The 922,746-nt window shown below is 35.7% G+C and carries 846 protein-coding genes, 10 tRNA genes, 1 pseudogene and 1 riboswitch (2 of these 858 running past the window's edge); of the genes and pseudogenes, 390 read left to right on the top strand and 467 right to left on the bottom strand.

Going from position 1 to position 922,746, the window contains the following annotated elements:
- The 22 genes from ABVM53_RS09920 to recQ all read right to left on the bottom strand — a co-directional run.
- Positions 1–283: the start of a hypothetical protein gene (locus tag ABVM53_RS09920; protein WP_405325667.1), read on the bottom strand. The gene continues 644 nt to the left of window position 1, outside the view; the window shows 283 of its 927 coding nt (coding positions 1–283); it begins with the start codon at positions 281–283; its stop codon lies off the left edge, out of view.
- Positions 280–1,320, bottom strand: a complete 1,041-nt coding sequence (gene neuB, locus ABVM53_RS09915; protein ID WP_405325665.1) for an N-acetylneuraminate synthase — start codon at positions 1,318–1,320, stop codon at positions 280–282. The genes ABVM53_RS09920 and neuB overlap by 4 nt, the downstream gene beginning before the upstream one ends.
- A gap of 38 nt (positions 1,321–1,358) precedes the next feature.
- Positions 1,359–2,156, bottom strand: a complete 798-nt coding sequence (locus ABVM53_RS09910; protein WP_405325663.1) for a glycosyltransferase — start codon at positions 2,154–2,156, stop codon at positions 1,359–1,361.
- Entirely contained in the window at positions 2,149–2,802 is a 654-nt protein-coding gene (locus ABVM53_RS09905) for a cytidylyltransferase domain-containing protein (protein ID WP_405330858.1), read from the bottom strand. The genes ABVM53_RS09910 and ABVM53_RS09905 overlap by 8 nt, the downstream gene beginning before the upstream one ends.
- 33 nt (positions 2,803–2,835) lie before the next feature.
- Complete coding sequence (locus tag ABVM53_RS09900) at positions 2,836–3,612, bottom strand: class I SAM-dependent methyltransferase (RefSeq protein ID WP_405325661.1); 777 nt, start codon at positions 3,610–3,612, stop codon at positions 2,836–2,838.
- 4 nt (positions 3,613–3,616) lie between these two features.
- Positions 3,617–4,498 (bottom strand): glycosyltransferase family 2 protein, encoded by an 882-nt coding sequence (locus ABVM53_RS09895; protein ID WP_405325659.1) that lies wholly within the window; start codon positions 4,496–4,498, stop codon positions 3,617–3,619.
- 2 nt (positions 4,499–4,500) lie between these two features.
- On the bottom strand, positions 4,501–5,754 hold the full coding sequence (locus tag ABVM53_RS09890) for a hypothetical protein (protein WP_405325657.1): 1,254 nt from the start codon (positions 5,752–5,754) through the stop codon (positions 4,501–4,503).
- A 1-nt stretch (position 5,755) separates the two neighbouring features.
- Positions 5,756–6,727 carry a glycosyltransferase family A protein gene (locus tag ABVM53_RS09885; protein ID WP_405325655.1) on the bottom strand — a complete coding sequence of 324 codons (972 nt, stop codon included), beginning with the start codon at positions 6,725–6,727 and terminating at the stop codon, positions 5,756–5,758.
- Positions 6,724–7,683, bottom strand: a complete 960-nt coding sequence (locus tag ABVM53_RS09880; protein ID WP_405325653.1) for a glycosyltransferase family 2 protein — start codon at positions 7,681–7,683, stop codon at positions 6,724–6,726. Before ABVM53_RS09880 ends, ABVM53_RS09885 begins: the two co-directional genes overlap by 4 nt.
- 73 nt (positions 7,684–7,756) lie before the next feature.
- Positions 7,757–8,755: a glycosyltransferase family 2 protein gene (locus ABVM53_RS09875; protein ID WP_405325651.1), complete on the bottom strand. Its 999-nt coding sequence runs from the start codon at positions 8,753–8,755 to the stop codon at positions 7,757–7,759.
- 86 nt (positions 8,756–8,841) lie between these two features.
- The gene (locus ABVM53_RS09870) at positions 8,842–9,843 is read right to left on the bottom strand and encodes a glycosyltransferase family 2 protein (protein ID WP_405325649.1); all 1,002 of its coding nucleotides are present in this window, start codon (positions 9,841–9,843) and stop codon (positions 8,842–8,844) included.
- Positions 9,844–9,846: 3 nt separating this feature from the next.
- A complete protein-coding gene (locus ABVM53_RS09865; RefSeq protein WP_405325647.1) occupies positions 9,847–10,731 on the bottom strand; it encodes a beta-1,6-N-acetylglucosaminyltransferase in 885 nt (294 codons plus the stop codon).
- Positions 10,728–11,561, bottom strand: coding sequence for a glycosyltransferase family 2 protein (locus ABVM53_RS09860; protein WP_405325645.1), 834 nt, complete (start codon positions 11,559–11,561; stop codon positions 10,728–10,730). Before ABVM53_RS09860 ends, ABVM53_RS09865 begins: the two co-directional genes overlap by 4 nt.
- Positions 11,558–12,496, bottom strand: coding sequence for a glycosyltransferase family 2 protein (locus ABVM53_RS09855; protein WP_405325643.1), 939 nt, complete (start codon positions 12,494–12,496; stop codon positions 11,558–11,560). The genes ABVM53_RS09860 and ABVM53_RS09855 overlap by 4 nt, the downstream gene beginning before the upstream one ends.
- The gene (locus ABVM53_RS09850) at positions 12,497–13,408 is read right to left on the bottom strand and encodes a glycosyltransferase family 2 protein (protein ID WP_405325641.1); all 912 of its coding nucleotides are present in this window, start codon (positions 13,406–13,408) and stop codon (positions 12,497–12,499) included.
- A gap of 20 nt (positions 13,409–13,428) precedes the next feature.
- Entirely contained in the window at positions 13,429–14,289 is an 861-nt protein-coding gene (locus ABVM53_RS09845; protein ID WP_405325639.1) for a glycosyltransferase family 2 protein, read from the bottom strand.
- On the bottom strand, positions 14,277–15,050 hold the full coding sequence (locus ABVM53_RS09840; RefSeq protein WP_405325637.1) for a glycosyltransferase family 32 protein: 774 nt from the start codon (positions 15,048–15,050) through the stop codon (positions 14,277–14,279). Before ABVM53_RS09840 ends, ABVM53_RS09845 begins: the two co-directional genes overlap by 13 nt.
- Positions 15,047–16,306, bottom strand: a complete 1,260-nt coding sequence (locus ABVM53_RS09835; RefSeq protein ID WP_405325635.1) for an ABC transporter ATP-binding protein — start codon at positions 16,304–16,306, stop codon at positions 15,047–15,049. Before ABVM53_RS09835 ends, ABVM53_RS09840 begins: the two co-directional genes overlap by 4 nt.
- Positions 16,307–17,170 (bottom strand): ABC transporter permease, encoded by an 864-nt coding sequence (locus ABVM53_RS09830; RefSeq protein WP_405325633.1) that lies wholly within the window; start codon positions 17,168–17,170, stop codon positions 16,307–16,309.
- A gap of 3 nt (positions 17,171–17,173) precedes the next feature.
- The gene (locus ABVM53_RS09825; protein WP_405325631.1) at positions 17,174–19,645 is read right to left on the bottom strand and encodes a polysaccharide biosynthesis tyrosine autokinase; all 2,472 of its coding nucleotides are present in this window, start codon (positions 19,643–19,645) and stop codon (positions 17,174–17,176) included.
- The gene (locus tag ABVM53_RS09820) at positions 19,646–20,410 is read right to left on the bottom strand and encodes a polysaccharide biosynthesis/export family protein (protein ID WP_371455852.1); all 765 of its coding nucleotides are present in this window, start codon (positions 20,408–20,410) and stop codon (positions 19,646–19,648) included. It lies immediately after the preceding gene.
- Positions 20,411–20,661: 251 nt separating this feature from the next.
- On the bottom strand, positions 20,662–22,860 hold the full coding sequence (recQ, locus tag ABVM53_RS09815; protein ID WP_405325629.1) for a DNA helicase RecQ: 2,199 nt from the start codon (positions 22,858–22,860) through the stop codon (positions 20,662–20,664).
- An 82-nt stretch (positions 22,861–22,942) separates the two neighbouring features.
- Between recQ and ABVM53_RS09810 the strand changes: the two genes are divergently transcribed.
- From ABVM53_RS09810 to lptB, 4 genes are read left to right on the top strand one after another with little or no spacing between them, the layout of a single operon-like run.
- Entirely contained in the window at positions 22,943–23,911 is a 969-nt protein-coding gene (locus ABVM53_RS09810) for an SIS domain-containing protein (protein ID WP_405325627.1), read from the top strand.
- Positions 23,911–24,759 (top strand): twin-arginine translocase subunit TatC, encoded by an 849-nt coding sequence (tatC, locus tag ABVM53_RS09805; RefSeq protein ID WP_371454952.1) that lies wholly within the window; start codon positions 23,911–23,913, stop codon positions 24,757–24,759. The genes ABVM53_RS09810 and tatC overlap by 1 nt, the downstream gene beginning before the upstream one ends.
- A gap of 16 nt (positions 24,760–24,775) precedes the next feature.
- A complete protein-coding gene (locus tag ABVM53_RS09800; RefSeq protein ID WP_371454953.1) occupies positions 24,776–25,141 on the top strand; it encodes a carboxymuconolactone decarboxylase family protein in 366 nt (121 codons plus the stop codon).
- 56 nt (positions 25,142–25,197) lie between these two features.
- Positions 25,198–25,935 carry an LPS export ABC transporter ATP-binding protein gene (lptB, locus tag ABVM53_RS09795; RefSeq protein WP_128756593.1) on the top strand — a complete coding sequence of 246 codons (738 nt, stop codon included), beginning with the start codon at positions 25,198–25,200 and terminating at the stop codon, positions 25,933–25,935.
- 72 nt (positions 25,936–26,007) lie between these two features.
- Here the strand turns inward: lptB and ABVM53_RS09790 are convergent, their stop codons facing one another.
- Both ABVM53_RS09790 and ABVM53_RS09785 read right to left on the bottom strand, forming a co-directional pair.
- The gene (locus ABVM53_RS09790) at positions 26,008–26,634 is read right to left on the bottom strand and encodes an NUDIX hydrolase N-terminal domain-containing protein (RefSeq protein ID WP_405325624.1); all 627 of its coding nucleotides are present in this window, start codon (positions 26,632–26,634) and stop codon (positions 26,008–26,010) included.
- Between the two features lie 145 nt (positions 26,635–26,779).
- Positions 26,780–27,526: a CDP-alcohol phosphatidyltransferase family protein gene (locus ABVM53_RS09785; protein WP_405325622.1), complete on the bottom strand. Its 747-nt coding sequence runs from the start codon at positions 27,524–27,526 to the stop codon at positions 26,780–26,782.
- Between the two features lie 112 nt (positions 27,527–27,638).
- Between ABVM53_RS09785 and ABVM53_RS09780 the strand changes: the two genes are divergently transcribed.
- The gene (locus ABVM53_RS09780; RefSeq protein WP_405325620.1) at positions 27,639–28,706 is read left to right on the top strand and encodes a PorV/PorQ family protein; all 1,068 of its coding nucleotides are present in this window, start codon (positions 27,639–27,641) and stop codon (positions 28,704–28,706) included.
- A gap of 21 nt (positions 28,707–28,727) precedes the next feature.
- Here the strand turns inward: ABVM53_RS09780 and mnmD are convergent, their stop codons facing one another.
- Both mnmD and ABVM53_RS09770 read right to left on the bottom strand, forming a co-directional pair.
- Positions 28,728–29,408 carry a tRNA (5-methylaminomethyl-2-thiouridine)(34)-methyltransferase MnmD gene (gene mnmD, locus ABVM53_RS09775; protein ID WP_405325618.1) on the bottom strand — a complete coding sequence of 227 codons (681 nt, stop codon included), beginning with the start codon at positions 29,406–29,408 and terminating at the stop codon, positions 28,728–28,730.
- A gap of 1 nt (position 29,409) precedes the next feature.
- Positions 29,410–29,922 (bottom strand): DUF4920 domain-containing protein, encoded by a 513-nt coding sequence (locus ABVM53_RS09770; RefSeq protein ID WP_405325616.1) that lies wholly within the window; start codon positions 29,920–29,922, stop codon positions 29,410–29,412.
- A gap of 104 nt (positions 29,923–30,026) precedes the next feature.
- Here ABVM53_RS09770 and ABVM53_RS09765 point away from each other — a divergent pair, with 104 nt between their 5' ends.
- From ABVM53_RS09765 to ABVM53_RS09755, 3 genes are all read left to right on the top strand, one after another.
- Positions 30,027–31,097 carry a branched-chain amino acid aminotransferase gene (locus ABVM53_RS09765; protein ID WP_405325614.1) on the top strand — a complete coding sequence of 357 codons (1,071 nt, stop codon included), beginning with the start codon at positions 30,027–30,029 and terminating at the stop codon, positions 31,095–31,097.
- Between the two features lie 107 nt (positions 31,098–31,204).
- The gene (locus ABVM53_RS09760) at positions 31,205–32,137 is read left to right on the top strand and encodes a peptidylprolyl isomerase (protein ID WP_371454960.1); all 933 of its coding nucleotides are present in this window, start codon (positions 31,205–31,207) and stop codon (positions 32,135–32,137) included.
- A gap of 105 nt (positions 32,138–32,242) precedes the next feature.
- Positions 32,243–32,392 carry a 30S ribosomal protein THX gene (locus tag ABVM53_RS09755; RefSeq protein WP_405325612.1) on the top strand — a complete coding sequence of 50 codons (150 nt, stop codon included), beginning with the start codon at positions 32,243–32,245 and terminating at the stop codon, positions 32,390–32,392.
- A 45-nt stretch (positions 32,393–32,437) separates the two neighbouring features.
- Here the strand turns inward: ABVM53_RS09755 and yaaA are convergent, their stop codons facing one another.
- The gene (gene yaaA, locus ABVM53_RS09750) at positions 32,438–33,202 is read right to left on the bottom strand and encodes a peroxide stress protein YaaA (protein WP_405325610.1); all 765 of its coding nucleotides are present in this window, start codon (positions 33,200–33,202) and stop codon (positions 32,438–32,440) included.
- Positions 33,203–33,317: 115 nt separating this feature from the next.
- On the bottom strand, positions 33,318–34,013 hold the full coding sequence (locus ABVM53_RS09745) for an ABC transporter ATP-binding protein (protein WP_128756584.1): 696 nt from the start codon (positions 34,011–34,013) through the stop codon (positions 33,318–33,320).
- A gap of 127 nt (positions 34,014–34,140) precedes the next feature.
- Here ABVM53_RS09745 and ABVM53_RS09740 point away from each other — a divergent pair, with 127 nt between their 5' ends.
- Entirely contained in the window at positions 34,141–34,857 is a 717-nt protein-coding gene (locus ABVM53_RS09740) for a glycosyltransferase family 2 protein (protein ID WP_405325607.1), read from the top strand.
- 72 nt (positions 34,858–34,929) lie between these two features.
- Entirely contained in the window at positions 34,930–36,375 is a 1,446-nt protein-coding gene (locus tag ABVM53_RS09735) for a hypothetical protein (protein WP_405325605.1), read from the top strand.
- Here the strand turns inward: ABVM53_RS09735 and ABVM53_RS09730 are convergent.
- The 3 genes from ABVM53_RS09730 to ABVM53_RS09720 are packed head-to-tail and all read right to left on the bottom strand — an operon-like array spanning position 36,365 to position 39,507.
- Positions 36,365–37,132 (bottom strand): O-methyltransferase, encoded by a 768-nt coding sequence (locus tag ABVM53_RS09730; protein ID WP_405325603.1) that lies wholly within the window; start codon positions 37,130–37,132, stop codon positions 36,365–36,367. The two genes, ABVM53_RS09735 and ABVM53_RS09730, sit on opposite strands and share 11 nt — an antisense overlap.
- Positions 37,133–37,186: 54 nt before the next feature.
- A complete protein-coding gene (locus ABVM53_RS09725) occupies positions 37,187–39,061 on the bottom strand; it encodes an ABC-F family ATP-binding cassette domain-containing protein (RefSeq protein WP_405330857.1) in 1,875 nt (624 codons plus the stop codon).
- 59 nt (positions 39,062–39,120) lie between these two features.
- Positions 39,121–39,507, bottom strand: a complete 387-nt coding sequence (locus tag ABVM53_RS09720; RefSeq protein WP_405325601.1) for a hypothetical protein — start codon at positions 39,505–39,507, stop codon at positions 39,121–39,123.
- A 112-nt stretch (positions 39,508–39,619) separates the two neighbouring features.
- On the opposite strand from ABVM53_RS09720, the gene ABVM53_RS09715 reads away from it, so the two are divergent.
- The 4 genes from ABVM53_RS09715 (at position 39,620) to ABVM53_RS09700 (ending at position 42,781) form a co-directional block, all read left to right on the top strand.
- Positions 39,620–39,808 carry a hypothetical protein gene (locus tag ABVM53_RS09715; protein WP_371454966.1) on the top strand — a complete coding sequence of 63 codons (189 nt, stop codon included), beginning with the start codon at positions 39,620–39,622 and terminating at the stop codon, positions 39,806–39,808.
- 80 nt (positions 39,809–39,888) lie between these two features.
- On the top strand, positions 39,889–40,944 hold the full coding sequence (locus ABVM53_RS09710; RefSeq protein WP_405325599.1) for a GyrI-like domain-containing protein: 1,056 nt from the start codon (positions 39,889–39,891) through the stop codon (positions 40,942–40,944).
- Positions 40,941–41,312, top strand: coding sequence for a fluoride efflux transporter CrcB (crcB, locus tag ABVM53_RS09705; protein ID WP_405325597.1), 372 nt, complete (start codon positions 40,941–40,943; stop codon positions 41,310–41,312). Before ABVM53_RS09710 ends, crcB begins: the two co-directional genes overlap by 4 nt.
- A 236-nt stretch (positions 41,313–41,548) precedes the next feature.
- Positions 41,549–42,781, top strand: a complete 1,233-nt coding sequence (locus ABVM53_RS09700; RefSeq protein WP_405325595.1) for an MFS transporter — start codon at positions 41,549–41,551, stop codon at positions 42,779–42,781.
- Here the strand turns inward: ABVM53_RS09700 and ABVM53_RS09695 are convergent.
- Together ABVM53_RS09695 and ABVM53_RS09690 are read right to left on the bottom strand one after the other, a co-directional pair.
- A complete protein-coding gene (locus ABVM53_RS09695) occupies positions 42,771–44,174 on the bottom strand; it encodes a hypothetical protein (RefSeq protein ID WP_405325593.1) in 1,404 nt (467 codons plus the stop codon). The two genes, ABVM53_RS09700 and ABVM53_RS09695, sit on opposite strands and share 11 nt — an antisense overlap.
- A gap of 101 nt (positions 44,175–44,275) precedes the next feature.
- On the bottom strand, positions 44,276–44,473 hold the full coding sequence (locus ABVM53_RS09690; protein WP_128756576.1) for a DUF1328 domain-containing protein: 198 nt from the start codon (positions 44,471–44,473) through the stop codon (positions 44,276–44,278).
- A gap of 211 nt (positions 44,474–44,684) precedes the next feature.
- On the opposite strand from ABVM53_RS09690, the gene lipA reads away from it, so the two are divergent.
- Genes lipA through ABVM53_RS09675 form a run of 3 tightly spaced genes read left to right on the top strand, consistent with a single transcriptional unit; the run spans position 44,685 to position 48,836 of the window.
- Complete coding sequence (gene lipA, locus ABVM53_RS09685; protein WP_128756575.1) at positions 44,685–45,557, top strand: lipoyl synthase; 873 nt, start codon at positions 44,685–44,687, stop codon at positions 45,555–45,557.
- Between the two features lie 10 nt (positions 45,558–45,567).
- Positions 45,568–46,572, top strand: coding sequence for a type I glyceraldehyde-3-phosphate dehydrogenase (gene gap, locus ABVM53_RS09680; RefSeq protein ID WP_405325590.1), 1,005 nt, complete (start codon positions 45,568–45,570; stop codon positions 46,570–46,572).
- A 56-nt stretch (positions 46,573–46,628) separates the two neighbouring features.
- Positions 46,629–48,836, top strand: a complete 2,208-nt coding sequence (locus tag ABVM53_RS09675) for a response regulator (RefSeq protein ID WP_405325588.1) — start codon at positions 46,629–46,631, stop codon at positions 48,834–48,836.
- Here the strand turns inward: ABVM53_RS09675 and lpxK are convergent.
- Positions 48,829–49,842 carry a tetraacyldisaccharide 4'-kinase gene (gene lpxK, locus ABVM53_RS09670; protein ID WP_405325586.1) on the bottom strand — a complete coding sequence of 338 codons (1,014 nt, stop codon included), beginning with the start codon at positions 49,840–49,842 and terminating at the stop codon, positions 48,829–48,831. The genes ABVM53_RS09675 and lpxK overlap by 8 nt on opposite strands.
- A gap of 77 nt (positions 49,843–49,919) precedes the next feature.
- Here lpxK and ABVM53_RS09665 point away from each other — a divergent pair, with 77 nt between their 5' ends.
- The 13 genes from ABVM53_RS09665 (at position 49,920) to ABVM53_RS09605 (ending at position 60,436) form a co-directional block, all read left to right on the top strand.
- The gene (locus ABVM53_RS09665) at positions 49,920–51,014 is read left to right on the top strand and encodes a Nif3-like dinuclear metal center hexameric protein (protein ID WP_405325584.1); all 1,095 of its coding nucleotides are present in this window, start codon (positions 49,920–49,922) and stop codon (positions 51,012–51,014) included.
- A gap of 1 nt (position 51,015) precedes the next feature.
- Positions 51,016–51,795 carry a zinc ribbon domain-containing protein gene (locus ABVM53_RS09660; RefSeq protein WP_128756571.1) on the top strand — a complete coding sequence of 260 codons (780 nt, stop codon included), beginning with the start codon at positions 51,016–51,018 and terminating at the stop codon, positions 51,793–51,795.
- Between the two features lie 114 nt (positions 51,796–51,909).
- Complete coding sequence (gene msrA, locus ABVM53_RS09655) at positions 51,910–52,590, top strand: peptide-methionine (S)-S-oxide reductase MsrA (RefSeq protein ID WP_405325581.1); 681 nt, start codon at positions 51,910–51,912, stop codon at positions 52,588–52,590.
- Positions 52,590–53,024, top strand: coding sequence for a DUF4174 domain-containing protein (locus tag ABVM53_RS09650; RefSeq protein WP_128756569.1), 435 nt, complete (start codon positions 52,590–52,592; stop codon positions 53,022–53,024). The genes msrA and ABVM53_RS09650 overlap by 1 nt, the downstream gene beginning before the upstream one ends.
- A 247-nt stretch (positions 53,025–53,271) precedes the next feature.
- Positions 53,272–54,384: an alkene reductase gene (locus ABVM53_RS09645; protein ID WP_405325578.1), complete on the top strand. Its 1,113-nt coding sequence runs from the start codon at positions 53,272–53,274 to the stop codon at positions 54,382–54,384.
- Positions 54,385–54,480: 96 nt separating this feature from the next.
- Positions 54,481–55,113 carry a flavin reductase family protein gene (locus tag ABVM53_RS09640; protein WP_405325576.1) on the top strand — a complete coding sequence of 211 codons (633 nt, stop codon included), beginning with the start codon at positions 54,481–54,483 and terminating at the stop codon, positions 55,111–55,113.
- A gap of 5 nt (positions 55,114–55,118) precedes the next feature.
- Positions 55,119–55,262: a DUF2256 domain-containing protein gene (locus tag ABVM53_RS09635; protein ID WP_405325574.1), complete on the top strand. Its 144-nt coding sequence runs from the start codon at positions 55,119–55,121 to the stop codon at positions 55,260–55,262.
- Positions 55,259–56,557 carry a DASH family cryptochrome gene (locus ABVM53_RS09630; RefSeq protein ID WP_405325572.1) on the top strand — a complete coding sequence of 433 codons (1,299 nt, stop codon included), beginning with the start codon at positions 55,259–55,261 and terminating at the stop codon, positions 56,555–56,557. The genes ABVM53_RS09635 and ABVM53_RS09630 overlap by 4 nt, the downstream gene beginning before the upstream one ends.
- A gap of 12 nt (positions 56,558–56,569) precedes the next feature.
- Positions 56,570–58,105: a cryptochrome/photolyase family protein gene (locus ABVM53_RS09625; RefSeq protein WP_405325570.1), complete on the top strand. Its 1,536-nt coding sequence runs from the start codon at positions 56,570–56,572 to the stop codon at positions 58,103–58,105.
- Positions 58,106–58,188: 83 nt separating this feature from the next.
- A complete protein-coding gene (locus tag ABVM53_RS09620) occupies positions 58,189–58,347 on the top strand; it encodes a lmo0937 family membrane protein (protein WP_371454984.1) in 159 nt (52 codons plus the stop codon).
- Positions 58,348–58,371: 24 nt separating this feature from the next.
- Positions 58,372–58,503 (top strand): hypothetical protein, encoded by a 132-nt coding sequence (locus ABVM53_RS09615; RefSeq protein ID WP_371454985.1) that lies wholly within the window; start codon positions 58,372–58,374, stop codon positions 58,501–58,503.
- Positions 58,504–58,662: 159 nt separating this feature from the next.
- Positions 58,663–59,517: an aldo/keto reductase gene (locus tag ABVM53_RS09610; RefSeq protein ID WP_405325567.1), complete on the top strand. Its 855-nt coding sequence runs from the start codon at positions 58,663–58,665 to the stop codon at positions 59,515–59,517.
- 160 nt (positions 59,518–59,677) lie between these two features.
- Positions 59,678–60,436 carry an SDR family oxidoreductase gene (locus ABVM53_RS09605; RefSeq protein WP_371454987.1) on the top strand — a complete coding sequence of 253 codons (759 nt, stop codon included), beginning with the start codon at positions 59,678–59,680 and terminating at the stop codon, positions 60,434–60,436.
- A gap of 1 nt (position 60,437) precedes the next feature.
- On the opposite strand, the gene ABVM53_RS09600 is transcribed toward ABVM53_RS09605, so the two are convergent.
- The 3 genes from ABVM53_RS09600 to ABVM53_RS09590 form a co-directional block, all read right to left on the bottom strand.
- The gene (locus ABVM53_RS09600) at positions 60,438–62,270 is read right to left on the bottom strand and encodes an ABC transporter ATP-binding protein (RefSeq protein ID WP_405325565.1); all 1,833 of its coding nucleotides are present in this window, start codon (positions 62,268–62,270) and stop codon (positions 60,438–60,440) included.
- A 133-nt stretch (positions 62,271–62,403) separates the two neighbouring features.
- Positions 62,404–63,618 (bottom strand): multidrug effflux MFS transporter, encoded by a 1,215-nt coding sequence (locus tag ABVM53_RS09595; protein WP_405325562.1) that lies wholly within the window; start codon positions 63,616–63,618, stop codon positions 62,404–62,406.
- A gap of 189 nt (positions 63,619–63,807) precedes the next feature.
- Entirely contained in the window at positions 63,808–64,524 is a 717-nt protein-coding gene (locus ABVM53_RS09590; RefSeq protein WP_405325560.1) for a pirin family protein, read from the bottom strand.
- Between the two features lie 172 nt (positions 64,525–64,696).
- On the opposite strand from ABVM53_RS09590, the gene ABVM53_RS09585 reads away from it, so the two are divergent.
- Positions 64,697–65,410: a hypothetical protein gene (locus ABVM53_RS09585; protein ID WP_405325558.1), complete on the top strand. Its 714-nt coding sequence runs from the start codon at positions 64,697–64,699 to the stop codon at positions 65,408–65,410.
- Positions 65,411–65,458: 48 nt separating this feature from the next.
- Here the strand turns inward: ABVM53_RS09585 and ABVM53_RS09580 are convergent, their stop codons facing one another.
- Complete coding sequence (locus tag ABVM53_RS09580) at positions 65,459–66,607, bottom strand: MFS transporter (protein WP_405325556.1); 1,149 nt, start codon at positions 66,605–66,607, stop codon at positions 65,459–65,461.
- 82 nt (positions 66,608–66,689) lie between these two features.
- Between ABVM53_RS09580 and kynU the strand changes: the two genes are divergently transcribed.
- From kynU to ABVM53_RS09565, 3 genes are read left to right on the top strand one after another with little or no spacing between them, the layout of a single operon-like run.
- Positions 66,690–67,979, top strand: a complete 1,290-nt coding sequence (gene kynU / locus ABVM53_RS09575) for a kynureninase (protein ID WP_405325554.1) — start codon at positions 66,690–66,692, stop codon at positions 67,977–67,979.
- 38 nt (positions 67,980–68,017) lie between these two features.
- Complete coding sequence (locus ABVM53_RS09570) at positions 68,018–69,424, top strand: FAD-dependent oxidoreductase (RefSeq protein ID WP_371454994.1); 1,407 nt, start codon at positions 68,018–68,020, stop codon at positions 69,422–69,424.
- Between the two features lie 4 nt (positions 69,425–69,428).
- Positions 69,429–70,079 carry an O-methyltransferase gene (locus ABVM53_RS09565; protein ID WP_405325551.1) on the top strand — a complete coding sequence of 217 codons (651 nt, stop codon included), beginning with the start codon at positions 69,429–69,431 and terminating at the stop codon, positions 70,077–70,079.
- A 238-nt stretch (positions 70,080–70,317) separates the two neighbouring features.
- Here ABVM53_RS09565 and ABVM53_RS09560 read toward each other — a convergent pair whose 3' ends face one another.
- The 5 genes from ABVM53_RS09560 to ABVM53_RS09540 form a co-directional block, all read right to left on the bottom strand.
- A complete protein-coding gene (locus ABVM53_RS09560; RefSeq protein ID WP_128756553.1) occupies positions 70,318–70,596 on the bottom strand; it encodes a twin-arginine translocase TatA/TatE family subunit in 279 nt (92 codons plus the stop codon).
- Positions 70,597–70,675: 79 nt separating this feature from the next.
- The gene (locus tag ABVM53_RS09555) at positions 70,676–72,976 is read right to left on the bottom strand and encodes a M1 family metallopeptidase (RefSeq protein WP_405325549.1); all 2,301 of its coding nucleotides are present in this window, start codon (positions 72,974–72,976) and stop codon (positions 70,676–70,678) included.
- 65 nt (positions 72,977–73,041) lie between these two features.
- Positions 73,042–73,542 (bottom strand): DUF6702 family protein, encoded by a 501-nt coding sequence (locus ABVM53_RS09550; RefSeq protein WP_405325547.1) that lies wholly within the window; start codon positions 73,540–73,542, stop codon positions 73,042–73,044.
- 83 nt (positions 73,543–73,625) lie between these two features.
- The gene (locus ABVM53_RS09545) at positions 73,626–74,399 is read right to left on the bottom strand and encodes a hypothetical protein (RefSeq protein WP_405325544.1); all 774 of its coding nucleotides are present in this window, start codon (positions 74,397–74,399) and stop codon (positions 73,626–73,628) included.
- Positions 74,400–74,514: 115 nt separating this feature from the next.
- Positions 74,515–75,291 carry a hypothetical protein gene (locus tag ABVM53_RS09540; protein WP_405325541.1) on the bottom strand — a complete coding sequence of 259 codons (777 nt, stop codon included), beginning with the start codon at positions 75,289–75,291 and terminating at the stop codon, positions 74,515–74,517.
- Between the two features lie 119 nt (positions 75,292–75,410).
- Here ABVM53_RS09540 and pepE point away from each other — a divergent pair, with 119 nt between their 5' ends.
- Positions 75,411–76,115 carry a dipeptidase PepE gene (gene pepE, locus ABVM53_RS09535; protein ID WP_405325538.1) on the top strand — a complete coding sequence of 235 codons (705 nt, stop codon included), beginning with the start codon at positions 75,411–75,413 and terminating at the stop codon, positions 76,113–76,115.
- A gap of 3 nt (positions 76,116–76,118) precedes the next feature.
- Here the strand turns inward: pepE and ABVM53_RS09530 are convergent, their stop codons facing one another.
- Positions 76,119–76,550, bottom strand: a complete 432-nt coding sequence (locus tag ABVM53_RS09530) for a GNAT family N-acetyltransferase (RefSeq protein ID WP_371455002.1) — start codon at positions 76,548–76,550, stop codon at positions 76,119–76,121.
- A gap of 32 nt (positions 76,551–76,582) precedes the next feature.
- Here ABVM53_RS09530 and ABVM53_RS09525 point away from each other — a divergent pair, with 32 nt between their 5' ends.
- The 7 genes from ABVM53_RS09525 (at position 76,583) to ABVM53_RS09495 (ending at position 82,317) form a co-directional block, all read left to right on the top strand.
- Complete coding sequence (locus tag ABVM53_RS09525) at positions 76,583–76,876, top strand: GNAT family N-acetyltransferase (RefSeq protein ID WP_371455003.1); 294 nt, start codon at positions 76,583–76,585, stop codon at positions 76,874–76,876.
- A 12-nt stretch (positions 76,877–76,888) separates the two neighbouring features.
- Complete coding sequence (locus tag ABVM53_RS09520) at positions 76,889–77,329, top strand: GNAT family N-acetyltransferase (RefSeq protein ID WP_405325534.1); 441 nt, start codon at positions 76,889–76,891, stop codon at positions 77,327–77,329.
- Positions 77,326–78,057, top strand: a complete 732-nt coding sequence (locus tag ABVM53_RS09515; RefSeq protein WP_405325531.1) for a M15 family metallopeptidase — start codon at positions 77,326–77,328, stop codon at positions 78,055–78,057. Before ABVM53_RS09520 ends, ABVM53_RS09515 begins: the two co-directional genes overlap by 4 nt.
- Positions 78,058–78,089: 32 nt before the next feature.
- On the top strand, positions 78,090–78,857 hold the full coding sequence (locus ABVM53_RS09510) for a M48 family metalloprotease (RefSeq protein WP_405325528.1): 768 nt from the start codon (positions 78,090–78,092) through the stop codon (positions 78,855–78,857).
- Between the two features lie 136 nt (positions 78,858–78,993).
- Positions 78,994–80,511 (top strand): 2,3-bisphosphoglycerate-independent phosphoglycerate mutase, encoded by a 1,518-nt coding sequence (gene gpmI, locus ABVM53_RS09505; RefSeq protein WP_405325525.1) that lies wholly within the window; start codon positions 78,994–78,996, stop codon positions 80,509–80,511.
- Positions 80,512–80,521: 10 nt separating this feature from the next.
- A complete protein-coding gene (locus ABVM53_RS09500; RefSeq protein ID WP_405325522.1) occupies positions 80,522–81,082 on the top strand; it encodes a thioredoxin family protein in 561 nt (186 codons plus the stop codon).
- A gap of 197 nt (positions 81,083–81,279) precedes the next feature.
- The gene (locus tag ABVM53_RS09495; protein ID WP_405325519.1) at positions 81,280–82,317 is read left to right on the top strand and encodes a serine hydrolase domain-containing protein; all 1,038 of its coding nucleotides are present in this window, start codon (positions 81,280–81,282) and stop codon (positions 82,315–82,317) included.
- Positions 82,318–82,346: 29 nt separating this feature from the next.
- Here the strand turns inward: ABVM53_RS09495 and ABVM53_RS09490 are convergent, their stop codons facing one another.
- Positions 82,347–82,658: a winged helix-turn-helix transcriptional regulator gene (locus tag ABVM53_RS09490; RefSeq protein ID WP_405325516.1), complete on the bottom strand. Its 312-nt coding sequence runs from the start codon at positions 82,656–82,658 to the stop codon at positions 82,347–82,349.
- Positions 82,659–82,776: 118 nt separating this feature from the next.
- Between ABVM53_RS09490 and ABVM53_RS09485 the strand changes: the two genes are divergently transcribed.
- The 5 genes from ABVM53_RS09485 (at position 82,777) to rlmF (ending at position 88,170) form a co-directional block, all read left to right on the top strand.
- Positions 82,777–83,289 carry a VOC family protein gene (locus tag ABVM53_RS09485; RefSeq protein WP_371455011.1) on the top strand — a complete coding sequence of 171 codons (513 nt, stop codon included), beginning with the start codon at positions 82,777–82,779 and terminating at the stop codon, positions 83,287–83,289.
- Between the two features lie 163 nt (positions 83,290–83,452).
- On the top strand, positions 83,453–83,830 hold the full coding sequence (locus ABVM53_RS09480; RefSeq protein ID WP_128756538.1) for a PH domain-containing protein: 378 nt from the start codon (positions 83,453–83,455) through the stop codon (positions 83,828–83,830).
- 31 nt (positions 83,831–83,861) lie between these two features.
- A complete protein-coding gene (locus ABVM53_RS09475; RefSeq protein WP_405325513.1) occupies positions 83,862–84,623 on the top strand; it encodes an FkbM family methyltransferase in 762 nt (253 codons plus the stop codon).
- A gap of 82 nt (positions 84,624–84,705) precedes the next feature.
- A complete protein-coding gene (locus tag ABVM53_RS09470) occupies positions 84,706–87,105 on the top strand; it encodes an erythromycin esterase family protein (RefSeq protein WP_405325510.1) in 2,400 nt (799 codons plus the stop codon).
- Positions 87,106–87,252: 147 nt separating this feature from the next.
- Positions 87,253–88,170 carry a 23S rRNA (adenine(1618)-N(6))-methyltransferase RlmF gene (gene rlmF, locus ABVM53_RS09465; RefSeq protein ID WP_405325507.1) on the top strand — a complete coding sequence of 306 codons (918 nt, stop codon included), beginning with the start codon at positions 87,253–87,255 and terminating at the stop codon, positions 88,168–88,170.
- Positions 88,171–88,249: 79 nt separating this feature from the next.
- Here rlmF and katG read toward each other — a convergent pair whose 3' ends face one another.
- Positions 88,250–90,490: a catalase/peroxidase HPI gene (gene katG, locus ABVM53_RS09460; protein ID WP_405325504.1), complete on the bottom strand. Its 2,241-nt coding sequence runs from the start codon at positions 90,488–90,490 to the stop codon at positions 88,250–88,252.
- Positions 90,491–90,918: 428 nt separating this feature from the next.
- Here katG and ABVM53_RS09455 point away from each other — a divergent pair, with 428 nt between their 5' ends.
- Positions 90,919–91,413, top strand: coding sequence for a nuclear transport factor 2 family protein (locus ABVM53_RS09455; protein WP_405325501.1), 495 nt, complete (start codon positions 90,919–90,921; stop codon positions 91,411–91,413).
- Between the two features lie 101 nt (positions 91,414–91,514).
- Here the strand turns inward: ABVM53_RS09455 and ABVM53_RS09450 are convergent, their stop codons facing one another.
- Both ABVM53_RS09450 and ABVM53_RS09445 read right to left on the bottom strand, forming a co-directional pair.
- On the bottom strand, positions 91,515–91,850 hold the full coding sequence (locus tag ABVM53_RS09450; protein ID WP_405325498.1) for a tRNA-binding protein: 336 nt from the start codon (positions 91,848–91,850) through the stop codon (positions 91,515–91,517).
- Positions 91,850–92,155 (bottom strand): phosphoribosylpyrophosphate synthetase, encoded by a 306-nt coding sequence (locus ABVM53_RS09445; RefSeq protein ID WP_371455018.1) that lies wholly within the window; start codon positions 92,153–92,155, stop codon positions 91,850–91,852. The genes ABVM53_RS09450 and ABVM53_RS09445 overlap by 1 nt, the downstream gene beginning before the upstream one ends.
- Positions 92,156–92,284: 129 nt before the next feature.
- Between ABVM53_RS09445 and ABVM53_RS09440 the strand changes: the two genes are divergently transcribed.
- From ABVM53_RS09440 to ABVM53_RS09430, 3 genes are read left to right on the top strand one after another with little or no spacing between them, the layout of a single operon-like run.
- A complete protein-coding gene (locus ABVM53_RS09440; protein WP_405325494.1) occupies positions 92,285–92,845 on the top strand; it encodes a thioredoxin family protein in 561 nt (186 codons plus the stop codon).
- A 3-nt stretch (positions 92,846–92,848) separates the two neighbouring features.
- On the top strand, positions 92,849–93,514 hold the full coding sequence (locus tag ABVM53_RS09435; protein ID WP_405325491.1) for a uracil-DNA glycosylase family protein: 666 nt from the start codon (positions 92,849–92,851) through the stop codon (positions 93,512–93,514).
- A 53-nt stretch (positions 93,515–93,567) separates the two neighbouring features.
- Positions 93,568–95,322: a M14 family metallopeptidase gene (locus ABVM53_RS09430; protein ID WP_405325488.1), complete on the top strand. Its 1,755-nt coding sequence runs from the start codon at positions 93,568–93,570 to the stop codon at positions 95,320–95,322.
- Here the strand turns inward: ABVM53_RS09430 and ABVM53_RS09425 are convergent.
- Complete coding sequence (locus ABVM53_RS09425; protein WP_405325484.1) at positions 95,293–95,916, bottom strand: NUDIX hydrolase; 624 nt, start codon at positions 95,914–95,916, stop codon at positions 95,293–95,295. The genes ABVM53_RS09430 and ABVM53_RS09425 overlap by 30 nt on opposite strands.
- 7 nt (positions 95,917–95,923) lie before the next feature.
- On the opposite strand from ABVM53_RS09425, the gene pyrE reads away from it, so the two are divergent.
- Both pyrE and ABVM53_RS09415 read left to right on the top strand, forming a co-directional pair.
- On the top strand, positions 95,924–96,571 hold the full coding sequence (gene pyrE / locus ABVM53_RS09420; RefSeq protein ID WP_405325482.1) for an orotate phosphoribosyltransferase: 648 nt from the start codon (positions 95,924–95,926) through the stop codon (positions 96,569–96,571).
- A 37-nt stretch (positions 96,572–96,608) separates the two neighbouring features.
- The gene (locus tag ABVM53_RS09415; RefSeq protein ID WP_128756527.1) at positions 96,609–97,001 is read left to right on the top strand and encodes an SRPBCC family protein; all 393 of its coding nucleotides are present in this window, start codon (positions 96,609–96,611) and stop codon (positions 96,999–97,001) included.
- Here ABVM53_RS09415 and ABVM53_RS09410 read toward each other — a convergent pair.
- The gene (locus ABVM53_RS09410; RefSeq protein WP_371455024.1) at positions 96,998–97,726 is read right to left on the bottom strand and encodes a biotin--[acetyl-CoA-carboxylase] ligase; all 729 of its coding nucleotides are present in this window, start codon (positions 97,724–97,726) and stop codon (positions 96,998–97,000) included. The two genes, ABVM53_RS09415 and ABVM53_RS09410, sit on opposite strands and share 4 nt — an antisense overlap.
- A gap of 85 nt (positions 97,727–97,811) precedes the next feature.
- Here ABVM53_RS09410 and rsfS point away from each other — a divergent pair, with 85 nt between their 5' ends.
- The 6 genes from rsfS to ABVM53_RS09380 all read left to right on the top strand — a co-directional run bounded on the left by rsfS (position 97,812) and on the right by ABVM53_RS09380 (position 102,624).
- Positions 97,812–98,183, top strand: a complete 372-nt coding sequence (gene rsfS, locus ABVM53_RS09405; RefSeq protein ID WP_128756525.1) for a ribosome silencing factor — start codon at positions 97,812–97,814, stop codon at positions 98,181–98,183.
- A 9-nt stretch (positions 98,184–98,192) separates the two neighbouring features.
- On the top strand, positions 98,193–100,178 hold the full coding sequence (gene ftsH, locus ABVM53_RS09400; protein WP_371455025.1) for an ATP-dependent zinc metalloprotease FtsH: 1,986 nt from the start codon (positions 98,193–98,195) through the stop codon (positions 100,176–100,178).
- Positions 100,179–100,282: 104 nt separating this feature from the next.
- Positions 100,283–100,897, top strand: coding sequence for an LUD domain-containing protein (locus tag ABVM53_RS09395; RefSeq protein WP_405325476.1), 615 nt, complete (start codon positions 100,283–100,285; stop codon positions 100,895–100,897).
- Position 100,898: 1 nt separating this feature from the next.
- Entirely contained in the window at positions 100,899–101,702 is an 804-nt protein-coding gene (locus tag ABVM53_RS09390) for a phosphatidate cytidylyltransferase (protein WP_128756522.1), read from the top strand.
- Positions 101,692–102,345, top strand: a complete 654-nt coding sequence (locus ABVM53_RS09385) for a phosphatidylserine decarboxylase family protein (RefSeq protein WP_405325473.1) — start codon at positions 101,692–101,694, stop codon at positions 102,343–102,345. Before ABVM53_RS09390 ends, ABVM53_RS09385 begins: the two co-directional genes overlap by 11 nt.
- A gap of 6 nt (positions 102,346–102,351) precedes the next feature.
- Complete coding sequence (locus ABVM53_RS09380; protein ID WP_241652342.1) at positions 102,352–102,624, top strand: acyl-CoA-binding protein; 273 nt, start codon at positions 102,352–102,354, stop codon at positions 102,622–102,624.
- 26 nt (positions 102,625–102,650) lie between these two features.
- Here the strand turns inward: ABVM53_RS09380 and ABVM53_RS09375 are convergent, their stop codons facing one another.
- Entirely contained in the window at positions 102,651–105,284 is a 2,634-nt protein-coding gene (locus ABVM53_RS09375) for a valine--tRNA ligase (protein ID WP_405325470.1), read from the bottom strand.
- A gap of 208 nt (positions 105,285–105,492) precedes the next feature.
- Here ABVM53_RS09375 and ABVM53_RS09370 point away from each other — a divergent pair, with 208 nt between their 5' ends.
- A complete protein-coding gene (locus tag ABVM53_RS09370; RefSeq protein WP_405325466.1) occupies positions 105,493–105,891 on the top strand; it encodes a DUF1573 domain-containing protein in 399 nt (132 codons plus the stop codon).
- A gap of 52 nt (positions 105,892–105,943) precedes the next feature.
- On the opposite strand, the gene ABVM53_RS09365 is transcribed toward ABVM53_RS09370, so the two are convergent.
- Entirely contained in the window at positions 105,944–107,287 is a 1,344-nt protein-coding gene (locus ABVM53_RS09365) for a PDZ domain-containing protein (protein ID WP_405325463.1), read from the bottom strand.
- A 119-nt stretch (positions 107,288–107,406) separates the two neighbouring features.
- Here ABVM53_RS09365 and ABVM53_RS09360 point away from each other — a divergent pair, with 119 nt between their 5' ends.
- On the top strand, positions 107,407–108,597 hold the full coding sequence (locus ABVM53_RS09360) for a pyridoxal phosphate-dependent aminotransferase (protein WP_128756516.1): 1,191 nt from the start codon (positions 107,407–107,409) through the stop codon (positions 108,595–108,597).
- Positions 108,597–109,610 carry a UDP-N-acetylmuramate dehydrogenase gene (gene murB, locus ABVM53_RS09355; protein ID WP_405325460.1) on the top strand — a complete coding sequence of 338 codons (1,014 nt, stop codon included), beginning with the start codon at positions 108,597–108,599 and terminating at the stop codon, positions 109,608–109,610. Before ABVM53_RS09360 ends, murB begins: the two co-directional genes overlap by 1 nt.
- Before the next feature lie 50 nt (positions 109,611–109,660).
- Here the strand turns inward: murB and ABVM53_RS09350 are convergent, their stop codons facing one another.
- On the bottom strand, positions 109,661–110,305 hold the full coding sequence (locus tag ABVM53_RS09350) for a fasciclin domain-containing protein (protein ID WP_405325457.1): 645 nt from the start codon (positions 110,303–110,305) through the stop codon (positions 109,661–109,663).
- Between the two features lie 185 nt (positions 110,306–110,490).
- On the opposite strand from ABVM53_RS09350, the gene ABVM53_RS09345 reads away from it, so the two are divergent.
- The 4 genes from ABVM53_RS09345 to ABVM53_RS09330 are packed head-to-tail and all read left to right on the top strand — an operon-like array spanning position 110,491 to position 113,579.
- Positions 110,491–110,691, top strand: a complete 201-nt coding sequence (locus ABVM53_RS09345; RefSeq protein ID WP_128756514.1) for a membrane or secreted protein — start codon at positions 110,491–110,493, stop codon at positions 110,689–110,691.
- 9 nt (positions 110,692–110,700) lie between these two features.
- Positions 110,701–111,813 (top strand): glycosyltransferase, encoded by a 1,113-nt coding sequence (locus ABVM53_RS09340; RefSeq protein WP_405325454.1) that lies wholly within the window; start codon positions 110,701–110,703, stop codon positions 111,811–111,813.
- The gene (locus ABVM53_RS09335) at positions 111,804–112,361 is read left to right on the top strand and encodes an RNA polymerase sigma factor (protein WP_405325451.1); all 558 of its coding nucleotides are present in this window, start codon (positions 111,804–111,806) and stop codon (positions 112,359–112,361) included. Before ABVM53_RS09340 ends, ABVM53_RS09335 begins: the two co-directional genes overlap by 10 nt.
- A gap of 6 nt (positions 112,362–112,367) precedes the next feature.
- Positions 112,368–113,579, top strand: a complete 1,212-nt coding sequence (locus tag ABVM53_RS09330; RefSeq protein ID WP_405325448.1) for an NRAMP family divalent metal transporter — start codon at positions 112,368–112,370, stop codon at positions 113,577–113,579.
- Here the strand turns inward: ABVM53_RS09330 and ABVM53_RS09325 are convergent.
- Positions 113,569–114,042 carry an Lrp/AsnC family transcriptional regulator gene (locus ABVM53_RS09325; RefSeq protein WP_405325445.1) on the bottom strand — a complete coding sequence of 158 codons (474 nt, stop codon included), beginning with the start codon at positions 114,040–114,042 and terminating at the stop codon, positions 113,569–113,571. The two genes, ABVM53_RS09330 and ABVM53_RS09325, sit on opposite strands and share 11 nt — an antisense overlap.
- A 114-nt stretch (positions 114,043–114,156) precedes the next feature.
- Between ABVM53_RS09325 and ABVM53_RS09320 the strand changes: the two genes are divergently transcribed.
- Both ABVM53_RS09320 and ABVM53_RS09315 read left to right on the top strand, forming a co-directional pair.
- Positions 114,157–114,540: a hypothetical protein gene (locus ABVM53_RS09320; protein WP_405325443.1), complete on the top strand. Its 384-nt coding sequence runs from the start codon at positions 114,157–114,159 to the stop codon at positions 114,538–114,540.
- A 121-nt stretch (positions 114,541–114,661) separates the two neighbouring features.
- On the top strand, positions 114,662–115,183 hold the full coding sequence (locus ABVM53_RS09315; protein ID WP_405325440.1) for a hypothetical protein: 522 nt from the start codon (positions 114,662–114,664) through the stop codon (positions 115,181–115,183).
- 125 nt (positions 115,184–115,308) lie between these two features.
- On the opposite strand, the gene ABVM53_RS09310 is transcribed toward ABVM53_RS09315, so the two are convergent.
- Positions 115,309–118,725 carry a methylmalonyl-CoA mutase family protein gene (locus ABVM53_RS09310; RefSeq protein ID WP_405325437.1) on the bottom strand — a complete coding sequence of 1,139 codons (3,417 nt, stop codon included), beginning with the start codon at positions 118,723–118,725 and terminating at the stop codon, positions 115,309–115,311.
- A 130-nt stretch (positions 118,726–118,855) separates the two neighbouring features.
- Here ABVM53_RS09310 and purU point away from each other — a divergent pair, with 130 nt between their 5' ends.
- The 5 genes from purU to ABVM53_RS09285 all read left to right on the top strand — a co-directional run bounded on the left by purU (position 118,856) and on the right by ABVM53_RS09285 (position 126,279).
- Positions 118,856–119,710, top strand: coding sequence for a formyltetrahydrofolate deformylase (purU, locus tag ABVM53_RS09305; protein WP_405325434.1), 855 nt, complete (start codon positions 118,856–118,858; stop codon positions 119,708–119,710).
- Positions 119,711–119,818: 108 nt separating this feature from the next.
- Positions 119,819–120,520 (top strand): DUF4197 domain-containing protein, encoded by a 702-nt coding sequence (locus ABVM53_RS09300; protein ID WP_371455043.1) that lies wholly within the window; start codon positions 119,819–119,821, stop codon positions 120,518–120,520.
- Between the two features lie 9 nt (positions 120,521–120,529).
- A complete protein-coding gene (locus tag ABVM53_RS09295) occupies positions 120,530–121,510 on the top strand; it encodes a carbohydrate kinase family protein (RefSeq protein ID WP_405325430.1) in 981 nt (326 codons plus the stop codon).
- Between the two features lie 371 nt (positions 121,511–121,881).
- Positions 121,882–124,908, top strand: coding sequence for a SusC/RagA family TonB-linked outer membrane protein (locus tag ABVM53_RS09290; RefSeq protein ID WP_405325426.1), 3,027 nt, complete (start codon positions 121,882–121,884; stop codon positions 124,906–124,908).
- Positions 124,909–124,917: 9 nt separating this feature from the next.
- Entirely contained in the window at positions 124,918–126,279 is a 1,362-nt protein-coding gene (locus ABVM53_RS09285; protein WP_405325422.1) for a RagB/SusD family nutrient uptake outer membrane protein, read from the top strand.
- A 47-nt stretch (positions 126,280–126,326) separates the two neighbouring features.
- Here ABVM53_RS09285 and ABVM53_RS09280 read toward each other — a convergent pair whose 3' ends face one another.
- From ABVM53_RS09280 to ABVM53_RS09190, 19 genes are all read right to left on the bottom strand, one after another.
- Complete coding sequence (locus tag ABVM53_RS09280; RefSeq protein WP_405325419.1) at positions 126,327–127,106, bottom strand: ABC transporter substrate-binding protein; 780 nt, start codon at positions 127,104–127,106, stop codon at positions 126,327–126,329.
- Between the two features lie 19 nt (positions 127,107–127,125).
- Positions 127,126–127,944 (bottom strand): orotidine-5'-phosphate decarboxylase, encoded by an 819-nt coding sequence (gene pyrF, locus ABVM53_RS09275; RefSeq protein ID WP_405325417.1) that lies wholly within the window; start codon positions 127,942–127,944, stop codon positions 127,126–127,128.
- A gap of 33 nt (positions 127,945–127,977) precedes the next feature.
- On the bottom strand, positions 127,978–129,054 hold the full coding sequence (gene prfA, locus ABVM53_RS09270) for a peptide chain release factor 1 (RefSeq protein WP_128756499.1): 1,077 nt from the start codon (positions 129,052–129,054) through the stop codon (positions 127,978–127,980).
- A 114-nt stretch (positions 129,055–129,168) separates the two neighbouring features.
- A complete protein-coding gene (locus tag ABVM53_RS09265) occupies positions 129,169–129,918 on the bottom strand; it encodes a hypothetical protein (RefSeq protein WP_405325414.1) in 750 nt (249 codons plus the stop codon).
- 330 nt (positions 129,919–130,248) lie between these two features.
- Positions 130,249–130,322: transfer RNA gene (locus ABVM53_RS09260), tRNA-Arg, on the bottom strand.
- 8 nt (positions 130,323–130,330) lie between these two features.
- Positions 130,331–130,780 (bottom strand): GatB/YqeY domain-containing protein, encoded by a 450-nt coding sequence (locus tag ABVM53_RS09255; RefSeq protein ID WP_405325411.1) that lies wholly within the window; start codon positions 130,778–130,780, stop codon positions 130,331–130,333.
- 157 nt (positions 130,781–130,937) lie between these two features.
- Positions 130,938–132,959 (bottom strand): cell division protein FtsZ, encoded by a 2,022-nt coding sequence (gene ftsZ / locus ABVM53_RS09250; RefSeq protein WP_405325408.1) that lies wholly within the window; start codon positions 132,957–132,959, stop codon positions 130,938–130,940.
- A 51-nt stretch (positions 132,960–133,010) separates the two neighbouring features.
- Positions 133,011–134,360 carry a cell division protein FtsA gene (gene ftsA, locus ABVM53_RS09245; RefSeq protein WP_128756495.1) on the bottom strand — a complete coding sequence of 450 codons (1,350 nt, stop codon included), beginning with the start codon at positions 134,358–134,360 and terminating at the stop codon, positions 133,011–133,013.
- A gap of 3 nt (positions 134,361–134,363) precedes the next feature.
- Positions 134,364–135,053, bottom strand: a complete 690-nt coding sequence (locus ABVM53_RS09240; RefSeq protein WP_405325404.1) for a cell division protein FtsQ/DivIB — start codon at positions 135,051–135,053, stop codon at positions 134,364–134,366.
- Positions 135,054–135,076: 23 nt separating this feature from the next.
- A complete protein-coding gene (gene murC, locus ABVM53_RS09235; RefSeq protein ID WP_405325401.1) occupies positions 135,077–136,426 on the bottom strand; it encodes a UDP-N-acetylmuramate--L-alanine ligase in 1,350 nt (449 codons plus the stop codon).
- A 12-nt stretch (positions 136,427–136,438) separates the two neighbouring features.
- The gene (gene murG / locus ABVM53_RS09230) at positions 136,439–137,536 is read right to left on the bottom strand and encodes an undecaprenyldiphospho-muramoylpentapeptide beta-N-acetylglucosaminyltransferase (RefSeq protein ID WP_405325398.1); all 1,098 of its coding nucleotides are present in this window, start codon (positions 137,534–137,536) and stop codon (positions 136,439–136,441) included.
- A gap of 15 nt (positions 137,537–137,551) precedes the next feature.
- Positions 137,552–138,757 carry an FtsW/RodA/SpoVE family cell cycle protein gene (locus tag ABVM53_RS09225; RefSeq protein WP_128756491.1) on the bottom strand — a complete coding sequence of 402 codons (1,206 nt, stop codon included), beginning with the start codon at positions 138,755–138,757 and terminating at the stop codon, positions 137,552–137,554.
- A gap of 32 nt (positions 138,758–138,789) precedes the next feature.
- Positions 138,790–140,124, bottom strand: a complete 1,335-nt coding sequence (gene murD / locus ABVM53_RS09220; protein ID WP_405325394.1) for a UDP-N-acetylmuramoyl-L-alanine--D-glutamate ligase — start codon at positions 140,122–140,124, stop codon at positions 138,790–138,792.
- Positions 140,125–141,357, bottom strand: a complete 1,233-nt coding sequence (gene mraY, locus ABVM53_RS09215; RefSeq protein ID WP_405325391.1) for a phospho-N-acetylmuramoyl-pentapeptide-transferase — start codon at positions 141,355–141,357, stop codon at positions 140,125–140,127.
- A 36-nt stretch (positions 141,358–141,393) separates the two neighbouring features.
- The gene (locus tag ABVM53_RS09210) at positions 141,394–142,857 is read right to left on the bottom strand and encodes a UDP-N-acetylmuramoyl-L-alanyl-D-glutamate--2,6-diaminopimelate ligase (protein WP_405325388.1); all 1,464 of its coding nucleotides are present in this window, start codon (positions 142,855–142,857) and stop codon (positions 141,394–141,396) included.
- On the bottom strand, positions 142,854–144,845 hold the full coding sequence (locus tag ABVM53_RS09205; protein WP_405325385.1) for a penicillin-binding protein: 1,992 nt from the start codon (positions 144,843–144,845) through the stop codon (positions 142,854–142,856). Before ABVM53_RS09205 ends, ABVM53_RS09210 begins: the two co-directional genes overlap by 4 nt.
- 6 nt (positions 144,846–144,851) lie before the next feature.
- A complete protein-coding gene (locus tag ABVM53_RS09200) occupies positions 144,852–145,169 on the bottom strand; it encodes an FtsL-like putative cell division protein (RefSeq protein WP_405325382.1) in 318 nt (105 codons plus the stop codon).
- Positions 145,170–145,175: 6 nt separating this feature from the next.
- On the bottom strand, positions 145,176–146,072 hold the full coding sequence (gene rsmH, locus ABVM53_RS09195) for a 16S rRNA (cytosine(1402)-N(4))-methyltransferase RsmH (protein ID WP_405325379.1): 897 nt from the start codon (positions 146,070–146,072) through the stop codon (positions 145,176–145,178).
- Positions 146,059–146,532: a division/cell wall cluster transcriptional repressor MraZ gene (locus ABVM53_RS09190; protein WP_128756484.1), complete on the bottom strand. Its 474-nt coding sequence runs from the start codon at positions 146,530–146,532 to the stop codon at positions 146,059–146,061. The genes rsmH and ABVM53_RS09190 overlap by 14 nt, the downstream gene beginning before the upstream one ends.
- A 252-nt stretch (positions 146,533–146,784) precedes the next feature.
- Here ABVM53_RS09190 and ABVM53_RS09185 point away from each other — a divergent pair, with 252 nt between their 5' ends.
- Both ABVM53_RS09185 and yihA read left to right on the top strand, forming a co-directional pair.
- Positions 146,785–147,549, top strand: coding sequence for an alpha/beta fold hydrolase (locus ABVM53_RS09185; protein ID WP_128756483.1), 765 nt, complete (start codon positions 146,785–146,787; stop codon positions 147,547–147,549).
- A gap of 9 nt (positions 147,550–147,558) precedes the next feature.
- A complete protein-coding gene (gene yihA / locus ABVM53_RS09180; protein WP_405325374.1) occupies positions 147,559–148,167 on the top strand; it encodes a ribosome biogenesis GTP-binding protein YihA/YsxC in 609 nt (202 codons plus the stop codon).
- On the opposite strand, the gene ABVM53_RS09175 is transcribed toward yihA, so the two are convergent.
- Genes ABVM53_RS09175 through gldB form a run of 3 tightly spaced genes read right to left on the bottom strand, consistent with a single transcriptional unit; the run spans position 148,154 to position 149,868 of the window.
- The gene (locus ABVM53_RS09175) at positions 148,154–148,519 is read right to left on the bottom strand and encodes a GTPase (RefSeq protein ID WP_405325371.1); all 366 of its coding nucleotides are present in this window, start codon (positions 148,517–148,519) and stop codon (positions 148,154–148,156) included. The genes yihA and ABVM53_RS09175 overlap by 14 nt on opposite strands.
- 2 nt (positions 148,520–148,521) lie before the next feature.
- The gene (gene gldC / locus ABVM53_RS09170; RefSeq protein WP_128756480.1) at positions 148,522–148,845 is read right to left on the bottom strand and encodes a gliding motility protein GldC; all 324 of its coding nucleotides are present in this window, start codon (positions 148,843–148,845) and stop codon (positions 148,522–148,524) included.
- 9 nt (positions 148,846–148,854) lie between these two features.
- The gene (gene gldB, locus ABVM53_RS09165) at positions 148,855–149,868 is read right to left on the bottom strand and encodes a gliding motility lipoprotein GldB (RefSeq protein ID WP_405325368.1); all 1,014 of its coding nucleotides are present in this window, start codon (positions 149,866–149,868) and stop codon (positions 148,855–148,857) included.
- A gap of 53 nt (positions 149,869–149,921) precedes the next feature.
- On the opposite strand from gldB, the gene nadE reads away from it, so the two are divergent.
- Both nadE and ABVM53_RS09155 read left to right on the top strand, forming a co-directional pair.
- Positions 149,922–150,713 carry an NAD(+) synthase gene (gene nadE, locus ABVM53_RS09160; RefSeq protein ID WP_405325366.1) on the top strand — a complete coding sequence of 264 codons (792 nt, stop codon included), beginning with the start codon at positions 149,922–149,924 and terminating at the stop codon, positions 150,711–150,713.
- A 97-nt stretch (positions 150,714–150,810) separates the two neighbouring features.
- Positions 150,811–151,449 (top strand): response regulator, encoded by a 639-nt coding sequence (locus ABVM53_RS09155; RefSeq protein WP_405325363.1) that lies wholly within the window; start codon positions 150,811–150,813, stop codon positions 151,447–151,449.
- Between the two features lie 2 nt (positions 151,450–151,451).
- On the opposite strand, the gene dnaG is transcribed toward ABVM53_RS09155, so the two are convergent.
- From dnaG to rsgA, 11 genes are all read right to left on the bottom strand, one after another.
- Positions 151,452–153,407, bottom strand: coding sequence for a DNA primase (gene dnaG, locus ABVM53_RS09150; RefSeq protein WP_405325360.1), 1,956 nt, complete (start codon positions 153,405–153,407; stop codon positions 151,452–151,454).
- Between the two features lie 155 nt (positions 153,408–153,562).
- A complete protein-coding gene (locus tag ABVM53_RS09145) occupies positions 153,563–154,597 on the bottom strand; it encodes a hypothetical protein (protein ID WP_405325357.1) in 1,035 nt (344 codons plus the stop codon).
- 77 nt (positions 154,598–154,674) lie between these two features.
- Positions 154,675–155,412, bottom strand: coding sequence for a hypothetical protein (locus ABVM53_RS09140; protein ID WP_405325354.1), 738 nt, complete (start codon positions 155,410–155,412; stop codon positions 154,675–154,677).
- Positions 155,393–155,962 (bottom strand): RNA polymerase sigma factor, encoded by a 570-nt coding sequence (locus tag ABVM53_RS09135; RefSeq protein WP_405325351.1) that lies wholly within the window; start codon positions 155,960–155,962, stop codon positions 155,393–155,395. Before ABVM53_RS09135 ends, ABVM53_RS09140 begins: the two co-directional genes overlap by 20 nt.
- Before the next feature lie 256 nt (positions 155,963–156,218).
- Positions 156,219–157,196 carry a polyprenyl synthetase family protein gene (locus ABVM53_RS09130; protein ID WP_405325348.1) on the bottom strand — a complete coding sequence of 326 codons (978 nt, stop codon included), beginning with the start codon at positions 157,194–157,196 and terminating at the stop codon, positions 156,219–156,221.
- Between the two features lie 38 nt (positions 157,197–157,234).
- Positions 157,235–158,278, bottom strand: a complete 1,044-nt coding sequence (rlmN, locus tag ABVM53_RS09125) for a 23S rRNA (adenine(2503)-C(2))-methyltransferase RlmN (protein WP_405325345.1) — start codon at positions 158,276–158,278, stop codon at positions 157,235–157,237.
- A 112-nt stretch (positions 158,279–158,390) separates the two neighbouring features.
- Positions 158,391–159,440: a tRNA preQ1(34) S-adenosylmethionine ribosyltransferase-isomerase QueA gene (gene queA / locus ABVM53_RS09120; protein ID WP_128756729.1), complete on the bottom strand. Its 1,050-nt coding sequence runs from the start codon at positions 159,438–159,440 to the stop codon at positions 158,391–158,393.
- A gap of 99 nt (positions 159,441–159,539) precedes the next feature.
- On the bottom strand, positions 159,540–160,763 hold the full coding sequence (locus tag ABVM53_RS09115; protein WP_405325342.1) for a 3-phosphoshikimate 1-carboxyvinyltransferase: 1,224 nt from the start codon (positions 160,761–160,763) through the stop codon (positions 159,540–159,542).
- 25 nt (positions 160,764–160,788) lie between these two features.
- Positions 160,789–161,115 (bottom strand): nucleotide pyrophosphohydrolase, encoded by a 327-nt coding sequence (locus ABVM53_RS09110; RefSeq protein WP_371455072.1) that lies wholly within the window; start codon positions 161,113–161,115, stop codon positions 160,789–160,791.
- A gap of 59 nt (positions 161,116–161,174) precedes the next feature.
- Positions 161,175–161,627 carry a D-aminoacyl-tRNA deacylase gene (dtd, locus tag ABVM53_RS09105; RefSeq protein ID WP_371455073.1) on the bottom strand — a complete coding sequence of 151 codons (453 nt, stop codon included), beginning with the start codon at positions 161,625–161,627 and terminating at the stop codon, positions 161,175–161,177.
- Positions 161,628–161,646: 19 nt separating this feature from the next.
- Positions 161,647–162,600 (bottom strand): ribosome small subunit-dependent GTPase A, encoded by a 954-nt coding sequence (rsgA, locus tag ABVM53_RS09100; protein ID WP_405325338.1) that lies wholly within the window; start codon positions 162,598–162,600, stop codon positions 161,647–161,649.
- 218 nt (positions 162,601–162,818) lie between these two features.
- Between rsgA and ABVM53_RS09095 the strand changes: the two genes are divergently transcribed.
- Positions 162,819–163,466, top strand: a complete 648-nt coding sequence (locus tag ABVM53_RS09095) for a hypothetical protein (protein ID WP_405325335.1) — start codon at positions 162,819–162,821, stop codon at positions 163,464–163,466.
- 69 nt (positions 163,467–163,535) lie between these two features.
- On the opposite strand, the gene ABVM53_RS09090 is transcribed toward ABVM53_RS09095, so the two are convergent.
- From ABVM53_RS09090 to ABVM53_RS09075, 4 genes are read right to left on the bottom strand one after another with little or no spacing between them, the layout of a single operon-like run.
- Positions 163,536–164,627 carry a bifunctional 3-deoxy-7-phosphoheptulonate synthase/chorismate mutase type II gene (locus ABVM53_RS09090; RefSeq protein WP_128756466.1) on the bottom strand — a complete coding sequence of 364 codons (1,092 nt, stop codon included), beginning with the start codon at positions 164,625–164,627 and terminating at the stop codon, positions 163,536–163,538.
- Positions 164,628–164,655: 28 nt separating this feature from the next.
- A complete protein-coding gene (locus ABVM53_RS09085; protein ID WP_405325331.1) occupies positions 164,656–165,516 on the bottom strand; it encodes a prephenate dehydrogenase in 861 nt (286 codons plus the stop codon).
- Positions 165,517–165,549: 33 nt separating this feature from the next.
- Positions 165,550–166,701 (bottom strand): pyridoxal phosphate-dependent aminotransferase, encoded by a 1,152-nt coding sequence (locus ABVM53_RS09080; protein ID WP_405325328.1) that lies wholly within the window; start codon positions 166,699–166,701, stop codon positions 165,550–165,552.
- Positions 166,701–167,522, bottom strand: coding sequence for a prephenate dehydratase (locus ABVM53_RS09075; protein ID WP_128756463.1), 822 nt, complete (start codon positions 167,520–167,522; stop codon positions 166,701–166,703). The genes ABVM53_RS09080 and ABVM53_RS09075 overlap by 1 nt, the downstream gene beginning before the upstream one ends.
- A gap of 444 nt (positions 167,523–167,966) precedes the next feature.
- Between ABVM53_RS09075 and gldA the strand changes: the two genes are divergently transcribed.
- Together gldA and ABVM53_RS09065 are read left to right on the top strand one after the other, a co-directional pair.
- Complete coding sequence (gldA, locus tag ABVM53_RS09070; RefSeq protein ID WP_405325325.1) at positions 167,967–168,863, top strand: gliding motility-associated ABC transporter ATP-binding subunit GldA; 897 nt, start codon at positions 167,967–167,969, stop codon at positions 168,861–168,863.
- A gap of 2 nt (positions 168,864–168,865) precedes the next feature.
- Positions 168,866–169,915 carry an endonuclease/exonuclease/phosphatase family protein gene (locus ABVM53_RS09065; RefSeq protein ID WP_405325322.1) on the top strand — a complete coding sequence of 350 codons (1,050 nt, stop codon included), beginning with the start codon at positions 168,866–168,868 and terminating at the stop codon, positions 169,913–169,915.
- A 391-nt stretch (positions 169,916–170,306) separates the two neighbouring features.
- Here ABVM53_RS09065 and ABVM53_RS09060 read toward each other — a convergent pair whose 3' ends face one another.
- The 13 genes from ABVM53_RS09060 to ABVM53_RS09000 form a co-directional block, all read right to left on the bottom strand.
- Positions 170,307–170,753 (bottom strand): VOC family protein, encoded by a 447-nt coding sequence (locus ABVM53_RS09060; protein ID WP_405325319.1) that lies wholly within the window; start codon positions 170,751–170,753, stop codon positions 170,307–170,309.
- Between the two features lie 9 nt (positions 170,754–170,762).
- Positions 170,763–173,399 (bottom strand): MGH1-like glycoside hydrolase domain-containing protein, encoded by a 2,637-nt coding sequence (locus ABVM53_RS09055; protein WP_405325316.1) that lies wholly within the window; start codon positions 173,397–173,399, stop codon positions 170,763–170,765.
- Positions 173,392–174,210 (bottom strand): SDR family oxidoreductase, encoded by an 819-nt coding sequence (locus ABVM53_RS09050; protein WP_405325313.1) that lies wholly within the window; start codon positions 174,208–174,210, stop codon positions 173,392–173,394. The genes ABVM53_RS09055 and ABVM53_RS09050 overlap by 8 nt, the downstream gene beginning before the upstream one ends.
- 256 nt (positions 174,211–174,466) lie before the next feature.
- A complete protein-coding gene (locus ABVM53_RS09045; protein ID WP_405325310.1) occupies positions 174,467–175,750 on the bottom strand; it encodes a serine hydrolase domain-containing protein in 1,284 nt (427 codons plus the stop codon).
- A 173-nt stretch (positions 175,751–175,923) separates the two neighbouring features.
- Positions 175,924–175,998 (bottom strand) — tRNA-Val (locus ABVM53_RS09040).
- 92 nt (positions 175,999–176,090) lie between these two features.
- Positions 176,091–176,165: transfer RNA gene (locus tag ABVM53_RS09035), tRNA-Val, on the bottom strand.
- 56 nt (positions 176,166–176,221) lie between these two features.
- On the bottom strand, positions 176,222–177,448 hold the full coding sequence (locus tag ABVM53_RS09030) for a bifunctional folylpolyglutamate synthase/dihydrofolate synthase (RefSeq protein WP_405325307.1): 1,227 nt from the start codon (positions 177,446–177,448) through the stop codon (positions 176,222–176,224).
- A complete protein-coding gene (locus tag ABVM53_RS09025; protein ID WP_405325304.1) occupies positions 177,448–178,278 on the bottom strand; it encodes an energy transducer TonB in 831 nt (276 codons plus the stop codon). Before ABVM53_RS09025 ends, ABVM53_RS09030 begins: the two co-directional genes overlap by 1 nt.
- Positions 178,279–178,424: 146 nt before the next feature.
- Positions 178,425–178,817 (bottom strand): biopolymer transporter ExbD, encoded by a 393-nt coding sequence (locus tag ABVM53_RS09020; RefSeq protein WP_128756454.1) that lies wholly within the window; start codon positions 178,815–178,817, stop codon positions 178,425–178,427.
- A gap of 1 nt (position 178,818) precedes the next feature.
- Positions 178,819–179,523: a MotA/TolQ/ExbB proton channel family protein gene (locus ABVM53_RS09015; RefSeq protein ID WP_128756453.1), complete on the bottom strand. Its 705-nt coding sequence runs from the start codon at positions 179,521–179,523 to the stop codon at positions 178,819–178,821.
- A gap of 56 nt (positions 179,524–179,579) precedes the next feature.
- Positions 179,580–181,052: a sodium/proton antiporter NhaB gene (gene nhaB / locus ABVM53_RS09010; RefSeq protein ID WP_371455088.1), complete on the bottom strand. Its 1,473-nt coding sequence runs from the start codon at positions 181,050–181,052 to the stop codon at positions 179,580–179,582.
- Between the two features lie 28 nt (positions 181,053–181,080).
- Complete coding sequence (locus ABVM53_RS09005) at positions 181,081–182,307, bottom strand: Glu/Leu/Phe/Val dehydrogenase dimerization domain-containing protein (protein ID WP_405325300.1); 1,227 nt, start codon at positions 182,305–182,307, stop codon at positions 181,081–181,083.
- A gap of 66 nt (positions 182,308–182,373) precedes the next feature.
- Positions 182,374–183,450 carry an anhydro-N-acetylmuramic acid kinase gene (locus ABVM53_RS09000; protein WP_405325297.1) on the bottom strand — a complete coding sequence of 359 codons (1,077 nt, stop codon included), beginning with the start codon at positions 183,448–183,450 and terminating at the stop codon, positions 182,374–182,376.
- 196 nt (positions 183,451–183,646) lie between these two features.
- Between ABVM53_RS09000 and ABVM53_RS08995 the strand changes: the two genes are divergently transcribed.
- On the top strand, positions 183,647–184,789 hold the full coding sequence (locus ABVM53_RS08995; RefSeq protein ID WP_405325294.1) for an acyl-CoA dehydrogenase: 1,143 nt from the start codon (positions 183,647–183,649) through the stop codon (positions 184,787–184,789).
- A gap of 79 nt (positions 184,790–184,868) precedes the next feature.
- On the opposite strand, the gene ABVM53_RS08990 is transcribed toward ABVM53_RS08995, so the two are convergent.
- Positions 184,869–186,518 (bottom strand): solute:sodium symporter family transporter, encoded by a 1,650-nt coding sequence (locus tag ABVM53_RS08990; RefSeq protein WP_128756448.1) that lies wholly within the window; start codon positions 186,516–186,518, stop codon positions 184,869–184,871.
- A gap of 306 nt (positions 186,519–186,824) precedes the next feature.
- Here ABVM53_RS08990 and galK point away from each other — a divergent pair, with 306 nt between their 5' ends.
- The 3 genes from galK to ABVM53_RS08975 are packed head-to-tail and all read left to right on the top strand — an operon-like array spanning position 186,825 to position 190,057.
- Positions 186,825–187,994 carry a galactokinase gene (gene galK / locus ABVM53_RS08985; RefSeq protein ID WP_405325290.1) on the top strand — a complete coding sequence of 390 codons (1,170 nt, stop codon included), beginning with the start codon at positions 186,825–186,827 and terminating at the stop codon, positions 187,992–187,994.
- 6 nt (positions 187,995–188,000) lie between these two features.
- Positions 188,001–189,038, top strand: coding sequence for a UDP-glucose--hexose-1-phosphate uridylyltransferase (locus ABVM53_RS08980; RefSeq protein ID WP_405325287.1), 1,038 nt, complete (start codon positions 188,001–188,003; stop codon positions 189,036–189,038).
- Positions 189,039–189,040: 2 nt separating this feature from the next.
- Positions 189,041–190,057: a LacI family DNA-binding transcriptional regulator gene (locus ABVM53_RS08975; RefSeq protein ID WP_405325284.1), complete on the top strand. Its 1,017-nt coding sequence runs from the start codon at positions 189,041–189,043 to the stop codon at positions 190,055–190,057.
- 69 nt (positions 190,058–190,126) lie between these two features.
- Here ABVM53_RS08975 and galE read toward each other — a convergent pair whose 3' ends face one another.
- Genes galE through ABVM53_RS08955 form a run of 4 tightly spaced genes read right to left on the bottom strand, consistent with a single transcriptional unit; the run spans position 190,127 to position 196,177 of the window.
- Entirely contained in the window at positions 190,127–191,146 is a 1,020-nt protein-coding gene (galE, locus tag ABVM53_RS08970) for a UDP-glucose 4-epimerase GalE (RefSeq protein WP_405325281.1), read from the bottom strand.
- On the bottom strand, positions 191,143–191,949 hold the full coding sequence (locus tag ABVM53_RS08965) for an HAD-IIA family hydrolase (protein WP_128756444.1): 807 nt from the start codon (positions 191,947–191,949) through the stop codon (positions 191,143–191,145). Before ABVM53_RS08965 ends, galE begins: the two co-directional genes overlap by 4 nt.
- Positions 191,950–191,991: 42 nt before the next feature.
- Positions 191,992–195,168: a glycerol kinase GlpK gene (glpK, locus tag ABVM53_RS08960; RefSeq protein ID WP_405325277.1), complete on the bottom strand. Its 3,177-nt coding sequence runs from the start codon at positions 195,166–195,168 to the stop codon at positions 191,992–191,994.
- On the bottom strand, positions 195,161–196,177 hold the full coding sequence (locus tag ABVM53_RS08955; RefSeq protein ID WP_405325274.1) for an aldose epimerase family protein: 1,017 nt from the start codon (positions 196,175–196,177) through the stop codon (positions 195,161–195,163). Before ABVM53_RS08955 ends, glpK begins: the two co-directional genes overlap by 8 nt.
- A gap of 296 nt (positions 196,178–196,473) precedes the next feature.
- Between ABVM53_RS08955 and ABVM53_RS08950 the strand changes: the two genes are divergently transcribed.
- From ABVM53_RS08950 to ABVM53_RS08895, 12 genes are all read left to right on the top strand, one after another.
- On the top strand, positions 196,474–196,965 hold the full coding sequence (locus tag ABVM53_RS08950) for a rhodanese-like domain-containing protein (protein WP_405325272.1): 492 nt from the start codon (positions 196,474–196,476) through the stop codon (positions 196,963–196,965).
- A gap of 30 nt (positions 196,966–196,995) precedes the next feature.
- On the top strand, positions 196,996–197,676 hold the full coding sequence (locus tag ABVM53_RS08945) for a TIGR04282 family arsenosugar biosynthesis glycosyltransferase (protein ID WP_405325269.1): 681 nt from the start codon (positions 196,996–196,998) through the stop codon (positions 197,674–197,676).
- 8 nt (positions 197,677–197,684) lie between these two features.
- Complete coding sequence (locus ABVM53_RS08940; protein ID WP_405325267.1) at positions 197,685–198,497, top strand: purine-nucleoside phosphorylase; 813 nt, start codon at positions 197,685–197,687, stop codon at positions 198,495–198,497.
- A gap of 138 nt (positions 198,498–198,635) precedes the next feature.
- Entirely contained in the window at positions 198,636–199,322 is a 687-nt protein-coding gene (locus ABVM53_RS08935) for a DUF2064 domain-containing protein (RefSeq protein WP_405330856.1), read from the top strand.
- A gap of 133 nt (positions 199,323–199,455) precedes the next feature.
- Complete coding sequence (locus ABVM53_RS08930) at positions 199,456–202,707, top strand: SusC/RagA family TonB-linked outer membrane protein (RefSeq protein ID WP_405325265.1); 3,252 nt, start codon at positions 199,456–199,458, stop codon at positions 202,705–202,707.
- Positions 202,708–202,717: 10 nt separating this feature from the next.
- Complete coding sequence (locus tag ABVM53_RS08925) at positions 202,718–204,166, top strand: SusD/RagB family nutrient-binding outer membrane lipoprotein (RefSeq protein ID WP_405325263.1); 1,449 nt, start codon at positions 202,718–202,720, stop codon at positions 204,164–204,166.
- Positions 204,167–204,182: 16 nt separating this feature from the next.
- Positions 204,183–205,406, top strand: coding sequence for an ABC transporter substrate-binding protein (locus tag ABVM53_RS08920; protein ID WP_405325260.1), 1,224 nt, complete (start codon positions 204,183–204,185; stop codon positions 205,404–205,406).
- Positions 205,396–206,247, top strand: a complete 852-nt coding sequence (locus ABVM53_RS08915) for an ABC transporter permease (RefSeq protein ID WP_405325257.1) — start codon at positions 205,396–205,398, stop codon at positions 206,245–206,247. The genes ABVM53_RS08920 and ABVM53_RS08915 overlap by 11 nt, the downstream gene beginning before the upstream one ends.
- On the top strand, positions 206,240–207,013 hold the full coding sequence (locus ABVM53_RS08910) for an ABC transporter permease (protein WP_405325254.1): 774 nt from the start codon (positions 206,240–206,242) through the stop codon (positions 207,011–207,013). The genes ABVM53_RS08915 and ABVM53_RS08910 overlap by 8 nt, the downstream gene beginning before the upstream one ends.
- Positions 207,013–207,771 (top strand): ABC transporter ATP-binding protein, encoded by a 759-nt coding sequence (locus ABVM53_RS08905; protein ID WP_405325251.1) that lies wholly within the window; start codon positions 207,013–207,015, stop codon positions 207,769–207,771. The genes ABVM53_RS08910 and ABVM53_RS08905 overlap by 1 nt, the downstream gene beginning before the upstream one ends.
- Positions 207,764–208,690 (top strand): nucleoside hydrolase, encoded by a 927-nt coding sequence (locus ABVM53_RS08900; RefSeq protein ID WP_405325248.1) that lies wholly within the window; start codon positions 207,764–207,766, stop codon positions 208,688–208,690. The genes ABVM53_RS08905 and ABVM53_RS08900 overlap by 8 nt, the downstream gene beginning before the upstream one ends.
- 18 nt (positions 208,691–208,708) lie before the next feature.
- On the top strand, positions 208,709–209,710 hold the full coding sequence (locus ABVM53_RS08895; RefSeq protein WP_405325245.1) for a phosphotransferase: 1,002 nt from the start codon (positions 208,709–208,711) through the stop codon (positions 209,708–209,710).
- 117 nt (positions 209,711–209,827) lie between these two features.
- Here ABVM53_RS08895 and era read toward each other — a convergent pair whose 3' ends face one another.
- The 6 genes from era to ABVM53_RS08865 all read right to left on the bottom strand — a co-directional run bounded on the left by era (position 209,828) and on the right by ABVM53_RS08865 (position 215,699).
- A complete protein-coding gene (gene era / locus ABVM53_RS08890; protein WP_405325242.1) occupies positions 209,828–210,760 on the bottom strand; it encodes a GTPase Era in 933 nt (310 codons plus the stop codon).
- A gap of 90 nt (positions 210,761–210,850) precedes the next feature.
- Entirely contained in the window at positions 210,851–211,606 is a 756-nt protein-coding gene (locus ABVM53_RS08885) for a head GIN domain-containing protein (protein WP_405325239.1), read from the bottom strand.
- A 103-nt stretch (positions 211,607–211,709) separates the two neighbouring features.
- Positions 211,710–212,909 carry a hypothetical protein gene (locus tag ABVM53_RS08880; protein ID WP_405325236.1) on the bottom strand — a complete coding sequence of 400 codons (1,200 nt, stop codon included), beginning with the start codon at positions 212,907–212,909 and terminating at the stop codon, positions 211,710–211,712.
- Between the two features lie 23 nt (positions 212,910–212,932).
- Positions 212,933–214,387, bottom strand: coding sequence for a M56 family metallopeptidase (locus ABVM53_RS08875; RefSeq protein WP_405325233.1), 1,455 nt, complete (start codon positions 214,385–214,387; stop codon positions 212,933–212,935).
- A 2-nt stretch (positions 214,388–214,389) separates the two neighbouring features.
- Positions 214,390–214,749: a BlaI/MecI/CopY family transcriptional regulator gene (locus ABVM53_RS08870; protein WP_128756726.1), complete on the bottom strand. Its 360-nt coding sequence runs from the start codon at positions 214,747–214,749 to the stop codon at positions 214,390–214,392.
- Between the two features lie 152 nt (positions 214,750–214,901).
- Positions 214,902–215,699, bottom strand: a complete 798-nt coding sequence (locus ABVM53_RS08865; RefSeq protein WP_405325230.1) for a DUF2797 domain-containing protein — start codon at positions 215,697–215,699, stop codon at positions 214,902–214,904.
- Between the two features lie 98 nt (positions 215,700–215,797).
- Here ABVM53_RS08865 and ABVM53_RS08860 point away from each other — a divergent pair, with 98 nt between their 5' ends.
- Both ABVM53_RS08860 and ABVM53_RS08855 read left to right on the top strand, forming a co-directional pair.
- Complete coding sequence (locus tag ABVM53_RS08860) at positions 215,798–217,318, top strand: GH3 auxin-responsive promoter family protein (protein ID WP_405325227.1); 1,521 nt, start codon at positions 215,798–215,800, stop codon at positions 217,316–217,318.
- Positions 217,319–217,460: 142 nt separating this feature from the next.
- On the top strand, positions 217,461–218,408 hold the full coding sequence (locus ABVM53_RS08855) for a TolB family protein (RefSeq protein ID WP_405325224.1): 948 nt from the start codon (positions 217,461–217,463) through the stop codon (positions 218,406–218,408).
- Between the two features lie 63 nt (positions 218,409–218,471).
- On the opposite strand, the gene clpX is transcribed toward ABVM53_RS08855, so the two are convergent.
- From clpX to ABVM53_RS08815, 8 genes are all read right to left on the bottom strand, one after another.
- Entirely contained in the window at positions 218,472–219,704 is a 1,233-nt protein-coding gene (gene clpX, locus ABVM53_RS08850; protein WP_128756424.1) for an ATP-dependent Clp protease ATP-binding subunit ClpX, read from the bottom strand.
- A gap of 72 nt (positions 219,705–219,776) precedes the next feature.
- Positions 219,777–220,451, bottom strand: coding sequence for an ATP-dependent Clp endopeptidase proteolytic subunit ClpP (gene clpP / locus ABVM53_RS08845; RefSeq protein WP_128756423.1), 675 nt, complete (start codon positions 220,449–220,451; stop codon positions 219,777–219,779).
- A gap of 150 nt (positions 220,452–220,601) precedes the next feature.
- Positions 220,602–221,924: a trigger factor gene (gene tig, locus ABVM53_RS08840; RefSeq protein ID WP_405325220.1), complete on the bottom strand. Its 1,323-nt coding sequence runs from the start codon at positions 221,922–221,924 to the stop codon at positions 220,602–220,604.
- A 94-nt stretch (positions 221,925–222,018) separates the two neighbouring features.
- Complete coding sequence (locus ABVM53_RS08835) at positions 222,019–222,360, bottom strand: phage holin family protein (RefSeq protein WP_405325217.1); 342 nt, start codon at positions 222,358–222,360, stop codon at positions 222,019–222,021.
- An 80-nt stretch (positions 222,361–222,440) separates the two neighbouring features.
- Entirely contained in the window at positions 222,441–223,943 is a 1,503-nt protein-coding gene (locus ABVM53_RS08830; RefSeq protein ID WP_405325214.1) for a G-D-S-L family lipolytic protein, read from the bottom strand.
- 12 nt (positions 223,944–223,955) lie between these two features.
- Positions 223,956–225,191 carry an OmpP1/FadL family transporter gene (locus ABVM53_RS08825; RefSeq protein WP_371455118.1) on the bottom strand — a complete coding sequence of 412 codons (1,236 nt, stop codon included), beginning with the start codon at positions 225,189–225,191 and terminating at the stop codon, positions 223,956–223,958.
- Between the two features lie 274 nt (positions 225,192–225,465).
- Entirely contained in the window at positions 225,466–226,236 is a 771-nt protein-coding gene (locus ABVM53_RS08820) for an alpha/beta fold hydrolase (RefSeq protein WP_405325211.1), read from the bottom strand.
- Entirely contained in the window at positions 226,233–226,949 is a 717-nt protein-coding gene (locus ABVM53_RS08815) for a pyridoxine 5'-phosphate synthase (RefSeq protein ID WP_405325209.1), read from the bottom strand. Before ABVM53_RS08815 ends, ABVM53_RS08820 begins: the two co-directional genes overlap by 4 nt.
- A 90-nt stretch (positions 226,950–227,039) precedes the next feature.
- Here ABVM53_RS08815 and ABVM53_RS08810 point away from each other — a divergent pair, with 90 nt between their 5' ends.
- The 8 genes from ABVM53_RS08810 (at position 227,040) to murI (ending at position 235,157) form a co-directional block, all read left to right on the top strand.
- The gene (locus ABVM53_RS08810) at positions 227,040–227,702 is read left to right on the top strand and encodes an acetoin utilization protein acuB (protein ID WP_405325206.1); all 663 of its coding nucleotides are present in this window, start codon (positions 227,040–227,042) and stop codon (positions 227,700–227,702) included.
- Positions 227,703–227,710: 8 nt separating this feature from the next.
- Positions 227,711–228,595 (top strand): NAD kinase, encoded by an 885-nt coding sequence (locus tag ABVM53_RS08805; RefSeq protein WP_128756415.1) that lies wholly within the window; start codon positions 227,711–227,713, stop codon positions 228,593–228,595.
- 96 nt (positions 228,596–228,691) lie between these two features.
- Entirely contained in the window at positions 228,692–229,378 is a 687-nt protein-coding gene (locus ABVM53_RS08800; RefSeq protein ID WP_405325202.1) for a DUF6089 family protein, read from the top strand.
- Between the two features lie 9 nt (positions 229,379–229,387).
- Positions 229,388–230,128, top strand: coding sequence for an isoprenyl transferase (locus tag ABVM53_RS08795; RefSeq protein ID WP_405325199.1), 741 nt, complete (start codon positions 229,388–229,390; stop codon positions 230,126–230,128).
- Between the two features lie 4 nt (positions 230,129–230,132).
- The gene (locus ABVM53_RS08790; protein WP_371455124.1) at positions 230,133–232,718 is read left to right on the top strand and encodes an outer membrane protein assembly factor; all 2,586 of its coding nucleotides are present in this window, start codon (positions 230,133–230,135) and stop codon (positions 232,716–232,718) included.
- Between the two features lie 33 nt (positions 232,719–232,751).
- Positions 232,752–233,702, top strand: a complete 951-nt coding sequence (locus ABVM53_RS08785) for an OmpH family outer membrane protein (RefSeq protein ID WP_405325196.1) — start codon at positions 232,752–232,754, stop codon at positions 233,700–233,702.
- A 74-nt stretch (positions 233,703–233,776) separates the two neighbouring features.
- Positions 233,777–234,289: an OmpH family outer membrane protein gene (locus ABVM53_RS08780; RefSeq protein ID WP_128756410.1), complete on the top strand. Its 513-nt coding sequence runs from the start codon at positions 233,777–233,779 to the stop codon at positions 234,287–234,289.
- 73 nt (positions 234,290–234,362) lie between these two features.
- On the top strand, positions 234,363–235,157 hold the full coding sequence (murI, locus tag ABVM53_RS08775) for a glutamate racemase (protein ID WP_405325193.1): 795 nt from the start codon (positions 234,363–234,365) through the stop codon (positions 235,155–235,157).
- Here the strand turns inward: murI and ABVM53_RS08770 are convergent.
- Positions 235,154–236,152, bottom strand: a complete 999-nt coding sequence (locus tag ABVM53_RS08770) for a type IX secretion system membrane protein PorP/SprF (RefSeq protein ID WP_405330855.1) — start codon at positions 236,150–236,152, stop codon at positions 235,154–235,156. The genes murI and ABVM53_RS08770 overlap by 4 nt on opposite strands.
- 134 nt (positions 236,153–236,286) lie before the next feature.
- Here ABVM53_RS08770 and ABVM53_RS08765 point away from each other — a divergent pair, with 134 nt between their 5' ends.
- From ABVM53_RS08765 to ABVM53_RS08755, 3 genes are all read left to right on the top strand, one after another.
- Positions 236,287–237,192, top strand: coding sequence for a NifU family protein (locus tag ABVM53_RS08765; RefSeq protein ID WP_371455127.1), 906 nt, complete (start codon positions 236,287–236,289; stop codon positions 237,190–237,192).
- An 83-nt stretch (positions 237,193–237,275) separates the two neighbouring features.
- Positions 237,276–237,476 carry a dodecin family protein gene (locus ABVM53_RS08760; protein WP_028377472.1) on the top strand — a complete coding sequence of 67 codons (201 nt, stop codon included), beginning with the start codon at positions 237,276–237,278 and terminating at the stop codon, positions 237,474–237,476.
- Positions 237,477–237,632: 156 nt separating this feature from the next.
- Positions 237,633–238,493, top strand: coding sequence for a mechanosensitive ion channel family protein (locus ABVM53_RS08755; protein WP_371455128.1), 861 nt, complete (start codon positions 237,633–237,635; stop codon positions 238,491–238,493).
- A gap of 2 nt (positions 238,494–238,495) precedes the next feature.
- On the opposite strand, the gene tsaB is transcribed toward ABVM53_RS08755, so the two are convergent.
- The 31 genes from tsaB to ABVM53_RS08600 form a co-directional block, all read right to left on the bottom strand.
- Positions 238,496–239,170 (bottom strand): tRNA (adenosine(37)-N6)-threonylcarbamoyltransferase complex dimerization subunit type 1 TsaB, encoded by a 675-nt coding sequence (gene tsaB, locus ABVM53_RS08750; protein WP_405325188.1) that lies wholly within the window; start codon positions 239,168–239,170, stop codon positions 238,496–238,498.
- A 3-nt stretch (positions 239,171–239,173) separates the two neighbouring features.
- A complete protein-coding gene (locus ABVM53_RS08745; RefSeq protein ID WP_128756404.1) occupies positions 239,174–240,433 on the bottom strand; it encodes an efflux RND transporter periplasmic adaptor subunit in 1,260 nt (419 codons plus the stop codon).
- Positions 240,434–240,478: 45 nt separating this feature from the next.
- A complete protein-coding gene (locus tag ABVM53_RS08740; RefSeq protein WP_405325185.1) occupies positions 240,479–241,924 on the bottom strand; it encodes a TolC family protein in 1,446 nt (481 codons plus the stop codon).
- Positions 241,925–242,160: 236 nt separating this feature from the next.
- A complete protein-coding gene (locus ABVM53_RS08735) occupies positions 242,161–242,376 on the bottom strand; it encodes a hypothetical protein (protein WP_371455132.1) in 216 nt (71 codons plus the stop codon).
- A 10-nt stretch (positions 242,377–242,386) separates the two neighbouring features.
- Entirely contained in the window at positions 242,387–242,962 is a 576-nt protein-coding gene (locus tag ABVM53_RS08730) for a DUF420 domain-containing protein (protein WP_128756401.1), read from the bottom strand.
- The gene (locus ABVM53_RS08725; protein ID WP_405325181.1) at positions 242,963–243,715 is read right to left on the bottom strand and encodes an SCO family protein; all 753 of its coding nucleotides are present in this window, start codon (positions 243,713–243,715) and stop codon (positions 242,963–242,965) included.
- Positions 243,716–243,717: 2 nt separating this feature from the next.
- Entirely contained in the window at positions 243,718–244,350 is a 633-nt protein-coding gene (locus ABVM53_RS08720) for a hypothetical protein (RefSeq protein ID WP_405325178.1), read from the bottom strand.
- A gap of 124 nt (positions 244,351–244,474) precedes the next feature.
- A complete protein-coding gene (locus tag ABVM53_RS08715) occupies positions 244,475–244,834 on the bottom strand; it encodes a cytochrome C oxidase subunit IV family protein (protein WP_128756398.1) in 360 nt (119 codons plus the stop codon).
- A 45-nt stretch (positions 244,835–244,879) separates the two neighbouring features.
- Positions 244,880–245,860, bottom strand: coding sequence for a cytochrome c oxidase subunit 3 (locus ABVM53_RS08710; RefSeq protein WP_405325175.1), 981 nt, complete (start codon positions 245,858–245,860; stop codon positions 244,880–244,882).
- A gap of 129 nt (positions 245,861–245,989) precedes the next feature.
- Complete coding sequence (locus ABVM53_RS08705; RefSeq protein WP_405325173.1) at positions 245,990–246,583, bottom strand: heme-copper oxidase subunit III; 594 nt, start codon at positions 246,581–246,583, stop codon at positions 245,990–245,992.
- Positions 246,583–247,476: a heme o synthase gene (gene cyoE / locus ABVM53_RS08700; RefSeq protein WP_405325170.1), complete on the bottom strand. Its 894-nt coding sequence runs from the start codon at positions 247,474–247,476 to the stop codon at positions 246,583–246,585. The genes ABVM53_RS08705 and cyoE overlap by 1 nt, the downstream gene beginning before the upstream one ends.
- 252 nt (positions 247,477–247,728) lie before the next feature.
- A complete protein-coding gene (locus tag ABVM53_RS08695; protein ID WP_405325167.1) occupies positions 247,729–248,127 on the bottom strand; it encodes a Dabb family protein in 399 nt (132 codons plus the stop codon).
- Between the two features lie 3 nt (positions 248,128–248,130).
- Positions 248,131–250,242, bottom strand: coding sequence for a gliding motility protein RemB (locus tag ABVM53_RS08690; protein ID WP_405325164.1), 2,112 nt, complete (start codon positions 250,240–250,242; stop codon positions 248,131–248,133).
- A gap of 145 nt (positions 250,243–250,387) precedes the next feature.
- Positions 250,388–251,116 carry an energy transducer TonB gene (locus tag ABVM53_RS08685; protein ID WP_128756392.1) on the bottom strand — a complete coding sequence of 243 codons (729 nt, stop codon included), beginning with the start codon at positions 251,114–251,116 and terminating at the stop codon, positions 250,388–250,390.
- A 54-nt stretch (positions 251,117–251,170) separates the two neighbouring features.
- A complete protein-coding gene (locus tag ABVM53_RS08680; RefSeq protein ID WP_405325161.1) occupies positions 251,171–251,554 on the bottom strand; it encodes a VanZ family protein in 384 nt (127 codons plus the stop codon).
- Positions 251,547–251,927, bottom strand: coding sequence for a glycine cleavage system protein GcvH (gcvH, locus tag ABVM53_RS08675; RefSeq protein ID WP_128756390.1), 381 nt, complete (start codon positions 251,925–251,927; stop codon positions 251,547–251,549). The genes ABVM53_RS08680 and gcvH overlap by 8 nt, the downstream gene beginning before the upstream one ends.
- 13 nt (positions 251,928–251,940) lie before the next feature.
- On the bottom strand, positions 251,941–259,227 hold the full coding sequence (sprA, locus tag ABVM53_RS08670) for a cell surface protein SprA (RefSeq protein ID WP_405325158.1): 7,287 nt from the start codon (positions 259,225–259,227) through the stop codon (positions 251,941–251,943).
- A gap of 39 nt (positions 259,228–259,266) precedes the next feature.
- Complete coding sequence (ruvA, locus tag ABVM53_RS08665; RefSeq protein ID WP_128756388.1) at positions 259,267–259,848, bottom strand: Holliday junction branch migration protein RuvA; 582 nt, start codon at positions 259,846–259,848, stop codon at positions 259,267–259,269.
- A gap of 72 nt (positions 259,849–259,920) precedes the next feature.
- On the bottom strand, positions 259,921–262,227 hold the full coding sequence (locus tag ABVM53_RS08660) for an NADP-dependent malic enzyme (RefSeq protein WP_405325155.1): 2,307 nt from the start codon (positions 262,225–262,227) through the stop codon (positions 259,921–259,923).
- A 217-nt stretch (positions 262,228–262,444) separates the two neighbouring features.
- Positions 262,445–263,785, bottom strand: coding sequence for an MFS transporter (locus ABVM53_RS08655; RefSeq protein ID WP_405325152.1), 1,341 nt, complete (start codon positions 263,783–263,785; stop codon positions 262,445–262,447).
- A 162-nt stretch (positions 263,786–263,947) separates the two neighbouring features.
- A complete protein-coding gene (queG, locus tag ABVM53_RS08650; RefSeq protein ID WP_405325149.1) occupies positions 263,948–264,880 on the bottom strand; it encodes a tRNA epoxyqueuosine(34) reductase QueG in 933 nt (310 codons plus the stop codon).
- Positions 264,877–266,202: a cytochrome P450 gene (locus tag ABVM53_RS08645; protein ID WP_405325147.1), complete on the bottom strand. Its 1,326-nt coding sequence runs from the start codon at positions 266,200–266,202 to the stop codon at positions 264,877–264,879. The genes queG and ABVM53_RS08645 overlap by 4 nt, the downstream gene beginning before the upstream one ends.
- A 12-nt stretch (positions 266,203–266,214) precedes the next feature.
- A complete protein-coding gene (gene ruvB / locus ABVM53_RS08640; protein WP_405325144.1) occupies positions 266,215–267,237 on the bottom strand; it encodes a Holliday junction branch migration DNA helicase RuvB in 1,023 nt (340 codons plus the stop codon).
- Positions 267,238–267,356: 119 nt separating this feature from the next.
- A complete protein-coding gene (locus ABVM53_RS08635; RefSeq protein ID WP_206633778.1) occupies positions 267,357–269,186 on the bottom strand; it encodes a cbb3-type cytochrome c oxidase subunit I in 1,830 nt (609 codons plus the stop codon).
- A gap of 25 nt (positions 269,187–269,211) precedes the next feature.
- Positions 269,212–270,285, bottom strand: a complete 1,074-nt coding sequence (locus ABVM53_RS08630) for a cytochrome c oxidase subunit II (RefSeq protein WP_405325140.1) — start codon at positions 270,283–270,285, stop codon at positions 269,212–269,214.
- Positions 270,286–270,311: 26 nt separating this feature from the next.
- Positions 270,312–271,676: a quinol:cytochrome C oxidoreductase gene (locus tag ABVM53_RS08625; RefSeq protein ID WP_371455150.1), complete on the bottom strand. Its 1,365-nt coding sequence runs from the start codon at positions 271,674–271,676 to the stop codon at positions 270,312–270,314.
- A 24-nt stretch (positions 271,677–271,700) separates the two neighbouring features.
- Positions 271,701–272,381 carry a cytochrome c gene (locus ABVM53_RS08620; protein ID WP_371455151.1) on the bottom strand — a complete coding sequence of 227 codons (681 nt, stop codon included), beginning with the start codon at positions 272,379–272,381 and terminating at the stop codon, positions 271,701–271,703.
- A gap of 3 nt (positions 272,382–272,384) precedes the next feature.
- Entirely contained in the window at positions 272,385–272,924 is a 540-nt protein-coding gene (locus tag ABVM53_RS08615; protein WP_128756381.1) for a DUF3341 domain-containing protein, read from the bottom strand.
- Between the two features lie 3 nt (positions 272,925–272,927).
- The gene (nrfD, locus tag ABVM53_RS08610) at positions 272,928–274,709 is read right to left on the bottom strand and encodes an NrfD/PsrC family molybdoenzyme membrane anchor subunit (RefSeq protein WP_371455152.1); all 1,782 of its coding nucleotides are present in this window, start codon (positions 274,707–274,709) and stop codon (positions 272,928–272,930) included.
- Positions 274,710–274,740: 31 nt separating this feature from the next.
- On the bottom strand, positions 274,741–277,833 hold the full coding sequence (locus ABVM53_RS08605; protein ID WP_405325134.1) for a TAT-variant-translocated molybdopterin oxidoreductase: 3,093 nt from the start codon (positions 277,831–277,833) through the stop codon (positions 274,741–274,743).
- Between the two features lie 58 nt (positions 277,834–277,891).
- Positions 277,892–279,235, bottom strand: a complete 1,344-nt coding sequence (locus ABVM53_RS08600; protein ID WP_405325132.1) for a c-type cytochrome — start codon at positions 279,233–279,235, stop codon at positions 277,892–277,894.
- Positions 279,236–279,455: 220 nt separating this feature from the next.
- On the opposite strand from ABVM53_RS08600, the gene ABVM53_RS08595 reads away from it, so the two are divergent.
- Positions 279,456–279,842, top strand: a complete 387-nt coding sequence (locus ABVM53_RS08595; protein ID WP_405325129.1) for an SPOR domain-containing protein — start codon at positions 279,456–279,458, stop codon at positions 279,840–279,842.
- Between the two features lie 78 nt (positions 279,843–279,920).
- On the opposite strand, the gene infB is transcribed toward ABVM53_RS08595, so the two are convergent.
- The 3 genes from infB to rimP are packed head-to-tail and all read right to left on the bottom strand — an operon-like array spanning position 279,921 to position 284,520.
- Entirely contained in the window at positions 279,921–282,761 is a 2,841-nt protein-coding gene (gene infB, locus ABVM53_RS08590; RefSeq protein ID WP_405325126.1) for a translation initiation factor IF-2, read from the bottom strand.
- A 52-nt stretch (positions 282,762–282,813) separates the two neighbouring features.
- Positions 282,814–284,046 (bottom strand): transcription termination factor NusA, encoded by a 1,233-nt coding sequence (gene nusA, locus ABVM53_RS08585; RefSeq protein WP_128756375.1) that lies wholly within the window; start codon positions 284,044–284,046, stop codon positions 282,814–282,816.
- Between the two features lie 9 nt (positions 284,047–284,055).
- A complete protein-coding gene (rimP, locus tag ABVM53_RS08580; RefSeq protein ID WP_405325122.1) occupies positions 284,056–284,520 on the bottom strand; it encodes a ribosome assembly cofactor RimP in 465 nt (154 codons plus the stop codon).
- Positions 284,521–284,805: 285 nt separating this feature from the next.
- Here rimP and ABVM53_RS08575 point away from each other — a divergent pair, with 285 nt between their 5' ends.
- The gene (locus tag ABVM53_RS08575; RefSeq protein ID WP_371455158.1) at positions 284,806–285,141 is read left to right on the top strand and encodes a hypothetical protein; all 336 of its coding nucleotides are present in this window, start codon (positions 284,806–284,808) and stop codon (positions 285,139–285,141) included.
- A 57-nt stretch (positions 285,142–285,198) separates the two neighbouring features.
- Here the strand turns inward: ABVM53_RS08575 and ABVM53_RS08570 are convergent.
- Positions 285,199–285,271: transfer RNA gene (locus ABVM53_RS08570), tRNA-Gln, on the bottom strand.
- A gap of 200 nt (positions 285,272–285,471) precedes the next feature.
- Here ABVM53_RS08570 and ABVM53_RS08565 point away from each other — a divergent pair.
- Together ABVM53_RS08565 and ABVM53_RS08560 are read left to right on the top strand one after the other, a co-directional pair.
- Positions 285,472–288,753, top strand: coding sequence for a DUF2723 domain-containing protein (locus tag ABVM53_RS08565; RefSeq protein WP_405325119.1), 3,282 nt, complete (start codon positions 285,472–285,474; stop codon positions 288,751–288,753).
- Between the two features lie 4 nt (positions 288,754–288,757).
- Positions 288,758–289,411, top strand: coding sequence for a polysaccharide deacetylase family protein (locus tag ABVM53_RS08560; protein ID WP_405325116.1), 654 nt, complete (start codon positions 288,758–288,760; stop codon positions 289,409–289,411).
- Here ABVM53_RS08560 and ABVM53_RS08555 read toward each other — a convergent pair.
- From ABVM53_RS08555 to ABVM53_RS08545, 3 genes are all read right to left on the bottom strand, one after another.
- A complete protein-coding gene (locus ABVM53_RS08555) occupies positions 289,408–289,704 on the bottom strand; it encodes a thioredoxin family protein (RefSeq protein WP_371455161.1) in 297 nt (98 codons plus the stop codon). The genes ABVM53_RS08560 and ABVM53_RS08555 overlap by 4 nt on opposite strands.
- Positions 289,705–289,776: 72 nt before the next feature.
- Positions 289,777–291,198, bottom strand: a complete 1,422-nt coding sequence (locus ABVM53_RS08550) for a hypothetical protein (protein ID WP_405325113.1) — start codon at positions 291,196–291,198, stop codon at positions 289,777–289,779.
- 116 nt (positions 291,199–291,314) lie between these two features.
- Positions 291,315–292,529, bottom strand: coding sequence for a metallophosphoesterase (locus tag ABVM53_RS08545; RefSeq protein ID WP_405325110.1), 1,215 nt, complete (start codon positions 292,527–292,529; stop codon positions 291,315–291,317).
- 110 nt (positions 292,530–292,639) lie between these two features.
- On the opposite strand from ABVM53_RS08545, the gene ABVM53_RS08540 reads away from it, so the two are divergent.
- A complete protein-coding gene (locus ABVM53_RS08540; RefSeq protein WP_405325107.1) occupies positions 292,640–293,638 on the top strand; it encodes an isoaspartyl peptidase/L-asparaginase family protein in 999 nt (332 codons plus the stop codon).
- 592 nt (positions 293,639–294,230) lie between these two features.
- Here the strand turns inward: ABVM53_RS08540 and ABVM53_RS08535 are convergent.
- Positions 294,231–294,668, bottom strand: coding sequence for a retropepsin-like aspartic protease (locus tag ABVM53_RS08535; protein ID WP_128756366.1), 438 nt, complete (start codon positions 294,666–294,668; stop codon positions 294,231–294,233).
- Positions 294,669–294,771: 103 nt separating this feature from the next.
- Here ABVM53_RS08535 and ABVM53_RS08530 point away from each other — a divergent pair, with 103 nt between their 5' ends.
- From ABVM53_RS08530 to ABVM53_RS08490, 9 genes are all read left to right on the top strand, one after another.
- Positions 294,772–295,542 (top strand): TatD family hydrolase, encoded by a 771-nt coding sequence (locus ABVM53_RS08530; RefSeq protein ID WP_405325103.1) that lies wholly within the window; start codon positions 294,772–294,774, stop codon positions 295,540–295,542.
- Between the two features lie 46 nt (positions 295,543–295,588).
- Positions 295,589–296,719: a 1-acyl-sn-glycerol-3-phosphate acyltransferase gene (locus tag ABVM53_RS08525; RefSeq protein WP_405325100.1), complete on the top strand. Its 1,131-nt coding sequence runs from the start codon at positions 295,589–295,591 to the stop codon at positions 296,717–296,719.
- Entirely contained in the window at positions 296,712–297,737 is a 1,026-nt protein-coding gene (locus ABVM53_RS08520) for an asparaginase (RefSeq protein ID WP_405325097.1), read from the top strand. The genes ABVM53_RS08525 and ABVM53_RS08520 overlap by 8 nt, the downstream gene beginning before the upstream one ends.
- A 96-nt stretch (positions 297,738–297,833) precedes the next feature.
- Positions 297,834–297,921: transfer RNA gene (locus tag ABVM53_RS08515), tRNA-Ser, on the top strand.
- A gap of 73 nt (positions 297,922–297,994) precedes the next feature.
- Positions 297,995–298,792, top strand: a complete 798-nt coding sequence (locus ABVM53_RS08510) for a MotA/TolQ/ExbB proton channel family protein (RefSeq protein ID WP_405325094.1) — start codon at positions 297,995–297,997, stop codon at positions 298,790–298,792.
- Positions 298,793–298,819: 27 nt separating this feature from the next.
- Entirely contained in the window at positions 298,820–299,260 is a 441-nt protein-coding gene (locus ABVM53_RS08505; protein ID WP_405325091.1) for a hypothetical protein, read from the top strand.
- 9 nt (positions 299,261–299,269) lie between these two features.
- A complete protein-coding gene (locus ABVM53_RS08500; RefSeq protein ID WP_405325089.1) occupies positions 299,270–299,869 on the top strand; it encodes an ExbD/TolR family protein in 600 nt (199 codons plus the stop codon).
- Positions 299,870–299,893: 24 nt separating this feature from the next.
- On the top strand, positions 299,894–300,376 hold the full coding sequence (locus ABVM53_RS08495; protein WP_405325086.1) for an ExbD/TolR family protein: 483 nt from the start codon (positions 299,894–299,896) through the stop codon (positions 300,374–300,376).
- Positions 300,377–300,501: 125 nt separating this feature from the next.
- On the top strand, positions 300,502–301,230 hold the full coding sequence (locus ABVM53_RS08490; RefSeq protein ID WP_405325084.1) for a porin family protein: 729 nt from the start codon (positions 300,502–300,504) through the stop codon (positions 301,228–301,230).
- On the opposite strand, the gene ABVM53_RS08485 is transcribed toward ABVM53_RS08490, so the two are convergent.
- The 15 genes from ABVM53_RS08485 to rplM all read right to left on the bottom strand — a co-directional run bounded on the left by ABVM53_RS08485 (position 301,218) and on the right by rplM (position 317,447).
- Entirely contained in the window at positions 301,218–301,826 is a 609-nt protein-coding gene (locus tag ABVM53_RS08485) for a hypothetical protein (protein ID WP_405325081.1), read from the bottom strand. The two genes, ABVM53_RS08490 and ABVM53_RS08485, sit on opposite strands and share 13 nt — an antisense overlap.
- Complete coding sequence (rpoN, locus tag ABVM53_RS08480; RefSeq protein WP_405325078.1) at positions 301,827–303,281, bottom strand: RNA polymerase factor sigma-54; 1,455 nt, start codon at positions 303,279–303,281, stop codon at positions 301,827–301,829.
- A 108-nt stretch (positions 303,282–303,389) separates the two neighbouring features.
- Positions 303,390–304,025: a response regulator gene (locus ABVM53_RS08475; protein WP_405325075.1), complete on the bottom strand. Its 636-nt coding sequence runs from the start codon at positions 304,023–304,025 to the stop codon at positions 303,390–303,392.
- Between the two features lie 2 nt (positions 304,026–304,027).
- A complete protein-coding gene (locus ABVM53_RS08470; RefSeq protein ID WP_405325072.1) occupies positions 304,028–304,786 on the bottom strand; it encodes a sensor histidine kinase in 759 nt (252 codons plus the stop codon).
- A gap of 477 nt (positions 304,787–305,263) precedes the next feature.
- Positions 305,264–305,986: a hypothetical protein gene (locus ABVM53_RS08465; RefSeq protein WP_405325069.1), complete on the bottom strand. Its 723-nt coding sequence runs from the start codon at positions 305,984–305,986 to the stop codon at positions 305,264–305,266.
- 18 nt (positions 305,987–306,004) lie between these two features.
- Positions 306,005–306,652: a hypothetical protein gene (locus ABVM53_RS08460; protein WP_405325067.1), complete on the bottom strand. Its 648-nt coding sequence runs from the start codon at positions 306,650–306,652 to the stop codon at positions 306,005–306,007.
- Positions 306,653–306,815: 163 nt separating this feature from the next.
- Complete coding sequence (gene asnS / locus ABVM53_RS08455) at positions 306,816–308,255, bottom strand: asparagine--tRNA ligase (RefSeq protein WP_371455177.1); 1,440 nt, start codon at positions 308,253–308,255, stop codon at positions 306,816–306,818.
- A 105-nt stretch (positions 308,256–308,360) separates the two neighbouring features.
- Positions 308,361–310,772: an RND family transporter gene (locus ABVM53_RS08450; RefSeq protein ID WP_405325064.1), complete on the bottom strand. Its 2,412-nt coding sequence runs from the start codon at positions 310,770–310,772 to the stop codon at positions 308,361–308,363.
- Between the two features lie 65 nt (positions 310,773–310,837).
- Positions 310,838–312,946, bottom strand: coding sequence for a DUF5686 family protein (locus ABVM53_RS08445; RefSeq protein WP_405325061.1), 2,109 nt, complete (start codon positions 312,944–312,946; stop codon positions 310,838–310,840).
- A gap of 156 nt (positions 312,947–313,102) precedes the next feature.
- Positions 313,103–313,666, bottom strand: coding sequence for a ribosome recycling factor (frr, locus tag ABVM53_RS08440; RefSeq protein ID WP_128756349.1), 564 nt, complete (start codon positions 313,664–313,666; stop codon positions 313,103–313,105).
- Between the two features lie 47 nt (positions 313,667–313,713).
- Positions 313,714–314,421, bottom strand: coding sequence for a UMP kinase (gene pyrH / locus ABVM53_RS08435; RefSeq protein WP_371455179.1), 708 nt, complete (start codon positions 314,419–314,421; stop codon positions 313,714–313,716).
- Positions 314,422–314,541: 120 nt separating this feature from the next.
- The gene (tsf, locus tag ABVM53_RS08430; RefSeq protein WP_128756343.1) at positions 314,542–315,507 is read right to left on the bottom strand and encodes a translation elongation factor Ts; all 966 of its coding nucleotides are present in this window, start codon (positions 315,505–315,507) and stop codon (positions 314,542–314,544) included.
- A 97-nt stretch (positions 315,508–315,604) separates the two neighbouring features.
- On the bottom strand, positions 315,605–316,402 hold the full coding sequence (rpsB, locus tag ABVM53_RS08425) for a 30S ribosomal protein S2 (RefSeq protein WP_128756342.1): 798 nt from the start codon (positions 316,400–316,402) through the stop codon (positions 315,605–315,607).
- 202 nt (positions 316,403–316,604) lie between these two features.
- On the bottom strand, positions 316,605–316,991 hold the full coding sequence (gene rpsI / locus ABVM53_RS08420; RefSeq protein WP_128756341.1) for a 30S ribosomal protein S9: 387 nt from the start codon (positions 316,989–316,991) through the stop codon (positions 316,605–316,607).
- Positions 316,992–317,447 carry a 50S ribosomal protein L13 gene (gene rplM / locus ABVM53_RS08415; protein WP_128756340.1) on the bottom strand — a complete coding sequence of 152 codons (456 nt, stop codon included), beginning with the start codon at positions 317,445–317,447 and terminating at the stop codon, positions 316,992–316,994.
- Positions 317,448–318,064: 617 nt separating this feature from the next.
- Between rplM and ABVM53_RS08410 the strand changes: the two genes are divergently transcribed.
- The 4 genes from ABVM53_RS08410 (at position 318,065) to ABVM53_RS08395 (ending at position 326,664) form a co-directional block, all read left to right on the top strand.
- Positions 318,065–321,226 (top strand): SusC/RagA family TonB-linked outer membrane protein, encoded by a 3,162-nt coding sequence (locus ABVM53_RS08410; RefSeq protein ID WP_405325053.1) that lies wholly within the window; start codon positions 318,065–318,067, stop codon positions 321,224–321,226.
- Positions 321,227–321,235: 9 nt separating this feature from the next.
- Complete coding sequence (locus tag ABVM53_RS08405) at positions 321,236–322,720, top strand: RagB/SusD family nutrient uptake outer membrane protein (protein WP_405325050.1); 1,485 nt, start codon at positions 321,236–321,238, stop codon at positions 322,718–322,720.
- A 334-nt stretch (positions 322,721–323,054) separates the two neighbouring features.
- Positions 323,055–325,685: a DUF5916 domain-containing protein gene (locus ABVM53_RS08400; protein WP_405325047.1), complete on the top strand. Its 2,631-nt coding sequence runs from the start codon at positions 323,055–323,057 to the stop codon at positions 325,683–325,685.
- Between the two features lie 178 nt (positions 325,686–325,863).
- Complete coding sequence (locus ABVM53_RS08395) at positions 325,864–326,664, top strand: hypothetical protein (protein ID WP_405325044.1); 801 nt, start codon at positions 325,864–325,866, stop codon at positions 326,662–326,664.
- A 69-nt stretch (positions 326,665–326,733) separates the two neighbouring features.
- On the opposite strand, the gene polA is transcribed toward ABVM53_RS08395, so the two are convergent.
- A complete protein-coding gene (gene polA / locus ABVM53_RS08390; RefSeq protein WP_405325041.1) occupies positions 326,734–329,586 on the bottom strand; it encodes a DNA polymerase I in 2,853 nt (950 codons plus the stop codon).
- Positions 329,587–329,737: 151 nt separating this feature from the next.
- On the opposite strand from polA, the gene ABVM53_RS08385 reads away from it, so the two are divergent.
- Positions 329,738–330,037 carry a hypothetical protein gene (locus tag ABVM53_RS08385; protein WP_405325039.1) on the top strand — a complete coding sequence of 100 codons (300 nt, stop codon included), beginning with the start codon at positions 329,738–329,740 and terminating at the stop codon, positions 330,035–330,037.
- A 69-nt stretch (positions 330,038–330,106) separates the two neighbouring features.
- Here ABVM53_RS08385 and odhB read toward each other — a convergent pair whose 3' ends face one another.
- On the bottom strand, positions 330,107–331,399 hold the full coding sequence (gene odhB, locus ABVM53_RS08380; protein ID WP_405325036.1) for a 2-oxoglutarate dehydrogenase complex dihydrolipoyllysine-residue succinyltransferase: 1,293 nt from the start codon (positions 331,397–331,399) through the stop codon (positions 330,107–330,109).
- Positions 331,400–331,471: 72 nt separating this feature from the next.
- A complete protein-coding gene (locus ABVM53_RS08375; protein WP_405325033.1) occupies positions 331,472–334,246 on the bottom strand; it encodes a 2-oxoglutarate dehydrogenase E1 component in 2,775 nt (924 codons plus the stop codon).
- 162 nt (positions 334,247–334,408) lie between these two features.
- Here ABVM53_RS08375 and ABVM53_RS08370 point away from each other — a divergent pair, with 162 nt between their 5' ends.
- Positions 334,409–334,924 (top strand): hypothetical protein, encoded by a 516-nt coding sequence (locus ABVM53_RS08370; protein WP_405325030.1) that lies wholly within the window; start codon positions 334,409–334,411, stop codon positions 334,922–334,924.
- Here the strand turns inward: ABVM53_RS08370 and ABVM53_RS08365 are convergent.
- Both ABVM53_RS08365 and ABVM53_RS08360 read right to left on the bottom strand, forming a co-directional pair.
- On the bottom strand, positions 334,905–335,246 hold the full coding sequence (locus ABVM53_RS08365; protein ID WP_405325027.1) for a hypothetical protein: 342 nt from the start codon (positions 335,244–335,246) through the stop codon (positions 334,905–334,907). The two genes, ABVM53_RS08370 and ABVM53_RS08365, sit on opposite strands and share 20 nt — an antisense overlap.
- A gap of 5 nt (positions 335,247–335,251) precedes the next feature.
- Positions 335,252–336,226 (bottom strand): polyprenyl synthetase family protein, encoded by a 975-nt coding sequence (locus ABVM53_RS08360; RefSeq protein ID WP_405325024.1) that lies wholly within the window; start codon positions 336,224–336,226, stop codon positions 335,252–335,254.
- 161 nt (positions 336,227–336,387) lie between these two features.
- Between ABVM53_RS08360 and ABVM53_RS08355 the strand changes: the two genes are divergently transcribed.
- The 5 genes from ABVM53_RS08355 (at position 336,388) to aspS (ending at position 345,230) form a co-directional block, all read left to right on the top strand.
- Positions 336,388–336,993: a TetR/AcrR family transcriptional regulator gene (locus ABVM53_RS08355; protein WP_405325021.1), complete on the top strand. Its 606-nt coding sequence runs from the start codon at positions 336,388–336,390 to the stop codon at positions 336,991–336,993.
- A complete protein-coding gene (locus ABVM53_RS08350; protein ID WP_371455199.1) occupies positions 336,993–338,372 on the top strand; it encodes a TolC family protein in 1,380 nt (459 codons plus the stop codon). The genes ABVM53_RS08355 and ABVM53_RS08350 overlap by 1 nt, the downstream gene beginning before the upstream one ends.
- A gap of 11 nt (positions 338,373–338,383) precedes the next feature.
- Positions 338,384–339,544, top strand: coding sequence for an efflux RND transporter periplasmic adaptor subunit (locus tag ABVM53_RS08345; RefSeq protein WP_405325018.1), 1,161 nt, complete (start codon positions 338,384–338,386; stop codon positions 339,542–339,544).
- Between the two features lie 4 nt (positions 339,545–339,548).
- Positions 339,549–343,070: an efflux RND transporter permease subunit gene (locus ABVM53_RS08340; protein WP_405325015.1), complete on the top strand. Its 3,522-nt coding sequence runs from the start codon at positions 339,549–339,551 to the stop codon at positions 343,068–343,070.
- Positions 343,071–343,481: 411 nt separating this feature from the next.
- A complete protein-coding gene (aspS, locus tag ABVM53_RS08335; RefSeq protein ID WP_405325012.1) occupies positions 343,482–345,230 on the top strand; it encodes an aspartate--tRNA ligase in 1,749 nt (582 codons plus the stop codon).
- 121 nt (positions 345,231–345,351) lie between these two features.
- On the opposite strand, the gene ABVM53_RS08330 is transcribed toward aspS, so the two are convergent.
- Entirely contained in the window at positions 345,352–346,500 is a 1,149-nt protein-coding gene (locus ABVM53_RS08330) for a multidrug transporter (protein ID WP_371455203.1), read from the bottom strand.
- 30 nt (positions 346,501–346,530) lie between these two features.
- Entirely contained in the window at positions 346,531–349,335 is a 2,805-nt protein-coding gene (locus tag ABVM53_RS08325) for a TonB-dependent receptor domain-containing protein (protein ID WP_371455204.1), read from the bottom strand.
- A gap of 184 nt (positions 349,336–349,519) precedes the next feature.
- Between ABVM53_RS08325 and dgt the strand changes: the two genes are divergently transcribed.
- Positions 349,520–350,854: a dGTP triphosphohydrolase gene (gene dgt / locus ABVM53_RS08320; RefSeq protein WP_405325008.1), complete on the top strand. Its 1,335-nt coding sequence runs from the start codon at positions 349,520–349,522 to the stop codon at positions 350,852–350,854.
- 5 nt (positions 350,855–350,859) lie between these two features.
- On the opposite strand, the gene dxs is transcribed toward dgt, so the two are convergent.
- The gene (gene dxs / locus ABVM53_RS08315; protein WP_405325005.1) at positions 350,860–352,626 is read right to left on the bottom strand and encodes a 1-deoxy-D-xylulose-5-phosphate synthase; all 1,767 of its coding nucleotides are present in this window, start codon (positions 352,624–352,626) and stop codon (positions 350,860–350,862) included.
- Positions 352,627–352,800: 174 nt separating this feature from the next.
- Between dxs and ABVM53_RS08310 the strand changes: the two genes are divergently transcribed.
- Genes ABVM53_RS08310 through ABVM53_RS08300 form a run of 3 tightly spaced genes read left to right on the top strand, consistent with a single transcriptional unit; the run spans position 352,801 to position 355,838 of the window.
- Positions 352,801–353,256, top strand: a complete 456-nt coding sequence (locus ABVM53_RS08310) for a nucleoside deaminase (RefSeq protein WP_405325002.1) — start codon at positions 352,801–352,803, stop codon at positions 353,254–353,256.
- Between the two features lie 5 nt (positions 353,257–353,261).
- Positions 353,262–355,172 (top strand): DUF294 nucleotidyltransferase-like domain-containing protein, encoded by a 1,911-nt coding sequence (locus tag ABVM53_RS08305; RefSeq protein WP_405324999.1) that lies wholly within the window; start codon positions 353,262–353,264, stop codon positions 355,170–355,172.
- Positions 355,173–355,175: 3 nt separating this feature from the next.
- Complete coding sequence (locus tag ABVM53_RS08300) at positions 355,176–355,838, top strand: exonuclease domain-containing protein (protein ID WP_405324996.1); 663 nt, start codon at positions 355,176–355,178, stop codon at positions 355,836–355,838.
- Here the strand turns inward: ABVM53_RS08300 and ABVM53_RS08295 are convergent.
- On the bottom strand, positions 355,835–356,410 hold the full coding sequence (locus ABVM53_RS08295) for a hypothetical protein (RefSeq protein WP_405324993.1): 576 nt from the start codon (positions 356,408–356,410) through the stop codon (positions 355,835–355,837). The genes ABVM53_RS08300 and ABVM53_RS08295 overlap by 4 nt on opposite strands.
- Position 356,411: 1 nt before the next feature.
- Positions 356,412–356,876 carry an ankyrin repeat domain-containing protein gene (locus ABVM53_RS08290; RefSeq protein ID WP_371455210.1) on the bottom strand — a complete coding sequence of 155 codons (465 nt, stop codon included), beginning with the start codon at positions 356,874–356,876 and terminating at the stop codon, positions 356,412–356,414.
- 386 nt (positions 356,877–357,262) lie between these two features.
- On the opposite strand from ABVM53_RS08290, the gene ABVM53_RS08285 reads away from it, so the two are divergent.
- Together ABVM53_RS08285 and ABVM53_RS08280 are read left to right on the top strand one after the other, a co-directional pair.
- Positions 357,263–357,772, top strand: coding sequence for a DUF1440 domain-containing protein (locus tag ABVM53_RS08285; RefSeq protein ID WP_128756316.1), 510 nt, complete (start codon positions 357,263–357,265; stop codon positions 357,770–357,772).
- 45 nt (positions 357,773–357,817) lie between these two features.
- Positions 357,818–359,989 carry an FUSC family protein gene (locus tag ABVM53_RS08280; RefSeq protein WP_405324988.1) on the top strand — a complete coding sequence of 724 codons (2,172 nt, stop codon included), beginning with the start codon at positions 357,818–357,820 and terminating at the stop codon, positions 359,987–359,989.
- Here ABVM53_RS08280 and ABVM53_RS08275 read toward each other — a convergent pair.
- Positions 359,986–361,122 (bottom strand): methionine aminotransferase, encoded by a 1,137-nt coding sequence (locus tag ABVM53_RS08275; RefSeq protein ID WP_405324985.1) that lies wholly within the window; start codon positions 361,120–361,122, stop codon positions 359,986–359,988. The two genes, ABVM53_RS08280 and ABVM53_RS08275, sit on opposite strands and share 4 nt — an antisense overlap.
- Positions 361,122–361,694: a DUF3109 family protein gene (locus ABVM53_RS08270; protein ID WP_128756313.1), complete on the bottom strand. Its 573-nt coding sequence runs from the start codon at positions 361,692–361,694 to the stop codon at positions 361,122–361,124. The genes ABVM53_RS08275 and ABVM53_RS08270 overlap by 1 nt, the downstream gene beginning before the upstream one ends.
- A gap of 115 nt (positions 361,695–361,809) precedes the next feature.
- On the opposite strand from ABVM53_RS08270, the gene ABVM53_RS08265 reads away from it, so the two are divergent.
- Together ABVM53_RS08265 and ABVM53_RS08260 are read left to right on the top strand one after the other, a co-directional pair.
- The gene (locus tag ABVM53_RS08265; RefSeq protein ID WP_128756312.1) at positions 361,810–362,382 is read left to right on the top strand and encodes a MarC family protein; all 573 of its coding nucleotides are present in this window, start codon (positions 361,810–361,812) and stop codon (positions 362,380–362,382) included.
- Positions 362,383–362,392: 10 nt separating this feature from the next.
- On the top strand, positions 362,393–362,596 hold the full coding sequence (locus tag ABVM53_RS08260) for a hypothetical protein (RefSeq protein WP_371455215.1): 204 nt from the start codon (positions 362,393–362,395) through the stop codon (positions 362,594–362,596).
- Here the strand turns inward: ABVM53_RS08260 and ABVM53_RS08255 are convergent.
- The 4 genes from ABVM53_RS08255 to ABVM53_RS08240 all read right to left on the bottom strand — a co-directional run bounded on the left by ABVM53_RS08255 (position 362,591) and on the right by ABVM53_RS08240 (position 365,582).
- Complete coding sequence (locus ABVM53_RS08255) at positions 362,591–362,884, bottom strand: hypothetical protein (protein WP_405324980.1); 294 nt, start codon at positions 362,882–362,884, stop codon at positions 362,591–362,593. The two genes, ABVM53_RS08260 and ABVM53_RS08255, sit on opposite strands and share 6 nt — an antisense overlap.
- Positions 362,884–364,473, bottom strand: a complete 1,590-nt coding sequence (locus ABVM53_RS08250) for a S41 family peptidase (protein WP_128756309.1) — start codon at positions 364,471–364,473, stop codon at positions 362,884–362,886. The genes ABVM53_RS08255 and ABVM53_RS08250 overlap by 1 nt, the downstream gene beginning before the upstream one ends.
- Positions 364,473–364,913 (bottom strand): cytidine/deoxycytidylate deaminase family protein, encoded by a 441-nt coding sequence (locus tag ABVM53_RS08245; RefSeq protein ID WP_371455217.1) that lies wholly within the window; start codon positions 364,911–364,913, stop codon positions 364,473–364,475. Before ABVM53_RS08245 ends, ABVM53_RS08250 begins: the two co-directional genes overlap by 1 nt.
- A gap of 84 nt (positions 364,914–364,997) precedes the next feature.
- Positions 364,998–365,582, bottom strand: a complete 585-nt coding sequence (locus ABVM53_RS08240) for a HupE/UreJ family protein (RefSeq protein WP_128756307.1) — start codon at positions 365,580–365,582, stop codon at positions 364,998–365,000.
- Between the two features lie 139 nt (positions 365,583–365,721).
- Between ABVM53_RS08240 and ABVM53_RS08235 the strand changes: the two genes are divergently transcribed.
- Together ABVM53_RS08235 and ABVM53_RS08230 are read left to right on the top strand one after the other, a co-directional pair.
- A complete protein-coding gene (locus ABVM53_RS08235; protein ID WP_405324975.1) occupies positions 365,722–366,168 on the top strand; it encodes a hypothetical protein in 447 nt (148 codons plus the stop codon).
- Positions 366,161–367,177 carry a YihY/virulence factor BrkB family protein gene (locus ABVM53_RS08230; RefSeq protein WP_405324972.1) on the top strand — a complete coding sequence of 339 codons (1,017 nt, stop codon included), beginning with the start codon at positions 366,161–366,163 and terminating at the stop codon, positions 367,175–367,177. The genes ABVM53_RS08235 and ABVM53_RS08230 overlap by 8 nt, the downstream gene beginning before the upstream one ends.
- On the opposite strand, the gene ABVM53_RS08225 is transcribed toward ABVM53_RS08230, so the two are convergent.
- Complete coding sequence (locus ABVM53_RS08225) at positions 367,174–368,235, bottom strand: endonuclease/exonuclease/phosphatase family protein (protein WP_405324969.1); 1,062 nt, start codon at positions 368,233–368,235, stop codon at positions 367,174–367,176. The two genes, ABVM53_RS08230 and ABVM53_RS08225, sit on opposite strands and share 4 nt — an antisense overlap.
- Before the next feature lie 43 nt (positions 368,236–368,278).
- Between ABVM53_RS08225 and ABVM53_RS08220 the strand changes: the two genes are divergently transcribed.
- The 4 genes from ABVM53_RS08220 (at position 368,279) to ABVM53_RS08205 (ending at position 373,661) form a co-directional block, all read left to right on the top strand.
- The gene (locus ABVM53_RS08220; RefSeq protein ID WP_405324966.1) at positions 368,279–371,161 is read left to right on the top strand and encodes a carboxypeptidase-like regulatory domain-containing protein; all 2,883 of its coding nucleotides are present in this window, start codon (positions 368,279–368,281) and stop codon (positions 371,159–371,161) included.
- Positions 371,162–371,197: 36 nt separating this feature from the next.
- Entirely contained in the window at positions 371,198–372,604 is a 1,407-nt protein-coding gene (locus ABVM53_RS08215; RefSeq protein ID WP_405324963.1) for a DUF5689 domain-containing protein, read from the top strand.
- A 76-nt stretch (positions 372,605–372,680) separates the two neighbouring features.
- Positions 372,681–373,349, top strand: a complete 669-nt coding sequence (locus tag ABVM53_RS08210; protein WP_405324960.1) for a peptide deformylase — start codon at positions 372,681–372,683, stop codon at positions 373,347–373,349.
- A gap of 15 nt (positions 373,350–373,364) precedes the next feature.
- Positions 373,365–373,661, top strand: a complete 297-nt coding sequence (locus tag ABVM53_RS08205) for a DUF1456 family protein (RefSeq protein ID WP_128756300.1) — start codon at positions 373,365–373,367, stop codon at positions 373,659–373,661.
- Here the strand turns inward: ABVM53_RS08205 and ABVM53_RS08200 are convergent.
- Positions 373,658–374,611, bottom strand: coding sequence for an endonuclease/exonuclease/phosphatase family protein (locus tag ABVM53_RS08200; RefSeq protein ID WP_405324957.1), 954 nt, complete (start codon positions 374,609–374,611; stop codon positions 373,658–373,660). The two genes, ABVM53_RS08205 and ABVM53_RS08200, sit on opposite strands and share 4 nt — an antisense overlap.
- 77 nt (positions 374,612–374,688) lie before the next feature.
- Between ABVM53_RS08200 and hflX the strand changes: the two genes are divergently transcribed.
- Positions 374,689–375,921, top strand: a complete 1,233-nt coding sequence (gene hflX / locus ABVM53_RS08195) for a GTPase HflX (protein ID WP_405324955.1) — start codon at positions 374,689–374,691, stop codon at positions 375,919–375,921.
- Between the two features lie 79 nt (positions 375,922–376,000).
- Here the strand turns inward: hflX and ABVM53_RS08190 are convergent, their stop codons facing one another.
- From ABVM53_RS08190 to ABVM53_RS08145, 10 genes are all read right to left on the bottom strand, one after another.
- Positions 376,001–376,948, bottom strand: coding sequence for a DUF3078 domain-containing protein (locus ABVM53_RS08190; RefSeq protein ID WP_405324952.1), 948 nt, complete (start codon positions 376,946–376,948; stop codon positions 376,001–376,003).
- Positions 376,949–377,034: 86 nt separating this feature from the next.
- A complete protein-coding gene (locus ABVM53_RS08185; RefSeq protein WP_128756297.1) occupies positions 377,035–377,538 on the bottom strand; it encodes a DUF2480 family protein in 504 nt (167 codons plus the stop codon).
- A 15-nt stretch (positions 377,539–377,553) separates the two neighbouring features.
- Positions 377,554–377,883 (bottom strand): DUF59 domain-containing protein, encoded by a 330-nt coding sequence (locus tag ABVM53_RS08180; protein ID WP_028377354.1) that lies wholly within the window; start codon positions 377,881–377,883, stop codon positions 377,554–377,556.
- A 6-nt stretch (positions 377,884–377,889) separates the two neighbouring features.
- Positions 377,890–378,321 (bottom strand): SufE family protein, encoded by a 432-nt coding sequence (locus ABVM53_RS08175; protein ID WP_128756296.1) that lies wholly within the window; start codon positions 378,319–378,321, stop codon positions 377,890–377,892.
- Positions 378,322–378,326: 5 nt separating this feature from the next.
- A complete protein-coding gene (locus tag ABVM53_RS08170) occupies positions 378,327–378,728 on the bottom strand; it encodes an META domain-containing protein (protein WP_164916278.1) in 402 nt (133 codons plus the stop codon).
- Positions 378,729–378,790: 62 nt separating this feature from the next.
- Positions 378,791–380,029, bottom strand: coding sequence for an aminotransferase class V-fold PLP-dependent enzyme (locus ABVM53_RS08165; protein ID WP_405324947.1), 1,239 nt, complete (start codon positions 380,027–380,029; stop codon positions 378,791–378,793).
- Positions 380,030–380,144: 115 nt separating this feature from the next.
- Positions 380,145–381,458, bottom strand: a complete 1,314-nt coding sequence (gene sufD, locus ABVM53_RS08160; protein WP_371455230.1) for a Fe-S cluster assembly protein SufD — start codon at positions 381,456–381,458, stop codon at positions 380,145–380,147.
- 48 nt (positions 381,459–381,506) lie between these two features.
- On the bottom strand, positions 381,507–382,262 hold the full coding sequence (gene sufC, locus ABVM53_RS08155) for a Fe-S cluster assembly ATPase SufC (protein ID WP_371455231.1): 756 nt from the start codon (positions 382,260–382,262) through the stop codon (positions 381,507–381,509).
- Between the two features lie 187 nt (positions 382,263–382,449).
- Complete coding sequence (gene sufB / locus ABVM53_RS08150) at positions 382,450–383,895, bottom strand: Fe-S cluster assembly protein SufB (protein ID WP_128756291.1); 1,446 nt, start codon at positions 383,893–383,895, stop codon at positions 382,450–382,452.
- 45 nt (positions 383,896–383,940) lie between these two features.
- The gene (locus ABVM53_RS08145; RefSeq protein ID WP_128756290.1) at positions 383,941–384,270 is read right to left on the bottom strand and encodes an iron-sulfur cluster assembly accessory protein; all 330 of its coding nucleotides are present in this window, start codon (positions 384,268–384,270) and stop codon (positions 383,941–383,943) included.
- Between the two features lie 307 nt (positions 384,271–384,577).
- On the opposite strand from ABVM53_RS08145, the gene thiL reads away from it, so the two are divergent.
- The gene (gene thiL / locus ABVM53_RS08140) at positions 384,578–385,636 is read left to right on the top strand and encodes a thiamine-phosphate kinase (RefSeq protein ID WP_128756289.1); all 1,059 of its coding nucleotides are present in this window, start codon (positions 384,578–384,580) and stop codon (positions 385,634–385,636) included.
- On the opposite strand, the gene ABVM53_RS08135 is transcribed toward thiL, so the two are convergent.
- Positions 385,633–385,875, bottom strand: a complete 243-nt coding sequence (locus tag ABVM53_RS08135) for a DUF1660 family phage protein (protein WP_405324942.1) — start codon at positions 385,873–385,875, stop codon at positions 385,633–385,635. The two genes, thiL and ABVM53_RS08135, sit on opposite strands and share 4 nt — an antisense overlap.
- 153 nt (positions 385,876–386,028) lie before the next feature.
- Positions 386,029–386,796 carry an alpha/beta fold hydrolase gene (locus ABVM53_RS08130; RefSeq protein ID WP_405324939.1) on the bottom strand — a complete coding sequence of 256 codons (768 nt, stop codon included), beginning with the start codon at positions 386,794–386,796 and terminating at the stop codon, positions 386,029–386,031.
- Positions 386,797–386,833: 37 nt separating this feature from the next.
- Here ABVM53_RS08130 and brnQ point away from each other — a divergent pair, with 37 nt between their 5' ends.
- The 3 genes from brnQ (at position 386,834) to ABVM53_RS08115 (ending at position 388,958) form a co-directional block, all read left to right on the top strand.
- The gene (gene brnQ / locus ABVM53_RS08125; RefSeq protein ID WP_405324937.1) at positions 386,834–388,126 is read left to right on the top strand and encodes a branched-chain amino acid transport system II carrier protein; all 1,293 of its coding nucleotides are present in this window, start codon (positions 386,834–386,836) and stop codon (positions 388,124–388,126) included.
- A complete protein-coding gene (locus ABVM53_RS08120) occupies positions 388,126–388,275 on the top strand; it encodes a hypothetical protein (protein ID WP_405324934.1) in 150 nt (49 codons plus the stop codon). The genes brnQ and ABVM53_RS08120 overlap by 1 nt, the downstream gene beginning before the upstream one ends.
- Positions 388,276–388,337: 62 nt before the next feature.
- Positions 388,338–388,958, top strand: a complete 621-nt coding sequence (locus ABVM53_RS08115; protein WP_371455236.1) for a DUF2652 domain-containing protein — start codon at positions 388,338–388,340, stop codon at positions 388,956–388,958.
- Here ABVM53_RS08115 and ABVM53_RS08110 read toward each other — a convergent pair.
- The 11 genes from ABVM53_RS08110 to ABVM53_RS08060 all read right to left on the bottom strand — a co-directional run bounded on the left by ABVM53_RS08110 (position 388,939) and on the right by ABVM53_RS08060 (position 398,779).
- Positions 388,939–389,433 carry a GreA/GreB family elongation factor gene (locus tag ABVM53_RS08110; protein WP_405324930.1) on the bottom strand — a complete coding sequence of 165 codons (495 nt, stop codon included), beginning with the start codon at positions 389,431–389,433 and terminating at the stop codon, positions 388,939–388,941. The two genes, ABVM53_RS08115 and ABVM53_RS08110, sit on opposite strands and share 20 nt — an antisense overlap.
- A 314-nt stretch (positions 389,434–389,747) precedes the next feature.
- On the bottom strand, positions 389,748–390,128 hold the full coding sequence (locus tag ABVM53_RS08105; RefSeq protein ID WP_371455238.1) for a hypothetical protein: 381 nt from the start codon (positions 390,126–390,128) through the stop codon (positions 389,748–389,750).
- Between the two features lie 18 nt (positions 390,129–390,146).
- A complete protein-coding gene (locus tag ABVM53_RS08100; RefSeq protein WP_371455239.1) occupies positions 390,147–390,572 on the bottom strand; it encodes a hypothetical protein in 426 nt (141 codons plus the stop codon).
- Between the two features lie 20 nt (positions 390,573–390,592).
- Positions 390,593–391,009, bottom strand: coding sequence for a GreA/GreB family elongation factor (locus ABVM53_RS08095; protein WP_128756281.1), 417 nt, complete (start codon positions 391,007–391,009; stop codon positions 390,593–390,595).
- Between the two features lie 14 nt (positions 391,010–391,023).
- The gene (locus ABVM53_RS08090) at positions 391,024–392,337 is read right to left on the bottom strand and encodes a Glu/Leu/Phe/Val dehydrogenase (RefSeq protein WP_371455241.1); all 1,314 of its coding nucleotides are present in this window, start codon (positions 392,335–392,337) and stop codon (positions 391,024–391,026) included.
- A gap of 10 nt (positions 392,338–392,347) precedes the next feature.
- The gene (locus ABVM53_RS08085; protein ID WP_371455242.1) at positions 392,348–392,710 is read right to left on the bottom strand and encodes a hypothetical protein; all 363 of its coding nucleotides are present in this window, start codon (positions 392,708–392,710) and stop codon (positions 392,348–392,350) included.
- A 403-nt stretch (positions 392,711–393,113) separates the two neighbouring features.
- Positions 393,114–394,439: a sigma-54-dependent transcriptional regulator gene (locus ABVM53_RS08080; protein WP_405324925.1), complete on the bottom strand. Its 1,326-nt coding sequence runs from the start codon at positions 394,437–394,439 to the stop codon at positions 393,114–393,116.
- A 6-nt stretch (positions 394,440–394,445) separates the two neighbouring features.
- The gene (locus ABVM53_RS08075; RefSeq protein WP_405324922.1) at positions 394,446–395,525 is read right to left on the bottom strand and encodes a sensor histidine kinase; all 1,080 of its coding nucleotides are present in this window, start codon (positions 395,523–395,525) and stop codon (positions 394,446–394,448) included.
- An 89-nt stretch (positions 395,526–395,614) separates the two neighbouring features.
- Complete coding sequence (gene nhaA / locus ABVM53_RS08070; protein ID WP_371455245.1) at positions 395,615–396,916, bottom strand: Na+/H+ antiporter NhaA; 1,302 nt, start codon at positions 396,914–396,916, stop codon at positions 395,615–395,617.
- Positions 396,917–396,976: 60 nt separating this feature from the next.
- Positions 396,977–397,582 carry a hypothetical protein gene (locus ABVM53_RS08065; RefSeq protein ID WP_371455246.1) on the bottom strand — a complete coding sequence of 202 codons (606 nt, stop codon included), beginning with the start codon at positions 397,580–397,582 and terminating at the stop codon, positions 396,977–396,979.
- A 195-nt stretch (positions 397,583–397,777) separates the two neighbouring features.
- Positions 397,778–398,779, bottom strand: a complete 1,002-nt coding sequence (locus tag ABVM53_RS08060) for a formylglycine-generating enzyme family protein (RefSeq protein ID WP_405324918.1) — start codon at positions 398,777–398,779, stop codon at positions 397,778–397,780.
- Positions 398,780–399,034: 255 nt separating this feature from the next.
- Between ABVM53_RS08060 and ABVM53_RS08055 the strand changes: the two genes are divergently transcribed.
- From ABVM53_RS08055 to ABVM53_RS08040, 4 genes are all read left to right on the top strand, one after another.
- Positions 399,035–399,346, top strand: a complete 312-nt coding sequence (locus ABVM53_RS08055; RefSeq protein WP_405324915.1) for a hypothetical protein — start codon at positions 399,035–399,037, stop codon at positions 399,344–399,346.
- Between the two features lie 63 nt (positions 399,347–399,409).
- Entirely contained in the window at positions 399,410–401,578 is a 2,169-nt protein-coding gene (locus ABVM53_RS08050) for a TonB-dependent receptor (RefSeq protein ID WP_405324913.1), read from the top strand.
- A 667-nt stretch (positions 401,579–402,245) separates the two neighbouring features.
- On the top strand, positions 402,246–403,184 hold the full coding sequence (locus tag ABVM53_RS08045) for a glycoside hydrolase family 43 protein (RefSeq protein WP_405324910.1): 939 nt from the start codon (positions 402,246–402,248) through the stop codon (positions 403,182–403,184).
- A gap of 9 nt (positions 403,185–403,193) precedes the next feature.
- On the top strand, positions 403,194–405,617 hold the full coding sequence (locus ABVM53_RS08040) for a family 43 glycosylhydrolase (RefSeq protein ID WP_405324908.1): 2,424 nt from the start codon (positions 403,194–403,196) through the stop codon (positions 405,615–405,617).
- 246 nt (positions 405,618–405,863) lie between these two features.
- Here the strand turns inward: ABVM53_RS08040 and ABVM53_RS08035 are convergent, their stop codons facing one another.
- The 5 genes from ABVM53_RS08035 to ABVM53_RS08015 all read right to left on the bottom strand — a co-directional run bounded on the left by ABVM53_RS08035 (position 405,864) and on the right by ABVM53_RS08015 (position 416,200).
- Positions 405,864–408,269 carry a TIM-barrel domain-containing protein gene (locus tag ABVM53_RS08035; RefSeq protein ID WP_405324905.1) on the bottom strand — a complete coding sequence of 802 codons (2,406 nt, stop codon included), beginning with the start codon at positions 408,267–408,269 and terminating at the stop codon, positions 405,864–405,866.
- A 135-nt stretch (positions 408,270–408,404) separates the two neighbouring features.
- Positions 408,405–410,027 (bottom strand): RagB/SusD family nutrient uptake outer membrane protein, encoded by a 1,623-nt coding sequence (locus ABVM53_RS08030; RefSeq protein WP_405324902.1) that lies wholly within the window; start codon positions 410,025–410,027, stop codon positions 408,405–408,407.
- A 13-nt stretch (positions 410,028–410,040) separates the two neighbouring features.
- Entirely contained in the window at positions 410,041–413,019 is a 2,979-nt protein-coding gene (locus ABVM53_RS08025) for a SusC/RagA family TonB-linked outer membrane protein (RefSeq protein ID WP_405324899.1), read from the bottom strand.
- 276 nt (positions 413,020–413,295) lie between these two features.
- Complete coding sequence (locus ABVM53_RS08020) at positions 413,296–415,818, bottom strand: helix-turn-helix domain-containing protein (protein WP_405324896.1); 2,523 nt, start codon at positions 415,816–415,818, stop codon at positions 413,296–413,298.
- A 299-nt stretch (positions 415,819–416,117) separates the two neighbouring features.
- Positions 416,118–416,200, bottom strand: a tRNA-Leu gene (locus ABVM53_RS08015).
- 134 nt (positions 416,201–416,334) lie between these two features.
- On the opposite strand from ABVM53_RS08015, the gene ABVM53_RS08010 reads away from it, so the two are divergent.
- From ABVM53_RS08010 to ABVM53_RS07945, 14 genes are all read left to right on the top strand, one after another.
- Positions 416,335–417,276, top strand: coding sequence for a ribose-phosphate pyrophosphokinase (locus tag ABVM53_RS08010; RefSeq protein WP_128756272.1), 942 nt, complete (start codon positions 416,335–416,337; stop codon positions 417,274–417,276).
- Positions 417,277–417,302: 26 nt separating this feature from the next.
- Positions 417,303–417,926, top strand: a complete 624-nt coding sequence (locus tag ABVM53_RS08005) for a 50S ribosomal protein L25/general stress protein Ctc (RefSeq protein ID WP_128756271.1) — start codon at positions 417,303–417,305, stop codon at positions 417,924–417,926.
- Between the two features lie 228 nt (positions 417,927–418,154).
- Complete coding sequence (gene pth / locus ABVM53_RS08000) at positions 418,155–418,778, top strand: aminoacyl-tRNA hydrolase (RefSeq protein ID WP_128756270.1); 624 nt, start codon at positions 418,155–418,157, stop codon at positions 418,776–418,778.
- A gap of 1 nt (position 418,779) precedes the next feature.
- A complete protein-coding gene (locus tag ABVM53_RS07995; protein ID WP_405330835.1) occupies positions 418,780–419,715 on the top strand; it encodes a bifunctional riboflavin kinase/FAD synthetase in 936 nt (311 codons plus the stop codon).
- On the top strand, positions 419,708–421,063 hold the full coding sequence (locus ABVM53_RS07990) for an HTTM domain-containing protein (protein ID WP_405330834.1): 1,356 nt from the start codon (positions 419,708–419,710) through the stop codon (positions 421,061–421,063). Before ABVM53_RS07995 ends, ABVM53_RS07990 begins: the two co-directional genes overlap by 8 nt.
- A 91-nt stretch (positions 421,064–421,154) precedes the next feature.
- The gene (serS, locus tag ABVM53_RS07985; protein WP_405330833.1) at positions 421,155–422,423 is read left to right on the top strand and encodes a serine--tRNA ligase; all 1,269 of its coding nucleotides are present in this window, start codon (positions 421,155–421,157) and stop codon (positions 422,421–422,423) included.
- A 64-nt stretch (positions 422,424–422,487) separates the two neighbouring features.
- Entirely contained in the window at positions 422,488–424,272 is a 1,785-nt protein-coding gene (locus ABVM53_RS07980) for a tetratricopeptide repeat protein (RefSeq protein WP_405330832.1), read from the top strand.
- Between the two features lie 35 nt (positions 424,273–424,307).
- The gene (locus tag ABVM53_RS07975; RefSeq protein ID WP_371455257.1) at positions 424,308–424,634 is read left to right on the top strand and encodes a DUF4286 family protein; all 327 of its coding nucleotides are present in this window, start codon (positions 424,308–424,310) and stop codon (positions 424,632–424,634) included.
- Between the two features lie 29 nt (positions 424,635–424,663).
- Positions 424,664–425,521: a 16S rRNA (adenine(1518)-N(6)/adenine(1519)-N(6))-dimethyltransferase RsmA gene (rsmA, locus tag ABVM53_RS07970; protein ID WP_405330831.1), complete on the top strand. Its 858-nt coding sequence runs from the start codon at positions 424,664–424,666 to the stop codon at positions 425,519–425,521.
- 200 nt (positions 425,522–425,721) lie between these two features.
- Positions 425,722–427,071 (top strand): magnesium transporter, encoded by a 1,350-nt coding sequence (mgtE, locus tag ABVM53_RS07965; RefSeq protein WP_405330830.1) that lies wholly within the window; start codon positions 425,722–425,724, stop codon positions 427,069–427,071.
- 89 nt (positions 427,072–427,160) lie between these two features.
- Positions 427,161–427,568 carry a thioesterase family protein gene (locus tag ABVM53_RS07960; protein ID WP_405330829.1) on the top strand — a complete coding sequence of 136 codons (408 nt, stop codon included), beginning with the start codon at positions 427,161–427,163 and terminating at the stop codon, positions 427,566–427,568.
- A gap of 21 nt (positions 427,569–427,589) precedes the next feature.
- Positions 427,590–428,522 (top strand): 2-hydroxyacid dehydrogenase, encoded by a 933-nt coding sequence (locus ABVM53_RS07955; protein ID WP_405330828.1) that lies wholly within the window; start codon positions 427,590–427,592, stop codon positions 428,520–428,522.
- A gap of 81 nt (positions 428,523–428,603) precedes the next feature.
- Entirely contained in the window at positions 428,604–428,999 is a 396-nt protein-coding gene (locus ABVM53_RS07950; protein WP_405330827.1) for a VOC family protein, read from the top strand.
- Between the two features lie 31 nt (positions 429,000–429,030).
- On the top strand, positions 429,031–429,378 hold the full coding sequence (locus ABVM53_RS07945) for a TM2 domain-containing protein (RefSeq protein WP_371455263.1): 348 nt from the start codon (positions 429,031–429,033) through the stop codon (positions 429,376–429,378).
- Between the two features lie 82 nt (positions 429,379–429,460).
- Here ABVM53_RS07945 and ABVM53_RS07940 read toward each other — a convergent pair whose 3' ends face one another.
- From ABVM53_RS07940 to ABVM53_RS07925, 4 genes are all read right to left on the bottom strand, one after another.
- Complete coding sequence (locus tag ABVM53_RS07940; RefSeq protein ID WP_405330826.1) at positions 429,461–431,272, bottom strand: GNAT family N-acyltransferase; 1,812 nt, start codon at positions 431,270–431,272, stop codon at positions 429,461–429,463.
- A gap of 138 nt (positions 431,273–431,410) precedes the next feature.
- Complete coding sequence (locus ABVM53_RS07935; protein WP_405330825.1) at positions 431,411–432,667, bottom strand: aspartate kinase; 1,257 nt, start codon at positions 432,665–432,667, stop codon at positions 431,411–431,413.
- A 6-nt stretch (positions 432,668–432,673) separates the two neighbouring features.
- Positions 432,674–433,165, bottom strand: a complete 492-nt coding sequence (locus ABVM53_RS07930) for a GNAT family N-acetyltransferase (protein WP_405330824.1) — start codon at positions 433,163–433,165, stop codon at positions 432,674–432,676.
- 146 nt (positions 433,166–433,311) lie between these two features.
- Positions 433,312–433,737 carry a TerB family tellurite resistance protein gene (locus ABVM53_RS07925; RefSeq protein WP_371455267.1) on the bottom strand — a complete coding sequence of 142 codons (426 nt, stop codon included), beginning with the start codon at positions 433,735–433,737 and terminating at the stop codon, positions 433,312–433,314.
- Positions 433,738–433,974: 237 nt separating this feature from the next.
- On the opposite strand from ABVM53_RS07925, the gene ABVM53_RS07920 reads away from it, so the two are divergent.
- The 3 genes from ABVM53_RS07920 (at position 433,975) to ABVM53_RS07910 (ending at position 439,214) form a co-directional block, all read left to right on the top strand.
- A complete protein-coding gene (locus ABVM53_RS07920; protein ID WP_371455860.1) occupies positions 433,975–434,997 on the top strand; it encodes a ligase-associated DNA damage response exonuclease in 1,023 nt (340 codons plus the stop codon).
- Between the two features lie 49 nt (positions 434,998–435,046).
- Positions 435,047–436,657, top strand: coding sequence for an ATP-dependent DNA ligase (locus ABVM53_RS07915; RefSeq protein ID WP_405330823.1), 1,611 nt, complete (start codon positions 435,047–435,049; stop codon positions 436,655–436,657).
- Positions 436,658–436,745: 88 nt separating this feature from the next.
- Positions 436,746–439,214, top strand: a complete 2,469-nt coding sequence (locus ABVM53_RS07910) for a ligase-associated DNA damage response DEXH box helicase (protein WP_405330822.1) — start codon at positions 436,746–436,748, stop codon at positions 439,212–439,214.
- A gap of 42 nt (positions 439,215–439,256) precedes the next feature.
- On the opposite strand, the gene ABVM53_RS07905 is transcribed toward ABVM53_RS07910, so the two are convergent.
- From ABVM53_RS07905 to thiS, 8 genes are all read right to left on the bottom strand, one after another.
- A complete protein-coding gene (locus ABVM53_RS07905; protein WP_405330821.1) occupies positions 439,257–441,122 on the bottom strand; it encodes an acyltransferase family protein in 1,866 nt (621 codons plus the stop codon).
- Between the two features lie 256 nt (positions 441,123–441,378).
- Positions 441,379–442,446, bottom strand: coding sequence for a molybdopterin-synthase adenylyltransferase MoeB (moeB, locus tag ABVM53_RS07900; protein ID WP_405330820.1), 1,068 nt, complete (start codon positions 442,444–442,446; stop codon positions 441,379–441,381).
- A gap of 2 nt (positions 442,447–442,448) precedes the next feature.
- Entirely contained in the window at positions 442,449–443,558 is a 1,110-nt protein-coding gene (thiH, locus tag ABVM53_RS07895) for a 2-iminoacetate synthase ThiH (RefSeq protein WP_405330819.1), read from the bottom strand.
- A complete protein-coding gene (locus ABVM53_RS07890; protein ID WP_405330818.1) occupies positions 443,551–444,321 on the bottom strand; it encodes a thiazole synthase in 771 nt (256 codons plus the stop codon). The genes thiH and ABVM53_RS07890 overlap by 8 nt, the downstream gene beginning before the upstream one ends.
- A gap of 11 nt (positions 444,322–444,332) precedes the next feature.
- Entirely contained in the window at positions 444,333–444,995 is a 663-nt protein-coding gene (locus ABVM53_RS07885; RefSeq protein ID WP_405330817.1) for a thiamine phosphate synthase, read from the bottom strand.
- Positions 444,976–445,575 carry a thiamine phosphate synthase gene (locus ABVM53_RS07880; protein WP_405330816.1) on the bottom strand — a complete coding sequence of 200 codons (600 nt, stop codon included), beginning with the start codon at positions 445,573–445,575 and terminating at the stop codon, positions 444,976–444,978. Before ABVM53_RS07880 ends, ABVM53_RS07885 begins: the two co-directional genes overlap by 20 nt.
- Positions 445,576–445,585: 10 nt before the next feature.
- The gene (gene thiC / locus ABVM53_RS07875) at positions 445,586–447,442 is read right to left on the bottom strand and encodes a phosphomethylpyrimidine synthase ThiC (RefSeq protein WP_405330815.1); all 1,857 of its coding nucleotides are present in this window, start codon (positions 447,440–447,442) and stop codon (positions 445,586–445,588) included.
- 40 nt (positions 447,443–447,482) lie between these two features.
- Positions 447,483–447,686, bottom strand: coding sequence for a sulfur carrier protein ThiS (gene thiS, locus ABVM53_RS07870; RefSeq protein WP_405330814.1), 204 nt, complete (start codon positions 447,684–447,686; stop codon positions 447,483–447,485).
- Between the two features lie 88 nt (positions 447,687–447,774).
- A riboswitch (TPP riboswitch) is annotated at positions 447,775–447,872 on the bottom strand.
- Positions 447,873–448,044: 172 nt separating this feature from the next.
- Between thiS and ABVM53_RS07865 the strand changes: the two genes are divergently transcribed.
- From ABVM53_RS07865 to ABVM53_RS07855, 3 genes are all read left to right on the top strand, one after another.
- On the top strand, positions 448,045–448,449 hold the full coding sequence (locus ABVM53_RS07865) for a VOC family protein (RefSeq protein ID WP_405330813.1): 405 nt from the start codon (positions 448,045–448,047) through the stop codon (positions 448,447–448,449).
- Between the two features lie 100 nt (positions 448,450–448,549).
- A complete protein-coding gene (gene pdeM, locus ABVM53_RS07860; RefSeq protein ID WP_405330812.1) occupies positions 448,550–449,185 on the top strand; it encodes a ligase-associated DNA damage response endonuclease PdeM in 636 nt (211 codons plus the stop codon).
- Between the two features lie 34 nt (positions 449,186–449,219).
- Positions 449,220–450,017, top strand: coding sequence for a tryptophan-rich sensory protein (locus ABVM53_RS07855; protein WP_405330811.1), 798 nt, complete (start codon positions 449,220–449,222; stop codon positions 450,015–450,017).
- On the opposite strand, the gene ABVM53_RS07850 is transcribed toward ABVM53_RS07855, so the two are convergent.
- On the bottom strand, positions 450,007–451,362 hold the full coding sequence (locus tag ABVM53_RS07850; protein WP_405330810.1) for a dihydrolipoyl dehydrogenase family protein: 1,356 nt from the start codon (positions 451,360–451,362) through the stop codon (positions 450,007–450,009). The genes ABVM53_RS07855 and ABVM53_RS07850 overlap by 11 nt on opposite strands.
- Positions 451,363–451,384: 22 nt before the next feature.
- The gene (locus ABVM53_RS07845; protein ID WP_405330809.1) at positions 451,385–451,795 is read right to left on the bottom strand and encodes a MauE/DoxX family redox-associated membrane protein; all 411 of its coding nucleotides are present in this window, start codon (positions 451,793–451,795) and stop codon (positions 451,385–451,387) included.
- A 105-nt stretch (positions 451,796–451,900) separates the two neighbouring features.
- On the opposite strand from ABVM53_RS07845, the gene mfd reads away from it, so the two are divergent.
- Entirely contained in the window at positions 451,901–455,293 is a 3,393-nt protein-coding gene (gene mfd / locus ABVM53_RS07840) for a transcription-repair coupling factor (RefSeq protein WP_405330808.1), read from the top strand.
- A gap of 171 nt (positions 455,294–455,464) precedes the next feature.
- Positions 455,465–456,286 carry a helix-turn-helix domain-containing protein gene (locus tag ABVM53_RS07835; RefSeq protein WP_405330807.1) on the top strand — a complete coding sequence of 274 codons (822 nt, stop codon included), beginning with the start codon at positions 455,465–455,467 and terminating at the stop codon, positions 456,284–456,286.
- Between the two features lie 52 nt (positions 456,287–456,338).
- On the opposite strand, the gene ABVM53_RS07830 is transcribed toward ABVM53_RS07835, so the two are convergent.
- From ABVM53_RS07830 to ABVM53_RS07820, 3 genes are read right to left on the bottom strand one after another with little or no spacing between them, the layout of a single operon-like run.
- Positions 456,339–456,695, bottom strand: a complete 357-nt coding sequence (locus tag ABVM53_RS07830; protein ID WP_405330806.1) for a YraN family protein — start codon at positions 456,693–456,695, stop codon at positions 456,339–456,341.
- A gap of 15 nt (positions 456,696–456,710) precedes the next feature.
- Positions 456,711–457,616 (bottom strand): LD-carboxypeptidase, encoded by a 906-nt coding sequence (locus ABVM53_RS07825; protein ID WP_405330805.1) that lies wholly within the window; start codon positions 457,614–457,616, stop codon positions 456,711–456,713.
- Positions 457,617–457,622: 6 nt separating this feature from the next.
- Complete coding sequence (locus tag ABVM53_RS07820) at positions 457,623–458,252, bottom strand: hypothetical protein (RefSeq protein ID WP_405330804.1); 630 nt, start codon at positions 458,250–458,252, stop codon at positions 457,623–457,625.
- A gap of 106 nt (positions 458,253–458,358) precedes the next feature.
- Between ABVM53_RS07820 and metG the strand changes: the two genes are divergently transcribed.
- The 9 genes from metG to ABVM53_RS07775 all read left to right on the top strand — a co-directional run bounded on the left by metG (position 458,359) and on the right by ABVM53_RS07775 (position 468,006).
- Entirely contained in the window at positions 458,359–460,440 is a 2,082-nt protein-coding gene (gene metG / locus ABVM53_RS07815) for a methionine--tRNA ligase (protein WP_371455287.1), read from the top strand.
- Between the two features lie 75 nt (positions 460,441–460,515).
- The gene (locus ABVM53_RS07810) at positions 460,516–460,773 is read left to right on the top strand and encodes a GIY-YIG nuclease family protein (protein WP_405330803.1); all 258 of its coding nucleotides are present in this window, start codon (positions 460,516–460,518) and stop codon (positions 460,771–460,773) included.
- Between the two features lie 174 nt (positions 460,774–460,947).
- On the top strand, positions 460,948–463,080 hold the full coding sequence (locus ABVM53_RS07805; RefSeq protein ID WP_405330802.1) for a Tex family protein: 2,133 nt from the start codon (positions 460,948–460,950) through the stop codon (positions 463,078–463,080).
- Positions 463,073–463,975, top strand: coding sequence for a histone deacetylase (locus tag ABVM53_RS07800; protein WP_405330801.1), 903 nt, complete (start codon positions 463,073–463,075; stop codon positions 463,973–463,975). The genes ABVM53_RS07805 and ABVM53_RS07800 overlap by 8 nt, the downstream gene beginning before the upstream one ends.
- A gap of 102 nt (positions 463,976–464,077) precedes the next feature.
- Positions 464,078–464,614: a hypothetical protein gene (locus ABVM53_RS07795; RefSeq protein ID WP_405330800.1), complete on the top strand. Its 537-nt coding sequence runs from the start codon at positions 464,078–464,080 to the stop codon at positions 464,612–464,614.
- Positions 464,615–464,750: 136 nt separating this feature from the next.
- Complete coding sequence (locus ABVM53_RS07790) at positions 464,751–465,152, top strand: VOC family protein (RefSeq protein ID WP_405330799.1); 402 nt, start codon at positions 464,751–464,753, stop codon at positions 465,150–465,152.
- 183 nt (positions 465,153–465,335) lie between these two features.
- The gene (gene acs, locus ABVM53_RS07785; RefSeq protein ID WP_405330798.1) at positions 465,336–467,249 is read left to right on the top strand and encodes an acetate--CoA ligase; all 1,914 of its coding nucleotides are present in this window, start codon (positions 465,336–465,338) and stop codon (positions 467,247–467,249) included.
- Between the two features lie 114 nt (positions 467,250–467,363).
- Positions 467,364–467,633, top strand: a complete 270-nt coding sequence (locus ABVM53_RS07780) for a CD225/dispanin family protein (protein ID WP_405330797.1) — start codon at positions 467,364–467,366, stop codon at positions 467,631–467,633.
- Positions 467,614–468,006, top strand: coding sequence for a DUF2752 domain-containing protein (locus ABVM53_RS07775; RefSeq protein WP_405330796.1), 393 nt, complete (start codon positions 467,614–467,616; stop codon positions 468,004–468,006). Before ABVM53_RS07780 ends, ABVM53_RS07775 begins: the two co-directional genes overlap by 20 nt.
- Positions 468,007–468,012: 6 nt before the next feature.
- Here ABVM53_RS07775 and ABVM53_RS07770 read toward each other — a convergent pair whose 3' ends face one another.
- Positions 468,013–468,345, bottom strand: coding sequence for a single-stranded DNA-binding protein (locus tag ABVM53_RS07770; protein ID WP_371455296.1), 333 nt, complete (start codon positions 468,343–468,345; stop codon positions 468,013–468,015).
- Positions 468,346–468,637: 292 nt separating this feature from the next.
- Here ABVM53_RS07770 and ABVM53_RS07765 point away from each other — a divergent pair, with 292 nt between their 5' ends.
- Both ABVM53_RS07765 and ABVM53_RS07760 read left to right on the top strand, forming a co-directional pair.
- Positions 468,638–469,159, top strand: coding sequence for a hypothetical protein (locus tag ABVM53_RS07765; protein WP_405330795.1), 522 nt, complete (start codon positions 468,638–468,640; stop codon positions 469,157–469,159).
- A gap of 113 nt (positions 469,160–469,272) precedes the next feature.
- Positions 469,273–469,620 (top strand): hypothetical protein, encoded by a 348-nt coding sequence (locus ABVM53_RS07760; RefSeq protein ID WP_128756227.1) that lies wholly within the window; start codon positions 469,273–469,275, stop codon positions 469,618–469,620.
- Positions 469,621–469,625: 5 nt separating this feature from the next.
- On the opposite strand, the gene ABVM53_RS07755 is transcribed toward ABVM53_RS07760, so the two are convergent.
- Positions 469,626–470,087: a CBS domain-containing protein gene (locus ABVM53_RS07755; RefSeq protein ID WP_405330794.1), complete on the bottom strand. Its 462-nt coding sequence runs from the start codon at positions 470,085–470,087 to the stop codon at positions 469,626–469,628.
- A 135-nt stretch (positions 470,088–470,222) separates the two neighbouring features.
- Between ABVM53_RS07755 and ABVM53_RS07750 the strand changes: the two genes are divergently transcribed.
- Positions 470,223–472,529 carry a M20/M25/M40 family metallo-hydrolase gene (locus tag ABVM53_RS07750; protein WP_405330793.1) on the top strand — a complete coding sequence of 769 codons (2,307 nt, stop codon included), beginning with the start codon at positions 470,223–470,225 and terminating at the stop codon, positions 472,527–472,529.
- A 22-nt stretch (positions 472,530–472,551) separates the two neighbouring features.
- A complete protein-coding gene (locus ABVM53_RS07745) occupies positions 472,552–473,352 on the top strand; it encodes an SDR family oxidoreductase (protein WP_405330792.1) in 801 nt (266 codons plus the stop codon).
- Positions 473,353–473,435: 83 nt separating this feature from the next.
- Here the strand turns inward: ABVM53_RS07745 and ABVM53_RS07740 are convergent, their stop codons facing one another.
- Positions 473,436–474,761 carry an aspartate kinase gene (locus ABVM53_RS07740; protein ID WP_371455302.1) on the bottom strand — a complete coding sequence of 442 codons (1,326 nt, stop codon included), beginning with the start codon at positions 474,759–474,761 and terminating at the stop codon, positions 473,436–473,438.
- Positions 474,762–474,861: 100 nt separating this feature from the next.
- Between ABVM53_RS07740 and ABVM53_RS07735 the strand changes: the two genes are divergently transcribed.
- Entirely contained in the window at positions 474,862–475,503 is a 642-nt protein-coding gene (locus tag ABVM53_RS07735) for a hypothetical protein (protein ID WP_128756222.1), read from the top strand.
- A 50-nt stretch (positions 475,504–475,553) separates the two neighbouring features.
- Here ABVM53_RS07735 and ABVM53_RS07730 read toward each other — a convergent pair whose 3' ends face one another.
- The 5 genes from ABVM53_RS07730 to ABVM53_RS07710 form a co-directional block, all read right to left on the bottom strand.
- A complete protein-coding gene (locus ABVM53_RS07730; protein WP_405330791.1) occupies positions 475,554–477,617 on the bottom strand; it encodes a M13 family metallopeptidase in 2,064 nt (687 codons plus the stop codon).
- A 32-nt stretch (positions 477,618–477,649) separates the two neighbouring features.
- Positions 477,650–478,147: a nuclear transport factor 2 family protein gene (locus tag ABVM53_RS07725; protein ID WP_405330790.1), complete on the bottom strand. Its 498-nt coding sequence runs from the start codon at positions 478,145–478,147 to the stop codon at positions 477,650–477,652.
- A gap of 12 nt (positions 478,148–478,159) precedes the next feature.
- A complete protein-coding gene (locus tag ABVM53_RS07720) occupies positions 478,160–478,744 on the bottom strand; it encodes a hypothetical protein (protein ID WP_405330789.1) in 585 nt (194 codons plus the stop codon).
- Positions 478,745–478,820: 76 nt separating this feature from the next.
- Positions 478,821–479,264, bottom strand: coding sequence for a hypothetical protein (locus ABVM53_RS07715; protein ID WP_128756218.1), 444 nt, complete (start codon positions 479,262–479,264; stop codon positions 478,821–478,823).
- A 184-nt stretch (positions 479,265–479,448) separates the two neighbouring features.
- Positions 479,449–480,054, bottom strand: a complete 606-nt coding sequence (locus ABVM53_RS07710; RefSeq protein ID WP_371455307.1) for a hypothetical protein — start codon at positions 480,052–480,054, stop codon at positions 479,449–479,451.
- Positions 480,055–480,273: 219 nt separating this feature from the next.
- Between ABVM53_RS07710 and ABVM53_RS07705 the strand changes: the two genes are divergently transcribed.
- Complete coding sequence (locus ABVM53_RS07705) at positions 480,274–480,567, top strand: TIGR03643 family protein (protein WP_405330788.1); 294 nt, start codon at positions 480,274–480,276, stop codon at positions 480,565–480,567.
- A gap of 86 nt (positions 480,568–480,653) precedes the next feature.
- Here the strand turns inward: ABVM53_RS07705 and ABVM53_RS07700 are convergent, their stop codons facing one another.
- On the bottom strand, positions 480,654–481,016 hold the full coding sequence (locus ABVM53_RS07700; protein WP_371455309.1) for a toxin-antitoxin system YwqK family antitoxin: 363 nt from the start codon (positions 481,014–481,016) through the stop codon (positions 480,654–480,656).
- Positions 481,017–481,291: 275 nt separating this feature from the next.
- Here ABVM53_RS07700 and ABVM53_RS07695 point away from each other — a divergent pair, with 275 nt between their 5' ends.
- The gene (locus tag ABVM53_RS07695) at positions 481,292–483,535 is read left to right on the top strand and encodes an anion permease (protein WP_371455310.1); all 2,244 of its coding nucleotides are present in this window, start codon (positions 481,292–481,294) and stop codon (positions 483,533–483,535) included.
- Positions 483,536–483,906: 371 nt separating this feature from the next.
- On the opposite strand, the gene ABVM53_RS07690 is transcribed toward ABVM53_RS07695, so the two are convergent.
- From ABVM53_RS07690 to ABVM53_RS07675, 4 genes are all read right to left on the bottom strand, one after another.
- Positions 483,907–486,441 carry a ribonucleoside-diphosphate reductase subunit alpha gene (locus tag ABVM53_RS07690; RefSeq protein WP_405330787.1) on the bottom strand — a complete coding sequence of 845 codons (2,535 nt, stop codon included), beginning with the start codon at positions 486,439–486,441 and terminating at the stop codon, positions 483,907–483,909.
- Positions 486,442–486,588: 147 nt separating this feature from the next.
- On the bottom strand, positions 486,589–487,575 hold the full coding sequence (locus ABVM53_RS07685) for a ribonucleotide-diphosphate reductase subunit beta (protein ID WP_128756212.1): 987 nt from the start codon (positions 487,573–487,575) through the stop codon (positions 486,589–486,591).
- Positions 487,576–488,020: 445 nt separating this feature from the next.
- Complete coding sequence (locus tag ABVM53_RS07680; protein WP_405330786.1) at positions 488,021–488,698, bottom strand: HD domain-containing protein; 678 nt, start codon at positions 488,696–488,698, stop codon at positions 488,021–488,023.
- A gap of 17 nt (positions 488,699–488,715) precedes the next feature.
- The gene (locus ABVM53_RS07675) at positions 488,716–489,468 is read right to left on the bottom strand and encodes a lysophospholipid acyltransferase family protein (protein WP_405330785.1); all 753 of its coding nucleotides are present in this window, start codon (positions 489,466–489,468) and stop codon (positions 488,716–488,718) included.
- A gap of 173 nt (positions 489,469–489,641) precedes the next feature.
- Between ABVM53_RS07675 and ABVM53_RS07670 the strand changes: the two genes are divergently transcribed.
- Positions 489,642–490,004: a hypothetical protein gene (locus ABVM53_RS07670; RefSeq protein ID WP_371455314.1), complete on the top strand. Its 363-nt coding sequence runs from the start codon at positions 489,642–489,644 to the stop codon at positions 490,002–490,004.
- A gap of 25 nt (positions 490,005–490,029) precedes the next feature.
- Here ABVM53_RS07670 and ABVM53_RS07665 read toward each other — a convergent pair whose 3' ends face one another.
- The 4 genes from ABVM53_RS07665 to ABVM53_RS07650 form a co-directional block, all read right to left on the bottom strand.
- Positions 490,030–490,224 (bottom strand): helix-turn-helix transcriptional regulator, encoded by a 195-nt coding sequence (locus tag ABVM53_RS07665; RefSeq protein WP_371455315.1) that lies wholly within the window; start codon positions 490,222–490,224, stop codon positions 490,030–490,032.
- On the bottom strand, positions 490,221–490,610 hold the full coding sequence (locus ABVM53_RS07660) for a hypothetical protein (protein WP_405330784.1): 390 nt from the start codon (positions 490,608–490,610) through the stop codon (positions 490,221–490,223). The genes ABVM53_RS07665 and ABVM53_RS07660 overlap by 4 nt, the downstream gene beginning before the upstream one ends.
- 289 nt (positions 490,611–490,899) lie before the next feature.
- The gene (locus ABVM53_RS07655) at positions 490,900–491,451 is read right to left on the bottom strand and encodes an ImmA/IrrE family metallo-endopeptidase (RefSeq protein WP_405330783.1); all 552 of its coding nucleotides are present in this window, start codon (positions 491,449–491,451) and stop codon (positions 490,900–490,902) included.
- 72 nt (positions 491,452–491,523) lie between these two features.
- A complete protein-coding gene (locus ABVM53_RS07650) occupies positions 491,524–491,907 on the bottom strand; it encodes a helix-turn-helix domain-containing protein (RefSeq protein WP_405330782.1) in 384 nt (127 codons plus the stop codon).
- 527 nt (positions 491,908–492,434) lie between these two features.
- Here ABVM53_RS07650 and ABVM53_RS07645 point away from each other — a divergent pair.
- Genes ABVM53_RS07645 through ABVM53_RS07635 form a run of 3 tightly spaced genes read left to right on the top strand, consistent with a single transcriptional unit; the run spans position 492,435 to position 494,918 of the window.
- Positions 492,435–493,217, top strand: a complete 783-nt coding sequence (locus ABVM53_RS07645) for a multiubiquitin domain-containing protein (protein ID WP_405330781.1) — start codon at positions 492,435–492,437, stop codon at positions 493,215–493,217.
- Positions 493,218–493,227: 10 nt separating this feature from the next.
- Positions 493,228–494,601, top strand: a complete 1,374-nt coding sequence (locus tag ABVM53_RS07640) for a ThiF family adenylyltransferase (RefSeq protein WP_405330780.1) — start codon at positions 493,228–493,230, stop codon at positions 494,599–494,601.
- Entirely contained in the window at positions 494,484–494,918 is a 435-nt protein-coding gene (locus tag ABVM53_RS07635; RefSeq protein WP_405330779.1) for a DUF6527 family protein, read from the top strand. Before ABVM53_RS07640 ends, ABVM53_RS07635 begins: the two co-directional genes overlap by 118 nt.
- A 29-nt stretch (positions 494,919–494,947) precedes the next feature.
- Here the strand turns inward: ABVM53_RS07635 and ABVM53_RS07630 are convergent, their stop codons facing one another.
- The 11 genes from ABVM53_RS07630 to rseP form a co-directional block, all read right to left on the bottom strand.
- Positions 494,948–495,607, bottom strand: coding sequence for an NUMOD1 domain-containing DNA-binding protein (locus ABVM53_RS07630; protein WP_405330778.1), 660 nt, complete (start codon positions 495,605–495,607; stop codon positions 494,948–494,950).
- A gap of 101 nt (positions 495,608–495,708) precedes the next feature.
- The gene (locus ABVM53_RS07625) at positions 495,709–496,827 is read right to left on the bottom strand and encodes a VapE domain-containing protein (RefSeq protein WP_405330777.1); all 1,119 of its coding nucleotides are present in this window, start codon (positions 496,825–496,827) and stop codon (positions 495,709–495,711) included.
- Between the two features lie 99 nt (positions 496,828–496,926).
- Positions 496,927–497,727: a hypothetical protein gene (locus ABVM53_RS07620; protein ID WP_405330776.1), complete on the bottom strand. Its 801-nt coding sequence runs from the start codon at positions 497,725–497,727 to the stop codon at positions 496,927–496,929.
- Positions 497,728–497,840: 113 nt separating this feature from the next.
- Entirely contained in the window at positions 497,841–498,098 is a 258-nt protein-coding gene (locus ABVM53_RS07615) for a hypothetical protein (protein WP_405330775.1), read from the bottom strand.
- A gap of 56 nt (positions 498,099–498,154) precedes the next feature.
- Positions 498,155–499,132 carry a DUF3871 family protein gene (locus ABVM53_RS07610; protein WP_405330774.1) on the bottom strand — a complete coding sequence of 326 codons (978 nt, stop codon included), beginning with the start codon at positions 499,130–499,132 and terminating at the stop codon, positions 498,155–498,157.
- A complete protein-coding gene (locus ABVM53_RS07605; protein ID WP_405330773.1) occupies positions 499,116–500,003 on the bottom strand; it encodes an AAA family ATPase in 888 nt (295 codons plus the stop codon). Before ABVM53_RS07605 ends, ABVM53_RS07610 begins: the two co-directional genes overlap by 17 nt.
- Before the next feature lie 93 nt (positions 500,004–500,096).
- Positions 500,097–500,441, bottom strand: coding sequence for a hypothetical protein (locus tag ABVM53_RS07600; protein WP_405330772.1), 345 nt, complete (start codon positions 500,439–500,441; stop codon positions 500,097–500,099).
- Between the two features lie 188 nt (positions 500,442–500,629).
- Positions 500,630–501,439: a hypothetical protein gene (locus ABVM53_RS07595; RefSeq protein ID WP_405330771.1), complete on the bottom strand. Its 810-nt coding sequence runs from the start codon at positions 501,437–501,439 to the stop codon at positions 500,630–500,632.
- Between the two features lie 104 nt (positions 501,440–501,543).
- Complete coding sequence (locus tag ABVM53_RS07590) at positions 501,544–502,746, bottom strand: site-specific integrase (protein WP_405330770.1); 1,203 nt, start codon at positions 502,744–502,746, stop codon at positions 501,544–501,546.
- Between the two features lie 226 nt (positions 502,747–502,972).
- Positions 502,973–503,046 (bottom strand) — tRNA-Asn (locus ABVM53_RS07585).
- A gap of 176 nt (positions 503,047–503,222) precedes the next feature.
- A complete protein-coding gene (rseP, locus tag ABVM53_RS07580; protein ID WP_405330769.1) occupies positions 503,223–504,557 on the bottom strand; it encodes an RIP metalloprotease RseP in 1,335 nt (444 codons plus the stop codon).
- A 243-nt stretch (positions 504,558–504,800) separates the two neighbouring features.
- Between rseP and ABVM53_RS07575 the strand changes: the two genes are divergently transcribed.
- From ABVM53_RS07575 to ABVM53_RS07550, 6 genes are all read left to right on the top strand, one after another.
- Positions 504,801–505,481, top strand: a complete 681-nt coding sequence (locus tag ABVM53_RS07575) for an SCO family protein (RefSeq protein ID WP_405330768.1) — start codon at positions 504,801–504,803, stop codon at positions 505,479–505,481.
- Between the two features lie 162 nt (positions 505,482–505,643).
- The gene (locus ABVM53_RS07570; RefSeq protein ID WP_371455861.1) at positions 505,644–505,811 is read left to right on the top strand and encodes a ferrous iron transport protein A; all 168 of its coding nucleotides are present in this window, start codon (positions 505,644–505,646) and stop codon (positions 505,809–505,811) included.
- On the top strand, positions 505,808–507,910 hold the full coding sequence (gene feoB, locus ABVM53_RS07565) for a ferrous iron transport protein B (RefSeq protein WP_371455342.1): 2,103 nt from the start codon (positions 505,808–505,810) through the stop codon (positions 507,908–507,910). Before ABVM53_RS07570 ends, feoB begins: the two co-directional genes overlap by 4 nt.
- A gap of 38 nt (positions 507,911–507,948) precedes the next feature.
- Entirely contained in the window at positions 507,949–508,089 is a 141-nt protein-coding gene (locus tag ABVM53_RS07560) for a FeoB-associated Cys-rich membrane protein (protein ID WP_128756202.1), read from the top strand.
- Between the two features lie 68 nt (positions 508,090–508,157).
- Positions 508,158–508,886, top strand: coding sequence for a hypothetical protein (locus ABVM53_RS07555; protein ID WP_405330767.1), 729 nt, complete (start codon positions 508,158–508,160; stop codon positions 508,884–508,886).
- 6 nt (positions 508,887–508,892) lie between these two features.
- Positions 508,893–509,615 (top strand): hypothetical protein, encoded by a 723-nt coding sequence (locus ABVM53_RS07550; RefSeq protein WP_405330766.1) that lies wholly within the window; start codon positions 508,893–508,895, stop codon positions 509,613–509,615.
- A 20-nt stretch (positions 509,616–509,635) separates the two neighbouring features.
- On the opposite strand, the gene ABVM53_RS07545 is transcribed toward ABVM53_RS07550, so the two are convergent.
- Both ABVM53_RS07545 and ABVM53_RS07540 read right to left on the bottom strand, forming a co-directional pair.
- Complete coding sequence (locus tag ABVM53_RS07545) at positions 509,636–510,457, bottom strand: ZIP family metal transporter (protein ID WP_405330765.1); 822 nt, start codon at positions 510,455–510,457, stop codon at positions 509,636–509,638.
- 29 nt (positions 510,458–510,486) lie between these two features.
- Positions 510,487–511,137, bottom strand: coding sequence for a metal-dependent transcriptional regulator (locus ABVM53_RS07540; protein WP_405330764.1), 651 nt, complete (start codon positions 511,135–511,137; stop codon positions 510,487–510,489).
- Between the two features lie 89 nt (positions 511,138–511,226).
- Between ABVM53_RS07540 and ABVM53_RS07535 the strand changes: the two genes are divergently transcribed.
- Genes ABVM53_RS07535 through ABVM53_RS07525 form a run of 3 tightly spaced genes read left to right on the top strand, consistent with a single transcriptional unit; the run spans position 511,227 to position 515,280 of the window.
- Entirely contained in the window at positions 511,227–513,587 is a 2,361-nt protein-coding gene (locus ABVM53_RS07535) for a TonB-dependent receptor (protein WP_405330763.1), read from the top strand.
- Between the two features lie 18 nt (positions 513,588–513,605).
- Positions 513,606–514,085 (top strand): thioredoxin family protein, encoded by a 480-nt coding sequence (locus tag ABVM53_RS07530; RefSeq protein ID WP_405330762.1) that lies wholly within the window; start codon positions 513,606–513,608, stop codon positions 514,083–514,085.
- A 46-nt stretch (positions 514,086–514,131) separates the two neighbouring features.
- Positions 514,132–515,280: a lycopene cyclase family protein gene (locus tag ABVM53_RS07525; protein ID WP_405330761.1), complete on the top strand. Its 1,149-nt coding sequence runs from the start codon at positions 514,132–514,134 to the stop codon at positions 515,278–515,280.
- Positions 515,281–515,288: 8 nt separating this feature from the next.
- On the opposite strand, the gene ABVM53_RS07520 is transcribed toward ABVM53_RS07525, so the two are convergent.
- The 3 genes from ABVM53_RS07520 to ABVM53_RS07510 all read right to left on the bottom strand — a co-directional run bounded on the left by ABVM53_RS07520 (position 515,289) and on the right by ABVM53_RS07510 (position 520,978).
- A complete protein-coding gene (locus ABVM53_RS07520) occupies positions 515,289–515,876 on the bottom strand; it encodes a hypothetical protein (RefSeq protein ID WP_405330760.1) in 588 nt (195 codons plus the stop codon).
- A 141-nt stretch (positions 515,877–516,017) separates the two neighbouring features.
- Entirely contained in the window at positions 516,018–520,076 is a 4,059-nt protein-coding gene (locus ABVM53_RS07515) for a choice-of-anchor L domain-containing protein (RefSeq protein WP_405330759.1), read from the bottom strand.
- Between the two features lie 155 nt (positions 520,077–520,231).
- Entirely contained in the window at positions 520,232–520,978 is a 747-nt protein-coding gene (locus ABVM53_RS07510; protein WP_405330758.1) for a TerB family tellurite resistance protein, read from the bottom strand.
- Between the two features lie 305 nt (positions 520,979–521,283).
- Here ABVM53_RS07510 and ABVM53_RS07505 point away from each other — a divergent pair, with 305 nt between their 5' ends.
- The 6 genes from ABVM53_RS07505 to ABVM53_RS07480 all read left to right on the top strand — a co-directional run bounded on the left by ABVM53_RS07505 (position 521,284) and on the right by ABVM53_RS07480 (position 525,862).
- Complete coding sequence (locus ABVM53_RS07505; protein ID WP_128756191.1) at positions 521,284–521,694, top strand: BrxA/BrxB family bacilliredoxin; 411 nt, start codon at positions 521,284–521,286, stop codon at positions 521,692–521,694.
- A gap of 133 nt (positions 521,695–521,827) precedes the next feature.
- The gene (locus tag ABVM53_RS07500) at positions 521,828–523,618 is read left to right on the top strand and encodes a chloride channel protein (RefSeq protein ID WP_371455353.1); all 1,791 of its coding nucleotides are present in this window, start codon (positions 521,828–521,830) and stop codon (positions 523,616–523,618) included.
- Between the two features lies 1 nt (position 523,619).
- Positions 523,620–524,282: a hypothetical protein gene (locus tag ABVM53_RS07495; RefSeq protein WP_405330757.1), complete on the top strand. Its 663-nt coding sequence runs from the start codon at positions 523,620–523,622 to the stop codon at positions 524,280–524,282.
- A gap of 81 nt (positions 524,283–524,363) precedes the next feature.
- Complete coding sequence (locus tag ABVM53_RS07490; protein WP_405330756.1) at positions 524,364–524,636, top strand: hypothetical protein; 273 nt, start codon at positions 524,364–524,366, stop codon at positions 524,634–524,636.
- Positions 524,637–524,723: 87 nt separating this feature from the next.
- Positions 524,724–524,921, top strand: coding sequence for a cold-shock protein (locus tag ABVM53_RS07485; protein ID WP_028377208.1), 198 nt, complete (start codon positions 524,724–524,726; stop codon positions 524,919–524,921).
- Positions 524,922–525,091: 170 nt separating this feature from the next.
- Positions 525,092–525,862, top strand: a complete 771-nt coding sequence (locus ABVM53_RS07480; RefSeq protein ID WP_405330755.1) for an amidohydrolase — start codon at positions 525,092–525,094, stop codon at positions 525,860–525,862.
- 13 nt (positions 525,863–525,875) lie between these two features.
- Here the strand turns inward: ABVM53_RS07480 and ABVM53_RS07475 are convergent, their stop codons facing one another.
- Together ABVM53_RS07475 and ABVM53_RS07470 are read right to left on the bottom strand one after the other, a co-directional pair.
- On the bottom strand, positions 525,876–527,492 hold the full coding sequence (locus ABVM53_RS07475) for an Ig-like domain-containing protein (RefSeq protein WP_405330754.1): 1,617 nt from the start codon (positions 527,490–527,492) through the stop codon (positions 525,876–525,878).
- A 102-nt stretch (positions 527,493–527,594) separates the two neighbouring features.
- On the bottom strand, positions 527,595–528,269 hold the full coding sequence (locus ABVM53_RS07470) for a ComF family protein (RefSeq protein ID WP_405330753.1): 675 nt from the start codon (positions 528,267–528,269) through the stop codon (positions 527,595–527,597).
- Positions 528,270–528,323: 54 nt separating this feature from the next.
- On the opposite strand from ABVM53_RS07470, the gene ABVM53_RS07465 reads away from it, so the two are divergent.
- From ABVM53_RS07465 to ABVM53_RS07450, 4 genes are all read left to right on the top strand, one after another.
- Positions 528,324–529,205, top strand: coding sequence for a hypothetical protein (locus ABVM53_RS07465; RefSeq protein ID WP_128756184.1), 882 nt, complete (start codon positions 528,324–528,326; stop codon positions 529,203–529,205).
- Positions 529,206–529,284: 79 nt separating this feature from the next.
- Positions 529,285–531,321, top strand: coding sequence for a glycoside hydrolase family 65 protein (locus ABVM53_RS07460; protein WP_405330752.1), 2,037 nt, complete (start codon positions 529,285–529,287; stop codon positions 531,319–531,321).
- Positions 531,322–531,370: 49 nt separating this feature from the next.
- Positions 531,371–532,909, top strand: coding sequence for a glycine--tRNA ligase (locus ABVM53_RS07455; protein ID WP_405330751.1), 1,539 nt, complete (start codon positions 531,371–531,373; stop codon positions 532,907–532,909).
- Positions 532,910–533,005: 96 nt separating this feature from the next.
- Complete coding sequence (locus ABVM53_RS07450) at positions 533,006–536,014, top strand: GEVED domain-containing protein (RefSeq protein WP_405330750.1); 3,009 nt, start codon at positions 533,006–533,008, stop codon at positions 536,012–536,014.
- On the opposite strand, the gene ABVM53_RS07445 is transcribed toward ABVM53_RS07450, so the two are convergent.
- Positions 536,011–539,427, bottom strand: coding sequence for a hypothetical protein (locus ABVM53_RS07445; protein WP_405330749.1), 3,417 nt, complete (start codon positions 539,425–539,427; stop codon positions 536,011–536,013). The two genes, ABVM53_RS07450 and ABVM53_RS07445, sit on opposite strands and share 4 nt — an antisense overlap.
- A gap of 141 nt (positions 539,428–539,568) precedes the next feature.
- On the opposite strand from ABVM53_RS07445, the gene ABVM53_RS07440 reads away from it, so the two are divergent.
- The 3 genes from ABVM53_RS07440 to ABVM53_RS07430 all read left to right on the top strand — a co-directional run bounded on the left by ABVM53_RS07440 (position 539,569) and on the right by ABVM53_RS07430 (position 542,571).
- A complete protein-coding gene (locus tag ABVM53_RS07440; protein WP_405330748.1) occupies positions 539,569–540,339 on the top strand; it encodes an exodeoxyribonuclease III in 771 nt (256 codons plus the stop codon).
- A gap of 73 nt (positions 540,340–540,412) precedes the next feature.
- Complete coding sequence (locus ABVM53_RS07435; protein WP_371455363.1) at positions 540,413–541,372, top strand: OmpA family protein; 960 nt, start codon at positions 540,413–540,415, stop codon at positions 541,370–541,372.
- A 164-nt stretch (positions 541,373–541,536) separates the two neighbouring features.
- Positions 541,537–542,571: an aldo/keto reductase gene (locus tag ABVM53_RS07430; RefSeq protein WP_405330747.1), complete on the top strand. Its 1,035-nt coding sequence runs from the start codon at positions 541,537–541,539 to the stop codon at positions 542,569–542,571.
- Between the two features lie 33 nt (positions 542,572–542,604).
- Here ABVM53_RS07430 and ABVM53_RS07425 read toward each other — a convergent pair whose 3' ends face one another.
- The 18 genes from ABVM53_RS07425 to ABVM53_RS07340 all read right to left on the bottom strand — a co-directional run bounded on the left by ABVM53_RS07425 (position 542,605) and on the right by ABVM53_RS07340 (position 562,247).
- Positions 542,605–542,895: a chaperone modulator CbpM gene (locus ABVM53_RS07425; RefSeq protein ID WP_405330746.1), complete on the bottom strand. Its 291-nt coding sequence runs from the start codon at positions 542,893–542,895 to the stop codon at positions 542,605–542,607.
- On the bottom strand, positions 542,892–543,785 hold the full coding sequence (locus ABVM53_RS07420; protein WP_405330745.1) for a DnaJ C-terminal domain-containing protein: 894 nt from the start codon (positions 543,783–543,785) through the stop codon (positions 542,892–542,894). Before ABVM53_RS07420 ends, ABVM53_RS07425 begins: the two co-directional genes overlap by 4 nt.
- Positions 543,786–544,074: 289 nt before the next feature.
- Positions 544,075–544,803: an FKBP-type peptidyl-prolyl cis-trans isomerase gene (locus tag ABVM53_RS07415; RefSeq protein ID WP_405330744.1), complete on the bottom strand. Its 729-nt coding sequence runs from the start codon at positions 544,801–544,803 to the stop codon at positions 544,075–544,077.
- Between the two features lie 76 nt (positions 544,804–544,879).
- Positions 544,880–545,602 carry an FKBP-type peptidyl-prolyl cis-trans isomerase gene (locus ABVM53_RS07410; protein WP_128756173.1) on the bottom strand — a complete coding sequence of 241 codons (723 nt, stop codon included), beginning with the start codon at positions 545,600–545,602 and terminating at the stop codon, positions 544,880–544,882.
- Positions 545,603–545,692: 90 nt separating this feature from the next.
- A complete protein-coding gene (locus ABVM53_RS07405; RefSeq protein WP_371455368.1) occupies positions 545,693–547,057 on the bottom strand; it encodes an acyl-CoA dehydrogenase family protein in 1,365 nt (454 codons plus the stop codon).
- Positions 547,058–547,155: 98 nt separating this feature from the next.
- Positions 547,156–548,286 (bottom strand): peptidoglycan DD-metalloendopeptidase family protein, encoded by a 1,131-nt coding sequence (locus ABVM53_RS07400; protein ID WP_405330743.1) that lies wholly within the window; start codon positions 548,284–548,286, stop codon positions 547,156–547,158.
- Positions 548,287–548,336: 50 nt separating this feature from the next.
- Complete coding sequence (locus ABVM53_RS07395; RefSeq protein WP_405330742.1) at positions 548,337–549,413, bottom strand: PA0069 family radical SAM protein; 1,077 nt, start codon at positions 549,411–549,413, stop codon at positions 548,337–548,339.
- A 96-nt stretch (positions 549,414–549,509) separates the two neighbouring features.
- Complete coding sequence (locus tag ABVM53_RS07390; RefSeq protein ID WP_405330741.1) at positions 549,510–549,974, bottom strand: MAE_28990/MAE_18760 family HEPN-like nuclease; 465 nt, start codon at positions 549,972–549,974, stop codon at positions 549,510–549,512.
- Positions 549,974–551,050: a DUF262 domain-containing protein gene (locus tag ABVM53_RS07385; RefSeq protein ID WP_405330740.1), complete on the bottom strand. Its 1,077-nt coding sequence runs from the start codon at positions 551,048–551,050 to the stop codon at positions 549,974–549,976. Before ABVM53_RS07385 ends, ABVM53_RS07390 begins: the two co-directional genes overlap by 1 nt.
- 189 nt (positions 551,051–551,239) lie before the next feature.
- Positions 551,240–551,764 carry a hypothetical protein gene (locus ABVM53_RS07380; protein WP_405330739.1) on the bottom strand — a complete coding sequence of 175 codons (525 nt, stop codon included), beginning with the start codon at positions 551,762–551,764 and terminating at the stop codon, positions 551,240–551,242.
- Between the two features lie 198 nt (positions 551,765–551,962).
- Positions 551,963–552,745: an enoyl-CoA hydratase/isomerase family protein gene (locus tag ABVM53_RS07375; RefSeq protein WP_371455418.1), complete on the bottom strand. Its 783-nt coding sequence runs from the start codon at positions 552,743–552,745 to the stop codon at positions 551,963–551,965.
- 19 nt (positions 552,746–552,764) lie between these two features.
- A complete protein-coding gene (locus ABVM53_RS07370) occupies positions 552,765–554,228 on the bottom strand; it encodes an ATP-binding protein (RefSeq protein WP_405330738.1) in 1,464 nt (487 codons plus the stop codon).
- A 28-nt stretch (positions 554,229–554,256) separates the two neighbouring features.
- Positions 554,257–554,805 carry a CopD family protein gene (locus ABVM53_RS07365; protein ID WP_405330737.1) on the bottom strand — a complete coding sequence of 183 codons (549 nt, stop codon included), beginning with the start codon at positions 554,803–554,805 and terminating at the stop codon, positions 554,257–554,259.
- A gap of 132 nt (positions 554,806–554,937) precedes the next feature.
- On the bottom strand, positions 554,938–558,036 hold the full coding sequence (locus tag ABVM53_RS07360) for a VPS10 domain-containing protein (protein WP_405330736.1): 3,099 nt from the start codon (positions 558,034–558,036) through the stop codon (positions 554,938–554,940).
- A gap of 64 nt (positions 558,037–558,100) precedes the next feature.
- Positions 558,101–559,438 (bottom strand): MATE family efflux transporter, encoded by a 1,338-nt coding sequence (locus ABVM53_RS07355; protein ID WP_405330735.1) that lies wholly within the window; start codon positions 559,436–559,438, stop codon positions 558,101–558,103.
- Between the two features lie 48 nt (positions 559,439–559,486).
- Complete coding sequence (gene hemH, locus ABVM53_RS07350) at positions 559,487–560,527, bottom strand: ferrochelatase (protein WP_405330734.1); 1,041 nt, start codon at positions 560,525–560,527, stop codon at positions 559,487–559,489.
- 89 nt (positions 560,528–560,616) lie between these two features.
- The gene (locus ABVM53_RS07345; protein ID WP_405330733.1) at positions 560,617–561,354 is read right to left on the bottom strand and encodes a ThuA domain-containing protein; all 738 of its coding nucleotides are present in this window, start codon (positions 561,352–561,354) and stop codon (positions 560,617–560,619) included.
- Positions 561,351–562,247, bottom strand: a complete 897-nt coding sequence (locus tag ABVM53_RS07340; RefSeq protein ID WP_371455426.1) for a helix-turn-helix domain-containing protein — start codon at positions 562,245–562,247, stop codon at positions 561,351–561,353. The genes ABVM53_RS07345 and ABVM53_RS07340 overlap by 4 nt, the downstream gene beginning before the upstream one ends.
- Positions 562,248–562,438: 191 nt before the next feature.
- On the opposite strand from ABVM53_RS07340, the gene hemA reads away from it, so the two are divergent.
- From hemA to ABVM53_RS07275, 13 genes are all read left to right on the top strand, one after another.
- On the top strand, positions 562,439–563,704 hold the full coding sequence (gene hemA / locus ABVM53_RS07335; RefSeq protein ID WP_128756159.1) for a glutamyl-tRNA reductase: 1,266 nt from the start codon (positions 562,439–562,441) through the stop codon (positions 563,702–563,704).
- A gap of 3 nt (positions 563,705–563,707) precedes the next feature.
- Positions 563,708–564,625, top strand: a complete 918-nt coding sequence (gene hemC, locus ABVM53_RS07330; RefSeq protein ID WP_405330732.1) for a hydroxymethylbilane synthase — start codon at positions 563,708–563,710, stop codon at positions 564,623–564,625.
- Positions 564,626–564,638: 13 nt separating this feature from the next.
- A complete protein-coding gene (locus tag ABVM53_RS07325; protein WP_405330731.1) occupies positions 564,639–565,370 on the top strand; it encodes a uroporphyrinogen-III synthase in 732 nt (243 codons plus the stop codon).
- Positions 565,371–565,391: 21 nt separating this feature from the next.
- Complete coding sequence (gene hemE, locus ABVM53_RS07320) at positions 565,392–566,423, top strand: uroporphyrinogen decarboxylase (protein ID WP_405330730.1); 1,032 nt, start codon at positions 565,392–565,394, stop codon at positions 566,421–566,423.
- On the top strand, positions 566,420–566,911 hold the full coding sequence (locus ABVM53_RS07315) for a DUF6973 domain-containing protein (RefSeq protein WP_371455430.1): 492 nt from the start codon (positions 566,420–566,422) through the stop codon (positions 566,909–566,911). The genes hemE and ABVM53_RS07315 overlap by 4 nt, the downstream gene beginning before the upstream one ends.
- The gene (locus tag ABVM53_RS07310) at positions 566,908–567,666 is read left to right on the top strand and encodes an EI24 domain-containing protein (RefSeq protein ID WP_405330729.1); all 759 of its coding nucleotides are present in this window, start codon (positions 566,908–566,910) and stop codon (positions 567,664–567,666) included. The genes ABVM53_RS07315 and ABVM53_RS07310 overlap by 4 nt, the downstream gene beginning before the upstream one ends.
- 90 nt (positions 567,667–567,756) lie before the next feature.
- Complete coding sequence (locus ABVM53_RS07305) at positions 567,757–568,287, top strand: GNAT family N-acetyltransferase (protein ID WP_405330728.1); 531 nt, start codon at positions 567,757–567,759, stop codon at positions 568,285–568,287.
- Positions 568,288–568,302: 15 nt separating this feature from the next.
- On the top strand, positions 568,303–569,205 hold the full coding sequence (gene hemF, locus ABVM53_RS07300) for an oxygen-dependent coproporphyrinogen oxidase (protein ID WP_405330727.1): 903 nt from the start codon (positions 568,303–568,305) through the stop codon (positions 569,203–569,205).
- A 29-nt stretch (positions 569,206–569,234) separates the two neighbouring features.
- The gene (gene hemB, locus ABVM53_RS07295) at positions 569,235–570,224 is read left to right on the top strand and encodes a porphobilinogen synthase (RefSeq protein WP_371455434.1); all 990 of its coding nucleotides are present in this window, start codon (positions 569,235–569,237) and stop codon (positions 570,222–570,224) included.
- 141 nt (positions 570,225–570,365) lie between these two features.
- On the top strand, positions 570,366–571,532 hold the full coding sequence (locus tag ABVM53_RS07290) for a CNNM domain-containing protein (RefSeq protein ID WP_405330726.1): 1,167 nt from the start codon (positions 570,366–570,368) through the stop codon (positions 571,530–571,532).
- Complete coding sequence (locus tag ABVM53_RS07285; protein ID WP_405330725.1) at positions 571,532–572,011, top strand: methylated-DNA--[protein]-cysteine S-methyltransferase; 480 nt, start codon at positions 571,532–571,534, stop codon at positions 572,009–572,011. Before ABVM53_RS07290 ends, ABVM53_RS07285 begins: the two co-directional genes overlap by 1 nt.
- A 90-nt stretch (positions 572,012–572,101) precedes the next feature.
- Complete coding sequence (locus tag ABVM53_RS07280; protein ID WP_405330724.1) at positions 572,102–572,815, top strand: 3'-5' exonuclease; 714 nt, start codon at positions 572,102–572,104, stop codon at positions 572,813–572,815.
- A gap of 36 nt (positions 572,816–572,851) precedes the next feature.
- Entirely contained in the window at positions 572,852–574,543 is a 1,692-nt protein-coding gene (locus ABVM53_RS07275) for an ABC transporter ATP-binding protein (protein WP_405330723.1), read from the top strand.
- A 512-nt stretch (positions 574,544–575,055) separates the two neighbouring features.
- Here ABVM53_RS07275 and ABVM53_RS07270 read toward each other — a convergent pair.
- The 7 genes from ABVM53_RS07270 to ABVM53_RS07240 form a co-directional block, all read right to left on the bottom strand.
- Positions 575,056–575,712 (bottom strand): 3-oxoacid CoA-transferase subunit B, encoded by a 657-nt coding sequence (locus ABVM53_RS07270; RefSeq protein ID WP_371455439.1) that lies wholly within the window; start codon positions 575,710–575,712, stop codon positions 575,056–575,058.
- Positions 575,712–576,350, bottom strand: coding sequence for a peroxiredoxin (locus tag ABVM53_RS07265; RefSeq protein WP_128756145.1), 639 nt, complete (start codon positions 576,348–576,350; stop codon positions 575,712–575,714). The genes ABVM53_RS07270 and ABVM53_RS07265 overlap by 1 nt, the downstream gene beginning before the upstream one ends.
- 35 nt (positions 576,351–576,385) lie before the next feature.
- A complete protein-coding gene (locus ABVM53_RS07260; protein ID WP_405330722.1) occupies positions 576,386–577,084 on the bottom strand; it encodes a CoA transferase subunit A in 699 nt (232 codons plus the stop codon).
- 110 nt (positions 577,085–577,194) lie between these two features.
- Positions 577,195–579,525, bottom strand: coding sequence for a penicillin-binding protein 1A (locus ABVM53_RS07255; protein ID WP_405330721.1), 2,331 nt, complete (start codon positions 579,523–579,525; stop codon positions 577,195–577,197).
- Positions 579,509–580,009: a gliding motility lipoprotein GldH gene (locus ABVM53_RS07250; protein WP_405330720.1), complete on the bottom strand. Its 501-nt coding sequence runs from the start codon at positions 580,007–580,009 to the stop codon at positions 579,509–579,511. Before ABVM53_RS07250 ends, ABVM53_RS07255 begins: the two co-directional genes overlap by 17 nt.
- Positions 580,002–581,171, bottom strand: coding sequence for a stage 0 sporulation family protein (locus ABVM53_RS07245; protein WP_405330719.1), 1,170 nt, complete (start codon positions 581,169–581,171; stop codon positions 580,002–580,004). The genes ABVM53_RS07250 and ABVM53_RS07245 overlap by 8 nt, the downstream gene beginning before the upstream one ends.
- Before the next feature lie 301 nt (positions 581,172–581,472).
- Entirely contained in the window at positions 581,473–582,510 is a 1,038-nt protein-coding gene (locus ABVM53_RS07240; RefSeq protein ID WP_405330718.1) for a rhodanese-related sulfurtransferase, read from the bottom strand.
- A 575-nt stretch (positions 582,511–583,085) separates the two neighbouring features.
- Here ABVM53_RS07240 and recA point away from each other — a divergent pair.
- The 4 genes from recA (at position 583,086) to ABVM53_RS07220 (ending at position 586,652) form a co-directional block, all read left to right on the top strand.
- On the top strand, positions 583,086–584,096 hold the full coding sequence (gene recA / locus ABVM53_RS07235; RefSeq protein ID WP_371455863.1) for a recombinase RecA: 1,011 nt from the start codon (positions 583,086–583,088) through the stop codon (positions 584,094–584,096).
- A gap of 74 nt (positions 584,097–584,170) precedes the next feature.
- A complete protein-coding gene (locus ABVM53_RS07230; RefSeq protein ID WP_371455445.1) occupies positions 584,171–584,584 on the top strand; it encodes a hypothetical protein in 414 nt (137 codons plus the stop codon).
- 20 nt (positions 584,585–584,604) lie between these two features.
- Positions 584,605–585,153 (top strand): RNA polymerase sigma factor, encoded by a 549-nt coding sequence (locus tag ABVM53_RS07225; RefSeq protein WP_371455446.1) that lies wholly within the window; start codon positions 584,605–584,607, stop codon positions 585,151–585,153.
- Positions 585,150–586,652, top strand: a complete 1,503-nt coding sequence (locus tag ABVM53_RS07220) for an outer membrane beta-barrel protein (protein ID WP_405330717.1) — start codon at positions 585,150–585,152, stop codon at positions 586,650–586,652. Before ABVM53_RS07225 ends, ABVM53_RS07220 begins: the two co-directional genes overlap by 4 nt.
- A gap of 107 nt (positions 586,653–586,759) precedes the next feature.
- Here ABVM53_RS07220 and ABVM53_RS07215 read toward each other — a convergent pair whose 3' ends face one another.
- Positions 586,760–587,512, bottom strand: a complete 753-nt coding sequence (locus ABVM53_RS07215; protein WP_405330716.1) for a lysophospholipid acyltransferase family protein — start codon at positions 587,510–587,512, stop codon at positions 586,760–586,762.
- 121 nt (positions 587,513–587,633) lie between these two features.
- Here ABVM53_RS07215 and trpS point away from each other — a divergent pair, with 121 nt between their 5' ends.
- Positions 587,634–588,602, top strand: a complete 969-nt coding sequence (trpS, locus tag ABVM53_RS07210) for a tryptophan--tRNA ligase (RefSeq protein ID WP_405330715.1) — start codon at positions 587,634–587,636, stop codon at positions 588,600–588,602.
- Here trpS and dprA read toward each other — a convergent pair.
- Positions 588,599–589,699: a DNA-processing protein DprA gene (gene dprA / locus ABVM53_RS07205; RefSeq protein WP_405330714.1), complete on the bottom strand. Its 1,101-nt coding sequence runs from the start codon at positions 589,697–589,699 to the stop codon at positions 588,599–588,601. The genes trpS and dprA overlap by 4 nt on opposite strands.
- Before the next feature lie 95 nt (positions 589,700–589,794).
- Between dprA and ABVM53_RS07200 the strand changes: the two genes are divergently transcribed.
- Together ABVM53_RS07200 and ABVM53_RS07195 are read left to right on the top strand one after the other, a co-directional pair.
- A complete protein-coding gene (locus ABVM53_RS07200; RefSeq protein ID WP_405330713.1) occupies positions 589,795–590,727 on the top strand; it encodes an SPOR domain-containing protein in 933 nt (310 codons plus the stop codon).
- Positions 590,728–590,821: 94 nt separating this feature from the next.
- Positions 590,822–591,331, top strand: coding sequence for an acyl-CoA thioesterase (locus tag ABVM53_RS07195; RefSeq protein WP_128756132.1), 510 nt, complete (start codon positions 590,822–590,824; stop codon positions 591,329–591,331).
- A gap of 2 nt (positions 591,332–591,333) precedes the next feature.
- On the opposite strand, the gene ABVM53_RS07190 is transcribed toward ABVM53_RS07195, so the two are convergent.
- From ABVM53_RS07190 to ABVM53_RS07090, 21 genes are all read right to left on the bottom strand, one after another.
- Positions 591,334–591,951: a hypothetical protein gene (locus ABVM53_RS07190; protein ID WP_405330712.1), complete on the bottom strand. Its 618-nt coding sequence runs from the start codon at positions 591,949–591,951 to the stop codon at positions 591,334–591,336.
- Positions 591,935–592,612: a hypothetical protein gene (locus ABVM53_RS07185; protein WP_405330711.1), complete on the bottom strand. Its 678-nt coding sequence runs from the start codon at positions 592,610–592,612 to the stop codon at positions 591,935–591,937. Before ABVM53_RS07185 ends, ABVM53_RS07190 begins: the two co-directional genes overlap by 17 nt.
- Positions 592,613–592,676: 64 nt before the next feature.
- Positions 592,677–593,936 (bottom strand): murein hydrolase activator EnvC family protein, encoded by a 1,260-nt coding sequence (locus ABVM53_RS07180; RefSeq protein WP_405330710.1) that lies wholly within the window; start codon positions 593,934–593,936, stop codon positions 592,677–592,679.
- A complete protein-coding gene (locus tag ABVM53_RS07175) occupies positions 593,936–594,706 on the bottom strand; it encodes a DUF4292 domain-containing protein (RefSeq protein WP_405330709.1) in 771 nt (256 codons plus the stop codon). Before ABVM53_RS07175 ends, ABVM53_RS07180 begins: the two co-directional genes overlap by 1 nt.
- A gap of 4 nt (positions 594,707–594,710) precedes the next feature.
- Complete coding sequence (locus ABVM53_RS07170) at positions 594,711–596,054, bottom strand: tetratricopeptide repeat protein (protein WP_405330708.1); 1,344 nt, start codon at positions 596,052–596,054, stop codon at positions 594,711–594,713.
- A gap of 10 nt (positions 596,055–596,064) precedes the next feature.
- Positions 596,065–597,075, bottom strand: coding sequence for a sugar phosphate nucleotidyltransferase (locus ABVM53_RS07165; protein WP_405330707.1), 1,011 nt, complete (start codon positions 597,073–597,075; stop codon positions 596,065–596,067).
- A 95-nt stretch (positions 597,076–597,170) separates the two neighbouring features.
- Positions 597,171–597,605, bottom strand: coding sequence for a dUTP diphosphatase (dut, locus tag ABVM53_RS07160; RefSeq protein ID WP_405330706.1), 435 nt, complete (start codon positions 597,603–597,605; stop codon positions 597,171–597,173).
- Positions 597,606–597,622: 17 nt separating this feature from the next.
- The gene (locus ABVM53_RS07155; RefSeq protein ID WP_405330705.1) at positions 597,623–599,056 is read right to left on the bottom strand and encodes an oligosaccharide flippase family protein; all 1,434 of its coding nucleotides are present in this window, start codon (positions 599,054–599,056) and stop codon (positions 597,623–597,625) included.
- A gap of 80 nt (positions 599,057–599,136) precedes the next feature.
- Positions 599,137–599,571, bottom strand: coding sequence for a hypothetical protein (locus ABVM53_RS07150; RefSeq protein WP_405330704.1), 435 nt, complete (start codon positions 599,569–599,571; stop codon positions 599,137–599,139).
- Between the two features lie 110 nt (positions 599,572–599,681).
- Positions 599,682–600,554 (bottom strand): ATP synthase F1 subunit gamma, encoded by an 873-nt coding sequence (atpG, locus tag ABVM53_RS07145; protein ID WP_128756122.1) that lies wholly within the window; start codon positions 600,552–600,554, stop codon positions 599,682–599,684.
- A 32-nt stretch (positions 600,555–600,586) separates the two neighbouring features.
- A complete protein-coding gene (atpA, locus tag ABVM53_RS07140; RefSeq protein WP_128756121.1) occupies positions 600,587–602,167 on the bottom strand; it encodes a F0F1 ATP synthase subunit alpha in 1,581 nt (526 codons plus the stop codon).
- Between the two features lie 49 nt (positions 602,168–602,216).
- Positions 602,217–602,756, bottom strand: coding sequence for an ATP synthase F1 subunit delta (atpH, locus tag ABVM53_RS07135; RefSeq protein WP_405330703.1), 540 nt, complete (start codon positions 602,754–602,756; stop codon positions 602,217–602,219).
- Between the two features lie 15 nt (positions 602,757–602,771).
- Positions 602,772–603,272 carry a F0F1 ATP synthase subunit B gene (locus ABVM53_RS07130; protein WP_128756119.1) on the bottom strand — a complete coding sequence of 167 codons (501 nt, stop codon included), beginning with the start codon at positions 603,270–603,272 and terminating at the stop codon, positions 602,772–602,774.
- Positions 603,273–603,361: 89 nt separating this feature from the next.
- Positions 603,362–603,562 (bottom strand): ATP synthase F0 subunit C, encoded by a 201-nt coding sequence (atpE, locus tag ABVM53_RS07125; protein WP_164916274.1) that lies wholly within the window; start codon positions 603,560–603,562, stop codon positions 603,362–603,364.
- 38 nt (positions 603,563–603,600) lie between these two features.
- Positions 603,601–604,797: a F0F1 ATP synthase subunit A gene (gene atpB, locus ABVM53_RS07120; protein WP_371455464.1), complete on the bottom strand. Its 1,197-nt coding sequence runs from the start codon at positions 604,795–604,797 to the stop codon at positions 603,601–603,603.
- Positions 604,798–604,888: 91 nt separating this feature from the next.
- Positions 604,889–605,284, bottom strand: a complete 396-nt coding sequence (locus ABVM53_RS07115; RefSeq protein ID WP_405330702.1) for a DUF6168 family protein — start codon at positions 605,282–605,284, stop codon at positions 604,889–604,891.
- Positions 605,284–605,499, bottom strand: a complete 216-nt coding sequence (locus ABVM53_RS07110) for an AtpZ/AtpI family protein (protein WP_128756116.1) — start codon at positions 605,497–605,499, stop codon at positions 605,284–605,286. The genes ABVM53_RS07115 and ABVM53_RS07110 overlap by 1 nt, the downstream gene beginning before the upstream one ends.
- Positions 605,468–605,872, bottom strand: coding sequence for a polymer-forming cytoskeletal protein (locus ABVM53_RS07105; protein WP_128756115.1), 405 nt, complete (start codon positions 605,870–605,872; stop codon positions 605,468–605,470). The genes ABVM53_RS07110 and ABVM53_RS07105 overlap by 32 nt, the downstream gene beginning before the upstream one ends.
- Before the next feature lie 4 nt (positions 605,873–605,876).
- Positions 605,877–608,444 (bottom strand): tetratricopeptide repeat protein, encoded by a 2,568-nt coding sequence (locus ABVM53_RS07100; RefSeq protein ID WP_405330701.1) that lies wholly within the window; start codon positions 608,442–608,444, stop codon positions 605,877–605,879.
- A 96-nt stretch (positions 608,445–608,540) separates the two neighbouring features.
- Complete coding sequence (locus ABVM53_RS07095) at positions 608,541–609,260, bottom strand: ABC transporter ATP-binding protein (protein WP_405330700.1); 720 nt, start codon at positions 609,258–609,260, stop codon at positions 608,541–608,543.
- Positions 609,261–609,323: 63 nt separating this feature from the next.
- The gene (locus ABVM53_RS07090) at positions 609,324–610,793 is read right to left on the bottom strand and encodes a DUF5687 family protein (RefSeq protein ID WP_405330699.1); all 1,470 of its coding nucleotides are present in this window, start codon (positions 610,791–610,793) and stop codon (positions 609,324–609,326) included.
- Positions 610,794–610,897: 104 nt separating this feature from the next.
- Between ABVM53_RS07090 and ABVM53_RS07085 the strand changes: the two genes are divergently transcribed.
- Positions 610,898–611,950 (top strand): 2Fe-2S iron-sulfur cluster-binding protein, encoded by a 1,053-nt coding sequence (locus ABVM53_RS07085; RefSeq protein ID WP_405330698.1) that lies wholly within the window; start codon positions 610,898–610,900, stop codon positions 611,948–611,950.
- Between the two features lie 79 nt (positions 611,951–612,029).
- Here ABVM53_RS07085 and ABVM53_RS07080 read toward each other — a convergent pair whose 3' ends face one another.
- Genes ABVM53_RS07080 through ABVM53_RS07055 form a run of 6 tightly spaced genes read right to left on the bottom strand, consistent with a single transcriptional unit; the run spans position 612,030 to position 617,199 of the window.
- Positions 612,030–612,974, bottom strand: a complete 945-nt coding sequence (locus ABVM53_RS07080) for an NAD(P)H-dependent flavin oxidoreductase (RefSeq protein WP_405330697.1) — start codon at positions 612,972–612,974, stop codon at positions 612,030–612,032.
- A 6-nt stretch (positions 612,975–612,980) separates the two neighbouring features.
- Positions 612,981–614,018 (bottom strand): glycosyltransferase family 9 protein, encoded by a 1,038-nt coding sequence (locus ABVM53_RS07075; protein ID WP_405330696.1) that lies wholly within the window; start codon positions 614,016–614,018, stop codon positions 612,981–612,983.
- Entirely contained in the window at positions 614,019–614,636 is a 618-nt protein-coding gene (locus ABVM53_RS07070) for a DUF4254 domain-containing protein (protein ID WP_405330695.1), read from the bottom strand.
- A gap of 6 nt (positions 614,637–614,642) precedes the next feature.
- The gene (locus ABVM53_RS07065; RefSeq protein WP_405330694.1) at positions 614,643–615,638 is read right to left on the bottom strand and encodes a DNA adenine methylase; all 996 of its coding nucleotides are present in this window, start codon (positions 615,636–615,638) and stop codon (positions 614,643–614,645) included.
- Positions 615,635–616,279: a hypothetical protein gene (locus ABVM53_RS07060; RefSeq protein ID WP_405330693.1), complete on the bottom strand. Its 645-nt coding sequence runs from the start codon at positions 616,277–616,279 to the stop codon at positions 615,635–615,637. The genes ABVM53_RS07065 and ABVM53_RS07060 overlap by 4 nt, the downstream gene beginning before the upstream one ends.
- Positions 616,267–617,199, bottom strand: coding sequence for a DUF6427 family protein (locus ABVM53_RS07055; RefSeq protein WP_371455476.1), 933 nt, complete (start codon positions 617,197–617,199; stop codon positions 616,267–616,269). Before ABVM53_RS07055 ends, ABVM53_RS07060 begins: the two co-directional genes overlap by 13 nt.
- A gap of 81 nt (positions 617,200–617,280) precedes the next feature.
- On the opposite strand from ABVM53_RS07055, the gene ABVM53_RS07050 reads away from it, so the two are divergent.
- On the top strand, positions 617,281–617,496 hold the full coding sequence (locus tag ABVM53_RS07050; protein WP_371455477.1) for a DUF6341 family protein: 216 nt from the start codon (positions 617,281–617,283) through the stop codon (positions 617,494–617,496).
- Between the two features lie 67 nt (positions 617,497–617,563).
- On the opposite strand, the gene purD is transcribed toward ABVM53_RS07050, so the two are convergent.
- A complete protein-coding gene (gene purD / locus ABVM53_RS07045) occupies positions 617,564–618,835 on the bottom strand; it encodes a phosphoribosylamine--glycine ligase (protein ID WP_405330692.1) in 1,272 nt (423 codons plus the stop codon).
- Between the two features lie 70 nt (positions 618,836–618,905).
- Between purD and ABVM53_RS07040 the strand changes: the two genes are divergently transcribed.
- Positions 618,906–620,207 (top strand): phenylacetate--CoA ligase family protein, encoded by a 1,302-nt coding sequence (locus tag ABVM53_RS07040; RefSeq protein ID WP_405330691.1) that lies wholly within the window; start codon positions 618,906–618,908, stop codon positions 620,205–620,207.
- Here the strand turns inward: ABVM53_RS07040 and ABVM53_RS07035 are convergent, their stop codons facing one another.
- Both ABVM53_RS07035 and ABVM53_RS07030 read right to left on the bottom strand, forming a co-directional pair.
- On the bottom strand, positions 620,208–620,975 hold the full coding sequence (locus tag ABVM53_RS07035) for a glycosyltransferase family 2 protein (protein WP_405330690.1): 768 nt from the start codon (positions 620,973–620,975) through the stop codon (positions 620,208–620,210).
- The gene (locus tag ABVM53_RS07030; protein WP_405330689.1) at positions 620,953–622,305 is read right to left on the bottom strand and encodes an exopolysaccharide biosynthesis polyprenyl glycosylphosphotransferase; all 1,353 of its coding nucleotides are present in this window, start codon (positions 622,303–622,305) and stop codon (positions 620,953–620,955) included. Before ABVM53_RS07030 ends, ABVM53_RS07035 begins: the two co-directional genes overlap by 23 nt.
- 192 nt (positions 622,306–622,497) lie before the next feature.
- Between ABVM53_RS07030 and ABVM53_RS07025 the strand changes: the two genes are divergently transcribed.
- Positions 622,498–623,586, top strand: a complete 1,089-nt coding sequence (locus tag ABVM53_RS07025) for a glycosyltransferase (protein WP_405330688.1) — start codon at positions 622,498–622,500, stop codon at positions 623,584–623,586.
- On the opposite strand, the gene ABVM53_RS07020 is transcribed toward ABVM53_RS07025, so the two are convergent.
- The 7 genes from ABVM53_RS07020 to ABVM53_RS06990 form a co-directional block, all read right to left on the bottom strand.
- Entirely contained in the window at positions 623,555–624,838 is a 1,284-nt protein-coding gene (locus ABVM53_RS07020; RefSeq protein ID WP_405330687.1) for an O-antigen ligase family protein, read from the bottom strand. The two genes, ABVM53_RS07025 and ABVM53_RS07020, sit on opposite strands and share 32 nt — an antisense overlap.
- A complete protein-coding gene (locus ABVM53_RS07015; RefSeq protein ID WP_405330686.1) occupies positions 624,807–625,877 on the bottom strand; it encodes a hypothetical protein in 1,071 nt (356 codons plus the stop codon). The genes ABVM53_RS07020 and ABVM53_RS07015 overlap by 32 nt, the downstream gene beginning before the upstream one ends.
- Before the next feature lie 2 nt (positions 625,878–625,879).
- Complete coding sequence (locus ABVM53_RS07010) at positions 625,880–627,193, bottom strand: polysaccharide biosynthesis C-terminal domain-containing protein (protein ID WP_405330685.1); 1,314 nt, start codon at positions 627,191–627,193, stop codon at positions 625,880–625,882.
- Positions 627,194–627,259: 66 nt separating this feature from the next.
- Complete coding sequence (locus ABVM53_RS07005) at positions 627,260–628,213, bottom strand: hypothetical protein (RefSeq protein ID WP_405330684.1); 954 nt, start codon at positions 628,211–628,213, stop codon at positions 627,260–627,262.
- Positions 628,213–629,904 (bottom strand): DUF6909 family protein, encoded by a 1,692-nt coding sequence (locus ABVM53_RS07000; RefSeq protein ID WP_371455487.1) that lies wholly within the window; start codon positions 629,902–629,904, stop codon positions 628,213–628,215. The genes ABVM53_RS07005 and ABVM53_RS07000 overlap by 1 nt, the downstream gene beginning before the upstream one ends.
- Positions 629,905–629,922: 18 nt before the next feature.
- A complete protein-coding gene (locus tag ABVM53_RS06995; protein WP_405330683.1) occupies positions 629,923–631,416 on the bottom strand; it encodes a GH3 auxin-responsive promoter family protein in 1,494 nt (497 codons plus the stop codon).
- The gene (locus ABVM53_RS06990) at positions 631,416–632,282 is read right to left on the bottom strand and encodes a M23 family metallopeptidase (protein ID WP_128756094.1); all 867 of its coding nucleotides are present in this window, start codon (positions 632,280–632,282) and stop codon (positions 631,416–631,418) included. Before ABVM53_RS06990 ends, ABVM53_RS06995 begins: the two co-directional genes overlap by 1 nt.
- 119 nt (positions 632,283–632,401) lie before the next feature.
- On the opposite strand from ABVM53_RS06990, the gene tatA reads away from it, so the two are divergent.
- Positions 632,402–632,608 (top strand): twin-arginine translocase TatA/TatE family subunit, encoded by a 207-nt coding sequence (gene tatA / locus ABVM53_RS06985; protein WP_128756093.1) that lies wholly within the window; start codon positions 632,402–632,404, stop codon positions 632,606–632,608.
- A 74-nt stretch (positions 632,609–632,682) separates the two neighbouring features.
- On the opposite strand, the gene ABVM53_RS06980 is transcribed toward tatA, so the two are convergent.
- The 3 genes from ABVM53_RS06980 to ABVM53_RS06970 form a co-directional block, all read right to left on the bottom strand.
- Positions 632,683–633,651, bottom strand: coding sequence for a DUF4837 family protein (locus ABVM53_RS06980; protein ID WP_405330682.1), 969 nt, complete (start codon positions 633,649–633,651; stop codon positions 632,683–632,685).
- An 18-nt stretch (positions 633,652–633,669) separates the two neighbouring features.
- A complete protein-coding gene (locus ABVM53_RS06975) occupies positions 633,670–635,238 on the bottom strand; it encodes a LysM peptidoglycan-binding domain-containing protein (protein WP_371455490.1) in 1,569 nt (522 codons plus the stop codon).
- Between the two features lie 85 nt (positions 635,239–635,323).
- Complete coding sequence (locus ABVM53_RS06970) at positions 635,324–636,511, bottom strand: phosphoglycerate kinase (RefSeq protein ID WP_371455491.1); 1,188 nt, start codon at positions 636,509–636,511, stop codon at positions 635,324–635,326.
- 139 nt (positions 636,512–636,650) lie between these two features.
- Here ABVM53_RS06970 and ABVM53_RS06965 point away from each other — a divergent pair, with 139 nt between their 5' ends.
- The gene (locus ABVM53_RS06965) at positions 636,651–637,799 is read left to right on the top strand and encodes an ATP-binding protein (protein WP_405330681.1); all 1,149 of its coding nucleotides are present in this window, start codon (positions 636,651–636,653) and stop codon (positions 637,797–637,799) included.
- 47 nt (positions 637,800–637,846) lie between these two features.
- Here ABVM53_RS06965 and ABVM53_RS06960 read toward each other — a convergent pair whose 3' ends face one another.
- The 5 genes from ABVM53_RS06960 to ABVM53_RS06940 form a co-directional block, all read right to left on the bottom strand.
- On the bottom strand, positions 637,847–638,419 hold the full coding sequence (locus ABVM53_RS06960; RefSeq protein ID WP_405330680.1) for an OmpH family outer membrane protein: 573 nt from the start codon (positions 638,417–638,419) through the stop codon (positions 637,847–637,849).
- 218 nt (positions 638,420–638,637) lie between these two features.
- Entirely contained in the window at positions 638,638–639,453 is an 816-nt protein-coding gene (locus ABVM53_RS06955) for a class I SAM-dependent methyltransferase (protein ID WP_405330854.1), read from the bottom strand.
- A gap of 68 nt (positions 639,454–639,521) precedes the next feature.
- Positions 639,522–641,399, bottom strand: a complete 1,878-nt coding sequence (gene mnmG / locus ABVM53_RS06950; RefSeq protein ID WP_405330679.1) for a tRNA uridine-5-carboxymethylaminomethyl(34) synthesis enzyme MnmG — start codon at positions 641,397–641,399, stop codon at positions 639,522–639,524.
- Positions 641,400–641,466: 67 nt separating this feature from the next.
- Positions 641,467–641,892, bottom strand: coding sequence for an rRNA maturation RNase YbeY (ybeY, locus tag ABVM53_RS06945; protein WP_405330678.1), 426 nt, complete (start codon positions 641,890–641,892; stop codon positions 641,467–641,469).
- Positions 641,885–645,259: a hypothetical protein gene (locus ABVM53_RS06940; RefSeq protein ID WP_405330677.1), complete on the bottom strand. Its 3,375-nt coding sequence runs from the start codon at positions 645,257–645,259 to the stop codon at positions 641,885–641,887. The genes ybeY and ABVM53_RS06940 overlap by 8 nt, the downstream gene beginning before the upstream one ends.
- A 213-nt stretch (positions 645,260–645,472) precedes the next feature.
- On the opposite strand from ABVM53_RS06940, the gene gltX reads away from it, so the two are divergent.
- A complete protein-coding gene (gene gltX / locus ABVM53_RS06935; protein WP_405330676.1) occupies positions 645,473–646,987 on the top strand; it encodes a glutamate--tRNA ligase in 1,515 nt (504 codons plus the stop codon).
- Here gltX and ABVM53_RS06930 read toward each other — a convergent pair.
- The gene (locus ABVM53_RS06930) at positions 646,982–647,644 is read right to left on the bottom strand and encodes a hypothetical protein (RefSeq protein WP_405330675.1); all 663 of its coding nucleotides are present in this window, start codon (positions 647,642–647,644) and stop codon (positions 646,982–646,984) included. The two genes, gltX and ABVM53_RS06930, sit on opposite strands and share 6 nt — an antisense overlap.
- Positions 647,645–647,730: 86 nt before the next feature.
- On the opposite strand from ABVM53_RS06930, the gene ABVM53_RS06925 reads away from it, so the two are divergent.
- Positions 647,731–648,723, top strand: coding sequence for an SPFH domain-containing protein (locus ABVM53_RS06925; RefSeq protein ID WP_371455500.1), 993 nt, complete (start codon positions 647,731–647,733; stop codon positions 648,721–648,723).
- Positions 648,724–648,798: 75 nt separating this feature from the next.
- On the opposite strand, the gene ABVM53_RS06920 is transcribed toward ABVM53_RS06925, so the two are convergent.
- From ABVM53_RS06920 to ABVM53_RS06905, 4 genes are all read right to left on the bottom strand, one after another.
- Entirely contained in the window at positions 648,799–649,044 is a 246-nt protein-coding gene (locus ABVM53_RS06920) for a DUF6327 family protein (RefSeq protein WP_371455501.1), read from the bottom strand.
- Positions 649,031–649,486 carry a hypothetical protein gene (locus ABVM53_RS06915; RefSeq protein ID WP_371455502.1) on the bottom strand — a complete coding sequence of 152 codons (456 nt, stop codon included), beginning with the start codon at positions 649,484–649,486 and terminating at the stop codon, positions 649,031–649,033. The genes ABVM53_RS06920 and ABVM53_RS06915 overlap by 14 nt, the downstream gene beginning before the upstream one ends.
- Positions 649,487–649,492: 6 nt before the next feature.
- Positions 649,493–649,876 (bottom strand): YtxH domain-containing protein, encoded by a 384-nt coding sequence (locus ABVM53_RS06910; RefSeq protein ID WP_128756079.1) that lies wholly within the window; start codon positions 649,874–649,876, stop codon positions 649,493–649,495.
- 123 nt (positions 649,877–649,999) lie between these two features.
- Positions 650,000–652,030 (bottom strand): glutamine--tRNA ligase/YqeY domain fusion protein, encoded by a 2,031-nt coding sequence (locus ABVM53_RS06905; protein WP_405330674.1) that lies wholly within the window; start codon positions 652,028–652,030, stop codon positions 650,000–650,002.
- A gap of 235 nt (positions 652,031–652,265) precedes the next feature.
- Between ABVM53_RS06905 and folB the strand changes: the two genes are divergently transcribed.
- The gene (gene folB, locus ABVM53_RS06900) at positions 652,266–652,622 is read left to right on the top strand and encodes a dihydroneopterin aldolase (RefSeq protein ID WP_405330673.1); all 357 of its coding nucleotides are present in this window, start codon (positions 652,266–652,268) and stop codon (positions 652,620–652,622) included.
- Positions 652,623–652,672: 50 nt separating this feature from the next.
- Positions 652,673–652,743: transfer RNA gene (locus ABVM53_RS06895), tRNA-Cys, on the top strand.
- A gap of 106 nt (positions 652,744–652,849) precedes the next feature.
- Here the strand turns inward: ABVM53_RS06895 and ABVM53_RS06890 are convergent.
- The 3 genes from ABVM53_RS06890 to rnr all read right to left on the bottom strand — a co-directional run bounded on the left by ABVM53_RS06890 (position 652,850) and on the right by rnr (position 656,558).
- A complete protein-coding gene (locus ABVM53_RS06890; RefSeq protein ID WP_128756076.1) occupies positions 652,850–653,566 on the bottom strand; it encodes a LysE family translocator in 717 nt (238 codons plus the stop codon).
- A gap of 48 nt (positions 653,567–653,614) precedes the next feature.
- The gene (locus ABVM53_RS06885) at positions 653,615–654,286 is read right to left on the bottom strand and encodes a head GIN domain-containing protein (protein WP_405330672.1); all 672 of its coding nucleotides are present in this window, start codon (positions 654,284–654,286) and stop codon (positions 653,615–653,617) included.
- 61 nt (positions 654,287–654,347) lie between these two features.
- On the bottom strand, positions 654,348–656,558 hold the full coding sequence (gene rnr, locus ABVM53_RS06880) for a ribonuclease R (RefSeq protein WP_405330671.1): 2,211 nt from the start codon (positions 656,556–656,558) through the stop codon (positions 654,348–654,350).
- A gap of 1,036 nt (positions 656,559–657,594) precedes the next feature.
- Between rnr and ABVM53_RS06875 the strand changes: the two genes are divergently transcribed.
- The gene (locus ABVM53_RS06875) at positions 657,595–658,038 is read left to right on the top strand and encodes a GNAT family N-acetyltransferase (RefSeq protein ID WP_405330670.1); all 444 of its coding nucleotides are present in this window, start codon (positions 657,595–657,597) and stop codon (positions 658,036–658,038) included.
- Between the two features lie 43 nt (positions 658,039–658,081).
- Here ABVM53_RS06875 and ABVM53_RS06870 read toward each other — a convergent pair whose 3' ends face one another.
- From ABVM53_RS06870 to ABVM53_RS06840, 7 genes are all read right to left on the bottom strand, one after another.
- Positions 658,082–658,459, bottom strand: coding sequence for a hypothetical protein (locus ABVM53_RS06870; protein WP_128756072.1), 378 nt, complete (start codon positions 658,457–658,459; stop codon positions 658,082–658,084).
- A gap of 110 nt (positions 658,460–658,569) precedes the next feature.
- The gene (locus tag ABVM53_RS06865; RefSeq protein WP_405330669.1) at positions 658,570–660,195 is read right to left on the bottom strand and encodes a S41 family peptidase; all 1,626 of its coding nucleotides are present in this window, start codon (positions 660,193–660,195) and stop codon (positions 658,570–658,572) included.
- A 92-nt stretch (positions 660,196–660,287) separates the two neighbouring features.
- Positions 660,288–660,677: a ribonuclease P protein component gene (gene rnpA / locus ABVM53_RS06860; RefSeq protein ID WP_405330668.1), complete on the bottom strand. Its 390-nt coding sequence runs from the start codon at positions 660,675–660,677 to the stop codon at positions 660,288–660,290.
- Between the two features lie 89 nt (positions 660,678–660,766).
- Positions 660,767–663,340: a M1 family metallopeptidase gene (locus tag ABVM53_RS06855; protein ID WP_405330667.1), complete on the bottom strand. Its 2,574-nt coding sequence runs from the start codon at positions 663,338–663,340 to the stop codon at positions 660,767–660,769.
- Positions 663,341–663,462: 122 nt separating this feature from the next.
- The gene (locus ABVM53_RS06850; RefSeq protein ID WP_405330666.1) at positions 663,463–665,301 is read right to left on the bottom strand and encodes a M1 family metallopeptidase; all 1,839 of its coding nucleotides are present in this window, start codon (positions 665,299–665,301) and stop codon (positions 663,463–663,465) included.
- 98 nt (positions 665,302–665,399) lie between these two features.
- Positions 665,400–667,049, bottom strand: coding sequence for a S8 family peptidase (locus ABVM53_RS06845; RefSeq protein ID WP_405330665.1), 1,650 nt, complete (start codon positions 667,047–667,049; stop codon positions 665,400–665,402).
- A 64-nt stretch (positions 667,050–667,113) separates the two neighbouring features.
- A complete protein-coding gene (locus tag ABVM53_RS06840) occupies positions 667,114–667,971 on the bottom strand; it encodes an MBL fold metallo-hydrolase (protein ID WP_371455515.1) in 858 nt (285 codons plus the stop codon).
- 240 nt (positions 667,972–668,211) lie between these two features.
- On the opposite strand from ABVM53_RS06840, the gene ABVM53_RS06835 reads away from it, so the two are divergent.
- Both ABVM53_RS06835 and ABVM53_RS06830 read left to right on the top strand, forming a co-directional pair.
- Positions 668,212–670,086: a sodium:proton antiporter gene (locus ABVM53_RS06835; RefSeq protein WP_405330664.1), complete on the top strand. Its 1,875-nt coding sequence runs from the start codon at positions 668,212–668,214 to the stop codon at positions 670,084–670,086.
- A gap of 121 nt (positions 670,087–670,207) precedes the next feature.
- A complete protein-coding gene (locus ABVM53_RS06830; RefSeq protein ID WP_405330663.1) occupies positions 670,208–671,302 on the top strand; it encodes a Gfo/Idh/MocA family protein in 1,095 nt (364 codons plus the stop codon).
- Between the two features lie 20 nt (positions 671,303–671,322).
- Here the strand turns inward: ABVM53_RS06830 and ABVM53_RS06825 are convergent, their stop codons facing one another.
- A complete protein-coding gene (locus tag ABVM53_RS06825) occupies positions 671,323–671,493 on the bottom strand; it encodes a hypothetical protein (protein ID WP_405330662.1) in 171 nt (56 codons plus the stop codon).
- Entirely contained in the window at positions 671,493–673,289 is a 1,797-nt protein-coding gene (gene lepA, locus ABVM53_RS06820) for a translation elongation factor 4 (protein WP_128756063.1), read from the bottom strand. The genes ABVM53_RS06825 and lepA overlap by 1 nt, the downstream gene beginning before the upstream one ends.
- Before the next feature lie 169 nt (positions 673,290–673,458).
- Between lepA and ABVM53_RS06815 the strand changes: the two genes are divergently transcribed.
- Positions 673,459–675,870, top strand: a complete 2,412-nt coding sequence (locus ABVM53_RS06815) for an outer membrane beta-barrel protein (protein ID WP_405330661.1) — start codon at positions 673,459–673,461, stop codon at positions 675,868–675,870.
- 85 nt (positions 675,871–675,955) lie between these two features.
- Positions 675,956–676,951 carry a tRNA dihydrouridine synthase DusB gene (gene dusB, locus ABVM53_RS06810; RefSeq protein WP_405330660.1) on the top strand — a complete coding sequence of 332 codons (996 nt, stop codon included), beginning with the start codon at positions 675,956–675,958 and terminating at the stop codon, positions 676,949–676,951.
- A gap of 26 nt (positions 676,952–676,977) precedes the next feature.
- Here dusB and ABVM53_RS06805 read toward each other — a convergent pair whose 3' ends face one another.
- The gene (locus tag ABVM53_RS06805; protein ID WP_405330659.1) at positions 676,978–678,180 is read right to left on the bottom strand and encodes an ABC transporter permease; all 1,203 of its coding nucleotides are present in this window, start codon (positions 678,178–678,180) and stop codon (positions 676,978–676,980) included.
- A 12-nt stretch (positions 678,181–678,192) separates the two neighbouring features.
- Positions 678,193–678,585, bottom strand: a complete 393-nt coding sequence (rbfA, locus tag ABVM53_RS06800) for a 30S ribosome-binding factor RbfA (protein WP_128756059.1) — start codon at positions 678,583–678,585, stop codon at positions 678,193–678,195.
- A 146-nt stretch (positions 678,586–678,731) separates the two neighbouring features.
- Here rbfA and mce point away from each other — a divergent pair, with 146 nt between their 5' ends.
- The 4 genes from mce (at position 678,732) to ABVM53_RS06780 (ending at position 680,396) form a co-directional block, all read left to right on the top strand.
- Positions 678,732–679,154 carry a methylmalonyl-CoA epimerase gene (gene mce / locus ABVM53_RS06795; RefSeq protein ID WP_405330658.1) on the top strand — a complete coding sequence of 141 codons (423 nt, stop codon included), beginning with the start codon at positions 678,732–678,734 and terminating at the stop codon, positions 679,152–679,154.
- A 68-nt stretch (positions 679,155–679,222) separates the two neighbouring features.
- Positions 679,223–679,296, top strand: a tRNA-Ile gene (locus ABVM53_RS06790).
- Positions 679,297–679,652: 356 nt separating this feature from the next.
- Positions 679,653–679,904: a hypothetical protein gene (locus tag ABVM53_RS06785; protein ID WP_405330657.1), complete on the top strand. Its 252-nt coding sequence runs from the start codon at positions 679,653–679,655 to the stop codon at positions 679,902–679,904.
- A 258-nt stretch (positions 679,905–680,162) separates the two neighbouring features.
- Positions 680,163–680,396 carry a hypothetical protein gene (locus tag ABVM53_RS06780; RefSeq protein WP_405330655.1) on the top strand — a complete coding sequence of 78 codons (234 nt, stop codon included), beginning with the start codon at positions 680,163–680,165 and terminating at the stop codon, positions 680,394–680,396.
- On the opposite strand, the gene ABVM53_RS06775 is transcribed toward ABVM53_RS06780, so the two are convergent.
- Positions 680,383–680,967, bottom strand: a complete 585-nt coding sequence (locus ABVM53_RS06775; RefSeq protein ID WP_405330653.1) for a riboflavin synthase — start codon at positions 680,965–680,967, stop codon at positions 680,383–680,385. The two genes, ABVM53_RS06780 and ABVM53_RS06775, sit on opposite strands and share 14 nt — an antisense overlap.
- 63 nt (positions 680,968–681,030) lie before the next feature.
- Between ABVM53_RS06775 and pdxA the strand changes: the two genes are divergently transcribed.
- From pdxA to accC, 6 genes are all read left to right on the top strand, one after another.
- Positions 681,031–682,101 (top strand): 4-hydroxythreonine-4-phosphate dehydrogenase PdxA, encoded by a 1,071-nt coding sequence (pdxA, locus tag ABVM53_RS06770; RefSeq protein WP_405330651.1) that lies wholly within the window; start codon positions 681,031–681,033, stop codon positions 682,099–682,101.
- 102 nt (positions 682,102–682,203) lie between these two features.
- Positions 682,204–682,758 carry a DUF177 domain-containing protein gene (locus ABVM53_RS06765; RefSeq protein ID WP_128756035.1) on the top strand — a complete coding sequence of 185 codons (555 nt, stop codon included), beginning with the start codon at positions 682,204–682,206 and terminating at the stop codon, positions 682,756–682,758.
- A 9-nt stretch (positions 682,759–682,767) separates the two neighbouring features.
- A complete protein-coding gene (gene rpmF / locus ABVM53_RS06760; protein WP_128756034.1) occupies positions 682,768–682,968 on the top strand; it encodes a 50S ribosomal protein L32 in 201 nt (66 codons plus the stop codon).
- Between the two features lie 161 nt (positions 682,969–683,129).
- A complete protein-coding gene (locus ABVM53_RS06755) occupies positions 683,130–684,125 on the top strand; it encodes a beta-ketoacyl-ACP synthase III (RefSeq protein ID WP_371455526.1) in 996 nt (331 codons plus the stop codon).
- A 27-nt stretch (positions 684,126–684,152) separates the two neighbouring features.
- Positions 684,153–684,638 (top strand): acetyl-CoA carboxylase biotin carboxyl carrier protein, encoded by a 486-nt coding sequence (gene accB, locus ABVM53_RS06750; protein WP_128756032.1) that lies wholly within the window; start codon positions 684,153–684,155, stop codon positions 684,636–684,638.
- A gap of 72 nt (positions 684,639–684,710) precedes the next feature.
- Positions 684,711–686,063 carry an acetyl-CoA carboxylase biotin carboxylase subunit gene (gene accC, locus ABVM53_RS06745; RefSeq protein ID WP_405330647.1) on the top strand — a complete coding sequence of 451 codons (1,353 nt, stop codon included), beginning with the start codon at positions 684,711–684,713 and terminating at the stop codon, positions 686,061–686,063.
- A 418-nt stretch (positions 686,064–686,481) separates the two neighbouring features.
- Here accC and ABVM53_RS06740 read toward each other — a convergent pair whose 3' ends face one another.
- The 6 genes from ABVM53_RS06740 to ABVM53_RS06715 form a co-directional block, all read right to left on the bottom strand.
- Entirely contained in the window at positions 686,482–687,408 is a 927-nt protein-coding gene (locus tag ABVM53_RS06740; protein WP_405330645.1) for an ABC transporter ATP-binding protein, read from the bottom strand.
- A 69-nt stretch (positions 687,409–687,477) separates the two neighbouring features.
- The gene (locus tag ABVM53_RS06735) at positions 687,478–689,643 is read right to left on the bottom strand and encodes a prolyl oligopeptidase family protein (RefSeq protein ID WP_405330643.1); all 2,166 of its coding nucleotides are present in this window, start codon (positions 689,641–689,643) and stop codon (positions 687,478–687,480) included.
- Between the two features lie 92 nt (positions 689,644–689,735).
- Positions 689,736–690,725, bottom strand: a complete 990-nt coding sequence (locus tag ABVM53_RS06730; RefSeq protein WP_128756028.1) for an aspartate-semialdehyde dehydrogenase — start codon at positions 690,723–690,725, stop codon at positions 689,736–689,738.
- A gap of 293 nt (positions 690,726–691,018) precedes the next feature.
- Positions 691,019–691,441 carry a large conductance mechanosensitive channel protein MscL gene (gene mscL, locus ABVM53_RS06725; RefSeq protein WP_371455530.1) on the bottom strand — a complete coding sequence of 141 codons (423 nt, stop codon included), beginning with the start codon at positions 691,439–691,441 and terminating at the stop codon, positions 691,019–691,021.
- Positions 691,442–691,513: 72 nt separating this feature from the next.
- Positions 691,514–692,617, bottom strand: a complete 1,104-nt coding sequence (gene alr, locus ABVM53_RS06720; RefSeq protein WP_405330640.1) for an alanine racemase — start codon at positions 692,615–692,617, stop codon at positions 691,514–691,516.
- Positions 692,618–693,259 carry a thymidine kinase gene (locus ABVM53_RS06715; protein WP_371455532.1) on the bottom strand — a complete coding sequence of 214 codons (642 nt, stop codon included), beginning with the start codon at positions 693,257–693,259 and terminating at the stop codon, positions 692,618–692,620.
- A gap of 100 nt (positions 693,260–693,359) precedes the next feature.
- On the opposite strand from ABVM53_RS06715, the gene ABVM53_RS06710 reads away from it, so the two are divergent.
- From ABVM53_RS06710 to ABVM53_RS06690, 5 genes are all read left to right on the top strand, one after another.
- Positions 693,360–694,238: a hypothetical protein gene (locus ABVM53_RS06710; RefSeq protein WP_405330638.1), complete on the top strand. Its 879-nt coding sequence runs from the start codon at positions 693,360–693,362 to the stop codon at positions 694,236–694,238.
- Positions 694,239–694,252: 14 nt separating this feature from the next.
- Positions 694,253–694,930 (top strand): 16S rRNA (cytidine(1402)-2'-O)-methyltransferase, encoded by a 678-nt coding sequence (gene rsmI, locus ABVM53_RS06705; RefSeq protein ID WP_405330636.1) that lies wholly within the window; start codon positions 694,253–694,255, stop codon positions 694,928–694,930.
- A 173-nt stretch (positions 694,931–695,103) separates the two neighbouring features.
- The gene (locus ABVM53_RS06700) at positions 695,104–696,612 is read left to right on the top strand and encodes a hypothetical protein (RefSeq protein WP_405330634.1); all 1,509 of its coding nucleotides are present in this window, start codon (positions 695,104–695,106) and stop codon (positions 696,610–696,612) included.
- Complete coding sequence (gene recJ, locus ABVM53_RS06695; protein ID WP_405330632.1) at positions 696,612–698,306, top strand: single-stranded-DNA-specific exonuclease RecJ; 1,695 nt, start codon at positions 696,612–696,614, stop codon at positions 698,304–698,306. Before ABVM53_RS06700 ends, recJ begins: the two co-directional genes overlap by 1 nt.
- A gap of 57 nt (positions 698,307–698,363) precedes the next feature.
- Positions 698,364–698,711, top strand: a complete 348-nt coding sequence (locus ABVM53_RS06690) for a hypothetical protein (RefSeq protein ID WP_405330630.1) — start codon at positions 698,364–698,366, stop codon at positions 698,709–698,711.
- On the opposite strand, the gene ABVM53_RS06685 is transcribed toward ABVM53_RS06690, so the two are convergent.
- Positions 698,704–699,483 carry a UDP-2,3-diacylglucosamine diphosphatase gene (locus ABVM53_RS06685; protein ID WP_405330628.1) on the bottom strand — a complete coding sequence of 260 codons (780 nt, stop codon included), beginning with the start codon at positions 699,481–699,483 and terminating at the stop codon, positions 698,704–698,706. The genes ABVM53_RS06690 and ABVM53_RS06685 overlap by 8 nt on opposite strands.
- A gap of 36 nt (positions 699,484–699,519) precedes the next feature.
- On the bottom strand, positions 699,520–699,975 hold the full coding sequence (locus ABVM53_RS06680; RefSeq protein WP_128756018.1) for a 6-carboxytetrahydropterin synthase: 456 nt from the start codon (positions 699,973–699,975) through the stop codon (positions 699,520–699,522).
- 210 nt (positions 699,976–700,185) lie between these two features.
- Here ABVM53_RS06680 and ABVM53_RS06675 point away from each other — a divergent pair, with 210 nt between their 5' ends.
- Positions 700,186–700,833: a 2OG-Fe(II) oxygenase gene (locus tag ABVM53_RS06675; RefSeq protein WP_405330625.1), complete on the top strand. Its 648-nt coding sequence runs from the start codon at positions 700,186–700,188 to the stop codon at positions 700,831–700,833.
- Positions 700,834–700,861: 28 nt separating this feature from the next.
- Here ABVM53_RS06675 and ABVM53_RS06670 read toward each other — a convergent pair whose 3' ends face one another.
- Positions 700,862–702,205 (bottom strand): MATE family efflux transporter, encoded by a 1,344-nt coding sequence (locus ABVM53_RS06670; protein ID WP_405330623.1) that lies wholly within the window; start codon positions 702,203–702,205, stop codon positions 700,862–700,864.
- A 42-nt stretch (positions 702,206–702,247) separates the two neighbouring features.
- The gene (locus ABVM53_RS06665; protein WP_405330621.1) at positions 702,248–702,751 is read right to left on the bottom strand and encodes a GNAT family N-acetyltransferase; all 504 of its coding nucleotides are present in this window, start codon (positions 702,749–702,751) and stop codon (positions 702,248–702,250) included.
- A gap of 190 nt (positions 702,752–702,941) precedes the next feature.
- On the opposite strand from ABVM53_RS06665, the gene ABVM53_RS06660 reads away from it, so the two are divergent.
- Positions 702,942–703,015 (top strand) — tRNA-Ala (locus ABVM53_RS06660).
- 106 nt (positions 703,016–703,121) lie between these two features.
- Here the strand turns inward: ABVM53_RS06660 and ABVM53_RS06655 are convergent.
- Positions 703,122–703,895: a hypothetical protein gene (locus ABVM53_RS06655; protein WP_405330619.1), complete on the bottom strand. Its 774-nt coding sequence runs from the start codon at positions 703,893–703,895 to the stop codon at positions 703,122–703,124.
- Positions 703,896–704,276: 381 nt separating this feature from the next.
- Here ABVM53_RS06655 and ABVM53_RS06650 point away from each other — a divergent pair, with 381 nt between their 5' ends.
- The gene (locus ABVM53_RS06650; protein WP_371455543.1) at positions 704,277–704,444 is read left to right on the top strand and encodes a hypothetical protein; all 168 of its coding nucleotides are present in this window, start codon (positions 704,277–704,279) and stop codon (positions 704,442–704,444) included.
- Between the two features lie 143 nt (positions 704,445–704,587).
- Positions 704,588–706,462: a tetratricopeptide repeat protein gene (locus ABVM53_RS06645; RefSeq protein ID WP_405330617.1), complete on the top strand. Its 1,875-nt coding sequence runs from the start codon at positions 704,588–704,590 to the stop codon at positions 706,460–706,462.
- Between the two features lie 527 nt (positions 706,463–706,989).
- Here ABVM53_RS06645 and ABVM53_RS06640 read toward each other — a convergent pair.
- The 7 genes from ABVM53_RS06640 to ABVM53_RS06610 all read right to left on the bottom strand — a co-directional run bounded on the left by ABVM53_RS06640 (position 706,990) and on the right by ABVM53_RS06610 (position 720,054).
- On the bottom strand, positions 706,990–708,294 hold the full coding sequence (locus ABVM53_RS06640) for a voltage-gated chloride channel family protein (RefSeq protein WP_405330615.1): 1,305 nt from the start codon (positions 708,292–708,294) through the stop codon (positions 706,990–706,992).
- Positions 708,295–708,451: 157 nt separating this feature from the next.
- The gene (locus ABVM53_RS06635) at positions 708,452–708,841 is read right to left on the bottom strand and encodes a hypothetical protein (RefSeq protein WP_405330613.1); all 390 of its coding nucleotides are present in this window, start codon (positions 708,839–708,841) and stop codon (positions 708,452–708,454) included.
- Between the two features lie 118 nt (positions 708,842–708,959).
- Positions 708,960–710,900 (bottom strand): M1 family metallopeptidase, encoded by a 1,941-nt coding sequence (locus ABVM53_RS06630; RefSeq protein WP_405330611.1) that lies wholly within the window; start codon positions 710,898–710,900, stop codon positions 708,960–708,962.
- A 93-nt stretch (positions 710,901–710,993) separates the two neighbouring features.
- On the bottom strand, positions 710,994–713,696 hold the full coding sequence (locus ABVM53_RS06625) for a PD-(D/E)XK nuclease family protein (protein ID WP_405330609.1): 2,703 nt from the start codon (positions 713,694–713,696) through the stop codon (positions 710,994–710,996).
- Positions 713,697–713,776: 80 nt separating this feature from the next.
- The gene (locus ABVM53_RS06620; protein WP_405330608.1) at positions 713,777–715,150 is read right to left on the bottom strand and encodes an OmpA family protein; all 1,374 of its coding nucleotides are present in this window, start codon (positions 715,148–715,150) and stop codon (positions 713,777–713,779) included.
- Positions 715,151–715,299: 149 nt separating this feature from the next.
- A complete protein-coding gene (locus ABVM53_RS06615) occupies positions 715,300–716,673 on the bottom strand; it encodes an OmpA family protein (RefSeq protein WP_405330853.1) in 1,374 nt (457 codons plus the stop codon).
- Positions 716,674–716,910: 237 nt separating this feature from the next.
- Complete coding sequence (locus ABVM53_RS06610) at positions 716,911–720,054, bottom strand: UvrD-helicase domain-containing protein (protein WP_405330606.1); 3,144 nt, start codon at positions 720,052–720,054, stop codon at positions 716,911–716,913.
- Between the two features lie 161 nt (positions 720,055–720,215).
- On the opposite strand from ABVM53_RS06610, the gene ABVM53_RS06605 reads away from it, so the two are divergent.
- Positions 720,216–720,824, top strand: coding sequence for a superoxide dismutase (locus ABVM53_RS06605; protein ID WP_128755987.1), 609 nt, complete (start codon positions 720,216–720,218; stop codon positions 720,822–720,824).
- Positions 720,825–721,967: 1,143 nt separating this feature from the next.
- Here the strand turns inward: ABVM53_RS06605 and ABVM53_RS06600 are convergent.
- The 4 genes from ABVM53_RS06600 to purN form a co-directional block, all read right to left on the bottom strand.
- Entirely contained in the window at positions 721,968–723,866 is a 1,899-nt protein-coding gene (locus tag ABVM53_RS06600) for an amidophosphoribosyltransferase (protein WP_405330604.1), read from the bottom strand.
- A gap of 51 nt (positions 723,867–723,917) precedes the next feature.
- Positions 723,918–724,841, bottom strand: coding sequence for a PfkB family carbohydrate kinase (locus ABVM53_RS06595; RefSeq protein ID WP_371455551.1), 924 nt, complete (start codon positions 724,839–724,841; stop codon positions 723,918–723,920).
- 73 nt (positions 724,842–724,914) lie between these two features.
- Positions 724,915–725,550: a viroplasmin family protein gene (locus ABVM53_RS06590; protein ID WP_405330602.1), complete on the bottom strand. Its 636-nt coding sequence runs from the start codon at positions 725,548–725,550 to the stop codon at positions 724,915–724,917.
- Between the two features lie 89 nt (positions 725,551–725,639).
- Positions 725,640–726,212, bottom strand: coding sequence for a phosphoribosylglycinamide formyltransferase (gene purN / locus ABVM53_RS06585; protein ID WP_405330600.1), 573 nt, complete (start codon positions 726,210–726,212; stop codon positions 725,640–725,642).
- 176 nt (positions 726,213–726,388) lie between these two features.
- On the opposite strand from purN, the gene ABVM53_RS06580 reads away from it, so the two are divergent.
- From ABVM53_RS06580 to pyk, 5 genes are all read left to right on the top strand, one after another.
- On the top strand, positions 726,389–726,622 hold the full coding sequence (locus ABVM53_RS06580) for an acyl carrier protein (RefSeq protein ID WP_009778413.1): 234 nt from the start codon (positions 726,389–726,391) through the stop codon (positions 726,620–726,622).
- Positions 726,623–726,641: 19 nt separating this feature from the next.
- The gene (gene fabF, locus ABVM53_RS06575; RefSeq protein ID WP_128755982.1) at positions 726,642–727,895 is read left to right on the top strand and encodes a beta-ketoacyl-ACP synthase II; all 1,254 of its coding nucleotides are present in this window, start codon (positions 726,642–726,644) and stop codon (positions 727,893–727,895) included.
- Positions 727,896–727,901: 6 nt separating this feature from the next.
- On the top strand, positions 727,902–728,648 hold the full coding sequence (gene rnc, locus ABVM53_RS06570) for a ribonuclease III (protein ID WP_371455554.1): 747 nt from the start codon (positions 727,902–727,904) through the stop codon (positions 728,646–728,648).
- Positions 728,649–728,744: 96 nt separating this feature from the next.
- Positions 728,745–729,233: an IPExxxVDY family protein gene (locus tag ABVM53_RS06565; RefSeq protein WP_371455555.1), complete on the top strand. Its 489-nt coding sequence runs from the start codon at positions 728,745–728,747 to the stop codon at positions 729,231–729,233.
- Positions 729,233–730,669 carry a pyruvate kinase gene (gene pyk, locus ABVM53_RS06560; protein ID WP_371455556.1) on the top strand — a complete coding sequence of 479 codons (1,437 nt, stop codon included), beginning with the start codon at positions 729,233–729,235 and terminating at the stop codon, positions 730,667–730,669. Before ABVM53_RS06565 ends, pyk begins: the two co-directional genes overlap by 1 nt.
- Before the next feature lie 54 nt (positions 730,670–730,723).
- On the opposite strand, the gene dinB is transcribed toward pyk, so the two are convergent.
- On the bottom strand, positions 730,724–731,827 hold the full coding sequence (gene dinB, locus ABVM53_RS06555; protein WP_128755978.1) for a DNA polymerase IV: 1,104 nt from the start codon (positions 731,825–731,827) through the stop codon (positions 730,724–730,726).
- Positions 731,828–731,961: 134 nt separating this feature from the next.
- Between dinB and ABVM53_RS06550 the strand changes: the two genes are divergently transcribed.
- Together ABVM53_RS06550 and ABVM53_RS06545 are read left to right on the top strand one after the other, a co-directional pair.
- Entirely contained in the window at positions 731,962–732,618 is a 657-nt protein-coding gene (locus ABVM53_RS06550) for an NAD-dependent epimerase/dehydratase family protein (RefSeq protein WP_405330596.1), read from the top strand.
- 1 nt (position 732,619) lies between these two features.
- Positions 732,620–733,099: a CYTH domain-containing protein gene (locus tag ABVM53_RS06545; RefSeq protein ID WP_405330594.1), complete on the top strand. Its 480-nt coding sequence runs from the start codon at positions 732,620–732,622 to the stop codon at positions 733,097–733,099.
- Positions 733,100–733,211: 112 nt separating this feature from the next.
- Here the strand turns inward: ABVM53_RS06545 and ABVM53_RS06540 are convergent, their stop codons facing one another.
- Genes ABVM53_RS06540 through ABVM53_RS06525 form a run of 4 tightly spaced genes read right to left on the bottom strand, consistent with a single transcriptional unit; the run spans position 733,212 to position 739,433 of the window.
- Positions 733,212–734,612: an efflux transporter outer membrane subunit gene (locus ABVM53_RS06540; protein WP_405330592.1), complete on the bottom strand. Its 1,401-nt coding sequence runs from the start codon at positions 734,610–734,612 to the stop codon at positions 733,212–733,214.
- A 2-nt stretch (positions 734,613–734,614) separates the two neighbouring features.
- Positions 734,615–737,758, bottom strand: a complete 3,144-nt coding sequence (locus ABVM53_RS06535; protein WP_405330590.1) for an efflux RND transporter permease subunit — start codon at positions 737,756–737,758, stop codon at positions 734,615–734,617.
- 21 nt (positions 737,759–737,779) lie between these two features.
- The gene (locus ABVM53_RS06530) at positions 737,780–738,916 is read right to left on the bottom strand and encodes an efflux RND transporter periplasmic adaptor subunit (protein WP_405330588.1); all 1,137 of its coding nucleotides are present in this window, start codon (positions 738,914–738,916) and stop codon (positions 737,780–737,782) included.
- A 10-nt stretch (positions 738,917–738,926) separates the two neighbouring features.
- The gene (locus ABVM53_RS06525) at positions 738,927–739,433 is read right to left on the bottom strand and encodes a GbsR/MarR family transcriptional regulator (protein ID WP_371455562.1); all 507 of its coding nucleotides are present in this window, start codon (positions 739,431–739,433) and stop codon (positions 738,927–738,929) included.
- A gap of 478 nt (positions 739,434–739,911) precedes the next feature.
- On the opposite strand from ABVM53_RS06525, the gene ABVM53_RS06520 reads away from it, so the two are divergent.
- A complete protein-coding gene (locus ABVM53_RS06520) occupies positions 739,912–740,409 on the top strand; it encodes a CAP domain-containing protein (RefSeq protein WP_128755970.1) in 498 nt (165 codons plus the stop codon).
- 401 nt (positions 740,410–740,810) lie between these two features.
- Here ABVM53_RS06520 and ABVM53_RS06515 read toward each other — a convergent pair whose 3' ends face one another.
- Positions 740,811–741,863 carry an isoaspartyl peptidase/L-asparaginase family protein gene (locus ABVM53_RS06515; protein WP_405330587.1) on the bottom strand — a complete coding sequence of 351 codons (1,053 nt, stop codon included), beginning with the start codon at positions 741,861–741,863 and terminating at the stop codon, positions 740,811–740,813.
- A gap of 363 nt (positions 741,864–742,226) precedes the next feature.
- Here ABVM53_RS06515 and ABVM53_RS06510 point away from each other — a divergent pair, with 363 nt between their 5' ends.
- From ABVM53_RS06510 to ABVM53_RS06500, 3 genes are all read left to right on the top strand, one after another.
- Positions 742,227–742,724: a CAP domain-containing protein gene (locus ABVM53_RS06510; protein WP_128755970.1), complete on the top strand. Its 498-nt coding sequence runs from the start codon at positions 742,227–742,229 to the stop codon at positions 742,722–742,724.
- A gap of 268 nt (positions 742,725–742,992) precedes the next feature.
- Positions 742,993–743,526, top strand: a complete 534-nt coding sequence (locus ABVM53_RS06505) for a 3-hydroxyanthranilate 3,4-dioxygenase (RefSeq protein WP_405330585.1) — start codon at positions 742,993–742,995, stop codon at positions 743,524–743,526.
- Positions 743,527–743,667: 141 nt separating this feature from the next.
- Positions 743,668–745,221: an aldehyde dehydrogenase family protein gene (locus ABVM53_RS06500; protein ID WP_405330583.1), complete on the top strand. Its 1,554-nt coding sequence runs from the start codon at positions 743,668–743,670 to the stop codon at positions 745,219–745,221.
- Between the two features lie 86 nt (positions 745,222–745,307).
- On the opposite strand, the gene ABVM53_RS06495 is transcribed toward ABVM53_RS06500, so the two are convergent.
- The 3 genes from ABVM53_RS06495 to ABVM53_RS06485 all read right to left on the bottom strand — a co-directional run bounded on the left by ABVM53_RS06495 (position 745,308) and on the right by ABVM53_RS06485 (position 748,042).
- Positions 745,308–746,036 carry a metallophosphoesterase gene (locus ABVM53_RS06495; protein WP_405330581.1) on the bottom strand — a complete coding sequence of 243 codons (729 nt, stop codon included), beginning with the start codon at positions 746,034–746,036 and terminating at the stop codon, positions 745,308–745,310.
- Positions 746,036–747,172, bottom strand: coding sequence for an ATP-binding protein (locus ABVM53_RS06490; protein ID WP_371455568.1), 1,137 nt, complete (start codon positions 747,170–747,172; stop codon positions 746,036–746,038). The genes ABVM53_RS06495 and ABVM53_RS06490 overlap by 1 nt, the downstream gene beginning before the upstream one ends.
- Before the next feature lie 114 nt (positions 747,173–747,286).
- Positions 747,287–748,042 (bottom strand): SDR family NAD(P)-dependent oxidoreductase, encoded by a 756-nt coding sequence (locus ABVM53_RS06485; RefSeq protein WP_405330579.1) that lies wholly within the window; start codon positions 748,040–748,042, stop codon positions 747,287–747,289.
- A gap of 322 nt (positions 748,043–748,364) precedes the next feature.
- Between ABVM53_RS06485 and ABVM53_RS06480 the strand changes: the two genes are divergently transcribed.
- From ABVM53_RS06480 to ABVM53_RS06430, 11 genes are all read left to right on the top strand, one after another.
- Positions 748,365–749,369 carry an AAA family ATPase gene (locus ABVM53_RS06480; RefSeq protein ID WP_371455571.1) on the top strand — a complete coding sequence of 335 codons (1,005 nt, stop codon included), beginning with the start codon at positions 748,365–748,367 and terminating at the stop codon, positions 749,367–749,369.
- A gap of 133 nt (positions 749,370–749,502) precedes the next feature.
- Positions 749,503–750,369 (top strand): DUF58 domain-containing protein, encoded by an 867-nt coding sequence (locus tag ABVM53_RS06475; protein WP_128758075.1) that lies wholly within the window; start codon positions 749,503–749,505, stop codon positions 750,367–750,369.
- Positions 750,370–750,445: 76 nt separating this feature from the next.
- On the top strand, positions 750,446–752,059 hold the full coding sequence (locus ABVM53_RS06470) for a hypothetical protein (protein WP_405330577.1): 1,614 nt from the start codon (positions 750,446–750,448) through the stop codon (positions 752,057–752,059).
- Complete coding sequence (locus tag ABVM53_RS06465; RefSeq protein WP_405330576.1) at positions 752,049–753,053, top strand: vWA domain-containing protein; 1,005 nt, start codon at positions 752,049–752,051, stop codon at positions 753,051–753,053. Before ABVM53_RS06470 ends, ABVM53_RS06465 begins: the two co-directional genes overlap by 11 nt.
- A gap of 36 nt (positions 753,054–753,089) precedes the next feature.
- Positions 753,090–754,139, top strand: coding sequence for a vWA domain-containing protein (locus tag ABVM53_RS06460; RefSeq protein ID WP_405330574.1), 1,050 nt, complete (start codon positions 753,090–753,092; stop codon positions 754,137–754,139).
- Entirely contained in the window at positions 754,117–755,013 is an 897-nt protein-coding gene (locus ABVM53_RS06455; RefSeq protein ID WP_405330572.1) for a tetratricopeptide repeat protein, read from the top strand. Before ABVM53_RS06460 ends, ABVM53_RS06455 begins: the two co-directional genes overlap by 23 nt.
- Before the next feature lie 56 nt (positions 755,014–755,069).
- Positions 755,070–756,818, top strand: a complete 1,749-nt coding sequence (locus tag ABVM53_RS06450) for a BatD family protein (protein WP_405330570.1) — start codon at positions 755,070–755,072, stop codon at positions 756,816–756,818.
- A gap of 2 nt (positions 756,819–756,820) precedes the next feature.
- On the top strand, positions 756,821–757,600 hold the full coding sequence (locus tag ABVM53_RS06445) for a tetratricopeptide repeat protein (protein WP_405330568.1): 780 nt from the start codon (positions 756,821–756,823) through the stop codon (positions 757,598–757,600).
- A gap of 76 nt (positions 757,601–757,676) precedes the next feature.
- Positions 757,677–757,967 (top strand): hypothetical protein, encoded by a 291-nt coding sequence (locus ABVM53_RS06440; RefSeq protein WP_371455579.1) that lies wholly within the window; start codon positions 757,677–757,679, stop codon positions 757,965–757,967.
- A gap of 89 nt (positions 757,968–758,056) precedes the next feature.
- The gene (locus ABVM53_RS06435) at positions 758,057–758,680 is read left to right on the top strand and encodes a carbonic anhydrase family protein (RefSeq protein WP_371455580.1); all 624 of its coding nucleotides are present in this window, start codon (positions 758,057–758,059) and stop codon (positions 758,678–758,680) included.
- A 12-nt stretch (positions 758,681–758,692) separates the two neighbouring features.
- Complete coding sequence (locus ABVM53_RS06430; protein ID WP_405330566.1) at positions 758,693–760,291, top strand: SulP family inorganic anion transporter; 1,599 nt, start codon at positions 758,693–758,695, stop codon at positions 760,289–760,291.
- 69 nt (positions 760,292–760,360) lie between these two features.
- Here the strand turns inward: ABVM53_RS06430 and ABVM53_RS06425 are convergent, their stop codons facing one another.
- A complete protein-coding gene (locus ABVM53_RS06425; RefSeq protein WP_405330564.1) occupies positions 760,361–760,903 on the bottom strand; it encodes a CvpA family protein in 543 nt (180 codons plus the stop codon).
- A 48-nt stretch (positions 760,904–760,951) separates the two neighbouring features.
- Between ABVM53_RS06425 and ABVM53_RS06420 the strand changes: the two genes are divergently transcribed.
- From ABVM53_RS06420 to ABVM53_RS06400, 5 genes are read left to right on the top strand one after another with little or no spacing between them, the layout of a single operon-like run.
- On the top strand, positions 760,952–761,308 hold the full coding sequence (locus ABVM53_RS06420; protein ID WP_371455584.1) for a hypothetical protein: 357 nt from the start codon (positions 760,952–760,954) through the stop codon (positions 761,306–761,308).
- Between the two features lie 15 nt (positions 761,309–761,323).
- The gene (locus tag ABVM53_RS06415; RefSeq protein ID WP_371455585.1) at positions 761,324–762,019 is read left to right on the top strand and encodes a hypothetical protein; all 696 of its coding nucleotides are present in this window, start codon (positions 761,324–761,326) and stop codon (positions 762,017–762,019) included.
- A gap of 28 nt (positions 762,020–762,047) precedes the next feature.
- On the top strand, positions 762,048–763,064 hold the full coding sequence (gene pheS / locus ABVM53_RS06410; protein WP_371455586.1) for a phenylalanine--tRNA ligase subunit alpha: 1,017 nt from the start codon (positions 762,048–762,050) through the stop codon (positions 763,062–763,064).
- Between the two features lie 38 nt (positions 763,065–763,102).
- The gene (locus ABVM53_RS06405; RefSeq protein WP_371455587.1) at positions 763,103–763,267 is read left to right on the top strand and encodes a hypothetical protein; all 165 of its coding nucleotides are present in this window, start codon (positions 763,103–763,105) and stop codon (positions 763,265–763,267) included.
- Position 763,268: 1 nt separating this feature from the next.
- The gene (locus ABVM53_RS06400) at positions 763,269–763,664 is read left to right on the top strand and encodes a hypothetical protein (protein WP_405330561.1); all 396 of its coding nucleotides are present in this window, start codon (positions 763,269–763,271) and stop codon (positions 763,662–763,664) included.
- Position 763,665: 1 nt separating this feature from the next.
- Here the strand turns inward: ABVM53_RS06400 and ABVM53_RS06395 are convergent, their stop codons facing one another.
- A complete protein-coding gene (locus tag ABVM53_RS06395; protein ID WP_405330559.1) occupies positions 763,666–764,655 on the bottom strand; it encodes an NAD(P)H-dependent glycerol-3-phosphate dehydrogenase in 990 nt (329 codons plus the stop codon).
- Positions 764,656–764,847: 192 nt separating this feature from the next.
- On the opposite strand from ABVM53_RS06395, the gene ABVM53_RS06390 reads away from it, so the two are divergent.
- Complete coding sequence (locus ABVM53_RS06390) at positions 764,848–765,762, top strand: nicotinic acid mononucleotide adenyltransferase (protein WP_405330557.1); 915 nt, start codon at positions 764,848–764,850, stop codon at positions 765,760–765,762.
- Positions 765,763–765,968: 206 nt separating this feature from the next.
- Positions 765,969–766,463, top strand: coding sequence for a peptidoglycan-binding protein LysM (gene lysM / locus ABVM53_RS06385; protein WP_371455591.1), 495 nt, complete (start codon positions 765,969–765,971; stop codon positions 766,461–766,463).
- A 52-nt stretch (positions 766,464–766,515) separates the two neighbouring features.
- Here lysM and nadD read toward each other — a convergent pair whose 3' ends face one another.
- From nadD to ABVM53_RS06370, 3 genes are read right to left on the bottom strand one after another with little or no spacing between them, the layout of a single operon-like run.
- The gene (nadD, locus tag ABVM53_RS06380) at positions 766,516–767,094 is read right to left on the bottom strand and encodes a nicotinate (nicotinamide) nucleotide adenylyltransferase (RefSeq protein ID WP_405330555.1); all 579 of its coding nucleotides are present in this window, start codon (positions 767,092–767,094) and stop codon (positions 766,516–766,518) included.
- A gap of 5 nt (positions 767,095–767,099) precedes the next feature.
- Positions 767,100–767,678, bottom strand: a complete 579-nt coding sequence (gene gmk, locus ABVM53_RS06375; protein WP_128758057.1) for a guanylate kinase — start codon at positions 767,676–767,678, stop codon at positions 767,100–767,102.
- Positions 767,679–768,539, bottom strand: coding sequence for a YicC/YloC family endoribonuclease (locus tag ABVM53_RS06370; protein ID WP_405330552.1), 861 nt, complete (start codon positions 768,537–768,539; stop codon positions 767,679–767,681).
- Positions 768,540–768,787: 248 nt separating this feature from the next.
- On the opposite strand from ABVM53_RS06370, the gene ABVM53_RS06365 reads away from it, so the two are divergent.
- Positions 768,788–769,204 (top strand): hypothetical protein, encoded by a 417-nt coding sequence (locus ABVM53_RS06365; RefSeq protein WP_405330550.1) that lies wholly within the window; start codon positions 768,788–768,790, stop codon positions 769,202–769,204.
- 63 nt (positions 769,205–769,267) lie between these two features.
- Here ABVM53_RS06365 and ABVM53_RS06360 read toward each other — a convergent pair whose 3' ends face one another.
- The 6 genes from ABVM53_RS06360 to ABVM53_RS06335 are packed head-to-tail and all read right to left on the bottom strand — an operon-like array spanning position 769,268 to position 775,314.
- A complete protein-coding gene (locus ABVM53_RS06360) occupies positions 769,268–770,077 on the bottom strand; it encodes a DUF1080 domain-containing protein (protein WP_405330548.1) in 810 nt (269 codons plus the stop codon).
- A gap of 4 nt (positions 770,078–770,081) precedes the next feature.
- Positions 770,082–770,825, bottom strand: a complete 744-nt coding sequence (locus ABVM53_RS06355) for a DUF1080 domain-containing protein (RefSeq protein WP_405330546.1) — start codon at positions 770,823–770,825, stop codon at positions 770,082–770,084.
- Positions 770,826–770,836: 11 nt separating this feature from the next.
- Positions 770,837–771,889, bottom strand: a complete 1,053-nt coding sequence (locus tag ABVM53_RS06350) for a sugar phosphate isomerase/epimerase family protein (RefSeq protein WP_405330544.1) — start codon at positions 771,887–771,889, stop codon at positions 770,837–770,839.
- 54 nt (positions 771,890–771,943) lie between these two features.
- Entirely contained in the window at positions 771,944–773,095 is a 1,152-nt protein-coding gene (locus ABVM53_RS06345) for a Gfo/Idh/MocA family protein (protein ID WP_405330542.1), read from the bottom strand.
- Position 773,096: 1 nt separating this feature from the next.
- A complete protein-coding gene (locus tag ABVM53_RS06340) occupies positions 773,097–774,329 on the bottom strand; it encodes a nucleoside permease (protein WP_128758051.1) in 1,233 nt (410 codons plus the stop codon).
- Between the two features lie 7 nt (positions 774,330–774,336).
- Positions 774,337–775,314 (bottom strand): sugar phosphate isomerase/epimerase family protein, encoded by a 978-nt coding sequence (locus ABVM53_RS06335; RefSeq protein ID WP_405330540.1) that lies wholly within the window; start codon positions 775,312–775,314, stop codon positions 774,337–774,339.
- Positions 775,315–775,507: 193 nt separating this feature from the next.
- On the opposite strand from ABVM53_RS06335, the gene ABVM53_RS06330 reads away from it, so the two are divergent.
- The 3 genes from ABVM53_RS06330 to ABVM53_RS06320 are packed head-to-tail and all read left to right on the top strand — an operon-like array spanning position 775,508 to position 778,760.
- On the top strand, positions 775,508–777,193 hold the full coding sequence (locus tag ABVM53_RS06330) for a GMC oxidoreductase (protein ID WP_371455866.1): 1,686 nt from the start codon (positions 775,508–775,510) through the stop codon (positions 777,191–777,193).
- Between the two features lie 2 nt (positions 777,194–777,195).
- Positions 777,196–777,834 carry a gluconate 2-dehydrogenase subunit 3 family protein gene (locus tag ABVM53_RS06325; RefSeq protein WP_405330538.1) on the top strand — a complete coding sequence of 213 codons (639 nt, stop codon included), beginning with the start codon at positions 777,196–777,198 and terminating at the stop codon, positions 777,832–777,834.
- Positions 777,834–778,760: a hydroxypyruvate isomerase family protein gene (locus ABVM53_RS06320; protein WP_405330536.1), complete on the top strand. Its 927-nt coding sequence runs from the start codon at positions 777,834–777,836 to the stop codon at positions 778,758–778,760. The genes ABVM53_RS06325 and ABVM53_RS06320 overlap by 1 nt, the downstream gene beginning before the upstream one ends.
- 84 nt (positions 778,761–778,844) lie before the next feature.
- Here the strand turns inward: ABVM53_RS06320 and treF are convergent, their stop codons facing one another.
- The 4 genes from treF to ABVM53_RS06300 form a co-directional block, all read right to left on the bottom strand.
- Positions 778,845–780,455, bottom strand: a complete 1,611-nt coding sequence (gene treF, locus ABVM53_RS06315; RefSeq protein ID WP_405330534.1) for an alpha,alpha-trehalase TreF — start codon at positions 780,453–780,455, stop codon at positions 778,845–778,847.
- Positions 780,456–780,535: 80 nt separating this feature from the next.
- Positions 780,536–781,048 (bottom strand): azurin, encoded by a 513-nt coding sequence (azu, locus tag ABVM53_RS06310; protein ID WP_128758046.1) that lies wholly within the window; start codon positions 781,046–781,048, stop codon positions 780,536–780,538.
- A gap of 81 nt (positions 781,049–781,129) precedes the next feature.
- Positions 781,130–782,110 carry a YheT family hydrolase gene (locus tag ABVM53_RS06305; protein ID WP_405330532.1) on the bottom strand — a complete coding sequence of 327 codons (981 nt, stop codon included), beginning with the start codon at positions 782,108–782,110 and terminating at the stop codon, positions 781,130–781,132.
- Positions 782,110–783,132, bottom strand: a complete 1,023-nt coding sequence (locus ABVM53_RS06300; protein ID WP_371455606.1) for a bestrophin family protein — start codon at positions 783,130–783,132, stop codon at positions 782,110–782,112. The genes ABVM53_RS06305 and ABVM53_RS06300 overlap by 1 nt, the downstream gene beginning before the upstream one ends.
- 122 nt (positions 783,133–783,254) lie before the next feature.
- Here ABVM53_RS06300 and ABVM53_RS06295 point away from each other — a divergent pair, with 122 nt between their 5' ends.
- On the top strand, positions 783,255–783,734 hold the full coding sequence (locus tag ABVM53_RS06295; protein WP_371455607.1) for an acyl-CoA thioesterase: 480 nt from the start codon (positions 783,255–783,257) through the stop codon (positions 783,732–783,734).
- Here the strand turns inward: ABVM53_RS06295 and ABVM53_RS06290 are convergent.
- The gene (locus ABVM53_RS06290; protein ID WP_405330529.1) at positions 783,731–784,627 is read right to left on the bottom strand and encodes a DMT family transporter; all 897 of its coding nucleotides are present in this window, start codon (positions 784,625–784,627) and stop codon (positions 783,731–783,733) included. The two genes, ABVM53_RS06295 and ABVM53_RS06290, sit on opposite strands and share 4 nt — an antisense overlap.
- 3 nt (positions 784,628–784,630) lie before the next feature.
- Positions 784,631–784,984, bottom strand: a complete 354-nt coding sequence (locus tag ABVM53_RS06285) for an arsenate reductase family protein (protein WP_371455609.1) — start codon at positions 784,982–784,984, stop codon at positions 784,631–784,633.
- Positions 784,985–785,064: 80 nt separating this feature from the next.
- On the opposite strand from ABVM53_RS06285, the gene ABVM53_RS06280 reads away from it, so the two are divergent.
- On the top strand, positions 785,065–785,553 hold the full coding sequence (locus ABVM53_RS06280; RefSeq protein WP_405330527.1) for a DinB family protein: 489 nt from the start codon (positions 785,065–785,067) through the stop codon (positions 785,551–785,553).
- On the opposite strand, the gene ABVM53_RS06275 is transcribed toward ABVM53_RS06280, so the two are convergent.
- On the bottom strand, positions 785,525–786,286 hold the full coding sequence (locus ABVM53_RS06275; protein ID WP_405330525.1) for a PdaC/SigV domain-containing protein: 762 nt from the start codon (positions 786,284–786,286) through the stop codon (positions 785,525–785,527). The genes ABVM53_RS06280 and ABVM53_RS06275 overlap by 29 nt on opposite strands.
- Positions 786,287–786,379: 93 nt before the next feature.
- Between ABVM53_RS06275 and ABVM53_RS06270 the strand changes: the two are divergent.
- A pseudogene (locus ABVM53_RS06270) lies at positions 786,380–787,525 on the top strand (cystathionine gamma-synthase); the annotation flags it as partial.
- 6 nt (positions 787,526–787,531) lie between these two features.
- Here ABVM53_RS06270 and ABVM53_RS06265 read toward each other — a convergent pair.
- Positions 787,532–788,338, bottom strand: a complete 807-nt coding sequence (locus tag ABVM53_RS06265) for a THC0290_0291 family protein (RefSeq protein WP_405330523.1) — start codon at positions 788,336–788,338, stop codon at positions 787,532–787,534.
- 207 nt (positions 788,339–788,545) lie between these two features.
- Between ABVM53_RS06265 and gdhA the strand changes: the two genes are divergently transcribed.
- The 8 genes from gdhA (at position 788,546) to ABVM53_RS06225 (ending at position 800,646) form a co-directional block, all read left to right on the top strand.
- Complete coding sequence (gdhA, locus tag ABVM53_RS06260; RefSeq protein ID WP_371455613.1) at positions 788,546–789,889, top strand: NADP-specific glutamate dehydrogenase; 1,344 nt, start codon at positions 788,546–788,548, stop codon at positions 789,887–789,889.
- A 97-nt stretch (positions 789,890–789,986) separates the two neighbouring features.
- Positions 789,987–792,257, top strand: a complete 2,271-nt coding sequence (locus ABVM53_RS06255; protein WP_405330521.1) for a T9SS type A sorting domain-containing protein — start codon at positions 789,987–789,989, stop codon at positions 792,255–792,257.
- Positions 792,257–792,973 carry a DNA repair protein RecO gene (recO, locus tag ABVM53_RS06250; protein ID WP_405330519.1) on the top strand — a complete coding sequence of 239 codons (717 nt, stop codon included), beginning with the start codon at positions 792,257–792,259 and terminating at the stop codon, positions 792,971–792,973. The genes ABVM53_RS06255 and recO overlap by 1 nt, the downstream gene beginning before the upstream one ends.
- Positions 792,974–792,982: 9 nt before the next feature.
- Entirely contained in the window at positions 792,983–795,388 is a 2,406-nt protein-coding gene (locus ABVM53_RS06245; protein ID WP_405330517.1) for a TonB-dependent receptor plug domain-containing protein, read from the top strand.
- A 116-nt stretch (positions 795,389–795,504) separates the two neighbouring features.
- Positions 795,505–798,915: an isoleucine--tRNA ligase gene (ileS, locus tag ABVM53_RS06240; protein ID WP_405330515.1), complete on the top strand. Its 3,411-nt coding sequence runs from the start codon at positions 795,505–795,507 to the stop codon at positions 798,913–798,915.
- A gap of 7 nt (positions 798,916–798,922) precedes the next feature.
- Positions 798,923–799,303, top strand: coding sequence for a TraR/DksA C4-type zinc finger protein (locus ABVM53_RS06235; protein ID WP_128758029.1), 381 nt, complete (start codon positions 798,923–798,925; stop codon positions 799,301–799,303).
- 63 nt (positions 799,304–799,366) lie between these two features.
- Positions 799,367–799,996: a hypothetical protein gene (locus ABVM53_RS06230; RefSeq protein WP_405330513.1), complete on the top strand. Its 630-nt coding sequence runs from the start codon at positions 799,367–799,369 to the stop codon at positions 799,994–799,996.
- Positions 799,997–800,034: 38 nt separating this feature from the next.
- Positions 800,035–800,646 carry a lipoprotein signal peptidase gene (locus tag ABVM53_RS06225; RefSeq protein ID WP_128758027.1) on the top strand — a complete coding sequence of 204 codons (612 nt, stop codon included), beginning with the start codon at positions 800,035–800,037 and terminating at the stop codon, positions 800,644–800,646.
- Positions 800,647–800,654: 8 nt separating this feature from the next.
- Here ABVM53_RS06225 and ABVM53_RS06220 read toward each other — a convergent pair whose 3' ends face one another.
- From ABVM53_RS06220 to ABVM53_RS06200, 5 genes are read right to left on the bottom strand one after another with little or no spacing between them, the layout of a single operon-like run.
- Positions 800,655–801,797: a sensor histidine kinase gene (locus ABVM53_RS06220; protein ID WP_405330511.1), complete on the bottom strand. Its 1,143-nt coding sequence runs from the start codon at positions 801,795–801,797 to the stop codon at positions 800,655–800,657.
- Between the two features lie 54 nt (positions 801,798–801,851).
- Positions 801,852–802,412 (bottom strand): 5-formyltetrahydrofolate cyclo-ligase, encoded by a 561-nt coding sequence (locus tag ABVM53_RS06215; RefSeq protein ID WP_405330509.1) that lies wholly within the window; start codon positions 802,410–802,412, stop codon positions 801,852–801,854.
- Complete coding sequence (locus tag ABVM53_RS06210) at positions 802,405–803,388, bottom strand: succinylglutamate desuccinylase/aspartoacylase family protein (protein WP_371455628.1); 984 nt, start codon at positions 803,386–803,388, stop codon at positions 802,405–802,407. Before ABVM53_RS06210 ends, ABVM53_RS06215 begins: the two co-directional genes overlap by 8 nt.
- Positions 803,389–803,392: 4 nt before the next feature.
- Complete coding sequence (gene rimK, locus ABVM53_RS06205) at positions 803,393–804,265, bottom strand: 30S ribosomal protein S6--L-glutamate ligase (RefSeq protein ID WP_128758023.1); 873 nt, start codon at positions 804,263–804,265, stop codon at positions 803,393–803,395.
- On the bottom strand, positions 804,262–804,687 hold the full coding sequence (locus ABVM53_RS06200; RefSeq protein WP_371455629.1) for an ATP-dependent zinc protease: 426 nt from the start codon (positions 804,685–804,687) through the stop codon (positions 804,262–804,264). The genes rimK and ABVM53_RS06200 overlap by 4 nt, the downstream gene beginning before the upstream one ends.
- 192 nt (positions 804,688–804,879) lie before the next feature.
- Between ABVM53_RS06200 and uvrC the strand changes: the two genes are divergently transcribed.
- The 10 genes from uvrC to ABVM53_RS06150 all read left to right on the top strand — a co-directional run bounded on the left by uvrC (position 804,880) and on the right by ABVM53_RS06150 (position 819,790).
- Entirely contained in the window at positions 804,880–806,676 is a 1,797-nt protein-coding gene (gene uvrC, locus ABVM53_RS06195) for an excinuclease ABC subunit UvrC (protein ID WP_371455630.1), read from the top strand.
- Positions 806,673–808,937: a patatin-like phospholipase family protein gene (locus ABVM53_RS06190; RefSeq protein ID WP_405330505.1), complete on the top strand. Its 2,265-nt coding sequence runs from the start codon at positions 806,673–806,675 to the stop codon at positions 808,935–808,937. Before uvrC ends, ABVM53_RS06190 begins: the two co-directional genes overlap by 4 nt.
- Before the next feature lie 113 nt (positions 808,938–809,050).
- The gene (locus tag ABVM53_RS06185) at positions 809,051–810,211 is read left to right on the top strand and encodes a homogentisate 1,2-dioxygenase (protein WP_371455632.1); all 1,161 of its coding nucleotides are present in this window, start codon (positions 809,051–809,053) and stop codon (positions 810,209–810,211) included.
- Positions 810,212–810,320: 109 nt separating this feature from the next.
- Positions 810,321–811,481 (top strand): 4-hydroxyphenylpyruvate dioxygenase, encoded by a 1,161-nt coding sequence (hppD, locus tag ABVM53_RS06180; protein ID WP_405330503.1) that lies wholly within the window; start codon positions 810,321–810,323, stop codon positions 811,479–811,481.
- A gap of 155 nt (positions 811,482–811,636) precedes the next feature.
- Positions 811,637–812,413, top strand: coding sequence for a DUF3108 domain-containing protein (locus ABVM53_RS06175; protein ID WP_405330501.1), 777 nt, complete (start codon positions 811,637–811,639; stop codon positions 812,411–812,413).
- The gene (locus ABVM53_RS06170; protein WP_405330499.1) at positions 812,413–813,369 is read left to right on the top strand and encodes a tryptophan 2,3-dioxygenase family protein; all 957 of its coding nucleotides are present in this window, start codon (positions 812,413–812,415) and stop codon (positions 813,367–813,369) included. The genes ABVM53_RS06175 and ABVM53_RS06170 overlap by 1 nt, the downstream gene beginning before the upstream one ends.
- Positions 813,370–813,394: 25 nt before the next feature.
- Positions 813,395–814,627, top strand: a complete 1,233-nt coding sequence (locus ABVM53_RS06165) for a peptidoglycan DD-metalloendopeptidase family protein (protein WP_241652403.1) — start codon at positions 813,395–813,397, stop codon at positions 814,625–814,627.
- 5 nt (positions 814,628–814,632) lie between these two features.
- Positions 814,633–816,276, top strand: a complete 1,644-nt coding sequence (gene pgi, locus ABVM53_RS06160; protein ID WP_405330497.1) for a glucose-6-phosphate isomerase — start codon at positions 814,633–814,635, stop codon at positions 816,274–816,276.
- Between the two features lie 169 nt (positions 816,277–816,445).
- On the top strand, positions 816,446–819,226 hold the full coding sequence (locus ABVM53_RS06155; protein ID WP_405330495.1) for a TonB-dependent receptor: 2,781 nt from the start codon (positions 816,446–816,448) through the stop codon (positions 819,224–819,226).
- A 123-nt stretch (positions 819,227–819,349) separates the two neighbouring features.
- Complete coding sequence (locus ABVM53_RS06150) at positions 819,350–819,790, top strand: hypothetical protein (RefSeq protein ID WP_405330493.1); 441 nt, start codon at positions 819,350–819,352, stop codon at positions 819,788–819,790.
- A gap of 78 nt (positions 819,791–819,868) precedes the next feature.
- Here ABVM53_RS06150 and ABVM53_RS06145 read toward each other — a convergent pair whose 3' ends face one another.
- Positions 819,869–821,161, bottom strand: coding sequence for an aminopeptidase P family protein (locus ABVM53_RS06145; protein ID WP_405330491.1), 1,293 nt, complete (start codon positions 821,159–821,161; stop codon positions 819,869–819,871).
- A gap of 120 nt (positions 821,162–821,281) precedes the next feature.
- On the opposite strand from ABVM53_RS06145, the gene ABVM53_RS06140 reads away from it, so the two are divergent.
- The 5 genes from ABVM53_RS06140 to ABVM53_RS06120 all read left to right on the top strand — a co-directional run bounded on the left by ABVM53_RS06140 (position 821,282) and on the right by ABVM53_RS06120 (position 828,280).
- Positions 821,282–824,194: a WD40/YVTN/BNR-like repeat-containing protein gene (locus ABVM53_RS06140; protein WP_405330489.1), complete on the top strand. Its 2,913-nt coding sequence runs from the start codon at positions 821,282–821,284 to the stop codon at positions 824,192–824,194.
- A 10-nt stretch (positions 824,195–824,204) separates the two neighbouring features.
- Entirely contained in the window at positions 824,205–824,594 is a 390-nt protein-coding gene (locus ABVM53_RS06135; protein ID WP_371455645.1) for a DUF2721 domain-containing protein, read from the top strand.
- Between the two features lie 253 nt (positions 824,595–824,847).
- The gene (locus tag ABVM53_RS06130; protein ID WP_128758007.1) at positions 824,848–825,504 is read left to right on the top strand and encodes a succinate dehydrogenase cytochrome b subunit; all 657 of its coding nucleotides are present in this window, start codon (positions 824,848–824,850) and stop codon (positions 825,502–825,504) included.
- A gap of 3 nt (positions 825,505–825,507) precedes the next feature.
- A complete protein-coding gene (locus tag ABVM53_RS06125) occupies positions 825,508–827,511 on the top strand; it encodes a fumarate reductase/succinate dehydrogenase flavoprotein subunit (RefSeq protein WP_405330486.1) in 2,004 nt (667 codons plus the stop codon).
- A gap of 22 nt (positions 827,512–827,533) precedes the next feature.
- Positions 827,534–828,280, top strand: coding sequence for a succinate dehydrogenase/fumarate reductase iron-sulfur subunit (locus ABVM53_RS06120; protein WP_371455647.1), 747 nt, complete (start codon positions 827,534–827,536; stop codon positions 828,278–828,280).
- Positions 828,281–828,398: 118 nt separating this feature from the next.
- Here the strand turns inward: ABVM53_RS06120 and radA are convergent, their stop codons facing one another.
- The 5 genes from radA to panC form a co-directional block, all read right to left on the bottom strand.
- Entirely contained in the window at positions 828,399–829,760 is a 1,362-nt protein-coding gene (radA, locus tag ABVM53_RS06115) for a DNA repair protein RadA (protein WP_128758004.1), read from the bottom strand.
- Complete coding sequence (locus ABVM53_RS06110; protein ID WP_405330484.1) at positions 829,760–830,896, bottom strand: alpha/beta hydrolase; 1,137 nt, start codon at positions 830,894–830,896, stop codon at positions 829,760–829,762. Before ABVM53_RS06110 ends, radA begins: the two co-directional genes overlap by 1 nt.
- Positions 830,897–830,966: 70 nt before the next feature.
- On the bottom strand, positions 830,967–831,935 hold the full coding sequence (locus tag ABVM53_RS06105) for a YbhN family protein (protein WP_405330482.1): 969 nt from the start codon (positions 831,933–831,935) through the stop codon (positions 830,967–830,969).
- A 2-nt stretch (positions 831,936–831,937) separates the two neighbouring features.
- Positions 831,938–832,288, bottom strand: a complete 351-nt coding sequence (gene panD, locus ABVM53_RS06100; protein ID WP_405330480.1) for an aspartate 1-decarboxylase — start codon at positions 832,286–832,288, stop codon at positions 831,938–831,940.
- A gap of 19 nt (positions 832,289–832,307) precedes the next feature.
- Positions 832,308–833,156 (bottom strand): pantoate--beta-alanine ligase, encoded by an 849-nt coding sequence (gene panC, locus ABVM53_RS06095; RefSeq protein WP_405330478.1) that lies wholly within the window; start codon positions 833,154–833,156, stop codon positions 832,308–832,310.
- A gap of 107 nt (positions 833,157–833,263) precedes the next feature.
- On the opposite strand from panC, the gene ABVM53_RS06090 reads away from it, so the two are divergent.
- The 6 genes from ABVM53_RS06090 (at position 833,264) to ABVM53_RS06065 (ending at position 840,278) form a co-directional block, all read left to right on the top strand.
- Positions 833,264–834,073: a glycogen/starch synthase gene (locus tag ABVM53_RS06090; RefSeq protein ID WP_405330476.1), complete on the top strand. Its 810-nt coding sequence runs from the start codon at positions 833,264–833,266 to the stop codon at positions 834,071–834,073.
- 10 nt (positions 834,074–834,083) lie between these two features.
- The gene (locus tag ABVM53_RS06085; RefSeq protein WP_405330474.1) at positions 834,084–835,697 is read left to right on the top strand and encodes a DUF4270 domain-containing protein; all 1,614 of its coding nucleotides are present in this window, start codon (positions 834,084–834,086) and stop codon (positions 835,695–835,697) included.
- 9 nt (positions 835,698–835,706) lie between these two features.
- A complete protein-coding gene (gene glmS / locus ABVM53_RS06080) occupies positions 835,707–837,557 on the top strand; it encodes a glutamine--fructose-6-phosphate transaminase (isomerizing) (RefSeq protein ID WP_405330472.1) in 1,851 nt (616 codons plus the stop codon).
- A 239-nt stretch (positions 837,558–837,796) separates the two neighbouring features.
- Positions 837,797–839,305 (top strand): F0F1 ATP synthase subunit beta, encoded by a 1,509-nt coding sequence (gene atpD, locus ABVM53_RS06075; RefSeq protein ID WP_128757996.1) that lies wholly within the window; start codon positions 837,797–837,799, stop codon positions 839,303–839,305.
- 91 nt (positions 839,306–839,396) lie between these two features.
- On the top strand, positions 839,397–839,675 hold the full coding sequence (locus ABVM53_RS06070; RefSeq protein ID WP_128757995.1) for a F0F1 ATP synthase subunit epsilon: 279 nt from the start codon (positions 839,397–839,399) through the stop codon (positions 839,673–839,675).
- A gap of 72 nt (positions 839,676–839,747) precedes the next feature.
- Positions 839,748–840,278 (top strand): hypothetical protein, encoded by a 531-nt coding sequence (locus ABVM53_RS06065; RefSeq protein WP_405330470.1) that lies wholly within the window; start codon positions 839,748–839,750, stop codon positions 840,276–840,278.
- A gap of 4 nt (positions 840,279–840,282) precedes the next feature.
- Here ABVM53_RS06065 and ABVM53_RS06060 read toward each other — a convergent pair whose 3' ends face one another.
- From ABVM53_RS06060 to ABVM53_RS06050, 3 genes are all read right to left on the bottom strand, one after another.
- A complete protein-coding gene (locus ABVM53_RS06060; RefSeq protein WP_405330468.1) occupies positions 840,283–842,055 on the bottom strand; it encodes a M61 family metallopeptidase in 1,773 nt (590 codons plus the stop codon).
- A 64-nt stretch (positions 842,056–842,119) separates the two neighbouring features.
- Positions 842,120–842,347 carry a helix-turn-helix domain-containing protein gene (locus ABVM53_RS06055; protein WP_405330466.1) on the bottom strand — a complete coding sequence of 76 codons (228 nt, stop codon included), beginning with the start codon at positions 842,345–842,347 and terminating at the stop codon, positions 842,120–842,122.
- A 2-nt stretch (positions 842,348–842,349) separates the two neighbouring features.
- The gene (locus ABVM53_RS06050) at positions 842,350–842,865 is read right to left on the bottom strand and encodes a DUF2975 domain-containing protein (RefSeq protein WP_405330465.1); all 516 of its coding nucleotides are present in this window, start codon (positions 842,863–842,865) and stop codon (positions 842,350–842,352) included.
- A gap of 248 nt (positions 842,866–843,113) precedes the next feature.
- Here ABVM53_RS06050 and ABVM53_RS06045 point away from each other — a divergent pair, with 248 nt between their 5' ends.
- Genes ABVM53_RS06045 through bioA form a run of 3 tightly spaced genes read left to right on the top strand, consistent with a single transcriptional unit; the run spans position 843,114 to position 846,264 of the window.
- Positions 843,114–844,307 carry an aminotransferase class I/II-fold pyridoxal phosphate-dependent enzyme gene (locus ABVM53_RS06045; protein ID WP_405330463.1) on the top strand — a complete coding sequence of 398 codons (1,194 nt, stop codon included), beginning with the start codon at positions 843,114–843,116 and terminating at the stop codon, positions 844,305–844,307.
- A gap of 26 nt (positions 844,308–844,333) precedes the next feature.
- Entirely contained in the window at positions 844,334–844,954 is a 621-nt protein-coding gene (bioD, locus tag ABVM53_RS06040) for a dethiobiotin synthase (protein WP_405330461.1), read from the top strand.
- Between the two features lie 44 nt (positions 844,955–844,998).
- Positions 844,999–846,264: an adenosylmethionine--8-amino-7-oxononanoate transaminase gene (bioA, locus tag ABVM53_RS06035; protein ID WP_405330459.1), complete on the top strand. Its 1,266-nt coding sequence runs from the start codon at positions 844,999–845,001 to the stop codon at positions 846,262–846,264.
- Here bioA and ABVM53_RS06030 read toward each other — a convergent pair.
- Positions 846,261–846,704, bottom strand: a complete 444-nt coding sequence (locus tag ABVM53_RS06030; RefSeq protein ID WP_405330457.1) for a cytochrome c oxidase assembly factor Coa1 family protein — start codon at positions 846,702–846,704, stop codon at positions 846,261–846,263. The genes bioA and ABVM53_RS06030 overlap by 4 nt on opposite strands.
- Before the next feature lie 139 nt (positions 846,705–846,843).
- Between ABVM53_RS06030 and ABVM53_RS06025 the strand changes: the two genes are divergently transcribed.
- The 3 genes from ABVM53_RS06025 to ABVM53_RS06015 all read left to right on the top strand — a co-directional run bounded on the left by ABVM53_RS06025 (position 846,844) and on the right by ABVM53_RS06015 (position 850,105).
- Positions 846,844–848,025, top strand: coding sequence for a beta-ketoacyl synthase N-terminal-like domain-containing protein (locus ABVM53_RS06025; RefSeq protein WP_405330455.1), 1,182 nt, complete (start codon positions 846,844–846,846; stop codon positions 848,023–848,025).
- A 115-nt stretch (positions 848,026–848,140) separates the two neighbouring features.
- Positions 848,141–849,220, top strand: coding sequence for a biotin synthase BioB (gene bioB, locus ABVM53_RS06020; protein ID WP_394365800.1), 1,080 nt, complete (start codon positions 848,141–848,143; stop codon positions 849,218–849,220).
- Positions 849,221–849,238: 18 nt separating this feature from the next.
- A complete protein-coding gene (locus ABVM53_RS06015) occupies positions 849,239–850,105 on the top strand; it encodes a cupin-like domain-containing protein (protein ID WP_405330453.1) in 867 nt (288 codons plus the stop codon).
- Here ABVM53_RS06015 and ABVM53_RS06010 read toward each other — a convergent pair.
- From ABVM53_RS06010 to ABVM53_RS05985, 6 genes are all read right to left on the bottom strand, one after another.
- Positions 850,102–852,720 (bottom strand): carboxypeptidase-like regulatory domain-containing protein, encoded by a 2,619-nt coding sequence (locus ABVM53_RS06010; RefSeq protein WP_405330451.1) that lies wholly within the window; start codon positions 852,718–852,720, stop codon positions 850,102–850,104. The two genes, ABVM53_RS06015 and ABVM53_RS06010, sit on opposite strands and share 4 nt — an antisense overlap.
- The gene (locus ABVM53_RS06005; protein ID WP_405330449.1) at positions 852,710–853,492 is read right to left on the bottom strand and encodes a GLPGLI family protein; all 783 of its coding nucleotides are present in this window, start codon (positions 853,490–853,492) and stop codon (positions 852,710–852,712) included. The genes ABVM53_RS06010 and ABVM53_RS06005 overlap by 11 nt, the downstream gene beginning before the upstream one ends.
- 64 nt (positions 853,493–853,556) lie before the next feature.
- The gene (locus tag ABVM53_RS06000; protein WP_405330447.1) at positions 853,557–853,760 is read right to left on the bottom strand and encodes a hypothetical protein; all 204 of its coding nucleotides are present in this window, start codon (positions 853,758–853,760) and stop codon (positions 853,557–853,559) included.
- A gap of 127 nt (positions 853,761–853,887) precedes the next feature.
- Positions 853,888–854,367 (bottom strand): regulatory protein RecX, encoded by a 480-nt coding sequence (locus tag ABVM53_RS05995; protein WP_405330445.1) that lies wholly within the window; start codon positions 854,365–854,367, stop codon positions 853,888–853,890.
- Positions 854,368–854,437: 70 nt separating this feature from the next.
- Positions 854,438–855,976, bottom strand: a complete 1,539-nt coding sequence (locus ABVM53_RS05990; RefSeq protein ID WP_128757982.1) for a ribonuclease E/G — start codon at positions 855,974–855,976, stop codon at positions 854,438–854,440.
- A 307-nt stretch (positions 855,977–856,283) separates the two neighbouring features.
- A complete protein-coding gene (locus ABVM53_RS05985; RefSeq protein WP_028376886.1) occupies positions 856,284–856,580 on the bottom strand; it encodes an HU family DNA-binding protein in 297 nt (98 codons plus the stop codon).
- Positions 856,581–856,708: 128 nt separating this feature from the next.
- On the opposite strand from ABVM53_RS05985, the gene mutY reads away from it, so the two are divergent.
- The 5 genes from mutY (at position 856,709) to ABVM53_RS05960 (ending at position 861,256) form a co-directional block, all read left to right on the top strand.
- Positions 856,709–857,791 carry an A/G-specific adenine glycosylase gene (gene mutY, locus ABVM53_RS05980; RefSeq protein WP_405330443.1) on the top strand — a complete coding sequence of 361 codons (1,083 nt, stop codon included), beginning with the start codon at positions 856,709–856,711 and terminating at the stop codon, positions 857,789–857,791.
- Between the two features lie 106 nt (positions 857,792–857,897).
- Positions 857,898–858,365, top strand: a complete 468-nt coding sequence (locus tag ABVM53_RS05975; RefSeq protein WP_405330441.1) for a single-stranded DNA-binding protein — start codon at positions 857,898–857,900, stop codon at positions 858,363–858,365.
- A gap of 29 nt (positions 858,366–858,394) precedes the next feature.
- Positions 858,395–859,723, top strand: coding sequence for a gliding motility-associated protein GldE (locus tag ABVM53_RS05970; RefSeq protein ID WP_405330440.1), 1,329 nt, complete (start codon positions 858,395–858,397; stop codon positions 859,721–859,723).
- 52 nt (positions 859,724–859,775) lie between these two features.
- Positions 859,776–860,309, top strand: coding sequence for a gliding motility lipoprotein GldD (gldD, locus tag ABVM53_RS05965; protein ID WP_405330852.1), 534 nt, complete (start codon positions 859,776–859,778; stop codon positions 860,307–860,309).
- Positions 860,310–860,368: 59 nt separating this feature from the next.
- Positions 860,369–861,256 carry a DMT family transporter gene (locus ABVM53_RS05960; RefSeq protein ID WP_405330438.1) on the top strand — a complete coding sequence of 296 codons (888 nt, stop codon included), beginning with the start codon at positions 860,369–860,371 and terminating at the stop codon, positions 861,254–861,256.
- Positions 861,257–861,302: 46 nt separating this feature from the next.
- Here the strand turns inward: ABVM53_RS05960 and ABVM53_RS05955 are convergent, their stop codons facing one another.
- Positions 861,303–863,375 (bottom strand): M16 family metallopeptidase, encoded by a 2,073-nt coding sequence (locus tag ABVM53_RS05955; protein ID WP_405330437.1) that lies wholly within the window; start codon positions 863,373–863,375, stop codon positions 861,303–861,305.
- 49 nt (positions 863,376–863,424) lie between these two features.
- Positions 863,425–864,744, bottom strand: coding sequence for a pitrilysin family protein (locus tag ABVM53_RS05950; RefSeq protein ID WP_128757975.1), 1,320 nt, complete (start codon positions 864,742–864,744; stop codon positions 863,425–863,427).
- A 209-nt stretch (positions 864,745–864,953) separates the two neighbouring features.
- On the opposite strand from ABVM53_RS05950, the gene ABVM53_RS05945 reads away from it, so the two are divergent.
- The 6 genes from ABVM53_RS05945 (at position 864,954) to ABVM53_RS05920 (ending at position 872,009) form a co-directional block, all read left to right on the top strand.
- Positions 864,954–865,409, top strand: a complete 456-nt coding sequence (locus tag ABVM53_RS05945) for a DUF4199 domain-containing protein (protein WP_128758094.1) — start codon at positions 864,954–864,956, stop codon at positions 865,407–865,409.
- Positions 865,410–865,520: 111 nt separating this feature from the next.
- Complete coding sequence (gene rplU / locus ABVM53_RS05940; protein ID WP_128757974.1) at positions 865,521–865,994, top strand: 50S ribosomal protein L21; 474 nt, start codon at positions 865,521–865,523, stop codon at positions 865,992–865,994.
- A 28-nt stretch (positions 865,995–866,022) separates the two neighbouring features.
- Positions 866,023–866,286 (top strand): 50S ribosomal protein L27, encoded by a 264-nt coding sequence (gene rpmA / locus ABVM53_RS05935; RefSeq protein WP_371455674.1) that lies wholly within the window; start codon positions 866,023–866,025, stop codon positions 866,284–866,286.
- 128 nt (positions 866,287–866,414) lie between these two features.
- Positions 866,415–867,995, top strand: coding sequence for a tetratricopeptide repeat protein (locus tag ABVM53_RS05930; protein ID WP_405330434.1), 1,581 nt, complete (start codon positions 866,415–866,417; stop codon positions 867,993–867,995).
- A gap of 164 nt (positions 867,996–868,159) precedes the next feature.
- Positions 868,160–870,985 (top strand): TonB-dependent receptor, encoded by a 2,826-nt coding sequence (locus tag ABVM53_RS05925; RefSeq protein ID WP_405330432.1) that lies wholly within the window; start codon positions 868,160–868,162, stop codon positions 870,983–870,985.
- Positions 870,972–872,009, top strand: a complete 1,038-nt coding sequence (locus tag ABVM53_RS05920) for a phytase (RefSeq protein WP_405330430.1) — start codon at positions 870,972–870,974, stop codon at positions 872,007–872,009. Before ABVM53_RS05925 ends, ABVM53_RS05920 begins: the two co-directional genes overlap by 14 nt.
- 69 nt (positions 872,010–872,078) lie before the next feature.
- On the opposite strand, the gene ABVM53_RS05915 is transcribed toward ABVM53_RS05920, so the two are convergent.
- A complete protein-coding gene (locus tag ABVM53_RS05915; protein WP_405330428.1) occupies positions 872,079–872,417 on the bottom strand; it encodes a TM2 domain-containing protein in 339 nt (112 codons plus the stop codon).
- Between the two features lie 42 nt (positions 872,418–872,459).
- On the opposite strand from ABVM53_RS05915, the gene ABVM53_RS05910 reads away from it, so the two are divergent.
- A complete protein-coding gene (locus ABVM53_RS05910) occupies positions 872,460–873,341 on the top strand; it encodes a hypothetical protein (protein WP_405330426.1) in 882 nt (293 codons plus the stop codon).
- A 76-nt stretch (positions 873,342–873,417) separates the two neighbouring features.
- Positions 873,418–873,867, top strand: coding sequence for a PEGA domain-containing protein (locus tag ABVM53_RS05905; protein ID WP_405330424.1), 450 nt, complete (start codon positions 873,418–873,420; stop codon positions 873,865–873,867).
- A 61-nt stretch (positions 873,868–873,928) separates the two neighbouring features.
- Here ABVM53_RS05905 and ahcY read toward each other — a convergent pair whose 3' ends face one another.
- Positions 873,929–875,245 (bottom strand): adenosylhomocysteinase, encoded by a 1,317-nt coding sequence (gene ahcY, locus ABVM53_RS05900; RefSeq protein ID WP_371455682.1) that lies wholly within the window; start codon positions 875,243–875,245, stop codon positions 873,929–873,931.
- A 57-nt stretch (positions 875,246–875,302) separates the two neighbouring features.
- On the opposite strand from ahcY, the gene ABVM53_RS05895 reads away from it, so the two are divergent.
- The 13 genes from ABVM53_RS05895 to ABVM53_RS05835 all read left to right on the top strand — a co-directional run bounded on the left by ABVM53_RS05895 (position 875,303) and on the right by ABVM53_RS05835 (position 883,726).
- Positions 875,303–875,935 (top strand): 4'-phosphopantetheinyl transferase superfamily protein, encoded by a 633-nt coding sequence (locus ABVM53_RS05895; protein ID WP_371455683.1) that lies wholly within the window; start codon positions 875,303–875,305, stop codon positions 875,933–875,935.
- A gap of 32 nt (positions 875,936–875,967) precedes the next feature.
- Entirely contained in the window at positions 875,968–876,657 is a 690-nt protein-coding gene (locus ABVM53_RS05890; RefSeq protein ID WP_405330422.1) for a geranylgeranylglyceryl/heptaprenylglyceryl phosphate synthase, read from the top strand.
- A 49-nt stretch (positions 876,658–876,706) separates the two neighbouring features.
- Positions 876,707–876,967 carry a thiamine-binding protein gene (locus ABVM53_RS05885; RefSeq protein ID WP_128757965.1) on the top strand — a complete coding sequence of 87 codons (261 nt, stop codon included), beginning with the start codon at positions 876,707–876,709 and terminating at the stop codon, positions 876,965–876,967.
- Positions 876,951–877,583: a nicotinamide riboside transporter PnuC gene (gene pnuC, locus ABVM53_RS05880; RefSeq protein ID WP_371455685.1), complete on the top strand. Its 633-nt coding sequence runs from the start codon at positions 876,951–876,953 to the stop codon at positions 877,581–877,583. The genes ABVM53_RS05885 and pnuC overlap by 17 nt, the downstream gene beginning before the upstream one ends.
- A gap of 41 nt (positions 877,584–877,624) precedes the next feature.
- Positions 877,625–878,104, top strand: coding sequence for an AAA family ATPase (locus tag ABVM53_RS05875; RefSeq protein WP_371455686.1), 480 nt, complete (start codon positions 877,625–877,627; stop codon positions 878,102–878,104).
- The gene (locus ABVM53_RS05870) at positions 878,101–879,639 is read left to right on the top strand and encodes a DUF4301 family protein (protein WP_405330419.1); all 1,539 of its coding nucleotides are present in this window, start codon (positions 878,101–878,103) and stop codon (positions 879,637–879,639) included. Before ABVM53_RS05875 ends, ABVM53_RS05870 begins: the two co-directional genes overlap by 4 nt.
- Positions 879,639–880,040: an alternative ribosome rescue aminoacyl-tRNA hydrolase ArfB gene (gene arfB, locus ABVM53_RS05865; RefSeq protein WP_405330417.1), complete on the top strand. Its 402-nt coding sequence runs from the start codon at positions 879,639–879,641 to the stop codon at positions 880,038–880,040. Before ABVM53_RS05870 ends, arfB begins: the two co-directional genes overlap by 1 nt.
- 241 nt (positions 880,041–880,281) lie before the next feature.
- Complete coding sequence (locus tag ABVM53_RS05860; RefSeq protein WP_405330415.1) at positions 880,282–880,611, top strand: hypothetical protein; 330 nt, start codon at positions 880,282–880,284, stop codon at positions 880,609–880,611.
- A 61-nt stretch (positions 880,612–880,672) separates the two neighbouring features.
- A complete protein-coding gene (locus ABVM53_RS05855) occupies positions 880,673–880,999 on the top strand; it encodes a hypothetical protein (protein ID WP_405330413.1) in 327 nt (108 codons plus the stop codon).
- A 62-nt stretch (positions 881,000–881,061) separates the two neighbouring features.
- A complete protein-coding gene (locus ABVM53_RS05850; RefSeq protein ID WP_405330411.1) occupies positions 881,062–881,388 on the top strand; it encodes a hypothetical protein in 327 nt (108 codons plus the stop codon).
- Between the two features lie 62 nt (positions 881,389–881,450).
- Complete coding sequence (locus ABVM53_RS05845) at positions 881,451–881,777, top strand: hypothetical protein (RefSeq protein WP_405330411.1); 327 nt, start codon at positions 881,451–881,453, stop codon at positions 881,775–881,777.
- Positions 881,778–881,839: 62 nt separating this feature from the next.
- Positions 881,840–882,166: a hypothetical protein gene (locus tag ABVM53_RS05840; RefSeq protein ID WP_128757956.1), complete on the top strand. Its 327-nt coding sequence runs from the start codon at positions 881,840–881,842 to the stop codon at positions 882,164–882,166.
- A 195-nt stretch (positions 882,167–882,361) separates the two neighbouring features.
- Entirely contained in the window at positions 882,362–883,726 is a 1,365-nt protein-coding gene (locus ABVM53_RS05835) for a sigma-54-dependent transcriptional regulator (RefSeq protein WP_405330409.1), read from the top strand.
- Here ABVM53_RS05835 and ABVM53_RS05830 read toward each other — a convergent pair.
- Positions 883,716–886,112 carry an ATP-binding protein gene (locus tag ABVM53_RS05830; RefSeq protein WP_405330407.1) on the bottom strand — a complete coding sequence of 799 codons (2,397 nt, stop codon included), beginning with the start codon at positions 886,110–886,112 and terminating at the stop codon, positions 883,716–883,718. The genes ABVM53_RS05835 and ABVM53_RS05830 overlap by 11 nt on opposite strands.
- Positions 886,113–886,399: 287 nt before the next feature.
- Here ABVM53_RS05830 and ABVM53_RS05825 point away from each other — a divergent pair, with 287 nt between their 5' ends.
- Positions 886,400–888,619 carry a TonB-dependent receptor gene (locus tag ABVM53_RS05825; RefSeq protein ID WP_405330405.1) on the top strand — a complete coding sequence of 740 codons (2,220 nt, stop codon included), beginning with the start codon at positions 886,400–886,402 and terminating at the stop codon, positions 888,617–888,619.
- 1 nt (position 888,620) lies between these two features.
- Here ABVM53_RS05825 and ABVM53_RS05820 read toward each other — a convergent pair whose 3' ends face one another.
- From ABVM53_RS05820 to ABVM53_RS05810, 3 genes are all read right to left on the bottom strand, one after another.
- Positions 888,621–891,254, bottom strand: coding sequence for a hypothetical protein (locus ABVM53_RS05820; protein WP_405330403.1), 2,634 nt, complete (start codon positions 891,252–891,254; stop codon positions 888,621–888,623).
- Complete coding sequence (locus ABVM53_RS05815; protein ID WP_371455696.1) at positions 891,235–892,017, bottom strand: GLPGLI family protein; 783 nt, start codon at positions 892,015–892,017, stop codon at positions 891,235–891,237. Before ABVM53_RS05815 ends, ABVM53_RS05820 begins: the two co-directional genes overlap by 20 nt.
- A gap of 489 nt (positions 892,018–892,506) precedes the next feature.
- Positions 892,507–892,956, bottom strand: coding sequence for a hypothetical protein (locus tag ABVM53_RS05810; RefSeq protein WP_405330401.1), 450 nt, complete (start codon positions 892,954–892,956; stop codon positions 892,507–892,509).
- A gap of 168 nt (positions 892,957–893,124) precedes the next feature.
- On the opposite strand from ABVM53_RS05810, the gene greA reads away from it, so the two are divergent.
- Both greA and ABVM53_RS05800 read left to right on the top strand, forming a co-directional pair.
- Positions 893,125–893,601 (top strand): transcription elongation factor GreA, encoded by a 477-nt coding sequence (gene greA, locus ABVM53_RS05805; RefSeq protein ID WP_371455698.1) that lies wholly within the window; start codon positions 893,125–893,127, stop codon positions 893,599–893,601.
- A 51-nt stretch (positions 893,602–893,652) separates the two neighbouring features.
- On the top strand, positions 893,653–894,042 hold the full coding sequence (locus ABVM53_RS05800) for an HIT family protein (RefSeq protein WP_405330399.1): 390 nt from the start codon (positions 893,653–893,655) through the stop codon (positions 894,040–894,042).
- Between the two features lie 54 nt (positions 894,043–894,096).
- Here the strand turns inward: ABVM53_RS05800 and ABVM53_RS05795 are convergent, their stop codons facing one another.
- Genes ABVM53_RS05795 through ABVM53_RS05785 form a run of 3 tightly spaced genes read right to left on the bottom strand, consistent with a single transcriptional unit; the run spans position 894,097 to position 896,222 of the window.
- Positions 894,097–894,450, bottom strand: coding sequence for a hypothetical protein (locus tag ABVM53_RS05795; RefSeq protein WP_128757949.1), 354 nt, complete (start codon positions 894,448–894,450; stop codon positions 894,097–894,099).
- 33 nt (positions 894,451–894,483) lie between these two features.
- Entirely contained in the window at positions 894,484–895,071 is a 588-nt protein-coding gene (locus ABVM53_RS05790) for an NUDIX domain-containing protein (RefSeq protein ID WP_371455700.1), read from the bottom strand.
- Positions 895,071–896,222 carry a PAS domain-containing sensor histidine kinase gene (locus tag ABVM53_RS05785; RefSeq protein WP_128757947.1) on the bottom strand — a complete coding sequence of 384 codons (1,152 nt, stop codon included), beginning with the start codon at positions 896,220–896,222 and terminating at the stop codon, positions 895,071–895,073. Before ABVM53_RS05785 ends, ABVM53_RS05790 begins: the two co-directional genes overlap by 1 nt.
- Before the next feature lie 181 nt (positions 896,223–896,403).
- Between ABVM53_RS05785 and ABVM53_RS05780 the strand changes: the two genes are divergently transcribed.
- The 3 genes from ABVM53_RS05780 to aat all read left to right on the top strand — a co-directional run bounded on the left by ABVM53_RS05780 (position 896,404) and on the right by aat (position 898,434).
- Positions 896,404–897,285 (top strand): flavin reductase family protein, encoded by an 882-nt coding sequence (locus ABVM53_RS05780; protein ID WP_371455701.1) that lies wholly within the window; start codon positions 896,404–896,406, stop codon positions 897,283–897,285.
- Positions 897,286–897,319: 34 nt separating this feature from the next.
- Entirely contained in the window at positions 897,320–897,700 is a 381-nt protein-coding gene (locus ABVM53_RS05775) for a DUF3127 domain-containing protein (RefSeq protein ID WP_128757945.1), read from the top strand.
- Positions 897,701–897,795: 95 nt separating this feature from the next.
- Positions 897,796–898,434 (top strand): leucyl/phenylalanyl-tRNA--protein transferase, encoded by a 639-nt coding sequence (gene aat, locus ABVM53_RS05770; protein WP_371455868.1) that lies wholly within the window; start codon positions 897,796–897,798, stop codon positions 898,432–898,434.
- Position 898,435: 1 nt separating this feature from the next.
- Here the strand turns inward: aat and ABVM53_RS05765 are convergent, their stop codons facing one another.
- The 3 genes from ABVM53_RS05765 to ABVM53_RS05755 are packed head-to-tail and all read right to left on the bottom strand — an operon-like array spanning position 898,436 to position 900,220.
- Complete coding sequence (locus ABVM53_RS05765) at positions 898,436–899,110, bottom strand: DUF2490 domain-containing protein (RefSeq protein ID WP_371455702.1); 675 nt, start codon at positions 899,108–899,110, stop codon at positions 898,436–898,438.
- The gene (locus ABVM53_RS05760; protein ID WP_405330396.1) at positions 899,091–899,645 is read right to left on the bottom strand and encodes a hypothetical protein; all 555 of its coding nucleotides are present in this window, start codon (positions 899,643–899,645) and stop codon (positions 899,091–899,093) included. The genes ABVM53_RS05765 and ABVM53_RS05760 overlap by 20 nt, the downstream gene beginning before the upstream one ends.
- Positions 899,642–900,220 carry a DNA-3-methyladenine glycosylase I gene (locus ABVM53_RS05755; protein ID WP_405330394.1) on the bottom strand — a complete coding sequence of 193 codons (579 nt, stop codon included), beginning with the start codon at positions 900,218–900,220 and terminating at the stop codon, positions 899,642–899,644. Before ABVM53_RS05755 ends, ABVM53_RS05760 begins: the two co-directional genes overlap by 4 nt.
- A 93-nt stretch (positions 900,221–900,313) precedes the next feature.
- On the opposite strand from ABVM53_RS05755, the gene ABVM53_RS05750 reads away from it, so the two are divergent.
- Entirely contained in the window at positions 900,314–900,952 is a 639-nt protein-coding gene (locus tag ABVM53_RS05750) for a thioredoxin family protein (RefSeq protein WP_405330392.1), read from the top strand.
- On the opposite strand, the gene ABVM53_RS05745 is transcribed toward ABVM53_RS05750, so the two are convergent.
- From ABVM53_RS05745 to ABVM53_RS05725, 5 genes are all read right to left on the bottom strand, one after another.
- The gene (locus tag ABVM53_RS05745; protein WP_405330390.1) at positions 900,930–901,664 is read right to left on the bottom strand and encodes a hypothetical protein; all 735 of its coding nucleotides are present in this window, start codon (positions 901,662–901,664) and stop codon (positions 900,930–900,932) included. The two genes, ABVM53_RS05750 and ABVM53_RS05745, sit on opposite strands and share 23 nt — an antisense overlap.
- Positions 901,665–901,735: 71 nt before the next feature.
- Positions 901,736–902,434 (bottom strand): tRNA pseudouridine(55) synthase TruB, encoded by a 699-nt coding sequence (truB, locus tag ABVM53_RS05740; RefSeq protein ID WP_405330388.1) that lies wholly within the window; start codon positions 902,432–902,434, stop codon positions 901,736–901,738.
- Between the two features lie 29 nt (positions 902,435–902,463).
- Positions 902,464–903,261 (bottom strand): undecaprenyl-diphosphatase UppP, encoded by a 798-nt coding sequence (gene uppP / locus ABVM53_RS05735; RefSeq protein ID WP_405330386.1) that lies wholly within the window; start codon positions 903,259–903,261, stop codon positions 902,464–902,466.
- Positions 903,262–903,582: a DUF3098 domain-containing protein gene (locus tag ABVM53_RS05730; protein ID WP_128757936.1), complete on the bottom strand. Its 321-nt coding sequence runs from the start codon at positions 903,580–903,582 to the stop codon at positions 903,262–903,264. It abuts the gene before it with no gap.
- A 59-nt stretch (positions 903,583–903,641) separates the two neighbouring features.
- The gene (locus ABVM53_RS05725) at positions 903,642–904,520 is read right to left on the bottom strand and encodes an ABC transporter permease (protein WP_128757935.1); all 879 of its coding nucleotides are present in this window, start codon (positions 904,518–904,520) and stop codon (positions 903,642–903,644) included.
- Between the two features lie 143 nt (positions 904,521–904,663).
- On the opposite strand from ABVM53_RS05725, the gene ABVM53_RS05720 reads away from it, so the two are divergent.
- The 3 genes from ABVM53_RS05720 (at position 904,664) to ABVM53_RS05710 (ending at position 909,442) form a co-directional block, all read left to right on the top strand.
- Positions 904,664–905,590: a ketopantoate reductase family protein gene (locus tag ABVM53_RS05720; protein WP_405330384.1), complete on the top strand. Its 927-nt coding sequence runs from the start codon at positions 904,664–904,666 to the stop codon at positions 905,588–905,590.
- Positions 905,591–905,687: 97 nt separating this feature from the next.
- Positions 905,688–908,522: a leucine--tRNA ligase gene (leuS, locus tag ABVM53_RS05715; protein WP_405330382.1), complete on the top strand. Its 2,835-nt coding sequence runs from the start codon at positions 905,688–905,690 to the stop codon at positions 908,520–908,522.
- A 224-nt stretch (positions 908,523–908,746) separates the two neighbouring features.
- On the top strand, positions 908,747–909,442 hold the full coding sequence (locus tag ABVM53_RS05710; protein WP_405330380.1) for a zinc metallopeptidase: 696 nt from the start codon (positions 908,747–908,749) through the stop codon (positions 909,440–909,442).
- A gap of 88 nt (positions 909,443–909,530) precedes the next feature.
- Here ABVM53_RS05710 and tyrS read toward each other — a convergent pair whose 3' ends face one another.
- Entirely contained in the window at positions 909,531–910,829 is a 1,299-nt protein-coding gene (tyrS, locus tag ABVM53_RS05705; RefSeq protein WP_405330378.1) for a tyrosine--tRNA ligase, read from the bottom strand.
- Positions 910,830–910,925: 96 nt separating this feature from the next.
- On the opposite strand from tyrS, the gene ABVM53_RS05700 reads away from it, so the two are divergent.
- A complete protein-coding gene (locus ABVM53_RS05700; protein WP_405330376.1) occupies positions 910,926–911,936 on the top strand; it encodes an NAD-dependent epimerase/dehydratase family protein in 1,011 nt (336 codons plus the stop codon).
- Here ABVM53_RS05700 and ABVM53_RS05695 read toward each other — a convergent pair.
- Genes ABVM53_RS05695 through ABVM53_RS05685 form a run of 3 tightly spaced genes read right to left on the bottom strand, consistent with a single transcriptional unit; the run spans position 911,923 to position 914,472 of the window.
- Complete coding sequence (locus ABVM53_RS05695; RefSeq protein ID WP_405330374.1) at positions 911,923–912,402, bottom strand: DUF4296 domain-containing protein; 480 nt, start codon at positions 912,400–912,402, stop codon at positions 911,923–911,925. The two genes, ABVM53_RS05700 and ABVM53_RS05695, sit on opposite strands and share 14 nt — an antisense overlap.
- Positions 912,399–913,739 carry a dihydroorotase gene (locus tag ABVM53_RS05690; protein WP_405330373.1) on the bottom strand — a complete coding sequence of 447 codons (1,341 nt, stop codon included), beginning with the start codon at positions 913,737–913,739 and terminating at the stop codon, positions 912,399–912,401. The genes ABVM53_RS05695 and ABVM53_RS05690 overlap by 4 nt, the downstream gene beginning before the upstream one ends.
- 1 nt (position 913,740) lies before the next feature.
- Positions 913,741–914,472 carry a polyprenol monophosphomannose synthase gene (locus ABVM53_RS05685; RefSeq protein WP_371455717.1) on the bottom strand — a complete coding sequence of 244 codons (732 nt, stop codon included), beginning with the start codon at positions 914,470–914,472 and terminating at the stop codon, positions 913,741–913,743.
- Positions 914,473–914,540: 68 nt separating this feature from the next.
- On the opposite strand from ABVM53_RS05685, the gene ABVM53_RS05680 reads away from it, so the two are divergent.
- Together ABVM53_RS05680 and ABVM53_RS05675 are read left to right on the top strand one after the other, a co-directional pair.
- Complete coding sequence (locus tag ABVM53_RS05680) at positions 914,541–915,245, top strand: DUF4271 domain-containing protein (RefSeq protein ID WP_128757926.1); 705 nt, start codon at positions 914,541–914,543, stop codon at positions 915,243–915,245.
- 16 nt (positions 915,246–915,261) lie between these two features.
- A complete protein-coding gene (locus tag ABVM53_RS05675) occupies positions 915,262–916,011 on the top strand; it encodes a uroporphyrinogen-III synthase (protein WP_405330370.1) in 750 nt (249 codons plus the stop codon).
- Between the two features lie 75 nt (positions 916,012–916,086).
- Here the strand turns inward: ABVM53_RS05675 and pckA are convergent, their stop codons facing one another.
- Positions 916,087–917,697 carry a phosphoenolpyruvate carboxykinase (ATP) gene (gene pckA / locus ABVM53_RS05670; protein ID WP_405330369.1) on the bottom strand — a complete coding sequence of 537 codons (1,611 nt, stop codon included), beginning with the start codon at positions 917,695–917,697 and terminating at the stop codon, positions 916,087–916,089.
- A gap of 72 nt (positions 917,698–917,769) precedes the next feature.
- Complete coding sequence (locus tag ABVM53_RS05665; RefSeq protein ID WP_405330367.1) at positions 917,770–918,156, bottom strand: DUF423 domain-containing protein; 387 nt, start codon at positions 918,154–918,156, stop codon at positions 917,770–917,772.
- A 73-nt stretch (positions 918,157–918,229) separates the two neighbouring features.
- Here ABVM53_RS05665 and ABVM53_RS05660 point away from each other — a divergent pair, with 73 nt between their 5' ends.
- A complete protein-coding gene (locus tag ABVM53_RS05660) occupies positions 918,230–919,594 on the top strand; it encodes a saccharopine dehydrogenase family protein (protein WP_405330365.1) in 1,365 nt (454 codons plus the stop codon).
- 105 nt (positions 919,595–919,699) lie between these two features.
- Positions 919,700–920,170, top strand: coding sequence for an Lrp/AsnC ligand binding domain-containing protein (locus tag ABVM53_RS05655; RefSeq protein ID WP_128757921.1), 471 nt, complete (start codon positions 919,700–919,702; stop codon positions 920,168–920,170).
- A 125-nt stretch (positions 920,171–920,295) separates the two neighbouring features.
- Here ABVM53_RS05655 and ABVM53_RS05650 read toward each other — a convergent pair whose 3' ends face one another.
- On the bottom strand, positions 920,296–921,273 hold the full coding sequence (locus tag ABVM53_RS05650; protein WP_405330363.1) for an acyl transferase: 978 nt from the start codon (positions 921,271–921,273) through the stop codon (positions 920,296–920,298).
- Between the two features lie 158 nt (positions 921,274–921,431).
- Between ABVM53_RS05650 and ABVM53_RS05645 the strand changes: the two genes are divergently transcribed.
- Together ABVM53_RS05645 and ABVM53_RS05640 are read left to right on the top strand one after the other, a co-directional pair.
- Positions 921,432–922,115: a response regulator transcription factor gene (locus ABVM53_RS05645; RefSeq protein WP_128757919.1), complete on the top strand. Its 684-nt coding sequence runs from the start codon at positions 921,432–921,434 to the stop codon at positions 922,113–922,115.
- Positions 922,115–922,746, top strand: the 5' portion of a protein-coding gene (locus tag ABVM53_RS05640; protein ID WP_371455725.1) for a cell wall metabolism sensor histidine kinase WalK. Its footprint extends 451 nt past the window's final position; only the first 632 of its 1,083 coding nucleotides appear in the window; it begins with the start codon at positions 922,115–922,117; the stop codon falls past the right edge of the window. Before ABVM53_RS05645 ends, ABVM53_RS05640 begins: the two co-directional genes overlap by 1 nt.

Genomic DNA, 922,746 nt, shown 5'->3' with positions numbered 1-922,746 from the left:
GTTGAACCTTTACAAGTTCTGAAAAACTAGTAGCACCAATCCGCTTGGAAGGATTTCTAAATTTTATATAAGGGGTTAAGTTTTTTTCCTCACAAAATGCTAATATCTCTAAAACCCATATCAAATTGGCTCCAAATCCCATTTTAGAAAATACTTCAATCGCAAATTTTCCATTTTCAAAATTCTTCGCGAGTATTTCTTTATTCTTCTTAAATCTTAATTTAAAGTATCTGTAAATTAAAAAATTAAAAACTCTTGAATATGCAATTTTCAATTTTCTCACAGTATATCATCTAGTCTTAATTGCTCATCTTCTGCAATATCTCTAGCGGCTAGTTTACCTAACATAGAATCAAAGTCCTCTGCTAGAATCCCACCAGTTCCCGGTCTTTTCACCCAAATATTTTCTTTCGTAAATTTTTCTCCTTTCTTAACCGAAGCAATAGTACATACTGTGGCAAAAGCAAAGTCTATGGTAACCTGCTCTTCTGCGGCAGGAGCTTTTACACCACCACGCATCTGCCAGATTTCTGTGCTTGACTTAATTAATGCTGCACATTCAACCTCATCCATACTACATACAATATCCGGTCCCGTACGTTGTTTATGATCTGTAAAATGACGCTCGAGAATAGAGGCTCCAAGCGCTACTGCGCCCAGACACGCATTATTATTTAAGGTATGATCTGACAATCCAAACGGAACTTCTGGAAATGTCTCATGTAGTTGAGTCATCGCTCCAAAACGAACCAAATGAATGGGGGTAGGATATAAGTTGGTGGTGTGCAACAGTGCGAGTGGCGTCTGTGCATCTTTAAAAATTTGTACTGCTTTGGAAACACTTTCGATAGTATTCATTCCCGTACTTAAGATTACCGGTTTTCCAAAACTCGCAATATGCTTAAGCAAAGGGTAATTATTACATTCTCCCGAACCTATTTTATAGGCAGGAACTTCCATTTTCTGGAGTCGATTTGCCGCAGCTCGTGAGAATGGAGTTGAAATGAAAAGCATTCCTTTTTCTTCGACATAGTTTTTTAATGCAAATTCATCTGCTTCATTAAGTGCGCAGCGGCGCATGATTTCATAAATGGAAACGTCTGCATTACCGGGAATCACCTTTTTAGCCGCACCACTCATCTCATCTTCTACAATGTGCGTTTGGTGTTTTACCACTTCAGCCCCTGCTCGAGCAGCAGCATCCACCAGTTTTTTAGCCACGGCAAGAGAACCTTTATGATTAATCCCAATTTCTGCAATCACCAGCGGCGGGTAATCCCGTCCTATTTTGCGATGTCCTATTTGGATGTATGGATTCAAGGTAAGTTATATTAAGGGGTTGAATAAAATCTCAATATTTACTGAAATTTTTCTGGTTTATCTGCCAAAAATCTCAGCATAAAAATTAGTTTTTTAAAGCCATAAAATAAGTCTTGAACATAATTCCTAGAGCTTTTAATAAAAGTCATTACAAACCTATTCAAAGCATTTTTAAATTTGATATCATGATGCCATAATTGGTAAGCTCCAAAAATCTCATTTTTAAATCTAATATACTCTTGATCCTTAGATCGGGCTATATCATAACAAAAAATAGCAGGTACGGTGATTATAGAATACCCCTTTTTTAAGACTCTCAATGACCATTCTTTATCTTCAAATGTTTTTATATCATCCTTAAATCTATGCTTTTTCCATACCGAAATTTTAAATGCTGAACCACAAAATATTAAGCCAACCCCTTTAGGATCGTTTTGAGCATTAACATTATTGATATATCTCTTATAATCCCCGGAATTATGAATACAGCGAACTCCTGCGAGATTCTCGTTTGCTTTAAAAGCGGCTTTTATCAATTTAAAAAAGTCATGACTTACAGGATAAGCATGGGCACTAAAAATTACCGCAATTTCGTGAGAAACTAAGGAAGCTGCTAAGTTTGCACTACCTCCATAACTAAAATGCTCAATAGTCTGAAATCTAACCCCGTATTTTAAGGAAACCGCTCTACTCGTATCATCTGATAAATTATCTAAAACGAGTATCTCACTTATATCTTCTGAATACCTAGTAGTAAGATTATATAGTGCAAACTCCAAAGCTTCTGCCTGATTTTTATTCCGAATAATTACAGATAAACCAGGATCTTTAGTCATTATCATAATTTTTATAATAATTAAAAAACATCTCAGCCTTTTTAAAATCAGCTTCGGTATCGATGTCGATTTCGGCAAATGGGTGGTCGACAATAAGAGGATAGTTACTATCTCCTAAAAGCTTACTTTCTTTTACTAATTCGGTTTTAAAAATATAGAGCAGCCCATTTTCGTAATACAAGGGTTCCATATCCTGACTGCGTTGCCCCATTTTATAATTGTAAGGTTTAAATTGTCCCTTAGAAATAGTTCCCAGTTTATGTTTATTTCGGGAAACGGTCATCAGACTTTCGCAATCTTCACGTTCAAAGACTGTGGTTGCCTCTTTAAGAAGACCTTCTGGTCTCAAGGGATTTGTAGGTTGTAGTAAAATCACAGCATAATACTCTATATCTAAAAATTCTAATGCGTGTTGAATAGCTGTAATTATAGGTTCTTCATTTCCTGACAGATCATTAGGTCTGTTGATTACATTGAGGTTTCTCTTTAAGGCATATTGCGCAACATCAGGATCATTAGTAGTTACAAAAATATCGTTGAAACCATTTTCAAGAGCATAAATAATGCTGTGTTCCACTAAAGGCACATCTCCTAAGATCTTCATATTCTTTCTGGGAAGACGTTGGGAATTGGCGCGGGCTGGGATTATAACTATATAATTTTTGACTAATTTCAGATTCTAATCTTTTTTAGGATAGGTGTTATTTATGAGAAAATTCGATTTTTCAATATTAGCTCCTTTATAAATAAAAATCATGTTGTGGTAAAAGTGCATACTGAGAATATTCAAATCAAAATAGGATGGTTTTAATTTTGGATTTATGAATTCCGCATGATTTAAGCCATCTACTAAAGATTTAAAATAGGTCATAATAGTAACTTCAAAAGTATTTCGGTCCAAGCGGCCACCAAATTGTGGCCAATAAGATGTTTGTACATCTTCTATCACATAAATCCCTCCTGGATTCATCTTTGCAAACAGAAAATTAAATGTCTCTATCACGTGATCATTTATATGGCTCCCATCATCAATAACTATATCTAAACTTCCTATTTCTTCAACCATTTTATTTAAAAAGACCAAATCAACCTGACTACCTTGATAAATTTTTATTCTCTTTTCTTCCAGATTGCTTTTATCGTAAATATCAAGACCATAAATACTCGCGTTCCTAAAGTATTTCTTCCACATCCTTAAAGACTCTCCTCCCTTATTGGGATTATTATACCCCCCTACTCCTATTTCTAAAAGATTTAATTTTTTGCTTCGAAATTTATGAAAATGATGAGAGTAATGCTTCGTGTAGAAATGAGCTCCAAATTTATCTGTACAGTAATAGGAGGCCAATCTGTCAAGATTTTTACTATTAACATTAATTCTCAAGGAATTATAATAAGACTTTATCTTGTACCTCAAACCTTTAGGAATTTGAGTTTTAATTTTTTTCGCTATCATAATTTTAAATTCTTGGTGCAGGTAGATCTCTCATTTTTTGCAATGTTTCTAATTTTAAAACCTTCCTATATTTTGGTAATTCGAAAACAAATAGAGCCGTAGCGATCCCTGCTTGAAAAAAATTGAAAAAAAATGTTCCATTCAATACTGCATATTTAATGAAATTATGCTGATAAAGTCTCCCTAGTTTATATAACCAGAAGCGAAAAGGATAATAGACCAAATAAAATTTTGAAGAATTTATCAATTGATTTTTAAATCGATATTGATTATGACCTTGTTTCTTTCTAATTAAAAGGTTAACCCTATGTAAAACAACCAGATCTGAAGAAAATAAAATATCAAAACCGCAATCAAGTACCTCAGCAGAAACGCAAGATTCTTCTCCATATATCTTCATCCAGGTAGGGAAGCCATTCGTTTTGAAGTATACCTCTCTTTTAATTGCAAAACCACATCCAATAAATTCACTACAGAGAAACTCTCCTCTAACTTTATTTTGAACTTCATTGTATACAGTTAAGTCTCTTATCTCTCTAAATGCCAAAATCCCAACTTTAGGGTTGGATTTAAACAAATTTTGCGCAGTACAAATGAATCCCTTCTCTACAGGATTAGCATCGTCATCAAACCCGAATATAATTGCTCCCTTTGTTCTTTTATATAACTTATTTCTTGCGGGAGAAGCTCCTATTGATTCTTGAAGAATTAACCATTGAAAGTATGAGAATTTCTCGACTAATAAATACGAATCATCAGAACAACCGTCAAGACATATCAAAACTTCGGTATGGTTTAAGTCAACGTTGAGATTTATCCACTGAAGTGTTTTATTTAGTTCTGATTGTCGGTTTTTTGAGACAATGCATATTGAAGCCTCTAGCATTCTCAATGGTTTATATTTAATATTTGATTTTTTAAATGTTCAGGTTTAAAGTACTCCATTAAATTTGGTTTGTTTAATTTCAATTTAGACCCATTCAACCACATCTCATATAATTCACACATCTTTAAAAAAATTACGTTAGCGTCTGACGGGTCCGCGTGAAATGAATAATCAACGCCTAACAGATTTAAAGTCTCGCTTTTTTTCGGCCCTATATGAAGAATAATTTTATCGACTTTTACCAAATTTGGAACTTTAGCTGGTAAAAATGGGCTAATTTCCGATTCGGCTTCCAAGACTAAATTAACAGAAACTAAATGTTCGATTAATTTGACCACATCGTAATTCAGGTTTCCTGAATACCGGAATATGGTATCAAACTTCTTGCACAATTCAGTCAAGTAGGGCTCGTGAAAAGTGCCTGGACCAATTAGTAAAAGGTGCACATCATTTTCAGAAAGTTGATAATGTGAAACAAATTTTCTCCAGGCCTCAATTAGTTTGAATGGGCTTCTATGTTCGAGCAAATTACCCGCATGAAGCATTGTAAATTTATCCTTTATTTTATTTGAGATATTCTCTGGAATAAGATTATCGGTAGAATTCATCTGACTAATTTGGTGTGGAAAAACCAACCCTTCATGATGAAATCTAATATTATATTGCCCCATCCACTCTCTTAATAGAGCTGAAGGGTAGGAAAAGTATTTTGCCTTTATTGCCATTTCTTGAAAAAAGACTCTTTTCTTTCTGTCACCTGGCTCAACCCACCTGTAAGGTTTCGGATAATAGGAAAAAGGGAATGGGTCATGAATGTTAGCAATCCATTTTGAGTGCCATCTATTTTGACTCAATATTGCATAATGTGAACGGTAACTAGATCCCTTACTTAGCGTTATCAACCAGTCAAAATCTTCTGGATTCTCCTTACGTATCGTTCTTACAATACTTTTAGTATCATTAAAAAAAGTAAAGGAAAAGCCGAATCTTCTTTCAAAATATTTAGCGATTTCTATTCTAGTATACCTCTGCCAAAGCCGTTGAAATCTGCTTAGCAAAAAATAAAAGCTCCACTTATTCTCATTTATAAGAATGCTTTCTGCTTTTTCAAAAAACACCTCCTTATGAGAGTAATGATATATTTTCAACGAAAAACCACACTCCAATAATGCACAGATGAAGGCGTAGTTCGCTTTTCCGCCACTACTCAAATTAACGTCAACATCTTCGGCTAGGACCAACAATTTTTTCAACACACTAAAGCTTAAAAATCTTTTTGATCAAGGAAAACAGGTGTTTACGAATAATAAATGGAATACTGGAACGTGAAGAAATGAAAGAAGCATCAAAAAAAGAACCTGGAAGTTTAGAATCAACAAAATATGCTTCTTGAATTTGATCATTAACCAAAGTGTTTCCCATGTGGTAAGCATAAGTCGTTCTAGTTGAAAGCCTGTAATAACCCTTTCTATCACTCAAAATGTCAATAAAATCTTCCTCAAGGCCATTTTTAAATTTTAATTTAGGAAAACCTGTAGAATTTTTGAATATATCGCCCTTATATGTAGCGACAAAATGACCGCTACCAATAATTGCGTCTGTACCCGATAAATAATACTGGCGTTCTTTCCATGAATACTTCCTATTACTTCTATCTAATAAAGCTTTATTTCCCATCCCATATAAATACATTTCAGAATCCTGATCGGAAATAAATTTATCGTACTGTATTTTACCTCTGAAAAAATTATCTATAAACACTGCTGTATTGCAATAAAATGCTAACCCCGCAGAAGGCAGGGGCGCAACAACACCAGCCTTAGGGCATTTTGCGAATATATTAAAAACTCCCTCTTCCCAGCCTTTAAAGAAAAGCACATCAGCATCTGTTATAGTTATAAATGGCTCAGCTGCAGCTCGTGCCTCTTGTAATACCGGATACACCTTACCCTTATTCTCCTGGTATACAACTAGTTTGTCAATTGCTGCACGCTTGCTCTCTATGACACGGGAGATTGCTACACAAGAATTATTATTAATCAGTGTTATAGCTGTGGTTTGCAGGTTTATAGTTTTAACTAATTGATCGATAAATTTTTCAAAAACCTCCAAATGATTTAGATAATACTGCTCCTTTAAATTAGGGATGTAAACCGGCACAATCACCCGATGCGAAAAAATCGGTAATACCTCGCCTTTGAACTTTTCAGGATTTACTCCGTTTCTCAAAAATTAATCAAATTTACTAAGTGTAATACTTTGCTCATTTTAATATACATCCAAAGAGCAAAATATTTCGGCTTAAATATATTTTTTACTTGGCTAAAGTATTGGCTAAGTAAATCGATAAAAAAAGTGTTATTTCTTCTTACTGCTATTTTCGTGTATGACTTTAATATAAAAAATGGTGGGCTGCTTTGTTTCAAAACAAGTTTCAGAAATTTCTTCTGAAATAATCTTTCAGATTCACCTTTGAGATTAGGATCACTATATAAGTTTGAGGTAATAGCCTGATCATGTTTTCGATACCAACATAAAATCTGCTCAATTAACTGATACTTCAGAGACTCCTTTAAAAATATTCTGAGATAAAATTCCCGTTCCTCTGCATAAAATAAAAGAGTATCAAAGCGATATTTTTTCAAAACTTCAAACTTCCAAATAGGCCCTAGTGAATTTAAATGTATTTGATTTAGATAAAAAGATCTGAGAAGATTATCTGTTTTAATCGAGTAGCTAGGATCAAAAGCCTTCTTTAAATTGAACTGGATTTGAGTTACATCCCAAAATTTACGATACATACATATAGTTATATCCAACTTCGGTTCTTCTATAAATGGTTCTATTTGTAATTCCAATTTTTGTGGATGCATTATATCATCATCATCAAAAAATTGAATAAACTCTGCATTTCTTTTTTGCGCTAAATCCAATCCGAAGTTACGGGTAGCTGAAAGACCTTGTGGATAAGCTTCAGTTTTTTTGAAATAAAAAAAACGGGAATCGGATTCTATAAAAGCATTTATTACAACTTCTGTTTCGTCTGTTGAATTATCATCAGTTATCAAACATTCAAAATAGGTATAGGTTTGATTTTTTATAGATTCTAAAGTTTCCAGAATTAAATGAGCCCGGTTAAAGGTAGCTAAGAGGATAGTTATCTTAGGATGGATTAAAGATTTCACACTATAGATTTCAGTCAACTATTTTGATAAAAAAATTACAATTTTCAATGATGTTAAAAACTTAATAGTCATTCTAATTTATGTCACACATTAACTTAAGACTTTTTTTGTAACTAAATTTTCTTGACAATAGGACTCTTGGCCATTTAAAAAGGATGTATAACTTGTGTATAAACTTCACCTTTTCATAATTTCTTTTCCAAATCTGTCGAACGATCAAATAAAAATTTAATTGAACCTCGTCCCATTCTAGCGCTTTATTATTCATAATTTTCTCTTTTAAGTCAAAAGAGAAAAGCTCAAAGCTTTTTAATATCTGATAAGCATTATTTAATTCCCCTAAAAAAAGTGACTTTAAAAAAAATGACAAAGAAGTATTTTGTCTGACAAAATTTTTAAATAACTCTTCAACAGCAGTCGTATATTCCTCACTCACTAACAAGTCTGATTTTATTTTAGTTGAAAGACTTTCACCATGATATCTATACTGATACAAAGATTCATTTATAAAGCCAATCTCAAATTTTTCAGAAACTCGCATCCAATAGTCGTAATCCTCAATCAAAAAGAGATTTTCGTTGTACTTACCAATCTCTTCAAAAACAACTCTTCTATACATAAAAGATGCACCAATTGCATTGGAAAATATTAAAGAATTAAAATTGTAATTTTTATTATTATGAAATTTCTCACCCTCATTAGAAATAAAATCCTCTTTTGAATAAATAAATTTATAATGCCCATTATCAAATTCTTTTAAAAACCTTTCAATAAAATTGACTTTTAATTTATTATCATGAGAAGTCCAGGTTAAAAATTCACCTCTAGCCATAGAAAAACCTTTGTTAAGTGTGTAAGGCAATTTTTTATTTTCTGGATTGCTATAAAATTGTATTCTATTATCTTTTTCTAAATATTTATTTGCTATTTCAGGGCTTTTATCTGTCGAATCATCATCAATAATTATAAGCTCAAAATTAGGATTTGACTGATTTATCACGCTCTCAATGGCCTCATTGAGATGTTTTTGACCATTATATACTGGTAAAACAATAGAAACTTTAGGTATCAAATCAATATTTTATTAAAATTTTAGCATTCATTATAGGAAAGGATTCTCTAAGCTAACTAATGATATGGTTATCGTTCAAATAAGCCCTAAATAACTCTATTTTTAAACCTTACTTTCAAATACGAAAAAAACCATCTTGGACTAATTATAAAAATTTTCTTCCACAATATTATTGTTCCAAAATCAATCCTCAGTTTAGGATTTTCAACATAGAATTTTAAAAAATTATATTTTTTACGATTAAGAGCTTTACCGAGAGAATGTAATTCGTAGAAGTTATTACAGCCAACTTTTAAAAGCAACTGATACCAGTTCAAAACTAAATGAAGCTCTTTAGTATCTATTGATCTGTAAGGCATTATGGCATTCATTATAATTTCTCTCTTGTAAACCTCGGTGTCATATTTGAAAACCTGAAACATGCGGCACATACTAAGCCTCATACGATCTTTTTGAATTGCCGACCTCATATTTGAAGTTTGGTTATTATGTACTCTGTAATTTAATAACCTCTCAGACAAATTAATAAGTGGGTGATCTAAAGCAACCCTTGTGAACAGGTCATAGTCCTCTGCAGGCTCCAAGGAAGAATCGTAGCCATATTTTTTTAAAATATCTCCCCTACCCATTATAGTTGGATGTATTAAAGAACTCCCAAATAACAAATTGATTTTTATCGCTTCATACGACTCTGGGAAATTAAATTTAAAATTTGCTCCTAATATATTAGCGTCTGTACCACATATAGCAACTGATGAATTTTTTCTTAGAAAATTTACCTGAAGTTCAAAACGATTTGGCATAGAAATATCATCGGCATCCATTCTTGCTATAAATAAGCCATGTGCAATGGCCAATCCTTGATTCAAGCTTTCAGTATATCCCGTATTTATAGGTTTCAAAATTAGTTTAATGCGCTTATCTGTATAAGACCTTATAATATCAACGCTAGAATCATTAGAACAGTCATCAATTATAATTAATTCAAAATTTGAATAAGTCTGTGCCAGAATACTATCAATACAGTCCTTGATAAATTTTTCGGCATTAAAAACAGGAAGTAAAACAGATATTAAACTTTCTTGCATCTGTTACCCTCTTTTTTTCATAAAATCATCTAGAGCCGTTTGAAGATCTGAGGATACACTTTCATCAAATTTTCGAGCAAAAAAAGCCTCGCTAGTCACTAGTTTATCGTAATCAGACATATCTAATATAGCAGGATTACTATCATTTCTAGCACTCCAATCAATATGCCTAAGATTATTTTGGACTAATAGATTAGAATCAAAAAAATTACACAAAACTGTTTGCACATAAACCTCTTCACTGCACAAGGTATACCGAAACCTTTTAAAGATTTTACGGTTGGAATTCGTAAATCCAATCATAAATTCAGCTGCTTCTCGATTCAGACTCCACCAGGTTGAACCAGCATATATATTACTCATTTCAAAAGGTAGCTTCCTTCTAATACCATATTTTCTTTGTAATTGGAATAGCCGGTATAAAATTTTTCTTTGATGTAAATTCTTGTAATCTAAAAAATCGTAAAAATTAAAAATTTCATAACGATCTAATCCATTATTCTTCCAACCTGTTAAACTTATATGTTGATAATCAAGAAATGAAATCCCTCGATTATCTAAAAAGAATTCCTTAAAGCTATCTATTTTTTTTAATGGATAATCTTGTCCGCTTATTGCGTGAAAATATTCAATTTTTGGATTTTTAAGGGCTTCTTCGAGCAAATGTAAAATAGCCTTTAGGTGATTAAATCCTCCCCAATTTACCTGGTATTTTCTACTAACAAGCTTTATATTATTTGCATTCAATATCTTTTGTAAGTTCTCATTTGTAATCTTAACCTTTCGGTCAAAATGTATGTAGATCTCAAAGTCCTCATCAAAGAAATCAATGATTTTTTTAAGATGGTTAAGTTCCTTATATGCTGTTATTAAAATTGCCTGCTTCATTTTAATCCTTGCTTTATTAAACGTGGTATTTTCAATAATGCATTTCCAAGAAGGAATTCTTTTGATTTTATAGATTTTAGATATTTATTATTCTCCTGCTCATATAATTCTGCTATAAAATCCACAAAATTTTCAAAATTCTGAATGTAACAATCCTTATGCTTTTTGAAAATATAATTTAACAAGGTAGGTCTGCAACTGTTTGCTATACTTGTTGTCGAGTTTCCTCGTAATGTATAATTAAAATAGACATCTTTTACAACCTTACATTTACCTCCACTTTTTAAAAGACGAATATAAAATTCCCAGTCTTCCCAACCTTGACGCATTTGTTCATCATACCCCCCTATAATACTCCAATCTTCCTTTTTAAAAATGGCCGTACCCATTGCAGAATTATAAAACAAAAAGTCTTTTAAACTTCCTCCCCTTGGACTGTACTGATCCACTATTTTTCCTCTAACTATTCTATTAGCATTACAGCAAACTAACTTACAATCCTGCTCTTCTATGAACTTTATTGCAGACGATCCAAAATCACCTGTAAAATAATCATCACTATCTAATACTAAAATGTACCGACCACTTGCTTTACTTATACCCACATTCCGGGCCTTCGCCTGCCCTGAGTTCTCTTGATAAATAATGGTATCGTAAAGAGCGCTCAAGTCTTGTATGCGTTTTTTTGCTAAGGCATTAGACCCATCATCGATCACAATAATTTCATTAACACCTCCAAATTGTTGTTTAGCAGAAATAAGACACCGCTCAATATACTCAGGGGTATTGAAATAGGGAATAATTATAGAGTTCTTATTTCTTGTATTCAACTTCTAATATATTTTACAACATTATAACCTTTTCCAAATAAGTAACCTGTGACAAGAGCCAAAGTAAATAGACCTGCTTTAAAAACAGAATAATATTTAGCAAGGTAAGGAATACTTCTCCACGTATATTTGGGCCATTTTTTTGATAACGTTTGTTTAAAACTCAATTGAATATATCCTGAAAGAAACCAACGCTGTAATTCTGCAGTACTTAGATCCTCTACATACTCTAAGGCTGTAAATTTATTTTCGGCTAATATTTGATCAATATTTCTTTTTAGTGTTGTATTAATCATATTGGAATCGTGAATCCTTCGATATGTATTTACCTCTGGAAGCAATAGTCCGTTAAGTGTGAGCCCTAAAAGCTTTAAGTTATAATGGTATTCACTTGCATTATCTTCTATGCCTTCCTTAAACCTCAATTTTTCAGCAAGTTCTCTTTTAAGTAATAAATCGTCAGTAATCCAGGCTACTCTATAGGTAGCAAAGTTTGTCATATTCAGCTGTGAACTTCTACGATCGAACTCGTAAGGCTTTCCCCTAAATTCATTATTATAAAAGTTTATAGAATCTGATACAACAAAGTCTTTTTCATAGGCAAAAATTGCATTTCTACATAATTCTAAATGATCAGGAGTCATCAAGTCATCACTGTCAAAAAATTTAATAAGGCTTCCTGATGATTTAGAAAAACCGAAATTCCTACAGGAATTAGCACCTTTTATTTTGCTTTTGGGCCGGTGGTATAATTTATAATTAGGTTTATCTATTATAAATTTATTTATAAGCTCAACAGATTGATCTGTTGATCCATCGTCAACCAGAATACACTCCCAAGTAGTATAGGTTTGCTTATCTATTGAATTTAAAGTTTCAATTACATAAGATTCCCTATTGTAGACCGGTAGTATGATTGAAATCAACTCTTTCATTTAGATAACCGGCTTATTTAAAGATACTTTTAAAGTTCGCTTTCCAAATTTTTTTAATTCCTTCGCAGATAAATATTGTAAATGTATTTTTAGTAATAACAACCACTCTCTATATGTCAATTGGCGGTTACCCCGTATTGTATTTTCTAACCTTCCTTTTAAAAGACTGATTTGATCTTTAGAGTACAGTTTAATATAGTTTGAAAGAAGGAATTTATAAAATAGTATCTTGACTTTAGACTTGCGCAGTAAGTTGGTGTTTTGGCCGGTAATACTTTTATCTGAAATTCGAATTACTGCAAAACTATCATTAATAGTGTATATTGGTAACCCCTCAGAAAATTCTAACCATGCACGATCATCACTGCACCAAGCCAAGTCATAATTATAGAATCCAAATTTCATATAAGATGATCGTGCAAAAAAATATTCTGAAAGGGAACTTCGTGTGTCATAAATACATTTACGCCAAAATGCCTCTGTAGGTAGCTCCCAGGAAGGGTGGGTGCAGAATTTAGAAAGATTTCCAGATTGCTGATAGAGATCATAGGAAGCGAAGCGTACCACATTCGTTTTAGCTTCAAATCTTGGTAAATGATTATACCATTGCTCTATATAGTTGGAGCTGATGTAATCATCATCACCAAGTAACATAATCCAAGGCTCTTTTTTGCTCAATGCTATACATCGATCCCAGTGCCCCGTTAGACTTTTGTTTCCTAAATTTCTTTCAAATTTGTGATATGTAATTTCTAAGAGCTGCTGATATTTGGATAGTATTTGTACTGGTGAATTTTCAGAAGCATCGTCGCCTATGTAAACTTTAAAATCAAGACAAGTTTGGTGTACCAGACTTTTTATCGTCTCCTCAAAAAAATCAATTTTATAATAGGGTATTACAACTGCCAACATTTATTTGCAAGTTAACTTAATTACCTTCTTTGTCTTAGAGGAAATATTTTAAAGAAATTGATGAATTTATAAGTATTCGAATTCAAAAATTCTAGATGCTGTCTCTGCAACTTGGCATAATCTTGTTGTAACTCACAGATATACTTTTTATAAATACGTAAAGCCTTATCTTCAGAAACTAACCTTTCCATATAAACTAAAGTATTTCGTTTTTCTCGTTTCATTTTATTAAAATCTCTTGTCATACCGTTTTTGTGTATCCTATAAGTTACAAGAGGTTCATCTATAAAAATTGTATTTTTGGGATGTCGAAATAAGTAAATCCAGAAAATCCAATCTTCACGTGCTTCCAACTCAATAGGAAAATAAAATTCATCTATCAAAGCTGATTTTAATAATGCGCTGTGAATGGGTATGGAGAATTTTTCACCCCAATCAAATAATATTGAATCCAAATTAAAATAATATGCGCCTAAAAGAAAATTTGGATTTTCAAACAAATTTGCTTCTTCATTAAAAAACTTAAAATTTGATATTACAATATCAACCTGAGGATTTGAAAATTCCTTTATGGATCTTGAGAACTTTTCTTGATCTAAAAAGTCGTCAGAATCTAGAAATTGTATGTATTCTCCTTTGGCTTGAACCAAACCGGTGTTACGAGCAGAAGACAAACCCTTATTTTCCTGAAAAACATATTTAAAGCGCTTGTCTTTTTGAATCCAGTTATTCGCAATCTCCTTCGTTAGATCTGCTGAACCGTCATTTATTATTATACATTCCCAATTAGAATAAGTTTGGTTTAGTACAGATGTCAGGCATTCTTCTAAAAACTCAGCTTGATTATAACAAGGAACAATGACAGAAATTAGACCTTCCATATACTCTTAAATTTCTTTAAAAATCTTTTGATTAGAAAATTCTTTATCTCCAACCTATTAATAATACCTTCATTATAAAGAAAACCGATAATATCGTCCTTATAATAATTCAAAAGCCTTTCTTTGAAAAAAGGCTTTAAGAGATTTTCTGAATAATTTGATTTATCACCTTTTTCAAGCCAACTTCCAGTAAAATGGTGTACTGCATAATTTGGAACTGGATCTAAACAAAAATAGTATGAAGGATATATTTGTATACCATCTTTTAATTCCTGAAACTCATTTTTTAGAGGATTAACATTGTACTTTTCAATTAAATAGTCCGAGACTATACACGTATTAGTTCTAAAATCAAGTTTACCAAGATCTTCATAATAGAGCTTTATATCTCTTGGCCAAATATGCCCTTTTTCAGCACCCCAAACAGCAGTAAACGGGAAACCTATATTTTCAAAACCTGAGAATGCTCTATGATTTAAAAAAATATCAAGCGAAGATTTCAATTCAACATCAGTATCCAAATAAACACCTCCATATTCAATTAATGCAAAACTCCTTACATAATCAGAAAGAAAAGCCCACTGCTTGCTACTGTATGCCTGACGAGTAAATTCACAGATTGATACGTCAAAATTTTGCTCATTCCATTCTATGAACTGATAGTCTGTGAGATAAAATTTCCAAGTCGAAATGCAATAGTTAATAAAATCTGACTTCTTGCCACCTCCAAACCAACAGTAGTGAATAATCCTAGGTATCATTTTAAAATTATCACTTCCGGTAGAAGAGAAACAGCTCCATTCCACTTTTTCTTAAAAAATTCACCCCTCCGAAAATTATCATCAATTATAATAAATGAAAGAGCATTTTTGAGTTGGAAATAAATATTTCCTTCAAAATCATTTGCAAAAAAATCAACTATATAAATGCCATTGTTTAAAATATATCTGTCTAAAACTATTATCACATTATGTAAACCTTCTTGAAGTTTAAAAAAATCAGCATTTTTATGATAGGTGTTTAGAGCTACAATTAAACTTCCAGACTCGTCATAAATACATAAACAAAAAGCGACTTCTCGCTGATCCTTTAATAATTGAAATTCTATATCAAATTTTAAAATATCTCCATTGTAAAACTCTTGACTTTTAGCGCTATTGTTGAGAGTTATTTTAGTAATATTCAACCATTTATTAATTAACTGTTTGCCTATTGATCTGTTATTGGAAATTGCCAGATAATCTTCTACTACTTCTTGAATACTTCCACTCATTTTAACCAGTCCTTTTTCCAATAAAATCCCCCTACTACACAAACTCCGTACACTCGTCATATTATGACTCACAAAAAGTACAGTCCTTCCTTCACCTTTAGAAATATCCTGCATTTTACCTATTGCCTTTTTTTGAAATTCGGCATCTCCTACGGCAAGCACCTCATCTACAACGAGAATTTCCGGTTCTAAAAAAGCTGCAACTGCAAATGCTAGTCGTACCGTCATACCGCTGCTGTATCGTTTTGTAGGAGTATCTATATAGCGTTCACAGCCCGAGAAGTCTATAATCTCATCAAGTTTTGACGAGATTTCAGTTTTGGTCATTCCTAAAATTGCACCGTTGAGAAAGATATTTTCCCTGCCAGTGAGTTCGTGATTAAACCCCGTACCTACTTCAAGTAGCGAGGCGATACGACCACGACTTTTAATAACTCCTGTACTAGGTGCAGTAACTCTAGAAAGTATTTTAAGCAGAGTAGATTTACCGGCTCCGTTTTTCCCTATTATTCCTAGAACTTCACCTTGTTGCACCTCAAAATTAATATCGCGCAACGCCCAGACATAATCTTCAGTAGATTTCTGACTACAATCATTAACAGCTCCTACTTTTAAAAAAGGGTCTTCTTTTCCTCTGATTTTCGCCCAGCTTCTTTTAAAATCATCGCGCAATGTACCAGAACCCACATTACCTAAGCGATACTGTTTTGAAATATTTTCAGCTTTAAGAATAATATCACTCATTTATATAGTATCAATAAAATTCTTTCCAGTCTTGTTAAAAACGATCAACCCTACAAAAAATAAAACCAGACTCAAACCCGAGCAATAGGCGAGTAAAGGCCATTCAAACAAGCCCTCACTTAAGGTCATATAGCGAAATGCTTCGATAAGTATAGCTATAGGATTCAGTTCGACTATCCAGGTATACTCCGCTAAAGTGGCACTGTTCTGTACTTCAGAAATAGGATACATAACCGCTGAGATATACATTAGAAGTGTTGTCGCAAAACCGATTAAAATTCTAAAGTCCCGGTATTTAGTTGTTAATGACGAAATCAACATTCCTGCTCCTAAACCCAGAACCGCTATAATTAGCAAAAGAACAGGAAAAAACCATAACGTTTTATTAGGTTGTACTTCAGATCCTTTAACAACGAAATACATATAAAAACTGGCAAAAATAAAAAGCTGAATACTCAACTTGAATAATGCGGAGATTGCCTGTGACATTGGCGAAATAACACGAGGAAAATACACTTTAGAAAAAAGACCTGCATTACTGGCAAATGTGTTAGAGGTATTGTTTAAACACTGCGCAAAATAGCTCCACATCGTAATACCGGCAAGATTAAATAGAAATGGTGGCGCACCCCCCGTTGAAATACTGGCTATATTGTTAAATACTAATGTAAATATAATACCCGTAAATAAAGGTTGTATTAAATACCATAAAGGACCTAAAATAGTTTGTTTATAAGCAGAAATTATATCACGTCTCACAAACAGATAGAGTAAATCTCTATATCTCCAAATCTCTTTAAAATCTATATCAATTAATGGTTGTTTAGCATTGATCTCATACAACCACTCATCTTGATCCTTCATTAATTATTTCTCTAATTGGTTATTAAACCACTTCGCAATATCTTTTATATATCTCTTGATTTTTGAAAACAAGCCAGATTTTCCATTTTGTCTGTAGGCCTCTCCGTACTTCCCGTAGCTATAACCATATTCATAACCATAGCCCATTTTACTTTTAGCTGAAAAATAATTGAGAACGAAACTTATATTATTTATTTCCTTCTTCTTATACTTATCATTTATGAGACGTAGCATCCCTTTCTTAGTGTAATGTTGCCTTATTATATACAAAGTTGCATCTACATATTCATCAAGTTCTAATGCATCAGAAACAAGTCCTAATGGAGGAGTATCTAAAATTATATAGTCATATTTTTGTTTCAGTTCTGCAATCAAAACATCCATTTGATCACTCATCAAAAGCTCCGATGGATTAGGAGGTACTGATCCTGCTAATATCACATCTAAATGGGGAATCTGAGTATTTTGTATTATAGTATCTAAATTATCTTCTCCAATTAGATAGTTCACCACCCCTTTATCGGATGGCAAATTAAAATCTCCAAATATTTTCGGTTTGCGTAAATCGAGACCTACTAAAACTGTTTTGCGTTCACTTAATGCAAACACACTGGCTAGATTAATGCTACAAAAAGTTTTTCCTTCACCACTCACAGATGATGTAACACGTACTGTCTTGGCTCCTTCAATTTGTTGTTTCCTATAAATAAACTGAAGGCTAGATCGAAGTCCCCTAAATCCCTCTGCGATTGCAGAGCGAGGGTCTTCAATAACTACTAAACTACTTTTTAAACTACTCTTACCTATTGCACCAAGTACTGGAATATTAGAAAGCCTCTTAATTTCATTAGGGTTGCTAATATTTGTATCAAAGAAGAAAAGCAAAAACAATATAACTAAAGGCACAGCAGTACCTCCCACAATTGCCATCACATAACTCACCTCGGTATTAGGACCTATTGGTCCATCTCCGGTATCTTTAGCTTCATCAATAATTAATATATCTGAAACGTTTGCAGCTTTGACAATTCCTGCCTGGCTACGTTTATCTAAGAAAAGTCCGTAAGCACCTTCACTCAGGTTATAGCGCCTTTGTATTCCAAATAACTGCTGCTGCTCATTAGGAAGTTTCCGCATTTGAGATTCGGTCTGCGCGATCTCACTTCGCACATCTCGCAGTTGTCTATTTAAAATTTGCTGGCTTGAAGCCATATTTTCAAACAAAACAGATTTAATTGCATTTATACGTCTGTCTAAATCTTTAAAGGCAGGGTTATTAGGTTTTGCGGAATAAGCTAATCTTTTACGTTCTTCAGCTAATTCTATGATATTAGAAACACTCTGCGTTACACTTCCTTCTCCTATTCCCGTAATTGAAGGTGCAGGAATATCTACACTATAATCTTCTCTGGTTTTTAAATAGCGCTCTAAATCTTGATAATAATCGAGTCGCTGTTCTAAATTCTGCTTTTGTGCATCAAGTTCAGTTATCTTAGTTATTAACCCTTCTTCGCTGCCGCCTATACCTACTGATGAGTTATTATCTCTAAATGAATCTAATTCTTCTTGAACACTACTCATCTCAGCAGTCTTTACCGCCAGACTACTATCTATAAATTTGATTGTTCTGGTTGCAAAAAGATTTTTGCGTTCTAACTGAGTTTCACTCAATACATTTACCGAAGAGTTTAAATAATCTACTAATCTTGCTTTATTAGTTCCGGTAAGACTAAGAGTTAAAATGCTCGATCCAGTAGGTGTTTGATCAAGCCCTATACCACGATAACGACTTACAACACCGTTAAATGCATTAAACTTTATGAGGTATTCTTTTCCTATTTCTACTGGAATATCAGTGGGGTTAAGCTTAAAATTGAAGTACGGAAAATCTACAGGGTCTCCTAGGTTATATTCTTTTGCTATCGTATTTTGAGGAAGTGATAAAGAACTTATTTCTTTGGTTTTATAATTCTGAGCAGAACCAGAACCTCCATTAAAGTCAATCTCTAAACGGTATTTTTTATCGGAAAGGAAAACCACTTTCACCATTTTATCCAGAAGCTGTGGTCTCAAGGTATTTACATCTACCTTAAACGGCGTAGATCCATAAATGTCTTCTAAATGATACTCTCCCTGCTCTAAATAATCTACATAGAACTGAAGCTTTTCAACAACAGCTTCATTATGACTTCTTGAACGTAGTAAGATAATTGCTGTTTGCACTTTATCTGTCGTACCTCCCCAATTAAATGTTAAGCTGGTATTTGAGGTGAAAAACGGATTTTGGTCATCTTTTACTGTAATCATATTACTCATACGAAATACAGATTGTTTACGCACATTTTTATAATGAGCAATGTAATATGCAATACCTATGCAAACCACAAATAAAGGCCACCAACTAACTACTTTGACTAGAAATCCTTTAAAATCAAAGAAGTTTTGCAGATCTCTTATTTCAAACTCATCTTCCATTTAAAGTCGGGTGATTAATAAAACTGTAGTCACAGCTAGGGTAAATAATGAAACAATGGTGTTTAAAGACTGCAGACCTGTAGTTCCTACTCCTAATGACTTCTGCGGAAGCGGATTCACTAAAATCAAGTCGTTAGGCTGTATATAATAATAAGGCGAATTTAAAGCTTCAATTTTTGTTAAATCAACGTGATGAACCTTTCGTCCACCAGGATATTGACGCAATATCAATACATCAGTTCTGTTTCCAAATTCGGTGATATCTCCACTATTTACAATAGCTTCGAGTAATGATAATTCTTCCACCAACTCTACTTTGGTTCCAGGACTTCCAACCTCACCGGCTATTGTATATTTTATACCGGCTAATTTTACAGTTACAAATATGTTTGCATTTTCAGTAAAATAGTCATCTAATAATTTTTCTTCTACGCGTTCACGTATTTCTTCAACTGTATAACCTAAAACAGAAATCTCACCGAGTGTAGGAAGACGTATATTACCGTGGTCATCAACTACAAAACCATCGTAATAATAACCTTCTCCTAAACTAGAACCTTCTCCCTCGCCTCCTTGTGGATTAAATAGCGCTACCAGTTCTTGATCCAGAGCTTTTATTCTAATACTAAGCACATCGTGAACCTGTACTCTGTAGGGACTTTTCAAAACATTCACTTGAATTAAACTGTCGGCAGTATTTTGAGATTCCTGAAGATAGGTGAGCTTCTTAGTAGAAATACACGAACTCATCATTACAAGAAGCATTAATACTACTATTTTGTAAAATGAAGCAATATTAAGTTTTGATGGAAATAGTGACGAGTAGATAGAGCTTCGCTGTTCTAAGTCCCAATTATGAGAAAAGAGGGTGTTTTTTGTAGGAATTTTCATATTAGTTGGGATTGCAACTTCGACAAATATAGCCCTTAACAATTTATTATGAAATAGGAATACAAGGAAGTTTGGCAACTTCCTTTTCAGAAAATTGCCAATTAACAGTCCTAATAAATTGAGAATTAATTTGCGACCTCGCTAAGAAATTTTATACGATAAAGCTTAAGTTCTTCTTCATCGTAATCTCCATCAAACTCTTCAAGAGCTGCCTCAATACTGTCAGTTTCAGCTTCTAAAAAGTAATCATACAGTTCTTCCTGCTGATCTTCATCAAGAATATCTTCTATCCAGTAATTGATATTGAGCTTGGTACCGCTATTAACGATCACCTCCATTTCTTTTACAAAATCACTCATATCCAAGCCTTTAGCGGAAGCAATGTCATTTAAAGGTAATTTGCGGTCAACATTCTGAATAATATAGAGTTTTAAAGCACTATTTGTACCGGTAGATTTAACAACTAGTTCGTCTGGTTTGAAAATATCATTCTCAGCCACATAAACTGTAATTAAATCTATAAACTCTTTACCATATTTTTTTGCTTTGCCTTCACCTACACCAAATACATTTGCCATTTCATCAAATGTGGTAGGGTATTTAATAGCCATATCTTCAAGAGACATATCCTGAAATACCACATAGGGAGGAACACCTTTTTTCTTTCCTACTTTTTTACGCAAATCTTTAAGCATCGCAATTAATTTTGCGTCTGCTCCTACACCAGTCACGGCTCCTCTGTCAACAACATCCTCTCTTCCCGAATCAAAAGTGTGATCTGCGGTCATCATAAAGGATACCGCATTATTCAAATAACTTTCTCCGGCTTCGGTAATTTTGACTACGCCATAGGTTTCAATATCTTTCTTAAGATATCCTGCTACAAGAATTTGTCTTAAAAGAGCTCTCCAATATCCCTGATCTTTATCTTTACCACTCCCAAAGTAGATTTCATCATCTGTTTTGTGAGATGTAATAATAGCGTTGGGCTTACCCACTAATGTAAGAACAAGCTCTTTACTCTTATAAATTTCACCGGTTTTCTTAACAACATTTAGCACCTTTACAACCTCATCTTTAGCTTCGTGCTTTTTCTTAGGGTTTCGCACATTGTCATCAAGATCACCGCCTTCACCTGTTTCATTGTCAAACTCTTCTCCAAAATAATGAAGTATAAATTTGCGGCGAGACATAGAAGTTTCAGCATAGGCAACTACTTCTTGTAACAATGCATGACCAATTTCTTGTTCTGCCACAGGCTTGCCACTCATAAACTTCTCTAACTTCTCAATATCCTTATAAGCATAATAAGCGAGACAATGCCCTTCACCACCATCACGTCCAGCTCTACCGGTCTCTTGATAATAGCTTTCAATACTTTTAGGAATATCATGATGAATTACAAAGCGTACATCTGGTTTATCGATACCCATACCAAACGCGATTGTAGCAACAACTACATCCACATCTTCCATAAGAAACATATCTTGATGTTTCGCTCGAGATTTAGCATCCAGACCTGCGTGATAAGGTACGGCCGATATGCCGTTTACCTGTAAAACCTGAGCAAGCTCTTCAACCCGTTTTCTGCTTAGGCAATAAATAATACCACTCTTACCTTGATTTTGCTTGATAAACCGAATAATATCAGCATCTACATTTTTAGTTTTAGGGCGTATTTCGTAATATAAATTAGGTCTATTAAATGATGCTCTAAAAGAGTTTGCATCAGATATACCTAGATTTTTCATTATATCCTCCTGAACCTTTGGAGTGGCTGTCGCAGTCACAGCGATAATAGGTATTGAATCACCTATTCGTTTTATAATATGTCTAAGATTACGATATTCCGGTCTAAAGTCATGCCCCCATTCACTTATACAATGGGCTTCATCAATGGCCACAAAACTAATTTTTACAGATCGTAAAAATTCGACATTTTCCTCTTTGGTTAACGATTCTGGAGCTACATATAGAAGTTTTGTAATACCATTAGAAATATCTTCTTTTACCTGTTTAATCTCCCCTTTATTTAACGAAGAATTTAAAACGTGAGCAATCCCGTGTTCCTTAGAAATCCCTCGGAGAGAATCAACTTGATTTTTCATTAATGCTATTAAAGGACTAACAACTATAGCTGTTCCTTCGGCAATTAATGCTGGTAATTGATAACATAAAGATTTTCCGCCACCGGTGGGCATAATCACAAAAGTGTGTTCACCATTAACAATACTTTTGATTACATCTTCCTGTAGACCCTTAAATTGACTAAAACCAAAATATTTTTTAAGAGCTGCGTGTAAGTCTATTTCTTCTGAAGTCATTAAAGCTTGTTCAAATTTGCATACATTTGTATTCTAAATATAGTAATTTCTACTCCAAACAAACGGCTTAATCTTATATCTTTTGAATACCTACGACCAGATTTTAAAAAGCGCTAAAAAAACTATCGCTTTGGAGCAGGAAGCTGTAGCTAATTTAGCTACGCTTTTAGATAATCAATTTGCTGAAGCTGTATCACTAGTTTATAACGCTCAAGGTCGGGTAATTATTTCTGGAGTTGGAAAAAGTGCAATAATAGGGCAAAAAATTGTTGCTACGCTAAATTCTACCGGAACACCTTCTATTTTTATGCACGCAGCCGATGCTATTCACGGTGATCTGGGTACTATTCAAGAAGGTGATGTTGTAGTGTGTATTTCAAACAGTGGCAATACAGCCGAAATTAAAGTGCTTATTCCATTAATAAAAGGCCGAAATAATAAGGTTATCGCGATGACCTCTAATAAAGAATCATTTTTAGCTAAACAAGCTGATGCCCTTATCTTATCATACGCTGAAAAAGAAGCTTGTCCTCATAATCTTGCTCCTACCACAAGTACAACTGTACAATTGGTTATGGGTGATGCTTTAGCTTTGGCTTTACTTGATTTGAGAGGATTTTCACCTCAAGATTTTGCAAAATACCATCCAGGAGGTGCTCTAGGAAAAAAGATGTACTTACGTGTTAGCGATTTAGTAGAACTACACGATAAGCCTCAAGTAAATGAGAATGCTCCCATAAAAGATGTTATTGTAGAAATATCTCAAAAACGACTGGGTGTAACGGCAGTAGTAGAAAATTCTCAAATAGTAGGTATTATTACCGATGGAGACATACGCAGAATGCTAGAAAAAAATGATATTCTTACCGGTTTAACGGCAAAAGATATTATGAGTAGTAATCCCAAGCAAATTTCAAATCATTCGATGGCTACTGCTGCGCTCGAAGTTTTAGAAACAAATAGTATTACACAGCTTCTTGCTGTTGATGAAAATAATAATTATACAGGCGTCGTTCACTTACACGACTTAATTAAAGAAGGAATTCTCTAATGGCAAAAAAACAAAATACCTCTCAAGACGAAATGTCTTTTTTAGATCACCTTGAAGAACTTAGATGGCACTTAATTAGAGCTACACTGGCAATTGTAATTGTAGGTGTTGTCGCCTTTATTTTTAAAGATTTTATATTTGACGATATAATTTTTGCGCCTGCCAGACCCGATTTTATTTCCTATGATTTACTTTGTCAGATTGCCAATATCTTTGGTTCAGATAAAGGTTGTGTGAATGAGATGAATTTTATAATTCAAAACCGCACAATGGGCGGGCAGTTTAATGCTGCGATATGGACCTCGATAATAGTAGGAGTCGTAGTTGCGTTTCCATATGTAATGTATGAGTTTTGGAAGTTTATATCTCCGGGGCTTTATGAAAAGGAGCGTAAAAACTCTCGCGGATTTATAATTATATCATCGCTATTATTTTTTACGGGAGTGCTTTTTGGCTACTATATTATCGCCCCACTTTCCATAAATTTCTTAGCCAACTTTACCGTAGGTGAACAAGTCAAAAACGAATTTGATATTGATTCATATATCGGTTTAGTACGTGCTAGTGCTCTTGCAGCCGGTGTGATTTTTGAATTGCCTATTATTATGTACTTCTTTACTAAAATAGGTTTAGTTACTCCACAGTTTTTACGTAAGTACCGTAAATACGCACTTATAATCGTCCTAGTTATATCTGCAGTAATAACTCCTCCAGATATCTCAACACAAGTAATTGTCTCAATACCTATTCTTGTATTATATGAAGTGAGTATTGTAATCTCTGCCTTTGTATTACGACAAGAAGCAAGGCAATTAAAGAGAGCCGAAAAATCTAAAAACAAACTTTAAATATTTAACCCCTTATATGTCTGATAATTCTCAAAATCAAGTAGAATCATTTAATGCATATCGCGCTAAAATGAATGATAAAATTCTAGGTGATAAAAATAAGATCATCAACAGGATTTTTAATTTAGATACAAACGCTTTTGCGGCCGGCGCATTAGACGTGAAGACTAAAGAGCTTCTGGGATTAGTTGCTTCAACCGTTTTACGCTGCGATGATTGTGTAAAATACCATTTAGAAAGTTGCCATAAAGAAGGTATTTCTAAAGAGCAGGTAATGGAAACTTTAAGCATAGGGACATTAATAGGCGGTACTATCGTAATTCCTCACTTAAGGAGAGCCTATGAATTTTGGGAAGCACTAGAGGAAAACGCTACTAAATAATACTTATCTCGGGATATTCCCGTTGTTATTTTTTAGCCTAATTGTAAATTGAGGAAATGAAACTACGCGCAGAAAATTTAATGAAATCCTATAAAGGCCGAAAGGTCGTTAAAGGCATCACTGTTGAAGTTCAGCAAGGAGAAATTGTAGGTTTACTAGGTCCTAACGGAGCTGGAAAAACCACCTCTTTTTATATGATAGTAGGTTTAATAAAACCTAACGGAGGCACAATTCATCTGGACAATCAGGATATTACAAAATATCCTATGTACAAAAGAGCACAGCACGGAATCGGATATCTAGCACAAGAAGCTTCTGTATTTAGAAAACTTAGTATTGAAGAAAATATATTAAGTGTTTTACAGCTCACAAAACTGAGCAAGAAAGAACAGCTTGCTAAAATGGAAGAACTCATTGATGAGTTTAGCTTAGGACATATTCGTAAAAGTAGAGGAGACTTATTATCTGGAGGAGAACGTCGTCGTACTGAAATTGCACGCGCACTAGCAACTAATCCTAATTTTATTCTGCTTGATGAACCTTTTGCAGGTGTAGATCCCGTTGCCGTAGAAGACATTCAACGTATTGTGGCTCAATTAAAGCAAAAAAATATAGGGATTTTAATCACAGACCATAATGTTCAAGAAACTTTAGCTATTACAGATCATACTTATCTAATGTTTGAGGGAAACATTTTAAAACACGGTGTTCCCGAAGAATTAGCTGCAGATGAGATGGTAAGAAAAGTTTATCTGGGACAAAATTTTGAGCTACGGAAAAAGAAACTTTTCTAATCATAATTACAAAATAAATAAATGGGTTGAGCATAGAAATTTGCTCAACCCTTTTTTTTTTGTTCAATTAAATTAATCTACGTGGATCCCCTCATGGGTATTGGCTAATGAAACCAATTTGTGAAGTTGCTCTTCTAAAATACGATCTGGAGAAAGAGTTGGTAGTTTGTCTAATGAAAACCATCCAACAGCGCTTATATCAAAGTTAGGATCAAAATCTCCATCCTTAATTTTGCACAAAAAACATAATTTATAAACGTAGTGTGGTTGAGGCGGATGTGGATAGCATCGTTTATCTAAAATCGCTAAAAGTCTAATTATTTCTGCATCAAATCCTGTTTCTTCCTTAACTTCTTTAAGTACATTTTCAGACGGCGATAAACCAACGTCTGCCCAACCACCAGGCAATGTCCACTTGTCATCTAAAGTTTCTTTGACTAATAAAACTTGATTGTGATCGTTTGTGATAAGCGCCCGTACATCGACTTTTGCAGTGGGATAATCAATTTCTGGCAAGTAGAAATCAGTAAATTGTTTAACTGAAAGGTTACTAAGAATACTCATCATTTCTAAAGATACTGTTCGCATTTCTTCATAACGCTCTGCATCATAATTTTGAGAATTATAAACAAGTCCGGCTTCAGCCAATGCTTTTATCTGCTTTACAGCATTCAGTAATTGATCATTTATTTCATTCATTATCTAGTAATTCTTGAAAATGTTTTACAACTCATCTCATATGACTACTGTGAGCATACAAGATGTCCATTATAGACCTCGAAATAGACTACAAATCATCTATCCTTTTTATCATTTTTCCGAAGAAAACATTTTAAAACTTCTATTAAATGCTAGTAGTCGTTCTGGTAACCATTGATATTAGAACATACAATATGATGATAATAGGTATAGCTAGAAACGTAAGCCAAAAAAGTAAGATTCCCGCCAGCAATAAAAATCCATAACGAACTTTATTTTCGGCAATACCCCAACTTTTGAATTTTAGAGCAAATAGAGGTACTTCTGCATTAAGCATAAAACAACTCAAAGCAGTGAGCGCAAGTAAAAAATAGGTGTTTGTAATTAAATTTTCAGCAATCGCAATATCTTGAAACTGTATTATTAAAGGTAGACTAACGATAAGTAATGCGTTTGCAGGTGTTGGCAAACCTATGAATGAAGTTGTTTGCCGGGTATCTATATTAAATTTGGCTAACCTAAATGCAGAAGCAAGTGTAATTGCAAATCCTAAAAACGGAATTACAGAAATTGAATCCCAGGATAGTCCTGCATCTACCCAACGTTCACCCGTATTCCAGTGCTCAAGCTTATGTAATAATTGAAACATTACCATTCCTGGAACCACACCACTGGTAACAACATCTGCCAGACTGTCTAACTGCAACCCTAACTCTCCCTCTACTTTAAAAAGTCTGGCAAAAAAACCATCAAAAAAATCAAAAAAGATTCCTAGCACTACTGCATAAGCCGCAAAATCCAGTCGCCCGGTAGCCGCAAAAAAAGTACCCAGCATACCACAAAATAGGTTAGCCATTGTAAATGCATTAGGAATATAACGTGTGATTTTCATAGTTGATTGTTTCTGTAAAAGTACTAAAGTATGCTTACTCGTGATATACGTGTAAAATAAACTTTAACTTCTCACCACATTTAGCCACCTTTACCGTAAAAAGAAGACGGAATTGAAAAAAGTTTTACCCTTCATTTTGCTATTTATTACTGTTAATTCCTTTTCACAAGTCGTTAGAAAATACTCTAACGAATTTTTAAATATTGGGGTTGACGCCGCATCACTTGCTATGGCAAATGCTGTAACTGCAAGTAGTGCGGATGTAAATAGTGGTTATTGGAACCCTGCAGGGCTGGTTGCACTAGAAGATAATGAACTTGCTCTTATGCACGCTAGTTATTTTGCAAATATTGCTTTATATGATTATGCGGCTTTTGCGACACCTTTAGATGATCGTAGCGCTCTAGGGATATCATTGATCCGTTTTGGTGTTGATGACATCTTAAATACAACGCAGCTTATAGATGCCAACGGAAATATTGACTACAACCGTATAAGTTTATTTTCTACCGCAGATTATGCCTTAACACTTTCTTATGCTCGGGAATTACCTGTTCAAGGATTGAAGGTTGGTGCAAATGCTAAAGTTATACGTAGGATTATAGGTGATTTTGCCTCTAGCTGGGGATTTGGACTAGATGTAGGATTACAATTCACAAAAGGAAATTGGAATTTCGGTTTAATGGCTCGCGATATTACAACATCAGTAAATACCTGGTCAATTAATGAAGAGGAGTTTGCTAAAATAAGCAATGCGGTAGCAGATCAAAATCAAGACTTACCTGAAACGTTAGAGATTACCATCCCAAAACTACAGCTAGGTATTAATCGCAATTGGGAAATTAACTACGACTATACTATAAAAGCAGAAGTAGATTTACTACTTCGGTTTACGCAAACTAATGACATTTTCTCAAGTGCTTCGGTAAGTGCAAGCCCGGCTGCAGGTTTTGAATTTGGCTATACAGGCTTGGTCTTTTTAAGAGCAGGAGTTGGTAATTTTCAAGAAATCACACAACTTGACGGCAGCAACCGCATTGGATTTCAACCTAATATTGGGGTTGGTTTTCAGTATAAAGGCATTCACATCGATTATGCACTTACAGACATTGGCGATCAAAGCGCCGCTATCTATTCAAATATATTTTCACTCAAGTTAGACTGGGAACTTTTTAGATAAGATCACATTTAGGCTTAAAGGCTAAATTTTTACTGCGCGTAGCATTTCTCTTTTTCCGGGAGGCCCAGGAAGTCTTTCAACCTTAAAACCTACTGCCTGCATTGCACGACGCACACTTCCCTTTGCAGCATAAGTGACTAAAACTCCATTCTTCGACAAGGCTTCATACATCTTTTGAAATATAGGTTGTTCCCATAGTTCTGGTTGTACTCGTGCGCCAAAAGCGTCAAAGTAAATTAAATGGTGCGCATTCTTATCTACAATAGTTTCAAAAGTTTGCTTTCTTTTTTTTAAACTAAATGTCGGAGAAATAGCTACAGCTTGCTCCCAAGCTGTATTATGCATTTTTTCAAATAATTCTGGTGCCGTATTAGAATCTATTAACTCAAAATAATTTAATTGATCTAATTCATCTTTAAGGACAGGGTAAGCCTCTACCCCTTCATACTTAATAGGTAAAGCAGTCTTTTCTTGTGCGTGTGTAAGCGTAAGCAAAGCGTTTAAACCAGTACCAAAACCGATCTCAAGAATATTTAATTCAGTTAAATGAGAATTTTGAGTGAGAATATAGTCTAAACCCATTTTTAAGAATACGTGCTGAGCTTCTTGCACTGCCCCGTGCATAGAATGATATTGTTCATTCCATTCGGTAATTTGAATGGTTGTAGAACCATCCCCTGTTTTAACTATTTTACGCTCCAACTTACTGAGCGACTTTTACACCGCTAGCTAAAAAACTAAATGAACGCTTCGGAGTTTTAATTGCATCAATCTCTTCTTGCGATTTACCGGCATCTTTAGCATAATGCTGCTGTTCTTCAACCGGAGTTTCGCTTACATAAGCTACGCCGTGCACCATTACACTTTTGTCTTTTATATCTTTAGGAACGAAAAAAGCATAATCTTTAAATTTTATCATTACAGGATCTACAGCACCCACGTCTACTTGCATCCAGCATCCTTTTTCCTGACATACTTCTTCAACTGAACTTTTAAAGGATACATTAATCGTATCTCCAGCTTTAAGGTTACTGTATATATCTCCCAGCTCAAAAGAAGTTAGCATCGCTTGATTTTTAAAATCTTCACCGTATAACTTCATTTTTGTTAACTCCACCTCATTAGATTCAGTTTCCGCAACAGTCTTTGTAGTAGTTTCCTGTTTACAAGCAACTAATGCTAATGCTAGAACAGCGGTTGTAAAAATTTTTCTCATAGCGATTTCTTAATTAATATTTGAAAGAGCTCGTAAATTTAATCAATTCATGAGCTCGAAGACATGCAGAAAATGATAAATTTGTGTCTATAAATTTGAATATAATGACAGATACAATAAAATTAACCAAGGTTGCAGAATCTAAGATAAGCGATGTAGACTTCAGCAAGCTTTCTTTTGGTACGGTCTTTACAGATCATATGTTTGTTTGCGAATACGAAAACGGAGCTTGGAAAAAACCTGAAATTGTACCTTACGGTCCAATCAGTATGGATCCTTCTGCCAAAGTCTTTCATTATGGTCAGGCAGTTTTTGAAGGTATGAAAGCATATAAAGATGATAATGGTAAAATCTTTATGTTTCGCCCAGAAGAAAACTTCAACCGTATCAATAAATCGTCAGAGCGTCTTGCAATGCCTGCTTTTGAAAAAGATTATTTTTTCGACGGTTTAAACACCTTATTAAATTTAGAAAGCGATTGGATTAAACCAGGTAAAGACAATTCTCTTTACTTACGTCCATTTGTAATTGCTACAGAAAATGGTGTTTCTGCATCACCATCTTCAAAATATAAATTCATTATTATTTGTGCTCCGGCACAGGCATATTATAGCGGAGAGGTAAAAGTACTTTTCGCAGATCAGTACAGCCGCTCTGCAGATGGTGGAGTAGGTTTTGCAAAAGCTGCAGGTAACTATGCTGCTCAATTCTACCCTACAGAACTTGCTAAAAAAAGAGGTTACCAGCAGGTAGTGTGGACAGATGCAAATACCCACGAATACTTGGAAGAAGCGGGTACTATGAATGTTTTCTTTAGAGTAGGTGATAAATTACTTACAGCTCCTACAAGTGATCGTATTCTTGATGGTATTACACGTAAAAGCTTAATTGAGTTGGCAAAGAGCGAAGGTATTGATGTTGAGGTACGTCCTGTAAAAGTTTCAGAAATAGTAGAAGCAGCAGAAAATGGCACTTTAAAAGAGATGTTTGGAGCTGGTACAGCTGCAGTTATTTCGCCAATTTGTGGATTTACTCACAAAGATAAAGAGTTTGATCTTCCAAAATTAGAGGATGCTTATGGAGCTAGATTAAAACAGCATTTAACTTCTTTGCAAGCAAATAGAGCTGAAGATCCATTTGGATGGCGTTATGAAGTGCCTTCAATGACCGTTTAAATACTCTTTTACTGAAAATTTTAAAACCCGAAACGTAGCAATATGTTTCGGGTTTTGTGTTTGTAATAGTTAAGTGTATTTTTACAATTCAATTTTAAACTGAAGAGATGCAAGACGGAATATATGCTAAATTTCATACGCCAAAAGGCGAAATTTTAGTGAAACTAGAACACGAGAAAACCCCGGGAACAGTAGGTAACTTTGTTGCCCTTGCCGAAGGTAATCTTGAAAACAAAGTGAAAAATCAAGGAACTCCTTATTACGATGGTCTTAAATTTCACCGTGTAATTCCAGATTTTATGATTCAGGGAGGTTGCCCACAGGGATCAGGAACAGGAGATCCAGGCTATAAATTTGACGATGAGTTTGATGCTTCATTAAAGCATGATGCTCCAGGTAAATTATCTATGGCAAACTCCGGACCGGGAACAAATGGAAGTCAGTTTTTCATAACACATACTGCTACTCCTTGGTTAGATGGTAAGCACACTGTTTTTGGTAGTGTTGTTGAAGGCCAGGATGTTGTTGATGCTATCGCTCAGGGCGATAAAATGGAGAAGGTTGAAATTATACGCCAGGGATCTGAAGCAGAAAACTTTAATGCTGTTGAAGCTTTTAGAACTTTTGAAGGTGCAAGAGAAAAGCGTGTTGCTGCAGAACGTGCCGCTAAAGCCGGTGCATTAGATAAATTAAGTGAAGGTTTTAAAGAAACTGCTAGCGGCTTGCGTTATCAAATAATTCAGCAAGGTTCTGGCAAAAAAGCTGAATCAGGCAAAATGGTTTCTGTACACTACAAAGGTCAATTAGCGGATGGTACCGTGTTTGACTCTTCTTATAAAAGAAATCAGCCTTTAGATTTTCAAGTAGGTGTAGGTCAAGTAATCGCCGGTTGGGATGAAGGAATCGGACTTTTAAAAGTAGGTGATAAAGCTCGCTTCGTAATACCTTCAGATTTAGGTTATGGTAGTAGAGGTGCTGGTGGAGTAATTCCTCCAGATGCTATACTAGTATTTGACGTAGAGCTTATGGACGTAAAATAATTTTAAGTATACTTTATAAAATCCCGCAAATTGCGGGATTTTTTTTTGTGATTTTGTCAAACTACTCGAATTTATTAACTTAGAAAAAACACAAAAAATAATACAATGGGAAAAGGTGATAAAAAAACAAAGCGTGGAAAAATTAATAGCGGAAGCTTTGGCAAACTAAGACCTAGAGGCCGCAATAAAAGAACTGCTACAACGGCAGATGTTCCTACTAAACAAACCGCTAAAAAAAACAATGGAGGCCGGTGATGCAGCCTCCTCTGAGAAAAGTTTAGTAGATAAAAAACCTTAATATTATCTTACAAAAACTAATTCGTTTTTAGATAAATCTGAATACTGCTCACTAAAGCCGTAATCATCATAATTAAAGCCTTTAAGGTCATCAATGGTTTGTACATTTTTATCAATAATGTATCGCACCATTGAACCACGGGCTTTTTTTGCATAAAATGAAATGATTTTTAATTTGCCATTTTTGTAATCTTTAAATATTGGAGTAATTACTGGCACTTTAAGTTTGTCAACATTTACAGCTTTAAAATACTCCTGACTGGCTAAGTTTAAAAACAACTCATCATTTTCAAGTTCGTCATTTAAAGCATTTGTAATCTTATCTCCCCAGAATTCATATAAATCCTCTGTACGCCCAGATTTAAGTTTGGTCCCCATTTCAAGACGGTATGCTTGCATCAAATCAAAGGGTTTTAGCACACCATACAACCCACTCAAAATACGCAGAGTATCCTGAAGTATATCAAATTTTTCGGCAGGAATTGTGTATGCATCTAAACCTGTATAAACATCACCATCAAAAGTATATACAGCAGGTCGTGCATTATTTTTATCAAAAGGAACTGTAAAATCTTTATAGCGCTGGTAATTGAGATCTGCTAGTTTATCACTAATGCTCATTAATTCTGAAATCTCAGCTTTTGTTTTACGCTCTAATTTTTTATTGAGTGTGTCTGCTTCTTCTAAAAAAATAGGTTGGGTTGCTCGTGTAGAAGGCAACTTTGAATCAAAATTTAGTGATTTTGCCGGAGAAACTACTGCTTTCATATCTTATATTTTTATCAAAAATACATTTTCGAATACAGTAATAAACGACGTTTCGATAACATTTAAGAATACAGAAATAAGCTTGTTAGATTGAGTTTAATAATTGAAACTAAAATTATACGAGTACATTTTTGCGTATATCACTTTCAATTAATCCATCTCGCAAGCGTATAACTCGATGTGCGTGTTCTGCGATATCCTCTTCGTGAGTTACTAAAATAACCGTATTCCCAGAGGCGTGGATATCATCAAAAAGTCCCATTATTTCTACTGAAGTCTTAGAATCTAAATTCCCCGTAGGCTCATCAGCAAGTATTATAGATGGTTTGTTTACTAGTGCTCTTCCAACAGCCACACGTTGACGCTGCCCCCCAGAAAGCTGGTTAGGTTTGTGATCCATACGATCTGCAAGCCCTACATCGTTAAGTACTTCTTCGGCTCTTGCGTGTCTGTCTGATTTAGAATAACCAGCATAAACCATAGGTAATGCTACATTATCTAAAGCCGTTGTACGTGGTAATAAATTAAAAGTCTGAAAAACAAAACCTATTTCTTTGTTACGTACCTCTGCCAGCTCGTCATCAGTCATCGAACTCACATCTCTATTATTTAATATATAAGTACCAGAAGTTGGTGTATCAAGACATCCTAGCAAATTCATCAATGTAGATTTCCCAGAACCCGAAGGGCCCATTATAGCTACATATTCACCTTTATCAATCTGTAGATCAATCCCTTTTAAGACGTGCACAATTTCATTTCCTAGCGGAAAATCACGTTTTATATTCTTAATATCGATCAAACTGGCCATAGAATTATTTTGAATCTGTTATTAAAACAGGTGATTACATCTATAAGTAGTCAAAATGATATTTGAGTTACAGTAATTATAAAAAAATACTTTCTTTGTACTTCACCCCTTTTTTAATGATTCATTTATGTTTAAGAAATTATCAATTATTATACCTGCTTACAATGAAGAAAAAACTATAACAAATATTTTATCAAAATTAGTAAACCTCAATCTAGGATTGGAAATCCTTAAAGAGATTATAATAATTGATGATTGCTCAACGGATGATACTATAGGTCAAATAGAAACCTTTATTCGAGAAAATCATACAATTAATTTAAAACTGCTTAAACAGTCTATAAATAAAGGAAAGGGAGCTGCGTTACATCTTGGGATAAAAGAAGCTACAGGGGATTTTACTGTTATACAAGATGCTGATCTAGAATATGATCCCAAAGAATATATTTTACTCCTAAAACCAATTCTTACCGGGAATGCCGATGTAGTTTATGGTAGTAGATTTATGGGTGGAAATCCTCACAGAGTTTTGTTTTTTTGGCATACAATAGGTAATAAGTTTTTAACCTTTCTAAGTAACATGTTCACCAACCTTAATCTAACTGATATGGAAACTTGTTATAAAATGTTTCGAACAAAAACTTTAAAAAGTCTAGATCTTAAAGAAAAACGTTTTGGTTTTGAACCTGAAGTTACAGCTAAAATTTCGCGTGTTCCAAAAATCAGAATTTATGAAGTTGGGATTTCCTACTACGGAAGAACCTATGATGAAGGGAAAAAAATAAATTGGAAAGATGGATTTAGAGCTATGTGGTGTATTCTAAAATATAATATTATAAAATAAAGTATAATCAGATTAAATGTTTTAGAGACTACAAATAATATATGAACCTAAAATATAAATGTTATTAAACAATTGAATACGAAACTATACTTTTTAATAGCGTGGATATTTATACTTATTGGTATAGCTATCCGCTTTTATTTTCAATTTATCTCTTGGACATTTAACGGTGATGAAATTAATCTTGGTATCAATATAATAGAGAAGTCATTTCGCGAGCTACTTTTACCTTTAGAAAGAGGACAAAGCGCACCACCTCTCTTTCTTTTATTAATGAAGTTTTTTTCTTTATTTGGAAAACCTGAACTGACATTAAAAATTCTAACCTTTATAACCTCCTCATTAACTTTACCACTATTTTATAAAATTATTAAAAGAAAAAAAGAAAAAATTTATCTACTTGCTTTGGGCTTATTATGTTTTTCCCCCTTTGTTATTACTAATTCATTAACATTAAAACAGTATAGTTTTGATCTATTTTTCATAGTTCTAGGCTTTATCATTATTAATTACAAAAGAAGTAGCTATACTCTTATTATCTTTTCAATTTTATTCTGCTTATGTAGTAATATTGGTCCTTTTTTTTGCTTATCATCGATTATTTTAATTTTAAATCAAGCAAACTTTTCTAGATTCAATAGATTTCATTTAAGATCAATTTTATTTTTAGCAGTTGGTCCAATAGTATATTTTATCTATTTCATCTATTTTATAAATCAAGAAGGTGCAGATGAGTTACGGGCATTTATGCAAGATTATTGGGAAGAAGCTTTCGCTCCTTTAAATTTAGATTTTATAAAATGGTATTTAATTAGAGTTAAAGGATTAGGTTTCTATTTCTTCACCTCTTATCTCCTTATCGATATATTCCTACTCTTAATTTCTTTTATTGGAATAGTAGCCAATCTAATTGAAAAAAATAAAAATGAAATCATTCATAAAATTTTAAAAAATTACCTTATAATTATAAGCATACATTTAGTCCTAAGCTCATTGAAGTTATATCCTTTTTCCGATAGATTATATCTTTATTTAGCACCTTTTTTATACATCTCTCTTACCAAAGGCATATTAACCTGCTTAAATATTTTTAATTCTTCTTTGCTCAAAAAAAAGATTAAACTCAAATATAGATTTCATTACATAAGTTTCATTTTACTTATTATTATGATTTACCAAATACCTTATAAAGACAATGATGTTAAAAACACGATTTCTGAAATAAGAAAATATAACGATGATATTTACATCACCCAAAAGTCTAAAGCAAGTATTTCGCTTTGGTTTGAATTAACAAAAGATAGAAATGTTCAGGAAATTTTAGAAAAATCCAATATTTTAGATATTGAGGTTCTTCCAGAAAAGAATGCTGTTATATTATCAAGGCAACAATTAAAATTTGGGCATCAAAAAGAAACAAGTTTGCCAGAAATTGAAATTCAATTTCTACTTTCTGAGAAAAAAATTAAGTTAGTCCAAACTTTTATTGGGTATAAGCTATACATTTTCAAACCCTAATCTTAAAATTTTCTTTGGCTTGCTCTTTTCTAAAAAAAACAAACCCCAACCAGAAACAGTCTACGGTTACCACCACCTGAGGATGGTCTTTTATATTTTCCCAAGCCTCAGTCATTTCTGAAGACCAATATATATCATCCAGAATCCAGACTGAATCATTATGAACCGTTGGTAGTAACTTTTCAAAATAGTTCAGCGTAGCCTCTTTGCTATGATTTCCATCAAAGTAAATAAGGTCATAATTTTTATCTAGTTGCCTATCTAAGGTTTCCCTAAAATCGCCAATTATAATATTTACATTTTTAATACTAGCACTACGTAAATGTTGCTTAGCAACCCCAGCAGTTTGGGAACATCCTTCTAATGTTGTCACATTATCACTTCCTAAAGCAAGACCAGCTGTTGCAAGACCTACAGAAGTTCCTAATTCTAATGCGTGATTCACACCAAAGTAAGAACTCACTCTGCAAAGCAACTTCATTCGTTTTAATGAAGCACCTGCGTGCGTTGCAATACCCTTTACAGAACGCTCGTTAGTTTTAAAAACTCGGGATCCAGCTCCAAAATCTTTAACCGCTATAATCTCTTTAGAGTTTAAAAGTCCTTTTCGGTAATTTAGTAAATTTCGATAGTGAGCGTATTTTTTACGATCATAAAGACACTTTGTTACAAATTGATAAATAAAGGGAGAATGTACTCCGTGCTGATTTGTCGCTCCTCGTAAAAAATTGAAATAAGCTTTAAGCGTATACCACATAATTAGCTCTAAACTTGATATTCTATACTATTAACAATGCCAATCACGTTTAAACTATCCTTCCATTTTTGCACTTAATTCAAACCATCTTTCGGTAAGTGCATCTATTTTATCTTGTACCTCCTGAAGTGCTATTGAGCGCTTATTAATTTCCTCTCCCGATAAATCTGGATTAAGAAACTCTGCTTCCTTACTTGCTTTTTCTTTCTCTAATTTTTGAATATCACGCTCAATACGATTGTATTCTTTTTGATCATTATAAGATAGTGAAGTTGATGCGGTCTTCCAGTTATCTTTTGTAGTAGCCTTTTCCTCTTTAGGCTTAACAACTATTTCCTGCTCAATAGCAGGCCCCGAATCATACACTCTAAAGTCTGAATAGTTACCCGGAAAATCTTCAACTTCTCCTTGGCCTCTAAAAACAAATAAATGATCTACGATCTTATCCATAAAATAACGGTCGTGAGATACCACAAGTAAACATCCCGGAAAGTCTAAAAGAAAACTTTCTAGTACATTGAGTGTCACTATATCAAGATCATTTGTAGGTTCATCAAGAATTAAAAAGTTAGGATTTTGAATAAGCACCGTACATAGATACAGACGCTTTCGCTCTCCCCCACTTAGCTTTTCTACAAAATCATACTGCTTTTTACGATCAAAAAGAAAGCGTTCTAGTAACTGACCGGCAGATATTTGCCTTCCTTTCTTAAGTGGTATATAATCTCCAAATTCTTTTATAACATCGATGACTTTCTGACCGGGCTTTATAGTAATTCCTTTTTGAGTATAGTACCCAAATTGGATGGTCTCTCCTATCACAATCTTACCGCTGTCAGGAGGCATACTCCCTGTTAAGATATTTAAAAATGTAGATTTACCGGTTCCATTTTTGCCTATAATCCCAATACGTTCTCCACGCTGAAAATTATATTCAAAACCATCAAGAATTTTTCGGTCTTTAAATGATTTTGATACTTTATGAAACTCCACAATTTTACTACCCAAACGTTCCATATTAAGTTCAAGTTGAACTTCGTGGTCATTACGCCTTTTTGAGGCCTTATCTTTTATTTTGGCAAAATCATCAATTCTTGACTTTGATTTTGTAGTACGCGCCTTAGGCTGGCGACGCATCCACTCTAACTCTTTTTTGAAGAGTTGTTTTGCTTTACCTGTTTCAGTTTCTTCAGTAGCAATACGCGCTTCTCTTTTATCTAGATAATAAGAATAATTACCTTTGTAATTATATAGTTTTCCCTCTTCAAGTTCTATAATTTCATTACACACACGCTCCAGAAAATAGCGATCGTGAGTAACCATAAACAGCGTGAAATTTTCTTTTGCAAAAAATGCTTCAAGCCATTCAATCATCTCTAAATCTAAATGGTTTGTGGGCTCATCAAGAATTAACAAATCAGGTTTGCTCAATAGCATATTAGCAAGAGCTAATCTTTTTTTCTGCCCTCCACTTAGTTTTTCAACCTTTCTATCAAGATCATCTAATTTAAGCTGAAAGAGAATTTGTTTGTATTGCGTCTCAAAATCCCAGGCTTGGTGAACTTCCATCTGATCAAAAGCCTTTTGATACGCATCACCATCCTCGATATTTAATAGTGCGTGCTCGTAACCTGAAATAACTTTTAGGATTTCATTATCGCTATCAAAGATTGTTTCTTCAACTGTTAACGAAGGATCTAAATTGGGTTCTTGAGGAAGAAATGCCACTTTGATTCCCTTACGGAAAATCACTTGACCACTATCGGGATTTTCGGCACCAGCTAAAATATCTAGCATAGAGGTTTTCCCAGTACCATTTTTTGCTACCAACCCTATTTTTTGGCCTTCATTAATACCAAATGATAAATCTTTAAATAAGACCTTCTCTCCAAAAGCCTTTGCGATAGATTCTACCGAAACATAATTTATTGCACTCATAGGCTGCGAATTTAGCCTTTAAATGTGGAGTAGAAAACTCATTAATTGGTTTACCTATCCAGTATCTCTTTAATATTAGGTTTAAAATATGCAGGTCCTTTTAATACTTTTCCGTCTTCACGATAAATAGGTTTCCCATCTGCACCTAATTTACTCATATTGCTGCGTTGAATTTCGGTGAAAACTTCTTCAATTTTGTGCTGCATTCCGTGTTCTATAATGGTTCCGCATAAAATGTACAGCATATCTCCCAGTGCATCTGCCACCTCTGTCAAATCATTAGAATTTGCCGCTTCAAGATATTCCTCATTTTCTTCTTTCATAAGGTTATACCGAAGCCTGTTTTTTGCTTCACCTAAATCTGCGATTGGACGATCATTAATACCTAGTCCAAAGGCAGTATGAAATTCGTGAACAGCTGCTAGTCGTTTTTTCATATTATTCTATTTAAAGAGTTAATTTTGACCTGTTCGTGCAAATTACGTATTGAAAAATAAATGTTTAGTAGATGACAAATTTTTCAACGTAGTTCATTTAAAAAACTTTGTAATGTTTAGTACCGGTCAATTAATTTTCGCAGCCCTTTTTTTTATAGCTTTTGTCATATTTGTGTTTATGAGTTATCGTAAAGATAACAAGCTGCATAAAAAAGAATATAAAGGTAGTTTCTGGATTTTAATTGGTTTTATAGGATTTGTAGTCATCCTATTTGCAATTAAGTTATTTCTTAAGGAATAGTCGCAAATAACTAATATGACAACAGTTAAATATTAAATCATATTTAATTGTTAAATTTGAATTCCTAATCGCACCTCTAGATGAAAATATTAAAGTATTTATTTTTTTTACTGCTCATACTTTTTATAGCAGGAGCAATATATTTTGCTACAAAAGATGGCTCTTATGAAGTTGAAGAGTCTCAAATTATTGAAGCTCCCATTTCATTAGTATATAACAAGGTGAATGATTACAAGTCTTGGGAAAACTGGGGACCCTGGAAAAAAGAAGACCCGACAATGGTTTTTAATTATCCTGAAAAAACAAGTGGAAAGGGTGCAAGCTACAGCTGGAACGGTGAAGAAGTTGATGGATCTATGCGAACTACCTCAGCAATAAAAAACCAAAGACTAGAACAAGAAATTACATTTATTACTCCCGCAGGAGAACGTCACGCAAATGTTTATTGGCAGTTTGAAAAGGTTGAGAATGGCACTAAAGTTACATGGGGAATGCGCGGAGAGCACACATTAATGGATAAGGCTTACTTCTCATTTACAAGCTATGATTTTGATGAAGCCATGCGCACCATGTATAAAACCGGTCTTAGCTCTCTAGATAGCAGTGTGCGTGAAGATATGCAGGCTTATTCTATTAAGACAGACGGTATAACGCAATACAGCGGTGGGTTTTATATGTATGTAACTACATCTACAACATTAGATGCAGCCCGCAACAAAATAAAACAAATGATTCCGCAGGTTAATAACTATATGAAAGGTAATAACATTACCGTCTCTGGAAAGCCGCTTTCAATTTTTAATAGTAGAGATTTAAATAATAATAGCGCTATAATATCAAGTGGTTTACCTACAACATCTCAAATTATAGTTGCTGAAGACAGTACTATTTTATGCGGCTTTATGCCTTCATACACCGTAGTTAAAACTACACTTATAGGAGATTACAAAAATTTGAAAGAAGCTTGGTCAAACACTGAAACATATCTAGCAAAGAATAATCTATCTAAGGCTGAAAATAGCTATCCTTTTGAAATTTATGTCGTAGACCCAGAAGACAATCCTAACCCGGCAGAGTGGATAACAGAATTGTATATACCTATAGCCGTTGAGGAACAAACTTCTGAAGCCCAATGAAGCAATTACTACTAGTATTTATAGGAGGTGGCGCAGGAAGCTCGCTTCGATATTTACTAGCAAAATGGCTTAATCCTTCAACTGATGGTTTTCCGTACGGGACACTGACTACAAATATTATCGGAAGTTTATTAATAGGATTTATCTTAGGCTGGGCTCTAAAGACTAATTCTCTTTCTGCTAATTCTACTTTGATTCTAGCAACAGGTTTTTGTGGTGGTTTCACAACTTTCTCTGCATTTGCATATGAAAATCATCTATTCTTAAAGAATGGCGATTTTTTCAATTTTATAATTTATACCCTGTTAAGTTTGATTTTGGGATTTTCCGCAGTATTTATAGGCATTTGGTTCTCTAAGATTTATTGAAATAAAATTCATAATTATTTAATTCCCTAAATAAAATTTTAAAACATTTACCTTAGTTTTAAGCAATTAAAATCAGCATACAGATTCCACATACTATGATAAATAATAGTTCAAAATATCAAGCTACTTATAAGGTCTCAAAGCCTCTGCCTGATAGTTTGTGTTAACCATTATAGATTTTATAAAACACAAAAGTCTGGCATTAGAACGTCAGACTTTTTTTATGATTTAAAATTATGTTTCAGTTTTTGAATTCTTACTTCAATAGTTTCAAGGGCCTTTCTAGAGAGGTGTGGTGGCTAGCGCTAATAACATTGGTGAATCGTGCTGGAGCCATGGTTATTCCTTTTCTATCACTTTATCTTAGAGATGATTTAAATTTTAGTCTTGGTGATGTAGGATGGGTTATGACTTGTTTTGGGTTTGGATCTTTAGCCGGATCCTGGTTGGGAGGCATTTTGTCAGACAAAATAGGGTTCTATAAAACTATACTCATTAGCCTAATAGGAACAGGCTTAGGTTTTTTCGGTCTTCAATTTATAACCAGTTTCTGGGCAATTTGTATTGGTTTTTTTATGTTAATTGCAATTGCAGACCTGTCTAGACCTGCATTTTTTGTAGCATTAAGCGCTTATAGTAAACCGGAAAATAAAACGCGTTCTTTGACTCTTATTCGGCTTGCCATAAATCTTGGATTTTCGGCAGGACCTGCAATTGGCGGACTCATAATTGCCGGCATAGGATATTATGGCCTTTTTTGGGTAGATGGAATTTCTTGTATTTCGGCAGGTTTTTTATTAATTAATACCTTAAATCCCAAAAAAGCAAAAGTTACAGATACAGAGATCTTAATAGACAATCCGTTATCTCCCTATAAAGATAAAATCTATCTTATTTTTCTAGTGGCCCTGGCTCTTTTTGGTGTTGTTTTCGTTCAATATTTCTCTACAGTTCCATTATATTATAAAGAAATCCGGGATCTTTCTGAGCTACAAATAGGACTACTTCTAGGCTTAAACGGGCTTATTATATTCTTGTTTGAAATGCCACTTATAGCCTTTGCAGAGCGCAAAGGATGGTCACAAATATCAAGTGTTATAGGAGGATTAATTCTTACAGGGATAAGTTTTATATTTTTCTTCACTACTCAGTATACTAGTTTTCTTATTGTAGGTATGGTAGTAGCCACATTGGGAGAGATGATAGCTTTTCCTTTTGGCAATGCGCTTGCGTTAAGAAGAGCTAAATTAGGTAGACAAGGTGCTTATATGGGACTTTACAGCATGTCGTTCTCTTTATCTCACATTTTTGGGCACAATACAGGTATGCAACTTGTAAACACGTTTAGTTACGATATTACTTGGATTTTTATGATGGGAGTAACTCTTATTGCTCTTCTACTTTTATTTTACGTGAAAAAATTTCTAAAAAAAGAAGACGATCTTCTTACCGAAGTTTCTAAAACTTAGATTTCCCAAGGTAATTAGCTATAATTTGATTGTAAGTAGGCTTAATCTTAAGGGTTGTCGTTTCTGGAATAGCATACAAAGATTCATAGTCGGTAAATCCTTGCTTTAGCAACTCTTCCAGATAGAAATAGGCGGTATTATCATCGTCATCTTGAGCAGATAAACTAATAATATTTAAATAAGCTTGATAATCTCTAGCATCTAACATCGTGGCTAAAACATTCCCAAAAATACGCTGAGGAATTAACCCTACTTTATTTAGTGTTAGAAAATCTTCGATAGTATAAGAGATATAACCCAGCATTCTATGAGCTACTTTTTGCTCGTTTGCCATTGTAGCATTGTCAGCAGAATTTTTAAAATTACTAATTCGGCTATCCCAATATCCAAGATTTTCAAAATTAGCTAGCGTGATATCTTCATCAAGAAAGTATTGAATATCCTCTAAAAGAAGTAGTTCCTGCAAATTTCCTGATCTGTTTGCACGCTTAGCCGTTTTGTATGCATCAGTCCTCCGAAGATCTTTATAAAAATCTTTTAACTTATCTAATGATACATTGCCCCTATAATCGCTTTTTAAATCTTGACTCAGGTCATAAGCGGTAAGATATTCCCCTTTTAATACAAGCTTGTCGAGTGCTTCAAGGTCTGAATTATAATTGCGCTGCCATATGCTATCTGCCACTTGCAAGTTAAACCTATCTGTCTGGAAGTGATTTAATCTATTAATAAGAATACCTAAGAAATTTGCGCTAGGCCAGGCTCCTGTATCTGAATATGTATATAGTTCATTGTAATTATTTAAACTTTTCATCATATTAAAATGATTTGCCATCTGATAATAACTAGGTGATGAATCTCCTACGACACCTATAACTGCATTACCACTAGCTTGCTCAATGTATTGCTCTGCAAAATAAATATCATCTATTACTAAAATTCCCGCAGTATTTTTTAAAACATACGATAATGCACTTGCAGTCTTAGCGCCAGAACCTAAACCTGTTATATAAACTTGTCCAGATTCTAATGCCACTTTTGCAAACACGTCGCGCATCATCGTTACAGCCTGCTGTGCATTTGTATCCAGACTATCCAGATTTTTACTCAATTTAAAATTATTAGAAACTACTACATACTCTTCCCCAGCAATTGCCGACACAAAGAGACGGGCTGCTCGCATACCATCTCCATTAGGATCGAGAACAAATAAAACTTTGGAAGCAGTCGCCTTAGTATAATTAGGCGGTAAATAAATTGAATAAGCAAGATTTAAGCTATCTGAGACCACTTCAATTTCTGTCACCATTCCCTTTAGCAAGGTTTGCTGTTGTGCAAAAGAATATTGAGTAGTGCTTAATAGGATTATAAATAGGAAGTAAAATATACGCATTTGATTTTTAGATTATCATCAACAATAATTATGCTACAATTTAAAATAAAAAAACTGCCTTGACAGGCAGTTTTGTATTTAGGAATGAAAGTATTGTTATTCTATGATTCTACCCGTTGGGTAACTTGATCTTGATTCTTTTTAAATAAAAATTTAGCAAATAAAGAAACAACAAATAAATCTGCAGATATTAGAAATAATACGCGTGCTGCTTCTGTTGCCCATAGATTAAAACCCCCAAAACCGTATACTCCTGTTATAAGTGCAATAATCAAAAAAGGAAGTGTAAATCGTTTCATATGAGTGTTTTTAAGTTTAATATCCGTTGTAAAAATATCGCGATTCTCCTATTTTCAATCACAATAAATTACTAATTACTATAAATTTAACGATCTGGTTATACTTTGTTAAAACTGCTTAATATCAAATTATAAGGGCATTACCTAAAGGTTTAGAATACGTACGTAATTACGCTACAGTTTGTATCTTTACATCAGCAAAAAACAAGGCATGAATACTGAAACTATTGCATCACCTGTACGAACTCCAAAGCCAAAATGGTTAAGAGTTAAATTACCTACAGGTAAGAAGTATACTGAGTTAAGATCATTAGTAGACAAATATGATTTGCATACTATTTGTACATCAGGAAGTTGCCCTAATATGGGAGAATGTTGGAGTGAAGGTACTGCTACATTTATGATATTAGGTAATGTTTGTACGCGATCTTGTGGCTTTTGTGGTGTAAAAACAGGTAGACCAGACACTTTAGATTGGGAAGAACCAGAGAAAGTTGCCCGATCTATAAAATTAATGGCTATCAAACATGCCGTTATCACATCTGTAGATCGTGATGATTTAAAAGATATGGGATCAATAATGTGGGCCGAAACTGTAAAGGCTATACGCAGAATGAATCCCAATACAACTTTAGAAACACTTATTCCAGATTTTCAAGGAAATGAAAGAAACATCGATAGAATTATTGAAGTTTCTCCAGAGGTAGTGTCTCACAATATGGAAACTGTAAAACGTCTTACTCGAGAAGTACGTATTCAAGCTCAATATGAGAGAAGTCTGGGTGTTTTAAAATATTTAAAAGATAATGGTATTAGACGCACAAAGTCTGGTATTATGCTGGGTCTTGGAGAAACCGAAGATGAGGTTTTACAAGTTATGCGTGATTTAAGAAGCGCTAACGTAGATATTGTTACAATAGGGCAATACTTACAGCCTTCAAAAAAACATCTTCCGGTAAAGCAGTTTATCACACCAGACCAATTTAAAAAATATGAAGTTTTAGGTCTAGAAATGGGCTTTAGACATGTAGAAAGTGGTGCATTAGTACGATCTTCTTATAAAGCTCAAAAACATCTTCTATAGCTAATTTTCAATGTCTAAAATTAAAATAGGAATAAACGGGTTTGGTCGCATTGGCCGCAGACTTTTTAGGTTATTATATGACAATCCATCAATAGAAATTGTTGCTATAAATGACCGTGCAGATGGTAATACGCTTGCACACTTACTCAAATATGATAGTATTCACGGAATTTTTGACAAGGATATTAGCTTCTCAAATGGCTGCTTACTAGTTAACGATCGTGAAATAAATTTATATCAGTTTTCAGAACCTGAGCATATTCCGTGGTTCACACATTCTCTAGACCTTGTTGTAGAAAGTACCGGTAAGTTTAAAACCTATGACCTTCTTGAAAAACATCTGGAGGCCGGTGCACCTAAAGTTATATTGAGTGTACCTGCTACAGATGAGCGTATTAAAACAATTGTTTTAGGCGTAAATGACGAATTGATCACCGGCGACGAACTCATCATTTCTAATGCAAGCTGCACTACAAATAACGCAGCCCCGATGATAAAAGTTGTAAACGATCTTTGTGGTGTGAAGCAAGCCTACATCACCACGGTACATTCTTACACCACAGATCAAAGTTTACACGACCAGCCTCACCCAGATCTAAGAAGAGCCAGAGCTGCAGGACAATCGATAGTTCCTACAACAACCGGAGCCGCAAAAGCATTAACAAAAATATTTCCGAAGTTATCTAATGCTATTGGTGGCTGCGGAATACGCGTACCCGTACCTAACGGTTCGTTAACAGATGTCACACTCAATGTGGAACGCGACACTACAATAGAAGAAATAAATGAAGCATTCAAAACTGCTTCAGAAACCTATTTAAACGGAATTCTTGAATACACAACAGTTCCGCTAGTTTCTATAGATATCGTAGGGAATACCAATTCGTGCATATTAGATGCTCAAATGACATCCGTAATTGGTGACCTCGTAAAATTAATAGGTTGGTACGACAATGAAACGGGCTACTCTGCACGAATTATAGATTTAATCCTAAAAATCTCACGAAAATCATAAAAGATCGTTTCTAATTTTGGCAAAGTGTCTATATTAGTAGCTCAATGAAGAAAATAATGCTTTTCGACAAAAAACTACTTCTCGTTTTTCTGTTGTTTTCAGCGGTTTGTTTGGGTCAACGACCTAACAATAATGAAAATGAACGCAACATTAAAATAGACTCTTTAATTATTAACGCAGTTAAATTAATAGCGTCTTCTAATTTTACAGAATCTGTAAAGAAACTCGAAGAAGCAAGATACCTTGCGCAGAAAATAGATAATAAAAGCCGGGTTGCAACTGCGAGTCAATTACTGAGTAACGTCTATTTAAAACAAGGCGAATTTGATAAAGCTAATGTCGAAATCAGGGATGCAATTATCACCCATCAGGAGCTTAAAGAAACAGATCAACTGGGAAAAGATTATTTGTATTATGCTCAAATTTTAATTAAAACTCAAGAGTCACAGCGGGCATTACCTTTTCTTCAGCAAGCTGAAACTATTCTAAAAGGATCACGGGATCCCGGCGTGGCAGATGATCTAGCGTCTGCATATCTCTACCACGGGAATATTCTTCAGGAATCAAAAAAAACTGATGAAGCGCTTCCCAAATATGAAAATGCACTCTCCTTATTGCAAAATCAGAAGAAGAAAAATTACTATGTAATTGCTCGTATTTACATACAAGCTTCCAGAGCATATGAAAGTCTTACAAATAGAGACAAGAGTCTTGATTATGCTTCTAAGGCTCACGAGATAAGCATAAACAACAATTTTCCGCAAATTGAATTAGATGCTTTAGCTCTTTTAGGAACGATTTACAGCAATTCAAAAGATTACGAGCAGGCCTTCGCCTATCTTGATACCTACAATCAAAAAAGACAAACTTATTTTGGTGATAACGGCTCCAATACAAAAGCGCTCACCATAAAAAATGCTTTGTTATCTGAAATAGATCCTGCAGATTACAATCCCGCTCGATTAGTGCAGGCTAATAAAATTACCACGGTATTAATTATAGCATTATTCACCATATTGTGTCTTCTAGCACTTTCACTTTATAAGAATAATAATCTGCGTGCAAAAGCAAACGAATTGCTTCAGGCCAAAAATGCGGAACTTATAATTGCTAAAGAAAATGCAGAAAAAGCATCTGTAGTAAAGGCTCAGTTTCTATCAACAATTACTCACGAATTGCGTACTCCTATGTATGCAGTCACCGGCCTTACGCATTTATTGCTAAGTGAAAATCCTACAGATGAGCAAAAGAAACATTTAGACTCTCTAAAGTTCTCTGGAGAATATCTTCTCTCACTCATTAATAACATACTTGATCTTAACAAACTTGAAGCAGATAAGGTAGAGGTTGAGAAAGCTACTTTTAATTTACGCAAACGAGTGGATGATGTTCTTTTTGCACTAGAACGTTCTGCACAAGAGAAAGGAAATAAACTTATATTAGAATACGACAAAGAAATACCTGAACAAATTGTGGGAGACCCTTTAATGATGTCTCAGATTCTAATCAATTTAATTGGTAACGGAAATAAGTTTACGCGCGACGGCTCTATTTTTATACGCATTCAGCAACTAAGTAAAAATGAAACGCAAACGTTTTTACACTTTGAGATTGAAGATACCGGTGAAGGTATAAGTAAGAAAAAACAAAAAGATATTTTTCAGAATTTCACTCAGGGATCGGTTCAAATTAATAGAAAATTTGGTGGTACCGGCTTAGGATTGTCTATTGTTAAGCGCCTGCTCAATCTTCAAAAAAGTAAAATTGAATTAGAGAGCACACTGGGTAAAGGATCAAAATTTTTCTTCGATATAAAATATGCACTTCCATTGAGCAAAGACAAAGAACCTGAAGAGCGTGTTTATGAGATAGATTACGAATCTTTAAAAGGAAGAAAATTACTCGTAGTTGAGGACAACAAAATCAATCAAATGATCACCCGTAAGATTTTAGAAAAAAATTCTATGGAGTGTGATGTTGCAGACAATGGTGAGATTGCAATTGAAAAGGTGCGTTTTGAAAATTATGACCTGGTCCTTATGGATATTCATATGCCTGGAATAAGCGGAATAGAAGCAACACAGAAAATTAGAGAGTTTAATAAAGACCTTCCTATTCTTGCGTTAACCGCTGTTACTATAGATGAAAATATTGATGATTTTTATCTTGCCGGTTTTAATGATATTATACCTAAACCCTATAAAATTGAAGAATTCTTCTTTAAGATTCACAATGCGTTAAAACGCAAAAATGTCATTATCTAGAAGTAGAGTCGATATAATTTAAGATCATTTCATTAAAATTTTCAGCATCGTCCAAGAATTTAAAAACTATTGGAATATAGTAGAGTTTTGATTTTTTTAATTTTCCGTCTAGTCTAACAAAATCTTTTTCGGTAGTAATAATAATTTCAGAATCGTCTAACTTGTTAAGTTCGTCTTCAGTAAAATTATGATGATCTGAAAATTTGAGATGATTAAAATCTATTTTTTTACTTTCTAAGTAATTTAGAAATGGCTTTGGTTTAGCGATACCCGTTACTACAGTTATCTTTTTATTTAAGAAAGCTTCCCAATCATGAGAACCCCTAATGGACTGTATTTCGCTATATGCAATGGCTGTAAAATAAACAGGTGCGCTGCTGTATCTAGAGATTTTAGCACGTATTTTATGCTGGTTTTCTTCGGAAAGGTTATCAGGACATTTAGTAACTACAATACAATCTGCCCGGTCTGCACCCGCACGCTTTTCTCTTAAATTGCCTGCGGGAAGCACAAGATCTTTATAAAACAAATCGTCATAAGCAGTAAGCAAAATCAAAAGTCCTGGTGAAACTTTACGATGCTGATAAACATCATCTAAAACAACTACATCAGGACAAATAGATTTCTCACGTAATTTTGAAATACCTTCTACTCTATTTTCACAGACAGCAACCTGAACATCTTTAAACTTACGTGCAAATTGCAACGGCTCATCACCCACTTCTGATGCTGTAGAATTTTGACTAACATCGAGATAACCAGTAGTTTTTCTACCATATCCTCTACTTAATGTTCCAACTGTATACGAATCGTTAAGAAGAGAAATAACGTATTCGGTCATAGGAGATTTACCAGTACCTCCCGTAGAGAGGTTGCCTATACCGATAACCGGAAAATCATAAACCCTAGAATTAAATACTTCTTTATCAAACAAGAAATTACGCAGTTGCGTTACTCCATCGTAAGCAACCGCAATTGGCCATAGTATTTTACGTGCGTTCTTCACAGGCTCGAAGTTATAATTTTTATATTTACGCACCACGAGATGATTATTGAGTGGGAAATATATAAGCTAATTACACTATGAAAGTTAAAGAAATTATTAATGCTCTAGAGGAATTTGCCCCTTTGGCAAATGCAGAAGATTTTGATAACGTAGGCCTTCTCGTAGGTGATATTAATACCGAGGTTACTGGAATTCTAGTAACATTAGACACCCTAGAAAAAACCATTGATAATGCTATTGCGCAGCATTGTAATCTGGTGGTAAGTTTTCATCCTATACTATTTAGCGGTCTCAAAAAAATAACCGGAAAAAATTATGTCGAACGTGTTGTATTAAAAGCTATTAAAAATGATATAGCTATTTATGCTATTCATACAGCATTAGACAATGTGCCTCATGGTGTAAGTAAAGGAATGTGTGACGCTTTGGGTTTAACAAACCGAAAAGTACTGATTCCTAAAAAAGGAAAAATTAAAAAGCTGACTACGTACGTTCCTGAAGATATTTACGAAAAGGTGAGAACAGCACTTTTTGAAGCTGGAGCCGGAAGTATTGGCAACTATGAATCGTGTAGTTTTAGCACATACGGCGAAGGAACTTTTTTAGGTAAACCAGAAAGTAATCCTACAAAAGGAGAACGTGGCAAACTACAAGTAGAAAAAGAATTACAATTAAATGTAACTTTTGAAGCGCACCTAGAAAAAGCAATTCTTAATACCTTATTTGAATCGCATTCTTATGAAGAAGTAGCTTATGAGATTACCACGCTCGATAATAGCAATCAACAAATAGGAATGGGCATGCTGGGAGAATTACCAGAAGCACTAGATACCCCATCATTTTTAAAATTTGTGGCTCACAGCTTTCAGGCTAAGGGAGTTCGTCACTCTGTTGAGTTAGAAAAACCGATTAAAAAAGTCGCTGTTTTAGGAGGTAGCGGTAGTTTTGCCATAGAGGCCGCAATTCACTCAGGAGCAGATGCTTTTATAACAGCAGACTTAAAATATCATCAGTTTTATCAAGCTGAAAATAAACTTATACTTGTAGATATTGGGCACTATGAGAGTGAGCAATTCACAAAAAATATTCTTACTGACTTTCTTACGAAAAAATTTACTAATTTTGCAGTCGTTTTAGAAGACGAAAACACCAATCCTATTAAGTATTTATAATATGGCAAAAAAGACCGAAGCTACCGTTGAAGAGAAACTCAGAGCATTATATGATTTGCAGCTGATACATTCTCGTGTTGATACCATTCGCAATGTGCGAGGTGAGCTTCCTTTAGAAGTAGAAGATCTTGAAGATGAAGTTGCAGGATTAAATACCCGACTTGAAAAATTAGGAGGTGAACTTGGCTTAATTGATGATCAGATAAAAGCTAAGAAAATTCTTATTGAAGAGTCAAAAGCTTCAATTAAGAAATATACTGAGCAGCAAAAGAATGTACGTAATAACAGAGAGTACAATTCTTTGAGTAAAGAAATTGAATTTCAAGAATTAGAAATTCAGCTTGCTGAAAAAAATATCAGAGAATACCGTGCTCAAATTGAGCAAAAAAATTCTGTGATTGATCAAACTAAAGAGCGCGTTGGAGAACGTCAAAAGCACTTGAAGCATAAAAAACAAGAGCTTGATGCTATTTTAGGTGAAACTGAAAAAGAAGAACAAGCACTTTTAGAGCAAAGCCAGGCTTTTGAAAACTCTATAGATGAGCGTCTTGTTAAAGCTTACAACCGCATACGTTCTAACGTACGTAACGGTCTTGCTGTCGTAGCAATCGAGCGTGGAGCATCAGGAGGATCATTTTTTACAATTCCACCTCAGGTTCAGGTAGAAATTGCAGGTCGCAAAAAGATCATCACCGATGAGCATAGTGGTAGAATTCTTGTTGATGAAGAATTAGCCCGTGAAGAACAACAGAAAATGCAAGAAGTCTTTGCAAAATTGTAAGACTCTCACATAACTATTAAAAAAAGCTCCGTAAATACGGAGCTTTTTTTTTTGCCTTATCTTATAGTTTAACAAGCTGTTAGCAGCGACACCTATAAGATTCTCCTACATTTAATGAAAATTCACACGATGCGCGCTTTCTTAATTACATTCGCTCTATTCTTCATGAGTTTATCGTGTACAAATTCTGGCAATACAGAAAATGACCTTGCGATGATGCAAAAGCTTCCTTTTCAAACCGAAACCAAAAACGGATTAGCAAGAGCCTATTTTGCAAGTGGTTGTTTCTGGTGTGTAGAGGCTATATTTGAGAGTGTTGCAGGTGTCGAGGAAGTCATTAGCGGTTATAGCGGTGGTATAGAAGAAAATCCTAGTTATGAAGCCGTAAGTTATGGGAAGACTAACCATGCAGAAGCTGTAGAAGTACTTTACAACCCCCAAATTATATCATTCCAAACATTAGTTTCTGTATTTTTTGCGTCGCACGACCCTACCACACGCAATCGCCAAGGGCCTGATACCGGAAGACAGTACCGGTCTATTGCATTTTATCAAAATGAAAATGAAAGAGAGATCATAGATCGAACTATAAAAGATTTAAATGAGAAGCATTACGACGGCAAAATAACCACGCAAGTATTTCCTTTTCAAAAATTTTGGAAAGCAGAAGATTATCATCAAGATTATGAATCCAAGCATCCTAGAAATCCATATATTCTAGGAGTTTCATTGCCTAGACTGAAAAAATTTAAAGAAAATTATCCCGAAGTATTAAAAGATAAAAAATTACACTAATGATACAAAAAACCGTACTCCCACTATTTTTATTCGCTTTAACAGCTTCAGCTCAAGAGGATTTTTCAAAATTTAAATCTCGCAATAGAATTTTAGTCTTTTCAACAACGAGTCTTCAAAATGAAAATTTCACAGCGCAATGGGATCAATTTAAATCAGCTTCAAAGAAATTAGACGATCGTAACATTATAATTTTCGCACTCTCTAAAGGCAGAATTTATGACAAAGATCTCAAAGTTGTTTCCTCCTATCATATCGCTCCACTACGTAAAAAGTATAAAATTCCGCTAGGTTATGAAGGAATTACCTTAATAGGAAAAGATGGCGGTGTGAAGCTACAAAAACAGTATGCTATTGAACCACGCTTAATTTTTGAAGTTATTGATCAAATGCCTATGCGCCAACGCGAAATGCGTCAAAATATTGATGATTAATTTTCCAAATTTTATGGGATTCGTAGTCCACCTATTACAAAAGGAATTATCATTTAAAATCTTTCATAAACTACCCTCAATTCTCTAGAGCTTAACAATACTATAGGACACGTGAATCTTCTTTTATCATACGTTTAACAGAAGACTTAGTCAGGGTACAGTACTTTCATTGACTAAGTTAATAACATAGGTCAACCGCAATATGCTTGTTAATCTATAATTTTAAAAAAATTGAAAAAGAAAATTTATGAAAACTAATCAACCTTTATTAGAGTCGTTTGCACTAGGAGATATCACGTTAAAAAATAGGGTCATAATGGCTCCTATGACACGAAGCCGTGCAGAGAATGCAGGTAATGTGCCTACAGATTTGCATGTAGAATATTACACTCAAAGAGCGGGTGCCGGTTTAATTATCACAGAAGGCTCGCAAGTTTCAGCACGCGCTGTAGGTTATATACATACTGCAGGAATTCATACTCAAGAACAAGTTGATGGATGGAAAAAAGTTGTAGATGCTGTACACGCAAAAGATGGTAAAATATTTATACAGTTATGGCATGTAGGACGCATATCGCATCCCGATTTTCATAACGGAAACAAACCAATCGCTCCCAGTGCTGTAAATCCTAATTCTAAGGCTTTTACTTCTGAAGGTTTTAAAGATACTGTCACTCCAAAAGAAATGACACTTGAAGAAATTAAAGAAACCCAGCAAGAGTTTGTTGATGCTGCAAAAAATGCTCTAGAAGCAGGTTTTGATGGTATTGAAATCCATAGTTCTAATGGCTACTTATTTCATCAGTTTTTTAATACAAATTCAAATGTACGTACAGATAATTACGGCGGAAGTATTGAAAACAGAGCACGTTTCTTCTTTGAAACTTTAGATAAGGTTAAAGAAGTTTGTCCAGAAAATAAAATTGGGGTTCGTTTAAACCCATCTCTAAATGGGATTTTCGGTATAAATGCAACCGAAGATACAATCCCTACATTCGATCATATTATCGAACGCTTGAATAATTATGATTTAGCGTACTTACATTTATCTGAGCCTTTTAATGACGTAAGTGAGATCGAATATTTAGAAACTGAAATCGCTAAACGCTACAGACCCATCTATAAGGGTAATCTTATGATTAATGCAAATTTTGATCAGAAAAAAGGAAATGCAGTTATTAAAGAAGGTAATGCAGATTTAGTTGCTTTCGGAAAATTATACATTTCTAATCCGGATCTTGCTGAACGTTTTGCAATTAATGCACCGATGGCAGAGTGGGATGATGACACCTTTTATACACAAGGAGAAAAGGGATATATTGACTATCCTACGTACGCTGAAGAAACTCAAGATGCGTAATCTGTAATCTAAATGTTTTGTTATTTCGTTTAATGTTAACAACATAATCATTAAACAAAATATAATTTTAGGGTAAGTTTTACTTACCCTTTTTTTATGAAACATTTTACAGCAGAGCAAATAGAAGAGATGCCTTCAAGATATAGAGCGCATTTTATTAATAGTGTTACAGGTTTTAAATCGGCAAACTTACTTGGCACTATATCAGAAGATAATATTACAAACGTTGCGATATTTAGTTCGGTAACACATCTTGGAAGCAACCCTGCACTTCTTGGCTTTGTACTGCGACCTACTACAGTAGAACGCAACACCTACGACAACATAAAAAAATCTGGAATATTTACAGTTAATCATGTAAATCAAAACTTTATTAAGGAAGCACATCAAACCTCAGCAAAATACGCGGGTACGGTTTCAGAATTTAGAGAAACGTTACTTGAAGAAGAATATCTTGATGATTTTAAGGCTCCTTATGTAAAGCAAAGTCGCATTAAATTAGGCTGTGCATTTGAGAATGAATACTTCATAAAAGAAAATCACTGCATTTTTGTAATAGGAAAAGTGCAACATATTTATGTTGATAAAGAAATTCAAGATGAGGATGGGTGGTTAAATCTAGAACGCGCTCAAACTGTTTGTATAGACGGACTGGATGGTTATGCTTTACCTCAAATTTTAAATAGATTTTCGTATGCTAAACCCGGAGAATCTATTAAAACCCTTTAAACTCCTTGGCGCATAAAAAAGAGAACCTTCCGGAGAAAATTTGCTTAACCTGTGATAAACCATTTAGCTGGCGTAAAAAATGGAAAACTTCTTGGGATGATGTGAAATATTGTAGTGAGCGCTGTAGACGTACAAAAAAGAAGCTATGAATTTAGTCTGGTTTAGGAATGATCTGAGAACACGGGACAACTCAAATTTAATAGATGCCTCAGAAGCTGGCGAACCCATTCTGGCAGTATACTTTTTTGATCCACGACACTATCAGTTTGATAAATTTGGTTTTAAAAAGACTGAAAAATACAGAGCTCAATTCTTGCTAGAAACTGTTACAGATTTAAAGGAAAATCTAAATAATTTAAACATATCGTTGCTCGTATATTTTGGTAAACCTGAAGATATACTACCCGAATTAATAGAGAAGTATGACATAAAGAATATTTATCTTCAAAAAGAATGGACGTCTGAAGAAGCTGCTGTTTTATTAAATGTTCAACAAAATATTCCACAAGACATTAAATTTCTTGAGAAATACGATCAGTTCTTGTGGCATCCAGATGATATACCTTACGATCAATTTTCTCAAATCCCCAAGGTCTTTACTTATTTCAGAAAAACTTGTGAAGAGCATACAAGTGTAAGAACTGCAAAAAATCTTCCTAAAAAATTACCTCAAGAAAATCGTATAAATAATACTACACAAGTACCAACCTTACAGTCTTTAGGTCTAGAGCAATTTAAAAGAGATTCACGTTCTGCATATCCATTTAAAGGTGGAGAAAAACAAGCTATAGAACGAATTCAATCCTATTTTTTTAAGTCTAAGAGTTTAAAAAGCTATAAAGAAACCCGTAATGGTCTCGTAGGATCTGCTTATAGTTCAAAGCTATCTGCGTGGCTCGCAAATGGCAGTATTTCACCACGTACTATTTACTGGCAAGTAAAGAAGTTTGAAGAAGAATACATTAAAAATGACAGTACCTACTGGTTAATTTTTGAATTAATATGGCGGGATTTCTTTAAATATATATCGCTTAAACATGGAGATTCAATCTTTAAGATAAATGGAATCTCTACTGCAACATATGAATGGAAATCAAATGATTCCGTAAGAAAAGAATGGATTGATGGTGCTACAAAATATGCATTTGTAAATGCAAATATGATCGAACTTGCAAAAACAGGATGGATGAGCAATCGCGGTAGACAAAATGTAGCAAGCTTCTGGTCAAAAGAAAACCAACAAGACTGGCGCATAGGAGCAGCTTATTTTGAAAGTATGCTCATCGATTATGATGTACATAGCAATTTTGGAAACTGGATGTACGCTAGTGGCGTCGGCAACGATCCTAGAGATCGTATCTTTAATATAGAGAAGCAAGCAGAACGCTATGATGCATCAGGCAAGTTTACGCGTTTGTGGCTTCAGAACAATCTGTTTGATTAAATAACTAAAGGCTTGAAGAAATTACGTTTAATTCTTGGAGATCAATTAAATCATAAGCATTCCTGGTACAATGATAATTCTCAAGATGTCATTTATTTTCTTGCAGAAATGCGGCAAGAAACAGACTATGTAATTCACCATATTCAGAAGGTAATTGCGTTTTTTGAAGCAATGCGCAATTTTGCAAATTGGCTAGAATCACGAGGTAATCTTGTTATTTTCTACAAGCTTGATCATCCAGATAATATACAAGACCTAGCAAAAAACTTAAACGCACTCATTAAAGCTCATAAAATTTCAAAGTTTGAATATCAACTTCCTGATGAATACCGGCTAGATCAACAGCTGAAAACATTTACAGAAACATTGAATATTGAAACAGAAACTTTTAGCACAGAGTATTTTCTTACTTCTCGCACAGATCTAAAGCAATTTTTTGAAGGAAAGAAAACGCTCACCATGGAATATTTTTATCGTGATATGCGTAAACGATATTCAATATTGATGACGACTGATAAAGATCCCGAAGGAGGTAAATGGAATTTTGATCAAAGCAATAGAAAAAAGTGGAAAGGGGAATTCATTATTCCTCACGAACGAGGTTTTAGAAAAGATGTTACTAAAACAGCTAAACGCATTTCACAAGCTCAAATCAAAACAATAGGATCAGTAGATAATGAAAACTTTAATTGGCCCACTTCCCGACAGGATGCTCTAAGTGTTCTCAATTATTTTTGTGAACATTTATTAGTTCATTTTGGCGATTATCAAGATGCAATGGATCCCGATGAAATCTATCTTTTTCATAGCAGATTGAGCTTTGCCCTTAATAGTAAGCTTATTGACCCTTTAGAAGTTATTCATAAAGTTATAGAGCACTGGCGAGAACATAAAAATGAGATCGATATAAGCCAGGTTGAAGGTTTTGTACGACAAATTCTAGGTTGGAGAGAATATATGAGAGGCGTTTACTGGATGAAAATGCCAGATTACAAGACGACAAATAAATTAAAAAATACAAATGAGCTTCCTAGTTTCTATTGGACTGCTAATACAAAAATGAATTGTTTGCATCACAGTATTAAGCAAAGCCTAGATCACGCATATGCACATCACATTCAGCGTTTGATGATAACAGGTAATTATGCCCTGCTTACCGAAACCCATCCTGATGAGGTGGATGCATGGTATTTGGGAATATATATTGATGCCATAGAATGGGTTGAGATTACAAATACGCGTGGTATGAGTCAGTTTGCAGATGGTGGTATAGTAGCTACAAAACCTTATATCTCAAGTGGGAGTTATATTAACAAAATGAGCAATTATTGCAGTAGTTGTCACTATAACGTTAATAAAAAAACAGATGATGACGCCTGCCCATTCAATAGTTTATACTGGAATTTTCTCTCGAAAAAGAAGAGCTATTTTACTAACAATTATAGAATGAAAATGATGTTGAGCTTACTCGATAAAATTCCACCAGATCAAATGGAAAAAATTATTCATCGAGCCGAGGATATCATAAAAAACCCACAAAATTTCTAATTTACACGTTAACACACTGTTAAGCACCAACCTTAAGGTTTTAAAAAAAATTACTTTTATATCACTAACCAATATTTATAATTATGAAAGATATCATTTGGCTTATTGTTGTAATACTTATCATAGGATGGCTTGTAGGGTATTTTGGCTTTGCAGAATCAGTGGGGAGTTTAATACACATTCTACTTGTCCTTGCCGTAATTGCAATTTTATATAAGTTGGCAACTGGAAGACGCCTTTAATTAATCTAATCAAAAATTAATAGTATGAAACGTATTTTTTTAATGCTTTTTACAGCAGGACTGTTAGCTACAACTTTACAGAGCTGCCGTGAAACTGAAACTACCGGAGATAAAATCGAAAATGCAGCAGATGACGTAGAAGATGCTGTAGAATAGTAAATCTTAAATTAAAATCAAAAATGTCTGCATTACTCATGCAGACATTTTTTTTGCGCTTAAATTTCTTTTTTAATAGCCTTAACAATCAAGCGTTAAGAGCCGTTAAAGATACTAGCTGTATGGGATCTAAATTATAAATTAGAAAAAAAATACGCTATGAATACATTCACAAATACAAAGAAGATTGAGAGTTTAAGTGGGACTTGGACTTTGCATAATGGAGTTGAAATGCCTTATTTAGGATTAGGTGTTTACAAAGCCGACGAAGGAGAAGAGGTTATAAATGCAGTGAGCTGGGCTTTAGAAACCGGTTACAGGCATATAGATACTGCTAAAGCCTATGAAAATGAAGAAGGTGTAGGCAAAGCAATTAAACAAAGTAAAATAGCAAGAGAAGACCTATTTCTAACCAGTAAAGTATGGAATAGTGATCAAGGCTATGATTCTACAATCAAGGCTTTTGAGAAGTCGCTAGAACGTCTAGATACAGATTATTTAGATTTATATCTAATTCACTGGCCGGTTGAAGGTAAATATAAAGATACCTGGAGAGCGCTTGAAAAATTATATAAAGACGGAAAAATTAAAGCTATAGGGGTCAGCAATTTTTTACAACATCATCTCGAAGATTTAATGAAGGATTGCGAAATAAACCCAATGGTAGATCAGTTAGAGTTTCACCCTTGGCTTGTACAATCTGATTTGCAGGACTTCTGTAAACTGAATTCTATTCAGTATGAAGCTTGGTCTCCTTTAATGCAAGGCAAAGCTTTTGATAATGATACTCTAAAAGAACTCGGTGATAAATATGATAAATCTGCGGCACAAATAGTTATACGCTGGGATCTACAAAACGGTGTAATCACAATACCAAAATCGACTTCAAAAGACCATATAAAAAGCAATAGTGAGGTTTTTGATTTTGAACTTTCAGACCTTGATATGAAAAAAATTAATGCACTCGATAGAGAAGAACGTATAGGACCAGATCCAGATAATTTTGATTTCTAATTTTAAAGATTAGTTATTATAAATTATAATTTCAAATAAATTAATCAACGGTTGTCTTTAAAGACAGCCGTTTTTTATTATATACTCAAAACAATCTATTCCCTATTTTTTCTCTAATCCCACTAGGGCTTTGTATTTTTACAACCCAAAATTTGATTTTATGTGGAATTTAGATGGAAAGACAGCACTTGTTACCGGCGGAACTAAGGGTATAGGAAGAGCTACAGTATTAGAATTATTAGCATTAGGAGCTAAGGTAATATTCACTTCACGCAATCAAAAAGATATTGACCAATTTGAAAGTGAGCTACAGGAAAAAAGCTATATCTGCAACGGTATTGTATCTGACGTAAGTCTGGAAGATGATCAGGACCGTCTTACAGATTTTGTGTTTGAACGAAGTGGTAGTTTAGATATTTTAGTTAATAATGCTGGACTTAATATTAGAAAAGAAGCTACGCACTATGAGCCCGAAGAATACCGAAAAATTCTAGAAGTAAATCTTATAGCACCATTTGAGCTTACCCGTAAATTTTATGCTTTATTAAAAAGATCTGGTAAGGCTTCTGTAATTAATGTTGCCTCTGTTGCCGGTAGTCAGGATGTAAAAAGCGGCACTCCTTACGCCATGTCAAAATCAGGTTTATTGCAACAAACCCGCAGCTTGGCTTCAGAATGGGCACAAAATAATATACGTGTGAATTCGGTATCACCGTGGTATACTCAAACGCCCTTTGTTGAAGAGGTTATTAATCAAAAAGAACGTTACGATAAGATAATCGAACGTACGCCTATGCAACGTTTTGCATCTCCTGAAGAGGTTGCTGCCACGATAGCTTTTTTAGCTATGGAAAAAGCTTCTTTTATCACAGGACAAAACATTAAAGTAGACGGCGGTTTAAGCGCAAATGCGTTGTAAATTATTTATAACCTTGGGCTTGTAGGTCGAATAGTTCTGCATATAATCTGGGAGCTTTCATGAGTTCTTCATGAGTTCCCAGTTCAAGAATGCGTCCATTTTCTAAAACGAGAATGCGGTCTGCCATACGTACCGTACTAAAACGATGCGATATTATTATACTCGTTTTACCTTTAGTAAGATCTATAAACCGTTCAAAAACTTCGTATTCGGCTTTTGCATCTAATGCAGAAGTTGGCTCATCTAGAACCATTACCATAGCATCTTTCATATAAGCTCGTGCAAGCGCAACTTTTTGCCACTGCCCGCCAGACAATTCTTGGCCTTTTTTAAATCTTTTTCCTAATTGAGTCTCATAACCGTCTTGTAAATCTTTAATAACCTCAGTAGCCAGACTCAACTGTGCTGCATTATCAATACGTTGATCATCTTTTACGGCAAGTATATCTCCTACGGCGATATTTTCACGCAGGGTGAATTCATATCTAAAGAAATCCTGAAAGATTACTCCAAACATTTGTTGGAATTCTGCTTTGTTGTATTGATTGATATTGATCCCATCTAATAAAATTGCCCCTTGAGTGGGTTCATAAAACCGCAGCATCAATTTAATAAGTGTAGTTTTCCCAGCACCATTTTGACCTACAAAAGCCATTTTCTCCCCGGCTCTTAGTTCAAAACTCACTCCTTTTAAAACTTCAGTATCACTACCAGGATAACCAAAGTGCACATCTTGAAGTTCAAACCCAATTTTAATTTCAGTAGGAAGTTCTAGAAAATTCTTGTCTTGATCTGGAATGATTAAATCTACAAAATCAAAATAATCTTTTAAATACAATGCACTTTCAGTAATACGCGTAAAATTTGAAAAGAAGGTTTGTAAGTTATTACGCAGGCGGTTAAAAGATGCCGATAAGAAAGTAAGTTCCCCTATTGTAATCTCACCTAGTAATACACTGCGAATGATGACTATATATGCACCATAATAGCATATTACACCTAGTATATTAAAAAGTGCACTATAAATGCTTCGTTTTACAGTAATACTCTTATTGATAGAATAATATTGCTCACTTAGATTTCTAAAACGTGTTGCTATAAAATCTGTAAGTCCAAAAAGTTTTATCTCCTTGGCTGTTTTATCATTTGCACCTATATATCGCAAATAATCTAATTCCCTGCGTTCAGTTGTCCAGCTTCTTGACAATGAATATTGCTGACCGCTAAATCGAATTTCGTTTATAAATAGTGGTATTATACTTAAGGCCAGAAGTACAATGAGCAATGGCTCGAAGTAAATTAGACCAGCAATAAGCGTCGCGATAGAAATAATACTTTGTGCTTGACCCAGTGCGTTGCTCATAAGCCCTACTCTACCCTGAGTTTGCTGTCTGGCTCGTTCAAGTTTATCATAGAATTCTGAGTCTTCAAGCTGACTCATATCTATTTCACTTGTTTTTCTAATCATTGTCTCAGATGAGCGTATATTGTATTTATCACCTAGAAGACCATCGGTAATAGCGATTATTCTGCTTATTACATCAGAAACCACTGCAATTACAAATTCGAGAATTACATAATTCCACAATTGAGTGTAATCTGGATCTGTTGCAGCCACCTGAGCGATTACCTCATCTATTATAAGTTTTCCTACCCATAGAATAACTACAGGAGCAAATGAATTTATTAGTCTGCAGTTTAAGTTGACCAGAAACAATTGCGGACTAACAGACCAGATTTCTTTAAAAAAACGTGGAATAAACCGTAAAGCCTGAAATGAAGCTCTTACGTTTGTCTTTTTATTATCTGAAATACTATCTAGTTTTGGTCGCATATGTTATAAATACTATTATAAAACAGAATGATTTTTGAGGCCCTAAGTAATATTTCCGCGGAAGCACACCGATTTATTTTTTCATAAATTTCATTTTGATACTGAAAGCTGAGTGTTAATTATCAAAAGCAAATTACTGAATCACTATTTCTCTTTTGATTCTGCGCCTGTAATACAATATCAATAACATACTACAAAGTGCACAAGAAAATAAAATAAAAAGTAATGGCATTACACCATCTGTAACTAGTTGAGAAACTGCAATACTGGCTACCGAACCAAATATCATACCTATACTTCCTACTAAAGCCGAAGCACTACCAGCTTGAATAGTAAATGGATCTAATGACAAGGCTGTAGTATTTGGATTTTGAAATCCGATACAAAAGAGCATCATAAATAAGAATGGATAAATTATCCAAAATTGTACACCCACAACGCTACTTATGATCAATCCTCCCAGAGTGAGCAGTGTCAATGCGATACTAATGGTAACAGCGATATTGAATAATGAAAATTTTCTGAGAGCCAATCTATTAATTTGGCTTCCTAATATTAAACCCAACGCATTGCTTCCAAAAACCCACCCAAACTCTTGTTCGGTCAATCCAAAAAATGATAAGAATATAAAGGGCGCACTGCTAACATAACTTAGTAAGGCACCCAAAGAAAATCCACGTATCATCGCAAAAATGAAAAATTCTCTATTTTTTAAGATAGAGAGATATTCAGATAGAATGCGTTTTGGGCGTAAACTGGTTGCCTTATTCGGCTTGGCACTTTCGGGCAAAATATAAGTGATGAGTAATAACATTAAAACGGCAAAACCGGCAAGTATAAAGAAAACAGCTTCCCAGTCAAATGCCCCTATAACCAGACCACCTACAGTAGGTGCTATAATAGGTGCAACTCCCATAATTAACATGAGTGTCGATAGTACATCGGCAACTTGTTTCTTTTCAAATAAATCACGCACCATAGCTTTTGAAGCTACCATGCCTGCACATCCTCCTAACGCCATAAAAAATCGAGCAGTTACGAGAATTTCTAACTTCCAACTAAAGGCACAAATTAAAGATGAAAAAATGAATAAGGTAAGTCCTCCGATAAGTGGTCGTCTTCTCCCAAACCTATCCATTAATGGGCCGTAAGCTAATTGTCCCAGTGCAATACCTATAAGATAACTGGTTAATGTATAGCCAACTTTGCTAATATCAACATTAAAATCATTTGCCACATTTTCAAAACCCGGCAAGTACATATCTATTGAAAAAGGACCTATTGCTATTAGTGTTCCTAATATGAGTACAATAAGATTACGTGAGGATGTAGTATAACGTTTTGCCATTGAAGAATTTCAAGTCGCAAAATTAGACCACTCTCCTAAGATAACAGGAAAACTAGTGTTATAGAAATGATAAAAATAACCGCTAATCCATAGCGATTATACAATAAAAAGCCCCACTATAAATCGTATTATAGTAAGGTAAATAAACTTCTTCTCATTTCTAAGGTTACCCAGAGTGAGTAACTCCATTTAAGCTAAATCCATAGGTACTTCCATTAATAACACATAAGCATCTTCAAGGGCTGCAATCTCCAATCCGGTAGCATCAATAATTCCTAAAGCATCTCTGCGGTCAAGTTGTTGTTCATTAATTTTAATGCTGCCCTCTAATACAAAAATATAAAGGCCATTTTCAGCTTTATTCATTGTATAATTTACAGTCCTTCCCGCGTCTAGATCGGTAAGGTTAAACCAAGCATCTTGATAAATCCAGACACCAGCATCATTTTGATTAGGAGATAGTATTTGCTGCAACTTGTTTTTTCGATCTGCCTTATTTAAAGTTATTTGATCATAACGGGGAGTCACATTTTGAGTATGAGGAATAACCCAAATTTGTAGAAAAGCAACTTCTTCATCCTTATTCTTGTTATACTCACTGTGCTGCACGCCGGTTCCTGCACTCATTACTTGGATATCTCCTTCCCTTATTACTGTAGTATTTCCCATACTATCTTGATGCTCTAGATCACCAGAAAGCGGTATTGAGATAATTTCCATATTCTTGTGAGGATGAGTGCCAAAGCCCATACCGCCACTTACTTTATCATCGTTCAAAACACGTAATGCTCCGAAGTTCATTCGTTCGGGATTGTAATAATTAGCAAAACTAAAAGAGTGCTTGCTATGTAACCATCCGTGATTTGCATCCCCTCGAGAATCAGATTTATGAAGAATTGTTTTCATAATTTACACAGTTATATTTATTAAAAAATAAGTATTCATACTACCTAAATATAGTCGGAAACCAACTCAAAACTTACCCATATCTACTGTATACCTTTATTCATTTTAAAATTGAGTCATCCTGAATGCTAATTTAAAGCGTCGTACTTTTACAACTTAAAAGAATAATCTTATGAAAAAATCCTTACTTACTCTTTTTGCTGCGATTGCATTTATTTCTTGCAAAACTGAAACAGATAAAAATGCAGACACTGCTACTACTGAAGCAGAAGTAATTACCGAAGAGCGCACTCCTGAACAAGAAGTAGCTTTCAAAATTGCAGAGGCCAACGGACTTGCAAATTGGGAAAATGTATCTCAATTAGAATTTACATTTAATGTAGATCGTGGAGATACGCATTTTGAGCGTGCTTGGAAATGGAGTCCTAAAACCAATGATATCACCATGATAAGTGAGAAGGATTCGGTTAACTACAATCGTCAAGCTATTGATAGCCTAGCTATGGATGCAGATAAAGGTTTTATAAACGATTCATACTGGCTTCTTGCTCCAATGCATCTGGTATGGGATGAGACCGGGACCAATTTGAAATTACAAGACACGGCAACTGCGCCTATGAGCAAAGAACTTCTGAAAAAAATCACTATTACATATGGTGACGAAGGTGGTTATACTCCGGGAGATGCTTATGATTTTTATTACGATGATAATTTTATGGTAAGAGAATGGGTTTACCGAAGAGGGAATGTTTCAGAATACTCTATGGTTACTACTTGGGAAGATTACAACGATTATAACGGTATAAAGATCGCTTCAGATCATAAAGCTCCGGAAAACGCTGTTCATTTATATTTTACAGATATTGCGGTTAAGACGGAAGAGTAATAATAAACTTTTCAAAAAAAATTATTAACCCACCTTTTGGTGGGTTTTTTATTTCCGCTTCAGGGTGAATGCCACACAACCCGCAAGAAATGTGGAAATCATCAAGGCTATAAAACTTCCTTTTAGATTAAAAGTTTCCGCTAAAAAACCCAGAAATACAGGACCCAACAAAAGACCAGTAAAACCAGTTCCCGCAATAAAGCTAATACCTTCTGCAGCCCTAATTCCTTTTAAATTCCCACTATATCTAAAAAGTTCCGGTACGACAATTGAAAGTCCTATACCTACAAAACCAAACCCTATTAATGCCAGCGTAGTTTCTCCATAAAGCACAAGAGCAAAACCTAATGTGGCAACAAAACTGCCAGCAATCATAATGGATCGAGATCCATATTTTGAACTCACAGTATCTCCAAAAAATCGCCCAAATGCCATTGTGCCATTAAAGATAGTATAACCCATACCTACTAAGGTAGCAGTTGCTAATGTTACTTTCTCTAAGTATAATGCACTCCAATCTACAATGGCGCCCTCTGCTGCCATAACCAGAAAGCCAATTACCGCCAACCCGACAAGCGGTCGTAAATTTTTTAATTTAAACTTGGTTTCTTCCTCTTCGTGAACATTTCTAAGATGTAGATAGTTTTTACTTAGAACAATATTAGCAAGTACTAAAAGAACAATTACCCCTGCCATATGATACCAAGGCATAGCTATATAGGGAAGTATAACAGTACCTATACCCGCTCCCAGCATTCCGCCTAAACTAAAAAAACCGTGAGAAACAGACATAAAGTGAATTTTATCTTTCTTCTCAAGTTCGGTTACTAGTGTATTTATAGATACATCAAGCAACCCAGAAAATACCCCTACAACAAATAAAGCCGCGCAAAGTAACGTATAAGTTGGTGCTAAAAAGGGACCAATAAAAACGATACAAAACCCACAAATTGCCAGAAGCGTAGTTTTTCCTAGTTCAAGAAATTTGATAATTCTGGGGACAAAGGGTATGGTGGCAAGTGTTCCTAATGCCATAAAAAACACCGCAAACCCTAACATACCCTCGCTAATTTGCAGCTTGGCAGTTATTTGAGGTATGTAAATAGCCCAGGTACCGAATACGATATTTAGTGTAGCGAATAAAAATACCGGTGTAAAGTATCTCATATTGCTAAAAACAAGACGGAGTGCTTTCATAGTATCTTTAATTTTGGAAAAGGAAAAATACCAAAAATCTAAGCACGTACTAAAACTATTTTAATTGCTATTTTTACAGCTTATGTTAGAGAAAGAAAAAAGCACCTACCAGAATTCGTTAGCCTATGCAAAACAGGCTGATGCAGAAGATCCATTAGCACATTTTAGAGAGCGTTTTAATCTTCCTAAAGATGAGAAGGGAAAAAACCTTATTTATCTCTGCGGAAACTCTTTAGGACTACAACCTAAAAAAGCTAGAGATTATGTTGAAGAAGAGCTTAATAACTGGGCAGAAATCGCAGTTGAAGGTCATTTTAAAGCAAAAGTTCCGTGGACTGAATATCACGAGCTGCTAACTAAACCTATGGCAGACGTTGTAGGTGCAAAGCCAAGCGAAGTTGTGATTATGAATACGCTAAGTACAAATTTGCACTTAATGATGATTTCGTTTTACCGACCTACTGCAAAGCGTTATAAAATTTTGATTGAAAGTGACGCCTTTCCTTCAGATAGCTATGCTGTAAAATCTCAAATTAAAGAAAAAGGATACGATCCTGACGAAGCTCTAATACTTTGGAAACCCAGAACAGAGGAACACTTATGCCGTTTTGAAGATCTCGAAGCAATTATGGAGGAGCACGGTAATGAGATTGCGCTGGTAATGATAGGAAATTCTAACTACTATACTGGTCAAAAGTATCCTATAAAAGCAATTACAGAATTAGGCCATAAATATGGATGTAAAGTAGGTTTTGATCTTGCACACGGTGTAGGTAATATTGATGCAGACCTGCATGAGAACGGACCTGATTTTGCGGTCTGGTGCACTTATAAATATCTAAACAGTGGCCCTGGTGCTATAGGCGGTTGCTTTGTACACGAGCGTCACGCAAATGATAAAGATATCCCACGCCTTACCGGCTGGTGGGGACATAAAATGGATAGCCGTTTTAATATGCGTGTTGATTTTGACCCTATTGAGGGCGCAGAGGGTTGGCAATTAAGCAATCCGCCTATATTATCTATGGCTCCCATACGAGCATCTCTTGAATTGTTTACTGAAGCCGGATTTAAAAATATTCGTGCAAAATCGAGAAAAATCACAGGCTACTTAGAATTTTTAATAAAAGATTTAAAAGATGATCGTATAGCTATTTTGACTCCCGAAAATCCGGAAGAGCGCGGTTGTCAATTATCTATTCAAGTAAAAAATGCAGACCGAAGCCTGCACGACGGGTTTATGCAGGCAGGTATTATCTGTGACTGGAGAGAGCCAGATGTTATACGCGTAGCTCCCGCTCCTCTATACAACAGCTTTGAGGATGTATATGAAATGACTCAACGTCTAAAAGAACTTTTAGCTAAAAAATAAACGGTCGTTTTAAACAACCACCCTTTAATAGATCACTTTTGAAAAATCAAGAACATATATTAATTATTGGTGCTGGACTTTGTGGTTCTTTACTAGCATTACGCATGGCTCAGCGAGGCTATAAGGTTACGTTGATGGAAAAGCGTCCAGATTTACGAGAAGAGATTGTAGATTCTGGCCGCTCAATAAATTTAGCATTCTCAGACCGCGGAATGAAAGGTTTACGCCTTGCCGGACTAGAAGATAAGGTCTTACCGCTATGCATACCTATGAATGGGCGTATGATTCATAGTACAGATGGGCAATTATTTATGAGCGCCTACAGCGGAAGAAATCATGAGTACATCAACTCTATTTCTCGTGAAGACCTCAATATTATGCTCTTAAATGAGTGTGATAAAATGCCAGATATAACGATGCATTTTAATCAAAAATGTACTGGTGTTGAACTTGAAACAGCAAAAGCGACATTTGAAGATTACAAAACTCAGAAAGAGACACATTATCAAGCAGACATTTTAATGGGTGCAGATGGCGTAGGTTCAGCGCTGCGTAAAAGTATGCTAGACCATCGCAAATTTTTATTCAGCTATGGGCAAGATTTTTTAACTCACGGCTATAAAGAATTATCATTTCCGGCGTCTGCCGATGGTGGTTTCTTAGTAGAGAAAAATGCTTTGCATATCTGGCCTAGAGGAAAAGATATGATGATTGCATTACCTAATCTTGATGGGAGTTTTACGGTTACCCTATTTTTATCCTGGGACGAAGGAAAAGACAGTTTTGAAAGTCTCAATTCCGATGAGGCGATACTTGATTATTTTGAAAGAGAATTTCCAGATGCATTAGCGTTAATGCCTAATTTAATACAAGAATTTAAAGAGAATCCCACTTCTCCATTAGGAACTATAAAATGCTCACCTTGGCACGCCTATGGCAAAGTTTTACTTCTGGGTGATGCAGCGCACGGTATAGTGCCATTTTATGGTCAAGGAATGAATTCTGCATTTGAAGATATTGATGTCCTAGATAAAGCTTTAAATAAGCACGAGGGAGACTGGAAAGCAGTTTTTAAAGCTTACCAGGATGAACGCAAAGAAGATACTGATGCGATTGCAGATCTTGCTGTAGATAACTTCCACGAGATGAAAGCCCATACTGCACGACCTATATTTCAGGAAAAAAGAAAATTAGAAATTGCTTTTGAAAATGAATTTCCGCAAGAGTATTTTTCTAAGTATTCTCTGGTAACTTTTAGAGAAGATTTACGCTATTCTGAAGCAATGCGCAGAGGCCGGGTTCAAGATAAAGCTATTTTAAATTTAATTTATGACGGGAAGTTTTCTGAAAGTATGACCCTTCAAGAAAAACTAAATCTCGTAAAACAAGAAACCCGAAAAATGCTTCATGACGATGAGGTGGTAGAAGGATTAGAAGAAGAATAAAAATATGCATTTTATTTCTGAAGAACTTGATGATTATGCAGTTGCTCACTCTTCTAAAGAACCGCAGCTCTTAAAAAACCTTACACGCGAAACTTATCAAAAAGTGGTGCAACCGCGTATGCTAAGTGGTCACTATCAGGGACGAATTTTGAGTATGATCTCAAAACTCATTAATCCTAAAACTATTTTAGAAATAGGGACGTATACGGGATATTCTGCCCTATGTCTTGCCGAAGGTTTGCAAGCAAATGGCATACTTCATACTATAGATATTAATGAAGAACTGGTAGATTTTCAAAGAAAATACTTTGACTTGTCTGGGTATGGGTCCATTATCAAACAACATTTGGGGAATGCTCTGGACATAATCCCGCAAATTACTGAAGAATTAGACCTGGTATTTATTGATGCCGATAAACCTAATTATCCTGCTTACTTTGACCTTATAGTAGATCGTTTAAAACCGGGTGGTATTTTACTATCAGACAATGTGCTGTGGAGCGGAAAAGTTGTAGAAAGTTTAAATCCTAAAGACACCTCAACCGCCGCATTATTAGAATATAATAAACTTCTGGCTGAAGATCCCCGACTAGAAACAGTGTTGCTTACTATACGAGACGGACTTACCATAAGTCGAAAAAAAATCCCATCTTAAAGGATGGGATTCGGTAATTAACACGGTAGTAAATTATTCTAAAAAAGATATTTCAATCTTACAAAGTCCTATCTATTTTTAAAACGGTTGTTAGTTATTATAATATGAAGATATTACTAATATTTGAATAATACACCAATAACCTTACAGAATTAATAATAAAACTAAGCAATATTCAATAAGAATACTTATTATCAATAATTATCTATTTCAAGAATAAGCATAATGTACTGATAGTTTACAGATTACGCTTTACACTTCCTGTAATCTCGCTTATGTGCTTCTTGGCATCATCAATTTCTTTCTTGACATCTTTTGCTATGTCTGTATTGATTCCCTGCTTATCTGCACTTTTAGTAATTTCAGTTTTGATATCGTTTGTAGCGTTTTTTAAAGTACGCATTCCCTTACCGAGACCTCTTGCAATATCAGGAACTTTATCAGCGCCAAATACCATTACAATGATAAAAACGATAAAGCCTATTTCTGCGCCGCTAATAAAAAATGGTATATTCATAGTTCTACAAATATATGGGGAAAAATGAAAAGCCGATGAAAGATCACCGGCTTTTTAATGTAATTAATTCTTAAATTAATTAATCTTCATAACCTTCTTTAAAGCTATCAAATTCGCTTACCGGCTCTTGTTTTGGCCAGCTGTTGTTTGTAACATCAACATCTGCGGTTTCTAAATTAGGGTCTAGCATAACGCCTACAAGTTCTTTATCTGTTGCAAGAACTTTTGTTACTGCCGCATCATTTTTGCGCCATACCTGTACAGGATATGTAACTTTCTCTTTAGAACCATCTGCATAACTGTATTCAACAATAATAGGCATTGGTATCCCGCCCGGCTTGTTAAATGTTACTGCATAAAAATGTTTTGGTGCTTTTAACTTTGCACGTTCTGCAGGTGTAAAGTTATCCATCATAAACTCATTAAGGTTAGGTGCATTTTCAGTAACGGCCTTACCTTTCATAGCTGCATCATAATCTTCACCACCTTCTTCAACAACATAAACAGCATCTACATTAGCAGGGTCTGCACCATATCTTGCAAGCATTTCTTTACCAGCAGCTGTAGGTTTATTTGTTAAGTAATACGATTTAACGCTTTCTACACCCATATCAACATTCTCGGTTGTATAAAACCAACCTCTCCAGTACCAGTCAAGATCTACAGCAGAAGCGTCTTCCATTGTGCGGAAAAAATCTTCAGGTGTAGGATGCTTAAACATCCATCTTTGTGCGTAAGTTTTGAAAGAATAGTCAAATAACTCACGACCCATAACTGTTTCTCTTAAAATATTAAGCGCAGTTGCAGGTTTTCCGTAGGCATTGTTTCCTAACTGATAAACATTTTCAGGGTTAGACATAATAGGCGAGATAAAATTTTGATCGCCACCCATATAACCTGTTATTTTTGAAGGCTCTCCACGACGTGAAGGATACTTAGAGTTTGGTGCTATTGCCTCAGGAAAATTTTCTCCAAAATCCTGCTCTGCTACGTATTGTACAAAAGTATTAATACCTTCATCCATCCAACCCCACTGGCGCTCGTCACTGTTAACGATCATTGGGAAAAAGTTATGACCTACCTCGTGAATAATTACACTGATCATACCATATTTTGTACGATCGCTATAAGAACCATCTTCATCTGGGCGACCATAATTCCAGCATATCATAGGATATTCCATCCCTTGATTTTGACCGTGTACAGAAATAGCTTTAGGGTATGGGTAATCAAAAGTCATTCTTGAATAAGACTTTAAAGTTTGTACCACAGCTTTAGTTGAATATTCTTCCCAAAGCGGGTTACCTTCTTTAGGATAAATAGAAATAGCCATTACATCTCCTTTAGGAAACTTAACCGCTTGAGCATCCATTATATATTTACGAGAAGATGTAAATGCAAAATCACGTACGTTATCAGCATGCAACTTCCAGGTTTTCTTCGCTTTACTACGACCTTTTTCAATTTCGATAGCTTCTGCTTGTGATCTAATGATAACTGGCTTGTCATAACTCTTTTGAGCTTGCTCCCAACGGTTCATCATTTCTTTTGAGTACACCTCTTTTCTATTCACAAGATCCCCTGTACCATCTAATAAATGATCTGCAGGAACTGTAATTTCTACATCATAATCGCCAAAAGGTAGTGCGAACTCACCATTACCCCAGAACTGATAATTTTGCCATCCTTCTACGTCATTGTACACACACATTCTTGGAAAAAATTGTGCAATAACATAGTTTTTGTTTCCGTCAGGAAAACTTTCATAACCAGAGCGTGCTCTGTCTACAGTATGTTCAACAATATTGAAATTCCACTTTACGCTAAATTCAAATTCCTCACCTGGCGCTAGTGGTTGTGGCATATCTATGCGCATCATTGTGAAATTTATCATATGCTTTAGAGGTTTCCCGTCTTGAGTAACTTCTAAAATATTGAACCCTCCATCAAAAGGTTCTTTCATATAACTATTCACGATTGAACCAGGCTGGTTTACCGGTGCGAATCCGCTACCATCTTTCTCTAGTGCAGGAGAATCTTTCTTGCGTATATTTTGATCTAATTGCACCCATAAATACTCTAATTTATCTGGTGAATTATTTTTATATGTAATAGTCTCGTATCCGCTTATTGTGTGGTTGTCATCATTAAGCTCAATTTTGATTTCATAATCAGCTTCATTCTGATAATATGCAGGTCCTGGAGCTCCAGAAGCCGTACGGAATTGATTAGGCGTAGCAAATTCATTATAAAGTTGTCTAAACTTATTAGTGTTTGTGTGCCCGGCCTGGCGTTCTTCTTTAGCTGGTGTTTCCTGAGCAAAACCTACAGAGGCTGCTAGAAACATCAAACTAAATAATGTGTACTTGATTTGTTTCATAAATTGTAATTCGATTTTGTGCTTTTGAATTTTATAAAAGTAAAGATTAGGGATATGTTAATAAATTATTCAGAAAGTTTTAACATTGCTTTATCATTTTCTTTGTTAAGCAGGTAACTTTTCTTGGTGTTGCCCACTTGAAGATGTATCACATTCTTTTGATCTGGAAACATATCCATCAGCAATGTATTTTCAATTTCTATAGATTGAGGATTAGTAATGTTCTTAACCTCCACAAAACATACCACGTAGTCAACCTCATCTTTATGACCTATATAGGATAGTTTCTGCTCTTTCCCATTTACTGAGACAATGAACTTTGAATTAAAGTATTTTTGAATGTAGGCATCTAACTTTTCCTGATCATAAGTTTTATCTACCTTGATAGATTTGTCATAACGCTCTTGAAAAACTTTTTCCAGATCATCATAAAATACGCGCGTAACCATTTTTAGAGACTTAGACTTTACATCGTAGTCTGCCTGAGTTACGCTAAAATAATATTTGTGGGTGCTCGCAGCCATTAATGGTAGAGCTACGAGAATTAAAACAAGTAATTTTTTCATAGATTTTATAAAATTAAAACTTTAAAAGAAGTCTTAAACTTTTTTTTAAATCTATCTGAACAAAATATATTCCAAAAATTCGATTATTCCTTTTTCTGAAGATTAGCTCCATCTATTTGCTTAAACTGAAGATATAATGGCGCCTGTTCCATTAGGAGTTCAATTAAAGATAACGGGTTTTCTTCTGAAGCTATCTGAAGATTTTCTGTATTGTCCTGATAAATATAATGCGCAAAATCATCAATATATTTTGCCGGAATATTAAGCTGATAGATATACGTGCTGTCTGAAACTAGATTACGTGCTTTTTGAACTCTTATTTCCATATTAGAAATACGCACTTGATTTTTTAGCATTTTAGTACGTCCAGAAATTGCATTTATAACAGCATTTACTGGTATAATACCTCCTCCGGAATGAGTTGCAGTATATAGTTTACGCTCTTCTTGCGTAATGATGGGACCTTTATATACAGGAAGACCTGCATCTGCAGGATTGAATGGCTTTTCAACTTTTGGGATATTCATATCATCCCCAAGCCTTCCACTTAAATCTATATCGCTAATGTTTACATCTTCGAGTTCGGTAACATTGGTTTCAAGCTCTAGTTCTAGAAAGTTTTTAGCTATAATTTCTGAAGTAATTACAACTTCTTTTGGCTTGAATTGTACAGCTGAAATATAAAGTGTATCCTGCTCACGCACCGGAATTCTAAAAACACCTCTTTCATTTGTTATTGTACCTTTTTGCAAGGTTAAATTGAGAACGTGTAGATACTCGTGATCTATAGAATCATTAGTAATTTTACCAGTTAACAGAATAGCCTCTTGCCCCTGAATATGCAAAGGTATAAACATACTACCGAAGAGTATAAAAAATAGAAAGTATTGCTTATTCCTAGACACGTGAGATAATGGGCTAATGATTTGTTTTCTTAAATACGTGACAAGTATATAAAAGTTGCACGTCTACTTAATCATTTTGAGCCTGAATTTTAATAAAGTCATCACGTTTTTCGATTAAGAACTGAATGAGATTTAGTTCGTTTCCATTTTCAAGCATTTCTTTATCTAGACCATTTGCCGCAACATAATCCATATAAGCGCCAATAGATTGCTTTTCAATATTCAAATTCTCTTGAAAAAATTGATTTGAGTACATCGCAGCAAGTTCATCTTCTGCACTACTCTCAATATCAGCATTATCTTTATTAATATTAAAAACTGCTTTAAAAATATTCACAAAATTGAGTCCATATCTCCAACGCTCATTATCTACAGCTACATTTTCTGCAGGTGAATTTTTATCATATTGACTATCTTCTATGCGTATATCTTTTGCGCTAAAGGGTACAGGTTCAATTACCCGAATGCGATTAACATCTGCAATAATATCACCGGTAAGATCATAAGGCGTAACTATAATCTCATCTAGAACATTTACAGTTTCACGCAACGTAATGCTCATTTTCTTAGTATTTACAATTCCTTTATCGACAAGTACAGTTACCGGTGCAAATTGTACAGATTGTATTACAATCTCATCATTTTTTGCAACCGCAATTTCAAAAGTACCTTCAAGGGAAGTAATAGTGCCACGCATAGAAGTCTCATTATATATGGCAATCCCGCTAGGATCATCACCTGCAGGAACAAGTATCTGGCCTCCTACCATTACACGTGCGACTTGCTGTCCTATAGCCGGATAGATGCCTAATAAGCATAAAAATATAAGCGTAGAAAATTTCATAGGTAAGTGTGTTATTTTGCATTAATAAGTAACGACAAGTAAGTTAATTTTTTAATCAAAAAGCCTGTAAATTTTTGTTAAATGCCCATTAAACTTAACTTTGAATCAAAACTGCAACTATGAAAAATTTAATACTAGCAAGTACCTCTACCGTTTTTGGCGGATCCTATTTAGATTACCTTTTGCCGGAGCTTAATACGCATTTTGAAAAAGCAGAACGCTTAGTATTTATCCCTTTTGCCCGACCGGGAGGAATTTCTCACGATTTATATACAGAAAAAGCAAAAGAAGCATTTGATAAACTGGACATCGAAGTTGTAGGGCTTCACGAATTTGACAATCCTAAAGTTACACTCGAAGAAGCTGAAGCTGTTTTTACTGGCGGTGGTAATACGTTTTTACTTGTTGATCAATTATATAAATTTGATTTATTTGCGACATTACGCAAACGCATATTTGAGGGCCTACCGTATTTAGGCACAAGTGCTGGCACAAATATAGCCGGTGTATCGATGCAGACTACAAACGATATGCCTATAATTTACCCTCCTAGTTTTAAAACAATAGGTGCAGTTCCTTTTAATATAAATCCGCATTATTTAGATCCTGTGACCGGCAGTCAACATATGGGAGAAACACGTGAAACTCGTATAGCAGAATTTCACCAGTTTAACACAATACCCGTAGTAGGTCTGCGTGAAGGAAGTTGGATAGCGGTTAAAGATAAAACCAACACACTTAAAGGTGACTTTAGTGCTCGTATTTTTGAAGCAGGTAAAGCACCTTATGAACTAGAAACTGGCTCTATTATAAATTTTGATTAAATACTAGTCAAGGCTTTTTAAAAAGTGATATCCTTTAATGACATAATTTTCGTTTAGGTAAAATTTGTGACTCGGGTAGTTTTCAACATAACTGTTTAATTCTGCCGTTTCACAACCTTTCTCTTTAGCATAATTATAAATCCATTTAAAGACTTGTTTGCCTAGACCCATACTTCGGTATTCTGGTTTTATATATACGTGATCCTGCTCACAGGTTTTACCACAATAATGACGGGTTGCAAACCAAAGACCAAATACTCCAGCCAGTGCTTCCTCTACATAAATACCGTGACATTCATATTTATGATCAAACATTTCTATAAATCGTTCTTTTAAAATAGCATCATCTAATCGATGCCCCATCAACTCTTGTATGAGTGGTAAAAAGTTGTTAATGTCTTCCTTATACAATCTCTTGACATTAAGTTTGCTCATAATTATTTAATTTAGTCTAAAACGTAAAAATAATGGATTCAGTAACTATTCAACACAAAGAAAATGACGTTAGAGGAGTTTTTTTAATTGAAGGTGAAAACGGGATAATTTCTGAGCTTACCTATACAATAAAGGACGCACACACAATTCTAATAGATCATACCGAAACAAAAATGGAGTATGAAGGTCAAGGATATGCAAGCAAACTTATGGAGCGAGCTGTAGAATATGCACGTTCAAAAAATATTAAGATTGAACCTCTTTGCCCTTTTGCAGAGGTAAAATTTGATGAGCATCCAGAGTATGCTGATGTACGCGCAAATTAATATTTAATCGGTTTGTCATACACAATTAAAGAAATCACCGCTCAAGAAACTTGGGCGGTTCGTCATCCTGTTCTAAGAGCAGATAGACCTATAGCTACTTGCGCTATGGATGGGGATTTAAATGCAGATACCGTGCATTTAGGCTTATTTGATTCTAATAATCTTATAGGCGTCACCAGTTTTATGAGCAACCAAAATTCTCAATTTACGGGTATACAATATCAATTACGCGGAATGGGTATTTTAGAATCCCATCAAAAAAAGAAGTTGGGCGGCTTACTTATAGATGCCGGGGAAGAAAAGCTTAAGCAATTAAAAGTAGAAGTATTATGGTGCAATGCCCGTATCAAAGCACTTAATTTTTATCTGCGGAAAGGTTTTACGATAAGTGGTTTACCTTTTGACATTGAAAATGTAGGAGTGCATTATTTACTTTCCAAAAAATTACAATGAAAAGACGCCATTTTATTCAAAATACAGCTTTAGGTATAACAGCTTTGAGTTTATTTCCAAATACACTTAGTGCGGCTATCAACCTACCTGAATCAGAGCTATTAGGTCAAGGAAACCCGAAGCTCATTGAAAAAAATGGCTATCGTCTGCGACTCGAAGCTTCTGAAGCTTTTGAAAAACTATCGGCCGCAGCAAAAAAAGACGGGTTGCGTATAGAAGTGGTTTCTAGCTACCGCGATTATGCACATCAAAATCGCATTTGGGAACGCAAGTTTAAAAATTACACCAGCAGCGGTTTATCAAAAATTGCAGCTATAGAGAAAATTATAGAATACAGTACGATTCCCGGTACATCTCGACATCATTGGGCTACTGATCTTGATATTATACAAGGCGGAACAGGAATAACAACAAATGTTTTAGATCCTAAAAAATTTCACGGAAATGGACCATTTTGCGAACTCAAAGCCTGGTTAGATAAATACGCCGAATCTTTCGGTTTTATCGAAGTTTATACGAATGATTACGGTAGAAAAGGGTTCAATTATGAACCTTGGCATTTTAGCTACGCTCCACTTTCCAAAGGCTATTTGAATGAGTTTAAAAAACTTGATATAACACAAATTCTTCAGCAAAAAAAGCTCCTAGGTAGTGAAGCTTTTACAAGTGAATTCATAACCGCTTATAGAAATGAAAACATTCTAGACATCAATCCAAAATTATTATAAACAAAGGCAAAAGCCTATAACAATCAGACATTATGAAATTAGGAGGAAGATCGCTTAAAATTGTTTTAGGAGTGGCCATAGTAGCATTTGGATTAGTTCGGTATTGTGGGAGTCAGGAAGAAAACCCATATACTGGTCGCACACAGGCGATAAACTTATCTACCGATGAGGAAATAGCAATTGGTTTACAAAATGCTCCTATTATGGCAGAACAACATGGTGGTCTTCACCCGGATGCTCAATTACAGGAGTTTGTAGATCAAGTAGGTAAAAAGCTTGTAGACAATACTATTGCTCGAGAAACGCCTTATGAATATGAGTTTCACCTTTTACGTGATCCTAATACTGTAAACGCCTTTGCATTGCCGGGTGGTCAAATATTTATTACCTATGCTCTTATGGAGCGTCTTGATAGCGAAGATCAACTTGCCGGGATTTTAGGTCATGAAATTGGTCACGTCGTAGGCAGGCATTCTGCAGAACGTATAGCACAAAGCGAACTTGCAAATACTGTTGCTACGGGAGCTCAGGTAGGTGCAGATGCGGGTATGCTTGCTTCACAAATAGGTCAAACCTTATTATTAAAAAATGGTCGGGGCGATGAATTAGAAAGTGATGACTTAGGAGTTAAGTTTATGATCGAAGCCGGTTATAATCCAGAAGCTCTTATTGAGGTAATGCAAATTTTAAAAGAAGCAAGTGGCGGCCAAAGTGTTCCTGAGTTTCAAAGTTCGCATCCAGATCCCGAGAATCGTATTGAGAAAATACAGGCAGCTATTGAGAAGTATCGCCTAAATTAACACCAAGTAAACTTCTTACTACAGTTATTTTTTTACAACTATTTCTAGAAGAATTTCAAACGCTATCGTGATTGCTGTTTAAACTTTTAGCCATTGATTTGTTAAGTCCTTATCTTTGTAGAACAACACACAAATCATGAACAAAAAAGTTATTCTAATGATCCTCGATGGTTGGGGATTTGCACCTAATAAAAACGTTTCTGCGGTTGATCTTGCTGAAACTCCATTTATAGACAGTCTTTATACAAAATATCCACACGCTCAATTGCTCACACACGGTGGCAACGTGGGATTACCGGATGGGCAAATGGGAAATAGCGAAGTAGGTCATATGAATTTGGGTGCAGGTCGCATTGTGTATCAAGATTTTGCAAAAATCAATAAATCACTTAAAGAAAACAAATTACGCGAGCAACCCGAGCTTGAGAAAGCCTTTGCTTATGCTAAAGAAAATAATAAACCCGTTCATTTATTAGGTTTAGTTTCTGATGGTGGGGTTCACGCTCATATTGACCACGTTAAGGGTTTAATAAAAGCAGCTTACGAGGCAGGTATCAAAGAAATTTATGTTCACGCTTTTACAGATGGTCGCGATGTCGACCCTCAAAGTGGAGCTGCATTTATTGAAGATCTGGATCATTATGCAAAAAACAATGGTGCAAAATTAGCTACTATAACCGGTAGGTATTTTGCAATGGACAGAGATACTCGCTGGGAGCGTGTTAAAAAAGCTTATGATGCATCAGTACATAGTATAGGTACACATACTAATGATCCTGTTGCTGTAATTAGAGCAAGCTACATCAACGGTATTACAGACGAATTTTTAGAGCCTATAGTAATTACAGAAAATGATAAACCGGTTGCTCAAATTAAAGAGGATGACGTGGTGCTCTTTTTTAATTATCGTACAGATCGTGGACGCGAATTAACACGTATGCTATCTCAGGAAGATTTTGCAGAACAGAACACGCAGAAGATGAACCTGTATTATGTGACAATGACTAATTATGATCAGACTTTTAAAAATATCCACGTGATATTTGATAAAGACAATCTGGTAAATACGCTCGGAGAAGTTATCGCCGATGCAGGCAAGAAGCAAATACGTATTGCTGAAACAGAGAAGTATCCTCATGTTACCTTTTTCTTTTCTGGAGGAAGAGAATTACCATTTGAAGGGGAAACGCGCTTAATAGCAAAGTCACCTAATGTAGCTACTTATGATTTGCAGCCCGAAATGAGTGCTTTTGAAGTTCGCGACAAAATTGTGGCAGAATTGAAAAAGGAAGAAGCCGATTTTGTATGTCTTAATTTCGCAAATCCGGATATGGTAGGTCATACGGGTATCATAGAAGCAGCTATTAAAGCTGTAGAAACTGTAGATGCTTGCGCAAAGGCGGTCGTTGAAACCGGACTAGAACATGGATACAGCAGTATCGTTATTGCAGATCATGGTAATTGTGAAACAATGCAAAATGAGGATGGTTCTCCAAATACTGCACATACTACAAACCCGGTACCTATTATTGTTGTCGATAACGAAATTAAAGTTGTTAAAAATGGAATTTTAGGAGATGTGGCTCCTACTATTCTTGATATGATGGGTATAGCAAAACCTGCGGTAATGGATCAGGAGAGCCTAGTTAGATAGAAAAGTTGCTATGAAAAATTTAAGATACGCGGTGATAATGGTTTTTGCCGCGGTACTAGTGAGCTGCAAAGCAAAGAATCAAATTGCTGAACAAGCATCAGAACCCACAGAACAAGTGCTTGTAGAACAAGATGAGGATGTTATTACGGGCCCTACAAAACGCAACACTTTAGAGACGGAAAAATTTGGAATGTGGTTTAATTCCGGTTATGAGAATTATGGAGTAGACACCAGCTTCATTCAGGAGTTAAAGACATTATTAGTTGATGTCGATATAACTATTTTTATGGGAACTTGGTGCGAAGATAGTAAGCGTGAGACGCCACACTTTTATAAGATTCTTGATGTTGTAAATAAGACAGAAGCTATTAATTTAATTACCGTAAATCGAGAGCGTAAAACTCCGGAAGGACTTGAAAATGGTCAGAATATCATAAGAGTTCCTACATTTATATTTAGCAAGGATGGCAAAGAACTAGGGCGTATTGTAGAATATCCTATAGAAAGTCTGGAACAAGATATGCTTAAGATTTTAAAAGGTGAATCATATGAACATGCGTATTCTGAATAAGACTTCTTAACTATTTATACTACAAGAGCGACAATCCAAAAATTGTCGCTCTTATTATTTATGAAGATTATTAACCTAAATTAAATTTTGTAGTCTTCCGATTTAGCATCTGATTATTTTACAGACAATCATTTATCAGTTCGCTTGATTTTGAATTCATTAAATTAGCAGAATCTAACATGTTTCTCCTTTAGAAAATGAATAAAGAACAATTAAAAAAAATATTTAGAATCCTCTTTATCGCTGCAAGTATAGGTTCTTTATACTTTGTGCCCTGGATTTTAGTAAAAGCGTGGATACTTCCTCTCCCCGATACCGTACAAGAACAACTGGATGAGGCACTAGATTACGGTTTTGACGGTATGATCGTATATATAGATCAAGGTGATAAAGCACCTGAATTTTATGCTGCTGGTTGGCACGACCGAAAAAACAAAATACCTGCAAATCCTAAAGCCTTATTTAAAATTGCGAGTATCACAAAACTTTATGTAGCCGTAGCTACAACAAAATTAGTTAAGGCAAATCGTTTATCATTAGATAAAACATTAGCCGAATACTTCCCTGAACTAGCCGACCGAATAGAAAATTCTAATGAAATCACTTTACGGATGATGTTACAACACCGCAGTGGTATTCCTAACTTTGTAGATCATCCCGATTATTATATCAATCCGCCTACGAGCAAGGAAGAAACTCTTAACTATGCCTTAGATTTACCGGCAGATTTTGACCCCGATACAGACTACGGATATTCAAATACAAACTACATGTTGATTTCAGATCTTATTGACAAAACAGTAGGATATAGTCATAAGCAGTTCATCAAGGAAGAAATTTTAATTCCACTCAATCTTACAAATACGTATGGATCTATTCAGGATATAGACATCGCTGATTTGATGAGTGGGTACTATGTAGGAATTGAAGAAGATTTAAAAACCGAAGAAACCGGGTTAATGATAGCCACGGCAGAAGACGTGGGTATTTTTATAAGAGCATTAAATGATGGGTCTGTATTTGAAGCGGGCGAACAAGAAATTTACACCAGTATTTATGAGTTTGAGCACACGGGTTTACTTCCGGGTTATCAAAGTATTGCAAAATATCATGAAGATATTGATACCATTATTATCCAATTTAATAATACCACCGATTTCAATGGTTATGAATGGAATTTAGCAGAGATCAGTTATGGCAGAATCTTAAAAATTGTAGAGCGCAGAGATCATTAAGTAATTATCTAGACATATTAATACTAAAGCTATTTTTTCAAATCTTCTAACCCCCATTGATCTAAGGCTTTTAAAATAGACTCTAAAGATTTGCCGCGTACAGTTAAATCATATTCGACCTTTGGGGGAACTACAGGAAATACTTTCCTAGCAATTAAACCATCTTTTTCTAATTCGCGAACGGTCTGCGTAAACATCTTATTCGATATTTCAGGTACTTTTTTCTGTAACATTCCAGAACGTAATGGACCTTCAAGTAAATGAAACAAAACCAAAGGCTTCCACTTACTCCCTATTAAATTCATCGTATAATTTAGCGGACAATAATTATCTTTATTCATTGGCTATTCTAATCGGCTGCTTTTCAGCAATTCACTCGTTTTGGTCACTATACTACTTTTAGGTAAGTTATTGTTATTAAAGCAAATATATACTTATTTTGTAGTCTAAAACAAGATTATGAAGACAACTAAAAATTATCCGAAAGCATTTTCTCACATAGGAATTACGGTACCAGATATACAGAAAGCAGTAGCGTTTTATTCTGAAGTTATGGGATGGTATACTATTATGGAACCTTCTCTAGTAAAGAAAGAAAAAGATACTGCTATTGGGCAAATGTGTATTGATGTATTTGGGGATGACTGGGAAACTTTTGAAATCGCTCATTTAGCAACTTCAGACGGCGTGGGTATTGAATTGTTTTCATTTCCTAACGGCGTAAAAGAAGCTCCAGAATTTAACCCGTTCAATACTGGTCTTTTTCACTTCTGTGTTCAGGATCCTAATATTGAAGAATTAATAGAGAAGATAGTTTCTTACGGCGGAAAACAACGTATGCCTATTCGTGAATATTACCCAGAAGACAAGCCCTTTAAAATGTGTTACGTAGAAGATCCCTTTGGGATTGTATTTGAGATTTATACGCACTCTTATGAATTAACGTATTCATCAGGAGCCTACTCCAAATAAGACTATTTGTGTAAAGTATAGAACTGCAGTTTCGTAATCGATTCTGCAGTTTTTTAGTTTTTATGATATCCTTCTGGAAAACTAAAGACCTAATCGCTAGATTTACAAAGCAACGTCACAAGCGTTATGTCGAGTTATTAAAAGAATTTTAAATAAAAATAAAATGGGATTATTTAATAATATACTGGGTAACGCCAGTGAAGTATCATCTGAAGAACTTACTCAAAAATACGGTCGGTTACTTATTGAAACGGAAACTGTAGAGCTGGGTTTTAAACTATTCCGCGATGTATTTATGTTTACAAATAAACGTTTAATCCTTATAGACGTACAAGGTTTAACCGGAAGTAAAATGGAATATAAGTCTTTGCCTTATAAAAATATATCAAGATTTTCACTAGAGACTGCAGGAACCTTTGACCTGGATGCCGAATTAAAAATCTGGATCTCGAGTGAAGATATGCCATCGGTTTCTAAAAAATTTAATAAAAGTATAGATGTATATGCAGTTCAGCGCTTACTAGCGCAGAAAGTGATGTGATTTTAATTTAAAATACTTTTAATAAAGCATCGTGATAAATATCAAAAGACTGGTTAAAAAACTTTTTAGACGCTTCGGTTTAAAAATTATTAAGACTGAAACTAAAAATTACAGCGATCAAAATCCATTTTTGACGCAATATAATTTATTAGAAAATCCGGAAGAAGAGGTCATAATCTTTGATGTGGGAGCTTATGTAGGCGAGGTTACCAGTTTTTACAAATCCTTATTTCCTAACGCAATAATTCATAGTTTTGAGCCTTTTAAAGAATCGTTTGACCAGCTAAAAGCTAATACGACAGGTGATGCTAAAATTAGTTTAGTAAACAAAGCATTAAGCAACAATAGCGATAAAGTACTGTTTAACAGCAACTCATTTGCGCAAACAAACTCTTTGTTAGATTCAGACCCTAATGCTAAAAAAACGTGGTCTGAAGGACTCTTTGATACCCGTGAAAAAGTTAGCATAGAAACAATTACGTTAGATGATTATGTAGAAGCTAACACCATCAAAACACTAGACATTTTAAAGATGGATGTACAGGGAGGCGAGTTTAAAGTATTTCAGGGCGCTTCAAAAACCTTATCTCAAAAACAAATCAAAATGATTTATACAGAGATAAGTATCATGCCAAGCTATCAAGACCAGCCTCAGTTTGATGAAATTCTAAGTTTGCTTCGTTCGTATGGGTTTCAATTATATAATCTATACGGAAATTCTACTACCGAGAAAGGGCAACTTCGCCAGGTTGATGCTCTTTTTATATTAAAAGACCTGATTGAAGAAAAATAATTTGAGAACATTATAAAAGCTTCTAAAATTAAGATTTAGCATTATTTTTTAACTCAAAGTCAGCTACAAAAACTTTTTAGAAATGATGAAAAAAATTTTAATTCTTACCGCGATACTTGTTCTTTCATTTACAAATGCACAAGAACTCAAAACGGTAAAACTCCTCCCTCCTGAATCAAAAGATCTAAGTGATTTAGCATTTCTTAAAGAAGAACTACAGGGAAAAGAACTGGTGATGCTGGGAGAGTACACCCACATGTACGGCAATATATTTGAGATGAAAGCCCGGGTTGTAGAATACCTGCATCAGGAATTAGGTTACACAACATTTGCCATTGAATCTCCTATGTATGATATCTGGAAAATGAATCAGAAAGGTTTTGATAAAACCGAATTTAACGAGGCAATTTGGGGAGTCTGGTCTAGTTCTAAAGAGTTTCAAAGACTCGTAAACTACATTGAAGAAAATAATCTTAAAGTTATAGGCTTTGACTCTCAGATTATAAACAGTTCGTCCTTTATTGAAGATTTTTTCGATTACTGCGACAATCAAAATATTGTTATAAAATTAGATGAAGATGATATGGGTATTATCATCGAAGGTATATTAGAAAATGTAACAGTAGAAGAAGATGATATTCACTATAAAATTTACGAAAAGGAGATTAAACGAATTATTAAGCAAATAGAAAGACTAGAGAATAACAATTTGAATTTCTATTGGTCCCAATTTATTAAAAGTCTCTTAGCTTGCACTCAAGATGCTTATTATAACAAAGAAGAAATTCTAACTACTGATTTAGGCAATAAAAACCATAATATAAGGGATGAACAAATGGCCGATAATCTTTTAAGTTACATCCATAGAAATCCAAGTGAAAAAATTATCTGCTGGGCAGACAATATTCATATCATAAAAGATAATTCAAGTATAGATAAGCTAATTGCAAGAGATTTTGTTTCCATGGGTTCTTATATTCATCAAGAACTAAAAGAGAAAGCATATAGTCTAGCAACAATACATGCAAACGACTCCCTTTTAGATTTAGGTACAAATAAGTGGCATCTTACACCTATAAAAAGCAATTCATTCGAATATGAATTGAAAGGTTTTAATAAACCCTTCTTGTTCGTGTCTTCCAACCAGGAAGCAATGCAATCAACAAAATTTACAAGGTTGTTGAACTTTGTTGATTTTACAAAAGCCCGAATAGATCAATTATACGATGGTTACATCTTCTTTGAAAAAGCATCATTACCGAAACGAGAAACTATATCAGATAGCATTACCCAGTTCAGTGAGTCAGTTGACGTCAATAAAAAGATAGATCCAATTAAAGCAGGTGAAAAGGTCATACTGAAAGGTCAGCTTCTTGATAAAGAAAGTAATCATCCTATTCCATTTGCCACCTTAATATTAAAAAAGGAAGAAATCTATAGAGTTGCAGATGAAAATGGTTTTTATGAGTTGCTGGTTAAAAATTCATTGATTGAGAGTTCAGAAGTTACTATTTCATCAATAGGTTATGAAAACAAAACCATTTTACTAAGCGATCTGCAAAGTAAAACTTATATAAAACCCAAATTTGAGAGACTTGAAGAGGTACTTATTACCGGTTATTTATCACCAAAAACTGTATTAAAAAAAGCTATTTCAAAAAGAAAATTAAATCATCCCACAGAACCTTTTAATTTTCACAGATACGGCAATGTTTTAATAAATAAAAATGACACGACAGTACTGGATCTAGAGGTGATCACCAAGGACTATGATGATGGCTATTTGTCACCATTTATAATAACTCAAAGGGTTGAACAAATTAAATGGAATAAAAATATTCACCCTAAAAAATATAAATACTCCTCCCAGTTTTTTGCTTATAGGCAAAATGCTATTCGTTATGCCAACATTTTACACAAGAGAAAATATAAGAAATTTAAACTAAGCTTTGTGAAATCAGATAATACTGAAGATTACGGTCAGTATATAATTTCATTTGAGACAAAAAGAAATAAATGGAATTATACTAACAGAGGATATCCTACAACCTATTCAGGTAGAGTATATATCGATAAGGCGAGTTTTGGTATAGTAAAAGTAGTTGAGAATTGGGAAACAACGTTAGATTCTCATGAAATAGAAAAATATTTTAAGGGATATCAAGACTATAAAAATATTTTAAGAACTACAATTAAGGAAGAAAACATCTGCTACTATTCAGATGTTTTAGACGATGGTAAATTTTACGCTACTAGATATTTTAATCGATCATATAACGAAACTCTAAACAAGGAAAACAAAAGAGAGAATAGTGTTTTAGAAATGGATTCTTATTTATATGATTTTCAACTAAAAGACGTTGAAGAAATAGAATATTATGAATACAACAACAAAAAGGAAAACTCTTTATACCGGGTATCATACTCTCAAAGTTTTTGGGATACATTTTATGAAGAAAAACTGCCGTTGCTTTTAAATTAAATAAATCAAGAAATACGAGAGGAGTTATTTTCCGTATTAATTAGAACAATGGCTATCATATATTATTTATCACCTCACTCTATTATTCCATAACAAGAAGATGAAGGTATGAGTATCTTCGCACCTTAGCCACTTAACTAATTATATATGTCTAGATCTAAAAAAACGCCTATAAAATCAACTCTACATGCACGCAATCGCAACCGTGAACCGTATGATTTAAAAGCTCTTGTAAATGTAGTTCCTGAGTTAGGAAATCATATAAAACCTAATAAGTATGGCGCAGAATCTATTGATTTTGCAAGTGCTGAAGCTGTAAAATTACTCAATCAGGCTTTACTTAATCATTATTACGGAATAGAAAAATGGGATTTTCCTGATGCTAATCTGTGCCCACCTATACCGGGACGCGCAGATTATTTACACGCTATTGCAGATTTGTTAAGTGAAGGCACAGGCGAACTTAAAAAAGGTAGTCAAATCAAAGGACTTGACATAGGTACAGGAGCAAGTTTGATTTACCCTATTCTGGGTGTTACCGAATATGACTGGAGTTTCATAGCTACTGATATTGATGCAAAATCTATTGCTTCCGCAGAAAAAATTATTGAAGCTAACGATTCCTTAAAAGGTAAAATTGAATTGCGATTACAAAAAAATGCAGACAGTATTTTTAATGGTATTCTCAATCCTGATGATAAAATTGATTTTACCATGTGCAACCCACCCTTTCACGCATCGCAAGAAGATGCTTTGAGAGGTACCCGTAGAAAAACAAAAAATCTTACAGGATCTACAAACTCCAAACCAGAGTTGAATTTTGCAGGTATAAGCAATGAATTAATCACAGAAGGTGGTGAGGTAGAGTTTATTAAAATAATGATTAAACAAAGTAAAACGAGAGGCACACAATGCAGATGGTTTACGACTTTAGTCTCTAAACAAGATAATTTGAAGAGTATTTACAAGCAGCTTAGAAAAGCAGAGGTAAACGTATTAAAGACCATCCCACTAGGAACCGGGAATAAATCAAGCCGTATTGTAGCCTGGTCTTTTCAGGAATAGTTTTAAAAAATTTTAGTTAGTATCAAAAAAAAAGGGTAGCCAACTGGCTACCCTTTTTATCTTAACACTATTTTACTTATTAGTAACGATCTAAGTTCATTACTTTATCCCAAGCCTTCACAAAATCTTTTACAAATTTTTCTCTTGCATCGTCTGCAGCATACGCTTCAGCAAGGGCTCTTAGTTCACTGTTAGAACCAAAAATTAAATCTGCTCTGGTTCCTGTATATTTCACTTCGCCAGTTCTGCGATCACTACCTACAAATATTGCATCTGAATCTGAAGTTGCTTTCCATGTAATCCCTAGATCTGTAATTGATACTAAGAAATCATTAGAAAGAGTTCCCGGCTTATCTGTAAATACTCCTTTATTTGAACCGTCAAAATTTGTATTTAAAACACGCATACCGGCAACTAAAACAGTCATTTCAGGAGCTGTAAGAGTTAGTAAGTTTGCTTTATCTACTAACAATTCTTCAGCAGTAACCTTTACTCCTTCTTTTAGATAATTTCTAAATCCATCTGCAATAGGTTCTAATGCTTCAAAAGCCTCTACATCTGTTTGCTCTGCAGAAGCATCTGCTCTACCTGCTCTAAATGGTACAGAAATCGAGTAACCTGCATCACTAGCCGCTTTCTCCACTGCTGCTGAACCCGCAAGAACTATAAGATCTGCTAAAGAGACTTTCTTATTTCCACCTTGTGAATTATTGAAATCATTCTGAATTCTCTCCAGAGTTTCTAAAACTGATTTTAATTGCTGTGGATTATTTACTTCCCAATTATTTTGAGGAGCTAATCGTACACGAGCACCATTTGCACCACCACGCTTATCTGAACCTCTAAAAGTAGATGCAGAAGCCCAAGCTGTAGAAATAAATTCTGAAAGATTGTGACCACTAGTTAATATAGAAGATTTTAATCCTGCAATATCATCATCATTCACAAGCTCATAATCAACAGCAGGAATAGGATCTTGCCAAATCAATTCTTCCTGAGGAACTTCTGGTCCTAAGTAACGTTCTTTTGGTCCCATATCACGGTGAGTAAGCTTAAACCATGCACGGCTATATGCATCTGCAAACTCTTGTGGATTCTTATGAAAATTTCTTGATATTTTTTCATATTCAGGATCCATTTTCAAAGAAAGGTCTGTAGTCAACATAAATGGAGCATGTTTCTTGTCTGGATCGTGTGCATCTGGCACCGTACCTGCTCCACCATCATTAACTGGTTTCCACTGGTGCGCTCCAGCCGGACTCTTAGTTAATTCCCATTCATAACCAAATAGGTTATTAAAATAAGTATGACTCCATTGTACCGGAGTATCTGTCCACGCTCCTTCAAGACCACTTGTAATGGTATCTGCTCCTTTTCCTGAACCGTATCGGTTATTCCAACCCATACTCTGTGACTCAATACCAGCTGCTGCAGGTTCTGCATCTACATAAACAGCAGGATCTGCGGCACCGTGAGTTTTTCCGAATGTATGACCACCAGCGATTAGTGCTACAGTTTCATAATCATTCATAGCCATACGGCCAAACGTTTCACGTATGTACTGAGCAGCCTCAACTGGATCAGGATTACCATTATGTCCTTCTGGGTTAACATATATAAGACCCATATGCGCAGCACCTAATGGCTTTTCTAAATCTCCACCTGCATAACGATCTTCATTACCTAACCACTCAGACTCTGCTCCCCAATATACTTCTTCAGGTTCCCAAACGTCTTCACGACCACCGGCAAAACCAAACATTTCAAGGCCCATTGATTCGTGAGCAACATTACCTGTTAAGATTAATAAATCTGCCCAAGATAATTTTTTACCATATTTCTTTTTAATAGGCCATAATAGTAATCTAGCCTTATCTAAGTTTGCGTTATCTGGCCAACTGTTTAATGGTGCAAAACGTTGTTGTGCAGTACCTGCTCCACCTCTACCATCTTGAATACGGTAAGTACCAGCACTGTGCCAAGCCATACGGATGAAAAACGGACCATAATGACCGTAATCTGCCGGCCACCAATCTTGACTATCTGTCATTAAATGACGTAAATCTTCCTTTACAGCCTCCATATCTAGAGACTTAAATTCTTCTGCATAATTAAAATCAGGATCCATTGGATTGGTAAGCTCTGAATTTTGACGCAGTACACTTAATTTTAACTGATTTGGCCACCAATCGCGATTTGTAGTACCTCCTCCAGTTGTATGATGCATTTCACCATTTAAAAAAGGACATTTTGCTTCTGATTCATTCACATCCCAGACTTTCCCGTCTGTACCATGATCATGATTATTTTGATTTTCCATAATAGATTGAATTTTTACTTTTAGAGAATGTAAAGAACTTTAATTAAAGCCTGAAAAAGGCATAGTTTTAATTTATACTTTTTATGTTTAGATAGCTAAATCTTATACTGACTAGAACTTATATAAAATATATGAATTAAAATAATTACTAGTTATCCAGCTATATTTATCGTTTTATTAAATTTTGATACTTGATCCTCTACAATATCCAGTAAATTAAGAAAAAATCAAAAAATTTAGATCATCTTATCTTTAAGTTTTCATTTAGTGAGGATTAAAATTCATTTTTAGGACAATAGTATTTGTCACACATCATAACGTCACAGATACAAGTCTATAATTTTTTTAATCCTATTCATAGGTAGCTAATTGAAAATAAAAGAATTATTTAAATAAGTTGTCGCATCTTTAGTAATTAATACAACTCCATGCATCCAAACGAAGAACTGCTTAACACCTTCTACAAATCATTTAAAGATCATAATCCCAAAGAAATGACCGCATGTTATGGCAAAAATATTACGTTTACTGATCCCGCTTTTGGTCATATTAAGGGAGATCGGGTTCGTGCGATGTGGCACATGCTCATTGAACGTGGAGGAGATGACTTAACTATAAAGTATGAAGATATTCAGGCAGATGATTATACCGGTAGTGCAAAATGGGTAGCGACATATTATTTTGGACCCAATCGTAGAAAAGTTGTTAATCACGTAGTAGGCACATTTTATTTTCAGAATGGAAAAATTCTCCAACATACAGATCATTTCGATTTATGGAAATGGTCGAGACAAGCCTTAGGAGTAAAAGGTATCTTATTAGGATGGAGCGATTATATGAAACTTAAAATTCAGCAGGAGTCAAGTAAAAAACTATCTCTCTATTTACAGAAAATGAGAACTTTTGAAAATACACAGCTTTAATTGTAAATAAATTTATCGCCTCCCGTTAACTAAAAAATCTCAAATACGTTAAAAACGCATTTGAGATTTTTTTGGATATTAGTCAGTATTTAGTGAAATTTTCAACCAATTCGTAGACCATTCTTTACAGGCATATCCGGACTAAGTAAAGTTACGTCAGACTTATCAACTGCACCTAGTATGAGACACTCGCTCATAAAATTTGCAATTTGTTTTTTAGGAAAATTTACTACAGCAATTATCTGTTTTCCCACGAGTTTAGTGCGGTCATATTGAGTAGTAATTTGTGCTGAAGTTTTTAAAATACCTATTTCTTCACCAAAATCGATTTGCAATTGGTACGCCGGTTTTTTTGCTTCAGGGAAATCACTAACAGTAAGTATTGTACCTACCCGCATTTCAATGCGTTCAAATTCTGACCATTTGAGATCACTCATTAATATTCGATCTTCAGTTTCTGAATCATTTCTTGAGATATTTGACCACTATAGGCGCCATAAGCATCAACAAGTAACCCTTTTTCTCCACTTTTTGTATTAATTACATAAAGCACACTATTATCTCCCGGATTTGTCATTCCTTCAAACCTGAAAGACTCTTCTACTTCTATCTGCTCTGCATTCCAGGTTTTTTTAAGATGTTTTGACTCAATTCCTTCATCTACCAGATTAAAATCTGTATCGTACCCTTTAGCTTTTAAAGCTTCTATTGCTACTGAAAGCGAACTATATGTATTTTTCATAATTATTGGATTTAGATTAAAGTTACGAAGGTGTAGTAATGCCCCCAAATAATTAAAACAACTTTAGTATTTGTAACTTTACAATACTTACGCTACTAATAGGTTTATAGCTTCAATCAAAAATAAAAAATGGCAAGAACTCAATCAAATATGCTTCCGTTAGGGACAATAGCTCCATTCTTTTCTTTGCTAAATCCGCTTACTAATAAATATGTCTCTCTTACAGATTGTGTGGGAGAACGAGGAACCGTGGTGATGTTTATTTGTAATCACTGTCCTTTTGTAAAGCACGTTAATGATGAGATTGTGCGTATTGCAAATGACTACCGCGTGCTTGGGTTTGGCTTTGTTGCGATAAGCAGTAATGATGTAGACAAATATCCCGAAGACAGTCCGTGGCTTATGCGTGATACATCTCACAAATATAATTTTCCGTTCCCATACTTATATGATGAAAGTCAGGAAATAGCAAAAGCATATGATGCGGCGTGTACTCCAGATTTCTATTTGTTTGATAATGCATTAAAATTAGTTTACAGAGGCCAGCTCGACGATTCTAGACCTGGAAACGGAATTCCTGTAAATGGTAGAGATTTTAGAGAAGCGTTAGATAATATATTCAACAACCGTAAACAAAGTGATGTTCAAAAACCCAGTATAGGATGCGGTATTAAATGGAAGAATCTGTAGTAAATGTTTGAACATATTCATCCTTACGCACCATTTAATATAGAAGAGGCTACAAAACTCATCGTAGGTACATTACCTCCTCCCCGATTTACTACTGGCAAACTCCTAAAAGATGATGTAGATTTTTGCTACGGCAGCAAAAATGGGATGCTATGGCCCATTCTGGATCAAATATTTTCTCTCAATCTTAAATATGACAATTCGCAATTTGCAATAGATCAGCGCTTAAATTTTTTGAAGAAACATAAAATAGGTGTTTGTGATATAGTAGCATCAGCGCGGCGGGAAAAAATAGACGCTTCTGATCTGGGGATGCAGCAAGTAGAACTTAGAGACTTAATAACTATTCTTAAAAAACATACCCAAATCAACACCTTATTATTTACGGGAGGTAATAGTAAAAATGGTCCTGAATATTTTTTTCGCCGCCAGGCAAAAGAAAATGGAATTAAGCTTCAGATTATTTCTGCAGAAGTACCCCGAATATACAGTTTTAAAATTGCCGGGAGAATTGTTAAAACAGTCTCTTTGACTGCTCCTTCTGGAGCTGCGAATCGTGCGATAGGTAGTATGAAATCTTATCAGCTTCAAAAGGATATAAATCCGCAATACACAACATTCGATTTTAGAGTGAATCAATATAAACCCTACTTTTCTGAGGATTACTAGACCAGTTTTGATTCAATAAAATTTTTACGTTTAATCTTTCAATAATTTCCAAGATGAAAATTTACACACTCAGCTTAATTCTCCTAATCTTTACTGCTTGTGCAGAAAAACCAAAACCTGAAGATTTTGATCTGGAAACTCAATTTGAAAAAAGTAATGGTACACAAACTCCAACCTATACAGAGGTAATAAAATATTATAAAAATCTTGATTCTGCTTACGTATCTATAAAAACCTATGAAATAGGCACAACTGATAGTGGGCTACCGCTAACACTTGTAACCTATAATCCAAATCGGAGTTTAGAATCAGAATTTTCAGAAAATGAAAATGCCCTGCGTATACTTATTAATAATGGTATTCATCCTGGAGAACCAGACGGCATTGATGCAACTATGATGATGATGCGGGATCTGGCAAATGGTAAATTAGAAACTCCCGAAAATATCTGGGTAGGCGCTATAGCAGTTTATAATATAGGAGGAGCCCTTAATAGAAACAGCACAAGCAGAACTAATCAAAATGGCCCTGAAGAATATGGTTTTAGAGGCAATGCGCGTAATTATGATTTAAATCGCGATTTTATAAAAGCAGATACTAAAAATGCACGCAGTTTTGCAGAAGTCTACCATCTTATTAATCCAGATGTACTTATAGACAACCACGTAAGTAATGGAGCCGATTATCAATATGTTTTAACTCATTTATTTACTCAACATAATAAGCTAGGAGGTAAATTAGGGTCGTATTTAAATACTGAATTGCATCCTAATCTTGAAAATTCATTAGAATCAAAAGGGTGGCCAATCACTCCCTATGTAAATGTTTTTAACGAAGTACCCGAAATAGGCTTTAGTCAGTTCATGGATTACCCAAGATATTCTACAGGTTATTCTACCTTATGGAATACGCTGGGTATGATGGTAGAAACACACATGCTAAAACCCTATAAACCTCGGGTAGAAGGAACTTATGAGTTAATGAAATCTATGCTGGAACTTACCTCTAGAGACGCAAAAAAAATTAAGCATATGCGTACTGAAATTGACTCTCTTTATAAAAGCGGAAGTCTAACCAATACATTCTATACTACGCAATACACTATAGACAGTTCTCAAACGACTACACTTCAATTTAAGGGATATGAAGGTGAAAAAATAAAGAGTGCCGTAACTGGATTTGAGCGTTTAAAATATAACAGGGAAAAACCCTTTACTAAGGAGGTAGCTTATTATAATAATATGATGCCAACAGATAGCGTAAAAATTCCTGCTGCCTATATAGTTCCTGCCGGGCAACATCTTATAATTAATAGACTTAAAGAAAATAAAATCGCATATACTACATTTAAAAAGGATAGCATCTTACAAGCCACGGTTTACCATATTAAGGATTATAATACACGTAATTCTCCCTATGAAGGGCACTATTTACACTCGAACACAAATGTCTCAAAGAGTATAGAAAACATCGATGTAAAAGCGGGAGATTTACTGATATATACTGCTCAATCTGGTCTGCGTTATTTACTAGAAACATTAGAACCTACGGCGGTAGATTCATTTTTTAATTGGAATTATTTTGATACGATTTTACAACAGAAAGAGGGCTTTTCACCGTATGTATGGGAAGATAAAGCGCTAGAAATACTTAATACAGATGTAACCCTGAAAAGAGAATTTGAATCGAAAAAAATGAATGATAGCGATTTTAGTAATAACTGGTATGCTCAACTAGAATGGCTTCATCAAAAATCAGAAAATTCGGAAGAGGCCTATTTACGCTACCCGATCTTTAGGATTGAGTAGTAAATACTCTTTAGGAAAAAGTAGCTTTATATTTTCATAGGATTTTGAAAGCGCTTTTTGAGATTTTTCAAAATTCTTCCAACGTACTTTTTTGATACCTTCAGATGGTTGTGGCTCGAGATCACCATCGTAAGTCGTTGTCATTTTATACCAGTATGTTTCTTTAAGCTTAAATTTATTGTTTCTCTTAAAGATGTGATAGGTCGTTGTGATAAGATCGCCAAGTACAAGATCTCTACAACCTGTTTCCTCTTCTACTTCGCGTATTGCACAAGCTTCGATAGATTCGTTTTTCTCTAATTTCCCTTTAGGCAAATCCCATTTACCGTTACGCTTGATAAATAAAATTTCTGAATTTTTATTGTAAACCATTCCTCCTCCCGCAATAACCACGGGAAGTTTTTTCTTTAGGAACTTAAGGAGTTTTTCGCCTTTAGGATGGTACAAATTTATGTAGGTAAGCTGTCCAAGATTTACTTGTTTAATAATGCTTTTAATTTTTGCACGTTTTAAAGGAATTGATGTGTAATTTGCGCCAATATACTTTTCAGTAGAAAGTATAATGGGCACATCATTTACAAAAACTTTATACATTTGTACCATGATTTTAAAAAAGGAAACAGCTAAAAAAACAGCTGAGTTGTTATTGCAAATTAATGCAATTAAATTACAACCACAAAATCCCTTCACATGGGCTAGCGGTTGGAAATCTCCAATTTATTGTGACAATCGTATCACGCTCTCCTACCCACAAATACGCAATTATTTACGGGAAAATATTGCTCAGCAAATAGAGCATTTATATGGCAAGCCAGATGTAATTGCCGGCGTTGCAACCGGAGCAATAGGTATAGGTATGCTTGTCGCAGATTATCTTAATGTGCCATTTGTTTACGTACGTCCTGAAGCAAAGAAACACGGGAGACAAAATAAAATCGAAGGCAAACTCGATTCTGGACAATCTGTCGTAGTTGTTGAAGATTTAATAAGTACCGGCAAAAGCAGTCTTATGGCAGTAGATGCCTTAAAGGAAGCTGGGGCAAATGTTAAAGGTATGCTTGCGATCTTCACTTATGGTTTTGACATCGCACTTGAAAATTTTAAAGCGTACAACCTGGACCTTCACACATTAAGCGATTACGAGCATCTCCTAGAGCAGGCTTTAGATACCCGCTATATTTCAGAAAAAGAAAAACATACTTTGCAATCATGGCGTCTTTCTCCAGACACGTGGAATGCAGATTTATAATTAAACCTAAACTCATTTTACAGTTCAAAACAAACCTATGTTTATAGAAAGTCCAAAAAAAACAATTAACAAGAGCCCTGAAGTTATTTATACGTTTTTAAAAGACGTTAATAATTACAAACAGCTAATGCCAGACAGCATTAGTAAGTTTGAAATCTTAAGCGAAAAGCGCTTCTTGTTTGCATTAAAAGGAATGCCCGATATTGTTTTAGAATTAAAAAATAGCGTCCCGTATAACAAAGTGGTTTTAGGGGCTGCAAGTGAAAAATTACCATTTACACTTACTGCAAATATTAAACAACTTACAAGTGATAGCAGCGAAGCTCATTTTGAATTTGAAGGCGAATTCAATGCGATGATGTCAATGATGATAAAAGCACCTATCACAAAATTTATACAGACACTTTCAGAAAATCTACAGAATATCTAGTAGAGCATCTTAACTTCTTTTAAGTCAAATTCTTTGTAAAGCTCATCTTCTAACTGAAGGATGAGCTTTCCTGTTTTTGAAACTTCTTTGATGATAGCCGTAAACGTACTTCCATCTGGGAGTTTAAAAGTTGACGCTTTATCTTTTCTAAACAACTTTGATTCATAATCCTTCTTCAAGGCAATAAGTTGTCCTTGAGCAATTAATTCTACGTAATGATAAAATTTAGAAATGAGAATATTTAAAATCTCCTCAAGCTCATGATGTTTTCCGGTTTCTAATGCTATCGAGGTAGCTCGTGGCGCTCTTACAAATAATCGTTGATTCACGTTTAAGCCCACTCCTATAATTACAGCATACAGACCATTACGTATCACGCTTTCTATAAGTACTCCACAAATCTTAGATCTACCTGCCAATATGTCGTTAGGCCATTTTACCGAAAGTTGTTCTATTCCTAACTGCTTTAGCGCGTCATAAACTGCTAATGAAGTAGCCATTGTAATGTAAAATTGACGGTCAATACGCAACTCCCCAACCCGCTTGAACAAGCTAAAAGTGAGGTTTTTATCTTTTTCAGATTCCCAAAAAGCACCACGTTGACCCCTTCCGGCAAGTTGCTCGGCAGCCCATACAATTGTATCCTCTACTACGTCGAGCTTTTTTGCATATGCTCTTAAGTAGGTATTAGTAGAAGTTGTGGCATTAAGTTTGACTATTTGCATAGAGTAATATGAATAGCTTAAAAGTTCTTACAAAAAACCTTATGAAACAAAATTGTAATAACTTTGTCAGACTAAAAAAGAATTAATGGCGAAAAAAGAAGTAAGTACAGATCTACTAATAACGACAATTCTAGAAGGTATTGAAGAGGTAAAAGGTCAAAATATTGATATATTGGATCTTAGGGAGATAGAAAACATGGTTTGCGACTACTTTATTATTTGTAATGGTACGTCAAATACTCAGGTAAATGCCATTGTAAATTCAATTCAAAAAACCGTAAGCAAAAAAATTAAGGATAAACCTTGGCACGTAGAAGGATTGCAAAATTCTGAATGGGTGCTAATGGATTATGTAAATGTTGTTGTTCACGTATTTCAAAAGCACGTGAGAGAATACTATGACATTGAGAGTCTTTGGGGAGATGCCAAAGTAACATCAATCGAAACAAATTATTAAATCACATAGATGGCAGACAAATCAAAAAAGCCGGCACCTAATAAACCAAAATTTAGCGCCTGGTGGATATATACCGCAATAATTCTTGTATTTCTAGCATTAAATTATTTTAGCAGTAGTTCAGATTATGGAAATCCTAAAGAAATTCTTGAGAATCAGGTTTTAACTTTTGCAAAAGATGGTGATGTTGAGCGTATAGATATTAGTAAATCGAAACAAATCGCTTACATCTATCTTACTGCAGAAGCTGAAAAGAAAGAGGTTCACGCAAAACCTGCAGATAATGGTATGTCTATTTTAAGCTCAGATTCTGGTGCTGATTATGAATATCGTTATGCGACTCTTGAAGATCTTACTGAACAATTAGCTAAAATTGAAGAAAATCAAGGAATCTATATTTCTCGTAAAGTACTTCCTCCAGATAATAATTTATTTGGTGATATTTTACTCACCTTATTGCCTATAGCAGTTATTATAGGTATTTGGATATTTATAATGAGAAGAATGTCTTCTGGCGGTGCAGGTGGTGCAGGCGGACAAATATTTAATATCGGAAAGTCTAAGGCTAAGCTTTTTGACGAGAAAACCGATGTAAAAACTACCTTCAAAGATGTTGCTGGTTTAGAAGGTGCAAAAGAAGAGGTTCAGGAAATCGTTGATTTCTTAAAAAACCCGAGTAAGTATACAAACCTGGGTGGTAAAATACCTAAAGGAGCATTACTCGTAGGTCCTCCGGGAACGGGTAAAACCTTATTAGCTAAAGCTGTTGCCGGTGAAGCAAAAGTTCCATTTTTCTCATTATCAGGTTCAGATTTTGTAGAAATGTTTGTTGGAGTTGGTGCTTCTCGTGTGCGTGATCTTTTCAAGCAAGCCAAAGAAAAATCTCCTGCAATTATATTTATTGATGAAATTGATGCGATAGGTAGAGCGCGAGGTAAAGCTAATTTTAGCGGTTCTAATGATGAGCGTGAAAATACCTTAAACCAACTTCTTACAGAGATGGACGGTTTTGGCACAAATACAAATGTTATTGTACTTGCAGCTACTAACCGAGCAGATGTACTAGATACAGCACTTATGCGTGCAGGTAGATTTGACCGTCAAATTTATGTTGACTTGCCAGATGTACGGGAACGTAAAGAAATTTTTGAAGTTCATTTAAGACCTTTAAAGAAAGTTGCTGATGAACTTGATACTGAGTTTATGGCAAAACAAACTCCAGGTTTCTCTGGAGCAGATATTGCTAACGTTTGTAACGAAGCAGCATTAATTGCTGCACGACAAGGCAAAACAGCGGTAGGACGTCAAGATTTCTTAGATGCGGTAGATCGTATAGTAGGTGGTCTTGAAAAGAAAAATAAGATTATTACGCCAGACGAGAAAAAAGCAATTGCATTTCACGAAGCTGGTCACGCTACAGTGAGCTGGATGCTTGAGCACGCCGCTCCTTTGGTGAAAGTGACTATAGTACCTCGAGGTCGTTCATTAGGAGCTGCCTGGTACTTACCTGAAGAACGTCTAATCGTACGTCCAGAGCAAATGCTCGATGAGATGTGTGCTGCTATGGGTGGTCGTGCTGCTGAGAAGGTAACATTTGATAAAATATCTACCGGAGCTTTAAGCGATCTTGAAAAAGTGACGAAGCAAGCCCGTATGATGGTTACCACTTATGGTCTTAATGATGCAATAGGTAACTTAACCTATTACGATTCTTCAGGACAGAATGAGTACAACTTTAGCAAGCCTTATAGTGAGAAAACTGCTGAGTTAATTGATAAAGAAATTTCTAAAATTATTGAGGAGCAATATCAGAGAGCGATCACAATTCTTGAAGAAAATAAAGATAAATTAAATGAACTAGCCGAAGTATTGCTTGATAAAGAAGTAATATTTAAAGATAATCTTGAGAAGATTTTCGGTAAGCGTCCATTTGAAAAACCTGAAGGTGTTGAGCAGCAAATGCAAGAAAACACACTTCCGGTTAGCGAGAATTAAAACACTTCTGGTGTACAAATTTTAAATCTTAACTTAACGCTTTGTTGAGTTAAGATTTTTTATATTTGATAAACACCTAATAACATAAGCATACACACTCATTTATGAGTATTTTAAAGAAACTCTTTAAACCCAAAAATTCAGAAGAATCTGATAAGCCAGGCACTACAAAAGCTGAGCGCGGGAAATATATGCCAGATATTAGCGCTCCTGCAGATGAGCGTTTTACAAAACACTTCATCCTTAATGGCGGTAAATTTTTATACTGCGTAAACATGGAGGAAATACATGAAAGTTTTGACAATATACTCCTTGAGAATGACTGGTATGAGCAAGACGTTTATTGTTTAGATGATAAGCTCGAAAACCTCTTTGGCAACTACAATTTGATGTACGGAACAGAATCTGAGTCAAAATTTATGTTGTCGACCTGCGAAAATCTAATCGCTGACGATGGTAGTTTACTCATTTCTTCAAATCAAATTAAAGAAAAGAAACTAAAAGAACTCCCTCAGAACTTTGTCATTTTTGCTACTACAAGTCAAATTGTAAATAGCATTGGCGAAGGCTTACGCGGAATAAAGAAAAAAAACACAGGCTACATCCCTACTAATATAACAACCATAAAAAACTTTGAACCTAAAGAAGGACCCAAAGATTTTATGTCTTATGGAAGCAGTGCAAAAAACCTTTATTTATTGCTTCTAGAAGATTTATAGTATGCGCGAACTTACTGTACGAGCACTTTCCGGACTGTTGTATGTCATAATTTTATTGTTTTCCATTCTCTATTCTGAGAAATGGTACATACTTCTGTTTTTATTATTTGGTATTATAACACTTCGAGAATTCCTAAGACTTATAGGTTTTCAGTTTTGGTACACCTACGCGATTTTAATTTCCTTCATACTTTTCTTCAGTTATTTTAAAGTTTCCAAAATTGCTACTTTAATTCTATTAGGTTTTACGGTAGTTACTGGACTTTATCTAATGAAAAATCTCTTCAGTGAGAAAATTAGAAAGTATGGTAAACTTCAAAAATTACACATTACGGTATTTTATATTATCGCGAGTTTTGTATTTCTGACCCTTTTACCCTCTCACGGTGATGAGTTTTCACCATATACAGTCGCCGGACTTTTTATTCTTATATGGACAAATGATACATTTGCTTATATCGTAGGTAAAAGTTTTGGCAGGCATAAGCTTTTCCCCAGTATCTCTCCTAAGAAGACTATCGAGGGCTTTTTTGGCGGTTTAGTTTTCGCTTGTATTGCCAGTTATTTTATTCATAAATTTACCGGCAGTCTTAATTTTAATATATGGCTGTCTCTGGCAGTTGTAATGAGTACTTTGGGAACTTTTGGAGATCTCATAGAGTCTAAGTTGAAACGCGAAGCCGGAGTTAAAGATAGCGGTACATTGATGCCGGGTCATGGCGGACTTTACGACCGTCTAGACAGTATTTTATTTGCAAGTCCGTTTATATATCTGGTTCTAATTGTTTTTGAATATGTTTCATAAAGAAGGTTATACGATAATAACAGTTACATTAATAATTGTAGCTATTGGTTTTATAAGTACGCAAACCTGGGTATCTCCAGTTTGGCTTCAGTATGTGTGCTACGCTACACTGGTAGTATTTTTACTTCTCATTTTGCAGTTTTTTAGAAATCCGAGTAGAATAGCAGATATAAATACCCAAGATGTAGTCTCTCCTGTAGACGGGAAAGTAGTAGTAATTGAAGAAGTATTTGAAAAAGAATATTTTAAAGAAAAAAGACTTCAGGTTTCGGTCTTCATGTCACCTATAAATGTTCACGTAACCCGTTATCCTGTAACTGGGAAAGTAGTATATAGCAAATACCACCCAGGAAAATATCTTGTGGCTTGGCATCCTAAAGCTTCTGAAGAGAATGAGCGCACTACTGTCGTAGTACGTTCTATTGGTTTTGGAGATGTTCTTTATAGACAAATAGCCGGTGCACTTGCTAAACGCATTGTAAACTATGCAAAAGAAGGTGATGAAGCTGTTAAGGGTGACGATAGCGGTTTTATAAAGTTTGGTTCTCGTGTAGATATTTATCTTCCTTTAGGCACACCTCTGGCTGTAAAATTAAACCAGAAGGTTAAAGGATCACAGAGTATTATAGCAACTCTTAAGTAGATCGTTTTGAGTAAAGAAAAATTGGATGAAGACTTCCAGAATGCTGCTGAAAGAGCCAGTAACACAAAGACTGTTTTACCTCCAGATATTCAGTTGTTACTCTACGCCTATTACAAAAAAGGCAATCATAAAAGCAAACTTATTCCTGTAGAGAATCTAAAGGAAAATGATTTAAGAAGTGCATTTAAGTACAATGCTCTTATTCAAATTAAAGGACTTACTGCTACAGAAGCAAAAAAGGAATACATTAAGCTGGTCGCTCAATATATTCCTGATTAAATTTTATTACTCCGTTAAAGAATAATCTATTTCAAAGCTGCTAGTCTCTTTTCTAACGCATCAATTTTAGACTGTGCGTCTGCTTGTTTTTGACGTTCTATTGCTACCACTTGTTCGGGCGCTCCACTTACAAAGCGTTCATTAGATAACTTTTTAGTTACCGAATTCATAAACCCTCGGGTATAGTTTAATTCTTCCTCAATTTTCGCAAGTTCTGCTTCAATATCTATCGCCCCGGTTAAAGGAATAAAATATTCATTTGCTTTAACTCTAAAAGACAATGCACCATCTTTACTAGCTGTAGTAGTCTCAATAGTAGATAGATTACATAACTTTTTAATTATTCCATTAAAACGGTCTGTAAAACTTTCAGTATTCATCACGTAAAGCTCAAGCTCTTCTTTAAATGAAATATTTTTCTCTTTACGTATAGCACGAATTCCCGTTATTATTTGAGTCGCCAGATCAAAATCATTTAGTAGTTCTTTATCTCCAGCCTCAACTTCTGGCCAATTGTTTATTATCAATGCTTCATCTGGAGTACGCTCTGTGATATTTTGCCAGATTTCTTCCGAAGCAAAAGGAATAAACGGATGCAAAATACGCAGATTGTTTTCTAGAGCATTAATCACCATATCATAAGTTTTCTTATCAATCGGCTTACCATATTCAGGTTTTACAATCTCAAGCAACCAACTACAGAAATCATCCCAGACCAATTTATACGTAGCCATCAACGCGTCGCTTATACGGTATTTGCTAAAGTGATCTTCAATCTCAACACCAGCATCTTTAAAACGTTCTGCATACCAATTCAACCCCTTTAAACTAGCTTCAGGTTGCGCTATCATAGCATCAACTTCCCAACCTTTTATAAGTCTAAAAGCATTCCATATTTTATTTATAAAGCCTTTACCTTGCTGACATAAATCTTCATCAAAAAGTAAATCGTTACCCGCAGAAGCACTTAACAATAAACCTACACGTACACCATCTGCACCATACTTATCGATAAGCATCATAGCGTCTGGTGAATTACCTAATGATTTAGACATTTTACGGCGTTCTGCGTCGCGCACTAGACCGGTTAGGTACACATTAGTAAACGGTTTTTTTCCCGTATACTCATACCCCGCCATTATCATACGTGCTACCCAGAAGAATAAAATATCTGGCCCTGTAACTAGATCATTTGTCGGGTAATAATAGTTGAAGTCTTCATTGTCAGGATTCGCAATACCATCAAAAACACTCATGGGCCACAACCAAGATGAAAACCAAGTATCAAGCGCATCTTCATCTTGCTTTAAATCTGCAAGCGTTAGATTGTCATTTCCTGTTTTTGCTCTTGCCGAAACTAAAGCCTCTTCCATATTTCTAGCAACTACAAAGTCTTCTTTACCATTGCCAAAGTAGAAAGCTGGTATTTGTTGACCCCACCATAACTGGCGCGAAATATTCCAGTCTCTAATATTTTCCATCCAGTGACGGTACGTATTGTCAAATTTCTTCGGAAAGAGGTTCACTTCTTCAGTTTCGAGTACTGCTTTAATTGCAGGCTCAGCCAAGTCTTTCATCTTCAAAAACCATTGATCTGAAAGCTTAGGTTCGATAACTGCTTTTGTACGTTCTGATGTACCTACTTTATTAATATGGCTTTCCATTTTAATTAAAGCACCAAGATCTTTAAGCTCTTTTACAATCTCTTCCCGAACCACAAAGCGATTTTTTCCTTCGTAATGCATTCCGAAAGAATTTAAAGATGCATCATCGTGAAAAATATCAATAACATCCAGATTATGCTTATCTCCCAGCATTTTATCATTTTCATCATGAGCAGGAGTGACTTTTAAACAACCTGTACCAAACTCCAGATCTACGTATTCATCTTCAATAATAGGTATTACTCTATTAGCTATAGGCACTATAGCTTTCTTACCGCGCAAGTGAGCAAAGCGCTCATCGTTAGGGTTAATGCAAATTGCGGTATCACCAAAAATGGTTTCTGGTCGTGTTGTTGCAATAGTCAGAACCTCATCACTGCCTTCTAACTTATAGTTTAAATAGTATAAATGCCCTTGACGCTCTTCATGAATAACTTCTTCATCAGACAAGGTTGTTTTTGCTTCAGGATCCCAGTTAACCATGCGATGACCTCGGTAAATAAGTCCTTTGTTATATAGATCAATAAAGCTTTCAATAACACTAGCAGACATTGTGTCATCCATTGTGAAACGTGTGCGCTCCCAATCGCATGATGCTCCTAACTTTTTTAATTGCTCAAGGATTGTCCCTCCATATTTATCGGTCCATTCCCAGGCGTGTTTTAAAAACTCTTCTCTGGTAAGATCGCTCTTATTAATACCTTCGGCTTTAAGTTTAGCAACAACTTTAGCTTCTGTAGCTATAGACGCGTGGTCTGTACCCGGCACCCAGCATGCATTAAAACCTTTTAGACGAGCTCGTCTTATAAGAACATCCTGAATGGTATTATTTAACATGTGTCCCATATGCAGAATACCTGTCACATTAGGAGGCGGGATTACAATTGTATAGGGTTCTTTTTCATTAGGCTCTGAGTGAAAATAATTATGTTTTAACCAGTAGTCGTACCACTTTTGTTCAACATCTTTCGAGCTATATTTTGAAGCTAATGCCATTCTTGGTCTAGTTTTTGACTTAAGTAGCAAAAGTACTTATTATAGTAAGTATTTTAAAAGAACCGAGGAATTAAATAAAACTGATATTAGGCGATTGCAATTACCTCTAGATAACCTTATTCTAGAGGTAAGCTTCTTAAAAAAAAGCTACTTTTTTGCATAAACTCTTTAATAGGTTTATTTTTATACTTCATTAACACTTAGAATTATGAGAAAATTAGTTTTAATACTTGCTGTAGGACTTATGACAATAGGCTTGCAAGCTCAAGAAGAAGCTAAAGAGAAGAAAGCTGAGATTGCTTTTGAATCAGATGTTATTGATTATGGTGATGTTGCCCATGGCGCAGACGGCACACGTGAATTTAAATTTACGAATACCGGTAATGCTCCTCTGGTAATATCTAAAGCATACTCAACATGTGGTTGTACTATACCAAGTCCTCCAACAGATCCTATTGCTCCTGGAGAAAGCAATGTCATTAAAGTAAAATACGATACAAATCGTGCTCCGGGCCCAATACGTAAAACAATAACTGTGTATACAAATGCATCTGCAGAGCCTTATACTTTAAAAATAAAAGGGAATCTTTTACCTGCGGTAAATTAATTCAGAAAATATATAAGTATAAAAGCGGTCTTAGCGACCGCTTTTTTTTTGCTCAATCTTGAAGTATCTTCTTTAAGGCGAATTTATAATCATACGCAATACCTCCTCTTAGAATTTCTAATTTTAAAACCTCTCCTTCATCACGATAAAAATAACGTGTGATATCCTGTAATTTTAAGTTCCGTACTTTCTTACCATTTATTTTTATCAATTTATCCCCTACTCTTAACCCTGCTTTTGATCCTGGCGATTCTTCGCGAATTGCCGCTACTTCATAATTAGGTGATAACTTAAATTGTTTAAACTCTACTGTATTTGTAGCTAGAAATACACTTTCATAACCTCCAGATTGTTGATCACCACTAAATTCTTCAATTATTTTACGGTCATATTCTGCTATAATATCAGAACCATTATGCTGAATAACTAAGCCACTGCGATCATACTTAAAAGGCTCATCAAAAAACCTATTCTTTTTTAAAAGCATCTTTTTTGAGGTATAATCAATCACAACTGTAAATCGCTTTAAAACTTCAGAGCCTAAGCTACCATTTCGGAAATGGAGTCTATTTATATAGTTAATCGAGTTCGAATCGGGGTAGGCTACATTTACTTTTTCTAAAGAGATATCTCCAAGATCAAGTCGGTCAAGTTTAGACCGTACACCAGTAACTTCTCCATTAAAACCTAAACCAAGATTATCTTTAAAAGAATTATCTGGTATTGTTATGCCCTTATGACTTTCTTCAAATAACCAGAGCGCATCACCGCTACCGGTATCTACGAGCAACTTTGCTAAAAACGAATTTTTACCAATTTGCATTTGTAATAATGCATAAGGTTTGCTACTATGAAACTCTAAAGGTATGGTAACGCAAGACCGGCAATTGCGTCTTTTATAGTTCGCTTTATTATAAAGATTAATATACTCTCGGGCATAATTTATTTCTACGATAAAATCTTTAAATAATGCGTAACCAATTATCCCGTTAACAGGAAAACCTAGTCTAGAAGAAAAGTTACGCTCGTTGTCTGATAAATTAACAATGGTCTGGTTAATAGCAGAAGAGGCGCCTATATTTATAATATTGTGGGTAGATTTAATTGCTTCAGCATCCTCGCCCGCTCCTGCTCCGGTTAAAACCACTTTTGTTTCATTGTTAAGCTTTAAATTTGAATTCGCATTAAACAGAATGGTTGAGCGTACACCCGTATCTAATAACATAGAAAGTTCAACGCCATTTATGTGCACAGGAATAACGATCAGGTTATTTACAATCTTTACTTTTATTTTTTCTTTAGATACATTCTTAGGCAAAAGAAATCTTCCCTGCGCAAAAGCACAGTTTAATGACAATAAAGCAGTAAATAAATATATTAATTGAGCATATCTCATAAAACACAAGCAATTACTCTCAATTTAATACTTTTACACCATATTTTATAAACAATTCACTTAAATTTTTTTCTCATTAATAATTTGCAAATTTACAGATCTAAAAACAAAGGATTTTTATGCCGAAGATTTCACACAAAGGGCAGTCAATGCCTGAATCACCTATACGTAAACTTGTGCCATTTGCAGAAGCTGCAGAAGCTAGAGGGATTTCTATACACCAATTAAATATTGGACAACCTGATATTAAAACTCCTCAGGCCGCTCTTAACGCTGTTAAAGATGCAGACATTGAGGTGCTATCTTATAGTCACTCTGCAGGTTTTTTAAGTTACCGAGAAAAGTTAGCCGCTTATTATGGAAAACAGGGAATAGACATAACTGCTTCAGATATTATTATATCTACAGGTGGGTCTGAAGCTTTAATGTTTGCTATGGGAAGCGTTACAGATCCGGGTGATGAAGTAATAATACCAGAACCTTTTTATGCAAATTACAATGGTTTTGCTACAGCTTCTGGAGTAACTGTAAAACCCGTGATCTCTTCATTTGAAAGCGGATTTGCATTACCTCCCATTTCAGAATTTGAAAAACAAATAACAGCTAAAACTAAAGCTATTGTTATTTGCAACCCAGGTAATCCCACCGGTTATTTATACAGCCAAGAAGAATTAGATCAACTATCAGAATTAGTAAAAAAGCACGATCTCTTTTTAATTGCAGATGAAGTATATCGAGAATTTGCTTATGATGGTCTTCAACATCGTTCCGTATTAAATCAACGTAGCATCGATGAGCATACCATTATGATAGACTCTGTATCTAAGCGTTTTTCTATGTGTGGAGCACGTATAGGATGCATTGTAAGTCGTAATAAGAATTTGATGGCAACTGCAATGAAATTTGCTCAGGCACGATTAAGCCCTCCTACACTAGCACAAATAGCTAGTGAAGCTGCCTTAGATACTCCTCAGTCCTATTTTGACGAAGTAATTTCTGAATATGTAGATCGCAGAAATACACTTGTTGAAGGTCTGGAAGCTATTCCTGGTGTACGTGTTGCTAAGCCTAAAGGAGCGTTCTACTGTATAGTAGAATTACCTGTTAAAAATGCTGATGACTTTGCGCGTTGGCTTCTGGAATCTTTTGAGCATAATAAAAAGACCATAATGGTCGCACCTGCTGCAGGATTTTATTCTACGGAAGGAGAAGGAATTAATCAAGTAAGAATAGCTTACGTATTAAAAAAAGAGGATCTCATCGAAGCTGTATCCTTATTAAAAGAAGCTTTACAACAGTATAAGGATTAATGAATATTGCGCACGACGTTTCTCTAAAAAAATACAACACTTTTGGCATTGATGCTAAAGCCAGTTCTTTTGTATCAGTAAGTACACTAGACGAACTAAAAGAAGCCCTGAGTACAACTACCAAACGTAAATTTGTATTAGGAGGTGGCAGTAATATGCTTATAAAGAATGACATTGAGGCGCTCGTAATTCATATTAATCTTAAGGGTATTGAGGTTGTAAAAGAAGATAATAATTCTATTTGGCTCGAAGTAGCTGCTGGTGAAAACTGGCACAGTTTTGTTATGCACTGCGTAAATAATAATTATGGCGGTGTAGAAAACTTAGCGCTAATTCCTGGTAACACCGGCACCTCCCCTGTTCAAAATATAGGAGCTTATGGCGTTGAGCTTAAAGATGTTTTTGATTCGTGTTCTGCAATTAACCGTAACTCATTAGAATCCAAAATATTTACGCATTCAGATTGTAAATTCGGTTATCGAGAATCTATTTTCAAAAATGACGCTAAGGACCTATATGTTATCACATCGGTTACTTTTAAACTCAGTAAAAAAGATCATAATCTCAATACCGGTTATGGGGCTATACAAGAAGTACTTAAGCAAAAGGAAATAAAAAACCCTACGATCAAAGAAATAGCAGAAGCGGTAATACATATTAGATCATCAAAATTACCAGATCCTAAACTATTAGGAAATAGCGGAAGTTTTTTCAAAAATCCAGTAATTCGTAAAGAGCTTTATGATTCACTGCAAAGCAAGTATGCTGGCATGCCTGTATACCCTATATCAAATGAAGAAGTAAAAGTTCCTGCAGGATGGCTGATAGAGCAGGCCGGTTTTAAAGGATATCGCATTGAAGATGCGGGCGTGCACGATAAGCAAGCCTTAGTTTTGGTAAATTATGGGAATGCTACCGGAGATAATTTGTGGGATTTAGCACTTCAAATCAAAGATGAAGTTTATAAAAAATTCAAAATCAATATTGAGCCGGAAGTGAATATTGTAAAATAAAAAAAGCCGCTTAACTCAAGTTAAGCGGCTTTTTCATAGATGCGAAATTATTATTTCGACATTAATACTTTATTGACTTGGTGGATGATTCCATTAGAAGCATCAATATTTCCTAAAACAATCTGAGCTTTTTTACCCTTACCATCTCTTATTACGATCTGATCTCCATCTCTCATAATAGTAAGTTTATCTCCTTTTACAGTTGTTAACTCAGCTTTTCCTTTACCTGCGTCAATTGCTTTTCCAAGATCTTCAGACCTCATTTTACCTGCAATTACGTGGTATTGTAAAACACCTACTAACATTTCTTTGTTTTCAGGTTTTGTAAGATCGTCTAGCATTCCTTTTTTTAATTCAGAAAATGCGTGATCTGTAGGTGCAAATACGGTGTAATCTCCTTCAGCTAATAACATATCTGAAAGACCTGCTGCGTTAAGTGCAATAACTAAGGTATCAAGATCACGAGAAGCCATTGCTTTTCCAGCAATACTATTAGTTCTTGCTTCTTCTTTCATTTTCTCTTCGTTTGCTTGAGCTTCTTTCATCTCAGCTTCCTTAGCATCACTTTCTGCTTTAGCAGTAGCCTCTTGCTCCTCTAATTGTATTTGCTCCTTTTTCTTATTGTCTTCGCAAGAGCTAAAAGCAACTACAAAGCCCATAAGTAACACGAATACAAAAGGTTTATTAAATTTCATAAATTAATTTTTAATGGTTTGTGAAGATCAAATGTATTAATAATTAACATTCAATATATCAAGCATCTACTAATCTTAAGTTAAATAAATAGGCTTCTTGTTAGTGAATTTAACTAATTAGGATTTCGCGAAATACTTTGGGTCTCTCTTATCTAGGTCGTATCTTTGCAGCATAATTTTAAGCTATGAAATTACTTCTTATAACTCTTGTACTTTTAGGATTAGCCTTCGCAGGGATTGCAATTAAAATCTGGGCAAAGAAAGATGGTAAATTTGCAGGAACATGTGCGAGTCAGAATCCTTTTTTAAATAAAGAGGGTGAAGCTTGTGGTATGTGTGGTAAAATGCCCGAAGAAATGGGAGATTGCGCACCAAAGGCTTCATAACACGCAATTTTGCTATCTATTCTATTTGAAGAGCTGTTTATAACAATTTTCAGTGGTGTAGTTATATTAAATTGTTCTTATTACTTATACTTTTCAAAATTTGCATTTAGTATTACGCCTCGCTTTCAGAATTTTGAAAGACACGATGGGGTGTCTATAATTATTTGTGCTAAAAATGAATCTCAACGTTTAGAAAATCTCATTCAGCTTATTAGTCTTCAAAATCTTAATCTGTTTGAGATTATAGTTGTAAACGATAATTCTAATGATAATTCGTTAGAAATTCTTCAACAGCTTGCAATTGAGAATTCTCGTTTAAAAGTCATAAATCTAAATGCTGAAACCGGCAAAAAAGCAGGAATTACGCAAGCAATTAATGCATCCTTATATTCAAAACTACTCTTAACCGATGCAGATTGTATTCCAATAAGTACAGACTGGGCAGCTTTAATGACACAAACTCTCACAGATGAGAAACACATTTTGCTGGGGTATAGTGGTTATAAAAAATATGGTCAATCGCTACTGAATAAAATAATACGCTACGAGACTCTGCTAACTGCTACGCAATACATGGGTTATGCCGTTCACAATAATGCGTATATGGGTGTAGGTCGAAATTTAGCCTACACAAAAGAAATTTTTAAATCCTCAAATGGATTTGACAACCACGCTCACATACGAGCAGGAGATGATGATTTATTTGTAAATGAAAATGCAACTCCAACCAATATTTCTATTTGCGTAGATCCTGAATCTTTCACCTATTCTGAACCTAAAAAAAAATGGAAAGATTGGTTTATTCAAAAACGCAGGCATACAGATGTTGCGAAAATGTACAGACCAAAACATCAAATACAATTAGCGCTCTTTTACATCACGCAATTTTTATTTTTTGCTTTGATTCCTTTTGTTCTATTTAATCAGCAATTTTTGACTCCGGTAGTCGTTTTAATTCTAATACGTACCGTTATTTTCTGGATAATTTTATCTAAGGCTGCCGCTAAATTTAGAGAAGCAGATCTTATTAAATATTTACCGTTCTTAGAGCCATTTCTAATAATTCTCCAAATGCTTATCTTTATTTCAAATATTATGGTAAAACCCCGACGTTGGAACTAGACCAGAACATTATAGATCTAAAAATTAGTGAAGCAAAACAAGGTAGCCAGAGTGCCTATAATTATTTGCTCAACTCGCACTGGAATCTGGTTTACTCTTTTCAGCTAAAAAGAACACAAGATGATTTTAAAGCTGAAGAAATTACCATACAAACCTTCTCAAAGGCATTCAATCAGTTAAGCACCTACGACAATACATATAAGTTTAGCACGTGGTTAGTTACCATATCTAAAAATCTTCACATAGATCTTCTACGTAAGGAAACCCGAGCCGAAAAGCGACTTCATAAAGAATTTAAACTCAATAGTGTCGTAGATAAAAATCCCACTGCTGAAGACTCTTTGATTACCGAACAAAATCTATCTGAATTATTAGCCCATATTAAAAAATTAAAACCTCATTATCAAGAAGTAATAAATTTACGCTACTTTCAAGAGATGAGTTATAAAGAAATGGCTAACAGTCTCGACGAACCACTAAGCAATGTCAAAGTCAAGTTATTGAGAGCGCGCCGCTTACTTTCTGACTTGATTGAAAAAACGCCATAAATCTCTATGAAAACTTTGCTTAAGCAATTAGGTCCCGGTCTATTATTTGCCGGGGCTGCAATAGGTGTTTCTCACCTTGTACAGTCTACACGATCTGGAGCCGATTATGGTTTTGGCCTAGTATGGGTTCTAGTTTTAATTCATATTATTAAATACCCATTTTTTCAGTATGGTCCAAGGTATGCCGCCGCTACGGGCACAAGTCTGCTAGAAGGATATTTTAATCTAAACAAAGCTGTACTAATTGCCTACTTTATTATAAATCTGCTCACAATGTTTACCATACAAACGGCGGTGACAGTAGTGACCGCGGGGATTGCAAGTTATGTTTTTCCTGTAGATTGGAGTCTTACCACGTGGAGTGTTGTTATAACTATACTTTGCACCACCTTACTTCTACTAGGCAAATACAATTTTCTGGACAATCTGATGAAGTTTATTGTAATAACACTTACAATAAGTACATTAATAGCCGTTGGTATCGCAGGGTATGAACCTCATCAAGCAATAGATTTTATTCAGGTATTGCCTACAGATGCTGCCGGAGTTGCCTTTCTTATTGCATTTATGGGCTGGATGCCGGCTCCATTAGACATCTCAATCTGGCATTCGTTATGGTCATTAGAAAAAGCTAAAGAAGGAAAGCTTACTAGAAAATCTGCAATCTTTGACTTTAACATCGGTTTTCTGGGAACAATAATTGTCGGTACGTGTTTTATTGCATTAGGAGCTTTGGTTATGCATAACACAGGAGTCCAGTTTAGCGCAAGCAGTAGTTCGTTTGCAAAGCAACTTATAGATCTTTATACAAGCAGTCTTGGCAACTGGGCGTTTTATATCATAGGCATTGCCGCATTTACGACTATGTTTAGCACCACCCTTACCACACTCGATGCATCACCACGAGTTATGTCAAAAACTGTAGAATTAATTTGGGGTAGAACAATTAAAGGAAGCTATAATATATGGTTAGTGATTCTAATATTAGGTACTGGATGCATTCTATTTTTACTCACTAGTGAAATGGGAACACTCATTGAAATAGCTACCATACTTTCATTTTTAACCGCTCCCTTTTTTGCAATAGCCAATTACTGCGTAATGAATGGTAAAAACGTACCTCTGGAAGATAGGCCAAGTAAATTTTTAAATGCATTTAGCATATTAAGTATTATACTACTTATTGCCTTTAGCATTTGGTATCTAACTACACTTTAAGTTTTTTAGATATTCGGTCTTCTCGTCTTGTGCGTATGGGTGCGTTTTCAATTACTGTTGAAAGAACAATGTGCGTTTTGGTTTCTCCATACGTAATAAGTTTATCAATGAATTCTTCAAGATGAAATTGATCAAACAACACTACTTCTAACAAGATGTTTTCATTTCCTGTAATGCGATAGCAATTTAAGACTTCACTAAACTCGTGTACTTTTTCTAAAAAGGGTTTTAACCTACCCATAAATGCACGCAATGTGATTATAGCTTTTAATTGATGTCCAGATTCAAAATGAGAAATTTCTGCTTTGTAACCTATTAATATCCCCGCATCTTCCATTTTACGTATGCGCTCTGCTACAGCAGGCGAAGTTATTCCTACAGCTCTACCCAAAGCACTATTACTTATACGCGCATTTTTCTGTAGTGTTTGAAGAATTTTCCAGTTAGTTGAATCGATATGCATATTTAAACAAATAGGAGTTATTTTCTTTAATATTTAAAGTAAATATAATTTAAAACTTTAAAATCTATATATATTAATCTGTGAATACTGCTAAATTTGAATCACAATTAAGCTATGTCATCAGTACCTAGAAATACACGTTTATATAATCAAGCAATTGAAATACTGCGACTTTCGCGCTCAATTTCTAATTATTTGGTTTACGATCTCGCTCCCTTAGAATCTAATGGGACAGAAAATCCTTATGTGTATTTTACAGGCGATATCGTACGTCATTCAGACTCGCTGGCTCCAGAAATTATCAAGGCAGAAAGTCAAACTTTTCAAGATGATCGTTTACGACACGCAGCATCTTTAGACCGATTAACTTCTAGTTTATATGCTACTTGCGAGCGCTTGGAACGTGCAGAAAGTAGCGGTAAAGACTTTGTGCGACTTTTACGTTCTGAAGTAAGAAAATTTAGAAAGCTTCAGCACAAGTGGATGATGACACTTTAAACTCTTCCTTTATATTTTCCTTTATAAGCATTTCTCTAAGCACTGATTATTTTGTGCTAAATAATTTATACTTTGTGCTTACTATTCAGAATAACAAATTGATTGACCTAAACATTAGCTTATGTCTTTAGAAGACGATTTTAGTTCACAAAACAGTTATGAAAATTCTGCACTTTATATAAAAGCTACAGAAATTTTAAAACTTTCTAATCGTATAGCCGAGATAGCTGCATCTTATGAAACAGCTGCTACAGATAGCTCAGATCAGGAAATTTTAAGAAGTCAGGCGCTCTACATTAGAGAGGATGCATCGATTATTCCTTCAAAAATTGCAGGTGCTTTTAACTGCGACCTCTATGATATCAAGATGGAAAAAGCTTGTTTGATTCGAAAATCAGCTCAAGATCTTGCTACACATATGACGGGGTTAGAAATGTATGGCTTTAGAGAAACCGAATATTTAGATCTGCTACGTAACGAGATTGAAGCATTTAGGATTCTATTTGCAGAATGGGTAAAGACTTTTGATCCCTTTAATTATATCATCGATCGCTGGGGACTTTTTAATCCACCAGGAGTAAATTATAACGACTTAGAAGATGATGATTCTATAGATCCTGATGATTTTAATTTTGAAGACTAAGCTGTAATTATTAATAATCGTGTCACTTAGAAATACACGGTACTTCTATTAAATACAGAAAAAAAAACACCTCACAGTTTTAAAATCTGTGAGGTGTTTTTTATAACTTGATAATTTGATAAGCTCTACATATTTCTTCTATACTGCCCTCCTACTTCAAAAAGAGCATTTGTAATCTGACCCAGCGAGCAAATTTTTGTAGCTTCCATTAACCGCTCAAACATATTTTCATTCTGAATTGCCGCTTCCTGTACAGTTTTTAAAATAGCCTCTGCATCATTCTCATAAGCTTTATGCAAATTAGTGAGGGTTGCAATCTGAGCTTGTTTTTCTTCTTCAGTAGCCCGTATCACCTCCATAGGCTTTACGGTAGGAGAACCTTTACTGCTTAAAAACGTATTCACACCTATGATAGGGAATTCGCCATTGTGCTTTAAAGTTTCATAATACAAACTTTCCTCTTGTATTTTACTACGCTGGTACATCGTTTCCATAGCACCTAAGACACCACCCCGTTCTGTAATACGATCAAATTCTTGTAAAACGGCCTCTTCAACGAGCTCTGTTAACTCTTCAATTATAAAAGCTCCTTGTATCGGATTCTCATTTTTAGTTAAACCTAACTCTTTATTAATTATAAGCTGAATTGCCATTGCTCTGCGTACACTTTCCTCGGTGGGAGTTGTAATTGCCTCATCATATGCATTTGTGTGTAACGAATTACAGTTATCATAAATCGCATATAAAGCTTGAAGTGTTGTGCGTATATCATTGAAGTCTATTTCCTGCGCATGTAACGATCTTCCCGATGTTTGGATGTGGTACTTCAACATTTGAGCACGCGGGTTCGCTCCGTATTTATATTTTAGAGCTTTTGACCAAATTTTACGGGCCACACGACCTATTACCGCATATTCAGGATCTACGCCATTGCTAAAGAAAAATGAAAGATTGGGACCAAATTTGTTGATGTCCATTCCTCTACTTAGGTAATATTCTACGTACGTAAAGCCATTAGCTAATGTAAATGCCAATTGAGTAATAGGATTTGCACCGGCTTCTGCAATGTGATATCCAGATATTGAAACCGAATAGAAATTACGAATCTCTTTCTCAATAAAATATTCTTGGACATCACCCATTAAGCGCAATGCAAATTCAGTAGAAAAAATACACGTGTTTTGTGCTTGATCTTCTTTAAGTATATCTGCCTGTACTGTTCCGCGTACTTGCTGTATAGTCTCTGCTTTTAATTGTTCATAAACTGTTGCAGGCAGCACCTGATCTCCAGTAACACCTAAAAGCATAAGGCCTAAACCATTATTACCTTCTGGAAGTTCGCCTTGATATTTAGGGCGATCTAATCCGTTTTTCTGGTAGATATCAGCAATTGTCTTTTCAACCTCTTCTTCAAGACCATTTTCCCGAATGTATTTTTCACAACGCTGATCGATGGCAGCATTCATAAAAAAACCAAGCAACATGGGAGCAGGACCATTAATGGTCATACTCACAGAAGTCATAGCGTCTGAAAGATCAAAGCCAGAATATAATTTCTTAGCATCATCAAGACAGCAAATTGAAACTCCTGCATTTCCTATTTTACCATAAATATCTGGTCTATGATCAGGATCATTACCATAAAGTGTTACACTATCAAATGCGGTAGAAAGTCGTTTTGCAGGTAAACCCATACTTACATAATGAAAACGACGATTAGTACGTTCTGGACCTCCCTCACCGGCAAACATACGTGTAGGATCTTCGCCCGTACGTTTAAAGGGATATAAACCTGCCGTATATGGGAATTCTCCAGGCACATTCTCTTGAAGAACCCAAGTAAGAATATCTCCCCAAGCCTGATACTTTGGTAAAGCTATCTTGGGGATATCAGAATGAGATAAAGATTTTGAATGCGTATCTATTTTTATTTCTCTATCACGCACCTTAAAACTATAGACCGGCTGCTTATATTTATTTACTTTATCAGCCCAGCCGGTAATTACTTCCCAGTTATATGGATCTAGATCCATTTTAACTTTATCAAATTCGGCAAGTAATAATTTTGGTAAGTTGTCTTCGTGTTGACTATCATCAACTATTAAACCTGACTTATCTAACTCAGGAGTTTTTCCGGTAACGGTATCTATCGTTTTAAAAATACCATAAAGTCGCTGAGCAACTTCTGCCTGTTCAATAGCGGTTTTATCGTAGGCTCTGTTATTTTCAGCAATTTCAGAAAGATAGCGCGTACGTGCTGGCGGAATGACAAATATCTTCTCAGACATCTCATCGGTAATTTCAAAACTACTTCTAAGTTCAGTTTCTGTTTTAGCTACCAGCTCATCCATAATCGTTTTGTAAAGCTGGTTCATTCCGGGATCATTGAACTGCGAAGCAATCGTACCAAAAACAGGAAGATCATCGTGATCTGTTTCCCACAACTGATGGTTACGTACATATTGTTTCTTAACATCGCGTAATGCATCTAAGGCTCCTCGCTTATCAAATTTATTTATAGCCACTATATCTGCAAAGTCAAGCATATCTATCTTTTCTAGCTGTGTCGCCGCACCAAATTCTGGCGTCATCACATATAAGGAGATAGAACTATGGTCTAAAATTTCGGTATCACTTTGCCCAATACCACTTGTTTCAAGAATTATAAGATCATAAGCTGCGGCCTTTAAAACCTCTACAGCTTCTTGTACATGTTTTGAAAGGGCAAGATTACTTTGTCTGGTAGCTAATGATCGCATATAAACTCGTGGAGAATTTATTGCATTCATACGAATACGGTCACCTAACAGAGCACCACCGGTTTTTCTTTTTGAAGGATCTACTGAAATAATACCAATAGTTTTTTCAGGAAAGTCTATTAAAAAACGACGTACTAATTCATCTACAAGTGATGATTTACCAGAACCACCTGTTCCTGTTATACCTAAAACCGGGGTTTTAGAATCTTTATTTTTATCGTGAATTTTGTCTAGTACAGGTTTTGCTACCTCTGGGTAATTCTCTGCAGCAGAAATTACACGAGCAATTGCAGTATCATTTTGTGCAGCTAAATGATCAAACTCATCACTTAATGCATCACCTAAAGCATAATCAGATTGTTTTACAAGATCGTTAATCATACCCTGTAACCCCATTTCACGACCATCATCTGGAGCATAAATTCGGGTAACCCCGTAATTCATAAGCTCCTCAATTTCTTCTGGCAAAATAACACCGCCGCCGCCGCCAAAAATCTTTATGTGTCCTGCTCCTTTTTCGCAAAGCAAGTCATACATGTACTTGAAATACTCATTATGGCCGCCTTGATAAGAGGTAAGTGCAATTGCATGAGCATCTTCTTGAATTGCTGTATTAACAACCTCTTCAACACTGCGATCATGACCAAGATGAATAACCTCTACTCCAGTAGTTTGTATGATGCGTCGCATAATATTAATAGCTGCATCGTGACCATCAAAAAGTGATGCGGCAGTTACAATACGTACTTTATTGACAGGCTTATATGGTGTTATTTGTTTCATTCGTAATATATGGCTTTTAAACTGGCACTAATTTAAATAAATGGTAACAAAAAGCGTTTTATTTTGTGTTATTTATATTATAATTTGATGCTTATTTTTCTAGATTAGCTCTAAGATAGCTTAATGAATTATGCAGAAAATTACACTTTTAATTAATTGTCCCGATCGTAAAGGTATAGTAACAACAATTACTCACTATATACTTCAATTAAGCGGAAATATTGTTTACCTCGATCAACACGTCGACAGGCAAGAGAGCGTCTTTTTTATGCGTCTCGAGTGCGAATTTGAAAGCTCAGAGTTTTCTATAATTGAATTTGAAAATCAGTTTGCAGCTAAATTTCAGGAAGATTACAAATTGACCTATCAATTATATGATGCGCTATACAAACCCAAACTCGCATTATTTGTGTCTAAGTACGATCATTGTCTTTATGATCTATTGGGCAGATATGCCTCCGGAGAATTACCTGTAGAAATCCCGTTAATCATCAGTAATCACCGAGATCTTGAAATTGTTGCACAACGATTTGATATCCCGTTTAAATATATACCGGTAACCAAAGAGACTAAAAAACAAGCTGAAGCCGAACAAATAAAAAGCATACGAGAACATAACATTGATCTTATTGTTTTAGCCAGATATATGCAGATAATTTCAGATGATTTTGTCGCTAATTTTAAACATCAAATTATCAACATCCACCATTCATTTTTACCTGCTTTCATAGGTGCAAAACCCTATCACGCGGCATTTGAAAGAGGTGTTAAAATAATTGGAGCAACTAGTCATTATGTTACAGCAGATCTGGACGAAGGTCCTATCATCGAACAAGAAATAGTCCGCGTATCTCACGTGCATTCTGTTCAGGATTTTATTCTGAAAGGGAGAGATCTTGAGAAAATTGTTTTAGCCCGTGCAATTAAAGCACACATAGAACATAAGGTCTTAGTATATGGTAATAAAACTGTAATATTCGCCTAAGACTATATTTGTTTACCTAATTCAACGTTACATTACAATGCATTACCGGCTTTCTGAAGCGGGATGTATTTGTTTTAAAATATTAGTAGAAAACCCTAACTTAACCTAATGAAAAAAGTAATTGCAGTTATCGCCGTTTTATTCTTAAGTGGATGCGCAGAACTACAGTCTGTAGTAAATAATTTACCCAATCAAGTAGGTGTTGATAATACAACCATTGCAAGTGGACTGCGTCAAGCGCTGGATTTTGGAATAGATAAACAAGTAACTAAACTCACTCAAGAAGATGGATATTACGGCAACCCATTGGTTAAAATTTTGCTTCCTGAAGAATTGCAAAAAGTAGATAATACTCTTAGAAGTGTAGGCTTAGGAAGCTTGGCAGACGAGGGTCTTAAAGTTTTGAATCGTGCTGCGGAAGATGCCGTAAGTACCGCAACACCCATTTTTGTTGACGCTGTAAAACAGATTACCTTCAATGATGCAAAAAATATACTATTGGGTAGTGATAATTCTGCTACACAATACTTAGAAAATAAAACAAATGCTGCTTTATATGCTAAGTTTAATCCTATCATAGAGCAGTCATTTAATAAAGTAGGTGCAGATAAGATCTGGAGTAATTTAATTACAAAATACAATGCGCTACCACTTACAAATGATGTTAACCCAGATTTGACAGATTATGTTACAAATCAAGCGTTAAAAGGGGTTTACACAATGATAGCTGTTGAAGAAAAAGATATACGCACAAATACAGCCGCACGTACTACGACCCTACTTCAAAAAGTATTTGCTTTACAAGATTAATTAATACTTATGGCAAACCCTCTAAAAATTGTCGTTGCAGGTCCTATACCTCGAGACACTATCTCCACTTACGAGAATGATATAATTATGCGATACGGGTGTGTAACACATCCTGTAATTGCTCTTTCTAAATTGCTTGACACGAATGGAGTGGTTATTCCTGTGTCTAATATTCACAAGAAAGATATAAATGGAATTGCCAATGAGTTTAAAGAATTTTCAAATGTTAATCTCGCAGGTATAAACAGTAAAAAAGATCGTGGTACAGTCATCCTACTAGATTTTAAAGATCAAAACAACCGGGAAGAAAAGCAACTGGCATGTATGAATCCCATACGCCCAAAACACATTAAAAAACACTTAGATGCTGCAGCGTTTGTATTTGTCCCTATAACAGATTTTGAGATAAGCTTAAGTACCCTTAAATATATTAAAAAGCATAGCGAAGCTACCATAATTTTTGATGCCCATGGAGCTACTACAGCTATGGATGTGAAAGGACACAGACACCGTAAATTCTGGGTCGATCAAGACGAATGGCTACCCTATATAGATGTTTTAAAAATGAATCTTGAGGAATCTCAATGTATGTCATTTTCAAACGAGTATGATACCGAAATTCCTTCTATATACGATGATAATGCTACTGCACATTTAGATGAATTGGCTTTGCACGTTCTTAAAAAAGGCGTCTCTTACTTTTATGTAACTATGGATTCTCGTGGCTGCATTTTGTTTCAGCTGGAAAATGACCAATTGAAAAAGGACTGGATAGCATCTATTAAAGTGTCTAGAGTTGTTGATACCACAGGTTGTGGCGACTCATTTGCAGGCGGTTTGGCGTATGGCTTTGCAAAATATAATGATCCCGTTAAGGCCGGGCAATTTGCAAATATTTTAGGAGCCAGACGTACTCAAGGAAAAGACTGGGACGTTTTTAAAACCGCAGAAGAAACAGAAGCAATCAGGGTTGCTAATTATGGTTCATAATACTTGGCATATTCTAATTAAAATAGATCCACTTGAGTAGATTCTGAAAAAAAATCAAAATTTAACATTTAGGCAGCTATTGCATTTTTATTTTAAAATAATAGAAATTTATTAATATTATGCTTTTTAAAAACACATTTTATAATATAAATGTAAGCTTTTAATAATTTCGTAAAATCTTGCCCAAGCCGTATCACCACTGATTCCGCTTAATTCTCCTATTACCACTTACCAGCTCCTTATGTAGCGATTAATTACATATTTTTGACGTTCAAATGCGCTGACTATCTCCCACAACATTTATATGATCTACAACCTAATCATAACGTTTAGGGACCTATTCAGTTTTAAATAATTTTAAACCCTTAAATATGAAGAACAAATTACATTTTTCTTTAAGCTTCATTTTGATGCTTACCTGCTACCTTTCGTTTGCGCAAACGAAGTCTGTATCAGGAACTGTAAAAGATGATCAGGGAGTACCGCTTCCCGGTGTTAACATCACAATAGAAGGTACTACAACAGGTACACAAACCGATTTTGATGGTAACTATAGTTTATCTGCAACTGAAGGTGCTGTGCTTAACTTTTCTTATGTAGGTTTTAAAAACCAAAAAGTGACTGTTACCTCAGCTTCTACTTATAACATTACGTTAGCTGCTAGCGCAGATGAGTTAGATGAGGTCTTAGTAGTGGGTTATGGAACCCAAAGTAAGCGTACGCTTACAGACAATATTGTCAAACTAACTTCAGAAGATATTAGTGAAGTTCCTGTTTCTAACTTTCAAAGTGCTTTAGTGGGCAAAGCAGCCGGTGTTCAAATCACACAAACTAACGGTAAGGTTGATGGAGGTTTAAACATACGTGTACGTGGGGCAACCAGCATATCTGCAGGAACGCAACCATTATATGTACTTGATGGTATTCCACTTTATAATGCTAATGAGTCTAGCAACGGAGCTCCTACAAATCCGTTATTATCTATTAGCCCTAATGAAATAGAATCTATCGAAGTTTTAAAAGATGCTTCATCTGCCGCAATTTATGGATCAAGAGGAGCAAATGGGGTAATTATAATTACTACTAAAACCGGTAAAGAAGGTAAATCTGAATTTTCTGTAAATATTAGCCACGGTATCAGCCAGGCTACAAATAAGAGAGACTGGTTAAATTCTTCTCAATACATTGAGCTATTCCGTGAAGCTGCTTTAAATAGTGTAAGTGATGGTACTTTTTCTGATGACGCTGAAGCTATTGCTTATATAGAAGATACTTTTGATGGTCTTGCTAATGGAACAGACTGGAGAAATGGAGCTGTAGATACAGATTGGCAAGATCTTGCTTTCCAAAATGGATCTGTATCTGATGCAGATTTCTCAATGAGCGGAGGTAGCGCAAAAACAAGTATTTTCTTTGCAGGATCACTTAATGAAACTAAAGGTATTATAAAAGGAAATGCATTGAGACGTTTTAATGGTAGAACGAACATCAATCATAAATTCAGTGATCGATTTAATATAGGTATGAACTTGAGCTATTCACGTTCTGATATAGATCGTATCGCAAATGATAATGCGTTTGTTTCTCCATTACAAGCCATAGCGCAACCACCTATTTCTCCTGCTTACAATGAGGATGGATCACCAAATTCAAATACAATTTATCCTAACTTTTTACTTCAGGAAGAAAACTCCTTCTACAAAACGATCATTAGACGTGTAAATGGACGCACCTTTGGAGATTATGAGATTTTAGAAGGCCTTAAAATTAACGGAAACTTCGCCTATGATCTTTATTATCAAACAGAAGATAATTTCACAGGTAGAAATGCTCCTTTTCAAGCTACAAACGGTGAAGTGTTTGCAAGTAGCGTTAACGCCGAGAACTACATTATTTCTGGTTTCTTGACCTATGATAAGCAATTAGGAGATTTCCACACTTTAGGACTTACAGCAGGAACAGAATTAAATGAAACAACGCGTAGATATGAGAGCGTTACAGCAAACCAATTTCCATCAGATGACTTTACAACAGTAGATGGTGGTGCAGATATTGTTGCAGGTAGTGGTAATCGTTCACAAAATGCATTTTTCTCTTTATTTGCAAGAGCTACTTATGACTATGCCAATAAGTATTTATTTAAAGCTAGTATAAGACGTGATGGTTCATCTAGATTTGGTGAAAACGAACGTTATGGAGTATTCCCGGCATTTTCTGCAGGTTGGGTAATTTCTGAAGAAGGATTTTTACAGGATTCTGAAGTGTTGACTTATTTAAAATTACGCGGTAGCTGGGGAAAAACAGGTAACGCAGACATTGGAGATTTCCCTTCTCGTTACTTGTTTGGCGCTATCTCCTATGATCAACGTCCCGGGATTTCATTATCTCAACCGGGAAATCCAGATTTAACTTGGGAGACTACTACCCAAACTGATTACGGTATTGAATTCGGCTTTTTTAACGGAAGAATATCTGGAGAGATTGATTACTACCACAAGAATACAGACGGCCTGCTGTTTGACGTTCCCTTAATTCCAAGTTCTGGTGCGGCTACATTAAGTAGTAACATTGGTGAATTAGAAAATAAAGGTGTAGAATTTGTTTTAAACACAGACAATATTCAATCTGAAAATTTTCAGTGGTCAACCAGTTTCAATTTAGCTTATAACAAGAATGAGATCCTATCGCTTCCTAACGGAAATAATGATATCGTAGTGGGTCAAAATATTCAACGTGTAGGAGAAAATGTTAATGCACTTTATATGTTAGAGTATGCCGGCGTAGATCCTGCAAATGGTGATGCACTTTATTACATAAATTCTGAAAATCCTGATGGATCATTAAATAGAGAAACTACCAACAGCGCAAATGAAGCAAATCGTGTTGTTGTAGGCAATCCGTTTCCAGAATGGTATGGTGGTATTACAAATACTATAAACTATCACAACATAGATCTATCATTTACTTTTCAAGGAGAGTTTGGTGCATCTATCTATAATGGAGGTGGTCGTTTTCAATCTGCAAGTGCAGACTACTTCGACAATCAAACATTAGATCAATATACAGACAGATGGCAAAATCCAGGAGATATTACAGATGTACCACAAGCACGTTTATTTGGAGGTAATGGTACCGCACAATCTACGCGCTATTTAGACAAGAGTGATTTTGTACGCCTTCGTAATGCTACAATAGGATACACTATTCCTAAAGAAACTATAGAACAATATGGTTTAAGTTCAGTTCGTGTTTATTGCACGGGAGTAAATTTATTGACTTTTACAGATTACGATGGCTACGATCCAGAAGCTCGTAGTGATGCAGGTGGCGTGGGACAATCATTTTATTCTGCACCTCCGGCACGTACTATTTCATTAGGACTTAATGTGAAATTTTAAAAAACAACTATGAAATCATTATATAAATTTTCATTCTTATTCATTCTAGCTTTGGGTTTTCAAAGTTGTGATGATAATTTAGAAATTGACCCTCAACAGAGTATAGACGGTTCTACAGCCTTAGCTTCAGAACAAAATATAAGCGCACTTCTTTTAGGTATCTATGAAGAATCTGGCCAAGACGTTAGCTTTGGCGGAGACTTACAAATTATCGCTGATCTTTTAGGTGCTTCTGATGAAAAAAGCTGGTTCGGAACTTTTCTAGCACCACGACAGCTTATTCAGAAAAATATTCTTGTAGACAATACCTTTGTGAGTGATTCTTGGGCAAATGGCTACGAAAGTATAAATCAAGCAAATTTAATCTTAGATAATCTTGATATTGTAACGAGTAGTGACGACAGACGTAATGTAATAGAAGCTGAAACTAAGTTTTTACGTGCTTTAAATTATTTTGAACTGGTGCGTCTTTGGGGTCTTCCTTATGAAGCAGGTACTACAAATAACCAACCTGGGGTTCCATTACGAGTTATTGGTTATGAAGATTATTCACAACCACTACCAGCTGAACGAGCAAGTGTAGAGGAGGTTTACGCACTTATTCTATCAGATTTAGAAACTGCATATGCTAATTTACCTGTAACAAATACAATTTTTGCAACAAAGTATGCAGCTCAAGCATTGCGCGCACGTGTTTATTTACAAATGCAGAACTATGCTGGAGCACGTGATGCAGCTAATGATGTTATTGTAAATAGTGGAGCAAGATTAGCACCTAATTTTGCAAGTGCATTTAACAACGATGCCAATTCAGTTGAAGACTTATTTGATTTTCAAGTTACAAATCAAACAGGAGATAGCGACTTTATTACCTTTTATGCTTCGCAGGATAATGGTGGTCGTGGCGGAGATATTGTATTAAATCAAGCTTATTTTAATTTATTCGACAGCCAATCAGATCAACGTGCACAACTGACATATATAGGTGATTACGGTGATGATTTAACTGGAAAATATACCAATCAATTTGCTAATATCCCACTTATAAGACTTGCTGAAATGTACTTAATACGTGCTGAAGGAAACATAATGACCAACTCAAACGTAGGTGCAAGTCCAGAGGATGATATTAATGCATTAAGATTGCGATCTGGTGCATCAACTGTGAGCGCACCACTAACTCAAGAGGACATCTTACTTGAGCGTCAATTAGAATTAGCTTTTGAAGGCTTTTTATTACACGATTTAAAACGTACTCAAAGTGACGTAGACGGTTTGCCGTATAACGATCCAAGCCTGGTTTTACCTATCCCACAGACTGAGATGGATACTAACAATTTAATCGAGCAAAATCCTACTTACGGATCTTAATCAAAATATAGTTCAACTAAAAACGCCATCTTAATAGATGGCGTTTTTTATTTTAAATCGTTTAGTAATAAATCAAAATAATCAAATGCCAGCAGGAGTCTGCTTCCATACCAACTGAAAAATTCGCCATCCACTAGTAGAATTTTCGTTTTCGTAATATCTTTAAATTCTTGAATGTGTTTCTCTGAAAAAGGAAAGGGTTCTGATGAAAGAAAAATAAAATCGGCATCATTTAATTCGCTCTCAGTTACCTCAGGATAACGACCCGCTTTATTTTCAAAAATATTGTTTAGATGAAGTTCGTTAAGAATTACATTAATAAAATTATCACCTCCGGCAGCCATTAGTGGATTCTTCCAGATTAGATAAGCTACTTTGCGTTGCGGTAAGCTTTTATATTTGCTTCTGAAATTATCAAGTCGGTTTTGAAAATTACGCATCAAAGCATCGGTTCGATCTTTGATATTAAATAGTATACCTAAATCCTTTAAGAAGATTTCAAATTCATCAAAATTGTTAATGTCAGAAACATATACCGGTGCGAGACTTGCACACGACGCTACGATTTCTTGAGAATTCTCTTCTTTATTAGCAATTATTAAATCTGGATTTAAAGCAGCAATTTTATCTAAGTGTATACTTTTAGTACCCCCTACAACTACCTTGCTCCCTCTTAGATCTTGAGGATGTACACAAAATTTAGTGACACCTACTAATTTTGAATCGAGACCTAAATCTATTAGCAGTTCAGATAAACTGGGCACAAGACAAACTACTCGATTTATAGGATTTGTAATGCTTAGGTTACGCCCTAACTGATCATACATAAGGCCATACTGTTTGTTACTACAAAGCTGAAATATAAGGAGCCATCTGCTCTTGCAATTTTTTAGCTTCAGAAGCTGCAGCCTCAGCAAAATCTAAGGAATTTGAGGCATAAATTACTCCGCGAGACGAATTAATTAAAAGTCCTGCTTTGCTGTTAGCGCCATACTTGAACACTTCTTCTACACTTCCACCCTGAGCTCCTACACCTGGGACGAGAAGAAATGAATCTGGCACTATTTTTCGTATATCTGCAAGGTATTCTGCCTTTGTTGCTCCCACAACATACATAAGGCGATCACTATTTTCCCAGGTAGTAGAGGTTTCTAGAACTTTCTTATAAAGCTCTGTTTCCCCAATTTTTTGAGTCTGAAAATCGAATGCTCCCGGATTTGAAGTAAGCGCTAACATAATGGTAAACTTTCCGTCAAAAGCTAAGAATGGCTCCATAGAATCCTTACCCATATAAGGAGCTGTTGTAACAGAATCAAAGCCCAGATCTTCAAAAAATGCCTTTGCATATCTGCTAGACGTATTTCCGATATCGCCACGTTTAGCATCTGCAATGGTAAAAATATCGGGATGATAGGTGTTTAGATAATCTATCGTTTTCTGAAGAGATTGCCAACCTTTAATACCATAAGCCTCATAAAAAGCGGTGTTAGGCTTATAAGCTACCGCATAGGCATGGGTAGCCTCGATTATTGCTTTATTGAATTCAAATATAGGGTCTTCTGACTCCAAAAGATGGCTCGGTATTTTGTCTAGATCAGTGTCTAAACCTACACAGAGTACCGATTGTTTCTTTTTTATTTGCTCAAAAAGCTGCTGAATATTCAAGTGAAATATATTTTTTCTGGTTAGAAGCTCTATTTAAATAGCATCGCCACCTTCGGCTAATTTTTCGGTATTACTTACTAATTGTAGTTCGTCTATAATACGTTGAATATCGCCATCTATAATATTAGACAAATCGTACAATGTCAAGTTGATTCGGTGATCTGTCACACGCCCTTGAGGATAGTTATAGGTGCGTATTTTTGCACTACGGTCACCACTGGTAACCATAGATCCTCTTTTAGCAGCATCTGCCTCTTGCTTTTTAGCCAGCTCCATATCGTACAAACGGGATCGAAGTACCTTAAAAGCTTTTTCTTTATTCTTATGTTGTGACTTCTGATCTTGACACTGCGCTACCAAGCCGGTAGGAATATGTGTTAATCGCACTGCAGAATACGTCGTATTTACAGATTGACCACCTGGCCCTGACGAACAGAAGAAATCGATACGCACTTCTTTAGGATTGATTTCAACATCAAACTCTTCGGCCTCCGGAAAAACCATAACAGTCGCTGCACTAGTATGTACACGTCCTTGTGTTTCGGTCTGTGGCACACGTTGCACACGATGTACACCTGCCTCAAAGCGTAGAGTACCATAAACATCTTCACCCGTAACCTCTACCTGAATTTCTTTAAAACCACCACTGGTTCCTTCACTATAATCGATTGTGCTCGTTTTCCATCCTTTGCTCTCACAGTATTTCATATACATACGATAGATGTCACCCGCAAATATACTTGCTTCATCACCACCCGTACCTGCACGTATTTCCATTACTGCATTCTTAGAATCTTCAGGATCCTTAGGAACAAGCATAAATCTAATTTTCTCTTCAAGACCGGGAATAATTGATTCTGCCTCTTCAAGTTGCATTTTGGCCATCTCCGTCATTTCTGGATCACTGCCATCTGCAATAATTTCTTTAGCTTCTTCTATACGCTGGGTCTGCTTTATATAATTTTCACGCTCATCCATAATGGCGCGTAAATCCTTATATTCTTTATTGAGCTCTACATAACGCTTCTGATCTGAAATTATATCGGGTTGAATGATAAGATCACTTACTTCGTCGAAGCGTTGTTTTATAAAGTTTAATCTTTCTAACATGGGAATTTTTAATTGCTTGCGAATTTACGCAAAAAATAAGGATGTCTCAGCAAAATTAATTATTGAAGCATAAAGGTTGCTGAGATTATTTTAATGAAATTAGAAATGTACTCTCTAGAAGAATTCTTCTTTTAAATTCATTTCCTTTTTGCGCATAGCTGTGTTAACCCCATAATTAATTATAAGCACGAGTCCAAGAATGTAAAATACTCTCACGGGAATATCTAACGACGTACATCCCAAGTAATATGCAACACAAAGGTTTACATCAGAAATCATTAATGAGAATACTCCAAATGAAAATACGAGTGATCTCAGATTACCCAGCCTGTAATAATAGTATATAGCGACAAAAATCAAACAGATGAGACTTGTACCCATCGCATAGAATAAGTATGAAGTTTGCACATTCAGAAAATATTCCTGCACAAGAGATTCTAATACATAAAGAATAAAAAAGCTTATGAGAGCAAATAGACCAATTGCCAATATGGGTGGAAATTTAAAACGGAATCGCAGCAAGTTTCTTACTTGTTTAATAGTTAATAAGGTATAAGCAATAAACCCGCAAGTAAAGAAAAGATAGGTGTTTTTTTGATCCTCATAACTAATCATAAAATAGTCCCTTAAAACAAATGCTGCAATTGCAAAAAAGAAGAGTTTGTTGTGTTTGGGCAGTACAAATTGATAATACACTAGAATGAGAACAGAAGAGATAAACCGATTATATCTCATTACAGTCAAATTAAAAAAGATCGTAGCTAATGTATTACAGACAATCAAAATACCTCCTAAATAGATAAGATTTTTTAACCAGACTGTTTTTTCAGGATATTTAATTTCAGGGCTTTCTTTATATTTCATCCAACAGAAATTTTACTATAAATATCTATCTTCCTGAATTTAGGCAATTTATATCATTATTAGGACTAAAATATAAATTAAACAACACACTGGTTTGATATTCTACCCGGTCAATTCCATATTATATTTGAAATTGCTTTTACAATTTATGTAACACAAACAGTAATCAGTTTAAAACTGGAAGATCAATTTGTATTACCACTCACTTAAAGAGATAAATAAAATGGAGTTATTTAGGACAGAAATATTTTTTAATAATAGACAGAAGTAAAAACAATCTCAAAAAAAAATCCATAAAACACATTAATAATGTTTTATGGATTTTTAAAGTGACCCCGGAGGGATTCAAACCCCCAACCCTCAGAGCCGAAATCTGATGCGCTATTCAGTTGCGCCACGAGGCCGATAAATATTAAGCTAATTTTTGTCTAACTATTGTAGAAATGGTTTTGCCGTCTGCTTTACCTGCGAGCTCTTGTGATGCTAATCCCATCACCTTACCCATATCTTGCATTCCTGAAGCACCGGTGGTCTCTATAATAGATAAAACTATTTTTTCAATCTCTTCAGGACTCATTTGTTCTGGTAAAAATTGCTCAATTACCGCAGCTTGAGCTAATTCTTCTTCAGCCATTTCTGTACGGTCCTGCTCCGTGTAAATTGCAGCACTATCTTTACGTTGCTTTACTAATTTTTGAAGGATTTTTATTTCTTCCTCTTCAGCAAGCTCCTCACTAGCTCCACTTTCAGTCTGAGCAGTAAGGATAGCAGATTTAATAGCACGTAATGAAGCCAAAGCATTCTGATCTTTTGCTTTCATCGCAGTCTTCATCGCGGTCATCACCTCTGTCTGTAAACTCATAATATGGTATTTTTTCGGAGAGCGAATATAGCTATTATAAAGCATTTTCTCCAAAAGTTTAAATCAAAAATGACCAAAACCTTTTAGATACAGATTTAAATTTAAAAACCCCAGATATAAAAATATCTGGGGTTTTGATTTCAGCATATAGCCATCACTAATCTACATTATCATGTAGAAAAGAGTTATTTCGTCTTAATTGAATCTCATCATTATCGTCTTTACTTATTGACGTACGTGACAATCCAGAATTAGCACTAGGATTTTGACTTAAATCTATCCCTTGTCTTTTATAAGCTGGTTGTCTCTCGATCTCATCAATACGAGATTGATTGTTGTGAAATTTGTAATTAAATTCTTTCATCATACGCTTACGTTCTGCAGCGCGTTCTGTAAGTAATTCTGAAATAGGTGTGTTCATAGGATTCTCATCCTCTTCTGGAGTATATTCTTTAGGCTTTTTATCTACCACAGGTCGCTCATATACTACAGGCTCTTCCTGCTTTTTCTCTGGTTGTCTTGCAGGCTGCTGTGGCTTAGCTCTATTTAGATGCTCTTCCATTTCCATATAGTCATCAAGACTGTAGCGTTTTTCACCCTTTTCATTTACTTCAGTAACCGAAACTATTTCTACCGGATTATTAACTTCGATATTATTAATATCATCATCAAGACTGTAAAAAATATCTGCCTCTTTTTTTTCAGCTTTTGGTTCTACAGGCTGTTGCTTCGGTTTTTCTTCGTTTAATGGAAGATCAAAAGAAAGCGTAAATTGTTCTTCCTCTTCCTCAAATAAGTTTACTTGCGGAGTACGAGTAGGTTTTTCAACACTTACAATTTTAAAGTCCATATCCAGATCAACCATCTGTGGCTCTTCATCAGAATAATCAAGAACCTCCTCATAAATAACCTGAATATTGCGGATAAGATCTGTAGTAGGAATCAAATCCATTTTAGGCTTTCCCAAGTCCTGCGTACTTTGATTCACCATTAAATCTATAGGATCATCGCTGTCATCTAACGTGTGCACTATAGGCTTCTTTTCTGGCTCAACTGTTTCTTTAGGAGCAGGAGTTGGAGCATCAAAGTTTAACCGACTTCCCGTACTTTTAGGTGATAATTCGTGCTGAGCACGCTGTTCATCTTCTAAAGTGTGTATGATTTTTTTTGTTTCGGTATTAACGATCTCATTTTGTTGCTCTACATTAAAACCCGTAGCAATAATTGTTACAGATATAGCATCTCCTAGACTTTCTTCTTCACCTACACCCATAATGATGTTAGCACTATGACCTGCTTCATCCTGGATGTGATCGTTAATTTCTCCTATCTCATCTATAGTAATCTCTTCGGTACCAGAAACGATAAGCAACAATACGTTTTGAGCACCTGTAATTTTATTATCGTTTAATAATGGCGAGTCTAATGCTTTTCTAATGGCATCCTGAGCACGACTGCCACCACTTGCATGAGCACTACCCATAATTGCAGTACCACTGTTACTTAAAACTGTTTTTGCATCTCTAAGGTCAATATTCTGAGTATAATGATGTGTAATTACTTCTGCAATTCCACGTGATGCAGTAGCAAGTACTTCATCTGCTTTACTAAAGCCTGCCTTAAAACCAAGGTTACCATAAACCTCACGTAATTTATTATTGTTGATAACAATTAATGAATCTACGTGGCTACGTAAACGCTCTACACCCAATTGAGCCTGCTCGTTACGCATCTTTCCTTCAAACTGAAAAGGGATAGTTACGATACCCACCGTAAGAACATCCATCTCCTTAGCCATTTTTGCAATTACAGGCGCCGCACCAGTACCTGTACCACCACCCATCCCGGCAGTAATAAAGATCATTTTTGTGTTTGTACCCAGCATTTGCTTGATGTCTTCAGAACTTTCTATAGCTGCTTTTTCACCCACATCAGGATTTGCTCCAGCTCCTAATCCTTCAGTAAGGCTTACACCTAATTGAATTCTAATGGGCACCGGACTATTTTCCAGAGCTTGTGAATCTGTATTACACACGACAAAGTCAACTCCCTTTATCCCTTGCGTAAACATATGGTTAATGGCATTACTACCACCTCCACCTACTCCAATTACTTTAATGACGTTGCTCTGATTTTTTGGTAAATCAAACGAAATGTTTTCAAAATCTGTGTTGCTCATAATATATCGTTTTACCGGTTTATTAGTTGGATGTTTTTCTTTTTCAATTTCTTATTCTGCATTATCAAGAAAATCCTTGAACTTTTCTGCCCAAGTATCAAATATGCTTTTTCTAATCTTTTTCTCTTTTGGCTGCACTATTTCTTCTTCCTCATCTGTCTCTATTGCTGTTTCCGGTTGCTCCTCAATAACCTCTTCTTCAACAATTGCAGTATCCTGTTGCGCTTCAGGTTCATTCCTGCGGTGTTCAAGACTGTTCATTACCAGACCTACGGCGGTTGCATACAAGGGGCTCGTAGTCTCCGAATCACTATCTCCGGCTAGGTGCTCATTAGGATAGCCTATACGAGTATCCATTCCGGTAATATATTCAACAAGTTGTTTTAAATGCTTCAATTGTGAACCACCACCTGTAAGAACTATACCAGCAATAAGCTTCTTTTTCTGCTCCTCGTGACCGTAATTTTTTATTTCTAAATAAACCTGCTCTACAATCTCCACAACGCGAGCATGAATGATTTTAGAGAGATTTTTTAACGTGATCTCTTTTGGTTCTCTACCACGTAAACCAGGTATAGAGACAATCTCATTATCTTTATTCTCACCAGGCCAAGCAGATCCAAATTTTATTTTAAGAAGCTCTGCCTGTTTTTCTATTATACTGCAACCTTCTTTAATATCTTCGGTAATAACATTACCCCCAAAAGGGATAACAGCAGTGTGACGTATTATACCGTCTTTAAAAATCGCAAGATCTGTGGTACCTCCACCTATATCTATTAAAGCTACACCTGCCTCTTTCTCTTCTTGACTCAAAACAGCATTTGCCGACGCCAGAGGTTCTAATGTAATTTTATCCAGATTGAGACCGGCGCTTTTCACACATCTTCCTATGTTGCGTATGCTACTTACCTGGCCCACTACCACATGGAAGTTTGCCTCAAGTCGACCTCCATACATACCTATGGGCTGTGTAATTTCGGCTTGACCATCAACTTTGTATTCCTGCGGAAGTACATGAATAATCTCTTCTCCCGGAAGCATTACCAATTTATGTACTTGATTACATAACATATCAATATCACGCGGACCTATAACCTGGTCTGCATCTGCTCGAGTTATGTAATCGCTATGTTGTAAACTGCGTATGTGTTGTCCCGCAATACCTACCACCACATCTTCAATCTTCATACCAGAGACACTTTCTGCTTCCTGCACGGCTTGCTGAATAGACTGTATGGTTTGTGTAATATTATTTACAACCCCTCTATGAACACCAAGGCTCTTAGACTTGCCAATTCCTAAAATTTCTAACTTATGATAATCGTTGTAACGACCTATCATAGCGACAATTTTGGTAGTACCAATGTCTAATCCTACTGCTATGTCTTTCTGTTCCATAACTTAAATTTTTGTCCCAACTACCTGGCCTTTAAATCTCAGGTCTATATTCTTATAATTTGGGAGACTATTGTCTTTAATCGCCTTTTGATAAAAAGCTTTATAGTTTGCAAACTTGCTTTGCAAATCTTTAATCTTTCCTAAAGTGATGTTATAGTTTAATACCCGCGGCGTTAAACTGTAATTACCATCTGCTTTTCGGCTGATCCCTATAACCTGCTTTGCAAGCAAATCATCTTGCTGTAAATAATTTAAAAGTGGATAAACCTCTTTTATTTGCTCGCGTGATACTCCATCTATTAATGGTACCCGAGCAGAATAGTTTGTTGACAATGGCATATATGAACCATTCTCATCGATATAAAAAGGTTTTTGTGCTTGCACGCGACCCAGAGGCTTTCTCTGTTTTACAGTTGCACCTACCACACCATCAAGGGTTAGGTAAACATCTGCATCAGAAATCATTGCGTGCGAATCTAACTTATCCTCTAAGTTTTTCAAAACTAGAATTTCTTTCCGCTGTCCCTCTAAGGGTTTTCCATTTTGTATCAACAATTTATCAACCGTTTCAGCAGTTATAAATAGGTTTGCTCCTGCTTCAAAATTTACTTCTACCACTTTTATTGTTCGATCTGAATTTCGCTTGTGCGAAAATGCTACTAAAAACAAAGTGACTAGTAGTAAACAGAACATTCTTATATAAAACCACCCTATCTTCATTCGCTATAAGATTTAGTGATTTTCAATATTTCTTCCCCAATATCTCCTGCGCCCATCATTACCTTGACAGTTGCTTTTGAAGCTTTCATTTTTGCCTCTAGATTCTCTTTTGTAACTAATCGTTTTCTAGCGACAGTAATTAAGTTTAGTAATTCCTGAGAATTTACTCCTTCTATCGGCTGTTCACGTGCAGGATAAATATCTAACAGCAATAACTCATCAAACTGCGATAAACTTCTTGCAAAATCTTCCATGAAATCCCGGGTACGACTATACAAATGAGGCTGAAAAACTCCTAAAACTCTTTTGTTAGGATACATTTCCCGAACGGCATTATGCACCGCATCAATTTCTGTAGGATGATGCGCATAATCATCTATAAGCACCTGCTTTTCTGTCTGAATTCTATATGTAAATCTGCGATTAACCCCTTTAAATGCGACTAGCGCTTTGGCGAGCTTATCGGCAGGGCAGCCATATTCTAAAGCCATCGCCAAAGCAGTTATCGCGTTTGACAGATTGTGTCTGCCAGGTAGGTTAAGTACCAGATCTTTAAGCATACCACTGGGATATTTTAAATCAAAGTGATAAGCTCCATTTTTTATATTAACATTTATAGCGGTATAGAGCGAATTATCTTCGACACCTACGGTAATACCGTCTAATGGCAAACCGTTAGCTATAAATAACACGCCATCCTCTTTTACTTGAGCTGCAAAATCTTTAAAACTATTTTGTAATGTTTCAGAATCACCGTAAATATCTAGATGGTCTGCATCCATAGATGTGATTGCAGCTATATTAGGATATAGTTGCATAAACGATCTATCAAATTCATCTGCCTCTACAACTACGATCTCTTCACCTTGCTGTATTAAATTACTTTGATAATTTTCGGCAATACCTCCTAAAAAAGCAGTTACAGGTAATTCACAGGAAGCCATTAAATGACCTAACATAGCGCTTGTGGTTGTTTTACCATGAGTGCCAGCTACTGCCAGACAAAATTTTGATTGCGTAAGCAAGCCCAAAACTGCTGCGCGTTTTAATATTTTAAAATTATTCTGCTGAAAGTATTGATATCCTAAATGAGTCGTAGGAACAGCAGGTGTATATACAACTAGTGTATTTTGCTGATTTTTATAAAGTGCAGCTATCTCATCAAGAGAATCATTAAAAGTTATGTCAATCCCCAGTGCATTTAGAGATCGCGTAATTTCTGAAGGTGTTTTGTCATAGCCCGCAACATTTTTACCAGCAGCTTTGAAGTAACGTGCCAGAGCACTCATACCTATACCGCCAATGCCGATAAAATAAAAATTAGATATGTTATTTAAACTATTCAATTATGCCTGTTGTTATTGCTTTTTAAGCATTTGTTCTATTTGATCAACTATCTGTTGTGTTGCATCAGGTTTAGCCAATTTCAAAATATTAGCTCCTAATATCTCCTGTCTATTTTCATTATTTATTAATCCTGAAAACTGATTTCTAAACGCACCGTCTAGCTCTTTTTCTTTTATAAGCAAAGCAGCGTCCTTACGCACTATCGCTTCTGCATTTTTTGTCTGATGATCTTCAGCGACATTGGGAGAAGGAATAAATATCACCGGCTTACCCACCAGTGCTAATTCTGACACAGATCCCGCTCCGGCTCTACTTATAATTATATCAGCTGAAGCATAAGCCAGATCCATTGTATCTATAAAAGGTACAACTTGAACATCTGCAGATGCATTTTGGTGTTTGTACTCTTCATAATAGATCTTACCGCATTGCCATAAAACTTGTACGTTTTGATCTAAAATAAATTGTAATTCGTTATCGATTAATTTATTTATCGCTCGGGCTCCGAGGCTTCCGCCTAATACTAAAAGCGTTTTTTTTGAAGCGTCAAGATTATATTTGGCAATACCTGTTTCACGTTTTGAATTGATATCTAACAAATCTTGGCGCACTGGATTTCCCGTAATAAAAATTTTTTCAGATGGAAAAAACTGTTGCATATTTTCATATGCTACACATATGGTATCAACTTTCTTTGCCAGTAATTTATTGGTTATACCTGCAAAACTATTTTGCTCTTGTATAAGCGTTGGTTTACCGGAGCGTGTGGCCATTTCTAATAAAGGTCCGCTTGCAAAACCACCTGTACCTATAACCGCATCTGGTTTGAATTTTCTAATTATTCTGGCAGATTTAATTAAACTGCTAATTAGTTTAAACGGAAACATCAAGTTCGCAAATGTTAATTTACGTTGCAAACCTGCGATCCATAATCCTTCAATTTTATATCCTGCAGCCGGTACTTTTTCCATTTCCATACGATCTTGAGATCCTACAAAAAGAAATTCCGCAGTCGGATATTTCACTTTTAAAGCATCTGCAATAGCAATTGCCGGGTAAATATGTCCCCCGGTTCCACCACCTGATAATATGAATTTATAGTTCTTCAAATCTTTTTTACGTTATTAAATGGTTTCGCTTAATATATCTAGCGGATTCATTTCTTCTTCGTCCTTAATTTTTACTTCTCCTCGTTTTACGCTCACGCTTAAAATTATTCCTATAGCAAGACAGGTCATCCATATCGAGGTTCCTCCACTACTTACAAGTGGCAAGGTTTGCCCTGTAACCGGGAATAACTCAACAGCAACAGCCATATTTATTAACGCTTGAAATACGATAGGAATTCCCACCCCTATTACGGCTAACTTTCCGAATACGCTGGGTGCTTTATTTGCAATTACCAGAATTCTAAATAATAGCAGCAAATACATTACTAACAGTGTCAATCCACCAACTAGACCAAATTCTTCAACAATTATAGCGTAGATAAAATCTGATGATGATTGCGGTAAGAAGTTCTTTTGAATACTCTTTCCTGGGCCCATACCTACGAGTCCACCGGTCGCTATTGCTATCTTTGCCTTTTCTATTTGATAATCCCCTTCACTATCTTCATTATCAGAAAAACTATCTATCCTACTTATCCAGGTATCAACACGGTTAGGAAATACTCCCGGAAAAGCTTTAGCGGCCAAAATAAAAAGCGTTAATACGAGTAAACCTGAGACCACTATTATACTTAAATACTTAATCGGGTAACCGCCAAGAAATACAAGCGTAAGAACCATTACAAATATGATAGCTGTAGTAGAGAAATTGGCCGGTAAAATCATACCTAAAATAAGAGCCACTGGCACCCATAAGGGTAATATACTCTCTTTAAAGGTTATGGTTTTATCTTTAATTCGCGAAAGATAACGCGCGATATAAATCATTAATACAACCGATGCCAATGTAGATGTTTGAAAAGTAATTCCCACAAACGGAACTTTAATCCATCTACTTGCATTTGAGCCATCTATAGTTGTTCCCTGAGCCATAGTCACGATTAATAAAATGATGACTACTGGAATTCCTATTATAGAAAGACCTTTAAAATAATGCGAAGGCACTTTATGTACGCCATAAATTATAGCAAAACCTAATACGAGATGCATAAAATGGCGTAATAAATACGGAAATGTATCTCCATTCCCTCCATATAAATACGCCAGGTTACTACTAGCACTAAATACCGGCAAAAAAGAAAATAATGCAAGAAAAGCGGTGATCGCCCAGATAGAACGATCTCCCTTTAATGTAGCAAATATGTTTTTTGATGTACTCAATGTATTCCCTGTTTACAATGAATTATAAATTACTATAAGTTTCTAACCGCATTTTTAAATTGTCTTCCGCGATCTTCATAATTATCAAATAAATCAAAACTTGCACAGGCAGGTGACAACAACACGTTATCTCCTTTATCTGTAAGCTTGTATGCTATCTTCACAGCTTCTGTCATAGATTCTGTTTCAATAATAGTCTCAACCATATTGCTAAACGTGTGTAATAATTTTGCATTATCTACACCTAAGCATATTATCGCTTTCACCTTCTCATTCACAAGCGGAAAAAGATCCTTATAATCGTTCCCTTTATCTACACCTCCCACAATCCATACTGTAGGGGCACTCATACTATCTAATGCATAAAAGGTTGCATTAACGTTAGTGGCTTTTGAATCGTTTATGTATGAAACGTTATTAATTTTTAATACATATTCTAAGCGGTGTTCAACTCCCTGAAACCCTTCTAACGATTCTCTAATAGTCGCCTTGCGAATACTTAATAATCGAGAAGCTGTCGCTGCCGCCATTGCATTCTTTGTATTATGTGCACCTTTAATTTCTAAATTTTTTGTTGACATAGTCATTCTCGTATCGTCAGTTATTATGTTTATTTCTTCTTGTGCATAATAAGCACCTTGTTTTAATTCTTTAGTGATAGAAAACGGCATCAGCTTAGACCGTACCGGGTGTTTTTCTAACCACTCAACTATCACTTCATCATCTGCATCATATATTAAATAATCTGCTTCTGTCTGATTCTCTGCTATTCTAAATTTTGACCGTATATAATTTTCAAATTCATACTCATATCGGTCCAGATGATCTGGTGTTATATTTGTCAAAATCGCAATATGCGGAGCAAATTTTTCAATACCATCTAATTGAAAACTGCTTATCTCTAGCGCATAATAATCCTGATCATCTAATGCTACCCATTTTGCAAAGCTGTCTCCTATATTTCCGGCCGCCACACTTTTTAATCCGGCTTCTTTCAGAATATGAGCCATCAACATGGTGGTTGTGGTCTTACCGTTACTTCCGGTAATGCCAATCAAAGTTGCCTGTGTATAAAGAGCAGCAAATTCTATTTCAGAAATAACTGGAATATTACTTGCTTTCAATTGCTTAATTAGCGGTGCTTTGTCTGGTATTCCCGGACTTTTCATCACTAAGTCTGCATTAAGAATTAGCGACTCTGTATGCCCACCATCTTCCCATTTAATTTCAGAATCATTAAGAACGTCCTGGTAGCTTTTCTTTATCTTCCCAAAGTCTGAGACAAATACAGCATACCCTTGTTTTTTACCCAAAATCGCAGTTCCTACACCACTCTCACCGCCGCCTAAAATTACTAACCGCTTCATCTATCTAACCTTTAGCGTTACAATGGTTATAATCGCTAGTAGAATTCCTATAATCCAAAAACGAGTCACGATTTTACTCTCGTGAATACCCTTTTTCTGATAATGATGATGAAGTGGCGACATTAAAAATATACGTCTGCCTTCACCAGATTTTTTCTTTGTGTACTTAAACCAACTCACCTGCAACATCACCGATAGTGTTTCCATAAAGAAGACACCACATAGAATAGGTATTAATAGCTCTTTACGAATGGCTATAGCAATCACAGCGATAATCCCACCTATGGTTAAACTTCCCGTATCTCCCATAAAAACCTGAGCCGGATACGTATTGTACCATAAAAAACCAACCAGCGATCCCACAAACGCAGTGATAAAAATTACCATCTCCCCAGATCTAGGTATATACATCACATCCAGATAATCGCTAAAAATGATATTACCAGAAACCCAAGCAAAAATCCCAAGTGTGAGCACAATTATTGCAGAGGTACCGGCAGCTAATCCGTCAATCCCATCTGTTAGGTTAGCTCCATTTGAAACTGCAGTCACTATAAAAATTACTATAGGGATAAACAATAACCACGAGTATTTTACATAATTAGGGCCTAACCAACTCACTAAAACACTATAATCGATCTCATTATTTTTAACAAAAGGTATAGTGGTTGTTAGTGCTTTTTCTTCTGAAGAAAACTCTCTAGAACTACTATCTACAAGCTCTTCTTGTTGTGCAGGGCTATTGGCAATCTCTTCTTTGACAGTAACCCCGGGATGAAAAAATATGGTAGCGCCTACGATAACCCCTAAACCTATTTGACCAAATATTTTAAACTTTCCGCTTAAGCCTTCTTTATTCTTTTTTCTAATTTTTAAAAAATCATCTATAAAACCTATTGCTCCCATCCACAGGGTTGTAACTATTAGCAAAATGACATAGACATTTTCTAGTTTTGCCAGTAAAAGAACCGGTATTAAAGTCGCTAGAATTATTATAAGCCCACCCATTGTAGGTGTCCCCGCTTTTTCTACCTGCCCTTCTAAACCTAAGTCACGTATTGATTCTCCCAATTGCTTTTTTTGCAAATAAAGAATAATGCGTTTTCCCCAAATTGTTGAGATAGCTAACGACATTAAAATCGCAATTGCCGCTCTAAAAGTTATAAACCCAAAAAGACTTGCTCCCGGGAAGTTGTATGCACGCTCTAAGTATTCAAACAGGTAGTACAGCATATTTTAAAGTTCAATTACGCGTTTTGCGTTTTTGATTTATTTATTCAATTCGATTAATAATTCCTGCACGATTTTGTAGTCGTCAAAATCGGTACGCTTGCCCATTATTTCCTGATAGGTCTCGTGACCTTTCCCAGCAATTAGGATAATATCATTTTCTTCAGCTAGTTGACAAGCAGTCTTAATTGCTTGTTTTCTAGACGTGATCGCAAGCGTTTTCTTATAATCTAAAGGCTCAACACCCTTTTCAATTTCCTCAATTATCGTTTCAGGATTTTCACTACGTGGATTATCGCTTGTAAAAATCACTTTACTGCTTAGAGCAGCAGCTATTTTACCCATTACAGGACGTTTGGTACGATCACGATCGCCACCACAACCTACTACTGTAATAAGATTTTCATTCTTTGTGCGTATATCATTAATTGTTTCCAAAACATTTTTTAATGCATCTGGTGTATGTGCATAATCAACGATAGCAGTTATTTTTTTTGCTGAAATCAGATACTGAAATCTTCCGCTTACACTTGTTAATTCTGATAAATACTGAAGCGCCTCAATCTGGGATAATCCTAATAATTCTGAAGCTGCATAAATTGCTAAAACATTATAGGCATTAAATGAACCAATAAGCTTAACCCACACTTCCTGTTCATTCACTTTAAGTAACAATCCAGAAAACTGATTTTCTAAAATCTGAGCTCTATAATCTGCAAAGGATTTTAGAGCATAGGTAACTTTTTTTGCCTTCGTGTTTTGCAGCATAATTTGCCCATTGCGATCATCTGCATTTACAAGAGCAAAAGCCGTTTTAGGTAAATTGTCAAAAAATGATTTCTTAACATCTCTGTATTCTGAAAAACTGCTATGATAGTCTAAATGATCATGTGTAAGGTTTGTAAAAATCCCACCTGCAAAATGCAACCCTTCTGTACGCATTTGATGAATACCATGGGAGCTCACTTCCATAAAACAGTATTCTACACCCGCCTCATTCATTTCAGACAGATACTTATTTATCGTAAGCGAATCTGGTGTTGTATGTGTCGCAGGATACTCTTTGTCGGCAACCACAACTTTCACCGTTGACAATAGACCAGTTTTAAAACCTGCTTTAGTGAATAATTGATATAATAACGTCGCAATAGTAGTCTTACCATTTGTTCCGGTAATTCCTACTAACTTCAAATTTTCTGACGGCGTATTGTAATAATTAGAAGCTATTATAGCTAGAGCTCTGGCCGAATCTGAAGTCTGAACATATGTGATACCATTAACAAAATTTGACGGCATTTCTTCGCATATGATAGCAATTGCTCCTTGATCTTCAGCATTTTTTATAAACGCATGCCCGTCGCTTTGAGTACCTTTAACAGCAACAAATACATCATTAAGCCCCACTAGACGCGAATCAAATTGAACACTATTAACGGGAACATTAGGGTTTCCGGTAACAGACTCCAGCGTTACTTTATATAATATGTCTTTTAATAAAATCACGACAGCTGTAATATTATTTTTTGATTCTTACTTAATTTTTGACCCGCTTTTAAAGATTGCTCTCTAACTTTTCCGATGCCCTTATACTCCACTTGAAGCCCAAGGTTTTCTAATATCGAAATTGCATCCATCCCACTCATCCCTTTCACATTAGGAATAGTCTGTGCCTTGTTTTGCGATTTTGTATAATACCCTTCATAGTCTGAAATAACCGGCTTTGGGTTTGAATCAGCTAAGCGAACCTCATCGGCTATAGGTGTATCGCTGTATATTTTTTGTGCTATTTTTTTAAATACTGGTGCAGCTACGATATTTCCGTAGTATCCTAAACTCTTTTTTGGCTTATGAACAACCACAATACAAGAGTACTTAGGATCTTCTGCCGGAAAATAACCTGCGAAAGAAGCGATGTATTTACCTTCTTCTAACCAATACTCTGTTTGACATGTTCCGGTTTTACCGGCCATAGAAAAATCTTTTGAGTATATATTAGCCGCCGTGCCTCGCTCAACAACATTAAGCATCATCGCTTTTACTTTATCTATAGTTGTCTGAGAACAAATCGCCGGATTGATCACCTGTTTTTCAAACTTTTCTACAGAAACATCCCATTTTTTAATTTCCTTAATGAAGCGTGGCTTAACCATTTCTCCATTATTCGCAATTGCATTGTAGAATGTTAGCGTTTGTAAAGGAGTTAAAGAAACTCCGTATCCAAAGGCCATCCAGGGTAGGGTGGTACCATACCAGTTAGAATCTCCCGGATATGGGAATCGTGGAGAACCTTCACCTTTAATTTCTAATCCCAGCTTATCATTAAGCCCCATGTTATAAAGGCGCTTTAAAAAACGCTTAGGATCATCTTTATAATTTTCATTAATCATTTTGGCGAATGCGGTATTTGAAGAAAGTTCAAATGCGCGTGCTGCACTTATCTTTCCGTAACCTCCCCAATGAGAATCATAAACCGTACGGTTATAAAATTTTACCCTTCCATTTTCTGTATCAACCACATCGCTACTATCTATAACCTTATCTTCCAAGGCAGCTACCATAGACATTAGCTTAAATGTTGAGCCGGGTTCTGCAGATTCATAAATGGCATAATTACGATCCTCGTAATAACCACCATCTTCCATGCGCCCTAGATTAGATATTGCCTTTACCTCTCCGGTTTTAGTTTCCATAACTACAACACAACCGTGATCTGCTTCAAATTTTTCTAAAGACTCTAGCAATGCATGATGTGCGATATCCTGAATGTTTACATCTATTGTAGAAATAACATCATAGCCATCCTGAGGCTCTACAATATTATCATCACCTATAGGCTTCCATTGTCCTTTTGCAATGCGTTGCTTAAGTCGTTTTCCCTCCTTACCTCTTAAATACGTACCAAAAGCTCCTTCAAGACCCGCTTCACTATATCTTCCGTATTCAGTTAAACGATCATATCCTATAGTACGCTCGGCAATTTTATCTAGCGGATGCTCTCTCACCGTACGCTGCTCTGTAATTATCCCTCCTTTGTAAGGTCCTTTATTAAAAAGTGGTAATTTTTTTACTGCAAGATATTTTGAGTACCCTAGGTTTCTAGCTAATAATAAATACCGATTCTTGTTTACGCGTGCCTTACGTAGTGTACTTATATAATGCTCTACAGGCTTGCCTAACTCTGCAGACAATCCTTTTGCTAATCCTTGAACATGCTGCTCAAAATCTGATTGAGTTGGAGCCAGTGCATCAAACCGGATATCATATTTAGGTACCGATGTAGCTAATAAACTACCATCTCCAGCATATAAATTACCTCGGTTTGCAGGTATCGTAAACATACGCTCGGTTCTTGCCTCTGCAAGAGCCTTATACTTATCTCCTTCAGAAACTTGAATGTTGATAAGTTTAAACGCAACAAAAAAGGCAAAGAGAAACATTGCTCCCGCCACCAAGTACATTCTATTAAGTATGTTCTTTTCGCTTGTTGCCATTAGAACTTAAGGTTCTTTAGTTACGTTAATTTTTTTAGGCGGTGTTAATGACGGCGCCAGACCGCTCTCTGCTACTTTTCGCGTCACCACGCTTTCCATTTTAGATCTTCGCGCTTCCAAACGGGCATCTACAAACTCACTATGCAGCTCTTTAACCTCTGCACTTAAACTTGAAATCTCGTGTACTTTTCTATCTGCTCGATGCGAACTACCTATCATAATAATCGCCAGGAATGATAAAAAAATAATCATTCGCCAGTTTCTCATAGCGTCATCGCTAAAAAGAAATTTTCCTTTTAATATGTTATAAATACCTTGCTTCAAAACGACTTATACTTTTTCAGCAATACGTAATTTTGCACTACGCGCTCTATTATTTTCTTTAATTTCTGCCTTACCGGGAACGATAAGACCACCTACTTTTTTAAAAGGCACTGTAAAATTGCCAAACATATCTTTCTCAGGTTCGCCTTCAAATAAGCCATTACGTATATACCGTTTAACCAATCTATCTTCTAATGAATGATAGGAGATTAAACTAAGCCTGCCACCCGGCTTAATAATTTCTTCAGTTTGCTTGAGAAATTCTTTTAGAACTTCGATCTCTTGATTCACCTCAATACGTATCGCCTGATACACCTGGGCCAAAACTTTATTCTCCCTATTCTGCGGAAGAAAAGGTTTTAATGCAAGCTTTAAAGCTTCCGTAGTTTTTATAGCTCCCTCTTTACGCACTGAGATTAAGGTGCGTGCAATTTTAGGCGCACTTCTCAACTCACCATATTGCAACAACACTCTACTTATATCCTCTTCAGCATACTCATTAACTACGTGATAAGCAGATAATTTGTTTTTTTGATTCATCCTCATATCCAGTTCCGCATCAAATCGTGTTGAAAAACCACGTTCTGCAACATCAAACTGATGTGACGACACTCCAAAATCCCCTAAAACCCCATCTACTTGTGAAGCACCATAAAACCGCAAAAAACGCTTAGCAAACCGAAAGTTCTCGTGTATTAATGTAAATCTGGGATCGTCAATCTTATTCTCTAACGCATCTGCGTCTTGATCAAATGCAAATAACTTTCCGTTCTCACCAAGGCGATTAAGTATCTCCCGAGAATGGCCTCCTCCTCCAAATGTTACATCTACATAAATGCCGTCTGGCTTAATCGCCAAACCACTTACAGTCTCATCTAATAATACTGGATTATGATAACTCATCTATTATATCGTTTTGACCTCCCATAACATCTTCTGCTAATGCAGCAAAATCACCATCGTTGTCGCTTACTGCAACCTCGTATGCTACTAAATCCCAGATCTCAATAATGTTTCCACCAGAGGTTAAAACAATATCTTTTGAAATCGAAGCAAATGAAATCAAGTCTTTGGGAATTAATAATCTACCCGAAGCATCTGCCTCTATTAGCTTTACACCAGCTGTAAACCTTCTAATAAACTCCACATTTTTCTTAACAAAGCGATTGAGACCATTTAATTTTGCCATCATCACTTCCCACTCAGACATAGGCCACAACTCTAAACAAGAATTAAAAACAGAACGCTTTATGACAAAGCCCTCCTGCAACTCTTTTGCGAGCTGTTTTTTCAACGCAGAAGGCATCATAAGACGACCTTTAGCATCAACTTTACATTCATATGTCCCTATTAGGCTGAGCACTAATACTGTAGGTTTTAGATTTTACAATTTCAAATATAGATAATTTATTACCACAATCTCCCACAATCTACCACTTTGTTAATAAGTCTCCCCACTTGTTGACTACTCCTAAAAAGTTAAAATTGCGCTATTAGTCTGTAAGCAAACCTCTTGTTATGATTACCTGCTCTCACTTCTATAATCACGCTATTTTTAAATTTTGATTTTAGTGTAAATGTCTATATTTGTGCGAAAGCCTCTTGCCGACCAATTATGAAGCACCAATTAAAAACACAGGGAAAATTCACCTATCTAGAAGCTGGCGAAGGAACCCCTATAATTATTCTTCACGGACTAATGGGCGGGCTAAGCAATTTTGATGAAGTCACTGAACATTTTTCAAAGCTTGGCTACAAAATTGTAATTCCAGAATTGCCCTTATACTCGATGCCCCTCATTAAGACTGGGGTTAAAACATTTGCAAACTACTTAAATGAATTTATTAAGCTTAGAGGATATGAAGATCCTATCTTACTAGGTAATTCTTTAGGTGGGCATATAGGATTAATACATACAAAGCTTTATCCTGAAGCTACTAAAGCATTAGTAATTACAGGCAGTTCTGGTTTGTATGAAAGCGCGATGGGAGAGAGTTACCCTAAGCGTGGAGATTATGAATATATAAAGAAAAAAGCCGAAGATGTATTTTACGATCCTGCAGTCGCTACTAAAGAAATTGTAGATGAAGTTTACGAGACTGTAAATGATCGTAATAAACTTATTAAAACTTTAGCTATTGCAAAAAGTGCTATACGTCATAATATGGCTCAGGATTTACCACATATGACCACGCCTACTTGTATTATATGGGGCCGTAATGATAATGTTACACCGCCAGAGGTTGCAGAAGATTTTAATAAACTGCTGCCAGACTCCGATTTATTTTGGATAGATAAATGTGGTCATGCAGCAATGATGGAGCGTCCAATTGAATTTAATGAGATTCTATCTCAGTGGCTTAAAGACCGCAATTACTAAAAACAGATCATGCGAATTAAATCTGCTGAATTTCTTGTAAGCAACTCTAACGTGGCAAAATGTCCACAGAACAAAATGCCGGAGTATGCTTTTATAGGTAGGTCAAACGTAGGTAAGTCTAGCTTAATAAATATGCTTACCGATCGTAAAAATTTAGCAAAAACGTCTGGTCGTCCAGGTAAAACTCAGCTTATAAATCATTTTACGATAAATGAATCTTGGTATCTTGTAGATTTACCAGGGTATGGATATGCTCGAGTTTCTAAAAAAGCAAAAAAGGAATTTCAAAAATTCATTACCCAATATTTTGAGGAACGCGAACAATTGGTTTCTGCTTTTGTGCTTATAGACTGCAGGCACGAACCGCAACCAATTGATAGAGACTTTATGCAATATCTAGGCGAGAAACAAATTCCGTTTTCGATAATCTTTACTAAAGCAGATAAGCTTAAACCAAAAGCGCTTGAGCGTAATATAGAAAATTACAAACAAGCACTTTTAGAAGGGGTTTGGCTAGAAATGCCTAATTACTTTGTGAGTAGCGCCTCAAATAGTATAGGAAAAGAAGAAATTCTTAACTATATAGGTGCTATAAATGAACAGCTTAAAGAGCAGTAGTTCTTGCTTCAATACACTTAATTAACTCGTTTTCATCTTTTAAACCATCGAGTTCTTCTTTACTAAGAAATATTTCTAAGGCCCCATTATGCTCTTCCAAAACAATCGGATAGGTATAACGCGCTCTAGTAATCGACCCAAATTTATTTTCAAACTCATCAAGATGATGAAATTCTAAATTCAGGTTAGTGCTATCTTTAAAAACTTGCCACTCCGGTTTAATTTTGAGCACACCGTACGTGATATCGCATAAACTACAAGGATAGGTTTTAGGACTTATAACCTTATGCAAGCTGTCTAGATAGCCATTAATCTTTCCAGAATTTGCATTGTAAACAAATACGAGTTTCATTTTTATTTCTTTAGCTCTAACTTTTCAGCAAAATAATCACAGAAATCCATCATCGTCGCAGACATTTTCTCATCATCTGTTGCACGTTGAAATGTTTTTGCCATACTCACTAAAGTCTGATGAAAAAACACCTTCATTTCATCTACAGGCATATCTTTTGTCCATAAATCAATACGTGCTGCTTCTTGAGTTTTTGCATCCCAAAGAGCAAGCATTAATGCTTTTGCCGGTTCATTAGAAACACCTCCATCAGGAGCAGTCCAAGAAATTTTTTCAGGTACACGGTTTGCGTCTAATTCTACGTTTATTTTTATTTCAGTTTTCATAAACTGGGTTTAATTACGGGGTTTATAATTTGCTTTTTCAAAGATTTCATCAGTGCTTTTTTCAGGAAGCATTTGCAGCGGAACATTTGTACGCTCCATGTAACGCTTCACAATTTGCCAGCCTATATATCTGCCTAAGCGAGGCGGACTATCATTATCAAAATCTAAATAAAATTTAGAAAATGGAGCAGGATTTATAAAGCGGCTTAACAATTTACTATCTGTCTCAAACAGTAATTTGTTCTCTACAAAATACTTCCAGATATCAACTTCATTTGCCACTGCCCATTCATATTGATCTGTCGTATAATCCAAAACTTCGCTTTTCGGCTTTAGAGTCAGTAAAGCTTCCATCATATAGAGTCGCTTACCGTGATAAATCATTTCATCTAAAAATCTTCTATTTCCTTTATGAGCAATCAATTTTGACACAAAAGCCTCTGCCACATCTACATCTATCTGCTCTCTTCTAAAATTTTGTGTATAAAACCGCTGTATACCATCATAAAAAGGATGTTCTGGTCCTAAATAATTATCCAGACCAATTAATAGTAAGCTGTCAGTTAACACAACTGGCATTTTATAGGAAACATCTGAAGTAATGGTAACAACTCTTGGCTCCTCAAACTTTGGGTAATAGTATTTAATATGTTTGAATACATTTTCCAAATCACTCGTAGTTTCCTTAAAATCAGGAAATGCTTTAGCCACCTCTGTATTTAATTCGAGCTGAATGGTATCTTTTATTTTTGAAACCCAAAACGCATCTGGATATTCTGAAGGAAACAAATAGGGATATTCGTTTATTAATTGTGGTAAGTGCGCAGAGTCTATACGTGCAAATTTTTTATCAAATCTATCAACCTTTACTTCAATTGCAATTTTAGAAATATCTTCAGGTAATTTTGCATCATTCTTACAAGCCGTTATAAAAAATAAAGAAACCCCTAAAAAAATATTAAATAGGCTAAGTATAGACCTGCCTGCTACTTCAGACTTTCTTAAATTTAGTAAATTCACCATAACAAAAAATTGCGCCGCAAAGGTAGTATTTACATCTAATTAATTTGTTCTATATGCAAACTGAAAAAGTTATTGATCACATCGTAAACTGGTTAAAAAATTATGCAATTAATGCTAATATAAATGGTTTTGTTGTAGGTATTAGTGGTGGCATAGACAGTGCTGTTACCTCTGCACTTTGCGCCAGAACGGGTTTACGCACTTTATGTGTAGAAATGCCTATTCATCAACCTCCTGCACACGTAACACGTGGTAAAGAGCACATAGCCAATTTAAAAAAACAGTTTGCAAATGTGAGTGATGTAAATACAGATCTTACTGAAACTTTTGAGGTCTTTAAAGCCGCTTTACCTGAAATATCTGCTAGTCCGGAGTTACAACTTAGTCTAGCAAATACCAGAGCGAGATTACGTATGAGTACATTATATTATTTTGCAGGAATTCATAAATATCTGGTTGCTGGTACAGGGAATAAAGTAGAAGATTTTGGGGTAGGATTTTATACTAAATATGGAGATGGTGGTGTTGATTTGAGTCCTATTGCAGATTTAATGAAAAGCGAAGTATATGCTTTGGCCAAAGTTTTAGGAGTGCCAGAAAGTATTCAGGTGGCTAAACCTACAGATGGTTTATGGCAAGATGATCGAAGCGATGAAGATCAAATAGGAGCAAGTTACGATGAGCTAGAATGGGCAATGAAGGAAGATGAAAAAGGTAGTACGGCTTCTGATTTTGACGGTCGCAAAAAAACCGTATTTGAAATTTATAAACGCTATAATAACGCAAATAAACATAAGATGGAAGCTATTCCGGTTTGTGAGATCCCGATGAATTTGAAGGAATAATGACTTTAATCCTGTAAATTTATTCTTACACCGAAAAGCATTTGTAGTTTACACTAATGATGCTACTTTAGCCGTTCTAGAAGAATAATCCCATCTTATGATTACAATCACAATAGCAGATCACCATCCAGTAATTACTGATGGTTTATCGCACATACTACGCAATACAGATCACGAAATACTGGATGTTATTGTTGACGGTAATGATTTAAAAGCTTCATTAGAAAACCAAGTACCAGATCTTGTAGTAATGGAAATTGATCTTCCTAATCTACAAGGATTATCTGCTATTAAAGAATTGCGACGTAATTTTCCTGGATTAAAAATTATGATTTTCAGTACGCACCCGGAGGAGATGTATGCTCTAAGTGCAATTAAGGCCGGTGCGATGGGGTATGTGGGTAAAACGGTAGATTCTGCCACTGTACTCAAAGCATTAATACAAGTTGCACGAGGAGGCATTTATCTAAACAATGCCTTGGTAGAAATGCTATCTAATACAGATCCTTCCAAGAATAATTCACTCGCATACCGTTATAAAAAGCTATCTACTAGAGAAACCGAAGTGCTTAATATGCTTTCTTCAGGAAAACGAAATAAGGATATAGCTGAGTCATTAGACATTAATGAAAAAACAGTTAGCACGTATAAAACGAGATTACTTAAAAAATTAGATGCTGGTAGTCTCGCCGAACTTATTCAACAAGCGCGATTATTGCAAACTTCAGATTTGTAGCACTAGACTACCCTATTTAATTTTAAGGCAATAAATTTATTCAGCTCTTGATAATCTTTGATATCCATTAGTACTTCCATAGAAGAATTCTCGGGTACCTTTATTACTTCAGCAAGTTGTTCTATCTTTTGTGAAACGTAAAAACGACGTAGATAAAGCACTGTTTGCGACACTACTTGAGCAATAGTATCTTTTTTAAGTTTGACATAAATTTCTTGAGTATCCCACCTATGTAAAACGTACTTATCTTCATTTAAAATTATATCTGAAATAAGTGCTCCTTCTTCAGGACTTACAGTATTTATGAAAACATCAATCTTAAACTTATCACGTTGCTGCGTTAGTGCATCAATTAATTTTAAGTATAAATTCCTGAATTGCTCATTAGCAAACTCGGTTTCATCTTCCTGAAGATCTAGATAAATCTTCTCATATACATCAAGCTCAAAAATGATAGGTTCTTCGACAGGATCACCGTCTTCATTCTCTTTAACAATAACATCGTCAAACTTGATTTTCTGATTTCCATAGAGCAACAAAAGTTCAATAAGCTTATGCTCTAATACAAATTGGCGATCAACTTTTTCTGTCTTTTTCTTTTCTACAACCTGCATTTGACCAGCAGCAGGTTTAGTAGTTGCCGGTATATTTTTTTGCCCTTTATTTAAAATTTGAGCTAGTGTATTAAAAAGGACTGCCTCCTTAATATCCATTATACGCGCACATTCTTGTATATAGATTTCCCGCTTAATTACATCTGGAATTTTACCGATGCTCTCAACCATATCTCTTACGAGCCCAGCCTTTTTAATAGGATCTCCCTGTGCCTCCTGCATAAGAAGAGAAGCCTTATACTGAATAAAGTCTTTAGCATTTTCCTTTAAAAAATCCTGAACTTCAGTTAATGTATTTTTTCGTGAAAAGCTATCGGGGTCTTCTCCCTCGGGAAAACTGCATACTTTCACGTTCATTCCCTGCTCGAGAATCAAATCAATACCACGCAAGGACGCACGCTGCCCGGCAGCATCTCCATCAAATAAAACTGTTATATTAGGAGTGAGACGATTTATCAAGCGTATCTGCTCTGGCGTAAGTGCAGTCCCTGAAGAAGAAACTACATTCTCAATTCCTAACTGATGCATCTGAATTACATCGGTATAACCCTCAACTAAATAACAATTATCCTCTTTAGCAATCGCTTGTTTTGCGTGGTAAATACCATAAAGCACCTTGGACTTGTGATAAATATCACTCTCCGGACTATTTAAATATTTGGCCGCCTTTTTATCATTAGTTAAGATACGCCCTCCAAAACCTAATATCCTTCCACTTAATGATTGTATAGGAAACATCACGCGCCCCTTAAAACGATCAAATTGCTTTTCGTCTTTAACTATAGACAATCCGGTTTTTTCGAGATATTCTAGTTTATAGCCTTTACGTATAGCTTCACTGGTAAACGCATCCCAGGTATCTGGGGAATATCCCAATTGAAATTTCTCAATAGTTTCTGAAGTAAAACCGCGCTCTTTAAAATAGGTAAAACCTATAGCCTTACCCGCTTCAGAATTTAGGAGTGTATTGTGAAAGTAGTCTTTAGCATATTCAGAAACCACGTACATGCTTTCGCGTTCATCGGCTTGCTCCTTTTGCTCGTCTGTTTGTTCGGTTTCTTCAATTTCAATATTATACTTCTTAGCCAGATATTTTATTGCTTCAGGATACGTAAAATGCTCATGCTCCATTAAAAAAGCCACAGCATTCCCTCCTTTTCCACTAGAAAAATCCTTCCAAATTTGTTTGACCGGAGAGACCATAAAACTCGGAGAGCGTTCATCTGTAAACGGACTTAAACCTTTGAAGTTACTTCCAGACTTTTTAAGATTTACAAAATCACCTATCACCTCCTCGACACGAGCAGTTTCAAATACATTATCTATGGTAGTTTTTGAAATCAAGGCAGCTAATCTATATTAAGTTTTCCTTTTTGTATCGAATTAAAGAAGACTGCAAAATTAAGTTTTAGACCTGAAAAATGGACTGTATATGCTAGATAAAAAAAATGGTATTGAGCATACAGGTTCAATACCATTTTTAGAAGGTTTTGTAGGTACTAATCCATATCAAATCGTAATCCTACAGAAATATTGCGCTGCTCTACCGGGTTGTTTTTAAATATAGTGTTCAGATCGTATTTTACATAGAGCGCTGTATCACCAAATGCAACATAACTACTCAATCCATATATAAAATTATTTGTATTGAAATTTTGCTTAAACTTATCTTTGCGATCCTCTCCATTTTCTTCGTACTTGAGTTTCTGTATAGTAAGTAAATTAAAGCCCGCATAACCACCTAAACCAAGTTTGAATTTATTTTTTGTTGAATATCTAAAATAATTATCCCCTTCATTCTTAGTTGAAGAACCTATTTCAAAGTGAACAGGAAAGACTAAGTTGTCCATTCTAAATTTTGACTTATCTAAATTCAAAGGATAGGTTTCTAACACCGTCTGATCACCCTGCTCGACCAAATACTGATTATCATCAATCTTCAAACCATTAAACTGAAAACTAAAACCATATTTTAAACGTAAAAAATTAGAGTTTTCAAAAACGCGAGTTTTCCATGCATAACCCAATTCAAAGAAACGACTACCTCCTATTTTATATGGAGAATCGTTCAAACCCTGACCATCAATGATTGCATTATTTAATCCTATAGCCAGCACAATGTCTGATGTGGTACGACGATCGTAAACCACCTCTCTTTCAGCTTGACCTATACGCAACTTATTCTTACCTATAAATATCCCAAAGACACTCTCATCGTCTTCATCTCCAGCATTACGCTCTAATAAATCTATCTGACTTTCAATTATTGTGAGTTTATCTTCTATGTTGCGTGCGTGTTTTTTTGCCGCTTCTTTCTTCAAGTCGCTAGCTTGTTCTGCAGTAATTTCATTAGCGGTTAAACGTTTATTAATCGCAAGAACTTCCAGCTTTAAAGCTTCTTTCTCTTGATTTACTATTTCTTCTTTTTTAACTTGAAATTGTTTAACAGACTCAACTTGTTCTTCAGTTTGAGCATTAATTGTGTTCGGCAGAAAACTTAAGCCAATAATAAAAAGTAAAATTAAAGTTCTCATAATTTGTGATTTAGTTTCAGGTCACCGCTCTCCGTCTGTGACGGAGATGGGCTACCCAAAGATTGATGAATGAATATTTAGTTATTTCGAGAAACGACAGCTTCTCTGGCTTTCACAAAGCCTTCTTTAAGTGCTTCAAAAATGCGGTCTCTAAAGGAGGGATCCAACTCTTCCTCAACCTCATAAAGCAATGCCTGTGCACTTACCTCTTGCTGAGCATTCTTGAATAATTTTTCAGTGATAATCTCACGCTGTGCATCTCGCAAAAGCTTATCGATTTCTGCATCAGAATAGGCAACACCAGTATTTTCTTGCTGTTCAACTTTTAATAGTAGATTGTCTACTTCTGTATTTATAAGATTTTTAACCGGTTCCTCTAATGGTGCTATTTTCTTTGTTTTCTCGGTGGCCGCAAACATCTGAGTTGGCTTTTTAGTAATGACTGATTTTTCTTCAATCTTCTGTTCATCTACTAGTACATCTTCAGGACTAGAATTCAATTCAAGCTCTTTATCAGGCACATTTACCTCTTCAATTGCGTCTGTTATCTGTTCCTGTGTTTTGATTTCTTCAACAGGATTAACAACGATCTGCTGATTCTCTGGTAAATCAGTATTTAGAAAAAACATTCCGGCAATTACTAGTATTCCTATAAAACTAGCCGCAATAAAAAACCACCCAAAACCCTTTTTTTCTTTACGCGCTGCGGAAGCATCGAGCTCACTTTCTATTTGCTCCCAAGCACTAGGTGACGGATTAATCTCTCGTTTCTCAAGCTTTTCACGTATGTTCTCTTCAAATTTCATCGGTGCCATAGAGATATGAATTAGATTCTTTTAACTTAAACTGAAGCAATTTTCTAGCTTTAAACAATTGACTTTTAGAAGTACTTTCTGAGATCTCCAATAACTTTGCTATCTCTTGATGCTTATAACCTTCTACTGCATACATTACAAATACGGCGCGATAGCCTTCAGGTAATTCATCTATCAATGCTTGAATATGCTCAACTTCTAAATCACTGTCTTGCGGACTATAACTTGCATCAGAAAAATCTTCATTTAAATCGGTAAATGTGATTTTTTCTTCTTTTCGTAAATAAGAGATAGATTCATTAACCATAATTCGCCGTATCCACCCCTCAAAACTACCTTCATCTCTAAAGGATTTTAGATTTTTAAAAACCTTTAAAAATCCGTTGCACATCGCCTCTTCTGCTTGCATAACATCTTTTAAATACCTTCTGCATACGCTAAGCATTTTAGGTGCGTGCAGATTATAAAGTGCGCGCTGTGCATCACGATTTCCGTTAGCGGCTTTCTTTATAAGCTGTTTTTCGTTATTAAAAAATGAAATGACTTTCACAAAAGATGGTTTAAAACTGCCTTCACTTACATAGACGCAAGATTTTCTCAAATGGTTGCCTGAGCATTAAAAAAAATAAATTAAATTTTTAAATAGCTCATTATCAACATCCAAATATTTAGAAAAAGATGGAAGCATCCTGAAAAAATAAAAATAGTTATTAGAACTGAAGAAATAAGGAACCCAAGAGTTTAAAACATTAAGTGTGTGCTAAAACCTATGTTCCTAGAGAAAGAAAGTGAACTATAGGTAGAATTTACTTTTTACGTTCAATAACGTAATTCACCATAAGTACCAGTGAGTCTTTGTATTTAGATTCTGGATATTTATTTAATAAACCTAGAGCCTCCTGTTGCAGAGAAACCATCTTATTAACAGCGTAATCCAGTCCGCCAGATTTTTTCACATAATCGATAACCTCATTAACGCGCTGTTTATCTTTATTGTGATTTTTAACAGAGTTAATGAGCCATTTGCGCTGTTTCTTGTCACTATTATTAACCGCATAAATAAGTGGAAGAGTCATTTTTTGCTCTTTAATATCTATACCTGTAGGCTTTCCTATTTTTTGAGTTCCGTAATCAAAAAGGTCATCTTTAATTTGAAAAGCGAGCCCTATAAGCTCCCCAAACTTGCGCATATTCTCAATATCTTTTTTACCGGCGTGAACAGCACTTGCTCCCATAGCACAACAAGCCGCTATTAAAGTAGCAGTTTTTTGACGTATGATTTCAAAATAAATTTCTTCGGTTATATCAAGATTGCGGGCTTTTTCAATTTGAAGCAGTTCGCCTTCACTCATCTCTCTTACTGCTACCGAAATAATCTGAAGCAAATCAAAATCCTCGTTATCAATAGAAAGTAGCAACCCTTTAGATAGCAAAAAATCACCCACTAGAACGGCAATTTTATTTTTCCAGAGTGCATTAAGACTAAAAAAACCACGGCGGCGATAACTGTCGTCAACCACATCATCGTGAACTAAAGTAGCGGTATGTATTAGCTCTATTACAGAAGCACCTCTATAAGTCCTATCATTTAAGCGCTCGTCTCCTAACATTTTTGCAACCAGAAAAACAAACATAGGTCGCATCTGTTTTCCTTTTCGGTTTACAATATAGTGGGTGATTCTATTAAGTAAAGGAACTTTAGACTTCATCGAAAGCGAAAACTTTTGCTCAAAGAGTTCCATCTCATGAGCTATAGGCTGCTTAATTTGTTCGACTACTTTCAATTTAGAAGATCTGCTATTAAATTATAGTGTTTATGCGATTACGCATTCTTATTTGCTAATTGACCACAAGCGGCATCTATATCTTTTCCGCGTGAGCGACGTACAGTTACCGTAATTCCTCGTGCTTCGAGCTTGGCTACATATCTATCTATAGCTTCTGGATCTGCCTGTTGAAACTGACCATCATCTATAGGATTGTATTCTATCAAATTTACTTTACTTGGTACAGCTAAACAAAAATCTATTAATGCCTCGATATCGCGATCCCGATCATTAATACCACGCCAGACAACATACTCGTATGTAATAAATTTTTTAGTTTTTATATACCAGTACTGAAGTGCTTCTTTAAGCTCTATAAGTGGCATTTGCTCATTAAATGGCATAATCTCAGTACGTACCTCATCAAGTGCTGAATGTAAGGATACAGCCAGATTAAATTTTACGGCATCATCTGCCATTTTCCTAATTATTTTAGGCACTCCCGAAGTAGAAACTGTAATACGTTTAGGGGACATCCCCAAACCATCTGGAGCTGTAATTTTTTCTATAGATTTTATTACATTATTGTAATTCATCAAAGGCTCTCCCATACCCATAAATACAATATTAGATAAAGGCCTGTCAAAATATAATCGGCTTTGCTGATCTATCGCTACCACCTGATCAAAAATTTCATCAGGATTAAGATTACGCATACGCTTTAAGCGGGCCGTTGCACAAAATTTACAGTTAAGACTACAACCCACTTGTGAAGAAACACAAGCAGTTGTTCTACTCGCTGTAGGAATTAATACAGATTCTACTGTAAGATCATCGTGCAGCTTCACAGCATTTTTTATAGTGCCATCTTTGCTACGTTGCATTTGATCAACCTTAATATGATTGATAACAAAGTGAGTATCAAGAAAGGTTCTGGTTTCTTTTGAAAGGTTGGTCATATCATCAAATGAATGCGCTCCTTTACTCCACAACCATTCATAAACCTGATTACCTCTAAAAGCTTTTTCGCCCTGAGTTACAAAATATTCCCGCAGTTGATCACGGGTTAATGCTCGTATATCTTTTTTAGTTTGTATCACGCTGTAAAGTTACCAATTAACACGTTGCTTTCTATATACAATGTCTTAAGTTTTATACTAAAAAAATCCCCGACATAGCCGGGGATTTTAAAAATTATAATAAATGATTCGATTAGATAATCAACATCGCATCACCGTAAGTATAAAACTTGTATTTTTCTTTTACTGCTTCTTCATAAGCTTGCTTCATAAAATCGTGCCCTGCAAATGCAGAAACCATCATCATCAAAGTAGACTTAGGCGTATGGAAATTAGTTACCATACAGTTTGCAATACTAAAGTCATAAGGAGGGAAGATAAATTTATTTGTCCATCCACCAAATTCATTTAAAGTATGGTTAGAGCTCACCGCACTTTCTAGAGTACGCATAACGGTAGTACCTACCGCACAAATCTTGCGCTTCTCGCTAATTGCCTTATTAATAATAGATACTGCTTCTGGCTTAATATAAGCTTCTTCACTATCCATTTTGTGCTTAGAAAGATCTTCAACTTCAACAGCACTAAACGTTCCTAGACCTACGTGCAAGGTAACCTCTGCAAAATCAAGCCCTTTAATTTCAAGACGCTTTAATAAGTGCTTACTAAAATGTAAACCTGCAGTAGGAGCTGCAACAGCACCTTCTTCTTTTGCAAAAATAGTCTGGTAACGCTCTGCATCTTCTGGCTCTACCTCTCTTTTGATATATTTAGGAAGTGGCGTTTCTCCTAATTCTGTCAATTTATTTCTAAATTCCTGGTACGAACCATCGTATAAGAAACGTAAAGTTCTACCTCTAGAAGTCGTATTGTCAATTACTTCAGCAACCAGACTTTCATCATCACCAAAATAAAGCTTATTCCCAATACGTATCTTACGTGCAGGATCTACTAGCACATCCCACAAACGAGTTTCAGAATTAAGTTCTCTCAACAAGAAAACCTCGATACGCGCTCCTGTTTTTTCTTTATTTCCATAGAGACGTGCCGGGAAAACCTTTGTATTGTTAAGAACCATAATATCATTAGGTTCAAAATAATCTATTATATCTTTAAAAAGCTTGTGCTCAATAGTCTTAGTTTTTCGATTAAGAACCATCAAGCGTGCCTCATCCCTATTTTCTGCAGGATATTCAGCCAATAGCTCATTAGGCAAATCAAAATTAAAATGCGAAAGTTTCATTCCCATGGGATGTCTTTTTTAGGTATTTAAAATAGCGTGCAAATATACAACCTCAAGGTAGGGGTTGTCAAGTAAATCGGGGTTTAATTTAATAGTATACTAAAGTTGCTCCGTTTTAAAGCCCAAGCCTCTAAAATCAGCCCAAAAATCGGGATATGATTTGTTTACAACCTCTGCATCTTCAAAAATAATTGGCACTTTTAGAGCCAAAGGTGCAAAAGCCATCGCCATTCTGTGATCTTGATAGGTTTTAATCGTGATATTTTCGTTACAAGTTCCACCTTCTTTTAGATGAAGTGATTTATCTGTAACTGTTATAGTAGCTCCTAATTTTGTCAATTCATTTTTTAACGCTTCCAAGCGATCTGTTTCTTTAATCTTGAGCGTATGCAGACCGGTTAAATCACAAGCGACACCTAAACCAAAACATGTTACTGCAATTGTCTGGGCAATGTCTGGGCAATTTGCCAAATCAAAAGATACACGTCGGGGCTTTGATTCTACTTCCTTTTTCAACACAATTGTATTTTCAAGAAATGTAGTCTGTACCCCCAATTTATCATAGAGTTCTGCCAATACTGCATCACCTTGCAAACTCTCCTTTTTGTAGCTAGACAAATTGAGTTTTGCGGTTTTAGATAGTGCTACTAAACTGTAATAGTAAGAAACACTACTCCAGTCAGACTCTACAGTCATCTCTGATATCGAGACATTTTTTGCAGGATCTATTTTTATGAGTTGGTTCTCAAAACTACTCACAATACCCAGTTGCGTTAATAGCGAACGGGTCATTTCGATATAAGGCACCGAAGTAATATTACCTAGGAGATTAATCTCAAGACCATTTTCTAAAGAAGCACCTATCATCATAAGTGCAGAAATATATTGACTACTCACATTCGCTGCCAGAGAAACCGTGTTTTTGGTTAACTTTTTCCCTTTTATTAAAAGCGGGGCATAACCTTCTGTTTCAGTGTAGGTAATATCTGCTCCAAGCGTTCTAAGCGCATCAACTAGAAGACCAATGGGCCGTTCCTTCATTCGATTACTACCTGTAAGCAGTGTTTCACGCCCTTCGTAAGCTGCAAAATATGCTGTAAGAAAGCGCATTGCAGTTCCTGCGTGATGAATATCTACCACACGTTGGGTTGATGCCAGTGCTCTTTGCATCACATCACTATCATCGCTATTTGAAAGATTGTTTATTTCAAAATTTCCGAAAAGTGCTTGAAGTAATAAAAGCCTGTTGCTTTCACTCTTTGAACCGGTAATACGCACATCTCCTGATAAATGAGGTGTTTTCTGTTGTAGTTTAAGTATCAAAATGTAATATATTATGAAAATCCTGTTACTTCAGTTTTTCGTTATTGTGATGGCGATCGTGATCTCTTTCTGTCTTTAAGTCTAGTTTCTTGTCAAAAGCTTCTTGCAGGTTAATACCAGTTTGATTTGCCAGACATAGAACTACAAACAAAACATCTGCCAGTTCTTCTCCTAGATCTTTATTTTTATCACTCTCTTTTTCACTTTGTTCCCCATATCGACGGGCAATAATACGGGCAACCTCACCTACTTCTTCAGTAAGTTGTGCCATATTTGTAAGTTCGTTGAAATAGCGAACACCGTGATTTTTTATCCACGTGTCAACTGCTAACTGGGCATTATCGATTTTCATAATCTGTTTATTCTAGCTTGTACAGCTAAAATAAGGTAAAGTCGAAAAATGCAAGCAGGTTATTCTCTGTTTTTAGAATCAATAGTGATTGTAACTGGTCCATCGTTTACCAGAGAAACTTTCATATCTGCACCAAATTCGCCAGTTTTCACAGCCTTTCCAAGCTTTTGAGAAAGCATATTCACAAATTCTTCATACAATGGGATAGCTATATCTGGTTTTGCGGCATTTATAAATGAAGGACGGTTTCCTTTTTTTGTAGATGCGTACAAGGTGAATTGGCTTATTAAAAGAACATCTCCATGTTGATCGATGATACTTTCATTCATTAAACCTTCGGAATCACTAAAAACACGAAGTCCACATATTTTTGATGTTAACCAGTCAATATCTTCAAGCGTATCCTCTGCTCGTATTCCTAGCAAAATCATGTATCCGCTTCCTATAGCACCTTTAATTATATTATCTATCGTTACTGAAGCTTCACTTACCCGCTGAATTACTACACGCATACAAATTTATTAAGAATGATTATGGTTGTTGATCGTAAACGTTACGCCTATAATTTTCTTCATCTCCTTCAATGATTTGCTTGTAACTCTGGTATCTTGACCAACTTAACTCATCATTTTCCAGAGCCTCTTTTACTGCGCATTTAGGTTCTTCTATGTGCAAGCAATTATTGAATTTACACTGATCTTTTAAAGCAAAAAATTCTGGAAAATAGTTACCTAACTCTTCTTTCTCAATATCAACGACACCAAAACCTTTAATCCCGGGAGTATCTATTATACGTGCATCAAAAGTAAGATCAAACATCTCTGCAAATGTAGTTGTATGCTGTCCTTGCATATGCTGCCCACTTATTTCCTTAGTTTTTAAATCTAATGAAGGCTCTAGCGCATTTACTAATGTAGATTTACCCACCCCACTATGACCAGAGAACATACTGGTTTTTCCCAGCATCATTTCTTTTACCTGATCAACATGTTTACCGGTTTTTGCAGAAACACCTACACAGGTATATCCTATTTCACGATACATTTCTGCCAGATATTTTACTTCGCCAAACTCTTCTTCGCTAAAAGTATCTACCTTATTAAAAAGTAAAATTGCCTTAATATGATAGGCCTCGCAGGTCACTAGAAATCGGTCAATAAATGCAGTAAATGTGGGCGGATTATTGAGGGTGACAATTAAGAAACATTGATCAATGTTTGCCGCAATAATATGTGTTTGTTTTGAAAGATTTACAGACTTGCGTATGATGTAATTATCTCTAGTATCAATATCTATAATCACGCCGGTAACGGCATCGCTCGTTTTCTCTAATTCAAATATAACACGGTCGCCTACTGCTACAGGGTTTGTACTTTTTATTCCCTGAATTCTAAAGCGCCCTTTTATACGACAATCATAAAAATGACCATCATCTGCCTTAACGCTATACCAACTCCCGGTAGATTTGTAAACTGTTCCTTTCAAAAATTACATTTAATATATAAGACTGTAAAACTACTTTATTTTAAAGAACTCAAATAGCCAAAGCGTAAAATACATTGGGATTAAAGAGTTTAATGAACCAAATGTATAGAGGAACTCACTACAAATAAAAAATATTACTTATAAAATTATTTTAAATAGTAACACTTTCAAAAGTCATAAGATTTATGGTTATTGCGATTCGAACAATAACATCTAATATGAAAAAAATTACTCAATTCCTTTTCTTAATGGCTTTTATAAGCGGTTTTATCGCTCAGGCACAAACTCATTTGTATGAAAACCCAAAATTTGATGAGCTCGCTAAAGATCACAAAAACATTGCTATTCTTCCCTTTAAAACAAAAATAGAATTGCGTCCTAAGCAAATGGAAAAATTAGAATCTGGCCAACTGGAAGAGATGCAAAAAAGTGAAGCTGAAAGTCTTCAGGAAGCGATGCACTCATGGTTTTTAAAGCGTAAAAAACGAGGAACTCTTGCTATTGATGTACAACAACCCTCACGCACACGCACTTTATTATTGAAACAAAACATAAATTCTGAAAATATAGATACCTACACACCAGAAGAGCTTGCTCAAATTCTGGAAGTTGATGCAATAATATCAGGCACCTATGAAACTAACAAACCTATGTCTGAAGGTGCTTCTGTAGCTTTAGGGCTTCTTATAGGCGTTTGGGGACGTACTAATTCTGCTGTTGTGAATATGAATATTAACAATTCTGGAGATGGTGAATTACTATGGAATTACAACAAGAAAGTTTCCGGAAGTTTTGGAAGTAATTCTGACGACCTTATAAATGTTTTGATGCGTAAAGCCTCAAGAAGACTCGCTTACACTAAATAACTTGAAAAGTTTAAGTACATAAAAAAAGGCACTCGATGAGTGCCTTTTTTTATATTTAAGAAACGAGGACTATGCTTCCTCCATTCTTGAAATCTTCTTCTGGTGATTAATTGACTCTTGGTGAATTGCTTTAAAAACACGCAAAATAAATTCTTCGCTTAAATTATGCTTTTCTCCTTCCAGGATCATTGCTCCTAAAATCTCATTCCATCGTTTAGACTGTAAAATCGCAACGTTGTTTTGCGTTTTAAGCTCACCTATAGAATCTGCAATTTTCATACGCTTACCTAAACTTTCAATAAGCTGATGATCTACCACATCTATCTGTGTACGCAGTGTATTTAATTTATTATTAAACTCTGCCGCAGTACCTTCTTCTTTACGTATTTTCAAATCTTTCATAATTTGAACAAGCGTAGAAGGAGTAATTTGTTGCGCAGCATCACTCCACGCATTATCAGGATCGTAATGAGTCTCTACCATAATACCATCGTAATTAAGATCAAGTCCTGTTTGACAAAGATCAAAAATAATATCACGACGTCCTGCAATATGCGATGGATCTAATATTAAAGGTAAATCTGGAAATTTATCTTGAAGATCAACAGCTACTTGCCATTCTGGATTATTTCTATAACGGGTTTTCTCGTAAGTAGAAAAACCTCTATGGATAACACCTAAATTTTTAACATCCTGAGTATAAAAACGCTCAACGGCACCTAACCATAACGCTAAATCAGGATTAACAGGATTTTTAATAAGAACAACTTTATCTGTACCTTTTAATGCTTCAGCTATTTCCTGAATGTTAAATGGAGATACAGTAGTACGTGCACCTATCCAAAGAATATCTACATCGTGCTTAAGCGCTAATTCTACGTGGTTAGGATTTGCCACTTCAGTAGTGGTAAGCATTCCTGTTTCTTCCTTAGCCTTTTGAAGCCATTTTAAACCTAAAGCTCCAACTCCTTCAAACATTCCTGGACGCGTACGTGGTTTCCAGATACCTGCTCTAAATACTGTTGCGTCAGTGTCTTTTAATTCGTGTGCTATTTTAAGCACTTGCTCTTCAGTTTCTGCGCTACAAGGTCCTGCGATTACCAGAGGATGATCCAGATTGAATGCATCTAACCAGTTTCTAAGTTCTTTTTTGTTTTCCATATCCTACAAATTTACGGCATTTTGCCAATTACGATAATCCTTTGAGTATTGATTTTATGTGGTTTGTATTTTCCATTTCATTATAAACTTCTTCGTAGTCGTCTGCTTCGAGAACATTTTTGAAATGAGTTAAATTGGTTATATATTCAGTAAGACTTTCTAACACGTTAGCCTTATTTTCCTTAAAAATAGGAGTCCAAGTGGCGGGATTACTTTTTGCAAGGCGTACGGTCGAAGCAAATCCACTACCTGCCATATCAAAAATATCCTTCTCGTTTTTTTCTTTTTCGATCACAGTTTTCCCTAACATGAAGCTACTTATGTGTGATAGGTGTGAGACATAAGCAATATGCTTATCATGAGAATGCGGATTCATATAGCGAATACGCATCTCTAAAACTTCAAACAATTGCATGGCCTTTTTTAATAATTCAGTATCTGTATCTTCTACTTCACAAAGAATCATTGTCTTGTCTTTAAACAAATATTCAATGGCTGCGGTAGGTCCAGAAAACTCTGTACCGGCAATAGGATGTGCTGCTAAAAAATTAGCACGTTTAGAATGGTTACGCACAGCATCACATACGCTACCTTTTGTAGATCCCACATCGATAACAAGAGTATGCTCTGAAACTGCATCTAAAACAGGAGGTAAAAATAAATTTGCCTGATCTACAGGTATAGATAAAATAACCAAATCTGCTTGACTCAACGCTTCAAATCTTGAAGAGTGATCAATAACTCCTAAACCTACAGCTTCACTAAGATGATTCTCACTACTGTCTATCCCATATAGTGTACTTTCAGGCAAAACACGTTTGAAATCACGCGCCATAGAACCGCCAATAAGACCTATACCTAAAACGAAAATATTTTTGAAATCTTCCAATTTATTTATTTCTAATCTTCTGATTAATAAATACTATTTAAACCTTGAAATTGCCTCTCTAATTTTATCTTCGGAAACACAAAGTGAAAATCGAATATACTCAGCTCCTTGAGAACCAAAAATGGTTCCCGGTGTTATAAAAATGCTTTTATCGATTAAAATATCATCTATAAAAGCTTCTGCGTCCAGAGAGCCTTCTGGTAATTTTGCCCAAATAAACATTCCGGCAGCTTCTCTATCATAAGTACATCCCAAAACATCTGCCAGTTGCCACATAAGCTCTCTTCGTGACTTATAAACTAAATTAAGTTCATTAAACCAGCTTGTTCCTTCAGTTAATACTGCAGCTGCTCCTTTCTGTATTCCGTAGAACATACCACTATCCATATTGCTTTTAACCGTAAGCACCGCATTTACATAATCTTCTGCTCCAAGCAACATTCCTACACGCCACCCAGACATATTAAAAGATTTACTTAACGAATTAAGCTCTAGTGCTACCTCTTTGGCTCCAGGGATACTCAAGATACTTTGAGGATTTTCATTAAGGATAAAACTATACGGGTTGTCATTTACCAGTAGAATATTATTTTTTGTTGCAAAGGCAATTAATCGCTTAAAGTCCTCTGTAGTTGCTTTTGCTCCGGTAGGCATATGCGGATAATTTACCCACATAAGCTTTACTTTGCTTAGATCAAGCGATTCTAACTCATCATAATTAGGCATCCAGTTATGCGACGCATCTAGATTATAATACACAGGTTCTGCCTCTAGCAAATTAGTTACAGAAGAATAAGTAGGATAACCAGGATTAGGTATTAAAACCTGATCTCCTTGATTAAGAAAAGCCATACTTATATGCATGATACCTTCCTTAGAACCCATTAAAGGCAAGATTTCGATTTCAGGATCTAATTCAACTTCATATTTATTATTATAAAAATCGCTCATTGCCTGTGTAAGTTGAGGCAATCCCTTATAACTCTGATACTGGTGAGCAGGACCGTCTATCAATGAGCGCGTAAGAGCGTCGATTACATGGGGTGGTGGTGGTAAATCTGGACTTCCCACACCCATATTTATGATGGGTTTCCCAGCAGCTGCAAGTGCTCTTACCTCCTTAAGCTTACGCGAAAAATAATATTCTGACGTCTGTTGCAAACGTTTTGCCGATTCTATTATCATTATTTCCGATTTTTGTATTCGCCAAGTACTTTAAACTCTGCAGTCATGATAGCTAATAATTTTTTTGCTTTGTCAAAATCTTCGTAATTCTTAAATGTAACATCTACGAAAAATGAGTAAACCCAAGGCGTCTCGATAACAGGTAACGATTGTATTTTAGTAAGGTTTAATTTACAATCACTCATTACATTGAGAACCGCCGCAAGACTACCGCGCTTGTGATCTGTCAAAAATTTAACTGAAGCTTTGTCTGGAACATCTGTATCTGTACGCCCGTTATTATTTAAGATAAAAAAGCGAGTTGCATTATCTTTTATAGTTTGCATATTTTCAGCTAAAACCTCCAGTCCGTAGATTTTTGCTGCAGTCGCACTGGCTATAGCCGCTACATTTAATATTTTACCATCTGCAATGCGCTTTGCTGCTCCTGCAGTATCATCGTCTTCAACAAGTCGTATTTCACTTTTATCTTTAAAAAAGTCTTTACACTGTAAAAGAGCCATAGGGTGAGACCATACTTCTTTAATAGCATCTAAAGACTGACCGGGAAGCGCCATTAAATTTTGACTTATAGGCAAATAATGTTCTCCTTCAATGTTTAAATTATGATGGTCTATTAACGCATAATTAGGGATGATACTTCCAGCAATAGAATTTTCAATAGCCATTACAGCGTCTGTACTTTCGCCACTTAATAAACTATTTACCACATCTTGAAAATTGCGACAAGCCACAACCTCAACATCTTCACTAAAAAAATCCTGAGCTACCTTATGATGAAAGGATCCTTTTATTCCTTGTATGGCTACTTTATGTATCACGTGCGCTTGGTTAAAATATTTACGTTCAGTTTATAACAAAAAAAATCCCGATTTAATTTAAATCGGGACCTATATGATATATCAATACTATATGCTTATAGCGGTCCCGTTTCTCTAATAAAGAAAAAGAAGTAATAACGGCTATAAAAATAAGGTACGTTTAACATGTATTGTTTCTGTTTTACGTTGCTAAAGTAATTAAATAATTAGGAACCCGTCTAAATACAGACAACTTTTACAGATAATCAATTAAATAGCTACATTCTTTAAACGATATTAAATAAGACCTTTTAAAAGCAACCCTTTTTTAATGATAACGCTCCACAAGTGCGTTTATATTCTTCAATTTTAGTAGAACATCGATATTTTAATCATTTAGAAAGACACGCCTGTCTGCTATTTGTGTAATTTTAGCCACTTAAGTAAAACAAATATGTGTAACCTATGTCTATCTCGGTAACTTCTGTCACAAAAAATTACGGAAAGCAAACAGCTTTGGATGCAATTAGTTTTACCATTCAAAAAGGAGAAATCACCGGATTTTTAGGCCCTAATGGTGCAGGCAAGAGTACCCTGATGAAAATCTTAACAACCTACTTAAAACCTACTTCTGGAGAAGCTCTTGTTAATGACTTCTCAACTCAGACACAAAGCCTTGCCGTTCAAAAAAGTATCGGGTATTTAGCCGAAAACAATCCGCTTTATCCTGAAATGTATGTGAGAGAATATCTTAAATTTCAGGCAGAGTTGAATAATGCTTCCCTATCACGTATTGATGAAGTTATTGCACTAACGGGATTAACGCCAGAAGTCTCTAAAAAGATTAAACACTTAAGTAAAGGCTACAAACAACGGGTAGGACTTGCAGCTGCACTAATTAATGATCCAGAAGTTCTTATTCTTGATGAACCTACCACCGGGTTAGATCCTAACCAACTTAAAGAAATTAGAGCGCTCATAAAAAATATAGGTAAGACTAAGACGGTTTTACTTTCAACTCATATTATGCAAGAAGTTGAAGCTATATGTGATCGTGTCATTATAATTAATAGAGGTAAAATCGTTGCTGATAAAAAGATGGAGAACCTGCGTGACGATACCGAACAAATTGTAGAAGTAGAATTTGATTATCGTATTGAAGAAATTGCCCTAATGCAACTCAACAAAGCTACCGCCGTAAAAAACACGACAGGTTTTGTTTATGAGATTACATTTTCAACTTCAAAAGATATGCGGCCTGCAATATTTGATTTTGCTCATGATAACGGACTAAAAATTTTACAGCTCGTTAAGAAAAATAGATCCCTAGAACAACTTTTTCAACAACTCACCAGTAATTAAATATGGTATTTTACGCTTTTGCACTATTTCTAATCTTAATTGCGTTACTGCCACTTACGCAAGGTACCCACTGGATTATACGAGGCTGGGATTTTATACGTGTCCAAACAAGCTTTCTTCAAATGCTTGTGATTGCACTAATATTAATATTTAAATTTCCTGTAGAAATCTGGGAATATTGTGTTGTAATATGCTTACTGGCAACCTTAATTTTTCAAATCTACAAGGTATTCCCCTATTCACATTATTACCCTATACGAGATAAGAAACCAGAAAACCCTGAAAGTCTACAACAAATAAGTTTACTTACTTCTAATGTCTTACAGACAAACACAGATTACGACAAACTTAAAAAGCAAGTAACCCAGCTGAAACCAGACCTACTTCTGGTTATGGAAACTGACAAAAATTGGGAAAACGGACTCAAATCTATAGAAGCAGATTATCCTTTTATCGTTCCTGTACCTTTAGATAATTTCTACGGAATGCATCTTTACAGCAAATATGAGCTGGCAGACACACAAATAAATTATCTGGTTGAGAAAGATATTCCATCAATTTTCACAAAAGTCTATTATGCTAAAAATAAGTTCATCAATCTTATTTGTGTACATCCTGCACCACCTAGCCCTACAGAAAACGAAACCTCTGAAGAGCGTGACGCAGAGCTCTTAATAATAGGTAAAGCTGTACGTGAATTGGAGAGTCCGGTAATTGTTTGTGGAGATTTAAACGATGTAGTTTGGTCTCGGGTAAGCAGATTATTTGCAAAGATGACCGGCTTAATAGATCCTAGAATAGGTCGTGGTTTATTCCCTACATTTCACGCAGACTACTGGTATTTGAGATTCCCTATAGATCATCTTTTTCATTCTGAAGATGTAGTTGTAGACAAAATGCAACGACTAGAACATATAGGATCAGATCATTACCCTATGTTTTTTACATTTTGGTTAGAAACAGGAGAGATTTTAGAAAATCCGGAACTGGATGAAGAAATCAATGAGGAGATTGAAGAGCGCATAAACGAAGGACTCGAAAGCGCAGAATAATTAAGAGAAAGCCCCCTTTCGGGGGCTTAAATTGCCAGAAAATAATGTTCATCTCTGAACGAGTCCCTAAACCCTATTCCGGCAAAGACTTTAAAATTTTTAGAAGTTTTCCCGATTTCAAAATTCTGTGCAAAAATAAAATATTTGTGTAATTATTACTAATAATTATTAAAAATTTTCAAACAGCTTCACATATCAATAATTACCATCCTTAACTAGATATTTTAATCCAATAAATGGCTAATTTGTAAACTGTTAAATAAAAACTGAAGGTAACGAACTTTAAACAACCACTCTCTATAACTAATAATTATTACAGTAATCTATAAAAAGGGCATAAAAAAACTGATTGATCTTGAATCAATCAGTTTTTAAGATTTTGAATTTAAAACTAAAGGGTATTGGTATTTACTTCAATCCAATATCCGTCAGGATCTGTGAAATAGATTTGTTTTACCCCATCAGGTCTTGTGTTAGTCGTATTTTTTTCTCCCTGCCAATTCTCAAATGGAACATTCGCTTCCTTCAAAAACTGCATATAATTTTCGAGATCATCAATATTGAGTGCTAAATGAACTCCTTTATGTGGTGTGAATTGTTCACTACTTTCGATAAGATGTATTTGAACTTTATTTTCAAGTTCAAACCATCTAAATTTAGGTCCTAGTCCTGCATTATCAATTTCCTTCAGCCCTAGAACCTCGGCATAGAATTGTGCAGATTTCTCCAAATCCTTTACTAAAAGCGCATCGTGATCTTTATTAAACTTAAACTCCTGTGCTGCGGCTATCTGCATGGTTAATAACGTTAGTAGTGTAATAAATATATATTTCATCATTTTTCAGATTTAATAAATCTCGTGAATCATATTTGCAACTAATGATGTCCACCCTGTTTGATGACTTGCACCTATCCCTCTACCATTATCTCCATGAAAATACTCATAGAATAAGATAAGATCTTTAAAGTGAGGATCTCTATATGTTTCTTTATGCAAAGCATTAACAGGTCTGTCACCGTTTTCATCTTCCTGAAAAATACTTATAAGACGACTCATAAGATCTTTCCGTATGGTTTCAAGACTGGCAATATTACCACTACCGGTAGGATACTCTAGCTCCAGAGCACTACCATAATAATCTCTAAATTCTTTTAGAGCAGTCGTAAATAGATAATTAAACGGCATCCAAACAGGTCCACGCCAGTTTGAATTACCACCAAACATAGAAGACTCAGATTCGGCAGGCTCATATTTAATATCATAGCTAATATTAGCTATATTGATAGTATAAGTCTGTTCGTGAATTTTAGATAAAGAGCGTATCCCCTGATTACTCAAAAATTCTTTTTCATCAAACATGGTTTGTAATAGTATCTCTAATCTCTCTTTAGGTACCAGCGCTAATAATAGATCAGATTCATCAGAAAACTCCTGAATAACCATATATTTTAGATTCTTCATACGGTATTTTCTAAACCAGTCAACACTGTATTTAAAATTAGGTAGTCTGTCTAGCGTCTCTTGAGATATGTGGAGTACAGCAACGAGTGACATCATCCCTACAATAGAACGCACCTTTATAGGTTGTGAAGTACCGTCTTGAAAAACTAGATTGTCGTAAAAGAAACCTTCTTCTTCATCCCAAATACCTTCATACTTCTCACTACGTTTATTGAGAGCCTCTGCTATAAAAATGAAGTGTCCAAAATACTTAGTACACATTTCCTCATAAGAGCTATCTACTAAAGCTATTTTTATACTTATTTCTAGCATATTTAGACAGTACAATGCCATCCAGGATGTACCATCTACCTGCTCTAAATGTGCATTACCGGGTATACCGCTACTACGATCAAAAACCCCAATATTATCCAGACCAAGAAAACCACCCTGAAAAACATTATTCTGTTTTCTATCTTCTTGATTTACCCACCATGTAAAATTGAGAGAAAGCTTATTAAATATACGTTTGAGAAAATCGATATCTGATTTACCTGCACTATCGCGTTCAATTTTAAATATTTGTAATGCTGCAAATGCCTGTGTAGGCGGATTCACATCACTAAAATTCCATTCATAGGCCGGTATTTGCCCGTTAGGAGCCATATACCATTCTTTGGTAAAAAGTAAAAGTTGCTTCTTTGCAAAATCAGGATCTATATAAGCCATCGTAATACAGTGAAATGCACTATCCCAAGCGGCATACCAAGGGTATTCCCAAGCATCTGGCATCAGGTGAATATCGTGATTACGCAAAGTTCGCCAGTTATTATTACGCCCATTGCGACGTTCTTTTGGCGGCGTAGAAACTTTAGGATCTCCTTTTAACCATTGTTCAACCTCGTAATTATAATATTGTTTAGACCACAATAAACCGGCAAAAGCTTGTCGTTGTATTTTCTTAGCTTCAGGATTCTCAACAGATTTTATTCCGTCGTAAAATTCAGCACACTCTCGAATTCGGTCCTCAAAAACTTTATCAAAATTTTTATCAAAGGCATCTTTAGGCTCTTCTTTAGTAAGACGAAGTTTGAACACAACAGTCTCACCACCTTTTAATTTACGTTTATAATGCGGGGCAAATTTTGTTCCTTCCTGCTTCTTTTTACTGAGTCGGTAATCATTTTTCACAACCGTATTATGAAAAAAGTCTTTCTTATAAGGATGATCGTTAGGCTGGAGATAAAGCTTCTCTTCATTAGTTTCATTTTCAGTAAACAGTAAATGGTCTGGTTTCTGAAAGTAAAACTTGTATTCTCCTGTATAAGGATGTTTTATATGAACCGAAGGATTTTTACGAGTCTTAGTTTTAGTTATAGATGGCTTAAATGGCATTTCTCTAAAATCCCAAAAATTACGAACCCAAAGTGTAGGAAGGACGTGTAATTCTGCAGCCCTTGAATTTCTATTAGTTACAGAGATTTTGATACACATATCCTCAGGACCTGCTTTTGCATATTCGGTAACTACATCAAAATATTCATTCTTTTTAAATATCCCTGTATCTAAGAGCTCATACTCTAACTCCTGTCGAGTTCTGTTTTTATTTAATTTGATAAGTTCTCCATAGGGAAATTCCTTTTGTGGATACTTATACAAATGTTTCATGTACGAGTGAGTAGGCGTGTTTTCTAAATAATAGTAAAGTTCTTTAACGTCTTCACCATGATTCCCTTCAGGACCTGTCAATCCATACAAACGCTCCTTTAAAATTTTATCTTTTCCATTCCAAAGCGCAAGCCCAAAACATATATTACAATAGCGATCTGTAAAACCCGCAAGACCATCTTCACCCCATCTATAGACCCGGCTTCTTGCGTGATCGTGGGTGAAATATCCCCACGCATTTCCTTCTGCACTATAATCTTCCCGAACCGTTCCCCACTGCCTTTCACTCAAGTAAGGCCCCCAGTGTAACCAGTCTTCCCTATTTGAATAATGAGCATCTAACCTTTTTTGTTCTTCTGTATTTTTCTTAACCATTTGTTGTAAATCCTGGATAGCACGTCATACCTCCATCTACATAGAGTGTGGTGCCATTAATATATTCTGACTCATCTGAAGCTAACCATGCAGTGGCACTACCTATATCATCTGGTACGCCAATACGTTTATAGGGGATTAACTTATTTAATTTTTCTAATGCCTCATCACTTTCCCAAGCCTCTTTATTAATTGGAGTTTTTATCGCTCCCGGAGCTATGCTATTACATCGCACTTTTAGAGGTGCATACTCCTGACAAATACTTTCCATAAGCATTACCAGTCCACCCTTTGAGGCCGCATAATTAGTATGTCCTGCCCAAGGAATAATCTGATGTACCGAACTCATATGAATTATCTTACCAAGAGACTTAGAAACTTCAGGACGCATACCTCTTCTCATAAATTCTCGCAAAGCTTCCCTGGCACATAAAAATTGTCCCGTAAGATTAACATCTATTACCAGCTGCCAATCTTCTAATGTCATCTCGTGGAGTGGCGCGTCTTTTTGCAGACCTGCATTGGCAACCAGAATATCTACAGTACCAAATTTATCAACTGTTTGTTTAAACATATCCTGTACGTCCTTCTCCTTGCTCACATCGCATTTTACCACAATTGCCTCACCACATAAGTTATCTTCATTAATCTGCTTAGCAATCTCTTGCGCGCCCTCATCTGATGAATTATAATTTACCACTACGTTAGCCCCATCTCTACCAAGGGCCAGCGCTACAGCAGCTCCGATTCCAGAACTTGATCCAGTAACTATTGCAGTTTGACCTTTTAAACGCTCATTTGGTTTTTGCATAACTTCTTATTTCGATTTTTAAATTACAAAAATCATATCTAACAAGCCTAAATTACATTATATGCGGCGCTTATAAATACGTATTAACTATAAATCCTTTTAGAGAAGAATCGATTAATAAAAATCGCAATCAATTGAATATTATTTAAACTACACGCCGATTTTTATCGAATGATTTAAATATTACATAATCAGAAATCCCGTAAATGTTAAAATAGTAGATGAGTAAAAATAAAAATTTCAAGAATTTATGCACTTATAGACTTTCAGGATTTCTTTCAAAATCTGCTAGAGATTGCTGCATTACCTCTCTTACAATATTGTGTACATCGGGAATCACCGATGTTGCTAATGGGGTCATACTATTAAAAAGAATACAAATTCCCAGTTCTTCTTCTGGGTACAATGCAATTTCATTTCTATAATCATTTACAGAACCTCCGTGATGTATCATCGTGCATTTCTTTTCGGTGGCATTATCTTTAAACTCATGTATTCTCCACCCATAAGCATAAGAAGATTTTAGGTGGCCTTCCCAACGCTGATAATATTTGCGCGCTTCAATCATTTCAATTTGAGGTGTAAATATGGTTTGCAAATTTGTTTTACTTAAAACAGATTCGTTATAACCTAATAAAAAACGCATCCACTTAGACATATCTTCAGGACTTGCGTTAATACCTCCTGCGGGTATCGCATTATAATATTTCTTATTTACAAGTATTGGTCTAAATCCTTGAGCTGTATTTTTGTGTGGGTATGCATAATTAGTACCTCCTACCAGGGCGTCATAATCTGTTGACGCAAATTGCATATCTAAGGGATTGAAAATTCTATTCTGAAGAAGTTCGTGTATATTCTTACCAGTGGCTGTTTGCAACATCTCTCCACTAAGAGCAAACATTGCATTCTGATAACTGTAGAGTTGACCAGGTTTTGAAGTGCTTTTAATGATATCAAACCGTCCGGCAATTTGAGACATACTTAAACCCGCCTCTACTAAGTTTGTATAACAATGATAAGGCACTCCCGTAGTATGAGATAAAATTGTGGATAAAGTTATAGCTTCCTCATTTTCCTTATCCTTCAAATGAAATTGAGGAATTGCCTCAGCTAGTTTATCTTCCCAATTTAAATTTCCGTTATGCACTTCTATACCTGCAAGTACGCCGGTAAAACCTTTTGAAAGCGATCCTAACCTAAAAACAGTCTGTGCATTAATTGGGTCGTTTAAAGTTGCATTGCGCCTGCCAAATCCACCACTATATAAAACTGAATCTCCTGATACAATACTCACGCCTGCACCTATAATTAAATGTGCATCTATTGCCTTTTGAAAATAAGCTTCTAAATGTTTGCTTAAAATTTCTTTACGTAATGAACGTAGTGCAGCTTCATCTCTATTATTGACTTCATTAGTAGCGTCTGTGATTAAGGCAGATTCTAAATGAGTGTTAGATTCAACATCCCGGGTTGTTAAAGAGGCACAAATTAAAAGACCTAAAAGAATAAGGCAGAGAAGAAATTTTGATTTTATCACTAATGTAGAAGTATTTTTATGTCTAGTGTTATTTTCTGAAAAACTATAAATTCTGAAACTTTAAAGTTCAAATTTTAGTATATCGCATCCAATAAATATTGGATTAATCTTCAACGTAAAATATCACGAATCAAAAGAGCATAAAAAAAGGCTTCCATTTCTGGAAGCCTTTGTGGGCAATGAGGGATTCGAACCCCCGACCCCCTCGGTGTAAACGAGGTGCTCTGAACCAACTGAGCTAATTGCCCGTTTAAGGCATATTTAAATTCCTAAACCTAAAAAGTTATCACTACTTAGATGCTAAAGGATAAAAAAAGGTTTTCAATACTGAAAACCTTTGTGGGCAATGAGGGATTCGAACCCCCGACCCCCTCGGTGTAAACGAGGTGCTCTGAACCAACTGAGCTAATTGCCCTTTAGCGGGTGCAAATATAAACCAACTTTTAAATATACCAAACACTTTTTTTAAAATTATTCAATCACTTCCGCTACAACAAAGGTACTTCCTCCTATAAATATCAGATCATCAGCGCCTGAAGCCTGTTTTGCAGCGTGTAAAGCCTGAACTACTGTTTTATATTTCTCACCAAAAAGCTCAAAATCAAAAGCTTTTTCCTTCAAAATGGACTCATCTAAGCCACGTGGTCCTTCAGGTTTAGTAAAATAATAAATAGCATCCTTTGGAAATAGGGGAAGTATAGTGCTCAACTCTTTATCAGAAACAACTCCTAAAACAATATGAAGTTTGTGATACTCTTCTTTCTGCAATTGTGCGGTTACATAAAGCAACCCCTCAGCGTTATGCCCGGTATCAGAAATAATCTTCGGATTTCTATCTTGTATGATTTGCCACCTACCCATTAATCCGGTATTAGTAACAACATTTTTTATACCTGTTTTTAATGCCGATGCCTCTACTTTATAATTTGATGTGGCATTTAGAACCTCAATGGCTTTTTGTACGGTTTGCTTATTATTAAATTGATAAGAACCTTTAAGCTCACTTTCTAAATCTGGGTAAATTGTTTCATCTGTAAAATAGAGGGGAGCTGATTTTTCATTAGCTACGGTTTTAAAAACTGCTGTTGTTTCTGCTTGTCGTTCACCTATAACTACCGGAATCCCATTTTTAATTATACCTGCTTTTTCGGCAGCGATTTTCTCAAGAGTGGTTCCTAGAAAAGCAGTGTGATCTAAACCTATATTAGTTATTACTGAAAGTAGCGGATTTATAATATTAGTTGCATCAAGTCGGCCTCCCAGTCCTACTTCAATTATTGCAATATCCACTTTTTGAAGTGCAAAATATTGAAATGCCATCCCCACCGTAAGTTCAAAGAATGACAATTGATTATCTTCTAAGAAAACTTTATGTTCCTCAATAAATTGAATGACAAATTGTTTATCTGCAAGAACACCATCTACGCGTATGCGCTCTCTAAAATCTTTTAAGTGAGGGGAAGTATACAAACCCGTTTTGTAACCACTTTCTTGTAGCACCGAAGCCAGCATGTGACTGGTTGAACCTTTACCATTGGTCCCAGCTACATGAATACTTTTAAAAGAATGATGTGGATTTCCCAGATGCGCACTTAAGTGCAAAATATTATTGAGATTGTTCTTGTAAGCTGGCGCCCCCTGACGCTGAAACATCGGAAGTCTTGAGAACATCCACTGCAGCGTTTCTTCGTAATCCATTATTCAGATAAACTAAACTTATAAACGATTTTACCTATTTGTCTTGAAGGTGCATCTGTATCGCCGTTAAATTTTGTAGCAAGCGCAGCAGCTCGTGCAGGGTCTAATAGACATCGACTGTTATTAGTAGTACCTCTCACTCCGGGAGTTGCCTTAGTTACATTTCCATTACGATCTACTTCAATACTTACCACGACAATACCCGCCTCATTACATTCTTGAACGCGCTTTGGTTTACTCAAGGCTTTGCGCCCTCCTAACTGGTAGTTACCATCACCATCAAGTCCTTTTCCGGTACCGTAATAACTAGAAGCATTAGGGTCTCCATTAGGATCACCTTTATCTCCCGCTTTGTTATCACTACCTTCTCCACCACTTGTAGTTCCAGAACTTTTAGGACCATTGAGAATACTTAATAGTGCATCTGTGGTAGATTTGTCTGGTTTAGGATCTGGTTTTTTAGCTTCAACCGGTTTGGTTGTCACCTTCTTTGGCTGCTCGGTAACCGGCTTTTTTATTTCTTTTTTGGGTTCATTTTTGATAACTGGTGCTTCCTCAACATCCTGAGTTACCACCTCCTCTTTTAACTCAGCAGATTGTTGAGTTTGCGGTTCTGGAGATGCATTTCGAGGAGCAGATTGTACTGCTTCTTTAGGTTGAATAGCACCCATTCCCACGTCTGAGGTACCAAAATTAATTGCAATACCGCTCTCTGGTGGTGGATCTAAATATTTAAATCCGGCAAAAAACAAAACAACCAATAACAAGGCATATAAAATGCTTGTAATGGTAAATGATTTGCGTTTATATTTTGTATCTAAAAAGCTCAATATGGCGATTTATTTAAGTGCAGTATATGATTTAAAAAAGAGTTTCTAGTTTGCGTTAAGGATTGAAGCGATATCCTTTTTTAGAATTAATTAATTCTAAAAAAGATTAAGCTAAAAGCCTGACGGCGCTAGCGGTAACGCCCCAATTAATTAGGGCGCACTGCTAAAACTATTTTATATTTATTACGGTTTGCAATATCCATTACTGCAACAGCCTCTTCAATAGGCACACCTTCTTCTGCTCTAAGAATTATAGTAGGATCTTCTACTCCGGCTAATTCGCTGGCGATAAAAGATTCTAAGTTTGCTTGAGTAACACGCTCTTTGTTTACGTAGATATCTAAATCTTTTGTGATACTCACTGAAAGATTCTGCTGGTTACTTGTTTTTCCTTTAGCTTTAGGCAATATAAGATCTAATGCGTCTGGCGTTATTGCCGGTGAAGTAAGCAGAAAGAAAACCAGTAACAGAAATACTATATCTGTCATGGAGCTCATACTAAACTCTGGGCTTACTTTATTTCTTCCGCGTAGATTCATACTAAGCTGGTTCGTTTAACATATCTAGAAAATCAACAGCTGTAGCCTCCATTTGATGCACTACTTTATCTGTACGCACCACTAGATGGTTGTAACCTATATAAGCTACAATACCTACAATAAGACCGGCAACCGTTGTTGTCATCGCCGTATAAATCCCTTCTGCAAGATTACCCATTTCGGCCTGGCCACTGCTAGTTGCTAGTTGGTGAAAAGCAAGAACCATACCTATTACCGTACCTAAGAAACCTATCATAGGACCTGCACCGGCTATAGTAGCCAACACACTTACATTTTTCTCTAAACGATAGACCTCCAATTTCCCGGAGTTCTCTATCGCTGTGTTTATATCCTCAAGCGGACTCCCAATACGGCTAATCCCTTTTGCTGTTAATCTTGAAACCGGACTATTTTGTTGCGCACAAAGAATTTTTGCAGCTTCGATATTTCCATTTGCAACGTGATCTTTAATTTGATTCATAAAGTTACTATCCATCTGGGAAGCAGCTTTAATTGCAAACAGACGTTCAAAGTAAATATAGATCGCAACAAATAGTAAAATAAAAAGAACAAGGATTATAATTTGACCCGGTAAGCCACCGCTCATTAAGAGGTCAAAAAGAGAAAGGGTTTTTTCTACCGGTTCTTCTTCGGCAGCAAGTGATGGAAGCGTATCTGCACCTTCTTGCAACAAGAGTGTAAGCATAAGTTTTTATTAATTAGTTATATGGTTAACGAGTAAATTAGGATTTAATTATACGCTTAAAGTAGAAAATATACTCCTGCTAAACCTACCCCTCCCAAAACAATAGTATAAGGCAATGCCATCTTTACCATTTTTCCGTAAGAAAGATTAATTAATGGAGCAAGTGATGACGTTAATAGGAATAGGAACGCCGCCTGACCATTAGGAGTAGCAACACTTGGTAAATTTGTACCCGTGTTAATTGCTACCGCAAGATGATTAAACTGTTCTCTAGTAATGGTACCAGCGTCATATGCAACTTGTACTTCATTAATATAAACGGTAGCCACAAAAACGTTATCACTAATCATTGATAAAATCCCATTAGCTAAGTAGAACATAGAAGGTTGCGCATCAACAGGAAGACTCAATACATAGTCGATAATAGGAGTAAATAAATGCTGATCGTGAATCATTGCAACAATTACAAAAAACACTACTAAAAGACCTGTAAATGGTAATGCTTCTTCAAAAGCTTTACCTAAACTGTGCTCGTCTGTAATACCCATAAAAGCTGTCTGAACAACAATTAAGAAAAGACCTATGAAACCTACAGGAGCTAAGTGAAGAGCTAAACTTATAATTAAAAGTATTGCTGAAACACCCTGCACCCAAAGACCAAATGATTCTTTTGGAGTACGTTTCTCATCTTCCTCCTCAGTGTATTTTTCAATAATAGTACGTGCAACTTCCGGAAGCTTCGCACCAAAACCAAAAGTTTTTGTTTTCTCTAATATAAATGTAGTAATCAACCCGCATATTAATACCGGTATAGTAATAGGAGCCATACGTTGAAAGAATTCGACAAATTCCCATCCTAACTTTTCCCCTATTAATAAGTTCTGAGGCTCACCTACAAGTGTACAAACACCACCAAGTGCAGTACCTACTACACCGTGCATAATAAGACTACGTAAGAAACTTCTGAATTGCTCAAGAGTTTCACCACTTAATGCTTTTCTATCTAAAACACTGTCATCATCGTAATCTGCAGTAGTACTAGAGTGGATTTTATGATAAACTCCATAAAAACCAACTGCAACACTAATTAAAACCGCAGTTACCGTTAATGCATCCAAAAACGCTGATAATACAGCTGCCAGGAAGACAAAAAGCATCGAGAGTACTGCTTTAGATTTTATTTTAGTAAAAACTTTACTGAAAATAAACATAAGCATAGGCTTCATAAAGTAGATACCTGCCACCATGAATACTAAAAGTAATACCACTTCGAGATTTTGAGCCACCTCAGAGTATGCTGCCTCAGGACTTGTAAGCCCGAGAATTAATGCTTCTAAAGCCAGTATCCCTCCAGATTGTAGCGGATAGCACTTAAGTGCCATTGCTAATGTAAAGATAAATTCACCAATGAAAATCCAAGCGGTAATCATAGGGCCTAGCAAATAGTATGCAAAGACATTAAAAATTAAGAAAGCTACCATTGCTAACTTGAACCAGCGCGGGCTGCTACCCAAAAAATATTTTAACATGTGTATTTAGTTGTTGGTTAATGATTATTTATATAAGCTGCTGCAATGCTATTTCAAATGCGGTGCGGCTAATATTTTTATTACTGCTATTGTGATTATATGTATTTTGAATTGCATCACGTATTGTCTGTGATGTATCGCTAAAAATTGCTTCATCTGTCATTTGAACTCGACGCTCCATAAAATATGCAAAAACACGAGCCATACCGCAATTAGATATAAAATCTGGTATTACTGAAACACGTTCATCGGTATGCTCCATAATAGAGCCGAAGAAAATCTCTTTATCTGCAAAAGGCACATTAGCCCCACACGAAATAATCTCTAGACCGGCATTTATCATTGCATCGATCTGCTCTTTTTGCACCAATCTAGATGCTGCACAAGGTGCAAATATTTCAGTTTTGATATTCCAAATTTTCTCATTGACTTCATCAAAAGGAATGAGATTATCTGCTTGCAATTTGTTTCCATTCTTATTCAGAAACAGATCTTTAATTTCTTCAAATGAAAATCCTTCTTCATTTATAAGTCCACCAGCCGCATCGATGACACCTACGATCTTTGCTCCTTGCTGAGCCAAGTAATATGCTGCTGCAGACCCTACGTTACCAAAACCCTGTATAACTGCTCGCTTCCCTTCAATACTTCCGCCATAAATATCATAGAAATGTTTTGCCGCTTCCGCAACACCATACCCCGTAATCATATCTGCAACGGTATATTTTCTAGATACATCTGGTGAGAAATGCTGATTTTCAAGCACTTTTATAACACCTTGTCTTAACTGACCTATACGATTTATCTTATCTGCCTCTGTTGGTCTAAAATGCCCATTAAAAACACCTTCCTGAGGGTGCCAAACTCCACTTTCTTCAGTTATAGGAATAACTTCGTGAATCTCATCTACATTAAGATCTCCTCCCGTACCGTAATAGCTTTTTAGCAATGGAGAAACAGCTGCATACCAGCGCTCCAAAACTCCTTTTTTACGAGGATCGTTAGGGTCAAAATTAATCCCACTTTTAGCCCCGCCAATTACCGGACCTGAGACTGTAAATTTAACTTCCATTGTTTTTGCTAAGGAAAGTACTTCATTGCGATCAAGTCCTTTACGCATACGTGTACCACCACCGGCAGCTCCCCCACGGAGTGAATTAATTACCGTCCAGCCCTCAGCTTCTGTTTCAGGATCATTCCAGTGAAAAACAATTTCTGGCTCTTTAGTTTCGTAACGTTTTAGTAATTCTTTCATTAAATTATTTAGAAGGTTGACAAATATAACTACTTAGGCGGTTTTCCCTATAGTTTTCGTATTAAATTAAGGTGAATACACCTTTCCTGCACAGTGATCTTTTGAAGCTCCTGTTACACTATGCAACACGTTGATTGTGTTGCGTAATCGTAGAACTCCCATAAAACCAAATATGAGTGCTTCTTTAAATTCTATAATTTTTAAAGGTGCTTTTGTAATTTTTAGACCCGATAATTCTTCTAGTCGTCGCATAAAATATAAATTATAGGCTCCACCGCCGGTAACTAAAATTTCATTTAACTCTGTAATGGATTTACACGCTTTTAAAACAAAAGCCAGTTGTTGTGCCATATGCTCTGTATATGTAGCTATACAATCTATTATAGACAGGTTAGCTTCTTCCAGAATAGGAAAGATATTTTGTTGCACCCATTCTAGACCTAGCGACTTTGGGTAAGATTGCTTATAAAACGGCAGATTATTCAAATGGTTTAATACATTTAAATCCACTACCCCCGATTCTGCAAATTTCCCATCCTTATCATAATCGTATCCGAGCCGGGTTGTTAAACTATTGAGGACACAATTTGTTGCGCAAATATCATAAGCAATACGTTTTCCGTTTTGATTAAAGGAAATATTTGCAAAACCACCAATGTTTAAACAGGCTCCATAATTATTAAATAATAATTCGTCTCCTATAGGCACTAAAGGCGCTCCTTGTCCACCCAATGCCACATCTTCTACTCTAAAATCACATATAACTAACTGATTGCACAACTTAGCAATTGTAGGGAGGTTGCCTATTTGTAACGTAAATCCCTGATTAGGCTGGTGCAGTATCGTATGACCATGAGAAGCAATGGCATCAAGATTCTTAAGAGGATGTTGTGCTATGAACGTATTTATTAAGGTTGATAAGTAATAAGTATACTCTTCATCAAGCTGGGCTAATTCTTCATTACTCGTATTTACAGCCTCTCGCAGCCGTATTACCCAATTATCTTCATAAGCAACTGTTTTACAATCCAGTAATTCGTACTCCCAGGATTCTTCCTTAGTAAATTTTATGTAAGCAAAATCTACTCCATCAAGCGAAGTACCGCTCATCACCCCTAAAATTGTATAGCAAGTTGCGTTCAAAATTCTATTTTACAAGTATTCTTAATATATTAGCTATTTTCTATTAAAATCGTAAATTTCACCATAATTAATTTTATTTATTGAATTTTCTATAATAAAATTGATTTATTTTGCAAAGTACTATGCAAGCATAGTAAATGCTTTATTTTGCATACTAAGGTATAAAGGAAAAATATTTTTTAATCAAAAATTGGTTATGGATTTTAGCTTGAGTGAAGAACACATTATGATACGAGATGCTGCTCGTGAATTTGCACAAAACGAACTATTACCGGGTGTAATTGAGCGTGACGAAAAACAGCACTTCCCTTCAGAACTTATTAAAAAAATGGGAGATATGGGATTTTTGGGTATGATGGCACCTACAGAGTTTGGGGGTGGCGGAATGGATACCATTTCCTATGTTTTGGTTATGGAAGAACTTTCTAAAATAGACGCATCTGCTTCAGTTATAGTTTCAGTAAACAACAGTCTCGTAAATTATGGATTGTCGCAATATGGCTCTCAAGTACAAAAAGAAAAATACCTTTCAAAACTCACAACTGGTGAAAAACTGGGCGCATTTTGTTTAAGTGAACCAGAAGCAGGAAGTGATGCAACTTCTCAAAAAACTACCGCAATCGATAAAGGAGACCATTATATCCTTAATGGAACTAAAAACTGGATTACAAATGGTGGTTCTGCAGATTATTACTTAGTAATTGCGCAAACTGATAAAGACAAGAAACACAGAGGTATAAACGCTTTTATAGTTGAAAAAGGCTGGGAAGGTTTTGAAATAGGACCTAAGGAGCAAAAACTAGGTATTCGAGGAAGTGACACTCACTCTCTAATATTTAATGATGTTAAAGTGCCTAAAGAGAACAGGATAGGTGAAGATGGCTTTGGATTTAAATTTGCAATGAAAACCTTGAGTGGTGGTCGTATAGGTATTGCAGCTCAAGCATTAGGTATTGCATCAGGAGCTTATGAACTGGCTCGTGATTATTCTAAGGTACGTAAAGCTTTTGGTACAGAAATTTGCAATCATCAAGCCATCGCATTTAAACTTGCTGATATGGATGTATCTATAGATGCTGCTCGTCACCTTGTTATGAAGGCTGCCTGGGATAAAGATCAAGGTAGCAACTACGATATCTCAAGTGCCCGAGCAAAATTATACGCTTCACAAGTAGCAATGGATGTTTCTGTTGAAGCTGTTCAAGTTCACGGTGGCAATGGCTTTGTAAAAGAGTATCACGTTGAACGTCTTATGCGGGATGCAAAAATCACTCAGATTTATGAAGGAACTTCAGAAATTCAAAAAATTGTAATCTCTCGAGGTTTACTGGATTCTTAATTTGTCTTTTTCTTATATACAGATATTAAAAAAGCCCCAAATGGGGCTTTTTTAATATCTGTAATCTTCATCACATTGTTTATTTCGCAAAGTAGATATAGATCCCCACAACGATTAAGCAGATTATAATTCCCACCTGCTTTACATATTTATAAGGTTCAATAGAAACTTGCTTTGTGTACTCAAGTACAAATGGCTCTTTACGCGGATAAATCTTACCTATTATAAGCATAATTATAATGTTTGCCACAAATAGGATTGCCATTACGTGTAGATAATGTGGATACGCACCTACTTCAACCATACGCAGTGCTTCTACATCTGTAACTCCACTAGCTTTTGCTGCTTCGACAGCGCTATCAATCATATTCGGCTTAAGCCAAAACTGACTAAATATATACATAAGTGAACCACTTATAATACCAATCTTAGCTGCGATTGCGGGCACTCTTTTAGTTAAATATCCTACAACAATTATCGTGAAAATTGGAATACTATAAATACCATTTATCTCTTGAAGGTAGCTAAATAAACTACCTGCATTTGCAATAAATGGAGCTATAAACATAGCTGCCAGTGCAAGACATACTCCGAATATTTTACCATATTTTACAACAGTTGCTTCAGGAGCATCCTTGTTTATGTGTTGTTTATATACGTCTATACCAAAAAGCGTTACAGAGCTGTTTAAAACACTATTAAACGAACTTAATATTGCACCAAATAATACAGCAGCAAAGAAACCTACAAGTGGTTTTGGCAATACAGCTCTTACTAGTTCAGGATATGCAAGATCACTACTAGAAAGACCTCCTTCAAAGTAGTAATAAGCTATCATACCAGGCAACACAAGAATAATAGGTCCTAAAATCTTTAAAAATGCCGCTAATAAAAGTCCTTTTTGTCCTTCTGCAAGATTTTTAGCCCCTAAACCACGTTGAATAATTTGCTGGTTTGTACCCCAGTAAAATAATTGCACAAGCATCATTCCAGTAAATATGGTTGCAAACGGAACTTCCTGACCTGGTTCTCCTGTAGAATCAAATCGTGCAGGATCAGAATCTATTAATAGATTTAAACCATCCATCATACTCCCATCCCCTATAGCCATCAAACCGAAAACAGGAATTAAAACACCACCTATAATTAATCCTACAGCATTAATACTATCAGACACGGCTACTGCTTTTAAACCTCCGAAAACCGCATAAATAGAACCTATAATACCTATTCCCCAAATACAAATCACTAATGCTGTTGTATCTGAAACCCCTAAGCGTTCTGGCACATTAAACATTCCACTTAATGCTACAGAACCCGAATACAAGATTACCGGCAATAAAACGACTACATAACCCGACAGAAATAAAATTGAGGTTATTGTTTTTGTAGAAACATCAAAACGCTGCGCAAGAAATTGTGGCACAGTCGTTAAACCTCCTTTTAAATACCGGGGAAGCAAAAAGATAGCAGTGACAACGATTGAAATAGCTGCTAATGTTTCCCAAGCCATTACTGAAAGTCCATCTTTGTAAGCACTACCATTAAGACCGACAATTTGTTCTGTGGATAAATTTGTAAGTAATAGTGAACCTGCTATTACACCAGCAGTTAAGCTCCTACCTCCTAAGAAATATCCGTCAGATGTGCTTTCATCTTGTTTTCTCACGGCCAGCCAAGAGACAAGAGCCACTAAAATTGTGAATGCTAAAAAAGAAATTATTGTCATGGTTAATTTTTCAAAAAATCGTTTGCACAGGCTATTAGATAGTTATATGAAAACGATATAATTATTTTATTCAGGCGTTAAAGTAACGTATTTTGAGCAATGCTGCATTTATTTATGGTGACAAATTGACCCAAAATCTCAAAATTATAAAAATCGCTATAAGACGTCTTTCAATTTTAATTTATAAGATGGTTCTACTATATCATCAACCTTTCGAGACTGATTCAGTAGCACTAATTTTTAAACGTAAAATTTACATTTAAAATAGTATCTTTGTTTTATTCTTTTAACTTTTAATGATTTTAAGTGCAAAATAAGTATTCAAATAGCTTGACCCAATTTGATAGCCAGATTGCATCATTTAATGCAGAGGTAATCATTAATGCACCCGGAAGAGTGAATTTAATTGGAGAACATACCGATTATAACAATGGGTTTGTAATGCCTACGGCTATAGATAAGAACATTAAGTTTTATTTTAAGTTAAATGGCTCTGAATCATCCTGTTCTATTCAAAGTCTTAATTATAATAGCTGCTATAAATTTGATTTAAATTCACCTAACTCTAATCAGGAAGAGTGGACACGTTACATCACCGGAGTTCTGGAAGAAATCAAAAAACTTGGAAAAGTAATAAAAGGATTTGACTGCATAATGCTTAGCAATTTACCCATAGGTGCAGGTATAAGTTCGTCTGCTGCATTAGAATGCGGTCTCGCGACAGGAATTAATGAACTGTTTGATTTAGGTCTCACTCAATTAGAAATTGTAAAGCTTTCGCAGTTAGCAGAGCACAATTATGTAGGAACACAATGTGGTATTATGGATCAGTTTGCATCTGTAATGAGTAAAAAAAATCACATAATAAAACTGGATTGTGAATCGCTGGAATATGAGTTGGTTCCCTTTATGATAGAACCCTACGGGCTGCTTTTATTGAATACAAACGTTTCACATAGTTTATCTACAAGTGAATACAATACCCGTAGAGCAGAATGTGAGCAAGGTGTCACCTTATTACAGCAGTGGTATCCAGAAATTAAATCGCTACGAGATTGCAGTCTGGAACAACTTCAGAATCATCAATCGCAATTTGATCCTCTAATTTACAAGCGTTGTGAATATGTCTTAGAAGAAAACAAACGAGTAAGTGATGCAGCCCTTGCTTTAGAAAATAAGGATTTAAAAACCTTTGGTGAATTGATGTACGCATCGCACCAAGGTCTTCAAAATAAATATGAGGTAAGCTGTAAAGAACTTGATTTTTTAACTGAATTTTCTAAAAATAATGAAGCTATATTAGGGTGTAGAATGATGGGTGGTGGTTTTGGTGGTTGCACCTTAAATCTTATTCATCAAGATGCAATTGATGTTTATATAGCAGAAGCAAGTCTGGCTTATAAAAAAATCTTTAATATAGAGTTAACAGCTTTTAAAGCAATGCCTTCAAACGGAGTTGAGCGCATATTTAAATAATAATGTATGGTAGATTTTAATGATAATTCACATAGAAGATACAACATATTAACAGGTGAATGGGTACTCGTATCTCCACATAGAACAAAACGCCCTTGGCAAGGGAAAGAAGAAAACGTAGTAAATGAAATACGTCCTTCTTATGATGCGGAATGCTACTTGTGTCCCGGTAATGAGCGAGCAGGTGGTCATATAAATGAAGATTATACAAAACCTTGGTCGTTTGTTAATGATTTTGCTGCTTTAAAAAAAGATGTTCCGCTGGCGAAATTTAAATCTGGTCTTCTCAAAGCTGAATCAGAAAGTGGAATATGTAAAGTGGTTTGCTTCTCGCCAGATCATTCGCTTACACTTCCCGTAATGCGTGTAGAGGCTATAGATGATGTTATAACATTATGGCAAAAAGAGTTTAAAAATCTTAGCGATAAAGCAGATATTAATCACATTCAAATATTTGAAAACAAAGGAGATCTAATGGGATGTAGCAATCCGCATCCACATGGTCAGATTTGGGCACAACGTACTATTCCACAAGAAGTAGCTAAAAAAAACAAACAGCTAAGAGAATACTGGCATAATAATCACTCCAGTTTACTTGGTGATTACATTAAAGAAGAGCAGGAATTAAAGGAGCGCATAATTAGTGAAAATGAAAATTTTATAGCCCTGGTACCTTACTGGGCGGTATGGCCCTATGAAGTTATGATCGCTCCAAAAAAACAACATCGCAATATTCTTACACTTAATACAGAAGAGCGACTTGATTACGCAAGAATTATAAAAGCAGTTACAATTAAATACGACAACCTATTTAAAATATCATTTCCGTACAGTTCGGGAATTCATCAGGCACCTACAGACGGACAAGATTGGGAGTCGTGGCATTTTCACATGTCATTCTATCCACCATTATTACGATCTGCTACGGTTAAAAAATTTATGGTTGGTTATGAAATGTTTGCCACACCTCAACGCGATATAACCGCTGAGATGGCTGCGAAAACCTTGCGCAATTTATCAGATATTCATTATTCTAATCTGTAATAATGGCTACAAAGACAACCTTAAAGGCAATTGCTGAATATTTAAATCTTTCTATCTCCACAGTATCAAAAGCTTTGGCAGATAGCAAAGAAATTAGCGAACCCACAAAAATTGTTGTCAAAAATACTGCCCGCCAATTAAAATACCGGCCCAATGCAATGGCAAGAGGTTTGAAGAATAATCATACGATGACTTTAGGCGTGGTTATTCCCAATATCCTGCATACGTTTTTCGCTAAAGTACTTATGGGTATGGAAGAAGAGGCGCACAAAAATGGATACAATCTAGTTACGTGCATTTCTAATGAATCGCTCGCAAAAGAAAAACAAAGCCTAAATATGCTATGCGATGTTTCCGTCGATGCGATTATCATAAGTTTAGCTTCAGAAACGCAACAAACTGAGGAGATAGAGCATCTTAAAAACATTCTGCACTATGATATCCCATTAGTAATGTTTGATCGTGTTAGCTCACTAGTAGATTGTGACAGCGTAGTTATTAACGACTATAAAGGGGCTTTTGATGCAACTTCGTATCTAATGGAAATAGGATGCAAGAATATAGCATTCTTGTCCTGTCTTAGTAAAACATCGGTAGGTAAAAAGCGTCTTACCGGTTATGAAGATGCTATTAAGGCAAAAGGAAGTAGTACCACTAAAATAATTAATACTTCTCTTAATAATCTTGATGCCGATCTTAATACATTCATAAGTAACAATGCTATTGACGCAATACTCACCACTGATGAATCTAGCGCTATTTATACAATGAATACGCTACGTACAAATGGATTAGAAGTACCTCACGATGTAAGTGTTATAGGTTTTACAGATGGAAATCTAGCACGTAATTATTTCCCCTCTGTTACCACAGTTAATCAACAAGCCGAAATTATGGGCTCTAAGGCTATAAAAATCGCAATTGAAAACATCAACAGGACAGTAACAAAAGCAGCATCACAAGAAATTATAGAAACTGAACTCGTTATTAGAAACAGTACACGCCGTATTAATTTTTAAAACCACAGCACAACCTATTTTAAATTATTAAGAAAGCCCTACTAAAACAATAAGGCTTTTTATATTAACTTATAGTCCGCGTACTTTTTTCTCCCAATTCCAGGCAGAATCTAATGCCTCAGCTAAAGTAAGCTCTGCTTTCCACCCTAAAATATCATTTGCCTTTGTTGTATCTGCATAAGCAGCAATTACATCTCCTTCTCTTCTGTCAACTATTTTATAGGCAAGATCGACACCCGTCACTTTTTCAAATGTTTGTATAACTTCAAGAACAGAGCTCCCCTTTCCTGTACCTAAGTTAAAAGTCTCAAAATTTGATTTATTTTTTTTATCTACTAAACGCGTTAGTGCCATTACGTGGGCTTTAGCAAGATCTACAACGTGAATATAATCTCTCACACACGTTCCATCAGCTGTTGGATAATCATTCCCAAAGACAGCCAGTTCCTTACGTAGTCCGGCTGCTGTCTGAGTAATAAAAGGAACTAAATTTTGAGGAACTCCTAGAGGCAATTCTCCTATTTCACAACTTTCGTGAGCACCTATTGGGTTAAAATAACGCAAGGCTATAGCATTGAAGTTGTGATAAACATTTGCAGTGTCCTTAATAATTTCCTCACCTATTTGCTTAGTGTTTCCGTAAGGAGATTCTGCAGGTTTTACCGGAGCTTCTTCTGTAATAGGCAATTCATCTGCTTGTCCATAAACTGTACAAGAAGAACTAAATATAAAATTAGCGCCCTCTTTTGCCGTTAACTCTTGAAGCAGATAGATTAGAGAGCTTAGATTATTTTCATAATACTCTAATGGTTTATTTACACTTTCCCCTACCGCTTTAGAAGCCGCAAAGTGAATTGCTCCAGTAATATCGTTGTGCTTCTTAAAAAACTCAGAAACTCCATTGCGATCACGTAAATCCAGTTTTACAAAAGTTGGTTTTTTAGTTGTGATTGCTTCTATACCATCAAGTACAGATTCTGATGCATTGGATAGATCATCAATAATCACTACCTCATACCCCGCATTTTGTAATTCTACCACAGTATGTGATCCTATAAAACCGAGTCCGCCTGTTACTACTATTTTCAAAATTCTGATGTGTTACTTTTAACGCTTAACTTTTCTAAAGCCTCGTCAATATTAAAATCTTTTAAAGAGTCTATTATCATATCTGGTGCGTAAGCATAATGGTTAATATGTTTAGCTTTTGAAACTCCCGATAATGTTAAAATAGTTTTGTATCCCATTTGTATAGAGCCTAGAATATCTGTATCCATAGTATCTCCTATAACAATAGTTTGATCTGTCGTAAGACCTAATTTTTTTCTGGCTGCTCGCATCATCACCGGACTCGGTTTTCCTACGGAAAAAGCTTTGCGGCCGGTAGCTTCTTCAATCATTTTTACAATAGCCTTTATACCTAGATTAGACCAACCAATTTTCATAGGTGACGGATCAAGATTTGTTGCGATTAGCTTAGCACCTCCTAAGATCATATCTACCGCTTTGTTTGCCATCTCTAGCGTAAAATTTCTCCCTTCCCCTATTACCACATAATCAGGATCTTGAGTTACTAATGAATACCCATTTTGATGTAAGCTTGAAAGTAAACCTCCCTCACCTAAAACATAAGCCGTACCATTAGGCTTAGTAAAGCCTAAAAACCAAGCTGTAGCCATTGCACTGGTATACACGTTATCTTCATTTATTTTAATCCCCATAGGGATTAATTTATTCACCACATCGATGGGGCTACGCTGACTATTGTTAGTCATAAATAAAAATGGGATACCGCGATCTTGTAATGTTTTGATAAATACATCTGCTCCGGGAATCATGTCATTACCACTGTAAATAACTCCGTCCATGTCAATTAAAAATCCTTTATCCATTAGGCTGCGTGTTTAAATGTAAAATTAACGTTTAATTTAAAATTAGTGCTCAAATTCAGTATTATAAAAGTGTGTCGCATCATAAATAAGTTCGTCTAACTTTTTATTCTCTTGCTGCACTCGGGTTTCTGTCCAATCTAAATAATTTACAAAATCTTCAACTGCAATCTCGCGGTATTGTGTTACGGTATTGATATTAAAATAAAGTCTGCCGGTGCGTCTTACAAAAAAGTCTGCAAGACTATTAGTCATTTCATAATACACACTATACCATAATTCTGCACGCAAAAGCCGGTCATTTGCATCAGCGTCTCTAAAATAATTTATCTTCTTTTTTATAAGCTCAGCCTGTTTGCCATATGTTGTTGTCAAGTACCAGCCTTTATATTCTGCATCTTCGACTCCTAGTGACTCTAATGTTTCAGTAAGATTTTTTTGATAGTTTGCTACTTCTTTAGAATTACGCATAGCGTGTGAAGTAAGTGCTATATGTTCTGTTCTTGAATCTTCAAATTTCTCGGCGTATTTTTCCTTCAGCTGCTTTAATACTGTATCATTTACACGTTGTGCCATCTTGCGATAACCGGTTAATTTTCCGCCGGCAATAGATATTAAACCACTATTGCTAATAAATGTTTCGTCTTTTCTAGAAAGTTCTGAAGGGTCTTTTTCTTCCTCATGAATAAGCGGTCTTAAGCCAGCCCAACTTGATTCTATATCAGTTTCTTGTAAAGTTATATCTGGAAAAGTGTTATTAATTGCATCGAGTAAATAATGGATATCATCTTTAGTCACAACCACTCGGTCTAGACTCCCAGAATAATTAGTATCTGTAGTTCCTACATACGTTACTTTACCTCGCGGAATTGCAAATATCATTCGCCCATCTGGCACATCAAAATATAACGATTGGTGTACGGGTAGCTTTTCCTTCGGAAATACAAGATGTACTCCTTTTGTAAGATGTAAATGTTTATTATTCATTGATTCATCTTTAATACGAAGTTTATCTACCCAAGGTCCCGTTGCAGAAACAAATGTTCTTCCCTCAATTTCAAAAGAGCTTGTGGCATTATAATCTTTGCATTTAACCGAAGTAATTTTTCCTTTGTGATCATAAACAAAATCTGTCATCTCACAATAATTAATACAAACAGCTCCAAAATCTGCAGCCTTTTTTATAAGCTCTATAGTAAGACGGGCATCATCTGTTCTATACTCTGCATAATATCCCCCACCTAGTAATGAAGATTCATCAAGCATAGGCTCACGCTTTATGGTTTCTTCTTTAGTTAGCATTCTACGTTTGTCGTTACCTTCTACATTTGCTAGTAGATCGTAAACTTTTAAACCTATTGAGGTAAGAAATTTACCGTATTGACCCCCTTCTATGAGTGGAAGCAACATTTTCTCAGGTACTACAAGATGTGGAGCCAGTTTATGAACGATTGCTCGTTCTGTACCCGATTCTTTAACAAGACCAATTTCCATTTGCTTGAGGTAGCGTAAGCCCCCGTGAACAAGCTTTGTACTTTTATTACTAGTTCCCGAAGCAAAATCATTCTTTTCAATAAGACAAACACTCATACCCCGAGTTGCTGCATCAAGAGCAATACCAGCTCCTGTAACACCACCTCCTATGACAACTACATCAAACTTTTTTGACTTGGCTTTCTTGATATATCTTTTACGATCCAATATGCTAAAACGTAACGGACTTTTCTCTTTCTCAATACTTTCTGCATATCCAGAACGTGTACGCGCAACTGCTAGATCCCAACCTTCCTTTTTGTGATTACGAAGGCGCACCTCCATTTGCGGCTCAAAAATAGTATCTACATTACGCACTGAGGCAATATCTTTTTTAGTCCAGATACCAGCTTTGATTCCTGCTAAGAAAGCTGCACCTAATGCGGTTACCTCCAGCATTACCGGTCTATCTACACGAGTATCTAATATATCTGCCTGAAACTGCATCAAATAATTATTCACGCTTGCACCACCATCTACTTTCAACTCTTTTAGCTGCTTTCCGCTATCTTCTATCATAGAATTAAGAAGATCACTTACTTGATAAGCCATGGCTTCGATAGTAGCCTTAATAAGCTCTTTTCTTCCTGTATTAAAAGATAAACCTTGAATACTTCCTTTTGCCTCACTATCCCAATACGGCGCTCCCATACCATTAAAAGTGGGTACAAAGTATAAATCTTTTAATGCTGGTATACTTTTACAGATAGCCTCTGTTTCCATTGGGTCATTAATTAACCCTACCGCATCACGTAACCATTGCACCGATGCACCGCCCACAAAAACACTACCTTCTAGCGCATATTTATTAGGTTCGTTTTCCAGTGTACAGCATAATGTGGTAATTAAACCATTTTTTGAAAAGGAAGGCTTTTTACCAATATTCAAAAGCATAAAACAGCCAGTACCATATGTACTTTTTGCCATTCCTGCTTTATAACCGCCTTGACCAAATAAAGCTGCTTGTTGATCACCGGCAACACCATAAATAGGAAGTGAATGCCCTTTATATTCTAGGCGTCCAAAGTCTGAAGAAGAAGCCTGAACTTCTGGCAACATACTACGCGGAATTTCTAATGCTTCTAGCAACTCATCATCCCAATCTAAGTTTTTGATATTAAAAAGCATTGTTCTACTTGCATTGGTATGATCTGTAAGATGCTTACCCGTAAATTTGTAGATTAACCAGCTATCAACAGTACCAAACAACAACTCACCTGCTTCTGCCCGCTCACGCACTCCTTCTACATTATCCAGTATCCATTTAATTTTTGTAGCAGAAAAATAGCTATCTATAACAAGACCTGTATTTTTCAGAATATAACGAGCGAGGTCTTGTTCCCTTAGCATTTCGCAAATAGCTTCGGTACGTTTATCCAGCCAGACTATTGCATTATAAACTGGTTCCCCTGTATTTTTATCCCAAACCAGAGTAGTTTCCCGCTGATTTGTAATTCCTACTGCTTTAATTAATTCTAATGGAATATTAGCCTCTGCAACAACTTTCTCAAATGCCTCAAACTGATCATTATATAAATCCTGAGGATCGTGCTCTACCCAACCGCTTTGCGGGTAATATTGCTTTAATTCTTTTTGGGACGTAGCTACTGCTTCTCCTTTACTATTAAATAAAATTGCACGCGTACTTGTTGTACCCTGGTCAAATGCTATTATATACGATTCAGTCATAGTAAAATTTATAGCTTAAATGATGTGAGTAAAGTTGGTTAGGCTTTAAAATTGTCGTCGGAAAATTATCGTGATTAGGCGTATCTGGAAAATGTTGTGCTTCAAGACAGAGTGCAGCAGAAGGTCCAGGGATATTCATATGTTTTCCGTGGAAATCTACCATTCCATCTGCACTATAAAATTGTAATCCAGGCTGGGAGCAATAAAGTTCCATCTTTAATTTATTATCTGAAGATGATAAAACAGCCGCTTGTTTATTTCCGGGGTTATTTAGAACAAAATTATGGTCAAAACCACCTTGCATTCGGTTTATAAATTCACTCACTTTTTTATCTTCACGAAGATCAAAGGGAGTTTCTGCAACAGGAAGCACTTCTCCCGTTGGGATGTTATCTTTATTTATTGGCAAGTAACTTTCAGCATTGATTTTTAACTGATGTCCTAGAACCGAATCGGTCAAACCCGCATCCAGATTAAAATATTCATGACGGGTGAGGTTAACGATAGTTTCTTTATCTGTCTTGGCTTCATAACGCATAACTAACGTATTATCGTTAGTAAGCTTTACAAAAAATTTAGTTTCTAATTCTCCGGGAAATCCTTCTTCTCCATCTGTACTTATATAGCTAAAAACAACTTCGTCGCCTAGATTAGTTACCTCCCACACTTTTTTACCAAACGACTCAAAACCTCCATGCAATTGATTTTTACCTTCATTTGCTGTAAGCACAATCTTTTTATTATCGAGTTCTATTTGAGCATTTGCAATACGATTAGCATTACGCCCTACTAATTGACCTATGTATGACGTATCTGCTTCATAAGATTTCAAGTCTTCAAAACCCAATACAACATCTCGTTTATTTCCAGATTTGTCTGGCACGAGCAATCGTTGTAAGATAGCGCCGTAGGATAAAAAATGAGCTTCCATACCGGCAGAATTGATTAATCGCACTTGTAAAACTACATGTCCGTCTTGTGTATTATCAAAGGGTTTAATTGAAATCAAAAGCAGTTCTATTTATAACGTTAAATATATAAAATTGTAAGGCGATTATAGGTGTGAAAGTCTAGCTGCTTAAAAGTATATTCGATTTTAATGTATTTGGGATCAATCTAATTATCCTTTAGAATGAAATAACAAAGTGGGCAATTTCACAATAGCTTGAATTATTTAAAAATGACAAAAAACTAAATGGTTAAAAACATCGTAACTTAATTGAACACACAGAACGCGCGAAGCTATATTTGCGCTTTGTTTTCTATGTGCTTGCTTGAATGAATTTATCCATTTCAATTTTTTCTATGAATCAAAAGCTCTTATTTTTGAGTATGATATTAAGCTTTGCCCTTGCTAATGGTCAAAAAAAATCAATTGATGATCTTTTAGAAATTCATAATTCCAGAAGTGTCCCATATCTTTCTGTTCAGGAACTTAAAATGAATCCTGACAATTACATCATATTAGACACTCGACTTAAAGCGGAATATGAAGTAAGTCATTTACCCAACGCCATTTGGGCAGGCACCAATTACTCTAAAGCAGATTTAACGACTTACATAAATTCAAATAAGCCTATTGTGGTTTATTGCACCGTAGGAATACGAAGTGAAGATTTTGGAGAAAAAATTATACGAAAAAACAATCAAACGGTTTTTAACTTATATGGAGGAATATTTGCGTGGAAAGATGCCGGTTATAGTTTAAAAGACTCCAAAAATAAAACCACAATGCGCATACATACTTTTTCAAAAAATTGGGAAGATTATTTGAAAACAGGCATTCCTGTTCATTAATTTTGAAGGCAATCAATTAATAAACCTTTAATGGGCTTACTAAGCAAAAAAGACACTAAGGAAACTAAAGACTTCGAAACAGAATTTCATTTCCCAACTTCAGGACAAACAGTTTTAATTTTTACACGGAATCCTGAATTAGGCAAAGTAAAAACCAGACTTGCTGCAGGTGTGGGAGATGAAGCTGCATTAGCTATATATAAATTTCTTCTTGAGCACACGGTTAGTATTACTAAAGACTTAAGCGCAGATAAACAGGTTTTTTATTCTGAAAAAATACGTTCTGAAGATCTTTGGGATGAAAGCAATTATATTAAAAAATTGCAATATGGTGTTGATCTGGGTGCGCGAATGCATAAAGCCTTTGAAAACTCATTTAAAGCCGGTTATAAGAAAGTAATTATTATAGGCAGTGATATGTATGATCTTTCTCAAAGAGATATTGACCTGGCGTTTTCTGAATTAGATCATCACGATTTTATCGTAGGACCTGCACAAGATGGCGGTTATTATTTGCTGGGAATGACCTTTTTACTACCTCAACTTTTTCAAAATAAAGAATGGGGTACAGAAACAGTTTTAGAAGATACACTTAAAGATTTAAGATCCCATTCTTTTAAACTACTTGAAGTGCGCAATGATGTTGATTACTATGAAGACATTAAAGGTATTGATGCATTTATACCATTTTTGCCAAACCATTTAAAATAATATACAGTATGAAAAAATTTATTGATGAGTCAGCTCAATTCTTAAGAAGTCGGGGTTTTGAAGCTCCAGAGATAGGTATAATTTTAGGAACCGGATTAGGACAATTTGTAGATCAGGTTGAAGTTATAAGTACTGTGAGTTATAATCACATTCCCAATTTCCCTACCGCTACTGTAGAGTTTCATACCGGTAAATTAATTTACGGTACCCTTGGCGGCAAAAAAGTAATTGTGATGCAGGGCCGTTTTCATATTTATGAGGGTTATACCTTATTTGATGTAAGTTATCCAGTACGCGTTATGAAAGAACTGGGGATTTCAAAACTTTTAATAAGTAATGCGGCAGGAGCGATTAATCTTGACTACAAGAAAGGAGAGATTATGCTTATTGATGATCACATCAATTTACAAGGTGGTTCTCCACTAGCTTTTAAAGGAGTAGAACAATTAGGCTCTCGTTTTACAGATATGAGTGCTCCTTATGATGCTACTATGAATACCATTTTAAAAGACGTAGCAAACACTAAAGGAATCACGCTGCACCAGGGGGTTTATGTAGCCGTTGTAGGGCCTCAACTTGAAACCCGCGCAGAATACCGCTATCTTAAACTTATAGGCGCAGATACGGTAGGTATGAGTACTGTACCAGAAGTTATAGTGGCAAATCACTTAAGTTTACCAGTTGTGGGTCTTTCTGTAATTACAGATGAATGCAATCCTAATGATCTGGAGCCCGTAGAAATTTCAGATATAATGGAAGCTGCTGCTTTAGCCGAACCCAATATGGTTGTATTATTTACAGAATTAATTAAACGTTTATAATTTCTAAAACCAGAACTCATAGAATATCGTAGATCTTGAGTGATTCACAATTACAGTAAATTTTGAATCACTTAAGATTTACATCCTAATATAATATTTTGTGTTATTTTAATATTCTAGATTAGTAACCTCTAATACATTAAGATTATAAAGTCAACTACAGCCATATTAATATTTGCTCGCTCTGCAAAATCTGAAGCAAAAAATAAGTCTATTAATAATGGTCTGGCTGTATTTAATGCCTTAAATAATCACACGCTTAAAGTAGCTAAAGAGTCTGGTATTCCTTACTATATATCTTCAGAAAAAAACCAATCTGGAGATGGTTTTGGAGGTAAATTTATTAATGAGATTAATAAATTATTCGCCAGAGGTTATGAAAATATAATTACTATAGGTAATGATAGTCCGCATTTAAATGCTTCACATATTCAAGAAGCAGCTAAAAGACTTATCAAATCTCCATTAGTACTCGGCCCTTCTAGAGATGGGGGTTTCTACCTAATGGGACTTCAGAAGTCTCACTTTAATGCAGAATCTTTTTTACGGCTTCCTTGGCAAACAGCCTCGTTGTCAACAAGTATTATAAGACTTTTAAATACTAAAAAAATTGAGGTTTCTCTTCTTGAGCCTCTTAATGATTTAGATTCAGAAAAAGACATTGAGGCAATCCTCAACGACACAAAATTTCTTTCTAAAGAGCTTATCCACTTACTACGATCTGCAAAGTTTTCTTCTATATCTAGGCAGACTAAACACAATCTCTTTCTAGATATATTCCTTTTTAGAACATACTACAATAAAACACATTTAACCGCTTGCTAAATGTCTTTGTATCTAAGCGATTTACTTAAACATCGTGAATCCTTAGGTTGATTATAGACATTATTAAGCCTGTTTTATAAAACGATCAAGCCTGTGCCTGAGCGTTACTAGTATTGTTATTTAAAAATGAAAAATGAAAAACCTTTACGCAGGGTGTTTATTCTTTTTGTGCTTTTTAGCTAATGCACAAACAAATGTGAGTGGCACCATCTATAATACAACAGACAACACAACAATTCCTTTTGTAAATATTGTTGTCGTAAATACCACGATAGGAACAACTTCAGACGAAAATGGAAATTTTAGTATTACTATTCCTCCGGGAAACAATCAACTCCGTTTTGCGTCAATAGGTTTTACTACGCAAACACTTAGAATTGATAAAGAAGAGCAAGCTTTACTTATATATCTCCAAGAGGCAACAACAAACTTAGATGAGGTTATTGTAACAGCTTTGGGCATTGAAAAAGAGCGACAAGCTCTGGTTTCTGCTGTTTCTACTGTAAGTGCTAATCAATTAACAACCGTTTCACAATCCAACTTAGTTAATAGTCTTGCAGGACAAGTTGCCGGGGTGCAAATTACAAATGGCTCTAGCGGAGTGGGCTCTTCATCACGCATTATAATTAGAGGAGAAAACTCTTTAAGTGGCAGTAATCAACCCTTATTTGTTGTTGATGGTGTGCCCATTAGTAATGAGCAAATCACAAGTGATCTTGTTAATAATGGTGCTCTCCAAGAAGTAGATTTTGGAAATGGAAGTTCAGAAATTAGTTCAGATGACATTGCTTCCATATCCATTTTAAAAGGAGCAGGTTCAGCCGCGCTTTATGGTGCTCGTGCAGCAAATGGTGTTGTTTTAATTACAACTAAAAGAGGAAACAGAGCCAAAGGTTTTGGAGTGAGCATAAACAGCAATTTTACGGTTGAAACACTTCTTACATTACCAGATTATCAAAATGAATATGGTGTAGGGTCTAATGGCCAGTATTCATTTGTTAATGGTGTAGGTGCAGGTATAAATGATGGCGGTATAAGTAGTTATGGCCCACGCTTAGATTCTGGACTTCTTATTCCGCAGTTTGATAGCCCTTCAGTAGATATTAACGGTAATCCTGTACGAGGTGGTGATGTACTTGCCCGTACTTTTCCAGATGGCAGCTTTACAGATATCACTGCCACTCCCTGGGTATCAAGACCAGATAATGTAAAAGATTTTTTTAGGACAGGAATTACCTATCAAAATAACATTGCAATAAGCAATACGGGAGACTCGGGTAGTGCTCGGCTTTCATACAGCAACCTCCGCAATGAAGGAATTTTACCTAATACAGATTTAAAGCGGGACGGTATCGCTGTAAGTCTTGACCAACAATTAAATGAGAAGCTTAGTCTTAATACCTTTCTAAATTATATTAATACCCGTAGTGGCAATCGCCCGAATCTGGGATATGGGTATGAGAATGTATTGTATGGTTTTAACTGGACCGGCAGGCAAACCGATATTAGTGCTCTAAAAAATTACTGGCAAGCCGGTCAGGAAGGCCGTCAGCACTATGATATCAATTATTTGTGGCTAACAAACCCTTACCTCACACTTAACGAAAACACAAACAGTTTTATTAAAAATCGGTTGCTAGGGAATGTTTCAGCTACTTATAAATTTTCAGATAAGCTAAATTTTAAAATTCGTACAGGAATAGATAATTATAATGAAGACCGGGAATTTAGGCGCGCTGTAAGTACAAATGCAAATCCATTTGGTTCGTATCGGGAGGACAATATTCGATTCACAGAAATGAATACTGATTTCTTACTTACGTTTAACGATAAAATAAATGACAGCTGGAAGTACACAATTACAGCAGGAGCAAATCGCTTTGATCAGAAAATTCATTACGCATACGCGGAAGCTTCTCAGCTGGCATTGCCATCGATTTATACATTAGCAAATTCAAGAGCACCTCTTCTGGGCAATAGTGAAAATTTTGATAAACGTATAAATAGCGTATATGGGACAGCAAATGCTTCTTACGAAAACCAACTTTATCTGGATTTCACCTATCGTAACGACTGGAGTAGTACACTTCCGGAAGAAAACAATTCTTTTGGATATTATTCTGCCGGTTTTAGTTACATAGCTTCAAACAGTTTTGAGCTTCCAGATGCGATTTCATTTCTAAAATTAAGATTTAGTGCTGCCTCCGTAGGTAATGACACAGACCCTTTTCAGAATAATCAAACTTTTTTACTGAATGGTAATTATGCTTCTAACTTTAAGGTTACTAATGAAAATGTACTTAAAAACACAAACTTAAAACCAGAAAGACTCGATGCCTATGAGGCTGGTTTAGAAGCGTGGTTTTTAAAAGGTAGAATTCAGTTTGATGCATCTGTTTATCAAAATGTGAGCAAAGACCAAATTATATCACGCCCGGTATCCAATAGTAGCGGATTTGCAAGTTTTAATGAAAATGGCGGAAAAATAAGAACGCGCGGGATCGAGTTAATGCTGAATGCTTCTCCTATTAAAACAAGTGATTTTCAATGGAATACTTCATTTAATTTTAGTGCGTTCAAAAGCGTTGTTACCGAACTTCCTCAGGGTGTAGATCAATTTGTAACTGCCACTGCAAGTGTGTTTAGTGGTAGCGGAGGCTCTAATACGGTTTTCTTTATCGCTAAAGAGAATGGCCGTGTTGGTGATATGTATGGTACCGGCTTTGTTCAAGTAGATGGTAAAACACTTTACGGTTCAAATGGATTGCCCATTCAAGATGGTACGCTGCGTTTGCTTGGTAATTATAACCCTGATTTCTCAATGGGTTTCAGTAATAATTTTAAATATAAAAACTTTGACCTTACTGTTCTTTTTGACTGGCGCCAAGGGGGCACAATCGTATCCCGCACAAAAGCATTAGGCAGCACATCTGGTGTTCTAAAAGAAACACTATTAGGTCGTGAAGGAGGTTCTGCAACTACGCAATTTGTTGATGGTAATGGTATTATTGGAGAAGGTGTTGTTAATATAGGAACCGCTGAAAATCCGCAATATGTACCTAACACTACTGCGGTATCTGCAAGTACTTTTAATAATGCATTTTATGATCGTGGAAATGAAGCAAGCTCCTTATATGACGCATCCTATCTAAAGTTGAGACAAGTAAGCATTTACTATACATTTTCTAAAGCAACAGCGACAAGCTTAGGAGTAGAAAATTTAAAGCTGGGCCTTGTAGGAAGTAACCTGTTACTTTTTACTGAAAATCCACACTTTGATCCAGAACTTAACGCCTTTCAAGAGCGTAATATAGTTTATGGGGTTGATGATTTCTCTTACCCATCAACACGCAGCTTTGGGGTGAGTTTAAAAACAAATTTTTAAGACTATTAAAATGAAAAATATACAACTACTTATAGTCACTATTATCTGCTTCAACTTTATAGGTTGTACAAATGACTTTGATGCTATTAATGATAATCCAAACGCTCCTCAAGAAGTGAGTCCAGAATTTTTGCTTACAAATGTTATAGCAACAGAACTTAATGAAAATACGTACAATCAGGGACTACGACTTAACAATTACCTAGTTCAATTTAATTCTGATGTTGAATTTGAGCGTATAGACCGTTATGAACTGGGCGGAAATAGCGGATATTGGAATTTAATTTTTGGCCTGCTTACCGATCTGGAATCTATGAAAAGTTTACCGGGTTATAACGATGCCTATGATGGTGTAGCAGAAATACTACGCAGTGTTCTTTTCTCTCAACTCACAGATATGTGGGGTGACGTTCCATACACAGAAGCATTACAATTTGCCTCGTTAAATTTCACACCTGTTTATGACACCCAAGAAAGTATTTATACAAATCAGCAAACAGGTATTTTAGCGCGCCTTGAAGCAGCAGTTGAAAAACTTCAAAATACCAGCGAGACTATTAAAGGCGATATAATGTTTGGTAACGATCTTACAAAATGGGTGCGCTTCGGAAATTCGCTTCAGGTGCGCTACCTGCTGCGTACCAGCAAGCGCAATACCAGCTTCTCTAAACTTCAAGAACTTGCCGACAGTAATATGCTTATGGAATCGAATGCAGATAATGCGGTCCTGCCCTATTTAGCCACTTCACCAAATCAGTTTCCATTATTTAGTGCATCTACAGGAATATTTCAAGGATTAAAAATGAGTAAAACTGTAGAGGACGTTCTTAAAAGTTGGGATGATCCCAGAATCGCAGTATTTTTTAATCCCACACCAGAAAGCGTAACGGCAGGCAATCCTACATTTAAGGGATTACCTAATGGTTTAAGCACCCAATCAATAAGTGAACAAGGTTTTCTACTTAATAATTTGTCTTTAATGGCAGATCGTTTTAGAGGTGTGCCTGATGGTGTAGACGCCCAATTAATGCTGTATTCTGAAATTCAATTTGCCTTGGCTGAGGCTGTCGAGCGTGGTTACATTACTGGCAATGCAGAAGTTTACTATCAAAACGGTATACGTGCTCATTTTGAATACTATGATGTTACGTTACCATCAGATTATTTTTCGCGCAGCGCAATAGCTTTAAACGGGTCAATGAATCAAAACCTGACTAAAATATTAACTCAAAAATGGTTAAGCCTTTTTATGGTGGGACACGAAGCCTGGTTTAATATTCGTCGAACAGGGATTCCTGCATTAACACCCGGACCAGATAATTTTAATGAAGACAAATATCCCGTTAGATATCTCTATCCAGAATCTGAACAAGCTGCAAATAAAGATAATTATGAAGCAGCAGCAGCACGTATAGGTGGAGACAACATCAACAGTAAAAACTGGTGGGAAAAGAACTAATATTTAAATGATTTAAATGACTAAACTTATTCAATATCTTACGCTGTTACTCCTGGCTTTATTAAGTACAAGTTGTGGGTCTGACACTAAGAGAACTACCCTGGATTTAGAAAATACAGACTGGGAAACACTCGTAGATTCTACCTCTGGCAAAACAGTAAATTTTATGATGTGGCAGGGAAGTCCTGTGATTAATGATTATATAAATAACTATGTCGTTCCTACAATAAAAGAGCGCTATGGTATTAATTTGCAAATAAGCGGCGGTCAAGGTCCAGAAATTGTACAACTGGTAATAGGAGAAAAACAGGCAGGTATAGCGCAAGGGCAGGTAGATATGGTTTGGATAAATGGAGAAACTTTCTTCCAGTTAAGGAAATTGGACGGCCTATGGGGACCATTTGTTGATAAGCTACCAAATTCAAAATATATAAATTTTGAAGATCCTTTTATAAGTGTTGATTTTCAGCAGCCAGTAAATCATATGGAATCCCCGTGGAGTATAAGCCAGTTTGCCTTGTTTACAGATACGCTGCAAGTTGCTAATCCACCAAAAAATCTAGAAGAACTTGAGCGTTTTGTTAAAGAGAATCCCGGTACTTTTACAATCTCAAATGATTTTACCGGTATGACGCTTTTAAAATCGTTTATGGCTGAATTAGGTGGAAGTCCGAAAAGTCTAGAAGGTGAGTTTGATCAGGAAAAATATGATAGACTATCTACTAAATTATGGGATTTTATAAACCGAAATAAAAAATACTTTTGGAAAAGTGGAGAAACCTTTCCCAAAGAGCAGACTAAGATGAAACAGCTTTTTGCAAATGGCGAATTAAAAATTGCTTATGGTTATGGTGAGGGCGGTATCGAAGAAAATGTACGTAGTGGTTTATTTCCAAATACTGTAAAAGGATATGCCTGGGATAATGGCACCATAAAAAACTCGAACTATTTAGGTATTTTACAAAATGCACCTCAAAAGGCAGCGGCAATGCAGGTTATAAATTTTTTAATCTCTCCTGAAGCGCAACTCAAAAAAGCGAGTCCAGAAGGTATGAACGCAAATATGGTTCTGGATATAGATCGTCTTCCAGAAGCGTATCAAAAATTACACGCAGAAACCAAAACACGTAAATATGGTCCTTCAATGGATGATCTTAAAGAACACGTAATCCAAGAACCTGCTCCAGAATATATGATTAAACTTTATGAAGATTTTAGAACGGCCGTTATTGAAAAATAAAACGAGCGCTACGGGCATTTTGCTATTTGTAGTTTTAGGAGTACTGCCTTTTGCTGCAGCATTTATCTACGCGCTACTGTATAGCTTCGGGCTTGTAGGTGTCATTAGTTCTGGGTTTACAACAGAGTTCTGGGTTTCTGTGATTAAAACAGGAAGCTTTTTTAAGTCACTCGGATATAGCGCTGCCATAGCAGGAATTGCTGTTTTCTTATCTGTGGTTATAGCATTATGGCTTACCTTAAAATTTAAGAGTGCCTTAGAAAATAAGTTTATACTTATGATGGTATATATGCCACTTGCAATCCCAGGACTTGCTACAGCATTTTTTATAATTCAATTACTGGCAAAAGGCGGATTCTTATCGCGCATAAGTTATGCATCAGGATTAATTAATGAATCTAATGAATTTCCAGATTTAGTAAATGACAACTTAGCTTTAGGAATTATTTTGGCTTTCTTAACGATGATTATACCGTTTTTTATGCTTCTGTTTCTAAATGTTTACAAAAATGAACGCGTAGAGGATTTGAGAATACTTGCATATTCATTAGGAGCTACATCACGGCAAGTTCGTAATAAAGTAGTACTTCCTATACTTTTAAAGAAAACAAGAGTCCTTATAGCCTTATATTTTATTTTCTTATTAGGATCGTATGAGGTTCCATTAATCTTAGGTCAAGAGTCTCCTCAGATGATTTCGGTATTAGTAATTCAAGAATTAAAGCAGTATGATCTGGATAAAATACCAGAAGGATATGTGGTCGCTGTTATGTACACTATAGTTGTTGCTATTGCAGCAGTATTTTTATTTCTACCACGTAAAAAAGAGCAGTATGTATAAAAATTGGCGTGCTTACGTATTACCTTTTCTCGTACTCCTTGTGCTATTCCCTTTTGCCTATTTATTGCTTTTAAGTTTATCAGGTGCGTGGTATTACCCCGATGTTTTGCCTAAGTATTTTGGATTGCGTAATTGGAGAACAATTCTCAGCTCAGAAACCGGTTTATTGCAAAGTTTTTTAATGTCAACCGGCATTTCACTTGCGGTAGCTATAGTCTCAACGCTAAGTGGATTTTTTATTAGCAAAACTGTGTATTATCATCCTCACAAACGTATTCTTAATTTGCTCGCCTATTTACCTTATATTTTAGCTCCTGTGGTTTTTGCGGCTTGCCTGAGCTATTTTTTTCTAAAATTGGGCTTGTTTGGAAATGTCACAGGTGTAATCACAGCGCAATTTTTAATCAGTTTTCCATACGCACTAATCTTTTTTAGTAGCTTTTGGAATGAACGTATAAAAAACTATGAAAATCTTGTGTCAACTTTAGGAGGTAATACCCTCGATCGTTATTTTAAGGTATTATTTCCGCTGGCCAAAGGTTTGCTGTTAGTCTGCTTTTTTCAAACCTTTTTAATCTCGTGGTTTGAGTATGGATTAACTTCAATTATTGGGGTGGGCAAAGTGCAAACGCTCACCATTAAAGTTTTTATGTTTATAAAGGAAGCCAACTATTTTTATGGTGCTCTTAGTTGCTGTCTCTTAATCTTTCCGCCGGTGGTATTGTTGTACATCAACAAAAAATATGTATTTAAAAAAATAGCTTAATGTTTTTAGAAGTAAATAATCTCAATAAAAAGTTTAATAAAGAGCACGTTGTCAAAGCGCTCTCTTTTGAGCTTGAAAAGCAAAAAACATTGAGCATTTTAGGGAAGTCTGGATGTGGGAAAACAACGATGCTTAAAATGATAAGTGGTCTTGTAAATCCAGACTCGGGAAATGTATTTCTAGACGGGAATGAAGTAACTCTATTAAAACCAGAACAGCGGAATATGGTCTATCTCTATCAAGAAGATCTCTTGTTCCCACACCTTACTATTTTTGAAAATATCGCATTTGGGCTTCGCCTAAAAAAAATCAATTCAAAAGCTATTAAAGATCAAGTAGATCAAATGGCTCATAGTCTGGAGCTGCATAATCAATTAGATAAGATGCCTCACCAACTTTCTGGTGGTCAACGACAGCGTGTATCATTTGGAAGAGCGATTATTATTAATCCCAGTGTTTTGTTGCTAGATGAGCCATTTGGAAGTCTGGACAGTGGTACGCGTCAACGTATGCAATCGCTTTTTAAGAATCTCACACAAGAGTATAAAATAACCTCCTTGTTTATAACGCACGATCTTAAAGAAGCGATTTTAATGGGAGATAAAATTGGTTTTATGCAAAATGGAAATCTTCATGTTTACGAGTCGAAACAAGATTTTCTCAATGACCCTACAACCGGGGTTAATCAAGAAATAAACTTCTGGAAAAGCTTACAAGTTGAAGCTGGTTCAGAATTAAAAAATACTATAAATGAGTAAGAAAAAAGTTTGGATAGACACAGATCTCTCTGTGGGTATGAAGCGATACCATAAAGAAGGTTATAGCGATGTAGATGATGGTTATGCCGTTCTTCAATTATTTAAAGCGGAAACTATCGAAGTAACGGGTATTAGTGCAGTCTTTGGAAATACAAAAATTGATGATGCCTATCGTCTTTCGCTTAAAATGGCTACGGAATTTGCTCCGTACAAAATCCCTGTTTATAAGGGTGCGGAAAATAAAATAGATCTTGCTGAAGTCATAACTAACGAGGCTGTAGAAGCGCTAGCTCAAGTACTACGTAAAGAACCTCAACACATTTTGGCAATTGGCCCTGCGACTAACATTGGGATTCTAATTCTTTTATATCCAGAATTAATTAAGCAGATTAAGGAAGTCGTTCTGGTGGCAGGGAGACGTGCCGGAAATGACTTTTTTAAAGTAGGAAAACCCACTTCGCATCATGCGCCAGACTTAAATTTTGATTTAGATAATGATGCGTTTAGAATACTTTTTGAAAATAATATCAAGGTTGTATTATGCCCTTTTGAAATTTCAAATAAAGTATGGATTACAGCAACTGATCTAGAAAGATTGAAAACTAATAATCCCGGTAATATCTGGCTTTCAGAACAATCACAACCTTGGCTAGAGCAATGGTTATCGAGCGGAGAAGATGGATTTAATCCTTTTGATGTACTTGCCAGTCATTATCTTATTGCCCCAGATGATTTAATTACTGAAGAGTTGCATGCTCATCTTGAGATTCATCCTAACGATATGCTCTTAGACACCCCTGAACATAACTACAAACAGTACTTAATATGCGATCATACCCCTGGCTATAAAGTAACCTATTGTTATGATGTGGTAGCCGATTATCATCAGAAATTAATGCAAAGTCTAATCAAAGATTAAATGGTAACGAATAGCCTGATGAAAAATACACGCTTGACTACAAATAAAACTTCTCTGGAATCCTATCTCAAAGCGCAGGGTTGGTTGCTTTTAAATGAGACTATAGAACACGTAGAAATTCCCGGTGCCGGCAACATGAATTTCACGCTACGAATAAAGACCCCCGATCGCAGCTTTATAATTAAGCAAAGTCGGGATTATGTGGAGAAATATCCACAAGTTGCAGCTCCCGAAGAGCGTGCTCTTAAAGAAGCTGCATTTTACACGCTTGTATCTATAGATGATACATTAAGTAAATTAATGCCTGTGCTCAACGGTGTAGATTCTGAGAATCACGTTCTCAATCTTGAAGATCTAGGGTCTAGTACAGATTACAGTTATTTGTATGAAAAAAATACGGTACTGGAAGAAGACGAACTGGAGGAGATTATTTCTTTTATCGCTCGGTTACATATTTCTATAAATACAACTACGACAACAAGCAAACTTGCAAATCTTGAAATGCGTAAGCTCAACCACGAGCACATCTATAATTATCCCTATCTCGTAGATAACGGTCTTGATTTGAATACTATTTTACCGGGACTTGCCGAAGTTGCAGCTCCATATAAAACAGACGATGTCTTAAAAGCTGAATTGCAAATTTTAGGATCTCGCTATTTAAAAGAAGGAGATACCCTTTTACACGGGGATTATTTTCCAGGAAGTTGGTTAAAAACTTCAAAAGGCTTAAAGATTATAGATCCCGAATTTTGCTTTTTTGGTGATGCAGAATTTGAACTTGGTGTTACACTTGCTCATTTAAAAATGGCAGCACAATCTGAAAAAATTATAAATAAAGCAGTTGAGTTTTATGAAGAAAAAGCCCCATTAGATAAGCAATTATGCTATAAATATATGGCGGCCGAACTCTTGAGACGTATTTTAGGCTTGGCACAATTACCGCTAACTTTATCGCTCGAGCAGCGAACCAATTTGCTAGAAGAAGCAAGATCTATTCTGGTACGTAACAATAAGTAATTAAGTAAAATTATAAATAAAATGTATTTGGTATAGCTAAGTAACTATGGTTATATAACCGCATTTGCTAAACAGCATTGATAAGTCTGTGGCTATATCAAATACACTTTAAAACTTTTATTTTCCGTTGTATCCAAAGCGACGTAGTTCACGCTCACTACTTCTCCAGTTCTTGTTGACCTTCACATATAATTCCATATGCACTTTCTTTCCGAAGAAAACCTCTAGGTCTTTACGTGCCTCAATACCTACACGTTTAAGAGCTGCACCTTTATGTCCTATAATAATTCCCTTTTGACTATCGCGCTCTACCATAATGATGCTACGCATACGTATGATATTGTCCTCTTCAAAAAACTCTTCAGTATCAATCTCTACTGAATAGGGGATTTCTTTCTTATAATGAATAAGTATTTTCTCGCGTATAATCTCATTTACAAAAAAGCGTTCTGGCTTATCTGTTAATGCATCTTTAGGATAAAACGGTGGAGATACCGGTAAAGCCTCTAGGATTCTATTAAAAACCTGAGCAACTCCAAAATTTTCTAATGCTGAAATAGCAAAAATCTCTGCATTAGGAACTTGTTCTTTCCAGTGTGTACGGCTTGCTTCTAATAATTCTTCGTTACCATTATCAATCTTATTAATAAGTAATAAAACCGGTATTTTTGAATTACGAATTTTATTGAAAAACGCTTCATCTTTTAATTCCTTCTCACCTAACTCTACCATATAAACTAACACATCAGCATCTTCAAAAGCAGACTTTACAAAATCCATCATTGATGCTTGCAGTTCATATGCAGGTTTGATTATACCTGGTGTATCACTCAAAATTGCCTGAAAATCATCCCCGTTTACAATCCCTAGAATACGATGCCTTGTAGTTTGAGCTTTTGAAGTAATAATAGATAGGCGCTCACCTACCAGCGCATTCATTAAAGTAGATTTACCCACATTAGGATTACCTATAATATTTACAAAACCTGCTTTGTGTGGTTTTTGTTCTTGAGAAGGTGTCGCTAGTGGATTGTTGCTTTGAGATTCCAAACTTTCGGTATTTGAGATTTTAAGCTACAAAGATACACTTAAAGTTTGCCTCATGAAATTTACACGCTCTATGCAGCAAAAAAAACTGATTTAATCTTGAAATATAAGCTTCCCCGTATAGGTTTCTTCGATGTCAACAATGGGTGGGCGGTTTACAGAAATTAAATCTCCGGTACTTAAAACCTTTCCGCGTAGTGCTTGTGTAGGATTTACAATAACTTTATTTGTTCCTCTGTGAAATATATTGAGATTTTGTATTTCAAAATCTGCTCCTTCAAATCGTACATCACCTTCTAAGAAATTAATGGTAGCAGTTGCGGCTTCCCCAGAAATATAAAAATTACTTAGACCGTCTGCGGTAATATTCAATTCGTTAACATCAAGTTGTAATCTAAAATCCCCGTCTTTATGATAAAAATCTTCTTCTTCGCCATCATTACTCAGCAGGGTCAGCGAGGGATAACTAAGCACACCATCACTTTGCACCTCATAGCCTGATGCGTTGCGTATCTGCTTAATATTTGGTGACGTCACATACACCTTACTAATATTAAAGTCTCTAACAAGATTACAGCCGTTATTATTTAACACCGTTAAAACACCATCTGTAACAGTTACCTCAATATCATCAAGTAAATTTTCTCCAGTGGCAATCACCACCTTTTGTACCGGCCCTTCTTTTACGACAAGCTGTAAACGTTCTTCGATTATAATGGCTTCAAAAGCATCTACTTCAAATTCCTGTTCTACACGATCTCCCTCAGTCTGAAAACAATTGAGACCTTTTTCTGAATTACAAGAAAGCGCTAGAAAACAGAATGAAACAAGGTAATAGATATTTTTCAAAGCGTATTAAAATAAGAATTAGTAGTGCCGCAAATCTCGGTTAAAAAATTAGCTTCATTAAGAATAAGGCAATCTTAATTCTTGAGATTTGCTATCAACCTATCTATTCTTGCTCACCCTCTGCCATAAAAATCTCTCGATTTAAAATAACAGCACGTTCTTTGGCTAGTTTTAAAGTAGGGTCAAATTTTGCATACTTAGAAGAACTATGTTTAGTAATAAAATCTTCATAGAGTTTTAAAACTGCACGTTTGTCTTCGTAATAATTATCTGCAACTACAGCCTGGGTATATTCTGCATTTTTATTCTCAGGATTCTCAGCTAAAGAACGTTTTACATACTTCATTGCATTTGCCCAGTCTTTTTTCATCTCGTAGGTACGCGACAACGTGTAATACTCTTCATCTAGAGGTTGATCTTTATATAAAACTGCAAAAAGACCGTGTATTTCTGCAGACTTTAGATCTTTTGTATAGTTATAGAGCTTTGCTAAGGTTGCGTGAAGATGAGCATCTTCTGGCGAAAACTTCAATGCTTCTAAATATTGCTCAATTGCCAATTCATACATGCGATCTTTGTAATAAGCGTTACCCAATTTCTCACGAATAAATTGCGAATTCTGTCCTAGAGAAATCAATTTTTCAAACCAGATGATGGTTTCTTCATTCCAGCCTTTGTAGTAATAGCTTTGGGCAAGAGTGCCTATAATTTCAACATTAGTCGGGTAACTTTCTAAGGCTTTAAAAGCTAGTTTCTCTACCATTTTAAAATCTTTCTTCTTTAAGAAAAAAGTGGCTAATTCAGAAAGTGCCTTTTGATGTGTGCTATCTAAAGCTACCGCTTTCTCATAATCGCTGAGATATGGATAAAGAATTTCCTTTCTGTCCTCTAAAGAATCTGAAGCAGTTACCTTGATATTCTTCGGCATATTCTCAATTGCACGGCCGCGCTGGTAATAAAATTCAGGATTGGTTTCATAGACTGAAATTAATTTGGTAAAAACGCTGTCTGCTTCTTTAAATTTATGTTTAGTAATGAGCAGTTTACCATACTCATTCATTGCTATTACCTCTTCTGTACCTGTAGCTGCTTTTGCATAATTAGACAATGCATTATCCAAAGTCCCTTTTGCCTGATGCGCACGGGCCAATTTTAAATAAATTGATTCTTTTTTAGGCTGAATCGATTCATAGTGTTCAATTGCAGCACTGTAATTTCCTACGGCATACAAACTATCTGCAACGGCCAAAGCCGAAGCTTCCTGAGCTTCGGCAAGGCTGGCAATTAGTAAAAAAATAAACAACTGGAATTTATACATATTAATGTCTAATGAACCTGAAATACAATAGGAAGCGAGTATAATACATTTACAGCCTCACCACGTTGCTTGCCTGGTGTCATTTTAGGTAATTGGCTTACTACGCGTATTGCTTCTTCCTCAAGTTTAGGATGAGGCCCTCGAGAAGCTACATCGATAACTCGACCATTTTTATCAATTTTAAAACGCACATAGATTCGATTAATACCGGTAAAACCTAATTCTTTACCCAGGTTGGTGTTAAAATTTTTATTTACAAATTGAGAAATGGACTTTGACATACACATTTTTTTCTCTTTGTTAGTTGAGCCTTCACATCCGGGAAAAGCAGGGGCCTGGTCAATAACCGCAAAAGGTACGTCGTTGATTACCTCTTGATTTTGACTCTCTACCACTTCTATATCCTCACCTACAGGCATTTCGTTAAGTGCTATAGCTTCTGTTATACCTTCGACATTCTCAGTTACATCAACTTTTTGTTTGTATTGTGTCTCAAGTTCTTTTAAAGAATTTAATTCTTCCTGTGTGATATTCTCTTTAGTGTCTAGTGTAGCTTTCAAATCTGCCACCTGTTCTTCTAATGAGAGTGATTGCTTGTTCTGGGAATCTGCGTTGTCATCGGTACAACCTACATAAGTTAAGATACCAGCGATAAGCGGAAGCACTAACATATACTTCCATTTTGCATTGTTTTTTGATTTTTTTTGTAACATAACGATTCGTTTTTTGATTAATGAATGATTGAAAAAAGTATTGATGAATGAAATATGTTGCGTACCAAAAGCGGTATTGAGCAACTGATTGTAATAGGATTTCCTTTCGGTTTTTTGGGTAGCGTGGGCATCGGCGATGAACTCGTGCAACTCGGCCACTTTATTTTGATAGATATAAACTAATGGATTGAACCAAAACACGATGCGCAGGATTTCAAAAATAAAAAGGTCTATCCCATGTTTGTGCTTTAAATGCACTTCTTCGTGTGCCAGAATGTGGGCTTTAGCTTCCTTGGAAATTTTATCTCCTAGAAAAATGGTTCCTAAAAAGGTAAATGCCGCATCACTGTTAGGAATAGTGATTATAGTGCCATCAGATTTACGCTTAAAACGGAAATACCGCTTGATTTCCTGATATTTTCTGAATAAAATTCCGCCACTAAATAGAACTCCCGCAGCATAGAGCAAAATAAAAATACTCCAGTCTGTTTCTTGAGAAGCAGGCGCAGCTTCATTTTGCACTCCTCCTGCATTAATAATTACTTCAGGTAAAAACATAATGTTTTCGCGTAGCGGGATCTTATTCTGAAACAACTCAAACTGCATTAACGGCAGAGCAAATGCAAGAAGTGCTGTACTTATTAAATAGACCCGATTCACATTAAAAAAGGTCTCTTTACGCAGCCAGAGTTGATACACGCCTATAAACAGCGCTTGAAATACAATAACCTCAAGAATATATCGTACCATAATTAATCATCTTTATTAATTTCCTTTAAAATAGCTTCGAGTTCGCCAGCACTCATTTCTTTCTTCTTAACGAAAAAAGAAACCATACTTTTAAAACTCCCATTAAAATAATCGTTGACCATTTTTGACATAGAAGCACTGCTGTAATCATTTTTTTGGACCAGCGGAAAATATATATGTCCTCTCCCCTGCTTTTTATAACCAACAAATTCTTTTGATTCTAGAATACGAATTATTGTTGATACGGTATTGTAAGCGGGTTTTGGTTCTGGCATCTCCTCAATTAAAGCTGCGACATTCGCTTCTTTAAGTTCCCAAAGAATTTGCATTACCTCTTCTTCTGCTTTTGTTAATTGCTTCATCATATAAATCTAATTAGGGATTAGTTGCTAATAGTACATTTCAAATATAAACTAATTATTTAGTTAAACTAAACAATTAGTTTATAAAATTTTAAAAACACGTATTTTATCGAAGAATTGCCTTCGATTATTTATAAAAACGTAACATATAATTATGCTGAAACTGTAAGGCTCACTACATATCCTTCAGAATTACGCACATTAAAAACAGTGCCATCTTCAAATATTAAGTATTGTCCTTTTACACCTTTAAGTTTACCCTGGTACTCCGAAGTTTTCTCGAGATTGAGACTTTTTAATTTTGTAGGATATTGTAAAACTGGAAATTCAATATTTGTCTCCAGGTTGTTTTCAATATAATAATCTAATGCTTCCAGAGGTATATATTGCTTTAATTGATTTCGTTTCTCAACAAGATTCTCATCTTCAATATCATTCTTTAGCATTTTACGCCAGTTAGTTTTATCTGCGATATAGCCCTTTAAAGCTACCTCGGTAATTCCTGCGAGGTATCTATTAGGAACTTCTACAATCTCAATAGCTTCGTGTGCTCCCTGATCTATCCAACGAGTGGGAACTTGAGATTTACGCGTAACACCCACTTTAATATTGCTACTATTTGCCAGATAAACGATGTGAGGTTGTAGCTGTACTTTCTTCTCATAATCTAGATCGCGATCCTCAATATCTAAATGTGCCTTACTCAGCTCAGGACGCATTAACCAGTCTGCTGCCTGAGGCACTTTATAAAAATCATCATAGCAATACCCCTGACGATAGATTTTTTTGTTTTTTCCACAAGCTAAACATTGATATTTTAAAAATTCGATGCGTATTGTTTTATCTAGAAGCTGATTCACGTGAATGAAATCATTTTCGAAAACCATATAATACTGGATTGGATTATCGAGTTCTGTTTGCATTTTTGTGAGTACTCCTTGATATTGCATAAAAATAATCTTAGTTGATTTGTTTGAGTTAAAAAAAACCTAATTTTAGTCGCTCTTGCCACTAATTACAAAGAATGAGAGTTCAAATATACTAACAAATGCCGATACCTTTAGTCAATTCTATCGCCAGCTGGTTTTTAAAAAAACGCATACACCAGATGGAATTGTTTCTCAAATATCCTCACGATGTTCAGCAAGAACTTTTACATAAACTAATTCAAAAAGCCAGAAATACCGAACTAGGTAAACAATATGGTTTTAAGGAAATACGCTCTTATAGAGATTTTGCAGAGCAAGTACCCGTGCGTAATTATGAAGATGTACAAGGTTTAATCGAGCGTGCACGCAAGGGAGAAAATAATATTTTTTGGCCTTCTCCGGTCAAATTATTTGCTCAAAGTAGCGGTACTACAAATGCAAAAAGTAAATACATCCCCGTAAGTCCAGAAGCGCTTGAAGATTGCCATTATGCAGCTAGTAAAGACTTATTGTGTGTTTACCTCAACAATAATCCAGACTCAAAATTATTTACGGGTAAAAGTTTGCGCCTGGGCGGAAGCAAACGTTTATATGAGAGTAATGGAACATCTTATGGTGATTTATCGGCTATTTTAATAGACAATATGCCTTTTTGGGCAGAGTTTAGCAGTACTCCCGGTAATGAGGTTTCTCTTATGAGTGATTGGGAAGTCAAAATGCAGGCCATTGTTCAAGAAACTATACAAGAAAAAGTAACCAGTCTTGCAGGTGTACCCTCCTGGATGCTTGTGTTGTTAAACAACATTCTAGAGACAACAGGAAAAAATGAGTTAATGGAAATCTGGCCAGATCTGGAAGTCTATTTTCATGGTGGTGTAAGTTTTGATCCATATAGACAACAATACCACAAGCTTTTCCCTAATCAGAAATTTAAATACTACGAAATATTTAATGCTTCGGAAGGTTTCTTCGCTCTTCAAGATAAAAATGATACTAATGATCTCCTGCTGATGCTGGATTACGGTATATTTTATGAGTTTATCCCTATGGATCAACACGGAAGAGATGGCGAGAAAATTATACCTCTTTCTGAAGTAGAGCTAGGAAAAAATTATGCAATCATTATAACGACTAATTCTGGCTTGTGGCGCTATAAAGTGGGCGACACAGTTAGATTTACGTCTATCAACCCTTATAGAATACGCGTAAGTGGTCGTACTAAACATCATATTAATGCGTTTGGAGAAGAACTGATTATTGAAAATGCAGAAGTCGCTCTAAAGAAAGCAACTGCACTAACACAATCTGAAATAGTAGATTATACAGCGGCTCCTATATTTATGGTAGATAAAGAAAAAGGTGCTCACGAGTGGTTTATAGAATTTAAAGTAGAACCTGCAGACAAGCAAAAATTCAATCGCATCTTTGATATTGCTTTACAAGAGATCAATAGTGATTATGAGGCGAAGCGCAAGAATAATATGACGCTTAATCCACCCACGATTCATTATGCTCGAACAAATCTTTTTTATGACTGGTTAAAATCTAAAAATAAATTAGGAGGACAGCATAAAATTCCGCGTCTAAGCAACACAAGAGAACTTGTTGAAGAACTTATTGTGCTTAACAAAAAAAGCTGATTCTAACTAAATGGATTAATTTATCCGTTCAACGAATTTTAAAACACTTTAGCCAAAATATTACTTCAGGTTCTAAACTTCTCCTAATTTGACCCTAACAAATCATAACTCAAAACACGCTTACTTTAAAAAGTTAGCAGCTTTGACACTAGCAGTAACATTACACTCTTTGTTACTGCTGGGGCAAAGCAAATCTAAAAAGCGTGACCTCGCATTTACCGTTATTGCTGAAACTAACCTCAAGGCTCCCTCTAGTACTAAAGCAAACTTTACTTATTTAACTCAAGAACTGCCTATAAATACTTCGGCTTTTGAATACGCGAGTTGCATATATCAGAATGAATTAATTGTAGTTTCTAAACGTAAAGTTGGATCAATCGCAAAAACGAAAAGTACCATTGTAGATCAAAGTGACTATAAACTTATTGCTTTTGCACAAGATCAAAATAACTGGTCTCAAGGCCATTTGTTTGAGGATGCATTTATGGGGAAAGAAAATCACGGCGGAATCACATTTTCAAAAGATGAAACCCGAGTTTATTTTACAAAAACCTCTTTAGAAAATCCGCAGGTTTACCAACTTTATACAGCCGATAAAAAAAATAAGTTTGCAAATCATTGGCAAAATGAAAAAGCTCTAATACTAGCAAACAAAAAATATTCTATAGAACATCCTTGGATTAGCCAGTCTGGAAAGTTTTTATATTTCTCAAGCAATATGCCCGGTGGGTATGGAGGTTATGATATTTATGTATCAGAGATTCATAAAAATGGAAGTTTAGGAAAACCGATTAACCTTGGTGATAATGTGAATAGCATATACGATGAAAATTACCCCACACTCAACAATAGCGGGACTCAAGTCTATTTTGCATCTAATCGAACAACAGGTTTTGGTGGTTTTGATTTATATAGCTCTAATACCAGCTCAGGAGATTATAGTAAATCTGTAAACCTTGGGCCGAGTATAAATAGTAAATACGATGAGGTAGGCTATATTACAACTTCTGATACTACAGGATATTTTAATTCTAATAAGAATGCGTTGAGTAGAAATCAAAATATTTATAGTTTTACACTACAACACTAACTATTAAAATAAAAAAAGGCTGTTACCGAAGTAACAGCCTTTTTTTGTTCGCATCCTCTTTAATTAAGAAACTGCTTTTAATTTCTTAATCGTCGACTTTTCAAGTTTAAACTCTGCATATTCTTTATCCACTTTAAAAGAGGAAATATCAGAACTTGGTAAATCAAACATCGCATCTGTAAATATTGCTTCGCAAAGTGATCGCAGACCACGTGCTCCCAGTTTATATTCGATAGCCTTTTCAACAATATAGTTGAGTGCTCCAGATGTAATTTCAAACTCAATATCATCCATATGAAATAACTTTTCATATTGTTTGATAATGGCATTCTTAGGCTCGGTTAAAATAGCTCTAAGGGTAGCCGCATCAAGTGGATCCATATGTGTTAAAACCGGTAAACGCCCTATAATTTCAGGAATTAAACCAAAGTCTTTAAGGTCTTTAGGTATGATATATTTAAGCAAATTATCGCGCTCAATTACATCATCACTTTTGCTTGCACTAAAACCTACCGCTTGCATATTTAAACGTTTACTTATAACACGGTCTATGCCATCAAAAGCACCGCCGGCAATAAATAATATATGCTCTGTATTTACTTCAATAAATTTCTGATCAGGGTGCTTACGTCCTCCTTTAGGCGGAACGTTAACCACTGTACCCTCCAGTAATTTTAGAAGAGCTTGTTGTACACCTTCTCCACTTACATCTCTTGTAATAGATGGATTATCCCCTTTACGTGCGATCTTATCGATCTCATCGATAAATACGATACCACGCTCTGCCTTTTCTAGATTATAATCTGCAGCTTGTAAAAGACGCGTTAAAATACTTTCTACATCTTCACCTACATAACCAGCTTCAGTCAATACCGTTGCATCTACAATGGCCAAAGGTACATTAAGCATTTTTGCAATGGTTTTTGCCATTAAGGTTTTACCTGTACCGGTCTGACCTACCATTACGATATTACTTTTTTGAATCTCGATATCGTCATCAGATTCTGGTTGTAACAAACGCTTGTAATGGTTATAAACTGCTACCGCCATTACTTTTTTTGTAAAGTCTTGACCGATAATATACTCATCTAAGAAATCTTTAATTTCCTTAGGTTTTTTTAAAGTAAGATCACTATTCAAGCCCTTCTTGTCAGTATCCTTAGCTTCTTCTAAAACTATACCGTGAGCTTGTTCAATACATCTGTCGCAAATATGCGCATCAAGGCCTGCTATTAGCAAGCTGGTTTCCGGCTTTTTCCTGCCGCAAAAGGAACATTCTAATTCTTCTTTCGCCATAATTCATCAATTTGGTTTTTCAATATAAAGCTTAAAAAACCAGTATTATTTCACTTTATTCGGTTAACCGATTTATTCTCTGGTAAGAATTTCATCAATCATTCCGTATTCAAGTGCTTTATCTGCTTTCATCCAGTAGTCACGGTCACTATCTTCATGAACTTTTTCATAAGTCTGACCAGAATGCTTAGCTATAATATTATACAACTCTTCTTTTAAAGTGATAATTTCTTTTGCTGTTATTTCTATATCACTTGCCTGGCCTTGAGCACCACCCATAGGCTGATGAATCATCACACGTGAATGAGTAAGACCGCTACGCTTGCCTTTTGCACCTGCACAAAGTAAAACAGCTCCCATAGAAGCAGCCATACCAGTACAAATAGTAGCCACATCAGGTTTTATGAATTGCATCGTATCATAAATACCTAAACCGGCATAAACACTTCCTCCCGGAGAGTTAATATAAATTTGAATATCTTTTGAAGCATCTGTACTTTCTAAAAATAACAATTGAGCCTGTACAATATTTGCAACTTGATCATTAATTCCAGTGCCTAAAAATATAATACGATCCATCATTAAGCGAGAAAATACATCCATCGCTACCGCATTCATCTGGCGCTCTTCAATAATATTTGGAGTTAAACTTACAGGATACATGCTGCTCATGATTTTATCATAATACATGCTATTTACTCCCTGATCTTTAACCGCGTATTTTTTAAATTCTTCTGAGTAATTCATAGTTATCTTTTCAAAGTTCTAGGTTCACTAAATCCTAAAATTAAATTTCATTAAAAAAGGTGCTTGTAACACCTTTAGATACTTAGTAAAAAAAAGCGTCTTAACCTTACAGTTAAAACGCCTAAATATACTATTAATATCAGAGAATTACTAGTTATAGACTTCTTTCACAAACGTGTCAAAGGTCACTTCTTTCTCTTCTAATTTCACATTTTCTTTGAAGAAGTCAAGTAACTTCTTATTCATAAGCTGCTCAGAAAGACGCTTTACTTCATCTTGATTGCTTAAGATACGTGCAGCAATACCTTCTAGCTCTTCATCTGCAGGATCAGATTGACCGTACTGAGCCATTTGCGCTTTAATCATTTCTTTTGCAAACGCTTTAATCTCTTCAAAAGTGATTTGCAATTTGTTGTCTGAAATTACTTTACCTTCTATAAGCTGGTAACGTAAACCTTTTTCTGAACGTGCATATTCTTCTTCTGCCTGCTCTACAGTAAGTTCTTTCTCACCGCTACGCTGAATCCATTTTTTAAGAAATTCTGCAGGAAGATCAAACTCTGTATTTTCAATTAAAGCTTCTGTAACATCATTAAGCAATTGCTGATCACTCTGCTGCTTAAACTGGCCTTCACCTTCTTCTTTAATTTTTTCTTTTAATTCGGTAACACTGCTTATTACTCCAGGACCGTATAATTTATCAAACAAATCTTGATCTAAATCAGCAGCTACTCTATTGTTTACCTCTTCTATTTTAAAAGAAACCTCAAGATTTTTTTCTTTAGCTTCTTCTTCAGACAATCCTAAAAATGACCTGTAATCACCAGCTTCTTTAAAAAGACCTTTTGTAGAAACGGTAACAACGTCATCAACTTTTGCACCTACAAACGCAGATGTATTTGCCTTTCCTTTTAATTTATCTACTTCAAATGTAGTTTTCTTTTCAAAGCCTTCTTCTTCATTCACAAAGCTTCCAGATACTTCGTCACCTGCAGCAACTTCTTGCTTGTTTGTAAGTTTTCCGAATTGCTTTTGAATCGTTTTAATCTGATTTTCTATCATCTCATCGTCAACGATGATCTTGTAGTTTTTGATCGCTTTTTTAGGTTTAAGATCAACTTCAAACTTTGGAGCTAATCCTAATTCAAATTCAAATGAATAGTCATCTGATTCCCAGTTTAAGTCACCCTGATCTTTAGGCAAAGGATTACCTAAAACATCCAGCTTCTCTTCAGTTAAATATTTTTGAAGATTCTCTTGTAAGAGCTTATTAACCTCATCAACTAATATTGCCTTACCATATTGTTTCTGAACAAGACCCATAGGCACGTGACCTTTTCTAAAACCAGGTATATTTGCAGATTTACGGTAATCTTTAAGCACTTTTTGTACTTTTTCAGTATAGTCCTCTTTTGCAATATCTATTTTCAGTACTGCATTTAACTCGTCAATATTCTCTCGTGTAATATTCATCTTCTAGTGGAATTTTCCTATAAAATTTGGAGTGCAAAAGTACATCTTTTTTACATCCTTACAAAGTTTTAATACTTTGACCATCAGTTGTCTTCTATTCCTCTTTAATTAAAGCAAACAAGATGGATTGAAACAGCGATAATAATAGACTGAAAATTAACGCCCACCAAAATCCATCTATCTCAAAACCAGCTACAAAATAATCTGCCAGTAATATAATAATAGCGTTAATAACTAAAAGAAAAATACCGAAGGTTAACACGGTTATAGGTAATGTTAATACCACAAGTATAGGCTTTACAATAAGCCTTAATAGCGCTAGTACAACTGCTACAAGCAAAGCAGTCATAAATGAGGTCACACTTGCACCAGGCAACAAATAACCTAAGAGAATAACTGCCATTGCAGTTAGTAATAATTTTACGAGTGTTTTCATAATTCTGTTTTAGATATCTAAAATAAAAAAAACGCTACTCAATCGAGTAGCGTTTTACAAAATAGTATTCTAAATAATGATTAATTACTTTGACTTGCAGTCACTGTATTATAATTTCCTATATTAACCATAGGCACTGTAGAACCATAGGTACTATTGATTTCTAAAATAGCTTGGTTAGCTAAGTAAGCATACCCTCTAGGTGTAGGATGAACTCCATCTAAAGAAAATGCTCCACCGGTAACAAAAGTTGAAGTAAGTGTTCCTCCATCAAAGCTAATTCCACCATTTGCAAGCTGACTTAAAATTGCTTTAGCATCTACAAGGGCTAAGCCATTTGCCTGAGCTACAGCAGCAATAGTTGCATTATAAGAAGCCTGAGCTGCTACTACTAATGCCTGTTCTGAAGGTGTTAAAACAAATTGATCTGTTACTGGAGAACCTACTCCTATTGCGCTTGAAGGGTCGTTAGGATCTGCTAATGTACCTAATATTGAAGAAGCTGTCAAAACAAAAAGATCATCTGGCGTAGCTTGTCTTAATTTAGGTAAAAATGTACCTGGAGCCGCCGGATTAGGTAAATTTGTAAGACTTTCATCAAGAATTACAGCAGCATTTTGACCTTCAACAAAATTAATCGTGCGCGCGTCACGCTCTTCTGCACTTATAAATCCTAATGTTGCATACTGCGACATTCCACCATTATATTGGGCATAAGCCTGATTAACTACTGAAGCTGTCCCAGCATCTAAAGGAATCGCATTATAAGGTACTGTTGTAAAATACGGTATAGAAGTAACGTCTGGAATGTTAAATAAAACACCTCCTGTAGCCGATGCCATTAGTGCACTTACTTCTTGAGAATACACACTTGCAAAAACTTGCGGATCAGTAATATCATTAGCCCCATAAGTTGCAGGATTTAAATTCCCTTTCTGGTCAACACCTATTCCACCACTGGTTGCATAACTAAGAATATCGTTATTACCTATCCATAGTGAGAAAAATGTAGGTTTCTGTGCAGCTGCATCAGCAATTATTGTAGCATTAGCTTCTGATGCAAAACGTACAAAATAAGGATTGGATGCGCCAGTAGCAACTCCTGCTATATTACCATATCCAGGAGCTACAAGATGAAAACTCTTTGCTCCAGGAACACCCATATTATTAAATGGACCACTTAATAAGTTTGAGATATCTGTTGTAGGTGTACCACTTAGTCGTACAGGTCCCGGATTGCCATTAGCATCAACTGCAAGAACAAAACGGTTTTCTGTTATTTGAGTACCATTTGCTAAGAGTCCGCCAAGATTATCATTCACTAGAGGTTGCTTAAACTCACCACCACCTGCTAATGCAAATTGCCCTGCTAATATATTAGGAAAACTCGTGTTTTGCCCTGTAATATATAAAGCTCCATCGGCATAACCCGAGGTTAGAGAATTACCTACTGAAACAAAGTTTGAAAAGTCTGCAGAGCCATTTGTATAAATACCACCATCTTCAATAGCATTTTCAAATTCGGCCTCACAAGCTGTAAGAAGCACGGCTGATAAAGCCATGTATTTTATATAATTTTTCATGATCTAGCTAGTTTACATTTTATATGTCACACCAATTCCCGGAGCAAATGCACTTGATTTGTAAGTACCTCCAAAAGAAGAACCATCACTCACATAATCATATGACTCATCAATTTCTTCAAATCTCAAATACAAGAAAGATGCATCAATAGCAAAATTGTTAGAAATCGCATAAGAAAGACCTGCGGTAAAACCGTGACCATCATTACGTGGAGTTTCTGGAGCAAAATATCCTGAACGTATAGGAGTCTGGTCATAATAATAACCTGCTCTCAAAGAAAATTTCTCACTCGCCTGATAGGCAAATCCAAACTTATAAATAGAAGAGTTATCATAATTACGTGGATTTATAGATTCTTCACCATTTCCAAAAACGATATCTAAATCTTCATACACATCCCAGAAGGTACGGGTAAAATCAAAATTGAACGCCCATTTCTGACGCTGGTAAGACAGTCCTACCGTAAGCTCTGCTGGTAAAGGAAGAGAAGCTTCAAAACTTGTCTCACCATTATCTGGAACTAGCGGAGAGTCTGGAAAGTTTGCAAATGTCGCAACTCCTTCAGTAGATTCTAAGATAATTTCAGAACGGTAACTTGCACCTATACTTAAATCATCTGTTACATTAAATAGTGTACCTACAGACCAACCCCAGTTTGTAACACCAGAATCGTCTACTGTAATATTAGAGCGATTACCTTCTAAATCTGTAAGAGTTCTGTTTGCATTTCTATTAAAGTTAACGCTACCAGTCACAAAGATAGGGCCACCACCTACACTGAATCTATCATTAATTTTAAAGGAAACTAACGGTTGAATGTAAATAGCCGCAAGATCAATATCATTAACCAAATGTGAACCTGCCCAATCTGTAGGCCATTCTACACCACTACCGTAAGGTGTATAGACTGCTAGACCTAAACTGAATCTTTCATTTAGCGCATAGGAACCATATAAATAAAATGGAGTACCCGCAGAACTGTCTGTATTTGAGAACTGTCCTGTACTTGTGTTTTGCCAAGCTACATCAGAAAAAACGCCAAACCCACCGGCCGAAACGTTAATCTTATTTTCTAAAAAAACCAAACCAGCCGGATTAAAAAATGCAATCTCAGCACTGTTTACGTAAGCCACACCGGTGTGACCCATCGCAAGAGCTCTTTGCCCTTGAAGTCCTACTCTATAACCTCCCGCAAACGTTATCGCGCAGGAGAATAAGAATAAAGACGTAAATAAAATTTTCTTCATGCTTTAAAGGGGGTTAAAAATTAAAATCTAATAATTGAATAGCTAAAATTAGGAATCTCACAAATTTTAAGCATTTTTATCACGATATTTATTATGTATGCATAATAAATCTGTGAAAGCAATTTTATGAAAAATTCGGGAGTTGTAATAACTATTCTTAATAATTTATTAATCTATAATGTAGAATTTTATGATTTTAACCCGCTATAGCCTCTATTTAGATTGGTTAAACTGAAATTTACCTCCCTATCTGTATGTTTTATACCACAAGCACTTAACCTAAGAATTGCATAACTCCCTTATAAAAGTCTTCGGGATTTTCAGCATGAAGCCAATGTCCTGCATCTTTAATACCTTTTATTTCGGCATTTGGGAAATGTGCATGGATAAGATGTTCATCATCTTGTGAAATATACTTTGATTTCATTCCCTTAAGAAACAAAGTTGCTCCTTCATAGATAGTTTGAGTAGGCAAAGCCTCTCCTATTGACTCAATTTCTTTAACCAGAACAGGAAGATTCATTCTCAAGGCAAGTGTTTTATCTTTTTGCCAGTATAAATTTTTGAGCAAAAATTGCCTCGTTCCCCAATCTTGAATATAATTTTCTAAAAAAGCATCTGCATCACCACGAGATGATCGTGCTTCTTTACTTGCAGATAATGCTTGAAGTCCCTCTAAAATTTGCTGATGATGTTGTGGATATTCCTTAGGACCTATATCTGCAATAATCAATTTATCTACAAACTCTGGATAGCGAATAGCAAAAAGCATTGCTGTTTTACCACCCATAGAGTGACCTAATAAAATAATTTCTTTTAAATTTTTTGCTTCGCAATATGCCTTTAAATCATCTGCAAGTACCTCATAATTAAAAACAGTATCATGAAAACTTCTACCGTGATTACGCTGATCTACTAGGTGCATCTCATAACCTGCTTCCTCAAACTGGCCGGCGAGTGATTTCCAGTTATCACCCATCCCCAAAAATCCGTGAAGAATAACAAAAGCTTTTCCAGAACCAGAAATGTTGCTGTGTAAAATCATTTATCTAAGGCTTTTAAATAAGATTTTATGGTTTTTTCTAGTCCGTCGTAAAGCGCTTCAGCAATTAATGCGTGACCTATAGAAACTTCTAATAAATCTGGAATACTATCAGAAAAGAACTGAATGTTTTCTAGAGACAAATCGTGACCGGCGTTTAAACCTAAATTTAAGTCCTGAGCAAGTAAAGCAGCCTCTACATATGGTTTCACTGCACTTAGCTGACCATTTTTAAATTTAGTTGCAAAATCTTCAGTATATAATTCTATGCGATCTGTACCTATAAGTTTTGCACCCTCAATCATCTCAGGAATAGGATCTACAAAAACCGACGTGCGTATGCCGTTACGTTTAAATTCTTCTATAACTTCTTTCAGAAATATCTTATGTTTTACCGTATCCCACCCTGCATTAGATGTAATTGCATCTACAGAATCTGGCACGAGTGTCACTTGCTCAGGACGAACTTCTAAAACAAGATTTATGAATTTTTCTACCGGATTACCTTCAATATTCAATTCTGTAGTAACTACATCTTTTAAATCGCGGGCATCCTGATAACGAATATGACGTTCATCTGGACGCGGATGTATAGTAATGCCTTGTGCTCCAAAGCGCTCAATATCTTTTACTGTCTTGATAAGATTAGGAACATCTCCTCCACGTGCATTACGCAATGTGGCTATCTTATTAACATTTACACTTAATTTTGTCATTTCAATAATTGTAACTTTGCTTACAAAAATACGAAGTAGCACAGGCTAACACCTTATTTTTTTTTAATTAAATTGCATCTAGCAGAAGCTATGAAAATAACCGACTTCATAATTAAAGATATCGATCCTTTAGATGAGCGCCTTCTTATGGGAGATGCGCAAGATCTCTTTAGCCAGACCACATACTCTCACGTCCCTATTACAAGGAATTCAGTTTATGTAGGTTGCCTTAATGAAAATGACGTGCATTGCCATGAAGCTGAAGAATTAATAGCTGATAATGCACATATGTATGAGATCTTTTTTGTGCGTACAGACACTAATTGGCTGAATGTATTAGAAGCATTTGCTCAGAATAATACCAATTTAATGCCGGTACTTGATGAGAGTACACGGGGATACTTAGGATATTATGAGTTGGCCGATGTAATGACCTACTTTAATAATACCCCGTTTTTAAATGAACACGGAAGCATTTTAGTTATAGAACACGGTATTCACGATTATAGCTTTAGCGAAATAAGTCAGATAGTAGAGAGTAATGACGGTAAGGTATTGGGAGCTTTTATTTCAAAAATAAAAAACGAAGTCGCTCAAATTTCAATAAAAATAGGCGGCAACACGAGCTTTAATACCATTCTTCAGGCTTTTAGACGCTACGGCTATGTTGTAATTTCAGAACATCAAGAAGATGCATTTATAAAAGATTTACGAGAGCGTTCTCAGTATCTTGAAAAATACCTAAATATATAATCCCCCTTATGAAAGTAGGTATCTACGGCCAATTTTATCACGAGAATTCTGGACATTATGTGCAACAGCTACTTGACTTACTGGATCAAAAAGGTGTAGAAGTTATTATTGAGGAGAATTTTCTGCGTCTCATTCATGAAAATGATGACATTAGTAAAACATACTCTCATTTTAGCACTTTTGAAGAATTAGATACAAGTTACGATCTCTTCTTTAGCATAGGAGGAGATGGTACAATTCTACAAACGGTAACTTATGTGCGTGATTTAAATATTCCTATTGTAGGTATTAATACTGGTAGGTTGGGTTTTTTAGCAACTGTTCAGAAAGAAAGATTGGTAAGCTCTGTAGAAGAAATTTTGAAAAACAATTATAGTATTTCAGAACGTTCACTTATTGCTATTAAAACTTCCCAACCCAATGAAAACTTTGAAGAATTAAATTTTGCTTTAAACGAAGTTACCGTAAGCAGAAAAAACTCAACTTCAATGATTTCTGTTGACACCTATTTAAATGGCGAAAAACTTACAAATTACTGGGCAGACGGTCTTATTATATCAACCCCTACAGGTTCTACAGGTTATTCTTTAAGTTGTGGAGGACCAGTAATCACCCCTATGACATCAAGCTTTATAATTACCCCTATTGCTCCTCATAATTTAAACGCAAGACCTATTGTAGTGCCTGACGCTACAGAGATTAAATTAATTGTAAGTGGTAGAGAACAAGAACATCTGGTTTCCTTAGACTCCAGAATTGCTACATTACCTATTGAAACTGAGATTACCCTTACAAAAGCTTCATTTAAGATAAAACTGGTACTTCTTGAGGAAGATACTTTTCTAACTACCTTAAGAAAAAAACTACTTTGGGGAGAAGACAAGCGCAACTAAACAATAAAATCATACTTAATTGGTTTACAAAAGACCACAGAATCATTTTTGAGTCTGCGTAAACAATATTGCTATATTTGCAAACTTTTGAAACCTATGCGGTATTTATCCACGATCATTATTGCACTCTTCAGCAGCTTATTAACTGAAGCACAAACCTATGAGATAGGCTTATATGGTGGCGGTACAAATTTTATAGGTGATGTGGGCAAATCTAACTACATCGCTCCTAATGCCCCTTTTATTGGCGGAATTGCAAAATGGAATCGTAGTCCGCGACACGCATTTAGAGCTAGTTTAGTCTTTGCAAATCTGGAAGCTGCAGATAGCGAAAGTGACGACCCAAGAAGACAGCAGCGGGATTACGAATTTAATTCAAGCTTTGTTGAAGCTTCTCTGGGAATAGAATATACCTTCTGGGATTTTGATTTACATAATAGCTTTACTAGGCCTGCCACCCCTTATTTATATACGGGATTTACCTACTTTTACCACGACGTCTTTAGACTAGACACATCTGAGGATGAACTTGTAAATATAGGATCTGAAGGTAATTTTGCAATACCTATGGTTGTAGGTTTTAAAGCACTGGTAACCAATTCTATTATTGTAGCCGCAGAGATTGGAGCACGCTATACATTTACAAATAATCTGGACGGGAGCTATTTAGGAGATGGAGAAAGTAGCTCTTTTGGAAATATAAATAATAATGACTGGTATATGTTTACAGGTCTTACCGTAACATATACCTTTGGACGACAGCCGTGCTATTGCGGTTTTTAAGTATAAATAATGGATTTTTTAGACGAAATAGATCACGATAAACTGCCACAGCACATTGCTGTTATTATGGATGGTAATGGTCGCTGGGCTAAAAACCAAGGATTGTTACGCGTTAAAGGACATCAGAAAGGCACAAAGGCAGTTAGAGAAACTATAGAAGCTTGTGCAGAACTAGGTGTGGCTTGTGTGACGCTCTATGCATTCTCTACTGAAAACTGGAACCGACCTAAGTTTGAAGTTGACACGCTGATGAAACTTTTAGTTTCTTCTTTAAAAAAAGAAATTAAAACACTTCAAGACAACAATATATCTCTTCATGCTATTGGCAATCTCTCGAGCTTACCAGAAAAAGCACAGCGCGAGCTGGAAGAGGTAAAAGAAAAAACAAAAAATAATTCACGACTACGATTAACGCTGGCATTGAGCTACGGCTCAAGGGAAGAACTGGTAAAAACAGTGCAGGAAATAAGTCTTAAAGTTAAAAATAACCTAATTTCGCCACATTTAATAAATGAGGCAGTCATTAAGGAACATTTGTACACTCATGACTTGCCAGATGTAGATTTACTTATACGCACCAGCGGTGAACAACGCATAAGTAATTTCTTATTATGGCAAATAGCCTACGCCGAGCTCTATTTTACACCAGTGCTCTGGCCAGATTTTACAAGAAAACATCTGTACGAAGCAATATATAATTATCAGAAAAGAGAACGACGATTTGGAAAGACGAGTGAGCAAATTAACTAAGCAGATGGCTAAACAAACAGGGGTAATTTTAGCCTTTTTACTAAGTTGTATAAGTTTTACAACAGCAACAGCACAAAATGATTTACCGGTTTCTAACGGAAAGCAATATGAGATAGGCGTTATCTCTGTTGTAGGAGCTAAGCAGTATAATGAGCAAACCGTAATTGCTTTTACTCGCTTAAAGAGTGGAGATATGGTATATCTTCCCGGAGATCGTATTAGTAACGTGATTAAAAAACTATGGGATCTAGATCTTTTTAGCGATATAAATCTTTACGCTACTATTAATGGTGACAAAGTAGATCTTAAATTTGAGATTGAAGAAGTTCCTGAACTTAATAAGGTTACTATAACTGGTATTAAGGAAAAGAAAACTAAAGACATCATTAAAGATAATGATCTTAATAAAGGAACTAAGGTTACTGAAAACCTGATAACCAAAACCAAGTATTATATTGAAAATAAATATAAGAAAGAAGGCTATCTAAATTCTAAGGTTACCATTTTAACCAGACCTACTACAGATACTACAGATACACAACGTGTAGATATGTTAGTAAATGTAGAATTAAGCGATCGTGTTAAAATTGAGGACATTGAGTTTATAGGTAATGAGCAAATTTCTGATGCTAAGTTGCGCAAGCAAATGAAGAATACAAAGCAGAAAAATCTTATTCGTTTCTGGAAACGCTCTAAATATATTTCTGAAAATTACGATGAAGATAAAGTAGCAATCGTTGATAAATACAAAGAAAACGGTTTTAGAGATGCTCGAATTGTTACAGACACTTTAATTCATAGTGGTGAAGACCTTATTACCTTAAAATTAAGTCTTGAAGAAGGTGACAAGTATTACATCGGAGATATCGACTTTCTAGGCAACACTGTGTACTCAGATAGAGAGCTTGCTCGCCAGTTAGGTCTTGAAAAAGGTGATGTTTACAACGGTGTTTTATTAAAGGAGCGTATTTCTAAGGATGGAGATCCTAACGCAGACGACCTTTCTAATCTTTATAAGAATAGCGGTTATTTATTCTCTTCTATAAATCCTGTAGAAGTAAATGTTGAGAACGATACTATAGATTTTGAGATACGTATTACTGAAGGTAAGCTTGCTTATTTTGATCGTATTACAATTTCAGGTAATGATAAAACTAAAGACCGTGTTATCTATCGTAACCTACGTACACGTCCCGGACAGCGCTACAGTCAGGCTGCAGTTTTACAAACTACAAGAGAACTTGGTCAAACTGGATTCTTTGATCCTGAGCAATTAAATCCTCAGTTTTTAAATGCTAATCCTTACGATGGTACTATTGATATTAACTACGCATTAGTAGAGCAAGGAGCCAGCCAGATAGAATTACAAGGTGGTTATGGTGGTGGTGGATTTGTAGGAACATTGGGACTATCTTTTAATAACTTTTCGATTCAGAACTTATTTAATAAAGATGCTTACCAGCCTTTACCTATGGGTGATGGGCAAAAGTTTAGCTTAAGAGCACAGGCTAGTACCTATTATCAAACGTATAGTGCTTCCTTAACTGAACCTTGGTTAGGAGGTAAAAAGCCAGTGCAGTTGCAATTGAGCTTCTCTCACAGTATCCAATATCGCTATAACTTTAATGGTGGCAATACTGCTAGACCAGATAAAGACAGTAGATTCTTAATTACTGGTGGATCTATAGGTCTTGCTAAACGTCTTGAAGTACCAGATAACTATTTTACAATTTCACATGCTATAAGTTTTCAGCATTTTGATTTGAGAAATTATAATGTAGGCTTATTTACATTTGGTAATGGATCTTCAGAAAACTTAGCATATACAGTAGGTATCTCAAGAAATGAAGGTGACGTTAACCCGATTTTCCCACGTACTGGATCTAAATTCAGTTTAACTGCAAAGCTTACACCTCCCTATTCATTGTGGAACGGGACAGACTATAAAGAGTTAGCTGATACTCGTGCTTCTTTAGATCCTGTAGCAGATCAAACAGAAATTTCAGAAATAGATCAGGAACGTTTTAACTGGTTAGAATACTATAAAGTTAAATTTGAAGGACAATGGTTTACTTCATTAGTAGGTAAATTGGTTTTAAGTTCTAAAGTAGAATTTGGTTTCTTAGGAGCATACAATAATGATAGAGGCATCCCTCCTTTTGACCGCTTTTTCTTAGGTGGTGATGGTTTAGGTGGTTATGCACTAGATGGTCGTGAAGTTATACGTTTACGTGGTTATCCTAATCAATCTGTACTTCCACAAGACCGTGTAGATAATTCTAGCTTAGATGCTAGTGATGGTGCTACAGTTTTTAATAAATTTGAATTTGAGTTGCGTTACCCTATCACTTTAAAACCTTCGGCATCTATTTATGCTTTAGTTTTTGGAGAAGCAGGATCGTCATTTGATAATTTTAAAGATTACAATCCGTTCTTAATGAACAGATCTGCGGGAGCAGGTGTACGTATCTATATGCCGGCTTTTGGTCTTTTAGGAATAGATTTTGGTTATGGATTTGACCCAATTCCTGGAACAGTAGGCGGACCTAACGGATGGGAAACACACTTTATAATTGGACAACAATTTTAATTTGGCACGATATTTTCTAATATATTAATGTCTATGAGAAACAACGTTATTTTACTAAGCTTAACCGTATTATTTACGGGATTCTTGGCAGAAGCACAACGTAGTATTCGCATTGGATATGTAGATATGAACTATATCTTAGAAAATGTTCCTGAATATCAGGAAGCGCAAATACAATTAGACAAACGTGTGGCAGGTTGGAAAGATGAAATCGAAAAAAGGACTAAGGAGATAGATTTAATGAAGACCGCTCTTGAGAATGAACGTGTTTTATTAACTCAAGAACTTATTAAAGAACGAGAAGATGAGATTCGATTTCTTCAGAATGAAATATTAGAATATCAGCAGAAAAGATTTGGACCTCAGGGTGATCTTATAAAACAGAGAAGTGTTTTAGTAGAACCTATTCAAGATCAGGTTTTTAATGCAGTACAGGAGATTTCAGCAAACAGACAATATGATTTTGTCTTTGATAAGTCTGAAGAGCTAGTTATGTTATATGCAGATAAGCGCAATGATATTAGCGATCAAGTTTTGTTGAGTATTAAAAGATCTTCTAAGAGAAGTCAGGTAAATAATAATGCAGACAAAGCTCAGTTAGAGCGTGATGAATCTTTAGATCTGGATGAAGTAAGAGAACGTGAAGCACGAGAAGCTGAAGATGCAGCAAAACAGTCTGAGCGGGATCGTATCGTTGATGAACGCCGTGCATTACGGGATTCTATACAAGCTGCAAAGCAAAAAGAATTTGATGATCGTAGACAGCAACTATTAGATGAGCGTCAGCGTAAGAAAGATTCAATTAGAAATGTACGAAATGGATCAAGATCATCTGGCAATCCACCGGGTTTACCAGAAGCTGAATCAAGCAGTGAAGGAGTATTAACTCCAGAACAACGCAGGCAACAAATATTAGAAGAAAGACAAAGAAGAAAAGATTCTATATTAGAATCACGTAAAAAGATAAAGGATTCAATTAATTAAAATTACGCCTCGCCATTAGGCTTTACCAATGGCATTTCAATACTTAAATAATTAAACACTTAATATTACTTACAATGAAACACGTTAAAACCCTAGTTGTAGCCATAGCTTTAATCTTAGGAACAACAGGATTTATGCAGGCTCAAGATCTTAAAGTTGCTCACATAGCTACTCAAGAATTGTTAACATCAATGCCACAGTATAAGCAAGCGCAAGCTGACTTAGAAAAATTACAGAGTTCGTACGATGCTGAAATGACAAATATGGCTAACGAACTAAAGAAAACTATGGAGCGTTACGGAAATGAGGCGACTAGCCAAACTGACGAGACAAACCTACAACGTCAATCTGAAGTTGAGCAAACTCGTAATAAAATAATGGAATACCGTCAAAACGCTTTGAGAGATCTTCAAAAGAAAGAATCTGAAGCTTTACAGCCTATCGTAGAGAAAGCGCGTGTTGCAATCCAGAAAGTTGCTCGTGCAAAAGGTTTCAAATACGTTTTAGACAGCACTACAGGTACTGGTCTAATTTTAGCAGACGGTTACGACCTTATGGCTGATGTAAAGAAAGATTTAGGTATCTAAACACACCAAAATAACTTTTATAAAACTGCCCTACCGCTTAATTTCGGTAGGGCAGTTTTTTTATATTTGGTTTATGAGAAACTCACAATCTATAGGCGTTTTTGACAGTGGTGTAGGCGGCACTTCTATTTGGAAAGAAATTATTAAAGCTCTACCAAATGAAAACACTATTTACCTAGCAGATATAGCGAATGCTCCTTATGGTGAAAAATCTGCTGAAAAGATTATAGAGCTGTCTATTAAAAATACGGAGAAGTTAATTAATCTAGATTGCAAGATTATTGTCGTCGCTTGCAATACAGCTACTACAAACGCCATAGAAATCCTGAGGGAAAAATATAAAATACCCATAATAGGTATTGAACCAGCAATAAAGCCGGCTGCCTTGGCATCAAAAAGTAAAGCAATAGGAATACTAGCCACAAAAGGAACACTTAGTAGCGCTCTCTTTCACCAAACATCTAGCCTATACGCATCAGACCTCAAAGTGATTGAAGTGGTAGGGAAAGGCTTAGTAGAGCTTATAGAAGCAAATAGAATAGAGTCTGAAGAAATGCACAAATTACTTGAGGAGTATCTTCAGCCAATGATAAGTCAAAATATAGATTATTTAGTTTTAGGATGTAGTCATTACCCTTATCTAATTCCTGTATTACGTACTATTTTACCAAAGAATGTAACTATCATAGATTCTGGCCAAGCTGTTGCTCTACAGACAAAAAATATACTTATTAAAAATAATCTCGTAAACCCTAATAACGATGCTGTAAATCATTTGCTGTTTAGTAATGCAAGTACAACAGTATTACGCAAGCTTACGCATTCTGAAAAAGACAAAGATCTAAGTGTGGACTATTTAGAATTTTAATTTATCGCCGGACAATTACATTCATATTGCTCTCTACGTTTTCCAAAATCATAACCTAAAGTAATTTGATGAAATCCATTAGAGATTACAATATCATTTTGTTGATACGTATACGTATAGGCAACTAAAAAATTACCATACGTCACACCGAGAAATGGAGTTAAGTATTGAGATTTTTGATTCGTAACTGCGCCATCGCTATTAAGATATTGCGCACCATCCAGGTTTCTTCGGTAGGATAAGCCACCCCATAATTTCCCCCAATCAAATTTATGATAGACCTTTCCGTTTATATCTAATGTAACCTCTTTGGTTTCGTCTGTAGCTTGAAACATTAGAGATGGTTCATAACTCCACGGACTATTAAATTTCCCAAAAACATAACCGGCAGATGCCAGATAACGACGCTGATTTGTGGATTCTAACTCTGGTGTAAATATGGCGCGATTTCTAGGGAGAATATTCTTGACGGTTGCGTGCGCATAGAAATCAAGAAAATAATAAGACATTCCCAGATCAACATTGAAGTAATTATCTGTTTGACTTCCACCGGTAATAATGGGATCAAAATCGGTTTGATCAAAAGAACTCTCATCAAGTGTATTTTGCAAAAGACCTACACTAAGACCAAAAGACAACTGATTAAGATCTATGTAATTTCTGGATAATAATAGATGATAAGCAAATGTGGTATAAACTCCCCGCTGGGAAAAATTACCATTCTCATCAGAAAACAAAATAGCTCCTAATCCCACCTTATCTCCTACTCGACCATTTACTGCAGCCGTATATAAGTTAGGCGCATCTTCAATATCAAACCACTGTTGACGCCCTGTAATTCTAATCTGGTTAGAATTTGCAGCTCCCGCCATAGAAGGATGCAATAAATAAAGATTTTCTGTTAGATAATCCCAGTAAACAGGAATTCCCTCTTGCGCCTGACTATATTGACCAAAAATCAAAACAAGTAATACTATATATCTCTTCAAAATAATGATATGTATTTTAGGTCGTTAAGACACAGGGCGAAAGATGTAAAGCTAATTAATTTATTGGGTAGATACTCTTTAAGCGTTGTAAAATAAATTATAAGACTTCAAAATTAGCTAAATTTGCACAAAATTAAAGTATGAGCACATTTAGCATCTCTATAGAATCTACATCAAATCCTGCAATTAAAAAATTTCAGGCAAATTCATTCTTAGTTAATCACAATAGCTACGAATTTAAAAATATTGATGAAGCAAAAAACTCCCCGTTAGCACAGCAGCTATTTTATCTTCCGTTTGTAAAGACGGTATATATATCACAAAATTTTGTAGCAATCGAAAAATTCAGCATAGTAGATTGGATCGATGTTCAAAATGAATTATCTCAACAAATTGAAGATTTTTTAAATGATAACGGTGTTGTTATAATTGAAGATGAAAATTCAATTAAAAAAGTACCTGTTACTGTTTATGCAGAAAGTACTCCCAACCCGGCTGCACTAAAATTTGTGACTAATAAAAAGTTGGTTACCGAAACATTAGAATTTAAAAATATTGACGAAGCCAAAAATGCCCCATTGGCTGCTGCACTATTTAACTTTCCTTTTGTCAAGGAAGTTTTTATGGATTCTAATTACGTAAGCATTCACAAGTATGACGTGGCAGACTGGGATAATGTATTTCAGGAAATAAGAGAATTTATAAAGAACTACATTGAAGACGGTAAAGAAATTCTTTCTGAAAACTTTAAAAAAACACCTCAAGCTGTAGAGCAAGAAAAAGAATCACAGTTTGAAGAAATGGATGATATTTCTAAAGAAATAGCAAACATCATTGAAGAATATGTAAAACCTGCAGTGGCAAGTGATGGCGGAAATATTCTTTTTAAAAATTATGATCCTGAAACAAAAAATGTAAAAGTGGTATTACAAGGCGCTTGTAGTGGCTGCCCATCTTCAACATTTACATTAAAAAATGGTATTGAAAATATGCTAAAAGAAATGCTGAAAGGCAAAATTAATAGTGTCGAAGCTATTAACGGTTAGTAGATTAACAAAAATAAGCTGTAAAACTGGTCTTATTATCGTAAATTCAGAAGAATCAACTTTAATATATAAAACCAACACCTATGGCAATTTTAAAAGTAATAGAATTATTAGCTAGTTCAAATAAAAGCTGGGAGCAAGCAACAGCAAATGCGGTTAAAGAAGCTTCAAAAACAATTAAAAATATACGCTCTGTATATGTAAATGAACAGAGTGCTGTTGTAACTGGAGACACTGTATCAGAATTTAGAGTTAATGTCAAAATTACTTTTGAAGTAAAATAATTACTACTCACATATTAAAAGTCCTGTATTCTTTTCAGAATACAGGACTTTTTTGTTACACCTAACTGATACATTAACAATTAACGTTATTTAAACATTTCAATTTTTTTTATATCTGCGCTATACAAGACCTTTGCAACTAATTAAAATTACTATATGGAATTAAATACCGACTATTACGAAGAGTATATCAGAAAATTTGGAGATAAGATTATAGATTTTCTTCCTAGTCTTATAGCAGCAATTATAATGCTGGTAGTAGGTTTCTACGTAATAAAATTTATAAACAGCTTAGTTAAGAAATTCTTTGAGCGTAAAGATTACGATTTAACACTAGAGCGATTTATAGCTGATTTAATAAACTGGACGCTTAAAATACTTTTGTTCGTTTTAGTAGTTACTCAACTTGGTGTAGAATCTGCATCACTTGTTGCTGTAATTGGTGCTGCTGGTTTGGCGATAGGTCTTGCATTACAAGGTTCGTTAGCAAATTTTGCTGGTGGCGTACTTATCTTACTTTTAAGACCGTTCAAGGTAGGAGATTGGATTTCGGCTCAAGGAGTTGATGGAGCGGTAAAAGAGATATCTATTTTTAACACCAGACTGATTACTTTTGGAAACCAGGAAGCAGTTATTCCAAACGGTAAGTTATCAAATGATAATATTATAAACTTCACATCTCAAGGGATTCGTAGAAATGCGCAAACCTGGGGAATATCTTACGATAGTAATATAAAACTGGCTAAAGAAATCTTATTACAGCTGGTAAATGAGCAAGAGACAGTTTTACATGATCCGCATCCAGAACCTATGATTGTAGTTACCGAACTTGCAGATAGCTCTGTAAATCTTTCCCTACGCTTCTGGGCTACAAATGAGGATTACTGGACTTTACACTGGTATATCTTAGAAGAAGGTAAACGAAGATTAGAAGAAAACGGTATTGTTATACCATTTCCTCAAAGAGATGTTCACGTATTTAATGAAAGTGGAGCTTCTTTTACAGCTAAGCAATAAACCTATTTTTTGGGTTTATTGATCTGAAAATCTTTCAAGTAAAAAGGTTCAAAATAAGCGACATCTTCGATGTCGCTTATTTTGTTTTTAGCTTCGGCTAATGTTGCCATTTCACGTGCAGATGGCAATGCTTTGGTTTGAAATGTAGCATTGGGGTGCTTTATTACATCAATTAGTTTTTCTGCACCATCACCTACAAAGATTGTTTTGCCTTGATTTAAGTATTCTTTAAATGAATTTTCATCAATAATCTGAGCTTGAATCTCTCGTATCTCCTTAAAATTATTGTCGTAGATAGCGCTATAGACTTCCATTCTTCTGGCATCAAGTACCGGTATGACATATTTTATATCTTCGGTTTTTGCCTGCATGGCAAGCGCCTTTAAAGTATTTGTAGCGAGAAGCGGAATATTTAGTGAAAAAGACAATCCTTTAGCACTACTTACCCCTATTCGCAGACCAGTATAGGAACCCGGCCCTTTACTTACAGCAATTGCATCGAGTTTTTTTGTATCTAAGCCAGCTTCATTTAACACATCTTGAATATAAACATGTAAGCGTTCGGCATGAGAATAATTTAGTCCCATGTCTTCCTTAAGAGCTAGTACATTACCGTCTTTAGCTAATGCTACAGAACAATTAGTAGTTGTAGTTTCAATACAAAGTATAAGTGCCATAATTTAGTCTTCTTGCGAAGCCCCAAATTTAGCATCTTTTTTAACCTCTACGAGGTCACCTTCCTTAAGTAATTTTGTAACTGTGTTATACGGTCCGGTAATTACTTCATCACCAATCTCTAAGCCTGTAGTAACGATTATATTAGTATCGTCTTGAATACCAGTTTTGATGCGTTTTACCATCGCTTTATCGCCGTTTTTGACAAATACCGCTTCGTATTGATTGTCACCAAATGAAGATGTCGTCGTATCATTTTTAATTACTATTGCGCTTATAGGTACTGCTATAGCGTCTTTAACACTATTAGTTATAATATCTACAGTCGCAGTCATACCTGGTCTAAATGGAGAGAAAGCTTCAGGTTTACCCTCAATTAGATCTTTATATGAACTTTCAAGAATACGCACCTTAACCTTAAAGTTTGTTACCTGATCTGCAGTTAAGTTGCTTTCTGCAGAATTTGCAATTTCTGTAACCATTCCTTTAAATGGTTTCTTCAAATAAGCATCTACTTCAACGCGTGTTGAATCACCAATATTAATCTTAACAATGTCATTTTCATTTACATCTACCTCTACCTCCATATTACCTAAGTCGGCAACACGCATAATTTCTGTTCCTGCCATTTGTTGAGTTCCTACAACTCGCTCGCCTAGTTCTACATCTAAACTAGATATAGTACCGCTAATAGGCGCGTAAATAGTCGTACGAGATAAGTTGTCCCTAGACTGGTTAACATTTGCTGCAGCACTTTGTACACTGTAATAAGATGACTTAACATTTGCCTGAGCTACCTCATAATCTGATACAGATTGATCCCACGCAGATTTAGAAATCACCCCTTTCTCAAAAAGTGATTTGTTTCGCTCGTAGTTAGCTTTTGCATTTTTAAGAGTGGCTTCAGCTTGAGATAATCCAGCTTTTATGTTTTGCAAAGAAGCTTGAGCCTGTGTTAATGCAGATTGAATTAAATCTGGATTGATACGCACAAGTAAATCTCCTTTCTCTACTTGCTGACCTTCTACTACCGGAAGCTCAATAATCTCTCCTGAAACTTCAGATGAAATTTTCACTTCAACTTCTGGCTGAATTTTTCCGGTTGCAGCAACAGTTTCAACCACATTCATGCGATCAATTTTCTGTGTTTCTACAGCTTTGAACTCTCCGGTTTTACCAAACCATCCCGCTTTCTTTCCACCTATTAAAGCAAGGATTAATACTACAGCAACACCAAAAATAATAAGGATCGTCTTTTTTTTCATCGTATGTAATTATATAACCTGTTATTGAAATTTACTTTTAATCAATTAAAATTTTAATTGATCTGCCGGTACACCAAAGTAAAGTTCAAGTACTTTCAATTTAAAAATGTAATCGTATTTAGCTCTATTTAAGTCAATCTGTGCATTATCGTAGCGCTGTTTTGACTGGCTAAAATCAAATGCATTTATAAGACCTACTTCATATCTGTCTTTACCATAAGAGTAGGCTAATTCTTGTGATTCTGCAGCTTTTTGCGCAGCCTCGTATGACTTCAATGCTCCTTGTGCATCAAGATAGGCTTGGTAAACATTAGATTCTAGGTCAAGCTTTGTCTGTTCTAGATTAATTTTTGCACGCTCTGCATTTATCTTACTTCGCTTTACGTTATTACGTACTTGAAAGCCATTAAGGATAGGTATATTAATTTGCAATCCATAACCTACACCATCATTCTGTGACAACTGATCTATAAAAGGATCTGCACCCACTAGCTCAGTTACAAAATTTGGTGTTTCTGCAACTACAGTTTGACCCGTAGCTTGCACAAATCCTATTTCATTTATACTTGTAGGATTATTTTGATCGAGATCTTGCCTAAAGGAGGTTGCATTTGTATATCTCGTATTGTAACCAAAAAAAGCTGAAATAGTTGGCCAAAATGCGCCTTTTGCAATTTGAACGTCTTCTTCTGCAATCTCTAGGTTAGTTTCTGCAATTTTAACTTCATTACGTTCTTCTTTAGCAGACTCAATGATATTTTGAGGAGACATCATTAGCATTTCCTCTCCATAGATAGCATAATCTCCTTCTGCGATATCAAATGTTTTATAATCTCTTATTAAAAGTGTTTGAGCTAAGCTTATAAGAGCTATTTGAACTGCATTTTCTGCAGCAACAATATTCTGAATTTCTGTGGCATTTTGCGCTTGAACTTCTAACAGATCACCTCGTGGAGATACACCACCATCTACAAGCTCTTGAGTTTGCTGTAGCTGCTGAGTGGTTACTTCATTTTGAGATTTAAGAACTTTAAGGTTTTCCTTATTTAAAATCACCTGCAAATAGCTATTCGCAACCACTAAAGCAATATCATCTTGTAATTTTTCTAATCCGTATTGAGCGGAAAGAGCCGATAATTTTGCGCGTTGAGCTCTATTAAAATTTTGCAAACCGTCAAACAGTGTATATCCGGTATTGATGCCACCACTAGCAGATAAAAACTGAGTTGTGGTTGCCAGGTTACTTGTTGGGTTGAAGTTTAATCCCGTATTTCTGGAGACTGATGCATTTGCATTTAAACTCGGTAAAAAATTTCCGATTGCATCAGACTTATCAATATTTGCAGCTTCTATATCAAGCTCGGCTTGACGTATTTGTATATTTTCATCCAATGCACGTTGAATACATTGTTGCAGCGTCCATTCTTGTTGTTGTGCAATTCCGGAAGATGCAGAAATAACTATAAAAACAAAGAGTAATAATTTTTTCATAATTGTAATTCTGTACAATAAGTAGTCTTATTGCTAAAAGTGTTACAACGAAGAATCAATTTATTCTAAATTTTTATAAAGATTTTTTCGGCAATTTAGAACTATACGTTTACTGCAAAGCAGTGCTAGTTCAAAAAGCTGGTGATAATTAAACAAAGTCGATCAATGAATAACGCCTTATTGAAATTTAAAATTTCAAAATGATGCATTAACCAAACCTACGTATGATCTAGTCCCTAACGATCTGCTTTTTTACGACTTCGGTAAATAAGGTAGATAAGTCCTCCCATTAATATATATGGAATTGCAGCTAAGTAGACTATCCCATTATTAACACCTTCTGCCATACTGTTATCAGTTTCACTTTCTAGAACAGCGCGACACATTGCGCATTGCGCATTTGCAATCTGCGTGAAAACAAAAAATACTATGGAGAAGAAGATCTTTTTCATAAGAACCAAATTAGGCGGGGTAATAGGGAGATATAAGAAAATAAACTATCACACCGGTAACCGCCACATATAACCAGATAGGAAATGTTATTCTTGCGATTTTACGATGCATTTCAAATTTGCCCAGTACTGCACGTACATAGGTTACCAGCACAAATGGTATGACCCCGATAGATAACAAAATGTGCGAAATTAAAATGAAGTAATATATATATTTAAAAGATTCAATAGATGAATTTTCAGCACTTGAAAGTTCTCCATCTAAGTTTGTATCACCAAATATAGTTGAGTCTGATGTGGCGTGATAGACAACATATAAAACAAGAAAAACCAATGATAAACCGATACAGATTTTCATTATATTTTCGTGAGCTACTCTATTTCCTTTTTTAATTTGAATAACAGCAGCAATTAACAGTACAGCTGTTAAACCATTAATCGTCGCGTAGATGGGTGGAAGGAAACCTAAGCGAGGAACTCCGGGTATACGTATTGTAAACAGAAATGCTACAGCTACCGGTATAGCTATAGATAAAATAATAATCCACCTGTTATATAACTTTTCTTTTTTAGCGAGCACTTCCATCTAGTTCTTCTTATTCTTATTGAGTAATTTATTAATATCTTCTATTAATATTGCTATTTGAGAAGTTTCACCTTCTTCAGTTTCTGGCGTTCCCTCAGGAATAAAGCCTCGATAATATATTAATGGATTACCAAAATCATCACGACGAGATCGTATAAATCCGTTTTGATCAACTAAAGCGAAAAGACCTGAATGCTGAAAATTTCCGTCTATATCCGGATTTTCTTGGGCTAATAAATTAAAACCCACATTTGCTAATTCATATATTTTCTCACGATCACCTGTCATTAAGTTCCAATCTGGATCGGTAATTCCATATTGCTCAGTGTATTCTTTTAAAACCTCTGGCTGATCATATTCTGGATCGATACTAAAACTGGCAATACCAAAATTTGGGTTGTCTTTAAATTCATTCTGTATACGTACGAGATTTTTATTCATCGGGATGCATATCGTAGGACATCTCGTGAAGAAAAATTCAACTAAAAACACTTTACCCTTATAAGCATCTTCTGTTATAGTATCACCATCTTGATTAATAAATTCAAAGTGAGGAACTTTGCGATCTTTACCGTTTATATTAATATATGATAACTCTCCGGTGTTTTCAACCGTATCAGCATCAACAACATTAAGGCGATCATTTTTTACAACCTCCCCTTTCATTACCCGATCTATAATTTTAGGGATAACTATTATCCCAAACACTAAAACTATAACTGCAATCCCTATATAGGTTTTTTTTCTATTCATTATTAAATCTTTCTATCTGAATTATTTTTTTTGAGCGCAAGTCTGTATTCGGCAAGAATGATTTTAACATCATCTTTCATTTTGTTTGCTAGCTCTGCAATGTCTGAACTGTCATAGCCATACAAAACACCATAATCTTCATCATCATCACGACCTCTTAAACTTCTGGATTTATCAATAATAAATATGTATGGAGAGCCTCCATCATTAAGCAGTGAATATGGAGATTTTAAACTCTGAAAAGTGTCGTCTATATTTTGCTGTGTAGTACGAATAAAAAACCAGTTTGACATATCTACCAGAAGACTCATTTCATCAACAACACTTTTTAATTCGGCTTCATCAATTGTTTCAGGAACGAGATAGACAAATTGAAAATCATCAAACTCTCTGAAGGTTTTGAATATTTTTTGGTTCAAATTGAATAAATCCCCTCCGTCGCGTTCTATAGTTGTACCTAAGAATCCAAGAACTGTAATTTTATCTTTAAACTTAACTTCTTCAGTGAAGTCTAGCTCGGGAATTTCTTTTTCTATAATCGGCAGTTTTGCAAAATTATGAATACCTGAAGCAAAGAATAAGTAGGCAACAATAGGTAATATAAAAAGCACTCCTAGCACTAAAAACTTCTTCATTATACAACTGCTTTTAAGACAAATTATTTACTTCGGTAAAGTTAAGCCACAGAATGTTCACCTTAAAAATAAGGCATAAAAAAAGACGGTATAAACCGTCTTTTTTAATCGTTATACTTAGAATTTAGAAATCCCAGCTTTGATATTCGTTATGATATACACCAAAAATATAATCACCTTCGGTAAGTAGAATAAAAATTAAATAACAAACAAGAAATATCCCTGTCCAAACAACTGCTCTTCTTAATCCCTTAGCCTCATGCTCCATGTGCATAAATGCCCAAGTAATCAAATAAGCTTTATAAAGTGTAAGAATTATAAATATCCAGTTTAATAGACGCATTCTAAGAAACATCGTTTCTATAAGAAATTCTGGTCTTATAATACCTAAAATAACCTCTGCAATTGTTACAATTGATAAAATCCCAAATACTGACCAGATTCTTTTGGTAGCTGATTCGTTATGTCCTGTATCGTGTGCCATTATATATACTTTTGTTTATCTGCTAAAGCAGAATCTCTTTTATAATTAAACCAGATAGAAAAAGGTAAATACAAATACCCAAACTAAATCTACAAAGTGCCAGTAAAGACCTACTTTTTCAACCATTTCATAATTTCCTCTACGCTCATAAGTACCTAGAATTACATTTATAAATATGATAATATTTATAATAACTCCAGAAAGTACGTGAAAACCGTGGAAACCTGTAATAAAGAAAAAGAAGTCTGCAAAAAGTGGAGGCCCATATTCATTGTGAATAAGATTTGCTCCTTGTACCACTCCAATAGCATCTCGTTCTAAGCGCTCAAGTGATTCTGAACGTGATAAGATCGTTTTCTCATTAGATTCATTAAGAAGTTCTGTACGTATTAATAAATCTGGATTTGCTTTAAAGCCTTCAACAATCTCTTCTAAGTAAAAATCGGGTAACGTTGCATCAGATTCATACCAGAGCGCGTCGCTTTTTGTAAGCATTACTCTTTCAGTAGGAAGATCTGCTGCAAATGATTCTAGAGCAACCTGTTCTCCTTCAGCATTTACAAATTGTAAAATACGTCCAGCTTTAGTTTCTACTGCTCCATACTCACCAGAAATAAAATTCGCCCATTCCCAAGCTTGAGAACCTACGAATATAATACCTCCAATAATCGTAAAGAACATATACCAGATAACACTACTCTTTTTCATTCTATGACCTGCATCAACAGCAAGAACCATTGTTACAGAAGAAAAGATTAGAATAAATGTCATTAGCGCGACATAATACATAGGGGCATCTACGCCATGTAGAAACGGAAAGTGTGTAAACACTTCATCGGCGATAGGCCACTCGTCCATGTATTTAAATCTTGAAAATCCGTAAGCGGCAAGGAATGCGGAGAATGTAAGTGCATCAGAAAGGATGAAAAACCACATCATCATTTTTCCGTAGCTAGCTTTCAACGGGTGGCTATCGCCTCCCCAAGTTTTGCCTTCTGTGCCTGTTCTAACAGCAGTAGCGTCCATATTTTAATATCAATTTATAAGCGTTGCAAAAATAGGTATTTTAAAAATGCTTTTCAAAGCAATAATCGGTATTTATAACCATTCAAAAAAACGAATTTTAAGAATTATTAGCATTTGGCACTAAGTCACTTACTTAATAAGATCATCTGCAAATAAAAAGAACAGAAATAAGTAAACCCAAAGTATATCAACAAAATGCCAGAAAGTAGCACCTAACTCAAACCCAAGTGCCTGTTCTTTTGAATATTTACCTCGCAGTTGCTGAATAACCACTACAAGTAAAACCAGTATTCCTGCTAATACGTGAACCACGTGTGTTATTACAAATGCATAAATAAAAGATGTTGTTACCGTGCTTTCACTTCCTGTAAAAAAGTATCCACTTGCAATAATCTCATCAAATCCTCTAAACTGAAACACCACAAACAAAATCCCCAACACTAGCGTTGCTAAAAGAGACAGTGTTCCTAACTGTTTTTTATTTTGAAAAATCGCCCACTTCGCTATATACAAGGAGATACTACTTAATATAATAATACCTGTACTTAAATAAAACGCTTGGGGTAATTGAAAATCTGAAAGCCAGTCTCTACGCTCACTACTTACAATATAAGCACTGGTCAAACCTGCAAACATCATGGAGAGGCTAATGATACCAAACCAAAGCATCATTTTTTTAGACCTCTTTAATTTAACTTCTTCTGACTGTGATGTATATTCCATTATCGTAAAAATTTGTCTGCCACATATATTATCTGAATAAGCGTTATATAACTTACACTTGAAAGCATCAACCGCTTAGCAGTAACATTATTTTTAAATTTATAAAGACGAATTGCATAGTATAGCAATCCTAAGCCCAGAATTCCCACGAGCACAGCAGAGATTGGCGTTAAGTAAAGTCTACCCGTAACTCCAAACACAGGTATTAAAGAAACCAGTATAGTCCAAATGGTATATAAAATAACTTGTACCGCTGTACCACGGTCACGCGCACCGGTAGGCAACATAAAGAAGCCTCCCTTTTTATAATCGTCATACAGAAACCATCCTATCGCCCAGAAATGCGGGAACTGCCAAAAAAACTGAACCATAAATAAGGTTCCTGCTTCTATACCAAAATCCCCGGTAGCTGCCACCCAACCCATCATAAAGGGAATCGCCCCCGGAAAAGCTCCAACAAATACAGATAAAGGAGTCTTTGTTTTTAAAGGTGTATAAACACATACATACAGAAAGATAGATACTCCTCCAAAAACTGCCGTAATTGGATTTATTATATAAAGGGTTAGTAAACCAAGTATTGTAAATGATGTTGCGATAATAAAAGCTGTTCGCACGCTCATTCTACCCGCAGGAATAGGTCTATTTTTTGTACGATCCATCAAAACATCGAGATCTCGCTCAATAATTTGATTGTATGCATTGGAGGCGCCTACCATTAAATAACCACCAACAGCAAGAAGCAAGATGGTCAACCAGTCGAGTGTATAAGCACCTAGTAGGTATCCAGCCATACTTGAGAATACCACACTGATAGCCAGACGCATCTTTGTGATTTCTTTAAAATCTATCCAAATAGATGAAGATGTAGTATGCGTGTTTTCGAGGCTCAAATGCGTGTAATTCAAGGGCTTTAAAAAGTCGTGCAAAGATACTGCACACACACTTTCTACACAACCTTATCAAAGGTTATTAAATACAAGAGAAATATATAAATAAGCAGGATGTGTAACCCATATTGTAAACCCTTAATTATTAGCTTAAACCTACTACTAATCAATCTGATTTATTAAACTTAAAACCGAAGTACTAGATGAAAATTTAAAGATTAAAACACTTAAAATTAGTGCTGAAACAAATTAGAGTTATAAGCCAACTGAATCATAGACCTGTACTTTTTCCCACAAATCAGCAGATTCTTCTATAAATTTTAAATGCACAGGCTCTTCCTGATAACTGTTCTGCGCTTCTTTAGATGGAAATGTTAATATGATTGAATAGGTCCAACTGTTATCTACCACATCGCGCGGCGTATTTGCAGGCACCCCTATAAACTTAGTTTTAGCATAGTCACTTGTATTCAAAAATTTCTTTAGGGACGTTTCAAATGCTTTTCTATCTTCTGAATTATCCGGATTTTTTAACCAGAAATACACGACATGAGCAAAATTAGAATCAAAATCCCCTTCTGAAGAATTTGAATTTTTACAAGAATTTGAGATTATTAATACCAATGTTAGTCCAAGCAATAAATATTTTTTCATAATCTAATAATCATAATACCAGTTAAATAAATCTGTTCGAATTCCAAAATTAACCCAAAGCGTTTTCTCAGTAAAATTTACAGGGTCATATTGATCAATCTTATGATCTCTATATAAAACATTCGTATAGATCTTAAGATTTGTTGAAGGGTTTACCAGGTATCCCAACTCAATATTTCCTAATAAGGTAGTCCCCTTATTGCCTTGACCTATTTCTATGCCTTCCTCACTAGGTATATTTTCATCATTACCATAGATACTTCCACCATAATAAGTGGTATTAATATCACCTACTTCAAACCCTCGTTCTCCATAAATTAGTTTTGCTGTACCATACCACCTCTCATTTTCATATCGCGCAATACCTATAAGTTCTCTAAAATTAGCTCCCCACAAATGAGCCATAGATTGATTATTATGACCATAATTCAGCTCAATCTCATTATTAGAATACACATATGGTCTAACCTGATTAAATTCAAACTGGAGCTGTAAATTATCAATTTTGAACGCATCATAGTATTTAAACCCTAACTGCACACCTTGTTTGTTCTTATAACTCTTAGCACTACTAAACACTGCAGCGGTAGAAAATTCATCGATAATCACCTGGCTATACATATTAAATTTATCACTAAATTTATATTTAGCACTCAATCCTATTAATGCATTACCGCCTCGTGAGCCAGTTGAGAACTCAATAGCTCTGTAAAAAATAACCGGGTTTAAATAATTAAGGTCAAATCCTCGATCGTTATCATTTGTCCAAATAACATTTTCAAATAACCCAATATTTAGACGTTTTGTCGCGTTAAAACTCAGGTAATGATTAGCCATAAATTTGGTTTTGAAAGATCCGTCAGAAACTACTTCCGGCCGCACATCCCTCAACGACATCCATGTATTTGAATACTTAAATTTCCAAAATGTTGTGTTAAGCTTTAAAAATGGGTATGGACTTGCATTGTCGCTTTGTAAAAGCGACCTGTAGCCATCTCCTATAAAATTTTTACCATGACCAAACTGCACATTAAAATATTTACTCGGCGCGTAGGATAAATAGGCCTCGGCAACTGGGTAATCAAAATCTTCTGTACCAAAATCAGCTGCTACACCTCTACCCGGTACGATTGCTGGATTGCCACCATCTGGTCGTAAGGAACGCGCAAAACGGTTATAATAACCAGCGAAACTACCCTGACTTTCATAAAAAACTGTGTAAAAATTAAGCTTATCTCCTAGTCCACCCTGAAAAATTAAAGCACGTGTATTATTATATGTATAATTTTGATTTTCTGAATCTGCACTCTCAAAACCCAATTGTAAATCTGCCGCAGGATCTAATGTAAACCAGTAGCCCTCACCCTGAAGAGTTACCATATGCTCATTCCATAACTTTCTCCCAAACCAGGATTCTTTTTCTTTATAAAGTTGTTCCCGATTTTCTTTAAAATCATAATAATCATTTACACTAGCATAGGTAAATGGTTTACTTGCCGTATGACTATTAGTTCCAACGCGATTTAATTCTTGATCAAACCTACTATACGTTTCATGTGAAAAAGGGATATATAATTGAGAGGTATATTCGCGGTTTTCAAAAGGATAGGTTTTAATCGAATCATACTCACTATTCATATCAATAGCTGAGATTTTCTCTATCGTATTAACCGATGCTTTTTTAGTAGTGGGTAGCGCGGTTTGAGTCCTTGAAAACGGAATTGGGATAGGCATACTAAACTGCATATAGGTTGGCTTACCGTTATACATTGCAGGTGTAACTTGAGGGAGTGTAGAAAAAACGCGCTTTAACTCTTCCTTCAACTCTGAATATGCTGCTGTAATATTTAAAACTTCAAATTCACCTTCTTTAGTAACCTCAAAAAGAATTACCATATCACCAGAGTAAGACTCATCTATAATTTGCTGAGGCATTTTGAATTCTGAAGTAACTTTAGAAATAAGCGTTTTATTAAAACACTCTTTCAAGTCATCCACTAACACATTATTGCACTCTTCAAAGACAGGATGCTTTTCAAAATTACCTTTAACAAGTTGGGCATTTATAAACTGGCAAGTAAAGAATACACCGCAGAATGCTAGAAGTCTAAACATAGATAATTACAATTTAGGAAAGCGAAAGATAGCATTTTTCAGAAAACCTTTTAAAAACATAAAACTCTCAGAGTTTTATAATATGATTAAAAAAAATCCCGTCTCGCGTTAGCGGACGGGATTTTAAATATTTATTTAAATTCAGTTAATCCTGAACTTGGAATACAATAGGTAATGAATATAATACCCCTACTGCCTTACCTCTTTGTTTACCTGGAGTCATTTGCGGTAATAATTTAATTACGCGCTCTGCTTCAGATTCCAATCTTGGGTGAGGTCCTCGAGATCCTATATCTACTATGTTTCCTTTTTGATCAATTTTGAAACGTACATAAATACGGTTTACACCTGATAAGCCAAGTTCACTACCAAGTTCAGTGTTGAACTTTCTATTTACAAACTGGCTAATTTTCTCAGACATACACTTCTTCTTAGCGTCATTTCCTTTTTCGTCTTCGCAACCAGGATAAACCGGCACGTTTTCAATAACAGCAAATGGTACGTCTTCAATAACTTCTTCATCAACGAAAGAAACTTCTTCAACTTTAACAATCTTCTCTTCCTGACTAGTTTCAGTAGATTCGATTACAGTTTCCTCAATCTCTTTGTCATCCTCAACAACTTCGATGATTTCCGGAGCTGGTGGTGGCGGTGGAGGTGGTGGTGGAGGTGGTGGTGTGTTCAATTCAGTAATTGGCACATCTTCTTCAAGAACATCGTCCATATTTAATTGACCGATGTCAATGGCCTCTTTCTCATAAGTTTTCCACTCGATAGCCGCATAACTCAGCCCGAGTATCAAAATAAGGCCTAACTGAAAGAAGAGAACACTTCTCTTACTCAGGTCTGCTTTAGGATTTTTCTTAGGTTCCATGAATCTTAGTTATTAAGGATTGCTAATTTAAATAAAAATAGCTTCAACTCGAAATTAAAATTTTGATTTTAATCGCAAAAACAACGATTTCATTGAAATTATTAGGATCACTCCTGTTAAAATACCAATGCAATTCGCTATAAAATCTTTAAAATCTGCTGATCTAGAGACTGTTGCTACTCCTTGAATTACCTCAATAAGTATACCATAAAATACTCCTAGACCAACGCTTTTTATTAAAGAACGGCTATAAATCTGTTTTTTATTGCTAAAATAGAAGCCTAAAAACCAAATTATAGTAAAAAATAAATACGCCAGAAGATGCACAAGTTTGTCACTATCCTTTGGTGCATTTGAAACGTGAGGCATGGGCATCAAACATACAACTGCTATTAAAAGCGTATATATATAAGCCGCAAGCCTAAATAACTTACCCACCTATTAATTCTTGATAAGCAGCTGCATCTAATAAATCCTCTAATTCACTTGAATCTGAAAATTTAATCTTAATCATCCATCCTTTTCCATAAGGATCTTCATTTACAGCCTCTGGCTCTGCCTCAAGAGCGGTGTTAAATTCGACAATTTCTCCTGTAAGTGGCAAGAATAAATCTGAAACTGTCTTAACTGCTTCAACCGTACCAAAAACCTCTTCACGATCAAGCGATTCTCCCTCAGTCTCAACCTCAACGTATACGATATCGCCAAGCTCACCTTGAGCAAAATGCGTTATACCTACCGTTGCGATATCTCCTTCAATACGCACCCATTCGTGATCTTTTGTATACTTTAAATCTGATGGTAAACTCATAACTTATATTTAATTAATTTCCGAAATTATATCTCAATGTTAATCCTGATCTAATAGTGGTTTGCGGATATGCCGTTGAAATTGCATACGTAGCAAACGAATGATCATAGTAAAATATCGCAGTAAGGTTTTTACTTAATGCATAATCTGCAGTAAAAGTTAACCCGTAAATATCCTGTCCTGCAGTGATCTGACTATTTTCAATATCTAAATAACGTACAACGGTTTCATTCTGTCTTAACGATAGATCTGCTTTAAAGTTTAAATCACTTTTTAAGATCGTACGTTTCCCTCCTACTCGCGTGGCAAATCTAATATCTTTTAAGCGATATCCTAAACCTATTATGTATTCGTTTCCATGAATTTCCGTAAGCAAATTATTATCAAAGCTTAACGATAAGGTTCGGTCTTTTCTTAATTCAGCTAATATCTTAACCGAATTTTTCATTTCAAAGTCAAGCCTGATTAAAGGAGAAAATATTTCAGTAAGATTAATATTTGAATACAAAACCGGATTTAAGAAATCTCCAGCTTGATTTACTTGAGCATCAGATATATCATTATTTAAACTTCTATCGTAGTTTAAGTTTGTTCTAAACTGATTCACCGTATAACCGGCTTGATAACCATGGTTTACAGAAAAGCGTTTGAAGCGTTTCTTAAACCAATCAAATTTCATCAACCCTGTATATTTTAAATTCCAGTTAGGAAGCGGGAAACTCCTAAACGCTCCCAGAGAGACATTATCTGCATTACCCGGCGTATATGCAGATAAGAATGCAGGAAGCAATACAGCTTGGCTTGTTCTACTAAAACCTACCGGATATCCATTTTCATCACGCGGATATTGATCATTTCCATAAAAATCTTCTGCAAGTCTATTTGCAATTACCAGACGGTTTGACCTAAACTGATTAAAATTTGCAGAGGACTCCAGAGAACTCGAATTAAATGCTGTACCAATCATCAACGTCGAAATACTGTAGTTACCAATAGTATTTCCGGTTAGACTTGTATAGTCAAGAGTAGTAGGATCTACTCTATAATTCTCATTGTAGGTTTCTTGATAAATGCGGTTCATATTTACATCTATCGTAAGGTCTTCTAAAAAGCTAGTTTGAGCTTGAATATCTAATTTACGATTTTCTACCTCGCTATATTGTTCATTATATTCCTGATATAATGTTAACCAACCCTGTCTGGCAGCGTAATCTCGTATTTCTGCCTGACTACCAAATACAAATCCTGTAGAAGGTCTAACCGTACCTAGAAAACCTACACCCGGGAGATAGCCCGGAAGATAGGTACCGTTATTTTGCTCATAATTAACTTGAATTCTTTTAATTCCTGTAGCAAAGCCTACTAACGTATTTGTCGCTTTATCACCAGCACTCAATCTTTGATCATCAGACGTGGTATTAACTGTCTTAGGATTTCCTAATGTAGGCACTGCCTGACTTCTTGCAGACTTACTTGTTACTCCAACCTTCTTTTTTGACAACCCTAAAGCATCGTACAGGGTTTTCATATCTAAAGATGTCTGCAGCGAATGGGTATTTGCATTTTGAACAGAATTTCCTAAATCTGGAATACCTTCTAAGGTTTGTAATTGATAAGAACCCCGTGTCCATTGAAAATCTGCACTATACGAATACGTAGATTTTACAAAATCTAAGTAGGGCAACTTACTAACCGGCAAATCATAATTAATCTGCATAGTTTGATTATGCCTGTCTGGAGTTCCAACATCAAAAAAGCTTGTATAAACATCTCCTGCGTTAGGATCTAAAGAATTATCCGGATTTAAATAATTACGTACTACCCGATTTTGATACTGTTCTAGATTAACACGCAGTGATTTTGTAACTGGATAGTTAATTGCGAAATTTCTGTCAAATTGATAATTGCGTTGCAAATATTCTGGTATAGGGATAGATCCTTCGGTAGCCAGAAGATCTCTAAATCGCTGCTGACTATATTGCCGCGTAATGTTTGAAGTAATATTTACACTAGCCGGTAAATAATTTATATTAAAATCTTTGAGCAGCTTCCAATACTTACTTACAAATAACGAATCATTATTTTTAAATGGCTCATAGGGTTTTGACTTAAATGCAAAGCCATAGGCAGCACCGGCTCTAACATTTTTACTCACAGATTCTTCAATCTCAAAATCTTTATGATCCTCTTGATTGTGACTGTAAGCAAATGTGAAATTTTCAACATCCCACGGCATAGGCTTCTTCTCACCTGTACGCTCTTTTCTTACGCCTATAAAGTTAATGCTTTGTCTTTTTGTACGCTCGATCGCTATATCTTTTATGCGCTCCCTCTCTGCTTCAGAAGCAGCAGATGATAAACGCTCATCAAGTTTAATATCTGTAAAAAGGGGATCGTATTCGGGTGTAATTGTTTCGCCTCCACTAGCATAATTAAAAGGAACCTTTATACCCCATTTTTTAGGAAGCAACTGACCTAAATTTATGTTTGTTACAACATCATAAGATTGCACATCCTCTCTACTGCGTTGATTAGGGCCCGCATCTATGCTTCCAAAACCAACAGTAGATTGACGGGCTGTTCCTGATACAGTCGCAAAATCTGCAAGATTAGCATCTAAATTAACGACACCTGCCCATCCTCCTTGATTTTGAAGACCAGATAATCGAAGTTCGTTAAACCAAGCTTCTGCACAAACTGTATTTTGCCCTTCATCATTGCCATTTTTTAAACCTAGCATCAACAATCTCACGTCACCAAAACTCGGATTTCCTTTAATACCTACTCTCACCTTACCGGTTTCATAAGGAGTTCCTGCAGGGTCAGCTATTAAATTTGCTTCTTCATCAAAATAAGTAATATCATCAACCAGAGTATTAAACTCTCCCCCAAAGAAAACCGCTTTTACTTTTTGCAATATGTCTAAGGACAACTTTAATCTATTTACTTCTGGCCAGATTAAATCTGGACTACTTGTACCAAAAGCTGTAGGACTCAACGGCAATTCGATCTGATAGAAATTCTGTGTCAAATCTGTTCCCATTCTTACTATTGCAACCACTTCATTATCCTGAACAGCTGTTTCATTTAATAGTGATTCTAGATGCACAAACATTTCCAGGTTTTCATATTGACGCATGTCTAACCTGAAATTCTTATAAACAGCACGACTATCTTGCGTCTCTAAATCACAAACCTCTAAAGAAAGTGACTGCTCATTTTGCCTAATATTATTGTTGTTATTTATAAGCTCTTCTCTGTAAACTCCGGGAGGTAAAACATATGGAATGGGATTACGATCATTATTATCTTCAATATTGACTGAGGTTACTTCAAATCGGGTATTTTCTGTATCGGGATCAGACTCATCAGGATCTAAGGTGTACAAATATCTACGGTAATCTCCTCTTACGAGATCAAGTGATCCTAAACGTAGAACGGTAGGTTGTTGCCATCCGCTCATATACATTCGCATAAAGCGTATAGATCGAAAGTCATTAATTCCCCCTTGCTTATTTGTAGCAGCACTAATAGGCACTTTAAATTGATACCATGTGACTGGAAGCGTATTACCATTTTGAAGAGTAACTTCAATATCACGCTGATCTACTATAAATTCATTTTCAATATTTAAACTAGCTCTATTTATATCTAATTGATATTCATAATAGCTATCAACCGTATTCATTGTAAAATCCCGGTTTATATCTTCTGTATCGGGGATGGTAGTTGAACCTCTATTTGTTTGCGACACATCTACAGGCGAATTACCTTCCTGCCCATTGTATTGTTTGTACCTATTTAATATAGATCCGTCTGCAGAAACAAAATATTGATAGTTATCTCCTGCCGGATCGGCTAGACCGGCAAATCCCGGGAAGTTTGCTGCTTCCTGATCATCACTAAGTCCGTCATAACCTACATCTTGATTTGTACGCTGATCACCTTCGGTATCAAATGCGTAAATCAATGCTTGATTAGTAGGCACTTTTCCATATGCTGTAGCTACCGTGTTTGTAGCTCCACCATCCTGAGGCAATCCGTTTTCATATTGCTTACGACCATCCTTAAGAATGTCTTCAGAAATATTACCTAAATTTAAAGTAAGACGGCCTCCGGTATTTGTTGCATTTTCAGCATAAATAAATGGATCCATCATCCAGAATTCTATAAATTCTACATTGGCCTGCTCAAAATCTGTAGAAGCAAAAGATCTCATAATCCCACCAAAATTCTGTTCTGGATTTTCTAAAATCCCATCCTGCGCATCAATACTATAATTATAAGGACCACGCTCCTGAGGATAATAAGCCATATCCAGAGTAAATAAGGCCTGTGTGGTACCTGCTATGATATCTTGCTCAGGAAAAATCTCATCTCTAAACACTCTTCGTGTGGCGTAAGTAGACACATCTGCATCTGTTATACCATCCGGGCGTTGCGATGTATAAAAAATAGGATCTATTGTATACCAGGCAAATTTTGCTCTTCGGTATCCAGCTCTTAAATCTCCATTTGCAAATTCTCCACCAAAATCTACTGGTGAAGAAGCCAGACTCCATTGCAGGGGCGAGCTTATATCTAACGCAGTTTGTGCACCTTCAAAATCATCAATGTACGATGCAGCTAAACCACCAAATTCTGTTGCTTTAGGTTGTCCTGGCATGAGGTAGGCAACCTCACCTCTGAAAGAAACGTTAGAAGGAACATCGGTATCTATATTTGGAAGCTTATTAACAAGGCGAGTTAGAAATGGAACCTCTGTAGAAAAATTAGCATTAAGACCAAAAATGGTGTTATTTATTGGCTCAAAACTATAAGTTGCTTTTTGTGTAAGTGGTCGCTCATTAAGATTAATCAATGTACCACCCAGCATGAAGTTTTCGTTGAACTGGTGTTCTACATTAAGGCCTGTAAAACGCTTTGTCTGCTGACCGAATAGTGAATTGTTTTCAGTAGAAACCTGTATCGGAATTCCCGACCCTTTAAGCGCCTGATCTAAAATAATTACTCTTCCTCGTTGATAGTCTACAGAATAATCTAGTCCTTCTTGAAGAACTCTACCTCCCGCGGTTACGGTAACAGATCCCTGCGGAATATTAAATCCTCCAATTGGAATACCTTCTTCTTGAGTAGATTTAAAGGTACCCTGCAACTGAAATAAATTTTTATCTGCATTATCCTGAGCTATAGTTTTTGTTGAGTTATACAAAGAAGTATAAACATACTTGCGCTGGTTTGCATTATAGGTATCTGGATTCTCGTAATTTTCGGTACCAGAATCTCGCAGTTTATTAAACAGATATTCACCAAAAGGTTCTACTGAGGTAAATATGATACTTCCAGTACTTTGATTAACTGTAAGTCCATTTACATAATCAAAAAAACCATCTCCTCCATTTTGAGGATCTCCAAATGTGGTTAGGTTATCAAGATTAAAAACATTAAGTAAAGGTGTGTTTTGCACATCTTCGGGAAGAGCAGGTCCACCAGCAGCAGCCGTGATATAATTTATGGGCGATGGAGAAGTATATACAATATTCATTCTAAAGCCGTCAGGCTCCAGCTGTCCTACTCCGAGACCATAAATGTTTTTCATCATCAAATCCCAGATAGGCTCATTTACATCTGTAATATTACTTTTTAAAAGTTTTACAATTAGCGCTTGCGATGTACCTCCTTGTCCAGGTGTGATTAAACTATCTAAGATTCCATCATTGTTTACATCTGTCCCTCGTATTTGCCCATTAACCTTAGCATCTGCTCCATCAGCAATCTGATCATTATCGACATCTTGACCATTTTCATTAATACCATCTCCATTTGCGTCAACATCGACAAGATCTGGTATACCATCCCCATCTGTATCTGGGTAGGCCCCACTTGTAGCATCTACACCATCATTAGCAAATTCACCTACTTGATAAACCTGGCCGTTCACGGTGTACTGAAAGGCAACTGCCAGAACCTCATCATTACTTAATCGCTGATTGAGAGATATATATCCTAATTGCGTATTAAGTGTATACTCTGATGTAGTAAGCTGACGCGCATTTTCTAATGAAGCATAATCTGATCCATCTGAAACTTGTACTCCACCAAAACCTTGATTTACTGTAGAAGCATCTCGAATAGCGGGTGTTAAAATTGTTTGACCATTTCCGGATAGACCAAAAGGATTAAAATCATTACTAGAGTTTCTTGGAAAACTACCCGCAGGTAAATTAATGAACCCTGCAGGAATTGTCTGCAATCCTATTTGAGTGGGTGTGGACTCCCCGATGTCCTGAATCGCCACAATATTACGTGTATTCTCAAAGCGTTGAGTACGGTTTGTAACCCATACTTCAACCCGGGTAATTTGAATATTTGAATTTATAAATGGATAGTTTGCAAGCGCTCTATTATACGTATCTCTAAAATACTGCGCTAAAAAATAATGCCTGTTCTCATCATACTCCAGTGCTTGAATTTCAAAATCCTGTAGGGTACCATCTCCCTGAGCTAAAACCTGCTGGGTTTGACTTTGTTGCTCTGAAAATACACCTGTGATTTTTGTTTTCCCAAATTGAAGCTGGGTCTTAACACCAAATAGACTTTGCGAACCTTGGATCAAAGCGCTGTTTAAGGGCATACTCACATTACCGACTTCAATTTTCTGAATAATGTCGTCTTCGTTTGGCGTATATTCTAGCTTAATCTGATTTTGAAAACTAAAACTAGCCTCTGTATCGTAAACAGCATTTACCTGAAGTCGCGTTCCTACTTTACCGAGTAAACTTAAACTTATACGCTGATCAAAATCAAAACTAAAATTCGTACGATTTCTAGGAGAAAAGCTAGGATTATCTTGTTTTGTAAATAAACCACCGATATCCATTTCAACGCTACCCGTAGGAATAAATTCAATATTATTACCTCCGAAAATTGATTCAAACAATCCGGAATTCACGTAAAAATTAGGCAGTAAACTTTTTTGATCTTCTTTTCCTTCTTCAGTTTTACCATCTACAGCGGCAATCTTTTGCTGAAAATAATTACGCATCTGTTCCTTTTGAACAAGTGCTTTAAATTCTTCTGGAGTTAAGATTCGAGGGTAATTTATAGAATACTCCCCTATACTTTCAGTATAAATATATTTATCGGTAAGAGGATCGTACGTGTATTTTGAAATTATAGAATTAGGATTCCTAAGACTAAGTTTACCTAAAGAAAAACCTGTATTTGTAGAATCTTTAGCCTTTTCCTCTTGAGCAAATAAAGACATCGAGCACAAGAATGTGCTTGAAACTAATAGCATTTTTAAAGAAAACCAACGTAGTTTTATAACCAAAGTCTATTATAGTTTTTTAAGGGCTAATTTTATAATTGTTTCTACAGAAGCATCAGGATTTTCACGTACTATACTATCACAAACTTTCTCTGCTTGTTTACGAACGAAGCCAAGAGTCTCTAAAGCTGATAACGCTTCATCCTTATTGGTATTGCCTGAACCTGCTGAAACATCATCTACATCATAAACTTTGAGAATTTTATCTTTTAAGTCTAGAATAACGCGTTGTGCTGTTTTTGCACCAATTCCCTTAACGCCTTGAATAGTTTTTACATCTCCCGTTCCTATTGCTTGCTTAACTTGAGTAGGATCTAACGATGACAACATTGTGCGAGCAATACTAGTACCCACACCACTTACAGATATTAGTAGTTTAAAAATCTCCCGCTCTGATTTTTGAGAAAAACCATAAAGCGTATGTGAATCCTCTTTAATATGAAGATAGGTATAAAGCATTATACTTTCTCCCTCAGGTAAAAGTGAAAAAGTATGTAGCGAAATATTTACAAAATATCCTACTCCTTGACATTCAATAACGACATCTGTATGGTTTTTTTCGACCAACTTGCCTTTTAAAAATGTAATCATCTACTAGAAAAAAGTTAAGGCTCCAAATGTACTAAAATTAATTAGCACATTTGAAGCCTGTTAGATTGAGTACTAGCCTTTAATATCGCCTAAAAGTACCTCTTGTAATTTTTTGCCTTTTTGCTGAGCATCAATAACTGCTACTGCAGCCATATTTACAATTTCATCTACACTTGCCCCAAGTTGAAGAACGTGTACCGGCTTGTTCATTCCCATCATTATAGGCCCTATGTTATCTGCCTTATTTAACTCTTTAATCATTTTATACATGATGTTTGCAGAGTCGATATTTGAGAAAACCAAGGTATTTACCTTTCTTCCCGCTAACTTAGAAAATGGAAATTTGCTCTTTAATAAATCTGCATTCAAAGCAAAATCTGCCTGCACCTCTCCATCTACAGCTAATTCTGGATGGTATTTATGAAGGTAAGAAACTGCCTCTCTAACTTTATCTGCCTGCGGATTTTTTGATGAACCAAAATTAGAATACGAAATCATCGCTATAACCGGCTCCATACCAAATAATCGTACTGTACGCGCAGTCATTAAAGCAATTTTTGCAAGTTCTTTTGCAGTAGGCTCAATATTTATAGAAGTATCTGCCAAAAATAAGGGTCCTCTACTGGTGTTCATTAGGTTTGCTGCAGCTACTTTTTGAACATTTGGCGCAGCTCCTATTACTTCGAGTACAGGTTTTACTGCAGAAGGATAACTGCTGCTATATCCTGTAATCATCGCATCTGCATCCCCTACATTCACCATCATTGATGCGTAGTAATTACGCTGTCTCATGAGTTTTTGTGCATCAAATAAGGTCACCCCTTTACGCTTACGTTCTTGCCAATAAATGTTTGCATATTTATTTAATTTCTCCTTTTCCTCTGGAGTTTTAGGATCTATGATTTCGATATCTGCCTCAAAATCCAATTCCTCCATTAATTCAGCGATAGTCTCTCTGTTTCCTAATAATACAGGAGTTCCTATTCCTTCATCATAAATAATCTGAGCAGCTTTCATAACATCAAGTTGATCTGCTTCAGCAAAAACAACACGCTTAGGCTCTGTCTTTGCACGGTTGAGTATAAGTCTTACAATCTTATTATCAGATCCCATGCGGTCTAATAATTCATCCTCATACTTTTCCCAATCGGTAATGGGTTCTTTAGCCACTCCACTTTCCATAGCTGCTCTTGCAACTGCCGGTGGCACTTTTGTTATTAATCGAGGATCAAATGGTTTTGGTATTATATAATCTGTACCAAAATTTAATCGGGTTTCCCCGTAAGCTATATTTACCTGTTCGGGCACAGATTCTTTTGCAAGTTCTGCTAATGCCTTTACAGCAGCCATTTTCATTTCTTCATTAATCTTAGTAGCCCTAACATCTAATGCACCACGGAAAATGAACGGGAAACCAAGCACATTATTTACTTGATTAGGATGATCTGAGCGACCTGTAGCCATAATGATATCCTTCCGGGTTCTGGTAGCCAAATCGTAATCAATTTCCGGATTGGGATTTGCCATTGCAAATACAATAGGATTAGGCGCCATTGATAATAGCATTTCGGGCGTCACTATATCAGCAATAGAAAGACCTATAAAAACATCTGCATCAACCATTGCTTCATCAAGCGTATCTATTTTTCGGTCTGAAGCAAATTCAGCTTTCTCAACAGAAAGACTTTCTCTGTCGCTGCGTATCACACCACGACTATCTAGCATTACTATATTTTCGTTGCGCGCACCAAAAGCTTTATAAAGTCTCGTACACGATACAGCAGCTGCACCGGCACCACTAATTACGATACGCACTTCTTCCAGTTTCTTTCCGGTAAGTTCAACAGCATTCAATAATGCTGCTGCAGAAATAATAGCCGTCCCGTGCTGATCATCATGCATTACTGGTATATCAAGCTCTGCCTTTAAACGACGCTCAATTTCAAATGCTTCAGGAGCTTTAATATCTTCTAAATTGATCCCTCCAAATGTGGGAGCAATATTTTTTACAGTAGCTATAAATTCTTCTACATCTTTTGTTCCCACTTCGATATCAAATACATCGATACCGGCAAATATTTTAAAGAGTAAACCCTTTCCTTCCATTACTGGCTTAGATGCCTCCGGACCTATATCGCCCAGACCTAATACTGCAGTTCCGTTAGAAATCACGGCTACAAGGTTACCTTTAGCGGTATATTTATAGGCATTCTCAATATCTTTTTCTATTTCTAAACAAGGTTCTGCAACACCCGGAGAATAGGCCAGAGAGAGATCTCTTTGTGACGAATACTTTTTTGTAGGCACCACTGCAATTTTACCAGGAGTAGGTTTTGCATGATATATTAATGCTTCTCTTCTCTTACTTTCTTTGCTCATATTATATTTGTTTACTCTAGTACAAAAATAGACCTAATATTGAATCGCGTTAATTTTATAACAGAATCATTTAAAAAAAATTGGCCCTTATTGATTTAAAAATTATTAATTCTGACTTTATGCTGATTCTGTACTTTTCTAGAACTATAGTTCAAAACTAAAAATTCTCAAACTAAATATATAATTTGAGAATTTTAAGATTGAAAGGTTATGCTTTCTATTCGTAAACTCGTTCTGCGTGTTTAGGTTTTAATCTCAATGCAAGAATTGCAGCTATACCAAAAAATACACCACCAAAGAGAATTGCATTTATCGCGTTTCCTCCTAATAGATATTTGTATATAGGACCAAAAGTCACCGTCTGAATCCCCATAGGAATTACAATCATCATATTTAAAATACCCATATATATCCCGCGCTTTTTCTGAGGCACAATCTTAGATACCATGGTATAGGGTATTCCCATCATTGCAGCCCATCCAATCCCAAATAATATCATAGGCAATAATACAAGTAAAGGATCTGTAATGTAAGGTATTGTGAGTAAAGCTATTGCCGAGCCAAAAAGACTTAGTGCATAAACCTTACGCCCACCAAATTTTAAGGTAAGTGGAACTAATGCAAGCGCCACTACTATTGTAGTTATATTATAGGTTGTACTCATTTTAGCTGCTTGGGCTGCTGCTTGAGACGTATTAAAATTCATTGTTGTACGGAATAACGGCACCGTAAATTGCCAATAGATAAATAATGCATACCATTGAAATAAATAAACTCCCGCTACGCGCCACATAAAACGTGGCATTTCTTTAATTGTGCTTGCAATCTCTACAAATGGGATTTTAACACGCTGAGAGAATGGCAATGCGCGGTGCTCATTAATTTCAGCAAGCTCTTCCTCTGTGGGAGGGATTTCCGGAGTTTTAAGTACAGACCACAGAATTGTCACTACAGATAAAATAGCTCCAATAAAGAATGAATAGTACAGCCACTTAGGAATGGTACCTGCTGCATCTATAGCGCCATCTACACCGCCAAACCAATCTTGAAACAGAAATATGGAAGCGTTGGCTAATACGATACCCGCACCTACAAATAAACTTTGCATCTGGTAGCCCAGGCTTAATTGTTTTGCCGGTAATTTATCACCTACAAAAGCACGGTAAGGCTCCATAGCCATATTATTTCCTACATCTAGTATCCAAAGTAAACCTACTGCAAACCAAAGTGCTGGACTATATGGAAAAGCAAATAAACATAAACTTCCTATTAGCGCACCTATGAGAAAAAAGGGCTTACGACGGCCACCCCATTTGGGAATCCATGTCTTATCTGAAATTGCACCAATTATAGGCTGAATTACGAGACCAGTAATAGGACCTGCAATATTTAAAATAGGCAACATATCATCTGAAGCACCTAAAAATAAAAATATAGGATTTATGGCTGTTTGCTGTAAACCAAAACTAAACTGAATTCCTAGGAATCCAACATTCATATTAAAGATTTGCCAAAAAGAAAGCTTGGGTTTTGGGATAGAACCTAAAATTTTATTCATTTTTAAAAACTAAGTTGATAAATATTGTTTCAACAACCTGCAAGGTCATAAATGATATTCTATAATAAATATAAAACGATGTAGTTTAGAGAATCAATAATTGTGCGCTCAATATACGAGAATAACATATTGAATGGTAGAAAATATTCTAAGTTCCTCAAATTAAAACTTTCCATTTAAAAATTTAATATTCCGCTCTAAGCCTTTGAACTTAGTTCTCTTTACAGGAGATTTTTTAAACAGTGTTGAAAATACTTCTTGAGTAAGTTCTTTCCATTCACTTTTAGAATACTTCAAAATCTCTGGATTAGGATCAAACAAAGGCTCGTTATGTGGCTTTGAAAATCTGTTCCAGGGACAAACGTCCTGACAAACATCGCAGCCAAACATCCAGTCATCCATTTTGTCCTGAGCAAATGAAGGTAATTCATTTTTAAGCTCTATGGTAAAATAACTAATGCACTTACTTCCGTCAACCACATGAGCATCTACAATGGCGTTTGTGGGACAAGCATCTATGCAAGCGGTGCAAGAACCACAGTGATCTGTTACAGGTGTATCATAATCAAGATCGAGATCGATTATTAACTCTGCTATAAAATAGAACGAACCCACCTGCTTTGTTAATAGATTACTATGTTTTCCTACCCAACCTAAGCCGCTCTTTGCGGCCCAAGCCTTATCAAGTACTGGGGCAGAATCTACGAATGCCCTTCCCGCTACTTCTCCTATATTCGCATTAATGAATTCTAGTAATTCTTTTAGCTTATCCTTAATTACAAAATGATAATCTGTACCATAAGCATATTTTGATATCTTATACGTATCCTCTCGCTGCTTCTCATCAGGATAATAGTTTAGAAGCAATGAAACTACACTCTTAGCTCCTGGAACTAGCAATGTAGGGTCTAAACGTTTATCAAAATGATTTTCCATATATGCCATTTCACCGTGCATATTTTTATTTAACCAACTTTCTAATCGTGGTGCTTCCTGTTCTAAAAACCCTGCTTTTGAAATACCACATGACATAAAGCCCAGTCGCTGAGCTTCATCTTTGATAAGTTTCGTGTATTTCAATTTGTTTTCTATCAATCTTTTCGTTTTGAAAATTGAAGAATTGCATTTTTTGGCTTCAAGGTAATCAGTGGTTTAATTTCAATAGGAGAAGACTTATACTCTATTTTATAAACTTTCATAAGCTCATAAATAGTAAGAATCATTTCATACATAGCAAAATTATTACCAATGCACATACGCGGTCCTGCTCCAAAAGGATAATAGTAAGGAGAGTATTTTATAGTTTTATCCTCAAACCGATCTGGGTTAAATACTTCTGAATCTTTAAAATAATTCTCATCCCTATGAATCTCATAAATTGAAAATAATAAATTCGTGTTCGGTTTAATTTCAAAATCTGAAAAAGCATCAGACTCTATACTTACGCGATCAATAAAATAGGCTGGTGGATAGAGTCGCATCGTTTCATTAATCACCTGCTCGGTATACTGTAACCCTTTAAGTTTAAGTAGCAAATCATCCTCATCCTTTAAGGTGATTACTTCAGAATAGATTTTATCTTGAATTGAAGGGTTTCTTGCTAATAATTCCGCAGCAAACGTTAGTGCATTTGAGGTGGTCTCGTGTCCAGCTGTGAATAAGATAAGTATTTCATCGATGAGCTGCTCATCATCCATTGCCAGACCGTTATCATATCGAGCATCGAGTAGCATATCTAATAAATCATCATAACGTTTCCCACTTTGACGACGTTTAGCCACAAAATCATTAAGAATATCACGCGCTTCCCTGGTAAGAGCAAGATTTTTCTCTAATTCACCAGAAAGCTTAAACCACCAAATTAAATAGGGCTGTCTCAATTCTTTGACTAACATTTCTTGAGCAGCTTCAGTAATATATTGAAGTCTATTTATTGCACGTGTATCAACTTCTCCACTAAATAGAGCTTTTACAACAGTTTGAAAAGCAAGGTCGTTAAATACTGGAAATATATTAAATGGCTGGTCAACTTCTATTTTTTCAATTTCAGTAAGTATAGCCTCCTGAATTTTATTGACTAAAGTCTCAAACTGTTTTTTGTGAAATGCCGGTTGTATTAATTTTCGTTGTTTTGCCCAATGCGCGCCATTAGACGTCAATAATTCATTACCTACATATTTGGCCAGATCTTTGGTTTGGATAGCCGACTTTTTATAGTTTTTTTGATTCTTCTGAAGCACATGTTGTGCAAACATGGCGTCTCTAGAGGAAACAACATCTTTTGAAATTCCTAGTTTAAGCCGAAATGTATTTCCTTTTAAATTAAAATTTTTCTTGTGAAACGGTAGCGGATTTTTAAGAATTGCCCTTGCAGATTTTAAAAAACTTAATCGTGAGACTTCAGGTATTTTATTCATACACTAAACCCGTTAAAATAAACCACCTTGCACTGCTCCTTTAATTCTATTCAAGTGCTTATAGGCAGACTCAGTTACTTCTCTTCCCCGTGGCGTACGCATAATAAATCCCTGCTGAATTAAGAATGGCTCGTACACCTCCTCTATTGTTTCAGCACTTTCAGAAACAGCTGTCGCCAAAGTTGTGATACCTACTGGACCTCCTTTAAATTTATCTATAATAGTTGCTAAGATTTTATTGTCCATTTCGTCAAGTCCGTGAGCATCTACATTAAGTGCTTTAAGACCAAAACGTGCAATTTCAATATCTATAGTACCATTTCCTTTAATCTGTGCAAAATCCCGCACCCTACGTAATAAAGCATTAGCAATACGCGGAGTTCCACGACTACGACCTGCAATTTCTATAGCCGCTTCCATACCTATAGGAACCTGCAAAATTTCGGCACTACGTTGTACTATAGTTGTCAACAACTCTGTATTATAATATTGTAATCTAGATGAGATACCAAATCTCGCTCGCATAGGAGCCGTTAGTAAACCAGATCGTGTAGTTGCACCTATTAACGTAAACGGATTAAGATTAATCTGAACCGTACGGGCGTTAGGCCCACTCTCGATCATAATATCAATCTTATAATCTTCCATTGCTGAATATAAATACTCTTCAACAATAGGACTCAGCCTATGAATTTCATCTATAAATAACACATCTCGCTCTTCTAAATTAGTAAGAAGACCAGCTAAATCCCCAGGCTTATCCAAGACCGGACCCGAAGTTACTTTAATACTTACACCGAGCTCATTTGCCAATATATTTGCAAGAGTGGTTTTCCCTAGACCAGGAGGCCCATGAAATAAGGTGTGATCTAAAGCCTCACCTCTACCATTAGCCGCTTGAACAAATATTTGAAGATTCTCAATAACCTGTTCCTGACCTGTAAAATCACTAAAACTTAAAGGCCTCAATGCACGTTCTAAATCGTGTTCTTCTCTACTGAAACCTTCTCCACTAGCATCTAAATTCTCATTCATAATGTAAATATACTAATTACCCTTTGAGCTAAAACTCATTGAGCATTATACCTAAATTAATGTATTAAAAACAAAAAGCCCGCTTTAACAGCAGGCTTTTAAATTATCATTGAAGAATCTTAATGATTCATTTCTTCTTCATTTGGTTGAAGCGGTACAGTCTGAGGAACATAATCCTGACCTGCAAGAACATAATCCGTTTCATCTTCATTTAGCTTGCTGTAGTCATAAGGCCAACGGTAAACACTAGGAATCTCACCAGCCCAGTTACCATGAATATGCTTATGCTCTGTAGTCCACTCTAAAGTATTAGATTTCCAAGGATTCTTCTCTCCTGTTTTACCGTAGAAAATAGAAATTATAAAGTTATATAAAAATACAAGTTGAGCTGCTGCAGTAACAATAGCGGCAATTGTAATCATAACATTTACATCTGCTAAATCATCAAAGTATGGAAATGCTGTGTTTGAGTAGTATCTACGAGGTAAACCAGCCATTCCTATAAAGTGCATTGGAAAAAATACAGCATAAGAACCTATGGCAGTTACCCAAAAGTGTACATACCCTAAATTTTTATTCATCATCTTGCCCTCAAACATTTTTGGGAACCAGTGATAAACACCAGCAAATAGACCATAAAGAGCAGATATACCCATTACCAAGTGGAAATGCGCTACAACAAAATACGTATCGTGAACATTTATATCAAGTGTACTATCACCTAAAATGATACCTGTTAAACCACCCGTAATAAAGGTTGACACAAGACCTATAGAAAATAACATTGCAGGGTTAAATTGCAAATTACCTTTCCATAACGTAGTTATATAGTTAAATGCCTTTACAGCAGAAGGTATTGCAATAAGTAAAGTAGTAAATGTGAATACAGACCCTAAAAATGGATTCATACCCGAAATAAACATATGGTGACCCCAAACAATTGTAGATAAAAATGCAATTGCCAAGATTGACGCAATCATCGCTCTATAACCAAATATAGGTTTACGAGCATTTGTAGCGATAACCTCTGAAGATATTCCTAATGCAGGAAGTAATACGATATAAACTTCAGGGTGACCTAAAAACCAGAATAAGTGCTCAAATAAAACTGGAGAACCACCACTGTTATGCAATACTTCACCACCTATATATATATCTGACAAGAAAAATGATGTACCAAAACTTCTATCCATAATTAGAAGTAAAGCCGCAGATAATAAAACCGGAAACGATACAATACCTATAATAGCAGTAACAAAAAATGCCCAGATTGTAAGTGGTAATCTAGTCATAGACATACCCTTTGTTCTCATATTGATCACGGTAACAACATAGTTAAGTGATCCTAAAAGAGAAGAAGCAATAAATATAGCCATTGAAACTAACCATAATGTCATCCCGGTACCAGCAGATGAAATTGAATTAGGAAGTGCGCTCAATGGAGGATAGATCGTCCAACCAGCGGCAGCAGGTCCAGATTCTACAAATAAAGAACAACACATAATTACTGCTGAAAGAAAAAACAGCCAGTAAGAAACCATATTCAAAAATCCTGAAGCCATATCACGTGCTCCAATTTGAAGTGGTATAAGTAAGTTACTAAACGTACCACTTAGACCAGCGGTAAGTACAAAGAATACCATTATTGTACCATGTATCGTCACTAGCGATAAATAGATACTAGGATCCATAACACCTTCTGGCGCCCATTTTCCTAAAAATATTTCAAAAACTGTAAAGCTTTCATTAGGCCATGCTAATTGAAGTCTAAACAAAATAGACATAGCAATACCTATAATCCCCATAATCAGACCAGTAATTAAATACTGCTTTGAGATCATTTTGTGATCTGTACTGAAAATGTATTTACTTATAAAAGTCTGGTGATGATCGTGATGTGCGTCGTGATCATCGTGAGCATGGTCCAGTGCATTTGAATGTGCTGACATAATCTATTTTCTTTTTTGTATTTTTTTATTCTTGATCTGCAATACTAGCCTTGAAAGTTTCCTGTTGCTTAATCCAAGCTTCGTAATCTTCCTCGCTCTCGACAATTATTTTCATCTGCATATTGTAGTGACTTTCACCACAAATTTTATTACATAGCAAATAGTAATCAAACTCATCATAATCATCTAAAGCCGGCTCTCCTGCAGCTGCAAGTACTTTATTTCTATCGTTACGTATCTTTTGAATAGTACGCATTTTCTCTTTCATGTAATCTGTAGTACGTATATCTTCTGTAGTTACAGTGGGCGTAAATGAAAACTGAGTAATCATACCTGGAACTACATTCATTTGAGCTCTAAAATGCGGCATATACGCAGAGTGTAGAACATCCTGTGAACGTAATTTAAAAATTACTTGTCTACCTACAGGTAAATGTAATTCTTGAGTCACTTTATCATCTTGACCGTCTGCATCACTAGGATCAATACCTACTTGATTTATACCTTCAATAAATCTTACGTTAGCATTACCTAATGTATTATCATCACCTGCATAACGAGCCTTCCAGTTAAAACGCTGAGCATATAATTCAATCACAAGAGCATCTTCATCCTCTTCAAAGTTCATTATATCAGACCACGTAAATAAACCGTATATAATAAGACCGGCAAGAACAATTACAGGAATTATTGTCCATATAAATTCTAATTTATCGTTGTCTGCGTAGAAAAGAGCACGTTTACCTTTTTCTCCTTTGTATTTGTAAGAGAAAAAGTGCAAAAGAAATTGCGTAATAATCTGTACAAACATAATTAGAGCAATGGAGATAAACATTAAGTTATCATACTTGCTACCATGTTCTGACGAAGCTTCTGGTAAGTAAAATTTTGAATAATACCAGAAACAATAAAACATTAAGAAATAAAGAAAGACAGTAAACATGATCATCAATTTTGCATTGACGCTGTTATCTTTATCATTAGCAACTTCTCCAGACACATCTTTCGATTTGCCTTTAGAGAGTGCATATATCTTACTCATTTGCCATAGTGTTACAGCAAAAAGTATAATTACAATAAGTACTAAAAAAACGGTCATTGTTGTGCTTTTTCTCTTCGTTGATATTAATAATGAAAATGCTCGCTTTCTACTAAGAATGGATTATTCTTTGGTCTCAACGAAACTCTAGACAGACCCAAGCCTACCATTAGAATAAATAATCCTAGGAAAAATAATATTGCAGCGAATTCGGTAATTCCAAAAGACCAGTATGGTCCTACTGTAGATGGCATAACTAGTAAGAAAATATCTATGTAATGACCTACAAGTATAATTGTACCAGCTATAACAACAAACCAAGAAACTCGCTTGAAGTCGCTGTTCATTAAAATTACAATTGGAAATACAAAATTCAATATTAACATTCCGAAAAATATAGGGTTATATTCCTGTATTCTCAATATGAAATAAGTTACTTCTTCAGGTATATTAGCATACCAGATTAGCATAAACTGTCCAAACCATAAGTATGTCCAGAAAATACTAAATCCAAACATAAACTTCGCTAAATCGTGAAGGTGGCTATCGTTTACAAATTCTAACTGACCTATTGCTTTTAATGATACAGTTACAATCGCAATTACTGTTACAGCAGAAACCATTATACCGGCAAGAATATACCAAGCATATAGCGTACTATACCAGTGTGGAGTCATAGACATAAACCAATCCCAAGCCATTGTAGACTCTGTAACTAAGAAGAAAGCTAAAAAGTAAATTGAGAACTTGAATAAGTTTTTATAAGGTCTATCATCCTCAGCAGTATCCATTGCAAGACTATTCTTTCTTGCAAAGAATCTATAAAGATTCCAACCAGCAACATATATTACTGATCTAATTAGCCAGAAAGGAAAATTTAAATACCCTGATTTATCTTGTAAGATTTGATCTTCAGCTACTAATTCGTGATTCTGCCAAGGGTAGAAATGTTCACCTGCAAAAACAACGATTAAAAGTACAATTATAGAACCTGGAAGCAAATAATGAGTAATCCCTTCCATCACTCTAAATAATACCGGAGACCACCCAGCCTGAGCTGCTGTCTGAATAGCATAAAAAACCAAAGCTCCCAGTGCTATCATCATAAAAAAGAATGCGGCAACAAAAGCTGCAGACCACGGCTTACTTTGCATTTGATGCAAGACATGCTCCATATGCTCCTCATCTTCATGAGCATTGTGCCCCATATCTTTATCTTTAGACATAGCCTCTTCTGAGTAACCATGTTCTTGGCGCGCTTCATCTATAAAGTTAGTTTCCTCGTGAGATTCAGAAGATTCAGACTCGTGATGAGCATCATGAGATGCTAAAACAGCACTAGCTTCTTCTACTGTGTGTGGAACAGAAAGAAAGCCATAGACCAAGCCAACTAACCCAAGTACCATACTAATAATGGCGAAAAGTCTTAATTTACTAGAAAATGTATACATAATTTTGAAATATCCTGGCTTTATTTATTCTTCAATATTAGCTTCTTCAGAAGGCTCAGCTGTTGCTTTTTTACCTTCATCTGTTGCTTCCTCTTCAGTTAAAAAAGCTTCATCGTCAGTTGACGCAGAGTCAAAAGCTCGTTTAGGCTTTCCGTCTAATTGATCTTTAAGATCCATTACATAATGGTTAATTAACCATAATTCGCGCTCGGTAGTTTGAGAAGCATATGAACCCATAGTGTTAATTCCGTAATAGGTTACGTGATATACACTTCCTTCAGTGATAGCTCTACCTTGATCATTATATGCGGGAATACCCAAAATCTTTTCGCGTTCAGCTAAAGTTCCTTGACCATCTCCTTTATCTCCGTGACAAATAGCACAGTAAATAGTATATAATTCTTTTCCTGCATTCACATTATCTTCTGTGTATGGCAATGGATTTCTTAAACCTTCTTTAGCAGCTTGATAACCTTCAGTACTATGTTCATACTCATAAGGCATCCAACCACGTGAAACCGATCCTTCAGCAGGAATCATTGCTTCCATCCCATTTGGAAATACCTCATAGTTACCGTAAGCTTCGTAGCTCACCTCCTGGTACATGTTAGGCATATATTGATAATTGCGATAATCCTTATTTTGGCAAGAGCCTAAAATTATTAGCAACATCAAAGAGCCTAATATTTGAATATTATTTCTCATTTGTTAAGCGTGTTCTTCGTTATGAATTAAACTTATTTCAGAAGCTCCTGTATCATATAGAAATTTAGAAAGCTCATCTAGATCGTGATTTGCAGCATCAACTTCAATTAGAAAATGATCATCTGTCGTTCTAACATCTGGATTTTCAGCTTTCCTAAAAGGCCATATTTTACTTCTTAGGTAAAACGTAATAACCATAAGGTGAGCAGCAAAGAAAACCGTTAATTCAAACATAATAGGTACAAAGGCCGGCATATTCTGCAGATAAGAAAAACTAGGTTTACCACCTATATTTCTTGGCCAATCTTCTATCATTATATAATTCATCATCAATGTAGCTACACTAAGACCTACTAAACCGTACAAGAATGAGGTAATAGCTAATCGCGTTGGAGCAAGCCCCATTGCCTTATCTAAACCGTGTACAGGAAAAGGAGTATAAACATCAATGATTCTATACTTTTTAGCACGTAGCTCCTTCACAGCTTTCATGAGAATATCATCATCATTGTAAAGCGCATGTAAAACGTTTGCTGATGCCATATCTTATTGTTTAAGTTTTTGTGCCTGACCCGCCCAATCATCACGCTCTGCTCTTTCTGCAGCTACGATCTCATTTAACAAATCATAATCTGTTGTTGTCATTCTACTCATTTGGTCAAAGGTATAAATACCAAGTTGATGTAGTTTTTGCTCAAGAATTGGACCTATACCTGTGATACGTTTTAAGTCATCTGCAGTTTGCGTTGCAGGATCATAAATACCTATTCTAGATAACATTAAATCCACTTGAGTTCGTTTAGCCTCAGTATCTAATAATACATCTGCATTAACAGTTGTTTGATGATATGTATTATCATTATTAGTAGTAGCTGCAATAGAAGTACGCTCTGCATAAGTAGATGTACGTTTGTCTGCTGCAGTACCAGCTAAATCTTCACCCGACTCTCTAATTCTCTTGTAGCGTTCTCCAGAAGATTTAAGAATACTCTTAACTTCAGCTTGAGCAATTACTGGAAAAGTACGCGCATACAATAAGAACAATACAAAAAAGAAACCTATTGTACCTACAAATACACCTATATCTACAAATGTCGGTGAGAACATTGTCCAAGAAGAAGTTAATCTGTCTTTACTTAAACATAGTACAATAATGTCAAAACGCTCAAACCACATACCTATATTGATAACTAAAGCTACGAAGAATGTCCAAACAATATTTCTTCTCCAAGCTTTCACCCAAAGTGTAAGCGGCACAATTAAGTTACATATAATAAGCGCCCAGAATGCCCACCAGTATGGTCCTGTTGCAGCTCCATAGGATAAGTAAGTATAATTTTCATAAGGTACACCTGAGTACCACCCTATAAAATATTCTGTCAAGTAAGCAACAGTTACGATCCCACCTGTTAACAATATTACTTTGTTCATAAACTCAACGTGAACAATCGTAATATAATTTTCAAGGTTAACAACTTTACGCATTACTAATAGTAATGTCTGTACCATTGCAAACCCTGAGAAAATAGCACCCGCCACAAAATAAGGAGGGAATATGGTACTATGCCATCCTGGAACTACTGAAGTAGCAAAGTCAAAAGATACAATAGTATGTACCGAAAGTACAAGTGGAGTTGCTAATCCTGCAAGAACTAAGGAAACCTCTTCAAATCGTTGCCAGTCTTTAGCACGACCACTCCATCCAAAACTTAATATCCCGTATATTTTTTGCTGAAAAGGACTCTTAGTACGGTCTCTTATCATTGCAAAGTCAGGAAGTAATCCTGTCCACCAGAAAACCAGAGATACCGATAAGTACGTTGATATCGCAAATACGTCCCAAAGTAAAGGTGAATTAAAGTTTACCCATAATGAACCAAACTGGTTAGGAATAGGTAAAACCCAATAAGCTAACCAAGGACGTCCCATGTGAATAATAGGAAATAAACCTGCTTGAACAACAGCAAAAATTGTCATTGCTTCTGCAGATCTGTTGATTGCCATACGCCATTTCTGACGGAATAATAGAAGTACTGCAGAAATAAGTGTTCCCGCGTGACCAATACCTACCCACCAAACAAAGTTAGTGATATCCCAGGCCCAACCTATAGTTTTATTAAGACCCCAAACCCCAATTCCTGTGGTAACCGTATAAACTATACAGCCTAGACCCCACAAAAATGCGATAAGCGCTATAGAAAAAACAATCCACCAAGATTTATTGGCTTTTCCTAATATAGGAGCTCCTACATCTACACTGATGTCGTGGTAAGATTTCTCTCCAAGAATCAAAGGCTCTCTTATGGGTGCTTCGTAGTGTGACGACATATTAATATATTGATATTTATTTTAAAATATTTTAAGCTTCAGCAGTATTCTTAACTTTTACATGATAGAATACATTTGGTTTTACCCCTATATCCTCTAGTAAATAATACTTACGTTTATCATTTTTCAATTCTACGATTTCTGAATCTGGCATATTTACATCACCAAACTTAATAGCACCATTATCGCAGGCATCACTACAAGCAGTTGTAAATTCTCCATCTTTTACTGTTCTACCCTCGCGTTTAGCATCAAGAATAGTTTTTTGAGTCATTTGGATACAGAAAGAACATTTCTCCATAACACCACGTGAACGTACTGTTACATCAGGATTAAGAACCATACGTCCTAAATCATTATTCATATTGTAGTCAAACTCATCATTTTCACTATACAAGAACCAGTTGAAACGACGCACTTTGTAAGGACAGTTATTTGCGCAATAACGTGTACCTACACAACGGTTGTAAGTCATTTGGTTTTGACCTTGTCTACCGTGACCTATTGCAGCAACAGGACATACAGTCTCACAAGGAGCGTGATTACAATGCTGACACATTACAGGCTGAAAAGCAACCTCAGGATTATCATAAGATTGAACCTCTACAACAGCATATGAATCAAATGCAGGTAATTCTTCAAGAGTTTTAGTCTCTTCAACAAAGGTATCTTCAGAAGAATAATAACGGTCAATACGCAACCAGTGCATATCTCTAAAGTTTCTAACCTCTTGCTTTCCTACAACAGGAACGTTATTCTCAACGTGACATGCAATAACACAAGCCCCACATCCAGTACAAGCATTTAAGTCTATAGAAAGATTAAAATGCGGACCTACGGTGTCATCAAACGATTCCCAGATATCTGCATTCTTATCTCTAACTTCAATTTCAGAATGGTTGTAATCAACCTCCCCTACAGGGTTCCAAGCATGAACATCTTTAGTATTGAAAATTTCAAGCGTAGTCTCACGAATTATATCGTCTGCACGACCAGCCATTGTATTTTGCATTTGAACACAAGCAAACTCGTGCCATCCGCTAGTTTTAGTTATCTCAACTTTTTGAGTTGCACTAAAATCTTTATATAAAGAGTAAGCATTAACACCTACTTTCATCTCATCTTGAACAGCAGCAGTTTTACCATAACCCAAAGCTAAACCTACTGAACCAGGCGCTTGACCCGGCTGAATGTACACAGGCACATTCTCTAGTTTAACACCATCTAATGTTATCGTAACATAGCTACCGTTTAACTCACCTTTAGAGGTAATTTCATTTTCAACACCTAACTTATCGGCATCAGTTTTTGACATTGTCAAAAAGTTATCCCAAGAAGTTCGTGTAATAGGATCTGGAAATTCTTGTAACCAAGGATTATTAGCTTGTTGACCATCTCCTAATCCAGTACTTGTATAAAGCGTTAAATCAAAACCACTCCCAGTATTATCTTCCTGAGCAAGTGCAGCTAATGCACTAGCCATAGTAATAGCACCATGTTCAGAATGACTACTCATCTCAGCAGTATATTCATCTGCAGCTTCTGTATTTATACTACCAGAAACAATACCATCATGTAAAGCTTGATTCCAACTTGTAAATGAATTACTCCAATTAGACTTTAAATAATCGTAATAAGTTTGAGTATTTCCTGTCCAAGTCAATAATGAATCCTGAAACTGTCTTGTACTAAATAATGGTCTTATTGTAGGCTGTGTTAAACAGATTTGACCTTTTTTAATTTCGACATCACCCCAAGATTCTAGATAATGCGGAGTAGGAGCTAAATAATTACATAAAAGTCCAGTTTCATCTTCTTTCATATTGAAAGAAACACGAACATCGACTTTCTCTAACCCAGACTTAAACTCAGCTACATTTGGCATACTGTAAACAGGATTAACTCCCATAACCAAAATAGCACCCACAGAGCCTGCATTCATATCGCGCACAAGCTGTTGTACCGCTTTAGAATCACCCTGACGAGTCATTTTAGGATATTCAGTATCCATAACAACACTACCTAAAGACTCATTAATTGAAAATGCCACTAACTGAGCATTTGCATCTTGAACCCCAGTGATAAAAACACCCTTACTCCCAGCATTGCGTAATTGAGTCGCAGCAGCTTTAACCGCTTTGTCAAGCTCTGGAGAAAGACCTGTATTAGAACTACCGCCAGCAACAAGGTTTTGCATCGCCAATACCGCTTTCTTCTGCTCCGAAGGAGTCATTAAAACACGCTTATCAGCATTTGCGCCAGACAAAGTCATATTTGCTTCAAACTGGATATGCCTAGACATTTTCCCATTATGAGGAACTCTACTTTTTGAATAACTCGGTCCAAAACCTCCACCTTGCCAATCTCCTAAGAAATCTGCACCAAATGAAACTATAATCTCTGCTTTAGAGAAATCATAATCAGGCAAAGCACGTGTACCGTATTTGCTTTGGAAAGCATCTAAAGTAGCACTCTCACTTACCGTATCATAAGTAACATGCTTAACATTAGGATAAGCTCCAGAAAATTCAGCTATAAGTTTTGATGTAGACGGACTAGCAAATGTTTGAGTCAACAATACAATACTCTTCCCCCCTAAAGACTTCAACTTAGAACCTAGATTTTCATCCAGTTCTTCCCAAGAAACATCTTTACCATCAATTTTTGGCCCCTGCAATCTTTTAGTATCATACATAGATAATACAGAAGCATGCACGCGAGCATTATTACCCCCTAACGCGGAGGCCATTTTATTATTTTCAATTTTGATAGGTCTTCCTTCACGTGTCTTAACTAAAACACTAGCAAAATCAAAACCATCTGCCATTGTAGACGCATAGTACTCGGCTTTTCCCACAGTAATACGATCTGGAGCAACTACATAAGGAATTGATTTCACAACAGGGCCCTCACACGCGGCTAACGTAGCAGCGGCAGTTGAGAAACCTACATATTTTAAGAAATCACGACGCGTAGTAGAAGAAGCATCTAACGAATTCTTGTCGCCCAGAAACTCATCCATAGGAATCTCCTGCGCAAACTCATTCTGTTTAAGCGCCTCAACAATAGAGCTATTTTCATTTAGCTCCTCAACACTTTTCCAGTATTTCTTGTTTGATGACATAAAATCTATTGTTATTTATTTTGGAACGCGAGATTAAACAACACGTTTACTTTATAATTTAATAATGGCATTTTCCACATTCAAGACCTCCCATTTGAGCTACTGTTAATTGCTCAACACCATACTTCTTAGAAAGCTCTTCGTGAATTTTTTCATAATAAGGATTGCCATCAATCTTCACATTTGTTTCTCTGTGACAGTTAATACACCATCCCATGGTCAAAGGAGCAAATTGATACATAACTTCCATCTCTTCAACTGGACCGTGACATGTTTGACACTGAACACCTGCCACACTTACGTGCTGAGAATGATTGAAATATGCAAAATCTGGTAAATTATGGATTCTCACCCACTCTACCGCTTGAGTTTCTCCTGTATAAGATTGCGTAGCAGGATCCCATCCAGTAGCCTTATAAAGCTTCTGAATCTCTTTGTCGTAAAATTCTTTTGAGTAATCGTCAGTTACAGAAGTAAATTCAGAAGTGTTATCAGCTACCTCAGAAATACTCTTGTGACAGTTCATACACACATTAAGAGAAGGAATACCCGAATGCTTACTTGTTCTTGCTGAAGAGTGACAATACTTACACTCAATTTGGTTTTCACCAGCGTGTATTCTATGCGAATAATGAATTGGTTGAATTGGCTCATAACCCTGATCAACTCCTACCTGCATCATCCACCCGTAAGCAAAATACGCACCACCTAAAAGCAATATAATTACTGAAACCAATACAAGAAATTGATTTTCTACAAATGACTTATAAATTGGCTTTCTCTTTTCCTGCACAGGTAATTCAACTCCTTGAGCAACCGCAAACTTTCTTAATGTATTATTCACCAAGAACAGCACTGCAACTAACATTACAAGAACCACAGCTAATATACCAAGTATAATAGTTGTAGAAACACCTCCACCTCCCTGAGAAGCACCGGCACTACCAGCAGCAGGAGCAACAGCCTCAGGCTTTGGCGTATCTGTATAAGCTAAAATATCATCGATATCTGCATTTGACAGTTGCGGAAATAAGTTCATAGGAGTTTGATTATACTCATTATAAACTTCTAATGCTTCTGGATCACCAGCATCGATAAGCGCGCGGTTATTCTTAATCCACAAATACAACCACTCACGGTCGCGACGCTCAGTTACTTCAAAAAGAGCTGGTCCCGTTGCACGGTTATACAATTTGTGACAAGCCGCACAGTTTGCATTAAATAAAGCTTTCCCGGCAGCCGGATCACCTCCCTGAACTGCTGGCGTAGTTTCCGACTCCGCAGCACCCTCAGCAGGCTGTTCTGCTTCTTGAGCAAATACAAAAGAAGAGAACGAAAGCAATAAAGCTAATGTGATTAAAGAAAATCGAAAAGCTGAATTAAGGTTTTTACCCTGTTTCATAGTATGATAGAATTGTCATCTTAGCGCGGCACCATTATGAGTAAATCCAAGGGTCTCAAGGCTCACAAGAATGCCGACAAATTTGATGGCAAAAGTAAGACTTAGAAGTGGATTTTTGAAGTGTTAGCAAAGCGTTAAAAGGTAATTTATACGAGTTCTAAATAATAAATAACCGAGACTTTGAGTTATAACAATTACTTTTGCTTAAACATTTTTTCTTATGAAAAGAACCTTCTTAAAACCCCTATTATTCTGCTTTTTAGGCGGAATAATTACCTCAAATCTTAATGCTCAAACAGCTACTTCAAATATTATTCAGGATAGTAGAATACCTGAATTACTGTCACTTAAATCAAAAATGACTAATGACGATGAGCTAATAGATAGGTATAAAGTACAACTATATTACGGTACTGTTACAGGAGCAAATAGTGTGCATAGTAAATACAGATCTCGCTTTACCGAGTGGAATCCTAAGATAGTATACGAAAGCCCAAATTATAAAGTCTGGGTAGGAAATTTTAGAAACAGACTAGAAGCAGACCGTGCGTTAATTCAAATTCAGAAATTATTTCCGAATGCGTTTGTTATGAAGCCCGAACGATAAAAACCAAAAAGATCCATAAATAATAAACCCCCTGAAGAATCTTCAGGGGGTTTATTATTTTATATAAGCTTACTTATATTATTTAAGCTTTTTCTTGACAGCTACCTGGTGATAAGATTCAACTATATCGCCCTCACGTATATCATTGTAGTTCTTGATTTGCATACCACAATCATATCCTTTAGCAACCTCGCGTACATCGTCCTTAAAGCGTTTAAGAGAAGCTAATTCCCCTGTATAAACCACCACACCATCACGAATAAGACGCACTCCATTATTTCGGAATATTTTACCTGACGTTACCATACAACCTGCAATTGTACCTATCTTAGAAATCTTGAATGTCTCTCTAATTTCAGCATTACCAGTAATCTCCTCTTTCATAACCGGAGACAACATACCTTCCATTGCATCTTTAAGATCGTTGATCGCATCGTAGATTATTGAATAAGTACGGATATCGATTTCCTCCTTATCAGCAACTTGACGTGCATTACCAGCTGGCCTCACGTTAAATCCTATAATAATTGCATCTGACGCTGATGCTAACAACACATCACTTTCTGTAATTGCACCAACACCCTTATGTATAATGTTTACTACAATCTCATCTGTAGATAACTTAAGGAAACTATCTGTTAATGCTTCTACAGAACCATCAACATCCCCTTTGAGGATTATATTCAATTCTTTAAAGTCACCTAAAGCAATACGTCTTCCGATCTCATCAAGCGTTATATGCTTCTGAGTTCTTACAGATTGTTCACGTTGTAATTGAGTACGTTTCGAAGCAATATCTTTAGCTTCACGCTCATCAACCATAACATTAAACTTATCACCTGCCTGAGGCGCACCATCAAGACCCAATATTGATACTGGCGTAGATGGACCTGCTTCTTTAACTTCTTTACCACGCTCATCTTGCATGGCTTTTATCTTACCACTGTTTGTACCAGCAAGAACGTAATCTCCAATTCTAAGTGTACCACCTTCTACAAGTATGGTAGAAACATACCCTCTACCTTTGTCTAAGAATGCTTCTACTACAGTACCATTTGCTCTCTTATCTGGGTTTGCTTTAAGCTCTAAAATTTCAGCCTCTAATAAAACCTTTTCTAAAAGTTCTGGAACTCCAGCACCTGTTTTAGCAGATATGTCGTGAGATTGAATTTTACCACCCCAATCTTCAACAAGTAAATTCATTTGAGCCAATTGCTCTTTAATTTTCTCTGGATTAGATGTAGGTTTATCAATTTTATTTATCGCAAATACAATAGGCACACCTGCTGCTTGAGCGTGAGAAATCGCCTCTTTAGTTTGTGGCATTACATCATCATCTGCTGCTACAACAATAATAGCAATATCTGTAACCTGAGCACCACGAGCACGCATTGCTGTAAACGCTTCGTGACCCGGTGTATCTAAAAATGCAATTTTTTGACCATCTTTAAGAGTTACACCATACGCACCAATATGCTGCGTAATACCACCACTTTCACCTGCAATAACATTCTCTTCTCGAATATAATCCAATAATGAAGTTTTACCGTGGTCAACGTGACCCATTACGGTTACAATAGGAGCTCTATGCTTTAAGTCTTCCGCTGCATCTTCTTGAATAGCAACAGACTCTTTAATATCTGCGTTAACGAAGTCAACTTCATATCCAAATTCATCAGCTACAATAGATAATGTTTCAGCATCTAGACGCTGATTCATTGTCACCATCATACCTAAAGACATACAAGCAGAAATAACTTTAGTAACCTGTACATCCATCATTGTTGCAACTTCACTTACAGTAACAAATTCTGTAACTTTAAGAACTTTGTTTTCTGCTTCTTGCTGCGCTTGCTCATCCTCGTTTTTCTGACGATGTTGATCTCTTTTATCACGACGGTATTTTGCACCTTTACCTTTACTTGATTTCCCCTGAAGTTTTTCTAAGGTCTCACGTACTTGTTTTTGTACTTCTTCTTCAGTAGGCTCTTCCTTAACTACAGGAGTTGAACCTCTTCTATTACCGCCGGTATTTCTGGTATTTTTACCGCGATTGTTATTCGTGTTAGATCCAGATGGATTAGCTCCAGTAGTTCCCGGTGCTTTACTAATACGCTTGCGTTTACGCTTCTTATCATCATTAGCAACCGGCTTTTTCTTTTTCTCAGGTTTTTTAAACTGAGATAAGTCGATTTTTTGACCTGTAAAATTCGGGCCATCTAATTTCTTATAATCCGTTTTTAAAACGTCATCACCTAATTTAGGCTCTTCCTTTTTAGGTTCGGCTTTTTGATCTTGAGGTTTTACAACTTCCCTTTTAGGCGCCTCTTTCTTAACCTCTACAGGTGCTGCTTTTGGAGCTTCAACAACTTTAGGCTCTTCTTTAGCAACTTCCTCAACTTTAGGTTTAGGAGTTTCTTCGACAGCCTCTGGTGTTTTTTTAACCTCCTCAACCACTTTTTCTGGAACAGCTTCAGGTTTAGGAGCAGCAACCTCCTCAACAGGAGCCTCTGGTTTCTCTTCAGCCTTAACTGGCTCTGAACTTTCTTTAGGTTTACTAGGCTTGTCTAGATCGATTTTACCTACTTGCTTAGGCCCCTGAAGACTAGATTTTGCACGTATTACCTCAGACTGAGTTTCTCTAGTCTGGCGTTTTTCTTCGATTTCTTCTTCACGAGCTAAACGCAACGCCTCCTTCTCTTTTTGCTTCTCTTGAGCTACCTCTTTTGACGCTACTTTTTTATTGGCATCTGTCTGAAATTGATCAGAGAGAACCTCGTAGATTTCGGCAGAGATTTTTGTGGTAGGACGCGCTTCAATTTCGTGACCTTTTTCCTTTAGGAAATCTACTGCACGATCAAGTGAAATATTAAGTTCACGTAATACCTTATTTAACCTCATGTTTCTTACTTCTGCCATAAAATGCTATAATTCGCTATAAAATTAACCTAAAAAACCTGTACACTCCTAGTTATTGTTCAAACTCTTCACGAAGAATACGCATCACATCTAATACGGTTTCTTCCTCAAGGTCTGTTCTGCGTACAAGATCTTCTACGTCTTGTTCTAAAATACTTTTTGCGGTATCTAAACCTATTTTTGAAAACTCAGCTATTACCCAAGCTTCAACTTCATCAGAGAATTCAGAAAGCTCAACATCCTCTTCCACTCCTTCTCTGTACACATCAATTTCATATCCGGTTAGCTGTCCTGCTAAACGTATATTATGACCACCTCTACCTATTGCTTTTGAAACCTCTTCAGGCTTAAGCATAACTTCGGCAGTTTTATTTTCTTCATTTATCTTAATCGACGTAATCTTAGCCGGACTCAAAGCTCTCGTTATAAAGAGCTGCAAGTTTGCTGTATAATTAATTACATCTATATTCTCATTACCTAACTCACGAACTATACCATGAATACGAGAACCCTTCATTCCCACACAAGCTCCTACTGGATCAATACGATCATCGTAAGAATCTACAGCAACTTTAGCTTTCTCGCCTGGTATTCTCACAACTTTCTTAACAGTAATTAAACCATCAAAAACCTCTGGAATTTCAGATTCAAAAAGCTTCTCTAAAAATAATGGAGAGGTACGAGACATAATTATTGAAGGCTTATTACCCTTTAACTCAACGCTCTCGATTATACCTCTTACACTTTCTCCTTTTCGGAAAAAATCTGAAGGAATTTGCTTCTCTTTAGGCATGATAATCTCATTACCCTCATCATCTAATAATATAATAGCACGATGTCTTATATGATGCACTTCTGCATTATAAAGCTCACCTTCTAAATCTTTAAATTGCTTGTATATATTAGTATTATCGTGCTCGTGGATTTTACTAATCAAATTCTGACGTAATGCTAAAATAGATCTACGTCCTAAATCAATTAATTTAACTTCTTGAGAAACATCTTCACCCACTTCAAAGTCAGGTTCAATTTTATGAGCTTCACTTAAACTAATTTCTGAATTCTCATCTTCTACTTCACCGTCAGCTACAACAACACGATTACGCCAAATCTCTAAATCCCCTTTATCAGGATTAATAATTATATCAAAATTATCATCACTTCCAAAACGCTTTTTCAACGTACTTCTAAAAACCTCTTCGAGTATTGCCATAAGCATTACTCTATCAATTAGTTTATCATCCTTAAACTCTGAAAACGATTCGATTAACGCAATATTTTCCATGCTATGTACTTAAAATTTTATCTTAACTTTTGCTTGCTCTATGCTGTCAAAAGAAAACACTTCTTCTTTATCTACAGTCACCTTGCCCTTTCCTACTTCTTTCGCAACACGCTCTTTCCAAGATAATGTCACACCCTGATCATCTACTTCAGTAAGAAAACCTGTTACTTTAGAGCCATCCTGAAGCTTAACTTCAAGATCTCTGCCTATATTCTTTTTGTATTGTCTTTTATTGATTAATGGTTCTGTAGCACCAGATGACATAACCTCTAAAGAAAAATCTTCTTCTTCTCGGTCTAGATTATGCTCCACCTTACGACTTACATTAATGCAATCTTGTACAGTCACACCTTCGTCACCGTCTATAACAACAGTGATTTCGTTATTTCCCTTAAATATAAGGTCAACTAAAAATAGTGACTTGTACTCCTCAAACGCCTCTTCTAAAAGAGTTTTTACTTTTTCCTTCAACATGATCCTATAAAAAGAGGGGACTTTAAATGTCCCCTCGTTTAATTTTTTTCTTAATTAACGCTGCAAATATAGTAATAATTTTGAAGTTTAAAAAACCCAAAGCTATCCTATTCTAAACGTGGAAGCTAAAAAACATTTTGACAGACTTACCGCTACTAAAATAACCTTCTTAATATTTAAAATTAACCTAAAGAATATTTAGTTAATTCTTTTCTAAATAACATTTCATTAAAAGTTAAGAACTAGAAACAAGATTAAATTAGATCAAATTCAAAAATAATCGGTATGAAAACTTCTACTCAAGACATCTTAGGCAATCTGTTTCAGATTATAGATCAAAACTGCTCTGAAAATTACACCTCCAAAAATTCTGAACGTATTCAAATTGCAATCTTGAAGAAATTCTTTAAAGCTTCCGAAGTTATTTTAGAACATAAAGGAGCGAATACGCGCATTCATTTAAAATCTATTTTTCCAGAATCTCCTAATTCTGAAAGCATAATAGAAATAGAATCATCTCAACTTAAATCTTTCTTGTGCGATTGCATTGCCAAAGACACTAAAGGCATTTCATTTTATACTAATATGCTCTATTACATAACCGCAAATCAGCAAGCATAAGACAATCTAAATGACTTAAATAAAAAAATCCGAATCAAAATGATTCGGATTTTTTTGTTGGCCTACTAGGGCTCGAACCTAGACTCTTCTGGACCAAAACCAGACGTGTTGCCAGTTACACCATAGGCCATTGACCTTTTCTTATTAAAAGAAAACATTCACCTGACTTGCGAATGCGGCTGCAAATTTAAAACAAAGTTTTTGTTCAGCAAATCTTTTTTTGAGAAAAATTTCAAAAGAAAAAATATTTTGTTTCCACACGTCGTTTTATATAAAACAGAATTCATTACCGTATTAATTCTTAAATTCGCTGCTTGCTAAATTTGCCTTATGACAAACTTCAATTTCCCGAAGTACAATAAAATAGTTGGTTGCTGTGCATTTACCATTGCATTAATCACTTACAGTTTAACTGTAGAGCCTACAGCCAGTTTCTGGGATGCCGGTGAATATATTTCTACCTCCTCAAAGTTAGAAATTGGTCACCCGCCAGGAGCTCCATTGTATCAAATGCTAGGCGCATTTTTCTCAATTTTTGCTCCAGATGCCACCTATGTTGCTTTATGTGTGAATTTTATGTCGTGTTTAGCATCTGCTTTCACGATCCTATTTATGTGCTGGTCAATCTCTTTGTTGTTGCGCAAGTTGCTTAAACGCAATAAAGAAGTTTTATCGAGTACAGATCAACTCGCTGTTTTAGCAGCTTCTTTTATAGGTTCAACTGCTTTTGCATTCACAGACAGTTTTTGGTTTAATGCAGTAGAAGCAGAAGTATATGCGATGGCTATGTTTATGCTATCGGTTTTATTTTATGTTGCTCTTTTATGGGAGCGTGATATGTTTAAACCTCGAGGCAATAGATGGTTAATGCTTATTTGCTTTATCGTAGGACTTTCCTTTGGTGTTCACTTTATGGCGCTATTGACTATTCCTGCAATCGGCTTTCTATATTTCTTTAAAAATTACAAAACAATTACGATCAAGAATTTTATTGTAGCTAATGTAATTGTAGTTGCTGTCTTGATGTTTATTTTCAAATTCCTATTACCTTATACGTTAAGCTTTTTTGGCTACGCCGAAGTATTCTTTGTCAATTCGTTCGGACTTCCATTTAATAGCGGAACTATAATAGCCGGCATAGTATTTATAGGTATCTTTTATTTCTTACTGAAATTCACTAGAAAAAAATCTTATTACCAACTCAATACGTTAATCCTTTCAATCCTATTTATTTTTATAGGCTTTTCTAGTTGGTTAATGCTCCCTATACGTGCAAATGCAGGGACCACCATTAATGAAAACAATCCTAATAATGCACGTGAGTTATTAGCTTATTATAACCGTGAGCAGTATCCAGAAACTCATTTATTTTATGGGCCGCAGTTTACAGAAATTTATGGAGGTCTTGATGCTCAAAACCCATATATAGATGGCAAGCCTAATTATGAAAAGGATGAAAAGAGCGGTAAATATATTATTATAAACGAGTGGGAAAACGCTGTACAAAATTCTGAAGATCGGCATAAGGTTTTCTTACCTCGTATGTGGAGTACAGATCATATTGCAAATTATATGCAATTTACCGGTCCGTTACAATTTCAAGTCAAGCCAGAATATGCAGACAATCAAGAATTGCAGCAAGCAGTTGCAAAATTTAAATCTGATTACGCGCAAGGCCGTATAGATAATGAAGGGTTTCAGTCTTTCTTAATGCGTATTAGGCAATATATTGATGTTGATCCTCCGTCATTTTCAGATAACTTAGCGTACCTATTTGATTTTCAATTTGGCTATATGTATTGGCGTTATTTTATGTGGAATTTCACAGGACGCCAGGATGATATTCAAGGGAATTATGACGATATCCATGGAAACTGGTTAAGTGGAATTTCTTTTATAGACGAAGCTAGATTAGGACCTCAGGATAATTTGCCAAGCGACGTTCTCAACAACAAAGGAAGAAATATGTATTTCTTCTTACCACTCATACTCGGTTTATTAGGACTTGTATTTCAAGCAAGCAAAGACAAGAAAAGTTTTTGGGTACTTCTTGTCCTCTTTCTATTTACCGGTATTGCACTTAAAATATATCTAAACGAGCGTGCTTTTGAACCTCGAGAACGAGATTACGCACTTGTGGGCTCTTTTTATGTTTTTGCAATGTGGATAGGTTTTGGAGTATATGCATTGTATGATATGCTAAAAGATAAAGTATCTTCTAAAATTGTACTGCCTGCAGTCACCGTAGTCTGCCTTCTTGCTGCACCTGTAATTCTGGCTTCTCAGAATTGGGATGATCATGATAGATCTAATCGCAAAACAGCACTTGCAATGGCAAAAATGTATTTAGACAGTTGCGATGAAAATGCCATTTTATTTACCATAGGTGATAATGATACTTTCGCATTGTGGTACGCGCAAGAAATTGAAGGTTACCGTAGGGATGTACGTATTGTAAATACCAGTCTCTTCCAAACATCTTGGTATATAGATGATATGAAACGTAAGGCTTACGAAAGTGACCCTATCCCCTCTCAGCTTACGCACGATAAATATGTCGCAGGCAATAGAGATGCTATCTGGTATAATGATCTAAAACCTAATGACACACTTGATATCAAAACTTGGATGAACTGGATTGCAAGTGATGATATTAGAACCATGGAAGAATTACAAAGTGGTACTATGGTACATACCTACCCTACAAAACTTATACGTATACCTGTAGATAAAAATACGGTGTTAAGCAAAGGGATTGTACCTCAAAAAGATTCAGATCTAATAGTTCCAAGTATAGTAGTCAATATTAAAGAAGATGTTCTTTATAAAAACCGACTCCTTATGCTGGATGTGATTGCAAACAATAATTGGGAACGCCCTATTTACTTTACAGGCGGAAGCTTTGGAGATGACGACTATTTATGGATGAAAGATTACCTTCAACTAGACGGCGTATGTTATAAACTAGTACCTATACGCACATCTATAGATCCACAATCTCCCTATGATATGGGGCGAATAGATTCAGATAAGTTCTACAATATCGCAATGAACTGGTATTGGGGTAATAGTGGAGATCCAGATGTTTATCACGATACTGAAACACGTCGTAATGGAATCACGTACCGAGGCAATCTGGCACGTCTTACTGAAACCTTAATCAATGAAAAGCAATTTGGTAAAGCTAAAGACGTACTTGATCTTGCAATGGAGAAAATGCCAGTTGATACATTTGAATACTACACACTTCTTGAACCCTATATAAGTGGTTATTATCAAGTAGGAGAGCAAGCAAAAGCACGCAAATTATGGGGTGAGGTTGCTAAGAAATATCAAGAGAAATTAAATTATTGGAGTACAGTAGATCTTAACAGACAGTATAAATACGCGCAAGATATTATTACAGATATTGAACGCTACCGAAGCTTAGTAGATTTATTAATTCGTAATCAGGATCAAGAAATCTTACCTGAAAAAGCTAAAGAATTTAATTCGTACTTGCGTAAATTCAGTCAGTTTTACGGGGAAGATGAGACTGCTCCAGAAACATCTAAGCCTACTGAGCAGATAAGAGACTCATCAATTGCTATTCCCAGAGATACAACTAGATAAGCTAATGCCTATTAAAGTTAACTTACCTGTAAAGACGCCTAAGATAATTAAGCGTCTTTACAGTAATTATATATGGGATAAGAAAACTAAAAACTCTACGCAAAAGACACTTTACCTAACCTTTGATGATGGTCCTATTCCACAAGTCACTCCGTGGGTTTTACAAACCTTAGAAAATTTTAATGCACAAGCTAGTTTTTTCTGTATAGGAGACAACATTGTAAAGCATCCAGATATATTCAATTTACTTATTAAGAGTGATCACACTATAGGCAATCATACATTTAACCATCTTAATGGTTGGAAAACAAATAATGAAGATTATCTAACAAATATTACTAAGACTGAAAAGTTACTAACCCAAAAGCTTGCCCAGAATCAATTATTCTTTAGACCTCCTTACGGAAAAATTAAAAAAAGACAGGCTAATAGATTAATTGAGAAAAACTACCAAATCGTAATGTATGATGTTATTGCTTACGACTGGGACAGCACTATAGATAAAAATAAATGTTTAGATAATGTACTTAGTCATACTGAAGATGGCAGCATTATAGTTTTTCACGATAGCTTAAAAGCTGAAAATAATATGAAGTATGCGCTGCCTCGTGTTCTAGAGCATTTTTCAAATAAAGGATATATATTTAAAGGGCTTTAAACAAATTTCTGCACAATAGAAATTAAAGAATTGGCATCAAGCTCTCCGCTTTGCCTCCACTTCATCTCTCCTTTTTTATAAATCACTAATGTAGGCAAGCCCTTTATTCTAAGAGCTTCAGCTAACTCAGGATTTTTATCAACGTCAATTTTTACAACCTTTACTCTATCACCTAATGCCGCAGCCACGTCACGTAGAATAGCGTGCATGGTAGTGGATTGTTCATTCCATTCTGTATAGAAATCGATTAAAACAGGAATTTGTAAATCTATGAGTGCTCCAAATTTTGACATACCTCATGCTCTTTTAGTTGAATAAATATAAGGTTTAAAAGCAAATTATGCCCAATCACTCCATTTTTTAGATTAATTAACTAATAGATTATAACTGGTAACCAAGAATTGATTGGGTGTGGCAGATGTATTTCTTTCAACATAGATCTCAATAAAGTCTGTGGGATTAACGGTAACTGTACCTAAAATAGAAAGCCCTTGACGACCATTTGTATCAGTAATATCGTAAACAACTTCAGTGCCCGGTACAAGGACTCCATTTTTATGAATAGAAAAAGTTACACGCATCCCCGCAATTGCTGTAAAAGAAATAGATCCAAAAACATTTAGAGATCTGGTTTTTTTTCCTTGATAGATAATTTTATTAGAATTAGCATCAGTAGATGTTCTAAATAATCTTGTTGATAATGTACTAACGGGTAGCTTAATTCTATTTCCGTTATTTAAAGTTACAACAGAGGATGTTTCGTAATAAAGATTACCTGTAGCTTCATTATCAGATTCTACAGCGATACCAGGACAATTTACAGTCCAGTCATTTGTGAAGTTATATCCTATATAAGACCCTGAGGTATATCCCAGGATATAAGCATTAGTGGAGTTGCCTGAAAAAACAGTTCCTAACATTACAGCACTACCAGTAGCCGGCAGTATAGGGTTAGAACTCACATCAAATGCAGTTGCTGAACCAGCAACAGTACTAAAGCCACTTACTTTCTCAATAAGCCCAAAAGATCCAGTTAATTTCTCGTAAGTACCCCTGTTCGAATTCAGCCAGGCTTGATTGTTTAATAATAAGTTCCCGATATTGGAATAGGTTATTCCATTTGTATTACCTACAAATTGAACAATATTAGAAAAGAGAAGACCCAGACCAGAAATGGATCCCACACTGGTAGTCATCCCATTTACAATGGTATTTTGAATTAATAGTGACTCTGAGGATGCAATACCAGGACCTGCAATTTCGAAAGCTTTTGAACCGCTCAGAGTAACATTACGTATACTCCCTCCAAATCCACCCTTGAAGACAACCCCTCCGGTAAATTTTAATATATCTTCTGCTGCATCTAAGCCCGATAAATATGCGCCATTGAGATTTATTGAATTTGTTAATATAATCTCACCATTAATTTCGTAAAAAGTATCTTCATCCAAAGTAATTACACCTCCCGAAGCCGCTGGAAAATCTGATTGACTTTTAACTAAAACATAATTATCACGTTTCTCCTGGGTTTGAAGTTCTGACCAAGATGAAGATTTAAAATAATATAACGCAGATTCATCTGTGTCATATACAATAAGACCATTTGCAGGATTGCTTATTGCATTACGTTGGGCTGTTGTCATTCTAGGAGTCAACAAGCCTTGAGATTCAGACTTTAATTCTAATAATGCCGATGCATCCGGACTTGCTGTGCCTATGCCTACTTGCGAGAAACACACAGTATTTACCATTAGAAAAATAAAGGAAGCTAAATTTCTATAAAACATATCTCAAAATTTGATACTATTAAGATATGTATTTTATAGATTAATATGCTCCTTTAAAGGAAATTATTAATGCAATTAATTTAAAGGAGTAAGAATAATCCTTCATTTAATAACGTTTATTTATTCTTTTTAAGCTTGATAACTGTAACCTCTGGCCAGATCCCAACTCTTCCCGGATAGCCTAAATATCCAAATCCCCTATTCACATTGAGCACCCGGTTACCTTCTTTGTAAATCCCGGCCCAATTTTCATATCTATATTGAACGGGACTCCACCTAATCCATCCCGGAATTTCTATCCCAAATTGCATTCCGTGAGTATGACCACTTAAAGTAAGTTGGTAATTTTTAGAATCTTTTTTAAGACGTTCTGCCCAATAAGAAGGATCGTGACTCATTAAAATCTTAAAATCACCGCTTGACAATCCTGCAGAAGCCTTATCAATATCTCCCACTTGCTTAAAACCAGTCCCCCAGTTCTCAACTCCTACTAAAGCAATTTTTTGTTCACCTCGTGTTATAAATTTATGCTCATTCAATAGCAATTGCCATCCCATTTCGGCTTCAAGGGTTTTCAGACTTTCTAAATTTGCGGACTTTGCAGCTTGAGAACTCCAGTCTGCATAATCTCCATAATCATGATTACCCAGTACAGAGTAAACACCGTCTTTAGCTTTCAGTGATGAAAATAATCCTGTCCAAGGTTTCATCTCACTTGCAAAATTGTTTACTAGATCTCCTGTAAAAAGAATGACATCACTTTCTTGCTCATTAATTAAGTCGATACCATATTTAATTTTACTCGCATCATCAAAACTGCCACTATGAATATCACTTATTTGAGTAATTTGATAGCCGTCAAATGCTTCAGGCAGATCATCAAATTCTAAGGTATAGGAAAGCACTCTATATCTATATTTACCTTTATACATTCCGTAGATTAAAGAAGCAAAAGGTATTGCAGCAATTCCGAGCGCTATCGCACTTACAAATTTTCGGCGGGAAGGCATTTCATAAGTAGTAGATTCACCAAATAGCGAATTGAATATACTTAGTATAAAACGAACGATATCTTCTCCAAATAAAACTACTATGAGAATTAGTTTAGGAACAAATAAAACTAAAAACCAACCAATAATATACATTTCACGAGAGGCTATACCGGTTGATCTATCCATATTAGAAAGCGTATAAATAAATACAAGTAATACTGCAATAGATATAAAAATGTAAATACCTGCTAGCCAGAAATTCTTCGAAAGAGTTCTGAAGGCCTGAAAAGCATATAAATCGATTAAGATGTAAAGTAGAATAAATATTAACCAGCGCATATTGTTGAAAATAAGACGGCAATATTATGAAAGCTATCTCCTAATTATTATAATGAAATCTTATTTTTAGAAAATAAACCAGTTTATTTTATTTATAATAGATATTATTCATGAAGCGTCGCAACTTTATTGCCACTACCAGCCTAAATACAATCGCCATTACTTTGGGATTAACAAGCATCGCCAGAGGAAAAGATTATAAATTAAACTCAAAAACGATTATTGAAAAACCTATGAAAGAACATGCAGTTGCTATTTGTACCTGGGAATTTACTAAAGCCAATGCCGTGGCCGGCGAACTTCTGGATAAAGGATATGAAGCAATAGATGCAGTAATTGCAGGAGTAGCTGTGGAGGAGGAAAATATTAAAAATACAACTGTAGGTAAAGGAGGCTCCCCAGATCGAGAAGGGAATGTAACATTAGATGCGTGCGTAATGGATCACACTGGTAGCTGCGGAGCGGTGATGTGTGTAGAAAATATTACAAATGTTGCTGCTCTTGCTCGCGAGATAATGAACAAAACGCCCCATGTAATTCTTACAGGCAAAGGAGCTGAAGACTTTGCCTTGAAAAATGGATTTAATGCTGAAAAATTGTTAACCCCAGAATCTGAAGAGGCTTGGCAAGAATGGTTAAAAACATCTGATTATAAACCGCTGATTAATATTGAAAATCACGATACCATAGGAATGCTCGCCTTAGACAAAAAAGGAAATATTTCTGGAGCGTGTACTACTTCTGGACTTGCGTATAAAATGAAAGGCCGTGTAGGAGACAGTCCTATTATAGGCAGCGGTCTATTTATTGACAATGAGATAGGAGGTGCTGCTGCTACCGGAATGGGTGAAGAAGTCATCAAAACTGTGGGTAGCTTTTTAATTGTCGAACTTATGCGCAACGGAATGAGTCCGCAAGAAGCCTGTGAAGAAGCAATAAGAAGAATAGTATCTAAAAATCCCAATCATGTAAATTTTCAGGTTGCCTATATTGCAATTAACAAAAAAGGTGAAACAGGAAGTTATTGCATTCACCCAGGATTTAAAATGATGCAATATAAAAATCAAGAAAATAAAGCTATCACTACTAATAGCTATCTAAGAAATTAAAATTAAGAGCAATATTTAAATGTTTTTAATTAATAAAAAAATACTTTAGTTTTGTTTCAAGCTTTTAAAGCAAAAAATATTTAAGACTGTTGTAATTGACTTGTAATAATCAATTATGATTTGGGGTGAAAGCCAGCTCTCGAGCTGGCTTTCTTTATTTCCAATAATTAGGAATAGAAAACATCAAATCTCCCAGAAAAAATGGGATGGTGAGCGAGGTTACACGACAACTTGATGTAGTTATAACTCTAGTAACCGAAGTGAAGCGTTTTATAATAGCCTTTCTGGCTTTCTTTATTTCCAATAATTAGGAATATAAAAACTTTAATTCTCCAAGAAAAAATGGGGTGGTGAGCGAGGTTACACGACCACTTGATGCAGTTATAACTCTAGTAACCGAAGCGAAGTGTTTTATAATAGCCTTTCAGGCTTTCTTTATTTCCAATAATTAGTAATAAAAACTTCAAATCTTTAAAAAAAAGGAGTGTGAGCGAGGTTAAACGACAACTTGATGTAGTTATAACTCTAGTAACCGAAGCGAAGTATTAGACTCCCATAAAAGCTAAGTAAATCAAGCCTCGGAAGTCTAAAATTATTTCAGATACATACAATTATACTGATAGTCGATAATTGCCTTGCCTAATTTTAACACATCAGCACCAATAATTCCACTTACTGGCTTCGCATCATGATTAATGAGCGCTTGGTTTACGTGTGATAAATCAAATAAAACAATTGAAATATTTTTTGTTTTCCAAGGACCTATTTCGATTAGATTATCTTGAGCAATTTGTGTAAGCATATCAATCGCCCCTGCTCCGGCAGCCTTGACCTCACTATCTTTTGCATATAATTTAAAACGCTCGAGATCTTCAAAACCTATGCACGTATTTGAAGCTCCGGTATCTAGTATAAATTCACCAGAAACTCCATTAATTGTAGCTTCAAATTTGAGATGTCCTGTGCCTACCGGTGAAAGCGGAATTCGCTTATATTTTTTCTTTTTCAGAAACTGCCAAAGTGAAATCATAATAAATGCTAAGTGGCCAAACTTAGAGTAAATAAAACACTTGAATTTTAAATTTTTAATAAAGTTTGCGTCTGCTAACAGCTAATTTTTAAATTTACCGCATATGTTTATAGACACTCATACCCACCTTTACAGCGAATCTTTTGACGAAGATCGCGATATAATGATTGCTAGAGCACAGGAGCTGCACATTACAGATTTTGTTCTTCCGGCTATTGATTCTACCTACACTGCAAAGATGTGGGACTTAAAAGAAAGGTATCCAGAATCTATGCATGTAATGGTGGGATTACATCCTACCCATGTCAAACCAGAAAGTCTAGCAGATGAACTTTGTCACATAGAAAATGAACTGGCTTTAAGAAAACATATTGCTATAGGTGAAATAGGTGTAGACTTATATTGGGATAAATCAACAAAAGAGATTCAAAAAGATGCCTTTGCTCAACAAATACAATGGGCTAAGCAATACGATTTACCTATAGTTATACATTGTAGAGATGCTTTTAATGAAGTATTTGAGGTACTTGAAAAGGAAAAAAATGATCGTTTAAGAGGGATATTTCATTGCTTTACCGGTACTAAAGAGGATGCACTGCGAGCGATAGATTTTAACTTAATGCTCGGAATTGGAGGCGTTGTAACATTTAAGAATGGTAAAATAGATACGTTCTTAAATGAAATAGATATCAAGCATATTGTACTGGAAACAGATGCTCCTTACTTAGCTCCTACTCCATATCGTGGAAAGCGAAACGAGAGTAGTTATCTGGTTGAAGTAGCAGATAAGCTTTCAAAAATTTATAATATTTCAATTGCTGAAGTAGGAGAAATTACTACAAATAATGCCAAAAAAATATTTAACCTTGACTGATCAATAAAATATTTTGTTCTTTTACGATCAACCTAAAAAATAATTTGTGTCAAAATTTGACTCCATAAGACCTTATGACGATTCTGAAGTTCACGAAGCACTTCAGACCCATTATCGTCACCCTATGTTTCAGGCATTGTTACAATTTACATTTCCTGAAAAGTCACTGCGGGAAATAAAAGAAATTATTAACGAATGCCACTCTATATATGACTTTCAAAGTAAAATCATTTATAAGTCTGTTCAAAAAATTATGGAGAAAAGCACGGATGGTTTTTCTACCTCAGGGTTTGAACATTTAAATAAAGAGCAATCCTATTTTTATCTATCAAATCATCGGGATATAATTTTAGATACCTCATTTATAAATGTGGCACTTTATGATAATGATTTGGTGATGACCGCTTCTGCGATCGGTGATAATCTGGTTCAAAAGCCTTTTTTAATGGCTCTTGCGCGACTTAATAGAAGTTTCTTAGTGCAGCGCAGTCTTTCTCCTAGAGAAATGTTGTTGAGTTCAAAAAATCTTTCAGAATACGTGGCCCATGTACTTGGTACAAATAACCAATCGATCTGGATGGCTCAACGCGAAGGTAGAACTAAAGATGGTAGTGATAAGACACAACAAGGCGTTTTAAAAATGATAGGAATGGCTCGTGGAGATCAAGCCGTAATTCCATTTCTCAAAGACCTTAATATAAGACCAGTTGCAATATCTTATGAGTTTGACCCTACAGATATTCTTAAAGTACCAGAACTAATTGCTAAAAGTGAGGATATTGTATATGTCAAAAGTAACAATGAGGATTTTAATAGCATACTAAGAGGCGCATTAGGTTATAAGAAAAGAGTTCATATTGCCACCGGCAAATTAGATGGAAGTGTATTTGATGAAATCGATTCTAGAGATTTATCTGATAATGATAAGCTTCAAGAACTTGCCAAGTATATAGACAAGGAAATTTACAGGATCTATAAATTATGGCCGTCTAATTATATAGCATACGACTTATATCACGGGACAGATACCTATTCCTATACGTATACAGAAAAAGACAAAAGAGCATTTGAAAGAAGGTTAGAACGCAGAGTTGATGCGGCTAGCGAAATAGCAAGAGAAAGCTTTCTGTTAATGTATGCAAATCCAGTAATAAATAAACTTAAAAGTCTTGAGTAAACCATCAAAAATTCTTCTAATATATACTGGAGGAACCATTGGTATGATCAAAGATTTTGAAACGGGAGCTTTAAAATCTTTTGATTTTAATGATCTTCTTAATAAAATTCCAGAATTACGCCTTCTAGAGTGTGAGATTGAAACTATCAGTTTTGAAAAGCCAATAGATAGTTCAAATATGAATCCACAGCTTTGGTCTGAGCTATGTACTATAATTGAAGATCATTATAGCGCAATAGACGGTTTTGTAATTCTTCATGGGAGTGATACGATGAGTTATACAGCATCGGCATTAAGTTTTATGTTAGAAAACTTAGCAAAACCTGTAATTCTCACCGGCTCTCAACTTCCTATAGGAGATTTACGAACTGACGCTAAAGAAAATTTAATCACGGCGATACAAATTGCGGCACTTAAGAAAAGAGGTAGATCATATATCACCGAAGTGGGGCTTTATTTTGAATATAAACTTTATAGAGGAAATAGGAGCTCAAAAATAAGTGCAGAACATTTTGAAGCTTTTAAGTCTCCTAACTATCCTCCACTCGTAACTTCTGGTGTTCATCTTACAATTGAAGACGAAAAACTGCTTCCATATACACGCAAAAAGTTAAAAATTCATAAAGAATTAACTACAGATATCTTAGTTGTTCACTTATATCCGGGAATAAATGAAACATTGCTCTCAGACACATTTGAAAAATTGACGTATAGTGGAGTAATTATAATGACTTTTGGCGCTGGAAATGGCACAACAGAAGCTTGGTTTATAGATTTATTGAAAAAAATTATTGACCGAGGAATACCTCTTGTTAACATTACCCAATGCAAATGGGGAAGTGTTCAAATGGGTAATTATGAGACCAGTACGGAACTGAAGGAGCTGGGTGTGATCTCTGGTAAAGACATTACTATAGAAGCAGCCATAACCAAAATGATGTATCTCAATAGTCAAAATTTGGCTCCAAAGGTCTTTAAGACTATATTTGAAACTTCACTAAGAGGAGAAATGAGTTAATAAGAAATTATTATTATTTTGATTCTTCCTTTTGGGATTTGACATATTTTTTGTTATTTGGCAGCCTGTCAAAACTGGTTCGGCGCGACAAATTAAAGAGAGGTGGCCGAGCGGTCGAAGGCGCACGCCTGGAAAGCGTGTATACGCCAAAAGCGTATCGAGGGTTCGAATCCCTTCCTCTCTGCTATTTTTTAATATTTGAATAATTAATTTTATATCTTTATCCTTTACTAACTAAATTTTTAAGATCAAAAGCAATGAAAAGAGTATTTTCTATTCTAGTAATCACAGCTGTAATCGCTTTAGGCAATCTTACAGTTCAAGCAAATACTGCCTCTTTAATGTCTGTTAACGCAACAGTATTATCTGCAGTACAAGATGAAGCTCCAGAAGAGGCTGCAGCCGCAGACACTGATGAAGAGTCTACATCATTCACTCAAGAATTAAAGAAACGTTTTATAGAAGGGGGTGCATCATTTATGGGTATCGTTCTTTTATGTCTTATTTTAGGTCTTGCGATTGCAATTGAACGTATTATTTACTTAAACCTTGCTAGCACAAACACTGCTAAATTAGCTCAAGATGTAGAAGATGCATTGAACAGCGGTGGTATTGAAGCTGCTAAAGACGTTTGTAGAAATACAAGAGGTCCGGTTGCATCTATTTACTATCAAGGTTTGGACCGTGTTGATGAAGGAGTTGATGCTGCTGAAAAAGCTGTAGTAGCTTATGGTGGTGTTCAAATGGGACTTTTAGAGAAAAATGTATCTTGGGTTTCTTTATTTATCGCACTAGCACCGATGCTTGGTTTCATGGGTACAGTAATTGGTATGATTGACGCATTTGATAAGATTGAAGCTGCTGGTGACATGAACCCTTCTCTTGTGGCTGGTGGTATTAAAGTTGCACTTTTAACAACCGTATTTGGTCTTATTGTTGCGATTATACTTCAAGTTTTTTATAATTATATCATCGCTAAAATTGACAGCATTGTTAATGATATGGAAGACGCTTCAATCACATTGATTGACATGCTTGTACGGTACAAGAAGTAATAATCATTTTAATTACATAACTAAATTATGTTACATAAAATTTTAAAAATTGTCGCACTGATCCTTTCTATTCTTGGAGCTGTATGGCTAGTTAGAATTCTGATTACTGGAGATACAGCTATTATAGATTCACCAGAATTACAGAACTCACTTGTTACCCCATTTATATATATTGCCTATACAGCATTTGCAGTAGCACTTGTATTTGTTGTGATTTTTGTTGTAAAAAATATTTTTACCGGAGGCTCATCTCTTAAAGGAACCCTAATCGGTTTGGGAGCATTCTTAGCAATCATATTAATTTCTTATGTCCTAGCTTCTGGTGAAGAAACTCCTTTACGAGATGGTGGTAGTTTATCTGCCAGCGCTTCAAGATGGGTAGAAGCAGGTATTTATGCTTTTTACATCTTGGCAGTGGTCGCTATCGGTGCAATGGTATTTTCAGGTGTTAAGAAATTAGCTAAATAAAACTTAATTATGGCAAAGAGATCAGCTCCAGAAGTAAATGCAGGTTCGATGGCAGATATTGCCTTCTTACTTCTTATTTTCTTTCTGGTTACAACTACAATTGAAACAGACAGTGGTATAAGTCGTAAATTACCTCCGGAACTTGATGAAAACCAACCTCCTCCGCCGGTAATTAAAATGCGAAATCTTTTTACTGTTGTTGTAAATAGTAATAATGATTTACTTGTAGAAGATGAATTGATGGATCTTGAAGATTTGAGAGCAGCAGCTGTTGAATTTTTAGATAACGGTGCTGAAGATTGTAGCTATTGCCAAGGTGCAAAAGCTGAAAATTCTTCAACAAATCCCACCAAAGCAATTATCTCACTTGTGAATAATCGTGGAACATCATACAAGAGATATATTGCAGTACAAAATGAACTTGTTGCTGCTTATAATCAATTACGTGATCGTGAGGCGATGAATAGATACGGAGAAACATTTATATCGATGGAAAATCGCTTTAATGATGCTCGTACTAGTCAAGCTGTAAAAGACAAGCTTAAACCTAAATTAGAGATAATTAAGGAGTTATATCCAGAGAAGCTTTCTGAAGCAGAACCTAAGTAAATATAATATTTAACACAATTCACTATGTCTAAGTTTAATAAGAAAAAAGGAGGTGAACTACCGGCTATTTCTACGGCTTCATTGCCAGATATAGTTTTTATGTTGCTGTTCTTCTTCATGGTTGCTACTGTAATGCGAGATCAAACCTTAATGGTTAAAAATAATCTGCCAACTGCAGACCAAGTTGAAAAACTTGATAAGAAAGATCTGGTTATGTATATCTATGCTGGTGAACCAATAGATCGCTATCAAGCTACATATGGTACTTCTGCAAAAATTCAGTTGAATGATAAGATTTCAAATGTTAATCAGATTCAAGATTTTATTTATCAAGAAAGAGCGAGTAAACGTGAAGAACTTGTACCCTTCTTAACTACAGCTTTAAAAGTTGATGGAGAAAGTAAAATGGGTCTTATCTCAGATATAAAGCAAGAACTTAGAAGTGCTAATGCACTTAAAATTAATTACGTTACTAAGTCTGGTGACGCAGTTAAGAGCAATCAATAAGATGTATTAGATTTTCATTTCTTTTATAATAAAAAAACGCCCTGATTTTTCAGGGCGTTTTTTTATTATAATCAATATAATTAGATCAAATTTGATATCTGATTAATAATTTAATTTTCCTTGAGATGGGTTATAGCAAAACCACAAAACAAAAAATACTCCTTATCGCTATTACTTGTTTGACAATATTTACTGGTCAGTCACAGGATTCTCTAGCCGTTGAGGTGGACAGCCTGAAAATTGACACAAAATACAGAGAGGATCAATTCTATTTAGGAGTAACATTTAATCTATTAACCAATAAACCAACTAGCCTATCTCAAAATGGTTTTAGTGGGGGTTTGCACCTTGGTTACATAAGGGATATGCCACTCAATTCTCAACGCAATATTGCACTTGGTGTTGGAGCCGGCTTTTCTATGAACACTTATAATCAAAATTTATTTGTAGGTGAAGACACACAGAATCAATCAATATTTAATATAATTGACTCAAGTGTCGATTATGATAAGAATTGGCTTTCTACTTATCTTGTAGAAATGCCCATACATCTTCGTTGGCGCACCTCTACAGCAGCAAACTATAAATTCTGGAGAGTTTACACAGGATTACAGTTAGGCTATGTATATGCTTATAAATTTAATTTTGAAGAAACAGGCAATCAAGTCGTGCAAACCGATGTTCCTGAGTTTGACAGATATCGCCTAGGACTAACATTTACCTTTGGATATGATACATTCAATTTTCACTTCTATTATAACCTAAATCCATTTTTTAAGGATGGTACTCTAGTTAATGGAGAGGCACTAGAGCTTAATAGCTTTAAACTCGGTTTGATGTTTTATATATTATAAAAATAAAATACAATCAACTGCGGAAGCCCACCTACTAATATGCCAACAATCAATTCGTGCATACTATGGGCTTTGAATTGTAACCGTGATGCTGCTGTACAACCAATAGCAATAATGAGTAAGGAAATAATTTCCAGATAATTTGTAGTATATACCATACTCAGCGCTATAATAAAAGAAAGCACTCCGCTCACACCCACCATATGTAAACTGGCTTTGTATTTAAAGAGACTAAAAATTAACGCTAGTCCTGATGCAATAAGAATTCCCAAAAAGAATAAGTATAGTTCTGGAAACTCATAACCATTAATTATTACGGTTACTATTAAGATTGTTATACCTATTTGACATATCAATGGTATTCTTCTTTCCTTGACATCACTTAATTCTTTTGAGGATACCAGATTTATACTTTCAAGAAGGAAATAAAAAAGGATGGGTACAATAAGCGTTAAAATACTTATGGCAAATATTTTTGCATACATAAACGACTCCGGTATGAATTTAGGAGTTATTGCAAAATAAATAACTACACCCAGCAGTGGCATAAACAAAGGGTGCATTAGATATGAAAAACTACGTAGGATAAATTTCATTTAAATTTCCTTGCGTAAACGTGCCACTGGCACATCTAACTGTTCTCTATACTTCGCAACTGTACGTCTGGCGATTGGATACCCTTTATCTTTCAAGATCTTGGCCAGCTTATCATCAGTTAATGGTTTACGTTTATCTTCATCTTGAATCGTCATTTCAAGGATTTTCTTAATCTCCCGTGTTGACACCTCTTCACCTTGATCATTTGTCATACTCTCACTAAAGAACTCTTTAATCAACTTTGTTCCGTAGGGAGTATCAACATATTTAGAATTTGCGACCCGAGATACAGTCGAAACATCCATTCCTATCTCATCTGCAATATCTTTTAAGATCATTGGCCGCAAATTACGCTCATCGCCTGTCAAGAAAAACTCTTCCTGATAGTTCATAATAGCGCTCATAGTTACAAACAAGGTTTGTTGCCGTTGTTTAATCGCCTCTATAAACCACTTTGCAGCATCTAGTTTCTGCTTAATAAACATCACAGCATCTTTCTGAGATTTACTCTTTTCAGAAGCATCCTTGTACCCCTTAAGCATATTTGTATATTCTCTAGAAACGTGCATCTCTGGCGCATTGCGTCCATTCAAGGTAAGTTCGAGTTGCCCATCACGGATACGTATTTCAAAATCAGGAATAACGTGCTCAACAACCTTAGTATTCCCAGCATAGGATCCGCCGGGTTTAGGATTCAAATGTTCAATTTCATCAATAGCACCCCTTAGCTGATCTTCAGTAATATCAAATTTAGATAGTAGTTTTTGATAGTGTTTTTTACTGAAGTGATCAAAAGCATTTGTCAATATCGATATCGCTAGTGCAACAGATTCAGTTTCATCCTTTCGCTTTAGTTGAATTAATAAGCATTCTTCTACACTACGCGCACCAACACCTGATGGATCGAGATTTTGAACTATTTTTAAAATTTTCTCAAGAGTTTGTTCGTCTGTATAAATGTTTTGTGTGAATGCTAAGTCATCTAATAAATCAAGTAAATCTCTTCTTAGGTATCCACTATCATCTATACTACCTATTAAGAATTCAGCGATCTCCATTTGCTCTTGATCGAGACGATAGGTATGCAGTTGAGACATCAAATGTTGCGTGAAAGAAGTCCCAGACGCGTAAGGAACCTGGCGCTCTTCATCATCACTACTATAATTATTAGTATTTAGTCTATAACTTGGAACCTCATCGTCAGACAAGTAGTCATCTACATTAATTTCTGTCTCAATTTTTTCAGATTCAAAATCATCATCCCCGCTATTATCAAATTCCTCATACTCATCCTTAGCTTCTTCCTTACCGTTATCAAGTGCAGGATTTTCTTCAAGCTCTTGTTTTACGCGTTGCTCGAAGGCCTGCGTAGGTAATTGTATTAGCTTCATCAGCTGAATTTGCTGTGGAGAAAGCTTCTGGGAAAGTTTAAAATTTAATTGTTGTTTAAGCATATAGATTATCGAAACAGTTCTTACAAAAATAGAAAAATGCTCCTTGTAAAAAGTAAGAATATTTTGTTAAGACTTTAACTAAAAAATCTATATCACAAAAGAGTATGGTTATGGAGTGAAGATATTATTTTTAATAGCGTGAATTACCAGACCAGTACGATTTTTAAGGCCCAACTTATGAAATACAGATTCTCTGTAACCTTCTATAGTTTTAGGACTCAGAAACATTTTTGCAGCAATTTCTTTATAGGTCATTTCGGTACAAGCATGTTTAATAAATTCAATCTCTCGATCCTTAAGCACAACTTCTTCTTCTAAAGAAGTTTCAGATTTTTGAATAAGGCGTTCTACGGTATTAGTATAATAGAATCCAAAATTTATCACCTCATTTAAAGCCTGCTCTAAAATACTTTTTCGAGTATCTTTTAATAAATAACCTTTAGCTCCAGAACGTATCATTTGCATAACTACTTGTTCATCCTCTTCTATTGAAAGTGCCAGGACTTTAATATTTGGGTGATGCTTCGTTAAATATTTTGTAGTCTCTACCCCACCCATCACAGGCATCTTAACATCCATTAAAACAATATCTGGAATTTGAGCATTAGTTGAATTTAGATAATTTAATAATTCTTTACCATTGACTGAAATATTAACAACCTCAAAATTTTCAAATTGTCTTACTAAACCTGCAATGGCTTCAGACAGTAATGTGTGATCGTCTACTAATGCTACTTTATACATAGTTAATCTAATGGATATATTAATTTTAATTGCGTGCCTGCTCCTGGTATTGAGTTTATTCTCACGTGTGCATTTATCAAATTTGCTCTTTTATCTATATTACTAAGACCTATTCCATTCCTAACAACCTTTTCAGAATCAAATCCTACACCGTCATCGTGAGCAATAATTTCTAAAGAATCAGCTTTAAAATGTACCGAAAGTTTAAGGTTGGCTGCCTTCGAATGTTTCATCGTATTAGTAATAAATTCCTGTACGATTCTAAATAAAACTATTTCTGCCTGCGAATCAATAACTACAGGATCACCCAATAACTCATATTCTGCAGATAAAAATTTAAGCCTGTTGAATCGAGCAACTTCCATCTCCAGAGACTTTATGAGCGATTGCCCATTTATAGCTTCAGGATTAATAGATTTTGACAAGGCTCTAAGCTCATTTAAGCCTGTCCCTATCGTTTCTGCAACTTCAAGCATTTCTTCCCCACCTTCTATGTTTTGCGCTTTAATTTTTGCTAATGTGAGTAACTGGCCTATATTATCGTGCAATTCCCAACTAATGTTGCGCAGGGTTTCTTCTCTAATTTCAATTTGAGTTTCTGCAATTGCTTTTTCAAATCGTTTTTCAGCTTCTATTTGTTCTCGAAGCAAACTATTTTTTCGTTTCATAAATACCGAAAAAAGCACAAATACAATTATAGCAAGCAAAAATAAAACTAACAAAACGACAAGGATGACGAGTTGCAATGTTGATTGATCCATACTTTTAATAATTATAAATTTTAGTATTCTTAATACGATACGAACCGAAAGTAAAAACAACAGATTTAATTGATGCCACACCAAAAATTATTTTACGTTTCATTTCAAAATAATAAACATAGTCTAAATCTAAGTAGCTTAACCGCCCTCGTAAAACTTCAGAAACAGGGAGATTAACTACTGTAAAATTGAAAGCTCCACACCTAAATGCATATAATTGATATCATTGCCTTTTGCAAGCAGCTTCTTATTTATAATTTAATAAAATACAGCATTAAAACTAGTCGTGATGAGAACTTTCCCGACCGTTCTGAGTTGCGCCAGCTGTCTTGCTTACCATCGATATGCGCATAAAATCAATGAGTAAATTTCTACTATTTATTTATAATAGTTAATTCTGCCATCAATATCTAATACTCAGTCTCGTATATGCAATCGTATAAATAGCTCTCAAATGCTAAATAGCAACTCTTCATCTTATACAAGTTGAGGACGCTCAGCACGATAAAAACCATAAGCAAAAATAGAATACATTAAACACCCTACAGCAAAACCTACATTACGTATTAGTTCAAAAAATGAAGCTAATGTTGGGTTTTCCGCTTTAAGATTCATCCATCCTATTAAGGTTACCACTAAAACAGGTAATTGAATCACGATATATATTAAAAGACCAAAGCCTAAATAGATTAGAAAATCATTTTTAATAACTGTAAAACCAAAGTAATTAATGATTTCAATAAAATTCAAAAGCACCAGAATTAATATTAAAAAATCCCCTACCACTAAAGAAAATAAAGAAAAACTTATCCAAATATCTGAAGTCGCAAGAAAATAGATATAAATCAATAACCAGCTCATAAATAATAAGATAGTTACTTTTTTAAAGATAGGAGATTTTAGAATCTTATAATACACATAAAAGATCATAAGAAAATAGATCAAATCATGAATATTGAAAAAGATGGTATTCGCCTGCTCAGTATGAACAAAATAAAAGGCCGCTAACAGTTCATTAAGAAAATTGTAGCCTAAATAAAGAATAACCCAAATAATAGGAGTACCACTAAATTTTCTCCAGTAAATTACTCCAATTATGAAGGGCAAAAGTTCAAAAGGTAATAAAATACTCATATATAAATCTTCTGTAAGAAAATTTAAATACTTGCTCCAAATAGACTCCATCTCTAAACTATTCAAATTCTTCTTTTGAACACCTTATTGAAAATCTCCTCCAGTTAAAGGTGGTGGAGGTCTTAATGTACCGTGATTTCCAGACATCGATTCAATCGTCTCATCATCTTCTAATTTGTTCATCCCTTTTTTAGGACTTAAAACGTCACCTACCATTACGGCTCTTTTTTTACCATCTACACCCGTAACAATTGCATAGCTCACCGTGTCTTTGGTTCCATCTGCAAGAGTAAATTCTGTCGCCGGATTTAAGAAAACAGTAGCTCTCCCCTTTTTATTTTTTTGTTTATAAGTGTCTTTGTATTTACCAAAATATATACGCATTTCCACTATATCTACATTCGCAGAATCTGCTTGCTGTTCTATATATGCCATATACTCTTTAAGCTGCTTATAGGGCATCGTAACCGCACGAGTTGCTTTTTTATAATTCGCATCTTCTTTTGGTATTGTATCTCCTTCTTCCGTGAGGTTTTCTGCAAGTTCGATTAAGGCTACACGACTGTTTCCATAATTTTTGTATAAGGAATCTGCAGCTGCTATAGGAATAATATTAGCCGGAGCTCCCTGCACAGGAGTTTCCTGCTCATCACAGTTGCACGATTTTTCTTCACAAGAAGTAATTAATAAAGTAGCAAAAAATGCAATTGCCAGTAAAGTAATTCTTTTCATTGGGTAATTGGTTTTTGGTTAGATAGCTGTAAAATAGACATCTTTTAATTCTTAAGGAAAATAACCTTAAAAAAAGGGTGTTTATCCCCGACATTAAATAGTACTAAAAGGCACAAAAAAACCCGATTTAAAAATCGGGTTTTTGAATAATATTTTCTTTCAATTAAAATTCTGCATTTTGTGGAAAACGCGGATAAGGTATTACATCTCTAATGTTTGTCATACCGGTAGCGAAAAGAACTAAACGTTCAAAACCTAATCCAAACCCACTATGCACACAAGTACCAAATCTGCGTGTATCTAAATACCACCACAGTTCTTCTTCAGATATATCTAATGCAGCCATTTTCTCTTGCAACACATCAAGACGTTCTTCTCGTTGTGAGCCTCCCACTATTTCTCCAATACCCGGGAATAAAATATCCATTGCGCGTACGGTTTTCCCATCTTCATTTAAGCGCATATAAAAGGCTTTAATATTTGCAGGATAATCAAATAAAATCACCGGACATTTAAAATGCTTTTCTACCAGAAAACGCTCGTGTTCACTTTGCAAATCTGCGCCCCACTCTTCAATAGGATATTTAAATTGCTTCTTTTTATTCGGCTTAGAGTTCTTTAAGATATCTATAGCCTCTGTATAACTCACCCTTTTAAAATTGTTATCTGCAACAAATTTTAGCTTCTCTCTCAACGCCATAGGTGCGCGATCAGCTTCAGGCTTGCTCTTGTCCTCTTGTATAAGTCTTCCTTCTAAAAACTCAAGATCATCTTGACAGTTATCAAGAACATACTTGACAACATACTTTATAAAATCTTCAGCCAGATCCATATTCATATCTAGATCATTAAAAGCTACCTCAGGCTCAATCATCCAGAATTCTGCAAGATGTCTACTTGTGTTTGAGTTTTCTGCTCTAAAAGTAGGGCCAAAAGTATATACCTGACCTAAACCTAATGCATAGGTTTCTGCTTCTAATTGACCAGAAACTGTCAAATTTGTTTCTTTTCCGAAGAAATCTTTCTTATAATCTATATTACCTTCTTTATCCTTAGCAGGATTTTTTAAGTCTTGAGCAGTTACCTTAAACATCTCTCCCGCTCCCTCTGCATCACTACCCGTAATAATAGGTGTATTTACATAATAAAAACCCTCTTTCTGAAAGTACTCATGAACCGCAAAACTTAACTTTGAGCGTAAACGCATTACAGCTCCAAATGTATTTGTACGTACGCGTAGATGCGCTTGCTCGCGTAGTTTTTCAAGTGTATGGCGCTTTGGCTGAAGAATAGTCATTTTAACCTCTTCCGGATCAGCATCCCCAAGAATTTTCACCTCTTTCACATCAACTTCTACAGATTGACCACCACCTTGACTTTCAATCAGGTTACCAGATACAGCAACTGCAGCACCTACCGTTATACGTTTTAACAATGCAGGATCTGTATTTTCAAAGTCAACTACACATTGTAAATTATTAATTGTAGAACCATCATTTAAGGCAATAAATCGATTCGCTCTAAAGGATCGTACCCATCCTCTCACGGTAATCTCGTGTCCTTTTGGTTCTTCTTTTAAAATATGTACAATGGTTTTTTTCATAATGATTTTATCTAAGATCACCGGTTGCAGTGATAGTTCAATTTTATACTAAGCAAATATATATTTTACGGCTATTCCCGCAAAGCGGAAACCCATATCTCAACATTAATCTTTGTCTAACTTTTCAAGCTCTTCTTCATCATCAGCCTCATCTAAAATTTGAATAGCCGGTTTTTTAAAATCTTCTTCATTTGCAATGTTACGCTCAAGCGAAAGCAATAACGAAGGCAGTAACAATAGATTAGAAAGCATCGCAAAAATTAGCGTCACAGAAACTAGTCCTCCTAGAGCAACTGTACCTCCAAAACTACTTATCATAAAAACTGAAAAGCCGAAAAATAATACTATTGAAGTATAAAACATACTTACTCCAGCTTCTCTAACTGAGGCGTAAACCGAACGTTTAATTTTCCAACCACTACTGCGTAATTCTTGTCTGTATTTTGCCAAGAAATGTATTGTGTCATCTACTGAAATACCAAAAGCAATACTAAAAACTAGTATAGTTGATGGTTTTATAGGAACTCCCAAAAACCCCATTAAACCGGCTGTTATCAACAACGGTAATAGATTAGGAATTAACGACACTAATATCATCTTGACCGATCGAAACATAAAAGCCATAAAGATCGCTATAAGTAAAATAGCCAATGATAAGCTTATAATTAAGTTGTTTATGAGATAGGTGGTGCCTTTTTGAAAAACTAGCGCCTTACCAGTAAGTGTTACATCAAATTTATCTTCAGGAAATAAAATATTTATTTTATTGTAGAGATTGTCTTCTACTATTTCCATTCGGTCTGTACCTATATCCTGCATAAAGGTAGTCATACGTGCATATTGACCTGTAGAATCTATATAACTATCCAACAAACCTGCCTCGGTAGAAAAGCTCTGTGCATAAGGCAATATAAAATTACGTTCATTTGAAGTTGGCAACTGGTAGTACTGCGGATCTCCATTATAAAACGCTTGCTTCCCATATTTAACCAGATTAACAATTGATAGCGGTTTTGATAGTTCTGGAGTCTCTGAAATTGTAGTTGCAAGCTCATCCATTCTTTTTAAAGTGGGTAGCTTCATTACTCCTTTTGGTCGCTTAGTGTCTATTAAAACCTCGAGCGGCATAATACCATCAAATTCAGACTCAAAAAATTTAATGTCATTATAAAACCCTGTATTCTTAGGCATATCTTCAATAAGACTTCCAGACACTTTAATTTTATAAATACCTATCATACTTACAATAAGTAGTAAAACAGTAGTTATATAAATCGTGATTTTTCGATCACGCACCATCTTTTCAATCCAGTTTACAAAACCTTCTATCCAGGATTTCCCTAAGTGTTTTAAATGACGCTCTTTAGGCGGAGTCATATAACTATATACAATAGGAATAATCAGCAGACTTAATAAGAAAATCGCCAGTATATTTATAGATGCTACAATACCAAATTCTTTAAGTAGAGAACTCTGTGTAAGTATAAAAGTTGCAAATCCCGAAGCAGTAGTAATATTAGTCATCAAGGTGGCATTACCCACTTTTGTTATTACCCGCTGTAATGCCTTAATTTTATTACCGTGATTTTTATATTCTTGCTGATATTTATTAATTAAAAATATACAGTTAGGAATTCCAATTACAATAATTAATGGCGGAATTAACGCAGTGAGAACCGTTATCTCATATCCTAACAATCCTAAAAATCCAAACGCCCACATTACTCCGATTACCACAGTAATCATAGAAATGAATGTCGCTCTATAAGACCTAAAAAAGAAAAAGAATATTAAAGAGGTAACAACAAGCGCCCCACCTACAAACCAACCAATTTCTCCTATTATCGTTTTACTATTTAAAGTACGTATATAAGGCATCCCACTGGTATGAACCCTTATCCCGGTTTCTTCTTCAAATTCTTCAATTAGAGGTATGAGATCATCAACAATAAAGTCTTTTCGAGCTGCGGTGTTTACTATATCCTTTCTTAAGTAAACGGCAGATCGTACTGTACCAGTTCTCTTGTTATATATTAGACCTTCATAAAAAGGAAGATCATCAAATAGCTTCTTTTTAAGAGAGAGCGCTTCAGAATTAGAGCTTACTTCACCTTCAATAAAAGGCTTTAAATCAAAACGTTTAGGATCATCTTCTCTCTTTAAAAGCTTTAAATCTTTTAACGAAACAGATAACGCTACCGCATCAAATTCATTTATTTTATCTGATAAAGCATTCCATTTATTTAAAATTTGAGGTGTAAATAGTGAAGAATCTTTTATCCCAAAAACAACTAAGTTCCCTTCTTCGCCAAATTGCTCTAGAAACGTGTTGTATTCTAAATTTACCTCGTGATCATCCGGCAGGAGATTAGCTTCGGTATAAGTAAAACGCATATATTTCCATTGCGTTCCTAAGAAAACCGTAAAGCCGGCAATAATAAACAGTATAAAGAGTCTGTTACGTAGAATGAGGCGCGCGACACCATTCCAAAAACCGTAACCCAATAGCTTGGTCATCGTCCTAATTTAAGAGCCGCAAAGGTACTTATTTGATACTGAAAACCCTTTAGTAAAACCCCTTTTTACAATTGTAGGTTAAAGGTGAACTTAAATGCTATATTATCTGAGAAGTTAGGAAGGCTATATGCTCCATATCGATAAGTTAAACTTGTTCCAAAACCAAATAAGATCTTATTAATTTCAAAACCGGTTTCTGTAAACCCTTTGTTTAATTTCCCAAATGTCACATCCTGATGCCTATCTATATTACTTATATCCCCAATGGCATAACGCGTGATAAAAACCATTTCTGGTTGAAATTTAGGTCCAAAATTAAATGGACGCAAATGGTGCTTTACTTGTAAGGTAGCCAACCTGTCTGAAAAGAATTCGCCAAAATACATAGTTTCAAAACTATTTACACCAGCTACAGAAAAGCGCTGCATTACAGTTTCCTTAGTAGGCGCATTAGGATACGCGTGAAATAAATGCGTTAAAGGCACTTCGCCAAATGCCATTTTACCCTCAATCAAAAATTCTGTAGTAGATTTATTTAAACGTTCAACCTGATAGAAAAATTTAGCACCAATACGTGTAAAATCAAAATCTCCGTTTAGCAAACCAGACATACCTTTAGATATTTGCGCAGTGATTTTAGGATACCCATCATAGATCTCTACCGTACCTTTTTCTGAACGCATAAATTTACTTGATGGACTCCAACGAACACCAAAAGTTGCTTCTGTAATGTCATATTCTGAATAGGTGTTATCTCCCAGAGCAAAAGTGTAGTCTTGAGTTTGCAGAACATTTGTTTTAGCAACTTGCAATTCTGAAAGTATTTTTGGTGTGATTTGATACTCCTGATTTAAACGGAACGTTTTATAGTCAAAAAATTGAGTGATATTAACAAGTCTGGGCTCAAACAACGAGTATACCCTACGGTCTGTTAAATAATTAAAACTTCCGGTTTCTTGCAGGTCATCGCTATAACTCAAACTTAGCCAGGCGCCGTGTGATTCATTTAACAGCACTCCGCCTCCAAAACCATATTTTAGAACCTTATCTTTAAACCCATACGCCGCGTAGCCCTCAACTCTATAATTCTTAGAAAAAGCAGCATTAGTGACACCACCCAGTCCTAAACGCAACCCCTCGTAATTATTAAATTTTAAGGGGTAAGTAAGATCAAAATCAAAAAAGTCTACTGTATAATAGCCTATACCAAAATTGTTGATCATCGCAAGCCGTCTCTCAATATTTTCTGTTTTAACAACATTATCTAAATAATCAAAACTATTTAAATCGCGCTGAGATAATGCTTGTGTACGATATCTATTCCAGAAGGATTCTGGTTTATCTTCGGCATCCTCCATCACTTCGATAGCCAGATTTGAATGCTCTAAATCCTCCACTTCGGAAAGATTATAGTTGGCATTATAAGAAGTTGATAGCATATACCTTCCCTGAATAGCTTCCTTTACAGGATTGTTTTCTATGGTACCTATTGAAACTTTTCCTCTAAAAAGTGACAACCTCTTAGAACTCTCGCCTTTTTCAATGTATAATTTACTTAATTTTGGCAGGTAGATATCTTTACTCTCAATATACTGATACTCCTGCTCAATACGGGCTACGAGCTCATCTTTTAGAGCGATATGCATTTTCTGTAACGCAAGAGATGCTTTGTCTAAATACAGTATTCCAACTAATCCAGGTATGGTTTCAGGTCGTTGTGGTTTAAATGAAACTGCATAGCCAGGTCTTCCTAAGATAATGGTATCAGATACAAATTGATACTCATAATTTTTGAGTCCGCGCTTTGAAAGCGGACCCGCATAACGATAATTAAATATTAAAAAATCCTCATCATAAAATGACCTGGACTGAAGCGTGATACCTAAAACCTCATAGCGCGGTTCTTCAAAACCGGCCATATTAAAACCTAAAACTTCTTCCTTAAAACCATCTGCAGCGTCATAATTATTTATAGCTACTTTCTCTGTAAAAAAAGAATGAGAATTTGTTTGACGTTCTAATGAATCTGTAATTATCGTTTTTTCATAAGTCGTATAACTATAATGCTCAAGTGCTTTTTGAGGATTGTTTATAACGCTATTATTTATGGCAGCCTGCATTAAGGAGTCGACATCTACTTTAATTTGCTGTGCACAAAGACTCTTGAGTGTCAAAAAAAATACTAGTAGGCAGAACGTAAGCGATTTAACCATTATAATACGTGACTTAGAATTTAAAAATAATATAAAAAAAGCGACCTTATGGTCGCTCTTAGCATGAGTTTAACTGGCTAAATGTATTCTTAACTTAGCTAGCAAAACAGTATCAAATTAAACTGTAAGGATTTCCTTTTCTTTAACAGCTAATACTTCGTCTATTTTTTTAATATAAGCATCTGTAAAATCCTGTACATCTACTTCTGCATTGCGACATAAATCCTCAGCAAGACCCTCTTTTTCTAACTTCTTGATCTCATTATTCGCATTCTTACGGTCATTACGCACACCCACTTTTGCATCTTCTGCTTCAGCTTTAGCTTGTTTTACAAGATCTTTACGACGCTCTTCTGTAAGTGGCGGAACATTTATAATTACGCTCTCACCATTATTCATAGGATTAAATCCTAGGTTAGCATTCATAATCGCTTTCTCAATCTCATGGATCATTGCTTTCTCCCACGGTTGAATAGAAATTGTTCTACCATCTGGTGTATTCACATTCGCCACTTGAGAGAGTGGTGTTTGACTACCGTAATAATCGACCATAACACTTCCTAACATTGCAGGACTTGCTTTACCGGCACGTATGTTTGCAAATTGTTTTTTAAGATGCGTAATAGCACTTTGCATTGCCTCTTCAGTACCGTCTAAAATAAATTGTATGTCTTCGTTCATAGCTTTATTAATTCTCCGATTTTCTAGAATCGATCAAAAATACTAAATTATAAATTTACAGTTGTACCTATAGCTTCACCATTAACAACCTTTAAGAGATTGCCTTGCTTGTTCATATCAAACACAATAATTGGCAATTCGTTCTCCTGACTTAATGTGAAAGCGGTGGTATCCATTACTTTCAGTCCTTTTTGAAGTACATCTTCAAAACTTATAAAATCAAACTTCACAGCTTTATCATCTTTTTCAGGGTCGCTGGTATAGATACCGTCTACACGAGTACCTTTTAAAATTACATCTGCATGAATTTCTATAGCTCTTAAAACAGCTGCTGAATCTGTAGTGAAATATGGATTACCTGTACCTCCACCAAATATAACTACACGCCCTTTTTCTAAATGACGAATAGCCCTTCTGCGAATGAACGGCTCTGCTACTTCGTTGATTTGAATTGCACTTTGCAGACGTGTTTGAATGCCCGCTTCTTCCAGTGCACTTTGTAACGCAAGACCGTTTATAACAGTTGCGAGCATTCCCATATGATCTCCCTGAACGCGATCCATACCTCGGCTTGCTCCAGCAAGACCTCTAAAAATGTTACCGCCACCTATTACAATAGCTACTTCTACACCTTTATCGAGAACTTTTTTAATCTCTTCTGCATATTCTGCTAATCTATCGGGATCAATACCATACTGGCGGTTTCCCATTAATGCCTCACCAGATAATTTAAGAAGAATACGTTTGTACTGCATGATTTTAAAAAATTTTGGGCAAATATACGGTTAATGACTATGTGAAAAAAAATGAATTTAATTTCATCAAAAAAGGCTGCCAATTGGCAGCCTTTTTAAAACTTATGATATTTTAAAAGATTAAGCTAAGCTTACACGTTTAAAACCTACAACTTCAGCATCACCTTTACTAGCTACATATTTAGCTACGTTAATGCTTTCGTCCATAATAAATACTTGATCAAGTAAAGCTTTCTCATTATCCATAGTCGTGTTATCGGCTACGTAACGGTCAATTTTACCTGGCAAAATACGATCCCAGATTTGTTCTGGTTTTCCTTCTGCTTTTAATTCTTCTTTGATATCTGCTTCTGCCTTAGCCATAACCTCTGGAGTTAACTGAGACATTGAGATATATTGAGGAACGTTTTTAAGTGTTTTACCTAAACGACCTAACTCTTCATTTTCTTTTTCAATAGCAGCAATACGCGCTTCAGTTTCTGATGCCACGAAATCTGCATCAAAATCTTTGTAAGATAATGTAGTTGCTCCCATAGAAGCTACTTGCATAGAAACACTTTTAGCAACTTCTTCTGCGCTGTCTGTAGCTTTAGAAAGACCAGTTAATGCACCAATCTTATTTCCGTGTACATAAGCACCTACAAATGGAGCTTCTAGCACTTCAAAACCACCTATTTCTAATTTCTCACCAATAACACCTGTCTGCTCGATTAATTTTTCAGCAACAGTCATACCTTGAAAATCAGCAGCTAAAAATTCTTCTTTGCTGTTATAATTTAAGGCAACGTCACCTAATTCATTAGCCATCTCTACATACGTATCGTTTTTAGCAACGAAATCTGTCTCACAGTTTAATGAGAAAACAACACCTCTGTTATTTGCGTCATTAATCTTTGCTACAACAACTCCTTCACTAGAGTCACGATCTGCACGTTTTTCTGCAATTTTTTGTCCTTTTTTACGAAGAACAGAAATCGCTTTGTCAAAATCACCTTCTGCCTCAACTAATGCATTTTTACAATCCATCATACCGGCACCGGTAGCTTTTCTAAGTTTATTTACGTCTGCGGCTGTTATTTTTGCCATTTTATTTAGAATTTATGAGTTAAAACAAAAAGTCGTTTAGCTTAGTGCAAAATTGCAATATACTAAACGACTTCAGCTATTATCAAATTGTTAAATACTATTCTTCTTCGTCGCTAGCTGCAGCTTTAGCTTTTGCCTTTGCTGGCTTAGCTCCTTCTGCTTTTTTAGCTTTTGGCTTGTCTTCTTTATCTTTCTCTTTTCCTGCTTTACGCTCAGAAAGACCTTCAACAATTGCATCAGCAACGTTAGCTATGATTTTCTCGATAGATTTAGAAGCATCATCATTAGATGGGATAGCGAAATCAACCTGACGTGGGTCAGAGTTAGTATCAACCATCGCAAAGATTGGAATGTTTAATTTTTGAGCTTCTTTAATCGCAATGTGTTCACGCTTAATGTCAACTACAAATAAAGCACCTGGTAAACGCGTCATATCTTCGATAGAACCTAAGTTCTTCTCTAATTTGTCACGCATACGGTTCATTTGTAATTGCTCTTTTTTAGACAAGCTATCAAAACGACCGTCTTGTTTCATACGATCTACAGTTTGCATTTTCTTAACCGCCTTACGTATAGTTACGAAGTTAGTTAACATACCACCTGGCCATCTTTCTGTAATGAAAGGCATTTTAGCGCGACCTGCGTGATCAGCAACAATTTCTTTTGCTTGTTTTTTGGTAGCTACAAAAAGTATTTTTCTACCTGAAGCTGCGATTTTAGCTAAAGCTTCTGAAGCTTCGCTAAGTTTAGCAGCAGTTTTGTATAGATTAATGATGTGAATACCATTACGCTCCATATAGATATATGGTGCCATGTTAGGATCCCATCTTCTGGTAAGGTGACCAAAATGTACACCTGCATCCAGTAAATCCTTTACATTTTCTGTTTTTGCCATTTTTAAATTTAGTTTACGTTCCCGTTTTAGTAGCAATAAGTAAGTGGTTCCTGCCTATGGCACGTCGCCTCACCTATTTAGATGCTAAACCAATTTTTCCGCTTTCGCGAAAACAAGGACTATTTAATTAAAAATTAATTTCTTTTTGATTTCAATTGAAAGATATTCAAAAGCGAATACCCATATTGAAATACAATAGTTGTTAACGTTTTGAGAATTGGAATTTCTTACGCGCTTTCTTCTGACCGAATTTCTTACGCTCTACCATTCTTGGATCTCTTGTTAACAAACCTTCAGGCTTAAGGATAAGTCTGTTCTCTGCATCTAATTCGCACATAGCTCTAGAAAGAGCAAGACGTACAGCTTCAGCTTGACCAGTAATACCACCTCCGTAAACATTTACTTTAACGTCAAAGTTATTTTCATTTTCAGTCATTACTAATGGCTGATTAACTTTGTACTGTAAAGTACCTGTAGTGAAGTAGGTCTTTAAATCACGCTTATTGATGGTGATGTTACCAGAACCCGGAGCTAAATAAACACGAGCAACAGCCGTTTTTCTACGACCAATTTTGTGAATTACTTCCATTTACTTAAGTTCGTTAATGTTGATTACTTTAGGCTTCTGTGCTTCCTGCCCGTGATCTGCACCGGCATAAACCTTTAAATTGCGATAAATCGCGCTACCTAATTTGTTTTTAGGCAACATACCTTTTACTGCATTTTCGACAAGACGCGCAGGGTCTTTACCGTACAATTCTTTTGCAGTTAGGCTTCTTTGACCACCAGGATAACCCGTATGACGGATGTAAGATTTAGTATCCCACTTCTTTCCTGTTAAGTTGATTTGAGAGGCATTGATAACAATTACATTGTCTCCGCAATCAACGTGTGGTGTGTAGTTAGGCTTGTACTTTCCGCGCAAAAATTTTGCAACGATAGTAGACATGCGACCCAACGTTTGTCCTTCAGCATCAATAACAACCCACTCTTTGTTAACGGTGTTCTTGTTGGCAGATACTGTTTTGTAACTTAATGTGTCCACACTGTTTTATTTAATTATTAAACATTCCATTTCCTGCTATCTCGTTCACACGGGAAAACAGGGGTGCAAATGTACAATTATAATTGAATATGACAAACCAAGTATTACTATAATTTATTTCCGCTTTAATAGCTGTTTATCAATACACTACTTCAACTCAAACTAAAATATTCAGTGGTCATCGTTAGTCCTGGAGAATTTACAGCAAAGTAATCGGAAAATCTTAAAGGCCTCGCGCATAAAAATTTAACAATTATTAGATGCCTCTAGCCCATAATTACCATTATTAAATTCTTCTGAAGAATAATACATCATATTATAATTGAGAAATTGGCTATTTAAGTCATAACAACCTGCTCTAAACTTAATATTGACAATAATTAGAATTTCACACTTCGTTAAAAACGTGTTAAGCAGCATTATTCTTGAGATCCACTCTGTTAAAAAAATATTTTAAAATCGTTAATATTCAATATTTATTGAATTAAATCTAAAAAATGAAACCTTTAATGCGCTGCAAATACATTTAATAGAATAATGAGTTTAACTTAAAATTTTCAAAAAACTTAATAATCATTTAATATAAATTTCACCTCTATAACCAAAACATAAAATAAATGGTGAAAAGACTATTATTTAGTTTGCTATTAAGTCTGATAGCGTTGAGCTCCTATGCTCAAGAAAAAACCGTAACCGGTACCGTCATAGGACCTGATGGTATTCCCTTACCGGGAGTTAATGTAATTATTAAGGGTGCCTCAAACCGAGGAACACAAACCGATTTTGATGGTGTGTATTCATTGAGCGCAAAACCCGAAGAAACATTAGTTTTTTCATTTGTAGGTTTTATTAACCAAGAAAAGAAAGTGGGCACTCTATCTAAAGTAGATATTGTTCTTGCTGAAAGTACAGAATCTCTTGATGAGGTAATTGTAGTCGCCTACGGTACAACAACACGCGGTGAAGTTACAGGTTCTGTAAGTACTGTTGCTGGGGATGCAATTGAAAACAGACCCTTAACAAACGTAATTTCTGCTTTAGAAGGAACTGCTTCTGGCGTTCAAATTGCTACAAGCAGCGGGCAACCGGGCTCTGCACCTAGCATTCGTATTCGTGGATTTGGTTCTGTAAACTCTAGTCAAGAGCCATTATATGTGGTAGACGGGGTAATTTATTCAGGAAGTTTTGCAAGTTTAAACTCTAATGATATTGAAAGCTTTACCGTTTTAAAAGATGCTGCATCAACCGCTATTTATGGTTCTCAGGGAGCTAATGGTGTTGTAGTAATAACTACAAAAAAAGGTAAAAAAGGTAAAGATCAAATAAGTCTTGAAGTTAGTCAAGGTATGGCAACAAGATCTATCCCAGAATATGATCGTGTAAATGCGTCACAGTATTACGAGTTAATGTGGGAGGCCTACAGAAACAGCTTAGCGTTTAGAAATTCTAATCCTTTATCTACTGCAGATGCTAATATTAAAGCTTCTCAGGATATCGCAGGTCTTTTAGGCTATAATCCATTTAATGTAAGCAATGATCAGATCGTTTTGAATGATGGATCTATCAACCCAAATGCCTCATTAAAATATCCAGATGATTTAAGCTGGCAAGATGCTTTAGAACGCACTGGAATTATACAAAACTTAAATTTCTCTTACCAAGGAGGGACTGAGAAAACAGATTATTTTGCATCATTAAGTTATTTAGATCAATCTGCGAATGTTATCAATTCAGATTTTGAGCGTATTACAGGTAGAATTAATTTAAACTCAAAACTTAAAGATTGGTTTAAAACAGGATTTAATATTACCGGTGCAACTTCAACTTCAAATCAGGCTGTTGATGGCACTACAAGTAGTTCTTCTTTTGTTAACCCTTTTAGATTTTCTAGATTTATTGGACCTATTTATCCTGTCTATTTACACGATGCTACAACTGGAGACTACATTTTGGATGATGCTGGAAATCGTATTTATGACACAGGTGATTATACAGAGATTAGACCTGCTGGCGCTTCACCTGGTAGACATGCAATACAAGAAAACCTATTAAATATTGATAAAGATGATCGTTTTGCAATTAACGCTAGAACTTACGCAGAATTTTATTTTCTGAACGATTTCACATTTACATTTAATGCTGGTATAGACAAGAACTTTTATGAAAACGAAAGCTATGACAACAAAATTGTAGGTGATGGTGCTCCAGATGGTCGCGCAAGTAGAACAACGCAAACCACTACAGTTATTACTTATAACCAACTTTTAAACTGGAACAAATCTTTTGGAAACCATAACATTACTGCCTTATTAGGGCACGAAAGTCTTGATTACGATCTTAAGTATTTATATGGCTTTAGACAAAACCAAGTAGTTGATGGTAATACAGAATTAATCAATTTTGCTACAACAGTTGATTTAGAATCTTTCAGTAGAGAATATGGTAAAGAAGGTTATTTCTCTAGATTAAACTACAACTACGACAACCGTTATTTTGTAGCAGGTTCTTACAGAAGAGATGGTTCATCTCGATTTGCTGATGATGCAAGATGGGGTAACTTCTACTCCTATAGCGGAGCTTGGAGATTGGATCAAGAGAATTTCTTAAAAGGTCAAGATTGGATTAATTTCTTGAAGCTTAGAGCTTCTTACGGTCAAGTAGGTAATGATTCTAACTTAAGCCACGCGTCTTTAAGTTTTTATGCTAGCCAGTCTCTTTTAGGACTAGGTAATAATAACGCCGGAGAGCCAGGTATTTTAATTAGTGCTCCAGGAAACGAATTTCTTGAATGGGAGACTCAAAAACAAACCGACTTAGGTTTAGATTTTGGCTTTATTGACAACCGCATTAGTGGATCTTTTGCATATTATAAAAAAGTTACAGACGGACTTATTTTTGATGTACCACTATCTGTATCTTCAGGATTAGACAGCTACCCTGCTAACATAGGTAATATGTTCAACAGAGGTTTAGAATTAGATTTAAATCTTGCTCTTGTTCGTAATGAAAATTTCAATTGGAATTTAAACATTAATGCTTCTACAATTCACAATGAATTCACCGAACTTCCACAGGAAGAAATCATAAACGGAACTAAAAAGTACGTAGTAGGTGGTTCTATTTTTGATTACTGGTTACGTGAATATTACGGAGTAGACCCTGCTGATGGTTCTGCACTATATGTTTTTGATCCAGAATTAGGAACAGCTACAGATGCAGACGTAAGAACTGTAAATGGCGATCTTGTTACTACAAATCAAAACAAAGCACTTTATAACTCTACTGCAACGGCTCTTCCAGATTTATTCGGAAGCTTCACGAGCACTTGGAATTATAAAGGTATTGAATTAAGAGCATTATTTACTTACAGTATAGGTGGAGACACTTATGATACTAACCTTGCAGGTCTTCTTCACTCTGGAAGCTACGGTTCTGCACTTAGCACACGTATACTTGACAGATGGCAACAACCGGGTGATATCACAGATATTCCTAGATTAGATACAGATCAACGTACTGCTTTTGAAGCAGCTTCAGATAGATACTTAGTAAGCTCTACATTCCTAGGTCTACGTCAAGTTTCACTTTCTTATCAATTACCTTCAGAACTTATAGATCGTATTGGTTTAACTAATGCTAAAATTTATTTGAACGGAGAAAACCTTCATTTCTGGACTTCTGTTGATGGTCTTGACGTAGGTCAAAACTTCAACGGAACTACTCAAAACCGTTTTGCTCCTTCAAGAACTATAAGTTTAGGATTTAACTTATCTCTATAATTTACTACTATGAAAAACTTATATAAATATTCACTTGCGCTACTAGCTTTGCTATCTATTAGTAGCTGTAGCGAAGATTTCCTAGACAGATTTCCTACAGAGGATGTACCCTCTGAAACTGCTACTACGACCACAGACAACTTATTTTTAGTTGTAAATGGTATTCACAGATCACTGTACCTTCGTTATAATTCACAAGGTGAAGGCGGTATAGGTTCTATGATGATTCAGGCAGATGTTTTAGGCGAAGATGCAGTAATGACTTCTGCTGGTAATGGCTGGTTTAATAACACGTACAAATGGGTAGATCATACAAATGCTTCTGATGCAGACGATTTGTTTCCGTACAGAGTATTATACCGAATTATCAGAAATGCAAACGTAATCATTAATGGCGCTGAAGATGCTACAGGTCCTACGATAGATAGAGATGCAGCCTTAGGTCAAGCGTTAGTTTACAGAGCCTATTGTCATTTTCAACTCGTGCAGCTTTATGGTAAACGTTATCAATCAGGTTCGGTTAATAGTCAGCCAGGAGTACCAATACGTTTATTTGCAAGTAATGAGCCTTTAGCAAGAGCAACCGTAGAGGAAGTTTATACTCAAGTAAATTCAGATTTAGATCAAGCAACACTTCTTTTAGATGGTTATGAAAGACCTAATAAATCTCACTTTGATAAAAGTGTAGCTATAGGTCTAAAAGCTAGAGTTGCCTTAGTTCAGCAAAACTATCCTTTAGCTGCATCATTAGCTAATCAAGCTAGACAAGGATATTCCTTAATGTCAAATGATGAATATTTCAATTCATTTAATACATACACAAATAGAGAGTGGATGTGGGGTAGCTTTGTTCAGGAAGATCAGACTATATTCTTTGCAAACTTTGGAGCTTATGTATCGCGTAACTTTAGTTCTACAAATATTAGAACAAACCCTAAAGCGATAAACTCTAAACTTTATAATCAAATTGCGAGTACAGATATACGAGCTCAACTTTTTGATCCAACGGGTGCGCATAATAATTTGCCGGCAGGTGTTACACTTGCGTCAAATTTTGTTCGTAAACCCTATACAAGCCAGAAATTTATAGCGGCAGGTACTGGAGATAGCAGAATGGATGTACCGTATATGAGAGCTGCAGAAATGTACTTAATCGAAGCAGAAGCATTATCATATACTAATGAGACTGCTGCTAAGCAAGTATTACTAACACTAGCTCAAAATCGCGATCCTAATTATACATTATCCACAAATACAGGAGCAGCTCTTAAAAATGAAATATACATTCAGCGTCGTATAGAACTTTGGGGTGAAGGTTTTAGATTTTATGACTTAAAGCGTTTAAACCAACCTTTAGATCGTACAGGTGCAAATCACGACCCTGCGTTAGTAGGTCAGTTATTTGAAGTGCCTGCAGGAGATAACAGATGGCAATGGCAAATACCACAAGATGAGATAAACTCAAACCCACTGGTAGAACAAAACCCTTCATAATTACAAACCCCCGTTAAATGAGTTTAACGGGGGTTTTTTAATTGTAAATTCTTACTTAAGCAAATAGCTTTCAAACCTTTTAATTTATAATGATTTTATCATGAACGTAGATAATTACGCAGATGGTCTTGTTATATAATACACTATATATAAAATATGTGGGTGAACATTATCCTATTCAAATCCTTTAAAGAAAAAATCTTAAATAGCAATTTGTTAATTTTTCTCGATTCTTCAAATATTAGTGCTTAACCTAACATCAAATTGAATAAAAATTAAAATATTTGTTCGATTATCTGACAATTTATCATTTTTTAGATTCAATTATTCCTAGATGCGCTGTTTAATACCCCTCATTTGTTTATTCGTATTAATTACTACTACTAAAGGTATAGCTCAAAATTCAAATAAAGAGATTCCCAAGCGTACTTACACAACTAAGAGAATTGAAAATGCTAATCCTCCTGAAATTGATGGATATATAAATGAGCCTATTTGGGATCTAGTTCCTTATACAACTAGTTACACCCAACTTCAGCCAGATATAGGGGCTCCTCCTACCGAACAAACCAAAATGAAAATCATTTACGATGCTAGTTATATTTATGTGGCATTTGTATGTCTTGATCAGGATCCTGATGGTATTGAAAAGCGACTTTCCCGGCGAGATGGCTTTGCTGGTGATTGGGTAGAAATAAGTTTTGACAGTTACAATGATGACCGCACTGCATTTTCCTTTACGCTTACCGCTGCAGGTGTAAAAGCTGATGAGTTTATATCTAACAACACCCGCTTTGATGAAACCTGGAATCCAATATGGTATACTAAAACAAGAATTGATGACTTTGGCTGGACAGCAGAAATCAAAATACCATTAAGTCAATTACGATTTAATAATGATAAGGATCAAGTATGGGGCTTGCAATCAAAACGCTTTTACTTTAGAAACAGAGAGCGTTCTCTATGGCAAGAAATTGTACCGAATGCACCGGGGTATGTAAGTGAGTTTGGTGAATTAAGAGGACTTAAAGATCTCACCCCACAAAAACAATTAGAAATACAACCCTATGTAGTTACCCAACTAGACACTTATGAATCTCAGGCTGGTAATCCTTACCGAGACGGAAGCGACGCTCGGTTGAATGCAGGTCTTGATGCAAAAATAGGAATCACTAATGATCTTACTCTAGATCTCACATTAAATCCCGACTTTGGGCAGGTAGAAGCAGATCCAGCAGCTATTGCTTTAGACGGGTTTCAAATATTTTTTAAAGAACAGCGTCCGTTTTTTGTGGCAAACAGTAATATTTTTGATTACGATCTGGATGATCAAACTTCTGATAATCTTTTTTATTCCAGACGTATTGGCCGCAGCCCGCAGCGTTCTGTTAGAGATCCCGAAGTTGTTTATACAGATTCACCACAAAATTCAACCATTTTAGGAGCAGCAAAATTTAGCGGAAAGACTAAAAATGGCTGGACATTAGGGCTTTTAGAAAGTCTTACCGATAAGGAGTTTGCAAATACCCTTAGAACAGATAATACAGAGCAGGAAGTGCTGGTAGAACCTCTCACTAATTACATCATAGGTAGAGCTCAAAAAGATTTTAATGATCGCAATTCGTATATAGGAGTTATTGCAACAGCTACTAATCGAAAACTAGAACCTCAACTGGAATTTCTTCATCGTGATGCTTTTTCTGGAGGTATAGATTTTAAACATAATTGGAATGCGCGTAAGTATTATATTGAAGGAAATACAATCATTAGTAATGTACAAGGAAGCGAAGAAGCTATAACCCGCACTCAACGATCCCTTACACATCTTTTTGAACGCGCAGATGCAACCCACTTATCAATCGATACAACAAGAACCTCTCTTACCGGTACTGGCGGAAATCTGGAAATAGGTAAAGCTTCCGGCGGAAACTTTACAGGAAGTTTAGGAACATCTTGGAAATCACCAGAACTTGAACTAAATGATGTAGGTTTTCTTAGACAGGCAGATTTAATTACGCAATATGCTAATCTTCAATACACACTCTTGAATCCTACACAAACTTTCAGAAATATTAACGTGGAGCTTGAGCAACAGAGTGCTTTTGATTTTGAAGGCAATTATAATCGCATACAGTATAATCTAGAATCTTTTCTTCGGTTTAATAATACGTGGGAAGCTAGTTTCGGTATAAATCACAAACCAAGAATAATAAGTAATACCGAATTAAGAGGTGGACCACGTCTGCGTTTTAATCAAGAAAATGTTCATTTCCTATTCATTAACTCAGATACCAGAAAGAAAATCACCTATGGGGCAGGCTACGTACTTTCACAAGCAACCCAGAATAATTTTTCATATTTCAGACTGGAGGCAGGTCTAGAATATCAGCCTCTTGACGCATTGAGTCTTTCCTTTTTTCCAGAGTACGAACTAAGTCCTAACAAAACCCAGTATGTTAGCACCTCAAACTACAATGGCACAAAGAGATACATTTTAGGTAATATAGATCAAAAAACCCTGAGTGCCACACTACGCCTCAACTATAGCGTTAATCCCAATTTAAGCGTACAATACTACGCACAACCATTTGTTTCAAAAGGAGAATACACAAATTTTAATCGCATTAATAATTCGACAGCAAAAGATTTAAATAATCGCATAACTTTATTTGCTCCTAATCAAATTTCTAAAACTGAAACTAGTTATGAAATTGATGAGAATGTTGATGGTACAACAGACTATAGATTTGGTGATCCCGATTTTTCTGTTGTACAATTAAGAACAAATCTCGTTGTACGTTGGGAATATGTTCCCGGTTCAGAATTGTTTTTTGTCTGGTCACAAGGCGCAAATGGTAATAACGATCCAGACAATACGCTTTTCAATGCGCTAGATAATCAAGTTATTCAGAAACAATTGAATAATACATTTCTTATTAAGGCAACCTACAGATTTCTTTTATAAAAAGATTTTATAAGTATTCACTGAAAGATTTATCACCAGAACAAAAGCCAGTTGCTGTTTCTACTGAATATTATTCAATTTAAATCTTCTATAAATATTTGAATGCTAGATAAAATACTTGATTATACTGGTATAAAACTTCTCATTAGGCTATTTTAGCACCACCAAATCATTAGAAATGAAGAATTATTTAATAATATTATTCCTCACATTCTCCCATTCTTTAATCGCTCAAGTAGGTATCGGTACTGTAAATCCTGAAGCTAGTTTAGATATTGTCTCTGCCACAAATGGAATACTTGTACCGCGCGTTGCACTGTTAAGCCTATCAGATATCACTACTGTAGTAAATCCTACAGGAACGCCACTTGCTGAGAGCACACTTGTATATAATGATGCTACTGGCGGTTTAACACCTGCTGGCTTTTATTTTTGGCAAAACAATCAATGGAATCACATATCATCAAACAGTCAAAAAAAGGTTCACTTTGGGAAAATTCTTGTAGATGCTTCTGGAGATGTAATTGTGACCGGTGTAGGGTTTTCTCCTAAGTCTGTAGAATTTGTAGCAATCAACAGAATCGAAGGCTATAATAACACTTATAGAGCAGACGGCAACAATACAAATGATATACGAATGGCGGGTGGTACGACAATAGGTTATGCTCAGAATACCGGCAGCAGCATCGACCAGCAAGTAATTTCAAACGGCTTTAATGGTTCAAGTATAAATAATATAGGTACTTACTCCTCCTCATCACACTGTATTGCTGCCTTTTTTGTGAATAATAACGGAGAACCTATACATGATAATGGATCTCCTACCGGAGGGACAGACATCGAGAATGGACTAATCAGCGCTTCTTTACAGTCATTTGACAGCGATGGATTTACTTTAAATTTTGACAACTTTCTCGCTGGTGTAGCAGCTAATAATCGCACAAATCAAATTGTAATAATTTACAAAGCTTATAGATAAAATATTAAAATAGGTAGAAATAAAAAGGGCCTCCTGTTTGGAAGCCCTTTTTATTTCTACCTATTTTTATTAATGTGCCTCAAGCCAGTTTTCACCTATTCCCAATTCTACATCGAGCGGGACATCCATTTTAAACGCATTCTCCATTTCAGTCTTAATCATGGTTTTTACGTGTTCCAATTCAGTTTTGTACACATCAAAAACAAGTTCATCATGTACCTGAAGTAGCATTTTAGTTTTCAGCTTTTCAGCTTTTAATTTTTTATGAATATTGATCATAGCGATTTTAATAATATCTGCCGCACTACCTTGTATAGGAGCGTTTACAGCATTTCGCTCTGCTGCACCACGCACAACTGCGTTACTACTATTAATATCTTTTAGATAGCGACGACGCCCTAAAACGGTAGACACATAACCATTATCACGGGCAAAATCTACTTGCTCGCTCATATAGTTACGCAATTTAGGATAGGTTTTATAATAAGTATCGATAAGATCTTTACTCTCTGCCCTACTCAAATCTGTCTGATTACTCAATCCAAATGCTGAAACCCCATAGATAATACCAAAATTTACCGTTTTTGCATTACTACGCTGTTCGCGGGTTACTTCAGCCAAGGGAACATTAAATACTTTTGCAGCTGTAGACGCGTGAATATCTTCACCATCTTGAAAAGCTTGCATCATTGTTTCTTCTTGACTAAGTGCAGCAATAATTCGTAATTCTATCTGCGAATAATCTGCCGCCAGTAAAATATACTCTTCGCTTCGCGGAACAAATGCTTTACGCACCTGCCTGCCCCGCTCCGTACGTATCGGGATGTTTTGTAGGTTGGGATTATTTGAACTCAAGCGACCAGTAGCGGCCACAGTTTGCATATAATCGGTATGTACACGACCTGTATTCTCATCAACCTGAGAAGGAAGTGCGTCTACATAGGTACTTTTTAACTTCGCTAGTCCTCTATAGTCTAAAACATTTTGAATTATCTCATGATCTGGAGCTAAATAAGAAAGCACATCTTCTGCAGTAGAATATTGTCCTGTACGTGTCTTTTTAGGCTTATCTACGAGTTTTAATTTGTCGAAGAGTATTTCTCCAAGTTGTTTTGGCGAACCTATATTAAACTCTTCACCCGCATCTCTGTAGATTTTTTCTTCTAATGAAAGTATATCAGAATTTAAGTCTGTAGCTAAACCTGCCAGAAACTCTTTATCAAGATTTATACCTTCGAGTTCCATATCTGCAAGCACCTGCACTAATGGAATTTCAATTTCATCAAAAAGCTTTTGCGTATTTGCCTCACCCATTTCTTTTTCAAAATGTTCTTTAAGCTGAAGCGTTATATCTGCATCTTCAACAGCATATTCTGTTTGTTGCTCCACAGGAACATCTGCCATCGACTTTTGATTCTTGCCTTTTTTACCTATTAATTCCTCGATTGAAACTGGAGTGTAATTAAGATAGGTTTCCGCTAGAACGTCCATATTGTGACGCATATCGGGATTGATTAGATAATGTGCAATCATCGTATCAAAAAGTTTACCTCTTACCTCAACTCCATACTTCGCTAAAACTTTAATATCATATTTAAGATTCTGTCCTATCTTCTGAATAGTTTCAGATTCAAAAAAAGGCTTTAGTTCTTCTATTAACAGCTGTGCTTGCGCAGCCTCTGGAGGAAATGGAATATAAAAACCTTTTGTTTTTTCCCAGCTAAATGCAATTCCTACTAAATCTGCCTTTAAAGGATCTAGCGAAGTAGTTTCTGTATCAAAGCAGACTGCTTGTTGATTTAAAAGATTTTTTAGAAATAATTTTGTGGCCATTCCCGGCGCCACACTTTGATAAAAATGTGATACATCTTTAATTGTATTTCTGGTATTGCGCTCCTCAATAGTAGCGTCTGCCGCAGCACCTCCAAATAAATTATATTGGCCTGCACCTGCATTTGCAGCTTGCTCAGAAGAATGTACTAGTTTCTTTGCCGTTTCTGTACTACTCACTGCTGCACCTGTATCGCTATCTGCCTCACCGGAGAATATTTTTATAAACTGGTCTTTAAGTCGTCTAAATTCTAACTCATCAAAAATTTCCTGTACCTTATCTGCATCCGGTTGCGAAAGTTCGTAAGATTCAGCGTGAAACAGCACATCACAATCAGTCATAATAGTCGCGAGCTTTCTGGATAGACGGCCTAACTCTGCACTTTCTATAACCTTCTCTTTCATCTTCCCCTTAAGCTTATCAGTATTTGCAAGAAGTCCTTCTAAGCCGCCGTACTCTTTAATAAATTTTTTAGCAGTTTTATCACCTACACCCGGCAATCCCGGAATATTATCAGACGCATCTCCCATCATACCCAGATAATCAATTACTTGTTCTGGGCGCTCTACTTCAAAACGTTTTTGCACTTCGGGAATTCCCCAAATTTCAATTCCATTACCCATTCGGGCAGGCTTGTACATAAATATGTTCTCTGAAACCAGTTGGGCATAATCCTTATCTGGAGTAACCATAAAAACCTGATAGCCTTCTTTTTCTGCTTGCTTGGCCAAAGTCCCAATCAAGTCGTCTGCTTCTACACCTTCTATTTGAACGAAGGGCACATGCATTGCTTTCAAAATTTCTTGAATTATAGGCACTGCTATGCGAATAGCTTCTGGTGTTTCATCTCTATTAGCTTTATAATCCCCATACAATTCAACACGCTCTGAGCTGCCTCCTTTGTCAAAAGCCACCGCAAGATGATCTGGCTTTTCGCGTTTAATCACATCAAACAAAGAATTTACAAAACCCATCACCGCAGAGGTATCCTGCCCTTTTGAGTTTACTCTGGGATTTTTTATAAGAGCATAGTAACCACGAAATATTAGCGCATAAGCATCTAAAAGAAATAAGCGTTTTTGAACAGACATATGGGATTATTTTTTATTCGGAAATTGAAGTATCAAAAATAAGAATTACTACTTTGATATGGTTTTTATAAGTTGGCATTTTTAAAATAGTAAATTTCGCTTTAGACAGCTATAAATTACAAATGTCGTGTATGCGTAAACTTTAAGAGCAATGAATATACCTACCACCTATTTAGAATTTCAGGATTCTTTAGAATTACAGAATCCGCCACAATCTTGGCCCGCTACATTGCAGTCCCTATGGTTTCTTGCTAATGACAATTGGGAGGCCTCACATACGATTGCTCAGGATATTGAAGGGCCAATGGGAAATCTAATTCACGCACATTTACACAGAGTTGAAGGCGATAAATGGAATGCTGCATACTGGTATAAACAAGCTGGAACATCTTTCCCAGAGATTTCCTTAGAAGAGGAGTTGAAACAACTAGTAAATCTTATTATATCGTAAAACAAAAAATCCGTTAGACTAAGTGTCTAACGGATTTTGACTATTCTTTTCGCTTATGCGAAAAATCTATTATAGTTCTAGTGCTTTTAACACATTGTTATTCATCAATAATTCTTCTGGGTTTTCAAGAGCCTCTTTAACTGCTACTAAAAATCCTACAGACTCTTTACCATCAATAATACGGTGATCGTAAGAAAGTGCTACATACATAATAGGAGCAATTGCTATACCTCCATCTCGTACAATAGGACGCTCAACTATATTATGCATACCTAATATTGCAGATTGTGGAGGATTAATGATAGGTGTAGAAAGCATGCTTCCAAATACACCACCATTTGTAATAGTAAAGGTACCACCCGTCATCTCATCTACTGTAATCTGACCATCACGTGCTCTAAGTGCAAGACGTTTTACTTCAGACTCTACCCCTCTAAAACTTAAATTCTCAGCATTTCTTATTACCGGAACCATAAGACCTTTAGGTCCTGATACTGCAATAGAAATATCTTTAAAATCATAAGTAATCATCTCCTTACCATCTATCATAGAATTTACAGCAGGATACATTTCTAATGCGCGAACACAAGCTAATGTAAAGAATGACATAAAACCTAAACCTACACTATGTTTAGATTTAAAATCTTCTTTGTACTTATCGCGCAATGCAAAAATCGCCGACATATCTACTTCGTTGAAAGTAGTCAACATCGCAGTTTCATTTTTCACGCTTACTAAACGCTCTGCTACTTTACGACGTAACATAGACATTTTTGAACGGCTTTCTCCACGGCTTCCATTACCGGGAGTTCCCATAGATGGCTGTGCATTTACAGCATCTTCTTTAGTAATACGACCATCACGGCCACTACCTTTTACATCTTTAGCATCAATACCTTTTTCGTCTAAGGTTTTCTTAGCTGCAGGAGATGGAGTTCCTGTCGCATATGTTTTTGAATCCTGAGACTGGCTTGGAGTGCTTGACTTAGAAGGCTCTTCGGTTTTTGAATCACCTTTCTCGTTAGTATCAGCAGAATTTTTATCTTTATTACTTAATTCTTTTTCTGCATCACCTCCACTACCTTCATCTCCAGAAGCTTTTTTAGAATCTCCTCCTGGTTTAGGAGCATCAGTATCGATAAGACATACCACTTGCCCTACCGCTACAGCATCACCTTCTTCTGCTTTTAGCGTAATAATTCCGCTAGCTTCAGCCGGAAGTTCTAAAGTAGCTTTATCGCTATCTACTTCGGCAATAGCCTGATCTTTTTCTACATAGTCGCCATCTTCTACAAGCCACTGTGCTATTTCAACTTCTGTAATCGATTCTCCCGGAGAAGGGACTTTCATTTCTAAAGCCATAGTTCTATTTTATTAACTTTTATATGTTTACACTAGGGTAATAAAGTTGAATTCCTAATGTAAAATTTCTTTTTATTGGTTATTTATATTTTTATCAAAAACATCCTCGATGACTTTGTGATGTCTTCTCTTAAATCGTACAGAACTACCCGCTGCAGGCGCACCATAAAACTTACGGCTACAGATTCTGAATTTCTGTGCTTCTGGAAGATGCATTAATAAATGCCCGTAAGCACCCATATTGCGTGGTTCCTCTTGCGCCCATACAATATCATCTGCATTTTTATATTTATCTATTGCAGCCCGAATTTCATTTTTAGGAAGTGGGAATAACTGTTCTACACGTACAAGTGCAACATCATCTCTTTCTAATTCCTCTCGTTTTTCTAACAAATCATAATAGAACTTACCGGTAACAAACACTAAAGTCTTCACCTTATCTGCTTGTACAAAATCATCGTCAATGGTCATTTTAAAACTTCCATTTGCAAGTTCTTCTTTTGTAGAAACAACCTTTGGATGTCTTAATAGACTTTTTGGTGTGAAAACTATAAGCGGCTTTCTAAAATTTGTTTTTAATTGGCGGCGTAATAAATGATAAAAATTTGCAGGCGTTGTACAGTCTGCAACGTACATATTATCTACTGCACACAGTTGCAGATAACGCTCCATACGAGCAGAAGAGTGCTCTGCTCCCTGACCTTCATAACCGTGTGGCAATAACATTACCAGACCGTTTTGTAGTTTCCACTTATCTTCGGCAGCAGAAATATACTGATCTAGCATTATCTGCGCACCATTACTAAAATCTCCAAATTGAGCCTCCCAGATAGGTAATGTCTTTGGACTCGCCATAGCATAACCATAATCAAAGCCTACAACACCATACTCAGAAAGTAAGGAGTTGTATATATACATATGCCCTTGATCTCCTTTGAGGTTATTAAGCAACATGATTTCCTCTTCGCTTTCTTCTACCTTCGTAACTGCATGTCTATGCGAGAATGTACCACGCTCCACATCTTGACCTGTCATACGTACATCAAAACCTTCTTTTAGTAATGACCCATATGCAAGTAATTCTGCAAGTCCCCAATCAATTTTATTATCATCAAAATACATTGCGCGACGTCCCTCAATAATCTTCAAGATCTTGCGCATGAACTTTTTATCTTCAGGCAGTTTTGTAATTACATCTGCAATTTCAGTAAGCGCTTCAAGGTTAAAAGTTGTGTCTATAGGACTCATCATTTCTACCTCTGTAGCTTGCTCAAAACCTTCCCACTCATCCTGCATAATAGCAGTTATACGAGTAGTTTCTTCTTCTCTAGATTTCTCTAGTTTTTCTTCTAACTTTTCTTTGTATTCCTCTTCAAGTTGCTTCACATAGTTTTCATCTATGATCCCTTCTGCAATAAGTTTATTTGCATAAAGATCACGAGCATTATCATGCTTAGCAATTGCTTTATATAATTTTGGCTGGGTAAAACGCGGTTCATCACCTTCATTGTGACCATATTTTCTGTATCCCAATAGATCTATAAATACGTCACGCCCAAACTCCATTCTAAAATCTAATGCAAACAGAGATGCGTGCACAACTGCTTCGGCATCATCAGCATTAACGTGTAAAACTGGAGAAAGCGTCGTCTTTGCAACATCTGTACAATATGTAGATGATCGTGCATCTAGATAATTTGTTGTAAAGCCTATTTGGTTATTAATTACTATATGTATAGTTCCCTTAGTAGAGTATCCTTCTAATTGAGCCATTTGTATTATTTCATAAACAATACCCTGGCCTGCAATTGCCGCATCACCGTGAACCACTATAGGTAAAACCTGATTGGGTTTTTCTGCATGATGCAAATCTTGTTTTGCTCTAGCAATACCCTCAACTACTGCTCCTACCGTCTCTAAGTGAGAAGGGTTAGGTGCGATATTTATGTTTATTTCTTTGCCGCTATCTGTAAGACGACTTGAAGTCCAGCCTAGGTGATATTTTACGTCCCCATCAAAAACTTCCTGATCGTAATCTTTACCATCAAACTCACTGAAAATATCTTTAGCATTTTTGCCAAAAATATTTGTCAAGGTATTTAAACGCCCTCTATGCGCCATACCCATCACAAATTCTTTTACTCCAAGGTCTGCTGCTGCCTCAATAATCGCATCTACAGCCGGAATAAAACTTTCTCCACCCTCTAAAGAAAAACGCTTCTGGCCTACATATTTTGTATGCAAAAAGGTCTCAAAAGAAACTGCTTCATTCAGTTTTCTTAGAATTTTCTTCTTTACATCACTAGAGAACGACGGGTGATTATCATTGATATTAAGTTTATCCTGAATCCATTGAATTTCTTCAGGCTTACGAATAAACATATATTCTACACCTATAGATTCACAGTAAATCTTCTCTAAGTGATTTACAATTTCTCGTAATGTAGTTGTACCTATTCCTAAAATTTCACCAGCAGAAAACGTAGTATCTAAATCGTTTTCACTGAGACCAAAATTTTCCAACGCTAACGTTGGGGTATATTGACGTCTCTCTCGTACCGGATTTGTTTTTGTAAACAAATGTCCACGTGTACGATAACCATCTATAAGTTTTACAACCTGAAATTCTTTCTGAAGATTATCAGGCACTGAAACTGCTGTGTTTGTAGTTTTTACCTCAGCTGGAGTAAAGTCTGGTTGAACACCGCTTTCTTCCATACCAAAATCAAATCCTTGAAAAAATGCACGCCAACTAGGCTCCACACTATCAGGATGCTGTAGGTATTTATCGTAAAGTTCTGCGAAATATGCAGTGTTAGCTGCATTGAGAAATGAAAATCTATCCATTTTATAGTTTAAATCTGTCGATTTTTTAAGCAATAATTTGTCAAAAATACAATATTTCGCTGGCACAACGGCTTTGGTTTTCCAATTTTATGCTTATCATTAACATTTTAAAATTCAGATTTTAAGACCGTGTTAAAGTAGCACCTAATCAACCTTATTATTATGAAATTAATGAAGAACACTCTAGGTTTATGTGCGGTACTTTTTATGACGTGCCAGTTATTAACAGCACAAACACAAAGCACCTACTTCTGGGATAACGTCAATTTTGGCGGAGGTTTAGGTCTCAATTTTGGAAAAGAATATTTTGCCGCAAGCATCTCACCAAGTGCAATTTATAATTTTAACCCCTACTTTGCAGCGGGACCGGGCCTATCCTACTCTTATATTAAAGATGGAGATTTAAAATCATCGATTGTGGGCGGCAGTATTATCACACTTGTAAACCCGTTACCGGCTATACAATTCTCTGCAGAATTTGAAGAACTTTATGTTTCGCAAACTGCAAATTATGATGGAGGAAGTTTTGAACGTGACTTCTGGAATGCAGCACTTTTTTTAGGATTAGGATATCGATCTGGCTCGGTAACAATTGGAGCTAGATACAATGTCCTTTACGATGATAATGACGCAATTTACACAAGTGCAATTCAGCCATTTATTCGTGTTTATTTTTAAAAGAAACTTTTAGAAATTCGCGCTCCAAAATTAAAATAGCAACTTCTTCTGCAAGCTCATGAGCAAACTGAGCTGGAAGCTCTTTAATTCTAGTTTCAGAAACATCTATCGCATAAAGTAAATTGAGATATTTCTCAAAGTCTGAAATAATCACTTCATAAATACAAGCAACCAGATTACGGGAGAGTGCTTCGGGTTTATCTTCAGTGCTAAAATTTGAATCTATTCCCGCTCTTACAAAATCTTTGTTTAACTGATGTATCAAAGAATCGTAAAGCGATTGTTGTTTAGCTGATTTTAAAATAGCTAATGAAGCATCCATTCTTTTTATACTTTTCTACGCATCAATGCCTGTGCAAATTCACGTAAAATTTGTTTCTTTTCTCCCTTAACCTCTAACTCTTCTAGAGTATTGAGCGCTTTATTTGTATACAGTTCAATTTCATTTTGAATTGCTTCAGCAGCACCAGACTCTATAAAAAGTTGCTTAACCGTTTCTATTTTTCCAGAAGGGTCCTGCGGATTAATACTGTATAAATGACTTAGCTGAATACTGTGCGCCGGCTCTAATTTTTCTAATGCGGTTAAGTATAAGAAGGTTTTTTTATTTTCAATAATATCACCACCCACTTGTTTTCCAAATGTTTTTGGGTCTCCAAAGGCATCTAAATAATCATCCTGGAGCTGAAACGCAATTCCCAGATCTCGCCCAAAATCATAAATTTTATTGCAATTTGATTCTGAAGCATTAGCCACTACTGCACCCATTTTTAAGGCTGCACCTACAAGAACTGCGGTTTTGTACTCAATCATTTTTAAATATTCTGGCAATGTAACATCATCCCGAGTTTCAAAATCCACATCATACTGCTGACCTTCACACACCTCGATTGCAGTTTTACTAAATAATTTAGCTAGATTTCTAAAGGTTTCTCCGTCATAATTTTCAAATAGCTGATAGGCATTTATAAGCATTGCATCACCAGAAAGAATCCCGGTATTGATATCCCATTTTTCATGTACTGTTTCCTTACCACGACGTAATGGGGCATCATCCATAATGTCATCGTGTACTAATGAGAAATTATGAAAAACCTCAACAGCTAAAGCTGCGTCTAAGGCTTTTTTATAATCAGATTCAAATATATCTGCAGCCATTAAGGTCAACACAGGACGTAAACGCTTACCTCCCAGCTGCAAAATATACAGAATAGGGTCGTAAAGATTTTTAGGCTCTCTCGTCTTGATTTTTGTATTTAAATAGTCAATAAATACATCTGTGTATTGATCAATGCGCAACATACTTGAAAATTTTCGGCTAAAATACCACTCTCTTAGTTAACAGAACTCTCAATAATTCAGAAGCTTTATTTAAAACCAATGTTACCATTCTATTAAATTGATAAAAAACTTTGGAAACTAAATACGTTTTTAAAGTTTCCGAAGTATCTTTGCGCAAAATTATGAAAGCAGATATATTAAATACAGCAACAGAACTCTTTATCAAACAAGGGTTTAAAAGCGTCACAATGGATGATATTGCTTCACATATGCACATATCAAAGAAAACTATATATGCTAGTTATTCTCACAAAACAGAATTAGTATATGCTGTAGCACATCAAATGATGAGTGTTATTCAATGTGCCGTCACCCAATTAGTTGAAACTCAAAAAAACCCTATTCAAGAACTTTATGAGATTAAGAAATATGTAATAGAACATTTACATGGAGAGAAAACATCTTCTATACAACAGCTATTAAAATACTACCCTAAAATATTTAACGAACTTAAACTACACCAGTTTGAATTTATGAAGGGTTGTATGGAAAAAAATATCACTAAAGGAATTAATATGGGTCTGTTTAGAGACAATCTGGATGTAGAGTTTATTTCCAGAATGTATCATGTAGGCATGACAAATATTAAAGACGATAGTATTTTCCCTCACGAGAAATTTCCACACGCAAAATTGTATGAGATGTATCTAGAATATCATTTACGTGGAATCGTAACTCCCGAAGGCAGAAAAATTCTCAATCAAATAATTCACTCAAATCAAAACTAATGCAAAAAATCATTATCCTCTTAGTGTGTATTTTGGGGACTATAAATTATAGTCAGGCTCAAGATAGTACAGAGGTTCAAACCTATTCACTAAGCCTAGAAGACGCCATTATTTATGGCTTACAAAATAGTTATACTACAAAAAATGCACGCACAGATGTAGAGATAGCGCTCAAACAAAAATGGGAAATTATAGCTCAGGGATTACCGCAAATTGGAGGTGAGATTACCTATCAAAATCAGTTAATTCAACCTACTTCTTTTATTCCTGCTGTCGTTTTTGATCCTAGTGCAGATCCCGGAAGTTTTATACCAGTTCAGTTTAGTCAAAAGCAAAATGCTTCTGCAATTGCTACCTGGAATCAATTATTATTTGATGGTTCCTATATAGTAGGAGTACAATCTTCAAAAACGCTTCTTCAGATCTCTCAAAATGCTAAAGTAAAGACAGACTTAGAGGTGAAGCAGGGCATCATTGAAGCGTATGGCAATGTATTACTTGCCAGAGAGAGCGTTTCTATCCTTCAAAAGAACCTCAATACTCTTGACAAAAATCTTTCCGATACTCAAAAAATATTTGAGAACGGTCTTACCGAAGAGGAAGATGTTGAGCAATTACAAATTACTTTTCTTGGTCTAGAAACTCAACTTAACAATACAGTTCGTCAACTTGCAATCGCATATGATATGCTTAAGCTTACTTTAGGGATTTCCATAGACAGCAAATTAGAAGTTACAGACTCTCTAGAAGATCTCGCAATGCAGTATTATGATTTAAACTTGCTAACACAAAGTATAAGTCCTGAAAACAATATTGATTTTCGTATTGCTGAAGATCAAACGAATCTCGCCAGAACTGAAGTTAAACTTGAGAAAAGTAAAGCTTTGCCGCGCTTAAGCGCCTATGTAAATTATGGTACAGCAGGAGCAAGTAATTCATTTACATTTTTTGATGATGAACAGCGTTATTTTGAGCAATCTATTGTTGGAGTGTCTCTAAGTGTTCCCATTTTTAGCAGTGGTATGCGTGCTGCAAGAACGGCCCAGAAAGAACTTGCTTATAGAAAGAGCCTTGAAGATCTTGAGCAGACGCGTAATCAAGTTAAATTAGAAATTGCATCAGCTCGTAATGACTATCAATTTGCACTGGATAATTTTGCTACTCAAGAAAAAAACCTTGCGCTTTCAGAGCGTATTGAGAACAAAAATTCGATTAAATTTTTTGAAGGTATTGCCAGCAGCTTTGAACTAAGCGAGGCACAAACTCAATTATATCAAGCACAGCAAGACTATTTGCAAGCAATGTATGAAGTAATTGCAAACAAAGCAGCTCTAGAAAAAACCTTAGATACTACCACTTACCAACCACAACAAAATTAATACGCACTACTATGAAAAATATATTATCCTTACTTGTATTCACTACTATGCTAATTTCTTGTGGTGATAAAGAAGTAGATGTTGATGCGCTTATTGCATCTGGTGATATGCAGGCAATTAAAGAAGCTCAAACTCAACTAAAAGATGAGAATACTGCTTTGCAAATGAAGTTGAAAAAACTAAACACCGTTATTGATAATGCCGAAAAGAAAATTAACGGACCGCTCGTATCTACACAAAAAATAGGAGATACACTTTTTGATCATTTTCTTGAAATTCAAGGTAATGTTGAAACAAAGCAGAATATCGTAATAAGTGCAGAGTATAGCGGCGTGTTATCACGCGTATTTGTCAAAGAAGGTGACAAAGTTAAAAAAGGTCAAGTCTTAGCTCGTATAGATGATGGTGGTTTAGGTTCTCAACTCGCTCAATTACAAACACAAGCCGAACTTAATAAAACTACATTTGAGCGTCAAAAAAGATTATGGGATCAGAATATAGGTTCAGAAATTCAATACCTGCAAGCTAAAGCTAGTTACGAGGCTTCACAAAGTCAAGTAAATCAACTTAGAAGTCAGTTAGGTAAAACTACTATCACGGCTCCATTTGCAGGTACAATAGATCAGGTTTTAACAGAGCAAGGTTCTGCTGTTATGCCAGGTAAAGAACTTTATCGTATTGTAAACCTTAGCGATATGTATATTACTGCAGAAGTACCTGAAAGTTATTTAGGTACTGTAAGTGTTGGGAAGTCTGTAGAGGTTAATTTTCCTGTTTTAAATAAGAAGATAGACTCAAAAATACGCCAGACAAGTAACTTCATCAATCCGGCAAATCGCTCATTTACAATTGAAGTTGCGGTTCCTAATGAAGAAAAAAGTATTAAACCTAATCTTACCGCTAAGCTTAGAATTAACGACTATACAAGCGAAGATGCTATTCTAATACCATTAAGTGTAATCTCAGAGAATGCTGAAGGTGAACAATATGTTTATGTAGCTACTAAAGGTGAAGACAACACACTAGTTGCTAAGCGCGTGATAGTTGAAACTGGAAAAACACAAGGAGATTCTATAGAGATTCTATCTGGTCTGAATGCGAATGATGAAATCATCGTACAAGGTGCACGTAGCGTTCAAGACAATCAAGAGATTAGAATTTTAAATAACTAGTACGATGAGCGAAAAGAAAAGTAGCAAGAAAAAAAATCAGGTAGATAAAGAATTTGGCTTATCGAGCTGGGCGATTGACAACCCCACAGTTATTTATGTTATAATGGCTTTGCTCTTGGTTATGGGTGGTATTGCATATTATGTAATGCCCCGAGAGAGTTTTCCTGAAATTAATGAAACTAAAATCTATATCTCTGCTCCCTATCCCGGAAACACGGCCGAAGATGTAGAAAAATTAATTACAGATCCGCTTGAAGACCGATTAAAAAATGTTTCAGGGGTTACAGAAATTACCTCTACGTCTCAAGAGAACTATGCTTTAATTACTATTGAATTTGAAGACGATATTTCAGTAGAAAGCGCGAAGCAAGAAGTTAAAGATGAGGTAGATTCTGAAAAAGCAAACGAAGACTGGCCTACTTCTAATGGCGTAAAAGTCGAGCCAAATGTGTTTGACCTGAGTCTTTCTGAAGAACAACCTATTCTCAATGTTAATATACAAGGTAATTACCAGGTTCAGCAGCTTAAAAGCTATGGTGAATATTTACAAGATGAGATAGAAGACCTTCCAGAAATCAAAGAGGTTTCTATACGTGGAGCACAAGACAAAGAAGTTGAAGTAGCTGTAGATGTTACTAAAATGAATGCTGCTCAAGTAAGTTTTGATGATATTTTAAATACCATCAGAAATGGAAATATGACAATGGCTGCGGGTAATTTAATTACGAGTGGTCAACGTCGTACAATACGTATACTTGGAGAAATTGAGAAGCCTTCAGAACTTGAAAATTTTATCGTAAAATCTCAGAATGGAGCTGTTTACCTTAGAGATATTGCTAATGTAACTTTTAAAGAAGAAGACAAAACTACTTTTGCCCGTGAATGGGGAGAAAATGTAGTAATGCTTGATGTTAAAAAACGGTCGGGTAAAAACATGGTAGAAGCTGTTGAGAAAATCAAAGTGATTTTAGCAGAAGCTCAGGCTAATGAATTTCCGCCAGATGTAAAAATATCTACTGCAAACGATCAATCTGAAAAAACAATTAATCAGGTTAATGATCTTGTTAATAATATCATTTTTGGTATCATCCTGGTGGTGGGAGTTCTTACCTTCTTCCTAGGTTTTAGAAATGCATTGTTTGTAGGGTTTGCAATACCGATGTCGATGTTTATGTCATTTATGATATTAAATGCGCTAGGCTACACGATGAATACAATGATCCTGTTTGCCCTTATCATGGGTCTGGGTATGCTTGTAGATAATGGTATTGTGGTTGTAGAGAATGTGTATCGTCTTATGGATGAAGAGGGCATGTCTCGCATTGAAGCCGCTAAAAAAGGTATTGGCGAGATAGCATTTCCTATTATTATATCTACCCTTACTACAGTAGCTGCGTTCGTTCCGCTGGGAACCTGGCCTGGAGTTATGGGTCAGTTTATGATTTACTTTCCTATAACCCTCTCGGTTGTACTTGGTTCATCTCTTTTTGTAGCCATATTCATCAACTCCATGTTAGTGAGTAAATTTATGGATGTTGATCAGAAAATACTTACTAGAAAGCAACTCATACGATTAACGCTAGTTTTAGTACCATTAGGTGTTTTGATCCTTATAGTAGGTGGTGCAATTCGCGGTATAGGTTCTGTAATGATCGTTACGGCGATTATATTTTGGCTTTATAAATACAGTATTAAAGGTGCTGCAGAATATTTTCAGAAACGCACACTGGTATGGCTAGAAGAAAAATATAAATCTTTCTTAAGCTGGGCACTTAGAGGAAGAAAACCCTCACTCCTTGTAGGTGGTACTTTTATACTTCTTATTCTAGTTTTTATGGGCTTTGGAGCATCGGTAGGATCTCAGCGTACGAGTATTGAGTTCTTTCCAGATAATAAGCCAAATCAGATTATTGTTTATATAGAATATCCTGAAGGTACTGATATCTCAAAAACCAATGCTATTGCAAAAGATATTGAGAAGCGCGTATATTCAATTTTAAATGATGATAGTTATCTTAACGGAGATTTTAATTTTCTTGTAGAAAGTGCTGTATCGCAAGTAGGTGAAGGTGCAGGAAATCCACAAACAGATGGTGGTAGTACTGCAGAAATGCCGCATAGAGCAAAAATTACCGCAACCATGCGCGAATACAAATTCCGTAATGGTGCAGATTCTGAAGAATTACGTACAAAGATACAGGCAGAGCTAACAGATGCTTATCCGGGTGTGGCAATTTCAGTAGAAAAAGATGCAAGTGGCCCACCGGCAGGATATCCTATAAATATCGAACTTGAAGGTCCGGATTATGATGCTTTGATTGCGACTGCAGAAAATATGCGCAGTTTTATTAATTCGAGAAATATTCCCGGAATTGAAGAATTAAAAATTGATGTAAACCGAGCTAAACCTGCCATGCAAGTTGTGGTAGATCGTGAAAAAGCAGGAGCCTTAGGTGTTGCCAGCGGCCAAGTAGGTAATCAATTACGAAGATCGCTATTTGGTGAAAAAGCGGGTATATATAAAGAAGATGGTGAGGATTATGATATTAATGTTCGTTTTGAAGAAGACGATCGTTATAATACTTCTGCCCTTTTTGATCAAAACATCACATTTAGAGATGCTGCTACCGGCGTAATTAAAGAAATCCCTGTGTCTGCAGTAGCTACAAAAAAGAACACCTCTTCTTTTAGTGCTATTAAACATAGAGATACAAAACGTGTGGTAACTGTTTATTCTGGGTTAGCCCCCGGTTTTGTAGATGCGACAGCGGTGGTAACTAAAATACAGGCAGAAATGCAGTCATTTACTGCTTTACCAGATGATATTCATATTGATTATACAGGTCAAATTGAGGAGCAAAACAAACAGATGCAGTTTTTAATGGGTGCATTCTTTGGTGGTCTTGCATTGATATTTTTTATATTAATCTTCCAGTTTTCTTCAATATCAAAACCTACAATTATAATGATTGCAATATTCCTGAGTTTTATCGGGGTATTTGGAGGAATCTTGATAACCGGAGCATCGTTTGTAATTATGATGACGATGATGGGGATTATCTCTCTGGCAGGTATTGTAGTAAATAATGGGGTTGTACTTCTCGATTATACACAACTGCTTGTAGATCGTCGCATTGTACAGCTAGATCTTGATGATGATGCACTTCTTCCTAAAGATGAAGTTACAGCGATAGTTGTAGAAAGTGGTAGAGCGCGTTTACGACCGGTTTTACTTACCGCAATAACGACTGTTCTAGGTCTTATTCCGCTCGCAATAGGAATTAATATTGACTTTTTTGGCTTGTTTAGTTCGTTTGATGCCGGTTTCTATATCGGTGGGGATAACGTGATCTTCTGGGGTCCATTAGCCTGGTCTGTAATCTACGGATTAATTATCGCAACGTTCTTAACGCTTATCATAGTTCCGCTTCTGTATTTAATGGTTCATAAATTTAAGTTACGCATTCGCGGAACTAAAAATGAAGAATCTACAGAAACAGAAGTTCAACCTGAAATTACAGAGTAACGGTTAATTTATTTAAAAAAAATGCTGCCCAATGGGCAGCATTTTTTGTTTTAATCCAACTACAGCAACAACAGCTCAGCTAAATTTGATGATCAGCCACAACATTCAGTTCTAACAAACCTCTTATCTGTAAATAAGAATTTAAAACTAATGCTTATTCAGTTTTGAATTGACTTATCTACTAAACAAGCTAATACCCACAATACTGTTTAAAAATTGAACAAAATAAATTTAGATATATGCATTCTAAATTTAATAATATGTTGAATTCATTAAATACACAATCCAGAAATTATCAAATTCTAAACTATCTTCTTCAAATACTAAATAATATACAATTGGTTTAAAAAAACTATACTTTGTAATTCTTAGTAAGATAACTTCTTAAATTTGCACTTCAAATAAATCACAATGTACAGAACGCATAATAATGGGGCCTTACGTGCCGAACATATAAATTCAACTGTAACTCTTGCCGGATGGGTACAAAAATCTCGAGATAAAGGTTTTATGATCTGGGTAGATCTACGTGATCGTTATGGAATTACACAGCTTATATTTGATGAAGAGCGCACTCCTAAGGAAGTAATGGAACTCGCTAAAACTCTGGGTCGCGAATTTGTAATTCAAGTGACTGGTACTGTGATTGAGCGCGAATCTAAAAACCCTAAAATGCCAACTGGCGACGTTGAACTTTTAGTTGAAAAGCTAGAAGTACTAAATCAAGCCAAAACTCCTCCTTTTACTATAGAAGATACTACAGATGGTGGGGAAGATTTACGTATGAAATACCGCTATTTGGATATTCGTCGTAATCCGGTAAAAGAGAAGCTAATATTTAGACATAAAGTGAGCATAGCTGTTCGCAATTATCTTTCTGTAAAAGATTTTATAGAAGTAGAAACACCTTATTTAATAAAATCTACTCCAGAAGGAGCTCGTGACTTTGTTGTTCCTAGCAGAATGAATGAAGGACAGTTTTACGCATTACCACAATCACCACAAACGTTTAAGCAATTGCTTATGGTAGGTGGTATGGATAAATACTTTCAGATTGTAAAATGCTTTAGAGATGAAGATTTAAGAGCAGACCGTCAACCCGAATTTACTCAGATAGATTGCGAGATGGCTTTTGTTGAGCAAGAAGATATCTTGAACATATTTGAAGGCTTAACAAAGCACCTGCTTAAAGAAGTTGTAGGTTTTGAGATTGAAAACTTTCCGAGAATGACCTACGATGAAGCGATGTCTAAATATGGAAATGATAAACCAGATATTCGTTTTGGGATGGAATTTGGAGAATTAAATGCCGTTGCTCAACACAAAGAATTTAAAGTATTTAATGATGCAGAACTTGTTGTAGGGATTGCTGTTCCTAATGGTGGCAGCTACACACGCAAGGAGATAGATAAATTAATAGACTGGGTAAAGCGACCTCAAGTGGGAGCATTAGGAATGGTCTATGTAAAGTGCAATGAAGATGGGAGTTTTAAATCTTCAGTAGATAAATTTTATGATCAGGAAGATCTGGCTAAATGGGCAGAGGCTACAGGTGCAAAACCTGGAGATTTAATTTGTGTGCTTTCTGGCGAAGCTTCAAAAACACGTACCCAATTAAGCGCGCTGCGTATGGAGCTCGCAACTCAATTAGGCTTACGTAAGTCTAATGAATTTGCACCATTATGGGTAGTAGATTTCCCACTTCTAGAATGGGATGAAGAAACGAGTCGTTATCACGCCATGCATCACCCATTTACGTCTCCTAAACCGGGACAAATGGAATTATTAGATACAGATCCCGGCGCTGTAAAAGCAAATGCTTACGATCTCGTATTAAACGGAAATGAAATAGGTGGAGGTTCTATACGTATTCACGATAAAGAAACTCAATCTAAGATGTTTGACTACCTGGGATTCTCTAAAGAAGAAGCACAGGCGCAGTTTGGGTTCCTAATGGATGCTTTTCAGTATGGTGCTCCTCCACACGGTGGTCTTGCCTTTGGGTTAGACAGATTAGTTGCTATTTTAGGCGGACAAGAAACTATACGTGATTTTATTGCTTTCCCTAAGAACAATGCAGGTCGTGATGTAATGATTGATGCACCCGCAAAAATTGATGAAGCGCAATTAAAAGAACTGAATTTAAAAGTTACTTTATAAATTCAATCTATAAGTAAATCAAAAAGGGAAACTCGAAAGAGTTTCCCTTTTTTGGCTTTCTATAAAATATAAAAACCCGGACTCAACAGTCCGGGTTTTTTATTGGCAATCAAATAAATTCTTATAGGCTGCTGTAGTTTGACCATCCAGCGAATGCACTTACATCTGCACCTGTAGCAGTTGCATTAGTTGAGATTAAAGATGCAGTAACGTTAGTACCATCAACGTTATTTACGATAAGGTTTGTACCAAAAGTAAAGTTAGCGTTTGTGAATTCTAAATCACCACTTACAACTTCTTGCAATTGGTTGTTTAAGAAAATTACAGTTTCAACATTAGTAACAACAATGTTATTGAAGATACCACCAGTTCCTTGCTTTAAGTCAAAAGCAGCTTTTCCTGAACGGTTACTACCTCTTACAGTAACATTGCTTACTGTAGCTTTAGATCTTGGGCTAGCGTTGTTTTCACCACTTCTGTTAGCTAATTCAAAAGCAAAGTCACCTACACCATCATACTGATATAATACAGCATTGTCGATAGATCCTCTAAAACCTTCATCCCAGTCGATAGAATCATCTTCCATACCTACAGCAGATAAATTTTTTGCGTTTACAGTTCCTCCGTAAAATTCAAAACCATCATCAGCTCCTTCAAAAGCCTCACAGTTTTCTACGATAGTTCCGCTACCACAAGCGAAGAAAGAAAATGCATTAAATTCAAATTCACCATCAGATGAAGCTTGACCAGCATATTCAACACGTACATATTTTAATGAACCAGAGCTATCGCTATCATCAGTACCACCGTAAGGAAATTGACCAGCTTCTGAGTTTGAAGTTCCTCCTGGAGCATTCATACGAGCTTTACCGTGAAGTACAAGACCTCCCCAGTCACCATCACCACCATCTGCATTTTGATTTTCAGATGTAAAAACAATAGGATTGTTTGCATCACCGTTAGCGATAAGCTTTCCGCCTTGCTTCACAAATAATACGTTAACACCAGCTTCTTGATCTGCAGCTGTAACAGTAAAAGTTGTTCCCGCTTCAACAGTAAGCGTAGCACCATCTTCAACGCTTACAGCGCCTTTTAAGGTATATTGTCCCGCAGGAACTAAAAGATCTTCTGTAATTTGACCCTCTAATACAGTTCCTTGTAATACTCCTTCATTTCCAGTTCCTGGATCTACCGGAGAATCATCATCACCACAAGATACTGCTACTAATGAAGCAGCAATAAAGGCTGTTTTTAAAAAATTTAATTTCATAATTTAAAGATTTATTGAGTTTCGAGTTAATTAAAATTTATAAGACACTGTTGCACTAAAATTCACACCTTGATTAAATTGCTCTATCACATTAGAGAATCGCTCAGGGAATCGTACAGTTGCAGTTGGGTCTTGGGTAAATAAAGTTTTTTCGTTAAGTATGTTCAATGCACGCAGTTGAACACCTATTTTATCATTGAAACTTGTGTTCCAAGAAATGTCTAATTGATTTATAGGCTTTTCATAAATCTCATCTGCTCCTTCTACACCTACAGCATAAATACGCTTACCATATGTGTTGAAAATGAAGTTTACCGAAGAGTTTACTTTGTCTGAATCTAAGAACTTGTATTCAAAATCTGCATTTATACCCCAGTCTGAAGCTCCTTGAAGTTTACGGTCTAGATTAGTTACAGCAGCAAATTCTGGATTACCTTCTTCTGCAGTTGCATTTGAACTCATTATGATTGCGTTTACTCCTAAACTAAAGGGATCAAAGCTTTCATTATCAAAACGCTCACCAAGACTAAGTCTTGCCTCAAGCTCAATTCCGTATATAGTAGCTTCGTCAAAGTTTCCAAATTTTGTACGGTAACCTACAGAGGTTGCTTCTGCTAAACGCTCAATAGGATCTTTGATGTATTTACCAAAAACAGTTGCTGAAAGTAATTCTGACGAACTTAAGAAATACTCATATTTAAAATCAAGATTGTAATTTTTTGAGTTTTCTAAATCTGGGTTACCTATCACCTGGTTACCATCACCATCCTGGTAAACAGTAGGTAATATCTCACGAAGTCTAGGGCGTGTTACCGTCTGTGATCCTGCTACACGTAAGTTTGTTTTATCGTTTAATGTGTACTTAACATTGAACCAGGGGCTAGCAAAAATCGGATCGTATTGTAATGATAAGAACTCATCATTTATAGAATTTAAAGGCTCTCTATAAAGGATTTCTCTAAAAGCATATTCCCCACGTACACCTACATTCACAAATAATTTATCCCACTCTTTTGAGTAATCTAGGTAAAATCCGTTTACATATTGATTTATAGTACTTGTTGCTGCAGGGTCTGCTGTGTTTGTATAAAATAAATACCCTTCTGCAAATCCTGTTTCAAAAAATGACTGTGGATCGTTTGTGTCTAAATTAGGTAAAGGCTGCGTAGAAGAAGAGCGCTCACCTACATTTATAATTCTATTAAAAAAGTCGTATTCAATTAAATCTACATTGTATCCTACACGCAGATGTGATAGGTAACGACCTTCTGCATCATCATAATTTAAACCTAACTTATACTCTACTTTACCATTGATATTTGTGTTTTCTAATTCCTGATAAAATTTAAAAGGATTAATACCATTTGTAGTAATGTACTCTGCATCTTCTCCAGATCCTGCTGCTCTTAATACGCGTCTGTCTGGAATGTTGTTTTTACCTAAACCTAATGAGCTTGCAAAAGATATTTCATGTTTTTTATCATTCCAGCTGTAGTCTCCTAATAACTGAAAAGATATAAGATCATTCTGCGTGTATTTTATATCTCTAATATAAAAATCTTCATTGTTTAACTGCGTGAACCCGTCATTTAAACCTTGAGCTTCTCTTATGAAATTAGAAGTATTCTGAAGATATATAGTATTAAATTTTAAATTCAGGTTATCTCCATAATCATAATCAAGAGATAAAATACCTGATTTTTGAGTAGAGTACTCATAGTTTGTAGTACTAAAATCTTGTTGTGCTGTACCTTCTGAGTTTAATGCACGCTCAACTCCTTCATTAATCTGATAGTCATTTCTGAAGTTAAGACTAAAATAAAATGCTAATTGATGCTTATCGGTATCAACTAAACCTTGCCCGTGAGAAATACCAAATCGTGTAGATAATGGAGCTGTAGATCGCTCTGGAGTCCAAGAAGTATTAAATAAATCTGCAGATTCTGCAGAAGTTGCTGTATACCCTCTACCTACATTTTTACCAAAAACTCCTGGTAAATTTCTACCTGACCCTGTATACCCGAAGTATTCTGAGCTTCCGCTGTCGTCTGTACTAAAGTCTTTAAATGTCGTATTTGTATTTAATCCTGCTCCAAAACTCACCACTGTTTCCGGCTTCTTTGGAACACTTTTAGTATTAATTTGGAAAGTTGCTCCAGCAAAATCCTGGTATAATGCGCCATCAAATGTTTTAAATACATCAACGTGGCTTACAATATTTGTTGCTATATAATTTAATGGTATAATCTTATTGTCTGGATCTGAAGATGCTATAGGAAGACCATTCATTAATAAGAAGTTATATCTGTCATCCAGACCTCTTACAAAAACACCTCTGTTTTGAACATTTGTGATACCAGATACTTTACTTAGACCCTGCTGAACGTTTGTTACTGCTTTTCTAGTCAATTCTTCTGCACCAATGCTTTGTTTAATTTCTATAGACTTTTTCTGATCTAATAGTAAAGCAGACTCACGCTCTCTACTAGTTTGAACTTGTATAATTACTTCGTCAAGTGCTGCAGCGCTAGCTCCTAAAGCGGTGCTAACATTTGTAAACTTATTTGCTTCAACTTTTACCCCGGGAACAGTTACCGGCTCATAACCCACAAAGCTAAATTCGATGTCATAAGTTCCTACAGGAATATTTTCAATGATATATTTTCCATCAAAATCTGTCGTAGCACCTTTTGTAGTTCCTTTTATTACTACGTTAGCAAAAGGTAGCGGCTCATTATTAACCTCTTTATCACTTAAAACCCCTTCAATTGTTCCAGTTTGTCCCCAAACAATTGCCGAAAACATTAAAATGACAACACTTAAAAAACTTTTCATTTATATATTTATTTATCGCTGCAAAGATGTCGTTAAAGAATAGCTGGGGAGTTAATCCATTGTTATCAATTCGTAAGCTAAGGGTTACATCATGGTTAACTTAATGTTAACTAGAATACGCAGCCATTGTAAATCATCAACTTATAATTTCACAAAAAATGTATCTTGCTGAAAATTGAACACTATGATGAACTGGGAGCAATTACTGTCTCTAAAACGTCAAGGCGATGCTGCAAAACGCTTAAGAATAGAGCAAGATGATACCCGATTGGGCTTTGAAGTCGATTATGATAGAATTATATTTTCGGCACCTTTTAGAAGTTTACAAGATAAAACACAGGTAATTCCACTTTCTAAAACAGATTTTGTTCACACCCGACTTACTCATAGTATGGAGGTTTCAGTCGTGGGACGTTCATTAGGAAGAATGGTTGGTAAGCGTATACTAGAAAAATATCCGCATCTCGAGCAGATACACGGCTATCAGTTTAACGATTTTGGGGCAATTGTTGCCGCAGCTGCATTAGCCCACGATATAGGAAACCCGCCTTTTGGTCACTCTGGTGAAAAAGCAATAGGCGAATTTTTTAAAACCGGTTATGGTAAACGTTACAAAGAGGCTCTTACCGAAAAAGAATATCAAGATCTCATAACCTTTGAAGGGAATGCAAACGGATTTAAAGTATTATCCCAAACCAAGCCTGGAGCACCAGGTGGTTTACGACTTTCCTACGCGACATTGGGAGCTTTTACAAAATACCCTAAAGAATCGCTACCTCACAAACCTACAGATCATATATCTGACAAAAAATACGGTTTCTTTCAATCTGAAATAGATTTGTTTGAAGATGTCGCTTCAGAACTCGGCTTGCTAAATAGGTCTAACGAAAATGATTTGAGCTGGTCAAGACACCCACTCGCATTTCTTGTTGAAGCCGCCGATGATATTTGCTACACAATTATAGATTTTGAAGATGGCATCAACTTAGGATTGATTCCAGAAGAGTACGCTTTAGAATACATGGTAAAACTGGTAGGTAACACTATAGATCGCAATAAATACAACGCGCTTCAAGATACTGCAGATCGTGTAAGCTACTTGCGTGCATTAGCTATAGGAACGCTTATTAATGAAAGTGTAGAAACTTTTATGAAATATGAAGAAGAAATTCTAGCAGGCACATTCAGTCAGTCAATAATTGATAAAAGTGCTTATCAAGCTCAAATAACCGATATTATAAATTTAAGCATTAATCGCATCTATAATAGTAGAGAAGTTGTAGAAAAAGAAATTGCAGGGTATGAGATTCTATCCACTTTATTAGAAGCGAGATGCAGAGCTTTAGATAATAACGACACGCATTATAATAAACTTATTCAAAAATTATTGTCTCCGGCAGATCAATCTGACAAGAGCCTTTACACCAATCTTATTCAGATTTGCGCAGAAGTCTCTACAATGACAGATGGTAAGGCGTTACGAAACTACAAGAAAATTAAAGGTTTAGATGTAAAATAAGTTAGTTAAGGCAAGAGACTGATAATTTCTTGCCTTATACTTTCTGCATCAAGTCCTACAGAGTCATATAATTGTTCGGTAGCTCCGTGTTCTATAAATTGATCTGGAATTCCCAATATCCGTATATCTCCCTTATAGTTATACTTAGCAGCTTCCTGCGCAATAGAACTACCAAAACCTCCAGCTTTTACTCCATCTTCTAAAGTCACAATTGAAACATATTTGCTAAATATTGCTTGTAACATTGTTTGATCTAGTGGTTTTACAAATCCAAAATAGTAAACCGAAATTCTATCTGTAAATGATTCTGCTACTTCAAGGGCTTTGTCTATAAAATGACCAGTTACTAAAATAGCAACACTATTACCTTCTTTTAGATTTTGAGCTTTTCCAATTTCTATTGTAGAAAATGGCAATTTCCATTTTAATAGATTTCCTCTTCCCCGCGGATAACGAATGGCTATAGGAAAATCTAATCCTAACTGAGCTGTATAAAGAATATTGCGCAAATCGATCTCATTATGCGGAGCATAGATAATTAGATTGGGAATACATCGTAAATAACTCAGGTCAAAAACCCCGTGATGGGTTGCACCATCTTCTCCTACGAGTCCCGCACGGTCAATACAGAATATAACCGGTAATTTTTGCAAGGCCACATCATGTATAAGCTGATCATACGCGCGTTGTAAAAATGTAGAGTAAATTGTACAAAACGGCATTAACCCTACACTTGCTATACCTGCAGCTAATGTAACCGCGTGTTGCTCTGCAATACCTACATCAAAAGCCCTTTCTGGGAATTGCTGCATCATATATTTTAAAGAGCTGCCTGTTGGCATTGCAGGAGTAATACCAACAATTTTTTCATTTTTTTGAGCAAGCTCAACAAGTGTTAGTCCAAAAACATCTTGATATTTTGGCGGCTGTACAGCTGTACTTTTAGGCGATAATTCGCCGGTAAGCGCATCAAATTTCCCGGGAGCGTGATAAACTACTTGATTTGCTTCAGCTTGTTTAAGCCCTTTTCCTTTAGTGGTGATAACATGTAGGAATTTAGGACCTTTGATTTTTTTTAAGGTATTAAATATTTCAAGCAGCTTATCGATATCATGACCATCTACAGGACCAAAATATTTAAAGTTTAAGGCTTCAAATATATTATCCTGTCCTTGACTGCCGGTTTTTACATTAGTAAGATAATTTTTCAAAGCACCCACGCTAGGATCTATACCAATTGCATTATCATTTAATACTACGAGAATATTAGCATCACTATCTCCTGCATGATTAAGCGCCTCAAATGCCATTCCGCTTGCGACAGATGCATCTCCTATCACAGCAATATGCTGTCTATTAAAATCTCCTTTAATTTTTGATGCAATCGCCATGCCCAAGGCTGCAGAAATAGAGGTGCTGGAATGACCGGTTCCAAATGTATCGTAAACACTTTCCTCTCGTTTAGGAAAACCACTGATACCTTTATACTGCCTATTGGTTTCAAATAAATCCCTTCTGCCCGTCAAAATTTTATGACCATAGGCTTGATGTCCTACATCCCAGATTAATTTATCATCTGGCGTATTAAATACATAATGCAGTGCCAGAGTAAGTTCTACCACACCCAAACTAGCTCCAAGATGCCCTTCTTTTGTAGCAACAATATTTATGATAAACTGCCGTAGTTCTGCAGCAACCTGAGTTAGATCTGCCGCGGAAAGTTTCCGTAAATCTAAAGGATCATTAAGCGTATCTAGAAGTGGGTAATTCATAAAACAAAGGTAGCCGAAGTAGAATTAATATTAAGTTCTCACTATAAAAATGATGCTGCTAATGACTAAGCGAATTAAAACCTATCTCCTAGAATATACAATGGCTTTGTGATCTAGATTTATGTATGTTATAGTTCTCAAAACTTTTTATCTTTCCTTTCTAAATTTAAAGCAATGGCGTTATTAGAACCCTTTGATGATTACTACTTTATGAAAAAAGCAATGCAGGAAGCTGAGACTGCATATGACCTTGGAGAAATACCCGTGGGTGCGGTAATCACTGTAAACAATACAATTATTGCAAGAGCGCACAACTTAACAGAGCGTTTGAATGATGTCACTGCTCACGCCGAAATGCAAGCTATCACCTCAGCTGCAAATTATCTAGGAGGAAAATACCTTAAAGACTGTACTTTATATGTAACACTAGAGCCTTGTCAAATGTGCGCTGGCGCGCTATACTGGAGTCAGTTATCTCGTATTGTTTACGCAGCATCTGATCCTTCTAGAGGTTTTAAAAATATGGGAACTCACTTGCATCCTAAAACCACCGTTAGCAGCGGAATTATGCAAATGGAAGCTGCCGCTCTATTAAAACTTTTTTTTATAGAAAAACGGAATCTAAATTAAGTCTTATGACTACAAAAAATACAATAGCAGAACGCGTAGCCGACTTTTTAAAACGCTATCCTCCGTTTCAATTTCTTGCAGAAGAAAGTCTGCTTAAAATTGCCGGTCAAGTGAGTGTCTTATACTATGAGAAAAATAAATCGATATTTAAAGAGCGTGAGAAAAATCACGGTATGTTTTACGTGGTCAAAGATGGTGCAGTACGGCTTTACAGAACTCAAGACAACGAACCCAAAATCGTAGATATTTGTGACGAAGGGGATCTTTTTGGACTCAGACCTCTTATTACCAAGGAAGATTATGAGCTGTCGGCATCTGCAAATGAAGAGTCTATTCTCTACGGAATCCCCATAGATCTATTTTTACCAATTGCTCTTGAACATCGAGATGTGAGTAACTTTCTAATTGCGTCATTTGCTTCCAATGTAAGTGACCCTTATTCCTTAGAAGAAAGCGGAAAACTATTTACAGAATATTCTGTCGAGCGCAATAGTGAGATTTTTGATCTTCAAAAAGCGCGCTACTCAAAAAATACACTAACCTGCACACCAGATACAACTATAAAAATCGCAGCCTTAAAAATGGAACATCGAGGAGTAGGCTCTATTGTTGTTACTCAAAATGATAGACCACTGGGCATAATTACTAACAGAGATCTTAGAGACAAAATAGCGACCGGTAAATTTCCTATTAGTGATGAGGTTACTTCGATTATGAGTGCTCCTGTACGGTGTTTTCAAAAGGATTTGAGTGTAGCACAGGCGCAGTTAATTATGCTTAAAAATGATATCAATCATTTGTGTATTACCGAAGATGGCACTCCAGACAGTAAATTACTAGGTTTATTATCAGAACATGATCTTGTTGTTTCCTTTGCAAATAATCCTGTTGTTTTACTTAAAGAAGTTAAACTGGCAAAACGCACAAAGAGGCTTCGGGAAGTGCGGCTTAAAGTTGCGCAACTACTCAAAAAGTATTTAGATCAAAACCTGCCATTATCTCAAATTCTAAATATTTTAAATGAAATTAATTACGCTATAGCGGTGCGTGCTATAGAATTGGCATTGACTAAGATGGAGACTCCGCCTCCTTGTAAATTTGCTTGGTTAGCACTGGGAAGTCAAGGTCGAAAAGAGCAGCTCTTATATACAGATCAAGATAATGCGATCGTTTTTGAGAATGTTGCAGAAGAGGATTACGAGCGCACGCAAGCTTACTTTATTAATTTGGCTAGGCTGGTAACACGAGCAATGCATAAAATAGGTTATGCCTATTGCCCGGCAGATATGATGGCGAGTAACCCACGATGGTGTCAATCTTTATCTGAGTGGCAAAAACAATTTAGTGTATGGATTTTGGAACCGTCCCCTGAAAGCCAGCTTCTTTCAGCTATATTCTTTGATTACAGCTATGTTTATGGAGATACCCAACTGGTCACGAACCTTTCTGACAGTATTCTTCAGAAATTAGATCGCAATACAAACTTTTACCGGGTGATGGCAAAAGATGCCATTCGCAGTCCGTCACCATTAGGTTTTTTTAGACAATTTCTGGTTGAAGAAAGCGGTGATCACAAAGACTTTTTCGACATTAAAGCTAGAGGACTTATGCCTTTAATTGATGCAGCCCGTGTTTTGAGTTTGCAGCATAAGCTTAGAAACATTAACAATACAGCCGGCAGGTTTGAGCGTCTCGCAGAAGTAGAAGATAATAACAAAGAAATTTACGAGAGCTGCTCGTATGCATTTAAAGCGCTATTAAAATTTAGAACCAGACAAGGTATTTTACACGACGATTCTGGGAGGTTTATAGAACTTTCGACATTAAGTAAAGCTGAAAAATTAAAACTGAAACGTTGTTTTAAATCCATTCACGATATTCAAGAATTGCTAACACTGCGTTATCAACTTAAATAAGGTATGCATATTCCATTTATAAATAAGAAACCCGATCCACCAGAATTCTATAAAGAGTATGCCAGAAAATTTTCTGAAACCACATCTCCAACATTAGAAGACACCAGGTTTGTAGTTTTTGACACAGAAACTACTGGTGTAAACGCGCGTAAGGACCGTATGCTAAGTTTAGGCGCTCTAGAGATAAAAAATAATGAAATAAAAATTGCTAATAGTCTGGAGGTATATATAGAACAGGAGTTATTTAACGAAGAAGCAGTAGCAATTCACGGTATTCTACGGCAAAATAAAAATCAGATTAAAATCACTGAAGAAGAAGCTGTTAAACAATTTCTGCTTTTTGCTGGTAACTCCGTTTTAGTAGGCCACCACGTAGGCTTTGATATCGCCATTATAAATTATGCGCTCAAAAGATTGGGTGCTCCTAAATTGAAAAATAAATTTACAGATACAAGTGTATTATTTAAGCGCAGTGTTCATCTTGTAAACATCACCAATCCTGATAAAGTCTATAGTTTAGACGAACTTTGTGAAGCGCTCAATATCTCCAAAAATGACAGACATAAAGCAATGGGAGATGCATTAATTACAGCCTTAGCATTTCTTAAAATTCTTACTCGACTTAAGAGTTCTAAGAAAACTAGCCTTAAAAAAATTCTAATTTAATTGAGGCTTTCGTCGCTGTGATATAAAACGCCTAAAGAATTTATATTTTGAAAGGAAGGAATATAAATCTCCTGCATAATTCTTTCAATTTTAGAAATATAAGGCAATCTATTCTGCGTGATAAGCTCTTGCAAGTGCAATTCAAAAGAAGAAAATAATAAAGTAAGAAGTCGGTTTTTGATTAATGTCCTTTTATACTGAAAGACAAATTTTTTGCAGGTAGACAAAAACAATTGAGGGTGTTTCAGAAGCGTATTTACAACAGTAGTAAAGTACAAAAGAACCTCATCATTGTGATGCTCTTGAACAATCTGCTTGTTTACTAATTCGGTATTTTCTTGAAAAAGCCAAAGGTTTTTTACTATGAAATCAGTTTTACTTGTTGGGTAACAATAATAAACATCTAAGCCTAAAGCCGTACTTATTAAAAAAACATCTTGTCCTAACGAATCTACGAGAAACCTATTAAAAGATTTCTCGGCAGATGGGGAAAGCACCATAGTGCGTTTGAAACCTACATTTCTAAAACGCACACAATGCAAATCATTCAATATGTTAGGATTGTTGAGCATATTATAATAATTGCTCGATCTGGTCTAAGCCCTGCATTTTTGCATGATCTTTAGCCGTTAAGCCTTTTGAATCTTTGATGGTGGTATCAGCGCCGTGCTCAAGGAGAATTTCAACTAATTCTTTTTGATTAAACGTTGCCGCGTATATTAAGGCGGTACCGCCGTTAGAATTTTGAGCGTTAGCGTCTGCACCGTTTGCTAATAATATTCTAGCCACCTTAGGGTACCCCTTAAAGCAAATTCCCATTAGCGCTGTATTCCCTGATGCATCTTTAGCATTTACATCTGCATTATGTGCAACTAAAACTTCAGTAAGTGTTTCAAAACCGTAATACGTAGCTAAAAGTAAGGGTGTAGAACCACGCTGATCTGTTGCAGAAATTAAATCTGGATTTTGATCGAGCAGTTCTTTAACTTTTTGATCATTTCCTAAACGAATGCTGTCAAATAATAAATCTGAATTCATATTGTTAAAATAATAAATTTATCGAAATAATATTGGATATTTTTTAATGTAATTCAATATTAGTTATGCTTACAAGACTATAAATCGACATCAGAAAACAGTTTACTTACTTCCTAAAGTCCATTTATGACATCTCTACACAACAGCTTCCGAAGAAATTAATGTGAATATTAAAATTGATTCAAATATATCTATTGCACGCAGGCCATACTGTTAGGGAATATCTAAATATTAAAAGAAGATGTCATAAAAGTTTTATAACGTAACGCCTCCTTTCTGTTGAAAATTCTAATAGGTTCAAACATTATTAATAATGATGTCAAAGCAGTGTTAAACCTTTCTTCAGCTTCACCGGAACTTTTAACTTTAGATCAAAATTTACAATTATGAGCAACTCACTTGAAGCTTGGTTAGAAAAAGATACATTCACTTCTAATGTAAGTCGTGGCTTAATCTCCGGATTATTAGGAGGTATTGCGGGGACAGTCGTTAAGAGTGCAATTGAGAAAGTTCTACCGGTAAGAAAACCCAATACACGATCTGCACAATTAAAAATGGTCGATGATTTATCTGTGAAACTCACTGGCGATCGCATAAGCTCTTCAAATCAAGAGTTAGCAGAACAACTCGTAAATATCCCTTTTGGAGCTAGTTTAGGAGCTACTTATGGGTATGCAAAGCGAGACAAATTAGAAACAAATATATTTGAAGGCGCTGCTTATGGTGCAACAACCTGGATAGGAACCCACGAAACTTCGTTACCACTCTTAGGACTTAAAGAAAGTCCCAAAGAAATCCCTTTGAACATACAAATCAACGAACTAATCGCACACGTGGCTTTTGGTGTTACTACAGAAATAGTACGTGGCTTAGTTGCAAAAAAATTACGTGATTAAAAACAAAATATATCTCAAAGCTAAAAATTCATTCTAAATTGCTGTATGTCTAATTACTTGCAGCCATTTATCAAAATCAAAGCCTTCGCTAGAAGTACAGACTTCTCGAAGGCTTTATTGATTACTATTGGTGTTGTTGCTCCAATGATGCTAGGCTACTATTTTGACCATCTAAGTATGGGAATAGCAGTTGGCACCGGTGTTATTTTTAGCTCTCCCAGCTCTATAAGTGGAAGTTTACGTAACAAAAGAATAGGTATTTTACTCTCTGCTTTAATTGCGACATTAGTAAGTTTTACAGGTGCCTATATCCCCCACTCTCTGCTTATTCAGCTTCCCTATCTCGGTGTAATGACCTTTATATTGGCTTTTTTAGCGGTGTATGGATTTAGAGCTTCGCTAGTAGGGTTTTCAGGATTGTTTGCTTTGGTTTTGAGTTTTGCAAATATCTCATCTGCAGATATGGCTCCCTATGAGCGCTCATTATTAATAGGATTAGGAGGTGTCCTCTACTTTGTAATTACTGCATTATACGATTTTCTTGCCCCAAAAAAACAAGTTGATGAACTTCTGGAAACCGCTATAGACTTATGCGCTGGTTACATTGAGGCGCGCGGAAAATTTCTCAACCGAAGTGTAAAACGAGACGCTGGTTTAAAAAAACTCTTTGCTGTACAAAGTGAATTTAATGAGCATCTAGAAAAATTAAGGGAGATATTATTAGACAGTAGACATTCCTCAGGAACCTCGAGCTATTACAGAAATCGATTTTTAGTTTTGGGAGAACTTGTAGATCTTTCAGAGCTCGCACTTACAAGTCCCATTCCTCCGGTAAAAATGCACGAGATATTGGGAAAGTATGAGCATTCGCTTCAAGCGTTTGTGCACTTAAATAGAATGCAAACACAAGCTCTAAAACAAATTGCACATACAGACTTTAAAAAGAAGAAAGTTGATTTAAGTAATCTTAAAAATGCATTAGGACAATCTCAAGAAATTGTATCTAAAATGAATTCTAAAGAGATTGAACCCGAAGATTACATAATACTCCAAAATCTATCTGTACTTCAGGAAAACCAGACGCAACGCATATTAAATATTGCACAGATTTTAGACCGAAACAAAACGGATACTAAAAACATCACTACCAATCCGAAGGAATTAGAAGGGTTTATCACAAAACAGGATTACAGTTTTCAAATTCTACTAAATAATTTTACTAGGAGTTCCCCTATATTTAGGCACGCTTTGCGTATTGCTGTAGTAACTGTACTTGGGTTTGGTCTGGGCAGTTTGTTCAAACTTCAAAACCCATACTGGATACTACTTACAATTATTGTTATTATGCGGCCTAGTTATGGGCTTACTAAAGAGCGATCAAAAAACAGAATAATTGGCACATTAATAGGTGCCGTATTAGCCACTCTTATTGTGTATTTCATTAGAGATGTAATGCTCTATCGCATCCTCGCGGTATTTAGTTTTACCATGGCACTCGCCACTCTTCAAAAAAACTATCGTACCGCAGCGTTTTTCATAACATTAAGCATCATTTTTGGATATGCATTACTGCGCCCAGATATTCTTAATGTGATCCAGTTTAGAGTTGTAGATACCCTAGCCGGTGCAGGACTAGCTGCATTAGCAAATTTTTTCTTCTGGCCTACACGAGAAGTAAAAGGTTTAAAAAATAATCTGGCAGATAGCCTAATCGCTAATCGCAATTATCTTGAAGTCATCTCCTCTCATTACGAAACAAAAGAACAATTACAAACCCAATATAAACTGGCTCGTAAAAAAGCATTTTTAGCTACAGCAAACTTAAATGCCGCTATACAACGCTTATTGCAAGAACCCGCTTCTTCAGGACAACTTACTGGCAAATTATATGAACTTGTGGTTCTCAATCACGCTTTTCTAGGTGCATTAGCATCGATGGGTGCTTATTTGCGTAATCACAATACGACTCACATAGAAGATGTTTTTATTAGCTATAAAAGTCAAATATTACAAAATCTTGACGCTGCTATATTGCTAATACAAAAAAATAATGCTCCCTTAGAGTCTTCTTTTAGTGATGAATCTATCGAAGATACTGCCGCTGCAACCTACGTAGCCGACGAACGAAATGAAGCTCATATATTAACTGCTCAATTGAGGTGGTTAAAAAATTTGAGTGAAGATTTTAATAAGCAGCTAAAACAACTCAACTCTTAGATAGATCGTAATATCGCTGCAGCTTTTTCTAAAGTTTCATCTGATTTTGCAAAGCAAAAACGCAAAAACTTATGATCTTGCTCGTCGCAATTAAATACAGATACAGGTATACTCGCAATGCCATTTTCTTTAATAAGTCTCTCTGCATATAGTCTGGCATTTTCCTGAGAAATAGCAGAGTAGTCAAGCATTTGAAAATACGTTCCCATAGCTGGTTTGTAGGTAAACCTAGAGCCTTCAATTCCTTTTAAAAAGAGATCACGTTTTTGCTCATAGAACTTTGACAATCCTAAGTAACGTTTGGGTTCTTCAAGATAGGTTGCCAGTGCTTTTTGCAATGGATGACTCACGCAAAAAATAACATTCTGGTGCACCTTGTGTATTTCACGCATTAAATTATCTGGAGCTAAACAATAACCCACCTTCCAACCGGTAGTATGAAAAGTCTTACCAAATGATGCCGTAATAATTAACTGCTGAGCAAGTTTATCATAGGCAGCAACACTTAGATGCTTTCTGTCATCAAATACAATATGCTCATACACCTCATCACTCAATAATAGAATATTAGTGCCTGCTAATAGTTCTTCAAGCTTACTAAGATCTTCATGGGAAAATACATTTCCGCTAGGATTATGCGGATTGTTTATTATAAGCATTCGGGTTTTAGAAGATATTTTACTTCTTACCTCATCCCAATCAATACTAGTATATGGCGCCTGCAGTTGTATTAAAACGGGAATGCCACCTTGAAGTCTAATAGTAGGTTCATAAGTATCATACGCTGGTTTAAGAATAATTACTTCATCCCCCGGATTAATAAACGCAGTTATACTTGCATATAATGCTTCGGAAGCACCCGCGGTTAATGTAATTTCATTTTGCGGATCGTATGTTTTTCCGTGTAAATGACTAATCATAGCCGAGATATTTTCGCGTAGGCGTAAATCTCCCGCTAATGGCGCATATTGATTGTATCCATCGTGCATTGCTTTAGTTACTAAGTCAATAAGCACAGGATCTGTATTAAAATCAGGAAATCCCTGAGATAAATTAAGTGCATTGTGCTGCGTAGCCATTTTGCTCATTAAAGCAAAAATAGACAAGGTAGTATTAGGCAGCTTACTTTGCATTAATCTTTTCTGAAATGTGCTGCTACAGCCTCAAGCTCTTCGTACCATTCTTCACCAAATTTACGTAGTAAAGCATCTTTAGTAAATTTATAAACAGGAACCTGGAGTTCTTTTCCCAAACTACAAGCATCGTCACAAATAGGCCATTTATGATAATTTACAGCTGTAAATTTTGAATATTCCTGTAAGCGTACGGGGTATAAATGACACGAAATAGGCTTTCTAAAATCTACTTCTCCTGCATTATACGCGTCCTCGATACCACAAGAAGCAACACCCTCTTTTGTAAAAGTGACATACGCACACTCGGCTCCATTAACTAATGGTGTTTCTAACTCATCTAAATCTGTGGTAATATGAGTGCCTTGCGCTTCTATTGCGGCAATACCTTCGGGGCGTAAAAAAGGTTTAACCTTAGGATAGATGTTTTTTAAAATCTCTACTTCCTGTGGTTCTAATGGCGCTCCTGCCTCACCGGCAATACAACATTCTCCCTTACACGAGGAGAGATTACAAACAAAATCCTTTTGGATTACCTCTTCTGAAACTATGGTTTTTCCTATCTGAAACATAGCTGCAAAGATACATTTTTGATCAGGTTAACAATGCGTTAAATCTACAGATAAGAAAGCCTGAAAATCATACAAATAACAGTACTTTTGCCGACCTTTTAAAAAAGTTTTTATTATGGGATTTGATTTTAAAGAGATTGCGACTGCCAGTATGATTCTATTTGCAATTATAGATATCATAGGAAGTATTCCTATAATTATAGGTCTGCGAGAAAAAGTGGGACACATACAAAGTGAGAAGGCTTCAATTGTGGCAGCTATATTAATGGTCGTGTTCTTGTTTATAGGTAAAGAGATATTAACCTTAATAGGCATTGATGTAAATTCATTTGCAGTTGCCGGTGCTTTTATTATTTTCTTTATAGCTCTAGAAATGATTCTCGGAATACAATTATATAAGGATGATGCTCCAGAAACTGCTAGTATTGTTCCTCTTGCATTTCCATTAGTAGCAGGTGCGGGAACAATGACCTCTTTGTTATCTCTTCGTGCTGAATATGCCGTACAAAATATTATTGTAGCTATAATTATAAACTGTTTGTTTGTTTATCTGGTTTTAAAATCTTCTGGAAAAATAGGAAGACTGCTAGGAAAACAAGGAATTAGTCTTATTCGAAAAATCTTTGGCGTAATTTTGCTTGCAATGGCTGTAAAGCTATTCACAACAAATATTCAAGGACTTTTTTAAACCTTTTTTTATGAAAATTGCGCTCTATATTATCCTAGGTCTTGCAGGCGCACTGCTTATTTTTAACTTCACTAAAATAGACTATGCAGCTCCATTAGAAGGCAATAGTGCAGTAGCCGTTATTTCTGTACTTGCGTGCTTATGTGCAATGCTATTGCTTATAATACTGCTTATCTCAAGAAAGATTGTAGAGAAGAAAAAACGTAGATTATAAAAGTTCTACAAGTGTGGGATTTATAAACTCATAAACAATTCCACCTACAAAGGTTACTATTGAAAGCACGAGAAATATTTTGTGTAGTTTTTGGTAGATAAGTGTTCGCTTTAATTGCGATCGCAGACTGCTGTCTTCTATCTTTTTTATTTGCTCCTTTACTTCAGATTCACTAAGATAAAACGGACTTACCGATATCCCATTTGAGATAAGCAGGCCTGCGCTGTTGTCTAGCAATCTAAAAATTGCAGCAATGCAAAAAACAAATATTGAAGCTATTATAACCATTATTTCTCTCGACTCAATGCTTTAATTTTTTGAATAGCAGGATCTTCCTCATTAATCAACTTTTCAAATATAGTATTTCCAAACAATTGTTGTGCAAATACAGCTTTAATATACCGCTTTAAATCTTCTTTATAATCTCTTACACGTATTTTTAAATCGCGCTTGCCAGTATATTGTACAAAGGCTAATATATCTGAATCTGTAATACTTACCTCTTCGGTAAATTGTTTGTAAGTAAGCTTATTATAGTAAGGTCTGTTTTTTTCCAGAAGTTCAAAAACAAATCGATTCATAAAACCGGTGCGTAGTGCATAATTGATGGCCTCTTTCTCATAATTAGTATCCTTAGACACAAATATATCAGGTATGATACCTCCGCCTCCATAAACGATTTTACCTTTAGGAGTTACATATCGCAAGCTATCTGCCACACTAATGCTGTCGATACTTTGCATTTCGCCATTTTTATAGCGAGATAGATAATCTTCATAATACGCTTGATTACCTTCACCATAAGGTCTTTGTATACTTCTACCGGTGGGCGTGTAATATCTCGCTATGGTAAGTCGCACTGCACTGCCATCTCCCAATTCCATTTCTCGTTGCACGAGTCCTTTCCCAAAAGAACGCCTCCCTACGATTTCACCGCGATCATTATCTTGCAGAGCTCCTGCAACGATCTCACTGGCAGAAGCTGAATTCTCATTGATTAAAACATAAACCTGTCCTGACTGAAAAATACCTTCATCAGAAGCAAATGCCTTTTCAATTTTTCCGGTTTTATTCTTGGTAAACAATATAAGTTTATCATCTTCTAAAAACTGATCTGCTACTTGCTCTGCTGCAGAAATATATCCTCCGGGATTATCTCTCAAATCCAAAACTATCTGAGTGGCACCTTTCCTTTTTAAACTACTTAAAGCACTCTTAAATTCTACAGGTGTACTTTCTGCAAATCTGTTGATTTTTACATAACCCAATGTATCTGTTAACATATAAGCAGCATCTACACTTTTTAAAGCAACAGTAGATCGTTTTACTTTAAAATCAAGAATATTCTTAACCCCGGGACGTTTTACTTTGAGATCAATAAGTGTATTTATCTTGCCCTTCAGTTGGGATGTAATAGAATCATCAATAAGATTTACACCCGTTAATGGCTTATTATTTGCTGCTATAATTCGATCTCCTCCTTTAATGCCTGCCTTTTCACTAGGACCTCCAGCGATAGGGTAACTTACTGTAATTGAATCATTATAATTATAGAAACTTACTCCTATACCTACAAAGTCACCTTTCATACTTTCATTAACGCGCTCTAATTCGCTGGGCGGTATATAAACCGAATGCGGATCGAGATTTTCGAGAATACTATTTACGGTAACATCTACAATACTATCTGTGTTAATAGCATCTACATATTCATAATCGATATAGTCGATAAGACGATTTAGCTTCTCTTTTTTGGCATTTCCACCTAATAAACTTGTAGTGTTACTGCTATAGTTAAGCTTACTACCTATAAAAATGCCTATTGCAATTGCAATTGCAAAAAATATAGGAAGATATTTTTTTTGATAGCCTCCCATTACTCTTCAATATTTTCGATACAAATCACTTCTACACCTGCCCGAGAAAGAAAATCGAGTCCGCTAGGATCTTTATATCCTTTATGATACACCACACGCGTTATACCTGCCTGATGAATTAATTTACTACATTCTGTACAAGGTGATAGAGTGATATATAGCGTAGCACCTGCGCAAGCCTGCGTAGAAGATGCCACTTTTAGAATTGCATTAGCTTCTGCGTGAAGAACATACCATTTTGTGTAGCCCTCCTCATCTTCGCAAACATTTTCAAAACCTGTAGGTGTCCCGTTATAACCGTCTGATATTATCATCTTATCCTTAACGATAAGAGCGCCTACTTGTTTTCTTTTACAGTAAGAAAGTTTTGCCCACTCACGCGCCATGCGTAAATAAGCGATATCATAAGTAAGTTGTTTATCTGAAGATATAGATGACATAGAAGGTTTACAAGGCGTAAATAAAACTTAGTGGTGTGCGAATATAAAAAAACTTAACGTGCTTATATTCTGAAAAGAAAGACATTACCAAGGATAATTTGTGATCAGCATAGGAATAACCATACCTATTACAACAGCAGATATAAACATCATCCAGTCTCTACGTGAAAATCTAAATATCGTCTGGCAGATAAATCCTATAATGAGAACGATAATCACAATTATTATCTGAGCACTTTCAATCCCTAAAGCAAATTCAGCAAGCGGCAATAATTTACTTGATAAATGTGCAGTTAATGATTTAAAAAACGAGGAAAAGCCCAAACCGTGTATGAGTCCAAAAAACAAAGCAGTAATTAACAATACTCCTAATTTATCTTTCTTAGCCCCTTTACCAGCCGTAAATACATTATATAATGCGGTTATAAAAATTGTAACAGGAATTAAAAATTCTATAAAACCCCTATCTACCTTAACCACACCATAAACTGCCAATAATAAAGAAACAGTATGTCCTAATGTAAATAAAGTCACTAGCAGCAGAACTCTGCGCCAATCATTAAAAACATAAGGAACTGTGAGAACTATTAAAAATAAAACGTGGTCATAAGCTTTATAGTCAAGTACGTGTTCAAGACCTATCTTAAAATAAAACCAGAAATCTGACATAAGGGAGGGGATCATTACTATTTACCCAAAACTACAACTATTTCTGAAAGTTGTTCAGAAAAACGTTAAACTAAGCCTAAACAGAAATAACAAAAATTCTACCTTTTGTAATTTGACTTCATTAAAATGAACTTTAATTATGCAAAGATTAGGCTTACTATCTGCATTCGTTTTTTGCTCGATGCTTTTTATAACCTGTGGGGCTACACCGGGTTTAACCAATTTGAGCGATACGGTAGAAAAAGATCTTCCTATATATACCTATCTGGATTCAGACGGTAATACCTATGTTATTTCTGCAAATAAGTTAATTTACGATCCTGCATCTGAGGAAAACACCACAGATGGAATAAAAGATCAAGGCTATCATTTAGAATTAAATATTTCTTTAAATGAGTATTCAAAAATAGCTGCTACGTGTAAAAAGCAACTTAATATATCACAAGAAGACTTGCCTGCAGCAAATACAAACTTTGTCATCCCTACGCTCTCTGTGCAAAATTCGAAAAATGAAAGTATAACACTAAGTAAAGAAGGTGTTCAAGACCTGAATTATCTTTTAAAACCATTCTTGAAAGATGAGTAATTCAAAAAATCCCATTGTAAAAAAAGGGCTGCAACTCTTTAACTTTCTTAAAAAAACCTATCAAGCTTGGGATAGTACTGATCCTTTTGCTCGAAGCGCAATCATAGCATATTACACCCTGTTTTCGTTGCCTTCTCTTTTAATGATAATCACTTCAATTGCTAGTTACTTTGTGGGCGCAGAAGCCGTACAAGGGCGTATTCATACAGAAATTGAACGTTTTATCTCAAAAGATGTGGCTCTTGCCATTGAAGATATGATAGGCAACGTAACCTTAGAGAATGACAATTGGATAACCCTAATTATAAGTATTGCCGCATTAATTTATGGGGCAACCGGAGTGTTTTTTCAAATGAAAATCACGATGAATCTTATATGGAATGTCACTGAAAAGAAGCAGAATTTCAAAAGAATGCTCATCAACAGAGCAATCGCTTTTGGGATGGTGTTAGTTTTAGGATTTATGTTACTTGTAGCCTTTGTAGTAACCCTTGGTCTTAACTTACTCACCGAATATCTGGGACAATATGCTCCAGAAATAACAATTGTTTTTGCTGAAATTCTACGCCTATTAATTTCATTCTTATTTATAACAGGGCTTTTTGCCGCTATGTTTAAAATTTTGCCCGATGTAATTATGAGTTACAGGACTACGTTTCTAGGCGCAAGTATTACAGCAGTATTGTTCTTGATAGGCGAAAGCTTACTTGGCTATTACTTTACAAGCAGTAATCCTGCTTCAGTTTATGGTGGTGCTGCGTCTATTGTTTTAATTTTATTATGGGTTAATTATACGTGTCTTATTTTATTTTTTGGTGCTCAGATAACAGTTCAATATGCTTTAATAAAACGGCACAAGATCATCCCTAATAAACACGCAAAACTTGCACATAGTGATGAGATGGCTGCGCTCAATGAAAAAAAAAAGAAGTTAGATCAAGACAGGAGAAACGCTCTTAGGCTTTTAAACAACCCAGAAGAAGCTCCCAAAAAGAAGAAAAAATCTTAATCTTTATATATTTTGATTAGACTCACATATACCGGAAAGTGATCGCTGTAACCTCCGGTATAACTCCCGTTTGCAAAACTCCTAAATGGGTAGCCTTTGTATTGACCACTTGGGGTTTGCAAAAAACGTCTATTAAAAATCCCTGCCTTATAAAATCTAAAGGAAGAATACTCTTTTTCTAACCAGGAAGCACTGAGAATTACCTGATCAAAGAGATTCCAACCATCACGATAAGCAAGTGTTCCTAATCCTTTTTTAGCAAAAGCGTCCATTGGGTTATAGAGGGAGTTATGTTTTATATTTTTTAATCTCGAGGTTGTTTTAAGAACCTTTTTTACGCTGCTATTATTAGGATCATCATTGAGATCGCCCATAGTAATAATTTTTGCATAAGGTTCTTTAGACAAAATGGAGTCGATAATTTTTCTATTTAAAGAAGCCGCAGCTTCTCTTCGGGGTTGAGATCTTGCCTCACCACCACTTCGAGATGGCCAGTGATTTACTAATATATGTATCTTCTCACCTACCAGCATCCCTGTTACAAGCAATTGATCACGGGTATAAATGCGCTTGTTGTTATTCTCAGGATCAAATAAAACTAATTCGTGAGCGCTACTACTTATAACTTGAAAATATTTCTTTTGATATAAAAGACCGGTGTCAATTCCTCTACGATCGGGTGAATCATAATGTATAATTCCATATTCCCACTTTTTTAAAATGGGTTCACTTATGAGATCTTCTAGAACTCTTCGATTTTCAATTTCCGAAACTCCCAGAATAACAGGTGGAACTTTAACCTTATCAGATCCAATTTGAACAATTACCTCAGCCATTTTCTGAAGCTTATCTTGATAAATAGCTACCGTCCATCGATCTTTTCCTTCAGGAGTACGATCATCATCAAATGTAATGGGATCATTTTCTGTATCAAATAGGTTTTCTAGGTTATAAAAACCTATAGTAACCACCTGATAATCATTACTTTTTTGACAAAATATTAAGGTTGTATGCAGCATAAATAATAAAATATGTGCACTTAATCGATTTTTTCGCATAACTCATCTATTATCAGGCGATTAAGTTACATTAAATTATATATTGAAAATATACATACTCACAATAAATCCTATATTTCTCAATTTGCATAAAATTATATTACTCTGTTTATTAGTTATTTGCATTAAAAAAAGTTATTCTCAAGACTATAGAATTACTGGAAGTGTACGAGATGCAAATACTGCTAAATCAATTCCGAATGTCGAGATAAAACTTAGAGGTACTAATCTTCTTACAACAACAAATGCCGAAGGTGTATTTGAGCTTAATGGAATGCTTCCTGAAGGAAAACAGCAATTAATTTTTAGCAAAATTGGGTATCAAACCTTAAATCTTGCTATAACTCTTGAAGGAAACAAACCACTCGATTTATTGTACATCCCTATGAGTGTCGATTTAAAAGAATTAAATAAAGAGCTAGATCGTATTAGTCTTACAGAAAGCGAATTGACCTCAGAAGATGACCAGCAAGATAATATTGTCTCTGGACTTCTTGGTGCCACTAATGATGTATTTAGCAATGCAGCTGCCTATGATTTTAGTGCCACATTTTTTCGTCCAAGAGGTTTAGACAGCAAATACAGTAAAGTCTTAATTAATGGAATAACGTTAAACAAAATAAATACGGGCAGACCTCAATGGGGAAACTGGGGCGGTCTTAATGATGTGATGCGCAACAGAGAGTTTAGTAAAGCTACCGAGCCCAGCGCATACAGCTTTGGAGCCCCGGCCGGAGTTTTGCACTTTAATATGTCGGCGTCAAAATACAGACGAGGAGGAAGAATTTCTTATGCCTATGCTAACCGTACCTATACAGGTAGAGTAATGGCCAGCTATAGTAGCGGCTTAGGATCATCTGGCTGGGCATATACAGTTTTAGCATCAAGAAGATTTGGTAACGAAGGCTCAATAGAAGGGACTTCTTATGATGCTAACTCCGTATTTATAAGTGTTGAAAAGAAACTGAGTGATAAGCATAGTTTAAATTTAGTTGCATTTTATACACCTAATCGTAGAGGTCGCAGTACTGCACTAACTCAAGAGCTTATTGACTTAAAAGGATATACCTATAACCCCAACTGGGGTTTACAAAATGGAAATATCAGAAATTCCCGCCAGCGTGAAATACGAGAACCTATCTTTATTTTAAGTCATAATTTTAAAATATCTGATCAAACAAAACTCAACACTAATTTTGCTTATCAGTCAGGTTTAACAAGAAATTCTAGAATCGATTATACAGGCAGCACCTTAATCACAAGCGATGATAATCAAGAAAGTTTCGTAGGAGGTGCCCGCAATCCGGCTCCTAATTATTATCAGAATCTACCAAGTTATTTTTTACGGTTTGCAAATCCTACAGCTGCAAATTATCAAAACGCCTATTTAGCTCAGCAAGCGTTTGAGAACAACGGTCAGCTCAATTGGGATCAATTATATAAAGCAAATTCATCTGCTGAAAATAGCGGATTAAATCCTATTTATGCTGTGCAAAATGATGTGAATAAGGATGATATTATACGTGTATCGACCCTTTTTGCAAGTTCTTTATCTGAAAATTATAAACTAACTGCAGGTATTTCTGGTTCTTTATTGAAAAGTCAAAATTATGCAGAATTAGATGATCTATTAGGAGGTGATCAGTGGCTAGATATAGATAATTTTGCAGAAGACGATGCTTCAACCGGCGGTAATCTCGCTCAAACTGATTTACGAAATAGGAACAGACTTGTTAAAGCAGGAGAACGATATAAATACAATTTTGAGATAACCTCGACTAAAGCATCTGTATTTTCTCAATTAGAAGCCACTTATAACCATCTTGATTTTTATGCCGCAATACAAGGCGGTTTTGCTAATTATCAACGAAATGGCCTGTATGAAAATGGCTACTACCCTGGCAACCTATCCTTTGGGAAAAGTGACCAGGTCACTTTTAATACGTACGGCCTAAAAGGAGGACTTACCTATAAATTTAATGGTAAACATTTTGCACTTGTAAATGGATCATTACAAAGATTAGAACTTCCTTCAAATACCGTATTTACAAATTCTAGACAAAATAATGCAATACTTGAAGATGCTTCAGCAGAACAAATTATAAGCTTAGATGCCAGCTATATTTATCGCAGCACGTTTTTAAAAGCAAAATTATCTGCTTATTATATTAACTTTTCCGAAGGTAGTGATCTTTCATTTTTTTATACTCAATCCTTACAAAGCAGCCTTATAGAACAGGGTAATGCACTCGTTCAAGAAGTCACAACAAATATCTCAAAAAGAAATATAGGATTAGAGTTTGGTCTGGAATATAAGCTCCTCCCCACACTTACTTTAAAAACAGCTGCAGCAATTGCCGAAAATACGTTCAGAAATAATCCTAATATTTACTACACCACAACCTTGGCAAATGAGCAAATATCATTTGGAAATAACCAAGCCAATCTTAAAAGTTACCACGTTTCCGGAGGGCCTGAGCAAGCTATACAACTGGGTTTTGATTATAGAGACCCAGATTTTTGGTGGCTAGGAGCTAGTATTAATAGGTTTTCAAATGCCTATGTAGATATTAGCCACCTTCGCAGATCTGGAGCATTTGCTACCGATTACGACGGACTTCCATTTAACGATTATGATGTAGAAAACGCCAAAACATTATTACAACAAGAAAAACTAGACTCCTACTATTTATTAAATATCGTAGGCGGGAAATCCTGGTTGATAAACGGCAAATCTATTGGCTTTTTTGCAACTATAAATAATGTCTTAAATACCCGATATAAAACTGGAGGTTTTGAAGATTCTCGTATAGGTGATTATCGCAGCTTAAAAGAGGAGAGCGAGCGAGAGCAGCCCTTATTCGGAAATCGCTATTTCTTAGGTTATGGCGCCACCATTTATGCCAACCTTTATTTACGTTTTTAACTATTAATGCTTTCGCGGAAGCACAAAAATAACCTTATGAAACAACTTATTTATTTTTCGGGTTTAATCTTTATATTTTTAAGTTCTTGTGTAGAATCTGAGTTTGACATACCCGAAGAATCTTCTGTTGATCCAACAATTACAGGTACAGAAGTATCTATAGCCTCGGTTAAAAATGCTCTTACACAAAGCACGGAAGACATTGTAAGTTTTGCAAATACGGATAATTATTTTATTGGTTATGTAATTAGTAGTGATGCTGCCGGTAATTTTTTTAAAGAATTGATACTACAAGATAAACCTGAAAATCCCAGTAGTGGCATCAGCGTTCAGATTAACCAAAATGCAATTTATACTTACTTTGAGCCTGGAAGAAAAATGTATATTCACCTTGATGGATTATCAGTCACTACAGAAAATGGTACGGTACAATTAGGAATCAGAGACGGCAATTCTATTTCAGAAATTCCAACTTCTCTTATTTCAAAGCACTTAACCCGTAGTTCAGAAATTGCTACACTCATACCCCTTCCTATTGCGATTTCCGATTTTTCTGATGTTATAGAAAACTTATTTGTGAGTTTAGCTAATGCACAGTTTAACCGCAATGAAGTTTTAGCTACAGCTGCAAAAACCTTTGCTGGAGAATCCACAGATGAATTTGATGGAATTCGTATTTTAGAAACCTGCAATCCCCCGGGAAGAACACTCGTTAGCACCAGTACTTTTGCCCGCTTTAAATCTGTACAACTGCCATCTGGAAGCGGAAATATTACCGGAATTTTAAGTCGGGATTTTTATGATGATTTTTATATTCTACGTCTTAATACACCTGAGGATATTACGTTTAATCCAGAAATAAGATGCGACCCCGATTTACTGAAATGTGGCATAAGCAAAACAGAGGGAACTAAAATTTTATTCGAAGAAGATTTTAGCGCAGAAAAAAGGAATAAACCCATAGAAGGGAAAGGGTGGACAAATTTTAATGAATACGGAAATCAAGTCTGGGAAGCTTATACCGCGACCGGGACTAATGCCTCACAAGGCGTTTCGGCACGTATAGATTCATATCAATCTGGTGATGCACTTACGCTATGCTGGCTTATCACACCTGCGATCGATTTAGAAACAAATTCTAATGTTAGGATCCGATTTGAAACCAGTAGTAGTTTTGCAGATGGTAGTGATTTAGAAGTGCTTTTTAGTTCAGATTGGGATGGTAATGACGCTTCAATCACTGCAGCAAACTGGCTTGTTCTAGATGATGCATTTATAATACGTGATCAGGATTTTTTTGGTGATTGGTACAGTTCTGGGATTGTAACTATTTCTTGTGAAGCAAATCTTAAAGGTTATATCGCTTTTAAATATACAGGAAGTACCAAGGATGCCTTTGACGGCACATATCAGCTAGATAATATAATGATTACCGCAGATTAACTTCTTAGAAGGGTTTATAAGTTCTATAGTATGTGACCTATAAAGTCTTATTTTTATAGCTACTAACACTGCTTTTATGATACGCCTACTACTTACAACTATCCTAATTCTAAGTTGCCTTAGTTGCACCAGCACTAAAAAAGATCTACAGAATAACAAGAAAGGTTCTCAATTTACTGAGAGTGAACAATTATTGATTGGAGCAAATAATGGCGCAACACCTATGCGCGTGTTTAAAATTACAAATGCCAGTGATTCCTTGTTATTAAGAACGCCAAGCCAGCAAGTCATTGTAGATCCTAATGATCCCGAACTAAAAAATTTAATAGCCAGAATGTATGCTACAGTACGAGATAGTTTGTCTCTAGGCGCAGGAATAGCAGCGCCACAAGTAGGTATTTTAAAAAATATAGCCTGGGTTCAGCGTTTTGATAAAGAGGGTTTTCCTTTTGAGGTAATTATTAATCCTGTAATTAAACAATACTCTAAGAAAAAGCAAGATTGCCCCGAGGGTTGTCTGTCGATACCGGGAAGACGCGACACCCTATCTAGTCGAGCATATGCAATTTTGGTAGAATATGACAAGCCAGATGCAACTCACGAAATAGAAATGGTAGAAGATTTTACAGCTGTAGTTTTTCAGCACGAGATAGATCATTTAAACGGCATTCTCTATTTAGACCATTTAAAACAGGAAATCAAAGATGCTCAAGGTCTAAAAACTCTAGATAATCTAAAGAATTAAACTATTTTTGCGGTCATGGCTTTATCAAATAACGACGTTTTTAAAAAATTAAGAGTAGCGCTTAAACTACGTGATGATGATATCGTAAAGATATGTGCACTGGTAGATTTTGCGGTAACTAAAAGTGAATTGGGTGCTATATTTAGAAGTGAAGATCACCCTAAATATGTAGAGTGTGGAGATCAATTTCTCCGGAATTTTCTAAATGGCCTCGTTATTCATATGCGTGGACCTATGCCTCCAAAAAAAGCAAAAACTACTGATTCTTCTAAAAAATCTACGCCAAATAAGCGTTCTCCGAAAAAGGACTAAAAGCTGCTGTTTCCTGACTTAAAAATTACATAAACCGGAAAATGATCACTGGGACCACCCAGATAATGATCACCGGCATATGTGCGCAATGGATTCCCTTTATATTTCCCTTCTGCTTCTGCTAAATAAGCCGGATTAAAAATCGCAGATTTTTCATATTTTAAAGGATTTTCATATGCTTTCATCCAGTTGGGTGATAAAATTATTTGATCAAATAGATACCAATCTCCTCGGTGAGTTAATGAACCCGCATAACGTGTAAGTAAAAAAACCATTGGGTTATATAAATCTGTAGAAACTAGATTTTCTCGCACTGCAATACTCTGAGGGTCATCGTTAAAATCACCCATAATTAGAATACGCGCATCAGTATCTTTGCTCTGGATCTCCTTAATGATTTCGCGATTTCTTTTTGCAGCCAGAATACGTTTTGGGTTTGATTCTTCGACACCTTCTCTTCTCGAGGGCCAATGATTTACTAATACGTAAACCGGTATCCCATCAATTGTTCCATTTACATAAAGAATATCTCTTGTAAAATCCCGAGCTCCTTCAGCATTTTTCAAGTGTAAAGAATAGCTTCTAGACTCTAATACGCTAAACCGTTCTTTGTTGAATAATAAGGCTGTATCTATGCCTCGCTCGTCTGGTGAGTTATGGTGTACATAGTCATAATTGAGATTTTTTAAAGCGACAGTGCCGATAAGATCATTTAAAACTTTCTTATTTTCAACTTCAGCTACCCCCAATAAGATGGGAGATATGCCAGTTTCTTCTTTTCCTATTTCAGCAATTATAGTTGATAAATCGGCTAATTTTTTATCATAGCGCGTATTGTTCCATTTCAAATCACCTGTTGATGTAAAATCATCATCAAAAATGTTAGGATCGTTTTGTGTATCAAAAAGATTCTCGAGATTATAAAAACCAATGGCAAATTTATTAGGCATTATGTTATGATTTTGGTAGGCTCAATTTAAGAAAAGCTTAGCGTCTAAATCGTTATCTTTACAGCTTACTTAATTTTATGATTGAAGAGAATACTATAGAATACGAGAAAACCGTCTTAATCGGTGTTATCACCCAGTATCAGGACGAAGAAAAGTCTGCTGAATATCTTGATGAGCTCGAATTTTTATCATACACCGCCGGTGGTGAGGTGCTCAAGCGCTTTACTCAGAAAATGGAATCTCCTAACCCTAAAACATTTTTAGGAACAGGGAAGATGGAAGAAGTGCGGGCTTATGTAGAGCAGTATGAAGTAGGTACAGCAATTTTTGATGATGAACTAAGCCCTGCTCAGCAAAAAAACATTGAGAAAATATTAAAATGTAAGGTTGTAGATCGTACAAATCTTATACTCGATATTTTTGCACAACGAGCACAAACCAGCTATGCTCGCACACAAGTAGAACTTGCCCAATATGAATATTTATTGCCACGCCTTGCAGGTATGTGGACTCACCTTGAGCGTCAACGTGGTGGAATAGGTATGCGTGGTCCCGGTGAGACAGAAATTGAGACCGATAGACGTATTGTACGTGATCGTATCTCTTTACTGAAAAAGAAATTAGAAAAAATAGATCGTCAACAAGCGGTACAACGTGGTAATCGCGGGGCGCTGGTTCGTGTAGCTTTAGTAGGTTATACCAATGTAGGGAAATCTACATTGATGAATGTAATTAGCAAGAGTGAAGTATTTGCCGAAAACAAACTTTTTGCAACACTTGATACGACTGTGCGCAAAGTTGTCATTCGTAATCTTCCTTTCCTGCTTAGTGATACAGTAGGATTTATAAGAAAGTTACCTACACAGCTTGTTGAGTCGTTTAAAAGCACACTCGATGAGGTGCGAGAAGCTGATTTACTTCTACATATCGTAGATATTTCGCATCCACAATTTGAAGATCATATCGCATCTGTAAATCAAATTATGGATGAAATAGGCGGCTCTGACAAGCCTATGCTTATGGTCTTTAATAAAATTGATGCCTATACGCATAAAACAATCGACGACGATGATCTGGTTACAGAGCGTACCGAAGAACATTTTACTTTAGAGGAGTGGGAACGCACCTGGATGTCTCGAGCAGATGGGGACGCCATATTCATTTCGGCTTTAAATAAGGATAATATGGAGGCTTTTAAGAAAAAGGTATATGAGCGTGTGCGAGAAATACACATTACACGTTTTCCTTATAATAGTTTTTTATATCCGGAATATGATCAATATACCGGAAATGAAGATGAAGAAGAATAAATTGATAAGTGGAATTTATAAGAAACAAAAAATCCGATACTTGCGTATCGGATTTTTGTATTTTATATCAACTTCTAATCTAAAATGAATACGTTAGACCCAGTATATAGTAGGATTGTAATTGGCTATCAATACTATCAAAAGTAGGTGTCGCTCCCGGTATTAATAACGCCTCATTTTCTGCTATAGCATTTTCTAGGTTTTCTTGCTTATTGCCTCTAAGGCCTACTTCAAAACCAACACCTATATTATTGAATAATTTATAGCTGAAAGAATTTATCCACGTGAAGTTTGAATAATCGCTACTCTTGTAGCTTTGAAAAGCAGAGAGGTTAGATTTAAATGCGATTTTGCCTATTTGGCGGGTATAATCTGCAACTATCTTAGCTCCTAATGAAGACTCATAGATACTTTCACCATCGCTAAATACAAAATTGTAGTTAATAGGGTGAACAACTACGGTAAGATTAGTAACAGGTGTCCACGTCATACCAAGACCTAAGTCTAAATAGCCAGGATCATTAAAATTATCAAGTATCGTTGTGCGGTACTCACCAAGTGTAGATACAGCTAGTTTCTCGCTCAATTTATAGCCATATAGCGAGGTGATATTAAAAACATCTGTAGCATTACGGAAACTATCATCATCTTCAGGATCGTCGCGGTCATCAAACTTTACCCATCCTAAATTTAAGTTTAATGCGTTACGCCAGAAATATTTTTCTTCTTTCTTATTGGCAAATGCGTTTACAGTTATAGCTGCGTTTGCAGATGACACATTAGGCGTACCTTGTGAATACCAGCTACTGAAACGACTGAAATTTGCACCTACTGTACCAAATGCACCAAATTTCCAACCGGGCATATTATCAATCTGCGCTTGCAAGGCACTAACCTCTTTTTGAAGTTTTGCGATTTCGGCTTTTTTAGGAGCCATTTCTACTTTTAGCTCTTCTTCTGTCTTTTCTTGAGCTTGCACCAACCCAAAGCTACTGACAGCCAGTAGCATAAAAATAATTTTTCTCATCATTTAAAATTGTTGTTTTAAGCAGCAAAGATACAGCACGCATAAAACATGGGCAGTCTGCAATCTTAAAAGTTTGGAAAATGGTTTTATCGAGCTTTATAAAGCGGTACAGAAGAGCACGCCTCACCAAACATGAGGTTCTTTACTACGGACTGTAATTTTTGGGTAAGAAGTAAGTAAGCATTTTGAGGAACCGGCTTGTTAGAACAGCCTTTTATAATTACATACTGCTCTTTATATTTTGAGCTGTCAATTTTATAAATTTCTTCAGTATATAAAACGGTTTCCAGATCTGATAATGATCCAACAACTACTCGCTTAGCGACAGGCTGTAAATAAGTAGAAACAAGCATAAATGCCCAGGCTGGTACAATCGCATCTGTGCTACAAAAAAGGGCTACATAACTATCTTGATAAACAGACCAATTGTGGTTTTTTAAGCTTTCGCGAAAATCTTTTTCACGTAAAATAAAACCTTCAGTCAGCCACTGGGAAATATCAATAACATCACGTTTACCCGGAAGATAAAGATCTTCCAGATTAAACGTAATAAGTTTACTGTTAGCAACTCTGTTTACTATTTCTTCCATTGAGAAATTGAAATTTTAAAGCAATCCTAATTCTAGCTTAGCCTCATCGCTCATAAGATCTTGAGTCCAAGGCGGATCAAAAGTAATTTCAACTTCGCAATCCTTAACCATATCAATAGTTTTTACCTTCTCCTCTACTTCAACCGGCAGCGTTTCAGCTACAGGACAGTTAGGAGTGGTTAATGTCATTAGGATTTTAGTTTCATAATCCTCATTAACAAAAACATCATAGATAAGTCCTAGTTCATAGATATCAACTGGAATCTCAGGATCGTATATTGTTTTTAAAACACGAACGACTTTCTCTCCAAGTTCTTTTGTGTCTATTTCTTTTGTATCGCTCATAGTCTTTTACTTAGAATTTGCCTTAGCTTGATAAGCTATAGCATATAATTTAATTTGTTTAATCATACTCACCAATCCATTTGCACGAGTAGGTGAAAGATGCTCTTTCAAACCTATTTTATCTATAAAAGAGGTATCTGCATCTAATATTTCTTGTGGGGGTTGATTTGAAAATGAGCGTATTAAAATAGCTATAATACCTTTAGTAATTATGGCATCGCTATCTGCTGTAAATTCTATTTTATCATCATTAAGATCTGCATGCACCCACACTTTGCTTTGACAACCCTTTATAATATATTCTTCTGTTTTGTACTTTTCATCTATTAATGGTAAAGATTTACCCAGTTCTATCATATACTCATAGCGCTGCATCCAGTCATCAAACATCTCAAATTCTTCAACAATTTCTTGTTGTATTTCTTGTATACTACTCATATATATTAATCGTCTTTTGCCGTCAATATCAATTTATTTTCAGCAGTGTAAAAGCTTAAAATGCCTTTTTTAATTCTATAATTTTCAGCTTTTAAAAGAGCTTGAAAAAAATTATATTCTATTGACGTTCCTTCCGGACACATCATTTTAGTCGCCATAGCAGGAGAAAACTTAATATTTTCTGCACTTACTACGTACGTTGCACTGTACGAGTTGCAAACGCCTGTTCCATTTATTTGTCCCTTTTCAGGGTTGAAGTTTATTGAAATTTCTTTATCTGCCACAGAATCTTTCCCTATGGTATTTACTATAAATTTCCCTTTAGGACCCTCTATTTTTCTGTTTGAAGATTTACATGAACTAAAACCTATAATGATCAAAAGTAAAAAAGCTGCTGTTGTTTTCATATTTAAAATTTTTATGAAATTACTAGTAATCATTTATATAGGTACCAAATGTAAGGTTAAAATTAACTCAACATTTCTTTGGCTCTAATAACCGCAGCAACAAAAGTATCTATCTCTTCAAATGTGTTATAGAATGAAAATGAAGCTCTTACTGTACCGGGAATTTTGTAAAAATCCATTATAGGTTGCGCACAATGATGTCCCGTACGTACAGCAATTCCTAATTTATCAAGTATTGTTCCCATATCGTAGGGATGTATACCATTGATATTAAAAGAAACTACAGCAGTTTTATCTTTAGATTCCCCATAAATACGCAGGCCTTCTATTTCTTGAAGCTTTGAAGTAGCGTATTCTAATAATTGGTGTTCGTACTTCGCTATAGCATCAAATCCTATTTCATTCATGTAATCTAAGGCAGCACCAAAAGCAATACCACCACAAATATTAGGAGTTCCTGCCTCAAATTTATGTGGCAATCCCGCATAGGTAGTTTTCTCGAAAGTAACCTGATCTATCATCTCTCCGCCACCTTGATAGGGAGGCAATAATTTTAATAAATCTTCTTTACCGTATAACATACCCACACCTGTAGGTCCGCAAATTTTATGAGCCGAAACTACATAAAAATCTACATCCAGCTCCTGTACATCTGCTTTAATATGCGGAGCAGCTTGCGCCCCATCTACTAGTACCACTGCCCCTTTCTGATGTGCTTTTGTTATTATTTCAGCAATAGGATTTATAGTTCCCAATGCATTACTCACGTGATTTACAAAAACAACTTTAAGTTTATCAGATAGTAATGTGTCAAAAGCTTCCATATCTAAGGTGCCTGTTTCTAGCATAGGAATAACCTTGAGCTTTGCTCCGGTTTTTTCGCACAGCATTTGCCAAGGAACTATATTAGAGTGGTGTTCTAGAGCAGATACCAGTACTTCATCACCTTCTTTTAATATAGATGCATACCCCGAAGCTACCATATTTATTCCGTGAGTGGTGCCCGCGGTAAATAGTGTCTGATACGCATTAGGAATATTAAAATGCTTCTGAATTTTTATACGTGCCTGCTCATAGGCATCTGTAGCTTCTTGAGACAAAGAGTGTACACCTCTGTGTATATTAGCATTATAATTTGAGTAATAATCAACAATAGCGTCAATCACCTGCTTAGGTGTTTGCGAAGTTGCCGCATTATCAAAATACACTAATGGATACCCATTGATTTTCCTATCAAGAATAGGAAAGTCTTTGCGTATTTTTTCTATGTTGAATGTAGTCGTTGCGGTAGCAGAAGCCATAAGCATTTCTTGTTTTCTATTCCCAAGTACTAATTATCCTAAGGAACATTTTCAATTAAATTTTAAAGCTATTTTAAGTTCCAGATTACGTTAGTTAAAAACGCAATGTGTGTAACTACACGTCAAAACCTAAATTCACCTCTAATTTATTGGCTATTAATTTTGTAATTCGAGCTTTAAGCTGAGGGATTTTAACACTCTCTAATACATTATTTGCAAATGCATACATTAGCAGTGCACGTCCCTCTTTTACACCAATTCCTCTTGCACGCATATAAAATAATGCGTCTTCATCTAGTTGACCTATAGTACATCCGTGAGAACAACGCACATCATCTGCAAAAATCTCTAATTGTGGCTTAGAATTAATCGAAGCTTTATCACTTACAAGAATATTATTATTAGACTGGTACGCATTAATTTTTTGAGCAATACTATCTACCACAACCTTACCGTTAAATACTCCGGTAGCATTATCATCAAAGATACCTTTGTAATCTTGATGACTTTCACAATTAGGTTGCTTGTGATGCACTAATGTATTGTGATCTACGTGCTGCTTGTCCTCTATAATAGTAACTCCTTTTAAAATAGAGTTGTTATGCTCTCCATTCTGGTAGAAATTCAGATTGTTACGTGTTAATTTTCCGCCGAAAGAAAATGTATGCACAGATACTTCACTAGAATCTTGTTGATCTATATGTGTATTATCTATTAAAGATGCATTCTCTTTATCGTTCTGAATTTTATAATAATCAACCATTGCACGCTTACCAGCATAAATTTCGGTAACGCTATTTGTAAAGACTGCATTTCCATTTAAGCTCTGGTGACGCTCGATTATTTGTACTTCTGCATTTTCTTCTGCAACAATTAAATTACGAGGCTGAAGCATTAAGTTAGCTTCACTTCCTGTTGAGAAGTGTAAAATCTGGATGGGTTTATTTACGGCCTTTCCTTTAGGAACATAAATGTATGCTCCTTCTTTAGCAAATGCAGTATTTAAAGAAGTCAAACTATCTTGAGGTGCTATTTTATTAAAATAAACATCAATAACCGCTTTATATCTAGGCTTTGTAAGCGCTGCACTCAGCAAACAAACATCTACACCATCATGAGTAGTTTCAGACAAGTAAGAACTATAAACACCATCTATAAAGACAATTTTATACGTGTCAAGATCGTGTATAAAATATTTCTTCACATCTTTAAACTCAATAGTATCCTCTTGTTTAGAGACTAAACTGAAATCCTGCTTAATAATACTATTGAGTGAAGTATATTTCCAATCTTCCTGTTTTTTAGAAGGGAAACCTTTTTCTTCAAATACCTTTATAGCTTCATCTTTAATATCGTGAAGGCTATTATCTAAATCAAGATGCTCCTGAGATGTTAAGTAAGAAGAAAGTAATTTATCTTTAAGATTCATAATCGTTCAATTTTCAATGTTAATAATTATCTCGTTTATTGATAATTATTATCCTGCAGCTAATTCTGCCTTCACCCAGTCGTATCCTTTTTCTTCTAATTCTAAAGCAAGTTCTTTACCTCCAGACTTCACTATCTTACCATCAACAAGCACGTGAACAAAATCTGGTACGATATAATCTAATAATCTTTGGTAATGCGTAATAACAATTACTGCGTTGTCTTTACTTCTTAATTTATTAACGCCATTAGAAACAATGCGCAATGCATCAATATCAAGACCAGAATCGGTCTCATCGAGGATTGCTAATTTTGGCTCTAACATCGCCATTTGAAAGATTTCATTTCTCTTTTTCTCACCACCAGAAAAACCTTCGTTTAAAGATCTTGATAAGAACTTACGGTCTATTTCAAGAAGTTCAGATTTTTCTTTAATCATTTTAAGCATATCGCTAGCCGGCATATCTTCTAGACCTTTAGCTTTACGTGTTTGATTAATTGCTGTCTTGATAAAGTTTGTTACAGAAACTCCAGGTATTTCTACAGGATACTGAAATGAAAGAAACACTCCTTTATGCGCACGAACTTCGGCATCTAAGTCTAAGATAGACTCATCTTCAAATAATACATCTCCAGCACTTACCTCATATTCCTCTTTACCCGCTATCACAGAAGACAACGTACTTTTACCAGAGCCGTTAGGGCCCATAATAGCATGTACTTCTCCCGCATTAACTTTCAGATTTATTCCTTTAAGAATATCTTTTCCTTCTATACCTGCACTTAGGTTTTTAATTTCTAACATAATCTCAGTTCTATTAGTTGCTCGCAGCAACCGTACTTTAATTTCTTAATTATTACCTAGTTTAAATCTTTACAATCACTTCAAACTAGCATTTTAAAATACTGAATCTACTTGTTCAGTAATAACTATTATTTACAGCATTAGGAGTACTATCTCCATAAAATCACGCCAATAGTGCTATTCTGTATTATCCTACAGAACCTTCTAATGAAATTTCCAAAAGCTTTTGAGCCTCTACAGCAAACTCCATCGGAAGTTTATTTAGCACTTCTTTACTAAAGCCATTTACAATTAAAGCAATAGCTTTTTCTGTATCTATACCACGCTGATTACAATAGAAAATTTGATCTTCTCCAATTTTACTAGTCGTTGCCTCGTGTTCTATTTTAGCAGATTTGTTTTTTGCTTCGATATAAGGGAAGGTATGCGCACCACATTTATTACCCATTAAAAGCGAATCGCACTGAGAGAAATTACGCGCATTCTCTGCTCGGTTATTAATCTGTACTAAGCCACGGTAACTATTTTGTGAATTACCGGCAGAAATACCTTTAGATATAATCGTACTCTTAGTGTTCTTACCTAAGTGAATCATTTTTGTACCCGTATCTGCTTGCTGAAAATTGTTTGTTACAGCAATGGAGTAAAATTCACCAATAGAATTATCACCCTTTAATACACAACTTGGATATTTCCAAGTTACAGCACTACCTGTTTCTACTTGTGTCCACGAAATTTTTGCATTTTTCTCACAAAGACCTCGTTTTGTCACAAAATTGTAAACTCCACCTTTTCCTTCTGCATTACCAGGATACCAGTTTTGTACAGTAGAATATTTAATTTCTGCGTCGTCAAGTGCAATTAGCTCAACAACTGCAGCGTGCAATTGATTCTCGTCTCTTGATGGCGCTGTACACCCTTCAAGATAACTTACATAGCTACCCGCATCAGCAACAACAAGTGTACGCTCAAATTGACCGGTATTTGCTTGATTAATTCTAAAGTAAGTAGAAAGTTCCATAGGACATTTTACCCCTTTTGGAATGTAGCAAAAAGAACCATCACTAAACACAGCACTATTTAATGCAGCATAAAAGTTATCCTTTTGAGGAACCACTGTTCCTAAATACTTTTTCACTAATTCCGGATGCTCCTTAATTGCTTCAGAAATTGGGCAAAAAATAATACCTTTTTCGGCAAGGGTTTTCTTGAATGTTGTTGCAACAGATACAGAATCCATTACAATATCAACAGCAACTCCTGCTAATTTCTTTTGCTCATCTATAGAGATACCTAAACGCTTAAACGTATCAAGTAATTCTGGATCTACTTCATCAAGGCTATCAAACTTCGGCTTTTTTGAAGGCGCAGAGTAGTATGATATACTTTGAAAATTTGGTTTTTCATAGTGCACATTTGCCCACTCCGGCTCTTCCATTGTTTGCCAATGTCTAAACGCCTCTAATCGCCAGTTCGTCATCCACTCCGGCTCTTCTTTCTTCAGAGAAATTGCCCGTACTATATCTTCATTTAATCCAATAGGAAATGTTTCAGACTCAATGTCTGTATAAAACCCGTACTTGTATTCTTTGGTGGCTAATTCCTTTTCTAAATCGTCTTCTGTATATGCCATATAATCTTTATAACCTGTTTTAAAAACAGCTATTTAAAATTCCTTTTAAAGTGAAAAACTTTCACCACAACCGCAGGTACGCTGCGCATTAGGATTATTAAAAACAAATCCCTTCCCATTAAGACCTCCGCTATATTCCAGAACCGTCCCTATGAGGTATAAAAAACTCTTTTTATCTACAATAAGCTTGATGTTATTGTCTTCAAACAACTTATCTTCTTCTGCTAAGCTTTTATCAAACTTTAATTCATATGATAAACCCGAGCATCCGCCGCTTTTCACACCTACTCTAACATAGTCAACACCAGCGTCATAACCCTCCTCATTCATTAAGGTGGCTATTTTCTTTTTAGCATCTTCACTTACTTTAATCATATCCTTCTAAATTAGTGCAAATATACCATTTAAGTAGGGTTTTACCATACATCCTTACATTAAACTATACTATGGTTGTATAGCTTCTATATATAGTAAAATAACTACTTATCAGTTCTACTTATTGATAGCGTATTCTAAAATTCAATACAGTTTTAGAACCTCCTTATTCTTTTAATTTTATTAATTATTAATCGTCTGAATTATAAAATTACAACCTTCCTAATTTTATAAAAAACAATAATCTATTCTTCTAATTTTCCTTTTGATATATTCAAACTAACTTTGCTGAAAAATAATAACAGTTATGTTTGACAATAAAGATCAATCCCGTACATCTCTAAGTGAACTTGGTGAATTTGGTTTAATAAATCATTTGACCAAAGATTTTGCTGTAAAACAATCCAGCACAGTAAAAAGTATAGGTGATGATGCTGCCGTGATTGATACAAAGGGAAAACAGCTTGTTATATCTACAGACTTACTTATTGAAGGTGTTCATTTTGACTTAAGCTTTATGCCGCTCAAGCATTTAGGTTACAAATCTGTGATGGTAAATCTTTCAGATATTTATGCAATGAATGCTGAGGCCACTCAAATTACTGTTTCTATCGCAGTTTCAAACAGATTTCCATTAGAGGCTCTTGAAGAATTGTATGCCGGCATTGAACTTGCTTGCGCAATTTACAATGTAGATCTTGTGGGTGGTGATACTACTTCAAGCACAAAGGGTCTGCTCATAAGTGTTACTGCTCTGGGTCTTGCAGATGCCGATCAAATTACAGGAAGAGATGGTGCAAAAGATGGTGATTTACTGGTTGTTTCTGGAGACTTAGGTGCTTCGTATATGGGACTTCAAATTCTTGAGAGAGAAAAACAAGTTCATAAAGTAAATCCTAATTCGCAACCTGATCTAGAACCCTATTCTTATTTGATCGAGCGCCAATTAAAACCAGAAGCGCGCCGAGATATCATCGACCTACTTAAAAAGATTGAGATTAAACCCACTTCGATGATAGACATTAGCGATGGGCTTTCTTCAGAAATTATTCATTTATGTAAAAACTCAAAAACTGGTGTTCGTCTTTATGAAGATAAAATTCCATTAGATCCACAAATGATCAATGTTTGTGAGGAATTTAAAATAGACAGTACAACTGTTGCTCTTAGTGGTGGTGAAGATTATGAATTATTGTTCACTATTGCTCAAACTGACTATGAAAAAATAAAGGGGAATCCTAATTTTACTGTTATCGGTCATATCACCCCAGAGGGAGATGGTATGAATCTTATTACACGAGCTAACACATCTATACCTATTGTAGCGCGCGGTTGGAATGCATTAAGTAATGAAACTGAAGATTAAGCGGCTTGCCGCTCCTGCTTAATTATATAAAACTTCTCCATAACTTCATTAATACGTTTTAATTTTGGAGTAAGTGGCTGTATTTCACCATTATCATCTGTAGTGAATTCTCTTTGACAATGTAGGCATTGATATTCTTGTTGTTCCGTTTTATAGGACTTAGACACTTGATATTTATGTCCAAAGACACGACACATTAAACTTTTAAAGAAACTCATAGCGGACGGGGTAGCATTCATAAATTACATTTGAAATTCATACGCTGAATTTAACAAAATATTGTATAAATCATCAACTCCCTTTAATTTTTACAGCATTCTGAATTATAGATCAGTCTGTTACAGAAATTTTAAAAGAAGTGGCTTAAACTGAAAATTTTCTAATACTCCCCGTTAAAAGTTTAGAAATATATTTTCTAACGCCTGCCGATTTTCTAAATGAAGCATATGCCCACCGGTCATAATGTGAATATCTATAGAACTGGAATCAAACTTTTCTAACAAATCATCCGCGTTTATTAATGTGTCGCTCGCTCCTAAAATAATTTGTTTTCTAAACACGCCTTGCATAAACATTGTAGTATAATCTTTGCGAGCAGCCATTCCTTTTTGACAGGCAATATAACTCTCTGGGGATGTCGTAAGTGCTACTTCTTTGGTCTTAGCTATCTCATCCCTAAGTTCTTCTCGAAGGTTTTTTGTAAAAAGATTTACAACAGACATCGATATTAGCGCTTCATAATTACTACGCGCCACTTTGATACCGTGTTTTCTTAATTTTTTTCGCGCCTCGGTATCTGCTTCTGGAGTAGAATTGAGTAATACAATTCCCCATACATTTTTCGGAAATAAATCTGCATAAGCCAGAGCCACATATCCTCCCATAGAATGACCTATAAAGTTCACACTCTTGACACCTAAACTTTTTAAAGTGTCGTGAACAGCTCTCGCCATATCTAGCATTGTATTTTCTGTATGCAGTAACTCACTTTTACCATGCCCCGGCAAATCTACTGCTATCACGCGGTACTTATTTGCCAGTAAATGTATAAACGGATTCCAGATGGATTTATCCTCTAGAAATCCGTGCAATAAACACAGAACTTCTCCTTCACCGTTTTCTGAATAATTTAGCGGCTTAACATTAATAGTTGGTGTCATTTTATTTTATCTTTCGCCCCCGAAAGATACGTTGCATATGAGATTTACCAAAGAGACCGCAATTACTTCATTTGCATTATTTTCTCTGTTTTTTGGTGCCGGAAATTTAATTATCCCCCCTTACTTAGGATACACAGCTGGCAACGAATGGTTTCTAACCAGCTTAGGTTTTGCTTTATCGGCAGTAATTATTCCGATTTTAGGAATATTTGCTCACGCACGTTTACAAGGTACTTTACTTGATTTCGGGAAAAAAGTACATCCTGTCTTTAGTCTGGTTTTCAGTATCATCGTGTATCTCATTGCCGTTACACTACCGGGACCACGCACCGCTTCAGTTACTTATGAAATAGGCTTACAACCCTACTTTGATATAACTTCTTTAACGTCAAGTAGTATTTACTTTGGACTTGTTTTATTATTTGTACTTAACAGATCAAAAATCATTGATGTACTCGGAAAATATTTAACTCCGTTACTTCTCCTAATTTTAGCAACAATTATAGGAGTAGCTATTTTTGCCGAGTTACCCACTCCAAAGGGGTCTATAAATGACACCGCTTTATTTACAGGGATTATAGAAGGTTATCAGACTTTTGATGCTATTGGAGCAATCGTAATCGGAGCGATTTTAGTAGTTTCATTGAACTTAAAAAATCAAGAATCTCCCGAAATAAACAAAAAAGTACTTTATAGAGCTGGAATTTTTGCAGGGATTGGGTTATCTCTTATCTATTTTGGTCTTATCTATGTAGGCGCATTATTCAGCACATTTGTAGAGACATCTTCTCGTACAGATTTACTTTCTATTCTAAGTTATGAAACTCTTGGAAAAGGCGGAAGAATTCTACTTTCGGTTTTAATAAGTCTGGCCTGCTTTACAACAGCTATAGGTATTGTTGCCGGAACAGCAGATTTTGTAAAAGGCTTGTTTAAAGGATCTCAAGCCGCTTATTTAATCACTGCCTTTTCAGCAAGTATATTAGGAATTATAATAGGTCAAACGGGCGTTGCCTACATTATAGGTGTTGCAGTACCCGCTTTAAATTTTATATATCCACTGGTAATTGTATTGATCATACTCAATATTTTTCCACCTAAAATGGTTTCTCCGTTTATCTTTCGTACCGTTGCCATTGCCACCTTTCTTTTTAGTATTCCAGATTTTTTAATTAGTTTGAATCTTCTTACTCTGGAAGCTGCACACGACAACCTCCCTTTTATTAATTATGGAATTAGCTGGGTTATACCTACATTGATTATTTTTGTACTTGCGAAAATTATCGAACCCCTAATTTTCAAGAAGGATTCATCTGAGACCGAAAACTGATGGCAAAGAAAGGCACTCCAAAAAACGGAAAAAATAAAGCAAAGCACACCATGCTACTCAAACGCAAAAAAGACAAGCTGCGTGATGAAAAGGAAACACGTGCTCAAAAATTAAAGGCTATTTTAAGATCTACCCAGGATAACAACTAAAGCCGTTTTAAATTTTTACTAAAATCAGCGTGGTATATTTTAATTACTAGATATTTACCAGTATGAAAGCTGAACCTACATTAATTTGCATTCCAGATATTAGTGGTTTTACGCAGTTTATGCGTGAGGCAAATTTTGAACTTACTTCACAAATTATCCCCGCCCTACTTAACGAGATTATTTACTCAAACACTATTGATTTAAAGGTTTCTGAAATTGAAGGTGATGCTGTACTGTTTTTTAGAAGTGGTGAATTACCCAATCTTAATGATCTGGTAGATCAATGCATTCGCTTTTACCTTGACTTTTATGAACGGATGGATCTTCTTTACAAAAAGCACAAAAAAACAGAAGACGCAGCTAGTATTCCTGAAATTCTCGGTTTAAAAATCATATTGCATTATGGAGAAGAGATTGCAATGGTTCCTATAGGAAATAGAATTAAGCTTATGGGTGAAGATGTTATAACAGCTCATAGACTTTTAAAAAACACCATCAAAACAGATGAGTATTTGCTGATATCTGACCAGCTTTTGAAAAATTACAATAAACAAGAGTTTATAGAAAAATGCAATTGGAGTGCGTTACACAATGAGGCCATAGACGTTGAACACTTGGGGACAATTAAATATCATTATATAGATTTATTACCGCTAAAAGATTCTAATGCACGTAATCTATAGAAAGAATTAATAATTCTCTTACTTCATTACCCAATTGTAATTTAGCTATATCACCTACTTTTTTACCTGTAAGTACTCTAGCTATAGGAGCTGTAAAAGCAATTTTATTCTTTTTTACATCAGCCTCGTCTACACCTACAATACACAGCACATTTGTGAGGTTGTTTATTTTATAGCGTACTGTAGCTCCAAAACGCACTTCGCTCTCATCGATGTCATCAATTACACGTGCGCTGAGAATACGCTCATTAAGCAATTGTAATCTTCCCACCAGAATTGCTTTAGAACGTCTTTGCTCACGATCGTCTGCCTCATTAAGATTTGAGATTTCGGTAAGTAATTGTTTCTTTTCGTCCTTTAATTTTTGCAGTCCATTTTGTGTCACATAATTAAGAACACCTTCAGGCAATGCTGCCCGAGGCGGAATTATTGGCGCTTCTTCCTGATCATCTTCTTTTACAAATCCTCTGCTCATACTTATTTCTATTCTGAATAATGTAGGTATAAAATATATAAACCATCTATAATAAAAACATAAAATGCGATACCCAAATAAAAATGCCAAGCAAAATATTCAATGATTTTTCAACCATTTATCAATCATTATCGAATTGATAAGCAATAATAAAAAACTATTAAAAGAGATACGTAACAACCTTATTGAATACAAAAAGAAAGCCGAAGAAAATGACACAAAGAATCAAGATCTGTAAGTAAAATTTAAAATCATTTGCCTTCACTTTTCTGTGTTTTGATTAATAATAAGTTGAAATTCTAGTAATTATACACCTAACGTACTTCTATATGAGTTAGTCGTTCATATACCAAATTCTGTAGTGCTTTGAACTCTCTAAAATGATTCAGAAACTGATTACGCTGCATATCTTGCTCGTGATTCCAATCTGGATTATAGACCTGCGAACCGTAATCTTTTTCTTTTTGTAATCTTTGTTCTTGTCTAAACAGCGTGGCTAGAAACAGTGTGTTTTTCCGTCTAAAAGCTAAAAGATTATAATTGAGTGAGCTGTTTTTTATAAGTCTCTTTTCAATTTGTGTTAGTTGATTTATCTCGAGTGTGATCTGCTCGAGTTGCATCATCCAGAAATTGAGCTCTTTAATATCTTTATTAAAAAGTTGAATTGTAAAATAGTGATCTTGTGATTTGTTCATTATTAAAATTCCCGAATCTTATTTCAATCCTGATTGAATATTCCCTGAAGGTTTAAGGGAAACATTGACAACGTTTAAAGTATTAAAAACGTTGCATTTAAGTTTTGAGCATTGCTCTATATGGTAATTAAACAACCGTCTCAATTGTTCATGTTGACGCTGGTAATAGATCTCACAATCCATATCATCACATTCTCTGTTATCTTGTACTTGATTTACATATTTGTAATAAATACTAAGCTGTGAACGTGTTTCATTTCTTTTGTCAATGACTTTCTGCAGCAAAGCAGAATCTGTTGTATTTGCATAACTCATCCACTTTGTGAAAGCATCAAGCTCTTGATGTAAAGCTTCTAAAACTTTAATCCAGGTTTGTAATTCTGCGTGAGTATTTTTCTGAAATAGATCAAACTCATTGTCATGATTGTAAGCACTTGTATTCATACTATTCTCGTTTGATTTGTTTAATATAAAACACCGCTATCTATGGCATCATCATACTGAAGAACCTTCTTAATACATATTTTTTCAAAACCATTATTAAAATCACCTTCAATTCTATCTCCTTCAGAGCACCCTATAAGTGCAGCTCCTAGTGAAGACATCACAGAAATTCTTTTTCTTAAAAGATCATTTTTTGCAGGAGGTACAATAAAGAATTCTTGTGTACCTGTATCACTATCTATAGTGACTTTACTATTAAACCGAACCACATCTGCGGGGATTTCTGTATCCTCGCAGATCATGGCCAGTTGTAATTCTTCATTCAATTTATTAATCGAATTGCGTATGATAGGATCGTCTAAATGATAGGAGATGTTCATAATACGTTTTAAAAGAACGTATTCTTTCTTCTCTAAAATTAAGCTTCCGTATTTCACAACGATTATCTCATTTATGGGAAAATCCCACGTTGTACGTATGCTTTTTCAATACGTTCAATAGCTAAAATATACGCAGCAGTACGCATATCAACATTACGTTCTTTAGCAGCGTCATCTACATCATTAAAGTTGGCACCCAGTTTTTTCTCTAACTTCTCCATAACCTCATCAAGTTGCCATAACTCACCGTTACGATTTTGAAGCCATTCAAAATAACTAGTAATAACACCACCAGAGTTGCATAAAATGTCTGGTATAATGGTCACGCCATTTTTAAGAAGTATTTTTTCACCTTCTACATTTGTAGGACCGTTAGCACCTTCTGCAATAAGCTTAGCTTTAACATCACCGGCATTTTCTTCAGTAATTTGATTACCTAAAGCCGCAGGAATTATTAAATCACAGTCTAATGCAAAAAATTCATTCTTATTTATTTCTGAAGCACCCGGGAAGTTTTGTACACTTCCTTCATTTGCATTGATATGGTTAAATAAATCTTTAACACCTATACCCTCTTCTTTATAAATACTAGCAAAAGCATCTTGAACTCCTACCATTAGAGCACCATCTTGCTCCATAAAATAAGCAGCCCAGTATCCTACATTTCCAAAACCTTGGACGATGTATTTTTTACCTTTAAGCGGAAAATTATTTTTTTCTGCCCATAACCTAATACATAAGTAAACACCATAACCAGTAGCACGATCACGACCTTCAAGACCTCCAGAACCTACAGGTTTCCCTGTTACCACATGTTGATGCGTAGAACGCTCAGAAGGACTCTTTGTAGACATGTAAGTATCTGCAATCCACGCCATCGTTTGCGCTCCTGTGTTAACATCTGGAGCTGGGATATCATGTTCAGGTCCTATATTTTCACCTAAAGCATACGTAAATCTACGTGTAATACGCTCTAATTCTGCTTGAGAATAGTTTTTAGGATTAATTTGAATACCACCTTTTGCACCACCATACGGTAAGCCGGCAAGAGATGTTTTCCACGTCATCCACATCGCTAATGCTTTTGCAGCATCGATATCAACTGTATCGTGGTAACGCAACCCACCTTTATAAGGTCCTAAAGCGTTGTTATGTTGTACACGATAACCCGTGAAAATTTGCACATCACCATTATCCATTTTTGCAGGAAAATGTATGATTATTTCATTGTTTGTAACGCTTAATATCCTGCGTATATTAGGATTTAAATTGATAATGTCTGCAGCAGTATTAAACTGCTCAAGAACATTTTCTACCATCCCGGTAGCATTAGACTTTGCAGGACGGTTTACAACTACAGTTGTATCTTTTTCTAGACTTGTCATATAAAATATATTATTTCAAGGTTACTTCACCAGATGATAAAGCACCCTCCAAATTTATGCTAACTACTTCAACTGCATTGAAAAACTTTGATCCATCTGCAAGTTTAACGTCAATTTTAGAAATACAACCTTCAACAACTTCGATATCTGTCACTTCAACCTCTTTGTTGTGTAGTTTTTTGTAATTAACAATCCCTCCTTTTTTTATAATAAAATTTTTCTTCGGAAAGTTTATATGCTCAAATTGTGTGTTTGTAGCTCCAGATAATTTTAAAATATCCCCTGTTTTTACTTTTGGAGTTTCACAATTTCCCTGAGCTTGAATATTCAAAGTTCCCAGAGCGAGGATTACGGTAAATAAAATAGCTTTCATAGTTTTATCTTTTTTAATTAATAGCAAATTTACTTAGTTCTCTTGATTTTTATCTAATTGAACATCGTTTAAAGTTGTCGCGTAGTCATATTCACTGCAAGACCATACAAGCTCTTTTTGCATAGTTAATACGCAGGTTGTAATATGAACGCAACTCGGGCAAATATTAAATGAATTAATTTTCATAATATATTACTTTAACTATACTCATAATGGCAATACTAATGCCAATTACTAATCAAGTAACATACACAAATTTCAAAATACTGTTATACAGTGCTTTATATATTTTTCTAAACTTTTATGAAAGTTTGCAAGTAGGCTATTATTACCCTGGCGGGTAAATAATATCCAGTAAATTGTAGTCTACAATACACTTTATAATCTCCCTTCTTATTAAATTTTAGTCTTTGAGTTTTTCCCGGAGTGTCTTTCTAGTTATTTGAAGAATTTCAGCAGCCTTAGTTTTATTATTCCCTGTAGCTCTTAAAACTTTTAAAATATAGTTCTTTTCCATATTGGCAAGAGTTGTCAATGCCTCATCAGGAAAATCTAAAGTATATTTCAAATGATCTGGAAGATTGCTTAAACTCACCTTTTTGTCGCACATAATTACCGCGCGTTGTATCACATTTTCTAGCTCTCTAATATTTCCCGGCCAGTGATACCGCTTCAATACTTCTAAAGCGTCTGTATCCATTTTTATAAACCGATCCTTGTATTCTATCCCATATTTGAATAAAAATTTATCTACCAGTAATGGGATATCAACAACCCGTTCTCGCAACGGCGGCACATCTATTTCTACAACACTTAAACGGTAGTATAAATCTTCCCTAAAAGTTTGTTGCTTAATCATCTCGTGCAAATTGCTATTAGTTGCAGCAACGACCCTCAAATCTATTTTTTCAGGAATCTGCGAACCTATACGCACGACTTCTTTTTCTTGTAATACACGTAATAGTCGTACTTGAACAGCTAAAGATGCATTTCCTATTTCATCTAAAAATAAGGTACCTCCCTGAGCTGCCTGAAAAGCTCCTTTTCTGTTTTTATCAGCACCAGTAAATGCCCCTTTCATGTAACCAAAGAGCTCTGCTTCTAAAAGATTTTCGGGGATTCCCCCACAATTTACTGCGATAAAAGGTGCATTAGAAAATTTCCCACTGTAATGTATTGCGCGTGCAACAAGTTCTTTACCGGTACCGCTCTCACCAGTTACGAGCACAGTTGCCTTATTGTTTTTTACACGACCTATTAACTGTAAAACCTCTTCAATTTTCTCAGATTTCCCTATGATTTCATTAAAGGTCGTTTCATTATTAAAATTTGAAGGCTTTGGCGGCTCTTCAGTATTACGTATTGGGATCGCTTTAATAACAGCAGTTTTAAGCTCATCTTTTGTAAAAGGTTTAGTTAAATATTCGATGACTCCAGATTTTATTGCTGCCAATGAGTCTTGTACAGACGGGAAACCAGTTACAATAAGCTTCGGAATAGTTGGATAATGCTCAGAGACAAATTTCAGGAGCTCAAAACCATCAATTTCAGGCATTTTAAGATCTGTTATTAAAAGATCTATAGAACTATCACTTAAAATACTAACAGCTTCTTTTACTGACACCGCTCTATAAGTATGATAATCCCACGAATTTAAATGACGCTGTAAAAGTTCTAAAATATTTAGGTCGTCATCTACAATAAGAATATTTTCTCTACGTAATTGCATAACTTATTATTTAGGTAAGCTTACTTTAAATGTAGCTCCTTTATCACTATTATTAGAAGCAACAATGGCTCCCTGATGACTTGCAACAATCCCGTGTACTACACTAAGTCCCAGACCAGAACCGGCTCCAGTAGGCTTTGTGGTAAAAAATGGCTGGAAGATTTTTCCTAAGGTTTCATCAGACAGTCCCGGGCCTTCATCGATTACCTTTAAAATTATAGTCTTCTTATCTTGAAAAGCTTCAATAGTTACCAGTCCATTTTCCGGAGAAAAATAAATAGCATTTATAATAAGGTTGAAAATTATTTGTGTGAGCTGTACGGTATCTGCCCTTAAATACATTTCCTCTTCCTGAATTTTCACAATGTACTTGACCTTCTCTTTTCTAAAAGTGGCATCCAGTAAGTTAATGGCATCATTAATATGCGGAACAATATTTATACTCATCTTTTCCTGCGGCATAGCACAGGCAAAAAACATCAACTTTTTAACCACCTCCCGAGAGAAAATAGCGTTTTTGATTATTTTATCAAGGTCTGCCACAGCACCTTTATCTTCTGTAAGACTATCTTTAAGAAGCTCTGAAAATCCTAGAATATTTGCTAAGGGAGTGTTGAGTTCGTGAGCGATACCAGCTGTTAATTCTCCAAGTATAGATAACCTGTCTGCGTGCTCCATTTGCCTTTTTAACAGGGCTTCACTTCGGCGAATGGCTACCCGCTCTAAAAAATCACCTATTTTGAGAGCTATATTATCTATAAGTTGTTGTTCCTCTTGTAAAAAACCCAATTCGGGATTTGTGATATAAGCAATCAGCTCACCTTCTTGTTTGTTAAACAAATTTATAGGCGCGCTTATAGATTTACTCATATCGATTGTACCGGTATGAATTTGAGCACTTTCTTGATTGATAGATATTTCAGTGAATTCCGGGTGCTGAAAAGCTTTTTTTAAGCATACCGCTATAGCTTTAAAGGTTTCTTCCTGTTCATCAAGATTAGCATTAACCAGAATTGAAGACACTTCATACAAACAGGTAAGCTCTTTTATACGTTCTCTTAGCGCATCTTCAAGACTACTACTCATCCTTATTAGCATTTTGATTAATTTGAATATATAAAACTTACCATTAAAATTGCTAAAACTCTAAGTGCAGACTCCTTCGAAAAAAGCATTTAATTAGCTGTACGTTTTATTCTCAAAATCAAATATCCTAAAATAGCTGCAATTAATGAGCCTATTAAAATACCCATTTTTGCCGACAGATTGTAAGAGGGATCATCTGAAAAAGCCAGATTAGACACAAAAATTGCCATTGTAAAACCGATACCTGCTAAAAAAGAAGTGCCTATAATATGCTGTAAGGATATTTCTTTAGGTACAGTTAAAAGTTTTAATTTTTGCGCCAGTACTACTATTGATGTAATACCTATACTTTTACCCAGTACCAGACATACCACAATATTTATTATCAACATGGTATCTAGATTGTCTCCTCCGGTAATTACAACTCCCGCATTAGCTAGTGCAAATAAAGGTATGATAAGATAGGCAACCCAACCGTGAAGACTATGCTCCATGTGCTGTAAGGGAGATTGATATTTACCGGTCCATTCTTGAAGTTCATCAATTTCCTGAATTTGCTCCTTACTTAAAATGGGCTTTTTAGAAATAGAAGCATCTTTAATATTATTAGTAATTGAAACAAGATTTTCTATAAATGCCGGGGTATTTATAGATTGCCTAATAGGAACTGCAAACGCTAATAAAACACCTGCTAGTGTAGGATGAATTCCAGATTTTAAAAACAAAACCCAGATTATAACACCCATTGTAACCAGCACAAATTTTGAATAATACCTTTTGTAAGAAAGAAAATACAAAATAAGTAATAGCCCTATCGCCGTTCCTAGTAAAGACATAGATATAGTTCCACTATAAAAAATTGCAATTACAAGAACTGCTCCCAGATCATCTACAATAGCAAATGCCGTTAAAAAGATCTTGAGACTTAAAGGCACCCTTTTCCCCAATGCATTTAAAATTGCTAGTGAAAATGCAATATCTGTAGCCATAGGAATTCCCCAACCTTTAAATGTAGATTCATTTTGATTGAGAATAAGAAAGAATAATACTGGTATAATCATTCCACCTATTGCACCAAATAATGGAAATGCCATTTTTTTAAACGAGTTCAATTCTCCTATAAGTACTTCCCGTTTAATTTCTAGACCTATCAAAAAGAAAAAGACAGTCATTAGACCATCGTTAACCCAAAGCAGGAGCGGCTTATAAAGTTCAAAACTTTCTGTTTTAAGACCTACTTTATAATTCCAAATTGAAGTATAACTAGCTCCCAATGCCGAGTTTGCCCAAATTAAGGCGGTAAGTGTTGCTATCAATAACAATATCCCACCGAAGCCTTCAATTTTTACGAATTTTTGAAAAGGAGTACTACGAAGTATTTTTTTATCCATATTAAATAACATTTAATCAAATCACTAAATAGATATAATTAAATGACTGACATTATTTTTTTAATTCGTTTTCCGTACGCGATAGAAAAGAATAAATTGAATTGCAATTCCTGTAATTATTAAAAATATAATTTCAAGATTTGATAAGAGTTCGCTAACCTCAAGTGACTTCTGCGCACTATGCGTAAGATCTTTACTGGCGCTAATTTGAATTTTTGAAAGATCTATTAAGCTAGCACTCATTTCTTTAAGAGTCGTGTCTTTTTTTTCCTTTAAATCTGTGGAATTTGTAACATTTTGCTGTGCCTCAAGTTTGGTTAAGGTCTCAAAACTCTCCCTCAATTTTTTCAGATGATTGCCTTCAGAAATGGTAAGCTTAGTGGCTTCAAAATTGTCTAAAAGCTGATCAATGCGTTCATTTTCTTTGGGATTAAAGTTTTGACTACTAGAATCTTTTAAAGAAAGTTTTTTGTTTGTAATTACGTTAGATATAGAAAATATATATCCTTGTACCAGAACGCGATCTTTATAAACTTCTGTAACACACTCCCGAGCGACATCAAAATTTCGTTGATCTATTCTGTTAGTAGCCAGAACTAATAAAAATACAATTAGCAACGCAAGAATTGCATTTATACGTTTTGATATAGATATTTTTCTAGACATAAAATTGAAGAGATTGAAGTGTGTGAATACATACTGAGCTCTGCAAAGTCTTTTCCAAATATACGACTACATCGTTATACTATTTTTATTTAATTGATTTTTAGCGTTTTAATTACGTAAAGATAATTCTCACAAAAATAGATACTGGTCTATAAATTCCCGACAGGGTAATAATTACCCATTAATTATAGTGAATTATAGCATGGTAATATCTACCACAGTTCTAAAACCAGTATGATCTGAAGCAGAATCGATGGTTTGCCCCATACGAGCAGATATACGATAACTGGCGCAATAGGACTTATCGCATAAAAAGGATCCACCTTTAATTACTTTTTCAGGCTGAAATTGATTTTGAGGATTATAAGATTTTAAAGGTCCCTGAGGATTTACTGTGATTTTGTCTAATGGTAGGCTTTCGTAATAAGATACCGAAAACCAATCTGCAGTAAGCTCCCAAACATTCCCTGCCATATCGTATATCCCTAAAGAATTAGGGTCATAGGCAGCAACTGGAGCGAGATAAGAATTACCATCCTGAGCAGAATTTCTATTTGGGAAATCTCCTTGCCAAGTATTTGCTTTAGTTACCAGACTATCATCATCATTTCCCCAGGTATAAACACCCCCGTGTAGTTTACCAAAGGCGGCTGCTTCCCATTCTGCTTCTGTAGGTAATCGCCTGTTAGCCCATTTACAATAAGCCATAGCATCTGTGTAAGCAATATGTACTACTGGATAATTATCTTTGTTTATAATTGAAGATTCGGGGCCTTGAGGATGTTTCCAGTTTGCACCTGTTTTCCATTCCCACCATTGCGCATAATTACTTAAATCAGAAACACCCTCAACAGATCTATTAAAAATTAATGATCCGGGCTGTAAAAGACTATCTGCCGGTTTTGGCGTTCCAGGAGGCAATTCCTTTTTCATCTGCTCCCAATCTACAGGCTGCTCTGCCACTGTAATATAACCGGTTGCTTCAACAAATTTTCTAAACTGAGCATTTGTTACTTCGGTTTGATCAATAAAAAATCCATCTACAGCAACAGGGTGAGCCGGCTTTTCTCGGGGCAAAGCCAGCACGTCTGAACTTGCAGCTCCTTGCGTAAAATTTACTCCCGAAACCCAAACCATCCCCTCTGGAGTAGCAACTGTATCTGGCTGTATGACTACTAATTTTAAAGGTTCATTCATCTTAACTGTTTCCTCTGTGTTTTTCTCAGAGTTCTGCTTGCAACCCGTTGCGAATGCTAGTAAAATAAGGGTGGTATAATAAAAAGGTTTACTCAAGTGCATAAAATGAATTAGAAATATTTTATTAAGATTAGTGAAATTAAACACTTTTCTAGAATCTCATTAGAATATCAGGGTATAAGATTTATTTTAAAACTGATAATTCTTAGATTAAAACTGTATTCCCTTATTTACATTAATAGTATTTTTGCCGCGATGAGATTTCTGGTAATACTACTTTCTTTTATTACGCTGTTTGCTTCAGTGACACCATGCTGTTCAGACGAGTCTGTATGTGATTCAGAGAGCACAGAACTTTGCGGGAGTACTTCTGAAAATGATACTGAAAAAAGCCATTTACCTTGTTCGCCTTTTTTTAATTGCGGAAGCTGTTCAGGATTTATTGTACTTAATTCTGGTTCACTTAATTTTATTCAGCATAAACTAGTATCTACTAAAATACTATCCATCAATCAGACTATTCAGGATACTTTTAATTCCTCGTTTTTCAAGCCTCCAAAGGGATAATTAAAATTCAGATTTTTTTCGTTTACGCGATTATCACATTTTATTATTCTAAAATTTATCACATTGAAATATACTTTTTTGATGTTAGTGCTATTTGTCTATAGCACTACTCTGGCGCAAAATACTTTTAAAGCCACCATACAAGAAGCAGAAACAAATGAACCGTTATATGGAGTCTCTGTATTCATAGAAGAACTTAACAAAGGTGCCGTTACCGATATGGATGGCGCGGTACAAATACAGAATATTCCTAACGGTCAATTTAAAATTGAAATACGTTATGTGGGATTTCAAACACTAGAAATCACACGTACATTTCCACTAGGTAACAATCAGCTTAATGAAATTTTTCAGCTCGAAGAATCTCACGAAGAAATGGACGAGATCATTCTTACCTCCACACGTAGCTCACGAACCTTTCAAGATACCCCGACACGACTAGAATTTATTGCCGGAGAAGAACTATCAGAAAAAGGAAATATGAAGCCTGGTGACATACGTATGCTACTTAATGAAAGTACGGGTATTCAAACGCAGCAGACATCTGCTACCAGTTACAACTCCAGTATTAGAATTCAAGGTTTAGACGGTAAGTACACCCAACTTTTAAGAGATGGTTTACCTTTATATTCTGGGTATTCTGGAGGCTTAAGTCTTATGCAAATAGCTCCGCTAGACCTCAAGCAAGTGGAAGTTATTAAGGGTTCCTCATCTACATTATATGGTGGCGGCGCGATTGCAGGATTGGTAAATCTTATTTCTAAAACGCCTCAAGAAGAGCGAGAGTTAAGTTTTATGGCTAACGCTACTTCTGCATTGGGATTAGATCTTAGTGGGTTTTATTCTGAAAAATATGAGAATACAGGAGCAACTGTATTTGCCAGTTATAACACTTCAACTCCATATGATCCTGCAGATATAGGACTTACAGCGATACCTAAGTTTGATCGCTTTACCATAAATCCTAAATTCTATGTTTATCTTAATGATCAGACAAATTTTAATTTAGGCTTTAATTATGTTACTGAAAAACGCCTGGGTGGTTCTATAGATTTTATTGAAAACACTACCGAAAGTGGTTATTTTGAAGAAAATATCACAAATAGATTATCTACTCAATTATTAGGAAGACACAACTTTTCTGAAAAATTATCTCTTGAAGTAAAAAACAGCATCAGCTTTTTTGACCGTAAAATAGAAATACCCGATTATAATTTTGCCGGTAAACAAATCTCATCATTTTCAGAGCTTAATCTTTCAGCAGTTGAAAAAAATACAGAATGGGTTGCCGGACTTAATCTATGGACTGAAAATTTTGATCAATATCGAGGTGACCCTAATCAGGATTTGAGCTACTCTAATTATACTGTTGGTATGTTTGTTCAGAATATCTGGGATATACAAGAAAATATAGTTTTAGAAACTGGGTTGAGAGGTGATTACCAGAGTGATTATGGGTTTTATATACTTCCGCGTTTTTCAGTTATGTATAAACCTTCATCACAATTTACATTACGCGCCGGCGGTGGTCTCGGTTACAAAACACCTACCTTATTTACAGAAGATGTAGAACGACTTCAATTTCAAAATATAATGCCTCTATCTGTTGATGATACAGATGCGGAGCGCTCAATAGGCTTCAATATTGATGGTAATTATAAATGGTCGATTACAGAGGATCTTAACTTGTCTACTAATGTTTTATTATTCTACACGAGGATAGATGACCCGTTATTATTAAACAGCACTTCAAATATGTTTTATGAGTTTACTCAACCTAACGGTCATCTAGACACTAAAGGTATTGAAGCAAATATGCGCTGGAGTTATAAAGATTTTAAACTTTTTGTAGGCTATACGCTTGCAGATGTAGATAAACACTATGACGGGCAACGCGAGCAATATCCACTAGTTGCTACGCATAGACTTAATAATGTTTTGATGTATGAAAAGCACGATAATTTTTGGGTAGGTCTCGAAGGATATTATTATAGTCCGCAAAAGCTAAACGATGGCACTACAGGCCAGTCTTATTGGATAGTGGGACTTATGACAGAGAAAAAGTTAGGTGATACTTTCTCTATCTTTTTAAACTTTGAAAATTTCTTAGACGCGCGTCAAACGCGATTTGACACTATTTATACCGGGACTTTAGAGGATCCTCAGTTTAGAGATATCTATGCGCCAGTTGATGGATTTGTGATCAATGGCGGATTCAAGATAAAGTTGTAAATGCTTAGAAAAGAAAAAAACCGCATATCGCTTTTATGCAATATGCGGCTTCTTGTACCCCGGGCGGGTGAAATTAATTTTATAAAACAACAAAAATCTATACTAGATTACATACCCATTAATCAACAAAATTTCATCATAATGTAATTTTTCTTCATAACCTTTACCGCTTACAACTATAATTATCTTCTACGGTTAAATTTCAAGAGCGGCTCTTGGCAAATTCTACGCTTCAGCATTAATCCAAAAAGCTTTTTCATTGATTACTAGCGTTTTATTAATATTTTAAGTCTTTTAAGACTCCTAATCCTTTCACACAAAATATATTCTCATTGATGTTATCTGGTAAAAGTCCTAGAAGCATTCCCAAGTTTCAATAGAACGTTCCCGACGAACCTAAAATCAACTAATCACAAAAAAATAATTTTCATGGTCCAGCTGTTAATTGCCCAAATAACAAATAATTGAATATCATTTGAAAGAAAATATTATTAAAAAAATTAAATAAGTGTAATAAATCACACTTATTTAATTTTTTTAATAATATTTGTATAAACTATCATAAAATAGAGCAGTTATGGTTAGAATAAATAGTCTTCTACTCTTCATTGTTTTCCTATTTTTTTGTGAAAACTCGTATAGCCAAAATAAACTGGCAGCGTATCTTATGGTTTATTTCAAGGATAGCGACCACAGCTTACATATGGCTGTAAGTAAAGATGGGTATTCATTTACAGATGTAAATAATGGTAATCCTGTGATTTCTGGAGATACTATTGCACATCAAAGAGGAATACGTGACCCTCATATTATGCGTGGTCCTGATGATGCTTTTTACATGGTCATGACTGATTTGCATATATATGCTAAATCTGAAGGTTATAGAGATAAAGAGTTTGAGCGTCCCAGAGAAATATATGGTTGGGGAAACAACAGAGGCTTTGTCTTAATGCGATCTACAGATTTAATCAACTGGTCACATACTACAATTGCTATAGATGAAAGTTTTAAAAACTATGAAGATATAGGCTGTGCCTGGGCTCCGCAAACGATATATGATGAAGATAGAAAGCAGTTCATGATTTATTACAGCATGCGTTTTAAAGATGGTAATACTAAATTATACTACAGTTATGTCAATAAAGACTTTACAAAATTAAAATCTGAACCTAAGCTGTTATTTGACTACCCTAAAGACATTACTTATATAGATGCTGATATTACTAAAATAAATAACAATTATCATATGTTTTATGTTCCACACGACGGAACACCTGGTATAAAACAAGCGACTTCAAAGAAAATAAATGGCAGTTATATCTATGATGATAACTGGTATGATAGTGAAGATTTAAAATGTGAAGCTCCAAATATCTGGAAAAGGATTGGGGAAGATAAATGGGTGCTAATGTATGATATATATGGTCTAAAGCCAGCAAATTTTGGTTTTAGAGAAACTTCAGACTTTAAAACGTTCAAAGATTTGGGTCGCTTTAATGAAGGTCCTATGAAAGCCACAAACTTTACGGTTCCCAAGCATGGCGCTGTAGTTCATATTACCCTTGAAGAATTAACACAGTTGGAAAAATATTGGATTCAAAAATAAATTAACCTTATGTATACCAGTCTCAAAAAAACGTTTAATCTGCTTTTATTTTTTGTTTTTATACAATTATCATATGCACAAAATACTCCTCAAGTAATACTCAAAGGTGATTATGCAGACCCTACCATAATTAGGGATGGTAGTGATTATTATATGACTCACTCTCCTTTTGTTTACGCCCCTGGTTTTCTTATTTGGCACTCAACAGATTTAATAAACTGGAAGTCTTTAGTTAGAACAAACACCGCTATTACAGGGTCTGCGTATGCTCCTGATTTAGTCAAGTATGATAATAAATATTACATTTATTATCCTGCAAACGGCACAAATTATGTTATTTGGGCTGAGGATATTAAAGGTCCTTGGAGCCAGCCTATAGATCTTAAAACGCCTCGTATTGACCCAGGGCATATAGCTGATGATAATGGAAACAGATTTTTACATCTAAGTAATGGTGAGGTGGTACAACTCGCTCAAGATGGCCTTTCTTCAATATCTAAACCTGAAAAAACCTATTCAGGTTGGAAATATCCAAGTAAATGGAATACCGAATGTTTTTGTTTAGAATCACCAAAACTTATTAAACATAATGATTACTATTATTTAATAAGCGCACAAGGAGGTACTGCAGGACCAGCAACGAGTCATATGGTTGTAGTCGCTCGTTCTAAAAATGTAGATGGTCCGTGGGAAAATGCGCCAAATAATCCCATTGTACATACATACTCTGCACAGGATAAGTGGTGGTCAAAAGGTCACGGTACATTTATAGATGATGCTGATGGCAACTGGTGGGTGGTTTATCACGCTTATAACAAAGATGCTTATACTTTAGGTAGGCATACATTAATTGAGCCTATAAAATACACTGAGGATGGATGGTTTGAACTTGATCCTACTCGAGACATACCTAAAATAAGTAATGACTTTCAAAGTTTAGAACTCTCTGATGATTTTAATGGAACAGATATAGGGTTGCAGTGGACCGTGTGGGGAGCTTTCTTACCTCAAGAAAATAAAATCGAGAATGGTAAAATACATTTAAAAAGTAAAGGGAGTGATGTCTCTAACGGTCATAAACTTTTAACAACTCTTACTGATGAAAACTATGCACTACAAACTAAAGTAGCTGTATCAGAAAATACGGGAGGCCTTATATTGTATTATAAAGAACAAGCATATGCAGGTATTACAGTAAGTGCAGATTCCATAGCTTTATACAATGCTGCAAACGCTATAAAAAAAGTACCTAATCGATGGGGTAGAGAAGTACACTTGAGGATTGAAAATCAAAATAATTTATGCTCTTTTGCAATAAGTAAAGATGGTATGGTGTGGGATACTTTAAAAGAACATGTAGATGTTTCTGGTCTGCATCATAATAATTACAGAGGGTTTTATGCGCTGCGCGGAGGATTGTTGTCAGCAGGATCGGGAACTGTAGAATATGATTATTTTAAATACGCATCAGGAAAACGAGCTGCAAAACCGTTATATCGTGATCCAGTTTTTGATGGAGCTGCAGATCCTGTGGTAATCTGGAATCCTATAAGCAACAAATGGTGGATGTATTATACAAATCGACGGGCAACTGAAACTCAATTACCAGGAGTAAGCTGGGTATTTAAAACAGAAGTAGGTATTGCCCAATCTGAGGATGGTGCTAATTGGGAATATGTAGGAACTACAAACTTCCCAAAGTTACCAGAAAATTCAGGAGGAAAATCTGCAACGTTATGGGCGCCTGATGTTATCAAGGGGCCAGATGGATTATGGCATATGTTTTTAAGTATTCAGGCAGGGGAAGCAACATCCTGGGGGAAAGTGCCTGGTTATATTGATCAATTTACGAGTGATAATTTAAGAGATTGGACACATAAACATCGCTTTGAACTTCCTGTAGGAAGCTATGATGCTGAAGTATTGCAAATGCCTGATGAAAGTTTTAGAATGTATCACAAAGATCCAAGTGGAGGAGCTTCAACCTTTTACTATTCTGAAAGTAAAGATTTAAAACAATGGTCAGATCGCAAAAAGGTCTTTAGTGCTAAAGGTGAAGGACCGGCAATTTTTAAGTGGAAAGATTGGTTCTGGATGATTTTATGTGACGGTCAGGGATTTGCTACATATCGTTCTAAATATGCTCAAAATTGGGAGCGACAACCTGGAGGAGCACTTATGCCTCACGGTTCGGGAATAGGAGAAGATGATATTCCGGCAGCACGTCATGGGGATGTAGTCGTTCAAAATAACCGTGCTTATTTATTCTATTTTACACATCCCGGTCGTCACGGAACAGGAAAAGACCTTGACGGATTTGATCAGCGTCGTTCGTCAATTCAAGTAGTAGAGTTAAGACTTGAAAATAACTGGTTAGTTGCCTCACGTAACGAACCCACATATATAGACCTGACTACAAGTGTTCAAAACTAAATTATTGTAACGTTTAATTGTTATCTATCTAAGCGTTAAATTATAAAGCAATAAACCCGGAAAAATGATTTTTTCGGGTTTATTGCTTTATAATTATTTGTTCTTAAACTATGTTGAAATATACTCCTTGATTAATAGCGTTAAATAAGTGTATTAGATAATGCGTTTATATAATTAAGCAAGGAGTTTTTGGTGTTTTAAAAGCTAACTCAAATACCTTATCTAAGATTCACAACAAGTTGTGAGTTAGTCTATTTTTAAAACTTTTGATTTACCCTTATATAATAATTTGGTTGTAGCAGTTTTAGGGTAAATACCAGAACTGTTTTTATCTGTAACTTTTAGAATATTAAATTCGATAGCTTCAGGTAATCCTTCAAAATTTCCTTCACGCTTGCCTACAGTTAATTTATTTTTAGAATCATCCCAAGTAAACTCAATTGTAGTGTATGAGCCATCCTCATAATTGTAATTATCACGCTCATCATCATAATATGTATAATGAGCATCGGCACCCGGATAAATGCGAATCTCTATCGGGCCTAATTTTTCATTAGCGTATTGCACTTTAGGACCAAATGGAATAATTGAGCCAGCTTTTACATATAACGGCATGATATCTACCGGAACCTGTTTTTCAATTTCCTGACCACCGGTAAATTTCTCGCCTGTCCAAAAGTCAAACCAGTCTGTAGAAGCGGGTAAATACAGTTTACGACTTCCTGTATTGTCAAATGTCGCTGAAGAGTCGTTATTACCTTTAGTATACATAGCTTCAGTTACTGGAGCTACAAGTATAGATTTACCAAACATATACTCATCATTTAAATCAAGTGCTTTTTTATCTTGAGAGAAGTCCATAAATAAAGGTCTCATCAAGGTTGAAGCATTAGAAGTCACTTGCCAAGATTCAGAATAGATGTACGGTAGTAACCTGTAACGCAGATTTATAAATTTTTCTACGGCATCAAAATTCCAGTCACCGCGTTTCCCCAGTTTATATATTTCTCGAGGAGTTGTAGTACCGTGTGAGCGCATCATAGGAGTAAACGCACCATACTGTAACCATCTTACATATAATTCTTGAAAAGAAGGATTTTTAATTCCGCCAGGATATTCCCACGCAAAAAAGCCGCCTATATCAGAATTCCAGTAGGGTATTCCTGTTGAAACAAAATTAAGACCTGCAGAAATCTGTTTTTCTAGGGTTTTCCAATTTGAAACTACATCTCCAGACCAAGAATTTGCAGCATATCGCTGTTGACCGGCAAAAGCAGAGCGCGTTAATATAAACACCCGTTTATCTGAAGTTGTCGCCCGTTGATGCTCATAAACGCCCCCTACGGTCATCAACGGGAAAGCATTGCGTACTTTTCTAAATGATCCTAGATGAGTTTGTGTATCAAAATCTTTGTCTTTAATATCTAAATGGTCAGGTTCTGTAGAGTCTAACCACCAGCCGTCGATACCTTTTGAAAAAATACCTTCGTTTAGATGCTCCCAATAAATATCACGTGCTTCAGGATTATATGCATCATATACTTTAACACCAGCCAACGGATCATCAGGTTTTGCCGGCCAGTAGTTAACTGCACGTTGAGGATAGGTAGTAAAATCGAGCAACATGTTTCGATCCTTTAGGATTTTAAAAGGAGCTGTTTCAGGACCAAAAGAAGCCCATACCGAAATAATAATATGTGCATTTAAATCGTGTATTGCCTTAGTGAGTTTTTCAGGGTTAGGGAATGTAGGATTCCCAAAAGTCATCCCGTTCCAATGGTAATTATCTCCCCAATATTGCCAGTCTTGAATGATACCATCAATTGGCACACCCAAATTGCGATATTTTTGTACAACACCTTCAGTCTCTTCTTGACTTTCATAACGTTCTTTACTTTGCCAGTACCCAAAAGTCCAATAGGGTATCATAGGGGCATTACCTGTAAGCATTCGTATCTGTTTGACAACGCCATCTGCATTTTCACCATACATGAAGTAATAATCAATTAATTCACCTACCTCAGAGTCAAAAGAAGTAACGGTAAGGTCATCAAAAAAAGTGGTAGGAGCATAATTATCCCAAAAAACCCCGTAACCTTTAGTTGATTGAATAATAGGAACTACGGTTTCTTTATTATCCTGTCGCATAAACAATTGTTGATTGCGTTGGGACATCTTACCTTCCTGAAACTGGCCTAAGCCGTATATAAACTCGTCTTTATCAAGTTGGAATTCTTGCTTTACGCGAAAAGATGGCTCATTCACATCCATTTTAGGATCTAGATGACTTCCTTCAATTTTCTCTTTAAGAAGCAGGTTTTCTTGCAAATCCTGGAAGCTTATAGCACCAGAAACCAAATCTAATGACACGCGTAAATCATCTGATGAAAGTACTACTGTAGATACCTCTGATTCAGAAATTTTAAAATTTGTGTTCTGAGGTTTAGCAATTACAGAAAGACTGTTTTTATCAAAATCAAATCCCTTTTTAGATTTTAGAACACGAACATTTTTTGAAGAATAAAATTGCAATTCAATGACAAGTGAATCTACTTCAGCTTTTAGACCGAATTCTGTTTTTGCATATGATTTCTGAGCTTGAGTAGTGCTACAAGAAATTAAAAAGAGTAATAGGAGTGCTTTAATTTGCATAGCTTTTATAAAATAATAGTACTAGAGGAATGCTACTTTGTTAGAATGTTTTCAATCCCTCTTGTTGATTAATAGATTTTTATAGGTTTTAAACACTTGAAAATTATAGAGTTTCAGGTGTTTTAATGTTGAAGTTTAATATCCTGGATTTTGTACTAAATTAGTATTGTTATTCAAGGCTTGTTGCGGAATAGGATAAAGAGATCTATATTCGCCCACAGGCTCATGAGATAACCAAGATTTAGTAGTAAATATTCCAAAACGTATTAAGTCCTGTCTTCGATGACCTTCTTGATTAAACTCCCACCCTAATTCATCTAAGAAACGACCGTAAGTGATATCATCGTTATCTTGTGTGGTAGCATTTTCATTTCTTAGGCCGTAATCATATACTGCTCCACTCATAAGTTCTGCTCCAGTAACCACTGCTTTGTCTGGATTAGTTCTAAAAGCACGTTCACGCACTTGAGTTACAATTGTTGCTGCAGCGTCAGCACTTCCTAATCTTAAAAGACTTTCAGCTTTCATCATTAACACATCTGCATATCTAAATACCGGGAAATCATTATTTAGAATATTAGAGCTGCCCATTTCAATTTCAAATTTTCCAAAACGATAACCATGTATAGACTCTGAACGGTCAACACTTGGTATTTCATTTATATAGTTTAGAGGGTCCCCATTAAACGAGCCTAATGAAACTTTAAGTTCTTCACCAGAAGATGCATATTGTTGCCCGTAAATAAAATTATTGGTTAATCTGCTATCATCTGGGTCAAACGAACTAATAAACTGAGGGATTGCAGCCATACCTCCCCAAGGTGTTAACTCTAAGTCATAAGTAGCTTGATTTGCTGGCTGTAAGGTTTGCAAGTGAATATCAAATGTATTCCAAGATGTAGTATAATTATCATCTATTGCCAAAGCAAAGATTATTTCTTTAGAGTTTTGATTTTCGGTAACAAACACACTCTTTTGATTGCTTTCTAAAATATAATTTCCAGAATCTATTACTGCCTGAGCAGCATCAATACACTTTTGCCACTGTGGTGTACCACTCCAAACTTCGGCATTTAAATATACTTTGGATAAAAGGGTGTATGCTCCCCATTTATTAAATCTTCCATACATCTCTGCCCCTGAGTTCTCACTAAGGTCTTCAAGACTTTCGGTAATTTCTGTTACGATAAAATCATATACTTCTTTGCGTGTAGATTGTTCTGGCAAAAAGCCTTCGGGGACATCAAATTGTGTTACAATGGGAACATTACCATAGAGATCTAGTAATAGATAGTAATAAGAAGCTCTTAACACCCGTAACTCAGCAATAGAAGTAGCCAGCAACTCATCTTCAAGTGGCACATAACCTGATTCTATTTGAAAAATTATTTTATTACAGTTAGTAATGCCATTATAAGTACGTGACCAACCTTGGTTTACAGGATCATCCTCTGCTGTCCAATTGTGCTGGTGTAAACGTTTGTAAACTCCACCATCAACCCATCCGTTAGGTCGTGCTGGGATTACAACCTGATCTGCAGTAACTTCTTGAGTTCTCCAGATACCATTCCATAGTAATAAAGTGTTTCGCCAGTCTACATAGGCTGAGCTTACCATGGCAGCAATATCACTTGATGTAGGCTCAAATTCATCTGCAATAAGCGAGTTGTAATTTGTGTCTTCTAATTTTGTGCATGAATTCAATGAAACTAGCAATGATAGCACTATGATCTTATAAGAGTTCTTTATATTTTTCATTACAATTATTTTTTTAAAAGGAAACATTTAAGCCTAATGTGAAGGTTCTAGTAGTTGGATATTTATCACGACCATCATTACCAGGATCAAGCCCACCTCGGTTAACTTCTGGATCAATACCCTTATAGTTTGTAAAGGTGAAGGTGTTTAATGTAGAAAATGATAACCTAGCCGATTTAATATACTTTCCTATTTCATCAAAATTGTATCCAATAGTAATGTTATCAATCTTCCAGAAATCACCATTTTCTAGATAGTAACTGTTGAATTCCTCAGGAGCATTTAAAGCGACTGAACTCCCGAATATTGCATCTTCAGATGTGGCAAGTCTATTATATTGTTTAATAGATGAATTTTCAAGATACATACGCTCAAAATTCAAAATTTGATAATCAAATGCACCACGCATAGTAATACTTAGATCAAGCTTTTTATAGCGAAAACTATTATTAAAACTCGCATAATATTTAGGCAAACCGTTTCCTAGTATCTGTTTATTTTCAAAACTGTGATCAAACTCATCATAACTTTGTGTTTCACCTTCTGGTGTCTCATAAATCCACAACCCATTTTCATCTAACCCTGTTACTTTAAAGCCATAGAAGTTACCTACCGGTCCGCCTATTTCAATAATATGAGTAAAGGTTTGCACTGGAGGTCCGGTATATCCTGCCGTAAAATAGTCATTGGTAGATTGATATAAATCGTTTGAAAGGCTTATCAATTTATTTGTATTTGTAGAGAAATTCATGTTTGAAGTCCATTCAAAATTCTGGTTTTGTACCGGTACAAAATTTAAAGCCACTTCAAGACCTTCATTTTTCATTTTCCCCACATTAGCACGAGTTGTAGGATATAAATTAGGAGGGGTAGGTACCGAATAATCGTATAGTAAATCGTGAATATCACGCACATAATAATCTATACTACCACTAATTCTATTTTCAAGAAAACCAAAATCAAGACCTAAATTCGTTTCATGTTTTTCTTCCCATTTTAAATCTAGATTGGGATTTTGAGATGGAACTAAGGTTCTTATCCACTCACCATTGTAGTAAAAATATGAGCCGTAACCTAGTAGAGGAACAGCACCAAAACCTCCGCCATTTGGAGTTCCTGTTACTCCATAACCTGCTCTAATTTTAAGATTGTAAAGAAAATCAACATCTTTTAAAAAGGATTCTTGTGATAATCTCCATCCTGCAGAAACTGCTGGAAAGGTTCCCCAGGGCTTTTTTGTACGGTACAATTGACTTGCAGCCTCGTGACGCACACTGGCCATAAGCAAATACTTATCATCAAAATTGTAATTAAGTCTACCAAAAAAACCTATTAAATTGGAGGTTGAGGTATAACCTCCTACTGTCGCATCTCCTTCATTGATTCCATTACCAAGACCTATGTTATGATATGAAAATTCATCTGTAGGGAAATCTCTGTTAGTCATAGAGTAATCCCGATAATAACTTTCTTGATAACTATAACCGCCTAATAGCGTAAGATTGTGCTTTTCTAAAGATTTAGAATATTGAGCCGTTAATTCAAGAAGTTTTTCTTGTGTTTCCCGAGTTCCGTTTGACACGTAGCCGTTTAAACCATTTCTTATTGTTGAGATGTGATTTTTAGTTTCAGAATAACCACGGGTTTGATAATAGCGCCCTAAAGATCCTAGTGCATTAATTTTCAAATCTGTTACTGGTTCATAGGTGATTTGTGCATTAAATCTATTAAAAAGTGATCGCTCTTCCCCATCAGATTCATAAATACGGGCTAATGGATTTTCATAATCAAAGTTTCCAGGTCGTTCAAACCAGTTCCCATCTTCATCATATATAGGCTCTGTAGGGTTTCTTAGTAATGCCTGTCTGTATGTATAATTTTGATCTGTAGTCGTTGTATTATTTTGATTACGACTTATTAGACCAAAGTTAAATTTTAACTTATCATCAAACATATTGTGATTAATATCAACACGACCAGAAAAAGTCTCATTATTCGATTTTAGAAAAACACCTTCTAAACCCCGATAATTGATGGTTGCCAGATAGTTTGTTGTAGCATTACCACCTCTAAAAGTTAAGTTGTGTACCTGGCTAAACGGTGTGCGTGTAATGGCATCAAGCCAATCTGTAGAACTTCCGAAATCCTGACTTGGATCTCTGACTCCTTGCTCGATCTGACGTCTATAATCATCTGCTGATAATACTTCTAATTGGTTTGCAATTTGTTGTGTACTTAGATTAACCGAATAATCTACACGGTTTGTATAAGAGCCGCTAGCTCTTTTAGTTGTAATTAAAATAACACCATTAGTTCCTCGTGTACCATAAATAGCAGCTGCCGAACCGTCCTTTAAAACATCTACCGACTCAATATCTTCTGGAGCTACCGTTCTAAAATCTCCCGGAATACCGTCAATTAAAATAAGGGGACTACTTGAACCTATAATAGAGTTTGTACCTCTCAATCGAACTTGTGATCCTGCGCGTGGATCACCACTAGTCATAGAGACTGATAAACCTGCAACTTTACCTTGAAGTAATTGTCCTATATCGTTGACATTCCCTTTTACAAATTCCTCAGAATCTACGGAAGAAACAGCACTGGTTATGTCTTCTTTTCGTTGAGATCCATAACCTACAAGTACAATATCATCCAGAGACTCCATATCCTCGTCTAATTGGACATCTATTTTAGTCTTTTTATTTACAATAACTTCTTGAGTTTTAAAACCCACATAAGAAAAAACTAATACCGCCTCTGCAGATACCTTAATAGTATAATCACCATCTAATCCGGTAACTACACCATTAGAGGTTCCTCTTTCCATTACATTTACACCCGGCAACTGCATCCCGTCTAGTGAACTGGTTACAACTCCAGTCACTGTATTCTGTTGAGTGTAACCTGATATTGCAAGTAACAAAGTAAATATGAAGGTTAAACGAAATCGATTTCGTTTCAATTTGAAAAGTGTTGCAAATTGCTGCATTTTTATTGGATTTAAAAGTTGATTTATTGATTGTAAAATTTCCTATTACAGTAAAGAACTCAAAAAACGAGTTTTTTAAGAACCAGTTAAATGTTTGATTTCAGATTGAATTGAATGTCATCTGGTATGGGGAAATTTTAACTGGATCCAAACTAGTCAGCCAAGCATCTTATTATAAGCTATGAATATGAGTTATAAAAAAATGTTAACTAACTAAAGCAAATATCTATAAATCAACAGTTAGTGTAATGATAATTATGTTGAAAGAGATAATACTTATGTTGATTTTTTAGTGTTTTCGCTATAATTTGAAGGAGTGCACCCGTAAACTTCTTTAAAACATTTGCTCAAATAACTTGAGCTGCTAAAACCTACGCGGTCTGCGATTTCTGTAATTGTTAAATCACCTTCTAGTATTAGTTGTTTTGCCTTTTTAAGCCGAAGATTGCGGATAAAATGGCTTGGAGATTCTTCTAATAATTTGGTTAATTTTCGGTAAAGACCAGTACGTTCCATATTTAAGTCGCTGCTTAGATTCTCTACCGTGTAATTTGGTGCATTTAGATTTTTTTCAACTATCTCAATAGCTTTATTTAAAAATGCTATATCTGCAGGTTTTTGAACTGGATCTTCTGTAGTAAAATCCTCACTAGCTTCAGGTTCCTCCTGTGTTTCTTCAAAAGTTTTACGTTGCTCAATAAGATTACGTATTCTTAAAAGCAATATTTCTTCCCGATGTTGCTGAGCGATTTTATTCTTAGTATAACGCATATAAAAATACAATGCTGTAAAAGTTAGTGTTAAAATCCCTACACAATACCCAATATATGCAATAGGGCTTCTCCACCATGGTGGATTTATCGTAATTTTTAACTTGCTTTTTTTGCCTTGCCATTCATCTATTCTGTTTGAGGTCATCACGTATAGCTCATACGTTCCTGGCTGTAGATTTGTATAGTTTATATTTAAAACACCATCGATAGTATAACCAGGGTTTACGGTTACCCAGTCTTTATCAACTCCTATCAGTCTATATCGGTAATAGGTCTTCTCATTATTTATATAATTGAGCGGTGCGTACTCTAAGGTTAAGAAGTTTTCGTTGTATTTGAGATTGAGTTCTTTAACTAGTGGTGTTGTTTGCTCTAAAATTACTCTATTATCGTAATTATGAAGCGGCTCTATTTTATTACCGTGAATTCTAAGCAATCTTAGTAAGGGTTTAAAAGGTAGGTCAGGAACTAATATAGGATTAGAGGATAAGGTATTAAAACCATCAACTCCCCCAAAAAATAACGTTCCATCTTGAGATTGATAAGCAGCATCGTTTAGGTATTCTCCTGTTAGAGTGCCATCAAGCTCATTAAAATTAGTGAAATGAAGGGCTTCGGTTTTTGGTTCAACTTTTATTTTGGAAATCCCATTACTGGTTGTAATCCAGAGTTGGTTATGTTGATCTTCTAAGATAGCGTGTATAAAATTGTTAACTAATCCATCTTCAACGTGAATCATTTTTCCGCTTTCATCGATGTGTCTAAAAAGCTCTAAGCCGTCTGATGTCCCACCCCACACCCAATTGCGACTATCTGTAAACAGAACTGTATAAGATTTATCCTTATAGGTTGTTGTTTGTGTCGAGTTATTTAATTGATTAATAACATCGCGTGACAAACTTTCCCACTTAACTTCACTTAAATAAACACTATCATTTGATTTAATATGATATTGATAATAACTTGTATTTGTCTTTATATAAATAGATCCATTAACATCTTCTGCAAAAGACTGAACAGCTAAGTCTTCTAAAGTAGACTGTTGAAAATAATTAGGTCCAATTTTTCTAAAACTAAATCGTGAAGGATGATGATACAAGAGTCCACGATTGAATGTACCTATCCATAAAGCTCCTTGAAAATCATAAAAAAGAGTGCTTATTTGAGTTTTAATTATATTCCCGTCTATTGTTTTGAGAGATGGTAAATAGTTCTTAATATTCTCATTTAGATCAATTTCCCAAATACCTTTTAAGCAGCTTATATAAGCTTTATTCTTATCTGTTATATCTAGAGTGTTTAATATGTATGGGGTTTCTAAAATGGTTTTCCAAGTTCTGGTTTTAGGATTAAAAAAGAAAAAACCACCTTGAAGACCATTCCGAAGTTGATAAAAACCCATTTTCGCTTTAACCACCATAGAAGTTCTATCGTAATTTTCTAAATCACTTAATGCATACGCATTTGTAGAATACATTTGCTTTTGCATTTTTAAATCGTAACAAACCACTGCACCAGTATTATAAAAGAGGTATAAAAAATCCCCATTACTTCCTAAATCTTGTAATCTTCCAAATTGAGTAAGATTTTCAATCGAAAGTTTAGATTGAGGTTGTAAAAGCCCTTCATTACTAAGTAGCCATATTCGTTTGTGATCATCCAGAAAAAAATCTTGAAGGGGCTGAGAGATACCTGTACGATTTAAAAAAGCTAATGGTTGTTTGACATAGCGTTCCTTTTTAAGATTAATACTCATTAACTTATATTGATCTTTGATCCATAACAGAGAATCGTTACTTTGATAAATACGATAATGACCATCGTATTTAGTTAGCGTAGCTATATCTTTATTACTGCGATGTATGTATTTGAATTTATAACCATCATATATATTTATATTCCCACTAGTAGTAAATACCATACGACCATCTTCAAGTTGAAGAATATAACGTACTTGATTGTCGCTAAGACCGTGTGAAGTGTTTAGCTCAGAAAATGTAAAATTTGAAACCTGCCCGAACGACATGTTTGAAATAAAAAAAATAAAACATAAATAACGTACCAAATTATTCATTCTTAGAATCCACTATTTAAAACTTGACACGCCTTAAAGTATAAAATACAATGGAAAATTTTAGACGCTCATTGTAATTGATGATTGTTAAATATAAGGTAGTTGAAATTAACGCAACAACTTTAATCCTCAGTTTAGAGATATCTATGCGCCAGTTGATGGATTTGTGATCAATGGCGGATTCAAGATAAAGTTGTAAATACTTAGAAAAGAAAAAAACCGCATATCGCTTTTATGCAATATGCGGCTTCTGGTACCCCGGGCGGGAATCGAACCCGCACTCGTAAGAACTGGGTTTTGAATCCAGCGCGTCTACCAATTCCGCCACCGAGGCAAATGTGGAGGTCAAAATTAGTAAAAAATACCAATCTTTCATTAAAATTTATCATTAAAAAAACTTCACTAGACAATTAAATTTATACTTTTGCAGCCTCTTATAAATTTAGCTAATCTAAACATAAGATACAGATGCCTTTACAAGAACCCGAAGCAAAAATATTCCCCTGTACACAAAGCAGGGCTTTAGCAGAAAAGATAGCTGAGGCTTACGGGCAACCGCTAGGCAAAATTATCACTTCAACTTATAGTGATGGCGAGTTTCAGCCTTCATTTGAAGAATCTATAAGAGGTACACGGGTTTTTATTATAGGCTCAACAATGCCTAGCAGTGAAAACTTAATGGAAATGCTGCTTATGCTTGACGCTGCAAAACGTGCTTCAGCAAGACATATAACAGCTGTACTTCCCTATTTTGGGTGGGCAAGACAAGATCGTAAAGACAAACCAAGAGTTCCCATAGCTGCAAAATTAGTGGCTAACCTATTAGAAACTGCAGGAGCAACCCGTATAATTACTATGGATTTGCACGCAGATCAAATACAAGGATTCTTTGAACGTCCTGTTGATCACTTGTTTGCATCAACCGTGTTTTTACCCTATTTACGTTCTTTAAATTTACCGAATCTTACAATCGCCTCACCAGATATGGGTGGGTCAAAAAGAGCTTATGCGTATTCAAAAGCTTTAGATTGTGATGTCGTTATCTGTTATAAACAACGGGAGAAAGCTAACGTTATAAGCTATATGGAGCTTATAGGTGATGTAAAAGGGCGCAATGTTATCTTAGTTGATGATATGGTAGATACTGCAGGAACACTTACTAAAGCTGCAGATTTAATGATGGAGCGTGGCGCTATTAGCGTACGAGCTATCTGTACTCACGCCTTATTAAGTGGTGATGCTTACGAGCGTTTAGAAAATAGCAAGCTGCAAGAGCTTATTGTAACAGATAGTATTCCTCCTCGAAGAGAAAGCAATAAAGTGCGTATAGTAACTTGCGCAGATTTATTTGCAGATGTAATGCACCGTGTTCACAACAACACTTCAATTGCATCAAAATTTATAATGTAATTTATTAATACTTAATATATAATTAAATGAAGTCAATCACGATCACAGGATCTAAAAGAGAAAGCGTGGGCAAGAAAGCTGCAAAAGCCCTACGTAATGCTGGAGAGGTTCCTTGCGTATTATACGGAGGGGATGAGCCAGTACACTTTAACGCACCAGAATTAGCGTTTAAAAGTTTGGTTTATACTCCAGATGCGCATACCGCGACTTTGGAGCTTGACGGAACTACCTACATGGCAATTCTTCAAGACATTCAATTTCACCCGGTAACAGATCGCATTCTTCATGTAGATTTCTATCAGATTTTTGAAGGTAAAGAAGTTACAATGACAATCCCTGTACACTACGAAGGTAACTCTAGAGGTGTACGTAATGGTGGTGTTCTACGTAAGACATTCCGTACATTACGCGTTAAGGCATTGCCTAAAAACCTTCCTGATTTTGTAATTGCAGATATCACTAAACTTAAAATTGGTGACAAATTGTACATTACTGAAGTTGAACAAGGAGATTGGAAATACCTTCACCCAGACAACACCGTTGTTTGTCAAGTTAGAACTTCACGTAATATGGTTGAAGATCTTGAAGATGATGATGAAGAAGAAACTGAAACAGAAGCAACTGAACAAGCTGCTAATCCTGAAGCATAGTTTTATTCAAAACTCAATAGAAAACACCCACTTTGTGGGTGTTTTTTTTTGCTCATTTTCTAACCCACTACAATTCGAACAATTTTTCTGAGAAGCTTTGCCTATTATTAATCATCTATACATTCAAAATCATAAATTTGCAGGGATTTGTTGTGCTTGCGTTAGTAAATAAATTGCAAACAAAACAAGTATCAATTAAGAGTGCCATTGATTAATCGCACAATAACTATGAGTACATTCTTTAGCAATCTTTTTGGCTCATCAAAAAAAGAAATAGTAGACCCTATGAAGAAATTCTTAATAGTAGGCTTGGGAAATATAGGTCCTAAATACACAGAAACCCGCCATAATATAGGTTTTAAAGTAGTGGACGCATACGCAGAATTAAAAGAAACTTCCTGGACTACCGAAAAATTAGGTGATGTAGCATATACAAAGGTTAAAGGCAAAACAGTAATTTTATTGAAGCCAAATACCTATATGAACCTTAGTGGGAAATCTGTGAATTTCTGGATGCAGAAAGAAAAAATTAATCTGGAGAATTTGTTAGTTATCACAGATGACCTCAATCTTGATTTTGGCACAATCAGAGTAAAAACTAAAGGTAGTGACGGCGGACATAATGGTTTGAAAGATATTCAAAATCAATTGCTCACATCAAACTATAATCGCTTTCGTTTTGGGATTGGAGATCGTTTCAGTAAAGGTAGACAAGTAGATTATGTCCTTGGTGAATGGGTGAAAGAAGAGCAACTTGACATGCCCGAAAGGTTAGATATGTCCTGTAAAGTTATAGAAAGTTTTATAGCTTCGGGAATTACAAATACAATGAACGAGTACAACGGTAAATAAATTGGAACAACATACATCTGCAGAAAGCTTTAATGGCTCAAAACATACCGTAGTAACTATAGGTACTTTTGACGGAGTTCATCTGGGCCACAAAAAAATAATAGATAGACTACTCGCGAGTGCATACAACAACGACTTAGAGTCTGTAGTGCTTACTTTTTTTCCGCACCCTCGTATGGTGCTACAAAAAGACACTCAAATAAAATTGATAAACTCAATTGCAGAACGTAAAGCATTACTAGAAGCAACTACGCTAGACCATCTTATCATTCATCCTTTTACTCAAGATTTTTCGAGATTGACCGCAGAGGAGTTTGTGAAAACAATTTTAGTAGACCAGCTCAAAGCTCACAAAGTAATAATAGGTTACGACCACCACTTTGGACGTAATCGTAACGCAAATATCGACGACTTAAAGGAGTACGGTAAGCAATACAATTTTGAAGTTGAAGAAATTTCAAAGCAAGATGTAGACGATGTTGCTGTAAGCTCTACTAAAATAAGAAAAGCACTTCTAGAAGGCGATATCAGCCGTGCAAATGAATATTTAGGATATGCCTTTATGCTTAATGGCATAGTTACACGTGGCAAAGGTCTGGGTAGAAAATTTAATTATCCCACAGCAAATCTTAAAATCGAAGAAAACTACAAACTTATCCCTGCAAAAGGGGTTTATGTAGTGCGTTCTGTTATAGGTAACAAAAAGGTTTATGGGATGATGAACATAGGTACAAATCCCACAGTAGGCGGAAGCGATCTAACTGTAGAGACTTACTTTTTTGATTTTGATGAAGATTTGTATGACAAGCATTTGCAGATAGAATTACTTACACGCGTACGCGACGAGAAAAAATTTGAATCTGTAGATGAGCTAATCACAGCGATGCAAGAAGATGAGTATTTTTCTAAAAACTTCATAAAAACTTTAAATGCTTAACCAATATCTCTTCAAACGTGTAGACAACAGCGCACTTATCGTTTTTAGAGTGTTATTTGGTTTTTTAATTACTGTTGAAGCTTGGGGCGCTATCGCTACCGGGTGGATTCGCACCACGCTCATGGAAGGCGAATTTACCTTTAATTTTATAGGATTAAATTTTTTACAACCGCTGCCGGGTAATGGGATGCTATATTATTACGGCATTATGGGGCTGTTTGGAGTATTTGTTATGCTCGGTTTCAAGTACCGCTTTAGTATCATTGTATACGGCATAATGTGGTCTGCCGTCTATCTTATGCAAAAATCCTCTTACAATAATCACTATTACCTTTTAATGCTTTTACTGGGGATAATGGCTTGTATGCCCGCTAATAGATACTTATCTCTTGATGTAAAGCAAAACCCAGGTTTAAAAAAGATAAGTATGCCGCGCTGGGTGTATATCGTGATAATCGCTCAATTATGGATTGTTTATACCTATGCATCTGCAGCAAAATTTTACCCAGACTGGTTAGATGCGAGTATGGCAGCGCAGCTTATGCTTGCAAAGTCTAATTACTGGCTTATAGGTGATTTTCTTCAGTTAACTTGGGTGCACTGGTCCATTGCTTACTTCGGTATATTTTTTGACCTCTTTATAATTCCCGCATTACTCTGGAAGCCCACCAGAAAGTTTGCTTTTATTTTTTCAATTTTCTTCCATCTATTCAACTCCTTTGTATTTCAAATAGGCATATTCCCATATATGTCACTTGCGTTTACCGTGTTCTTTTTTCCTTCGGAAACCATACAGCGTATTTTTCTTCCTCAGAAAGAGCTTTATACAGCAGGGGAAATTATTAAACCGGCAAATTACAAACCAATGCTTGTTGTTGCCGCAATCTATTTTATAATACAAATAGGTTTACCGTTGCGTCATTGGGTAATTAGTGATGATGTTTTATGGACCGAAGAAGGTCACAGACTTAGTTGGCGAATGATGTTACGCTCTAAAGGTGGCAGAATAAGTTTCAAAGTAGTTGATAAAGAGTCTGGACTAACCATCCCTTTTGATCATACAAAAATGCTTTCTCGAAAACAACAACGCGCAGTAGGCACAAAACCCGATGTAATCTGGCAATTTTGTCAACGTATTAAAAAAGATTTTGCCGCAAAAGGTAAGGATGTAGCTATTTACGTTAATTGTAAAATACGCGTGAATGACAGTAAATACCATACCCTTATTGACCCCGAGGTCGACATGGCTGCTGCAAAATGGGATTATTTCTGGCATAATGAATGGATATTGCCATCTCCGCTCAACTCTTCTTCAGAAACTTCTAATAAATACGAAGTACGCAATTAATTAAGTTACTCAACCTAAGTTCATATTCGAGAAATTTTAGGCTCCGTTTTTAAATCGGGTTTACGTACTTTTGCCGTCTAAAATTTTAGATATGCTACACCTTGCAGACATTCGTGAGAACAAAGATGAATATATTAAAGCGCTTACAAAACGTAATTTTGATGCCTCGTCTATATTTGATCAGGTAATTTCTCTTGACGACAAGCGTCGTAGCACACAAACTTCTTTAGACAATACTCTTGCAGAAAGTAATAAGCTTTCTAAAGAAATAGGGATGATGTTTAAAAATGGTGAAGCTAAAAAGGCTAACATTTTAAAGGAACGTACCGTAAAACTTAAAGAAGATTCTAAAGACCTGCAGGATGCTCTAACTGCTACAATAGCTGAGCTGGATCAATTGTTATATACAATTCCTAACATACCTCAAGACAGTGTGCCGGCAGGTAAGACTGAAGATGATAATGAAGAGGTTTTCCGTAAGGGAGCTATTCCTACTTTAGAGGAAGGTAGTTTACCACATTGGGAGCTGGCTAAAAAATATGACATTATCGATTTTGAGTTGGGAAATAAAATTACAGGTACAGGTTTTCCGGTTTATAAAGGAAAAGGTGCCCGCCTCCAGCGCGCATTAATTAATTACTTTCTGGATAAGAATACTGCTGCCGGCTATATGGAATATCAAGTTCCACATCTTGTTAACGAGGCATCAGGTTTTGGAACAGGACAATTACCCGATAAAGAAGGACAGATGTATCACGCGGGCATCGATGATTTATACTTAATTCCTACCGCAGAAGTACCCGTTACAAATATGTATCGCGATAGTCTTCTTGAAGAAAAAGATCTACCTATAACCTGTACTGCTTACACACCTTGCTTTAGAAGAGAGGCTGGTTCATACGGGGCTCACGTACGCGGTTTAAATCGTCTGCACCAGTTTGACAAAGTAGAAATTGTGCGACTTGAAAAGTCTGAGAATAGTGATGCCGCTCTGGATGGAATGGTAGAACACGTAAAATCTATTCTTGACGAACTTAAATTACCGTATCGTATTTTAAGACTTTGTGGTGGAGATTTAGGGTTTACTTCTACTCTAACTTATGATTTTGAGGTTTTTTCTACAGCTCAGGATCGCTGGTTAGAAATAAGTAGTGTTTCAAACTTTAGAACATTTCAAGCAAACCGACTTAAATTACGTTACCGCGATGCAGATGGTAACAAGCAACTAGCACATACTCTTAACGGAAGTGCTCTAGCTTTACCTCGAGTTTTAGCCGGCATATTAGAAAATTATCAGACAGCAACTGGTATTGAAATCCCTGAGGTTTTGATTCCGTATTGTGGTTTTGATAAAATATAAAGCCTATAGTTACCCAGACTAATACTGGCGCAACTTTAGTATATTTATTAAAAATTGTAACTACGTGATACGCGCCCTTTTAGTCTTACTTGTTTTGCTTTGCACCTCTTTAAACGGTATTGCACAAGATGAGTTGGCTCGTAACTATGTAGAACAAGGAGCTTATGAAAAGGCGGCTTTAAGCTATCAAGAGCTTTTAAAAGAGGCTCCTTTAAATTCTAATTACATACGATCACTGGCAGGAGTTTATCATCAGCTAAAAAATTTTGAGGCTGCAGAAAACTTACTTATTGAAGCAATTTCAAAAATTAAAAACAACAAAACGTTGTTAGTCGACCTTGGGTACACTTACCAATTACAAGGAAAGAAGAACGAGGCAAAAACATATTATGATCTTGCTATCGCCAGCATTGCAGAAAATACAGCTTTTGCCTATCAAGTAGGTAATGCTTTTCAGCAATATAGTTTACTTGATGAAGCCACAACAGTCTATACAAAAGCTTCTTTACAGGATTCCCGATATAATTTTGAATCAGCCTTAGCGCGCATTTACGGCGAGCAAGGTAAAATTGATGAGATGTTTAATGCTTATCTCGATCTTATTTTAAAAGACGAAAAACAGGAAGGAATTGTACAGCGTTATTTTAATGAGTTTATTACTGAAGATCCCGAAAATGACGCAAATGAAATCCTGAGAAAAATACTTCTAAAACGAATGCAAGAAGACCCCAACTTACTATACAATCGCAAATTAAGTTGGCTTTTTATTCAGCAGAAAGAATACAACAAAGCATTTTTACAGGAGAAAGCTATTGCAAAACGAAGCAACAATAATTTATTGGGGATATTAAGACTTGCAGATGTGACATTAGATAATGAAGAGGATGATCTGGCAGTATCTATTCTGAATTATATTATCGAAACAACAACCGTTAGCGAGCTAAAATTACACGCAAGCCAAAAAATTCTAGAGTTACAGATCAAAACAGCTCAGCCAAACGAACTTGAAACTATAAAAACGGCTTATCAAAATCTACTTGCTGAATATGGCAAAGGGCTAGGCACATTAAATCTTCAGACAGATTATGCTCATTTTCTTGCGTTCAATAAAAAAGAATTTACTGCCGCATCTTTATTTCTAAAAGAAACTCTCGACCTTCCATTAGATGCTTTTCAGCAGGCACGTATAAAAATGGAACTTGCAGATATTCTACTTCTGGAAGAACGCTTTAATGAAGCTCTTATTTACTATTCTCAAATTCAAAAATTATTACCCAATAATCCCATAGCTCAGGAAGCCCGGTTTAAAGTGGCAAAGGCCAGCTATTATAAAGGAGATTTTGAATGGGCAAAGACCCAATTAAAAGTTTTAAAGTCTTCGGCAACTCAACTTATTGCAAATGACGCTCAAGATCTTTATCTGCTTATTACAGACAATGCAATAGAAGACTCTACCTATACGGGTTTAAAAGCTTTTGCCCGAGCAGAATTGCTACACTATCAAAATAGAAACACTGAAGCTCTTGCGGCTTACGACAGCCTCCTCATCTCACAAAAAGGCAAATCTATTGAAGATGAAGCGCTGTTAGCTCAGGCTATATTATTTGAAAAAAACAAAGAATTTAATAAAGCAGAACAGAATTATATAAAAATCACTACCCTATATAAAGAAGATATTTTAGCTGATGATGCATTTTATAGATTAGGCAACCTATATGCTACCGTACTTAACCAGCCGGAGAAAGCTAAAATTCAGTATGAGCAAATCATCTTTAATTTTGCAGATAGTATCTTTTATGTAGAAGCCCAACAGAAATATCGTAAATTAAGGGGAGACGCTATCAACTGAGGCGTATCTTTGCCTGCACAAAATAAAAAGCTCCTATGATTATATATAATGTTACCGTAAATGTTGACGATAGTGTTCACGAAGACTGGCTTTACTGGATGCGCAATGAACATATCCCTGAGATATTAGCAACCGGAAAATTCTTAAAAGCGTTAATGACAAAAGTTTTAGTAGAAGAAGAAATGGGTGGAAAAACCTACTCGGTACAATACACTGCTAAAAGCAAAGACAGTTTAACACGATATTACAAAGAAGACGCTCCACGACTTAGACAGGCTGCTGCTCGCTTTGGGGACAAAATTGTTGCCTTTAGGACTGAACTTGAAATCGTTTCTGAGCAAACAGAATTCAAGGCTCAATAGTACTAGATAAAACCATTCACAGAACTCAGATGAAAAAAAAGTTTACCAGATCACATTCTAAACCTACAGCAGACGATCCTATAAAGGCGAAAAAACATCTGGGTCAACATTTTTTGAAAGACGAGAGTATTGCCCAGAAGATCGCAGATACTTTATCGCATTCTGGTTATGATGATGTTTTAGAAATAGGTCCGGGTACCGGTGTTTTAACAAAATACCTTTTGCGTGAGAAAAGTCATATTACTGCAATGGATCTTGACAGTGAATCTATAGTTTACCTCAACCACAGCTTCCCGTTAGAATATCCGGCATTATTTGAAACTGGCTCATTGACTGTTCTTGAAGCAGATTTTCTAAAATATAATCTTAGTGAACTTTATGCAGATAAAGCATTTGCCATAACTGGAAACTTTCCGTACAACATTTCCACCCAAATTGTATTCAAAATGCTTGAATGGCGGGATCAGGTGCCTGAATTTAGCGGAATGTTTCAAAAGGAAGTGGCACAGCGTATTTGCGCACCTTCTGGTAGTAAAACGTATGGTATTCTCTCTGTTCTGGCACAGGCGTTCTACGATGCAGAATATCTATTCACAGTGCCACCGGAAGTCTTTAACCCGCCGCCAAAAGTAGATAGCGGCGTTCTTAAACTTACTCGTAAAGCAAATTATAAAGAGCTTGCCTGTGATCCCGACGAACTTTTTAAAGTTGTGAAAATGGCATTTCAACAACGCCGTAAAACTCTTAGAAACAGTTTAAAACAATTAGATTTAAGCGACACATTAAGAGCAAAAGACCTATTTGACAAACGTCCTGAGCAGTTAGATGTCGCTCAATTTATTGCACTTACTCAAGCTATTAACCAAGATTTGAATACCGAAGAATAGCAGGCAAAAACTATAGACTACACAAGAAGAAAACCTCATATATTCCCTTAAGAAATATAAAGCATATCCTTGATGTAGGAAGTGTTTTAAATGCTTTTGATGACCCGTAAATCTGTCACAAACTCACTCTTGTCTCACACTAGTTTATTTATATTTGCCAGACTCAAAAAAGAATGCAATAACCCGTTAAGTGAGCAACTATGGCTTTTGAAATTACCGAAGACCTTATAGAGCAAATCGAAAACTTAATCGAGGCTCGTAATGATGTTGCTATTTTAGAACTTCTTGATGAAGTTCACCACGCAGATATTGCTGAGATTTTTGATGAGATTACTACCGAAGAAGCTACCTATCTGGTAAAACTTCTTGATAGTGAGACTACTTCTGAAGCTCTTATGGAGCTGGATGAAGATTTGCGAGAAGACATTCTTGACAATCTATCCCCTCAGGAAATTGCAGATGAGCTTAATGAACTTGATACCGATGATGCGGTAGACTTTTTATCTGAGCTGTCTGATGAGATCCAAAAGCAGGTAATTGACGCTATTGAAGATGAAGACCACGCCCGCGATATTGTGGAAATGCTTCTTTATGAAGAAGATTCAGCAGGGGGGCTAATGGCAAAAGAGCTTGTAAGGGTTCGTGAAACCTGGACTGTAGCGGGTTGTGTACGTAAAATGAGAGCACAAGCACAAAATGTTACTCGCGTGCATTCGGTTTATGTAGTTGATAAAAAAGATCATCTTATAGGACGACTCTCACTTAAAGATTTACTTACAGCAGAAGCAAAATCAAAAATTTCTGACATCTATATTCCAAATGTAGACTCTGTAAATGTTCATGATTCTGGTGAAGATGTCGCTCGTTTAATGCAGAAATACGATCTGGAAGCTGTACCTGTTACAAATGATTCTGGAGTGTTATTGGGTAGAATAACGATCGATGATATTTTAGATTTTATACGGGATGAGGCCGATGAAGATTATCGTATGGCAGCCGGTTTATCACAAGGAGCTGAGGCCGATGATACCACCTGGGAACTAACACGTGCACGTCTTCCGTGGTTGGTTTTAGGGCTTGTAGGAAGTCTGGGTGCAGTAAATATTATGAAGAGTTTTGAGGGCGCTTTACAAGTACATCCCGAACTCTTTTTCTTTACTCCTTTAGTCGCTGCGGTAGCAGGAAATGTTGGCGTTCAGTCGAGTGCAATTATCGTGCAAGGTCTCGCAAATGATAATGTTACCGGTAGTCTATGGTTACGGCTACTTAAGGAGATAAGCATAGGTCTTATAAATGGTATAGCCCTAGGAATACTTGTAATTACATTCGGCTTAATATTCGGTTTTGGTTGGTTGCTTAGTTTAACTGTCGCAACTGCTATGCTCTCGGTGATAATCGTAGCGGCACTAGTGGGCACATTTGTACCTATTTTACTCAATTGGAAGGGTATTGATCCTGCAATTGCAACCGGACCCTTTATAACTACAAGCAATGATATTTTTGGTATTTTAATTTATTTCAGTCTAGCGAAACTTATGCTGGGCTTTTAGAGAGCACTTCAGTTTAAAAATCTTCCCAAAATATTCTCAAAATAGATTCTAAAATATGCTTGCAGATTTTAGTTTAGTATTTTTGAAGAATGAATGCAAAAACTTTCAAACTTAACATAACTGTCCCTCCAGAAGCCATAGATAATCTTGGTCATGTAAATAATGTTATCTATTTGCAGTGGGTTCAAGATGTTGCAGAAGCACACTGGCAGCATAATTCTACAGATGAAATGCTACAAATATATGCGTGGGTGGCTCTAGAGCATACTATAAAATACCATGCGCCAGCATTTGAAGGAGAACAGATCACTATAGAAACCTGGATAGAAAAGTTTGAAGGGGTTCGGTCATTTAGACGTACAAAAATTTACCGTCCTGCAGATCAAAAAGTTCTCGCAACGGCAATAACAAACTGGTGTTTACTCAATATGGAAACGCGTAAACCATTACGTGTTCCAGAAGGTTTTGCTGCTTATTACGAAGAAGTAAATCAATAAAATTACTCACATTTATTCCCTATGAAAATCTTACATATTGATAGCAATCATGAATTGATGATTGAACAGTTAGCAGCAGCCGGTCATATAAATCACGAAGACTACTCCTCCTCTAAAGAAGAAATCGAAGCTAAAATAGATGAGTATGATGGTGTGGTTATAAGAAGTAGGTTTAAAATAGACAAACAGTTTATTGATAAAGCAAGTAACCTAAAATTCATAGCACGTGTAGGTGCAGGCTTAGAAAGTATTGATATCCCCTATGCCGAGTCAAAAGGGATACATTTAATTGCTGCTCCCGAAGGAAATAGAAATGCTGTAGGTGAGCACGCTCTGGGAATGCTTTTAATGCTCTTTAATAAATTAAAACTAGCCGACGCTGAGGTTAAAGCGGGGCAATGGAATCGAGAGAAAAACAGAGGTCTGGAGCTCGAAGGTAAAACCGTAGGCCTTATAGGATATGGAAATATGGGAAATGCTTTTGCAAAAAAGCTACAAGGTTTTGATTGCGAGGTCCTGTGTTACGATATTAGACCGGGATTGGGTAACGCAAATGCACGACAGGTATCACTAGAAGAATTGCAAGAAAAATCAGATGTTTTGAGTCTGCATACGCCGTGGACACCCCAAACTGATAAAATGGTAAATACCCACTTTATTAGCGAGTTCAAGAAACCGTTTTGGCTTATTAATACTGCGCGTGGTAAAAGTGTAGTAACCTCAGATCTAGTTGAAGCCTTAAAATCAGGTAAAATTAAGGGTGCCGGACTAGACGTTCTGGAATATGAAAAGTTATCCTTTGAAAATCTTTTTACAGCCGAAGATATGCCCGAGCCTTTACATTATTTGATTAATGCAGATCAGGTTGTACTTACTCCTCACATTGCAGGATGGACGGTAGAAAGTAAAATAAAACTCTCACAGACAATTGTGGACAAGATTTTAAAGCTTTAGTTTAAAAATTTGAAACCTTATAATGGAACGCTCGAGAATCGTTTCTAAGAGAGCTTAAAATCATCAACCAAATAATCAAGTATGAAAAAAAGAGTAACCGGATTAGGCGGATTTTTCTTCAAGACAGAAAATCCAGATCAAATTAAAGAGTGGTATAAAACTCATTTAGGAATACCTACAGATCAATATGGATGGACGTTCTGGTGGCATGATGAAAATGGTGAAAAATGCTCAACACAATGGAGTCCGTTTCAACAAAGCACCAGCTATTTCAAACCTAGTGAAAAGCAGTTTATGATGAACTTTAGAGTTGAAAATCTAGTTGAATTACTTGAAGTTCTTAAAGAAGAGGGAGTTACTGTTGTAGGGGATATTGAAGAATACGACTATGGAAAATTTGGTTGGATTTTGGATCCTGAAAACAACAAAATCGAATTGTGGGAACCTAATGATTCTGTATTTTTAGAAAATAAATAAATTTTAAAAATAACCTAACAACCGTTATTCTATGAATGAAGATAAAAACTTCGGAGATCAAGCCAGAGAAACTGCAAATAATTTTAGTGATGGTGCAAAAAATTCAGCTAACGACTTTAAAGAAAGCTGGAATCAAACTACTAATCACGGCGAAAACAAAAAACTTCTTTGCGGAATTTTAGGAATACTTTTCGGATACTTAGGTATTCACAAATTTATCCTTGGTTATACTAAGGAGGGAATTATTCAGATTATAGTTTCGATTGTTACTTTTGGAATGGGAGGAATTATTGGCTTTATTGAAGGGATTATCTATTTAACAAAATCTGATGAAGAATTTTATCAGACATATCAAGTAGGAAGAAAACCCTGGTTCTAAGAAACCAGTTGCTATATATTTAAAAAGCTCAACATAAAATTATGTTGAGCTTTTTTTAGTTTTTAATTTAATACAAAAGCTACTATTCTTCTTTTTTAGCCTGCTCTAGCTTTTGCTCCAGTTCTGCCTGAAATTCTTCTAATACTGGTTTTACAGTACTTTCCGGAAGGTCTTCTATACGTATATACATTAAACCATCTATAGCATCATTAAAAAGTGGGTCTACATTAAAGGCCACCACTTTAGCATTTTGTTTAATATACTTTTTAATTAAAACTGGAAGACGCAGGTTACCCGTTTCCATCTCTTCAATGATTTTATCAAACTTGTTTAAGTCTGCTTCAGTTTCATCAAAAACAAACTCTTTATCGGCATCTTTAAGCTTTACCTTAAATTCTTTTTTAGGCCTAATATATTGTGCTATATACGGATCATAATAATGCGAGCGCATAAACTCAATCATCAATGACTTTGAAAAATTTGAAAATTGATTACTGATGCTTACGCCACCTATTAAATATTTATGCTCCGGGAATCGTAATGTGGTATGTACAATACCTCTCCAAAGTAAAAACAGTGGCATAGGTTTTTGCTGATACTCTTTAATAATAAATGCACGCCCCATCTCTATACTTTCTCCCATCATTTTATGCAACTCGGGCTCAAATCTAAAGAGGCTCTGTAAATAGAATCCGTTTATACCGTGTTGTGGCATAATCTGCGATCCTAGACCCATACGGTAAGCTCCTGCAATTTTTTTATTGTCTTCATCCCACAAGAACAAGTGGTGGTAGTGATGGTCATATTTATCGAGATCTGTAGGCTCGTTTGTCCCCTCGCCTACTTCTCTAAAAGTAATTTCCCGCAAACGACCTATCTCATTTAATATATTCGGAATAATTTCGGCGGATGCCAAAAACACTTCGTAATTTTTACTCTGCAGCAGTCTACGCTCAATATTTCTAAGGTTATTAACCTCCTGTTCAATAAGTTCAGACTTCACTCCTTTTACAATTTTCTTGGGCTCTCTAGGAACTTTTAAAGATTGCGGAATAGTACTTAAAATTGACTTTTTCTCAAAAGTCTTAGCAAGCATATAGGTTTTCTTACGTATGAATTCTGTAAACTCTTCTAAGGTAGTATGCTCTTTTTGAGCGGCAACATTAATAGGGTTTCCTATACGCACGTGTATGGTGCGCTTTTTCTGAGTAAGTAATTCAGATGGTAATTTTGCTGTACGCAGCGTATCACTTATACGTGATAATTGATAAAATAGCCTACTGTTTTTTGCGTGAAAATAAATAGGTACGATAGGAACCTCAGCACGTTGAACCAGTTTCATAGCGGCTTCTTCCCAAGGCTTATCTATTATAAGTTTATCATCCTTATATGTAGAAACTTCACCAGCAGGAAATATCCCTAAAGGATGCCCTTCCCGTAAATGCGTAATTGCTTGTTTAAAACCGGCAATGCTTGACTTAGCATCTTTGTGATCTTCAAAAGGATTTACAGGCATTACATAAGGCTTAAGCGGCTCTATACGGTGCAATAAAAAGTTAGCTATAATTTTGAAGTCCGGTCGCTGCTCAATCATAAGTTTCAAAAGCAAAATACCGTCTATTCCTCCTAATGGATGGTTACTAATTGTGATATAACTTCCATTCTTTGGGAGGCGCTTTAGATCTTCTTCGGGAATATCAAAATCAATCTCAAATTCGCCCAATATCGCATCCAGAAATTCTAAATCACTCAAATGCTTATTACGATCGTAAATTTCATTTGCTTTTGAGATTTTCAGCACTTTCATAAGTGTCCAACCCATAAATGTACCCGCAAAACCAAATTTATCTACTTTAATTGCTTTTGCGACTTCTTTTGCGGTAACTAATCCCATTAATTTCTAGTGTTCAAGACCTTTTGAAAAATACTAAAGGTATATAGTTTTAACTCAATTATTTTGAAGGCAAGGCCTACTACTAACAGACCACCAAAAAGGTAGAAAACAAATATAGGCAAAAACGCAGCAAGCATCCTATAATGTAACGAGTTGAACGGTATTTTGTGCAACTTGTTTTAATAAAATCTCTTTATTTAGCTCCAGTATCTCAATAGATTCTGCAGTGGCATGCCGTAAAGTATACAAATTTACATTCTGATGTACAGTAACTTTAAAATCTGCCCGTAATTTAGCTACAAGAACATCCAGATTCTTAAACTTATTATCAACACAAACCGAAAAACTAATTGCAGAATTCTGAATCAAATCTACCTTCATCTTGTAGATACCAAGAAGCTTAAAAATCTCACCTATATTTTCTTCTGCCATAAAGGAAAAATCCAGAGAGGCCAACTCTAGTAAAACCTGATTTGTTTTTAAAATATAGCAAGGAACTTCTGGTTCAATAGCCTGACCTAAACTCACTTGAGTTCCAAGAGCATCAGGATCATTAAATGACTTTACAAATAAGGGTATTTCCTTACGTTGTAGGGGCTGCAATGTTTTAGGATGTATAACAGAGGCCCCGTAAAAGGCAAGCTCTATCGCTTCCTGATAAGATATAAACCGAAGTAAAACTGCGTGGTCAAAATACCTTGGATCTGCACTTAAAACCCCCGGAACGTCCTTCCAGATAGTAACAGCTTTTGCATTTAAGCAGTAGGCAATAATTGCTGCAGTGTAATCACTTCCTTCTCTCCCTAATGTAGTGGTAAAGCCATTTGCTTCAGACCCTATAAAACCTTGCATTAGGTGTATTCCAGTTTTAGGGAGTCCCGTACTGAGATTTTGCATAGTTAACTCCCAGTTTACTTTACCTTCCCGATACGTAGCATCTGTTTTAATATACTCACGCACATCGTGCCAAACACTCGCAAACCCATTTTCACTTAAATAGGCATTTACAACGGTAGTACTCAATAACTCTCCGTAACTCACGACTTGATCATAAACAAAATCATAGTCTGGAGACTTGTTTCGATTTAGAAAACCATTTAATTCTTCAAATAGTCGCTGTAATTTTTTAAAAACCGGTGTAGCGTAGTTTTCAAATAAATCTTCAGCAAGTGAAAAATGATATTCTATAACTGGCTGAATGGCTTCAACACATAATTCTTTAGACTCAAAATAAGATGCTACGACGCGCTCTAATGCATTTGTTATTTTTCCCATTGCAGAAACTACAATGATGATATCTTTAGAAGTGCTTTTATTTAAAATAGAAATAAGGTTACGCACTCCGTCTGCGGTAGATACAGAAGCCCCTCCAAATTTGTAAACTTCAAAACTCATAAGCTGTTAATCGATTTTTCCTTTTGATACCAGAAACTGCTTCATAGCCTGCGTATCCATCTGCACCGTATTCCATTCTTGCATGACAGTTGCACCCGATCTTTGATAAAAATCAACAGCATTAGTATTCCAGTCAAGCACCACCCACTCTACGCGTTTTAGACCCAAGCTATATGTATAATTAATTACTTCTGTATATAAGGTCATTCCTATACCTTGACCTCTGTACTGCTCTCGTACAATTAAATCCTCTAGATGTACCGTGCGTCCTTTCCAGGTAGAAAATCTAAAATAAACTAACGCAATACCTAGTATGTCTCCCTCGCGTTCAGCAATAAAACATGTAAAATCACGATCTTCTCCGGTTCCGTAGGCAATTAAATCATCTACCGTAATTTCTACCGCATCTGGTTCTTTCTCATACACTGCAAGTTCTGTTATAAGTCTTAAAACCTGAGCCATATCATTTGATTCGGCTTTACGTATTTGTGCATTCATACCTAATTAATTTGCGGATAAAGATACATTTTTAATAAAAGAAGAAAATTAGTAATCTCTTAGGGTTACCTATAATTCTACCGGGTATAAATAAAAATACCCGCTACAATAAACTTGTGCGGGTAGTAATTAATATTCTAATTGTGCTATTTTTTCTCTAATAGATATAGATAATCTTCAAAATCTACACCGCCTTGAAAAATATCAATAGAGCGCTCGATTAATTTTTTAGCACGTTCTGCACTAAATCCTAAACCTATCGCATATTTTTCTATTAAAAAACGCTCGTGATCATCTATTGTATGGTCTACAAATATCATTCTGAATAAATCATGTAAACGTTCTAGACGTTTTTCTGAAGTATTGGGAGGGTTAATCGGGTATTTCCGTGCATTTTCAACGATATCAATATATTCACTCTCATCAATATCAAGTTTAACTGCAAAACGCTTTAAAAGTTTTGTTTCTTCGGCGTTAAGTTCACCATCAACAGTAGCCATATTTGCAATTGCTGCAAAATGACCTAAGTTACGTCTGTGCTCTCCGCTATCAAATAAATCTGTAAAAGACATGGTTCTAATTTTAAGAGATCAAAGATAGATATTCTGCAATCGTATAAAAATTTAAACTGTATTAATTTGAGGCTCCTACTAGCGACAAATGCATTTAAGTTTTTGAGATTTCTACTATAGCAACTCGCCTACTGGTAACTAGTAATTCTTAATAAGTTATAATTCTAGCTAATCTTTTCTTAATCCTATAAAGAGTAGTTATCGGGCTTCGTAATTTTAAATAAAAACCACTTAGTCATCGCAGAGCCTCTCTTACAATTTAACGACAAAGGTATATTTTGTGCAGCAGCCAATGTATATCTCGATCCTTGGAAACCAGTAGATAAAGCCATTATTTCTCATGGTCATGCAGATCATAGTCGATATGGGCATAAGTCTTATATCACACACCACACTAATGTTCCTATTATACGACATCGGCTTGGTGAGATTAATGTGACTGGTAAAGAATGGGGCGAAACTTTTGTAATTAACAATGTCAAATTTAGCCTGCATCCCGCCGGACATATTATTGGCAGCTCTCAAATACGCGTAGAACACAAAGGTGAAGTATGGGTATTTACTGGAGATTATAAAACGGAAGACGACGGGATTGCGGTACCTTATGAACCGGTTAAATGCCACACTTTTATAACAGAAAGCACATTTGGTCTTCCTGCTTTTAAATGGCGGCCTCAAGCTGAAGTTTTTACAGACATCAACAACTGGTGGGCAGAAAATAAAGCCGAAGGCAAAACTTCTATAATATTTGGGTATTCGCTTGGTAAAGCGCAACGCCTTCTAAGATATCTAGACACCGATATAGGTAAAATATATACGCACGGCGCTATTGAAAATATGACGGAGGTTATACGGCCTCTAACCCCGATGCCCATAACAACACGAGTGACCCGAGAAACTAAAAAAGAAGAATTTATAGGAAATATAGTTGTCGCGCCTCCCAGCGCGCACGGTAGTACCTGGATACGTAAAATGGTTCCTTATGTTACCGCTTCTGCTAGCGGATGGATGACCTTTCGCGGAGCGCGAAGAAGACGTGCAATAGATAAAGGTTTTGTACTTAGTGATCATTGTGACTGGCAAGGTTTACTCGAAAGTGTAAAAGCAACCGGTGCCGAAAAAATAATAAGTACCCACGGATATACCGATATTTTCACGCGCTTTTTACTAGAGCAAGGATACGATGCCCGCACTGAAGCAACTCAATACGAAGGTGAACTGGGAGAAGAAAATAAAAAAGAAGAATTAGAAGAAAATTAAATAATGACGATACTCTTCCCATAGGAGAGCCATTTGAAGGACAGCGAGAATGAAGGAATTTGCAGAACTTATTAGAAAGATTGATAGCACAAATAAGACAAATGTCAAAGTTGATGCACTTACTCAATATTTTAGAGAGGCTTCCCCTAAAGACAAAGTCTGGACAATAGCTATACTTTCTCATCGTCGTCCCCCTCGCCCTGTTAACACGACTCTCTTGCGCACTTGGGCTACAGAACTTGCTCATATACCCTTATGGCTTTTTGAAGAAAGCTATCATATTGTAGGTGATCTTGCTGAAACAATTGCGCTTATTATACCGGCTTCTGAAGAAAGTACTGAAAAAAGTCTAACGCAATTTTTAGAGGAAATGATTGCGCTCAAAAAGAAATCAGATGAAGAAAAAAGAGAATATCTACACGAGAATTGGACAAACCTCAACTATTATGAGCGTTTTGTTTTTACAAAACTTATAACGGGTAGTTTCCGTATAGGGGTGAGTCAGAAATTAATGACACGAGCACTTGCTAAGGCCACCGATATAGATATTGATGTACTTGCCTATAAACTAATGGGTAATTGGGATCCTAAAAAAATAAGTTTTCAAGAGCTAATTCTTGAAGAAAATGAATCTGATTACTTAAGCAAACCCTATCCTTTTTATTTAGCCTATGCAATTGAAGATAAGCCCGAAGATTTAGGTGATGTCAATAACTGGTATGCAGAACATAAATGGGATGGAATTCGGTCCCAGGTTATAATACGTGATGATGAACTATTTGTCTGGAGTCGTGGAGAAGAACTCGTAACAGACAAATATCCCGAGTTTCAATCTTTTGTGGGCACCTTGCCTAATGGCACTGTATTAGACGGGGAAATACTGCCATTTAAAAATGATTTAATAGGCACGTTTAATGATTTACAAACGCGTATAGGCCGTAAGAATATTACTAAAGCGCAGCTTACTAAAACACCTGTGATTTTAAAAGCTTATGATATTCTTGAATGGAAAGGCAAAGACATTCGTAATCTGGCTTTTTCAGAACGACGTGAAATTTTAGAGAAACTATATACCGAAGTTAAAACTCCAGATATTCCTCTTCATCTTTCAGAAACATTAAGTTTTAAATCCTGGGAAGAGGCAGCTATAGAACGGGAGCGCAGCCGCGAAGTTATGTCTGAAGGATTGATGCTAAAGCGGAAAGATTCTCCATACCTCGTAGGTCGTAAAAAAGGGGACTGGTGGAAATGGAAAGTAGACCCACTAACTATTGATGCTGTTCTCACCTATGCGATGCGCGGTCACGGTAGGCGTAGTAATTTATTTACAGATTACACCTTTGGACTCTGGGATAATGATAAAGAAGAGCTAGTCACATTTGCCAAAGCTTACTCAGGTCTTACCGATGCCGAATTCCGAAGTTTAGATGCCTGGATTAAACGAAATACACTAGAACGTTTTGGCCCGGTGCGTAGCGTAACTCCGCATCATGTTTTTGAGATTGCCTTTGAAGGTATTGCTCTTTCAAAGAGGCACAAAAGCGGTGTTGCAACGCGTTTTCCACGTATGTTACGCTGGCGCAAAGACAAGAAAATAGAGGATGCTAATACCTTAGAAGACCTAAAACAACTCATTCCAAAGCCAGACGCAGTAAGCTGAACGTATTTCAAGATAAACAAGGCTCTAAATTATTGAATTAAATATAAATTCAGCTAAACCAAATGAATACTTGGCTTCGCTCACAACTATGACAAATAAACAATTACATACCCTCGCAAAGTCGTGGTTTAAAAGTCAGGGATGGAAACCTTTTCCATTTCAAGAAGAAAGTTGGGATGCGTTTTTAGCGGGAAAAAACGGACTTCTAAATGCTCCTACAGGAAGTGGAAAAACCTATGCATTATGGGCCGGGTTTGTTTTGGATTACATTAAAAATAATCCCGATTTTAAAACTAAGCATAAACCGGGATTAAAAGCCATTTGGATTACTCCATTGCGGGCGCTTTCAGTAGAAATCGCACAGGCAGCTCAACGTTTTGCAGAAGGTATGGGAACCCAGCTTAGCGTAGGAATACGTACTGGTGACACTCCGCAAGCTGAGCGTGCCAAGCAAAAACGCAAGATGCCAGATTTATTAATCACTACTCCAGAAAGCTTGCAACTGCTACTAACTTCTAAAGGCTATGATAAAGTTTTTAAAAGTTGTACTTCTATCGTTATTGACGAGTGGCACGAACTACTGGGCAGCAAACGGGGCGTACAAGTAGAATTGGGATTATCAAGACTTAAAACAATTGCTCCAAAACTGCGTATTTGGGGGATTTCGGCAACTATAGGCAATCTTAATCAGGCACGCGAGGTACTTCTAGGCAGCAGCTCTGATGCTTTTGAAAATTCTATTCTTATTAAAGCTAATCTGGGAAAAACATACAAAGTAGAAAGTATTATCCCAGAAACCATGGAGAAGTTTCCTTGGCGAGGGCATATGGGTTTGCATCTTGTAGAAGAGGTAGTTCCTATCATAAATAATAGTAAAACGACCTTACTATTTACAAATACTCGTGCACAGTGTGAATTGTGGTTTCAGAAGTTGATGCATAAACATCCTGAATATGCAGGCGAACTTGCAATGCACCATGGTAGTATAAATAAAGAAACACGGGTTTGGGTTGAAGAAGCTATACGCAATGAAAGTCTAAAGGCGGTGATTTGTACTTCCAGTCTTGATCTTGGGGTTGATTTTGCCCCGGTAGAAAGTATTATTCAAATAGGCGGACCCAAAGGGGTCGCCCGATTTTTGCAACGTGCAGGACGCAGTGGACATCAACCGGGAAAAGAAAGTGTAATTTACTTTTTGCCCACACACGCTATTGAATTAATCGAAGCTTCAGCATTGGGTAAAGCCGCAATAAATCAAGTGGTAGAAGACCGCATTCCCTATTTATTGAGTTTTGATGTTTTGATTCAATATTTAACAACGCTCGCCGTTTCTGATGGGTTTTACCCTGCCGAGATCTGGAAAGAAATAAAACAGACGTTCTGCTTTCAAGCAATGACCGAAGATCAATGGCGTTGGATTCTCAACTTCATCACAAAAGGTAGTCAGTCTTTACAGGCATATGATGAATATAAAAAGATAGAGGTTGAAGATGATGGCAAGTTTAAGGTAAATAGCAAGGCTGTTGCTATGCGTCACAGACTGCAAATAGGCACTATAGTTAGCGATGCTGTATTACAAGTAAAGTTTTTAAAAGGTGGTTTTATAGGTAGCGTTGAAGAATGGTTTATATCAAAGTTGTCTCCGGGAGATGTATTTACATTTGCCGGTAAAAATCTCGAACTGTATCGCATTAAGGGAATGCAAGTGCTTGTGAAAAAGGCTAAAACCAAAAAACAAGCTCGCGTGGTTAGCTGGATGGGAGGACGTCTCACCCTGTCTGCACAGATGAGTGAATTATTACGCGAAGAATTGTACTCTGCAAATTTGCCTCTTTCTGAACAAACCCCGGAATTACAGGCATTGAAAGAGATTTTTGACCGTCAACGATTAGAATCTATAGTACCTACAAATGATCAGTTTTTAATTGAAACTTTTAAAAGTAGAGAGGGATATCATCACATTTTTTATCCCTTCGAAGGTAGATTTGTTCACGAAGCTTTAGGTAGTTTGTTGGCATATCGCATAAGCTTACTTTCCCCAATTACTTTTAGTATTGCCTTTAACGATTATGGGTTTGAGATTCTTTCTGATCAGCAAATTGATATGCAGCAGGTTTTAGACAACGACCTTTTTACATCACAGTATCTTTTTGAAGATTTACAAAAGAGCTTAAATAGCACCGAAATGGCACGTCGTAAATTTAGAGATATTGCTGTTATCAGTGGAATGGTTTTCACAGGCTTTCCAGGTAAGGTGATTAAAAATAAACACTTACAAAGCAACAGTCAGTTACTATTTGAGGTTTTCAGGGATTACGAACCTGAGAATTTATTGTTTCAGCAGGCGTATCGGGAAACGTTTGAGCACCAGTTAGAAGAAGGTCGTCTTCGGGTGGCTTTAGAGCGTATCGAAAAACAGGAAATTGTTGTTAAACATTGCCAAAAAGCCACACCGTTTTCTTTCCCTATTATTACCGATCGCCTTCGAGAGAAACTGAGTAGTGAAAAGCTAGAAGACCGAATTAAAAATATGCTGAGGTATCTGGATAAGATTTGATCGTGTTTTTATTGATCCAGCATAAAACGAATTATACAAATTTTAAAAGGTAAACAAGTCCAGTTCTTTGTCAAAATAATCGACAGCCTGTTCTGTACCATAGTAAGTAAAATGATCTTTATCGTGCATATACAAATTGTTTGCTTTAGAAAGGACTTCGAGCTTTAACTCATGGATGTCGATATATGGTTTGTTTTGCAAAGAAAATTTTAGAAAGTTGTTCATAGGCAACGTTCTGTCATCGAGAAAATTATCTGGATTTACAAAAGAAAAAATTTCAGACCTTAAAAGTACATCTGGATAGGGAAGTATATAAGCTTTTGTTTGGCCTAACAGTGCATATGGAATATTGTATTTTTCAAAAAGTGCCATTGTTTCATTTATTTTTTGAATTATTTCATCATTAGTATATCTCTTTGATAAGTTTATCCAGTGACAAGATAGAATCACAAAGTCGATCTCATTGTGGTATTCAGGAATATATTCTAGATAAATATTATTCATCAATTTGACATTATCCGGCCTCCCCTTCGAATTAGGAAATGGAGTGCAACTAGATGATGTAGCTTGAAGCAAATTAATATTTTGCTTTTCAAAAAAGCTAAGGAGACTCTGAGAATATTGAGCGGCGTGACTATCGCCAATTAGCAAAACATTTTTTTTTGAATTGTCTAAATTCAGGCAGACAGTTTTATCATATTCTCCAAAATCGCTTTTACTTGTAAGAAAACAGGTGTTTGTCCTAAATTGTTGTACACTTTTCTCCTGAGTATAAATGGATTCATAATTTGCTATAACCTTTTGCTTGTCATCGAGAATTTTTTCATTGAAACTAAAAAAAAATGGTATTATAGCTAATAAAGATAACGCTATCATAGATGTAATAACGCTCTTTTGGCTTGATATCTCTCGATTTGTTTCTACATATTTAAACGATAAATAGGAAGCCCCAATACTTAGAAGCAACAGTATTACTATGGTGCTATCGTTCTTAAGAAAACCAAAATACAATGCAATAACGTAAAATGGCCAATGCCATAAATATAGCGAGTAAGATATTTTTCCTAGAATATTTAGTATTGGATTTTCCAGAATTTTAAAATTATAATTGCATAAAAGTATCAATGCTGTAGCAGCAACGGGTAGTATGGTCGTATAATTTGGCCAAGTCATATTCTCATCATAGAATACAAAACTGCCAAGCAGAAGTGTATATCCTATTATTGAGGTAATCTTTTTTAAATAAGTTGGTATTTTTTCGGTAAAAAAACCTTCATATAGAAACACTATGCAGCCCATTAACATTTCCCAAGATCTCGTGGGGAATGAGTAAAAAGAGAGAGATAAATCTTTTGTGTTTACGTATAAGTTCAATAAAAAACTAAATACAGTGAGTGATATAATAATCAGCTTAAAAATTGAAACTTTAGCGGCGTATATTTTCTTTAAGGGAAGAAGGAAAATGGGGTATAAGATATAAAACTGCCATTCTACAGACAAAGACCAAGTATGTAAGAGAATGTTATACTGAGAGGCTAAATCAAAGTAGTTTGAATTGAAGTAATAGACAAGGTTGGAGACAAAAAATATGCTGCTTAAGGCATACTTAGACATATCTTTTTGCATATCGCCAAAGAAGATAATTTGACCAACAATCAAAACAAACAAAACAAGAAGCAAGAGAGCAGGAATAATTCGGGTTGCTCTTTTTTTATAAAAGTCTAAAACATTAAAGCTGTCGTTATAAAGCCCAGTTATAATAATCTTAGACATCAAATAACCAGATATCACAAAAAATATATCTACACCGGCAAAACCGCCATCAAAGAAAGGAACGTGAAAATGAAATAATACTACGCCTATCACTGCTATAGCACGAAGTACATTAATATCATAACGAAATTGCATACCGTAAAATTATGCGTAATCTTACGATAAATAATGTTCTTACATAATTTATGTTAAATTAAAACATACAAATGGTGGTTTACTTTTGTTTTCAATAATTTACGAGGTATAAATTCCCATTAATTGAACAAATTACCTAAAATTCATATAAGAATTTGCGAAATACCCAATCTAGCTGATTCTCATTTTAATACAGATGGTCTTAACAAAAAACTGGAAGACCGCATCAAAATATGTTGCGCTATCTCGATAAGATTTAATTTTCAAGCAAGAGCGCTTCTGCTATACCACCTTTCAAACTATGCATTTTTTGTTCTGAAAATCGTTTTTGAAGTTGGTCAACAGCCTTGGCACTTCGCTTTCCAGATTCGCAATAAAAGACAACCTCACCATATTCAGCAATCTGATTGGGGTTCTTTAGTAATTGATCTAAAGGAATATGCAACCCGCCAATATTTGATGCCTCGCGCTCCGTTTTACTTCTAACATCAATCAATACATACGCGCTTTCATTTTCTTTAAAATACTTATAATCTATCTCGTTAGCCGAATTGATTGAACAACTTAAATCTAGTTCGATCAATTCAGAGATTTCTATTGAGTCATTTTTGTTAAATGGAAGTAGCATTTGTGAAACGTCAAGACTGTTATAAATTAAAAGTTTACCCGAGAGAATATTTCCTAAACCTAAGATAATCTTGATCACTTCATTAGCCTGAAACATGCCTATAATTCCGGGTAAAATACCTAGCACACCTACTTCGCTACACGTGGGCATTTCTGTTTCATTCACCGGTTCTGGATACAGACAACGGTAGGTGGGACCATTTTTAAAATTAAATACGGAAACCTGCCCTTCAAATTTAAATATGGATCCAAAAACTAATGGTTTACCACTTAAAACAGCAGCATCATTCGCCAGATACTTTGTACTGAAGCTATCGCTCCCTTCAACAATAATGTCATAATCATTTAATAATTCTAAAGCATTATCTGCAGATAAACGTGTGGGATAGATCTTAATAATAATTTGAGAATTCAGTCGATGTAAAGCCTCTTTTGCAGCTTCTACCTTCAACATTCCTACGTGTTTTTCAGCAAATAAAATCTGTCTTTGCAGATTGCTAAAATCAACACGATCATCATCTATAATCCCTAAATGCCCTACCCCGGCAGCAGCTAAATACTGCAATGCAGGACAGCCCAATCCACCACACCCAATAACTAAAACTCGTGTATTTTTAAGTTTTTGCTGGCCCAATTCTCCTACCTCATCGAGTAAAATATGCCTAGAGTAACGACTCTTTTCTGTTGCATCTAACATTCTTACCAGTTTTGATCCCAATCTTTCCATACTGGCTCTATGCCGCTATCGCGCAATAATTGAGCAATGGTTTCTGTACTACGCTCATCTGAAATCTCAAACTGCTCTAGTGATTGTGGTTCTACAACATAACCGCCTGGATTTGTTTTTGACTCCGCACTCATCGATGTAATTCCCAAATGCACAATATGATCTCTAAACTTCTCCTGCTCTCGTGTGGATATTGACAACTCTACATCTTCGTCTAGAATGCGATAGGCACATATAAGCTGAAGTAAATCTGAATCTGTCATTTCTACATTTGGTTCGAGCCCTCCGCTAAAAGGTCTTAATCGTGGAAAGGAAATTGAATACTTAGTTTTCCAATATGTTTTCTGCAAATATTTGAGATGTAGCGCTGTAAAAAAGCTGTCTGCACGCCAATCTTCAAGCCCGAATAATGCTCCAAGTCCTATTTTATGAATTCCGGCTTTTCCTAATCTATCGGGAGTTTCTAAGCGATAATCAAAATTTGATTTTTTGCCTTTAGGATGATGTGTTTTATAGGTTGCCTCGTGATACGTTTCTTGATATACTAAGGTTGCATACAAACCCGCTTTGATTAATTGCTCATACTCATCTTGATCTAAGGGTTGTATTTCCATAGAAATATTTGCAAAATGCGGTTTTAATAAACGTATTGCATTAGCAATATAATCTACTCCCACAGTTTTATTAGCTTCTCCTGTAACGAGTAAAATATGCTGAAACCCTTTATTTTTTAAAAACTGTGCCTCTTTTAAAATTTCGGCATCACTTAAAGTCTTTCTAGGTATTTTATTAGTAAGACTAAAGCCGCAATAGGTACAAATATTTTGACATTCATTACTCAAATACAGTGGCGCATACATTTGCATCGTATTGCCAAATCGTTTTTGGGTAATCATTTTGCTTCTCGTTGCCATTTGTTCTAGGTAGGGCTTTGCTGCTGGTGAAATCAAAGCTTTAAAATCCTCTAGATTGGGTTTGACGCTGGCTAGAGCCTGTTGAACATCCCGTTCCGTTTTAGAAAAAATAGAATCTAAAACGACTTCCCAGGAATAGGTATTTAAGTGCTCTTTAAAGTTAGTCATACAAAAATTGTGTTAGTGGGCTACTGGCTTGAGCATTTGTAGATTGTGGGGCAAATCGTGCAGTGTAAGCCATCCTTCCTGCTTCAACGGCAAGTTTAAAAGCTTTTGCAATAGTTACTGGATCTGGTGAAACAGCAATAGCTGTATTTACTAAAACCGCATCGGCACCCAACTCCATTGCATCTGCTGCGTGTGATGGCCTGCCGATACCGGCATCTACAATTACCGGAACATTACTTTGCGCAATGATTATCTCAAGAAAATCTCGTGTTTTGAGTCCGTTGTTGCTGCCTATAGGAGATCCCAGCGGCATTACACATTGAGCGCCTACCTCTTCAAGACGCTTGCACAACACAGGATCTGCATGTATATAAGGCATAACAACAAAGCCTAACTTTACAAGCTCTTCACAAGCTTTTAAAGTTTCAATTGCATCGGGTAACAAGTATTTAGGGTCTGGATGAATCTCCACTTTAACCCAATTAGTCTCTAAAGCTTCACGAGCCATTTGGGCCGCAAAAACTGCCTCTTTAGCGGTACGCACTCCAGATGTGTTAGGAAGGAGATGCAGGGATTCATGGGCGAGACCACTTATCATATCATCATCTGCTTTACCTACCTCAACTCGTTTTAATGCAACGGTTACAAGTTCACTTTCTGAGGCTAAAATCGCATTGCGCATCAACTGCGAACTGCTAAATTTTCCGGTTCCAGTAAAAAGTCTCGAAGAAAAAGTTTTATCTGCTATGGTTAATTTTTCCATTGTTTTAATATTTAATGAGTTTGCCAAAGGCTAAATACTTGTTTAATTATTTCTTCAGGATTGGGTTGGGCTAATAATCCTGAAACTGCAATGCCATCTACTCCGCAGTATTTTAATTTTTCAAAATCACTTGATGTTATACCTCCAATAGCAATTAATGGAACTGTATGTTGATTCTGTTTATAGCTCTGAAGCAGATTAGAATAACCGGCAAAACCTAGTAATGGACTCAATTTTTCTTTAGTTGAAGTAAACCGTAAGGGTCCTACACCTATATAATCAACACCGTTTTTTAGGTGATCTACACATTGCTCTAGTGTATTTGCAGTAGCACCAATAATTTTAGATTCTCCTAAAATCTTACGTGCTTCTGCGGTAGACATATCGTGTTGACCTAAGTGAACACCGGCTGCACCTACTTCTTGAACAATACTTACATTGTCATTGATAATGAGTTGCGCATTGTACTCATCACACCTTATTTTTGCTTTATAAGCGGTCTCAAGTACTTCTTCATAAGGTGTGTTTTTCATACGCAGCTGCACCCAATTACAACCGGCATTTAATACCCGCTCAATATGTTCTAAATGTGCATCACCACCTACTCCCTGAGATATATAGTGTAAAGAGGAAATCTCCTTTTTAAGTGTAGCGCTAGTTGTAGATATACTCATATTGATTTTTGATTTTAATAAATTCGTTTACTGGATTTTTAGAAAGCCAGATAGCTCCCAGAACAGCGACTCCGCAAAATCCCAGCGGGTATGCTTCTTCTATTTTTTCAGAAGTAATTCCGCCTAGAGCGATACAATTTTCTGGTATATCCTGTACATCAAATTGTATCCCTTCATAACCTACTTTTGAAATCGAAGTAAAAACCGGACTTAAAAACGCATAATCAAAAAATACAGCGTTGGATTTAAGATCGTCTAGCTTGTGAAATGATGTACTCACTTGATAACCGTTGCTTCTACAGTTCTTTAGCTTCTTTTTAAAAGTTTTATCCTGTGTATTACGCTCATACTCTTTAAAATGAACACCCTTGCAACCTAATTCTTCACCAAGAACATGATGTTGATGAAGCATCATTGTTGCTAAAAAACGGGGTTCAAAATTTTGAAGCCAGTTTCTCAACTCTTCTAATGTTGCCTGTGGCTTACGCACGTGAACACATTTTAAACCCAAATCAATCATTTGTTTGATTTGAGTTATTTCAGCAGATAAAAACGCTTCGGAAGTAATAACAATTAGCATCTTAACCGGTTTATAGGTACACTTCGCTTCCGTGTTTTTTAAACTCCTCAGATTTTGCTTTCATTCCCTGTTCGAGAGCCTCTTCGGTTTCCATTCCATTTTCTTTGGCGTAATTGCGCACATCCTGACTAATTTTCATAGAGCAAAAGTTAGGTCCGCACATGGAGCAAAAGTGTGCAACTTTAGCATTATCAGATGGCAATGTTTCGTCGTGATATTCACGAGCCGTATCTGGATCAAGCGCCAGATTAAACTGATCTTCCCATCTAAATTCAAAACGGGCTTTGCTCATCGCATCGTCTCTGTGCTGTGCTCCCGGATGCCCTTTTGCCAAATCTGCCGCGTGCGCTGCAATTTTATAGGTAATCACGCCTGCTTTCACATCTTCTTTATTGGGTAACCCCAGGTGCTCTTTTGGCGTAACATAGCATAACATCGCACATCCATACCAGCCTATCATTGCAGCACCTATACCACTCGTAATATGGTCATACCCTGGCGCAATATCTGTAGTCAAGGGGCCTAAGGTATAAAACGGAGCTTCTCCACAAACTTCAAGCTGTTTATCCATATTTTCTTTTATCATATGCATTGGGATGTGCCCGGGACCTTCAATAATACACTGCACATCGTGTTTCCATGCAATTTTTGTGAGTTTGCCTAAAGTTTCTAACTCGGCAAACTGAGCATAATCGTTTGCATCTGCTATGGAACCCGGGCGCAAACCATCTCCTAGAGAGAAAGAAACATCGTAAGCTTTCATGATCTCACAGATATCCTCAAAATGCTCATATAGAAAACTCTCTTTATGATGCGCCAGACACCATTTTGCCATAATCGACCCTCCTCTAGATACAATTCCGGTAAGGCGTTTTGCTGTATGAGGCACATATTTAAGACGTACACCGGCGTGAATAGTAAAATAATCTACTCCTTGCTCAGCTTGCTCGATAAGCGTATCTCTAAAAATTTCCCAGGTCAAATCTTCGGCTTTACCATTTACTTTCTCTAAGGCTTGATAAATAGGAACTGTACCTATGGGCACCGGAGAATTACGTAAAATCCATTCTCGAGTTTCGTGAATATTTTTACCTGTGGAAAGATCCATTATGGTATCTGCTCCCCAGCGGCAAGCCCATACCGCTTTCTCCACCTCTTCTTCTATTGAAGAACTCACTGCAGAATTACCAATGTTAGCATTAATTTTTACTAAAAAATTGCGCCCAATTATCATTGGCTCTGCTTCTGGGTGATTAATATTTGCCGGGATAATTGCTCTTCCCCGAGCCACCTCATCACGCACAAATTCTGGAGTGATCACTTTAGGAATACTTGCCCCGTAGCTATTTCCGGGATGCTGCTGAGAAATGGATTGAATATCAGCGAGCTTTTGATTTTCACGAATTGCAATGTATTCCATTTCTGGAGTAATTATTCCCAGACGGGCATAATGCATTTGGGTAACATTCTTACCTGCTTCAGCCTTTAACGGATTTGTATTACGTACAAATCGCAAGTGATCAAGTGCCGCATTTTGTTCCTGCTTGCGACCATAAGCAGAAGAAAGACCTTCTAACTGAATGGTATCTTTTCGGTCTATAATCCATTGTTTACGTACTGGATGTAGTCCTTTTTTTACATCAATCGATATTTTGGCATCTGTAAAAGGCCCGCTCGTATCGTAGACCAGCACAGGCTCATTTTTCTCTACTTTTCCATTAAACTTATCTACAGTATCGGCCAAGTTGATTTTGCGCATTGGCACTTTGATATCGGGATAAAGCGTACCACTCACATATATTTTTTCTGAATTTGGAAAAGGCGAGCGACTAATGGTTTGTTGCTGAGGGATTTTTTCGGTCTTCATATTGGGTAGTTTTTAAATTTATAGCTGCTAAATCAAAAAATTAACCACCTTGAGTTGCTTTGATAATAAGAATAAAAGCCTCATCGCTTACTTTAAAATCCTCCCATCGCTCTTTTGAAACTATGGCATTATTTACAGCCACAGCAATACCTTTTTTTGAAAAGTTAAGTTGGTGCAAAAGTTCTGACAGTAAAATTTCTTCAGAAAAAGAATAGGAATGATTATTAACGTTTACAGTGATCATAGATGATAAATTTTACTGTAAACAAAAGGAGGCAAATGCCGGAAAGTAACTGCATCTACTACTTGAGTCTTAAAAGAATCAATTGCATAGATGCGTTTTCACTTTTCCCTTCGCTGGTATTAACCAGATCAGGTTCAAAGGGTACTATCTCAGCCGATATTGCTATCAGCGCCCCTAAAGTTTACAACGTAAATCTAAAAATAAATATCAAATACTACTCATTTTAAGCTCCTAATTTTGAGCTAACAAAAAATAGACTTAACATTAATTAGCCTTTGATTAAGAACAATATAACACCACAAGGACAGTGTTTACCGCCGTTGATTTGTATTTTTAGAATAACTAAAAAATCAAAATTATGAAGACTGTAAAACCATATTTAACGTTTAGAGGAGAATGTCAAGAGGCTTTAAATTTTTATAAAAACTGTTTTGGCGGAGATATTGTAAATAAGGAAACGTATGAAGGAAAAGATATCGATATCCCGGGTAACTACAGAGATAAATTACAGCACGCAGAATTAAAAGGAAAAGGAATACACTTAATGGCATATGATGCATCACCAGATACACCATTGCAACACGGTAATCAAGTTCAACTAGGCGCAGATCTTGAAAGTAAAGAGGAAGTAGATGAACTATTTAAAAAATTAGAGGCCGAAGGACAAAGTCTTGCAAAACCGCAAGAAACCAGCTGGAATGCATATTATGCACGTGTACGAGATAAATATGGTGTAAACTGGATGCTTAACTACGATATGTAGTTAGTAATAATACTTAATTTAAAAAGTCGAAGTCTTGCTTCGGCTTTTTTTGTGCGCCTGAGTTTATGAAGTGGTCAAAATGACTGAAATTTGTAGTGCTATGAATCAGACCATTTCTATTCTAAACAATACGTTTATTTTACATCCTGCCGGAGGCATTTTTTGGGAAGAAAAATCAATGTTACTTATTGCAGATGTACATCTGGGTAAAATATCCCATTTTAGAAAACACGGGAGCGCCGTTCCCTTTAAAGCAGTTTCTGAAAATTTTGAACAATTAAGTCGTATTGCAGATTCATTTAATACAGAAGCTATTTGTTTTCTGGGAGACCTGTTTCACAGTAGCCTCAATGCCGAATGGAATTTATTTGAAAAATGGGTGCAATCGCGACACGAAAAAATTATTCTGGTAGCGGGAAATCATGACATTATCACGCCTGTAAAATACGAGCGATTAAAAATTCCTATTTATTCTGAAATTAGAAGTGGTGGTTTTCTACTTACACATCACCCAGAAGAAACAAGCGGTTTTTTTAATTTTTGTGGACACATACATCCTGGCATTCGGCTGGGTGGAATAGGCAGACAAGTATTAAAACTTTCATGTTTCTTTAAGACTGAAAATCAATTGATATTACCAGCTTTCGGTACATTTACAGGTAATTATTACCTGGAACCAAAATCTGGCGATCAGGTTTATGCAGTTACAAAAAACGAAGTTATACAAGTGTGTTAATCTAATTTATCGATACGCTTAGCTCCCATTTATTATGAAAAAGAAACTTGCAATCCTTAATCTCCTTTCTGTTTTACTGGTTATTGCAGTAAACGGATTATCTCAGGCACAACGCTGGAATGATACAACAATAGGAGAAATGAGTAGTAATTACGATAATTTATTTACTCCTGCCGGTTACGCATTTTCAATTTGGGGAATGATATTCTTAGGTTTATTTGCCTATGCTGTATTTGGAATTAAACGCGCATTTTTCAGTAAAAAAGAGACTCCACATATTGAGCAAACGGGATATTGGTTTGCTATTGCAAATGTGCTTAATACACTATGGGTAATAACATTTATGTATGATTATGTAGGATTATCTGTAATTATCATGCTGGGGATTTTAGTAAGTCTTATAAAAATTGTTTTTAAAACTAATATGGAACGCTGGGATGCCCCCATAGAAATAATTGCTTTTGTGTGGTGGCCTATTTGTTTTTACAGTGGATGGATTGCGGTTGCAACTATTGCTAATGTTGCTGCATTTTTAGTTAAGCTTGAATTAGCAGGTAGCGAATTAGTACAAATAATAGCAACCATGGTCATGATAACGGCTGCGGTATATATAAACCTACTCATGATAAATTTGAGAAATATGCGCGAATTTGCTCTTGTAGGTGCTTGGGCACTATTTGCCATTTTTATCAGACATCAAAACAGCCTGGAAAGCGTTGCATATTTTGCACTTTTAGGCTGTGTTTTACTGGTTATATCTGCCGGTTTACACGCTTTTAAAAATAAAGATACGAGTCCGGTTGAAAAATGTAAAGAGCGTTTTAGATCATAGATTTTATATCGTACGACCAGCTGGGATAGGTGAAAATCATTCCTTTTAAGGTATTTACGTCCAGGTTTCCACACATTGCCATAACAAACATATTTATAGTTTCTGCCGCATCCCAACTTAAGAGATGGGCTCCTAGAATATAGCCTGTCTTCTTATCTACAATAGTTTTAAAGGCATAACAATTCTGGTTCATACGTTTAGAATTATACCAGTCTGGTACATTCTCTTCTTTTACAACAATCTCGTAACCCTGCTCTCTGGCTTCTTTTTCATTATAACCCACAGTAGCTAGTTGCGGTTGCGTAAACACAACAGATGGTGTAGGCGGAAGGTCTAACTTTAGGTAGTTTTCACCTTTCAATAAGTTTTTTGAAACCACTCTGGCTTCTTGATGTGCAGTAGGCGTTAGTGGCAATGAATTGCTGGCAGCAACATCTCCACAAGCATACACATTGGGGTTTGTTGTGCTTTGCATATATTCATTAACCGTGATCCCTTTTTTGGTAAAAGCTACATTACCCTTTTCTAGTTCAAGATCATCAATAGACGGAACTCTGCCAGCGGTATTAAATACCATTTCTGCTTTAAGTTCTTTCGTTTCTCCATCTTGATTTACCGTTACTCTGTAATTTTTACGAAGCTTTTCTACGGAAGTTGCTCTCGCATTAAAAACAAAATTAATCCCTATCTGCTCAGAATTTTCTTGTAGATATTTAGATAAATTTTCATCAAAATTTGAAAGAATTCGGTCGTTTATGTCTACCATCGTCACGTTAACTCCGCAGCGAGCAGCAATATGTGCAAACTCCATTCCTATATATCCTGCACCTATAAACAACATACTTTCAGGAAGCTCTTTTAATTCAAGAAAATCATCACTAATAAGAATGTGTTCTCGTCCCGGAATTTTTAACTCCAAAGGAATATTTCCTGTTGCTATAACTATTTTATCTGCGGTTACTGTCTTCCCCTCTACAGATAGCGTGTGCTCATCAATAAACTTTGGGGATTGATGATACATTTTAATTCCTAATTTATCTAGCTTGCGCTCTGTGGTAAAAGGCACGGCACCTGTAAATGTATTTTTAAACTTCATTAAATCTGCCCAGTTTACCGTAGGCAAATCATTTATTCCCTTACCGCTAAGGTCTCTGCTGCGTTCTAAAACTTCGGTAATCCCCACTAAAACCTTCTTAGGATCGCACCCTCTATTGGCACACGTACCCCCATACTCTCTGTTATCTACTATTGCTACTTTTTTTCCTGCTTCTACTGCATCATAAGCAACGTGCTTACCTGCATTTCCGGTACCTATAATAAATATATCAAAGTGCTCTATTGCCATTCTAGTGTAATTGTGAATTAGTTTAAATTCGTTTAACCTTACTATCTACAGCGCAAGCATTATGCTCTAACTTAGAAATAAGTAAGAAGAAAAAGATTGTGTAAATCATTTGTGTACCTACTCCTGCCCAATCTTCTTTAAATGCAGAACCAAAAATTAAAATTGCAATAAGAACTGAAGAAGCTGCAAGTGCAAAACGGGTCTTTAATCCTGCTAAAAGCAAAATTCCCAGAATTAGCTCAATAAATGGTAAAACGTAAGCAAAAGGAAGTATTAGAAATTCTGGCAAATATGTTTCTGAAAAGCCTTGTGTAAGTCCAGTTGCAAACGCAGAAAGTTTGGGTAATCTTATAATGCCATGCATTAGAAAATTAATGCCAATCGTAATGCGAGCCAGAAAAAAAGCCAGTTGCTGATTAGTTAGGTTTTTCATTTTTATCAAATGTAGTAAAGGCTCTTACCGTTTTGTGTTACAAAAATGATAAATCGTTTATAGGATTTATGATAAAAAACAAGAAGATACTATCTTTGCTCGCTTATGGGTAAAACCAAGATCACGCAGCCATTTTCACAGTCTTTGCAAATGCAAAAACTGCACGACGCTATTTCTAATAGTGCCGATAAATCATCACGAATCTCAATTAGCGGACTTATAGGTTCATCGCTGTCTATTTTACTGGCAGAAAGCTTCAAAAAAGCAGAAAAACCTTTCCTTGTCATTCTTAATGATAAAGAAGAAGCGGCCTATATTTTAAATGATTTAGAACAATTAGTTAAAGAGACTAATGTTCTTTTTTATCCGGGAAGTTACCGCAGACCCTATCAAATTGAAGAGACCGATAATGCAAACGTACTGCTAAGAGCAGAAGTTCTCAATAGAATAAATAGCAGAAAAAAACCTGCGTTAATCGTTACCTATCCCGATGCGCTGTTTGAAAAGGTTGTTACCCGAAAAGAATTAGATAAAAGCACATTAAAAGTAAAATTGAATGATAAACTATCACTCGATTTTGTTAATGAAATGCTTTTTGAATACAAGTTTAGACGCGTTGATTTTGTTACCGAACCCGGAGAGTTTTCTGTACGTGGTGGGATTATAGATGTGTTTTCATTCTCTCACGATGAGCCATATCGCATAGAGTTTTTTGGTGATGAAGTTGATAGCATACGTACCTTTGATGTAGAGACTCAACTTTCAGTAAAAAAGATTGAGAAAATAAGCTTGATGCCTAATGTGGAAAATAAGGCATTGCAAGAATCTCGCGACAGTTTCTTTAAATATATTGCTACAGACACTGTAGTTTTCACTCAGGATATTGAGCAACTTGCCGCTCGTATAGACACTAATTTTGAAAAAGCGCAGGAAGCATATAACAATCTTGACAGTGAAGTAAAACGTACTGCCCCGGAAGCTCTGTTTTGTGATTCACAAACAATTAAAAGACAGCTATTAGATTTTACCCTTGTAAAATTAAGCTCAGATTTACCGGGCAAAGAATCCAATATTCAGATAGGTTTTAATCAATTTCCTCAGCCTGCTTTTAACAAGCAATTCAATCTACTTATTGAAAATCTTAATGAGAATGAAGAGGCAGGTTATACAAACTACATTTGTTGTGCCAGTGAGCAGCAGGCAAAACGGTTTAAAGATATTTTTGAGGATGCACAGTCTGATGTAAAACAATATGAGACTATAATCCTCCCACTCTATCGCGGTTTTATCGATGAAGATTTTAAAATAGTCTGTTACACAGATCATCAGATATTTGAGCGGTATCATAAATTTAAGCTCAAGGATGGTTATGCAAAAAAACAAGCCATTACCCTTAAAGACCTAACCAGCTTACAGGTGGGTGATTACATTACTCATATTGATCACGGAATAGGAAAGTTTGGCGGACTTCAAAAAATTGAGGTTGAAGGCAAAAAGCAGGAAGCTATTAAGCTTATCTATGGCGAGCGCGATGTACTTTATTTAAGCATTCACTCGCTGCATAAGGTTACAAAATACAATGGTAAAGATGGTAAACCGCCCACCATTTACAAACTGGGAAGTGCTGCCTGGAAGAAATTAAAGCAAAAGACAAAAACCAGAGTTAAGGAAATTGCCTTTAACCTGATCAAGTTATATGCTAAGCGCCGTCTGGAAAAAGGTTTTGCATTTGGGCCTGATACGTATTTGCAAAACGAACTCGAAGCGAGTTTTATATATGAAGACACGCCAGATCAAAGCAGTGCTACAGAAGCTGTAAAAGCAGATATGGAAAGTGCTCGCCCTATGGATCGGCTTGTTTGTGGCGATGTAGGATTTGGTAAAACCGAAGTTGCAATTAGGGCTGCATTTAAAGCTGTAGATAATGGCAAACAAGTGGCGGTACTCGTACCCACCACTATTCTGGCATTTCAGCATCATAAAACATTTAGTGAACGACTCAAAGATTTACCGGTAACTGTAGATTATTTGAATCGTTTTCGTACCGCAAAAGAAAAGCGCGAGACTTTAGAACGCCTTGCAAATGGTAGGGTAGATATTATTATAGGTACTCATCAACTCACGAGTAAAAACGTGAAATTTAAAGATCTGGGATTACTTATCGTAGATGAGGAACAAAAATTTGGTGTAGCTGTAAAAGATAAACTTAAGACGATTAAGGAGAATGTAGATACATTAACATTAACGGCAACTCCTATCCCGCGTACGCTACAATTCAGTTTAATGGCGGCTCGAGATATGAGTACAATAACGACTGCTCCTCCTAACCGCTACCCTATTGAAACGCATATAATACGTTTACAGGAAGAAACCATACGCGATGCTGTTTCTTATGAAATACAGCGCGGGGGACAAGTATTTTTTATACACAACAGACTGCAAAATATTAAAGAAGTCGCGGGTATGATACAGCGCCTGGTGCCAGATGCTAAAATAGGTATAGGTCATGGGCAAATGGATGGTAAAAAACTTGAGGAACTAATGCTCAAGTTTATGGATGGCGAGTTTGATGTATTAGTCTCTACAACAATCGTAGAAAGTGGTCTTGATGTCCCTAATGCAAACACAATTTTCATTAATAACGCTAATAATTTTGGGCTATCAGATTTGCATCAAATGCGAGGACGTGTAGGTCGTAGTAATAAGAAAGCGTTTTGCTATTTTATTACTCCGCCGTTTTCTACAATGACAGATGATGCACGTAAGCGTATGACGGCATTAGAGCAATTTTCAAGTCTTGGAAGTGGTATAAATATCGCGATGAAAGATCTCGAAATACGTGGTGCGGGCGATTTATTAGGCGGTGAGCAGAGTGGTTTTATGAATGAAATAGGATTTGATACTTATCAAAAAATCCTTAACGAAGCGATTGAAGAGCTTAAAGAAAATGAGTTTGCAGACTTATATGCAGAAGATGATGTTGATGATTCTAATAAAGAATATGTGAAGGATACGGTAATCGATTCCGATTTTTCCCTTATGTTTCCTGATGATTATATCAACAATATAACAGAGCGTTTAAATCTATATACCGAATTAAATAGCCTAAAAACTGAAGAAGAACTTGCAGCTTTTGAAGCTCGCTTAATTGACCGTTTTGGGGAATTACCTAAACAAGCAGATGACTTGCTTAATTCGGTGCGCATTAAATGGGTAGCAACTCATTATGGCCTTGAGAAGGTTGTAATGAAAAATAAGAAACTTATAGGATTCTTTATCGCAGACCAGCAGTCAAAATTTTACCAGAGTCCGGCTTTCTCCAGAGTACTTCAATTTGTACAAACGCACGCCAACAGAGTTACTTTAAAAGAAAAGAAAACAAGTAAAGGTTTACGTTTATTGCTTTCTGCGCAAGGTATTTCTTCTGTAGACAAAGCAATAGATGTATTAAAACCTCTTATGCCGAAGAAATCAGAAACAGTTTCTGAAACAGAATAAGCTTCGTGAAATTATTCTTAAACCCTTTAAACAGTACAATGTCGGGTAAATGACGGGTGAAATTTAAGCCGAAAGATTGCAGCCAATAGCTTCTTGTATTTAGTATTGCAGTGTCTAACATTCTTGTATTTTTAGATGCGCATCAACTACAAGAGCAATCTTATGTCACTTATGAAACAACCACAATTGGGGCTGAAAATTTTAGAATTACGTCAGCAAAAAGGATTTACACAAGAAGAACTTGTAGAGCAATGCAATATCTCTGTACGCACTATTCAACGAATTGAAGCCGGTGAAGTAACACCTCGAGTGTACACTATAAAAACCATTTTAGCCGCACTCGATAGAGACTTAGATGATTTGCAGGAAACCTACTTTGAGAAACAGGTCAAAAAAGCCTTTCTCATTGAAATTGATGAAAACAAAGATGTTTCCTTTTTATTCAAACAACTTAATCTGGGTTGGATAGCCGGAATAATAAGTATGATTCTATTAGTCTTCCAACTTATAGAAGAGACTACCTATCTTACTTCAAATTCGTATTATTTTGGGGAGATACCCTACGTAATTATCACGATATTTTCTGCAATTGCTTTTGCATTACATATGCGCGCTTTTGTGTTAATCGGCGAACTCTTCAAAGCTAATTTTTTAAAGACAAGTGCAATAATTGCTATTGCAATTAACACGCTTATCGCCCTATATTCAGTATTTGATTTACATTTCAAGTATATAAATTTTGAAGCATTTGCGGTAATTTATAGCGTGCTTTTTGGTGTTGTTTTTATCTGTATGGGAATTGCATTTTTAAAAACCAACCATTTGGGACAACTTCCTAAAGTAACCGGGATTATAAATCTAGTGCTTGGCGGTATGTTCTTGACCATCATTCTAACAGTTATGGCAGGACCCGCAAGCATTCTTGTGCAAGGGTTGTTTGTTGCAATTATTTTAAAAACGATTGATACCTTAAGAAAGCAAATTTCTCAGTAAAAATTTAATAACAAGAAGGAATGTAATTTTAGAATTGCTTTCCCTCTTTGAATTAAAAATGATAAAAAGCATTCTCAAAATGTTCAAGCTGCTCCTGTGTTTTATTTTTGAGAATTGCGATTATATCAAAACGCACTTCCATTTCGAGATCATTAGATATAATAAATTCGTTTGCAGCTTTAACTAGCAATTTTATCTTAGATGGCGTTACAAAATCCTGCGGATCGCCAAAAAAGTCTGAGTTACGGGTCTTCACTTCAACGATAATTAGTTCGTTGTCTTTTCTAGCGATAATATCAATTTCCGCTTTAGCGAAAAACCAATTACGCTCAATAATCTCATAATTATTTTTCTCTAAATATTCTGCTGCAAATTGCTCCCCCCATTTACCTAGTTCGTTGTGATTCATAGCAGTTATATAGTATTAACTTTCTTGTTGAAACGATAGGTGTGTTTGGCTTTCAGAAACATCGAGTGTAACTGTTCTACCGAAGATTAATGCTCTGTTATCTTTGAGATGGCCCGCCGGAAAATTAAAACAAACCGGAAAATCATATTCTTTAACCGCATCCAATACAATCTCCCGTGCCGATTTTCCAAAAGGCACCGAATTATCGTGCATTTTGGTTAATCCACCAACGATAAGACCTTTTAAATTACACAGCATATTATTACGCTTTAGATTGACCATCATTCTATCTACGTGATATAAATACTCATCCAGGTCTTCAATAAATAGAATTTTACCATCTGTTACAATAGATGATGTACTACCGCATAAAGAATATAATATTGAGATATTACCACCCACCAGTTCCCCCGTTCCTTGACCAGGTCTGTTATATCGCGTAGAATTAATACTATAATTTAATGAATTCCCAAACCAAGCCCGTCTAAGTGTTTCTTTAGCTTCTTTAGTATTTCTAGATATGCCTACCGGCATAATAGCGTGTATGGTTTCAAAACCTAACATATGCACTTGAGAATGCAAAACTGTGACATCACTATACCCTACAATCCACTTGGGATATTTTACAAATTTGTAAAAATTGATATTGTCAACAATTCGAACGGTGCCGTACCCTCCTTTTGCGCACCATACTGCTTTAATATCTTCATTGTCGAGCATAGCTTGTAAATCTGTAGCACGCTCGCTGTCTGTTCCTCCATATTGGTCTGCAGAAGCACCTATTGTTTTACCTAAAACAGGAACCAGTCCCATATTTTTTAAATAAATTATACCTTTCTCCAGATCATCTAGATCTACTTTGCGCGCTGTACAAACGATACCTACTCGATCACCTTTTTTTAAATATGGGGGAGTTAACATGAAATCTTATTTTTTAGGACGATACATAAGTCCCGTTACTTTAAAGTCAATATTGTACTTTTTTGCTTGCTCAGCAGTTATAGTAATATCACTACCTATAAATTCTTTTGGCATATCTACATCACCATCTGTCCCTAAATAGACAAAAAGAATCTCACTCGCCAGAGCACCTTTTTCAAAATCTACTGCACCTGCATAGTCCCATTCATAGCCATAAAAACGAAGTGATTTCTTATTTAATGCTTCTAGTTCACTTAAAGGCATTCCCATGTAAATTCCGGTTTCAGATTTCCAAGGGCTGTCGTAAGCATATACTTCAATGCTATGCACAATAGATTTATTGATATCTGTATAATTAATTAGTAGCTCTTTGGGAGTGTTGGGATAGACTTTCAAGGTAACTACTTCCATACTTCCCTCTTCGATCCACTGTTTTGTTTCTAAAAGATCTTCTTCAGCGAATGTATCTTCAATTGATTTGGCTTCAGCTAGTCTGTATATCTCTTCAACTGTATATACATTTTCTTGCACCGTCTCTTCTTGAATAACAGTTGGGGAAGCGGCCTGAGAATCTAACTTTTCTTTACAACCTAAAAAGATTATAAACCCTACAAACACAAAAATATGCTTCTTCATAAATGATATAAACGACTAAGATACATACTTAATAAATGTGCTCCTATCACAGGTTTTGATTAAACCCATAAATGGTATCTTTGCCGCTGAAAATTTTATATTTATTATGACTCCTAAAAGATATACAATAACCGCAGCACTGCCTTATACAAACGGCCCTATACACATAGGACACTTAGCAGGCGTGTATGTGCCGGCAGATATTTATACACGCTACTTACGAGGTATTGACAAAGATGTAGCTTTTATATGTGGTAGTGATGAGCACGGTGTTGCAATAAGTATCAAAGCCAAAAAGGAAGGGATTACGCCTCAGGAAGTTGTTGATAAATACAATAAAATCATCAAAGATTCATTTGAAGATTTTGGGATTTCTTTTGATAATTATTCCCGTACTTCTGCGGAAGTACATCACAATACTGCATCAGAATTCTTTACAAAACTTTACCAAAAAGGTGACTTTATAGAAGAAGTTACAGAGCAGTTATATGACGCCGAAGCAAATCAATACCTAGCAGATCGCTTTGTAATAGGTACTTGCCCTAAGTGTGGTAATGAAGAGGCTTATGGTGATCAATGTGAGAGCTGTGGCTCTTCTCTTAATGCGACAGATCTAATAAATCCAAAATCTACTATATCTGGCGCAAAACCTGTTATGAAAGAAACCAAACACTGGTTTTTACCTTTAGAACGTTATGAAGACTTCTTAAAACAGTGGATTCTTGAGGATCATAAAAAAGATTGGAAGTCTAATGTATACGGGCAATGCAAATCCTGGATTGATGATGGCTTGCGACCACGTGCTGTAACTCGTGATCTTGATTGGGGAATTCCAGTTCCGGTAGAGGGCGCAGAAGGTAAAGTTTTATATGTTTGGTTTGATGCTCCCATAGGCTACATCTCCTCTACAAAAGAGTGGGCCGCCCGCGAAGGAAAAGATTGGGAACCTTACTGGAAAGATGAAGACACAAAACTGGTTCATTTTATAGGAAAAGATAATATCGTTTTTCATTGCATTATATTCCCTGCAATGCTTAAAGCAGAAGGCAGTTATATCTTACCCGACAATGTACCTGCAAACGAATTTTTAAATCTCGAGGGCAATAAGCTCTCTACTTCAAAAAACTGGGCAGTTTGGTTACATGAGTATCTTCAAGATTTTCCGGGACAGCAAGATGTTTTGCGTTACACATTAACTGCAAATGCTCCAGAAACAAAAGATAATGATTTTACGTGGGCAGATTTCCAAGCACGCAATAATAATGAACTAGTAGCCATTTTTGGTAATTTCATAAACCGTGTGGTTGTACTAACAAATAAGTACTACGAAGGTAAATTACCTCAGCCCGCACAATTTAATGAAGAAGATGAGCGTGTGTTAGCAGAAATGAAGGCTTATCCGGCAGTTATTGCCAGTTCGATTGAGCGTTATCGCTTCCGCGAAGCGCAAAATGAACTGATGAATGTGGCGCGATTAGGAAACAAATATCTCGCAGATGCTGAGCCGTGGAAAACGGTAAAAACAGATGCAGAACGCACACAAACTGTGATGTATGTTGCACTACAAATCGCAGCAAGCCTAGCTGTTTTAAGCGAACCCTTTTTACCCCATACCGCAAAAACTTTAAAAGAAATGCTGAATATGGAAAGTAATGATCCGCTAATGACCTTACCTCAACCATTGAGCTGGTCAAGCTTAGGCGAAAAAATAGATTTACTTCCTGTAGGTCATACTATCGATGCAGCTGCTCTGCTTTTTAGCAAAATAGAAGATGAGCAAATTCAAAAACAATTAGATAAACTAGAAGCAACCAAAATGAGTAATCAAGCTGAAAACGCAACGGTAACACCACAAAAAGAAACCATCGAATTTGACGATTTTACCAAATTAGATATGCGTGTGGGAACAATTATCGAAGCGGAAAAAATGCCAAAAACAAAGAAACTTTTAGTCTTAAAAGTAGATACTGGTATTGATGTACGCACTATTGTTTCAGGTATTGCAGAGAGTTTCACTCCCGAGGAAATTATAGGGAAGCAAGTTACTGTTTTAGTTAATCTCGCTCCTCGCGCATTGCGTGGTGTAGAAAGCCAGGGAATGATTTTAATGACTGAAGATGCACAAGGTAAACTCGTGTTTATGAACCCAGATACTGCCGGTGTAAAAAATGGTGGGGTGATTAGTTAAAGTCTCGACTGCGCTCGACAGGACAAATCTTTTTAAACTTAATTTTGATCTTGTGTCACATCGAGCGCAGTCGAGATGTCATCTAAAATTTTAAATATGAAAACGTATTTTGTTTATATATTAAAATGTTCAGATGGCTCTTATTATACTGGGTTGACTAATAACATAGAATCCCGTATAAATCAACATAATTCTGGACTGAATACTGAGAGCTATACATTCAAAAGAAGACCTTTAAACTTGGTTTTTTCGCAAGATTTTAGTGATGTCAATCAGGCTATACACTTTGAAAAAAAAATAAAAAGTGGAGCGCAAAAAAGAAAACTGCATTAATCAATGGAGATCACAATTTATTGCAAATTCTGGCCGAATATAGAAATGTAACCCATTATAAGTATAAACCAGAGTAGTGTCTCGACTGCGCTCGACATGACATTACTACTTCATAATTTATATTTGTGTCACATCGAGCGCAGTCGAGATGCATTTACATCATAAATAATCTAAATGTCCGCAATCCTCTCCTACCTCCTATCTCAAACAAACCTTCCGGAAAACAGCATCAAAAACACCTTGCAGTTACTTGATGAAGATGCTACTATTCCATTTATTTCTCGTTACCGAAAAGAACGTACCGGAAATCTTGATGAGGTGCAAATAGGTGAAATTGTAACATTCAAAGAGCAGTTTGAGGCTTTAGAAAAACGAAAAGCTGCCATACTAAAAGCGCTTACAGAACAAGAAGCGTTAACTCCAGAACTCAAAAAGCAAATTAGCAACACGAGTGATTTAATTGCACTTGAGGATATTTATTTACCCTATAAAAAAACCCGAAAAACTAAAGCAGACACGGCACGTGAAAATGGTCTGGAGCCTCTTGCAAAAATCTTAATGGCACAGAACGCAAATGATCTGGAATCTGCTGCTTTTAAGTTTCAAAATGATACCATTTCTAAAAATGCGGCTCTTGAAGGGGCACGACATATAATTGCAGAATGGGTAAATGAGCGTCCAGATATTCGTAATTATCTACGTAATCAATTAGAGCGCCACGCACAGATCACAACTAAAGTTGTCAAGTCTAAAAAAGACGAAGAAAAAGCACAGAAATATAAAGATTATTTTGAGTGGGACGAGTCATTAGCGCGTATTCCTTCACATCGGTTTTTAGCGTTAATGCGTGCTGCAGAAGAGGGTTTTATACGATTGAAGGTAGACATTGATAACGATAAAGCCTTGCAGAATATCGAGAATCGCATTATAAAATCTAATAATGCCTGTGCAGAGCAGATTCAAATGGCAATTGCAGATTCTTACAAACGCTTACTTTTTCCGGCATTGAGTAATGAGTCTTTAAGTGCTGCGAAAGAGAAGGCAGACAATGAAGCGATTTCAGTTTTTGCAAAAAATTTACGCCAGCTGCTATTAGGTTCGCCACTGGGCGAAAAACGCATTCTCGCTCTGGATCCCGGTTTTAGAACAGGTTGTAAAGTAGTTTGTTTAGATGAAAATGGCGGATTGAAACACAACGAAACCATTTATCCGCATCCTCCTAAAAACGACACAAAAGGTGCAATGCGTAAAATTAGTTTTCTGGTCGACGCACACAAGATTGAAGCGATTGCTATAGGTAATGGAACTGCTAGTCGGGAAACCGAACAATTTATCAAACGCATGCAATTCAATAGAAATATAGATGTTTTTGTAGTGAGTGAAGCCGGCGCTTCTATTTACTCAGCATCTAAAATTGCCCGTGATGAATTTCCTAATTATGACGTGACGGTACGTGGCGCCGTTTCTATAGGGCGTCGCCTGGCAGACCCGCTTGCAGAGTTAGTGAAAATCGATGCAAAATCTATTGGCGTAGGACAGTATCAGCACGATGTTGATCAATTAAAACTAAAAAGCGAGCTCGACCGCGTTGTAGAAAGTTGCGTAAATACCGTGGGCGTAAATATCAATACAGCTAGTGTTCCCTTATTGAGTTATGTTTCTGGAATAGGCCCTAAACTTGCTGAAAATATTGTTGCATATAGAGATGAAAAAGGAGCATTCACTTCGCGGAAAGAGATTTTAAACGTTCCGCGGTTAGGAGCTAAAGCTTATGAACAAGCCGGTGGCTTTTTACGAATAAAAGATGGCGAGAACCCGCTCGATGATTCTGCTGTGCATCCTGAACGTTATGAATTGGTCAAAAAAATGGCTAAAAAACTGAAAGTTTCCGTAGAAAATCTCGTGGGAAATAAAACCATTTTAAAAGAGTTAAGTCTCGAAGATTATGTGACCGATGAAGTAGGCCTACCAACGTTAAAAGATATTCTTGACGAACTTGAAAAACCCGGTCTTGATCCGCGTGAACCAGCAAAGGCATTTACTTTTAATCAAAATATACGCAAAATTGAAGATCTGGAGGTGGGTCAACTGCTTCCAGGTATTGTGAATAATGTTACTAATTTTGGTGCTTTTGTAGATATAGGAATTAAAGAAAGCGGCCTGATTCATATCTCTAATCTTGCTGATGGTTTTGTAAGCGATGTAAATGCATACGTAACCTTACAAGAACACGTAGTTGTAAAGGTGCTGGAGGTAGATATACCACGGAAGCGTATCCAACTCAAACTGCATAAGCTCAATGCTTAAAATCGCATATCATCCCATTTACAAACATCCATTGCCAGAAGGACACCGCTTCCCGATGGAAAAATATGATTTGCTCCCAAAGCAACTTTTGCACGAAGGCACCTGCACTGAAGCCAATTTTTTTGAACCTGGTTTTCCTGAGGAAAAATATCTTAAAGCTGTTCATACTGCAGCGTATGTAGATAATTTAAAGAAACTCAATCTAGACCGAAAAGCGATACGCAAAAATGGTTTTCCGCTGTCTCAAGAATTGGTAGATCGTGAACAAATCATCGCTCAAGGAACGATTCTGGGCTGTCAATATGCTATAGAAAATGGTATTTCTTTTAACATTGCAGGTGGTACTCACCACGCTTACAGCGATCACGGGGAAGCCTTTTGTTTATTAAATGACCAAGCGATTGGAGCGCGCTACCTTCAGGCTAAGGGGTTGGCTCAAAAGATTCTAATCGTAGATCTGGATGTACATCAAGGCAATGGTACGGCAGAAATTTTTCAGGAAGATGATTCGGTGTTTACATTTAGCATGCACGGCGCAGGTAATTATCCGTTTAAAAAAGAAGTTTCTGATCTCGACATTGCAGTGCCAGACAAAAGTGACGACCGCATTTATCTAGCATTGCTAAAAGAAACCTTACCGGGATTGATTAAGAAAGTAAATCCAGATTTTATATTCTACTTAAGTGGAGTTGATATTTTAGAAACCGACAAATTGGGACGACTTTCTTGTACAGTAGAAGGCTGCAAAGAGCGTGATCGTTTTGCACTAGAATGTTTTCGCGATAGTGAAATACCCGTTCAAGTAAGTATGGGTGGTGGTTATTCTCCTCAAATAAAGACTATTATTGATGCACACGCCAATACGTATAGGCTTGCTCAAGCTCTTTATTTTTAGTCAATTAACTTAAAACGTTGGGTGTTTTTCCCCATATTTAAATTAAAACAGTGATATTCAGCATATTAATTTTAATTTTGCAAATCACTTAACCTATTTGATATGAAAAATTTAAAAACCTTTTTTGCCCTTTTTATTTTAGCTACTTCTCTAATCTCATGCGATGCAGTTGATGATTTAACTGAAATTGAAGTTGATACTGAAATTTCTGAAGATTTTACTATTGTAGTAACGGAGGGAGAGACATTTTCAGAATCACTTTCTGTAAGTATTGATGATGAAAATGTTCAAGACAATCTTGATAAAATTGAAAATATTGAAATTGAAAGCCTAACCTATCAAATTATAAGTGTTAGCGGGACTGAAAATGTAATTGCTACCGGAGAGTTTTCAATAGCCAGTAGTAGTTTCCCATGGTTCTCTTATTCAGAGAGCGACTTTGTTAACCTTACCGCTGCAGCCGAGGCTGGAACCGTTTATGAAATTGAAGTTGACGAAGATGTTATAAGCGCATTTGAAGCAGATTTAAGAAGTGGAGCAACTGCTTCTATTCTTGCAACCGGAACAGTATCTGCGTCACCGGTGACATTTGTTGTACGCGTTAAAGCAAAAGTAAATGTAGTTGTAGATGCTATCTAACAGCAGTTTTAAAATTTAAAACAAAAACCCGATGTGCTGCATCGGGTTTTTTATTTTATGTAGTACTGCAATGCATAATCAAGATAAGTAGGTATAGAAAATCCCATCCTAAAAAGTTAAAAAATATTACCGACATTTGAGTAAATTAAATCTTGTGCTCGATTTTAAATTTAATCATATAGCATTATCTGTCAAGGATGTGACTAATTCTATAGCCTTTTATCAAAGCATTTTTCAATTTCCTGAAATTGAAAATACTGCATCCTCGTCTAATACGCGCTGGCTAGAAATAGGAGAAGGAAGACAACTTCATATCATACCCCGACCCGAAGCCATTATCAAAACCAATAAAGCTGTTCATTTTGCGCTTTCTACATCAGATTTAGATGTATTTATACAGCACCTCAACGATTTAAATATCGAATATTCAGACTGGCGTGGCACCCCAACAAAAGATTACATTCGCAAAGATGGTATTGCTCAGGTTTATTTTCAAGATCCCGATGGCTATTGGATTGAAGTAAATAATGCCATCTAAGTGATTTTTTGAAGAAAAATTCACCTTATCATCTTACCTGCTGATAATCAGTTTGATTCGCTCTATATTCAAAAATAATTGTAAAAAGTCTCATTATATTTATCATAAGCAGACTTAATACTTACCTCTAAATCGACAACGTTTTAGTAATTTTAAAGGTTACAACTACAATTATTAGCCTCCATGAGTAATTATCACATAAAACACTTAGAAGAGTATTTTCAAGTTTATCGTAAATCTGTGCGCAATCCAGAAAGTTACTGGGAAGAAATTGCCGAAGAACACTTTTTGTGGCACAAACGATGGGATGAAGTTTTAAGTTATGATTTTGAAAAACCGGAATTTAAATGGTTTAAAGGCGCAAAATTAAACATTACCGAAAATTGCATCGACCGGCACTTAAGAACCCGAGGAGACAAAACTGCTATACTTTTTGAACCCAATGATACTACTGAAAAAGCACAACATATAAGTTATAACGAACTCCACGAGCGAGTTTGTAAAATGGCGAATGTACTGAAAGATAAAGGGGTAAAAAAAGGCGATCGCGTATGTATTTATCTGCCTATGATTCCAGAATTGGCTGTTTCAGTACTAGCTTGTGCACGTATTGGAGCTATTCACTCTGTAGTCTTTGCAGGTTTTTCATCAACAGCACTAGCTACTCGTATTAATGATTCTTCGTGTAAAATGTTAATTACTAGCGATGGATCTTTCCGAGGAAATAAAAAAATTGATTTAAAAGGAATAGTGGATGCCGCATTAGAAAATTGTGAGTCTATAGAAAATGTGCTGGTGGTGAAGCGTATTGAAACCGATATTTCTATGCAAAACGGTCGGGACATCTGGTTGCAACCTTTACTGGACAATGCTTCTTCCTCTTGCCAACCAGAAATAATGGATGCTGAAGATCCATTATTTATTTTATATACTTCTGGTTCTACCGGCACCCCTAAAGGGATGGTTCATACCACTGCCGGTTATATGGTTTACGCTGCTTTTACCTTTAAAAATGTATTTCAATATAGAGAAGATGATGTGTACTGGTGTACAGCAGACATCGGCTGGATTACTGGTCATAGTTATATTGTTTATGGGCCATTAGCAAATGGAGCCACGACAGTTATGTTTGAAGGTGTTCCAAGTTATCCCGACTATGGTCGTTTTTGGGAAATTGTAGAGAAACACAAAGTAACGCAGTTTTATACGGCTCCAACTGCCATACGTGCCCTTGCAAAAGAGAAAACAGAATATGTCGAGAAATACGACTTATCAAGTCTTAAGATTTTAGGTACCGTGGGTGAACCTATTAATGAAGAGGCATGGCACTGGTATGACGAGAACGTAGGTAAGAAAAAATGTCCTATTGTTGATACGTGGTGGCAAACTGAAACCGGAGGGATTATGATCTCTCCTATTCCCTACTCTACACCGGCAATTCCCACTTTTGCTACTTTACCATTACCTGGAATACAACCTGCTTTAATGGATGAAGAAGGCAAAGAAATAAAAGGCAATCAAGTAGATGGACGTCTTTGTATAAAATTTCCGTGGCCATCGATGGCTCGTACAATCTGGAATAATCACCAGCGCTATAAAGAAACTTACTTTTCTGCATATAAAGGAATGTATTTTACAGGTGATGGGGCTTTGCGTGATAGTGTGGGTTATTATAGAATTACAGGACGCGTTGATGATGTGGTAATTGTAAGTGGTCATAATCTAGGAACTGCACCTATTGAGGATGCAATTAATGAACACCCTGCTGTAGCAGAAAGTGCAATTGTGGGTTACCCTCATGAGATTAAAGGAAGCGCGCTTTATGGTTACGTGATTTTGAAAGAAACCGGAGAAACCCGTAATCAAGACAATCTTAGAAAAGAAATAAATCAGTTAATTTCTGATCGTATTGGACCCATTGCGAAATTGGATAAAATTCAATTTACGAGTGGTTTACCAAAAACGCGAAGCGGAAAAATAATGCGTCGTATTCTACGTAAAATTGCGTCGAACGACACTTCAAATATGGGCGACACAAGTACTTTATTAAATCCCGAAATTGTTGAAGAGTTAATGGAAAATGTTATAAGCAGCTAATAAGCTGGTTATAATCAGTTATAAACTGAAGTTTTTAACAACTTTACTTTTAATTAAATGCGCTCTTCTAAAAGAATTATTAATTTAGTCATTTACTAACCTATCAAACACAGCATGAATACTATTAACAATCAAAACCCTCCTAAATCTTGGTTGGTAGAATCTATATTAGCCACAATATTCTGTTGCTTACCATTTGGTATTGCAGGAATTGTAAACGCTGCTAAAGTGGAATCAAAATTTGCTCAGGGAGATCTAGAAGGTGCAGAACGCGCTTCAGCAAATGCAAAAAAGTGGACACTTATAAGCGCTGCTCTGGGAGTGCTTGTTGTTTTGTTAGCTTTTATAGGTACTATGTTAGGCTTTGTCGGAAGTCAATACTAAAACATATTATTATATAGGTTTTGCACTTTTGGGTTTAGGTTTACTCGTATTTTATAAAACCTACAACCCAGAAGTGCATTCCTATTTTCCAAAGTGTCCTTTCTTATCACTTACTGGTTTGCAATGCCCCGGATGTGGTTCACAACGTGCCGTACATAATCTTTTAAATGGCCATTTTGTAAATGCTTTTAAACAAAATGCGTTACTGCTATTAGCAATGCCCTATGTTTTACTTGGACTCTTTTTAGAGTTTAAAAAACCATTGAGTAAAAAATTATTGAATATTAGAAAGCGCTTTTTTGGGTCCACAGCTATCTGGTGTATTCTAGGAATAATCTTTACGTTCTGGATTTTTAGAAATCTAACGTTTTAAAAAAATCTATTTACTTAAAAGCAATAATTCGTCACAAACGATTTCTGTGATATACCGTTTTTCACCTTGTTTAGTTTCATATGATCTAGAGGTAAGTTTACCTTCTATCGCAATCTCTTTACCTTTAGCAACATAATTTTCTACTAATTCTGCTGTTTTACCCCAGGCAACAACATTATGCCACTGCGTATCGGTAATGCGCTCTCCTTTGTTATTTTTATAATTCTCATTAGTAGCGATACTGAATTTTGCCAGTTTCTTACCTGATTCTAAATTGACGATTTCAGGATCATTACCTAAATTTCCGATCAACTGTACTTTGTTTCTTAATGTGCTCATGATTTGTGTTTTTCGTTAAACAGTTAATTTATTTTCGCAAAAGCGAATACTTATTTCAGTAAGCTGTAAGCATTGCAACTTAATGACACTGCAAAGATGAAGTACCTAAGAGAATCACTCGTTTATTAATCAGTTACTTACGTTTATTGTCGATTGTAAACGCTTACAATCATTTGCAATCATATTTTATACCATCTCTAGTTTCTACTTCACATCAAAATCATGGTGCACTAAAAATTAGAAGTAGTTATACGTAAGCTAACTATTAACTATATATTTAAATTTTAATTAAATGCTCAAAAAACTCATTGTTATGATAAGGTTGAAACAATATTCTCTACTATATACACTACTACTTACAGTCGTTTTTACAGCCTGTTCAACTGATGATAACAATATAAATTATAAGGTATCTTACACGTTACAGGATCTAGAAGTCATTCATAATGGTGACTCTACAAGTTGGAATCTAGAAGCACATTACAATAATTACAATTCAAAATCATTAAATTCTGACAATGCGTGTTTTATAGATGAGAAGTATACCTTTTTAGAAGATGGAGCGGTAAATGTTATATCTGGAGACGTAAATTGTTTTGCAGATGATACACAAACTGAAAACACTATTGTTACTTATATATTTAATGAAGATAATGAAAGTGTGTATATTCAATATGCGAAAAATGCCGAATTAGATGAAGTAACAAAATCGATATTCTTTAGTTTACAATTAGTAGAACTAGAAGAAAATCTGATGATTTTTGCAGCGGGAGATCGAGATAATTATGGAAAGGCATTAGTGTTTAGACGTTAGTAATTTTTACTAACGTCTAATATTTTAATACCTCAAACTAATAACCGTATTTAACACACAACAAACTGACTGTCAAATACTAAAATCTTATTTTAGTAAAAAACTTAGTATTTATGCAGAAGACTTGTCCAGAGTGTGGTGATAAAATTATAGGCAGAGCAGATAAAAAGTATTGTAGTGATGCATGTAGAAATTCTGCTAATAACAAATTAAATACAGACAGCAAGAATCTTGTGCGTAATACCAATAATAAGTTACGCAAGAATTATAGAATATTAGAAAAACTAAATCCTGATACTAAAACCAAAACCACTAGAGAAAAACTAGTTCTTGCTGGTTTTGATTTTGAGTTATTCACGAGTATTTATACCACAAAAGCCGGCACAACTTATTTCTTTGTGTACGATCAAGGTTATCTTCCTTTAGATGGAGACTTTTACGCATTGGTAAAGCGTAAATAAAACAGTTACTTCCAGGTAGCTCCTTTAAGTTGCAATGCCGCTTTTATAACATCCATTTGACTTATTTGGCCTACAAGTTTTCCATCTTCAACAATGGGAAACCGTCTATGCTTACGTTCAATAAAAAAACGAGCTGCATCAAAAACATTCATATTAGCATCTATTGTTTCTACATCAATAGCCATATTTTGTCCTACAGTGGCATTAAGCATAGGTAAATTATGATACCTACTATCAGATATATGCTTGATACAATCTCCTTCAGAAATAACTCCTAAGAGCTCATTATTTTCATTTACAACAGGCGCACCAGAGATTCGGTTTTTAATAAGTTTTTCCATAACCTCCATAATAGATTGGTCTGGAGTAAATGTTATTAATTTCCGAGTCATATAATCTGCTACCGTAATATTTACTTCATCTACAATGACCTTTGAGCGCTTGCCCATAAAACTCTTGATTCCCATATGATTAGATTTTAGATTCCTTAAGTTACCTATTTTTTTGGAAATCACGAACTCCTTTTTTTAAGCTCTATATGCTAATTTTAAATATTGTGCATAATGCCTAATCCAACTACCTTTATCCTTCATTTTAGATATATGAAAATTAATTACGCTGCAATTCTCTCGTTTTTACTTCTGTTAGGCCTTTTCTATTATAGTTTTTCTACTCATAAACCACACTCTATTTCTGGAGCTGAAACGCCATTAACACAGTTCTCAACTACCCGAGCTATGAGTTATGTAGACTCTCTTGCTCAGCATCCTCACAGTGTAGGGGTGCCTGCCCATAAAGAAGTTCAGGATTATATAGTTCAACAATTGACTGCTATGGGTCTCGAGGTAGAACTTCAAAGTGATTTTGCGTATAAACCGGGATGGGGAGCTTTAAGCAGAGCTGAAAATATTATTGCAAAAATTCCCGGCGATGGTTCTGGACAAACATTATTATTAATGTCCCACTATGATAGTGCTCCACATACGCAATCACGTGGCGCCAGTGATGCTGGAAGCGGAGTAGCTGCAATTTTAGAAACTGTGCGTGCCTTTAAAGCACAAGGTAAAAAGGCAAAAAATGATATAATTATTCTCTTTACAGATGCTGAAGAATTAGGTCTCAATGGGGCTTCTATTTTTGTAAATAAGCATAAATGGGCAAAAGATATTGACCTGGCCCTCAATTTTGAAGCTCGCGGCAGCGGTGGCCCCTCTAACATGATTGTTGAAACAAATGGCGGAAACGGAGCTCTTATCAAAGCATTTGCAAAAGCTAATCCTTCTCATCCTTTTGCAAACTCGTTAATGTATAGCGTTTACAAGCTTCTACCTAATGATACAGATTCTACAGTGTTACGTGAAGATGGAGACATCGATGGTTTCTTTTTTGCATTTATTGGTGATCATTTTGATTACCATACGGCCAATGATATTCCTTCGCGTTTAGATCCTGCTTCATTAGAACATCAAGGAAGATATTTGACAGCACTACTCGACTACTTTAAAGACGCAAATCTCAATTTAAAAGCAGAAGAGGATTATGTTTACTTTAATATGCCCCTACTAAAAATGATGTATTATCCATTTAGCTGGATACTACCTATGTTAGTGGGTGCGTGGATTCTATTTATAGCTCTACTGATATATGCAGTAAAGAAAAAAGAACTTAAACTTATTGCTATTGGTCGCGGCTTCTTACCTTTAATAATATCATTAATTGTAGGCTACATTCTAAGTCTTGGATGGAACTTAATCCTAGCTATAGACCCTGCACAGGCAGATATTTTACAAGGTTTTCCTTATAATGGTTATGAATTATTAACCGGTTTTGTGGCGCTAATGATCGCTATAACCTTTGCTGTTTATTATTTCTTTTATAAACCCAATGATGCTGCATCGTTAAGTTTTGCACCGTTATTTTTTTGGTTATTAATTGCCACGGGTGTAGGTATTTATTTAGAAGGCGCTTCCTTTTTTGTAATTCCGGTTTATTTTGGATTACTAGCTGTTTTTGTAATTTTGCAAAGCGGCAAACCCAACTTATTTATTCTAACACTTCTCTGTGCTCCAGCTATATTTATTGTAGCGCACTACATTAAAGAATTTCCAGTAGGATTGGGTTTAAAAATGCTGGTTGCAGCCCTAATGTTAACTGTTCTGCTTTTTGGCTTATTGCTTCCGGTAATTGGCTATTATAGAATGAAAGCTAAACTTGCCATCGCATTTGCGCTTGTAAGTATTGGTGCTTTTATTTCGGCGTATGCCAAGTCAGATTTTACAGAAGATCGCCCGTTTCCAACAAGTCTAAATTATATATATGATGTAGATAGCGGAAACACCTTTTACGCAACCTATAATACACATCTAGATGACTGGTTAAAATTAACACTAGGAGAAAACCCAGAAGTTGCATCAGAAATTTTTAACACTTCGGGATCAGGAAAATATGGCAGTAAATTCACTTTTGCCAAGAAAGCTCCTAAAAAATTTATTGCACCATCACAAGTCTATACATCTCGTGACACCGTTATAGATGGAAAGCGATTTCTAAATTTTAGTGTATTCCCACAACGCAATGTGAACGATATGGTTTTATTTTTATCAAAAAATGTAGTTCTAAATACAGTACGTTTTAATGGGCAGGAAGTTCAACCTGAAAATGGTGAAACCAACGTTCTCAATAATAGAAATTCTGATTACCTATTAAGTTATAGACTCACAAATAGAGAGCCATTAGAAGTAGAACTGGTAACAGAATCTAAAGCTGCGCTCGACTTTACCCTATTTGATTATAGTTATGATCTTTTAGAGAACACAGACTTTAACTTACCTTCGCGGCCTATAAATACAATGCCAATGCCTTTTGTTAATACAGATGCGCTCATTACAATTCAGCATTTTAATTATTAAACGGCTTTATACACTTTAGATTATGAGTACGATTGCAATAGCGGGTTTAGGATGGTTAGGTTTGCCGCTAGCTGTTCAATTACAAGAATTAGGTCATACTGTAAAAGGTTCTGTAACCTCTAAAGAAAAAAAAGCACAATTAGCTTCTTATGGAGTTGATGTATATCAAGTAGAAATTGCAGAAGATGAAATACGCGGTGAGATAACTACTTTTTTGGCTAACGTAGATATTTTAATTGTTCTTATTCCGCCAGGATTACGTCGTAACACAGGTCATAATCACGCACTTCGAATGGCTCAATTACTCGATGCAGTTGAAAATGCATTAGTTAAAAAAGTTATCTTGATTAGTAGTACTGGTGTTTATGATGACTCCCAAGGTGTAGTGACCGAGGCAGATGTGCCTAAACCGCAAGACGTTAAAGGCAACCAACTTCTAGAAGTAGAACAGCTGTTCTTTAAGTCATCTACAAGTGACAATACGGTAATACGCTTTGGAGGGCTGTATGGCGGAAGTAGAAATCCGGTAAAATATCTCGCAGGAAGAACCGGCTTAACAAATGGAGATGCACCTGTAAATATGATACATCGCCAGGACTGTATAGGTATTATTTTAGCTGTTATCTATAAAAACGCTTATGGGCATATCTTCAATGCCGTGAATCCAGAACACCCATCTAAGAAAGCATATTATACGACACAAGCTGAGCAATTAGGCTTAGAACCCCCTCATTACAACTCAGAAGAAGAACATGTGTATAAGCAGGTAGATTCAACAAATATCAAGTCTGTACTCGGATATTCTTTTCAGAAAAATCTATAAAAAAAACCCGGCAAGCACATACCGGGTTTTCAAGGAATTCTTCTGGTTGGTCAGAAGAAAGGCTAACACTAACTAACAGCGTTTTAAGCTACTGTTTCTTGTAACTGAAACAATTGCGCATTTAGAAATTGTAGGGCATTTATTTTTTCACGAGTAGGAACTAGAAGTGAAATATTATTATTGCTTCCTCCGTAGGCAATCATACGCACAGGAATAGAGTTTAGAATTCCGAAAGCTTTGTAAGATTCTTGATCTGCTATAAGGTTTTCTCCTACAATACAAATGATACTATGATCTTCTTCAACAGTCACTTCTGCAATTACAGATAGCTCTGTAATAATTGCTTTTAAATGACTGGAATCATCAATAGTTAATGAAATTGCAACTTCCGAAGTTGTAATCATATCTATAGAAGTCTCGTGGCGATCAAACACCTCAAATATGGTGCGTAAAAAACCGTGAGCACCTAGCATTCGGTTAGATTTTATTTTTATTGCAGTAATACCATCTTTAGCCGAGATAGCTTTGAGTCCGCGGTTATGGTACTCATTTGATATTTTTGTTCCTGGAGCAGAAGGCTCAAATGTATTTTTTAACCATACGGGAATATCTCTGTCAATAACAGGTGCTACCGTTTGCGGATGCAGGATTTTTGCTCCAAAATAAGCAAGCTCTGCAGCTTCATTATACGTCAAATGCTCTATAGGATTTGTACCCTCAACATATCTAGGATCGTTATTATGTAGTCCATCAATATCGGTCCAAATCTGCACTCCTTCTGCAGATACAGCTGCGGCTACGATAGTCGCACTAAAATCACTTCCTCCACGTTTTAGCGTTGCCAAAGAACCTCGCTCATCACGACATACAAAACCTTGCGTAATATATAATTGAGATGGGTTTTGCTCTAATTGCGGTAACAACGCTTGTGATACTGCTTCAATATTAGGGTTTTCTACAGATCCTACATTCATAAATGTACTTGCATCAAGCAATACATTAGCCACTTTTTCTTGTGTTAGAAACCTAGAAAACAAAGAAGTAAGCATTGTTTCCCCGTAGGTTACTAATTCCGCATAGGTAGTTAGAGTACGACCGGCTCGCGCTACATTATCTATATTTATAAGAAACTCATCGATTTGCGCCCGAGCTGATGCTTGATTTTCTGCTGTAAATAAATCATCTATAGCCTCATTGTGTTTTGCGCGTAATTGCTCGATCACCTCATCAATACGTGCAGTATTTTTATCTATGCTTGCCTGATTAAGACTTACAAGTAAATTAGTAACTCCAGACATTGCAGATAACACTACAATCTTAGGACTTTCTGTTACCGCAAGTATCTCTACAACTTTTCTAATATTTTGAGCACTTCCTACAGAAGTTCCGCCAAATTTTAAAACATTCATCTTCATTAATTTAGTGCTGCATAGTTAAACCGAAAAAAAGAAGACTGAAAAAAATTCAACAATTTTATATAAATTTGTACAAATTGTTAAATATATAACATTGAAAACAATCACCTCTGTAGTCGAGCAGCTTATAAAACACCAGCCTTATACTGAAGACGCTCTTATGCGTAAGATTATAAACTATAGCGCTCTAGCCGAAGATTTTCAGCCTAGAATTGAAAAAGAGCTTGGTAAAAAGGTTAATGTAGGATCTATCGTAATGGCATTGCGGCGGTATTACCCACAAAAAAGACTAGATGAACGGGTGATGCGAGATCTGGGAGATATTGTTGTACGTAGTGGTATCACAGACTTCACCTTTTTAAATTCGAATACAATTTTAGAGAGTCAGTCTAAATTGCTTGAGCAAACAAAAAATATTCCGAAGGCCTATTTAACATACTCCAGCACATTTCATGAAAGTAACATTCTGGTGTCTAATGATCTCACTAAACTTGTTGAAGATTGTTTTGCAAATGAAACCTGCGTGATGGTAAAGCATGATTTGTCTTCCTTATCTATAGCGTTGCCTGTTAATAACTCAAAAACAGTAGGTCTTTATTTTTATATTTTCAAATTGCTGGCTTATGAGGGAATACCAATTTTTGAAGCCATTTCAACATCAAATTATTTTACCTTATTCCTCGAGAAAGAATACGTTAATCAGGCATTTGCACTTATAAATGAAATTAAAGGATAAAAAAAACCCGAAAGCGATGCTTTCGGGTTTTTTAAATAATTCTAATATATTTACCAGATTCGTACTCGTTTTTCTACCGGTACAAACATTGCATCTCCTTCTTTAATATTAAAAGCTTCGTAAAAAGCATCTATGTTTTGAAGTGGTACATAAGCACGATACATACCTGGAGAATGTGGATCTGTCTTAATACGTGTTCTTAAAGCATCATCACGCATTTTTGTACGCCAGATAGTTGCCCAGCTAATGAAAAAACGCTGCTCTGCAGTAAAACCATCTATAGGTCCTGGTTTTTCATTCTTCTCATAGAATTTTTGCAATCCTGTGTATGCAGCAAGCAATCCACCTAAATCACCGATATTTTCACCCAATGTGAATTTACCATTAATATAAAGACTGTCTGCTACTTCTATGGCGCTGTACTGTTCTGCTAAAGCTCCACTACGCTCAGAAAACGCAGATAAATCTTCATCTGTCCACCAATTCTTTAAATTACCATCACCGTCAAATCGTGAACCACTATCATCAAAAGCATGTGAAATTTCGTGACCAATTACAGCTCCAATCCCACCATAGTTTACTGCTTCATCGGCCTGATAATTGTAAAATGGAGGTTGTAAAATAGCCGCCGGAAATACAATCTCATTAAATGATGGATTAAAATAGGCGTTAACAGTTTGAGGAGACATTCCCCATCTAGTCTTATCTACCGGCTCTTTGTAATCTGCATTATTTTTATCTTCTGCCCAAGAACCTGCTGCTAATAAGTTTTCAAAATACGTTTTATCTGCGCTGATTTCTAATTTTGAATAATCTTCCCACTTATCTGGATAGCCTATTTTTACTGTAAACTTGTCTAACTTATCAATTGCCTGAAGTTTAGTAGAATCTGTCATCCACTCCAGGTTGTTAATACGATCTCTAAACGCATCTTTTATATTATCAATCATCGCCTCGGCTTTTGCCTTTGCTTCCGGAGGAAATACTTTATCTACGTACAATTTACCTAGAGCCTCACCTAAAGTATTATCTACAGTTTCTAATGCACGCTCATCTGCAGGTTTCTGTTTTGGCGTTCCATTAAGTGTTTTACTGTAAAACTCCCAGTTTGCATATTCTAGCTCTGTAGTTAAAGCATCTGACCACGAGTTAAGAGTTGTCCATCTCATTAGTAATTTTAGATCATCAACAGCTGTTTTTGCTAAAACAGTTTGTAATGACTGCATATATTTAGGTTGTAACACAATTACCGTATCAACTTCTTTTGATAAACCTTGATTTTCAAAATAGGTTTTCCAGTTAATTGCTGAAGTCATTTTTTGAAGTTGCGCAACGCTTCGTGGATTATTCATATTGCGAGCATCTCTGCGAGCAACTTTGTCCAGTCTAGGTTCTGCTAATTTAGTTTCAAGTGCTAAAATGCGATCGGCCTCTGCTTTTGAAGTCGCTTCGTCATCTCCGGCATATTGCAACACCCAGCTAATATATTCTTTGTACTGCTCACGTATTTCTTTTGATTTTGCATCTTGCTCTACATAATAATCGCGATCTGGCAAACCTAATCTCCCCGGAGCAATATACCCTGAGTTCATTTTACTGTTAGAAAAATCTGAAAATACACTGAAGTTTACGAAAGGAGAAACCACACCATTACGCTGTTGACCTACCTTTTGAATATCTTGTACAGATGTGATCGCTGCAATACTTTCTAATGCAGGCTGAAGCGGCTTTAAACCAGCAGCATTACGAGCAACAGTATCTAACTGTCCTTCATAAAGAGCTAATGCTTTTGCTTGATCTGTTTTGGGACCATAACTATTTTCTTTTTGAGCGTCTGCAATAATCGCTAGAACATCTTCTCTAGTTTTTTTGCGCAGTACGCTAAAGCCTCCCCAAGTAGATTCTTCTTCCGGAATTTCTGTATTACGCATCCAATTTCCATTTACAAAATCGTAAAAGTTGTCTTGCGGTTTTACCAAAGTATCCATATTTGCAAGATCTAAAGCAGGTATTTTTAATTCTGCAGTATCTTGCTTTTTAGCTTCATCCTTACAGGATGTTAAACTCAATATTCCCAGTGAAACAGGGAGTATCATTCGTGCAATTTTATTCATATATAATTTAAAAAATTTGTGGTTATTTTAATTTAGTTAGCCCTTAGTTTCGTGATAAGCGCTTGATCGTGTTCTTTCTTGAGATCTGTAAGTTGACTTACATCCCCATTAGGCACAGCTATAGACAGTACATAGTGCTGTACTTTCCAGATTTTATTTTCTAAACGCATCACGCCAGAACCTCTACATATACCCATTTGTGTTTCTAAAAGCTCATCAAACCAAGCAACTTTAGATTTCTTAGGATGATAAATAGTACGTTCTAATGTTTTAAAACTCCACGCTTTTCCTGATTCAAAATAAGGTTTTGCATAAGATTTAAATTCTTCTATTTGCCAGTTTTCTTCAGCATCTGTACCTATAAATACAGCATCACTTGTCATATTTTCAAAGTATGCATCAAAATTTGCTTCTGCTGCAGCCCGGTGCCAACTTTCTAATTGACTATTAATTGCCATTTCGGTTTGATTTTGCCCAAAAGTTATTGCAGAAATCAACGGTAAAAATAAAAGTAGTATTCGTAGTTTCATACTTGAATATATTTAGTTTTTGCGAGGAGGGTTTGATGACAATTGCACAGCTGTTGTCGTATCACGTTTTGTAGATAATGAATCTGCTTTTATCTGATATTTTTCCAGTAATTCTTCAATAGACTCCTGATACTTTAAATTGATCTGCAGTTTTAAATTTTGAAAGGCATTATAATATTCAGTTGCCTCTTTGTTCACTAAAGCTGTATCAACATTAATTTTTGATGCTTCTTGAACAAGTGTGTTTGTTTTTGAAAAGAAAACTGTTAATCGAGATTGAATGGCACTATTAACAATACTATCATTAGGATCTTTCTGAGCATTCCCAGCGACTTTAATCCATTCTTCACCCTGCTTCCGAAGATTTATAAGCTTTATTGTATCTAAAGCCTTTACATAGTCTGTTAATGCTTTAAAGTCTTCCCAGACCTCAATACGCTGTTGGGCAACGGGCGTCAATACAATTTCCTGTTTTAACTGAGGCTGCATTTTGATCGTTAACGTATCTGTCGCTAAGCGTGGATCAACAGTAACTTCTTTTTTATCCTCGCACGAAGTAAGCAGTACTATAAGAAAGGGAATTAATATAAATCTCATAGCCTCAAAAATACACAAAGGTTTCCATAAAAAAAGCCCCTTTCACAAGGAGCTTATAATCGTTTAAAAGTAGATCTTACATAATATGATTAATCTCTTTATTGAGCGTATCAAAAGCTCTGTAAATCGTTTTCAAATGATTCTGAACTACTGCCTCTCGCGTTTCATCGCGGTTTACTTCTATATAAAATTCCTTCACTTCCTCATTTACTTTATCAACCTGACTTTTTATTTCAGGTAGTTCTAAGTTTTCGGGGATATTTTGTGACATTGAATTACAACTTATTGCGAGATTTGAACGCAGGTCTACAGCATTCAGGGCATTTGTGTTTGAGATAAGAATAATCGTTTTTTCTAACGCGAGATAACCATCCCACATTTTCACAGCCTCTTTGGCATTGGGTTCTAATTGCTCAACATTTGCTCTCAAAACTAAGTCTTGAGAATCGCTTGCACCTTTATTCTTACAAGACAAAAGTGTTGTCAAGGCAATAATTAAGATTACAAAATTGGTTTTCATTATTTGGGGGTATTTAAGCATGTAAAATTAAGGTAACTAACACGCTCTTAGAATTTTCTGATAATAAAGTATTCCTAAAAATCTACTGAAAATCCTCTAATACCCCCACTTATTATTAAATTCTGTTAAAACAAAAACGCCTGCAAAAATTGCAGGCGTTTTAATGAACTTTTATTTTTTACTCCTATTGATTATCATCTACTACAGACTTACCGTTTTTAGAAACTGTTTCTTTGATTTCTTCATTTAAATCATCAAACGCTTCTAGAAGTTCTTCTACTTGATTTCCTATCTTTTTCTGATCGTTACCTGATTTTGCAATAACCATTTTCAAATCTGCAACTTCTTCTTTTATATCTTTAATATCTTCTTGAACTTCCTCAGTAAGAAGAGATTTAGGAATTGAAGATTCTAGATTGTTAGCATCAGCAACAAGTTGAGATACAAAATCTGTAATTTCAGCTTCAGGAACTTCTTTAAGATCTAATGCCTTAACAGAATTTGAAAATGACTTTAGATTCTTCCAGCCATCAACATCTGCTTTAAGCTTTGTATCAACTTCAACATTTTCCCAATTAATAGAATAATCGTCTGGCAAAGCTGGCTTCTCTAAAGAACCATCAATCGCAGCATCTGCATAACGTTCTTTTTCTGATACCGTACTATCTCCTACATTTTGAACTTCTTCTGTAGTTTCATTTACCTGTGCTTCTTTTTCTGCATCATTTTTACAGCTTACCAGGGCCACTGTCATCAACACACCCGTAGCAACAACACTCATATATTTCATATTATGATTTTTTAAATTTTATCAAAAGTAAAATTAAAAGAGATACGTATAACTTCTGTTTTAGATTAGATAAAAAATACTTAAACTTTAATAAGAATTTTAACTTTTATGGTCTCTCAAACAATACAAAAGACTTAAATTCTATAAGGTTAACTCAATTTTAAAAAATAGCGAATTGCTAAATCATATCTTTATCGAGCTATGAAAAATTGAATAAGTATGAGTATTACAAAAGAAACAGAAAATTTTAGTGATCGTGAACTTGATCGAATTATCGAAATGGCTTGGGAAGATCGAACGACCTTTGACGCGATAGAATTTCAATTTGGTCTTAAAGAACAAGAAGTTATAGAACTGATGCGAAGGCAAATGAAACCTTCAAGTTTTAGGATGTGGCGGGAGCGCGTACAAGGAAGAGCTACTAAACACGCTGCTAAGCGAAACTTTGAGAAAGGCACTTTTAAAAGTACCAGACAAAAGCAAATAACCCATAATAAAATTAGTAAACGCTAATTTTTTAAATCAAAAAAGCCGTTAATGTATATTAACGGCTTTTGTTTTTTGAAAGTATAACTTTGTCTCATATAGAGAACTTAGTATTATTCATTACTTACTACACGATCTCCAGAAAGTTTCCAAGTATTTACAGCAGAAACTCTAGAGTCATTATAATCAACTTCACGTAAGGTATCTTCATTCCAGAAAAACCACTTACCGGTCTTTTCACCATTTGTATAATTAGCTACAGCAGTTTTAGATCCGTTTTTATCAAAACTTACCCATTCTCCTGTTAACTTACCATCTTCAGTATAAAAACCTTTTTGACTAACCTCTCCATTGTCATGAAACAAAGTTGCTTTTATCAAATTACCGTCTTTCACATAAACGTTTTTTTGCTTCTCTTGTGCAGATGCAAAACTTACAACACCCATCAAGGCAATAACAACTAGTAACTTTTTCATAATAATAGTATTTGGGTTAAACTTTACTTTACAAATCTAACAAATAATTAAACATAAAGCAATGTTTAGGTAACGTTAAATTAACATTAAAGTGTTTATTAACTGTTTTTCAGTATACTATGTCGCTGCAGTTTATTAAATCCTTTGCTCTACTTGGCTTTACAGTACATTTTTAATTAAATTATACCCTATAACATGCCCTACTTATAACATTGTCGTAACATTCAGCCTAAAAATAAGTATCAAATTTGCAGCCTGAACTGATTCATCTAAATATGGATAACATTTACCTAATTATGCTTATTGCATTAGCTATCCTAGCTATTGCAGACCTTGTTGTTGGAGTAAGTAATGACGCCGTCAACTTTTTAAATTCTGCCATTGGATCTAAGGCAGTTTCTTTTAGAACAATTATAATAGTAGCTAGTGTTGGGATAGCTTTTGGAGCGCTATCATCAAGTGGTATGATGGAAGTAGCCCGTAAAGGTATTTTTGTGCCAGAAAAATTCTACTTTGATGAGATCATGATCATTTTTATGGCCGTGATGCTTACCGATATATTACTTCTCGATTTTTTTAATACACTAGGACTTCCCACATCTACAACAGTTTCAATCGTGTTTGAATTACTGGGAGCTGCATTTTGTATGACCTTTATAAAATTAGCAGGAACACCAGATACACTATTACATTTAGGGGAGTATATTAATTCTGAAAAAGCAATTGAGATTATAACCGGGATACTGCTCTCGGTCGTCATTGCTTTTACGGTGGGAGCGCTCGTACAGTTTTTCACAAGGCTATTACTAACCTTCGATTTCAAAAAACGACCCGTATGGAATGCTGCTGCTTTTAGTGGTATTGCTATTGCCTCTATAAGTTATTTTATAATTATTAAAGGTTTAAAAAGCGCAGATTTTGTTCAAGGAGCCTTTATAGACTGGGCAAATTCAAATGTTTGGGAATTTATAGGTTATAGCTTTATTGTCTACTTTATAATTAGTTACGCCCTCATTAAGCTTGTAAAATTAAATGTATATGTACTGGTAATTATCGTAGGTACATTTGCATTAGCAATGGCATTTGCGGGTAACGACCTTGTAAACTTTATTGGCGTACCAATGGCAGCTTATAATTCATATGAGATTTGGCTGGCAAGTGGAGAACCTGCAAGTACATTTACTATGGAATCTCTCGCTCAAAAGGTACCTACACAGCCGCTATTATTACTTTTTGCTGGTCTAATTATGATTTTAACCCTTTGGTTCTCAAAGAAAGCCAGAAGAGTTGTTAAAACATCTGTGGATTTATCCAGACAAGATGAAGGTCAGGAACGCTTTAAATCTAATGCGTTTTCACGCTCCTTAGTACGCGGCACAATGAAGTTAAATACGGGTTTTGTTGCTATACTACCTAAACCGATTCTTAAATATATTGAAGTAAGATTTTCTAAACCAAAATCAACTATTCGTGTTGCTGCAATAGACACTCCGGCTTTTGACCTTGTGCGCGCTGCAGTAAACTTAATGATTGCCAGTGTTCTTATATCTGTAGCAACCTCACTAAAACTTCCACTTTCTACAACATATGTAACATTTATGGTTGCAATGGGTACCTCTCTTGCAGATCGTGCTTGGGGCAGTGAAAGTGCAGTATATCGTGTGGCTGGTGTTTTAAATGTAATCGGAGGTTGGTTTATGACCGCTATAAGTGCATTTACTGCTGCTGCGATAATGGCGTTTATACTTTATAAAGGTGGAAGCATTGCACTCTTCTTATTATTTGCAATTGCTATAGCAATACTTGTACGCAATTACATGAATCACAAAAAACGTTCTGAAGCAGAAGCTGAAGAAGGTCGTCTTATGCGTGCAGTAAGTAGCTCTATTCAAGGAATTATAAACGAAAGCACAACTAATGTAGCCTCCTCATTTAAAAGAGGAAGTAAAGTATATGTGGGTGCTATAGAAGGTCTTGCTAAGGTTGATCTTGGCAAATTACGTAAGAGTAAAAAAGGAATTACAAAACTTAATGCAGAGGTTGAAGAGTTACGTAATAACTTATACTATTTCATTAAAAATCTTGATGAATCTCACGTACAAGCCAGCCGATTTTACATAGATGTTTTAGGCTATTTACAAGATGTAACCCAATCAATAGACTTTGTTGTAACATCTAGCTACAATCACTTAAACAACAATCATAAAGGCTTAAAATTTACGCAGCTAAAAGATCTTAAGGAAATTGAAGAGCGCTTAGATGTATTATTTAGCCAGATAGAAGACGCTTTTAAAGCCAAAAATTTTGATGCGCTCTTACCTATTCTTGAAGAAAAGCAAAATCTACTGGATAGTCTTTCTATTAAAATGGAAAAACAAGTACAACGTACCAGAAGTAGTGATTCTAGCCCTAAGAATACCATGCTTTATATAAGCTTACTTCAGGAGACTCAAGATCTTATTGTAGCAACAATGAATATTCTAGAACATTACTATATAGAGTATAAGAAACATATGTAATCTCATAATATACTTAAATCAAAAGCCGAAAACGCACTGCGTTTTCGGCTTTTCTATTTCCGACTTATTCATACAATCAGAATCATCTTATTCAGCAAAGAAAGCAACCACTTCCATTTAGTATTATAATAGTTTTCAGCTAAAATATAGAGCTCTTACAAATTAAGACATGCCCTAGGTTATTCAGCACAAGCTCCTAAACCTACATTCAAAGAGTTTTCTATAGGTATAGAAGTGCTAGAATCCATCCTTATTTCCGCTGTTTCCGTATAAATAACCAACTTTAATTTTTCGTAATCTCATTTACTGAACTAAAAAAGCCCGCTCTAAATTAATAGAGCGGGCTTTTTAATTAACTACTTAAAAACTATTTATGAGCCGCACATTAAACAATCATCATCACCTTCGGCTGCTTTTGCCTGCGCGATAATTGCTTTCATTTCTGCAGCGCTCATTGGTGCTGTATTTACCTCTTTTTCCATTTCTACTGCAACCTCTACTGCTTGCGGCTCCTTAGCTTCGTAAGGTGTAGCGCGCTCTTCTACAGAGTCTGGTCTGTGAACAGGAGCCGCTGTTGCTTTTAAAGTATCAGCCGCACGCTCTGCAACATGTTTTTCCTGCACTGGCGCTTGCTTAGCCTCTTTATTAAGTGTGAACTTAATTGCATCTACAGCAGATTTCGTTCTTAAATAATACATTCCTGTTTTAAGACCGCTTTTCCACGCATAGAAATGCATTGACGTAAGCTTCGAGAAGTTAGCATTCTCCATAAACAAGTTAAGAGACTGTGACTGATCGATAAAGTAACCACGGTGACGTGACATATCAATAATATCTTTCATGCTCAGCTCCCAAACGGTTTTGTAAAGCTCTTTTAAATCTTCAGGAATGCCATCTATGTGCTGTATTGATCCATTAGCACGCATAATTGCTTGCTTAAGCTCTTCATCCCATAAACCTAATTCAACTAGATCTTCAAGAAGGTGTTTATTTACAACAATAAACTCTCCAGAAAGTACACGTCTTGTATAGATATTTGAAGTATAAGGCTCAAAGGCTTCATTATTTCCTAAAATTTGAGAAGTTGAAGCTGTAGGCATAGGCGCTACTAATAAAGAGTTACGCACACCGTGCTCCATAACTTCTTTACGTAATTTACCCCAATCCCAACGACCGCTTAATTCCTCATCTTTTATACCCCATAAGTTATGTTGAAAATCTCCTTTAGAAATAGGAGAACCTTCAAAGGTAGAATAAGCCCCCTCTTCTTGAGCCATTTCTTTTGATGCAGTAACCGCAGCAAAGTAAAGAGTTTCAAAAATCTCCTGGTTTAGTTTTTTAGCTTCATCAGAAGTAAACGGTAAACGTAATTTTATAAACGTATCTGCAAGACCTTGAACACCTAGACCGATAGGACGGTGGCGCATATTACTGTTTTCTGCCTCCTTAACCGGATAATAATTACGATCAATAACCTTATTAAGATTACGGGTTACGCGTTTTGTTATTCTAAATAATTCTTTATGGTCAAACTGCCCGTCTTTAATAAACATAGGCAATCCTATAGAAGCAAGGTTACAAACCGCTACTTCATCTGGACTTGTGTACTCCATAATTTCAGTACACAAATTAGAAGAACGTATTGTTCCTAAATTCTGCTGATTTGATTTACGGTTAGCCGCATCTTTATACAGCATGTAAGGTGTACCAGTCTCAATTTGAGATTCTAATATTTTCTCCCAAAGCTCACGTGCTTTGATCGTTTTACGTCCTTTTCCTTCAGACTCATATTTTAGATATAACTGCTCAAATTCTTCGCTATGTACATTGAATAAATTTGGACACTCATTAGGACACATTAAGGTCCAGGTATCATTATTCTGTACACGCTCCATAAATAAATCTGGAATCCACATAGCATAGAACAAATCACGTGCACGCATCTCTTCTTTACCGTGGTTTTTCTTTAAATCTAAGAAGTCGAAGATATCTGCATGCCAAGGCTCAATATACATAGCAAAAGAACCTTTACGCTTTCCTCCACCTTGATCTACATATCTAGCTGTATCATTGTAAACGCGCAACATAGGTACAATACCATTAGAAGTACCATTTGTACCACCTATGTAAGAACCTGTAGCTCTCACATTATGAATAGATAAACCGATACCTCCTGCGCTTTGAGAAATTTTTGCGGTTTGCTTTAGTGTATCATAAATACCATCTATACTATCGTCTTGCATGGTAAGTAAAAAGCAAGATGACATTTGTGGTTTAGGAGTTCCCGAGTTGAATAAAGTAGGAGTAGCATGAGTAAAGAACTTCTTAGACATTAACTCATACGTTTCTTTAACTGAAGCTAGATCATCTAAGTGAATACCTACAGCTACACGCATAAGCATGTGTTGTGGTCGCTCTGCGATTTTACCGTTTATTTTTAAAAGGTAAGAACGTTCTAAAGTTTTAAAGCCAAAATAATCGTAACCAAAGTCTCTACTATAAATTATAGAAGAATCTAATTCTTCTTTATGCTTTGTAATTACAGCATAAACATCCTCTGCAATTAACGGTGCCTTTTTACCCGTGCGTGGGTTTACGTACTCGTACAAATCTGTAACTACGTCACTAAAGGTCTTTTTTGTATTCTTATGCAAGTTTGAAACCGAAACACGAGCTGCTAATTTCGCATAATCTGGGTGTGAAGTGGTCATAGTAGCGGCAACTTCTGCAGCCAGATTATCTAACTCACTAGTTGTAACACCATCATATAAACCCTCAATAACACGAAGCGATATTTTAACCGGATCTACTAACGGATTTAAACCATAGCATAACTTTTTTATACGCGCTGTGATCTTATCAAACATTACCGGCTCTTTGCGGCCATCCCTTTTAACTACATACATAAGGCTTCAGTTTTTTTAGATTTTCTCAAATTATTTTGGCTAAAATTTGAGAAAAGTGGTTTAAGGGTCAAAATGAGAAACACTCCAACCTGATTAAATAAATATGGGTATTGTGTATTTGACCGAAGTCAAAAATGAAATTATAATCTAAAAATCAGCATCAAAGCTAATTTTCTGACCTTCTGTACCTCCACTTCCGGAAGCAACTCCAGCTTTTTGATATTCACCTACTCTTTTCTCAAAGAAGTTGGTTTTCCCTTGTAGGGAAATCATATCCATAAAGTCAAAAGGATTTGTTGTATTGTATTCTTTTTCGCATTCCAGCTCTACTAATAAGCGATCTGTTACAAACTCAAGATATTGAGTCATCAACTTAGAATTCATACCTATCAAACTCGCAGGAAGCGATTCTGTAATAAACTCTCTTTCTATATTCAATGCGTCAACGATGATCTCTCTTATGCGCTCTTTAGAAACTTTATTCACTAAGTGCTTGTTGTGTAAATGCACCGCAAAATCACAATGAACTCCCTCATCTCTCGAGATTAATTCATTTGAAAACGTAAGACCTGGCATTAAGCCTCTTTTCTTCAACCAGAAAATAGAACAAAAAGCACCTGAAAAGAAAATACCTTCAACAGCAGCAAATGCGATAAGACGCTCTGCAAATGATGGACTTTCAATCCATTTTAAAGCCCAATCTGCTTTTTTCTTTATTGCAGGAAACGTTTCAATAGCATTAAAAAGTTGGTCTTTCTCTTTTTCATCCTTTACATACGTATCTATAAGCAAAGAATAAGTTTCAGAGTGAATGTTTTCCATCATAATCTGAAAGCCGTAGAAAAATTTTGCTTCAGAATATTGCACTTCATTAACGAAGTTTTCTGCCAGGTTTTCATTAACAATCCCGTCAGAAGCTGCAAAAAATGCAAGAATATGCTTTATAAAGTAACGCTCATCATCATTAAGCTTTGTAGTCCAGTCTGAAAGATCTTGATGTAAATCGATCTCCTCTGCAGTCCAAAAACTCGCTTCCGATTTTTTATACCACTCCCAAATATCTGGGTGCTGGATGGGAAAAATCACAAATCGATTTTTGTTTTCCTGTAAAATTGGCTCTACTGCATTACTCATGTCCGTCTGTTTTTTTAAGTGATTAAGTACCGATAACTAGGGACTAACAAAGATCAAAAAAAAAGAGGGTTTTAAGCCAAAAAATGACTCGACGTTTTCAACAAAGTTTTCAACATCAGCCATGATAGAGAATTTATAACGACCATGATCGACATGTAGTTAACCAGCTATATTTCAATATTTTATAAGTTTAAGATATCTGCAGAAATACGGATCTATTTATACCCTGAAACCCTCTAGTTAAGAGGTTTGACACGCTTTAAAAAGAGATATTGGGAAGCCCTTTTTCATCCCCAAAAAGTTATGAAAAGCAATGAATTTTTATCACAATCTCGCCCAAACTTTAACACAATAAGGAAATAAAATACTGAAAACACAAATCAGTATTTTTAGTTTCAGAAAATTCTATTTTCAATTTTATCAGAAGGAGAAAAAGTACAGGCAATTATAAACTTCCCTCCCATTCTGCATAAAACTGGGTTAAGAAATCCTCCATGAATGCGTGACGCTTAGAAGCTATATCTTTTGCAGTTTGGGTATGCAATCTGTCTTTGAGCAGTAAAAGCTTCTCGTAAAAATGATTAATAGTTGGCGCTTCCGATTTTTTATATTCTTCAGGAGTCATGTCGAGCCGCGGTGGAATGGCAGGATCGTATAACTTTCGGTTTTTAAATCCTCCATAATTAAAGGTTCGCGCAATACCTATTGCCCCCAATGCATCTAGCCGGTCTGCATCTTGTACAATTTGCAACTCTGGACTGGTATATTCAGAAACTTTATTTCCGCCTTTAAAAGATATATTTTCAATAATAAGAATGACCGCTTCAATTAGCTCTTCTTCAGCGCCTTCTCGTTCTAAAAATTCACGTGCGAGTGCAGGTCCAACTGATTCATCCCCATCATGAAATTTTGAATCTGCGATATCATGAAGCAGAGCACCCAGAGCAACAACCATAACATTAGACTTTTCGCCTTGCGCTATATGCAACGCATTTTTATAAACGCGAAGAGTGTGAAACCAATCGTGACCACCCTCAGAATCAGCTAAGGTCTGTTTAACGAAAACGCTGGTTTTCTCAATAAGATCAAGGTCTGATTTATGTAAATGTATAAGTGCTTTCACAAGTCTCTTTTTTACTTTTATGATTTGTGTACTCTAATTTCTGAAAAATCTCCAAGTACTATTTCCTGAACGACTTTTACGAGCTCTTCCGGGTCGTATGAAGATACAGGTAGTGGTTTGTGCACCGTATGTGTTACATGAACTCCTATATCCTGCGGAAACCCTCCCCAGCGCATCAACTTCCAGGAGTTTTGAATGGTAACCGGCAATACAAGTGCTGTAGGCATCGATTTAAATAACGTTACCAATCCTCCTTTTGCAAACTCTTTAGGAATCCCTGTTTTGCTGCGTGTACCTTCAGGAAAAATTACTACCGATCTGTTTGTAGAATTCATAGTCTTAGTAAGGTCTCTTATCGCCACAATGGATTGGCGTTTGTCTTTGCGGTCTATTAATGCAGAACCTCCTTTGCGTAAATTATATGAAATACTGGGGATGCCCTTACCCAGCTCAACTTTGCTAATAAATTTAGGATGTAAACGCCTTAAATACCAGATGATGGGTGGTATATCCCATTGGCCCTGGTGATTTGCCACTATAATAATGGGCTGATCCCTATTGAGCTTATAATCATTTTTAAAAGTAAATCTTGTGCCCAAAAGATTAAGCGTGCGCATGATCATGAAGTTAAGATAATCAACGCTTTTTTTATGTGCCTGATATCCAAAGAGGTTATAACATAGCCATTGAACTGGATGAAAAATCACTATAACCAAGCCAAAAGCCAGATAAAATATAATACTTAGTGGATATGCAACTAGTTTTCTCATAGACTAACATTGATGACAAAATTCTGGTTTGTCATTAACCCACAAATTTAAGTATAATGATTGTTTAAAATGCGGCTTACCCCCAAGCTAAATAGGAAAGAAACTTTTAATCTGGGGAAAAAACCCCTTATATCAAAAAATAAACTCCCTTAAATTAGCCTCAACTTATTTAAATGAATCAATCACTTAAAATAAAATTAGCTGTAAGCATCGCATTGTTTAATGCAATAGCCTTGTGCGTTAATTACTTTGGAATATCACCAAAAATAGAGGCAACAACAGCAAATCAAAAATTAGAAATATATTTATTTACAGACTCAGAGATCGGCTTAAAATCCAATTTGCAAGAAGTTGGGCCTTTAGCGCAAACGCCTGATGGTTTCTGGCCTTTTGAAGCTTTTTACATAAACACTTCAACAAGCGAAACAGATTATACCGGAAGGTTTAGAGGGTTTTTTGCCGGCTTTGATTTTTTTGAATTTATTTTTTATAACAGTCTGCTTCTAGCTACTCTTTTATTTCTTAAGCTCTGGTAGTTTTATTGACATTTGATACAGGCTATTACTCTTCATAAATAAACAAGGCCTCAATAGTGCAATTAAATACCGCCGCCAATCGAAAGGCCGTTGGCAAACTCGGATCATATTTGCCTTTTTCGATAGCATTTATCGTTTGTCGTGAGACTTCTATACGTTGTGCCAAATCTTCTTGAGTAAGATTAAATGAAGCTCTTAGATCTTTTATCTTATTTTTCATGAGTATTTTCGGCTATTTATTACTGTACAGAGAATGTAAGTCACTCCCATAAACATTACCAGCATGCTAATTTCGGCATCACTAGCTATAAGATTTGTAGTATCTAATTGAGAGTATGCCAGCCCCACGACAACAGCAAGTCCTAATGTGAGTCCCATTGACTCTAATTGAATTTTACGCTGTAACTCATCTCCAGAATTCACAAATTCTCTGTTTTTAAGTATCATTCCAATACCTACACTTAGATTTATGAGAATAGCGATACCGGTGAGCAATTGAGACTCCCATAAATACATAGAACCAAATGTCACTAACGCAGTCGCTAAAACATATCCTAATGCCCACATTAGAAGTTTCTTTTTAGAATAACCCTTTTTTGAATTCATAAAAATGATTTTAAAATTAATGTAAAGTGTACTTTACAAATATAAAGACATTTTAATATGTAAAGCAAGCTTTACATATGTTTATTTTCAGAACTCGTATAGAATTAGCGTCATGGAAAGGATAGGCAGTTGGATATAACAAAACGTATAAAAACAAAAAAGCCTCAACTATAAATAGTTAAGGCTTAATTTTGCTCCCCCTCTTGGGCTCGAACCAAGGAATCTATATATCTTATTTTTAAACCTTTAGCTAGTTATCAAATTATTACCAACCGAATTGTATGCCTTTTTAGTTTGAGATTAATTTAAGATTCATTGCTCTAAAGGTCATAGCTGATTCACTAACTTCAAATTCTTTAGCAAGATGACCTATAATTTCATCATCCGAAAAATACGGGAATTTTTCCATAGCAGTCCTAAAAGCCTTTTGAACAAAACTTTTAGGCATTAAAAGATTAGCTGCAAAAGCATTTGCTTCTCTTTCTCGGCGATTCTCAATATTTGAAAGTCTACCACCCCCTTTGCGAAACATTACTAAAGCATTATCTACAAATATGTCATTTCCATTGGAATCTGTATCTACATGTAATATAAAATGCCCTAGTTCATGAGCCATCGTGAATCTTCTTCTAACTGGAGAATTAGTTGAATTAATAACCATTTTTGCTGAACCTTGTCTTATTACAAGTGCTCCAGATAAGTCGTCCTCAAAATAATCCTCCTTAATCGTTATGTTTAAGTTTTTTATAATTTCTTTTACTCGAACTGGATAAGAGGTAATATTTTGTTTTTTCAGGATATACTCTACAGTATCCTCTAAACTATTACGCTTGTAGCCCATATGTTAAAATTAAAGTTGTTAGTTGTTTGGATAATCCAAAAATTCCATTTTAGTAAGGTTATACTTACCAAATTAAAAACTATCAATAAGATGATCTAATTTTTCTGAGGATTTATCATTTACATTACCTTTTTGAACTTGTTTTGTTTTCTTTCGCTTCAGTTGATTTATTAAATCTAAGTCAAAGTTTGGCATTAACTCTTTAATATCCACCTCTAAAACCTTCGCAAAAGAGTATAGTTGATGAAGAGGTGTTCTTTGTCTCCCCTTTTCAATGTTAACAATTGACGCCCGACTCAACCCTATAAAATCTGCAACCTTTGCTTGGCTTAAGTTCTTATTATTTCTAGCCTTATGAATCAACTCTCCTAACTCAATATAGAAAGCTTCTACATTTTCATCATCCATAATATTCGCTCTAATGTTCTGCAAAAGTAGCATAAATTGTTTAATCACACAAACTGTTTGTCATGGTTTACACCTAATAAAATAAAATTTTATAATGTTGACTATTTAAAATATAGTTTCTATATTTGTAAGGATAAATTTTTAAAAATTGAGATATGAATTAGTATAAAAACAAAAAAGCCCAGAAAGACTGGGCTCGAACACTGTAAATATAATTTTGTGTTTTTATTCTGTGGTAAGGTAAATATACAAAATTCCAGTTACATGTGCAAGAGTTGGTCCACCTGTAAATCTTCTTCCATCTAGACCCTTGGTGAATAGTAGTGCTTTTTTAGTCAATTGAATTTCAGTCTTTGGCAGGCTGATGGTCACTTTTACTTTATAAAAAACGCATTACAATGCAAACAAAAAATTCAAATTTAAGAGAGTGCTATCACTCAGGCGTAAAGCCAACAATTTCTTTTCAATACGAACTCTATACAAACAATGATGTCCGTATTTGGAAGGAGCCAACCATCACAGGCAATGATCTTCACCTATTGAACAATACTTCTCCAGAAACTCATTTTATAAGAATGAGAACAAAAAAAGGAAAAGATTTAGTAGGCCCTAATACTGTTGTAGATCTTACAGAATGCGGAATTGAGAGGTTTATAATACTGCCATTTACGCAAGAAAAAATAAATCTTCATGATTGTTTTTGCGAAGGTGTGGTTCCAATCATTACTTATGAATATGAGTTAAAAGTAAATCGTGAATCCTATATTACTACAAAGGAGGTGTTAACAGGCTCTGAAATATTTGCTTTAGCTGGTAAAGATCCTAAAACACACAGACTAAGGATGTTTTCAAAAGGCGGTAAAAATATTATATCTATTAATGACACCGTAGATCTTACTGAATGTGGTGTTGAAAGATTTATTATCGAACCCTTAGAGTGTACCGAAGGTCTTTTAAAGCCAGAAGAGACTATAAACCTCTTACCTGAAGATATCACCTTTCTTCAAAGTAAATCTTTAAAGTTTAGCATATTAAAAGAATCTAATTTCAATTGGGTAATATTAAGAGATCTGGATGTTCCAGAAGGTTATAATGTTTCAACTGTTGACGCAGCAATATTAATTCCCTCTAGTTATCCTGCTGCGAGGCTTGATATGATTTATTTCTTTCCGCACTTGACTAGGTCAGATAATAAGCCAATTGGTGCAGTAACGCCTAGAAGTATCGAAGGTAAAACTTATCAGCAGTGGTCGCGTCATAGATCAGGTTCACACCCTTGGAATCCTGAAAAGGATAATCTGGAGTCTCATCTTGAGCTTATGCTTACTTGTTTAATCGACGAGTTTAACAAACGCTAAATTCTTTGATATGACTAGTATAAGACTCCTTGCCAAACAGCAAGAAGAGCTAATGGCTCATCTCCATTGCGGAGATGGGCTTGAAGCTATAGCCTTTGCCTTATGTGGCAGACTTAAAAACAATAACGACAACTTTATAATAGTGCATAGAATATATTTGATGCCCTATTCTGATTGTAAAAGAAAGCCCGACTCAGTATCTTGGGAAACTGAAAAAATAGAACATCTCCTTAGTGAGGCTGCTGATTCAAAGTTTTCAATTATAAAATTTCACTCTCACCCTTACGGGAAATCATCATTTTCAGATCTTGACGATATCTCCGATTTGAATTTTTTTGAATCCGTATATTCTTGGGTGGATGATGAATTCCCGCATGCTAGTGTTATAATTTATAATGACGGCTCAATGAAAGCTAGGGAAATAACTTCCGATGGTAACTTAAAGCCAATCAACAACATAAGTATTGTAGGTGAGGATTTGCAAAAATACCAATTTGACAAACTGCTTTCAGATTTTAAAGTTGATCCTTCACAGGATAGAACTTCACAAGCATTTGGAGATAAGACTATTCAAACTTTAAATAACTTAAAAGTAACAGTAGTTGGTTGCTCAGGTACAGGAAGCCCCACTATTGAGCAGTTAGCTAGATTAGGTGTAGGAGAACTAGTACTTATAGACCCAGATCAGGTTGAAATTACTAATCTTAACAGAATAGTAGGTTCCACTTTTAAAGACGCTGAAGAAAAATTATTCAAAGTAGATGTTTTAAAAAAGCAGATTTCAAAGATGGGTTTAAACACTAAAGTAACAGTTTTTAGAAGTAATCTTCAGGAAAATAGAGCTGCGATAAATGAAGCTGCAAGTTCTGATTTTATAATTGGTACTGTTGATTCAGCAGAAGGTAGGCATTACCTCAATCTTATTTCCACGTACTATATTATTCCTTATATAGACGTTGGAGTCAAATTAATTGCTGACAACAAGGGGGGTGTTGATTCTATTAACGGGAATATTCACTATTGCTATCCTGGAATTGAAAGTTTACAGGAGCGAGGGGTTTTTAATTCAACTCAGCTCGAAGCAGAAGAAATAAAACGAAAAAGTGATGATGAATTTGAAAATAGGAGAGCCTATTTTGGAAATGTAAATGTCTCCAGCCCAGCTGTAATAAGCGTAAATTTTCTGTTATCATCTTTCGCTGTTAACGAGTTTCTTGCCAGAATACACCCTTATCGCTACGAACCGAATAAAAAATTCAATTCATCATGTGTAAATTTAACAAACTGGGATATAACTTATTCGGAAGTTGGGGAAACATCATCAAGAATGTACTCAAAATTACAGGGGGTTGGGGAAAAAGAGCCTGGTATTCGTTTAGAGTAAAGGGAGTATGGTGGTATGAACCATCATTTTTTCCAGAATTAGTTTATGAGTTCCCTGAAAATTTCATTCCTTACACTCTATATATTGAAGGTAATATTTTAAAAAAAGATTTCTACTACTTAGGAATGTTATGCCCTTGTGGTTGCAATGAAAAGTTAGTATTAAATCTAATCAATGATGTAAGGCCTGTTTGGCGCATATCCTATGATAATTTAAATAAAATTTCAGTTTACCCCTCAATTAATAGGCAAGTCAACTGTAAATCACATTTTTGGATCAGAAGTGGTAGACTAAGGTGGAGTAAAGATTATGCGTAAATAAAGGGCGGAAATACCGCCCATTATTTTTATTTAAACGTCCATTTAAAATTTCCAGAAAACTCACGCTCACCTCTACAACACCTGGCAATGCACGTTTTACTGATTCCAGATTTTCTTGATGCCTCAGCAACAGATTCATAAGTTGCCAATTTTAGGCCAGAAAGGGAAAGCTGAATGACTTTCTTTTTACGTTTGTCTACTGGTACTACAAATGGTTCTTTTAAAATGTATGACCAAAAATAGCCTTTACAAGTTCTACTAATCCCTATGCACACTGAGCCTATTGCACTTTTAGATGCACTTACTGCATTAGCCGCATTTTGAAGACTATCATATTTTTGAATCAACTTACCATCAGCTTTACTGTATTGATAAACAGATTTTTGAAAACCTCCCCCACTATCTGAATTATAACCAATCTCATTAGATTTAAAATTCAAAACATATTGCTTTTCTTTCTGAGCAAGCTCATCAATATTCTCTGCAGTATCAATAGTTTCCCAAGCAAATGCCTCAGGACCATACGTTGCAATAGCATTAAATAATTTTCCGTCTTCCCCTCTAATTGCTCGCTCTGTGTGATCTAACTGTCTTTGACGTAACGAATAAGTAGTTGCTCCGATATATTTTTCACCTGATTGTTTATGGGTAACTGAATAAATAATTCCTGTTTTTTTACTTTTCATAATTATAAAAAAAGACAGGGTAGCAAGGTAGAAATAAGTAAAACTTTTATAATACTCTATATTTTAATCTATTTATACCTGTCTATCCTGGCAGGTTAATATTATTTTTTAATTATTTGGTACTTTTTATTACGACTTATAGTATCAATTGCATTTAAATATTTGCCCATTTTAATTACTGAAAGAGTTTTCGACAGGTCTTGCTTCTCAAATGAAGAAATTTGCTTTATTATTTCCGTAGGGCTAAGCTTAAGAATATTTGAAGTTTCAGTTTTTTTAGCTTTTTTGAAATATTTTAAAAAATACTCTTCTTCAGGCTCTATTTGTCTATAATGTTCGTTTATTAAGTTGATTTTATTTTGGTCAGAACTATCAAACCAATATTGAAAACCATCCTTCCACAGCTGATAACCCTGAGCATAAATTTTATCTATGTCAAAATTTACATTAGAATTAAAACTTTGCGCTTCAAAAACCAAAAATCTTCTATTACCTGTTACGTCTTTTAATAATGCTTTATTATTAGTGCTTCCAATGAAGGAAGCTCTTCTAATAAAATTTTTAGAATAAGTACCATAAGCTCTTCTTAATTTGATCGTTGACTTCGTTATAATTTCTTTGTAGACTTCTACTTGTTTTGTAGAAAAAGACCCCATCTCCTCCATATTTATAAGAATACATTCAGATAGTGAAATGACGGTATCCTTATCTGCAGGGTTAATCATTCCTGAGGAAACATAATTTTTCAACTCAAATGGAATTAAATTCTCGATCCAAGTCGACTTTCCTACGCCTTGTTTACCTATTAAAATTAGAGCTGTCTGATTAACAGGATTTTTATCTAGAGCGCAAGCTATCATAGCCACAAACCACTTTTTAAATGCCCACCGAAAATTTGAGTCATTATTAGTCTTTATTGAATCTAAAAAAAGAGCAATATGATCTGTTTTTTTATCCCAATCTGGTAAAGAATTGAAATATTCTTGAAAAGGATCATACTTATTGACGAAGTCGGACATTAACAGGTCTGAAAGTTGCCTTTTACCAATAGGTATATTAGCATTTAGAATCTCTCTATGAATAGTGTTTAGCTCATAATCTTCGATTTTAGTCCATTCAGAAACAGATTTTGGTTTAAAATATGTTCTATGATTTACTACGTTAAAATGTAAATCGTAAAATTTAAGTAAGTGATCCTCTACAGGCTTTAAAGTACTCATAACTGCATAATTAAGTTTGTCTATAATTTAATTTACAGTGTAAAACTACCTTTAATGCCAGTTGAGTTTACCCGTTTGACTCTCGGACTTGTAAAGTACCTACTTTACAGATTTTTGTAGATTTTTAAATTTTGGTATAGTTTTTTTATAATCAACTAAACACTCCTCAAGTTTTGCATCAGGTTCTGAGCGTTTGTCTATACAGCTCGATATAGTGGCTGATACATTTACTATATTTTTAAAATCTAAACTTTTTCCTACCTGAGACTGAAAATGCATCTCAATTAAATTCGCTAATTCAGTTTGAGAAAATTTTCTCTCAAGTATATCTTGCTCGTTAAAATATAGCATCAAATGACAAATTGCTCTTTGTGAGAGTTTTAATTTAATCTTATTCTCTCCAAAGTCTTCGGAGAAAGAAGTTCTGATTATTTTATGCACATTATCTAAAACTAAATCCAAAGAAGTGATTAAAGGTTTTTTAAGACCTGACGTAAGATGCTTTATTCTCTTTGTTTCAATTAAAAGATAATTCAACTCATCTATTTTTTGCTCCTTCAAGTTAATTATAGCTGAATCGTTTGTATTCACAACCATTGAATACTCATGCTTTACACTATTTATGTAATGATGTTCAGTCCTTTTAAGTAGAGGTATTAGATAATCTTCTAGAAGGTCTTTTTTTACCTCTTCTGGAGGTGTGTCTAGGAAAGGTGGTTTAGGTATTGCATCTAAGTCAAACTCATTAACATAAATTGAACCTTCTTCATCTATATCTTTTTCTAGAAATCCCAGCATATTTGATTTGTAAAACCTTCTTTTTAATTCTCTAAATCTTTCTGGAACTATAAAATCATTAAAAATTGTATTAGGAAAGGCAATAAAATATTTCCGGCTCATAAATCTAATTCGTTTTCAGGGTTTTTATTTAAGGAGTTGAACGACTCAAAAGAATTAGTAACAAAATACAACATAAACTCCATCATATAAATATTTCCTTTTTAGCCATGATATTATAATGGATGCAGCAGTATTTCAAAATAATAGTAGAAATAAGCCTGATCTTCGATAATAAATATCGTAGTACCCTTACTTGAGAGCTTTACTGCACTTACCTCTTTTACTTCTTTCTGGCTGATAGTACCAATATCAACCTTAGCTTGTACTGCAAAAGGACAGTACAGCTCCTTTACTTTGTTGTACCATGTCATAACTAAAATGCTCTGAGGTGAACAAAATTTAAATAAATCTGCAATTTCGTCTGTCTTCATTTTCGTTTAAATTAAAATGCTCAGCATTGCACTGAGCATTTTTTAGCTATGATATATTAATCAAGGAACCAAGTAGGTGTTTTATTTAGAAGCGAATTACTGAGTTCTTGTACTACCTCTTGAGCATTAACACTTCGATTCAGGAAAGAATCAATATAGCTGCTCTTATTAGCACCTGTTAGCAAATTGTAAGCATTCCACAAGTTGATATCTCCGTTTTCACCTCTACAGAAGCTGTTATCTTGATAGTAATCCCGCGCAACAGCGTTAATCTGACCATCATTAAGAAGCATAGGTATCAAACATTCTTTTTCGTGCTTAGGCAGGTAATTATATAGCCTGCATTTACCTAAAAACTGTGCAAATTGCTTCTCGCTTAAACTCTGTGTTGAATAGTTAAACATCTGTGTCAGGTGGTTTTGCAATGCGTAACCTTTAATAACGTCCACTAAAGCCTTTTTTAAATCACCAATTCCAACTACTCTTAGATCTCCTGCGAAACCATCACTAGACACGCAAAGATTTGTACATACCTGGTTTTTAAAGCCAATGAAAAATTTGAACTTTTCTAAAGATTTTTTGCCGTATAAATTCTCTTGATTATAGGCTCTAACACCACCAAGGGTCAATGAAAGCTTACTTCCGCTTATAGTCTCAGATATGTCAGGTATTTCCAAAGCAAACATCATTCGTTCATAATAAATTGTCTTTTCATTATCCTGTAGCTCTTTTACAGGCTTTCCTATGGCGCTGGGTATTCTACCCTTAACTATGTGACTCACTCGTATTTCGGGCATTAATATCTGATGCCCCTTAAAAATTGACTCCGCACATTCCCGCGTTGCATCAATAAAATCCTGATGTGGGATTGTACACTCATTATCTTTAGAAAATACCGGAATAGTACAGTCCTGCTTTAAATGAGAAAAGCTAACATTGTGTGTGTTAGCTTCTATAAAATTTGTGTTAGTTGGTTTAACAACCTCATTATCGCTGATAATTAGTTTATTAGGTGAATTACTTATGAGCTCCATCTTCCTTTTGATTTGATGTTAATATTTTATGATTTGGCACTATAGCGCTCCGGGCTTCTTCTAATTGAACCTTCCGCTTAAGCACCTCTTCTAAAATTGCCGATTGCAGATTCGGGTACTTAGAATATACGTGTCTTAAGCCTTCAAGTGTTTCACACTGCTGTATTTCTTTACGAATCTCCTCAACATTAATACCCTCCATACACCAGCTCACAAGTTTTCTACCTGTTGCTGAATTAATTACGAACTCTGGCTTATTCATAAAAAGACCTGTCCTGTCCTTAGACGCTTTAACTAAGTGTTTTTCATTAAGAAGCTCAAAGTTTACAGTTAATTCATATTCAAATCCTTCGCGTGTTATTTCTTTAGTGCCGTGCTTAACAACTTTGGTCTTACCATTAGGCTCCGTGTCCATCGAGTAGTTAACCTTCCTTCTTGCACTTGTAATCACGTGGCATTTTGATTGAAGAATTTTATCAATAAAGGTTTGATGGCGTGGGCTCACTTTAGACCAGTCTTGAAATCTACCGCCTAATTTTTCGTGAATTTCTAAGCAACCTCCTGCACCATTCCATTCGTGAGTGATGCTATCAACGATAATAACTTCGATTCCTGCTTTCTCGCAGACTTCAATAGCGTGAACATATCTTTCTGGCGGATAGGGTGCTTCCAAATTAATAACTTTAAAATCCCCTAAATGGGCATATAGGCTTGCTGAAGCATTTTCAGTGTCAATTACAGCTATTTTGCTATAATCTTCAGTGATCCCAAATGCTAATAATAATGCGCTATAGGTCTTACCAAAACCTGATGGCCCTGATATACCCAGTCTCAGTTTTACCTGTTGACGTTGTGCTGTTTGTAATTGCATATTGATTTTATTTCTAATTAAATGTTGAGTATAGAGTGTATATAAAAGATAAAGAGCCGATTAACGACTCTTTAATTACATCACAACTCCATCTTAAATCACCTGCGCTTCTGGCACAATAGGATCTGACATCATCTCGTGAGTATTATCTTTATACTCCCATCTATGTTGAAGCATAATAATTTCGCCAGTTTCAGGAAGTGTGTATTCGTAAGGCTCAGTCTCTATTTTTTCAATAGTCCCAGGAAATTGAGTGCCAATTACATTTCGACACGTATCTTCATCGAAAGTACTAGGAACAGAACAGGTTTTAGCTGTAAAATACATTTTACCTGTATTCTGACTTTTTACAGGTGTAATACCACTTTGAAGAATTAAAACGAAAAATTCTTCTCCGTTTTTTGTCTCTCGCTTTTTGTAATCTTTAATCGTTACCATAGTTTTAAATATTAGATTAGCAAAGTGCGGGGTACTTCCCCCACCTCAATTTTAGGGAGGGGTGCTTTGGTAATTATATCACTCAGGCATCAATAAAAAAAGGCTCCAAAAAAATTAGAAAAATTTTTGAAGCCTCTTTTAAGAAAATATGTTGGCTAAGCCAAGATGCCAGATTTTAATTCAAAAGTTTAATAAGTGAACTCAACTGAATAAGATCTCTCTCCTGTATTACTATATTTTGTAACTCTACAACTCACAGGATAATTATCAGAATCATACTCATAAATTGCTTTCATCTTAAGCTTTCCATCTTCATAAATTTCTATAGGATTATGCTTTAGAAAAAAATCATATATACCATAAGGTTCAAATTCAATGTCAATTGTAAAACCATAATTCAACCAAATCGCATTATAAGGGTTTATTTTATCATCCAATATGAAGGTTAAATTTGAAGTTTCGGACTCACTAGCACTATATACATTATAAAATTGCATATTGGAAATATTATCATTCTCATATGTATATTTCGCTGTGTAATAGTATTCTGAAGTTAGGCTTTTGCTTTCAATTTCAGAAACTTGATTTTGCAGATTATATTTAAAAGTTTCAGTTCTATCACCATTAATAGAATACGTCAGCTTTCCATCTAAATATTTAAAATACATTTCACCATCACGTTGATAATTATCAGGAGAACTAACTACTCCAGTATAAAGCTCAGCTTTTGCAACTTTTTCATTATCACCATATTCAAATACATACTTCTGCCCAAAATCAGCGTAAGAAACCATTCTATGACTATCATCATACGCAAATACTGAGTAATGTTCCGTAAGATCATCACCTACAGTTGTAATCTTTGATACTAGTTTAAAGCTGTCGGTAGTGTCAGGTATTTCTTGTTCTGATTCGTCTATTATATCAATTGCCTCGTTAGAACACGATATACTTATTGCAGCTAAGTATACAGTTAATGCTAAGTTTTTATAATTCATTTTTTATATTTTCATAGTTAATAAAGATTGATGATTGTTTAAGAGGGTAAGGTAATTTAATCTCGAAAGAGTTTCTTACGGAAAACTGTAATTGAAAGTAACAACTAATTATTCTCTCGTAATCTTTGCATAGCCTCAGCAACTTTTTTCTGAACTACCTTACCGTAGTAATTTTGAGTTATTTGAATACTGGAGTGCCCTAGAAGCTCACTAACAATTTCGATTGGAACATCATTATAAAGAAGAACTGTTGACGCGAAGGTCTTACGTGCAGTATGGTGTGTTATTGTTTTATTAATTCCCAAAATACCTGTGATCTCCTTTAAGTACGAGTTAATCTTTTGGTTACTAAACTTAGGAAGTACATAATCTGATTCATTCTTATATTTAGTAATAATCTCATTTGCTTTGGGTAATACAGGAACGGATAAAGGCTTATCCGTTTTTTGTCGATTCATTTGAATCCAAATATTACCATCAAAACCTTTAATTAAATTTTCATATTTAAGGTTTGACATCTCGAGATAAGCAAGACCTGTATAACAGCAAAAAACAAATAAATCCCTTACAAGGCATAAACGAGGTTGAGAAAATTCAAATTGCTCCAACTTATTTAGTTCCTCAACAGACAGAAACACAACCTCCTTTTTAGTCCTTCTGGCCTTATAAAGCAAAAATGGATCTTTATCTAAGTATCCTTTTGCTACAGCCTCTTTAATAGGTTTCCTAAAGCGCTGTATGGATTTATTAATAGTAACCTGCTTCTGATTCTTCACAGTTTTTAGGTAATATTCAAAGTCACTCAAAAATTGAAGATTTAGTTCCTCAAGAGCAATGTCACTTTTTTTGTGCTTCCTTTTAATAAAAGCTTCAACATCTGAGCAGACGTAGTTAAATTTATTCCAGGTTACTTGTTTGATATCTTTACCTACTAAATAGCTCTGGTCCTTCAAATAGCTTTTAAAATAATTAATTACATCTTCTTTTTTTTTAGTCTTTTTACCTGTGTAAGTGTCGAATATTTCATTAACCGTAAACTCAACTCCTTTAAGCTGATTAGAAAGTAATGCTTTTCGAATTTTTTCCTTTATAAAAGACAGCTGAGTGTTTAAAAACAAGGCTTCTTGACTTCTGCCAATAGCTTCTTGCTTCTTAGCATTCCATCTTTCTGGCTGAATAGCCAAGCCTGTTGCAAAGGCCTTACGTGACTTTTTAAAGGTCAATCTGCAGGATACTGGTGAATAACCTGATTTGTTCGTTTTCGCTAAACTAATAACAAATCGAACTGATAATTTTTCTGAATTCATAACCAATTGATTTTAGTGAAACAATTGGCATACAATTCTGGTCTAAAAATGGGAACCTCGAGATTCTAACTGGGAACCTTATTGGGAACCTTTTTTAATAAATAACTTGACAAGTTGGCTTTGGAGGTTTTTCACTCAAGAAGGTATTACACAACGTAAAACACAGTTTTACAATATGTTATAAAACAAAAAAGCCTCAACTACAAATAGCTAAGGCTTAATTTTGCTCCCCCTCTTGGGCTCGAACCAAGGACCCTTTGATTAACAGTCAAATGCTCTAACCAACTGAGCTAAGGAGGAATTTATCTTTATATTTCTAAGATCATTTATCAACATCGCAATGCTGACTTCTGGTATGTCTTAAAGAACGTTTCGCTTATTTGCTGAAAGCGGATGCAAATATACACAACTATTTGAACCCACAAAACATTTTTGAAAAATCTTTTTAAAGAGTTTCAAAATTTTTCAAAAACAAGCTAGGATCCCGTTATCCAGCGGTACACATCATTTCCGTTAGCGTATAATACTAAGGCAATTAGCAAGAAGAACCCTATCATTTGCGCATATTCTAAAAATTTATCGCTTGGCTTTCTTCCTGTAATAATTTCATATAATAAAAACATTACGTGCCCACCATCCAATGCAGGAATAGGGAGAATATTCATAAACGCTAAAATTATTGATATAAAAGCTGTTGTTTCCCAGAAGGACAACCAGTTCCATGAATCTGGAAATAAACCTGCAATTGCTCCAAAACCTCCTACTTGAGAAGCGCCTTTAGCAGTAAATACATATTTAAACTGAGTTACATAATCACTTAATTTATCTACACCGTAGCCTATACCCCTACCTATACTCTCTCCTATTCCATACTCACGCTTATGACGCTCGGGCATTAAATACTCCTTATCTGCAAACCCAAATCCTACACCTACCATCTTCTGCTCTCCCATAGGTATATCAAATGTACGCGCAACTCCATCTCTGGATACCGTTATTGTCGCAACACTATCTTTTTTAGATTGAAGCGCGTAGCTCGCATCACTTTTATATTTAATAGGATAATCATTGATGCTTATTAATTCATCTGTTCCTAATACACCAGCTTCTTTTGCTCCTCCAAATACAGAATCTAAATATACCGGAGTACGTGGAAAATTAACCCCAAACATCTCTCCAGATTTAAACAACTGCATCCCTATATCATCTGGAAGGCTTAACTCTTCCTGACTTCCATTTTCATGAAGTACAGTTACTTTAGAAACATCCCTCATCATTAGCATTTGAGGAAACTCTAATTGATCTTCTAATTCCTCCCCATTTACAGCTAGAATTTTATCTCCCTGCTCAAAACCATATTGTTCCATCGTAGGTGTGAAACCAAAACCATATTTTAGATCATCTGGAGTAGAATACTCATCTCCATATGTAGCGATAATCATAATATAGATAAAGAATCCTAGAATTATATTCACAGTAACCCCACCTATCATTACAATAAGTCGCTGCCAAGCTGGTTTTGATCTAAATTCCCATTCTTTGGGCTCTTGAGCCATGGCCTCTTTGTCCATACTCTCATCGATCATTCCGGAAATTTTCACATATCCTCCTAATGGCAACCAGCCTATTCCATAAACTGTCTCTCCTATCTGCTTTTTAAACAATGCGAACTTCACATCAAAGAATAAGAAGAATTTCTCTACCCGTATTTTAAATAAACGTGCTGGTATAAAGTGACCAAACTCGTGAAGTACTATTAATATTGAAAGACTCAGAAATAGCTGAGCACCTTTTACAAAAAATGGATCCATAAATTTTATATAACTAGTAGATTTAATTCAATTTTTCAGTACGAATTAAATACACCTTAAAAAACAACAAATTCTTTAAAGTTTTTAAGGCATCGCCCCTTAAAAAGTGCACAAAAGTAACCTTTTACATCCGCATACAAAAGTATTTACACTAAGCTACTAAGGCTAAATATGAAGATAGCTACGCAATGCTTTTGAGAAGCGCATTTCGGGTTGTAATTTTGCATTCTCAAAACGCAGATTATGCTTCAGTTCTTTGCTAAATACAAAAAGTTTGCCATCGTTATGGCAATACTTTCCGCAGTTATTCTTTATATATTTTACACCTTATTAAAACCAGAACCCAGTTTACCGGTCTACCAACCTACAATGGTAGATAATACTCTTGTGGATAGTACCGTACAATTTGTAAAAAAGTACCATAAAATTGCCGACTTTAAACTTGTAAACCAAAACGGTGATACTATCACTCAAGATGATTACGAGGGTATTTACGTTGCAGATTTTTTCTTTACTACTTGCCAGACAATATGCCCAATTATGACAGATCATATGTTGCAAATACAAGAAAAACTCAAAGATGATGATGGGGTTAAATTACTTTCTCACACAGTAATACCTGCAACAGATACCGTAGCCCAACTCAAAAGATACGCGGTTGAAAAAGGTGTAGACGATGCAAAATGGAATCTGGTAACGGGACCAAAAAAAGAAATTTATGAGCTAGCGCGAAAAAGTTATTTAGCGGTAAAAACCTCTGGCAACGGAGATCAATATGATATGATTCATACAGAAAACTTTATGCTTATCGACTCAGAAAAGCGCATTAGAGGGTTTTATGATGGTACAGATTCTGAAGCTATTGAGAAACTTCTTGAAGATATTGAAACGCTGAAAAAAATCGAAAGCCGCGATTATAATTAATTAGGTTTTTTTAAAGCATACTTTATACCTTAAATCTTTTCGAGTCTGTGGCTTTTCTATTACTTTTGCCTTGTTTAAATTCAATCTAAATAAATTTTGGTTATTTCATTAGATCATCTGAAACGTGGCGAAAAAGCTATAATAAAAGAGTTTACCTTAGATATGGTACCTCTTAAGCTTTTAGAAATGGGCTGCCTTCCGGGCAATGAAGTAGAGTTAGTACAAATTGCTCCTTTTAAGGACCCTATGTATTTAAACATAAATGGTAGTCATCTGGCAATACGTAAAGAAACTGCCAGTCATATTCTTGTAGAAAAGCACTCTCAATGAGTAAACAGTTAAATGTAGCCCTTATAGGCAATCCTAATACTGGTAAAACCTCTGTTTTTAATCAACTTACGGGTCTTAAACAACAAGTAGGAAATTACCCGGGTATCACTGTCGAAAAAAAAGAAGGAATTTGCAAACTTCCGCGTGGCGTAAAAGCACACATTCTTGACTTGCCGGGAACCTATAGCCTTAATGCCAGCTCTCTTGATGAGAACGTTGTAATTGAGTTACTACTTAATAAAAATGATAAAGATTATCCAGATGTTGCTGTTGTTGTTTCTGATGTAGAAAATTTAAAACGTAACCTTCTTTTATTTACGCAAATAAAAGATTTAAAAATACCTACGATTCTTGTCATTAATATGGCAGATCGTATGAAGCGTAAAGCCATTACGCTCGATATAGAAAAACTTGAAGATCGCTTACAAACTAAAATTGCTCTGGTAAGCTCTCGCAAAAACACCGGCTTTGAAAATCTAAAAGAGTTAATTACCAACTATAAAGAACTCTCCATAGAGCCTTGTGTTAATTCATCGGTTATTGCTCCAGAATATTTTGATCGCCTGCGCAAGGCTTTTCCTAAACAGGACTTATACAAATTATGGCTTGTAATTACACAAGATGTGAATTTTGGTAAGTTAGACCGTAATGAGATGCAGAGCATTACCACCTTTCAGACAGAAAGTAAGTCAAATTTAAAGCGTCTTCAGCAAAAAGAAACTATAGTAAGGTATCAATTTATAAATGGTGTTCTTAAAGAAACATTAAGCATAGATCACCTTGCTGCTAAGGATTTAAGAAGTAGACTGGATCGTGTTTTAACTCATAAATTTTGGGGTTACATTATCTTTTTTGCCATCTTAATGCTCATATTTCAAGCTATCTATGACTGGTCGTCCTATCCTATGGATTTAATCGATGAGTCTTTTGCAGCTATGGGCGAATGGGTGCGCAACACGATGCCTCCAGGTGCTTTTACAAACTTAATTGCCGAAGGTATTTTACCCGGACTGGGCGGAATAGTGATTTTTATACCCCAGATTGCATTCCTGTTTCTTTTTATATCTATCCTTGAAGAAAGCGGATATATGAGCCGTGTCGTATTCTTAATGGATCGTATTATGCGGCGTTTTGGGTTAAGCGGAAAAAGTGTAGTGCCACTGGTTTCAGGTACAGCCTGTGCAATTCCGGCAATAATGGCAACTCGTAATATAGAGAACTGGAAAGAACGCTTAATAACAATATTAGTTACTCCGTTTACAACGTGTAGCGCGCGATTACCGGTTTATTTAATTATCATCGCTTTGGTAATCCCAGACAGAGATGTCCTATACATATTTAACTTACAAAGTCTTGTGCTCATGGGACTTTACCTTATCGGTTTTGGTACAGCAATCCTGTCTGCATGGCTATTAGACCGAATATTAAAAATTAAAAGCCGAACCTTTTTTGTTATAGAAATGCCCAATTATAAACTGCCTTTATTTAAAAATGTAGCTTATAATGTTATTGAAAAAACAAAGTCATTTATAGTAGGTGCCGGTAAAATCATTCTTGCCATTTCTATTGTATTATGGGTTTTAGCATCTAATGGCCCTGGAGATGCTTTTAATAATGCTGAAGAAAACGCAGTTACTCGTATGCAATCAGGAGAATTTCCGGAGAGCGAACTCGACAAACAAATAGCTTCAGAAAAACTTGAGTACAGCTATATCGGTTATATGGGTAAAGCAATTGAGCCGGTCGTTAGACCATTAGGTTATGACTGGAAAATAGGTATTGCTATAGTAAGTTCGTTTGCTGCACGCGAGGTATTTGTGGGAACATTAGCTACAATTTATAGTGTAGGTAGTGATGAAGAAGAAACTATTAAAAACCGAATGGCCGGCGAGGTGAATCCCATATTAGGCGGTCCTTTATTCAACTTAGCTAGCGGTATATCGCTACTTCTTTTTTATGCTTTTGCCATGCAATGTATGAGTACTTTAGCTATTGTAAAACGAGAAACGAATACCTGGAAATGGCCTATATTACAACTTGTAATTATGAGTGGATTTGCTTATGTTGTTGCATTAATTGCCTATCAATTGATTATTTAAAAACCCTTTAGTAAAGGGCAAACTTTAAAAAAGATATTATGATACAGAATATTTTAGTACTGCTTATTTTTTTAGTTGCTGTAGGATATCTGGTAACAAAATATATTTGGAAACCTGCTTTTTTAAGCGGAAAAGACTCTGGTAAATCTTGCGGAAGCGACAACTGCGGATGCAATTAGTACCTGTAATTTAAATAATTAACACTAATAATTCAGAAACCTTCAGTTATTTTGCGAGCGTTTTATACTTGTTAAAAATATATTTTGAAAATTCTTTTCTTTTTGTTTGTCTAGTATTCTTTATTCTATTCAATCATACTATAGCTGCTCAAGTTGCTATAGGTACTACTAATCCTGATGATGGAAGTGCATTACAAATAGATAGTACAGTAGGAGCTTTAGTTCCTCCCAGGATGACAGATGCTCAGATGCGAGCAATATCTTCTCCTCTAGACGGCTCTATCGTCTTCAATAAAGATATATCATCACTATTTCTATTTTCTTCGGGCAACTGGAATGATCTTGATAGAAATGACTTGCCCTCGCTAGTATTGCGTAGAGTTTTTACTGATACTACAAACACGGTTGTACAGACTGAAAGAAATATTTATTCTCAATTTCCTCTAAACTCTGCTCATATTGAAAATATTGATAAACAGTATTTTAATATTATTTCTGATGGCTCAATTAGAATATTACAAGGAGGTAATTATATGATTAGCGCGGGTTTTTCGGTAAGTAATTTACCTTCTGGAGATAAAAAATACATTATTGGCGTTTACCGCAAAGGTGATTTAGTAGGTTATTTAGTAAGGGGAAATGTAAACTTCCCATCAGGTACAAATGAATGGGGAACAAGTGGTGTACTCGTATTTAAACTTAATGCAGGAGATACGTTAGACTTAAGGTATGTACTTAATAATAAAGGAAATAAACTTGCGGCAAAGTTTTTTAATGTTGGGGTTATTAAACTATAAGTAGATATGTTTAAAGAGAGTTTTATAACCATTGCGTTACTGAGTGCTACAACTGTTTTTTCGCAAAACGTGACAAACAACATTGGTGTTGGTATTAATACAACCGATATTGCTCCCGGATCTGCGCTACAAATCGAAAGTACTACAGGTGGTATGGTACAACCCAGAATGAATAGTGCTCAAATGGAAGCTATTCCTACTCCACTTGACGGAGCATTAGTGTTTAATACAACAGAAAATAACTGGTTCATATTTAAGAATTCGAGTTGGCAAACATTTGTAAAACCAGAAACGCCTTCAGTTGTTTTAAATAGGGGGCAGACTAATAATGGTGTTAAAATCAGGACAGATAACTTACCCACAGCGTTTCCCTTAAATAAGCAAAATAGAATAAGCGACGCGAATGGAATTTTCGAATTGACCGATAAATTAGGTGAAATTAAAGTACTAAGAAGTGGAACATATATATTATCAGCTGGCTTTTCTACTCAAAATTTACCAAGTGGTAACCACAGTTACAAAATTGAAGCTTTATTAAACAATTCTAATGCGGTAATAATTACTAATGGGGCAGTAAACTTACCTAGTACAGATTTTTGGGGAACCAGTGGCAATAATGTTCTTATTCTTCAGGCTAATGATGTTCTTACAGTTAATTATCATTTAAAAGGACCATCTGCGTTATCTATAACTTCTTACTTTTTTAATATTGGGCTTTCTAAATTATAATCACTTATTCTCATCTCAATTTACCCAAGTCCGACATCTAGTGTCATCATAAGTATAAAGCCGCCTATAAATCCTAAAGTAGCAATATCTGTATTGTTATCTTGTTGTGATTCGGGGACAACTTCTTCTACTACTACAAAAATCATTGCTCCCGCGGCAAAAGCTAAAGCATACGGTAAAATAGGCTTGAAAGTCATCACTGCATAAGCTCCTAAAACTGCCGCCATTGGCTCAACTATGGCAGATAATTGGCCATAATTAAAGCTTTTCCATCTACTAAAGCCTTGTCTTCGTAATGGCATAGCGACAGCAAAACCTTCGGGAAAATTTTGCAAGCCAATTCCTATCGCTAAAGCCACTGCTCCACCTATACTTGCTCCTTCAAAACCTGCAGCAACACCACCAAATAGAACTCCTACAGCTAAACCTTCTGGGATATTATGTAATGTAATTGCCAATGTGAGCAAAACCGATTTATGCCAAGGCGTTTTTATTCCTTCTTTGTCTTCCATTTTAAAATTGACGTGTAAGTGCGGCAACACTTTATCAAGACCAAATAGAAAAGCAGCACCCAGTGCAAAGCCTACCGCAGCGGGTATAACTTTTACAAAACCTTCACCCGGACTCATTTCAATCCCGGGAGCTAATAAACTCCAGAAACTTGCCGCGACCATTACTCCTCCCGTAAAACCAAGCATTGCATCAAAAACTTTACGGTTCATCCCTTTAAAAAAGAACACTAACGATGCACCTAATGCAGTAACTCCCCACGTAAAAAGTGTTGCATAAAAAGCTCCTGTAACAGGGCTTAATGTTTCAAAATAATCTATTAATTCATTCATGTTAAAGTAGAATTATCAAAACGTTCTTTTTAAATACGTACATATATATGCTCTGTAGCAATTTGTGATAAGGACAGCTCCCTGTCGTCTATGCGTACAAGCATACTTTTATCAAACTCCTGTAGGCTGAGTATTTCTAACACAGTGCCCAATTTAATTTTTTGTTGATCTAAGAACTGGAGAAACGATGAGGAGGTATCGTTAACACCTATACAAGTACCTACATCACCGGGTTCTAGTTGAGACACCCTCTTTTTTTCAATTTTAACGATATTGCCATCTGCATCAGGAATAGGATCTCCGTGAGGATCCTGCTTTGGAAATCCTAAAAAACGATCTAATTCACGTATGAGTTTCTCAGATTGAATATGCTCAAGTTGTTCAGCCACATCATGTATTTCATCCCAACTAAAATCTAACTTTTGAGCTAAAAATGTTTCCCACAAGCGATGTTTCCGAATCACCCGTAATGCTATCTCTTCGCCATTTTTATTTAATAACACTCCTTGATAGGGTTGATACACCACTAAATCTTTATCATTCAGCTTTTTAATCATTTCTGTAGCTGAAGCTGGTTTAGTTACTAAGTATTGAGACAATACATTGGTGCTCACCCCTTTAGGACTATCCTTTTGTAAGGTATAAATAGACTTTAAATAGTTTTCCTCAGAAAATGTCATTTTAATTTTTAATTATACCACAATAATACGGCAAAAAAATCAAATATATTTTTTAGGTTTGCCTAAACTTTATTTTAAGACACACTTAAATGGCTGCAAAATATATTATTACCCTACTTATTCTTAATATTTTTAACATCTGCTTAGGTCAAAATGAGTTGACAGTTTCAGGAAATATTAGTGCTAATGATCAAGAATTACCATTTGCTACTGTATCTGTAGAAAATCACAATACAGGCACTGCCGCAGATAGCAATGGAGCTTACAAAATAAATTTACCTAACGAGCCAATTACGCTTATTATACAGGCCGTAGGTTTCAAAACCTTAAGAAAAAAAATTATCCCTGCAAACTACAGCAGTACCGCCTTAGACTTTGTTCTTATAGAAGATCTACTTGGCTTAGAGGAAGTTGTAGTTAGCGCCACACGCAATAGAATTAGTAAAAAAAAGGCGGCGGTAGTAGTAAATGTGCTAAGTCCGAAACTCTTTAAGGCTACACAATCAATTTCTCTGGCAGACGGTCTTAATTATCAGCCCGGCGTGCGTGTAGAGACAAATTGTCAAAATTGCGGATTTACACAAGTACGACTTAATGGATTAGGTGGACAATATACACAGGTTCTACTTAATAGCAGGCCAGTTTTTAGTGCACTTAATGGCGTTTATGGATTGGAACAAATACCGGTTAGCGTAATTGATCGGGTAGAAGTTGTACGTAGTGGAGGTTCTGCTTTATTTGGTTCCAGTGCCATTGCAGGAACAATAAACATTATTACAAAAGAACCGGTCAATAGCAGCTGGGAAATAACCAGTAATCTTGGTCTAATAGATGGTAAAACACCAGACCGTAGCTTAAACCTAAACACCTCAATGGTAAATGAGGATTTGTCAACTGGTGTCACTTTGTATGGGATTTACCGTAATCGTGATTCATTTGACGCTAATGAGGATGGTTTTAGTGAAATCACAAAACTCACTAATAATTCGCTGGGCGCAAAGGCATTTTACAGACCCAATAATACAAGTAAAATTGGGCTCGATTTTACGGCAATTCGAGAATATAGGCGTGGTGGAGACCATCTTGATCTTGCTCCACAATTTACAGATATTACCGAAGAGCTTGATCATAATACGGTATTTGCTGGTGTAGATTACGATTTATTTAATGATGATCATACAAACAACTTGACAACCTATGCATCAATACAGCATACAGATCGAGACAGTTATTATGGGGGTCTGGGTGGTGGAAGAACACGAGCAGATTCTATTGCAGCTAATAACGCTTTTGGAAAAACCACCGATCTTGCATTTGTATCCGGACTAAAATTCACACATACTTTTAAAAATGAGGATGTTCTTACTTCAGGAATAGAATATCAGCTTAATGATACTGAAGATGCCATTGCGGGTTATAATCGTATCGTTGATCAAAAAGTAAATAATTACGGTTTGTACAGTCAATATGAGTGGAAGCCACTAGCAAATTTTACGGCCTTGTTAGGAGCTCGCTTAGATCATATTGATGTAGATGGATTCTATCAAATAGAGAATATCACCAGAAAGGCAAATGTCTCACAAACCGTTATAAGTCCGCGTTTAACGCTACTTTATAATATTACCGATAATTTACAATTTAGAGGTGGTTATGCTCGTGGTTTTAGAGCCCCTCAAGCCTTTAATGAGGATTTACACATAAGTTCGGTGGGTGGTGAACAACGCTTTGTGATTTTGTCTAATGATTTAGAAAGTGAGTTTTCAAATGCATTTACGGGTTCTCTAAATTTCACAAAAGAGTTTAATAAGGTGCAAACCAGTTTGCTTATTGAAGGATTTTATACAACCTTAGAAAATCCGCTTACACTGGTAAGTACGGGCGCATCATTACCTAACGGATCAATTCTTGAAGAGTCTCGTAACGGAAGTGGTGCGTATGTTGCCGGTACAAATATTGAACTTAACCTATCTCCCAGTAAAGCACTTTTATTTCAAGCGGGTATTACCTACCAAAAATCAATCTACAATGAAGATCAAATTTTATTTGAAGCAGATGGTCGTAATGCACTGGAAGCAGATGTTTCAACAAACGAATTTTTGCGGTCGCCTAATGTGTATGGTTTTTTTAATACGAACTGGACTGTAAGCGAAGCTGTAAACTTAGATTTAACCGGAAGCTTTACCGGTAGTATGCTTGCCCCACACGTAATTAGCGACAGTGGATTTCTAACTCTGGAAAAGACTCCTTCTTTTATGGATATAACCACCAAAGCAACATATCATTTTGATCTTGCCGAAAACCTACATATAGAGTTAAGCGGCGGTGTACAAAATGTTTTTAATAGTTATCAAAAAGATTTTGACCAAGGTCCATTCCGCGACTCAAATTATATCTATGGACCTAACCGTTCACGTACGCTATTCTTCGGAATACGATTTGGTGATTTTTAGACTTTATAAATTCTAATAATGGATTATTTAAAACTACTTGCCATTAGCTTTTTCCTTTATTTCGGAAATCTTCAAGCTCAAACAAAAGCGCCAACAATAAATTGGATTAGCTGGGAAGAATTAGACGTTAGGCTAGAGAAAGACCCTAAGAAAACACTGGTTTTTTTTCACGCAGACTGGTGTGCATATTGTAAAAAAATTGATCGTGTTGTATTTACTAAGCCAGAAGTAATCAACAAAATCAACACTTATTATTATGCTGTTCGAATGAATGTAGAAACCACAGACACGATCTATTTTGACAACAATAAATTTGTGAACACCCAAGCTCTTACAAAACGAAATGGTGTTCATGAATTGGCTTTGTTGTTAGCAAGTAGAACCGGCAAAGCATTCTCACTGCCCGTTACCCTACTCTTTAGTCAAAAATTTGAAGTAAATAAACGTATTTTTGAATATTATACTTCTGCATCGTTACTTAACTATCTCGAAGACTAACTTGCTTTTGTATCATTAAATTTTCAAGTTTCAGATATAGATCTAGATGCAAGCACAAACACCTCAATTTGACTATTTAATTTTAGGAGCAGGATTATCTGGCTTATTGCTTGCTAAATCGCTAGTGAGCGATTCTTATTTTTCAGACAAGCGAATTTTAATCATAGATAATTCAGATAAAACTAAAAATGATAGAACCTGGTGCTTTTGGAGTGAAAACACCATCCCGTGGGATTCTATAATTTCTAAAAAATGGAATCTTGTAAAATTCAAAAGCGCTTCCTATGATAAAAATATTCCGCTAAAAATTTATAGCTATAATAAAGTTGAAGGCATCGACTTTTACAAAGAAACTCTTGCTTTACTTCAGGCTTCTGGACAGGTTAGTTTTAAAACTGAAAATTTTAAAGAACTTACTGAAACAGAAATAGGCGTCAAAGTGGTTACAGATCAAGATGTTTACTTTGCTAATAAAGTGTTTAACAGCATTCTTCCGCCAGAGCGTTTAAAAAATCAAAATTCATTTCCTGTATTACAACAACATTTCATAGGCTGGGAAGTAAAGACACAAGAGGCAGTTTTTAATCCCGAAATTGCCACATTAATGGATTTTTCCATCGAGCAAAAAGGCAATACACGATTTATGTATGTTTTACCTACCTCATCAAAAACTGCTCTCGTAGAGTACACATTATTTTCTCAGGATTTATTACCAAATACAGAATATGAAACTGCCATTGAAGACTATATGGAGTCTCTGGGAGCTTCTCAATACGAGGTAACCGCAATAGAAAAAGGGTGCATCCCAATGACTGCTTACCCATTTGAAAAACACAATTCGCAAAATGTAATGTTTATAGGAACTGCAGGAGGATGGACTCGTGGTAGTACTGGCTATACCTTTACAAATTCGGTACATAAAACCGCGGCGCTTATTGATTTTCTTAAATCTAACTCTAGCTTAAATTCTTTTAAAATTAAAGATCGATTTCGCTGGTATGACAAACTGTTTTTAGAGGTTCTATACCGTCACAATGAGCAGGGTGCAGCGCTTTTTACTCAGATGTTTCAAAAGAATGATATCTCTAAAATTTTTAAGTTTCTAGACGGTACGAGTTCTGTAAAAGAAGACATTGAAATAATATGGAGTTTACCTAAGAAAGAGTTTATAAAATCTTTTTTCGGCCTAAAATAATTGAGTGTTTAGTTTTGCTCCAATAGTGCTTCTGGCAATAACTTCTCTAGCATTTCACGCTGTCGTTGTTCAAGAACAATAAACTTCCAGTCTGTTTTACCGTCCTTAGAAATTGCATAAACACTTTTTTCTGCATGTACTTTAAAGCTATCTGTTGCTTCATCATAAGCTACATTATCCTTACCAAAAGATTGTACAAAAGCCCCCTGAGTTAAGCCTACGCGCATTGCTTTTCGCTCTTCAGTCTCATCTTCTTCTCCCTTAATTTTGATTTGCATATCATTAGAATATACTAAAGATGCATATGATTTCCCTTCAATCACCTGAGCATCATCAACCTGCAACACCTTAGGATTACTGATTTTAAAAGACATCTGCGGATTGTTGAATGTTTTCTCCATCACCATAATTAATTCTGCTCGAGGAATTAATTCAAAAAATTCTGGTAGCATATAATCCATTGCTTTATCAAAATCAGAATTTACAAGTGCATCCAGATATTCGGTAAAGGTTGTTTTTATAGTTTCTTTATATTCCTGAGCCTGTGCAGATATGCTGGTTGCTGTAATAAATAATACAATAAGTACTTTTTTCATCTCTCTATTTGAAGGTGTCGAAGGCGGAAAAATAAACTATACCTGCAGAGCCACCAAGATTATCTAATTAAATCACTCCTTTGGTCCTCAAGATTTGTTTAAATAACACTACAATCTATTATAATAAGTATTGATTGAAAGCTAGCGTTTGAGTGTAAAATGTGATTTAAAAACTAAAGGCGTATCATCAAAAGTATATTCTACTCTAAACCAATAATCATCTGAAGGCATATTTACACCCCTATAGGTACCATCCCATCCTATTCCTGAAGGAGAAATGTTTTTGATAAGTTTTCCAAACCGGTCAAATATGAATATTTGAGCTTCGGGATAATCAGACAATGAGGTAATATTCCACGTATCGTGATAGCCATCATTGTTAGGTGTAAAATATCTTGGGAAATCTATTACCTGAACTTGTATTGTGGTACTGCCGCACGATCCATTTTTACCGCGCACGGTTACGGTGTGAGGCCCCGGTAATACATTTATAAATTCTGGGGTGTTTTGAAATGCCTGATTATCTAATTGATATTCATATTTACCAAACCCTTCCAGGATTTCAATACGTATTCCGGAGGTGTCTTCAAAAGGACGGGTTACAGTAGCCTCGATAACAGGAATTGCAGATTCTGAAACCGTAACTGTAGTCGCGTTGTAATTACAAGCCGCTCCCGTATCTGGAGTCAATTTTTGAGTAGTAATTGTATAAACACCCGCTTCTTCTGCTGTAAAGGCTGTTCCTTGATTTACTAATTCTCCATTGAGCGTCCAGCTTACCAGAAATGCTGCAGGATCGAGACCCGTATCTAAAAATACAGCACGCTCCACATCTCCCGTAGTTGCATTTCTACAAATCGTGCCGCCTTCTATCACAAGATCTAATAATGGGTATACGGTTACCTCAAATGAAGTTTCTGCAAAGCAAGTAGCATTATTTAAAGCTTCAGCATATTTATATATCGTGTAAGAACCAGGAAGTAATTCGTAATCTGAAGGGTCAATTGGATTTTGCTTATTTGGACTTAAATAATAAGCCTGCGCATAAACATCCTGAGGTAAATCTGGAAGCATATAACTTCCACAAGATTCAATATCCGGTTGTGTTGGTAACACGGGTGTTTCTGAAATTGTTACTGTAAAACTACTTTCATCTTCACAAAAGAAACGGGTTCCGTTGCGTGCATAGATAAATAGTTCTTGCGTTGCTGTAATTTGATCTCCAGCATTGAGTAAAGTTCCCCCTCCACCGGTTTGTGTATAATAATTTCCGGTAGATAACGGAGGTAAAATATAAGAATCACAAGCTGCAACATCATCAAAAGACGGTACCTCAACACCAAGAATATTAATTGTAAATCTATTTTCTGAATAACACGATGGAAAATCAGGATAAGCATTATATACAAAAATGGTTTGTGTGGTTGTTATTTGATCCCCTGCAAACAACTCAGTTCCTTGCCCTTGTGTTTGCGTAAAATAACGTCCATTATTTAACTCCGGAAGGCTGTAGGCTTCACAAGAAAATACAAAAGTTAGATTATCTACCGGCAGCGATGGCCTTACCTCAACCGTAAATTCAGTTTCATTTTGACAGATGAGAACTTGACTATTTATATAAATGGTTTGTGTAGTAGTTATTGCATCTCCAGCATTATATTGACGGCCCGCTCTACCAGGTTGTTCAAAATATTCCCCATTTGTTAGTGCGGGCAAAATATAGGAATCCCCCTCACATAGTAACTGATCGGGCAAAGAATCTACCTGAGGAATAGTAATGACGTCAATATCAAAAAACGAATTATTTGTGCAGTTGAGTCCGTCTGTTGTACTTACATAATAATAAATTCGCTGCGAAGTAGTGAGTATTGTTCCTTGTGGAATACGTGTTCCACCTCCCAAAGGTTGCGTGTAAAATTCCCCAGCTTCCACCGTAGGCACTTCATAACTTCCGCACACTTGTTGATTAGAGAATAATGTCACTATAAAAATGCGCCACTCGTACGTATTAGTACATTGAGAATCATCGTTAAATATATAAACGCTTTGTGTAGTGTTTATAACATCACCAGGAGAAAGAGGTGTGCCTGCTCCTTCTGGTTCTGTAAAATAAGCTCCATTAGCTAAAGGAGGCAATGTATAAGAGTTGCACGCCACCACATTTGCAGGGGTATCGACTGGAGGAAGCGGATGCACTATGATATCAAAAGCATCATTGCGACAAATGATTCCATTATCATTAAAATAGAAATATATAGTTTGACTTGAGGTCAAACGATCCCCAGTGCCAAGTCGCCTTCCAGCACCATCTGGACCATCGGGTTGTGTATAAAAGGCTCCTGCCGGCGTAGGAGGAATAATAAATTCGTCACAAGCATCTAATTCGTTTAATTCAAATTCTGCAATAAATGTAATAGTAAATGAAGACTCACTTCTACAACCATTTGCATCTGGACCGTTAAAAATAAAAAGATCACTATCTTCAGTAATTATATCTCCTGCATTCAAGCGTATTCCAGTACCATTAGAACCGGTGTAGTAATTCCCATTAGAAAGAGGTTCTAATTCATACGCATCACACGTAATTACATCGCTTAATTGATCTACCAATGGTAAATCATTAATTTCAATATTAAAATTTACCACTTTAAAACAATCTGGATAATCTATGTAAGCCACTCTAGCCCAAAGCGCTTGACCGCTACTTCCCGCAGCAATAGTATAAGGACTTGAAACCTCATTACTTGCAGTAGATGCATCTGATTGCGATTCAAAATAGGTAATTGAGAAAAGTGCAGGATTTTGCCCTCCTAAAATTTGCCTGTTTACCGCTGTCAAATCAATTGTTATATCATTACCCGGAACTGCACAAAAACTTAAAGGGGCAGGTTGCGTAATTTGTATTTCTGGTAAGGTATTAAGCTGAAAATCTTCTGCTATTCCACAGACTACACCTGTATTTCTATTTCTTAGTCGTATATAAATAGTTTGATTGCCCGTACTGGAATAAGTAACAACTTCTGAAGCGGGAATAGATCTATTTGCATTTAAATCTGAAACAGAAGCAAAATAAAGCACCTCAAATTGTGAAGGATTTACACCCAGCACCGCCGCGTCATTTTGAGTAAGATCAAAAATTGAAGGCTGCGAACCGTTTGCACAAGATTCCAGATCTGCCGGCGGTAATATAGACAGGTCACTTACAACTACTTCATCTGTAATTTCACAACCATTATTTCTAACGATTACCGAATAAGTACCACTACGATTTACAGGAAGACTATTTCCGGTTTGTCCAGAAATTAAATTCCCGTTAAAATACCAGAGATGCGTATAGATCGAAGCATCTAAACCGGTATCTAATCGTGCTTGTTCACCATTGCAAAGCGTTAAATCTGGACCTAGATCTACACTTGTATTAAAACTTCCCCCAGAAAGAAAAATTGCAGAGTCATAATTTGTATCATTAGAATCCCCAATAACGATTCTCACATTATAAGAAGCTCCCGGAGTAAGTGTAGATGAAGCATTGAGCACTTGTGTGTATCCACGCATGTTAATTGTGCTCTGGGCGTTTGAAACTTCGTATGAGTCAAACAAATCTGCATTTACCGAATTGCATGTAGGGTTAAATTGCTGATCTCTAATATTACGTACAGAAACCGACTCCCCGGCAGCAGTTACAGCAAGATTTTGAGAGTTTCCGGTAGCTAAATCGGTTAATATAAAAGCCACAATATCTTGCGAAGTACATTGCCACTCCCCATATTCATTAGATGCAAAAATAAAATCAAAACTAAAATTACTCGACAACGGAATAAAGTCAAATTCTAAAAAAGAGGTTTCAAAAATTTGAGCTCCGTTTCCAGCAGCATCATTTAAATTCTGAAGATAAGAGTCTGAATTTGTATTTAATTCTGAATTTAATTCGGAAAGATTACCGGTATATCCACCGCCGGTAAGTCTAGCTTCACCGGTACGTAATACAACACCGTTAGCTAAAGGAAATGCACCTCCGTTATTTGTAAAAGAACCGGCTGCTTGTACTGAAGATATAGAAATATTTGAAATAGCAGCACAGGAATTATCAAATAACAAATCTACGAGTTCATCGGCTGGTCGCGGATTGCTTACAGTTACTTGTTGCGCATTTGCGGTACTAAAGAGAAGTGCAAAAAAAAGAAAGAATATTCTAAACATTATAGGGAGCTTCTTAAAGTCTAAAAAATACTAGAGTCTTAAAGTTAGACCTTAACGTATTTTTTAAAGTATAATTGCCTGAATATTAACACATAACATTCTGTTAATGTTTAGGCAACTGATAGCCAATAAGAAAACTAAAAAAAGAAGCACTATTACATACCGCGTTCTTTTTGAATTGTCTCGTATGCTTCCTGAACTTTAGTAAACTTCTCCTCTGCTCCTTGTCTATAAGCTTCATCCATATGTTGCAATTTATCTGGATGGTATTTTTTTGCCATATTCCGATAAGCCTTTTTCACTTCTGCATCTGTAGCAGACTTTTCAATTTCAAGAATCTTATAGGCGCTTTCTGCATTTTTGAAAAACATAGCTTTTATGCTTTCAAACTCACCTCTGCTTAATTGAAGATATCCTGCTATTTGCGAAATCTGATCTACTTCTGATACCGATACAGAACCATCTGCCTGCGCTATACCAAATAGAAAATGTACAATTTGCAGACGTACTTCTCTGCGCGTACGCGGAGTTAAGTAAGCACATATACGTTGCGCGCTTATTTCCCGTTTTTTAATTACCTCGTTAAATGTTCTAAATGTTGCATTAGCACGCTCTTTGCCGTAAGCCTGTACAAAATATTGCCGCACATAATCCATCTCCCGCTGACTTACCTGCCCGTCTGCTTTTATAACTATTGAGCAAAGCGAAAGTAAATTGAGTTCAAAATCACCCGGGGTTACCGATTGTTCTGATGAGCTAAAGGGTGATCTGCTCCCACCGGTTGTGGTTTTATTATTTTTAAAAAATAGACTATCTAAAAGTGAACCTATAAGATAACCTGCTATTGCTCCTATTATTCCTCTGTATGCATAGCCTATTACAGCTCCTATATATTTAATCATTAAAATTTCTTTAGTACTTGAGTATTCCCTAATAAGGAATACTTATTTGCGCTGCAAAAATAAAGCCTTTGCAAGATGTGAGTCTGTAAATATGACAAAATGTTACTGTTTTAGGCATGCGCAAAGGATTGAAGCCTTGTGGAGCTCGTTTCATCTGCCAGAAGTAGATGATACAGCGACGGCTGAAAGCCTGACCCGGAGGGTTGCGCCACAAGTTTAAAAAAACAAGTTGCGCTATGTAGGGTTTAGAAAAAGTGCCCGACTATTATTTTGTATCTTTGTAACCTTAAATTAAAAAAGAACTTATGTATCCAGCAGAATTAGTAAAACCTATGCGTGAAGACCTTACTTCTGTAGGTTTCACAGAATTACATACAACAGAAGATGTACAGGCAGCTATGAAGAAAGAAGGAACTACATTAGTAGTAGTGAATTCGGTATGTGGTTGCGCGGCAGCTAATGCTAGACCGGGAGCCCGTATGGCACTTCAAAATGCTAAAACTCCAGACAATTTATATACTGTATTTGCAGGTGTAGATCGTGAAGCTACAGATCTTGCACGAAGCTTTATGGTACCTTTTCCTCCTTCATCTCCATCTATGGCCGTTTTTAAAGATGGTGAATTAGTACACATGTTAGAGCGTCACCATATTGAAGGACGTCCAGCAAATCTAATTGCAGAAAATCTTATTGATGCTTTTAACGAATATTGTTAATTAGCATTTGATGTATAAAAAAAATCCCTGCCATTCGGCAGGGATTTTTTTTTGCCTGTTTATAATTAACGGCGATTTTTATAAAAGTTTCATTAGTTCCTCTTACTTTTGAATCGCTAAAATTATAAATGCTATGCCTGGTAAAAAACCTTTATTACACCGCTTTCACGCGTGGCGTTACAAGCATATTTCAAAAACAACATTCATTTATTTTTTGGCTGTACTTACAGGATTACTTGCTGGTCTTGGCGCCGTTTTAATAAAGAATATCACACACATCATACAACTTCTATTAGAGGGTAAACTTGTAGAAAACTACAGGTATGGTTTCTATTTTTTATTTCCTATTATAGGTCTTGCTATAACCGTGCTTATCGTAAAATATGTGATTAGAAATCCGTTGAGCCACGGGGTTCCTATGACCTTAAGAGCTATTTCTAAGCGCAAGGGTTTGCTTAAAAATTATCAAATATTCGGTTCCCTGCTTACTGCTCCCATTACAGTTGGTTTTGGAGGTTCGGTAGGTTTAGAAAGCCCCACTGTAGTGACCGGTGCTGCAATAAGCTCGTATTTATCTCGCATTTTCCATATGGATCAGGCTAACCGAACGTTACTTTTGGGCTGTGCAGCTGCAGGAGCTATGTCGTGTATTTTTAAAGCCCCTATAGCAGCAATTATATTTGCTGTAGAAGTATTTAGCCTAGACCTCACCCTATTATCCTTAATGCCACTTTTACTGGCATCACTTTCTGCTATACTTACCTCCTATTTTTTCTTTGGTTCAGATACTATTTTACCTTTTGAACTTAAAGATGCATTTACCATAGGAGATTTCCCGTATTATATGATTCTAGGAGTAGTAGCAGGATTGGTATCGGTATACTTTAGTAAAGCTTATTTTAAAACAAGTAAGCTGTATAAAAGATGGGATTCTGCATTAGTGAGACTAATGGTTGCCGGAGGCTCTCTCGGTATTTTACTCTTTTTAATTCCTCCTCTTTATGGTGAAGGTTTTGATATGATTAATGAATTACTAGATGGTAAAGCTGTAAATGCACTCGGAGAAACTTTTTTTAATGATTATCTCGATAATGTTTGGGTAGTAATTGCTCTTCTTGCGGGACTCGTGTTTTTTAAAGTAATCGCATCTGCCATTACATTCGCCGGCGGCGGTATAGGTGGTATTTTTGCTCCTGTTTTGTTTATGGGTAGTGTTATGGGTAATTGCCTAGCAAAGATCATAAACAATCTCGGCCTCAATGGGGTATATATTTCTGAAACAAACTTTACGCTTGTGGGAATGACAGGCCTAATGGCAGGCGTTTTACACGCGCCCTTAACTGCTATTTTCTTGATTGCCGAAATTACCGGCGGCTACGGGCTTTTTATCCCTTTAATGGTTACTGCTGCAATCGCATACGGTATTAATAAATACTTCTTACCGCATTCGGTTTATGGTATGGAGCTGGGTCTTAAAGGCGAACTCATCACACACGATAAAGATCAAGCTGTACTTACACTGCTTAATGTAAATGACGTAATAGAATCAAATTTTATACGGGTGAGACCCGAAATGACCTTAGGAGAAATGGTTAAAAACGCTGTTGCTAAATCTGCGCGTAACCTCTTTCCTGTTGTTAATGAAGATGATGAATTAGTAGGTGTAATAACTCTTGACGACATACGAGAAATTATGTTTGACGCCACATTGTATGACACCACCAGAATAGGAAGTTTAATGCACGCTGCTCCAGAATATATTTACCTAGAATCTGATCCTGCAAAAGTAGTAATGCGTAAATTTCAGGAAAGTGGCGCGTGGAATTTACCTGTTATTAAAGACGGAAAATACCATGGTTTCATCTCAAAATCTAAACTTCTAACTGCATATCGTCGTATGCTGGTGAGTTTTTCCCGTAAATAATATGCAAAAACTATTTATTCTATATCTCTTTTTAAATGCTACTATAAGTTTTTCTCAAAATCTAGAACCAGCTGTCTTTGCTAAGGTTAATACATTTAGACATACCGGTTTTGAAGATAATATATTTGCAGATGGGGCATTAGGAGTAAGTTTATTTTCAACCTACTGGATTTCTCCAAAGATTGGTTTTAAAAGAATATTTGGTAATCCCAATGATGTGTCTTTTTTTAATGAAACTAATCAAGAACTTATAAGCAGCAAGTATAAAGGGAATGTGTTTACTGTTGGAGCAAAAATACGTCTTACAAAACCCGAAGATGCCTGGTTATTTATCTGGCCGGAGTATAGTTTTGGAGATGTAAAATTTGAGAGCTCTTATTACAAAACAGAAGATGATATCACCCGCTTAGCACTTCAGGAGCGTATTAATTCTAAGAACTATAACTCTTGGTTTGACTTGTCTACCGGGGTCGAATTTTATTTTGATAATAACGAGCGTTTTCTAACCTCAGTCTATTTGACGTATACGCTAATGGATTTAGGGTCTGGGTTTGATAAGCTCTCTTTTGAAAGCACAACTAAAAGACCACCATCAAAAAATAACAGCACTATAGGTCTAGGCGTTAGTATTGAGTTTTGTTTCTGTAAAAAAAATCAGGACTGAAACAAAACCTATTAAAATCAAAAATGATCGAATAATGAAATTTCAAGTATTAATTTTGAAGTCTAAAATTTAGAATAATATATGCGTAATCTCATAATCGTCCTTTTTTGTATTTGTTGTCTCACATTAGCTTACGGATTTTATTTGCGCTATTTTACGGAAGACCTCGTTACCGGGGATCGGTTTTTAGGACTTACAATTCTTGCAGTTTCCTTTATAGTTATGCCCTTATTTTTATATCACCGATGGAAAGATCGAAAAGTAAAAGATTATATGCTAGATGAAGATAACATAAGGAGAATGAGAGAGTTCAATGACAGCAAAGAATCTCGTAAAAAACCTGAAAATCAATAATTTTAAGAAATTTATTTACATTAAGTTAACCTATATGTTGTATAATCTCTTAGCTTTGTACCAATATTAATTTTTTACAATTTTACAATGAAAGGTACAGTTAAATTTTTTAATGAATCAAAAGGTTACGGATTCATTACTGATGATGAGACAGGAAAAGACATCTTTGTACACGCTACCGGCTTAAACGGTGAAGTGTTAGAAGAAGGTGACCAAGTAGAGTACATCGAAGAAGAAGGAAGAAAAGGTAAGGTAGCAGCGCAAGTACGCGTGCTAAACGACTAAGATATATATAAGTATATTTAAGATTCCAAACCTCACTTATTAAATTAAGTGAGGTTTTTTGGTTATACAAATTCCGTATTTTTAAGTTTATGACGCATTATCTCACTTACTAATATTACCAATAGATATTCTAATCATTAAATTTACTGTTGGATTTATAATCATTAATTATGTCACAAAAACTTAATATAGCAGCAATTCAAGCCGATCTTAAATGGGAAAATCCTGAGGCAAACCGATTGTATTTTGATGACAAAATAAATGCCCTAGAATCAGATATTGATCTTATTGTACTTCCTGAAATGTTCTCAACCGGTTTTAGTATGAAACCTCAACATATTGCAGATGAGGGCGAGATGCTTAGCTGGATGCAATCAAAAGCTGCAACAACAAACAGCGCAATAGCCGGGAGTTTAATGGTGACTGAAAATGGTCTATTCTTTAATCGGTTTTACTTTGTAGAACCTAACGGCACGTTTCATACTTATAATAAAAGACATCGCTTTACCCTGGCTGGTGAACATCATATCTATGAACGCGGCGATAAACAAGTAATCGTAAACTTTAAAGGGTGGAATATACTCTTGCAAGTCTGTTATGATCTAAGGTTTCCCGTATTTTCTCGTAACACTTCTAATTATGACGTAGTACTCTACGTAGCAAATTGGCCGAAGAAGCGCATTTTTGCCTGGGACACCTTACTTAAAGCACGAGCGATAGAAAATATGTGCTATTGCATAGGTGTTAATCGGGTGGGACTAGATGGTAATAACTACGAGCACAATGGCTATAGCGGCATTTATGATAGCTTAGGAGCCACTTTAGCTTTTGCTAAAGAAGAAGAAAAAACAATCTTCGCCACTTTATCAAAGGCACATCTTAGTGAAACACGTAATCATCTTAATTTTCTGGCAGATCAGGATGCTTTTGAATTAAAATAACAGATTTATTCAGTTACTCCTGGTTAAGAATAAAGGTCTCTTTAGGATACCAGCCCGATCGTATATCTAATTTACTAGGATAATACAGTACCTCTTCAGGTTGTCGTTGCTTTAAATAACTTCCTGTGTCAAATTTTCCGTTTGCATTTAGATCTACGATTATACGCGCAAAGTAAGTTCCTGGTTCAATACGATCAAATTTAAATTCTTTTTGTCCTACCACTCCTATCTGCTCTCGCTTAACATCGCCTTTTTCTGTTACTAATTGCACGATATGTTGTACTTCGGCAGCGCCTTGTAGGGTGATATCAAATTCTCCATAATCTGAGTATTCTTTAGTAGTAGCTCTAAAACTCAGCGTATCACTTTTGTTTCCGTAGAAATCGGTTAATGCATCAGGAAGCATAACAATTTCATAAGATTGTTTTTCCTCTGTGTCGAACTTCAAACTTAACTGAAGTTTTTCCGGAAACAATTGGGTTTTAAAGTCAGTTATATAGGTTGAATCGCTACGCTGTATTTTAATTTTTGAAGAATCTGCAGCGACTATAGGAATAGTACTATTCAACATAAAATCTTCTTCTAGAACTAGACTCGTTGATACAGCGCTCACCTGCAAGGTATCTCTTTTAAGATTCCGTAAACGCAAAAAGGTAGTATCAACTTTCTTATTTGCTAACGTCTTGAATACTAGAGAATCTGTTTCGATTTTTGGTGCAAACCAGTATTGCAAGGAGTCCTGTCCTCTTTTGTAGGTTATAAGACTCTTAAAACCTTCGGGACGAGAACTTAGCAAATCGATTTTTACACTGTCTGGATTCCCTTTGTACGGAAAAGTTATTCGTTGAGCTGATGCTTGTTTAGGTCTGCTCACTTCAGCATCTAATACTTCAGTAAAAAGATTTAAAACGTAAACTGAATCTGATGGAACTTCGATAAATGTATCGTAAAAAGCAATTTTATCTTTTGCCGGCTGAAAGGTGTAATTATTATCTGCGTCTTTTAATGCTGCCAGTTTGTAGCGACCTGCTTTTACATTTGTGATTTCAAATACATTAGAACTGTCCAGGGTATTAGTAATGTATCTGGGAACTTCTTTATATATAATAGAATCACTGTAAGTAGAATCTGCTTCATAAAGCATAACAGTCACATAATTATCTGCCTCTTGTAACAAAGCATCACGTATAACACCTACTACCTTTAACGAATCTATGTAGTCTCCCGTAGAAAAAACATATTTAAAAAAAGAAAATGGATTACCTTCATTATTATCGGTTACGCTCTCACCAAAATTAAATACATACGTGGTGTTTTCTAATAAGGTATCGACAAGTTTTATGTCTATAAAACGGGAAGCACTTCCCAAAGGTGTTATAGATGCCTTGGGATCCATAGGTGGTGATACAATAAGATTTTTGTTGAGGTCCTTTAATTTGATATACTCATCAAAATAAATACGCACCTCATCTCCCTCAAAGTTTGTAGAATAATTAGGCGGATCTGCACTTACTAAAACAGGAGGAGTAACATCTTTAGGTCCACCGGTAGGTGTTCCTCTCTTTGCACAATTGACAACTACTAATAAGAGTAGTGACACGATAACTAGTTGTAAACCTTTTCTAAACATAACAGCGCAAAGTAACAATTATTTTTAATGACAAGTTATAGAAACCTTATGCGAGGAGACTGTAAATCTATTTGATCTGCTTAATACTTTAAACGTTATTTTTTAAACCGCTATTGCCATAACCGCGACACTTAATTTTATATCTGTTGCTTTTTGCAAAGCTAAAAAGCAACCTTCTACTGTACCTCCTGTTGTTATTAAATCATCAACCAGCAGTATATGCTTACCCTTTAGTTCTTCCTCATTACGCAAAGAAAATGACCCTATGACTTCTGTACTTCTAAATCTTCTATTAAGAAAAACCTGTGTATTTGTAGCTTTGGTACGGTATAAAACATCATCTATATAAGGTTTATTTAAAGCGTTAGCAATAGCCTTACCAAATCCTTCTACCTGATTATAACCTCTAGATTTTAATCGCTTCTTATGCAAGGGCACTGGTATTACACAATCAATATTTTTATAAGCTTCTATATCAATAATTTGTTCTGCGAGCCAAATTCCGAAGTAGGCGCTCAATTTTTTTTGCCCTCTATATTTTAAATTATGAATTAACTGCTGTACCCGGGTTTTCTTATCAAAATAAAAAAGAGCTACGGCTAATTCTAGAGAAGTTCTACCGTACAATAATTTTATAATAGGATTGTACGTTGTAGTATGAAAGTGAGCAAGTGGTAATGCGTGTCTGCAAGTAGTGCAAATGAGATTTTCACCGCTACTTAGCAAATTATCACACGCATTACATTGATCGGGATAAAAGAGTTTGAGTAGCGACATTATCTCATTTTGATTAAAAATTATAACTTCACACTAAGATATAAAATCGTTTGCATGAGTGCTAATCGCAATAACAATGCTTTAAAGGTTCTAATAGGTATTCTTTTTTTTCTGCTTGTAGGCCTTGGGGTTTATACCTATTCTTTTTATCAGGAGTTAAGTGCAAACAAAGTTGCTCTTTCAGAAGAGAAATTAATGCTTCAAAACGAATTGAGTGATTTACTTACCACCTACAATTCTGAAATAGAAAGCAGTAAGCTTATGAATAAAGAATTGCGCGAAGCCAGATCACGCATTCAAAATTTATTAATGCGTTTAGAAAACGCCACCACATCGCAAACAACTATTCAAAACTATAGACGAGAGCTTAGTATTTTACGCAATGAACGGGATGTTCTTCGTAAAAAAACCGATAGTTTATTACTCGCAAATGCACTACTTGTCTCTCAAAAATCTACCGTAGAAGCTGCGTTTGATCAAAGTGTGGTACAATTAGACTCTTTACAATCACAGAATAATACTTTGAAAGATGATCTGGCAAAAGGCTCCCAACTTACAGTAAGTAAATTTAATTCTGCGGGTGTAATCCTTCGTCGTAGTGGTAAAAGACTGCCTAACGATCGCGCAAGTCGTATAGATAAAATTGAAATTTGCTATACCGTAAACGAAAATGAGTTTGGTAGACCCGGTAGTCACGATTTTTATATTCAGGTTATCGATCCGCGTAATAATGTTATGGGAGAACGCATATCGCTGTCTTTTGGCGAAAATATTTTAATCTATAGTGCTTATCAACAAATAGATTACCAGAATGAAGAAGTGGTCTCCTGTGTACTTATCAACCCACCTATCGACGAATTCCTTCCAGGGATATACCGTGTAAATTTATTTGAAAATGATCGCTTACTAAGTAATGACGTACTTGAATTAGAGTAAAACAATTATTTAAAACTACGCTTCATTGTTTGGGTTTATTTATTTTTACCGGTTAATCATTGCATTAAAATAAACCCTTATGAAGTACATTATTTTCTTTTTAGCATTTTGCTCAATGTTAAAAACCAATGCGCAAAATGAGGCTTGGAATATTACAACTACAGAAAATAAAGAATATACCGGTATTGCAATCGCAAATGGTCGCATTGGGATGCTTACATCGCCAGATCCATTTCAAATTCAACATGTGGTTCTTAACAATGTTTATGATGTAGATCCAGAGCTGAAAGTAAGCCAGATCGTTCACGGAATGAATTTTGGAAATCTAGATGTATTTATTGATGGGGAACAGATTACAGCAGCAAACATCTCAAACTGGAAGCAAAATATGAATATGAAAGAGGCGGCTTTCACCACTTCATTTAGCTTCAAAAATAAAGCGGAAATATCCTATACTATCTATGCTTTAAGAAATGTGCCCTACACCGGATATATTGATATCAACATTGATGCAAAAAAGAAAATTGATGTAAAGGTTACAGGTAAAATTGAAACTCCAAAGGAATTTAAAAAACCTACTCACAAATATGAGGTATTAAAAGATATGGAGACGACTATGCCTATTTTACAATCTGTAGCAGAAACTCCATTTGGCAAACACACCGTTAGTACCTCTGCTACTTTTATATGGCATGCTATAAATTCTTCCAGAGAAAATGAACGCCCAGAATTAATAGAAAAAGTAGCTTCAGATTACACCAATACACTAACTTTTAATAAAACTGTGACTCCAGACCAACCCTTAGCATTTGTCTGGACGGCTGCAGAATGTACTACTCAAGATTTTAATGATCCTAAATCTGAGTCAGAACGTATGGTGATTTACAATCTTCTAAACACTAAAGATGTGTTACTTGCTCAACATCAAAAATTATGGGATTCGTTGTGGGAAGGAGATATTGTTATTGAAGGGGATTTAAAATCGCAACAAGATGTGCGATTAGCTTTGTATCATTTGTATGCATTTGGGCGTGGTGATTCAGATTTAAGTATTGCCCCTATGGGATTATCATTACAAACTCCATATAACGGTCATATTTTCTGGGATACAGAGTTATGGATGTTCCCTCCTTTACTCGTTTTTAATCAGGATATCGCCAGATCATTAGTAAATTATAGATCAGATCGTTTGACACCCGCAATGGAACGAGCAAAAAATTATGGTTACGATGGTGCAATGTTTCCGTGGGAAAGTGACGACACCGGTGAAGAAGCCACTCCTCCATTTGCACTTACGGGACCTTTTGAACATCATATTACTGCAGACATTGCAATTGCATTCTGGAATTATTACCGCGTAACTCAAAATGAAAAATGGCTTGCAGATAAAGGCTATCCATTACTTAAAGAAGTAGCAGATTTTTGGGTAAGTAGATCTGAAAGAAATGTAGATGGCAGTTATTCTATCAACAATGTGGTAGGTGCAAATGAGTATGCCGCAAATATTGATGATAATGCATTTACAAACGGGGCTGCAATTACTGCCTTGAGATATGCAGGGCTTGCTGCCGCAAAGCTCAATTTAGAACCTAATCCAGCTTGGGAAAATGTTGCAAATAATATAGTGATACATAAATTTGAAGATGGGACCACAAAAGAGAATAAGACTTACTCTGGGGCGATTATAAAACAGGCAGATGTTAATCTGCTTTCCTTCCCACTGAATATCGTAAATGATAAAGAAGACATCCTAAAAGACTTAAAGTATTACGAACCAAAATTATCTAAGAAAGGTCCGGCAATGGGAAAATCTATCTTTGCAGTACTCTATGCACGAGCTGGTGATGTAGATAAAGCATACAGTCTTTACAAGGAAAGTTATGAGCCTAATCAACAGAAGCCATTTGGTGCTTTATCTGAAGTAGCAACGTCAAATTTTTCATACTTTGCAACCGGAGCCGGTGGTATGTTACAGACAGTATTGTTTGGTTTTGGAGGATTAGATTTTACCGAAGAAGGAATCGTTCAGAAAAACCCTATACTACCTAAACAATGGAAATCATTGACAATAAAAGGAGTAGGCCCAGATAAAAAAACATATCGCATAGATCGATAGGCAAAATTATTAGAAGCAGATAAAAACGTTTAAATAGAGAATTAAGTAAATGGCACAACAGGAAGATCATTTTAAGAAAGTAATATCTCACGCTAAAGAATACGGTTACATCTTTGGCAGTAGTGAAATATATGACGGTTTAAGCGCAGTTTATGACTATGGTCAAAATGGAGCTGAACTTAAAAAGAATATTAGAGATTACTGGTGGAAGAGCATGGTGCAAATGAATGAAAATATTGTAGGCCTTGACGCCTCTATTTTTATGCATCCTACCACGTGGAAAGCATCGGGTCACGTTGAAGCTTTTAATGATCCTCTTATTGACAACAAAGATTCTAAAAAGAGATACCGTGCAGATGTTCTTATAGAAGACTATGCCGAAAAAATAAATCAGAAAGCTGAAAAAGAAATCGCTAAAGCAAAAAAACGTTTTGGAGAGTCTTTTGATGAAGCTGAATTTGTAAGTACAAATCCTAGAGTTTTAAGATATCGGGAAGAGCAAGACACCATCCTTAAACGTATGGCTCGCTCTCTTGAGGCAGAAGATCTGGCAGACGTTAAAGCTCTTATTGAAGAATTAGGGATTGCAGATCCTGATACCGGTTCTAAAAACTGGACAGATGTGCGTCAATTCAACCTAATGTTTGGTACAAAACTAGGAGCTTCCGCAGAGACAGCTACAGATTTGTATCTAAGACCAGAAACAGCTCAGGGAATATTTGTAAACTTTTTAAATGTTCAAAAAAGCGGAAGGATGAAAATCCCTTTTGGTATTGCACAAACCGGTAAAGCATTTAGAAATGAAATTGTTGCACGACAATTTATATTTAGAATGCGTGAATTTGAGCAAATGGAAATGCAATTTTTTGTACGTCCGGGAGAGGAATTAAAATGGTATGAGCACTGGAAAGAAACACGTCTTAACTGGCATTTATCATTAGGATTAGGTAAAGAAAATTACCGTTTTCACGATCACGAAAAACTTGCGCATTACGCAAATGCTGCTGCAGATATCGAGTTTAACTTCCCTTTTGGTTTCAAAGAGTTAGAAGGAATACATAGTCGTACAGATTTTGACCTTAAAGCTCACGAAGAGCATTCAGGTAAAAAACTTCAATTTTTTGATCCGGAGTTGAATGAAAATTATGTTCCTTATGTTGTTGAAACATCAATAGGACTTGATCGTATGTTCCTCGCCGTATTCTCTCAGTCTCTTGAGGAAGAGGAGTTAGAAAATGGTTCTACACGTACAGTTTTAAAATTACCGGCTATCTTAGCTCCTGTAAAAGCTGCTATTCTACCGTTAGTTAAAAAAGATGGATTGCCAGAAATAGCTCGTAAGATTATAGACGACCTTAAATGGGATTTTAATGTTACTTACGATGAGAAAGATGCTGTAGGACGTAGATATCGTCGTCAAGATGCTGCAGGAACTCCTTTTTGTATTACAGTAGATCACGACACGCTAGAAGATGATAGCGTAACCATACGTGATCGTGATACAATGGAGCAAAAAAGAGTAAAAATTTCAGAATTGAATACTATTCTTCACGATAAAATTGATTTTAAAAATTGGATGAAGTCTTAAACATCATTCATCATTTATAAAAAGCCCCAAAACGGGGCTTTTTTTAATCCGTATACTATTAACTTTCGTACATTTAAAGACCCTATTTTATACGATATGATACAGGTTTACAGATTTTTGATAAAAAAATCTTCTTATTCAATAATTGCTGTAGTTGGTGTTCTTTTAATTTTTTCGGCTTCTTTAAAAGCTCAACAGATTGAAGGTCCGTCGATGGTACGAGCGATTAATTTTGTGAAAGAAGTTCCCAGTTTAAGTAGTCAGCTTGAAAAAGGCACTTTCCAAACTCCTGTAAAATCTAATGTTATTCAAGAGGTAAATCCTAAAAGGCGTACTACAAATCAAGTTGTACCGGGAAAAGGATTCCCAAAAGACGGTGATCCGCTTGTTAAGACTGAAAAATCTAAACAAATAACAAAATCATATACTTCAGAGCCACTTCAGGTTTTTGAAGCAAACACCTCGCGTTTTACGCCCTCAGATCCTACCGGGGCGGTAGGTCTCAATCACTATGTCGCAGCGTGGAATGCCGGCTTTAAAATTTTTGATAAACAGGGTAATTTATTGGTAGATGAGGCTTCTTTAGGAACTTTATTTGAAGGAAATACTGAAGGAGATCCTATCGTATTATATGATGCTCCTGCAGATCGCTTTATTATAACAGAATTTGAAAAAGACAATCAAAGTGGTGGTGTTAACGGTTTAAATATTGCCATTTGTAAAGGTTCTGACCCAGTAAATGACGGCTGGTATATTTATACTGCTGGTTTTGAAACTGGGGAGTTTCCTGATTACCCTAAATATTCTGTATGGCACGATGGATATTACATCACGTCTAATATCATAATAAACACAGACACCGCAGGAAATAAAAGTAATGCCATCTTTGTTATGGAACGGGAAAAAATGCTTCAGGGCTTAGCAAATGTTGGCTTTTTAGGGTTTCCGCTACCTACTCTTCAAACGAATGGTTTTTTTAGTCCGCAATTTTTCAATGTCAGTAGTCCTCAGGCTCCAACTACCGGCCCTGCCACAGTGGTTTATCTTCAAGATGACTCGTGGTCTGGAGTTGCTGATGACCATCTTAAATTATGGGATTTAAATGTAAACTGGACAACTCCTCAAAGTTCTACAATCTCACAACCCAATATTCTCACAGTTTCTGATTTTAATAGTGTTTTTGACGGAGGTTCATTTTCTAATCTTCCACAACCATCTGGTCCAGATATCGATGCGTTGCAAGGAACCATTATGAATCAAGCTCAGTTTAGAAAATTTGACACTTATAATTCTGCTGTTTTTAATTTTGCGGTAAATGTAGCTCCCTCTGGTCAAGAGCAAGCCGGAATTAGATGGTACGAATTAAGGCAGGCGGGAGATGGGCAACCGTGGTCGGTTTTTCAGGAAGGCACCTATACTTCACCCACCGGTAATAATGCATTTGCAGCGAGTATGGCCTTAGATTCACAAGGAACTATAGGAATGGGATACACCACGGTAAGCGCCTCTACTCCAGTCACTATAAATTATACAGGAAGATATGCTAATGATCCATTAGGAGAGATGACTGTCCCAGAAGCTTTAATTGCCACCAGCACTGGCGTGAGTGCTTCTGAGCGTTATGCAGATTATACGCATCTTACGGTAGACCCTGCTGATGGTAATACCTTTTGGTTTATTTCTGAATATTTTAATACCCAGCGTAAAGACATTATAGGTGTCTTTAAATTGGCACCAGATTTTACAAATGATGTTCAAGTGGTATCAATAGATAATCCTGAAGATGGAGCACTTACATCTGCTCAATCAATTTCTATTACAATTAGGAATGCAGGAATAGCAAGCCAGTCTAATTTTCCGGTTACGTATTCAATTGCTAATGGTGCTACAATTACAGAAACTTTTACGGGAACACTTGCTTTTAACGAGTCTGCTACATACACTTTTACACAAACAGCAGATTTATCAAGTATCGGGCAAACCTATACATTGAGCGCATCAACCGGGTTAAGTTCAGATGAAGATCCCAGCAACGATTCGGTAGAGCAAACCGTAACAAATTTATGGCAAAATGATCTCGGTGTGACTGCCTTATTAGCTCCGCAATCGCAAACACCATTGAGTGCTGAAGAAAACTTAACCGTAGAAATCACAAACTTTGGCTCTGCTGCACAAACAAATTTTCCTGTTTACTATGAGGTGGACAATGGTTCGCGTATTACAGAAACATTTACTGCCAGTATCGCTGCAGAATCGGTTGCTAATTATACTTTTAATACTCCTATCGATTTTTCAGAATTGCGAACGTACTCCGTTGTTACCGGAACTGATTTAGCTACCGATAGTGACAACTCAAATAATAGTATTTCTTCTCAAATTACGAGTTCGTATTGTATGCCTGTTGCAAACTGCACCCTGGCAGATGATGGTATTACTCAAATAAATTTAGAAGGAACTATCTTTAATACAACCTGTACAGATTCAGGATATAGCAACAATACAGACACGGTTTTTGATCTTGATATTCAAAGCAACCCATATACTGGTTTACTTCAGGCTGGTTTTGAAAATACATCGTATGCTATTTTTATAGACCTCAACGATAATGGCACATTTGAATCTTCAGAGTTGGTTTCTAATGATATTATAGCGCTTTCAAATCGGGACACCCCTTTTACAATTGAATTACCTGAGGGAGTTAATCTAGGCACCTATAGAATGCGTTTACGCAGTAAAGACAGTGAGTTTGGCGGCAATTTAATAGATCCCTGTGATGATATCGCATATGGTCGCATAACAGATGTGAGCGTGCGTATTTTCAACAGTTTGTCTGTGGAAGAGAATATATTTCCTGATGGGGAGCTGGTTGTAATTGAACGTGAAAAAAATCAGTTTCAAATTTCACTTAGTACTACAGAAATACAGGATAAAATGGCGCTTTCTGTTTTTTCAGTTTCAGGTCAAAAGCTTGCTGAAAACTGGATTGAAAATGAATACGGAAGTTTTAAATATAATCTGGATATGTCTTACGCTTCGAGTGGAGTGTATATTGTACGTATTGGAAACAGCAAAGGAGGCCAATCAAAAAAGATTGTAGTGCGCTAAAAAAAAGCTCTTAATTGAACAGTTCCCGTATGTATTGTACGGGAAGTTTCACTTTTTCTACCGAAGTAGGCTACATTGAGATCCAGAAATTTTGTTAATCGCTTCTGTGCTAGAGTCGTCCACGTAAAGTTAGAACCAGGTTGTAGTCCTTCAAGCATTTGATATGCAACTGGTGAAAACGCACTACCCTCAAATTCGTTTTTGATATATTTCGCTTCAGCGCTCAAAGAAATTTTAGCAGAATTGCTGTATGAAAAAGAAATCCCGAAATCCTGTTTTTTCAAAAACTCAAAATCACCCAGCAGATTTTCTTTACTTGCGAGACTGTAAAATGCCTCTACTCGAGAATTATCATTGATCAAATAGGATATTTTCGGACTTACTTCTGCACGGGTTAAATCATAATTACGCTGTTCAAAATTTTCAGAAGTGCTGGCATTTGTACCAATATCTGTCTTTAAATTAATGAGGTAACTCTGTTTCACTTTGTGTAAAAAATTAAATTGGTGGCTGCGTAAAGTAGAGGTTTGTAATCCTAGAGAAACAAGATTACGTGTCGTATTTGCTAAATACGTGTAACTTGTCGTAAATTTTTGCTTTCCGCGATTAAGGTATAGCGTGTTTCTAAAATTCACGTTTAAACCCAATGCATCTTCACGCTCATCAAACGGATTTAAATCAAATGAATCGCCCGCTCTCAAGATTTTTTGATCAATTAAATAACTAGTTTGATTATAAAAATGAGAAGCAAACTTTTTAAAACCTAATTTTCCGCTCCACTGTTGAAAGTCTAATGTCACCAACTGACTAAATCTGTTTTGATGGGTCTTAATAAAAATTTGATTAGGTAAGAGTACTTTTATAAAATCGGCCTCATCATTAAATTGTGCAACCTCAAATTCTTGCAGCTGTTGAACGCCATCTCCATTATAATCTATCCACGTATAAACACCTTGACCTTCATCAACTTTTACATATGTAAATTCTTGCTGTGGTAAGGTGCCGCTACTGGTTTCAAATAAGGTGTTCAACCGTAAAATAGAATTAAAAATACGTTGATCAAACAACAATCTGGAGTTTAGCGATTGTTCATTTTGCCTATTTTTTTCTTCATAAATCAACTTCCTATAGTTTATAAAAAGCCCTAAAGATGTATGCTCATTTTTAACCAACTGAGATTTTAAATAATAGGTATTACTATGATTTACACGCTCTAGATGAGTATTACGTAAACTATCGTTAATTCTAAATCTGTAACCTACTTCTACAAAAACCTGCGTACTGTCACCACGTCCTATAAATCCTTCGTACGATTGATAACGCTGACTCAAAGAATCTAATATTCCTGAAGGTTTTTGCTTTAAAGTATTACTTTCTGCACTTAGCTTAGCGCCTATCCAAGATTTTTTAAAGCCATAAACACTGGTAGCGTTTAGTCTTAAAAATGAGGTTTCTGAAGTATCTGATCTAGTTTTTAAAAAACTGGAATTTATAAAGGTTTGAAGCTTATTAATTTTAAAGTTTGAAATAATGCTATTTCTCACACCATTATAGTTTTTTCCGAAGTTGAGATTTTCAAACCGGTAATCTACAAACGCACGTGTAGAATCTTGATAGTGTAATCGCCCAGTAATTAAGGATTGATCACCGAGAGTAGTAAATGGCAAATTCCAATCCCGGCTAAATTCAATTGCATAAGTACGTTCTATGTTTTCAAAATCATCTTGTATATAATCTATAGTAGCATAGGCATCTAAATACTTTGATTTTGTTTTGAGTATGCGCTGTCGTATATCAAATTTACCGGCAAATCCAGTATTATTACTATCATCGAGTTCAGAGAATAAATTGAGATCTCTCTTACTACCTGCTCCTTCAAAAGCAATTGCAGTTTTATCTGTAGGAGCAAAAAGACCTTCTACAACAGCCATTTGCAATTGAGTAGGAGCAAATAAGCGTATTACTGGAGCATAATCTCCTTGCGCAACTCCGTTCACAGGACTTACATATTCATAAATACGACTTATCGCTGTATTCGAACTTAATCGATAGTCACCTAAATTAAGACCTACCTGACTAAAACGAACATTATATAATTCGTCTTCAGGATTATTTGAAAAAACATACACCTCTTTTCCATCACGTAGCTCTTTGCGGTATAATATTTTATTCTCGTTGTAGGTTTCGGGATTAACGCTAGGCGCAAACATTAATGAGGGATTATCTCCTGCCTGCTGTAAAACATCTACCTGATCTGTATTCAAGTTTTGTAATAACGGCTGATTTTTAGCATCACTTTCAGAATATACGTGTGCTTTTAAGCGTAGCTTATTATTTTCGGTCTGGTGACCTCCACCTGCATAAGCAACCAATCTTGTAAAATTTTGTTCGCTGTACTGATACTCTACCGAAATACGCATTTCGCTGGTAATAGGAAATGTGGGATTAAAACGCAGCTCGCCTGCATTATAATCAATCACATAATCGGCAGTTTCACCACGTTGTAAAAGAACTCCATTTACATAAACGCGTTCACTACCACTTACGATAAGTACATACAACTCTCCATTAGGACCTGTGAGTTTATAAGGCCCTTGATTTCCTTCTTGTCCATTAAATCGACTCTGTGTAAACACACCCCTAACGAGTGCAGCTGCTCCAAATAGATCAGTTTCAGAATTGTCATGATCTAAGGTACCACGTAGCGATAAACCTTGCACTTTTTTATTAAATCTACCGAAGTAGGAAGTGGTGTTTTCAAGATTTATATCCCCCGCCCGTATATTCCAGTGATCACTGTAAAGCTCAATGAAAATTTGATCAAACTCATCTAAGCGCTGAGAATAACCACCGTCTTGCTGCGGAATATTAGCATCCTGAAGTGACGCCCGTAAAGACACACGCTCACTTAATTTTCCAGAAATCTGCAGGTCTAATTCACTATTAAGAGTACTATTTTGATTATTACCACTCGTTATTCCCCGCACTAAACTTCCAGAAACATCCAAGCCCTCAAAAGGCACAAACGTTTTGGAATACTTTTCCTCTTTTAAGGCATAAACACGTTCAAGATTACCCGAATTATTTACAGTCTTGTCTGGATCAAATTCAAAATAACGTTGAGTAAGAAAACGTGGGTAAACACGATAATTAAATACAAGGGAATCTGGCAGGTTATCAATTTGCTTTAGTACAAGTTTAGAGACACCATAGTCTACAGAATACATAGTGCTATCTATTACAATGCAGTCTGGAGTAGAAACTTTAAATAAATAAGGATTTATACTTACCGAATCTATAAGAATGGTATCTCTAACGGCAAGCTTTTTAGTTCTTGATAAACCAGATTCGCGTTCCTGAGCAAAACCGCTTAAGCACAATGAGAATAGAAATATACAAGCAAGGTTGCGCATCGGGTATAAAACTACATGAAAAAGAATAAAGTTGGCAGATTCTATTTGCTAGCCGATATGTATTAAAAAGAGATCCAAATCTTATAATTGAATCAGATCAAACCGAAATATTTAACTTCGCCCTAAACTCACAATACACGCATGAAAATTATCACATATAACGTCAACGGAATTCGCGCAGCATTAAAAAAAGGACTTTTAGATTGGATAAAGCAGGCCGACCCAGACGTGCTTTTACTACAAGAAACAAAGGCACATAAAGAGCAGGTAGATGTCGATTTTCTTCAGGAAATAGGATATCACGACTACTGGTTTAGTGCTCAAAAAAAAGGATATAGCGGGGTGGCTATTCTTACAAAAAAAGAACCCGATAATGTAGTACACGGTACTGGTATTGATTATATGGATTTTGAAGGCCGTAACATTCGTGTCGATTTTGGTGATCTCAGCATAATGAGCATCTATTTACCCAGCGGAACAAATGTAGATCGCCTGGAGCATAAATTTAAGTATATGGCAGACTTTCAGGTTTATGCAGATGAACTGCGTAAAACAAGGCCCAATCTTGTGGTAGGTGGCGATTATAATATTTGTCACGAAGCTATAGATATTCATGATCCTGTACGCCTTAAAAATGTGAGCGGCTTTTTACCTGTTGAGCGCGAATGGATGACCGAACTTATAACCAGTGGTTTTACAGACAGTTTTAGACACTTAAATCCAGAAGTAGAACAGTATAGCTGGTGGAGCTATCGCGCTAATGCCAGAGCTAATAATAAGGGCTGGCGACTTGATTATAATATGGTTAGTGAACCCTTGAAAAATGCAATTTCCCGAGCGGTTATTTTACCAGAAGCAAAACACAGCGACCACTGCCCTGCATTGCTAGAACTGGATTATAATGGCTTGTAAATTTTAATTAATTAACACCAATATTTTCAAGGCATCGGCGTTAATCAAAAAACAACTAATTCAATAAATAACTATGCTTAAAAAGTTTTGCTTCATTCTATTTAGCGCTGCTACACTTACCTCTTGTGTTTCTGCTAAAGTTTACAAAGATCTAGAGGCACGTTATGCCGGTCTTAAATCTGAAAATCAAGATCTTGATAGAGAACTTGCCACTTCAAACCGCCTTAAAAAGCAGTTCGAAACAGAATCTGCGCGATTGAGTGAAGAACTTGAAACTACTAAAGCAGAACGCGATCAACTTTCAAGTGCTTATGCTGCTGCAAAAAGCAATCTCGAAAATCTTCAGAAATCTTATGATGCCCTGGAAGCAAATAGCTCTAAAAGTCTTGCTGAAAATTCTAAGAAAAACAGAGAGCTTCTGAGCGAACTTGATGAAAAGCAACTTGCACTTGCTACAGAGCAAGCTAGATTAGAAAAGCTTCAGCGTGATCTGGCAGAGCGTTCACAGCGTGTAGATGAATTAGAATCTATGATTGCCGCTAAGGATGCAAAAATGCGCGCTCTTAAAGACGCAATTTCAAAAGCACTAGTAGATTTTGAAGGCAAGGGATTAACTGTAGAACAGCGCAACGGAAAAGTATATATTTCTCTTGAAAATAAATTACTTTTTGACAGCGGTAGCTGGACGGTAGGGTCTAACGGTCGTAAAGCAGTACAGCAACTGGGATCTGTGCTGGCAGAAAATTCTGAAATCGCAGTTCTAATCGAAGGCCATACAGATAATGTGCCTTATGGTGGCAATGGTGTAATATCAAACAATTGGGATTTATCTACAAAAAGAGCAACAGCGATTGTTGAGATACTCAGTCAGAATTCTGCAATAAACCCACAAAACCTCACTGCTGCAGGTCGCGGAGAATTTGCTCCGGTGGCACCTAACTCTACTGCCGAAGGGAAAGCAAAAAACCGCAGAATAGAAGTTATACTAACGCCGCAACTAGATGAAGTAACTAAATTGCTAAATGACATTTAACTGCTTTATTTGATAAAATTTAAAAATCGCCCGTTTCTGACGGGCGATTTTTTTTAAGTATAGTGGCTACACAGAATTACATAATTTACTAATTAATTTTTGTGCCGAAAGGCGGCTCTTAAACTTTCGGTTTTTACTTTTACAAAAAACACGAAACTCCATTTATGCTTTATACAAACCTTCCCAATACAGAAATCAAAGTCAGTAAAATTTGTCTGGGTACAATGACTTATGGTCAACAAAATACCGAGGCAGAGGGTCATGCTCAACTTGACTATGCTGTGGATCAAGGAGTGAATTTTATTGATACTGCAGAATTGTACAGTGTTCCTGCAAAAGCTGAAACCTATGGAAGTACAGAACGAATTATAGGTTCGTGGCTTGCAAAAAGAGGAAGACGCGATGATCTGGTTATAGCTTCAAAAATTGTGGGGCCGGCAGATATGTCTCAGCATATTCGCACTGGTGGTTTTACTAAATCAGAATTTAGAGATGCTATTCAAAAAAGTTTAAAAAGGCTGCAAACAGATTATATAGATTTGTATCAGCTTCACTGGCCGGAGCGCAACACAAATTATTTCGGAAAACTGGGATACACACACGATGACACTGAAAAATGGCAGGATAATTTTGCTGAAATTCTTGAGGGCTTAAACAGTTTTATAAAAGAAGGTTTAATAAGACATATAGGGTTAAGTAATGAAACACCTTATGGTTTGTCAAGATACCTTGAAGAATCTCGTAAAGGATTACCTAAAATGATTACTGTTCAAAACCCTTACAATTTACTAAACCGAAAAGATGAAGTAGGACTTACAGAACTCTTACACCGTGAAGAAGTAGGTTTATTAGCTTATTCTCCTTTAGGTTTTGGGACGCTTTCAGGCAAATATATAGACGGTAGTGATACAGAGAATTCTCGCGTTAATCAATTCCCGAAATACAATAGATATTCAAATGAAATTGCTGTAGCAGCTACAAAAAAGTATATGCAAATTGCAAAAAATCACGGCTTATCTATTACTGAGCTAGCTTTAGCATTTGTTACAGACAGACCATTTATGACTGCTAATATTATAGGTGCTACATCTTTAGATCAACTTAAAGAAAATATAGGAAGTGCAAGCATAACATTATCAAAAGAAATACTTGATGAAATTGATGTTGTGCACCGGGAAATGCCTAACCCGGCTCCATAAAAATAAAAAAAACCAGATCAAGATCTGGTTTTTTTATTCATACAATCTTAATCTATTCTGAGTGGCAATCAATTCTTGTTTAAGATTCTCAACAGTATTTAATAAATTGAGTATAACATCAATTCCTTCTACATTAATATGTAAATCTTCAGAGATACGTACTATTTTCTCAAAAATAGGTATGCTTTCATAATGCAAACAATAGGTTTGTTCTACAACTACGATTTGCAAGACTCCCTTCTCGTGTAACTCTTCAAAAAAGGTTTCTTGTATTTTATAATGTTCACAGAGTTTGGGTACCGGTATGTATTCTGCATAGCTCATGAGGAATGTGTTTTTGAGAGTTCTTCAAATAATTCTTTTTCCCTTTCAGACAGTTCTGTAGGCACTTTGACAGCGTATGTAATAAACAAATCTCCATACTGATTTTCCTTTTTATAAACCGGAAATCCCTTTCCTTTAAGCTTTACTTGCGCCCCGCTTTGAGTCCCTGCAGCAACTTTTAATTTTACCTTACCATCAAAGGTTTCAACAATAAGTTCGCCTCCTAAAATCGCTGTATATAAATCAAGATCTACTGTTTTATATAAGTTCGCTTTATCTCGTTTAAAATCAGAGTTATTTGCAATTGAAAATTGAAGTAGCAAATCACCTTTAGGGCCTCCATTAATACCTTCACCGCCATAACCCTTAATTTTTATAATCTGGCCATTTTCGACTCCCGCAGGAATAGTAAGCCGTATATTTTTCCCGTTTATGGTAATTGTACGCTTTTCAGTTTTATAGACCTCCTCCAGATTTAATTGTAAAGTCGCATTAAAATCTTGTCCTCTAAATTGACTGCGATTGCCTGCTCCTCCAGAACCGCCAAACATCGATCCGAAAAAGTCTGAAAAGTCATTTTGGCCATATCCTCCGCTATATTGAGATCTACCGCCCTGATTGCTATAGGCTCTCTGTTGACGTTCTGCATTCTCATACGCATCTGCATGCTGCCAGTCTTTGCCGTATTTATCGTATTTCTTTCTATTTTCAGGATTCCCTAAAACTTCATTTGCTTCATTTAATTGCTTAAACTTTTCTTCAGCTTCAGTATCCCCGGGATTAACATCAGGATGGTATTTACGGGCAAGCTTACGGTAGGCTTTCTTGATTTCTGCTTCCGTAGCCTTTTTATCTATACCTAAAATTTTATAATAATCTATATATGCCATCGAGATTGTTGATTTTACGATATTCTAAGCATGTATTTCTATTGAAAAAACTACTCACCAGAATATTATCTCCTATAAATTTAGAAGATTTAGAAGAATGAACCGAAAAGATTAATTAAAATTTAATTAAGACCAGCCACTGAATTCGCTGAATTTGAAATCTATTTTACTCTGGACTACTAAAGCAGAAAGGAAAAAATTAATTTAAAAATCGCGACAATAGCAGTCTATAGAATAGCTTAAAGTCTTCAATTTAATGTAACCTATAGGTTGTTGTAAACTGAAAGAATTATTTAATCGCTAAAAGTTCAACGTCAAATATTAACATTGCATAAGATGGAATATCTGCTCCGGCTCCGTTTTCACCATAAGCTAATTCTGCAGGTATGTACAATTGATACTTAGATCCCACATTCATTAATTTTAAAGCTTCGGTCCAGCCAGCAATAACCTGACTTACCCCTAAAACGATAGGTTCTCCGCGCTTATACGAACTATCAAATATTTTACCGTCAAGTAGACGGCCTTCGTAATGTACTTCTACCTTATCTGAAGACTCAGGCACAGCTCCACTACCTTTCTTTAAAATTTTATACTGCAATCCACTTTCGGTTTCAGTAATACCCTCTTTAGTCTTATTTGCTGCAAGAAAACTAGTCTCTTCTGCTTTATTTTTAACTTCTGCAGCTTCGCGTTCTCTATCTTTAAGTTCTCGTAGTTCTACTTGAAAGCGTCCCATAATCCCTCTAATCTCCTCTTCAGACAGAGCTAAAGTATCTTTTAAACCTTCTCTAAGTCCGTTTTCATATTGATTAATATTAAAAATTGAATCTTGAGCATTTCCAAACATTCCTTTAAATTGTTTTGCAGTCGATGCTCCCATCGCATAAGACACAGAGTCTTTAAATGTGGTGAATTTTGCTTCAGGTTCTGATTGCTTTAGCGCATCACGTGAACTTGAGCAATTAATAAAAAGAGCAGTGAAAGGAATTATAAGTAGAAGGTTTTTAATATGCATTTTAAAAGGATTGGTTTATTATAAAATAAAAAAGGCACTGTGTTTACAGTGCCTTTCAAAATTATGCTTTTCTTTTTTATTCTTTTACTATTTCAAGTAACTCAACATCAAAGATAAGTGGTTCACCAGGACCAATGTTTGGTTGTGATCCACGCTCTCCGTATGCTAATGAAGCAGGAATGTAAAGTTGATACTTTGCACCTACTTTCATCAATTGTAAAGCTTCAGTCCATCCTGCGATAACTTGAGTTACGCCAAATGTTGCAGGCTGCCCACGCTCATATGAACTGTCAAATACAGTACCGTCGATTAATTTACCTTCATAGTTAACACTTACTTGATCTTCTGCAGTAGGAACAGCTCCTGTACCTTCAGTCAAAACTTTGTACTGCAAACCACTCTCTGTAGTAACTACTCCTTCTTTTTTAGCATTTGCAGCTAAAAACTCATCTTCTTTCTTTTTATTTTCCGCAGCTTTAGTAGCCATCTCAGCATCTTGCTTCTTCTGTAATTCAGCTTGAAAACGCGTCATAAGACTTTGCATTTCAGCTTGAGAAAACTCAATACTGTCTGTAAAACCTTTACGTACTCCCTGCTCATAAACATCTAAATCAAAAAGCTCGCTTGCATCATCTCCAAGGGCTTGTTTAAATTGAGCTCCTGTGTTACCACCTATCATATACGATATCGAGTCCTTAAATGTTTTAAGCTCTAAGTCTCCCGAACTCTTTTTTGAGTCATCACAGTTAACCAGTGTTAATGCTACCGGCAAAGCAAGAAATAATCTATTTAATTTCATTTTTAGTTTTTTAAAAATACAGATGCAAATAACGTGATATTCTCACACCTATAAAAATCTTTACCCGTCATTCTTTATATCAAAGGTTTACTAGCTTACAAAAGCACTAAAACCTGTAATAGCCCTTCCTACAATTAATGAATTAATCTCTTTTGTACCTTCATAACTATAAATGGCCTCTGCATCTGCAACAAATCGGGCGACATCGTGCTCTAATAGAATTCCATTACCTCCCATAACCTCACGGGCTCTACTCACAACATCCCGCGTACGCATCGAGCAAAATACTTTTGCCAGAGATGCGTGTTCATCCTTAAGTTGACCTGCATCTTGCATCTCACTTAACCGAAAACACATTGTTTGCATAGCCGTAAGATTAGACACCATTTCTACAAGGTGATTTTGAATAAGCTGAAAGCTGGCAATAGGTCTGCCAAATTGTTCCCGCTTCTTTGTGTATTTTAAAGCCGCTTCATATGCTCCTCTTGCACAACCCACCGCTTGCCACGCAACACCAGCGCGCGTCATTTGAAGAACCTTTGCCGTGTCTTTAAAAGAATTTGCATTTTGTAAACGGTCGCTCTCGGGAACACGACAATTTGTAAGAGTTATTAAGGCATTTTGTACTGTGCGCAATGCCATTTTATCTTCCATCTTCTCAGCTAGGAATCCAGGATTTTCTTTACGTACTATAAATCCCTTAACCCGATCTGTTTCTTCATCCCGTGCCCAAATAACGGTAATGTCTGAAAAGGTTGCATTTCCTATCCACTTTTTTTGGCCATTTATAACCCACTCATCACCTTCCCGGCGACAAGTTGTTCCCATACCTCCTGCAACTCCAGAGCCTACATCGGGCTCAGTTAATCCAAATGCACCTATTTTTTCAAATTTCTGCATTTTAGGAAGCCATTCTTGCTTTTGCTCTTCGCTACCACATAAATAGATAGAACCCATAGCAAGACCACTATGCACTCCAAAAAAAGTAGAGATTGACACATCTACTCGAGCCAATTCCATTGCGAGAATTCCTTCCATAAGAAAAGATTGTCCCGGGCAGCCATAACCTTTATAAGCGATCCCAGCGAGACCTAATTTTGCAAACTTGGGGATAATGTGATGCGGAAATTCTGCTCTGTTCCAAAAATCATTTGCTATAGGCTTAACCTCCTCTTCCATAAAATTGCGCATTTTCATTTGCAACTCTCGTTCTTCGGGAGTTAATTTAAGTGCCATATTATAAAAATCTCCATCTACAGGCGGTAGCTTACGTTCTCCCTTTTTTGCTTGCGAACTAAGCATCTTCATCAAGCCTTTAAGCTGGCGATCATCTAAATTCCCTACCGCACTCATTACCTGCGACAAATCTACCTTTTCAGATAATTTTGCAAGTGCGTCAAGATCCACAGACTTTAGAAGACCTATTGTATTTTTTACTTTTCCGAATAACGACATCGTTTAAGCTTTTTAGTTTTCAGTCTAAAAGTAACTATGAAATCTGCTTTTATAGCCAAAAAACTGTTAATAAGAAGCTGTTTTGTCGAGTATGAAAATTACTTCACCAGACTTTCATGCAAGTAAGCACGTTGAGAATTAAAAGTTTCAATATGCAACCAGCCATCTGATTTCCCTAATACCCGAATAGTATCGTTTCTGGTGAGTTCGCCTATTTTATTTGCCTTTGCAGATGCTGCGTTACGAAGGTTAGCAACGCTATTTTTTATACGATAGGTAAGCGTAGTATCTCCTACTTTGCTATTTTGATCAATAGGTGATTCTTCCTTTATAAATGGATAGGGATTTATGGCTCCTGAACCACTACTATAAATACCGAAATGTAAATGAGGCGCCGTTGTACGGGCATTACCGGTATTACCTACTAATCCTAAAGTATCACCTACCTCAACACGCTGCCCGTCACGTGCAATTATACTGTCTAAATGCGCATAATAAAGCGAGTTGCCAAACATACGCTCCCGCAACCAAACCTGTTTACCACCCAACCCTCTGTTTCCTGTTCTGCCTACAAAACCGGGTACACTTGCAACAACCGGAGTTCCTCGAGTTGCAAAAATATCTACACCTTCATGACTTCGCTTTCCACCATCTCTAGAAGCTCCCCAAAAACTTTGTATCGCATTCGCGGAAGCACCGGCAACCGGAAAATGGTATGCAGGTGTACTGGTTAGACGAAATGCAAATGTTGATTTTGCTCCCAATTCGGGTTGTACAATAATCTTGAAAATACCGGCATCTTTAGTGGAAAAACGGATTTCTTTTTCTTGATGTGCAGCCTCTTCAATAAGCCGATAAGGGCGTAAACTATCTCGGGTTTTTTCATAAAGATTTAGGAAGACAAGCGGATTCAAAGAATCTGTTTCAACCATAAAGCTATAGACTCGGCCTTGTTCTAAACTTACTTCATAACTATACACCGGATAAATCTCAGGATTAAATTTACCCGTTTCTAAATAGGGCGAATTGATATTTAGACTATCTGCCAAAGCAGATTTAAAGGCAGCATTCCACTCGATATACGGCACGGAATCATTCTTAAAATTACGAGCGTAAATTTCACGTGCAGTAGGTTGCGTGATAAAATCTGTAGCTTTTGTTATTTTGTCACAAGACACCACAAAAATTACAGCGATAATGCTGAAATATAGTACTAGTTTATTTTTCATTTTCTTTTATATAGCAAAATATAAAATACAGAAATTGTGCCAGTTCTATATTAAAAGAGAGATAATTGACCCGGTCTGTATTGTTCAAATAATTCGCAATTGAGAGCAGGTTTTTCTCTTCCGTTTAGGTATTTTTTTCGGCCAAGTTCCATTTGCGATTGTATTTGATTAGCAAATTCCCCGCTACCTTTCATTCTCCTGCCATATTGCGAATCGTTGAGATTTCCGCCGTGGCAAGCAGCTATTTGATTAAGCACCTTGTCTGCCCGATCTGGCATCGCAGAACGTATCCAATTTTCAAAAATAGCACCAATTGCCCCGTTGAGACGCACTACTGTATACCCTACAGAATTTGCACCGTGATCTGCTGCTGCTTTAATAAGTGGTAGAATCTCATGACTGTTTATTCCGGGGATAATTGGGGCTGTCATCACACGAACCGGCACGCCCAGATCTGTTAATTTTTGTACGGTTTCTAAACGTTTTCTAACACTTGCAGTACGTGGTTCTAAAAGTCGCCTTGTTTTTTCCTCGAGTGAGGTAATAGACATATTTACGTGAATTAAATTGTAAGAAGCCAGTTCTTTAATAATATCTAAATCCCGCTGAATCAAAGCATTTTTTGTAATTATCCCTACGGGATGCCTAAATTTTAAGAACGTCTTTAATAAATCACGTGTAATCTCATGTTCCCGTTCTGCGGGTTGATAACAATCTGTGTTACCAGATAAAACGATAGGAGTCGCCTTCCACGATTTTTTGGCAAAATGTTGTTCTAACAAGCGTACCGCATTACGTTTAACGAGAATGCGACTTTCAAAATCCAGACCTGCGCTATACCCCCAATATTCGTGAGAATTCCGTGCATAACAATATACACAACCGTGCTCACAGCCTTGATACGGATTTAAGGAATAACCCATTCCCACATCGGGACTTTCAACTTTATTGACAATCGTTTTTGGAAAAGTATCTATAAAAAGTGTTTTGAGGTTTTGGGGTTCGTCGCCTTCCTGATTACAATGATTTAAAAAATCATCCCGCATCTCGTGGCTGTGTACCGAAAATCGATTAGCAACATTCTGCTGCGCACCCCTACCTTTCAAATGTTCACCCGGGATTTTCATAAATAGGATTTATTACAAATATATGGAATATTTCCTATTTTGGAATTTAAACTACTTCTTGATAATTATTAAAACAATTGCCGGTGTTGTTCATAGTTATTTTTTGATAATATTTTTTAATAATTCACAAACTTCTTTTGTGTCATTATAATACTGAGACATATCTCGGAAAGTTATACTATCATTATTTCCGTGAGCAATACTATTCCGATTTGATACAACTGAATTTATAGAACTTTTTTGTTGGTCTGTAATTGTGGTTTCAAATTCGGTACTCCAATCAGTGTTGAATTCTGATAATAAGCTTTTAATTCGTTTGAAGTCTAAATTTGTAATATATTTTGTTCGTTTAATAATGTAATTTGAAATTGGTTGAGGAGAAGTTCCATCGCAAAAATTAGCGATTAAAACCCTTGTTACATTTTCAAGATATCCAGAAGTCTTAACACATAAATATCTAGATAAATGAGCTTTAGTTTCCTCTCCTTCATCAATTGTAGAAACTTGAGTAAATAGATTATCTAATTGCTTTTCAAAAACATTAAGCTTATATAAACCCATTAATCTAAGTTTTTAAAAGACTCTATTGCCATATTTATTCTAGCAATCACATTTTTTTCATCTGAAGTACCTCCTTGAACAACTGAAATAAATTCTTCGTTCTCTGTTAACAATCTATATTTTTCAACAAACTCAGCTTTGTTTTTTATTTTTCCAGATTTTAACCTTTCTGCTACTCCAATAGAGATTGAATCAAAAGCTCCTAGGTTTAAATTTCGTTTAATTCTAAATGGTTTATTTCCTACTGTTATAGCAATAAAGTCAAAAGTGTTTTTAAATGTATTTTCGAACTCTTCTTTAGGTATTTTTTCTAAATGCTGGTGTTCGGACATAAATGCATTTAGAAATCCCTTTAAAGGTTTCTCATAATTTTCTCTATTATATAACAATGAAAAAAATCTTAATATTAATTCTTGTTCTTTTAATCTAATATCTGGTTTTTTACCAAAAATAGCTCTCCAACTTTGGCTTTTTACAAGTTCACCTAATAGTTCATTGAATTCTCCATAATATATACAAGCTCTAATTTCTTGAGGTTTTAATGCTCTTCCTCCAGAATTTAAGCGTTCAAATATTTGATAAACACTACTTTCGCTGTCATCTGGCTCGTCTTGTCTTACAACAGTTGCGTGAATAATAGAATCGTCAAGTCTTAATCTATCAGAAGTTTTCAGTGTTGCATAAGAACGTCCCAATAAATCTTTTTGCACATTTTGTAACTTAAAAGGAGTACTTTGGAAGTAACCTTTATAAAAATAATAAAGACTCATTAATCTTTGTTGACCGTCAACGACAAGCAATCTATTAGTGTCTTTTTCTTTCGAAAGGAAAATACCAGGAACGGGTAAACCTAATATTAAAGATTCAATAAATTTTGAAGCTTCATTAATACTCCATACAAATTGTCTTTGAAAAGGTGGGATGAAAATAACTTTATCTTGTATTCTCTTCATTAAACTATCTACTGGATAATCTGCTCCATAACTAGTTATTACATATCTAAAATCGATTGATTCATTTTCCGTCTCATCGTCAAAATCAAATAATAATGGTTGTTCTATCTTTATATCATTCATTTTAGTACTGTTTTTTTTTTAAAAATTATGCCCAACGCGATTGTATAAGATTAGTTGCGTGTTCTAAGCAACTAATTTAGCAAGTACAAACTAGATAGAAAATCCGCGAGGATTTTCATGAGTAAGCCTGAACTAGTAATTAATTTTATACGGTGTTATATGTTCGGCATTTTCCATTTTCACTATTAGTTACCAATTCAATGTTTTAGTATAAAGAGAATTATTATTTTTAAAATCAGTTGGAAATAATTCAGAATTGATTCCATAATCTATTAAATATTGAAAGGAACAAGCTGATTTAATTTTTCTGGAAAAATGATATAAATTCCATAGATATTTTTTAGTCGAATTTGAAACACAAATCCTGCTTATTTCATATTGAAATATTTTAAATTCAGTTGCTGAAATATTTTTTGTAGCTTTTAAATAGCATATATAATCAACATAAGAAAATAACTTATCTATTGAAGCTTCAATATCACTATCATGAAAAGATTGACTATACCAATGTTGATTATAGTCTATTATATACATATATTTAGGGAGCTCTTTGTCAAAACGAAGCTTTTCAAGAATTTGATTAATAAACTCTGCACGCCTCGTTTTAATACTTTTTCGCCATTGATAATAAATGAAAAAACCACCAATTGTGGCAAATAATAAAGATATAATTTTAAGCCAATTATCAGCTGTTAAATTTATGCACAAATTCATTTTTTTATTTTAATTTATTAATCTTAACCCGATTTCTTTGCTGACATACAACTCCGTATATCCAAACAAATATAATTGTTTACAGAAGTGAATTACGAGATATTAAATAATTTTATGCTGATTTTCAGGGATTTTATATAAAAAGAAAAAACCGCTTAAAAGCGGTTTTTTTTAATTCTTTATTTAAGATTGCCCCTTTTATTTCCCGGGAAATTCTGCCTTTCTTTTTTCTAAGAATGCTGAAGTTCCTTCTTTAAAATCTTCGGTATCAAATGAAGCACCAAAACCTTCAATCTCTACATCATAACCGTTAACTCCAGCTTTAAAACCTGCGTTAACCGCTTTAATTGCCGTTGCTATCGCAACTCCAGAATTGTCAAGAATCTTTGCAGCTAATTTTTCTGCGTGTGACATTAACTCTTCTTGCATCGTTACGTGATTCACAAGTCCGTATTGTAATGCTTGATCCGCATTAATCATACTTGCAGTCATAATCATTTCAAAAGCGCGCCCTTTGCCTACTAATTGTGGTAAACGTTGTGTACCTCCATAACCGGGAATAAGACCCAACGAAGTTTCTGGTAATCCCATTCTTGCATTATCGCTGGCAATACGTATATGAGCAGCCATTGCTAATTCTAGACCACCTCCCAGTGCAAAACCATTAATTGCAGCTATCACGGGTGTACTTAGGTTTTCTATAAAATCAAATAATAGCTTTTGTCCTTTACGGGCTAATAATGCGCCTTCTTCTTCTTCAAAATCTGAAAACTCGCTAATATCTGCTCCGGCTACAAAAGCCTTTTCTCCGCTTCCAGTTAAGATAATTACTCCAATATTTGGATCAGCATCTGCTTCTGCAAAAGCATCGTGTAGTTCCTGAATGGTCTCTTTATTAAGTGCGTTGAGTTTTTTTGGTCTATTGATAGTTATGATGGCCAATTGATCATCAACTTCGTAAATGAGATTTTCAAAATTCATAATTCTGATTTTTTATTTTTTAGACAATTGCCTGCGGAAAGGACACTCTAAAAACGGTGCCTCGCTCTGCTTTAGAAGTAAAGGTAATGGTTCCGTTATAGGTTTCCACGATATTTTTAACCATCGCCAGTCCCAGTCCCATTCCACTAGATTTAGTTGTGAATTTAGGTTCAAATACTTTTTCCGCCAGATCTTCTGAAATACCGTGCCCGTTATCACACACTAAAATACATACCAATCCATTCTCTCGTTTGACTTCGACTCGAATTTTAGGGTCTGGAGTATCTTCAGTAGCTTGAATCGCATTTTTAACCAAGTTTGTAATCACTCGTATTAGTTGAGTGCGATCTAACTTTGCAGTAATTACTTCTTCTTCGGCTCCAAATGTCAAATAAGGTTCCGTAAAAATATCGAGGGCAAGTTTAGTGACAAAAACCACATTCAACGTTTCATTTTGTTGAGCAGGCATTTTAGCGAAGTTAGAAAACGCTTCAGCAATTGAACTCATCGTATCTATCTGCTGAATTAACGTTTTGCTGTACTCATCAAGCTTTTTATGAATTTCTGGGTCTTCTGGATCAAATCTACGCTGAAAGCTTTGCACGGTTAAGCGCATAGGTGTTAACGGGTTTTTGATCTCGTGAGCCACTTGTTTAGCCATCTCCCTCCAGGCGGCTTCCCTTTCGCTCTGTGCAAGTTGAGCCGCAGAATTTTCCAACTCATCAATCATCCCATTGTAGGATTGCACCAGATTATTTATTTCTTCACTAGCATCATCAATCTCGATTCGCTGGTTGCGTTTATCTAGACGAGTCTCGATCATTTTATCACCTATTGTTTTAAGACTTCTAGTGATATAGCGGGATAGAAAATAGGACAATGCCGTTGCAATAAGTAACATAAACAGGTAACCTTCTGCAAGTCGTCGTAAAAACTCATCTAATTCACGAGTTATAAAATCATCATCCTGAATATAAGGAAGATTCATAATAGCTAATGGCTTAAACTTATTGTCATTGATGTAAGTATAAGACGATGTATACTTTACACCATCGATCTCTAACTGTTCTACCCAGCGTTTTGTAGGGGAGTTTGCCAGACCGTCTAGGATTTTAGGAACCAGAGTAGTTTCTAAAGTATCTGTTACAAAGCCATCTTTAGATTTTAAAAGTAAATGACCTTGCACGTCGTAAATATTTATGGGTAACTCATGAACATCTGCTATACGGTAGATATTTTGTTGCCACCTTAAAATATTAGGTAAGTTGTTTGCCGTTATCTCATAAGAAGTTTGATCCAGAACGTAGTCGATTTCTGCCCTAATTTGATCTTCTTTGCGCAATAAACGATCTCTATGATACTCTTTTGCTTCTTCTTTATACTGGATTACACTTATAATCCCAATTAAAATTGAAGCTCCTAAGATGAGTAATACCATCCCAAAAAAGATACGTAGGCGTAAAGAAAGCTTGTTAAATTTCATGGGCTTTAAATTATCAAAAATCGAGCCGTCAGGCATTCGGGTTTTTTGCGCGAATACTTTTATACAGTTTAATACCCAGCATAAGTAAAATTGCAAGAGTAAGTAAACCAGCTAATCCCCAAATCCAATTTGTGGCACTTTTTGTAATCACTAAAAAAATTACGGCAAATAAAATAAGTGTTGGTCCCTCGTTCCAGATACGCATAAACTTCGTAGAATATTTAAAATCCCCTTTTTGAAATTGCTTAAAAATCTGATGGTTTTTAAAATGATATAAATACAGTAATAAGACAAAACCTAGTTTTATTTGCATCCAGGGAGCATTGAGTATTCCCGGGTTTAAATGTAGCATTGCAAAAGCAAATAAGCTCGCTAATATCATAGATGGCCAGGTAATAATCTTCCAAAGACGCTTTGTCATTAAGGCAAGTTGATCACCTAAAATCCTACGATCTGGTTCTTGTTTTTCTGATGCTTCAATCTGATACATGAATAATCTAGGCACATAGAAAAGTCCGGCAAACCAAGTTACTATAAAAATTAGATGCAATGATTTTAAGTAATTGTAGTATTCCATAAGGTAAAAATAAATCTAATTACTCGTTGAATAAAAAAGAGGAGCATCAAAATAGCTGTAAACTAAACTGAATCACCCCTCATTTTATTCAAAATTGCTTTCCCGCCATTTAAAGGAGGAAGTTCTCAAAAACTAATCTTCTTGAACAAATAAATAATTTAATTGCATCGCATTAAAGGATTCATTGAAAGCAGACACCTCATCATTCACGAGCTTATCAAATTTGTTAAGTTCTGACTCAATTTGTTGCGTGAGCATGTTTTTAACAGCCACATCCTGATCTGTAGGTGCAAAATCACCCATACCTACTAATGAATTAAGGTGTGCTAATTTATTTGTAAGTCTAATAGGAAAGTTTAACGGATCCTGACCGCTTCGGTTTTTTGTTTGATAAAGTGCTTTTTCTATCTCTTCAAGATCTTCACGCAGCTTCTTCGACTTTTCCCGAAGATCTTTAGTCGCTGTATTCTCTTTATATTGTTTTTCAAAAGCGCTTAATTGACTATTAATATTGCGTATTTTCTTAATACTTTGATGTGCGTGATCAACTGTTTTATTTACATCGGTAATAAAATCAAATTGCGCTTCCATATCTTCTTTTGAAGACTCGCTGCGGGGATCGGCAAGCACGCTATAAGACTGCGAGTAGTCTGTTCCATTCACATTTAATTTTACCGTGTAAGTTCCCGGAATTTGTTTTGGACCTTCTGTACTTGCCCACCATAAAATCATTCCTTCCAGTCGCTCTGCTCCATCATAAGTCATATCCCAATTAAATTGATTGGCTCCTTCTTTTATCTCGAGTTTATCCTTTTTAACCTTGCTATTGTATGATTTGATCGTATCGTTTTTAGCATCAAAATAAGTTAGTGAAATACTATCTTTTTTTGCATCATACTCGGGCAAATAAAAATAGGTCATTACTCCACTTGGGTGATTTGTTCCAGAGTCGTTAGAATTTTTACGACTTCCGCCATCCATTCTATAGGTATCTTTAGGTTTAAATAATTTTACAGCACTTGTTTTTGAAGAGCTATTTAACTGATGTAAAACACTCAAATCATCAATAATATAAAGACTTCTACCTTGAGTTGCTACGATTAGATTATTGTCTTTTAATGCAAGATCTGTAATAGGAACAACCGGCAGATTTAATTGAAACGGCTTCCAATTACTTCCTGCATCAAAGGATATATACATTCCGGTTTCGGTTCCTGCATAGAGAAGACCTTCTTTTTTAGGATCTTCTCGTACTACTCGTGTAAAATGCTCTGGCTGAATACCATTTGTGATTTTTTTCCAAGTTTTTCCGTAGTCTGTAGTTTTGTATAAATACGGAGCAAAATCTCCAGTCTTGTATTTTGTTCCTGCAATGTAACAGGTTCCCTCATTAAAATAACTGGGTTCAATGCTATTAATCATCATCCATTCTGGCATTCCCTTAGGTGTAACATTTTCCCAGTTCTCACCGCCGTCACGACTCACATGTACCAGACCATCATCACTCCCGGTCCATAACAATCCTTCTTTTAACGGACTCTCATTAGCCGCAAAAATTGTACAGTAATATTCTACCGAAGTATTATCCTGTGTGATGGGACCTCCTGAAGATTTCTGTTTTGACTTATCATCAGTTGTTAAATCAGGACTTATTACTTCCCAGCTTTGCCCTTCATTTGTCGTTTTATGTACATGATTGCTAAATGTGTATAGAACTTCGGGATTATGACGAGAAAACATAATAGGGAAATTCCACTGAAAGCGGTATTTCATATCCTCTGCTCCATGCCCCATCGGGTTATCTGGCCATACAGATACCGAGCGTGTTGTATTGTTTTTATGATTTACTCGAGTTAAAAATCCGTCGTAGCTACCACCATATACAATATCAGGGTTTCTAGGATCTACTGCAATGTGTGCAGATTCGCCACCAGCTGTCTCATCCCAGTCATCTTCTCCTATAGTATAACCGTCTGTTCTATGAGGAATACGTATCGTAGAATTATCTTGTTGAGCAGCATAAATATGATAGGGAAATTGATTATCTGTAGTAACCCTATAAAACTGTGCTGTAGGCTGATTGTGATAAGTACTCCAAGTTTCTCCACCGTCATAAGTAACTTGCGCACCACCATCATCACCCATAATCATACGAGAAGGATCTTCTGGAGCAATCCATAAGTCATGATGATCCCCGTGAGGAGCATTGCTACTTTCAAATGATTTTCCTCCATCTGTACTCTTGTGATAGCTTACGTTAAGCACATAAACCACATCGGCGTCTTCTGTATCTGCATATACCTTTGTATAGTACCAGGCACGCTGTCTCAAATTACGATCATCATTAATCATAGTCCAGTTTTCACCACCATCTTCACTGCGATATAAACCACCCTTTTCTTTATGTTCTACCATGGCAAAAACCCGTTCAGAATTTACTGGTGATACAGCAACTCCTATGATTCCTAAAGTATCCTTCGGAAAGCCTTCGTTTTTAGATATTTCTTTCCAGCTAGTACCGCTATCAGTACTTTTCCAAAGAGCCGATCCTTCCCCGCCACTAGTAAAATCATAAGGTGTGCGCCGTGAATGCCAAGTAGAAGCATAGAGAATACGTGGATTGCCCGGATCAAATGACAAATCTATGGCTCCAGAATCTTCATTTGAAAACAATATACGCTCCCAAGATTTTCCTCCGTCTGTAGTTTTATAAACTCCACGCTCTTGAGTGGGCTTGTAGATATCACCTAAAACTGCAGCATAAACAATATCTGGATTTGTAGGATGAATACGTAATTTTGAAATATGCCTACTCAAAGGCAAACCAGCCTTTTCCCAGGTTTTACCCGCATCTGTGGTTTTCCACATACCATAGCCGGAAGAAACGTTTCCGCGAAGCGTATTTTCTCCACCACCTACATATATAATATTAGGATCGCTAGGTGCAACTTCTACAGCCCCGATACTTCCCCCAAAAAAACCATCAGAAATATTGTCCCAACTACGCCCTCCATTTTTTGTGCGCCAAACTCCGCCACCTGTCGCACCAAAATAAAATAGATTAGGTTTGCCGGGAATACCCGTTACCGCTGCACTTCTTCCTCCTCTAAAAGGACCAATAAGACGATATTCTAAAGCGCCATAAAGAGATTCATCAACATCCTGAGCTTGAGTCGAAAATGAAGAAATAACGAGAATTAAACAAAATAATCTGAGTAGTTGTATTCGCATAATTGTATAAACTGAATTAGTAATTAACTAAAATACACAATCGTAGCCTTACTTAATACCTGCTCTATAATTTTGTTCGGGTTTCACGCCATAAAAAATATGCGGTTACAAGTGTAGAAAGCGTATCTGCTATGGGAAACGATAGCCAAACACCTATTTCACCTAAGTAACTTGGTATAATTAATACAAGTGGAATGAAAAAGAAACCCTGTCTCGTAAGTGTTAATAAAAAAGCGGGAGTTGCTTTACCTATTGCTTGATAATAAGCAGATCCTATAAGTTGAATTCCTATTATAGGAACGGCTGCAAAAACCCAACGCATGGCATTAGGTGTATCCTTTAATACGAGTTCGTCTTGAGTGAAAACCGACACAATAGCCTCCGGAAAAATCATTATCACTGTAAAAATGAGGAGTGCAACACCACAAGCATATAGTATAGCTAATTTGATACTTTCCCGCACGCGTGAATAGTTGCCCGCTCCAAAATTATACCCTGCAATAGGAAGAAATCCCTGAGTAACTCCCAATACCGGAAATAACGCAAACATGAGCATTCTGCCTATAATTCCATAAACCGTAACAGAAGATTCTCCTCCTAGATCAAATAAAATATTATTCATCAGAAGATAAGTGACACTTACCACAGCTTGTCTAGCTAAAGTAACAAAACCCAGTGCAGACATTTCTTTTAAGATAGGCCAGTCGATACCAAGGTGGCTTATATCTATTTTTAATTCTGAGTTATTACTCTTAAAATACCAAACGATATATAAAAAACAGCATATGTATGAGACTGTTGTCGCCCAGGCGGCACCTTCCATTCCCATATCAAGAATATTGATAAGCAGGTAATCAAGAATTAAATTTCCTACTGAAGGTATTATCATTGCTATCATCGCAAACTTAGGTTTCCCCTCTGCTCTGATAACGTTATTACCCATCATTGATAAGGCTAGTACCGGTACACCGTATAAAACGATACGATAATACACTTTTGCCGGTTCAAAAATAGCTCCCTTACCTCCAAACGCCGGAATCAACTCATTAATAAACGCTAATCCCAACACCACCATACTTATCGTAAGAACCAAGGTGATTGTAATTTGATTGCCAAAAGTTTTGAGCGCTTTACCAGAATCGTTTGCCCCTAATGCTCTTGAGATTATAGAAGCTCCTCCTATTCCTATTGCCATTCCCAAAGCAGCAATAAAAAACGACACAGGCAGTACAACATTAATTGCAGCAATAGCGATACTACCTATCCAGTTACCTACAAATATGGTGTCTACCAGAATATTTAACGACATAACAAGTATGCCTATCGATGCGGGTAACGCTTGTTGTATAAGTAATTTACTTATAGGTTCTGTGCCCAGCGCTTCAGATCTGTTAGCTTTCAATAATACCGGTGTTTAAATAAAAATTCCCTCCAGATGGAGGGAATAAGATTATGCTATTGCTTTAGAAGATTCGACAATTGCCCAATCATTTATCCATGTAGCTACTACGTGAGCCCAATCATCCCGGTCATTTAAACAAGGAATAGTTGTAAACTCTTTTCCGCCCATCTCGTGAAAAATCTCTTCGCCTTCCATCGCGATTTCTTCGAGAGTTTCAAGACAATCACTTACAAAGGCGGGAGTTACGATGGCCATTTTCTTAATGCCTTCTTTTCCAAAACGCTCTATAGTTCGGTCTGTATATGGTTGTAACCACGGGTCAAAACCTAAACGAGACTGAAAGGAAGTAAAGTAGGTGCCTTCTTTTAAGTTCAATTTTTCAGCCACCTGCCTTGTGGTCTCATAACATTGATGACGATAGCAAAACTGATGCGCAGCCGAAGCTGTTTTACAACATGTGCCGTCTATTTTACAATGACTCTTTGTGACATCGCTCTTGCGTATGTGACGTTCTGGTACACCGTGATAACTAAAGACTAATTTCTCAAAATCGAGATCTTTAATTTTCTCTTCTATACTACGCGACAGCACTTCGATATATTCTGGTTTGTTATAAAATGCCGGAATATCTGAAAAACGCATATGCGGAAAGTGTGCAGCACGTATTTCTTCGGCCAGAACTAAAATAGTTTCGGTAGTAGCCATTGCAAATTGAGGATACAAAGGAAAAATAAGTACCTCATCAACTCCCATATCATTGAGTTTTTGAAGGCCTTGCATCATAGAGGGCGAACCATAACGCATAGCTAAAACTATAGGAACATCTACTTTTTCAGACACTTTTTCCTGTAACATTTCGCTCAAAACGATGAGAGGAGATCCTTTTTCCCACCAGATTTTTGAATAGGCTTCTGCAGATTTTTTAGGACGTGTATTTAAAATTATCCCTTTCACTAGAAGGGTACGCGCCCATAATGGAAAGTCGATAACGCGCTCGTCCATCAAAAACTCTCCGAGGTATTTTTTTACATCTTTAGGGTCTGTACTATCTGGGGAGCCCAGATTAACCATAAGTACTCCTTTTTTCATTTTCTTTTTTTTGATTCACAAAATTACAACTTATCCACTTTTTAAAACCGAAAAGCTATAAGGGTTGTTAGGTGGTGTATTGATGTTTTCTATCGGTTAGAATAACTAATTAGCCATTTCATTACATCTTCAAGATGTTGCCTAAATTGAGGCTCTGTATACGATTCATCAGTATGGCCACCACCCGTATAATACATTTCACCATCACCTACTTTATGAAACCAGGCGTGAGGGTGATACACTCCATTTTTACCACCTTCATAAGAAGACTCGTCAAGCGTTAGTGTAACATGCACATTTGGATTTAGGTTTTTAAAATTGTACCACTCATCTATACGCTCAAAAGATTTAGGAAATGCTTTCACCGTCTTGTGATCATCTATTTTATTAATACGCGCTTTTTGAGTTTTAGGATGGCTTACAAAATAACCTCCTATAAATTCCCCGTACCAGGGCCAGTCATATTCGGTATCAGAAGCAGCGTGAATACCAAAGAATTTTCCGCCGGTTTCCATGTAATTCTGAAAAGCTACCTGCTCCTCATCTCCTAAAATATCGCCCGTAGTATTTAAAAATACGATGAGATCATATTTCTTCAGATTCACTGAATTAAAGATTAATGAATCTTCAGAGTGTTTTACCGCCCAGTGATTTTCTGAAGCTATTTCTTTTAAAGCAGTAACCCCGGTTTCTATTGAAGCATGTCTATACCCATTAGTCTTGGTAAAGACGAGAATATCCTTTTTTGGAAGATAAGTGCTTTTTTTGGTGGTGCCGCAACTCAGCATTAAGAATAGTACACAAACTACAGCTATTATTTTTTTCATGAATTTGAACTTAAAGATTGGATGTATTTTTTAGGCGTCGTGCCGTATTGTTTTTTAAAAGCTGCGATAAAGTGACTTGCAGTACTATACCCTATTTTTAGGCCTACTTCGTTTACATTGTGCGATCCAGAAGCTAGTAATTGCCTGGCGACTTCCATTTTATAATCAAATAGAAAACTGTATACAGAATCCCCATAAATCTGCTTAAACCCTTCTTTTAATTTGTTTAAACTTAAATTAATTTCATCGGCTAACTCAGGCAAGGATGGTGGTTCTGCCATACGGGCAATAATAATATCCTTAGCTTTTTTAATTTTTGCCACATTATCTTCATCAACAAGAAAGGGACATTGCTCTGTATCTGCTTCAGAAGGACGATTAAAATAAAGGCTTAATAATTCATAAGCTTTCCCTTTAAAATAAAGCGCTTTTACCGAAGGATGCAAGTTGTAATTCATCAGCTGGTTTAATACAATTGCCATCGAGGGTGAGACGTTTCCATCCTTATAATATTTACGCCCTCTGTTCTCATCACTTAAAAAGGTAATAAAATCTGCTTCACGAGAAAAAAGAGAATGAAATTTCTTAATTGAAATAAACACCGAAATTACCCAGCTATCAGGCGTGATTTCTAAATTAATGGGCAAGTCACGCTGCGGGTTGTAAAGTAATAAGGAATGTTCCTCACCTAGAGGAAGTTTATAACTACCCTCATTAAATTGAAAGACGGAAGCTCCTTTTGCACAAAAATGAAATTGAATGTAGCTACTATCTACTTCTCTGCTTATTAGCTGATTTTCAGAAGTATCATTATTAAACTTCAAGATAAAGAAACCTGTTTCGATAGTTGTTTCACTATATAAACCTGTAGCGATATTTTTAAATGATTCCATATGGATGAACAGCTGTATTATTTAAATCTATTCTAAATAGAAAGCTAATTTCCTAAACTGAATAGATCACTAAATTAGGGCATTTTGGCCATAATTTAAATTTTATGACTTATTTATTCGGGTATCGTTAAAAATCATGCGTTAAGCGTTATTTTTTAAATAATCTGCGAAATACTTTTGCACCCGATATTATGAATACAAACGGCAAACGACATTTTTATCCGGCTTATCCCGGTGATTTTTTCGCCATAGGCTTAAGCTATTTAAAAGCAGATGCCGAAACGCGCGGTCATTTTAGTGTAGATACTAACGTACAAGAGCGTATTTTAGAACGTGCTCGCGAAGAAGGTATAGAAGGGTTGAGCATTATCTCAACTTGTAACCGCACCGAATTATATGGTTTTGCACAGGAACCTTTAGACCTAGTAAAACTGTTATGTGAGCATACCCACGGCACCATTCAGGAGTTTGAGAAAGTTTCTTACTCATATAAAAATGAAGAAGCTGTAGATCATCTTTTTAAAGTTGGTACCGGTTTAGACAGTCAGATTTTAGGTGATTTTGAGATTATAAGTCAGTTAAAAAATGGTTTTCGCAGAGCAAAGAAGCTGAAACTCGTTAATCCGTTTATGGAGCGACTTGTAAATTCTGTCATTCAAGCCAGCAAACGCATTAAAAACGAAACAAATATTTCTAGTGGTGCTACTTCTGTAAGTTTTGCTTCGGTACAATATATACTTGCACGTGTACCGTTTATATCTGAGAAAAACATTTTGCTTTTCGGAACCGGAAAAATAGGTAGAAATACGTGTGAAAATCTGGTTAAGCACACAAAGAATGATCACATCACACTTATAAACCGAACAAAAGATAAGGCTGAAAAGATCGCAGGAAAATTTAATCTTATTGTTAAAGATTATGCAGATATCCAGTCTGAAATTGCAGCTGCAGATGTTCTTATAGTCGCTACCGGCGCTCAAAAACCTACAATATCTAAAGAGTTACTTTACATTAAAAAACCGCTTCTTATTCTCGATTTAAGCATCCCAAAAAATGTGAATGAGAATGTGCAGGAGATCGATGGGGTAACGCTTATACATCTTGATCAACTTTCTCAAATAACAAATGACACCTTAAACCGTCGTAAAAAACAATTGCCTCAAGCAGTTGCCATTAATAAAGAAATTCAAGATGAGTTTTACGAGTGGTTGACTACACGGCAGTTTGCTCCCACTATAAAAGCGCTTAAGATGAAACTTGCGACTATGAAAGATGGTGAGATCGATAATCAACGTCGCAAAATTGCTAATTTTAACGAGGAGCAAGCCGAAATCATAAGCGAACGCATTATTCAAAAAATCACGACTCAGTTTGCAAAGCACTTAAAAACCGAAGATATTTCTAGTACAGAAAGTCTGGAGCTCATACAAAAAGTGTTCAAACTTCAAAATCAATAAGTTTTGGCAAAAACCATACGCATAGGTACCCGCGACAGCGAATTAGCGCTTTGGCAGGCACATACAGTCCAACGTAAACTCGAGGCTTTAGGATATGATACAGAATTAATTTCTGTAAAATCTACAGGAGATCTTATTCTAGACAAGCCATTATATGAGTTAGGCATCACCGGTATTTTTACAAAAACACTTGATGTGGCAATGATTAATGGCACTGTTGATATTGCTGTGCACTCCATGAAAGATGTACCTACCAAGTTACCTCAGGGAATTATACAAGCTGCCGTATTAGAACGCGCAGCTAGTGAAGATATATTTGTTTTTAGAGACGGAAAAAACGCTGATGACTTTAGCGCTAAAACTACTATTGCAACAGGTAGTTTACGTCGCAAAGCACAGTGGCTTAATCGATACCCCAATCACCAGGTTGTTGACTTACGTGGTAATGTAAATACCCGTTTACAAAAGGTGGCAGATAGTGACTGGACCGGAGCAATTTTTGCAAAAGCCGGCTTAGAACGTATAAATCTTAAACCTGAAAATCATATTGTTTTAGACTGGATGATTCCAGCGCCTGCTCAAGGCGCAATGGTGATTGTAGCAATGGAAAATGACACGTATTCCAGAGAAGCTTGTGAACAATTAAACCACGCAGATTCTGCCTTAGCCACGTATGTAGAACGTGAGTTTCTTAGCACATTAGAAGGAGGTTGTACTGCTCCCATAGGTGCTTATGCAGAAATTAAAGAAAATCGTATTTATTTTAAAGGTGCTCTTTTTAGTTTAGACGGATCTGAAAAAATGGAAATTGAAGAATCTGTTCCGGTTTCTGAATGTAGAAATTTTGGTACGTTGTGCGCTTTAAAAATTTTAGAAGGTGGCGGTAGAGCTCTAATGGAAGCTATAAAAAAAGAGTTGTAATTCCTTCACTTTGATGAAATCTATTCTCTCTACAAAACGATTAACTCCTTCTCAAAAGAATTTAATTTTGGGAGCTGGTTTTTCTGTAGTTGAATATGACGCCATAGATATTGAGTTTGCAGATTTTAAACTTCCACTGCGATTGGAGCATTTAATTTTTACAAGCAAAAATGCAGTTAAAGCTTTTTTAAAAAAAATACGAGAGACTAAGGCCGTTAATAATTCAATACGTAATACTGAAATGCTTCTCTCCGCACCAGATAATTCGGGAGTTGAGAATTATAAGTGTTTCTGTATAGGCCCAAAAACTGAAACGTTACTCGTAAATAATGGTTTTGAGGTTATTAAATCTGCTTTAAACGCTAAGGAATTAGCTTATTTCATCACTAAAAAGTATAACAAAGAGCATTTTAGTTTTTTTTGTGGAGCGAGTAGAAGAGCAGAATTACCACAAATTTTAAAAGAGCATTCGGTAAGCTTTGAAGAGATTAAAATGTATAATACGCTTCTAAAATCAATGAGTTTTAAACAACATTTTGACGCACTTCTTTTTTTTAGTCCGAGTGGTGTTCAAAGTTTTATCGCTAACAACCATTTAAAAAATACGCTAGCGGTTTGCATAGGTTCAACTACTGCAGCCGAGGCACAAAAACATACTGCAAATTTTACCATAGCAAATGATACTACTATAGAAAGTGTTATTGCTCGAGCGGTAAAAGCACTTAACAAACAAACACTCGACTAGGCTCGAGCTTACTTACAAATTATGATTAAGAACGACTTATTTTTAAGAGCTTTAAAAGGAGAAACTGTTGATCGCCCACCGGTGTGGATGATGCGCCAGGCGGGAAGATATTTACCCGAATTCCAAGAAATAAAGGCTAAATACGACTTCTTTACCCGTTGCCAGACTCCAGAACTTGCGAGTGAAATTACATTGCAGCCTATACGCCGTTATGGTATGGATGCAGCAATCTTATTTAGTGATATTCTTGTGATTCCTCAAGCTATGAATATTCATGTAGAGATGAAGCCAGGTGTGGGCCCCTGGTTACCAGATCCTATACGCTCTCAAAAAGATCTTGAGCGCGTTATAGTACCAGATATCAATGACACTCTGGGCTATGTAATGGATGCTATAAAAATGACTAAAGAAAAACTTAATGACGAAATTCCGTTAATAGGTTTTGCCGGCAGTCCATGGACGATTTTATGTTATTGTGTTCAAGGGCAGGGTTCTAAAAACTTTGATATTGCAAAGGAGTTTTGTTTTACACAACCTCTTGCAGCACACGAACTTCTTCAGAAAATTACCGATACCACAATTCTCTATCTAAAAGAAAAAGTGAAAGCAGGAGTTAATGCGGTACAGGTTTTTGATAGTTGGGGTGGTATGTTATCTCCCGTGGATTATCAAGAATTTAGCTGGCAATATATACAGCAAATAATAGATGCTTTAAAAGAGGAGATTCCTGTAATCGCATTTGGTAAAGGTTGCTGGTTTGCACTTGGCGAAATGGCAAAAAGTGGTGCTTCGGCACTAGGAATTGACTGGACTTGCAGCGCACGCAATGCACGTTACCTTACCGGCGGAAATATAACTTTACAAGGTAATTTTGACCCTACACGCTTGTTTTCGCCTCCGAGCGAGATAAAAAGAATGGTTATTGAGATGATCGATGCTTTTGGCAAAGACAAATATATTGTGAATCTGGGTCACGGTATTTTACCCAATATTCCTTTAGAAAATGCAGGTGCATTTATTGAGGCAGTAAAAGAATACAAAGCAGAACGATGAAAATCTGGGCGCGCTTAAAGACATTTAATTTACTTCAGCTTTTTAAGCTCGCCCAACTCTTTATCACAAAACCACACTATATTAAGCTTACATTACAAGCTTCTAAAAAGGCAGTTGTGCTAGCTAATAAGCACTACGGAAATACCCATCAATACAATAACAGGGCTAACGCATTTAGACACGCATTGTGGGTGGTTTTGTTAGGGCAATTTGTTTATCAAAAGAATGAGGATATTACGATAGCTAAGAGCTGGGCTTTAAAAGTAACTACTGCTCATGAAGATATAGCTGTAAATAAGCCGCTAGAGCGCACAATGGATTTGCACAATAATAAGGTAGGCTCTTTGTTATTAGAAAAATTAATACATAAAAGTCTTGAGGATACTGTAATTTATCTGAAAGAAAAAGCAGCTCAAGCGGCACAAATAGATAGCGTTGATGATCTAAAGAAATTCGACGATCAATTGGTTTATATTTCAGAAGAATGATAAAATCGATATTTAAAGGGCTATCGGCATACCGAGATTCTTTTTCGCTCATTAGCGAACTGCGATTATGGAATTATTTTGCAATTCCTATGCTAATTAGCTTTCTTTCAGCGGTACTTATTATTCTCATTGCCTGGGGACTTTCTGATACTATAGGAGGGATAATTTCTAATTTGTGGGTTTGGGAGTGGGGTGCTCAGACAGTTGAAACTATAAGTATTGTTATAGGTGCATTGCTAATTGTAGCTATAGGTCTTGTACTCTACAAACACATCATTATGGCTTTTTCTGCACCATTTATGAGTCCGGTTTCTGAAAAAATAGAGTCTCATTTATATGCCGATGTGCACAATCATCGAGAAACGACAAACGCGACGCAGCTCATAAGAGGTATACGTATTAACCTTCGTAATTTAAGTTGGGAATTACTTATCACCATCCCGCTACTTCTTTTAAGTTTAATTCCCGTACTAGGTATTATTACAACAGTTATGCTTTTTATAATACAAGCATATTATGCCGGTTTTGGAAATATGGATTATACGCTGGAGCGTCATATGAGTTATCGTGAAAGCATTAATTTTGTAAAAAGAAACTGGGGTTATGCAATAGGAAACGGTATTGTTTTTATGCTCTTCTTATTAATTCCTGTCGTAGGGATACTAATAGTGTTACCTGTTTCTGTAACGGCAGCTTCAGTAATAACATTAAAAATTCTAAAACAAGAGAAAGAGGCAAATATGAAAATTGATTAGGAAACGAGCCTTAAATGCGCTGGTATTTGTTTAATACGACAAATCAACAATTTAGCTCGTTTAGTAAGAATACATTTATAATTATACCCAATGATACAAGAAACTGAATTTGATATTACTTTTCTAAAGGCTGAAGATTCAGAAAATCTATATCAGCTCTTCAAAGAGAACAAAAGTATTTTTCAAGAATACTTTCCTGTTACCCTAAGTCAGAATAAAACAAAAGCTGCAACTGCTGAATATATCGCTGAAAAACAAAAAGAAGAATGCGATAAAACCGAATTTACATTTGCTATTCATACTAAAGTACATCCCGAGATTGCCGGCTTGGTTATTTTAAAAGAAATAGATCTTGAAAACAAGGAAGCTGAATTTGCATTTTGCCTAAGTAAGAGATTTCAAGGAAGAGGCTGGGTTGCTCAAGCCGTTTCTCAAATCATAGATTTTGCTTTTGTAAATCATCATATCTCAACGTTTAAGATTATTACCCATAAGAGCAATTTAAAAAGTATTGCTGTAGCAGAACAAAACGGATTTAAGTGGATTAAAACACTGGAGAAAGAATTTAAACCTGCTCAGGAAAAAGCCTGTGATATGGAGCTTTATTTATTAAAAAAATAGAATAGTTATTATCTAATGAGATTACAATTTGTCGAATACATAAAACAGTTACAAGATACTATAACGTCTAGATTAGAAGCTATAGATGGCTCTGCTAGATTTAAAGAAGATAATTGGGTTCGCAAAGAAGGTGGTGGTGGCCGAACACGAGTTCTAGAAAACGGAGCCGTTATTGAGAAGGGCGGTGTTAATATTTCTGAGGTTCACGGTGCCCTTGCTCCTGCTATGCAGAAATATTTTAACGTTGGCGATTGCGATTTTTTTGCGTGTGGATTAAGCCTGGTTATTCATCCTAAAAACCCCTACGCTCCTACTGTTCACGCAAACTGGCGTTATTTTGAGATGTATGAGAAAGATGGTACGCTGGTAGATTCGTGGTTTGGAGGCGGACAAGACTTAACTCCCTATTATTTGTTTGAAGAAGATGCAATCCATTTTCATCAAACATGTAAAACCGCTTGTGATGCTCACGACTCAGAGTTTTATCCACATTACAAAACGCGCTGCGATGAGTATTTTTATAATGACCACCGTGGAGAAGCTCGAGGAATAGGCGGTTTGTTTTTTGATTACCTAAAAGCAACTCCAGAGCGATCTATGCAAGATTGGTACAATTTTGTCACTCAAATAGGAGATAGTTTTCTTGATGCGTACGCACCTATTTTAGAAAAAAGAAAAGCGTTGCCATATGGCGAAAAGCAGCGTGACTGGCAAGAAGTACGTCGCGGTCGTTATGTAGAATTTAATTTAGTGCACGACAAAGGAACCTTGTTTGGTTTAAAAACAAATGGCCGAATAGAAAGCATACTAATGAGTCTTCCTCCTCACGTTCAATGGCGCTATGATCATCATCCAGAGCCTGGATCTGAAGAAGCAAAACTCGTTGATGTATTAGAAAACCCTAGAGACTGGGTATAAATTGTAGAATTAAATTAAAACATAAATATATGTTTCCATTAAGAAGAAATCGCAGATTACGCACAAGTGAAGCAATGCGCTCTTTAGTGCGTGAAACCATTGTCTCTCCTAACGACTTTATTGTTCCGCTATTTGTAGTTGAAGGAAAAGGCGTTAAAGATGAAATCGCGTCAATGCCTGGTTACTATCGCTTAAGCTTAGATAATTTACAGAAGGAAGCAAAAGAGCTGTGGAAATTAGGTTTAAAAAGTGTCTTGCTATTTGTAAAAGTAGCAGACGCGTTGAAAGATAACAAAGGTACCGAAGCTTTAAATGCAGACGGTCTTATGCAACGCGCTATTAAAGCTGTCAAAGAAGCAGTACCTCAAATGATTGTAATGACCGATGTGGCATTAGACCCCTTCTCCTCTTTTGGCCATGACGGAATTGTAGGTGGAGGAAAAATCGTTAACGATGATACCACCGCAATACTTGCCGAGATGGCGCTTTCTCACGCAAATGCTGGTGCAGATATGGTTGCTCCTAGTGATATGATGGACGGTCGTATTTTTGAAATGCGCACCCTGCTCGAAGATGAAGGACATCACGATGTAGGTATTATGAGTTACTCGGCAAAATATGCTTCTGCCTTTTATGGGCCGTTTCGCGATGCGCTAGATAGTGCTCCTGTTGATTTAAAAGATGTTCCAAAAGATAAAAAAACATATCAGATGGATTATGCAAATCGCGATGAAGCCATTAAAGAAACCCTTATGGATATTGAAGAAGGAGCTGATATCGTTATGGTAAAACCCGGCCTTTGCTATCTAGATATAGTACGTGATATAAAAAACACAGTTAATGTACCTGTTGCCGTATATCAGGTAAGTGGAGAGTATGCAATGATTAAAGCAGCTTCAGAGCGCGGATGGCTTGATCATGATGCAGTCGTTCTTGAACAAACGTATGCAATTAAAAGAGCAGGAGCAGATTTGATAGCTAGTTATTTTGCAAAAGATGTGGTTAAATTAATTTCGTAATCAAACCTCAGTGTATAATAAAAAGAGGCTCATTGAGCCTCTTTTTTTGTTGTAACCACTTGAAGTTTAACCTAAGCTTTTCTTAACCTGTTTGCAAGCTATTTTGATTGTGGTATCTTTATCACAAATCAAACACAACCAATGGCTTTACTCATCGCATTTGCCCTAATTTCAATATTTTTCTCTTTTCTCTGTTCTATTTTAGAAGCAGTTTTATTAAGTATAACTCCCAGCTTTATTCGTATAAAAACTAAAGAGGGGCATCGATATGCACAAACACTTGCAAACTTTAAGAAAGACATCGACAAGCCACTAATTGCGATTCTTACACTTAATACAATTGCACATACTGTAGGTGCTATTTTAGTAGGAGATCAAGCCGGAAAAATGGCTTTAGATTCGGGATGGGACTTTTCTTTTCTAGGTCTTAATTTTGTTGCTATCGTGTCAACAATAATGACTTTGTTGATTCTTATACTTTCAGAAATAATCCCTAAAACTATTGGAGCGACTTACTGGAAATCACTAGGGAACTTTACAGCAAAAACACTCACCTTAATAATAATCTTCTTAAAATACACGGGTATTTTATGGTTGCTCACACAAGTCACTAAACTCGTTGGGAAATCAGCTCACGTGAGCACGATGAGTAGAGAAGAATTTATGGCTCTTACCGACGCCGCAGAAAAAGAAGGTGTTTTTGAAGACAATGAAACAACTGTTATTAAAAATCTACTTGTTTTTAAATCTGTGATGGCCAAAGATGTTATGACTCCTTTTCCTGTTGTTATCACTGAAGATGAAACTAAAACCTTAAAACAATTTCAAAAAGAGCATCCTCATCTCAAGTTTTCCAGAATACCGGTGTACAGTGAAAAATCACATAATATTACCGGCTTTATTTTGAAAGATGATGTGCTGGAAGAAATAGTAGATGAACACGGAGAGAAGCTACTTTCTGATATTAAACGCGATATACTAATTGTAGATGCAGATCAACCCATACCTCAGCTTTTTGACACTTTTGTCACCAGCAGAGGACATATAGCGCTCGTTACAGATCACTTTGGAAATACGATAGGTGTGGTTACTATGGAAGATATCATAGAAACCCTTCTAGGGCTTGAAATAATGGATGAGAGCGACACTATCGAAGATATGCAGGTGCAAGCACGGAAAAATTGGGAGCGTCGCGCAAAACGTATGGGAATCGTTCTGGATAAAATCCCGGATGAGTCTGAAACTGTCGAATTATCACCGCAGCACGACGTGAATGTCAAAAATGAAGATGTCGACAAGCCAGAATAATGGTTCAAACTTTTCTAAAAACCCCATTGGGAACCCTGCTTATTCAAGGAGATCAAGACGGTATTTCAGTAATAAAATTTATTGAAAATCAAATGGAGGCACTAGAAACTGATGAAATTCCGAGTGATTTAAGGGATGCTGTTGATCAAATAAAGAATTATTTTGATGGTACTTTGAACGAGTTTACCATTAAACTCAATCCACAGGGCACAGAATTTCAAAAGAGAGTGTGGAAACAATTGGTAGAAATTCCATTCGGAAAAACCACATCTTACCTACAGATGGCAAAAAATCTGGGAGATGCTAAAGTCATACGAGCCGCAGCTTCCGCTAATGGTAAAAATCCTATCTCTATTATAATCCCTTGTCATCGTGTGATTGGGAGCGATAATTCTATGACGGGATATGCTGGTGGAATTTGGAGAAAAAAATGGCTGTTAGCTCACGAAAGTCCAGTTACCCAACACACACTTTTTTAAGTCTTATTGTTAGCTAAACTTTTGATTATAATTTGTTTAAGTTAAATTTAGAATTTCAATTCCTTTCTTAACCAACTGAAAATCAATCGCATGTTGTCTAAACTTAATCTTGAACACATTCTATTTATTGATATTGAAACGGTTCCTCAATTTGAGAATTTTACAGATCTGGAACCTGAAATTCAAGATTTATATGCAGATAAAACTCAATATCAGCGCAAAGAAGATTATACTGCAGAAGAATTTTATGATCGTGCAGGGATCTGGGCAGAGTTTGGTAAAATAATTTGTATTTCGGTAGGTTATTTTACTATTAAAGAGACCGTTCGCTCGTTTAGAACCACTTCATTTCAAGGTTCAGAGAAGAACCAATTACTTGATTTTAAAAAGTTGCTTTCAGAACATTTTAATAAACCTCAGCATGTCTTATGCGCACATAATGGAAAAGAATTTGATTTTCCATTTATCGCGAGACGTATGATAATAAATGGAATAAAACTCCCCTATAAACTGGATTTATTCGGTAAAAAGCCTTGGGAAATCCCACATCTAGATACGCTTGAATTGTGGAAATTTGGGGATTATAAAAACTTCACATCTTTAAAATTGCTTACCAAAATTTTAAATATACCGTCTCCCAAAACAGATATAGATGGAAGTCAGGTAAGGGATGTTTACTATATAGAAAAAGATATTACACGCATCGTGGAATATTGTGAGCGGGATGTGGTTGCAGTTGCTCAAATTGTTTTACGCCTTCGTAATGAAGCATTACTTTTAAATGAAGAAGTGGTTAGTGTCTAGAAACTGGCCAAGATTTTTAAATTGTAAATTTATATCGTGCAAAACTCACCCCTCCTTACCGTTAATAATCTAACTCTCGGCTTCAGAAAGCAGCACGAAATCAATACTGTGCTTCACAATATTACTTTTAGTGTTTTTCCTAATGAGATTTTAGGAATTGTAGGAGAATCGGGTTCTGGTAAATCGGTTACAAATCTTGCTGTTTTAGGATTACTTCCTAAGCGAAATACAGATATAAAATCTGGTGAGATTCTTTTTGAAGGAAAATCGCTATTAACTAAAAATGAGAAAGAACTGCAGAAAATACGAGGTAATGAAATCTCGATGATTTTTCAAGAGCCTATGAGTTCGCTCAATCCCTCGATGCGTTGTGGTAAGCAAGTTACCGAAGTTTTGCTAAGACATACAAATTGTACAAAACAAGAGGCTAAAGAAGAGACACTACGTCTTTTTAATCAGGTAAAATTACCCCGACCTGAAGCAACATTTAAAGCTTACCCTCATGAGATAAGTGGCGGGCAGAAACAACGAGTTATGATCGCCATGGCTATTGCCTGTAAACCTAAGCTTCTTATAGCAGATGAACCTACTACCGCTCTTGATGTTACTGTACAAAAAGAAATAATCTTATTACTCAAAGATTTACAGCAACAAACCGGAATGAGCATTTTATTCATTTCACACGATCTGTCTCTGGTGAGTGAGATTGCAAATCGCGTACTCGTTATGTATCGCGGAAGAATAGTAGAAGAAGGTAGTGCCAAAGCCATTTTTAAAACTCCAACAGAAGACTACACAAAGGCACTAATCTATGCCCGCCCTTCAACAAAAGAACGATTAGCTAAACTACCTACTGTCACAGATTTTCTGAATGGTAAAGCTCTTTCTCAGCCAGTAAGTAAAGAAACCCGTTCTCAGAAACACGAAAGGATTTATAGCAAAACACCGCTTCTCGAAATCAAAAATGTGTTAAAAGAATACTACTCAAAGGTTTCGTTTTTTGGGAAGACCGAAACTTTAAAAGCTGTAAATGATGTTAGTTTTAAAATCTACGAAGGAGAAACATTAGGCTTAGTTGGTGAATCTGGCTGCGGAAAATCAACTTTAGGAAACCTCATCTTACAACTCGATAACACCACATCAGGATCCATTTTTTATAAGGGGACAGATCTTACTGCTCTTTCTTCAAAAGCACTAAGATCACTACGTAAAGATATTCAGATTATTTTTCAGGATCCTTATTCTTCTTTAAACCCCAGGCTAACTGTAGGACGCTCAATTACTGAAGCTATGCAAGTACATAAGCTCTATAGAAATTCGAGTGAACGTAAAATGGAGGCTATTAAATTGCTTGAAGAGGTAGGATTGCTTCCGGAACATTTTAACCGGTATCCCCATGAATTTAGTGGTGGTCAACGCCAGCGTATAGGTATAGCGCGTACAATTGCTGTACGTCCTAAATTTATTGTTTGTGACGAATCTGTCTCTGCTTTAGATATTTCGGTTCAGGCTCAAGTACTCAACCTGTTGAATACCTTAAAAACCACTTATGGTTTTACCTATTTATTTATTTCTCACGACCTTGCCGTAGTAAAATATATTTCCGACCGTTTACTTGTTATGCGTAACGGAATTTTTGAAGAAACCGGTGAAGCAGATGCAGTTTATGAGAATCCGCAACGCGCGTATACTAAGGCGCTTATAGACGCAATACCCAAAGGGATTTAAAACATAAACAGAAATACTTTCTTAAAAAGGTAAAGAATACTACGCGTAGTGTCATAAGTATCTTTTAAAACAGTATTTAATGTTCTTGCCTTAGCGCTTTTAACTTCAGATAGTGTGTGCATATTAGTATAGATTATTCTGCTTTAACGATACATTAACAACTTTAGTATAAATATAAAAAAAACCGCCGGGCTCCCCCTGCGGCTTATTAACAAATCATAACATCAAAACACTCCTGCTCTGAAATTAAGTAATAATTTAAAGGACTTCTTATAAATGCTTATTCCAAATCCTAAATTGGGAGCGACTAAATTAATTTTAATTTTATCTACAGACAAACTTTTCAAACAATTTATTTAAGAAATGTTAAAAATTATGGCTTTTAATCTATTCTAGACCACACTTAATCGTCAAAAAAGAGATGTAGATACTTTTAGCGACAATTTGAGTACTATATAGAATAAAAAAAGCCGCTGATGACAGCGGCTTTTTTATTTTATAAATTTGGGTTTCTATGCTAAAATCATTTCCGGAACCTCTGCAGGCACTTCCAGATATCCTTCCGTAGCTTTAATTATTTCATCTACTGAAACTCCGGGTGCACGCTCAAGAAGCTTAAATCCTTTTGATGTCACTTCTATAACAGCAAGGTTAGTCACTACTTTTGTAACGCAGCCTACGCCTGTTAACGGGAGAGAACATCTCTTTAAAAGTTTTGATTCACCTTCCCTATTTGTATGCATCATTGCAACTATAATATTCTCTGCACTCGCTACAAGATCCATCGCTCCACCCATACCTTTTACCATTTTACCCGGAATTTTCCAGTTAGCAATATCTCCGTTTTCTGCAACTTCCATAGCGCCTAAAATGGTAAGATGCACATGTTTACCACGTATCATTGAAAAACTGGTTGCAGAGTCAAAAAATGAAGCTCCTTTTAATGCTGTTATAGTTTGTTTTCCGGCATTAATAAGATCTGCATCCTCATCACCTTCAAAAGGGAAAGGTCCCATACCTAAAATGCCATTTTCACTCTGAAATTCCACATGAATGTCATCTCTAACATAATTAGCAACAAGAGTAGGAATACCTATCCCCAGGTTTACATAGAAGCCATCTTTAACTTCACGAGCGATACGCTTAGCGATTCCGTTTTTATCTAGCATTATTTATTGGGTTGTGGTGTCATTCTCAAATAAGGCTTAATTTCTGTATGACCCTTCGGAAAAAATTCTGGTATCTGCTCATTGCTTACGCTAGGTGAGATCACACAATCTTCGCCATCTTTCCAGTTTGCCGGTGTAGCTACTTTGTGATAAGCCGTAAGTTGTAATGAATCAATTACACGCAATATCTCATCAAAATTACGTCCTGTAGATGGTGGATAGGTAAGCGTTAATTTTATTTTTTTGTCTGCTCCTATTACAAATACAGAGCGTACGGTAGCTTTTTCACTTGCGTTAGGATGTATCATATCATAAAGCTCAGAAACTTTACGGCTCTCATCACCAATGATTGGATAATTCATTGTAGTATTCTGAGTCTCGTTAATATCTTTAATCCAGCCCATATGATCCTCAACGCTGTCTACACTTATAGCTATAGGCTTAACATTGCGTTTTTGAAACTCTCCATAATAATTTGCGACTGTACCTAATTCTGTTGTACAAACCGGAGTATAATCTCCCGGATGTGAAAATAGAATTCCCCAGCTATCTCCTAACCACTCGTGAAAATTAATTTCTCCTTCAGTAGTGTTTGCTGTGAAATCTGGTGCTATATCTCCTAATCTTAAATGTGCCATTCTATATGTTTTACGGTTAATCTTACTTTTTGAAATTATCTCTGTCTTACTGTTAACTGTTCGATACGCTTTTCATAGTCAACTCCCTGAAAAATTCGCTGAACAAAAATGCCTGGGATATGTATTTGATTTGGGTCGAGTTCTCCCGCAGGAACTAGCTCTTCTACTTCTGCAACTGTGATTTTTGCTGCGCCGCACATATTTGGGTTAAAGTTACGTGCTGTGCCTTTAAAGATTAGATTCCCGGCTTCATCTCCTTTCCAAGCTTTGATAAATGCAAAGTCTGCCTCAAAAGCTTTCTCCAGAACATACATTTTACCGTTAAACTCTCGGGTTTCTTTGCCTTCGGCAACTTCTGTACCGTATCCTGCTGGTGTGTAAAAAGCCGGAAATCCAGCTTGAGCTGCTCTGCAGCGCTCTGCTAGCGTTCCTTGCGGTATAAGCTCTACGTCAAGTTCGTTACTTAACATTTGGCGCTCAAATTCTGCATTTTCTCCCACATAGGAAGAAATCATTTTTTTGATTTGCTTTTTCTGAAGTAATAATCCAAGTCCAAAATCATCAACACCTGCATTATTAGAAATACACGTTAACTCTTTCACACCTAATTTGACTAATTCTGAGATGGCATTTTCTGGAATCCCACTAAGGCCAAAGCCCCCAAACATCATAGTCATTGAATCAGAAACGCCATTTAAGGCCTCTGAAACTGAACGCACTGTTTTAATTATCATTTTCTGATTTTAGATACAGAAAATTACGAAACAACTAATGCAACACCAATATTTTTATAAGATTTTATGGTATTCTATTTAAATAATAGAAGTTATCTTCATCCTCATTATTAGAAGTCAAGTTCATCTAAAATATCTGATTGATGCGAGCTAGCTTCAGACTCTGAACAATCTATACGTATAGATAAATTTTCTGGCCGTTCAAATGCTCCCTGAGAAATTTTAAGATCTTCATCTTCGTAGCATTTTTTCATAAAACTACCCCATATTGGTAATGCCATCGTTGCTCCCTGACCATATATAATTGAAGAAAAGTGTACAGATCTATCATCTCCTCCTACCCAAACACCACTAACTAAATTAGGAACCATACCCATAAACCAACCATCACTTTGATTCTGTGTAGTTCCCGTTTTGCCAGCAATAGGATTTTTGAATCTATACGGGTGACCGGTAATTACTTTTTTATAAACATCGCTATTAATAGGTCCAGAGCGCAAACGTGCACCAGAACCATATTGTGTAACTCCTTCCATAAGATTTACGGTAACATATGCAGATTCTTTACTCAATACATCCTTAGCTTCTGGGATGCTTTGGTATAAAACAGTTCCATTTTTATCTACAATAGTCGAAACAATCTGTGGTTCTACGTGAACCCCTTTGTTTGCAAAAGCAGAATAAGCAGACACCATCTCAAACAAACTAATATCTGCAGTTCCCAAAGCAATAGAAGGTACTGCCGGTATATTTTCTGTATCAATACCCAGTTTTTCTATTAAATCTATTACTGTTTGTGGGCCTACTCTATGCATCAAACGCGCTGAAACAGTGTTTATAGATTGGGCTAAAGCACTTTTAAGAGTAACCATACCACCATATTGACCGCCAGAATTATCAGGACACCAGTCTCGCTGAGCTCCCATTTCACCTGCCGGTATACAGTATGGTATATTTGGGATTGTATCACAAGGAGATAAATGCAACTGATCTATAGCCGTAGCGTATAAAAATGGTTTAAAGGTAGAACCTACCTGTCTTTTTCCTGTTTTAACGTGATCGTACTGAAAGTGTTTATAATTAATTCCGCCCACCCAAGCTTTTACTTCACCCGTCTGTGGCGTAAGACTCATTAGACCCGCTCTTAAAAAACGTTTATAATATCGTATACTATCTTTAGGTGTAAGAATTGTGTCTATTTCTGAAACACCATTTTTCCACGCAAAAACACGCATATCTGTTTTAATATCGAATGAAGCTTTAATTTTTGCCTCAGAAATACCATTCGCTGCCATTTTTCTCCAGCGATCTGAAGTACGCATTGCTCTGTACAAAATTTTCTCTTCCTCTTCTTGTGTGATATCTCTAAAAGGCGCTGTTTTATTGCGCTCATTTTGTCTGTCAAATTCGCGCTGCAAATTTTCCATATGCTCGGCAACAGATTGTTCTGCATAACGCTGCATACGAGAATCTATAGTAGTTGTAATAACCAGACCATCACGGTAAATATTGTAAAACTCCTGGTTTCCGTCTGCATCTTTACCTTTAGGATTATTTTTAATCCAGTCTGCCATAAATGCCCGTAGGTATTCTCTAAAGTATGTGGCAATACCATCTGCGTGGCCTTCAGGAGAAAAATTAATTTTCATAGGCATCGCCATTAGACTATCGCGCTCCACATTGGTAATCTTACCTGTCTCTGCCATAAGTGCCAAAACCGTATTACGTCGTTCTAAAGCATTGTCTTTAGAAATCTCTCTGTGGGGATTAAATTGTCTTGGATTTTTAAGCATTGCAGCAATTACCGCAGACTCTTCTGGTCGTAGTTCTATAGGCTCTTTGTCAAAGTAGATTTTAGAAGCAGATCGTATACCCACAGCCTGAAACAAGAAGTCTTGTTTATTCAGATACATGGTGATTATCTCTTCTTTTGTATATTGTCTTTCTAGGCGGGTAGCGATTATCCATTCTTTTACTTTTTGCACCAGTCGCTCTAACGTATTACTAGGTGTGTCAGAAAAAAGTAGTTTTGCTAATTGTTGTGTAACTGTACTTGCCCCTCCTTTTGACCCCATATATGCGACAGCACGCATGGTACCTCTAAGGTCTATCCCAGAATGGTCATAAAAGCGTCTATCTTCCGTAGCAACTACAGCGTCAACTAAATTTTGTGGTAAATCATTGTATTTTACCGGTGTACGGTTTTCATTATAGAATTTACCTAACGTTTTTCCGTCTGAAGAAAGAATTTCAGTAGCAAGATTACTCTCGGGATTTTCTAATTCATCAAAAGTGGGCAAACTTCCAAACACACCCCAGGATGCTAATAGAAAAATAAGAATCAGCACTCCAAAAGATCCAAAAAATAGAATCCAAAAACCCCTTATATACGGTGCATTACTTTTAGTTTGTTTAACTGCCTTCTTATTCTTCTGAGCCATTATATTCATTTATTTTTTCGATGCGTATTCCCACATCTTCAATACCCTCTAATTGTTGAATAGCATTCACGCTACCATTGCGACGCATAGCTTGTTTTAATCGTATTTGATACATTCCAGATTCTGAAAACCGAAATGCTTCTTTATACCAAAGCTTATTTTCTTTTAAATCTCCAAAACCCGTACCCAGCCAAGAACCATCTGGTCGGGCCATCTCGTATTCTAAAGTATCTGAAATAGTTTTTCCGTTAGGAAATTGTAATTCTGAAATTACAAACAGATTACTATAATCATAATCATTTGTATTTCTTAACGTTATAAATAAATTATACTTTTCTATACTATCAAGCTCCTCGATATTAAAAACTACCGCAGAGTCGCGTTCCCAGTAATTGGGTAAGCTTTTGTACTCGTGAAAAACAGCTTTCTCATCACAAGCGGAAAAACACATTACTATTAAAAGTGCATAGCAAAATTTATGCATTGTTACTTGGCCCTTTTTTACGGTAGTTAGATTTTTTTCTGCGGTTTTTAGACTTTTTGCGCGTAGGTTTAGGTTTATCAAAACGTGTTAAACTGTCCTGCCCTACAACGTTTCCAAAATCTACTTTAGTGTCAGAAAGAAGTTCTGCAGCATATTCTTCAAGACTTGCAACAGGTTCATTCTTTTTATTTGATTCTAATATTTCATTTGCCTGAGTGGTTGTAAGCTTATGCCAGTTCATCCACTCACCTTCATAAGCATACCACAAGTGTCCTTGAAAAATATCTATTTTCTGACATACCGCAGTACCTTTTTCGGTTTTAAGCTTTTGTTCTGTCTTCGGAAAGTCTTTTAATGCATCTAAGTAAGCATCTAACTCGTAATTGAGACAACATTTTAATTTACCACACTGTCCTGCAAGTTTTTGAGGATTAAGGGAGAGTTGCTGATAACGAGCGGCACTTGTTGTAACCGATCTAAAATCTGTTAACCAGGTAGAACAGCATAACTCACGACCACAAGAGCCAATACCGCCCAGACGTGCAGCCTCTTGTCTAAAACCTATTTGACGCATTTCTATACGTGTTCTAAACTCTTGCGCAAATTCTTTAATAAGCTGTCTAAAGTCTACGCGTTCTTCTGCTGTATAGTAAAAAGTAGCTTTTGAACCATCTCCCTGAAATTCTATATCAGAGATTTTCATATGCAGGTTAAGACGAATTGCTATTTGTCTGGAGCGCACTTTCATCGCTTCCTCGCGATCTTTTACTTCCTGCCAGATTTCTACATCCTTTTGATTTGCCCTGCGGTATATTTTTAAAAATTCGTCTGTATTATATGGAACTTTTTTCTTCTTCATTTGAATGCGTACCAGCTCACCAGTAAGTGATACAATACCTATATCGTGACCTGATGCTGCCTGTACCGCAAGCACTTCTCCAATGTTAATTTGAAGATTATCTACATTCTTAAAAAACTCTTTTCTACCGTTTTTAAAACGGACTTCTACAAAATCGAATGGTTCTTGCCCATCTGGCAAACTCATATTTGCCAACCAGTCAAAAACCGTTAATTTATTACAACCATCTGTACCACAGGTACCATTATTTTGACAACCACGTGGCTGACCGTTTACGGTCGTACCACAACTTCCACACGCCATGAGATCCTATATTTAGTAAATCTCTAATTTAAAGTAAATTAGGATTTTTTGATTTGTATTCTTTAAAACGAAATTTTTTCGTTTCAATTGCTGCTAAAGATAACATTTTAGACATGCAAAAATATAGTAAATCTTATTGGCAATGGCAGCAAACAAAAATGCTTTTCATAAGAGTACTAACTTAAAGTTCTAAATTCTAATTTTCAGTCGGTTCCTGTTCTAGAAAATTATTTTGTCTTAGTTTAAAAGTCGATGCAAAATTTATTATAGCAAAAAAACGCCGGCAAATGCCGGCGTTTTTTTATGCTTTACGTTGAAATTTCAACTTTTCTGACCTTCCTTTTTTAAAGATCTTGTTGCTGTTGGGGATTCCCTTCCGCAGTTCTTTTTGTTCTTCATAAGGCAGTGCTATAATCTCTTTACACTCATCAGAGCATGTAAGACTCATCGCGTCTGAACATTCTTCACATTGTATAAATAATAAATGGCAAGCTTCATTAGCACAATTAACGTGCGTATCACAAGGCTTACCACACTGATGGCAATTAGAAATCACATCATCAGAAATACGCTCCCCACGACGGTGATCAAATACAAAGTTTTTTCCTTTAAACTTATTTTCCAGTTTTAACTGCTCTACCTGGCGCGCATATTCAATAATTCCTCCTTCTAATTGATATACTTGTTTAAAACCTTTATGCTTGTAATAGGCACTGGCTTTTTCACAACGTATACCGCCCGTACAATACATCACTAATTTTTTATCTTCTTTGTGGTCTTTTAAATCTTCTTCTATAAGGTCTAAACTATCACGAAAAGTATCTACATCTGGAGTTATAGCATTTTTAAAATGCCCTATTTCACTTTCATAATGATTACGCATATCCACCAGAACCACATCGTCAGACTCAATAAGTTCATTAAAAGTCTGCGCATCTACGTGAATTCCCTTGTTTGTAACATCAAATGTGTCATCATTAAGACCATCTGCTACAATTTTATCACGCACTTTTACTTTAAGCTTTAAAAAGGATTTTGCATCCTGTTCTATAGCAATATTTAACCGAACATCTTTGAGAAAATTAATGTTATCTAAAAATGCTTTGAAGGCCTCAAAGTTTTTTGCCGGTACAGAAAGTTGGGCGTTGATCCCTTCATGCGCTACATAAATACGACCTAGAACAGACATAGAGTCCCAAGCAATGAAAAGGTGGTCTCTGAAAAGATGTGGATTACCAATTTTTGCATATTGGTAGAACGAAAGAGTCAAACGGTCTTCACCCGCTTCATCAATAAGCGCTGCCCGCTCTTTCGCACTTAATTTATTGTACAGTTGCATGCTATACTAATTTTATAAGGTTAAAAGTGGCGCAAAAATAAGGATTTTTATAGAGATACCACTTATAGACCCGGGAGTCTTGTCAATTAGTAGGTGTTTAAAACAAAAACAGCCTTCAATCTTATTGAAGGCTGTTTCCTGAACGGCTAATTCATTGTTAATTTATTTGAAATCAAAAATTAACTACTACTAACCACCGTCCAGTTTTGCTGTGCATGACAAATAACGAACAGCATAGTCGCAATTTGTATAACACATTGAAATTTGCATATGTATCATATGTATATTTATCAGGTAGATACACAATAATAGGTATGGTTGCGTATAAACATGCTAAAATGATCTAACTAGGATATATTCCAATTTTTGAGTTATTATTTTCAATAAAACATCCTGAAGGTGGAATTTTTCCAATAATTAGCCTCAATTTGATTGTAGTCATCAAAAAGAAATAGTAATTTAGCAGCTTAAAAGATAAATCCAGATCAAAATAATAAACCTTTGATTTTTACCTGAATTAAGAGTTTATTTGAGATTGTAACAATACTATAATGGCAAAAAAAGAAGAAGTTGCAATGAGTAAAGAGCAAGAAGCAAAACTTAAAGCTCTTAAACTTACCCTTGACAAAATGGATAAAACCTACGGAAAGGGAACAGTTATGAAGATGGGTGATAATGCTATTGTAGAAGTTGAAGCTATTTCTACAGGTTCACTAGGTCTTGATATTGCCTTGGGTGTAGGCGGACTACCTAAAGGTAGAGTTATAGAAATTTATGGTCCAGAATCTTCTGGTAAAACTACGCTTACCTTACATGCAATTGCCGAAGCACAACGTAAAGGAGGCATCGCAGCATTTATAGATGCAGAACATGCTTTTGATCGTTTCTATGCTGGTAAATTAGGAGTAGATATAGAAAACCTGATTATATCACAGCCAGATAATGGTGAACAAGCACTAGAAATTGCAGATAATCTTATACGCTCGGGCGCAATTGATATTATTGTAATTGACTCGGTTGCAGCATTAACTCCTAAAAGTGAGATTGAAGGAGAAATGGGTGATTCTAAAATGGGATTACACGCACGATTAATGTCTCAGGCTTTAAGAAAACTTACCGGCTCAATAAGCAAAACCAATTGTACCGTTATCTTTATTAACCAGTTAAGAGAGAAAATAGGTGTGATGTTTGGTAATCCAGAAACTACTACCGGTGGTAATGCACTTAAATTTTATGCCTCTGTGCGTTTAGATATACGTCGTTCTACACAAATCAAAGATTCTAATGGCGAAGTACAAGGAAATAAAACCCGTGTAAAAGTGGTTAAGAATAAAGTAGCACCTCCATTCCGCCAGGCAGAATTTGATATTATGTATGGTGAAGGAATTTCAAAAGTTGGTGAAATTCTTGATATAGGTGTAGAATATGAGATTATAAATAAAAGTGGATCTTGGTTTAGCTATCAAGACACAAAATTAGGACAAGGCCGTGATGCTGTAAAAGCAATACTTAAAGACAATCCCGACCTATTAGAAGAATTAGAAATTAAAATTAAAGACGCTATAAAAGTTGCTACTTCAGCATAGTCACTTTAATTCTTAATTTTTTACGCAACCTTTTTTATCATTAGGTATCTACTTTATAAAAGAAGATATTTATAATGATGAAAAAGGTTTTTTTATTACTCGCTCTGCTAACTTTAGTGGTTAGCTGTTCATTAGATGACGATGGTAGAAACGTTAGCTATGAGTTTGTACCCATAGCAAAATACGAGTTGCCAGATTCACTTGTTTTTGGACAGAACTATGAATTTCCAATAAGCTACGTATCTCCTACAGATTGCAATGCCTTTTATGGCTTTGAATACGACCGCAGAGATAGTACCCGCTTAATATTTATCGTAAATCAAGTCCTAGAAAGTGAGAATTGCTTACCAACTACAGACACGGTAGAAACAACTTTAAACTTTGAGGTACTTTATAATTATACATACGTATTTAAATTTTTCAACGGCTTCGACGCTAATGACGAGCCCACTTATATAACAGAGGAAGTGCCTGTAAAGCGACCATAAATTTTTAATAATCTAAAAATGTGAGTTTAGAACAGCTCATTATTGACTGCAAACGTCAAAAATCTAAAGCACAAGAAGCATTGTACCGGCAATTTGCAGGTACACTTTTTTCCGTTGCTTTAAAATATGCCCGCAACTACAGTGAGGCAGAAGATATCTTGCAGGAAAGTTTTATTATAATTTTTCAAAAAGTAGGTCAATTTAAAAGTAAAGGCTCTTTTGAAGGATGGCTCAAACGCATTGTAATAAACTCTGCATTACAGCGCTACCGAAAACAAGCTGTTTTTGAAATAATAAACGAAGAAAATATCGAAGAAGCAGATGTTGAGGTCGATGACGACGAAATTCCGCTTAATTTTTTACTTCAAATAGTACAAGAACTCCCCGACCGGTATCGGTTGGTTTTTAATTTATATGCATTAGACGGCTATTCTCACAAAGAAATCTCAAAAATGCTAGAAATTAAAGAAGGTACATCCAAGTCTAATCTTGCACGTGCCCGAATGATTTTAAAAGAGAAAGTAGTAGACTTTCAAACTAATGCACATATACAAGCTTCAACGCGGTGAAGGAAAAGAAAAAAATAGATCGTTTGTATCAGGAAAAGTTTAAAGACTTTACCATTGAGCCTAGTGAAAATGTCTGGGCAGGTATTGCTGCGCAACAAAATAAACAGAAAAAACGCATAATTCCGTTGTGGTTTCAATTAAGCGGTGTAGCAGCAGTTTTGATCTTGTTACTATTAGCGGGTACATTTTGGTTTAAGACGGAAAACAAAATAAATACACCTCAACTGGTTAATCAAGAAGAAAATATTACTCCAGATTCTATTCAAAAAGATGGGTCTGAAGGTTATGCCACAACCAACCCGGAATCTAGAGACACTAAAAAAGTTGCAACATCTACTGAATCAAATTCAGTTAAAGCCAACGAAAAATATTCGGTTGAGAAAGATGAAAGAATAAATACAGAAAATGAAAGCACCTCCGCAAAATCTGCTGTGGTTAATAACAATCAAGGATTTCCTAGAAATTCTTCCGTAGTTAAAACCGGGAATTTAGAAGGTTCTGAAAATACTCCAGTTGTAAATTCAAAAACAACTGCATCTGACACTTCAACAAAACCGAATGAGGCACTAACTAATACTAACATCTCCCGTAAAGATGATGCTGTTGAATCAGCAGTTGTTCAAAATAAATCTGAATCTTCAAAATCTACAAAAAATCAGGCTCTAGAAGATATTGATCCTGATGCTTTACAAAAGTTAGCAAATAAAAAAACAAATACCGCTGTGTCTGCTACTGAAGACAACACCAATGATGCAAGGTTTACACGGTGGGGTATTACTCCAATGGTAGCACCTGTTTATTACGATAGTTTTAGTGGATCTGGGATAAGCGAGCAGTTTTCTGACAATGCCAAAAAAGCAGATGTTAATTTGAGCTATGGGGTTCAAGTGAGTTATGCTGTTACCAATAGACTCACGGTAAGATCGGGTATTAATAAAGTTGATTTAGGTTATACTACAGAGCAGATAGGCTTTACACCAAGTATTAGTGCCAGAAATCCTACTGCCATGATTAGTAGTATTGATTATAACGAAAATTCACAAATTATTCAGCTTGACAATAACAATATTCAAGGCTTACCTAATTTACCAAGTAATAATCAAACTGAATTTGCAACAAATATAGTTTCTCAAAAAAACACCTCTTTGCGTCAAGATTTAGGTTACATAGAGATACCTATAGAAGCCGAATATGCACTTATAAATAAGAAAGTGGGTCTTCAACTTATAGGAGGTATAAGTTCTTTATTCTTGAATAAGAATTCAATATTTCTTGAAGAAGAGGGCAATCTGGTTTCTGAACTTGGAAAATCTAATAGTCTTAACAATACCAGTTTTAGTACAAATGTTGGGCTAGGTATTGATTATAAGTTTACAGATAAAGTACAATTTAAATTAGAGCCTATGTTTAAATATCAACTTAATGCATACACTAAAAGTGTTAGCGATTTTAAGCCGTATTACTTAGGTCTCTATACAGGAGTAAGTTTTAGGTTTTAATATAAAAGTAAGGTTTGGTTAGTTTATTTAGTTGGTTAACTTAATTATTACCCGAGTAATAATTAGAAAATCCGCCCCTGGTTAGGGCGGATTTTTTTATGTATAAACTAGACTTTTGAAGCCAAGTCTCGCAATAACTCTTTATGAATTGCTGTGAAGGTTTCATCTCGTAAGGCTCTTCTGTCACTTGCCACTTTCCCCTGAGTTTCTATAAACGGCAGCACTTTTACACGCATTTTTCCTGGAGAACCCGTAAAGAAGTCATAAGAATATCTCCTTTTATTATCGTAAAACACCATAGGCACGATAGGAATTTGATGATCTATTGCTAATCTAAATGCTCCATCTTTAAAACTATCAAGTACAATAGATAAATCCTCAGGGACACCTCCTTCAGGGAAAATACAAATACTTAATCCCTGATTAAGTCTGCGCTGTGCACTCTCAAAAACAGCCCTTCTACTTTTTGCATCCCCCCTATCTACAAGAATACAGGTTTGCTTATAAAAATATCCGAATAACGGAAAACGCGCAAGTTCTTTTTTACCTACAAATACAAATGGATTAGGAGCAACATGTAGCATTAACATAATGTCTGCCATCGAGGTGTGGTTAGCAACAAACATATAGCTTTTACCGCGTTTCGTTTTTTGAAGTCTTTTTATCTGCGGCCAAAACCCCATACCATATAGTATGAATCGAGCCCAAAATTGAGCCATTCTAAAAAAGTATGGATACCACGTATCCTTGGCAACAGATATGACAAGAAAAGGAAACATGACGATTATAGGAATTACAAGAAGAATATAAAACCAAATACGCCAGAGAAGGGTAATAAATTTACGGAGAATGCTAATCATACGGGATAACCTAAAAGGGCATTACTGAAATTTAAATGAGATTGTAGTCGCTCAAAAATAGGCATTTTTAAAGGAGTTAATTAGCCAAAAGGGGTAACTTTGCGCAAAATTATAGTAAAAAATGTCACGAATATTAACTGGTGTACAAAGTACAGGAACCCCTCATTTAGGAAATCTATTAGGAGCTATTATTCCTGCGATCAACATGGCGAATCAGCCAGAAAATGAATCTTTTTTATTCATCGCAGATATGCATTCTCTTACACAAATAAAAAATGGAGAAACACTTAGAAATAACACCTATTCGACTGCAGCAACTTGGCTCGCTTGTGGTCTTGACATAAATAAAACAGTTTTTTACCGCCAGAGTGATATTCCTCAAACTACAGAGTTGACATGGTATTTAAGTTGCTTTTATCCTTACAAGCGTTTAAAACTGGCTCACAGTTTTAAAGATAAGGCAGATCGTCTTGATGATGTTAATACAGGTCTATTTACCTATCCTATGCTAATGGCTGCAGACATCCTATTATATGATGCAGAGATTGTACCGGTAGGTAAAGATCAATCTCAACACCTCGAAATGACACGCGATGTTGCCTCTCGTTTTCACGCTCAAATGGGTGAAACTTTTGTTATTCCTGAGCTTAAGTTACACGAGGAGACGATGTACATCCCGGGCACAGATGGTGATAAAATGAGTAAAAGTAAAGGCAACACTATTATTTTATTTCAATCTGATAAAGAATTGAAAAAACAAATAATGAGTATCGAAACAGACAGCACCCCTTTAGAAGAGCCTAAAGATCCTGATACGTGTAAGGTTTTTGCTATTTATAAACTACTTGCTACGCCTGAAGAGTTAGATCAAATGCGCCAAAATTATTTAGGTGGCGGGTATGGTTATGGTCATGCAAAAAAAGCTTTGTATGAACTTATTCTTAAGCGCTTTAAAAAAGAACGTGCTCTCTACAATCACTATATGGCCAATTTAGATGAGATTGATGAAGTACTAAAAATAGGAGCTGAAAAAGCACGTGTAACCGCAAACAAGGTTTTACAACGCGTACGTACAAAACTAGGATATTAGGCAAGTTCAAACTGCTTACCCGGAAGGGGTCTCACGACCCCTTTTAATTCCATATTTAAAAGAATACTTGCAATTTTGAATGTAGGCATATTACAATTAAGGGCGATCAAATCTAATTGCTCTTTGCCTTTTTTTTCTAAGAAATTAAAAACCGATTCCTCCTCTGCACTAAGAGATACAAAAAGCTGTTTTTGTACCGGTTTAAATGTATTTTCGATATTCCAGTTAAGCATATAAATTAAGTCTGCTGCACAAGTAATTAATTGCGCTTGTTGAGATTTTATAAGATTATTACACCCCAAACTTTGAAGATCATCTGGTCTTCCCGGCACCGCAAACACATCACGATTGTAGGAGTTTGCAATATCTGCAGTTACAAGAGAGCCGCCTTTATCTGCACTCTCTATAACCACAGTTGCTTCACTTATACCGGCAATAATTCTATTACGCCTTAAAAAATTTGTGCGGTCAAAGTTATCAGAACTCCAGAAATCTGTAATGAACGCACCTTGACTCTCCAGACTTTTTACATACTTCTGATGTATTTTAGGATAGATTTGATTTAGACCATGTGCCAAAACCGCATGTGTCTCTAGGCCACAATCTAGGGCTGCTCTATGCGCGTTGATATCTACTCCATAAGCAAATCCCGAAACTATTAAAGGATTTAATGGTGCTAAGTCTTCAATAAATCGTCTTATAAATTCGATTCCATAAGTGGTGACTTTACGTGTTCCTACAACAGAAATAACTCTTTTAGCTTCATAATTAGAAGTCCCTCTTTTAAATAATAAAATAGGACCATCGATACAGTGTTTTAAACGTTCTGGATATTCTGGATCTAGGTAACTACTATAGGAGATATTATTTTGCTCAATAAACCTCAACTCTTTTTCGGCTTCCAGCGCATGGTTTTTGTTATAAAACTCTTTTAATTTATGAGCTCCTATACCATCTACCTCTAGCAAAACTTGTTTCTTTTGGTCTAAAACCTGTCGAGGGGTTTCAAATCTGTTTATAAGTCTTTTAATTGAGGTATCTCCCAGATTAGGAATACGTTGTAAAGTTAAGAATGCGTGTAATTGTTCTTGATTCATTTTGTTAAATAGCTGTCTTTAAAGATATTGCAAAATTGTTGACAATTCAATGATGAGTTGTAAAGCTCGATCGCATTTTTTTTTATTTTTACGTTATGCATTACTCAACTTACATAAGCGACCTGCTTTACCGTTACGAATGTGTGATCATTCCGGGTTTCGGAGCATTTCTAGCTCATAGAACCTCGGCATATCACGATACAGAGAAAAATGTTTTTTTTCCGCCAAAAAAGCGCATTTCATTTAATGCTCAGTTAAAAGAAAATGATGGCTTGTTAGCAGATTATGTTGCTAAGGCAGAAAATCTTAGCTATTCTGAAGCATTAGCTAAAGTTCAGGTTTATGCTTATTCTTTGGAAACCCGCATATTGAATGGAGAGACTATTTTATTGGATAAAATAGGTTCATTGTCTAAAAATGAAACTTCACAAATTAAATTTGAGCCAGTTACCGTTACAAATTATTTGACAGACTCTTTTGGACTTGCTTCTTTTCAAACCACTCCGGTAACACGAGAAGTATTAAAACAAGAAGTTGAAGCCCTAGAAGAAAAAGCACCTATCCATATTACAACAGCCAGACGTACAAATACGTGGCTAAGATATGCTGCTGTAGGTCTGTTGGCTATTGGTTTGTCTGGCACTTTAAGTTTTTTACACTTTAAAGATATAGCAGATTACAATTTTGCTCAAGAGCAAGTTGCCAAGAAACAAGTTGAAAATACAATACAACACGCCACTTTTACAATCGATAACCCCTTACCGGCTGTCACTTTAAATGCCTTCAAACCTAAAGGAAGTTATCACTTAGTAGCAGGTGCATTTCGAGTTGAAGAGAATGCAGAGAGTCGCGTAAAAGAATTGCGTGAGGCAGGATATAAAGCACGAGCAATAGGCGAAAATAGATTTGGGTTACACCAAGTTGTATACGGAAGTTATACAGATCGCACAGAAGCTCTTAATGATTTAAGAAAAATACGTACTTCAGATAATCCTAATGCCTGGATGCTTATTCAGGAAATCGATTAATCTTCAGTAAAATATAAAATAAAAGCCTCCAACTTGGAGGCTTTTTCATTTCTCAATCCTTCAAAACGTGTTACTTTTGCGCAAAAATTAATCTATGGAAACAAAGACTCCTTCAGAATCGCGCACTACGCAAACAGATCTTGTCTTACCTAATGAGACAAATCCACTTAACAATATGTTTGGTGGTGAACTTTTGGCACGTATGGATCGTGTGGCGAGTATAACAGCCAGACGTCACTCGAGACGAATTGTTGTAACAGCATCTGTTAATCACGTTGCATTTAATAAAGCGATACCTTTGGGTAGTGTTGTTACTGTAGAAGCTTCAATTTCCCGAGCTTTTAAGACCTCGATGGAAGTAGTTATTGATGTATGGGTAGAAGACCGTGAGAGTGGCTTAAAATCAAAAGCAAATGATGCGATTTATACTTTTGTAGCTGTCGATGATACGGGTGTACCTGTACCCATACCTCAAATCAAACCAGAGACCACACAAGAAATTGCGCGATATGATGCGGCACTACGCAGAAAGCAACTGAGTCTTGTACTTGCGGGAAAAATGAAAGCTTCTGATGCGACCGAGCTCAAAGCTATTTTTGAATAATTTCACAACATAAACCGAAGACCGCTCCCCAAATTGAGATAGGTAACTTGATTAAAGTTTCCCTCAAGTTGAGGAGCGGTTTTTATATTTAGATAATCTGCGCGTATTTCAACTCCTGCAGTAATTGCAAGCCATTTAAATATAGAATAGCTCAATTCAGGATTCAGCCAGATTGCACCTCCAGAATCTCTAAAGTCTAAATCATCTTTAATTCCTAAATAATTTACATAGCCTCCTCCCGCTGTAATTATTAAATCAAGGTTAGGCAGGAGATCAAATTGGTAACCGATATCTCCTCCTATTAGAAACACCCTGCTCCTTTCATAACTTCCCGTATATTCCGGTTGTGTTACTTCGGCTTCAAATAAGGAATAGCGAACTCCTAAAAGAACTTTAGGATATATACGGCCTAGGGCACTTAGTTTAAAACCCGGCTTTACCTTCATACCATCTGATACAAAATTAGACCCTATAGCATTAGGTATATACAATTGCGTATTTACTAAACCCTTACGCTTATAGCTATAAGAGTCTGTCGATGTAGTGTCTTGAGCGCACATTACTGCACTACAAATCATAAAACCTATTCCTATTAAAAATGACCTAATATTCAAAAACATACGTGTTTTCAGTATTAGTTAGTGGGATTTCAACAACCTGCTGAAAACCATTATTAAAACGATAATAAAGTCTGGCAATTTCATTTTTTACTGAAGTTAACCTCGTATCATAATTTAAATCTTGTGCATGTAGGATGATTCTGCTGGTATGTGTGGAGTAACATCTACGCTTTGCTAAAAGCTCTTTGTCATTATCTAATTCTAAAGAGCAATAATTAGATGTGTAGTCTAATAAAATCTTTAGGGTATCTGAAGTTCCGCTGGTATTCTGCGTTTTTAAATTTAGAAATGCAGTAGGTTTTACTATAATGTCACCTAAATCATAATTTAATCGGGATCGATTGGGTGAACTTAAATCGTTAACGAGTATTACCTCAGCAAATAGGCTATCTCTTTGTGCACCAGAATTTATTTGTATTTGAAATTCTCCTCGGTTTGATTCTAAAGAAACAAAATCGAAATTACCTGTAATTTCTGAAACTGAAGCGCCCAAAATTGTTGTCTTTGATCCTGAGGTGATATGTATGTTAGAAACAGGAGAGTCCATGTCATCTATTAATCGGCCGGCTACACGAATTCGTCGTGAATCTATAACATCTTCAGCGCAAGAGGTCATCACAAACAAAATACATACTGCTAGAAGCTTAAGGTTTCTCAACATCTTGTTTAAATTGTAGATGACACAATATCAATAGCGTTGCGTTTAAATCTGAACAATTTACATACTACATATTATAAACCCAATCTTCAGGGTTTAAACGCTCAGAATCTTTATAGACTAGAAATTTAATAATTGTCTTACCATTAAAGGAATTCTCTGCAATCTCACCCAGTGCCTGCTTGGTAGCTATCTGATCATTGACTTTTACCTTCAGATTTTTAAGGTTTTGATAAACCGTTAGGTAGTTTCCGTGGCGAATTAAAACAGTATAGCCTCCACCACGTATTAATTGTATTTGTTGTACAGTACCTTTAAAAGTAGCCCTTGCAATGCTTCCGGGGGCTGTCTCTATTTCCACACCGCTATTATAGGTGGTTATATTAGGAAGTGTGGGGTGTTTTGATGTCCCAAATTTCTTATACACTCTTCCGCGTTCAACAGGCCAGTCCATTTTACCTTTATTAGAAGCAAAGTCATTAGCGAGCGCTTTTGCAGCAGGTGTAAGCGAAAAGGTAGGCATCTTACTTACATTAGTTTTGCTTTCTTTTGCTGCTTCTGCTCCAGACTCTTTTTTAGAAGCTGCAATTGCTTCTCTAATCAAACGATCTATTTCTTTGTCTATACGGTCTGCCGCTTTTTGTTTATCCTGTATTTGCGCAACATAGGTAGATTCTTGTTTTCTAATTTTTGAAACCAATTCGTCTTGCTGTTTGCGCTCTATCTCTAGTTTTTCCTGTTCAATTTTATTCTGCGCAACCAGTTTTTGCTTTTCTTCTTTTTGCAGAGCCAACTTTTTATTTGTTTCCTGAAGTAAAGCGGTGCGCTCTTTGATCTGATCACCTTGCTTTTTGCGGTAATTGCTGTATTGCTTCATATACTGCACCCGCTTATATGCTTGTAAAAAGCTCTTAGATGAAAGCAAAAACATAATTCGGCTTTGGCTACTTTTACTCTTGTAAGACTTCTGAACCATGCCTGCATAATCCTCCTTCAGTTTTTCGAGTTCGTCTCTTAAAGTAGTTAGTTTGTTTAGATTTTGATTAATTTTTTGGGTTAATAAATTGGCCTGACTATTTGTAACCTTAATTAGGTTTTGGCGGGTTTTTATTTTAGAATCAAGATCTTCAACCTGACTCAAAACGCTAATTTCTTTTTTCTTGTTACTCTTCCGCAGTTTACTTAATTCTTCTATTTGGCCCATTAACGTACGACGCTGGCGCTCAAGCTCTGCTTGTTTATCATTTTGAGACCACAAAGCATTACTTCCTAAAATAAAAAGTACTGCTGCTACCAAACTTAATTTATGAACCTGCTTCAACTGCATTAAAGTTTTATTTCTTTTAAACCATCTGGAATACTAAACGGAAAACTTACCTCTGTATTAAAGTCCACGCCTCTGTATTCTATATCTACACGGGTCTCCTTATCTTTTTCCTGAGCTATAATAGTAACTTCTGTAGGGAAATATCCATTTTGCTCTCTGGTATAATCTCCATACTTAATCGTTAAATCTCTCTGCTCTTTAGCTTGTGTAAGTCGTTGTTCCTGCAATGTGAATGCTCCTGCATTTAAGTAGAAAAACAAGTTAAATAAATTTTGTTGCTGTCTTGGCGCCACGAGATAACGTGATCCTGTAGCTCCTGCGCTAAAACCACCTTCACGTAAATCATAAATGGGCTCTCCCAGAAGCAATCCTTCCACTTGCTTATAAGTGAGTTCTGCACCTAATAAATCGCTAAGTAGTTTAAAATCTCCATCAAAATAAGTCCCGTCGATTTTCTCATAAAACTGAACACGATCTTTAGTTATCATCGCTTTTGCTAAGGATATACCTAAAACAGAGGCGCTCATCCAGATGGTTTCATCTTTTTGCATACGCAGACTTACGGTAACGCTTTGCGTTCTATCTGGATCTGAATATCTTATTTTTAAACGTGCCGCTAAAGTCTCAAACTGTGGATGGGTCTCATAGTGACTTGCAATTATCTTAGCAGACGCCAGATCATCATTAGTAGCAGTAACTTTTTTTGTTGATTTACAAGCTGAAAGGCTCAAAATCAAGATAAGTACAACACTTTTTATATAACTACGCATAGGTCTAATTCAAATTATTAATAAGTGTACGGTATTTTTCGATCTTTTTAGCATCACCTAACAGCTCATAAGCACGTAAAAGTTCACTATAAAAATCGGCAGTCATTTTTGGGTCATCTACAATGTAGTCTAAGCCCATTTCCAAATAATCTTTAGCGTTTTTAGGCGCTCCTAATCTATTTTGCGCCACTCCATACACCAGATAAAATAGAGCTTGTGAAGGATATAATGTTAACGCCTCCTCACTTAATTTTGTAGCATTTTCAAACTGCTCTGCTTGTAATTGTAACATGAGCAAATTGCGTAAAACCCCAAGATCTGAAGGATTCTTTTTATAAGCGTTTTCGTAAGATGATAACGCTTTGTCTGTTTCTTTATTCTTAATATAATACGCGCCTAATTCTTCATTTACATTAGTATCTTCTTCTTTTGCAAATAAAGCAACTGCCTCTTCAAGTTCTGCCTCATACTCCGGATTGCGATCTACAAATATTAGAAAGTCGTTTAAAATACTATGTTTAGCTTTGGGTTCTATTTTAGAGCTTTTTAAAACTTTCTCTAACGAACTTACAGCTTGTTTTATATCTCCACTTTCAAGATAATATTTGTACAAAGCCATATGCACAATTTCAGTTTTAGGATTAACTTTTATTAATCTTTGTGCAGTTTCATAGGCTTGTTGTGTTTTACCTTGCTCACTATAGACGTAGATCAGGTTAAGATAATTCTGCTCATTTGCAGGATTCGCAGCTATTTGTTTTAAAAGTTCCTTTTCTTGTATATCACCTCCACTTAGCGCTATCGCTTGCTGCCGAATTTGATTGCGATAGGCATCTTTACCTAACTTCTCATCCAGCTCGTCAATAAGACTTATTGTTTTCTCAAAAGAACCTTTACGCAAATAAATACGGGCTAAATCTTCTTTATATCTAATATCAAATTGCACGAGTTGAGTAACCAGATCTATAGCTTTTTCAAAATCCTGCCGTGCATAATAAACATCATACAGACTCTCCATGATATCACGTTGATTAGGTTTTAACTGTAGTGCTTTTAAATAATTATTCTCTGCTTCGATTATATTACCCAACATAGCTTCATTCTTTCCTTTCTCAAAATAAAGAATAGCTTCCTGAGGTCTTAATGAAATGCATTTATCTAATGCTACAAGTGCACGCTCATAATTCTGTATTCCTTTTTGCTTTAGTGCTTCAAAAAAATACTCCTGAAAATCGTCTGTAACATCTTCCAGATTATCAACATTTACGTCTTTTAATGTAGCAGGTTCTTGTGCTTCCGCCACTGGCGAAAACAAAGAAAGTACAAGTAAACACGTAACTAATTTCATTAAATAAAGCCTATATCAATTCGGAATAATCACCGATACTAATTTCGGTAAAATTACCATTGTATTTGGCGTAATTACCTATCATCGCATTTTTTAATTGTGCATTTTTTATAGTGCTATAATTTTGAATTAAACTCTGCTCAATAGTACTATTTTCAATCACGGTGCCCTTACCTACGGAAACATTAGGACCTATTGTCGAATCTTTAATTACTACATCATCCCCTAAATATACCGGCGGAATTATGCTAGCATTCTCTAGTTTAGCTGAAGGAGAAATTAATTTCTCTTCTTCTGTATGTAAAAACTGAAGCATTCTTCCGTTTGTCTCTACCGTAACATTTTTATTACCACAGTCCATCCATTCCTCAATTTTCCCAGGTTTAAAGACGTAGCCTTTAGCTTGCATTTGTTTGATACCATCGTTAATCTGGTATTCACCTCCGTGCATAAGATTAGCATCTAAAACTGCTTGAAGTTCTTGTTTTAAAACAGATCCATCTTTAAAATAATAAATCCCTATAACGGCTAAATCTGAAACAAATTCTGCTGGTTTTTCTACCAGACCTGTTATTTGGTTATTTTCACTTAGTGAAACCACACCATACGCTTGCGGATTTTTCACCTGCTTTACCCAGATTACGCTATCTGCCTCTTTATCGAGTTTAAAATCTGCTCTAAAAAGTGTATCTGCATAAGCAATCACGCAAGGACCATTTAATGATTCTTGAGCACACATAATAGCGTGGCCAGTGCCCAGTGGTTTGTCTTGATAATATATAGTTCCCTTTGCACCTAAACTTTGGGCAATTTGCTTTAAATTTTCCTCCGTTTCTACACCAAAATCTTCGGCAATTACAAAGGCAATTTCCTCTATCGTTTCTTCCAAAACATGGGCTATATCTTCAACAAGACGCTGAACTATGGGCTTGCCTGCAATAGGTATAAGAGGTTTTGGTATTGTTAAAGTATGTGGGCGCAGTCGAGAACCGCGACCAGCCATAGGGACTATAATTTTCATAATTTTAATTTCAGATATTTCCTCTTTTGGGATTTACAAAAGGCATCTCGCTTATTATTAATGCGGGACTTTAATAGAACAAATTAAATAGCGTTTTATTTTGTTCCTGTGCTTCCAAAGCCGCCTGCTCCACGAGTAGTCTCATTAAGTACTTCGACCTCGTTCCATGCTGCTCGCTCGTGCTTTGCAATTACTAATTGCGCGATACGCGCACCGCTTTCTACAGTAAAATCATCATTTGATAGATTCACAAGAATAACCCCTATCTCACCACGATAATCTGCATCTATTGTTCCTGGTGCATTCAAAACAGTAATTCCATTTTTTGCTGCAAGTCCACTTCGCGGTCTCACCTGGGCTTCAACACCTACAGGCAATTCAATAAATAAACCAGTTTTAATTATGGCACGTTCTAAGGGTTTTAAAACCACAGGAGCATCTAATACTGCTCTTAGGTCCATACCCGCAGAAGCTATTGTTTCATAATTAGGTAAAGCGTGATTCGATTTATTAATGATATTTATTTGCATTCTTCTTTATTTAAGGGCTATTTGTTTCTTTTTAAAATACTTTTTAATTCCGTTTTTTCTAAATAAAAAATTAGAGCGGTAAATATGAAAATTAGTAATGCACTTATATTATACTGCGCTCTAAAGAAGTAAAACGATAGTAAAGCACTGGCTGTAGCAACAACCAGATACAAGCTTATACGACTTACATTATACGGAATGTGATAATATTTTTGTCCATAAAAGTACGAAATCAACATCATCACACCATAGGCTACTACTGTAGCATATGCCGATGCCATAAAGCCGATTACCGGAATTAAAAATATATTCAGAACGATAGTGAGACCGGCTCCTAATATTGAAAAGTACATTCCGTATCGGGTTTTATCAGTTAGCTTATACCAAACTGATAAGTTATGATAGATCCCTAAAAAGAGATTCCCTAAAAGTATATACGGTACAATTTCAAGAGCTTTCCAGTACTGCTCATCTCGTATCAATAGTTCTTTAAAAATATCTATGAAGCAGACAATTAAGAGAAGACCACCTGCACCAACGATGACAAAATATTTTAAGATAGTAGCATATGTGATAGTAGCATTTTTATTTTTTGCGTGATTGAAAAAAAATGGCTCTGCCCCTAGCCTAAAAGCTTGTATAAAGATGGTCATAAATACAGCCAATTTATAGCAACCTGAATAAGCACCCATTATATCCTTATCAAGCATATTACCTAACAATAATTTATCAAGATTTTCATTAATCACAAATGCCATACCCGCGACTAATACCGGCCAAGCATAATTCCATAATTGTGAAAAAAGATGTTTATCAAAAACCAATTTTGTCTTGAAAAAATCTGGGAGTATCAGCAGCAATGTTACTGCACTTGCAATAAGATTTGCGATAAAGATGTAAGTGAGTAATTCGTCGGAATTATACCAATCAAAAGAGAGGGAGAAATAAGGTATTGCCCAAAGAAGGAAAAAGTTTAGAAGTACATAAATAGCCAGGTTTATAAGTTTAATCCCAGCAAACCTTAGCGCCTTACCTTTTGCCCTTAAATAGGCAAACGGAGCCACTACAAGCGTATCTAGTATAGTTACGCCTATCAAGTAACCAATATACTTAACAGGTAATTCTAAAGCTTCTGTAATGGGTCCCTTTAATAACCATAAAAGTACAAAAGCAATACAGCTACTAATTGTAAGGGCAATTAAAACCGTAGAATAAACCCGTTCCTTATTTTCAGATTTTGAGAAAAATCTGAAAAAAGCAGTTTCCATCCCATAGGTTAGCAACACATTTAAAAATGCAGCACCTATGTAAAAAGAAGTGTTTTCTGCATAACCCGTTGTTTCCAGTTTTTCGGTATGTAAACCTATTAAAACAAAGCTCATCAATCTAGGCAAAATAGTAGCCAGACCATATACCGCTGTATCCTTTACAAAACGCTTAAGTACACTCAAAAAAGTTTTATTTAGGGTTCAAAAGTAAGTTAAAGTAGCCAAATTAAAATCACTTTAATGCTTTCAAACCTGGGGAATGTTTACAACTCGCTTTTTAAATCTAGCACCTTGTATTTAATCTCAGATTCTATAACGTAGCTTAATAAAGCTTCAGATTTCTCAATTTCTAAAGGAGGCTTAACCGGAAGTTGTGGCAATGTATTTTTGGCTTCTTCTGCTCTATTTACAGAAAGAATTCGGTCTTCTGAATTGATCTTGGAGGGAGCAAATTTTGCAGAAAATTTATTTTCGCTGTAATTGACTACAGCAGATTTCTGATTGTCAAAATATAAATATTCAAGTTGCGTATTATGATCCAGCGCATTTACTTCAAAGGTAATCTCAAATGCTTGATCATCTAATTCGATTCGTTCTATATTTTTTACTGAAAAGTCTCTGACGCCTAAAACTTTATTGCTTCCGCAAGAACTCACAAGAAATGCTAAAACTATAAAGATTGAAAATTTATAATGCATAGAATATATTTTGGGTTAGAATAATATCGAGACTTTGGTTTTTATTGAAATAACAAGAATAAAAAAAGCCTTGCAATTGCAAGGCTTTAATATATCAATTTTAAATAATCTTAATTGTTTAATGCTTCTGCACCACCTACAATTTCTAAAATTTCATTTGTAATTGCTGCTTGTCTTGCTTTGTTATAAGTAAGCTTAAGCTGATCTCTTAATTCTGTTGCATTATCAGTTGCCTTGTGCATCGCAGTCATACGCGCACCGTGTTCACTTGCTACAGAATCTCTAACCGCCTTAAAGAACTGGGTCTTTAATGCTTTAGGAATTAATTGTTTTACAATTTCCTCTTTAGATGGCTCAAATATATAATCTACAGAAGACACTTCTACATTTTCAAATTGCTCTTTTAAAGGAACAATAGGTAAGAATTGCTCTCTTGTAACAATTTGCGTAGCAGCATTTCTAAATGAATTGTAAACCAATTCCACTTTATCATACTGACCATTTACAAACAAGTCCATCACATTTTCTGCGATTACCTCTACATTTTCAAAGGTAAGATCGTCAAAAATTGCATTGTCGTTAGAAATAATTTTAGCCGACTTCTTAAGAATATCACTAGCTTTTTTACCTACTGTTAAGAAGTGTACTTCTTTGCCAGGGTAAGCAACTGTTTGAATATTCTTTGCTTCTTTAACGATGTTAGAGTTAAAAGCACCAGCTAAACCTCTATTTGAAGAGATTACAACTACTAGCACTTTTTTAACTTCACGTTCTTCGGCAAAACGACTTCCACTATCGCCTTCCATAGAAGCGCTTAAGCTTTGTAAAAGTTCGGTTAATTTATCAGAATACGGGCGCATAGCTGTAATAGCATCTTGAGCCCTTTTCAACTTTGCAGCAGACACCATTTTCATAGCGCTTGTTATCTGCATCGTTGAGGATACTGATGAAATCCGGTTACGTATTTCCTTTAAATTTGCCATTCTTTAATTGGTTTTTTCGCTTTGCGAAAAAATTACTTAGTATATCTAGATGAAAGGTCTTTTGCTACAGTAGTTAACGTATCGATAACTTCGTCTGTAAGTTTACCTGCTTTTAAAGTGTCTAGCACATCTCTGTGTTTAGCATTTAAAAACTCCAGGTAGTCTCTTTCAAATTCTTTAACCTTATTGATAGGCACATTACGTAGCAAGTTTTTAGAACCTGCGTATATAATTGCGATCTGATCTTCTACAGTAAATGGTGTGTTTTCACCTTGCTTAAGAATCTCTACGTTACGCTTACCTTTTTCAATTACACTTAATGTAGCAGAATCTAAATCTGAACCAAATTTAGCAAAAGCTTCAAGTTCACGGAAAGCTGCCTGGTCAAGTTTTAAAGTACCTGCAACCTTCTTCATTGATTTAATCTGTGCATTACCACCTACACGTGATACAGAAATACCCACGTTAATTGCAGGACGTACACCAGAGTTAAATAAATCTCCATCTAAGAAAATCTGACCATCTGTAATCGAGATTACGTTAGTAGGGATATACGCAGAAACGTCACCTGCCTGAGTTTCAATAATAGGAAGTGCTGTTAATGAACCACCACCTTTAACGATAGGCTTTAAAGTGTCTGGAAGATCGTTCATATTCTTAGCGATATCATCATCTGCAATTACTTTTGCAGCACGCTCTAATAAACGAGAGTGTAAGAAGAAAACGTCTCCAGGATATGCTTCACGTCCCGGTGGGCGACGTAGTAAAAGAGACACCTCACGATAGGCTACCGCTTGCTTTGATAAATCATCATAAATAATTAAAGCTGGACGGCCAGTATCTCTAAAATACTCACCAATTGAAGCACCTGCAAAAGGAGCATAAACCTGCATAGTTGCAGGATCTGATGCATTTGCAGCAACAATGGTGGTATATGCTAAAGCGCCTTTTTCTTCAAGTACATTAGCAATGTTTGCTACAGTAGAAGCTTTTTGTCCTATTGCAACATAAATACAATATACAGGCTCACCTGCATCGTAAAATTCTTTTTGATTTAAGATCGTATCAATACAAACAGTAGTTTTACCTGTCTGACGGTCACCAATTACAAGTTCACGTTGACCACGACCTACAGGGATCATTGCATCAATAGATTTAATACCTGTCTGTAATGGCTCTGTTACCGGCTGACGATAGATAACACCTGGCGCTTTACGCTCAAGTGGCATCTCATAAGTTTCACCTTGTATAGCTCCTTTACCATCTATAGGCTGACCTAAAGTGTTTACAACACGTCCTACGATACCTTCACCTACATTAATAGATGCGATACGCTGGGTACGTTTTACTGTAGCACCTTCTTTAACCTCTTTAGAAGGACCTAAGAGTACAACCCCTACGTTATCTTCTTCTAAGTTTAATACAATACCTTCAAGACCTCCGTCAAATTCAACGAGTTCTCCGTATTGTGCGTTAGAAAGACCGTAAACACGGGCAATACCATCACCTACGGTAAGTACTGTTCCTACCTCATCTAATGAAGCTGATGCTTCAAAGCCTGAAAGTTGTTTCTTTAATATTGTTGAAACTTCAGCTGGTTTTACTTCTGCCATTTTGTTTGATATCTAATAAGTCTTTGTTTAACTCAAGACTTAGTTGTAATTATAAACGATTACTAAACTCTTTTTGTATTTTATCTAATTGGTTTGCAACTGTTGCGTCGTATTGCACATCACCTACTCGTAATATAAACCCACCTATAAGGCTAGAATCTATATGATGCTCAAGAGTAACATCTTTACCGTCTGTTATCTCCTTAACTTTTGCTAGAACTTTTTCCTCTAAGGAAGCATCCAGTTCAACAGCAGTTGTTAAATGTGCAACAACAATACCTTTAGATTTATTGTAAAGGTCAACATAACTTGATGCTACATCTCCTAGAATTGCAGTTCTTTTTTTGTCAACTAATAATTCTATAAGACTTGTTGTACTCAAATCATATCCACTAAAAATTGCAAGCAAGGATGCGCGCTTATCATCAGATTTTATAACCGGACTCTTAAGCACATTTCTTAATTCTTTACTCGCGTTGAGGGTTGCCTCAATAGATTTCATATTACCAAAAACAACTTCAGCAGTACCCTTTTCACTGGCCTGTTCTAAAATTGCTTTTGCATAACGTATTGCTGCTCTTGAAGACATGAACTACTTTTTTAATTAATTAAGGGTAGCGTCTTGCAGCATCTTATCTACATACTGCATTTGTTTATTTTTGTCTGAAAGCTCTTCCTTCACTACTTTCTCAGCAATTTGTAAAGAAAGCTCTGCAACCTGACTTTTTAACTCAGCAACTGCAGCGCGCTTTTCAGCAGCGATTGCTTCTTGAGCCTGAAGGATAATTTTATCTGCTTGAGATTTTGCATCTCCTTCTGCTTCAGCAATCATTTTTGCTCTGATCTCACGAGCTTCTTTAAGCATCCCATCACGCTCTTCACGAGCTTGCTGTAATGCTTTTTCATTATCTGCCTGAAGGTTCTGCATATCTATGCGTGCTTTTTCGGCAGCTTCTAATGCACCTTGAATACCTTCTTCACGATCATCTAATGATTTAAGAATAGGTTTCCAGGCAAATTTTACCATTAGTAAAATAAGCACTAACAATAAGACTGTTTGCATTATAAACAGTCCCGGAGAAAAGTCATTTAATAATTGATCCATAATGTGATCGTGTTTATTGTTTGTTTAATTAAAACTCAAACCCTGCAACCAACCGTTACAGGAAATTGAGTTTTGATTTTTTGTTTGGATTATTTTCCTAAGAAAAGTGCACCAAATGCTAAACCTTCTAAAAGTGCAGCGATGATAATCATTGCAGTTTGGATTTTACCGGCAGCTTCTGGCTGACGAGCGATACCTTCCATAGCGCTTCCACCAATTTTACCTAAACCAATACCAGCACCTAATACGATTAAACCAGCACCTACTAAATTTGGAACCATTGTTTCCATAATTAAAAAATATATAAATAATTAAACAAAAATTAATTTTAAATGAAATCTGCTCTTACATCTTCTGCATCCACATTATCGTGACCGTGTGCATCGTGCGCGTGGTCATGATCGTGATCATGCTCTGCAACCGCCATTCCTATAAATAGAGCAGAAAGCATTGTGAAGATATAGGCTTGTAGAAATGCAACAAGCACTTCTATTAATGTTATAAATAAAGACAACACAAATGATAAAAGTGTTGATCCCGCTGGTGTTAATTCTCCTTTAAGCGTAATCATAATTGCAATAAGACTCATAATTACAATGTGACCCGCAGATATGTTTGCAAATAATCGAACTAAAAGTGAGAAAGGTTTTATAATAAAAGCTCCCACTAATTCGATGACTGCTAATACCGGACGTATTAGGTAAGGAACTCCAGGCATCCATAGTATGTGCATCCAGTAGTCTTTGTTACCACTAAATGTATAAATAATCAATGTAAATATTGCCAAAGCTGCAGTTACTGCTAACTGTCCCGTAACGTTAAATCCAAAGGGTGTTAAACCTAATAAATTCAAAATCCAGATGAAGAAGAATACAGTCAATAAAAACCCTGTGAATTTTCTGTATTTCTTCTCGCCGATATTAGGACGTGCTAACTCATCACGCACATAAATAACAAGTGGCTCTAATACTCTACCAAAACCTTTAGGAATTGTTCTCTTTTTGTATTGTCTCGCCAATGACGAAAACCAAATCAACATTAATATTCCTATTACAAGAATACCTACTACACTTTTTGTAATAGATAAATCTAAAGGCATATGTGCATTTACCGGATGGTGATCCTCTCCCATCTCAACAGTCTCTGCGCCTTCTTCTAATTCGTAAATTTTATCGTGAAGATTTACAAATCTGCTTCCACCTGCTTCAACCACTACTTCACCGTTGATATCGTGATGAAAAGCAGAAGACATAAATGCTGCAGGACCATTACTTCCCCATACAATAACAGGTAATGGTAAACCTACAGAATGACGTACACCATCATCACCTGTATACGAATACAAATGAAAATCGTGAGAATCTTTAATGTGATGTTGAATATACTCATCAATCTCTTCTTGAGTATCCAACGTGCCAGCATCATTACTTTCTGCAACGCTGTGTTCCTGAGCCGTAGCTGCGTTTCCAATGGTTAGAAACATCAAAACGGTTAAAAATTGGATAGGTAATTTTGCTATCTTCATTATTATAATTTCAAAAATAAGGCTTGCTAAAATTTGCTGCAAAACTAAACATTTTATTCAGAATAAGAATCATTTTAAAACAAATAAACAGCTAAGCATTTCTATTTAAGATTTTTGTAATGGCAATTACCTCATAAATCAAGTAAATAAATATGGGTATCAGCAAACTAAGACTTTCAGCTTTGCTTAAAACCACACCCGAAAACAGGGTGTTTTTGAACACTAAACAGAACATTCCTATTTTACCAATCATTGTTGCTAAATATATAAACCCTAACTGATCTGAAAATCGCTTTGAAAAGCTTGCTATAAGTTCAAAACCTACGCATATTACTAATGTTGCGATTGCCTGAAATAAATAAATATTTAATAACGAAAACGGGTGTTCAATTTCTAAACTGCTCAATACGGCAGTGTGGATAAAATATCCTAATAAAAAAAGAGCTGCAATTATTAGAAAATAGGTGATTAGGCGCTTTGTAAGCATTATTTGTTGAGTTGTTTTACTCCCCGAATAACGATATACATCGATAAAAATACAGCGAGTAAAGTAATGGTTGATTCTAAATATGTGGTTTCAAACTTGGTGTCTAACCAAGATCCAAGGAGGTTACCTAAAAAAATAGTTCCTCCCATTTGAATAGCTATTGTTGAAAATTTTGCCCAGGTGCTAAGCTGATTTTCCGGTTTCTTTTCTGACATTGTTTGAAAGATTTTTTACTCCATTACCCATTTCACAACTCGCATTAAAATCTGCTCCCGGCTCTACAGCAAGTCTTCCTGTAGAAACATCGCCATTTACAACTGCACTTGCACGTAAATTAAGAAGTTCTTCTACTTTTAAAATCCCTTCTACTTTGCCTTCAATATCTGCATCTTTACAGATGAGAGTTCCTTTTAGAAGTCCGTTTTTACCTATGACTACTTTTCCTGTACTTTCTAATTTACCTTCTAATGATCCGTCGAGTCTAAAATCTCCTTGTGATTTTACATCCCCTACAATAGAGGTGCCATCACTTATTCTATTTTGTTTACTTCCTTGATCTAGATTATTTACAGATTTATCTTTTCTCATCGTATTACTCTACTTCTTTGTTTTTAAATGCTTCTATATTTTTATGTATCTGAACAATTCTATAATTGTCTGCGCTTATTACAACCGGTTCCGTTTTAACTGTAGTAGATTCAGATTCCTTTATTTTTTCAGCAAAAAACATCGCGTCTGCTGCAGTCTTAAAACCGTGTATTACAACAAAAGTCGTGTTTGAATCATACACATCCTGAGATGTGAAAATGGCTGAAGCCCCTTGTTCTTTTATTAACTGTGTAAAGAAATCCTTATACAGATTTACCTGCTCTAAGTCTTGCTTGTTAATTGCATAAAGTAATTTAAAACTAAGTGACTGAGAATCTGGTGCAAAATCAGCACTTTTCAATTGTGGTAGCGCCTTTTCAATTAATTCTTTAGCACGTTTGCCTTCCTCTTGATTAGGATAATTTAAAGCAACATAATTTAAAGCTGCTTCATATGCTTCAAAGCCACGATATCTACCGATGGCTGTAGCTTTTAATAATTCAAATTTTGGCACAAAAGAATCTCCTGCAAATTCGTCAATATAACGATCTGCATTCACAATGACTTGTTCAAAGTTTTGATTTTCAAACTGTTTATATAAATTATTATACAAAACCTCTGGGCTGTCTGCATCTTTAGCCAGCACTTTATCAGGATTATTAATTATACTAGCGTATCGAGTATCTGCATAATTGATAAGTATATCATTTTTATACTTATCTCTGTTGAATGCTTCATTCTGAGAGGCATACAGCTGGTAAAGATTATATTTTGCTGGCAGTATTAGACGTTCTTCAGGATCATTTTGTAAAAGCGCCTCTAACCGCTGTATAGCTAGCTGAGGCTCTTTTAATTTTTCTTTGTAAATAAGTCCAAGTTGATAATAAGCATAATTACGTGCTGTGCTTATGCTATCTATTACAGGTTGTTGAGAGGGTATTTTTGAAATGTAAGTATCTACAGAATACAAACCGTCTTCCGTAAGTTTTAACTCGTCTTCTCTTCCTGAAGCTACTTTTTCTTCTTGCAGTGCTCCTTGTTTACTTGATATACGCCAGTTATCTTCATTAGCTCTAGCTCCCCATCTGGATTTAAAATCTAATTTACCTTGTGCAACCTGTACTGGGTTATAAAAATAAAATACACTTCCTGTCGCGACCTGTGTGTCTGGAGTAAAGAATTCATTATTAGCAATAGTAGCTTCAGCGATTGATGCCGATATAGAATCCTTACTTCGTTGCTCCTTTAATTGAAATATATAATCTTCAAAATAGCTTTTACGGTCTGCAGAATTCATTGCAACTAATTTTAAAATGCTATCGTTGCGTGTAGAAATACCTTCATAAAGTATAACGTCATTAAGATTTGTACGTTTCTTGTAAATGTCACGAAATTCTCGGGTATTTTCAGGAATAAAAGACAATGTACTGTCATAATAAGCACCTGCTTGTAGATATTCCGAATTGTCAAAATTAAGTTCGCCAAGACTTAGGTAATTCCGTGAGACTAGAAAATTATCAGCACTTTTTGAGGTAAGAGATTTATTGAAATAAGAAACTGCGGAATCTTGTTGTCCCACATTTAGATAAAACTGCGCAAACTGATAATTTATAATATCCAGATAAGGTCTGTTTTCCCTATTGCTCTCTAAATCTGTAAGCAGTTCAAAAAGTTGCTGTTGATCCTGAGATTGGTAATCAAAATTTGCAATCTTATTCACATAGGCATTAATCATATATCGTCGTGGCGACTTGCGATTTAAATCAATTACCTTATCGTAATTGGCGTTTGCTAACTGAGGTTGATCTACTAAATCATACAATTGCCCTTTAATAAAATAATACCTGCCTTTCTCTTCATTTTTACGAGTTAAAAAGGCCGCTTTTTCAATATACACCAGCGCACTATCTATGCGGTTTTCTGTAATATAACCTTGCGCTAACATGGCAGATGCATCTGCATAATCCTGTGCATCAAGTTCTTTTTCTTCTTTGAGAAGTTTGTGAAGTTGCTCAATAGCGATTTTAGTATTTTCTAATCTAAGATCTGTTTTTGCCTTCCAAATTTTTGCTTGAGCGATATTATTACTGGCGGGATAATAGGCGAGAATATAATTGAAGGCTTCAAGGGCACGAACAAACCGCATATCGTAATAGCGGGATTTTCCTAAAAGCATAAAAGCTTCATCCATTTGCGGATTGCGCTCAGAGCCATTTATTTGCATACTGTGCTTTTGAATGGCTTTAATAGCTTTTTCTTCAGCAATTTTAAAACTTGGATCTACAGCATCTCCGGGTAAGGGAATGTACTCTGGATTTTCTAAACGCTCAACCGGTAAAATAGACCAAAAATTATCTTGATACCCATTAATAAGAGCATCACGACCTTGCTCAAAGGCTTGCCTACCGTTAAACAGCGTATTGTATTCCGTAGTAAGTGCGTGAAAATTTCTACTTAGAAATTTGTCTTTTTTACGCGAGCACCCCACAAGAGCACTCGCTAACACTGCTAAGATGAGTATTTTTTGTACCTGAGTTTGCAAATCTAGTTTAGTATAAAGCAATAACTGCAAAGTAGCAAAATTAGTATGAACGGTTTAAATAGCTATTGAAATAAATTTAATGCGTCAAAATTGATTACCTAAACACGCTTTTTAATCACATTAGCATTAGACATTTTCAGCCACAGTATCCTCTTTACTAAAATAAGTCTCTAACTCCTTCAGCGTAGCTTCAGAGGTTCTAATATCTCTAACTACACTTCCTTTTTCCAAAACCACAATGCGCTCGCATACTTCTGTAACATGAATAAGATCATGACTAGAAACTAACACCGTTATATCTGTATCTTGAGCTAGTTTTTTAATAATGCCTTTAAGTCTAAACTGCGTAGTAGGATCGAGATTTGCAAAAGGCTCGTCAAGAATAATCACCTCAGGATTTCCTATTAAAGTGGCAACGATACCTACTTTCTTTTGGTTTCCTTTAGAAAGATCACGCAGGTATTTACGTTTGCCTAAAATCTCATCATTAAAGAAATCTGCAAAACCGGCTAGTAATGCATCAACATCGGCTTTGTTTTGACCCCGTAACTCTCCTATAAAATAGAAGTATTCTTCCGCAGTTAAATAACCTATTAAGAAGCTTTCATCTATAAATGATGCGGTGTGTGATTTCCAAGCTTCGCTCTCATTAACCTTAGCTTCTCCATTTTGAATATATCCTGTAGTAGGTCGTATAAGATCTAATAGCGCACTAAATAGTGTTGTTTTTCCCGCGCCATTGTTTCCTACAAGACCAAAAGCTTCCCCTTTAGGAATATTAAGTTCTTCAATTTTCAAAACGGTAACTCCGTTATAGGCTTTTGATAAATCGTGAATATGTATCATATTGTATAGTTCTTTGTTCGTGGATGATAATTGTTTTTCCCTTTTTGTTAGACTAAAAAGAGATTAGTTCTTTTGTTTGTAGGCTGCGATGGTTTTATATTTTTCGGCTTTATACACACTTTCAATTTTTTTGAACATAAAATCTCTAAATGCAAACCCTGCCAGACCGGCAAGCGCGACTAATGCATAACCTAAAACGGGTCCTAGTGTAAAATGACCTAGTGCATACAAAGCAATGGGCAGCAATAATTTAGGCACAGTGATCAAAAGAGTTTTTACATTAAAAGAAGAGCTGTCTCCAAATGCTTTTTTATTACTCGTTAAATCTATTGGAGTTTTGATATAAGCACCGCCCAGCAGAACCACGTGGCCATTAACACCCATATTAAAAATGCCTCCTACAAGAATGGCTGCGTAAGCTTCCCATCCAAAATAGAGGTAAAAAGCACCCAGAACCGTAGATATAGCTGTGGCAATTACAACCAGCATCCATTTTGACTTTAAATATTCCTGATACTTAATATTTTGAGTCATCATTAAGGGATAATACGAACTATCCCAGCTAGGTACAAACTGACCAAAACTGAACATAAATCCGCCAGAAACAAATATACCGGCAAATATCTTCATAAATGGATTGTCATAACTTTCAATTCCGCCAGAGAAAAATAGAAGACCGTAAAAAAGAAATACCACACTCATAATCAATGTAGTACGCGATCTTTTATTGCGTTTTATGAGTTTTATATCATTTTTTAAAAAACTAGCCGTTTTTCCGAATCGATCCAGCCAGTCAAGATTTTCGGTTGATGCCATCTGAGCTTTAGTAGCGAGCCCTGCATCTAAATAAAGTCTTTTTAAGAAAAAGCTATGTGCAACTTTATATAAAACTACAACCACTACAACCGGAATTATAAATAGCCACACATAATCATAAAGACCCTGAAAGTAAGCACCTATATACGGAGTTACATCAAATACCTCATAATATTGTAATGCTCCAAAAGCTGCAATTACAGTCGCAAAACCTACAACCAGAGCAAGAGCGTCGTTAAGAAATACATTGATAAAATTATTTATATAAATCATCGCTAAAATGCCAATATGCCAAGTAATTACATGCAAAGGATCATAACCTTTAATGAGCAATACCACACTAAAAGGAATAAAGAAAAATGCGTGGATACAGTTAAAAAAGGAAACCATTGTTTTGCCTAATGCAAAATCTACGATCTTAGATTTTTTAAACGGAAGTATAAGTAGCGGTTTAATATTTACCACCGGCATTTTTTGTAAAAAATATTTGATGAGAAGATCTACAACCAGGTAGTAAATTAGAAAACGATTTACGGTTTGCAGCGGCTCTAATCCTGCCTTTTCCAGGCCAAAATAGGCTCCTACACCCGCCATAGAGAATATTCCAATAAAATAAAGCGCTCCCAGCGCCATAAATATTTTAAGAATAATATTTGTTTGAAAAGCAGCAGATCTAAAAAAGCTTTTCCATTCTAGATTGAGAAAGTGTTTAATCATCTAATTTATTTTTTGGCTTATGGTCATACCATTAGTGTGAAAATTATAAAAATGTTACGCTTCATAACCATCATGCTTTGTATTTTTGCCAAAATTTTTAAGCAATGAGCGATTTTCACGCACTTACTATACAAGATATTACACGCGAAACGGCACAAGCTGTAAGCATAACATTTGGTGTTCCTGACGCACTAAAGGAGCAATTTGAATTTAAAGCCGGGCAGTATGTTACTTTAAAAACCGAAATTGAAGGGAAAGAAATACGCCGTGCATATTCTCTATGTTCAACACCTCAAAGCGGTAAACTTAAGGTTGCTGTAAAGGAAGTAGAAGGTGGTACATTCTCTGTGCTGGCCAATAATAAATTAACAGTAGGTGAGTCTCTTGAAGTTCATCCTCCAGAAGGCAAATTTTTTGTTGAAACCAATGCTGATAACAATAAAGATTACGCAGCATTTGCAGCAGGAAGTGGTATAACGCCAGTACTATCTATTGTAAAAACGGTTTTAGAACAAGAATCTAATAGCAGATTTGTTTTGCTATACGGAAACAGAACAATCGAAGAAACGATTTTTCATAAAGAGCTTTTAGAACTTCAGCTAAAATATCCCGAACGTTTATTTTTAGAATTTGTCTTTAGCCGAAAGCAAGAATCAGATTCTCATTTTGGACGTATCGAGAATGCAACAGTTAATTATATACTGAAGAACAAGTTTAAATCTCATGATTTTGATCAGTATTTTTTATGTGGTCCTGAAGAAATGATTAAAGGGGTTAGCGCTATTCTTGCTGAAAATAATATAGCTGAAGACAAAATTAAGTTTGAGTTATTTACCAGTTCAAATGACGGTGCAGAAATCGCTGAAGCTTTAGACGGTGTAACCCAACTCAAAATTGTGGTTGACGATGAAGAGTTTGAACTTACAATAAATCAAGATAAAATTGTTTTAGATGCAGCTTTAGATAATGACATCGATGTACCCTATTCTTGTCAAGGAGGTATTTGTAGTAGTTGTATAGCTCGTGTAACAGAAGGAACAGCTGTGATGCGTAAAAATCAAATTCTTACAGATGGTGAAGTAGCAGAAGGATTAATTTTAACCTGCCAGGCATTAGCTACCTCAGCAAACTTGACAGTTGATTATGATGATTTATAGAGATTAAATTATTCTCCTAAAAAAAGCACCTCAGATTTTAATCTGAGGTGCTTTTTTTTTAATGTATTCATATTTCTGGCTAGATGAATCGCTGAATAATTTTTTGAAGAGGCTCAATAGATGTTGTGTGTTCAATTGTAGGTCCCGCAACCCATACTGTTTTATAAGTTGCTCCTGCCGCTGCTTTAGTAACCATATTAGTCCCTTTTAAAAAGCGCAGCATCTTTACATACTTTTTAAGCCATTTATTTTTATTCAATAGGCTTTCAATCCACGATTGTTTTGTACCTATTTCCTGTACATAAGGTGTATTAATGACTGTACAAGGCGTTCCACTTATTTTTTGAGTAACTACTATATCTTTTGCCCCATAAGCCACACAAGCCTCTTTGTATTCTTTAGAGACTCCTGCTTCTTCTGATGCAATAAAAGGACTCCCAATACTTACTCCTACTGCACCATAACTCATCTTCTCCTCCAGCTCAGATTTATCACCTACCCCACCGGCAGAAATCACAGGGATTTTTAACGCTTCATTAATCTCTTTTGTCAATTGTTTAGGTGACCTATCTCCTCGATGACCTCCCGCTTCATTGTTGACAGCAATTACGGCGTCACAGCCTAATGCTTCTACTTTTAGGGCTTGTTCAATATTTACAACGTCACAGAATACAAGAATTCCCTTTTTGTGCGCTTCTTCAATTACTTGTTTAGGATTTCCTAGCGATGTAATTATAAAATCTACACCCATCTCGCAGCATACCTCTAATTGATCTGGAAATTTAAGATTGGATTTATTTACAATTAAATTGAAACCAAAAGCTCCATTTTCTGTTTTTGAGGCTTTTAATTGAGTGATCGCTTCTCGCAGCTCTGGAAGTGTACGATAATTTAATGCAGGAATACATCCTGCAACTCCTGCTTGCATTGCTGATTTTACCATTGCTACATTAGAAACTAAAAACATAGGAGCAACAATAATAGGGTGCTCAATGTTAAGCAGTTGCTTGAGTGTTTTTTTCATAATATTCTAATCTAGAAGTGCGTAAATGCGTTTTAAAACTTGCTCTGGCAATATGGTATGCATGACATTTTCATATCCTTGTGGAACTTTATTACCGTACACAGATGTGGGTATCGCAGGATACATCTCACGATCTGCAAGTAATTGATTTTCTATTGATTGTTTGTACGGTGCAAACCCCAAATAAGGATGTGTAACACCCCAAATCGTAAGTGTAGGAATCCCAAAAAGTGCAGCCAAATGTCCATTTCCACTATCCATGGCAAGCATAGCATCTAAATGAGATATCAAGGCGATTTCTTCGGAAAAACTAAAGCAACCTGCAACACTACATACAGAGTCATATTTTGATGCCAATAAATTTAATAGCCGCTCTTCTTCTTTACCACCCCCGAAAAGAATTATTTTATAAGGCTTTTCACTTAAAGCCGCTAAAACTTCATCGAGTAATTCTAAAGGGTATTTTTTACCATCGTGAGCCGCAAAAGGTGCAATCCCTAACCATTTTTGAGGTTCATTTCCTAACATTGCTCGCACATTATTGCTTAAACTCTGCTTTGCTAGAATCTCACTTCCATCAAGTTGAATGGGATAACCTATTTTTTTAAAAACTGAAGCATATCGCTCGTGGGTGGTTAATAAAGGTCTAAAATCTTTATTTGCAGATTTTGTTAGTGCTTTTTTCTCAGTCCGGCCTTTATCTATTTGAGCGGTGTAGTTTCCGCGCAAGCGAAAAAAAGATTTTAAAACATGCGATCTTATAACACTATGTAAATCTGCAATTGCAGTAAAACGCTCGGGCTTGAGATCCTTAAAAAGTTTATAAAGACCTAATGCACCTTTGTATTTCGTTTTAACATCGGCCCCATAGAAATGAACACGCTCAATAGATTGAAAAAGAGGCGCAAAAAAAGGTTTTGACACCACAGTTATTTCCAGATCAGGATATTTACGTGTTAAAGCAATTAAAACCGGAATGGTCATCGCCACATCACCCATAGCAGAAAAGCGTATGCATAATATATGTGGCGATTTTAGTGCCATTTATGAGTTTCTGTTCTGGTTACGCAATACTGGATTTAGCTCATCATCGTTGTACATTTTCATTTGCTTGTAAACTTTCATGTACTTATCTCCATTGCGAATATCAATGATAAGTGTGTCTATGGCGGCACATAAATCTACCCGTTGCTCTAAAAGTATATCTAGTTTTTTCTGGCAAGCATCTTTATGGTCATCTGAAGCATCCTGACGGTTTGCTTCTTCTTCCATATGATAAATTTTAAGGGTAAGAATAGATAGGCGATCTAATGCCCAAGCCGGACTTTCTGTATTAATCGTTGCATTATCATTAGGCTCAATATCCTTATATTCTTTAAGAAAATAACTGTCTATATACTCCACCATATCTGTACGCTCCTGATTTGAAGAGTCTATTTGACGCTTCAATTTAAGTGCTGCAACAGGATCTATTTGCGGATCACGTATAATATCTTCATAATGCCACTGTACAGTATCGATCCAAGCTTTACGGTAAAGTAAATGTTCTAAGAAATCTACGTCTGTATCAAACGGATTTTTAAAAGGCTGGTCTACATCATTTTTAATGTGATAATCATCGACAGCGCGCTCAAAAATTCGCTTTGCGGTATGTGTAATCATGGTATTCTATTTTTCTAATATGTGTAAAAATTCTGTTGTTGTTGTGGCTTTATGATTTCTACTTTCAGTTTTATCTGCTTTAAACCGCTGATATTCTGTAGTTACTAAATCATATTTACCATAACGCTGCATTATCTTTTTTACAAGTTCTGCAGGCATTAATCCTTCATTATTATAGCTTAGAAAGATTGTATTAAAATTTGCAGAAGCGATCAAGTTATCAAATGCCTGTTCTACTTCTAGTTTACTACAAAAGGCACTTTTTGAATAGTCGCGCAGACCTGTTTTGCCTCTAGGTACAAAGGTATCTTTTTTTGCAATAGTATTTAGTAAATGGTAATTAGCCCCGTATTGTCTCGCATTGTAAGGAGGGTCTAAATATAAAATGTCACCTTCAATACTTTGAATGAGCGCATTACTATCTTCATTAAATACCGTATGTGAGCCATTTGTACATTCAAAATCTGCAGCTTTAAGTACTAAGGCTTTTTGAGCAGATTTTTTAATCTTTTTTAGATATGCTCCATACACAGATGCCGTATTTGCAACTTTATCTGCACTTTCTAATAGAGAGGCCAGAAGAAAAAAATAGAGATCTTCATTGATGCTATTTGAAATGTACCACTTCTCAATTTGCGTGCGTATAGCATCTATTTTTTTTCCATTCTCTGCAGAAAAATAAAGTCGGTTTGCCGCTCCAGACTCGCTATAGGTTTGATATATAAATCCGCTTACGGGTTTTAAATTATTTAGTTCTTCAAGATATTTTTCAGCATCTAGATTAATATTATTGCCTATATAGTTTCGATTTAAAACATAGCTATAATATTCAAGGTCATTTGCTATTACCCCTTTTACGAGCGGTTTAAGTTTGCGGCCTACGCTGCCCGTGCCTGCAAAAAGATCACAGCATATTTTTGCAGACAAATCGGTTCCACAAACAGATTGAATGTTAGTGAGTAACCAATGAGAAAGTTTATGTTTTGAACCTATATAATTCATTTAATCGCCCAGATTATGTCTGAATATGCAGGTTTTGTTTCGGTTATATGTGGCCGCTTTAAATTGGATATATCGAAGGTTTCTACATACTCTTCAATATGAGTTTTAAGCCATTCGATTTCTGCTTTTAACTTATAATGATCTCCATCTTCACTGTAAACAATAAGGAACAATCTGTTTTCTATATGATACCGTCTACCTGTACTTTGATTGAGGTAAAGCCACTTAATAAGTTTTTGTTGATGCGACATGGCAAAATCAAGATCTCTCCCAAAACCTTTAGGAAATTTTGAAGTCTTAAGATCAAACTTTATTCCTTGGATGCTAAAATCAACAAGCCTATCTTTTTTATTCTTAGCAGCATCTACCCCGTCAAGTTCAATAAATACTTGCTCTACAGCACAAGCACTCCAGAAATTATACCAGCGATTAACTGTATAATAAAAGAAATGTTTTTTGTTTAAACGGTGTTTATCTACAGTTTCCTTTATACGCTCGAGAAGCGCTTCAAACTCTTGAATATTATATATAAAATTGCTGTATTTATCCCAAACATCGTTTTGTTTCCTAAACCAAATATCTCTGTAAGGCCACCGCTTTTTGAGCTCCTGCTCAAGTTTTACTAAATCTAATTGTGCCAAAACAATAAAAATAAAGGGATGAGTAATGCAAGCCATAAAAGCATTTCTTTAAACCAGAAACTCTTATGTTTTTCAATATAAGTAGCACTAATTATGGCTAACGGGCCAAAGATAAAATACAATTCGCTACCATCTCGTAAAGGGGCTAAAAAGAGTATAATTATTAAAGCGACTGCAGAGCTTATTAAAATTAAAAAATAAGAAGCTTTTAATGTTTGGGAAGCATCAGAAATCTGTGAAATGTAAAATGTACCACACCATAAATAAAGTGCTAGGAAAAATGAGGCCGGTAATAATAGACTTAGCGAACTATAAGCTGTAAAGTCTAAGGTGGGGAGTTGCACATAATTTAATGCAAAATCTACTACGCCATCTGTGTACATACTGTACGTAACGGCAATAATAAGTACAGCAAATATCCCTGTAAAAGGAATTAACCAGTTTCTATAATCTAAGCGCCCATAAAATAAGATGGCAAAGTAAAGTACAATCAAAAACAAAAAGCTCCAGAAGAAAAACAAGGATGCTATAGTAATCCAGAAAGCGGCGTCAAAGACTTTTTTACTAAAATCATTAGAAGACTTTAAACTTATAATGCGTCGTAATGCTAAGAGAACAAATGCTCCCGAAATTATAATATCTGAATTAAAGAATGTAGTAGGTACTGCAAATGAAAAACAGACAAAAAGATAGACGATATACGTGTTACGCTTAGTAAGCGTGTTTTTTTTGACCACAAAATTAAGCACACCCAATGAAAACAAATAAACGAGCAGAATGAAAAACTGGTTTATTATAGTGTACGCTGTTAACTCATAAAAATCTGATAATACATATAGACCCGAAAAATAAATAAGCACTGCAATTACAATAATTGCAAAATTTATAGGTTTTGAAACGCCAAAAAAGCTTGTAAGCATCTTAGTTTTTTATATTTTTGCACCGCACAATAAGACATTGAACGTGCGACTTCGCTAATAACGATGTAAAAGTATACAATTATGGAATTGAAAGATTTATTTTACGGTATTCAAGATTTTTTTGTGAATGTTGCTTTAGCGCCGTTAGATGCAATACGAGAATTACAAGATAGTAGCTGGATTGCTGCAAATTTGCTGAACTTTGTATTTATCTTAATAGCTGCTGCTGCATTTACATACTGGACTTTACAATTAAAGAAATTTGATAAAGACGAGCATCACAACTTGAATAAATAAGCTCTTCACAAAATATAGAATAATTAAAAAGCCTGCTATGAGCAGGCTTTTTAATTATTTGATACTGCTACAAATCAAATCCAATATCTGTTCTATAATTCATTTTATCAAACGAGATTTTCTTTATATTCTCATAAGATGTGTTCAACGCTTCTTTAAAATCTTCGTGTAATGATGTTACTGCCATAACGCGTCCTCCAGACGTGATTACTTCTCCATCTTTTAATGAAGTACCTGCATGAAAAACGAGAGAGCTATTTACCTCTTCAGAGCCAGTTAATTTCAAACCTTTATCATATGCTTCAGGATAACCACCACTCACTAGCATTACAGTTGCTGCATATCTAGGATCCAGATCAAGAGTAACCTCATCTAGCTTTTGAGCAGCTACCTGCTCAAACATAGTAACCAAATCATTTTTAATACGCGGAAGCACAACCTCTGTTTCAGGATCACCCATACGTACGTTATATTCTATAACTTTTGGTTCATCTCCTACTTTTATTAATCCTATAAAAATAAATCCTTTATAATCAATATCTTCAGCAGCCAGACCTTCAACAGTAGGTTTTACAATACGATTTTCAATTTTTTCCATTAAAGCCGCATCAGCAAACGGTACCGGCGATACAGCTCCCATACCACCAGTATTTAACCCTTTATCTCCCTCACCTATACGCTTGTAATCTTTTGCTGTAGGAAGTGTTATGTAGTTTTTACCATCGGTAAGTACAAAGACGCTAAGCTCTATACCATCTAGAAATTCTTCAATTACCACCGTTTCACTGGCTGCACCAAATTTCTTATTAGTAAGCATGTCTTCTAATTCTGCCTTTGCATCTTCTATATCTTCAAGAATAACAACGCCCTTACCGGCAGCTAGCCCATCTGCTTTAAGTACATAAGGCGGATTAAGCGTTTCTAAAAAAGCTTTTCCTGCCTCAAGGCTTTCTGCTTTGAAGCTTTCGTAGGCGGCAGTAGGAATAGAATACATCGCCATAAATTCTTTAGCACGTTCTTTACTTCCCTCTAATAATGCACCTCTCTTTGATGGACCAATAACGGCTATCTTTTCTAGAGACTTGTCATTTTTAAAAAAGTCGTAAATACCATTTACAAGTGGGTCTTCTGGCCCCACAACCACCATCTCAATGTTTTCTGCTAATACAAGTTTTTTAACAGCTTCAAAATCATTTACACTAAGGTCAACATTTGTCGCGAGTTTTGCCGTTCCGGCATTACCAGGAGCAACAAACAAGCGTTCACACTTAAGACTTTGAGCAATTTTATAGGCAAAGGTATGTTCACGACCACCAGAACCCAGAATTAGAATATTCATCGTAGTAACTTGAAATTAGATTAAGCCTCAAAAATAAATGTTTGTAAATTGACCTACTAATTTTAGTCTTGTGAATTTAACCAACCTTAGTTTATCTCTTAATGGCTACGATATCGCTTCTGCTAAAAAGGAGCTTGATATTTTAAACAAAAAGGTTTTACAAAATACTGAACGCTATAATGCTCAACACAAAGCAGCTATTTTAGATTTCCACTTAAAAAATAACGAATTCTATAGCCGGTTTGTCTCTGATAAATCTACTGAATGGGATGCACTACCCATCATATCTAAGTCAGATTTACAAATCCCTCTAAATAAACGGCTCTCAGTAGGCTATTCTAATAAAAACTGCCACATCCATAAAACTTCAGGTTCTTCGGGTACTCCATTTATTTTTGCTAAAGACAAATACTGCCATGCACTCACCTGGGCGTCTATTCAAAATTTATATTTGACGCAAGGTATTGAACTCAAGACGTCGTACGAAGCACGTTTTTATGGAATTCCGCAAAGTGGAATTTCGTATTATAAAGAGCGTTTTAAAGACTTCTTAAGCCATAGATATCGCTTCTCGATATTTGATTCTTCTCATCTTAATTTTGAAAATTTTATAGCCAAGTTCAAACACAATAAATTTGGACACCTCAACGGATACACCAGTACGCTACTTTTATTTGCTAAATACCTCAATAAAAAACAACTTATTTTAAGAGATATATGCCCCACTCTTACTCACTGTATTGTTACTGCAGAAATGCTTCTCGAGTCTGATAAACAATTTTTAGAACATCAATTTGCAGTACCTGTAATCAATGAATATGGCGCTTCTGAGACTGGTGTGATTGCGCTGGGTACAGCTCAACACTCTATAAAAATAGACGAGGCTTTAATATATGTAGAGATTCTTGATACATCTAATAACCCGGTACCAGATGGAAAAAGTGGTAAAATTATAGTTACATCTTTTTTTAATAAAGCTCATCCCTTTATCAGATATCAACTAGGAGACATCGGTGTAATAAATCGTGATAGCAATGGAAATAAAATACTTACCAGTCTGGAGGGCAGAATAGGAGATTATGCAGTATTACCAGATGGCAGTAAGATACCTGCACTCGCTTTTTACTATGTGACTAAAAACGTTATTGATGACAGTGGTAATGTAAAAGAATTTGTTATTGACCAGCAAGCACCCAATAGTTTTAAAATTATTTATGTAGCTGAAAATAAACTGTCTGAAAGTCAACGAGCTAAAATCAAAAAAAGTCTGTTGACCTATATCAAACAATCTGTCACTATAGAGATTATACAAAAATCATCATTAAACCGAAGCAATCGTGGTAAGCTGAAGCAATTTACCCGTAGTTTTTAGCTATTTTTTATATTTCACGTAACCCAAATAGCTCCAACACAACATTAAATAAAGACTTTTCAATACTGAGATGTTTTCTACCTCTCGATATAATTGCCATTGATATTTGACTACGTCAAGTTTATTCCGTGAAAGTGAGTTTTTACGAATTCTATAAATAGCCAATGGTTCTTGAATGCCATATGCAAAATCGATTTTTTTTAGATACTGCAACCACAACCCCATATCTTGCCGCTTTCTCATAAGTGGCATGTAACGCTTACCTAGTTGGTTAATATTTATAAATACGGTGGAGCAAATGATAGAATTACTTTTTAAAATATCGCTATAACAGACTTTCTGCGGCACAATAAAAGGTTCTAGAATAGGCTTTAGCTTCTCATCGACACGGACTGCTGATGTAAAAACAAAACTTTGATTTTGAGCAAGGCATTTTTTGAGAAAATCTGGCAGCCAGAGATCGTCTGCATCAATAAAAGCCAGATAGTTTCCGCGGGCATTTTTAATTCCAATATTCCGAGCGTGAGCTGCTCCCCTATTGTGCTTCAGTCTATAATATTTTATTCGCGGATCCAGTTCTTGAAAACCTAAAATGATATCTTTAGTTTGATCTGTAGAAGCATCGTCAACAAGTAGTAATTCCCAATCTTCTAAAGATTGATTTTGAACCGAATGTATGGTTTCAGCAATATACTTTTGGGCATTAAAACAAGGAGTAACAATAGAAATAAGAGGGTTTTGAGCACTAGTAGGCCTTTGTATCTCCATAAATCACTTTAATAAATGTTTTTGCGATTATACGCAGATCCATCAATATAGACCAATTTTCAACATAAAATATATCAAAGCGAACCCGGTTTTTTATATCGCGCTTACTTTCTATTTCTCCTCTATAACCACTTATTTGAGCTAACCCAGTAATTCCCGGCTTAACTAAGTGTCTAAGCATAAATTTATCTATTTGAGTAGCAAACGAGTGCGTGTGAGCCACCATATGCGGCCGAGGTCCTACCACAGACATATCTCCCATAAGAACATTATAAAATTGGGGCATCTCATCAAGACTTGTTTTACGTAAAAAACGACCCACTTTAGTGGTTCGTACATCAGTTTTACTCGCCTGCAAATCATTTGCTGCTGTATTGACTCTCATAGATCTAAATTTATAGCAGTAAAACTCTGAGCCTCCTATTCCGTTGCGTTTTTGTTTGAAAAAAATGGGCCCTTTGTTATCAAATGCTATGAGAAGTGATACCAAGGGAGTCAACCACGATAGAATCCCAATAACAACAATTAAGCTGATGGTAAGATCTAAAGAACGTTTTAAAAATAAATTAACAGGAGTATCTATAGGTAACGTGCGTAATGCTAAAATGGGTGTAATACCATAATACTGAAACTCCATTTTCTTTGTAAAAATCTTCTTATTATCAGGTAGAAATTTAAGGCTTACAAGATTATTATCTGCAAACTGAATTAACGCTCTAATCTGTTTGTTTTTAAGCTCTGCAATGGAGCAAAACATCTGGCTAATATCATTTTTCAAAACAAAATCTTTGATGTATTCTATGTCAATCTCAGGATCGAGCACATCTAAATTCGCTATGAGTTGAAATCCATAAGCCGGATTGTAATTAAAAAAGTTTTTTAAGCGCTCGGTTTTTGTGTTTTTCCCAATAATTATCACACGTACCATATCACCACCTAGCTGTTTTCTAAATCGTTTACGCACATTAAAAATGGTGATTTTTAAAATTGCAATAACACCCATGCTCAGACAAGTATATTCAAGTACAGCGCGTACAGAGGTATTAATTTCATTAAAAATACCTAGAAAGGTAAATGAGCATATGACTAATAAAAAAAATTGTCTGGCAATTATAGTGAGAATACGTACTAGCGGGGTAAATCTGTAAATTGAGTAAAAACTAAAACCATATGCCGTGATTAACCAACTAACGGTAATAAATACCGCAAATAGTAAATAACTGTGCGAGGAGAAATCAAATAATTTAGCAAAGCCTATTAAAATAAGAATATCTATACTTGCAATTATAGGTTGTACTAGATAATTATGTTTTGTGTCATTTACAATCATATACAGCTACCCGAAAAAAGTTTGTCCAAACATATAAAGTTAGTTAAAAGATAATGAATGAAAAGTAAGATAACTGCTGCTAAATTGAATAATTATTTGTTTAAACTGCATCAAATTATCAATTTCACATTGATCAACAACTATATTTTAATACTTAACAGTAAAATCAGCCATTAATCTTCGGGCTTAGTCATGACAAAACTAAAAGTAGTTCATATCGTTGAGGCACTAGGAGGAGGTATATACAGCTATTTTATAAATCTAACGCAGGTGCTCGCACCACATCCTAATATTGATCTCACTGTGATTTATAGTGATAAAAGACAAGAGATCAATGCAAACAAAATTGCAAAAGACTTTCATCCTGACACTACATTGATAAAAGTTGCTATGCTCCGCGAAATTTCTCCTGTAGCTGATTATAATTCATTTAAAGACTTACGCAGCGAACTAAAAAAATTAAAGCCCGATGTCTTGCATTTACATTCATCAAAGGCAGGCATTTTAGGAAGGGTAGCATTTTTAGCAGCTTTTAAATTTAATACCAAGCTATATTATACCCCGCATGGGTATTCTTTTTTAAGAAAAGACATTAGTGGCCTCAAGCGTTTTGCCTTTTTTACAATAGAATTTTTGAGTCAAAAATTAACCGGTGGGAGAATAGTTGCTTGTGGTGATACAGAACTAAAATATTCAAAAAAAATAGGACCATCTATACTGGTACGTAATGGAATAAATTTTAAAAATACACTTCAACACGAAACTCTAAAATCAGATCGCATTCAGAATATTGTCACCCTGGGAAGAATTACCTATGCAAGAAATCCCAGTCTTTTTAACACCATTGCACTCCAAAATCCAGACCTCAACTTTATCTGGATAGGTGACGGAGAATTAAAACACGTGATTACGGCTCCTAACATTCAAGTTACCGGATGGTTTGAAGATCGTAATGTTGCATTATCTACTTTGAGCAAAGCAGACGTTTATTTGCAAACCTCCCTTTGGGAAGGTTTGCCCATTGCACTTCTAGAAGCTGCTGCACAAAAAATTCCTATTATCGCTACAGCAATTATAGGAAATCGGGATATTATAGTAAACGGTAAAACGGGAATATTAATTGAAGAAGCATCAGATTTTAAAGCTGCTCTAAACACGATAGAAGCTCCTCACAAACGTAAAAAAATGGGCATGGCTAATTACGAGCGTTGCAGCTTACTCTTTGACAGTTCGCGTAATTTCAACAAACTTATCTCAATTTATTCTTCTGATTATCAATAGCATTCTTTGTGAATATACTTAGCCACAAAGCACTAAATACAATTCCATCAAAACGGATTAAAAAATCATCTACAAAATTCGATGTAACAAAAAGTATAAAGAAATATATACACAGTATTTGTTTTGAAGTGATGCCTATAAAAGCAAAAAGGCTCACATAAAGCAGGGACACTATAAGACCAAGTAATCCAAACTTTATAAAGAAGTCCAGATATTGATTATGAACCGGAAATTCATATTTATGCAAAAAATTCTGATTTGTTTCTTTAAAGTAGCTCGTTAGTTCTTTTTTTCCATCTGCTGCTCCCACACCTATTATCGGATTTTTAGAAGCAAGCTCGATACCAGATTTCCAAATGCTCAATCGTGTTACCAGACTATTAAAAACAGTTTGTTCAGGATTTTCTAATTCGTCTAATTTCCCCACTTTATCAAGATGCCCAAAAGTAACCGTTGTAAACTTTTGTATCGAATACGGAAAAACAGCAATGAATGCTACTGCTAAAGTTAGGAACAAGCCGATTCCCAGAAATGTTTTTCTATAATTTCTAAATTTTAAAAACCCACTTTCCTTATAAAATGTGATTAACACTATTCCGAAGAAAGCATTAATAATGGCTAAACGGGTATTTATATAAAATAGAATAAGTATCGATAGAATAAATATCGCGATACGCCAAAATAGTAGGTTCCGTTTAAGTTTTCCTATGCCCTCTTTAATAAAATAATAATTTATTACCACTACAAAAGCCACATGTAGATTAAGTGCAGGCGCATGTTTTTCTATTGAGCTTGCAAATTTGTAACCCATCTCCCAGAGGTCTTTTCCGTGGAGATATTTCATAAATAATTCTGGAGAGACAAACGCAAAGCGTACTAAGCAAAATCCTAATATTAAAGTTGTAATTACACCATACACACGTAAAATGAGTGGTGCATTAATACGGTGATTCTGATTTAAAATTAAAAGCGGAAGTACCAGAAGACTTATCCGTTTTTCAGCGTGCTTAAAACCTTCCAGAATTGAATCGTTGTTCCCTATAAAGAGGAGATCTAACAAAAAGGGACTGGCTATTAAGCCCGTAACTAGGAGATGTTTCTTTGTAAAAAGAAATTGCTTATAAAAAGTAAGATTATATGCTGTAAATAAAAGCAAGAGGTAAGTTGCCGGTACTCTAAAAAGGAGAGCAACTGCAATTACGATAAGCCAGAGGTTATAATTATATCGATACGCTCTTTCTGAAACTATCATAATACAATGCAAAATAAATAAGTGGCAATATGCCTATTTTATGTTTAACGGCAGAGCCTAGATCTGGTTCAAATACCCCCTGAACAATAAAATAAGCGAAGACCAGATAAAAAGCCCATATCTCATAGCTATAAATGGATTTATTTTTGAGACAATTACGGTAGAGAAACAGTAAATAAAATGTCAAAAGTAACTGCCAGATAACAAAAGCCAGAATTTGAGGTTTTAAAATATGTTTTAAGCCATTTAAAGGCAGGTTTACAGATGCGAATCCGTAGAATATACCTACTGCCTCACCATACCATGATTCTGTTGCTACCGGGGATGTAATTGCAGAATTTGTGGCTTCTTCTCCCGCACGTTGCTCGTTAAGTTCTTCTCGAGTACTTTGTGATAAATATTCTCCCTTTACCACGCCATAAGAAAGGGATAAAAAAACTAGGATTAAGAGTCCCGAAAAAACACCAGTTAAAACCTTCCGCTTAAAATTTATCAGGCTTGTTAAGTAGATAACCCCAGAAATTATAGGTATTAAAATATAATAGGGTCGGTACCAGATTCCGAATAAAACAATTAGAGCAAATAAAATAAAAACCGTCGTTCTTAAATTATATTTTCTGCTTTTCAAAATAAATGGAATACAAGCTATAACGAGGAAGGTTATAAACTCTTTAGATGGCATAGCTATAAAGAAAGCCAATAAGATAATACAGATATATGCCAGAACATTACGAAGAGTAAAATGTGCAAATCGCCGCGGAATCCCCAATTTATAGAGAACCAATAGGACAATAGGTAATTGAATTAAAGCGACAATAAAGAATGGCAGCTTACCTAATCCTGTACTGTCATAAAAAAGCATCGTAACAGGATAACTGCGGAAAAAGCCTTTTTCATTATAAAAATCTTCTGTAATTATAATTGCGTCAAAAAAAAATCGCTCTGGTAAAATGTAATAGGATAAACATCCCAAAACTACTACCATTATACATAGAGCGAGATAGACAAATAAAGACTTATGTATCTTTAAGTGTCCCATACTTAATGTATAAAGAGATTAATTTTATCCTTTCGGTAGATGATGATACCGGCGATCACGTTCCACATCACAACACTAAGTGCAGAAGCTATTGCTGCTCCGTTCATTCCCATTTTTGGAATTAAAACCCAATTGAGAATACCATTAAAAACAACTGTAAAAGCTATTATGTATTGCAATGTAATTTGCTTCTTAGTCATATTTAAATATACGGCTGTGATTCCGCAAAGTGTACTCAAAAAGTGACCTATAATTAAGATACGTAATGATTCATTTGCTTCTGTATATTCAGCTCCAAAAATGTTTAAAATGAATTCTGAACAGAAATATAAGAAAACAGAAAGTAAAACGGAAAGTAATGAAATTATACGCACGCCTTTACGCATTAATGTTTGTAGTTCCTCTCTATTGCTGACATATAACTCTGCAATTTCCACCGCAATGTAGGAGCTTATTGTGCTCACAATCGTCGATATAAGAAATATAATTTTCACAGCCGTTCCATAATACGCGAGCGTTTTAAAGTCTGTGTATATTTTTAGAAAAAATATATCTATGCTTATGAGTAAATAAAATCCTAGCGCACTCATAGCAATGGGCATAGTAGATTTTAAAATTGTTTTAAACGAGACCGGCTTACTAGGTGAATTGCTAGAGGTGGTATTTCGTGAATATATCTTAAGTACTTCTAGTGAGGTTATGATAGCTAATACAAGATAACTAGCCAGAAAAACGTCTACTAAATAAGTTTTCTCTTCAAAAATATAAAGTATAAATAAACTTACAGCAAATGGCAGTTGCTTGTAGAGACCCCGATATAACTCAGACTTTTTCTGCAAAGCAAAACCGCGATATAATTCGGTATTTAATAACGTAATGGCATAGAAAAACACACAAAAAGAGGTCTTGACTAAAAGAGTTCCGGATGTTGAATCATTAAAAAGCGAATCAAAAACAGGTTGTGGTACGACGAGTGTTCCAATCAATATTACCACACTTATAAGTAATATTAACAGTACCATTTTGAGATAAATTCTAAAGAAAGTTTTAACCTGATTTCTCTTTAAAAATCTACCTGAAAAAAATAATATTGATTGGTCTGTACCTAAAATTGCAAAACCACCTATTAAGAATAATGCAGATCGTGTGAACTCATAAGCACCTACGAGAGCTGGATCATAAAAATTTGTAAGGTAAATAGTGATCCCAAATAAAAATAGGATCCCTAATACTCTAATAAATAATACGCTAATTATACCACCCAATGCAGAGGTCGTAGTACTATTATAAATCTTATCTCTAATTATTTTCAACATACATATTCTTCCGAAGGTATAAGCGATAGTTCAAAAATTACCTAAAATAAAAAATTTGTGAAGTGATTATAAGTAAGCCTGAAATCGCTTTTTAAACATAAGTAATGCATGATAAAAAAGAAATAGGAGAACAAATACTAGCGGTAGTATATATTTTAAAACACTAACAATCGAGGTACTTTGAAGCCATTTTGAAGAAGTGTAAACTTTAAAAACCGAATCCAGATATAAGAGCTCTTCCTTAATCTCGGTATTACGAGTGACTAAAGTTGCTTTACTTTCTAGTACTGCACTTAAATTAGATTCATCTCTAGCAGCTAGTATGGACAACGATTGCTGCCCCGTCTGCAACGCTCTATTAATATTTTGAAGAACACTATCTATCTGTTGTATCGTAAATTCATTAGATATTAATTCTGCCGTTAAATTATCTACTCCCGCTTCCCGTTTTATTTCTAAATATGGATCTTCTTCTAAAAACTGAATTAGTCGTTCTGGAGTTGCAAATGCTCCTGAAGCAGTCATTGTAATTTTATGAGCATCATAAGAAGTAGTATATAGCGGCTTATCGTAAAACGGACCATCATCGTCATAATCTGCAATCATTTCCAACAATTCTTCACTGTTGAATGCCGTATTTTCTAGCAAATTTGAAATATCCTCAATCGGCTCTACGCGTATTTCGTGGATATCTAAATTAGGAAAATAGCCTTGTAATTCTGCTAATAAGCTAGAATCTTTACTAGAAATCCCATGATTAATTTGATCTATTTTACTGTATAAATAGCTTGCTGTGTTCACATTGGGAACAACAATTATTTCAGCAATTTTTTTCTCGTCTACAATTTTTGAAACTACATAACCTATACCGAAGCCTAATATCATTAAGCCTGCTAGTATTCCAATATTTCTAAGAAGAAATCGCCCCAGACGATATAGATAAATGAGAAAATTTCTAAACTGCCTGCGGAGCCATTTAAAAAAATCAAATAAATCTATATCCTGTGCTGAATTTTCCATTAATCTTTGAAGATTTGCTCCAAGATCTGCTCAGTAATTAAATAAGTAGGTTTTACGCCGGTAGTGCCAAGTCCACCAGAGGCGAGTGTGCTTCCGGTTTCAAGAGGGTTATCTGATGCATAATACGCATATCGTACTTTTACGGTGTCGCTTATACTACGTCTTAATTTTGCCGCTGCTTGTATTGCTTTTTGATAGTGAGCACCTTCCATCTCAAGACCGATAACATTCCAGGTGCTTTCATAAAAGAAGCGCAGGATATCCCTGTTTTGAAGAGAAGTACCTAAAACAGATATCATAGCGCCCTCACAAACAGAAATTCCGTGTCCTTCAAAATGCTCTTTTTTGAGTTGGTTGTCAAACGGATAATTATCTGCTGTACCTTCAAACAAGTGGGCACTTGGTATCATAATATCTCCTTTTCCACCTTCAAGAATACCCGCTTTACCCATAATAGAAACCGATTTCACATCTAGATATGTAAGATTTTCTGGTTCTCCATAAGGTTTTAATAACTCTTCCATTGTCTCATACGCCTGCTCTCCAAATGCATAATCCATAACTATGATCACAGGTTCTTTACCTTGTGGATAAGAGGATTTTGAGCAAAAATTATTCTGATCGATATCTAATTTTGCGGTATCAAATAGCTGAACATCTATGTTTGTTCCACTTTGATCTGGCACCGAAATCATACCGTTTTGTAATGCCGTTTTTTCAACACGAGCGCGTAATTTACCGCTTCCCGGATCACTCAAAATCTCATAAATCTCAAGATTTTCCTTTTTAGCCATTTCTTTTGCAAGAGCTACAGGTGCAAAAAGCGTATTCATAACACTATGCATATTTGCACTTATGATGTGAATAGGGCGATTAAGAAGTCCTCTTGTATCTAGCTCTTTTTTAATTGTATCTGCCCAGACTTCACCGTGAATATGATGTCCTAATCGTTCTCTAAGTACAGGTGAGAAAGTCACTATACGTTTATCACTCTCCGATATTTCTTCAATAGCCCGTTTCCCTAACCAATAAACGAGGCTTAAAAAGCGCTTTTCGTTTGTAGGAGCAGAGAATTTGCTGTAAATCACAGTAACCTCGTGAAATGTTCTCCCCAGTATGTTTGCGGTATGCGTTAATGCAATTTCGCGTTCCTTTTGAGATAAAGGTTCTTCAGATAAAACTGCTTTTTCCAGTTTCTTCCAGTCTCGCGTAGTCTGACCTTCTTCATTAATTATCACACGTTTCATAATCTTGTGTGACTCTACAAATAAAAAGGTCAAGTGTGTTAGAATATCATAAATTTCAGATCTACCTCTGGTGATCTCAATATTCATTTGTTCATCATCAATTCGGTAGCAATTACGTCGTCTTTTTGGCGGAACTATAGGCTTAAAATGTGAATTTTTGTATCCTTCGTCACTAGTAAGATTTATAAACCGACATTCCTCAATACCTTCAGGTAGACGATCAATAACGTATAATAGTCCGTTAAGCTCTACTTTTTCTTCAGCAATAGTCCCATATATTTCTGGTCGCAAAATTAAAAGCGCTTCACGTAATGTATCTCCAGAAACACCCATAGGTTTATAAAAACCACGGTTAAAAAGGTGTCTCATAGTAATATACATGCGCTCAATAGCTGCAGAGCTTTCTTGCGCACGTGTTCTGTTTTCTTGTTTTATTAAACTCATCAAATCAAATATACTTTTTTAAAAACCAAATTCATTTAAGGCATCTGCGATTTTGCGGTCGTTTGCCAGTCTTGGAAGTTTATTTTGTCCTCCTAACTTTCCTTTAGATTTCATATACTGGTTAAAGCCTCCTTTAGAAACCACATTAATTTTTAAGGTTTCCAGAACTTTTCCTGTAATTAAATCCTTGTAATAACTATTTTGTTTTTGAAGTGCTGCATCTATTGCTTTTGCAAAAGCATTGATGTCATCAGGTTCTTTATCAAACTCTATAAACCACTCGTGATATGGCAAGCCTTCTGTGGGATTTATTTGAGGTGCTACAGTAAACTCGCTTACCTGCGCATTAAAAGAGGTTGCGGTACTCGCTAATGCCTCTTCTACCTCCTTCCCTATCACGTGCTCTCCAAAAGCAGAAATAAAGTGCTTAATACGACCAGAAACGACAACCCGATACGGTTTTGTTGAGGTAAACATAATCGTGTCTCCTACATTGTATGCCCAAAGCCCCGCTGTAGTAGAAATTATCATTACATAATTTACACCCACTTCTACCTGACCTATGGTAAGTCTATCTGGATTTTCATCAAAGAACGTATCAGCTTTGATAAATTCATAAAAAATTCCGCTATTTAGCAAGAGAAGCATGCCTTTCTCATTTTGCGAATCCTGGAATGCAAAAAAACCTTCGCTTGCGGGATATAATTCTATACTATCTACTTTTCTACCTATAAGGTTTTCAAACTTTTTGCGGTAAGGTTCATAATTCACTCCCCCGTAGATAAAAAGATTAAAATTAGGAAAGAGCTCGCCTACTTTTTTCCCTGTTTTAGCAGTTAATCGTTCAAAATACATTTGCACCCAAGATGGAATACCGCTTATTACGCTCATATCCTCCTTTGTGGTCTCTGCCACAATAGCATCTACTTTTGTCTCCCAGTCTTCGATACAATTAGTCTCCCAACTGGGCATTCGGTTTTTTTGAAGATATCCCGGCACGTAATGTGCAACTATACCAGAGAGTCTTCCGGTTTGTATTCCGTTTTGTTCTTGAAGTTCTGGACTGCCTTGTAAAAAAATCATTTTCTTATCTACAAAACTTCGGTTACCTGTTTCTGCAATATAATGCAGTATTGCATCACGTGCTGCACTGGTATGCATAGGCATAGACTCTGCTGTAATGGGAATGTATTTAGCTCCGGATGTGGTTCCAGAAGTTTTAGCAAAATATTGCGGTTTCCCCGGCCACAAAATGTCTTCTTTGCCAGCTACTACCTCATCAACATAACTTTTTAATTCTTCATAATCACGTATAGGCACACGCTTAGCAAAATCTTGATATGTGCTTATATTTATAAAGTCGTGATCCTTGCCAAAACGAGTTTGAGAGGCACTTTTAATTAGATATTCAAATACTTTTTGCTGTGTCTCCTCGGGTTCTGAAGACCACTTTTGAGTTTTTGAAATAATATATTTTGCAAAAAGTTTTGCTGAAAATGATTTTATAGACATTATTCGAATGCGATATAATTAGTAGGATCCACAGGGTAACCATTGTTCCATAGTTCAAAATGCAGGTGTGGTCCTGTGGTAAATTCACCGGTAGATCCTGCAGTAGCAATCACCTCACCTGCTTTTACCAGATCTCCCTGATCTTTAATTCTAGAGGCACAATGCTTATAAACCGAAATTAAATTATTTCCGTGATCGAGTATGAGAACATTACCCGTTTCTGAAGTCCATTCTGAAAAAATAACGGTAGCATCGGCCACGGCTTTTATAGGTTCGTTTTTAGGAACAACAACATCTACCGCGTAATGCTTTCTATCTAAATTGTATTTTTCAGTAATATTTCCTTTCACCGGCGGAAATAAAGAGAAATTCACTTTAGTAGATGCCGGTTCAAATAAATTATACCGGTCTTCATTAGCGACCTGTTCTCTCAAAATGCTATCTTCTTTAGATATTTTAAAGCTCAAACTTCCATTTTCTTCCTGATCTACTAGTAGTAGTGAATCTTTATTGAAGTTCACCCGATCAACATCTCCTGTAAGCACTTTTTTAATACTAGCGTAATACTGTTGATTAATATCTAGTTGTCTTTTAAGTGAATCTGTTTCAAAAATCAACTCAGTAGCTTGCTTTTTTAATTTTACAGATGAATATCCGGGGATATACTCGCGCAATGGAGTGTATGCGATTAAGAATGTTGTTAAAGCAATAAGTATAATTATTGAGAAGCCCACAACGATAAATACATTTAACCGTGTAAGCTTAAAAGAAACACGCTCTTCAAAAGTGTCTTCGTTTAGAATCACCAACCTGTATTTATGCAGAAGGCGCTTTCTAAATTTCTTTCTTTCTTTAGGTTTAGCCATATTGTTTTGTGCTTATGCAAATATAAAATTTAAAAGGCGTTTCTCACTTGCTAAAGTTTCTTAAGGAGCAACCTAATCTGACGAATTCTTTTTATATTTACTGCCTAAATTAGAATAATATGAATTTACTATCGATATTTTTAGGAATGGTTGGACCTTGGCAAATAGGTCTTATCGTGGTTGTTATACTTTTACTTTTTGGAGGTAAAAAAATACCTGAGATGATGCGTGGTTTAGGAAGTGGTATCAAAGAGTTTAAAGATGCTTCTAAAGACGAGGACGCTCCTAGAAAATCTGACGACACTATAGAAGATAAAAAGTTATAATACGTATTTACTTCTATAAAAAAGCCGCTTCAATTAAATTGAAGCGGCTTTTTTATGTTTATACTTTAGAAACTTTACTCAACAAATTTTACAGATCGAAGTATAGATTCTAGTTCAAATATATTGTCTCTCTTGTTTGCAGACGGCTTAAATACAAAGCCTTCTAACACAAGATACCGGTTATTCTCTTTATCGTCTACCGTATAATTTACAAACGGTCCTGCCATAAATCTTCCTTTTACCTCCCACATTCCTTTCATCTCAAAGGCTTTTTTTCCGTCTATTGTAGTCTCATTAAGATACGGTGCAAAAGCTGCTTCTGTTATAAATCGCATACCTTCATTCACCACTATATTATCGCCAGCGATAGAGTCTCTCATTTTAATTAATGATCCTATAGTATTACTATCTGCATCGATCATATTGTAGGGAACTTCATAGATGGTAATATTCATATCGCCATTAGGAATGTCCTTACGAATCCAGAAAAAATCTGGATCGGTTTTAGCATATCTATAAGCTGATGGAAATTTCATGGTTATCCCAAAACTCTTAGTGATATCCTCGTCTTCTTTAAGCGATAAACTAATACGTCTTATTTTTTCTTTAACCTCTGCCGCCTTATAGGTGTCTACAATTTTAGCACTGTCACTTTTAATAAGATTTATGATTGACTCTTCGGTAGGTCCTCTTAAAATTATACCCGTTTGCGGTCTTGCATAAGCATCAGAAACTACCTCTAATGCCGGAACATCTGCTTGTTCAATCTTTAAGAATGTACGCTGTTTACGCATAAATCCCGAGAAAGCTTCTATGGGCATTTGGTTAATTTCAAACATAGGTTCTACCTGAGGTAAGCCATTAACAGGACCAGCAAGTTTTTCTCTAACACTTTCACCTACACTACCTGCCCACAAATCATTAGGCATTACTACAGTTAAGGTGTTTAGTGCTCCCGAAGAAGATGATAAAATTTTTCCTTCCGGTTTATCATTACACGCAATCAAAGTAAATAGCACAAGTGCCAAAAGTAATTTTTGCATAATATTTTCTATTTGATGTTAGTTGGCAATCACCAGGGTCATTCCTGGTTTTAATTTATTACCACTAATATCGTTCCACTTTTTCAAATTATCTGGACTAACCCCAGGAAATTTCTGAGCAATCTTCCACAAGCTATCTCCCTTTCTAACTATATACTTTTGAGATTTACTTTTTGAGGTGCTCGAAGACGAACTAGAAACAACAGATTTTGTTGGATACAGAGTAAGTCGTTGTCCTATACGCAAGGTATTTGACCGAAGATTATTCCATCGTTTTATTTGTGAAATTCCTACACCGTACTTCGAAGCAATTTTCCCTAAATAATCACCATTACGCACACGATAAGTAACACTAGTAGGATTTTCAACAAAAGCTGGTAATGTAGCTTCATCACGCTGTAATTCTTTTTCTGCAGTAGCATAAATAGCATCTTCATTAGCTACAAAAGAACCTAGCGCTTCTACAGGGAGACGTAAATAATATTCTTCATCACTTACATAAGGAATAATATCAAGCTTGTATGATGGGTTTAAAAATTGAACTTCATCAAAAGATACTCCCGTATATGCTGATACTTGCTGAAGCGTTAAGGTTTGTTTTATCTTAACGGTATCTGTGGTAAAATAATTAATATCTGGTTTAACCGGTTTGTAGCCGTGCTCTTGTGCATATTCAAATATGTACATTGTTGCTAAAAAAGCAGGTATGTATCCGGCAGTTTCACGTGGAAGATTGTGACGTATATTCCAGTAATTTGTGCTACCGCCACTACGTCTAATCGCCTTACTCACATTTCCCGGTCCAGAGTTATAAGAAGCAAGTGCTAAATCCCAATCTCCAAAAATCTCATAAAGTTTTGATAGGTACTGAGCTGCTGCCTCTGTAGATAAAATAGGATCCATACGCTCATCTACGTACGAACTTATATCAAGACCATATAATTTTCCTGTACTGTACATAAACTGCCACATCCCGGTTGCGCCTACCCTTGATTTTGCTCTTGGTCGTAGTGCAGATTCTACAATTGCTAAATACTTTAGCTCCAAAGGCATATTGTATTTATCAAATGTGGCTTCAAAACCTGGAAAGTAAAATTCAGATAAACCCATTAATCGCTCTAAAGTAGGCTTATGCCTTTTTAGATATGATTTTATTACATTTTCTAGAGATGGGGTGTATTCTATATTGAAAGGAGTGCGAGCATTTAAATCTGCTAATCGCTTTTTGAGAATTTCTGTGGTGAGCTCAGGAAAATCTACTTCGGTGAGATGGTAGTCTTCATCAATTATAGCTTCGATAGAATCATAGAGCGATCCATTTGTAAGCTCTCTAACCCACTTTTTATCAATTTTTGAGGGGAACTCCTGATCATTTAAGTTGTAAGTAACTTTCCCTCCTTTACGTTGCTTAAAAAGGAAATTTTGTGACATTTCCTCTTGTAGCTCTTTTATTTCTAAGGTGTCTACGACTGAAAGTGTATCAGATAAACTTTCATCCTCTATAATTTCAGAATTAATAACTTTTTTCTGAGCAAATGTACTCACTGCGGTTATCAAAAAACAACCAATAATAAAACGTTTTCTCATATCTATTTAGAACGATGCAAACGCTAAAGTCGTATTTTTTAACCGAAATCAAAAATGCTCAGAAAAAAGTAGAATCCTTTATAAGTTAATCACGAATAGCTGCAATACCCGGAAGTTCTTTACCTTCAAGCATTTCCAACATTGCACCACCACCGGTAGATACGTAAGAAACTTTATTTTCAAAACCAAATTGTTTTACTGCAGCAACGCTATCTCCTCCACCTACAAGAGAAAATGCTCCATTTGCAGTCGCATCTGCAATAGCATTACCAAGTGCAATTGTGCCTTTAGCAAAAGGCTCCATTTCAAAAACACCAAGCGGTCCATTCCATAAAATAGTTTTACTATTTGAAACAACTTTGGCGAAATTTTCTAGAGATTTTGGACCTGCATCAAGTCCTTGCCATCCATCAGCAATTGTATAAATATCCTCAATTTGAGTATTTGCAAATTCAGAGAAATCATCTGCTGCAATTACATCTACCGGTAAATGGATATTTACATTCTTTTCTTTAGCTTTCTTTAAAATTTCAAGTGCTAAATCTTGCTTATCATCTTCACAAATAGAACTTCCTATTTTTCCGCCTTGGGCTTTGATAAATGTATAGGCCATACCACCGCCAATAATTAAATCATCTACTTTGTCCAGTACATTTTCTATAACGGTAATTTTTGAAGATACTTTAGCGCCACCTAATATCGCTAACACAGGACTCTCGTTGTCATTAAGCACCTTATCTATACTTTTGATTTCTTTGGCAAGAAGGTAACCAAAACATTTTTTCTCAGGAAAAAACTGGGCAATTATAGTAGTTGAGGCGTGTGCTCTGTGTGCAGTACCAAACGCATCATTAACGTAAATATCTCCTAATTTTGAAAGCTCCTCGGCAAATGCAGTATCTCCCGCCTCCTCTTCTTTGTGGTATCTCAGGTTTTCTAATAATAAGATTTCCCCAGGTTCGAGATTTGCAGCAGCCTTCTCAGCTTCTTCACCAGTACAATCTGATACAAATTTTACCTGTACACCTATAATTTCAGTGACAGAATCTGCGATGTTTTTTAAAGAAAACTCAGGTTCGTTATTTTTAGGTCGTCCCAAATGCGACATTAAAATCGCAGATCCACCATCTTCTAAAACCTTTAAAATTGTAGGTTTTGCAGCTTCGATACGTGTTGCATCTGTTACTTTATAGTTTTCATCTAAAGGAACATTAAAATCAACACGAATAAGTGCTTTTTTATTTTCAAAATTAAAATCGTCGATGGTTTTCATGAATAGTTATTATTTACAGATTCAGTAATAAATTTTTTGGAATTTCGCTTAAGCAAACCTGTATAGAATGCTAGCTTTAGCTAACAAATATAACAGATAAGGCACAAAATATACGTTACATTTCTGTTATATTTGACCCATGTTATTTCAAGATATTCTCGGTCAAAAATTTATTAAAAAGCATCTAACGGCAAGCATTGACGGCAAGCGGGTAGCTCATGCGCAGCTCTTCGTTGGTGCGAGTGGTAGTGGTGTTCTTCCTTGTGCAATTGCCTATGCACAATATTTAATTTGCGCAAACAGTGAGGGAGAAAATACAGGTGGTAATACTTCCTGCAACTTAAAGTTTGATCATCTTGCCCACCCAGATTTACACTTTGCATATCCTGTAGCAACTACAGACTCCATTAAAAGTCATCCAGTTTCTGATAATTTTGCAAAAGAGTGGCGCACATTTGTCTCTAAAAATTCCTACGGGAGTTTATATGATTGGCATCAACATATTGGTATTGAGAAAAAACAAGGGAAAATAGGAGTTGATGAAGCACAAGATATAGTCAAAAAATTGTCTTTAAAATCTTATGAAGGAGGTTATAAAGTGATGATTATCTGGATGGCAGATAAGATGAATAATGCGGCTTCAAACAAACTATTGAAACTTATAGAAGAGCCTCCTCAAAAAACAGTTTTTTTACTTATTGCTGAAAATGAAGATCAAATTTTAGATACAATTAAATCCCGTTGTCAGGTATTAAATTTTCCGCCGTTAGCTGCAGACTCGTTAGAAGCCGCATTAATAACTCAGCACAGTTGCGAACCTTCTGAAGCAAAAAAAATTGCTATTAAAGCTCACGGGGATTATAACCTAGCGCTGCATTTATTAGAAAATAACAGCGACGAAGAAGAATTTGAAACCTGGTTTGTTTCTTGGGTACGTACTGCCTTTAAAGCACGCGGTAACAAGAAAGCAATTTTAGATCTTATAGCGTGGAGTGAACAAATCGCGGCGACAGGAAGAGAAACACAAAAGAATTTTTTAGCCTACTGTGAAGATTTTTTTAGACAAGCGATGCTTCTTAATTATGGAGCTAAAGAACTCGTATATCTACAACCGCAAACAAAATTTGAACTTGCAAAATTTGCACCCTTCATTCACGGAAATAATATCAATTCTATTATTGACGAACTCCAAACGGCCTCTTTTCACATTGAGCGCAATGGAAATGCAAAAATTGTACTTACCGATCTTTCCATAAAACTAACGCGATTATTACATACTAAAGCATAAAAAAAGGCGGCCAGTTGGCCGCCTTTTTTTATTTCGTTTTAATCTTCTTATTCTGTAGTTTCTTCAGCTGGTGTAGTAGCAGCCGGAGTTTGCGCAGGAACTTCTGTTGAACCTGGTGTGTATTCTTTGTTTAAAGCTTCTAACACTTTATCTGTAATGTCAAATTCTTTTTTGCCGAATAAGATGTTGCCACTATCATTTTTACCGTAGATAAAATCATATCCATTTTCTTCGCCGTAAGTATCAATAAATTTTCTCACTTTGCTTACAACTGTATCAATTGCAGTTTGACTTTCTTGTTGTAATTGACCTCCTCTAGCTTGTTGCTCTTGCTGAATTTGTTGCTGTAAAGCTCCAAGCTCTTGTTCTTTTGATTGACGCTCTGCAGCACTCATCGATTGAACATTTTTTTGGTACAAATCTAATTTAATCTGGAATGCCTGAATTTTTGGTTCTAAATCCGCACGTACACTTTCAGTAAGTTTTGAATACTTGTCTTGTACTTCTGTCATTTCTGTATACCCTTCAAAAAGTTTTTGAGTGTCTACATAAGCAGATTTTGATTTTGAACAACTAGCTAATGTAATTGTTATTAAAAGTGCACCTAATATGTTTTTCATAATTTCTTAAAATTTGCTGCAAAAGTAATAAGTAGTTCTTTTTAAAATTTAAAAATCTCACTATTTATTTACTATAAGACAAATTAATGTGAAACAGAGAATCTATAGCTTACCTTTATTAAAATCTACACTCAGAGGCTGTTTATAACGAATTATAAATAATTTTTAACCCATTTCCTAGGTTTAATTATAAAACCGGCTTAAAAGGGCTTATTTTATCATTTACCCTTCTTAAACGTATATATTATTGAAGAATACTCATTGCTATGTCGAGCTTTCCAATTTGATTTAATACCAGTCACTATTGCTTTAAAAATATTAGAATTTCCAGATTGATATTTTTCTGAAAGCAGACTTACATAGTAAGAATCAAAACACATTGGTTTTTCTTCAATCAAATGGAAACCAAATTCCAAAAAAAGCATTTTTATACTTTTTCTAGAAAAGTGATGAATATGTCTTGGCACGTCCCAAGCAGCCCAATATTTTTTATAATGTTTTGAATCATACGAATTGAAATTGGGCACTGCAATTACTAATGTACCATTCTCATACAAATGGTCAACTAACCAATGGAGTTGATCTTTTAAATCTGGTACGTGTTCAAGAACATGCCACATAGTGATCAAATCAAATTTTTGATTATTCAAATTAGATTTCAGTTCGAATAGTGTGAGATCTTTTTTCTCGGCATTTTTTCTTGCAATCTTACTCGGCTCTATACCGTTTACCTTCCATCCGTCATTTTTTGCTGCTATAAGAAAGTCTCCTGTACCGGCACCAATATCTAATAATTGATTTCCGTTTCTATATCTATTAATGTGCTGTAGCTTCCTTTTTAGCATATATCCTTTTACAAGTTGATATATTCTATCTATCAGCGTTTTTTTAGAATCGGTGTGTGAGATATAATTTTCACTTACGTAATAATCCTCTAAATTGTTAGGTATAGGATCTGTAGTGTATTTATCTAATTCTTTATTGTAAATCAAATTAAACTCTTCCTTTGAAACCGAAAAGTCCTTAATCTGCATTGTTAATTCTAGTTTAGATTTTGATTGCATTATAATTTTGATGATGATTGTTTCACGTGGAACTGTAATTAACGTCCCATATAAACCAACATTACTGAAATATCACTAGGTGATACACCACTTACACGAGAGGCCTGAGAAATAGTTGTAGGTTGAATTTTAGAAAGCTTCTCTCGAGCTTCATAACTTAATGACTTCAACTTAGTATAGTCAAAGTTATCAGGAATCTTGATATTCTCGAGTCTTTGAAGTTTATCTGCGTTAGCTTTTTCCTTAGCAATATATCCTGCATACTTTACTCTAATTTCAGCTTGCTCTAATACTTCAGTATCTAAATTATTTTTCTGAACGTATTCTTTTACGTCAGCAAAATCCAACATATCTGATAATTCAATTTGAGGTCTGCTAAAGATCTTTACCATCTTATCAGATTGTTTCATAGCAGAAGTCCCTTTCTCCTCAAGAACAGGATTTGCTTCCTCTGGAGAAATACTCGTGGTGTTGAAAAAGTCCACCAGATTTTGAGCTTCTTTTTCTTTTACTTCTAAAGCGTACATCCTATCATCACTTGCTAAACCTATTTTGTGAGCTAGAGGTGTAAGTCTACTATCTGCATTATCCTGACGCAATAAAGTTCTGTATTCTGCACGTGAAGTAAACATGCGATACGGCTCTTTTGTTCCTTTAGTAATTAAATCATCAATTAAGACACCTATATAGGCTTCGTCTCTATTGAGAATTAAGGCATCTTTTTCTTTAACTTTTAAACTCGCATTAATTCCAGCCATTAATCCTTGTGAAGCCGCTTCTTCATATCCTGTAGTTCCATTAATCTGTCCGGCAAAATATAAACCAGGAACTACCTTAGTTTCTAATGTATGTTTTAATTGTGTAGGCGGAAAATAATCATACTCGATTGCATAACCAGGTCTAAAAAACTTTACATTTTCAAATCCGGCTACTTTTCTCAAAGCTTTAAATTGTACTTCCTCTGGTAAAGAAGTAGAAAAACCATTTACATAATATTCAATTGTATCCCATCCTTCTGGTTCTACAAAAAGTTGATGTCTGTCTTTATCTGCAAAACGATTAATCTTATCTTCTATTGACGGACAATATCGTGGTCCTGTACTTTTAATTCTACCGTTAAACATAGGAGATCTATCAAAACCTTCTCGCAATAAATCATGTACTTCTAAGCTTGTATAACTCATTTGACAAGATCGTTGTTTCGTTAATGGTTTTGTTACATTGCTATAACTAAACTTTTGTGGATTGACATCTCCTGGCTGCTCGATCATTTTTGAGAAATCTAAACTGCGACCATCTACTCGGGGAGGTGTACCCGTTTTCATTCTGCCAGATTCAAAACCTAAGTCAACTAATTGTTCGGTTATTCCTTTTGAATTACGCTCCCCTGCTCTACCACCTCCAAATTGTTTATCTCCAATATGAATTAATCCATTTAGAAATGTTCCATTAGTAAGAACAACTGACTTGGCTTTTATTTCAATTCCTAATGAAGTAATTACTCCACCTATGCGATCGCCATCCATTAATAGACCGCTTACCATTTCTTGATAAAAATCAAGATTAGGTGTACGCTCTAACATAAGTCGCCACTCATCTGCAAAACGCATTCTATCACTTTGCACTCTGGGACTCCACATAGCAGGTCCTTTGCTTTTATTAAGCATCTTAAACTGAATAGCAGTCTTATCGGAAACAATACCACTATAGCCTCCCATTGCATCAATTTCACGAACGATTTGTCCTTTAGCAATTCCTCCCATAGCAGGATTGCACGACATCTGAGCGATCGTTTGCAAATTCATTGTAACTAGCAGCGTGCTGCTTCCGGTATTTGCAGCTGCAGCTGCGGCCTCACAACCTGCATGGCCACCACCTACTACAATTACATCATATGTTTGATCAAAAAAACTCATTGTTCCACGTGAAACATTTAATTATACTTCCTTAAAAATGGGCGCAAAGATACTAAAAATTAAGCGCCTAAGATGGGTCTGCGGTATCCCATAAATTCAAATAATAATCCTCCTTATTCCGCATTAGTGAAATTTCATCCTCCGTTTTATCTCCATAACCACACATATGTAAAAGTCCATGAATCATAACGCGGCGAAGTTCTGTGTTAAATTCGACACCAAATTTATCTGCATTTTCAGCAACACGATCTGTACTTATATACATCTCACCGTTTAGAAGTTTACCTTCGGTATAGTCGAAAGTAACAATATCTGTATAGGTGTCGTGCTTCAAAAATTGCTCATTGATTTCTAATAAATACTCATCAGAACAGAATACGTAACCCAACATTTCTATCCCATACGATTCTTTTAAAGCTGCTGCTTTAATCCAATTTTCAGTTTGATCTACTAGATCTAAACTAAAATCATTTTGACTATCAAATTCAATCATTGTCTTGTAAATATTCTTTAACCTTTATCTTGTAACTAGTATTAAGCGGTAACACATCTCTATTCAAAAGTTCCTTAGAATTAAAATATTGAACGCTATCAGGAATAATATCTCTAGCCGAATTAGAAAAGAGTTTATCATTTGAAACTGATTCTCGCTTAGAGTTTTTGTCCTTTTCCTGAGAGGCATCTTCGAGTTTTAGGAATTGTTGAATAACTTCATTCATTCTACGCTTTGCCTCTTCAGAATTTCCGTTTAAAAGATCAGATTCAATTTGATCTATATTCTTGAAAATCTGTGAGGCATTCTCTATGATTCCTTCTTGTCTAATAAGATCTTCTAATCTCTTTCTAATCGACTCTTGTTGCTTATAAATCTCAAATTGTCGTGCCAATTCGTCTTCACTTACACCAGCGCCACTATTTCCTTTGGGATTTTTAAAATCGTTAGTTCCCTTTTTGCCAGATTCCGACTCCCTAGAATTAGAATCTTTACCAGATTCCTTAGCATTTTCTTGACCGTCTTCACCGTTTTGATCGTTACCTAACTGCTCTGCAATTTCACGTTGAGACATTATAATATCTTGAAGCTGCTTACCTGATCCCTGGCCTCCGGGTTGAGGGAGCGGCATAGCCTTACCACTGGAACCACTGCCTAAAGCTAACGACAATTGATCTTGCATATTATCTAAAATATTCGATAGCATATCTGCCAGTGTGTTTGAAGAACTTACAACATACCGCTCACTCACCACACCCATATCAACATTGTTATCAGAAAGCCGCTCAATAGAAGCGTCCAGATTGAAAGTAATATTAGTAAGCTCTTTATTTATATCTTCCTTAAGTGAACCATTGCGAAGCGATAAAGCAAAGAGACTATCATCAATATGCTTAAAATTCTCACGCAAAACATTCTGTTTTAAAAGGAACTTAGAAAACGAAGGATTAGAATTATTAATAGATTTAAAATTATCCATTAGTGCTTCTTGATCAAATGAGAACGTAATTAAGTTGTCTAAAATTTGACGAAGCATTTCAAGATCTTCTTGAAGCTGCTGGGTATCCCCTCCTCCACCAGATTCAAAAGAATCTAGTAATTTTTTTCCTAGTTTCTTCAATTTTTGACCAGCTTCCTTTTGAGTTTCCTTGGGATTAGAATCACTAGAGTTAGAAGGATTATCTAAATTTTTAAGTGCCTTATTTTGGGCATCTTTTATTTGTTGTTCTAAGTTTCTATCACTAGGCACTTCCAGAGGTTGTTTAAGACCTTGATTTTCTTTCTCTAGATCACGCAGAGATTGTTGTATAAAACTAAATTCTTCATTTAATTTTTTCTGCTTTTCTTTATTAGATGATTCTGTATTTGTACCCTCCTTAATCTGTTTATCTCCTGTATTAATGAGCTGTCTGGCTATGCGTTCTCCTTTGGTTTTAATATAAAAACGCTTCGTTAATTCTAATAGTTGCTGCATACTCCTTTTAGAATTATTGCTATTCTTTGCCATTTTATTGAGCTCCTCTTTTAACTCCTCATCACTCATCAAATCTTGGAGCTTTGACAATTCATCTAACAGTTTTTCCTGTTCCTCAAGTTGCTTCTCATTTTCTTCAACTCTAGATTTTAGCTGCTCACTTTCAGGATTAGATTTTTCATTCAGTTTATCTAATTCCTTTAAGCTATTCTTTAATTTTTCGGAATAACTTTTCATTACTTCCTCCTGAGCCTGCTGCCTTTCTATAAAAGATTTGAGTTTTCGCTTATCATTAAAGTCGAGCCTATTTTTTTCCTTTTGTATATTCTGTATTTCCTTTAATTCTTCCTGCTGTTTAGTAAACTTGTTAATAGACTTATCTATTCCTTTAAGACTATTCTGCTGCAATTCTAATTGTTTATCTACTGCAGCTTCCCGACTTAATGATTGAAAAGTAAAGATTTCAGACTGGGTCTTTTTATAGCCGTGTATAGCATCGTTATCACGCACTTCAAAGTAATAGGAATATGAAACACCAGAAGTTAATTTGAGATTACCGGGAAATGAAACATAAAATTGGTCAATAGTGCTATTGTTTGTGGGAATAGCAATACTTTTTTTATTATTTAATTGATTATCAGTATAATAAACTAAGTTTAAATCATGTAATCCGTAATCATCAGAAATTAATCCCTTATAATAAGTCTGACTCGTACCTAACGTATCCTTTTTAGATTCAATAGTAATGTCTGGATATAAATCTGGGATAACTTCAACCGAATAATTAAGCGTTTCATAATTTTTCACCTGTTTATTACTTGTAGCTATTTGATAATTAATAGTCTTATAAATAGTTTTTGAAAATCTGAAAATGTCTGAATTCAAATCAAAATACGATACTAGTGTATCAATTTTCCACGATACTTCAGACGTGTTTTTTGCCGAAAGTATCCAGTCAATTTTTGTGCCTTCAGGAACTTTTATAGTGCTCGAATTATTTATAATTTTATCTTCCATTTGCAAATAAGGTGGAAAATGGAGATGCATATTGAAGGATTGTATAACGGGAGTCGGAACAATCTTAAACTCATACGCTGTAGAAAATATTCCATTTCCTGAAAAATTTATCTTGAGATTTTCTTTAGGTTGATTCACATTATAAGTAAAAATCCCTCCTCCCTTATTTTTCATAAAAAAAGTGACCTCATTTATTGTAATCGATACTTCTTCTGGAATTTCTGAACCCACAACTTTAGTACGAATTTCAAAATTACTACCAGAAATAATAGATCGTTCTTTATTAAGAAGTGTAAATTGAAATGGCGCCGGTGGTGTATATGCCTCTTTGTAATTAATAACACGATTTGCACTGCTACCTAGAATATTTGAAGATTCGCTTAAACTAATCGCTAAAAATATAAGAACCGGAATAGCGGCATACTTGATATATTTTGCATTGGATTTATAATTAATAGCTAATGAAAATGGTATAGGTTCTAATTCGTGGCTTTTTTGAAGAATACTGGCTTCTACCAAATCTGATTGCTGAGAATTTGATTTTAACTGAAGTGTATTAATTAATTTATCCCGTACCTCGGGAAAATAGTTTCCAATTAATAAGGAAGCCTCTGTAAAATCAATGCCCTTAGAAAGTTTAAATAATCGAAACGTAGGAATAAGTATAAACCTATAGATTAGTAACAACTCGATACCTACAAATGACCAAAATAGAAATCCCCTCCCCCAACTACTTAACCAGAAAAAATATTCAATTGCTAAAACAACCAGCAAATAAGTAAGTCCAATACCTATAAAAAATAGAAAACCCTTAAGAATCTCATTCTTATAATATTTCTTAATAAAGCTTTCTAATTTTCTCTCTAAACCTTCCACAACTACCTCTTTAATAAGCTTGTTTTCTAGTAACTAAAGCTACGTCAATATATTTTAGTTAGTAATAGCAAAAATAAAAGGTTCTTATGAGATAATAAACCGTGTATAAAACGCAATAAAGAGCTGATCTCAATCTAAAAAAACGATTAACATAGTTCACTGCAAGTGCTACACTTAGTAAGATTGAGTACCTTTGCAGCCTAAAAAATTTATATGTCTAATAATGTACGTGTGCGGTTTGCACCAAGTCCTACAGGACCTCTTCATATAGGTGGTGTACGCACCGCTCTTTATAATTATCTGTTTGCAAAAAAAAACAATGGAACTTTTATTTTACGTATCGAAGATACAGATCAAAATCGTTACGTTGAAGGTGCCGAAAATTATATAATAGAAGCCCTTAATTGGTGCGGAATCCCGTATGATGAAGGTCCGGGTAAAGAAGCTGGTTATGGACCTTACAGACAAAGTGAGCGTAAGGATAAATACTTTGCTTTTGCTGAAAAATTAATTGCATCAGGAGACGCTTATTATGCTTTTGATACTGCTGAAGCATTAGATGCTCACCGTAAAAACCACGAAGACCAAGGAAAAACATTTATTTACAACTGGCATAATCGAAATAAACTCGATAACTCACTCAATTTAAGCCAAGAAGAAACTCTTAAACGTATTGAAGCCGGAGAAGATTATGTGATTCGATTTAAATGTCCCGAAAGTGAAATTCTAGAACTAGATGATCTTATAAGAGGTAGCGTAGAAGTTAACACAGCCTTATTAGACGATAAAGTGTTATTTAAGTCTGACGGTATGCCTACTTATCATCTAGCTAATATTGTAGATGACCATCTAATGGAAATTACTCACGTTATTCGTGGTGAAGAATGGTTACCCTCAATGGCTTTACACGTTTTACTTTACCGTGCATTTGGCTGGGATGCTCCAAAATTTGCACACTTACCGTTAATTATGAAGCCGGTAGGTAAAGGAAAACTTAGCAAGCGCGATGGGGATAAAATGGGATTCCCTGTATTTCCACTTCTATGGAAAGATCCTAAAACAAATGATGTTTCTGCAGGTTATCGTGAAGATGGCTATTTGCCAGAAGCTGTAATAAATATGTTAGCCTTTTTAGGGTGGAATCCTGGTACTGAAAAGGAAATTTACAATCTTGAAGAGTTAATTCAGGATTTTGATCTTCAACGAGTGCATAAATCGGGAGCAAAATTTGATCCTGAAAAAACAAAATGGTTTCAACAGCAGCAATTGCATATAGCTTCTGACGCGTCTTTAGTAAAGGGATTACAAGCCATTTTAGCTGATAAAAATCTTGATTATGATGATGCGTATGTTCAAAAAGTAATTCATCTGGTTAAAGAACGTGCTGTATTTGTAGCCGACTTATGGGAACAAGGAAACTTCTTTTTTGATAGACCAGAAAACTATGACGAAAAAGCAGCTAAAAAAGCGTGGAAAGATGATACAGCAGAGTTGATGCTTATCGTATCTAAACTTGTAAATGAAACCGAAGAGTTTACAGCAGAAAATTTATCTGCAAACGTGAAAGAATGGATACAAGCAGAGGGCTTAGGCTTTGGTAAAGTAATGCAACCTTTTAGATTAAGCTTAGTAGGTTCTATGTCTGGCCCAGATGTTTTTGTTATTGCAGAAACAATAGGCAAAGAACGCACACTGGAGCGTATACGCTATGCTATTGAAAAGTTATAAGTAAAAAACAATTCCTGCAGTGATAAGGCTTAAGTTTCCTTTAAAATTTATTGCTGCAGGATCTTTATTTTCAAGATTCTCCTTATTTAATTTCTTAAGCGCGTTAGTCACACCATATTGATATCTGGCAATAAAACGTACGTTATCAATTCCTGCAGAAAAACCACCTAGGATCATTCCGTTGAGTCGCGACCACTCTTGAATATCTTCTGCTCTTAATGAGTCGTAGCCTTCAATAATATACTTTTTCTGATCTTCATTTTGTAGCTTCAAGGCACTATTGATCTGCAATACAGGTCCAAATTCAACCGTTAAATTTTCAGCAAGTATAAGGTAACTTAGCAATAATTTTATTTGTGCTCCTGTAGTCGTAAAATTTACTTCTTGGGCTTTATTTGTTAAATCACGTGTACGCAGTTTAGAAGAAGCTTGAATAAAATCTACACCATAAATAAGATCAAAATTATTGAAGTATGCACCTCTTTGCGATAATCCCGCAAGAAATCCACTACCCTGCTCCATATTAAAATTTGATGTATTTAAATTGAGAAATACATATTGACCTTGCAAACCAATGTGGTTGTATTGTGATTTATAGCTCTGAGCAGCTACAGAACTATAAATTATAAATACCAGTATATAAAATAGTGTTTTCAAAAGCGTTACAAAATTTAGGATAGGACGACAAATGTATTGTATTTTTAATGAGTCTCTTAAAGGAGATATAATCTAAAAGAATTACTATGACTTACTTTTTACCTGTAATCCTATTTCTAGGATTAATTATTCTTATCTCGTCAGTTTTTATTGTTAAACAGCAAACAGCTGCTGTAATTGAACGTTTTGGTCGTTTTACCAGTGTTCGTAATTCGGGTATCCAGCTTAAATTACCTATTGTTGATAAAATTGCAGGGCGTATTAATTTAAAAATTCAGCAATTAGATGTTATCGTTGAAACAAAAACTAAGGATGATGTTTTTGTACGTTTAAAAATTTCGGTACAATTTCAAGTAGTGAAAAATAATGTTTATGATGCTTTTTATAAACTAGAGGATCCCCAAAATCAAATAACTTCTTATGTATTTGACGTAGTACGATCTGAAGTTCCTAAAATGAAACTTGATGATGTTTTTGAGCGTAAAGATGATATAGCTATAGCTGTAAAAAGTGAATTAAACCAAGCGATGACAGATTATGGATATGATATTATTAAAACGCTAGTGACAGATATCGATCCAGATCAACAAGTAAAGATTGCAATGAATAGAATTAACGCTGCAGAACGTGAAAAAGTAGCTGCTGAATACGAAGCTGAGGCAGAACGTATAAAAATTGTAGCTAAGGCGCGTGCAGAAGCCGAAAGTAAGCGTTTACAGGGTCAAGGTATAGCAGACCAGCGTAGAGAGATTGCAAGAGGTCTAGAAGAGTCTGTGGAGGTTTTAAACAATGTTGGCATAAATTCACAAGAAGCGTCGGCTTTGATTGTGGTTACCCAGCACTATGATACTTTACAATCTGTAGGTGAGAATACAAATTCAAATCTTATTCTTATGCCTAATTCACCTCAGGCTGGAAGCGAAATGCTCAATAATATGATTGCTAGTTTTGTCGCCTCTAATCAAATAGGTGAAGAGATGAAAAAGAAGAATGAAGCTAATGGGATAGTTCCTAAAAAGAAGGTAAGAAAACCACGTCCTGAAAGTGGTTATGATTCCAACTTTGATGATGAGATATAATTGATTTTTTCATTTAAAAAAAATGCCTCAGATAAATCTGAGGCATTTTTTTTATTTTGTTAAGTAACTAAAAGATTACTCATTTTCTCCTTCGACATTTTTAACCTTAACTCGCCTAATACCTAAAATCGAATTAACAGCTTTTAGAACAATAGTTTTTTGAGCTATTGCTCCTACTGTATTCGCTACCATAGACATTGGCGAAAAAGAAGATTTAACATCGTTAATACTAAGCTTTACCTGCTCACGATCAATCTGATTTTGAAGTTTGAGAACTTTTAAATCGTGTTCTATTTCTAAAAAAGATTTATAAACTTTCATGAGTTGCTCGTATTGGTTCTACATCTTGTTGATAAACTACAGTAGTATCTTCCGCTTTTTTACTATAATCCTCTTTTTTGAAATCATCTTCATCCTCTTGAAAGAAGATTTTAGAATACTTTGTAAGAACGATTTTAGTAATAATAGGCTTTCCAAATGTGCGGTATAATAATAAAATTAATAGGTAAAAACCACCCATAATAAAATACCCATAGCTTACACTATTTAAGGATTCACCTATAATAATCGCTAAACCTACAGAGATGAAGAGCACAAAAATCACACAAATGCTACCCATTACTAGTAAATTTACTAGTGATACAGCACCACTCATTGATTTTTTAAAAATATCTAATTTGTAATATTCAATACTACTGTCAAGATATTTTTTAGCATCATCTGCTACTACATTTATATGTTTTGAAATATTGAATATTGACATTTCCGCTTAAACTTTTGCGGTTGGTACGTTGATATCTTTAATATCCTGTACTTCTTCTTCTACTTTACTCGCGGTTTTAGCATTTTTAGATCGCAACTCTTCAAGTTTACGCTCCATAGTCACTAAAATATCGTCAGCCTTTGTACTAGCAGTTTTAAGAGTATCTTCTAACTTAGCATCAAAAGATTTTTTTGCCTGCTTTGCAGAAGCGCTCAAGTTTTCTGAAGTCTCGTTAATCTGCTGCTCTAACTTTCTCTTTGCTTCTTTCGCGTTTTTAGAGATTTTCTTTCTTGTTTTATCACCGCTTTCTGGTGCATATAGTAATCCTAGACCTGCTCCAATTGCTGCTCCAGTGATAAGTGCTAAAATTGTATTTCCTGCTTTTGACATGGTTATGGTTTTAAGTTTCACTCAAAATTAGCATTGTTTAAAACCAATCACCGTTAATAACCGGTTAATAATTAAGCCATTTACCTTAAAGTAATGCTAAAAAATATTTTAATCGATCTGTAATTATACTAAATCTGCACGCTGATCTAGAAGTGAATCTCCAGAGTTTTTCATTTCAGTGAGATAAGCAGCTACATCTGCATCATCTTTTGACACCTTACCATTTTTAATAAGAACAATTAGCGTCTCTAAAACAGCTAATCGTGTACCTATTTTTTTTGCTGAAGTATTAAACAATTCTTTTAGCTCTTCGTAATCAACATCCTTTGCCAGATTTTGAATTTGTTTGATACTTTTTAAACGCTTTTCTTCTGGTAGTTGACCTAACTTCTTCCCTATCTTTTTGATTTCGTTTAGAGCCGGTATTTGCGGTATTTGCTTTACTGGTACCTCTTTCTTTTGAGGCTCAACTTTAGACTTTGTTTCAGTTTTTGCCCAAGTATCTCTTAAACCTACTGTTTTGTTGAAGATAAGATTTGAAGGTGTGCTCTCTTTATCAACGTTGAAATAACCCATACGTTGAAATTGAAAGATATCAAGCGGTTTTACATCACTTAAACTTGGTTCCAGATAGCCGGTTATTACTTCTAAAGAATCAGGATTTAAATACTCCATAAAATCTACATCCTTATTTCCATCTGGAGACTCGTGATTAAATAAGCGATCGTAAAGACGTATTTCTGCTTTTATAGCGTGTTTTATAGAAACCCAATGCAGTGTTCCTTTTACTTTACGTAAACTAGCTTCTGTACCACTTCCACTTTGAGAATCGGGATCATACGTACAATGAATTTCAGTAATAGTTCCTTGAGAATCCTTAACTACAGATTCTCCTTTGATTATATAAGCATTTTTTAAGCGTACTTCTTTGCCTATACTTAGTCTAAAATATTTACTATTTGCAGATTCTTTAAAATCATCACGTTCTATATAAAGCTCCTTAGAAAAAGGTACTTTTCTAAAGCCCGCGCTTTCATCCTCCTGATTGTTTTCTGCTTCCAGCCATTCTTCTTGATCTGCCGGATAATTATCTATAATTAACTTTATAGGATCAAGAACTGCCATTACACGTGGAGCAGTTTTATTTAAATCTTCACGTATATTAAATTCTAAAAGCGACACGTCAATAACGTTATCACGCTTTGCTACACCCACAGCATCAATAAAATTACGTATAGATGCTGGTGTATATCCTCTTCTTCTAAACCCAGAAATGGTAGGCATTCTAGGATCATCCCAACCACTTACAATACCTTCTTCTACAAGCTTAAGCAATTTACGCTTGCTCATAATTGTATAACTCAAATTCAGACGAGCAAACTCACGCTGTTTTGGTTTTACACCGTTTGTAAAAATATTATCTACAAACCACTCATATAAAGGTCTATGGGGTTTAAACTCTAAGGAACACAAGCTATGAGATACTTGTTCCAGATAATCACTTTCACCGTGAGCCCAGTCATACATTGGGTAAATATTCCAGGCAGTACCTGTACGATGATGTGCTTTATTAATTACACGATACATTATAGGATCCCGCAGAAGCATATTAGGAGATTCCATATCAATTTTTGCACGTAAAACATGAATACCTTCTGCAAACTCACCATTTTTCATTCCTTCAAACAGTCTCAGATTCTCTTCTACAGATCGGGATCTGTATGGACTATTTGTACCAGGTTCTGTAGGAGTCCCTTTTTGCAATGCCATAGCTTCACTAGATTGAGAATCTACATAAGCTTTGCCATCTTTGATAAGTTGTACAGCCCAATCATACAGTTGCTGAAAATAGTCTGAAGAATAACAAATCTTATCCCATTTGTAACCTAACCACTTAATATCTTCCTGAATAGCATCTACATACTCCTGCTCCTCCTTAGACGGATTAGTATCGTCAAAACGCAAATTTACAGGTGCGTTATAAGTCTCTCCTAACCCAAAGCTGATACAGATTGCCTTACTATGACCTATATGTAAATAACCATTAGGTTCTGGAGGAAATCTAAAGCGTAGATTTTCTTTTGGAAATCCATTATTGATATCTTCTTCAACTATTTGCTCTAAAAAATTGAGCGCTATATAATCTTCTGCCATTGTATTATCTGTGCTGTATGAGAGTGTAAAATTACTAAAAATACACGTCTAAGATCGCTTAATATATTCTATTTAGAGTAGTATAATTCTACTGCTTCATCAAACATATAATATCTTTACGCGATCTAATATCGCCTAGAGCGTAAAATTTAAAAAATTGCTTAGATAAGCTAATAGATAAGACAAAGAACATCATCTAATAGCAATTAAATTTACCCTTCAGAAATTAAAATATATGGGAGTTATAAAACTGAATAAAGTTAAAGTATATGCATATCACGGCTGTTTAATTGAAGAAGGTCAAATAGGATCTGATTACTTTGTAGATCTAAAAATTAACACAAATTTGACTACGCCTTCAATTACAGATAATCTTAGCGATACTGTAGATTATGTGCATTTAAATAAAATAATTAAAGAAGAAATGGCCATACGATCAAAACTTCTTGAGCACGTATGCAAACGTATTTTAGATCGTTCATTTTTAGAAATATCAAGTATAGAGAAAGCCACAGTAACAGTACGTAAAGTAAACCCTCCCATAGGTGGCGATGTAGCTTCTGTAGGAGTATCTATAACTAAAAAACGTTAATCTCTTTTATATCCAAAGAAAAATCTTAAATTTGCACTCCCAATACAAAGGGTGTCGTGGCCGAGTGGCTAGGCTCAGCTCTGCAAAAGCTGCTACAGCGGTTCGAATCCGCTCGACACCTCAACAAAGACTCTTCAAATTTGAAGAGTCTTTTTTTTTGTTTAAAATATTGATATTATTTTAGTTAGCAATTAATTAAAGATTTCTAAAATCTAACTACGGAAAGTTTATAGGGTTATGGAGTCGCCATGAATATTGAACTGCGTTTCTGGAGCAATCTCTTCAATTCGTTTTTCGATCTGTTCAATTTTTGCAGGAAACATTCCTTTAGAAATTAAAATTAATCCGAAGACAAACATTAAAACACTAATACTGCGTTTAATTATAGAAATACGTGTAGGTGTTAATTTACTTCTCAACTTCTTAGCCAGCAGTATTTTAAAAATATCTGTTATTAAATAGGTACTTAATATTCCACCGAAAAATAGAAGTAGCCTATCTGAATCCATATCTAATGCAGGACCTGCAGATATTAAAATTACAAGCCAAAATCCCAAAACTCCTATATTGATAAAGTTGAGTAGAAATCCCTTTACCATCAATCCAAAATAATTACGCTTACTCATCACAACCGTAGGATGCTCATCATCTTCAAGCTTATTATTTTTGACTCTTAAAAAAGAAATTACTCCGTACATCGCTAGTAACATTCCTCCAAAAATAAAAAGAGCCGGGTCATCTTTGACCTTTGCCAGAAGCTGGTTTGTACTAAAATAGGCAATTAAAATAAAGGTAATATCTGCAAGAACTACACCTATATCAAAAATAAAAGCTGCTCTAAATCCCTTTAAAGCAGCTGTTTCTAGCAATACGAAAAATACAGGTCCTACCAGAAATGCAAGTAAAAAACCTAAAGGTATAGCTGTTGTAAAATCTTGTAACATTGGGATTTAAAAATCGATGTGCTACAAAAGTAACTAAATTGAGTTAAATCACTTCACAACGTTAATACGGCCTCCTATAAATTTGTCTTGGATGACTTCGGTAGGATTACCATAAACATCAACATCTCCTCCTGCTCTTATTTTAATTTGAGCCGTTCTACGAGCAAAAATATCTGCTTCTCCACCTGCTTGTATTCTTAAGGTTGTGTCTGTAGTTTCTAAAGATTTTCCTTCAAAAATACCTCCGGTATTTATCTCTACATTTTGCTTTTCTGCAGAACCTTTAGCTTTAATAATACCTCCGGTTACAGCACGCATTTCTGCAAATTCTACATCTAATCCTGCATTAACAATTGCGCCTTCCTGTACACGTATTTCAATTCTACTTTGTTCTAAAAGCTCATTAATCTCTACTTGTGCACCTTCATTAGCATCAATTACACGTAAATTGTTATAATATACTTCTACAAAAGTCTCGTTACCATCAAATATTTTATCAAGATTCATACGCACTTTTAAAACTCCATCGCTGTTTACGAGTTCTATATTTTCGGTATCCTTTCCCTTTAAAATAACTTTATTTTCAGAAGACTTAATAAGATTAACTCGCATACGGTCAAATACTTTGACCTCTGTAAAATCACCTATATTTCGTTCGTTATTCTGTGCATTAACTGCACCTATTGTTAGAAGAACTAACAACACAATTAAATTTTTCATACGTTTTGATTTTGTAATGTAAAGACAAACCCTGTTTTGATTTGTTACACTTAGAAAGCGATTATGCTTTATTCTCATATTCTGCTTTTGTACCAATCAAAGTAAAATCAAGATGTTTTTTTACTAGATCGGCTTCTTTAACCTTTACATAAACCTCATCGCCTAACGTAATTGTCTGTTTTGATTTTCTACCTACAATAGCATATTGCTCTTGATCAAAATCATAATGATCGCCTTTGATATCGCGTAAACGAATCATTCCCTCACACTTATTATCGATAATCTCTACATAAATTCCCCATTCGGTAACACCAGAAATTACACCTAAGAAGGTTTCATCCTTATGATCTTGCATAAATTTAACCTGCATATACTTGATAGAATCGCGCTCTGCGCTAGTAGCTAAATATTCCATATCACTACTATGCTTACATTTTTGCTCGTACTCTTCTTCATTTGCAGACTTACCCTGATCCAGGTAATGTTGTAATAATCGATGAACCATCACATCTGGATAACGTCTTATAGGGGAGGTAAAATGAGAATAATAATCAAATGCTAAACCATAATGGCCTATATTATCTGTACTGTAAACAGCCTTACTCATTGTACGTATAGTCAACGTATCAATAAGATTTTGCTCTTTTTTACCAGCTACATCACTCAATAAATTATTTAAAGATGCTGTGGTACTCTTGCGATCTTTATAGTTCATTTTATAACCAAATCGACCGGCTATAGTTTGTAATGCCGCTAATTTTTCATCATTAGGTTCATCGTGAATTCGATAAACAAATGTTTTTTTAGGAGTTTGCTTACCTATAAATTCTGCTACTTTCTTATTAGCAAGAAGCATAAATTCTTCAATAAGTTTGTTGGCATCTTTAGAGCTTTTAAAGAAAACACCTACAGGCTCATTATCTTCATCAAGATTAAATTTAACCTCCACTTTATCAAAAGAGATAGCTCCATTTTTCATACGTTGCTTACGCATAATTTTAGCTAATCTATCTAGTTCTAAAGTAGCTTCTACAATTGCATCAGTAGAAGTATATTCTTTTCCTGTTAAAGAAATCTCTGCGGGTATAGTGCCTTTACGGGTTTCTATAATATGCTGCGCTTCTTCATAAGCAAAACGGGCATCACTGTATGTAACCGTGCGTCCAAACCACTGATCCAGAACTTTACCTGATGATTTATCTAATTCAAAAACCGCAGAAAATGTATATTTTTCTTCATTAGGTCGTAGGGAACATGCATTGTTAGATAAAATTTCAGGAAGCATAGGTACTACTCGGTCAACAAGGTACACCGAAGTAGCACGCTCATAAGCTTCATCATCTAAAATGGTACCAGGTACCACATAATGTGATACATCTGCAATATGAATTCCTATCTCATAATTACCGTTTTCTAATTTTTGAAAACTTAATGCATCATCAAAATCTTTTGCATCTTTAGGATCTATGGTAAATGTCAAAACATCACGCATATCCCGACGTTTTTTTATCTCATCCTCTTTTATGCTCGTATCTATATTATTAGCATAATCTTCAACTTCTTTAGGGAAATCGTGCGGTAATCCATACTGTGCAAGTATAGAATGAATTTCAGTATTGTGTTCCCCAGGCATTCCTAGGACTTTAATAACTTTTCCAAATGGAGAATCAGCTTTTTCTGGCCAATCTTCTATTTTGACTAAAACTTTCTCACCATCCTTTGCATCCCCTATTTTATTCTTCGGAACAAACACATCAGTACGCATTTTTCCTTCTGCAGATGTATTTACAAATGCAAAATTCTTCTGCATTTGTATCACGCCTACAAATTCTTCCGTTTTACGCTCTAGAATTTCGACAATCTCGCCTTCATGTTTCTTACTGCGACGTTGCTTATATACATAAACCTTAACGGTATCACCGTTTAAGGCTTTGTTCATATTGTTCTTAGGAATGTAAATATCCTGCTCCATTCCTTCAACAATAACATAACCATCGCCTTTAGAAGTACAATCAAGTTTGCCGGTATGGTAGTGGGATGTAGCGTTGAAGCTAAATTTTCCTCGTTCTTTTTCTTCAACGTGCTTTTTAGCTGTAAGCTGAGACAGTTCTTTAACTATCTCATTACGACTATTAGGGTCGTCAACTTTTAATTTAGCAGCTATTTGTTTATGATTAAAAAGCTTTCCAGGTTCTCTTTTTAAGATCTTCAGAATTTTCTGAGATAGGTCTGCTATTTGTGTAATGGGTCTTCTTCTTCTTTTATTTGGCATTCAATGCTTTGTATTTAATATTCGTAAAATTAGGGTTAATCGCTCTAATTGAGTCCTTAGGAACGTGAACTTTAAGTTAATCTTAGCCATATTAGGTTTTTAAAAAGACTATTTAAAGGTTTGATAACCAATTCTTAATCTTTAAACTTAGTTTATTGTTAAAATAAACTTAAATTTACAACTAAAATGAACTCCTATTAATGCTATGAAGATACTACGTATCAAGAAGAATGCAATTTTTTATATATTTCTAAGTATACTTATACTTGGAATTATAGTTGTCTTTACACATGTAAATTCACAATTTTAGAAATCAATTTTCAAAATATTTAATCTCTAGAGTTCCATAATTAGGAACTCTTTTTTTTTGATCAAAATCTTACACTTGTTAACAGTATATATAATAATCATTTTTCTTTTTTAAATTTTAAATAAAATCTGTTTGTTATTATAGTGTGTTAATAGCGGTATAAGTTTTAGATCTTGTTCTTTGGATTATTAATTATAGGTACTTATGAACGTATTATTAATAGGTTTATAAATTCTAAAACACTTGATTTTCAAAGAAATTCTAATCACTGTTAACAATTGTTGATAATCCTAATTAAATGGATTTTTAAGATAAGTTTTTACTAACAATTATTAAGATTAGCATTTTTTTTTGCTCATAAACGGAACACAAAATTTAGAAAGATTTTCTTGCATGGTATTACCCATGTTCTGCTTTGTTTTTTTTTATTTAGAAAACAATTTTCATTTTGATTTTTTGAATACAACTTATTAACAAGCATGTTAACTATATGTTAACTCATTGATAGTTAAGCTAATTTCACGTTTCACTATTTATATCTAATTGATACTAAATAAATTGAGTTTAGAGCAGATAACTGTAGTTATTATACACTAAAATGAAGAACGTATTTTCTCTGTAAATCACCCTTGAAAAATTCTAGACTTAATCATAAATATTGAAGTCAGTTTAAATATTTATAGGAAACTTGCACTTATTAAGTTTTAAACAATCTCACATATTAAAATGGAAATCAAGATACTTCCCTTTGAGCAGCTCACGGCTCCTAAATTATATGAACTTTTACAACTTCGCGCAGAGGTCTTTATAGTAGAGCAAAATTGTGTTTACCAGGATATAGACGGTAAAGATTTTAAAGCATTACATGTATTGGGATATGAGAATAATACTCTAGTTGCTTATACTCGCATATTTAATAGAGGTGATTACTTTGAAGAAGCTAGTATAGGAAGAGTTTTAACGCATTCTCAATATCGTAAGTTTGGTTATGGTAAAGTAATTATGCAAGCTTCTATCGATTATTTAGAAAATCAGTTTAAGGTGGATACAATAGAAATTTCTGCACAACAGTATCTCGATAAATTCTATACAGAACTCGGTTTTAATAAAACAGGTGAAGGTTATTTAGAAGATAATATTCCGCATATAAAGATGATAAAAAGCAAATAAAAAACCGCCAATTGGCGGTTTTTCTGTTATGTCTAAATGCAAATTAAATTTTGAGTGGTGTTTTATTCAAACTTATACTATCAAGCATCTCATCTGTAAATTTATAGTGTCCACGGGTGGTCAAAATTTTAAATTTAAAGTTCTTCATTGTACTTAAAACATCTAGAAAAAGCCATTTAGATTTTAATAATCTGGGTTTCTTTGACTTTAAACTAAGTTCAAATATATGTTTCTCGCCATCACGCTCTGCAACTATATCTGGCGTAATAGATATTTCACTACCTTTTTTAATGTATGATTTTGGACTTTCAAAGCCTTCAGTATCGGCTTTTATGTTTTCAAATCCACGATCTTCTAAATAGCTAATTGCAGTTCCTAAAATTTCTGTATTCTTATCGGTGTCTTTATCTATAGTTATCATTCTGATAAGATAACAAATTAGAATTTAAATTCTCTTAAATTTCGGTTAAAGCACTAAGTGGAAAGTTAATACGAACAGTAAAATTGAAAATTCCTTGTATTTTCTTTAGATTACAATTTTAGAATTTGAGAATATCTCTTACTATCTTTTAAGATAGCTATCGCCTGAGCGATTTCTTCATTATGCTTAATTTGATATTCATAAAGTCCGTCTCTATAGAAATAACGCTTCACTAATTCGTCGATTATTAAATTAGAAATTTCTTTCTCTTTAAGATCCAACTGCTGCTTTTTAGCTACATCAATGGTTTTCATCAAACTCGCATATGCTGCGCTAATTTCTTCTTGCAAATCATCTTTATCTGCGCGTATATACGATTGTTCTAATTCTTTTTCAGTCTGGGTTTGATATTCAAAACCATTTTTAATCAGAAAATTTTTAAAAGAAATATAGTCTGCATTGGTGAATTTAAAGTCAGAGATACGCTCGTATGTATGTTTATAATAATAATCTGTAGCAAAATCAAATATGGCCTGATCCATTAAAAGGGCTTCAGTTATTGCACTTAATTGTGCAGATTCTATTTGAACATCAGGTAAAATTCCACCGCCGTCATAAACACTTCTACCTGCTGCTGTTTTAAATTCATTATAATCTTCAACGTTTGTACGTATAGCGTTTCCTTGCTCGTCTCTATTCCAATAATCAAGAGCTTGTATACAACGCCCGCTAGGCGTATAATATCTAGATATAGTTACTTTGAGTTGGGTTCCATACGTAAGTTCTTTAGGACGCTGTACCAGTCCTTTTCCAAAGCTTCTAGCCCCTATGATTACGCCACGATCGTAATCTTGCAAAGATCCTGAAACAATCTCGCTGGCAGAAGCACTACGACCATTAATAAGAACTGCAACGGGTATCTGAATATCTAATGCTTCATTTTGAGTTCTATATTCTTGATTATACTTTTCAATAACAGATTTTGTCGTTGTTATAACTCTATCTTTTGGAATAAATAAATTGCTAACATTAATTGCTTCAGTAAGTAATCCTCCGGGATTTCCTCTTAAATCTAAAATTATAGAGGTTGCACCTTCACTTTTAAGTTGGGATATAGCCTCTGCTGTTTCTTCGGAAGCTTTCTTATTAAATTTTGATAATACGACATAACCAATAGTACCCTCGATTAATGAATAATAAGGGATTGCTTTTATATCTATTTCTTCACGTTTTAGAGTTGTTTGTTTAATAGATCCTTGACGTTTAAATGATATAGGAATGCTAGTTCCTGGTGCCCCCTGAAGTAAGTCACCTGCATCAGAATTAAAATCTGCAATTGTGATATCCCCTATTTTTAGAAGTTCATCACCTGCTTGTAATCCCGCTTTATCTGCAGGATAATCTTTATATGCTTCTAGTATTATTATTTTTTTATTTCGTGTTAATACAGAAGCTCCTATGCCTGTATACTCACCCGTGTTATTGATACGGGCATCTTCAACCTCTTGTTCTGTCCAGTATTTTGTATAGGGATCAAGTTTTGACAGCATACCTTCGATCGCAGCATCCATTAATTCTGACGGATTTACCTCATCGACATAATTCATATTGAGCTCTTTAAAAAGCGTCGTGAAAATTTCGATTTGTTTAGCGATTTCAAAAAAATCGCTTTTGAAACTTACTGTACTCAAAAAGAGTAATACAGCTGCTGTAGAAACGAGTATCCTTTTTTTCATAATAAATTATGTTGATGTTTCTAGTTAAATTAAGATCAACTCTTTAGTACCTTTATACTATAGCCAGATTGAGTTGCTTTATAGATTATGTTCTAGATATCTTCTGGTCCAGCGCTTACTTTGCTATTAAATTTTGAGATAATCTTAAGCATAGCTTTTTCTAATTCTATATAACTTACTTCTTCCCTACCGGTGTAAATAAACATAAACGCAAAAGTTAATTCATTAGTTTGAAAACTTAGTTTATTTTTTCGATAAACCTCTCTCATTAGGCGTTTTAACCTATTTCTTGTTACCGCGAGCTTATGGTTGCGTTTTGCTACTGAAAAGCCTGCTTGTATAACCACATCTTCTTCAAATAAAGGTGCCTGAGTATAAAAAAGTAATAATGGATAAGCACTAACTTTTTGACCTTGTTTAAACAACAAGTCAATGAGTTTTTTGCGTTTTAAGTGTTCTTTTTTAGGGAAAGTTTGATTCATTATAAATTACCCTCAGGTGAAATATTAGTTCGGTAAAGATAGTTAACTATTGTATCACTTAAATTCAATCAGACTTAGTGCGTGTAAGTCTAATCGTCTTTGCTAGTATCCAAATTATTAATACGATCTAAATCATCGGTAGCTTGTAATAACTTACTTCTTAATACAGGATTCAAGTTAGGATGTGCAACTAGAAACTCCTCCCGTATTTCAAAAGCTTTTTTAGATGAGTATTTACCTATTGTAGCATTTAGCCAGTTTTTAGGAAAAAAGATGTCACCAGTACGTTGAATTTCTTCTAATAAATTTAGTGAAGCTTGTAAGTTTGTTACTCCTGCATCTTGCCTTAACGGGTGATTAATATAATGCAATGCAGAAATTACCCAGGACTCTTTTTCTCTATTTTTTGCGTCTTTGAACGTGTCAAAAAATGAGTTACGAACTGAGCTATCTGCTGATAAAGAAGGCTTTAGAAAAATAAATCTCTTTTTCTTATCTGGATTTGTAATTTCAGCTTCAGTTTCTTCTAATATCAAATCGGTTTTTGAATGCTCAAATACAGCGAGATTCATTGCCATTGATGTAAAATCGTCCTGATTGAGCTTTAAATCCTTAATATTTACTTTTTTGCTCCAAATCTCAAACAACTTTTCTTTACCGGTTTCTGAGTGTGCAATAGAACTAAATAAACCAAATAAGGTCTTTTTTATATTAGCAGGTAATTCTTTTTGCAATTGTTGATAGACCAGATTCTCAAGCTCTTTTTGATGCGTATTACGTTGTTCACTTGTAAAATAAGTCCAGTACAGACTACTCATTTGACTGGTGATTCTACCTAGAATTAATTCATTGCGTTCTGTTTCAATTCCTTTTTTAAAGAGATTAAAAGCTGCGATGGGATCTATTCTTCCATTTAATAGATTCTCATAGGTATTTATATAGCTATAACCCCGAGCTACCTCATCTTTAATTTCTGGTATATTTAATAAAGCGTCTTTCTGCTGCGGAAAAATACCATATCCCATTCCGTCGTAATTATAAATTATCTGAAGTGGTTTAGGTAAGCCCTTGATTTCTTCTAGATCTAGCTGTGCATCAGTAACATTAGCTGTGATTCTATGTGTAGAATCTGCATAAACAAGACCTATTTCAAATGTTTGAGGCCAGATTTTAGTACTCTTATCTTCAGCGCTTTGTTTAAGAATAAATGAGCTTATTTTTTCTTGATCATCATAGGTTACTTGTTCTGTAAATACTGGTCTACTGCTTTGGTTAACCCATACATCACTCCATTCTTTCAGATCTATCGCAGTTTTCTTATCTAAAATTGATACGAGATCATTCCATACGGCATTACTATTTGCGTAGTTTTTTATATACTCTTGTATACCTTCTTTAAATTTATCTTTTCCCGTTGCAAGCTCCAGTTGTCGCATCATAATAGGCGCCTTGTGATAAATTATTCCCCCATATAAAGAGCCGGCATTCTTTAAATTATCTAGTTTTTGCCTAATGGGATTTGCACCTTTTGTGCGGTCTTCACCGTATGCACCCGGATAATGATTAACTACAAATACCAGATCATGATTAATTGTTGGAAACGCCGGGTTAACAATTTTATCTGCCATAAAATTTGCAAAAACCTCTTTCATCCATACATCATTAAACCAGTTCATTGTAACTAAGTCTCCAAACCACATATGTGCCGTCTCGTGAGCAATAAGCTTAGCCCTTCCTAATTTATCACTGTCTGTAGCTGTATTATCTAAAAATAATGATGATTCTTTATATTGAATTGCTCCTACGTGCTCCATCCCACCATACTGAAAGATAGGAATAGAAGCAAAATCTAATTTTACAAAAGGAAAATCTTGCGCGGTATAGTTTTCTAAGAATGCAACAGCATCTGCATGTAGTTTAAAAATAGGATCCAGACTATTTTTTACTTTAATAGAGTCTGTCTCTCTATAAAGCATTGTCATATCCAGGTTAGATATCTTTTGTTTATCAACATTAAATTTACCGGCTACAAACGAAAACAAATAGGTACTCATCAAATCAGATTTATCAAACTGATGCTCAATAAAATCTCCTTTCTCTATTTTCTTTAACTCTGGTGCGCCACATAATACTTCCCATTCTTTGGGAGCAGTTATGTTAAGAATATAATTGGCTTTTAAATTAGGTTGATCAAAACAAGGAAAAAGTGTACTCGCACGATCGGGAACTAATAAAGTGTATAAAAAATCTGAATTGCGATTAAGTGATTGTTCACCTGCAATAAAATTGATATCAATAGTATTTGCACCTTTATTTAGATGCTCTTTAGGTATAATTATATGCTCGTTAACAAGCTGAATACTTACTTGTTTACCATTTGCTTTGATCGTTTTAAGGTGACTTTTATCAACGTTAAAGTCTAAAATTAAGGGTTGTGAATTATCGTGTATGATGAGGTCTAATTCTAATACTGCAGGAATAGAATCTTCAAGATTTTTAGGAATCTCAAAATCTAATTTGTAAACAATATCACTTATCTGTTTTTTACGGAATTCTGCTAATTCCAAGGATATTCCCGGCTCTGGAGAAATGTTTTCCGTTGTAGATTCTTGACAAGATGAGAAGCTTATAAGCAGTAAAGAAAAGAGGTATAGAAATTTCATTATAAATATAAAATTGAAAATTTTAAATATCGGAAAAATCTCAGCAACAGATTAACAACAGTTCTAAAATAAAAAAGCCGTTTTCACAATGAAAACGGCTTTAAAATAAGATAGACTTATAATTATTGTTTTGTCCACGTATTATTTGAACGGTCTATATCTGCCATAAGTTGTTGAGCATCTATAGTCATTGCTTTTATTTCAGAAAGAGGTTTGTCTATTGTAAAAGTGTACGTTGGTAATGCCCAAGGCCAGTCCTCTAGTTGCGTACGCTTCATATCTGGGAATGGATTTGATTTATCTGCACGCATCATACGTAGCGGAATATAATATGCCTCATTTACATTATCTGTAGCGTTTACATAAAAATCTATAGGCATAGGCATAAGACCCTTACGTTCTAGAGTAACCTCAGTTTTTCCATTTACTTCTTCTACATTTTTAATTGCATAATCAATAGTATTTGTAGTTTGTGTCCAATCTACCAGATACCAATCTAACTGCATACCACTTACTGCTTCAGCTTCACGCTTAAAATCATTAGGTGTTGGGTGTTTAAAATGCCAGTTTTTGTAATAATTTTTAATAGTCTTATCAAGATTTTCTTTACCTATGATATATCCTAGTTGTGCCATAAAAACAGCACCTTTAGAATAAGCAGAAGCTCCATATGCAGCATTTAAAGAGTAGCGATCTGCATAGGTTGTTTGCGGTTGTTCAAAACCACTGGTAGCTAATCTAAAGTATGAATTGTAATTACCTGCTTGAGGATTAGGTTTTTTCTCATCCATTACCACGTTCATAGCTTCATCAGAGATATATGAGGTGAAACCTTCATCCATCCATTCGTGTTTTTGTTCATTGGTAGCCATTAAAAACTGAAACCATGTGTGTGCAAATTCGTGTGCAGTTACACCTATAAGGCTCCCAAGATTTCTTCCGCCGGTAATTAATGTACACATTGCATACTCCATTCCACCATCTCCACCTTGAATAACCGAATATTGATCATAAGGATAAGGACCTACGTGCTCATTATAATAGGCTAATAGATCTGCAGTTTTAGGTTGTAATTTTTTCCAGTTTTCAATGATTTCTTTATCATCTTTATAGAAAAAATGAAGAACTGTACCATCTTCTGCAGTTAACTTATCGTGAATGTAATTTGGATCTGCAGCCCAAGCAAAATCATGAACATTAGGAGCTACAAAATGCCAGGTATATTTTCCTTTTACTGGCTTTATTGCTTTTTGGCCCGGCTCTCCATACCCGTGACCTATTTCAGGATTTTGAAGATTTCCTGTACCTCCTATTGTGTACTTAGAATCTATAGTAATTTTCACATCAAAATCTCCCCATACACCGTGAAATTCACGTGCAATATAAGGATCTGCATGCCAGCCTTCGAAGTCATACTCTGCTAATTTTGGATACCATTGTGTCATTGATAAAGCTACACCTTCAGCATTATTACGTCCACTTCTACGTATTTGTACAGGTACTTGTCCATTAAAATTCATATTGAATGTAGTACTCTCGCCTGGAGCAATGGGACTAGCTAGATTTACTTCAAGAACAGTACCTGCAACTGTATAAGTTAATGCAGAACCATTTTGAGTGAGTTTATCAACTTTAATAAATCCTATCTCGTCTGGTTTTAACTTAGAGATACGATCTTTTACTCTACCGTCTGGATCTTTAATATTTAAAGAGCGCACATCCATCTCACTACCCGGTTGAAATGCATTGAAATAAAGGTGGTAAAACACCTGACTTAATGTATCTGGAGAGTTGTTTGTGTAAACCAATTCCTGATCACCAGTATAGGTATAATTATCAACATCCATATCAATATTCATCTTATAATCAACATGCTGTTGCCAGTAAGATGTGTTATTTTGTGCTTGCGCAAATGCAAAAACACTTAAAAAAGAAAGACTAATTAAAGCTTTTAAATTCATAGTTAATTTAGATTTTCCCACGTTGTGGTATTAAACATGTCTTGTATAAAATCTGAGAGAGTGTGATAAATATACATTCTCTCAGATAATTTTTTAAATTACTTTGACAATTCTGCCATTTTAAAGGCATTGTACATATTAACCATTTTGCCTGATTTTGACAGCGCATTAAATGGCTTTACAGTCTCTCCTCCTTCTCCTGCAGAAACCTGAATGTTAGTAGAAATTCCACTTTGCAAGATAATTTGCTTGATTTGAGCTGCAGAAAATTGTGGATAATAAGAACGTAACATTGCAGCTACACCAGCAACTTCTGGAGAAGCCATAGAAGTACCTTGTAAAAACTGATAAGAATTGTCTGGAGTTGTTGACCAGATTTGTACTCCTGGTGCAAATACATCTACATTAGATTTACCATAATTAGAAAAGCTTGCAATCAATTTGCCTCCATATTTATAGTTTAATGCACCTACAGTAATTACATTATCTGCAAACTCGGTAGTATTATCTAATTGATCATTAGGATATACAGTATCTCCTGAATCAAGGTCTATACTTTCGTTTCCTGCAGCATTTACAATTAATACATCTTTTTTAGCAGCATATTTAATGGCATCATATACCCACTCCGGATTTGTTGCAAAATATTTACCAAAACTTGTATTTATAACTTTTGCACCATTATCAACAGCATATCTTAGGGCAAGAGCAATATCTTTATCACGCTCATCACCGTCAGGTACCGCGCGTAAAGTCATAATTTTCACATTATTTGCTACACCGTTCATCCCAATACCATTATTGCGCTCTGCGGCAATAATACCGGCTACGTGAGTCCCGTGTAAAGCCGCATCAGGATCTGGTCCTGTTACATTATTGTTACCGTAAACTGCATCTTTAATATCATCTGGATTGTCTCCTAAAACACTACGATAATCACCTTCAATATTATAGTTGTTGTTAAGGCGATCTGTCATACTCTCTAACTGTTCTGTAAGCATTTCCACAAACTCAGGAATAGTCTCTGCATAAGAAAGCATTTGTGTAAGTACACCTTTGTTACGCTCTTCCATTGCAGTAGTTTCTGGCAATGTTGCAACCTCTTCTGCAGTATAGTCTTCTTTACCTAATTTTTCGGTAGCAGCAGTATGTGCTGTTTTTACAGCAGCAAGTAAACCATCATATTGCGTTTTTTGCTGTATTAATTCGTCACGCTCTGTATCAACCTGATTTTTTGCTTCAGTATAAAGGTTGAACAAATCCTTTTGTGCAGCGGGTACTTGATCTAAAGTTTTTCCGCTGAATTGAGCATTATACTTTTGAACAATCCTACTTTTTTCTAACTGTTCTTGAACAATATCTCCAAGAAAATTCCATCCGTGAACGTCATCTATAAATCCATTGTTGTCATCATCAATACCATTTCCGGCAATTTCACCTGGGTTTGTCCAGAGTACATTTTTAAGATCTTCGTGTTCAATATCAATTCCGCTGTCAACAACTGCAACAATTACAGATGCACCTGTACCTTTTATAAGTTCGGCATACGTTTTTTCGACGCTCATTCCAGGAACAGTATCCTGCATTATGTCTAAAGTAGGCCAAGCTTTAAGTTGGTCATCTTCAAGTTCGCTAATTTTTAAAGGAAGTTTATCTACATTTTCTTCAGGTATTGAGATTAGTGGTGCAGTACCACAAGCATTCAGAAACAGTGCGGCACTAAAGGCAGCAATAAAAACTTTTTTCATTAATAGGTGTTATTTAGATTTTGCGTGATAATTTGTTATTTACATACAGCAACAATACGAATTGCTACAGTACATCTTCAATTTTAAAGGTGTCTTTTAACCGTACTCCTTTTTCGGTATGTTCTACCGTAATTATAGGGTTATGTGCATCGTGCTCTAACCACAAGTAGTAATTTTTATCTGCAGCTTCGTTCAAAAAACTGTCTTTCTCTCCTAGTGTTAACAGAGGTCTTGTGTCAAAACCCATAACGTAAGGCAAGGGTAAATGACCTGCGGTAGGCAATAAATCTGCCATAAAAACAAGTGTTTTATCCTTATGCTGTATATGCGGAATCATTTGCTTATCGGTATGACCATCTACAAACAAAATACCAAAATCAAGTGCAGATGTTGCAGAAAAAGCACTTGTAGGCTTATCAACAAACTGAAGTTGCCCACTTTCTTGAATAGGCAGAATATTTTCTTTTAAAAAAGAGGCTTTCTCTCGAGCATTTGGCTTTGTAGCCCATTCCCAATGATCTTGATTACTCCAATAAGTTGCATTTTTAAAAACGGGTAGTAATGATTTACCATCTTTTGACCACTTTATGCACCCTCCAGAATGATCAAAATGCAAATGAGTAAGAAACACATCTGTGATATCATTAGGATGAAATCCTTTCTGAAGAAGTGATTTTTCTAATGTAGCATCTCCCCAGGGATGATAGTAACTAAAAAACTTATCACTTTGCTTATCTCCCATTCCCGTATCGATGAGTGTGAGTCGATCTCCATTTTCGATAAGAAGGCAGCGTGCCCCTATATCTATCATATTATTTGTATCTGCGGGATTTGTACGTGTCCAGAGGGTTTTAGGAACTACCCCAAACATAGCACCACCGTCTAGTTTAAAACTACCGGCATCGATTGCGTGTATTGTCATATTGTAGAATTCTGATTGCTAATGAGTAAGTGAACATTTAAGTAAGTATTTAGGAATTATAACGTCAAAAAACACTTCAATAAATAGAAAACCTAACATTAGGTAAAGTCATGCAAAATACTAAATGCCTGTTAAATCAAATTTTTCTAGCCATCTAATTAAGCTATATTTAACACAGAATAGGCTTTGCGAGCTTTAGAATCATTGAAGAAAAACGTATCATAGCAAAAACTTGAATACATGTTAGAACTGGGAGGAATCATAATACTTGGAATATTAGCACAATGGGTAGCATGGAAATTTAAAATACCGGCAATTTTGCCACTAATACTTATCGGGCTTTTTGTTGGTCCTATTTCAACATTATTATCTTACGACGGTTCAAAATGGATAGAACCTATATGGAATGGAGAAAATGGTATTTTCCCGGGAGAGCGTTTATTTAATTTTGTGTCGCTGGCAATAGGAATCATACTTTTTGAAGGAGGACTTACCTTACGTTTTAGTGAGATTAAAAACGTAGGACCGGTAATCACTAAACTTATAATTGTAGGATCACTGGTAACCTTTTTTGGAGCTGGTGCAGCAGCATATTATATTTTTGATTTGAGTTTGCGTATATCCTTTCTATTTTCTGCACTAATTATTGTGACAGGACCTACGGTTATTACTCCTATTCTAAGAAATATTCCGCTTAAAAAAGATATATCTACTATTTTAAAATGGGAAGGTATTCTTATAGATCCTATAGGGGCGTTAGTTGCGGTATTAGTATTTGAATTTATAAGTGTAGACGCAGGAAGTGAGTTTACTATAACTGCTTTAGAAGAATTTGGTAAAATAGTTCTCTTCGGGTTTACGTTCGGGTTTACGTTTGCACACGCGTTGGCATTGTGTATTAAAAGAAAGATTATTCCGCATTACTTATTAAATGTATTTACACTGGCTTCTGTACTTGGTGTATTTGTGTTATCAGACCTTTTTGCACATGAAAGCGGACTTCTATCTGTTGTGGTGATGGGAATGGTAATGGGTAATATGAAGCTACCAAACTTAAAAGAACTGTTATATTTTAAGGAATCACTAAGTGTACTTCTAATATCATTGCTGTTTATTTTACTATCTGCAAATATCGAATTGCAAGATTTGTACCTTGTTTATACGTGGAAAACTGCTCTATTATTCGCGATTGTAGTATTCGTTCTAAGACCTATTGGAGTTTTCTTAAGTTCTAATAAATCGGGTTTAAAATTTAATGAAAAGTTGTTTGTAAGTTGGGTAGGACCTCGTGGTATTGTAGCTGCTGGTATAGCTTCTTTATTCGGTTTAAAACTTGTTGATGAAGGTGTTGCAGGCGCAGAATATATTACCCCACTGGTATTTATGATTGTATTAGGTACTGTTTTACTCAATGCAACTACTGCACGCTTATTTGCAAAAATGGTAGGTGTATTTTTAACTGAATCTAAAGGAATTGTTATAATTGGAGCATCTAAAGCGTCACGTATTATTGCTGAATATTTAATGAAAAGTGGACGTCACGTTGTTCTTGTTGATAGTAACAGTGTTAATATCGAAAAAGCAAAAGAGCGCGGCTTAGAAGCTATTGAAGATAGTATCTACTCAGATAGTTTGATGAATAATATAGAACTTAACGATGTTGGGTATTTAATGGCATTAACCGGAAACGGAGATATTAATCAATATGCTATAAACAGATTTAAAGATATTTTTGGAGAGAACGGATCTTTCAGATTGATCACTCCAGACGAGATGAAAGATCCTGAAAATAGTCCTGTAGGTAGTTTATTTTCTCCCACAGATGACTTTATACGTCTTACTGAAGTTGCCCGGGCACATCCTACCATTCAAGAAGTTAATATCGACTCAAAAGAGATGTTTGAAAAGCTTATTGAGAGTACGCGTGCAGACCGAAATAGCATCCCCATATTTTTAAGAAAAGAATCTGGCGAGTTAGAAATTTTAACTTCCAATATTGATGATCTGGATATCGATTCTTTTGCAGATACCAAACTTGTGTATATAGGTAAACCTTTTGATCCAGAAAAAATGCCTGTTAAAGAGAAACTGGTGATTGAGGAGCCAGAAGATTAAAAAAAAGGGATTCAATTTTTGAATCCCTTTTTTTATCTGTTACACTATTAAAATTTTACTAACATTGGGATTGCAGCATATTTATTTTCAAATTGTTATGTAAATTTCTTAAAAAATAGATATGCACAATAGACGCAATTTTATCAAACGATCTGGTCTTGCTGTAGCAGCAAGCACCCTTCCTTTATCATATATATCCTGTCTAAAGCCTGAGAAAAAGTTAGGAATTGCTTTGCTAGGCCTGGGAAGTTATGCTACAAACAACCTCGCTCCTGCTCTACAAAAAACACAGCATATAGAATTACGAGGTATTGTTACCGGAAGTCCAGAAAAAATTCCGATTTGGAAAGAAAAATATGGAATCAAAGACAGTAATATTTATAACTATGACAACTTCTCATCGATTATAGATAATGATGAAATTGATGTAGTATATATAGTTACTCCAACATTTCTGCATAAGAAATTCAGCATACTGGCAGCTGAAGCCGGCAAACATGTTTTTTGTGAAAAACCAATGGCAATGACCGTTGAAGAATGCCAGGAGATAATTGACGCCTGCTCCCGTAATAAGGTAAAACTTGCTATTGGCTACCGTATGCAACATGAACCGAATACACAAACGATAGTAGAATGGTCAAAAACATTGCCTTATGGACCTATACAAGATGTACATACCGAAGCCGGTTTTAGAATAGGTGCAGATGCAGGTTGGAGATTAGATGGTTCTAAAGGTGGCGGAGCTATTTATGATATGGGCGTATATCCCATTAATGCGATGCGTTATGCAACAGGACTTGAGCCACTATCTGTTACAGCACGTCACGTGACTCAGCGGGATAAGCTATTTTCTAACGGAGCTGAAGAAATAACTTATTTTGATGTTGAATTTCCTGAAGGGATAATTGCAAAAGGAAGAGTAACGTATGCAGATAATGTAAATTTTCTAAAAATTAATTCTGAAAAAGGAAACTATGAGCTCTCCCCTTTTCAAAGTTATAACGGGGTGCAGGGAAGCACGAGTGATGGTAAAAAGCTAGAGCCTTGTAATTGTAACCAGCAAACACTGCAAATGGATGACGATGCTCTTGCGATATTAGAAAACAAACCAATGATTGCTCCAGGGATTGAAGGTTTAAAGGATATTCAAATAGTACAAGCCGCACTAAAATCTGGCCGTGCAAATGGTGAAAAAGTAATTCTAGAGCAGTATTAATCAATAAAAAAAGAGTCTTATTAAGACTCTTTTTTTGAAGTAAAATATTCTGATAAGACGAGGATCATGCCGGCCATGGCACCTAATGCCATAAGCCAAACCATATATTGATTTTCTTTTGCTGGTGTCCACTGGCTGAGACCGCCGCAAAGTACAATTAACCCTAAGCCTATTAGTTGCTTCTTTTGCATTAATCGTTGAGTTTTAAAACTGCCATAAATGCCTCTTGCGGAATTTCAACATTTCCTACCTGGCGCATACGCTTTTTACCTTTTTTCTGCTTTTCAAGAAGTTTTCGCTTACGAGATATATCACCACCATAACATTTTGCAGTAACATCTTTTCGAAGCGCTTTTACAGTTTCACGAGCAATAACTTTTGCACCTATTGCTGCTTGAATAGGAATATCAAATTGTTGACGTGGTATAAGTTCTTTTAATTTTTCACAGATACGTTTACCTATGTCATAAGCATTATCTCTGTGTAATAATGCAGAAAGTGCATCTACAACATTAGCATTAAGTAAAACATCAACTTTCACTAAATGCGAAGCACGCATACCTATAGGTGTATAATCAAAGGATGCATAGCCTTTTGAAACGGTTTTGAGACGATCATAGAAGTCAAAAACAATTTCTGCTAGTGGCATATCAAAAGACAATTCAACCCGCTCAGGAGTCAAATAAGTCTGATTTGTTATTTGACCACGTTTTTCAATACATAACGACATCACAGGTCCTACAAAATCAGCTTTTGTAATAATTGATGCTTTGATAAAAGGTTCTTCAACACGGTCAATACCTGATGGATCTGGTAAATCTGAAGGATTATTAACCAGTATTGGTGTTTCTCTATTTTTGATTGTATATGCGTGATAGGATACGTTAGGAACTGTAGTAATAACAGTCATATCAAATTCACGTTCTAAACGTTCCTGAATAATCTCTAAATGAAGCATTCCTAAAAAGCCACAACGAAAACCAAATCCTAATGCAGCAGAACTCTCTGGTACAAATACCAGTGATGCATCGTTGAGTTGTAATTTTTCCATTGAAGAACGTAAATCTTCATAATCTTCTGTATCTACAGGGTAAATACCTGCAAACACCATAGGTTTTACATCTTCAAAACCTTCAATCATATTTGTAGTAGGAGTCTTAGCATCAGTGATGGTGTCTCCTACTTTTACTTCTTTAGCTTCTTTAATTCCTGTAATTAAATAACCTACATCTCCAGTTTTAATTACTTTTTTAGGTGTTTGCTTTAAATTTAAAGTACCCACTTCATCGGCAAAATAGGTTTTACCGGTGGCCATAAACTTAATATTTTGACCTTTTGTAATTTGACCGTTTAAAACTCTAAAATAGGTTTCAACCCCTCTAAAAGGATTGTATACCGAGTCAAATATAAGTGCTTGCAAAGGTTCATCAACCACTCCTTTAGGAGGTGGAATACGCTCGATAATTGCATTAAGAATTTCTTGAATACCTAATCCTGTTTTTGCACTTGCAGGAATTACATCCTCGTGTTTACATCCTAAAAGATCTACAATGTCATCTGTAACTTCTTCAGGATTAGCACTTGGTAAATCAACCTTGTTTAATACTGGAATAATCTCTAGATCGTTTTCTAAAGCCAGATACAAGTTTGATATAGTTTGTGCCTGTATACTTTGTGCGGCATCTACAATAAGTAATGCTCCTTCACAAGCGGCGATACTTCGAGATACTTCATACGAGAAATCTACGTGACCCGGAGTGTCGATAAGATTAAGTATATACGGCTCCCCGTTATGTACATAATCCATCTGTATAGCGTGCGACTTAATTGTTATACCGCGCTCACGCTCTAGATCCATACTATCTAAAAGCTGCTCTTGTTTTTCACGAGCTGTTACAGAACCTGTAGCATCAAGTAAACGATCGGCAAGAGTACTTTTTCCGTGATCGATGTGAGCTATAATGCAAAAATTGCGAATGTTATTCATAGACGTTATTCATCATTGCGACAGTGCAGTCGCTTTAGCCCACAAATATACAGTTTAGAAAAGCCAATTTCTAATAAATCTATTTTTTGGAATTATTATTCTTAAAGTTTGAAAAAAGCTGCTTTTTAAGTAAGCTTTAACATTAAAATTGCATTAGATTTGGTTTTCTATGCGGAACACTATTTTATTCTACATAATTTTAGCACCATTAGCCCTACTGGCACAAGATTATGATATTTCTTCTAAGGTAATTGACTCTCAGAAGAAACCGGTATCATTTGCAAATGTAATTTTGCTTAAAGCAAAAGATTCTTCTTTTGTAAAAGGAGTCGTAAGTGAAAACGACGGTTCTTGTAAATTTTCTCAACTAGATGCAGATCACTATCTCATCAAAGTAAGCTTTGTAGGCTATAGCGATTTTTATAGCGAACCAATTAATTTGAAAAATTCGGTTACGCTATCTCCATTTGTGCTTAAGGATAGTCCAGAATTTCTAGACGAAGTTACTATTACTGCAAAACGACCCATTATCCAGAATAAAGTAGATAGGATGATATTTGAGGTTGAAAATACCGTGGTTTCATCTGGTACGACGTATGATATTTTAAAACGAACTCCTGGTGTTCTAGTAAATCAGGATGTAATACTTGTGAGAAATAGACCGGCTCAAGTTTATATTAATGATCGCAAGGTGTATTTGACAAGTCAGGAACTGCAACGGTTACTCGAAGGTTTTGCTGGAGTAAATGTAAAATCTGTTGAAGTAATTACTACGCCACCCGCAAAATATGATGCAGAAGGTGGAGCAATAATAAATATCAATACTTCAAAAAATCTGTCAATAGGATATAAAGGAAGTTTCAATGCGTCAAATACTGTGGGCATAGTACCTAAATATGCATTAGGAACGAGCCAATATTACAAAACGGATTGGCTAGATGCATATGCAAGTTATACCTTTAATTCACGTTTTGATACCAAAACAGATGAAGGTTTTGTTCAGTTTTATAATCCTGATGGAAGCGAAAAAGCTACTTGGGAAGATTTGTTTGAACGCGATACCCGCACCTTTTCACACAGCTTAAATACAATTTTAGATTTTACATTGAGTGAGAAAGAGGTGCTAAGTTTTAGTGCAAATGTGTTACATACTCCTAAGGCAGATTCAGACATTAGCGGAAGAACAGAAATTTACAATGCACAGGGTGAACTTGATTCATTGTATATTACGCAGAGCGAACTCAATACGGATCGTGATAATTTACTTTTTAGCCTTAATTATAAAAAACAATTAGGTGAAAAAGGTGCAACTCTAGCGGCATTGATAAACTATATTGATTATACAGATAACCAAACTCAATCTGTAAATACCCGCTATTTTTCAGCACAAAACACACTTTTAAATATAAACGCTTTTAATACCATACCTACTCAAAAGTCTCAAATTTATACAGGACAGTTAGATTATGTGGGAAGTTTAGGTAGTTTGTCTATTACATCTGGAGTTAAATATTCTGGTATTAATTCAAACAGTAAACAAGAATTTTCAATAGCAAATGGATCTATAAATCAAGATGCCATCCTCAATGATAATTTTGATTATAATGAAGATATATATGCTTTGTATTTCAGTTTTGAAAAAGAATGGGAAAAGTGGAGTTTCAAAGCAGGATTGCGAGGAGAGTACACCGATGCTAATGGAAATTCACGAACGTTAGGGGTCGTTAACACTCAGGAATATTTAGAATTATTTCCTACCTTTTATATATTAAATAACCCTTCTGACAACCATTCATTTGGTTTTGGCTACAGTAGAAGAATTGATCGGCCTCGTTTTCAAAGTTTAAATCCGTACAGATATTTTTTAAATGAAAATAATTTTTTGGAGGGAGATCCTAATATTCAACCTGCAATAGGTAATAAGGTTAAATTCAGTTATACCTACAAGAATAAGCTAACATTTAATTTGTATTACGATCATATAGAGAATGCTATAGCGCGATTGCCTTTTCAAAATAATCAAGACTTAACGCTGAGAGGTTTAAACACTAATTTAAATTTTGAGCGTCAATACAGTCTGGATATAATTTATTCTGAATTTGTGACTAACTGGATGTGGATGAGTATATACTCTTCATTTTTTAATATGAAAAATGAATTTAAAGCGCTTGAAGATACTAGTAATGTTCAGCAGGAGATAAATAGTATGCTGTTGCAAACACAAAATTATTTTATTTTAGATAGCTCCGGTACATTTACTTCAACTGTAACTTTAGATTTCTTAAGTAATTATTTATTAGGTTCGTATAAATATGATAACCCGCAGTTTGCAGTTAATTTTGATTTGCAAAAAACGTTCTTAGATGGTCGTCTGGCTTTGACTTTTAGTTCTGAAGATATATTTAATACTAGAAATATTAGAACTACATCTCAATACAGAAATCAAAATAACTCCTTTTTGGCGATGCCAGAATTTCAAACAATTAGGGTAGGAGTTCGATATAAATTCGGAAACTTCAAATTAAACGATAATAGCAGAAGTACTAATGCAACAGAAGAAGATCGACTTATTGTAGAATAGCTTCTTCATCTATTCTTCATTCACTTAATTATACAACACGCTTACTTAACAAAACATTGCTTAATTTTGCAAAAAAAATACTGTTTTGTCAAAAATTGGAGATATAGATGTTGGAGACTTCCCGTTGCTATTAGCACCTATGGAAGATGTAAGTGATCCACCCTTTCGCGCGCTTTGTAAAGAGCAGGGGGCAGACGTCGTTTTTACTGAATTTATTTCAAGTGAAGGTCTTATTCGAGATGCTGCTAAAAGTGTTATGAAACTAGACATTTATGAAAAAGAACGACCAGTAGGCATACAGATATTTGGAGCAAATTTAGAATCTATGCTTCAAAGTGTAGAAATTGTTGAAGCTTCAAAACCAGACATCATAGACATCAATTTTGGGTGTCCTGTAAAGAAAGTAGTATCTAAAGGTGCCGGTGCTGGTATTCTTAAAGATATAGACCTAATGGTTTCATTAACTGAAGCTATGGTTAAGCATACAAACCTTCCTATAACTGTAAAAACCAGATTAGGCTGGGATCACGAATCCATTAAAATATTAGAAGTGGCAGAACGACTGCAGGATGTGGGTTGTAAAGCTATTTCTATACACGGTAGAACCCGCGCCCAGATGTATAAAGGAGAAGCAGACTGGAGACCTATTGCAGCTGTAAAAAATAATCCGCGAATGCATATTCCGGTTTTTGGAAATGGTGATGTAGATACGCCTGAGAAAGCAGCTTTAATGCGAGATGAATATGGCCTCGATGGAGCCATGATAGGTCGTGCTAGTATAGGTTATCCCTGGTTTTTTAAAGAAGTTAAGCACTTTTTTAAAACGGGAGAACATCTGGCTCCGCCATCTATGCAAGAACGAATTGACGCAGCCCGCAGACATCTGCAAATGGCTATAGACTGGAAAGGGGAGAAATTAGGTGTTTTTGAAACTCGCAGACATTACACAAACTATTTTAAGAATATTCCAGACTTTAAAGAGTTTAGAATGAAAATGGTAACAAGTGATGATTCTGCAGATGTTTTTGCAGCTTTTGATGAGGTTGAAGAGCGCTTTTCAGATTATGTATTTACGCATTAGAATTTAAAATTCTAATATTATACCTCTTATTTTTCTATTAGCTTAGGCCTAATCGTCGATGCAGCCAGGTAAGAGGCTAAGATTCCCAATATAGATATTGTGGCAAATACCGCTAATAAATTTGTAAGTGTAAACTCCATCGGATAAGCCAGTGTAGCAGTTATCATTTTCAATTTAAATTGAATTTGCGCACCTACAATTAATGCTCCTAAAAAAATACCGGCAAGACCTCCATAAATTGTCATTAATGCACCTTGGAGAAAAAAGATATAGCGTATTTCTTTTAGAGTAGATCCGAGGCTGTGAAGAGTTTTAATATTTTCTTTCTTATCAATAATTATCATTATAATACTACCTACAAGATTAAATAAGGCAATTATAAGGACTAAGGTGAATATGAGATAAACAGCTAGATTTTCAGCATTTAACATCTTATAAAGCTTGTCATTTAGCTGAAATCTTGTTTTGACAACTGTATTTTCACCTAAAATTTCTTGAATTTTTTCTCTAATCTGTATAGGATCTGCAAGCGGATCTATTTTGATTTCCAGCGCACTTAGAGTTTCTTCATCATAGCGTAAAAGGTTACGCATAAAGTTGATATTAGTGAATATATATTTCTCATCCAGTTCTTCATTTACCTGAAAGATATCTGAGACGATGAGTTGTTCACTATTAAATGCTTGAGTAGGATCTGAAATTTGACCATCTCCCGGCCTCGGAACCATAACGCGTAGTAAATCTGTATAATTATTTACGCCTAAAGAGAGAAGTCTAGAGATGCCAAAACCAATAGCACCTACCGGTTCACTCTGGCTTATCCAATTGCCATATAAAAGAGTGCTGTCTATTGCATTAACACGCATATAGTTTTCATCTACACCTTTTAAGTAAGCAATATGATTCTTACCCCTAAACTCTAAAAATGCGCGTTCTTCAATAATTTTAGTGAATCCGAGTATGCCTTCTGTATTTGATAATTTTAAAGCTGCTGCTTCATCAAATGTTATTGTCTTGCCACTTGCGGGCATAACTTTTAAATCTGGATCAAATATTGAAGAGAAGGATAGGCTAAAATCTTTGAGACCAGAAAATCCCGAAAGTACAATAAACAGCGCAGCAGAGCCTGCAATTATACTTATCGCCGAAATAAGAGTGATTATATTTATAGCATTATTACTGCTTCGGGTAAACAGGTAACGTTTTGCGATAAATACAGGAAATTTCAAAAGGAATATAGATTATGATTTTTTACGACGAGGTAATAAATCAGGATTTTCAATAGGATCTTCTGTTCCTTTTAAAGATTTATCTATTCCGTCTATATATTCTAAAGAGTCATCTATATAAAATTGCAATTCTGGCATACGTCTCAATTGATGACGTGTGCGCTGTGCAATTTCATGTTTAATAAAAGGTTTTACAGCTTTTACCTCAACAAGCATTTCTGCTGCTTTATCGTGAGGAAAAACGCTCATATAAACTTTTGCTTGTGATAAATCGGTTGTAACTCCTACTTTACTCACAGATACAATAATTCCTGTAACGCCTGCCTGAGCAAGTGCTTTTTGTATCACATCTACAAGGTCGCGTTGTAAAACACCACCTACTTTTTTCTGCCTATTCGTTTCCATACTGCAAAAATACGATTTTTAGCTACGACGTGTTTGCAAATAATGCGTATCTCTAGTAAGTGAATGTAATTCTGAGTTTGTAATGATTAGGAGAAATGTAGAAATTCTATTTTTAAGGTTTTAATGAGTAGAGAAAGACATGTACTATGAAAGAAATCGAACATATAGGTATTGCGGTTAAAGATTTAAATGCTTCAAATATTCTTTATGAAAAATTATTAGGCAAACCGCCTTATAAATTTGAAGAGGTAATTACTGAAGGCGTAAAGACTTCATTTTTTGAAATGGGAACAAGTAAAATTGAACTATTAGAGGCAAGTAATGCAGATAGTCCTATTGCAAAATTTATAGAAAAACGTGGTGAAGGCATACACCATATTGCTTATGCAGTAGAAGATATTGTAGGTGAATTAAAGCGTTTGCAACAGGAGGGATTTATTTTGCTAAATGAAAAGCCCAAAGAAGGTGCTGACAATAAATGGGTTGCCTTTTTACATCCTAAAAGCACAGGAGGAGTTTTAATCGAATTATGTCAAGATAGAGAAATTGAATTAAAGGAGTTTGATTAATATTTGCAGTAAATAAAAATTAGTCTTATTTTTGCGCCCGCTTTAGTGCTTTAATAAGCATTAATGCTGGTCCTATAGCTCAGTTGGTTAGAGCACCTGACTCATAATCAGGTGGTCCCTGGTTCGAGCCCAGGTGGGACCACAAACTAAGCCTCAAAAGATTTTTTCTTTTGAGGCTTTTTTGATTTTAATAATTTCTAGTTTTCTTTAAGGCGTGATTGATGTTGTTAAGCTGGAATATGGCGCATATCTATTTTTAATTTCTATTATATCATTTTGTATTTATCGTCTAAATGTTTACTAAGAGGCAAGGTTGTCTATTAAGGTTTCATATTTAATAAATTTTAGGGTTCATAAATCATAATCTATAAATAATCACGCATTTAGACGATAATAATTGTTTTTAAACGGAATTTGTGTTAAATTCGCTCTTAACAAAACAATTAGCTTTTTTTAAAGTCCCCAACTTAAAATTAGCGTCTTCTAAATCCCCTTAGTATGAAGGCCTTAAACCGAAATAGTTTTATAGATAATATTTATCTAATCAAAACAATTATTATAAATGGTATTTCTTCTATCATTTATAAAATTTTCCAATTAGAAAATTTTCAGAGATTACCTTCCTTCACTTCTCCAAAAGTTGAGAACAGTCCAGTATTGTCTTATGATGTTGAGGTGTGCGAATTTCATTATACTAATTGTCTCATCCCGATTACACCAGATGAAAAATTTTGGAGAAGATTAAGTTAGTGTACTTATCAACTTTTAATATGTAGCTTATATAGTTACTTGTTGAAAGAAAATTCTCCCGAACTTTGTAAAATACACATTCAAATAACGTTTTATTACGTTTATATACATAGAAAAATTAATCTTAATAATAATTAAACACAGAAACGGCATCTAATTGATTAGTTTTTATAATTTTACGATTAAATGCACAAAAAAGACGTCTAATGAATATTTTAAAAATTAGATAACCCAAAGAAGATTATTCCCTACTTCAATATGAATAAAAAGCTTTACATATTTTTTATAAACGTAATGTTCTGGGGATATAGCTTAGGTGTTTGTGCTAATGAAAAATATCCACCTACTCCTAATACCCGAATGGCAGATGCCCCTCCTGTAGGATTACCGCTCCCAATAGATGATTATATCCCTCATTTTGTGGTTGTAGCTCTTATAATTGGTATTGGATATTTGATTATTAAAGAGCGTAGCAAATCTACAACGACATAAGGCGCTTTACATATTTTCCGATTACGTCAAATTCTAAATTTACAACGGTACCTTTTTTAAAATTTTTGAATGTAGTGTGCTCATAAGTATACGGTATAATTGCTACACTAAACTCGGTAGGTTTTGAGTTTACCACGGTAAGACTTACACCATTTACAGTTATTGAACCTTTTTCTATTGTTACGTTATTTAGCTTGCTATCATATTCAAAAGTGAAAATCCAACTTCCATCTTTAGAAATTACTTCTTTACAGATAGCAGTTTGATCCACATGACCTTGTACGATATGACCATCTAAACGGGTTCCTAAAATCATAGCGCGCTCCAGATTGACAACATCACCTTCGTGTAGAGTTCCTAAATTTGTTTTAGACAAGGTTTCTTCAATAGCTGTAACCGTATAATTTGAATTATTTAATTGCACGACTGTTAGACATACTCCATTATGTGCAACGCTCTGGTCTATTTTTAATTCTGGAGAAAGCGAACTTGTAACAGTAATATGTAGATTATCACCTTCTCTTTCTAATTTTTCAATTTTGCCTAAATCTTCAATAATACCTGTAAACATGATTGCGTTTTAATTGAGTACTTTTACATTTCAATTTACAAAAGAAAGCCAAAGGGGTTTAGCATGAAAGAACAAAATATAAAATTAGGAATCAGTATAGGTGACCTTAATGGTATAGGAGGGGAAATCATATTAAAAACTTTTGAAGATGCCCGAATGCTGGAGTTTTGTACTCCAATCATTTTTGCTTCGGCTAAAACAATTACTTTTCTACTTAAACACTTTAACCTTGACATTAATTTCCAGGGAGTAAAATCGCTAGATGCTGTTATAGAGGGTAAGCTAAATGTTGTAAATGTTTGGCAAGATAATCCACAAATAAAGTTTGGTGAGGAATCGAGTACCGGCGGTTCCTATGCAATAAAATCCTTAAAAGCAGCTGTAGAGGCATTAAAGAGCAATAAAATAGATGTCCTAGTTACCGCTCCTATACATAAAGCAACAATTCAATCTGAAGATTTTAATTTTCCAGGACATACAGACTTTTTAAATCAGGAGTTGGAGGGCGATAGCTTAATGTTTATGACTACCGAAAAATTAAAAGTAGGTTTGTTAACAGATCATGTCGCGGTACGTAATGTATCAGATAAGATTGATGCTAAACTCATAACTCAAAAATTTAATACTATACAAAATTCGTTGATTCAGGATTTTGGGATCAGTAAACCTAAAATAGCTTTCTTAGGGATTAATCCGCATGTGGGAGATAATGGTGTGATTGGCGATGAAGATGATATTACATTAATTCCCACATTAGCACAATTAAGAGAAAAAGGTCACTTAACTTATGGACCATATGCTGCAGATAGTTTTTTTGGTAGCGGAAACTATAAAAACTTTGATGCAATAATAGCTGCATATCATGATCAAGGATTAATTCCGTTTAAAACTTTATCATTTGGGAAAGGAGTAAATTATACTGCCGGACTTAATAAAGTGCGAACATCTCCAGACCATGGGACAGCATTTGAAATTGCAGGAAAAGGCATAGCAAGTAATAGTTCTTTTAAAGAGGCGGTATACACCGCATTAGAGATTTTTAAAAAGCGTGCAGAATATGCTGAATTAACAGCAAATGTTTTGCAAAAACAACCGCGTAAAAAACAATATTCGGGTCGATCACGTGGGAATTAAACCTTTTTAAAAAATTTATCCACACTTAATTAACAGCTAAATAAAAATTTATATCTTTGCACCCGCCTTTTGCGGAAAGATTATTTAGGAAAGAGAAAGGTAATGAAGCATTTGAAAACGTATACAATTCCATTTGTTGGTTTAAAACAAGGAGAACACGATTTTGAATACACTATAGACGACACGTTCTTTAAGCATTTTGAATATGATGATTTCAATTCTATTAATATAGAATTGAAAGTAGTATTAAATAAGATGTCCACTTTGATGGAGTTTTATTTTGATGCTACAGGAAGTGTAAATGTCGATTGTGATATTACAAATGAACCTTATGATCAACCTATTGACGCCTCTTATAAATTAGTGGTTAAATTTGGTCAGGATTATAATGATGAGGTTGAAGATATTTTAATTCTTCCTTATGGTGAATATGAAGTAAATATTGCACACTATATATATGAGCTAATAGTTTTAGCTATGCCTGCAAAAAGAATTCATCCTGGAGTTGAAGATGGAACTTTAGAGTCAGACATACTGGATAAGCTCGAAGAATTGAGTATTAAGAATAAAGAAGAACAGGAAGACAATGCTCCTGAACAAAAAGAAATTGATCCCCGTTGGGATAAATTAAAAGATTTTTTAACAGATAATAAATAATAAACGGTAATGGCACATCCTAAAAGAAAAATCTCGAAAACTAGAAGAGATAAGAGAAGAACACATTACAAAGCTGCAATGCCAAAAATAGGTGTAGACGCTACTACTGGCGAGGCACACCTTTATCACCGTGCACACTGGCATGAAGGTAAACTCTATTACAGAGGGCAGGTTGTAATTGATGCTACTTCTAATGAAGAAGCTGCTTAATTAAAGCATATACTTATAGTAAAACTCCCATTATTGGGAGTTTTTTTTATTTTTCAGGATGGGCAAAAAAAGTTAATTTTCGAGCCAGTTTGTTTGAATTTTAGTACTTTTCCTTCCATTTTTAAGCGAAATAGACAAATTTTCGCAGAAACCAGATTTATATGAGTAAAATCACTGCTGCCATAACAGCTGTTGGCGCCTATGTGCCAGAATATGTGCTTACCAATGAAATTTTGGAAACAATGGTTGAGACCAACGATGATTGGATCACTTCCAGAACAGGAATTAAAGAGCGTCGAATTTTAAAAGATCCAGATAAAGGAACTTCTTATTTAGCTATACAAGCAGCGCAAAACTTAATTTCAAAAAGCAACTTAGATCCTTCTGAGATCGATATGGTAATTGTAGCGACTGCTACGCCAGATTTACCTGTAGCTTCTACAGCTGCTTATGTAGCTACAACTATAGGAGCAGTAAATGCATTTTCTTACGACCTACAAGCTGCTTGCTCAAGCTTTCTATATGGTATGTCTACGGCATCTGCTTACATAGCTTCAGGAAAATATAAAAAAGTACTTTTAATTGGAGCAGATAAGATGTCTTCAATTATAGATTATACAGATCGTACGACATGTATAATTTTTGGGGATGGTGCTGGAGCAGCACTATTTGAACCTAATGAAGAAGGGTTGGGCTTACAAGATGAATATCTACGTTCTGATGGTATAGGCCGCAACTTTTTAAAAATTGAAGCAGGTGGTTCACTTCTACCTCCATCTGCAGAAACAATAGCAAACAAGCAGCATTACGTATATCAAGATGGCAAAACCGTTTTTAAATTTGCCGTATCTAACATGGCAGATGTAAGCGAGCTCATAATGAAACGTAACAATCTTACAAATGATGATGTAAGTTGGCTGGTAGCACACCAGGCTAACAAACGTATTATTGATGCTACAGCAAGACGTATGCAACTTGACGATAGTAAAGTGCTTATGAATATTCAGCATTATGGTAATACTACATCTGCAACACTACCTTTATTACTTAACGATTTTGAAAGTAAGTTTAAAAAAGGTGATAATTTAATATTTGCCGCTTTTGGAGGCGGATTTACTTGGGGGTCTATTTATCTTAAATGGGCTTACAACGCTTAATATATAATCTAACTAACGTTATCAATTATGGATTTAAAAGAAATTCAGAATCTTATCAAGTTTGTAGCTAAATCAGGTGCAAGCGAAGTAAAGCTTGAGATGGATGATTTTAAAATCACCATTAGAACTGGTGAAGAGGGAAAAGGGGAAACTACGATTCTACAGCAAGTACCTATGATGGGTAATACAATGCAACAACCTACCATGCAACAGCCAGTTGCTCAGGTACCGGTTCAAGAAGCAGAGAAGCCTAAAGCAGACGTAAGTGATAAGTATATCACTGTAAAGTCTCCAATCATTGGTACATTTTACCGCAAACCTGCACCAGACAAACCTACATTTGTTGAAGTAGGAGCAGACATTAAAGTAGGTGACGTTTTATGTGTTATCGAAGCGATGAAATTATTTAATGAGATCGAAAGTGAAGTAAGCGGTAAAATAGTTAAAGTACTAGTTGACGATGCTTCTCCAGTAGAATTTGATCAACCTCTATTCTTGGTTGACCCTTCTTAAATTTAAAGAAGAACTTAAGATCAAATAATTCAATTAAAGATCTCATTCTTTAAATTTTAATGCAAAACAGATATGTTTAAAAAAATATTAATAGCAAACAGAGGAGAAATTGCCCTACGGGTAATTAGAACCTGTAAAGAAATGGGCATTAAAACTGTAGCAGTTTACTCTACAGCAGATGCTGAAAGTTTACACGTGCGCTTTGCTGATGAGGCAGTTTGTATTGGCCCACCGGCTAGTAGTGAATCTTATTTGAAAATTTCAAATATTATGGCAGCTGCAGAAATCACAAATGCAGATGCTATTCACCCAGGTTATGGGTTTTTATCTGAAAATGCACGTTTCTCAAAAATTTGTGAAGAGCACGATATTAAATTTATTGGTGCTTCTCCAGATATGATTGCAAAAATGGGAGATAAGGCAACCGCAAAAGCGACTATGAAAGCTGCTGGTGTACCTTGTGTTCCAGGAAGTGATGGTATTATTAAAGATTTTGAAGACTGTGAACGTATAGCAAAAGAAACAGGATATCCTGTTATGCTTAAAGCTACTGCAGGTGGTGGTGGTAAAGGTATGCGTGCAGTTTGGAAAAAAGAAGAGTTACGCAAAGCCTGGGATTCTGCACGTCAAGAAGCTTCAGCATCATTTGGTAATGATGGTATGTATATGGAAAAGCTTATCGAAGAGCCGCGCCATATCGAGATTCAAGTTGTGGGAGATAGTAATGGTAAAGCGTGTCATTTATCAGAGCGTGACTGTTCTATACAACGTCGTCATCAGAAACTTACTGAAGAAACTCCGTCACCATTTATGACAGACGAACTTCGTGAAAAAATGGGTGAAGCAGCAGTACGTGCAGCAGAATTTATTAAATACGAAGGAGCCGGTACTGTTGAATTTTTAGTAGATAAACATCGTAACTTCTACTTTATGGAGATGAATACCCGTATTCAGGTGGAGCATCCTATAACAGAACAAGTAGTGGACTACGATTTAATACGCGAGCAAATACTTGTTGCAGCGGGTGTGCCTATTTCAGGTAAAAATTACATACCCCAACTGCATTCAATTGAATGTCGTATTAATGCAGAAGATCCTTATAATAATTTTAGACCATCTCCAGGAAAAATCACAAATCTTCATGCGCCAGGAGGTCACGGTGTTCGTATAGATACGCACGTTTATAGCGGCTACTCGATCGTTCCTAATTATGACTCGATGATCGCTAAATTAATTACTACTGCTCAAACACGAGAAGAGGCAATTAATAAGATGAAGCGTGCATTAGATGAATTTGTAATTGAAGGTATAAAAACCACAATTCCTTTTCACCGCCAATTGATGGATGATCCTCGTTATCTTGAAGGTAATTATACAACAGCCTTCATGAACGATTTTGTAATGAATGCACCAGAAGAAGAATAGTAAAATATATCTTAGTTATATTTAAAAGCCCTGAACATTATGTGTTCGGGGTTTTTTATTTTGGTTTTTCTGAAAATTAACACACCACAACTAGACTTTGATGCTCGCTTTTGGCTTAAAGCAGTAGAGCTCTATCAACATAAATCTGCGTCAAGAACAAAGATCCATTTTTAAGTCTCTAACAACTTAATAAACATTTAGTGTACCATTTGTTTAAAAACTACAACTGAAGGATTGGAGCCGCTTAAATCACGTCTAAACACTAACTGTTATCTTATTTGTAGAACATAACTATAGAAGTTGTACAAATCACTTTATTGCTAGTAAAAGAAGTCTCAATAGCAATAATTCCCATAGGCGAAGATGGGAGAGAGGTTGTGGTGTTTTTTCTAAAAATGAACTTTAAGCTACTTGAATATTACTTATTAATATTCAAATAAATAGTAGTTTCAGGTTTTAATGAATGTGAAGAATTTAAATAGATCTTTTTATTTTCATATAAAGCTTCAACCAGGTAATAACTCCCTTTATAAAAGCTTTTTAAAACGCTTGCAATTATTGGTGTTTTCGTTTCAGAAAGTTCAAGTTGGTGGGGCATTAGGATTGCCTCCTTACCCGCTATAGTTAGCCTGCTTATATCTCCAAAAAACGAAGCTACATAGTTGTTTTTTGGGTTAGTATATAAATCTTCAGGCGATGCAGATTGTATAAATGTACCGTTTCGCATCATTTTAATCTCATCAGAAAATGATAATGCTTCTTCGCTGTCGTGTGTTGCGGTTATACATGTTATATCTTCTTTTTTTAAATATGCATATAAATTCCGTCGTAAGGCATTTCTTCTAAAATTATCAATGTGGCTAAAGGGCTCGTCAAGCAATAATAACTCTGGCTCTTTTGCAATAGCACGAGCTAATGCAACACGTTGTTTCTGCCCGCCACTTAATAACTTTACGTGAGTGTTTGCATAATCTGTCATATCTACTACTTCAAGAAGTTCGTCTATGCGTTCTTGTCGTTGTTGCATAAATCGCCTGGAAAGGTGCTTACCTATATTTTCGGCTACAGAAATAAATGGCATTAAATCAAAATCCTGAGCGAGGTATTTAATAAATGGTTCGCCGGGAACAAGATTAAAATCGGGGCCTAGTAATTTTTTATCCTCCCAAAATATCGTTCCGTTAGTAACCTGAAGCAAACCATATATTGCTTTAAGTAGCGTACTCTTACCGCAACCACTCTCGCCTAATATTGAAATATGAAGCCCTTTCTCAACTTCAAAATTTATGTTTTTTAAAACAGGCTCTTCAGCATAAGCGAAACTATGTATGTTAACTCTAAGCATATATTAATATAAGAAGACCTCATCGATTTACAAAAAAGATGAGGTCTGATAAGATTATTACTTGTTATTTTATCCTTTTACTTTTTCTCTGGTTTTTTCAGGAAGCACATCAAAACCCATATTGTAAAGAGTAAATGCAAATATATCTGCAGTTTGTTCTATTTGTTTGCTTACAGGAGTGCCAGCGCCGTGACCTGCATCTGTTTCTATACGTATTAGAACAGGAGCGCTACCAGCTTGTTTTTCTTGTAATTCTGCGGCAAATTTAAAGCTATGAGCAGGGACTACGCGATCATCGTGATCACCGGTTGTTACTAAGGTTGCAGGATATTTTGTACCTGCTTTCACATTGTGAACAGGAGAGTACCCTTTAATGTATTCAAACATTTCTTTACTGTCATCAGAAGTACCATAATCATACGCCCAGCCTGCGCCGGCTGTAAATGTGTGATAGCGTAACATATCCATTACGCCTACTGCAGGCAAAGCTACTTTCATTAAGTCTGGTCGTTGAGTCATTGTTGCTCCCACTAGCAAACCGCCATTAGAACCACCACGTATTGCCAGGAAATCGCTTGAGGTATAGTTGTTTGAGATTAAATATTCTGCAGCAGCAATAAAGTCATCAAATACATTCTGCTTTTTCATTTTTATACCTCCATCGTGCCATTCCTTTCCGTACTCGCCACCTCCGCGAAGATTAGGAACTGCATAGACACCACCCATTTCCATCCATATTGCATTAGTGATGCTAAAAGAAGGGGTAAGTGATATATTAAACCCGCCATATGCATACAGGATAGTAGGATTTTTACCATCTAATTTTATTCCTTTTTTATAGGTTATGATCATTGGAACTTTCGTCCCATCCTTTGAAGAATAGAATACTTGTTTACTTTCATAATTATCCGGATTAAATTTGATATCTGGCTTTCTGAAAAGTTCTGATTTACCATTTGAAATAGATAATTTGTAAATACTTCCTGGAGTTGTATAATTTGTAAAGCTGTAATACAATTCTTTTTCATCTTTCTTAGCACCAAAACCACTTGCCGACCCAATACCTGGAAGTTCTAGTTCCCGCACAAGATTCCCTTCGTAATCGTACTGTTTGACTTGTGAAACAGCATCTACCATATATTCAGCAAAAAAGTAGCCGCCTGCTGTAGATGGAGAGAGTACATGTTTTGTTTCAGGAATTAAATCTACCCAATTATCCGGAGTTGGATTTGCAGCGTCGACTGTAACAATTTTTTGATTTGGAGCATCCTTATCTGTTACTAAAAATAATTTTGAACCTACATTTTCTATTATTGACGTATTGGTATCATCGCTATCAAGTATTGTAACAAATTCACTATTTGGTTTTGAAAGATCTTTAATAAATAATTTGTTACCCGAAGTTGCGTTACTAGCACTGATGATAAGATATTTATTATCTTCTGTTGTTCCTGCACCAATATAACGATGTTTTTGAGTAGTTGAACCTCCAAAAATTAATTGATCTTCTTTTTGTGCTGAATTAAGTTTATGATAATAAACTTTATGTTGATCTGTTTTTGCTGAAAGTTCGCTTCCCTTTGGTTTATCGTAACTAGAGTAATAAAAACCTTCATTACCTTTCCAGGAGATACCGCTAAACTTGATATCTACTAGTGTGTCTTCTGTTATTTTTTTAGTTTCAGCATCCATTACTAAAACTTTGCGCCAGTCGCTTCCGCCTTCAGAAATACTATATGCCGCAAGTTTTCCGTCTTTTGTAAAACTCAATCCTCCAAGTGAAACTGTCCCATCCTCAGAAAATTTATTGGGATCTAAAAAGACCTCGGCAGAACTAGGGTCAGCATCATTTTTATATCGATAAATAACATACTGATTTTGTAAACCGTTGTTTTTATAGAAGTAGGTGTAATCTCCTTCTTTGAAAGGAGCGCCTATTTTTTCATAATTCCAGATATTCTCGAGTTTCTTTTTAATCTCTTCTTTAAACGGAATTTTATTCAAATATCCATAAGTAGCTTCATTTTCTGATTTTACCCAAGTTTCTGTTTCTGGGCTTCTATCATCTTCTAACCAGCGATACGGATCAGGAACTTCTGTACCAAAATAGGTGTCTACGGTATCAACTTTTTTTGTGGTAGGATAGGTCACTGCCATATCTGATGATTTTTCTTTTTTTGTTTCACAAGCACTTATAAGTAGAGCTATAGCGCCTAAATATGCTAATTTTTTCATTTGAGAGATATTGAAGTCTTTCAAATATACCTATAAAAAAACCTCCTAATCTCGGTGATTAGGAGGTTTTAACTATTTGTTAAGAGATTGGACTACAGTAATCCTTGTGCAGATAAATACTCTGCAATCTGAACAGCATTAGTCGCTGCCCCTTTGCGTAAATTATCTGCGACAACCCACATATTCAATGTATTTTCTTGAGAGAAATCACGTCGTATGCGACCTACAAACACATCATCTTTACCGTGAGCATAAATAGGCATAGGATATGTATTTGTATCCGGATTATCCTGAACTGTAACACCATCTTGTGCTTGTAAAAGTTTACGAACGTCAGCTAAATCGAATTCATTCTCAAACTGAACGTTAATAGCTTCAGAGTGTCCGCCTACTACAGGGATACGCACTGCAGTTGCCGTAACTGCGATACTACGATCTCCTAAGATCTTCTGAGTCTCGTTAACAAGTTTCATCTCTTCCTTAGTATATCCATTTTCTGTGAAAACGTCACAAGCAGGAATAGCATTGCGATGTATAGGATAGTTATAAGCCATTTCTCCCTTCTCATCATTATATTCATTCTCTAATTGCTGAACTGCTTTTACGCCAGTACCAGTAATAGATTGATAAGTTGAAATTACAAGACGCTTTACTTTGTATTTTTTATGAAGTGGCGCTAATGACAATACCATTTGTATAGTAGAGCAATTAGGATTTGCTATAATTTTGTCTTGAGCAGTTAATTCTGAAGCATTGATTTCTGGAACAATTAGTTTTTTATCAGGGTCCATTCTCCATGCAGATGAGTTGTCTACGACTGTCGTACCTACTTCGGCAAATTTAGGAGCAAATTTAAGAGAGGTATCTCCACCTGCAGAGAAAATTGCAATTTCCGGGCGAGCAGCTATAGCATCTTCCATAGAGCTAATTGTATACTCTTTACCTTTATAGGAAACTGTTTTTCCTACAGAGCGCTCACTGGCTACCGGTATTAATTCAGTTATTGGAAAATTACGTTCTGCTAAAACTTGTAACATTACTTGGCCTACCATTCCGGTGGCACCTACAACAGCTACTTTCATATCTTTTATCTTAACTATTCTTAATCTCCATATTTAAGGAGATGTTGATTAAATACAAACAATTACAATTTGTGTACTACTTTAATTGTCAAAAATAACAACAACTTTTATCAAAGTCGTCAATCTAATATAAAATGAACACATTTGTTTAAAAAGTGACATTTTATATAAATTATACACATTATGTATATTATATAACAAAAAAGAACCCCCGGTGTTTACCGAGGGTTTAGTTAAAAATAAATCTGCAGTGCAGCGGTCTGTACTTATGTACATTTATTTTTATAGACGAATTATTTTTTTCTTAATTCGTCTCGTATTTCAATTAGTAACTCCTCCTGTGATGGTCCTTTTGGAGCAGCAGGAGCGGCAGCTTCCTCTTTCTTCTTAGTTTTTTCATAGCCTTTTAACAGCCAGAAGATTACAAAGCCGACAATGATAAAGTCTATGATTGCTTGTAAAAAATTACCATAAGTTAAAATTGCTCCCCCAGCCTCAACTGCGGCTTCAACGGTTTCATATTCACCGCCATCGAGAGAAAAGAACAGGTTATTAACATTCTTACCGCCCATAATTACACCTATTACGGGCATAATAACGTCTTTTACTAATGAGCCAACAATTTTATTAAATGCTCCACCAATGATTACTGCTGTAGCAAGAGCTACAATGTCACCTTTCATTAAAAAGGCTTTAAAATCTTTTAAAAATGCCATCTTGATTTTGATTAGGTTAATGTCAAACTAGTGCTAATATAGGGAAAATTAGAATTGAAAACCCAACTTTCACTAGTCTAACCCAATTACACGGCGCGGTACGCGTTGAGAAATGGATGTTATTAATTCATAAGGAATACTTTTAATACGTGCTGAAAGTGCAACTGCAGATGCCTCTTTGCCAAATACAATTACTTCATCACCTTCTTCACAATCGATTTTGGTTACATTCACCATTATCATATCCATACAAACATTGCCAATTATAGGAGCCTTTTTACCATTTATCATTACATATCCTTTGCCCTTGCCATAAGCTCTTGAAATGCCATCTGCGTGACCAATAGGTAGAGTTGCAGTACGTTCTTTTTTTGCAGCCGTATGAGCTCGATTATATCCTACAGTTTCACCAATAGAAATTTCGTGAATTTGCGAGATAACCGTTTTTAGGGTAGCCACCGGTTTTAATTTTAGATCTTCTTCCTGCGTGTTGCCATAGCCGTAAAGACCTATACCCGTGCGTACCATATCAAACTGAGCTTGTGGATAATTAATTATCGCAGATGTGTTACTTTGATGCAGTAGTGGTGAATATCCTAGACCTTGAATCATTTTTGAAGCATTTTTTTCAAATGTTTCAATCTGACTAAGCGTAAATGTTTTTTCGTTAGGATCTTCACTAGCAACTAAATGAGAGAACAACGATTTAACCTTTATAGCTTTAGTCTTGGTAATGTATTTAAGAATTTCATCTTCATTAACATCTTTAAAACCAAGTCGATTTAAGCCAGTATTAAATTTAATATGAATAGGGTACTGTTTTTTATTCTTTGATTCTGTAGTTTCAATGAATGATTTTAGAACACGCATGCTATACATACTGGGCTCAAGATCATACGAGATAATGGTATCAAAGTTTTCGATTTGTGGGTGCAAGACAAGGATAGGAGTCTTAATACCTCCTTCTCGTAATGCCACACCTTCAGAAGCATAAGCAACGGCAAAATAATTTATACCTTTCTCCTCTAATTTTTTTGCTACAGCAACAGATTCGCTTCCATAGGCATATGCCTTAACAACTGCAAGAATCATTACATTAGGCGCTACTTTATCTCTGAGATAATCATAATTATGACTCAAAGCATTGAGGTCTACTTCTAGAACAGTTTGTGGCATTTATTCTTTTTTGATTTTATTTTTGAGTTCTTCAGGATCATTAACCTCAATAGTTTTAAGGCGTTCCCTTAACATCGCTTTGTAATAAGCGCCTCTGCTTAGCGGTTCATATTCTTCAGTTTCACCTAGGAGCACTAGATCATCACTAGAGGCTTTTCGGTAACTATATTGTGCTAGATTTCCTGTACGTGTACAAACGGCGTGTACTTTTGTGACATATTCTGCAGTAGCCATTAATGCCGGCATAGGACCAAAAGGATTTCCTTTAAAATCCATATCCAGTCCCGCAACAATTACCCGTATTCCCCGATTTGCAAGGTCATTACATACCTTTACAATCTCATCATCAAAAAATTGTGCTTCATCTATACCCACTACATCACAACTATCTGCGAGAATAGGAATATTTGCAGCAGCAGGCACCGGGGTAGAGCGTATTTCATTAGCATCATGAGAAATCACTAACTCATCATCATAACGCGTATCTATAGCAGGTTTGAAAATTTCAACCTTCTGTTTTGCAAACTGGGCACGCTTCAATCGTCTAATTAGCTCTTCTGTTTTACCAGAAAACATAGAGCCGCAGATGACTTCTATCCACCCAAATTGCTCCTTGTGATTTACAGTATTTTCGAGAAACATTTTGTACTTTTCAACCTCTTAAAGGGCAACAGTGCTATTTTTTGAGGGCTGAGCAAATTTATTAAAAAGACCAGCAATAAACAGAGCAAACAAAAAACTTATGAAGAAGAAATTAAAATCTGACTTGGTTAGCCTGGCACATAAGATTTTAAAAATGGATTCTAATAGCGACTACGAGACATTAAAACTTGAGGCGCTTAAGATTTATGAGGCATTATCAATAATGGCTTATGTGGAGTCCCATTTTGATGGTGCGCAGCCAACTATAGGTAAGCGTGAGATAATTGAAGCACTTGAACAGGAGGATACAGCGGTGCTGGAGGAAAGCATTCAGGAAGTACAGGAAATTCAACAGGCTCCTCAATTTGATTTTGAGTCTAAGAAAGAAGAGACCGATGTAGATCGTATTGCGCGAATTGCAGCGTCTAATACAGAGGTTTATGAACGCTTAAGAAAAGCTGAGGTCGACGAGACTTCAAAATATGCTAAATCTTCTGAAAACCAACAAGAAGAAAAAATTAATCAGGCTTCTCTTTACGAGCCCGTAATGGAAAAGATAAAAGATATTGTTGCGCAAATGCCCTCTGAAGCTGATGCTATTGATGATATGTTTCAGAAGATTACACAAGAGCCAAAGTATGTAAAAAATGATCGTGATGAGATAGGAGAGTATGGTCGTATCCCAGAATTTGAAGAGAAAGAGGCTATAAAAGAAGAAGCAAAACCAAAAAAGCTTAATGATCGAGGTACGGGAGGTCTAACTTTTGGACTTAACGATAGAATTGCATTTATCAAACATTTGTTTAACGGTAATTCTTCAGATTATAATAGAGTACTATCTCAGCTTAATACAGCGCGTTCTAAAGAGGAAGCGTTCAACCTTATTAATACGATGATCAAACCAGACTATAATTCTTGGGAAGGTAAAGAGGTTTATGAAAACCGATTTATGGAATTAGTAGGACGTAAATTTGATTAGAAAGGCAGTGCACTATGGCCAAACTTTATTTAGTTCCCACTCCTATAGGTAATCTTGATGATATGACCTTTAGAGCAATTAAGGTCCTGCAAGAGGCAGATCTTATTTTAGCTGAAGATACGCGTACCAGTGGGAAACTGCTAAAACATTTTGAAATCACTACTCAGATGCATTCGCATCATATGCATAATGAACACAAAACGGTAGAAAATATAGTAGAACGCATACAAGGTGGTCAAACCATAGCACTTATAAGCGATGCAGGAACGCCTGCAATTTCTGATCCCGGATTTTTATTAACGCGGGCTTGTGTAGATGCGGGCATAGAGGTAGATTGTTTACCAGGAGCTACAGCATTTGTGCCTGCTCTTGTAAATAGCGGTATGCCTAATGATAAATTTGTTTTTGAAGGATTTTTACCGGTAAAAAAAGGAAGACAGACCCGTTTTAAGATTTTAGCTGAAGAAGAGCGTACTATCATATTGTATGAGAGTCCGCATAAGCTTTTAAAGACTTTGGCACATCTAGTAGAATTTTTTGGCGCTTCGCGGAAGGTATCTGTTTCCAGAGAAATCTCTAAACTACATGAAGAAACAATCCGTGGTACCGCTGAAGAGGTTCTCAATCACTTTGAGACTAAGCCTCCTAAAGGCGAACTTGTCGTAGTAGTCGCAGGAAAGCCAAAGGATTAGTAAGTATTTAAATTTTAATGAGCGCCCTCAACTTATTGCACTTCTATTCTAAATTGAGGATATTCATTAGCGTCATGGCTTTAAAAACATCTAACATTTAGTAAAGTAATGCACTCAAATTTGTAACTTCCTTGCCAATCTTTATGGTATAACCTTTTGTATAACAGTTTTTTATGAATCAAATTCTTGTACCTATATGTTTATTTTTAACTACTTTAGGTTTTAGTCAGGGAGTTTCATTTCAACGGGTTAATGAATTTTATCTACATGGAGACAGCCAAGTTATAGGCAACAATATTCTAAGCAGTGATCCAAAAATTCCATATAATCGACCTCGAGGAATAAACGATCAAACCGAAATGGTATATGTGGATATTGATAATGATCCAGATACTTTTAGTTCAAGCAGTGCAAATCTGAGTATTCCGGCAAAGAGTAAAATAAAATATGCAGGTTTATACTGGGCTGCAACTTATCCCGGAGCAGTGGGTAAACAAAAAAGCAGAGGGGGTCGTATTTTTTATGACCTAAAGAAAAAGAGAGATCGAGTCTTTGATCTTGTACAATTAAAAATTCCCGGTTCAAAAGAATATACACAAATACAAGGTGAGTTAGTTTATGACGGTATGATTGATGCTAACATAGATTTAAAAAACGCAGCTCCTTATGTATGTTATAGTGATGTAACAAAACTACTTGCAGAAAGCAGTACCGTTTCAGGATCTTATACTTTAGCTAACGTGACTGCCTTAGAAGGAGAGATGTATGGAGGTAGTTCTGCCGGGTGGATGCTCTATGTCATTTATGAAGATGAGAAAGCACCCTTACAATACTTAACAAGCTATAGCGGTTTTAGATATATAGGTACAGAAAAAACTGAAGAATTAGAATTTAAAAACTTTAGAGCTTTATCAAACGGAGCTGTCAAAACATCATTAACGCTAGCCGGCTTAGAAGGAGATTTGGCTCTTTCAAAAGATATTGCTTCTATTTATAGTGCTAAGCAGCAGCAGTATATTCCTCTTAAAAGTAAGGTGCGTTTGGCGACAAATTTTTTCAACAGTAGCATTACAAGAGGGGATAAGAAGTACTTAGACAGGGTACCTAATAGTGAAAATACTCTAGGATTTGACCTGGCACATATTAAGATTTCTAACCCTAATAATGATGTGATTCGCAATGATGCGACAAGTGTAAAGCTTCAATTTAAAACTGAAGAAGACCGGCTATTTGTGTTTTTTAGTGCTTTTCAGACGGAAATAAGCACTTCATTTTATCAAAATGTCATAATAGAAGGTAAGCCCGATACCATTAATGAGGAGCAGAAGAAAATAGAAAGTAATCCTTCCGAAGAAATTAAAATAGAGAATACTATTCTGAAGGAAAGAAGTGATGATTTGAAAGACATGATAAATGCAGAATCGATTGCAATACCTGATTTAGAAAGTGGGTATTATGTTATAAATCATGTTTTTGCAAGAAGTGTAAATGCAGACAAATGGGCTCAAAAGATGAGAGAACAAGGTTATTCTCCTCGTCAGTTTATAAGATCATCAAATAATTATCATTACATATATCTGGATTTTGATACAGACCCCGATGTTTTATATAAACGACTTACCACTTTCAGAACTAATAAAGACCTTAAAAAGGCTTGGATGCTTAAAATAAATTTAGATTAATGCGCTGGACTTTAAAACCCACACCCAATACGATCACAACAACTGCATTAGCAGAACAGCTTAATATTCCTACTAAAATCGCAACATTACTTGTACAGCGAGGTATTGATACATACGATAAGGCTAGACAATTTTTTAGACCCTCATTAGAAGATCTCCACAATCCATTTCTTATGAAAGATATGGATAAAGCTGTATCACGAATTAATACAGCATTCGAACGTGAAGAGAACATCCTGGTGTATGGAGATTATGATGTTGATGGTACTACTAGCGTGGCTTTAATGAGTAGTTATTTGCTAAGTCATTATTCTCAGGTGGCTACCTACATTCCCGATCGTTATGCAGAAGGTTATGGTGTTTCTTATAAGAGTATAGATTATGCTCATGATAATGATATAACCTTAATAATTGCTTTGGATTGTGGTATAAAAGCGATTGATAAAATAGCATATGCAAAAAAATTAGGAATTGATTTTATTGTTTGTGATCATCACAGACCGGGATCAGAGCTTCCCGATGCTGTTGCAGTTTTAGATCCAAAAAGACCAGACTGCAATTACCCTTATGATGAATTATGCGGATGCGGAGTAGGATTTAAACTCATACAAGCTTTAGAACAAGTAAAAGGGCTACCTGTAAAAACGCTAATACCCTATCTCGATCTTGTGGCTACGGCTATAGGAGCAGATATAGTACCTATTACCGGAGAGAATCGGGTACTTGCATTCTACGGGCTCGAAGTTATTAATACGCTACCGCGCACGGGTATTAGAGCGCTTATTCAAAATATAAAAAAGGATGTCTTGACAATTACAGATGTCGTTTTTATTATAGCACCCCGTATAAATGCGGCAGGTCGAATAAAGCATGGATTACACGCTGTGGAATTATTAACAGAGCAAGATGAGGTATTGGCGCAGGAAATGGCTGCAAGTATAGAAAGTTTTAATGCAGAGCGAAAAGATCTCGATAAACTAATAACTGTTGAAGCATTAGAACAAATTAAATTTAATAAGGAAGAAGAGCGTAAAACCTCAGTAGTATATCAAGAAAACTGGCATAAAGGGGTAATAGGAATCGTCGCATCAAGGTTAATTGAAACCTATTATCGACCTACATTAGTGTTTACCAGAAGCGGGGAGAAACTTGCAGCAAGTGCACGATCTGTTAAAGGATTTGATGTTTATGAAGCTCTGGAAGCATGTCGTGATCATATAGAGCAATTTGGTGGACATAAATATGCAGCAGGGCTTACCTTGAACGAAACGCAGTATGAGGGCTTTAAAAATAAGTTTGAAGAAGTAGTTTCTTCCAGTATTGATGACCGATTATTAATCCCAGAAATCTTAATTGATTCGACATTAGAATTAGATGAAATCACCCCTAAGTTTTATAGAATATTAAGGCAATTTGCGCCTTTTGGTCCTGGTAATATGGCACCGGTATTTATGACAAAAAATCTTATCGACACGGGTTATGGTAAATGTGTAGGGGCTAGTGAAGACCATTTAAAATGCACGGTTACCCAAAAGAAAAGCGCTGTTCAAATAGGGGCTATAGGTTTCAATCTGGGAGATAAATGTAGCTTAATAACAAACAAAAAAACATTTAGTGCTGCATATTCATTAGATCTAAATGAATGGAACGGGAATGTAAGTATTCAATTAAAATTAAAAGATATTCAAGAATAATCAATTCTATTTAGATTAATTCTAAACAAGGTTTTATATTTGTGTAAAATCAGGTTTATGAAAAACATCAATATCATTTATCGCAATCACTCAGGAATATCCTTTTATTGGAAATCTGCTAACGATGACATGCTTAAAGCTCAAGTAGTTTTTAGAGATACGGGTTTTTACTTTACTGTAGACCAACTTAAAACTTTTGCGTTTCAAACTCAAGTAGCAAAAACCCAATATACGTGTAACGATTGTCCTAATCCTAAAGACTGCAGGTCTTTGCTTTTAAAAACACCTTCAGATTGTATAGATCTTGCAGTAAGTAAGCAAGAACTGGATGATATGCAGGACCTTTTAGATCAAACTATCCTTAGAATGGAAGCGCAGTCTTATATGCAAACAGCTCTTAATTAGAATACTCTTTTAATGTAAAGCTGGTGCCATCAAAAACACCATAGGTATAATGAATTATCCAATCGCCAAGATTGTGGTATGATGAATTCTCGCCTACCTTAATATGCATTGGTAAATGCCTGTGACCAAATATGAAATAATCGTAGTGTGCAGTTTCTAATTTGCGCTTAGCATAAGCAGCTAACCACTCTTTATCCTCACCTAAGAAAATATGATCATCATCTCCACTAATCAATTTATTTTTTACAGATAAATATTGAGCTATACGCACGCCAATATCTGGGTGAACCCATCTAAAAAGCCATTGAAAAACACCTGATTTAAATACTTTTTTCATCCGTTTGTACCCTTTGTCACCAGGCCCTAAACCATCGCCGTGACCTATAAAGAAACGCTTTTGATTAAACTCAAATACCTGAGGATTGTGATAAACGGGAATATCTAATTCGGTTTTAAAGTAATCTTGCATCCACAGATCGTGATTTCCTACAAAAAAATATATAGGGATACCTTTATCTCTAAGATCGGCTAGTTTTCCTAAAGCTCTTACAAAACCTTTAGGAACCACTGTTTTATATTCAAACCAAAAGTCAAAAAGATCTCCCAGTAAAAAAATAGCTGCCGCATCCTTCTCGATTTCATTTAACCACGCTACAAATTTTAGTTCGCGAGGTTTGCTGGCTTCTGCTGTGGGAGCACCCAGATGATTATCACTAGAGAAGTAAACTTTTTTTCCTTCGGGTATTATAGTTTGCAAAACAGGTTGCTTCATACCTTAAATTTAGGCTAATAACGGCGCTATAGTTAGTTATTCTTTATTGTCTGAGGCATACCACTCTGCAAAACTACTGTCTGTTTCCTGAAGCTTTAAAGAAAAGAGGGTAATGTTACTGGGTAAGTGTTTTTTAATTTTTTCGGCAAAATCAATGACCATCATTTCGCTAGTAGGCTGATAGTCTACCAAAAGTACATTATGCCCGCGGTCTGAAAGTTCTTTTGCAAGTTCTACGTGTGGTGTATTCTTATTAAAAACAGTTGCGTGGTCAAAAACATCAACAATCTCAGCTTTGACAATTTTCTTTAAATCACCAAAATCGATAACCATCCCAAACTTTACATTGTCGCTTTGAGAAATGGGAGTTCCTATAACTGTAACCGATAATTTATAGCTATGACCGTGAACGTTTCTGCATTTACCATCATAACCATACAGTGCATGACCGGTTTCAAACGAAAACTGTTTTGTGATACGTATGTTACTCATCCTTACTTTTTAAACTTTCTTACTAATACAACGACGATAAGTGCAATTGCAAAAATCACATAAATACCTGTTCCGCTTAAGAACTCTAAAACTTCCATTTATTATAGTATTAAAGCGGTAAAAATACTAAAGTAATTGACCGAAGCCTAAATTTTAATAGGAAGAAAAAAACACGTTTATTTTAATATATTTTATACGTTATTTGCCGCCATGGAAACACAGCTTTTTGAACAATTGCAATTTACAGAAAATACTGTTTATGAGAATCTTATAACAGAGATCTTGGAGAACAGTTATAGTATTATTGATGATTTTTTTGATGCTTCAGAAATTGAAGAACTTCGGGATTCGTTGAAGGATATTTACGAAGCAGATTGCTTTAAGAAGGCCGCAATAGGGGATAAGTTTAATGAAGAGGTAGATAAAACCATACGCGGTGATTTTATTTTATGGATAAATGAAGCAGAAGGAAGAGCTGTAGAACGACGATTTTTTAATAAAATTAATAATCTGGTAGATTACTTAAACCGCACTTGTTTTTTAGGAATTTTACAAAAAGAGTTTCATTATGCTGTATATCCCACCGGTACATTTTACAAGAGACATTTAGATACTTTTCAAAATGATGATCGTCGTAAATTATCGATGGTGTGTTATTTAAATGATGATTCTTGGGTAGCGACGAATGGGGGAGAACTCACACTTTATTTACCTTCTGAAAATGGAGAGACAGCCTTAGATATTATTCCGAAACCAGGTCGTATGGTTATTTTTGAAAGCCAAGTCTTAGAACATGAAGTAAAACCAGTCTTAGCTTCCGAGCGTTTAAGTATTACCGGCTGGTTAAAGACACGCTAGCAGAACCGTAAATCTTTATAGGGGTCGTCTAAATATCGGAAGATACTTTTGGTTTAAATCGCTGTCTGAATTTCAAGATTAATGCGCCACTTCTAATGAGCATCCAGATGGTAAAGGCAATCCAAACAGCGTATAATTTGAGCCCAAAATAATCACCTATAAAAATGGCCGGAACAAAACCAAAAAAGGTAGCAGCCATTAGCACGTTGCGTAGATATTTCATTTCACCCATTCCTTTAAATATTCCATCAAAAATAAAGGCTACGGCATTTATTGGCTGCATTAATATGATGATAAAAAATAATGCTGTGAACCGGGTTATAACCTCTGGTTCTTTACTAAATAAGAGTCCGAGTGGTTCATAAAGTAATACAGAAACCAGCATTAAGCCACCAGAAATTATCAAGCCATACTTTGTGAGTTTCTTGCTTAATTCCCACAGGCTATTATAATCTTTTGCTCCTAGAAAACGGCCGGCTAGAATATTACCTGCAGCTGCATAACCGTCTATAAAAAATGCTGAAAAAAGCCAGATATTAATAAGAATTGTTTGGGCAGCTATATATGATGCGCCATAGTCTGTGGCAAATGAATTTGCAAGATATAGCGCCACATTAAGGGCTATAGTGCGTACAAAAAGATTGAGCGCCATGCCTACCAATCGCCATAACTCTGGATGAATAGGAAATTTTAATTTTAGACTTACATTAGTCTTTGTAAGTACAAGAATAAGTGATAAAACAGCCATAATTGCCTGCGCAATTAAACTTGCGTATGCAGCTCCTTCTAATTGTAAAGCGGGTATATATCCTTCAATCCCATAAACCAATGCAAAATCCAGAACAATATTTAATGCTGCCCCTATAAGAGCAACAACCATAGGCCAGAATGTATTTTGCAACCCTCTAAAAATACCAAAAATGGCAAACGTGAATAAGGTAAGTGGAAACCCCCACACTCTGATGGAATAGTATTGCACACAATAGTCGAGAATGAGTCCGCTGGCATTATATAAGGAGAATATCTGCTCTATAAAGGGTAGCGTAGTCGCTAAAAGTAAAACACTAAGTAATATATTAAAGTAGATTGCCTGGGCAGGAAGTGTACTTATTTCTGAAATTTTATCAGCACCATAATATTGAGCAATTATCGCCTGCAGTGCACTTCGGGTTTGACCTAGCACCCATATTAAAGCAGATAGAAAAGAACCTACAATACCTACTGCGGCAAGTACTTCAGTTGCATTAACAGGAATATTCCCTACGACTGCTGCATCTGTTGCAGATAATATAGGCTCTGCAATACCAGCTAATAATGCTGGGATTGCTAAGCGATTGACATTTTTAAAAGAAAGCGTATTAGATTTTGACATTTATTGCTGCTTACAGCGAAAATACATTTCTAAATGCAATTCTTATAAAACGAGTTCGTAGCAATGAAAAGGGAATTCACTTTGTTTTGGAAAAAAGATGTCTCCAAGTTTATGATAGCCACGTTTAGTATAAAAATCATTATTTCGTAGATTTTTACTAAAGGTGTCTAGTCGTACTGAAACATAATTATTTTTTTCAGCAAAACTTTCCGCATAAAGCATAAGCTGCTGCGCGATGCCTTTACCCTGAAAATCGGGTTGTACGGCCAGCCTGTGAATGTAGATACTTTTAGCATCTCCGGGAGTAAGCCACTCAACCTGCTCGTAGATGTCATCTTTTAAATTAGAAATCACAATTGTACCTATTATTTTTTCACCTTGAGCAAATACAAAGAGTTCGTTACGTTTTATATCGTCTTCAAAAGCCGCGCGTGAAGGATATGTATCATTCCACTGAAATATATTTTTCTGTATCATTGCTTCTGCACAAGCTCTTGTGAGATTGAGTATAGCATCGATTTCCTGAGTTTCTGCTTTGCGAATCATATTGTCATAATGTTCATTGAAAGTAATCGTTGTTAAGCTTCCCTCCAAATGGAATACGGTCTTACGATGTCATCTTTATGAGGTTTTATGGACTACTTGAATTGCAATTACTTGTTTAATAGACTGCTAGGTGTGATTTGATAAAAAATTTTTATAAAGACATTTTATTTATATTTACGATCTCAAAAATGGGGATGTAGCTCAGTTGGCTAGAGTGCTTGACTGGCAGTCAAGAGGTCGTGGGTTCGAATCCCATCTTCTCCACAAGGGTTTTCAGAGCTTTTATCTGGAAACCCTTTTTATTTGCACGCAATTTGAAAATTTAAAGTTTTTGACACATTTGACGGATTGTTCATTAAAAAAATCAAGCTTATTCTATTAGAAAAGATGACTCCCAATTTTGATGTAGTGGGACATACTTCTGTATAATATATTTCGTCACGGCTTTTAGAGTTTTCCCATTTATCGGATGCACTCCTGGGGCAGTATAGTATTCAATCGTTCCTTCGTTAGTTTTATAATACCAGATAAGGGGTTTGTCAGTTTCTTCAGCAAAAAAAGGAGTAGCCATATTCACTTTAACACGCTTAAAGTTTTTTAGTCGTGTGTCTTCATAAGGTTCTATCGGTGTACCGAACTTAGAATAGGGTTTTTCGGAACAGGAAATTTCTTCATAGCTAGCCCCATTCCATGTCATACAGGCTCCAGATTTTGTATTGTTTAAATCTATACTGTTGTAATTCATATGTGCAGCGATAGCCATACAAATTATAACTAGGGCAGCAATGACCAAAAATTGCAATTTCTTTTTAGATGCCGGTTTTGCTGTTTCAGTAGGCTTTGATATATCTAATGTAGAATCTTGAGGACGTGTGGTTTTAACTGATTTTTTTGAGACATAATCAGCATAATCTTGATATCCCAAATAAATACAGAATTCATCAATACTATCTGAATTTGGAGCATAATCTAGATCTCGGGTTTTGGTTATGAATTTATTATGGGTTCGTTCAAGAGTTTTATAACTCAACCTGGATTCTAATTCAATCTGTTTGGATAAAGCATGTTTGCTATGTGAAGCCGATTTTGTTTTGGCTTTTTCGAATACTTCTTCAACAATTTTTTTAGTTAATCGTTCATCCATCTTATCAAAAATACAAATAATATGTAGACAACTTTTAGACAAACCCAATGTGAACCCTTGTTTTTACGGGGTGTCCATTTGCTGTCTAAAAACTGTCTATTGTCTGTCTGCAACTACTCTTTCATCTTCCCTTTACTTTGTCCCAGAGAATACTTGCTGCTATGTGTTGCTAACATAGCTTTTCTAGAACAAGCATTCTTACGGAAATCTATAATGCAGTGGCTCAAGCCAATTTGGAAAGTAGCTTAAGGCTGCTGCGTAAGATTTCCACTTTCCAAAAAAAACAACAGGAGTACTCCAAAACTCAATGGTGGCTGTAAAGCAAAAAGCTGGTGAAATCCCAGACGGCCACCTCTTTGTTTAATTCCAAATTTTAAAAAGATGAAAAAAATTATAATAGCCATATTTATTGTGGCCTTAAACGGGGTGGTTACCTCTTGCAGTGCAGACGCTTATGAAGAAAGTTTAATTAATGGAACTCAGGCCACTGAGGGAGATGATGAACAAATAACACCTCCACCTCCGCCTCCTGAAGGTATGGGAGATTAAATGAGTTTGAGTCTTAATAAATAGGAGCTGTACCATAAGGTATAGCTCTTTTTGTAGTAGTTTAGCTAAAAACTTTTTTGAAGAAAACGCTACTCTTACTCACTTATATTCTACTGATCTCTTGCACAGGAAAGCAGAGAAGTTTGCAAAGTACACCAACCACTCGTATAGACAGTACACTTAAATATTTTGAAGAATCGAAAAATGAGGATTTAGCTTTAAACGCACAATACGAATTAACAGAAAAGGCGTTTAAATTAATCAGTACTATTCCATCTGATACTTTATTACTGAAAATTTTATATCAAAAAAACTGGTTGCATCTTTCGTTAGGACAATATGATAGTCTTATCAAGTATGATAAAGTTTTGAGCCGAATACCTAAGCAGTTTCAAAATGAGTTAGTATTAGCCAAGCAAAACTACTTAATGGGATATTACTACGAAATAATAGCAGAAATACCCGATAGTGCTTTTGTACGTTACAATCGCTCTAAGACTTATTATCAACGAGAGAAAGATAGTAGTTGGATTGGAAAAAATTTGTTGAATATGGCTAATATTCAGCAAGCTCAAAGTGATTTTTTTGGAAGTAAAGAAACCTTAACTGAAGCTTTGCAATATTTTGGAGAAAAGAGTAAAAATGAAACAGCTTCTGCATTCAGTACTTTAGGAACAAACCATCGTAAACTCTTTAATTATAAAGATGCTGAAACATACTTTTTAAAAGCTATAGCTTTGACTGAAAGTGAAGAGAATGGGTTAAGCATTAAAAATAACTTAGCAGTAACTTATATAGATAATGGAGAATTTTTTAGAGCAGCCAAACTCTTAAATGAAATATTAGAGAGTTCCTCATTAAAAATAGAAAGTTCTCAACACGCTCGTGTCTTAGATAATTTGGCATACGCAAACTGGTTATCTAACAAACCAATTAAAAAAGATTCTTTTTTAAAGCCATTATACTTGCGTAAACAAGCAGGTGATAAGCGTGGCTTGCTTTCTAGCTATACACATCTAGGCGAGTTTTACAGCAAGATAGAACCGCAACGGGCTGCCCGTTATTTTGACTCCGTAATTCAACTTTCAAAAACGATTAGAGTTCCCAGGGCAGAAAAAGATGCCATGAAACACCTGATGCAGTTGTTTCCAGATCGTGTAGAAATACACAACCGCTACATCTTTTTACAAGACAGTCTCTACAAGCAAGAGCTTAAAGTAAAAACTCAGTTTGCCAAATACAAATATGATGATCAAATAAAACAGGAATCGATACTAAGGCTAGAAAAAGAAAATGCGGAAGCCGAGCTAGAAGCTATTCAAGAACGCAATATGAGATATTGGTTTCTTGGAGGAACAGTTTTCTTAGCCTCTGTGTTGGCAATTGGTTATTATTCAAATAGACAACGCGTTAAACGCTTAAAAGCCCAAAACCGAGCAGATCGTGTTGAGGCTTCTTACGCTACAGAAGCGGCTCTATCACAACGTTTACACGATGATTTTGGGGCAGGTTTACATCACTTGATGCTATTGGTGCAGAGTAAAGCTGATCCTGAAAAAATACTCGACGAGCTTGATGAGCTCTATCAACAAAGTCGGGATTTTTCGCGCGAAATCAATGCCGTCGATACCGGTGCAAATTTTAAGGAGGTCCTTTATGCTATGCTGAATTCTCAAAAACCAGAAGAAACACAGCTGCTTATTGTGGGTGGTAAAGATATACCCTGGCAATCCCTGAGCAATGTGACCAAAATAACTCTTTATAAAGTCTTACGGGAGTTGTTTATCAATATGAGTAAACACAGCAAAGCTAAACTTGTTATCTTAAACCTCAAGCAACAGGCAAAAAAACTTGAAATTCGATACTCAGACAATGGTATAGGGGTTGATACTTCTACAGGAATTGAGAAAAATGGGCTTTTCATTACTGAAAAGCGTATTGAAGCCATAGGAGGAAGCATTAGTTTTGAATCTAAACAAGGCAATGGTTTTAAGGCTATGATTATGATTCCTAAATAAAAAAGTTTTTCAATATGTTTAATAAAGTACTATAGGAGAAGATTTACAAGGTAAAAAAAACATTGTTTCATCTCTCATTTCAATTAACGCGCTCTCCAAATTTTAAGAAGATTTCATAATGAGATTTTGTTGCAATCAGACCTTTTAATTGCATTATTCCCATACGGTGCAAACGTTCAATTTTCTTTGGCCAAAATGGTATTCAATCTATTTATTACTGATTTTTCTTTAAAAAAATCACATTCTACGAAAGCTACTTTCCGGGATAGCATAGATAGATAAAGCCAGAAAGCTGTAGGCTGGTTTTAAAAGTCATTGTGAATTCGATAGAAGAAAATCCTTTTGAGATAGTGTCATAACTGGAAAAGAAAATGGATCCGCATAACTCTGCACAGAAAGGCGATACATTTAAGTTCTCGTCTTTTATTTAAATTTCCTTCCTCTAGATTTATTAAGTTTTCGTGTCGATTTCACAGTCTGGTAACTACACACATCCTAAAAATTAATTTTCAGCGTAACAAGTTCTGTTATTTTTGTTTGCGTTTGTCTTTGATATCAGACAAATGGATTCCTTTTTCATCATCAAACTTTTCAGATTTTGGACTACCAATTATTTGAGCAGCATAAACACCAGAGTGGCCAGAGAATAAATAAGCGGTACTACACGCTAATGCAATAAAAACTCCAGACTCTATACCAAAAAGTTCAATTCCCATAATTGTACAAGCGATAGGTGTATTTGTAGCGCCTGCAAAAACAGCTACAAATCCCATACCTGCTAATAAATCCATAGGTAAAGGCACAAACCAAATTAGTGCATTCCCCAGAGTTGCTCCTATATAAAATAAAGGAGTCACCTCGCCTCCTTTAAAACCGGCACCCAGCGTGAATGAGGTAAATAATAGTTTTATTAAAAAATCGTAGGAGTTCATTGATATATTAAACGAATCTACAATTGTAGGTACACCTAAACCTATATATTTTGTTGTACCAATTGCATATACTGCGATTGCAATTACGACTCCGCCAATAACGGGTCGAAGGGGAGGATATTTGAGGTGTTTTTTAAATAAATCACTCCAGAAGTGTGTAGATTTTGAAAACAACATACTCACCAAACCAAAAATTACTCCTGCTAACAGTGCCCAAAGTAAGTTTTGGGGATTCATTTCTACGATAGAATCTATATGATAATGAGTGTGTGTAACATTCCAAATCTTACAAAAATAATCTGCAAGAATTGCCGCTAAAAAACTGGGGACAATTGCGTCGAGACGAATTCTGCCAAGAATCAGAACTTCTAAAGCAAAAATTCCTCCTGCGAGTGGTGTTCCAAAAACAGAAGCAAAACCTGCGCTTATACCTGCTATAAGTAAAATTTTACGATCTCGATTTGAGAGTTTTAGAATCTTAGTAAATTGGTCTGCTATGGCTCCTCCAATTTGAACTGCGGTTCCTTCCCGCCCGGCAGATCCGCCAAATAGGTGAGTAGCTAGAGTTCCGAAGAGAACTAAAGGAGCCATTCTAAAGGGAATAATTTTTTTTGGCGTATGAAATTCTTCAAGAAGTAAGTTATTTCCTTTTACTACACTATTACCGTATAAGTGATAGGATAAACCAACAATAAATCCTGCCACGGGTAGCAATGCTATAATCCAAAAGTGAGACTCTCTATAAGCAGTCACCCAATCAAGACTAACGAGAAAAAAGGCAGAAACACTACCTGCGATTGCTCCTAAAAATGTACAAATAATGAGCCATTTGAAGAGGTAAAGCAGTGCTGGAATTTGTTCTATTTTAGATAGATAGAGCTTTAGCTTGTTGTTATCCATAAAATTATACCATATCGAATTACTTTTTCTAGCAATTCGAAATAACGACAGCTTTTGATGAAATGAAAAGAGCTTATGCCGTTTTGTTTAGGCGCAAATATACTAGAATAACTAAACTCTATAGTAATACTAAGGTTATCCTCTGGACTATAAATTTTTATTTCTTTTGATCAAAGAGTATTTTGACGTGAGGTTTATTGATCTCTATTATTGTGAATACACCAAGCAGGATGCCTAGAATACCAGAAAGGCAAGATAATATGGCTACTACAAGTACAAAAGTATAGTTACGAGCTTGGCCAATATATTTAGCTGCCAATAACGAAAGTATACCTACAATCAAACAAATCAAAAAACCTATTCCAAGAACAATTGCCAGTATACTTTGGACACCTATATCTGCAGAAGGAATGCTATTTGTTTCGCTGGTATAACTGTAGATAAAAATCAAATAACCTAATAGAATCAAGGATCCCAGTAATGTAAGTACACCCTTAATTATATATAAAATTCTGAAAGTGTTGAGATTGTTTGACTGCAGTTCCATAATTATCTGTTTTAGGTATAGGTAGTTATAATATACTAATTGTTACAAAATGCTATAAACTACAAAACCCCAGAACTCGATCTGGGGTTTTATAATTGATGTTTTAAAAAATTAAAAATTATTCCTGAGTCGGTTCCCAAATATCATTTTCAAAATTTACATCAGTAATTATTTTCTCTGGATCAAGCTCAACTTTACTTAACTTTTTTGTGCTATTCAGCATATAATTCCATGAATTACCGCGCTGCCAGATTTCTACAGGAAGCGTTATCAACTCGGTAGTGTTATCATCAAAAGTCACCTCCATCTTTACAGGCATAGGGACTTCACCTTTATTTACAATAGTTATGATATAATTACCCTCTTTCTCACTAACTGTGTCAATAGCTAAATCAATATTACCCGTACCATAGAACCAGCTTTTCCAAAACCAGGCTAGATTTTCACCAGCGACATTTTCTATATGGTTAAAAAAGTCTCTGGGTTGTGGATGTTTGTAAGCCCAAGTTTTGATATACGATTTAAATGCATTGTCAAAGCGCTCTGGTCCTAAGATGTATTCACGAAGCATAAATAATCCCTGTGCAGGTTTGTAATACGCTGTCATCCCAAGGTTTCTTAGATTTGTCGCATCTGGATAGGTGTCTATACCTTCCCGATTAGGACTATTAAACCAGCCTACGGTATTGCGTACTTTGCTAAGATTTGCAGGATACTCTCCATTATTAAATTCTAGTGTGCTATAGTGGTTAATAAAAGTATTAAAACCTTCATCCATCCAGGCATAACGTCTTTCATTAGATCCTACAATCATGGGAAACCAGTTGTGACCAAATTCGTGATCTGTAACACCCCATAATCCAGCTCCTTTAGATTTCCAACTGCAAAAACTCAATCCGGGATATTCCATACCGCCTATTTCTGCAGCAACGTTTACAGCTGTTGGATACGGATATTCAAACCATTTATTAGAATAATTCTCTATAGAGTTTTTAGTATACTCTGTAGATCGTGACCACGCTTCTTCACCAGAACTTTCAATAGGATAAACAGACTGGGCAACAGCTTTATTTCCATTGGGTAAATTGATCTTTGCTGCATCCCAAATAAATGCTTTAGAAGATGCAAATGCTACATCACGGGTGTTTTTCATCTTAAAATGCCAAGTGAGTGTACCGTTTTGTTTAGCTCTTAATGACATATCATTAAGTTCTTCTGGCTTTATAATGTATACCGTCTCATCGCTATTCTTTGCTTGATCCATACGGTCGCGCATTTTAGAAGACATCACATCTTTAGGGTTTTGTAATTCACCTGAAGCTACAACGATATGGTCGAATGGAGCAGTAATTTTAAAATCATAATCTCCATAATCTAGGTAAAATTCGCCTGCGCCAAGATAAGGTTCTATATTCCAGCCTTCGATATCATCTAATACCGCCGCTCTGGGAAACCATTGTGCTAAGGCAAAGATGGTTCCGTTTTTTGTGTCTACACGTCCCATACGATCCATACCATCCTGAGGAATTTTATATTTAAAATTCATAGAGATCGTAGCTTCCCCACCTTTTGCAGCTAGAGGTTCTGCAAAAAATACTTGCATACGCGTATCTGTAATTATGTGTTTTGAGGAATTGCTGCGTTTTACTTTGGCGTTTAAATTTGAGAGCGTATAACCGCCATCTACATCTCCATTATAGCGATTACCAGCGATAGGGGTTGTGAGTGTTCCTCTAGAGTTTTCCGTAAAACGGTTTTGCTCCAGATGCATCCAGATGTAATCTAATGCTAACGGACTATTATTTGTGTAATGCAGCGTGACTTTACCCGTGATAGTTTGTGCTTGCTCATTAAGCGTAGCTTCGATAACATAATCGGTTTCATTTTGCCAATAATTCTCACCGGGCTCACCAGTGGCAGAACGAAACTCATTACCACTATGTTCAAGAAATTCGCTGAAAAGAGGTTGATTATAAACTTTAGTTTCCTGAGCATTAACTAAATTAAGTGTAGTCAGAGTTAGTGTTGCAAAAGCAAGTTTTTTGCTGAAATTATTCATTTACTAAAAAAGTTTGATTGAGTTTTAAATGTAATTCTATTTTATCAAATAGTATCTGTAGTGTTGATAGCCAATCTTTAATTAATAGATATTCTATACTTCCTTTTCTGTAAAGGGGATGTCGATGTCTAAAATCTCATCAACTAGCTGCAAGAGATATTCTTGGAAGGTTTCAATAAGATCCTGAGTAATTAAAGAGCTTCTATCTTTATTCAGTTTTAAGAAACCTTCTTTTAAATTTTTAAAAGATATAATACCGGCTTCAGTACTTTGAGGAAGCCCTTCAGATTTATAAAGCATTAGTGCATAACACAAAACTTGAAATGCCTTAGATTGTTTGTTATAATCTGAAATAAGATCATCCCATTCCTTTAGAACAAGATGTCCTTTTTCGACTCTTCCGGTTTTATAATCTAAAACTCTTAAAACATTATTTACAGTATCTATTCGATCTACTGTTCCTCTTAATGTCACTCCTTCTCTTATTGTGACACTATATTTTGCCTCTAGAGCTTTAATTATAATCTGGTTTCCACTCCCTATCTCATTTTGCTCTAGAATTAAGAAATTGCGTACAAATTGCTTGGCAACGTTAAAAATTATCAGGTTTTTACCTGTATCAATATTTATCGCATTGTACCAGATCGCAAATTGTTTACGTACTTCCTGTTCAATACCTGCCTCCATTTTGGTGAGGATAGCGGGAGTAAGTACCGTGTTCAAGTTCGGTTCATATAATTTCTCTAGTGTTTCATGAACCACAGTCCCCAGTGTGTTGTGAGCAATGATATCCTCAACTTCGTCAAGTTCTTTAATGCCTAAAACATATTTATAATAAAAATCAATAGGATTTCTAATGTAAGTTGTTAAAGCAGATGGAGATAAACCTGCCTCGACATGTTTTTTAATACTAGCAATTATCTCTGGTGTTTTTTCAATTTTTTTAAGCGTTTTGGGCTTTAAAGTCACACCGGCACTTGCTGTTTGTTCTTTGTATGAGTAGTTTACCTCGGGATCTGTAGCTAGCTGCAATAAAAAACGGCTTTTCTCACCACTATTAAGACCGCCCGCTTCGTTGTTATAAAGAAGATTTATATGTAGCGAACGCTGTAAAAGTCTAAAAAAATGATAGGCATATATGGCATCCTTTTCTCTATAGGTAGGTAATTTGTATTCTATCTTTAAGTCAAACGGTATAAAGCTGTTTTGGCTTTTCCCTGAAGGGAAAGTTCCCTCATTGAGCGAGGTAATAATAATATTTTTAAAATCGAGTACTCGAGATTCAAGTACTCCCATAATTTGTAAACCTGAATAGGGATCACCTCTAAAATCTAATGTTTCTTTACTAAGTAATTCTTTATAAAACTGTTTAAGCGTCTTGATGTCTCCCAGATAAGTATAGGTGTCATTTAAATTTTTAAGCTGATTAAAGAGTTCTAAAAAAGCGTGTAGAAATTCTAACTGTAACCAGTTTTTTTGAGGAAAGAGTTCTTCTTTTAAAAGCTGTATGATTTTTAAAATAGCTGCTAATGCTTGCTTACTATTATCTTTCCAAGAACTGAATATAAGTTGTAGTGCAGTAGACTCGCTGGTAATATTTAGTTTTAAAGGATCTATGTAAATTAGATTTTTCTGAGTTATCTCTTTTTTTATAGTCAGCCGAATATCTCCTAAGAGAATTATTGCATATTGTTGATCTAGTAAAGCGAGTACATCTTTATAATAAAATCCATTTTCTTTAAAGTTGAGTTGTAATTGAAACCAGTTTTCAAAGAAAGCAGCTTGGGCTACTTGCTGTAAAGGCAGACCCATAGTAACATTTAATGCCTTAATATTATTTGGTAACGAATTTAACAAAGGTAATAGGAGTGCTTCATCACCAAGAATTACTGCTGTGTTTTCTAGATCGTTTTGTGAGAAATCTGCTAATAATTGTCCTACATATTTAATTTGGCCAATATTCTGTGAGATTCCGGTAGCAACAATGTTCTTTTCTGAATTGTATCGAGATTTCCCTTTTACTAAAATTGAATTATCAGGATTTAATTGGGGCCAGGATTTAAGGTATGTTCTTATAAACGTACTGGCAACATGATGTTGATCTTCTAAGAAATACGGATCAATATCCCAGAAAACCTTAGTAGATGGTCTGGTTAAGAATCTTTTAATAATTTCTTGTTCTGCTGTGTTTAAAGCATTAAATCCACAGAAATGATAATGTTGCTCATCATTTTTAAGATAGTCATCTATATTTTCAACTGCCTTTCGGTAAAGCATACCTTGATAGCCTAGACCTAACTTTTCTAGATGTGTTTTGTAATTCTCATAATAGTCTGCTATAGATTTCCAGAAAATAAGGTAATTAGAGACTAGCGTAGAAGATTTGTCTGTTGACCAATGGTTTAATTCCTTTATAGCACTTAGATAATCAAAAAAAGGTTTGGTAGCTATAAGGTGTCGGTCTATCTCATTAAAATCGCCTAACAGAGTTTGTCCCCATCCAAGAAAATTTAGAAATGATTCTGGCTCCCCTTGATTATATTGTTGTTGATATATGTGATACAATTCGACTTGTAATTGGGTTTGTGATGCAGGAATCAATCCTGATACATCCTCAACAAGTTCTTCTATGCTTAATGTCTTTGGCAGAAAGCATACCTCATCTTTTAACTTCTTTTTTATATTCTTAATAAAAAAACTCCCAGCTCTTTTAGAGGGTAAAACAATCACCGTTTGAGAAAGCGGTATGTTAGAGTTTAATAAATCTTCAATGATCTCGTCGATGAATGTAGTCATATGCTAAAAATAAAAAACGCCCCGAATAAACGGGGCGTTTTAAAAAAATATTGTAATCAGAATCTAGTCTGAAAATAATCTTACTTTAAAGTAAGTTTCACACGTCTGTTAAGTTGCATACCTGCAGCTGAAGTGTTAGGAGCGATTGGCTGCTCTTCACCGTAAGCGTGAATCATAAGGTTGCTAGCGTTAGCACCTTTGGAGATTAAGTAATCAACAACTGATTGAGCTCTTCTTTCAGAAAGACTCATGTTGTAAGCATTACTTGCACGGCTATCAGCGTGACCTTCAACTTCAAATTTAGCGTTAGGATATTCCATAACGATTGCAGCGATTCTATCTACAGTAGCTAAAGAGCTCTTACGGATAGTAGCTTTATCTGTATCAAATAAGATACGACCAGCTTCACCATTTAATTCTTCTAATACAGCAGCGTCAACTTCTGGACAACCATTGTTAGAAGCAGGACCAGCTACGTTAGGACATTTGTCATCTTTATCAGCAACACCGTCACCGTCTGTATCTACGAATGGGCAACCATCGTTAGAAGCAGGACCAGCTTCGTTAGGACATTTGTCTTCTGCATCGATAACACCATCACCGTCAGCATCAGGGCAACCATTAGTTGCAGCAGGACCAGCTACGTTAGGACATTTATCTTCATTATCAGCGATACCATCACCGTCAGAATCAGGACATCCGTTGAATTCTGGTAAACCAGCTACTTCAGGACAAGCATCTTCAGAATCTTTTATACCATCACCGTCTGTATCAGGACATCCGTTGAATTCTTTAAGACCTGGAGTTTCAGGACACTCGTCATTTTTGTCATAAACACCATCACCATCAGTATCTTTTCCACCAAAAGCAAAACCTACACCAACTACGTGTTGCATGTGCTTAGTATAATGATCTTCAAACGCGTGCTTATAAGTAGTAGATAAGTCGAGGTTAATTTTATCGCTTAACCAGATTTTTAAACCTACAGTACCATTAGCGGTACCATGGCTAGGCATATCACCCACAAATACATATCCACCACCAGCTCCTAGATATGGATCAAACCAGCCACCTTCTCCAAAAAGAGCATCACGGAAGCTATAAGAGAACATACCATCAACAGCATAATAAGCCAAATCATCTGCAGCTACATCTCCTAACTTATCAATTTTGTTAATTGATCCTCTTAGGCCCAATGCAAAACCGCTACCTATATAACGACCTACATATAATGTAGAAACTGATGGAAGAATATTCCAGTGATCCTCCTGGTTATACATTTCATTAAACAAACCTCCTGTAAAAGGTCTTGCATCTGGATCTACAGGGTATGTGTCTACCGCGTTTACACCAATACTAACAGCCCAAGGGTTGTTTTTGTCCTGTGCATTTGCCTGACTCATGCCGATCACGACAAGAGCTGCAAATAAAAATAATTGAGTAAGATTTTTCATGTTAAGTAAGTAAAATTTAAGTGTGTTAATTGAAGCAAATGTAATTTGTTAAAAATTAGCAACAAAATCAAATTTGAGAAAAATCGAATAATCGCTTATTTAAGATGATTCTGGCATTTGATTTGTTGCATAGCTAATAACAAGTTAGATTATTTTATAAGTGATATTTCAACTCTACGGTTCTGTTGTCTACCAGCTGCTGTAGCATTATTTGCTACTGGCTTAGTTTCACCAAATCCTTCTGAAGATAATCTTGATGCAGGTAATCCTTTTTCAATTAAATAATTTTTAACTGAAGCAGCGCGCTCGTCAGATAACTTTAAGTTATATGCATCACTACCTTGACTATCTGTATGACCTTCTATTAAGAATCTTGTGTTAGGATACTCCATCATAGTCCCAGAAACATTATCTAAAGTTTCAAAAGACTCTTTACGTATTGTTGCTTTGTTTAGGTCAAAAAGAACTGTTCTAACCTGTACATTGATTTCTTCTAGAACTTCAACAGTTACTTCTGGGCAACCATTGTTTGCTACTGTACCAGGAACTGTAGGACACTCATCATCCTTGTCTAATACACCATCATTATCTTTATCTTGGTAAGGACAACCATCATTAGCTGCAGGACCAGCTTCATTAGGACATTTATCTTCAGCATCAGTTACTCCGTCACCATCAGCATCTGGACAACCATTTAAAGCAGGTAAACCAGCAACATCAGGACATTTATCTTGAGGGTCTGCAATACCATCACCATCAGAGTCAGGGCAACCATTAAATTCTGGTAAACCAGCAACTTCTGGACAAGCATCTTCAGAATCTTTTATTCCATCACCATCAGTATCAGGACATCCATTAAATTCTTTTAAACCAGGAACGTCTGGACATTCGTCATTTTTATCAAAGATTCCATCACCGTCTGTATCAACTCCACCAAAAGCGAAACCTATACCTGCAGTGTGTTGCATATGTTTAGTATATCTATCTTCAAATGCGTGCTTGTACGTTGTAGATAAGTCTAAACTAATAGACTCTCCAAGCCAAAGCTTTAAACCTACAGTTCCGTTAGCTGTACCGTGGCTAGATAAATCACCTACAAATACGTAACCACCACCTACACCTACATAAGGATCAAACCAGCCGCCTTCTCCAAAAAGAGCATCGCGGAAGCTATATGTAAATGTACCGTCTAAACCGTAATAAGCAAGATCATTAGCATCTGTATCACCAAGCTTCTCTATCTTATTTAAAGAACCTCTAACTCCAAAAGCTAAACCGCTACCTATGTAACGACCTACATATAAAGTAGAGATAGAAGGTAGAATATTCCAGTGGTCATCTACATTATACATTTCATTAAGAAAACCACCTGTTAAAGGTCGATTGTCTTCATCTACAGGATAAGTGTCAACAGCGTTAACTCCAACACTTATATACCAAGGGTTATTTGCATCTTGAGCCAAAACTGTGTTTGCTCCAAAGAATACTGCAAAAAACATAAACAATATACTAGTACTTTTAATCATATTTTTAAAGGATAAGTTATTCAATACGGGGGTAAAAGTAGTTTGTTAAAATTTAGATACAAAGCGGCAATTGATAAAGTTTTATTAAACCTTTATTAAGAATTACAAAAAAGGAGAAGTATTTATTAACTTATAAGCATTAAAATATATCTTGTAGGTAACTGCAGATCAGACACATAAACATATTTAAAATTCTATTGTTAATAAGTCACCTTAAGTTAATTTGTGTTTTTATTAAGGGATGTATATCTGCTCCTCCTCATTGAGATATACAATAATTTTCTTCCTAATGGTATATCCCATGGTAGTTAAAGCCTTAGCATACACATCTATTTGATCTTTATGGGAGTCATTTTTTGAACCTGTTTTATAATCCAATAACCATACTTCTTTATCAGCGTTAATCTCCAAACGGTCTGGTCTAATAGTTTTTCCGTTTAAATTTATATCCCTTTCGTTTAAAATAGTATTGCTTTTATTGAAGAATCCTTCCGTTTTTAATAAGACTATCAATCCTTGTAATTTTTCATAAAGAACCTGGTAGTAATCGGCCTCTATTAATCCTGTAGTGCGGGCTTTATTTAATGCTGAAATTATATCTTCTTCAAATTTTATATTTTCCATAAGTTCATGGATAACATTCCCCAGATTTATTGCCTCAACCAGTTCAGTATCCCACAACGTATCAGCTTGGGTAACCATAATAAGATTATGATCTTCCTTTGCTGTACTAGTAAGTGCCAAATGTTCTGAAATAAGATCTGAAATACCGGGTTTTGAAATTCGCTCTTTATTACCTGTTGAAAAGAAATAAGATTCTTCACTAAATTCAGGAAACTCACTTACATAATTCATAAATAAGTCTGAAAATGATTTTGGTTCACTTTTGCTTAACGCACCTTTATTTGTAATGATATGCAATTGCTCTACACTACGCGTTAATGCTACATAGAGAATATTAACGTTATCTAACTGCTGAAGACTTCGTTTAATATGATATAAAGCTTCAGTCTGATCATTAAACTGTGTGAGCTCATTTTTTTGACCTATAAGTAATGCTTCAAATCCTAAGAAATCCTCCTTACCGGGTAAATACCAATTATACGAATCAGAGTTTCTGGGATATAATTCGCTATCTGCAAAAGGATAAATTACAACGGGGAATTCAAGGCCTTTTGCTTTATGTACAGTCATTATCTGTATCGCTTTTGAGCCAGGTGGTGTACTAATGCTTAGTTTGTCTTGCTTACGATCCCACCAGGTTATAAACTCAGGGACACCGCCAGAATTTTTTTGAGTAAAGTCATAAACTGCATCCAGAAAAAATTGCAAGTAGGCGCCACCATCTTTTTGTAATTCAAAACTTCGTATAATATATTCTACAGCTTCATAGAGGGGAAGGTTAGCACATTGCGCAAAGTCAAAGATTGCCTTTTCTCCTAAAGCATTATTAAGTAAGGTGGCTCCCGTAAATATTAAGTTGGTTTTGTAAAATGTGTGGGGGTTTTCTAAGTTTAAAAATTCTTCAGCTAAATATTCAAGCAGTTTAATACTTATAGCAGATGATTCATTTTCTATCGTATAATGAAGAAGATTAACTATAAATTGAACTTGAGCAGATTGTTTTATTAAAAGACTCTCATTAGAAATGACAGGTATATTTTCTTCTTGTAAACGTTGAGCGATTGCAATGCCTTCAGAATTTTTACGCACAAGAATACAGAGCTCATTTAGATCAAAACCATTTTCTCGACAAGATGCGATTCTTGATACTACTTCGTCAAGATATAAGGGAACAGATTCTTCCTTATTAATGGCATCTATAAAAGAAATTGACACATAACCTCCTTCTTTAGAATTTACCTGTTGGGCATTGCCTTCAGTATATATTTTTTTATAATCTTCATTTTCAAAGATATTAGCGATCTTACTAAAAAAGGAATTATTAAAATTAATCACTTCGTGAAAACTGCGGTAATTAAAGGGTAGATTTATAATTGCCTTATCTTCATTTTGAAAAGGATTAGTAGTATTAGATAGTTCTATAAACTGAGCAGCCTCTCCTCCGCGCCAGCGGTATATTGCTTGCTTAGGATCTCCCACTAGCATTAGGCTATTCGATAAATCTTCAGATTGATTTACACTAACGGCATTATCTATTAACGGAATTAAATTTCCCCATTGTAATCTTGAAGTATCCTGAAACTCATCTATAAAGTAATTTTCATAACGCTCACCCAGACGCTCATATATAAATGGTGTAGGTTGATCGGCAATATTTTTACTTATCAACTCATTAAAATCTGATATTAGTATTAGATTATTCTCTGTCTTTATTTTATCAACCTCGTCTTGTATCGCTTGTAATACAGATAGAGGAGTAATTTTTTTATAAAGCTCTTCCTGAAAACTTAAGTTTAAAATATCATGTTTAATTGAGTTAAACTGAAGGGCGATTTCTGGTGCAATTTGATCTAGAATATCCTTAATAGGTTGTTTTTGCGTTTTTGTATACATAGGCTCTTCACCTAAATTTACTACCCAAGCAGATGTGGTATTAATTGTAAACAACCCGTCAGCAATTTTTACGAGTGCTTTTGGTAAATATTTACCTTTAAAATGTCCTTCTTCCAGCCCATTTGAAGAAATAAAATCGAGAAGTTTTTTTGCGTTTTCAATAATTGCTTTTTCCGTGCTAATAACAGATAGTCGTATATGTCTTTTCAATTCGGCAAAATCTTCAAGCGACTTTCCCTCAAGCATTTTTAAGTAAGCTCTGTCATTCTCACTAAGTAATAATCTACTTATGTCATAAAAATCTCTAGATATATCCCAGCTTCGATCACTGTCTATTTTTTCTAGAGCGTAATCAAGAAGAATATCGGTCACCAGTTTATCTTTTCCGGCCTTGTCAATTAACCTGTCTACAGCCTGTTCTAAAACATCTTGAGTATTTAATTCAACCTCAAAATTTTGAGGAATTTTTAAATCGTGTGCAAATGTGCGAATAACTCGATGCGTAAAATTATCGATGGTAACAACATCAAATGACGCAAAATCCTGAACTATATTTTTTAGAAGTTTCTTTGATTTATTCTGAATACCTAACCTGCTCAAGCCGGTCTCTTCTTCGATGGCAAGCAACATGGGGCTGGGATCATTGATGATCTCATCCTTTGTGAAAGACTGAAGGTTATCTACAATACGCAATTTCATCTCTGCAACCGCCTTATTTGTAAATGTAATCGCAAGAATTCTACGGTATTTAAACTCGTTTTTACTTTTAAAAAGTATTACGAGATAATTTTTTACAAGAGCAAATGTTTTTCCAGCACCGGCGGAAGCATTGTAAATAGAAATTGTATGATGATCTTGCATAAATTCAAGATAATAAAGGAGTTAATAATTTAATTTGAAAAAGGCCCTAAGAACTTAATATTTAAAACTTAAGACTTTTATAACACGTGTTGCTTTAAATACGGAAGCCGAATTGCTATCTTTGGAAATCAACTGTTATATTAACAAAAAAATAAATAAATATGTCATTTCAACTTCCAAGTTTAAAATATGCCAAAGATGCATTAGAACCTAATATTGATGCTAAAACCATGGAGATTCACCACGGTAAGCATCACGCTGGTTATACAAGCAAATTAAATGCAGCTATCGAAGGCACAGATCACGAAGGTAAGACTATAGAAAATATTCTAATCAATCTTGATATGTCTAATAGTGCTGTTCGTAATAATGGTGGTGGTTTTTATAACCATAGTCTTTTCTGGGAAGTAATGTCTCCAGATGGAGGAGGAGAGCCTACAGGAGAATTAGCCGAAGCAATCAATGCTGCTTTTGGTTCTTTTGAAGCTTTTAAAGATAAATTTAGTAGTGCAGCAGGATCACAATTTGGTTCTGGATGGGCTTGGCTATGTGTTCATGAAGGTGGAAAAGTAGAAGTATGTTCTACTCCTAATCAAGATAACCCACTTATGCCAGAAGTAGGTTGTGGTGGTACCCCGATTTTAGGATTGGATGTTTGGGAACACGCATATTACTTAAACTATCAAAACAGACGTCCAGATTATATTGAAGCATTTTTTAATGTAATAAACTGGAAAGAAGTTTCTAGCCGCTATGCGCAGAACAAATAATAAGCATTTATGAATATTTAAAAACCCGGAATTTATTCCGGGTTTTTTTATGCTCAATTCTTATATCTGAAAAATATATCGTGCTCGCCACCCCGAATTTGTGGCAATAAAAAAGGTGGAAAACCTGAGGAGAGAACTGGCTCGCTTTTAGATTCCTATTTATTTTATACTCAGTATTGAGCTTTTGTGAATTAGTATTTTTTGTGTGCTCGCCACCCCGAATTTGTGGCAATAAAAAAGGTGGAAAACCTGAGGAGAGAAACGGCTCGCTTCTAGATTTTATTTCAACTTTTATTCAATAATAAGCTTTTGTGATTTAATCTTTTTCGTGTGCTCGCCACCCCAAATTTGTAGCAATAAAAAAGGTGGAAAACCTGAGGAGAGAAACGGCTCGCTTCTAAAATTTATTTCAACCTTTATTCAATAATGAACTTTTACGACTTCTAGTCATTTTTCGTGTGCTCGCCACCCCGAATTTGTGGCAATAAAAAAAGTGGAAAACCTGAGGAGAGAAACGGCTCGCTTCTAGAATTTATTTCAACTTTTATTCAATAATGAACTTTTGCGACTTCTAGTCATTTTTCGTGTGCTCGCCACCCCAAATTTGTGGCAATAAAAAAGGTGGAAAACCTGAGGAGAGAAACGGCTCGCTTCTAGATTTTATTTCAATCTTTATTCAATAATGAGCTTTTGCAACTTCTAGTCATTTTTTGTGTGCTCGCCACCCGAATTTGTGGCAATAAAAAAGGTGGAAAACCTGAGGAGAGAAACGGCTCGCTTCTAAAATTTATTTCAACCTTTATTCAATAATGAACTTTTACGACTTCTAGTCATTTTCGTGTTCTCGCCACCCCGAATTTGTGGCAATAAAAAAGGTGGAAAACCTGAGGAGAGAACCGGCTCGCTTGTAGATTTTATTTCAACTTTTATTCAATAATGAACTTTTGCGACTTCTAGTCATTTTTCGTGTGCTCGCCACCCGAATTTGTGGCAATAAAAAAGGTGGAATAAATCCACCTTTTTTGCCCCAAATCTACCATGAACTTAACCTACTTATGCTCTGGTAATGTCCAAAGTACGTTGTATAATTTAGTGTACATAAAGTTTTAGATAAAATACGAAATTATCAGTTTAAGTGCCTTTTTAATACGCTCTTTTTAAACTTCCTTCTACATAATTGATAAAAGCTCTGTTTACAACGCGATTTCCACCCGGAGTAGGATAATTACCTGTAAAGTACCAGTCTCCTAAATTTTTAGGACAAGCCTTATGTAGATTTTCAACTTTTTGATAAATAACACTTACCTCAGTCTGTATTGTTTCATCAACTAATAACTGTGCAATTTTATCAGATATCTGCTCATCTGTAAAAGGTTCGTAAATTTCTTTTACATAGTTTACTACATCTTTATCTTCAAAACTTACTTGCGATAGTGATTTTTGATAAACCCGATCTATAATATCTGTTTGATTTGTTTCTTCTAATAATGCCACTGCAGCTCTAAACGCAACAAAGTCTTGAAGTTTTGCCATATCGATACCATAGCAATCTGGATAGCGTATTTGCGGTGCCGAAGAAACAACTACCACTTTTTTAGGATTCAGACGAGAAAGCATTTTAATTATACTTTTCTTTAATGTAGTACCGCGAACAATACTGTCGTCGATAATCACAAGATTATCTGTCGATTTAACAACACCATAAGTAACATCATATACGTGAGCTACTAGATCATCTCTACTACTGTCTTCTGTGATAAATGTACGTAGCTTAACATCTTTAATTGCTATTTTTTCAGTTCTTAGCTTCTTTGATAAAATGGTATTAAGACCTTTTTCATCTAAGGTGTCGCGATGTTCTAGTATTTCAGCTGTCTTTTGCTTATCAAGTTCTTCTTGAGCAGCCTCGACCATTCCATAAAATGACGTTTCTGCTGTATTGGGAATATAACTAAAAACAGTGTTTTGCGTATCGTGATTAATATGTTTTAAAACTTCGGGCATTAACAAACGACCAAGTTGTTTACGCTCTTGGTAAATTTCTGCATCACTACCTCTAGAGAAATAGATACGTTCAAAAGAACAAGCTTTACGCTCGCGAGGCTCTTGTACCTGCTCTATAGAAGTAGCTCCACTTTTCTTAATAATGATAGCATGACCAGGATCTAATTCCTGAACATCTTCAAACTTTGCATTAAAAACAGTTTGAATTACAGGTCGCTCACTGGCAACTACCACCACTTCATCATCTTGATAATAATATGCAGGTCTAATTCCAGATGGATCACGCAATACAAACGCATCTCCATGACCCAGTAAGCCAGCCATTGCATAACCACCATCCCAGTCTCTTGAAGCTTTTCTTAAAATCTTTGCGATATTAAGGCGCTCTGCAATTTGCGGAGATGCTTCAAACTTTGAAAACCCTTCTTTTTTAAGTTTCTTGTAAATTTTAGCAACCGCATCATCCAGAAAGTGACCTATTTTTTCCATTACGGTAATAGTATCTGCCTTCTCTTTAGGATGCTGACCAAGCTCTACAAGCTTATTAAAAAGCTGAAAAACATTGGTCATGTTAAAGTTACCCGCAACTATAAGATTACGATGCATCCAGTTATTTTGTCTTAAAAATGGATGTACACTTTCAACACTATTTTTTCCGAAGGTACCATAACGTACGTGGCCTAAAAGTAATTCCCCTATATATGGAACATACTTTTTCTGTAGAGCAACATCATCTGCGTATTCAGGGTGCTCAAGAAGTGTCTCATTAATACGAGAATTAATCTGTGCAAAAATATCCTGAATAGGTTGCTGTGCTATCGATCGCTGTCTGCTTATGTATCGCTCGCCTGGACCTACATCTAATTTTATGCTGGCAAAACCTGCACCATCCTGACCGCGGTTATGCTGCTTCTCCATCATTAGATACATTTTATTTACACCATAAAATGCACTGCCGTACTTCTCCTTGTAATACTCTAGTGGCTTTAATAACCGTATTACCGAAATTCCACATTCGTGCTTTATTGCATCACTCATAACTTAGTCAAATGTTTGCGCCCCCTTCGGTTAGAAGAGGGCGCGGTTGTTTTATAGGTCTATATTAAATTGGGTTAACGCTTTGAATTTCAGTAAGCGTTGATTTATCTCGTCTGGTTTTAAATCTTGCATTCGTTCTGTGCCAAATTTCTCTACACAAAATGATGCAAGATTCGAGCCGTGAATAATAGCTCGTTTCATATTTTCAAAAGAATAATCTCCTGTACTGGCAAGATAACCTGCAAATCCTCCTGCAAATGTATCACCGGCACCGGTAGGATCAAAAACTTCTTCTAAAGGTAGTGCAGGAGCAAAGAAAATATTCTCACCTTCAAAAAGTAACGCTCCGTGTTCTCCTTTTTTAATCACAACAAATTTAGGTCCCATCTCCGATATTTTTTGTGCTGCCACAACCAGAGAATATTCACCACTTAATTGGCGTGCTTCTTCATCATTAATTGTAATCACATCTACGTGTGCAATTACATTTTTTAAATCTTCAAGGGCACTATCCATCCAGAAGTTCATCGTGTCCAGAATAGCAAGTTTTGGCTTAGTATTCATTTGCTTTAATACAGAAAGCTGAACCATAGGATGCAGATTACCTAAAACCACAATTTCTGAATCTTTATAATCTTCAGGAACAATAGGATTAAAATCTGCTAGGGTATTTAATTCTGTTACTAGTGTATCTCTTGAGTTCAGGTCATTATGATAAAGACCTTTCCAGAAAAATGTTTTACCATCTTTAACGATCTCAAGACCTTCCATATTCACACCTTTATTCTTTAAAATGTCAATATATTCTTGCGGAAAATCTGATCCTACAATAGAAACTATTGCTTGATCTAGATCAAAATTTGATGCAGCAAGACCTATGTAGGTACCTGCACCACCTAATATTTTTCCTGTTTTTCCAAAAGGAGATTCTATTTCATCAAAGGCACAAGTGCCTACAATTACCATTTTTTGCATTCAAATAATTTTGTGCAAATATACTGTTTTGATAGTGCAATTTTAAACAATGGTCGTTAGAGAACTATTAAACTTACTTTCTTCCGAAATCTGCAGGAATTTCTCCCCACGCTTTTGTTTCCCATTTAACAATTACTGTTGTATAGGTATTTGTTTTAAGCCAGTGCTCGGCGCGACGTACCAGATCATAAACATCTTTATTGCGTGCGCTTTCGGTAAGTTTTGTATTGCATTTTTTCTTCTTGACCCAGCCTATGGCAATTCTTGAGTCTGAATAAATTATGCGGTCACTTTTATTTTTTTTCAGAAAAGCGAGTCCGTGTACAAGTGCTAAAAATTCACCTATATTATTTGTTCCTTGTTTAAAAGGACCTTGATGAAAGAGTTGTTTTTGTGTTTGTGTGTCAACACCGCGATATTCCATAATTCCTGGGTTTCCAGAACTTGCGGCATCTACAGCAATAGAATAAAGATTGGGTTCGCCATATTTTTGCTTTTCAATATCAGAAAGCACCCGCTTTTTTTTAGAACTGCCTTTTACATCATTATAATCTTTATTGAATGCTGCTTTAGCTTCTGCAAAAGATAAAAAGGATTTGTATTGAGCCCCTGCATAACCATCAATCATCGCTTTGCAATCCTTCCACTTTGTATAAATACCTGGCTTCTTGCCTTGCCAGACCACATAGAATTTTTCTTTTTTAGCCATGAACACTTTTTTCAGTATTAAAAAGAAGGGCTTAGCCCATCACATTGCTTAGTAACCATTTGTATTTGCAGTGAAGTAAAACTTGATGATTAGTTTTGCTTTTCTAAAAGTTCTGCTATAACTCTTGGAAAATGCTCATATTCAAGACTGTGAATTTTAGCAGCAAGACTGTCTGCCGTTTCTTCTGAATCAAGTTTTGTCTTAGCCTGAAAAATTATTGCGCCCTCATCATAATTTTCAGTTACATAATGTACAGAAATGCCAGACTCTTTTTCTTTTGCAGCCACAACTGCATTGTGCACATTTGCCCCATACATACCTTTCCCGCCGTAAGAAGGTAGCAAAGCTGGGTGTATATTTATAATTTTTCCCTCATATGATTTAATTATAGCTTTAGGGAATAACCATAAAAAGCCGGCAAGAACTATAAGATCTGGTTGTATTGCATCTAGAAGTTTAGAAACGTGATGAGTCTCATAAAAGGCTTTTTTATTGAAACTAAAGCTGCTAATATCAAGTTTTGTAGCCCGTTCAAGTACTTTTGCAGTGGGTTTATTGCTCAAAATAAGATCAACACGCGCATCATTTCGCTCTTTAAAATATTCTGCAATACGCTGTGCATTTGAACCGCTTCCAGATGCAAAAATCACGATCTTTTTCATAGTATACTTATGTTTTGGAGCTGCAAAGCAAGTAATAAATATCCTTTATTAGGAGGTTTTTTTTCTAAAGTTAAAAAGGAAATGTTTATTTTAACGACACATTTTAGATAGGGAATGTGGTAAAACCGTAAAGTTTGCTATTTTTGCCTCCTAATTAAAATTAAAAATAAAATATTATGTCAGACATTGCATCAAGAGTAAAAGCCATCATCGTAGATAAATTAGGCGTTGATGAGAACGAGGTTGTTGCAGAAGCTAGCTTCACAAACGACCTAGGAGCAGACTCGTTAGATACAGTTGAGCTTATTATGGAGTTTGAAAAAGAATTTGATATCCAAATTCCAGACGACCAGGCAGAAAATATAGCTACTGTAGGCCAGGCTATTTCCTATATAGAAGAAGCAAAATAAGAAGAAAGCAAATTACCTTATGGAGTTAAAGCGAGTCGTTGTAACAGGTCTTGGTGCGCTAACGCCAATCGGAAACAATATTGAAGAGTATTGGGAAGGATTGAGTACAGGTAAGAGTGGCTGTGCCCCTATTACGTATTTTGACGCAGAGAAGTTTAAAACCAAATTCGCTTGTGAGCTCAAAAATTTTAACGCTGAAGATTTTTTTGACAGAAAAGAAGCCAGAAAATTAGATCGCTTTGCACAATATGCATTGGTATCTTCTGATCAGGCTATCAAAGATGCAGGAATAAATCTTGATGAGGTTGATAAATTTAGAGTTGGAGTAATTTGGGGAGCTGGTATAGGTGGTCTTGAGACTTTTCAGGATGAAGTTATAAACTTTGCTGAAGGTGATGGGACCCCAAGATTTAACCCATTTTTTATACCTAAAATGATAGCTGATATTGCCCCAGGTAATATTTCTATCAAGCACGGTTTTATGGGTCCTAATTATACGACAGTTTCTGCTTGCGCATCGTCTGCTAATGCAATGATAGATGCTCTAAACTATATACGTTTAGGACATTGTGATATTATTGTTACGGGAGGTAGTGAGGCGGCAGTAACTAAAGCAGGTATGGGCGGTTTTAACGCTATGCACGCTTTGTCGACCAGAAATGATAATCCTGAAACAGCTTCACGTCCTTTTGACTCTACCCGCGATGGGTTTGTTTTAGGAGAAGGTGCAGGTGCTTTGATTCTTGAAGAATACGAGCACGCTAAAGCTAGAGGAGCTAAAATTTATGCAGAAATTGCTGGTGGTGGTATGTCAAGTGATGCATATCATATGACTGCTCCACATCCTGAAGGTATAGGTGTAGAACGTGTAATGCTTAATTGCTTACGTGATGCAAATATTAAACCTGAAGAAGTAGATGCTATTAATACTCATGGTACCTCAACCCCATTAGGTGATGTAGCAGAGCTGAAAGCAATTACTAAAGTATTTGGTGAACATGCTAAAGATATTAATATCAATTCAACAAAGTCTATGACGGGTCACTTACTGGGAGCTGCCGGTGCTATAGAAGCTATTGCTTCAATTTTAGCTATGCAGCACAGTCTTGTACCCCCTACAATAAATCATACGACTGTAGATGAAAATATTGATTCTTCACTAAACCTAACTTTAAACAAAGCTCAAAAACGTGAGGTAAACGTTGCAATGAGCAACACTTTCGGTTTTGGAGGTCACAATGCTTGTGTAATTTTCAAAAAGTTTAGCGAATAATAATATATGAGTGCGATTCGCAACATATTTACTTCCCGTTCTGAAAAGGACGGGAATTTTTTTGCTGCTATTAAAGCTATTATTGGTTTTAAACCTAGCAATATTAAACACTACGAAGAGGCATTTACCCATAGATCAATGGGGATTAAAAATGCTAAAGGCCACGCTTTTAATTATGAGCGTCTCGAGTTTTTAGGTGATTCTATGCTTGGAAGTGTAATTGCAGCTCACCTTTTTGATGAGGTAGGCCGAGGTGATGAAGGGTATCTTACAAAAATGAGGTCTAAAGTAGTTAGCCGAGAACATTTAAATGAATTAGGTAGAGATTTAAATCTCTTAAGTCTCTTAAGGTCTGCAATTCCAAAAGAGAATTTTGGCACAAATGTGCACGGAAATTTATTTGAATCACTTGTAGGTGCTATTTACCAAGATCGCGGATATAAATACTGTTGTAAGTTCATCAACAAGCGTGTAATAGAACCGTATGTAGATATAGAAAAACTGGAGGGTAGGGTAATTAGCTACAAAAGTCTTCTTATCGAATGGTGTCAAAAAGAAAAGCGAGTGTTTGAATTTGATACTTATGAAGACTCAGGGTTAGATGCTATCAGGCATTTTTCGGTGAAGTTATCTATTGATGGTAAGCAAGTTGCAAAAGGACGATCTACTTCAAAAAAGAAAGCTGAAGAGAAAGCCGCAAAAAGAGCCTACTATGTTTTTCAAAACAAAATAGATTTGCATCGTTTCAACTAAATCAATTTAGCATAGATTCTCATTTTACATTTACTTAAGGTTAAACACGCATATTTCTGTTAGACTTTAAGTATATTTAGGTGCTTAAACATTTCTATGGCCGCTCTAAAACTTTTATTGGACGATACGTTTGAATACGATTTTGCATTAATAGCAATGCATTGTTCATTAGAAGATTATAGATTGGCGTTTATTCTTAATAAATATGCAGGTTTACATTTAAAATGTGCTAAGGATGTATATTACTATACTAAGAATGACAGATATAGTTTTCCTACTATGCAGTATGAAGATGTAAAAAACTATGTAAATTATACGCTTATAAGCAACAAGTACAAATTTAAAGAGCTAGGTAATTTATCTAATAATGATTTATTTGCAGAATCTGCAGGTGAACATTTTAAGACTTTTAATTTAGTACCCGAGGTAAGAAATGCAGATTATTTGCTCAAAATTGAGAGTGATTCTGAACAGGTATGCCTACAGACACTTCTAAACCAATTGAACCAAATATCCCAAATAATAACGGCTTACGATGTTAACGTAAGTTCCTTAAAATCAAAACAAAATTTAATTTTTGAATAATGTCAAATAAGAAAAAAACCAAAATTGTTGCAACTCTAGGTCCCGCAACTAGTAAGAGAGAGGTACTACACGAAATGATTAAAGCGGGTGTAGATGTCTTTAGAATCAACTTTTCACATGCAGATTATGATGCTGTAAAAGAACGCATTCAAATGATACGCAGCCTTAGCGATGAATTTGGTTACAACACCGCTATTTTAGCAGACTTACAAGGCCCTAAGCTTCGTGTAGGTATAATGAAAGAAGGTATTGAAGTTAATCCTGGAGACATCATCACTTTTTCTACAAAAGAAGAGTTTGAAGGTACAAAGGAGCGTGTTTATATGAATTATCAACATTTTCCTAGAGATGTAAATAAAGGGGAACGCATACTTCTTGATGACGGAAAATTAATTTTTGAAGTTCTTAAATCTGATAACGAGAGTGAAGTTGAAACTGTAGTTATTCAAGGTGGACCGCTAAAATCACGCAAAGGTGTAAATCTTCCGAATACAAATATTTCTCTTCCTGCATTAACAGAAAAAGATATTGAAGATGCAATTTTTGCAATTAGCCAAAAAGTAGATTGGTTAGCTCTTTCTTTTGTGCGTCACGAAGGTGATTTAATACAATTGCAAGATTTAATTAAAGAACACTCAGAGCATAAAATTCCTATTATATCAAAAATAGAAAAACCAGAAGCTGTTAAGAACATCGATAAAATAGTTGCTTATAGTGACGGACTTATGGTTGCTCGTGGAGATCTTGGTGTTGAAATTCCTGCAGAAGAAGTTCCTCTTATTCAAAAAGAACTTGTACTTGCAGCTAAAAAAGCACGCATACCGGTAATCATTGCGACTCAAATGATGGAAACCATGATCGATAGCTTAACGCCTACACGTGCAGAAGTTAACGATGTTGCTAACTCTGTAATGGATGGTGCAGATGCTGTGATGCTAAGTGGGGAAACATCTGTAGGTAAATATCCTGTTCAGGTTATTGAGCGTATGGCTTCGATTTTATCTAAAGTTGAAGATTCTAACCTTATTAAAGTACCACACACTCCTCCGCATATACGCACAAATAGATATATTACTAAAGCTATTTGTTATCACGCTGCCTTAATGGCAAATGAGATTGATGCAAAGGCAATTACAACGCTTACAAATAGCGGTTATACAGCTTTTCAAATTTCAGCCTGGAGGCCAAAATCTCATATTTTAGTATTTACATCTAATAAAATTATCTTGACTCAGCTTAATTTGCTTTGGGGAGTTAAAGCATTTTATTACGATAAATTTGTATCTACAGACGAGACCGTACGTGACGTAAATCGCATTGCACGGGATCAAGGTTACCTTGAAGTAGGTGATATGGTTATTAGCCTTGCAGCAATGCCTATTAGTGAAAAAGGAATGGTAAATACCTTACGTGTACGAGAAATACAAGGAAATTAATCACAACATTAATTTGCAATTCTTAAAGCCTTTCAGAAATGAAAGGCTTTTTTATTAAAAGTCAAATTTTAACTGAACAGCAATAACCTTGTCTTCTGAAACTTTTTGATCACGCTCTTCAGTATTCAAATTGGCGAGTGTTATGCCTAGCAATCTAACACTGTTTTCCATCTTTTCCTGAAAGAGTAATTCACGGGCAGTTTCTAAAATCACTTCTTTAGAACGAATGTAATAGGGTAAGGTTTTACTGCGTGTTTTTAAAGTGAAGTCACTGTATTTTATTTTTAAAGTTACTGTTTTGCCCGCAACATCAGATTTTTTCATTCTGCGCTCTATCTCTTCAGCGATATTTTCTAAGCGTTCTATCATAAAAATTTCTGAAGATATATTCTCGCTAAACGTACGTTCGGCGCCTAGGGATTTGCGTATTCGATCTGGTTTAACCTGACTGGTATGAATACCTCGTACCACGTGGTAGTAGTAGGCTCCACTTTTTCCGAATTTCTCATTTAAAAATTCGATTGATTTTGTCTTTAGATCCTTACCAGTAAAAATTCCCAATTGATACATTTTCTCTGCGGTGACTTTACCTACGCCATAAAACTTACGTATATCAAGATCCTCTAAAAATGCAATCACCTCTTCTGGACCTATGGTTTTTTGACCATTGGGTTTATTTATATCACTAGCTACTTTTGCAATAAACTTATTTATAGAAATTCCCGCTGAGGCATTTAGTCCAGTTTTATCTTTGATTTTAGCTCGTATTTCTTTAGCTATTAAGCTTGCGCTGGGGTTGCCTTTTTTATTTTGAGTGACATCGAGATATGCTTCATCAAGCGATAAAGGTTCTACAAGGTCTGTATATTCATAAAAGACTTCACGTATTTGAGCACTAATTTCACGATAGCGTTCAAAACGTGTTTTCACAAAAATAAGTTCTGGACATAATTTGCGCGCAAGACCGCCAGCCATTGCACTACGTACACCAAATTTGCGTGCTTCATAGCTAGCGGCACTAACTACACCACGTTCTGAGCCGCCACCTACAGCAACCGCCTTACCGCGTAGCTCTGGGTTGTCTAATTGCTCTACAGATGCATAGAAAGCATCCATATCTACGTGAATTATTTTTCGGTTTACAGGAAAGTCTTCCATAGCGCTACAAAGTTACCTACTAAAGGTTATTTAAAAATAGCTTAGGCTTTATTTGGCAGTATTTTATTTAGGTTTTAGTAGATTTCATGTTTTAAAATCATGTGATCTTTATAGCTATAATTAATTTTTGAGATATGGGAAAAACAGCAATACTTTTAGGAATTACAGGCTTAATAGGAAACGCTCTGGCAAAAAATATTTTAGAGGATTCCAGATATAATAAACTTATTAGTTTCCATAGGAGAAAGTCAGGAATTGTACATCCTAAGCTAGAAGAACATATTGTAGATCTATTTGAACTAGAAAAATACGCAGAACAGTTTAAAGGAGATGTGGTTTTCTGTTGTATTGGTACCACGCAAGCAAAAACCGATGATAAAGAAACCTATAAAAAAATTGATTATGGGATTCCTGTGGCTGCTGCAAAATTAAGTGCGTATAACAACATCCCGAAGTTTATTGCAATTTCGGCTTTAGGAGCAAATCCTAGCAGTAGTGTTTTTTACAATAAAACAAAAGGTGAAATGGAACGTGATGTTTTAAAACAAAATGTAAACGAAACCTATTTTCTACAGCCTTCTTTGTTAGCAGGAGATCGTGAAGAACAACGTACTCTAGAAAAACTAGCCATTGGGGCATTTAAAGTTTTAAATCCGTTACTAATAGGACCTTTAAAAAAATATCAAAGTATTAAGCCAGAACCTATTGTAGCCACAATGCAATATCTGGCGTTTAATACCTATAGTGAAATTCGGATTGAGTCTGATGAAATAAAGAAAATAGCCAACTAATATGCAGGAGATAGAACGCAAATTTCTAGTAAAGAGTGATGATTTTAAAATGGATGCATATACGCATAGCGAAATAAAACAAGGGTATTTGAATAGTAACCCAGATCGTGCAGTACGTATTCGTATTAAAAATGAGGAAGGTTACTTGACTATTAAAGGACGTTCTAACAGCAGCGGAACCACGCGTTTTGAATGGGAGAAACAACTTTCTAAAGAAGAGGCCGAAGCGCTATTTGAACTTTGTGAACCCGGAACTATTATAAAAAGAAGGTACCTTGTGAAGGCCGGTATTCATACCTATGAAGTAGATGTTTTTGAAGGAGAAAATAAAGGGTTAATTCTAGCGGAAATTGAATTAAATTTTGAAGATGAAGCTTTTATAAAACCCCTATGGTTGGGTGAAGAGGTGACTGGAGATAATCGCTATTATAATTCTCAATTGAGTAAAAACCCAATTAAAGCGCATTCAGATTTTAATTAGATTATTTGAAAATTAGATCTCTAAAAAGATAACGCACAAAAAAACCGACATTCCTAATGGGATGTCGGTTCTTGGTTGAATTCTCTTTTAGGGGTAAAAGACACTTCAAATATTATTCCCAGCCACCACCTAACGCTTCATATAAATCTACAATTGCTTGTAGTTGATTAAATCGAGTGTCTACAAGATCTAGGCTTGAGTTTAATGCATTTTGTCTTGCGGTTAAAACTTCCAGATAGTTAACTAATCCGTTATCTAAAAGTTCTTCAGAATAGGAAGTTGCAAGTTCATAAGCTTCATATTCATTCTTTTTAACGCCTAATTTTTCAGTAGCAATCTCATAAGAATAAAGCGCATCAGAAACCTCGCGTGTTGCATTAAGTAATGCGTTTCTAAAGTTAAGTTTTGCTTCTTCTTGATTTGCCTGTGAAACTTCATACTGCGTGCGTATTTGTCGTCCATTAAAAATAGGCTGTGTTAAACCACCTATAATTGTTGCAAACAAAGAGCTAGAGTCAAAAAGCTTGTCAAAATTTAAACTTTGAAAACCACCAGATGCCGTAAGCGTTAAGGACGGATAAAAACTACTTCGCGCTACATTTGTAAGCTCAAAAGTATTCATCAAATTATATTCTGAAGCACGTATGTCTGGACGATTGCTTAGTAATTCTGCAGGCACTCCGGTTTTAAGAGGAGTTGTAATCTCCTGCTCGCTTAATTTTGTGCGAGCTATAGGACCGGGTTCTTTTCCTAAAAGAATAGACAGGCTATTCTCTTGCAGCCGTATCTGATTGAGTATGTCTAGTCGTAGTGCTTGAGCAGTATATAATTGTGCTTCGGTTTGCTTAACACCTACTTCTGTAACGTTACCCGCTTCTTTAAGAGCACGTGTGGTTTCAAGACTGCTGCTTCTGGTTTCTATTGTTCTTTCAGTAACTGCCAGCTGCTCATCAAGTGCTAAAAGCTGAAAATATGCAGATGCTATATTGGCAATAAGTTGTGTTTTTACAGCTTTATGCGCCTCTACGGTTTGTAGATAAGATGCTGCAAACGCACGTTCATTACTGCGTATTTTACCCCATATATCTGCCTCCCAAGATAAGTTTCCGGCAAGTTGATAAACGTCTAAAGTAGAAAACTGACTTCCAAACTGACTGTTTGATGATAATTCCTGATGTGTATATTGTGGCGATACACTTAAAGTAGGAAAATAACCCTGTTTGCCTTGTTTGAAATAAGCCTGTGCAGCAAGAATTTGCTGCATCGCTACACGTATATCAATGTTTTGAGCCAGACCTTCTTCAATATGAGTTCTTAATAAAGGATCTGTAAACAAATCTTGCCACGATATTAAAGACACATTTGAGCTGTCTGCTGGCAAGTTATCTGTACGGTAGTTGAGATCATTCACTATAGCTTCTGGTCGTTCATAATCTTTTGCTGCAAAGCAAGAGGCTAATAAAAGAGGAACTACTCCCAGAATTAAGAATCTATTTATAAGTTGCTTTTTCATAATTAGTGAGTTTCTTCGATTTTAGGGGTTGGTGCTCCAGATATTTTTTCTTGTAACCATTGAAACAGAATGTAGAGAACGGGGATTATAAAAACACCAATTATAGTACCTATTAAAAGACCACCTACTGCTCCCGTACCTATAGATCGATTCCCTTCGGCACCTACACCACTGGCAAATACAAGAGGCAAAAGACCCATTATAAAAGCAAACGAAGTCATAAGTATAGGTCGTAAACGTGATTCTGCGCCGTGTACTGCTGCATCAACAATACTTTCTCCAGCTTTCCGCCTTTGGATGGCAAACTCTACGATAAGAATTGCATTTTTAGCTAGAAGTCCCAATAACATTATAAGTGCTATCTGAAAGTAAATATTGTTTTGTAAGCCGGTAAACTGCGTAGTTATATAGGCTCCAAATACTCCAAAAGGAAGTGAAAGAATTACCGCAAGCGGAATGATATAACTTTCATACTGTGCAGCTAGTAAGAAATAAACAAAGACAAGTGATAGAATAAATATAGTTGTCGTTTGATTTCCTGCATTTACTTCTTCTCGCGTTAAACCAGAATAAGCTGTTGTATAATTTGATGGCAAGGTTTTAGCTACTTCTTCTACTGCTGCAATAACATCTCCAGAACTATAACCCGGACTAGATGCTGCTGTAATTTTTGTAGAGTTAAATAAATTAAAACGAGTTACAGACTGCGGTCCATAAACGCGGGTTAGGTTTATAAACTGTGTAATAGGTGTCATTTCACCACTATCTGTTCTTACATACAACTCATTTAAATCCGCTAAGTCTGCGCGATCTTCAGGAAGTGATTGTATATAGACTCTGTATTGCTTACCAAATCTTGAGAAATCTGACGCGAATACACCTCCAATATAACCTTGGAGTGTAGAGAAAATACTACTAATAGGAACCCCAAGCTCTTTAGCTACCGGTACATTTATATCTAGTTCGTATTGTGGATACTTTGTGTTAAATGAGGATTGGGCATATTGAATTTCGGGTCGTTGGGTAAGTTTTCCTATAAATTCTTGATTTGTTGCATCAAGATCTTCAAAACTTCCACCAGAACGGTCTAGTAAATTTACTTCTGCTCCGGCAGCATTACCAAATCCGGGAATACTAGGGGGTGCAAAGAAAATTATCTTAGCTTCTGGAATTTGAGCCGCAATACCAAAGAGTTTTCCGGTGATTGTTTCCATAGAAAGTTCGTCTGATCCACGTTCTTCCCAGTCATCAAGTTTAATAAATCCTAAGCCATAGTTGCTACCAGCTCCATTAATAATACTTCTACCTTCTATAAAAGACATACTTTCTACGCCTTCCATTCCTTTAATCATACTATAAAGCTTCTCATTTACCTCGTGGGTACGGTCTATAGATGATCCTGGAGGAAGTTCTGTATTTATAAATAAGAACGCGCGATCTTCATCAGGTACAAACCCTGTCTTTACGACTGATGATGACCAAAAAATTCCACCTATTGCTAAAACGAATATGAGTATTGTAACCCATTTGTTTCGGTATAAGAAATGTACAGAGCGACCATAACGAGCAGTTGTTGCTTTAAAACCAGTATTAAAAGCATCAAAGAAACGCTTTGCTATATTCTTCTTTTTTCCATCTGGAGCTTTCTCCTCATGACCTTTTAAGAAAAGAGCACATAAAGCCGGACTTAAAGTTAATGCGTTTACAGCAGAGATTATAATTGCTACAATTAGCGTGATACCAAATTGCTCATAAAATACTCCCGTAGGTCCTTGTACAAAGGTTACCGGAATAAATACGGCAGCCATTACCAGGGTAATTGAGATAATTGCACCAGATATCTCGTGCATGGCCTCTGAAGTTGCTTTCTTAGGATCTGTCTCGCCTTCATCTAGTTTTGCGTGTACCGCTTCAACTACAACAATGGCATCATCCACCACAATACCAATTGCGAGGACTAGTGCAAATAAAGTAAGCAAGTTTATAGAGTAGCCAAATAGACTTAAGAAAAAGAAAGTACCTACGATAGATACAGGTACTGCTATTGCAGGTATAAGAGTAGATCTAAAATCTTGTAAGAAAATAAATACTACTATAAATACGAGAACAAAAGCTTCGATTAATGTGTGTAATACTTTTTCTATAGAAGCGCTTAAGAAACTGTTTGTGTTGTAAGGTATTACAACATTCATTCCTTCCGGAAAATCTTCTTTCAAGGTTTCTAGCCTTGCCTGTATAGATTCTATAATTTCTTGTGCATTAGAACCTTTAGTTTGAAAAATACCAAGATTCACAGCAGGATTTCCGTTTGTTACTGCACCACCGGTATAGGATTGAGCACCAAGTTCTATTTCTGCAATATCTTTCAGTCTTAGAAACTCGCCGTTACCCAGAGCTTTGATTACAATATCACTATATTGATTTTCGGTTTTAAAACGACCGCTATATTTTATAACATAAGAAAAAGACTCTCCATCATTTTCTCCTAAAGATCCTGCTGCAGCTTCTAAACTTTGCTCATTAAGTGCAGCCGTTACATCTGAAGGGATTAGATCATAGGCAGCCAATTTTTGAGGATTAAGCCAGATACGCATTGCGTAATCTTTAGATCCAAAAACCTGAACATTACCTACACCGTTTACACGCTGAATTTCTGGAATAACGTTTATTTTCAAATAATTCTGAAGATAGATATCATCATAATCATCATTCTCACTAAAGAATGACATAAACATTAATGCACTTGTTTGCTGTTTTTGTGTGGTAACACCTGTTTGTATTACAGCTTGTGGTAATAATGAGTTTGCTTGAGCTACCCTGTTTTGTACGTTTACTGCTGCAATGTCTGGATCTACATCCTGATCAAAATATACAGTTATAGCTGCAGTACCATTATTAGTCGCTTCTGATGTAAGATAGGTCATCCCCTCAACACCATTTATTTGTTCTTCGATAGGGATGATTACACTTTCAAGAATTGTCTCAGCATTTGCACCGGGGTACGTGGCACTTACCTGAATTGTAGGAGGTGCAATATCTGGGTACTGTGTGATGGGTAATGATGAAAGTCCTAAAACCCCTAATATCACGATAATAATAGATATTACTGTAGAGAGAACGGGACGTTCTATAAATTTTTGTAACATAATATATGTATTATCTGAGGGTTATCTAAATACTTTACTTACGGGCTTGGCAACACTATCAAATGGTGTTTCCTGTGGTTCTATAGTAGTTTGACCACGCAACGTGCTGGTTCCTTTTGCCACAATACGATCTCCCTTTGTAAGACCACTTTCTACCACATATAAGTTGTCAACATCTCCGCTAACACTAATTTTTGCAGAAGTGGCAACGTTATTTGAGTCTAGCTTATAAACATAAATATCGCCTTGCTGTTCAAATGTTGATTCTTTAGGTACTACTACAACATCTGTATACGTCTTAGGAACACGTATTTTTCCGCTATTTCCATTTGTTAGTATGCGTGAAGGATTATCAAAAACAGCTCTAAATGAAACGGTACCCGTATTCATATTAATTTGAGAGTTGATTGTTTCAATTTTACCTTCAGAATCATAGGTTGCACCATTGGCAAGAATTAAACTTACAGCTGGCATATTTTTTATTTTTTCTTCTATGGAAGCACCCTCTGCTTTTTGAATAAAGTCTAAGTACTCTTTTTCATTCATAGAAAAATAGGCATAAACCTTGCTTATATCAGATACAGTTGTTAATGGTTCTTGACTTGATGGACTTACTAATGAACCTGTTCTTAAATTTATAGAACCTACAAAACCATCAACCGGACTCTTTATGTTTCCGTAGTCAATATTTGCTGCAATCCCATTATAACCACTTTTTGCTTGCTGTAATTGTGCTTTAGCTGTTTCTAATTGCACATTACTAATGATATTTTTTTCTACAAGTGGCTTAAGTTTATCTACCTCGACCTGAGCTGCATTTACATTTGCCCTTGCGGCAGCAGCATCTTGATTTAAAGATTGAGTCTCTAATCTAAATAGTGTTTGACCTTTGCGTACTTTTTGTCCTTCGTCTACAGCTACGCTTGTGATATAACCCGAAATTTTCGCATAAACCTCTGCATTTACAATTCCCTCTATACGTGTAGGGTACGACGTATAACCTGTAACCGTTTGAGTGGGCAGGGTAACAACCGGTAAGGCTGGTGCTTTTTGCGCCTGTTGAGCAGGTTGTTCATTTTTACTATCACCACACGATGTTGCGGTAAGTAAAATTCCCAATAATACAGGGATACAATTGATTAAAACTCTATTTCTCATACTTACAGATTTATTCTAGGTTTGTTTTGGAGACTAATTTTTGACGGATATTCTTAATTGATGAGGTAGCCTGGTCTAAGTAATTCATGTAGTCTTTATGAAATTCCAGGTCAAAGACTCTATCCTCAGCAGAATTAGAGTCGTCATTTATTTTTTGCTTATACTCCATTACCTGAAGGTGTAATTGTTTTTCCTTTTCCCAGGTGGTGATCATCTTATCTAAATTGATGATAAAACCGTCTGGGTTAGTAATGAAATATTTTTTACGATCACCACAAATTGTATAATATGTAATGTTCTTATTGCTTTGTAATGTATTTAAGTGGGTTGAGATTGTGCTTTTACTAGCCTGTAAGCCAGTCACCAGATCTTCAAAAGTTGCTCCTTTTTTGCCTGTTAAGACTAATGTTGCAAGAATTCTAGCGGCTAAGGGAGCTAATTGATCTTTACATTCGATATGTACGCCAAGGCGTTCGATTAATAGCTTTTTAGTTTCTTCTAATTCTTCCTGATTCATAATAATAAATTCGAGGAGCAAAATTATGGTTAGTTCGCAATTTACCGAACCAAGCAAACCTAAAACTTTGTTAAATGAAAGATAACGTTGTAGTTATCTAATATTCATGGTTTTCTCATTTACAGTGCTGGCAACTAAGGAATTAATCTTTTTAATGGAAGGTGGATGTACTTATTAAAATATTTCTACTCTAATTCTTAAGAATTAATTCCTACTTATTTTCTTTAAAGTGTTTTTTAACCGAATAATCAAACAGTTATGTCGTTGAAATAGACATTTTGTGCATTTTCTTACCTTTTATTTATATTTTATACATCGACAAAAGACACAATTAGCCGTCAAATACTGTTAAAGTTTGTATTAATTATGTTAAAAATGACGTTATAATCGACGAAATACACAAAATGACCGACAACGTGTTGTAGGAATAGATTCTTCATGCTATGTTTGTGACAACATAACTCATAAACCCCAAATCATGAGAACTTTTACTACTAGCCTTTTGGCACTTACTTTCGCTTTATTTTTAACAAGCTGCTCGCAGGATGAAGAATTAATGCCAGTTGAAGAAGCTGCATTAGAAATCTCAGCAGATCTTACCGTTGAAGAAGCTTTTGCTGCAGAAATTTTATCTGAAGTTAATGAGCACCGCGCATCATTAGGTTTATCAGCACTTCAAAACAATTCAGATTCAAAAGTTAAAGCAGTAGAGCATACTAAGTATATGGCTACAAAAGGAACGATTAGCCACGATAACTTTTTTAAACGTTCAGATTATTTAAAATCTAAAGGAGCTGCCCGCGTAAGTGAGAATGTAGCTTTTGGATACCGTGACGCTAAAGAAGTAGTTGCTGCCTGGATTAAGAGTGAAGGTCATAGAGAGGCTCTTGAAGGAAATTTCACACATAGTGGTATTTCCGTAGTGAAAAATGAAAAAGGAACTGCTTATTTCACCCAAATATTTATTACAAAATAATACTACAATTTAAACCCCACGAATTTCCCCAAATTCATAATTACCAACTCGATTACAATATTTAAAACATTTACAGATTCAAACGCTTTAAGTTGGTTTTGTTATGTTAGATGCAGCGGGTGGGGGCCTGCTGTTTCGCTTTTATCCTGATATGGGATTTATTAAATTTGTCGATAACCTCTGAAGTGATATTCTTCAGAGGTTTTCTTTTATACGGTATTGTCCTGGGTATGTACTAAAATTAGGTAGGAGTTTAAGTGCATTTTAAAACCTAATCTTTAATAAAAATAAATGCTTTGGAGCCTTAGGGGTAATTATAATGAATGGCTCCTTCAGCTGAAACTGTATTCTTCAGCTATCGCTTTAAATCCGATTAGTATTCCGCCTGATTATTGGCGTATTTATTCATTTTCTTTGTAGATGCCCAGTGTTAGTTGGCCTGTATCATTCATATAAGCTCTGTACATTCCTTCTGTATTAAACTCCATTGAAGGGTTTCCAAATTTATCGAGTGCTACTATTCCTCCGGTACCGCCTAAATTTGTAAGCTTATCTTGTATGACATTTTTTGCAGCGCTTTCTAAGTCTTTGCCGGCATATTCGATTTGGGCGCTAACGTCGTAAGCCACTTGCCCTCTTATAAAATATTCCCCCCATCCTGTGGAAGATACGCCGCAAGTGGCATTATTAGCGTATGTACCAGAACCTATGATTGGAGAATCGCCAATACGATTGTATCTTTTATTATTCATACCGCCTGTAGAAGTGCCGGCAGCTATATTTCCATTTTTGTCTAGAGCCACGCAGCCTACGGTGCCGTATTTATCATCTTTAATAAACGGATCGTAGAAAGCAGTCTTATTAGATGATGATGATTTTTCTTTTGCTAAGGTTCGCTGAAGAGCGTCAAATCTATTTTGCGTAAAAAAATAGGAGGGATCAACCAGTTCTATGTTGTGTTCTTTTGCAAAAAGCTCAGCTCCTTTACCGCTTAACAAGACGTGTTCTGAGTTGGTCATAACTTCATATGCAAGATTGATAGGGTTTTTTACATTAGTGACACCTGCAATAGCTCCTGCATTTAAAGTTTCACCATCCATAATAGATGCGTCTAGTTCGTTTATACCTTCATGATTAAAAACGGCTCCTTTTGCAGAATTAAATAGTGGGGAGTTTTCCATACTATTGATGGTGCGCTGAACGGCTTCAAGGCTGGTGCCGCCGTTTTCAAGAATTTCGTAGCCAATTTTTATAGCCTCTGTTAGTGCTTCTTTGTAGGCTAGTTCTAGAGAGTCTGTCATATTCTCTTTTAGAATTGTGCCTGCGCCGCCGTGAATTACAATAGCAAATTCCTGTTGTACGGGAGTTTTATCTTCTGGTTTTTCTTTGGATTGCTCCTGTTGATTGCAAGATGCTAGAAGAATGATTGCTAATAAGCTGAAAAGAGATCTCATATTATTTTGTTTAAACCTGTAAAGTACATAAAAACGAATTCATCACAAATAGATAAACTGCTGATGTTGATTAGAAAAAATCTATGAGATTATTTCCTACTTTCTTACCATAAGGTGTCTTTTAACCGAATAATCAAACAGTTATGTCGTTTAAATGCACATTTTATTAATTTACTTACCTATTATTTATATTTTAAACATCGACAAAAGACACAATTAGCCGTCAAATAATGTTAAAGTTTGCATTAATTATGTTAAAAATGATGCTATAATCGATGAAATACACAAAATGACCGACAACGTGTTGTAGGAATAGATTCTTCATGCTATGTTTGTGACAACATAACTCAAAAACCCCAAATCATGAGAACTTTTACTACTAGCCTTTTGGCACTTACTTTCGCTTTATTTTTAACAAGCTGCTCGCAGGATGAAGAATTAATGCCAGTTGAAGAAGCTGCATTAGAAATCTCAGCAGATCTTACCGTTGAAGAAGCTTTTGCTGCAGAAATTTTATCTGAAGTTAATGAGCACCGCGCATCATTAGGTTTATCAGCACTTCAAAACAATTCAGATTCAAAAGTTAAAGCAGTAGAGCATACTAAGTATATGGCTACAAAAGGAACCATTAGTCACGATAACTTTTTTAAGCGTTCAGATTATTTAAAATCTAAAGGAGCTGCCCGCGTAAGTGAGAATGTAGCTTTTGGATACCGTGACGCTAAAGAAGTAGTTGCTGCCTGGATTAAGAGCGAAGGTCATAGAGAGGCTCTTGAAGGAAATTTCACACATAGCGGTATTTCCGTAGTAAAAAATGAAAAAGGAACTGCTTATTTCACCCAGATATTTATTACAAAATAATACTACAATTTAAACCCCACGAATTTCCCCAAATTCATAATTACCAACTCGATTACAATATTTAAAACATTTACAGATTCAAACGCTTTAAGTTGGTTTTGTTATGTTAGATGCAGCGGGTGGGGACCTGCTGTTTCGTTTTTATCCTAATATGGGATTTTATTAAATTTGTCGATAACCTCTGAAGTGATATTCTTCAGAGGTTTTCTTTTTCCCATAAAGATGAGATGCAAAGTAAAATTGTAATTTTATCCATAAACAATTCAGTATGGCTATTGCAAAACCTTTTAATCTAACAAAATGGGTAGAAGATAATCGAGATCTTCTTAAGCCTCCGGTAGGTAATAAAAATTTATATAAAGAGGCAGATGATTATATAGTGATGGTCGTTGCCGGTCCCAATGCACGCAAGGATTATCACTATAATGAGACCGAAGAATTATTTTACCAACTAGAAGGGGAGATTGAAGTGCATATTCAAGACAATGGAGAGAAGCGCACTATGAAGTTGGGTCCGGGCGATATGTATTTGCATCCGGCAAAAGTGCCACATTCGCCAGTGAGAAAAGAAGGTTCTATTGGACTTGTTATAGAACGTAAACGTATTGACTTAGATGGTAAAGATGGTTTGCTTTGGTTTTGTGATGCCTGCAATAACAAACTCTATGAAGTCTATTTTCCACTTAATGATATTGAAGTAGATTTTCTAAAACATTTCAAAGTATTTTATGCTAATGAAGAACTGCGCACATGTTCTAATTGCGGAACTGTTATGGATGTAGATCCGCGGTTTACGGTTTAAAAATTATTTATAATACTATTAAATGCGTCTCATTGGGGCGCATTTTTAATTTTATGAATCTTCTAATATTTAGACGAGATACTTTTTTGATTTACTAACTTCGGAGAGATAAAACTCAATTATTAAGAAATACATAATAACATGGCAGAAGCTAATCTAAATAGTGCGATTGAAGACACGCTAAAAGCACTAGAAATAGCAACTAATAATGCAGGGACATCCACAGGTACACAATGGTATAATTCTGGAGCTTCATTTGCATCTAGTTCTCCGGTAGATGGTGCTGTAATTAGCAATGTAAATGAGACTACTTCTGAAGAATATGACCAGATTGTAATTAAAGCACAGCAGGCCTTTAAAGAATGGAGAACTATGCCAGCCCCATTACGTGGCGATATTGTACGCCAATTTAATGATGAGCTGCGACGTCTAAAGGAGCCGTTAGGTAAACTAGTTTCTTATGAAATGGGAAAGAGTTTGCAAGAGGGACTAGGGGAAGTACAGGAGATGATAGATATCTGCGATTTCGCTGTAGGTTTATCTAGACAATTACACGGCCTCACTATGCATAGTGAACGTCCCGGTCATCGCATGTATGAGCAATACCATCCTTTGGGAATAGTAGGTATCATATCTGCATTTAATTTTCCGGTAGCAGTATGGGCGTGGAACAGTGCTCTGGCTTGGGTGTGTGGAGATGTTACTATATGGAAACCTTCAGAAAAAACACCGCTTACTGGTATCGCGTGTCAAAAAATTGCAGCACGCATATTTGCAAAAAATAATTTACCAGAAGGCATTTCGTGTCTTATAAATGGAGATTATAAAGTAGGTGAATTAATGACAAAAGATGAGCGTGTTCCTCTTATCTCTGCAACTGGATCTACAAGAATGGGAAAACAAGTTGCTCAAACTGTAGCCGGGCGCTTAGGAAAATCACTTCTAGAATTAGGCGGTAATAATGCTATTATTGTTACACCAGATTCAGATTTAAATATGACCGTTATAGGAGCTGTTTTTGGAGCTGTAGGAACTGCCGGTCAACGTTGTACCTCTACACGAAGACTTATTATTCACGAGAGTATTTATGAAGTGGTAAAAGATTCTATTGTCGCGGCATATAATCAATTGCGCATAGGTAATCCTCTCGATGAAAATAATCATGTAGGACCTTTAATCGATAAGGAGGCAGTAAAAATGTATTTAGATGCACTCGAAAAGGTTAAAGCCCAAGGCGGAAAAATTCTGGTTGAGGGTGGCGTTCTTAAAGGAGAATTGTACAAAAGTGGATGCTATGTAAAACCAGCCATAGCTGAGGCCGAAAATCATTATGAAATTGTACAACATGAGACTTTTGCTCCTATACTTTATATAATGAAATATAGTGGTGGAGTTGAAAATGCTATAGAATTACAAAATGGAGTGCGTCAAGGATTATCATCTGCAATTATGACCAATAATTTAAGAGAGGCAGAGCATTTTTTAAGCGTAGCAGGTAGTGATTGTGGGATTGCAAATGTAAATATTGGAACAAGCGGTGCCGAAATAGGTGGTGCCTTTGGCGGAGAAAAAGAAACGGGAGGCGGTCGTGAAAGCGGTTCTGATGCGTGGAAGGTGTATATGCGTCGTCAAACCAATACCATAAATTATACAACACAGTTACCTTTAGCACAGGGTATAAAATTTGATATTTAATTTATAAGCTGTAGCCAGAAAACTCACTTAAACAGGTGTTTATAACTAGTTTTCTGGCTGCAGACTTTTTGTAAGTATTAGAAAGTTTAATTTCTACCTTGCTCTTCAGGATATAGCTTATAAAGTGGATCACTTTGCCAAAACTGCTTAGTGTCAACATCTATTATAGACAAGCAACCTTTAAATGCAGCCCCTGTATCCACATTCCATACATTTGCCATTTTTGTAGGGTTTACCTCATTTATACGAGTAACCGGTGTGTGACCTATATAAATCTCTTTGTGATGTTGTAGGCGTTTTGGATAAGCAGGATCTTCTGTGCTTAAACGTTTATCAAGAGCGACCGCCATTTCCCAAAAAGTACGATCCCAATAAAAAGCTGTTTTGTGATGCTCGTGCTCAGGCCCATTATGATTTTGAAAACCAGCGTGCACAAACATGCGATTTTGATCATCTATATAGTAATCCTTTAAATTTTTAAAAAATTCGAGATGTGCTGTTTTCTGCTGGTCATCTATTGATTCATAAGAAGTGATGGTTCCTCTACCGCCGTGATTGAGCCACAGATCATTAAGTTCGTTTGTTCTTAGCCAATCATAAACCAATTCATCGTGATTACCTTTTATAAAAATGCAATTCTGCTCTTTTGATAAGTTGATAAGAAATTCTACGGTTTGAGCGCTTTCGCTCCAGCCATCTACATAATCTCCTAAAAATACGAGTAAATCGTCTTTTGAGACCATTGCTTTTTGAAGTGCTTGTCGTAATCCTTTAAGGCCTCCATGGATGTCGCCTATTGCAAGTGTACGTGCCATTAATTATATTTTACTTTTCTTAAAATGCGTAAATTTTCTTTATAAGCGTTATAAAGTTTACTGTCATATTTACGTAAATGAGGATGTAAACTTTCTAGCTTTTCTAATGCCGACTCAAATCCATTTAAATAACAAATGAGATAAGTTGCCGGAAGATTGTAAAGGTCTTCTAATTCGCCTTTATTAAGAGTTTTGTCAATTAAAACTTTGTTAAGAATAATCGTGTTGTTATTGTAAATATGGTGTAACAACTTGTGATCAAATTTAGGCGGCTCAAAAACCAAGTTACGCTCAATATTGTAAGATCCATTTTCTTTAAAATGTATAGTAAGCTGTTCTAACGGGTAATATTTATAAGTATTTTGAATTCCCAGTAATACATATTCTAAAATCGAAAATTCATCTGTTGTCATAGTAATAGAAACTTCATCAAGAGCAGAATAAAACAAGCGTACTTGCTCATTAATAAGTTCTATATCTACGCGACTATAATAAACATTATCTTTTATTACCTTTTTTACACCCGCCCAGCATACCACAAACTGTTCTTTAAAAACGCGATAATCAGTAAATAGATCAGCATGTCTAACATTTATAAAATCGATAACGCCATCTAGTGTGTGTTCTATGCTATTATGAGAATGTTTTTCTATAGTTGCAACCACAGAACTATTTACATCAAACATCTCGCTGGTAAATGACTTAGGCATAGAGATGCTACCATCTCTAAAAAAGACTGTACCACCCCAATATTTCCAAATGTTTTTTTTAAGAGAGGTAAGTTTTTCTAATGGTTTTATAGTAACCAGACCCACAACCTTGTCTTGTGGTAAATGTGGAAACGGAATGTTCTCATAAGAAACATAAGGAGGGTTGTTTAGATAGGCATTTATGAGGTTCTGTATTTTACTGTCATCAAAAAATGGAACCCCTACAATTTCATTTGTATTGTCTTCGACGCCTATAACCAGATAGCTGTTGTTTTTAGGGTTTGAATTTGATAAAGCACAAATATGTTTTAAAAATTTACCCTTCCCTTCTTTATTGCCTATATCAACTTTACGCTTTTTATCATAAAAACTATTCTCATCATTGTGTGCGAGTAGATTTTTAATAAGTAAGCGTTTATTAATCATTGGTTAAGTTATAATACCGTACGTTATACCAACCAGTATGGTTATTTAAATTTTCAGAATTTACTAATTTGAAGTCTCATTTCTCAATCTGCCGGGTTAAGTAATTGAAAAGTGTTATTTTTTATTTACCACAGTACTTGAAGCTTGATCCACGCTCATAACTACAAGATCGGCTATATTCACATGGTAAGGTCTGGTAACGACAAAATGAATAATATCTGCTATATCTTGAGCTTGCAGTGGCTTAAATCCTTTATAAACATTTGATGCTCTTTCTGAGTCACCTTTAAAGCGAACTTCACTAAATTCAGTCTCCACCATTCCTGGATGCACAGCACCCACGCGAATATTATAGCCGTTTAAGTCGATACGCATTCCTTGATTTATTGCATCTACTGCATGTTTGCTAGCGCAATACACATTTCCTTTAGGATAAACCTCTTTAGCGGCAGTAGAACCTATATTAATAATATGACCGCTATTTTGAGCGATCATTTTTGTAATGATCATATTACTTACATATAACAAACCTTTTACGTTTATATCAATCATAGCGTCCCAATCCTCTGTTGTGCCATCTTGAATGGTATCTAGGCCGTGTGCATTACCAGCATTATTAATTAATATATCTATTTGCTGAAAAGAGTCAGGCAACCCGGAAATGGCATCTGCTACAGCAGCTTTATCACGCACATCAAAAGATAAAGTATGTACGTTTACATACTGTTTCAATTCTTCACCTAATTCTTGAAGTCTTTCCTCTCTGCGCCCACAAAGAATAAGGTTAATATTATTTGCCGCAAAGTGTCTTGCTGTTGCTGCGCCAATACCGCTTGTTGCACCGGTTATCAAAGCTGTTTTAGTTGACATGTTTCTGTAATTAATGTGTTATAAAATTGGTGATTCATACGTTTAAATGCTACTAAAAATCTATTAATCTTAGATTCATTTATGCGTAGCTTTAGAAAACCATTTTGATTACAATCTAAAGATCATTTATATTTGAGGTGCAATCAAAAAAGGATTGCATTTTTTTTGCAACATACTATGTAAAAAGCCGTCTCTATTAATACCCTTATCAAAGATGTATAAGCCTTTAAAATAAAGGGTTTTAACGATAGCTTAACAAAATCATTAGCAATAAAAATTAACCTTGTAGGCCTTAGAGTCATATAAAAATAGCATACAAATTATGGAAAACACCACTGCATCTGTAGATATAGGAGCGCTTAATGAAAAGATAGAAAGAGAAAGTGCATTTGTCAAAATTCTTACGATAGAAATGAATAAAGTGATCGTAGGACAAAAGCACATGATAGAGCGTTTGCTTATAGGTCTTTTAGGTCGCGGTCATATTTTGCTAGAAGGGGTTCCTGGTCTAGCAAAAACATTGGCAATTAATACGTTGTCGCAAGCAGTACACGGAAGCTTTAGCCGTATTCAGTTTACTCCAGATTTACTTCCGGCAGATGTTGTAGGTACTTTAATCTACAATATGAAACTGAATGATTTCAGTATAAAAAAAGGTCCAATCTTCGCAAATTTCGTACTTGCAGATGAGATAAACCGTGCTCCTGCAAAAGTACAAAGTGCCCTGCTTGAAGCGATGCAAGAAAAGCAAGTAACCATAGGTGATGAGACTTTTAAACTCGATGCCCCATTTCTGGTTATGGCAACACAAAACCCGGTTGAGCAAGAAGGTACCTATCCACTTCCTGAAGCTCAGGTAGACCGTTTTATGCTTAAAACTGTTATTGATTATCCTAAGATCGAAGATGAGCAGTTGATCATACGTCAAAATCTAAAAGGATCTTACGAGAAAGTAAATCCCGTAGTGACTATTGAGCAAATATTACGCGCTCAAGAAGCCGTGCGCGAGGTTTATATGGATGAGAAAATTGAAAAGTATATACTTGATATTGTATTTGCTACACGATATCCTGAAAATTATAATCTAGCGGAATTAAAGCCTCTAATAAGCTTTGGGTCTTCTCCTCGTGGTAGTATTAATCTAGCTACTGCTGCAAAATGTTATGCATTTATAAAAGGGCGTGGGTATGTGATACCAGAAGATGTACGCGCAGTTATACATGATGTATTGCGTCATCGTATAGGTATTACATATGAGGCTGAGGCAGAAAATGTAACTACAGAAGAAATCATTAATAAAATCGTTAATGAGATCGAAGTGCCATAGGCGCATTTATGATCTATGAATTAATGACACTGTGATTTGCTTTTGTAAAGCATAAAAAATTTTAAATCAATCGACTTTGAGTAAGATTTATAAATTACCAACGTATAATAGTTCCTTTGCAGGATAGAGGCTTATGGATACTAAAGAGCTTTTAAAGAAAGTACGTAAAATTGAGATCAAGACCAGAAGGTTATCTGATCACATTTTTGGTGGTGAATATCATTCCACTTTTAAAGGTCGGGGAATGACTTTTAGCGAGGTGCGCCAGTATCAATTTGGTGATGATGTGCGTAATATTGATTGGAATGTTACTGCGCGCTATAGTGAGCCTTATGTAAAAGTTTTTGAAGAAGAGCGCGAGTTGACAATGATGCTCGTTGCAGATGTGAGTGGTTCAGAATTTTTTGGTACAGATCAACAATTTAAATCTGAAATAGTTACTGAAATAGCTGCGACGCTAGCTTTTTCTGCGATGCAAAATAATGACAAAATAGGATTGATATTGTTTTCAGATGGTATTGAACTTTATATTCCGCCTAAAAAAGGGAAGTCCCATGTGTTACGTATAATTCGTGAATTGCTAGAGTTTAAGCCTAAGAGTAAACAGACAGATGTTGCTCAAGCATTAAAATTCCTTTCAAGTGTTATGAAGAAAAAAGCTATCGTATTTGTGCTTTCAGATTTTATAGCAGATGGGTACAGAGATACGATGAAAATTGCAGCAAAGCGTCACGATATCACGGGAATACGCATTTATGATGAACGGGAAGAAGAAATTCCTAGTCTGGGAGTTGTTCAAATGGAAGATGAAGAAACCGGTGAGTTACTTTTAGTGAATACGACCTCTAAAACGGTACGTGCAAATTATTCTGCCTATTATAAAGAACGAGTTGCTTATTATAAAGAGAGCTTTACACGAAGTGGTGCCGGTGTAATTGACGTGCGTACAGACGAGAGTTATGTCAAAAAATTATTAGGTTATTTTAAACGAAGAGGATAAGAGAATAATGAGTAATAACCCCAATACATCCCTAGTTACTCCAAGGAGAATTATGGTAAGGAAATTAATTTTTCTTTTGCCGTTTATTCTGTTTTTTGGAGCATTACAAGCGCAACAGGTAAAAGCATCTATAGATAGTTCTACAATACGTATAGGTGAACAGATTACCTATGCATTTCAAGTTGAAGCTGATGCTAAAGATTTAGTCATATTTCCCGAAGGACAAACTTTTTCTCCGTTAGAAGTTATTGAATCTTATAAGATAGATACTTCATTTTCTGGAGCAAAAATGAATCTTATCAAGCGATATGGCCTTACCCAATTTGATAGCGGATCCTACACAATCCCCAGACAGCTTGTAACAATTAATCAGCAGCCATTTTATACAGACTCTATTGCTGTTGAGGTTAATAATGTGGAAGTAGATACCACAGAACAAAGTCTTTACGACATTAAGGATATTGTTGTTGTTGAGCCTGCCAGCAGCAAAGTATGGAACTATTTACTGTATTTTCTCCTAGTAGCTTTAATAATTGGCGCATTCCTTTACTTTATTATACGTAGAAATCGCAAAAAAGCAGAAGCTGAGCGTAAACTTCCGCCATTTGAGCAAGCATTGTTCTCGTTAAAAAAACTAGATGAGGAATATAAAGAGCCATCACGAGGTATAGATCAACATATAGTTACAAAAGCTTATTATTCAAAACTTACTGAAATAATAAGACGATATCTTGATGAAGAAGTGTATGACCGTTCTATGGAAAGTACTTCGGCAGAATTAATCGAGAAATTATTACAAGAAAAGCAACAAGGTAAAATAGATTTAAGCAAGGAAACCATCCTTAAATTAGATCAAATTTTAAAGCGTGCAGATCTTAGCAAATTTGCTCGAATGTCACCAGGAACAGGACAGACTGAAGCAGACCGTATTGTCGCTGAAGAGATTGTAAAAGAGACTAAAGAGGCTATCCCGGCACCATCAGAAGAGGAACTTATGCGTGACGCAGCCTATAGAGAAGCCCTGGCAAAACGTAGAAAACGCAGACTCATCATAACAAGCATTGTAGGTATTTTTACAATAGTTATTTTGGCTACCGGAGTTCTTGTCGCTGTAAAGGGGTTTGATTTTGTTAAGGATAATTTTATAGGGCATCCTTCTAAAGATCTGTTAGAAGGAGAATGGGTACGTAGTGAATACGGTTACCCTCCTGTAATTATAAGCACTCCGCGTATATTAGAACGTAATGAGATTCCTATTCCAGACTCCTTGCGCACGCAGATGGATATGAGCACTTTTACCTACGGAAGCTTAATTGACCAATTTTATATTGTGGTAAATAATACCAAATATGGAGGAGATCAAGAAGCCGACTTAGAAAAGGCAACGCAAGGTTTTATAAGTACTTTAGAAGCGAGCGGTGCTAAAAATCTTCTTGTAAAAAGTGAAGAATATACAACCCCTGAAGGTACAAAGGGACTTCGCGTTTATGGATCTGGTGATTTTCCGGATGCTTTAAATTCAGACAAATACAGTCCGGGAGCATATGAGATGATATTGTTTACTGCTCCGGGAGTATTGCAACAGATATTGGTAGCTTGGCGAGATGAAGATAAATATGCAGTAGAAATGGCGTCACGCATTATAAATTCTGTAGAATTACAAAAAACCGTACCTACCGATGTTAAGTAATTTTGAATTTCAAAATCCTGAGTTTTTCTGGGTACTGTTAATAATTCCTGTATTAGCGGTTTGGTACTTTTATAAGCGTAATAAGATAACAGCTCAGGTTAAAATCTCAAGTCTCAAAGGTTTTAAAACAGGCAGTGGCTTGTTAGCCAGACTGCGACCTATTCTTTTTGTTTTGCGTCTGCTGGCAATTGCATTTATAATAACCGCATTGGCACGACCACGCACAGTAGATGTTTCTACACGTACAAAAACCACTCGAGGTATAGATATTGCGATTGCGATAGATGTCTCTGCTAGTATGCTGGCAAAAGATTTAAAGCCTAATCGTCTAGAGGCGCTTAAAAATGTTGCGGCAGAATTTATTAGACAACGCCCTAATGATCGTATAGGCTTAATTGAATATGCAGGAGAAAGTTATACCCGTACACCTATCACAAGTGATAAAAGCATTGTTTTGAGTTCGTTAAACGATATACGCTATAACAGTATTATTGAAGGAGGTACGGCCATAGGGATGGGGCTTGCTACGTCGGTTAATAGGTTGAAAGATAGTAAAGCGATAAGTAAAGTCATAATACTTATGACAGACGGTGTAAACAATGGAGGTTTTATCGAGCCCGTAACCGCTAGTGAACTGGCTCAAGAATTTGGTATAAAAGTTTATACCATAGGCTTAGGAACTAATGGAACTGCACTTTCACCGGTTGCATTACGACCAGATGGTAGTTTTCAATACGGCAATATTCCGGTGGAAATTGATGAAGGCTTGCTAAAAGAAATCGCAGAAAAAACGGGCGGACTTTACTTTAGAGCGACAGATAATGAGTCTTTAGAAGAGATTTACGACGAGATAAATAAACTTGAAAAAACAGATGTTGAAGAATTTAAGTATACAAATTACGAAGAGATGTTTCGTCCGCTTATTCTTTTAGCCGGTTTACTTCTACTCATTGAAGTATTGCTTAGAAATACAATTTTTAGAAGTTTTATTTAGATTAATATAAATAGTAATAACAGTAATAGATAGCTTGTGTATTTACTAGAAGAAAAAATATGGTTTTGGGCATTGCTTATTATACCTGCGTTGGTAGTTCTTTATTTTGCGGTCACTTTATGGAAACGAAGCGCACAAAAACGATTTGCAGCAAATAGAACTTTATTTAGTCAGTTGACACCTAATCGTTCTGTTTTTAAGCCGGTATTTAAGTTGGTGGTTTTGTGTCTTGCCTTTGCGTGTCTAGTTATCGCTCTTGTGAACCCAAAAATTGGTACTAAACTAGAAACGGTCAAGAGAGAAGGAGTAGATGTAGTTTTTGCGGTAGATGTATCAAAAAGTATGGATGCTGAAGATATAGCTCCCAGCCGAATTGATAAAGCAAAGCAACTCGTTTCTCAGGTCATAAACAACCTAGGTAGTGATCGCGTGGGTATTATTGCGTATGCAGGAAGTGCTTATCCACAACTGCCAATTACTACAGATTATAGTAGTGCAAAGATGTTTTTAAACTCGATGAATACAGATATGTTATCGAGTCAGGGAACAGCTATTAAAGATGCTATTGAGCTCGCAAAAACCTACTATAATGATGAAGAACAAACTAATCGGGTTCTTGTAATTATTTCTGATGGTGAAGATCACGAGGGTGATGTAGCTTCAATTGCAGAATCTGCCGAAGAAGTAGGTATACGTATTTTTACGATAGGCGTAGGTACAGAAGCCGGAGAGCGAATACCTTTAAAGCGTAACGGTGTGGTACAGTCTTATAAAAAGGATCAAAATGGAGAAACCGTTATTACCAAGTTAGATCCGGCTATTTTACAAGAAATTGCGGCTTCAGCAAATGGAGAATATATAAATGGTAATAGTACCCAAGAGGTTGTTGACAAAATGAGTACTGCTTTGAATCAAATGGATAAAAAACAATTTGAAGCTAAGCAGTTTGCAGACTTTAAAGATCAATTTCAGTGGTTTTTAGGTGCGGCATTATTGTTGCTTATTTTAGATGTTTTCTTACTGGAACGAAAAACAAGTTGGGTACGAAAGCTTAATTTATTTAATGAGAATACACCTAAGTCTTAAAAGATTGATGATGATGAGTAATAGGTTTTTAAGTAGAATAGTGAGTTTAGGAATAGTTATATTCCTTAGCATAACATCTGTTTTCGCGCAAAGCGATAAGCCAGATCCTGCTATTTTAGAAGCGCAGGACTTTGTTGCAGATGGTAATGAGAAATTTGTCTCTAAAGAGTTTACTGCGGCAGAATCATCGTATAGAAAAGCAGTAGCTAAAGATCCTGCAAACGTATCTGCTAAATATAATATGGGTAATAACTACTACCGAAATAAAAAGTATGCAGAAGGGATGACCCGATATATACAGGCGACAGAAGTAGCTCAGACAAAATCTGAAAAACATCAGGCGTTCCACAATTTAGGAAATGCTTTTTATCAGCAAAAAGATTATAAAAAGGCGGTTGAAGCCTATAAAAACGCGTTGCGTAACGATCCTACAGATGATGAAACACGTTACAATCTGGCTCTTGCAAAAAAAGAGGAAGAAAAGAACGGCGGCGGCGGTGGTGGCGACGATAAAGATGATAATAAGGATAAAGGCGACGAGAATAAAGACAAGGACGGTGATGGTGATGAAAAAGAAGGAGATGATGGTAAGCCTAAAGATTCTGATGATCAGGGAGATAAGAAAGATAAGGGCGATGAAAATAAAGATGAAAAAGGGAAGCCCGAAGATAAAGACGGTGATAAGCCTAAAGATGGCAAAGACGGTGATAAACCTAAAGAACAGCCACAACCCCAACCTGGTCAAGGTCAACTATCTCCTCAGCAGGTTAAAAGTCTGTTAGAAGCTATGAAAAATGAGGAGAATAAGGTTCAAGATAAAATTAATGCACAAAAAGTAAAAGGGGCTAAAGTTAAAACGGATAAAGACTGGTAATCTTTCAGTATTTAAAAACGAATAATAGAGTCTTAATAGATAAAGCAGAAGTTAAAATGAAGATGAAGCTAAAATTTTTGCTGATAATTTTCTTTGCAAGCTTTACTGCATGGTCTCAAGTAAAATTTGATGCCGTTGTAAGTAAAGAGACACTAGGTGTTAATGAACGCTTACGTGTAGATTTTGAAATGAATGAAGACGGAGACAACTTTAGACCTCCCAGTTTTCAAGGTTTTGTTGTGGTAGGTGGTCCTAATCAATCGATAAGTAAACAGTGGATAAATGGTAAATCGAGTTTCTCAAAAACTTTTTCCTATTTTTTACAGCCTAAAGCCACGGGAAAATTACAAATAGGTGCTGCCGAAATTGAAATTAACAATACGGTTTATAAGACGCTGCCTATAGAAATTACAGTAACAGGAGCGGTTGATCTTGATAGGGACCCTAATGATCCCGTTAATGCAGCTGCAGATAATGTGCATCTCGTTGCTGAAGTTTCTAAAACAAATCCGTATTTAAACGAAGCAATAACTGTAGTTTATAAATTGTATGTTTCTCGTGAAACAGCTGTAAGTGGCTGGAATGAAATAGAAGCTCCTAAATTTGCTGATTTCTGGAGTCAGAGTATTGATGATAAGCAATTTAAAGTATATGATGGATCGTATAATGGCAAGCCTTATAGGTATGTAATACTAAGACGTACTTTATTATATCCTCAAAAAACAGGAGAGCTTGATATAGAATCACTATCGCTTAATATTAATGTAGAAGCACCTACAAATAGGCGAGATATCTTCGGGATGCGTATTACAAGACCAGCTCAGATTACCGTTACTGCTCCTAACAAAAAAATTAAGGTTAAAGAATTACCAGAAGCAGGAAAACCGGAGAATTTTACCGGAGCTGTGGGCAAATTTGACTTTAGTGTACAGGCAAGCAAGACTAAGCTAGATGCTCAAGATGCATTAGATTTGACACTTACTGCAAAGGGTAACGGAAATTTAAAACTCTTTAATCTTCCGAAGCCAACATTGCCTGGTTCTTTAGAAGTTTACGAACCAGAAAACTTACAGGATGTAAGTGTCTCTTTAGCGGGTATGACGGGTAAAAATGAAGAGCGTTATACAATTGTGCCACAACGTAAAGGAGCATACCCTATACCGCCTATACGTTTTTCTTATTTTGATCCTACAACAGAACGATATAATACGATAAGTAGTGATGAGATTGTTATTACCGTCGAGAATGGTCCAGATGCTTTGGCAACCAATGACAGCACTAATAACGGAACTCAAAAACCGGTTAGTCAATTTAAGTATATTAAGTCTCAGGCAGATTTAGTTGCTCAAAACGAAGATGAGTTTTTTGGCAGTAAGTTATTTTGGGGATTATTAGTAACACCTTTACTACTTATTCCTTTAGCAATTCTGTTTGGACGCAAGCGTGAAGCTTATCAAAATGATGTGAAAGGAAATAGATTGCGTAAAGCAGATAAGCTAGCTCGTAAATATTTAAGCGAAGCTAAAAATAACCTTGGTAATCAAAAAGCGTTTTACTTAGCTTTAGAAAAGTCATTACATAATTTCTTAAAAGCTCGTTTAAACATACAGACGAGTGATATGAGTAAAGAGCGCATAAGTAGATTGCTTCAAGAGCGTGGAGTAACAGTAACCACTACTGCAGAATTTCTAAAGTTACTTGAAAGCTGTGAGTTTGCACGCTATACACCGGCTAGTAGTGTAGCTATGCAACAAGATTATGAAAATGCAAGTCGTGTAATTTCTGAAATTGATAAACAGTTATGAAAATGCAGCGTTTAAAATATAAATATCAGACAATAGTATTAGGTTGTTTGTTTGGGTTCATGCTGGTGCAAAATGCTTTTTCTCAGAGTCCGGAGCAATTTTTTGAAGCCGGAAATTCAGAATATGCTAAGAATAATTTTGAAGCGGCAATAGTGAATTATGAGAATGTTTTAGAATCTGGATATTCATCTGCAGCAGTGTACTATAATTTAGGAAACGCAAATTATAAGCTTAATCGCATTGCACCTAGTGTTTATAATTATGAAAAAGCACTTCTCCTAAAGCCAAATGATGCAGAGATTAAAAATAATCTGCAGTTTGCTCAGAATATGACTATTGATGCAATCACCCCATTGCCGCAAAATACCTTTAAGAAATGGTATAATCAGATTCTTGGTATTTTTACAATAGATGGATGGGCTACCGCTACAATCGTTTTGGTATTTTTATTTACATTAAGTTTTGTTCTGTATTTCTTCAATAAAGGAGTAGGCAGTAAAAGAATATTTTTCACAGTTGCTTTAGTATCTATTTTTCTAGCATTATTAAGCCTAACACTCACTTTTCAGGCAAAATCTAATGAGGCCAATAGAGAGTATGCTATTATATTTTCGGTAGAAACAGAACTCAAAAGTGAGCCTAACAATAGCAGCGAACAGATACTTGTTCTCCATGAAGGAACAAAAGTACGTGTTCTGGAAGAACAAGATGATTGGCGGCTGGTGCGACTTGCAGATGGCAAAGAAGGCTGGTTACCTAAAGTAGAAATAAAGATTCTTTAGATTTAATATTTAATTATCTCAAGTATTGAAAGGGTTTATTATTTTTACAAACTTTTAAGAATTTAAATTATAGGTATTGCGAGTTAAGTCTTTCTTCTTTCTTGTTCTTTTTGCGACATTTTTAGTCACACCTATAATCGTGTCTTTAATTCAGGATAATGAGAAAACATTAGTTATCTCCATGACCGAAGAAGAAAAGAGCACAAATAACGCATATGAATTTGAAAAAGATGTCAAGATTAGTATTGGCTCTTTTGCATTTAGTTTATTGCGATTTGAAGATAATGAGGTGTCTAATTATGAGTATAATAATAAAGCTCATATAGTTTACATCGATCTTTTATATCCTCCCCCTAAGTTTATCTAACTTCCCTATAATCATTCGAAAATATATAACCTTTATACATCGTGTATAGAGGGTATATGCTATTACATAAAATTTAAAACTTCTAAATAATGATAACTTCAGCAATAAATAAAGAGATTCAAGATGGCTTGACTCCAGACTCAGTACTTAAAGATCTTATCCAAGGTAATGAGCGATTTGTAAATAAAGAAATGCATCAACGAGACTTTAGCGCTCAAATAAAGGATACTACTGGAGGACAATGGCCTAAAGCAGTAATATTAGGATGTATAGATTCTAGAGTACCTGTAGAGATGGTTTTTGACCAGGGATTGGGTGATATATTCGTATCACGCGTAGCTGGTAACTTTGAGAATGCAGATATGCTGGGAAGTATGGAGTATTCTTGTAAGGTTGCAGGTAGTAAACTTGTAATGGTTTTAGGTCACGAGGCGTGTGGTGCAGTAAAAGCTGCTTGTGATGATGTAAAATTAGGAAACATCACACACTTGCTAAGTAATATTAAACCTGCTGTAGAAGCTACAAAAACTGATGGTGAGCGCAATTCAAAAAATGATGCGTTTGTTGCAGGTGTAGTTGAAAACAATGTAAAACTTACTATAGATCGCATACGCGAAAAGAGTGAAGTTTTAAAAGAGATGGAGGATGCCGGCGAAATTAAAATTGTAGGTGGTGTTTATTCTATAACAAGCGGTAAAGTAACATTAATCTAATAAGTCACCAACATGTTTAAAAATTTAAAAAACGATTTTCCGGCAAGTGTCGTGGTGTTCTTTGTGGCGCTACCTTTATGTTTAGGTATTGCGCTGGCGAGTGGCGCTCCGTTATTTTCTGGATTAATTGCAGGAATTGTAGGAGGTATAGTAGTAGGAGGACTTAGTGGTTCTAGCTTGGGTGTAAGTGGTCCTGCAGCAGGATTGTCTGCGATCGTTTTAGTCGCTATTTCTACCTTAGGAGGATATGAAAACCTACTTGTAGCAGTAGTTCTGGGAGGGGCAATTCAATTATTATTTGGAGTCCTTAAAGCTGGAATAATAGGTTATTATTTTCCTTCTTCAGTAATAAAAGGAATGCTTACCGGTATCGGTATTATAATAATTCTAAAACAAATCCCTCACTTTTTTGGATACGATTCTGATCCCGAAGGTGATTGGGCATTTTTTCAAGTAGATGGTAAAAATACATTTACTGAGATAGGTCAAATATTTGATAGTATAAGTCCGGGAGCGACTGTAATTGCATTTGTTGCAATGTTTATTCTTATTCTGTGGGATGCCGTTCTTAGTAAAAAAGGTAAAATCTTCAAGTTGGTACAAGGTCCTCTTGTAGCAGTTGTATTAGGTATTTTATACTTTGTATTTACACAGGATTCTGAAACTTGGGGTATCTCTAGCGATCACCTAGTTAAGGTTCCGGTTCCTGATGATTTTGAATCATTCATAGGGCAATTTACTTTCCCTAATTTTAGTGTGATAACCCAACCACAAATTTGGATTACAGCGTTTACAATAGCTCTGGTAGCTAGTTTAGAAACATTATTATGTGTTGAAGCAACAGATAAATTAGATCCTAAAAAACGTACTACTCCTACAAATAGAGAATTATTTGCTCAAGGAGCAGGTAATATAATATCGGGTATGATAGGTGGATTACCGGTTACTCAAGTAATTGTACGTAGTTCTGCAAATATTCAGTCTGGTGGACAAACAAAAATGTCTGCAATTATTCACGGTTTTCTGTTGTTGATTTCAGTGATTTTAGTTCCTAATGTACTTAACTTAATACCTTTATCTGTACTTGCTGCAGTATTATTTTTAGTAGGTTATAAACTTGCTAAGCCATCTACTTTTAAGCGTATGTGGGTTTTAGGTTGGAAACAATTTATTCCTTTTATAATTACAGTTTTAGGAATTGTATTTGCAGATTTACTTGTGGGTATAAGCCTGGGATTAGCTGTAGGTATCGTGGTTATTCTTATTAAAAACTACCAAAATTCACACTTCCTTCATATTGTAAGAGAAGAAGAAACTGGTCTTGATGTTGTAAAAATGAGATTAGCAGAAGAGGTGACTTTTATAAATAAAGGAGCGATCTTAAAGGAATTAAATAATCTACATGAAAATTCATACTTAGAAATAGACGTACGTAAAACACGCTATTTAGATCAGGATATTATTGAAATACTAGATGATTTTAGCTTTAGAGCTAAAGATAAAAACATCAATGTTAAGATAATTTCAGAGCGCGGAAATATTGAAAACCCGAGTAGCTATGAACAATTCTTTAATCAGGAAAAGAAAGACAAGTTTAAGGTGTCTGCCTAATTGATTAATAGAATTTTATATATACTAAAAGCGCCGGCAAATTACCGGCGCTTTTTTATTTTATAACATTTATGAAGCTTGATTTTGGTCTTGATCGTATTCTTGATTTTCAGAATTTTCAAGCTTTAGCTTATTTACCTGTTTTAGAATATTAGGTAAAACAAGAGGAGCAATAGGCTCAACAGTTTTAAAGAGCACAGATTTTTCTCGTGTTTGAGGATCTATTACGGTAAAAGTTAGTGCTGATGTAAACATGATTATTACGCTAAGTATAAATGCAACTTTAAGAAGTCCAAACATACCACCCAAGATTCGGTTTACAATTCCCAACATAATTAGGGAAGCTAATTTTGTAAGTAAACGCCCTGCCAGGCTTATAATAAGTACAATAACAATAAAAGTTACTGCAAATGCTAACAGATTGATGCTTTGATCACTCCAGGTTACTTTATCGTCTAGATAAGCTACAGCGTAATAGGAGAAATTCACTGCTCCATAAATGCCTATAACCAAAGCTACTATAGAAGCAAGCTCGATTAGAAGTCCGTTTTTAATGCCTTTATAAAGACCTAGAAGTAGGAATATTCCAAGAATAATATCAAGATAGTTCATACGTTAAAGATACTATTTTTAAGAACCTTGTTAAGTATATTTGCGGCTATGGCAAGAGACGAACAACTTAAAGAACGCTGGGATCAAATTGTAACTAAACTCTCGGCTCGATTTGCAGATGGAGATACTTTAGATCTGGATGCAATTATATATTTAATAGGAGTACAAGAATTAGGACAACCAGGAAAGCGATTTAAGAAAGATGACAAACTAGATTTAATGCATATTGCGATATGCAGACTTCTAGAGCCTTTTGGGTATTATAAATTTGATTATCAAGATGCAGATGGCTGGCCGCATTATGAAGTCATAGATCAATTACCTACGCTTAAAGCCGGAGAACAATCTTTACTTATGAAAGAAGCAATTGTGCAGTACTTTCTAGAGAAAGAATTGATTAATTAATTGGGAAACAATACTATGCTTCTAGCGCTTGTACAAGAGTTATTTCCCAATGATACTGGGCCTATTTATAAAGAAACTATCGCAGGTAGATTTCCTGTGGAGCCTTTTAATACATATAGTAATCTCATTTTTTTATTCATTGTAGTTTACTTTGGAATCCGTATTTATAAGGAGCCAAAAAATCAATGGTTTTTGATGATTACTATACCATTCATTTTTATAGGCTACATAGGTGGCACCTTGTATCATGGGTTGCGTAATTCTGAAGCTTGGTTGCTTATAGATTGGGTGCCTATTAGAGGCTTAAGCTTTGCAGCAATATTATACTTTGTTTTTAAATGGAAAGATACCTGGAGAAAGCGCTTGATATTTATAACAGCTATAGGAATAGCCTTTGTAGGACTTCGGTATTTACCGGTTAATGAAAATTTAGAGCATAATCTAGGTTATCTAATTAGCGCGCTTACTATTCTTATCCCTATTATTGGTTATTTAGCAAAAACCAAATGGCGTAATGCGAGACCGGCTATCATCGCATTCATCATATTTGGAGTTGCAGTAGCATTTAGAGTACTTGATACTAGGCTTGATTTTGAAATTTTCTGGATGGGAACCCACTGGTTATGGCACCTTTTTGGGGGTACAGCAGTATTCTTCATTCTACTATATATTTTTAGAGACAATAAAGCGCAAGCCGCCTATATTTCTTAAATTTGTGCCTTCCTAATTTAAAGGAATTATGTTAGAAAAAATAAAAGAACTTATTGCAGAAGCCGAAGCTTTTACAACTACTTCACTTGAAGAAACTGAAGCATTCAGAATTAAATTTCTAGGGAAGAAAGGGCTGTTTAATACGTATTTTTCAGAATTTAAGAATATACCTAATGAGCAGAAGAAAGAATTTGGGCAAACTATAAACACCCTTAAAACGGTTGTACAAGATAAGGTAGATGCGTTAAAAGCAAGTCTTGAGGTAGCTGATGATACAGGTAGTTATGGAGACCTTACCAGACCGGGTGAGCCTGTAAATCTTGGTTCGCGCCATCCTATATCTATTGTAAAGAATCAAATTATAGATATTTTCTCCCGCATAGGTTTTGATGTTTCTGAAGGACCAGAGATTGAGGATGACTGGCATAATTTTACAGCATTAAATTTACCAGAATATCACCCTGCACGAGATATGCAGGATACTTTTTTTATTCAGACAAACCCTGATGTGCTGCTGCGCACGCACACGTCTTCGGTACAAGTACGCTATATGGAGGCAAACAAGCCGCCTATACGTACAATTTCACCGGGAAGAGTTTATCGTAACGAAGCGATTTCTGCACGTTCACATTGCTTCTTTCATCAGGTAGAAGGTTTATATATTGACAAAGACGTTTCTTTTGCAGATTTAAAGCAAACCCTTCAGCATTTTACTACAGAAATGTTTGGGAAAAGCAAAATACGCCTTAGGCCTTCTTACTTTCCATTTACCGAGCCTAGTGCAGAGGTAGATGTATATTGGGGTCTGGAGACAGAAACCGACTATAAAATGACCAAAGGTACAGGTTGGTTAGAAATAATGGGCTGTGGTATGGTAGATCCTAACGTTCTTACAAACTGTGGGATTGATCCTAAAGAATATAGTGGTTTTGCATTCGGGATGGGTATAGATCGTATAGCCTTATTGCTGCATCAAATATCTGATATACGCTTGCTTAGCGAAAATGACTTACGCTTTCTTAATCAATTTAAGAGCGCACTTTAAAAAATTAGTACTCTTATTCTTAATATAAAATAGTTGCTATGAAAAAGTATCTTGTAATTGCGGTTCTTCTTATTGCGCTGGGCGCAGTAGCTTATTTGACTTTTGTCATAGCAGCTATTAAAATTATGATAGGGAGTATTTTCTTAGGGATAATGGCTATTGCGCTACTAGCCTTATGGATAATGTGGAAAGTGAACGACTAGTATGCGTAAGGATATTGAAATACCTCAGGTTGCGGGAGTTTACGTAGCTGCCGTTAAAGATTTTAATGTAGAGCATCGCACACACGACTGGAATGCATATCTAATAAATGATACTGAAGATACTCTAGAAATGATAATGATTGTTTCTAAAGGCTACAGTGAGGATAAAGTCACCAGCCAAATGCGTCATAAATTAGATGAATTGCCAGCTAAAGGGTACGCAAAGGTCGAATTTATTGAGGATAGTGTACTGGCGCTTACAAATGAGTTTGCAGTCACTTATTTTCTAAACGGAAAACTTTTTGAAAAGAATTATGTATTTGATGCAGGTGTAATTACTGATGCAAATACAGAGCCGCTACCTTCTATGTTGCAAGAAGGTGTTTTGGCTAAGTAATCTAATCTACTTTTTCAGTAAGCTTTATAAATGTCTTCTTAGGGTCTTTACCTTTATATAGGATGTCATAAACGGCATTAATGATAGGCGTTTTAGCACCTAGTTTCTCATTGATTTTATAAGCACTTTCTGCTGCGTAATATCCTTCAGCAACCATACTCATTTCCATTTGTGCACTTTTTACAGTATACCCTTTGCCTATCATATTCCCAAACATTCTATTGCGACTAAATACAGAATATCCTGTTACTAATAGATCGCCCAGATAGGCCGAATCATTAATGTTTCGTTTCATTTTGTGAACCTTTTTGATAAATTTTTTCATCTCTCGGATCGCATTACTCATTAATACACTTTGAAAATTATCTCCATAACCCAGACCGTGCGCAATTCCCGCGGCAATAGCATAAATATTTTTAAGCATAGCTGCATACTCGGTACCTATAGTATCGTCACTTATAGTAGTTTTTATATAGTCGCTGCTTAAATGCTTTGCTACTATCTTAGCGTGCTCTTCATCTGCACAAGCAATAGTAAGATATGACAAGCGCTCTAAAGCAACTTCTTCTGCATGGCAAGGTCCAGTAATCACACCTATATTTTCAAAAGGGATATCGTATTTATCATGAAAATGTGAGCCTACGATTTGCCCCGTTTCTGGTACAATACCTTTAATTGCCGAAAAAACAATTTTATTGTCAAAGCTAGCCGTAACCCGCTCTAGCTCTTTACCTACAAATGCAGAAGGAATAGCAAAAATTAAATAATCTGCGTATTCAATTATCTCATTAATATCGTTACTAAGTTTAAGTTGAGAGGGGTTAAATTCTACAGCACTTAAATAATTAGGATTATGCTGCTCTTTTTTAATATGCTCCAGCGCATAGTTACTGCGCATATACCAGCCTACTTCTTCTAGGTTTTCTGATAACATTTTTACAATTGCAGTTGCCCAGCTTCCACCTCCTAAAACTCCAAATTTCAAGCTCATAATCGTTTTTTTTACTACCTCAAAAATACTGAATTTCTAAACTACCTAAAACCTTGAAAACCACCCCGATCATTTTTGGCACAGCCTTTGAATATCCATAATTATAATTCACAAGCAAGACGTCTCCGCTAGAATTCAGAAGCATCTAGTTTTAGATAAACTGTATGCTAACATTAATTAAATCGTATTATTATGAGAACTATAAAATTACTCAGCGGATTTGCACTTATAATTTCAGTATTTACATCTTGTTATACAGATACATTTATTGAAGATGAAGTGATTACAGGACCTTCTATAAGTCTTGATGAAGCTCTTAGTGCATACGAACTTTGGTATGTAGATATTAATTTGACTAAGGGGAATGCGGGAATTCCATTTATGGACAAAGCATTTACACTTTCATTTATTAATGGTGATGTACGGGCAAATAATAATTTGGCAGGAATAGGAGATCAAGGGAATGGTTTTGGTATTAATGTGGGTTACTATGATCTTTTTGATTACGATTTAGATATAAGTCACGATATAGATGGATTCTATTCTTTTGAGGTTACTCTTTTGTCGGGAGGTAGACTGGAACTGTATAATAGAACTACACGTACTTCTTACTTTTTAAAGGGATATCAGCGTAACACGTTTGATTACGATCGCATTTTCTACGATAATATACATTTCTTCTTACAAGAATATGCGGTCTGGGAAAAAATCTATACAAGCCCTCAAGGGTTACAAAATGAATTTGATGCTGAAAACTTTTTACGTTTTCTACCGGTATCCAATAGTGGAAATTTTGAAAGTTCGCAAGACATTAGAGGTTCTTCCATAAACACGATTTACTGGGATTATACAGGAATATATGAGGTGAGAGATGTCGTGAATAATGCATATTTAAAGACATTGACATTAGATTACGATTATTTCCAAAACGAATTTTTTGAGCTGTCTATAATAGATGATTCTACAATTGCGTTATATCAACCTTCTACGGGAAGTGATTATCGTTTTAGAGGTAAAGGATATATTACCTACAAGACAGCTTCAGAAGGTAAAAGCAGAATTGAACAGACTTTAATTGAAAAAAATGGTAGTCAGTTAAGTCTCTAAAATATTAGATGGTTTTTTGGTTGGTTAGTTGAAAATCGCTTTAGGATTAAGTTCTTAGAGCGATTTTTGTTGAAAAAGATTATAGAATCTCAAGTTGAAATAATGCTTACAAATATTCACATACATTTAAAACGCTCTTATTAAACTCTTAAGAAGCGTTTTTGTAATTTACATTCTTAAACTAACTAATTTTAGAAATAGAAGTTATGGGATTATTTTCATTCATTAAAAATGCTGGTGCTAAACTAGGCATTGGTAAAAGTACAGCGGAAGAGGCTGCAGAGAAAAAAGCGGAAGCTGCTGCTGCAACTGCTGAAGCAAATAAAAAAGCTGCTTCTTCTTTAAAAGAGACTATAGGGGATTTAGGACTTGAAGTTGAGAATCTTGAAGTAACAATAAATGGTGAAGCCGCTGTTGTAAGTGGTAAAGCAAAAGATCAAACTACAAAAGAAAAGGTAGTGCTTGTCGTAGGAAATGTTGAAGGTATCGCGCAAGTTGATGATAGACTAGAAGTTGAACATAAAGAGCCTGAGGCGCAGTTTCATACTGTAGAATCTGGTGACACTCTAAGTAAAATCGCTAAGAAATTTTATGGTAATGCAATGAAGTATCCTGTAATTTTTGAAGCAAATAAACCTATGCTTAAAGATCCAGACAAGATTTATCCTGGGCAAATGCTGCGTATTCCTAATCTTGATTAAAGGATTATTCTCAAAAAAAAAGAGCCATTTACGAAAGTAAATGGCTCTTTTTTTATCTATAAAAATTCATTTTATCAATATACTCCCACACGGGATAAGATAAAAGTGGTCTGCAGTTCTTTCCTTCTTGTATTGCTTTTCTAATAAAAGTAGATGAAATCTCAACTACAGGAGCATCAATAACTTTTATGTTCTTATGATCTTTAAGGGAGTTCGTTGAGGTAATTTCAGAAATACGTGGATAAACATAAATCTGATGGTTTTCTAAAATTACTTCGTAGTTTTTCCACTTGTGAAGAGTTTTTAAATTGTCTTCACCCATTATTAAGCTAAACTCGTACTGTGGATATTTCTCTTTAAGATGTGCAAGCGTATTTGTTGTGTAATTAGGTTGCGGCAAATTAAATTCAATTGTGCTGGGCTCAATCTTAGGGTAATCTTCAAGAGCTTCTAATAAGAGTTGGTATCTATGATTATTATCTAGAAGACTGCTCTTTTTTTTGAATGGATTATGCGGTGTAAGTACCATCCAAACTTTATCTAGATCGCTATATTCTGCGAAGTGATTTGCGATTATAAGATGACCTATGTGAATAGGATTAAATGTCCCGAAATACAGCCCTATTTTCATAGAATCTAATTCTTCTTTACAAAGTTTGTAACCAGCTCATATGCTTCTATTAAAGCAACATCAAGATCGTTATTTTCGATAATATGATCAAATTGTGGGGCGGTAGCTAGCTCGATACTTGCTTTTGCCACGCGCATATTAATACGATCTTCACTTTCGGTTTTGCGCTTTTTTAATCTAATTTTCAACTCTTCGATGCTAGGAGGTTTTACAAATACGGCAAGTGTGCGTTCTGGATATAATTTCTTTATATCTAAACCACCCACTACATCAATATCAAAAATCACATGTTTTCCCAGCTTCCAGATACGTTCTACTTCGCTTTTAAGCGTTCCATAAAAATTATCACGATAAACTTCTTCCCATTCTAAAAACTCATCAGCCTTGATGCGTCTTTTAAATTCTTTTAGTGATAAAAAATAATAATCAACACCATCTTTTTCAGTAGGTCTTGGTTCTCTTGATGCAGCAGAGATACTAAACTCGAGATTTAATTCTTCTTTAGCTAAAAGCCATCTTACAATGGTGGTTTTACCACTTCCGCTAGGTGCAGAAAAAACAATTAATTTGCCTCCTTCAGTCATTTAAAGCACGTTTAAAAGTTGTTCTTTTATTTTTTCTAGTTCGTCTTTCATACGCACTACAACTTGTTGCATAGGAGCGTAATTAGATTTTGAGCCTATGGTGTTAATTTCACGGCCCATTTCCTGGCTTATAAATGCCAGTTTTTTTCCGTTAGAATCTTCAGACTTTAAAGATTTCTGAAAATATTCTAAGTGATTATTTAAGCGTACTTTTTCTTCGGTGATATCGTACTTTTCTAAATAATAGGTAAGTTCCTGTTCAAAACGGTTTTCATCCACATCAGCTTTAAGATCGCTCACAGCTTTAGTAAGACGTTCCCTTACTCCTAGCATACGTTCAGGATCTATGATTTTTACTTCCTCGAGGTAGGTAGAAATATTTGAAATTCGTAATTCAAAATCTTCTTTTAGTACTTTACCTTCGTCAAGTCTGTAATTCTCTATAGCATTAAGAGCACTTTCTAAGCCGGTAAGAATTGTTTGATATTCTTCTTCATCTATCTCGTCGCGTTCTGTTTTAAGTGCGTCAGGAAGTCTAACAGCCATCTTTAACAACTCTATATCATCTGCATCTGGAGTAACTGCGCGCAATTGCTTCATGTACTGTTGCACGACATCTGTGTTTATAGAAGTGCTTGTTTCCTCTCCATTTAGTTCTACATATACGCTAAAATCGATCTTACCACGCTCTAGTTTTTTAGCAACTATATTTCTCAATTCTAATTCTTTCTCTCTGTAGAATGAGGGGATGCGGGCATTAAGATCAAGACTCTTACTGTTAAGAGATTTAATCTCAATGGTTATTTTTTTTGAGGGAAGTTGATTAACAGATTTCCCAAAACCGGTCATAGATTTTATCATGCAAATAATTTAATGGTCAAAGATAGCAAAACTGAATGGTTAACACTCTTAGGGAATTTTATGAATCCACACTAATAGCTCTGCTTTTAATCAAATGTTCGTAATTAAACGGTTAAAAATTGAAGTATATTTTGCTAACAGGAATACTAGACCTTGATTACTGAAAAAGAACGGTTACAACGCTGAGCATTAGTTAATTTATTTCTAATGTAAATAGATATTAAATGTGCTTTTTCTACTTTCGACCTATGATAAATTATATTTTTTCTGCTCTAATCTTTTTGGTTGCATTTGATGGATGCAGTCAGGAAACTAAAGTTGACGAAGTTATTTATACAGCAACTTCACGCGGATTTTACGAAGAGGTACGAGTTACAAATGACAGCTGTATAATTAAAAAGTCAAAAGATACCCTTGTGACAAAAGCGATTACGCTAAATACCAGTCAGAAAAACAATTTAAACAAAATTTTACGTAAAATATCTCTAGAGAAACTTAATAAAATAGCAGCGCCGTCTGAAGCTCATACCTATGATGGTGCAGCAATGGCAACTCTAAAAGTTAAGAAAGGTGATTCACTATTAGAGACGCGAACTTTTGATCACGGTAATCCACCCAAGCAGCTTGTAGATCTCGTTAATCTGATGCTGGGTTTTGAGGGATAGTATGAATAACTATAAACACAAAGAGCTCCTTAGAAGGAGCTCTTTGTGTTTATAAGAATTGGCTTATAGCTTGCGCAGCCAGATATTTCTAAAGCTAACCGGATTTCCGTGATCCTGTAATTTAATCGGTCCTTCGCCGTGTGCTTCATTTTTAGGATTCCCAATGTATTCGGTTGTTCCTTTTATCTCCACATTATCATGTACTAATACACCATTGTGCAATAGGGTTACTGTAGCAGATTTAGTTTTATTTCCGTCTGTATCAAATACTGGTTGGTGGTATATAATATCATACGATTGCCATTCTTTAGTAGGTTTTGTAGCATTTGCAAGTGGGATAGATTGCTTATAAATTGCAGTAGCTTGCCCATTAGAATATGTACGGTTCTCAAAGCTGTTAAGTACTTGTACTTCGTATAATCCTTGTAAAAAGATCCCACTATTACCTCGATCTTGTCCTTCTCCTTCTACAACTTGCGGAGCTTGCCATTCAACGTGCAACTGCATGTCACCAAAAGATTCCTTTGTTTGAATATCTCCCGTACCGCCTACAACAGTCATAGAGCCATCTTTATTTATTTGCCAAGGGGCATTAACAATAGAATCTGTGGCACTTTTCCAGGCATTAAGATTTTCACCATTAAATAAAATAATAGCGTCAGAAGGAACTCCGTTTTCATTAAAAGTTACAACTGCAGGTTCTGGTTCCCAAACTTCAGTTTCTTTAGGATCTGTAATAGGAGCTTCTTCAACGACTGATGTGGTGTCGGTTACGGGTGTGGTTGACTCCTCGTTCTTTTTTTCTTCGGAAGTATTACAAGAAATTAATAAACCTGCAACTAGAGCCGGAAGTACAAATGCTTTTTTAATCATTATATTAAAGTTGTTTAATTTTTATATTTCTGTAAGAAACCTGATTGCCGTGATCTTGTAAAGCAATTTTTCCGGTTTTTACTTTAGCAAATGCTTCCCAATCTGCGAATTTTGATTTTGCAACCATAGCATCCCACTCTTCACCAGACACCGGGAATGTGACAACCTCTTGACCATTCATTACCACACTACCTTTGTTAGTATTATGATCTATTGTTATCTCATAAGTATTCCACTCACCGGCAGATTTAACAACACCTTCTGGAGCTGCAATCATATCATATAATGCACCAGAACGGTGTGTAGTTCCTGCTTTTGCATCTGGGTGGCGTTCATCATCAAGAACTTGTATTTCTGCACCTGTATAATAAGGTTCATTAAATTTTGAATCTTCTTGTACGCCCCATAAAATACCGCTGTTTCCACCTTCTGAAATCTTCCAGTCAAGGCTTAATACAAAACTAGTGTATGTGCTGTCTGTTACAAGATTTTCGGTCCCATCTCTTTTTTCTGCAGGTGTGAATACCAGTGCTTCATCTTCGATTTTCCATTGCGTAGGTTCAGCCCCATTATACACGTGCCAATTGTCGAGGTTGCTACCATCAAAAAGAATAGTCCATTCCTCTTGTGGTTGAGTTTCTTCGGTTTCTGAAACTGCTACAGTTTCATTTTCAGCATTTTTCGTCTGTTCTTTACAAGATGCAAAGAGAGCGATAGCAAGTCCTAAGGATAAAGTGATTTTTTTCATTGTTTTATATTTTAAATACCTAAAATTCGTTTCAGTTTTGCTTCATCTGTTTCCGCGCCAGCAAAATCGTCAAAAGCTTTTTCGGTAGCCTCTATTATGTGACTGGCTATAAATGGAGCACCTTCCCGGGCTCCTTGTTCTGGAGATTTAATACAGCATTCCCATTCCATAACTGCCCAAACATCACAGCTATATTCTGTAAGTTTAGTAAATATGGTTTTAAAATCTATTTGTCCATCTCCTGGAGAGCGATAGCGTCCTGCGCGATCTTTCCAATCGCCATAACCTCCAAAAACACCTTTTTTACCCGTAGGATTAAACTCTGAATCCTTTACGTGAAACATTTTTATGAACTCGTGATAATTGTCTATATACTCGATATAGTCTAATTGCTGAAGTACAAAATGACTAGGATCATATAAAATATTTACACGTTTGTGGTTGCCTGTAGCTTCTCGAAAACGTTCAAAAGTCACTCCGTCGTGAATATCTTCACCAGGGTGTACTTCATAACATACATCTACACCTTGCTCATCAAAAGCATTCAAAATAGGAGTCCAGCGTTCTGCTAGTTCTTTAAATCCTAATTCTACTAATCCCGGAGGGCGCTGTGGCCATGGGTGAAAAGTGTGCCATAACAATGCTCCACTAAATGTACCGTGAACATCAATACCTAAATTTCTACTCGCTTTTGCAGCACTCATTAATTGGTCAACTGCCCACGCCTGACGCTTTTTTGGATTATTTTTAAAACCGTCTGGAGCAAAATTGTCAAACATCTCATCATATGCAGGATGTACAGCAACTAATTGCCCTTGAAGATGTGTACAAAGTTCGGTGATCTCTAGGCCGTAGCTGTTTATTTTGCCTTTAAGCTCATCGCAGTATGTTTTGCTTTCTGCTGCTTTTTTTAGATCGATTAAACGAGTTTCCCAAGTAGGGATCTGAATTCCTTTATAACCTAGATTGCTTGCCCATTTACACAATCCGTCAAGAGAATTGAAGGGTTCTTTATCGTCCATAAACTGAGCGAGAAAAACTGCAGGGCCTTTTATGGTTTTCATTTGGTTGTTTATTTTATACAAACACAGCGTCTTAAGAGACGCTGTGTTTAATTATTAATTTTTTAAGCTAACCCAAGCAGCGTTATTATCGCTTGAAGCTACAGATGCGTATATAAACTGCATACCGCGTAAGCCGTCATCTATAGTAGGGAAATCTGGTCTTTCAGATAGGTCGGCTCCATTCTTTACCGCTTCAACTTCTTTTGCAAAGCTGCGGTATATAGTAGCAAAACCTTCTAAGTAACCTTCCGGATGACCCGGAGGAACTCGTGTATATTCGGTAGATTCTGGGTATGTGCCATTACCACCAGGAGTGAAAATCTGCTTGGGTTTATCTAACCAATAAGCTGTTAATTCATTCGGATTTTCCTGATACCAAGCTACGCTTCCTTTTGTTCCATAAATACGTATGCCCAGATTGTTTTCTTCTCCTGTAGCTATTTGAGATATGCTCAAAGAACCCTTAGTGTTTCCTTCTAAACGTAATAAAATATTACCATCATCATCGAGAACGCGACCTGCGCCAAAGCTGCTTAAGTCTGCAGCTACCTCTACAATTTTCTTACATGTAATATACTCCGTTAAGTTTTCTGCGTGAGTACCTATATCGCCTAATGCACCACCTATTCCAGATTTTTTAGGATCTACACGCCACGAAGCTTGTTTGTTTTCGGTTTCTTCAACCGCAGTTGACATCCACCCTTGTAAATAATGTACAACTACTTTACGCAATTCACCAAGCTCTCCATTTGCTATCATCAAACGAGCTTGTTTAACCATAGGATAGCCCGTGTAATTATGTGTTAGAGCAAAAATTTTACCGCTGCTTTTTACTACTTTTTGAAGATCAAATGCTTCTTCTAGCGTTAATGTTACGGGTTTATCGCAAATAACATGAAAGCCAGATTCTAGCGCTAATTTTGCAGGTGGAAAATGCATATGATTAGGAGTGACAATGGCAACAAAATCCATACGCTCATTTTCAGGAAGTTCTGCTTCCTTTTTAATCATTTCCTCAAAGCTTTTGTAAGCACGCTCAGGAGCTACTCCTAAAGCTTCGGCAGATTGCAGACTACGTTCTGCATCACTGCTAAACGCCCCACAAACCAAGTCGATCATACCATCTATTCTGGAGGCTCTACGGTGTACATCTCCTATAAAAGAGCCTTGACCGCCGCCTACCATTCCCATCTTAAGTTTTTTCATCTTATAAATGTTTTTCTTCTACTTTTTCATTCTTGAAGAATATAGCAAAAAGAACCATAACCACTACTGCAAAAAGTACCGGAAATGTCCAGATGCCATTCCAATCGTGAACCCCTTCACTAATTAAATTACTGTCTGTTACTTTTCCTGCTATAAAAAATCCCACAAGCATTCCTACTCCGTAAGTTGCTAAAGTGATAAGACCTTGCGCAGAACTTTTAAATTTCTCTCCTGCTTTGCTATCTGTATAAATCTGTCCTGATACAAAGAAGAAATCATAACAAACTCCGTGAAGCGCGATTCCTATAAATAACATAACAACTAGCTCGTCTGCATTACCATAAGCAAATAATAAGTAACGTACTGCCCAAGCAGCCATACCTATTAATAAAGTATATTTTACACCAAAACGCTTAAAGAATAAGGGTAGTAACAGCATAAATAAAACCTCAGATACTTGACCTATTGCTGCTTTTGCAGTTGATCCCTCCATACCTATTTCAGTAAGAAACGGACTCAAATTCTGATAATAAAACGCTAGTGGAATACATATTAAGATTGAAGAAGCAAAGAACACCAGGAAATTTCGGTCTTTTAAAAGAGATAAAGCATCAAGACCAAGAATGTCACGAATTCCTACTTTTTCACCTTTTGCAACAACAGGTGGAGTTTTTGGCAAGGTAAAACTGAAAATCCCTAGAACTGCTGAAGCTATTGCGGTCATTAAGAAGGTGTTTTTAAGAGCGCCATCTGCCAGGGCTTCTGTACTATCCCAGAAAAATACATAGCTAATCACAACACCGGCAACAATCCATCCTATGGTGCCAAATACACGTATGTATGAAAACTCTTTAGCCGGATCTTTAAGTTGTCTAAATGAAACCGAATTTACTAAAGCCAGTGTAGGCATATAAGCAATCATATACCCTAAAACATAAGGATAGAAAGCTGCAAAATCTGTAGCATTTGCCATTTGATACATAAGTACGGCGCCAATTAAATGTAAAACACCTAGAATACGCTCGGCATTAAAGTAACGATCTGCAATTAACCCTATAATAAAAGGAGCAATGATAGCTCCCCAGGATTGAGTAGAAAATGCAGCGCCAATTTCACCGGCATTAGCATTTAAATTTTGACCCATAAATGTACCTAAGGTTACAAACCAACCTCCCCAGATAAAGAACTCCAGGAACATCATAATTGAGAGTTGTACGCGAATAAATGATTTCATAAAATAGTTAGTTAAGATTTTGTGCTGCAGCAAGCAGTAATTCTTTGGTTTTTATAATTCCTTGTTCGGCAGTAAGATTGTTGCCTTCATATTCTATACCTATATATCCTTGATAACCGGCGTCTTTTACTACTTGAAGAATTTTTGAAAAATCCATTGAAGTCTCGTTACCGTTCTGGTCAAAGTTATAGGTCTTGGCACTAACAGCTAAAGCTTTTGGCATCATTTCTTCAATACCTTGATAACGTGGGTATTCTTCTAGGCAAGCGCCATCCCATTGTGCACCATTTTCACGTTTCATACAAAAATTACCGAAGTCAGGAAGTGTACCACAGTTAGGTTTATCTATAGTATTAATGACCTGCATAAGTAATTTTGCGTTAGAAGAAAAGCCACCGTGATTTTCTACAATCACTTCGATATTTTTTGTAGCTCCATAGTCTGCCAATTTCCCTAGACCGTCTATTGCGCTATTTTTCCAAACTTCCTCATCCGGTGCGCCTATCAAATTAACCCGAATAGCGTGACAACCTAAATAAGCGGCGGCGTCAATCCATTTTTTGTGATCTTCAACGGCTTGATTACGCTCCTGTTCATTTGCAGCTGCAAGATTACCTTCGGCATCAACCATTATTAAAACATTATCGACATTAAATTCTTCAGACTTCGATTTTAATATGGGAAGTATAGAATCTAATGCTACTTGATCATTAGAATAAGTCTCCATAAGTGGGGTGTAAAGTTGGCTTACATATTCTATTCCTTCAAAACCCATTTTGTGGGCTTTTTCAGCAAAATCCAATGGGCTCATTTCACCATTGCGTATTGCTTCATTAAGGGACCATTGTGCTAAAGAAATTTTAAAAAAAGGGTCATTTTGAGCAACTACAACGCTTTCATTGACATTTTTTTCAATTTTTTTTTCGCTTTTACACGACATTACAGCGACAGCTGTAAGTGATGCTAATAGGAGTTTAATGTTCATTGGCTAAGCAAATTAGGTTGTTTCTAGTTGAGTGCAATAACGTATGTTTTACACTTAAAACATATAAGATCTCTAAATTATACTTTTTTTGGTTTAACTAAAAAATAACTTAAAATTTATATATTTGATAGTATTGGCTAGAATATATTATCAAAAAACTAGAAAAAACGTGAGTAGTATTAAACCTGAAGAGATGTACGATGCCATTGTGGTAGGTACTGGAATTAGCGGTGGCTGGGCCGCCAAAGAGTTAAGTGAACAAGGTCTAAAGACTTTAGTTCTTGAACGTGGTCGTATGGTAAGGCATATTGAAGATTATCCTACCATGAATATGGATCCTTGGGATTTCAAATTCAAAGGACAGCCTACAAAAGAAGAGGAGGCAAAACAGTTTAAGCAAGCGCGTACAGGTTATACTACAAACAAAGCGCATAGTCACTTTTTTGTAAACGATTTAGAGCATCCTTATAATGAAACTAAGCGTTTTGACTGGATGCGAGGATATCACGTAGGAGGTCGTTCAATTATGTGGGGCCGTCAAAGTTATCGTTTGAGTGATATAGATTTTGAAGCAAATAAAAAAGAGGGCGTAGCAGTAGACTGGCCGGTACGTTACAAAGATATTGCTCCTTGGTATGACAAGGTTGAAGAATACATAGGTGTGAGTGGTGAGAACTTAGGACTTCCTCAGTTGCCAGATGGTAACTTTGGACCACCAATGGATCTTAACTGTGTAGAAGAGCATCTTAAAAAGAATATGGCTCAAAATTACAAAGATCGTCTGGTAACTATAGGTCGCACCGCACATATTACTTATACAGATAAAACATTTGAAGGGCGTTCTGCGTGCCAGTACCGAAACAGATGTATGCGCGGTTGCCCATTTGGTGCTTACTTTAGTAGTAACTCATCTACGTTGCCAGCAGCAGAAAAGACAGGCAATATGACTTTGCGACCTTTTAGTATTGTTAAAGAGGTTATATATGATGACGCAACTAAATTAGCAACTGGAGTAAAAGTAATTGATGCCGAAACTAAGGAGGAAATGACCTTTAACGCTAAAGTCATCTTTTTATGTGCATCTGCAATTGCTTCTGCTTCTATTTTGATGCAGTCAAAATCAGATCGTTTTCCTAATGGATTAGGAAATGATAGTGGAGAGTTAGGTCACAATATAATGGATCACCATTTTCAGGTAGGTGCTTCCGGTAAATTTGATGGCTATCATGATAAATATTATAAAGGACGCCGTGCAAACGGATTGTACATACCTCGATTTAGAAATGTAGGTGGTGAGACCGATCAACCTAACTTTAAGAGAGGTTATGGATATCAAGGTGGTGCAAGCCGAGGTGACTGGACTGAAGCAGTAGCTGAAATGAAATATGGAGAAGATTTAAAAAAGGCAATTTCTGAACCAGGAGACTGGACGATAGGAATTACAGCTTTTGGTGAATGTTTACCATACCACGAAAATAAAATGACCTTAGATTATAATAAGGTTGATAAATGGGGAATCCCAACGATCACTTTTGATGCAGAGTGGAAAGAGAACGAGTGGGAGATGCGTAAAGATATGAAGCAGCAGGCAGTAGAAATGCTTACAAATGCTGGTTTTAAAGATGTAAAACCATACGATAATCCTGGAGCTCCAGGTTTAGGAATTCATGAAATGGGTACTGCTCGTATGGGTAGAGATCCTAAAACATCGGTTCTTAACGGAAACAACCAGGTACATGCTGTGCCTAACGTTTATGTTACAGACGGTGCATTTATGACTTCTGCTAGTTGTGTAAATCCATCATTAACTTATATGGCCTTTACTGCGCGTGCAGCCGCACACGCAGCAGAGCAATTTAAAAACGGAAAATTCGCATAATTATGAAAAGAAGAGAGGTTTTAAAGAATATTGGTCTGGGAGCCGGCTATGTTATGGTAGCTCCAGCCGTTTTTAACTTATTGCAAAGTTGTAAAAGCGAACCTAAAAGCGACTGGGAGCCTGTTTATTTAAATGCGGCTAATGGATATGCTTTAACTAAAATACTTGATGTTATTTTGCCTAAAGGAGATACACCGGGTGCTTCAGATCTAAATCTTGCTCAGTTTATTGACAGCTACATGAATGAAGTAGCAGGAGACAAACAAAAAGAAGAATTTAAATCTGGTGCAAATGCATTTGCATTAAGCTTTAAAGAGAATTTTGATAAAGAATTAGTCGATGGAGATGATGAGGATTTTGAAAAAGCGGTAGCAAAGTATCTTGGGGCAGATAATGAAACCAGAGATGCATTCGTTAAGCGTATTTCTGAAACTCAGGATCCAGATGCTCCAACAGCAGATTTTGATGCTCATGCAGGGTCTTATGCTTATTTAAGTACGGTAAGAGATCTTGGAATTTGGGGATGGAAAAACAGCGAAGAGGTAGGAGAAAATGTTATGTGGTACGATCCTATTCCTGGTGCTTATATTGGCTGTATGCCAGAATCTGATGCTGGCGCAGGAAAAGCAATGTCACTGTAATGAAAAGACGTTTATTTATACAAAAAGGAGCCCTTAGTGGCTCCTTTTTAGCTCTGGGTGGTACAGAGTTATTTGCATTGCAGAATACTGTTAATGCAATGCCCAAGCATCATTTTAACTTAAAGTATGCGCCGCACTTAGGGATGTTTAAAAATAGTGCAGGTGACGACCCTATTGCGCAAATAAATTTTATGGCCGACCAAGGGTTTACAGCATTTGAAGATAATGAAATGCGTAATCGAGAGGTTTCAGAGCAAAATAGGATTGCAGAGGTAATGCGTGCACGTAATATGCAAATGGGTGTATTTGTAGCACATAAAATATATTGGACCACTCCCAATCTTACTAGCGGCAATCAAAATTTGCGGGATGAATTTCTCTCAGACATACAAGCTTCTATAAGTGTTGCAAAACGCGTTAATGCAAAATTTATGACGGTTGTACCGGGTTATATTGATATGACTCAAAATATCAACTATCAAACGGCTCATGTAATTGAAACGCTTAAACAAGCTTCTGCATTATTAGAACCAGAGGGACTAGTAATGGTTTTGGAACCACTTAATTTTTATAACCACCCCGGATTATTTTTAAAAGAAAGTGGTCAAGCTTATCAAATTTGCAAAGCAGTTGATAGCCCTTCGTGTAAAATACTTTTTGATATTTATCATCAACAAATACAAGAAGGTAACTTAATACCTAATATAGATTCATGTTGGGATGAGATCGCTTATTTTCAAATGGGTGATAATCCCGGTAGAAAAGAGCCAACAACAGGTGAGATTAATTATAAGAATATATTCAGGCATATTCACAAAAAAGGCTTCAATGGAATTTTGGGGATGGAGCATGGTAACTCGATTTCCGGTATAGCAGGAGAACAAGCGGTTATAAATGCCTATGTCGCGTGTGATAATTTTATATAGTAACTAATAGGAAAAAAAACAGCGGGTGTTAACTTAAAAAGTTAACACCCGCTGTTTTTTTTTTGATTCCGGAGAATGATAGAATTAGCGTTTATTCTTTTTAAGATCCAAATAAACCCCATTTGTCCAGCCAAAACCATCTTGCGTGGGATATTCTCCTCCTCCGGCAACTAATGTGGTGTCAATCACATTGTATTTTTCAAGCATTTTGCCGGTACGTTTATAAACCTGATCATTAAGATTTAGCCAGCGAGAAGTAATTTTTTCAGCTAATGTATTTTTTCCATAAGATTCTAATCCGCGTACAGCAAGCCATTGATGAGGTGGCCAGCCATTAGGACTGTCCCATTGTTGTTTATTTAATTCAAGCGTTGTTACCAGTCCGCCTGGTTTTAAAAATTGATTTTCTAAAACTTGAGAAACTGACTCTGCTTGTTTTTCTGAAGCTAATTTGAAATATAAAGGATAAACCATAGCGAGTGAAAGGGTAGGGGAAGCTTCCTTTTTAATCATATTATAATCTACATATGTACCCTTCTTTTTGTCCCACAAATACGTGTCTATAGCTTTTTTACGGATTGATGCAGCCTGTTCTAATGCTGTTGATCCTTCCTCGTCATTTGCATATTTGCGTACCTCTGCTAATGTTTGTTCTAGGTTATAAAGAAGCGCATTAAGATCTACGGGAATAATCTCTGTAGTTTGTATAGTAGCAATGTCATTAGGATCCTCAAACCATCTGCTGCTAAAATCCCACCCACTCTCGCATGCTGCTGAAATATTTAAATACACCTCTGCTGCATTACGTCCAGATTCTTCAGCAGTAGTGACATCTTCTAGATAGCTTTCTGCTCGTGGAGTTGTCGTATTGCTGTAATATCTATTTAAAAAGCTTCCATCTGGCATTTTAATTACCCGATCTATAGCAGCATCTGAAGCAAGGGTTTCACAGCCTTTCATCCAGAATTCATATTCTTTTTCAAGTGCATCATGATACTTGAGATACACCTCACGCTCTTCTTTTATTTCTGCTAAAAGATTTACCATTTCAGCAAAAAACGGAGGTTGTGAACGACCCAGATAGTAAGTTCTGTTTCCGTTAGGTATAAAGCCAATAGTTTCAATTTGATAAGCAAAATTGTCTAATATATTTTCTATTAAGTCTATTTCGCCTGCCTCTTTTAAGCCTAGAAGAATAAAATAACTATCCCAGTAATAAACCTCTTGAAATCGACCGCCAGGAACTATGTAAGCGTTAGGTAGAGAAATTCTCGAGCCATTTTCTACGGCATCTGCATCTCTTTTTAAATACGGCCATAATGCATTAATATGCTCAGAAGTAGATAGAGTAGTATCAGATTTGAATGTCGAAGTAGCTATTTCGGGAAGCGTAAAATTATCGAGCACAAAGGTTTTTAAATCAAAATCGGGTTGATTTTTTAGTTTTTTGTATCGAGCTAAAATTGTATCTGATGAAAACTTAGGTTCACAATCTACAAAGGTTTTTCCGTCAGGAAAAACACGATTCGTTTGTACTGCCACTAATAATTCACCAAAACGTTCTAAAGGATCTAAATTTTTATTTGGAAAACTATCAGATTCCTGATCTATAGTTTGGGTTTGAGATTCTTTTTTACAGGAAGTAAAAGATAGGGTCATTACAAGTACGAGTATGATGGAGTAGTAAGTTTTCATAATTTTTATAAAGCTAAAAAGCCCAAAAATTATTCAGTTCAATAACTTTTGGGCTTTTGATTAGAATATAAGATGTTATCTTATTCTACAATAAATTTACCTTTCATTACACTGTAATGACCGGGGAAGCTACATATAAAATCATATGTTCCAGGTTCTGGAGCATCAAATTCTATAGTGTCTGATTGACCGCCACCTATCATTTTTGTGTGAACAATTACAGCATCTGTATCTTCAGGGATATAGTCGTTATCTCTTGCTGCAGAAGCTTTAGCTCCAAAGGCAGGAATTTCAGTTCCTTGAGTTAATAAAACAAAATTGTGTCCCATTACTTCAACTGGCTGCTTCCCGGTGTGACGAAGGGTCAATTTTACTTTTTTACCTGCTGCTACGCGTATTTCATTTTTATCAAATTGCATTAAATCTGTAGCCAGAAGAACTACTTCTGTAACATTTTCATCTGCTTTTTTTGATGTTGAAGAGGTATTAGAACCAATTTTTACTTCCTCTTTTTCTTCCTTATTTTCTTTATCACCGCAGTTAACTAAAACAAGTGATAGCGCTAAAAGAAATGTGAATTTTAATGTTTTCATTAAGTTTTATTTTAAGTAAGGGCTAATATACGCAAGAATTTAGAGTACACCAACACCGGTATGACGTTAATAGTGGTAAAGTTAAGAATTACAATGCGCCTGTGCGTTAAAAAATTCTACTGTTCTTTTTTCATTATAAGTAATTCCTTTACCCGAAATAAACCCTACGTGACCACCGCGTTCTGGCATCTCAAGATGTAAATATTCGTGATTTGCAGATAAATCTATAGGATAGCATTTTTCATTCAAAAAGCTGTCGTCTTTTGCATTAAGCAATAAAACGGGTAATTTAATATTTTTAAGAAACTGCCTGCTACTACTTTTAGTATAGTAATCTAATGCATCTGTAAAGCCATGAGCAGGAGCCGTGTAATACTCGTCAAACAAACGAAGAGATCTTATTTTTTTGTAATTATCTAAAGTTAGATGCTCTGGATAATGGGAGAGTTTCATTTTATATTTTGCTCTCAAATCTTTTAAGAAAGACCACCTATATACCCAGTTGCCAGGTTTCTCTAAAGCTCCTAAAGAATCGTATAAATCTACCGGGGTAGAAATGGCTACGGCTGCGGCTAAATTTGACGGTCGTTCTCTCTCTTCCCCCAGATACTTTAAAATTAAATTGCCACCTAAGCTAAACCCACATAGATATAAAAAAGAGTCTTTATATTTAGTATTTATGTGACTTATAATCTCTGCAACATCTTCTGATGCTCCAGAATGATACGATCTCAATTTGCTATTAATTTCACCACTGCAACTTCGTAAATTCACTGCAGCACAGTGATATCCGTTGTCTAGTAATTGCTTAATAGTTCCCAGCATATAAGTTCTTTTTGCGGTGCCCTCAAGACCGTGAAAAAGAAGAACAATTTTTGAATTTCCCTTTGTATTCTGGGGGAAACTCCAATCTATATCTATAAAATCTTCATCGCTCAAAACAAGGCGCTCCCGTTTTTGTTTAACACCATAAACACGTCTAATTTTTGCTGCAAAAATGGTGTTGAAATGAGAATTCTTAAATGGACCTTTAGGTTTGTATGTAGAAGGAATTACAGGCATTAATATAAAATATCGTCTTTGGGTTTTATAGGATCGGGTAAGTCTTCTTCGTTTAACATATCTCTCAAGTCAATTTCTATGGTTCTACAAAGAGCAGTCATAGGGACATCATTTGCCTTACCTTCAAAAGGGTCTTCACTATTGTCTCCTACATATTCCATAGTGGTAAAAATCCACATAATTAATACAGTAAATGGAATCATTTGAAGAAATAGAAACGAGATTTGTCTTGCAGGTTCTATATCTTCGGAAACGTGATTTTCAAAAATATTTAATAACCCAAGCGGAAGTAACAGAACAAAAATCCAAGTAAATACTTTTGAGAAATATCCATATTGTCTGGGGAAAGGCGTGTTTTTGATACGTTCACACATTCCTTGAAAATCATAGAATTTACCAAGCGCTTCTTGTAATTGCATTTCCTGAAAGCCATCTATAACTTGATCTTTTCTTAATCGCTGAATAATTAAAGCCTGATTTTTTATGAGATGTGTTGCGGGATTTGCTCGGTTTTTTGTCTCTTCATATTCACTGTGACCTACATATTGATGTGCTTCACTGCTATCTTGATTACGTTCTGCGTGACGGTCAAATAAACGTTCTATTAAAAGCCCTTCTTGAAGACTCCAGCTTCGGGGTTGTCTTAATTGAACACGTAATGCATTTAACCACGCTATATGTCTGTAAAATAAATCTCTCTTAATTTCTTGCTCAACTACAGGGTCATCAATGCTTATTAAGCTTAATACCCGCACTCCCCACGTACGACTCCAGTTAACAATCATTCCCCATATTTTACGACCTTCCCAAAAACGATCATAACTCTGACTGTTTTTAAAACCCAGATAAAAAGAGACCGCAATACCTATTACTGTTAACGGTTCAAAAGGGATATCTATAAAATACCATCCCAAATCGTGATAAACGAAAAAGATAGTTAAGGAATAAATTAGAAAAAAAATGAGTTCTTTCCAGGTGTAGCGCAGGATTAACTTCCAGCTAATATTTCTTCTAATTAACATATTTCAATTTTGTGTTGTCAAAGATAGTGGGATTTGTTTCTACAGTAATGGCTATTAAGGTAAATTTAAAATAGTATGCGCGCATAGGATATTTCAATATCTTTGTGCTTTAAATAATAACTATGTACAAGAAAGATTTTGAAATTAGGTGGAGTGATATAGATGCAAACAGACATCTTGCAAATAGCGCATACATTAATTTTATGAGTCACACGCGTATGGCTTTTTTAATGGAAAATGGTTTTGGGCAGCAAGAAATGGCTAAACATAACATAGGCCCTGTCGTGTTTTACGAGCATATGTATTACTTTAAAGAAGTGTTTGCCGGTAAACCGGTAAGTGTCACATTACAATTAAAGGGAATCTCTGAAGATGGAATGTACTTTGAGTTTCAGCATGATTTCTATGATTATAAAGGAAGAAATTTTGCTAGTTGTGAGATGATGGGTGCTTGGATAGATTTAAAAGAGCGTAAACTCATAAGTCTTCCGGAAGAATTATATGCAAATCTCTCATCGTTAGAACGAACAGAAGATTTTAAAATCCTTACTAAAGAAGACACGCGACGTTTCGGCAAAAAGCCAAAAGATCTAAGTGCTTAAGAAACTTTAGATTTTTTAGTACGAGTAGATAAATAAACACCTGCAAATATTAATAGACCGGCTAGTGCTCTTACCGGTGTTATACGGTCTGCTCCTACAAGAACAGCAAATATTACAGCTATTAAGGGTTGTAGATAAATAAATGCACCTACAGTTGAGGCTTTAAGGGTCTTAAGTGCATACAAGTTTAAAAAGTAGGTTGAAAATGTGGTTCCTACCACTACAAATAGCATAATCCAGATTACCCGTGTAGGTAAATCTAACCAGTTTACATCGGTGAATTCTGAAATGGTAAAAGGCAGATTTAAGAATACACCTGTTAAAAACAGCCACTTCATGAGTGTAATTGTTGAATATTTATTTGTAATAGGTTTTACTAATATTAAGTATATGGCATAAGTGGCCCCATTAACAAAATAAAGAACATTTCCCAGCGGTATATTAGGAGCGTTTGCCTGTGTTGAAGCACCAAAGAGAACCAGTACTAAGGCGCCTAACATCCCAATTGCAATCCCGATGATTTTAATCGGTGATATTTTTTCTTTTAAAAATATAGCTGATAAAACAAGTAAAATAACCGGTGATAATGTGATAATTACAGAACTGTTAATGGGTGTTGATAAGCTTAAGCCTTTGAAAAAAGCGAGCATATTAATAAACATTCCGAAAACAGCGCAGCCAAAAAGTCGCCAATAATCTTTGGGATCTATTTTTTCTGACTTTGTAAAGAGGCTTGCTAGCCAGAAAAGGGCTGCCGCTCCTACCACCCGCAATAAAATAAAGCCGTAAGCGCCTATATATTGAGGCATAACCCCTTTAGCAAGCGTATGGTTTACACCATAAATAGTGCTGGCACCGGTTGCTGCTAAAAGTGCTAATACGCGCTTATCCATAATTTAAGAGTGTATCGAAGCTTTAGCTTCAGCTACGACCTTTTTGCTATTACCTATAAATATTTTATCATTATTTACAATTACAGGTCTTTTTAGAAATGTATAATGCTCTAAAATTAATTCCTCATAATCCTGCTCTTCCAGATTTTGTGTGTTTAGATCCCGTTCTCTATACAAGCGGGCACGTTTATTAAAAAGCATTTCAAAACTGCCGCAAAGATTATGTAATTCATCAAGCTGCTCCTCAGTGATAGGATCTGTCTTTAAATCCTGTTTAATAAATGCAGAAGGGAGTTCCACTTCCTTTAAAATTCGAGTACAGGTATCACAAGTAGATAAGTAATAAACTTTTTTCAAAATAAGAAATTTAAAGATTCAGTAAGGTACAAAGTAATTGCTTTTAGCGCAAAAATGGTACTTTTAAAAAAACTAACATTATGGGCTTCACGTTTGATTATACTTTAGATATTACTCGCAAAAATCGTGAACTGTTAAAAGGGTTTTTGAAAACAACAACTTTAGAGGATTTAAATAAAATTCCTGCCGGTTTTAATAATAACATAATCTGGAATATTGCTCACGTTATCGCAACTCAACAAATCCTTGTGTATAAATTTAGTGGTAATGAAACCCGGGTTTCTCCGGATTTTATAGAGAGGTATCGCAAAGGTACCAGACCTGAGCAAGACATTGCACAAAGTAATCTTATCACACTATGCGAATTGTTATCTACTACGGTAGATTACGTGGCAGAAGATTATAAGGCAGGTATATTTAAAGATTACAACTCGTACACGGTTTCTACTGGGAGTACCTTAACTACAGTTGAAGAGGCTATAACGTTCAATAATTTTCATGAAGGAATACACTTCGGTTCCATTTTGGCCTTGCGTCGTGCTATAAATCTATCGAAAGGTATTCTTTAACCTCATCAAGCGGTAAAGTGATTATAATTTGTCCTTCTGCATAGGAGGCAACCTCATAAGGATTATATACCAGAAGCAGCTCTTGATCGTTAAACCCTAAATTAGCCGGTAAAATAAATTCGTCATTTTCAAAAAAGTAACCTGTGCTGTTTATATTTTCTTCGGCAGCAATACCTTTTTGTTTTTTGAATTTCGTTTCAGCTAACTTTAAAAATTCGGTCTTATTCTTAATTATTTCATTTGTTGATAAGGTTTTTCCGGTACTCTTATCAAAGTTTAAATATGATGTGCTTCCATAGCCGTGCGCTCCTCCCCAATAGCTGTAATTATCAATATTAATACTCAACAAAACATCGGTATTTGAGCTTATAGTAGACTTACTGGTAAATACATATTCTGCGGAAGCATCAGGGAATTCTTCTTTGTAGGAACGATAGCTGGTTGCAAAATTTTCTAATGCAGCTTCTAAGGTTAAAATTTTACTGCTTTCATCTGGATCGATGTCTAAATTTTTAATCAGTAGTTGTTCAATAGCATTATTTATAGTGTCGGCAAGCTCTTGATTACCGATTGCAGTAATTCTTTCAATTTCGATTTCAGGGCAAATATTTTCTTTACAGAAATCTAAAGTTGAAGACGTATAGCTTTTGGTTTCAAAAGTTAAATTAGATTCTTTTTCCTGGCAACCGGCTACTATCAAAAGAAGAATAGAAATGCTAAAAAGTTTTTTCAAAATAATTTTTTTAAGCCTGTTAAACATTGGATAAAGGTACATTGATTTTTGGCAATGGATAATTAGCGTGGTACATTTAATAAAAGTTTAAAATTTATGAAATTCAATACTAAAACAATACACGGAGGTCAGCATAATACAGATCCTGCTTATGGTAGTGTAATGCCACCTATTTATCAGACATCTACATATTCTCAAACAACTCCGGGTGGTCATAAAGGTTTTGAATATTCGCGAAGTGGTAATCCTACGCGTAAGGCTTTAGAAGATGCTTTAGCAAGTATAGAAAACGGAAATTTTGGTCTTGCTTTTGGTTCTGGATTAGCTGCTATCGACGCAGTTTTAAAACTTTTTAAACCAGGTGATGAGATAATTTCTACAAATGATTTGTATGGTGGGTCTTACCGCTTATTTACTAAAATATTTGAGGGTTTTGGAATTAAATTCCATTTTGTAGGAATGCAGGATACTTCAAAAATTGAAGCTGCAATTACAGATAAAACAAAGCTAATCTGGGTAGAAACTCCTACAAACCCGATGATGAACATTATAGATGTAGTAGCTGTTTCTAAAGTGGCTAAAGCTCATAATGTATTACTTGCTGTAGACAATACATTTGCTACACCCTACTTACAACAACCATTAGATTTAGGGGCAGATATAGTTATGCATAGTGTAACAAAATACTTAGGAGGTCATAGTGACCTTGTAATGGGCGCTCTTATTGTAAAAGATAAAGAGCTTGCAGATAAACTTTATTTTATACAAAATGCGAGTGGAGCAGTTTGCGGGCCGCAAGATAGTTTTCTAGCGCTACGCGGAATTAAAACGCTTCATGTGCGTATGCAACGTCATTGTGAAAATGGTAAAGCAGTAGCGCATTTCTTAAAAGACCATCCAAAAGTTGATCAAGTTTACTGGCCTGGTTTTAAAGATCATACTAAATATGATATTGCAAAAAAACAAATGAGAGATTTTGGGGGTATGGTTTCTTTTACTACTAAAAATGATTCTCTTGAGGGAGCAGTAGCGGTAGTAGAAAATTTAAAAGTTTTTACTCTAGCAGAAAGTTTAGGAGGCGTAGAGAGTTTAGCGGGGCATCCTGCAACTATGACGCACGCAAGTATTCCAAAAGAAGAGCGAGAAAAAACGGGAGTTAAAGATTCATTAATACGCTTAAGCGTAGGAATTGAAGATATAGATGACCTTCTTGAAGATTTAAAACAAGCCTTAAATTAAAGATACTTAAAAATTTAAGTAATAGATATACCCAATATTTAGCCATACGATAGAGTCGTCATATCTATTTGGCGGGTAAAATTCGGGGTCGGGATTAAGACCATCCACCCAGTTTGAATAGTATTTGTGATAACGAAATTCAAGATTTATATCACTTAGTTCACTTAATTTATAGCGTAGTCCTATGCTACCTGTAAGCGCCCAGGTAGTGCCGGGGCTATCATCAATACCTCCTAGTTCTCCATCACCAATTAGAAATTTGTCAAAATAAATATCTTCTGGTGTGGCGCCATCAACATCTTGAATTGAGGAGTAAGAAGGATTATAGCCTACGAAGTGCGCTCCTAGACTTATATAAGGTGCTACTTTGTAACCTCCCGCTTGAAAATCTCGAATACTTTTAGGGAAATATTCTAGTTGCATTCCCAATTCATAAACTAGTGATGTTCCTTGATGGTCTCTTAAATCATACCCTTCTGGAGATTCCTTTTTAGATTCAACTCCCTCGTGTGTAAATTTTGAATAGTGCAAATCTGCTTCTGTTCTTAATTTAAAATGGTCGTTAAAGTACTCATCGCGTGTGTAGCAATTACAATCAGAACGATACGCAAAATTCATATAATGTACGATACCTACACCTATTCCTACATTGTTAATATTAGTATCGAAGTTCTCACGAAGACCAAAATCTGATTGAAAAAGTAAGGGGCCTGCGATTATTCCTACTTCATTAGAGAAGCCAAATTGTGCTTTTACCGTCAAAGGCATTGAAAGACAGAAGAATAATACCGCAAGTAGGATTTTGGTATTCATTTATAATTGGGGATATTTATACAACAAATATACTAAAACATCCGATTTAACCTAAATTTATGCACTTGGTAGATTATTTGTTTGTGAATAGAGAAAATCAGTTCAGCAATATTAAGAATATATAAAAAATAAAGCCTGATTTTTATTGATATCATATATTTGTACCGCATTAACGTGTAAAAAATTGTAATTATTAAAAACTTTAATATGTCAGATAGCATTAAAAAGTTCGTTGACTCTGTTGAAAAAGCAAATCCTAATGAGCCAGAATTTATTCAAGCGGTTCAAGAGGTTGCTGAAACTGTTATACCATTTATAGAAAAAAATTCTAAATATCAAGACAAGAAACTTTTAGAACGAATGGTAGAACCAGAGCGTGCTATCTTGTTTAGAGTAGCTTGGGTAGATGATGCAGGGGAAACTCAGATTAACAAAGGATATCGGGTTGAGTTTAATTCGGCTATAGGACCTTACAAAGGCGGATTAAGATTTCATCCTTCGGTAAACCTGAGTATTTTAAAATTTCTAGGGTTTGAACAAGTCTTTAAAAACAGCCTCACTTCATTACCTATGGGTGGAGGTAAAGGTGGTTCAGATTTTAATCCAAGAGGCAAAAGTGATGCTGAGGTAATGCGATTTTGTCAAAGCTTTATGACAGAGCTTTATCGTCACATAGGTCCTAATACAGATGTGCCTGCAGGAGATATTGGAGTAGGTGGTCGTGAAATAGGTTATATGTTTGGCCAGTATAAGCGCATCCGTAATGAGTTTACGGGAATTTTAACGGGTAAAGGACTCTCTTATGGAGGATCTAAAATACGTCCTGAAGCTACCGGTTATGGAAATGTATATTTCACCAAATTTATGCTGAATAATATAGGTGAGAAAATGACGGGTAAAACTGTTGTGATTTCAGGTTCTGGAAATGTAGCTCAATATGCTGCAGAAAAAGCAATGCAGCTCGATGCAAAAGTAATTACGATGTCTGATTCTGATGGTTTCATATATGACGCAGCAGGATTAGATAAACACAAGCTTGCTCATATTATGGAAATTAAAAATGAGCGTCGTGGTAGAATTAAAGAATATTTAGATAAATACCCTTCTGCAGAATTTCACGAGGGTAAAACTCCTTGGGGTGTAAAATGTGATATCGCGCTTCCTTGTGCTACTCAAAACGAACTCGATAAAGCAGATGCTGAATTACTTGTTCAAAACGGCGTTATGAGTGTAGGAGAAGGTGCAAATATGCCTTGTACTCCAGAAGCTGTAGAGGTTTTTGTAAACGCAAAAATATTATTTTCTCCAGGTAAGGCATCAAATGCTGGAGGTGTTGCTACTTCTGGTCTAGAAATGTCACAAAACAGTATGAGATATAACTGGTCTGCAGAAGAAGTTGATAAAAAACTACATGAGATTATGTACGATATTCACAAAGCCTGTGTGCAATATGGCGCACAAGAAGATGGTTTTGTAGATTATGTAAAAGGAGCAAATATTGCAGGATTTGTAAAAGTTGCAGATGCGATGCTTGCACAAGGTATTGTTTAAGTAGTGATACAAAATAGATAAGTTAAAAACCTCGAAAATGCTTCGAGGTTTTTTTGTGAGGTAAATTGTACTTTTAGCATTCTGGTAATTGCCGCTTATGTTCAAAAAACTCTTGATTGTATTGGTTTTTGTGTGCTCTTTTTTTTGTGTGCAAGGGCAGGATTATTCTAGTTCGTGGACAGGGCATTTCTCCTATAATTCAATAGTATCCATAGCGCCTGGTGATCGTGAAGTTTATGTAGCGTCGCAAAATTCAGTATTTAGTTATTCACTATCGACAAATGAAACCAAGACGTACTCAACTATAGATGGCTTAACGGGAGAACTTATAAGTACAGTTTATTATAGTGCATCAACGGGTATCTTATTCGTTGGGTACTACTCAGGCTTGGTAGATTTGATATTGCCAGATGGTACTGTGTCAACTTTGGTCGCTATTCGAGATAAGCCGGTTATTCTTCCATCAGAAAAGGCTATAAATCATTTTTACGAAAACGAAGATATACTTTATATCGCTACAGGTTTTGGAATCTCTTTGTTTGATCTGGACAGATTAGAGTTTAAAGACTCCTATTTTATAGGCGATAACGGCACGCGTCTTCCCATTCTGCAGACGATAATTTTCGAGGATTTTATTTACGCAGCTTCTCCTACAGGAGGATTGAGACGTGCTAGAGCCGCTGCCGATAATCTTATAGATTTTAAAAATTGGGAGACAATAGATTCTCAAGGATGGCTTGGTTTACAACAAGTAGCAACTACTTTATTTGGAGTTCGTTCTGATCAGACATTGCAACAGTTATCGTCTGATTCTTTTATTACAACAGCAAATTTTGCGGGTGTACCAAAACAAATAAGCGCTAATGAGGATGAGCTACTTATTACTTTTGAAAACGAAATTCAAATATACTCTTCACAAGGAACCTTAAAAGAGACAATTTATACAAGTCCTCAATATTCTAGTGGTTATAATACAACGATTAAATTTGACGGGGCCTTTTACGTAGGAACGGCCCAAAATGGCTTACTCATTACCTCATCAAGCTCGATTGATAACGCATTAGCTATTATTCCGGAGGGACCTTTGCGGAATGATCCATTTAATATTGAAGCTGCTTTTGGTGAATTGTGGGTGGTTTTTGGAGACTATAGTGATGCATACAATCCCTATCCTTTAAAGCAGCGAGGTGTAAGTAATTTACGTGAAGAAACGTGGCTAAATATTCCATATAGTGAACTGTTGGGTGCAAATAATATAACAAATATCACTTTCAACCCAGATGATGCTAGCCAGATCTTTCTGAGTTCGTATAATTCTGGTTTTTTAGAATTAAATGATAAAGTTCCTGTGCGTTTATATAATGAGTCTAATAGCGGGTTAAGTGATGTCCCCTCCAATCCCACAGACGTTAGAATAAACGGTGCCGCTTTTGATGTTTCCGGTAATTTATGGATGACCAATAGCCTGGTTAAAAACGGTTTGGCAAAGAAAGAAGGAGCTGTAATACAAGGTATATCTGTCGCAGATATTTTACCGGACTTCGATGAGATCAATGCATATACCGAGGTAGTTACAGATCGTCGAGGCAATGTCTATTTTGGCACTTCAAATAGAGGATTAATTGGTTATAATCCGCAATCCAAAGGTTTTATTCGCCTTGATGAGAGTAGATCTAATTTGCCGTCTAATGCCATTTTATCTCTTGCAATAGATTTAAATGGAAGTTTATGGATAGGCACTGCGGCCGGATTAAGAATCTTAACAAGTCCTGCTCAAATGTTTGATGACCCCGATATACAAACGCGTAAAATTATAATTGAAGACAACGGTGTAGCAGTAGAGTTATTGGGCGAGCAAGTGATACGTACTATAGCCGTAGATGGAAATAATAATAAGTGGGTAGGAACCGTAGGCAGTGGAGCATTTTATTTTACGTCAAATGGGCTTGAAACTTTAAAACAATTCGGAACAAATAATTCTCCATTACCATCAAACAACATTCAAGATATTACAATAGACGATCAATCTGGAGAAGTTTATTTCGCTACTGCATTAGGGCTGGTTTCCTATAGAGGGTCTGCTGTTGCTGCAAAAGAGACGCTTGAAGACGCACGGGTTTTTCCTAATCCCGTTAGACCAGGTTATAGCGGCTTAGTTACACTAGATGGTTTAACTGAAAATGCAACGATTAAAATTACAGACCTTAATGGAAATCTTGTTTATGAAGAAGAAAGTGAAGGTGGCAGCATTCAATGGGATACTACTGCATTTGGAAAATATAAAGTCGCATCGGGTGTTTATTTCATTTTAATCACTGCTGAAGATGCTGTTGAAACAAAGATTATTAAACTAATGATCATTCGGTAATGTTAGTAAACACGCGCGCCATTGTAATTTCAGCTTTAAAATATGGAGAGGCAGATTTAATTGTGAAATGTTTTACCGAAGAGGCGGGCTTAAAAACATATTTGCTGCGATCTATTTTAAAATCAAAAAAAGGAAAACTACGCACAGCAATGTTTCAACCGGCTACACAACTTGAGATTGTAGCCATGCATAAAGATAAGGGGACTTTAGAAGGTATACGAGAAGCTAAAGTATTACAGCCTTATTTAAGTTTGCATACCGATATTTTGAAATCTAGTATCGTTCTTTTTTTATCTGAAATGTTGCGTAACGCCATTCAGGAAGAGGAAGAGAACAGACCGCTTTATGCATTTTTAGAACACGCATTTATGTGGCTAGATTTACATACACATACCGCGAATTTTCATTTACTATTTCTGCTTGAACTAACTAAATATCTTGGTTTTTATCCAGATACTTCAAACATCAATTATTCTAATTTTAATTTAGAGTCTGGTAATTTTGAAAATGTCGAAACGCTGTATAGTGTTTCCGAAGAAAATTTAGATACTTTAAAAACTCTTCTGGGTACAAATTTTGATGCATTATCAGAATTAAAATTAAACCAAAAGCGCCGTGCGGCATTTGTAAATATGCTCTTGAGCTATTATGAATTACATTTGCACAGTTTTAGAAAACCCAAGTCTCTGGCTGTTCTGAGTGCACTTTTCAACTAACTGATATTTATGCGATTTCTCCTATTCTTACTATTTATAATTCTGAATATATCTTTTGCAACTGCTCAGAATATTACGGTTTACGATAATGGGAGTCACGAACCTATAGAAGGCGCAATGCTCTATAATGCTTTAAAAACAAGTACGGCAATTACAAATGAACAAGGAATTGTAGATATATCACTCTTTACAAATGCCGAAACAATTTACATATCTCACGTTTCACATATACTGAAGAAAACAACAAAGGCTGCTTTAATCGCTTCTGGAAATAGGGTGTATTTGTTGGATGACGAAAACCAATTGAATGAAGTGGTACTTTCGGTATCTAAATTTGAACAGCAAACAAAAGACATAACTCAAAAAGTTATTCGGCTTGATGCCGAAGATGTTGAGCTTAAAAATCCACAAACAGCTGCAGATTTTTTAAGTCAGAGTGGACAGGTTTATGTACAAAAAAGTCAATTAGGCGGTGGAAGCCCTATGATTAGAGGCTTTTCTACAAATCGTTTGTTGATTACTGTTGATGGTGTACGCATGAATACCGCAATATTTAGATCGGGAAATCTTCAGAATGTTATCAATATCGACCCATTTACGATAGATCAAACAGAAGTTATTCTTGGTCCCGGCTCTGTGGTTTATGGGAGTGACGCGGTGGGCGGGGTGATGAATTTTTATACAAAGAAGCCGTCATTTTCTTTTGAAGAAGGGACTTCTTTTTCAGGAATGGGGCTTACACGTTATGCAACTGCAAATAATGAAAAGACTGGACACCTAGATTTGAATTTCGGTTTAAAAAAATGGGCTTTTCTAAGTAGTATTAGTTATTCTGACTTTGACGATCTGCGTATGGGTGGGCACGGTCCCGATGATTATCTGAGACCAGAATACGTTAAAATTATTGATGGTGTTGATACCGTTGTAGAGAATGAAGACCCTAAAGTGCAGAATCCTACAGGGTTTAATTTGCTTAATCTCACTCAGAAAGTGCGTTTTATGCCTAATAGTATCTGGGATTTTAATCTGGGTATGCATTACAGCACCACTTCAGACTATTCTAGATACGATCGTTTAACCCGTAAACGTGGTGATGAATTGCGTTCTGCTGAGTGGTATTACGGTCCGCAGACCTGGTTTTTAGGAAATCTTCAAGTGGATAAAAAAGGGAATGGGGATATTTATGATGATGCAAAATTAACGGCCGCTTACCAATATTTTGAAGAGAGCAGAAACGATCGAGATTTTAATGATCCCATACTGTATTCAACGGAAGAGCAGGTAAATGCCTATTCTTTAGGTCTCGATTTTACTAAAAAACTTTCTGAAAACAGATTGTTTTACGGTTTAGAATATGTGTATAATAAAGTTAATTCCTTCGGAAATCAAACCAATGTAGAAACCGATGAGCAGGCTGCAACAGCCAGTAGATATCCTGATAATTCGAGTTGGCAATCTCTAGCTGCCTACTTAAGCGGCCAATTTAATCTTGCTGAAAAATTAACGCTTCAAACCGGTTTGCGCTATAACCATATTTTAATTAACGCTGCGTTTGATGATACTTTTTATGATTTTCCATTCGAAGATGCGAATGTAAACTTTGGAAATATCACCGGTTCTGCAGGTTTAAACTGGCAGACCAGCGACATACTCGATTTAAAATTGAATTTGGGGACTGCCTTTAGAGCGCCTAATATTGATGATATAGGTAAAATATTTGATAGTGAGGCGGGTTCTGTTGTGGTGCCTAATCCTAATTTGAAAGCAGAGTACGCCTATAATGCAGAGATAGGTGCGGCACTTAAAATTGGCCAATCACTTAGATTGGATTTAACTACTTATTATACGCATCTAGAAAATGCATTAGTGCGTCGCGATTTTAATCTTGAGGGTGTAACTGTTATTGATTATCAGGGCGAGCCTAGTAATGTACAAGCGATTCAAAATGCAGCACGTGCTGAGGTTTATGGTATCGAAGCCGGTTTAGAGTATTTATTTTCTAAAAATGTGAAGTTCACCTCTCATATTAATATCACAGAAGGTAGCCAGGAAGAAGATGATGGTAGCGATGCACCCTTACGCCATGCGGCTCCATTATTTGGAAATACACATTTAATTTACCGACTCAAAAAATGGAAGTTTGATGCCTCTGCAGAATACAATGGGGAGATTGCTTATGAAGATCTTGCACCTTCGCAAATTGCGAATGATTATTTATATGCACTAGATGCAGACGGGAATCCGTATTCTCCTAAATGGTATACATTAAATTTATATAGCGAGTATCAAGTGGCACAAAACTGGAAGGCCACCGCTGCTTTAGAAAACATTACCGATCAACGTTACCGACCGTATTCTTCGGGGATTTCTGCGCCGGGACGGAATTTGATTTTAGCGTTGAAGTATAGTTTTTAAGGATTACTAATTTGAATAGAATAACCATTTATTCTTCATTTTTTATGGGTGTTTCAAAACGGTAGATTTCTTATCAAAATTCCGTAATTTTGCACACTTATTAGAAAACGCACACCATGAGCACAAAGTTCCCTGAATATAAAGGACTTGACCTACCTAAAGTGGCCGAAGAAATTTTAGCCTATTGGAAGGAAAACGACATATTTGAAAAAAGTATTTCTACACGAGAAGGCAACGACCCTTATATCTTTTTTGAGGGGCCGCCATCTGCAAACGGAATGCCTGGTATTCACCACGTTATGGCGCGTGCGATTAAAGATATTTTTTGCCGTTTTCAAACTCAAAAAGGAAAACAAGTTAAGCGTAAAGCCGGTTGGGATACGCACGGACTTCCGGTTGAGTTAGGTGTTGAGAAAGAACTGGGTATTACCAAAGAAGACATTGGTAAAAAAATAAGCGTTAGCGAATACAACGAAGCCTGTAAAAATGCGGTAATGCGCTACACCGATGTGTGGAACAACCTTACCGAGCAAATGGGATATTGGGTAGATATGGAAGATCCGTATATTACCTACAAACCAAAATACATGGAGTCAGTATGGTGGCTTCTAAAGAATATTTACAACCAGGGCCTTATTTATAAAGGTTATACGATACAGCCCTATTCTCCAAAGGCGGGGACCGGTTTAAGTTCGCACGAACTAAACCAGCCAGGTACCTATCAAGATGTTACAGATACTACGGTAACTGCACAGTTTAAAGTTTTAGAAGATGAGACATTTAAAGCATCTCCCTTAGCGGCATTTGAAGGACAGAAATACTTAATGGCTTGGACGACTACTCCCTGGACATTGCCTTCTAATACGGCATTAACCGTAGGTAAAAAGATTGATTATGTGTTGGTGAAAACTTTTAACCAATATACATTCGACGCTATCCAAGTAGTTCTGGCAAAAGCTTTGGTAAGCAAGCAATTTGATAAAAAATTCTTTGCAGCCGAAAACGAAGAAGATTTTTCAAATTTTAAAGAAAGCGATAAGAAAATACCCTATCAAATTCTTTCAGAATTTAAGGGTAGTGATTTGTTAGAATTACGCTACGAGCCGGTAATCGATTATGTGAAACCTCACGATAATCCGGAGAATGCATTTCGAGTAATTTCTGGCGATTTTGTTACTACAGAAGATGGTACCGGTATTGTACATACGTCACCTACATTTGGTGCAGATGATGCTATGGTTGCCAAGCAGGCAGTGCCAGAGGTGCCGCCTATGCTGGTAAAAGATGAGAATGGTAATCTTGTGCCACTTGTAGATTTACAAGGCCGTTTTAGACCAGAGTTGCAGGAATTTGGTGGTAAATATGTGAAGAATGAATATTACGATGATGGCGAAGCACCAGAGAAAAGTGTAGATGTTGAGATCGCAATAAAGCTAAAAGAAGAAAATAAAGCTTTTAAGGTTGAGAAGTATGTTCACAGTTATCCTAACTGCTGGCGTACAGATAAACCTATTTTATATTACCCGTTAGACTCCTGGTTTATTAAAGTAACCGATGTGCGTGATCGTATGCACGAATTAAACTTGGGTATAAATTGGAAGCCTAAAGCAACAGGAGAAGGTCGTTTTGGTAACTGGTTAGCAAATGCTAATGACTGGAATTTATCGCGCTCGCGCTACTGGGGAATACCATTACCTATCTGGAGAACCGAAGATGGTAAAGAAGAAATTATCATTGGTTCGGTTTCTGAATTAAAAGAAAAAATCACTGAAGCAGTAGAAGCTGGTGTTATGCAAGCAGATCCTTTTGAAGGTTTTGTTGCAGGTGACATGACTGATGCAAACTACGACCTTGTAGACTTACATAAAAATATCGTAGATGAGATTGTTTTGGTTTCGCAAAGCGGAAAATCAATGCGTCGTGAATCTGATCTTATTGATGTTTGGTTTGATAGTGGTAGTATGCCGTATGCACAATGGCATTACCCTTTTGAAAATAAGGAAATGGTAGAATCAACCTGGCGCAAAGCAGATTTTATTGCTGAAGGGGTAGATCAAACTCGTGGATGGTTTTATACTTTGCACGCGATAGCTACAATGACTTTTGACGATGTTGCTTATAAAAACGTTGTTTCTAACGGACTTGTGCTAGACAAAAACGGTCAGAAAATGTCTAAACGCTTAGGCAATGCGGCAGATCCTTTTACCACGTTAAGCACTTTTGGTCCAGATGCAACACGCTGGTATATGATAAGTAATGCAAACCCTTGGGATAACTTAAAGTTTGATCTTGATGGTATTACTGAAGTGCAACGTAAATTCTTCGGTACACTTTACAATACCTATTCGTTCTTTTCATTGTATGCTAATCTTGATAGCTTTAATTATTCTGAAGCAGATATTGAACTTAAAAATAGACCAGAAATAGACCGTTGGGTTCTTTCAGAATTACATAGTTTAATTGCTGAAGTAGATAAGTTTTATTCAGAATATGAACCTACAAAGGCTACAAGAGCAATTTCAGAATTTGTTCAGGAAAATCTAAGTAACTGGTTTGTGCGTTTAAGTCGTCGCCGTTACTGGAAAGGCGATTACGCACACGACAAGATTTCTGCATACCAGACTCTGTACAAATGTTTAATTACTGTTGCAAAATTAAGTGCACCGGTGGCTCCATTTTTTATGGATCGTTTGTACAAAGATTTAAATGGGTTGACTGGCTTAGAAACTTCAGAGAGTGTTCACCTTTCAGATTTCCCGGTTAGTGATGCTTCATTTATTGATAGAAAACTGGAGCATAAGATGCAAAAGGCGCAAACTATATCATCCTTAACACTTTCTTTACGTGCGAAGGAGAAAATTAAAGTTCGCCAACCATTGCAACGTATAATGATTCCTATTTTAGACAACGAGCAGCGAGAAGAAATACTTGCGGTACAAGATTTGATTAAGTCTGAAGTAAATGTCAAAGAAATAGAACTTATTGATGATGCATCCGGAATATTAGTAAAATCTATAAAGCCTAATTTTAAAACCTTAGGTCCGCGTTTTGGAAAAGATATGAGGTTTGTGGCTAGCGCAATTAATGCAATGAATGCAGCAGATATTACTACTATTGAAAATGAAGGAAAAATCACGGTGGACATTAATGGAAAAAGTGTTACTTTGGCGCCCGAAGATGTGGAAATAACATCTCAAGATATTGAGGGGTGGTTAGTTGCAAGTAGTGGTCCTTTAACTGTTGCACTTGATGTAACGCTTAATGATGCTTTGAAGAATGAAGGTATCGCCAGAGAACTTGTAAATCGTATTCAAAACCTGAGAAAAGACAGTGGTTTTGAAGTGACAGATAAAATAGAAGTACAAATACAGCGTGACGGTAAGATCGAGCAAGCCGTTATCGACAATTTAGACTATATTAAATTAGAGACGCTCACCGCAAAACTCGAGGTTGCAGAGCAAGTTACTAACGGTATAGCCATTACATTTGAAGATGTTGAAACAAAGTTGGCTATAAAAAAACAGTAGATACAATATGGCGACAGAAGTAAAAGAGCGATTTAGCGACGCAGAATTAGAGGAGTTTAGAATTCTTATTCAAGCTAAAATAGATAAGGCTCAGAATGATTTAGACCTTATTAAAAGTGCTTATATGAATGATGGCAATAATGGTACAGATGATACATCTCCTACCTTTAAAGCTTTTGAAGAGGGCAGCGAGACTATGAGTAAAGAAGCTAATTCTGCACTAGCAATACGCCAGGAAAAATTTATACGTGACTTAAAGAATGCACTAAACCGTATTCAGAATAAGACATTTGGTATTTGCCGCGTTACAGGTAAATTAATCAACAAGGAGCGTTTAAAGCTTGTTCCTCACGCTACATTAAGTATCGAGGCAAAAAATATGCAGTAATTACTGCACCATAAAATTTATAAACGCTTCAGTCTTTGCTGAGGCGTTTTTTGTTTCCTGATTATGCAGACCCATAAAATTATTTTTTTAGTATTATTTTTCCTTTTAGCCGGTACAGGTTTTGGGCAGAAACAAATGCAGTATCGTATTCCTTCTGAGGAATTAAAAGGAATTTATATAGACTCAGATGAGGTATTTCAAATACGAGTACAAGCTTCAAAAATTCAAGAATTTAAAATTACAGCCGAAGTAGAGGGAGAAACTTTTGAAAGTGTATTGGTAGATCCTAAACAAGAAAATGATCTTTGGCGTATTTATATAAAACGGTCTATCGGGTTTAAAGCTTTTGATGATAAACTTGCAGCCCACAAGGTAATATCTATTGTTTTAAACATTGAAATGCCTGAAAATAAAGAATTATGGGTACGATCTTCTTTGGCTTCATTATGGGCAGAAGGAACTTTTAAGTATTTAAATGTAAACCTTATGAGTGGAGATTGTAATCTTATAAACTATCTTGGAGACGGGGTGATTAATACATTGCGCGGGAGTATCTACATAGAAACATCAAACGCACAAGTAGAAGCTATATCACGCAACGGAAACAATGAAACAGAGAATAAGAGCGATGGTAAGTATCATTTAAAACTTAAAAGCGTTGACGGAAATATAAGAGTCTCCCAATCTCAATAAATTAATTATTTTTACCATTCGCTAATCAACAACAGCACATGTCATTAAAGAAGGCCGTAGGAATTATTGTTCTGATATTACTTATAGATCAAATTAGTAAAATTTACATAAAAACACATTTTCAACTTCAGGAGCAAGTTCAGGTTTTTGAGTGGTTTAGAATTCTTTTTGTAGAAAATGAAGGTATGGCTTGGGGAGCTAAAATCCCGGGCGATTATGGTAAAATTATTCTTACTCTCTTTAGAATAGGTATTCTTCCGCTTATAGGATATTGGTTATATGACAGTGTAAAAAAGAATATGTCTCGTATTCTTATCGTAGGTATTGCGCTAATTTTTGCAGGTGCCTTTGGTAATATAATAGACTCCGTATTTTATGGTATCATCTTCGACAGTAGTGCAGGGCAATTAGCTACGTTCTTACCAGAAGATGGTGGGTATTCAAGTATTTTTTATGGGCGTGTTGTAGATATGCTCTATTTTCCTATCTGGGAGGGTTATTTACCAGAATGGTTGCCTATCTGGGGTGGTAATTACTTTACGTTCTTTAATGCAGTATTTAATATTGCAGATATGGCAATAAGTACCGGAGTGGGTTTATTGTTAGTGTTTAATAAACGTGCATTTGCAAAAGAAGGAAAACCGGCTTAAGCAGGATTTTAAATTGTGATAATAAATTTTGTACCGTAGCCAAGTTTACTTTTAACTTCAATTTTACCGCCAAGAGCTTCAACTTGATTTTTGACAATAAATAATCCTACAGATTGATTATTTTCATTGTTATCTGTACTTCGCGACATGTGAAAAATTTGATCTGCATTTCTATCAGATAAGTCATAACCTTTCCCGTTATCTTCAATAATCAAGGAGATCTTCTTATCGTTTTCTATACAATATGCTTTAATCTCCGGCTTACGGCTAGGACTTTTATTTAGGATTCCATTTTTGATTAAAATGGTAAAAATATTATTTAAGAATTCTTGATTATATTCAATTTCAGGGACTTCAGAAAAATCAGTATAGATATATGCTTCCTCCTGCTCGATAAGAGGGCGAAGCTGTGTTTTGATTTCCTCTAAAGTCTCTTCCAGATCGATGGTTATTTTTGGCAGTGAAGCTTTAGTTTGTATAGAAACTACTTCATTTAAACGCGATACTGTTCGGTTTAAACTTTTAGCGATCTCATTATAGTTATTGAAGAGCTCTTTCTGGTCTTCTGTAAATTTCTGTGTTTCTACTAGCTGGCTAGTTAGCTCTAGGTTGTTAACATGTGATTTTATGTTGTGGGAAACGTAATTTGCAAAAGTAAAAAGGCGAGAGTTATTTGCTTCAACAAGGTCTATTGCCTTTTCTAACATCAACTCGCGTTCTTTCTCTTTATTTACATTTACAACAACCCCTTTTAAACCTACAATTTCACCATTATTGTCTATGTCTGGTTTACTTATGGCGTGTGCCCAGAAAGTTTTGTTTGTATAGGTAACCATTTTAATTACTTCATCAAAAATAGGAGTACCGCTAGCTAGATTGTGATAACTATTTATAATAGTTTCATGAAAATTCATTTCAAAAAAATGCAAGGCATGTTTTAGTGAAGGTTTGTAACTGTCTGGAGTTTCTAGTATTTTCTGAAGTTGTTTATCAAAATAACTCTTTTTATTGAGAAAGTCTACTCTCCAACCACCTGCACCTACTAAGGTTGCAATTTGCTCATAAAAAAAGTTTTCTCTGAACTCTTCAGTTTCAGGGGCTGTTTTCTTTACAAAAAATGAAAATATTCCATTTTGTTTACTGGCTGACATGCGTATTGGTTATTTGAAAATGAGGTTGAAGATAGGAAAAATATCGATATTGTGTTAATATATATACGTTTTATTCGGTGTTATACAGTGAGTTAGCAAAACATCTGTAGAAGCTCTGGGTAACAACTCTTCTGCATCAAAAAGTGATAAACCTATTTTGAGCGATTTTGATGAGCAATCAGCTAAAAAACGATCATAAAAACCTTTGCCATAACCCAATCTGGAACCCGATTTATCAAACGCAAGTAAAGGAATGAAAATCACATCGAGTTGATTTGTGTTGATCTCAATTCCATTCTCTGGTTCGGGTATTCCCCAATTATTAATTTTCAACCGTGTATTATCGGTGAGAAGGTAGTGACGCATCGAGTAATCTTTAAAATCACTTTTTGATAACACGATATTTTTGTCTTTACCACTTAGTATATTCAGAATATACTCGGTATTAATCTCTTTTAAGTGTTGAATACTTAAGAAAATATGGTAAAAATCAAAGTCCCAAATAGGAAGTTTAAGAAGTTGATTAGCAATTAATAAACTGCGCTCCTCAAGTTCCTCTGCAGATAAACTTTCTCGTTTGATTTTATAGGTTTGTCTTAATTCAGCTTTAGTCATATTTGATCTCTGAAGTAGATAGATGAAATATAGCATCTCCTTGATAAACTAAAGAAGCTTCATTAGAATTGATGATATAGCCATCATTAGTAGCTTTGACTTTATGTCTAAAAGAGCCATAAGGGTCTGTAATAGTAGCAATAACTTCATTTTTCTCAACAAAATCACCACAGTTACTTTTGAGATGTAGTAAGCCGCTATACTTTGCTCGTAACCAAGAACTCGTCACAATTGTAGTTGACATTTTTGCAAGAGGAGGAGCAGAAAATTCTTTAGAAAGCATGTCAAAATGTTGTAGAATACGCATAACGCCAAAAACACCTTCGCGGGCTATATCTTTATCACTTACTTGGGATTTTCCGCCTTCAAACAAAAGAATAGGAATATTTAATTTCTCACACGTTGATCGATATGATTTTGAGATGTTTTTAGAATAAACGGTAAATGGCGCTCCAAATATCTTCGCATATTCTATCAAATCTTTTTTGTCTGGATCTACACGTATTTGAGCAACGTTAAACCGGCTTCCGCCACCGGTGTGAAAGTCAAGACAAAAGTCTGCTGTAGGTAATATTCTATTGCTAAACTGATACGCAAATCTGCCAGCTAACGAACCTTTGCGTGTTCCTGGAAATACGCGATTGAGATCTCTTCCATCAGGAAAAGCCCGTTCCATGTTAAGAAAGCCAAAAACATTAATAACTGGGATGCAAATAATAGTACCTCGCGTAGGCTTATTAATTTTTTTTGAAATTACCTGGCGTACGATTTCTACACCATTAATCTCGTCACCATGAATACCGGCGGTTATAAGAATACAAGGTCCCGGTTTTTTTGCGCGCTGTATAATAATAGGCACTTCTACTGAGGTCGTAGTGTATAATTTTGCCAAATTAAAATTAAGTGTTCTTCGTGCCCCGGGAGGGATTTTTTCCCCTAGAATATGTAGGATATTATTTTCATCTATACCAGTCATATACTTATACGCCTCGTTCTATGTATTTAATTATTTCTTTTGCAATATCTCTACCGGTAGCACGCTCAATACCTTCTAGACCCGGAGAAGAATTTACTTCAAGAATTAAAGGTCCTCTTGCACTTTGAAGCATATCTACACCAGCGACTCCAAGTCCCATAGCTTTAGCTGCCTTTATAGCTGCAATTTCTTCTTCATCTGAAAGAGTTATAACCTCTGCCGTACCCCCTCTGTGTAAGTTAGATCTAAATTCGCCTTCTTTCCCTTGTCTTTTCATCGCGCCTACTACGTGACCATCTATTATAAATGCTCTAATATCTGCTCCCTTTGCCTCTTTGATAAACTCTTGAACAATTACACGAGCCTGTAACCCATTAAAGGCTTCTATTACAGATTCTGCTGCATTTTTAGTTTCAGCAAGAACAACTCCTAATCCTTGAGTTCCTTCTAATAATTTTATTATTAATGGTGCGCCACCTACGTGATCAATAATTTCACCAACATCGCGAGAATAATTAGTAAATACGGTTTTAGGTAAACCTAAACGTGCGCGCGATAAAATTTGTAGACTGCGTAACTTATCCCGACTTCTAACCAGAGCTTGTGACTCTGTGGTTGTAAAACACCCCATCATTTCAAACTGTCTTACAACAGCAGTGCCATAATAGGTGATTGACGCACCTATACGAGGAATTATAGCCTCTGAGTCTGAAAGGTAACGACCTTTGTAATAAACGGAGGGCTTTTTCTTTTCAATAATAAGATCACATTTTAGCGGATCTATGATCTCCACGTTATGTTTGCGCTTTTTTGCAGCTTCAACAAGACGTGAAGTAGAGTATAAGCCACCATTTCGTGATAAAATTTTTATATTCATAAGGCTTTCTGGGAGTGTGAGACATCTGTTAATTCAGTATCTACAATAAATTTTTTAGTGAGGAATTTTCGTCCAATTAATACCGGAAAACGCATGTCTTCACGAGAACTAAGTGTTAGTGATATTTTAAATGTTTTTTGAAATATAGTAATGTTGCTTTGTACCACATACCGGTATTGTATTTCGCCATTACTACTTTTTACAGCAGTAATATCGTAATCTGAAAAGCGCATTTCTTTGCCATTATATTCTGGATGTTTTGGGTCGAGAAATGTACAGCATAAAATATTGTCTTCCTCTCTAATATGATTACAATGAATAGATGAGGTGTATGCACCTGTATCTATTTTAATATCAATATCAGATAAGCCCAGTTTTGGAAAATCGGCGCGGTCTATACGACCTATAATTACTTTTTCCATACGTTGCAATTTAGTAAAAGCATAATTGTTAAAGTATAATACCATCTAAAACTAGGTTAATTTGCTCATAATATTAGTTGGTAAAATATTAGTTGAATTTGTAAAGATACAGCGTTAAATAACGACCAAAGCATCAGCTAAGCGCAAGGATCATTAATTTTATTTCTCCAAGAAGCTGTAAATTTGAATTAGATGGAAATACCAGATTTAGATTTACAATTAAAGACGCTTCCAAGCGGTCCCGGAGTATATCAATACTATGATAAAAAAGGGAAATTGCTTTATGTAGGCAAAGCAAAAAACTTAAAAAAACGCGTTTCTTCTTATTTTACTAAGAGGCATGATAATGCTAGAACTAATCTTCTGGTCAAGAAGATTGTTGAAATAAAACACATCGTAGTTGATAGTGAGACAGATGCACTATTGCTGGAAAATAACCTGATAAAAAACTACCAGCCCAGATACAATGTGATGCTTAAGGATGACAAGAGTTATCCCTGGATTTGTATAAAAAACGAACGTTTTCCCAGAGTCTTTCCTACGCGAAGACTTATTAAGGATGGTAGTGAATATTACGGCCCTTATACAAGTATGAAAACCGTACATACCTTACTCGATCTTATTAAAGGCTTATATCCCCTGCGTACGTGTAATTATGATCTTTCTAAAGAAAAAATAGAATCAGGTAAGTATAAAGTTTGTTTAGAATATCATTTAGGTAATTGCTTAGGTCCTTGTGAAGATCTTATATCTGCAGAAACCTATCACGATAATATAGACGCAATTAGAGATATTGTAAAAGGAAACTTCAAAGACTCGTTACATCGTTTTAAATCCCGAATGAAGCAGCATGCGGAAGCTATGGAGTTTGAAGATGCTCAGCGCATAAAGGAGAAAATAGAAATTCTTGAAGGCTATCAAGCAAAAAGCACTGTAGTTAACCCGTCTATTAATAATGTAGATGTCTTTAGTATTATATCTGATGAAGGATACGGTTATGTAAACTTTCTTCAACTTTCACATGGGGCGATTATTAGATCTCATACATTAGAATTGAAGAAAAAATTAGACGAGTCTGATCAAGAATTACTTGAAATAGGAATTATTGAGATCCGCCAGCGTTTTAATTCACAATCCCCGGAAATCTACGCACCTTTTCCGGTAGATCTTGGGGAGAAATTTAAAGTTACAGTTCCTAAGCTCGGAGACAAAAAGCGTATTGTAGAGCTTTCTGAGCGTAATGCAAAGTATTTTAGGATGGAACGATTTAAACAAACAAAAATCGTTGATCCAGACCGTCATGTGAATAGATTAATGGCTCAAATGAAATCAGATTTGCGCCTTTCCGTAGAGCCAAGACATATTGAGTGTTTTGATAATTCTAATATTCAAGGAACAAACCCGGTTGCAGCTTGTGTGGTTTTTAAAGATGGAAAACCTAGTAAAAAGGATTATCGTAAATTTAATATCAAAACTGTCGAAGGACCCAATGATTTTGCATCTATGGAAGAAGTTGTCTTTAGAAGATACAGACGTTTACTCAATGAAGACGAACCATTGCCTCAGCTTATCATTGTTGATGGAGGTAAAGGCCAGCTTTCATCAGGAGTTAAAGCACTGGACGACTTGGGATTGCGTGGCAAAATTGCAATTATAGGTATAGCAAAACGACTCGAGGAGTTGTTTTATCCGGGAGATTCTATTCCACTTTATTTAGATAAAAAAAGTGAAACACTAAAAGTTATTCAACAGTTGCGTAATGAGGCTCACCGTTTTGGAATCACATTTCATCGAAATAAGCGTAGTAATGCCGCAATAAGTACAGAACTTGAGACAATCCCTGGGATAGGAGAAAAAACAGTAATCGAACTACTTACTCAGTTTAGATCTGTTTCAAAAGTCAAGGAAGCTTCAGAAAAAGCACTGGCAGAAGTAATAGGCCCTGCAAAGGCAAGGATCATATATAATCATTATCAACAAATAAAATGAAAATAAACTACTGTCTGTTGTTTCTAGTTTTGATGAATTGGGCATTCTATGCACAGGACAGTACGGCTATAGATTTTGAAAGTTTTCCTAAAGGGCCTGATTTAAAAGTAGGTCTGGTACTTAGCGGAGGTGGAGCAAAAGGACTCGCACACATAGGTGTTTTAAAAGAGATTGAAGCCGCAGGAATAAAGATAGATTATATAGGAGGCACCAGTATGGGTGCTATTATAGGAGGGTTATATGCATCAGGATACAATGCGCACCAGTTGGATTCAATTTTTAAAGTAGTAAACTTTGATAAGCTTATTCAAGATAATCTTCCGCGTAGCGCACAGTCGTTTAATGAGCGAGCAGATGCAGAAAAATATGCTATAAGTCTACCATTTGATCATTTTAAAATCTCATTTCCATCTGCCTTATCTAAAGGTCAAAATATATACAATTTATTTACTGAACTTACCCACCACGTACAGGAAGTAGAAGACTTTGGAGAATTACCCATACCATTTTTTTGTGTTGCTACAGATGCAGAAAAAGGGCAGGCAATTATACTTGACAAAGGCTGTTTGCCAGAAGCCATAACGGCTAGTGGGGCATTGCCCTCTCTTTTTAGTCCGGTGATTGTAGATGGTAGAATATTAATTGATGGAGGTGTGGTTAATAATTATCCTGTAGAAGAATTGCGCCGCAGGGGTGCAAATTTTATTATAGGTGTTGATGTGCAAGATGATTTGAGAGGAAAAAGTGAACTCAAAAGTGCTCCCGAAATGCTCATCCAGATAAATAATTACCGCACGATCGAGGCTATGAAAGATAAAGTTTCTGAAACTGATATTTATATCAAGCCGAATATTGCCGGTTTTAGTGTGGTAGATTTTGAAAAAGGAAGTGAAATTATAGAAGGCGGTGAGAAAAAAGCTAAACAATATAGCTCAGATTTTTCAAAACTTGCCCAGTTACAGAATACAACATACCGCAAACCAGAACTCACACTAGATAAAAATGATACCCTAAAGATAAAGAGTGTAGGTATAAATGGGAATCTCTATTATACGCGTTCCTATATCCTCGGAAAATTAAAAATTAAGCCGCCTGTTAAGATGACCTATGCAGCGTTATTTAGAGGAATTAATAACCTAGCTGCAACAAATAACTTTCAGCGTATTAATCATAGATTAGAAGCTTATGATAACGGAGAGTATCATCTAGCCTTAAATCTTTCTGAAAGTGAAGCGACAACTTTTATCAAGGCTGCTATACATTATGATGATGTTTATAAAAGTGCGGCTTTGATGAATATAACTAAGAAGCGCGTCCTCTTTAAGAATGATATTGTCTCTTTAGATCTGGCGCTGGGAGATAATATTAGGTACAATTTTGATTACTATAGTGATAACGGTTTTTATATAGGATTTGGGCTTCGGGCTACTTATAATAGTTTTGAACGACGGGTAGATGCACGATTTGTAGAACAATTAAGTGATCTTCCTCTCGAGAGTTTTAATAGCTTAACAGTAGATTATACAGACTTCACAAATCAGGTTTATATACAAACTCTTTTTCAGAAACAGTTCTCATTGAATTTAGGTGTAGAGCATAAATTTTTGAAAATAGATACCGAAAGCGTGAGGCTGGAAGATGATCCTGAAGCAAAAGTATATTTTGATAACAGTCATTATTTTAGCACCTATGGTAACCTGGTGTTAGATAGTTTTGATAATAAATACTTTCCCACTTCTGGCTGGTATTTTAATGGCGATTTTCATCTTTATTTACTTTCTTCTGATTATAATAATGATTTTGAAGAATTTTCAGTGGGTAAAGCGCGAGCTAAGTATGCGCATAAAATTGTGCCTAAATTCTCAGTACAGATAGGGGTAGAAGGCGGATTTAAAATTGGTGATTCAGAAGCCGGGAGCTTAGATTTTATTCTTGGTGGCTGGGGTAATGATTTTGTAAATAATATAATTTCATTTTACGGTTACGATTATATAAGTTCTGCTGCAGACGGTCTTGTAAAATCTGATATTAGCTTTGACTATAATTTCTACCGAAAGCATCACCTTAATTTTGGAGGTAATTTTGCGAACCTTGAAAATGATTTATTTACAACGGGCAATTGGCTTTCGGCACCAGATTACACGGGTTATTTTGTAGGGTATGGTTTAGAAACACTCTTAGGACCGCTTCAAACAAAACTGTCTTATTCTCCAGAGGTTGATAAAGTGTATTGGAATTTTAGTTTAGGATTTTGGTTTTAAGAAAAAATTAGTTTGATTCGCTAGTCTTTTTACGATATTTGTAACAATCGATAACGTTTTCGAAGAAAAATACAATGACCTTAAGTTGTTGTAGACTTAAATCAAAATAGACTATGCCTTTCTATCATAAACTTGGTGAAATACCCCATAAGCGTCATACGCAATTTAGAAAGCCAGATGGTAGTTTATATTACGAGCAACTGTTTGGCACAATAGGATTTGATGGTATGTATAGTAATATGTATCACGAACAACGACCTACACAGGTTAAAGAAATAAAGGGAAGTAAAAGTGTTAAGCCTAGGGTATCAAAAGAAAATCACATTCAATCGTACCGATTTAGAGGTTTTGAGATCAAACCCGAGGCAGATTATCTTGACAGTCGCAAGCCTATTCTAACAAATAGTGATTGTACCATTATTCTCGCTGCTCCTCAAAACAAAACTCAAGATTATTTTTATAAAAATAGTGATGCAGACGAACTCCTGTTTGTACATCGAGGAAGTGGTAAATTTAGAAGTCATTTAGGGAATCTAGATTTCAAGTATGGAGACTACATCTTAGTCCCTAGAGGAACCATATATAAGCTCGATTTTGACACAAGCGATAACAGATTATTTATTGTAGAGTCAAGACGACCTATTTATACACCAAAGAGATACCGTAACTGGTTTGGTCAATTATTAGAACATTCTCCTTTTTGTGAGCGTGATTTGCGCAGGCCTTATGAGTTAGAAACAAACAATGAAACGGGTGATTTTTTAATGAAAATTAAAAAGCAAGATGATCTTTTTGATATGGTTTATGCCACGCATCCATTTGATGTAGTAGGTTATGACGGTTACAATTACCCATATGCATTTTCAATTCACGATTTTGAGCCTATTACAGGGCGTATACATCAACCGCCGCCTGTACATCAAACATTTGAGACAGATGCGTTTGTAGTTTGTAGTTTCTGTCCGCGTAAATATGATTATCACCCAGACAGTATACCCGCACCTTACAATCACAGCAATATAGATAGTGATGAGGTATTGTATTATGTAGATGGGGATTTTATGAGTCGCAATGATATTGAAGCGGGTCACATATCATTACATCCTGCAGGAATTCCTCACGGTCCGCATCCGGGTGCTGTAGAAAGAAGTATAGGTAAAACAGAAACAGAAGAACTTGCAGTAATGGTTGATACCTTTAAACCTTTGCAAATATGTGAGGATGCAATGCCTATTGCAGATGAGAATTATTATAAATCTTGGTTACCACATTAATAAAAATTAGAAGCTACATCCTGCTTTTAGCTATATCTTTTTATTAACTACACGGGAAGTGTTATCAATAAAAAGGATACCGCTTCATTCAGGGCTAAAAAAATAAATAATGAGTAAAGAATTAAAGTCAGTAGAATACGGTTTAGAGAAGATATTTGAGGGAGCTCAGGATTTTCTTCCACTTTTAGGAACAGACTATGTGGAGTTTTATGTGGGTAATGCAAAACAAGCTGCGCATTACTACAAAACGGCATTCGGTTTTCAATCTTTTGCCTATAGCGGTTTAGAAACCGGGAGAAGAGATAGTGTAAGTTATGTACTTAAGCAAGATAAAATAAGACTTGTATTAACATCTCCACTAGGAAGTGAATCGCCAATAAATGATCACATAGTGAAACACGGTGACGGTGTAAAAGTTGTTGCGTTGTGGGTTGAAGATGCACGAAGTGCTTTTGAAGAAACCACTAAACGTGGAGCCAAACCCTATTTAGAACCTACAGAAGAGAAAGATGAACATGGGGTTGTAGTGCGTTCTGGTATATATACTTACGGCGAGACCGTACATGTGTTTGTAGAGCGCAAAAACTATAATGGACTATTTATGCCGGGATACCGAAAGTGGGATTCTGATTATAATCCAGAACCTACCGGGTTGAAGTATATTGATCATATGGTAGGTAACGTAGGATGGGGAGAAATGAATACCTGGGTAAAGTGGTATGAAGATGTAATGGGATTTGTAAATTTTCTCACTTTTGATGATAAGCAAATAACAACAGAATACTCTGCTTTGATGAGTAAGGTTATGAGTAATGGGAATGGTAGGATAAAATTCCCAATTAACGAACCGGCAGAAGGTATAAAAAAATCACAGATCGAAGAATATCTTGATTTTTATGAGGGTCCCGGTGTGCAACATCTTGCAGTAGCCACAGATGATATTGTTAAAACAGTAGCAGACCTAAAGGCAAGAGGAGTAGAATTTTTACCGCCTCCTCCACAAGCGTATTATGATGATATACCTAGAAGACTGGGTACACATATGGATACTATGAAAGAAGATCTTAGCAGGTTGCAAGAATTATCTATTCTTGTAGATGCAGATGAAGAAGGGTATTTACTACAAATTTTTACAAAACCTTTACAGGACAGACCTACCCTATTTTTTGAAATAATTCAGCGTATGGGAGCAAAAGGTTTTGGTGCTGGTAATTTTAAAGCTTTATTTGAATCTATAGAACGAGAACAAGCCTCAAGAGGGACTTTGTAATCAAAAATATTTAAATGAACTAATTGTCTAAAATCCTTGTTTATAATGAACAAGGATTTTTTTATTTATGCAGACTACGGTTACTATTTTAAGCTTTTCGCTACTTTTGGAATAACTCTTGCAAATGCATTTGTAAAGCCCCTAAAATTATTGCTATGAAAAAAGGTTTATTGGTTCTTACAATGTTCTTTATAAGTGCATCCGTTTTTTCTCAAAGTACATCCTTTGGAGATGGAGAGTGGTTCCGTTTTCGTATTAGTTATAGTGGCTGGTGGAAAGCAGGAGAGGCTACTATGTCTGTAAATAATGAGACCTATAAAGGTAGGCCTGTTTATCATATTAAGGGAAAAGGAGTAACTACCGGAATGACCAAATTATTTTTTGGTGTTGAAGATTATTATGAAAGCTATATCGATAAGCAAACGACGCTTCCCTATCGATTTGTTAGAAAAATAGATGAAGGTGGTCATACTAAAGATAAAGTTGTTGACTTTGATCAACGCACACGAACTGCAACTGTAAACGATAAGAAACACAATACGGTCACCTCTTATAAAACTGAGCCATCTGTGCACGATATGGTTTCCAGTTTTTATTATTTACGAAACACCATAGATTCAAAAAAACTTAAAGAAGGTGATGAGACGGTGATTAACATGTTTTTTGATCAAGAGAATTATAAATTTAAACTTAAGTTTCTAGGTAGAGAAGTGCTTAAAACAAAGTTCGGAAAAGTGAATACCCTTATATTTAGACCCTATGTTCAAGCGGGAAGAGTATTTAAAGAACAAGAAAGTTTGACAGTTTGGATTAGTGATGATCAAAATAAAATACCTTTGCAAATTAAGGCCGATTTAGCAGTAGGTTCTCTTAAAGCAGATATCGATGCTTATAAAGGTCTCAAATACCCATTCTATATTATACAAGATTAATGATTGAAGAAAACAGCCCAGAAACACAACAGCAATTAAGCGCTTTAAGCGATAAATTTGATGCAAAGGGCCAGAATCTTAATCATCAATTAGAAGGCTTTGTGCATAGTAAACCCATTAATTACTGGGATTACATACAAACTGATGTACTTCTTAATCTTCAAGTGCAACGTACCTTGATTCCTGATGAAATGGTATTTATAATGTACCATCAAGTTAATGAATTATTTTTTAAAATGATTCTTTGGGAAATAGAACAAGTTGCTTATGCTAAGGAGCTAACTGCTGTTTTCTTTTCCGAAAAATTAGATCGTATAAGCCGGTATTTTGATATGTTGACATCATCCTTCAATATTATGCGTGAGGGGATGCAGATGGAGCAATATTTAAAATTCCGTAGAACATTAAGTCCTGCAAGTGGATTTCAAAGCGCCCAATACCGATTCATAGAATTCAGCTCTACGGAGTTGCAGAATCTTATCGATTCTCGATTTAGAGAAGACTTCAAAAATATGGAAAAGAACAAGGATTCATTTTATGATGAAGCGTTTGAGCAGCTGTATTGGCAAGCGGCGGGAAAAAATTTCACCACAGGAGAAAAAACTTATACGTTAAAAGAGTTTGAATTAAAATATAAGGATGAGTTTATCCGTTTCATAAAGCAATATGAATCCTTAAACTTGTGGTCAAAATTTAAAACCCTCCCTTTAGCAGATCAGAAAGATGCAACATTGCTAAAAGCGATGCGTCATTACGATTACACAGTTAATGTGCAATGGGTAATGTCTCATTATCACGCTGCTTTGCATTATTTAAATCAAGGTAAAGAACCCCTTGAGGCAACAGGTGGTAGCGATTGGGTAAAATATATGCACCCTAAGTATCAAAAACGTATTTTCTTTCCAGAAGTTTGGTCACAGAAAGAACGTGAAGAATGGGGACAAAACGTAAACTAAATTAAGAATTTTCAAAAACCCTAGATTGAAGAAATTAAGCATATTACTTCTGTCGGCATTACTACTAGGTGCTTGTGCAGATGATAAGACAAAAGATGTAAAACCTGTAGTTAAGGAGAAGGTAGATCCAATTATAAAGCGTTTTGGTTACACATTTAACGATTACAATGTTGTTAATGATACGGTGCAACAAGGGGACAGTTTTGGTCAGATATTGTTTGACAATGGTATAGATTATGCTACCATACAACAAATCACAGATTCTGTTCAAAGTGTTTTTGACACGCGTTTAATTCGAGTAGGAAAGCCTTATACACTCTTAAAATCTAAAGATTCTACAAATCTGGCTCAAGTATTTATCTATGAAGAAAACAATATAGATTACGTTGTTTTAGATTTTAAAGATGAGATTGTACAGGCAAAAGCAAAAAAGCGTCCTGTTACTATTAAAGAGCGAGAGGTAAGTGGTGTCATTAATAATAATCTTTCGACAACCTTTGATGATCTTGGACTTAGCGTAAACGTTGCTTATAAAATGGCAGATATTTATGCGTGGACTATAGATTTCTTTAGGCTACAGGCAGGAGATCGTTTTAAACTAGTATATACAGAAAAATTTATAAACGATACGATTCCTGCTGGTTTTGGAGAGATTAAAGCTTCTTGGTTTGAGCACAAGGGCAAGCCCTATTATGCTTTTAGGTATAAGAGCGATAGCCTTACAAAAGCATACGGTTATTTTGATAAAGAAGCGATGAATCTTAAACGTGCATTTTTAAAAGGACCGTTAGCGTTTAATAGAATCTCATCACGATATAATTTGAAACGTCGTATAGCTTACTATGGTAATCGGATACGACCTCATAAAGGTACCGATTTTGCAGGTGCGGTAGGAACACCTATTATGGCTACTGCAAATGGTACGGTGACAAAATCCGAATATAGAGGAGGAAATGGTAATTATGTTAAAATCAAACATAATAAAACTTATGAAACTCAGTATCTTCACATGAGTAAGCGTGCTGTAAAAGTAGGGCAATATGTTTCTCAAGGTGAGGTGATAGGATATATAGGTATGACTGGTAATACAAGTGGACCTCACGTATGCTACCGATTTTGGCAAAATGGTAAGCAAGTAGATCCATTTGCTTTAAACTTGCCTACTTCAGAGCCCCTTGCAAAAGAATATCAAGAGGAATACTTTAAACATATTTCTCCACTAGCAGATCAACTAGACGCAATAACCTTCAAAAAATAACCAAAATGCAAAAAGTAAATCCCACTCAGACTAAAGCTTGGAAAGCTCTTCAAGAACATTTTAATGAGGTTAAGAACTTAGAAATGAAAACGCTTTTTGAAGATGATTCAAGAGCTGAAGCTTTTTCAATTTCTTGGGAGGACTTTTATGTTGACTATAGTAAAAATAGAATTACCTCAACTACAAAATCGTTATTGCTTGATTTAGCTAAAGAAATGAATCTTGAGGATGCTAAACAAGCTTATTTTAATGGTTCAGAAATTAACGAAACTGAAGGCAGAGCAGTTATGCACACTGCTCTTAGACAACCTGAACAAGCAACTATAGAAATTGATGGCCAAAATGTAATTACTGAAGTAAACGAAGTTAAGGAGAAGATAAAAGGATTTTGTGATACTGTAATTAGTGGTTCACACAAAGGCTTTACAGGAAAAGCTATCACAGATGTCGTTAATATAGGTATAGGTGGATCGGACCTTGGGCCTAATATGGTTGCAGAAGCATTAGCTTATTATCACAATCATTTAAAAGTTCATTTTATCTCAAATGTAGATGGTGACCACGTTCACGAATCTTTAAAATATTTAAATCCTGAAACTACTCTTTTTGTAATCGTATCAAAAACGTTTACTACTCAAGAGACCTTATCAAATGCAAATACAGCTCGTAAATGGTTTTTAAGTAAAGTGGCGGGCACTGTACAAGAAGGGGAAGCTGTAGCGAAGCATTTTGTTGCGGTATCTACAAATGAGGAAGCAGTTAAAGAATTTGGTATCGATCCTAACAATGTCTTTACAATGTGGGATTGGGTAGGAGGACGTTTTTCTTTATGGAGCTCAGTAGGTTTGTCTATTGCTTTAGCGGTAGGCTTTGAGAATTTTGATAAGATGTTAGCAGGGGCTCACAAAGCAGATGAGCATTTTAAAAATACAGATTTAGAAGAAAACATACCAGTACTTATGGCGCTGGTAACTGTCTGGTATAATAATTTTTTTAAAGCTGAAAGTGAGGCCATAATACCTTATTCTCAATACTTAAATAGGTTTGCAGCATACTTGCAGCAAGCAATTATGGAGAGTAATGGTAAAAGTGTTGATCGCAATGGAAATCCTGTAGATTATCAAACAGGTCAAATAGTTTGGGGAGAGCCGGGAACAAATTCTCAACATGCATTTTTCCAACTTATTCATCAAGGGACAAAACTGATACCAACTCATTTTATAGGTTTTAAAAATTCTCTTCATGGGGATGTTGATCATCATAATAAGTTGATGGCAAACTTTTTTGCACAGACTGAAGCCTTAATGAACGGTAAAACCGAAGAAGAAGCTCGAGAAGAATTAGAATCTACAAATATGGATGCTAGTGCAATTGAAAAGCTTGTTCCGTTTAAGGTTTTTGACGGAAATAAACCTACAACTACCATTCTTATTGATAAATTAACGCCGGAAAGCCTTGGTTCACTGATAGCAATCTATGAGCATAAGATTTTTACTGAAGGTATTCTTTGGAATATATTTAGCTACGATCAATGGGGCGTAGAGCTAGGTAAGCAACTAGCTAAAAATGTGCTAACTGATTTAAATTCAGATAGTATAGCATCACATGATAGTTCTACAACTTCACTTATAAATAGATTCAAAAGCTAGTAAATAGTGTTTGAATATAATTAGAATTTTAACCCCTAATTGTCAATATGAGACAATTAGGGGTTAATTTATTACACGTCACGTTAATTAGTAATTCTTAACATTGCGTTAATATTTAATTAGGTCTTTATTAAGACTTTTGCCAAAATTCTAAATTCAAACAAGCACAATGAAAAAAATTACAAGTTTACTATTTGTAGCGTTTTTGATGCTAACTGCTTTTATGCAAGCTCAAGGCACGCTCACCGGAACAGTGGTTGATGGGGAAATGAATGCTCCTCTCCCTGGTGTAAATATTGTCGTACAGGGTACTACAAATGGTGTTACAACAGATTTTGACGGGAAATTCAAAATCAATGTTGCTCAATCTACAGGTGCAGTAAGAGTTTCCTACGTTGGTTTTCAAACTCAAACTGTTAATTTTAACGTTGCTTCTGGTCAAACAAGTGATCTTGGAACAATTACTCTTACTGTTGACGCAGATGCGCTTGATGAGGTTATTGTTACAGGTGTTGTAGATATTGCTAAGGATCGTAAAACTCCTGTTGCTGTATCTACTGTTAGAGCTTCAGAAATTCAAGAAAAACTAGGAAGTCAAGAATTTCCTGAAATTTTGAACAACACACCTTCTATTTACGCTACTAAGCAAGGTGGTGGTTATGGAGACTCTCGTATTAACATTCGTGGTTTTGATTCAAGAAACTCTGCTATAATGATTAACGGTATCCCTGTTAATGATATGGAAAATGGAGCAGTTTATTGGAGTAACTGGGCTGGGTTGTCTGATGTATCTTCAGCTGTTCAGGTTCAAAGAGGTCTTGGATCTACTAAACTAACCGTATCGTCAGTGGGAGGTACTATAAACGTGGTAACTCGTTCTGCTGAACGTAAAGAAGGAGGATTTGTAAGTGCTACAACTGGTAACGATGGTTATATAAAAACTTTAGCGTCTTACAGCACTGGTCTTAATTCAAATGGATGGTCAGGATCTTTTCTATTAAGTAGAACTTCTGGAGATGGTTATGTGGATGGAACTAAATTTGAGGGTTACAACTATTATGTAGGTGTGGGTTACAGACCTAATACGAACCATGATTTTAATTTTATGCTTACTGGTGCTCCACAACAACATAATCAGAGAAGTTTTGCACCTTCTATCGGCGAATATATCCAGTATGGAAATGGTACAGACCCAAATATTAAATATAACTCTGACTGGGGAACAAGAAATGGTGAAGAATTTACCTTTGGCGGAAATTTTTATCACAAACCTTTAGCTTCTTTAAGCTGGGACTGGAAACTTAATGATGTTAGTAAATTAAGTACTTCTGCTTACGCTTCTTTTGGCCGTGGAGGTTCTATAGGTTCAATAGGTCGTGCTACAGTTAATGGAAGTCAAGTTCAATCCTTTCAATTGCCTAAAGTTAATAATGGTCTAATTCCTGTTGATGAATTAGTTCGTTTTAACTCTGGTCAACAAGCTTTTGGTGGAGTTCGCCAAGGTTATACAGGTGGAGGAGGTGAATACCAAGGACAGTTTGTAAATGGAAACAATAATAATTCTATTTATGCTGATGATAGTGGCTTTGTAAGATCTGCACAAAATGGTATATCTCAAAGATCATCGGTAAATTCTCATAACTGGTTTGGTTTAATTTCAAATTTTGAAACACAATTAAGTGAAGGGTTAACTTTAGACTTAGGTATAGACTTAAGACAATATACTGGTTTTCATTATAGAAGATTAGTTGATCTTTTAGGTGCTGATGCCTATGTTGATAGTGATAATATTAATGATCCTTACAGATTTTTAACTCAAACTTACGATCCAACAATTAGTAACACGTTGAATGTATTTAAGAGCATAGATGATGAAGAGAAAATTGATTACTATAATCAAGGTAAGGTGAATTGGGCTGGCTTCTTTGGTCAACTTGAGTACGATATGAACGATGTAACAGTTTTCGTACAAGGATCGCTATCTAACCAAGGCTTCAAGCGTATTGATTTCTTTAATTACCTTGATTCTGACCCGGAGCAGGAATCAGATTACGAGAATATTATAGGAGGTAACATTAAAGGAGGTATTAACTGGAACATTAATGAAACTCACAATATTTTTGCGAACGCGGGATATTACTCTAAGCAGCCTTTATTTGATGCTGTATACCCTAGCTTTACTTCAAATGACGTAAATACAAATTTACAGAATGAAAAAGTAGTTGGTACAGAAATTGGCTATGGCTTCAGAGTTAATGGTTTCCGTGCAAACGTTAATGCATATAGAACAAGCTGGGCAGATCGTTTTCAAACTGTTTCTACAGCTAATGCTGCTGGGGAGCGTGGTACAGCTAATGTGCAAGGAATTAAACAAGTGCATATGGGTATTGAGCTTGATTTCACAGCTAAACCTGTTGAGCGCTTAGATATAAATGGTATGCTTTCTATTGGTAATTGGGAGTATAAAGACAATCCAACTGCCGCTTTCTTCGATAACAGCAATCAGCCATTATTAGACGAAAATGGAAATCAAATCACTAGTACTTTAATGCTTGATGGAACTAAAGTTGGTGATGCAGCTCAACTTACAGCTAGTTTAGGAGCTACTTATACAATTGTAAGTACTTTAAGAGTTGATGGTAACTATCGTTTTGCAGATAATTTATATGCAGATTATGACGCAACATCTTTAACTGATCAAGGAGCTTTAAAACTTCCTTCTTTTGGTTTGTTAGATGGTGGTGTTTCTTATAGCATTCCTTTCTTAGAAAAGAGCTTAAGCTTTAGAGTAAACGTGAATAACATTTTAGATAAAGTATATATTTCTGAATCTGAAACAAATGTTTTCGCACAAGATGGAGATCCAACTTATGATGGTATTTCTACATCAAACCGTGTATTCTTCGGTTTCGGAAGAACTTGGAATGCAAGCATTCGTTTTGCCTTCTAAATAATTTCAAAATTATATATAAAACCCGTCCAATTTTTTATTAGACGGGTTTTTGTATTTAAAGCTGTCGATCTAAAAATTTTTACTCCAAAAAGTTATCTTTGAATTTTAAATTTCAAAACTATGTATACTACCGTACAATTTGTGCATTCCTATTGGGCTTATTTAGCTCTTATAATTCTTACAATAACTACCATAAACGTTTTGGTTTCTTATTTTTCGGGTAAAGAATTTGGAGCTCGAGATTTTAGGCTTGCGTTATTTACCTTAATAGTTTCTCACATACAATTACTTATAGGTATTGTATTGTACTTTGTATCTCCTCTAGGTGCAAAAGCTATAGCTTCAGAAGGTATAAGTGCCGCAATGAAAGATCCTAACTTGCGCCTCTATGTTGTTGAGCATCCTTTGGCAATGATTCTTACTGTTATATTTATTACAGTAGGTTACAGCAAGCATAAGAAAAAACTCACTTCAAAACCTAAATTTAAATTACTTGCCATATTTTATACCCTTGCATTAATTGTTATGCTAAGTCGTATTCCGTGGGCAAATTGGTTTTAAGAGTCTAGAGTTATTAAATTAAAAATCCCGTAAATCGAATTTCGACTTACGGGATTTTTTATAAGTTATTATCAGGAGTTAACGATTCATCCAGTCTTCGATCTCTTCTACTTCAATAGGTATATCTCCCATTAAATTAATAGGTTCTCCATTCTCTTGTATCACAAGATCATCTTCTAGTCGTATCCCAAATCCTTCAGCAGGAATATAAATTCCCGGTTCTACAGTAAATACATTATTAGCTTGCATAGGCTCGTGTAATAATCCATAATCGTGAGTGTCTAGCCCAATATGATGTGATGTACCGTGCATAAAATACTTCTTGTAAGCCGGCCAGTCTTTATTTTCATTTTGAACATCTGCTTTATCAAGTAAACCTAAGCCTAGCAATTCTGAAGTCATTAATTTACCCACCTCCTCGTGGTAAGGGGCCCATAAATTACCAGGAGTCAACATCTTTGTTGCTTCCTTTTTAACTCGTAGCACAGCGTTGTAAACATCTTTTTGTCTATCTGTAAACCTTCCAGATACCGGTATAGTTCGGGTCATATCACTACTGTAGTTTGCATATTCTGCACCTACATCTAATAATATTAAATCTCCTGCCTTACATTCAGAATTATTAACTACATAATGTAAAACATTAGCATTATTCCCAGAAGCAACAATAGGCGTGTAAGCAAATCCTCTCGAACGATTACGCAAAAATTCGTGCATAAATTCTGCTTCAATCTCATATTCCATAACGCCGGGTTTTACAAACTGAAGAATGCGTTTAAAACCTTTCTCTGTTATAGTACAGGCTTTTTGTAATATATCGATCTCTATAGGATCTTTTACAGAGCGAAGTCGTTGTAAAATAGGATTACTCTTTGCAACGCTGTGTGCGGGATATTGTTCTTTAATTTTTTTATTAAAACGTGCTTCTCGGGTTTCAGTTTCTACATTTGCCCGGTAGTGCTCATTTGTATTAATATATAGCGTTTCTGCCTGCGTCATCAATTCATAGAATACCTTATCCCATTCTTGAATCCAGCAAACAGTTTTTACACCACTTACCTCAAGCGCTTTTTCTTTTGTGAGTTTTTCTCCTTCCCAGACAGCTATATGGTCATTTGTTTCTTTTAGAAAAAGAATTTCACGGTGCTTCTCTTTTGGGCAATCAGGAAAAAGTACAAGAATACTTTCTTCTTGATCTACTCCGCTTAAGTAGAAAAGATCACGATTTTGTTGAAATGGCATGGTGCTGTCTGCACCTATTGGGTAAATGTCGTTACTATTAAAAACAGCGAGGCTATTTGGCTTCATGGCTGCCATAAATCCTTGGCGGTTTTTTATAAACAGATTGCGATCTATAAGGTCGTATTTCATAATTGTAATAAGATTTTCTCAAAGGTAAAAACTACAAGAACAAAGCGTGTTAAACTCTCTTTAAAATGTTTAGATTTCTTTAACAAAAAAGGTATTTTTAAGTCCATCAAATTATTTTCTATGCCTATTCGTTTTCTAATATTCTTTCTCTCAGTAAGTGTTTTATCAAGTACTTATGCTCAGCAACCAGCTTCTACATCTTCGTCAATTTCTCAGTCATTGATTGAGAAGAATGAACTGATAAAAAATTCTCTCGTAAAAAATATCCCTTTTAGAAATGCAGGTCCTACTATAATGAGTGGTCGTGTAGTTGATTTAGAAGTTAATCCAGAAAATAGTACAGAGTTTTACGTGGCGTATGCAACGGGCGGGGTGTGGCATACTACAAATAATGGTATAACATTTAAATCTGTATTTGATAAAGCGCCTACTCAAAATGTGGGAGATATAGCAGTTAACTGGAAGAACAGGATTATCTGGGTGGGTACTGGCGAGACCATATCTTCACGCTCTTCTTATGCGGGAGTGGGTATTTTAAAAAGTACAGACAATGGGGATTCTTGGACAAGTGTGGGTTTATACGATAGTCACCACATAAGCGATATTATTTTAGATGAAAATGATCCAGATGTTGTTTTAGTAGCAGCATTAGGTCATTTATATTCTCAAAATGAAGAACGGGGAATTTTTAAAACTATTGATGGTGGAAAAACTTGGAAAAAAACGCTTTTCATTAATAGCGATACAGGTATTATAAATTTAGGCGAAGCTCCTGAGAATCCATCAATTTTGTATGCTGCTGCTTGGGAAAGAGAACGACAAGCCTGGGATTTTAAAGGTTCTGGAGAAAACTCAGGGATTTATAAATCTACAGATGCCGGCGATAGCTGGAATTTGATTACTATAGGTAATGGTTTTCCTCAGGGAGCCGGTGTAGGCCGTATAGGTCTGGCAGTAGTAAATGAGAATACTATTTATGCTGTTCACGACAATCAAAATATACGTGAGAATAACAAAGAAGAAAAGGCAGATAAACAAGCTAAAGATTTAAAACCGAAAATTTTTGAGAATATGTCATCTTCAGATTTTCTGGCATTAAATACGGAAGAGCTTGATGATTATTTAAAAGCAAATCGTTTCCCTAAACAATATGATGCAGCCAAGGCTAAAGAGCTTGTTAAAAAAGGCAAGATTAAACCTTCAGATTTTTACTTATATACTCACGATAATACGGTATCTGAGAGTGATGGAGAGGTAATAGGTGCAGAAGTTTTTAAATCTACAGACGGAGGTAAAACGTGGAATCGTACTCACGAAGGTTATATCGAAGATTTCTTTTATTCCTATGGGTACGTATTTGCCGAGATGGATGTAAATCCGCAGGATGAAAATGAAATCTATCTAGTGGGTGTACCGCTCATTAAATCTGTAGATGGAGGTAAAACTTTTACATATATAGACGAACCTAATGTTCATGTGGATCATCATATAATTTGGATTGACCCTAAAATGCCCAATCATTTAATCAACGGTAATGATGGTGGATTAAATATGTCTTACGATGCCGGTGAAAGTTGGTCAAAGCTTAACTCTATGCCGCTAGCGCAGTTTTACGCTATAAACGTGGATTATGAGAAACCTTATAATATTTATGGTGGCTTACAAGATAATGGCACTTGGAAAGGGCCTCATAATTATGAATATTCAAAAGACTACGAAGCTGAAGGGCAATATCCTTTTAAGCGTGTAGGTGGTGGTGATGGAATGCAGGTTCAGATTGACCGTAGAGATAGTGATGTAATCTATGTGGGTTCTCAGTTTGGGTTTTACAATCGTTTAAACTTAAAAACTGGAGCGCGTAAGTTTATTAAACCCAGCCACGATTTAGGAGAAAGCCCTTATCGATTTAATTGGGAAACTCCTATTTTACTTTCATCACACAACCAGGATATTTTATATATGGGTGGTAATAAATTAATGCGTTCTATGAATCAAGGGGACGACTGGACGGCAATATCACCAGATCTTACAGCGGGAGGTAAATTAGGTAATGTTCCTTTTGGAACACTTACAACGATTAGTGAATCTGTATTTCAATTTGGTTTAATCTATACGGGGAGTGATGATGGAGTCATACAAGTGACACAGGATGCCGGGGGAAGTTGGGATATTATTTCAGGAAACTTACCTCAAAATCTATGGGTAAGTACTGTTATAGCTTCAATACACAATAAGAGTAGGGTATATGCTGTGCTTAATGGATATAGAAATGACGACTTTCAGCCGTATGTATATAAAAGTGATGATTATGGTCAAAACTGGAAAGATATCAGTTCAAACCTACCGCTATCTCCTATAAATGTAATTGTAGAAGATCCTAAAAAAGAGAATATTTTATATTTAGGTACAGACGATGCTAGTTATGTTAGTTTCGATAATGGAGATCGCTGGGAAGTTCTTGATGGGAGTATGCCTAATGTGGCTGTACACGATTTAGTTATACAAACCGAAGCAAATGATCTTGTAGTAGGAACTCACGGAAGATCTATATACATTGCTAATTTGAATGAAATCCAGGAATTTGATTCTTCTAAAACGAATGAATTGCAGCTCTTTGATATGGAAACTGTCGATTTTTCTACAAATTGGGGGCGTTCCTGGAGTGCGTGGAGAGCCGCTAGCACACCTGAGACTAAAATAACTTTCTTCAGTCCGGTTGCAGGAGAGGCAAAAGTTGAAGTGATAAGCACAAATGGGAAAACGCTGAAAACTTGGAAAGATACTGTCGATAAAGGATTTAACTATCTGCAATACGATTTGAGTATATCAGAAAGTGGTAAAAACCTTTTAGAAAAAGAGCGTAAAGATCTTAAAATAACAAAATCACAAAATGAAACTTTTTATCTTCCGCCGGGAGCATATTCTATTCAGGTAGAGGTAAATGGTAAATCTGCAAAAACAGCTTTAGAAATTAAAGAAGGAAGCCGTCGTAGAGATCGTGCAGAACGCGCTGAGCAAGAGCAGGAAGATTAAACGTTAACAAATGAATTTGACTCTTAGTATCCCGGCACTTTTATTTCCTGCAATTTCTCTAACTATGTTGGCTTATAATGCCAGGTATCTGGCAATTGCTGCACTTATTAGAGAATTACATAAGCGTTATCAAGACAGCTCGTCTACTCCGGTAAAAAAGCAAATTAACCAGCTGCGTAAACGTCTTGGTATAATTAAAGCGATGCAGGCAATGGCTATCGTTAGTTTTTTACTTGCGGTAATTACCATGTTTTTAATTTATATCGAACTTGCCGTACTTGCAAATGTAGTTTTTGGTGTAAGCTTAGTAGCGCTAATGATATCGCTAACACTTTCTTTCATTGAAGTACAATTAAGTACACAGGCATTAGAAATACAATTAAACGATATGGATGATTAGAGGTGTTAAGAAGAAATGTAAGCAAAAAGAGAAATATTATTTTCTATAATGTGTCATATAGGAGCTAATCTCCTTCTAAAATACTCAATTAGGAAAAAATGTTGTTTAACGAGAAGCCTATATTTCAAAGGTTTTCGAAGGATTTCTTAAACATTTTTTTCTTTATTTAAAACCATTCCAAAAGCGGTCTCAAAGTTTGTGAAACAATGTTTTGAGCCGTATTTTTGTGCCACTAAATTAAAAACGTAAATAAATGGGAATCATTTCCTCTTCTATCGCCCGAAAAGTTGCTATGGCACTTTCAGGTTTATTCCTTGTATTGTTTTTAGGTCAGCATTTTACAATAAACTTAACATCGACCTTCAGTCCAGAAACTTTTAATGAAATCTCCCATTTTATGGGGACTAATTTTCTAGTTCAGGCAATACTTCAACCAGTATTAATTTTTGGAGTTATTTTTCACTTTGTAATGGGTTTCATTCTTGAAATTCGTAACCGATCTGCACGTAAAATTAATTATGTGAGATATGATGGAAATGCAAATTCTACTTGGGTAAGTCGTAATATGATCTACAGTGGAGTGGCAATTTTAGCTTTCTTAGGATTACACTTTTACGATTTCTGGTTTCCAGAGATTGTACACAAATATATTGAGTCAAATCCCGCAGATGCAACTCGTTACTACGGGGAGTTAGTAGAGAAATTTGAGAGCCCGGTAAGAACAGGTCTTTATGTGTTGGCATTTGTTTTCTTAGCACTACACTTGTTTCACGGTTTTGCATCTTCATTTCAATCGGTTGGCTTCAACAACAAATATGCGACAGCCTTAAAGAAATTTGCTAAGTTTTATGCAATTGCAATACCTGCAGGTTTTGTTTTTATCGCGTTGTTTCACCATTTTAATCACTAGACAATGTCAGAATTAAAATCAAATATACCAGAAGGCCCACTTGCAGATAAGTGGACTCAACATAAAAATGATATTAACCTGGTTAACCCTGCAAATAAGCGTAACATAGATGTTATCGTTGTAGGTACAGGTCTTGCAGGTGGTAGTGCTGCTGCTACTTTGGCAGAATTAGGTTATAACGTAAAAACATTTTGCTATCAAGATTCTCCTCGTCGTGCGCATTCTATTGCTGCGCAAGGAGGTATTAACGCTGCAAAAAATTATCAGGGAGATGGTGATTCTAACTACCGCTTGTTTTACGATACTGTTAAAGGTGGTGATTACCGATCTCGAGAAGCAAACGTTTATCGTCTTGCTGAAGTTTCAGGAAATATAATTGACCAGTGCGTTGCACAAGGGGTTCCTTTTGCACGTGAATATGGCGGACTTTTAGATAACCGTTCTTTTGGTGGAGTTCTAGTATCAAGAACTTTTTATGCTAAAGGTCAAACGGGGCAGCAATTGCTTTTAGGAGCTTATTCTGCGATGAACCGTCAAATCAACCGTGGTAAAATCACACCATATAACCGTCACGAGATGTTAGATCTTGTGCTGGTTGATGGTAAAGCAAGAGGTATTATTGCCAGAGACCTCGTAACAGGAGAGATAGAAAGACATTCTGCACACGCAGTAGTTTTAGCTAGTGGTGGTTACGGGAATGTATTTTTCCTTTCTACAAATGCGATGGGAAGTAACGTAATGGCTGCTTGGAGAGCACACCGTCGCGGTGCGTACTTCGCTAACCCTTGCTATACGCAAATTCATCCTACGTGTATTCCGGTATCGGGAGATCACCAGTCTAAGTTAACCTTGATGTCAGAGTCATTACGTAATGATGGGCGTATTTGGGTTCCGAAGAAAAAAGAAGATGCGATTGCTATTAGAGAAGGTAAAAAGAAACCTACAGATCTTTCTGAAGAAGAAAGAGATTATTATCTAGAGCGTCGTTATCCGGCATTTGGTAACCTAGTGCCTCGTGATGTAGCATCTAGAGCTGCTAAAGAGCGATGTGATGCTGGTTATGGTGTTAACAAAACAGGAGAAGCAGTTTACCTTGATTTTAAGAGTGCAATAATGCGCTACGGAAAAGAGGAAGCGCTAATTAGCGGTAACCATAATCCTACAGATCAAGAAATATATGACTACGGAAAGAATGTAGTTGAGAATAAGTACGGTAACTTATTTCAAATGTACGAGAAGATCGTAGATGAAGATCCGTATAAAACTCCAATGATGATTTATCCTGCTGTGCATTATACAATGGGAGGTCTTTGGGTAGATTATAACTTACAAACTACGATACCGGGATGTTATGCTGCGGGTGAGGCAAATTTCTCAGATCACGGTGCTAACCGCCTAGGTGCTTCGGCATTGATGCAAGGTCTTGCAGATGGTTATTTTGTATTGCCGTATACGATAGGAGATTACCTTTCTAAAGATATACGTACGGGCAAAATACCTACAGATTCGCCAGAGTTTGATCAGGCAGAGAAAGAGGTGCGCGATCGTATGATGAAGCTAATGAATGGTAGCGGGAAACATTCGGTTGATTATTACCACAAGAAGTTAGGTAAAATTATGTGGAATAAATGCGGAATGGCTCGTAATGCTAAAGAGCTTGAAGAAGCAATGGATGAGATTGCAGAGTTAAGAGCAGATTTCTGGGCTAATGTAAAAGTTACCGGAACTATGGAGTCTAAAAACGGGGAGTTAGAAAAAGCCGGAAGAGTAGCAGATTTCTTAGAGCTAGGAGAGCTTTTTGCTAAAGATGCTTTAACAAGAAATGAATCTTGTGGAGGTCACTTTAGAGAAGAGTATCAAACTCCAGAAGGAGAAGCATTAAGAGATGATGAGAATTTTAGTTTTGTGTCTGCGTGGGAGTATAATGCAAATCCACGAGAAGCAAAATTGCATAAAGAAGAGTTGACTTTCGAGAATATCGAAGTGAAAACCCGTTCTTACAAATAATAATTAAAAGATAACTTTTACTATGAAGTTAACACTCAAAATATGGCGTCAAGAAAACGCTAAGACTAAAGGGGCAATGAAGACCTATCAGATAGATGGTATTGATGGGGATATGTCTTTTTTAGAAATGCTAGACGTTCTTAATGAAGATCTAATTAACAAAGGTGAAATCCCTGTTGAGTTTGATCACGATTGTAGAGAAGGGATTTGTGGGAGCTGTTCATTACAAATTAATGGTGAACCACACGGTCCAGATCGTTTAGTAACTACTTGTCAATTACATATGCGTAAGTTTAACGATGGCGATACAATTGTAATAGAGCCATTTAGAGCTACTGCATTTCCTGTTGTTACAGACCTTATTGTAGACCGTTCTTCGTTTGATCGTATTCAACAAGCTGGTGGTTATATTTCTGTAAATACTTCAGGAAATACGGTTGATGCAAACGCAATTCCTATTGAAAAGCAAAAGGCAGATGATGCTTTCTATGCTGCAACTTGTATAGGTTGTGGAGCGTGTGTTGCTGCTTGTAAAAATGCAAGTGCGATGCTATTTACCTCTGCAAAAGTTTCTCAGTTCGCATTGTTGCCGCAAGGGGAAGTTGAAGCTACAGAACGTGTTGAAAATATGGTGCGCCAGATGGACTTAGAAGGTTTTGGTAACTGTACAAATACTGGAGCGTGCGAGATTGAATGCCCTAAAGGAATTTCTTTAGAAAATATTGCGCGTCTAAACCGTGAGTATTTAAGTGCGGTTTCGAAAGGATAAGTTTTCGCAAAGCGGAAATTATAAACTAAAACACCCGATAGATTTTAAAATCTATCGGGTGTTTTTATATTAAGTAATCTCAAAATGTGGGCGATATTGAGTGTTATTATAGGTTTTTTTACCCAAATAACCACTCCACCACGTCATTCATCTTGGCAACTTTTATAATGGTGATTCCATAATTTGCATCGGGTATTTTGCAATATTTAGAAACCATAATTGTTCCGAAGCCTAATTTTTCTGCTTCAAGAATGCGTTGTTCTACACGTGTTACGGGACGAATTTCACCGGCGAGACCCACCTCTGCAGCGAAGCAGATGTCTTTTGCTACGGCAATGTCCTCATTACTCGATAAGATAGCTGCGACTACCGCAAGATCTATTGCGGTATCATCAACACTAATTCCGCCAGTGATATTTAAGAAAACATCTTTTGCTCCTAATCGAAAACCTGCGCGCTTTTCAAGCACTGCAAGAATCATATTCAGTCGTTTTGCATTATAACCCGTTGCGCTTCGTTGTGGTGTACCGTAAACCGCTGTGCTAACTAATGCTTGTATTTCAATCATTAACGGGCGCATTCCTTCTAAAGTAGCAGCTATAGCTGTACCGCTAAGTTCTTCGTCATTCTTTGAAATAAGAATTTCAGATGGGTTAGAAACTTCGCGTAAACCGCTGCCTTGCATTTCATATATCCCCAGTTCGTTAGTAGATCCAAAACGGTTTTTATGTGCTCTTAGAATCCGATATACGTGATTGCGATCGCCTTCAAATTGCAATACAGTGTCAACCATATGCTCCAGAATTTTTGGGCCAGCAATATTACCGTCTTTGGTAATGTGACCAATTAAAATTACCGGTGTGGCCGTTTCTTTAGCAAATTTGATGAGTTCGGTAGTGGTTTCTCGTATTTGAGAAATACTGCCGGCTCCGCTCTCTACATAATCTGTATGGAGTGTTTGAATTGAATCTATAATTACGATATCTGGTTCTACAGCTTCAATTTGCTTAAAGATATTCTGCGTCTTAGTTTCGGTTAAAATGAGGCAGTTTTGAGCGTTAGAATTTATTCGTTCTGCTCGCATTTTTATTTGCTGTGCACTTTCTTCTCCAGAAACATACAGCGTTTTATAGGGTAGCATCAATGCGATTTGTAACATCAATGTACTCTTACCTATTCCTGGCTCACCACCTAAAAGTGTTAAAGATCCGGGCACGAGTCCGCCTCCTAACACCCGATTCAATTCGTTGTTTTTAGTATTCAGACGTGCTTCAGCAGTTGTATCAATTTCCTGAATACGCTGTGCTTTAGCAACACGTTTAGTAGTGGGAGTTTCTACCTTCCAGCTCGATTTTTCGGCTTTTTGTATTACTTCTTCTGCAATTGTATTCCATTCTTTACAAGAAGTACACTGCCCTTGCCATTTTGCAAATTGAGCTCCGCAGTTTTGACAGAAAAATGTTGTTTTAGTCTTTGCCATTAGTATCCAAAATCATCTTTTATACGTTGCGCTCGGGCCATTAAAACATCTTTATCAATGTCGCCTGCGCTTTTTAATACGAGAGCACTTTCATATGTGCGCATCGCTTTTTTAGTATCTCCTTTGCCTTCGTAGGATTTACCTAAATAATAAGAACCAAGTACAGTTTCAGGATATTCTTTACGGGCTAATTTTCCGAGATCTTCAAAACCTTCCCAGTCAGATTTTTTTTCTAAAGCTGCTGCTATAGCAATAAAATCATTAATGCGGATTCTATCATTCATACCGAAAAGATTTTCAATAATCTCATATTTTTCAATAAGATACGCGTAAGGCGATTCTGCAATTAATACCTGTTCTTCAAACTCTTTTTTTGTAATAGGTCTGTAAATTGAGAATATCTGTTCTAAGGCACTCGGAATTCCTCTTCCTACAAGTGTGTAGTGAGTTGCCTCTTCAAAATTGTCAAAATAATAGTTAATATTAGAATTCTCTATGTTCTCAACCGAAGTATTAAGGGCTAAGGTTGCATTTCTAAGTGGAGTAATATCTTGCGATCCTGTAGCTTGATAATAAAATATTTTATTATCTGTACGCTGTAAAATATCTGTAAGGCGTTCGCTCATTTGAGGGGCCAGATCTGGACTCAAAGATACATAGGCATTAAATAACGGCGGATTTTTCATTAAAAAATAGTTCGCAAACCCTGCTGTTGCATCGTGACCTATAATAAGATTGAAAGGTGCAAGCCGGTATTTTTTGCTCAACCACGGAAAAAGTTCGCTTCCTATAAAATCAAAGAATAGCTTTCCTTGCCCAACGGGTAAAAAATTGGTTTCATCGTACTGGGTGTCTGCCATGCGATCAGGTTGCATTATGCCTACTACGATAGCTTGAGGCATATCTTCCCAGTAGCTATAATAATCTACATTACCGGCAACTGGTTCAAAAAGATAATCTGCATCCAGAACAACTATGACCGGGTAGTCTTTGTCTTTGTTCGAGTCATAATTACGTGGTAACTGAATTTTTACTTGTCTGGGTTCACTTAAATTTAGTGAAGGTACAGTCTCATATATCACTTGCGCATCGAGAAAGCTGGTGAACAGTACGAGTAAGAGTAGTGTTTTTTTCATAGTAGGAGGTTATTTGGTTATGTGAATTTAACCATAATATGAATATACAGCCTAAATGTAACGTGTGGGTTTATTTGCTTCGGTTTAATACGGGTAGCAAAATAAATGACAGAGCACCAAGTATTACCACTAAAAGAGTTTGTGAGCCCCAAATAATCCATCCAAATGCCTCTCCACCTTCCTTACTGAATCCAAAAAATACAAAAAGTGCACCTATTGTTATCGGGTAAACGCCTATTCCACCGTTAGTAACAGATATTGAAAATGATCCTATTACAAATGCAGCGAGAATGATACCAAGATTAGCGATTGCAATTTCTGGGATTGTGAATTTTATTACCCAAAACATAAGAATGTACATCAGCCAAATAAATAAGGTATGAGCAATGAAGGCAATCTTGTGTTTCATATGTAAGATACTCTTCATACCTTCTAAGAGCCCATTCATAAATTTTCTTATTTTCAGAAAGAAACCAGATCTGGCATTTTTTACTATTCTAAAACCAAGGTATATGGCACCTACTATGAGGGCTAGAAATACAATAGTATAAAGCGGATTTATATTTTGTTCTTTTAGATAGGTTAGAAGCATATCTGTTTGCATCAAAACAGCTATCGCAACTACAAGTAAAAGCATCAGAAAATCTGCGATGCGTTCTGAAATTATAGTTCCAAACCCCTTTTCAAAAGGGACATCTTCGTATGTCGTCAATAATGCGCCCCTTAAAAACTCGCCGCTTCTAGGTATTCCTAAGTTTGCTAAATAAGCAGCCATTACAGCCATAAATCTATTAGAAAGCTTTGGGGAATATCCCATAGGTTCTAACAAAAATTGCCATCTATATGCTCTCGAAAAATGACTTAAAACGCCAAATATTAAAGATAAGAATATGTATGTTGGGTCTGCTTTTTTAATATTTAACCAGAGTGTAGTGCGTTCTTCTGGTGTTGCTGAGCTTAAAGAATAGTAAATCAAAAATACTCCTAACCCTAGGGGTATTAATATTTTGAGAACTTTTATAAGTTTTTTCTTGCTCAAGGTTATTTAAGCAGATTTGTATCCTCATTAGGGAAAACTAGAGAAGGCTTAAATGCTTTGGCTTCGTTTAATTCCATAAAAGCATAAGCGATAAGAATTAAAATGTCTCCTTTTGCAACCTTGCGTGCTGCTGCACCGTTGAGTGTTATCTCACCACTACTGCGTGGCCCAGGGATTGCGTAAGTTTCTAAGCGCTCGCCGTTTGTTACATTCACAATCTGGAGACGTTCTCCTTCAATTACACCGGCAGCATCCATAAGATCTTCATCTATCGTAATGCTTCCTATATAATGTAATTCTGCTCCGGTAACTTTTACGCGGTGAATTTTTGACTTTACAACGTTAACTAACATGGTGTAAAAATAAGGGTTTTTAATTTAGGGCAATATTATCAATAAGACGCACGTCATCAGCAAAAACAGCTATAAAGGCACGGTGCGTTTCATTGGTGTCTTTTATAGTCGTATGCTCTAATGTTGAGGCATTTGCGATTTCAAAATATTCTAATTTCAGTAGTTTGTTATCTTTAAAAGCATCGATAACAAACTGATGAACATCTGCAATAGGTTTGTCGTTAAACAGTTCTTTTGCTTTCAGCAAGGTGTTATAAATAAAAGGAGCAACCTGGCGATGTTTCTGAGTCAGGCGCATATTGCGGGAACTTTCTGCAAGACCATCATCGTGACGGCTTATAGGGCATCCTACAACTTTTACAGGTAGGTTTTCTATAGAGACTAATTTGTTTACAATTTGTAGTTGTTGGTAGTCTTTCTCTCCAAAAAATGCAAAATCGGGTTGAACAATCTCAAAAAGATATTTTAAAACTGTGGCTACACCTTCAAAATGTCCAGGTCTGAAAGCACCCTCCATAACTTTATCAAGTCCGTCAAAATTGTAATCAATCGACTCTACTTTTGAGCCATAAATTGTTTGAGTGCTAGGAGCAAATACCAGAAGATTAGGGTTAATGTTTTCTAGTAGCTCTAAATCTGCCTGAAGATCTCTGGGATACGTCTTTAAATCCTGAATATTATTGAATTGAGTAGGGTTTACAAAAATACTTACAACAACAATATCGCAGCTTTTTAGAGCAAAATTAAAGAGGCTGGCATGGCCCCGATGCAGAGCTCCCATAGTGGGTACAAACCCTATTTTTAAACCATTTTCTTTATGCGCTGCAACAGCGTTAGAAATTTCTGGTCTATTAGTAAATACGTGCATGGGGATTAATTTAACAGGCGGCAAAATTACTATATTACTGGCAATCTGCATAAAATTTCGTAATTTTGCGTGTTTTTTAGCCTTAACAGAAACTTAGAAGCACACATATGAAAAATAAGAGGATATTATACGTATCATCTGAAGTTATACCTTATTTGCCAGAGACAGAGATTGCGTCTATGTCTTTTGAGGTACCTCAAATGGTTAATAGTAAGGGAGGTCAAATAAGAATTTTTATGCCTCGATACGGAAATATCAATGAAAGACGTCATCAATTACATGAGGTAATTAGACTTTCTGGAATGAATCTCGTTATTAATGATTTTGATATGCCGCTTATAATTAAAGTAGCTTCTATCCCTAAAGAGCGTATTCAGGTGTACTTTATTGATAATGAAGAATACTTTAAGCGTAAAGCGACGTTTACAGACGAAGATGGAAACTTATTCGCAGATAATGATGAACGTGCAATCTTTTTTGCAAAGGGAGTGGTTGAGACTGTGAAGAAATTAAACTGGGCTCCAGATATCATTCACGTTCATGGCTGGTTAGCTTCATTGCTTCCGCTTTATCTGAAGAAATATTATGCAAGTGAACCTCTATTTAAACAAAGTAAAATAGTTACTTCGGTTTACAATAAAGGCTTTGATGATACGCTTAATAAGCAACTGATTGATAAAATTGCTTTTGACGGAATTGATAAAGGAGATATTTCAGAATTAGAAGAGCCTACGTATTCTAACCTTATGAAGGTGGCTATAAAAAATTCTGATGCTGCAATTATTGGATCGTCAGATTTAGATGAAGAGCTTTCAGGATATTTAAATACTACAAAAATACCTGTATTACCCTATAAGAAAAAAGAAGAGTTCGCTCAGGCTTATGAGGAATTCTACACGACTAAGGTTTTAGATTAAATAAAAATAAATGAAATTAAACGCGTTGTTAATAAGAACATTAGGAATACTAACTGTTCTTTTTGTTGCTGCTTCTTGTGAAGATGATTTTTTAGAAATAGGAGAGGGATTAGTTGATTCTAGCAATTTTACGTCAGATGTAGATACATATAATGTTATTGCTTATAACGAGCAATTTGCTAATATAAATGGTGTTCAGACAAATGGGATTAGTGTTGGAGTTTTAGGATATTATAACGATCCACTGTACGGCACAACTACTGCTTCGAGCTTAAGTCAGGTAGGTTTAGCGACATACAATACTACATATGGTACAAATCCTGTAATAGACTCTATAGTTTTTACAATGCCTTATTTTAGTACACAATCTACAAATAGTGACGGCGAGACAGAATTTACTTTAGATTCAGTTTATGGTTCAAATCCTATTAAATTAACGGCTTACAGATCTAATTATTTACTTAGAGATAATGCGCCGCCAGACTTTACAGATGCTGCGGTTTATTATTCTAATGACATTCCTAATTTTAATGGAGTGCGTGGAGATCTTCTTTTTGAAAGAGAAGTTTTGCCTTCTAATGCACCCGTAATTACCACTGTACCTGCAGATGCTACTGCCGAAAGTCAAGATCCTGTGGCAACAACAAACTCACCTCGATTGCGATTTAGGTTAGACCAACTTGCGACAGGTGCAAATTCTGCGTATTGGCAAAATGCAATTTTTGCTAAAGAAGGTCAGGATGTGCTTTTCAACCAGAATTCATTCAGAAATTATTTTAGAGGAATTTATTTTGAAGCAGCGCCTATAGGAGGAACAGGTAATTATTTCCTTTACGATAAAGCAAATACTTCGGTTGTAATTTATTATAAATCTGGAGCAGATGATTCTAGAGTGCAAAGTAGTGTGACGTTAGGCTTTGGAGGAAATTCTGCGATAAATCTAGATAACAATTTTAATACTTCAGTAACAGATCGTTTAGCCAATGTGAATACGACTGAAGGTGATGAGCGTTTATATTTAAAGGGCGGTCAGGGAAGTATGGCTGTTATAGAATTATTTGGCGATGATGCAGATAACGATGGGATTCCAGAGGAATTAGCAGATTTGCGCTCAAAGAACAGATTAATTCGTGAAGCTAATTTGGAATTTTTTGTAGATCAGCCAAGTATTGCAGAATTAGCTACTTCGGCTATATCTGAGCCAGATCGTATTTATATCTATGATTTAGAAACAAATCAACCTTTAATAGATCTTTCACTAGATGCAAACATTACGAGCACAGGAGCTATTACTGCGGTAGGAACAACACATTTAGGTCCTTTGACAAAAACGGAAACGGGTCTTGGGATTAGTTATAAAATTAGAGTTACAGAGTATATTAAGAACCTTCTGAATACTGAAAACGATAGTCCTAATACAAAATTAGGAATTGTTGTGAGTCAAAACCCCGCTGTAATAAGTACTGGTAAGATACAGAACAAGTCTACGACAGATTACCCGAGTAGAGTGCCTTATGCATCTGTGGTTTCTCAAAAAGGAACAATTCTGTATGGTAGTAATGCTTCGGTACCAGATGCACAACGCTTAAAATTGAAAATATTCTACTCAGAAGCTTCTAATTAATAAAATACTATGTGCGGAATTGTAGGTTATATTGGTCACCGTCAGGCATATCCTATCGTGATGAAAGGATTACAGCGATTAGAATATAGAGGTTATGATAGTGCCGGTGTTGCGATATACGATGGAGAGTCTATACAGCTTTGCAAGACAAAAGGTAAGGTTGAAGATTTAAAAAATAAGGTTGAAAGTTCTATAAATACAGCAGGTAATCTGGGAATAGGACATACACGCTGGGCAACTCACGGTGTACCCAATGACGTAAATTCACATCCTCACTATTCAAATTCTGGTGATCTTGTAATTATTCATAATGGAATCATTGAAAATTATGATGCTATTAAAAAAGAACTTACAAATCGCGGATTTACATTTGAGTCTGATACAGACACAGAAGTTTTAGTAAATCTTATAGAAGATGTTCAAATAAATCAAGGATTAAAATTAGGTAAAGCAGTGCAAGTTGCACTCAATCAAACAGTGGGTGCCTATGCCATAGCTGTATTTGACAAGAAAAAACCTAACGAGATTGTAGTTGCAAGATTAGGCAGCCCATTAGCCATAGGTATTGGCGAGGGAGAATTTTTTATTGCATCAGACGCATCTCCTTTTATAGAATATACCACAAACGCGCTATACCTGGAAGATGGTGAGATGGCGATTGTGCGTTTAGATAAAAAAATAAAGGTTTTCAGTATTAAAGATGATGCCTTAATTACCGCTCCTTACATTCAGGAATTAAAATTAAATCTTGAGCAAATTGAAAAGGGCGGGTATGAGCATTTTATGCTTAAGGAAATTTATGAACAACCTCAAGCCATACGTGATACATTTAGAGGACGTATGCGTGTTAAAGAGGGTATTATAAAAATGGCCGGCGTAGATGATCATATTGATAAATTTATCAATGCAAAAAGGCTGGTAATTTTAGCCTGCGGAACCTCTTGGCACGCAGGATTAGTTGCAGAATATATCATTGAAGAATTAGTGCGTATTCCTGTAGAAGTAGAATATGCATCAGAATTTAGATACCGTAATCCGGTTGTCGAAAAAGGAGACATTGTAATAGCAATTTCTCAAAGTGGGGAAACAGCAGATACCATGGCAGCTATGAAACTTGCTAAAGAGCAGGGAGCATTTGTTTTTGGTGTTTGTAATGTGGTGGGTTCTTCTATATCAAGAGAAGCTCATGCTGGTGCCTATACGCACGCAGGCCCAGAAATAGGTGTTGCATCAACAAAAGCATTTACCACACAAATTACTGTACTTACGTTGCTAGGTTTAAAAATAGCAAAGGCTAAAGGCAAAATTTCAACGTCAGACTTTCATATGCATCTTGAAGAGCTCGATCTTGTTCCTCAAAAAGTTGAAGAAGCATTGCAAAGTAATGAGCAGGCAAAGAAAATCGCCGAAGTATACAAAGACGCAGCTAACTTTTTATACTTAGGTCGCGGGTTTAATTTCCCTGTAGCCTTAGAAGGTGCTTTAAAACTAAAAGAGATTTCCTATATTCATGCAGAAGGATATCCGGCAGCAGAAATGAAACATGGTCCTATTGCACTTATCGATGAGCAAATGCCCGTCGTAGTTATAGCTACTCGCCGCGGTCATTATGACAAGATAGTAAGTAATATACAAGAGATAAAAAGTAGAAAAGGTAAAATCATAGGTATAGTTACAAAAGGAGATGTTACTGTGCGTGATCTTGCAGATTATGTTATTGAGGTTCCAGAAATAATGGATTCTATGTCGCCTTTACTTACAACTATTCCGCTTCAATTGCTTTCCTATCACATTGCAGTTATGTTGAATAAGAATGTAGATCAACCCCGTAATCTTGCTAAATCTGTTACGGTAGAATAAACTTTATGTGTGCGGTGATATGCGCATTAAATCTAAAAACAAAAACCTCCTTATTTAAGGAGGTTTTTGTTTTTTAGGAGGTAAATAAATGAAAAAAAAATCTACACAGTAATTTCAACTAAAGAGGGTTAGTTTTTTTAATATTAAAAACTATCTTTGCACGACGAAAAAAAACAGGTGATTTTAAGCGCTGAATTTTTTTTCAACTACATATTTTGCTAAACATTAAATAGTTAAGAATGTCAAACGTTACAGGTAAAGTTTCCCAAATTATCGGCCCTGTTGTAGATGTGGAATTTGCAAGCATTGCAGATCTTCCAAAAATTTATGATTCATTAGAAATCACTAGAGCAGACGGAAGTCTTCTGGTACTTGAAGTGCAATCACACGTAGGTGAGAACACAGTTAGAACTATCGCTATGGATTCTGCAGATGGTTTGAGCAGAGGTACAGATGTAGTCGCTACAGGTTCGCCTATACAAATGCCGATAGGTGATGATATCTACGGAAGATTATTTAATGTAATTGGTGATGCTATTGATGGTATAGGTAACCTTCCAAAATCTGGAAATGCAGGTCTTCCTATTCACCGTGAAGCACCAAAATTTGAAGATTTATCAACTTCTACAGAAGTTTTATTTACAGGTATTAAAGTAATTGACCTTATTGAGCCTTATGCAAAAGGTGGTAAGATTGGTCTTTTTGGTGGTGCTGGAGTAGGTAAAACGGTATTGATTCAGGAGTTGATTAACAATATTGCAAAAGGACATGGTGGTCTTTCTGTATTCGCCGGAGTAGGTGAGCGTACTCGTGAGGGTAACGATTTACTACGTGAGATGTTAGAGTCTGGTATTATAAAATACGGTGAAGACTTTATGCACTCTATGGAAGATGGTGGTTGGGATCTAACTAAAGTAGATAAAGAGGCGATGAAAGGCTCTAAAGCTACTTTTGTTTTCGGTCAGATGAATGAGCCTCCAGGGGCGCGTGCTCGTGTGGCACTTTCAGGATTAACAATTGCTGAATATTTCCGTGATGGAGCAGGAGAAGGTCAAGGTAAAGATGTTCTTTTCTTCGTAGATAACATTTTCCGATTTACACAAGCGGGATCTGAAGTATCTGCTCTTTTAGGTCGTATGCCATCTGCGGTAGGTTACCAGCCTACATTAGCAACAGAAATGGGTGCGATGCAAGAGCGTATTACTTCTACAAAAAGAGGTTCTATTACATCTGTACAGGCGGTTTATGTACCTGCAGATGACCTTACTGACCCGGCACCGGCTACAACCTTTGCTCACTTAGATGCTACGACTGTACTTTCTCGTAAAATTGCAGAATTAGGTATTTATCCTGCGGTTGATCCTCTAGATTCAACTTCACGTATCCTTTCTTCAGCTATTTTAGGTGATGAGCATTATAACTGTGCTCAAAATGTAAAAGAGTTATTACAGCGTTATAAAGAACTTCAAGATATTATTGCCATCTTAGGTATGGAAGAATTATCTGAAGAAGATAAATTAGCTGTTGGTCGTGCACGTCGCGTACAACGTTTCTTATCTCAGCCTTTTCACGTAGCAGAACAATTTACAGGTATACCAGGAGTTTTAGTAGATATTAAAGAGACTATAAAAGGATTTAATATGATTATGGATGGTGAGTTAGACCACCTTCCAGAAGCAGCTTTTAACCTTAAAGGTACTATCGAAGAAGCGATTGAAGCTGGTGAGAAAATGCTTTCTGAAGCTTAATAGGCTATTGATTTCTTTTCTGTGAAAGCAGAAATCTAAGTATTGATTTGAATAGTTTTTCGCTTTGGCGGAAAAGATAAATGAACATATTATGCATTTAGAAATAGTAAGTCCTGAAGCTACTTTATATAGCGGAGAAGCAACATCAGTTACTCTTCCCGGAGTTGATGGAGGTTTTCAGATTTTAGATAATCATGCCCCTATAGTTGCTCTTCTAGAAAAAGGAGTAATCAAGGTAAAAGGAGCAACTCTTTCAGAGAAAGCTAAAAAACAATTTACAGCCGGAAAAGAAGCTGGCGAATTTGTTCTTGCTATTAGCTCAGGTACTGTAGAGATGAAAGATAACAGAGTAATTGTATTAGCAGACTAAATACTAGTTTGACATACACATAAAAGAAAAACGCTTAATCTAAAGATTAAGCGTTTTTTTTATTTTAGTGTTATGGAATCTTCCCAAAAACTAATTGTAAATCAAACAGATCGCTCCCTTGTTATTAAATGTATAGCGGCACTCTTTTTTACAGCTTTTCTATTTTTAATCTTTCGTAGTTATCATATAACATTTGCGTCAGGTTATGATTTAAGTAGTAAGCAGGATTTTGTAATGTGGGGAAAAGAGCTTAAAAATATACTACTAGCTGGAGTTTTCGTTTTTGCAATTGGATCCTATTTAGCTAAACGCAAGCGCATAATATTTATAAATTCTTCTAAAAAATATAAAGTTCAATATTTCATAGGACCTTTTCATTGGGGTCGCTGGACACATTATGAACAGCTCAAAATGATAGGAATATTTAAGAATTCTAAAGAAATCTATGAAGTTAATATCTGGTTTTCAAATTCAAGACACATCAAATTTGATAATTTTCAGTTGCATAACAAAGCGCTTGTAGAGGCTCAATACTTAGCTGAAACTTTAAAACTTGCAATCTGGGATGCATCAGATCCTAAAAATCCTGATTTTATTAAATAAGTAGTTATTTTTTAGATAACCAAGATTCTCTCGCTTTTAAAATCGTTTTCTTCACATCCTTATCAACAGTAATGTGATAAGTAGGATCTGCTAAAAGAATCGCGGTAGTGGTTTTTAATTTCCCAAAGCCCACGTATTCGATTGTTATTTTGTCTCCTACATTTTTAGAATCAATCATATTGTTGAAGGTTTCCTTATCATTTACAGCGGTTCCATTAACTGATGTAATAATATCTCCATTATCTAACCCTGCTAAATAAGCCGGACTGCCTATCGTAGTATTTCTTACGATTTCAACACCATTTTCAGTGTTGCGCAAAGTGGCCCCAAAAACCGCCTTAGAAGAGTCTCGTTTCATAGTAAGACCTACCTGTTCAAAAAGCGTTTCATAATCCGGCATTTGACTAGCATAGATATAGTTGTTAAAAAAGTCTTCTGAAAATTCCTTACCCGCATAAGTAGATAATGTTTTTTCAATATCACTCACTTCGTAGCCTACTTCATTCGTCCCGTAGGTAGACCACATCAGTTTCATAAAATCATCAAGACTCAAGTTTTTTTCGCGTAAGCTAAGATCTAGAGCAAGACCCAGAACACTTCCGTAGGAATAATACGAAATAAACATATTCTTGCGATTTACAGGGTCCACCGCTGTTGCAGCATCTACAAACGGCGCCTGATTACTCATTTCAATAGGGTTAAAAAACTGTAATGCAGGAGAATTCCAAACATAATTAAACGTGCCATTGAGACCTTTAACATACTCTTCTGCAGTAATAATTCCTGCACGTTCTAAAATAAGGTTGGTGTAGTAACTTGTAAAGCCTTCTGCAAACCATAGCGAATTACTCATATTAGCACGATCAAATTTAAACGGCTCAAGATCTGCGGGGCGTATACGCTCTACATTCCAGCTGTGAAAATACTCGTGAGAAACCGTGCCTATATTGCCTTTCATTCCGCCATTAGCAAGTGTCTCTGTGTCTGTAAGAATGGTGCTGTTGCGATGCTCCATCCCATCCCCTGAGACATTAGGCATATAGCAGGCTAAAAAGGTATATTCACCAAAATCATAGATAGGCAATGCTCCAAAAACCGCTTTTTCTTGCAACACAATTTTTTGAACTTTCTCCCAGTATTTATCAAATTCAGCTTCTGTTCCCGGATCGTGTAATACGAATCGTATATTCTGGTCATCTACTTTAAATTCACGTAGTTTGTAGTCGCTTATTTCGGTGGGACTATCTAAAAAATAATAGAGATTAGGTGATGTGAAAGTTGTGCCTTGTGTATGTTTAAGCTGTGTGGCAACTTTCCAATTTAGGTCTTTGCGTGTATTAAAGGTGATTTCTATTGGGCGTTCCTGTAAGCTTTCAGCATAGATAAATGTTGCTGGCATATTCAAATGTGCATGCGTTTCGTCAATTTGAGAATAGGTTCCGTCAGCACGATTGGCAAAAAGAATGTATTCTATATTAATAGTTCCGTCTGTGTTTGTGATCTCCCACGAGTAAGGATTTTCTCGCTTTATTTCAAGTGTTTCGCCTGCTTCATTTGTAGCTTTAAAACCATATACATTTTTAGCAAATTCGTGAATTGCATAACGTCCCGGTGAAGACCTACTCATTTGTACACGCAGCTTTTTAGATTTTACCTGCGGAAAGGTAACCTGTACCACGGCCTCGTGGTGAACTGCATTGTCAAAAGAAATTGTATAGGTGTTAGTTTGTGCCTGAAGTGATAGGCTTACAAGAAGGAAGGCAATCCAAAGTTTCATAAAGTACTATTTGCATTAAAAATAATTAAACAAATGCAAATGGGTACTAGAAACCTGCCTATTTCTATTCCCCTCCTTTGGAGGGGTTAGGGGAGGAAAAGGCTATAATATCCCCGGGCTGACAATCTAAAGCTTGGCAAATGGCTTCTAAGGTAGAAAACCGAACTGCTTTGGCTTTACCTGATTTTAAAATGGAAAGGTTTGCCTCCGTAATCCCCACGATTTCTGCAAGTTCTTTGCTTTTCATATTTCGGTCTGCTAAAACTTGATCTAAGTTGATGATTATGGGCATAGCTAGACGGTTAAATCGTTTTCCTCTTTCAGTTTCAACGCTCGTGCAAACGCGTCGCTAAGGAGTAGAAAGAGTACTCCTACGATTAAAAGAAAAAAAAGAAGGTTGAAATTTGAAGTTCCAAAAGTGATACTGAATTTACTTTTAATCGTAAGCAAGGAATAGATTCCTATAAAAACCAACGAGCCCAATGCACAAGCTGTAAAAAACTGTCCGGCTTTTTTAGTGCTTACAATAACTTCTTTAGAGAAGAGCTTGTTTTTGAGCAGCAAGGCTGCAAACTTTCTCAAATGGTAAAAACCTGCAAAAAATAGCAGGAACAGCGCAAAAAATAGAATTATAAATAAGAGCGCTTTACCTCCAAAACCATCTTCAGTAAACGGAATATTTACATTAATAATACTTTGCTCAGGAAAAATCAGGATGTACAAAATAGTTCCAGGAAAAAATACCACTATGGGAATCATCAGGTAAAAAGCCAAATCAATAAGTAGTTTAAAAAGTTTGTTTAGATTCATAAATCTTAATAATGTGTTATACCAATACTTATTATATCAGCAAAAAAAGCCATTCAAGAAAAAATTATTACCACCGAAGCGGCTATAATAAAAAGTACTTTTTCAGTTTTTATAATATGAATATTATCGTTTTACGATAACGAATATAGTTTAATTATTGAAAAACAATAATTTTTTTAGTTTTTTGAAAATTAAAATATCTTTCTACCCTTCTTTGGAGGGTTTGGATGAGGATGTATCTTTACGTGATGCTACCTAAAAAATTACAGGCAAAACTTGATCTGCGGAGTGCAGCCAATGCGTTACGTAAATTAGGCTCCTCTTTTTCGGAGGAATCTGGAGAAAATGTAGATTTTTCTTCAAATGATTATCTGGGATATTCTAAAAATCAGACAATATTTTTTCGAGCAAGCGAAATTTTAGAAGAGCACCAGCTGCAACAAAACGGTGCGACCGGTTCGCGGTTACTTTCTGGTAATCACAAGGTATACCGACAAGCAGAAGATTTTATAGCACAAATACATCAAGTTGAAGCTTCGTTGATTTTCAATTCGGGTTACGATGCTAATGTGGGTTTTTTCAGTAGTGTGCCACAGCGTGGTGATGTGATTCTATATGATGAATTTATTCACGCCAGCATTCGTGATGGTATACAAATGAGTAATGCAAAAGCCTACAAGTTTAAGCATAATGACTTGGAGGATCTAGAAGCAAAACTGTCACTTCGAGCGCAGTCGAGAAGCGCAGGAGAGTCAGCTGAGTTTGAAATTTATATGGTCACTGAATCGGTGTTTTCTATGGACGGCGACAGTCCAAACCTCCAAACTATGGCAGATTTAAGCAAAAAGCACGGAGCCAATTTTATTGTTGATGAAGCACACGCACTTGGTGTTTTTAATTTTGGATTAGTTCATCAGCTAGGATTGCAAGACCGCGTATTTGCTATTCTTGTAACATTTGGTAAGGCTATGGGATGTCACGGCGCAGCAATTTTAGGATCTAATCAATTAAAAAGTTATCTCGTTAATTTTGCCAGAAGTTTAATTTATACCACAGGATTACCACCGCATAGTGTGGCTACGATTTTAGCTTCTTATGAACATATGGAGCGTGAGGCTAAAATGCCTCAATCCGATATACTTAGGCTCGACGTAACCATTCAGTTCTTCCGGGAAGAAGTCAAAAATAAAAACCTTCAAGCGTATTTTATCTCGAGCGACTCTGCAATACAATGCGCGATCATTCCGGGAAACGAGACCGTTAAAAGGATTTCACTCCAGCTGAAAAAAGCCGGGTTTGATGTTAAAGCAATTCTTTCTCCTACAATTTCAGCCGGTCAAGAGCGCTTGCGTTTTTCTTTACACAGCTATAATTCTCAAAATGAGATTCTAAACGTACTCGAGCTCTTGTCAAAATCTTTAAAGGGATTCTCTGCCGATTAATCTTCCCGTAGTACCTTTGCAGTACTATGGCAAAAAACACCTTTTTTATAACCGGGATTTCAACCGAAGTAGGAAAAACAGTAGCTTCGGCAATTGTAACTGAGGCTTTAGAGGCAGATTACTGGAAGCCTATTCAAGCGGGAGATTTAGATTATTCAGATACACATAAGGTTAAAGAATTTATCTCAAACGCTAAGACGGTTTTTCATAAGAACGCCTTTAGCTTAAAGACACCTATGAGTCCGCACGCTGCGGCTGCAATCGATGGGATTCATATCACTTCTGCGGAAATTAAACGACCAGAAACTATCAATAATTTAGTGATAGAAGGAGCTGGTGGTTTGTTAGTTCCTATTAGTGAAACGGAGACCATTCTTGATCTAATTGAACCAGATGATAAGGTGATTGTAGTTTCTAGACATTATTTAGGAAGTATTAATCACACATTGCTTACAATCGATAAATTGAAACAAGCCGGAAAAACGGTTTGTGGAATTTTATTTAGCGGAGCAGAACATCCTACTACAGAAACTGTAATTGCAAAAATGACGGGTGTTCCAGTCTTAGGTCGTATTGATGAAGAGCCTTATTTTGATAAAATGGTGGTTAAGGAATATGCAGAACTTTTGAAGGAAAGTTTACAGTAGGCAGTAAGAGTAAGTAGGCTTGTACGAATTTTAAACTTTGAATTTTGAATCTAATCGAACGCGATAAAAAACACATTTGGCACCCTTTAACGCAACATAAACTGCATCCGGAGTCAAAACCTATTGTTAAAGCAAAAGGAGCCTTGTTGTATGATGAAGATGGTAAGGCATATATTGATGCTATTTCTTCTTGGTACACGGCTATGTATGGGCATTGTAATGATTTTATAATCGATCGTGTTTATAAACAAATGCAGCAACTTGATCAGATTATTTTTAGTGGTTTTACTCATGAACCAGCTATAGAACTTTCAGAAAAGTTGATGGCTATATTGCCTAACAATCAGGCGAAGTTGATGTTTAATGATAATGGATCGACTTCAACAGAGATTGGTATAAAAATGGCTTTGCAGTACCACCACAATACGGGTAACGACCGAAAAACACTATTGGCTTTTGAAGAAGGTTTCCACGGTGATACGCTAGGTGCAATGTCTGTAAGCGGACTTTCAGTATACAACGGTCCGTTTGAAGCATTTTTTATTGATGTAAAGCGTATTCCATTACCTAACGGCGACAACAGTAGTGACATTCTTGAGCTGATAGAAAAATATCATCAGGAAACTCCATTAGCCGGTTTTATTTACGAACCCTTAGTGCAAGGTGCTGCAGGGATGAAAATGTATAAAGCCGAACATTTGAATCCTATTTTAGAAAAATGTAAAAGACTAGGGATAATCACAGTTGCTGATGAGGTGATGACGGGTTTTGGAAAAACCGGAAGCTTCTTCGCTTCAGATCATGTAGAGATTAAACCCGATGTAATGTGCCTTTCTAAAGCATTAACAGCAGGCCTAGTTCCTATGGGAATCACAACTTGTACTCAAGAAATATATGATGCATTTTATGATGACAATATAAGCAAAGGTTTGTTTCATGCGCATACGTACTCTGCAAATCCTATCGCGTGTGCAACTGCAATTGCAGGAATAGATTTGCTTACTTCAGAAGAAATTCAATCTAAAATAAAAGAAATTGAGAGCTGGCATGCCGCATTTTCTGATGCAATTAAAGATCACCCTAAAGTACGTGTTACCCGTCAACAAGGTGTGATTTTTGCCCTTGAACTGGACGTAGAAATGGAGCGTTACGGGAATTTACGTTATCGCATTTACGAGGCGTGTATGGCAGAAGGCGTTTATTTACGACCATTAGGAGCAACTATTTATATTTTAGCTCCTTATATCACAACGCAAGATCAAATGAATCAAGTGTATGCGGCTATTAAAAAAATATTAGACACGTTTTAATAATCTGCTTTTTCAAGTTGGTTTTCTCTCAAGTCTATAATTTGAGAAGTATGCTCAATAGTCACTTGAAATAGCTCATAATTTAGAGTCTCTCCATCACCAGAGGATTTTATTTCAACATCAGCAGATCCCTTGGGGCCTTTAATTGGGAAACTAGCTTCTGCAGTTTTAGCGCCATTCTCGTAATTCACATGGAAGCTCCCAAATCCGTCCTTTTCAATGGGTTCTCCAAGTGCTTCAATTATAGCGGGGTTGTTTTTGACAATTTCAAATGCAGCATCTCCACCGCTACTACTTTGCACTTTATTTACAAATCCAAAAATGGCACTTCCCAAGAGAATTACACCTAAAATTATTAGCGTTAAACACCCGCCGGTAGGTACAACCCATTTCCAGTTGCGTGACCACCAGCTGCGCTCTTCCTTTTTAAGTTCGTTCATAAAATCTGTGTTAATGATGCTACGAATCTAAGTAAATCTTTTAAAACTTGATTTTTTGCTATTCTGATTAAGTGATATGGTAATTTTGCGACTATTAGAAATATAGTTGAAAAACTAATTTTCATCAAAATTTATAAAATTGAAACAAGTAATTGCCATTACGGGGATCTCTGCGATATCTGCAACAGGTGCAGACACGTCACTGTTAGGAAATAAGGGAGATCATAACTTATCGTTTGATAGCAGTTTAAACGCATGGGTGGGTAAATTGCCGGCAGATGTTCTACAGCTTATAGAAGAGATACGTGAAGAAAATCGCAATTATCTAGCCTTAGATGCATCTGTATTATATGCGATTTATGTATCAAGAAAAGCAATTGCATCTGCAGGATGGGATTTTAGTAATGATTTTGGAATAAATATTGGGTCTTCAAGAGGAGCCACACAGCTTTTTGAAAAATTCTATAGTGCTTTCTTAGAAAATGGAAAGAGTGAAACACTAGCTTCTCCTACAACTACTTTAGGTAATATCTCCTCTTGGGTTGCTCAGGATTTACAAAATGAGGGTCCAGATATTTCACATTCTATAACCTGTTCTACTGCATTGCATTCTTTGCTTAACGGGGTTGCCTGGTTACAGTCGGGTATGTGCGATAAGTTTATGGTAGGAGGTAGTGAAGCCGCATTAACTCCATTTACAATTGCACAAATGCGGGCGATGAAAACCTATAGTCGAGCAGAAAATGATTCCTTGTATCCATGTCTTGCATTAGATCTGGATAAGGCTGAAAATACGATGGTTTTAGGAGAAGGAGCAGCTTCAGTATGTTTAGAAATTGGAATTAAACCAACAGCTTTAGCTTACGTAGTAGGAGTAGGTTATGCAACCGAAAAATTAAAGCACGCGGTATCTATTTCTGCGGAAGCTACCTGCTTTCAAAAGTCTATGAAAATGGCTATTGAGGATGCTAAAGCCAGTTTTCAAGGAAGTGATTTTGAAGGAAGGCTAAATGAGGTAGATGCAATTGTAATGCACGCGCCTGGCACACAGCTGGGAGACACTTCAGAATACAAGGCGATTCAGAAGATATTTAAAGATAAGCTTCCGTTATTAACAACAAATAAATGGAAGATAGGACACACCTTTGGTGCTAGTGGACTTTTGAATCTCGATCTGGCTATAAAGATGCTGCAATCACAAGAATATGAGGAAGTGCCTTTCATATCACCACAGGTTAAACCTAAGCGAATAAATAATATATTAGTAAATGCTGTAGGTTTTGGGGGCAATGCTGTTAGTATTTTGTTACGCAAAGCCTAGCTTTTTCACATTTATAAACAACAGATTTAGTATTTTTGACACATCTCCAAGTGCTATAAAATGACTTTAGTAAAAAAGAAACTACTTTTTATACTAAAGACTTAAAATAAAACAGATGAAACATAACTGGACTCGCGAGGAAATTCTCGATATCTATAACAAACCTTTAATGGAATTACTTTATGAAGCAGCGACAACACACCGCTTGCATCATGATCCTAATACTGTGCAGGTTTCAACATTATTATCAATAAAAACTGGGGGTTGTCCAGAAGACTGTGGCTATTGTCCTCAGGCCGCAAGATATCATACAGATATCAAGGGGAATGATTTAATGGGTGTTCAGCAGGTAAAAGCACAAGCGTTACGCGCGAAAGCAGCAGGAAGTTCACGAGTGTGTATGGGTGCAGCTTGGCGTAATGTTAAGGATGGGGAAGAGTTTGATCAAGTTTTAGAAATGGTGCGTACTATTAATAAGCTTGATATGGAAGTATGTTGTACGCTAGGTATGATTACCGAAAACCAAGCACAGCGTCTGGCAGAAGCTGGTTTATATGCTTATAATCATAACTTAGATACTTCTGAAGATTATTATAAAGATGTAATCTCGACGCGTGCTTTTCAAGATCGATTAGACACTATAGGAAATGTACGTAAGACTAATGTTACTGTTTGTAGCGGTGGTATTATTGGGATGGGAGAAAAAGTTGAAGACAGAGCTGGTATGCTCGTTGCTCTTGCGACTTTAGATCCACAGCCAGAAAGTGTGCCTATTAATGCTTTAGTTGCAGTAGAGGGTACGCCTATGGAAGATATAGAGCCAATATCTATTTGGGAAATGGTGCGTATGGTAGCAACCACCCGCATTGTAATGCCACAAACGCAAGTACGACTAAGTGCCGGGCGTACTCAGATGAGTAGAGAAGGGCAGGCAATGTGTTTCTTTGCAGGAGCAAATTCTATTTTTGCAGGAGATAAATTATTGACTACGCCTAATCCTGATGTAAATGAGGATATGAAGATGTTTGAATTACTAGGTTTAAATCCGCAGGCACCATTTGTTAAAAAGGCAAAGCCAGAAACAGTTGAGGCGCAAGATTCTAAACATATTCCTATGGGCGAAAAGCCTAAATGGTCTAGACCGGGTCATACAATACCCAGAAATGAAGAAGCTAAGGCAAAAGCCAAAGCTTAATTTTAACTTGTTATATACTTGAAGCTTACCAAAATACATAGGGTAAAAACGATTACCAGAGCAGATTTTATAAAAGACTACATAAAGCCTCAAAAACCAGTGGTTATTGAGAATTTAATTGAAGACTGGCCTGCTTATACAAAATGGCATCTTGACTACATTAAAGAGGTGGCAGGAGATCGTACTGTACCATTGTACGATGACCGTCCTGTTACTCACGAAGATGGATTTAATCAAGCTCATGCAAAAATGAAAATGGCAGATTATATAGATCTGCTTAAGAAAGAGCCTACCACATATCGTATTTTCTTATATAATATAATGAAAGACGTTCCTTTGTTAAAAAAGGACTTCAAATTTCCTAAAATAGGCCTGCGTTTAATTAAGCAGATTCCTATGGTGTTTTTTGGAGGTGAAAATTCACGTGTGTTCATGCATTATGATATTGACTGGGCAAACATTTTGCATTTCCATTTTCACGGAAAAAAGCAAGTGGTTTTATTCCCTCCAGATCAAACCGAAAATTTATATAAAGTTCCGCACTCGTTGATAACCAGAGAAGATATTGATTTTGATAATCCGGATTATGATAAATTTCCGGTTTTAAAAAAAGCAGAAGGCTTTATCTGCGAACTTAACCACGGAGAAACTTTATATATGCCCGAAGGATACTGGCATTATATGAAGTATGTAACACCTGGTTTTAGTATGAGTTTGCGTTCGCTACCTAGAAAGCCTAAACACCTTTTAAAAGCCATTTATAACGTTTTTATAATGCGTCATTTTGATGGTTTAATGCGTCGTAGAAAAGGACAAGCGTGGATAGACGAAAAAAATGAACGTGCGATAGCAGAAACCCATAAGGCACACGGGTTGGCGGTTTAAAAACGCAATTTGAAATACAGCATAACGTATCTAGGTATCGCAGTGTAAACCAAATCATTGCGCTGATAGTCTGAAACAGAGCTAAACGTATAGGTATCTGTATCCCATAAATTTTGAGCTTGAATGCCAAATAAATAGTCTTTTTGCTTTGGGCGGTATTCTAGATTAAGGCTGCTTGTTTCATAAAATTGATCATTTACTACAAAACCTTCCAGTTTGATATTTCCAAAAATGCGGTCGTAGAGTTTTATGATGGTTTCGATTTCAGCATTATAGATGGTATTAGAATTAGATGCCATGCCTAGATTACTTCGGCTTTTATTGAGACCTCCTGTAAATTTAAAATTAAAGGCTCCAGGCCAATACGTTGTTCCTCTGAAGTAATAGTTTTCGCTAGTGTTTTCTACATTAAAAAAGGAGCAGTTTAAAACTAATGGATTCTTAAGGGTAGATTGATTGACACCTATTTTGAATGACATATTAAGAGGAGCCATATAGGTAGTAAAACCTGCGCGTGCCGTAAAGAGACTACTTCCGGGAGCGTAAATTAATTGAGAACTATTGAGGTTTTCACTTAGCGAAGTTATGGAACTCAAATTTCGCTCAAATTCAGAATAAGCCAAGCCGGCTTCAACAAGAATTCGTTTTTTCTTTTTGCTTAAGATGTAGGAAAAAGCATATTGATTACGAGGTAAGGGTTCAATAATCTCAAGCCCTTTTTTTAGACTTCGGTAATTATACACTAAGGCCGTTGGCGTTAGATCATTGAGTTCAGGGAGGTCTGTATTCCTGTTATAGGAAAGTGAGAAACTGCCAAAAGGATTGTTGGAAAGGCGTAAACGCACTTGCGGATTGAAAAAAAGATAATTACTCCCCGTAAGTTGGTTTTTAAAGTTGATGTTTTTTAATTCTAGCTTTGTAGAGAGGAACAGCGTTTCTGCAATCAAGGCATATTGACCCTTAATTCTTGCAAAAGCTTCTGTGCTTTTGAGTGTAGTCTCGCCCGACCAAGAATCGATTACGGGGCTTTGAGCAACTCGCGAATTGTAATCAAGATCTTGAGCTGAGTTGATTATACCTCCTCCCAGACTATAAGAGAATTTATTGATCTTAAAAATCGCGTTACTTTCAAAACTCCAATAATTATTTAGGTTATTGGTTTTGGTAAGTAGATTTTTACTTTGAACGGTATCTAGCGTATTGGGGGTAATATTGAAATTCTGTTTCCTGTTCTCATGACCGCTGAAAGCATAAAGCGCAAGAGCGCCATTTTTTATTTTTTTAGTATAACGCAAGTGAATCACGCCCGAATTCTGGCGTGTTACCAAGTCTTGAAGAATGAGATCTTGATTGTTGAAGATCAATCGATTTGCTGTAGCATCGCTTGAAATTGAAAATGTGGTTTGAAGCGTTAAATAATTATTTTCATCAATGGGGTGACGAATTTCTAGGTCTTCGCTGAGGTTTGTATTTCTATAATCAAATTGATTACGTTCTGAAAAATTAATGGTTTCGTCTGATAAGAAATATAGCGTTTTTTGCTCATAACTTTTATCTAAACGATCTTGAGAAGCAAATAGCGAATTTCTCAATTTTGTATTTTTCCAAATGGTCTTATTGCCTAAGAGGTTAGAGCTAATGCTGTTGTTCTCCGTATAAAAAGGCTCATCAATAAGTATTGAATTACCGGAAAGACTAAGAATTGCCGGGAAATCAGTTTCATAATCTTCATCAAAGTCATTAAAACCCTGTTGACCATATACGTAATTTGAGCGTTGGTCTTTTGCCGGTTTGCCCGTGGTATTGGTATTGGCAAGTTCTAGAAGTTTAATTTCAGGTCTTATGAGACCTAGATTGAGGTCTGCTAAATAACGCTTGTCATTACCTGCGCCTCCCTTAAAATTCCCAAACCAGATGGATTTAGCTTTTTCTTTTAGTTTGAGATTAAGTACCACAGCTTCACTGTTTAAAAACTGCTTTAGAACAGGGTTCTCATCATAGTTGCTAATCACTTCCACGCGATCGAGCACTTGAGCATCCAGATTTTTGGAGATGACTTTGTAATTGCGGTCTGCCAAGTCATCGCCCTCTATCAGTATTTTTTGAATGTTTTTTCCCTGCGCTTTAATATTGCCATCATCATCAATCTCAATACCCGGTATGTTCTTGAGAACATCCTCTACGGTTTGCTCGGTTTCGTTAGTAAATGCCGAAACTTTATACGAAATCGTGTCTGTGTTGATCTTGATTTTTTCATCTGATCTTAAAACAACGGTATTGAGTTCTTCAACCTGAGGAGAAAGTTCAAAATCGAGAGAAATAGAACCGGCGTCAGGAACTTGAAAAGCCTGAGACAGATCCTGATATCCCAGGCTATTTACTTCGATAATTAGCGAATCTTCAGGTTTTGCAGAATTGATTTCTAGTTGATAGCTCCCGGTATCTGAAGAATAAGCATAGGCAAGAATTTTAGCATCTTGTTTGATCAAAATACTTGCTGCACTAACAGGGTTTTGTGATGGTGTTTCAGTAATTTTTCCCGATAGGGTGATTTGACCTTGAAGCGGTAATTGCCAAAGGATAACTAGTATGAGCAGTGATAGCTTATTGCTCAATTTCAAAAGCCTCAATATAACTACGACTCATGTCGTATTGGTTATTTTCAGTATTTGAAAAACCTGCACTTTCGGCGACCATTCTGCCACCCATTTGAGCATTCAGATAACCTTCTATTCTTGCTTTTTTATATTCTGCAAAACTCATCCACTTATTGTTGGGAGCTTCAATTGCTTTTAGTAAATATTCTTTATCCGTGGGGTATTCTATATTTTTAAAATACCAGTAAATTTCTTTATGGGTATCGTAAGCTTCTAAAATAAGACCGGGCAATCCTGAAAGTTTCCAAGGGCCAAAGGGAAGAGGGATTTGAGTGGTAAACCATGCAGTATAGTTTCTTCCCCTAAAAGGGGCAGTAGCCTTTTGAACCGTATAAGTTCCTATTTTTTTACTTTCATTGGTCAGCTGCCATTGTATGGTCATAGTACTGTCTTTAACATAATCAAAACCCAAATCTCTTGAATAGAGTGTTTGCGATTTAAGATCCTTATAGTATAGAAAACCTTCGGGATTTGTTACTACAGTTATACTGCTAGTTCCACCTTCTGCTTTTTGAAATCTTTTTTGTTCCCTAAGATGCCCACCTTCTAAAGAATCTTTTCTGGTGATGTATAGTGAATTATTTTTATCAAAAACAAGTATAGCATTATAATCTTGTCCTGTAGGTGCGCCCATACCCATACTTTGGATTTCGCCATAATTTACAACTCCCGTTTGTGCGGATAAATTTTTAAATAATAATAAAATTATTAAACTAAATAAATGCTTCATAATAATGAAATTAAGAAAAGCCTGAAAAGTTCAGGCTTTGTAGTATTCGTTGATAATGCAAATTCTAGCCGCAAGAATCTGCATATTGTTCTTCAAGTTCTTCTGCATAATCACAATCGACGTCTTGTTCGTAATCAGCTTCACCATCTCCATCACAATCGTACCTTACTGTACAATTGTTGAATACTGTATCTTCTTCCGAGCTAGAATCATCATTTGAAATTGTTTTGACATTAGCATTAAGACCTATGGCAAAAATGCTTAGCATAATTAATGAAAATAATTTTTTCATAATATATTATGATTTTAACATTAATATTATCTAAACTTATTAAAATGAAGAGAGAGAGATAAAATCTTAGGGATTTAACTTATACTTAACGTTTGTAAACTTGCTAAGGGATCAACTCTTTTGACTTCTCGTAAATCCAGTCTCCCGGCCAGCCGCGGTAGAATAAGTAATCGGCTAGTTTTTTACGCTTTTTGTATTTGTCTTTTTCGGAGGTGAGTTGGTCAAATCGTTTTTGAGCGAGTTCGTCAAAGGTGTTTCTGTATTCACTTTCTGGGATTTCGGCAAAGGCTTTTTTGATGAGGTAATCTCCAATATCACGCTGTTTTAATTCTTGTTTAATGCGGTTTTTACCCCATTGCTTATGACGAAATTTTCCGCGGGCAAAACTGCGAGCAAAGCGTTCTTCATCTAAGAATTTGTGCTGTAAAAGATGATAAATAATTGCATCTATTGCGTCAGGAATCATTCGCATTTGATGCAGTTTCTCACGCACTTCTTTGTGGCAACGGTCTTGGTAGGCACAATAGGCTTCGAGCTTTCGCTTGGCTTGCTGTACAGTGTATGTTTTTACAGGTTGCTGCATTTAATATTAAAATAAGTCAAAGATATAAAACAAAAAACCCCCACCGTTTGCACGATGAGGGTTATTTCAGTTATCTAATTTCTTTCCCGTCTTTATCTGTAAAACGGTACTCAAGATACGTGTAAGCATCTCTTGGCATTATTTTTACCCATTTTTTATGTTCTATAAACCATTTAGAACGTACTGATGGGAAGCCTTTTGTCAAGAAGGCCTCTATAAAAGGATGCGTATGTAACGTAATCTTTTTATAGTCTTTTTTGAATAATTTTATTAAGTCTGCTTGTATGCGACTTACAACACTAATAGGTGCTTCGATTTCACCATCACCGTTAGGATCTTTTTCCCGGGTTTTTATGTTCATTTCAGGTCGTACGCGTTGACGTGTGATCTGTATGAGTCCAAATTTACTAGGAGGTAAAATTTTATGCTTTGCACGGTCATCGCTCATTTCATCACGTAAATGATTAAAAAGGGTTTTACGATTTTCGGCTTTACCCATATCTATAAAATCTACAACAATGATACCGCCCATATCACGAAGGCGTAATTGGCGAGCTACTTCTGTAGCAGCGATCATATTAACTTCCAGAGCTGTTTCTTCTTGGCTTTTAGCTTTATTAGAACGGTTACCACTATTTACATCAATAACATGTAAAGCTTCGGTATGCTCGATAACTAAATAAGCCCCACGACTCATAGATACCGTCTTCCCAAAGGAAGTTTTTATTTGTCGTTCAATGCCATGTTTTTCAAAAACAGGTACATTACTCTGGTGTAGTTTTACGATATTTTCTTTATTAGGCGCAATCTCTTGCAGATATTCTTTAATTTGATAATACAATGTCTCATCATCTACGCAAATTGCAGTAAAGGTGTCATTAAACAGATCTCTTAACATAGAAGAGGCTCTATTCATCTCACCTAATACTTTACTGGGTAAATGAGCATTGTGTAATTTTTTAGACATGGCAGTCCAACGGTCTACCAAGTTTTGTAGATCTTTATCTAACTCTGCAACCATTTTTCCTTCAGCGACAGTACGCACAATCACACCAAATCCTTTTGGGCGTATGCTTTGCATAAGGCGTTTAAGACGTGCCTTTTCTTCTTTAGATTCTATTTTTTGTGAAATAGAAATACGGTCGGAAAAAGGGACTAATACCACATATCTTCCGGCTATTGAAAGCTCACTGCTAATTCTGGGCCCTTTAGTTGATATAGGTTCTTTAACTACTTGTACTAAAATTGATTGATTTGATTTTATAGCATCTGCTATTTTACCATTTTTATCAATGTCTTTTTCTGTAGGAAAGTTTTTTAAGGAGTAATCCTTGAGTTTACCTGTGCTTACACGTTTTACAAATTTCAAAAGAGTGGGAAGCTGTGGTCCTAAATCGTGATAGTGCAAAAATGCATCTTTCTCGTAGCCAACATTGACAAATGCGGCGTTAAGACCAGAAACCGTTTTGCGTATTTTAGAAATAAAAATATCTCCTACTGCAAACTGGTTATCTTCCTCATCCTTATGTAATTCTATTAGTTTACCATCTTTTAAAAGGGCAAAATCAACTGAAGTGGAACTGGATCTAATGATTAATTCATTATTCACGCTTCATTAAATTATATCCACAGCATATTACTGACGAGCAGTTTTTCTGCTGCAAAAGATTAAACATTAATTTTCACAGGATTTTGTAATCGGTTGAAGCAATGCATATTTAGATGTATTTGCTTCAGATGTCAATGAACTTGGGTTATTATAACAAATGCTATAATAACAGAAAAAGTAGTACTAGACTACTTTTTCTTTTTGTGACGGTTAGCGCGACGACGTTTTTTACGTTTGTGTGTTGCTACCTTGTGTCTTTTTCTTTTTTTACCACTTGGCATAAGAGCTCGGTTTAATAATTAATAGTTTAGTTTTCGTCTACTGATACATTTGACTTAACTCCTTCTACAAAAACCTTAGCAGGTTTAAATGCCGGGATGTTATGTGCTGGTATCTTAATAGTAGTATTCTTAGAAATGTTACGGCCGGTTTTCTCAGCACGTGTTTTGATAATAAAACTTCCAAAACCTCTCAAGTAAACATTGTCTCCACTTTCCAGAGAATTCTTCACTTCGGTCATAAATGTTTCAACAGTTGCCTGAACATCATTTTTCTCAATTCCTAATTTCTCGGAAATCTTAGCAACAATATCTGCTTTTGTCATTATTTATTGTTTTAGGGGGTTAAAAATTTTCAAGGGTGCAAATATACACATTAATAAATCAATATTTCAAGCGTAAAAGATTAAAATATAACTACATAAACGGCTAAATTGAACAAAAGGTATTTTTTGTGTTAAATTTCTCTAAAAAACTAATTGACTGGTACTTACAAAATAAGAGAGCGCTTCCGTGGAGGGCAACTCGCGACCCATATTACATTTGGTTGTCAGAAATCATACTGCAACAGACGCGCGTAGAGCAAGGAACTCCCTACTATTTTAGATTTACAAGTACATTTCCTACTATTAAAGCCCTCGCAGATGCAGATGAGGATACGGTACTAAAATTGTGGCAAGGTCTGGGTTACTATTCCAGAGCCCGCAATCTTCACAGCACTGCTAAAAAAATAGCATATGAGTATGATAGCGTTTTTCCTGATACTTATAAGGAGATTGTAAAACTTAAAGGTGTAGGTGATTATACAGCTAGTGCGATTGCCTCAATATGTTTTGACGAGCCTGCCGCAGTTGTTGATGGGAATGTTTATCGCGTGCTGTCAAGAATATTTGGTATAGATACGCCTATAGATTCAACACAGGGTAAAAAAGAATTTAAGGCACTTGCTCAAAAATTAATAGATGTTCGGGATCCGGCGACTTTTAACCAGGCTATAATGGAGTTTGGTGCTACGCAATGCAAACCCAAAAATCCATACTGTTTACATTGTCCTTTTAATACAGATTGCATTGCTTTTCAGCAAGGAAAAATAGAAAGCCTTCCTTATAAAGCAGGGAAAACAAAAGTACGTGATCGATTTTTTAATTACCTAATCTTAAAAACCCCAAGTGGACATACGATTTTGCAAAAACGAGAAGAAAAAGGGATATGGCAAGGTTTGTATGATTTTCCGTTACTAGAGTCTGATGTAGATTTAGAAAAGACTGAACTAATCGCGCAATTAGATCATTTTTCTTTAAAAGGTGTCTCCGGTTCTGTAGCTTTTAAAAGTTTGAAAATAAAATCTATTGTTCTGGAATCTAATGAGCCTATAATTCACAAATTATCGCACCAGAAATTAAATGTAAAGTTTTGGGTGGTGCGAATCGCAGATACGAGTGAGCTTCAAACAATACCCATAGCAGATTTTAAGAAGTATGCCGTACCACGAGTAATTGATCGCTTTATGGAAAGTTTTGATTTTGAGAACTATTAATTGCAAATATCTATTTTTTACTATCTATTTATGGCAAAGCCTTAACGCCTTTTTAGTTGAGCAACTACTTAATTTTAATTACTTTTGAGCTTTAAAAATAAAGATTATGTCAGGCACACTCAATAAAGTAATGTTAATAGGTCACACAGGTGATGATGTGAAGATGCACTATTTTGAAGGTGGTGGTAGTATAGGTCGATTTCCGCTTGCGACAAATGAAACGTATACTAATAAAACTTCGGGAGAACGAGTAAGTTCTACCGAGTGGCATAATATCGTGGTGCGTAATAAAGGAGCAGAGATTTGTGAGAAGTACCTTAAGAAAGGAGACAAGGTTTACATCGAAGGGCGCATTAAAACCCGCAAATGGACTGATGAAGCTGGTACAGAACGGTACAGTACAGAAATACAATGTACAGACTTTACTTTTCTTACTCCTAAAGATAGCGGTGGGATGGATGCAGCAACTTCACAACCTGCGCAAAACAGACCTGCAGCTACAACAAATTCTAAGGCAGCTCCTTCTCCGGTAACACCGTCTATAGATGAGGAAGAAGATGACCTTCCTTTTTAAGTATTAAAAAACTAAATACCATAATTTAATTGGATCCCGACCCCCCAAGCTTGCTGTTTATACAACAAAACTTTTCTTTAACTACAGTTATTGAAATTGTAGCAGTGCTCATTTTGCTTATTTGTTCTGCATTGATTAGCGGAACCGAAGTAGCATTTTTTTCTCTTACTCCGGCAGATCTTGAGTTAGATCCAGATAAACAATCCAGAAAGCAAAGTCTTGTAATTAGACTCCTGGAGAAGCCAAAAAAGCTTCTTGCCACCATTCTGGTTGCAAACAATTTTATAAATATTGCGATTGTACTAATTTTCACGGGACTTGGAGAGACGCTATTCTCTGGACTATCGGGTATAAAAGTATGGGTACTTGACTTGAGGTTTCTCGTTGAGGTTTTAGGGATTACATTTCTAATATTAATGTTTGGAGAGATATTGCCTAAAGTTTATGCCAGCCGCAATAAGGTTAAATTTTCTAACCAGATGGCGTATCCTATGATGGTTTTAGATTTTATCATCTCGCCACTAAGTACACCTATGCGATCAATAACCTTATTGTTGCAAGATCGTTTAGGGAAACAAAAAGCCAATATAAGCATTGACCAACTAGGGCAGGCTTTAGAGCTTACCAGTGAGGAAGATACTTCACTAGAAGAGCAAAAGATACTTAAGGGTATTGTGAGTTTTGGAAATACAGACACAAAGCAGGTTATGAAACCCAGAATGGATGTGTTTGCATTAAATGAAGAGTTGTCTTATGCGACAATCATTCCGTTAATAATTGAGAATGGGTATTCACGTATTCCTGTTTATGCTGATAATGTAGATAATATATCTGGGATTCTCTATGTAAAGGACCTCCTGCCGCATATTGATAAGGAGGACTTTGATTGGAAAACACTCTTGAGAGACCCTTATTTTGTCCCTGAAAATAAAAAGCTGGATGATCTTTTAAATGAATTCAAAGAAAAACGAATTCACTTAGCTATTGTTGTAGATGAATATGGAGGTACCAGTGGCTTGATATCTTTAGAAGATATTATTGAAGAGATTGTAGGTGACATTAGTGACGAATTTGATGATGAAGACATCATTTTTTCTAAGTTAGACGATAACAATTATATTTTTGAAGGTAAAACATCGCTCAAAGATTTTTATAAAGTTTTGAGAATGGACGACCCTTCGTCATTTGAAGAAAATAAAGGAGAAGCTGAAACATTAGCCGGTTTCCTTCTTGAAATTTCTAAAGGCTTTCCGCGGAAAAATGAAATACTAAATTTTGAACATTATGCGTTTACTATTGAAGTCATAGATCAAAAGCGAATCAAACAAATAAAACTTACCATTAGAGATACTGAGTAAGTTTATAAGCTAATAATTATCTTTTTTGAATTTTAAAGCGCTATCTTTTTTTATTGTATGTACTCTTCTTTTATCCTGCAAAGAAGATGTTTTGCCAAAGCCAAATGCTTTTTTGGCACTTACCTACGAGCATCCCGAATACCAGCCTTATAGTTCAGACTCATGTGCGTATGTATTTATGAAAAATGCTAACGCAGTAGTGAGGTACAAAAGTGATTGCTCTGCAGTTTTGGAGTACCCTGCCCTTGATGCAGCTTTATATCTTACCTATAGGCCTGTAAATAATAATATTAAACAATTGCTTACCGATGCTCAAAAACTCACCTATGAGCACGTTATAAAAGCCGATAATATTTCTGAAGAGAAGTATTTAAATGACGAGCATAAGGTGTATGGTATGTTTTATGACGTTGCCGGTAATGCGGCTTCACAATCTCAATTTTACGTTACAGATAGTATTTCACATTTTATAACTGGCTCTATTTATTTTAATGTTAAGCCTAACTACGATAGTATTTTGCCCGCTGCAGCATATATGAAGGATGATATTAAACATTTGATGGAGAGCCTGCGCTGGAAGAAATAATTAGTCAAGTTTGAAGATTTAAAATTATTAATTCCATTTTTGCGGCCAGAAGCTACATTATGGAAAATGATAAGAAAAAGTGGATCTACCTTTTAATACTTTCACTGGTCTGGGGCAGTTCTTATATACTTATTAAAAAAGGATTATTAGGTCTTACACCGCTTCAGTTAGGAGCGCTGCGCATTACTTTCTCTACTATTTTTCTGTTTATTATAGGATTTAAATCTTTGTTTACAATCACAAAAGCACAGTGGCCGTGGATTGCTCTTAGTGCACTATTGGGTACTTTTTTACCTGTATTTCTATTTGCATACGCAGAGACAGAGATTGATAGCAGTATAGCTTCTATTTTAAACTCACTAGTTCCTTTGTTCACTATGTTTCTAGGGTATGTGATCTTTAAAATACCGTTTACAGGAAATCAAGTACTGGGAGTTTTACTTGGTCTTGCCGGGGGAGCGATTTTAATTCTCAAAGGCGCAGCGGTTAATCCTACTCAAAATTATTTATTTGCGGGTTTTGTAGTTGTTGCTGCCTTTTGCTATGCGGGAAATGCAAACATTATAAAGTCAAAATTGCAAGAAGTGTCGTCAAAGGCTATTGCAGTAGGTAATTTTAGTATAATGATAATCCCAGCATTATTTGTGCTCTTATATTCAGGTGTTGGAGAATTAGATTATACAGATACAGTTGTTGTAGAGTCGCTTATTTATATAGGTGTATTAGCAGTAGTAGGTACGGGTATCGCAAAAATTTTATTCAATAAACTTGTTCAAATCTCTACTCCAGTATTTTCTACTTCGGTGACGTACTTAATTCCCGTTGTAGGGATATTTTGGGGTTTGCTTGATGGAGAATTATTTACCTACATTCATTTTATGGGAGCTATGATTATACTTCTTGGGGTTTATCTTGTTAACCGTAAACAAAAAAAAACCGACGTTTAAGTCGGTCTTTTTAAGTAAGGTTTTAATACTGAATTAAAAAATACGGTTATTTAAAATCTGCATCAGTAACACCTTCATTCACCTTAACTTCAGTAAAAGTGAATTCAATATTTTGAGGACCCATTGACTGAGACATCATAAATGGAAACTTAACGCCATTTACTTCTTTATAGTCACTAAACATCACTGCTTGTACAAAGCTTTGACCTTGCATTTCTTGTGTGGTCTCTTCTTTTAATTTTAGTCCGCTTTCTGTATCAAAAAATGCATTTTTCTTATCGCTTATAGCAATTACGTAAGCATTCTTACCATCTACTTTCTCTATACCTTTTAAAGAAATTGTTTCATTAGCAAGCATATCTAATTCGGGAACGATCGCAGATTCTGCTTTTAAAGCTTCAACTTGTTCTGCATTAGGAGTAATGGTTTGTCCTTGTGCAGTAATTGTAGCTGTTTCGCCATTTAAAACTTGCTTTGACATAACATTACCCATCACAGATATTTCTTGTAAAAATTGACCATTACTAGTCTTCTTAATTGTCAATTTAAGAGGTGTGCCTTGAACGCTACCTTCACCCATCATAATTAATGATTGAAGAGCTTCCACTTTGTCTTTACCGCCTATAGCTTGTAGATAACTGTTTAAAACTGTTTCAGTAGTTACTCCTTCTGGTAAAGCAACTTCGTATGTAGGCTTTTCAACACTGTTTCCTTCTTTATCATAAAATTTAACAGGAATCATTTTTCCTTTAAAGTTTACTTTTTCCAGATTCTCGAGTACTTCGCTACCCTTTCCTGCAATTACAATACGCGTATTATCGGTTAGAAAGTATTTTTTTGCTACCCGCTGTACATCGGCAATGGTAACAGCATTGATCTTACTTAGGTAATTCTGGTAAAAATCTTCAGGAAGATTTTCTGTCTCAATATTAAGAGCAAAACGAGCTACTGTAGCAGGTTGTTCTAGAGATCTAACAAAACTTCCTACGTATTTTGCTTTAGCATTTTTAAGATCTTTTTCAGAAACTGGAGTCTCACGTATTTTATCGATTTCTTCTAAAAATGCAACTACCGAGCTATCTGTAACCATATTTCTTACGCTCGCTGAAGCGTTAAAAGAAGTCATTCCGTATTTGTCGTTCCCTATGCTTGAGTATGCGCCATAAGTATAGCCTTTATCTTCACGAAGATTTAAAAATAAACGGCCTTCACCGCCACCTCCTAAAATTTGATTAGCCATTAGTACAGGAAAATAATCTGGATCGCTCATTTTTAAGGAAACCAAATTTTCAACAATCACTTCAGACTGAACCGCATTTGGCATATCTATAAAGTCGATTTCTGTAGCAGCAACATTTTCTGGAGATTTAAAAGTTGAAGGAAGAGCTGTGCCTTTTTTCCACCCACTAAAATGCTTAGTTACTAATTTTTTGATGTTTTTAAAATCTACATCACCTACAACTACCAGGTAGGCATTATTAGGAATAAAAGCTTTAGTGTAAAATGCTTTAGCATCAGCAAGCGTAATATTCTCTAGACCTGCAGGTGTCTCAAATTCACCTTTAGGGTGATTCTTACCATAAAGAAGGGCGCGACTTGCTGTATTTGCAGCAGCAGAAACGCTCTTTTCATTAGTTTTTAAATTATCTATAAGAAGCGCTTTCTCTTTACTGAATTCTTCTTCGGTAAAATTAGGATTGATTGCTGCATCTGCAAGTAGTTCTAAAATACGATCTGAATATTGAGTAAGACCACTTGCTGAAGCGTATTGTGAGCCAAAATTAATACGAGCCCCCATAAAATCAACTTCCTCATTATAGGCATCTTTAGAAATAGATTTAGAACCTTTTCCTAATAAAGCACCAGATAAAGCTGCTGCTCCTGTCTTTTCTCCTTCCTGAATAGGAGGATTATCTAACGTAAGTGTGTAAGCAACTCTTGGTAATTTGTGGTTTTCTACAACAATAACCTGAAGTCCGTTTTTTAATTCAAAACTTTGTGGCTTGCTGAGGTTAATTTCTGGAGCAGGTCCTGCCTTTGGCATTTTGCTTCTGTCTACTTGTGCGTTTGCAGCAAAGCTACCGGCTATTACAAGTAAACTAAATATAATTTTTTTCATCAGAATTTAATTTTGTTTGATGTTACTGTATAAAGTGTAATAACACAGTTTATTTATCCTCTTTTTTAGGTAAGTATTCTACTTCAACACGTTGATTAGGTTTTAAATACTTATTCGCTACTTCTTTAATTTCTTCACGTGTAATAGAACGATAGATATCGATTTCTGTATTTATAAGATTTGTATCATCGTAGAGCATATAATTTGTGGCTAACGTGCTAGCAATACCTTCAACGCTTGCGTTTGAATTAACAAAATTGCTTTCAGCTTTGTTTTGAAGTTTTTGAAAATCACTTTCTGAAATTAAGTTATCTCGTAAAGCAGCTATTTCTGTTTCCATCCCTTCTAATAATCCTTCAAGTGTATTTTCGCCTAACGGTAAGCCATATATAATATACATTCCGTAGTCTTCTTGCTCAAGATTTATAGCGCCTATTTGTAGTGCTTGTTTCTGCTCATCTACCATTTTTTTATAAAGCTTAGAGCTTTTACCGTCACTTAAATACGAAGAGATCATATTTAAAACATACGTATCTCGATCTCCATAACCGGGCGTGCGGTATGCGGTAAGAATTGCAGGAACCTGAATATTTGAATCGTAGAATTGTGTTCTTTTTGCTTCAGTAATAGGAGCTTCGGTAGGATAGGTGCGCTCTAATTTTGGTCCGCTTGGGATGGGGCCAAAATAGTCTTCAATCATTTTTTTAGTTTCAGCAATATCTATATCTCCTGCAACTACTAATGCGGCATTACTTGGCTTATAATATTTGTCAAAATAGGCTTTAAAATCTTCAAGTGAGGCAGCGTCAAGATCTTCCATGTAGCCTACGTTAGGATCTTTATAAGGGTGGTTCTGAAACAATTGTTCACTAATTGCAAATAAAAACTGACCATAAGGGGAGTTGTCATATCGCAAACGACGCTCTTCTTTCACTACTTCGTTTTGAGTGTCTACACCACCTTGCTTAATAATAGGGTGCAGCATACGCTCAGACTCCATCCATAAACCTAATTCAAGGTTGTTTGATGGGAAAACTTCGTAATAATAGGTGCGATCCTGAGAAGTGTTTGCGTTATTTGTGCCCCCGTTAGAGCTTACCATTTCAAACCATTTTCCGTTTTCGATGTTTTCTGTACCTTCAAAAAGTAGGTGCTCAAAGAAGTGTGCGAAGCCGGTTTGACCATCCTCACGATCTTTTCCTCCTACGTGATACATAACTGCAGTAGTAACTACAGGAGCATTATTGTCCTGATGTAAAATTACGTGTAGACCATTGTCTAAGTCATACTCTTCAAATTCTACCTCTTGCGCATTGCTAGTAATGCTCAAAAGAAGAATTGAAGCCATTGAAAAAAGAGTCTTTTTCATGCTTAATTTTTTTGAATTTAGTTATGCAGATTTGTAGGTCTAATTAGATAAACGTTACATATTCTGCATAAAATTTAATAGATGTGTGTATAGTGGCTGTAATTTATCACTAAAAAGAAGTTTTGAGCTTATGATCCTTAATTTTTAACATGGTGTTAATGACATTAAATTTAAAAAGTAAGACCTTTATAAAAATCAAAAGTTCAATTATGCTTAAAGTTGCTCTTCCTATACGTTTTGGTGTTGCGATCACCGGGGGTTTAATTGCCTACTTTCTTGTATTGGCATTATTTAAAATTCATACGAATCCTATTTTTAGTTTATTCAATGGTATTATAACCGGTTTTGGGATTTATGAAGCTATTAAATATTATAAACTGAGTAAAGGCAAAGACTTTGAATACAGCGACGGATTTTCTGTAGGTGTAGTTACAGGGTTTGTTTCGACTATCTTATTCACAGCATTTTTTGCATTGTACGCGGGTAATTTAAATCCCGATTATCTAGAAACATTATTAGATAGATGGGAAACAACCTATGATACAAGTCTAGGTAGTGTTGTAATTGTTGTTGCATTAATGGGGTTTGCTACAAGTGTGGTTCTTACATTGTCTTTTATGCAATTATTTAAACAAAGCTGGAATACTAAAAAGAAAGCTGAATAATCTTATTTTTAAATTTTACTCATCGGTTTGTATTGTAAGTAAATAGCTGTATATTTGCGCCCTCTTAAATCTAAAGGTTTAAGATTTTAAAAACTATTTAATCATTACGCTATGTACGCAATTGTAGAGATAGCAGGGCAGCAATTTAAAGTTGCAAAAGACCAAAAGGTATTTGTGAACCGTTTGTCAGGAGAAGAAGGAGACGATGTTTCTTTCGATAAAGTTCTTATGACAGGAGATGGTGACAACATTACTTTAGGCGCCCCGGCTATAGAAGGTGCTCTAGTAGGAGCAACAATCACACGTCACTTAAAAGGAGACAAAGTAATCGTTTTCAAAAAGAAAAGACGTAAAGGTTACAGAAAGAAAAACGGTCACCGTCAATCTTTAACTGAAATCTTAATTGGTGATATTTCATTAAAAGGAGGAAAAAAAGCAGCTCCTAAAGCTGAGGCTAAACAAGAATCTTCTGATGATTTAAGTAACAATACTGTTGCTGAATTAAGAGAGATGGCCAAAGAACAAGGACTTGAGGGATATTCTTCAATGAAGAAGGCTGAATTAATTGAAGCTTTAAGTAAATAAATATTAATCTACTAAAACTTAAAATAAGATGGCTCACAAAAAAGGGGTAGGTAGTTCGAAAAACGGTAGAGAATCAGAATCAAAACGTTTAGGTGTTAAGATTTTTGGTGGTCAGGCTGCTATAGCTGGTAACATTATCGTTAGACAACGTGGTAACACGCACCATCCAGGTGAAAATGTATACGGTGGTAAAGACCATACACTTCACGCTAGAGTAGACGGTGTTGTTAAGTTTACTAAAAAGAAAGACAATAAATCTTACGTTTCTATAGTTCCATCTGCAGAAGCATAAGTAAAAGTTTATATTTTTTAAAAAAGTCTCTATCATTTGATAGAGACTTTTTTTTTGCTCAAAATTTAAAGTTAAGCTAATGTCAGTTTAACATGGTAACGCTACTTTAGGCAGTTATAACTTAACTTTTGAGAAATCACTTCCTTGTTATTATTCTAATTAGTTGTGCGTTATCTGTGTATTCGCAAAATGAAGCCGCTCGAGACAGCTATCAGAAATTTTCAGATTCACTATTCTACCAGTATAAAACAGAATTAGACAGTTCATTAAAATCCAATGATCGGCAACTCATTGTTGAGGCCTATGTAAACCTGGCGTCCTTTTATAAAAAGTCTCAAATTTATACCGAAGCTGTTGCTAACTTCACTCAGGCATTAAAGCAAAACAACAATGAAAATAATGTTGTTTTAGTACAAATTAAAAATAGTCTGGGAGAGGTTTATATTGAGTTAGGTAATTATGCAAAAGCCTTAGAATACTTATCTACTGCGCTACATATTTCTACCCGTGAGAAGTTACTATATGAGAAAGCTAAAAGCTTGCGTTTAATAGGTTCTTGTAAAGAAAAAATGGGAAACCTTAATGATGCTCTTAATTTTCAGCAACAGAGTTTTGCGATTTATGACAAGCAAAATGATTTATTAGGTCAAGCGATAGTAAATGAGAATATAGGTAGTATTTATGAAGATCTTGAATTGTATGATAAGGCGTATTTCCATTTTGAAAAAGCATATCAGTATTTTAAAAGTTCGAATAATGAAGCTCAAATAAATGCTTTGAATAATCTGGCAGATATCTCCCGAAAGACAAAGAGATATGATGCATCTATAGCAACTACACTAAAAGTATTAGACCTTGCATTGAAGTATAACAATGCCCATCAGATAGAGAGCGCTTATAAAGATTTGTCAAAGGCATATGCTTTAAAGAGTGACTTTGAGAAAGCTCATACTTATTTATTAAAATATCAAAACCTTGTTGAAAAGCAGTTTTACTCTCAAAATTTTAATCAGCTTAATGCATTACAAACCATATTCGATACGCGAGAGAAACAATCACAAATCGATTTATTAGAACAGCAAAATAAGGCAAGTAGAGCCAGATTAATGGCTATTATTATTTTAGCAATAACCGTATTGGGTGCAGGCTTAGTCTCTTTTATCTATTTAAAGCGTAAACGTCAAATTATAAATAAACTACAAGCTTATAAGCAACGTGTTCTGGAAGCCGAACTAGAAAATAAAGCTGTTAAAGAGCAAAATCTTAAGAACGAAATTCAGCTTAAAACAGCTACGTTATCAAAATATAGTCTTAGTATTTCTCAGAAAAATAAACTTATTGAAGAGGTGTCTGGAAGCTTGCAAAAAATGAGCACGCGCAAACGAATGGATTTACCCACAAAAATACATGAATTAGCACTGCAATTAAATCAACATTTAGAGCAGGATAATGAGTGGGAGCAGTTTATGGATCTGTTTGAAGACATTCATCCCTATTTTTCTAAAAAATTAAGTGACATTGCCTTGCAAAAACTTACAGCTACGGAGCTACGTTTATGTTTATTATTGCGTCTTGATTTGTCATCAAAAGAAATAAGTTCGGTTTTGCGTATTACTCCAGATAGCGTTCGTGTTGCTCGATACAGACTGCGGAAGAAATTACCTATAGAAACGCAGGAAGAATTGGTCAATTTTATGCTAAAGTTATAAGGCGGGTTTAAATTTTCCCTAATTGTTAGGTGCGTGTAAACTTTAGGTGAATGTTGCCTTGATGTAGCTTCTAAAAAAGCTATTCTTTACAATTTGTTGCCGTTAAGTTTAGCAGGTGTTTAAAGGGCTCAGGTAAATTTGAGAAATACTAAACATCAAAAAATATGAGAATTTTTACCAGCTTAAAGTTGCTTGTTGTAACGCTGTTTTTTGCTTCGGGTTTTGCTGATTTGTACGCTCAAAATAGCATTGTTCAGGGAGTAATTGTAGATGATTACGGCATTAATATTCCCGGCGCAGCCGTGATGATTGAATCACTTAATAAAGGAGTTGTTTCTAATCAAGATGGAAAATTTACATTCTTAAATGTACCTCAAGGAAGTCATCAAATCGTAGTAAAATACCTAGGCTTCAAAGATACATATACACCTATAGACGTTACTGCAGGAGAGACCCTTGCTGTGTCTATACTATTAACTTCTGAAGAAACACGTCTTGATGATGTGCAAATTACTGGCTTTAGCGGCGGTGGACAGGCACGGGCACTCAATACACAGAAGAATAATCTCAATATAACAAATGTTGTCTCTACAGATCAGATCGGTAAATTTCCCGATGCTAATATCGGGGATGCTACAAAACGTATCCCGGGTATTACGATGCAAATGGATCAAGGTGAAGCACGAAACATTATCGTAAGAGGTCTCGCTCCTCAGCTTAACTCAGTTACCTTGAATGGAAGCCGTATTCCTTCGGCAGAGGGAGACAACAGAAATGTACAGATGGATTTGATTCCGTCAGATATGATTCAGACTATCGAGGTTAATAAAGCTGTGACTCCAGATATGGATGCAGATGCACTAGGCGGTTCTGTTAATCTAGTAACACGCTCTACGCCTCAAAGTTTCCGACTTTCTGCTACGGGAGGTAGTGGAGTAAATTTTATTAATGACAAACGTATTTTAAGTGGATCTTTTTTAATTGGAGATCGCTCAAAAGATAAAAAGTTTGGCTGGTTAGTATCAGCATCAATTAATGATAATGATTTTGGGAGTGATAATGTCGAGGCAGAATGGTCTAATACATTTGCCTATAACGATGCGGCAGGTGAGGAGACAGAGTTAGATGTTAATCCATACACATCGGTTTTTGAAACGCGTAAATATCTTGTACAGCGGGTACGACGTAGTTTTTCTGCAAATATGGATTACAATTTTGACGAGAATAATGAGATTTATCTAAAGACCATGTATAACTGGAGAGATGATCGCGAGAATCGCTTTGCCTATTCTTCTGAAATTTTGGATGCTGAAGATATTGGGGTAGGAGACTTCGAACTTACAAATAATACTCCATCTCAATTTCCGGTTGAGGCTAAGAGAGAAACTAAAGGAGGTATTCCCGGAGGACGTACACAAAACAGACGTTTAGAAGATCAGCGAATGCAAAATTACAGCTTAGGAGGAAACCATATTTTTGGTAATTTAAAATTTACTTGGATGGGTTCTTTCGCTAAAGCTTCTGAAGAACGACCTAACGAACGTTATCTGGTTTATGCATCTGAATATGCAGTAAATAACACAGTAACAAATAACAGAAAACCACTGCATACTTCTGTAACTGCTGAGGATTTTACAGATTTTGAACTTGACGAACTTACAGAGGAATATCAGTTTACCGAAGAGAAAGATGTAAATTTCTTTGCCAATTTTGAACTTCCTGCGAACTTTTTTAATACGGAGAACGGAACACTCAAATTTGGTGTGCGTGGTCGTTTTAAGAATAAAAACAGAGAAAATAATTTCTTTGAATATTCCCCTCTTACTGGCAATCTGGATAATCTGTCACTAGTAAATCAGCGTGTATATACAGGTTCAGATTTTCTTGCAGGCTCTCAATATTCTCCAGGAGTATTTGCTTCAGCTACATTTTTAGGAAACTTAGATCTTAATAATACGGCAGATTTTGAAGGAGAAGCTGTTCCTGATGAATATCTGGGAGATAACTTTGATGTTACCGAGAATGTTTTTGCAGGTTATGTGATGACCAATCAAAAGATAACCGATAAACTTGATGTACTTGTAGGGCTTAGAGTAGAGAATACACGTATTGAGAGTACTGGAAACAGTTTTAATGTAGATGAGCCAGAAGATGTAACACAGGTTAATGATGAAAGCTCCTATACTAATATACTACCTGGGGTACATTTTAAATACAATGCTTCAGAAACCACTGTATTACGTTTTGCGTGGACAAATACTATTGCAAGACCTAACTATATAGACCTTGTGCCCTACAGACAGCGCGAAGATGATGAGATATCTATAGGTAATCCGCAGTTGAATCCTACAACATCAATGAATTTTGATTTTATGGCAGAGCGATATTTTGAATCTGTAGGTATTCTTTCCGGAGGTGTGTTTTATAAAAATTTAAACGATTTTATTTACACACAGAAAACAGATCAAGAGGATGGCATTGAGTTGTATCAGCCTTTAAATGGAGATAAAGCAACAATCTTTGGGGCAGAAGTTGCATTTCAAAGACAACTTGACTTCCTTCCGGGATTCTTGAAAAATTTCGGGATTTATGCAAACTATACGTATCTAAATTCTGAAGCTAAAGGAATTGCAAATGCAGATGGAGATATGAGAGGTGATCTTGATTTACCGGGTTCTTCGCCTAATATGTTTAATGCTTCCTTATCATACGGTGATAAGTGGTTTAATGCCCGCCTTTCTAGTAATTATGCAGATGCGTATATAGATGAGCTGGGCGGCGATGCATTTGAAGATCGTTTTTATGATGAGCAGTTTTTCTTAGACTTTAACGCTACGGTGTTTCTGTCAAAAAATCTACAGGTATATGCTAATTTAAATAATATTACAAATCAGCCATTGCGTTATTATCAAGGGGACAAAGATCGTACGATGCAAATGGAATATTACAGCACCCGTTTAACATTTGGAGTAAAATATGACTTATTTTAAGATGATAGCATTTAAATATATACTTGCTTTAGGTGGTTTTTCACTTTTAGTAGCCTGCGGAAGTAGTAAATCTCAATTACCGGAAATAAAGCCGGATATTATTACTGAACATGTAAAATACGATACAGATGATCCGGCAATTTGGGTTAATCCTCAAGATCCTTCACAAAGTATAGTTTTTGGTACAGATAAAGAAAGTGATGGTGCTATCTATGCATTTGATCTGAATGGTAAAATTATGGAGGCAAAGACAATAAGAGGAATTGAACGCCCTAATAATGTAGATCTTCGATATGGTTTTAAATTGAATGATTCTGTAACCACAGATATTATTGCTTTTACTGAACGAGAACGAAAAATGTTACGTATTTATTCGGTGCCGGCGATGCAACCTTTAGATGGTGGCGGATTTCCTGTATTTGAAGATGAGACTAATGAGAATTTTCAGAGTCCTATGGGTGTTAGTCTTTACAAATCTGCTGTAGATAGTTCGCTTTACGCAATTGTGGGTCGTAAAGCTGGTCCTGCAGACAAGTACCTATATCAATATAAAATTAAGCCTAAGTCTTTAGATTTGGTTGAATTTGAATTGGTACGGAAGTTTGGTCAGTTTAGTGGTAAGAAAGAAATCGAAGCGATCGCAGTTGATGATGCTTTAGGATTTATATATTATTCTGATGAGGGAGATGGTGTAAAAAAATACTTTGCCGAACCTCAAAAAGGAAACGATCAATTGGGTTCTTTTGGACTTGAAGATTTTCAAGATGACATTGAGGGTATTGCAATTGCCGCGTATGAAGATGGTTCAGGGATAATTATTGTTTCTGATCAACAACGTGGACAGTTCAATATTTACGACCGCAAGACAAATGCCTTCATAAAAGCCTTAAATCTTACTACAACAGAGACAGACGGTTGTGATGTGGTTACTCAACCTTTAAACTCAACCTTTAAAAATGGTCTTTTTGTTGCGATGAATGATGATGGAACATTTTATTTCTATGATTTAGCAAAATTGAACTAGTAGAAACTAATTAAACTAAAAACCCCTCTTAATTAACTAAGAGGGGTTTTTTAATGTGATTTATTTTGGTTAGAGTCCGGGATAAGTACCGGTAATGATTTCAACACCGTCGATAACCCATCCTACAATAAAGAATCCTGCAGTTAGAATAAAGACAATGTTCCATAAAATAGGGCTGCCCAAATACCATCTGTGAGCCGCAAAAGCACCTAAAAATAACCATAATAATATGGCTACAGTCTGACGATCTGCTGCAACAGCAGCAGGTGACATAAGTTCACTTGTAGCTTCTTCGGCAGTGTTAAGTTCTGTTGTAACTATTGCTTTACGCTCTACGGGAAAGCCTGCAAAAGTTGTTGTTGATATCATTAGCAGAAGTGCCAGTGAAAGAATAATTTTGAAATTCATAGAGTTTGGTGATTAAATTAGACTTTTAAAAATTACGCCATTTTGAGAAGAAAATCCTACACCGGTATATTGTTTTTGATTTGTTTAACTTTTTGCAATTCGTCTGTAGCACAAGAATTTGAGTTTTTTGGCGTAATTAAATTAAACGACACTTCACTTATAAGTTATAAATTATTATTTGATCGCGTAAATGATTCTATACAAGGATATTCGTTGACAGATTTTTCTGGAAAGCACGAGACGAAGTCAAATATCAAAGGTTATTATAATGCGGATAAAAACCTGTTGAGCTTTAAGGAATATGATATTGTTTATACAAAATCACCGGTGGTTCAGGAGGATTTTTGCTTTGTAAACTTTAATGGGAATGTTCGTGATCTCGATAAAGTGAAAGCTTTTAGTGGAGATTTTAAGGGACTTTATACAAATGGTGAGCCTTGTCTAGACGGTAAAATAGTTGTTAATTCTGGACAAGAAGTCCGTAAGCGTGTAGAGAAAATAGATAAGGTAATACAACGTTCCAGGAAATTCTCTGATTCTGTAAAACAGAATATAAAGGTAGCGCGGGTTTTAGATACGCTCACACGAAATATTATTGCAAAAAATGAAAACTTAAATATTTTCACACGAGATCAAAAGATAAAGCTTTCGATTTATGATGCCGGTAAAGAAGATGGAGATATTATTAACCTATTTGTAAACGGAAAACCCGTCCTGCAGAATTATACTGTTACACACACAAAAAAACATTTAGAATTTAAGTTAGAATCTCCTTCGACACTCATAAAAGTAGAAGCACTAAGTGAAGGCACATCATCTCCTAATACGGTGCGTCTAGAGGTAGAGGATAACCGCAATTTTGTACGAACAATTACAAATCTTAAGGCTGGGGAAACGGCAGCAATGACTATTATAAAAAAATAAGACCTCTATTACAGATTTCTGTAAGTATTGTATTATTAACAAATATAGATTTACCATTCATTAACAAATCTATATTATGAAGAAAATTACGTTAACAAGTTTAATTGCTTTAATGTTATTAACAAGTTGTGCAAGCATTTTAACAGGTTCAAAACGAAAAGTTTTATTTGAGTCAAATCCTAATGGCGCTAAAGTGTATGTCAATGGTTTTGAAAAAGGAGTGACCCCAGTTCAGATTAAAGTGAAAGCTGAAGATCGAATTGATTTTAGATTAGAGAATTATAAAGAGCGAGTAGTTGTTATGGATAGCGATTTTAATCTCGTATCAATTTTAAATGGTATATCAATTATAGGCTGGGGAATAGATGCTCTGACAGGTTCATTGAAAAGGGTAGACACAAAATATGTAAAGGTAGACTTGGAAAGTGTAGCCACAGCTTCCAATTATCTAGAAAAAGGAAGAATTCAAAGTGTGAGTATTAATACAGATGAGAAAATAGTAGAAACTGTAATCGTATTAAATTAGCATAACTAAAAAACCTCCGAAAATAATTTTCGGAGGTTTGTTTTAAATTTCTAAACAAATACTAGTATCTATAATATTCCGGTTTAAAAGGACCTTCGACAGTTACACCTATGTATTCTGCTTGTTCTGTGCTTAATTCAGTAAGCTCCACACCTATTTTTGCTAAGTGTAATGCAGCAACCTTTTCATCTAAATGCTTAGGAAGCATATAAACTTCATTCTCATAGCTCGCTGAATTTTTCCAAAGCTCAATTTGCGCTAATGTTTGGTTTGTAAATGAGTTACTCATTACAAAACTAGGGTGACCAGTAGCACAACCTAAGTTTACAAGACGACCTTCAGCCAGTAAAATAATATCTTTTCCGTCTATAGTGTACTTATCAACCTGAGGTTTAATTTCATCTTTAGAAGAACCATAATTTTCGTTCAACCAGGCAACTTGTATTTCATTATCAAAATGGCCAATGTTACAAACTATAGTTTTGTCTTTCATCGCCATAAAGTGCTCTGCACGTACGATGTCTTTGTTTCCAGTAGTAGTAATTACAATGTCTGCAGTGCCTACAACTGTTTCTAATTTTTTAACTTCAAAACCATCCATTGCAGCTTGTAGCGCACAAATAGGATCAATTTCAGTAACAGTTACAATAGACCCTGCTCCTTTAAATGAGGCAGCAGTTCCTTTACCAACATCGCCATAACCGCAAACAACAACACGTTTACCGGCAAGCATAATATCTGTAGCGCGACGTACAGCATCTACAGCACTTTCACGACAACCGTATTTATTGTCAAATTTAGATTTTGTAACGCTGTCATTAATATTTATAGCGGGCATTGGTAAAGTACCTTTTTTCACACGCTCGTATAAACGGTGAACACCCGTAGTAGTCTCTTCAGAAATACCTTTAATGGCAGCACCTAATTCTGGATATTTATCTAATACCATATTAGTTAAATCTCCACCATCATCAAGAATCATATTTAAAGGCTCGCGCTCCTCTCCAAAAAACAAAGTTTGCTCGATACACCAGTTAAATTCCTCTTCACTTAAGCCTTTCCAAGCGTAAACAGGAATACCTGCTGCTGCGATTGCTGCTGCTGCATGATCCTGTGTAGAAAATATATTACAAGAACTCCAGGTTACATCTGCACCTAAAGCGACAAGCGTTTCAATTAATACTGCGGTTTGAATTGTCATATGCAGACATCCTGCTATACGAGCCCCTTTAAGAGGTTGCTCGGCACCATATTCTTCTCTCAAAGCCATAAGTCCCGGCATCTCTGCTTCTGCTAATTCAATTTCTTTTCTACCCCAAGCAGCTAAAGAAATATCTTTAACTTTATAAGGTACATATTGTACTGTTTTCGTTGACATAGTCTTATATTTACAATTCTTATTTTTTGCAAAAATACGTAATAATCACTACTTAACGTGCCACTTTTCAAAACAATAACACCTAGTTCTACCACTCAAGTTTATATCTGGAAAGTGGAAGAATCTCTTGAAGTATTGTCTCAGAATGTAAATCTTACACCGCATTGCCAAGCGCGTTTTGATAGTATGAAGTCTGAGTTACATCGTAAAGGTTTTTTAAGTATTAGGCATCTCCTCCACGTGGCAGGGTATACAGATAAAGATTTATTTTATACGAGTAATGGCAAGCCACACCTCAACGATGGGAAGCATATTTCTATCACACATTCTTATAATTTTACAGCAATAATTGTAAGTGATACTTCTGAAGTAGGGATTGATATAGAAATGCAACGCGATAAGATTTTACGTATTGCTTCGCGCTTTACTCCATTAAAAGAGTACAGGACTCTTGCAAATGATGAGGCGTTAATACGTAAGCTCACTATAGTCTGGGGTGCTAAAGAATCTCTCTATAAAATTTATGGCGTTAAGGGTCTTAGCTTTTTACAACATATAAACGTAGCCGATTTTGATTTTGATGATGAGAAAACGACTGCTGTAATTAATTACCACGGAAGTCATTCTGATTACCAAATCGATTTCTTAGAGTTTGAAGGGTTTACCTGTGTATATGCACGTGCCATATGACAAATGATTTATTGCAAAATAAAAAAGAGGTATTGTCCACTATAAAAAATGCTATTACACGTGATCAACACCTTTTTGCTATCCTCTTTGATCCTGAAAATTTTACTTCTGAAAGTTTAATAAATAAACTTCGAAAACTACCACACCATACTACTCATATATTTGTAGGTGGAAGCACTGCAACGCAGGCACAAACCCAAGAAGCTGTGCGTATTATTAAAGAAAACACTCAACTTCCGGTAATTTTATTTCCTGGTGATTACAAGCACATTACTACCGAAGCAGATGCCGTTCTTTTTCTAAGCTTATTGTCTGGGGACAATGCCGAATATTTAATTCATCAGCAGGTTAAATCTGTGGCGGTCCTTAAAAACACAGATTTAGAAATTTTACCTACCGGATATTTATTGATTGATGGCGGTGTAGAAACAGCAGTGCAACGTGTGAGTAAAACACAACCTTTATTACAAGATAATATAGATTTAATTGTAAACACGGCTCTGGCTGGTGAATACTCAGGAAAACAACTCATTTATCTGGAAGCCGGTAGCGGTGCAAAATTTCCAGTTTCAGTAGAAATTATTAAAGCGGTTAAAAATGCCATTAGTATTCCGCTAATTGTAGGTGGTGGTATAAGAACTGCAAATCAACTTAATGATGCGTATACTGCCGGAGCTAATCTGGTGGTGGTAGGTAATGCTTTCGAAAAGGGTATTTATTAGTACCTTCTGCAAATAAACTTCAACTATAAAATTACAAAACTATAGGACTATGAATATTTCTGTCGAACTTACACTCACTCCTTTACAAGATAATTATGAGCCGGCTATTATAGATTTCATCAAATGTTTACGAGCAAGCGGACTAACAGTTTTAGAAAATCCATTAAGTACCCAGATATATGGTGATTATGATGAGGTAATGGAGTTGTTAAAGAAAGAAATGAAAACTGCTTTAGAGGCTGTAGAACGCGGCTTGTTATATATAAAAATTGTGAAATCTGACCGAAGTGATTATGAACCTCATTTTTGATTTCTTTTTTGGTCAGTATGCAGATTATGATTCCCTATCTATTGTCTTAGAGATAATAGCGGTAATCTTCGGATTATTATCAGTATGGTTTTCTAAGCAAAATAATGTTTTGGTGTATCCAACAGGTATGATTAGCACTGCACTGTTTGTTTATTTACTTGCTAAATGGGGGCTACTAGGAGATTTAATGATTAATGCCTACTATTTTTCGATGAGTGTGTATGGGTGGTATATCTGGACGCGTAAAGTAGATGATAAACATGTAACTCCTATTTCAAAAACTACTCGAAAAGAACATATATGGTCTGCTGTTTTATTTGTTCTTACACTCCTATTTGTATTTGTCATTTATACGGTTTTTGACAAGTGGAATAACTGGACGGCGTATGTGGATACTTTTACTACTGCAATTTTCTTTGTGGGAATGTGGCTTATGGCAAAACGTAAGATTGAGAACTGGATCTATTGGATTATTGGAGATATAATTTCTGTGCCCTTATATTTTCACAAAGGCTTCACATTTACCAGTTTTCAATATATTATTTTTACTGCACTAGCTATTTATGGTTTTATTGCGTGGAAAAAATACCTGAACAACAGCCCTGTGACTGTATAAAAATTGTGCTTTTTGGTCCTGAAAGTAGTGGTAAAACTACCATGTCCAAAAAATTATCAGAATACTACAAAGCAGCGTTTGTGCCAGAATTTGCACGCGATTATCTTCAGCAAAAATGGGAGAATAAGAAGCAAATATGTACTCCTGAAGATATCTTACCTATAGCGCAAGGACAAATTGAGCTTGAAAATAACGCCGTTAATTCTGGAAACAAAATGATTTTTTGTGATACAGACCTTTTGGAAACAAAAGTATATAGCGAAGCTTATTTTGAAGGATGGTGTGACCCAAGTGTGACTAAAGCTGCATTGGGTAACTCATACGATCTTTACTTTTTAACGTATATTGATATACCTTGGGAAGCAGATGATTTAAGGGATCGGCCAGACCAGCGTCAAGAAATGTTTGATCTATTTGAGCAGGCATTAATAGAAAATGACCGGCGGTACATCCTTTTAAAAGGAAATATAGAACAGCGATTAAATACGGCTATTAATCAAATTAACAACTTACTACTTTGAACTTTACAGACCAAGAAATTAGCGAAATAAGAGAGCACGGTTTAACTGAAAAACAAGTAGCATCTCAAATAAAACTTTTTGAAAATGGTGTTCCTAACGTTAAGCTTATCGCAGCTGCAACTATTTCAAAAGGAATATTTAAATTATCAGAACAGGAAGAGCTGAATTATCGAGAGATTTATGAGCATAAAAAAAAGAACTTAGAGATACTCAAATTTACTCCCGCTTCTGGTGCTGCAAGTAGAATGTTTAAAAGCGTTTTTAAGTTTCTCAATGATTATGATGCTGAAAAGGAAACGGTAAATGACTATTTAGAGCGAGCAGGTAGCAATGCGATGAAGCTGTTTTTTGCTAATTATGAGAAGTTTCCATTTTACGATCAAATTATTGATCAGCTTGAGGAAGAGGAATTGGCAACTGAAAGCTTAAAAAAATATGCTTTTATAAAAAAAATGATGAATGCAGATGGTGAAAACTTTGGCAACTTGCCAAAAGGATTAATACCCTTTCATTATTATGGTTCTTATAGTGCAACTGCTTTTGAAGAGCATTTGTATGAGGCTGCAGCTTATGCAGAAAGAGACGATCACGCTAAATTACATTTTACAGTTTCTCCAGAACATAAAGAGGCATTTGAGAATGAATTCAGTGATATTGAGTCTTCAGTAAGTACGTCAACAAATACAAACTTTGACGTTTCTTATTCTTTTCAAAAACCAGAAACCGATACTATTGCTGTTACCCCAGATAATAAAATGTATCGTAAAGAAGATGGTTCTTTACTTTTTAGACCAGGTGGTCACGGCGCGCTTATCGAAAATTTAAATGATGTAGATGCAGATGTGATTTTTATAAAAAATATCGATAATGTTTTAATAAATAGCAAAATTCAGGATTTAGCTAAAAGTAAACGCATGCTTGCGGGTGTTTTACTTGCAAAGCAAGAACAGGTTTTTAAATACGCAAGATTACTAGATGAAGATTCTATTACAGGCTCTGAGTTAAAAGAACTTTTGAAATTTTTAGAGAATGAATTTAGTACGCGTATAAGCGATGAATTTGATTCTTTTTCAAAAGAAGAGAAGAAATCTTATTTGATGAATATTCTTGACAGGCCACTTCGCGTTTGTGGTATGGTTAAAAATGAAGGTGAGCCGGGTGGTGGTCCTTTTTGGGTTGCCGATAAAGAGGGAGAAGTTGCTCTACAAATTATAGAAAGCGCTCAAGTAAATACAAAAGACCCTAAGCAGGAAGATATATTTAAAAATTCGACACACTTTAATCCGGTAGATATCGTAGCAGGGGTGCGTAATTATAAAGGAGAAAAATACAATCTATTAGATTTTGTGAATCCTGATCTGGCTTTTATAGCTAATAAGACCGATGGTGGTAATGAAATAAAGGCACTTGAACTTCCAGGATTGTGGAACGGAGCTATGGCCTTGTGGAATACATTATTTGTTGAGGTACCTCTTGAAACATTTAACCCGGTTAAAACAGTCAACGATCTTTTAAAGCCATCGCATCAGGCGTAATGAACAAAGATTTACTCTATACTGAATGTAATTTTAAAGCAGTACGCAGTAGTGGTCCGGGTGGGCAACATGTAAACAAAACTTCTACAAAGGTTATTCTAAGTTGGAGTTTAGAATTAACAACTGCTTTTGATGAGATTCAGAAAGAACGATTGGAGAAATACTTAGCTACAAAACTTACTAAAGATAGGATGATTGTTTTATCCTATGATCAAAGTCGTAGCCAGCATAAGAATAAAGAGACGGTTTTTACTAACCTTATTAAACTGCTTGAAAAGGGACTTCGAGTTCCAAAGCATAGAAAAAAGACCAAGCCCACGTTTGCTTCTAAACGGAAAAGGCTTGATAGTAAAAAAAGAACTTCAGAAAAGAAAAACAACAGAAGGCCTCCTAAACTATAAAATCCTTGAAGTTACAAAACGTAAAGTGTGGAGAAATTCCACACTTTTTTTGTGGAATAAACTCAGATTCCACAAATTCTACACAATAGTAAAATCCCACTAATTTTCATAAATACCTGTATTACAGATTTGTATAGCTATTAAGCTAGGAGTACTGTGTAATGGTACGGTTTTGCTATATACTATTATGAGTTTGATTGTAATTAGGCTCACAATTGAAATAAACTACAAACACTGAATAATGAAGAATCTAATAATGACAGTAGCAGCCGCAGCAACATTGCTTTTTTCTACGCAATGTGCAACAGCTCAAGAAACTGAAAATACAGATGTAGCCGTGAACAGTACGGAGGTTCAGGCGCCAATACAAGATGGCTTTGAAAAAGTTGAAACTTCAACATTACCAAAAATTATTACTGATGCCGTATTAGTAGATAAAGCTGGAGCGCAAGTAAGTGAAGCTTATATAAATGAAGATTTAAAAGTATACAAACTTGAACTTCAAATAGAAGGTCAGGATCCTCAAACAGCTTTCATTAATGAAGTTGGAAGATGGGTTGAAATTAAATAAGAATTCAAATTAACTATCAATATAAACCATAGTACAAACGTACTTATATAATTCAAAAATTATGAAAAAGTTAGTAATGACAGTAGCAGCCGCAACAACAATGTTATTTGCCGCTCAAAATATGACAGCTCAAGAAACTACACAAGATGTAGCAATGAATGAGACAGAAGTACAAGCACCGGTACAAGATGGCTTCGAAAAAATTGAAGCATCTGCATTACCAGAAGTAGTTACCAATGCGATCGAAGCTGACAAAGCAGGATCTACAGTAACTGAAGCATATGTAAATGAAGAATTAGGAGTTTACAAATTAATGCTACAAGCAGAAGGATCAGAAGCAGAAACAGCATTTATTAATGCAGAAGGAAAATGGGTTACTGTTGAGTAATCAGTTTTTAAAAAAATAAATAATACAAATCACGACCATTAGGTCACTCAAAATATACAATTATGAAAAAGTTAGTAATGACAGTAGCAGCCGCAACATCAATGTTATTTGCCGCTCAAAATATGACAGCTCAAGAAACTACACAAGATGTAGCAATGAATGAGACAGAAGTACAAGCACCGGTACAAGATGGCTTCGAAAAAATTGAAGCATCTGCATTACCAGAAGTAGTTACCAATGCGATCGAAGCTGACAAAGCAGGATCTACAGTAACTGAAGCATATGTAAATGAAGAATTAGGAGTTTACAAATTAATGCTACAAGCAGAAGGATCAGAAGCAGAAACAGCATTTATTAATGCAGAAGGAAAATGGGTTACTGTTGAGTAATCAGTTTTTAAAAAAATAAATAATACAAATCACGACCATTAGGTCACTCAAAATATACAATTATGAAAAAGTTAGTAATGACAGTAGCAGCCGCAACATCAATGTTATTTGCCGCTCAAAATATGACAGCTCAAGAAACTACACAAGATGTAGCAATGAATGAAACAGAGGTTCAAGCGCCAGTACAAGATGGCTTCGAAAAAATTGAAGCATCTGCATTACCAGAAGTAGTTACCAATGCGATCGAAGCTGACAAAGCAGGATCTACAGTAACTGAAGCATATGTAAATGAAGAACTAGGAGTTTACAAATTAATGCTACAAGCAGAAGGATCAGAAGCAGAAACAGCATTTATTAATGCAGAAGGAAAATGGGTTACTGTTGAGTAATCAATTTTTTAAAAAATAAATACTACAAATCACGACCATTAGGTCACTCAAAATATACAATTATGAAAAAGTTAGTAATGACAGTAGCAGCCGCAACAACAATGTTATTTGCCGCTCAAAATATGACAGCTCAGGAAACTACACAAGATGTAGCAATGAATGAAACAGAGGTTCAAGCACCAGTTGAAGGGTTTGAGCAGATTGAAGTTTCAGAATTACCAGTAACAGTTACAGATGCTATTGAAGCAGATAAAGCTGGGGCAGAAGTAACAGAAGCTTGGGTAGATAATGAGAAAAAAACGTTTAAACTTATTCTGGTAGCAGAAGGTCAAGAAGCTGAAACAGCTTATATCAATGCTGCAGGAGAATGGGTTGAACCAAAAGAGTAGTTTAATTCCCTTGAATTTTTAATCTATAGAATGGTTTAAAATTCAGAGAAAACCCCGACGTTAGTCGGGGTTTTTTTATGTGTAAAACGAATTGTTTTTAAAATATTGAATCTTTAATTCCGTTATTATTTATGATTTATTTGACCATAGCCCTACTTTAGGTTTAGTACTTTTAAATTTATAAAATAAAAGCAGTTGACTAGTATTCTTATTATTGAAGATGATGTGGCATTTTGCAAAATGCTAGAAACCTTTTTAGGCAGGCGTAATTTTAAAATCACAAGCGCATTTACTGCAGAAGAGGCTTTAAAAACTCTCAAATCATCTACCATAGATTTAGTGTTGACTGATGTGCGTTTGCCAGATGATGATGGCTTAAGCATATTAAAATATGTTACTACGCTTCCTAAAGAAATTCCGGTAATTCTTATGACAGGCTATGCAGAAGTCAATAAAGCGGTGCAAGCTATGAAAGAAGGGGCTTTTGATTATATTTCAAAACCAGTACGGCCAGATGAATTACTTCAAATTATAGAGAAAGCGCTTCAGACAGATACTACACCTTCAGCAGCAAAAAAGCCCGAGAAAAAAGCAGACGTAGCACCTCTGGATAAGAAGGAAGGTCTAAATTCAAAATACATCAAGGGTATAAGTGATGCCTCTGCAAAACTCAATCAATATGTAGACTTAGTAGCGCCTACAAATATGTCTGTATTGGTTATTGGAGATAGTGGAACCGGGAAAGAGTATGTTGCAAAAAACATTCATGATAAAAGTAAACGCAGTCAAAATCCGTTTATAGCAGTTGATTGTGGAGCAATCCCGAAAGAATTAGCTAGCAGCGAATTTTTTGGTCATAAAAAAGGATCATTTACAGGTGCTTTGTCCGATAAAACCGGACATTTTGAGGCCGCAAACGGAGGTACTTTGTTTTTAGATGAAATAGGAAACCTTTCTTATGAACTGCAGGTACAGCTTTTACGTGCTTTGCAAGAACGTAAAGTAAAGCCGGTAGGAGCAAATACAGAAATTCCGGTAGATATACGAGTTGTTGCAGCAACCAATGAAGACCTTTCTGAGGCGGTAAAAAAAGGTGATTTTAGAGAAGATTTATATCACAGACTCAATGAGTTCTCTATTAAAGTACCTCGATTGAGTAAGCGTAAAGAAGATTTACGATTGTTTGTGAGCTCGTTTCTTGAACGAGCAAATAAAGAATTAGAAAAGGAGGTTACTGGTTTTAGTGAAGAGGCTATGCGAGCCATGGAAAACTATGACTGGCCGGGAAATCTTAGAGAATTACAAAATATTGTTAAGCGTACCGTATTACTTACTCAAGAAAGTACAATTAATATAGACTTGTTGCCAGTAGAAATCACTGCATTTAAAGTTGATGATTCTAAACAGGATTACCGTTTGTTTAAAAATGCTAATGAACAGGAACTCATTCTGGATGCATTAGAAGAGGCTAATGGTAATAAGAGTAAAGCAGCACGAATTCTCAACGTAGATCGTAAGACGCTTTATAATAAACTAAAGCAATACGATATTAAGCTGTAAATTTTTCACGTAAATCTGCCAGCATTTCTTGTGTAGTGTTATCTACAATTGTAATTAACGATTTCAATACCTTTTTAGAGAGTAATGTGCCTTCAGGATTTTCTAATTTCTCCAGTATTTTTATTATTTGTCCTGCTTCTAATTGCCGCATCATCGGAAGCATTTTATGAGCGACTTCTTTTAATCTTTCGGGGTCTTGGGCGTACGTATTGAGTGCTTTAAGATTTTCTTCAGCGGTTTCTATAAATACTAAAATAATAGACTTTAAGGATTCTGGGTCGCCATCGGCAAAAACAGATAAGGTTTCTAAATTGTATAATGATTCCGATGTATCAGATTTACGATCTTCAGTATCCACTGAAAAATCAACGTCATTAATTATAGCAATTAAATGATCTGGTTTGTAGGGTTTTTTTAGGTTTCCTGTAAAGCCTAAATTCTTATAATCTGAATCTTCCAATTTTCCATTTCCAGATAATGCAATGACCGGAATAGTTTCAAACCTTTTTAAAGCTCTAATCTTTTTAATGAATTCGATCCCATCAAGAACAGGCATTTGTATATCTGTAAGTACTAAATCAAAATTTTCTTCCTGAAGTAAATCAAGTGCTTCGAGTCCGTTTTTTGCGGTGCGTATACTGTAAGGGAATTTTTTTAATGTCTCCTGAGCAAGCTTAATTTGCATAGGCTCATCATCAACTAAAAGTATTTGTTTTGGAGTCAAATCTTTCCTGTTGTCTGAAGGTATAGTGCTTATTTGATTTATACTTTGAGTACTCTTCTCAATAGGAATAATCAACGTAAACGAACTCCCTTTGCCAAGATCGCTTTCTAAAAGAAGTTTACCATTTAATAAATCTGCCAACTTCTGAGAGATCGAAAGGCCGAGTCCAAATCCTCCATATTTCTGCGAAATATGGTCTTCAGCCTGCGAAAATTCTTGAAAAATAAGTTTCTGCTTGTGTTTAGCGATTCCGATCCCAGTATCTTTAATAGAAATTTTTAGATCTTTCTTATCCAGTGCTGCAGTAATAGTAATTGATCCTGCATCTGTGAACTTATACGCGTTAGTAATTAAATTAGAAAGTATCTGTTTAATACGAAAAGGATCGCTTAAATAAAGATTATCAAGTGTTTGCGGGATAGCCACATTAAGTGTGACATCGGGTTTACCTTTAGCAGGAACAGCCACCGTAATTACATCTTCGATAAGATTTTTAGGATTGAAAGGTATCTTCTCAATTTTAATTTTTCCGGCTTCTAATTTCGAGAAATCCAGTAAATCATTTACTAACTGAAGCATGTACTCACCAGATTTTCCTATTGTCTGTAAATACCGTTTTTGTGTATCGTTTACTGCTGTTTTTTGAAGTAGGTCTGTAAACCCTAAAACTGTATTTAGCGGGGAGCGCATATCATGCGTAATCGTAGCCATCAATTGTTCCCGGCTTTTGAGCAAGTTTTGTGCTACTTGATTGCTTTTTTGTAATTCGGTATTGTATTGCTGACTTCTTGAAGCATCTTTAAAAATCATTATGACAAATCCTAAGGCCAGTATAATACTTATAATCCCGATGATTTTTAAGGTTTGAGAAATCTCTTCGATACGTGAATTAAGAAGATCTTCCCGCTGTTTAGCAGATAGCATACCTTCTTGCTCAAACGAACTCAAGAGTGTTCTAATTTTTAAGTTGATCTCTCGATCGTTTTTAAGTAAGTTGTTCTCTTTATTTATAATGTCTATTTCCAGCTGTTTTTTTCGGTCTTCAATTTTAGCAAGCGTTTCTCTAACCGTTTTTGCCATCGAAGTAAGATTTTGATCTGGATCTGCATTATCTTTTCTCAGATATTCCAGATAATCAACAATCACTTTCTTAGTATATGCGTCTACAGAATCTAAGCGCGGATCATTTTTATAATCCTCAAAATAAATATCCTCTTTAGTAAGTTCAGATAAAGCTTCATCATAATAATTACGCGAGTACTGCTCTCTACGCAGTTGCACCATAGTGCTTATATTCTGGGTTTTTGTTCGTAATAATATTTGAATACTATCAAGTTGCTGTATGAGCATTTTTGTTGTGGTAAGCGCCCGCAGAGAATCGAGTTGCGGCGATATACTGTCTACGATAACGCGATACTGTTTAAATTGATCCTGAGACCCAGTTGCCATCGCAGTTCTGCCTATAGTTTCTGCCTCATAGAGGTAACTAAGCGCGTTGCTCGTGTAGGTAAGCTTCTTGTTTGTCATCCCGTTTTCTTTTTCTGGATAGATAAACGTTTTGATCTGAGGATAAATAAACCAAACTCCCACAATTATTAAAAGTGCAATAAGCATATATCCCGCCAGCACTTTTAAAGTAATAGATCGCTTTGTATTTTTCATAGGTATATATTCAATTTAAAAATAATCTTATGTAAAACAAAAGCCCTTAATTTTTTTATAAAAGCAGAAATATTATCCTACATTTGCCGCCTAATCTCAAAGGGGTGCTTAAACTTTCTATTTAGAAACGCAAGCTGAGATCATACCCAATGAACCTGGGCAGGTAATGCTGCCAAGGGAAATGTTTAAACAGGAAAAGAATATCTTATAATCTGTTTAAACTGCATTGCGAACTAGTAATACAATCACAGGATAATTGCCCCTTTTATTCGTAATAATTTTTACGAATGAAAACTCTTTTATTTGCGTGCATTGCTTCCGTAACAACTTTAGGAACATTTGCACAAAAAACACCATCAGACACTACAAGTGTCAATACCTTAAATGAAGTACTGGTAAAATCTGTGCGTGTAAACGCAGATTCTCCTATTACCTTCAGCAACCTTTCTAAAGCCGAAATTAACGAGCGAAATTTAGGTCAGGATCTTCCTATTTTACTTAATTATTTGCCTAGCGTAGTTACAACATCAGATGCGGGTGCCGGTGTGGGTTATACCGGTTTTCGTGTTCGGGGAACTGGAAATCAAGGCATCAACGTTACTATAAATGGAATTCCATATAATGATTCTGAAAGCTTGACAACATTCTTTGTTAATCTTCAGGATTTTAGCAGCTCTGTGCAGAGTTTACAGTTACAGCGTGGTGTGGGAACTTCTACAAATGGAGCCGGTGCTTTTGGAGCAAGTTTAAATATACTTACTGAAGCAATAGACAACAAAGCATACGCCGAAGTTAGTGCTTCAGGAGGATCATTTAATACTCGTAGAGCTAATGTAAAATTTGGGACAGGATTAATTAATGAGCACTATAGTTTTTCAGGAAGATTATCAACGATAAAATCTGATGGGTATGTTGATCGCGCCAGCTCTGATTTAAAATCCTATTATTTACAAGGAGGATATCGCGATGAGAATACCTTGATTAAGGTAATTGGATTTGGTGGAGAAGAAGTTACCTACCAGTCGTGGAATGGTATTGATGCGCAAACGCTAGATACGAATAGAACGTTTAATCCTATAGGCTTTCAGTATGATGATGCTGGCAATCTGCAAGGCTTCTATGAGAATCAGGTAGATAATTACAAGCAAGATCATGTGCAGATATTGTGGAATCAAAAATATGGAAAAGGCTGGTCAACAAATCTCAGTTTAAACTACACATTTGGCCGAGGTTTTTTTGAAGAATATGTTGACTCCTGGTATTATGCAAATGTGAACTTTAGCAATGATGCTACTTTTGATTTTATAGGCTGGGAGCCTTATGAAGTTGAGGGTTCTTTACTAACCGATACCGATTTAGTACGTCGTCGCTGGTTAGATAACAGATATTATGTCGCAAACTTTACAACCAATTATCAAAATGAAAAAGTCGATTTTGATGCCGGGGTTTTTGGAAGTATATATACGGGTGATCACTATGGAGAAATCACGTGGGCTCGCTATTTTTCACAAACTGAAGAGCCGGGATATCGTTATTATTTTGGGACAGCAGATAAGAATGAGTTTACCACATTTGCTAAGGCTACGTGGCGTATAGACGATACCTGGAGTGTTTTTGGAGATTTACAAGGTCGTTTTGTAAGTTATGAAACATCTGGTCTCAATGACGATCGGGAGGATTTTGTAATTGATAAAAATTATTCATTTTTTAATCCTAAAGCAGGCTTAACTGTTACTCTTGATGCCTCAAATAAGGTTTATGCCTCTTATGCGCGGGCAAACCGGGAACCTAATCGTACCGATTTTGAAAACGGAAATCCAGTTGCAGAAAGCCTCAATGATTTTGAATTAGGCTATCGATTTACTAAGGAGCGAGCTCGTATTTATGCAAACCTGTATTATATGGATTATCGTGATCAGCTAGTATTAACAGGAGCAATTGATGATGTGGGCGCTCCTATACGTCAAAACAGTGGGTCAAGTTATCGTCTGGGATTAGAGGTAGAGGCTGCTGTAGAGCTTGTGCCGGGTATGCTGGCGATGTCTCCAAATATTGCTTTAAGCACAAATAAAAACAGAGATTTTGTTTTTGAGAGAGATGGAGTTTTACAAAATTTAGGCAATACAACAATTTCTTTCTCTCCGGAAATCGTTGCAGGAAATCGATTAGACTTTTATCCTATTCAAAATTTAAGATTATCCCTTCTTTCAAAATTTGTAGGAGAACAGTATTTGGGAAATATTGATGCAGCAAGTTCTAAACTTGATAGCTATTTTGTAAATGACTTCAATATACAATATGACCTGCAAAATATAGGATTTGCAAAATCAATCACATTAACAGCATTAGTGAATAATATTTTTAGTGAAGAGTATGTTTCAAACGGATATTTCTTTACTTATGATGATGACTTTACAAATCCAGGTACAGTAACTACTATTGAAGGTGCCGGTTATTATCCGCAGGCAAAAATTAATTTCTTAGTGGGAGCGACGGTGAGATTTTAAGTTAAAACAATTGATACGAGTAGGATATTAAAAAATTAAAAGGAATAATATTTTCAATGTAGGTGCTTTGACCGAGCTCAGTGACAGTGGTTCTGGTGAATCTATTCTGATTAGATAAATTGTTGAAGCTAGCATTTAACGTGTATTTTTTATCATATGGTCTAAATTCTAACGAACTATTTAAAATAATTATCAAATCTGTTCCATTATCTAAGTCAGGGATTATACCTTTCGCATTAAATCGTACTTTGATTTGTTTTATTGGGTTGTAATTAATGTCTAATTTGTTTTCTACGAAGCGTACTATAGTTAAGTTATTGACACTTTTATTATTAGAAACCCCAAATGTAAAAGAGGTTCCAAAATTTACCTTTCCTGTAAAAGAACTTTGGTAATCCAGTTTAGTGAGATAACTATTTAACTTATTCTCTTGCACAACACCAGATATACGATTATCATAGATAAAATTGACGTAATCAAATCTTACTGAAAATTTAGAAAACCAATCAAAAAATAACTTATCTGCAACTAGTGTCGTATTAAATAACTGGTTGCTTTTATTAGAAATGACTAAAACAGTGTTCAGACTATTATTAGTAACATCCGTTGATGATATAAAAGGATTAAAGCGCGTTTTATGATTTGCAGAGGCTCGTAATCCCAATCCTCGAATAGGATAGTAATATTTAAAGTTCAAGCTTATATTTTGTGTGTTTAGTAAGATGGGAGATCTGTCCTTATACGATGTCGTATAATATATGCTTCGGAATATAGGTGTAGGATTTAGTTTAACGAGGTCTAATGGCTTTTGATTAAAGGAATACGAAGCTTCTAAACTTGATTTTTCATTAAAATAATAACTCATTGAAAATGTTGGGTCAAAGCTAAATTTTTTCAAATCACCCGATAGTGTGGTTAAGTCTCTAAAGTATATAGAGTTATTAGCTCCTAGATTTAGTTTTCCGAAAGATTTTAAATAACTTGTATTGAGACTTATATAGTTATTTACAGCGTCATTAAAATAGGGCAGTAGTGTATAATCTGTCGTCTGCAAAAATGTTTTAAGGTTTTGCAAAATATGACCTACGCTTAAACTCTGGCTAAAATTAAAGGTGCTACCCTTTGTAAGAAATTCTAGTTTACCCAAACTACCTCTTTGAGTTTGAGCGAGCCCTTGTTTTAGAATTGTAGCTCCAGAAGTTAATTGTGTGCCATCTGAATATGTATTTCTTTCAACGATCTCCTTATAAATAAACTCTCCCTTAAGTTGCAGTGCAGATTTATCATTTAACTTATGGGTGTAGTTTAAAATGTGATTTGTAAGTATTTCTTCATCAGCATATGTCAATTCACTATCACGAGCCTGATTTAGTTCAAAATTAGAAAAATAGAAATTTTTTAACCTTGAAAAGTTTACTATGTAATTTAGATTGGATTTTTTATTGATTTCGCTTAGAAGCTCTGCTGTAATATCAAAAAGACTAGGGTTTAGATTGAGGCTATTGTTTTGAACAAAGTTATATAAGGTATCATCAAGAACAAAGGCTTCCGCTAGCTGGTTACTTGTAGATAGCTGATCCTTATAGCTGTTGAAGTTTAATTTTAAGTTTTGCTTATTGGATAATTTTAGTGAAGTATTAGTGTTAGCCCAAAACTGCTTATTTCTTATTACATATTTTGCATCAAGATCAGAGGCATTAAGACTTTTTGGGGTCAATGGTGCTATTGGATTTATTGTTGCCCCACTTAGTTCTGCACTGATTTTGGATGAGCTTGCAAAGTCAAGGTTAGAATTGTTTTGACCTGAATTATTAAAGTTTAGTATCGAAAAATTTTTAACTTTCTTAGAAACCGTTAGACTATTTAGATCAAAAAGGTGTCTTGATTTAAAACCTATTCCTGCAAGACCATATAGTGAAAACGAAATTTTCTTGTCTTTTAATTTAAGATTTATTGCAACAGCATCTGTTTGCTCAATATTTTTTAATAATGGATTTTTTGAGTAGCGCTCTATGGCTTCAATTGATTCTACTATTTCAGCAGATATATTTTTTGTTCCAATGCTATAATTACTAGAGAATAAATCATCATTTTCCAGTAATAAAGCCGTGACATCTTTTCCTTTAAATTTTAATTTTCCAGATTCTAAAACTTCTATGCCCGGAAGTTTTGCTAATATGTCTATTACCTTTTTTTCTGAACCGTCTAAGAATTTATCCAGTTTGTATGTAGTTGTATCCTTCCTCATACGTATTCCCCGGTCTTTAGAGATAAGTTTAACCTCTTCTAAAGTCGTAACACTTTTAGCCATTTTGATACTCAAAAATCTGGAGACTTCTTGATTTGAAATAGGTATTTCTACTGTTTCATATCCTAAAGAAATAACTTTTAGACCTAATTCATGATTTTGTGAATTTTCTTTGAAAATCAGTTTAAAATGACCCTTATTATCAGAGGAGGTAAAAGCCATAGCCTCATTTTGGGTTTTATCATAGAGCGTAATTGAAACATAAGGTAATACAACTCCATTTTCCTCTTCAACAATACCTTCTATAGTAAGAGTGTGTTGAGTGTAAGAATATGGAATAAATATAAAGGTAAACAGCAGGAAAAAATTAATTTTTATTAAGGTCATAAACCTCTATGTTTTCACTAAAATCTGTAGTGATTTTACCATTATATTTATTTTCAATAAGTTCTTTTTTTGTTTGAAAAATTCTTTTAGCTTTTTCAATTATCTCATCCCAGTTAGAAGTTTTTTCTCCTTTAAATGGATTTTCTATAGAAAGATCTTCATTTGTAATGCTCAATTCATAAGCTTTATAATGTGTTCTGTTATCTTGATCTACAGCTTCTAAAATAAGTCCCGGAAGACCATTTAATTTCCAAGGGCCATCCCTAAAAGGCACATCATAAGTAAAATAAACCTTGTAATTACGACCCCTAAAATTTGTAGTTGCCGCGTGGCACATATAATTGAGTATTTTTTTTGTTTCTCCCGGTATAAGTATCCACTTAAACAGATCTAGACTGTCTTTTAAAATAGATTTTTTCTGGTAGTTAATGTTTGAATAGCAATAAATATTACGGCTTTTAAAATCTTTATAAAGTGGTATTTCAGCATCTAATTTTACACCAGTATATTGGTCATTATCATTTAAACTTACTGTACCTGGAGCAAATTCTTTTTTATAATTAGTATATATTGATTCAGTAGGAGTAGCGACTAGAGTTGCTTTGGTTGTCATTTGCTCTTCCAGAGAATAGTATGAATCAGTATAATCGTAGGAGACTTTAAGTACTGGATTGTTTTGAGAATAGCAGGTTAGAGAACTAATAAATCCTAAGAAATAAATAGTGATTTGTGACATTCTCTTTGATAAAATAATTATGGCCATTTGGTTTAGTGTTTAATTAAAACTCCAACCTAGCCATGGAGTCACGAGCTGCAGTGTAAGTTGAAGACTCACAACAGTAGTTGGTTCCGCCCTCTGCGTAAATACATTAGACAAATCCATCTTCAGTAGTGTATTAAAAATCACGCGAATCTGAGTTTTTTCAGTAGCGAAGCTCATGGACATTGCCAATACTAATGGTATAAATAATAATTATTTCTTGAAATTATAAAAAAATTAAATTCAAAAATATTTCTCATTAGTTAAAAAAAAAGTTAAATATAAGGTTAACTTTCTGACTGGTAAATTTTTAGATTTGTTATTCTCATTTTATTTGGTTGCCAAATTTCAAATTCCAGTTTATCACCCAGAAGATTCACTGAATATGGTGAAAGTGCAACAGAAATCGCTTAATAATTTTTAAATGAGTAATGATCCGGTTTGGATAAAACCGGATTATAAATAAAATGTAGAATCTTACTGAATCTCTTTTTAATTAGAAACAATAATGTTGTTTCCGCTTTGCGAAACACGGTATTCTATTAGAGTATAGGGTAATTGCTTACTTAAATCCTGACCTGTATATAATGTATACTCATTTCCTTCGCATGAACATGCTGCTTCTACTCCATTCAGCGCCATTGCCGAGCAATCATTTGGTACGTGATTGGGATCTGTAGCTTCCCAGGCACGTATTCCAGAGCCGGTATTAATTACAAAAATACCACGTACGCCGGCATTAGATACGTAGATCGCATTTCCCGGAAATTGCAAAACACTATACTCGGGGAAATTTGTGTTTAGATTAATTGAAAAAGAGATAGGATTGACATTAGGATTTGTAGTTCGATTGTCGTCTGTACTACAAGAAAATAAAAGTGCGCAGAAGATACAAGCAGCAATACAATTTCCTGCTAATTTTAGTGAATGAGTAATTGTCAATTTATAAGATTTTAAAAGTAAGAATTAATAAATTCGTATATTAGCAACACATAATCCCGTTTTTGATGGGATTTTTTGTGTTTATAGCTCTGCGAACGAATTAAGGCTGCAAAAGGCTAATGATAAAACGAAGATACGCAGATTACATTGTATTTAATAAATGAAGTTATGAGTAAGGTAGCATACTATACAGCAGAAGGATTAAAGAAATTAAGAGACGAACTTAACCAGTTAAAAGATGTTGAGCGTCCTAAATCTTCTCAAGCTATTGCCGAGGCAAGAGATAAGGGTGATTTAAGTGAGAATGCAGAATATGATGCAGCTAAAGAAGCACAAGGAATGTTAGAAATGCGTATTTCTAAAATGGAAGAAATAGTTGCTAATGCACGTATTATAGATGAATCTCAGTTAGATACTTCTAAAGTGCTCGTTCATTCTACGGTTAAAATCAAAAACCAGGTTAACGGCAGTGAAATGAAATATAAACTTGTAGCTCAAAGTGAAGCAGATCTAAAAACGGGTAAAATTTCGGTAGACTCTCCTATAGGCAAAGGATTATTAGGGAAGCAAGTAGGCGATGTAGCAGAAATAAGCGTACCTAATGGAACGGTTAAGTTTGATATTGTTGAAATTACAAGAGACTAAATTCCATTATAAGGCTTTAATAAAATTGAAAAAGTAATTTAAATAATAACGATGGCATCTGTTTTCACTAAAATAATAAATCGCGAAATTCCTGGTCATATCGTAGCAGAAGACGATAAGCACATAGCAATTCTAGATGTTAATCCTAATGCAAAAGGTCACACACTTAGCATTCCTAAGAAAGAAGTAAACAAACTATTTGATCTTGACCAGGATGACTATCTACAGCTAATGAGTTTTAGTAGAAAAGTGGCAATCGCACTCGAGAAAGTTATTGACTGCAAGCGTATAGGGGTATCAGTAATAGGCCTTGAAGTGCCACATGTCCACGTGCATTTAATACCACTAACAACTATGGAAGATGCCCGATTTATAGAGAAAAAATCATTTACCAGCGATGAGTTTAAAGAATTGGCTGCTAAAATAAATGCCGCCTTATAATTTAATATGTATCCAATAAAGTTATAAGCCTCGAATTTACTTCGGGGCTTTTTTTTATTGTTGTTGTAAACTATAAATAGCAAAAGCGGCACCTGCAATAGCAAGAGTAATACCTACAAAAAGACCTACTGCAAGTGGTTTAAAACGAGTATAAGTTTGCGGGCTTCCCATTCGTTTTAGATTGTACAAATAAACTCGATCAATCTCATCTGTCCAGAGTGCAGGATAGATAACAGTCTCGCAGTGACTGCAATTAAGTTCTCCTTTAATCTCTTTTGTGGCTTTGCTTACCATTTTAGTTTCTACAATTTTGTTAGAAAAACTAAACACAAGGCCATCTTGGGCAAAACATTTAGGACAATTGTTACGTATTTTGGACTCCCCAAATTTAACGTACGAAGTAGGCATAATTCATCTGTTGATTGATGCCGCTAAATTAAATTATTTAGCTAGATCCACCAGATTAATTTGTGCATATTGAAGAAGCATAATAGTTTTTGCATCTTTAATGGCTCCTGTTTCTAATAGTTTAAGAGCGTCTTGAAACTGGTATTCAAGAACTTCTATATTTTCAGTTTCATCAGAAGCGCCGCCGCCTTCTGATACTTTTTGTTTTTCAGAATATTCAGCTATAAAGAAGTGCAAAATTTCGGTCACAGATCCTGGAGACATATAGGATTCAAATATTTTTGTAGCGTTAGCTAGTTTATAACCGGTTTCTTCTTCTATTTCTTTAAGAATAGCAGTTTTAGGATCATTTTCATCGAGCAGGCCTGCGCATGCCTCTATCATCATTCCGTCCTTATTCTTATTTAAATATGTGGGCATTCTAAATTGACGCGTAAGAATAATAGTCTTTCGCTTTAAATTATAAAGTAGTACTACCGCTCCATTTCCTCGGTCGTAAGCTTCCCGAGATTGTTTTTCCCATACTTGATCATTGCTGAGGTATTCAAAATCTACTTTATGAAGTGTATACCAGTTGTCTGATAATACAGAAACCTTCATATTTCTTATGCGATCATTCATTAATCTACTAGTTTGAGAGCTATTTGAAATGTCGTTCCTTTATTTATCTCACTATGTAAAACGCGTACCTGCCCATCGTGATATTCTTCAATAATACGTTTTGTGAGTGATAAGCCAAGACCCCAACCTCGTTTTTTTGTAGTATAGCCGGGTTCAAATATAGTTGAGAAATTCATTTTAGGTATTCCTTTTCCAGTATCCTTAATTAGGATTTTAGCATAGCGCGTATCTCTTTTTAACGTTAGTTTCAAAGCTCCTTTTCCTTTCATTGCATCGATAGCATTTTTGACAAGGTTTTCTATACTCCAGGCAAAAAGTTCTTTATTAAGCATAACATACAGCTCTCCTTGTGGGACATCTATGTCAAAATCGATAAGTTTTGAACTGCGTTTTGACAAATATTCAAATGCCTCCTGTGTTTCTAAAATGATATTGGTGCGTTCTAATTTTGGAATACTCCCTATTTTAGAAAATCTACCGGTAATTGTCTCCAGTCGCGAGATGTCCTTATTTATTTCTACAAGGTATTCTGGATTTACATTTTCACTCTTCAAAATCTCAGTCCATCCTACTAGGGATGATAAGGGAGTTCCTATTTGATGAGCCGTTTCTTTAGCCATTCCTGCCCATACTAAATTTTGTTCTGAAGCCTTTGAAGTTGCGTAGAAGAAATAAATTAAGGCAATAAAGAGAATAACAATAATTACCAGGACAATGGGGAAGTATTTCAATTGGTTTATAACCGGAGAATGGCCATAATAGGCATACTGCAAATCACCGCCTGTAATATCAATGCGTATAGGTTCATTTTCAGCAGCCATTTCCATCAACAACTCTTGAGACTTTACAGCATCTTTTAAAACCGACTCTGCGATATTAATGCTGTTTACAATACTGTCCTGATCATCGGTTATAATAATAGGAATGTATTGATTCTTAGAATTGATTTTTTGACTAAGCGCATAATACTGATTTATATCTTCGGTATTAAAAGCTTCCATAGAAGAGGCCCAGATTTGCATACGATCTCGTTCTGATTGCTTAAGCTGATCAAAAAACAAAGAAACATTCCACAAAATAAGGGCGGTTATGACAACCGCAGCAAATATGATAAACCAGCGTGAAAAGCGCTGATCTGGATTAAAGGTCATACTATTATTGTCTTAAAAAGGGTAAAAAATTATACGCAACGGCCATCTGCAAATCTTAGATTTTTTAACCAATTATCATTAGTCTTTAACTAATAGACTTAATTAAATATAATGCATTTCTAACGCAATTATTGTAATCAAAACGGTTTTAAGTATACGGCTGTATGCCTACCTTTGCAAAATGAGCAAAGAATTTGTTACAATTGATCCTGCAGAGACAGATAATGCCAGCGTTTATGGTATTTTATCTGGAGCAATAGGTCCGCGCCCTATAGCATTTGCAAGTACTCTCGACGCAGAGGGAAAGCCTAATCTGGCGCCGTATAGTTTTTTTAATGTATTTAGTTCTAATCCTCCTGTGGTCGTGTTTTCGCCAGTGCGAAGAGGCAGAGATAACACTACTAAGCATACATTAGAAAATATCATAGCTACGGGTGAGGTTGTAATTAACAGTGTGAGTTATGCGATGGTGCAACAAATGTCGCTTACCAGCACAGATTATGATGCAGGTGTAGATGAGTTTGTTAAAGGCGGTTTTACAAAGGAAGCCTCTGAATTTGTAAAACCGTACAGAGTCAAAGAGGCTCCGGTTCAGTTTGAATGTAAGGTAAAGGAAGTTGTCGCCTTGGGTACAGAAGGTGGCGCAGGAAATTTAGTGATTTGTGAAATTGTAAAAATACATTTGCAGAAGGCGATTTTAAATGCAGACAATTCTATAAATGAACATAAATTAGATCTTGTTGCCCGTATGGGAAGCAACTGGTACACCCGAGCAATTGATGGTATGTTTGAAGTACCAAAACCTTTGCGTAATTTAGGTGTGGGTGTAGATCAAATACCAGAAGAATTTCGTTTAAGTACTATTCTTACGGGTAATGATCTCGGAAAACTGGGGAACGTTGAGCGTGTTCCTTCTAAAGAAGAAATTAATGCATTTTTAGAACAAGATGATGCATTAAAACTGCTTGTAGAGCGTAAAGACACAAATGCACTACATTCAAAAATACAAGATTTAATTAATCAAGATAATACAGGTGATGCATGGAAATTAATTTTAGCCTAAATTGTAGAGGCTTTTATAATACTAAATAACAACGATGGAAGTACAGGGAAAAGTAAAAATGGTAGGCGATACGCAAACGTTTGGAAGCAATGGCTTTAGAAAGCGTGAAATTGTAGTAACCACAGAAGAGCAGTATCCACAACATATTATGGTTGAGTTTGTTCAAGACAAGACAGACTTACTAGATAGCTACAAACCAGGTCAAAATGTGAAAATAAGCATTAACCTACGTGGTCGTGAATGGGTAAACCCACAGGGTGAAACAAAATACTTTAATAGTATACAAGGATGGAGAATCGAAAATCTTGAAGGTTCTTCTCCAAGTGGAGCAGGAATGCCTCCTGTACCACCGGCAGATCAATTTGAACCAGCATCTAATTTTGATGATGACGATCATGATGATTTACCATTTTAATAGATTTAAAAATTTTAAACACCCCCTGCAATTTTAAAATTGCAGGGGGTGTTTTTTTTAGCGTATAACTTCTTTCAAACTTAATACTTAGCATCATCGTTTATATTAATGAACATCAGCCTTTTCCAGATTACTCGTATGCCGATGATGACGGGTTGCTGGCAGTAGGAGCAGACCTCTCTGTAAACCGACTATTAGATGCCTATTCTAAAGGAATTTTCCCATGGTATAATGATGGGCAGCCTGTTTTATGGTGGTCACCAGATCCTCGAATGGTTCTTAAGCCCCAACAGATTTACATCTCAAAATCTATGCGTAAGGTTTTAAGATCTAATTTATTTGAGGTTACTTATAATACAGCATTTATAGATGTCATGCTTAACTGTAAACGTATTAAACGCGAGGGGCAAGCAGGTACCTGGATAACTAATGAAATGTTAGAGGCCTATCAAAAACTTCATCTTCTAGGTGTTGCAGAGTCTGTTGAGGTCTGGCAAAATGATCAACTTGTAGGTGGTTTATATGGTTTAAATCTTAAAGAAAAGCGTGTTTTTTGTGGAGAGAGTATGTTTGCTAAAGTGAGTAATGCCAGCAAAATTGCACTTATCAGTCTTGCTCAAAAATTAGAATTGCTCAATTATAAATTAATCGACTGCCAGGTTTACACAGAACATCTGGATAGTATGGGCGCGTCAGAAATAAGTAGAGCAGAATTTCTTAACTATCTACAATAATCTATAAATCTATTTTAGCAGCAGTGTAAATAAACACTCTGTTTGAGGCTTCTGAAGTGTAATCTTCTTTTCTATATTCTAAAGAAAACTGAATTTTTAAAGCCGAATTTAATTTTGTCCCTATAGTAGCCATCAAACGTTGATTAAATTCTGGAGATTCTTGTGCATTTAGTGTGTAGAGTGTTTCTATCGAGATCGCAGAATAAAATTCGCCTTCATCTAATGTTAAACCTTGAAGCGGAAAATCGAGTCCCAATCTATAGCGTAACCTATAAGCTGTTTCTTTTGAGAAAAATCGTTCTTCTACGCGTACACGATGTCCTAAGCGATACTGGTTGTAGGATTTAGCATAAGCATATTGTTGGGTAAGGCGTATTTCGTCACTACGTTGCTCATCAAATAATTCTCTCGATCTGTACCGGAGCCCTAAACTTAGATTTCCATAAAAACCGCTTTGATATGTTGTAAAGTGAGTTAGCTCTACATGATCTGCTTTCAACGAATTTTTAATAGGTAAATAGTTTCGGTTTGTAACTTCAAAATTATAACTCCATCGAGTTTCATTCTTGAAATTCAAAGAAACTTCATGTTGACTTAAATACTGTGTGTCTTGTGCAAATAAGCTTAACGGAAAGAGTAATGTAAGTAGTAAGTATCTAAAATAATAAAAAGTCATAAGATTGTCTAACTGCAATGCGTAGGTTTAAAAACTCCCCTTTTGTATCAAACGTCATTTCAAAGCGCTCTAGTTTATTCGATTTGTTTTTTGTGGCAACTATAAGTTCCCAAGCGTCTGGATTTTGATAAGGTTTTGTTTCTAATGAATTTAATTTTTGATATTGAGCTTGAATTTTTTCGATTTTAAAATGCTCGTAATTTGCGTTCAAGTGATTTTCTATAACGGTCATTACCTCCTTAGATTTTATCTTACGAATTTCAACTTCTATATCTTGTAGTTTTCCTTCCTCAGAAAATTCTACACTGTATTTATTTTTCCCGGATTTAAATTTTGATTCAAAACTCGTTTTTGATCCGTCGTTTTCTAGATAATGCTTTAATCGTTTTTTAGCTACAGGTATTTTTTTTAAAATTGATAATGCCTCTTTGGGCATTTGACTTTCATTTATCCGTTCTTCATATTCTCTTTTTTTTTCTTGTGCTTGGAGAGAGATACAAAAACAAATTGCGATTATAAGAAGTTTCGATTTCAAGGTGTCGAAGTTTTAATTTCATCATATCTAAAACAGCTTAACTCGTGATCATTTACCATACCCGTAGCCTGCATAAAAGCATAAATAACCGTTGAACCGGTAAATTTAAACCCTCGCTTTTTTAAATCTTTAGATAAAGCATCACTTATAGGTGTGGTAGCTGGAGCCTGTTTATAATTTTCTACTGCATTTTGAATAGGAGTACCGCCTACAAAGTTCCAAATATATGTAGAGAACGAACCAAATTCTTTTTGAATTTTAATAAACGACTGTGCATTAGTTACAGTAGCCATTATTTTTAATTTATTTCTAATAATTCCGGGGTTGGCACGCAATGATTCTAACTTATCCTCATTATAATTTGAAATTATTTTATAATCAAAATTATCTAAAGCTTCTCGGAAGTTTTCGCGCTTGCGTAATATCGTAATCCAACTTAAACCTGCCTGAAAAGTTTCTAATATTAAGAATTCAAATAGAGTAGCATCATCATAAACAGGTACTCCCCACTCGGTATCGTGATAATGTTCATATAAAGTATCTCCTACACACCAGCCACATTTATGAATAGTCATAACTAATATTTTGTGTCTTAAAGATAGGGATTATTAGAAATCTGGCGCAGTGGTAAGGTGTAAGTAAAAATAATTTTTACCGACTTTTTATTGATGAAATCCACAGCTATTGAAATTCAGGAATTTGCAAAACAAGCCTTTGATAATGCGATGACGTATGCAGATTATCGAGTGCTCGTTGCAAAACATGCAGCCTCATTTACAAGTACTGGCCATACACAAACAGAGGCTTTATCTAATTATACCGTTCTTAATGATAAGCGTATGAAACGGTGGGATAAAACCCTTCGGTTTACCGAAGAACAGGAAGTCGAAATTAAAAATCTCGACAGACCCTTAAACTGGTTATTACTTACTGAAAGTTGGTGTGGAGATGCACCTCCAGCAGTTGCTGTTATGAATCGTATTGCCGAATTGCAACCTGCTATCACATTAAAGATTATTTTGAGAGATGATAATCCGCAATTAATGGATGCTTTTTTAACTAATGGTTCTAAGTCAATTCCTAAACTTATTATTCAGGATTCGATAACTCAGGAAATTCTTACTTCTTGGGGTTCACGATCTGCAGCCGCTCAACAACTAGTTGATGGTCACAAAGCTCAATATGGTGAAATCAAGCCTTCTTTTAAAGAAGAATTGCAAATGTGGTATAACAACGATAAGGGAAAATCTGTAGTTGCAGAACTACTTATCTTATTAAAAGCTCTTAACCTTGAAACTCAAAGGTAATTGTACCTAATTGTGAAGTGCGTTTGCTGTCGTTAAACAAAGCTTGTTGCGCATACTCTAAAGCTTGATCCAGTAGACAACCATTAGTGGTAGTTGAGGCTGCTTTGTTATAGTAAGCTCTGGTAACACTGCCTAGATTTGATACTTCGATATTTATAACAACTTTCCCGGTTGCATCACACGTATATACCGGATTAGGTATTTTTATAGCATTTCGCTCATTCAGGTTATAGGAGACTGTGCTTCTTCTATAGCTTGATGTATTTACTTTAGAAACTTGTTTTGAGGTCGTGCTTTCTCCTGCAGATTGTTTTTCTTTTCTTCTCTGTTTTAATAAGGCGATACGCTGTTGATAATCAGGAAAAGCTTCATCATCACCATCATTATCTTCTGAAGGATCTGCTGTTTGAGAATCGGTTTTTAGAGCATTGTCAACTTGATTCTGCTGACTAAAAAACCGGTTTGCCTCACGTACTAATCGGTTGCTGCTCTGTGCTTGATTAGTCATTTTCTGATTTAGCTGTTCGGCTTCTTCGGGCTCTTGAAGTTCTTCTGTTTCTACCGGTAATTCTTCAATAATAGGAATAGGAATAAACTCTTCAATTTGTGAAGAATCATAAGGCTTAACACTCAAAAAGAAAAATACCAAGACAAAGATACTAGCACCTGTGAAGGTGATTAACATAGCTTTATCTTCTGGGGATAGTCTCATAAATATAAAAATACAAAAATGTAATTTCTAGTGCTGTTAAACAGAACGATAGAACTAGCTACTAATTGTGTTTATATGCGGGCACTTAATGCAGACTCAAATTCTTCAAGTGTAATCGCATCATCCACTTTATAATCACCTATTTGTGTGCGGCGTAGAGCAGATAAGTGCGCACCGCTATCTAGCGCTTTTCCAAAATCATTTGCTAGAGATCGTATGTAGGTACCTTTACTACAACGTACTTCAAAATCTACTTCAGGGAGTGCAATACGTGTTATTTTGAATGAAGAAATATGTACTTTACGTGTAGGTATTTCTACTTCTTCTCCTGCACGGGCAAACTCATAAAGGCGTTTACCTTCCTTTTTTAAAGCGGAAAAAACTGGCGGTTTTTGCTGAATGCTTCCTGTAAATTTTTCGGTAGTTGCGTGAATTAAATCTTCAGTAATATGTGAAGTAGAAAAGGTAGCATCTACTGAAGTTTCCAAGTCATATGAAGGAGTCGTGCTGCCCAGCACAAAAGTTCCTGTATATTCCTTTTCCTGCCCCATAAATTCTTCAATACGTTTTGTGAATTTACCGGTGCAAATAATAAGTAAGCCTGTAGCAAGCGGATCTAAAGTGCCCGCGTGACCTACCTTTATTTTTTTAATGTTGTAAGTTTTCCGTATGAGCCAGCGAGCCTTATTTACCAGCTGAAACGAGGTCCAGTTAAGTGGTTTGTCAAAAAGTAAAACCTGCCCTTCTTTAAACTCTTCTTCTGTGTGCATACTAAGACTGTTGTTGTAGAAACTAATTCCTATAGATTATAATATCCAAAACCTACAGCGATAATTCCTACCAGTAGACAGTAGACAGCAAACCAAGAGAGTTTGCTCTTTTTTACAAGTTTTATCATCCAGGTACAAGCGATTAAACCACTTATAAATGCAGCAATAAAGCCTATTAAAAGAGGCGTGAAATTACCGGATGTTGTAGTGATTTCACCACCTAAAAGATCTTTGGCTATTTTTCCAAAAATTAAAGGAACCACCATTAAAAAAGAAAATCGTGCAGCTTTGCTTTTATCATTTCCTAATAATACCGAAGTTGAAATAGTAGCTCCGCTACGAGAAATACCAGGTAGCATGGCTATAGCTTGTGCCACACCTATCGTAAATGCGTTACTAAAACTCACCGGTTTTTGTGTGTCTTTTGCTTTATCTGCAAGCCATAAAAGTAGAGCGGTAACAATAAGCATCATCCCTACAAGAAAGATATTCCCGTTAAACAAAGATTCTAATTGTTCCTCAAAAAACAAACCAATTACAACGGCCGGGATCATTGATAATATAATCTTTACGGCAAATTGCGATTCCTCATTCCATTTAAATTGAAACAGGCCTTTTACAATTTCAAAAATATCTTTTCTAAAAACGACAAGTGTACTTAATGCAGTCGCAAAATGAAGTACTACGGTAAATAAAAGACTTTCTTCGGGTAACGTACTGTCTCCTAAAATAGCCTTACCCAGTTCGAGATGACCACTTGATGATACCGGTAAAAATTCGGTAAGTCCTTGAATTATACCAAGTATTATAGCGTCTATTATATCCATTTACTTTGTATGCTTGTCCTTAGGAAAAGTTTCTGATACTTCATCTTGTGTAGTTGATGAAGAGGCATCCGGGTTGAGTAATATGGCATAAACCTCAATTCCAAAACCTATAAGTACTAATGCTGGAGCCAGACGTATACGTCTCCAGTTATAAATTTCAGGATTAAAAACGTTAGGGTCGTCACTTCCTCCACCAGACATTAGTATAAAACCTAGTGCAATAACACCAAGTCCTATAAGCATAACCTGATAATTTTTTTTCTTAAAAATAAAACTACTGCGGTGCAGTTCGTTTCTTTTTTTTCGTTTTTGTTCTCCCATTTCTCGTAAAGAGTTAAATGTTATATGTTAAAAGAGATTACTCTCTTAATATTCAAATTTTAATAATACAGTTCGTCTGTTCTTAAATTCAGGAAGCGCTGTGTAGCTAAAAAAGTACTAAACCATGTAATTACTACGCTGGCGACAAATACCCCTACAAATAGAATAGCTAAAATCATTTTATCGCGCAGGAGTTCAAGTTCGGGGAATGTTTCATTTAGATAATACAAAACAGCGGCCATTCCCGCTAATGCAATTATAGCGCCTACCATTCCCAGTTTCATACTTAGCCAGATAAAAGGTCTGCGTATAAAACCTTTTGTTGCTCCTACCATTTGCATGGTTTTAATTGTAAACCGTTTAGAATAAACGGATAGTCTAATAGCACTATTTATAAGCAAAACGGCAATTAGCGTAAAAACGCCACTTATGATTATTATCCAGAGGCTAATTTTTTTGATATTGTCATTGAGTAATGAGATTAATGGCTGGTCATAATTCACCTCTTCCACAAAATCTTTAGTCATCAATTCATCAGCGATTTCTTTTACCTGAGCGGCAGAAACAAAGTCTGCTTTCATATACACATCTATAGAATTTTGAAGTGGGTTGTACCCTAGAAAATCCATAAAATTCTCACCTATCTCTTTGCTGTGTTCTTCTGCAGCTTCTTCTTTAGAAACAAATTGTGTAGATTTTGTGTAGTCTGCAAGTGCTAATGTCTTTTCGAGCTGCTTCATTTCAACATCCTTGGCGTCGTCTTTTAAATAAACGGTAAGTGCAATTTGCTCCTTAAAGTGATCTGCAACTTTCTTAGAGTTGAGCACTAATAGACCTAATAAACCCAATAAAAAAAGCACCAAAGCAATACTTAAAACCACCGAGAAATACGATGATATCAATCTGCGGCGCTGAAACTTTTCAAAAGATGACGACATGAGGCTTACTAAAATTTTGCGTAAAAATACTAAAGTTCGTGCTTCTTAAACGCACCCTTTCTGCATTTTGTATTTTTAGTTTGTCTTTTTCGGTTTATAGATGTACCGAAGCAGATAATGAACATAAAATAAACTAGAAAAAGATGAATATTCTTATATACGGTATAGGTGGTGTAGGCGGCTATTTTGGCGGAAAACTTACGCAAACAAGTCATAATATAACCTTTATTGCACGTGGCGCACATTTAAAAGCAATACAGGAAAAAGGCTTAGAAATAAATAGCTTTAAAGGCGACTTTACTGCGGTTCCAGATCTTGCGACAGATGATTTAAATGAAATACCTACTCCAGATCTTATAATTCTTGGTGTAAAATCGTGGCAGGTGCGTGATACGATTACAAAACTGAAACCCTATGTTAAACCAGAAACTGTGTTTTTACCATTGCAAAATGGTGCTGCAAATGCCGAAATGATCCTAGAGGTGATTCCTAACGCATCGGTTCTGGGAGGTTTGTGTCGTATCGTTAGTTTTATAGACGGCCCAGGCAAAATAAAACATCCTCATTTTGAACCCAGTATTATTTTTGGAGAACTAGACGGTAGAATGACAGACCGGGCTAAAAAAATTCTTGAAGTTTTTAATGAAGTGAATGATATCAACGTAAAATTGGTCGATAACATTCAAGTAGAAATATGGAAAAAGTTCTTATTCATTTGTACGATAAGTGGTCTTGGCGGTTTGGTACGTGTGCCTATGGGTAAAATTCGATCGAGCGATTATCTTTTCAATATGATGAAAGACACCGCTCAGGAAATTTTTAAACTAGCAAAGGCTAAAGGCATTAACCTTACCGAGGCGCATATGCAATCTGTCTTTGAAGCCATACAAAACCAGGGAGCAGACGTTACTGCTTCTACGCAGCGTGATATTATGGAAGGCAAACCCAGCGAACTAGATAACTTCAACGGGTATATCGTACGCGAAGGGAAGCGTCTGGGCATGTCTGTTCCTGTAAATGAGTTGATCTACGAGTGCCTCAAACCTATGGAAAAAGAAGCACGATCCTAGCTTTATAGCTTTCGCGAAAGCAAAACATCAAATCCCTTTAAAATTGTAAATTTGCCGCCTATTATAACGCGCTAAGTGCGCAACGTAACACACGGCAATGAACTACGATTTTAACGCGATTGAAGAAAAATGGCAAAAGCACTGGAAAGATAACGGTACTTTTGAAGCTCAAAATAACAGCGACAAGCCTAAATATTATGTGCTTGATATGTTTCCCTATCCTTCGGGAGCAGGATTACACGTGGGCCACCCATTAGGGTATATCGCCAGTGATATTTATGCGCGTTATAAGCGCCATCAAGGTTTTAATGTGTTGCATCCTCAGGGTTATGATTCGTTTGGTTTGCCTGCAGAACAGTATGCAATTCAAACCGGCCAGCACCCTGCTATTACTACCGAAACTAATATTGCACGCTACCGCGAGCAATTAGATAAAATAGGTTTTTCTTTTGACTGGAGTCGTGAAGTGCGTACTTCTGAGCCTGAGTATTACCGCTGGACGCAATGGATTTTTATTCAGCTTTTTGAAAGTTGGTATAATAAAGAAAGCAATAAAGCAGAACACATAGATACACTTACCGCAAAGTTTGAATTAGCAGGTAATGCCGAAGTTCAAGCGGTATGCGATGAAAATATTGAAGCATTTACTGCTGAAGAGTGGAAAAATGCTTCTGCAAAAGCGAAACAAGAAATCCTTTTAAAATACCGCTTAACCTACCTTGCAGAAACCGAAGTAAACTGGTGTCCTGCATTGGGAACGGTTTTAGCAAACGATGAGATTGTAAACGGTGTTTCAGAACGTGGTGGGCATCCTGTGGTGCGTAAAAAAATGACGCAGTGGAGTATGCGTATTAGTGCGTATGCACAGCGTTTACTAGACGGCTTGCAAGATATAGACTGGCCACAACCGCTTAAAGATTCTCAAACTAACTGGATTGGGCGTTCTAAGGGAGCTTCAGTCCAGTTCGCTGTCAAAGACAGCGATAAAAGTATTTCTGTATTCACCACCCGTCCTGATACTATTTTTGGAGTAACATTTATGACACTTGCTCCAGAACTAGATTTGGTTCAGGAGATAACCACTCCAGAGCAAAAAGCAGAAGTTGATGCGTATATAGCAGCAACTGCAAAACGCAGTGAGCGCGAGCGTATGGCCGATGTAAAAACCATTTCGGGAGCATTTACCGGCGCATATGCAGAGCACCCACTTACAAAAGAGTCTATCCAGATCTGGATAGGAGATTATGTGCTTGCCGGTTATGGTACAGGGGCTGTAATGGCAGTTCCTTGTGGTGATCAGCGGGATTGGGATTTTGCAAAACATTTCAATATTCCTATTAAAAATATATTTGATGGGGTTGATATTAGTGAGCAGGCATACGCCGAAAAAGACAATACGCCACTTAAAGATTCAGATTTCTTAAACGGACTGTCTTACAAACAAGCGCTTCCTAAGGCGATTGAAGCACTCGAAGAATTAAAGCAAGGTCAAGGTAAGATTAACTACCGTTTACGTGATGCGGTATTTAGTCGCCAGCGCTATTGGGGAGAACCGTTCCCAACCTATTATGTTGACGGAATGCCACAAATGATCGCTGCTGAGCATTTACCTATTCGGTTACCTGAAGTTGAAAAATACTTACCCACCGAAGAAGGCGAACCGCCATTAGGCCGTGCCGATATTTGGGCTTGGGATACTGAAAAGTTTACCGTTGTTAGTAACGAATTAGTAGATCATAAAACTATTTTTCCGTTAGAGTTAAACACCATGCCGGGTTGGGCAGGCTCAAGCTGGTATTTCTTCAGGTATATGGAAAAAGCTTTGCGCGATGAGACATTTGCTTCAAAAGAAGCGATGGACTACTGGCAGAATGTAGACTTGTACATAGGCGGAAGCGAACACGCAACCGGTCATTTATTATACAGCCGCTTCTGGGTTAAGTTTTTAAAAGATCGTGGTTTTGCATCGGTCGAAGAGCCTTTTAAAAAGCTTATTAATCAGGGGATGATTTTAGGAACCAGTGCTTTTGTGTATCGTGTAGATGGAGAAAATAAATTTGTGTCAAGTACAAATAAAAATTCATTTAACGTTCAGCCTATTCACGCTCCTGTAGAGTTTGTAAATGCTTCAGATGAGTTAGATGTTGAAGCTTTTAAAAATTGGAGACCCGAATTTCAAGATGCCGAATTTATTCTAGAAAACAGAGTTTATAAAGTAGGTCGCGAAGTAGAAAAAATGTCTAAGTCTAAATACAACGTGGTGAATCCCGATACTATTTGTGAGGAGTATGGCGCAGATACGTTGCGTATGTATGAGATGTTTTTAGGTCCGTTAGAGCAAGCAAAACCCTGGAACACTGCCGGAATCACCGGAGTGCATAATTTCCTCAAAAAACTGTGGAAGCTATATCACAAAGTTGATGCTTCGGGTAATTTAGGGGATTTTGTAGTTTCAGAAGAATCTGCTTCTAAAGAGGCGATGAAAGTTCTACACAAGACCATAAAAAAGGCGCAGGAAGATATTGAGAACTTCAGTTTTAATACATCTGTTTCTACATTTATGATTGCGGTTAACGAACTTTCCGCATTAAAATGCAACAATAGAGAAGTGCTGGAGCCGCTGGCCATTTTGATTTCGCCTTATGCGCCACATATCGCAGAAGAGTTGTGGAGTTTATTAGGGCATGATAAGTCGATAGCTACCGCAGCATTTCCTGAATTTGACGCAAAACATTTAATAGAAAGTAGTAAAGAATATCCAATTTCCTTTAACGGGAAAATGCGTTTTACAATGGAACTTCCGCTAGACCTATCTAAAGAAGAAATTGAAAAGGCAGTACGAGCACATGAGAAAACTCAAGAGTATCTGGGTGGTCACGAACCTAAAAAGGTAATTATCGTACCCGGTAAGATTATTAACTTTGTAGGATAGATTTTATAGGAATGAGAGTAGTAATTCGAAGATATAGTCTGCAGTAAATCAAGTCAGACATTTGGTACTTTATGGTTTCAAATCGAGTGTAGTGGATATATTTTTGTTATAATTACTATTAACTTAATTACATTTAAGTATTAATAAGCCAAAACGACAGCTTTCGTTTTGGCTTATTTTTTGCTATTTAATCAGTAGTTTTATACTACTTAAAATTTAAAGTTATGATGGGATATTATATTCTCATAGGTGCAATTGCATTGGTGAGTTGGTTAGTGAGTAATAAATTAAAGAGCAAGTTTAAAGAATACTCGCAGATACATTTACAAAATGGAATGAGTGGAGCAGAGATTGCTCGTAAAATGCTTAGCGATAATGGGATTCACGATGTGAAAGTTATTTCTGTGCAAGGACAGCTAACAGATCATTACAATCCTGCAAATAAAACGGTTAATTTAAGTGAGGCAGTTTATAATCAACGTAATGCAGCGGCAGCGGCCGTAGCGGCGCACGAGTGTGGTCACGCGCTGCAACATGCACAAGCTTACAGTTGGTTAACCATGCGATCCACATTAGTGCCGGTTGTAAGTGTAGCTTCTCGTATGTCTATGTTTGTAATTATAGGAGGTTTTGTGTTGATGTCGATTATAAGTAGTGGAGTGGGCTTTACAGTTGCTGTAATAGGTCTAGGTTTATTTGCAATGGGAACTTTATTTGCTTTCATCACATTACCGGTAGAATATGATGCAAGTAGTCGTGCATTAGCGTGGTTAGAATCATCTAATATGTTGACAAGCCAGGAACACGACGGGGCTAAAGATTCTTTGAAGTGGGCTGCACGTACCTATGTGGTGGCAGCAATAGGATCGTTAGCAACCTTATTGTATTTCGCACTACAGGTTTTTGGCGGAAGAAGATAATGCTTAGCGCACCTTAATAAAGGTAAGGCAAAAAAAAGCCGCAAGCAGATTGTTCTGTTTGCGGCTTTTTTATTGATGTATATAGGATTTAATCCATTACGCGAATCACAAAGTAATTTTTCTTACCGCTTTGTAATAAGATAAATCGGTTATTGATTAAATCTTCAGAAGTTATCGTGTAATCATCTGCAATCTTTTCTTGATTTACAGAAATAGAATTTTGCTTTAGTGCGCGTTTTGCTTCACCATTTGATTTTAAAAATCCGGTTTTTTCTGATAGTGCACTTACCATATCTAATCCTGCTTCAACTTCCCCGCGGCTTATTTCTGCTTGCGGAACCCCCTCAAAAACATCTAAGAATGTTTTTTCATTAAGTGCTTTTAAGTTGGCTGCTGTAGATTTTCCGAATAAAATTTCTGATGCGCGTACGGCATTTTCTAAATCTTCAGCACCGTGAGTACTGGTGGTTACTTCTTCTGCAAGACGTTTTTGCAGGGCGCGCAGGTGTGGAGCTTCCTGATGTTTTTCAATTAAATCTTCGATTTCTTCGCGTCCTAAGAAGGTAAATATTTTTATATACTTAGCTGCATCCTCATCACTGGTATTTAACCAGTATTGGTAAAATTTATATGGAGAGGTGCGTTCTGCATCAAGCCAAATATTGCCGCCAGCCGTTTTCCCGAATTTAGTACCATCAGCCTTTGTAATAAGGGGGCAAGTCATAGCATATGCTTTACCGCCGCCTATTCTACGCACGAGTTCTGTACCGGTAGTAATATTTCCCCATTGATCGCTACCACCCATCTGCAGCGTCAATTGTTTTTCTCTGTATAAGTGCAGAAAGTCATAACCCTGTACCAGCTGATATGTAAATTCTGTAAAACTCATACCTTCAGCAGAATCTGATGATAAGCGCTTTTTTACCGAATCTTTCGCCATCATATAGTTTACGGTAATGTGTTTACCCACATCACGTATAAACTCTAAGAAGCTAAAATCTTTCATCCAGTCATAATTATTAACTAACTGAGCAGCATTTTCTTCACTAGAATCAAAATCTAGAAAACGAGATAATTGGTTTTTGATAGCCTGTTGATTGTGACGTAAAGTCTCTTCATCAAGTAAATTACGTTCGTCTGATTTGCCAGAAGGGTCACCTATCATCCCCGTCGCACCACCTACAAGTGCAATAGGTTTATGCCCACATTGTTGAAAATGCTTGAGCATCATAACGCCTACAAGATGTCCAATATGAAGTGAGTCTGCAGTAGGATCAATCCCTACATATGCAGAGCGCATTTGCTCCATAAGGTGTTCCTCGGTTCCTGGCATCACATCGTGAATCATTCCTCTCCAGGTAAGTTCTTCTACAAAATTAGTAATCATAAGTGCTGTTTTCTGCAAATTTATAAGCCTGTAAATATAAAGATATTGCTTTAAGCACCGCGGGTAGAATAGAAGAATATAATTAACTTCGTAACTATGATTTTAGTCACTGGAGGAACAGGTTTAGTAGGGTCACATTTGCTATTTGCTTTAGCTGAAAACGGAGAAGAAAAAATACGCGCTACGTATAGAACCTTAGAAAGTCAGAAGCGGGTACATTCTTTATTTAGATGGAAAACAGCACAACGGCCAGATATCGTAGAAGATCTTTTTGATAAGATCGAATGGATTCAGGCGACCATTAATGATATTCCAGCTTTGACTGAAGCCTTTAAGAATATTGATGAAGTATATCACTGTGCTGCATTAATTTCTTTTAATCCTAAAGATTTTGAAAGTCTTCAGAAAATTAATGTCGAGGGAACTGCAAATATTGTTAATCTGAGTATTAAGAATAAGATAAGAAAGCTGTGCTATGTTAGTTCAGTAGCGGCTTTAGGAGACTCTAAGAAGCAAATTACTGAAGACACACATTGGGAAGCAAATAAAGAAAACAGTGTGTATAGCATTTCTAAGTTCGCTTCAGAAATGGAGGTATGGCGCGGAACTCAAGAAGGTCTAGATGTGGTGATTGTGAACCCGGGCGTTATTCTTGGAGAAGGGTTTTATAGTCAGGGAAGCGGTGTTTTTTTTAGAAAATTAAGTAAAGGTCTCAAATATATTGTACCGGGATCTTCTGGTTTTGTAGATGTTGGGGATGTAGTTGAGGCGATGGTATTACTTATGAAACACAGCATAACAAATGAACGTTATATCCTCGTGGGGCACAATATAAAGATTAGTACACTCTTTGAAAAAATTGCAGTTGCTCTCAAAAGCACAGTGCCTTCAAAAAAAATTAAGATATGGCAATTAGAATTGGCTTGGCGACTTGATTGGTTTGCAGGGATCTTCGGAAAAAAAAGACGTTTATTTAGAAGCACCGCACGATCTGCTTATGCGCAGGTATCTTATGATTCTTCTAAGTTAAAACAGGATTTAAATTTTACCTACACGCCATTAAACGATTCAATACAAAGAATCTCAAAACATTTTAATTCCCAATAGGAGCCAAGATAGAATCTTGAGTTTCTTCAAGCATCAAGAGGCTGTCTTTGCTATTTGCTTGTCGATTGATAGAATCTCTCTTTATTTTTTCAGCAGCATTGCGAATGCTATCCTCGTCATTCTGATTAAATTGTAATTTGTCACGCTGAGCGATAAGTCGCTTATTAACTTCTTCCCATAATGCAGCATAGTCATTAAAATTAACGCTGTAGTAATTTATGCTTTCTGCAAACTGAAGACTATCGATATTGTATTTCTTATAAATTAACGAGTCGGGTACAATGCCCAGACTGCGCATTTCATTCATATTGTAGGTTCTTAACGTACGCATTAATGAAATGTCATAAAGAACATCTACCATAAGATCTTCTTTAATGAAATTATCTGGTTTTTTAGGACGCTGTATCTCATTGCAGCCCACAAATACAAACAGTATTAAAACAATTAAAAAACCTTTTAATCTCATCGGTTGAAGGTTAAGCGCTGCGCAAATTTCTCATCATATACTTTAAAATTTTTGTAAGCTAAACGGCCATTTACAAAAGTATGAGTGATACGTGACTTAAAGGTGCTTCCTTCAAAAGGAGACCATTTGCATTTGTATAAAATGTTGTCTGTAGTTACTGTCCACGGGTTATTAAGATCTACTAGTACTAGATCTGCGTAATATCCCGGTTTGATAAATCCGCGTTTCTCAACTTCAAATAAGATTGCCGGATTGTGGCACATCTTTTCTACAATTTTTTCAAGACTTATCTTTTCTTCGTGATACATTTCTAGCATTGCAGGAAGTGCATGCTGTACCAGCGGACCTCCGCTGGGTGCTTTAGTATACACGTTTTGCTTTTCGTCTAGGGTGTGCGGAGCGTGATCTGTAGCGATAACATCTAACCTGTCATCTAGTAGTGCTTCCCAGAGCGCATCTTGATCTGCCTGAGTTTTTACGGCGGGATTCCATTTTATAAGCGTTCCTTTTTCATCATAATCAGCATCACTAAACCACAGGTGGTGAATACAAACCTCTGCAGTGATCTTTTTATCTTTTAGAGGAATTTTATTATCAAAAAGGTCCATCTCCTTAGCGGTAGACAAATGGAACACGTGAAGTCTGGCGCCAGTTTCTTTTGCTAGAGCAATTGCTCTGGATGAAGATATGTAGCACGCATCTGCACTGCGTATAATAGGGTGCATATTTATAGGAATATCATCACCATATCTTTCTGTATAAATCGCTAAATTTTCTTTTATAGTAGCTTCATCCTCACAATGAACAGAAATAAGAAGGTCTGTACTTTTAAAAATTTCACGTATAACATCTTCATTATCTACAAGCATATTTCCTGTAGAGCTTCCAAGAAATAACTTTAGACCTGCAACCGTTTTTTTGTCTACTTTTTTTATTTCGGAAAGGTTGTCATTTGTACCGCCAAACATAAAAGAATAGTTGGCGTAAGAGGTCTCTGCGGCAATGCTAAATTTCTCTTCCAGCTTTTCAATTGTGGTGGTTTGAGGGATGGTATTTGGCATTTCTATAAAAGAAGTGATGCCACCGGCAACGGCAGCTGCAGATTCTGTAGCAATCGATGCTTTATGCGTGAGACCGGGTTCTCTAAAATGTACCTGATCATCAATTACACCCGGGAGTAAATGTTTTCCTTCTGCATCAAACACGTGAACATCAGGACTCTTAACACTCAGATTTTGACTCACCTCAATGATAATCCCGTTCTCAATGTACACGTCTCCACGTACAATAGAACCTTCATTTACAATGTTTGCATCTTTTATTAGTACTTTTTCCATCTTAAATAGCGTATCCTTTAAAAAGACTTTTTATCTTCATTCCTATTACTCCAAAAACAGCTTCACTAAAAATTCCTGTACTCATCTTACTTGCGCCACGTGTGCGGTCAACAAAAATTACAGGAACTTCAAAAATTGTAAAGCCTAGAAGGTGTGCTTTAAACTTCATTTCAATCTGAAAAGCGTATCCTACAAATTTAATTTTATCAAGTGTAATCTGCTCTAAAACTTCACGTTTATAACAGATGAATCCGGCAGTTGTATCGGCAATATCGAGTCCGGTAATAAATCGCACATATTTTGAAGCCCCGTACGACAAGAGTACTCGACCCATAGGCCAATTAACAACATTTACTCCGGTTTTATATCTAGAGCCTATTGCTAAATCTGCGCCACCTCGTGCACAGGCATTATAAAGGCGTATTAAATCATTAGGTGAATGCGAAAAATCTGCATCCATCTCAAAAATATAACTGTAATCCCGCTCTAAGGCCCATTTAAAACCCGCTATATATGCTGTTCCAAGTCCGTTTTTACCGGGTCTCTCAATTAAATGGAGTTTATCCTCAAATTCTAATTGTAAAGTAGAAACCAGAGATGCTGTGCCATCTGGCGAATTGTCATCAACAATAAGCACTTCAAATGCTCGCTGCTGCGCAAAAATATTGCGCACTAACTTTTCAATATTCTCTGCTTCGTTATAGGTTGGGATTATGACGAGCGAACCTGCCATTGTATGAAATTTAAACGCAAATGTAATTATTTTGAACGTTAATTGTCTTCTGCATTCTAGTAAACTCTATGAATTATATTAATTTTAACCTCTCAATTATAGCTATCGTGCAAGCCCTAGAACGCAGTTTTATTAGTAATGACTGGATTACAATTGTAATAGTTGCATGCGTGGCTCTGGTAGTATTAGTGAAGGTGGCTTACGAAGCGCGATTTATAGATTTTACAGAGCTGCTGGTTAATGAGAAATATCTTTTAAAAGCGAATAAAGAGATCAAATTTCAAGATCCCTTTAATATTATTCTATTTGCCGCCCAGTTATTATCTGTCTCTCTTTTCATCTATATTGCTTTTGTTCAATTTGGAGTCTCAGTAACATTAGCGCCGGTTTTACTTTATATACGAATCGCTTTAGTTTATGTCGTTTTTGTGGCTTTAAAATTTTTTATTGAACGCATGATGGGAGTTCTATTTGATGGCGAACATATTTTGAGTTCGTACCAATTTCAGAAGTTAAGCTACAGAAGCTTTTTCGCCTTGATTTTATTGCCCGTTAATGCGTTGTTTATCTATGGTTTACAGCCAAGTTTGCTGCTCATTCAGATTATTATAGGCGTCTTTGTAATCTTTAATTTAATCAGTCTTATCAATACATTAAGACGATATGAAAATCTAATTTATTATAATCTTTTTTATTTTATTTTGTACCTTTGCGCTCTTGAAATCGCACCCTACTTCATTTTATATAAGGTGTTTAGTAAGAGTGTGAATTAAACAAATTTGAATGTCTATGAAAGTGAAGACTATTTTGGTATCACAACCAGAGCCAAAAGTTGAGAATTCCCCCTATTTTGAACTGCAAGAGAAGAAAAAAGTTAAAGTTGATTTCATTCCCTTCATACATGTCGAGGGTGTTTCAGGAAAGGAAGTTAGGCATCAAAAAATCGATCTGAATAAATATACAGCGATTATTTTAACCAGCCGTAATGCCGTTGACAATTTTTTTAGAATTGCAGATGAAATGCGTTTCAAAGTGCCAGATTCTTTAAAATATTTTTGTCAAAGTGAGGCAGTGGCTTACTACCTACAGAAGTATGTAGTTTACCGCAAGCGGAAGATTTATGTAGGACAGCGCACGTTTACCGAAATGTCATCTATCCTTAAAAAATATAAGACTGAAAAGTTTTTACTTCCTTCTTCTGATGTACTAAAACCAGAAGTTCCTAATGTACTTAATGATCTTAAGTTGAACTGGGATAGAGGTATTTTTTATCGTACGGTAGTAAGTGATCTTTCTCATTTAAAAGATGTGACTTATGATGTACTGGTGTTTTTTAGCCCAAGCGGAATAAAATCTCTTTTTGAAAATTTTCCAGATTTTAAACAAAATGAAACGCGTATTGCTGTATTCGGAAACTCTACTGTTAAAGCTGTAGAAGATGCGGGACTTAAGGTAGACATTATGGCTCCTACTCCAGAAACTCCATCTATGACAATGGCTTTGGAGAAATACATAGATAATGTAAATAGTAAGAAGTAGACACGATCACTTCTCGATTCAAATAGAAAAGGCTCCTTGTTTAAGGAGCCTTTTTCATTTTTATAATTTTTAGAACTAGCCTAATGGAGGCTGGCCAGACATAATTTCTTCACTTGCAAAAGTCTCAAACTTCTTAAAGTTCTCCTTAAATGCTGCGGCAAGTTTAAATGCTGTTTTGTAATATGCATCTTCATTATCCCAAGACTGTCGCGGACTTAAAATATAATTAGGAATACCCGGGCAGGTGCGTGGCTGAGCAAGTCCAAATACTGAATGTATGTGGTAATTCTCATAATTTAATGCACCAAGTTCTCCATTTAAAGCAGCGTTTATCATTCTGCGTGTATATTTTAACGGCATACGCTCTCCTACACCATACGATCCACCAGTCCATCCTGTGTTTACTAACCATACATTCACGTTAGCAGCTTTCATCTTTTCACTTAGCATTTCTGCATAGCGGGTAGGATGCAAAGGCATAAATGGCGCTCCAAAACAAGCAGAGAATGAAGGGATAGGTTCTTTTACTCCAGCTTCAGTGCCGGCAACTTTAGCAGTATAACCGCTTATAAAATGATAAGCAGCTTGACCCGGAGTTAATCTTGAAATAGGAGGTAATACCCCAAAAGCATCCGCGGTTAAGAAAAATATATTCTTAGGTGTACTTCCTGTAGAAGGCTTTTGTATATTTTTTATGTGATGTATGGGATAACTTACACGTGTGTTTTGTGTGATTGAGATATCTTCATAGTCCACAGTGTTATCATCATTAAGAACGACATTTTCTAGAAGTGCTCCTTTTTTAATCGCATTAAAAATATCTGGCTCTTGCTCTTGTGATAGATTAATAACTTTAGCGTAACAGCCACCTTCAAAATTAAATATTGAGTTGTCTTCAGACCAGCCGTGCTCATCATCACCTATTAGTTTCCTATTAGGATCTGCACTTAAGGTCGTTTTTCCAGTTCCAGATAGTCCAAAGAATAAAGCAGTTTCACCATTCTCACCCACATTTGCAGAGCAGTGCATAGGGAGTGTGTTTTTTTCGGTAGGTAATAAAAAATTAAGCACAGAGAAAATACCCTTTTTGATCTCACCTGTATAACCGGTTCCACCTATAAGTATGGTTTTTTCAGTAAAATTTACAATTGCAAAGTTCTCTTGTCTGGTACCATCTAATTCTGGATTAGCTTTAAAACCCGGTGCATTTAAAATTAACCAGTCTTCTTTAAAATTTTCCAGCTCATTCTCATCAGGACGCAGAAACATATTGTAAGCAAACAAATTAGACCAGGCATATTCGTTAATTACACGTATACCCAGCTTAAAGCGGGAGTCTGCACAAGCAAAAGCATCACGTACGTACAGACTGCGGTCAGATAAATAGGTGGTCATTTTGTTTTTAAGACGCGTAAATTTCTGACTGTCAAAGGGGATGTTTATATCTCCCCACCAGACGTCATCGCGTGTTAATTCATCAATTACAATGAAGCGGTCTTTAGGAGATCTACCTGTAAACGTGCCGGTGTCTATCGCTAAAGCACCGGTAGATGTTTCTCTACCTTGACCAAGATCTAGGCTAATAGCCTGCAGGTCTTCGGGTTCTAATTGATAATGAGTTGTGGCATTTTTAATTCCGTATGGAGTTAACGAAATCGTTTTCGTAGATAAGGCGCTTGTAGCCATATAAATTGAATTTTTAGTAAATACGAGCCAAAATTAATGCTTTATTTTGGCTAATAATTTAATTTTAACTAATTATTTTGCAGATTTGATAAGAGAGTAGGTGATACTTATCCAGGCAGAAATTAGTAATGCACCGCCAATTGGGGTGACCCACGCAAAGGCACTTATATCTATTCCGGTTAATGCTTTAGTAGAAAGTAAATAAATAGAACCGCTAAAAAGTATAATGCCACTTATCACTAAATAAAAAATTGTGTTTAGCGATTTAGTATTCAGCGGTAAAATGCTTGAAACAATTAATAATAAAAAAGAGTGATACATTTGATAACGAACACCCGTTTCAAATGAATTTAAAGCTTCTACAGTTAAACTGTCTTTAAGACCGTGCGCTCCAAAAGCTCCTAGAATTACTGCCGTAAGACCTAATATAGAACCTGTTATAAGGATTTTTCTTTTCATAAGAACTATTTTTATAAAGCTACTGTTTCAGTAAATTTTGTTGATTTCAGCAGTGCAAAAATAATACATAATTATGCGAAACATATTAATAATAGGTGCCGGAAAATCTACCGCGCAATTGGTTAAGTATCTTCTAGAAAAGGCTGAAAAAGAAGATTTATATTTAATAATCGCAGATCAAGTTTTGAGTAATGCCGAGCGTTTAGTGCGTAATACATTAAGAGCAAAAGCCGTGGAGCTCAACATTAACAAAATTGAAGACAGGAGAAAACAAATTGCCGAAGCAGATATTGTTATAAGTATGTTACCTGCATTTTTGCATAGTATTGTTGCTGAGGATTGTCTAGAGCTCGCTAAAAATCTGGTTACGGCTTCTTATATAAGTGACGAAATGCTTAAAATCGATGCCGAGGTCAAGAAAAAAGGCTTGGTTTTTATGAATGAAGTAGGTCTTGATCCTGGTATCGATCATATGAGTGCGATGCGCATTATAGATCGCATTCGGGATAAAGGCGGAAAAATAATATTGTTTGAATCGTTCTGCGGAGGTTTATTGGCTCCTGAAAGTGATACCAATTTATGGAATTACAAATTCACCTGGAATCCGCGTAATGTTGTATTAGCAGGACAAGGAGGTGCAGCCGAATTTATTCAGGAAGGTACCTATAAATATATCCCGTATCACCGCCTATTTAGACGCACCGAATTTCTGGATGTCGAAAATCACGGAAGGTTTGAAGCCTATGCTAATCGTAATTCTTTAAAATATAGAAGTATCTACGGACTCGATGATGTACTTACCTTATACCGAGGGACAATGCGTCGTGTAGGATTTTCGAGAGCGTGGAATTTATTTGTGCAATTAGGTATGACCGATGATAGCTATAATTTGCAACACACAGAAACGATGAGTTATAGGGAGTTTACTAACCTCTTTTTGCCTTATTCTCCCAACGATTCTGTAGAGTTAAAACTACGGCATATGCTACGAATTGATCAAGACGATCTGTTGTGGGATAAATTACTGGAACTTGATCTTTTTAATCCGGATAAAATTTTAAATCTCAGAGAGGCTACACCGGCGCAATGTCTTCAGCATATCTTAGAAAATAAATGGACGCTAGAAGAAACAGATAAAGATATGATTGTAATGTATCATAAGTTTGGATTTCTGTTAAACGGAGAGCAGAAACAGATAGATTCTACAATGGTAATCATTGGGGAAAATCAAACCTACACTGCAATGGCAAAAACTGTAGGATTGCCTGTAGCTATAGCAGCGCTCAAGATTTTAAATAAAGAAATCACTCAACCGGGCGTTCAATTACCTATAGCTCGGGAGGTGTATGAGCCTATTTTAAAAGGACTAGAAGATTATGGGATAGTCTTTAAGGAGTATGATATGCCCTACTTAGGATACAACCCGCATCATCTATAAATTTACGTGCCTAATTATAGATTTTAGTTATTTGATTAAAATAATACCTGCTAAAAGCTAAAAATGTATAAGCAAAACAGGTACTTTTAATTAGAAATATGAGTTATGAAAATTGTAAACGAGCAGATAGCTATAGACGGAATTGATAAAATTATCCTTCGCCAATTAATGGACGACGCCCGAAAGCCTATTTTAGAAATCGCCAGACAAGTAGGTATTTCTGGTGCTGCCATACATCAACGTTTAAGAAAATTAGAAAAATCGGGTTTAATTTCTGGCAGTAAGTTTATTGTAGATCCTAAGATTTTAGGCTATAACACAATGGCATTTGTAGGTATTTATCTCGACCGCGCGATGAGTAACCCAAAAGCAGTAAAGCAACTTGAAGAAATTCCAGAGGTATTAGAATGTCATTATACTACCGGAAACTGGTCGATATTTATAAAAATACTTTGTAAAAATAATGAGCATTTAATGCATTTGCTCAACAAAAAAATACAGGCTATTGAAGGCGTTTCCCGTACGGAAACCTTTATTTCTCTTAATCAACAGATAGAACGGCAGATTCAGATTTAAACATAAAAAACCCGGCACTTTAATACTAAAGTATCCGGGTTTTTCAACTTAACTAACCAATCAATTATGAACGGTTATATAGTCGCTTGTTACTTAGTTAGCTTACAAAGCATATTAATATTTTTTTAAAAAACCATTAGATTGCAACCCCGTATATCTGAAGTATCAAAACGCCCCAAAATTTCAAAGCGATTTTCATCTAGCTTTTTACCTAAATCCTGAGTGGCTATAAAGGGACACGAATTATGATTTGCCAGATCAATGACATTTATTCCACCCGTAACACCTTCAGGAACAAGTTGCAGAGCATCTTCAGTATCTCTCATATAAACACGCAGCCAGGGAGGAGTTGTAAAAATACCGTCGCCTTTTGAATATCCCTGAGAGAGTAACTCGGTCATCCCGTATTCACTATGAATTTTGTCAACACCAAATCCGTTTTTTAATAGCTGGTGAAGCTCATCACGTATGAGCTCTTTACGTCTGCCTTTCATACCGCCAGTTTCCATAACGATAGTATTATTCAAATTAAATTTAAAAGCTTCAGTAAGATCTAAAAGAGCAAAAGAAACTCCTATAAGCAGAATCTTTTCACCTTCCGCATCAAGCCTTTTTAATTTTTCACTCAAACCCGGATAATCGTTGAGATAAAAACCACTTTCTTCTTTTTTACTGTCTTTAATTAATTGATCGACCATAACAATTAGAGAAGATCCGTCGCGCTCGAGATAAGAAGGTAAGAGTGCCAGTACGGTGTATTCTTCAATATTACCGTAATGTAGTTTAAAGCCTTCGCGAAAACTTTTTACATACATATCTAGATCAGTTACATGATGCTTACTAGTTACACTGCCTGTTGTTCCACTACTGGTAAATATAGCTTGTACGGGGTTTTGAGAGGCTAGTACATCAAATTGTTTAAAAAACTGAATAGGCAGAAACGGAATTTTCTCAACAGTATTTATGCGTGAAGGATCAATGCCCAGGTGATTACAAAACCTTTTGTAAATTGCATTAAACTCCCATTGATGTTTGAACGACTGAAGAGCTAAATCTTCAAACTCAGCACTGGTTTTAATATTAAAAATGGCGTTAGACTGCATACACATATTTAGAATTGTAAAGGTATTTAAAATGGAAGTGATTGCTCTAATTATTAGTTATAAGCTGCTCAACTTTATCTAAATGTTACCAATGTAAATAGCAATGCTATGCCACGATTTAAACCTTATCTTTACGATTACATTAAATCTTTACACGAATGAAAAAAAAGGAAATTAAAATTCTGCTTGTTGATGACGAGCCAGATATCCTAGAAATTGTAGGTTATAATCTTAGTAACGAAGGATACCAAGTCGTTACTGCTGAGAATGGTAAAGAAGGTGTAAAAATGGCAAAAAAGCACAATCCACATTTGATTATTCTGGATGTGATGATGCCCGAGATGGATGGGATTGAAGCTTGTGAGCAAATACGTAAACTCCCGGAACACGCAGAAACTATAATTACCTTTTTAACTGCACGTGGAGAAGATTATTCTCAAGTTGCCGGCTATGATGCAGGTGCAGATGATTACATTACAAAACCTATAAAGCCAAAGGTTTTAGTGAGTAAAGTAAAAGCATTATTACGCAGACTTAAAGAGGAGGAAGAAGGGGATTCGCTGGTTAAAGTAGGCGACTTAGTAATTAATCGGGAAGAATATAAAATCATAAAAGATAAAAAAGAGCTTGTGCTTCCTCGTAAGGAATTTGAGCTGTTGTCACTTCTTGCGTCAAAACCGGGAAAAGTTTTTAAACGCGAAGATATTTTAGATAAAGTCTGGGGCAATGAGGTTGTAGTAGGTGGTAGAACTATAGATGTTCATATTAGAAAGCTACGCGAAAAGATAGGAGATAAGCGATTTAAGACAATTAAAGGGGTAGGGTATAAATTTGTTGTTTAATGTCTGCTAGTTTTAAAAAATCATATCGTTTTGCAGGTTTTTCTGCAATGTATATCACATTATTTCTAACGCTCTTTGTGAGCGTTTTTTTCTTTACAGAAGATCGTTTTGATTTTTTATGGATATTAAGCTTTGCAGTAATCTGCTTTTGCTTCTCGTTTACTGTTTTACAAATACGAGTAGAAAAGTTTATTTACAAGCGCGTAAAAAAAATCTACGATGATGTTTCTCTTCTTGATGTCACTACTTTAAAACGAGGTCAGGTTACTACAGATATGGGAACGCTAACCAAAGAGGTTGAACGGTTTGCGGCTAGTAAAAAACTTGAAATAGAATCTCTTAAAATTAGAGAAGAATACAGAAAGGAGTTTATGGGTAATGTAGCGCACGAACTCAAAACGCCATTGTTTACCACGCAAGGTTATATTCATACGCTTCTTGATGGGGCGATGAAAGATAAAAGCGTTAGAAAAAAATACTTAAAACGTGCAGCTGCTGCAGTAGAACGTTTGGTTTATCTGGTAAGTGATCTGGATATGATCTCAAAGCTAGAAGTGGGGGATCTCAATTTAAGATATGAGTATTTTGATATGGTAGAGCTGGTTAAGGGAACTTTTGATCTCTTAGAAAT

Source organism: Leeuwenhoekiella sp. LLG6367-2.1, from assembly GCF_045055775.1.
Lineage (GTDB): Bacteria > Bacteroidota > Bacteroidia > Flavobacteriales > Flavobacteriaceae > Leeuwenhoekiella > Leeuwenhoekiella aequorea.
Note: the sequence above shows the minus strand (reverse complement) of the source record. Positions and strands in the feature narration are given on the sequence as shown.

What these genes read in the sequence shown, in the direction of transcription:
- ABVM53_RS09910 (WP_405325663.1), bottom strand. Translation starts at nt 2,156, where the DNA reads ATGACTAAAGATCCTGGTTTATCTGTAATTATTCGGAATAAAAATCAG.
- ABVM53_RS09900 (WP_405325661.1), bottom strand. Translation starts at nt 3,612, where the DNA reads ATGATAGCGAAAAAAATTAAAACTCAAATTCCTAAAGGTTTGAGGTAC.
- ABVM53_RS09895 (WP_405325659.1), bottom strand. Translation starts at nt 4,498, where the DNA reads ATGCTAGAGGCTTCAATATGCATTGTCTCAAAAAACCGACAATCAGAA.
- ABVM53_RS09870 (WP_405325649.1), bottom strand. Translation starts at nt 9,843, where the DNA reads ATGCAAGAAAGTTTAATATCTGTTTTACTTCCTGTTTTTAATGCCGAA.
- ABVM53_RS09865 (WP_405325647.1), bottom strand. Translation starts at nt 10,731, where the DNA reads ATGAAGCAGGCAATTTTAATAACAGCATATAAGGAACTTAACCATCTT.
- ABVM53_RS09855 (WP_405325643.1), bottom strand. Translation starts at nt 12,496, where the DNA reads ATGAAAGAGTTGATTTCAATCATACTACCGGTCTACAATAGGGAATCT.
- ABVM53_RS09850 (WP_405325641.1), bottom strand. Translation starts at nt 13,408, where the DNA reads ATGTTGGCAGTTGTAATACCCTATTATAAAATTGATTTTTTTGAGGAG.
- ABVM53_RS09845 (WP_405325639.1), bottom strand. Translation starts at nt 14,289, where the DNA reads ATGGAAGGTCTAATTTCTGTCATTGTTCCTTGTTATAATCAAGCTGAG.
- ABVM53_RS09840 (WP_405325637.1), bottom strand. Translation starts at nt 15,050, where the DNA reads ATGATACCTAGGATTATTCACTACTGTTGGTTTGGAGGTGGCAAGAAG.
- ABVM53_RS09835 (WP_405325635.1), bottom strand. Translation starts at nt 16,306, where the DNA reads ATGAGTGATATTATTCTTAAAGCTGAAAATATTTCAAAACAGTATCGC.
- ABVM53_RS09830 (WP_405325633.1), bottom strand. Translation starts at nt 17,170, where the DNA reads ATGAAGGATCAAGATGAGTGGTTGTATGAGATCAATGCTAAACAACCA.
- ABVM53_RS09825 (WP_405325631.1), bottom strand. Translation starts at nt 19,645, where the DNA reads ATGGAAGATGAGTTTGAAATAAGAGATCTGCAAAACTTCTTTGATTTT.
- ABVM53_RS09820 (WP_371455852.1), bottom strand. Translation starts at nt 20,410, where the DNA reads ATGCTTCTTGTAATGATGAGTTCGTGTATTTCTACTAAGAAGCTCACC.
- recQ (WP_405325629.1), bottom strand. Translation starts at nt 22,860, where the DNA reads ATGACTTCAGAAGAAATAGACTTACACGCAGCTCTTAAAAAATATTTT.
- tatC (WP_371454952.1), top strand. Translation starts at nt 23,911, where the DNA reads ATGGCAAAAAAACAAAATACCTCTCAAGACGAAATGTCTTTTTTAGAT.
- ABVM53_RS09800 (WP_371454953.1), top strand. Translation starts at nt 24,776, where the DNA reads ATGTCTGATAATTCTCAAAATCAAGTAGAATCATTTAATGCATATCGC.
- lptB (WP_128756593.1), top strand. Translation starts at nt 25,198, where the DNA reads ATGAAACTACGCGCAGAAAATTTAATGAAATCCTATAAAGGCCGAAAG.
- ABVM53_RS09790 (WP_405325624.1), bottom strand. Translation starts at nt 26,634, where the DNA reads ATGAATGAAATAAATGATCAATTACTGAATGCTGTAAAGCAGATAAAA.
- ABVM53_RS09785 (WP_405325622.1), bottom strand. Translation starts at nt 27,526, where the DNA reads ATGAAAATCACACGTTATATTCCTAATGCATTTACAATGGCTAACCTA.
- ABVM53_RS09770 (WP_405325616.1), bottom strand. Translation starts at nt 29,922, where the DNA reads ATGAGAAAAATTTTTACAACCGCTGTTCTAGCATTAGCATTAGTTGCT.
- ABVM53_RS09765 (WP_405325614.1), top strand. Translation starts at nt 30,027, where the DNA reads ATGACAGATACAATAAAATTAACCAAGGTTGCAGAATCTAAGATAAGC.
- ABVM53_RS09760 (WP_371454960.1), top strand. Translation starts at nt 31,205, where the DNA reads ATGCAAGACGGAATATATGCTAAATTTCATACGCCAAAAGGCGAAATT.
- ABVM53_RS09755 (WP_405325612.1), top strand. Translation starts at nt 32,243, where the DNA reads ATGGGAAAAGGTGATAAAAAAACAAAGCGTGGAAAAATTAATAGCGGA.
- yaaA (WP_405325610.1), bottom strand. Translation starts at nt 33,202, where the DNA reads ATGAAAGCAGTAGTTTCTCCGGCAAAATCACTAAATTTTGATTCAAAG.
- ABVM53_RS09745 (WP_128756584.1), bottom strand. Translation starts at nt 34,013, where the DNA reads ATGGCCAGTTTGATCGATATTAAGAATATAAAACGTGATTTTCCGCTA.
- ABVM53_RS09740 (WP_405325607.1), top strand. Translation starts at nt 34,141, where the DNA reads ATGTTTAAGAAATTATCAATTATTATACCTGCTTACAATGAAGAAAAA.
- ABVM53_RS09730 (WP_405325603.1), bottom strand. Translation starts at nt 37,132, where the DNA reads ATGTGGTATACGCTTAAAGCTTATTTCAATTTTTTACGAGGAGCGACA.
- ABVM53_RS09720 (WP_405325601.1), bottom strand. Translation starts at nt 39,507, where the DNA reads ATGAAAAAACGACTAGCAGCTGTTCACGAATTTCATACTGCCTTTGGA.
- ABVM53_RS09715 (WP_371454966.1), top strand. Translation starts at nt 39,620, where the DNA reads ATGTTTAGTACCGGTCAATTAATTTTCGCAGCCCTTTTTTTTATAGCT.
- ABVM53_RS09710 (WP_405325599.1), top strand. Translation starts at nt 39,889, where the DNA reads ATGAAAATATTAAAGTATTTATTTTTTTTACTGCTCATACTTTTTATA.
- crcB (WP_405325597.1), top strand. Translation starts at nt 40,941, where the DNA reads ATGAAGCAATTACTACTAGTATTTATAGGAGGTGGCGCAGGAAGCTCG.
- ABVM53_RS09700 (WP_405325595.1), top strand. Translation starts at nt 41,549, where the DNA reads ATGTTTCAGTTTTTGAATTCTTACTTCAATAGTTTCAAGGGCCTTTCT.
- ABVM53_RS09695 (WP_405325593.1), bottom strand. Translation starts at nt 44,174, where the DNA reads ATGCGTATATTTTACTTCCTATTTATAATCCTATTAAGCACTACTCAA.
- ABVM53_RS09690 (WP_128756576.1), bottom strand. Translation starts at nt 44,473, where the DNA reads ATGAAACGATTTACACTTCCTTTTTTGATTATTGCACTTATAACAGGA.
- lipA (WP_128756575.1), top strand. Translation starts at nt 44,685, where the DNA reads ATGAATACTGAAACTATTGCATCACCTGTACGAACTCCAAAGCCAAAA.
- gap (WP_405325590.1), top strand. Translation starts at nt 45,568, where the DNA reads ATGTCTAAAATTAAAATAGGAATAAACGGGTTTGGTCGCATTGGCCGC.
- ABVM53_RS09675 (WP_405325588.1), top strand. Translation starts at nt 46,629, where the DNA reads ATGCTTTTCGACAAAAAACTACTTCTCGTTTTTCTGTTGTTTTCAGCG.
- ABVM53_RS09665 (WP_405325584.1), top strand. Translation starts at nt 49,920, where the DNA reads ATGAAAGTTAAAGAAATTATTAATGCTCTAGAGGAATTTGCCCCTTTG.
- ABVM53_RS09660 (WP_128756571.1), top strand. Translation starts at nt 51,016, where the DNA reads ATGGCAAAAAAGACCGAAGCTACCGTTGAAGAGAAACTCAGAGCATTA.
- msrA (WP_405325581.1), top strand. Translation starts at nt 51,910, where the DNA reads ATGAAAATTCACACGATGCGCGCTTTCTTAATTACATTCGCTCTATTC.
- ABVM53_RS09650 (WP_128756569.1), top strand. Translation starts at nt 52,590, where the DNA reads ATGATACAAAAAACCGTACTCCCACTATTTTTATTCGCTTTAACAGCT.
- ABVM53_RS09645 (WP_405325578.1), top strand. Translation starts at nt 53,272, where the DNA reads ATGAAAACTAATCAACCTTTATTAGAGTCGTTTGCACTAGGAGATATC.
- ABVM53_RS09640 (WP_405325576.1), top strand. Translation starts at nt 54,481, where the DNA reads ATGAAACATTTTACAGCAGAGCAAATAGAAGAGATGCCTTCAAGATAT.
- ABVM53_RS09630 (WP_405325572.1), top strand. Translation starts at nt 55,259, where the DNA reads ATGAATTTAGTCTGGTTTAGGAATGATCTGAGAACACGGGACAACTCA.
- ABVM53_RS09620 (WP_371454984.1), top strand. Translation starts at nt 58,189, where the DNA reads ATGAAAGATATCATTTGGCTTATTGTTGTAATACTTATCATAGGATGG.
- ABVM53_RS09615 (WP_371454985.1), top strand. Translation starts at nt 58,372, where the DNA reads ATGAAACGTATTTTTTTAATGCTTTTTACAGCAGGACTGTTAGCTACA.
- ABVM53_RS09610 (WP_405325567.1), top strand. Translation starts at nt 58,663, where the DNA reads ATGAATACATTCACAAATACAAAGAAGATTGAGAGTTTAAGTGGGACT.
- ABVM53_RS09605 (WP_371454987.1), top strand. Translation starts at nt 59,678, where the DNA reads ATGTGGAATTTAGATGGAAAGACAGCACTTGTTACCGGCGGAACTAAG.
- ABVM53_RS09600 (WP_405325565.1), bottom strand. Translation starts at nt 62,270, where the DNA reads ATGCGACCAAAACTAGATAGTATTTCAGATAATAAAAAGACAAACGTA.
- ABVM53_RS09595 (WP_405325562.1), bottom strand. Translation starts at nt 63,618, where the DNA reads ATGGCAAAACGTTATACTACATCCTCACGTAATCTTATTGTACTCATA.
- ABVM53_RS09590 (WP_405325560.1), bottom strand. Translation starts at nt 64,524, where the DNA reads ATGAAAACAATTCTTCATAAATCTGATTCTCGAGGGGATGCAAATCAC.
- ABVM53_RS09585 (WP_405325558.1), top strand. Translation starts at nt 64,697, where the DNA reads ATGAAAAAATCCTTACTTACTCTTTTTGCTGCGATTGCATTTATTTCT.
- ABVM53_RS09580 (WP_405325556.1), bottom strand. Translation starts at nt 66,607, where the DNA reads ATGAAAGCACTCCGTCTTGTTTTTAGCAATATGAGATACTTTACACCG.
- kynU (WP_405325554.1), top strand. Translation starts at nt 66,690, where the DNA reads ATGTTAGAGAAAGAAAAAAGCACCTACCAGAATTCGTTAGCCTATGCA.
- ABVM53_RS09565 (WP_405325551.1), top strand. Translation starts at nt 69,429, where the DNA reads ATGCATTTTATTTCTGAAGAACTTGATGATTATGCAGTTGCTCACTCT.
- ABVM53_RS09560 (WP_128756553.1), bottom strand. Translation starts at nt 70,596, where the DNA reads ATGAATATACCATTTTTTATTAGCGGCGCAGAAATAGGCTTTATCGTT.
- ABVM53_RS09555 (WP_405325549.1), bottom strand. Translation starts at nt 72,976, where the DNA reads ATGAAACAAATCAAGTACACATTATTTAGTTTGATGTTTCTAGCAGCC.
- ABVM53_RS09550 (WP_405325547.1), bottom strand. Translation starts at nt 73,542, where the DNA reads ATGAAAAAATTACTTGTTTTAATTCTCGTAGCTCTACCATTAATGGCT.
- ABVM53_RS09545 (WP_405325544.1), bottom strand. Translation starts at nt 74,399, where the DNA reads ATGTTTATACCTTTGCATATTCAGGGGCAAGAGGCTATTCTGTTAACT.
- ABVM53_RS09540 (WP_405325541.1), bottom strand. Translation starts at nt 75,291, where the DNA reads ATGAAATTTTCTACGCTTATATTTTTATGCTTATTAGGCATCTATCCG.
- pepE (WP_405325538.1), top strand. Translation starts at nt 75,411, where the DNA reads ATGAAAAATTTAATACTAGCAAGTACCTCTACCGTTTTTGGCGGATCC.
- ABVM53_RS09530 (WP_371455002.1), bottom strand. Translation starts at nt 76,550, where the DNA reads ATGAGCAAACTTAATGTCAAGAGATTGTATAAGGAAGACATTAACAAC.
- ABVM53_RS09525 (WP_371455003.1), top strand. Translation starts at nt 76,583, where the DNA reads ATGGATTCAGTAACTATTCAACACAAAGAAAATGACGTTAGAGGAGTT.
- ABVM53_RS09515 (WP_405325531.1), top strand. Translation starts at nt 77,326, where the DNA reads ATGAAAAGACGCCATTTTATTCAAAATACAGCTTTAGGTATAACAGCT.
- ABVM53_RS09510 (WP_405325528.1), top strand. Translation starts at nt 78,090, where the DNA reads ATGAAATTAGGAGGAAGATCGCTTAAAATTGTTTTAGGAGTGGCCATA.
- gpmI (WP_405325525.1), top strand. Translation starts at nt 78,994, where the DNA reads ATGAACAAAAAAGTTATTCTAATGATCCTCGATGGTTGGGGATTTGCA.
- ABVM53_RS09500 (WP_405325522.1), top strand. Translation starts at nt 80,522, where the DNA reads ATGAAAAATTTAAGATACGCGGTGATAATGGTTTTTGCCGCGGTACTA.
- ABVM53_RS09495 (WP_405325519.1), top strand. Translation starts at nt 81,280, where the DNA reads ATGAATAAAGAACAATTAAAAAAAATATTTAGAATCCTCTTTATCGCT.
- ABVM53_RS09490 (WP_405325516.1), bottom strand. Translation starts at nt 82,658, where the DNA reads ATGAATAAAGATAATTATTGTCCGCTAAATTATACGATGAATTTAATA.
- ABVM53_RS09485 (WP_371455011.1), top strand. Translation starts at nt 82,777, where the DNA reads ATGAAGACAACTAAAAATTATCCGAAAGCATTTTCTCACATAGGAATT.
- ABVM53_RS09480 (WP_128756538.1), top strand. Translation starts at nt 83,453, where the DNA reads ATGGGATTATTTAATAATATACTGGGTAACGCCAGTGAAGTATCATCT.
- ABVM53_RS09470 (WP_405325510.1), top strand. Translation starts at nt 84,706, where the DNA reads ATGATGAAAAAAATTTTAATTCTTACCGCGATACTTGTTCTTTCATTT.
- rlmF (WP_405325507.1), top strand. Translation starts at nt 87,253, where the DNA reads ATGTCTAGATCTAAAAAAACGCCTATAAAATCAACTCTACATGCACGC.
- katG (WP_405325504.1), bottom strand. Translation starts at nt 90,490, where the DNA reads ATGGAAAATCAAAATAATCATGATCATGGTACAGACGGGAAAGTCTGG.
- ABVM53_RS09455 (WP_405325501.1), top strand. Translation starts at nt 90,919, where the DNA reads ATGCATCCAAACGAAGAACTGCTTAACACCTTCTACAAATCATTTAAA.
- ABVM53_RS09450 (WP_405325498.1), bottom strand. Translation starts at nt 91,850, where the DNA reads ATGAGTGATCTCAAATGGTCAGAATTTGAACGCATTGAAATGCGGGTA.
- ABVM53_RS09445 (WP_371455018.1), bottom strand. Translation starts at nt 92,155, where the DNA reads ATGAAAAATACATATAGTTCGCTTTCAGTAGCAATAGAAGCTTTAAAA.
- ABVM53_RS09440 (WP_405325494.1), top strand. Translation starts at nt 92,285, where the DNA reads ATGGCAAGAACTCAATCAAATATGCTTCCGTTAGGGACAATAGCTCCA.
- ABVM53_RS09435 (WP_405325491.1), top strand. Translation starts at nt 92,849, where the DNA reads ATGTTTGAACATATTCATCCTTACGCACCATTTAATATAGAAGAGGCT.
- ABVM53_RS09430 (WP_405325488.1), top strand. Translation starts at nt 93,568, where the DNA reads ATGAAAATTTACACACTCAGCTTAATTCTCCTAATCTTTACTGCTTGT.
- ABVM53_RS09425 (WP_405325484.1), bottom strand. Translation starts at nt 95,916, where the DNA reads ATGTATAAAGTTTTTGTAAATGATGTGCCCATTATACTTTCTACTGAA.
- pyrE (WP_405325482.1), top strand. Translation starts at nt 95,924, where the DNA reads ATGATTTTAAAAAAGGAAACAGCTAAAAAAACAGCTGAGTTGTTATTG.
- ABVM53_RS09415 (WP_128756527.1), top strand. Translation starts at nt 96,609, where the DNA reads ATGTTTATAGAAAGTCCAAAAAAAACAATTAACAAGAGCCCTGAAGTT.
- ABVM53_RS09410 (WP_371455024.1), bottom strand. Translation starts at nt 97,726, where the DNA reads ATGCAAATAGTCAAACTTAATGCCACAACTTCTACTAATACCTACTTA.
- rsfS (WP_128756525.1), top strand. Translation starts at nt 97,812, where the DNA reads ATGGCGAAAAAAGAAGTAAGTACAGATCTACTAATAACGACAATTCTA.
- ftsH (WP_371455025.1), top strand. Translation starts at nt 98,193, where the DNA reads ATGGCAGACAAATCAAAAAAGCCGGCACCTAATAAACCAAAATTTAGC.
- ABVM53_RS09395 (WP_405325476.1), top strand. Translation starts at nt 100,283, where the DNA reads ATGAGTATTTTAAAGAAACTCTTTAAACCCAAAAATTCAGAAGAATCT.
- ABVM53_RS09390 (WP_128756522.1), top strand. Translation starts at nt 100,899, where the DNA reads ATGCGCGAACTTACTGTACGAGCACTTTCCGGACTGTTGTATGTCATA.
- ABVM53_RS09385 (WP_405325473.1), top strand. Translation starts at nt 101,692, where the DNA reads ATGTTTCATAAAGAAGGTTATACGATAATAACAGTTACATTAATAATT.
- ABVM53_RS09375 (WP_405325470.1), bottom strand. Translation starts at nt 105,284, where the DNA reads ATGGCATTAGCTTCAAAATATAGCTCGAAAGATGTTGAACAAAAGTGG.
- ABVM53_RS09370 (WP_405325466.1), top strand. Translation starts at nt 105,493, where the DNA reads ATGAGAAAATTAGTTTTAATACTTGCTGTAGGACTTATGACAATAGGC.
- ABVM53_RS09365 (WP_405325463.1), bottom strand. Translation starts at nt 107,287, where the DNA reads ATGAGATATGCTCAATTAATATATTTATTTACTGCTTTATTGTCATTA.
- ABVM53_RS09360 (WP_128756516.1), top strand. Translation starts at nt 107,407, where the DNA reads ATGCCGAAGATTTCACACAAAGGGCAGTCAATGCCTGAATCACCTATA.
- murB (WP_405325460.1), top strand. Translation starts at nt 108,597, where the DNA reads ATGAATATTGCGCACGACGTTTCTCTAAAAAAATACAACACTTTTGGC.
- ABVM53_RS09350 (WP_405325457.1), bottom strand. Translation starts at nt 110,305, where the DNA reads ATGAAATTTAATAAACCTTTTGTATTCGTGTTACTTATGGGCTTTGTA.
- ABVM53_RS09345 (WP_128756514.1), top strand. Translation starts at nt 110,491, where the DNA reads ATGAAATTACTTCTTATAACTCTTGTACTTTTAGGATTAGCCTTCGCA.
- ABVM53_RS09330 (WP_405325448.1), top strand. Translation starts at nt 112,368, where the DNA reads ATGAAAACTTTGCTTAAGCAATTAGGTCCCGGTCTATTATTTGCCGGG.
- ABVM53_RS09325 (WP_405325445.1), bottom strand. Translation starts at nt 114,042, where the DNA reads ATGCATATCGATTCAACTAACTGGAAAATTCTTCAAACACTACAGAAA.
- ABVM53_RS09320 (WP_405325443.1), top strand. Translation starts at nt 114,157, where the DNA reads ATGTCATCAGTACCTAGAAATACACGTTTATATAATCAAGCAATTGAA.
- ABVM53_RS09315 (WP_405325440.1), top strand. Translation starts at nt 114,662, where the DNA reads ATGTCTTTAGAAGACGATTTTAGTTCACAAAACAGTTATGAAAATTCT.
- ABVM53_RS09310 (WP_405325437.1), bottom strand. Translation starts at nt 118,725, where the DNA reads ATGAAACAAATAACACCATATAAGCCTGTCAATAAAGTACGTATTGTA.
- purU (WP_405325434.1), top strand. Translation starts at nt 118,856, where the DNA reads ATGCAGAAAATTACACTTTTAATTAATTGTCCCGATCGTAAAGGTATA.
- ABVM53_RS09300 (WP_371455043.1), top strand. Translation starts at nt 119,819, where the DNA reads ATGAAAAAAGTAATTGCAGTTATCGCCGTTTTATTCTTAAGTGGATGC.
- ABVM53_RS09295 (WP_405325430.1), top strand. Translation starts at nt 120,530, where the DNA reads ATGGCAAACCCTCTAAAAATTGTCGTTGCAGGTCCTATACCTCGAGAC.
- ABVM53_RS09290 (WP_405325426.1), top strand. Translation starts at nt 121,882, where the DNA reads ATGAAGAACAAATTACATTTTTCTTTAAGCTTCATTTTGATGCTTACC.
- ABVM53_RS09285 (WP_405325422.1), top strand. Translation starts at nt 124,918, where the DNA reads ATGAAATCATTATATAAATTTTCATTCTTATTCATTCTAGCTTTGGGT.
- ABVM53_RS09280 (WP_405325419.1), bottom strand. Translation starts at nt 127,106, where the DNA reads ATGTATGATCAGTTAGGGCGTAACCTAAGCATTACAAATCCTATAAAT.
- prfA (WP_128756499.1), bottom strand. Translation starts at nt 129,054, where the DNA reads ATGTTAGAAAGATTAAACTTTATAAAACAACGCTTCGACGAAGTAAGT.
- ABVM53_RS09265 (WP_405325414.1), bottom strand. Translation starts at nt 129,918, where the DNA reads ATGAAATATAAAGAAAGCCCTGAAATTAAATATCCTGAAAAAACAGTC.
- ABVM53_RS09255 (WP_405325411.1), bottom strand. Translation starts at nt 130,780, where the DNA reads ATGAGTTTACAGACAGAGGTGATGACCGCGATGAAGACTGCGATGAAA.
- ftsZ (WP_405325408.1), bottom strand. Translation starts at nt 132,959, where the DNA reads ATGAGCAACACAGATTTTGAAAACATTTCGTTTGATTTACCAAAAAAT.
- ftsA (WP_128756495.1), bottom strand. Translation starts at nt 134,360, where the DNA reads ATGGAACAGAAAGACATAGCAGTAGGATTAGACATTGGTACTACCAAA.
- ABVM53_RS09240 (WP_405325404.1), bottom strand. Translation starts at nt 135,053, where the DNA reads ATGTTCTGTTTACTACTAGTCACTTTGTTTTTAGTAGCATTTTCGCAC.
- murD (WP_405325394.1), bottom strand. Translation starts at nt 140,124, where the DNA reads ATGAAGCGGTTAGTAATTTTAGGCGGCGGTGAGAGTGGTGTAGGAACT.
- mraY (WP_405325391.1), bottom strand. Translation starts at nt 141,357, where the DNA reads ATGCTGTACTACCTGTTTGAATACTTAGAGCGTGCATACAACTTCCCG.
- ABVM53_RS09205 (WP_405325385.1), bottom strand. Translation starts at nt 144,845, where the DNA reads ATGGCAACAAGCGAAAAGAACATACTTAATAGAATGTACTTGGTGGCG.
- rsmH (WP_405325379.1), bottom strand. Translation starts at nt 146,072, where the DNA reads ATGAGTTATCATAATCCAGTATTATTAGATGAGACTGTAAGTGGTTTG.
- ABVM53_RS09185 (WP_128756483.1), top strand. Translation starts at nt 146,785, where the DNA reads ATGAAGCACCAATTAAAAACACAGGGAAAATTCACCTATCTAGAAGCT.
- yihA (WP_405325374.1), top strand. Translation starts at nt 147,559, where the DNA reads ATGCGAATTAAATCTGCTGAATTTCTTGTAAGCAACTCTAACGTGGCA.
- ABVM53_RS09175 (WP_405325371.1), bottom strand. Translation starts at nt 148,519, where the DNA reads ATGAAACTCGTATTTGTTTACAATGCAAATTCTGGAAAGATTAATGGC.
- gldC (WP_128756480.1), bottom strand. Translation starts at nt 148,845, where the DNA reads ATGAAAACTGAAATAAAAATAAACGTAGAATTAGACGCAAACCGTGTA.
- gldB (WP_405325368.1), bottom strand. Translation starts at nt 149,868, where the DNA reads ATGGTGAATTTACTAAATTTAAGAAAGTCTGAAGTAGCAGGCAGGTCT.
- nadE (WP_405325366.1), top strand. Translation starts at nt 149,922, where the DNA reads ATGCAAACTGAAAAAGTTATTGATCACATCGTAAACTGGTTAAAAAAT.
- ABVM53_RS09155 (WP_405325363.1), top strand. Translation starts at nt 150,811, where the DNA reads ATGATTACAATCACAATAGCAGATCACCATCCAGTAATTACTGATGGT.
- ABVM53_RS09145 (WP_405325357.1), bottom strand. Translation starts at nt 154,597, where the DNA reads ATGAGAACTTTAATTTTACTTTTTATTATTGGCTTAAGTTTTCTGCCG.
- ABVM53_RS09140 (WP_405325354.1), bottom strand. Translation starts at nt 155,412, where the DNA reads ATGGCACCGATGAAATTTGAAGAGAACATACGTGAAAAGCTTGAGAAA.
- queA (WP_128756729.1), bottom strand. Translation starts at nt 159,440, where the DNA reads ATGAAACTTTCGCATTTTAATTTTGATTTGCCTAATGAGCTATTGGCT.
- ABVM53_RS09110 (WP_371455072.1), bottom strand. Translation starts at nt 161,115, where the DNA reads ATGAAAATCGATAATGCCCAGTTAGCAGTTGACACGTGGATAAAAAAT.
- dtd (WP_371455073.1), bottom strand. Translation starts at nt 161,627, where the DNA reads ATGCGTGTAGTAATTCAGCGGGTAAGTGAAGCTTCAGTAACGATAGAT.
- ABVM53_RS09095 (WP_405325335.1), top strand. Translation starts at nt 162,819, where the DNA reads ATGAAAAAAATTACTCAATTCCTTTTCTTAATGGCTTTTATAAGCGGT.
- ABVM53_RS09090 (WP_128756466.1), bottom strand. Translation starts at nt 164,627, where the DNA reads ATGGAAAACAAAAAAGAACTTAGAAACTGGTTAGATGCATTCAATCTG.
- ABVM53_RS09080 (WP_405325328.1), bottom strand. Translation starts at nt 166,701, where the DNA reads ATGATAATAGAATCGGCAAAACGTTTGCAACAGACGTCAGAATATTAT.
- gldA (WP_405325325.1), top strand. Translation starts at nt 167,967, where the DNA reads ATGTCTATCTCGGTAACTTCTGTCACAAAAAATTACGGAAAGCAAACA.
- ABVM53_RS09065 (WP_405325322.1), top strand. Translation starts at nt 168,866, where the DNA reads ATGGTATTTTACGCTTTTGCACTATTTCTAATCTTAATTGCGTTACTG.
- ABVM53_RS09060 (WP_405325319.1), bottom strand. Translation starts at nt 170,753, where the DNA reads ATGATGAAATATATATTTATTACACTACTAACGTTATTAACCATGCAG.
- ABVM53_RS09055 (WP_405325316.1), bottom strand. Translation starts at nt 173,399, where the DNA reads ATGGTTAAGAAAAATACAGAAGAACAAAAAAGGTTAGATGCTCATTAT.
- ABVM53_RS09050 (WP_405325313.1), bottom strand. Translation starts at nt 174,210, where the DNA reads ATGCAAAAACCAAATGAGCGTTTAAAAGGTCAAACTGCAATAGTTACT.
- ABVM53_RS09030 (WP_405325307.1), bottom strand. Translation starts at nt 177,448, where the DNA reads ATGGATTACGAAGAAACGCTGCAGTGGATGTTCTCAAGACTTCCGATG.
- ABVM53_RS09020 (WP_128756454.1), bottom strand. Translation starts at nt 178,817, where the DNA reads ATGAATCTACGCGGAAGAAATAAAGTAAGCCCAGAGTTTAGTATGAGC.
- ABVM53_RS09015 (WP_128756453.1), bottom strand. Translation starts at nt 179,523, where the DNA reads ATGCTTACACTCTTGTTGCAAGAAGGTGCAGATACGCTTCCATCACTT.
- nhaB (WP_371455088.1), bottom strand. Translation starts at nt 181,052, where the DNA reads ATGTTAAAATATTTTTTGGGTAGCAGCCCGCGCTGGTTCAAGTTAGCA.
- ABVM53_RS09005 (WP_405325300.1), bottom strand. Translation starts at nt 182,307, where the DNA reads ATGAAAGAATTACTAAAACGTTACGAAACTAAAGAGCCAGAAATTGTT.
- ABVM53_RS08995 (WP_405325294.1), top strand. Translation starts at nt 183,647, where the DNA reads ATGGATTTTAGCTTGAGTGAAGAACACATTATGATACGAGATGCTGCT.
- ABVM53_RS08990 (WP_128756448.1), bottom strand. Translation starts at nt 186,518, where the DNA reads ATGACAATAATTTCTTTTTTAGCATTCACAATTTTAGTGGCTCTTGTC.
- ABVM53_RS08980 (WP_405325287.1), top strand. Translation starts at nt 188,001, where the DNA reads ATGGTAGATTTTAATGATAATTCACATAGAAGATACAACATATTAACA.
- ABVM53_RS08975 (WP_405325284.1), top strand. Translation starts at nt 189,041, where the DNA reads ATGGCTACAAAGACAACCTTAAAGGCAATTGCTGAATATTTAAATCTT.
- ABVM53_RS08965 (WP_128756444.1), bottom strand. Translation starts at nt 191,949, where the DNA reads ATGGATAAAGGATTTTTAATTGACATGGACGGAGTTATTTACAGTGGT.
- glpK (WP_405325277.1), bottom strand. Translation starts at nt 195,168, where the DNA reads ATGACTGAATCGTATATAATAGCATTTGACCAGGGTACAACAAGTACG.
- ABVM53_RS08950 (WP_405325272.1), top strand. Translation starts at nt 196,474, where the DNA reads ATGAATCAAAAGCTCTTATTTTTGAGTATGATATTAAGCTTTGCCCTT.
- ABVM53_RS08945 (WP_405325269.1), top strand. Translation starts at nt 196,996, where the DNA reads ATGGGCTTACTAAGCAAAAAAGACACTAAGGAAACTAAAGACTTCGAA.
- ABVM53_RS08940 (WP_405325267.1), top strand. Translation starts at nt 197,685, where the DNA reads ATGAAAAAATTTATTGATGAGTCAGCTCAATTCTTAAGAAGTCGGGGT.
- ABVM53_RS08930 (WP_405325265.1), top strand. Translation starts at nt 199,456, where the DNA reads ATGAAAAACCTTTACGCAGGGTGTTTATTCTTTTTGTGCTTTTTAGCT.
- ABVM53_RS08925 (WP_405325263.1), top strand. Translation starts at nt 202,718, where the DNA reads ATGAAAAATATACAACTACTTATAGTCACTATTATCTGCTTCAACTTT.
- ABVM53_RS08920 (WP_405325260.1), top strand. Translation starts at nt 204,183, where the DNA reads ATGACTAAACTTATTCAATATCTTACGCTGTTACTCCTGGCTTTATTA.
- ABVM53_RS08910 (WP_405325254.1), top strand. Translation starts at nt 206,240, where the DNA reads ATGTATAAAAATTGGCGTGCTTACGTATTACCTTTTCTCGTACTCCTT.
- ABVM53_RS08905 (WP_405325251.1), top strand. Translation starts at nt 207,013, where the DNA reads ATGTTTTTAGAAGTAAATAATCTCAATAAAAAGTTTAATAAAGAGCAC.
- ABVM53_RS08900 (WP_405325248.1), top strand. Translation starts at nt 207,764, where the DNA reads ATGAGTAAGAAAAAAGTTTGGATAGACACAGATCTCTCTGTGGGTATG.
- ABVM53_RS08895 (WP_405325245.1), top strand. Translation starts at nt 208,709, where the DNA reads ATGAAAAATACACGCTTGACTACAAATAAAACTTCTCTGGAATCCTAT.
- ABVM53_RS08875 (WP_405325233.1), bottom strand. Translation starts at nt 214,387, where the DNA reads ATGGTACGATATATTCTTGAGGTTATTGTATTTCAAGCGCTGTTTATA.
- ABVM53_RS08870 (WP_128756726.1), bottom strand. Translation starts at nt 214,749, where the DNA reads ATGAAGCAATTAACAAAAGCAGAAGAAGAGGTAATGCAAATTCTTTGG.
- ABVM53_RS08865 (WP_405325230.1), bottom strand. Translation starts at nt 215,699, where the DNA reads ATGCAATATCAAGGAGTACTCACAAAAATGCAAACAGAACTCGATAAT.
- ABVM53_RS08860 (WP_405325227.1), top strand. Translation starts at nt 215,798, where the DNA reads ATGCCGATACCTTTAGTCAATTCTATCGCCAGCTGGTTTTTAAAAAAA.
- clpX (WP_128756424.1), bottom strand. Translation starts at nt 219,704, where the DNA reads ATGGCGAAAGAAGAATTAGAATGTTCCTTTTGCGGCAGGAAAAAGCCG.
- clpP (WP_128756423.1), bottom strand. Translation starts at nt 220,451, where the DNA reads ATGAATTACTCAGAAGAATTTAAAAAATACGCGGTTAAAGATCAGGGA.
- tig (WP_405325220.1), bottom strand. Translation starts at nt 221,924, where the DNA reads ATGAATATTACACGAGAGAATATTGACGAGTTAAATGCAGTACTGAAA.
- ABVM53_RS08835 (WP_405325217.1), bottom strand. Translation starts at nt 222,360, where the DNA reads ATGAAAACACTCGTAAAATTATTACTAACTGCAATGGCAGTTATTCTC.
- ABVM53_RS08830 (WP_405325214.1), bottom strand. Translation starts at nt 223,943, where the DNA reads ATGAAAAATTATATAAAATACATGGCTTTATCAGCCGTGCTTCTTACA.
- ABVM53_RS08825 (WP_371455118.1), bottom strand. Translation starts at nt 225,191, where the DNA reads ATGAAGAAAATTTTATTTACGTCTTTATTCTTATTCTCCTGCGCGATA.
- ABVM53_RS08820 (WP_405325211.1), bottom strand. Translation starts at nt 226,236, where the DNA reads ATGATTTTACACAGCAACATTTCTGGTTCTGGAAAAGCTTTTGTTATT.
- ABVM53_RS08815 (WP_405325209.1), bottom strand. Translation starts at nt 226,949, where the DNA reads ATGACAAAATTAAGTGTAAATGTTAATAAGATAGCCACATTGCGTAAT.
- ABVM53_RS08810 (WP_405325206.1), top strand. Translation starts at nt 227,040, where the DNA reads ATGAAAATAACCGACTTCATAATTAAAGATATCGATCCTTTAGATGAG.
- ABVM53_RS08805 (WP_128756415.1), top strand. Translation starts at nt 227,711, where the DNA reads ATGAAAGTAGGTATCTACGGCCAATTTTATCACGAGAATTCTGGACAT.
- ABVM53_RS08800 (WP_405325202.1), top strand. Translation starts at nt 228,692, where the DNA reads ATGCGGTATTTATCCACGATCATTATTGCACTCTTCAGCAGCTTATTA.
- ABVM53_RS08795 (WP_405325199.1), top strand. Translation starts at nt 229,388, where the DNA reads ATGGATTTTTTAGACGAAATAGATCACGATAAACTGCCACAGCACATT.
- ABVM53_RS08790 (WP_371455124.1), top strand. Translation starts at nt 230,133, where the DNA reads ATGGCTAAACAAACAGGGGTAATTTTAGCCTTTTTACTAAGTTGTATA.
- ABVM53_RS08785 (WP_405325196.1), top strand. Translation starts at nt 232,752, where the DNA reads ATGAGAAACAACGTTATTTTACTAAGCTTAACCGTATTATTTACGGGA.
- ABVM53_RS08780 (WP_128756410.1), top strand. Translation starts at nt 233,777, where the DNA reads ATGAAACACGTTAAAACCCTAGTTGTAGCCATAGCTTTAATCTTAGGA.
- murI (WP_405325193.1), top strand. Translation starts at nt 234,363, where the DNA reads ATGAGAAACTCACAATCTATAGGCGTTTTTGACAGTGGTGTAGGCGGC.
- ABVM53_RS08765 (WP_371455127.1), top strand. Translation starts at nt 236,287, where the DNA reads ATGAGCACATTTAGCATCTCTATAGAATCTACATCAAATCCTGCAATT.
- ABVM53_RS08760 (WP_028377472.1), top strand. Translation starts at nt 237,276, where the DNA reads ATGGCAATTTTAAAAGTAATAGAATTATTAGCTAGTTCAAATAAAAGC.
- ABVM53_RS08755 (WP_371455128.1), top strand. Translation starts at nt 237,633, where the DNA reads ATGGAATTAAATACCGACTATTACGAAGAGTATATCAGAAAATTTGGA.
- tsaB (WP_405325188.1), bottom strand. Translation starts at nt 239,170, where the DNA reads ATGGCACTTATACTTTGTATTGAAACTACAACTACTAATTGTTCTGTA.
- ABVM53_RS08745 (WP_128756404.1), bottom strand. Translation starts at nt 240,433, where the DNA reads ATGAAAAAAAAGACGATCCTTATTATTTTTGGTGTTGCTGTAGTATTA.
- ABVM53_RS08740 (WP_405325185.1), bottom strand. Translation starts at nt 241,924, where the DNA reads ATGAAAAAATTATTACTCTTTGTTTTTATAGTTATTTCTGCATCTTCC.
- ABVM53_RS08735 (WP_371455132.1), bottom strand. Translation starts at nt 242,376, where the DNA reads ATGAAAAAGATCTTCTTCTCCATAGTATTTTTTGTTTTCACGCAGATT.
- ABVM53_RS08730 (WP_128756401.1), bottom strand. Translation starts at nt 242,962, where the DNA reads ATGGAAGTGCTCGCTAAAAAAGAAAAGTTATATAACAGGTGGATTATT.
- ABVM53_RS08725 (WP_405325181.1), bottom strand. Translation starts at nt 243,715, where the DNA reads ATGAATAGAAAAAAAACCTATATAGGGATTGCAGTTATAGTTTTAGTG.
- ABVM53_RS08720 (WP_405325178.1), bottom strand. Translation starts at nt 244,350, where the DNA reads ATGAAGAAGTTTTTAGTGCTAGGAGTGCTTTTTATATTACCTATTGTT.
- ABVM53_RS08715 (WP_128756398.1), bottom strand. Translation starts at nt 244,834, where the DNA reads ATGGCACACGATACAGGACATAACGAATCAGCTACCAAAAGAATCTGG.
- ABVM53_RS08710 (WP_405325175.1), bottom strand. Translation starts at nt 245,860, where the DNA reads ATGGACGCTACTGCTGTTAGAACAGGCACAGAAGGCAAAACTTGGGGA.
- ABVM53_RS08705 (WP_405325173.1), bottom strand. Translation starts at nt 246,583, where the DNA reads ATGGAATATACATCACAGTCAGAAGAAGTTAAATTAAAGAGGTCTAAA.
- ABVM53_RS08695 (WP_405325167.1), bottom strand. Translation starts at nt 248,127, where the DNA reads ATGAAAAAATATTTATTGCTTGGACTAACATTGGTATTAATAATCTCA.
- ABVM53_RS08690 (WP_405325164.1), bottom strand. Translation starts at nt 250,242, where the DNA reads ATGTTTAGACTTCTAGCATTCTGCGGTGTATTCTTTACTTGCCAGTTT.
- ABVM53_RS08685 (WP_128756392.1), bottom strand. Translation starts at nt 251,116, where the DNA reads ATGGAACCTAAGAAAAATCCTAAAGCAGACCTGAGTAAGAGAAGTGTT.
- gcvH (WP_128756390.1), bottom strand. Translation starts at nt 251,927, where the DNA reads ATGAGTTTACCATCAGATTTAAAGTATACAAAAGATCACGAATGGGTG.
- sprA (WP_405325158.1), bottom strand. Translation starts at nt 259,227, where the DNA reads ATGCTATTAGTTTCAAGCACATTCTTGTGCTCGATGTCTTTATTTGCT.
- ruvA (WP_128756388.1), bottom strand. Translation starts at nt 259,848, where the DNA reads ATGATTACATTTTTAAAAGGCAAGTTGGTCGAAAAAAACCATACAGAT.
- ABVM53_RS08660 (WP_405325155.1), bottom strand. Translation starts at nt 262,227, where the DNA reads ATGAGCAAAGAAAGTAAGAGAAGAGAAGCATTAATATATCATGCAAAA.
- ABVM53_RS08655 (WP_405325152.1), bottom strand. Translation starts at nt 263,785, where the DNA reads ATGAATAAAATTTTAGGTTCTATCCCAAAACCCAAGCTTTCTTTTTGG.
- ABVM53_RS08645 (WP_405325147.1), bottom strand. Translation starts at nt 266,202, where the DNA reads ATGAATAAAATACCTGAAGTCTCACGATTAAGTTTTTTAAAATCTGCA.
- ruvB (WP_405325144.1), bottom strand. Translation starts at nt 267,237, where the DNA reads ATGAATGAGAATTTAGATGCTAGTGGAGAAGGTTTCAGTAGAGAAGAA.
- ABVM53_RS08635 (WP_206633778.1), bottom strand. Translation starts at nt 269,186, where the DNA reads ATGTCAGCACATTCAAATGCACTGGACCATGCTCACGATGATCACGAC.
- ABVM53_RS08630 (WP_405325140.1), bottom strand. Translation starts at nt 270,285, where the DNA reads ATGACCGTTTTTTTAGTACTTATTGTAATTATACTTTTTGCTGTAACA.
- ABVM53_RS08625 (WP_371455150.1), bottom strand. Translation starts at nt 271,676, where the DNA reads ATGTATACATTTTCTAGTAAATTAAGACTTTTCGCCATTATTAGTATG.
- ABVM53_RS08620 (WP_371455151.1), bottom strand. Translation starts at nt 272,381, where the DNA reads ATGAGAAATAATATTCAAATATTAGGCTCTTTGATGTTGCTAATAATT.
- ABVM53_RS08615 (WP_128756381.1), bottom strand. Translation starts at nt 272,924, where the DNA reads ATGGCATCAGCAAACGTTTTACATGCGCTTTACAATGATGATGATATT.
- nrfD (WP_371455152.1), bottom strand. Translation starts at nt 274,709, where the DNA reads ATGTCGTCACACTACGAAGCACCCATAAGAGAGCCTTTGATTCTTGGA.
- ABVM53_RS08605 (WP_405325134.1), bottom strand. Translation starts at nt 277,833, where the DNA reads ATGTCATCAAACAAGAAATACTGGAAAAGTGTTGAGGAGCTAAATGAA.
- ABVM53_RS08600 (WP_405325132.1), bottom strand. Translation starts at nt 279,235, where the DNA reads ATGAAACAGGGTAAAAACCTTAATTCAGCTTTTCGATTTTCTTTAATC.
- ABVM53_RS08595 (WP_405325129.1), top strand. Translation starts at nt 279,456, where the DNA reads ATGAAAAGAACCTTCTTAAAACCCCTATTATTCTGCTTTTTAGGCGGA.
- infB (WP_405325126.1), bottom strand. Translation starts at nt 282,761, where the DNA reads ATGGCAGAAGTAAGAAACATGAGGTTAAATAAGGTATTACGTGAACTT.
- nusA (WP_128756375.1), bottom strand. Translation starts at nt 284,046, where the DNA reads ATGGAAAATATTGCGTTAATCGAATCGTTTTCAGAGTTTAAGGATGAT.
- rimP (WP_405325122.1), bottom strand. Translation starts at nt 284,520, where the DNA reads ATGTTGAAGGAAAAAGTAAAAACTCTTTTAGAAGAGGCGTTTGAGGAG.
- ABVM53_RS08575 (WP_371455158.1), top strand. Translation starts at nt 284,806, where the DNA reads ATGAAAACTTCTACTCAAGACATCTTAGGCAATCTGTTTCAGATTATA.
- ABVM53_RS08565 (WP_405325119.1), top strand. Translation starts at nt 285,472, where the DNA reads ATGACAAACTTCAATTTCCCGAAGTACAATAAAATAGTTGGTTGCTGT.
- ABVM53_RS08560 (WP_405325116.1), top strand. Translation starts at nt 288,758, where the DNA reads ATGCCTATTAAAGTTAACTTACCTGTAAAGACGCCTAAGATAATTAAG.
- ABVM53_RS08555 (WP_371455161.1), bottom strand. Translation starts at nt 289,704, where the DNA reads ATGTCAAAATTTGGAGCACTCATAGATTTACAAATTCCTGTTTTAATC.
- ABVM53_RS08550 (WP_405325113.1), bottom strand. Translation starts at nt 291,198, where the DNA reads ATGTTTTATAGAAATTTAGCTTCCTTTATTTTTCTAATGGTAAATACT.
- ABVM53_RS08545 (WP_405325110.1), bottom strand. Translation starts at nt 292,529, where the DNA reads ATGCGCTGGTTAATATTTATTCTACTTTACATCTTAATCGATTTATAT.
- ABVM53_RS08540 (WP_405325107.1), top strand. Translation starts at nt 292,640, where the DNA reads ATGAAGCGTCGCAACTTTATTGCCACTACCAGCCTAAATACAATCGCC.
- ABVM53_RS08535 (WP_128756366.1), bottom strand. Translation starts at nt 294,668, where the DNA reads ATGATTTCACTTTGGCAGTTTCTGAAAAAGAAAAAATATAAGCGAATT.
- ABVM53_RS08530 (WP_405325103.1), top strand. Translation starts at nt 294,772, where the DNA reads ATGTTTATAGACACTCATACCCACCTTTACAGCGAATCTTTTGACGAA.
- ABVM53_RS08510 (WP_405325094.1), top strand. Translation starts at nt 297,995, where the DNA reads ATGAAAAGAGTATTTTCTATTCTAGTAATCACAGCTGTAATCGCTTTA.
- ABVM53_RS08505 (WP_405325091.1), top strand. Translation starts at nt 298,820, where the DNA reads ATGTTACATAAAATTTTAAAAATTGTCGCACTGATCCTTTCTATTCTT.
- ABVM53_RS08500 (WP_405325089.1), top strand. Translation starts at nt 299,270, where the DNA reads ATGGCAAAGAGATCAGCTCCAGAAGTAAATGCAGGTTCGATGGCAGAT.
- ABVM53_RS08495 (WP_405325086.1), top strand. Translation starts at nt 299,894, where the DNA reads ATGTCTAAGTTTAATAAGAAAAAAGGAGGTGAACTACCGGCTATTTCT.
- ABVM53_RS08490 (WP_405325084.1), top strand. Translation starts at nt 300,502, where the DNA reads ATGGGTTATAGCAAAACCACAAAACAAAAAATACTCCTTATCGCTATT.
- ABVM53_RS08485 (WP_405325081.1), bottom strand. Translation starts at nt 301,826, where the DNA reads ATGAAATTTATCCTACGTAGTTTTTCATATCTAATGCACCCTTTGTTT.
- rpoN (WP_405325078.1), bottom strand. Translation starts at nt 303,281, where the DNA reads ATGCTTAAACAACAATTAAATTTTAAACTTTCCCAGAAGCTTTCTCCA.
- ABVM53_RS08475 (WP_405325075.1), bottom strand. Translation starts at nt 304,025, where the DNA reads ATGTATAAAGTAGCATTAGTAGACGATCACACATTACTGTCTGAAGCC.
- ABVM53_RS08470 (WP_405325072.1), bottom strand. Translation starts at nt 304,786, where the DNA reads ATGGATCAATCAACATTGCAACTCGTCATCCTTGTCGTTTTGTTAGTT.
- ABVM53_RS08460 (WP_405325067.1), bottom strand. Translation starts at nt 306,652, where the DNA reads ATGAAAAGAATTACTTTACTGGCAATTGCATTTTTTGCTACTTTATTA.
- asnS (WP_371455177.1), bottom strand. Translation starts at nt 308,255, where the DNA reads ATGAAAAAAACCATTGTACATATTTTAAAAGAAGAACCAAAAGGACAC.
- ABVM53_RS08450 (WP_405325064.1), bottom strand. Translation starts at nt 310,772, where the DNA reads ATGACCAAGCTATTGGGTTACGGTTTTTGGAATGGTGTCGCGCGCCTC.
- frr (WP_128756349.1), bottom strand. Translation starts at nt 313,666, where the DNA reads ATGAACGAAGACATACAATTTATTTTAGACGGTACTGAAGAGGCAATG.
- pyrH (WP_371455179.1), bottom strand. Translation starts at nt 314,421, where the DNA reads ATGCAGTACAAACGTATTCTTCTTAAATTATCTGGTGAGGCATTAATG.
- tsf (WP_128756343.1), bottom strand. Translation starts at nt 315,507, where the DNA reads ATGGCAAAAATAACAGCCGCAGACGTAAATAAACTTAGAAAAGCTACC.
- rpsB (WP_128756342.1), bottom strand. Translation starts at nt 316,402, where the DNA reads ATGGCAAAAACAGAAAATGTAAAGGATTTACTGGATGCAGGTGTACAT.
- rpsI (WP_128756341.1), bottom strand. Translation starts at nt 316,991, where the DNA reads ATGGAAGTAATTCACAAAATTGGTCGTAGAAAAACGGCTGTTGCTCGT.
- ABVM53_RS08410 (WP_405325053.1), top strand. Translation starts at nt 318,065, where the DNA reads ATGGTGAAAAGACTATTATTTAGTTTGCTATTAAGTCTGATAGCGTTG.
- ABVM53_RS08405 (WP_405325050.1), top strand. Translation starts at nt 321,236, where the DNA reads ATGAAAAACTTATATAAATATTCACTTGCGCTACTAGCTTTGCTATCT.
- ABVM53_RS08400 (WP_405325047.1), top strand. Translation starts at nt 323,055, where the DNA reads ATGCGCTGTTTAATACCCCTCATTTGTTTATTCGTATTAATTACTACT.
- ABVM53_RS08395 (WP_405325044.1), top strand. Translation starts at nt 325,864, where the DNA reads ATGAAGAATTATTTAATAATATTATTCCTCACATTCTCCCATTCTTTA.
- polA (WP_405325041.1), bottom strand. Translation starts at nt 329,586, where the DNA reads ATGTCTGTTCAAAAACGCTTATTTCTTTTAGATGCTTATGCGCTAATA.
- ABVM53_RS08385 (WP_405325039.1), top strand. Translation starts at nt 329,738, where the DNA reads ATGAATATACCTACCACCTATTTAGAATTTCAGGATTCTTTAGAATTA.
- odhB (WP_405325036.1), bottom strand. Translation starts at nt 331,399, where the DNA reads ATGGCTTTAGAAATGAAAGTCCCTTCTCCGGGAGAATCGATTACAGAA.
- ABVM53_RS08375 (WP_405325033.1), bottom strand. Translation starts at nt 334,246, where the DNA reads ATGGATAGATTTTCATTTCTCAATGCAGCTAACACTGCATATTTCGCA.
- ABVM53_RS08370 (WP_405325030.1), top strand. Translation starts at nt 334,409, where the DNA reads ATGAAATTAATGAAGAACACTCTAGGTTTATGTGCGGTACTTTTTATG.
- ABVM53_RS08365 (WP_405325027.1), bottom strand. Translation starts at nt 335,246, where the DNA reads ATGGATGCTTCATTAGCTATTTTAAAATCAGCTAAACAACAATCGCTT.
- ABVM53_RS08360 (WP_405325024.1), bottom strand. Translation starts at nt 336,226, where the DNA reads ATGTTGCGCATTGATCAATACACAGATGTATTTATTGACTATTTAAAT.
- ABVM53_RS08355 (WP_405325021.1), top strand. Translation starts at nt 336,388, where the DNA reads ATGAAAGCAGATATATTAAATACAGCAACAGAACTCTTTATCAAACAA.
- ABVM53_RS08350 (WP_371455199.1), top strand. Translation starts at nt 336,993, where the DNA reads ATGCAAAAAATCATTATCCTCTTAGTGTGTATTTTGGGGACTATAAAT.
- ABVM53_RS08345 (WP_405325018.1), top strand. Translation starts at nt 338,384, where the DNA reads ATGAAAAATATATTATCCTTACTTGTATTCACTACTATGCTAATTTCT.
- ABVM53_RS08340 (WP_405325015.1), top strand. Translation starts at nt 339,549, where the DNA reads ATGAGCGAAAAGAAAAGTAGCAAGAAAAAAAATCAGGTAGATAAAGAA.
- aspS (WP_405325012.1), top strand. Translation starts at nt 343,482, where the DNA reads ATGTACAGAACGCATAATAATGGGGCCTTACGTGCCGAACATATAAAT.
- ABVM53_RS08330 (WP_371455203.1), bottom strand. Translation starts at nt 346,500, where the DNA reads ATGAAATTAAATTTTTTAAAAACAGCCTTTATTGCTGCTTCATTAGTA.
- ABVM53_RS08325 (WP_371455204.1), bottom strand. Translation starts at nt 349,335, where the DNA reads ATGAAAAGTTTTTTAAGTGTTGTCATTTTAATGTTTTCGGCAATTGTT.
- dgt (WP_405325008.1), top strand. Translation starts at nt 349,520, where the DNA reads ATGATGAACTGGGAGCAATTACTGTCTCTAAAACGTCAAGGCGATGCT.
- dxs (WP_405325005.1), bottom strand. Translation starts at nt 352,626, where the DNA reads ATGAATTACCCACTTCTAGATACGCTTAATGATCCTTTAGATTTACGG.
- ABVM53_RS08310 (WP_405325002.1), top strand. Translation starts at nt 352,801, where the DNA reads ATGGCGTTATTAGAACCCTTTGATGATTACTACTTTATGAAAAAAGCA.
- ABVM53_RS08305 (WP_405324999.1), top strand. Translation starts at nt 353,262, where the DNA reads ATGACTACAAAAAATACAATAGCAGAACGCGTAGCCGACTTTTTAAAA.
- ABVM53_RS08300 (WP_405324996.1), top strand. Translation starts at nt 355,176, where the DNA reads ATGCATATTCCATTTATAAATAAGAAACCCGATCCACCAGAATTCTAT.
- ABVM53_RS08295 (WP_405324993.1), bottom strand. Translation starts at nt 356,410, where the DNA reads ATGCTCAACAATCCTAACATATTGAATGATTTGCATTGTGTGCGTTTT.
- ABVM53_RS08290 (WP_371455210.1), bottom strand. Translation starts at nt 356,876, where the DNA reads ATGAATTCAGATTTATTATTTGACAGCATTCGTTTAGGAAATGATCAA.
- ABVM53_RS08285 (WP_128756316.1), top strand. Translation starts at nt 357,263, where the DNA reads ATGAGCAACTCACTTGAAGCTTGGTTAGAAAAAGATACATTCACTTCT.
- ABVM53_RS08280 (WP_405324988.1), top strand. Translation starts at nt 357,818, where the DNA reads ATGTCTAATTACTTGCAGCCATTTATCAAAATCAAAGCCTTCGCTAGA.
- ABVM53_RS08275 (WP_405324985.1), bottom strand. Translation starts at nt 361,122, where the DNA reads ATGCAAAGTAAGCTGCCTAATACTACCTTGTCTATTTTTGCTTTAATG.
- ABVM53_RS08270 (WP_128756313.1), bottom strand. Translation starts at nt 361,694, where the DNA reads ATGTTTCAGATAGGAAAAACCATAGTTTCAGAAGAGGTAATCCAAAAG.
- ABVM53_RS08265 (WP_128756312.1), top strand. Translation starts at nt 361,810, where the DNA reads ATGGGATTTGATTTTAAAGAGATTGCGACTGCCAGTATGATTCTATTT.
- ABVM53_RS08260 (WP_371455215.1), top strand. Translation starts at nt 362,393, where the DNA reads ATGAAAATTGCGCTCTATATTATCCTAGGTCTTGCAGGCGCACTGCTT.
- ABVM53_RS08255 (WP_405324980.1), bottom strand. Translation starts at nt 362,884, where the DNA reads ATGGTTATAATAGCTTCAATATTTGTTTTTTGCATTGCTGCAATTTTT.
- ABVM53_RS08250 (WP_128756309.1), bottom strand. Translation starts at nt 364,473, where the DNA reads ATGGGAGGCTATCAAAAAAAATATCTTCCTATATTTTTTGCAATTGCA.
- ABVM53_RS08245 (WP_371455217.1), bottom strand. Translation starts at nt 364,913, where the DNA reads ATGTCATCTATATCTTCAGATAAACAACTTACTTATGATATCGCTTAT.
- ABVM53_RS08240 (WP_128756307.1), bottom strand. Translation starts at nt 365,582, where the DNA reads ATGTCAGATTTCTGGTTTTATTTTAAGATAGGTCTTGAACACGTACTT.
- ABVM53_RS08235 (WP_405324975.1), top strand. Translation starts at nt 365,722, where the DNA reads ATGCAAAGATTAGGCTTACTATCTGCATTCGTTTTTTGCTCGATGCTT.
- ABVM53_RS08230 (WP_405324972.1), top strand. Translation starts at nt 366,161, where the DNA reads ATGAGTAATTCAAAAAATCCCATTGTAAAAAAAGGGCTGCAACTCTTT.
- ABVM53_RS08225 (WP_405324969.1), bottom strand. Translation starts at nt 368,235, where the DNA reads ATGCGAAAAAATCGATTAAGTGCACATATTTTATTATTTATGCTGCAT.
- ABVM53_RS08215 (WP_405324963.1), top strand. Translation starts at nt 371,198, where the DNA reads ATGAAACAACTTATTTATTTTTCGGGTTTAATCTTTATATTTTTAAGT.
- ABVM53_RS08210 (WP_405324960.1), top strand. Translation starts at nt 372,681, where the DNA reads ATGATACGCCTACTACTTACAACTATCCTAATTCTAAGTTGCCTTAGT.
- ABVM53_RS08205 (WP_128756300.1), top strand. Translation starts at nt 373,365, where the DNA reads ATGGCTTTATCAAATAACGACGTTTTTAAAAAATTAAGAGTAGCGCTT.
- ABVM53_RS08200 (WP_405324957.1), bottom strand. Translation starts at nt 374,611, where the DNA reads ATGCCTAATAAATTTGCCATTGGTTTTTATAATCTCGAGAATCTTTTT.
- hflX (WP_405324955.1), top strand. Translation starts at nt 374,689, where the DNA reads ATGATTGAAGAGAATACTATAGAATACGAGAAAACCGTCTTAATCGGT.
- ABVM53_RS08190 (WP_405324952.1), bottom strand. Translation starts at nt 376,948, where the DNA reads ATGAGAAAAATTATTTTTATGCTACTGGCTGTCAGTAGCTTTGGGTTG.
- ABVM53_RS08185 (WP_128756297.1), bottom strand. Translation starts at nt 377,538, where the DNA reads ATGGAAGAAATAGTAAACAGAGTTGCTAACAGTAAACTTATTACGTTT.
- ABVM53_RS08180 (WP_028377354.1), bottom strand. Translation starts at nt 377,883, where the DNA reads ATGAGCGATACAAAAGAAATAGACACAAAAGAACTTGGAGAGAAAGTC.
- ABVM53_RS08175 (WP_128756296.1), bottom strand. Translation starts at nt 378,321, where the DNA reads ATGAGTAGTATACAAGAAATACAACAAGAAATTGTTGAAGAATTTGAG.
- ABVM53_RS08170 (WP_164916278.1), bottom strand. Translation starts at nt 378,728, where the DNA reads ATGAAAACAACAGCAGCTTTTTTACTTTTGATCATTATAGGTTTTAGT.
- ABVM53_RS08165 (WP_405324947.1), bottom strand. Translation starts at nt 380,029, where the DNA reads ATGGCTTCTGCTACCGCAACGACTACATTCAACATAGAAAAAATACGC.
- sufD (WP_371455230.1), bottom strand. Translation starts at nt 381,458, where the DNA reads ATGAATCTTAAAGATAAATTACTTTCTTCTTACTTAACATCTCAGGAG.
- sufC (WP_371455231.1), bottom strand. Translation starts at nt 382,262, where the DNA reads ATGTTAGAAATTAAAAACCTAAGTGCAGGTATAGAAGGAAAAGATATT.
- sufB (WP_128756291.1), bottom strand. Translation starts at nt 383,895, where the DNA reads ATGGCATATACAGAAGACGATTTAGAAAAGGAATTAGCCACCAAAGAA.
- ABVM53_RS08145 (WP_128756290.1), bottom strand. Translation starts at nt 384,270, where the DNA reads ATGATTAAAGTAAGTGAAGATGCTAAAAAGAAAATAGCCACCTTAATG.
- thiL (WP_128756289.1), top strand. Translation starts at nt 384,578, where the DNA reads ATGTTTGACAATAAAGATCAATCCCGTACATCTCTAAGTGAACTTGGT.
- ABVM53_RS08135 (WP_405324942.1), bottom strand. Translation starts at nt 385,875, where the DNA reads ATGAATGCTACCCCGTCCGCTATGAGTTTCTTTAAAAGTTTAATGTGT.
- ABVM53_RS08130 (WP_405324939.1), bottom strand. Translation starts at nt 386,796, where the DNA reads ATGACACCAACTATTAATGTTAAGCCGCTAAATTATTCAGAAAACGGT.
- brnQ (WP_405324937.1), top strand. Translation starts at nt 386,834, where the DNA reads ATGAGATTTACCAAAGAGACCGCAATTACTTCATTTGCATTATTTTCT.
- ABVM53_RS08120 (WP_405324934.1), top strand. Translation starts at nt 388,126, where the DNA reads ATGGCAAAGAAAGGCACTCCAAAAAACGGAAAAAATAAAGCAAAGCAC.
- ABVM53_RS08115 (WP_371455236.1), top strand. Translation starts at nt 388,338, where the DNA reads ATGAAAGCTGAACCTACATTAATTTGCATTCCAGATATTAGTGGTTTT.
- ABVM53_RS08110 (WP_405324930.1), bottom strand. Translation starts at nt 389,433, where the DNA reads ATGAGCAGAGGATTTGTAAAAGAAGATGATCAGGAAGAAGCGCCAATA.
- ABVM53_RS08105 (WP_371455238.1), bottom strand. Translation starts at nt 390,128, where the DNA reads ATGAACAAATCACAAGATCACTATTTTACAATTCAACTTTTTAATAAA.
- ABVM53_RS08100 (WP_371455239.1), bottom strand. Translation starts at nt 390,572, where the DNA reads ATGAATACAAGTGCTTACAATCATGACAATGAGTTTGATCTATTTCAG.
- ABVM53_RS08090 (WP_371455241.1), bottom strand. Translation starts at nt 392,337, where the DNA reads ATGACAAGTCTAGAAAAAGATACAACTGTAGTTGTAAACCGTCCTGCA.
- ABVM53_RS08085 (WP_371455242.1), bottom strand. Translation starts at nt 392,710, where the DNA reads ATGAAAGCTATTTTATTTACCGTAATCCTCGCTCTGGGAACTTTGAAT.
- ABVM53_RS08080 (WP_405324925.1), bottom strand. Translation starts at nt 394,439, where the DNA reads ATGCAATTACGTAGAGAAAATATTCTTATTGTAGATGACGACCTAAAT.
- ABVM53_RS08075 (WP_405324922.1), bottom strand. Translation starts at nt 395,525, where the DNA reads ATGAGTAGTAGTCTTGAAGATGCGCTAAGAGAACGTATAAAAGAGCTT.
- nhaA (WP_371455245.1), bottom strand. Translation starts at nt 396,916, where the DNA reads ATGGATAAAAAAATACTTCGTAGTACTCCTTTTCAAAAATTCGTAAAA.
- ABVM53_RS08065 (WP_371455246.1), bottom strand. Translation starts at nt 397,582, where the DNA reads ATGTCTAGAAAAATATCTATATCAAAACGTATAAATGCAATTCTTGCG.
- ABVM53_RS08060 (WP_405324918.1), bottom strand. Translation starts at nt 398,779, where the DNA reads ATGAATGAACCTTTAAAATTAGTAGTCATACAGCCAGATACAGTTGCT.
- ABVM53_RS08055 (WP_405324915.1), top strand. Translation starts at nt 399,035, where the DNA reads ATGAGATTTCTGGTAATACTACTTTCTTTTATTACGCTGTTTGCTTCA.
- ABVM53_RS08045 (WP_405324910.1), top strand. Translation starts at nt 402,246, where the DNA reads ATGGTTTATTTCAAGGATAGCGACCACAGCTTACATATGGCTGTAAGT.
- ABVM53_RS08040 (WP_405324908.1), top strand. Translation starts at nt 403,194, where the DNA reads ATGTATACCAGTCTCAAAAAAACGTTTAATCTGCTTTTATTTTTTGTT.
- ABVM53_RS08035 (WP_405324905.1), bottom strand. Translation starts at nt 408,269, where the DNA reads ATGCAAATTAAAGCACTCCTATTACTCTTTTTAATTTCTTGTAGCACT.
- ABVM53_RS08030 (WP_405324902.1), bottom strand. Translation starts at nt 410,027, where the DNA reads ATGAAAAATATAAAGAACTCTTATAAGATCATAGTGCTATCATTGCTA.
- ABVM53_RS08025 (WP_405324899.1), bottom strand. Translation starts at nt 413,019, where the DNA reads ATGCAGCAATTTGCAACACTTTTCAAATTGAAACGAAATCGATTTCGT.
- ABVM53_RS08020 (WP_405324896.1), bottom strand. Translation starts at nt 415,818, where the DNA reads ATGTCGTTCGGGCAGGTTTCAAATTTTACATTTTCTGAGCTAAACACT.
- ABVM53_RS08010 (WP_128756272.1), top strand. Translation starts at nt 416,335, where the DNA reads ATGCCTTTACAAGAACCCGAAGCAAAAATATTCCCCTGTACACAAAGC.
- ABVM53_RS08005 (WP_128756271.1), top strand. Translation starts at nt 417,303, where the DNA reads ATGAAGTCAATCACGATCACAGGATCTAAAAGAGAAAGCGTGGGCAAG.
- pth (WP_128756270.1), top strand. Translation starts at nt 418,155, where the DNA reads ATGAGTACATTCTTTAGCAATCTTTTTGGCTCATCAAAAAAAGAAATA.
- ABVM53_RS07990 (WP_405330834.1), top strand. Translation starts at nt 419,708, where the DNA reads ATGCTTAACCAATATCTCTTCAAACGTGTAGACAACAGCGCACTTATC.
- serS (WP_405330833.1), top strand. Translation starts at nt 421,155, where the DNA reads ATGCTACACCTTGCAGACATTCGTGAGAACAAAGATGAATATATTAAA.
- ABVM53_RS07975 (WP_371455257.1), top strand. Translation starts at nt 424,308, where the DNA reads ATGATTATATATAATGTTACCGTAAATGTTGACGATAGTGTTCACGAA.
- rsmA (WP_405330831.1), top strand. Translation starts at nt 424,664, where the DNA reads ATGAAAAAAAAGTTTACCAGATCACATTCTAAACCTACAGCAGACGAT.
- mgtE (WP_405330830.1), top strand. Translation starts at nt 425,722, where the DNA reads ATGGCTTTTGAAATTACCGAAGACCTTATAGAGCAAATCGAAAACTTA.
- ABVM53_RS07960 (WP_405330829.1), top strand. Translation starts at nt 427,161, where the DNA reads ATGAATGCAAAAACTTTCAAACTTAACATAACTGTCCCTCCAGAAGCC.
- ABVM53_RS07955 (WP_405330828.1), top strand. Translation starts at nt 427,590, where the DNA reads ATGAAAATCTTACATATTGATAGCAATCATGAATTGATGATTGAACAG.
- ABVM53_RS07950 (WP_405330827.1), top strand. Translation starts at nt 428,604, where the DNA reads ATGAAAAAAAGAGTAACCGGATTAGGCGGATTTTTCTTCAAGACAGAA.
- ABVM53_RS07945 (WP_371455263.1), top strand. Translation starts at nt 429,031, where the DNA reads ATGAATGAAGATAAAAACTTCGGAGATCAAGCCAGAGAAACTGCAAAT.
- ABVM53_RS07940 (WP_405330826.1), bottom strand. Translation starts at nt 431,272, where the DNA reads ATGGGATTAGTTACCGCAAAAGAAGTCGCAAAAGCAATTAAAGTAGAT.
- ABVM53_RS07935 (WP_405330825.1), bottom strand. Translation starts at nt 432,667, where the DNA reads ATGAGTTTTGAAGTTTACAAATTTGGAGGGGCTTCTGTATCTACCGCA.
- ABVM53_RS07930 (WP_405330824.1), bottom strand. Translation starts at nt 433,165, where the DNA reads ATGAATGCACAAATACGTAAAGCCGAATCAAATGATATGGCTCAGGTT.
- ABVM53_RS07925 (WP_371455267.1), bottom strand. Translation starts at nt 433,737, where the DNA reads ATGTCTTTTACAGATTTATTTGATAGCGGAGAGCACAGACGTAACTTA.
- ABVM53_RS07915 (WP_405330823.1), top strand. Translation starts at nt 435,047, where the DNA reads ATGAAGGAATTTGCAGAACTTATTAGAAAGATTGATAGCACAAATAAG.
- ABVM53_RS07910 (WP_405330822.1), top strand. Translation starts at nt 436,746, where the DNA reads ATGACAAATAAACAATTACATACCCTCGCAAAGTCGTGGTTTAAAAGT.
- ABVM53_RS07905 (WP_405330821.1), bottom strand. Translation starts at nt 441,122, where the DNA reads ATGCAATTTCGTTATGATATTAATGTACTTCGTGCTATAGCAGTGATA.
- moeB (WP_405330820.1), bottom strand. Translation starts at nt 442,446, where the DNA reads ATGTTAGATGCAACAGAAAAGAGTCGTTACTCTAGGCATATTTTACTC.
- thiH (WP_405330819.1), bottom strand. Translation starts at nt 443,558, where the DNA reads ATGACTAACTTTAAAGAGCACTTAAATACCTATTCCTGGGAAGTCGTT.
- ABVM53_RS07890 (WP_405330818.1), bottom strand. Translation starts at nt 444,321, where the DNA reads ATGGAAAAATTAACCATAGCAGATAAAACTTTTTCTTCGAGACTTTTT.
- ABVM53_RS07885 (WP_405330817.1), bottom strand. Translation starts at nt 444,995, where the DNA reads ATGAGTATATCTACAACTAGCGCTACACTTAAAAAGGAGATTTCCTCT.
- ABVM53_RS07880 (WP_405330816.1), bottom strand. Translation starts at nt 445,575, where the DNA reads ATGCTAATTGTTATTACTTCCGAAGCGTTTTTATCTGCTGAAATAACT.
- thiC (WP_405330815.1), bottom strand. Translation starts at nt 447,442, where the DNA reads ATGAAGACCGAAAAAATCCCTCAGCAACAAACCATTAGTCGCTCGCCT.
- thiS (WP_405330814.1), bottom strand. Translation starts at nt 447,686, where the DNA reads ATGATCACTGTAAACGTTAATAATCATTCCTATTCTTTTTCTGAAGAA.
- ABVM53_RS07865 (WP_405330813.1), top strand. Translation starts at nt 448,045, where the DNA reads ATGAAGACTGTAAAACCATATTTAACGTTTAGAGGAGAATGTCAAGAG.
- pdeM (WP_405330812.1), top strand. Translation starts at nt 448,550, where the DNA reads ATGAATCAGACCATTTCTATTCTAAACAATACGTTTATTTTACATCCT.
- ABVM53_RS07855 (WP_405330811.1), top strand. Translation starts at nt 449,220, where the DNA reads ATGAAAAAGAAACTTGCAATCCTTAATCTCCTTTCTGTTTTACTGGTT.
- ABVM53_RS07850 (WP_405330810.1), bottom strand. Translation starts at nt 451,362, where the DNA reads ATGGCAATAGAGCACTTTGATATATTTATTATAGGTACCGGAAATGCA.
- ABVM53_RS07845 (WP_405330809.1), bottom strand. Translation starts at nt 451,795, where the DNA reads ATGAAAAACCTAACTAATCAGCAACTGGCTTTTTTTCTGGCTCGCATT.
- mfd (WP_405330808.1), top strand. Translation starts at nt 451,901, where the DNA reads ATGGGTAAAACCAAGATCACGCAGCCATTTTCACAGTCTTTGCAAATG.
- ABVM53_RS07835 (WP_405330807.1), top strand. Translation starts at nt 455,465, where the DNA reads ATGAAACAACCACAATTGGGGCTGAAAATTTTAGAATTACGTCAGCAA.
- ABVM53_RS07830 (WP_405330806.1), bottom strand. Translation starts at nt 456,695, where the DNA reads ATGAATCACAACGAACTAGGTAAATGGGGGGAGCAATTTGCAGCAGAA.
- ABVM53_RS07825 (WP_405330805.1), bottom strand. Translation starts at nt 457,616, where the DNA reads ATGTTAACTCCCCCATATTTAAAAAAAGGTGATCGAGTAGGTATCGTT.
- ABVM53_RS07820 (WP_405330804.1), bottom strand. Translation starts at nt 458,252, where the DNA reads ATGAAGAAGCATATTTTTGTGTTTGTAGGGTTTATAATCTTTTTAGGT.
- metG (WP_371455287.1), top strand. Translation starts at nt 458,359, where the DNA reads ATGACTCCTAAAAGATATACAATAACCGCAGCACTGCCTTATACAAAC.
- ABVM53_RS07810 (WP_405330803.1), top strand. Translation starts at nt 460,516, where the DNA reads ATGTCATCTAAAATTTTAAATATGAAAACGTATTTTGTTTATATATTA.
- ABVM53_RS07805 (WP_405330802.1), top strand. Translation starts at nt 460,948, where the DNA reads ATGTCCGCAATCCTCTCCTACCTCCTATCTCAAACAAACCTTCCGGAA.
- ABVM53_RS07800 (WP_405330801.1), top strand. Translation starts at nt 463,073, where the DNA reads ATGCTTAAAATCGCATATCATCCCATTTACAAACATCCATTGCCAGAA.
- ABVM53_RS07795 (WP_405330800.1), top strand. Translation starts at nt 464,078, where the DNA reads ATGAAAAATTTAAAAACCTTTTTTGCCCTTTTTATTTTAGCTACTTCT.
- acs (WP_405330798.1), top strand. Translation starts at nt 465,336, where the DNA reads ATGAGTAATTATCACATAAAACACTTAGAAGAGTATTTTCAAGTTTAT.
- ABVM53_RS07780 (WP_405330797.1), top strand. Translation starts at nt 467,364, where the DNA reads ATGAATACTATTAACAATCAAAACCCTCCTAAATCTTGGTTGGTAGAA.
- ABVM53_RS07770 (WP_371455296.1), bottom strand. Translation starts at nt 468,345, where the DNA reads ATGAGCACATTAAGAAACAAAGTACAGTTGATCGGAAATTTAGGTAAT.
- ABVM53_RS07765 (WP_405330795.1), top strand. Translation starts at nt 468,638, where the DNA reads ATGCTCAAAAAACTCATTGTTATGATAAGGTTGAAACAATATTCTCTA.
- ABVM53_RS07760 (WP_128756227.1), top strand. Translation starts at nt 469,273, where the DNA reads ATGCAGAAGACTTGTCCAGAGTGTGGTGATAAAATTATAGGCAGAGCA.
- ABVM53_RS07755 (WP_405330794.1), bottom strand. Translation starts at nt 470,087, where the DNA reads ATGGGAATCAAGAGTTTTATGGGCAAGCGCTCAAAGGTCATTGTAGAT.
- ABVM53_RS07750 (WP_405330793.1), top strand. Translation starts at nt 470,223, where the DNA reads ATGAAAATTAATTACGCTGCAATTCTCTCGTTTTTACTTCTGTTAGGC.
- ABVM53_RS07745 (WP_405330792.1), top strand. Translation starts at nt 472,552, where the DNA reads ATGAGTACGATTGCAATAGCGGGTTTAGGATGGTTAGGTTTGCCGCTA.
- ABVM53_RS07740 (WP_371455302.1), bottom strand. Translation starts at nt 474,761, where the DNA reads ATGAATGTTTTAAAATTTGGCGGAACTTCTGTAGGAAGTGCTCAAAAT.
- ABVM53_RS07730 (WP_405330791.1), bottom strand. Translation starts at nt 477,617, where the DNA reads ATGAATAAAATTGCACGAATGATACTCCCTGTTTCACTGGGAATATTG.
- ABVM53_RS07725 (WP_405330790.1), bottom strand. Translation starts at nt 478,147, where the DNA reads ATGAAACTACGAATACTACTTTTATTTTTACCGTTGATTTCTGCAATA.
- ABVM53_RS07720 (WP_405330789.1), bottom strand. Translation starts at nt 478,744, where the DNA reads ATGAGATTTATATTAATTCCCTTTCTTATAGTACTGCTTACTTCGTGC.
- ABVM53_RS07715 (WP_128756218.1), bottom strand. Translation starts at nt 479,264, where the DNA reads ATGAAAACCAATTTTGTAATCTTAATTATTGCCTTGACAACACTTTTG.
- ABVM53_RS07710 (WP_371455307.1), bottom strand. Translation starts at nt 480,054, where the DNA reads ATGAAATATATGAGTGTTGTTGCTACGGGTGTGTTGATGACAGTGGCC.
- ABVM53_RS07705 (WP_405330788.1), top strand. Translation starts at nt 480,274, where the DNA reads ATGAGTATTACAAAAGAAACAGAAAATTTTAGTGATCGTGAACTTGAT.
- ABVM53_RS07700 (WP_371455309.1), bottom strand. Translation starts at nt 481,016, where the DNA reads ATGAAAAAGTTACTAGTTGTTATTGCCTTGATGGGTGTTGTAAGTTTT.
- ABVM53_RS07695 (WP_371455310.1), top strand. Translation starts at nt 481,292, where the DNA reads ATGGATAACATTTACCTAATTATGCTTATTGCATTAGCTATCCTAGCT.
- ABVM53_RS07690 (WP_405330787.1), bottom strand. Translation starts at nt 486,441, where the DNA reads ATGTATGTAGTTAAAAGGGATGGCCGCAAAGAGCCGGTAATGTTTGAT.
- ABVM53_RS07685 (WP_128756212.1), bottom strand. Translation starts at nt 487,575, where the DNA reads ATGAGTAATGCAGTAGAGCCAATTTTACAGGAAAACAAAAATCGATTT.
- ABVM53_RS07675 (WP_405330785.1), bottom strand. Translation starts at nt 489,468, where the DNA reads ATGAGAAAACTAGTTGCATATCCACTAAGTATTATATTTTATCTGGCT.
- ABVM53_RS07670 (WP_371455314.1), top strand. Translation starts at nt 489,642, where the DNA reads ATGAATCAATCACTTAAAATAAAATTAGCTGTAAGCATCGCATTGTTT.
- ABVM53_RS07665 (WP_371455315.1), bottom strand. Translation starts at nt 490,224, where the DNA reads ATGAAAAATAAGATAAAAGATCTAAGAGCTTCATTTAATCTTACTCAA.
- ABVM53_RS07660 (WP_405330784.1), bottom strand. Translation starts at nt 490,610, where the DNA reads ATGAATTCAAAAAAGGGTTATTCTAAAAAGAAACTTCTAATGTGGGCA.
- ABVM53_RS07655 (WP_405330783.1), bottom strand. Translation starts at nt 491,451, where the DNA reads ATGGGCTACAAGCGTAATAGTTTAGAGGATACTGTAGAGTATATCCTG.
- ABVM53_RS07645 (WP_405330781.1), top strand. Translation starts at nt 492,435, where the DNA reads ATGAGAACAAAAAAAGGAAAAGATTTAGTAGGCCCTAATACTGTTGTA.
- ABVM53_RS07640 (WP_405330780.1), top strand. Translation starts at nt 493,228, where the DNA reads ATGACTAGTATAAGACTCCTTGCCAAACAGCAAGAAGAGCTAATGGCT.
- ABVM53_RS07635 (WP_405330779.1), top strand. Translation starts at nt 494,484, where the DNA reads ATGTGTAAATTTAACAAACTGGGATATAACTTATTCGGAAGTTGGGGA.
- ABVM53_RS07630 (WP_405330778.1), bottom strand. Translation starts at nt 495,607, where the DNA reads ATGAAAAGTAAAAAAACAGGAATTATTTATTCAGTTACCCATAAACAA.
- ABVM53_RS07625 (WP_405330777.1), bottom strand. Translation starts at nt 496,827, where the DNA reads ATGAGTACTTTAAAGCCTGTAGAGGATCACTTACTTAAATTTTACGAT.
- ABVM53_RS07620 (WP_405330776.1), bottom strand. Translation starts at nt 497,727, where the DNA reads ATGAGCCGGAAATATTTTATTGCCTTTCCTAATACAATTTTTAATGAT.
- ABVM53_RS07615 (WP_405330775.1), bottom strand. Translation starts at nt 498,098, where the DNA reads ATGAAGACAGACGAAATTGCAGATTTATTTAAATTTTGTTCACCTCAG.
- ABVM53_RS07610 (WP_405330774.1), bottom strand. Translation starts at nt 499,132, where the DNA reads ATGGAGCTCATAAGTAATTCACCTAATAAACTAATTATCAGCGATAAT.
- ABVM53_RS07605 (WP_405330773.1), bottom strand. Translation starts at nt 500,003, where the DNA reads ATGCAATTACAAACAGCACAACGTCAACAGGTAAAACTGAGACTGGGT.
- ABVM53_RS07600 (WP_405330772.1), bottom strand. Translation starts at nt 500,441, where the DNA reads ATGGTAACGATTAAAGATTACAAAAAGCGAGAGACAAAAAACGGAGAA.
- ABVM53_RS07595 (WP_405330771.1), bottom strand. Translation starts at nt 501,439, where the DNA reads ATGAATTATAAAAACTTAGCATTAACTGTATACTTAGCTGCAATAAGT.
- ABVM53_RS07590 (WP_405330770.1), bottom strand. Translation starts at nt 502,746, where the DNA reads ATGAATTCAGAAAAATTATCAGTTCGATTTGTTATTAGTTTAGCGAAA.
- rseP (WP_405330769.1), bottom strand. Translation starts at nt 504,557, where the DNA reads ATGGATCCATTTTTTGTAAAAGGTGCTCAGCTATTTCTGAGTCTTTCA.
- ABVM53_RS07575 (WP_405330768.1), top strand. Translation starts at nt 504,801, where the DNA reads ATGCTTCAGTTCTTTGCTAAATACAAAAAGTTTGCCATCGTTATGGCA.
- ABVM53_RS07570 (WP_371455861.1), top strand. Translation starts at nt 505,644, where the DNA reads ATGGTACCTCTTAAGCTTTTAGAAATGGGCTGCCTTCCGGGCAATGAA.
- feoB (WP_371455342.1), top strand. Translation starts at nt 505,808, where the DNA reads ATGAGTAAACAGTTAAATGTAGCCCTTATAGGCAATCCTAATACTGGT.
- ABVM53_RS07560 (WP_128756202.1), top strand. Translation starts at nt 507,949, where the DNA reads ATGATACAGAATATTTTAGTACTGCTTATTTTTTTAGTTGCTGTAGGA.
- ABVM53_RS07550 (WP_405330766.1), top strand. Translation starts at nt 508,893, where the DNA reads ATGTTTAAAGAGAGTTTTATAACCATTGCGTTACTGAGTGCTACAACT.
- ABVM53_RS07545 (WP_405330765.1), bottom strand. Translation starts at nt 510,457, where the DNA reads ATGAATGAATTAATAGATTATTTTGAAACATTAAGCCCTGTTACAGGA.
- ABVM53_RS07540 (WP_405330764.1), bottom strand. Translation starts at nt 511,137, where the DNA reads ATGACATTTTCTGAGGAAAACTATTTAAAGTCTATTTATACCTTACAA.
- ABVM53_RS07535 (WP_405330763.1), top strand. Translation starts at nt 511,227, where the DNA reads ATGGCTGCAAAATATATTATTACCCTACTTATTCTTAATATTTTTAAC.
- ABVM53_RS07530 (WP_405330762.1), top strand. Translation starts at nt 513,606, where the DNA reads ATGGATTATTTAAAACTACTTGCCATTAGCTTTTTCCTTTATTTCGGA.
- ABVM53_RS07525 (WP_405330761.1), top strand. Translation starts at nt 514,132, where the DNA reads ATGCAAGCACAAACACCTCAATTTGACTATTTAATTTTAGGAGCAGGA.
- ABVM53_RS07520 (WP_405330760.1), bottom strand. Translation starts at nt 515,876, where the DNA reads ATGAAAAAAGTACTTATTGTATTATTTATTACAGCAACCAGCATATCT.
- ABVM53_RS07515 (WP_405330759.1), bottom strand. Translation starts at nt 520,076, where the DNA reads ATGTTTAGAATATTCTTTCTTTTTTTTGCACTTCTCTTTAGTACCGCA.
- ABVM53_RS07510 (WP_405330758.1), bottom strand. Translation starts at nt 520,978, where the DNA reads ATGATTAAATATATAGGAGCTGTAATAGGCTATGCATACAGAGGAATA.
- ABVM53_RS07505 (WP_128756191.1), top strand. Translation starts at nt 521,284, where the DNA reads ATGTATCCAGCAGAATTAGTAAAACCTATGCGTGAAGACCTTACTTCT.
- ABVM53_RS07500 (WP_371455353.1), top strand. Translation starts at nt 521,828, where the DNA reads ATGCCTGGTAAAAAACCTTTATTACACCGCTTTCACGCGTGGCGTTAC.
- ABVM53_RS07495 (WP_405330757.1), top strand. Translation starts at nt 523,620, where the DNA reads ATGCAAAAACTATTTATTCTATATCTCTTTTTAAATGCTACTATAAGT.
- ABVM53_RS07490 (WP_405330756.1), top strand. Translation starts at nt 524,364, where the DNA reads ATGCGTAATCTCATAATCGTCCTTTTTTGTATTTGTTGTCTCACATTA.
- ABVM53_RS07485 (WP_028377208.1), top strand. Translation starts at nt 524,724, where the DNA reads ATGAAAGGTACAGTTAAATTTTTTAATGAATCAAAAGGTTACGGATTC.
- ABVM53_RS07480 (WP_405330755.1), top strand. Translation starts at nt 525,092, where the DNA reads ATGTCACAAAAACTTAATATAGCAGCAATTCAAGCCGATCTTAAATGG.
- ABVM53_RS07475 (WP_405330754.1), bottom strand. Translation starts at nt 527,492, where the DNA reads ATGTTTAGAAAAGGTTTACAACTAGTTATCGTGTCACTACTCTTATTA.
- ABVM53_RS07470 (WP_405330753.1), bottom strand. Translation starts at nt 528,269, where the DNA reads ATGTCGCTACTCAAACTCTTTTATCCCGATCAATGTAATGCGTGTGAT.
- ABVM53_RS07465 (WP_128756184.1), top strand. Translation starts at nt 528,324, where the DNA reads ATGAGTGCTAATCGCAATAACAATGCTTTAAAGGTTCTAATAGGTATT.
- ABVM53_RS07460 (WP_405330752.1), top strand. Translation starts at nt 529,285, where the DNA reads ATGAAGTACATTATTTTCTTTTTAGCATTTTGCTCAATGTTAAAAACC.
- ABVM53_RS07455 (WP_405330751.1), top strand. Translation starts at nt 531,371, where the DNA reads ATGGCACAACAGGAAGATCATTTTAAGAAAGTAATATCTCACGCTAAA.
- ABVM53_RS07450 (WP_405330750.1), top strand. Translation starts at nt 533,006, where the DNA reads ATGATACAGGTTTACAGATTTTTGATAAAAAAATCTTCTTATTCAATA.
- ABVM53_RS07445 (WP_405330749.1), bottom strand. Translation starts at nt 539,427, where the DNA reads ATGCGCAACCTTGCTTGTATATTTCTATTCTCATTGTGCTTAAGCGGT.
- ABVM53_RS07440 (WP_405330748.1), top strand. Translation starts at nt 539,569, where the DNA reads ATGAAAATTATCACATATAACGTCAACGGAATTCGCGCAGCATTAAAA.
- ABVM53_RS07435 (WP_371455363.1), top strand. Translation starts at nt 540,413, where the DNA reads ATGCTTAAAAAGTTTTGCTTCATTCTATTTAGCGCTGCTACACTTACC.
- ABVM53_RS07430 (WP_405330747.1), top strand. Translation starts at nt 541,537, where the DNA reads ATGCTTTATACAAACCTTCCCAATACAGAAATCAAAGTCAGTAAAATT.
- ABVM53_RS07425 (WP_405330746.1), bottom strand. Translation starts at nt 542,895, where the DNA reads ATGAGCTATGCAGAATACATACCGGTACCCAAACTCTGTGAACATTAT.
- ABVM53_RS07420 (WP_405330745.1), bottom strand. Translation starts at nt 543,785, where the DNA reads ATGGCATATATAGATTATTATAAAATTTTAGGTATAGATAAAAAGGCT.
- ABVM53_RS07415 (WP_405330744.1), bottom strand. Translation starts at nt 544,803, where the DNA reads ATGCATATTAAAAACCTTCTACTTATAATTCCTTTCACTGCTCTTTTT.
- ABVM53_RS07410 (WP_128756173.1), bottom strand. Translation starts at nt 545,602, where the DNA reads ATGAAATTAAATAGATTATTTCTTGCTTTGCCGGTAGCATTAACACTG.
- ABVM53_RS07405 (WP_371455368.1), bottom strand. Translation starts at nt 547,057, where the DNA reads ATGTCGTTATTCGGAAAAGTAAAAAATACAATAGGTCTTCTAAAGTCT.
- ABVM53_RS07400 (WP_405330743.1), bottom strand. Translation starts at nt 548,286, where the DNA reads ATGAAAAATAAACTAGTACTATATTTCAGCATTATCGCTGTAATTTTT.
- ABVM53_RS07395 (WP_405330742.1), bottom strand. Translation starts at nt 549,413, where the DNA reads ATGAAAATCCCGGGTGAACATTTGAAAGGTAGGGGTGCGCAGCAGAAT.
- ABVM53_RS07390 (WP_405330741.1), bottom strand. Translation starts at nt 549,974, where the DNA reads ATGGGTTTATATAAGCTTAATGTTTTTGAAAAGCAATTAGATAATCTA.
- ABVM53_RS07385 (WP_405330740.1), bottom strand. Translation starts at nt 551,050, where the DNA reads ATGAATGATATAAAGATAGAACAACCATTATTATTTGATTTTGACGAT.
- ABVM53_RS07380 (WP_405330739.1), bottom strand. Translation starts at nt 551,764, where the DNA reads ATGAATTTGTGCATAAATTTAACAGCTGATAATTGGCTTAAAATTATA.
- ABVM53_RS07375 (WP_371455418.1), bottom strand. Translation starts at nt 552,745, where the DNA reads ATGAATTTTGAAAATCTCATTTACGAAGTTGATGATCAATTGGCCATC.
- ABVM53_RS07370 (WP_405330738.1), bottom strand. Translation starts at nt 554,228, where the DNA reads ATGAAATTTAACAAGCTTTCTTTACGCCTACGTATCTTTTTTGGGATG.
- ABVM53_RS07365 (WP_405330737.1), bottom strand. Translation starts at nt 554,805, where the DNA reads ATGGAATACTACAATTACTTAAAATCATTGCATCTAATTTTTATAGTA.
- ABVM53_RS07360 (WP_405330736.1), bottom strand. Translation starts at nt 558,036, where the DNA reads ATGCGAATACAACTACTCAGATTATTTTGTTTAATTCTCGTTATTTCT.
- hemH (WP_405330734.1), bottom strand. Translation starts at nt 560,527, where the DNA reads ATGAAAAAAGGAGTACTTATGGTTAATCTGGGCTCCCCAGATAGTACA.
- ABVM53_RS07345 (WP_405330733.1), bottom strand. Translation starts at nt 561,354, where the DNA reads ATGAAAAAAATAATAGCTGTAGTTTGTGTACTATTCTTAATGCTGAGT.
- ABVM53_RS07340 (WP_371455426.1), bottom strand. Translation starts at nt 562,247, where the DNA reads ATGGAATCATTTAAAAATATCGCTACAGGTTTATATAGTGAAACAACT.
- hemA (WP_128756159.1), top strand. Translation starts at nt 562,439, where the DNA reads ATGAATACAAACGGCAAACGACATTTTTATCCGGCTTATCCCGGTGAT.
- ABVM53_RS07325 (WP_405330731.1), top strand. Translation starts at nt 564,639, where the DNA reads ATGAAATCTATTCTCTCTACAAAACGATTAACTCCTTCTCAAAAGAAT.
- hemE (WP_405330730.1), top strand. Translation starts at nt 565,392, where the DNA reads ATGATTAAGAACGACTTATTTTTAAGAGCTTTAAAAGGAGAAACTGTT.
- ABVM53_RS07315 (WP_371455430.1), top strand. Translation starts at nt 566,420, where the DNA reads ATGAAAATCTGGGCGCGCTTAAAGACATTTAATTTACTTCAGCTTTTT.
- ABVM53_RS07310 (WP_405330729.1), top strand. Translation starts at nt 566,908, where the DNA reads ATGATAAAATCGATATTTAAAGGGCTATCGGCATACCGAGATTCTTTT.
- ABVM53_RS07305 (WP_405330728.1), top strand. Translation starts at nt 567,757, where the DNA reads ATGATACAAGAAACTGAATTTGATATTACTTTTCTAAAGGCTGAAGAT.
- hemF (WP_405330727.1), top strand. Translation starts at nt 568,303, where the DNA reads ATGAGATTACAATTTGTCGAATACATAAAACAGTTACAAGATACTATA.
- hemB (WP_371455434.1), top strand. Translation starts at nt 569,235, where the DNA reads ATGTTTCCATTAAGAAGAAATCGCAGATTACGCACAAGTGAAGCAATG.
- ABVM53_RS07290 (WP_405330726.1), top strand. Translation starts at nt 570,366, where the DNA reads ATGGCTTTACTCATCGCATTTGCCCTAATTTCAATATTTTTCTCTTTT.
- ABVM53_RS07285 (WP_405330725.1), top strand. Translation starts at nt 571,532, where the DNA reads ATGGTTCAAACTTTTCTAAAAACCCCATTGGGAACCCTGCTTATTCAA.
- ABVM53_RS07280 (WP_405330724.1), top strand. Translation starts at nt 572,102, where the DNA reads ATGTTGTCTAAACTTAATCTTGAACACATTCTATTTATTGATATTGAA.
- ABVM53_RS07270 (WP_371455439.1), bottom strand. Translation starts at nt 575,712, where the DNA reads ATGCTAGATAAAAACGGAATCGCTAAGCGTATCGCTCGTGAAGTTAAA.
- ABVM53_RS07265 (WP_128756145.1), bottom strand. Translation starts at nt 576,350, where the DNA reads ATGGCACATTTAAGATTAGGAGATATAGCACCAGATTTCACAGCAAAC.
- ABVM53_RS07260 (WP_405330722.1), bottom strand. Translation starts at nt 577,084, where the DNA reads ATGATAATTAAAACAGTGCGTTCAGTTTCAGAGGCCTTAAATGGCGTT.
- ABVM53_RS07255 (WP_405330721.1), bottom strand. Translation starts at nt 579,525, where the DNA reads ATGGCTCAGAAGAATAAGAAGGCAGTTAAACAAACTAAAAGTAATGCA.
- ABVM53_RS07250 (WP_405330720.1), bottom strand. Translation starts at nt 580,009, where the DNA reads ATGCATAAATTTTGCTATGCACTTTTAATAGTAATGTGTTTTTCCGCT.
- ABVM53_RS07245 (WP_405330719.1), bottom strand. Translation starts at nt 581,171, where the DNA reads ATGGCGTGTGGAAGTTGTGGTACGACCGTAAACGGTCAGCCACGTGGT.
- ABVM53_RS07240 (WP_405330718.1), bottom strand. Translation starts at nt 582,510, where the DNA reads ATGCAACTGTACAATAAATTAAGTGCGAAAGAGCGGGCAGCGCTTATT.
- recA (WP_371455863.1), top strand. Translation starts at nt 583,086, where the DNA reads ATGAGTAAAGAGCAAGAAGCAAAACTTAAAGCTCTTAAACTTACCCTT.
- ABVM53_RS07230 (WP_371455445.1), top strand. Translation starts at nt 584,171, where the DNA reads ATGATGAAAAAGGTTTTTTTATTACTCGCTCTGCTAACTTTAGTGGTT.
- ABVM53_RS07215 (WP_405330716.1), bottom strand. Translation starts at nt 587,512, where the DNA reads ATGATTAGCATTCTCCGTAAATTTATTACCCTTCTCTGGCGTATTTGG.
- trpS (WP_405330715.1), top strand. Translation starts at nt 587,634, where the DNA reads ATGTCACGAATATTAACTGGTGTACAAAGTACAGGAACCCCTCATTTA.
- dprA (WP_405330714.1), bottom strand. Translation starts at nt 589,699, where the DNA reads ATGAATCAAGAACAATTACACGCATTCTTAACTTTACAACGTATTCCT.
- ABVM53_RS07200 (WP_405330713.1), top strand. Translation starts at nt 589,795, where the DNA reads ATGCATTACTCAACTTACATAAGCGACCTGCTTTACCGTTACGAATGT.
- ABVM53_RS07195 (WP_128756132.1), top strand. Translation starts at nt 590,822, where the DNA reads ATGGAAACAAAGACTCCTTCAGAATCGCGCACTACGCAAACAGATCTT.
- ABVM53_RS07190 (WP_405330712.1), bottom strand. Translation starts at nt 591,951, where the DNA reads ATGTTTTTGAATATTAGGTCATTTTTAATAGGAATAGGTTTTATGATT.
- ABVM53_RS07185 (WP_405330711.1), bottom strand. Translation starts at nt 592,612, where the DNA reads ATGTTGAGAAACCTTAAGCTTCTAGCAGTATGTATTTTGTTTGTGATG.
- ABVM53_RS07180 (WP_405330710.1), bottom strand. Translation starts at nt 593,936, where the DNA reads ATGCAGTTGAAGCAGGTTCATAAATTAAGTTTGGTAGCAGCAGTACTT.
- ABVM53_RS07175 (WP_405330709.1), bottom strand. Translation starts at nt 594,706, where the DNA reads ATGCGTAGTTATATAAAAAGTGTTGTACTTATCTTGATTTTGAGCCTT.
- ABVM53_RS07170 (WP_405330708.1), bottom strand. Translation starts at nt 596,054, where the DNA reads ATGAAATTAGTTACGTGTTTACTTGTACTTTCTTTGTTTTCGCCAGTG.
- ABVM53_RS07165 (WP_405330707.1), bottom strand. Translation starts at nt 597,075, where the DNA reads ATGAAAATTATAGTCCCTATGGCTGGTCGCGGTTCTCGACTGCGCCCA.
- dut (WP_405330706.1), bottom strand. Translation starts at nt 597,605, where the DNA reads ATGCAAATAAATATCATTAATAAATCGAATCACGCTTTACCTAATTAT.
- ABVM53_RS07150 (WP_405330704.1), bottom strand. Translation starts at nt 599,571, where the DNA reads ATGCATTATAAATTTTCAATCTTTATAGTTTTAGCATTTCTTGTGAGT.
- atpG (WP_128756122.1), bottom strand. Translation starts at nt 600,554, where the DNA reads ATGGCAAATTTAAAGGAAATACGTAACCGGATTTCATCAGTATCCTCA.
- atpA (WP_128756121.1), bottom strand. Translation starts at nt 602,167, where the DNA reads ATGGCAGAAGTAAAACCAGCTGAAGTTTCAACAATATTAAAGAAACAA.
- atpH (WP_405330703.1), bottom strand. Translation starts at nt 602,756, where the DNA reads ATGTCTTCAAGAGCAGCAATACGTTATGCAAAAGCAATTTTAGAACAG.
- ABVM53_RS07130 (WP_128756119.1), bottom strand. Translation starts at nt 603,272, where the DNA reads ATGGATCAATTATTAAATGACTTTTCTCCGGGACTGTTTATAATGCAA.
- atpE (WP_164916274.1), bottom strand. Translation starts at nt 603,562, where the DNA reads ATGGAAACAATGGTTCCAAATTTAGTAGGTGCTGGTTTAATCGTATTA.
- atpB (WP_371455464.1), bottom strand. Translation starts at nt 604,797, where the DNA reads ATGAAGATAGCAAAATTACCTATCCAATTTTTAACCGTTTTGATGTTT.
- ABVM53_RS07115 (WP_405330702.1), bottom strand. Translation starts at nt 605,284, where the DNA reads ATGCTTACAAAGCGCCTAATCACCTATTTTCTAATAATTGCAGCTCTT.
- ABVM53_RS07110 (WP_128756116.1), bottom strand. Translation starts at nt 605,499, where the DNA reads ATGTCAGAAAAGAAACCGGAAAATCAGCTTAGCACCTGGGCAAAATTT.
- ABVM53_RS07105 (WP_128756115.1), bottom strand. Translation starts at nt 605,872, where the DNA reads ATGAGAAAAGATAAATCTGTAAATAATCTAGATCAAGGAAGTAAACAA.
- ABVM53_RS07095 (WP_405330700.1), bottom strand. Translation starts at nt 609,260, where the DNA reads ATGATACATATTCACGATTTATCAAAAGCCTATAACGGAGTTACCGTT.
- ABVM53_RS07090 (WP_405330699.1), bottom strand. Translation starts at nt 610,793, where the DNA reads ATGATTAAACACTTTCTCAATCTAGAATGGAAAAGCTTTTTTAGATCT.
- ABVM53_RS07085 (WP_405330698.1), top strand. Translation starts at nt 610,898, where the DNA reads ATGAGCGATTTTCACGCACTTACTATACAAGATATTACACGCGAAACG.
- ABVM53_RS07080 (WP_405330697.1), bottom strand. Translation starts at nt 612,974, where the DNA reads ATGAAAAAAACACTCAAGCAACTGCTTAACATTGAGCACCCTATTATT.
- ABVM53_RS07075 (WP_405330696.1), bottom strand. Translation starts at nt 614,018, where the DNA reads ATGGCACTAAAATCGCCACATATATTATGCATACGCTTTTCTGCTATG.
- ABVM53_RS07070 (WP_405330695.1), bottom strand. Translation starts at nt 614,636, where the DNA reads ATGATTACACATACCGCAAAGCGAATTTTTGAGCGCGCTGTCGATGAT.
- ABVM53_RS07065 (WP_405330694.1), bottom strand. Translation starts at nt 615,638, where the DNA reads ATGAATTATATAGGTTCAAAACATAAACTTTCTCATTGGTTACTCACT.
- ABVM53_RS07055 (WP_371455476.1), bottom strand. Translation starts at nt 617,199, where the DNA reads ATGCTTACAAGCTTTTTTGGCGTTTCAAAACCTATAAATTTTGCAATT.
- ABVM53_RS07050 (WP_371455477.1), top strand. Translation starts at nt 617,281, where the DNA reads ATGGAATTGAAAGATTTATTTTACGGTATTCAAGATTTTTTTGTGAAT.
- purD (WP_405330692.1), bottom strand. Translation starts at nt 618,835, where the DNA reads ATGAATATTCTAATTCTGGGTTCTGGTGGTCGTGAACATACCTTTGCC.
- ABVM53_RS07035 (WP_405330690.1), bottom strand. Translation starts at nt 620,975, where the DNA reads ATGGAGATACAAAGGCCTACTAGTGCTCAAAACCCTCTTATTTCTATT.
- ABVM53_RS07030 (WP_405330689.1), bottom strand. Translation starts at nt 622,305, where the DNA reads ATGATTGTAAATGACACAAAACATAATTATCTAGTACAACCTATAATT.
- ABVM53_RS07025 (WP_405330688.1), top strand. Translation starts at nt 622,498, where the DNA reads ATGACAAAACTAAAAGTAGTTCATATCGTTGAGGCACTAGGAGGAGGT.
- ABVM53_RS07020 (WP_405330687.1), bottom strand. Translation starts at nt 624,838, where the DNA reads ATGATAGTTTCAGAAAGAGCGTATCGATATAATTATAACCTCTGGCTT.
- ABVM53_RS07015 (WP_405330686.1), bottom strand. Translation starts at nt 625,877, where the DNA reads ATGGGACACTTAAAGATACATAAGTCTTTATTTGTCTATCTCGCTCTA.
- ABVM53_RS07010 (WP_405330685.1), bottom strand. Translation starts at nt 627,193, where the DNA reads ATGTTGAAAATAATTAGAGATAAGATTTATAATAGTACTACGACCTCT.
- ABVM53_RS07005 (WP_405330684.1), bottom strand. Translation starts at nt 628,213, where the DNA reads ATGGAAAATTCAGCACAGGATATAGATTTATTTGATTTTTTTAAATGG.
- ABVM53_RS07000 (WP_371455487.1), bottom strand. Translation starts at nt 629,904, where the DNA reads ATGAGTTTAATAAAACAAGAAAACAGAACACGTGCGCAAGAAAGCTCT.
- ABVM53_RS06995 (WP_405330683.1), bottom strand. Translation starts at nt 631,416, where the DNA reads ATGTCTATAAAATCATTTTCAGCAAAACTTTTTGCAAAATATATTATT.
- ABVM53_RS06990 (WP_128756094.1), bottom strand. Translation starts at nt 632,282, where the DNA reads ATGGCTAAACCTAAAGAAAGAAAGAAATTTAGAAAGCGCCTTCTGCAT.
- tatA (WP_128756093.1), top strand. Translation starts at nt 632,402, where the DNA reads ATGAATTTACTATCGATATTTTTAGGAATGGTTGGACCTTGGCAAATA.
- ABVM53_RS06980 (WP_405330682.1), bottom strand. Translation starts at nt 633,651, where the DNA reads ATGCAAAAATTACTTTTGGCACTTGTGCTATTTACTTTGATTGCGTGT.
- ABVM53_RS06975 (WP_371455490.1), bottom strand. Translation starts at nt 635,238, where the DNA reads ATGAGAAAACGTTTTATTATTGGTTGTTTTTTGATAACCGCAGTGAGT.
- ABVM53_RS06970 (WP_371455491.1), bottom strand. Translation starts at nt 636,511, where the DNA reads ATGAAAACCATCGACGATTTTAATTTTGAAAATAAAAAAGCACTTATT.
- ABVM53_RS06965 (WP_405330681.1), top strand. Translation starts at nt 636,651, where the DNA reads ATGTTATTTCAAGATATTCTCGGTCAAAAATTTATTAAAAAGCATCTA.
- ABVM53_RS06960 (WP_405330680.1), bottom strand. Translation starts at nt 638,419, where the DNA reads ATGAAAAACATATTAGGTGCACTTTTAATAACAATTACATTAGCTAGT.
- ABVM53_RS06955 (WP_405330854.1), bottom strand. Translation starts at nt 639,453, where the DNA reads ATGCAGATTAAGGACTTTTCGGTTTCAAAGGAAGAGTTTAATTTGATT.
- mnmG (WP_405330679.1), bottom strand. Translation starts at nt 641,399, where the DNA reads ATGAGTTTTTTTGATCAAACATATGATGTAATTGTAGTAGGTGGTGGC.
- ybeY (WP_405330678.1), bottom strand. Translation starts at nt 641,892, where the DNA reads ATGATTGAATTTGATAGTCAAAATGATTTTAGTTTAGATCTAGTAGAT.
- gltX (WP_405330676.1), top strand. Translation starts at nt 645,473, where the DNA reads ATGTCTAATAATGTACGTGTGCGGTTTGCACCAAGTCCTACAGGACCT.
- ABVM53_RS06925 (WP_371455500.1), top strand. Translation starts at nt 647,731, where the DNA reads ATGACTTACTTTTTACCTGTAATCCTATTTCTAGGATTAATTATTCTT.
- ABVM53_RS06920 (WP_371455501.1), bottom strand. Translation starts at nt 649,044, where the DNA reads ATGAAAGTTTATAAATCTTTTTTAGAAATAGAACACGATTTAAAAGTT.
- ABVM53_RS06915 (WP_371455502.1), bottom strand. Translation starts at nt 649,486, where the DNA reads ATGTCAATATTCAATATTTCAAAACATATAAATGTAGTAGCAGATGAT.
- ABVM53_RS06910 (WP_128756079.1), bottom strand. Translation starts at nt 649,876, where the DNA reads ATGTCAAAAGCAGGAAATACAATTTTAGCACTTATCACTGGAGCAGCA.
- ABVM53_RS06905 (WP_405330674.1), bottom strand. Translation starts at nt 652,030, where the DNA reads ATGGCAGAAGATTATATAGCGCTCAATTTTTTAGAGCAAATAGTTGAA.
- folB (WP_405330673.1), top strand. Translation starts at nt 652,266, where the DNA reads ATGGGAGTTATAAAACTGAATAAAGTTAAAGTATATGCATATCACGGC.
- ABVM53_RS06890 (WP_128756076.1), bottom strand. Translation starts at nt 653,566, where the DNA reads ATGTTACAAGATTTTACAACAGCTATACCTTTAGGTTTTTTACTTGCA.
- ABVM53_RS06885 (WP_405330672.1), bottom strand. Translation starts at nt 654,286, where the DNA reads ATGAAAAATTTAATTGTGTTGTTAGTTCTTCTAACAATAGGTGCAGTT.
- rnr (WP_405330671.1), bottom strand. Translation starts at nt 656,558, where the DNA reads ATGCCAAATAAAAGAAGAAGAAGACCCATTACACAAATAGCAGACCTA.
- ABVM53_RS06875 (WP_405330670.1), top strand. Translation starts at nt 657,595, where the DNA reads ATGGAAATCAAGATACTTCCCTTTGAGCAGCTCACGGCTCCTAAATTA.
- ABVM53_RS06870 (WP_128756072.1), bottom strand. Translation starts at nt 658,459, where the DNA reads ATGATAACTATAGATAAAGACACCGATAAGAATACAGAAATTTTAGGA.
- ABVM53_RS06865 (WP_405330669.1), bottom strand. Translation starts at nt 660,195, where the DNA reads ATGAAAAAAAGGATACTCGTTTCTACAGCAGCTGTATTACTCTTTTTG.
- rnpA (WP_405330668.1), bottom strand. Translation starts at nt 660,677, where the DNA reads ATGAATCAAACTTTCCCTAAAAAAGAACACTTAAAACGCAAAAAACTC.
- ABVM53_RS06855 (WP_405330667.1), bottom strand. Translation starts at nt 663,340, where the DNA reads ATGAAATTTCTATACCTCTTTTCTTTACTGCTTATAAGCTTCTCATCT.
- ABVM53_RS06850 (WP_405330666.1), bottom strand. Translation starts at nt 665,301, where the DNA reads ATGAATTTAAAAGCTTTAATTAGTCTTTCTTTTTTAAGTGTTTTTGCA.
- ABVM53_RS06845 (WP_405330665.1), bottom strand. Translation starts at nt 667,049, where the DNA reads ATGAAAAAAGTTTTTATTGCTGCCTTTAGTGCCGCACTGTTTCTGAAT.
- ABVM53_RS06840 (WP_371455515.1), bottom strand. Translation starts at nt 667,971, where the DNA reads ATGACAATACACGCAATCGATGCCGGTAGTTTTAAACTAGACGGTGGT.
- ABVM53_RS06835 (WP_405330664.1), top strand. Translation starts at nt 668,212, where the DNA reads ATGTTAGAACTGGGAGGAATCATAATACTTGGAATATTAGCACAATGG.
- ABVM53_RS06830 (WP_405330663.1), top strand. Translation starts at nt 670,208, where the DNA reads ATGCACAATAGACGCAATTTTATCAAACGATCTGGTCTTGCTGTAGCA.
- ABVM53_RS06825 (WP_405330662.1), bottom strand. Translation starts at nt 671,493, where the DNA reads ATGCAAAAGAAGCAACTAATAGGCTTAGGGTTAATTGTACTTTGCGGC.
- lepA (WP_128756063.1), bottom strand. Translation starts at nt 673,289, where the DNA reads ATGAATAACATTCGCAATTTTTGCATTATAGCTCACATCGATCACGGA.
- ABVM53_RS06815 (WP_405330661.1), top strand. Translation starts at nt 673,459, where the DNA reads ATGCGGAACACTATTTTATTCTACATAATTTTAGCACCATTAGCCCTA.
- rbfA (WP_128756059.1), bottom strand. Translation starts at nt 678,585, where the DNA reads ATGGAAACGAATAGGCAGAAAAAAGTAGGTGGTGTTTTACAACGCGAC.
- mce (WP_405330658.1), top strand. Translation starts at nt 678,732, where the DNA reads ATGAAAGAAATCGAACATATAGGTATTGCGGTTAAAGATTTAAATGCT.
- ABVM53_RS06785 (WP_405330657.1), top strand. Translation starts at nt 679,653, where the DNA reads ATGAAGGCCTTAAACCGAAATAGTTTTATAGATAATATTTATCTAATC.
- ABVM53_RS06780 (WP_405330655.1), top strand. Translation starts at nt 680,163, where the DNA reads ATGAATAAAAAGCTTTACATATTTTTTATAAACGTAATGTTCTGGGGA.
- ABVM53_RS06775 (WP_405330653.1), bottom strand. Translation starts at nt 680,967, where the DNA reads ATGTTTACAGGTATTATTGAAGATTTAGGCAAAATTGAAAAATTAGAA.
- pdxA (WP_405330651.1), top strand. Translation starts at nt 681,031, where the DNA reads ATGAAAGAACAAAATATAAAATTAGGAATCAGTATAGGTGACCTTAAT.
- ABVM53_RS06765 (WP_128756035.1), top strand. Translation starts at nt 682,204, where the DNA reads ATGAAGCATTTGAAAACGTATACAATTCCATTTGTTGGTTTAAAACAA.
- rpmF (WP_128756034.1), top strand. Translation starts at nt 682,768, where the DNA reads ATGGCACATCCTAAAAGAAAAATCTCGAAAACTAGAAGAGATAAGAGA.
- ABVM53_RS06755 (WP_371455526.1), top strand. Translation starts at nt 683,130, where the DNA reads ATGAGTAAAATCACTGCTGCCATAACAGCTGTTGGCGCCTATGTGCCA.
- accB (WP_128756032.1), top strand. Translation starts at nt 684,153, where the DNA reads ATGGATTTAAAAGAAATTCAGAATCTTATCAAGTTTGTAGCTAAATCA.
- accC (WP_405330647.1), top strand. Translation starts at nt 684,711, where the DNA reads ATGTTTAAAAAAATATTAATAGCAAACAGAGGAGAAATTGCCCTACGG.
- ABVM53_RS06740 (WP_405330645.1), bottom strand. Translation starts at nt 687,408, where the DNA reads ATGCTTAGAGTTAACATACATAGTTTCGCTTATGCTGAAGAGCCTGTT.
- ABVM53_RS06735 (WP_405330643.1), bottom strand. Translation starts at nt 689,643, where the DNA reads ATGAAAAAATTAGCATATTTAGGCGCTATAGCTCTACTTATAAGTGCT.
- ABVM53_RS06730 (WP_128756028.1), bottom strand. Translation starts at nt 690,725, where the DNA reads ATGAAAGTAGCTGTTGTAGGTGCCACCGGAATGGTAGGCCAAGTAATG.
- mscL (WP_371455530.1), bottom strand. Translation starts at nt 691,441, where the DNA reads ATGGCATTTTTAAAAGATTTTAAAGCCTTTTTAATGAAAGGTGACATT.
- alr (WP_405330640.1), bottom strand. Translation starts at nt 692,617, where the DNA reads ATGCCACAAACTGTTCTAGAAGTAGACCTCAATGCTTTGAGTCATAAT.
- ABVM53_RS06715 (WP_371455532.1), bottom strand. Translation starts at nt 693,259, where the DNA reads ATGTTTCTCGAAAATACTGTAAATCACAAGGAGCAATTTGGGTGGATA.
- ABVM53_RS06710 (WP_405330638.1), top strand. Translation starts at nt 693,360, where the DNA reads ATGAAGAAGAAATTAAAATCTGACTTGGTTAGCCTGGCACATAAGATT.
- rsmI (WP_405330636.1), top strand. Translation starts at nt 694,253, where the DNA reads ATGGCCAAACTTTATTTAGTTCCCACTCCTATAGGTAATCTTGATGAT.
- ABVM53_RS06700 (WP_405330634.1), top strand. Translation starts at nt 695,104, where the DNA reads ATGAATCAAATTCTTGTACCTATATGTTTATTTTTAACTACTTTAGGT.
- recJ (WP_405330632.1), top strand. Translation starts at nt 696,612, where the DNA reads ATGCGCTGGACTTTAAAACCCACACCCAATACGATCACAACAACTGCA.
- ABVM53_RS06690 (WP_405330630.1), top strand. Translation starts at nt 698,364, where the DNA reads ATGAAAAACATCAATATCATTTATCGCAATCACTCAGGAATATCCTTT.
- ABVM53_RS06685 (WP_405330628.1), bottom strand. Translation starts at nt 699,483, where the DNA reads ATGAAGCAACCTGTTTTGCAAACTATAATACCCGAAGGAAAAAAAGTT.
- ABVM53_RS06680 (WP_128756018.1), bottom strand. Translation starts at nt 699,975, where the DNA reads ATGAGTAACATACGTATCACAAAACAGTTTTCGTTTGAAACCGGTCAT.
- ABVM53_RS06675 (WP_405330625.1), top strand. Translation starts at nt 700,186, where the DNA reads ATGGAAACACAGCTTTTTGAACAATTGCAATTTACAGAAAATACTGTT.
- ABVM53_RS06670 (WP_405330623.1), bottom strand. Translation starts at nt 702,205, where the DNA reads ATGTCAAAATCTAATACGCTTTCTTTTAAAAATGTCAATCGCTTAGCA.
- ABVM53_RS06665 (WP_405330621.1), bottom strand. Translation starts at nt 702,751, where the DNA reads ATGATTCGCAAAGCAGAAACTCAGGAAATCGATGCTATACTCAATCTC.
- ABVM53_RS06655 (WP_405330619.1), bottom strand. Translation starts at nt 703,895, where the DNA reads ATGGATGAACGATTAACTAAAAAAATTGTTGAAGAAGTATTCGAAAAA.
- ABVM53_RS06650 (WP_371455543.1), top strand. Translation starts at nt 704,277, where the DNA reads ATGAAAAAAATTATAATAGCCATATTTATTGTGGCCTTAAACGGGGTG.
- ABVM53_RS06640 (WP_405330615.1), bottom strand. Translation starts at nt 708,294, where the DNA reads ATGGATAACAACAAGCTAAAGCTCTATCTATCTAAAATAGAACAAATT.
- ABVM53_RS06635 (WP_405330613.1), bottom strand. Translation starts at nt 708,841, where the DNA reads ATGGAACTGCAGTCAAACAATCTCAACACTTTCAGAATTTTATATATA.
- ABVM53_RS06630 (WP_405330611.1), bottom strand. Translation starts at nt 710,900, where the DNA reads ATGAATAATTTCAGCAAAAAACTTGCTTTTGCAACACTAACTCTGACT.
- ABVM53_RS06625 (WP_405330609.1), bottom strand. Translation starts at nt 713,696, where the DNA reads ATGACTACATTCATCGACGAGATCATTGAAGATTTATTAAACTCTAAC.
- ABVM53_RS06620 (WP_405330608.1), bottom strand. Translation starts at nt 715,150, where the DNA reads ATGAAAAATCTTACTCAATTATTTTTATTTGCAGCTCTTGTCGTGATC.
- ABVM53_RS06610 (WP_405330606.1), bottom strand. Translation starts at nt 720,054, where the DNA reads ATGCAAGATCATCATACAATTTCTATTTACAATGCTTCCGCCGGTGCT.
- ABVM53_RS06605 (WP_128755987.1), top strand. Translation starts at nt 720,216, where the DNA reads ATGTCATTTCAACTTCCAAGTTTAAAATATGCCAAAGATGCATTAGAA.
- ABVM53_RS06600 (WP_405330604.1), bottom strand. Translation starts at nt 723,866, where the DNA reads ATGAGTGATGCAATAAAGCACGAATGTGGAATTTCGGTAATACGGTTA.
- ABVM53_RS06595 (WP_371455551.1), bottom strand. Translation starts at nt 724,841, where the DNA reads ATGCAAAAAATGGTAATTGTAGGCACTTGTGCCTTTGATGAAATAGAA.
- ABVM53_RS06590 (WP_405330602.1), bottom strand. Translation starts at nt 725,550, where the DNA reads ATGGCTAAAAAAGAAAAATTCTATGTGGTCTGGCAAGGCAAGAAGCCA.
- purN (WP_405330600.1), bottom strand. Translation starts at nt 726,212, where the DNA reads ATGAAAAAGATCGTGATTTTTGCATCTGGAAGCGGTTCAAATGCACAG.
- ABVM53_RS06580 (WP_009778413.1), top strand. Translation starts at nt 726,389, where the DNA reads ATGTCAGACATTGCATCAAGAGTAAAAGCCATCATCGTAGATAAATTA.
- fabF (WP_128755982.1), top strand. Translation starts at nt 726,642, where the DNA reads ATGGAGTTAAAGCGAGTCGTTGTAACAGGTCTTGGTGCGCTAACGCCA.
- rnc (WP_371455554.1), top strand. Translation starts at nt 727,902, where the DNA reads ATGAGTGCGATTCGCAACATATTTACTTCCCGTTCTGAAAAGGACGGG.
- ABVM53_RS06565 (WP_371455555.1), top strand. Translation starts at nt 728,745, where the DNA reads ATGGCCGCTCTAAAACTTTTATTGGACGATACGTTTGAATACGATTTT.
- pyk (WP_371455556.1), top strand. Translation starts at nt 729,233, where the DNA reads ATGTCAAATAAGAAAAAAACCAAAATTGTTGCAACTCTAGGTCCCGCA.
- dinB (WP_128755978.1), bottom strand. Translation starts at nt 731,827, where the DNA reads ATGGAAGACTTTCCTGTAAACCGAAAAATAATTCACGTAGATATGGAT.
- ABVM53_RS06550 (WP_405330596.1), top strand. Translation starts at nt 731,962, where the DNA reads ATGGGAAAAACAGCAATACTTTTAGGAATTACAGGCTTAATAGGAAAC.
- ABVM53_RS06545 (WP_405330594.1), top strand. Translation starts at nt 732,620, where the DNA reads ATGCAGGAGATAGAACGCAAATTTCTAGTAAAGAGTGATGATTTTAAA.
- ABVM53_RS06540 (WP_405330592.1), bottom strand. Translation starts at nt 734,612, where the DNA reads ATGAAAAAGCAACTTATAAATAGATTCTTAATTCTGGGAGTAGTTCCT.
- ABVM53_RS06535 (WP_405330590.1), bottom strand. Translation starts at nt 737,758, where the DNA reads ATGTTACAAAAATTTATAGAACGTCCCGTTCTCTCTACAGTAATATCT.
- ABVM53_RS06530 (WP_405330588.1), bottom strand. Translation starts at nt 738,916, where the DNA reads ATGAGAAATAGAGTTTTAATCAATTGTATCCCTGTATTATTGGGAATT.
- ABVM53_RS06525 (WP_371455562.1), bottom strand. Translation starts at nt 739,433, where the DNA reads ATGAATCAGGAAGAATTAGAAGAAACTAAAAAGCTATTAATCGAACGC.
- ABVM53_RS06520 (WP_128755970.1), top strand. Translation starts at nt 739,912, where the DNA reads ATGAGAACTTTTACTACTAGCCTTTTGGCACTTACTTTCGCTTTATTT.
- ABVM53_RS06515 (WP_405330587.1), bottom strand. Translation starts at nt 741,863, where the DNA reads ATGAGATCTCTTTTCAGCTTATTAGCAATCATTCTTCTAGCATCTTGC.
- ABVM53_RS06510 (WP_128755970.1), top strand. Translation starts at nt 742,227, where the DNA reads ATGAGAACTTTTACTACTAGCCTTTTGGCACTTACTTTCGCTTTATTT.
- ABVM53_RS06505 (WP_405330585.1), top strand. Translation starts at nt 742,993, where the DNA reads ATGGCTATTGCAAAACCTTTTAATCTAACAAAATGGGTAGAAGATAAT.
- ABVM53_RS06500 (WP_405330583.1), top strand. Translation starts at nt 743,668, where the DNA reads ATGGCAGAAGCTAATCTAAATAGTGCGATTGAAGACACGCTAAAAGCA.
- ABVM53_RS06495 (WP_405330581.1), bottom strand. Translation starts at nt 746,036, where the DNA reads ATGGCACGTACACTTGCAATAGGCGACATCCATGGAGGCCTTAAAGGA.
- ABVM53_RS06490 (WP_371455568.1), bottom strand. Translation starts at nt 747,172, where the DNA reads ATGATTAATAAACGCTTACTTATTAAAAATCTACTCGCACACAATGAT.
- ABVM53_RS06485 (WP_405330579.1), bottom strand. Translation starts at nt 748,042, where the DNA reads ATGTCAACTAAAACAGCTTTGATAACCGGTGCAACAAGCGGTATTGGC.
- ABVM53_RS06480 (WP_371455571.1), top strand. Translation starts at nt 748,365, where the DNA reads ATGGAAAACACCACTGCATCTGTAGATATAGGAGCGCTTAATGAAAAG.
- ABVM53_RS06475 (WP_128758075.1), top strand. Translation starts at nt 749,503, where the DNA reads ATGGATACTAAAGAGCTTTTAAAGAAAGTACGTAAAATTGAGATCAAG.
- ABVM53_RS06465 (WP_405330576.1), top strand. Translation starts at nt 752,049, where the DNA reads ATGTTAAGTAATTTTGAATTTCAAAATCCTGAGTTTTTCTGGGTACTG.
- ABVM53_RS06455 (WP_405330572.1), top strand. Translation starts at nt 754,117, where the DNA reads ATGAGAATACACCTAAGTCTTAAAAGATTGATGATGATGAGTAATAGG.
- ABVM53_RS06450 (WP_405330570.1), top strand. Translation starts at nt 755,070, where the DNA reads ATGAAGATGAAGCTAAAATTTTTGCTGATAATTTTCTTTGCAAGCTTT.
- ABVM53_RS06445 (WP_405330568.1), top strand. Translation starts at nt 756,821, where the DNA reads ATGCAGCGTTTAAAATATAAATATCAGACAATAGTATTAGGTTGTTTG.
- ABVM53_RS06435 (WP_371455580.1), top strand. Translation starts at nt 758,057, where the DNA reads ATGATAACTTCAGCAATAAATAAAGAGATTCAAGATGGCTTGACTCCA.
- ABVM53_RS06430 (WP_405330566.1), top strand. Translation starts at nt 758,693, where the DNA reads ATGTTTAAAAATTTAAAAAACGATTTTCCGGCAAGTGTCGTGGTGTTC.
- ABVM53_RS06425 (WP_405330564.1), bottom strand. Translation starts at nt 760,903, where the DNA reads ATGAACTATCTTGATATTATTCTTGGAATATTCCTACTTCTAGGTCTT.
- ABVM53_RS06420 (WP_371455584.1), top strand. Translation starts at nt 760,952, where the DNA reads ATGGCAAGAGACGAACAACTTAAAGAACGCTGGGATCAAATTGTAACT.
- ABVM53_RS06415 (WP_371455585.1), top strand. Translation starts at nt 761,324, where the DNA reads ATGCTTCTAGCGCTTGTACAAGAGTTATTTCCCAATGATACTGGGCCT.
- pheS (WP_371455586.1), top strand. Translation starts at nt 762,048, where the DNA reads ATGTTAGAAAAAATAAAAGAACTTATTGCAGAAGCCGAAGCTTTTACA.
- ABVM53_RS06405 (WP_371455587.1), top strand. Translation starts at nt 763,103, where the DNA reads ATGAAAAAGTATCTTGTAATTGCGGTTCTTCTTATTGCGCTGGGCGCA.
- ABVM53_RS06400 (WP_405330561.1), top strand. Translation starts at nt 763,269, where the DNA reads ATGCGTAAGGATATTGAAATACCTCAGGTTGCGGGAGTTTACGTAGCT.
- ABVM53_RS06395 (WP_405330559.1), bottom strand. Translation starts at nt 764,655, where the DNA reads ATGAGCTTGAAATTTGGAGTTTTAGGAGGTGGAAGCTGGGCAACTGCA.
- ABVM53_RS06390 (WP_405330557.1), top strand. Translation starts at nt 764,848, where the DNA reads ATGAGAACTATAAAATTACTCAGCGGATTTGCACTTATAATTTCAGTA.
- lysM (WP_371455591.1), top strand. Translation starts at nt 765,969, where the DNA reads ATGGGATTATTTTCATTCATTAAAAATGCTGGTGCTAAACTAGGCATT.
- nadD (WP_405330555.1), bottom strand. Translation starts at nt 767,094, where the DNA reads ATGAAAATAGGGCTGTATTTCGGGACATTTAATCCTATTCACATAGGT.
- gmk (WP_128758057.1), bottom strand. Translation starts at nt 767,678, where the DNA reads ATGACTGAAGGAGGCAAATTAATTGTTTTTTCTGCACCTAGCGGAAGT.
- ABVM53_RS06370 (WP_405330552.1), bottom strand. Translation starts at nt 768,539, where the DNA reads ATGATAAAATCTATGACCGGTTTTGGGAAATCTGTTAATCAACTTCCC.
- ABVM53_RS06365 (WP_405330550.1), top strand. Translation starts at nt 768,788, where the DNA reads ATGATAAATTATATTTTTTCTGCTCTAATCTTTTTGGTTGCATTTGAT.
- ABVM53_RS06360 (WP_405330548.1), bottom strand. Translation starts at nt 770,077, where the DNA reads ATGATTAAAAAAGCATTTGTACTTCCGGCTCTAGTTGCAGGTTTATTA.
- ABVM53_RS06355 (WP_405330546.1), bottom strand. Translation starts at nt 770,825, where the DNA reads ATGAAAAAAATCACTTTATCCTTAGGACTTGCTATCGCTCTCTTTGCA.
- ABVM53_RS06350 (WP_405330544.1), bottom strand. Translation starts at nt 771,889, where the DNA reads ATGAAAACCATAAAAGGCCCTGCAGTTTTTCTCGCTCAGTTTATGGAC.
- ABVM53_RS06345 (WP_405330542.1), bottom strand. Translation starts at nt 773,095, where the DNA reads ATGAAAAAACTTAAGATGGGAATGGTAGGCGGCGGTCAAGGCTCTTTT.
- ABVM53_RS06340 (WP_128758051.1), bottom strand. Translation starts at nt 774,329, where the DNA reads ATGAAATCATTTATTCGCGTACAACTCTCAATTATGATGTTCCTGGAG.
- ABVM53_RS06335 (WP_405330540.1), bottom strand. Translation starts at nt 775,314, where the DNA reads ATGAACATTAAACTCCTATTAGCATCACTTACAGCTGTCGCTGTAATG.
- ABVM53_RS06330 (WP_371455866.1), top strand. Translation starts at nt 775,508, where the DNA reads ATGTACGATGCCATTGTGGTAGGTACTGGAATTAGCGGTGGCTGGGCC.
- ABVM53_RS06325 (WP_405330538.1), top strand. Translation starts at nt 777,196, where the DNA reads ATGAAAAGAAGAGAGGTTTTAAAGAATATTGGTCTGGGAGCCGGCTAT.
- ABVM53_RS06320 (WP_405330536.1), top strand. Translation starts at nt 777,834, where the DNA reads ATGAAAAGACGTTTATTTATACAAAAAGGAGCCCTTAGTGGCTCCTTT.
- treF (WP_405330534.1), bottom strand. Translation starts at nt 780,455, where the DNA reads ATGAAAACTTACTACTCCATCATACTCGTACTTGTAATGACCCTATCT.
- azu (WP_128758046.1), bottom strand. Translation starts at nt 781,048, where the DNA reads ATGAAAACATTAAAATTCACATTTCTTTTAGCGCTATCACTTGTTTTA.
- ABVM53_RS06305 (WP_405330532.1), bottom strand. Translation starts at nt 782,110, where the DNA reads ATGCCTGTAATTCCTTCTACATACAAACCTAAAGGTCCATTTAAGAAT.
- ABVM53_RS06300 (WP_371455606.1), bottom strand. Translation starts at nt 783,132, where the DNA reads ATGTTAATTAGAAGAAATATTAGCTGGAAGTTAATCCTGCGCTACACC.
- ABVM53_RS06295 (WP_371455607.1), top strand. Translation starts at nt 783,255, where the DNA reads ATGTACAAGAAAGATTTTGAAATTAGGTGGAGTGATATAGATGCAAAC.
- ABVM53_RS06290 (WP_405330529.1), bottom strand. Translation starts at nt 784,627, where the DNA reads ATGGATAAGCGCGTATTAGCACTTTTAGCAGCAACCGGTGCCAGCACT.
- ABVM53_RS06280 (WP_405330527.1), top strand. Translation starts at nt 785,065, where the DNA reads ATGGGCTTCACGTTTGATTATACTTTAGATATTACTCGCAAAAATCGT.
- ABVM53_RS06265 (WP_405330523.1), bottom strand. Translation starts at nt 788,338, where the DNA reads ATGAATACCAAAATCCTACTTGCGGTATTATTCTTCTGTCTTTCAATG.
- gdhA (WP_371455613.1), top strand. Translation starts at nt 788,546, where the DNA reads ATGTCAGATAGCATTAAAAAGTTCGTTGACTCTGTTGAAAAAGCAAAT.
- ABVM53_RS06255 (WP_405330521.1), top strand. Translation starts at nt 789,987, where the DNA reads ATGTTCAAAAAACTCTTGATTGTATTGGTTTTTGTGTGCTCTTTTTTT.
- recO (WP_405330519.1), top strand. Translation starts at nt 792,257, where the DNA reads ATGTTAGTAAACACGCGCGCCATTGTAATTTCAGCTTTAAAATATGGA.
- ABVM53_RS06245 (WP_405330517.1), top strand. Translation starts at nt 792,983, where the DNA reads ATGCGATTTCTCCTATTCTTACTATTTATAATTCTGAATATATCTTTT.
- ileS (WP_405330515.1), top strand. Translation starts at nt 795,505, where the DNA reads ATGAGCACAAAGTTCCCTGAATATAAAGGACTTGACCTACCTAAAGTG.
- ABVM53_RS06235 (WP_128758029.1), top strand. Translation starts at nt 798,923, where the DNA reads ATGGCGACAGAAGTAAAAGAGCGATTTAGCGACGCAGAATTAGAGGAG.
- ABVM53_RS06230 (WP_405330513.1), top strand. Translation starts at nt 799,367, where the DNA reads ATGCAGACCCATAAAATTATTTTTTTAGTATTATTTTTCCTTTTAGCC.
- ABVM53_RS06225 (WP_128758027.1), top strand. Translation starts at nt 800,035, where the DNA reads ATGTCATTAAAGAAGGCCGTAGGAATTATTGTTCTGATATTACTTATA.
- ABVM53_RS06220 (WP_405330511.1), bottom strand. Translation starts at nt 801,797, where the DNA reads ATGTCAGCCAGTAAACAAAATGGAATATTTTCATTTTTTGTAAAGAAA.
- ABVM53_RS06215 (WP_405330509.1), bottom strand. Translation starts at nt 802,412, where the DNA reads ATGACTAAAGCTGAATTAAGACAAACCTATAAAATCAAACGAGAAAGT.
- ABVM53_RS06210 (WP_371455628.1), bottom strand. Translation starts at nt 803,388, where the DNA reads ATGACTGGTATAGATGAAAATAATATCCTACATATTCTAGGGGAAAAA.
- rimK (WP_128758023.1), bottom strand. Translation starts at nt 804,265, where the DNA reads ATGAATATAAAAATTTTATCACGAAATGGTGGCTTATACTCTACTTCA.
- ABVM53_RS06200 (WP_371455629.1), bottom strand. Translation starts at nt 804,687, where the DNA reads ATGGAAAAAGTAATTATAGGTCGTATAGACCGCGCCGATTTTCCAAAA.
- uvrC (WP_371455630.1), top strand. Translation starts at nt 804,880, where the DNA reads ATGGAAATACCAGATTTAGATTTACAATTAAAGACGCTTCCAAGCGGT.
- ABVM53_RS06190 (WP_405330505.1), top strand. Translation starts at nt 806,673, where the DNA reads ATGAAAATAAACTACTGTCTGTTGTTTCTAGTTTTGATGAATTGGGCA.
- ABVM53_RS06185 (WP_371455632.1), top strand. Translation starts at nt 809,051, where the DNA reads ATGCCTTTCTATCATAAACTTGGTGAAATACCCCATAAGCGTCATACG.
- hppD (WP_405330503.1), top strand. Translation starts at nt 810,321, where the DNA reads ATGAGTAAAGAATTAAAGTCAGTAGAATACGGTTTAGAGAAGATATTT.
- ABVM53_RS06175 (WP_405330501.1), top strand. Translation starts at nt 811,637, where the DNA reads ATGAAAAAAGGTTTATTGGTTCTTACAATGTTCTTTATAAGTGCATCC.
- ABVM53_RS06170 (WP_405330499.1), top strand. Translation starts at nt 812,413, where the DNA reads ATGATTGAAGAAAACAGCCCAGAAACACAACAGCAATTAAGCGCTTTA.
- pgi (WP_405330497.1), top strand. Translation starts at nt 814,633, where the DNA reads ATGCAAAAAGTAAATCCCACTCAGACTAAAGCTTGGAAAGCTCTTCAA.
- ABVM53_RS06155 (WP_405330495.1), top strand. Translation starts at nt 816,446, where the DNA reads ATGAAAAAAATTACAAGTTTACTATTTGTAGCGTTTTTGATGCTAACT.
- ABVM53_RS06150 (WP_405330493.1), top strand. Translation starts at nt 819,350, where the DNA reads ATGTATACTACCGTACAATTTGTGCATTCCTATTGGGCTTATTTAGCT.
- ABVM53_RS06145 (WP_405330491.1), bottom strand. Translation starts at nt 821,161, where the DNA reads ATGAAATACGACCTTATAGATCGCAATCTGTTTATAAAAAACCGCCAA.
- ABVM53_RS06140 (WP_405330489.1), top strand. Translation starts at nt 821,282, where the DNA reads ATGCCTATTCGTTTTCTAATATTCTTTCTCTCAGTAAGTGTTTTATCA.
- ABVM53_RS06135 (WP_371455645.1), top strand. Translation starts at nt 824,205, where the DNA reads ATGAATTTGACTCTTAGTATCCCGGCACTTTTATTTCCTGCAATTTCT.
- ABVM53_RS06130 (WP_128758007.1), top strand. Translation starts at nt 824,848, where the DNA reads ATGGGAATCATTTCCTCTTCTATCGCCCGAAAAGTTGCTATGGCACTT.
- ABVM53_RS06125 (WP_405330486.1), top strand. Translation starts at nt 825,508, where the DNA reads ATGTCAGAATTAAAATCAAATATACCAGAAGGCCCACTTGCAGATAAG.
- ABVM53_RS06120 (WP_371455647.1), top strand. Translation starts at nt 827,534, where the DNA reads ATGAAGTTAACACTCAAAATATGGCGTCAAGAAAACGCTAAGACTAAA.
- radA (WP_128758004.1), bottom strand. Translation starts at nt 829,760, where the DNA reads ATGGCAAAGACTAAAACAACATTTTTCTGTCAAAACTGCGGAGCTCAA.
- ABVM53_RS06110 (WP_405330484.1), bottom strand. Translation starts at nt 830,896, where the DNA reads ATGAAAAAAACACTACTCTTACTCGTACTGTTCACCAGCTTTCTCGAT.
- panD (WP_405330480.1), bottom strand. Translation starts at nt 832,288, where the DNA reads ATGTTAGTTAACGTTGTAAAGTCAAAAATTCACCGCGTAAAAGTTACC.
- panC (WP_405330478.1), bottom strand. Translation starts at nt 833,156, where the DNA reads ATGCACGTATTTACTAATAGACCAGAAATTTCTAACGCTGTTGCAGCG.
- ABVM53_RS06090 (WP_405330476.1), top strand. Translation starts at nt 833,264, where the DNA reads ATGAAAAATAAGAGGATATTATACGTATCATCTGAAGTTATACCTTAT.
- ABVM53_RS06085 (WP_405330474.1), top strand. Translation starts at nt 834,084, where the DNA reads ATGAAATTAAACGCGTTGTTAATAAGAACATTAGGAATACTAACTGTT.
- glmS (WP_405330472.1), top strand. Translation starts at nt 835,707, where the DNA reads ATGTGCGGAATTGTAGGTTATATTGGTCACCGTCAGGCATATCCTATC.
- atpD (WP_128757996.1), top strand. Translation starts at nt 837,797, where the DNA reads ATGTCAAACGTTACAGGTAAAGTTTCCCAAATTATCGGCCCTGTTGTA.
- ABVM53_RS06070 (WP_128757995.1), top strand. Translation starts at nt 839,397, where the DNA reads ATGCATTTAGAAATAGTAAGTCCTGAAGCTACTTTATATAGCGGAGAA.
- ABVM53_RS06065 (WP_405330470.1), top strand. Translation starts at nt 839,748, where the DNA reads ATGGAATCTTCCCAAAAACTAATTGTAAATCAAACAGATCGCTCCCTT.
- ABVM53_RS06060 (WP_405330468.1), bottom strand. Translation starts at nt 842,055, where the DNA reads ATGAAACTTTGGATTGCCTTCCTTCTTGTAAGCCTATCACTTCAGGCA.
- ABVM53_RS06055 (WP_405330466.1), bottom strand. Translation starts at nt 842,347, where the DNA reads ATGCCCATAATCATCAACTTAGATCAAGTTTTAGCAGACCGAAATATG.
- ABVM53_RS06050 (WP_405330465.1), bottom strand. Translation starts at nt 842,865, where the DNA reads ATGAATCTAAACAAACTTTTTAAACTACTTATTGATTTGGCTTTTTAC.
- ABVM53_RS06045 (WP_405330463.1), top strand. Translation starts at nt 843,114, where the DNA reads ATGCTACCTAAAAAATTACAGGCAAAACTTGATCTGCGGAGTGCAGCC.
- bioD (WP_405330461.1), top strand. Translation starts at nt 844,334, where the DNA reads ATGGCAAAAAACACCTTTTTTATAACCGGGATTTCAACCGAAGTAGGA.
- ABVM53_RS06030 (WP_405330457.1), bottom strand. Translation starts at nt 846,704, where the DNA reads ATGAACGAACTTAAAAAGGAAGAGCGCAGCTGGTGGTCACGCAACTGG.
- bioB (WP_394365800.1), top strand. Translation starts at nt 848,141, where the DNA reads ATGAAACATAACTGGACTCGCGAGGAAATTCTCGATATCTATAACAAA.
- ABVM53_RS06005 (WP_405330449.1), bottom strand. Translation starts at nt 853,492, where the DNA reads ATGAAGCATTTATTTAGTTTAATAATTTTATTATTATTTAAAAATTTA.
- ABVM53_RS06000 (WP_405330447.1), bottom strand. Translation starts at nt 853,760, where the DNA reads ATGCTAAGCATTTTTGCCATAGGTCTTAATGCTAATGTCAAAACAATT.
- ABVM53_RS05995 (WP_405330445.1), bottom strand. Translation starts at nt 854,367, where the DNA reads ATGCAGCAACCTGTAAAAACATACACTGTACAGCAAGCCAAGCGAAAG.
- ABVM53_RS05985 (WP_028376886.1), bottom strand. Translation starts at nt 856,580, where the DNA reads ATGACAAAAGCAGATATTGTTGCTAAGATTTCCGAGAAATTAGGAATT.
- ABVM53_RS05975 (WP_405330441.1), top strand. Translation starts at nt 857,898, where the DNA reads ATGTCAGGCACACTCAATAAAGTAATGTTAATAGGTCACACAGGTGAT.
- ABVM53_RS05960 (WP_405330438.1), top strand. Translation starts at nt 860,369, where the DNA reads ATGGAAAATGATAAGAAAAAGTGGATCTACCTTTTAATACTTTCACTG.
- ABVM53_RS05955 (WP_405330437.1), bottom strand. Translation starts at nt 863,375, where the DNA reads ATGAAAAAAATTATATTTAGTTTACTTGTAATAGCCGGTAGCTTTGCT.
- ABVM53_RS05950 (WP_128757975.1), bottom strand. Translation starts at nt 864,744, where the DNA reads ATGAAAAAGACTCTTTTTTCAATGGCTTCAATTCTTCTTTTGAGCATT.
- ABVM53_RS05945 (WP_128758094.1), top strand. Translation starts at nt 864,954, where the DNA reads ATGCTTAAAGTTGCTCTTCCTATACGTTTTGGTGTTGCGATCACCGGG.
- rplU (WP_128757974.1), top strand. Translation starts at nt 865,521, where the DNA reads ATGTACGCAATTGTAGAGATAGCAGGGCAGCAATTTAAAGTTGCAAAA.
- rpmA (WP_371455674.1), top strand. Translation starts at nt 866,023, where the DNA reads ATGGCTCACAAAAAAGGGGTAGGTAGTTCGAAAAACGGTAGAGAATCA.
- ABVM53_RS05925 (WP_405330432.1), top strand. Translation starts at nt 868,160, where the DNA reads ATGAGAATTTTTACCAGCTTAAAGTTGCTTGTTGTAACGCTGTTTTTT.
- ABVM53_RS05920 (WP_405330430.1), top strand. Translation starts at nt 870,972, where the DNA reads ATGACTTATTTTAAGATGATAGCATTTAAATATATACTTGCTTTAGGT.
- ABVM53_RS05915 (WP_405330428.1), bottom strand. Translation starts at nt 872,417, where the DNA reads ATGAATTTCAAAATTATTCTTTCACTGGCACTTCTGCTAATGATATCA.
- ABVM53_RS05905 (WP_405330424.1), top strand. Translation starts at nt 873,418, where the DNA reads ATGAAGAAAATTACGTTAACAAGTTTAATTGCTTTAATGTTATTAACA.
- ahcY (WP_371455682.1), bottom strand. Translation starts at nt 875,245, where the DNA reads ATGTCAACGAAAACAGTACAATATGTACCTTATAAAGTTAAAGATATT.
- ABVM53_RS05885 (WP_128757965.1), top strand. Translation starts at nt 876,707, where the DNA reads ATGAATATTTCTGTCGAACTTACACTCACTCCTTTACAAGATAATTAT.
- pnuC (WP_371455685.1), top strand. Translation starts at nt 876,951, where the DNA reads ATGAACCTCATTTTTGATTTCTTTTTTGGTCAGTATGCAGATTATGAT.
- ABVM53_RS05875 (WP_371455686.1), top strand. Translation starts at nt 877,625, where the DNA reads ATGTCCAAAAAATTATCAGAATACTACAAAGCAGCGTTTGTGCCAGAA.
- arfB (WP_405330417.1), top strand. Translation starts at nt 879,639, where the DNA reads ATGAACAAAGATTTACTCTATACTGAATGTAATTTTAAAGCAGTACGC.
- ABVM53_RS05860 (WP_405330415.1), top strand. Translation starts at nt 880,282, where the DNA reads ATGAAGAATCTAATAATGACAGTAGCAGCCGCAGCAACATTGCTTTTT.
- ABVM53_RS05855 (WP_405330413.1), top strand. Translation starts at nt 880,673, where the DNA reads ATGAAAAAGTTAGTAATGACAGTAGCAGCCGCAACAACAATGTTATTT.
- ABVM53_RS05850 (WP_405330411.1), top strand. Translation starts at nt 881,062, where the DNA reads ATGAAAAAGTTAGTAATGACAGTAGCAGCCGCAACATCAATGTTATTT.
- ABVM53_RS05845 (WP_405330411.1), top strand. Translation starts at nt 881,451, where the DNA reads ATGAAAAAGTTAGTAATGACAGTAGCAGCCGCAACATCAATGTTATTT.
- ABVM53_RS05840 (WP_128757956.1), top strand. Translation starts at nt 881,840, where the DNA reads ATGAAAAAGTTAGTAATGACAGTAGCAGCCGCAACAACAATGTTATTT.
- ABVM53_RS05830 (WP_405330407.1), bottom strand. Translation starts at nt 886,112, where the DNA reads ATGAAAAATACAAAGCGATCTATTACTTTAAAAGTGCTGGCGGGATAT.
- ABVM53_RS05825 (WP_405330405.1), top strand. Translation starts at nt 886,400, where the DNA reads ATGAAAACTCTTTTATTTGCGTGCATTGCTTCCGTAACAACTTTAGGA.
- ABVM53_RS05820 (WP_405330403.1), bottom strand. Translation starts at nt 891,254, where the DNA reads ATGACCTTAATAAAAATTAATTTTTTCCTGCTGTTTACCTTTATATTT.
- ABVM53_RS05815 (WP_371455696.1), bottom strand. Translation starts at nt 892,017, where the DNA reads ATGGCCATAATTATTTTATCAAAGAGAATGTCACAAATCACTATTTAT.
- greA (WP_371455698.1), top strand. Translation starts at nt 893,125, where the DNA reads ATGAGTAAGGTAGCATACTATACAGCAGAAGGATTAAAGAAATTAAGA.
- ABVM53_RS05800 (WP_405330399.1), top strand. Translation starts at nt 893,653, where the DNA reads ATGGCATCTGTTTTCACTAAAATAATAAATCGCGAAATTCCTGGTCAT.
- ABVM53_RS05795 (WP_128757949.1), bottom strand. Translation starts at nt 894,450, where the DNA reads ATGCCTACTTCGTACGTTAAATTTGGGGAGTCCAAAATACGTAACAAT.
- ABVM53_RS05790 (WP_371455700.1), bottom strand. Translation starts at nt 895,071, where the DNA reads ATGAATGATCGCATAAGAAATATGAAGGTTTCTGTATTATCAGACAAC.
- ABVM53_RS05785 (WP_128757947.1), bottom strand. Translation starts at nt 896,222, where the DNA reads ATGACCTTTAATCCAGATCAGCGCTTTTCACGCTGGTTTATCATATTT.
- ABVM53_RS05780 (WP_371455701.1), top strand. Translation starts at nt 896,404, where the DNA reads ATGAGCAAAGAATTTGTTACAATTGATCCTGCAGAGACAGATAATGCC.
- ABVM53_RS05775 (WP_128757945.1), top strand. Translation starts at nt 897,320, where the DNA reads ATGGAAGTACAGGGAAAAGTAAAAATGGTAGGCGATACGCAAACGTTT.
- ABVM53_RS05765 (WP_371455702.1), bottom strand. Translation starts at nt 899,110, where the DNA reads ATGACTTTTTATTATTTTAGATACTTACTACTTACATTACTCTTTCCG.
- ABVM53_RS05755 (WP_405330394.1), bottom strand. Translation starts at nt 900,220, where the DNA reads ATGACTATTCATAAATGTGGCTGGTGTGTAGGAGATACTTTATATGAA.
- ABVM53_RS05750 (WP_405330392.1), top strand. Translation starts at nt 900,314, where the DNA reads ATGAAATCCACAGCTATTGAAATTCAGGAATTTGCAAAACAAGCCTTT.
- ABVM53_RS05745 (WP_405330390.1), bottom strand. Translation starts at nt 901,664, where the DNA reads ATGAGACTATCCCCAGAAGATAAAGCTATGTTAATCACCTTCACAGGT.
- truB (WP_405330388.1), bottom strand. Translation starts at nt 902,434, where the DNA reads ATGCACACAGAAGAAGAGTTTAAAGAAGGGCAGGTTTTACTTTTTGAC.
- uppP (WP_405330386.1), bottom strand. Translation starts at nt 903,261, where the DNA reads ATGGATATAATAGACGCTATAATACTTGGTATAATTCAAGGACTTACC.
- ABVM53_RS05730 (WP_128757936.1), bottom strand. Translation starts at nt 903,582, where the DNA reads ATGGGAGAACAAAAACGAAAAAAAAGAAACGAACTGCACCGCAGTAGT.
- ABVM53_RS05725 (WP_128757935.1), bottom strand. Translation starts at nt 904,520, where the DNA reads ATGTCGTCATCTTTTGAAAAGTTTCAGCGCCGCAGATTGATATCATCG.
- ABVM53_RS05720 (WP_405330384.1), top strand. Translation starts at nt 904,664, where the DNA reads ATGAATATTCTTATATACGGTATAGGTGGTGTAGGCGGCTATTTTGGC.
- leuS (WP_405330382.1), top strand. Translation starts at nt 905,688, where the DNA reads ATGAACTACGATTTTAACGCGATTGAAGAAAAATGGCAAAAGCACTGG.
- ABVM53_RS05710 (WP_405330380.1), top strand. Translation starts at nt 908,747, where the DNA reads ATGATGGGATATTATATTCTCATAGGTGCAATTGCATTGGTGAGTTGG.
- tyrS (WP_405330378.1), bottom strand. Translation starts at nt 910,829, where the DNA reads ATGATTACTAATTTTGTAGAAGAACTTACCTGGAGAGGAATGATTCAC.
- ABVM53_RS05700 (WP_405330376.1), top strand. Translation starts at nt 910,926, where the DNA reads ATGATTTTAGTCACTGGAGGAACAGGTTTAGTAGGGTCACATTTGCTA.
- ABVM53_RS05695 (WP_405330374.1), bottom strand. Translation starts at nt 912,402, where the DNA reads ATGAGATTAAAAGGTTTTTTAATTGTTTTAATACTGTTTGTATTTGTG.
- ABVM53_RS05690 (WP_405330373.1), bottom strand. Translation starts at nt 913,739, where the DNA reads ATGGAAAAAGTACTAATAAAAGATGCAAACATTGTAAATGAAGGTTCT.
- ABVM53_RS05685 (WP_371455717.1), bottom strand. Translation starts at nt 914,472, where the DNA reads ATGGCAGGTTCGCTCGTCATAATCCCAACCTATAACGAAGCAGAGAAT.
- ABVM53_RS05680 (WP_128757926.1), top strand. Translation starts at nt 914,541, where the DNA reads ATGAATTATATTAATTTTAACCTCTCAATTATAGCTATCGTGCAAGCC.
- ABVM53_RS05675 (WP_405330370.1), top strand. Translation starts at nt 915,262, where the DNA reads ATGAAAGTGAAGACTATTTTGGTATCACAACCAGAGCCAAAAGTTGAG.
- pckA (WP_405330369.1), bottom strand. Translation starts at nt 917,697, where the DNA reads ATGGCTACAAGCGCCTTATCTACGAAAACGATTTCGTTAACTCCATAC.
- ABVM53_RS05665 (WP_405330367.1), bottom strand. Translation starts at nt 918,156, where the DNA reads ATGAAAAGAAAAATCCTTATAACAGGTTCTATATTAGGTCTTACGGCA.
- ABVM53_RS05660 (WP_405330365.1), top strand. Translation starts at nt 918,230, where the DNA reads ATGCGAAACATATTAATAATAGGTGCCGGAAAATCTACCGCGCAATTG.
- ABVM53_RS05655 (WP_128757921.1), top strand. Translation starts at nt 919,700, where the DNA reads ATGAAAATTGTAAACGAGCAGATAGCTATAGACGGAATTGATAAAATT.
- ABVM53_RS05650 (WP_405330363.1), bottom strand. Translation starts at nt 921,273, where the DNA reads ATGCAGTCTAACGCCATTTTTAATATTAAAACCAGTGCTGAGTTTGAA.
- ABVM53_RS05645 (WP_128757919.1), top strand. Translation starts at nt 921,432, where the DNA reads ATGAAAAAAAAGGAAATTAAAATTCTGCTTGTTGATGACGAGCCAGAT.